The organism is Novosphingobium decolorationis, from assembly GCF_018417475.1.
Classification (GTDB): Bacteria; Pseudomonadota; Alphaproteobacteria; order Sphingomonadales; family Sphingomonadaceae; genus Novosphingobium; species Novosphingobium decolorationis.
The window spans coordinates 3,038,251-3,951,824 of sequence record NZ_CP054856.1 but is presented as its reverse complement, the minus strand read 5'-3'; the positions used below and the strand labels follow the sequence as shown (position 1 = coordinate 3,951,824).

Here is a 913,574-nt window from a genome sequence, read left to right as displayed (position 1 = left end):
GGACATGGCCCCCTGGGGAGACCATGTCCTTTTCCGTATGCGGCCTCAGGAAAGGCTAGTGTGAGGGAGGGGGATTACTCGCCCTTCTCGAAGGCCGCACTGATGCGAAGGGTCACTTCGTCGCCCACGGCGGGGACGTAGTTCTTCACGCCGAAGTCCGAACGGGTGATCGTACCCGTTGCATTGAAGCCCAGGGTGTAAGCCTGGCTCATCGGGTTCACGCCGCCCGCATTGAAGCTGGCGTGGAGCGTCACCGGCTTGGTCACGCCGTGGAAGGTCAGGTTGCCGGTCACGTCGGCGGTGCGCTCGCCAGTGCGCTTCACCTTGGTCGAGACGAAGGTGATCGTGGGGTGACCCTCGGCGTCGAACCAGTCGGCCGAGACGAGCTCCTCGTCGAGCGTCGCGTTGGTGGTGCTCACGGTCGCAACGGGGATCGAGACGGCAAGCTTGGTGTTCTCGATCTTGGCGGGGTCGATCGAGAGCGAGCCGGTCACATCGGCGAATTCACCGTACCACTCGGAGAAACCGAAGTGCATGAGCGAGAAGCCGACGCGGGTGTGCGAGGTCTCGACCTTGTAGGTGCCGGCCTGCGCCGCGGCGGGCGCGGGATCGGCCGCCTGGGCGTGAAGAATGGCGGGAACCGAGGCCAGCAGGGCAACCGGGATCAGGGCGGACTTCAGGAACGAACGGGTCATGTGAAAAAACTCCTAGAGGGGGGCTGGGCCGACGGGCTCAGGCGAGCTTGGCAATCGCGGCCTTGGCGTCGGCAATGGCGCTGGCGGCGGCTTCGGGACCGAAGGCCATGCCCTCGGCGGTAACGACCTCGACGTCGGTCACGCCCATGAAGCCGAGCAGGCCCTTGAGGTGCGGCATGCCGAAGATGACGCCCGCGTCATCGTCGTACTTGCCCGCACGCGACTGGGCGACGATCGCCTTGGTGTTCTTGACCAGACCCTCGGGGCCCTGTTCGGTGTACTGGAAGGTGGTGCCGGCGCGCAGCACGTAATCGAACCAGGCCTTGAGCGTGGAGGGCAGGCCGAAGTTGTAGATCGGAAGGCCGATCACCAGCACGTCGGCGTCCATCACTTCGGCGATCAGCGCGTCCTGCAGTTCGCGCGCTTCGAGCGAGGCGTCGGTCATCTTGTCGCCAACCGGCGCGGCGCGGCCGATGCCGACCAGGCTGCCCGAGTTGATGTGCGGAACGGGATCGGTGTCGAGGTTGCGTTCAACGACGACAGCGTCCTCGCCCAGCTCGGCAAGGTAGGTGTCGATCAGCTGGTTGCTGACGGAAGCGGCGCCGGTGGCGGCCGAACGGACGACGAGGTACTTGGTCATGGTGCTTCTCCGAAATTGACAAGTGGCGGCAAACAGTTGGGAGGCGGTTGCGGGGGATCCGTTTGCCGCCGGGGCTTCGCTGGAAGCTTGTCCATGGAGATAGTCCTGCTGGTTTTGCATGACCATTGGCGATATGAGCATAGCCTCCATGCAAAAACGGATAGAAGGCGCCGCCGGGGTGGGACGATGAACTGGGACGACATCCGCACTTTCCTCGCCATTGCGCGGGCCCGCAGTCTTTCAGGTGCCGCGCGCGAACTGGGCCTGAGCCAGAGCACGATGAGCCGCCGTCTGGTCGCGCTGGAGGAACGCAGCGGCGCCCGGCTGCTGCTCAAGACCCCGCACGGCTACGAACTCACCCCGCTGGGCGAAAGCGTCCTCGCCAACGCGCAGCGCATGGACGAGGATGCGATGGCGCTCGAACGCGTGGTGCAGGGCCGCGATGTCGCGCTTTCCGGGCTGGTGCGCCTGACCACGGTCGAGACGCTGGCCAACCGGCTCATCCCCATTGCCGCCGCCAAGCTGCGCGAAGATTATCCGGGCATTTCCATTGACCTGCTCTCCGACACCCGCTCGCTCAGCCTGATCGAGCGCGAGGCCGACATCGCGATCCGCATGGTCCGCTTCGAGCACAACGAACTGATCTCGCGGCGCATGGGTACGATGGTCTGCGCGCTCTACGCCAGCCCCGACTATCTCGCCGCCCACCCCGAGCCGCTCACCGATCCCGGACACCGCCTGATCACCGTCATGCCCGACATGGCCCACCAGGCCGAAGCGCGCTGGCTGCTGGAAAAGGCCCCCGAGGCGCAGGTCGTCTACCGCAGCAACAGCCGCGACGCGCAGGCCGGGGCGGTGCACGAAGGGCTCGGCATTGCCTGCCTGCCGCAGTATCTCGCAGAAACGATGCCCGGTGTCGTACGGCTGAAGGACGCAGGCCTTGGCCCCGCGCGCGAAATCTGGCTCGGCGTCCACCGGGACCTGCGCGACATGCCGCGCATCCGCGCCGTCATCGACGCGCTCGACGCCGCCTTCAAGGCCGAGCGGCTGCGCTTCCTCGTCGCCTGAGCGCCCTTCCCAACCGCGCCGCGCCGCCCCATATCCAAGTCAAGGAGATCGCCCCATGACCAGCCCCGAAAGCAAGATCGTCGTCTGCCCCTCCTGCGGCGCCTCGAACCGGGTCCCCACCGCGAAACTGGGCGCAGGCGGCACCTGTGGGCGCTGTCACACGGCTCTGTTCACCGGCAAACCGCTGGTGCTGACCTCGGCCAACTTCGAGGCCCATGCGGGCAAGGGAGATCTGCCGCTGCTCGTCGATTTCTGGGCCAGCTGGTGCGGCCCCTGCCGCCAGATGGCCCCCGCCTTCGAGGCCGCCGCCGCCCGGCTCGAACCCATGATGCGTCTGGGCAAGCTCGACACCGAAGCCGAACAGGCCATTGCCGGGCGCTACGCGATCCGCTCGATCCCGACCATGGTGCTCATCCACAAGGGCCGCGAAATCGCACGCCAGTCGGGCGCGATGCCTCCCCAGGCCATCGTCCAGTGGGCGCAAAGCGCGATGATGGGAATGGCGGGCTGAGAGGCCGGCTGCCTTTCGGCATCGGCGGATTGCCGGGCCTATAGAATGTCCGCCACCCCGGCGAGGCTCTCCCGCAACTTGGTGAGCGCCTGCGCCTTCAACTGGTGGACGCGCGGGACGCTCACCTGCAGGACCTCGGCGATCTCGGAGAGGTTCAGTTCCTCCACGAAATAGAGCGAGATGACGAGACGCAGGCGTTCAGGCAGATCGCCCAGCGCCGCGATCACCGCCTCGCGCATCTCCGCATCGGCCAGGATGGCGAGGCTGTCGCGCTCCTCGGTGGCAAAGGCCAGGTTCTGGTCGGAATAGACCTCGTCGATGGATTCAAAGCGCATGGGCTGACTGGAATCCTGCATCGCGGCAAGGTCCATCTCCGCCATGCCCAGCGCCTCGGCCAGTTCGGCAAGCGAAGGCGCGCGGCCCAGCGTGGCGCGCAGTTCGTGCTCCTTGGCCTCGATCTGGCGGCGGCGCTCGCTCGCTCCGCGCGACATCGGCACGGCCTTGCGCACGAGATCGACCATGGCGCCGCGCACGCGCATCTTGGCGTAGGCGGCAAAGCCGTCTTCGGTCGGCCCCGAATGTTTCTGCGCGCACTCGGTCAGCGCGACGAGGCCCGCCTGCATCAGGTCCTCCAGCTCGATCCCCGGACGCCCCGTGCCGTTGACGTGCCAGGCCAGGCGGCGCACCATCGGGAGAAAGCGACGAACGCGGTCGGCCACTTCCTCCCGATGCCCTCCCAGGCGCGGACTGCGCGCACCGACCGAGTAGGTCGGCGGCGTGAATACGGTCTGATCCTGTTTCATGCCGCGAGACTCTCAGGCGAAGATGCGCCTGCGCCGTCCGGCCCGGGCAGACCCGGCGCGGGCGCACGCGGCGCACCCACTACGTCGATCACCTCGATGGGCTGGGTGGGCGGCAGCTCGGCAATCGAGAGGACAAGGCAGCTGGGCGCGCGCAGGCGCAGCAGCTGGGCGAGCGCGCGGCGTGCACGCGGCTGCACGACGAGCGCGAGCGGGATCGCCTGCGCCCCGCGGCTGTCGGAAAGCTCGGCAATGCGCTGGCCGATGGTGGCGGCAAGGTCGGGCTCGATCACCGGCTGCCCGGTGACCGGGTCCATCATTCCCGAGACGATGGCGCTTTCGAGCCCGGCGTCGAGCGTGACCACGGGCAGGCGCATGTTGGGCGGGCACACCCGGCCCACGATCAGCGCGCCCAGGTCCGCGCGCACCAGCTCGACCAGTCGGTCGTGCTCCACCGTCTGCTGCACCGCGCGGCTGAGCGAGGCAAGGATCGGCAGCGGGTGGGCGATGGGAATACCGTCTTCCAAGAGGTTGCGCAGAAGGCGCGTCAGCGCGGCCAGCGAAAGCGGCTGCGGCGTGATCGTCTCGATCAGGCTGCCCGCGTGGTCTTTCAGCGCATCGATCAGCATCCGCACCTCGTCGGGGCCGAGCAGGTCCTGCGGGCGCTCGGCCAGCAGCTGGTTGAGGTGGGTAGCGATCACGGTCCCGGCATCCACCGTCAGGAAGCCTTCGGCGATGGCGTGGTCACGCGCGGCCGGATCGATCCAGAGCGCAGGGCAGCCGAAGCTGGGGTCCTGCGTCTCTTCGCCCTTCAAGGTGTGGTTCTTGCGCGCCTCGCCCGCATCGATGGCGAGCACCCTGTCGGCGCGAACGCTCGATCCGCCCAGCGTCACGCCGCCCAGCACGATGCGATAATCGTGCGGCGCCATGTCGAGCGCGTCGCGCACGCGAAACTGCGGCACGATGAAGCCGAAGGCCTGGCTCAGCTGCTTGCGCACGCCGGTGACGCGGCTGACCAGCGGCGAGCCGTGGCGCGCATCGACCAGTTGCACGAGGCCGTAGCCCAGCTCGATGGTGACAAGGGTATGGTCGGAAACGTCCTCCAGTTCGATGCGCGCCGGATCGACCGGCTCGGGCACGACCTCGGCGGGCAGGGCCGCGCGCGCGGCCCGTTTTCGCAAGGCGTGCCAGAGCCACAGGGCCAGTCCCGCAGCGGGCAGGAAAATCGTCTGCGGCATGGCCGGAATGAGGCCGATGGCGCCGAGCACCACGCCCACCGGCAGCCAGGTCTCGGGGCTGGCGAACTGGCCGCCGATCTGCCCGGCCAGATCGCGCGTGTCGGCGACGCGGGTAACGATGACGGCGGCCGCGATGGAAAGCAGCAACGAGGGCACCTGCGCCACGAGCGCGTCGCCGATGGCGAGCGTGATATAGGTCTGTGCGGCATCCCCCGCCGACATCTCGTGGCTGATCATACCCAGGCAGAAGCCCGCGATGATGTTGACACCCAGGATCAGCAGCGCGGCGATCGCATCGCCCTTCACGAACTTGGAAGAGCCGTCCATCGAGCCGTAGAAATCGGCCTCGGTCGCCACTTCACGGCGGCGCGCCTTGGCCTCGTCGGCCGTCAGGAGCCCGGCGGCAAGGTCTGCGTCGATGGCCATCTGCTTGCCGGGCAGCGCATCCAGCGTGAAGCGCGCGGAGACTTCCGAAACGCGCCCTGCCCCCTTCGTCACCACCACCAGGTTGATGATGACAAGGATCAGGAAGACGAAGATGCCGACCGCGAAATTGCCACCGATGAGGAAGGCGCCGAAGGCCTCGATAACCTTGCCTGCGGCCTCCCCGCCCTCGTGCCCATGAACCAGCACGACACGTGTCGAGGCGACGTTGAGCGCGAGGCGCAGCAGCGTCGCGAAAAGCAGGACCGAGGGGAAGGAGGAGAAGTCGAGCGGCTTGTCCGCGTTCATCGCCGCCATCAGGACGGCAACCGAAAGCGCGATGTTGAGCGTGAAGGACAAATCGAGGACAATCGCCGGAACCGGCACGATCATCAGGACGATGAGCGTGAGGATGCCGACGGGAAGCGCCAGGGCGCCCGGGTCCTGGATGCGCTTGAACAGGTTCACAGGCCGAACCTCGCGAGTTTGCCGTAGGCGTTCTTCACGTTACCCGGCAGGGCCGCCTCGGAGGCCCCGAAGGCACCTTTGAGCGTTTCGGCCATGGAGCGGGCGGGGACGTGCGGCGCGGCGGCGGCCGGGCTGGTTCCGCCATGAAACTCCCGTGCGAGCGGCCCGAGGTTGGCGGGCATCGAACCGGCACTGCGCGCGGCAAGAAAGGCACTCGCCGACGGCATGTCCTTGCCGGGAGCGGCAAAGACCGCCGGATCGTACGCCAGCCGCACCGCACCGCCGCTTTCCCCCATGGCGCTCGCCATGCGCGCGCGCAGGAGGTTCATCACGCCGCCGACCGAACGGGCTGCGCCTGTGCCTTCGTAGAAGATCGCGCGGTTCGCCGCGGCGGCCTTGGGAAGCAGCGCCGCTGCGCTCTGTCCGGGATTGTGGGCGAGCGCGCCAAGAAATTCGCCTGCCCCGGCGGCTCCCAGGAAGTGGGCCAGATAGAGTTCGGTCGCATCGGGTGCGCGGCCCAGAACGGCGGTCAGCTCCGCGCCGTTGTCGCGCGCGAGTTCAGCGGCCATGCGCGCGGAAGCATCGGCATCGTAGCGCAGCCCCAGGACCTGGCTGCGCAGGCCGGGATCGCGGATACGCCCGCCCTCGATGGCTTCGCTGACCCACGAGAGGCCATGGCGCGCGCCATGCCGGTCCAGCGTGCCGAGCCAGGTGCCATTGGTGAACTGGAACAGCCCGGCCGCACTCGATGTGCCGGCCCGGGCCGTGGGATCGAGGCCAGATTCAAGCCGGGCCTGCGCCATGAGATACTGGAAATCGACGCCGGTCGCATCGGCGGCGCGGGCAATGGCCTCGCGCGCCTGTGCGTGCGTGGGCGACTGCGCGCGCAGGGTTGCCCCTGCAAAGTTCGCTCCGACTGTACCTGGATCGCTCAAGGATGGACTCCCGAATGTCTACTCCGGGACGAGATCAGCAAGGGCCGTGCCAGATGCACCGCCAGCACGCCCCTCAGACGCGGGCGCCGGCCACGGCGTAAGTGCCCGACGCGCGGTAGAGCTGCGGACTGCCGGTCAGCGCATCGAGACGGCGCGTGACATTGGCGGCCAGGATGTTGCGCACCTGCCGGTTCACCTCGTTGAGGCGCCGTGCAGTGTCGAGCAGACCGCGGCATTCCTCGTCGAGGTCGGCGCGCTGCAGGTGGTCGAGTTCGCTGCACAGGCGGTCCTTCGCCCCCGTCGCCCCGACGATGCCGTCGAGGTCGAGCGCGGCAAGCGCCTGCCGCTCGGTCTCGAGCACGGCAAGCATCTGCCGCAAGGTGCCGGAAAGCTCGCCCCCGGTCATGTTACTTGGGTGTCCGCAGCATGACGCCCGCCGCGATCATGGCGTCGGCGATCTGGGCCGGAACGAGGGGGTAGGTGCCGGCTTCCACGGCCTTGCGAATCTGCGAGACGCGGTCGGTGTCGACCGGCGCAGCACCGGGATCGAGCGCCGCCGAAGTTTCCACGGCAGGCTGGCTCGGGGCCGGGTTCGCCTCGGGCCGGGCCGAGGCCGGGGCCGACGAGGCGACCGCTGCAAGTTCTTCACCGCCCGACGGGCGGGCCGGACGCGACGGGATCGATCCGATCGACTGCGCAGGTCCCACTTCGATAGGTGGCATTGTACCGCTCCTTCAAATAGTCTGCTGCTCAGAACGGCGGTTTCGATCCGGCTTTAAGGGCCACCTCAGAGCAACGATCAAAACCTTGCGTTATCGTTTGCTTTCAAAGCCAAATCCCGATGCGATCACGGCAGAGGCACACTGACGAGACCCGGCCGCACGATCCGCGCGCGCATTTCCTCGCCCCGCCCCCGTTGCCCGGTGGCCAGGCGGACCCGGATCCACGCGCCGACAGGACCCGATTCCAAGGCCTCTCCCGGCTGTGAGACAGTAAAGCCCTGCCCCGTCACGGCGATGCTGAGGGCATCCCCGCGATTGATCGCGTCGGGCTCACGCACGGGCGGCTGGAAGGCGGGCGGCGGCGCACTGCGTACGGGGACGAAGAGACGCCAGCCCCCGACATCGGCGCACTGGACGACGACACTGTCCTTGGAAGGGCCGCGCCAGGACAGCGCAAGGCTGCTCTGGCAACGCTGGAGGCGCAGGCGCCGGTCGAGCGGCGTGATCGCCCCCCCGACCGCGCCCACGGGCGCGCCGGTGAAGGCCGCGACCTGCCGGTCGATCGCGTCGAGATCGGCGTAGGTAGCGCCTCCGGCGGCCAGCGCCATCAGGATCGTACTCAAGCTCATGCGCGGGACGTGTTTCCTTGCGAACGGACATTTCGTCCCGCCCAGTCAGCAATCTTCATGCCAGATGCCGCCACCAACGCCGCCTTCAGCGCGGCAACCCGGCGGCATCGAAAGCGAGCTCCGCCCGGATCACCCCCTGCCCCGGCTCCAGCACGATACGGGCGGCCAGCCCTGCCTCGCGCGCCTCGCCCGCCAGCGCCAGCGCGGCTTCGAGCGCCGCGGCCCGGCTCTGCACCCGCGCGGCCTCGTAAGGCGCGGTGATGGTCAGCTGCTGGCGCGGGTCGGGTGCCTGCTGGGTCAGCCACTGCGCCAAGGGCGGCGCATCGGGAAGCGCGATGTAGACCGAAAGCGGCTCGGCCCGCTGCGAACGACCGGCAATCTCTTGCCGCATAGCCGCCGGTGCCTTGCCGCCCTGCTTGGGCGAAGGCGCCGTACTGACCGCGGCGGCGGTGACCATGAAGAGGATCAGCGAGAGATCGGCCAGCGAGGTCTGCCAACTGACCGTGGCGCGCCCGCTCACTTGCGCCGCCCCTGTCCGTTCGCAGGCACATGCGCCTCATCGGCATGGCGCGGCAGGGCGACGCCAACCTGGCTCTCCAACCAGTCGAGCACCTCCTGGCGGGCCTGCTCCTCCTCCGAGGCGCGCCGCGCAACCGCGCGCGCGAGCGGGGCAAAGACCATGTTCCCCAGAAGCAGGCCATAGAGCGTCGTCAGCACGGCCATGGCGATCGCGCTGGTGAAGTTGCCGTCCTGCCCGCTGCCCGCCGGAAGCTGGCTGAGCGAGATCAGCGTGCCGGCCAGCCCCAGCACGGGCGAAAGGTCGGCGGCCTGGTTGAGCGTGCGCACCGCGCGCATCGACCGCGCCGCGCGGCGGCGCTTGTGCGCGATGTGCGCGGCGTGGAGCGAGGCCACCGACCGCGAGCCGATCAGAGCGCCGGTCGCCTCGTCGAACTCGGCATCACCGGACAAGTGCGGTTCGGTGCGGATCACGCCGTCCTGGCGCATATCCTGAACGTGAACGGCCAGCTCGGCCTTGAAGCTCGCCGCGTCGAAGCGCTTTCGCACGAGGCGGCGCAGCGCGGCACAGGCCGCCCCGCTGTCGGTGAACCCGCAGCGCAGCAAAGTCGCAAGCAGCGTGCCCCCGCCCACAATCAGCGCGGACGTCGCATCGACGAGATTTTCGGGATTGATCACGGGCCGGGCTGTCCTTTGACGACGGGTCTCTTCAGCCAAGAACGGCGCGCGCCGGTCTTTTTCAGGCTTGCCCCTGCATTTGCCGCCCTTCCGGCAAAGCCTTGCCGCGCATGGGCCTCACGCGGTCCGCAACGCCCGTAAAGGCCCGAAATCGCGCGCCTCGCGCATTTGGCACATGCCTTGCGAATACCGGACCGAACCGCCGCGTTTCCCTGCGGCAAGGACCACCCCGGCCCCTACCTGGCCGGCACACGAAGGAGCGATCATGCCGCAGGACCTCTTCGGCATTCACGGCAAGGCCCTGGAACTGCGCTCGCAGCGCATGGGCCTCATTGCCTCGAACATCGCGAACGCCGCGACGCCGGGCTACAAGGCCAAGGACATCGACTTTACAGCGGCCCTCGGCGCCGCGCAGAACGGCACCGCGCTCGAAACCGCGGCCGAGCACGCCACGCGCTACCGCGTCCCGGTGATGCCCGCGCTCGACGGCAACACGGTGGAGCTGCCCAACGAACAGCTCGCCTTTTCCGAGAACGCGGTCGGCTATTCGACCACGCTCGAATTCATCCGCGGCCGGGTGGACACCCTCAAGCGCGCGCTGCGGGGCGACTGACCATGGCCAATTCGCCCATGACGCTCTTCACCCTCGCCCAGCGCGGCATGTCCGCGCAGATGGTGCGGATGAACGCGGCGGCCTCGAACCTTGCCAACGCGGGCACCGTCTCGGCCAGCGAGGGGGAAGCCTACAAGCCGATCCGTCCCGTCTTCGCCGCCGACCTGGATGCCGCAAGCGGCCTCGCCTCGGTCGATGTGCGCGGCGTGGTGCGCGAGAACGCCGCCGCGCTGCGCCAGCACACCCCCGAGCACCCGCTGGCCGATGCCAACGGCGATGTCTGGGCCGCCCCCGTCGATGAGAACGCGGAGATGGTCGAGATGCTCGAAGCCTCGCGCCAGTACCAGAACCTGCTCGAGGCCCTCTCCACCGCCAAGCAGCTCATGCTCGAAACGATGAGGCTCAAATGACCGTCACCTCGATCACCACCGGCCTGCCGACAACGCCGACCACAACGACCAGCGATACACCGCGCAATTCGCTCGGCGATCTGGGCCAGGCCGATTTCCTCAAGCTGATGATGACCCAGCTCCAGCAGCAGGATCCCTTCGAGCCGATGGACCAGACCGCCATGCTCGCCCAGATGGCGCAGTTCTCCTCGCTCGCGGGGACGACCGAGATGGGCGACACGCTGTCCCGCATTTCCACGCAGATGGAGACGCTCAACCAGACCGGCCTTGCCACCCAGCGCGCCGTCGCCGCGCTTGCCACCCAGGTCGAGGCCCTGAACGCGGCCAACGCCAACACCGCTTCTCCCACCACCCCCGCTGCCTGAGCGCGCGCAACGAAAGTCACGCCCGATGTCCTATTACACCTCGCTGACCGGCCTCAAGAACGCGCAGACCGACCTCAACGTCATCGCGCACAACATCGCCAACGCCGAGACCACCGGCTTCAAGAAGAGCGATACGGCCTTTGCCGACATCGTCTCCTCCTCGATCCTGACCGATCCCTCGCTCACCACCGGTATCGGCGCGCGGGTCAGCGCGATCATGCAGGAGTTCTCGCTCGGCCCCATCGAGCAGACCGGCTCGGCGCTCGACGTCGCGGTCAACGGTGAAGGCTTCTACACCGTCGTCTCCCCGCTCTCGGGCGAGACCGCGTATACCCGTGCCGGCTCGTTCTCGGTCGATGGCAACGGCTACATCCGCAACGCCCAGAACATGCGCCTTCAGGTCTTTCCGGTCGATGCCTCGGGCGCGATCACTTCGCTGACCACGCTTCAGGACGCGCAGATCCCGGCGCAGAACACCGCGGGCGAGGACTTCGCCGGGGTGACCATCATGTCCGACGGCTCGGTCGTCGCCACGTACGCCGATGGCTCGAACGAAACCGTGGGCGTGCTCGCGCTCGCCAACTTCATCTCGCCCCAGGGCCTGCGCCAGGAAGGCAACGCCAGCTGGACGGCGACCGGCATTTCGGGCGCCGCGAGCTACGGTCAGCCGGGCTCGGGCCTCTACGGTTCGCTCATGGCCGGATCGCTCGAACGCTCCAACGTCGAGATTGCCGAAGAACTGGTCTCGCTGATCACCGCGCAGCGCAACTTCCAGGCCAACGCCAAGGCCGTGGATACCGCCACGCAGCTCTCGCAGACCATCATCAACCTGCGCACCTGATCGGCGCACGGAGCGGACCTGACTCATGGATCGCCTGATCTACACCGCGCTTTCGGGCATGGCCAATTCGATGACACGCGAACGCGTGATCGCCTCGAACATGGCCAACGCCCAGACCATCGGCTTCAAGGCCGAGGTTCTCAACGCCACGCCCATGACGCTCGAAGGCCCGCAGCTCCAGGTGCGCGCCATGTCGAGCGCCGACGTCAAGGGCGCGATGATGAAGGACGGCGCGGTGGTGAACACCGGCAACCCGCTCGACGTGGCGCTTTCGGGCGACACCATGCTGGCCGTCCAGGCCGACGACGGGGGCGAGGCCTATACCCGCCGCGGCGATCTCTCGGTCACCGTGACGGGCGTCCTCCAGAATGGCGACGGGCTGCCGGTGATCGGCCAGAACGGCCCGATCACCCTGCCCCCCGGTGCGCGCATCACGATCGGCCCGGACGGCGCGCTGCTGATGGCCGATCCGGCCGTGCCCGAAGCGCCGCCGGCCCGGCTCGACGTGATGAAGCTGGTCTCCACCACCGGCTCGACCATCACCAAGACGCTCGCTGGCCAGTTCCGCGTTCCGGGTGACGGCATCCCCGGCAGCCCGACCGAGTTCGGCGTGCTGCCGGTGGACGCGAACGCGCGCCTGATCCCGCAGTCGCTGGAGCAGTCCAACGTCAACGCCTCCGAAGTGCTGGTCGAGATGATCTCGGCGCAGCGCCTCTTCGACCTTCGCACCAAGCTCATCGAAACCGCCCGCCAGCTCGACGAAGGCGGCACGCGGCTGATGCGCCTCGACTGATAGCCCCCTCACCGTCTCCACAGGAAACGTCCCATGCCCTCATCCGCCCTCCAGGTCGCCCGCACCGGTCTCGAAGCCCAGGACACGCGCATGCGCGTGATCGCGAACAACCTCGCCAACGTCTCGACCACCGCATTCAAGCGCGACCGCGCCAACTTCGCGACGCTGGCCTACCAGGACGCGCGCGTGGCCGGTGCCGCCTCCTCGAACGAGACGACCTACGCCATCGGCCTGAACCTGGGCACGGGCGTGGGCGTCCAGTCGACCACGCGCATGGAGACACAAGGTTCGCTCCAGATGACCGGCAACAGCCTCGACCTCGCGCTCGATGGCGATGGCTATTTCCAGATCACCCTGCCCGGCGGCCAGCTGGCCTATACCCGCGCGGGCAATTTCAGCCGTTCGTCCGAGGGCCTGCTCGTCACCTCGCAGGGCTATGCGGTGCAGCCTCCGGTGACGATCCCCGAGAACGCGACGACGATCTCGGTCTCGGAGGACGGCACCGTGTCGGCGCAGCTGGCCGGGCAGGCCGATCCCTCGCAGATCGGCCAGATCACCATCGCCAGCTTCACCAACCCGCAGGGGCTGCAGGCGATGTCGGACAACTTCATGCTGGAAACCGCCGCCAGCGGCCCCGCGCAGATCGGCGTCGCAGGAACCGAAGGGCGCGGCGCGATGCGCCAGGGCATGCTCGAGGCCTCCAACGTCAAAATCGTCGAGGAGCTGGTCGACATGATCGAAACCCAGCGCGCCTACGAGATCAATTCCAAGATGATCTCGGCGGTCGACGAAATGCTGCGCAACGCCAACCAGACGCTGTGATCATGTCCCGCACTATCTCCCTCGCCCTCGCGCTTCTCGCCCTTGTCCTTCCGCTTCAGGCCGAAGCGAAGAAGAAGCCCAAGCCCTCCGGTTTCGAGGCCACGCTGCCGATCGTCGAAGCCGCGAGCGCCGGGGCTGTGCCCACGGGCGGCATCTTCTCCGCCTCGGTCGGCTATGCGCCCCTCTACCAGGGCAACCGCGCCACGCGCGTGGGCGATCCGCTGACCATCATCCTTCTCGAGACCACCACCGCCTCCAAGGCCGTTTCGTCCAGCAACGGCAAGAGCGGGGGCGCCTCGATCATCCCGCCCACCGCCGGTCTCCTCTCCTTCCTCAACCCCAACGCCCTTAACGCGAGCTCCTCCTCGTCGTTCAATGGTCAGGGAAGTGCAGCGCAGACCAGCAGTCTCGTCTCCACGATTTCCGTCACCATCGCCGAAGTGCGCGCCAATGGCACCGCACTGGTCAAGGGAGAAAAGAAGATGCTGCTCAGCCAGGGAGACGAATGGGTCCGGTTTTCCGGCATCGTGCGCCTGGCCGACATCGACCAGGACAACGCCATCGCCTCGACCCGCGTGGCCGATGCCCATGTCGAGTATTCCGGCAAGGGCGCCCTCCAGCGCGCCAGCAAGCAGGGCTGGCTGGGGCGCTTCTTCAACCTGATTTCGCCGTTCTGATGGGGGGCTGGATGCAGCGTAATCTTCCCTGGATGCTGGCCGCGCTCTTCGCCGCGCTCACCGTCTACCTGGCGCCCGTCCACGCCCACGCCGAACGCGTGCGCGATCTTGGGCAATTCCAGGGCGTACGCTCCAACCAGCTCACCGGCTATGGCATCGTCGTGGGTCTTCCGGGCACCGGCGATGACAACCTCGAATACCTGACGCAGGCCATGAAGGGCGTCTCGGGCCGCATGGGCCTGACCCTGCCCGCAGGCGTCGCGCCCGGCCTCAAGAACGCGGCGGCCGTCATGGTCACCGCCGACCTTCCCGCCTTTGCCAAGCCCGGCCAGCGCATCGACGTCACGGTCTCCACCATCGGCAAGGCCAAGTCGCTGCGCGGCGGCGCGCTCATCATCACCCCGCTCTACGGCGCGGATGGCCAGATCTACGCGATGGCGCAGGGCAACCTCGCGGTCGGCGGGCTTGGCATCTCGGCCAACGACGGCTCCAAGCTGACGGTCAACATCCCGACCGTGGGCCGCATCGCCGAGGGGGCCTCGGTCGAGCGCGCGGTCGCAACCGGTTTCGACAGCCAGCAGACACTGCGCTGGAACCTCTTTGCCGCCGATTTCCTCACCGCCTCGCGCGTGCGCGATGCGATCAACCAGCGCATGCCCGGCACCGCCTCGGTCGAGGATGGGGTGACGCTGGCCCTCACGCTTCCCATCGAATCGAACACCCGCGCCAGCGTCATGGCCGCGATCGAGATGATCGAGATCCAGCCTGCCGAAACGCCCGCGCGCGTCATCGTCAATTCGCGCACCGGCACCGTCGTCATCAATTCCGCCGTGCGCCTCGCGCCCGCCGCGATCAGCCATGGCAAGCTCACCGTCCGCGTCGACGAAGACCCGATGGTGGTCCAGCCCGCGCCCTTCAGCCGCGGCCAGACCGCGATCGAGCCCAATTCCGACATTTCCGCCGAGGAAGAAAGCCGCGCCGTCGCGCTGTTCCAGCCGGGTGCCTCGCTCTCGCAGGTGGTCGACGCGCTCAACCTCCTGGGCGTCACCCCGTCCGACCTTGTCGCAATCCTCGAAGCGCTCAAGCAGGCCGGTGCCCTGAAAGCCGAGATGGTGGTGATATGATCAACGCTTCCGCCCCCTCGACCAGCCTCATCCTCTCGCCCGAAAAGGGCATGGACCGCACGCCGGGCGCCACCGCGCGCGAGGAACTGGCGCAGGCCGCCAAGCAGTTCGAGGCGATCTTCGTGCGCCAGATGCTCGCCGAAGCGCGCAAGACCCACTTCGACAAGGACGGCATCTTCTCCAGCGCCGCGCTCGACACGTTTCGCCAGATGCAGGACGAGCGCTTTGCCGAGATCGCCGCGCAGACCGGCACGCTCGGCCTTGCCAGCGTGATCGAGGCTCAGCTTGCACGCCACCTGCCGCCCGAGGCTCCCGCCGAGCCTGCTGCCGCCCCCCCTGCCACCTCCGGAGACCGCTAAGACATGCCGTCCGACCTCATCTCGATGGCCCGCAGCGGCACCCGCGCGGCCCGCACTGCGTTGGAGATCACCTCCAACAACATCGCCAACGCCTCCTCGGAAGGCTACGTGCGGCGCTCGGTCTCGCTCGCCGAAGTGGCCGTCGGCACGGTCAGCTCGACACCCACCTCGATCAACCTCGCCGGGGTTGCGGTGGCGGGTATCGTGCGCAACGCCGACCAGTTCCGCCAGGGCGAAGTGCGCCGGACCGGAGCCGATGCGGCGCGCGCAGCGGCCGAAGTCCAGGGCCTTGAAAACATCGAATCCGCGGTCGAGCAGACCGGGGTCTACACCTCGATCGTCGATTTCGAGGCAGGGCTGCAGGCTCTGCTGTCCGATCCCACCGACGGACCGTTGCGCGCGGGCGTCCTCGAACAAGGGCGCACGCTTTCCGAAACGCTCAACGTCGCGGCCTCCAGTCTCGATGCGGTGGGCGATGGGCTGCGCTTCGAAGCGGGCGAAGGTGTCGAGAACGTCAACCGCATCGCCTCCGAACTGGCGCGCGTGAACCTGCGCCTCTCGCGCGCCTCGGACGCCTCGAGCGACCAGACCGCGCAGCTCGACCAGCGCGACATGCTGCTCCAGGAATTGTCGCAGTACGTCGACACGCGCATCAGCTTCGCGCCCGATACCGGCGTGGTGACGGTTACGCTGGGCGGGCCTTCGGGCACCGATCTCGTCAACGGCGGGACCACCCGCAGCCTTGCCATGGCGACCGCCGCCGACGGCACGATCTCCTTCAGCCTCGATGGCACGCCGACAGCGATTTCCTCGGGCCAGCTCGCGGGCAAGAGCCTGTCGCTGACGCAGGCCGCCTCCACCCGCGCCGAACTCGACGCGATTGCCGCCGAGATCGTCACCACCATCAACGCCGCGCAAGCCGCGGGTGTCGACCTTGATGGCAATCCCGGACAGCCGCTCTTTTCGGGCACGGGCGCGGCGGACATCCGCATGATCGCGGCCAACGGCGCGGCCGTCGCCACCGCCCCTGCCGGGGCCGGCGCGAACAGCCGCGATGTCTCCAACCTCGAAGCCATGCGCAGCGCGCTGTCCGCCGCCGATCCGGCGGGCGACATGGACACCCTGCTCTTCGGCATTTCCAGCGCGGTGGCCGGGCGCCGGGTGACGCGCGATGCGCTCGATTCCATCGCCAGCACCGCGCGCGTTGCGCTTCAGGCGCAGGCGGGCGTCGACCTCGACCAGGAGGCGGTCAACCTCGTGCGCTTCCAGCAGGCCTTCGAAGCCAACGCGCGCGTCATGCAGGTCGCCTCCGACATCTTTGATTCCATCCTGGCCATCCGCTGAAGGGTCTAGCCATGCCGATCGTCTCCACCAGTACCAGCGCCTTCTACGAACGGGCCCGCGCCGACATGAAGGACCTGCGTTCGCAGGCCGAAACGCTGCAGGCGCAGCTGGGCAGCGGCGAGAAGCTGACCCGCTCGTCCGACGATCCGGTCGCCGCCTCACGCCTGCGTGCGCTGGGACGCCTGGAAAAGCTCTCCGAGATCGATGCCGCCAACGCCAGCCGCGCCAACGCCGACCTGACGCTGGCCGATGCCGCGATGTCCGACATGGCCGATGCCATCATCCGCGCGCAGGTACTGGCCGCGCAGGCCGCCAACGGCACCATCACCGACAGCCAGCGCACCGCCATCGGGCAGGAACTGGAGCAGATCTTCGGCAATCTCGTGGGCCTCTCGAACGCGCGCGATTCCAACGGCCATGCCCTCTTCGGAGGCGAAAGCGCGGGCGATGCCTATGGCCTCGATGCCGGGGGCAACGCGGTCTATGTCGGTACGCCCAACACCAGCAACCTGCCGCTCGGCGAAGGGCAGAGCGTGACCCGCTCGATGCCTGGCCCCCAGTTCCTGTCCTTCACCGACACCGCGGGCAATCCCAGCGATACGATGGCGACCATCAAGGCGCTCGCCGTGGCGCTGCAGAGCGGCACGCCCGATCCGACCGGCGCCGCGCGCGAGGCGTTGGGCAACCTCCAGACCGGGCTCGACACGCTCACCACGGGCCAGACCGTGATCGGCACGCGCCTCGCCTGGATCGAGCTCACCGACAACCGCCGTATCGACCTCCAGGAACTGCGCCAGAGCGAGGAATCGAACATCGGCGCGACCGACATCGCCACCACCATCGCCACCTTGCAGGAAACGCTCACCGTTCTGGAAGCCAGCCAGGCCAGCTTCACCAAGCTCGCCGGACTGTCCCTGTTCGACAAGCTCTGATCCCGCCCGCCGGCCCGGCCGCTTTTCCAAAAAGCGCGCCGGGCTTCGCCTTGACGAGGAAGATTAACCATGTTTGCAATCATCGGGATCGTGATCCTGCTGGTGATGGTCTTTGGCGGTTTCGCCATGACGGGCGGTGCGCTCGGCCCCGTGATGCACGCCATCCCCCATGAGATGCTCATCATTGGCGGCGCGGCGGTGGGCGCCATCGTCACCGGCAACTCGATGCACGAACTCAAAGTCCTGGGCGGCGGCTTCGCGCGCGTGCTCAAGGGCCCCAAGCACAACAAGCAGGACCACATCGACGTCATCGTCCTGACTGTGCGGCTGATGAAGATCCTGCGCTCGGAAGGGCCGGTGGCGCTGGAAAGCCACGTCAACGAGCCCAAGTCCTCCTCGCTCTTTGCCGAATTCCCCCGCATCCTCGCCAACCACGCGCTGACCGATCTCATCTGCGACACGCTGACGCTGATCGTGGTGTCCTCGGGCACGCTGGAAGTTCACGCGGTCGAGGACGTGATGGACAACGCGATGAAGACCCACTTCCACGAGTTCCACGAACCCCAGCACGCGATCCAGAACCTGGCCGACTCGCTGCCTGCACTTGGCATCGTCGCGGCCGTGCTGGGCGTGGTGAAGACGATGGGCTCGATCGACAAGCCGCCTTCGGTTCTGGGCGAGATGATCGGCTCCGCGCTCGTCGGCACCTTCATGGGCGTGCTGCTGGCCTATGGCATCGTCGCGCCGATGGCCGGGCGCCTCAAGCAGATCAACGACCAGGACGAGATGATCTTCCACTGCGTGAAGCAGGTCATCATCGCCAGCCTGCACGGCTGGCCCCAGCCCCTCGTCGTGGAAAGCGCGCGCTCGGGCCTTGGCCATGCCTTCCGCCCAGGCCTTTCCGAACTGCTTGACGCGATGCGGGGACGCTGAGCGTGGCCAAGAAGAAGGAGGAGCCGCTCGCCCCGATCATCGTCAAGAAGGTCACGGTGGTCGAAGGCGGCCACCACGGCGGCGCCTGGAAGGTGGCCTATGCCGACTTCGTGACCGCGATGATGGCCTTCTTCCTCCTTCTGTGGATCCTGGGCGCGACCACCGAGAAGCAGCGCAAGGGCATTGCCGACTACTTCACGCCGACCCTGGTGCAGACGCGCAAGCAGTCCGCCGGTTCGGCCGGCGGCCTCCTGGGGGGCTCCTCGCACACCGACGCCGACAACTACCCCCACGCCATGGGCCAGACCGGCACCAAGGCGCTGACCATCCCGCGCGGCCCCGAGGGAGGCCCCAAGGAGGGCGGCTCGAAGGTCAAGCGCACGACCCGCGCCAAGGAATCGCTCGAAGCCAAGCTGCGCTCGTCCGAACGGCTGCGCCGCCTCGCCAAGCAGGTGCGCCTCGTCGACACCACGCAAGGGGTGCGGATCGACCTTGTCGACGACGCCGATTTCGCCATGTTCCGCCTGGGCACCACGGTCCTGACGCCCGATGCCAGCGAACTCCTGGGCGCAATCGCGCAAGCCGTGGGGCCCAATGCGGCGCAGCTCACCATTCGCGGGCATACCGATGCCTTGCCCTTCCTGCCCGGCACCAAGGGCAACAACTGGTCGCTCTCGGCCGGACGCGCCGAAGCCACGCGCCAGGCCCTCCTGCGCGACGGATTGCCCGAGGATCGCTTCCGCCGGATCGAGGGCGTCGCCGACAAGGAACTGCTGATCCCCGGCGATCCGAACGATCCGCGCAACCGGCGTATTTCGATCACCTTGCAGGACTGACGTACACGCCCATTCGGCAACACGAATGCAGGCAAAATGGCACTGCACAGCATTGCAATGGATACAATTGCACGCATCCCCTTGCGTAGGCCCTCTTCCCACTCTTAAGTCCCGGTCTCCCCGCCCTGAAATCGGCGCGGGGCTGGCGTGCGGCCGCAAGGCGCTCGCCCGGTGACTGCGACCTACCCCTCAGGAGGATCTACCAATGCGCCGCCTTTTTCTTGCCCTTCCTGCCAGCGCTGCCCTGCTTGCCGCAGCCTGTTCCTCTGCCCCTGACGAAAGCGCGCCCGAACCGCTCGCCGGGAACTGGGAGCTGGACACGAAAGCCTCGCGTCTTGCCTTCGTCACGATCAAGGCTGGCCAGGTCGTCGAAGCGCACAGTTTTGGCGATCTCTCCGGCTCGGTCGCCGAGGACGGCACGGCCAGTTTCGCCGTTGATCTCGCCTCGGTGAACACCAACGTCGATGTGCGCGACCAGCGCATGCGTGACATCCTCTTCCAGGTCGCCGACTTCCCGCAGGCCAAGGTCAGTGCGAAGATCGATCCGGCCACGCTGTCCGGCCTGGGCCTTGGTGAGCAGTCCATCGTTCCGATCACCGCCACGCTCGACCTGCACGGCACGAAGGCTCCGATCGAGACCAGCCTCGCCGTGACCCGGATCGCGCCCGACAAGGTGGAAGTGGAAACGACCAGTCCGATCATCCTGGACGCGGCGAACTACGCCCTCGGCGAAGGCCTTTCCCAGTTGCAGGAACTGGCCGGGCTCCCGGCCATCACCGCGCAGGTCCCTGTCACCTTCTCACTTGTCTACGACAAGTCGGACGACTGAACTGAGCCACTGCCTTCTTTATCTTCAGGCAGGCCCACCAATGGGCCTGCCTGGCAATTCATCACACTGAAAAGAAACACTAAAAACCACAGAACCCGACATAATAAAAATATTCTACATGCAAAAGAAAACGTTGCGCGCGATCATCCCTACCCTGTGATTAACCCTCGCCAGCCACGATTCATCGCATTTTTCAGCCCCCTTCAGTGCTAGGAATTCCATGCTCAAGCTGCCTCAAGTCATCCGCTGCCGTTTGGGACGCCATACCCCGGTCCGCTCCGAGGCGACCTGGGACGGACTGCACTTCGTGGGCACATGCACAAAATGTGGGCAGTCCATCCGCCGGGTGAGCCGCGGCAAGTGGAAGGCCGATTGGCAGCCGGACTGACACGCCTCGAACGCGCCGAACGCAAAAGGGCCCGGCGGTCTGGGGAAACACCGCCGGGCCCAACTTGAGGCCTGCCTGGTCAGGGCAGGCCATGCACATTCATCAAGATTAACGCAGCAGCGAGAGCACGTTCTGCTGGCTCTGGTTGGCCTGCGCGATCATCGCGGTCGAGGCCTGGCTCAGGATCTGCGCCTTGGCCATCTGCGTGGTTTCGCTGGAGTAGTCGGCGTCCTCGATACGCGAACGGGCGTCCGAGAGGTTCGTCACGTTGTTGGTGAGGTTGTTGATCGCCGATTCGAGGCGGTTCTGGCCAGCGCCCAGCGAGGCGCGGGTCGAGTTGACGTCGGCCAGTGCGGCATCGACGTTGTCGAGCGTGGTCGAAGCTGCCGTTGCGGTCGACACGTCAAGCGCCGTACCCAGGTTCGTGCCATCGATCGCGGTCGAGGTCAGCGTGATGGTCTCACCCGAATTCGCACCGGTCTGGATGTTGAAGGTAACGTCAGTGCCCGAGGTGGTCGAGAACAGCGTGTTGCCGTTGAACTTGGTCTGGCTGAGAACATCGTCGATCTGCTCGGTCAGTGCGGTGACTTCCGACTGCATCGCGGTGCGGTCCGAGTCCTGGTAGGTGCCCGAGGCCGACTGGATCGCCAGTTCGCGCACGCGCTGGAGCATGTTCGAGACTTCCGACAGACCGCCTTCGGCCGTCTGGGCAAGGCTGATGCCGTCGTTGGCGTTGCGGATGCCCTGGCTCATGCCCTTGATCTGCGAGGTCATGGAGGTGGCGATGGCAAGACCGGCCGCGTCGTCCTTGGCCGAGTTGATGCGCTTGCCGGTCGACAGGCGCTCCATCGCAGTGCCCAGCATCTTGTTCGCCGAGTTCGACGCGTTCGAAGCCTTGATCGCACTGATATTGGTATTGATGACTGACATTGTAGTTAGCTCCCGTTGGCTTGTCCCGAAGCCGGACGAGCCACCCGGCCCATCCGGACTGGCTGTCAGGACCTAGACCGGCAGGACGGCGCGAAGTTTAAGCGAAAAAATTCGCCGCGTTTGCGCGCTTCGTGCTGCACTGCAGCCATCCTTCGCGATGGTTTCGCGGGGCTACGGGAATCCACACGCCCTTAAATTCTCAAAACGTTGGCCGTTCACGCGCGATACCCGTGTCTTGGAAATTGGTTGCTTCCACGGGGATAATAGAATCATGCCAGGTCTGACCTTCAGCCCGGAATTCGGCCGCCTTCACGGCCCGCTCGTCCAGCGCGCCAGCGCGGTCGCCGGAGGCCTGATCGACCACACCGACATCGATCTGCGCGATCACGCCGACACCGCGCCCGCGCGCTCCAGCACGCGCACGGTCACGCTCAAACGCAGCTCTGCGGCCAGCCTGTCCCATGACGCGCAGCGCGTGGACATCGGCTACGGCGATCCGCTGGGCGAAACCGCGCTGGCCATGCTGCTCGCCGCCATGGCCGCCCCGGGCGACCCGATTGCAGCAGATCCCCTCAGCCTCTCGGTCCTGGCGCTGGCCGAACGCATCGCGGCCAGCAACATTCCCGTGCTCATCAACGGCCCCACCGGCACCGGCAAGGAAGTGCTGAGCCGCTTCATCCATGCCCGCAGCGCGCGCCGCAAGGGGCCCTTCGTCGCCGTCAACTGCGCCGCGATGCCCGAGACCATGCTCGAGGCCATGCTGTTCGGCCACCGCAAGGGCGCCTTTACCGGCGCGACCGAGGCCAGCGAGGGCTTCATGCGCGCGGCCAACGGGGGCACGCTGCTGCTCGACGAAATCGCCGAACTGCCGCTTTCGCTCCAGGCCAAGCTGCTGCGCGCGCTGCAGGAACAGGAAGTCGTGCCGATCGGCTCGACCCAGGCGATCCCGCTCGACGTGCGCGTCATCGCCTGCGCCAACCGCGACCTTCCCACCGAAGTCGCCGAAGGCCGTTTCCGCGCCGACCTGTTCTACCGCCTGAATGTCTTCCCGCTCGAGCTGCCGGCACTCAAGGCGCGGCCCGAGGACATCGCCCCGCTCGCCTACGCGATGGCGCTGCGCCACGCCGAAACGCCGGGCCGGGTCCCCTGCTTCAGCGAAGCCGCGCTCGTCATGCTCAAGCTCCACGCCTGGCCGGGCAACGTGCGCGAACTGGAGAACGTGGTGCGCCGCGCGCTCCTCCTCGCCTTCGACAGCGATGTCATTGCCCCGCAGCACATCGTCTTCGACAGCCCGGCACGCCTGCTCTCCCCCTTCGAGGACGAACGGCGCAGCGCCGAGGCCGCAGGCGATGCCGTGACGCCCGACAGCAAGGGACGCCTTTCCAACATCGTCCAGCAGTCCGAGGCCCGCGCCATCGTCGAGACGCTCGAGACCTGTGGTGGCAACCGCCAGCAGGCCGCGCGCGAACTCGGCATTTCGGAGCGTACCTTGCGGTATCGTCTTGCCTCGCTCCGTGAAGCGGGCATCGAGATCGGCCGCAATTGTGGCGCCCGCGCCGCCGGAGGCCGTCGATGAGCACGGTCTCCCCTGTCAGTGCCCGCGAAGGCGGCATCCAGCAGATCATGGACATGCGCGCGCAGATCATCGAGCGCAACCAGACCCTGCGCGCGATCCATTCGCCCGAAGGCCCCTCGGTAGCAGGCACGGGCCTCCTTCCCGCGCCCACCGGCAACGGTGCGCCCGCGCCCGGCTTTGCCGACACGCTGCGCTCCGCGCTTGAGGGCGTCAATTCGGTGCAGTCGCGCGCCGAAACGCTCTCCAGCGCGTACCAGACCGGCGAGGTTACCGACGTCGCACAAGTCATGCTCGCGCGCCAGGAAGCGGGGATCGCCTTCGAGGCGACCATGCAGGTGCGCAACAAGCTCCTGAGCGCGTATCAGGACATCATGCGGATGGGGGTCTGACGCTAAGCCATGGCCGACCTCGTCCCCGCCCCCGCAGGCGGCGCGCAACTGCCCGCCGCGCCTTCGCTCTTCGCGCCCTTCACCGACCCCGCCGGCGGACCTGTCCTTACGCGCCTCTCGGCCTTCACCACGCAGCCCGCGGTGCGCAAGGTCCTGCCGGTCTTCGTCGGGTTGGCCGCGATCGGCGCCGCGCTCCTGACCTGGAGCGCCATGGCCCCTGATCCCCAGCGCGTGCTCTACGCCCAGCTCGGCGACAGCGAACGCGCCAGTGTCGCCGCCGCGCTCGACCAGGCCGCGATCGACTACCGCATCGACAATTCCACCGGCGCGCTGACCGTGGCCGAGGGCGACTTCTACCGCGCGCGCATGCTGGTCGCCTCGGACGGCGCGCTCGCCGTGCCCGAAAGCGGCGCCCAGATGCTCGACAGCCTGCCGATGGGCGCCAGTCGCACGCTCGAGGGCGAGCGTTTGCGCGCCGCGCGCGAAGCGGACCTGCAGATGACCATCCGCGAGATCGATGGCGTCGAAGGCGTGCGCGTGCACTTGGCCGCAGGCGAGAAATCGGTCTTCGTGCGCGACAACGTTCCCCCGTCCGCCTCGGTCATGGTGCGTCTGGCCCGTGGCCGCAGCCTGACCGACGGGCAGGTGAGCGCCGTGGTCAACCTCGTCGCCGGATCGGTACCAGGTCTTTCACCCGATGCCGTGCGCGTGATCGACCAGCACGGACGCCTCCTTTCCCAGCTGGGCCAAGGCGTCGATTCCGACCGGCTCGACCTCCAGGCCCGGATGGAAGCCAAGCTGCGCGAACAGGTCGCCCAGTTGCTCTCGCCCATGCTGGGTGAAGGCAACTTCACGTCCGAGATCCAGGTCGACCTCAACATGGACGAGGTCACCTCCGCGCGCGAGAGCTACGACAAGGACGGCGTCGTGCGCAGCGAAACGCAGCAGCAGTCGCAATCCAGCACCGGAGGCGCCGCCGTGGGCGTGCCCGGCGTTCTGGCCAACACCCCTCCGCCACAGACCCAGGCCCAGCCGGGCGCGCCGCAGGGCACGCCGGGACAGGCCCAGGGCGCGCAGACGCCGCCCCCGACAAATGGCGAGAGCTCGTCGAGCCGCACCTACGAACTGGGCCGCGAGGTTTCGGTCTCGAATTCCGGTCCCGGCCGCGTCCAGCGCCTTTCGGTCGCCGTGGCGATCAGCGCCGAAGCCATGAAGGGCGCCAACCAGCAGCAGATCGCCGACCTGGAGGCCCTCGTCAGCGCGGCGGTCGGCGCGAACCCGCAGCGCGGCGATGTCGTCAAGGTCATCACCCGCGCCTTCGAGGTCGCGCCCGAGACCGCCTTGCCCTTCTACGAGACGAGCTGGTTCGCCATGCTCGTGCGCAACGGGGCGGCGGTTATCGCGGTCCTTCTCGTCCTGCTCCTGGGCGTGCGCCCGATGGTCAAGGCCGTGCGAAGCGACAAGGTGAAGGGTGCCAAGGGCAAGAAAGGCAAGAAGGCCAAGGGCGCCGCCGAAGACGAGGACGAACCCGCCGCGCTCGAGGCCCCGGCCATACCCGCCGAACGCCCGGTCATCCCCGGCACCGAAGAGGAAGAGGAATACGTGCCGCGCGCCGAGCTCCTCAACCGCCAGATCACGCTCGCCCGCGGGCTCGTTGCGGAGAACCCGGGCGGCGCGGTGCAGGCGCTGCGCCAGATGCTCAACCACATGCCCACCGAAGATGAGGCAAAGGCCGCCTGATGAGCGAGGCAGCCCCCTTCGAGGCGGCCGACAACGCCGCCGTGATGATGATGTTGCTGGACGAGGAACAGACCAGCCGCATTCTCGCCGAACTGGAGCCCGACGAGTTGCGGCTCCTGGGCGAAAAGATGTGTGCGCTGGGCGACATCGGCCCGGACGTCATCGCCGAGGCCCTGACCGGGTTCCTGGAAAAGACCGAGGCGCTCGGCTTGCCCTCGCACGACCGCGTGGGCCAGGTCCGCATGATGATGCACCGCGCGCTGGGCGAGGTGAAGACCGACAATCTGATGCAGCGCATCATGCCGCCCGATGCGCCCAAGGGCTCGATGGTGGAGCTGGCGCGCTGGCTCAATCCCTCCGCGCTGATCCCGCTCATCAAGGACGAGCATCCCCAGGCCATCGCCGTGCTGCTGGTCCAGCTCGATCCGCTGGTCGCCGCCGAGGTCCTCCATGGTCTCCCGCCCGAGCAGCACTCGGAAATCATCCACCGCGTGGCGACGATCGGCCCGGTCTCGCCCCAGGCCATCGCCATGCTGGAGGAACTGCTCAGCCAACGCATCACCCAGTGCCACGGCAGCCGCCCCCTGCAGATGGGCGGCATGAAGGAGGCTGCGGAGATCATCAACGGCGTGGGCAAGGTCGTCGAGAAGCGCGTGATGAGCGAGATCGCCAAGAAGGACAAGGCGCTGGCCAAGAAGCTGGAGGAAGAGATGTTCAAGTTCGAGCACCTCTTCGTGCTCGATCCCCAGCAGATGGGCGTGCTCCTGCGCGATGTCGGCAACGACACGCTGATCGATTCGCTCAAGGGCATTTCGGAGGAGGAGCGCGAGTTCTTCTTCCGCGCCATGTCCAGCCGCGTCGCCGACGGCGTCAAGGACGAGATTGCCGCGCGCGGGCGCACCAAGCTGGCCGACGTCGTCGCCGCGCAAAAGGAAGTCGTCGCCATTGCCCGCAAGCTGGTGGCCGACGGCTCGCTGATCCTGGGTTCGGGAGACGGTGAATATGTCTGATCTGGGCTTTGCCTTCCCCCGCCCTGGCTTCAAGCTGATCGAGCCCTACGCCGACCGGCGCGGCTTCACGCCCGACCTGCGCTACGGCGGGAATCTGCGCAGCGCCGAAGGTGAGGAAGCGCCGACCTCTCCGCGCGAGGATACCGCGCACGAGGAGGATATCCCGGACCCGCTCGCGGAGGCCTTTACCCAGGGCTTCACCGCCGGTTTCGAACAGGCCCAGCAGGCCGCTGCGCAAAAGCACGGCGCCGACGAGGCCGCGCGCGAGGCGCTGTGCCTCTCGCTCGCCCGGCTCGATGCCGAACTGGAAGAGCAGCTGCGCCTGCGCCTGCGTGAAACGGTCGCGGCGCTGTGCGAAAGCGCGCTAGCCCCGCTCGCGCTCGATACCGAGGCGCTTGAGCGGCGGGTCGCCAACGCGGTTGCGATGCTTGCGCGCGCCGACGACGAGCGCGTGATCCGTCTCAACCCCGAGGACATGGCGCTGGTCTCCCCCCGCCTTGCCGAGCAATGGACGCTCCAGGCCGACCCCAAGCTCGAACGCGGGGCGCTGCGCATCGAGACCGCGAGTGGCGGGATCGAGGACGGCCCGGCCGCCTGGCGCGAGGCCATCGCCGAAGCGCTGCACGACTGCTGAGCGGCCTCATGCTGGATATGTGCGAAGCCATCCTGCGCGATCTGGCCACAGAGCCGGTCGACCTGGCCCCACGCCGCTTTGGCTATGTCACCGCCTGCGACGGAGGGCTGCTTGAAGTGAGTGGCCTGGCTGTTCCCGTGGGCGCGATGTGCCGGGTCGCAGACGGGCGCAAGGCGCCGCTCCTCGCCGAAGTCATCGGCTTTCGCAACGGGCGCACGATGATGATGATGCTGGGCGACACGATCCTGCTGCGCCCCGGCGCGCGCGTCATCCCCGAGGGGCGCCCGGGCATGCTGCCCGTGGGCGAGGCGTTCCTGGGCCGCGCGGTCGATGGCGAAGGACTTCCCATTGATGGCGGCCTGCCCATCCACAAGCGCGGCGAGTGGCCTGCTGGCGGCGTGCGCACCTCCGCGCTCGACCGCAGCCCGGTGCGCGTTCCCTTCGACACCGGCGTGCGTGCGCTCAACGCGCTCACCACCTTTGGCGTGGGCCAGCGCATCGGCGTCATGGCGGGCTCGGGCGTGGGCAAGTCGGTGCTGATCGACATGATTGCACGCGGTGCCTCGCTCGCCCGCAATGGCGCGGACGTTGTCGTGGTCGGCCTTATCGGGGAGCGCGCCCGCGAGGTTTCGGACTTTGTCGAGCGGCACATGAACGCGGCCATGAAGGAGAAGACCGTGGTTGTCGCGGTCCCGGCCGACCATGCCCCCAACCTGCGGCTGCGCGGAGCCATGCTGGCGACCTCGATGGCCGAGCATTTCCGCGCGCGCGGGCGCAAGGTCCTGCTCATCATGGACAGCCTGACCCGCGTCGCCCACGCCGCGCGCGAAATCGGCCTGCTGCTGGGCGAGCCGGGCGCGGCGCGCGGCTATCCCCCTTCCGCGCTCGCCACGATCACCAAGCTGGTCGAGCGTGCGGGCAACTCGGCCGCCTCCAATGGCTCGGTCACCGGGCTCTACACCGTGCTTGCCGATGGCGACAATCAGGACGATCCGGTCGTCGACACCGCGCGCTCGATCCTCGACGGGCACATCGTGCTCAGCCGTGAACTGGCCCAGCGCGGGCAATATCCGGCCATCGACATTGCCGCCTCGCTCAGCCGTGTGATGAACGACATCGTGCCCGAGGAGCACCAGAAGCTCGCCCGCACCTTCCGCGCGCTGACGGCCAGCTACGAGGCCAACCGCGATCTCGTGCTGATGGGCGCCTACCGCCCCGGCGCCGACGCCCAGCTTGATCGCGCGATTGCCATGACCGGCAAGTTGACGGCCTTCCTCGCGCAAGGGGCCGGCGAGGTCGTGCCGCTCAAGGACAGCGCCAGCCAGCTCGAAGCCCTGCTTGGAAGCTGATCGATGACCGATGCCCACAAGCGCCTCGCTCGCCTGCGCCGCCTGGAAAAGGTGCGCGACATCGCCCGCCAGACCGCTGCGGCCGAAGCCGCCCAGGCCGAGGGGACCCTGGCCCAGCTCCAGGCCCTGACCGAGCGCACGCGCCGCCTTGCCGAAGACTACGCCACACGCCGCACCGCGACCGACGGCGCGGCGCTGCACCAGATCGGGCGTTTCGTCTCCGGGCTCCAGACTCTTTCGCGCACGACCCAGGGCGATGCCGAGCGCGCGCACGCCATTGCCGATGCCAAGCAGAGGCACCTCGCGGAAGCCGAGCGCCGCCGCGCCGCCATCGAGGAGCGCGCGGCCCTGCAGGAACGGATGATTGCCAAGCAGGCGGCAACACCCGTTCTCTCCGCCCGCCGCGCAGCTGGCACGGAGCTTGAATAGTCCTTTCCATGGCAAGCCCAAGGACCCGTATTCGATGATCCCTCCGCACGCACCTTCCCAAGGCCTCGGCCTTCTCCGGACGATCCTGAACGGCCCCGCCACGTCGGACGAGGGTTCTGGCGGCGTGCCCGGAGAGCGCGGCACCGGCGCGAACTTCTCGGCTACACTTCAGGGACTTGCCTCGCTTGAAGGGGATACGGCGCCGGCTCCTGCCACCCTTCCCGCTCCCCACCTGCCCATGCCGACCCCTCTCGCGGCCCAGGCACCGAGCGGCGACGCTTTGCCCCCGATCGCACACCTGCCGGGCGGCAAGCCCTTGCCGTCCATCGGTGATCCGCTGCCGCCAGCCGCGCCGCAGGCCGCCGGGGCAGGCCCGGACAGCGCCTCCTGGGACGTGGCCGCAGAGGCATCCCCGGGCGAACCGAACCTGCCCGCACCGCTCACGCCGCCATGGCTGGCCTTGCTCGTCGACTTGCCCGTTCCGCCTGTCGCCGCTTCGCCTGCGCCGCCCACTCCGACAGCCTCTGTTTCGCACGTCGCCGTATCGGCTGCCTCGCCCTCTCCGGCGAGCTCCGTCTCGCACGTTGCCGCATCGCCTGCCGCGCCCTCTCCGGCGAACTCCGTCCCGCACATCGCCGCATCGCCTGCCGCGCTCTCTCCGGCAGGCCCTCTCCCGCACGTCGCCGCATCGCCTGCCTCGCTCCCTGCGGTGGGTTCTGTCCTGCCGCTCCGCGCATCGTTGGTTCCAAGCGCCCCTTCCGTGCCGACAGGCCGACAAACGTCCGGGGAAGGCTCTTCCAAAGGCGCCCTTGCCGGAACGGTTACCTGGCTGCAAATGGCTGCCGAGCCGACGCAGCCCCCCGTGACACCCGCCTTCGACGCGGCCACGCGACCCGTTCAGATGTCGTCCGCGAAGGAGGCCACTCCGGTCCGCGCTGCCGCCCTCCCTCCGCGAGGCGCAGAGCCCTCGGCGGCGAACGTCCCAGGCATGGAAGACCTGACCCGTGAGGTACCCGTCACCGGACGGTTGGCCCTTTCTCCGGCGGCTCTCCTGCACAGGCCCACTCTGCATAGGCCTACCCCCGCACAGCCGGGTCTTCCCGTTCCGACCTCGGCACACGCCCAATCGGATGCGCAGCTTGCACCGGCGCCCACGCCACCGGCCCCGCCTCCAGCCAAGGGGATTGTAGCCACTCTCGCCATGGTGCGGTCGGATCGCCCGGTCCAGGACGGCGAGTTCGTGCCCCAGCCCCCCATGGCGGTCGCCTCCGCCAGTGTCGTCAAGGAGGAAGGCCGCTCCCTCTCCGCCCGCGCGCCCGAGAAGGCCGCGGACACCGCCATGCCGTCAGGCGCTTCTCCAGTGCCCGTACAGGCCAGCTCCCAGCCGCAGCCAAGCGCGCCGTTCGCGCCGATCATGGTGCAGGGATCAGATGCGCCTGCCCTTCAGGGCTCGGAAATACAGACGCCCCTGCGCGCCGAAACCCCGCACGATTTCGACACGCTGCTCGGGCGCCTTCACGAAGCGCGCGAGGCGCAAGGGCCGCAGGTCGTGCGCACCTCTCTGGTCCATGCCCAGTTCGGGCATGTCGCCTTGCAACTTCGCCCGGATGAAACCGGCATGAGCGTGTCCCTGCGCAGCGCCGATCCCGAATTTGCGGCCTCCGTTCAAGGTGCCGCAGCACAGGTGCTGGCCGCCTCCAGTGCGCAGGGCAGCGACACTCCGCGCGAGAATCCCTTCCAGCAGTCCTCCGGGCAGCAGGGGCAGAACTCCGCCACCTCCCCGAACGGACAGGACCCCAAGGGCGGGCAAGGCTTCGCGCAAGGCGCGGGGCAGGCGCGTGAGGATGGCCAGCCGTCCGGCTCCTCCGGGACGCCGCGTTCCGGTGGGCGCGAAGGCTCCGACACGCCTGCCAGGGGCACCCCGACCCGTTCGTCCGACCGCCCGGCCCGCGATACGCGCGGCGGCGTCTACGCCTGATGACAGGTACGCCTGGTGACAGGCCCCAGCGAGGAAATCTCTGAATGAGCGACAAGGCAGACAAGGACGACAAGCCCAAGGGCAAAGGCAAGATGGGCCTCATCCTCGTGGCCGTGGCCATGCTCGTCGTGGGCGGGGGCGGCGCGGCCGGCGCCATGATGTTCATGGGCGGCGACCATTCGGAAAGCCATGAGCCCAAGGGCCCGCAACTTGTCCGCAAGGGCGAAGTCGACCCCTACGCTCCGCCTGCCGGCGAGGGCGAGGAGGAAGGCGGCGGCGGCCATGAGGAGCACGGCGACGGCGGCGATGAATACCGTACCGCCTATTACACCTTCAAGGACGAATTCACCTCGAACCTCAAGGATTCCGACGCGCTGGTCCAATTGGCCCTGGCCTGTTCGACCCGGCGCGACGGGCGCGTCCTGCAATGGCTGGCCAAGCACGAACTGGCGATCCGCTCGAACATGCTTTCCGTCATCGCCGACACGCACGAGGACGACATGTACACCATCAAGGGCAAGGACAAGCTGCAGAAGCGGCTGACCAAGACCATCAACGACGTGCTCACGAAGAAGGAAGGCTACGGCGGCGTCGATGCCGTCTACTTCCGCACGCTAATCATCCAGTGAGGTGGGCATGAACGCGACCTCGGATACGGCCCCGGTAAAGGCGAAGCACGCAACCGAACTTCTCGGCAAGGCGCCGTCGATCGACGAGCTGGTGCCCGCGCTATCGTTCCTGAGCGAACGGCTGGTACGTATCCTGCCCGGAGAGCTGGCCCGCATTTCCGGCGGCGATCCCCCCGTGGTGCGCGCCGGCATGCCGATGGACACGACGCTGGGGGGTATCCAGTCCGAACTCGAAACCCTCGCCGCCCACGCCCTGCTCGGCGCGGGGCCCAAGAACCTGCCGCTGCTCGCCACCTTCGAGGCCGCGCCGGTGTTTCGCCTCGTCGATCGCGCGTTCGGCGGCAATGGCGTGGTGCCCGATCCCCTACCCGACCGTTTCCCGGTCTCGGCCGAACTGCTGCTCGCCCGGATCGAGGGCGCGATCGCGGCGACGCTCAGCCAGCTGTTCTCGCACGAGACGGCCACGCTGGTGCGCCCCTTGCGCCGCGACACCAGCCTGCGCCAGCTCGATCCCTTCGACATGCGCGCCGACCTTCTCCAGCTCTCGCTCGACATCGAGGAAGCGGGCGCGGAACCCTGGACGCTGAGCCTGGCCTTTCCGGTCACCACGCTGGGGCCGCTGCTCCTGCCCCAGCGCAAGGCGCCGCGCTTGCGCACGGCCCCGCGCAAGGCCGGTCCCACCGAGGAACCCTTCGCCTCGCTCATGCTCGAACTTACCGCCGTCCTCGTCGACATGCCCATGCCCATGCGCCGTCTCTCGGCGCTGCGTCCGGGCGACGTCATCCCGGTTCCGGTCAGCCGGGCCGTGCCGCTCATGGCGGGAGGACAGATCATTGCCACCGGCACTGTCGGAGAACTGGACGACATGGTCGCCGTCCAGGTCGGACAGGCCTTCTGAACGCCCACCCCGCCCACGCCGTATGCACAGCGGCACGGACGGGACGGGCACTGCCACCACGCCGGTGCGGTCACACCTGCGTCTTCAACTGGGGAACCTTTCAACCATGACGAAAACGCCATGACAGCGCCGCCACGCAAGCACCCGCGCGGCTTCGAATTCCTGCGCGATGTCGACGTGCGGGTCTCGGTCGAGCTCGGCCGGTCGCAAATGAAGCTCAAGGACGTCCTTGCGCTCGGCCCGGAAAGCCTGGTCGTGCTCGACCGGATGACCGACGAACTGCTCGACATCCTCGTCAACGGCAAGCCCATCGCGCGCGGCGAGGTCATCTCGCACAACGGGCGCTTCGGCCTGCGCATCGTCGAGATGGTCGGCGACGAGGACGAACGCGAGGACGGCGATCCGGTGGCCGATCCCGCCCTGCCGCTTCCCGGCGCGGCGGGTGGCAAGGCCACCCAGGCCAGCGGGGAGTAGAACCATGCTCTGGTATCTTCTCAAGCTCGCGATCCTGCTGCCGCTGATCGCGCTCCTCGCCTGGGGTGCGCTGACGCTCGCCCGCAAGGTCCAGCAGCGCGCCGGCAACAACAGTGGCTCGCGCTCCATCCGCATCGTCGAGACGACCATGCTCTCGCCCACGCTCAAGCTGGCGGTGATCGAGTTCCATGGCCGCGAGATCCTCGTCTCGGCCTCGCGCCATGGTCTGACGCGGCTGGCCGAGGCGCCCGCGCGCGCCACCTTCGAGGTGATCGAATGAGACGCCCGCTTGCGCTCGCGCTTACAGGCGCGATGCTGGCCGTCACGCTCCTTCCCACGCTCGCCCACGCGCAGGAGGCCATTCCCGGCGCACTCGACCGCGCGTTCGAGCAGATCGGCGGCACCGGCGAGGGCCCCGGCGGGCCCGGCATGAGCATGTCGCTCCAGTTGCTCCTCATCATGGGGCTGCTGACGATCCTGCCCAGCCTCGTCCTGATGATGACGAGCTTCACGCGCATCCTCGTGGTTTTAGCGATCCTGCGCCAGGCCATCGGTCTCCAGCAATCCCCGCCCAACCAGGTGCTGATCGGGCTTGCCATGTTCCTCTCGCTCTTCGTCATGGCCCCGACGCTCGACCGCGTGAACGAAACCGCGATCGCCCCTTATGCGGCGGACCAGATCAACGCGCAGGAGGCCATCGCCAACGCGGGGACGGAGTTTCACGCCTTCATGGTGCGCCAGACGCGCGAGCGCGACCTCACCATGTTTGCCGAGATGGCCAAGGCCCCCCAATTCGCCTCCAGCCGCGAGGTCCCCTTCTCGATCCTCCTGCCCGCCTTTGTCACCAGCGAGCTCAAGACCGCCTTCCAGATCGGCTTCATGCTGTTCCTGCCCTTCCTCGTCATCGACCTCGTGATCTCCTCGGTGCTGATGTCGCTGGGCATGATGATGATGAGCCCGATGGTGGTCTCGATGCCCTTCAAGCTCCTCCTCTTCGTCCTCGTCGACGGGTGGGCGCTGATGATGGGCTCGCTCGCGGCCAGCTTCGCCTGAGGCGCGTGCCATGGAAGACATCACCAGCCTTCTCGCGCTCGCGGACAAGATGCTGTGGGTCACTGCCCTCGTCGCCGCGCCGGTGCTGCTTTCGGCCCTTGCGGTTGGCCTCGCGGTGGGGCTGGTGCAGGCGGCGACCTCGGTCAACGAGCAGACCCTCACCTTCGTCCCCAAGCTCGCCGTCGTCGCACTTGTCCTTGTCCTGATGGGCTCCTCGATGATGACCCTGGTGGGCGACTTCGCGCAGGAAATCTTCGCCCAGATCGCGCGCATGGGTCAGGCCGAGCAGGTCATCCCGTGATCCAGCTCGACTTCGGCTTCGGCGCGCTGGAACAGGAGTTCTGGCGCCTGCTCTTCGTGATGACCCGCATCGGCGCCGCGCTTGTCGCAGCCCCGCTGTTCGGCATCCCCAGCGTGCCCCCGCAGCTGCGGGTGATCGGCGCGGGCGCGATCGCCGTGCTGGTCTGCGCCTGGACCGAGGTTGCCGTGCCCGCCGCGCTCTTTTCGCTTTCGGGCCTGCTGGCCGTTCTGGGCGAAGTCGTGGTCGGCCTCGCGCTCGGCTTCGTGCTCCAGCTCGCCTTTGCCGCCCCCGTCATTGCCGCCGAAGTCATCGGCGGCTCGATGGGGATGAACATGGCGGTTGCGGTCGATCCCAATTCGGGCACCCAGTCCCCCGCGCTTGGCCAATACTTCGCGGTTGTCCTGACGATGATCTTCCTGGGGCTGGGCGCGCACCTGCAATGGTTCGCCCTCATCGTGGAGAGCTACCGCACCTTTCCCCCGGGTGAGACCTGGCTGGGCACCGGACGTTTCGCCCTCATCGCCGGGTTCGGAGTGCAGATGTTCGCGACCGCTGCGACCATCGCGCTGCCGGTCTGCCTTGTCCTCCTCACCGTGCAGTTGGTGACGGGCGTCCTCAGCCGCTCGGCACCCGCGCTCAATCTCTTCTCGCTGGGCCTCCCCGCTGGGATCCTCGGCGGCCTGGCCGCGCTGCTCGTCTCCGCGCCGGTTCTCACCGATCTCGTCACCCGCCTCTCGCGCGAGGCGATCCTCAACGCGGCCCAGGTGATCGCGCCATGAGCGAGAGCGACGGCGAGAAGAGCTTTGCCCCCACGCAAAAGCGCAAGCGCGATGCGGCGAAGAAGGGCGACGTCATCCGCTCGCGCGAGTTGGGGACGGCGGGCGCGGTCGCCATCGGCGCGATCTGGCTGCTGCTCGCAGGGCCCTGGCTGCTGGAGCGTCTCGTCGGCGTCTTGCGCGCCGGTTTTCTCTTCACGCCCGGCGCCATCGATGACTTCACCCCCGGCACCCTCCTCATCCAGGCGCTGATTGCCGCCCTGCCCCCGGTGTTCCTGCTGGGGGTGAGCGTGATGCTTGTGAGCCTTGCCTCGCAGCTGGGCTTTGGCGAAGGGCGCTGGCTGGCTTCGAACCTGGCGTTCAAGGGCTCGCGCATCGATCCGATGAAGGGCCTCAAGCGCATGTTCGGGCCCAATGGCCTGATCGAAATGGTGAAGGGCCTCGCCAAGGTGACGCTGCTGGGCACCATCGCCTGGACCTGGGCCAGCGACCGGCTGGAAACGCTCGCCCGGCTGGGCCGGGGCAACCTGCTCCAGGAACTCTCCTATGCCTGGGAGGAACTGGTCCTCCTGCTCTTCTGGCTCGCCGCAGGGCTCACGCTGATCGCCCTTCTCGACCTGCCCGTCCAGCTGTTTCGCCGCCTCATGCGTCTCAAGATGACGCTGCAGGAGGTGCGCGATGAACAGAAGGACAGCGAGGGCGCGCCCGAAAAGAAGGCCGCGATCAAGGACCGCCAGCGCAAGATCGCGATGGGCGCCCTCATCCCCGCGATGCAGGAAGCCAGCTTCGTCCTCACCAACCCCACGCACTTTTCCGTGGCCCTGTCTTGGAACCCCGATAAGGCGCCTGCGCCTATCCTCGTGGCCAAGGGGCGCGGCGAGAAGGCCATGGCGATCCGCGAACTGGCCGCCGAATACGCCGTACCCACGCTGGAATACCCCGCGCTTGCACGCTCGGTCTATTACAGCACCCGGGAGAAGCGCATGATCCGCGAGGAACATTACGTCGCCGTGGCCGCGATCCTGGCCTTCGTCATGGCCCTGAAGCGCGGCGAGAACCGTACCCGCCCAGCCATCTCGGTGCCCGTCACCCTGCGCTTCGACAGCGAGGGCGGCCTGGAATCGGCAGGCCCGTGATGCCTGCTCCGCATACCGCCGCCCTTAACCTGCCCTTCCTGGAGCCGTTCTTTCTGCCATGAGCACGATCAACAACTCCCCCACCGCCACCAGCTCGCTGGTCACCGCCCTCGGCGGGGGCAGCGGCATCGACATGCTCGACCTTGCCAACAAGCTGGCGCAGGCGCAGTTCGCCAACAAGGTCAACCGGCTCGACACCCGCAGCGAGACGCTGGAAGCCAGGATCTCCGCGGCGTCCGACATTCGCTCGATGATGCTCGCGCTCGACACCTCGCTGGGCACGCTGATCCGAACCGGCGACCTCTCGCGCACGCCCAGCGTTGCCAACAGTTCGGTCGCCTCGGCGTCGCTGACCGGCACTTCACTGCCCAAGGGCAGCTACGATCTGGAAGTCACGCGCCTTGCAAGCGGCCAGAACATCGCCAGCAACGCCTATGCCTCGGCCTCTGACACGGTGGGCGCCGGCACCCTGACCCTGCGCTTCGGAACGGTCTCGGGCAGCACCTTCACCGAGGACACCGGCCACGCCGCCGTCGACATCACGATTGCCAGCGGCGCGACTCTCGCCGACGTTGCCAGCGCCATCAACGGCGCCAATGCGGGCGTGCAAGCCTATGTCGCCCAGACCGTTGACGGCGCCCAGCTCGTCCTCAAGGGGCAGAACGGCGCGGCCAACGGCTTCATCCTGGAGGCGGCCGAGGACGCGCTTGAACCCGGCCTTGCCAACCTCGCCTGGAACCCCTCCTCCACGAATGGCGAGCTTCTCGCCAGCGCCGTGGACGCGGCCTTCTCGGTCGACGGGCTCGACTACACCTCCACCACGAACACGGTCAGCGACGTCATTCCCGGCGTGCGTCTCCAGCTTTCGGGCACCAATGTCGGCGCGCCCACGCGCGTCACTTTCGCCGATCCGGGGCCCAGCATCTCCAGTTCGATGCAGGATCTCACCGACGCGCTGAACGAGGTCATGTCCGCGCTCAACGCGGCCACCGCCATCGGCGGCGAACTCGCCAACGACGGCGGCGCCCGCGCGCTCAAGCGCGCCTTCTCGGGACTTGCCAGCAGCACCATCATGCCCAACGCCACGGGCACCGCGCGCACGCTTGGCGACCTGGGGCTCAAGACCGAGCGCAACGGCACCTTCACGCTCGACACCGAGCGGCTCGCCGCCACCATGGAAGCCGATCCGGAAGGCGTCGCCGCCATGTTCACGACCGGCGTCCACGGCGTCTACGCGAGCATCAACCGCATCTACCGCGACGCGTCCTCCACCACGAGCCTCAACTCGCTGGGGGCCTCGATCCGCAAGTACACCACGCAGCTGAGCGACATCTCCGAGAGCCGTACCGAAATCGCCGAGCAGCAGGAAAAGCTGCGCGCGCGCCTCGCCGGACAGTTCACCACTTCGGAAAGCCGCATCGGCATGCTGAACTCCACGATGGCCATGCTGGAGAACCAGATCGCCCAGTGGAACCGTTCGGACAGCTGACATGCTCGGACGCGTCACCCCGCACGAAGCCTATCGCCGCGTCGACTTCGACGCCCGCGTCAACGGCGCCGACCGTACCGAGCTGGTGCACCTGTGCTACGAGCATCTCATCAGCGCGCTGGGCACCGCGCTCCACGCGGACGCGATCGGCGATGGCGAACTGAAGAGCCGCTCGATAACCCGCGCCCTGACCGCCGTCACCGCCCTGCAGATGGGCGTCTCGGGCGACAGCGGAATAGCCTCGGCGCTGAACCAGCTCTATGCCGCCGCCCGTCGCACGATCCTGGATAGCGCGACGGCTTTCGCGCGCGACCGGATCGATGCCCTGCGCACCGATTTCCTGGAAATCGGCCAGGCCATGCAGACCGGCTGAGTCGGCCGCGTTTACCACCGTGCGCCCCAGATTTTCGGCGCATTCTTCATCTACCACCATTTCGGCGGCACGGATTTCGTGACCTCCCGTTGATTTCTCGGTAATTTCCCTCGGACCGCCCCCCAAAGCCTCGACATTGGACGGGAAACCGCAGGAAAAAGCCCCGATTTGCGATATCTCCCTAAGCAGAAATAAGAAGGGAGAACTATCTTGGAACAGGGTATCTCGAACCTCATCCTGATCGACAGGGACATGCGTCGCCGCGCCACCATCAGCCATGCGCTGTCTTCGGCCAACATTCACGTCGAACCCTTTGAAAACCTCTCCGAACTGACGTCCAGCTGGCCGCGCTCGGGCATCATCCTGATCCACGACGATGCCGGCGCCATCGACGAACTGATCGAGAACATGTCCCAGCATGGCGAATGGTTTCCGATCATCGCCTTCAGCGAAAACCCGGCCGCCCAGCGCATTGTCGGCGCCATCCTCGACGGCGCGATCGACTACATCGCCTGGCCCATCACCGCGCCCGAACTCAACGAAACGCTCGACCGCGCGATGCGCCGGGCCGAAAGCGTTGGCAACGCCAAGCTGCGCGAGATCATGGCCCGCGCCCGCGTGGACCGCCTCACCAGGCGCGAACGCGAAGTCCTCGGCGGTGTCGCCAGCGGCCTGTCCAACCGCCTCATCGGGGAAAAACTCTCGATCAGCCCCCGCACGGTGGAAATCCACCGCGCCAACATGCTCAACAAACTAGGCGCGAACCACACCTCCGACGCCATCCGCATCGCCATCGAAGCCGCCATGGTCCACTAACCGGGGCGGTGGCAGTAAGGCCGAAAAGTCGGAAATAAGAGTATCATTCTCGGAGAGGCATCTAGCTCGTCGACCTCCCCTTTCGCAATCGGGGGAGCGCACGCGAAAGGCGAGGCCGACAGCTTGGGCCCGCAAAAGCGCTGCCCCTCTGAAGCATCGTCCGACTTGTCGGCATGTCCTCAAGAACCTTCTTCCGGCTCCATTGGACGGCCCCCAATGCCCAGCCTCTCCCGATTACCTTCCTCTAGCGAGGGATCATCGTCCCATCATGGCAAGGCCCCTTCACGAAAGGACCGAGACCACCCCTTTGCCTCAACCACACGTCCGTTGTGAAAATGGAACGTGACGGGATAGACCTGCCGATCCGCAGAGGCGATGAACTCGATGGACGCCTCGTGCTCGCCGCAGGCATCGACGGGCCCATCCATATAGTCCCAGCCGAGATAGCGATATCGATCGGCCTTCATCAACGCGACGACGGCACGTGCGCCCTCTGCCCCGCTCCCCATTGGTCGCCCGACATCGCCTGCTCCCAGACCAAAGGCAGCGTCGGGATCGATCAGTTGCTCCAACCGGTCCCTGCTTTCCGCATCGGAGCGCGCGGCCGTGCGGACCAATTCGACAGCGCGCTGTGCAAGAACCTCATGAAGTTCGCGCGCGCCCATGTCCGAACGCAGGTCGCAGGGGGCAGCCGAAGCGGTGGCAGCAGAGGCCACGAGAAAGAATGTCGAGATCGCCATAGAGAGCACTCTAGAGGCTCCCCGCCTCCCCGCAAAGCACACGCTTATGTAGACCTGCGCATGCTCTTGAAAACCGACACGCAACACCTTCCGTGAGATAGCGTTAAGGACCGGCTCGGGCGCGTCCCGAACCGGCTCCTGGTCCCGCTAGTCGTGTACTATGGGCAGGCCCGGACCGACGTTCGCGTTTGGCCGGACCTGCCTCCGGGCCCTCCCCGTCATCGCCACGCCCCGCTTGTCTTGCCTGAGCCGTTTGACACATCGCTCCCCGCTCATGGCTATATCCGCGGATGCGCGGTAGGATGGGGCTGACACTTGGCCGTGGACCGATACGCTTTTCCCTGTGACTTCCTCAACTTCCTTTCCCTCGACATACGCCGGCATACGATGGTTTGGCGACATCCACGGCGCGCATGCCGTGCAAGCCGCGGCCGAACAGGCTCTTGCGCGGGGGTATGCCATCGGTTTCATCGGCGACCTCACCGACGCCGATCCGGCAGACGAGGAACCGGATAACGACAGCGCCGCCGTCCTGCGGTTGCTCGCCCGGCTCGACGCTCAGGGCCGGGCCGTGCTCGTTCCGGGAAACCACTGTTTCAAGCTGCTGCGCTACCTCGTGAAGTGGCGGGCCGGTGATGGCGCCGAACGACGCATGGAACTCACCCATGGCCTTGATCGCACCCTCGCCGAAATTCGGCGCGCGCCGGATCGCGATGCCCTTGTCGCGAGCACGATCCGCATTCTTTCCGCCGCGCCCCTGTGGCGCAACATCGGCCCCTGGCTGTTCGTCCACGCCGGAGCGAGCAGCGCCATGTTCGACCACCCCGCTCCCACCGCTGGAGAGGCCCTGTCCCTCAAGGGCGATGGACGCGTACACCGCGCCCTGTTCGGCCAGACCGACGGGACCCGCGACAGCTCGGGCTATCCGGTGCGGCTATACGACTGGCTCGAAAGCATCCCGAACGGACGCAGGGTCGTCATCGGCCATGACCGCTGCGAGGCCATCTTCACACAGACCAATGCCCTGGGTGGAAAGCTGGTCCGAATCGACACGGGCGCGGGCAAAGGGGGAACGCTGTCCTGGCTCGACATTCCCGCAGGCGAGCTGCAGGGCTGCACCTGACCGGAATAACGGCCCGCAATGTCAATGAAGTCGGGCAGACGCCGCCTCGCGCGGCTCCTCGGTCACATCGCCCAGATGCACCAGCCAGGCCGAGGCCCACGCGCCCAGCAGCGCGAGCGCGGGAGTGGCGCCCTGCACGCAGACCTCTTCATCCGCGCCGTCCACGGCAAGCATCGCAAGGCACACACCGCCTCGCCCTCGCGAGCAGAGGAACCCCACGTCCTCTCCCAGGAGGCGCAGCACGCAGTCCATGCCCCCGACCTCTTTCGCCGTCACACGCCCCCCTAGCAACGCGAGAGCCTCGCAGACGCGCGCATCCTCTTCGGCTGGGGCGCTCTGCGCACACTCCTGCGCCAACGCGCGCAAACGGACGGTGAGGCTGGCCGTGTCGATATCGAGGGTAAGTTCGGAGGGAAACATGAGGGTGTCGACCTTGAAGGGGGGAAGCGGCTCAAAGCCGCAGATCCCGCCCCCGGTCAATGTGGAAAATCCCGCAGGTCCGCGTCCTATCCCGGATTGCGACAGCTCACGCTCCAAACCTCAACGCGGCGCGCCTCACCCCTGTCTTCGCGCCGCAAACCAGGGCTTGAGACGCCCGATGGCCTCCGCAATTTCGGGCGGTGACACCGCAAAACTGAAGCGCATGAAGGTCTTGCCATGGACCGGATCGAAATCGATACCCGGCGCGGTCGCCACGCCGGTCTCGCGCAGCATGTCCCGGCAGAAAGACAGGCTGTCCTGCGTATAGGCGCTGATATCCGCCCAGATGTAAAAAGCGCCATCGGGCGGTGCGATCTTCTCAAGTCCGAGATCGGGCAGCGCATCGAGCAACATCTGCCGGTTCTGCGTGTAATTGTGCACATGCCCCTGCAATTCCTCGTCGCAATCGAAGGCGACGAGCCCGGCATGCTGCGCAAGCACTGGCGGCGCCAGGAACAGGTTGCCCATCCGCGCGCGCGCCACCTCGATCAGATCGCGCGGGACCAGCAACCAGCCCAGGCGCCACCCGGTCATCGAGTAGTATTTCGAGAAGCTGTTGATGACGAGCGCATCGGGCGCGTACTCGAGCAGCGAATGGGCCACGGGCCCATAAGTCAGCCCATGGTAGATCTCGTCCGAGATCATGCGAATGCCGCGCCGTGTGCACACTTCGGCAATGGCGCGCAGTTCCTCAGCCGCGATGATCGTGCCGGTCGGATTGGCCGGACTGGCGATGATCACGCCATCGGGCGCCGGTTCCATTGCCTCGAGCGCGGCCGCGCTCAGCTGATAGCGCGCCTCCGGCCCGCATTCGATCTCGACCGCCTCCAGGTACATCGCCTTGAGCGTATTGCGGTAGGCCACATAGCCCGGCCGGGCCAGCGCAACCCGCGCGCCGGGCCGGAACAGGCTGGACAGCGCCAGCACCAGCGCCGGAGATGCCCCGCAGGTGAGGATGATCTGCTCGGCCTCGACGTCCTGCCCGTAACGCTCCTGGTAGTGCCGCGCGATCCGCGCCTTGAGCGCTCCGTTTTCCCAGTACCCGCCCGGTTCGCTGTCGAGCTTTTCATGCGCCAGCGCCAGCGCCGCGGCGGGCGCCCCGGTCGAGGGCTGGCCGTATTCCATGTGGATGATGCTGCGGCCCTGCTCGGCCAGTTCGTAGGCAAGCTTGCCGATCGAAATGGCGTGAAAGGGTTCGACTTCGGCAACACCGGAGGCAGGGCGAGCGGGAGACGAGGACGTGTTCATCCCACCGCTGCTAGGCCCCGCCCCTCGACACTGCAAGTCCCCCGGGAGGCGCGGGAAAGGCCATGGCCTTCAACATCCCTGTACATGGGATACGAATCCCTCTTGCGCTCCTCGCCTCCCCCCGGTAAAGGCGCCCCCTGCCTTGGTAGCGGTTCTCCCGAGAATCGCCACAAGGACGCCGCTTTAGCTCAGTTGGTAGAGCATCGCATTCGTAATGCGGGGGCCACAGGTTCGAGTCCTGTAAGCGGCACCACTTCTCCTCAAAAATCGTTGCAGTCGGCTCGGTGTCGCGCCTTGGTGTCCTGAGGGGCCCCTCGTGGCAGGCGCAGGGTGGCTTCGAGGCCGCCTTCCGGTCGGTTGTGCAAGGTCAGTTCGCCCCCGTGGGCAAGGGCGATGTCGCGGGCGATGCTGAGGCCGAGGCCGACACCGCCAAGCGCGGTGTTGCGCGACTTTTCCTCGCGGTAGAAGGGCTCGAACACAAGACCGAGGCTGGCCTCGGGAATGCCCGGGCCGTCATCGCGGACACGAATGATGATCTCTTCATCGCACTCCTGCGCGACGATGTCGGCCCGCCCGCCGTAGCGAACCGCGTTGTCGGTCAGGTTCACCAGACAGCGGCGCAGCCCTTGCGGGAAACCGGCGATGGGCGCGCCGCATCGGCCCGCAAGCGTGGCCTGTGCGCCCTGTGTGTGCAGGTCTTCCAGAATACCGGCCAGCACGGCGTCAAGATCGACCGCCTCCTGCAGGTCTTCGCCCGCGTTGCCCTGCATGAAGGCAAGCGTTGCATCCACCATGCCTTCCATCTCGTCGAGATCCTTGCGCCAGCCGCCCTTCTCTTCGGTCGCGGGCAGCAATTCGGCGCGCAGGCGCAGCCGCGTGATGGGGGAGCGCAGATCGTGCGAGACCGCCGCAAGAAAGCGCGTGCGCTCGTCGAGATAGCCGACCAGTTGCCGCTGCATGCCATTGAAGGCCTCCACCGCGCGGCGAACCTCGATCGGCCCCTTGCGCGGCAGGGCGGGACTGCGAATGTCGCGCCCCAGGCGCTGCGCAGCCTCGGCCAGCCGCTCCAGCGGCTTGACCGCCAGCCGCACTCCCAGCCAGGTGAGCGCCGCGACCATCAGGATGCGCAGCAGGTAGATGCGCAGGACATAGTCCGCAATCGTGCCGCCCGGATCAAAGAGAACCCCGTCCTCGTCCTCGCGCCCCCTGGCCACAAGCCAGAGATCCCCCGGCCTGCGGCGCACGGCGAGCGTGAAGGCCGCACGCGGCTCCCGGTCGCGCAGCATGGACCAGCGTCCGGCCGGTTCGCCTTCCTCATCGAGCAGCTGGGCGGCCAGCACACGCACCTCGACGCGCCCGTCCAGCTGGTGCCGGATCGAACCTGCAAGAATGGGCGCACTACGCGCGAGATCCTCCGGCTCCTCGCCCGCCCTTTCCTCGTCGGGAAGCACGGCGAGGCGCTTCAGGTGAAACTCGGGCGACTGCAGCTTTGCCAGCAGATCCTCGCGCCGGTCCGGGGCGGCGCTGTCCAGCACACGCAGACTGTCCGCGACCCGCGTCGCGAAGACGTGGGCCGGGATCTCCAGCAGCTGGCGACGGCGGCTTTCGAACCAGATCGTCCCGGTCAGAAGCTGCGAGAGGACAAGGCCACCCACCAGAAGCCATGCGATCCGGGCCGAGAGCGTCGCCGGAATGAGGCGGTGGAGGAGTGCGCGCATCTCAGCTGTACGCCGAGACGTCCACCGACAGCACATAGCCGCCGTTGCGCACGGTACGGATCATGCGGGGATTGCGCGCATCCTCTCCCAGCATCTGGCGCAGGCGCGAAATGCACATGTCGATGGCCCGGTCCGAGGGATCGCGCTCACGCCCGTAGACCTCGCGAGCGAGCACGTCGCGGCTGAGCGTCTGGAACGGCGCGCGCAACAAGGCGCGCAAGGCCAGGTAGTCAGAGTTTGCAACCGGCTGCGTCTTCTCCCGTCCCAGCGCCTCACCCGGCGGTGACAGCAGATGGCGACGGGTGTCGAGCGTCCAGCCTTCGAACTGCAGATAGTCGGGCTCGCGCACCGTTGGCCCGTCCTGCGCGCGGCGTTGCCGGCGCAGGACGACGCGGATGCGGGCGAGAAGCTCGCGCGGATCGAAGGGCTTGGGAAGATAGTCATCCGCCCCCATCTCGAGCCCGACAATGCGGTCGACCAGACTGCCACGTGCCGTCAGCATGATGATGGGTATGTCACAGCGTTCGGTCAGCGCGCGGCACAAGGACAAGCCATCGGTCCCGGGGAGCATGAGGTCGAGGATGATGAGGTCGGGCGTGATTTCCGCGATGGATCGCCACATCGCATCGCCATCGGCCGCTCCGTGCGACTCGATGTCCGCCTCGGCAAGATAGCGGCACAGGAGGTCGCGGATATCGGCATCGTCGTCCACCACGAGCACGCGGCTCATGCTGCACCCCCAGCCTGGGTACAGGCCGTTACACTGGGTGACAAAACTCCTGAAAAGCTGACAAAATATCCCGGAAACATCGGTTTACCCATCTCAAGGCCTATTCTATCCCGCCCTCAATTGCGAATGAGTTGCATTATAAGGGGTAATGGGACATGAAACCAATGTTTTCTGGCAATAAAGCGACATCCGCGTCGCTGACCGCACTCGCCATCGCCTTGGGCGGCGCACAAGTTGCCCATGCCGACGCGGCGCCGGGCGCAAGCGCGCCGCCGACAATCGTCGTGACCGGACAGCGCACCGAGGACACACCGTCCTACACCGCCGAGGAAACCAGCATCTCCATCGGCCTGCCCATCTCCCCGCGCGAGACACCGCAGACGGTGACGGTCATCACCCGCCAGCTGCTCGACGACCAGCAGATCGAGACCATCGACGATGTACTGGCCACCGCGCCGGGCATCACCTCGTACCAGAATGACAACGCGGGCCGCACGACATACCGCGCACGCGGTTTTGACGTCAGCAACTACCGCATCGATGGCATGCAGGTGGACGGCCAGTCGAACTTCAGCGGCGGCGGGGCCTCGACCAACATGGACCTTTACGACAGCGTCCAGATCGTGCGCGGTGCGAATGGCCTCCTGGGCGGCACGGGCGACCCTTCCGCCACGATCTACCTCCAGCGCAAGCAGCCGGGCACCGAACTGGGGGCAAACGGCAGCCTGGTCCTGGGCAACTGGGACAAGCGGCGCGTGATGGGCGATCTCAATGCGCCGATCACCGCCGATGGCAACGTGCGCGGCCGCCTTGTCTTCAGCGACGAGAGCACCGACACCTTCCGTGAGCGCGAGCATGTCGACCGCCGCGCCATCCTCGCCAACTTCGCGGCAAATCTTACGCCAACCACCGTGCTGAACGCCGGGGTCCAGTACGAGCGTACGGTCAACAAGGGCTCCTCGTGGGGGAGCAACGTCTCGATCTGGTTCGCCGACGGCACGCTGGCCAACCTGCCGCGCAGCACGAACCCGGTCGCCGACTGGAGCGAATCGCGCCGCAAGGCGACCACGGCCTTCGTCAATCTCGACCACCGCTTCGCCAACGACTGGCACGTCAAGCTGGGCTACGCGCGCACCGACAGCAGCGCCTACAACAACCTGGGCGTTGCCAAGATCAACAACGCCGCGCGCGAGGTCGGGGGCTACGCGGGCTTCTGGAACCAGGATGGCAGCGGTGCCTACCTCAACGCCATGCACTCGGAATTTTCGGAAGATCGCGACAACGTCGCCGTGACGCTGAACGGCCCGCTGCACCTGTTCGGACGCGAGCACCAGTTGATGTTCGGCTTCAACGGCTTCTGGAGCGAGAGCACCAGCTGGACCTTCGACAACGCCCTTGGCAACTGCAACATCGCCGGTGTCAGCCCGTTCCGGGGATGCCAGTACCGCTCGGCCGGCCTGCCGATCGACGACTGGCGCAGCTGGGACGGCTCCTACGCCAACTTCCAGACCTTCCGCACCGACGCGCGCGGGATTGACCGCACCCGCAGCATCGGCGGTTATGCCGCGGGTCGCTTCGAGCTCGCCGATGGGCTGACCGCGATCGTGGGCGCACGCATCAGCGACTACAAGACCAGCGGCGGCGACTACGATATCGCCAACGTCTACACCGCCGATGCCGAGACGACGCACGAAAAGGGTGTGTTCACGCCCTACGCGGGGCTTGTCTACGACGTCACCGACACGCTCTCGGTCTACGCCAGCTACACCGATGTCTTCACCCCGCAGGGGAACCTGCGCGACGAGGACGACCGGCTGCTACCGCCCGTCACCGGCTCGAGCTACGAAGCGGGCATCAAGGGCGCCTTCTACGGCGGCAAGCTCAACACTTCGCTCGCCTTCTACCGCAACGAGCAGAGCAATGTCGCGGAGAATACCGGCGAGCTCAACGACGTCACCGGGCTCGACATCTACCGCACGGTCGATGGTGTCGTCTCCAAGGGTGTCGACTTCGACGCCTCGGGCGAGCTGCTGCCGGGCTGGAACGTCTTTTTCGGTTACAGCTACCTGGACGTGAAGGGCCTCAGCTACCAGCGCGATCCGCACAGCCAGCTGCGCCTCTCAACCAGCTACACGCTGCCAGGTGCGCTCAACCGCCTCACCATCGGCGGGGGTATCACCGCGCAGAGCAAGACCGAATGGTCGACCAACCCGGGCCGTCCGCTCGGCGATGGGACCTACGATGACAGCAACCTCGATGTCTCGGGCTACACGCTGGTCAACCTCATGGCGCGCTTCCAGGCGACACAGAACATCCAGATCTCGGCCAACGTCACCAACCTGACCGACAAGACCTACTACCGCCAGTTCGGCTTCTACGACGGCCTGATCTACGGCGAACCGCGCAGCTACAGCGTGACCCTCCGGGCCAAGCTCTGATCCGGATCGGGAACCTGGCGTATCCCGGGGCAAGCCCCCCTGACTCCCTGCCCCGGGATACCTACCGCTTCAGTCCGCCATGACCTCGCGCCGACAGGGCCAGGGCCGCTGCGCGGGGCGCGCCTTCTCGTACCACGCCGAGGCGCGCAGGACCGCCATGTCCTCGAAGCGGCGCCCGACGATCTGCAAGCCGACGGGCAGGCCTTCACGGGTGTAGCCACAGTTGATCGAGCTCGCGGGCTGTTCGGTCATGTTGTAGGGAACCGTGAAACCGATGTGCTCGAAGGGGCGCATCGGGTCGTTCACCGGCGAGGCGAGTTCGGCCGGGAACGCGGGCATTGGCGCCACCGGGCTGAGCAGCAGGTCGTAATCGTTGTAGGCCCGCCCGCGCTCGCGCATCTGGATGATCTGGTCGAAGCCGGTGTAGACCTCCATGCCATCATAGTGTGCGGCAGGCTCCACCCACTTGCGGATGTACTCCAGGATCAGGCCGTATTTCTCGGCCGGAAGGTCGCGCATCTCGGCGTGGAAGCGCGCGCGCCAGAAGCGGTCGAGGCCATCGAGCATTTCCGGCGTCATGAACGGTTCGACCGGCTCCACTATTGCCCCGCCATGTTCGAACAGCCGTGCGGCCTCGGTGACGGCCTCGGCCACTTCGGGCTCGGTCGGCGAGCCGCAGCCTGCCTCCAGCATGAGGCCGATGCGAAGGCCCGCCACGTCGCCCTCAAGCTGGCGCCAGGGCAGTTCCTGGTAGGGCAGATCCATGAAGTCGCGACGGTCGGGCAGCGAAAGGTGCGTCATCATCAACGCGGCATCGGCGACGGTGCGCGTCATCGGCCCCGCAACGCGCCCGATGTAGGGCGGATCGATGGGAATGCGCCCGTTGCTGGGCTTGTGCGCAAAGATGCCGCACCAGCCCGCCGGAAGCCGGACCGAGCCGCCAATGTCGGTGCCCACGTGGAACGGCCCGTAACCTGCGGCAGCGGCGGCGCCTGCCCCCGCGCTCGACCCGCCCGGATTGCGCGAAAGGTCCCAGGGGTTGCGCGCCAGCTTGTGAAAGCTGGAGAGGCCCGAGGACAGCATCCCGTAATCGGGCACCGTGGTCTTGGCGAGAAGGACTGCGCCTGCCTCACGCATGCGCTGCGCGGGGGGCGCATCGTGGGTCTGCGGGGTCATGTCGCCTGCCGCCGTACCCACGGGCTTGGGCGTTCCCTTGGTGGCGATCAGTTCCTTGAGGGTCACGGGGATACCGTCGATCACCGAAAGCGGCGCGCCCTTGTGCCAGCGCGCTTCCGAGGCCCTCGCCTGTGCGCGCACGGCCTCGGGCTCCAGCGCGTAGGTCGCGCATAGGTGCGGCTCCAGCCGCTCGGCGCGGGCCAGCACGTCCTCGGCGACATCCACCGGGGAGAGTGTGCCCGCGGCAAAGCTCTCGGCCAGCTCCACGCCTGTCAGATCGGCCAGTTCCTCTTTCATTGCATCGCTCCGCTGCGGGGCGGCGCTCCTGGCGTCCGCCCCCTGGTTTGGTCCCTCTCCCGTGGTTTCTCCCGGTCCGGTGTCAGGCGGTGGTCGGGATCAGGAAGGCGTTGCCCTTGTCCGCGTCCGGCCCCGGCCAGCGCTGGGTCACCGTCTTGACGCGGGTGAAGAAGCGGAAGCCTTCCTCACCGTACTGGTTGTGGTCGCCAAAGGCCGAACGCTTCCAGCCGCCGAAGCTGTGGTAAGAGACCGGAACCGGGATCGGCACGTTGATGCCGACCATGCCCACTTCGACCTGCATCGCGTAGTCGCGCGCCGCGCCGCCATCGCGGGTAAAGAGCGCCACCCCGTTGCCATAGGCGTGGCGGCTGGCGAGATTGATTGCCTCCTCCAGCGTTGTCGCGCGCACCATCTGCAGCACAGGGCCGAAGATCTCGTCGCGGTAGGACTGCATCTCCGGCGTGACGTGGTCGAACAGCGTCGGGCCTAGGAAGTAGCCCTCCTCGTAACCCTGGAGCGAGAAACCGCGTCCGTCGACGACAAGCTCGGCCCCTTCGTCCACGCCCATCGCGATGTAGTGCTCGATCTTCGCCTTGTGCTGGGCGGTGACGACGGGGCCATAGTGCGCCTCGCGGTCGCTCGAGATACCCACGCGCAGGTCCGCGATGGCCGCGACCAGCTTTTCACGCAAGGTGTTCGCGGTCGCCTCACCGACCGGCACCACGACCGGCATCGCCATGCAGCGTTCCCCGGCAGACCCATAGGCCGCACCCATGATGTCCGAGACGGTGCGGTCCATGTCCGCGTCGGGCAGGACGATGCCGTGGTTCTTGGCGCCGCCCATCGCCTGGACGCGCTTGCCCTGCGCGGTTCCGCGCGCGTAGACCGCCTGCGCCACGTCGGAGGACCCCACGAAGCTGACCGCCTTGATCGCGGGGTGATCGGTGATCGCCTCGACCATCACGCGGTCGCCATGGACGACATTGAGAATGCCATCGGGCAGGCCCGCTTCCTTGGCCAGTTCGGCGAGGCGCAGCGGGACGGACGGTGCGCGTTCGGAGGGCTTCAGGATCATCGCGTTGCCCGCTGCAATGGCCGGGGCGCTCATCCACAAGGGGATCATCGCGGGAAAATTGAAGGGTGTGATGCCCGCCACGATGCCGAGCGGCTGGCGCATCGAGTAGACATCGATGCCCGGCCCCACGCCGCTGCTGTATTCGCCCTTCATCAGGTGCGGCGTCGCACAGGCAAACTCGACCACGTCGAGCCCGCGCTGGATATCGCCCTTGCTGTCGTCGAAGACCTTACCGTGCTCGCTGGAGAGAAGCGCGGCCAGTTCGTCCATATGCGCCTCGATCAGCGCCTTGAAGGCGAACATCACGCGCGCGCGGCGCTGCGGGTTGAGCGCGGCCCAGGCGGGCTGCGCGGCGCGCGCGGCGGCAACCGCCGCTTCCAGCTCAGCGTCGCCGCCCAGCGGCACCTGCGCCTGCACCGTGCCGGTGTTGGGATCGAAGACGTCGGCCATGGCGGTGCCGTCCCCGGCGCTGTGGGCGCCGGCGATGAAGTGGGGAATTGTGCGCATGGGGAAATCCGTTCTCGCTGAAGATCAGGGGGTGGATGAGGACGCGCGCCCGGTGTGGGCCTCGCGCAGGAGCGGAATGACCGCGCGCGCACCGATGCGCGGCGCGGCCAGAGTGACGAGGGCGAGGACCGCGACATTGATCGCAAGGCCGATCACGCCGACGTTGAGCCCGCCAAAGGTCCAGCCCGCCGCCTTGACCGCCAGCATCGCGCCATCGGCGACAAGGATGCCCGCGATCAGCGCGCGCGCCGGGACACGCGGGAAGAGCATGGCCGCAACGAGGCCGGGCAAGGTCTGGACAATGCCGAAGTAGAAGACGTTGTTGAGCGTTGCGATCAGCTGCACCGAAGTCTCCGCGCCCACGAGCGAGAAGATCAGGAAGGCCGCGATCACCACCTTGGACCAGCGCTGCTGCGCCGTGCCATCAAGGCTGGGCACCAGGTTGCGCGTGATGAGCGGACCGATGGCCAGGCACACGCTGCTCAGGATCACGAGCCCAGAAAGCGCAACGGCGGCCATGACCAGCCCCACCACCCAGTCGGGCAGGAGCGCAATCGCGGTCGAGAGGAACACGAAGTCGGGTTCGGGCGGCACGATCCCCTGCCCCTTGGCGTAGTAGGCCACCATCATCAGGAGCGGGAACATCAGCATGTAGATCGGCGCGACGATCTGCGCGCGCTGGATCGCACGGGGCGAATTGGCCGAGAAGATGAAGGCCCAATTCTGCGGGATCATGCAGAAGCCCACGGCCTGCAGCACGATGGTGGAGATCGCAAAGACGAGGTCGGGCCGGGTCGGCTCCGACATCGTCTCGGCAAGACTGACCGGCATGCTCGGCTCGGCATTCCAGGCGGCGAGCGCCACGAAGCCGACCAGCAGGATCGAGGCCATCATCAGGATGTCCTTGAGCACCGCCACGAAGGCCGAGGCGCGAAGCCCTGCGATCACGACATAGGCAAATGTCAGGAGCCCCGCGAGGCTGGTGAGGAAGATCGACCGGGCTTCCGGCGCCAGCCCCGTGAACACCAGCTTCAGCCCCAGAAACTGCATCGTACCGATGGGAACGAGTAGGATGATGGAGCTGAGCGTGATCAGGATCTCTAGCCCCCGGCTCTCGAAATGGTCACGGAAGAAGTCCGGGATCGTAGCCGACCCGTAGAGCGCGCCCGCGCGCCAGATCCAGGGCCCCACGAAGTAGATGCAGGGCGCCGCGATCAGGATGTAGCCGAAGAACCACAGGACAAAGCCCTCGCCGCCAGCATAGACCCCGCCCGGAAAGCCTAGCATGCTTGCGATGGAATAGGTCTCGCCCACCGAGAGGAAGAAGAAAAGGATCGGCCCGAACTGCCCGGAGGCGACGAAGAACTCGCGCGCGTCGGGGTTGGAATGCCCGCGCCGCGACCACAGGGCGATGCCCAGCGACAGGGCCATGACGGCAATGAAGACAGCCAGCATCACAGGCTATCTCCCTCGCGAGGCGCACCATGGCCGGGCACATCGTCCCGGTCGCTCGCCCCGCCGCCGAAGCGGTAGCAGACCAGCAGGCACACGCTGGTCAGCGGCGCGCAGGCGAAGAGACACCAGCTGCTCCACGAGATGCCCAGGAACCGTCCGGCCGAGGCCGGCACCAGCAGCGCCGAGGCCAGGACCAGCGCAAGCGGCAGGGCAATGCCCAGGAGCGGAGGCCACCAGGGCATCGCGCCATCGGGCATCTCGGCCGCGCGGCGCGGCGGGATGCCACTCATGCGCCGGACCTTTCCGGATTGGGGAGTGAAACGAAACCCCAGATCACAGCGTCAGGTCTTTCCAGGCCTTGCTGTCGGCGCCCGGCGGCGTGCTCGCCTCAAAGACGCCGCGCGCGATGGCGCGGGCCAGTGTGTCGGCGGCGACGGCACCGGCGCGCAGGACCGCGACGGGACGCGGCCCCTTCACCTCGACCCGTCCGGTCGAGATCGCGAAGACGACATCGCCATCAAACGGCGTGTGGATCGGGCGGATGGCGCGCGCCATGCCGTCCTGCGCCATCATGGCAAAGCGCTTCATCTCATCGGGCGTCAGATCAAGGTCGGTCGCGACACAGGCGATGGTGGTGTTTTCCTTGGCCGCAGGCGCCTTGGTATAGCCCCACTCCTCGGGCGAGGCGTACATGGCGCTGGGAGGAAGTCCGCCGAACTCGTCGCCGATCTCGAAGGGGCTCGCCCAGAAGTTGCGGGTGCCCGGCGCCACGGTCGAGCCCATCGAGTTGACCGCGACGATGGCCCCCACGGTGGAGCCGTCGCTGACGAGCGTCGAGGCCGAGCCAAGCCCGCCCTTGAGGCCGCCCGCCTGCGCGCCATAGCCCGCACCCGCCGTGCCCAGCGCAAAGTCCGCACCCACCGCCTCAAGCGCGGAAATGCCCAGCGCCCGGTACGGCGGCTCGGTGCCCCAGCCCTTGTCCCCGCCATTGGCGAGGTCGTAGAGGATGGCCGAGGGTACGATGGGCGAGACCGGCACGCCCGGACGCGCCATGCCGCCATAACCGATGCCCTTCGATCCCAGCACGGCAGCAACGCCATCGGCCGCGGCGAGGCCATAGGAGGACCCACCCGAAAGCACGATGGCGTTCGCGGCATGGACGAGGTTGTGGCCTTCGAGCGCGTGGCTCTCGCGCGTGCCGGGGCCTCCGCCGCGCACGTCGATGGCGGCGGTCGAAAGCTTGTCCGCCAGGATCACCGTGGTGCCGGTGCGTACCTTCACGTCCTGCGCGTTGCCGACAGTGAGCCCGGCGACATCGGTAATGAGATTGCGCGCGCCGGTGCGTCCGGTGCTGCGCAGCGCGGCGTCCTTTGCGAGAAGCGGCGCGGCGAAGGCAAGGCCTCCAAGGCCAGCGGCACCCATGAGTACGTTGCGACGGTTCATTTCATCTCCTCGACCCGGCCGGGAATGCGGCCGCGCGGTCGGTTGTAGTCCAGCATCGCCTGCGGTGCCTGGCAACGCGCCACCATCTCGCCCACCACCTCGCGGCGCTTGGCGTGCAGGTCGGTCACCGAAAGCGGGTTTGCACGATAGGCCGCAACTTCCTGCGACGTATAGGGTTTTGCAAGCTTCGAAGTGGGTGTCTCTCCCAGATCGAACATGACGTAGTTGAGAACATCGGCGAGATCCTCGTCCGACAGGCGCGCGAACATCACGTTGGGAAGACGTCCTGCGAACGATCGGCTTTCCGGCGTACACAGGAAGAACCCGGCGCGCGCCGCGAGGTCAGGGACATTGCGCGCGACCGAGCGCCCCTCCAGCCCGTGACATCCCCCACAGCGCTCCACGAAATTCGAGCGCGCGCTGCGCGGAAAGGCCGGGGGCGCGGCATGTAAGGTGTCCTCCTGCGGACTTCGTGCCATGGCCGCGTAGGCCCCGCTCGCCAGCAGCGCCGTGCCGATCAGCGCGCGCACCGCCATTCGTGCGGCCATAGCCGTCACGAGCGTGCCCTTTCTTCCCCCGCAAGCCCCTCCGTCATACCGGCCCGACGAGCGCGGCCGTGGAGCAGTGGTAGCTCATCGACTTGGTGCCAAAGCACCAGATGATCTCGTTGTCGGCCATCGGGCGGTAAGCGGGCATCTCGCGCTCGGTCCCGTCGCAGTGGCAATCGGTCTGGCACATGCTCGCCCCGCAGCAATCGCGGTAGGCGATGAGGTACGAGCGTCCGTCTTCGGGGTTGCGGCAGGTGCCGACCCAGGATGTGGGCGAGGCTTCGGTCCCCGGCGGACAGGTGTGGATGCCGCCCCCGCAGCAGGTGCACAGCGCCCCGTCGATGGCGCAGTAGCGCCAGTAGTTGCACTGCGTATCGTCCTTGGTCTGCGCGGTGCGCGCAAAGTTGCTGAGCGGCACATCGGCGTCCTGCGCGCGGGCCACGGGCAGCACCGGGAAGAAGGGGGCAAAGCTTGCCGCGCCGCCGATCTTGGCCAGAAGCGAGCGGCGTGAGGTGCCCTTGGCCAGCCCACGCGAGAGCTTCTCGCTGGCGCTGTCGATGAGTTTCCAGTTCATGGGTGCAATTCTCCTTGCAGGGCGCGCCTTATTCGGCGGCCTCCAGCGCCGGGGCGCGGCTCGCGCGCAGGTAGCTCTGCACGTTGGAATGGCCGGTCTCGTGCGCGACCAGCAGGCTCTCCAGATGCTCGCGGCTGTTGACGAGGCCGCGCGCGACGACCTTGCCCGCGTCATCGAGCAGGATCGCGTGGGGCAGCTTGGCAACGGCAAAGGCCATCCCCACTTCGGGCCCGTTGACGAAAGTCTGGCCCGCAAGGCCATGGCGCTCGATCATGCGGCGCTGCTCGTCCGGGTCCTCATCCCCGACGAAGACGAGATCGACACGCTCGTCACGCGCCACGTCGAGCGCGATGGGGATGAGCTTCTTGCAGATCGGGCAGGACGGCGCGACGAAGAGCAGCAGGCGCAGCGAACCTGCGGCAAGCGCCCCCCCGATCTCGATCGTGCCGCCGCCCAGCAGATGGCCGGGCATGACGGGGGCCTGCTCGCCCGCCTGAGCCCCTTGCGCGGTGGCGAGCGCGCCGACAGGCGCAAGGCGTTCGTGAAGGACGCCGATCTGGCGGGCCAGCGCCAGGATCACGAAGGCCATGGCGATGACCAGCATCCAGAGCAGGACAAGGGCAGTGGTGACAAGAAGCATCGGTCAGCCTCCGGCTTGGGGGCGGGCGCGCCGAGCCGGCAGCGCCCAGAAGATTTCGAGAATGTGGAGCAGCACCGCGCCCAGCATACCGGCCGTAAGAGCCACGAGGAGCGCAAGCCCCTGCGCCATGGAGGCAGGCGCGAGCCCGCCAATCCCGGCCGAGCCGATCAGAAGCACCGCCCAGACAAAGTTGCGCACGACCATGCCGGCGCGTAGCGGCTGGCGCAGTTCATCGCCCCGGCAGCCGCAGTCGATATGCGCACGCCCGCGGCTGATGTTGATGGCGATGGCCGCGGCAAAGAGCGTGAGCAGCAGCGCCGCACTGAAGGCCGCCAGCGAGGCCGTCAGCGGCACCAGAAGCGCCGCGGCGAGCGCCAGTTCAAGCCAGGGAAGCAGCCCTGCCACCACGCCCACCAGAGGGCGCGGGAGCAGCTTGTAGTTGGCGACCACGCCTGCGAAGGCCGAGCGGTTGCGCAGCTTGGGAAGCACAGCGCCTACGAGAAGCAGCGCGGTCCCGAAGCGCAGGGCCCCTGCCCCGGTGGCAAGGAGAAGGCCGGTGTCGAGCACGCTCATGGCATCGGGGTGACCGGCACGACCGATCCCACGTTGCTGACCGAGGTCTTCTCGCTGCGATCGAGCGCATTGAGGACTTCCAGGCCGCCATCCTCGGTGACGAGGTAGAGCAAGGGCTCAGCATCCTGGCTGACCTCAACCGAGGTCACCGGGGTCTTGAGCGGCACGCGCTCCACGACCTCGCGTTTGGTCAGATCGACGACCCAGAGCTGTGTCCCCTTTTCCTTCTGCGTCCAGTGCTCACCCGGGTGCATCAGCACGAAGAGGAGATTGCTCGCGTGATGCCAGGCGGAAACCACGCTGCCCCCGGGACGCCAGGCCAACTGCAGGTCGTCGGGGCGCGCCAGTTCGAGCCCCGCGGCCTCCTGGATCGGCCAGGCCGCCACTTCCTTCGCGTCCTCAAGCGACACCTCGTGGATGACACCTGTGTAGGACAGGAACACCCCCTTGCCCGCCTTGGGATCGATCGCGGCTTCCTCGAAGAGCGGATCGTTCTCCGCATCGAAGAACGCGGCCGAGCGCTTGAGTTCGAGCGCCTTGGCCGTATCGACCGAGCCGATCGAACCGTCGCCACAGATGACTGCGAAGCCGGTCCTTCCCCAGGCCATCGCATGGGCGCAGCCGGGCGTATCGACCACCTGCACATCTCCGCTTGCAAGGTCCACCACGTTGACCGAGGCGGAAGGATCGAAGTTGTACATGTAGGCGCGCGCGCCGTCGGTGCTGATCGAGAAGTTGGTGCGGCGCGGAACCATGAAGACCCGGCCCGGCAGGGTGATCTCTTCCTGAAGGTTGAGCGTCCGGCCGTCATAGACACTGATCATGTCCTGGCGCGTACCGCGGTTGCCCTTGGTCCAGATCGTCTCGGCCACGTAGATGCGGGACTGGTCGGGCGCATAGGCGATGTTGGCGAGGCCGCCGAGCGATACGGTGCCCAGGAGCTTGCCGTCCTCGCCGTCGCGGATCTGCGCGCCGCCCGAACCGAAGCCGCCCGCCAGCACCAGCCGGTGCGGCCCGGGCGCGCCCATGACCGCCACGTCGCTGACTTCCTCTTCGAGCGGCGGCGGCAACGGACCTTGCGCAGCCATGGCCGCGCCCGGCAGTGCAAGCACCAGAAGGGCCGATGCAAGGCGAAGTGATGTCTTGATGTGCATGAAACCCCCGTTCCTGCGAATGCCATGAGTACACATCGAAGGCGGTCTGGTCACAAGACTGTTTTTTGCACTGCAACCAATATGAAATATTGATCATCCTCAAACCGTCACATAGGCTTGTCCCATTCCAGACAAAACGACTGGGGCCGCACCAGAACAGATAAGGCCAGTGCCCCTGGAACAGGGAGTTACCTTACATGAAGGACGAAGTAGGCGTGCGCCTGCGCGCCGTGCGCGAGCGCAAGGACATCAGCCAGAGAGCCCTGGCCAAACTGGCCGGCGTACCCAGCAGCACGATCTCGCTGATCGAGGGCGGCCGCACCAACCCCTCGGTCGGATCGCTCAAGCGCATCCTCGATGCAATCGGCATGACGCTCGGCGAATTCTTCAACCTCGACGTCACCGAGGATCGCAGCATATTCTTCAAAAGAAATGACCTTTCAGAGATCGGACGCGGCGGCGTGAGCTATCGCCAGGTGGGCCAGAGCGGCAGTTCCTCGATCCAGATGCTCTACGAAACCTACCAGCCGGGCTCGGAAAGCGGGCGGGTGATGCTCACCCATGAAGGCGAGGAAGCGGGCGTCATCATCTCGGGTAAACTGGAAGTGACGGTCGATGACGAAACCCGCGTTCTGCAGGTGGGCGATGCCTATCTCTTCTCCAGCCAGTTGCCCCATCGCTTCCGCAATACCGGCAAGGAACCGTGCATCGTGGTGAGCGCCTGCACCCCGCCCAGCTTCTAGAAGAAAAGAGGCAGGCGTGATGCAACTCGCTCAATATGCTGATCGCCAAATTGCAGAAAAGTCTATTTTGCGGTGCATTGCCGCATGTTTTTTGCAACGCAAGAAATAGACTTGTCGCACGGCCGCAATTGCCATCACTCTGTCATCAATTGCTCAAGCATAGGATGCCAGTTCTGTGGACGACCTCGCGAATTTCTGGATGCCCTTCACCGACAACCGCGGCTTCAAGGCGATGCCGCGGCTACTCGCCTCGGCCAGCGGCTGCCACTATCGCGATACGAAGGGCAACGAGATTCTCGATGGCACCTCGGGCCTGTGGTGCGTCAATGCCGGGCACGCCCGTGGCCCGATTATCGCGGCCATCCGCGAACAGGCCGAGGAGCTCGACTTTGCGCCGACCTTCCAGCTCGGCCACCCCAAGGTGTTCCAGCTCGCACAGCGGCTGGAGACGATCTTTCCCAAGGGGATCAATCGCTTTTTCTTCGGAAACTCGGGCTCGGAGGCTGGCGATACGGCACTGAAGATCGCCTACGCCTACCATGAGGCCCGCGGCGAACCGGCGCGCAAGCGCATCATCGGGCGCCAGCGCGGCTACCACGGCGTAGGCTTTGGCGGCATTTCGGTGGGCGGCCTGCCCAACAACGCGCGCGGCTTTCCGCTGCTGCCGGGCTTCAGTCACCTCTCGGCCACGCTCGACATCGCGAACAACGCCTTCACACGTGGCCAGCCAGACACCGGCGCGGACCTTGCCGACGAGCTGCTCGACTTCATCAAGGAGTACGGCGCCGAGACCATCGCGGCGGTCATGGTCGAGCCGATGTCGGGCTCGGCCGGGGTCCTCGTCCCGCCCAAAGGCTATCTCGAACGCCTGCGCGCGATCACGCAGGAGCACGGCATCCTCCTTATCTTCGACGAGGTGATCACCGGCTTCGGGCGGCTGGGCGCAGCTACGGCCTCGCAGCGCTTCGGTGTCACGCCCGACATCATCACCACCGCCAAGGGCCTTACCAACGGGGCGGTCCCGATGGGCTGCACCGCCGTGCGCCAGGACATCTACGAGGCGGTCACCCAGTCCGCGGCTCCGGGGATCGAGTTCTTCCACGGCTACACCTATTCGGGCCACCCGCTGGCCGCCGCCGCCGCGCTTGCCTCGCTCGATGTCTACGAGGGTGAAGGGCTGTTCGAGCGCGCCGCCTCGCTCGAAGGCATCTTCGAGGACATCTTCCACGCCCTCGCCAATGCGCGCCACGTCATCGACGTGCGCAACCTGGGGATGGTGGCCGGGATCGAGCTGGCCCCGCGCGAGGGCGCACCCGGCGCGCGCGCGATGGAACTGTTCCACGCCTGCTTCGATGCCGGTGTCCTGATCCGGGTCACAGGCGACATCGTCGCGCTGTCGCCGCCGCTCATCGCCACGCCCGATCACTTCGAACAGATCGCGGTCACCATCGCCGACACGCTGGCGAAAATTCACTGATACGAGAACGAAAACAGCACTATGGCGTCCGACCGCGAGACAGAGGGTTGCGGTCGAAGGCCCTTGGGAGAGGCCTGAAACGGGGGGGAAACGCAATCATGCGTTCACCAAATACAAGGGAGCTGACATGAAGACGTATTTGGGTCGGACGGCAATCGGCGCGATCGTGGCTGCCACGCTCTGCGCGCCCGCCTATGCACAGGTATCCGAGAACGGGGATGGAAGCATCGTCGTGACCGCGCAGCGGCGCGAACAGAATGCGCAGGACGTGGGCATCGCGCTCAGCGTCATCGGCAGCGATGAACTGGAGCAGCGCGGCGTCACCAACGTCAACCAGCTGCAGGACGCGACGCCCAGCCTCGAGATCGAGCCCGCCTTCGGCGGCGGCGCGGCGCAGTTTCGCCTGCGCGGCGTGGGCTTCCAGGACTACGCCTCGAACAACTCGCCCACCGTCGGCGTCTACGTCAACGAAGTGGCCTACCCGGTGCCGGTGATGACGCAGGGGCTCATCTTCGACGTCGCGCGGGTCGAGGTTCTGCGCGGGCCGCAGGGCACGCTCTACGGACGCAACACGACGGGCGGCGCGGTCAACTTCACCACCAACAAGCCGACCGACCACTTCACCGCGGGCGGCATGGTCGAATATGGCCGCTTCGATGCGGTGCGCGGCGAGGCCTACGTCTCGGGTCCGATCACGGAGGGCATCAACCTGCGCGTCTCGGGCGCGACGCAGCAGGGCGGCGCCTACCAGTACAACCGCGACACGGGCGAAGAGATCGGCGATGCCAACCGCTGGGCAGGCCGCGCCCTGCTCGCCATCGAACCTGTGGGCAGTGGCTTTTCGGGCCTGCTCGATTTCCACTACGGGCGCGACACATCCGAGGCCACCGGTCTCTACCTCCTCAACGACCTGCCCACGCAGGCCGGCGCAGGGCCGGTCATTCCGGCCGACACCGACCGCTTCGCGACCGGCTGGGGCCTCTCCCCGCAGCTGCTGGCCGACACCGAACTCTCGGTCGGCGACGTGCCCGGCGTCAACAACGAGACCTGGGGCGCTTCGGCAAATCTGTCCTATGACTTCGGCTCTGTCACACTGACCAGTGTCACCGCCTACGACTGGCTCCACCGCGAACAGTTCGCCGACTGGGATAGCTCGGCGTCGGTCGAGGCGGACACCTTCTTCGGCAGCGATGTCGATGTCTTTGCCCAGGAAGTCCGCCTCAGCAATTCGCAGCCCGGTCCGCTGACCTGGGTGGTGGGCGCCTACTATTCGCAGCAGAACCTCGACGAGCGCTACTACTCCGATTTCGTCGATGTCTATGGCACCTACGCCCGCGTGAACTATGCGCAGAAGGTGGAATCGATCAGCGGCTTCGGCCAGCTCGAATACGCCTTTTCGCCGCGTTTCAAGGCCATTGCCGGGCTTCGTTACGAGTATGAAAAGCGCCAGCTCCAGGGCTTTGGCTCCGCCTTTGGTGGCGCGCAGGCCCTGCCGCCGACCGACGTGTCCACCTCGATGAAGCCGCTGACCGGCAAGCTCGCGTTCGAATTCACGCCGAGTGACGACCTCCTGCTCTACGCCTCGGCTAGCAAGGGCACCAAGTCGGGCGGCTTCACCACCTACAACACCGGCAACGAGAGCGGCATCGAGCCCTTTGCGCCTGAAACGCTCTACGCCTACGAAGTCGGCTTCAAGGCCAACCCCTCGCGCACCTTCCAGATCAACGGCTCGTTCTTCTACTACGACTACCGCGACCAGCAGGTGCTCTCGGCGGTCTGGGGCGACAACGGCGCGGTCGGGCGCTTTGCCAACGCGCCCAAGTCGAGCATCTGGGGTACCGAACTCGAAGTGGTCGTGACCCCCGCCGAAGGCGTCACCGTCACGCAGTACGTGGGCTACAAGAAGGGACGCTACCTCGAGTTCTTCGATCTCGACGTGCCCGCTTCGAACCTAGTGGGCGAAGCCGTCTACACCGACCGCGCACACACCGACATCCCCTTCCCCAACCTCTCGCTGGGCGGGTCGATGCGCTACGCGATCCCGATGGGCGACTACACGTTGACGCCATCCGCGACGTACTCCTTCCGCGACGAATACCCCTCGTGGCTGGGTGAGACCTTCGACATCGCGGCCTACTTCGTGGTCAACGCCGAACTGCAGCTGGCGCCCACCAACGGGCCCTGGACGCTCAGCCTGTGGGGCCGCAACATCTTCAACGAGAAGTACGACCTCACCCGCAACTACTTCACCAGCGCGGACATCGCCCAGCCCGCGCGTCCGGTCAGTTACGGCCTGCGCTTCAGCATCGACTACTGATCCGCACCCTTCCGCCGTCCCGACCCCAGGCCCCGCATGTCCGATCCGACATGCGGGGCCTGTTGCGTCCAGGTATCTTCGCTCCACGCGCAGAAAGGCGTTGATAGACATGGGTTATGGGCTGCCCAAGTCTTGGCAGCGCAGGCTTGGCCGCCTTCTGGTATCCCCCTCGCTCCCCCCCCTTCTGCAGACCGACAAGGACGCCCCGCCCGATGCTGAAAGCCTGGTTCACGACCCCGCTCTGGAAACGCGTCCTTGCCGCCCTTGTCCTGGGCATTCTGGCCGGCCTTGCGCTGGGCGAGCAGGCGAACGCGATCCGCTGGATCGGCGATCTTTTCATCCGTGCGATCAAGATGCTGGTGGTGCCGCTCATCTTCTTCTCGCTGGTCTCGGGGATCACCGCGGTGGGTGACATCGGGCGCCTGGGCAAGGTCGGCGGGCGGGCGCTCCTCCTCTTCATGGGCACCGCGCTGATCTCGGTGTCACTGGGCATGGGGCTCGCCACGCTGGCCCAGCCGGGCGAGGGGCTCTCCATTGCCCTTCCCGCCGGCAGTGCCGTACCCGAAGCGCCCGACCAGTCGCTCATCGCGATGATCGTGGGGCTCGTGCCGGAGAATCCGATCATGGCCATGGCGCAGGGCTCGATCCTGCCCGTCATCGTCTTCTCCGTGCTGTTCGGTATGGCCATTCTCGTCTCGGGCGAAGAGGGCAAGCCGCTCGCCAAGGCGATGAACGCGGGCTCGGTCGTCATGCAGAACATGACCATCTTCGTGATGGAACTGACGCCTCTGGGCGTCTTCGCGCTGATCGCCTGGGTCGCGGGGACGTTCGGGTTCGAAGCGCTGGTGCCGCTCTCCAAGCTGGTCGGGCTCAACTACCTGGGCTGTGCAATCATCCTGGGCATCGTCTACCCGCTGATCCTCAAGGGCATCGCGCGCCTGCCAGTGCGCGATTTCTACCGCGGCATCATCGATGCGCAGGCCGTCGCCTTCTCGACCGCCTCCTCCAACGCCGCGCTTCCCGTCACGCTGCGCTGCGTCGAGCGGAACCTGGGCGTTTCCAACTCCATCGCCAGCTTCACCGTGGCACTGGGCGCAACGATCAACATGAACGGCACCGCGATGTACCTGGGCGTCATCGCGCTGTTCGGCGCGCAGGCCTACGGCATCGAGCTGAGCTGGTTCTCCTACGTAATGATCGCCCTCACCTCGACGCTCGGCGCGATCGGCGCGGCGGGTGTGCCGGGCTCTGGCCTCGTGATGATGAGCCTTGTCCTTGCCTCCATCGGCGTGCCGCTGGAGACCATCGCCTTTGTCGCTGGGATCAACCACCTGCTCGACATGGCGCGCACGATGACGAACGTCACCGGCGATGCCACCGTCGCAGTGGCAGTCGGCCGCATGGCGGGCGAGATCGACGTCGAGGAGTATATCTCGGCCGACGACGTCTGAAGCAGAAAAGCAGGCGAACAAGGGGTCATCCCCCCTTGCCCCAAAACCGGGTGCCATCACCTTCTTCGACCAAGGTTGCGCACGCAGGGTGAGGTCGACAGTTCGGGGAGCCCGAGGGCAATGACCCTCGGATTCTCTCTCCTTCCCCCCTTCAAAAAACGTATGGCCCGCCCCGTTTGCAAGCATGATTTTGAGGTGATCTGATCAGTCTGCGTCAACGTATACGGTCTCACGAGCAAGCCCGTGGCCAAGATGGAGATCCGCGCATCTGGAGCCGCAATAAAGACGTCGGCAGCAAGTGCCATTTTTTTGACCGGGCTTTCCAGATGCTGGTCGACTGTCAGGCCATCTTTCCAATCCTTCCTGCAAACAACGTTGGCCTATGCCCAGATGAGCATCAGGCCGATCGGTTCAAACGGCGACGGGGTAGCTGCGTTCGAAGGTTGCGCCCTTGCGCAAAGCGGCCCAGGCGATCCGCGCCAGCTTATTGGCCAGGGCGACCACGGCAGCATTGCGGTGAACACCTCGTTCCAGCATCGCTTTGAGCCATCGCCCGAGCGGTGTGTCACTTCGAGAGATCGAGGGCAGGCTGGCCCTGGCACCATGGATCAGCAGGGTTCGCAAGTAGGTGTTGCCGCGTTTCGAGATGCCCAGCAGTCGTGGTTTGCCTCCGGTGGTATGCTGGCGTGGGACAAGACCAAGCCATGCCCCCAGATCTCGGGCCTTGGCGAAGCTACCGGCATTGCCGACCGCTGCGATCAGCGCGGTGGCGTTGAGCACCCCGATTCCGGGGATGGATGTCAGACGCCGGGCGGCGGCATCATTGCGGGCAAGTTCAACAAACTCGGCGTTCAGGCTCTCGATTTTCTCGTCGAGGTGTCGCCATTCTGTACGAAGATCGCCGATGAGCCGGCGAATTCGAGGGGACAACCCTGCCTCCCCCTGAAGGAGCAAAGCATCAACACCGAGTTCCAGCTTGCGGCGACCAACCGGAAAAATCGTGCCGCGCTCCAGCATGATGGCGCGCAACTGGTTGATCAGGCTCCTGCGCTCAGCCACCAAACGGGACCGGACGCGGTGAAGGGTCTGGATATCTAACTGATCCTGGCTTTTGAGTTCTACGAAGCGCATCGTCGGGCGTGATGCTGCCTCAGCGATGCCTTCGGCATCCCGGTCGTCATTTTTCTGCGCTTTCACGTAAGGGCGAACGTATTCCGGTGACATCAGCCGGATCTCGTGCCCATGACCGGCGAAGAGACGGCCCATATGATGAGCGCCGCAACACGCCTCCATCGCTACAATGCATGCTGGTAGCTTCGAGACGTAATCGATCAATGTTTGTCGGCGCATCGACCGGCGCAGGACAACCGCCCCGGTCGCATCCACACCGACGATGCTGCAAGCGTTCTTGCCCAGATCAACGCCAAGGATCACAATAGACATCGGTCCGTTCCTTTCCCTTCTCAAGCACCGGCATCATACCCGCTGCCGGGGAAAAGGGGCGGGCCATCCTATAAAGAGGCGCTGCATCCCCGTGGACGCAGCGCCTCTTCTTCTATGACCTGCCCGGTCTGGGGGTGGGTGGGGTCACGCCAGGCAGGCCACCGCCTCGATCTCGACATCCCCGGCAACAAGGCCGCTGATGACGGTGGATCGGGCGGGAAAGGGTTCGCCGAAGACCTCACGGTAAACCGCGTTGAAGCCGGCCATGTGCGCCGCATCGGTCAGCCAGGCGGTCACCTTGACGACCTGGCCGAGCCGCGCGCCTGCCTCCGCGAGCACGGCCTCCAGGTTCGCCAGCGCCTGGCGCGTCTGGACGGTGATGTCACCGGGCACGATTGCGCCATCGTCGCCGCGCGGCAGTTGGCCCGAGGTGAAGACGAGATCACCCGCGCGGCGAAAGCGGCTGAGCGGGGGACGGGTCGGCGTGGTCATGGGATAAGTCCTTCTTTCACTGTGTCTCGCGGGTTGCGGCCAGAACCTGCCCGGCAACGCGTTCGCCGCAGCCCGCCGCGAAGGTCCAGCCGAGCATGCCGTGCCCGATATTGAGGAAGATCCGCTCGCCCGCGCGCCGCACCTCGGGCACGCTGTCCGGGCGCATTGGGCGCAGGCCTGCCCAGCCCTGTCCCGCCTCGTCGTAGCGCGCGGCCTGGGGGAGACCCGCGCGCGCGCCCTCGACCAGCGCCCGCAACCGCGCCGGATCGACCGCCGCATCGTGCACGCCGAGTTCGGCCAACCCGGCAATCCGCATGGTCTCACCAAGGCGGCAGAACACGATCTTGCGCGCCGTATCTGTCAGGCTGACGTGCGGAGCATGGGCACCGAGCGGGGCTGTAAAACTGTACCCTTTCATCGGCTGGATCGCCGCGCGAATGCCGAGCGAGGAAAGATAGTCGGGCGCATCGATGCCCAGACACACCACCATGCGCCGCGCCCGGATGGTTCGTGGCGAGCCCCTGGCGGGGATCGCCACGCCGTCTGCCGAAACCAGCGGCGCGCCGGCGGCAAAATTGAACTGCGCAGCGACGCCGTATTCGCGCGTCAGCACCTCCAGCAGTCCACGGCAGAAGAGATAGGGATCCCCCACTTCCTCCTCCGGCGTCCAGAGCGCGCCAACGAAGTCCCCCGCCTCGGCGAGCGCAGGTTCGATCTCGCGCGCCTGCGCAGCCCCCACGACATGCTGTTCAAAACCCGCCTCGCGCTTCATGTGCGACACCTCTTCGGCCCGCGCCAGCGCCGCGCCGTCCCGGAACAGGTGCATCTTGCCCGGACGCGCGTGATTGAAGGCAAAGGGATGGCGCGCGCGCAGATCCGCCAGGGCGACCTGCGATTCCACGCCCAGTTCCAGCGCTGCCCAGGTCTGCCGGGAAAATCGCGCCGCGGTGCAGTTGCGCAGGAATGCAAGGCCCCAGCGCAGGAATTCGGGATCCAGCGAGGGCCGCACGCGAAACGCGGGGTCAAGCCCGGCCAGCATACCCGGCAGCTTGCGCCAGAGCGAAGGCTGCGCCAGCGCGTCGGTATAGGCAAAGCTGAGCTGCGCGCCGTTGGCAAAGGAGGTTCCCCGCCCCGGCTCGCCTGCACGCTCGACCAAGGCCACGCGAAGTCCGCGCCGCGCCAGCGCGTAGGCCGTGCACAGCCCCACGACGCCCGCGCCGAGCACGGCCACATCGACCGGAGCGTCCTCTTGCGGCGCCTTCGCAGAGCGCGCGCGCGGCTCTCCCTTCGCGGATCGCGAATGGTCCATCTCGTCCTCGTCCTATCGTGTCGACCCCAGCGAGGGGCGTGGCTCAGGCCGGGCAGCTACCCGGTGGCGGCGTGTGGCGAAGGGCCCTGCCCGCCGCGCGTCCTGTAGGCTTTCCCTCGCGGATCGCCTGCTGGCCGTTCACGAAAAGCGCATCCACACCTACCGTCAGTTCGCGCGGCGATACGTACGTCGCGACCGGCCGGTAACCGTCCGGATCGAAGACCACGACATCGGCCTTGTACCCGGCCTTGAGGTGCCCCCGGTCGGCGAGGCCGGACATGTCGGCGGTCCGGCCCGTGCTTGAATTGATGAACGTGGCGAGGTCGATCACGTGCTCGGCCTTGACGTACTTGGCGTATTTCTGCGGGAAGTTCGCGTACATGCGCGGGTGGCCTTCCGAGCCGTCCGAACTGGTGACGACCCAGGGCTGGCGCATGAAGGCGGCAATGTCGCGTTCGGCCATGTTGAAGGAGACAAGCTTGCCCGAGCGGTCCCCGTCACGGATGATGCGGATCGCGGCGTCGAGCGGGTCGATCTCCCAGCGTGCAGCGATCTCATCCAGACGCATCGCGGTCCACTCGTGGCCGGGATGGGTGAGCAGCAGCGCGTGCGGGCCGCCGCGGCGGCGCATGTTCTCGGTCATCTCTGCCTTGATCCGCTCGCGCGTTGCCGGGTCGTCAAGGCGCTTCAGGAGCGCTACGCGCCCGCCGTCCTGCGCCCAGCCCGGCAGGAGCGAAGCCTGAAGGCTCGTGCCCGAAGCCTCCCACGGGTACTGGTCAGCGGTCACGTCCTGCCCCTGCGCGCGCGCCTTCTCGATCTGCGCGATGATCGCGCCGGAAGTCCCGTGAACGTCGACGCCCAGCACCTTGATGTGAGCGAAGTGGACCGGCAGGCCCGCCTCGCGCCCGATGGTGATCGCCTCTTCCACCGACTTTTCGATGCCGATGGTGTAGGTGGCCTCGTCGCGCTGGTGGGTGTCGTAGACCCCCCCGCGCTTTGCCGCCTCGCGGGCCAGCGCGGTCACTTCCCCGGTCTTCGAGAAGCTTTGCGGCGCATAGAACAGCCCCGTCGAAAGGCCGAGCGCACCCTCGCACATGCCCTTGGCGACGAGCGCCTGCATGCGTTCCAGTTCCTCGCCTGTGGGCGCGCGCGCATCGTTGTCCAGCACCGCGCGGCGCACCGGCCCGAAGCCGACGTAAGCCGCGACATTGGTGCCGAACGTGCGCGCCTCGACATCGTCGAGAAAGGCCTTCACCTCGCTCGTCCCGCCCCCGTCGACGCCTGTGAAGATCGTCGTCACGCCCTGCATCAGCCAGGGCAGGTTGAGACGCCCCTCGCCCCCCGCACTCTCCAGGAAGCGCTGGGCGTGGGTGTGCGGATCAATGAAGCCGGGCGCCACGATCTTGCCCGTGGCATCGACCACACGGGCGCCTTCGGGCACCGCACGCGCCGGACCGACATAGACGATGGCATCGCCGCGCAGCACGACGTCTCCGGTCACAGGCGACATCGAGGCGCCATCGTAGATCGTCCCGCCCCGGATCACGGTCAGGGTGCCATCCGGCTCGTGCCCTTCCCCATGAACGGCAAGCGGCGCGAGAATGGCGGCACCTGCCAGCAGGCCGAGCGTGGCTTTACGCAGCGAGAGTGTCTTCATCGCGTCTTCCTTTCATCGCCGCGCAGCAGCACAAGTTCGCCCGAATGTCCCCGGCTGAGGGTCAGGCGCGCCGGATCCCGGGTCGGTGCAAGCCGCATCGAACCTGCATGGAACGCGCCGTCATCCTGGGATGCAAAATGCAGCACGCGCGGGCTCTCCACCAGCGGCGAGGCGATGGTGACGGCAAGGCCCTTCCCCTCGCGCGCCAGCGTGTAGTCGGCGTTCAGTTCCTCTGAATGATAAGTTCCCGATGCGGGCATCTCGGGCATGCCGGGGCGGCGCACAGCTACCGCGTCCAGCGCCTTTTCCAGCGTCGCGCTCGCCTTCCAGTCGCCCCGGTTGCACAGGAGCGCAAAGGACTGCCCGCGGTCGGGGAGGCGCAGATAGGCGTGCTTGAAAGCCTGCGCCGAGCCGCCATGCGTAACGATCCGCTCGCCGCCCTTGCGCCCGATATGCAGGCCCCCGCCATAGGCCAGCCCCTTGCCATCATCGAGGACCTGGCCATCGGCCAGCCGACCCGGCGCCAGGAGAATCTCGGCGACTGCGGGTGTCCAGACAGAACCGCCTTGCGCGACTTCGCGCTCCCACGCGGCCAAGTCGGCCATCGAAAGCATCAGCCCGCCCGACCCCGAAAAGCGCGGGAAGGTATCGCGCGCGACGAAGTGCTCGCCCTCAGGCAGATACCCGTGCGCAAAGGTGCCCTCCACAGGGTTCGCGTTGTCGAGAAAGTAGGCATTGGGCATGCCGGCCGGGCGGAAAATGGCCGCGTTCGCATAGTCGGCAAAGGACTGTCCCGAGACGCGCGCGACGATCTCGGCAAGGAGCAGGTAGCCCCCGTTCGAATAGCTGTAGGCGCTTCCGGGCGTGAAGGCCGTATCCTGCTGGCGGAAGAGCAGGTCGAGCGCCTGCGCGCGGCTTGCCTTGCCGACGTCCTCCATGCCCGCGAGGCGCAGCAGCGCGAGGAAGTCCCGGATGCCCGAGGTGTGGTGCATCAGCATGCCCACGCTTACCGGACGCGCATAGGCCGGCAGTTCGGGCAGATACCGGCGCACGTCATCCTCCAGCGCCAGCTTGCCCTGCACCACCAGCGTAGCGGCGGCGAGCGCGGTGAACTGCTTGCTGAGCGAAGCGCCATAAAAGAGCGTGTCGGCATCGAGCGGGCGGTGCGCGGAAAGATCGGCCTCCCCCTGCGCGACAAGGCGCACCATGCGCCCCTTCTCGAAGGCCCCGAACACGCACCCCGGCTGCGCGCGCCCTTCCGCCTCGGCTCCCCCCGAAAGGACAGCCCGGATCGCGGCCTCCCCCTGCGGCTCGACCGCCGCGCCATCTGCTCCCAGCAGCGCCAGCGCCCCGCAGGTCACGTAGGCCAGCGCGGCAAAGCGGGAACGGGGCGAACGAAAGGCAGTCACATCAACACCTTAATTACAGGCAGGGCAAAGCGGATCTGGCGAGGGCACGCCGATGGTGTGCCGCCTCTATGCGGCCAAGGCAATGTCGGCTTCTTGGTCGGGGCATAACCGATGTCTATAAGGCAACACCCACGGGGACGGCCTCCATCGCCTCGGCCATGACCGCGCGCATTTCTTCCACGAAGAGCTCGATCAGGGCCAGAGCCGGGGGATCCTCCAGCGTGATCGCGTTGATCGGCGCGCGCACATCGGGGGCCAGCGCATGGAAGGTGAGGTCCGGCGCGCTGAGGGCCGCGGCGGTATAGGCGTCGGTCACCGTCACCCCTTGCCCTTCACGAACGAGGGCAAGCGCGGTGTAGTAGGTGTGCGAGGTCACGATCTCGTTGGGCACGATCTCGAGCCGGGTCAGCTCGTTGACGAAGAGATCGGCGAGCGGGCCACTGTCGCGAAGGCCAATGAAGTCGCGCCCGTCGAGCACTTCCATTGCCACCGGCGCCGCGTCTCCCGCCAGCTCCCCCTTGGGCGCAACCACGACAAGTGCCGCATTTCCAACGGGAACCTGACGCAAGGGGACCTGCCGCACCACCCGATAGCCGATGGCAACGTCGCACTCGCGCTCGAACAGGCTGCGCTCCACTTCGCGGCTGTGGAGTGTGGTGATCTCGAAGGTCACGTCCGGATTCGTGCGGCGCAGGCGCGCCACCGCGCGCGGTGCGACGACAAGGCCGAGCGAGGGCAGTACCGCGACCCGCAGGTGCCCACCCTTGCGCGCGCCGATGTTGCGCGCCGCGCGCGACAAGCGCCCCAGTCGGCTGTAGACCTCGGCCACTTCGGCAAAGAGTTCGTGCGCCGCCTCGGTCGCCACAAGACGCCCCCGGGTCCTCTGGAAGAGCTCATAGCCAAGCTGGTCCTCGGCATGGCGCAGGACCTTGCTGACAGACGGCTGGGAGACATTGAGTGCGCGCGCTGCCTCGCTGATCGAGCCCTGCTCGTAGACCGCGTGGAAGATCTCGATGTGGCGCAAGCGCATGGCCGCCCTCCTTTTCCTGCCAACCGCGCCCCTTATAGACAACGGTTATACCCCAAGGAAAAGCCATCATTGGACCATCCCCGGCGAATCCCGGATCACCGTTGCAGATTTGTGTCAGCGCCCACGGACGGCCTGACCCGAACCAACATCCAGGGGGATAGACCATGCTCTTGTCTGCACGTTCACACCGGCTGCGCGCCAGCCTGCTCATCACCAGTTGCCTGGCCGCACTTCCGCTGGCCGCCCACGCGCAGGACACCGCACCTGCACCGGCCTCGGACGATGCCATCGCCAACGAGATCGTCGTCGTCGGCTCGCAGATCAAGAACCTCAAGACCGCCGGCGAACTGCCGGTCTCGGTGGTCAGCGACGATGACATCAGCGCGATCGCGCCGACCTCGGCGGCCGACCTGCTGCAGGCCCTGCCCGCCAACGGCACGATGAACTTCAACGGCACCGACACGGTCTCGGGCGGCGTCCACTCGGCGCGCGGGGACGTCGCCTCGGTGAACCTGCGCTCGATCGGTTCGGGCAACACGCTGGTCCTCCTGAACGGCCGCCGCCTGGTCCAGCATCCGGGCACGCAGACCGAGGATTCAGTGCCGGTCTCGACCGTCAACATGAACACCCTGCCCGTGCGCGGGATCAAGCGCATGGAAGTGCTCCACGACGGCGCCTCGGCGATCTACGGTTCGGACGCGGTGGCGGGCGTCATCAACACGGTCCTCGACGACAGCTTCGAGGGCCTGCGCGTCGGCGGCGAACTGGGCTTTGCCGAAAACACCGACAAGATGAAGTACTCCGCCGACCTCCAGGGTGGCTGGACCTTCAACGAGGGGCGCACCCACCTCTCGCTCGCGCTCAGCTACTACGAGGCCACCAAGGTCTGGGCGAGCGAACTTGACTATGCGGGCGCCAGCGACCGGCGCGGTTTCGTCGCCGACACGCCCTTTGCCGGCGACCTCAGCTTCGACAACCGTTCCAGCAGCACGCCCTGGGGCCAGTTCACCGCCGCCAACGCAGTGCCCGGCCTTACCAGTTCGGGCGGCGTGTTCCACATCCAGCCCGGCTCCATGGCCGGGTGCAGCGGCGCCCTGTCGGACGGCCTGTGCATCGCCGATGGCAGCCTCCAGCGCGACCTGCGCTACGACATCAACTCCTCGCGCACGATGTCGCCGGGGATCAAGCGCGGCAACGCCTTTGCCTTCATCACCCACGACTTCGGCGACTTCGAGTTCTATTCCGAACTCAGTTACTACCGTGCGCGCACCGATGAGTACCGCGGCGAAAGCTCGATCCTGAGTTCGGCCCGCTTCAACATCTCACGCGATGCCTACTGGAACCCGCTGGGTGCCGCAGGCAACCCCAACCGCGTGTCGGGCTTCGACATTCCCGAAGAGGGCGTCGACCTCACGCTGACCAACTACCGCGTAGTCGATGCAGGCCTTCGCCACATCCGCGTCGACAACGACAGCTTCCGCCTGCTGGGCGGTTTTCGGGGTGCCTGGGGCAACTGGGACTGGGACACCGCCGGGCTCTATTCCGAGGCCACGACCAAGGACGTGACCTTCGACCGCATCTCCAACACGCTGTTCAGCCAGGCGCTCAACCGCACCGATGCAAGCGGCTACAACCCGTTCAACGGCGGCGACCTCGCCAACCCCAACTGGGGCGATGCCAGCATCAATTCGCCCGAAACCATCGACAGCTTCCTCGTCGACGTTTCGCGCTACGCCAAGACCACGCTGGCCCTTGCCGATTTCAAGGTCTCCAACGGCAGCCTGCTCTCGCTTCCGGGCGGCGATGTCGGCATCGCGCTTGGCGTGGAATGGCGCCGCACCAGCTTCAGCGAGGACTACGACGACCGGCTCGATGGCACCACCAACTTCATCGACGCGGTCACCGGCGAGATGATCAACCAGTCCGACATCATGGGCTCGAGCGTGGCGGGCGATGCCAGCGGGTCGCGCAATGTCTACTCCGCCTTTACCGAACTGGCTGTCCCGCTCGTCAGCCGCGACATGGACGTGCCGCTGGTGCGCGCGCTCAACCTCCAGCTCGCGGGCCGCTTCGAGCACTATTCGGACGTGGGCAGCGTGTTCCGTCCCAAGTTCGCCGCGTCCTGGTATCCCTTCGACCAGTTGCAGATCCGCGGCTCCTATGCCGAAGGTTTCCGCGCGCCGAACCTCGAACAGCTCAACACCGACGTCACCACCCGTGTCAGCACGGTGATCGACTACTACGCCTGCCAGGCGAGCGTGAACAAGGGCGACATCGCGAGCCTGGGCGCGTGCGCGGGCAACGACCGCGTGGAAGAGCGCCGTTTCGGCAACACGCAGCTCAAGCCGGAGAAGAACGCCAGCTACTCGATCGGCGCGGTCTTCACGCCGACCCCGCGCTGGACCCTGACGGTCGACTACTGGCACATCAAGCAGCGCAACCTCGTCGGCATCTTCGGCGCGGAGAACATCGCCGCGCTCGACTATGTCTCGCGCCTTCAGGGCAATGGCGGCCTTTCCGGCGTGCACCGCGCCGATCCCACCGCCGATGACATCGCCTTCTACCAGGGCAGCGGGCTCGATCCGCTGGGCGAGATGGTCCAGATCGACGACCTCTTCACCAACTTGGACTCACGTACCAGTGCGGGCATCGACTTCGGGCTCTACTACCAGCCGCCCGAGACCCCGCTCGGCAGCTTCGACATCAAGTTCAACGCCTCGTACCTCGACAAGGCCTACCAGGGGCTCTCCCCCCAGGCGCAGCAGATCCAGTCGGTGCTGGGGGCCGAAGTCCCGCTCGAGGCCGTGGGCGATCTCATCGAGCGCGACGGGCGCCCCAAGTGGCAGGCTTCGGGCACGCTGACCTGGAAGAAGGACGGCTGGGCCGCAGGTCTGTTCGGGCGCTATGTCGGCTCCTACTACGACACCGGCGTCGTGCAGGACGAGACCAACGCGTACTGGAAGGTCAACGACTGGTTCACCATGAACGCCTACCTCCAGCACACTTTCCAGGAGGGGGCCCTTTCGGGCAGCCGCGTGCGTTTTGGCGTGCGCAACCTGCTCGATTCCAAGCCGCCCTTCCTCGATGCGACCTATGGCTACGATGCGAGCCTGGCGAGCGCGGAAGGCCGTTTCTTCTACACCTCGATCCAGGCGAGCTTCTGAACGCGCACTCCAACCTGAGCCCTTGCGGGCGCAACGTGCGCCCATCCAGGTAACGACAGCCTTCCGGAAAGTGTACCTTTCCGGAAGGCTGCCTGCATCCCCAGCGGCCCTGCGCCCACTGCCGGATCCTTGCCAAACGTAATGTTCTTTTGCTGCCCCTCTTTCCCGGTTGGATTCATCACGGGCCGCGGATAGACTCCGCGCCAAATGCGGACCCTCGAAGAGGATTGAATTTTGGTAGCTGAGCGTTTGGGGTTCCGGCAGGCCGCGGTGTGGCTTTCGGAGATTGTCGGCCCGGATTCGGGCTATGTGAATGTCGGGATTGTATACACCGTTGCGATCAGCCTGCTCTCGCTGGCGACGCCGATCTCGGTCCAGCTTCTCATCAACAGCGTGGCGCGCACGGCGCTTGTCGCGCCCTTGTGGATCCTCTCGGGCGTACTTTTCGCGCTCCTGCTGATCGTGGCGGGCCTCAGCGCCTTGCGCATCTACCTGCTCGCCATCTTCGAGCGGCGCATCTTTGCCCGCATCGTCGCCGAGATCACGGTGCGCGCGGTCCATGCGCAGAACCCGTTCTTTGCCGATGAAAACCGCGGCCACCTGTTCAACCGCTATTTCGACCTTGCCATCGTGCAGAAGTCGGTGCCCAGTCTGGTGATCGGCGCCTTCACCATCGTCCTGCAGGGCGCGGTGGGCCTGATGGTGACGAGCTTCTACCACCCCTTCTTCCTGGCCTTCAACCTGGTCCTGGTGCTGGCCTGCGGGGGCATCTGGCTGCTCTGGCGGCGCGGCGCGATCACGGGCGCGGTTGGCGTCAGCCATGCCAAGCACAACGCTGCGCACTGGCTGGAGACGGTCGGCGCCTCGAACGGCTTCTACAAGTCCGCGCGCCACCTCAACTTCGCCATGGACCGCTCCGAGGCGGTCACCGCGGACTACATCCGCGCGCACAAGAAGTACTTCCGCTACAGCTTTGCACAGACCCTCGGCTTCTTCCTCGTCTACGCCTTTGCAGGCGCGGCGCTGCTGGCGATGGGCGGCAACCTGATCCTCGCCGGACAGCTTTCGATCGGCCAGCTGGTCGCGGCCGAGCTGATCCTCTCGGGCGTCTTCTACGGCATCTACCAGCTGGGCTGGTACCTCGACACCTTCTACGATCTGGTGGCGAGTTCGGAGGAACTCTCGCTGATCTTCGCCATCCCCCAGGAGCGCATCGACCGCACCGGAACCGCGCCGAGCGATGGCGCGGTTCAGATGCGCAACGTGGAGATCCAGGGAACCAGGCTCGACTTCGCGCTGGAGGCCGGCGCGCAGGTCGTCGCCGTCGCCGCGCCCGATGTCGAGAACCACATCGCCATGCTGCTGAAGCGCCACGCCCACCCTTCACGCGGCCTCATTTCCATCGGCGGTAGCGAGATGGGCGCTTTCGACATGTACCTGCTGCGCTCGGCGGTCACCGTGCTCAACCGCTCCAGCATCGTCGAGGTCACCATCCGCGAGTACCTTGCCCTGGCACAGCCCCAGGGGATCGACGGTGCGGCCATGATGCGCGTCCTTGAAACCGTAGGGCTCAGCACCCGCATCTCGAGCCTGCCCAAGGGCCTCGACACCCAGCTTGCCGGTTCGGGCTCGCCGCTCACCACGGTCGAGGTCATGCAGCTCAAGCTTGCCAACGCGCTGCTCAGCGCGCCGCGCGTGCTGCTGCTCTCGCAGCTCTACGACATGATGCCGACCGAACGGCTCAAGGCCTCGCTGGAAGCCCTGCGCAAGGAAGAGACCACCGTACTCTTCTTCACCGGCCGCCCCGAGGCAATCACGCCGGATGCCTACTTCTGGATGGGCGCGAATGAGCAGAGGCGCTTCAGCACGCGCGAAGGGCTCACCCATCACGTCGCCGTGCAGGAGGTCCGCTCGTGACTCTCGACAAGGCGCAGATCGCGCACTTTCCCTCGCTGACGAGCCTCAAGCCCCCGCGCGTGGTCAAGGTGGTCGCCTGGCTCATCGCCATGGGCCTTGTCCTGTCCATCGCCATCCTCTTCGTGCCCTGGCAGCAGACCGCGCAAGGCCCCGGACAAGTCACCGCGCTCGACCCTGACGACCGTCCGCGCCAGGTCTCCTCGCTCGTCAGCGGCCGTGTCGACAAGTTCTTCGTCCATGACGGCGATTATGTCGAAGCGGGCGACCCGGTCGTGCGCGTGGTCGATGTCGACCCCGACTACCTGACCCGTCTCTCGGCGGAGAAGGCGCAGGTCGAGGCGCAGATCCAGGCCATCGAACAGTCGCGCGCGGTCGCCTCGATCGACGTGCGCCGCACCCGCCAGCTTTACGAGGAAGGGCTGGCTGCACGGCGTGATTTCGAGCAGACCCAGATCAAGGTCGCCGATGCCGAAGCCAAGCTCGCCGAGGCGCGGGCCAAGCTCAAGCAGATCGAAGTCCAGCTCAACCGCCAGTCCGCGCAAGTCGTGCCCGCGCCGCGCAGCGGCCGCATCCAGCAGTTGAACGGCGAGGCGCTGGGCGCACTCATCTCCTCGGGCACGACCCTTGCCTCCATCGCGCCCGAACAGATCGAGCGCGCGGTCGAACTCTATGTTGACGGGCGCGACATCCCGATGGTCGAGCCGGGCCGCCGTGTCCGCCTCGAATTCGAGGGCTTCCCGGTGATCCAGTTCAGCGGCTGGCCGTGGTTTGCGCTGGGCATCTACGACGGTCAGGTCCGCTCGGTCGATCCCACCCCGCGCGGTGACGGGCTGTTCCGCGTGCTGGTCGAGCCTCTGCCCGACGCCCCCGCCTGGCCCGACCGGCGCTTCGTGCGCCAGGGCAGCAAGGTGCTGGGCTGGGTCCAGGGCGACCGTGTGACGGTGGGCTACGAACTGTGGCGCCAGGTCAACGACTTCCCGCTCAACTTCGGGCAGGAGAAGGAGGCCATGCCCTATGCCGCGGCGCCCAAGTCCTCCGCCGAGAGCAGCGACAAGAAGTGATCATGCGCCCCGGACTTGCGCTGGCCGCGCTCCTGACCACGGCCCTTGCCATCCCCGCACCTGCCTCGGCCCAGAACGGAAGCCCGGGAACAGACGCGCAGGCCACCGCGCCTGTGGCCACGCCCGTGCTCACTCTCAACGAGGTGCTGCGCGCCTCGGCCCGCTCGGCGCCGCAGATCATCGCCGCGCTCAACCGCACCCGGCAGGCCGAGGCCCGCGCGCTCTCGGCCGAGGGCGCCTTCGATCTTGTCTTCTCGGTCGATGGGCGCAGCCGCGTGGAAGGCTATTACGATGGCACCTCGATCACGGGTGAGGCCAAGCAGCCGCTGCTGGACAACGGCGGCTACGTCTACGGCTCCTACCGCAATTCGCGCGGCGAGTTTCCGATCTACGAGGACAAGTCCTACACCAACCGCGCGGGCGAACTGAAGGTCGGGGCCCTCTACTCGCTGCTGCGCGACCGCCTGATCGATTCGCGCCGCTCCAAGACGCGGCTGGCCGACAACGACATCGACATCGCCCGCTTCGAGGCCGAGGCCACCGCCATCGGCGTGCAGAGCCGTGCCGTCTCGGCCTACCAGAAGTGGGTCGCCGCCGGGCTCAAGCTGCGCGCCTATGAGGCCCTCCTCGACCTAGCCCAGACCCGTAGCCGCGCGATCACGCGCCAGGTCGAACTGGGTGCGCGGCCTGAAATCCTGCTGACCGAGAACGAACAGAACCTCGTCAAGCGCCGCGCACTGGTGGTGCAGGCCGAGCGGGACTTCCGGGGCGCGGCCAACCAGCTCTCGCTCTACTACCGCGACCTCAACGGCAATCCTGTCGTGGTGCCCGAGGAACGCCTGCCGGGGCAAGACCATGCCTTCGATTCGATGACGGTGAGCACCGACTTCGCATTGGAAGAGCGGCCCGACGTGCAGATCCTGATGGAGGAGATCGACAAGGCCAGCACCCAGCTCGCGCTGGCCGAGAACAACCTGCGCCCGCGCCTCGATCTCAAGGGCGAAGTCGCCAAGGACATCGGCTCGGAAGGTCTGGGCGGCTACAGCCGCACGCCCACCGAGGTGATCGTGGGCGTGCACTTCTCGGTCCCGCTCCAGAACCGCGCGGCCAAGGGCAAGCTCGCTGAAACCAACGCCAAGATCGACGAGCTCAGCATCAAGCAGCGGTACCTGCGCGAGCAGATTCAGGCTGAAGTCGCCGGCATTTCCATTGCCGTCGACACCGCGCTGCAGCTGATCGACACCTCCTCGGTCGAGCGCGATCTGGCCCGCAAGCTGGCCTCGGCCGAGCGGCGCCGCTTCGAACTGGGATCGAGCGACTTCTTCCTCGTCAACCAGCGCGAGGAGACCGCGACCGACGCCGAGGTCAAGCTGATCGAGGCGCGCGCGCGCATCGCCGCGGCCTACGCCGAGCTCGCGGCCGCGACCGCCGACCGCGAGGCACTGGGGCTGGCGGGCATGGGCCCTTCCCCGATCCCCTGAGCCTTGCGTGTCAGGTTCCGCTCCATGAACTCTTTGCGCGCAAGGCTGGCGCGAGCCCGGACGTGCGTCCACACCGCCCGTCACCGCAGCGCGAAGGGAGACAGCACGTGGGCACGTTCATCAAGGGCCGGATCGATTACCTAAGGGGCGAGGAGCAGACTGGCCGCGAATGGTTCGAGATGATCGACCATGGTGAAAACGCGGGCCGGACCTTGCGCGCCTTTTGCGAGATGGACGATGTCGGCCTCTCGCGCGATGTCTCGATGCTGCTCGATGCCAACGGGCGTCCGCGCGATGCCTTCTGCCGCGTCGTCAAGCACGGCGCGCGCGCGGGCACGGCGCTCTTCCTGTGCGAGGACGGCCAGCTTGAATGCGAGGGCGAGATCGCCGCGACGGGCCGCGTGTCACAGCGCGTTCCGGTCGATGGGCAACTTGGTTATCTCGGCCTGCATCCGCTCGTGGGCGATGCCCTCGTGGCGCTGTCGCGCGGGACTGACGAGAAAGGCACCTTCCGCACCGTCCACGGCCTTGCCAACTCGGTCGCGCCCGCAGGCGATGAAGGGCTCTACGCGATGCCCACCGCGATCGACGTCGCCTACCTTGGGGAAGAGAGCGTCACCGTTCCGGCCGGCACCTTCGCCGCGCGCCGCTACGCCCTGCGCTGGCATCCCGAGTGGGAGCCCGCCCAGCTCTGGGTCCATGGCCCCGACGCCCTCTTCCTGCGCCTGACCTGGGACCAGATCGGCGCGGCCTACGAACTCGTCGAGCTCCACGAGGGCCGCTGAGACCTGACTGCCTAATCGATGACCCGCAGCGCCTGCTGCGCAAAGCCCCGGAAGCGCGCCAGCCGCTCGTCCAGACCGTCGCGGCCATAAGCGCCCTGGTTCTCGCGCGCCTCCACCCGCGAGGCGCGCGGCGGCACGTCGAGCGCGGCCGCCGTCACGAACCGGACCCGCCAGGCAAGGGCCGCCTCGTCCACGCCGCCGAGTGCGGCTTGCAAGGCCGCGCTGACCCGCTGCACGCCTTCAGCGAAAAGCGCCCAGACCTCGCTTCCCAGATCACCACCTGCGCGCGAGAAGATCTCGTCCAGAACCACGATCGCCCGCTGCCCCGGCACATGCGCCGCCGGCGCCCAGAGCGGGACCACCAGCGCGTCCACCGCGCCCTCGAAGTCCGCGCCCTGCAATGCCTCCAGAAGCTCCCCGCGGCGGCCTGCGATCCGGGCCGCGTTGAGGTGTGCAAGGCGCGCCAGCAGGCCATCGACATTGCCGAAATGGTAGCGGATGAGCGCCGAGTTCACCCCCGCCCTCGCCGCGATATGGCGCACGCTCAAGGCATGGACGCCTTCCTCGATCACGATCTGCTCGGCCGCATGGAGAAGCTTGGCAGGGGTCGCGCCGGAAGCGGGCGTGGAGGGTTCGCTGGCTTGGGACATGGCCTCTCCTAGCAAGGGTGTGCCGCCGAAAGAAGCGGCGGCTTGACGCCTGCCTACAGCCCATTTACACATATGTGTAATTTGTGACCCACGCAAGAAGGCAGGGGCGCCATGGGAGAGAGGCGATGATGGACCGCCGCGATGTGATCAAGCTGGGCGCGGGGGCCTCGCTCACGCTGGGCCTGCCCGTCCGGGCACTGGCCGCCGATACCCGCCCGGTCGACCTCTGGGTTGCCGACAGCCGCTACCCGCTCGCGGGAGCGCCGATGGCGCCTGCCTTGCGCGCCTTCTCCATTGATGGCGACGTGACGGACCTGTGGCGCGACCTCGTCGATCCGCTCTGGCGCCAGCCGGGCACCGGCCTTGCCGGACTGACCGGACGCGATGCCCTTTTCGTCCTGGAGCAATTGGCCTGGAGCCGGGGCCGCCGCGTGGTCGAGCGCGCCAGCTACGCCCCACAAATCGACCGCCTGCCCCAACTCGTGCGCTGGCGCATCGCCCCCCACCATCCCAGTTCAAAGGCCCACCCATGAGCGTTCTGCCCCCCGATCTCGACGCTACCCGCTTTGCCGAGGCCCTCGCCGAGATGCGCCAGGCCGTGGGCGCGGACTGGGTGTTCGCCTCGGACGAGGACCTGGGGCCCTACCGCGACAGCTTCTCGCCGGTCTGGGACACGCAGCACGAGCGCCTCGCCTCGGCCGCCGTCGCGCCCGCCGACGTCGCGCAGGTCTCGTCCATCGTGCGCATCGCGGGGCGCTTGGGCATCCCCCTCTTCCCCATCTCGACGGGCAAGAACTTCGGCTACGGCGGCCCCTCCCCCAATGTCCACGGCAGCGTGATCGTAGACCTCAAGCGCATGGACAAGGTGCTCGAAGTCGACGAGGCGCGCGCCTTTGCGCTGGTCGAGCCGGGCGTTTCCTACTTCGACCTCTACCGCGCCATTGAGGAGCGCGGCCTCAGGCTCATGATCGACTGCCCCGATCCGGGCTGGGGCTCGCCCATCGGCAACAGCCTGGAACGCGGCATCGGCTATACCATGGGCGCCTTTCGCGACCACTTCGGGGCCAGCTGCGGCATGGAAGTCGTGCTGCCCGATGGCGAAGTCATGCGCACCGGCATGGGCGCGCTGCCCGGCGCGAAGACCTGGCAGGAGTACCGCTACGGCTTCGGACCGGACCCGGCGGGCCTCTTCGCGCAAGGCAACTTCGGCATCGTCACCAAGATGGGCTTTCGCCTCTATCCCCGGCCCGATCACTACCGCACCGCGCTCGTCACCGTGCCGCGCCGCCGCGACTTCGTGAAACTGGTCGAACAGTGCAACATCCTCAGCGATGCGATGCTGTGCGGCGAGCCGGTTTACGCCAGCCCGCTGATGGCGCTGATGGGTAATCCCGCCTTCGCCGCCCTTGCCACGAAGAAGGGCGGCGCCTCGGACGCCGCGCTCGATGCCGCCGCCAGCGAGGCCGGGCTCCCTTCCTGGCAGGTCGATCTCCAGTTCTTCGGCCCCGAGGCCACGACGCGCGCCAACTTCGAGCACGCGCGCGAGCGCATCCTGTCCGCCATTCCCACCGCGACCGTGATCGCGGGCGAAGACTTCCCGCTTCCTGCGACCAGGGAGCAACTGGCCAACGTCGCCCAGCCCTACCGCAGTTCGATCCGCCGCCACGGCGCGCTCGGCGTGCCCTCGCTCGGCATCTGGAAAATCGTGCGCGAGGATGGGCACCTGGGATTCTTCCCGGTGCTCGCGCGCGCGGGCGAAGAGGTCTTTCGCATGCAGCGGGTGATGGGCGATGCCCTGCACGAATTCGACCAGCTGCCCAGCTACTTCAACGCGGCGAGCGCCCCGCTCCACTGGCATCCTCACGCCTTCCAGATGGTCTTTGCTCCGCCCGTCAGGCGCGCCGACCCCGCCTTCAACGCGATGGTCGACACGGCCATGCGCCGGGCTGTCGAGGTCGCCGCCGAGCATGGCTGGGGCGATTACCGCGCCGCGCCAATCTACCAGGACGCCGTGTCCGACACCTATTCCTTCAACAACCACGCGCTGCGTCGCTTCCACGAGACTCTCAAGGACGCGATCGATCCGGCCGGCATCATCGCGCCGGGTCGCGGGGGCATCTGGCCTCAGCGCTATCGCAAAAGGTGAACGCGATGCCCACGATCCCCCACCTGCTCCTCGCCGCCACGGGGTTGGCGCTCGCCACGCTGGCAAGCGCCCTGCCCGCGCAAGGCTCGCCGCCTGCCCCGGACGAAGCCGCGCGCGGCAAGGCTGTCTTCAGGCGCCACTGCGCGGCCTGCCATGGCCGCGGACCCGGCGATGATGGCTCTCCCCACCTCCCTGGTACCGCGGCCCTTGCCGCGCGCTATCAGGGCAGCCTGCCCGGTGCCCTGGAAGAGCGCGCAGACCTCGATACCGAGACGATCCTCTACTTCGTGCGCCATGGCTCGGGCCCGATGCCCATGTTCCGCAAGACCGAGGTAAGCGACGCCGATGTCGGCGCCATCGCCGCCTACCTGGCAACGAGCGCCGCATCGCGACAGAAGTAGCGGCCCCTTCCACGCCCCCTTTTTCGCTCGGATCCCGAAAGAGCGACAGAACCTTTCCCCCTCACCCTCAAGAATGCGTCCGGCCACGAAATTCAGGCTTATTGTATACAGTCCATCCAGACGGGGAAGAGCCACATTTTGCCACGAGGCGCAAACTACTACGAAAAAGCCCCTTGTACATTTCACATATACTTGCGCCAGTTCACCCCATAACGGCTCTTTCTACATGCCCGCGCCACAACCGCACGAATTGACGGCATGTCATTTCTATAACTAAGCTTACCCAGACTCGACACGCCGGATCCATATTCGGCGCAACGCCCAGATAGTTCGCAACGCCAGTCAGGCACCCTCCCCGGCATACAGGTTTTCGGGCCTCGCCTTGCCGGAGGATGCTTATGCGCGTCGTATCCGTACCGGGCGGGGTGACGCGGGTCGGATCCAAGAGGAGGGTGGAAATGGATACAGCAAGCAGGGGTAAGCAAATCGGTGCAGCCAATCGAGCGGGCCATGGCCAGGAGGTGCGCGCATGAGCCTCACACGCATCTTCGAGAACTTCGAAAGCGGCACCGGCCCCTTCCTGCCCTTTGGCGGCGACATTGACCTCGTCAGCGAAGCCTCCCTCTCCAACGGCATCGCCTCGGCCTCGGGCTCGGCGCACCTGCGCATCGGCCCCTCGACCGACGGAACCGCCTTCACCCGTTTCGACGGATACCGTACCGGGGACGACGCGGGTCTTGCGACGCGCATCACGATCTACCTCGACATCGGCATGGCCAGCGGGGAAGGCTTCGAATATTCGGTCGCCGCCAACGGAGCGAATGGCCTGCATCTGCGCGACTTCGTCTTCCACGTGACGCAGGACACCAGTTCGCAGGCGCTGCTGGTAGGCGTGAGCAACAATTCCAGTGCCGCCCCGCGCCAGGACCTCGAGAACGGCGCACACCCGGAGGTCTCTGCCCCGGGTTGGTACACCTTCGAGCACGTTTTCCAGGAGAGCACCAGCGGCACCTTGGAAGTCGTGATGAACGTCTATGGCCCGGGTGAAAACCTTCTCTTCAGCGAAACGCTGCCCCCCCCCAGGATGACTTCGCGGCGAGCTACGGGGGCAATCGCTACGGCTGGTTCACGCGCATCGATGTGGCCGACGGTATCGCCGTCGACGACCTCTCGCTGTCAACGGTGGACACCGCCCCTGTCCAGGTCTTCGCCGGAACCACGATCCTGGGCGCCTACGCCAGCATCGCCGAGGCCAAGGCCGCCATTGCCGCGAGCGAGATCGCCGGCGACACACTCTTCATCGAAACCACCGGCAGCACTGACGGCTTCTTCCATGTCGTCCCCGGCATGTCGATCCAGGCCGCGCTCGATGCCAGTGGGGATGGCGACACAATTGACATCGCGGCAGGCAGCTATGCGGAAAATCTCGTAGTCGGCACGGCCGTCAACCTCGTCGGCGCGCAGACGAGCGAAGGCGAACCGGCCGTCACCATCGGCACCGGCGCGGGCACCACCCTCCTCGTCACGGCCGACGCCGCATCCGGAACGCTCGACATTGCAAACATCGCGGCCAATGGGGGCGCCGTCGGCGTCTCTGTCGCCACCAGCGCGCAACTGGCAGGGCTCACCCAGGCGAGCTACGATGTCACAGGCCCCATCGGCAACGTCGTCCTGGATGGCGTCCACGTCACCGGCGACTACGACAAGCCCCAGTTGATGGTGTAGGGCTACACCGACCTGTCCGGCCTCGAGATCACTGGCTCCAGCCTTACCGGCGCCAGCGGATGGGGCTATCTGGTCTTCATCGACCCCATCTCCAGTGCCGAAACCGGGGCTGTGCCCGGAACGCCGGGACGGCCCGGCGCCTACGACGGCAGCGGCGTCGACACCAGCACGCTCAACCTGTCCGGGCTGAGCGTCGCCAACACGTCCGCTGCCCCGGCTGAATTCGACGTCTTCGTGCGCGGTCTGGCCGCCGATGATGTCCAGACCGGCACCCAGGCCAACGATACCCTGGGCTTCCCCTCCGAGACCGACGAGGACCTGGGCGGTGATGACGTGCTGTCGGGCCTTGGCGGCAACGATCTCCTGTTCGGAGGGCTCGGCGCGGACACGCTCGACGGCGGCGAAGACACGGACACCGCCTTCTACCGGGCGCCCGCCAGTGCGGCGAGCCTTGCCGTCACCACCGATGCCATCGGCTTCGTCACCGGCTTTACCGGCGTAACCACGCCCGAGGACGGCGGCGACGTGCTGAGCGGGATCGAGATCCTCTCCTTCGGCTTCGGCACCCCCACGCCAACCGTCTTCGACCTCACCGATCCGGTGCAACTGGTCGATGGGTCCGGGACCCTTCTGGGCACCTTCGCCACGATCCAGGATGCCGTCGATGCCGCGGGCCATGGCCACGAAGTCCTCGTCAGCGCGGGCACCTACCGCGAGCAGGTTCTGGTGGAGGGCAAGAGCCTGCGCATCACCGGTGCGGACGGCGCCATTCTGGAGGCCCCCGATCACGCCGCGATTGCCAGCAACGGCGGCAGCTTTGCCCTCATCACCGCAGGCAGCGGGGCCGATCTTGTCGTAACCGGCCTCGACATCGACGGGCGCGGACAGGGCAATGGCTTCGTCAGCGGGACGTTCGCCGCCATCGCCTTCCTCGATGCCGATGGCGCCTATGTCGACGGCACGATCTCGGGCATGCGCGACAGCGCGCTGAGCGGCGCGCAGCATGGCTACGGCGTTCTGGCGCGCAGCACCGCAGGTGCCTCCCACAGCGTCGCAGTCGTCGATGCGACGCTGCTCGACATCCAGAGGAACGCCATCGACGCGCGCGGCGAAGGCCTCCACCTCTCGGGGCGCGGGCGCGACCGACCTGATCGCCCAGAACGGCATTGTTCTGGTCAGCGATGCCGACGCCACGCTGTCCGGCAACACCATCTCCGGCTTTGCCTATAGCCCCGGCACCTGGAGCGCGGCGGGGATCCTAGCCTACGATGCCGGCGTGGTCGACATCACCGGCAATACGCTCACCGCGCCCTCCACCTCGGGTTCGCTCGGCATCTACCTCTACGACACCGAAGCCTCCGCGATCACCGGGAACAGCCTGACCGGGACCGGCCAGGCGCTGACTCAGGCCGGGGCCTTCGAGACCGCGCATTCCGAAGACACCGCCGCGCCCAACAGCTTTGCCGGCAACCTGCGGAACCTCGACATCGCACCCGACGTGTCGCCCACGTCCTATCGCGTCCATGGTTCACCGGGCGATGACGTCCTTGTGGGCAGCGACGGCGAGGATGTCCTTTCCGGCAACGGCGGCGATGACCGCCTCGTCGGTGGCAACGGCGGCGATGACCTCTCCGGCGGCGCGGGCAACGATACCCTGGAAGGTGGCGGCGGCAGCGACCTGCTCGATGGCGGCGATGGCGATGACACCATCCAGGCCGGCGGCGGACGCGACATCATCCGCTTCAGCGCAGGCCTGGACACCGTCAACGGCGGCGCCGGACAGGACACCCTGCTGCTTACAGGAACGGCTGCGGACTACGCCATCCTTGTCCTCGGCCTCGACCATTTCCGCATCACCCGCCACGCCGATGGCGCCGTGACCGAGGCGACGAGCATCGAGACACTTGGCTTCGTTCCTGCCGAGCCGCTGGTAGCCAACGACGATATCTTCGCCGTCACCGCGGGCGACCTGCACGTACTCGACGTGCTCGGCAACGACATGGGCACCGGCATGATCATCGGGGCGGGCCTTACCGCAGGAGACGTCACGCTATCGGTCACCGGCGCGGGCGATGCGCTCGAACTCGACCTGACCGCGGCCTATGCCTACCTCGATGCGGGCGAGACCGGCGCGGTTAACATCGCCTACCTGCTCTCCGATGGCGCCAGTTCCAGCGATGTCGGCTTCGTCACCGTCACCATCCTGGGCGTGGCCGACCCTGTGGGCGCCGTCGGGGACATCGATGGCGCGATCAACGCCGTCGCCGAAGGGCTTGCCGCCGGTGCGGCCACGGGCATCACCGCAAGAGCCATCGATCCCGACACCACCAACTGGGTGAATTACAGCCTGCTCGACGATGCCGACGGGGCCTTCGTGATCGACGCGGCGAGCGGGGTCGTCACCACCGCGCTGACACTCGACCGCGAGGGTGCGGGCGGTGCCTCCCGCGCGATCACGGTGGCCGCGACCTCGAGCGACGGGACGTCTTCGCAAGCGAACTTCACCATTGCCGTGACCGACACCAGCGACGCCGCGATCTCGGCGGTAAGTGACACCGATATGGCGCCCGACCGCGTCCTTGAAGGTGCCGCCGCCGGAACACGCGCCGGCCTCACCGCCTTCGCCAGCGACCCGGACCTGGCCGAAACGGTCACCTACAGCCTTGATGACGATGCGGGCGGCGCGTTCACGATCGCATCGGACAGCGGCGTGATCTCGGTGGCTGACGGCACCCTCATCGATCGCGAGAGCGCGGCCAGCCTCGATGTCACCGTGCGCGCCACCTCCAGCGATGGTAGCCATGAGGTCCGGACGTTCGCCATCGCCATCGCGGATGACGACGAGTTCGACGTCTCCGCCCCCCTCGACACCCTCGGCGCTCCAGGCGGCCTCGTAACCGAGAACGCCGGACTGGGCACCGCGCCAGGGATCCACGTCAGCGCGCAGGATGCCGACGCCACGACCAATGGGGTCTCCTACTCGCTCCTCGACGATGACGGCGGGCGCTTCCTCGTCTCGGCGACCTCCGGCGAAGTCCTCGTCGCGGGCAGCGTCGATCGCGAGGACGGTGCCCGCCGCTTCATCACCGTCCGCGCGACGTCCGATGACGGATCACACGCGGACACCACGTTCGAAATCCAGGTCGCGGACGTGAACGAATTCGCGGTCACTACGCCCATGGACAGCGATGCGGGCGAGAACCTTGTTGGCGCCGCGCCTGCCGAAGGGGACTATACCGGGATCACGGTGAGCGCCTCGGATGGCGACGCAACTCTCAATTCGATCACCTACGCGCTCCTCGCAGGCGGTGACGACTTCGCCATCGACGCCCTGACCGGGGTCGTGACCGTGGGCGCCGGTTTCGACACCAGCGGTCCTGTAACCCGTGCGATTACCGTTGAGGCCCTTTGGGCCGACGGGTCGAGAGCGCAGGCCAGCTTCGACATCTCGGTGGGCTCGGCTTTCACCATCCTTGATGGAACCAGCGTACGCGACACCCTTGATGGCACGTCCGGGCGCGATGTCCTCAATGGGCTTGGCGACAACGACACCTACTATGTCGATTCCCTGGGCGATACCGTCATCGAGGACGCCTTGGGCGGCACGACCGACACGGTGATCAGCGAGATCTCGATCACCGAGCTCTTCGCCCATGTCGAGAACCTGGAGCTTGCAGGAACAGGCGATCTCGACGCCACCGGCAACGCTCTGGACAACAAGATCACCGGCAACGGCGGCGCCAACGTGCTTGCCGGTGGCGACGGGCGCGACAAGCTCTATGACGAAGGGGGGAACGACACCCTGATCGGAGGGGATGAGGTCGACATTCTCGATGGCGGCGCGGGCGACGACGTGCTCATCGGGAATGCGGGCCGCAACATCCTGACCGGGGGGGCGGGAGCGGACATGTTCGTCCTTGCCAACATGCCGGCCGATGCGACGACCTACGACAAGATCAAGGACTTTGAAGCACTGGACGGCGATCTTGTCGCGTTGGAAGGCGCGGTCTTCACAGCGCTCGGCCTCACGGTCGAGGCGGGCGAAATCGTGATGGGAACCGAGGCGCTCGAGGCCGACGATTTCCTCATCTTCGATGCCGGGTCGGGCAAGCTCTACTACGATGCCGATGGCAGCGGCGCAGGCGAAGCGCAGCAGATCGCGCTTCTCGACGGTGTCACAACGCTGTCCGAGGCGGATTTCCTCATCCTCTGACTTCTTCACAAAGGAAACGGGCGCAAGGACCAAGCCCTTGCGCCCGTTCGCGATGGTATCGGCAATGCTCCTGCGGCAGACTCAATCCATCTTGGGGGTGCCCCGGATCACGGCGACTTCGTGGTAGAGCGGGACGTTGGGATCCTTGTCCAGCAGCGCCTGTGCCGCGCGGGCCGAGAGAGGTTCGTGCCCCAGCGGATCGGCAAAGAAGCGGCAGACGAACTCGCCCTCCAGATCGGTGCCGGTCAAGGCACCTTCCAGCGTCACGAAGAAGGAGATGTCGGTTCCCGCGTGCTGCAGGACGAGCTGCGAGGCCAGCTTTTCCGGCTCATACCCGTTGGCACGGAACATCTCGAAGATGAGATCGCTGCCGATGCGGCAACCAAAGTTCATCACCACCTCGGCCTTGGGCGCCTGCTCCTTGATGCGGCGCAACAGGGCCTCGTTCAGCCCCAGACCCACCGAATTATAGGGATACTCGTCAAACATCGCCCAGGGGTAGTAGTGGGCGATGTGGTCCTGGGCCTCATCGTCGGCGCCCTGCGGCAGATCGACCGCGTGCTCGGCCCGAAAGGCCGCGAAACGCTCGTCATTGGGGTCTCCCACCTGCGGCAGACAGCCGATCACGACGTCGGTCCTGGCAATCTTGGCGCGGGCCTCATCGGTATCGATCAGGCTGACCGCGCCCTCGACGGGCTGGAAACTGTCGGCGCGTTCGGGCGCCAGGTTGGCGACGTTGCGCCTGGCCAGTTCCACGAGGCGCGGATCGAGGTCGCTGCCGTAGAAGACCTTGGCGCCGCAATGGCGAAGCACGAAGGCCACGTTGGTGCCGGTTCCGACGCCAACTTCGTAGACGGCCTTGCCTTCAAGGCCGGCGGCCTTGAGGCCTTGCTGGAACGTGATCGTCCAGGGATCGGTGGGATCGAACGCGTACCCGGGACGTTCGGTCGTCGCGGAGGGATCGTCGTGGCGTGAAATGACCTTGGAGCCATCTGCGTCAGACATTTTCATTCCTTTGTATCAGCATTGCGTGCCCCTGTGCGGGCGCTTTGCCGTTTCAGGGCCTGCACTCAGCGCCCGGGCCGCTCGCTCGTGGCGTGCTCTGGGCGGGTCGCATGCCGCTGTGCTGCGGGCCTTGCCTCCCGCAGCGTACTGCCGGGCATCGCGAATCGATGCCCGGGAAATCTCGAAGTCGAAGCGACGAAGCGTCAGTCGAGCGTCTTGGGGGCCGGACCGGAGAGGAGTTCGATGCGGCTGGCCAGCTTGCCCAGCGATCCGGCAATCCGTGCGTGGTCGCAATCCGTGCCGACAAGGACACCGACACGGCTGCTCCCCGCCTTCTTGCCGACCAGCGCCTGTTTGATGCGCAGCACCGTCGGCGCGTGAGGAAGACCGTTGCAGTCAAGAGTAAGCGAACGTTGCATTTCTTTGCTCCTTACCGGCCGTAGGAACGGCGGCACGTCGGCGCCCAGTGGGTGGCGAACCATGAAAAAGACACGGATTGCCGGACGGATACGCCCCGACGGCCAGCACGGGCCGGACTTGCGTTAGCCTGACGCACACAGGCCTTCGGGCCTGGCGTCAGAACATAGCGCCCGCCGTGCCAAAGCACATGCAGCGAGCCTGATTATAGTTCTTGTTGGTACGACAGAACCACCACTGTACCCAAACAGCAGAACAGCCGAGCCATGCTCAACGAGACATGCGCTCCATCAAATGCTGCCGCCCTCTCCCGACGCCACAAGTCGCCACGCGACCTGAGCTGAAGGCGCCTAATTCTTATTAAAGAATTTGTTTCTTTTTGCGAAACTCAACTTGAGGCTATGTAGGCTCCCCGGCCTTGTCAAGCGCATTCCCCCCTTTCCTGTCCGCCTGACCAAACCGCGAATTTTCGCAGGTTTCGCCTGCGCGCTCAGCTGCGATAGCCCGGATCGAGCCGCTCCAGCAGCCGCAGGTGCGCCTTCCATTCAAGGCCGATCTCGCTGTCGCCCTGGTCGAGTTCGTCATACTGGCGAACAACCCTCTCCGCGATCGCTGCGTCGACGTTGTGCAGCGGCCGCCCCATCGCCAGCGCCGACTCCTGGATCTCGCACGCCTTGTCGAGATAGAACATCCTGGAAAACATGTGCGCCGCGCTCGCACCTACGGTCAGAAGGCCGTGGTTGCGCAGGATCAGCGCGACGTTGGAGCCCAGGCTCGCCACCACCCTCTCGCGCTCGTCCAGATCGAGCGCGATGCCTTCGAAATCGTGGTAGCCGACACGGCCATAGAACTGCAGGGCAATCTGGTTGGTCGGGAGCAGCCCCTCGGCAAGACACGAGACCGCAACGCCCGAGCGCGTGTGCGTGTGCATCACCCAGGCCGCATCGTGACGCCCGCGATGGACCGCGCTGTGAATGGTGAACCCGGCCGGATTCACGCGGTAGGGGCTTTCCGAAACCTTGTTGCCCTCGACATCGACCTTCACCAGCGAGGAGGCCGTGATCTCCTCCCACATCAGGCCGTAGGGGTTGATGAGGAAATGTCCGTCCTCCCCCGGCACGCGCGCGGTGATGTGCGTGTAGATGATGTCGGTCATGCGGTAGTGCGCGGCCAGGCGATAACAGGCCGCGAGCTCGACCCGGGTCTGCCACTCGGCCTCGCTCATGCCGGCGCCTTGCGAGCCCGGCGCCTTTTCCAACTGCTGCGTCTCTCGTCCCATCGAATATCCGTCCCTTGCCTGTGATGCCATTCGTGCGCGTGGCGCCGGGGAGCCGAAGATCCCGCACCGGGACACATCCGGTTCGGGTTTACTCATTGATATACGCTTGTATAACTCGACTAGCAACGAACGCACGCGAATTCCAGTCGAAGGTGCCTACGCAGTTACATGCCCCGGTACCGCACCACCCTTTACAGGGACCCAACCGGCCCGCCCCACCGCAGCGCGCGCAAGTCAGGAGAGACGAGAGAACATGGCCCCCACCGGAACGATCCACGGTGTTCTGCTGAGCGATACCTTCGACCTCAAGACCTTCTACAAGCTCGACTTCGAGGGGGTTCACGAGGACGTGCGCCTGCTCAATCCGGACGAGGTCGAGGATCCCGCCGCGATCCGCTTTGCCGTGTGCTGGCTACCGGGCCCGGACGCCTTCGCACCCTACCCCAACCTGGAAATGGCGATGTCGGTGGGCGCGGGCGTCGACGACCTGCTCGCCCACGACGGGCTGGGCGAGGACATCGCGATCTGCCGCGTGCGCGACCCCTACCAGGCCGAGCTCATGGCCGGATTCGCCGCCCACGAGGTGCTGCACCTTGAACGCGATTTTCCAGCCTACGCCGCCGACCAGGCCAAGGCGACCTGGAACCCGCTGCCCCTGCGCCCGCCCCACGCCCTGAAGATCGCGGTTCTGGGTCACGGCTCGATGGGAGCCGCCGTCACCCGGGCGCTCGCCGTCCTCGGCTTCTCGGTCTCGGTCGCCTGCCGTCGGCCTCCCGCCACCCCGATCGAGGGGGTCACCTATTGCACCGGCGAAAGCGCGATCAGCGAGGCTGCAAGCGGCGCCGACGTCCTCATCAACGTCCTGCCGCTGACGCCCGAGACCCACGGCATACTTGCCCGCCCGCTGTTCGACAAGGTCGCCCCCGGCTGCTGGCTGATCCAGATCGGCCGGGGCGAGCATCTGAACGAAGCGGACTTCACCGCCGCCCTCGAAGGGGGGCAACTCAAGGGTGCGAGCCTCGATGTCTTCGCGACCGAACCCCTGCCCGCCGCGCACGCGTTCTGGTCGGACCCGCGCATCCGCATCACCCCGCATATCGCCAGCGACACCACGCCCCACATCGTGTGCGAGCAGGCCCTCCAGTCCGCGCGCGACGTGCTCGCGGGCAAACGCCCCAGCCTCGCGGTCGACCGCGTGCAGGGGTACTGACAGGTCCGCCTGCGCCTTGCCCATAAACTATTCGTGCGTATAACAATGAGCATGACAGCTTCGCTTCGCCCCGCCAGGACGGCCGCGGCATGAGCCGCAAGACCTTCCAGCGCCTCGCTCTCGACGCGCGGCGCCAGAGCCTCATGGAGGCAACGCTGACCTGCGTCGCGCGCCATGGCCTCGATGGGACGACGGTGCGGCGCATCACCGAGGAGGCCGGGGTTACCCCTGGCCTCGTGCGCCACTACTTCGGCTCCAAGGACGAGCTGATCAAGAACGCCTATGCCTACCTGATCGGCCAGCTGACCGCGCGCGCCAGCGAGAGTGCGGACACGGGCGAGGACGGTCCGCCCGCCGCGCAGCAACTGCGCCAGTTCCTGCTCGGCAATCTCACCAGCCCCAACCTTTCCGAGGACAAGGTCTCGCTCTGGGCCACGTTCATCGGCCAGATCCGGCACGATCCGTTCTTCGCCGAGATCCACCGCGAGGGTTACCGCGAGTTCCTCGAGTTTCTCGAGCGCCTCGTCGAAGGTGTCCTCATCGACCACGGCCTGCCCCGCCGCGGCCCACAGTGCCGCCGCCACGCCATTGCCATCAACGGCCTGATCGACGGGCTGTGGATGGAGGGCTCGCTCAATTCCGGGCTCTACAACCGGGCGATCCTGCCCGACCTTGCCATCGAGGCGACCGAGCGGCTGCTTGGCCTGCCCACAGGGGCGCTCGGCGCGGCCGGACCCGCCCCCCATGCCCCCGCTCCCCAGCTTCAGGAGGAAAACGCACCATGCGCTATGCCGGAATAACCGACCGCCTCGCCGATCTCGGCGGCGAGAAATGGGCCGTCCACAACGCGGGGCGCGCACGCATGGCCGCGGGCGAGGAAATCATCGAGCTCACCATCGGCGAGCCCGACATCCCGGTCGATCCCGCCCTGATCGAGGTCACCTACGAATCGATGAAGCGCGGCCGCACCCACTATTCGAACGGGCGCGGCGAGGACGGCCTGCTCGGTGCCCTCGTCGACAAGTACAAGCCGCTCTGGCCCGAGATCACCTCCGACAACATTCTGGCCTTCCCCGGCACGCAGACGGCACTCTACGCCGTCATCACCGCGCTTGTCGACGAAGGCGACGGGGTCCTGGTGGGGGATCCCTACTATGCGACCTACGCGGGTGTGATTCGCGCGCCCGGCGCGCTGGTTCAGCCCGTCCCCCTCGATATCGCGAACGGCTTTGTCATGCAGCCCGCCGACCTCGAAGCGGCCGTGACGCCCGAGAGCCGCGTGCTCGTGCTCAACACCCCGCACAATCCCACGGGCGCACTCCTTGACCGGGAGACGATTGCGCAGCTGGGCCGGATCGCCATCGCGCACGACCTGTGGATCGTCTCGGACGAGGTCTACGAGGACCTCATCTTCACCGACGACGAATTCGCCTCGCCGCTAGAGATCGCCGAACTGCGCGAGCGCACCATCGTTGTCTCCTCGATTTCCAAGACCTTTGCCGCGACCGGCTTTCGCAGTGGCTGGGCGGTCGGCCCGGCCGAGTTCTGCACCAAGCTCCTGCCGATCTCCGAGACGATCCTGTTCGGCAACCAGCCCTTCATCGCGGACATGACCGAAGCGGCGCTGCGCGGCACGTTCGATACCGCCGAGCGCATGTCGAAAAGCTACGCCCAGCGCGTGAAGGTCATCACCCAGGAGCTCAAGGAATGCCCCACGATCACCGCGGGCAAGGTTTCGGGGGGCATGTTCATCATGCTCGATGTTGCCGACACCGGACTTGATGCCGAGGCCTTTGTCTGGGGGCTGCTCGAACAGCAGGGCGTGGCGATCATGCCCGGCACCTCGTTCGGCGAGAACGCCAGGACGCTGATCCGCGTTGCGCTGACCGTGCCCGACGAAACCTTGCGCGAAGCGATGCGCCGCATCTGCGCGTTCGCGGCCTCGCTTCAGGAACGGGCGAACACGGTGCCCGCGCAGTAAGGCCCGCCCAGTGCGCGCCGGGACGTTCAGGCGTCCGGCGCGTGGTCCTCCGGCGCTTCCGCGCGCAGGGGACTGGCCTTCATCTCCTTCATGAAGGCCGCGACATGCGGCAGGAGCGGCGCGAACAGCGGATCGCGCCGGTGGCGCAGCAGAACGTCGGAAAAGAGCTTCACCCCCACCAGGAACTCCGCGGCCTCTTCGCGCGGCAGGAAGGCCTTGGCCTCGATGCGCGGGATCAGGCCGAGGATCTCGTCGTGGTTGGTCACCTCGAAAGTGACCGGCTCGCACGGCGCGGCCTTGCTTTCGGGCGCGGGGATCGGTTCGACGGTAATGCGGTAGGAATGGGGCATGGCGCGGACTTTCGAACTTATCAGTTGACTTCAATCAACTCACACACTCGATTGCCCGAGTCAACCAACATGCTATGCCTGCGCCATGACCGAGAAACTCGCCAACCGCATGCGCAACATCGCCGAGGCCTTCCAGGACCACCTGGCGCACATGCCCGCGCTGCGCGAGCTTGCGCTCACGCCGTTCCAGGCCCGGCTCCTGCGCGTCATCGGGCAGCGTCCGGGGGTCTCGCAGCTTGAACTGGCCCGCCGGACCCAGCGCGACAAGGCCCAGATCGCCCGCGCCATCAAGGAACTCGACACACGCGGTCTTGTCGAACGCCGGGCCCATCCCGACGACTGGCGCAGCCAATGCCTGTTCCTCACGCAAAGCGCCTCTACCGCGCGCGAAAAGGTCGAAGACCAGCGCCGGGAAGTCGCGGCCATCGCCTTCTCCAGCCTCGATCCGGCCGAGCAGGAGCAGCTCATGGCCCTCCTTGGCCGGATCGAGACCACCCTCACCACACATCCCGGCCTGTTTGCCAACGCACAGGCGCACGCGCCCCGCCCCGCGCCTGACGAAAGCGCCGACGAAAGCTGAAAAGCGGATATTCATCAGCGGCATGCTGCCCTGCGCCAAAGTGTAATCCGCACGTCATACAGCTGTCGCAAAGGTCCGCCCGGAAAGCGCCGCCCCCGCGTGCGCCCCGTCTCCAGGAGGCAGACCATCCCTATCTTTCGCCGCTTCGCACCCGTTCTGCTGGGAACCGCCGTCCTTGGCCTGACGCCGCTGGCCGCCCAGGAACAGCCGGTCCCCCGCTCGGCCGGCACGCCCTATGCCGCGCGCAACCTGCCTGACCGCGTCGTCCTCACCCCTGCCGCCGACCCGACCACAGGCATGGCCGTCGCCTGGCGTACCGACACCGCGCAGAAAGCCAGCGAAGCGCAGCTTGCCGTGGCCGTCGATGGCCCGACGCTGGAAGAGAAGGCCGTCACCGTGACCGGCGCTCCCGGCACGCCCAAGGACAGCGCCAACGGCCCCGCGCTCTACCACCAGGTCCGCTTCGAGGGCCTCACTCCCGACACCGTCTACGCCTACCGTCTCAAGGGCAGCGCAGGCTGGGGGGAATGGCGCCAGTTCCACACGGCGGCGACGGAGGCCGAGCCTTTCCGCTTCCTCTACCTCGGCGATATCCAGAACGGCATCCTGACTTATGCCAGCCGCGTCATCCGCCAGGCCTTCCACGGACATGGCGGGATCGAGCTGGTCCTGCTCGCAGGTGACATCGCCGCCCAGCGCGACGACCTCGATCACGACGACGAATGGGGCGAGTTCGGCGAGGCGGGCGGCTACAACTGGGGCATCGTCCCGCAACTTCCCGCCACCGGCAATCACGAATACGTCGACGTCATCCGCCCCGATGGATCGGAGAGCCGCAAGCTGGGCCCCTACTGGCCGTTGCAGTTCGCGCTTCCTGACAACGGTGCGCCGGGCGCGAAGGCGACGACCTACTACGTCGACTACCAGGGCGTGCGCTTCATCGTCCTCGACGGCACGTCGGCCATCGACCTTGGCACCATGAAGCAACAGACCGCCTGGCTCGACGAGACCCTGGCCTCCAGCTCGGCCAAGTGGAACGTCGTCCTCTTCCACCAGCCCGTCTTCACCTGCGCGCGTCCCGAGGACATCAGCGAGGTCAAGACTGCGTGGAAGCCCGTGTTCGAGAGCCGCAAGGTCGATCTGGTGCTGCAGGGGCATGACCACTGCTACAGCCGCCTGACGTCCGAAGCCGGCCGCGAGGTCTCCGCACAGAAGCGCGCCGACGGCGCGGTCCAGGGGCCTGTCTACCTCGTCTCTGTGACCGGCTCGAAGATGTACGGCCTCAACGACCGCGCGCCCAACCAGCCCGACCGGGTCGCCGAAGCGACCGAGCTCTACCAGGTGATCGACGTCGACGGTGACCAGATCAGCTTCCGGACCTACACCGCCTCGGGCAAGCTCTACGACGGCTTCGAGCTTGAGCGCCGCGCCGATGGCAACCACCTGACCGAGATCGACGAGCCCGTCATCGCCGAGCGAACCTGCCATGGCAGCGTCGGGCCCGACGGCGGCACGTGCGTCGCCAGGGCGAAATAAGGGCACAGCAAGTCACGCAAGGTGGCGGTGTTCTTGCCGCCACCTTGCATGGCCCCGTCGCCACGGGCCAGCCCTTCGCGGGAGCCGTGGCGATCTCGCCTTCTTCGCGGTGCGCGTGTGCCCATGGGTACAGCGCGCCGTTCCGGCATCACGAATGGCTCGGAACAACTGCGCGCCTCGTCCGATGTGTTGTGCACACAGTGGTCGAACGGGAAGGCACAAGGTAGCAATGCGGCAGATCCTGCTTCCGGCGCTGACTCTGGCCGCGGCGTTCCCCACCACGGCCGAGGCGCAGGAAAACAGTCCGGAAAAGATGGAGCAGGGTGAGAGCCCTGCAGCTGGCGGTGTACCTGAAAAACCAGAAGCCTCCGAAGACGCGGACGCGGACACCACGGTCGACCGGCTGACCCTCACCCTCGGCGCGACGCTCGTCACCAGCTATATTTCGCGCGGACTGGTCTTCGCGGCCGAAGCCAGCGTGCAGCCCTCGGCCCGGCTCAGTGTCGCGGCCCCCGAACTTGACACCGGCCCTGTATCGGACGTCAGCTTTCACGTGGGCACCTGGAACAACATCAAGATCGAACCCACGCCTGAAGGCGTCGATCCCGACGATTTCAACCGCTTCTACGAAGACGATGTCTATGCCGGGATCGCCTTTCAACTGGGCGAGGACTGGAGCGTGTCGGCGACCTACTACCGCTATGGGTCGATCAGCGGCGCCTTTGCCTCGTACAATGACTTCGAGCTGATCGTCACCTACGATGATACGAAGCTGTGGGGGAACAACCCGCCGCTCAAGAACTTCAAGCTGAGCCCTTCACTCCGCTCGGTCCAGGAGGGCAGCCGCCCCAACCGCCGGGATGCGCTCTACCTCCAGCCCTCGATCACGCCGTCCTTCGATGTCGATCTGGGCGCGACCAGCGTCCATGTCGCTGTCCCGCTGATGCTCGGGCTCTCCGATCACTATTACGACGGGCGCGAGGGCGGCACCTATACATTCGGCTATTTCCGGACCGGTGTGCAGTTTTCCGGAAAGCCCGCGCCCGACACCCTGCCCGGCCTGACCCTGAGCGCCGGCGCGGACCTGTGGATCCCCAACACGAAGGTCGCCAGCGGCATCGATGGGCACCACTTTGTCGGCTCCATCGGTATCAGCTGGACGCATTGAAGCCTGCCCCCATGGGGCCTTGCGCAAACGCCGGAAACAAGAACGGGCCGCCGTAGTCGACGACCCGTTCCCCATGTTCTCGGGGAGTCGAACCCCACCCAGCGGGTACCTCGAAAGAAACATGCAACGCCTGATGGTACCCCTTGGCGAGGCAATCACCAACCCGAAAACGAATTAACCACACAACTTATGAAAATACCTAATCAACATCACCATTCAATTTCCTCAATTCATTAACCTAACCATCCTTGTAACTTGATCCAATAATGAAGAACACGGACGAATGTATCCAATGATTCGCCAATACAACAACAAGTAGATTCGGCGCCATTTGATCCATTCGGCCACATGTATCTGTGTGTTTACCGGTTGAAGGCGGCGTCCCAAGCAACGGGAGTGAGAACGGCGGAGCAATATTCGACCACGCTAGCGGCGGGATAGTCCTGCTGCGGGCGGCGTAAAAGTCGTCCACCTTGAAGCCTTTCTGCCAAGTCAGGGAGGTGTGGGGATCTACAGCGTGGAACTTTATCTTCAGGTCCGTTTGGCTTGCGCGGATGGCATGAGCCAGCGGGCGGCGGCGAAGCGTTTCAATGTGTCGCGCGACACGGTGCGCAAGATGCTGTCGTTTTCATCGCCACCGGGTTACCGGCGTCAATCTGTCCCGCAGCGTCCGAAGCTGGACGGGTTTGTGGCGATCATTGATGGATGGCTTGAAGGGGACCGCTGCGTCCCGCGCAAACAGCGCCATACGGCGAAGCGGGTATTCGACCGCTTGCGCGCCGAGCATGGTTTCACCGGCGGCTATACGATCATCAAGGATTACATCCGCGAGCGTGAGCAACGCAGCCGGGAGATGTTCGTGCCGCTGGCCCACCCGGCGGGGGATGCGCAGGCCGATTTCGGGGAAGCGCTGGTGGAGATCGGCGGGGTGCAGCAGAAGGCCTACTTCTTCGCACTCGATCTGCCGCACAGTGATGCCTGCTATGTGCGGGCCTATCCGGCGGCGGTGGCGGAGGCCTGGGTGGACGGACACGTTCATGCCTTCGCGTTCTTCGGCGCGGTGCCGCGCTCGATCGTCTATGACAACGATCGCTGCCTTGTGGCGAAGATCCTGCCAGACGGCACGCGTAAGCGTGCCACGCTGTTCAGCGCTTTCCTGTCGCATTACGTGATCCGCGACCGCTATGCCCGCCCGGGCAAGGGGAACGAGAAAGGCAATGTGGAAGGGCTGGTTGGTTACTGCCGCCGCAATTTCATGGTGCCGATCCCGAAGTTCCCGACACGGGAGGCCTTCAACCTATGGCTGGAGGAGCAATGCCGCAAGCGCCAGCAGGACAAGGTGCGCGGACAGAGCGAGACGATCGGTGAGCGCTTGCAACGCGATCTGGCAGCCATGCAGCCTCTGCCCGCTACACCCTTCGAGGCCTGCGATCAGACGAGCGGGCGGGTCTCCTCGCAATCCCCGTGCGCTACAGGACCAACGATTATTCGGTTCCGGTGGCACGGGGCCATCAGGAGGTCTGGATCAGGGCCTATGTCGATGAGGTGGTGGTCGGCTGCCGCAGCGAAGTCATCGCCCGTCATCCTCGTTGTTATGCCCGCGAGGAGGTTATCTTCGACCCGCTCCACTATCTCCCGCTGATCGAGCAGAAGATCAACGCATTCGACCGTGCCGCGCCTTTGCAGGGCTGGGATTTGCCCGAAGCGTTCACGACACTGCAGCGGTTGATGGAAGGCCGCATGCACAAGCATGGCAGGCGTGAATATGTACAGGTGCTGCGCCTGTTGGAAACGTTCACCCTCGCCGATCTCCAGGCGGCGGTGGAACAGGCCATTGATCTTGGCGCCATCGGCTTCGATGCCGTCAAGCACCTCGCCCTGTGCCGGGTCGAACGCGTACCGCCCGTGCTGGACACGGACGTCTATCCCTTCCTGCCACGCACAACGGTCGAGAAGACCTTTGCCAGAGCCTATCTGAGCCTGCTCTCCGACCAGCAGGAGGCCGCATGAGCGATCAGACCCCGGAGCTTCTTCTCGCTCACAATCTCAAGGCACTCAAGCTGCCTACGTGCCTGCGAGAGCACCACAAGCTCGCCCGGCAATGTGCCGCTGAAGGCGTCGATCATATCCGCTTCCTCGCCCGCCTTGTCGAGATGGAGATGATCGACAGGGAGCGTCGTATGGTCGAGCGGCGCATCAAGGCCGCGCGCTTCCCCGCCGTCAAAAGCCTCGACAGCTTCGACTTCACCGTCATCCCGAGGCTCAACAAGATGCAGGTGCTCGAGATGGCGCGCTGCGAGTGGATCGAGCGGCGTGAGAACGCCATCGCTCTGGGGCCATCGGGCACCGGAAAGACGCACGTAGCGTTGGGGCTCGGACTGGCAGCATGCCAGAAAGGGCTGTCGGTGGGCTTCACCACTGCGGCGGCGCTGGTCAGCGAAATGATGGAGGCGCGCGACGAGCGGCGTCTCCTGCGCTTCCAGAAGCAGATGGTCGGATACAAACTGCTCATCATCGACGAACTGGGCTTCGTACCGCTCTCCAAGACCGGCGCCGAACTGCTGTTCGAGCTGATCTCCCAGCGTTACGAACGCGGCTCCACCTTGATCACCAGCAACCTGCCCTTCGACGAATGGACCGAAACCTTCGGATCCGAGCGTCTCACAGGCGCGCTCCTCGATCGCCTGACCCATCACGTCAGCATCCTCGAGATGAACGGCGAAAGCTATCGCCTCGCTCACAGCCGGGCCCGCAAGGCCAAAATCAGACCCTGAAAAGCAAGCCAATGCCGGGGGGAGTGGCCCTCGGGCTACGCCCTCACGCCACTCCCCCCGGCGTGTAACACGATGGCCTGGTTTTACGCCGCCCCATGGCCGACTTTTGCTCCGCCGTTGACAGCCATCTCGATACGCCCGCCTTCGTTTTCCCAAGCGGCCAGGCCGGGGATCAATCCAGACGGCTCGTTCGCTTCCGACGCCATCTGGGCATCAGAACTGTTGGCATGGATATAGGGACGGTGAGCATATGGATGTTCTTTGAGCAGTTTTTGAAACATGTTCAGCTTCCGCCGCAAGGGTTTGATCTTTGCCGCATTGTTAGCTGCAGCGTGCTGCATGAGCGTAACTTGTTCATTTTCTAGGATTTGATTGAGGCACATGGTGCGCACTCCCACATCAAGCGGGGGCGCGGTCGGTCCCTCGGTCACACATGGCTCGGAAGATTTTTATGTGATGGATGCTTGTAGCATACTTCGCGCGGACCGCTTCACGAATTCGTGAGCGGGCATCAGTTCTCATTTGGAACGAAAGCTTGAGGGTGGCCAAAAAACATTTTCCGCTTTCCGGCGAATCAGCCGCCCGCGCAATGACCGTCTCTAAGGCGCGAAGCTGACATACCTGTTCGCCGTCCGGAACGTCCGCTATCCCAGTGAGCGCTCCCGTAAGGAGACATTCCGGAGCGTCCAACAAAGCGGTCGTCACAGCGTGTCGTCGAGAATGTCCGCATTCCTCGGGCGGCTTCCCCGAACCTGACTGTCGCGGATGTCCCAACTCCGTCCATCCCAGTACTGCAGCGGAATCTCTGCCAACTGCTCCGATGGACGTCACAGAGTAGCCATCGCGCATATCTTCGCTATCAAGAGCAACATGCGCAAAATTTTTCTTATCGCCCTGATGCTTGCCAGCACATCGCCTGCCTATGCCTGGGGCCCGGTCGGCCATCGCATCACAGGCGCAATCGCCGATGATAACCTGAGCGGTGTCGCGAGGGCCAATGTGCGGCTCCTCCTGGGAAATGAGGATCTGGCAGAAGCTGCCACCTGGCCTGATGACATGAAATCAAGTCCAGATCCCTTCTGGCAGAAGACGGCCAGCCCCTGGCACTACGTTACGGTCAGGGGTGATGACTACAAGGCTTCCGATGCGCCGCCTGAAGGCGATGCGATGACGGCGCTGACGCATTTCACCAGGATGCTGCGCAATCCGGAGACTTCAGTCGAGGACAAGCGCCTCGCGCTGCGCTTCATCGTCCACATCATCGGCGATCTCCACCAGCCGCTTCATGACGGTGCGGGCACCGACCGGGGCGGAAACACGGTCGAGGTTACCTGGTTTGGAAAGCCGACCAATCTGCACTCGGTCTGGGACTCAAAGCTGATCGAGCAGCGCTCGCTTTCGTATTCCGAATATGCCCACTGGCTGTCCCGGTCGATCACACCCCAGGAGGTTATCGCCTGGGACCAGCGGGATCCGACCGTGTGGATCCATGAAAGCATCTCCCTGCGAAAGACGATCTATCCCTCCGATCCTGCGCTTTCGTGGGATTACGCCTACCAGCACCGCGCTCAGGTGGATGACCGCCTCAAACGCGCCGGTATCCGCATCGCCAGCTATCTCAACTGGGTGTTTGAAAACCCGGCCCCGGCCGGCCCTTCGCGACAGTAGCCAGCCGCCTGCAGCACCGGCTCAGATGATATCAAGCGCACGGCGGCATACGGTAGTGGAAAGAGCCGGTCCAGGCCTGCTGCCACTGCGTGCGACAGGACAAGACAGGCTGCGGCCCTGTTCGTGCGCACATGATCACGCGTTGCAGCCTTGAGAATGACGATGATGCCGGGTTGCATCCGCAGGCATGTGACGGGGATCCGGGCGGGCGCCACACTTCAGCCTCTGCAATCCAGATCAGGCCGGCATCCCCAAGCAGGCGTCTCTGCTCGACAACGCTGCAGACCATAACCGCAGTCTCAAACTGACGTAGACTGGGCTGCAGGGGAAGGGTCAGCCCGGTCCGTTTCAGCCACCGTAAACGGGCCTCGAATGCCCTGTGCAATCGGGCCGCAGACGTATTTTGCGGCGAGCCGTTGCTAACCAGAAAAATCTGCTCACACCGGCTGGCACTGACTTCTCCCGTCAGGCGCCCCACTTCCCCTCACAGAGCATCTCGGCGGCATCGACAAGGGTCAGCCCAGGGGCGATCCATTCCTGCAATGCTGCGATCCCGGCCGCGCAACGATCGCCATGCTCTGCCATCATCCATGCTGCCTGACCAGGCGCAGATCCCTGCAAATCATCGGGCAATCTGATCATCTTCATGGTCATAATTACGCCTGCCCCTTCGTCCGGTTCAGAGCCCGCACAATAGCACGCCACCACAAGGGCAATGGATCCGAACGATACTGAAAAGCCCCCTTACGATACCGGAGAGGCCCTCTCCCGGCCGGATACCTTCTGCGATCCTCAGTCCATGCCCGCCACTCTGAGATCCGGCGCGGGCGGAGGACTGTATGACCCCGACCAGACTCCTTATCGGACAGATTCTTGTGGTCATCGCGATTGCTTTCGCGAGCATCTGGACGGCAACGCAATGGGCGGCCGCGAGCCTTGCCTATCAGACCCAGCTGGGCCCCGCCTGGTTCAGCCTTCTGGGCAAGCCCGTCTACCATCCCTGGTCGATCTTCCCATGGTGGTTTTCCTATGATGCTTATGCGCCTGCCATTTTCGATGAAGCTGGCGCGATCGCCGCATCGGGAGGATTTCTCGGGTGCGGTGCAGCTGTTGCCGGATCGATCTGGCGCGCACGCCAGAAGGGCTCGGTCACCACGTATGGCTCGGCGCGCTGGGCAACCCGCAAGGATATTGCCGCTGCCGGACTTCTCGACGAGCGCGGTGTTGCCCTCGGCCGGATCGGAGGGAAGTACCTGCGCCATGACGGGCCTGAACACGTCATGGCGTTTGCCCCCACGCGCTCGGGCAAGGGCGTCGGCCTCGTCGTCCCCACGCTGCTGTCCTGGACAGGCTCCGCGGTCGTTCACGATATCAAAGGTGAGAACTGGGAACTGACGGCCGGGTGGAGATCCCGCTTTTCCCATTGCCTTCTGTTCAATCCGACAGACAGCCGCTCGGCTCGCTACAATCCGCTGCTGGAAGTCCGGCGTGGCACGGACGAAGTGCGCGACGCCCAGAACATTGCCGATATCCTGGTCGACCCCGAAGGCGCTCTCGAGCGGAGAAATCACTGGGAAAAGACGAGCCACTCGCTGCTCGTGGGCGCCATCCTTCACGTGCTCCACGCCGAAGAAGAGAAAACGCTCGCTCGGGTCGCGACCTTTCTGTCCGACCCGCAGCGCCCCTTCACAACGACGCTGCGCCGAATGATGACCACAAACCATCTGGGCACGCCGGAGGCACCTCTCGTCCATCCCGTCGTGGCCTCGGCCGCGCGTGAACTGCTCAACAAAAGCGAAAACGAGCGCTCGGGCGTTCTGTCGACCGCCATGTCGTTCCTCGGGCTCTACCGGGACCCCACAGTCGCAGCCGTCACGTCAGCCAGCGACTGGCGGATCGCGGACCTCGTCGAAGCGCCACACCCGGTCTCGCTCTACCTCGTGGTCCCGCCATCCGACATCAGCCGCACCAAGCCGCTGATCCGTCTGGTCCTCAACCAGATCGGACGACGCCTTACCGAAAAGCTGCAATCGCCGGTTCCCGGCAAGGCCCCGGACACCAGCCGCCATCGCCTTCTGATGATGCTCGACGAGTTTCCTGCGCTCGGAAGGCTCGACTTCTTCGAAACCAGCCTTGCTTTCCTGGCGGGCTACGGAGTGCGCGCCTTCCTGATTGCCCAGAGCCTGAACCAAATCGAGAAGGCGTATGGCGAGCACAATTCGATCCTCGACAACTGCCATGTCCGTATCGCGTTTGCGAGCAACGACGAGCGCACCGCTAAGCGCATTTCAGACACTCTGGGGACCGCAACCGAGCAGCGGGCAATGCGCAACTACGCGGGTCACCGGCTCGCACCCTGGCTCGCCCATGTCATGGTCAGCCGCCAGGAAACCGCACGCGCTCTGCTGACCCCGGGCGAGGTAATGCAGCTGGCTCCGACCGACGAGCTCGTGCTCGTTTCCGGGCAGCCGCCCATCCGGGCAAAGAAGCTGCGTTACTATGAGGACCACGCGTTCACCACCCGTGTCCTGCCGGCGCCCGTGACGGGCGACGAGGGCTTCAGCGACCTCCCGCCTGCCCGCACAGATGACTGGACCGGACAGATCCGTTCCACCGACGCGCGGCTTGCAGCTGTAAATGACGACAGTGCTACGGTGGACGACGCCGGGCCTGAACAGGCCCGCCATCCTTCGCACGAAGTTACCCCGGCATTGACGCCTCCGGCCGAACCGGTCGACGCGCTGGGCCTCACGCATGACGAGACTGATGAGGTCACCGAACGGGCTGCAATGGAGAGGGCTCAGACTGCGCGAACAGTCCGGTCCGTCTACGGCCTTGACGCCGGCTCGGCCCATCCCGGTGATCTGCAGCTGGATTTCCTGTCATGAGCGGGAAGGTTCGCCACCAGTTGTTTCTGTCCGGCCCGCTCAGCGAAAAGCTCGAAGCGCTCGCCGCACGGCCAGGTGCCTCGAAATCCGCTATCCTTGAAGATGCTGTCACGGCCTGGCTCAACCGCCGCGGCGCATCGGAACTGGAGGACAGGTTTTCCTGTCGCCTCGACCGGATGACGTTGGCCCTGGGGCGTATCGATCGCGACACGCAGGTCATCCTCGAGACCCTGGCGCTTTTCATCCGCTTCGAACTCTCGATCCAGTCGCCGCTTAGCGAAGGCGATCATGCTGGCCGGGCGCTGGGCGCAAAGCGCTTTGAGGCCTTCGTCCAGCAGGTCGGCCGTCAGGTCGCCGGTGGCCGGCGCACGCTGATCCCCGCAAAGGAGGGACAGCCATGACGGCAGACATCTCTGACCTGCGCCGCAGGCGTATGCTCATTACCGCTCTGGGCGATGATATCGGCCGCGCGCTGCGCGACACCAAGGTCGCCGAAATCATGCTGAACCCTGATGGCGCTCTGCGCCTTGACCGGCTCGGCGAAGGACGTGTCGACACAGGTATCCGGCTGCCCCCCGATCAGGCCGAACGGATCATCCGCCTTGTTGCGGCTTATGCCCGCGCCGAAGTCCACGAAGAGCTTCCGATCATTTCCGCTGAGCTGCCTGCGAGGGCGGACGGTCAGGCTGGCGAACGCTTTGAAGGCATCCTGCCGCCCGTAGCCACCGGCCCCTGCTTTTCGATCCGTAAGCCTGCCTGGCGCTTGCACACACTTGACGATTATGTCGACGACGGACTGATGGCAGCGCAGACCGGCGAAGCCCTGCGAAGCGCCATCCGGGAGCGGCGGAACATTCTGGTCGCGGGCGGAACCAGTTCCGGCAAGACGACGCTTGCCAACGCGCTGCTTGCCGAAATGGCCGGACAGGACGCGCGGATCATCCAGATCGAGGATACCCGCGAACTGCAGTCCCCGCTTCCCGATACGGTGGCGCTTCGCACCCGCGCACCTGGTGTAACGATGAGCACTCTTGTGCGTTCGACGCTGCGCCTGCGTCCCGACCGGATCATCGTTGGAGAAGTGCGCGGCCCCGAAGCGCTCGACATGCTCAAAGCGTGGAATACCGGGCACCCGGGCGGTCTGGCCACGATCCACGCCAACGGTGCGCTGGCCGCGCTCTATCGTCTTGAACAGCTTTGCCAGGAAGCGGTCGTGACCGTGCCGCGCCAGCTCATCGCTGAAGCCATCGACATTGTGGTGTTCATCTCCGGTCGCGGAACAGCGCGCCGGGTTTCGAACCTTGCCCGCGTGACCGGGCTCGACCTGGCAACCGGCGCCTACGCGCTCACCGAAATCACCCGTCCTGAAACCGAGGAGACCTGACCCATGACGCGCTTTTCTGTCCGCAGCTGCACTGCAATTCCCCTTGCCTTTGCGCTCACCCTGGCACTTTCCGCGCCGGCTTACGCAGCCGGGTCCGGCATGCCCTGGGAGGAGCCGCTCGAGCAGGTCCTGGAATCGGTCCAGGGCCCCGTCGCCAAGATCGTCGCTGTCATCATCATCATCGTGACGGGGCTGACCCTTGCGTTCGGGGAGACATCGGGCGGTTTCCGGCGCCTGATCCAGATCGTCTTTGGCCTCTCCATTGCCTTTGCCGCCTCCAGCTTCTTCCTTTCATTCTTCAGCTTCGGCGGCGGGGCACTGGTTTCGTGACGTCAGCGGGCTCCCGGGGCGACCGGCACGTCGAAGGATTCGAAGTGCCGGTCCACGCTGCGCTGCAAAGCCCATTGCTTCTTGGCGGTGCTCCGCGGGGTATTGCCATCGTCAACGGGACGCTCGCCGCTGCTGTCGGCCTTGGACTTCAGCAATGGCTCGCCGGCCTTGGCCTGTGGGCGCTGGGGCACAGCCTTGCCGTTATGGCCGCGCGCCGCGACCCGGCCTTTGCGCCGGTCGCGCTGCGCCATCTCGCTCAGAAGAGCTACTTCGCCACCTGAGGATATGCTCATGATGTTCCTTCGTGAATACCGCAGCCATTCCGAAAAACTGGCAGACCATCTGCCCTGGGCCGCACTCGTGGCGCCGGGCATCGTCCTCAACAAGGATGCAAGCTTCCTTCGTGTCCTGCGCTTCCGCGGCCCGGACCTGGAATCGGCAACCGAAGCTACTCTTGTCTCGGCCTGTGCACGAGCGAACAATGCCCTGAAGCGGCTGGGCAGTGGCTGGGCCCTGTTTTTCGACGCTGAGCGGCGTGAATGCCTCGACTATCCCGAAAGCACCTTTCCCGATGCCGCCAGCTGGCTCGTTGACGAAGAGCGCCGCGCGGCTTTCAAAGCTGCCGGTCGTCATTTTGAGAGCCACTACCACCTCACGCTGACATGGCTTCCTCCCGCTGACACAGCAGAAGGGGCCGCGCGCTCACTTGTTGAGCGGCCGGAGGAGAGGAAAGGCCGCGACTGGCGCGAAGCGCTGGCCCGCTTTGTCGCCGCGACAGATCGCGTAACGGATCTGCTTGCAGGTTTCATGTCCGAAGTCTCGGTTCTCGACGACGAAGACCTGCTGACCTTCCTGCACGCAACCGTATCCGAGCGGCCCCGGCGGGTCGTCACTCCCGCGATCCCGATGTACCTTGATGCGATACTGGCAGACACCCCGCTCACGGGCGGACTGGAGCCAAAGCTTGGCCGCCTGCACGTGCGCACGGTCACAATCCTGGGCTTCCCCGGCTTCAGTCGTCCCGGGATCCTTGACGCGCTGAACCATCAGGATTTTTCCTACCGCTGGGTCACACGCTTCATTGCTCTCGACAAGACGCTGGCGACAAGGACGCTGACAAGCCTGCGGCGCCAGTGGTTCAACAAGCGCAAGTCGGTCAGCGCGCTGCTGCGTGAAGTGATGTATAACCAGCCCGCACAGCTGCTGGATTCCGACGCGGACAACAAAGTGGCCGATGCCGACCTTGCGTTGCAGGCGCTGGGCGGAGACCATGTGGGTTTCGGCTACCTCACAGCGACGATCACAGTCACGGACGAAGTCCGGGAAGCGGTTGAGGAAAAAGTCCGCAGCGTCGAGCGGATCGTGAATGGTCTTGGCTTCACCTGTGTACGGGAAGGCATGAATGCGGTTGAGGCCTGGCTCTCATCGCTGCCAGGCCAGGTTTACGCGAACGTTCGCCAGCCTCTCGTGCACACGCTCAACCTAGCCCACCTGATGCCACTTTCGTCCGTCTGGGCCGGACCGGCGCGCAATGAGCATCTGGGCGGACCGCCACTGCTCATGGCGCAGACATCCGGCTCGACGCCGTTTCGTCTCTCCACGCATGTGGGAGACGTAGGACACATGCTGATTGTCGGGCCGACCGGGGCTGGCAAGTCGGTGCTGCTCAGTCTGCTTGGCCTTCAGTTTCGCCGTTATCCCGGCGCGCAGATCTACGTTTTCGACAAGGGGAATTCGGCCCGCGCTGCGATCCTGGCAATGGGCGGAATGCACCACGCCCCGGGCAGCGGCCAGGATGACAGGGGTTCTCTCGTATTTCAGCCGCTGGCGGATATCGACCAGCCTTCTCAGCGCAGCTGGGCTGCGGACTGGATTGCCGCGCTCCTCAGCCACGAAGGCGCCGAGGTCGGTCCGGAAACACGGGAAGCTGTCTGGAGCGCTCTTAACAGTCTTGCTTCGGCGCCACGCGAGGAGCGCACCATCACCGGGCTGGCGCTGCTTCTGCAGTCCCGGGCTCTGCGGACGGCTCTGCGCCCCTACACCCTTGAAGGCCCCCACGGCGCGCTGCTTGACGGAGGAGAACAGAACCTGCGGCTGCGCGATGTCCAGTGCTTCGAAATGGAGGCGCTGATGGGCCAGAGCAGCACGGTTGCACCGGTGCTGAGCTACCTCTTCCACCGTCTGGAAGAACGCTTCGACGGCCGGCCGACGCTGCTTATTCTCGACGAGGCCTGGATCTTTCTCGATCATCCTCTTTTCGCGGCCCGTCTGCGCGAATGGCTCAAGGTTCTTCGCAAAAAGAACGTATCGGTTGTCTTCGCAACGCAAAGCCTCGCAGACATCGCCGGCTCAGCCATCGCGCCGGCCATCATCGAAAGCTGCCCGCAGCGCATCCTGCTCCCCAATGATCGCGCCACAGAGCCTCAGGGGCGCGACCTGTATGACCGCTTCGGGCTGAACGCCCGGCAGATCGAGATCATCGCGCAGGCCACCCCCAAGCGGCACTATTATCTCCAGTCAGCGCGGGGAAATCGCCTTTTCGAACTGGGCCTTGGCCCCGTCGCACTGGCGTTTTGCGCGGCCTCCGATCCCGACAGTCAGCACCAGATAGATGCGACCCTGGCCAGCCAGGGTCCGGACGGTTTCGCGCAGGGTTTTCTCGCGGATCGGGGCCTTGGCTGGGCCGCTGAGCTCGCTGCCGGATTTCGTGACCCCATTCATCAGATAAGAGGAGACTGAAGATGGCTATGAAAAGCCCACCGCGCCTGATCACTCTGGCTGCAGCCTTAGCGGGCAACAGCCTTCTGGCGACCGGCCTTACGGCGCTGCCCGCACCGGCGCATGCTCAGTTCACCGTCTTCGATCCAAGTAACTATGCACAGAACATTCTGACAGCGACCCGGACACTGCAGCAGGTCAATCAGCAGGTCCGGCAGCTCCAGAACGAGGCGCAGATGCTCGTCAATCAGAGCAGGAACCTTGCAAAGATTGACTTCCCGCAGCTCGACGCCATTCGTGAGAGGCTGGCCGAAATCGATACGCTGATGGATAAGGCGTCTGGCATCGACTTTAACCTCGCGCAGACCGACGCCGAGTTTGAGAATCTCTTCCCGCGCGATTTCAGCTCGGCTCTGCAAAGCGATGCCCGGGTTCGCTCAGCGCGCAGCCGGCTCGGCGCAAGCCTCGACGCTTACCGCCAGACGATGCGCGTTCAGTCGGGCATAGTTGCCAGCGTCGGACAGGACGCGCAGACGCTCGCGGATATCGCCGCGCGCAGCCAGAGCGCCGAAGGCGCTCTTCAGGCCCAGCAGGCGACCAATCAGCTCCTTGCTCTCGTGACCAAGCAGCAGTTCCAGCTGCAGCAGCTGATGGCTGCCCAGTTTCGCAGCGAAGCGACCGAACAGGCACGCCGTGAAACACAGGCAGCTGAAGCCCGCGCTGCGACGAAGAAGTTTCTCGGCACCGGATCGGCCTACACGCCCGAACAACCCTGAGGGTTTCGTAACCGGTCCGGAGCCCCTGGCAGCGATGTTTCGTCCTCGTCGCTGCCGTCACGGGGCGCAAGGCCCGCTCCCCGGCTGCGCCCCGTGACACCCTTTCAGACAGAGAAAGGCTAAGCATGTGAACGACCTCAATGTCATTGACCGCTTTCTCCAGGCGTTCACCACTTACATCGACAGCGGGTTCGGGCTGCTCGGTCCGGACGTGGGCTTCCTGACTACGACGCTGATCGGCATAGACATAACGCTCGCCGGACTGTTCTGGGCAATGGGAGGCGAGGACAATGTCATTGGCCGCTTCCTGCGCAAGATCCTGTACATCGGCGCTTTCGCCTTCATTCTGAACCGCTTCTCAACACTGGCCGACATCATCTTCCGGTCCTTTGCACAGGCAGGACTGACGGCCGGTGGCGGAACCATGTCTGCGGATGATCTGCTGCGGCCCGGCCGTCTTGCCGCGACCGGTTTCGAAGCCGCCTGGCCCCTGCTGGATCAGGCCAGCGATATGGTCGGGTTCACGAGCTTCTTTGACAATTTCCTCACGATCATAGTGCTGCTCTTCGCCTGGGCCATCGTCATCATCGCGTTCTTCGTTCTTGCGATCCAGATGTTCGTCTGCATTCTCGAGTTCAGGCTCACCTGCCTTGCAGGTTTCATTCTCGTCCCCTTTGCTCTGTGGAACAGGACCAGCTTTCTTGCCGAACGGGTGCTTGGTCACGTCGTTGGCTCGGGCATCAAAGTTATGGTGCTTGCCGTTATCGTCGGCATAGGATCGGGCTTTTTCTCGGAGTTCACCAGCGCACTGCAGGGCCAGGATCCGGACATCGGTGCCGCCATGAGCCTGGTGCTTGCCAGCCTCTCGCTGTTCGGTCTCGGGATCTTCGGCCCTTCAGTCGCTTCCGGCCTCGTCTCGGGCGCGCCGCAGCTGGGTGCCGGGGCCGCAATCGGTACAGCAGCGGGCGCAGGTGGCATGGCGATGGTGGCTGGCGGAGCCGTGGCCGGCGCTGCGGGCGTTGCCAGCAGCGCCGCCCTTGGCGCGGTACGCTCAGGCGCCTCAATGGGCCGCGCGACGGCATCGGCTTACCGGACGGGACAGCAGGCATCCTCAAAACCGACTGTCAGCGCCGGTCTGCGAGGTGTGGCGCACAGCGCCGCCAGTGCTGCCAGAGGCCGGATCTCCGGTGCTGCCGGTGCAGGGAAATCCTCTCAGGGGCAGACCGGCTCCGCTGGTGACGCGCAAAGTTCAGGGGGCCGGGCCGATGTACCTCCTTCCGCGCATCAGGACACGGCGCCGGCCTGGGCGCGGTCGCTGCGCGCCGAACAGACCAGCCGCCATCGCCGTCAGCTTGCGATCCATGCGCTTCAGCAGGGCGATCGGGGCAGCGGTTCCGCCACGCCCGATATTTCGGAAAGGAGCGAGTGAGATATGTTCTTCAGGCGAAACATACAAAGGTATGGCCGGACGCCCGTACCTGAGACACCGTATCAGCGGGCCGGACAGGCGTGGGACGAGCGGATCGGCTCCGCCCGCGTTCAGGCCCGCAACTGGCGCCTCATGGCATTCGGATGCCTTTCACTGACAGGCGTGACGAGTGCAGCACTGGCCTGGCAGTCGACGCAAAGCCGCATCACTCCCTACGTCGTGGAAGTCGACAGACTTGGCGAAGCGCTGGCGGTACGCCCGGCCGAAGCGGCCTACAGGCCCGGTGACCATGAGATTGCCTGGTACCTGGCCCGCTTCATTTCCAATGTCCGTTCCGTTTCGCTTGATCCTGTCCTGATGCGGCAGGACTGGCTCGATGCCTATGACTTCACGAGCCGGCGTGGCGCCCGTTTTCTGAGCGACTACGCCCGCGAGGCCGCGCCCTTTGCCAACCTGGGGCAGCGAACGGTATCCGTACAGATTTCAAGCGTCGTGCGGGCGTCTGACACGTCCTTCCAGGTCAAATGGACCGAAACCCGCTTCGAGCGCGGTGCGAAAACCGATGTGACCCGCTGGACCGCGATACTCCGCGTTGTCCTTCATCCGCCAGAAACAGCCGAGATCCTGCGCAAAAATCCCCTCGGGATATACGTCGACGCCGTCGACTGGAGCCGCGAATTCGATGGTTCAGGCACCCGCTCACGCGAAAGCGCGCCCGGCGGGACGACCCGGCCTGCCGACGAAGGCCCGGCAACCGACCCGATCACTCCAGCGACCCGGATCAGGGAGACGACATCATGAAACTTGTCATTCCATTTCTGGTGGGGGCGCTCACCTTTGCAGGCCCCGCGCTCGCCGACAGCCCGGCGGCCGAAGTCTCCAGGGCAACCGAGGCCGCGACATTGCGACCCGGAGCCGGAGGCTTCATCGCCGGAGCTCAGGTCTATCCCTTCAGCGATTCCAGCATTTTCGAAGGCTATGTCGCTCCGGGACAGGTCACCGACCTCGCTCTCCAGCCCGGCGAAGCGCTCGTTGCCGTCGCAAGCGGCGACACCGCACGATGGGCGATCGGAGATACGACGAGCGGGACCGGCGTGACCCGGCAGGTCCATGTCCTGATAAAGCCCTTCACAGCCGGCCTCAGAACCAATCTCGTCGTCACGACAGACAGGCGGACCTACCACCTGCAACTCCTCAGTACGCAAGGCACAGCGATGTCCTCGATCCGCTGGACCTATCCCCACGACGAACTCGTCCTGCAAAAGCAGGCCGCGCGTGCAGAAGCAGCCGCGGCTCCGGTCGCCAGCGGAATTCGCCTGGAAAAGCTGCATTTCAGCTATGACATCACCGGTGACAATCCGGACTGGAAGCCACTGCGGGCCTTCGACGACGGGCAGCATACCTATATCCAGTTCCCGCTCACTCTGGCTCAGGGGGAAGCGCCACCGCTCTTCGTGATCAGCAACGAAGGGCAGGCCGAACTTGTCAACTATCGGCTGCAGGGCCGCTACTATGTCGTGGACCGGCTCTTCGATCTCGCCGAACTCAGGCTGGGCCTGAAGAAGCAGCAGATCGTGCGCATCGTGCGCCACGCCTCCGGCAAGGGACGGACGGGGTGATGACAGAGACAGCTTCGAAAGAACCCGCCGCCAAAGGAGATCCTGAGAGCTTCCAGCTACGGGCCACGCCTGCCCGCGCGATCCGCTTTCGCCGCGATATCGTTATCGGCGCTGCATTGCTCGGCTCAGCAGCGCTCGCAGCGATTGCATTTATGGCGCTCAGACCGCAGGTGTTTCCCGGCAAAGTGGATGACAAGGAACTCACGCGACCTGCGACGAACGCTGAACCGGAGACACTGACCGATCTTCCGGCAAGTTATGGAGATGCACCAAGGCTTGGCCCGCCTCTGCCGGGTGACCTTGGGCGTCCGATATTGCGTGCTCAGGAACGCAGCCAGGTCGTATCTACCTCAGGACAGGCCGGTGCGCTGGCGACACAACGCCAGCAGCGGCTTGCCGGGCTCAAAGCTGCCCGGGAATCCAGCCTTTTGGCTCAGGTCTCGACGCCCGGGAAAACTGAGGCGGACGGGCTGTCTCCCGGTTCTGGCGCGGTTTCGGCCGCCACCCCATCTGCCCCTTCCGAACAGACACGAAAGGAGCGCTTTGCGAGTACCCCTGACACCAGTGTGCGCATAAATCCGCAACGCCTTGTTGCGCCTGCATCTCCCCGCAGCCTGCTTGCAGGCAGCGTGATCCCTGCCAGCCTTATAACAGAGCTGAATTCCGACCTGCCTGGCATGGTCATCGCGCAGGTTACGCAGAATGTTTATGATACCGTCACAGGTAGCCTGCTCCTTATACCACAGGGCAGCCGTCTCATTGGCAAGTACGACAGTGTTGTCGCCTTTGGCCAGAAGCGGGCCCTTGTAGTCTGGCAGCGGCTCATTCTGCCCGATGGGCGCTCCGTACAGCTCGGCAATATGCCGGCAACCGATCCCTCCGGCTACGCCGGCCTTGCCGATAAAGTCGACTTCCACACCTGGACGCTGCTGAAGGGCGTCGGAATCGCGACACTGCTCGGCGTTGGATCAGAACTTTCGATCAGCGGCGAAAGCGATCTGGTCGAAGCCATCCGCCAGTCTGCCCAGACGAGTGCTGCCCGCGCAGGGGACCAGGTGACCCAGCAAAATCTGACCGTCCAGCCCACCATCACTATCCGTCCCGGCGCACCTGTACGCGTCGTTGTGACGCGCGACCTGATCCTTGATTCCTGAACAAGCGAAGGAACTAACAGATGACTCAGCTGAAGCTCGCGAGACTGCCGGATCGCACGCCAGTCAAGCTCACCATAACGATTACACCCGATCTGCAGGACGCTCTCCAGGCATATGCCGGCTTCTATCAGGCCCAGTATGGCGTGGAAGAGCCGGTAACCGAGCTCGTCCCTGCTATTCTGTCGGCCTTCCTTGATGGTGACCGGCACTTCGTTCGCGCCCGGGCAGCAGCACAGCGGGGGCGGTCATGACTGAGCAGGATCCGGAAACAGAGATCGAGCCTCTCACGGTTCGGGTTTCCACAGCGGTACGGATTACAGGGCTAAGCCGGTCCCGGATCTATGAGCTGCTTCAGACAGGAGACATCAGCGCAGTCAAAGTCGGCCGGCTCACGCTGATCGATTATGGCAGTTTGAAATCCCTGACCATACGAGAAGGCTGAATTTCAGCCGCATGCCGGCTCACGGGGTTAGCATAAGCGAGCAACAGATTGCGGCAGGCCAACGATCCGCAAGATTTCGCGGAAAGACAATAAAGAGATATCCAAGCCAGCGCGCCGGAATGGCCTGGATTGGGACAATCCCGACAGTCGGCTTCAATGCCATAGTACGTCGCAACCGGACGCCATCATGAGGCGAACGTCCCGTAAGTAGTCTCCCGAAACTGGTCGTTCGTTCATCCCCCAAACGCGCTAGTCGTCAAATTCTGTAAGTCAAATAGTCGATCCCCTCCCAGCTTCTAAAAGTCGAATAGCGCTTGGCCGTGACAGTAACCTTTTCCCGGAAAAACTTCCTGTGTGAATCAGAAGAATCTGGCAAAATCGAAGCCTACAGGAGTTGGGCGATTTTCATAAGGAAGTTGAAATTCGCGCGTGAACCGATCGGGTGCTCGCCTTGAGCCAACAGCATGTTCATGGTCATGCTGCCACAGCGGGGCATGGCCAGCGCGGCGCATCTTCACAATCCAATTCGAACAATTGTCATTATTTTACGGAAATATTTTTTACGCCGGACTGAAAGCCCACCTACAAGAAGGTGGCGTTACCTGTTGAAGTGGCGTATACCGATGACATTGCCGAAGGTGTTTCGCAATTCGGTGACTGAGAGACCAAGCGCGCTCCCGCAGGATGGAGCATGCGCATGGATCTTGAGCAACTTCTTTTCCACCGTCGGTTGGCCTTGTCCGAGAATTTGGCTCGAGGCGCGAGCCTTGGGTCTCGTTTCGATCTGGTTCGGCATTATGAGCGACGTATCGCGAGATTGCGCCCGGATCGAGGTGCATTGCCCTATCCGAGCTGGACGCGATAATGATCCAGCTTGCGCCTTGCAGGGTGCCATCGATCCGGCATCCCACGCCTGGCGCGAACGGGCGCCTGTGGTCGGGGCCACCGCGCAACTCTGCGGTCTACCGTAGGCGCGAAGACATCTGGAGGCTGGCCCATAATCTGCTGGGCGGGCCCAAGGCGGCCGATGCCTTCCTGAGCCAGCCTTCAACAGATGGCCACGGCACGCTGATGGACCAGGTCCAGGCCTCTGCCTTGGGGCAACTCCAGGTGAGCCATTGCCTGCACAGGCGGGCGTCTCAAGGCGGCTACAATTTCTGACAAGGGTAGCAAATGACCGAAGAAGCCACGGAAAAACCTGTAGTCCGAGGTGCGTGGTCGCGCCGGGACATCCGATTCAAGATTCCGCCAGAGGCGGCCAAGCGGCAAGGGCTCATTATCCGGATGGCGCTTGAAAGTTTCGCGACGAAGGATGAAGCCATCGCCTATCTCAATGGCGAATGCATCGCTCTGGCCGGCCGCCCGCTCGATCTGGCGACCCATTCGCACAAGGGATTGGAGCAGGTGATCGCGGACCTGAGCAACAGATGCTGATGTCAGTGGCCGGCTTGGCAGAATCCGGCGTGCTCCTTGCCTGGAAACGGGATCGGAGAAGTCATGCCGCAGCGGCCTTGTGATTCATGTGAGCATGCAAGGAAGTTGGCACGCGCGCGCTTGGCCGAACGCTGTGGCTAGGATGGCTTTGGTGGCCGCCTTTGCCATCACGACCTTTGCGACAGGGCCCCTTCCTTTTGTGCTTGGGGTATACCAAGCGAGTTTTGGCAGTTTCGTTTCGTACGTCTTCCTGGCCAGTGGCCTACTCATCCTGGGCGACTATACTACGGGTGTAACCCGCTGGAATTCGGATACGTCGATGGTACTGTTCCTGGCCGCCGCGCGCGTGTTGACTATGGCGATACCGGCTGCGGCTTCGTTTCTAGTCGCCTCTTTGCTGTTCTGATCGGCCCGGGCGATGCCCGGGCCAGCTCGTCAGGGCAGGGTCGCCGACGAAACCTCTTCCGCCCGGACGAAGAACGACTTTAGAACCGCGTCGCCAAAGCTCGTGGTAAGCGCCACGTCGGTTGCATCGCGGCCCCTTGCCATCAGAATCCGGCCAACGCGAGGGACAGCATGGCGGGCGTCATAGGTGTACCAGGCGCCCTGGATGAACACGTCGAACCATGCACTGAAGTCCATCGGTGCGTCGTCCGCCGGCACGCGGATGTCGCCGAGATAGCCTGTGCAATAGCGGGCCGGGATGTTGAGGCAGCGACACAAGGCTATGGCCAGGTGGGCAAAGTCCCGACACACTCCCTCGCGCTCCTGGTAACCGTGCCATGCCGTCTTGTTCGATCTGGCATGCTCGTAGCCGAAGCACAGGTGGCCGTGCACGAAAGCGACGATGGCCTCAACCCGGTCTCGGGCTGACACCAGGTGACCGAAATTGCTCCAGGCCACATCCATCAGCAGGTCGGTTTCGCAGTACCGGCTGCCCAGAAGATAGATCAGCGCTTCGTCCGGATAGGTTTCGACGCCGGCCTGCGGGCCGTCGGGCGCGCGAACGTCGGGCTGGCCATCGTCCTCGATGACGAAATCGCAGGACATCGCCACGCCTCCTGCAGGCGCCGTGAAGCGCGAACAGATGTTCCCATAGCCATCCCCATAGTCGTAGATCGGCACCTCGGGCCAGGTGCGGATGCGCTGCGGGGTAGTGAGGTGCTTGTTGCGAGAGGGGTGCACGCTCAGCAGGGCCAGCATGGCGGTCGGTATCTGCGCTTCGAAGTGAATTTCGTAGCCGGCTCGAATGAACATCGTGGATTCCTTGCTTTCACCCGAAGCGGGTATTGGTGGCGCCGTGCGGGGGCGGGGCTGCGCCGCTCAACCGGATGTCGACCTCTACCGACATGCCAAGGTTGCTGCCGGGATAGCCGGTCCACAGGCCTGACAGCGGGACGGCCTGGTAGGGATCGCGCGCGATCGCCACGCGGATCAGACCGCTGTTCCCGACGATGCCGTTGGTCGGGTCGAATTCGACCCAGCCGGAACCCGGCAGGAAGATGCGAACCCAAGCGTGCGTGTTGCCCCCGCCCACGCGGCCCGTGCCGCAGTCGGGATCATAGACGTATCCGGATACGAACCGGGCCGCGAAGCCGACCGAACGCACCGCCTCGATCATCAACACCGCAAAGTCCCGGCAGGTTCCCTGCCGCCTTTGCAGCGTTTCGATCGGGCTTTGCGTACCCTTCTCGTGGCGAGGAATATAGGTGAAATCGCGCCGGATTGTCTGCGTCATGTTCACCAGCATGCCCAGCGTATCGGCGGACCGGTCCAAACCGACGAAAGTGCGCGCCCAGTCGTCGATGATCCGCCCGGGATCGAGGTAGGCGCGTTCGATCGAGCGCAGGAGATCGGGCATGTCCTCGGAGGAATAGGTAAAGGGAAAGCGCCGGGCGTACGGTTCGATGTCAACGCTGGCCCCGGCAATGGGCTCATGATCGAGATGCACGGTACTCTCGACCCGCAAGTTTCTAGCCAGCGCACCGAAGGATGCGATCGCCACCGAATTGCCGAACACGTCATGCAGCCAGCGCAGCTCCGCCGGCTGGGGCGTTATCTCCAGCTTTGCACTGACAAGGCGCTGGTCAAAGCTCTCGCGCGGGCGCATCATGATTCGATGTTCACCGAGAGCAACAGGCTGTCGGTAGGAGTATTCCGTAAGATGACGAATGATCAAGTGCGGCATGTCTGCGCCATGTCCTGATGGCTGCACCACGCCTTGAGACCTTGCTTGGTCCCGGCGATCCCGAACCCGTTCAATGCTTCAATCCTCTCGGCACTGCGCCTTTCATCCTGACCGGGGATCATGCCGGAGCCGCGATACCTGACCGGCTCGGGTGGCTGGGCCTTGGAAAGGACGAGTTGTCCCGTCATATCGCGCTCGACATCGGCGTTGCCGAACTGGGCCGTGCCATTTCCAGGCGCCTCGACGCCGTATTCCTGTCGCAGGCCTATTCCCGCCTCGTGGTGGACTGCAATCGCGATCCCTGGTCGCATGAGGCCATTCCGCAAACCAGCGACGGGACGCCAGTGCCGGGCAACCAAAGCCTTTCCTCGCGCGAGCGAACGCTGCGTATCGGCGAAATTCACGAGCCCTACCACGCCAGACTGGCCGAGGAGGTCGCAAGGCGCTGGCGCCCCGGAAAGCGGGTCGTGCTGGTCGCGCTCCACAGCTTTACGCCTGTTCTCGGCGGGATCGAACGGCCTTGGGATGTCGGTATCCTTCACGCGGGCGGAAACGAGAGCTTTTCGCGCCGGTTATTGGGCGCATTCGCGCGCGAGCCAGGCCTGCGCGTCGGTGACAACCAGCCCTATCTCATGGACCGGACGGACTACAGCGTTCCCCGCCATGCTTTCGGTCGTACGCTGGATTATGCCGAAATCGAGATCCGTCAGGATCACGTTGCGGACAAGGCCGGACAACGGCACTGGGCGGAATTGCTGTGCATGGCACTTGAGGAGGCCTGGCGGCAGTAAGCGCTTGTCACGATCGGGAGAACGGCTCATACCCCCAGCATCAGGCCGAGGGTATCCGAGCAAGTCCTGACTGAGAGACAGGTCGTGCTCCCGCTTTTGACGTGGAGCCTCTTGATGCCTTTACACCCTGCTCTTTTCGTGACCATTGACCAATCCTTGCCGTTGGCGCTTGACGAAGGCGATTTGCTGTCATGAGCCGCGCCATGAACCTGGCCCTGCCCGAAGAAGACGTGATCGCGGCCTGCGCAAAGTACGAGGTGTCGATCAGTTGCACCGAGCCGCTACCGCAAGGCGGTACGCATCTGGTCTGCACCCGTGGAGAGGGCGCGATGGTCATCCGCTCGAAGCTTGCCGCGCACCTTATCGAAGGGAAAGTCGTGCGTTTCCCGTTTTTCCGTTCCGACAAGGCCCGATGGCCATGGGGGAGTCAAGCACGGGGTTGAGCGCAAGCGGTGCGCGCCCACGTGACGGCTTTTGTGCTGCACAATCGCCGCGCCCCGTGACGGGTGGGCGGCGCGCAGGCTGACTGCGGTTCTGGCACAGGTGGTCCGGGACGGAGCCGCCCCAGCTACGCAGTTTCAATGCGTGCTGCCAAATCCCGCAGGAATGCGCCGGGCATCGGCCTCGTCTTCGACTTGCTGCAGGCCAGTCAGGAGATCGACCATGCAATTGAAAAATTCCAGGGCATCGCTGGTCGATCCGAGCGGAAGCCGGACTTTCGATCCTGACAGTGCCGTCATGGCTTCAGCTTCGGTTGCATCCCGAAAATGCATGAGCAATTCCGCAGGCCCGCCGGGCTTGTCCGCGATACGATCGGAAACGATGGCGCCGATCCGTTCGAGCAGCGCCGAGTGTTCCGGCGAGCCCGGGTTTGTTGCCAGAAATTCGACCAGCCCGAGCCAGTTTTTCGCACCGCCCGATGATGCATTGGCGCAATGAAGCACCTGCAGTGCACCGCAGCCGTCACGCTTGCCAAGAGACCAGGTATCTCCATTTGAACTTTCGCAAAAAGTAAGCATCGCTTCAGCCATGGGTTCCTCTTTCGATCTGGGCAGACGTATTCTGGTCGGCGGCCTTGCGACGGGCGATCGGCAAGGATCCGGTCGGGAGCTGGCTAGCCAGTCAGCTTTCGGAAAGTGACTGATGGGTCTTCTTGCGGTTTCGCTCCAGCTTGAGCGCGCTGGCGGCCATTTCTCGCCATGCCGCCTCCGCTCGTAAGGCGCGTTCACGCACGTTCTCGAGTTTGGCAAGCTGGGCGTCCCGCGAGGCTTCGTCGGCACGGGCAATGAGAAACGCATAGTTCAGAGCCATGGCATGTCCTTGCAGGTCAGTGAACAGACGCCCCCGACGCCGCGCAAACGCGGGCCGAGGGCGCGGATAAATCAGTCGGCGCTGCTGAGGTTCACAGCACTTTGCTTGCCGTTGCGGCCCTCTTCCACCACGTAGTTCACGCGTTGGTCCGTGTTGAGCGTCGAAAACCCGGCGGCCTGAACAGCCGAGATGTGCACGAAGCTGTCGGCTGAGCCGTCGTCAGGCTGGATGAAGCCATAGCCCTTGTCTTCGTTGAAGAATTTTACGGTTCCGATAGTCATGGTCGTTTCCTTTCAAGAAACGGGTTTGCCCGTCGGCGACATGCCGGCCGGGTGTTGCGTCTGGTCGTCAATTGAAAGGAATGCGTCGTCTTGCGGGAACGGTGATTTTGACATCCCATGTTCCGTAACCAATTCGTCGATACCCGTTTGAAAATCCAACGAGAGCAAAAGGGGTTCGATCACGTGGCGCGTGAGGCGTCTCGCGACCTGGAGGAGGAGGACGGGGTAACGCAAGCCTGGCTCCAGGCACAGGCTGCGGCTGCTCCAAGATTGTGCTGGAATGCGCTGATGCCGCACGCGATGGTCGATGCTTTCAGCATGAGCGTACGGCGATCGCCGTCATTCCGGGCCCTGCTTGCTTGCAGCAGTGCGCGCTGGTGCGCGGCGTATTCGTGGTTGAGATCGATGGGCTTGATCCTGTTGGCGGACGTGGCCGAGGGCCATCCCGCTGGTGTTCGTAAAGTAGTCAATCGACTATCGCGGCAACGAGCCGCTGAAGGTCGGGTGCGCTCAGCAGCGAGCGCATTTCCGGAATACGGGCCAGCCGGCTGCGCGGATTTGCGCGAGGGCGCTTGGGGTGGCGCTCGGTGGTGCCGGCCGTCTTGAGTGTCATCGTGTCGTTCTCGAACCGGCTTAAAGCCGCTCATTTCTTGTTTCAGCGTCGGAAGGTCCGTCCACGAGGGCCACCGGGGCCTTGCCCTGGCGTCTTCTCGCGATAGACAATGCGCCCCTTCGACAGGTCGTAGGGCGTCATTTCCACGCGGACGTGATCTCCGACGACGGACTTGATGCGAAACCGCCGCATTTTTCCGGCAGTATAGGCAATGATCCTGTGGTCGTTCTCGAGCATCACGCCAAAGCGCCCGTCGGGATAGATCTCGTCGATCTGACCTTCCAGTGTAATCAGTTCTTCCTTTGCCATGGCCGCCTCTTCAGATGCGGGTAAAAGCCCGCAGGCGGGCACATCCCAATCTGCGGAGCCATGAAGCGTGTAAGGAAGGCGGTGCCGCAATCTGTGCGGCAATCAAATTCCGTCGCAAGCGACGTGAGGCAATCTTTAATATAGAGCCATATTCAAAAATTACAAGATAAATCGCCAGTGCCGGTCTTGAGGGCTTTGTTGCATAAATAGATCCAAGGCAGCAGTTAGCCTTTGAAGGCATCGATCACCCGACACGCTGAGTTTGGGGCCTTCCGAGTGCGGTGAAGCGGTTGAGGATGGCGGCGCGGATTTGCATTTCGGCGACCTGGCGATCGAAGTCGCGTGCCATGATGCGTTCGCCCAGGAGTTTGAAGCAATGCATTTTGGTTTCGACCAAGCTGCGCTGGTGATAGCCGCTCCATCGTTTCCAGATTGTCCTGCCAAACCGCTGACTTGAGCGAACGATTTCGTTGCGGGCCGCGACGCCCGGCGTACTCTCCGGCCAGGCTTGCGCATTACTGCGGGCAGGGATGATCGCACAGGCATCGCGTGCGGCAATGGCTTCGTGACAGGCCCTGGTGTCAAAAGCGCCATCGGCGCTGACGCTCGCGATAGCTTGATCGTATGGGATCTGGTCCAGCAGTTCGGGCAGCACGGGGGCATCGCCAACCCGGCTTCCCGTCACTTCGATAGCGCGGATATCCAACGATCCGAGGTCCACACCCAGGTGAACCTTTCGCCACTGGCGACGTTTGGACGGGCCATGTTTGCGCCTGCACCATTCCCCGTCTCCAACGGCCTTGATGCCCGTGCTGTCAATCAGCAGGTGCAACGGTCCGGAACTGGGCTGGCAGGGGATCTCGACAAGCAGGGTCTTCTGCCTTCGGCTCAGCGTGCTGAAATCCGGCACCGGCCAATCGAGCCCGGCCATCTCGAGAAGGCTGGCGACCATGCCGGTGGTCTGGCGCAAGGGCAGCTTGAACACGCCCTTCAGCGTCAGGCAGGCCTGGATCGCGACATCCGAGAACACCGGCTGACGCCCGCGCTTGCCGGTCGGAGTGGATAGCCACTCCATCTCGGGGTCAAACCAGACCTGAAGCGAACCTCTCTGCGCCAGCGCTGCGTTGTAGGACTTCCAATTCGTCGTGCGGTAACGGGCGCGGGGCGGTCTGCTCATCGCCGCCTCCTAACCAACTGGATTCACCAACGGAATCCCTTGGGCATTTGCGCAACAAAGCCTTTTCAATGCATCGACGAGAGCCCCATCCATATAGGGTTTTTCTAGAAATACGGAGCCATGCGGAATGTCGTGACGGGCCAGAGGCCAGCGGCCTGACGTGATGATGATGCCGATGTGCGGCCATCGCGCCTGCGTTTCAAAAGCCAACTCCATCCCATCGATTGGCCCGGGCATGTCGATGTCAGTGAACAGGATTGCTATTGAAGAGCTCTCTTCAAGGATGCTGAGAGCACGAGTCGCATCCGCCGCCTCTCTCGGAAGGTATCCGACGCTCGCGACAAGGTCGCAGGCCGCCAGCAATATAAGGGGTTCGTCCTCGACAACGAGGACAGTGAACTTGTGGGACATGTCCAGACGTCCTTCGGCGGGGCGCAGCGGTCAGCCCGGCATGTTGTCCCGAAATCATCGGCCGAGGCTCGCAGGTTCCGTTCGAACCTGCGCACAACAATAACCGCAGGACCTTTAATTTCCACAATATTTTTCGTGCGCCAGCTTCAGAAGCCGCATGCGGTCAACCTGGATGAACGATGCTCCGGAGCTTTGATCGAAAAAACGAGTGTAATGGGCGAGCGCGCTAGCTGTTCAGCAGCTACCCATTGCTGAGGGAAGTTGGCCGTTTCGCGCTTCGGGTGCGGGCCTCGTCTCGAATCATGGTTATGATCTTGCGCAGTGTTTCGGGTTGCTGGCGGCGGCTTGGATAGTAGATGTGAATCGCTTCGCCCGGGGACGCCCCCTGGTGTAGAACTTCACGCAATTGGCCGGCATCGATCAGGTCGGTTACACGTTCGCGCAAGCAATACGCGATCCCGCAGTGATCGCGGGCGATGCCGATGGCCAACGCGCTTTCATGGACGACTGCGGACCAAGAGAGGTTGAGCGTGCGGGCTGCTTTTCCCGTGACGAGTTCCCAATGGCACATCGCACCAGTGCCCGTTCGCATGCCGATGCAGCGATGCCTTGCGAGGTCCTCCGGGCTTTCTGGCTCCCTGGCTGCTTCGAGATAGGCCGGTGAGGCGGCCATAACCCAGAGCAAAGGGTCCCCTAGCGGAATGGCGATCATGTCTTCGGGCATGCGATCGCCGAACCGGATGCCCGCATCGAAGTCTTCGCCGACGATGTCGACCATCGCGTCCTGCACCACGACCTCAAGGCCGACTTCTGGATGTTCTGCGCTGTAGCGGGCGATGACCGGGCCAAGCAGCAGCCGCGCCGCATGGCTAAGCGCATTGATCCGAAGGCGTCCAGCCGGGCTCGCCCGGTAACGGTTGAGCTAATACCAAGGCGCGCTGAGGCTGACTCACGCCGGGGATTCCCAAGCGGATGAAAATCTGATTCGACGTTGCGAGCACATGGAGGCTTGCGATGGCGGCAGCGATTGGGGTTCGATCTGACTACACATCGGCGGATTTGCGCCAGTTTGCGCGACGAAGTGGCGATGCCAATCAGGTCCGGCGTCTGTTGGCTGTTGCACTGATCCTGGACGGCAGGAGCCGCAGCGAAGCGGCGAGGTTTGCCGGGGTGACGCTGCAGATCGTGCGCGACTGGGTTCTGCGCTTCAACGAGGGAGGTCCCGACGGTCTGGCAACGCGCAAGGCTCCGGGGAGAGCGTCGATCCTGAACGACGAGCAGCGCGCGCGGCTTGCCGAGATCGTCGAGACTGGGCCGATTCCTGCAGCGCATGGCGTGGTGCGCTGGCGGCTGTGCGATCTGGCGCAGTGGATCTGGGACGAGTTCGAGTTGTCGGTCACACGTCACACTCTTGGGCGCGAGCTTCGCGCCATGGGCTACCGCAAACTCACGGCGCGGCCACGCCACCGTGGCCAGAAGAGCGATGACATTGCCGATTTTAAAAAAGGTTCGCCGCCCGTCTGGCGCAAATCAAGCGGCGGCTCCCGAGAGGAACGCCGATAGAGCTGTGGTGGCAGGACGAAGCCCGCGTCGGCCAGCAGACCAAGCTCACCCGGCGCTGGGCGAAGCGCGGCACCCGGCCATCAGCGCCGAAGGACCAGCGTCGCTCCTCGGCATGGCTGTTCGGCGCGATCTGTCCCGCCGAAGGCAAGGCCGCCGGTATCGTCATGCCCCGTTGCAACAGCGAGGCGATGAGCATGCACCTCGAGGAAATCGCCTTCCACGTCGCGCCGGGCGCGCATGCGGTCCTCCTGCTCGATCAGGCCGGATGGCACGGTTCGGCCGAACTGGTCGTGCCTCCCAATATTACCCTGATGCCGCTGCCGCCACGATGCCCGGAGCTCAACCCTGTCGAGAACGTATGGCAGTTCATGCGCGACAACTGGCTGTCGAACCGCATCTTCAAATCCTACGACGACATCGTCGACCACTGCTGCTTCGCATGGAACAAGCTCGTCGATCAGCCCTGGCACATCATGTCCATCGGAATGCGCCAATGGGCGCATGGGTACTGATCTATGCACCTTGGTATAAGGCCTGCGCGCGCGCACTTTCGCATGTGAGGAGGCTAAGCGGCTGTTCCGCTCCTGGGAAGCGATTTTCTGGCGCTGAGCGTCTGAGAAGGGTCGGAGCCTGCAAACGACGGCTAAGGCGGTAGAGGCCCTGCCCCAGGAATAAGGCCGCCGCTACGCACCGGACAACAAAGGACCTCCGGCTGAACAGCGATTTAGAGTCAACGGCAACCGAAGGCATTGCCTGCTTATGATAGGCAATGCCTCCGATCAGCAGCTATGATGTCCGGCGTCTTGCCGAAAAATCCGGCCGCAGGATATCTGCTCCATCGCGCAGAAGATCGAGATAGTCTGACCACTCCTGCATCATCTGCACGCGCTCGTCCCAGTACTCTCCTCGAGCATAGGCGCGCCGGACCTGGTTAGTGTCCACATGCGCCAACTGGCGTTCGATCGCATCCGGGTTCCACTGGCCCGATTCATTGAGCAGGGTCGCCCCCATGGCGCGAAAGCCATGTGCAGTCATCTGGTCCGGTTTGTACCCAAGACGCCTCAGCCCCTGAGTGACGTTATTCTCCGACATCGGTTTGCGCGGGGCGCCTGAGCAAGGGAACAGGAAGCGCCACCAGTGCGTGACCTCGTGAAGTTCCTGCAGCATCGCAAGAACCTGCCGCGAAAGCGGGACCCGGTGGGGACGGCGCATCTTCATCCTTTCAGCCGGGATGGACCAGATCCGGTTATCAAAGTCGATATCCGTCCATTCCGCCTGACGCAGTTCTCCCGGACGAAGCAGGACATGCGGCGAAAGACGCATGGCGAAACGGGTGACCTTACGTCCACTGTAGCCGTCCATTGCGCGAAGAAGCTTACCCACCTCCGGCGGGTGCGTGATTGCGGCGAAATGCCTGACTTTGGGTGTGGTGATAGCGCCTCGCAGATCCCTGGCAACGTCCTTGTCGCACCGAAGGGTCGCCACGCCATAACGAAAGACCCGGCTCAGAACACTGCGCATCCGGCGGGCTGTCTCATACCGGCCGGCCGCCTCGACCTTTCGAAGGACAGCAAGGGCCTCATGCGGCGTAATCTGTCCGATCGGGATGGTTCCGATTATCGGGTAATACCAAGGCGCGCTGAGGCTGACTCACGTCCTCGCTTTCCAAGCTGGTGATTTTCTGATTCATCATGGCAGGCACATGGAGGCTTGCGATGGCGGCAGCGATTGGGGTTCGATCTGACTACACATCGGCGGATTTGCGAGGGTTTGCACGACGAAGTGGCGATGCCGATCAGGTCCGACGCCTGTTGGCTGTTGCGCTGATCCTGGACGGCGGCAGTCGCAGCGAAGCGGCGAAGATTGCCGGCGTGACGCTGCAGATCGTGCGCGACTGGGTTCTGCGGTTCAACGACGGAGGTCCCGACGGTCTGGCAACGCGCAAAGCTCCGGGGCGGGCTTCGATCCTGAACGACGAGCAGCGCGCCCGGCTCGCCGAGATCGTCGAGGCGGGGCCGATCCCCGCGGCGCATGGCGTCGTGCGTTGGCGGCTTGCTGACCTGGCGCTGTGGGTCTGGGACGAGTTCGAGCTGTCGGTCACACGCCACACTCTCGGGCGCGAGCTTCGTGCGATGGGTTATCGCAAGCTCTCGGCCCGGCCGCGCCATCGTGGCCAGAAGCGCGATGACATCGTCGATTTTAAAACTTCGGCGCCCGTCTGGCGCAAATCAAGCGGCGGCTCCGGGAGGAACGCCGATAGAGCTATGGTGGCAGGACGAGGCCCGCATCGGCCAGCAGACCAAGCTTACCCGGCGCTGGGCGAAGCGCGGAACCCGGCCATCGGCGCCGAAGGACCAGCGTCGCTCCTCGGCATGGCTGTTCGGCGCGATCTGTCCCGCCGAAGGCAAGGCCGCCGGCATCGTCATGCCCCGTTGCAACAGCGAGGCAATGAGCATGCATCTCGAGGAAATTGCCTTCCACGTCGCGCCAGGCGCGCATGCAGTCCTCCTGCTCGATCAGGCCGGATGGCACGGATCGGCCGAACTGGTCGTGCCTCCCAACATCACCCTGATGCCGCTGCCGCCGAGATGCCCCGAACTCAACCCAGTCGAAAACGTCTGGCAGTTCATGCGCGACAACTGGCTGTCGAACCGCATCTTCAAATCCTACGACGACATCGTCGACCACTGCTGCTTCGCATGGAACAAGCTCGTCGATCAGCCCTGGCGCATCATGTCCATCGGAATGCGCCAATGGGCACATGGGTACTGATCAATGCACCTTGGTATAAGCCTTGGCGAGGAGCCACTCGATTTTTTCAATCGTGACCTGAGCGAGGCCTTCACGCTCGCACTTTCCCAGCCATTCTTTTGCAACGTCCTCAAATGAGTTGGCCGCAGCGTATCTCGCAGCGATTTTTGCGCGCCTCTTCTCGAGGGCAGGATCAATGCCTTCAGAAACTTTCCGCCGGGCCTCGTCGCGCTTCGCCCGGGCGTCCGCGAGGCCAAGCCCCGGCCATGCGCCAAGGTGAAGTGTCTTGTGCTTTCCAAGGTAGCGGTAGTTGACGCGCCAGAGTTTGGATCCCGACGGTCGCACCGCGAGATGAAGGCCCAGAGTATCATAGAGATTGTAGGATTTGGCGGCTGGCTTGGCGGCCGCAATCTTGATGTGCGTCAGCATAGACTTTTCCCAGCAAAGCCGGGTCAATCCAGAGCCTTCAGGAGCACCTCATAACCGGAGGTGCTGTGGGAGGCCACGACTGGATGACGCCGGACGGTTAGCCGACGATCATCAGTTGAAAAATGCTGTAAAACCAGCCCGTTGCTGGACGTCTCTGGACGCTTCCAGAGAGAAAAAGTGGTGCCAGAAGAGGCATCAAGTCTTGCGGATCAGCCGCAGAAATCGGCGCTTGCACCATAGGCGCCCATAAGGAGGCCCCCAAAAAGGCCCCCCTCCACTGACATTCAGCTCCTCGATGTCAGATCATCGAGGAACTCACTCCCAGGCTCCAATCCAGTCACGAGCAGGCGATCTCTGGCTCTCGTACAAGCAACGTAAAGCAGATGCCGTTCGGTCTCAAAAGCGGCTTCAAGATCGGCCACATCACCGATCATCGCTAGCCGCTTCGAGTCTGGGACTACATGTTCATCGCAGGCCATCACCACCACGGCTCTGAACTCCAGACCTTTCGCTTCGTGCATGGTGGCTATGGCCACACCGGCATCATCGCGAACATCAAGCCCTGCAGCCCTGACAGCATCGCGAGCGCGTCCAAGCTGAGCGTCTCCCCGAACCAGAACGCCGATTTCTGCCTGCGTCATTTCAGCATCGAGGCATTCCAAGATAAATTTGGCGACCGCCTCCTGCTCCTGCTCTACGCTTTCCACGAGCAACAAGCGGGGATCGGGTCCATCAAAGATTGATACCGTGCCACGCCGACCTTCTTCGATGCCGTCCATATCGGCGATCGTCGCCGGAAGCAGCTTGTCGGCCATGGACCTGATCTGGTGCGAAGTGCGGTAGTTGACCTTCAACGCATGACTTCGCCCCCGAATGTCGAGCCCCAGGCGCGTCCAACTAAACGGCAAGTGGAAGATCCTCTGACCAATGTCGCCTGCGAGGAACAAAGCGTCGTCTTGCCCTTTGGAGATCGCCCCAAGGAACTTGACCTGAGCCACCGACAGATCTTGAGCCTCATCGACTACTACGTGTGTGTAGCCAAGCGGCTGCCCTGCCTCCTCCCCGCTCTGCACGCGAGCGAAGACTTGCGACCAGGTCATCACTGCACGCTGCTCCAAGCGCTCACGCACAAACTCGAACACGCTCCATGCGGCATCGCGCTGTTGGGGGCCAAGTCTGGTTCGCCTCCCGATGCGGGGAACGACTGCGTAGGCACCGGCCTCCGTAACATTCCACGCATCGACAACTTCATCCCATTCCTCGAACAGGAACTCAGGCGTTAGACCTGCGCCCAGCCCCGCCTTGATAGCATCCGCGATAGCCGCACGTATGTGAGAGGATTTCGCGATGCTCGGCTGGCCGAAGTACTTCGTGTGCAAATCATAGACGGCCTGATCGAGGGTGCGAACCTGCACTTTCTCTCGCAAGGACGGCTCAGCTTCAGTCAAGATCTCAAACTTACGTCCAAGCGAGACGGCCAGAGGCTTGGAAAAAGTCGTCAGCAAGACACGCGCATCGGCCTGCTCACGGGCAATGTGCACCGCGCGATGCAAGGCAACGATCGTCTTGCCAGTCCCCGCTGAGCCGGTAACACGTGCCGGACCGGACCAGTCACGCTCTGCCAGACTGCGCTGGGCGGGGTGTAGAAACACCGCCCACTTTTCGAACGGCTGGTCGAGAGCCGCCTGTAGCTCTTCCACGTTCTCCAGAACGCGAAAACGCCGTTGGGCATCGGGGTGTGTATAGGGGTCGGATCCAGGCGCAGCCTGCACTGCGACATGATCTTCGAGCCGTCCACCGGTAAGGAAATCCAGAAGGGCTTCCGCAGCCTCGTCGGGAAGACTGTCGAAAAGCCCATCGACACTGGCTTCCGGAGCCTGCTGCACGGGCTCAAGCCAATCACGCGGCACGCCGACGTCCAATAACTGGTCGTCACTGAGGCCAGCAAAGGGCTTTGGCGCCGGGAGCGGCTGGCCATGATCACCTTCAACGATACGGTCAGTGTAGATCAGGCGTTCTTCGACGCGCTCGACCAGTTCAACGATCTGCATCGCGCCCGTGCGCTCATGTTGAACCAGCTTGCGCCGTTCCGCCCAGCGATAAGCCTCATCGTGATGACCGACGTAGACCAGCAAGGTGTGGTCCCCATCCTTATGCAGTACGATGCGCAGATCCTGACTGACACGCGCTGTCCAAAGCCCCTGAGTTTTCTCGACACGATGGAGCTGGATACCGTTGCCCTTGGGATCGAAGAGTAAGTCAGTGGCGGTAAGCTTGACCTGCTTTTGCTCCTGCGGCGCCAGTTTCCCCAGCGCATCGGTGAACGTGGAAGACCAGAGCAGGTTCACAATTTAGAACTCCCCACTCACATAAAGTGTAACACTAGACCTGCTTTCGACTTTGGCCTGCATATCAAGACGCAGAACCTTTAAATCTGCCATGACCTTAGCAGACATACGCAAGTCACGATCCAATGTAACGCTCAGGTCAAATGTCTTCCTGCCGTAATGCAGTCGGCTTTCGACGAGCGCTTCCCATGAAGGCTCGCGCTCAAGCCAAACGAGATCTTGAGGAAGGGTGGGCTCGCCACCGGCTGAAGTTCCGCTGCGCTCGAAGCGCCGAGCTCTGGCTCGGCGACTTTCTGCTTCAAAAGCAGCCTTAGCACCTCGATTAAAGAATTTCCTTTCCTGCCCGTCAATACTCACATCGAATGACGACGAATATTCGGATTGGAAAGATATACTATACCTAGTGGCACCAAGAGCGTTCAAAACCCTCTCAAGCTCACTCAACTTATGGTCGACCATATCATCATTGTATGTATCTACAGAATAATACATATTATCACACAAAGGGTTTACTGCATAAGCCCTTCCAACTTCAGCAGACCCGCTCAAGAATTTAAATAAATTCGCCTCTCTTAGTGGAAGAAGGTGAACAGTCCCTCCCGCATTGCTCACACCTTTAGAATAAGAATAATTAGCCTTCTGCACAATTCTATCCAAAGCAAACTTACCGGCAACTCTAACTAATGGACCTCCGGGCAATATCAAAGGAATTGCCTCTACAATAATTTCTCCATATTTAAGCTTATTTGTAAAACCGACTCTCCGGTCATACTCCTGATCTGAGAGCACTGCGATGTACCTTCTCTCAGAGAAGGGTATACTTGTAACTGATCGAACCAGATCAACCATATTTGCGGCCCCGTTATAAATTGCAGCTTGTGGAGATCAAACCTCCACCACCTTCATCACTTCATCCCCAAGGTGGTTCACCACCTTCACCGCTACGCGCCCGTCGATCGGCCTTGGGAACGGACGGGAGCGGGTGCGCTTGAGGCTTTCCCAGGCTTCGGCGTCGATCTCGGCCTTGAGGGTGGTTTTCAGGGCCTTGTAGGGATCGTTGGCGCCGGGGAAGTAGGCGTGGCGCACGAAGAAGCTTTCGTAGTTGTAGTCGGTGTCGATGAACCACACCGCAATTTCGTCGGCATTGCTGCTCTTGATCTCACCGCCCTTGTACATGTCGATGCCGGCCACTTCGATGGAAACCATGCCATCGGCCTCGTCATGAACCTGGATGTCGGGCTCGCCGAAGACGGTGAAGAGGTTGCCTGCGCCGGTGTTGGCAAGGTCGGGCATATGCAAGTCGGGGTTGATGCGGGCCTGCAGCACGGTGAGCGCGCCCATGCGGTCGAACTCGCTGGCGTGGGCATCGAAGTTGAAGGCAGCCGCCACCAGAAGGTCGAAGCCCGCCTCCATCGCCTCGCGCGCAGCAGCGGTGAGATCGGCGCGCGAGACGGTACCGTACTCGGGGCCGACGAGGATAGCGGCGCGGCGTTCGGGGGTATCCTCGGCATCAGAAGACTGGCGCACGCGGCCTTCCGCGCTGATGTAACGGCCCGGCCAACCCTTGGTGGCGGTGAAGACGAGTCGATCCGCCTTGTGCGCTTGCTGGACGCCGGACTTCTTCAGGTTGTCGAGCACCATGGAGACGAAGTCCGCCGCCTCGCCCCCACCCACTTCGCCCGCTTGGCGACGCCCTTCGGCAGCCTCCAGTTCATCGAACAGGCTGTCGTCCACATCGACGGCGGGGACGCGGTGAGGCGAGAGGCTTTCGACCGTGAACGGCCCGGCCACGCGCACGCGGCCCTTGTCCTCATAGGGCTGGTCGTAGAGGTATTCAGTATCGGCCTTGGCCGCGATCGATGCGTCGATTTCCTGCTGGCGGGCGATGCGCTGCGCCCACCAGGCCTTGTGCGCCGACAGGGCGCTGTCGGGCCAATCCCTGCCTGCCTCGCGCGGGATTTCCCATTCCTGCCATTCCATGCCGAGCGCAGAATTGAGCTGAACGCGGAGGTCTTCGAGCGTCGGCTGGAATTGCTCCCAGATCGTGTCGATCTCGGCGTTGTTGGCGATGGACTTCAAGGTGATATGCGGCACACGCTTGTAGACGAAGCCCTGACGGATGCGGCCATGCGTTGCCGCCATCGAAGGCGGCGTGCGGGTGACTTCGGCTTCCTTGAGTTGCCCGTCCTTGCTGTCGGCCAGCAGATACCAGGGATAGCGCGCACCCATCAGCCGCGCCCGTGCGAGCGTCAGCGCAACGCGTGAGGTGTCCATGGTGATCCAACGCCGCCCCCACTGCTCGGCAACATAGGCGGTGGTGCCCGATCCGCAGGTGGGATCGAGCACGAGGTCGCCTGGGTCGGTGGTCATCAAGATGCAGCGTTGAATGACTTTTGGTAACGTCTGCACGACGTATATTTTGTCGCCCGGTCGCCCAGCGATTTGAGTGTCCGTCCATGTACTTGACATCGCAACCTGTAAGCTATCTTCAAAGTACCTAAGGTACCCAAGCGACCCAGAACGCCCCACGATGCGGCCAGCACGAATAAGGCGTGCCATCCGATCTTTATCGGTTTTCCAATAACCACTAGGATAAAACGACCTTCCCGCCAGTTTTACTTCATATTTTGTACCTGGAGACTGGCTGGTTACAGTATCAAGGCGGAAAACCCGCCCATGATCCGGCAACTCATTCGATAAAACTTCGTCGTCGCTCAAACGACGAACCTCACCATTCTCGAAAATAATCGAACGGTACTCACCCCCACCAGGGCCGGTCAGAGTTTTTGTGATACCGGGTGCGCGGTACTTCAATGCAGCCAAATTTTTAGAGTACCAGAGTATATAATCACTTGTATTTGCAAGCGCATTCGTCGTCGCACTTGACGTCTTGGCGAATGAAATCATGCTAACGCAGTTCTCATCTCCAAATACTTCATCTAATAATGCTCGCACACGATGAACGTTCTCGTCCCCAATCTGTACGAATACCGAGCCGCTTTCGGTCAACAGGTCGCGGGCCACGGTCAGGCGGTCGCGCAAGTAGGTGAGGTAGGAGTGGATGCCATCGCGCCAGGTGTCGCGGAAGGCCTTCACCTGCTCTGGCTCGCGGCTGAAATGGTCAGCCTTGCCGTCCTTCACGTCGCGGCTCGTGGTGGACCACTGGAAGTTGGAGTTGAACTTGATGCCATAGGGCGGGTCGAAATAGATGCACTGCACCTGCCCCTTCAGACCTTCGCGCTCGGCCAGGCTTGCCATCACCTTCAGGCCATCGCCCAGGATCATTCGGTTCGACCAGTGCTGGTCATGTGCGTAGAACTCAGTCTTCGCCTCCGGGGCCACGCCATTGAAATCGGAGAACAGGTCCGCCATTGGCTCCGGCTCGGCCCGCCGCTTCGCCGCGCGCTTCAGATCCTCGACCAGCGCCTTGGGGTGGATCTTCTCCTGAATGTAAAGCGGAGGCGCCTCGACCACGAGGTCCGACCAGTCCGCCATGTCCTTGCCCCGCCACACCAACTGCGGATCAAGATCAGGATTGCGCCGCTCGTAAGCCGCCCGAATTGGCGTCTTCACATCAGGCGGCACAAACGCCTCCAGCTCCGCCGTAGGCGCATTCTTCCGACTCGCCTCATCATGCGTGAGCGTTTCAACGGTAAGGGGTTTCTTGGGGGCACGAGCCATCAGGCAGGATCCTTGACTTTTTCACGACCGATCCACGCGAGAGGTGAAAGATCGAACTCTGCTTTAAACTTTGAAAGGTCGAAGATCTCGACTGTCGGCTTTTCGAGTGCGGTCGTGACAATCGCAAATCGCCACTGCGAGTTCTCAAGAAATCGCTTCTCGTTCTCCGAAAGGAAGAAACGCCTGGAGCGCCCCGCCGTACCCTTGACCTCGACGCGAAGTACCTGACCCGTTTCCCTGTGGGTGGCCTTGAGATCGTACCCGCGGTTCAAATGTTCATGGCTTTTGACCTTGAAGCCTTCAGCTTTGAGCGTCTTTATAACAGCCTTGATCGCGGCCTTCTCAACCTCGGCTCGGAACGCGGCAGTTCCAAGATCAAGAAGCGGGTCCACCTTACGCAGGTCGACGCCAGGCTCCGGGTTCTGAATAGCGACGGATCTGAGAGCTCGGACCCGCTTCAAAAGTTCATTGCGAACTTCGGCCTTATCGGCAGTTCGCTCAATACCGGGGCCAGACAGATATGAAAATCTGGCAGAGCCAATCGTCTTGTGGGAATATCCTTCAAGGCGATACTCGGGCGGCACGAGGTAAGCCGACTTGGCGGTGATCGAGTAAACAGGAGCCTCATCCGCCTTATCATCGCCGAACATCGGCTCTGGCAAGGCGACATCGTCGCGAGCACGGCTCTCACCCAAAGTGGCGCCCTCATACCAGCCGACGACATACATGCCGCCGAGTTCAGGATGGCGCGCTATGAAGATCACCAACCAGTCGTCTGGCTTTTCACTCGATGGTGTGCTGCCAGACATGCTGCCAGTATAGCCGCAGTACGTACCATCCCCGTTCGGCAGGAAGTTGAACATCTCCGCACGTCGCTGCTGCGGATAGTCAAAGTTGCCACGCACTAGATCGCCTTGATAGCAGTCTGCCCAGCCAATTTTGATCCATAATACGCGTTTCATGCTGCGGCTTCTCCAACCAGTTCATCCAGCCAAGCTTCGACCTTAGCTGCAAATTCCGTCTTGATGGTCCAGACATCGGTGAACTCGGCAAAGGCCCAGCGCCCCTGCGTGCCGAGGTTGTTCACACCCGGGATCCACAGGGTGCGCATGGTCTCGGCCTTGTCCTTGTCATCCTCGTCGCGCTCCCCCTTGATCTCGACAATGAGGTTGAGGGGATCGTCCTCGCCTCGGCCATCGTCGAGCCGGATGATAAAATCAGGTCGGTAGCGACGCGCTTCTCCGCCAGCGGTGTAGGGCACCTCGAAGCCGAGGTTGTGGTTCTTCACCCAAGCCAGAACGCGCGGGTGCTGATCGGCAACACGGCAGAACTCGGCCTCCCAATCGCTGTCGATCACCGCGTAATTGATGTGGCACCGTTCGCCCGTCTCGTAACGATCCTGGCTAGTCATGAAGCTCACGCTGCGGGTGGAGCCTTCCCGGTTGTAGGGATCGAGTATCGCCAGCACGCGACCGCCGCCTTCGGCGCCGCGCGTAATTGCGTTCATGATACGATCTGCAACCCGGTCAGCGATCGCATAATAGAGGATCTGCGCCGGGCGGGTGTTGCCCTTGCAGACAAGGTGCTCGTTCATCCACTTACGCACGATGGTACGCATCTGCATGACGAGGCCCGCGTTAATCGGCTGCAACGCTTCGGTAAGGCGCCGTTTGACGATCATTTCGGCCATACGGAAAACGATGGAAGACTGACGAATTTCACCTAGGTGGTCGAGCGTCAGCTCGGCCTGCTCCCCGACGATGCCCGAGTTCACGGTTTCCGTCGCCCCAACAAGTTCTGGTGTCAGTTCCAGTGCGGAGTCAGCCGTAAACTCGGCACGAATGACATCTTGCGGCATTTCCGTGCGGTAGCCATCGACCCGTGGAAAGCGAATTTCCGACGTGTCGCGATCCGGGATAAGGGCATGGACCCGCTCCATGTCAGGCGGGGTTCGGATCGGGGCGACGACCGGCTGGGCCGTGAAGTCGAATGGGATGCCAAGAACATCGGCGTATTCAACGCCGAAACGTCCATCCTCCTGCAACTGATAGGACTGCCTGCGCAGAGCACGCCCCATCACCTGCTCGCACAGGAGCTGCGTGCCGAAGGCGCGCACACCAAGGACATGAGTGACGGTGTTCGCGTCCCAGCCCTCGGTCAGCATCGAGACGGAAACGACGCATCGGATACCCTCGCCCAGTTGCCCCTTGCGGCCCACGGTGTTGAGCACCTCGCGCAGGATGGTGCTGTCGTCGATCTTCTCGGCAGCAACGCGATCGCCCGTGCGCTGGACCAGTTCCTGCTTGAAGCGGTCGATCTCATCAGCAGCGGCAGCTCGAAAATCCGACGAGATCGCCTCGCCCGACTCCAGTTGCATCGAGTCGATTAGCAAGGTCCGCATACGTGGAAGAGCGACGCCATCCGGATCGAAGTTGCGAAACAACTTGCACTTGCCCGCCATCAGCGTCCTGGCGCCGTTCTCATCCTCCAGTTCGTAACCGCTGATGTAATCGTGAACGAGCTTGGATGTCGCGGTGTTGTTGCACACCACGATGAAGACGGGGTCGACGCCAATGCCTGCCTCACGCCAGGCGGTATGCGTTTTCTCATAGTGGCCGTAGAGCGCGTCAATGGCCGTCAGTAGCTCGTTGGGCAGCTTCTGCGGATCATCGAAGCCGGACTTGCCGCGCCCCTTTTTCGGGAGCTTCTTGCCGATGTGTTCCCACAAGTTGCGGAACATCGGCGTCTCGCCTCCGGGCACGTTGTCCATGATGGGAACGCGTGGGAGCTTGACGATGCCGCATTCGATCGCGTCCATCAGCGAGAAGTCGCTCATGACCCAACCGAACAGCGAACCCTCGCGATAGCCCGACCCCTTGAGGAAGAAGGGTGTCGCCGAAAGATCGTAGACCATATTGAGGCCCAACTCTCGCTTAACCGCCTCCAGACCTGAAATCCAAAGCCGTGCAGCTTCGTTGTTTTCCTTCGCTTCGGCACGATCTTCGCCCTTGAGTGCCTTCTCCTCGTCAGGCGTGAGCGGTCGTTCGCGATAACAGTGGTGGGCCTCATCGTTCAGAACGACGATGTTCTTCATGCCCATCAACTCGCCAGCGACCCGGCGGATCATGGCACCGTCGCTCTCCGGCTTCGGCTCGGTGCGAAGTGCCGAACGCTGCACCTTGTTTAGCGAAACCTCATCCTTCTTCTTGAAGGCGTGGTAGTTGGTGATGACGATCTTGGCCTTGCCGAGATCTGGCAGCATGTCCTCGGGCACGATCTCACGGCTCTTGTAGTAGCTCTCCGGATCGTTCGGCTGCAGGACCCGCAAGCGGTCCTTGATCGTGATGCCTGGTGCGACCACCAGGAAACCGCGCGTAAATCGCTTCGCATTAGGATGACGGACGGCATTCACGGTGTGCCAAGCAATCAACATCGCCATGACGGTCGTCTTGCCGGCGCCCGTCGCAAGCTTGAGCGCAAGGCGCATCAGATCCGGGTTCGAAGCTGCGTTCGCTGCCTCAAGGTGAGACCAGAAACGACGCCCTTGTTGCGATGACTTCGGCGCGACTTCCGTCAACCAGATCACAGTCTCCACTGCTTCGACTTGGCAGAAGAAGGGTTTCTGGTTGACGAAATCATGAGTACGCCAATGGCGGAGTAACCGGGCTGTAGAAGGCGTCACCTGCCACTGGCTCTCTGGAAGGTTACGCCAGCTTTCCACGGCCGAGCGTATGCCATTTATGACTTCAGTCGGATTGTACTCCTGCCCCATCTCATCTGCCAGCAGTTCCCCCTGCTGCGCAGCCTTTCCTCGGACCTTCTTGGCCTTTGGAATTGGCGAGACCAAAGCGCTCTTGCGCCTGTGGCTGACGATCTCGGTAGTCGGCTGTCCGTTCTCATCAAGATCCCAGTGGCGCGACGGCTCCTCATAGGGCGAGTTCAGGATAGGTGATTGAAAAAACGTGTCAGCCATCAAAATGCTCATCCCGCCTCGTGCCGTGTCGCATCAGGCAAGCTACACGGCCACCTCCATATTCGTCCCTCGGGACGTCTGCACCAAGCATATCCTGATCAGTGGGGAAGCCCCCTTCGCACTCCTACAAGTACTTAGAAAAATCGGAAAAGTCGAACACATTCAAGGCAGAAGTAGCCTTACTCAAGGCAATCGCGGCCTCTAACTATGCGAACCCAAATCGCCCTCGAACGCAGCCTCTGATGACCGTGATGAGCTGGCATCGAAGTAGCCCGCCTGGCAAACTCGGATCATCCTCCACCCAAAAATGGCAAAAATTTTTTCGCGACAAATGAGGGGCCATCGCGTGCGCCCCGAGCCCTGGCGTTCATAAAGGGTGCCACCCTTCTAACAGACCAAGCTGGCGGTAAACTCGCGTCTGCGCTGAGATCCAATTCGATCTCGATGATGAAAGCGTACAAGGCCAACCGAAGCCTACTGCCTTCGCCTTCATGAGTGGACTGCTAGATGCAGAGGGCTTCGGTTTAGGCAATGGGAAGGGGGTGACCACTACCAGACCCAGCGATCTCTCCTAGGCCATGCAACTCCCTAATCGAGGCCTTTCTCCGCAATGGGAAATCATTGATCGCCGGGGCCACACCGCCTCCACGGTGGATGCCCCTGGATGCGAAATCGTAGCGCCAAGACCGGCGTTACGACTGTTCAACCGTAGCATTAACAACGCATCCGAAGCGCGGCGACATGATACCATCGATGCCGCGACCCAGATCCCAGATCACCCGGCTTCCATCCGCGAACGTGGCGGTGACTCTGCGATCGTGCAGATCGCCAGTCCCTCTGCGAGATCTCGGGGCATGATGGAAGTTGGTGTTTGGCAGCTTGGCGGCCACTTTCCTCTCGATGTCGCCACACTGTTCCTCATTGCTTTCATAGCTGTCTCGCAAGGAGTCAGCATCGAAGCTGACGACATGCACTTTCCCAATCGAGTCCGCAGCTTTGTCAAAGCGCGCAATGAAATCAACCAGCCTGCGGCGAGCATCTTCCTGAGCGCAACAATAGGGATCTATGATCTGCAGCACCTGTATGCCTCCTGGCGCGGGAAGGCATGAAGCCCAACCACAAGAAGCTGCTGCGCATCTACCGCGAGGAAGGGTTGCGGGTGCGCCGCCGTGGCGGGCGCAAACGGGCGCTGGGAACGCGCAGACCAATGGTGCTGCCGGATGGGCTGAACCAGCGGTGGTCGCTCGACTTCGTCTCCGACAGCCTGATCTGCGGTCGGCGCTTCCGCATCCTGTGCGTGGTCGATGACTTCTCGCGGGAATGCCTGGCGCTGGTGGCTGATACATCGCTGTCAGGCGCACGGGTGGCCCGGGAACTGACCAGCCTGATCGGGATGCGCGGCAAGCCGCACACGGTAGTCAGCGACAATGGCACCGAACTGACCTCGTCGGCCATCCTTCGCTGGTCGCAGGAGCGGCATGTCGAGTGGCATTACATCGCGCCGGGCAAGCCGATGCAGAACGGCTTCGTGGAGAGCTTCAATGGCCGTCTGCGCGACGAATGCCTCAACGAGACCCTGTTCACCTCACTGGCCCATGCCCGGTTCGTGCTGGCTGCCTGGCAGCACAACTACAACACGGTCAGACCACACTCGAAACTGGGCGGGAAGACCCCCGCCGAGATCGCCAGCGAACGTGTCTGGGGGCATGCCCCCAGACACGTTGCCATCCCATCAAACATCAATCATGAAGGAGCGAGACTCTACCTCTGAATGGTAACAATCTGGGGAGCACGTCACTCGTTATCGAACCGAAGGCGAGCCAACCGCAGGCACCATAGCCTCGGTCAGGTCTGCCCTCACACGTCTCGCCCTTAAATCGAACGGGACCTCTGCGCACCAGCCACGTTTGCGGTGGCAGTCGGTGCCATCTGGCGGCAAGATGGAAATTTATCGGCGACTTGGCAGGCGCTGGCTTGAGCCAGGCGAACAGGAAACATCACGCATAGGCAAAGCTGAAGGAAAGGCCCCCGCGTGCTCTACCATGCAGGACTATTGGATCCGGACGGAAGTCAGAGCCGCTGCCGCGAGTGGATCGCGCGTCGCGGTTGGAATACACCAGAGTTTCCCGACGACGTGCGTGAAGACTTGGCGATCTGGCTTGCCATGCCTGGCTTCCATATACAGTATCATGTCCGCAACCTCCGCAGCAGCTGGAGCACGATTGTCGCGGCGCGACGATACCTGGCAGACTTCGAGAACCTGGCCGACATGGTCACCGCGAACTGGATGAGCGCGACGCGTGATGACGCGATCAGGCTATCGAAGCTTCGCCCCGGTGGGCAGTCGAGTCCAATCCCGCTCCTATGCCAGCTCAAAATCCTTGATGATCTGAAGGTTGGCCATACGAAAGCCAGTCTGGCGCGGACATACGCCTGCTCGAGCCGATCAATCTGGACGATCCAGAACCAAGGCCTGCAATGGACAGGAGAATTGCCCCTCGGCTTTCGACTGCTCGTTACGCAGCGCTAATCCACCGGATTTTTCTCCGCATCGAGTATCAGGTTACCTGGTCTGGAAATTCAAGCTCGCCATAAAGATACTTACGAACACGAGCGGAATGGCGCCGATTTCAGCGCAGTAGAGGGCTTGTCCATGGCCAGGCGACAATGACACATCGTGCTCTCTTAGACGCCCTCTGCGGCCTCGTGAGTCCAAATTAGAGCAGAACCAGCGGGCGATTTGCCAGTGGGGTTCCGGCTGCTGGCGGCGATGAATTAATATTAGATCTAACGGGGACCCATTCCCTCTAAAGGAAAACTTTTTTTCCTCTATAACCTACTTTTAGACCAAAAAAAGTTTTGCCTATGGGGGATTGGGGTTTCAGAAAATCTAATATTAATTCCCCCTACCTTTTTTGGGGTTTAGCCTAGCTAGACGCCTCCGACTCGCTTGCAGCCCCCGAGCGACACTGGCACCTAAGGGGCATGAACACCGAACATTCAACGTCAACCAACAAGGCATCCTGGCGGTAGTTACCACCTGCCCCTGCACATCTATGGCTTCGAGGCGCTGCTACGCTCCGGCGACGCAATAGAGCCCCCCCCCCGACGAAGGGCCGAGCACTTTCGACATCGTCCACGGGAGCGCTGCGCAGTGGGCCGACACCTGCACCTTCAGCTAAGTTATGCCCCCGGTGGCAACGCCGATCATTCAGATTAATCCTGTTAGAAAAAATTCCCGAGGAGCAGCTCACGCGCCTTGCGCCAAGACTCGCAGGCTCCCATAATCACCGACGGCCCGACCAGAGGCGGCAACCTCCAGCCGGGCCTGACCATCAACCGTCTTAATCGGAGACGACTCAATGGCTGACACGCCGACTAGCAGCGTGGCCCTGGCTTGGGCCAGTGCCGCTTCCACTATCGACACGCTTCTTCAACAGCTTGATAGCGCGCCGGATAACGACCGAGAGCTTCAAGACCGCCTGGCTGCGGCCGAAGACGCTCTGGTCGATCTTCCTGCGCCGAACATTGCGGGCGTCCTTCGCAAGCTCGAATTACTCTGGGAACAGCAGTTGCATGGACAGGATCGAACCTCGGTCCAGAAGTTGACGATCCTCGACGATCTGCAGCGTCTCGCAACAGCCTGACCACACCCACACGAAAATCGCCGACCTCTCGGCCGTGGCGCACCATGCGCCGCTTGCCATGCCACGCGCGCTGGAAGGACACGAACATGAAGCTTCCCCACTACCTCACCTACGAACTCGTTCGCCGTCTGAACCGAGATGCCCCGGCACGGGAAACTCGAGCCCTCTTGAAGGCTCTGGACCTGTCACTCGACGAACCCAGCCCCAAACCTGACTTCGATGACATGCTAGAAGGATACGACGGGGCCTGCCAGACCGGTTCGTTCATCCTTGAAGGCACACTGGACTTCATCGGCCACAAGGTACCGATGCATTTCCGCATCCGCTACGCCAGACCGAACGACGACAAGCACCCCTGGGATATGATCAAGGGTCCAACGATGGATGTAGACGCCCTCACTTGGCAGCAGGACGCCCCGGCATGGACGCATGTCGGCGCAGACGTGCTGAGCGACGCCATGATCGAGGACATCTGGCCAGCGATCTCGCTACATGCAAGCCAGCAAGAAGTTCGCTGAACTTTCTTCGGGTTAGTCTAGGCTGAACCCCGACACAGTGTTTGCCCACGCTCATTCGCGTGCATATAGGAACAGCTTCCACCAACAAATGGAGGCAAATCTTGGAAAAAATTCAGTACTACACGGTCAATCAGACCTGCTCGATACTGCGAGTAGGCCGCACGAAGCTATACGAACTGATGAATACAGGCGAACTTCGTTTTATCATCATTGGCAGCGTACGCCGCATTTCCCACTCTGCACTTCTGCGCTTTCAGGAAGAGAACCTCGCTGCAGCCTGAAGGCGCAACACTTCGATCTCGCTCTAATTCTCATTCTCCAAATCGTTGATCTCGCTGCCACGGCGAGGTGGAAATGGCGCCCCTGCGGCGCCAGCCACTTCGACCGTCCCCTCGCAGCACCGCCCTTTCCCTGATGTTTCATGCCAGGCAGGACAACGATGCCCCTTACCAACACGACAATCAAAAACGCGCGCCCACGTACGAAAGACTGGAAACTATTCGATGAGAAAGGCCTATACCTTCTCGTCAAAACCACAGGAGCCAAGCTTTGGCGTATGAAGTTTCGCCACCATGGCGTCGAACGCAAACTGAGTTTCGGCCCGTGGCCAGACGTCTCGCTCAAAAAAGCGCGCGAGTTACGCGATGAGGCCCGTGCCACGCTGCAGGATGGCCTCGACCCCTCCCGCGAGCGAAAGAAGGCGAAGTCCGCAGCACGACGCGAAGCCAGACATACGTTTGCTGTTCTCGCTGACGAATTTCTGGACAAACGCCAGGCTGATGGCTTGGCAGACACCACCATCAGCAAGAAGAACTGGCTGCTCAATCACCTGAAATCGGCGATCGGCAGCGCCCCAGTTAATGACATCTCTGTTCCCGAACTCCTCACAGCAATCCAGCAGGTAGAGGCGAAGGACAAGCGAGAGACTGCCAGACGACTAAGATCGATAGCAGGTGAGGTCTTCAGCTATGCCATTGCCACCGGCCGCGCCCAAACCAATCCGGCCACGCAGCTCCGAGGCGCACTTCGAACACCTCAGGTCACGCACATCCCGGCAATTATCGACGTGGGCCAAGTCGCGGATCTAATGCGCGCCATCGACCGTTGCACAGGCTACCCTTCAACGCTTGCAGCCTTGCGCATCTCCCCGCACCTGTTTCAGCGCCCAGGGGAAATCAGACAGATGAGATGGGCTGACCTGAAATTGGATGACGCCCAGTGGGTTCCACGAATTGATGATCTGAAAATGCGCAAGCCCCATCAGGTCCCACTCTCAACCCAGGCCCTTGCCATCATCGAGGAGATGGCCGCCCTGCGAAACGGTCCATATGTCTTTCCGGCGTTTAACTCGGGGGAACGCCCGATTTCCGAGAACACGCTGAACGGCGCCCTCAAGCGCCTCGGGTACGGAGGCAAGATGACGGCCCATGGCTTCCGCACGATGGCAAGTTCATTGCTCAACGAAAGCGGAAAGTGGAACCCGGACGCAATCGAGCGTGCCTTGTCACATAAGGTCGGCAACACCGTCAGCGCGACCTACAACCGAACGCTCTACTGGAAGGAGCGCGTTGAGATGATGCAGTGGTGGAGCGACTGGCTCGACGATCTGAAGGCTGGGAAGGTCTGATCAGAGGCCCCCGAGCGAGGCCCCCAAAAGGCCCCCATGTGGCCGCGACTGGGGGCCTTTACTGGCGAACAGACACGGACACCATATAAGCAAAAAGCCCCGGTTTCCCGGGACTTTTTAGCTACTTACGATCACCTGCGGAAAGGTGAATGGTGCCCAGAAGAGGACTCGAACCTCCACGCCGTTACCAGCGCCGCCACCTGAAGACGGTGCGTCTACCAATTCCGCCATCTGGGCACGGAGGCGAGGGGACCAAGTTGCCGTCCTCGCCGGGTAGGAGGGCGCCTCTAAGGGGCGGTGCGATTCGTGTCAACAGGGGTTTGAAAGGAAAATGCATTTTTTGTATCCTCCCGCTTCGAACCTGCCGGATTTGTGCGGCTTTGCAGGACCTTTGCGAGGTGCACTTTCCTGCAAGCCGCGGAAACAACTGGCCGGTTGCCGAGTTCCCGTGCTTGTGGCAGGGGCTTTGGCGATGTGCTGCAAAGCGGGACTCGTCGCTCCGCCCGGCACCAAGGCCTTGAGGATAGAACGCAGATGAGCATGAGCCCCACCGATACGCTTTACGGCAAGATCGTCACCATCCTTGGCGGCAGCGGCTTTGTCGGCAAGCATCTCGCGCAGGAACTGCTGGAGCGCGGCGCACGCGTGCGCATCGCCAGCCGCCACCCCGAAAAGGCCTTCTCGATCAAGGCGCTGGGTGATCTGGGCACGGTCCAGTTCGCGCGCTGCGACGTCACCAAGCCGGACTCGCTTGCCGCCGTCCTCACCGGCTCGGATGCCGTGGTGAACCTGGTCGGCGCCTTCAAGGGCAAGCTCGACGACATCCAGGGTGAAGGCGTGGGGGCCATCGCCGCGGCCGCCAAGGCTGCAGGCGCGGCGTCCTTCGTCCACGTCTCGGCGATTGGCGCCGACGCGGGCTCGGATGTTGCCTATGCGCGCACCAAGGCCGAAGGCGAAGCCGCGGCCCTCGCCGCCTTCCCCGAGGCAACCATCGTGCGCCCGGCGGTGATCTTCGCCCCCGACGACCAGTTCGTGATGATGTTCGGGCGCATGATGAGCTCGATGCCGGTGCTCCCGATCTTCGCCCCCGAAGCCAAGCTGCAGCCGGTCTTCGTCGACGACGTCGCGGCCGCCATTGCCAATGCCGCGGGCGACCCGTTCGCGTTTGGCGGCAAGACCTTCGAGCTGGCCGGCCCCGAAGTCGTCACCATGCGCGGCCTCAACGCCCGCATCGCCCGCGCCGAGAACCGCGAGCCCAGCTTCATCGAGCTTTCGGATGGCCTGGGCGGTCTCATCGCGGCCCTGCCCTTCACGCCGATCAGCACCGACCAGTACAAGCTGCTCAAGGCGGGCAGCGTGGCCAGCGGCGCGGCGCCGGGGCTTGAGGACCTGGGCGTCACGCCCCGCCCGATGGGCCTCTTCCTCGAGCGCTGGATGACACAGTTCCGCAAGCACGGCCGCTTCGGCGCCAAGCACCCCAGCGCGGCCTGAACAGCCTAATTTAAAAAAGATAGTTCCGAGGGCCATCGCCCTCGGGCTCCCCGAACGGGCGACCTCACGTTTCTCAGCCATGCTGGCGCGCGGAACGTGAGGTCGCCCGTTTTGGGGTCAAGGGGTGATGACCCCTTGGTAAATTCACCTTCTTCTGCCGTTTCCTTTCGGAACGCGCGCCACCTCTCAGATGTCGACTTCGCCATAGTGGCTGGGCGGCTGGATCACTTCCATGCGCTCGCTCAGCAGCGGCCGGAAGCTCGGGCGCGACTTCATCACCAGATACCAGCCGCGCGCCTGTTCGTGGCTCGACCAGTCGAGGCCACCGAGGTAATCGGCGACCGAGATCTGCGCGGCCGCGGCAAGGTCGGCCAGCGTCATGGTGGAGCCCGCCAGCCACGGGCGGTTGTCGATCAGGTAATCGATGTAGTCGAGATAGTCATGCGCGAGACGCATGGCATCGCGCAGCAGGCGGGCATCCGGCGACTGGCGCAGCACGAGGCGCTTCTTCATCTTCTCGTGCAGCAGGGGCGCTGTCACATCGAGGAAGAAATTCTCGTCGAACATCGCGATCAGGCGGCGGATCTCGGCGCGCTGCTGGCTGGTGCCGCTGATGAGCGCGCCGCGCTCCACCGTTTCCTCGAAGTATTCACAGATCGCACGGCTGTCGGCGAGGACGATGTTCTTGGCCGTCTCGTGCACCACCGGCGTGCGCCCGGCCGGGTTCATCTGGAACAGGCGATCCTCGCCCTCCCAGGGGCGCGTGGTCTGAAGTTCGTAGGCGATCCCCTTCTCGGCCATGAGCAGGCGAACCTTGCGGCTGAAGGGGCAGAGGGGAAACTGGAAGATGTGCCACATGATGGTGCAATCCTTGCCCGTCGCGCCGCGGGGCGTCCAGCCGGAAGGGGACGCGGCGCGCCGGGAATGGAGTGGATAACTCAGGCCGCGCGCGAAAGAAGGAAGATCGCGTGCTCGGCCAGGAAGTTGGCTGCGGCCGTGCGGCACGAGGTATCGCCCGAGAGGAACCAGTTGCCCTCGATGGTGATGCCCCGGTCCTTGAGCAGGGTACGAAAGTCCTGGATGGTGACGTGGTGGATGTTCGGCGTCTGGTACCACACCACCGGCAGCATGCGGGTAATCGGCATGCGTCCACGCAGCAGAAGCGAAAGGCGTACGCGCCAGAAGGCGAAATTGGGGAAGCTGACGAAAGCCTTTTCGCCGATGCGCAGCAGTTCGTCGAGCACGAGGTCGGGGCGCATGGTCGTCTGCAGGGTCTGCGAGAGGATCGCGTAGTCGACCGACTTGTCCGGGTAGAACACGGTGTCCTGGTCCGCATCGCCCTGGATCACCGAGAGGCCGCGGGCGACGCAGGCCCCCACATTCGCCGGCGCAAGCTCCATGCCGCGCGTATCGCAGTGCTTTTCATCGCGCAGCGCGGCAAGCAGCGTGCCATCCCCGCACCCCACATCGAGCACGCTCGCACCGGTCGCGACATTTTCGGCGATGACGGCAAGGTCGGGGCGAAGCGCGGTCATGGCGTGTCTTCCAGCATCTGCTTCAGGGTGGGGGAAAGCCGCTCCATCAGGCGATCGGGACGGCTCGGTGCGGCAAAGCCGAGCGGGGCGTAGACCCCGTGCGCATCCCAGGTGGCGAGCGCGAAGCGGCGCACATCGGCGTACTCGGGATGGTCGAGGAACCAGGACACGAGCCTGCGTCCAAGCCCCTGCCCGCGCGCCTCCGCATCCACCCAGACATCGGCCAGCCAGGCGAAGCTGGCGCGGTCGCTGATGGCGCGGGCAAAGCCGACCTGCTGCCCATCCTCGGTGCGGTAGGCCCCGAGGCAATGCGATCCGGCGATCTGGCGCTCGACCTTTTCGCGCGCGATGCCCGGCGTCCAGTAGCTGGAGGCCAGCCAGCCGTGAATGCGCGCCACGTCGAGGCGCGATGGATCATCGCTCAGTTCGATCATCCCAGGAACCCGGCCACCACGCGGTCCAGTGCGGGGACATCGAGCAGAAAGGAGTCGTGCCCGTAGGGGGCCGAAAGTTCGACGAAGCTGACCGGCTTTCCGGCCGCGTTCAGGGCCTGCACCACGTTGCGCGAGGCGGACGTGGGATAGAGCCAGTCGGTATCGAAGCTGACAAGGCAGAAGCGCGCCCTGGAACGCCGGAATGCGTTGGCAAGGCGCCCGCCATGCTCCTCGGCGAGATCGAAGTAGTCCATCGCGCGGGTGATGTAGAGGTAGGAGTTCGCATCGAAGCGGTTGGAGAACGAGATGCCCTGGTAGCGCAGGTACGATTCGATCTGAAAATCCGCATCGAAGCCGAAGGTCTTTTCCGAGCGATCCTGGAGGCGGCGGCCGAACTTCTTGGTCAGCCCTTCCTCGGACAGATAGGTGATGTGCGCGGCCATGCGGGCGACGGCAAGGCCCTTCTCCGGGCTGTCCTCGAAGCCGTAGTAGTCGCCCTCGCGCCAGGAATTGTCGGCCATGATGGCCTGGCGCCCCAGCTCATGGAAGCCGATGTTCTGGGCCGAGTGGCGCGCCGTTGAGGCGAGGACAAGGACCGCGCGGGCGCGCTCGGGAAAGTTGGCGGCGAGCGAGAGCGTCTGCATGCCCCCCATCGATCCGCCGACGACCGCGTGGAGTGTGTCGATCCCCAGCGAATCGAGCAGCGCCACGTGGCCGCGCACCATGTCGCGGATGGTGATGACCGGAAAGCGCATGGCCCAGGGCTCGCCATCGGGCGCCAGGCTGGCCGGGCCGGTCGAGCCCATGCACGAGCCGATCACGTTGGCGCAGATGATGAAGTAGCGGTCGGTATCGATGGGCTTGCCCGGGCCCACCATGCGCACCCACCAGCCCGGCTTGCCGGTCAGGGGATGGTCCGAGACAACATGGTGATCGCCGGTCAGCGCGTGGCAGATCAGGATCGCGTTGTCCTTGGCCGCGTTCAGACAGCCGTGAGTCTCGTAGGCGATTTCCACGAGGGGCAGCGTCTGGCCGCTGTCGAGCGTGAGTGGCTCATCGAGTGTGAGCACCTGGGTGGGATCAATGGTGTGTGCTGTAGCCATGGAAACTTTGTTTGACAGGGCACCAGCTTCCCGGATTAGACACCCGCTGTCAAACTTTGCGTGCTGCGCCTGCGAAACCCCTGCAGGAAGCTGATTTTCTGCGGAAAATTATGGGTATTTGACAGGAAAACAGGTTCAGGCTGCGAACAAAGTTGAAACTTATCTCATCTTTCTCGCACCTGCACCGCGCACAGCACAGGGCTTGTCGAAATGACAGGTGCAATCGCGCCATGGCTGGGGTAAAGGCGCCCGCACTATGAGCGAAACCACGACGTCCAAGCCCGCCCCTGCCCCCAAGCCGTGGATCGAGGCGATCCATGCCTATGTCCCGGGCAAGTCGGCCGGAGCCGATGGCAGGCCGCTGATCAAGCTCTCGGCAAACGAGAACCCGCTGGGCACGAGCGAGGCCGCCCTCGCCGCCCGCCTACAGACGGTGCCGCCCTCGCTCTATCCCGATCCCGACAGCCGAGCGCTGCGCGAGGCGATTGCCGCGCGCCATGGCCTCGAGGCTGCGCGCGTCGTCATGGGTACCGGCTCGGACGAGATCCTGAACCTTGCCGCGCAAGGCTATGCCGGACCGGGCGATGAGGTCATCTACGTACGCTACGGCTTTGCGGTCTACGACATCGCGGCCCGGCGCTGCGGCGCGACGCCGGTTGTCGCGCCCGATGCGGACTACGGCACGGACGTCGATGCGCTCCTCGGCCTCGTCACCGAGAAGACCCGCGTGGTCTTCCTCGCCAATCCGAACAACCCGACCGGCTCGTACCTGCCCAAGGGCGAGATCGCACGCCTGCACGCCGCGCTTCCCTCCGACGTGCTGCTGGTGATCGACCAGGCCTATGGTGAATACGTCCCCGCCGAGGACGAGGATGGCGCCTTTGCGCTTGCCGCCACGCATGAGAACGTCCTTGTCACGCGCACCTTCTCCAAGATCTTCGGCCTTGCCGGCGAGCGCGTAGGCTGGGGCACCGGAGCACCTGCGATCATCGACACGTTGAACCGCATCCGCGGCCCCTTCAACGTCTCGGTCACCGCGCAGGCGAGCGCCCTCGCCGCGCTTGGCGACACCGCCTTCATCGAACGCAGCTACACGCACAACCTGGAGGAGCGCGCGCGCTTCGTGGGCAAGCTGGAGGCTCTGGGCAACCACGGCCTGCGCCCGCTGCCGAGCCAGGCCAACTTCGTCCTCGTCCTGTTCGAGGGCGCGCTCAGCGCCGAGGCGGCCTACAACGGCCTTGCCGAGCGCGGCTACATCGTGCGCTGGCTGCCGGGACAGGGCCTGCCCCAGGCGCTGCGCTTCACCATCGGCAAGCGCGTGGACATGGACGCCATGGCCGACGCGCTGGCCGAGATGGCGGAGGCTGCCGGATGACCTTTTCGCAGATCGCGATCATCGGGCTCGGCCTCCAGGGCGGCTCGATCGGCCTTGCCATCCAGGAATACCTGCCCGAAGCGCGCGTCACCGGCTATGACCTCGATCCCGCCACCCGCGCCCGCGCGGCCGAGCGCGGGCTGTGCCACACGGTATGCGAGAGCGCCGAGGAAGCGGTGGCCGAAGCCGAACTCGTCATCTTCTGCGTGCCTCCGGGCGCCATCGGCAAGGCCGCCAAGCCCTTGCGCGAAGCGATCCCGCCCGAATGCCTCGTCAGCGACGTGGGCTCGTCCAAGAAGCGCATTGCCGCCGATCTGGCGCAGGCTCTGCCCGATCACATCGTGATCCCCGCGCACCCCGTTGCGGGCACCGAGAATTCCGGGCCCGACGCCGGTTTCGCCTCGCTGTTCCAGGGCCGCTGGTGCATCGTCACCCCGCCCGAGCACACCGATCTCCTGAAGCTCAGCACGCTGGTGGAATTCTGGGAGACGCTGGGCGCCAACGTGGAACTGATGTCGCCCGAGCACCACGATCTCGTGCTCGCCGTCACCAGCCACCTGCCCCACCTCATTGCCTACACCATCGTGGGCACGGCCTCGGACCTGGAGGACGTGACGCAGAGCGAAGTCATCAAGTACTCGGCGGGTGGCTTCCGTGACTTCACGCGCATCGCTGCCTCGGACCCGACGATGTGGCGCGACGTCTTCCTGTCCAACAAGGAGGCGGTGCTGACCATGCTCCAGCGCTTCACCGAGGACCTGACCGCGCTCCAGCGCGCGATCCGGGTCGGCGATGGCGAGGCCCTGTTCGACCAGTTCACCCGCACCCGCGCCATCCGCCGCTCGATCATCGAGGAAGGCCAGGACGATTCGCGCCCCGACTTCGGACGCAGCGACCACGTGAAGAAGACGAAGAAAAGCTGACCGGCCGCGGAGCCATCGCGTCCCTCGCGCATTGAGCGGTCAGAGACCCGCTGCGGCGCGAGGGGCCCCATGGCAATTGCGATCGAGACCGAGCTTCACTACGCGCTCTCCGGCACGGCCGACATCCTCCTCCAGATCGAGGCGGCGATGATCCCCGAACAGCTGGTGCGCGCGCCCTACATCGAGCTTCCTCCCAGCGACCATTTCGCCCGCGTGCCGGGCCAGGCCAGCATCGGCGAGCGGATCTGGCTGCGCACCGACCAACCGCTCCACGTGCGCTACACCGCCGAGGTCGAGGTTCACCGCCTCGTCACCGAGATCGCGCCCCTGCCCGCAACGCCGCCGCATATGCTTCCCGGTGAGACGGTCGACTACCTCATGGCCTCGCGCTTCTGCCCGGCCGACACCTTCCAGGATTTCGTCGAGGAGACCTTTCCGGGCACGCAAGGCGGCGCGCGCGTCGCCGCCATCCGCGACTGGATCGCCGCGACGCTGTCCTACGAACCGGGCGCGAGCGATGCCCAGACGACGGCTGCCGACACATTCCACGCCGGCAAGGGCGTGTGCCGCGACTATGCGCACCTGATGATCGCGCTTACCCGCGCCAGCGCGATCCCGGCGCGCTTTGCGAGCGTCTACGGACCCGACGTCGATCCGCCCGACTTCCACGCGGTCGCCGAAGTCTTCCTCGACGGGTGCTGGCACCTGATTGATTGCACGGGGATGGCCAGGGCCAGTGAAATGGCCAAGATCGGCGTCGGGCGCGATGCGGCCGACGCCTCGTTCCTCACCAGTTACGGCCAGCTCGAGCTTGTCCGCCAGAGCGTGGCCGTACGCCGGATCACAGACGCGGCAGCGTAACCCCGCGCTGGCCCATGTACTTGCCCGCACGGTCCGCGTAGCTGACCTCGCACGGTTCGTTGCCCTGCAGGAACAGGAACTGGCACGCGCCCTCGTTCGCGTAGATGCGCGCGGGCAGCGGCGTCGTGTTCGAGAATTCGAGCGTGACGTGCCCTTCCCAGCCCGGCTCGAGCGGAGTGACGTTCACGATGATCCCGCAGCGCGCGTAGGTGCTCTTGCCAAGGCAGATGACCAGCACGTCCTTGGGCACGCGGAAATACTCGACCGTGCGCGCGAGCGCGAAGGAGTTGGGCGGGATCACGCAGACGTCGGTCTCGCGGTCCACGAAGGAGTTGCTGGCGAAATCCTTGGGGTCGACGATCGCGGAATCGACGTTAGTGAAGATCTTGAACTCGGGCGCCACGCGCGCGTCGTAGCCATAGGACGAAAGCCCGTAGGAGATGCAGCCATCACGGCGCTGGGCCTCCACGAACGGCTCGATCATGCCGTTTTCGCGGGCCTGCTGCCGAATCCACTTGTCGCTCAGAATTGCCATGGGCGCGTGCATGCCCAAGGCCGCGGCAAGGAGCAAGCAGAACCGGCGTCCGCACGCCCCATCCACAGCCGATTTGTCCTTTGGGCCACCACGTATTGCCATCCTCCCGCCCCTCCCCCATGCCGGAGGGGATCGGGGCCATCATCGTGTAGGCATGTCCCGGCTGAGAGACGCGCCGCGCTCTTGCTTACACGGCAGGACCTCAATTGCGCATGGCCCTTTCCCAATCCACCGCCACGACTCCCCTCGACACCGGCCCCATCGACACCAGCAACGACGTGCTGCTGGGTACTGCCTTCGTGCCCGAGGGCGTGGAGATGCGCCTCGTCCAGCACGGCGATGCCTTCACCATCCTGCTCGAAGACACCGAGCTGATGAGCACCGAGGCCAATGCCTCGGAAGAGGCGCTGGCGGTCATGACCTGCGACATGCTTTCGGGCCGTCCGGGCGTGCAGATGCTGATAGGTGGCTATGGCATGGGCTTTACCCTGCGCGCCGCGCTCTCGGCCCTGCCTGCAGATGCAGGCGTATGCGTGGCCGAGATCGTGCCCGAGATACTTGCCTGGGCGCGTGGGCCCATGCACGAACTCACCGACGGCTGCCTCGACGATCCGCGCGTGATGGTCGTGGAAGATGACGTTGCCATGCTCATCGGCGCCGCGCGCGAGGGCTACGATGCGATCCTGCTCGATGTCGACAATGGCCCGGAAGGCCTCACCCGCTGGCAGAACGACGGGCTCTATTCGCCCGAGGGCCTCGCAGGCTCGCTGCGCGCCCTGCGCCCGGGCGGTATCCTCGCGGTCTGGTCGGCCTGGTTCGACCCTGCGTTCACCACGCGCCTGGAGGAAGCCGGTTTCACCGTGACCGCGCGCACCGTCGGCTCGCGCCCTAGCGGCACGTCCTACCCCCATACCCTGTGGTTCGCACGCAAGCCTGCGGCGTAAGTCTCCGGAAAAGAGAAGTAAGAGATCCATTCAAGGGGCCATCGCTCCTTGACCCCGGAATGGGCGACCTCAGCTTTTCCAGCCAAGGTTGCGCACGGAAGGAAAGCCAGACAGTTCGGGGAGCCCGAGGGCACTGGCCCTCGGACCTGACCTTCTCATTACCACGGCTCCTTGAATACTCTTTTTGCGTCCTATTCGTCTCGGCAACTTGAGAACACTTATCCATTCGCCCCCAATCGGCGAATGCTTATTCCCTGCTTAACACTCCGCTGATACAGCCACTCTCATGACGCAGCCCGCCCGCATTCTCGTCGTCTTCGGCACACGCCCCGAGGCGATCAAGCTGTTCCCCGTCATCCACGCGCTGAAGGCCGACCGGCGCTTCGAATGCGTGGTCTGTGTCTCGGCCCAGCATCGCCAGATGCTCGACCAGGTCCTGGAGATCGCCGGGATCGTGCCCGACCATGATCTCGACGTCATGAAGCCTGACCAGAGCCTCGATGCGCTGACCGCCCGGCTCCTGACCGGGCTCGGCGCGGTCATGGACACGGCGAAGCCTGCCCGGGTGATCGTGCAGGGCGATACGGCCACCGCGATGGCGGGCGGCCTTGCGGCCTACTACCGCCAGATCCCGGTCGACCATGTCGAGGCGGGCCTGCGCTCCTACAACATCTATCACCCCTGGCCCGAAGAGGTGAACCGCAAGATCATCGGTTCGCTGGCCAGCCTGCACTTTGCGCCCACCACCACCGCGCAAGGCGCGCTGGTGAAGGAGAACGTCGATCCCGCGCGCGTCCACGTGACCGGCAACACCGTGATCGACGCGCTGCACTGGGTAACGGACGCCATCGCCGCGCGCCCCGAACTGGCGCAGGGCCTCGCCGAGCTGGAACAGCGCTTCATTGGCAAGCGGATCATCGGCGTCACCAGCCACCGGCGCGAGAATTTCGGCGAGGGCATGGAGGGCATCGCCACCGCCATCCGCGAGATCGCCGCGAGGCCCGACACCGCCGTCATCTTCCCCGTCCACCTCAACCCCAACGTGCGCGCCGTGATGAACGCCCGGCTCGCCGGCCTTACCAACGTCGCGCTGATCGAGCCGCTCGACTACCCGCATTTTGCGCGCCTGCTCAGCCTTGCCGAGATCATGCTGACGGATTCGGGCGGCGTGCAGGAGGAGGCCCCCGCGCTTGGAAAGCCCGTCCTTGTCATGCGCGAGACGACCGAGCGCCCCGAAGGCGTCGCCGCGGGAACGGCGAAACTGGTCGGAACGGTGCCGACGCGCATCGTTTCCGAAATCTCAACCCTGCTCGACGATAGGGGATCGTACGAGGCCATGGCGCGCGCGCACAATCCGTTCGGGGACGGGACCGCCGCACGCCAAATCGTGGAGCACATTGCACATGAAGTCGGAAACTAAGCCCAGCGTCTGCGTCGTCGGCCTTGGCTACATCGGCCTTCCCACCGCCGCGGTGATCGCGCGTGCGGGGTGCAAGGTGCTGGGCCTCGATGTCTCGCAGAACGTGGTCGACACGATCAACCGAGGCGAGATCCACATCGAGGAAGTCGATCTCGATGGCCTGGTCCAGGGCGTGGTGGCGCGCGGGCTCCTCTCCGCCTCGGTCGAAGTCGCGGCCGCGGACGTATTCGTGATCGCGGTGCCGACACCCTTCCACAAGGACGGTGCAGACGGAGCCAAGCACGCGCCCGACGTTTCTTATGTCCTGGAGGCCGGACGCACCATCGCGCCTGTTCTCAAGCACGGCGACACGGTGATCCTGGAATCGACCTCTCCGGTAGGGACGACCGAGGAACTGCGCGACCTTATCGCCAGGGCCCGTCCCGATCTCAGGATCCCGGGCCTCACGCACGAGACACCCGACATCTCCATCGCCTACTGCCCGGAGCGCGTGCTGCCCGGACGCATCCTGGAGGAGCTCACCAACAACGATCGCTCGATCGGCGGCATCACCCCGCGCTGCGCGCGCAAGGCGCTCGCCTTCTACAAGCGCTTCGTGCGCGGCGAATGCGTTACCACCGACGCGCGCTCGGCCGAGATGACCAAGCTTGTCGAGAACGCCTACCGCGACGTCAACATCGCCTTTGCCAACGAGCTCTCGATCGTCTCGGACGCAATGGGGCTGGATGTCTGGGAGGTGATCCGCCTTGCCAACCGCCACCCGCGCGTCAACATCCTGACGCCGGGGCCGGGCGTGGGCGGGCACTGCATCGCAGTCGACCCCTGGTTCATCGTCCACGGCGCGCCCGAGGACACCCCGCTCATCCGCACCGCGCGCGGGGTCAACGACCACAAGATGCACCATGTCATCGCCAAGGCCGAAGGGCTTATCGAGGCCCACCCCGCCGCAAAGGTCGCGTGCCTGGGCCTCGCTTTCAAGGCGAACATCGACGACTTTCGCGAGAGCCCGGCGCGCTTCATCACCAGCCGCCTTGTCCGCAAGTTCGGCCCGCGCATCCACGTGGTCGAGCCTTATGCGGAGGAACTCCCGATCGAGTTTACCGATACAGGCGTCGCCCAGATCGACATCGACGAGGCCCTGGAGACCTGCGACATCTTCATTGTCCTGGTCGACCACGACGTGTTCAAGGTCGTTCCACTGGCCGAACGGGCCGAAAAGCTCGTCTACGACACGCGCGGGATCTGGCCGGACCAGCCCCGCGCGGTGCGCGAGGACGCTGCGAGGCTCAAGCTTGCGCCCTAGTTTTTTTTCGATCAAATTTCACGCCCGTTAACTTGCCTCTGCCCAAATTCTCCAAAATGGGTTAGATTTATATTTGCAGGACTAAGGTAAAAGCCCTAGTCACCGGCAACCTTGCAAAAAATTAATCGGGGCGTTGCATGGACCAGGCAAATGATAGAATTGCTCGAGCGCATGGCTTGCTTCGCGAGGCCCTCGTCTTGCTTGACGAACGGGAGTTCCTCGTGGAGGCCGCGTTCGTCCAGTCCGCGCTCGACCGCATGAGCGAGACGATTGCCGTCCTGCACCCCGATCTTGCGATCTCCCCCGAAGGCACGGTCGAGCGCCTGTCCGGGCGCTGACACGCCGCACCGACCTTAAGGAAATGGCGCGCTGCGGAGCTGTCCGCGGCGCGCCTTTTTGTATGCAGGCGGGAAAAGGTGCGGCGCGGGAAAGGCCCACGCCGCACGCCTTCGATCAGGACGGATCGATGCCCGAAGGCTTTTCCTTGCCTTTGGCGATGCGGAACACCGTGCCCGAAAGCAGAGCCAGGGCCAGCAGGTTGGGCAGCGCCATCGAGGCGTTCGAAATGTCGCCCATGCGCCAGACCAGCTCAAGCGGCTGCGCCGCGCCGACCACCACGCCCACGCAGTAGATCACGCGCCAGAGCATGTGCAGGATCTTCTCGCCGCGCGCGCTCGAGCCTGGAACCAGATCGTAGAGGAAGGTGATCGTGCGCTCGCCGTAATAGCTGAAGGTCAGCATGGTCGAGAACACGAACATGATCAGCGCGATCGAAGCCACGACCGAACCCAGCGGGACACCGGCGATGAGGGTCGGGAACGCGGCCGCGAAGGCGCCCGAGGTCATTGCAAAGCCGGTGAGATCCGACTGCCAGGCGTGCGCCACGGCCTGTCCGCCAGCGGTGAAATCGCCCTCCACGGTCAGGATCACCAGCGCAGTCATGGTGCAGATCACGATGGTGTCGAGGAAGGTGCCCATCATCGCCATGCGGCCCTGGACTTCCGGGTCGCGGGTCTGCGCGACGGCGTGCGCCATCGGGGTGGTGCCCTGCCCGGCCTCGTTCGAGAAGAGGCCGCGCGCGACGCCTGCGCGCAGCGCGATCAGGACGCCAGCGCCCGCAAAGCCGCCCATGGCCGACTGCGGAGAAAAGGCCCCCTGGAAAATGCGGGCGAAGGATTCGGGAATGTCCTGCGCATCGAGAATGAGCGCGATCAGCGCCATCACGAAGTAGGCAAGGCCCATGAACGGCACGACCTTTTCGGCCACCGCACCAATCGACTTGATGCCGCCGACGATGACCACGAAGACCAGCACCGCCGCGATCAGGCCGCCCAGCCACTCCTCGATGCCGAACAGCTCGTTCATCGAATCGGCCAGCGCGTTCGACTGGATCACGTTGCCGGTGATGATGGTCGAGCACAGCGCCCCGATACAGAAGATCACCGCCAGCCAGGTCCAGCCCGGCCCGAGGCCGCGCACGATGTAGGTCATCGGACCGCCGCGCCAGCTGCCATCGGGGCCCCGTTCACGGTAGCGGATGGCAAGCGAGCCTTCGGCAAAGGCCAGCGCCATGCCGATGAGCGCGGTCACCCACATCCAGAAGATCGCGCCGGGGCCACCCAGTGCGAGCGCGGTGGCGACACCGGCCATGTTGCCCGTGCCGACCTGGCCCGAAAGCGCAGTGGACAGCGCGGCAAACGGGCTGATCTCGCCGGTTTCGCCCTTCTGGCTCTTGGCAAAGAGCCCGGCAAAGGCGCTGCCCAGCTTGCGCAGCGGATAGAAGCGCAGGCCGATCATCATGTAGAGGCCGATGCCCAGCAGCACGATCACCATGGGCGGGAACGGGAGCACTTCCTCCCCGTTCCAGGTCCCCCCCCAGATGAAATCCGAGATGTTGGTGATGCGGTCGATCAGGCTCGGCTCACCGGGCGCCTGCCCTGCCGCGGCCAGAACGGTCAACGAATTCATTCGTGCTAGTCTCCAGTCTGCAACCCCCTGTGCGCAGCGCCCACGCGCCTGCGCACCCCCGCCGGATATCGCGCGAGAACCCTCTGAATGTGCAAGGACATCCCCGCTTGCGCAACCGTTCAGGAGCGAAAGGCCGCTATTTGCGCGCCATTCGAAAGTTTACGAAGGTTTCAAGACGATCCCGCGCACGATTCCCCAAGTACAGGGCCGGCAAACCGAATTTTCCGTCGCGCCGATCCGCCGTCCGGCAGCGCGTTCGCCTCAAATTCCCGCGTACCAGGCGTAGTCGCCCACATCCTCCCAGTACCCGCCCTTGCCCCCGTAGATGTCCTGGAGGCTGTCCACCGCGACGATCCGGGTGACGAACTTGGCGTGCTTGTAACCCAGCTGGCGCTCGACCCGCAGGCGCAAGGGCGCCCCGTGCACCTCTTCAAGCGGGGCGCCGTTCATCTGCCAGGCCAGGATCGTCTGGGGATGGAAGGCATCGGCCAGATCGATCGATTCGTAATAGGGCCGCCCGTGATAGAGGTCCGCGCAGTGGAAGACGATGTAGCGCGCCGTCTCGGACACCCCGGCAAGCCGAAGCAGCCCGCCAAGCTGGGGCCCCTGCCACTGGCCGATTGCGCTCCACCCCTCGACACAGTCGTGCCGGGTGATCTGGCTGCGCTGGGGCAGGTCCTTGAGCGCGGCGAGCGAGAGATCGAGCGGGCGGGCCACGAGCCCCTCGACGCGCAACGTCCAGCCCGCGAAACCCTCGCCCAGCTGGCGGCGGTAGGCGGGATCGGCCACGCCCTGGCTGCCGTTGGCGCGAAAGCGCGGGGAAAGGTCGGCCCGGGTGTACTCGCGCGCCAGCGCCTCGCCGCCCAGCGCACGCTGGCTCCAGCGATGCAGGTCCTCGGCGCGGGTGAGGACATCCTTGGCCGCGTCCGCGCGCCACAGGTCATCGCACCCGGACAGGGCAAGGCCGCCTGCCGCCACGGCGCCGCCACGAAGGAGCCCTCGGCGCGAGAGGGCTAGACCGCCACGGGGGCGCAGGATCCGGCTCACGACGCGTCCTCCTCGATTTGCATCCGTCCAGTCACGATGGCCCGCAAATGCTTGAGGGGGCCTGCCAGCACCACCATCGCCATATGAACACCAAAGAAGAGGACCAGACCAAAGGCGAAGAGGAAGTGCAGCGAGCGCGCCGTCTGTCGCCCGCCTACAGCCTGGGTCAGCAGCGGCGCCCAGGCGTCCGTGCCCGGCGACATGGCAAGCCCCGTTGCGATCATGCCCGGCAGCAGGATGAAAAGCACACCGGCATAGGCGAGCTTCTGGAGGACCGAATAATGCCGCGCCGCCTCTCCCTTGGGAAAGCGTAGCCGCGCATGGGCCTTCACGTCCTGCCAGAGCGAGCGCGGATGCCATTCGCGGCGCGTGATATGAAGATCGCGCCTCAGATGGCCGTTCACCAGCGACCAGAGAAGATAACCCAGCAGCCCCAGCGCGAGCACCCAGGCGAAGGCCAGGTGCCAGATCCGCGCGAGCGCCAGGCTGTAACGCGAGGGCAACGTCATCCAGTAGGGGAAGGCGCGGCGTTGCAGGCGTCCGTCCTGATCCTCCCACAATCCCAGCACGCCGGTTGTCTCGACGCGGGAATTGGCGATCTGCACGAAACCGAACTCGCGCGCGCCAATCCGCGCCGAGGAGACCTTGAACCAGGGCGCGTCGTAGTTCGCGCCATATTCGCCCCAGTAGAGGCGCGGGTGCGCATTGAAGATCATCAGGCCGCTCATCAGGAGCACGAGCAGGGTCAGCGCATTCACCCCGTGCCACAGCCGCGTGGAGAGGCGGTGGCGCAGGATCACCCTGCCCCCATCCTGCGCGCTGTCCTGTGCCTCGGTGCCTGCCACGCTTGCTCCTTCGTACCCTGTTATGCCCCGATCAGATGAACCGCGACTTGCCGGTGGTGTGGGCGGCGGCGGTGCTCGGCGAGATAGATGCCCTGCCAGGTGCCCAGCGCAAGGCGCCCGTCTATGATCGGGATCTGCAGGTTCACACCGGTCAGAATGGCGCGCAAGTGCGCGGGCATATCGTCGGGCCCCTCGTCGTCATGGCGGTAGTGGGGACCTTCGGGCGCGAGGCGATCCAGCCAGTCGACAATGTCCGGGCGCACTTCGGGCGCCGCGTTTTCCTGAATCAGCAGCGAGGCCGAAGTGTGGCGGCACAGCAGCGTGAGCAACCCCTGCTCCACCTGCGCGCCGCGCGCCCAGTCCGCCACCTCGCGCGTGATCTCGACAAGACCGCACCCGGCGGTTGCAAAAGTCAGAATGTCGCTTGCCTGTTTCATGATCGTCCCTGTGTGCCTGCCCCCGAGCGCGCCTGCAAGCACCTCGCTTCGTGCATTTTTGACCAGTCGACGGAACCATTTGCGGTCTCCATGTGTCTAACTCCAAGAGCCGGAACCGCTGGGTTCCGAGGTTTTCGCGCAAGCTCTCGGGGGACATTCACCTTGATACACGGCAATCGGGCCGCACGCCCGGCACGGTCGGTCGAACAGGCCTCGCGCATCGCGGGGTTTTTCCGCAAGGGCGATTGCCTTGGAAAGCAATTTCGCTATCGCAGCATCGTGTCCTACGCCTGCAAGTCCCCCTCCCCGCGCCCGTCCTTTGCTCCTGCTGCTCTTGCGCTGACCTGCGCACTGGCCCTGTCCGCCTGCGCGGGCACGACCGAGCGCACCACGCCCGCCTCCACGCTGGCCCCGATTCCCGCGGCCGCGCGCGCACCGACGGAGCCCTACTGGTGGCGCAGCGCGGGCGATCCGCTGCTTGCCGAACTGGTCGAGACGGGCCTTGCGCAGAACCGCGACCTCACCTGCCAGGCGCTCTCGCTGCGCCGCGCCAACGAACGCGCCCGCTCGCACGCACGGCGCATCGACACGCGCATCGGCCGCCTGTTCGACACGCGCGGCACCGATGTCGACGCCGCTCAGGAAGCCGCACGCGCCTTCACCTACGCCGACAGGCGCGCCGACCTCGCCGCACGGATCGCGCGCAGCTACATCGCAACGCGTGAGCTGCAGGAGATGCTGGAGGCGCGCCATAGCGCCCTTGCCACCACCCGCGACAACGCCGAGATCGCCGCCTTCCGCGAGGAAGCGGGCCTCGTCTCGGGCGTCGACACGGGCCTTGCCGGGACCGCGCTGGCGGCCAGCAACGATGATATCGGCACGCTCCAGAGCCGCTACGAGGACAGCCGCCATGCGCTCGCGCAGCTGGTCGGCCTCAGCGACGCGGCACTGGAAGCCAAACTCGGCGAAACCGGACAGGTGCCCGACATCGGCGCGCTCCCGCCCGAAGAGAGCACAGCTGAGGACATTGCCCGGCGCGCAGACCTCCTCGCGCTCGAACGCCGCCTCATCGCGCACCTGATCGAAAGCAAGGTGAGCGACGAGGACCTTGCCGCCGCGCTGGCCGATCTCAAGGCCCCTGCCGCGCCGTCTGAAACCGACACCGCGACACCTGCACGCGCCGTGGTCCGCCAGTGGCGCGAGGCGCGCGACGCCGCGCTCGACGAACTGGCCACCAGCCGCGACCGCATGGCGCTCTCGGCCGAGCGGCAGAGCAAGCTGGACGCGGCCATGAGCCGGGCCCGCGACACGGTCGAGGACGCGCGCCTGGCCTATCGCTCCGGCACGGGCACGATGGCCACGCTCTATGTCGCCGAGAACGCCATGCGCAAACTGGGCGACGCGCGCATCTCCGCGCGCTCGGCCCGCGCACAGGCGACCATCGGCAGCTGGGATGCTCAAGGCTTAGGGTGGTCCGAGGCCGATCTCGATCCCCCGTCCCCGCCCGCCGACGGCCCGGAGGTGCTGGTCTGTGAGTAATCCCGAAACGCCCGGCACCCAGAGCACGGACAGCTCGCTCGACACGTTCCTGGGCGCAGCGCCCCGCCGGGGCCGCCGCCAGCTCATCAGCTTTGTCGTCCTTGTCCTTGCCATCATCGCGATTGCGACGCTCTTCGTGCGCTTCGTCGCGGGCAACGATGATCCCTACTACGTCGCCAGCATCACGAGCGGCGACTTCGTGCCGCGCCTCTCCGAAGCCGGCATGGTCCACGGCGCCGAGGAACTGGCGATCCGCGCGCGCCTCGACGGACGCCTTGCCGATCTGCCGGTGAAATCCGGCGATACGGTAAAGTACGGACAGGTCCTTGCCCGCATCGAGGCCCCCGGCGGGGACGAGACGCTCGCCGCCCACGAGGCGCGCCTCGCCTCGGCACAGGCCGATGTCGAAGCCGCCGAGGTCTCCGTCTCGGAGACCTCGACACGCCTCGCCCGCTTCGAACGGGTCTGGCGCGAGTCCGACCATCGCGTGCCCTCCACCAACGAGATGGAAAGCGCACGTGCCGATGCCCGCCGCGCCCGCGAGGGCCTGGCCGCCGCGCAAGGACGCCGCGATGCCGCCCAGAACGACGTCGAGGCCGAGAAGGAGCGCGCCCGTGGCCGCGTGATCCGCGCGCCGTTCGACGGCGTGGTCGTGGTCCACAATCTCAGCCAGGGCCAGGGCGTGCTGCAGGACATGCTTCTTTTCACGCTGGTCCATCCTGGCAGCCAGCTGACCTTGCGCGTGCCGCTCGCCAGCGAGGCGGCGATGGCGTTGGAGCCGGGCGCCGAGGCCAGCGTGCGGCTCGAAGCCCAGCCCGATGTCGCCCACACCGCCGTCCTCGACCGGATCGAGGACGCGAGCGGCCAGCGCGTGGCCCACTTCCGCCTGACCGGCGCGACCGAGGGCATCGAGCCTGGGATGGCCGCGCGCGTCGAGGTGGCGCTGGCACCGCGCAGCAACGTCCTGCTCGTTCCCGACGCCGCACTGGAGTTCCGCCCGGACAGCGCGGGCGAGGCGATGGACGGGCGCGATTCGATCTACCTCGTGGGAGAGGATGGCAACCCGCGCCGCGTCTTCGTGACCGCGGGGGGCAGCGACGGCGGGCGCACCGAGGTGTTCTCGTCCCAGCTTGAGGCCGGTGAGGATGTCATCATCGGCTGGCGCGAGGCCCCACAGGCCCCGGCCACAACAGGGAATTGACGCAAGCGATGAAACCGGGGGCACCAGACCGGAGTTCACGAGCCTTATGCTGACGACACCCTCTTCCAACACCCCTGCCCGCCTCCCGCTCAACCGCCGCGAGGCGAGCGGCCTGCTGCTGGGTCTGGCCACGGTCCTTGCCGGCGGTGCGTTTCCGCGCGCCGCGCTGGCCGCAGCCGAGCCCGCCACCATGCTGGGCGATCCCGAGCCGTTCTCGTGGGACATTCTGGTCAAGCGCGCCCGCGACCTTGCCAGGGCTGCGTACCAGGCTCCCGAGATTTCGTCGCGCGCCGCGCAGGACTTCGACACGCTTGCGCGGCTTACCTACGGTGACGCCCATGCCGTGGCGAACGTCGTGCGCTTTTTCCCGACCGCGACCGCCGTCTCCCCCTATGCCGTCGGCATTGATGTCGTGACCGATGGCATGGCCCGGCCCGTGGTCGACAATTCCAGCCTCTTCGTGGGCGAGGAAGAGGCGGACATCGCAGGCTTTCGCGTGATGGCCGCCGATGGCCACGCGGACTGGCTCTCGTTCATGGGCGCCAGTTATTTCCGCACGTCCGGTTCACGCGACCAGTTCGGCATCTCCGCTCGCGGCCTCGCCATCGACACCGGCCTGGCCTCGGGCGAGGAATTTCCCCGCTTCACCCATTTCTGGATCGAACAGGCGGGCGCCGACCACTTCGTGATCCACGCCCTTCTCGACAGCCCCTCGGTTGCCGGCGCCTACCGCATCGACACGCGCGGGGGCGGCGATGCGGGCGTGGTGCAGGACGTGAAGGCACAGCTGTTCATCCGCAAGGACATCCAGCAGCTGGGCATCGCGCCCATGTCGAGCATGTTCTGGTTCGACCAGGCCAGCCGTTCCTATCCGCGCCCTCCCCGCGGGCCCGACTGGCGCCCGGAAGTCCACGACAGCGACGGCCTCCTGATCCGCGCGGGCAACGGCGAGCAGGTCTGGCGTCCGCTGGAGAACGCACTCCACCCGATCACCTTCAGCTTCACCGCCGATGATCCGTCCGCCTTTGGCCTGCTCCAGCGCGACCAGACCTTCGACCATTACCAGGACGACGGCTCCTGGTACGACAGGCGCCCCTCGCTCTGGATCGAGCCGACTTCGGATTGGGGCAAGGGCGCGGTGCGGCTTTATGAAATGCCCACCGACAACGAGAACCAGGACAATGTCGCGGCCTTCTGGACCCCGGCGAAGCCCGTACGCAAGGGCGACGAGATGGCCTTCGGCTACCGCCTGACCTGGACCTCGGACGACCCCAGCCAGAGCGCCATCGCCCGGTGCATCAACGACTGGCAAGGCAAGGCCGGTCTTGCCGACGGCCCCGCGATTGCGGGCGCGCGCAAGTTCGTCTTCGACTTTGCAGGGCCTGCCCTTGCCGGGCTCGACCGAACGAGCGGGGTCGAAGTCGTCGCCGAAGCGCCGCCCGAGGCGATCCTTGCCCGCGAGGTCCACCCCTTGGTCGGCCAGACGAACACCTGGCGCGTCAAGCTCGACGTGCGCATGAGCGACGCGCAAGGCCAGGGGAACCCGATGGACCTGCGCCTGTTCCTGAAGCAGGGCGAGAACGCCTTGTCCGAAACCGTGATAAAGACCTTGAACGTATGACCATGGCCCCGCCGCCCGCGCAGCCCCCGCGTCCGCTTCCCGATGAAGCGCCGCTGGAGATGCCGATCCAACGCCTCGATGGACCGCCTCCGGGCTCCATCGAGGTGAAGACGCAGCCGCCGGGCATGGCGATGAAGCGCCTCCTCCTGATCACGCTCACCGCGGTGATCGGCCTTGCCGCCTCGAGCGAGCTGCGCTTTGCATTTTCGCGCGATGGCCTCGATGCCTTCGAGATCGCGCTTCTTGTCTTCTTCATTCCGCTGTTCACCTGGATCGCCTTCGGCTTCGTGAGCTCGACGGTGGGGTTCCTGAAACTCATCTCGGGCGAACATCCCGGTTTCACCGCGATCCCCAGCCCCGCGCAGTCGCTCTCCAAGCGCACCGCCGTGCTGATGCCGGTCTACAACGAGAGCGTGGAGGAGGTCTTCGCCCGCGTGCGCGCCATGGCCAGCTCCATCGAAAAGGCGGGCGGTGCGCCGTGGATCGACTTCTTCGTGCTGTCCGATTCCAACGAGCTGTCCGGTAAGCGCGAATACGCCGAGTGGCTGGAGGTCGCCGCCGAAGCGCCGATCAACGTCTACTATCGCCGCCGCGAGAAGAACATCGCGCGCAAGCCCGGCAACATCGCCGAATGGGTGCGCCGCTTCGGCGGGGCCTACGAATGTATGCTGGTGCTCGACGCGGATTCGATGATGAGCGGGGATTCGATCGTGGGCATGGCCTCGATCATGGAGGAGCGCCCCTCCATTGGCCTCCTTCAGACCGTCCCCATGATCATCAACGCGCGCACCCTGTTCCAGCGCTGGATGCAGTTCGCGAGCGAAGCCTATGGGCCCATCGCTTCGGCGGGCCTGCTGTGGTGGTCGGGCTCGGAATCGAACTTCTGGGGCCACAACGCCATCGTGCGCACGCGTGCCTTTGCCGAAAGCTGCGGCCTTCCCGAACTGGCGGGCAAGGGCCCCTTCGGCGGGCACATCCTCAGCCACGACATGCTCGAATCCGCACTGCTGCGCCGGCGTGGCTGGGCGGTCCACATGGTCATGATCGGCGGCTCCTACGAAGAGTTCCCGCCCACCGTCGTCGACATGGCGATCCGCGACCGGCGCTGGATGCAGGGCAACCTGCAGCACCTTCAGCTGCTGGCCAGCTCGGGCCTCACCTGGACGCATCGCCTGCACCTGCTGGTAGGCGCCTCGGCCTACCTGACCTCGCCCGGCTGGCTGCTGCTGCTGCTTGTCACTATTGCCCAGGCGGCGGGCCAGATGGGCGCCGGTTTCGTCGGCACCGCCCCGCCGAGCGTGCTGTGGCTGACCGTCGTGCTGCTCTTCGGGCCCAAGGCGATGGGCCTTGTCTGGATGCTTTCGGATGCCAAGCGCCGCGCGGCCTTTGGCGGAACGGCCACGATCCTGCGTTCGGTGGCGGCCGAAGTCCCGCTCGCCGTCCTTTTCGCGCCGATCACCATGGTCACCCAGACCAAGGCGCTGATGGGCCTGCTTTTCGGCATCTCGGCAGGCTGGTCGACGCAGGCGCGCGAGGCGCGGCGCATCTCGGTGCGCGAGATCATTCCCGACCTGCGCGAGCACATTGCGCTGGGCCTCCTCTTCGCCGCGACCGCCTTCCTCGATCCGGTCACCGCGATCTGGCTCTCGCCGCTGACGCTGGGCCTGCTTGCCTCGCCCTGGTTCATCAGCCTGACCTCGCATTCTTCAGAAAGCGCGCTGGAAAAGCCCACCCGGCTCTTCAAGGTCCCCGATCCCACCATCGACGACCAGGCCGAAAAGCGCGCACATCCCGTGCCCGCCGCCGCGCAAACCAGCGCGGAAACCAGTCACGCCCCATGACGAACACCCGGGACCGCCATTGCAGGCCATCCCGGGTGTTCTCCTTTCGGTTGGCGCGACCCGACCGGTTAGCCCATCCTGTCCCACCGCGCAGGACTGCGGCGGGAACCGGCTGGAGTGTCAGAAGGCGTCTGCCTCCAATTCCATCATCGAGGCCTTGCCCGACTTGATCGCGAGGAACGCGGCGGTCGCCTGGGGCAGCAGGCGGTCGAAGAAGAAGCGCGCGGTCGTGATCTTGGCCTTGTAGAAGGCCGCGTCCTCGGCGCCTTCGGCAAGCTTGCCGCGCGCGATCAGCGCGGCCTTGGCGAAGGTATAGCCCATCGCAACAAGGCCAATCAGGCGCAGGTAGTCGGTCGCAGCCGCAGCGGCTTCCTCGGGGTCCTTCATGCCCTTCTGGGCAATCGTGCCGGTCGAGAGCTGGAGCGCGCCGAAGGCTTTTTCCAGCCCCTCGATCATCTTGCCGAAGTCCGCATCCTCCTTGTTCGCCTCAACGAAAGCTGCGACCGGATGGAAGAACGAACGCAAGTAGCGGCCCATGTGCGCGGGCATCTTGCGCCCGACCAGATCCAGCGCCTGGATGCCGTTGGTGCCCTCGTAGATCATCGCGATACGCGCATCGCGGGCGAACTGTTCAACACCACTTTCGGCGATATAGCCGTGCCCGCCGTAAACCTGGACAGCCAGATGCGCGGCTTCGTGGCCAAGGTCGGTGAAGAGCGCCTTCACGACCGGGGTCATCAGCGCGATGAAGTCCTGCGCGCGGGCCTTGACCTCGGGGTCGGTCGAGTGGCGCTCGGCATCAAGCGCGCGGGCGACCCAGGCGCCGATGGCGCGGCTGCCTTCGTTATAGGCGCGCATCGTCATCAGCATGCGGCGCACGTCGGGATGGACGATGATCGGATCGGCGGGGCCATCGGGGTTCTTGACGCCCGAGAGCGAGCGCCCCTGCACGCGGTCCTTCGCATACCACACCGCCGACTGGTAGGCCGCCTCGCCCACGCCCAGCCCCTGGATGCCCACCGAGACGCGCTCGGTGTTCATCATCGTGAACATCGCTTCCATGCCCTTGTGCGGCTTGCCCACGAGCCAGCCCACGCTGTCCTCGAAGTTGAGCTGGCAGGTGGCAGACGCCTTGAGGCCCATCTTGTGTTCAATCGCCTGGACCGAGACGCCGTTGGCCGCTCCCGGCGTGCCATCGTCCTTGGGCAGGTACTTGGGCACCAGGAACAGGCTGATCCCCTTCACGCCCGGAGGGGCATCGGGCATGCGCGCCAGGACCAGGTGGACGATGTTCTGGGTCAAGTCATGCTCGCCCGCCGAGATGAAGATCTTGGCGCCGGTGAGCTTGTACGACCCGTCATCCTGCGGCACGGCCTTGGTGCGCAACATCCCAAGGTCCGTGCCGCAGTGGGGTTCGGTCAGGCACATGGTGCCCGACCATTCCCCGGAGACCATCTTCGGCAGGTAGGCCTGCTTCAATTCGTCGCTGGCGTACCCCTCGATCGCGGTCGTCGCGCCGTGGGTCAGGCCAGGGTAAAGGCTGAAGGAGAGGTTGGCCGAGCAGATCATCTCCTCGGTCAGCTTGTTGACCGCTTCGGGCAGGCCCTGCCCGCCCCATTCCGGATCCGAGGCAAGCGCGCACCAGCCGCCTTCGCGGAACATGTCATAGGCTTCCTTGAAGCCCTTGGGCGTGCGCACGACGCCGTTTTCCAGCGTGCAGCCTTCCATGTCGCCGCTGCGGTTCAGGGGCAGGAGCACTTCCTGAGCGACCTTCGCCGCCTCTTCCAGGATCGCGCCGGTCAGGTCCGGCGTGAATTCGGACAGCGCCTCCAGATCGCCGAACCCGTCGTCGGCGTGAAGCTCGTTCAGCACAAACGCCATGTCGCGCAAGGGGGCCTCGTATACCTGCATCTCAACTCTCCTCGCGGGGGACACGCAGCGCGCGTCCCCCTGTTATTTTCACTTAGTTGCGCAGCGGCTTGCCGGTCTCGAGCATATGCTCGACGCGGGCAATCGAACGCGGCTCACGCACCAGTTTCATGAAGGCGTCGCGCTCCAGCTTCAGCAGTTCCTGCTCGCTCACGGTATCAACCAGATCGCCATCGCCGCCGGTCAGCACTTCGGCGAGGGCATCCGAGACGACAAGGTCGTACTCGGTCGCAAGCCCGCGCTTGTGGAAGCCTTGTGCCGCCATCGCGAGGCCGACGCGCCCGCTGTCGCCGGGGAGCCGGAACTCGGGCGCTTCGGGCGGGGCGTAGCCTTCGACCAGCGAAAGAGCCTTCTGCTTTGCATCGTAGAGCAGACGGTCGCGGTTCATGGTGATCCCGTCATCGGGGCGCAGGAAGAGCATTTGCTTGGCCTGCGCGGCCGACTTGGAGACAGTGGCGGTCGAGACGGTCTCGAACACCTTGGCGACGGGCGGCATCGGGCCCTTGGGCATCTTGGCCGCGTTGCGTGCGCGCAGCAGCATCTCGCCGTTGCCACCCCAGCCGGGCACCAGCCCGACGCCGCATTCGACGAGGCCGGTGTAGAGCTCGGCATAGGCCTGGACGGCATCGCAGTGGAGCAGGATCTCGCAGCCCCCGCCCAGCGCCATGCCCGCTGGCGCGCCGACGACCGGGAACGGGGCGTACTTCAGGCCCTTGTAGGCCATCTGCCCGCCCGCCACGAGCTTCTCGATCTCCGAATAGGCTGCGATGTTCACCGCGAATAGGGCAAGGCCCAGGTTCGCCCCTGCCGAGAAGTTGTCGGCATCGGTGTAGACGACCAGCGCCTTGTACTTCTCCTGGACGAGCGGGAGCGCCTGGACGATGAGCTTCATCACCTCGCCATCCAAAGCGTTCATCTTGCCCGTGAATTCGAGCGCGACAACGCCATCGCCGATATCCCAGAGCGCGGCCGAGGCGTTCTTGAGGATCGGCTGGGAGGCCAGCTTCACATCGGCGAGGCGCAGCACGCCCTCGGGACGCACGATGTCGTGGTATTCACCGTCAAGGCCAAGGTGCTGGCGCACGCCGTTCTCGACGCGGTAGAAGCTGCGCTCGCCCGCCACCTTGAGGATGTCGGGCACCGGCTGGCCGTCCTCCTCCAGGCGCCTGGCAAGATAGGCCGCGCCCAGAACGTCGATCATCTCGAAGGGGCCCTGCTTCCAGTTGTAGCCCAGCTTCATCGCATCATCGATGGCGACCACGTCGTCCGCCGCCTCGGGCACCAGGCTTGCCGCGTAGGCCAGCGTTCCGCCCAGAATCGCCCAGGCATATTCGCCGATCTCGCCCTTGGTCTCGACCAGCTTGCGCAGGTTGCCCTTGGCCGCAGCGCCGCGCGGGCCTGCCGGACGTGTGACCGCGTGGTACTCGCCCGTGGCCAGGTCGATAACCTCCTTCTGGCGGCCCTTTTCCTTGTTGAGACGGTAGAACCCGCCCTTGCCCTTGCGGCCTGTGTAGCCGTCCGCGATCATCTTCTGGATGAGCGGAATGTCGCGCGCGATGGCCTGGTAGGGATCGTCCTTGGCCAGCGTCGAGGTGAGGCTGGCCTGCAGGTGCGGCATGAGGTCGATGCCGACCAGATCGACAAGGCCGAAGATGCCGGTCCTGGGAACGCCCATGGGCTTGCCCGCCACCGCGTCGGCCAGCTCCACCGAGATCCCCATGTCGAACGCGGCGTTGAGACCAAGCTGTATCCACAAGGTGCCGATGCGGTTGGCGATGAAACCGGGGGTGTCCTTGGCCGCAACGACCGTCTTGCCCAGCTTCACGTCGGCGAATTCCTCGACCTTCGCGGCGACATCGGGTGCCGTGGCCGGGCCGGTCACGATCTCCATCAGCCGCATGTAGCGCGGCGGGTTGAAGAAGTGGGTGATGAGGAAGTCGGCCTTGAAGGCGTCCGAGCGCCCCTCGACGAGGTTCGCAAGGGGGATCGTCGAGGTGTTCGACGAGACCGCCGTGCCGGGCTTCTTCAGCGCTTCGAGCTTCTCGTAAAGGCCCTGCTTGATGTCGAGCCGCTCGATCACCGCCTCGATGATCCAGTCGCAGGTCGCGACCTTCTCAAGGTCGTCCTCGATATTGCCGGTCTCGACCAGCTTTGCCGCCGATTTGCTCATGAACGGCGCAGGCTCGGTCTTGAGCATCTTCGCAACTGCGCCTTGCGCGATGGCGTTGCGGTTGGCTCCGTCCTTGGGGACGATATCGAGCAAAAGCACGGGGACACCGGCGTTGGCGACCTGCGCCGCGATACCCGCGCCCATGGTGCCAGCCCCGATCACGCAGACTTTCTGGACAGGCTGGGTCATTCCACCGCCTCCAGAACCGTCGCGATGCCCTGCCCGCCGCCGATGCACTGGCTGGCGAGCGCGTACTTGCCGCCCTCGCGCTTCAGCAGCGAGGCCGCCTTGCCGACAATGCGCGCGCCGGTTGCGCCCAGCGGATGGCCGATGGCAATGGCGCCCCCGTCGATATTGGTTTTCGCGGTATCGAGGCCCAGGTCCTTGATGCAGGCGATGGCCTGCGAGGCAAAGGCCTCGTTCAGTTCGACCACGTCGAGGTCGGCCGCGGTGATCCCGGCGCGCTCCATCGCCTTCTGGCTGGAGAGGATGGGGCCCAGCCCCATCGTCTCGGGCGCGCAGCCCGAAATCGCGACCGACTTGATGCGCGCCAGGATCGGGAGGCCATGGGCCCTCGCATAGCTTTCCGTCGTGACCAGCACCGCGCTTGCGCCATCGGTCAGCGGCGAGGACGTGCCCGCCGTCACCGAGCCCTTGGCATCGAACGCGGGCTTGAGCCCGGCGAGATCCTCCGCTGTCGTACCGCCGCGAATGGTGCCGTCCTGCTCGACCAGGCCCGCCTTGGTCTCGATGGGCACGATCTCATCGACGAACTTGCCCGCATCGCGCGCAGCACTGGCGCGCTTCTGGCTTTCGACCGCAAGCGCCTCCTGCTCGGCGCGCGGGATCTGGTACTTGGTCGCGACGTTCTCAGCCGTCTCGCCCATGCCCATGTAGGCGGCCGACTTTTCGGCGAGCGCACGGTTGGGCATCGGGTTGAAGCCCATCATCGGCACCCGGCTCATCGATTCGACCCCTGCGCAGATGAAAGCCTCGCCCGCGCCCACGGCGATCTGGCCCATGGCGATATGGATCGCGCTCATCGACGAGCCGCAGAAGCGGTTGACGGTCATCCCGCCGACCGAGAGCGGCAGGTCCGAAAGCAGGCCGATCAGACGCGCGACGTTAAGGCCCTGCTCGCCTTCGGGAAAGGCGCAGCCCACGATGAGGTCCTCGATGTCGGCAGCTTCCACGCCGGTCTTCGCGATCAGGCCGCGCACGACCTGCGCCGCCAGGTCATCGGGACGAACGCGCGCCAGCGCGCCCTTGTTGGCCAGGTGAAAGGGGGAGCGGGCGTAACCCGCAATGACGACGCTATCCATGCATTCTCTCCACAGGCGAACCCGGTTCGTTCGAATCCCTCTTGCGGCGATTCCGTCAACGTCCGGATCTGAATCTTGTCGATGTCTTCCCTAAGGGTGCAATTCTTTCCCTATACGTCAAGCAAAATTTGCGCTATTGAATCTTCAACACGGCAGGCCGTGGCCCGGTTCCCAACCCGGGTCACGGTCGAGACCGTGGGAAGAGAGAGGATGAAAGATTGCGCATGCACACCAGCAAATCCGCGCTTCTTGCGCTTGCTGCCGGGCTTGGCCTGGCCGCACCTGCGCAGGCAGCCAGCGCCGATTCGGCGCTCGGCACCTGGCGCACCCCATCGAAGAACGGCACCATCGAGATCTCGCGCTGCGGCGCCTCGATCTGCGGCCGCCTGGTCAGCTCGGACAACCTGAAGAAGAACCCGGACCTGCGCGACGTCAACAACAAGGACGAAGCCAAGCGCACCCGCAAACTGAAGGGTCTTCAGATCATCGGCGGCTTCGAGAAGGACGGCGACAAGTGGGAGAAGGGCTCGATCTACAACCCCGAAGACGGGGGCACCTACAAGGCCACGATCTCGCTGGACGGACCCAATACGCTCAAGCTGAAAGGCTGCATCGTGTGGCCCTTGTGCAAGACCCAGACCTGGACGCGGATCGACTAGCCTCCTTCGCGCGTTAACGCCTTACAACACCAAAATATCCTTCTTGGGAGAGAAGACACATGACACGAATGACGGGGCGGGTCGCCCTTTGCACGGCGGTATCGCTGGGCGCTCTGGGCGCAGCGGGCACGGCCCACGCGCAAGGTTTCTATCTTCAGGAGCAGTCGGTGCGCGCGCAGGGCCGCGCGTTTTCGGGCGAAGCCGCCGATACGGGCGTCGAATCCATCTGGTGGAACCCGGCTTCCATTGCCGGGATGGAAGGCGGCGAAGCCTCCCTCCACGCCAGCGCCATCCTGCCGCGCGGCAAGGTGCGTGATGAGAACACCCTGATCGTGCGCCCGGGCACCGCGCCGGCCTCCGTCGGCGGCGATCCGGTCGCCAAGGACCCGATCAACACCGGCGTTCTGCCGTCCGGCGCGATTGCCTATGGCTTTGGCAAGTTCGCCTTCGGCCTTGCGGTCAGCGCCCCCTACAACTTCACCACCGACTATTCGGAAGACAGCTGGGCGCGCTACACCGCCGACAAGACCGAGCTGCGCACCATCGACATCCAGCCGACCGTCGCGGTCGAGCTGGCGCCGGGCATTCACCTGGGCGCCGGCCTCAACGTCCAGCACGCCAAGGCCGAACTCTCGAACTACCTGCCCAACCTGTCCGCCGCGCTTCCCGATGGGCACCAGCGCCTCAAGGGCGATGGCTGGAACACGGGCTGGTCGGTCGGCGCCCAGATGCACCGCGGCCCCGTCTCGCTCGGCCTCGCCTACAAGTCGGCGATCAAGCACAAGCTCGACGGTACGCTCACCAATTCGGGACTGCTGGGGCCGCTGGCCGGGCAGAACATGGAAGTGGCGACCAGCGCGACTTTCTCCACGCCCTGGCAGGCAATCGGATCGGTCCGCTACCGCGCAACACCCGAGCTCACCCTCAACTTCCAGGCGGTGCGCGTGGGCTGGAGCGAGTTCGATTCGATTGATCTGGGCGCGCCCATCAACACCTCGATCCCCGAAGGCTACCGCGACATCTGGAGCCTGGCGGGCGGCTTTGATTACGCCCTCGATCCCAAGCTCACCGTGCGCGGCGGCATCCAGTACGGGCAGACGCCCACGCGCGATGGCCACCGTGACGCGCGCGTGCCCGACAGCGACCGCCTGAACTTCTCGGCCGGTGCCAGCTACGCGGCCACGCGCAACCTGACGGTGGACTTCGCAGCCTCGTACATCAGCTTCGAGGACGCGCCGATCGACCGCACCACGGCCTCCTACGCGGGAACACCCGTGCAGACGCCGATCCTGGTGGACGGCACCTTGACCGATGCCTCCGCCCTCGTCTTCTCTCTTGGCGCAAGGATGACCTTCTGATGACACGCGCGGCGCAGATGGGCGGCATGGACCGCCTGGCACAGACTTCCTCCCTCGCTACGGCGGACGAGATGCCCCCCATCGCGCCGCGCCTGCTGACCGACCTGCTCGACCATGCTGTCGAGGTCCACGGGGACTGGAACGCCGTGGACTTCATGGGCCGCAAGTGGACCTACGAGGAGATCGGCGAGCGCGCGCAACGTGCGGCGCGCGGCTTTCAGGACCTGGGCGTCGTCAAGGGCACGCGGGTCGGCCTGTGCCTGCCCAACACGCCCTATTACGTGATCCTCTATTTCGCGATCCTGCGCGTGGGCGGCGTCGTGGTGAACTTCAATCCGCTCTACACCGAGCGTGAGATGGCGCACCTTGTCGAGGATTCGGGCTGCGAGATCCTTGTCACCGCCGACCTGCAGGTCTCCATGCCCAAGGTCGCAGACCTCCTGGGCAAGCACCAGCTGAAGCGCGTCGTCGTGTGCTCGTTTGCCGATGCCCTCCCTTCGCTCAAGCGCGGCGCGTTCCTGCTCTTCAAGCGCGGCGACATCGTGCCCTTCCCCGAACATGACCTGCGCTTCATCGCCTACGACGATCTTGTCGCGCGCCGGGTCGCGCCCGATCCGGTCGCCCGCGATCCCGACGACCTCGCCGTGCTGCAATACACCGGCGGCACCACCGGCGTGCCCAAGGGCGCGATGCTCACCCACGCGAACCTTACCGCCAATTCGGCGCAGATGCTTGCCCACGTGGGCCACATGCCCGAGACGCAGGAGCGCACGCTGGGCGTCCTCCCGCTCTTCCACGTCTTTGCCCTGACAACGGTGCTCAACTACTCCATCGACACCGCGGCCGAGATGATCCTCCTGCCCCGCTTCGAGATGAAGTCCTTCCTCAAGACCGCCCTGCGCACCAGGCCGACCCAGTTCTTCGGGGTGCCCACGCTCTACACCGCATTGAACGGCGAGGAGACGCACGGTGCCTTCTCCAGCGTGCGGGTGTGCATTTCGGGCGGCGCGCCGCTCCCGCTGGAGGTGCGCCACACCTTCGAGGAACGCACCGGCGTGCGCGTGGTGGAAGGCTACGGCCTGTCCGAAGCCAGCCCGATCATCACCTGCAACCCGCTCGAGGGTGAGGTCAAGGACAACTCGTGCGGGCCCGCCTTTCCCGGCACGACCATCGAAATTCGCGATCCCGACAACCTCGAACGCCTGTGCGCGGTCGGCGAGAAGGGCGAGGTCTGCGCGCGCGGCCCCCAGGTCATGTCGGGTTACTGGAACCGCCCGGAGGAAAGCGAAAAGACCTTCACCCACGGCGCGCTGCGCACGGGCGACATCGGCTATGTCGATGAGGACGGCTACCTGTTCCTCGTCGACCGCATCAAGGACGTGATCCTGTGCGGAGGCTACAATGTCTACCCGCGCATCATCGAGGAGGCGATCTACGAGCACCCGATGGTGAACGAGGCCGCCGTGATCGGCATCCCCCACCCCTATCGCGGACAGGCCCCCAAGGCCTTCGTCGCACTCCACCCCGGTGACACCCTTTCGGATGAGGAACTGTTGGAATTCCTGCGCGAACGGCTTAACAAGATCGAGATGCCCTCCGCGATCGAATTTCGAGACTCCCTGCCCAAGACCCTTGTCGGCAAGCTTTCCAAGAAGGAGCTCGTCGCCGAGGAAAAGGCGCGCCGCGGCGAAACCGGGGACGCGGCGTGAACGCGCTGGAGCCGGAACCTGACGGCGATCCGGCCCCCGACATGCTCGGCATCCAGGAGGCGGCGAGCCAGCTGGGCGTCACCATGCGCACCTTGCGCTTCTACGAGGACAAGGGCCTGATTGCGCCCCAGCGCGCGGGCACCATGCGCATCTATTCGCGGCGCGAGATCGGCCGCATGCAGCTGATCCTGCGCGGCAAGCGGCTGGGCTTCACGATCCGCGAGATCAAGGAATTCCTCGACCTCTACGAAGTCGATCCCGAACATGTCGAACAGATGCGCAACCTGCGCCAGAAGGTGCAGGAGCGCATAAAAGACCTGCGCAAGCAGAAAAAGGCGATCGAACAGACGCTGGGCGAACTCGTCGCGATCGAAACCGAAGCCAGCGAGTGGATCGCCAAGGCCCGGCCGGACCAGGAGACGCACGATGCTGGATAACCCCTCCTCCCTTGCCGTGGCGGCGCTGGGTGACCTGCTCACCATCGAGCGGCTCGACACCGATCTCTACAGGGCCCCCGCCAGCGATACCGAGCCAGGCCGGGTCTTCGGCGGCCAGGTGGTGGCCCAGGCCCTGCGCGCGGCCGCGCACAGCGTGGAGGACGCCCGCCAGTGCCATTCGCTCCACGCCTACTTCCTGCGCGCAGGCGACGTGCGCAAGCCGATCATCTACCGCACCTTGCGCGACTACGACGGCGGCAGCTTCACCCACCGCCGTGTCGTCGCGATCCAGGACGGGCGCCCGATCCTGAACCTGGCCAGTTCCTTCCACCGCGCCGAGCCCGGCTTCGCGCACGCGCAGACCATGCCGCAGTTGCCCGCGCCTGACGATTGCCCGGATCTGGCAACCGCCCTTGCCGCGATGGGACAGGCGATTTCGTCGGGCTCACTGGTCAAGCTCGCCGCCTTCGATGTGCGCGTTGCGCCCGAGGTCAGCGGCTCGGGCGAAGACCATGGCGGGGGCGATGCCCTTCCCGCGCAGCATTACTGGATTCGCCTCGCCAGTCCGATGCAGGCCGACCCTGCGCTGCAGCGCGTGCTGCTCGCCTACATCAGCGACTTCGCGCTGCTGCGCACGACCTCGCTGCCGCACCCCACCCAGTTCTTCTCGCCCCGCCTCCAGGCCGCGAGCCTCGACCACGCCATGTGGTTCCACACCGATCCCGATGTCGATGACTGGCTGCTCTACACCATGGACAGCCCCTGGGCCGGGCACGCCCGCGGCTATGCGCGCGGCGCCCTGTTCGACCGCAAGGGCACGCTTGTCGCCAGCGCCACGCAGGAAGGTCTCATCCGCCCGGTCGAGGGCTGAAGTCCCTGCAACGGCGCGACGAATCTGCGCCAGGCTAATGCCTTCCCCACATATCGCTCCAGATTGGTCCTAGGTCCAATTGCGAGGATCCCGGCCCCCTTCCTAGGCTCTCCCCACGAATTCGATCCAGGGAGAGATCAAGGATCATGCGCAGATGCTCCGCGATCGCGGCGGGCCTGTGGTGCGCGAGCCTCGCCGCCCCGGCCACCGCCCAGACGTCCGCGACCCAGACGACGGGCATCCGGACAGAGGACGACGAGGTCCCGACCATCGTCGTCACTGCGCCAGGCGGGCGCTTCGATCTCGACGATGCGATCCAACTCGATGCGTCCGACATCACCCGCAACGGCACGCCGGACCTTCTGGGCGTGCTCACCCGCACATTGCCCGGCGCCAGCCTGCAGGACGCGCAGGGCAACCCCTGGCAGCCCAATCTCGTCTACCGCGGCTTCGTCGCCTCCCCGCTCCAGGGCCAGGCGCAAGGGATCGCGGTCTACCTCGATGGTGCACGCTTCAACCAGCCCTTCGGCGACACCGTGGGCTTCGACCTCATCCCGGACGCCGCGATCCGCAGCGTCACGCTCGCCGACCCCAGCCCCGCCTACGGCCTCAACGCGCTGGGCGGCTCGATGGTGCTGCAGACGGCGACCGGACGCAGCGATCCCGGCATGGACGCCTCCCTTGCCGCGGGCCGTTTTGGTGAGCGCACGGTGAGCCTCTCGGCCGGGGGCAGAACCGGCGCCTTCAGCTACTTCGGCGCCTTCCAGTCCCGGCGTGAGCGGGGCTGGCGTGATTTCAGCCCGTCCGATCTGGTCAACGGCTACGCGGACCTTGGCCTTGATGGCGTCGATGCGGGCGTCCATGTGAAATTCATCGCGGCCGACACCGACCTGACCGGCAACGGCGTGGCCCCTGTCGAACTGCTCGCCGCGCGCCGCCGCTCGGTCTTCAGCTGGCCGGACAATTCGCAAAGCCGCTATGGCCGGATCAGTGTCCACCCCTGGGTCGCGCTCGGCTCCGATACCCGGATCGAGGCCACCGCCTATCGCCAGCGCCTCAAGGTCTCGACCCTCAACGGCGATGTCGCCGACATCGAGCCGTGCGAGGACGATGAGGCCCTGCTCTGTCTTGAAGCGGCAGGCGATGACGACGACGACGATGATGGCGATGGCGGTGAGGCAAGCTGGGTCCTGACCGACCCTGCCGGCCTATCAATCCCTGCCGTACCGGGCGTCGATGGCTACGGCGTCCTCAACAGGGGCAATGTCCATACCCGCTCCATGGGTGTCCTCGCCCAGATCATCGACGAGCGCGCCTTGTGGACCGGAGAGAACCATCTGGCGCTCGGCTTCAGCTACGATACCAGCACCAGCACATTTGGCGCAGGCACCACCCTCGGCGCCCTGACCGAAGATCGCAGCGTCGAGGGTCTCGGCGTCCAGATCGTGCAGGAGGACGGTGCCATTGCGCCCGTGCGCCTCACCGCCACGACCCGCTATTGGGGCCTGTTCCTTGCCGACAGCCTCCCCTTGACCGACAGTCTGCGCGCCGAAATCGGCCTTCGCTACAACCGCGCCCGGATCGAGCTGATCGACGGCATCGGCACCGCGCTCAATGGGACGCACCACTTCTCCCGCCTCAACCCGGGGATCGAGTTCGACTGGCGTGTCGCCCCGGCCCTCACCTTGCGCGCGGGCTACACCGAGACCAACCGCACGCCCACCCCGGCCGAACTCTCCTGCGCGGACGAGGACGCGCCGTGCAGCCTCACCAACTTCTTCGTGGCCGATCCGCCCTTGAAGCAGGTCGTTGCCAAGACCTTCGAGGTGGGCGCGGCGGGCCAGATCGCGCAGGGCGGATGGACGCTCGACTGGTTGGCGAGCGGCTGGCGCACCACCAACACCGACGATATCCAGTACGTCGCCTCCGAGGTGCGCGGGCGGGCCTACTTCCGCAACATGGGCTCGACCCGCCGTCAGGGCCTGGAATTGACGGTGAAAGCGCAAAACGGCGGCTGGCGCATCGCGGCCGGGTATGCCTTCACCGACGCGACCTTCCGCCAGGCGCTTGCCGTATCAAGCCCCTCGCATCCCCTCGCCGACGAAGACGGCCAGATTGAGGTCCGCCCCGGAGATCGCCTCCCGGGCATCGCGCGCCACGGCGCCACGCTCAGCGCCGACTACGAAGGCGAACTGGGCAGCCGGACCTTCTCGATAGGCGGCGATGTCCTCGCCCGTTCGGGTCAGGGCCTGGTCGGCGACGAGGCCAACCTCACCCCGCGTGTCCCCGGCTATGTCCTGGTCCACCTGCGCGCCAGCCTGGAACTGGTCCCGGGCCTCTCGCTCTTTGCCAACGTGCGCAACCTGCTTGACCGCGACTACGCCACTTTCGGCACGTTCAGCGAAGTTGACGAGGTCGACCTTGCCGAAGCCCCGGATGCCTCCAACCCGCGCGCCTATGGCCCCGGCGCCCCCCGCCGCTGGACCCTGGGCCTGCGCGCCCGCTTCTGACGCCCGAGCCCTGCCGTGCGGCCCGGACATGCCACGTATTGAATCGCCCGCATCAGGTCCCCACGTCCTAAACCACGATACGAATGGGAATGGATATGGCCGGTGGATGGTCGCGCGATGGCGCGGTGCAGGATCAGATTGATGACACGGTAAGCGACGCGGTGCGCGGCGCACGCGCCCGGATGCCCGCTGGCGAGGGGCTCGAATACTGCGAAGAGTGCGGCGAGACCATTCCCCCCCGTCGGCGCGAAGCCCTGCCGGGCGTGCGAACCTGCGTCGCCTGCCAGGGGCAACGCGACAAGACGATCGCCCATTCCCACATCAACCGGCGCGGCAGCAAGGACAGCCAGTTGCGCTGACGCCGCCGCCCAAGCGCCTGCGCGCGCCGTGTTGGAATAGCCGCCGCGAACAGCTATGCGGCGGGCATGACGGCATCCGATCTCGAACACCTGCTGATAACACGCCTCGTCCGGCAAAATGGCGGCACCACCCAGACCTGGCGCCGAGCCGTCGGGAAGGTCATCGTGCGCGACAGAAAGACACACCCGCATTGCAACTGGGATGTCAGGCCTAGCGGCACCGAGGCCCAACGCGCCGCCATCGAAAGCCTGCTCGACGACGTGCGGCTTGAATGCGCCTTCGTGGAAGCGGGCTAAGCGCCGCACAGGACTGCGCCGCCAGCCAGAAAGAGGCTGCTTCGCGCCCAAGTAGGTCGTTCAAGTGCCGATCCGGCGTGTCAGTAAGAGGCCGTTTCGAAAGGGGTTGAGCGGCTGAGGTTCGTGTGATTCCGGGGGTTTTGCAGACAACCCGGAGATCTTGATGTGGACCCCAGCCACCCGCGTGCAGCATACGCGTGTTTCGAAGCGTTACCAGACGGATTTGAGCGATGCCGAGTGGGCGCTGATCGCGACATTTGTTCCCGAGGCGCGCACGACGGGGCGGCGACGGCAATGGCCAATGCGCGAAATCGTGAACGCCATCTTCTACGTTCTGCGCGGCGGGATTGCATGGCGGTTGCTGCCCAAGGACTTCCCGCCGTGGCAGACGGTCTACCGCTGGTTTGCCCGGTTTCGTGACGAATGCCTGTTCGAGCGGATCAACCATGCGCTGGTCGCGCTCGATCGCGAGCGAGCCGGAAGGGACGCCTCGCCAAGCGGAGCCATCATCGACAGTCAGAGCGTCAAGACCACCGAGAGCGGCGGACCGCGCGGCTACGATGCTGGCAAGAAGATCAAAGGTCGCAAGCGCCATGCTCTGGTCGATACTGACGGCAGGCCGCTGCTTGTCGAGCCGCACACCGCCGATGTCCAGGATCGTGATGGCGGCGGCGCGTTGCTGCAAATCTCGCGCGGCCTCTTCCCGTTCATCGAGAAGGTCTGGGCCGATGGCGGCTATAACCATCACCGTGTCACCGAGGCGACCCGCATCACCGTCGAGATAGTCAGCAAGATCGCCGGGCAGTCCGGCTTCGTCGTCCTCCCTCGGCGCTGGGTGGTCGAGCGGTTCTTCGCTTGGGTCAATCGAAACCGCCGTCTGGCCAAGGACGTGGAAGCCACCCTCAAATCCGCCGCAGCCTTCCTCTACGCCGCCGCCGCCATGCTCATGCTACGCCGTTTGGCTCGGTCAGCGTGAGTTTCGAAACCGACTCTAAGCCGTCTGTCCGGTTAGGCTTGTCGATCCGATCGGCCAGCAGCAGGGGGCGGAGGGAAGCAACCTTTGTCATTTTCATCGCCCAATGTCAGCTTGCGATGACTTTGCGGACATTGCCGATTGTCGCTGCTGGTATACGTTACGAGGGTGCCAGAAAGGGGCCGAAGAATGCAGTTGCCGCCAGAACGATCGAATGAACCGGAGTGGTTGTATGACCAACGCCAGGAAAAGAAGGCAGAGCGTAGCTGGAATCACGGCGCATGGACTGCGACCGCTGTATTCCCGCTCCCGTATGCTCCAGTCGAAATCCTCTCAAACCAGCCACAAACTGGGGTGGCTTTTGTTGCGGTGAGTATCGCCGCCGTTAGTTTGGGCTGGTTCTTGTTGCGCCGAACTAAGAAAGGCTCATTTGGACGAGGTTTCGCCATCTGGAGCGTTCCGCTGCATAGCCTCGCAGTTTTCGTCTTTGGGGTCTCGCTATTGCGCTGATCTAACGTCCGCTCCTCATCTCATTGTAGGCACTGAGCCGGTCGAATCTGAATGTCCGCAAGGGGCGCGTGTGGAATTCTGCCGTGGTGCGCCCGTCTCGGTCGTTCTAGGGCCGATCGGGCGCGCTTGGCAGCGGCTCGTCCGCTATCCCCTGCCGACCAGATCGACCCGCAGCCGTGATGGTTGGAGCGCAGACGTTGCTGCCGGAGGGCGTTCGTGTAGCTTGAGCATATGACCCAATCCCTCTTCATATTCTCCGCCAAAGGTGTCGCGACCGAGGCCACACGCTACCGTCCAGGTGCGCAACATGCCCTCTTGCTTTATGGCAGAGGGTCAGGGGTCGAAGCTGCCCGCTCGGCTGCCGTAGCCGGAGCCGAGGACAGAGGATGGAATTTTGTCGAGGTTCAGCGACAGAAGGAACTCGACGCTGATCTCTCTGCGATCGAGGACGAAACGCTGAGATCGGCGGCACAGGATGCATCGCGCCTGGGCTATTCCATGATCGTTTACCGGGACGAGTTGCCCCTAGACGGATAAGCTCGTCGTTGGCTGCAATAGGGCGGGTGCGACTGGTCGGCTGCGCGCCCTTGTCGGTCGTTCTAGGGCCGGTCTGGCGCGCTTGGCAGCGGCCCGTCCGCTATCCCTTGCCGACCAGATCGGCCAGCAGCCGGGATGGGGGGCCAGACCTATGGCTTTTTCTCAGCGGAGCGGCGTTCTGACATCCGTTGCCGCTTCTGCTCCTGTTCCGCAAGCGTCGGCACATGAAGCGCCTTTCGCATGGCGTCGGGGATGAGAGTTCGGTCATACGGCTCCTGCGTGACCGGCGCGTCTTTAGGTAGACTATACTGAGTGCCTAGGACTTGCGGCCGGCCGATGTTGCGGAGGTAACGGTCTAACGTAGCAGACGCGATCCAGATAGCGCCCGGCTTGCCCCGTGCCACGGCGATCATTGCCAAGAGGTGGGCTTGCAGGAAGTCGTCAGGTTTGTTGCCGTGCTGAAATACGAAGGCTGCGTGCTCGAAGTCATCTCCGCTTTGCAGCGCGCCTTCAGCAAGCAATTCCTTTGTCCGAGCCAATCGTTGGTCATCTGCCGGGCCCACTTTGGACCAGTCGATATTCTTCGCCCGGCGGTCTGCCTGATCGGCGTTGAAGATCGCCGTCATCTCGGCATTAGTCGGGCGCACGATCGAACGAGTATAGTTGCGATCGGCGTTCCATGACCCAAGCTGCGGAGCCTTCGTGTCTGATCGAATGAGCTCGAAGGGTTCCATGCCCTCGTAGTTGATCCGAGCATGATTTGCATCCATTTGGTGGAAACGGAAAACGTCGGGGCGTGAGTTGGGTGCAGGGTACCCATCCGGTGAGCCCCGCCTTGTCCGGTGAGTGAACGACCGGTCTTAAGAGCGCTCGTATGAGCGAGCTTAGGAGCGCAGCATGGGGCAGATTACGGTGATGACGGGGCCGGAGCGGCGGCGTCGGTGGCGGGACGAGGAGCGCTTCAAGATCCTGGCCGAGGCCTTCGCGCCGGGCGCATGTGTCGCGGACGTAGCCCGGCGGCGGGACGTATCGACCAGCCTGATCTACACCTGGCGGCGCAATCTGCGACGCGAACAAGCCAAAGGGGCATCCCTTCCGATGGTGGAGGCAGCCTTTGCCCAGGCGGTCCTCACTAAGGACGAGAAGGTGGACGGCTGTGATCGCTGCGGCGTGATCACCGTCGAACTGGGCGAAGGTCGGCGCGTTCGCATTTCGGCCGAAGCTCCCGCTGCACTGGTCACCGCGACCTTGAAGGCGCTGCGGTGATCCCAGCGGGCGCGCGGGTGTGGATCGCCATGGGGCACACGGACATGCGCAAAGGGATGCAAGGGCTGGCCTTGCAGGTCCAGCAGGGCCTGAAGCGCGATCCGCATGGGGGCGACCTGTTCGTGTTTCGCGGACGGACGGGATCGCTGATCAAGATCATCTGGCACGACGGGATAGGCATGTCGCTCTATTCCAAGCGGCTCGAGAAGGACGCTTCGTGTGGCCCTCGGCGAAGGACGGGATCGTCTCGCTGACCAACGCGCAATTGTCCTGCCTGCTGGAAGGGATCGACTGGCGTAACCCGCAGTATTCCTGGCGCCCGCAGAGCGCCGGATAGACCAGCCACTTTCTTCGCCTTCCGGCGCATTTTCGCTTCAATGCTGCGCCGATCTGTGATTCCATGCTCGTCATGGACACGGCCGCATCGCCCCTTCCGGACGACGTCGAAGCGCTCAAGGCGCTGCTGTCCGCCGCGCTTGAACGCGCCGACGAGGCCGAGGCGCGCCTCGCCAATGCCAGGGCCCGCGAGAGCGCGACCGAGGCGATGATCGCCCACCTCAAGCTGCAGATCGCCAAGCTGCGCCGCGAGCAATATGGCGCCAGTGCCGAGCGCAGCCGTCGACTTCTCGACCAGCTTGAGCTTCAGTTGGAAGACCTCGAGGCCGATGCCTGCGAGGATGACCTAGCCGCCAGAAGTTGCCGCCGCCAGGACAGCCGACGTTGCCGCCTTCGCGCGCAAGCGGCCGAGCCGTAAGCCGCTCCCCGCACACCTCCCGCGCGAGCGCGTTGTCATTCCCGCACCGTGTTCATGCCGGTCCTGCGGCGGCGTGCGCCTGTCGAAGCTGGGCGAAGACGTGACCGAGACGCTCGAAGTGATCCCGCGCCAGTGGAAGGTGATCCAAACGGTACGCGAGAAGTTCTCGTGCCGGGATTGCGAGGCGATCACGCAGCCTCCAGCGCCGTTCCATGTCGTGCCGCGCGGATGGGCCGGCCCCAGTTTCCTCGCCATGCTGCTGTTCGAGTATGGCCAGCATCAGCCCCTCAACCGCCAGGCCGAGCGCTTCGCGCGCGAAGGCGTGGCGCTCAGCACCTCGACGCTGGCCGACCAGGTGGGCGCGGCGGCCTTCGCCCTGATGCCGCTCTATCGACGGATCGAGGCGCACGTGCTTGCGGCCCGGCGGCTGCATGGCGACGATACAACCGTGCCGGTCCCGCCAAGGGCAAGACCGATACCGCGCGCCTGTGGGTTTACGTCCGCGATGACCGGTCCTTTGCCGGCAGCGATCCGCCCGCAGCCCTGTTCCACTATTCCCGCGACCGGCGCGGCGAGCATCCTCGGGCGCATCTGGCGTCCTGGGCCGGGATTCTGCAGGCTGATGCCTATGGCGGCTACAACGAGCTCTACGCGCCCGGCCGTCAGCCCGCACCCGTGACCGAGGCGGGTTGCTTTGCGCATGCACGGCGCAAGTTCTTCGAACTCGCCGACGTCGAGGCCGCCGCACGCAGGAAGAGCCGCGGCGAGCGTACCGGCATGATCTATCCGATCGCGTTGGAAGCTGTGCAGCGCCTCGATGCCCTGTTCGAGATCGAGCGTGGCATCAGCGGCAAGGCCACCGAAGAGCGCCTCGCCGTCCGGCAGGACCTCAGCGCACCGCAGATGGCGGATCTGCACGCCCGCTCACCGCCCAGCTCGCGAAGCTCTCGCGCAGCCACGATCTGGCCAAGGCCATCAACTACATGCTCCGACGCTGGGGGGCCTTCACCCGCTTCCTCGAAGATGGCCGGATCTGCCTCACGAACAACGCAGCCGAGCGGGCGCTGCGCTGCGTGCCCCTCGGGCGCAAGGCATGGCTGTTCTGCGGCTCCGATCGCGGCGGACAGCGCGCCGCCGTGCTCTATACGCTGATCCAGACCGCCCGGCTCAACGATGTCGATCCGCAGGCACGGCTGGCCGATGTCCTCGCGCGCATTGCCGAGCATCCCGTCAACCGGATCGACGAACTGCTCCCCTGGAACTGGCAAGTCCGGCCCGGAGTGCTATCGCAGGTGGCATGACCGCCCGATCGACAGACAGGCCCACAGCCACCGACAGTTTCCTGCAGATCGCAAGGCTGCGCATCGAGCTTGAGGACAGCGATCCGCCAATCTGGCGCCTGGTCGAAGTGCCGACCTCGGTCACTCTCAAGGTCCTGCACGACATCGTGCAGGCCGCGATGGGATGGTTCGATTACCATCTCTGGGAGATGCGCATTGACGACCAGACTTATGGCCTGCCGATGGAAGACGACTGGGGAACCGCTCCGCGCAAGATTGCCGCGCGCATCCGCCTGCGCGACGTACTCGCTCCCGGCGCGACCACGATCGCGTATTCCTACGACTTTGGTGACGACTGGCAGCACACGCTCACCTTGAGCGACGTTCGGCAGGGAGATCCGGCTCTCGCCTATCCCCGCTTCATCGGCGGCGAGCGCGAGTGTCCACCCGAGGATTGCGGCGGGATCTCCGGCTTCTACGAGATGCTGGAGATCAGGTCTGATCCCACGCACGAGCAGCATATCGAAATCAACGACTGGCTCGACGGCTACGACCCGGACGAACTCGACATCTTGCCGATCGAAGCGGGGCTCGCTCGTATCGCTGTCAGACGCAACGCCGCAGCAAAGCGCATCATCAAACCAAAGGCGACCTAGCCACGGCCACTGCGGCCTTCACCGGATGGGTACGGTGCAGGGTCGTCGAAGCTCATCTCCACGTCGTCGTCGACAACTTTCACGCTTTTGGCATTGCGGCGCAGGGATGGCCCTGAGTGTCAACGGCGGAGCAAAAGTCGGCCATGGGGCGGCGTAAAACCAGGCCATCGTGTTACACGCCGGGGGGAGTGGCGTGAGGGCGTAGCCCGAGGGCCACTCCCCCCGGCATTGGCTTGCTTTTCAGGGTCTGATTTTGGCCTTGCGGGCCCGGCTGTGAGCGAGGCGATAGCTTTCGCCGTTCATCTCGAGGATGCTGACGTGATGGGTCAGGCGATCGAGGAGCGCGCCTGTGAGACGCTCGGATCCGAAGGTTTCGGTCCATTCGTCGAAGGGCAGGTTGCTGGTGATCAAGGTGGAGCCGCGTTCGTAACGCTGGGAGATCAGCTCGAACAGCAGTTCGGCGCCGGTCTTGGAGAGCGGTACGAAGCCCAGTTCGTCGATGATGAGCAGTTTGTATCCGACCATCTGCTTCTGGAAGCGCAGGAGACGCCGCTCGTCGCGCGCCTCCATCATTTCGCTGACCAGCGCCGCCGCAGTGGTGAAGCCCACCGACAGCCCTTTCTGGCATGCTGCCAGTCCGAGCTAACGCTACGTGCGTCTTTCCGGTGCCCGATGGCCCCAGAGCGATGGCGTTCTCACGCCGCTCGATCCACTCGCAGCGCGCCATCTCGAGCACCTGCATCTTGTTGAGCCTGGGGATGACGGTGAAGTCGAAGCTGTCGAGGCTTTTGACGGCGGGGAAGCGCGCGGCCTTGATGCGCCGCTCGACCATACGACGCTCCCTGTCGATCATCTCCATCTCGACAAGGCGGGCGAGGAAGCGGATATGATCGACGCCTTCAGCGGCACATTGCCGGGCGAGCTTGTGGTGCTCGCAGGCACGTAGGCAGCTTGAGTGCCTTGAGATTGTGAGCGAGAAGAAGCTCCGGGGTCTGATCGCTCATGCGGCCTCCTGCTGGTCGGAGAGCAGGCTCAGATAGGCTCTGGCAAAGGTCTTCTCGACCGTTGTGCGTGGCAGGAAGGGATAGACGTCGAGTCCAGCACGGGCGGTACGCGTTCGACCCGGCACAGGGCGAGGTGCTTGACGGCATCGAAGCCGATGGCGCCAAGATCAATGGCCTGTTCCACCGCCGCACGGAGATCGGCGAGGGTGAACGTTTCCAACAGGCGCAGCACCTGTACATATTCACGCCTGCCATGCTTGTGCATGCGGCCTTCCATCAACCGCTGCAGTGTCGTGAACGCTTCGGGCAAATCCCAGCCCTGCAAAGGCGCGGCACGGTCGAATGCGTTGATCTTCTGCTCGATCAGCGGGAGATAGTGGAGCGGGTCGAAGATAACCTCCTCGCGGGCATAACAACGAGGATGACGGGCGATGACTTCGCTGCGGCAGCCGACCACCACCTCATCGACATAGGCCCTGATCCAGACCTCCTGATGGCCCCGGCCACCGGAACCGAATAATCGTTGGTCCTGTAGCGCACGGGGATTGCGAGGAGACCCGCCCGCTCGTCTGATCGCAGGCCTCGAAGGGTGTAGCGGGCAGAGGCTGCATGGCTGCCAGATCGCGTTGCAAGCGCTCACCGATCGTCTCGCTCTGTCCGCGCACCTTGTCCTGCTGGCGCTTGCGGCATTGCTCCTCCAGCCATAGGTTGAAGGCCTCCCAGGTCGGGAACTTCGGGATCGGCACCATGAAATTGCGGCGGCAGTAACCAACCAGCCCTTCCACATTGCCTTTCTCGTTCCCCTTGCCCGGGCGGGCATAGCGGTCGCGGATCACGTAATGCGACAGGAAAGCGCTGAACAGCGTGGCACGCTTACGCGTGCCGTCTGGCAGGATCTTCGCCACAAGGCGGCGATCGTTGTCATAGACGATCGAGCGCGGCACCGCGCCAGAAGAACGCGAAGGCATGAACGTGTCCGTCCACCGGGCCTCCGCCACCGCCGCCGGATAGGCCCGCACATAGCAGGCATCACTGTGCGGCAGATCGAGTGCGAAGAAGTAGGCCTTCTGCTGCACCCCGCCGATCTCCACCAGCGCTTCCCCGAAATCGGCCTGCGCATCCCCCGCCGGGTGGGCCAGCGGCACGAACATCTCCCGGCTGCGTTGCTCACGCTCGCGGATGTAATCCTTGATGATCGTATAGCCGCCGGTGAAACCATGCTCGGCGCGCAAGCGGTCGAATACCCGCTTCGCCGTATGGCGCTGTTTGCGCGGGACGCAGCGGTCCCCTTCAAGCCATCCATCAATGATCGCCACAAACCCGTCCAGCTTCGGACGCTGCGGGACAGATTGACGCCGGTAACCCGGTGGCGATGAAAACGACAGCATCTTGCGCACCGTGTCGCGCGACACATTGAAACGCTTCGCCGCCGCCCGCTGGCTCATGCCATCCGCGCAAGCCAAACGGACCTGAAGATAAAGTTCCACGCTGTAGATCCCCACACCTCCCTGACTTGGCAGAAAGGCTTCAAGGTGGACGACTTTTACGCCGCCCGCAGCAGGACTATCCCGCCGCTAGCGTGGTCGAATATTGCTCCGCCGTTCTCACCTGAGACTTGGGAGAATGTGTCTCCATCAAATTGGAAGTGCTCTGGGCGTTCCCAAGTTGCCTCTATTCCATGCGGCGTATCGCGCAGCTCGAAACGGAAAATTGTGGTTTGATCGACCTCAAGATCCCAGATGCCCGCAGGATTGGGGAGGACGGCAGCAGCTGCCAAACCGAGCAACAGAAAAGCGTTCATAGCAGCGATGGTGCCACAATGTACTGACGGCTGCTATGGGGCGTGTGCTGAAATTCTGCGCTGCGCCCTCGTCGGCCGTTCGAGGTGCGATTTAATGCGCCAGGGAGTAGACCTTCGGTTTTGTTGGGTGTGACAGTTGGCGAAGGGACGCATTTAGGAGGGGTCAGCTCAGCCCTTCCTGCCGCTCATAGGAAGCGGTGATGAACAGGGCAATCACTGTCATGCCGAGCCACGTCAGGCCCGCAAGCAGTTTTTCGCCGTGCCAGGAAACGTAAACCAAGAAGATTAGTAGAAGGGCTGATCCCAGAGCCAATCGACAATAGGATCGGCGCGGCCGCTGCAACCGGGTTTCGACCAGCCAAAACAGCGCGGAGGTAAAGATTAAAATTGCTCCGGCAATTGCAGACCGGATCGAAAACCCCGCGATCATAAAAAACATTACGGCTAGCCAGAGCTCAGGCGCCCATCTCTTCCACTCGGCTTTCGTGCGGTTCATCGGGTTATGATTGCACTGTTCCCTTATATTCGCAATCATTCCGATATTCGAGAAGCCGCAGGGCAGTCAGGCGCCCAATTCTGTCATTCGCACGGCCCTCGCGTCATTCTGTAAGCAGTCGCTCTTTTCGGTGGTGCCTCGCGCCTCCAATCGCTGGACATCCGATCAGTCGGCGCGGAAGGCGTCACCTTTGGTCGCTCGGGCCATGGATAGTTCGACGATACGCTCCAGGATACGTCCGTCGTCCTTCCACTTCATAACTAGCTTCCCAGGGTCCATGCCATACTCTGCGACCACGTCGAGCAGGCGATCATGATCGAGTTCGGCCAGACCTGCCCTAAGTGCAGCCTCGCTTTCCCGTGCGAGCGCCACGGGATCTAGGACTGCCGGTGGACGCCTCCCTCGATGGCCCGTCGGTCCACCGCCAGTGGGCGCCTCCTTGTTCATCGACTTGCGCACGGGCTTTTTTGCCGGAGCCTTTCTGATGTCACCCAGAAGACTCTCAAGCTGGGCCGCGAACTCGGGATTGCGGTCAGCCTCGCTGGCGATGAGTGTCGCTATTTGCGTCAATCGTGCCTTAAGCTTCATAGATCCTCCAGCGTCTCAATGAGTTCCGCAGCGAGATCAATGTATCTCTCAGCCAGATCTCCATAGCCGTACTTCTGTTTGAGCGTCCTTTCGCTTGGCTGGTTTTCGGCGGCTGCCGCGATCTGGTTCGCTTGGCGGATGACGGTGTCGAACACGGGAGGATCGCCACGACCTCGGAGGTCGCGCGAGACGTTGTAATGGATCGTACTGTTCTCTTGATACTTAGTGATCACGATTCCAAGGGGTTCGATGTCCTCGCCGACGTCTTTGGAGAAGTTTCCAACGCGCTTCACGATCTGTGGGATGCCGTAAGTCGACAGAACGTCTGGCACGGTGGGGATGATATAGCCCTCCGAAATGCGAAGGCCGTTGAGCGTAATTATACCGAGGTTCGGCGGGCAGTCGATCAGGACAACATCATAGTTATCTAGGATCGGCTTTACCGCCAGGCGGAGCAGGTCGATCGGAGTCTGGGCATAGAACTGCCCAGAAGGTGCGCTAGCAAGCCGATCCTGGACGTCGATTAAATCCAAGCTCGATGGAAGGAGGTCGATCGAGTTCGCACCCTTTACGTCGGAGACACCCTTCTGGAGGGTCTTATCAAGATCGAAGGTTCGGTTCGTCGGATCCAGCGCATCTTTGAACAGCGTGGCAAGCGTGTGGCCCTTCTTGTTTAGAGACTTCCACTTTTTCTCCCCGATTAGCATGGTGGTGGCATTCGTCTGTGGATCGAGATCGATTACCAAAACCTTCTTTCCGTGCTGAGAAGACAGCGTCTCGGCCAAGGCGACTGTCGTGGTGGTTTTTGCTACCCCGCCCTTCAAATTTATCAACGAGACGATACGCGCCATAGGAATTTTCCTTCTTCGTAGCCAAGCTCTAACTGGACCGACCCTGAAGACGGGGCCAGCCTTGAGTTCGACCAGCGGTTGGGGAAAGTCTCGATAGCGAGTTCGCCAATTGGCAACGGCCTGTCGTGAGACGCCAGCCATGGTGGCGATCTCATTAAGTCCAACAAGCTCCGGCTCATTCTGTCGAATCAATCTAGCAAACCCTGTGAACGCTGATCACAAGACATGTTTACAGCGATCACAAAGGAAGTCAAATATCCTTGTGCGAGGAAGAGTTAAAGCGGCAGCGGCCAACTTGGATCGAGCGCTGGTAGACCTCTGTCAGAGCTGAACCTTAGGGTTATTGGCCGGATCGGACGGCAAAGGGCTGAAACCCGCTGGTTCCCATCTGGTCCGGACAAGGTGCCAGCGTCAGGGGATCGAACCCGTACCCACTTCCAGGATCGCTGTTGAGATGCGTCGACCAATTCCGTCACGCTGGCAGGTCCTTTTACCCCGGCCAGGTCAAAGCGGCGATGTCGCGTTTAGCTGACTGGCTCCTCCAAACCGGCCTGTCCGCTCCCGGCCCAGGCCCGACGGTGCCAGCTCTACTTCATCTGCTTGGCGAGCCATTCCGAAGCCTCGGTTATCGCGCGGTCGGCGAGGGAGGAGGCCGCGACCGCTTCGAGAAAGCTGTGCGTCGCGCCTTGGTAGACATGGCTTTCCACGAGGTTTCCGGCTTCGGCAAGCCTCCGGGCCATGTCCAGGTTTTCGTCCAGCAGGACATCGCATTGCGCGATGCACAGCCAGGCTGGAGCGAGCCTGCCAAGATCGGCCCGGAAAGGAAGGGCGCGTGGGTCCTGAACGGCTTCCACGCCAAGATAGGTGGTCCAGAAATCGGCCATTTCCGGGCCGGTAAGCATGTAGCGTTCGCCATCGCCGTAGCGTTCGTAACTGGGCCGCTCGGCGCGATCGTAGGCCCCGTAGTTGAGGAGCATCGCGCGCGGAAGCGGCTTGCCCGCGGCGCGGCGTTCGAGCGTTCCACACAAGGCCAGGTTGGCACCGGCGCTGTCTCCGCCAAGCGCGTAGCGGACCGGGTCGAGACCGTGGGCAGGCCCTTCCTCATCGAGCCAGGCGAGAACTTCGGCGACGTCCTCGATCGCGGCGGGGAAAGGGTTTTCCGGGGCCAGCCTGTAATCGAGGCCAAGCACGGCGATCCCGGCGCGCGCGGCGTACTCGCGCATCAGCCGGTCATGGGTGTCGATGCTGAAGAGCGACCAGCCCCCCCCATGAAGATAGACAAGAACGGGGAGGACATCCTCCGCCACCGGCCGGTGGATGCGCACGCGCAGCGCATGGGGACCGACGTGCAGTTCCTCGCTGGCGTACATCCCAGGGCCTCCGCGACGCCAGGGTTCACGCTGCTGCTCGGCAATGGCGCGCGTCTGCGCGACCTCCATGCCCGGCCGCGATCCCAAGGCGGCCGAGGCCGCAAACATCTGCGTGAGCCAGTCCCGGATCTCGGGATCGACATCGTCGTCCTGGAAGAAGGTGGCGGGCATCGGGAGCGTCCTTGGCAGTGGAGACCGAGAAAATGGCAAGTCCCGCGCGAAGGGGCGAGGCCCGTGAGGAAACCGGCCTCGCCCCTTGGGGGACTCCTCGATCAGAAGTCGGCGGAGATCGACGCCTTGAAGGTACGGGGCTGGCCCTGGAGAACAGCGGACGAGAAGCTGTCGTAGGCCGAGGCCCAGTACTTCTTGTCGGCAATGTTATCGACGTTGAAGCGCAGGGTGACAGGGACCTCGCCCGCCGCGAAGACGTAGCGTGCGCCGGCGTTGAAGATGGTCCAGCTCGGGAGCTTGAATGTGTTCGCCACGTCGACCCACTGCTTGCCAGTGTAGGTCACGCGGCCGGTCAGGGTGAAGCCCGGCAGCGGCGTGTCCCATTCGACATTGGCGTTCGCGGTCCAGTCGGGCACGCCCTTGGGCGTGGTTCCGGCGCTGGGATCGGTGGATTCCAGCAGCTTGGCGTCCACGTGGCTAACGCCCGAGATCAGACGCAAGCCGGGCAGGATTTCGCCGTTGAGAGTGAACTCCACGCCCTGGTTGCGCTGCGTTCCGGCGATCGCATAGACCAGCGTATCGACGTCGGTGTAGCCGTAGGGCTTGTCGATCTGGTACCAGGCTAGGCTGGCGAACATCGCTCCGATCTGCAGCTTGCCGCCCACTTCGTACTGGGTCGAGACATAGGGCGGGAAGACCTCGCCGAAGTTGCTGGCGCCGAACCCGGCGGTCGGCCCCTGCTGCAGCGATTCGATCCGGTTGGCATAGAACGAAAGACCCGCGACCGGCTTCACCACGACACCGGCGACCGGGGTGATCTTGTTGAGCTCCTGGGTCCCGGTGAGCTCGCCGCCGAAGGCCGAGTAGCTCTTCGTTTCCAGCTTCTGGAGGCGCAGCCCTCCGGTCACGAGAATGCGGTCGTCCCAGAAACCCACCGTGTCCGAGGCGAAGGTCGAGAAGGTGTTGATCTTCGAAATGGGATAGGGATCGTCGAGGTCGCCGCCGACATAGACCGAATCCGGAAGGTCGATCTGCACGGCATCATAGTAGTTGCTGGCGACGCCCGTGAAGTCGGTGCCGTAGCGGAAATCGTAGGCGTTGCGGTTGACCTGCCAGCTGGCATTGGCGCCGATCACGATCTCCTGGGTAATCGCACTGCCCAGCGTGACGCGCGCGCCGGTTTCGACCGCTTCGTTGTTGTCGGTGCGCGGGACGTAAAGCGCGGTCAGGTAGCCGTCGCCGGTCTGGGCGTCGTAGAGGTTGAAGCCGCCGTAGATGCCCTCTTCCGAACCGTCACGAGCACCGGCCTTGACCCACATCGTGGCGTTGGGCGCAAAGTCGTACTCGAAATTGAAGACGCCAAAGACGTCGCGCAGGTCGGTATAGGTGTAGTCCTGAGCGAAGTTGTAACTGGCCGAGGGAATCTCGGGCAGTTCGCTGGTCGACAGCGTGAGTTTCGGGCGCAGGTGATCGACGCGCACCTTCTGGTAGGCGACATCGAGGCTCATGCGCACAGGGCCTGAATCCCAGTCGAGGCCGACGCCCAGGACCTGGGTCTTGCGGTCCTCGCGGTCGATGCCGGTCTCGCCGTCCTGGTAGTTGCCGTTGATGCGGATGCCGAAGTTGCCGAAGCGGCGCGAGACGTCGAAGCTGCCGCCGAAATGCGCGTCCGAGGTGTAGCCCAGGGTCACCCGGTTGAGGTTCTGGTCACCTGCATGCTTGAGCAGCAGGTTGACGCTGCCGCCCAGCCCCGAACCGCCCGGCGCGGCGCCATTGAGGAAGGCCGAGGAGCCGTTGAGGACCTGCACCTGTTCGAAGAGTTCGGGCGCGATCAGCTGGCGCGGGGTGATGCCGTACAGGCCGTTGAGGCCCACATCGTCGCCGTAGAGTTCGAAGCCGCGAATGATGAAGCTCTCGGCCGCGTTGCCGTAGCCGTACGTGGTACGCACGGTGGGATCATTCTCGAGCACTTCGCCCAGCGAGCGCGGCTGCTGGTTGAGGATCAAGGTCTCGTCGAAGCTGCGCACGTTGAAAGGCAGGTCCTCGGCCGCCTTGTCGCCCAGGACACCGGCAGAGCCGCCGTTGCCAACGTGCGTGGCGTTCTCACGCTGCGCGGTGACGACGATTTCCTGCGTCGTCCGGCTGTCCTGCGCGAAGGCGGGCGTGGTGAGCGCGGCAAGCCCGGCCGCAAGGACGAGCGAGCTGGCGCTGGCACGGCTCGTGCGGCTCAGGCGAAGGCGCGTGGATTTGGTCGGCATTGTTTGATCCCTCACTAAGAGCACCCCCCTAAGGTGCAAACTGGTTATGCCCGGGACATGCCCCTGAAGTCCCGTTGTATTGCGAAGAGTGCGGCTCCTCTAGTCCCTGCAAAACATCCAATTCTACGTACTTCAAGGGGCCAATCCCCTCAGCCGTAGACCTGACGGCCCTCCAGCCAGGTGCCAAGGACCCTTGCCGTGTCGAGCTTTTCCAGGGGCATCGTGGTCAGATCGCTATCCCAGACCACGAAATCGGCGAGCCGCCCGGGGGCGAGAGACCCGGTGTCCTGTTCACTGCCACCGGCCCAGGCTGCTCCCTTGCCATAGCACAGGAGGGCATCGTGGATGCCCATCCGCTGGCGTGGGAACCAGCCATCGGGATTCTTGCCGTCGAGCGTTTCGCGAAGGGTTGCCGCTTTCAGGCCGGTCAAGGGGTCCAGCGGAGCCACGGGCCAGTCCGAGCCGAAACACACCTGCGCCCCGCTCGCGAGCAGCGATTGAAAGGCATAGGTCGTCTCGAGGCGCTTCGTACCGATCCGGCGCCCCGCCCAGCGGCCATCGTCGATGGCGTGGTAGGGCTGAACCGACGCGATGACACCCTGTTCGGCAAAACGTCCAATGGCGCCGGGCGAAAGGTGCTGGGCGTGTTCGATGCGGCTGCGCCGGTCGCGCGGACCATTCGCCGCGGCGGTATCGGCCAGCATCGCGAGGACGATGTCGTTCGCTTCATCGCCGATGGCATGGGCGGACAACTGGAAGCCGGCCTTGTCCGCCTCGCGCGCCCAGCGGCGCATATCCGCCTCGTCGGTGACGGTGATGCCCCGGGTCGAGGGATCATCGAAATAGGGGGCGTAGAACAGCGCGGTGCGCGATCCGAGCGAGCCGTCGAAGACAACCTTGCAGCCGCCCCAGCGTACCAGCCTATCGCCGCGCCCTTCCTCGGCGACGATTGCGGCGAGCTTTTCCCAATCGGAGAGCGGGGTCATGGCATAGAAGCGCATGTCGAGCCCACCTGCGGCCTTCATGCGCCGGGCCGAATGGAACGTGTCCCAGCTGATGCCAGGCTCGTGAACCTGGGTGATGCCTTTCGAGAGACCGAGCGCGATACCCTTGCGGTTGGCCGCGTCGATGGCGGCCTCGGTGGGAACAGGGATGCGCGCGAGCACGAAGTCCTTGGCCGCGTCCTTGAACACGCCGGTGAGACGACCTGTCGCATCCCGTACGACGACGCCGCCCGGAATGTCAGCCATGCCATCGGCAATACCGATCGCCTGGAGCGCGGCGCTGTTCATCAGGACCATGTGCAAGTCATAGCGAACGACCGCGACGGGTGTATGCGGCGTGACGGCATCGATCCAGTCCCGCGTCGGCAGTTCGCCGCCCCAGCCATCGTTGTCCCAGTTGCCCCCCTGGAGCCATTGTCCAGGCGCCGCGTCCTCTGCAGCCCGGGCCAGGACCGCGGTGAAGGCGTCGCGGCTGCGCGCGGTGCGCAGCGATGGCTGGTCGAGGGTGCCGGAGGCGAGCGTGAAGTGGACATGGCCGTCGGTCAGCCCGGGGGTGACCAACGCGCCTTCGAGGTTGATCCACCGGGTCCGGGGACTGGCAAGGCTCTGTGCCGCCTCGCGGCCGAGAGCGGCCACGCGTCCGTTCACGACGCCCAGGGCATCGGTGAAGACCCGGCGCCCTTCCCCGGTCCAGATGCGTGCGTTGGTGAAAATCGTGTCGACAGGTTCGCTTGCGGCAAAAGCGGCCTGCGTCGTCCAATCCAGACCAACCGCCAAAGCCCCCGCCGTGGCCGTTCGGGCGAGGAAGGTCCGACGGTCAAATCTGGTCATCGTGGGTGCGCCCCGAATAGCTGGCCTGAATGCATTCCTGTGCAATGTGCCAGATTTCCTGGAGCCTCAAAGTTCCAATTCTTCACAAATTACAGGGTCCAGTAGGCCCCCTCAGGCCTTCGTGGCGCGGGCAAGGGCCGCAATGGCAAGCCCCGCTTCCGTGGGATCAAGACTGGCAAAGCCAAGTCGGAGCCCCTTCTCGGCGCTGCTGCGGCTCATGAAGGAGCGGTGGCTGGCAAAGCGCAGGCCCGCAGCCAGGGCCCTCTCCTCGATGGCCTCGAGATCGCCCTCGAAGCGAACCCAGAAAGCCAGTCCCCCGTCGGGCATGGTGAACTGCGCGTGGCCGGCAAGTTCGCTCTCCAGCAGTTCGGCAAAGGCGCTTCGGCGCTCGGCATAGATACGCCAGGCCTTGCGGGCATGGCGGCGCACCTCGCCGCTCTCGATCAGGTCCGCGCAGGTCTCCTCGGTGATCGTGTTGCCCATGCCATCGGTCAGCGAAACGCGGTGCGCGATGGCCTCGATGACCGGCCTGGGGGCCGCAAGATAGCCGATGCGCAGGGCCGGCAGCAGCAGTTTGGACATCGAGCCGAGATAGAGTACTTGGCTTGGTGCGTAGCCCGCCATCGGCAGAAGCGGCTGCGACTGGAAGTGGAATTCGTGGTCGTAGTCGTCCTCGATGATGGCCACCCCGAACTGGCGGGCGATGTCGAGCACCTGCAGCCGCCGCTCGGGGCGCATGGCGATTGTCGTCGGGAACTGGTGATGGGGCGTGAGGAAGACGGCGCGCACCGAATGGCGGCGGCAGGCGGCTTCCATTTCGGCGATGTCGATCCCGTCCGCGTCGATGCCGACGGGAATGACTTTGCCGCCAAGTGCGCGGATCGCCGCGACCGCGGGCTCGTAGGTCAGCTCCTCGACGATCACGGCATCGCCGGGATGGATCAGGACCTGGAGGGCGAGGAAGAGGCCATTCTGGCTGCCGCGGGTGATGCAGATGTTGTCGGCAGTGAAGTTCAGCCCGCGCTGCGAGCGTAGCATGTCAGCAATCTGTTCGCGCAGGCGCTCGGTCCCGCGCGGGTCGCGGTACTGCAGACGGTTCGCCCGCGAGGCCCGCTGGACGGCGGAGCGATAGGCCCGGGCAAGCTGATCGGCGGGAAAGAGCCGGCCATCGGGGGCACCTTCGTCAAGCTTGATCCCCACCCCGCCGGGCAGTGCAAGCGGGCGTTCGGGCGGCGCGCTGAAGCGGTACTGAGGTTCATCGTCGAGTGGGACGCCCCTGGTAGCGGGATCGCTCCTGGCCAGACCGGCGGCATCGAACGGGCCAAGCGACTTGGGCAGCGAGCGCGAGACGACCGTTCCGCGCGTTCCCTCGGTGGAAAGCCAGCCTTGCGCAATGAGGTCCTCATAGGCGAGGACGACGGTCTTGCGGTTGACGCCAAGAGCGCTGGCGAGTTCCCGGCTGCTGGGCAGGAACGTGCCCGAGGTGAGCCGGCCCGTCTCGATGTCGCGGATCAGCGCATGGATGATCTGCATGTACATGGGCGTGTTGCGTCCGGCGTCGATCTGCGCGCCGAGCGATATCTGCCAGTGTCGTAACATGGCTTGGTACCTTCGCAGCGTGGAAAGGGCGTGGGAGGCCGTTTCGGATTGGACCATGTTATTAACGCCAATTGGTACTTGTCCAGGGACCATGCGCTCGCGATCATCCTGCCAACTCGAAGCCACCCCAAGGAGATCCGGCGCGCGTTCGCCAGGGTCGGATCGCCACCAGCCGGAGCGCGTCATGCTGAACCCCAAGTTTGCCCGTTATGGGAGCGAGGACGTGCGCCGCCTCATTGCCGACTATCCGCTGGCCTGGGTGGTTTCACCCGGAGCGCCCGTCGCGACCGCGACCGTGCTGCCCCTTCTCGGGCGCTACGACGCGGATGGACGCCTTGTCGGGCTTGTCGGGCACATGTCGCGCCGCCGTGAACTCCACGCCCTGCTGCAAGCCGATCCGCAGGCCCATTTCCTGTTCACAGGGCCCCAGGGCTATGTCTCGCCCGAACACAGTGGGCGGCGCAGCTGGGGGCCGACCTGGAACTACGCGACGCTCCAGATCGAGGGCGAGGTGCATTTCGACGAGGCGCTCTCGGGACCGGCGATCACGCAGCTTGTCGACCACTGCGAAGGCGGTCGCAGCGCACCGTGGGCCCAGGACGAACTGGGCGCGCGCTACGAGGCGATGCTGGGCGCCATCATCGGTTTCGAAGTGACGGTGACCGGGCTCGACGCAACATTCAAATTGGCGCAGGACGAGGATGACGAGGTGTTAGAAAATCTTGCCAGCGGCCATCCGGATCCGGCGCTGCGCGATTGGATCCGCAGCCTCAATGCCGCGCGTCTGGGGCCAGACGGCGTCTTGGGCAAGGGCCGGGAATAAGGAGGTTTCGTGGGGGCGAAGCGCATGACAGCACGAGACTTCTGGATGGCGGTGCACCGCTATTCCGGCCTTGCGATACTGGCCTTTCTCGGCTTTGCGGCGCTCAGCGGTTGCCTGCTTGTCTACATGCGCCCGCTCGATGCCTGGCTCAACGCCGACCTGTTTCGTGATGCGCCTGCGGCCTCGGCTCCCGACGTCGCCCCGCTCGTCGATCGCTTTGCCCGGGAGCATCCCGAGTTCACGGTGCGCTCGTTCCCTCTTGCCGTCGCGCGGGATACCCGGATCCCGGTCATGGTCTACCCGACGAAGGGCGCGCATCCGGTCGACCAGGTCTTCCTTGATCGAGTGAGCGGCGAAGTCGAAGGCCGACGCCTGACCCATCCTGCCTTCAACCGCCATGGCGCGGCCGAACTCCTGCACGATGCGCATTACACCTTGATGCTGGGCACTTATGGGCGCTGGTTCATGGGGGTGATGGCGCTGGCATGGCTGATCAGCAATATCGTCGGCGCCTACCTGACATTCCCGGCGCGCGGCACCTTCTGGAAGCAGTGGAAGCGGACCTGGCGCTTCAGTTTCAAGAGTGTCTTCTCGCGCCAGATGCTCGACCTGCACCGGGCTTCCGGGCTCTGGTTGCTGCTCCCGCTCACGGTGCTGGCTTTCACCTCGGTGTGCCTCAATTTCTTCAACGAACTCTATGCGCCCGTGGTCGAGCGCTTCGTGCCCGAACACGAGATCGCCTTGCCACAGGACGAGGGCCGCGGACCTCTGGATTTCACAGCAGCGCTCGACCAGGCGCGCCGCGTCGCAAAGGGCATGGAAGAGAGCTGGTTGCCCGCGACCGCGATCCGCGACCGCGAAGAGGATCGCATCGGTGTCACCCTCACCGACAGCGGCGTGCTCCGCTACAACGACCTCGGGCCGATCTATCTCTATTTCGACCGGGCGAGCGGAAAGCTGGCCGAAGTCATCGATCCCTATCACGGCAACACCAACCTTGCGATGTACCGCTGGCTCTATCCGCTGCACAGCGGCCACATCGCCGGGATACCGAGCGAACTGGCGATCGTGGTGCTGGGGCTCGTGGTCTTCGCGATGTGCGTGACGGGGATCTACCTGTGGTGGAAGAAGCGGCCGGGGCGCGTCGTCCAGCGCCGCGCGCGCAAGGGAGCAAGGACGTGACGCGTAGAATTGCAAGGGCGCTGCTGCTGGCCGGGGTTGGACTGGCCGCAAACCCGGTTCGGGCCGACCTGCCGATCACACCGGAGCGGGTGCTCGAGGTGCGCCCCGATCGCACGACCTGGTCCTCGCTCGATGTCTCCCCCGATGGCCATACCCTCGTCTTCGATGTCATGGGTGATCTGTACACCATGCCCGCGACAGGCGGCGCGGCGCGCCAGGTGAGCGAAGGGCTTGCCTTCGACAGCCAGCCGCGCTTCTCCCCCGACGGGCACTGGATCACCTTCACCAGCGATCGCAACGGTTCGGAGAACATCTGGATCGCGCACCCCGATGGTTCGGAGGCGCGCGTGATCTCGGATTTCGACGATGAGACGGTTATGGTCTCGCCCACCTGGAGCGCCAGCGGCGACGCCGTCTTCGCCAGCCGCTTCCGGCCGGATCTCAACAATTACGAACTCTGGCGCTTTCCCCTGAACGGCACGGCGGAACGGCTCGCGCCGGTCAAGCCCTCTCCTGATGCCCCGCGCAGCACCTGGCACTCCACGCTCGATGCCTCGGCCTCGCCGGATGGACGCTGGCTCTACTACGCGCGCCGGGTGGGCGGGCTCGAATTTGACGTTCCCACGCGCTGGACGATCCTGCGCCGCGATTTGCAGACCGGCGAAGAGGACACGATCATCGCGGGCCCTTCCGGGCGGGGAACCGGGGAAGATGCCTATTTTGCGCCACGCGTGGCGCCGGACGGCAGGCACCTGGCCTACGTGACCCGCCGGGAGGGCACGTCGATGCTGCGCCTGCGCGATCTTTCGACGGGCGAGGATCGGGCGCTTGGCACGACACAGCTCGATGCCATGCAGGCCTCCTCGTGGCAGGGCATGGTGCCGGGTATGGCATTCACCCCCGATGCCTCGGCCGTGCTTCTCAGCCGGGATGGGCGGTTCGTCCGCCAGCCCACAGATGGCAGCGCCGCACACGTCCTGACGCGCTCAATCGATGCACGCATCGCGCTGGCCCCATCCAACCGCTTTGCCATTCACGAGCCGACAGGCCCGGTCGAATCCAGGCTGGCGATGGAGCCGATGACCTCGCCCGATGGCACGCACATCGCCTTCGCCGCCCTTGGCGGGCTCTGGGTGCAGGAGATTGGTGGCGGTGCGGCACAGCGCCTGCCCATCGACCTCGACCTGCCGAGCGAGCCCGCCTGGAGCCCGGATGGCACGCGCCTTGTCTTCGTGACCTGGTCCGAAGCCGAAGGTGGAGCGGTCTGGACGTCGTCCGCCGACGGTTCGGGCGCGCGCAAGTTGGATGTGGTCCCGGCCTATTACCGGGCCCCGGTCTTCACGCCCGATGGCCGCCGGATCCTGGTCTTGCGCTCCCCGACCGACCAGCGCCGACAGAACTATTTCGAGATCGGCATGGAACGCGAAGGCGACCTTGTCGCCCTCGATCCCACGAGCGGTGCAGACAAGATCATCGCGCACGGCAACTTCGGCGGGCATGCGCAGTTCACGCAGGAGGCCGGGGCCGCCTTTTACTATACGGGGAGCGCGCTCGAGCGCGTGGATCTTGCCACGGGAGCAACTGCGCCGGTCGCCAGGGTGACCGGACCCTCATACTACTTCATGGAGGGAAATTCCCCAGTCGACGACATGCGCATCAGCCCTGACGGGACGACGCTGGCCGCGACCATCGGTGACAGGCTCTACGTCCTGCCGCGCCCGGCCGACCCCACGCACGCGGTCGACCTCACGGCAAAGGACAGTCCGGCCCGGGCGCTTGCCGGGTCGGGGGCGGACTGGTTCGAGTGGACGGGACCGCATCGGCTGGATGCAGTGCTGGGAACCAGGTGGACCCGTCATGACACCAGCGCAGGCACGCCATCTGCCGAAATGCGCCTCGTCGCCCGGCTGCCGCGGGCCAAGCCGGAAGGCTCGCTCCTCCTGCGCGGGGCAAGGGTCCTGACAATGGCGGACGGTGACCGGGTGATCGAGAATGCCGATGTCCTGGTGACGGGTGATCGCATTGCGGCCGTGGGGCCGGGCGGCACGCTCGATGTGCCCGCCGGGACCAGCGTGCGCGACGTGACCGGAAAAACGATCCTGCCCGGCTTCATCGATGTTCACGATCATATCGGCGAGATCCGCCGCACCAACTGGGCCAGCGAATCCTGGGGCCTGCGCGCACGGCTGGCCTACGGGGTGACGACCAGTTTCGATCCCTCCACACTCACGATCGACCACATGGGATACCAGGGGATGGTCGATGCCGGGCTGCTGCTGGCGCCGCGCCTGCGTTCAACGGGTACGGCGGTCTTTTCCAAGGTCCGCATAGGCTCGCTCGACGATGCCCGGCACGTGCTGGAGCGCTATTCGGACGGCTATCGCATCTCCAATCTCAAGGAGTACCGCACAGGTGATCGCGAAGTGCGCCAGTGGGTGGCGATGGCCGCGCGCGAGCAGCATCTCCTCGCCACGACCGAGGGGGCGCTCGCACTCAAGCTGGATCTGACGCAGATCCTCGATGGCTATGCGGGCAACGAGCACGCGCTGGCTGCCCCGCCCTTGGGGGACGACCTCATCGCGGTGATGAAGGCCATGGGCACAAGCTACGACACCACGCTTTCGATCACCAATTCGGGAGGCCCGGCGCTGGACTGGTTCATCGCGCACGAGGACCCCGTGGTCGATGCCAGGATCCGCCAGTACTGGCCGGGCAACGCGATCCGCCAGAGGCTTACGCTGAGCCGGACGTTCCAGCCCCTTTCGCGCGAGCGCTTCCCGGTGATCGCGCAGGACCTGGTCCGCCTTGCCAAGGCCGGCGTGCTGGTCGGCATCGGCTCGCACGGAGAAATGCCGGGGATCGGCTATCACTGGGAAATGGAAGCCCATGCGCTGGGCGGAATGAGCCCGCAGGACATACTGCACGCAGCGACGGCGGGCTCGGCGCAGACCATCGGGCGCCTGTCCGATCTGGGCACGATCGAGCCGGGCAAGCTGGCCGATCTTCTCGTGCTCGACGCCGATCCGCGCTCGGACATTGCCAAGGCGCGCGCCATCGCTTCGGTCATGCGGGGCGGCTTCCTCTATGATGCGGCGAACCTGCAGGAGATCTGGCCCCGCTCCGGCCCGGTTCCGCGGCCCTGGTTCGAGGGCATGGATACCGAGAACTGGCTGGCGACCCCGATGCCTTCGGCCCACACGCACCACTGACCCGGTTCGCGAGCCGCTCTCTTCCCTTCGGCGGGGGCGCCCCGCTCCTGTTCACTGCATGAAAGCACACCGCGCCAGGTCTTCGTAGGGGTGGATTTGCGCCTATGCTAGGCCTGCCCCCCGCGCCTTTTGCGGGGTGGATTTCGCGAGGGTCGAACCAGCATGCCAACTGCGCGCCGCACATCCCAACGCCTGATCGCCCAACGGCCCATCGCGTTCGCTCTTGCAGCGGCCCTGACACTAGCCCCCATGTCCCCGGCCGCGAGCGCGCCGGAGGAGGCCCCGCCATCTGCCAACCCGGCCCGCCAGATCACAGGCTACCCTGCCCTTTACGGGATTGCCGGCACCAAGGACCGGACAGGCCTCCCCCTGGCGGATGCCGCCACCCGCGCGCTCGCCGCCACGCGCTATTGCGCGGCCATCGACTACGCCGCGCACACCGATTCCGATGCCCTGCTGGTCTGGCGGGACGGGCAACTCGAACTCGCCCACGATTTTGCCCCGCACAACGCGAACGCACGCAGCTGGTCCGCCTCGATGGCCAAGACGCTCACCGCCGTGGCTCTTGGCATCGCCATCGAAGAAGGGGCGATCGCCTCTGTCGACACCCCGGTGTCCGAGGTCCTGACCGAGTGGGACGATACGGCCCACCGTGCAATTACCTACCGACACCTGCTCGAGATGACGAGCGGACTGGACCATCCCGCACCGGGAAGCGCGGGAGCAAGCGCGCTCGTCGGCGGCGAGGACGCGGTGGCCGCCGCCCTCGCGCTGCCGGTGGTCAACCCGCCGGGGGCCACCTTCGACTACCATACCGTCAACGTCACCTTGCTGATCGAAGCGATCCACCGGGCGAGCGCAGAGCCCTTTGCCCGCTTCGTCTCCACCCGTCTGTGGCGACCACTTGGCGCGGCCGACGCGCTGATCGCGGGCGATGCCAGCGGGCACGCCACGCCCTCCATCTACGCCCGCGCCCGTGACTGGATGCGCCTTGGCCTCCTCATCAAGGAGCGGGGAATGTGGCAAGGCAAGCGCCTCGTTCCCACCGGCTGGATCAATGCTATGACCAGGCCGAGCCCCCGCAACGCCAACTATGGCTGGCTGACCTGGCTTGGCTCTCCCGAAGGCGAGGGGCGCTCCTATGGCCCCTATGTCGCATTCCAGGCCCGCCATTCGGCCCCCTTTATCGCCAGGGACATGGTCTATCTCGACGGATTTGGCGGCCAGCGCGTCTACATCTCGCGCGAGGCGGATACGGTCATCGTGCGCACCGGCGGGATGTATGTGAACTGGGACGATGCGGCCCTGCCCAATGCCATTCTGGGCTCTGGCACGCCCTGCCCCGTCGATGCAGCATCTCAAAATAAAGATACATCCAATCTAAAATAATCATAATCAAAATAGACCAGAATACTCATTATTATCCACAATACTTCTTGCCGACAAAGACTCCTTGTGCAAAATCTAGGCAAGATAATGATCGCAATGCAGAAAGACGTTGGTCGTGTCCTCATCTGCCGTAAATAGCCGACTCCACGTCCTTAACTGCATTCGCCGTCACAAGGCCATCTCGCGTGTCGAGCTTGTCACGGAGAGCGGACTTTCGGCAGGGTCCATTTCGAACATCACCCGCGAACTCGTCGACCATGGCATCGTACGCGAGATCCGCGAACCCGCCGAAGGCCGGGGGCGTCCGCGTCTCGCGCTCTCGATCAATTCCGAAGCCGCAACGATGGCCGGCATGCTGCTCTATCCCTCCGGTTGCCTGCACGTGCAGATCACCAATCTCATGGGGGACGTCCTCGCGGAGGCAGACTATCCCCTGCCCCCCGCGCTGGCCGGAGGCGCGCTGGCCGATACCCTCGCCGAGTGCCTGCGCAGCACGGTGGCAAACCTGCGCTGGGACTTGCCGCGCCCGCATGCCGCAGGCGTCGGCTTCTTCGGAACGGTTCAGGCGGCCGCCGGCATTCTGCACTGGCTACCCCCTGCAATCCCGCAGGCGGTGCCCATACAGGACATGCTGGAGCGCCGCCTCGGCATTCCCGTCTTCATCGACAATCAGGCCAACGTGATCGCCCGCGCGGAATGCTGGCGCACCCCGGAAGAGGGCATCGGCCTTCGCCATTTCCTGCAGGTCGGCCTCGACCTCAGCCTCGCGACCACGCGTGACGGGGCCGTGCTCATGGGCGGGCGCGGAGTGAACCCGGAGTTCGGCCACATGAAGACCAGCCTGGCCGAGGGGCTCCCGTGCTGGTGCGGTGGCAGCGGCTGTCTGGGCACGGTGGCCTCGGTTGGCGGCATCGCCCTTCGCGATGCGGCAATGGCCGCCCCCTCCCACGACGAAGTCCATGCGCTCGCGGCCCATTTCCCCGAGATCGCGGATCGCGCTCGCGCCGGGGAGAACAAGGCGCGCGCCCTGTTCGAGGATGCCGGTACGGCGCTCGGCCTCTCGCTTGCCAACCTCGTCAACCTGTCCAATCCCGACGCGGTCCGGGTCATCGTCGAGGAACCGGCCTGGATCGAGCTGGCCGGTCCGGCCCTGACCCACGCCTTTTCCCAGAACCTGCTCAGCTTCCTGGGTGAAGACTTCCCCCTCTCCTTGAGCCAGGACGACCGTTCGACCCATGGCCTGGGCGCCATCGCGCTGGTGGCCGAACGCCTGTTCCAGGACGAGCCCCTGCCCGACTGGAACTGAACGCCCTTCCTCGACAACTCAGCAGTAGTCGAGCGTCAGGCTGGTCGTGCGCTTGAGCTGCTGCATGATGACGAACGTGCGCATGTTGTCGATGAGATCGCCGTCGAAGAGCTTGGCGTTCACGAACTCGCTGTACGACGCCAGATCGTGGGTGTGGACCTTGAGCATGAAGTCGATCTCGCCGGTCGTGTAGTCACACGAAACCACTTCGGGCAGCGCCTCCACCCGCTCGCGAAAGGCGCTGACGATCTCGGTCGACTGCGACCGCAGCCGCACCGAGACATAGGCCGAGATACCCAGGTTCAGCTTCTCGGGATCGAGGATCGCCGCGGTGCGCTGGATGTACCCTTCCTCGCGCAGGCGCTGGAGGCGGCGCGAGCACTGCGAGGCCGAGAGGTGGATGCGGGCACTCAGTTCGCTGGGGCCCAGTTCCCCATTCAGCTGCAGGATTTCCAGGATACGCCGATCAAAGGAATCGAGCCGCTCCTTGGCCATGGTTTCTCTCCCTTCCAGATCACGGCGCACGGGCCACAGGACGTGTGGCGCGAACGCGGCGGTTGCGCAGAACATGCATGGATACCCAACATTACGGCGATCTTGTGCATATTTCCAGAAAAACGCGCGCAATAGGCAACCCCAGCGCGCGCGCCTCCCGCTAGAAGCACGTTCTCCACCCCGCTTCACCAACAACCGGAATGTGACGTGCTCTTCGACCGCTTCGACCTGCAACCCGACGATCCCCTGCTTGCCCTCATCGGTGAAGTGCGCGCCGATCCGCGCCGCCACCGCCTCGATCTTTCGGTCGGTGTCTACCGCGATGAAGAGGGGCAGACGCCCGTCATGCAGGCGGTGAAGGCCGCCGAGGCACAGCTTGTCGCAGGGCAGGCGAGCAAGGCCTACCTCGGGCCCGCAGGTGACGCAGACTTCTGCGCGCACATCGCCGATCTCGTGCTGGGCGCGCACGCCGGCTGCCAGGTCGCGGGGCTGCAGAGCGTGGGGCTGCAGAGCGTGGGGCTGCAGAGCGTGGGCGGGACCGGCGCGCTGCGCCTTGCCGCGCGTCTGCTGGCGGTCAATCCGCGCGCCCACGGCGCCGGGCCCGCGACGATCTGGCTGGCGACGCCGACCTGGGGCAACCATGCGCCCGTCTTCGCAGGAGCCGGGCTTCACATCCGCACGTTCGCCCACACCGATGCCATGGGCCGTGCGCTCGATTTCGCGGCCTGGATGGAGATGGCAGAGCGCGCAGAGCCGGGCGATGCCGTCCTGCTCCAGGGCTGCGGCCACAACCCCACGGGGATCGACTTTACGGCCCAGCAGTGGGCCACGCTCGCCACGTGCATCGCCGACAAGGGCCTCTTCCCCCTCGTCGATCTGGCCTACCAGGGTTTCGGCCTCGGGCTGGAAGAGGACGCCGCCGGGGTGCGCACGCTCGTCGAACGCGTGCCCGAGGCGCTGATCGCGGTCTCGTGCAACAAGACCTTCGGGCTCTACCGCGACCGGGTCGGTGCGCTTCTGATGACCGGCAGGCAGGCCGCCCCGCTTGCCAAGGGCATGGCCATGGCCAAGGCGCTGGCGCGCGGCGAATACTCGATGCCGCCCGACCACGGCGCAGCGGTCGTGCGCACGGTCCTGGAAAGCGCGGAACTGACCGCCCTGTGGTCGGACGAACTGGACGCCATGCGCACGCGCCTGATCCAGACCCGCGCGGCCATTGCCGAACATCCCCTTGCGAGCGAACTCGGCCTCACCGGCCTTGTCGACCAGAAGGGCATGTTCTGCCTGCTCGGCGCCGGTCACCGGGTCGTGCAGCGCCTCAAGGATGAGAGCGCGATCTACGTCGCGCCCGATGGCCGCGTGAACCTTGCCGGACTGCCGCTTGCGCGCGTCGACGATTTCGTCACAGGCCTTGCCGCCGCGTGCCGCGCTGCGCAAGCCGAGCTGGAGATGGCGCTGTGAGCCGCCCGCTGCGCACCTGCATCTTCGGTGGCGGCGCGGTCGGCTCGCTTGTCGCGGCTCGTCTCCAGAGCGCGGGCAAGGCCCCGACCGTGATCGCGCGCGGGCGCCGCCTGGAGCAGTTGGAACGTCAGGGCATCACTTTTGCCGATCCGGCCTGCGCGCCCATCCCGGTCACCGCGCTCGACGCGCAGACGGCCGCAATGGAAGGGGGCTGGGACGTCGTCTTCCTCGCGCTCAAGGCGCAGGCCATTGCCGCCTCGCTGGAGGAAATCCGCCCGCTGATCGGCCCCGCCACGCGCATCGTCCCGCTCGTGAACGGCGTACCCTGGTGGTATTTCCAGCCCGAGACAGCACGCGCCGTGCGCAGTGTCGATCCGACAGGCGCGCTGGTGGAAGCCTTCGATCCGGCGCGCATCATCGGCGCCGTCGTCTACGTGGGCTGCGCGCTCGACAGCGTGCGCGGCGATCTTACCTCGAACGGCCGTGAGCGCCTGGTCCTGGGCAGCATCGCGGATGCGCACGCACAGACCGAGACGCTTCTTGCCACCCTGTTCGAGGGCTGTGCGATCGCCATCCAGCCGACCCGCGACATCCGCCGCGAGGTCTGGTCCAAGGTCGCGCTCAACCTCGCCAGCAACCCGCTCTCGGTGGTCGCCAATGCAACCGTGGGCGAGCAGTTCACCTCGCCCCATCTCGCCCGCATCACGATCCCGATGCTGGAGGAGTGCATTGCGCTTGCCCGCGCGCTCGGCGTCGAGCCCAGCCTGACGCTCGAGGAAATGGTCGCCATCGGGCGGCGCATGGGCGCCTATTACACCTCGATGGCGCAGGACTATGCGCGCGGGGCGGAACTGGAGATGGGCGCGATTGCCCACTCGGCCCTCGAACTCGCGGCCGAGGAAGGCGTGGCAATGGACACCACCCGGACCGTTGCCGACATCTGCGGCTTCCTCTCCGAGCGCGAACTGGCCCGCGCCTGAACCGCTCCGGCACCGACATGAGAAAGGCCCGCAGGAAGAGCGCTTCCTGCGGGCCTTTTTCGTATCAGATCACTTTGAAGCTCACTGCTGCGCAGCGGGGACCTCGGGCGGCGGGGGAGGCGTTTCGTCGGTCGCGCCCAGCTGCTTCCAGTTGAGCACCGCGTTGTAGAGCATGCGGAATTCGCCCCAGTTCTGCCAGCGCCAGACCGGGTTGGTCGCGAACATCAGGATGCGTCCCTCGCCCGAGGGCACGTTGATGATCGCCGCGTTGTCCTTGAGCTTGTCCCCGTCGCGGATGAAGCCACTGAGGATGCTGTCCTTGCCGCCCGGATAGGTCATCAGGACGTCCGCCTTGAGGCGCTCGGGCACGTAGTAGGTCGTGCTCTGGGCCCAGCGCAGCGGCAGTTCACCTTGCGCCAGTTCGCCGCCCTGCACCTTGCCGCCCTTCAGTTCCCCGGCATAGCCGTAGAAGATCGGGCTTTGGGGCTTCACCACCTTGCCCTTCACGATCGGGCCGGGCGCGTAGAAGTTCGCCGGCGGAGCCTTGGTCGCGATCTCGCTGACAAAGCCGTACTCGATCGGCACCTCGCTGGCGCGGCCCGTGGTGATGAGCGTGCCGCCTGCGTCCACGAACTTCTTGAGTTCGGCAAGGCCCTCCAGCCCCATGCCGCCGCGGATGTCGGGCGAGGAGCCGTAGTCGCCCGAAAAGCGGTACTGGTCGGTCTTGGTGTAGGGCAGCGGCTTGCCGGTCATCGGAATGTCGAAGACGATGTCCTTGGTCGAGCGGCCCTGCTGAGGCAGGATGATGACGTCGTAGTCGGCGCGCAGGTTGCCCTGGCGCACGCGCTCCTTGAACAGGAGGTCGTAGTCGATCTCCTGCTGGTCGAGCCCGTAGCGCAGCCAGCCCACATCCTGCGTCGAGCCCCAGGTGCTGAAGACGCCGAGACGGGGCAATTCGCTGGCGTGGGTCTGCGCCTTGTCCGCCGCGCTGCCGATCCCCACCGCGTCAAGCGCGAGGGTCTCGACCAGCGGCTTCAAGGTGTCATAGGCGCGGCCCGGAACGAGGAAGGAGCCTGCCGGAATGGTCGTACCGCCTGACTTGAAGGCCTCCTCGACGATCTCGACACCGCCCACGTCCGCCAGCTTGTAGCGCAGCGTCGCCATGCCCACAGCGCCCGTATCGAGCACCGCATAGGTCTTCGCGCCCGATCCGGTGATCGAGCCGCGCGGGGTGTAGCTGTCCAGCGCGCGCGTGGGTACCGAGAGGATCTCCTTGTCCGCGCTCTCCACGATCCTGGCGTGCGCCATCAGGCCCATGGTCCAGGCCGCGTCGTCGTAGGTGCCCACGTTCTCATCGGGGTAGTTGTCCTGGACGCGCAGCAGGATCTTGGCGAGACGGCCGTAGGGCTGGTCCAGCTTCACGATCAGCGAGCCCGCCGGGTAGGTACCCTCCTTCAGCTTCACCTCGCGCTCGGCCTGGCCGATCTCGATGCCCTGAAGCTGCAGGATGTCGGTCACGAACTTGACACGCGTGGGATCGGCCTGGCCTGCGGGAATGATGAAGCCGTAGGGCGCTTCACCCGCGCCGACCTTGATGGCATCGCGGCTCTTCTTGTAGAAGTTCTCGAGGATTTCTCTGGGGAAGCGCGAGGTCATGTCGAGCGCGGTGAGGACGCCCGTCTCCATGAAGTTGGTGTTGTTGCGCAGCGACCACATGACCTCCTTGTAGGGAGGATTAGGGCGGTACCACTTGCGCGTGGTCTGGTCGCGGCCAAGGCCCGAAGCCGGATCGGGCGCGACATGGCGGTACATCGTCGTCGCCCCGCCATTGCCGAAGGTCTCGTACATGCGCAGCATGCCGTTGTGGTTGGACGACATGAAGGCGAGGTAGCCCGGCGTCCAGGCATCGACGTAGCCGTGCGTCCACACGCCCGGCATGCCGTACTTGGTGAGCTGCGCCATCTCGTAGTTGGAGAACCAGGGCAGCTCGGCGAAAAGCAGCGGATCGAGGTCCGGGTTCTGCGGCGCCATGCCCGAATAGATGTAGAGGAAGGGCACCGATTCATGCAGCTCGTGCATGATCGGGGGGTGCCATTCCAGATACCACTTCATCAGCTCCTTGGCGCTCGTGTCCGACAGATTGATGTCGCGATTGTTGTCATGGTAGATGTACTTGCCCCAGTACGGCGGGCCGCCCGGCTTGTTGCGGTCGTCGCGCTCGTCGATGAGGTTGCGGTAGTACCAGTCGACATAGCGGTCGCGCCCGTCCGCCTCGAGCACGGGGCTGAGCGAGACGATGACGTTGTCGCGGATGCGCTGGAAGGTCTCGCTGTCATCGGCGAGCAGACGGTACGCCAGCTCCATGAGCATTTCGGGCGGGCCGGTCTCGGCGCTGTGGAGGCCTGCGGAGATGTGGTAGATCGGCGGCGTCTCGGCGATGACCGCCTTTGCTTCTTCTTCGGACACGCCGCGCGGGTCGGCCAGCTTGGCAAGTCCCAACCGCGTGTTCTCGATGTCGGCCATGTTCTGCGCCGAAGAGATCATCACGATGATATTCTCGCGGCCCTCTTCGGTCTTGCCGATCTCGACGATCTTGACCCGGTCGGGCGCGGCCTGTGCCAAAGCGCGGTAGTAGCCCACGATTTGCTGGTAGTAGTGCAGCTTGTTCGGCGCACCAATGTGATCGCCCAGCACCTCCTTGGGCGAGGGAATCGTCGAGGAGACCGGCAGGTGATCGACCAGAGGGCTCATGAACTCGGGCTTTGTGGTCCAGGACTTCACCGCCGCAGCGTAATCGCTGTCCATGGCCGGTGTGCTACCAGCCTGTGCATGGATTTGCGCTGCACTGCACAGCAGCAGGGCGCCGAGCGCGCCCACGTGACTCTTGCGGAACATGAAGCCTCCTGTTGTCCCTGTCGTGCAGACGGTGGGCAGGCCGCCGGGAAGCGGCCGGGTCATGGCCCCGCGATCTGTCTGCACCCCCGGCGCGTATCCTTGGGCCGGATCGTCCTCAATGCAACCGGTTTTCACCCCGTTTCCCGAAACTTGTCCGCCTTCCGGACGCCGGACCACCTCAGATCGGGTGATTTCTCGCCTGATGAGGAAAAGCCATGTGCCCATGTGCGGCTCCATGCACGTTTATTGCGCAAAACACCGTGATCGCAACACCCTGCAACAAGTCGACACGCGATCATGCCAATATTTTATTGCGCCGCCCCCTCTTCCATTCCGGCTTCAACCGTGCAATCGGAACCAGCGATGTACGTCCTGCCATCATGGTTGCGGGGGCAAAGCCGCTTCAAGGGACAACATACATGGGCGGGGAGAGCGAAAACGCCGAATGAGGGCGGCCGCACAGCGCTGTGCGGTCAACAGGTTTCGCGCGTGCAACAAAAGAAAGCGCGCGCCGAGGATTCAGGGGGAATACCGTGTTCACGAATACTACCACGACATTGTCGGCCCGCGCCATGGGCCGGAGCCTCTTCACCGCGGCCAGCCTGATCGCACTGGCCTGGGCACCGCAAGCCAGCGCCCAGGAGCAGGCCGCGACGAACGGCGACACCGTCGTTGGCGCCGACATCGTGGTGACCGCGCTCAAGCGTTCGACCTCGATCCAGGAAACGCCGATCTCGATCTCGGCCGTCACCGGCGAGACCATGGCCAATTCCGGCGTTCAGGACATCGCCGACCTGGCCGCAAGCGCGCCGGGCCTCAGCTTCGTGGACGGCGGCCCCTCGCAGCGCCGCGTCGTCATCCGCGGCATCCAGGGCTCGGGCGAGCCGATGATCGGCACCTACTACGATGAGACGCCGGTGACCGGCATGATCGGCGCGGGCAACGACGCGGGTGGCTCGACGCCCGAACTCAAGCTCTTCGACGTCGAGCGCGTCGAGGTCCTGCGCGGCCCCCAGGGCACGCTCTACGGCGCAGGCTCGATGGGCGGCACCCTTCGCATCATCTACAACAAGCCCGACCTTACAGGGCTTGGCAGCGCGGTCGATGCCAGCCTTTCGAACACCCGCTACGGCGGCTGGAACTATGATGCCAGCGCCATGCTCAACGTGCCGCTCGCCACCGACAAGGTCGGCGTGCGCGTGGTCGGCTTCTACAAGCGCCAGGACGGTTACATCGACAACACCGCGCTCGGCATCGACGACATCAACGTCCTCAAGAGCTATGGCGGACGCCTGATGCTGCGCATGCAGCCCTCCGAGCGCTGGACCTTCGATGTCACGACCTTCCTCAACCGCACGCGCACCGACACGCCGCTGTGGACCCAGGAAGCGGGCAAGTTCAATTCCGACGCCTACACCCGCCAGCCGATCGTCGATGACACCGAGCTCTACTCGATCGCGTCGACCTACGAGTTCGACTTCGCGACGTTCGTGGCCTCGGGTTCGTACATGCACCGCGAACTGTCCTCGGCAAGCGACGTCTCGCGCTTCATGCAGGCCCAGCGCAGCGAAGGCCGCTGCGCCGCGCTCGTGGGCGGAGGCAGCCCGTGCAGCGACACCCAGCTTTCCGATTACTACGACTACGTCGACTGGCAGTCCTACTCGGTGCTCTATCCCCAGCAGGAAATGGACGCCTGGACCGGGGAGCTGCGCCTGAGCTCCAACACCACCGGCATCCTCGACTGGACCATCGGTGGCTTCTGGTCGGACCGCAGCATCGCGGTCTGGAACCCCCAGGTGAACACCGACCCCGCCTCGGGTGAGATCGTGCGTCCGCTGCAGGTCGTGACCGGGCGCCACATCGACGATTCACTGACCCAGCTTGCAGGCTACGGCGAAGTGACGCTGCATCCCTTCGAAGGGGCGCAGCTGACCGGCGGTGCGCGCTACTTCCACTACGACAAGGACATCGTGGGCTACACCGATGTGCCCTCGATCCTCGTGGGTGCGCGCATCACCCCGCCCACCGCGGTGAATTCGACCGAGAACGGCTGGGTGTTCCGCTTCAACGGCTCGTACGAGTTCACGCCCGACGTGATGCTCTACGCCGAAGCCTCGCAGGGCTACCGCCCGGGCGGTGCGAACCAGGTGCTCGGCCTCGACGCCGCGCTCACCGGCTACAATTCGGACAGCCTCTGGAACTACGAGGTCGGTCTCAAGACCAGCTGGTTCAACCGCGCGGTGCTCTTCAACATCGATGCCTACTGGATCGACTGGAGCGACATGCAGGTCACCCAGCGCACGCCCAACGGCGCGTTCTCCTACCTCGGCAATGCGGGCAAGGCGACGGTCAAGGGCGTCGAGGCCGAAGTGAACGCGATGCTGCTCGATGGCCTCTCGCTTCAGGGCAACGTGACCTACACCGACGCAACCCTGTCCGAGGATCAGAACACCGGCGCGACGGCGACCTCGGGCCTCAAGGGCGACCGTATCCCCTACGTGCCCAAGTGGATGGGCGGCGCCTCGGCGCAGTACGACTGGTCGCTGACCGATAGCCTTGGCGGCATGGCCCGCGTCGATTTCAACTACGTGGGCGGTTCGTGGTCGGACTTCCGCCGCAACTACACCTTCGCGCGCGAGGTCGAGGACTATGCCCTAGTCAACGCGCGCCTGGGCGTGGAAGGCCCCGGCCAGTCGTGGGGCGCCTACCTCTACGTGACCAACCTGCTCGACGCGACCGCGATCACCCGCGCCACCTCGAGCGCGATCGCGCAAGGGCGCACGCTGGTGAGCAGCGCCACCCCGCGCACCATCGGCGTCAATGTGCGCCAGAAGTTCTGATCCCAGACCTTTGGATTGGCGCGGCGGGGAGAGCTCCTTCTCCCCGCCGCCTTCCTCCTGCGACCAACCGGAGTTTTCCCACCCCCATGCGACCCACGCGTACCTCTCTTCTTTGTGCCCTTCCCTTCGTTGCCCTGGCCCTAGCCCCGCTTGGCCAGAGCGCATTGGCCCGCGACACCGTTGTCCACGCCGGCACCCTGTTCGATGGCGAGGCGACCCGTTCCAACGTCTCCATCGTCATTGCCGATGACCGCATCGTTGCGGTCGAGGACGGTTTCGTCACCCGCGAGGGCGCCGACGTCATCGACCTTTCGGGGGAGACCGTGCTCCCCGGCTTCATCGACACCCACGACCACGTAACGATGGGCTACAGCGGCAAGAACCCGGTTGCCGAACGTGCGCAGAAGACCGACATCGACACCGCGCTGGAAGCGGTCGCCTACGCGCGCGCCACGCTGCTCGGCGGCTTCACCAGCATCCGCGACGTGGGCGGCGAGACATCCATCGTCGTCGGCCTCAAGAAGGCCATCGCGGCGGGCGAGATCGAAGGCCCGCGCATGTGGGTCTCGGGCTATCCGCTCGGCCCCACCGGCGGCCACGGCGACCCGCAGAACGGGATGAGCCCCGAGCTCGACTTCCATTCCGAAGGCCGTGTCATCGACGGGCCCATCGAAGCGCGCAAGATCGTGCGCGGCATGCACCGCGACGGGGTCAACCTCATCAAGATCATGCCCAGCGGCGGCGTCCTCTCGATCGGCGATGATCCCAACCACCAGACCATGACCGATGACGAGATCAAGGCCGTGGTCGACACCGCCCATAGCCTGGGCATCAAGGTCGCCGCGCACGCCCACGGCAAGACCGCGATCCTCCACGCCTCGCAGCTGGGCGTCGATTCCATCGAGCACGGCTCCTTCGGCGATGCCGAGACCGACAAGGCGATGAAGGCCAACGGCACCTATCTCGTACCCACGCTGCTCGTCGCCGAGACGGTGGTGCAGATCGCCAAGACCCACCCCGAAACGCTCAACCCCTCGGCCGCGGCCAAGGCGCTGGAAGTCGGCCCGATCGTGATGAGCAACCTGGGCCGTGCCTACAAGGCGGGCGTCAAGATCGCCTTCGGCACCGACCAGAGCCTGGCGCCCCACGGCACCAACGCCAAGGAGTTCGCCCTCCTCGTGCGCGCCGGGATGACCCCGCGCGACGCGATCCGCGCGGCGACCGTCAACGCCGCGGACCTCCTGGGTGCGAGCGACGTGGTCGGCTCTCTCACTCCCGGCCACTACGCCGATCTCGTCGCGGTCAAAGGCGATCCCTTCGCCGACATCACCCTGCTCGAGAACGTCGACTTCGTGATGAAGGGCGGCGATGTCGTGAAGGCAGACGGCAAGGCTAAAGAATCATAACCAATTGATTCAAGGGAGCATCACCCCTTGACCCCATAACCGGCAACCTCACCTTTCTCGGCCAACCTGGCGCGCGGAAGGTGAGGTCGACGGTATGGGGAGCCCGAGGGCGATGGCCCTCGGAAATCTTCTTTTCCTTCTTCCTTTACATTGCGCAGGCAGCACGTTCGCGGATATGATGGACGCATCATGCACCGCGCCCTTACCCTTCTCCTGTCCGGCTCCCGTGGAGGCCTTGCCTCTGCGCACCGGATCGCGGTGTTCGCGCTGGTTGCGCTTGGCCTTGCGCTGTCGCCCGTCCTTTCGGGCACGGGAGAGGCCCACCACGCACCTTCGCACGCGATGGACATGGCCCATACCGGCTGCGAGACCTCGGGTCACGGCGCGGGACATGACACCGGCCATGGGAAGGCCCCGCTCGCGAACCTGCACTGCATGGCCTCCTGCCTGGCCGCAACCGGGCTTGCCCTGCCCGACCTTCCCGCGCCCCCGGCGCTGCGCCCGCTCCACCGTGAGCGCCCGCAGCCGCGCGCGATGGCCGCGCTCGCCTCGCACGCCTCGCCGCTCGATCCCCCGCCTCCGCGGGCTGTCTGATCTTCGAAGTCCGCCCGCACCTGCGCGCCCGGACCTTGCCTTGCATTTCGAATTTCAGACCCGGCTCTGCCGGAAGGATACCCCATGTTTCAGACACCCCATGACCGGCGTGCGCTGCTCGCCGGCGCGCTGACCGCAGGCGGCGGCGCGGCGGCTTCGCTGCTCTTTCCCCACTGGGCGCGCGCCCAGACGCACCACCACCACGGCGCCTCTACTGCGACCGGCACCGCAACCGGCGCCACGACCGAGGGTGCGCTGAGCGGCGAGCACATCGCCCTCACCATCGCGCGCACGCCCTTCACGCTGGGCGGGCGCACCGCCAGCGCGACCACCGTCAACGGCACGGTGCCCGGCCCGCTCATCCGCCTGCGCGAGGGGCAGGACGTGGAGCTTGCCGTCACCAACCACCTCGATGTCGACAGCTCGATCCACTGGCACGGCATCCTGCTGCCCTTCCAGATGGACGGCGTGCCCGGTGTCACCTTCCCCGGCATCGCCCCGCACGAGACCTTCACCTACCGCTTTCCCGTGCGCCAGTCGGGCACCTACTGGTACCACAGCCATTCGGGCGGCCAGGAAGGAACCGGCCTGTTCGGCCCGCTGGTGATCGACCCCGCCCACGGCGAGCGCGTGGAAACCGAGCGCGAGATGATCCTCATGCTCTCGGACTGGAGCTTCACGCCGCCCATGGAAATCTGGCGCAAGCTCAAGGCCCGCCCGGACTACTACAACTTCCAGCAGCAGGCCCTGTTCGAAAACCCCTCGGGCAAACCCTGGACACAGGAACAGAAGCTCGCCTGGGGCCGCATGCGCATGTCGCCCATGGACATCGCCGACGTGACCGGCGCGACCTATACCTATCTCATCAACGGTCAGGGCCCCGATGCGAACTGGACCGGCTTGTTCCGCCCCGGTGAGCGGGTGCGCCTGCGCGTCATCAACGCCTCGGCCATGACCATCTTCAACCTGCGCATTCCCGGCCTCCCCTTCACCGTGATCGCGGCGGATGGCAGCGACGTCGCGCCCGTCGAGACCGACGAGATCCAGATCGGCGTCGCCGAGACCTACGACCTGGTGGTGACGCCGGACGAGCGTGCCTACTCGATCATCGCGGAATCGAGCGACCGTTCGGGCTTTGCGCGCGCCACCTTGGCACCGCGTGCCGGGATGGTCGCGCCCGTCCCCCCCTTACGCCAACCGCCACGTCTCACCATGAAGGACATGGGGATGGGAGACATGGATGGAACGGACCATTCCGGCCACGACATGGCGGCCATGGACGGCATGGACCACGGTGATGGCGGGATGGAGATGAACCATTCGATGCGCGATCCCGCGACCGCGCCCGGCGTGGAACTGACACCCGGCGTCGACATGCTGGCCCCCATGCCCACCGACCGCACCGGCGAGCGGGGCCTGGGCCTTGATGACGTGGAGCACCGCGTGCTCGTCTACACCGACCTGCAAACGCCCGAAGACCGCGACGATCTCACCCCGCCCACGCGCGAGATCGTGGTCCACCTCACCGGCAACATGGAACGCTACATGTGGTCCTTCGACGGGCGGCGTTTCTCCGAGATGGTCGAGCCGATCCGACTTGCCCACAACGAGCGCGTGCGCTTCACCCTCGTCAACGAGACGATGATGACGCACCCGATCCACCTGCACGGTTTCTTCTTCGATCTCGTCAACGGCGCGGGCAAGCGGCGGCCCCGCAAGCACACGGTGAGCGTGCTGCCCGCGGGCAAGGTCTCCTTCGACGTGACCGCCGATGCGCCGGGCGACTGGGCGTTTCACTGCCACCTCCTGCTGCACATGATGTCCGGCATGTTCAACGTCGTCACCGTGCGCCCGCTGGAAGGAGGTGCGGCATGAGGAAAACCCGTTTCCTGATCGGCGCCCTCACCGGCGCGCTGCTGATCCCGGCTCCCTTGCTGGCCCAGGACCATTCCGTTCATGATATGTCCGGTCATGACATGTCCAGCCACGCCATGGACCATTCGCAGCACGACGAGGGTATGGCGATGCCTTCCCACGAGGCGCATGACTCGCACGACGCGCATCAGGGCCATGCCATGCCCATGGCCCCGGGCGCGCCATCGATGGCGCAGGACATTCCGCAAGGCCCGCCCCCGCCCGAGGCGTTCTCCGGGCCGGAGCATGCCGCCGATGCGTACTTCCCCGGCGAAGACATGGCCCACGCCCGGCACATGGTCCGGCACGAGATGGGCGGCATGGGCACCACCATCGTGATGCTCGACCGGTTGGAAGCGAAACTGGGCAAGGGCAGCGACGGCCTCTCGTGGGAAGGCGCGTTGCGCACCGGCGGCGACATCGATCGGCTGTGGATCAAGAGCGAGGGCGAAGCGGCCTTTGGTGAGGGCATCGAGGACGCCGAAGTCGAAGTCCTGTGGGGCCACGCCATCGGCGCCTGGTTCGATCTTCAGGCCGGCGTGCGGCAGGAACTGGGCCCGGATCCCGACCGCACGCAGGTGAGCCTGGGTGTCGAGGGGCTCGCGCCCTACATGTTCGACATCTCCGCGCAGGCCTTTCTGTCGACCAAGGGCGAGCTGACCGCGCGCCTTGAGGCCGAAACCGACCAGCGTCTGACCCAGCGGCTGATCCTGCAACCGCGCGCCGAAGCGCTGTTCTCGGCTCAGCGGATCGCCGAGCGCGGCACCGGACGCGGGCTCACCTCGCTCGAGGCGGGCGTGCGCCTGCGCTACGAATTCGCGCGCCAGTTCGCGCCTTACGTGGGCGTGGAATGGCAGAAGAAGTTCGGCTCCACCGCCGACTATGCCCGCGCGGTGGGAGACGATCCCGACCGGGTGGTTGCGGTCGCGGGCCTCAGGGCCTGGTTCTGAGAGGATAGAACGGGCCGGTGCACGCGCATCGGCCCCTTCCTGGCACCACTCCCGGAATCACTCCCAGAATCACTCTGGGTGGGGCCGCGCGTGCGCGGCGAGGAAGGTCTGCGCCGCCAGTGTGGCCAGTTCCTCCAGCTGCGCCTCGCCCGGCTGCTCGGGCGCGCCCATCAAGAGGGCGTTCCAGGGCCCAGCCCGGCACAGCGCCACGAACTGCTGGGCAAGGAGCCGCGGGGGCCGCGCTGCGAGTTCGCCGCGCGCGATGCGCTCCTCCAGCCAAGCGGTCACCATGTCCTCACCCTCTTTCTGCCCCTGCTCGAAGAAGATCTGGCCAAGCTTCGGGAACCGTCCCGATTCCCCCACCGCCAAACGGTAGTGGGCAATGGCCTCGGGCATCACGAAGAAGCGGGTGAGCGCGCGCGCAAGCGCGAAGATGGTCTCGGCAAGGTCGGCCCGCGGATCGTCGAGCAGCGCCAGCACGGGCAGCCCATGCTCTTCGCTGACATCGCGCACGACCGCGCCGAACAGCTCTTCCTTGCTGGAGAAATAGCCGTAGAGGGTGCCCTTCGATCCTCCGACGAGCGCCGCGATGGTCGCCATCGAGGTTGCGCTGTAGCCCCCGTCCAGGAAGGCTGCGCGGGCAATCGCGACGATCTCCTCGCGCTTGCTCTGCGTCTTCTTTCGCACCGCGTCCTCCCCCTTTTCAGATACCATACGGTACGTTCGCAATAGGAGCGAACATCCTCCCTTCGCAAGACGCCCTGTCCCGCAAACGGCAGGGCCCGGCCCACACACGGCGGCGTGGACCGGGCCTCTCGTGTCCTAGAGAGACGTCGCGTCGTCCTGCGGCGACCAGCCACCGCCCAGCGCCTGGTAGAGCTGGATCTCGCCGGTCAGCTGCGCGAGGTGATCGACAAGGTATTGCTGCTGCGCAGAGAAGACCGTGCGCTGCGCATCGAGCACGACGAGGTAGTCGCGCACCCCGCCCCGGTAGGCCTTGTCGGCGAGGTCGAGATAGCCTTGCGAGGAAGCCACCTCGCGCTGCTGCGCGGCCAGCTGCCGACCAAAGGTCGCGCGCGCGGCGAGGCCATCGGAGACTTCACGAAAGGCCGTCTGGATCGACTTCTCATAAGCCGCCACGCGCATGTCGCGGGTCAGTTCAGCGTAGCGCAAGTTGCCCTTCAGCCGCCCGCCGGTGAAGATCGGCAGGCTGATGTGCGGGAGGAACGACCAGGTCCCCTGCCCATTTCCGAACAGGCCCGAGACGCCGTCGCTGACCGTCCCGCCCGAGCCTGTCAGGGTCACCTGCGGGAAGAAGGCCGCGCGCGCCGCGCCGATGTCGGCGTTGGCCGCCATCAGTTGATGCTCGGCCTCCATGATGTCGGGGCGGCGCTGGAGGAGCGCGGCGGGAAGCCCGGCGGGCACGCGGGCGAGGATCGTGTCATCGGCAATGAAGCCTCTATCGAAGCCTTCGGGCAGCGTGGTGCCGACCAGCAGGCGCAGCGCGTTGGTGTCGGTCGCCACAAGGCGCGTGCCGCGCTGCACTTCGGCCTGGGTCTGCGCCACCAGCGTCGCCGCCTGCCGCCGGTCCAGTTCGGTCGCCGTGCCGACTTCCAATCCCCGTTCGACAAGGCCGAGTGCCTCCTCGTAGTTGGAGAGCGTGCGCTGGCTGAGGTCGAGGCGCTGCCGGTCGATCTCCAGCGTCAGGAAGGCGATGGCGATGTTGGCGACGAGCGTGATCTGGCTTGCGCGGCGCGCCTGCTCGCTGGCGAGGTAGGTCTGCATGGCCTCGGAATTGAGGCTGCGGATGCGTCCGAACAGATCGAGTTCGTAAGACGTCGTGCCCACGTCCAGGCCATACTGTTCAAAGACATGGCCCTGCCCGGTCTGCGACAGGTCGGCGGGCAGGCGCTGGAGCGATCCGTCCGCGCCCGCCTCCAGCGTCGGGAACAGGTCCGCGTGCTGGATCCGGTAACGCGCGCGGTACGCCTGAACGTTGAGCACGGCCTGGCGCAGGTCGCGGTTGTTCTCAAGGCCAAGCCGGATGACCTCGCGCAAGGGGGCGGAGCGATAGAACTCCTCCCAGCGCAGGGTCTTTTCCGCATCCTCTCCCAAGCCCGGTTCTCCGGCGGCGGCTTGCAGGTCCTCGGGCCACGCCTGGGCCACCGGAAGGTCCGGGCGTTCGTATTTGGGGGTGAACGAACAGCCCGCGAGGGCGCCTGCAAAGGTCAGGGCCAGAAGGCTGCTCAGGGGGGGCTTGCGCATGATCATGCCTCCTGTCCGGTGTGCTCGGGGATATAGGGCGTGGGGCCTGAATGCGGCTTGGAGTAGTCCTGACGCGGCACCTTGAAGAGCCTCATCACGCCCACGAAGAAGGCGGGCACAAGGAAGATCACGAGGATCGTCGCCCCGATCATGCCGCCCACGACCGCCGTACCGATGGCGACGTGCGAACCCGCGCCTGCGCCCGAGGCCACCGCCAGCGGCAGCGTGCCCAGAATGAAGGCAAAGGAGGTCATCAGGATCGGGCGCAGACGTTCCTTGGCGGCGTGGATGGCCGCCTCGACCAGCTCCATGCCCTGGTCATAGCCCTCGCGCGCGAACTCGACGATGAGGATCGAGTTCTTGGTGGCAAGGCCCACGGTGGTGAGCAGACCGACCTGGAAGTAGATGTCGTTCTGCAGGCCACGCATCAGCGAGGCCGCCACCGCCCCCAGCACGCCCAACGGCACCGCCAGGATCACCGCGACGGGGATCGCCGAGCTTTCATAGAGCGCGGCCAGGCACAGCAGCACCGCGACGATCGAGACCACATAGAGCTTGCCCGCCTGCCCGGACGACTGCTCCTGTTCGAAGGAGACCGAGGTCCATTCATGGCTGATGCCCTCGGGCAGTTCGTCGATGTAGCCTTCCATGATCGCCATCGCTTCGCCCGAGCTGACGCCGCGCGCCGGTTCGCCCAGGATCTCGATCGATTCTACGCCATTGAAGCGTTCCAGCTTCTGCGCGCCGACCTTCCAGTCGATCCGCACCACGCCCGAGAGCGGAACCATCTGGCCCTGGTCGTTACGCAGGTACCAGTAATCGAGGTCTTCGGGCTGCATGCGCTTGTCGATCTCACCCTGGATGAAGACGCGCTTGGTGCGCCCCGACCGGGTGAACTGGTTGACGTAGAGCTGCCCGAACGAGCCTTGCAGCGTCGTGTTGATCTCGGCCATCGAGACGCCCTGTGCCTCGGCCTTCTCGCGGTCGATCACGAAGTGGGCCTGCGGAATGTCGTCGAGACCGTTGGGGCGCACGGCGACCAGACGCGGATCGCTGCGGGCCTTTTGCAGAAGCTGGTTGCGTGCCGCAATCAGCGCCTCATGGCCCAAGTGCCCACGGTCCTCCAGTTCTAGGTCGAAGCCGCTGGCGTTGCCCAGTTCCATGACCGCAGGCGGCAGGAACGGGGTTACCGTCGCGCCCTTGTAGTCGTGGAAGTGCGCCATGGCCCGCTCGACCACCGCCATCGCGGTGTTCTCGGCGCCCTCGCGTGTCTCGAAGTCCTTGAGGCCCACGATAACGATGCCGGCATCCTGCGCGCGCCCGCCAAAGTTGAAGCCCATGACCGAAAGCACGCTGTTCACGGCCTCCTTCTCGTGGTCCTGGAAGTAGGCGCGAATGTCGTTGTTGACCTTCTCGGTCATCTCCGCGGTCGATCCGGGCTTGAGCTGCACCTGCACGAAGACGGTGCTCTGGTCCTCCTCGGGCATGAAGCCCGAGGGCAGGACCTGCAGCAGGTAGAGCGTGCCCGCGGTCAGCGCGACATAGACGATGGCCGCCGGACGCATGTGGCGCAGGACCCCTGCGACCCCGCCGCCATAGCGCGTCACCATGGCATCGTAGCGCGTATTGAAGCCGTGGAAGAAGCCCCCCTTCTTTGCCTTGGAAGGGTCATGGGGTTTCAGGATCGTGGCGCACAGCGCCGGGGTGAAGGTGATCGCCACGAAGGCCGAAAGCAGCATCGAGGAGATGATGGTGATCGAGAACTGGCGATAGACCACGCCCGCCGAGCCGCCGAAGAAGGCCATCGGCAGGAACACCGTGGAGATGACAAGGGCGATGCCCACCAGCGCGCCGGTGATCTGGTCCATCGACTTGCGCGTGGCCTCGAGCGGGCTGAGATGCTCCTCGACCATCAGGCGCTCGACGTTCTCGACCACGACGATGGCGTCATCGACGAGGAGGCCGATGGCGAGCACCATCCCCAGCATGCTCAGGGTGTTGATCGTGAACCCGAAGAAGCCGAGCACGGCGAAGGTGCCCAGGAGCACGACCGGCACCGCGATGGTGGGGATCAGCGTCGCGCGCACGTTCTGGAGGAAGAGGTACATCACGCCCACCACCAGAAGGATCGCGACGATCAGGGTCTCGACCACTTCCTCCAGCGAGAGCTTGACGACGGGCGTCGTATCATAGGGGAAATTGACCGTGAGGCCTTCCGGGAAATACTGCTCCAGCCGGGTCAGTTCGCTCTTGATCGCGGCGGCGACTTCCATCTGGTTGGCGCCGGGGGCAAGGTTGATGCCGATCGCGGCGGTGTCGCTGCCGTTCATCAGGCCGCGCGGCTGCATGTTCTGGCTGTTGAGCTCGACATCGGCCACGTCCTTGAGGCGCACCTGCGAGCCGTCGGTGTTGACCTTGAGGAGGACGTTGCGGAACTGCTCGGGGTCGGTGAAGCGCGTCGGGCCAACCACGGTGGCGTCCAGCAACTGGCCCTTGCGCGCCGGCAAGCCGCCGATTTCGCCTGACGAGACCTGCACGTTCTGGCTGGCAATCGCGTTCTGAACGTCGCTGATGGTGAGGCCATAGCTCTGCAGGCGTTCCGGCTTGACCCAGATGCGCATCGCGTATTCGGAGCCAAACAGGATGTAGTCGCCCACGCCCGAGATACGCGCCAGCGGGTTGGTCACGTTCGAGGCGAGGTAGTCGCCGATGGCCGCGCGGTCCATCGAGTGGTCCTTCGAAGTGAAGGAGGCGACCAGCATGAAGTTGCGCGTGGCCTTGGTCACCGAGAGCCCCTGCGCGACCACTTCGGCGGGCAGCATGGGCTGGGCAAGCGAGAGCTTGTTCTGGACCTGCACCTGCGCGATGTTCGGATCGGTGCCCTGGATGAAGGTCAGCACGATCTGCGCCGACCCGTCGGCCTGCGCATTGGCCGACATGTATTCCAGGCCATCGAGGCCGTACATCTGCTGCTCGATGGGCTGGATCACCGTATCGCGCACCGTTTCGGCCGAAGCGCCGGGATAGGTGACCGAGACCGTGATCGGGGGCGGCGCGATATTGGGGTACTGCGCGATCGGCAGCGAGACCACGAAGATCGCGCCCACCAACATGATGATGAGCGCGATGACCCATGCGAAGACGGGCCGGTCGATGAAATAGCGGGCCATGTCAGTGGGCCTCCGCGCTCGCCACGCGATTGGCGGCGGCGCCGCCGGAGACCTCCTCGACCGCAACCTTGGCGCCTGGGCGCACGGCTTCGAGGCCGTTGGTGATCACCCGGTCCCCGGCATGGAGGCCCTGCGTGACGATCCAGGAATTGCCGCTCGATCCATCGAGGGTGACGTGGACCTCCTTGGCGCTGCCGTCCCGGCTCACGACATAGACGAACGGATCGGCGTGAAGGTCGCGCAAGATCGCGTTCTGGGGCACCAGGAAGGCACTGTGTGCGACCGAGGCGCGCACCTTGGCGCGCACGTACATGCCCGGCAGCAGCAGGTGTTCGGGGTTGGGGAAGATCGCGCGCAGCGTGGTCATGCCCGTGCCCGGATCGACATTCACTTCGGAGAACGAAAGCTTGCCCTTGATCTCATAGGGCTTGCCGTCCTCCAGCGTGAGTTCGACCGGGATTTTCGCACCGCTCCCCGCCGTCAGGTTCTTGTCGGTGAGGTGGCGGCGCAGGCGCAGGAGTTCATCGCTCGACTGCTGGATGTCGACGAAGATGGGATCGAGCTGCGTCACCGTGGTCAGCGCCACCGCCTGATCGGCCGAGACAAGTGCGCCCTCGGTCGTCAGCGAACGGCCGATGCGCCCGGTGATCGGAGAGGACAGGTGCGTGCGCTGCAGGTCGATGTGGGCGGCTTGCACTTCGGCCTCGGCCTGGTGCCAGGCGGCCACGGCATCGTCGCGCTGCTGGCGCGAGACGACCTTGTCGGCGACGAGATCCTCGTAGCGGCGGGCCAGATTGCGGGCCGAGGCCAGGTTCGCCACCGCGCGGTTGTAGGTCGCCTGATAGACCGAGGGGTCGATCTGGTAGAGCGTCTGCCCCTTGGCGACATCCACGCCCTCGGTGAAGAAGCGGCGCTGCAGGATGCCGTTCACCTGCGGGCGGATCTCGGCGACGCGATAGGCGCTGGTGCGCCCGGAGAAGTCCATGTCGCGCGGCAGGTCGCGCGGCTGCATGACCATGACATCGACCCGCGCGGGCTCGGGAGCCTTGGCTTCGGGTTCACCGGCGCAGGCGCCCAGCGTGAGGATCAGGGCCAGCGCAGCGCCACAGGCGGCGCCCCTGGTGCGCGAGCGCCGTGCGGATCGGGGGGCATTTCCCGCAAGCGGCGAAAACATGGACAACAACGGACACTCCATAACCGTACAGAACGGTCGGCCAGTGACCCTTCAGACACAATTCGTCAATATACCGCGCTGTACGGTTATTGCGTTCGATTGTGCAGGAATTGCAACGAGGGGCGGCCCTGAAAGGCCCTAGCGATCCCCTCCGGCGCGTCCCGCCCTCACCGCGCTTGCCTCGCGCAGAACGCGCGCATAGCACCAGCAGACGATGACACGCCCCGCTCTCCTCCTTGCCGCCCTCTTCGCCTCCAGCCTTGCGCCCGTTCAGGCCAGCGCCGCCCCGGCCTCCGAAACCGCGCGCTGGTCCGCCCACGCCCGGGACGTGACGATCACGCGCGACGACTGGGGCATCGCCCACGTCCACGGCACGACCGACGCCGATGCCGTCTTCGGCGCGATCTACGCACAGGCCGAGGACGACTTCGCGCGCATCGAGATGAACTACCTGACCGCGCTGGGCCGCGTTGCCGAGGCGGAAGGGGAAAGCGCGATCTGGCAGGACCTGCGCCAGCGCCTCTTCGTCGATCCCTCCAGGCTCAAGGCCCAGTACAGCGAAAGTCCGGCCTGGCTACGCGCGCTGATGGACGCCTGGGCGGACGGGCTCAACTACTACCTCGCCACCCACCCCGAGGTACGCCCCCGCGTCGTGACCCGGTTCGAGCCGTGGATGGCGCTCTCCTTTACCGAAGGCAGCATCGGCGGCGACATCGAGCGGTCGATCCCGCTCAGCCAGCTCCAGGCCTTTTATGAAAAGCGCGAGATTGCGCTGACCGCGCTGGAAGCCGGCGCGGCCCCGCGCGAACCGAGCGGCTCCAACGGTATCGCCATTGCGCCAGGCCACACGAAGAACGGCCACGCGCTCCTCCTCATCAATCCGCACACCAGCTTCTACTTCCGCTCCGAACTGCAGATGACGAGCGAGGAAGGCCTCAACGCCTATGGCGCCAGCACCTGGGGCCAGTTCTTCATCTACCAGGGCTTCAACACCAGGACCGGCTGGATGCACACCTCCTCGGGCGTCGATAACATCGACAGCTTCGCCGAGACCGTGGTCGAGAAGGACGGCGCGCGCTTCACCCGCTATGGGGACGAACTGCGCCCGGTGAGAGAGGAAAGCCTCACCCTCGCCTATCGCCGCGAGGATGGGACGAAGGGCACGCGTACTTTCCCGGTCTATCGCACCCACCACGGGCCTGTTGTTGCCGAATACGGCGGCAAGTGGATCGCGCAGGCGCTCATGTGGAAGCCAATCCCCGCCCTCGAGCAGTCCTGGCTGCGCACCAAGACCGAGGATCTGGCCAGCTACCTGGACGTAGCCGAACGGCGCGCCAATTCCTCGAACGACACGATCTTTGCCGATAGCAAGGGTGAGATCGCCTATCTCCACCCCCAGTTCGTGCCCGTGCGCGACGACACATTCGACTATACCGAGGTCGTCGACGGAGCCGATCCCGCGACCGATTGGCAGGGCCTCCACACGCTGGAGAGCCTGCCCAGCGCCATCGACCCCGGTGTAGGCTGGGTCCACAACACCAACGACTGGCCCTGGGACGCGGCAGGCCCGGACAGCCCCAGGCCGGAAGACTTCCCGAAGTACATGGACCAGTTCGGCCCCAACTACCGCGGCGTCCACGCCGATGCGGTGCTGGAAGGACGCACCGACTTCACGCTGGAAGCGCTGGTCGGGGCGGCCTTTGACAGCCACCTGCCCGCCTTCGCGATGCTGATCCCGCAACTGCTGGCCGATTACGACGCCCTTCCCGAAGAGGAACCCCGCCGCGCCGCGCTGGCCGAGCCGATCACGCTTCTTCGCCGTTGGGACCACCGCTGGGGCTATGCCTCACAGGCGACCTCGCTGGCGGTCGTCTGGGGGGACACCCTGGGGGCGAGCTACCGCGCGAAGGCCAAGGCCGCGCACCTGCAACTGCCCGACTACATCGCCCGCGACCTCGATGCCGACACGCGGCTGGCCGCGCTTGAGGACACCGTAGTGCGCCTCACCCGCGACTTTGGCACCTGGCGCGTGGCATGGGGCGACATCAACCGCTTCCAGCGCCTCGACAACACACTCACGCCCCACTTCGACGATGATGCGCCCAGCCTTCCGGTGCCCTTCACCTCGGCCGTGTGGGGTTCGCTCGCGTCCTTCGGCGCGAAGCCTTACCCCAACACGACCAAGTACTATGGCACGAGCGGCAACAGCTTCGTCGCCGTGGTCGAATTCGGCCCGAAGGTCCGCGCGCTCGCCGTCACGGCGGGCGGGGAAAACGGCGATCCGGCCTCGCCGCACTTCGCCGACCAGGCCGAACTCTATGCCCAAGGCGCCCTGCGCCCCGTCTATTTCTACCCCGAGGATCTCACCGGCCATGTCGAGAAACGCTACCACCCGGGCGGCTGAGCGTGGGGCGCTGCACCACGGCTTCGCCCGCCTCCTTGCCGCCATGCTCGGTCTTGTCGGCATGACGCTCGCGCTTGGCGCCCATGCCCAGGAGCCGGTGCGCCTGAACGTCTACGCCATTCCCTCCGCCGCGATCGAAGAGGCCGTCACGAAGGCAAGCGCGGATCTTGCCGCGCGCGGCATGACCAGCTTCCAGGCGCGGGGGCACGCGGTGCACGCAACGCTCTACCTGACGCAGTACCCACAAGGCTCGGAAGAGCGGCTGATCGCCGCCATCGGCGCGCTCGCCCGCGAGCAGGCGCGCATCCCGCTTGTCATCACGGGAGCCGAGCGCACACCCTCGGACTGGCTGTTCCTGACCCTGGAGCGCAGCGCCGCACTCCAGCGCCTCGCCGACCTCGTCACGCGCGCGGCCGAACCCTTGCGCGACCACGCAGTGGAGCCGCCCGAATGGATGGAGGCCTATCCCGACAAACTGCCCGTCTTCGAGCGCTACGGATCACCCAACGTCTTTGCCCAGTTCGATCCGCACCTGACCCTGCTTGCCCGCGAGACGAGCCCAGAACTCGATGCCTTCATGGCGCAGGCGAAGGCCGATCCCCCGCACGCAGAGGGAATGGTCGAAGGGATCGGCATCGGCCGTGTCGATGCAGACGGGCAGATCGTGGAGACCCTCGCCGAATTCCGCTTTCCCCGCTGAATAGGCCGGGTCAGTCGGCCTCGGCAGGCGGCTCGCAGGTAAAGCTTTCCGCACGTTTCGGATCGCCGCCCTGGTAGGCCGTGTGCGCGGGATAGGGGCATAGGGGCCTGCTCTCGCGCACCTCGCCCTCACGCTTGCGATAGGCGGTCACGGCCTCGGGCGCCTTGTCCTCTTCCACGAAGGCGACGATGGCGGAGAGGAGATCGAACTCCTCGAAGCTGTTGCCGCCCGAGCAGTGTAGCATTCCGGGCACCATGTAGAACCGGCTTGCCTGCGTGAAGGCGGCACCGTTCGCCTCGGCCGCGCGCTGGTAGTAGTCCCAGGTCGCAAAGGGCGAGAACCAGAAGTCCGAGACGCCGTGGTAGAACAGGATCTTGCCCCCACGGCCCAGATAGGTGCTGAGGTTGGTCCAGTAATTTGTGTCGGTCAGGCGCTGCCAGGCGGTGTTGCGGATCGCGTGGATGCGCGCGTCGAGGTCGATCTTCGTCGCGCGGTTGGGCGGGCCGAAGGGGCCGGGAAGTCCGGTCGGCAGATAGCCCATCGGGCTTGCCACGATGCCGGTATCGGCCGCCATGCGCGCGTAGAGCGGATAGCCCGCGCTGTCTTTCGGCCCCGCCAGACCCAGCTCCAGCGCGCGCACCTGCCCAGTCGAAAGACACCCTTCGCCCGGCGCCTCCTCGCAGCCGATGCGGCTCGGTTGGAAGCGGCACTGCGCGACGTTCTCCACCATGCCGTCCTTGAGGCCATCCAGGCCATCGCACTGGTTGAGGATACCCGCCAGGATCGCCTTGCGATTGGCGTCGGTCAGGACCTGGCTGAGGATGGGCAGGCCATCCTCGTCCTGGGGCGCGGCCTGGTTGAACAGGACCTGGGTATATTCGACCCCGAGGTTCGAATCCGCCGAACGCATCGCCGGAGCTCCGACCACGATGCCGTCGAACAGTTCGGGATAGCGCTGAAAGGCGAGCATGCCCTCGCGCCCGCCCGTCGAGCAGCCGGTCATGTAGCTGTGCGCGATGGGCGTGCCGTAATAGCGTGTCGCGATCGCCTTGCCGAGCAGCGCGACCCGTTCCACCGAAGCCTCGGCAAAGTCGAGCGCAGCCCGCTGGTCGGCCAGGAAGCTGTCGTCGAAGACAGCGCCCTTGTGCCCGCTATCGTGGCTGATGACGGCAAAGCCGCGCGCCAGTGCCGGCGTGCCATCGCTCGCGACAGGCCCCACCGGAGGCTTCACACTGCCGTTGAGCCCGCCGCCGCCCTGGAGCAGGAAGCGCCCCGTCCAGTCATCGGGCAGCGCCATGGCAAAGCCGATGCCGTAGTCCTTGCCATCGGCGCCCTTGCGCGCGTTGACGATGCCTTCGATCCGGCAGTGGGCGGGCAGCGCAGACATGCGCGGCGTGCCTTGCGCGTCACCGGCGGTCGCGGGGGTCACGTCCAGATGCACGACCCGGGTCAGGGTGACATCCTCTCCGAAACGCTCGTGCGCGATGCGTGTGCAGCGCGCTTCATCCGCCTTGGACGCGGCCCCTTCCGCCCTGGCCAGGGCCGGTGTTGCGATCCCCACGCACAGCAGCGCGGTCAGCCCGAATATGGCACGTGACATGTTGTCAACGGCGGAGCAAAAGTCGGCCATGGGGCGGCGTAAAACCAGGCCATCGTGTTACACGCCGGGGGGAGTGGCGTGAGGGCGTAGCCCGAGGGCCACTCCCCCCGGCATTGGCTTGCTTTTCAGGGTCTGATTTTGGCCTTGCGGGCCCGGCTGTGAGCGAGGCGATAGCTTTCGCCGTTCATCTCGAGGATGCTGACGTGATGGGTCAGGCGATCGAGGAGCGCGCCTGTGAGACGCTCGGATCCGAAGGTTTCGGTCCATTCGTCGAAGGGCAGGTTGCTGGTGATCAAGGTGGAGCCGCGTTCGTAACGCTGGGAGATCAGCTCGAACAGCAGTTCGGCGCCGGTCTTGGAGAGCGGTACGAAGCCCAGTTCGTCGATGATGAGCAGTTTGTATCCGACCATCTGCTTCTGGAAGCGCAGGAGACGCCGCTCGTCGCGCGCCTCCATCATTTCGCTGACCAGCGCCGCCGCAGTGGTGAAGCCCACCGACAGCCCTTTCTGGCATGCTGCCAGTCCGAGCCCCAACGCTACGTGCGTCTTTCCGGTGCCCGATGGCCCCAGAGCGATGGCGTTCTCACGCCGCTCGATCCACTCGCAGCGCGCCATCTCGAGCACCTGCATCTTGTTGAGCCTGGGGATGACGGTGAAGTCGAAGCTGTCGAGGCTTTTGACGGCGGGGAAGCGCGCGGCCTTGATGCGCCGCTCGACCATACGACGCTCCTGTCGATCATCTCCATCTCGACAAGGCGGGCGAGGAAGCGGATATGATCGACGCCTTCAGCGGCACATTGCCGGGCGAGCTTGTGGTGCTCTCGCAGGCACGTAGGCAGCAGGTGCCTTGAGATTGTGAGCGAGAAGAAGCTCCGGGGTCTGATCGCTCATGCGGCCTCCTGCTGGTCGGAGAGCAGGCTCAGATAGGCTCTGGCAAAGGTCTTCTCGACCGTTGTGCGTGGCAGGAAGGGATAGACGTCCAGGTCCAGCCTGGGCGGTACGCGTTCGACCCGGCACAGGGCGAGGTGCTTGACGGCATCGAAGCCGATGGCGCCAAGATCAATGGCCTGTTCCACCGCCGCACGGAGATCGGCGAGGGTGAACGTTTCCAACAGGCGCAGCACCTGTACATATTCACGCCTGCCATGCTTGTGCATGCGGCCTTCCATCAACCGCTGCAGTGTCGTGAACGCTTCGGGCAAATCCCAGCCCTGCAAAGGCGCGGCCTGGTCGAATGCGTTGATCTTCTGCTCGATCAGCGGGAGATAGTGGAGCGGGTCGAAGATAACCTCCTCGCGGGCATAACAACGAGGATGACGGGCGATGACTTCGCTGCGGCAGCCGACCACCACCTCATCGACATAGGCCCTGATCCAGACCTCCTGATGGCCCCGGCCACCGGAACCGAATAATCGTTGGTCCTGTAGCGCACCAGGGATTGCGAGGAGACCCGCCCGCTCGTCTGATCGCAGGCCTCGAAGGGTGTAGCGGGCAGAGGCTGCATGGCTGCCAGATCGCGTTGCAAGCGCTCACCGATCGTCTCGCTCTGTCCGCGCACCTTGTCCTGCTGGCGCTTGCGGCATTGCTCCTCCAGCCATAGGTTGAAGGCCTCCCAGGTCGGGAACTTCGGGATCGGCACCATGAAATTGCGGCGGCAGTAACCAACCAGCCCTTCCACATTGCCTTTCTCGTTCCCTTGCCCGGGCGGGCATAGCGGTCGCGGATCACGTAATGCGACAGGAAAGCGCTGAACAGCGTGGCACGCTTACGCGTGCCGTCTGGCAGGATCTTCGCCACAAGGCAGCGATCGTTGTCATAGACGATCGAGCGCGGCACCGCGCCGAAGAACGCGAAGGCATGAACGTGTCCGTCCACCCAGGCCTCCGCCACCGCCGCCGGATAGGCCCGCACATAGCAGGCATCACTGTGCGGCAGATCGAGTGCGAAGAAGTAGGCCTTCTGCTGCACCCCGCCGATCTCCACCAGCGCTTCCCCGAAATCGGCCTGCGCATCCCCCGCCGGGTGGGCCAGCGGCACGAACATCTCCCGGCTGCGTTGCTCACGCTCGCGGATGTAATCCTTGATGATCGTATAGCCGCCGGTGAAACCATGCTCGGCGCGCAAGCGGTCGAATACCCGCTTCGCCGTATGGCGCTGTTTGCGCGGGACGCAGCGGTCCCCTTCAAGCCATCCATCAATGATCGCCACAAACCCGTCCAGCTTCGGACGCTGCGGGACAGATTGACGCCGGTAACCCGGTGGCGATGAAAACGACAGCATCTTGCGCACCGTGTCGCGCGACACATTGAAACGCTTCGCCGCCGCCCGCTGGCTCATGCCATCCGCGCAAGCCAAACGGACCTGAAGATAAAGTTCCACGCTGTAGATCCCCACACCTCCCTGACTTGGCAGAAAGGCTTCAAGGTGGACGACTTTTACGCCGCCCGCAGCAGGACTATCCCGCCGCTAGCGTGGTCGAATATTGCTCCGCCGTTCTCACCTCGACGAGCACCGCCCCCATCTCGAAATCCTTGGCGCTGCCTGCGGGGCCCGTCCAAGCCTGGATCGCAGCAGTTGCTCCCAGCTGATCGATCAGCCCATGCAGGAACTGCAGTTCGCCGATCAGGCCGCGCTGCTCCTCAACAGATAGCTTGCTGTTCTTTCCACTGCGCAGCAGGTGATGCCAGCGCATCGTGCGACGGATCATGCGCCCCACAGCATCGGGAAGATCGTCGGCCAGCTCCGCCGCCTGTACGATGTCCCGGCACAGTGTCTCGAAAAGCTCACGCTGATCCTTGTCCCGAAGTACGATAATCAGGGCCGGCCGACCGGCGACATCCTGAAAAACGATGTCAAGATTACGCATTTCGGGAAGCGATGCACCGGTCTCGAAGCCGGTCGGCAGCTGCAGCAGCAGCCCGGTTCCCTGCGACCGGTGACGATCCAGAAGAAGTCGAAGCGGCCATCCCCCAGGACGCGTCGGGCATCGGCTCCACCGCTCTGCAGCGCCGCCCACGGATCGATTACATCCGTCATCCTATTCATCCTCTTCGAAATCATCGGCATCTTCGCCGCCAAGGAGAGCCAGCTGAGCGACCCGGCTAATCACGTATTCCGTTGTCTTCTCGGGCCTGCTCGATTGCGGGAAGCTGATGGCCCAGCCCACGATCGGCTCCGAAGGAATGCGTTCTCGCAGTTCCGCATCAACATTCTCAGTCTTGATCTGGATCGTGTAAAGGATCAGTAGCGGCTTGGTGCGGCGGCGGCGATAGATCCAGTCCGGGTAGTTCCAATTTCCGGATGCACTCGGGTTGGTTGCGTCCGAGGCCTCGTAGGCTTCTTCTGCACCGGCGGCCTGATCCATTGTGAGGCCGACCTTTTCGATCCCGCGCGAAGACAGGCGGACCTTGTCGCCACCGAGCGAGAACAGGTTGGACTGCAGCCGCTCCCGCAGCTTGGCGTTCTCCCTATCCATCCTGTCCTGTTCGGTGCTCGTGCCGGCGATCGATCGCTGCACGGGATTTATCTCATCGGCCGTCCGGGGAGCATCCTGATCGCGCGAACTTCCAGTTCCGGCGATCAGGACATCCCAGGTCTTGAGTTCGTCATCCTTGCGCTCGCGAATGTAGCGCCTCACCGGTGCCGTCTCGGTCAGCAACGCCCCAGGCTCGTTACGGAACCCCGAGAGGAAGTCATCGATGATCGAGACATGGACATCGCGAAGCAGATGGCCACCGGATACATGGATATCATCGTCCGGCTTCTCTCCCGCAGCATTCAGCGCAGCAAGAAGAGCATCGCGAGCGGTCCGGTTCGCCTCGATATCCTCCTCCTTCGCAGACAATCGGGCGGTCTCGATGAAGCTGTTGGAGAGCCCGATCCGAACTGTCTTCTGGCCCGATCCCATCTTGTTGCGCGCCGTGACCATCAGTGTGCTGGGATGGCTCCGCACGGCCAGACCGAACTGCTCGGGCGTGGCATTGTCCCGCTGCATCTGCTTCAAGGATTCGTGGAGTTCCTCAGTCGCCTCGGCGATGTGCGCATACCAGGATGCAGTTCCCTTCGGCATCCAGATGCGGCAGAGATCCTCATAGTTCGGACGATAGCCGAACCAGCGGCCCATCTGCATGAGAGTGTCGTACATCATCGAATTGCGCAGGAAATACGAGACGGTGAGGCCTTCGAGCGTGAGTCCTCGCGAGAGCGAAAGCCCCCCTACCGCGATCACGGTCTGCCCCTCTCCACCGTTCTCATAATCCAGACCATCGGGTGAATCCTTGTTGACCGTCACGATCCGTGCGGAGGCCGCCACGGGGAGAAGGGCGCCCAGAACATCATCCCAGGACATTCCTGCGTCCATGTATTCGCTTTCCCAGCAGGCCTTCAGTGCAGCAATGTCCTTGTTGCGGTTCGCTGCATCAGGATCGGCTCCGCCGTCGCGAAGAGCGTCCTCGATGATCTCGAGCTGCTGATGAAGGCGGTTGCGCAAGGTCATCTGGATGCCGGTGAAGCGGGATGCGTTGACCAGCATGGAGCAATGCTCTTTCTGTTGCCCCCTCAGGTTGCGGATCGCCCGGGCAACCAGGAAGCACCGCAGAGCTTCAACCATGCTTTCCGGGATGGATTGAAGCCCATAGTCGATCTTGTGCTTGACAGGCAGCGTATCTTCGTTGTCGGTGATGTATCGGACGTAAGTAGGTCGCTTGTTGCCATCATCGAGGTCCGGAATTCCGTCAAGGAAGACCTTCCTTGCTCCGAAATAGTTTGATGGAGCATCCAGACCGAAGATGAAATGTCTGGGAAAGAGATCCTCAGTCTCGTTCTCTCCCTCGAAGTCGGGATCAATGAAAATGTTGGCGAATGGCGTCGCCGTATAACCCACGTAGGTGCTGCGCCGAAACAGTGCGAGCAGATCGCGGATGTGGCCATTGATGGTCGAGCGCTCGCACTTGCCGTTGCGGGCACAGGGCGCCTCCACGCTGCACTTGACCTTGGCCTTGCACTTGCGCGTCTGGCGGTAGTTGATGTCGATCGAAGCATTGTCCGCTTCATCATCGATCAGCAGCATCGGCTGATCGACCAGCCCATCGCCACCATGCTGCCTGGCTTTGGTATTGTAGGCGGTCAGCCAGTCGATCAGGTTCGTGAGAGTATTGTTTTCCTTCTTGATCACCAAGACAAGTGGCACATTGAAAGCATCGAGATTGCCATGCGCCACAGCCACGGCATCCCGATTGAAGTCCTGCGACTGGGTGGTGATGCTGACCGGCTCCCGATTGTGACCGAAAAGACCGACCCCGACCGTCCGCTTTGGCGCCCCATTTCCGCGTTCTATATGCTCCGAAGCCCGCCCGACGAAACCTTCGTCGATACGTATCTGGGTCTGGTTGCGTAGGTTATTGTGGATGCCCGCGATGACGACAATCAGCTTGTAACCAGCATCGGCCGCCTTGCAGATCAATCCGGTGTAGTTCTGGGTCTTTCCGCTCTGGACGTGACCGACGACCATTCCCTTGCGGCTCCAGGCCTCCACCGCCTTTGGGTTACCGAGGTTGGCAAGGATTGTGTCGGTAACCTTGTCGGTCCCGGTGATGACATCGGCCGGAAGACGCTTCGTCACCAGCAGTTTGCTGTACCTCTTCCAGTAATAGGGATCGTATTCTGGATCCGCCTTCCACGAATGCAACCACGGCGTGAAGATCTTCTCGTGCACGACCGCTCCCAGCCCCATTGATATGCCATGGTTCGTCTCGATCCGGCGTGCCAGCTTCTCTGCCTCATCGCTGGAGACCTCACTGAATGGCTGCACCTGCCGCAATCGATCAATGATCTCGCGGATGCCGTTGGAAGTCCTTTCCTGCAATGCGAGGACCTGCAGGGTCACGGAATTTTCAAGCAGTTCGACAATATCGGTCATACGTTGCGCACCTCATTCACGACGTCGCGGATCAGGCCGTGCGACAGGTCCCATCTGCTTCGGAAAAGTTCGATTGGATGGAGATGATCGAGGATTTCCTCGTCGGACATGCCAGCCTGGACGAAACCCGGGACCAGAGCCCTCGCATACTGGATAAGCATGGCCTCATCGCTGTCGTCGGCGCGGACATCTTCCGGGTTGCCGGCGAAGTCCGCATGGAGAGAAGCTACCGGCATCGCGGAGCCGATCGCGGCCACGATCGTGGCGAATTCATCCTGCAGCGCCATCGGTAGCTTGTCGGAGAAAGCTGCGATCAGCGGGTGTGCCGGATCCGGGCGATAGATGATCCCGCCGTCCTTCTGGATGCGGCTCCAGATCGGCAGATACTCTTGATCGACGAGTCTTCGTCCCTTGCGCTGATATGTCCGCTTCGATGTCTGCGGGAGGTTCTCCACCAGCCTGCGCATGCGCTCGCGGACCTTCGGAGGAAGCTGTGCCGACGCCTTCTTCACGTCGATCTTCCATTCGGGATCCATCGTGTTGGGAATGTCGACACGGACCCTGCACAACTTCGTCAGTTCCAGCTGTCGCGCCAGCCCGAGCCAGCTCCCGGCGATGATCAGGCGCCGCCCGCGATAGACATAGAAGCCCTGCGATCGGAGATGCCCTTCGGGCCCACCCAGATCGTCCCACTGCGCCTTGGTCAGGCCGCTGTGGTGCGGCAGGGTATGCGCCTGAAACTCGACGGTCCCGAGCGACATCTCCAGTCGATCCATCCGATCGTACTGATGGCCCGGAAGTTTCGTACCGAACGGGTCGATTGGATCGAGACGACGACCGTTGCGCAGAAGGGTCAGCGGTGCCCTGCCTTCGGACATGAAGCGATGGAAAACCAGGCGCAGATGGTGCTCCGATTGCGACAGAATGCGGTTGACGTGCCGGATCTGCTCGCTGTCCCCGTTCTCGATCCCTCCCCAAAGCCTGTCAAGAGACCGCCAGATCACCAGTGTGCCGTCGCCGGTCAGACGATCATGCCAAGGGATCGAACCGAAATCGTCATGGAGCTCGATCTCCCAGCGATTGGTTCGCGCGACGGCATCGAGATCCCACGTGGCACCGGAAAGGACGCCATGCCTGCGGGTCAGCACCGTCAGTCGCTTGCACTGTGAGAAGCTCGCACTCTTCAGGCCAAGCCCGAACCGGCCGAGATCGTCCGCGTGACGGTCCTCGAGCGGATTACGTGAGCCGGGTCGCATCGCTTCCACCAGCTCATCGGCCGTCATGCCTCTGCCATCATCAAGCACGGCAACCGATGGCTCAGACGCAGAGAGGTCGGAGAGGATCTCCACGCTCCCAGCGCCCGCTGTGATCGAATTGTCGACGATATCGGCAAGCGCCGTTTCGCACGAATACCCGATGTCCCGAAGGCTCTGGATGAGCGACGCCGCGTAAGGCGTCGCATCGGCTGTTCTGATGGTTGCGCTCTGCGCTCTGTCTTCAAGATTCATGTATTCACAACCAGTAATCTGATGCATCCTGCTCCGAGGCGAACGATTGGCATGTCAGACAATGACGCCACGTCAGAATCGGTCATACCCGACTGCATCACAAGCTCCCCCGGGTTGGCGTCATCTGTTCGACCATTACTGCGCGCAGTTCGGGCGGCGCTTCGATGCGGATGTCGCGCCCCAGGAAAACCGGTACTCAGCCAATTCACCAAGGCCTCCAGCTCGGAGTTTCACCAGCAGCTCGTCGCCGTCCTCTTCGAGCACTTGCGCGGGATGGAACCGCCAACAGCGGGACTTTCTGAAAGCACTGTGCAGGACGCGCAAGATGATCTCGAGCTTGTCCTCGCGCCAGATCCCGAAGCCGCGTGCATGAAGGCACGAGATCGCGCGCACGAAGCAGCTTTCCCATCGGTTTCCCGGCCAACATACCCATGCGCGCCCCGCTGCTGCGAACTGATCAACGAACGTTTTAGACGCAGGGATAATACAGAGGCGAACCCTAAATAAAAGTTATAAAATTCAATGAACTGCAGGCAGCAAAGAAATCCTGTGAGATGGGTGACGCATTTCCCCTGTTTGAGGTTGATCACGCGAGGTAGTTCACCCCGCGCCCAGACGAGGACCGCTCTCCGCTGATCCACGCTCCAATCTGTGCCAAATGTTTCGACGACGGACATAAAGCCTGTCCAAGCGATTCCTGGAACAGAAGCACGCCGAACTGACTCGTCCAGACGGCAGCCGCGTATCGGCCGTAGAGACCGAGGATACGCATGCCGGGAAACTGACGGAAGCCCTGTTTCCGTCAGGAGACGACCAAGCAGGCTTTTGATGCCCCCCGCGTGGCCCGCGAATTGCCCGCAAGGCGTAGCAGGAGGGCGCCAAGCGCCCCCTAGCGCAGCGCCGCGCAACGCGCATCACCGACGACGCCCCTGCTGACACGAGGCTCGACTTCGCCACCGCCCCCCAGGCCCTCGGGCACATTGACGAAGTACTTCAGCCATAGCCTGTCGGCCGCGAGGTCGAGATGAGACGTTACACGACAAGCCCTCCACCACCATAGGCTTCACCAGTCAAATACCGCACGATTGACCCTGCGGAGCGCTGCCATGGGCCCGTTTTTCGGACGTGTCTGGCGATGGCTTGGGACATCGTTCTCGGCCGCGAAAGCCGTCGCCTCCTCGCGCAAATCAGTCGGCACATCACGATTTCTGGCCGCGTAGACACCTTCCAGGTACCATTCGCCATTCCGCTTCTCGGCCAGCACCAAGACTTGCCGTCCATCCGCAGCAGTGTACTCGCCGAACGCGCTCTGCCCCGAGAGGCAATTGATGACGTAGCGGCGGCTGCAATTCCGGTATCTGAGGGCCACTTGGCGGAGTTCACGGCCATCGCGAACTGGTCGAAAACACGAGCTTTCGATGACCGGTCCTGGCGAGAATGAAAGGCGAAGCGTCCACTTCTGCACCACTTGGACAGGCTCGACCGTCGAGGTCAAAAGTGCATTCATGAAGGCCGCGCGGTCTACCCCGCCCGCGACAATCGCATCGATGGCGCCGAGCAGATCATCAACAAAAATGCACTCGTCCAAACGGACCAGAAGACGGACATCGCAAAGCTCTTCTGGCAGCCGTTGGATCAATGCGAGTTTTGCCGGGCCAAGTGCCTGCGATTGCATGATCGCCTGGCGAACGTGCTTGGAACCTTCCACCAGTGCGACATTCAAATCTCGATAATAGCGCCGAGGATGCGTCCGATTTCCGCTCCGACTGAGTGCGCGCCGCATGCCCTGCCCAAGTGTCGTGAACGTGGCTCGAAGGATCGAGCGATGATCAGCCGAACTCAAAAAGTCGGCGACTTCTGCCCGGCCAAGGCAGTCTTCGGCGCAAGCAAGATACGCAGTGATGACTTGACGACGTTCATGGCTGGCGCGCAAAAACCCACCCGCAAAACCCGGGCGAACAATGTCGAGATCGAGCGCTGCAAGAAGTGCCCAATCGTCGCTTCGCGAAGTTTTCAAAGCAGTGATACTCCATGTAGTTTATATCACTGATTGATCTCCTCGGGTGGATTGAATGGTCTCCGATAGCGACAAATCACGAAAAAGTCTATATTTTTCGGGCGGCTACGGCAGATGCTTACCCTCGTCCGTCAACAGCACGTCGAGCCAAGCCCTCTTGCTCTGATCACCACGCGAAGGGGAGACGAAATTTGGTCTCGCGTCGTAATCATGTGTGTCCTTGAGGACTGAATCGCCTCCCGTGAGCTGCCAGGTGCAGCCAAGGGGAAGCGCAATGAGGCGGAGGTGGGCCGGTCGGTATGTGGCAGGAAATGAGGTAAAGCCGACCTGGATCATTGCACAAGCAGCGATGATCCACCTCACAATCCTCGTCATCGCGACCGCACTGGCGGCTCGACTCGCCATCTGACTGAAAAAGCGCTGGACGACAGGCCATTGCCTAGACTCAGGACGCATTGATCAGAGCCAGCAGAGAACAGTGGCTGCGAGAGCGAGGACTGCGAAGAATACGGTTGGGAAGCTTATATCGATGCTTGTCGCATTTGACGGGCATCGAGCGGGAGTTGCGGCCCGGAGTGCAAGTTCTGGCGCCCTTTTACTCTGGCACGCCCCAGAGCCATTCGGCATCGTAGCCCCGATCGGCCAGCATACACCGTGCCTTTGGCAAGTCATCGAGCAAAACCGCGGCCCCAGTGTAATCGCTGATCTGGCCCGCCGTAATGAAGAAGCTCAAAGGCCGTTCGTTGGCATCGGTAACGGCGCGGTGCCTGGTATTCATGCCCCCCCTTTTTTTTACCTCAAGGCCGGAAGCCGTGCGATGAGCCTTGAGCCAGGTCGCATCGATCCAGAGGGTTTCGGGCTCAGCGCTCTGGGCAGACAAACCTTCCATCATCCGGCTGAACACGCCCATCTCGCCCCATCGCTTCCAGCGATTGTACAAGGCCTTGTGAAGCCCGTAATCCCTGGGTGCATCACGCCAACGCAAGCCATTCTGCTTGGTGAAGATGATCCCGCTCAGAACGCGCGGATCATCGACACACGGCCTTCCGTGACTGTTGGGAAATACGGCGAAAGACATGCCATCTGCTCGTCCGTCAGGGGCGAGAGGAAGCCGCCGACACGCTGTCCCACGGCACGCAGGAACGGCTTGCGATTCTCTCACTGATCCTCGACGATCCGCCGGTCCACGCCGACGACATGCGCCTCGATGCCATGCTCGATATGTTGGGGGAGGCGGCCAGGACGATGCAGGTCATTGTGCTGACCTGCCGTGAACGCGCCTTCCGCCATCTGGACGCCAACCGCATTCGCCTGTGACCGGCGTTCACAGGCTGTGAAATGACCTTGGCACCTTCACGGCAAGGTAATATTTCATGTTTTATTTCAATAATAAGGGCTTACCGTACAAACAGCCATGACCGGATTTGTCGTTTGCTCGGAGCAGACCTCGAATCCAACAAGGCCGCCATCGGCCGTCACCTTCAGAGGGTTCATTCCAAGCCTTGCGTACGTATTCCGACCAGCTCTTGCATTCGCCCTCGGACCTTGTCCGCTTCCTGGCCTGTCGCCACGCGACCGCGCTCGATCTTTTGCGCCTGCACGATCCCGACGCCCTTCCGGAACAGGCCGACGACGATGAACTGGCCAAGCGCGTGCAGCAGCAGGGCCTTGATCACGAGGACGCCTACCGGGCCGGCCTGGAGGCCAAAGGCGGTCTGGTCGAAATCGCTACCGACCGCACACTCAAAGAGCGTGCAAGGGCCACTGCAGAGGCCATGCGCGAGGGTGCGCCAGCGATTTTCCAGGCCACATTCTACGATCCGCCCTGGCATGGCTTTGCCGACTTCCTGATCCGGGTGGAGACACCTTCCGATCTTGGCCCGTGGTCATACGAGCCGGTCGACACCAAACTCGCCCGCTCGGTAAAGCCATCCTACATCGTGCAGCTGGGTCTCTATGCGCAGATGATGGCCAAAGTGCAGGGTGTGATGTCGCGCCGCGTCCATGTCGCGCTCGGCTCAGGGGAGACCGAAAGCTTTCGCTTGGCCGAATTTGCCTACACGCTGGAGGCGGCACAGGCGCGCTATCTCGGCTTTATCGATGCCGAAGCGGCCGGCTCTACGCCCGAACCCTGCTCGGCCTGCGGCCTGTGCGGATGGCGCGAGCATTGCGATGCGGTGTGGCAGGAGGCCGATCACCTTTCTTTCGTTGCCGGCCTTGGCATGCCCCAGCGCCTGAAACTGGAAGCGGACGGCATCACCACGCTGGCCCAACTGGCCACCGCCGATCCTGATCATCGCGTACCCCGCATGGCGCGCGAGACCTTTGCCAAGCTGCGCGAACAGGCAATCCTGCAGCTTGAACGCCGCGCTGGCGGTGAGGCCAAAGTGGTGACCTTGCCGGTAGAAGACGGGCGCGGCTTCACCCAGCTGCCCCCGCCCGATCCGGCCGATCTCTTCTTCGATCTGGAAGGCGATCCTCTCACGCAAGGCGGCCTCGAATACCTCTGGGGCATTCACTATCGCGATGGCACCCGGCCGGAATTCCGCTTCCGCTGGGGGCATGACCACGTGGCAGAGCGTGTCGCCTTCGAAAGTACGGTCGACTGGATGGTTGCGCATCTCGCCTCCAATCCAGGCGCGCATATCTATCACTACGCCCCTTACGAAGTGACCGCGCTGCGCCGCCTGTCCACGCTCCACGCCAGTCGCGAGGATGCGGTGGACAAGCTGCTGCGCGAACGCCGCCTGGTCGATCTGTATGGCGTGCTGCGCCAGTCGATCCGCACTAGCGAGCCCAACCTTTCGCTTAAGACCATGGAGATCTTCTTTGCGCCAAAGCGCGCGGAGAATGTGGCCAATGCGGCGGATTCGATCATCGAATACAAGAACTGGCAGGACACCGGCGGCGAAAACGGCGGAGATCAGGCCATCCTCGACGACATCCTCGCCTACAACAAGGTCGACTGCGAGAACACCGAGGCGCTGCGCGACTGGCTGATCTCCCTGCGCCCGGACGATCTTCCCTGGCGCAGCGTGGGGCCTGCCAAGGCGATGGAGGCCGAACAGAGCGAAGCCGCTCTGGAAGCCCAGGCCGCCGCCGAGGCGCTGATCGAGGCCATCCACGCCGGTCCCTTGCCGCCGAGCAAGGAAGGCCGCGAACTCGTCGCCCACCTCACCCAGTTCCACCGCCGCGCCGACAAACCCGCGTATTGGTCGATGTTCGATCGGGCCGAAGCCGATCCCGACGATCTAGTCGAGGAAGGCGAATGCATCGGCGCAATCCGGCCCCTCCCCTCTCCCGAACACGAAGGCCAGTGGCAGTGGCCGGAGAAGCAGAGCACCGTGGCGCGCTACAGCTTCCCGCCGCAGGACACCAAGATGCGCAAGGGCACGCAAGTGCTCCACGCCCCCACCCTCGCCCCCCTCGGCGCAATTCAGGAGATCGATACCCGACGCGGTGTTCTCACTCTCAAGCGCAAGCTCAAGCCGGGTGAAGCCTTCCCCGAGGCCGGCTCGCTGATCTCGGGCGCACCGATCAACACCAGCGCCCTGCGCGACGCAGTAAAGCGCGTAGCCGGGGCCTGGGCCGCAGGTAAACAGCGCTACACCGCTCTCCTTGACCTGATCGCGCGCACGCCCCCGCGCCTGCACGACTGGTCGGGCGGCCCCATGGTGCGTGAAGGCGAAACGCTGGTGGATGCCACCGCGCTGCGCTGCCTCGCTCTCGATGACAGCACGCTCTTCGTGCAGGGGCCTCCCGGCACCGGCAAGACCTACACCAGCGCGCACGCCATCCTTGCTCTCATCGCGGCCGGCAAGCGCGTGGGCGTCTCCTCCAACAGCCACAAGGCGATCAACAACCTGCTCGCCAAGGTGGAGGAAGTGGCCCTCGAAACTGGGCAGACCTTCTCCGGCGTGAAGAAGGCGACCAAAAACAATGCCGAAACCGAGCTCGACGGCGCGATCATCACCGACGTCTACTCGAACTCCGATGTGATCGACTGTCACCCCGATCTGGTCGGCGGCACGGCCTGGCTCTTCGCGAGCGAAGACATGGATCAGACCCTCGATTACCTGTTCGTGGACGAAGCGGGGCAGGTCTCGCTCGGCCACCTCCTCGCCATGGGCGCCTCGGCCCGCAACATCGTGCTGGTGGGAGACCAGATGCAACTGGGCCAGCCCGTCCAGGGCGCGCATCCCGGAGAGAGCGGGCTTTCTGCGCTCGATTACCTGCTGGAGGGCGAGGCCACCGTCGCGCCCGATCGCGGTATCCTGCTCGACACCTCCTGGCGCATGCACCCCGAGATCTGCGACTTCATCTCAAGCGCGGTCTATGACGGACGCCTCAAGCCCCTGCCCGCCTGCGCCAACCAGACTCTGCAACTGGAGGACGGCCACGACCCCGCGCTTGCCCCCCACGGCATCCGGTTCCTCGAACAGCACCACAAGGACTGTGGTCAGCGCTCCGACGAAGAAGCGCTGCGCGTCCGGGACTTGTGCGAGGGTCTGATCGGCACCCCCTTCATCAACCGTGCGGGCGAACCCGGCCGCATCGACTGGAAAAACATCCTGATCGTCGCGCCCTACAACATGCAGGTGAACGCGCTGCAGGACGCGCTGCCCGCTGCCGCGCGCGTGGGCACGGTCGACAAGTTCCAGGGCCAGGAAGCTGAAGTGGTGATTGTCAGCCTCACCACCTCCTCACCCGACGACCTGCCCCGCCATGTCGACTTCTTCTATTCGAAAAACCGCCTCAACGTCGCCATCAGCCGCGCGCGAACGCTGGCGCTGGTTCTTGCCAACCCGCGCCTTCTCGAACTCGACGCGAAATCAGTGGAGCACCTGAGGCTCGTCAACACGCTCGCCCATGTGGCGAAGGAAGGGATGTAAGTGACCAGCGACTATCGCAGGCAAATCGAAGCCGAACTAAAACGGCGGTATGGCAGCCCTATCGTAGACAACACGAATATGGCGGGGTTTGCGTTGAACGATGGGCGCCAAATTGCACTGCAACGGAAGGGGGCCATTCTACTTTGGGTGGAGAACGCGGAGAATGCGACCGACCTTCCTGTTGAAGGCATCTCGTATCCTGCCGAAAAAGGCAGGGAAGCGAACCTACCAAAAAGATTGAAACACAAGTCCACATATGGGTGGACGCCAATACCGGCTCTCGCCTTTCAGATTAGCGAAATGGACGAGCTGAACAGCGTCCTGGAATGGTATGAGCGAAAGTACGGCGCTCTCAACCATGCCGCTCTTGAACGTCTGAAAGCGATTTTCCTCGCCAAACACCCTGATTTCATCGAGTTCGCAAACTGCCCCAGCTTTGAAGAGATGGAAGGCGGCTACAAGACCGCGCTGCTCGAACGTGCGCGCGAGATCATGGATGAATTTCCCGCGTCGAACGATCCTGCAGAGCTCGGCGGCGCTCTGCTCGACCTTCTGCTGAACAAGACCGAACTTTTCAGCAATCTGATCGATTGGCGCGCCGCCAAGATACCTGAAGGTATTCGCGATCGTCACCCGGGCCTCATCGAGCAGGAAGCCGGTCTGTTGGCCCTGGCTGACAACGCCGAGGACAGCGTCATGCGCTTTGTCGAAAACCTCTGGGAGGCTTTCCGCGAAGACCTCACTTCCGCGCCTTACGCTGAAAGCCGAATGATTCCCACGATGCTGCGAGGCCTCGTGGATCCCGACGGAACGCTTGGCATCCGCTCCAGCCCGACGAATCAGGCAATGAAAGCGCTCACAGGCCAGCCCGCGTTCTCCTAGGCCCCGCTTCAGCGCGAAGAACTTGAGGCCGTCAATGCGCTGGCCCGTGAACTCTTTCGCATCATGAAGGACGAATGGAACTGGGCTCCGCGCGACTTGTGGGACGTGCAGAGCTTTATCTGGGAAACCTGCCGCGCCCCCCTCGATACTATTGCGGAGACGGCGGCCACAGATCTGGAAATCGAACCCATGCCAGCAATTGAAATTCCCGCCCCGACCAACCTCATCCTCTACGGCCCGCCCGGCACCGGCAAGACTTACGCGACTGCGCGGGAAGCCGTACGCCTATGCGCAGAGAACGTACCAGAAGATCGCGACGAGCTCATGGCGCTCTACCGTAGACTCCAGAAGGAGAACCGGATCGCCTTCCTCACCTTTCACCAGTCCATGGCGTACGAGGACTTCGTTGAAGGTCTCCGTCCCGACACGAAATCGAGCGACGGTGAGGACGCGTCGTCGTCCGGAGGGTTTCAGCTCGTTCCTGCCCCCGGAATTTTCCGCAAGATCGCACGTCTGGCCGAAGAAGCCGCAGGTCTCCCGGACAAGGCCTCAAGCGCGTCGAAGCCGGTCCGTCTCGACGTAGGGCAACGCCAGGTCTTCAAGATGTCGCTCGGCAGAGCCGGGATCGAGGACCATATTTACGAGGACGCACTGGAAACGGGCATCATATCACTGGGCTGGGGCGGCGGCATCGACTGGACGGACCACGATACCTACGAGGCCATTCACGCTCGCTGGAACCAGGACCATCCCGGCACCAACGGAAATGATGGCAATATCAGCCAGTCATACCGATTCCGGGTCAGCATGAAAGTGGGGGATCTGGTTCTGATCTCCGCCGGGAATACGCAAATCCGAGCCATTGCCGAAGTGACCGGGGACTATGCCTTCGCACCCGATGCGGAATATACCAATCAGAGGCCGGTACGCTGGCTGAAGGTTTTCGACGACCCGATAGCGGTGGACACGGTCTATTCCCGTCCCTTCACGCAGCGCTCGTGCTATCGTCTTCGCGAAGAGTTCCTCAAACGCGGTGCACTGCAGACACTTCTTTCGAATGTTTCTGACCCTCAGGAATTCGACATTGGGGCAGCGCCCGAGAGCGCGCAGGCCGCAGGCCCTGCAAACATTCCCCAATTCGTCCTCGTCATCGACGAGATCAACCGGGCGAATGTCTCCAAGGTTTTCGGCGAACTGATCACGTTGCTGGAGCCGGACAAGCGACTTGGCATGACCAATGCGCTTACCGTTACGCTGCCCTATTCCCGGCGCGAATTCGGCGTTCCTGCGAACCTTCACATCATCGGCACGATGAACACCGCCGACCGTTCGATCGCGCGGCTCGATACCGCGCTGCGGCGGCGTTTCACGTTCCGCGAGTTGGCACCCGATGTGCATGTGGCGGCATTCCAGGAGGCAGTCCGCAAGACCGGGATGGCGCTCGACAAGGTGCTTACCGGGATCAATGAACGGATCGAGTATCTCCACGACCGCGAACATCGCATCGGCCATGCCTTCTTCATCGGCTGCACGACGCCCGAGGATGTCGATCGCGTCATGCGCCAGAAGATCATCCCGCTGCTGCAGGAATACTTCTTCGAGGACTGGGGCATGATCGCCGCAGTTCTGGGCACCGGCTTCGTCGAAGGACAGCCGCTCGGCGCACCGCGCGGGCTCGAGAAGCTCCAGACCTTCGCCCCGAGCGAAGCGAAGATCCGCTGGCGCGTGCGCGATCGCTTTGCGGCCGATGCCTATGACACCCTGCTGAACGGCCTTGTCGAACTGCCAGGCGACGAACCTGCAGACCAGGTCGCGCAAGAGGCATGAGGCACCTCGCTTGCCCGGAATGGGGCCGGATCGCGGTAGCGCAGAAGGGCGCGCAAGGCGCGCTCTCGCCGCGCGAGGCGCTCGCGCTCGAACAGGCCGCCAGGTCCCATCCGCTCGGCGGCAGGGACGGGTGCGCGATCCTCACCCACTATCGCGACCACGTGAAGGTGGGTCAGCTGGTGGGGGTGCTCTCCGCACCGGGGATCAGTCTGGAAATCCTGCCCAAGATCGATCCCGCAAGCCACCTCGACAACAGGTCGAGCTTGCGCGCGCGGCTCGTCTCGCTGATAGATCTCGCGCACGATCTCAGGCTTGCCGAAGGCGAGGCGGCCGCCATGGCGCGCGGCGCCGAGACCCTGCTCGACCTGTTCATCCGAATCTTCGCCACGCGCCTTGCGACCCAGGCCCGGCAGGGACTGCCGCGCCACTATCTCGCACGCGAGGACGACCTGCGCGCGCTGCGCGGGCAGCTCCACGCGACGCGCCAGTTCACTGTCAATGCGGTGCGCCCCGATCGCCTCGCGTGCCGCTATGACGAGCTCGACGCCGACATTCCGCTGATGCAGGTCATGGCCTGCGCCATCGTCAGCTTGCGCCGGCGAACACGCACGCTCTCGACAGCCCGCCTGCTCGATGAACTGCGCTATGCCTTCGATGATGTGACGCTGCTGCCGCCGAACCGGCTCCCCTGGCAGGCCATCACCATCGAGCGTTCGAACAAGCGCTGGGAAAGCCTTCTGAAAGTGGCGCGCATGCTGCTCGGCCAGGACTGGCAGGGCACCGGCCACAAGGGCTCCGCCCCCCGGGGCCATTCGCTCTTGTTCCCGATGAACGACCTGTTCGAGAAGGCCGTCGCAACGCTGCTGAGACGCGGCCTCGCAGATGCCGGATACGATGTCCGCACACAGGACCAGAGCCGCTACTGCCTGCGTGAAAACAGCCGCGATCTCTTCCAGATGCGCCCGGATATCGTGATCCGCAAGAATGGCCGGACAGTGGCGATCATCGACACCAAGTGGAAGCCGCTCGACGCCGATCACCTTGATCGCGGCCACCTCGACCAGAACGAGCATGATGCCGGCGGCGAGCCGGCCTCGCTCTCGGGCAAGGGCGGCGTCAGTCAGGGCGATGTCTACCAGATGATGGCCTATGGTCAGGTCCATGACTGCGCGCAGCTGATGCTGCTCTATCCGGCACGGCCGGGAAGCGGCAGCAGGATGCTGCGCAGCTTCACCGTGCACCCCGATGGCGAAAGGACACTCTCGATTGCCGCCGTGGACATGGCCGCATCCCCTCGAGCAAGCGCCCGCGCCTTGCGCGATCTCATCGTCCAGAGCCTGGATCGCACCAGACCTTCGCCGCGGCAGCGTGCGGCTTGAAAAATGGACGTTTTCCCCATCCGCAACGATGAGGACCACGCCGCCGCGCTCGCCGTGACAGAGGGCCTGTGGGGCGCCGCGCCGGGCACCGAACCCCATGACCGCCTCGACGTGCTGGCAATGCAGGTCGAAGCCTACGAAGCGCAGCGCTGGCCGATCGCACCACCCGACCCGACCAACGCGCTCCGCGCGGCCATGGGTGGCGCCACGCAAACCGTTCCAGGGAGTGCGGCATTGTTTCTTGATCCTGCCGAAATGGGCGCCAGCCCCCGCACAGAGCGCCACCGCGAACGCTTCAAGCTCGATGCAGAGCGCGTTGTCGGCGCGCGGGTCGCGAAGATGGCGTTGCGGCCGCGCAGATTTGGTCTGCACTGGTCGATGTCATCTGGATCGACCCGGATGGCGCGCGCATCACCTGGTCAGACCGACGCGCGGGCAAGCTGGTGGCATCGCTGCGCGAAGACGGGACCTGCCTGGACTGGTATGGCGGCGACAATCCCGGGGTGATTGCGCCTTGGATTGACGAGGCCTTCGCGCTATTGGCGCTCGCACTACGTCCCAAAGGAACAAGGCCTTGCCCTTCCTCTGCCTGAAGTGCAAGGCATAGCTCGGGCGAGTTCTCTACATGGCCTTACGCCGCCACACTCCATTACCGTAAACCCTCTGGAACCATTCCACATGATCGGGATAGTGATCAGGCCAGAAGGCTTCGGTATAATCAACTAACCGCCCACCGCAGACGAGATACTCGGGCGTTGCCCCGGCGGGATTGTGCAGAACGGTCCATGCGAAAAAGCCTGTCGGATCTCGAAAGTCGGTATAGTTGCCGCCAAAGCCAGTCCCCGGCTGGATAATGGCCAGCACTTCAGGTGCACAACCTGCAGTGTGATACAGTGCCTGATATGTAGTCACTCCATCTCCGCAGATATGGAGAAGACTGAAGCGCATCGGACCATGCTCATCCGAGAGCCCTGACGCCCTCTCGAAGACGTACCAGGTGGCAAATGCTTCCGGCATGGTCCAGCGCCGCTGGATGGACTGAAATTTCTGCAAGTCCTGCCGAAACTGCAACGGTACCCGAGGCGCCCAGCCTTGGGGTGCAAGATCGGATACCTTCAACTCCTTGCTTCCGATCAGGCGATACCCGGAAAAGCCGCTTTCGGACGACGACGCCCGGTCAACAACGCTCTGATTTTCAACGAGATAGTCGACATAGATAAAACCATGTACGAAGCCTCCTAGGAATTGGACAGGACGCCCATCGAACCCGCAGGCCGGATAGTACAGCGAATTCTCAAGAATCTTTTCCAAGGGAAAATCGGTATACGGTATGGCAGCAGGGTCAAGCTCGCTCAACCACTGCGGCACGGGCCGCGCCATTTCGTGCTTCAACATATACTTAGCCCTTACGCTCTGGACGACCAGCCCCACACAATAAATATCCAATAATTCAATTCATTACGAAACATCTACTCTATGTGTCCGGGTTGGCTGGCGCTACGCCCCGAACGGGCAAAGTCGCGCCCCCTCTTCCGCCTGACCGACCGGAGCGGCCCGCTTGGCAAGGACGAACGAAGGGCAGATGGCGAGCTCACAGGTCGCTCCTACCCCGCGTTCCTTGCCGAGATCCTTCGCGGTCTCTTTTGGAAGGTTGGCTTCTGCTATTCTCCCTGCAGCCCCAGAGACAAGGTGCATCGGGCCAGATTGTGGGACGAGTCTTACGAACAGACGGGTCACAGCACGCGGGCGGACAGCGCACTGATCGGCTGCGATGACCCGGAGCGAGACGAGGAGGCAGCGATGTTCCGGGCGCTGTGCAAGGTCAGCGGAGAAGGCGGCTTCGGCGCACCGATCCCGATCGAGTGGCGAACTGCACGCGCAAGGGCCTATTCGCCATCCACTCCCGGCCATGCGATGCCGATCCCCTCGCACAATGCGCGCATCAACCGCGAGGCGTCGGGACCTGCGCGGTGGGGGGCGGTTTGGACGACGAGAAACTGTTTCATGCGCAGCCGTCCAGCATCGTCCAGCCGGTTCTGCAGCATGGTGACATCGCCAAAGCGCAAGTGCAGCGGTAGGTCCGCAGCGCGGCGCAGCATCGCCAACCATTTCTGATCATAGCGGCCGCCATCGCAAAACGCGGTTCTGCTACCGGCAAAGCTGTTGATCTGATCGATGATCGCGGCAGACGGGAGGGCGCCTTCAAGCTGTTCGCGGGAGATCCCGTGAACGCCTTGCGCCTCCTGCGTCCAGATGCCCTGCGCGGCCCATTGCGGTTCCGGCCGGATCAGCGCTGACCATTCGCGCGCCCGGCTTTCCGGCCCATCCCAGCGACACAGGCCAACCTCGATGGGATAGCTGCCGACATCGAGGCACGATGCCTCGAAATCGAGCGTGACCAGTGGCCAGCCCGGATCGTGCGAAATCCAGGCAAGAGTCTGGCTGGCGGTCTCCATCTCCTCAGGCATCCTCCGAGCAGGGCCCGTCATGCTGCGCGACCGTTCTGAACTGCCCGTCTTCCAGCACCAGGTCAGTAAAACGGCAGCGCGTCCACGCCCCTTCCAGTGCATCCCTCACCCGCAGGAGCCGACTGGCGGCAGTGTGCATCAGATCGGGCGAATAGCGAGCCAGTCCAGCAGGCAGATCGAGAATACGCCCGGACCGTCGATCGAGGAACTTGGCAGACCCGCACATCGTGCCGCAGCCATAGTGCACGACCCGGTAATGCCCTGCAAAATCGGGCATTTCGCGCCCCGCCGCGCGCAGTGCGGTGATATAGCGGCGGTGCGGTGGATCCCCCCCCTCCAGGATCGGCTCTACCGGGGCATCTTCGAAGAAGACATCCTGCGCCGGATACTGCGCGAACGGATCCGGCGCGGTACCATTCCTCGCGGGATCGTTGCCCGGCACCATGTCCACAAACACCTCCGCCGAAGGACCAACGATGTTCGCAGCAAGGATGAGACACATCGCTAGACACAGGGCCCCCGCCCCTACGAACAGCAGCCCCCCGCAGGCGAGAGGCCATGCCCCCCCTGTCTTGCAACAGCTTCAAATTCCATGATCCTCAACAAGCGTGACATGCGCCGCAGGGCGCAAGGTACGCCCTGCGGCCAACCTGCGACAGAAACGGTCATGCTGCGCATCAGCAAGCCATGCCACTCCGCCAGCCTCACAGAAACGATCAATCCACGACTGGGTAATGTGGCATCGACCAGTCATGGCCGGGATTGTCCATCATCAGGTCGATGAAAATCGGCAGGAGGCAACCCAGCAGGGCGGAACATCCTTCGACCTGTTCACGGTTGACCGAACTGTTCCAGGTGCCTCCGCCATGGACGAGCTGGTTGCGCAGAACGTAAAGCCTGTCGAACAGCTTGGAGAGCAGCGTGGCGGTGTCATGCGCAGCCAGCGCCTTGCTGATCTGGCGCCACTCATCCGCGAGACGAAGGTCCCAGTTGGAATACCCGGCATAGCCGTTCTGGTGCAACCAGAACGCGGCATAGACATACCGGTTGTTGAGCAGCAGGCGGATCTCGCTCGTGAACCGGTCCCAGCAGGCATCGTAGAGCCGGTGTGTGGAATCGAAGCGCACCATCGTATGGAAGAATTCCAGGAAGCGTTCGCGCTCGGTGCGCCCGTCCTCGCCCGATGCCTGACTGATATCGCCTGCATAAGCAGCATTGAAACCGATCCACAGCAGGATGAACCGCACGTCCTCATCGTCCGTTTCCTGCTCGGCGCGCAGCAGCCAGGACAAAGCGCGATGGACACGCAAAGTAAGCGGCGGCGCGAAGCCATCGCGCAGCCTGCGCTGCTTGTCCTTGAGGCTTTGCGCATGGAGCGGATGATCGGCGGAGTAGAGGTGCGGCATGTCCGCGATGCTAACGCTGCGGAGGCAAAAGAACAGTATCTATACCCCTGAATTTTGGAAACTTCTCTGACTGCGAAATGACGCGACCGATTTTGTCATGCACCGGTTCCAGACCGGTCGCCATGAGAAAGCCCAACCGCCATTACATCCCCGCACGTCAGCGCCGCCGCCGCCATCCCGTCGAAGCTCCCGGCATGGACGAAGCCGAGCAGCAGATGCTGCGCATGGCGCTTGTCAACGTCGCCTTTGGGTTGAACGAACGCCAGCTCAAGATGGCCTCGGACAACCTGCATCACTTCATCCAGAACCGCGCGATCATTCTCGACGTGCTGCCCGAGGATGTGCCTGGGGCCGACGCGGCAACTTTCCCCGAGGAAATGCGCTGCCTTGCCGTTGCCTTCGAGGACCGGGCACAGGCTGCCAACGAAAATGAGGGCGATTTCACGACCGACACGAGCCGCTCCGCCTTGAGCCGTAGATTGAGCCTTCTGGCAGACCTCATCGGTCTGGACGCCGTGGAAGAAACCATCCTGCAGCTGGTGGCCCGCATCGACACCTTCGCGACCTGGAGCGCACTGCTGACGGCCCTGCCCTTCAATTCGAACACGGCCAACGCAGAAGTGATCGCGCTCTTTTCCGGCCTTTGCGCGAGCGAGATCGATAGCCGATTGGGCCGGGACTGCCTGCTGATCAACAGCGGCATGATCCTTCCTGATGGCGACGGCGAATACCAAGCATCTCCTTTGCTGCAGCGGGTCACACGCAGCCTGTGGGACGATACACAGACGCTGCGCGCCAACCTGCTGCCCCCTGCCCCACCATCGACGCTCTCCGCGCCCGATTTCGAACACCTGGGCGAAGCCGCGAAGCTGGCAGCACACCTGATCGCTTCAGGCGAGCCGGTCTCGATCCTGCTTCACGGACTTCCCGGAACGGGCAAGAGCGAGTTCGCCCGGCACCTTGCCGACCTGTCCGCACGCCACGCGGTCTTCGCCGGTCTGGTAGACAGACGTGGCGGCGAGCCCGATCGCTCCGACCGCATGAGCCATCTGGCGCTTCTTCGTATCCTGGGTGCAGGCGAAAGCCGCACGCTCATCGTCGTCGATGAGGCCGACGATGTCCTGCATGTTCCCATGCGAGACAGCGAATCCGGCTCCAAGCTGTGGCGCAACAGGATGGTCGAAGACCCCAGGGTTCCGACCGTGTGGATTCTCAACGATCCAGCCCTGCTCGACCCTGCCCTGATCCGCCGCATGAACCTTGCCATCGGATTTGATACCCCTCCTGTCCGCGTGCGCGAGCGCGTCGTACAACGCAGTGCCGCCGCCCTGCGCATGGAGGTGAGCGAGGCAGAGGCGCAACGTCTTGCCCGGATCGAGACGGAGCCCGCGTTGCTCGCTCAGGGACTGCGCACTGCGAAACTGACCACGGGTAAGGCGCAAACCGCCGAGGACGCAATTACCGGCATCCTGAAGGCGATGGGACGCCATAAGCCGCCTACGCCACCTGCCAGCGCTGTGTACCACCCCGCCTACGCGCGCGCCGACACGGATCTTGCCGCGCTGGCACAGCGATTGTGCGACGCGCCCCACAAAGGCTGGAGCCTGCTCCTGTCAGGGCCCTCGGGCACGGGCAAGTCGGCCTATGCGCGCCATCTGGCCCAGCGCATGGACATGCCTCTCGAAGACGTGCGCGGATCCGACTTGCTTGGTCCCTTTGTCGGCCAAACCGAAGCAAACATCGCACGCGTGTTCATGCGTGCCCACGACCGCGGCGCCCTGCTGCTGATCGACGAGGCGGACAGCTTCCTGTTTGCCCGGGATGGCGGTCAGCGCAGCTGGGAGCGCGGGATGGTGAACGAGATGCTGCGCTGGATGGAATGCCTCGAAACCCCGATGGTGGCGACCACCAACCTTGCCACAGCGCTCGATCCCGCCACGCAGCGCCGCTTCACTCTGCGCGCCAGCTTCCAGGCGATGTCGCAAGATCAGGCCAACGCCCTGTTCGCTGCCCATTTTGGCATGGCGCCGCCCACAGGAACGCCTCCGCTCGAAGGCCAGACCCCGGGCGATTTTGCCGTGGTTGCCCGGCGCGCTCAACTCCTGGGGGAAACCAGGGGTAAGACCCTCGTGACATGGCTCTGCGAAGAAGCAACACTTCGCGGCGAACGCAGCGGTAAGGTGGGTTTTTGAAGCAGCGATGGCTAAGCTCGAGCAACCCCCTCGCCCTTTTCTCAAGGCATTCGCCACCTGGCATCACTCAACCGGAATCGATGAACTCATCACCTTCACGCCTGATCCGGCTCGTGATGCGGCAAACCTTGCCTTCCCACCCCTTCCCGGTCTCCTCGATGGCTGGATTAGCCCGCACGGCGTCAGTGTCGCCGCGATGCAGGCCGGGACCATCTGGGACTTCGTCTATGACGACGACCTTGCCCCGCAGCAGGAAGATCAAGGATGGCGCTGCACACTCTGCCTGGACACTCCGCCTCGCTTCTACCCCAGCCTTGCCACGCTCTGGCGCGCGCACTTGTTCGAACCGCTTGCACGCTGGGCACGCACCACCCTCACGGGCAGCCCTCAGTTGGAATTCGAAGGGGACCTGCACAGCGTCACATCGGCAAAGATCCTCCCTTCTTCACCCTGCCCGCTATTCAGGGAGTGCGACCAGGTCTGCTTGTTAGTGGACAGACTGCCCTTTCCGGCAGGCGCAGTTGGCACGATAGTGATGGACTATGACGGCGGCGCACATTTCCAGTTGGAAATGCACACCGGAGATCTCATCTGCGTGCGAACTACAGAGATCAGGAAAATCTAGAGCGGTTTTCGACCGTTCTGAATCGGTCTGGGATTCCCTTCGGGCGCGATTTCTGATTCAGAATCCGTGCTGGTGAAGGAGGCCGGCATGGATGGCTCTTTCGATGGATTTGCGCACTCGGCTGTTGGCAGCGGTGGACAGTGGATCGAGTTGCCGTGCTGCGGCGGCCCGGTTCGGTGTTGCACCATCAACGGCGGTCCGTTGGCGGGCACAGCAGCGCGAGACGGGTGACATAGCCCCAAAGCCGCGCGGCGGGGATATGCGCTCGCGGCGGGTGGAAGAGCGGGCAGCGGACATTCTGGCCATTTGGGAGGAGCGCAGGGACATCACCCTCGAAGAACTACGTCTGGCGCTTGCGGACAAGGGAATGGCCGTTTCCGTAGCCGGGCTACATCGCTTTTTTGTTCGCCGTGGCCTGACGCGCAAAAAAAGACAGGCCATGCGATAGAGCAAGATCGACCAGACGTCCTGAAACAGCGTCAGGACTGGTTCGAGGGTCAACTCGATCTCGAACCGGAGCGCCTGGTCTTCATCGACGAAACCTGGACCGCGACCAATATGACCCGCAGCCACGGACGTTGCCCGAAAGGCGAGCGACTGCGGATGGGCTTCCCGCACGGGCACCGCAAAACCACCACTCTCGTCGCTGGCCTGCGCATGACTGGCATGGTCGCGCCCATGGTGCTCGATGGACCGATTAACGGTGACTGGTTCGAAGCCTACGTCGCTCAGGTCCTCGTCCCGGAACTGCGGCCCGGCGACGTCGTCATCATGGACAACCTGTCGAGCCACAAGCGCGCATCGGTGCAGGTGCTCATCGAGGCTGCAGGCGCAACCCTGCGCTTTCTCCCGCCCTACAGCCCAGACTTCAACCCGATCGAGAAAGCGTTCTCCCGCTTGAAGGCCATGCTCCGTAAAGCGGGCGAGCGAACGGTCAGCGGCCTGTGGAGCTTGATCGGCAAACTCGTCGATATCTTCCAGCCTCAGGAATGCGCCAACTACTTCAGATCGTGCGGCTATGAACCAGAATGATCGAAAACTGCTCTAGAACGTCGTCTCTTGGCAAGCACCAAGGCGGTCGGCTCGGCCCGGAAACCTGCTTTGCAGCCAAACTCCGTGAAACATTCCGAAATGGGGCTTTCTCTTTATGAATGATCTGCCAAATCGCTTGATTTGCGACAAATTCGGCCATGCGCCAAGGATGCCCTAAGCTATGCGGAGCATATAGTGCTGGATCAAAGGCGAATGACACGTAAAGCAGAAAGTTGAAATCAATTGGATACAGGCGGGACCGAGCGTGATTGACATCAACTTCCTGTCGCGACGGCAAGCCATCGCCGAATGGAGAGACAGGCAATACTTCGCAGCTGTACAGATCATCAATGGTGCTGGAATGGTCGCTCGATCCGCATTCGACGGCCAGATCGTCGATGCGGATCTGGGGCAATCACTTTGGGATCCGGCCGCCTTCGTCGACAACCGCATTGATGCATTGATGCGAGAGGCCATCGCAGCCCGACTGCACGGCTTCCTCGGACAGGCTGCGGACGAACTGCGCGCCCTCGATGAAAGCTTGGCCTCGCTGGCACAGGCACTGGCCGGGAGTGGCGATGCGTTGATCATGCCACAAGCCCCAATGCCAAGCGATACGCCGGTCAGTGGTGAGCCTGCACCTCAAGCCTCTGGCCCCAAGCCCAGCAATGGCGACCAATCCGCCCCGTCCAAAGGCATCACGAGAAGGTTTGGGAAGGTCCGCGGCTTCGTATCCGACAACACGTTGATCCACAAAGCTCTACGCCTACGGGATCGGGCCGCCGAAGGGGTGTCCCACGCTGCAGACAGCGTGAGCCGATCCTTGCAGGATAGCACGGGGCTCTATTCCCGGCTGCGCCGGCTTGCCCAGGAACGCGTGGCGGGCGTGTGGATGGGCGACACGCGCAGCGCGAGCCAACAGATGCCATTCAAGCTGCAACTGATCGCTCTGATCGAAGACACGGCCCACGAAGCCCGGAGCATGACCCTGTGAGTCTCTTTCACGTTGCCACGACCTTGCTGCGGCAGGTCCCCCCCGAACATCGCCTGGCTCTGGCCCAGGGTGCATTAAAGCTGACCGGATCCGTACTACGTGAAACCAAGACCGGTCGCATCGTCGGTTTCCTGCAGGAAGCAGGCCCTATCGCCAAACCGTTGAGCGGCGCGCTTGGCAAGGGGGTCTCTGCATTTGCAAGCACGGGCAATGCGGGGTTGGCAGCAGGAACGGTTGCAGCCGATCTGGCGATGCAGGCCGGACGGCTCATGCAGAATGCGGCGATCCAAAAGGACGTCAATCGGGTGGAAGCAAGCACCGGCCGGATCGAAGAAGGCGTTGGCCGTATCGAGGATAAGCTAGATACGATGGATGGTAAGCTCGACGGCCTTTCCAACCAGTTTGGCCAGGGCGTTGATCTGCTCTCGAACCTCGGCATTGCGAATCTGGCGCTGAGCGCTTCAGGTCTGGGCATATCGGTTGTCGGTTTCGGCGTAATGACGGCCAAGCTCAACCGTGTGCAGGAAACCCTTCGCGGAATGGGTGATCGGATCGGCATGATCGGATCACAGATCGAACGGGTGCGCCAAGACCTGATTGATGCAGATTTCGTGCAGATCCACTCGCTAACCAGCCTCTACGAGGAATCTTGGCAGTTTGGCGACAAGGGCCGGGCCGAACAGCAGTGGCTGCGGATCAACCAGGACGCGCGCACCCTGCAAGATCGCTTCGTTCGCCGCGCTCATGATCTTCTGACCGAAGATATCGGGAATATGGCGCTAGCCGATGCCATGCTCGACAGCGCGACACTCGCCTCCGGGCTTCGAGTTGCTGCACTGGCCGCGTGCAACGAGGCCCCCATGGCGATTTCCGTGGCACAGGAGGCAGCTTCACAGGTTGAGATGTTGACCGGATCAATAGGCCTCGTCGAACTTTCAGCGCTTAACCTGAACAGTCAGGCCGAAGCGGGCAGCAGCGATTACGAACTCGCGATGATCGAAGCCCGCGATGCCGCCCGCCCCTTGCTGGAAAAGATCCGTGGCCGGGAGGCCGCGACCGCTACACGCGCTGCGCCTCTACCGCTGTTGCAACACCGGGGGATCGCTCCACGCGAATGGCTGGAAGAAGCCCGTAGCGAACGGGAAGCACCGATCCTGATGCTCTCTGCGGACGAAAGCGAAACGACAAGCTGATCTCAAAGCGGCTGAAGCGGGACGAAAAAGTTAACTGTCCCGCTTTGCCGCATTGGCGATATGCTGGCGCACGATGGCCAGGTCGGTTTCCTGCATGATCGCCAGGCGGGCGAGATGTTCGGCGGCCGTCTCTCCCATGGCCTTGCAGTCTGCAACGATCGCAACGGATATTTCGCGCCTGCGGCCCCTGTCGGCAACGGCCCAGATCGTCTCGTTGTGGTGGGCAAGGAGCGGAATGGCGCGGCGCAGGTGGACCGCATAGCCTTGCGCATCGTAATCGGGCGCCTTGCAGGCAAGCAGCCGGTTACAGCGCCCGCGGGCAGCATGCAGTTGGGCATGATCGTCACGTCGGGTCATCGCGAACAGGCGTTCCCACGGTTGCACGAGGACGGCTTCCGTTTGCGGGCCGCCTTCCTCTTCGCCATCGAGCGTTATGTCCGCGACAGCTGGTGCGCGCATTCTGCAATCAAACGGAGCTTTGTGAGATCCGCCCGCTCCTTTCTTGACCCGTGATCGCTGGCCGAGGTAAGCCGCTCCAAGTGCAATGACGAGCAGCAACGCCAACAGATTGGCCCGTACTTCATTCCACCCGAGCGTGATAACGACCCAATCGACCACAAGCCAAAGCCCAACAGAAACTGCGATGAAAGCGATGGCTTTGAGAAGCCTTGTAACCAGCGCCATGAAAATGCCGATGGCAACAATGGCAAGCGCGGCCAGCACAATTAGCACTATGACAACACGGACCATCTCAATTATCTCTTCTTATCAGTGACATAATAAGACGCCAATCGGCCTTACCCAAGGAGCCAAACTCTTCATACGATCAGGCTTCCCTCGAGTGCGCCCTCCCGATCCGAGGCGCTTGAGGAAGATCCTGGGGGTGATTACGTCCTCAAAAGCCCGCAAGGGGATGGTTTGGATACAGAAGCGATCCGCTTCAGGATCGACGTCGTGAAATTCGCGGCGAGGAATATCCATGCGGTAAAAGTATAGAACTTGGAACATCGCGCATGGCCCTTCCGATCGTAATCGGACCGGCGGTACGGCTGCCGCATGACAGAAGCGGTCATCAGATGGCTAGAGCAAGCGCATCTAGCTGAATTGTCTGCTTTCCTTTAGGAGGAAACGGGCTAAGGCATAGTTCAATTCCGGTCATGCGGGGATGGCAGTGGCAACGAAGGTACACGCAGAGGCAAGGGGCGCAACCAAGCGCGTGCGCTCGGATGAAGGTCCGGTGGAAGAGCCCCGAATGAAGCCGCTCTTGCGTGCCTTGCGCACCGTTCACCTTCTCACCGAGACGACCGATGGCCTGACACTGGAAGAGCTCGCCCAAGATCTGGGCGGCCACAAGCGCACTGTGCAACGTCTGCTCAAGACGTTGATTGCAGCCGGCTTCAACATCGAAGAAATTGCGGGCGAAAGCCCCAAGCGGTTGCGTATCCCCGATCGCCTCAATCGGGCCTACACGATCCCCTCTGCCGAAGAAGTGGCTGCCCTCGAAGCGGAAGTCACCGCACGCGGCCGCGAAGGGGCTGGGCACGCCGGGCAACTTGCGGCCCTTCTCGCCAAGATCAAGTCCACGTTCGACACCCGCGAACGCAACCGCATCGCCCCCGATCTCGATGCGCTGGTGCGGCTTCAGCGCACCCGGATCGAGGCAGGCCCGCTGCACGAGGCAGGCTCGCAAGCACTGGTGGTAATCCAACACGCGATCCTGGCGGGCAACTGCGTCGAGTTCGACTATGCTGGAAAAGACGGTGAAGACCCGCAGTGGCGGCGTGTCATTCCCTATGGACTCGTGCACGGGCCCACCACGTACCTCGTCGGCAAACTCCCCCCGCGCGAAGGCAAGGCCGAGCGCCCACCTGTATATTACCGGCTTGACCGGATGCGCGCAGTCCACTTGTCCAATCACCCCGGCTGCGCTCCCGACGACTGGGATCTTGATGCCTGGATCTCCACTAGCTTCGGCATCTGGCAGGGCGAAGCCTACGACATTGTCCTGCGTGCCCTCCCCAGCGCAGTCGAGCGTGCCCGCCACTGGCGTTTTCACCCTGCACAGACCTTGGAGCCAGACGGCGAGGATCTCCTGATCAAATTCCGCGCAGCAGGCCTGCGCGAAATCGCAGAGCACGTCTTCACCTGGGGCGGCGATATCCGCATCGAGGCGCCTGAAGAACTGTGCAGCGAAATGCATACCCGTGTAATGCTGGCGATGGGCAGCTTTTGAGTTCTTCTCTCATGATCGGATTTGACGGCTTATAGTTTCGCAGAGCACAGATGGCCGAGCTCAAAACACGACGACAAGCGATATTCGACACATCCCGAACCTCGCGTCAGGCAGTGTTTCGCCCCCTTGGATTTCAGAAGTGGCTCGCTTTAATCTCAACAGCCTTTGAGGTTTGTAAGTGGATTTGACCCTGTCCCGGATTTGCCCCCGGCCAGAACAAGAGATCCTGCGCTTCATCGGCCGGGGTTAACCCCGGCCGATGAAGCAAATTCGGCAGGCGTCATGAACCCCAGGGATGTGTGAGGTCGGCTTTCGTTAAAGTCCGTCCGCCACGCCTCGATCTTGGTCCTGGCATCGTCCAATGACAAGAACCAATGCGTGTTCAGGCACTCGTCCCTGAGCCGGCCGTTGAAGGACTCCACAAAGGCATTGTCGGTCGGCTTGCCCGGCCTGCTGAAGTCCAGCGTTACCCGATTGATGTAAGCCCAATGATCGAGCGCCCGGGAGATGAATTCAGGGCCATTGTCCACCCTGATCTTCGAAGTTGCTCTCGCTGCAACGGCGAGGTGGACCAGGCGATCTTGATGCCTGCGCCACTTCGACCGTCCCCTCGCAGCACCACCCCTGATGTTCCATGCCAGGCAGGACAACGATGCCATTTCATAAACATACCTGCATCATATCGATGCCGACTGCGGGAGACTGATCGTGCCCCGCAAAACCCACAAACTCACAGCGCGTTCCGGTCGTGTCCCGTGGGGTGGTGTAGGAACCGTCGATCCTCGGCAGGACCGGGTTCGGGTCAGGCAGCCAGGGCTGGCAGGCTGACGATTGGATTATGGCTCACCGAGCCGAGGGTTTCCAGCGTCATGTAGCGTCGGGATACCGCCCACTCATCGTTCTGCTCCAGCATCAGCGCGCCGACGAGACGTACGACGGAGGCATCGTTCGGGAAGATGCCGATGACGTCGGAGCGGCGTTTGATCTCTTTATTCACCCTTTCCAGCGGGTTGGTGGAGGCGATCTGCGCCCAGTGGTCCTTCGGGAACGTCATGTAGGCGAGCACGTCCTCGCGCGAAGCGTCCATCATGTCGGCGAGCTTCGGGAACTTCTCGCGCAGGGCATCGGCAACCTGTTCCCACTGCTGGAGAGCCGCCTCGGCCGTTTCCTGCGCGAAGATGGTCTTGATCATGGCGATGACGGCGGGCCGCTGCTTGGGCGCAGCATGGGCCAGCGCATTGCGCATCCAGTGCACCCGGCATCGCTGTTGGCTGGCGCTGAACACCTTGCTCGCGGCGGCGCGCAGCCCCTTGTGATCATCGGCGATGACAAGCTTCACTCCGCGCAGGCCTCGGTCGGCCAGAGAGCGCAGGAAGGCTTTCCAGAAGGGCTCCGCCTCCGAAGGGCCGGTGGCGACGCCCAGCACTTCGCGGCGGCCATCGGTGTTGACACCAACGGCGATTATCGCCGCCATCGAGACGATCCGTCCGCCCTCACGCACCTTGAGGTAGGTGGCGTCGATCCACAGGTAGGGCCACTCGCCCTCGATCGGCCGCGTGAGGAAGGCGTTCACCCGCTCGTCGATCTCGGCGACCAGGCGGCTGACCTGGCTCTTCGACACACCGCTGGCCCCCATAGCCTTTACCAGATCATCGACCGAGCGCGTCGAGACACCGTGGACGTAAGCCTCCTGGATCACCGCCGCCAGAGCCTTCTCTGCGGTGCGGCGCGGTTCCAGGAAGCTGGGAAAGTAGCTGCCTTTACGCAGCTTCGGAATCGCCAGTTCGATCCGCCCGGCGCGCGTATCCCACCCACGCTCGCGGTAGCCATTGCGGTGGTTGAGCCGCTCCGGGCTGCGCGTGCCGGCGCGAGCACCGGTCTTCGCCTCGATCTCCAAATCCATCATGCGCTCGGCGGCGAAAGCCAGCATCTCACGCACCAAATCACTATCAGCCCCTTGCTCAATCAGCTCAACAAGGGCCATTCTGTCGTCGGTCATCGTCTTCTTCTCCAGGTTCGAGTTCGCATCCGAACCCTACCAGAAGATCGACGGTGGCCACCCTCTCAGGGAAACCTTCCTACACCACCCCGTGGGACACGACCCGCGTTCCGTAAAACGCCTTTCCGAACCCGGCCTCCATTCTGACGGTGATCGCCTGTATCTCGACATCAGCAAAACCGGGGCCAAGCGGTGGACCTACGTTCGCTATACAAAGGGGCGTCGCAGACAGAAGGGCCTGGGAGCCTATCCGGAGGTCAGCCTCCAACAAGCGCGACGAAAACGCGATAAAACCAACGCCAAGATCAGGGATGGGCACGACCCATTCGCGGGTTCGGATACCTCTCCAGGCATTGAACGCAATGCAACCTTCGGTGCCATCGCTCTAGAGTATGTCACCTCGCAAGAGGCAGGATGGAGAAACCCGAAGCACCGCCAGCAATGGCGCAATACGTTGACAACCTATGCAAAACCCATCTGGGATGTCCCGGCGGGAGAGGTCGAAGTTGACGATGTCTACGCGATATTGAAGCCAATCTGGCACAAGAAAGCTGAGACTGCGAAACGCCTGCGCGGACGAATTGAGCGGGTGCTCGGAGCCGCGACAGTTCATGGACTACGCTCAGGGCCAAACCCAGCCGCCTGGCGAGGCAATCTGGAGCACCTTCTGGGCAAGCAGCGAAAGGGACCGAGACGCCATCATCCAGCAATGGCTTTCGGCGACGTTTCTTCACTGCTGGCGCGCCTGCAATTGCAGCCAGGTACTGCGGCTCGCGCTCTCGAATTGCTCATTCACACCGCAACCCGCACATGCGAGATATTGGACGCACGCTGGACCGAGTTTGACCTCGAAAACGCCATCTGGAAAATCCCACCAGAGCGCATGAAAGCTGGCAAAGAGCACCGCATCCCGCTAACGCCTGAGGTCACGAAGCTCATCGAAAACTTAAAGGGGCACAATAGCCTCCTCTTCTCAGGCCAGTCGAATACCAAGCCGCTTTCCAACATGGCGATGCGGATGTTGCTACGCCGAATGGACATCGAAAACGTCAGCGTTCATGGCTTTCGCTCATCCTTCCGCGACTGGTGCGGTGAGTGCACGGATGTCCCCCGGGACATCGCCGAGATGGCCCTGGCCCATGAGGTTGGCAGCGAGGTGGAGCGCGCCTACCGCCGTGGTGACGCGCTGGAGAAGCGCCGAAAGCTAATGCAGCGATGGTCGAATTACCTGACCGGCGCGGCGCCGGACTGAGCCCCAGTATTCTTCCCCACCTGGCCGGGGCGACCCTAAGCCTGGACACTGGCAAGTCCCGGTCAGATGCGAACGCCCTCGGGCACCAAAAAAGGAAAAATCCCACAAATCTGCCCTTTGGCGGGCAATCGCGAACATCGACGATCAGGGAAATGGCGGAGCGGGAGGGATTCGAACCCTCGATACGGGGTTACCGTATACACACTTTCCAGGCGTGCGCCTTCGACCACTCGGCCACCGCTCCGCATCGCTGGAGCGGAGGCCACTAGCGGGACTTTTCAGCTTTCGCAAGCGGGTTACGCGTGGCATCGTCGTTCCATGCACTTTTTCTTCAAGGGCGGCCTGCCCCTGCTCGTTGCCGCAATGGCTTTTGCCCCCGCCCTCTCGGCGCAGGAAGCCGAGGCACAGGTGACGCCCAGTGGCGTGGTCGCCAATGCGCCAGCGACCGACTGGCACCGGATCGACCCTGCCGACCTCATGGTCATGGACCTGTCTCCCGATGCAAGGGGCAAGCGGCGCCGGGTGGTGATCCAGCTAATCCCTGCCCCCTTCTCGCAAGGCTGGGTCGACAATATTCGCAAGCTGATCGCAAGCCACTGGTATGATGGCATCGCCGTTGTTCGCGTTCAGGATAACTACGTGGTGCAATGGGGCGATCCCGATGGGGAAACCGACCACCCCAAGCCCTTGCCGGAGGGACTGGAACAGGTACCGCAAAGTCAGTATGTGGCAGCCAGCGCCCCGCCTTTCGGGCCTCCGCTATTTGCACCAGATCCGCAGCACAACCCGTTGCGTCCACTGGAGCCTCTGCTTTTGCCCGATGCTTATGCGCCCGGAACCTATTTCGCTCAAGGCTGGCCTCTGGCCACCGATGCCAAGGGGGTGAGCTGGCCGGTGCATTGCTATGGGTATGTTGGCGTGGGCCGCAACTATTCGCCCGACACCGGTACAGGTGCAGAGCTATACACCGTGATTGGACAAGCGCCGCGACAGCTCGATCGCAACATTGCCGTCGTTGGGCGGATCATCGCGGGCATGGAGTACCTCTCCTCGCTACCACGCGGCACGGGCGAAATGGGTTTTTACGAAACACCGCAGGAGCGGACGAAGATCGCCTCTGTCCGTTTCGGCAGCCAGGTCCCCGATCTTCCCGCATACGAGGCCATGGCCACGGACAGCGACAGCTTTGCAAACTACGCTTACCTGCGTGCGAATCGCCACGACACGTTCTACAATGTGCCCGCAGGCGGCGTTGATGTGTGCAACGTGCCCGTCCCTGTCCGGCAAGTCGGGCTAGCCGTAAAGCGCGCAGGGATGTGAGCCTTGAGCGAGGTCCTCACCCACACTGCCCCGCTCTGGCGCTGGACGGGTGGCGCGAACGGGGGCACCTGGTACTTCCTCAGCATCACGGGCGCCGATGCCGAAACGCTGAGCGCGACCGCGCTGATGCGCAAGCTGGAGGGCCTGGGGCGCGGCTTCGGCTCGATCAAGGTCCAGGCGCGCATCGGCGACACGCACTTTGCCACTTCGGTCTTTCCCAGCAAGGGCGACGGCGCCTGGCTGCTGCCCGTCAAGGCCGCCGTGCGCAAGGCCGAAGACCTTGCCGAAGACGAACCCGTCGAGGTCGAGCTGACCTTCTAGATGCGCTCCGCGTCGGTCACCGCCGCACTTGCCCGTAGCGCCGCGATGATGCGCGTGAGGTGGGCCAGATCGGCGACTTCGAGATCCGCTTCATAGGTGCCGAAGGGATCGTCGCGCTGGACCATGTTGAGGCTGGCGACGTTGGCATGCGCGTTGGCGAAGATCTGCGTGACTTCGGCGAGCGTGCCGGGCCGGTTGTAGAGCACGAGGCGCAGGCGCCCGGTCGCGCCCGTCGTGCGCGAGCCCCAGGACAGGTCGAGCCAGTCGGCATCCACGCCGTTGGCCAGCGTCAGGCAATCGATCGTGTGGACCTCGACCTTGTGGTCGGGGCGGCGCAGGCCGACGATGCGGTCACCCGGCACCGGGTGGCAGCACTTGGCGAGCTCGAAGCCCATCCCTGCGGTCAGCCCCTTGATCGAGATGGCCTTCTCGCTGCGCGTCCATTCCGGATCGTCAGGCATGGTCTCGGTGCTGCCCGGCACCAAAGCCTCCATCACCTCGCGGTCGGTCACATGGGCCGAGCCGATCGCGAACATGAGGTCTTCCTCGCCGCGCATTCCCAGCCGCTCCATCGCCGCGTGAAGCGCCTTCTTGCCGATGCGCTGGGGCAGACGGGTGACGATCTCGTCGTAGAGCTTGGAGCCGATCTCGGCGATCTCGGCGCGCTCCTTGGCACGCACCGCGCGGCGGATCGTGGCGCGGGCCTTGCCGGTGACGACGAAGCCCAGCCAGGAGAGCTGCGGCTCGGAGCCCTCGCTCTTGATGATTTCGACCACGTCGCCGTTGTTGAGGCGCGTGCGCAGCGGCATGTGGCGGTTGTTGATCTTCGCGCCCACGGCCGCACTGCCCAGGTCGGTATGGACCGCAAAGGCGAAGTCGACCGCGGTCGAGCCCTTGGGCAGCTGGTGCAGCGCGCCCTTGGGGGTGAAGGCGAAGATGCGGTCCTGGTAGATCGCGAGCTTGGTGTTCTCGAGCAGTTCCTCGGCGTCGTGCGTGCTGTCGACGATCTCGATGAGGTCGCGCAGCCAGCCGACCTGCCCGTCGGGGCGCGAGCCGCCCTGCTTGTAGGCCCAGTGCGCGGCGAGGCCGAACTCGTTGAGGCGGTGCATCTCGCGGGTGCGGATCTGCACTTCCATGCGCATCGAGTTCTCGTAGATGAGCGCGGTGTGCAGCGACTGGTAGCCGTTCGACTTAGGCGTCGAGATGTAGTCCTTGAAGCGGCCCGGGATCATCTGCCAGTGCTGGTGCAGGACGCCCAGCGCGCGGTAGCAATCGTCCGGGTTCTCGGTGAGGACGCGGAAGGCCATGATGTCGGTGATCTGCTCGAAGGAGACGTGGCGCTCCTTCATCTTGCGCCAGATCGAATAGGGGTGCTTCTCGCGCCCCGTCACCTCGACCGCGATGCCCGCTTCGGCCAGCGCCTGCTTGATGGCGAGCGCAATCGCATCGACCTGCCCGCCTTCCTGGCTGCGGATCTGGGCAAGGCGCCCGGTGATCGTGGCATAGCCCTCGGGTTCGAGCTGCTCGAAGGCGAGGAGCTGCATCTCGCGCATGTATTCGTACATGCCCACGCGCTCGGCCAGCGGCGCGTAGATTTCCATGGTCTCGCGCGCAATGCGCTGGCGCTTCTCCGGCTTCTTGATGAAGTGGAGCGTGCGCATGTTGTGGAGACGGTCGGCCAGCTTGACGAGGAGGACGCGCAGGTCCTCGCTCATGGCAAGGAGGAACTTGCGCAGGTTCTCCGCCGCGCGCTCGTTCTCGGTCATCACCTCGATCTTGGAGAGCTTGGTGACACCATCGACCAGCCGCGCAACGTCGGCGCCAAAGAGCTTCTCGATCTCGTCGGTCGTCGCCAGCGTATCCTCGACCGTGTCGTGCAGGAGCGCGGTGATGATCGTCTGCTGGTCGAGCTTGAGCTCGGTCATCAGGCCGGCGACTTCGACGGGGTGCGAGAAATAGGGGTCCCCGCTCGCCCGCTTCTGGGTTCCATGCTTCTGGACCGTGTAGACATAGGCACGGTTGAGCAGGGCCTCGTCGGCCTCGGGCGCGTATTCCTTGACGCGTTCAACTAGTTCGTACTGGCGCAGCATCGTTCCATGTCATGTGAAGATTTTTTGGCGCGCGGCAAGCCTTGCCGTGCTCAGATGCAGTCTTTGCAACCAGATACGTGCGAGGCCGGGGCAGGCCGGAAAAGATTAACCCGGCGCATGGCGCAAATTCAATCGTTTTCATCGCAAATGCCCCGGGGCGAGGGTTAACGCTTCGCCAGCAATGTCCCGCGCATCATCTTGTTTGAGAGTGAGGAGAGTCTGCCGCCCGGTGCGGGAGACCAGCGAGGAGACCGGATGATATGGGAATGCTGGATAGAGATGCCGGAATAGCGGAAACGCAGCTGACGCCGGAAGCGGGTGCGATGAAGGCGCGCGGTGGCCGCATGGCCCGCGTGACGCGCGCACCGCGCCACCGCACCTTGATGCGCGCGGTAATGACGCTGCCCGGTCTGGACGGCACCCCGGTGATGATCCGCAACGTATCCGAGCAGGGCATGTGTCTTGCCAGCAAGGACCTGCTTCCCTGCTGCGGCGAAGTGATCGAGCTTGACCTCGCCGGAACCTTCGGCCTCAAGGGTGAGGTCCGCTGGGTGGAAGGCCGTGAATTCGGCGTGCATCTGTCCGCCCCGCTTGACCTGCACGGGATCGGCCTTGCCAACCAGCGTCGCAACGGCAACATGGCCGGAACTCTGGGCGGGCAGGTGGAGAACCGCCTCCTGCGCACTGCACACCAGGTCGAGAGCGCCCCGCTCTACGCCTGCTAGGGCACCGCGCCCCGGCGCCGTCCTTTCTGAACCTCCCGTACATCCCTCGCAGTCGGCCCTTCCGTGTCCGGCTGCGTCTGCGTGCCTGTCGAAGGCACATCCTGGTGCCTGCACGAACAGGCTGTTCCCAATTGTAAATTTGCGACAAAGGGCCTGCCCGGCACCGCACACCCTGCCCCATTTCACGCGGCAGGGTTCGCGCGGCTGTCACAAACACCGGCTAGGGGGCGTCCCGCAAGCCACTCCAATGTGTCGCTTCTTTCGTGAGGGAACCTTTTTTCCGTGAAACTTTCCGCTGTCTTCTCCGCACTTGTCGCCGGTTCGTCCCTTGTCGCGCTGGCCTCTGCCGCACAGGCCGCCGAGGCCGATGGCATTGGCGAAAGCGAGAACGCGATCATCGTCACCACGCAGCGCTATGAACAGCGCGTGCAGGACGTACCCGTGACCCTGAGCGCGCTTTCGGGCGAGCGCATGGAGGAGATCGGCGTCTCCGAGCTCGACGAGCTTTCGGCCTACGTTCCCGGCCTCAACATCCAGGAGCAGAGCGCCAACAACCCGGGCATCGTGATCCGCGGCATCACCTCGGACAGCGGCTCGGCGCAGGACGCCGCGCGCGTCACGCTCTACTACAACGGCGTCGACATCTCGCGCTCGCGCGGGGCCTACCAGGGCATCTACGACATGGAGCGCATCGAGGTCGTCAAGGGCCCGCAGGCGACCCTGTTCGGCACCGCCTCGACCGTAGGCGCGATCTCGATGGTCTCGGCCAAGCCCAAGCCCGGCCTCTCGGCCGAAGTTTCCGGCGGCTACGGCAACTATGACTATTATGAAGCGGGCGGCTTCCTGAACGCGGGCAACGACGTGATCGCGGGCCGCGTCGCGTTCAAGTACAAGAACCGCGACGGCTACGTGAAGAACCTCGCACCCGACCAGGACGACCTCTACGGCATCAACACGCTGGGCGTGCGCGGCTCGCTGCGCTTCACCCCGACCCCGGACATCACCGCCGACCTCGTCTTCACCTACGACCGCCAGCGCAACTCGGGCACGCCGTTCCTTTCGCGCACGCTCGGCTCGACCGCGGTAGACGACGTCTACGGCGATGCGTACCTAGGCGGCTCGCCCAATTCGCAGGAAGTCCTGGGCAAGGACAAGCTGGGCCTCGACCGTGACGTCTACGACGTCAACTTCACCTTCAACTGGGACTTCGCGGACGGCTGGAGCTTCACCACCGTCAACGGCTACCGCAACTTCGATTCGCTGGAGGTCTTCGACGCCGATGGTTCGGCTGCCTCCTATCTGGAATTCGCCGAGCAGGCCGACGGCTGGCAGTTCAGCCACGAGGGCCGCTTCGCCTATGCCGATGACCAGTGGCGCGCCCACTTCGGCTGGAACTACATGATCGAGGACACGCGCCAGTACGTGCCCTTCTCCAGCGAAGTCGGCACCTACCTGCAGTGCACCGCGAACATCATCCCTGGCCTTGGTTGCGTCGCGCCGGACAATTCCGTGCCCGCCGCGCTCGCCACGGGTCTTGCCACCGGCGGCCTGATCGAGAGCGCGCCCTATGCCAGCTGGTTCCAGAACGAGGGCCGCAACCAGTCCTGGTCGATGTTCGGCGAGGCGACCTGGATCCCGACCCCCGCACTCGAACTCAACGCGGGCGCGCGCGTCCTCATCGAGAAGCGCCGCTCGGGCTATTCGACCTATCAGCCGGTCGCCCCGATCTACGGCGAGCCGCTGCTGCCTTATGCCAACACCGACGGCGAGGTGGTCTACGCGGACCGCAGCTACGCTGCATTCCTGCCCCGCTTCAACGCGCTGCTGCGCGTGACCGACGCGGTCAATCTCTACGCCACCATCTCCAAGGGCCGCCGTTCGCCCTCGGTCCAGGTGACGACGCTCACCGATGCCGACACCGGCGCGCGCTATGCCGGCCCCAACGAGGTCGGCAACGAGACCGTGTGGAACTACGAGGGCGGCGTGAAGGTGGCGAGCGGGATCTTCTCGGGCTCGCTCGGCGTCTACTACCAGCAGTATTCGGACTTCCAGGTGACCGTGATCGAAGCGGGCGGCAACGCGCGCACGATCAGCGCGGGCTCGGCCAGCAACCTGGGCGTCGAGGCCGAAGTCGAGGTGAGCCCCACCTCCTGGCTGCGCGCCTACGCCAACGGCGGCTGGATCGACGGCGGTATCGACAACGATCCCGAGAACGGCAACCTGTCCGGTTCGCGCTTCCGCCTCCAGCCCGAGTGGCAGGCCTCGGCCGGGCTCATCATCGATGCGCCGGTGACCGAGACCGTCAGCCTGTTCCTCTCGCCCAGCGTGACCTACCGCTCGAAGATCTACTTCGAGACGCCCAACACCGAGGCGATCAGCCAGCCCGGCGTGACGCTCGCCAACGTGCGCGGCGGCGTGACCTTTGCCAACGGCCAGTATGAAATTGCAGGCTGGGCGCGTAACCTCTTCGACGAGAAGTACCTCCTCGATGCGGGCAACACCGGCGGCGCCTTCGGGCACCCCACCTTCATCCCGGCCGAGCCGCGCACTTACGGCGTGACCGTGAAGGCCCGCTTCTGACGATCCGGCGCAGCCGGGCCCGGAACGCGCCCCGCGCCCGGCTGCGCCGCCCATCCGCACTTCCCGATAGCCTGCGACACAGGACCCTGCCTGCCATGCCTCTCACTCTCGACCGCCGCCTTCTCATCCAGGGCAGCCTCCTTGGCCTCGGCGCCCTGACGCTGCCAGGCATGGCCCGCGCCATGACCGCCCAGGGCTTCACCCACGGCGTGGCGAGCGGCGAGCCTTCGGGCAATTCGGTCCTCCTGTGGACGCGCTACGTCGGCAGCGGCGAGACCAGACTGCGCTGCGAGGTTGCCGCCGACGAGGCCTTCACGAAGGTCATCTCGGGCGGCGAAGTCATTGCCTCGCCCGAACATGACAACTGCGTCAAGCTGGTGGTGAAGGGCCTCGCCCCCGACCGCTGGTACCACTACCGCTTCATCGCCCCCAACGGCGCGATGAGCGAAATCGGCCGTACCCGCACACTGCCCACCGGCGATATCGCGCGCTTCGGCATCGGCCTGTTCTCGTGCTCGAACATGCCCTTCGGCTTCTTCAACGCCTATGCCCACGCCGCCAGGCGCGACGACCTCGACCTCGTCATCCACGTCGGCGACTACCTCTACGAATACGCGCCCAACGGCTCCTACCCGGCCAAGGCCATGGCCGGCCGCGAGGTTCAGCCCGACCACGAGATCCTGACGCTCGCGGACTACCGCCTGCGCTACGCCTCCTATCGCCTCGATCCGGACCTTCAGGCCCTGCACCGCCGCTTCCCGATGCTGGCGCAGTGGGACGACCACGAACTGGCGAACGATGCCTGGCAGGGCGGCGCGGAAAACCACCAGAGCGAAACCGAAGGCTCCTGGAGCGCGCGGCGTGCCATTGCCGAGCGCGTCTACCGCGAATGGATGCCGGTCTCCGATACCCCCTACAACAGCTTCCAGATCGGCTCGCTCGCCACGATCTTCCGCCCCGAGACCCGCGTCACCGGGCGCGTCGAACAGCTCGACTTCGCCAAGGCCCTCGCGGGCAAGGACGACATCGCCCGGGCCATGATCGAATTTCGCGACGGCGCCTGGCAGGACCCGGCCCGCACCGTCATGGGCGCGACGCAGGAGAAGTGGCTCAACCGCGAGATCGCGCAGTCGGTCAGGTCCGGCACGCGCTGGCAGGTCCTGGCCCAGCAGATCGTCATGGGCCCGCTCAAGGCGCCCGCCGAAATGGCCGACATCGCCCCCAACGGCGCCGATCCCAAGGTGCGCCAGGCGCTCATGGGTATCGCGGCCGCCTCCAAGGTCGGCCTGCCCTTCAACATGGATTCCTGGGACGGCTACCCGGCCGCCCGCGAACGCCTGCTGCGCGCCGCGCGCGAGGCCGAGGCGAACCTCGTCGTCCTCTCGGGCGACAGCCACAACGCCTGGGGCCAGAACCTCAGCGTCGACGGCGCCCCGGTCGGCGTCGAATACGCGGGCCACTCGGTCACCTCGCCGGGCTTCGAGAGCTACCTGCCCTCGGTTGCCCCGCAAAACCTCGCCCGCGCGCTGCAAGGCGCCAACCCCGGCCTCGCGCTGTGCGACGCCAGCCGCCGTGGCTACGTCTCGCTCGACCTCACGCAAGACAGCGTGCGCGGTGCCTGGCACTTCATGAGCACCATCGCCGCGCGCACGACCTCGGGTACGACCCAGGACGAACGCGTGGTGAACTGGGGGGCACGCGCCTTCGCTGGCGTTTGATCTCAGAGTAGAAGAAGGGACATCCGAGGGCCATCGCCCTCGGGCTCCCTATACCTGTCGAGCGCAGCGCGTTCCGGGACGCATGCGCCCGGGGCGAAGCCCCATTTCATGACAACCTCGCCCTTGTGGCGCGATGGTGCCGGAGACGAACTGCCGCTGCCGATTCCGGGAGCCCGAGGGCGATGGCCCTCGGAACATCCTTTTATTTCTTCAATCTAGAACGCCCCGGCCTGCTCCAGCTTCGCGGCCATCGCGCGCTCTTCCGGGCGCAGCGTCAGCACGCGCACCCCGCTCGCCGTCACCGCGACAGTGTGCTCGAACTGTGCGGAGAGGCCGCCGTCCAGCGTGCGCACGGTCCAGCCGTCCTTTTCCTGGCGCACGCCGCGTCGGCCCTGGTTGAGCATGGGCTCGATGGTGAAGGTCATGCCCTCCTCGATCAGGACGCCCGTGCCCGGGCGGCCGAAATGGAGGACCTGGGGTTCCTCGTGCATCTGCTGGCCGATGCCGTGCCCGCAGAACTCGCGCACGACCGAATAGCCTGCGCGGTGCGCGTGGCGTTCGATGACGTGCCCGATATCGCCCAGCCGCGCACCGGGGCGCACTTGGGCGATCCCCTTCCAGAGCGCCGCATACGTCGTCTCGACCAGCTTGCGCGCGGCCGGGTGCACGTCTCCGACCAGATAGGTCTTGCTGGAGTCTGCGATGTAGCCGCCCTTCTCCAGCGTGATGTCGAAGTTGACGATGTCGCCGTCCTTCAGGACATCGCTGTCCTTGGGCATGCCGTGGCACACGACCGAATTGATCGAGGAATTGAGCACGTAGGGAAAGCCGTACTGCCCCTTGCTCGCCGGGCGCGCACCCAGTTCATCGACGATGAAGCGCTCGACCATGGTGTCGATTTCCAGCGTGGACTTGCCCGCCAGCGGCGTACGGTCGATCAGCCCGAAGACCGAGGCCAGCAACCGTCCGGCCTCGGCCATGAGATCGACCTCCCAAGGCGCCTTGCAGAAGTCCTGGCGGCTCAACTCCAGGTCGCCTCGGGCGGCAGGCTCATCAGGATGGCATCGATGTTGCCGCCGGTCTTGAGGCCAAAGAGCGTGCCCCGGTCATGGACGAGGTTGAACTCGGCGTAGCGCCCGCGCCATTCCAGTTGTTGCGCCTTGTCGGCGGGCGTGAAGTCCATCCCCATGCGTCGGCGCACCAGCTTGGGGAAGATCGCCAGGAACGCCTCGCCCACAGCCTTCGTGAAGGCAAAGTTGGCTTCCCACATCGCCTCGTCGGCGCATTCCAGGTGATCGTAGAAGATCCCGCCAACGCCGCGGTGCACCTTGCGGTGGGGAATGTAGAAGTACTCATCCGCCCAGGCCTTGAAGCGCTCGTAGTAGTCCTCACCATGCGCGTCGCAGGCCGCCTTGAAGGCCGCGTGGAATTCCTCGGTGTCCTCATCGTAGGGCAGCGGCGGATTGAGGTCCGCACCGCCCCCGAACCACGCCTTGGTCGTGGTGAGGAAGCGGGTGTTCATGTGGACGGCGGGCACATGCGGATTGGCCATGTGCGCAACGAGGCTGATGCCTGTGGCCGAAAATTCCGGGCGCTCCACCGAGGCCCCGTTGATCGAGCTCGCAAACTCCTTGCCGAACGCGCCGTGGACGGTGGAGATGTTCACCCCCACCTTCTCGAACACCTGCCCCTTCATCAGTCCGCGCGTACCGCCGCCGGTCTCGCCCTTCTCATCGTCGACCGCATCGCGCCGCCAGGGCGTGTACTGGAACGAGGCCTCGCTGCCGGCTTCGCGCTCGATCGCCTCGAACTCCGCGCAGATGCTGTTGCGCAGAGTTTCGAACCATTCGCTGGCGCGGCGGGTGTAGGGGGCCCAATCGGTCATAGCTGTCCTGTTTCTCGTTGTCGTCCCGCGCTTGCCAAATCGGACTGGACACGGCAAGGAAAAGCCATGGTTCCCTTTTCGTTCTGCGCGCAGGAAATGGTCCTGCTGGAAGGCTCCGGTTCGCGCCCCGGCGCGCTGTACTGGCCGCGCGAGGATGCGCTGCTGGTCGCCGACCTGCATCTGGAGAAGGCCAGCTTCTACGCGCGCACCGGGCAGATGCTGCCGCCCTACGACAGCCGCGAGACGCTCGAGCGTCTGGCGCAGGCGGTACGGCAAACCGGCGCGCGCCGGGTCTTCGCACTGGGCGACAATTTCCACGACAGCGCGGGGCCCGAGCGTCTGGAGCCGCACGCGGCGGGCATGCTCGATGCCCTCACCCGCGCGCTCGACTGGGTCTGGATCACCGGCAACCACGACCCCGAACTGGGAACGGCGGCGGGCGGCACCTGCCTTGCCGAGTTGACCGTGGCGGGCATCGCGCTGCGCCACGAGGCCCATCCCAACGTCACCGAGCCGGAGCTTTCGGGTCACTTTCACCCCCGGCTCGAGGTCACCGCGCGCGGGCGCCGCATCCGCCGCGCCTGCACCGTGGCGAGCGAGACGCGCCTCATCCTCCCGGCCTTCGGCGCGCTCACCGGCGGCATGGCGGCCGACGATCCTGCAATCCTGGGCGCGCTGCAGCCTGCACAGGCCATCGATGCCCTGATCCCGGCGCAAAAGCGGCTCGTTCGCTACCCCCTCTGGCGAAAAGCGGCCTGATTGCCTATATAGGTGGACAAGGCCGGGTCTCCGGCCGGGGCATTCATTGTGGAACGTTCGGAAAATCGCACTTTGCGCGAGGCGACGATTCGCATTAAGGACGCCCGCATTCGCACGATTTCAGAGTAACGACTCAGGAGAACGCATATAGCACCCCCACCCCGGCGCATGATGGCGCCACCGGTCAAGAGCGGACCGCGCTACAACAAGTTCATCCAAGCCGACAAGGTCCGCGTGATCGACGAGAACGGCGAGAATGTTGGCGTCCTTTCGACGCGTGACGCAATCGAGCGTGCGGCCGATGTCGGCCTCGACCTCGTGGAAGTGTCGCCCAACGCCGATCCGCCGGTGTGCAAGTTTCTCGATGTAGGCAAGTACCGCTACGAGGCCCAGAAGAAGGCCAACGCAGCGCGCAAGACCCAGAAGACGCAGGAGATCAAGGAGATCAAGATGCGTCCGAACATCGATGACCACGACTACGACGTGAAGATGCGCAACGTACAGCGCTTCATCGAGGCGGGCGACAAGGTGAAGGTCACCCTGCGCTTCCGCGGCCGCGAACTTTCGCACCAGCAGCTGGGCATGAACCTGCTGCGCCGCGTGCAGGAAGGCGTCGCCGAGATCGCCAAGGTCGAAGCCTATCCGCGCATGGAAGGCCGCCAGATGCTCATGGTGCTCTCGCCCAAGTAAGCATCTCGGGCCCTCGCGCCACGAACTTCCGGAAGGCGCCCCGACAGGGGCGCCTTCTGTCGTTTCAGGGGCCGCGAATTCCTGCGATACGAAAATTCCTTCGGACAACGCAGCGCCTGCGGGTCGCCCCCTATTCCCCCTCGCGCCCGGGCGCGTGTAAGGCTGGGGGATGCCTGTTGCCACCCAACTCGTCCCCGCCGAACTCGTTCTCGTCGGACCGATCCTCGACATCGTGAACTACACCGGGATCGCCGTGTTCGCGGTTTCGGGCGCGCTCGTCGCGGCGCGCAAGAACCTCGACATCATTGCCTCGATCTTCTTCGCCACCGTCGCCGGGATCGGAGGAGGCTCGCTGCGCGACGTCTTCACCGGCGTTCAGGTCAACTGGGTCCTCTCCCCGGCCCCGCTGGTGCTGTGCATCGCGGTCGGCATTCTGGTCTGGCTCTTGCCCACGCGCATCTGGCCCGAACGTGCGCTGGAATGGTTCGACGCGGGCGGTCTGGCCGCCTTTGCGGTCTTCGGCACCGGCAAGGCGCTGAGTCTGGGCGCAGCCCCCCTTCCCGCCGTGGTCATGGGGGTGATGAGCGCGTGCATGGGCGGCGTCATCCGCGACGTGGTCGCAGGCGTGCCCTCGATCCTCCTGCGCAACGAACTCTACGTGACCGCCGCGCTGCTGGCCGCGGGCGTGTTCCTGGGCCTGACCATGGCCGGGCTGTCCTCTGGTCTCGCAACGATCCTCGCCACGCTGTGCGGCTTCTGTCTGCGCGGTGCGGCCATACATTGGGGGCTAAGGCTGCCGCGGCACAAGGGGTAGAAGGAGTATCTCAAGGGGCCATCGCCCCTTGACCCCATAATGTCGACCTTGCCTCTCTCAGCCACCGTGGCGGGCGGAAGGTGAGGCCGACAGTATGGGGAGCCCGAGGGCAATGGCCCTCGGAAATCTCTTTTTCTTACCGGATGGGGTAACTCGCCAGCTTCACATGCAGGATCTGGTTGGCAGCGGTGAAGTTGAGCCCCCAGTCGACCTGGTCCCCGTTCCACACCCGCTCGAAGATCCAGTTGCCTGCCGCGTCATAGTGGCCCTGCTCGACGCGATCGAGGATGAGGTTCGCGCGGCTCGGATCCGCCATCTCGAACGTCACGCGCGCAAAACGGCCCGTGACGAGGTATTCATCGGGGGCGATTTCGGCGAGGACCGCACCGCCCTTGGGCCAGTCGTTGCCCTTGGCCTCGCCCATGCCCCAGTCACCGCGCCCGAAGCTGACCTCGGCCTTGTAGCGCCCGAGGTCCAGTACCTCGCGGTGCTCGTCTGCCGGGTCTTCCGGCTCCGCCGCGCCCCAGGTCTTGCCCGCAAAGGCCCACTTGGCCCAGAGCCGGTCGAGCCCCTTGAAGAGGGCGTAGTTCGCCGAAAACGGGGTCAACGCCTCATCGTTCAGCTTCGAGGTGACCGGAAAGCTCGGCAAATAGCGCAGGCGGTCGATTCCGAAGGGCGACCAGCCGATCGCGCCGCGCCCCATCGCCTCGAAGAAGAAGCGCGCGTACTCCTTCGCATGGCCCGTCTCGGGCACGAAGAGCGCGTTCTCGGGGCGGTCGTACTTATCGAGGAAGCCGAGGTAGTCCTTGTGCTTCGTGGTGTAGATATCGGGACCGACAAGGTCGAGATGCGGCGCGGCCGCCTTGTAGACATCGACCACGGTGTTGGCCGGGCCGCCGCTCGCGTAAGTATTGGGATCCTGCCAATCGAAGGGGTTACCGGTCAGCGCCGCGTTCGCATACATCGGCAGCGGCTTCACCGCCTTGCCTGCGGCGGCAACCGCATCGATGTAGCGCGCGACATGCCAGGAGTGGAAATAGAGCTCGGCATCGCGCCCGTAGAGCTCCTGCCAGGTCCCCTTCCCCTTGCCCGTCTTCCGGCGCAGCGCCTCGGGAACGGGGGCGGCAAAGGCCTTTTCGGCCTCGGGCGAATGGTCGCGCGCAAGACCATAGGTGCCCGGCTCGTTCTGGACTTGGACCATGATGACCGTGTTCTGCGGGTCGGCCTTTCTCAGGTGCTCCATGAGCGCAGCGAAGGCGCGGCTGTCGGCCTCCAATGTCGATTTCGCGAAAGGCGAAAGTGCATAGTGGAAGCTTCCATCGGCCCGGCGCATGCGCGGGAAGCGGGCATTGTCCAGCTTCACCCAGGCCGGCGCGTACTGCGGGTTGGTGTTCTTCCAGGTCGCGAACCACAGGAGAACCAGACGCACGTCATGCGCGCGGGCTTCTTCCAGCAGGGTATCGACGGCCGAGAAGTCGAACTTCCCCTCCTCGGGCTCGATCTGCTCCCAGCCGATGGGCGCTTCCACGGTGTTGACGTGCATGGCCTCCATCGCGGGCCAGACGCCAGGCATCGCGGCGGGCCAGGAGCTGGAGTTGTTGATCTGCGCGCCCAGCATGAGGAACGGCGCACCATCGACCATCAGCGCGTGGCGCCCATCCTTCGTGGCAATCCGAGGCAACTCATCGGCACCTGCCATCGCGGGCAGGGCCGACAGCGCCAAGGCACCTGCCACCCCCAAACCACACCGAACCATCCGCCGAAACATCGCTCTCTCCTGTTTATGTATTGCGTGCGTGCCGGGGCGCTCAGACCAGCCCCGGCCCTTCGATCTTGAGCACCGGCACGAAAAGGTCCCTCGGCGCCAGGTCGAGGTGCAGCGCGTCTGCGTCCTGGCGGAAGCGCACCGGGCCACCGCCCAGCTGTGTAATCCGCGCGATCCGGCCCTTGGCCGCCTGCACCAGCGCCCGGCAGCCAAGCGCGCGGACCTGGATCGGCGCATCGCCCGTCGCCAGTACGAAGAGATAGAGCGCTCCGTCCTTCGTCGTGAAGCGCACGTCGCCCGGCACGAAGCCGTCAAAGCCGCCCTCGTTCTGCATGCCGACCTGAAGCTGGGTCGGTCCCTCGCCGTAGACGTGCCAGGGGCGCGAGCCATAGACCGCCTCGCCGTTCACCGCGAACCAACGCGCCAGATCATCGAGGATCTTCTCTTCCTCGGCATCGATCGTGCCATCGCCGCGCTGGGGCACCGAAAGCAGCAGATTGCCATTCTTGGAAATGACATCGGCCAGGCGCTGCACCACGGCGGCGGCGGGGACGTAGCTCCTGTCGGTAAAGCGCGCCCGGTTGTAGAACCAGTCACCCAGGCACGTGTCGGTCTGCCAGGGTTCGTCCCAGAGATGATCGGTGAAGCCACGCTCGACATCCTGGACAAGGCCAAAGCGCGCGCGCGGGGTCAGCTGCTTGGCGGTCAGCACCACGTCGATCTTGCCGTGCCATTCGAGCGAGCGGTTGTAGTAGTCCGCCGCCGCGGCGAGGCCATAGGGCCCGAAGGGCAGCTCGTAATTGTCCATGTAGCAGAAGTCAGGACGGTACTTTGCCACCAGGTCCATCTGGCGCAGCAACCACTGGCGCGCGAAGGCGGTGTCACCGGGCGGCACGGTCTCGATCCATTCGCCGTCGTGCGCATCATGCCAGGCGTTCATGGCCGCAATGGTCTCGATGCCATCGGGCGCGACCATGTGGCGGCCGGTGTAGAGATCCTGTGGGTCGAGGCCCTCCCACCAGGTGCCTGCGCCATCCTCCTTCGTCAGCCGGTACGCGTCATAGCGCTCCCCGGCGCGCGGTCCTTCCGGATCGTAGGCATAGGCTGGCTGGTACCAGTGCCAGGCGTGCGAGGTGTGGTTGGAGACACCAAACCTGAGCCCTGCACGGCGCGCCGCCTTCTCCCAGGTCCCGACCACATCGCGCCCCGGCCCGACGCGCAGCGAGTTCCAGCCGTGGTGCGCGGAATCGTAGCAATCCAGGTTGTCGTGATGGCAGGCGAGGCTGACAAAGTACTTCGCGCCCGCCTTCACGAAGCGGTCCATCAGACCTTCGGGGTCCCACTTGTCGGCGGTCCAGCGCTTCTGGACTTCCATCATGCCCGAATCGGCGGGATGGCCATAAGTGCGCAGATGGTGCTCGTACATGGGGTGGCCCTGCATGTACATGAAGCGGCCATACCAGTCGCCCTGCTCGGGCACCGACTGCGGCCCCCAGTGCGACCAGATGCCGAACTTGGCGTCCCGAAACCAGTCGGGGTAGCGGTAGTTCGCCACCAGCGAATTCCAGGTCGGTTCGACCGGCCCCGGCTTTGTCGCGATCTGCCCCTGTGCCGATCCGGCCAATCCGACGAGACCGCCGGCCCCAAGCGCACTGGCGAGGAACCCACGGCGCGAAGGATGAAGTCCTCTCAGCATGGCGCGCACCGCCTCGTGGCTCGGTTGTTCCTGCGTAGCGCTGACATGCGGATGGCTCTCCCAGAAAAGGTAACGCTACCACCAATCATCAAGGCATCGGCGTTTGTTTCAAATTAATTCAAGAGGCCGAAAAAACGGCACGATTGGGCGATACTACTATGATTTATAGTCAATATCGCCCCCTCAGGACTTGCCCGAGGAGACACACTTCTGCATGGGAGGGTCTGGCCTGCCTCACTTTTGGAGGAGGAGAGGCGAGGCAGGCCAGACCCCGCAAGACAGTTACGGACGCTCGATCCGCACCGCCTTGCCATTCCATGTCACTTGCGCATCGTAGCTCGTCGCCTCGGCCACACTGTCGCCGGGTGCGATCCACTTCACGCGTACGGTGCGGCTCTTGGGCATGCCCTTGTAGCCCTTGCCCTCGCGCGCGCCCAGCGTGACGGTGCCGGTGGCATCGTCATAGCGGATCGGCATGCGCTCGAACGCACCGGTCTTGTAGCCAAGCGAGCGGCCATCGTCGTTGTAGAGCGAGAACGCACCGTCCGCGCCGGTGTAGACGACCAGCGTCACGGGCGCCTCGGGCTGTTCATCGACGTACTGGATGACCGGGCCCATCGGCACGATCGAGCCCGCCTTCACGAACAGCGGCATGCGCTCGGCAGGTGCGGGTACGGTCGCCGAGGTGCCACCTTCATAGGCCTTGCCGGTCTCGAAGTCGTACCAGGTCAGGCCCTGGCCCGGGAACCAGACCTCGCGCTCGCGCACCTGGTAGTCCGCCACCGGCGCAACCAGGAAGGCCTTGCCGAAGAGGAACTGGTCGTTGACCGCGCGGGCCTTCGCGTCCTCGGGGAAGTCCATGACCATGCCGCGCATGATCGAGCCGTCCTTGAGGTAGGTGTCCGCGCCCAGGGTGTAGATGTAGGGCATCAGACGGTAGCGCAGCTTGTCGTACCACACCATCGAGGCGCGCATGTCCGAACCTTCCGGCGCGATCTCGAAGATCTCGCGGTAGGGGAACTCGCCGTGGCTGCGGAAGATCGGGCTGAAGGCGCCGAACTGGAACCAGCGCAGGTTCAGCTCCTGCCATTCGGCAAGGTCTTCCGGCGTCGGGTTCGCCACGGTCCAGCGCGGCTCGACCGAGAAGCCGCCAATGTCGTGCGTCCAGTTGGCAAAGCCCGACATCGCGGTGTTCACGCCCGCAGAAATCTGCGCCTTGAGGTCATACCAGCGCGTCGCAACGTCGCCCGACCACACGGCCGAGCTGTAGCGCTGCAGGCCCGCAAAGCCCGAACGGGTGAGCAGGAAGGGACGCACGTCGCTCTTGTAGGACGACCACCCGTCGTAGAACGCTTCGGCGTTCATCAGCGGGAACGAGTTGAAGAACTCGGCCGCCGGGCCTGCGGCGGTCGGGCCCATCGTGTCGATGCGCTTCTCGATCGAGAGGTTGGAGTGCAGGTCCGGCTCGGAGGCGTCCGCCCACCAGGCGTCGAAGCCCTTGACCGCGATCTTCTTCTCGATCTGGTCCCAGAAGATCTCGCGCCCCTTTTCCGAATAGGGGTCGTAGAAGGAGTTGAGGTAGCCCACGCCAACCCAGTCCTTGTTCCCCTGCTCGATGTTGCCGTGGTACATCGCGCCCGCGGCATCGAGTTCCTTGTAGTTGTCGGTCGTGGGATAGAACTTGGGCCAGACCGAGATCATGATCTCGGCGTTGTTCGCATGGACGTCCTCGACCATCGCGGCCGGATCGGGGAAGCGCGTCTCGTCGAAGTCGTGGCTGCCCCAGGCATCGTCCTTCCAGTAGCGCCAGTCGAGCACGATGTTGTCGATGGGATAGTTCAGCTGGCGGTAGGTGTGGAGCACGTCGAGCAGCTGGCTCTCATCCTCGTAGCGCTGGCGCGACTGCCAGAAGCCATAGACCCACTTGGGCATCATTTCCGACTTGCCGGTCAGCTCGCGGTAGCCCGCAACGACACCGTCCATGTCCTTGCCCGGAATGAACCAGTAGTCCTTGTCGCGCGCGACCTCGCTGGTGAACCAGACCGAATGACGGTCGGCCTCGGGCATCGGGTCCTTGTGCAGCAGCGCCATGTAGCCCGCGTTGGGTTCCCACTCGATGCGCACCTCGGCGTCCTTGCTCGCCGTCAGCGGCACCTCGAAATCGGCGTACCAGGGGTTCCAGTTCTGACGCCAGCGGTCGAGCAGCAGCTTACCGTCGACATAGACCTTGTAGTAGCTCGAGCCGTAAAGCTGGAACTGGTGGGTGCCGGTCTTTTCCGGGTGGAGCGTGCCGGTCCACACCACGGTCTGTGTCTGCACCGCGTTGCCGGCGGTGTTCTGGCCTTCGGTCGCGGCTTCGGTCTTCGCCTTGGCGGCTTCGGGCCACTTGGCCTGATCCTCGATGTACTGGTAGTCGATCGAGGCTTCCTGCTGCTCGACGGCGAGCTTGCCGTCGAGGAAGTACTGCGCCTTGAAGCCCGGCTTGCCGTCCGAAGTGACCTTCAGGCCGCCCTCTTCGCCCACCAGCGCGTAAGGCATCGGGTTGCCGAAGCGGGTGATGCTTTCGTTGTCCCAGAGCAGGCCATAGTTCTTCGTCGAGACGAGGAAGGGCGTGCCGATGTCCATGTTGTGCTGGGCAAGTTCCACGTCCTTGCCGTTGTAGTCCATCACCGCCTGCTGGTGCTGGCCGAGGCCATAGATACCCTCGTCGGTGCCGCGGTTGAACTGCTGCGAGACGGTGACATAGGGCGTGCCGTCAGCCGAAGTCTGCGTGAATACGGAGGGCGCGCTTTCGCTCAGGAGCTCCGCGCCCTTGGCGTCATAAAAGCGTACCTGCCCGGTCGCGGTATTGATCGCAGCGCTGGCCTTGGCCGCGCTCACGAAGACATAGCCCTGCTTCTCGCTCACCTTGTAGGTGCCCGCCTTGGGCGGATTGGGCGCCATCAGACTGGCGTTGGCGGCGGGCGCCTCGAAGCCCTTGGCATCGGCCACCACATGGAAGATGCCATCGCCGTGGAGGGTCACCGTCACGGTGTCGGACGGACCGCTGTCGGGGGTGACGATGACGCCGCCCTCGATCTTTTCCACGCTGGCGGCCAGCGCCGGCATCGAACAGAGCGCAGAGCCGGCAAGCAGCGCTGACAATTTCACAAACTTCATTTTCGTATCCCCTGCCCTGTCAGGCTCTCACTTGGATGAATAGAAACCGGTGGTGACCTTGAGCACCTGCGGCCTGTCGATGAGATTGATCCCGTAGTCGGTCTGGTCACCATTCCAGCGGCGCTTCAGGACCCACTTTCCGTTCTCGAAGGTGCCCTCCTCGACCGAAACGACCACGCCGTTTGCCGCGCCATCGGCCGGACTGAAGCGCACGCGCACGTGATCGCCCATGACGAGGTACTCGGTCTGGGACAGCTGCGCGACCGCGACACCGCCCACCGGCGCCTCGGCCCATTCGGGCGGCTCGGACGGGAGCCAGGTCCAGTCCTTCTCACCGAACTGCCACTGCCCCCAGTCCGCGCTGATCTTCCACTTGCCCAGCACCGTCTCGCGCGGCGAGCCGTCGTCGGGCTTGGCCGCGCCCCAGGTCGGGCGGGTGTAGGCGATCCTTGCCCATTCGCGCGCGATGGGGGCAAGCGTCGCATAAGGAAGAGCAAAGGCCCCCAGTGTTTCGTCATCCAGCGTGCGCGCGCCCAGCGGGTAGTTGAAGAACCCCGTGTCATCCATGCCGAACGGCGCAAAACCGATCCCGCCGCGCCCGATGGTGGGCCAGAAGAAGCGTGCAAACTCGATCGAATTGCCGATCTCGGGCACCATCAGCGCGTTGTCAGGCCGGGCGTACTTGTCGAGATAGGCGACGATGTTGGCGCTCTCGCGGTCGTAGATGTCGGGCCCGGCAAAGTCGATGTCGGGCGCGGCCGCCTTCCAGATATCGAGCACGTCCCACTGCGGCCCGCCGCTGGCGACACCGGTGGGATCGGGCACGTTGGAGGGGCCTGCAAGCGAGGCGTTGACGTACATCGGCAGGTTCTTCACCGCCTTGCCCGCCTTCGCCACCTCGTTCACGAAATGCGCGACATGCCAGGTCTGGAACGCGCGCGGAGCCTGCTTTCCATAGACCTCTTCCCAGGTCCCCGACTTGCCCTCGGCCTTGGCGAGAGGCGCCGGAATGGCCTTGGCGAACTGCGCGTTGGCAGCAGCCGAATAGTCGCGCGGAACCCGGTAGGAGCCGGTCTCGTTCTCGGGCTGGACCATGATGACGGTGTTTTGCGCGTCATGGTCGCGCAGGTATTCCATGACCTTCACGAAGGCCCGGCGATCTGCCTCCAGCGTATTTTGCGAGAGTGGCGAGAGCACGTAGTGGTCCGAGCCATCGGGCGCCTTCATGCGGGGAAAGCGCGCGTTGTCGAGCTTCACCCAGGCCGGGGTATAGCTGGGGCTGGTATTCTTCCAGGTCCCGAACCAGAGCAGGACGACGCGTTTGTCATGCGCGCGGGCACCTGCGAGCAGCGCCTCCAGGTAGCTGAAATCGAAACGCCCCTCGACCGGCTCGACCTGTTCCCAGGCAATCGGGATTTCCAGCGTGTTGGCGTGCATCGCCTCCAGCACGGGCCAGACCTCATCCAGCATCGCGGGGTAGTTGCTCGAATTGTTGGCCTGCGCGCCCAGCATCAGGAACGGCGCACCATCGACGATCAGAGCATGGCGCCCGCCCTTGCTTTCCAGGCGCGGCAATTCGCTGGGCGCTGCACGCGCCGGAACGGCCATTGCGGCCCCCGCCAGAAGCGCCAGGGACGCTGCGATAGGTGGAAACTTCATCACTTCCTCTCCCCCGCGCCGCTTTTTGGATCGCCGTAGACGATACCGCGGCCGTCGGTTGCTATATAGACGCGCCCGAACAGACGCGGGTCACCGGTCACCATGCGGATGCGCAGGCCCCACTGGTGCTTGTCATCGTTGATGCGCTGCCAGTTCGCACCGCCATCGAGCGAGCGCCAGATCGCACGCACGCCCTGCTTCGTCCCCAGAGCATAGAGCGCAGGGACATCGGCATCGGACGCGCCCTTGCCCAGGCCATAGCGCTCGACGTCGAGGTCGCCGCCTGTCCGATCCCAGTTCTCCCCGAAATCGGGCGAGTGCCACAAGTCACCGCCCAGCTGTAGCCAGAGGTTTCCGGCACGGTTGGGATCCGCGAGGATCGGCGCGGGCGCCTCGCGGTTGGCCGAGTAGGCCGGCGAGAGATCGCCCGGCAGTCCATGTCCGCCCGCCTCCATGAAGTGCGCGCCGCCATCGTAGCTGCGCACGATCCGGTTGTTCGCAAAGTCGATGGCATAGAACCGGCGGGCATCGCGCTTGTCCGAGGTCACCCGCACGCGGGAAGGCAGGCCTTCAACAGCGTCCCAGCTTGCCCCGTGATCGCGCGAGTATTGCGGCTCGTCCGTCTCGACAAGGAAGGTGCTCCCGTCCGCCGAGACCGTGATCGCCGCATTGCCCGTCTCCTCAGGCAGAGGCGATCCATCGGCGTGACGCTCGCCCTCGGGCACGTAGAGCGGCATCCAGTTCGTCCCGCCATCCTGCGACCAGGCAAGCGAGGTGTCCGGCACCGTGCGGGCGTGGGTATTGCCGCTGCGCACCAGGATCTGCGGCGCATCGCCCGCATAGTCGAGCGTGTTGGTATTGGAAAGAAACGGGTTTACGTGCTGCGTGGCCGGCGAGACCGCGAAGTCGTCATGCCGGAAGCCGCCGATATCGCCAAAGCCGGAAATCAGGTGCGCGCCGCCAGTCGGGCTGACCATCGTGATGATCGCGGTCTGCTCCACGCCCTTGGTCCAGGGCTGCCAGTGCATCGTGCCGTCCGCGTCCAGCTCGTCGGTTGCATAGACCGTCGCGCCCGTCACATAGGCGGCGTGCCCGGCGTCGTAGGGATCGATGGCAAGCCCCGCGATCCAGTGCCCGAAGTTGGCCTTGGCGCCGAAATCGAGGAAGGGCGTTGCCGACACGTCGCGCACCGAGCGCGTCCACAGCGCCTCCCAGTGCGCGCCAGCATCGTGGCTCAGCCACACGGTGTCGACGGGATTTCCCCGGTCCACGGTGCTGACGGCCAGCGTGGCGGGGTCCTGCGCCGAGACAGCCACGCCCATGTAGCCACCCACGGGCGCATTGAGCCCCTTCTGGGGCGTCACGTCCTGCCAGCTTTCCCGCGCTGGATCGAAGCGCCAGACCGCGCCGCGCGTAATGCCGTTGGGACCGATGGCGTCGCACAGCGTAACCGTCAGCACGTGATCGCTGCCGACCACGGCCTTTACTGCCAGGAGGCCCCTGCCCGGACCGCCCGCAACCGCCTGCCAGGTCTGACCACCGTCCTCGGAGCGGTAGAGGTGTGCGCCTTCCGGATCTGCGTTGCCCACAAAGACACGCCCCTTCACCGCCGGATCGAATACCACGAAGGAAAGCCCGCCATGCGTTGCCCGGCGCCCCTCGGGGATGCCCAGCCCCTCCAGCGGAAAGGCATCGACCTTGCGCCAGTTCGCGCCCGCATCCTCGCTCTGCCACAGGCCCTGGTGCCGTGAGCCGAAGAACAGGCGCTGATTATCGGACGGATCGATAGCGAGCCGTTCGCCCAGACCGCGCCCGTCCTCATTCCCGCCCATCGCGAAGGGAACATCGCTGCGCGCCCAGTTCGCACCATAGTCGCGCGAGCGGAAGATGGCGGCCGCGCCACCCTTGTGCATGCCCGCCGCCAGATAGACCGTGCCCGCATCGACGGGATCGGCGGCCACGCTCTCGATGCCCATGAAGCTGCCTTCGGAGACGCCGTCGAGAAGCTGCACCCAGCGCTCCGCCTTCGCATCCCAGCGGTAGGCCCCGCCCATGTCGCTGCGCAGGTACGCCAGCCCTTTCTCGATGGGACTGAAGATGATGCCGGGCGTGAAACCACCTCCGCCGACGCGCACGTGCTGCCAATCGTAGGAAGCCGATTCGGCTCGCTCGGAACGTGCAAGGACCGGGCCCACGGACGCAGCCAAGGCCGCCCCCGCAAGAGGTAATGTGAGCGCATAAAACGCCGCCCTACGTGCCTTGCCCCAGGCCATAACTGCCCCGCTCTCCTCACGATCGAACCTTATGGCCGACCAATCCCAAAGTCGCGTCTTGACGCTGTCGTGGTTGTCATAGATAACGCTAACACCTGCGGAGGGGAATAGCACTGATGAAAAATATACCGGCCCTTAACAGGGGCCTGCCCGAAGACTGGCGCTCCGGCACGTTTCTTGGCCGTATCGAGACCAGCGAAGGCCCCACACCCATTCTGATTCGCGACGGACGTGTCTTCGACATGGCCAAGGTCGCGCCGACCGTCGCCGACCTCATCGCGCAGAACGTGCGCGAAGGCGGCCTGGAACTGGGCGGAATCGAGGTTCTGGACGAGGCCACGCTGCTCAGCCCGATCGACCTGCAGTGCGTGAAGGCCTGCGGCGTGACCTTCGCCGTTTCCGCGCTCGAGCGCGTGATCGAGGAGCGCGCCCGCGGCGACTACCGCAAGGCGCAGGAGCTGCGCGGCAAGATCGAGGATGCGCTGGGCGGCTCGGTCCGCACCACCGTCCCCGGCTCGCCCGAGGCCGACGCGCTCAAGCAGACGCTGATCGGCGAGGACCTGTGGTCGCAGTACCTCGAAGTCGCCATCGGGCCGGACGCGGAAGTCTTCACCAAGTGCCCGGTGCTGGCGACTGTGGGCCAGGACGCGGACATCGGCGTGCGCTCGGATTCCAGCTGGAACAACCCCGAACCCGAAGTGGTGATGGTGGCCGGCCCCGACGGCAAGGCCGTGGGCGCGACGCTTGGCAACGACGTCAACCTGCGTGACTTCGAGGGCCGCTCGGCGCTGCTCCTGGGCAAGGCCAAGGACAACAACGCCAGCTGTTCGCTGGGTCCCTTCATCCGCCTCTTCGACGATGGCTACACCATCGAGGACGTGCGCAGCGCGGATGTCGCCATGACCATCGAGGGCACCGACGGCTACCGCCTCGAAGGCCACTCGACGATGCGCGAGATCAGCCGCGACCCAGAGGATCTGCTGGGCCAGGCGATGAGCGAGCACCAGTACCCGGACGGCCTCGTGCTGTTCTGCGGCACGCTGTTTGCCCCCACGCAGGACCGCGACGAGCCGGGCAAGGGCTTCACGCACAAGGTGGGCGACACGGTCACCATCTCGAGCGCGCGCCTGGGCACGCTGACCAACACCGTCCGGACTTCGGCCGAGGTCGCACCCTGGACCTTCGGCCTTTCCGACCTCTTCCAGAATCTCGCCAAGCGCGGGCTTCTTTGAAAACCAACCAACCAAAAGAACGAGAATAGACGTGGGCGAGCAGGACACGATGCTGAGCAAGGCTTCCACCGATGGCGTGAGCGCTATCTATCCCGAACTCCAGGACGCGAAGGTCATCGTCTCGGGCGGCGCGAGCGGCATCGGCGAGGGCCTCGTCAAGGCGTTCGTGGCGCAAGGGGCGCAGGTCGCCTTCGTCGATATCCAGGACGAGGCCGGGGAGGAACTGGCCCGCGAACTGGCACGCGATGCCCGCCATGCGCCGATCTACCACCACCTCGACCTCACCGACATCGGCGCGGTCCAGGCAACGATGGCGGATCTCGTTGCGCAGCTGGGCGGCGTCGATGTGCTCGTCAACAACGCCGCGAACGATGACCGCCATGCTGTCGCCGACGTGACCCCGGAGTTCTGGGAAGAGCGCATGAACGTGAACCTGCGCCACCAGTTCTTCGCGGCCCAGGCCGTCATCCCCGCGATGAAGGCCGCCGGTGGCGGCGCGATCATCAACTTCGGTTCGATCTCCTGGCACCTGGGCCTGCCTGACCTCGTTCTCTACCAGACCGCCAAGGCCGCGATCTCGGGCATGACCCGCAGCCTCGCACGCGACCTTGGCCGCGACAACATCCGCGTCAACACGGTGGTCCCGGGCAACGTGAAGACGCCGCGCCAGGAAAAGTGGTACAGCCCCGAAGGCGAAGCGGAAATCGTGGCTGCGCAATGCCTTTCGGGCCGCATCATGCCCGATGACGTCGCCGCACTTGTCCTCTTCCTCAGCTCGCACGGGGCCCGTATGTGTACCGGCCACGATTACTGGATCGACGCCGGCTGGCGCTGATCCGGTCCCTTCGAGCCTATAAAGAACACAAGGACGAGAGAGTGAGAGCGATGCAGGCAGACCATTTCCTGAAAGTCGGTGCGCACCTGGGCGAAGGCCCCTGCTGGATCGACGGTGCGCTGTGGTTCGTCGACATCAAGGGCAACACCGTCTTCAAGGTTGATCCCGAGACCCACGCGCTCACCCGCTGGGCGACGCCCGAGCATGTGGGCTGGGTCCTGCCGAGCGCACACGACGGCCTCATCGTCGGCCTCCAGTCGGGCCCGCACCGCCTCGATCCCGAGAGCGGTACCCTCACCCAGATTGCACAGGTCCACACCGACCTGCCCGACAACCGCCTGAACGATGCGGCCATCGATGCCGAGGGGCGCGTATGGTTCGGCTCGATGGACAATCTGGAAGAGAGCGAAACCGGTGTCGTCTTCGTCCTCGACAAGGGGGACGTGCGCGAGGCCGGAATTCCGGCGACCACCATCACCAACGGCCCCGCGATCTCGCCGTGCGGCAGCTGGCTCTACCACGTCGACACCATCGGGCGCCGGGTCTACCGCCACGCCATCCAGGCCGACGGCACGGCGGGTGACGGCGAACTTTTCCTCGACTTCACCACGCCCGATCGCGACGACTGGGGCCATCCCGACGGCGCGATCTGCGATGCAGAAGGCGGCATCTGGCAGGGCTTCTTCGGCGGCGCGGCGGCGCGCCGCTTCGCGCCCGACGGCACGCTGACCCACGAGGTCCGCTTCCCGGTCAGCAACGTCACCAAGATCACGCTGGGCGGCCCGGACGGGCGGACCGCCTACGCCACGACCGCGCGCCAGGGCCTGGGCGAAGCCGAACTGGCCGCACAGCCGCAGGCGGGCGACCTCTTTACCTTCCGGGTCGATGTACCCGCGGCGCCTCCACGCAGCGCCAACACCTGATTTGCGCGCGGGCCGCACGCCGCCCCCAAGACGTGCGGCGGTCCGCTGGGAAAGGATTACTGGAATGGACAGGGTTGAGATCAACACCCGCCTGGTGGCGCTCGTCGTCGCCGTGGCGACCATCGGCGGGTTCATGTTCGGCTACGATTCGGGCGTCATCAACGGCACGCAGAACGGGCTCGAGGCGGCCTTTGACCTGGGCAGCCTGGGCATCGGCATCAATGTCGGCGCGATCCTTGTCGGCTCCTCGTTCGGCGCCTTCATCGCAGGGCGCCTGTCCGACCGTATCGGGCGGCGCGGCACGATGATGCTGGCCGCCGGGCTGTTCCTCGTTTCCGCGCTTCTGGCCGGCGCGGCAGGGTCCTCGGCCATCTTCATCATCGCGCGCATCATCGGCGGGCTCGGGGTCGGCGCGGCGAGCGTCACCTCGCCGGTCTACATCTCCGAGATGACGCCCGCCGAAGTGCGCGGACGCCTCTCCAGTGTGCAGCAGGTAATGATCATCACCGGCCTTACCGGCGCCTTCCTCGCCAACTTCGTGCTGGCGCGCTGGGCCGGTGGTTCGACCGCCACGCTCTGGCTCGACTTCCCGGCATGGCGCTGGATGTTCTGGCTCCAGGCAATCCCCGCGCTGATCTATTTCCTCGCGCTCCTGGGCATTCCCGAGAGCCCGCGCTACCTTGTCGCGCAGGGCCGCATCGAGGAAGCCCGCGAGGTGCTGACCCGCCTCTTCGGTGCCGCCACCGCGCAGCGCAAGGTCGCCGAGATCGAAGCCTCGCTCGCCGCCGACCATCACCAGCCCAAGCTCTCCGACCTCGTCGACAAGGCGACGGGCAAGATCCGCCCGATCCTGTGGGTGGGCATCGGCATCGCCGTGTTCCAGCAGCTCGTGGGCATCAACGTCGTCTTCTACTACGGCGCAACGCTGTGGCAGGCAGTCGGCTTCACCGAGGATTCCGCGCTCCAGATCAACATAATCTCGGGCGCGCTCTCGATCGGCGCCTGCCTCATCGCCATCGCCTTCATTGATCGCCTGGGCCGCAAGCCCCTGCTGCTGATCGGCTCGGCGGGCATGACCGTGACGCTGGGCGTGGTCGCCTGGGCCTTCTCGACCGCCGTCACCGCCGCTGACGGGACCGTGAGCCTGCCGGGCCATGCAGGGCTGATCGCGCTCATTTCGGCCAACGCCTACGTTGTCTTCTTCAACGTCAGCTGGGGCCCTGTCATGTGGGTGATGCTGGGTGAGATGTTCCCCAACCAGATCCGCGGTTCGGCACTCGCCGTGGCCGGCTTTGCGCAGTGGATCGCGAACGCGGTGATCTCGGTCAGCTTCCCGACGCTGGCCAAGACGCCCGGCCTCTCGGTCACGTACGTGCTCTATGCGCTGGCCGCCCTCGTCTCGTTCTTCTTCGTGCGCGCCACCGTGATCGAAACGCGCGGCCGCGAACTCGAGGACATGTAAGGATGCGCATTGCCTCGGGCGACTGGGCCCTGACGCTGGATCCGGCAGCGGGCGGCCTGATCCGCGCGCTGACCCGGCGGGGCGCGGACATCCTGCGCCCCATGCCCGAGGGCAGCGCAGAGCCGCTGGAAAGCGCCTGCTTTCCGCTCGCACCCTACGCCAACCGGATCGCGCACGGCCGTTTTGACTGGGAGGGCGAGACCTTCTCGCTCACCCCCAACCATCCAGCTATTGCGCATCCGATCCACGGCACGACCTGGCTGGGCGAATGGATGGTGCGTGATAGCCGGGGGGACTCGGTCACGCTGGTTCACGCGCATACGGCCGATGCCGACTGGCCCTGGTCCTTTGCGCTTACCCAAACGCTGTGCCTGAGCGCACAAGGGCTCACCGCGCGCCTCGCGATCACCAACACCGATGCACGCGCGATGCCTGCGGGCCTGGGCTTCCATCCCTGGTTCGCGCGCGAGGACGTCACCGCGATCTCCTTTGGGGCCAAGGGCCTGTGGCTGGGCGATGCCGAGATGCTCCCGACCGAGCACACCGCGCCCGACGCCCTTGGCGACTGGAGCACGCCCTCCCCGCTCGAGCTACCGCATCTGGTCGACAACTGCTACACCGGATGGGACGGCACCGTGCGCATCGCCCGGCGCGACGGCGACCTCGTGCTCGAAAGCGCGGGCACGCCCTATCTCCACCTCTTCGTTCCGCAAGGCGCCGACTTCTTCTGCGCCGAACCGCAAACGACCATGCCCGACGCCGTCAACCGCGACGCCCCCGCCCCGCTCGAGCCGGGCGCGACGCGCGCTCTTGAAATGACGATCCGCTCGGCCTGAGAGGGCTCAGACCGTCGCGGGTACCCGCGTTGCCGGACGGCGGCGCGGGGCCGCGTCGGACTGGCGACGGACGAGCTCGTAATCGACCATGATGCGCTGCTCGCCCACTTCGGCGCTGCGCTTGTTGCGCAGGAACGTCGCGAGGAGCTCGACGGCCTGGCGGCTCATCGCCGCGATGGGCTGGTGGATCGTGGTGAGTTCGGGCCAGATCGTCGTCGCCATCGCCACATCGTCGAACCCGCAGACAGTGAGATCGCCGGGCACGTCGAGCCCGCGCCGGTGCGCGACCGCGACGGCCGCGGCCGCCATGTCGTCGTTGCTGGCAAAGATCGCAGTGGGCGGGTTGTCCTGCGCCAGCAGCTGCTCAGCCGCATCGAGCCCGGAGCGGTAGGTAAAGAAGCCCTGCGCGACGAGCGCCTCGTCATAGGCATAGCCCGCATCGGCCAGCCCCTGCCGGTAGCCTTCATGGCGGTCCTTGCTGGCCGCCAGGTCGGGATGGCCGAGGATGAAGCCGATCCGCTCATGCCCCAGCGACGCGAGGTGCGCGGTCATCTCGCGCGCCGCGCTCGCATCGTCGATCAGGATCGTGGCGATACCGTCCTGCTCCTTGGGCGTGGCGACGGCCACGGTCGGGATGTCGGACTGGCGCAGAACGCCCAGCACTTCCTCGGATTCGCAGATCGGCGGGGGCAGGATCACGCCGTCCACGCCGCCTGCCACCATGCGCTCGACCGCCGCGGCCAGTTCCTCGCCCTCTTCCACCTTCTGGATGACGATCTGCACGTCGAGCCGGCCAGCCTCTTCCAGGCTACCGACGATGAAGGCCGAAAGGAACGCCTCGGACGGGTTGGAATAGAGCAGGCCGATGCGGATCTGCGAGGCGCCCGCAAGGCTGCGCGCAGCCCGGTTGGGGGCGTAATTGAGCTTGGCGATGGCCTCGTTCACGGTGTCGCGCGTGGACTGGCGCACTTTGGGCTCGGCATTGATCACGCGCGAAACGGTCATCATCGAGACGCCCGCCATCGCGGCCACATCTGCAATCGTTGGGGCTCCCGTCTGCCGCGATCGCGGGGACCGGCGTTTGCGCTCACTATCTGCCATAGGCCGACTTTAGCAGGACTTCGCCAAAGGCAAAGGCGTAGCCTGGAGGATGCCAAAAATTTCACGTCAGCGAAAAATGGTAGCGCAATCATTCTGCATGCCCTACGGTTCCCGCGAAGAATTTCTGGATGAGGATGACATGAGGCGTTTCAACCGCATCGCGCAGGCGTTTGCGCTCAGTTCCTGCGCGGCGCTCGCGCTGGCCCAGCCTGCCCTGGGCGACGAGGCCCCCGCGCCCACTCCGGTGCACCCGGACAAGTGGCCCGCCGCCAAGAGCCCCGATTTCATCGATCCCGCGATCGAGGCGAAGATCACCAAGCTCATGGCTCAGATGTCTCTGCGCGAGAAGGTCGGCCAGATGATCCAGGCCGACACCGCCGCGATCACGCCTGAGGACCTGCGCGAATATCCGCTCGGCTCGATCCTCGCGGGCGGCAACTCGCCCCCGATCGGCGCGCCCGACCGCTCGCCCGCCGAGCCCTGGATCGCCACCAGCCACGCCTTCGATGCGGTCGCGCTGGAGAAGCGCAAGGGCCACGTCGCCATTCCCATCATCTTCGGCATCGATGCCGTTCACGGCAATTCCAATGTCGTGGGCGCCACGCTCTTCCCGCACAACAGCGGCCTTGGCGCGATGCACGACCCCGAATTGATGCGCGAGATCGGCCGGGCCACCGCCGCCGAAACCGCCGCGAGCGGCATCCACTGGGCCTTTGGCCCGACGCTCGCCGTGCCGCAGGACGACCGCTGGGGCCGCGCCTACGAAGGTTACTCGGAGAACCCCGCGCTCGTCGCCGCCTACGCCGCGCCGATGATCGAGGGCCTGCAGGGCGCGCCCGGCACACCCAACACCGTCCAGGCGGGCCGCGTCTCGGCCAGCGTCAAGCACTTCCTGGGCGATGGCGGCACCACCGAGGGCATCGACCAGGGCGACACCCAGGTCGACGAGGACACCCTCATCCGCATCCACGATGCGGGCTACCCCCCCGCCGTCGATGCCGGCACGATGACCGTCATGGCCTCGTTCCAGAGCTGGAACGGGATCAAGATGCACGGCAACAAGGCCCTGCTCACCGATGTCCTCAAGGGCCGCATGGGCTTCGACGGCTTCGTCGTGGGGGACTGGAACGGCCATGGCCAGATCCCCGGCTGCACCAACACCGATTGCCCCGACACCTTCAACGCCGGGCTCGACATGGCAATGGCGCCCGACAGCTGGAAGGGCCTGTTCAACTCGACCCTCAAGCACGCCGAGGACGGCACCATCCCGATGGCGCGCATCGACGATGCCGTGCGCCGCATCCTGCGCATCAAGTTCAAGCTCGGCCTGTTCGACGCGGCCCGCCCCTACGAGGCCAAGTGGCAGGACGTGATGGGTGCGCCCGAGCACCGTGCAATTGCCCGGCGCGCCGTGCGTGAGAGCCTCGTCCTCCTCAAGAACGAGGGCGTGCTGCCGATCAAGTCGAGCGCCAACGTCCTCGTCGCGGGCGATGCGGCCGACGACATCGGCCGCCAGTCGGGCGGGTGGACGCTTTCCTGGCAGGGCGATGGCAACACCAACGCCGATTTCCCGGGTGCAACCTCGATCTACGCCGGTATCGAGCAGGCGCTCGAAGCGGGCGGCGGCACGGCCACCCTTTCTGTCGACGGCAGCTTCTCGCAGAAGCCCGACGTCGCCATTGTCGTCTTCGGCGAAGAACCTTACGCGGAGCTTCGCGGCGACATCCGCAGCCTCGAATTCCAGCCCGGCGACAAGAAGGCTCTCGCGCTCCTTACCAAGCTGAAAGCGGCCGGGATCCCGACCGTCTCGGTCTTCCTTTCGGGCCGCCCGCTATGGGTAAACCCCGAGATCAACCAGTCCGACGCCTTTGTCGCGGCCTGGTATCCCGGTTCGGAAGGCGCAGGCGTGGCCGATGTTCTGGTGGGCGGTGCGACCGACTTCACCGGCGCCCTCTCCTTCAGCTGGCCCAAGCGCGCCGACCAGTTCCGCCTCAACCAGGGCAATGCGGACTACGACCCGCTGTTCGCGCTCGGCTATGGCCTGAGCTATGCGAAGAGCGCCCACGTGCCCGCCCTTGGCGAAGAGCCCGGGATCGACGCCAGCGCGACCAACACCAGCACCTACATCGCCGACGGCATTCTTGCGAAGCCCTTCACGATGGGCCTCGACGGCGCGGTTTCGCAGCGCCTGGTCGACAGCGCCGACCGGCAGGAAGGCGCGATCCGGCTTGACTGGACGGGCGAGGGCCAGATGCGCATCGACGGCCCCAACCTCAAGCTCGACCGCGAGGCGAATGCGGACATGAACGTCGAGGTGATCTACCGCCTCGACACCGCGCCGACGGCCCCCGTCACACTCTCGCTGGGTTCGGGCACGGTGCGCATCGACGAAGCGTTGGCGCAACCGGGCACATGGTCCTCGCTCAAGATCTCGCTGAAGTGCTTTGGCCAGCACGGCACGTATCTGGGCGGCATCACCAAGCCCTTCGCGCTCAAGGCCAAGGCGCCCTTCGCGGTCTCGATCTCGGACATGCGCATCGCCACCGACCCGGCCGGAACCGTCTGCCCCGAATAAGGAGGTTACGCGCGATGACCGCTTCCCACGCCACCTCGCGCCGGGCCCTGCTCGGCGGCCTCGCCGCGCTGGGCGTTGCGGCCACCGCGCGCAGCCGCCCCGCGCATGCGGGCCCCACGGCAATCACCACCTCTGGCCCGACGATCCCGCTCTGGCCGGGCAAGGCGCCCGGGGCCCCTGCCCGCCTGCCCGAACGCAAGGTCGCGCAAGGGAGCACGGACCCCAGCTTCGATGAGCGCATCGTCACCGGCGTCGGCACGCCCTGGCTCGAGGTGCGCCAGCCCGCCTACCGCAATGGTTCGGCGGTGCTGCTGATCCCGGGTGGCGGCTACGGCTTCCTTGCCTGGGACAACGAGGGCGAGGAGCAGGCCCGCTGGCTGACCCAGCGCGGCGTCACCTGCTTCATCCTCTCCTACCGCCTTCCCGCAGAGGGCTGGGCCAAGCGCGCCCTCGTGCCCTTGCAGGACGCGCAGCGCGCAATGCGGATCATCCGCGCACGCGCCAGCGAGTTCGCGCTTGATCCCAAGCGGCTGGCCGTGCTCGGCTTTTCGGCAGGCGGCCATCTGGGCGGCAGCCTTGCCACGCGCTTTGCCGAAGAGACCTATGCGCCGCTCGACGCGATCGACGAGGTCTCGGCCCGCCCCGACCTTGCCGGACTCATCTACCCGGTCATTTCGCTGGCCGAGCCTTTCACCCACGCCGGGTCGCGCGACAATCTGCTGGGGCAAGGCGCGCCCGCCAGCGATGCCGAATACGCCTCGGTCGAGAACCGCGTCGACGCACAGACCCCGCCGGTCTTCCTGACCGCGGCGAGCGACGATGGCCTCGTGCCGATCCAGAATTCGCTCGCGATGTACTCGGCGATGCTGGCGCAGCAGCGCCCGTGCGAGTTCCACGGCTTCGACAAGGGCGGCCACGGCTTCGGGGTCCGCCTCGATCCCGCCACGCCCGCCCACGCCTGGCCCGACCTGTTCTACGCCTACGGCCAGCGCCACGGAGTCTTCGCGGCATGAAACGCCTTGGCCTCCTACTCGCCGGAGCGGCCCTCCTGATCGCAGCGAACGCGCCCGCGCCCTACCAGTCGAGCCCGGAACGCCGCACCATCGAAGAGACCCGCGACTGGGGGCCCTGGGCCGGCCCGTTCCGCAACAAGCTCGTACCGTCCATGATGCGCGACTTCGGTGAGCGCTATCTCTACGCGCCCGCCAACGCGAAGCTCGCACCGCCTGCGCCAGGTGAACAGCGTGTCGTCTTCATGGGCGATTCGATCACCGACCTGTGGAACCTCGAACGCTTCTTCCCGGGCAAGCCCTATGTGAATCGGGGCATCAGCGCGCAGGTCACCGCACAGATGCTGGTCCGCTTCGAGCAGGACGTCGTCGCCCTGAAGCCCCGCGCCGTGGTCATCCTGGGCGGCGTCAACGATGTCTCGGGCATGCTCCAGATGGAGACCACCGAGGGCATCGTCAGCAACATCACCGCGATGGCCGACATTGCCGAGCGCCACGGCATCCAGGTCGTGCTCTGCTCGATCCTGCCGGTGACCAACACGCCCGAGGCGCAGTGGGTGGAGGCCGAACGCAAGCCCGCCCAGTTGCGCGCGATCAACGCCCACCTGCGCCAGCTTGCCGCCGCTCGCGGCTACGCCTTTGCCGATTACGCCCCGGCGATGAAGACCGACAAGGGCCTGCTGAAACGGGAATTCACGAAGGACGGCATCCATCCCAGCGCGGCGGGCTATGACGTCATGGCCCCCATCGCAGCAGCGGCGATCGCACGGGCCCTGAACGAGGGTACTCGCTAAGCGATCAGTTCACCCAAATCGGAGATTTCCAAGCGTTTTTCCAATAGGAAGCGCGCACCGTGACGCGTTCGCGCAACACTGCACCGACAAATGTTAGCGGTCATCATTTTGTGTTGCGCGGGTATTTCACCGGTGATAGTAGCCAGCGCCACGGCGCGGCAATCGTCAGCATTCGTACCTATAGTTTTGCCGCATCGCAAAATGATAGCGCTATCTAATAGATGCAGCGCAGCAGAGTTGGGACAGGAGGGCACCGAAATGGCAGCGTTCACTCGCATTCGTAACAGTTTCACCGGAATCCGTGGGGACATGCTCCTGCGCGCAGGCACGTCCGCGACCGCACTCGCGATCTGCGCCATGCCCGCGCTCGCCGCGGCCCAGGAGGCGGACACGCCTGCCGAAGCCACGCTGAACGAAGAGCAGGCGATCATCGTCACCGGCATCCGCGCCTCGCTCGAGAGCGCGATCGACCGCAAGCGCGACGCCGAAGTCGTCGTCGATTCGATCACCGCGCAGGACATCGGCGCCCTTCCCGACCGTTCGGTTTCCGAAGCGCTGCAGCGCATCCCGGGCGTCACCCTCCAGCGCACCAGCGAAGCGCGCGACCCCGCGCGTCTCTCGGGTGAAGGCGGCGGCGTCTTCATCCGCGGCCTGTCCTTCGTGCGCTCCGAGCTCAACGGCCGCGACGTGTTCTCGGCCAACAGCGGCAACTCGCTTTCCTTCGAGGACATCTCGGCCGATCTCATGTCGGGCGTGGACGTCTACAAGAACCCCTCGGCGGACATGGTCGAGGGCGGCATCGGCGGCACCATCGACCTGCGCACGCGCAAGCCCTTCGATGCACCGGGCTTCGTGGCTGCGGTTTCGGGCGACGTGAACTACGCGGACCTGCGTTCCAAGAGCTTCCTGTCGGGCAGCGCGCTCGTCAGCGACCGCTTCGACACGGGCCTGGGCGAAATCGGCGTCCTCGTCTCCTACTCGATCAGCAACATCGGCAACCGCACCGACTCGATCTCGGCCGACCGCTTCCTCCAGCGCGAGATGACCGAGGATGCCAATGGCTATGCCGAAGGCGACACGGTCTACGTCCCCAACAGCGTCGGCTTCCGCCGCATCGACTGGCAGCAGGAACGCCGCGCCTTCGACGCCTCGCTGCAGTGGCGTCCCTCGAGCACGCTTGAGTTCACGGCCGAGGCGCTGATCTCGACCGCCAAGCCGCGCGACACCGAATACTACATTGGCAACTCGACCCAGATGGACCCGACGACCCCGGGCTTCGTCTTTGGTGAGCAGAACCAGCTCGTCTCGGGCGTGGCCGACAACCAGCAGCCGCTGCTCGACACGCGCGCGGGCAGCCAGGACAAGAAGAACCAGGACTACTCGTTCAAGGCCCTGTGGGAGCCTGACAGCCACTGGACCGTCACGGCCGATGTCCAGTACTCGAAGTCGACCGCCAGCGTCTATTCGATGACCGCCTTCACCGGCACGGACGTGGGCACGACCTTCGACTTCGACCTCGACGGCAACACGCCCTACATGAACATGCGTCCCACCGACCCCTCGCAGTCGCTGGCGGAAAAGAGCGCGAACTGGTGGGCGGCCGCGATGGACCACCTCGAGGACAACGAGGCGGACCAATGGGCGATCCGCGGCGATGTGGAATACAAGTTCGACGAAGGCTTCCTGAAGTCGCTCAAGGTCGGCGGCCGCTGGTCGGACCGCACCGCGATCACGCGTCAGACCACCTACAACTGGGGTCTTCTTTCGGGCCAGTACTGGCTTCCGGGCAACGAAGTGCGCCTTGATGAAACCGGCTACCCGGGTGGCCCGCAGATCGCGGACCTGCCCAACCAGTCGACGTTCGTGGACTTCAACAACTTCTTCCGCGGCGAAGCCAGCAACCCGACTTCGGGCCTGTGGCTCCCCGCCCCCAGCCTCGTCAATCAGGGCACGGGCCATGCCTTCGATTACCTGGGCGCTACGCTCTCGAACGGTTGGGGCTGGGCTCCGCTCAGCGACGACTTCTCGCAGACCACCGGCCAGGGCGGCATCAACAACCAGGGCCAGGAAGTCCTCGCGGGTTACGCCATGGCGCGCTTCGGCATGGACTACAGCCCGGTCGGCCGCTTCGACGGCAACGTGGGTGTGCGTGTGGTCCACACCAAGCTCAACTCGCTGGGTTCGGCGATCAACGTCGGAACGCTGAGCGTCGACTGCGATTCGGCCACGACCGACTGCTCCGACTACGAACGTGCACTCGCGTTCGCCTCGGGTGACCTTGGCACCTCGATCACCTCGGGCAGCAACAGCTACACCGACGTCCTTCCCAGCTTCAACCTGCGCTACTTCGTGACCGACGACTTCCAGGTCCGCTTCGCGGCCTCGAAGGGGATCTCGCGTCCGACCTTCGCGCAGCTCAACCCATACACCTCGCTGAACTTCTCGTTCGACAACGACGGCAACCCCAACGGCACGGGCGTAGGCGGCGTAACCACCGCGTTCACCGGCACCGCGGGCAACCCGGACCTGAAGCCGACCCGCTCGAACAACTTCGACCTCAGCTTCGAGTACTACTACGGCCGCTCGAACAGCCTGACGCTGGCGCTCTTCTACAAGGAAATCAGCGACTACATCTTCGTCGGCCTGGAACAGCAGGAATACACCAGCGGCGGCGAAACGATCACCTTCGACGTCAACCGCCAGACCAACGGCGCCAAGGGCAAGATCAAGGGCTTCGAGCTGGCCTACACCCAGTTCCTCGACTTCCTTCCCGGACCGCTCTCGGGCCTGGGCTTCACCGGCAACCTGACCTACGTCGATTCGACCGGTGGCGCGAACTCCTCGGTCAACGTGTTCGATACCGCCAACGGCGAGAATGCGGGCCTCAACCTGCCGCTCGAAGGCCTCTCGAAGTGGTCCTACAACGTGGCCGCGATCTACGAGACGCCCGGCGTCTCGGCCCGCGTCGCCTACAACTGGCGCAAGAAGTACCTGCTGACCACCTCGGCGGCGAACATCAACTACCCGGTCTGGAACGACGACTACGGCCAGCTTGATGCCTCGATCCTGGTCAACGTGAACGAGCACCTGAAGGTCGGCGTGCAGGGCACCAACCTACTCACCTCGCGCACGTACCTGCGCGTGGGCGATCCCAGCTTCCAGCCGCGCTACAGCTGGACCGAGACCGACCGCCGCGTCGCCATGGTCGTGCGCACGCGCTTCTGATACCAGCTCCTCCCAAGGCCCCGGCTTTTTCCGCAAGGAAGACGTCGGGGCCGACTTCTGACGGGAGCAACATGCCAATGGCCGGACCCGATACCCCGCCTGTCCACTTCGTGATTGCCGGAGGCGGCAGTGCGGGCTGGATCTCGGCCGCGGTGCTGGCCCGTTTTCTGCCTCCCCCCGCCGCGCGGATCACCCTCGTCGAATCCGAGGACATCGGCATCATCGGCGTGGGCGAGGCCACTGTCCCCCTGATCGGCGAGCTCAACCGGTTTCTGGGCATCCACGAACCCGAGTTCGTGGCCGCCACCAACGGCACCTTCAAGCTGGGCATCGAGTTCGCCGACTGGGGCGAGATCGGCAACCGCCACTTCCACGGCTTTGGCGACTACGGCGCCGACATTGCCGGACTTCCCGTCCACCAGCACTGGCTGCGCCTTGCCCGCGAGGGTCAGATTCCGGCGCTGGGCGACTTTTCCATGGCCGAGGTGCTGGCCTCGCAGGACCGGTTCGTGCCGCACGAAGCGCTTTCGGGCGAGGCCGCGCAGTTCCGCCACGCCTTCCACTTCGATGCTGCACTCTACGCCGCCTACTTGCGCCGTCTGGCCGAGGGCATGGGCGTGACCCGCGTCGAAGGACGCATCGAGAATGTCGCGCGCGATGCGCAGAGCGGCCACGTCCGCGCGCTCCAGCTTTACGGGGATCGACGCGTCGAGGGCGACGTGTTCCTCGACTGCACCGGCTTTGCCAGCCTGCTCCTGGGCCAGGCGCAGGGCGTGGGCTTCGAGGACTGGAGCCAGTGGCTCCCCTGCGACCGCGCGGCGGCTGTTCCCTGCGCACGCGCCGGGCGCTTCACGCCCTTCACCCGCTCGAGCGCAAAAGAGGCGGGCTGGCAGTGGCGCATCCCGCTCCAGAACCGCACCGGCAACGGCCATGTCTATTCCAGCGCCCACATTTCGGACGACGAGGCTGTCGTGCAGCTCCTCGCCAGTCTCGACGGCGAGGCCCTGGCCGAACCGCGCCTGCTGCGCTTCACGCCCGGACGCCGCAACCGTTTCTGGGAGGGCAACGTAATTGCCATCGGCCTTGCCGCAGGCTTCCTCGAACCGCTGGAATCGACCGCGATCCAGCTGATCCAGACCGGCGTGACCCGGCTCGTCGAGTTCCTGCCCGGCAAGGTCCCCGATCCTGCGCTCGCGGCGGAATACAACCGCCAGACCGCGCTCGAGTACGAGCGCATCCGCGATTTCATCATCGCCCATTATTGCCGCACCCGCCGGACCGAGCCGCTCTGGCGCCAGGTCGCGGCCATGGACTTGCCGGGCACCCTTCGCGCCAAGCTCGACGCCTGGGATGCCTGCGGCCGCGTGCCGATGTACGATCTGGAATCGCACCAGGAACCCAGCTGGGTTGCCATCCTGCTGGGTCAGGGCGTGCTGCCGCGCGCGGTCAATCCGCGCACGCACCTGCTCCCCGAGAGGGACCTGCGCGCCCTTCTTGACCAGCGCCGCACCACGCTTGCCCGCGCCGCCGAGCGGCTGCCCGACCACGCGACCTTCATCGCCAAGACCTGCGCCGCAAAGCCTTCCCCGGCGGCATAGTACCCGCGCTCAGTCGAGGATGCGCTTCTTGAGGTGGTGCAGTCCCAGGTACATGCCGATCACCATGACCGGGGTCAGCGCGGCGACGACAAGGTGCGCATGGAAGTGCGGGGCCAGCAGTTCAACGCCCTCCAGCATGTGCGCGATAAGGCTAATCCCGTAGTAACTGAGCGCCACGACCGAGAGCCCCTCGACCAGTTGCTGCAGGCGCAGCTGCCGCGTGCTTGATCGCTCCATCGAGGCAAGCAGGCGTCCGTTCTGGTTCTCGATGCGGGTCTCGACGCGGGTGCGCAGCAGCGAGACCAGCCGCTCGGTGCGCTGGGCCAGCTGCTCCTCGCGGCGGCGATGGGCCGCGCAGGTGCGCACGGCGGGCAGGAAGCGGCGCTGGGTGAAGTCCGCAAGCGAGGGATGCCCCGGACAGGCGCGAATGTGGAGGCCCTCCAGCCGATCCTCGACGATGGTGGCGTAGGCCTCGGTCGCGCTCAGGCGGTAATCGGTCTCGGTCGAATGGGCGATCAGCTCCATCGAAAGGCGCGTGACCTCGCTCAGGAGATCATCGTCGCGCACTTCGGGGTCGGCGACCTGCGAGGTAAGATCGCTGAGTTCATCCTCGATCCGGTCAAGCAGCTTCCAGCCATCCTGCGCCACCGGCAGGCCGAGCAGCGCCAGGTTGCGGTAGTTGCCCAGTTCCTGCAGGCGCTGGACCGAGCGCGAGAGATCGCCGCCCGCCATACCGTTGGCCGCCACCAGAATCTGGCCGTAGCCCTCATCACGAAAGCGGAAATCGGACCACACCCGCGCGGCCTGTTCGCCGTCCTGGCAGGAGATATGGCAACTGACGAGGTCGAGCGGATCGTACCCCATCGCCGGGATCAGCGTGCGGGCGGCGTCCTCGTCGGGCACGATCAGCACGCGGATCGCGCGCAGGACCTTGCCCGGCATCCCCTTGGCCCAGCTCAGCGCTTCCAGCGCGGCCGGATCGGGCGCGAAGGTGCCCTGCGCGTCCACCAGCAGGCGGTCGATGAAGAGCGTCGTCGTGCTGGCCTCGCTCTGGCGCTCCCAGCCAAAGGCAATACCGGGCCCGAGCGATCCGGCGCGGTGGCGCGGGTTCTCGCTGCGCCCGGCGACACCGCCCGAGGGCAGTGTCTCGACACAGCGCAGTTCAGCCTCGCGCTGGTCCGGTTCGAGCACGCGCACGAACTGTATGATCGTGGAGGGCGCGCAGACGTGGGGCCAGCGCCGCAGGTGCATTTCCCCGACGATACGCCGCCTGAGGTCGTGTTCGTTCAGCATGTCCCTGTGTCCTCCTGTCAGTCCCCATCAAGCCGAGCTGCAGCAACCGCAACCTGCCCCAGCGAAAGCCCGCCATCGCCTGCCGGCACGCGGCGATGGACAAGCGGCACAGCGCCCGCATCCTCGACCCGCTGCGCCACCGCCTCGCGCAGGATGCGGTTGTTGAACACCCCGCCGCTCAGCGCCACCCGACCATGGGATAAGGACGCCTCCCCTGCGCCCGCCAGTGCGACAAGCGCATCAGCCAGTCCCAGGTGGAAGCGTGCAGCTATCATCCCACCCGGCACGCCCGCGCCCAGATCGCGCGCCAGCGCCCGCCACAGGTGCGCGAAGTCCAGCCGCGCAAGCCCCGCCGCATCATGGGTGAGCGCGAAGGCATAGCCGGTCTCCCCCGTCACGAAAGGCCGGGCCGCCGCCTCCAGCGCCATGGCCGCCTCGCCTTCGTAAGAAATGCTCGGCCCGCACAGGTCCAATGCCGCGGCCACCGCATCGAACAATCGCCCGCCCGAGGAACAGACCGGACTGTTGAGCCCCTGCGCAATGATGCGTTGCAGGACCTGGCGCGATGGTCCTGCAGGCACGCGCTCGGCCAGCACGGGCACCGCTTCGGCCCATGCGTCCCCGAAAGCATGAAGGAGGTGCGCGAGCAGGTTGCGCCAGGGCTGCTTCATCGCCGCCGCTCCGCCCGGGAGCGCCACGGCAGGCAGCGCGCCGGTCCGTTCGGCCCAGCCATAGCCGCCGCGCAGCACCTCACCGCCCCACAGCGTACCATCGCCGCCAAGGCCAAGGCCATCGCACACCAGGGCCGTGAGCGTCTCGCCCGCCTCGATGCCATTCTCGGCCAGACACGCCGCAAGGTGCGCGTGGTGGTGATCGACGGTGACAAGCGGAAGGCCCCGTTCTTGCGCCAGCGCCCTCCCGATCCGGGTGGAGGCATAGTCCGGGTGCCCGTCTACCGCGATCGCGCCCGGCGTGAAGGCATAGAGATCGCAGAAAAGGTCAAGCATACGCCGATAGTCGGCGCGCGCGACGGCGTCCTCCAGATCTCCGATATGGGGCGACAGGACGGCCTCGCGCCCGCGCAGCAGGCAGAAGGTCGCCTTGAGCTCGCCCCCCATGGCCAGGATCGGCATGGGCGCGGCGAGGGTTTCGGGCAGCAGGATCGGATCGGGCGCCAGTCCGCGTGCCCGGCGCAGCACCACGGGCCCACGCGCATCGAACGCCATCACGCTGTCGTCGATACGGTTGACGATGGCGCGGTCATGGCTAAGCCAGGAATCGGCGATCCCGGCAAGCTTGGCGTGCGCCTCGCCATCATCCGTCACCTGCGGCTCGTCGCTGCGGTTGCCCGAGGTCATCACCAGCGGCGCCTGCAGCGCATCCATCAGGAGGTGGTGGAGCGGCGTGTAGGGCAGCAGGAGCCCCAGGTGATCCTGCCCCGGTGCCACGGCCTCAGGCAAGGCAGGCCCGTCGCGGCGAAGCGGCAGGAGGACGACGGGCGCGGCCGGGCTCTCCAGCGCCTGCGCGGCTTCGTCCGACACTTCGCACAGCTCCCGCGCGGCTGTGAGCGAAGGAACCATGACCGCGAAGGGCTTGGCATCACGCGCCTTGCGCGTGCGCAGCTTCGCCACGGCCTCGGCATCGGTGGCAAGGCAGGCGAGATGGTAGCCCCCCAGCCCCTTGATCGCGACGATGCGCCCCTTTCGCAGCAGGTCGACGCTTCTCGCCAGCGGATCGGGCGCGCCCTTCCCTTCGCCGGTCAGCTCGAGCCGGGGGCCGCAGGCGGGGCAGGCGATGGGCTGGGCGTGAAAGCGCCGGTCCGCAGGGTCTGCGTATTCGCGCGCGCAAGGCTCGCACAGCGCAAAATCGGCCATGCTGGTGCGGGCTCGGTCATAGGGGAGCGCGGACATGATCGAGAGACGCGGCCCGCAATGCGTACAGTTGCCAAAGGCATAGCCGTGGCGCCGGTCAGCAGGATCGCGCAGTTCCGCGCGGCACGCCGGACAGGTCGCCGCATCGGGCACGATGCCCGTTGCCACCGCCCCGCCGCCACTGCGCGCAATCGCGAAGTCCTCACCGCAGGCGAACGGCGCAGTGTCCACGACCTCCACCGAGAACACGCGGGCGAGCGGCGGAGCCTCATGGCGCAACCGCGCCTCGAAACGGTCGAGCGCCTCGAATGGGCCTGCGACGCGCACAAGAACGCCCTCGCCATCGTTGGCAACGTCGCCCGCCAGCCCGAGCGCGTGGGCACATTGCCACACGAACGGACGATAGCCGACCGCCTGCACCTGTCCACGCACGCGCAGGACCTTGTAGCTGCGATCCACGGTGAGGGCATCGGTGACGCGCGCCATCAGTGCACCGTGCAGACCATGCAGGGGTCGAACGAGCGAACCACATGCTGTACCGCCACCGGCTCCTCTTCGCCGGGCCGGATCGGGGTTCCCTCCAGCGCCTGCTCCAAGGGGCCCGGAACACCCCGCTTGTCGCGCGGGCTGAAGTTCCAGGTGGTGGGCGCGATGATCTGGTAATGGTCGATCCGCCCTGCGTCCGCGCGCAGCCAGTGCCCAAGTGATCCGCGCGCGGCCTCGGTCAGGCCAGCGCCTTCCCCGGCCGGGGCCAGCGCGCTGTGGTCGATGAAGGGTGCCTCGGGATCGATCGCGGAAATCCACGTTTCCATCGCCGGTACGACGAGGGCGAGTTCGAGCATGCGCGCCACGATACGCGCGGTGACATTGCCGCCCTTGCGGGCCATATCGAGTGCGAGGGGATGGCCCTCCACGAGGAGGCGGGAGAGCGCGCCGACTTCCACCACCTGTCCACCCAGACGCGGCGCCTTGCACCACGAGTAGGCATCCTCGTTCTGCACGTCGGGCACCGGCGCATCGCGCAGCGGGCCCTTCGCTCCGGGGCCTTGCGCGTACCAGGCGTGGCTCACGTCCTCGGCGATGGAGGCGGTCTCGAGCGGCTGCACCGCGCCGGCCACCCACACCCCTTGCGCGAAGAGATGCCCTGTCCCCAGTTCATAGGCGCCAAAGCTCATGTGCGCGTTGCGCGTGCGCCCGAGCCGGTCCAGCTCCAGCGCGCGCGCCACCTGGAGGAACTGCGCAAAGTCGCTGCTGCGCCCCTCGCTCCAGGCGTGAAGAGCCTCGGCGCTTGCCAGCTCGCCCACGGCTTCCAGGCTGTCCCCGAAGAGCGTGGCTTCCAGGTACTGGCGAAAGCGGCGGATGAGGGTGAGGACCTGGACCTTCTCAGGCCGCGAGATCGCCCGGGTCGAGCCGCCAGGCTGGATCGAGAGCGTGTGCGGCCACTTGCCCGCCAGCAGCCCCATGATCTCCATCCAGCTGGCGCGCGCCTGCAAGGCCTCGCGCACAGCACTGCCCGTGATCGCACGAAAGCGCGCGGCGATGCCCTCGTACCAGGGCTCTGCTGCGTACACCTCGCGCGCGAAGTCGGGCATGAAGAAGAGGTGGAAGTGGGTGAAGTGATCGGCTAGGTTCTCGACCGCGTGGACGAGGTTCACCGCATGCGCTCCAGCCTCGGGCAGGGCAGCCGGACTGAGCTTCGCCAGCGCGCGCGCCGCGGCGACCGACTGCGAGACCGAGCAGATCCCGCAGATGCGCGGCGCATAGACCAGCGCGTCGTGGACCGGCTTTCCCACCAGCATGCGCTCGAACCCACGGTAGAGCGGCGAGGAAACCTCGGCGCTGACCACCGTGTCGAGGCTGGTGTCGAGGCGTACTTCCAGATCGCCCTCGACCCGATTGAAGGGCCCCATGATGAGGCGCGTGCCCTCCCCGCTCATCGCTTGCCCTTGCCCGGCTTGGCCGCAGCTGCGTCACGCGCCTTATCCCTGGGCAACGTCACCATGCGGTCGCGCGCGGCGTTGTCCTTCAGGCGTGCGGGCGTGGCCGCCTTCGACAGCGAGGCGAGCGCGACGAACCAGGCCTTGGGCATGTCGGTTGGCAAGCCCACCGGGATGCCGGAGATCTTGGGCGTCTGGGTGAATTCATGGCCCGGCTCCTCGAAACCCGGCGCGGTGCAGTTGATGCAGGGATAGTTGCCATCCAGGCAGGAGCCCGAGCCGTTCCAGGCGCGGATGTTGCAGTCCGCGCGCGCCTGCGTGCCCTTGCAGCCCAGGTGCTCCATCATGCAGCCCATGTCGCACAGGTTCTCCGCGCTCGCCTTGAACTCGTAGAACTCGTTGCGCGCGCATCCATGGTGGACAAGATGCCCGGTGTAGGCGAGCGGCCTTTGCCACTCGTCGATATCGCGTTCATCGAAGACCCCTGCCGCAATCTGCTGAACGGTCTGGGTAAACCAGTCGGGGTGGATCGGACAGCCCGCAATGTTGATGACCGGCAGGCCCTTGCCCGAACGAAATTCGGGGCCCAGCAAACCGCCCGCCTGGCGTCCGTCGTAGGCAAGCCCCACCGCACCGACCTCGTTGCCGCCCGCCGCCGTGATCCCGCCGAAGGCCGCGCAGCTGCCAACCGCCAGGACATAATCGGCCCGAACCGCCACGCGCTCGATCACGCGCATCATCGCCTCGTCGGTTCCGGCCATGCGGTGAAACAGGCCGGTGCCATCGGGGCCGGTCATCACCGAACCTTCGAGGCAGAAGATGTCGAGAGGTTCCTCTCCAGAGGCCACCGCCTCGATCCGCGCGCGCGCCTCGCGTCCGCTGGCCGCGCTCAGCGACGGGTGCCAGACGATCTCCACCCCGGCCAGTTCCAGGGCCGAGACGAGATCGGGCCCCTGCGCGCCGAGCAGCGAAAGCGTACAGCCCCCGCAGCCCCCCGATTGCAGCCAGAGCAGGCGCACGGGCCGCGTCATGGCGTGCCCTCGCCAGCCGGAAGCGCGAGGATGAACGAGGCGCCCCCCGACGCGTTCTCGGCGTAGGCAAGGCTGCCGCCCAGCTTAGCGGCCATGTTGTAGCTGACGTAGAGCCCCAGCCCCGTACCCGAACCGATCGGCTTGGTGGTAAAGAAGGGTTCGAAGATCTTGTCCCGATTGGCGGGCGCGATGCCCGGTCCGTTGTCCGCCACCTCCAGGTAGACCAGCGCGCCCTCCCGCCAGGCCGTCACCTGCACCTCGCCGGCCTCGCGCCCCTCCAGCGCGTCGCAGGCGTTCTGGATCAGGTTTACCGCGATCTGGTGCAGCTGGCCCTTGCGGCTTGTCACGTCGAGCGGATCGGGTAGCTCGAAGTGGAAGTCGGGCCGCGCGCGCTGGGCCTTGGCCACCCATTCCGCCGCCGTGCGCACAAGCCGGGTGAGATTGAAGGTCTCGGGCGTCTCCTCCTGATTGGAGGAAAAGCGCCGCAGGTCCTGGACGATGTCGCGCACGCGCTCGGCACCTTCCAGCGTCCCGTCGACGAGTGGGCCGATGTCTTCGAGGATACGGTCGATGCGCAACTGCGTGCGCAGCGCCTCCAGTTCGGGGTCGGAGGGCGCGCGGCCCGTCGCCTCCAGATAGCGCGCGATTGCCTCGCCGTAGCGCTTGAGCGCGTACATGTTGCCGAAGACAAAGCTGATCGGGTTGTTGAGCTCGTGCGCGACGCCCGCGACAAGGCGGCCGAGTGCGGCCATCTTCTCGCTCATCAGGAGCTGTTCCTGCGTGCGCTTCAGCGTGCTGTGCGCCTCGTCGAGTTCGCGGTAGGCGCGCTGCAGTTCGCCCAGCGGCCGCCCCACGAAGACGAAGCCGCAAGAGCGCACACTTCCCTCGCGGCGCGGGGCGATGTTGGTGGAGATGAGGCCAAGCGCTCCGCCGGGCATCTGGAGGTGCCATTCGCGCTGGTCGACCAGCGTGCCCGCGCGCACCTCGTTCATGGCCGCATGCACGTCCTTGCGCTCGCCGGGCGCAAAGAGCGCCTCGACCTCGCGCCCGAGCAGCGCCTCCTCGCTCTCCCCCAGGATGCGGACGAGCGCGCGGTTGGTGCGCAGGATATGCCCCTCGGCATCGCAGGCGATGACGACATCGGTCATGGCATCTAGTACCGAACCGATGAAGTCGTGCGCCTCGCCCAGTTCGCGGTGCTGTTCCTCCAGCGCGGTCTGCGATTCCACGAGCTCGGAATAGACCGCATCCATCTGCTGGATGACCTCGATCCAAAGCTCCTCGCCGCCGCCCTCGCCAAGGGCCCCGGCGATCCCGTCGATCCCGCCCGCCAGCAGCGGCGGGGGTGTCGGGGTCCCTCGGTGTCCCTGGTCCGCCACGGATCAGTGCGCCACGCGGCGGGCGATGGGATGGACGTTCTCAAGCCCGTAGCGGTCGAGCTTGGAGCGCAGCCCCACGCGCGAGAGGCCCAGTTCACGCGCAACCTGGCTCTTGTTCCAGCGATGGCGGATCAGCGCGTCGCGGATCATCTCGGCCTCCAAAGCCTCGACCCGCTCCTTGAGCGTACCGCTCTCCTGGGCGCCCGAACGGGGTGCGTGAGCCGGGCTCTCGGCAGGCGCCTCGTTCGCGGTCTCGACGCGCAGGGCGGCCCCTTCGCCGCCGCGGCGCACGCGCGAGGAGAGGACATCGACATCGAGCCAGTCGCCCTCACGCCCGCGCACCACCATGCGCTGCACCTCGTTCTGGAGTTCGCGCACGTTGCCCGGCCAGGGATAGGCAACGAGCCGCGCCATGGCCGCCTCGCTCACGCCCCGGACCGGCTTGTCCATGGACTTCGTCGCCTGCCCGAGAATGGCCTCGACAAGAACCGGCAGGTCGCAGGTACGGTCCTTGAGGTCAGGCAGGCGCACGATCATCCCGGCAAGGCGGTAGAACAGGTCCGCACGGAAGCGCTTGGCCCGCACTTCCTCGTCGAGGTTGCGGTTGGTCGCCGCGATCACGCGCACATTGACCTTGCGCGTGACGGTTCCGCCAAGCGGGCGCACCTCGCCCTCCTGCAGCACGCGCAGCAACTTGACCTGGAAAGCGGCCGAAACCTCGCCAATCTCGTCGAGGAAGACGGTGCCACCATCGGCGCGCTCGAACAGGCCGATGTGGTCGGCAACCGCGCCGGTAAAGGCGCCCTTGCGGTGGCCGAAGAGCTCGCTTTCCAGCAGCTCGTCGGGCAGCGCGCCGCAGTTCTCGACCACGAAAGGCTTGTCCCAGCGGTGCGAGCCATAGTGCAAAGCCCGCGCGGCGAGTTCCTTGCCGGTGCCCGATGCGCCGAACAGAAGGACGGGAAGGTCATACGGAGCGACATCGGCCAGCTGGCGACAGACATCCTCCATCGGGCTGCCCGGCGCGCGCACGATGCCGTCCTCGAAGCTGTAGGCACGGCGCAGCTTGTCGCGCCTCTCACCCACCAGCTTGTCGGCCGCTTCGGGCAGCATCTTAAGTTCGATGGCGAGCAGGTCATTCTGGCGCTGGAGGTCGAACAGGCGGCAGGCGGCCTTCAGCGTCAGCAGCAGGTTGTCGGGATGCCAGGGCTTGGTGATGTACTGGAAGATCCCCGCGTCATTGATGCCATCGATGATGTCGTGGGCGTCGGTGTAGCCCGAGATGATCATGCGGATCACGTCGGGCCAACGGGTCTTCACCTCGGTCAGGAAGTCGACGCCGGTGCGTTCGGGCATGCGCTGGTCGCACAGGATGACGTGGACGTTCTGCGCCTCCAGGTGCCGCTCGGCCGCCGCCGTACTGGCGGCGGTCAGGACCTCGAAATCGTGGTCGAGAATGCGGCGCAGCGATTCGAGCGAGCGGATCTCGTCGTCGACGACAAGCACCACCGGCAAGCTGGAGACGGAATCGGGCATCAGCAGATCCTCGGCAATTGTTCGCCCGAAAGCCAGTCGACAATGCGCGTGCCCCCGATCGCGGTGGTCATGCGCACGAAGCCGGGCTCTTCGGCCGTGACCGTACCGATCCGCGCGGCATCGGTGCCCTCGCCATGGGTGCGCATGATGGCGAGCAGCGTTTGCGCATCGGCTTCCTCGCAGATGCAGACCAGCTTGCCCTCGTTGGCGATGTGGAGTGGATCGAGGCCAAGCAGCTCGCAGGCCGAGGCGACCTCGCCCTTCACCGGGATCGCCGCTTCTTCGATCAGCACGCCCAGCCGCGTGCCCTCGACCAGTTCGTTGAGCGTGGAGGAGAGCCCGCCGCGCGTGGGATCGCGCAGCAGCGCGATGCCCGGCACCGCGGCCACCATGTCGGCGACCATGTGGTGGAGCGCGGCGCTGTCAGAGGTGATCGTGGTCTCGAACTCCAGCCCCTGGCGCTGCGACATGATCGCGACGCCATGATCGCCCAGCGTGCCCGAAAGGAGGATCGCCTGGCCGGCGGCAAGCCGGTCCGGGCCGATCTCGACACCGTCCGGCACGACGCCGATGCCAGTGGTGGTGATGAAGACGCCGTCGCCCTTGCCCCGCTCGACAACCTTGGTGTCCCCGGTGGCGATGGGCACCCCGGCGCGGCGGGCGGCTTCGCCCATCGAGGCGGCAATACGTTCGAGGTCGGCAAGCGGGAAGCCCTCCTCGATCACGAAGGCGGCCGTCAGCGCGATCGGCTGCGCGCCCCCCATCGCCACATCGTTGAGCGTACCATGGACGGCGAGCGAACCAATGTCGCCGCCGGGGAAGAACAGCGGCGAGATCACGTGCCCATCGGTCGAGACGACGATGCGCCCGGCCGGACGGTCCAGCCGCGCCGCGTCATGGCCCTGCTCCAGTAGCGGGTTCGCGAAATGGGGCGCGAAAACAGAGGCAATGAGTTCGCTTGTCGCCCGACCACCCCCGCCGTGGCTCATCGTCACGCGCGCGTCCGCGTGAAAGCGCTTGGCGCGGATCGGCTGCATCGCGGTCATGCGGCCTGCTCCGCCATGGCCTTGTCCTTTGCCATCTCGGCCAGTGTCTCGGCGCGGCGGTACGTCCAGTAGGCCGCGCACGAGCCTTCGGAGCTGACCATGCAGCTGCCCATCGGGTTGTCGGGCGTGCACACGTTGCCGAAGAGCTTGCAGTCCTTAGGCTTCTTCACCCCGCGCAGGATCGCGGGACATTCGCACGACTTGACCTCGCGCGAGGTCTTTTCGCTCAAGTCAAAGCGCGCCTCGGCATCGAAGGGGGCATAGGCGGGCCGGATCGCAAGTGCGCTCCTGGCCACCATGCCAAGCCCGCGCCATTCGAAGGCCGGGCGCAGCTCGAAGATTTCGTCGACGAGGTCCTGTGCCTTGGTGTTGCCCTCGCGCGTGACGACACGCGCGTACTGGTTCTCCACCTCGACGCGGCCTTCATTGACCTGGCGGATCAGCATGAGCACCGACTGCAGGACGTCGAGCGGCTCGAACCCTGCAATGACCACCGGCTTGCGGTAGGTCTCGGAGAGAAACTCGTAGGGCCTGGAGCCGATCACGGTCGAGACGTGGCTGGGGCCCAGGAACCCATCGAGATGCACGGCCTCCTCGGGATCGATGTCGGGCGCATCGAGGATATGGCGGATCGCCGCGGGCGTCAGCACATGGTTGCAAAAGACCGAGAAATTGGTGAGCCCTTCGTCCGCAGCCTGCCGGATGGCGAGCGCGGTGGGCGGGGTCGTGGTCTCGAAACCGATGCCGAGGAACACGACCTGCCGGTCCGGGTTCTTGCGCGCGATATCCAGCGCATCGAGCGTGGAATAGACCATCCGCACGTCCGCGCCTTGTGCCTTCACGCTCAGGAGCGAGCGCCGCTTCGAGCCGGGCACGCGCAGCATGTCTCCGTAGGAGCACAGGATCACGCCGTGCCGCTCGGCCAGTTCGATCGCATCATCAAGGCGGCGGATCGGCAGGATACAGACGGGGCAGCCCGGACCGTGGACGAAGTGGACGTTGCCGGGCACGAGGTCCTGCACGCCGTACCGGAAGATCGCGTGGGTGTGCCCGCCGCAAAACTCCATGAAGTTGTAGCTGCGTGCCGGATCGGCCTCGGCCCGGATTGCGGCGGACAGCTTTTCGGCCAACGCGCGGTCGCGGAACTCCTCGACGTACTTCATGCAGCGTCTCCCGCGATCTCGTCCAGTTCGGCCTCGAGCAGTCCGCCCTCGGCCATCATTGCCAGGGTCCGCTCGGCCTCCTCCTCGCTGATCTTGTGGAGCGCATAGCCGACGTGAAGGAGGACGTAATCGCCCACCGCAACCTCATCGAGCAGCGCGACGGACACGGTCTTGACCACCCCGCCCAGCGACACGGTGGCCATGTCGTCGGCAAGGACGGCGGTGACAAGAGCGGGAATGGCAAGGCACATGGCGTGAAGGTCCTATTGAGCCGCGAGCGGCGCGTTGGCAGGCAGCGTGGCCGAAGCCATCATCGCCCCGCCCTTGAGCCACTGCATCCAGGCTTCCATCCCCTCACCCGAGCGTGCCGAGACGCGCAGCACGCGGGCGCGTGGATTGACCCGGCGTACGTTGGCCTCGGCCTCCTCGATATCGAAATCGAGGTAGGGCAGAAGGTCCACCTTGTTGAGGAGGACAAGGTCGGAGGCGGCGAACATGTCGGGATACTTGAGCGGCTTGTCCTCACCCTCGGTGACCGAGAGGATCGCCACCTTGTGCGCTTCGCCAAGGTCAAAGCCGGCCGGGCAGACCAGATTGCCGACATTCTCGATCAGGAGGACCGAGCCTTTGGCTGGCTTCAGGCTTTCCACCGCGTGGCCCACCATGTGCGCATCGAGGTGGCAGCCCTTGCCGGTGTTGACCTGGATCGCGGGAACGCCCGTTGCGCGGATGCGGTCGGCATCGGCGCTGGTCTGCTGGTCGCCCTCGATGACGGCGAGATCGAGCGTGTCCTTCAGGGCCTCCAGCGTCTTGCACAGAAGCGTGGTCTTGCCCGAGCCGGGTGAGGAAACGAGGTTGAGCACGAACATGCCATCGTGCGCGAACTGCGCGCGATTGGCCTGCGCATAGCCATTGTTCTTGCCCAGGATATCGGCTTCGAGCTGGATCAGGCGGGTCTGGCTCATCCCCGGGACCGAGGTCCCCGCCGCGCCCGTGCCATAGTGCAGATCGCCGTGCTCACCATGGTGGTGATGGCCCCCGTGATCGTGATCGTGATCGTGGTGGTGATGCCCATGGTCGTGATGGTGGTGGTGATCGTGGCTGTGCGCATGGGCCTGCGCCTTGCCCTCGATCCGGGTTTCCCCGTCGCTACAGCCGCACACAGTACACATCAGAAGACCTCCAGTTCACGAATGCTCAGGTTCTCGCCGCCCGTCACCTGCAGCTGGTAGCTGCCGCAATGCGGACAGGCGTCGTAGCGCTGCGCGATCTCGACTTCGCGCGCGCAGGGCAGGCACCAGCCCTGCCCCTTGGATTGGTGGATCTCGAGCCGCGCCTCCTCAGCGAGGGACCCGCGCATCACGACATCGAACCCGAAACGCAGCGCCTCGACCTCGACGCCGGAGAAGGCCCCGACATCCAGCGCGACCCGCTCGACCCGGGTAAAGCCCTGGGCGCCAGCCTGCTCCTCGATGATCTGGCGGATGGATTCGCACAGCGCCATCTCATGCATCAGAGCGCTCCCTGCTTGGCCAGCGCGGCGAAGGTGAGGCGATACTCCATGCAGGGATCGATTGCGGCGACGACCTCGCGCATGACCGCCTCGCGCTGTTCGCATGGCCAGGAGAGCGTACCGTCGGCCACGGTCTGCAACCACATGCGGCCCGGCCCATAGGGCGCGAAGGCGACATCGGTAGGCGAGCGCATCTCGCACCGCGCGATACGCCCATCGGCCACCTCGACCTCGTGAACAAGGGTTCCGCGCGCGCAGGCGATCTCCGCCCGGCCATGGCCGGGCGCGTGGGACCGCGCGGCAAGAAATGCGGCGTGGGGCATGCCAGCAATGTAGGGGGCTGCCAGCCGGGCGAGCTCGAACAGGCGCGCCGCGTGGTGGGCGGCAAGGCTTCCGGGATCGAGCTGGGCGACGAACACCTGCGCCGCGCAGCGCTCGACCGGACTTCCCGGCGCGGGCGCGGGATGGGGCGGCACCTCGCTCGCATCGATGGCGCGTGCCAGCAGCCGCGCGGCGGGCGTTGCGCCTGCGAAGGCCCAACGCAACGTGGCACCGCCGCCTGTCTGCTCTGCGAGCCACTGCCCCGGCGAGCATCCGAAAACCGCCCGCGCCAGCACCTCTTCAAGCGCCCCGGCGTCCCCGGCACCTCGCGTGGCCGCCAGCAACGCCGCCGCCGCCGCATGGGCCGGGCCTTCGCCCAGAAGCGCGGGCCAGCCCAGGAGGATGTGGAGCCCGGTCTCGCGTACCGCCTCCAGGCTGACGCCTTGGCGGGCCGTCTCCAGCTCGGCCCCGTCGATTTGGAGGTTCTGCGCCGCCGCAAGCGCCAGACGGCAGGCCAGTTGCTGGGCCTCTACGCAGATTGCGAAGAGCCGCCCGATCATCGCGGGCATCGCGTCCGCACGCGCGCCCGTCACCAGCCGCGCGACCGGGCCGGTGCCCGCATAGTCGATGAAGATCGGCTCGCCCTCACCCGGGCCGGGCAAAGGCACGTCGATGCGAAGGAAAGGCCCCTGCGCCATCAGCCCTGCTGCTCCTCGCTGCGCCGCAGACCGAACAGCGCGCGCCGGTCGAGACTGCGAGGCGCGTCGGTTTCCAGCTCGGGGCTCTCGGCAATGCGCGCCTCCGCCTCGGCCGCAGCATCGGCTTCGGCCTCGCGTGCCTCGATAGCCGCAAGCCGCGCATCCAGAGTGCCATGGCTTTCGGGACGCACCATCGCGGCGCGGAATTCCTCCGAGGGTCCCGATTGCCCCGCCTCGTTCCCACGCGCGCCTTCGGGGGCGTCGAACAGCAGGTCGAGCGAAACGTCGGCGGTCTCCACCGCGCCCTCCATGTCGGCGAACTCGAACATCGGCGAAAACAGCGAACAGCTCCAGTGCCAGCCCAGGCCAAGCTCGTGCCCCGCGATGCCCTCGTAGGTCCCCGAGGGCAACGCGAAGGTGCGCGAACTGCCAATGCGCGGCGGGATCCCGCCACCCGGCGAACCCGGCGCATTCACGGGAAGGAACAGGAGATTCATGAACCAGGGCGTGACCAGAATACCGACATGGTTCTCCCCATAGCGCCGCAAGCCGCGCATCGAAACACCGAGACGGGGATTGAGTATGCCGATGTCCGCCATGCGCGTGCGGGCGATGGTCTCGTAAAGACCTTCGATCCGAGCAGAGAGATCGGACATGGAGAGATCAGACATGCGAAGTTCGCTCAGGCCATCCATGGCGTCAGTCCGGAATGACCATGAAGTCGCCCTTCGCGCCGTCGCATTCCGGGCAGGTCCAGTGGTCGGGCAGCGCCGCGAACGGCGTACCCGCCGGTATCTGCCAGTACGTGCAGCCCTCCGCGGGCTCGTACACGTGCCAGCAGATCTTGCATTCCAGCCGCGTGTGGTCGGACAGCTTGGACGCATCGCCGCCATAGCTTCCCGCAAAGAAATGGTCGGTGGAGGGAGCACCGGACATGCTCAGGCGTCCGCCGGGGCGTAGATGTCGAGGATCTCGGACAGACGCTCGACCGAATCCGCAATATCCTCGGGCGCGGCCAGCGCCACTTCGGGGATCGGGCTGATCTCGATCGAGTTGAGGATCAGGGTGTCCTGCGAATTGTAGTAGCGCACCCACCAGGTGTCGCGCGTACCGCTCGCCCGGATGCGGCAGTTGCCGTAGCCGCGCGACAGGACGATCAGTTCGCCCGGACCCAGCACGTTCTCGAGAAAAGCCAGGTCCTCCTCGGTGTGCGGCAGGAGCGAGAGGTTGATGATGTGCGGGCCCCGACCCGCCTCGCGCGCATGGGGCACATGTTCGTTGATCTCGCTGACAAGGGCGGGCGCGTTGAAGATGTTGGGGCCAGCGCTTTCGGGCAGGTCCACATGGGCCTGCGCGCCCGCGAAGGCCTGTGCCAGGAGGTCCTGCGGGAAGGCGCCGACTTCGGCGTAGTCCGCGAGGCGGCAGCCATCCGCGCCCGCCACGCGCACGCGCCAGAGCCCGGCCAGGACCGATTCCTGCGCCTGCGCATCGCCGCCTGCGACAACCGAGACTTCGCCCTCGCCCAGCAACTGGTCGACGAAGGTGAGGTCGCTTGGCGCAAGGCCCATGAGGTCGATCCGGGCGCCCTCACCTGTCGCCTCGGCGTGGCGCAGCGCGTCCAGCATCGCGCCGAGCGCGGCCAGCGCGGGGCCGTGCCCCGCCGCATCGTCCGCCTCGGGCACGTGTGGGCGGCGGAGAAGGTGTTCATGCCGCTGGGCATGATCATGTAGTCAAGCTTGGAGCCGTCGAAGCTCTCGGGCTGGCTGCCCGGGCCGACGAGTGCACCGAGACCGGGCGCGCCCATACCAGGCACAGAAGGGAAGGACGTCATGGGATGGGGGCTCCTCAGCGGCTCTCGCCGCAACCGGCGGGCAGTTTGTAGGCAGGCGGATCGCTCGGCTCGCGCCCCAGGATCTCGGGGATCTCGACCAGGTAGTCGGACCAGTCGCGGATCCCCTCGATGGCGCCGAGGTAGCGTCCCTCGCGCAGGAAGACGAGCGCGGGAAATGCGGTGAAGCGAAAGCGGCGCTGAAGCGCGCGCTCATCCTCGCGCGCGCAGACCAGCACGCGCGCATGGCCCGCCAGCGCCTTGTCGAGTTCGGGCAGGACCACGGCCACATCGTTGCTCTCGGCCAGACGGCGGTGGTCCCCGCAGAAGAACAGCAGGGCCAGCGGCGTGTCGGCCAGGACGGCGTCGAGATCGGCCTCGCCCACGATAGGGTAACCATGGCGCTGGCAGATACCCTCCAGCAGCGGCGAGAAATCGAGTACGGGGGTCATCAATTGGGGGCTCCGCTGCGCAGGTGTTCAGGCAATTGGGGTTCGCGGTCGATGAGGTCGGCAAAGGCCGCTTCGATGTCGACCTCACCGCCGTTCATGATGGCTTCGAGCGCGCTCAGGGCATCGCGGCTGCGCAGTGCGCTCACCTCGTCCATCTTTTCGCGCGCGGCACCAAGGAAGGTCATCAGCCATTCGCCGGGGGCAACATCGCCCACCAGCAACGTGTCGATCTCGACCCAGACATCGCCGTTGGCACACAGCGCCCGGCCGGGCCCGGCGACCTCGACCACCTTCATGGGAATACCCAGGCACATCAGCGCACGCCCTCCCCGCCTGCCGCATCGGCCGCATCCAGCGGCATGCGGCTGACCAGTTCGGCCATCTCGGCATCGAAGTCGGCGGGCGGCACGAAGCCTGCGCCCAGCACGCGGTCATCGCCATGGCGCGGCGCGATCTCGGCGTCGGGACGCTCCCCCTCGTAGCGTTCGAGCACCATCTCCAAGCTGCCGATGCTTTCGGCATCGCCGAGCGGAACGGTGCGGCGCTCGCCCACGATGCCAAAGCCCGCGAGGTAGTCGAGCGCCATCGCGATGGCAGGCTCGATCTTGTCCTTGACCTGCGGACGCAGCGAGCCGCCGTAGTCCTCCAGCTCGACCGGCTGCACGCCGATGAGGAGCTGGTGCGCGGGCGGATCGCCCAGCATCTCGGCCATCATCAGCACTTCCTGGAAGCCGGTCTGGTGCAAAGAGACTTTCTTGGCGCCGAGGAAGCGGGGGACTTCCTCGCCTTCCACGCGCTTCATCGTGCCCGGTTCGAGGCCGTAGTCGACCGCGTCGAAGACGACGAGGATGTCGGCCTCGCGGATGTTCTGAACGAGGTAGACCCCCTGGGTGCCGCCGTCGATCAGGCGCACGTTATCCGGGAAGGCCCAGTGGCGGTGCATGTGCTCGACCGCGCGCACGCCGAAGCCTTCGTCGGCCCACAGGAGATTGCCGATGCCCAGCACCAGAACGGAAGGTGTGCTGTCAGGGGGGGATGCCATGTCTTGCCGTTTCTCCGTGGGGCTGGCCGTGTGTTCCGGCTTCACCCCGACCCGATTGGAAAGTGTCTTGCCAATATGCACAGCAAAGCCCGTGCCAAGTGCCCTACAACCGTGGCAAGGCGCACTCCTTGGTGACGGCGCACGGCTTGCGCGCACGCCCTATGGATAGAAACCTTCCATATCGGAAGGTTTCCTTAGAAAAGTATCCTTCCACACAGAAAGGGAAGCGCCGGCAACCTGGGAGAGAGATGGGCGGAAGTTCGGCCGCCGGCGCTTCGAGGGGGAGGACGGGGCGGACCTCAGTCCGGGGACCCGTCATCCTTGAACGTCCGCCAGCCCGAGAACATCGAGGAGATGATCGACTGGCGGCTCATGATATCTTCCCGCACGGCGGCGTAGATATGGACGATGACGAAGATCACGATCACCCACATGCCCATGTGGTGCCAGGTGTGGACGTCCTGGCTCTGGCCAAGGAGCGGGATCACCCAGCTGGTGAAGAGGGTATGGATCACGCCCGGCCCCTCGCCCTCGCCGTAGAGCGCGAAACCGGTCAGGATCATGAAGACGATGCCCCACACGAACAGGATATGCATGGAGATGCGCGCCAGCGGGTTGTGCCCGGTGTACTTCTTGGGCGACTTCTCCATCATCGCGTACCATTTGATTTCGTGCCAGATTTCCTTCCAGTACGAGCCGCGGGTCAGCGGCACGTGGAAGATCTCACGCGCGTGCGCGTTGCCAACGAAGGCCCAGTAGAAGCGAAAGACGAAGCCCACGACGAGGATCTGTCCGGCGACGAAATGCGCAAAGCGGATCTTGCCGAACATGAAGTGGTCGTAAGCCTCCCCGCCGATCGCGGGCAGCGGCTTGCCGATGAGATAGCCACTCAGGCACAGGACGAGGATCGCCAGCGCGTTGATCCAGTGCCACAGGCGCACGGGCGCCTCGTAGACGTAGACCGTTTCCTCGGTGTGGGGTTTGGAGGTCGTGCTCGCCATGACGCGTCCCTTCTCCTGGCCGAAGCCGCTCAACTAAAGGCGAGGGCCAGCCCCGCACCGCCAATGCCAAGACCCGCCGCCCAGCGCCCGACCGGCGAGGCGAAGAGGTGGCAACCAACCTTCCAGCCGATGAGGTGCAGCGCGGCCGATGCGGCCAGGAACCCAGCGAAGTAGGCGGGGACAAGACCACTCGCTTCCCCGCCATGGGCATGACCATGGGCCAGTGCAAAGAGACCGATCAGGGCAAGCCCCGTGCGGTTGCCGACGAAGGGCGCGGCAACCAGCAACCCGGCGAGCACGATCAGCGATCCTGCCACCACGCCCTCGAGCGCGCCGATGGCACCGGTTGCCAGGCCAAGAACGCCGCCCAGCGCAAGACAGGCAAGGAACACGGCCGGGGCCTGCCAGGCCTGTGCGGCCTTGCGGGTCGCCGCCCAGAGGCCCACCGCCAGCATGGCGAGCAGGTGATCGAGCCCCAGGAAGGGGTGCGCCAGACCCGCGACCAGCCCATCGCCCAGGTGGCCGGGATGGGCCAGAGCGGGGGTAGCGGCCAGGCCCGCGGCCAGAGCGACGGCAAGTGCTGCGGTGCGCGCAGGCGAGGTGCGTTCGAACATCGTCATCTTCCTTTTCCTCAGCGCACTTTGACTTCGGCCAGTTCCTGCCCGTCGGGCCCCATCACGTGGGTCGAGCAGGCGAGGCAGGGATCGAAGCTGTGCAGCGTGCGCAGGATCTCCACCGGCTCTTCGGCGCGCTCCACCTTGGTGTCCAGCAGCGAGGCCTCGAAGGCGCCGATATTGCCCTCGTTGTCGCGCGGGGTGCCGTTCCAGGTGGTGGGAACCACGCACTGGTAGTTCTCGATCTTGCCACCCTTGATGCGGATCCAGTGCGCCAGCGCTCCGCGCGGGGCTTCGGTAAAGCCCACGCCCTTGACCTCGTCGGGCCAGGTCTTGGGATCGAACTTGGCGGTATTGGCGGTCGCGGTGTCGCCGTTCTTCACATTGGTGATGAGCTTGTCGAGGAAGTAGGCCTGCTTCTCGGCGGCCCACTGCGCCTCCAGCGCACGCGCGGCGGTGCGGCCCAGCGTCGAGAACATCGCCTCCATCGGCAGCCCGAGCGCGGAGAGGCAGCCATCGACCTGCTCCTGGATGTCCTTGCGGCCTTGCTGGTAGCCGATGATGTAGCGGGCGAGCGGGCCCACTTCCATCGCGTGGCCACGCCAGCGCGGCGCCTTGATCCACGAGTACTTGGCGCCCTCGTCGAGCTCCTCGATCCGCGTCGAAGTGCCCTTGGCCTTGGGGCCCAGCTCGTAGTGCGGCTCGGTGATGCCGTCCCAGGGGTGCAGACCCTTGCTCTCGTCCGGGTACTTGTACCAAGAGTGCGGCACGAATTCCTGGATCTGTTCAGGGTCGGTGAGGTCGACCGGGTGGATGTCGGTCAGCTTGCCGTCGACGATGGCGCCGTGCGGCATCATCAGGTTTTCCGGGCTGTAGTCGTTCGCGCGGTCGGGAATGTCCCCGTAGGCCATCAGCGACTTGTTCGCGATGCCCCCACCATAGAGCCAGGTCTTGTAGAACTTGCCGATGGCAATGACGTCGGGAACGTAGACGTTCTTGACGAAGTTGATGCACTTGTCGGTGATCTTGCGCACGTAGTTGAGCGAGGTCATGTTGACCGGCGCGCCCGCGGCCATGTCGCCGTCGATGTTGATCGCGCACGGGACGCCGCCCACCAGCCAGTTGGGGTGGATGTCCTTGCCCCCGAAGATCGTGCGCACGGTCATGATCTCCTTCTGGAAGTCGAGCGCTTCCAGATAGTGCGTCACGGCCATGAGATCCGCCTCGGGCGGCAGCAGGTAGGCAGGGTTGGTCCAGTAGCCGTTCTTGAAAGGGCCAAGCTGGCCGCTCTCGACGAACTTCTTGAGGCGCGTCTGGATGTCGCGGAAGTAGCCGGGCGAGGAGTTGGGGTGCGCGGGCGAGACCATCTGCTGGAGCTCGCTCGTCGCCTTGGGGTCGGCCTTCAGCGCATTGACCGGGTTCACCCAGTCGAGCGCGTGGAGGTGGTAGAAGTGCACCAGGTGATCGTGCACCTGCAGCGAGAGCTGCATGATGTTGCGGATCGAGTTCGCGTTTTCCGGGATCTCGATGCCGAGCGCATTCTCCACCGCGCGCACCGAGGTCAGCGCGTGGGTGCCGGTGCACACGCCGCAGATGCGCTGAGTAAAGGCCCACGCGTCGCGCGGATCGCGGCCCTTGAGGATCACTTCCAGACCGCGCCACATGGTACCGGTGGAGACCGCGTTGCGGATCACGTTGTTGCTGTCGAGATTGACCTCGCAGCGCATGTGCCCCTCGATGCGGGTGACGGGATCGACGACGACGCGCTTGCCGGTGTTGTCGAGGGTGTAGCCGTTAGGGGTTGCCAGCGTGGCCATGCTCAGGCGTCCTCATGGGTGGTCGTGGTGTCGGCGGGGGCCGGGGAACTGCCCGAACGGGCGCGCTTGACCGCACTCGCGGCGGCATGGGCGATCACGCCCGCGCCAACAGCAGCCGCGGCGGCACCACCGATCTGGTCGGCGTCGGCCTCGATGCCGAAGCCCTGGATGTCGGAGAGGCGCTCGTAGAAGCTGCCCTTGTCCCAGAAGCCGTCTTCGGAACAGCCGATGCAGCCGTGCCCGGCCTGGATCGGGAAGGAGAGGCCGCCGTTCCAGCGCACGGTCGAACAGGCGTTGTAGGTGGTCGGGCCCTTGCAGCCGACCTTGTAGAGGCAATAGCCCTTGCGCGCGCCCTCATCGTCGAATTCCTCGACGAACTGGCCCGCATCGAAGTGCGGACGGCGGTAGCACTTGTCGTGAATGCGCTGGGAATAGAACATCTTGGGCCGCCCCTGGTTGTCCAGTTCGGGGAAGCGGTCGAAGGTCAGGATGTAGCTGATGACGCCGGTCATGACTTCGGCGATGGGCGGGCAGCCGGGGACCTTGATGATCGGCTTGTCGGCAAGGCCCGGGACCTTGTGAACGGGCGTCGCCTGGGTCGGGTTGGGGCGCGCGGCCTGGACGCAGCCCCACGAGGCACAACTGCCCCACGAGATGATCGCCTTGCAGTGGTCGGCTGCGTGCTTGAGCTGCTCGAGGAAAGGACGACCGCCGATGATGCAGCTCATGCCTTCCTGGTTGAGCGGGGGATTGCCCTCAACCGCGAGGATGAAGTTGCCATCGTACTTCTCGATGGTCTCGGCGATGATCGCCTCGGCCTGCTCGCCCGCCGCGGCCATGATCGTGTCGTCATAGTCGAGGCTGATCATGGACAGGATCACGTCCTTGGCCAGCGGATGCGCGGAACGAATGAAGCTTTCGGAACAGCAGGTGCATTCAAGGCCGTGCAGCCAGAGCACGGGAATGCGCGGCTTGGTCTCCATGGCATGGCGGATGTCCTGGGCATGGGCCGGGCTGAGCCCGAGCGCCGCCGCCGTCAGGCTGCAGAACTTGTTGAAGCTGCGGCGGGTGATGCCCTGCCGACGCATCACGTCGTAGAATGTTTCGATTGCCATCCGGCTGACCTTTCCCGCGTCCGTGTCGAAATGTGCGGTTCCAATGCCGGCAAGTTCAGCAAGAGGTGTGCCAAACCTGAAAAACATACGGGAAAACGAGCATCTTGCCGGGGGATCACCGCCCTTTGCGGCCACTCCCCTTGCACAGTGGAAAGTAACCTTCCCCGCCGCAATGAAAGCGTCCTCCCAGCGGGTATGCGAACGTTTGCAAGCCCCGCAACCCGAGGCGGGCTCCTACGCAACTCTACCGGGGATCCAGATCACCGAACGTCCACCACGTCCGGTTATGTCCAGGTCAGATCCCGGGAAGAGCACGAGGAACCATGAGCGGACTGGAAACCCTCCTGATCAAGGCCAAGGGCGCGGCCAAGCGCGGCGACGCCGATGCCGCGCGCGCGATCTACCACGATGTCCTCGAACGCCACCCCAACAACACCCGTGTACGCGCCGCGCTCAAGGCCCTCGATGAACCCAGCGGCACCTCGGCCCAGCGCCGCTTCGACACCCTGGTCGCGGCCTATCGCGATGGCAACATGGGCCTTGCCGTGCGCGAGGGCGAAGCGCTGGCGCGCGCCTTCCCGCATTCCCACGGCGTGCAGAACCTCTACGGCGCCGCGCTTCTCGCGCTGGGCGACAACCTGCGCACCGAGACCGCCTTTCGCGCCGCCATCGCCGCGGACCCGAGCGCCCATGCCAGCTGCAACAATCTGGCCATCGCGCTGCGCCGCCAGGGCCGCGACGCCGAGGCGGAAGAGCTCTACCGCGAGGTCATCGCCCGCGCCCCGACCTACGCCGATGCGCGCTACAACCTGGCCAACCTGCTGGAACAGTCCGGCCGCGACGAGGAGGCCGGCTACTTCTTCGCCCAGGCCCTCGCCATCGATCCCAGCTATGTCGACGCCTACTACAACCTGGGCAATCTCAACGCGAAGATGGGCCGGCGCGACGACGCCGTCGCCTGCTACGAATGGGCCATCCACCTGCGCCCCGAACACGCCGATGCCATCAACAACATGGGCGGCGAACTGCTCGCGCTCGACCGGGTGGACGCAGCCCTCGAGTGTTTCGAGAAGGCCCTCGCGATCACCCCGGACAACGGCAAGGCTCTGGTCAATCGCGGCAAGGCGCTGATCCTCATGAACCGCCTGCCCGAAGCCGTCGCCTCGTTTCGCGCCGCACTGGCCCTGGCCCCTTCGGACGCATCCGCACGGCTCCAGGCGCTCTTCGAGGAAGCCCACATGTGCGACTGGCGTGCGCGCGGCGAATACGCCCTGACCCTGGGCGCAGACGTGGGGGCGGTGCAGCCCTTCGCCTCCCTGCCCTTCCGTGACGACCCCGCCCACCAGCACCAGCGCTCGCGCGCCTGTGCGGCGCACGTCTATCCCGCCAAACCCGCCAGCCTGCCCGCGCCTGATCCCAGCCGCGACGGGCGCATCCGCATCGGCTACTTCTCGGCCGACTTTCACAACCACGCCACGCTCTACCTGATGAGCGGGCTCTTTCGTGAACACGACCGCAGCCGCTTCGAGGTCCACCTCTACAGCTACGGTCCCGAGCGCGAGGAAGACCACCACCGCGCCGTGCTGAAAGGCCAGGTCGATGCCTTCACCGAGATCGGCAGCCTGACCGACGAGGAGGTCATGCGCCGCGCCCGCGCGGACAACCTCGATATCGCGATCGACCTCAAGGGCTACACGCGCGGCACCCGCTCGCGCATGTTCGGGCACCGTCTGGCGCCTGTGCAGGTGGCCCACATGGGCTATCCCGGAACGCTGGGGCACGCCTGCATGGACTATTTCGTGGCCGACGAGGTGGCCCTGCCCGAAGGCGCCGAAGCGCATTTCTCCGAAGCCATCGTTCGCCTGGCCGGAAGCTACCAGGCCAACGACAACCAGCGCATGATCGTCCCCGACACGAAGGGGCGCGCGGGCCATGGCCTGCCCGAACAGGGCTTCGTCTTCGCCAGCTTCAACCACACCTACAAGATCTCGCCCGCCGAATGGGACATCTGGATGCGCCTCCTGAGCCAGGTGGACGGCTCGGCGCTCTGGCTGCTGCGCTCGAACGAATGGGCCGAAGCGAACCTGCGGCGCGAGGCCGAGGCGCGCGGCGTCGATCCGGCGCGCCTTGTCTTCGCTCCCTCCCTTCCTCACGCCGAGCACCTCGGGCGGCTCGCGCTGGCCGATCTTTTCCTCGACACTTTCGCGGTGAACGCGCACACGACCGCGAGCGATGCGCTCTGGGCTGGGCTCCCGGTCCTGACGCTGGCCGGCCGCCAGTTCGCCGCGCGCGTCGCGGCCAGTCTGGTGACAGCCGCCGGCCTCCCCGAACTGGCCACGACCAGTCCCGGCGAATACGAGGCCTGCGCCCTGGCTCTGGCCCGCCATCCCGAGCGCCTGGCCGCGCTGCGCCAGCGCCTAACCGAGGCGCGGATGAGCTGCGCCCTCTTCGACACACCCGCCTACACCCGCCGCTTCGAACGCGCGCTGGAGACGATGCACCAGCGCCACCTCGATGGAGAGGCTCCCGCACCGTTCTTCGTGGAATAGAAGAAGACAGGAAGAAAAGATCCGAGGGCCATCGCCCTCGGGCTCCCCGAACCCGTCACCCTCACCTCCCGCGCGCAGCCTTGGCTGAAAGAGGTGAGGTTGCCCGTTTTGGGGTCAAGGGGCGATGGCCCCTTGTATCATCTCCCTATTTCCACCTGTTCCTCGATCCCTATGGCTTCGAGAAAGGCCCGGTCGTGGCTGACCACAAGCAGCGCCCCATCATAGTCGCGCAAGGCATCTTCGAGCAGTTCGACCGATTCGATGTCGAGGTGGTTGGTCGGCTCGTCCATGACCACAAGCCAGGGTGCCCTCGCTCCGCCCAGCGTACAGGCGAGCCCGGCGCGCAGGCGCTCGCCTCCGGAAAGCGTGCCGACCAACTGGCGCGAGGCCTCGCCCCGGAAGCCGAAGCGGGCGAGCGCCGCGCGCGCGTCTTCCTCTTGCACGCCCGGATTGAGGCGACGGTAGTTGGCAAGGATGTCCGCATCGCCCGCCAGCTGTCCCAGGTGCTGGTCGAACCAGGCCACGCGCCCCTCCGCCCTCACAACCGCACCGGTTTCCGGAGCCAACTCGCCTACCGCGAGGCGCAGCAGGGTTGTCTTACCCGCCCCGTTGGGACCTGTGACGGCGATGCGGCGCGCCCCCTTGATGTCGAGCGACCACGGCCCAAACGACCGTCCCGCCCGCAAGAGGGTGACCGCCTGCAGCGAGAGGACCTGCGCATTCGCAGGCAGACCGGAGGACGGCACATCCATGCGCACGGGAACGCGCACCTCCACCTGCCCGCGTGCCTGAGCAAGGCGGTCCTCGGCCTCGCCCCTCTGGCGCGTGGCCTGACGGCTCAGGGCCCCACCGCTGTTCTGCGCACGCTCGGCCTGCCGCCCGAGCAGGATCTTAGCCTGCGAGCCGCCTGCGGCAAAGGCGCGGCCAGCCTTGTCGCGAGTCGCCTTGGCCTCCTTCTGCGCCTGCGCCGCCCGGCGCACCTGCCCCAGGTCCGCCTCGGCGCGCTCCAGTTCGGCCTCGGCCCGCACGCGCTCGGCATCGCGGATCGCGGCGAACTGCGACCAGCCGCCCGTGACCGTGCGCACGCCGGTGGGCGCAAGCTCGACGATCCGGTCCATACCCTCCAGCAGAGCACGGTCGTGGCTGGCGACGAGCACGCCGCCCGGCCAGTCGGCAAGGACCTGGGCCACAAGGTCGCGTCCTGCGGCATCCAGATTGTTGGTCGGCTCGTCCAGCAGGAGCAGATCGGGCGCTTCGAGCAGCAGCCGGGCCAGACCGACCCGTGTCCGCTCGCCGCCTGACAGGCTGGCGACCCGCCGTTCCAGCGCAAGGCCCGGCAGACCCAACCGATCGAGAATCGCCGCGAGGCGCTCCTCCAGCGTCCAGTCGGCCGCCGCAAAGTCCTCTTCGCGTCCCTCTCCTGCGAGGATACGCGCAAGGCAGGCGAGTGGTTCGGCCACGCCGAGCACGTGGCCCAAGGCCCAATCTCCTGGCCAGTCCTGCGCCAGAAGGCCCGCAGTTCCAGAAAGCACGATGTGTCCCGCCGAGGCGCTGCGCCCCTCGGCAATCGCGCCCAGCAGGGTGGACTTGCCGCACCCGTTGCGCCCGACGAGGCCAATGCGCTCGCGGCCGATGGAGAGCGAAAGTTCGGAGAAGAGAGCGCGGCCTTCCAGGGTTCGGAACGCCACGCCGTCCAGCGTGAGAAAAGACATGGGATGCACTCGCACGGTACAATGACAGACAGGGTGTATTGCTGTGTGTCAGATGTTCACGGCGGTGCGGCTCCTCACGCGTTATTGGTCCGCTCATGGTACGCGGCAGACCCTATCGAGGCAAGCGCCCGGTCAGGCAGCCTGCGCCAGCTCGCGTCGGCTGAGCAGAGCCAGCAGCGATATACCATTGAAAAACCACATGCGCTGAAGGTCGAGGTGGCTGTATTTTCGCAGCGTGTTGGCAAAGGTGTAGGGCGTGTACCAGACGTTGTGGTCGGGATGGACGCCCTCCAGGAATATCTCGGTTTCGGCCTGGTAATCGAAATGGCGCGCGCGGCACTGGAAGGCGTCGGGCACCGAAATCAGGTACATCTTGGCATCGACGCTCTCGAGCTGGGCCAGGAACAGTTCGACGTCGGGCACATGCTCCATCACTTCCGGGGCAAGGACCACATCGTAACTGGCGTGAACCTGCGCAAAGTCGGTGAAGAGCTCCCCGGTCACGTGCGGGCGCGGCTGCTCGAGCGCCTCGCCATGCGGATCGAGCCCGTCAAGATGCGCGCAGTGCGCCTGCAAGCGGACGTGTAGCGAAGTCGCCGGATCGGTGATCGGCCAGTCCGCGCAGCCCACGTGGAGCACCCGCTGCCCCTGGAGGAGGCTGGCAAAGACATCCATGCGAGGCAGACGCGCCAGCTCCGATCCCACCGGCACGCGCTGGAGGAAGTAGGGCGCGTGGATCTTTTCCAGCGGGGAGGTCGGCGCGCCCAGCGGCACGGCGGACGCATCGGCATGCGCCTGCGCAGCGGGAGCAGGCTCGGGCGCAGGAGACGCAGGTGCCGGCTCGGCTGCGGGTGCCTCCGCCACCTCGGGGGCCGCCTCCTGCCCGCCCTCGCGCCCGATCGTGCTCACATCCACCGTGTGCAGCGTGTCGTACTGCCGCGCGGTGGTTCCCCAGAGCTGGTGCGCGTAGACCGGGTCGTTGCCCTGGTAGGTCACGCCGGTGAAATGGCGCGGAATGAAGTAATGGCTGGGGTAGATGCGCAAGGGCGTGTAGCCAAAGCTGCGATAGCACTCGGTCAGGCGCAGCGGGCCGACCGTCTTCCAAGCCATGTCCTCGACGACCGAACTTTGCGCGGCGATGGTATCGATGATGCCCTTCACGAACGGATTGCCCTGCTGGCAGCCGAAGTAGCCCGCCGCGATCAGGCCGGGCCGGGCGATCTCGCTTTCCCAGCAGGCAAAGGCCGGGCAATCGAGCAGGTCCTCGTCAAGCGGCCGCGTGCAGACCGAATCGGCATCGAAGACGATCCCTCCGTGTTCGTAGAGGATCTCCCAGCGCAGCATGTCGGCAACCCCGTTCCACTCGCGCTCGCGCATGGCGTCCATGTGGCGCTTGTTGATCCACGCGCGCCCGTCGAGATCGGCGTTGCCCCAGAGACGAAAGCCCCAGTCCGGATGCGCCTTGCGCCAGGTCTCGATGCAGTTGTCCGGACGGCGGCTTTCATCGCCTACCCAGATGAAATGGAATGTCTTGGGTATCATGCGCGCGCCTCCCCATGGCCTCGGCGCCGGGACTGCGGCGCGCGGCGAAGGCTAGGCAAGGACGGTCAAGGAGGTGGAAAGAGGCGCCTAGGTAAGAGCGCGAAAGAGCCCCCCTTCCCGAACAGGCGCCGCATTCCAGCACGGCGCCATCCGGGTGAAGGGGGCAGGTGTCAGCCGCCCGGGTGGGGGCGTTTCGTTGCGCCGTTTAGACAGGATCATGCACAAATGGCAATCCTTACCCGCAGCGCGCTGGGGAAAGGCGTTTTGCGAAGGACGCGTCAGCGCAGGATTCGCGTCAGCCCGCGCCTGCGATCTTCTTCTGACGGCGGCGCTGCACCGAACTGCCAAGGCCGATTGCCTCGCGGTATTTCGCGACCGTGCGCCGGGCGAGTTCGAACCCCTTTTCCTTGAGCAGTTCGACAAGGGTGTCGTCGGAGAGCACCGCCTTGGGGTCTTCCGCGTCGATCAACTGGCGGATCGCGGCCTTGACCGCTTCGGCAGATGCCCCGCCCTCCCCGCTCGCGGAGGCGACACCCGAGGAGAAGAAGTACTTGAGCTCGAAGGTCCCGCGCGCGCAGTTGAGGAACTTGGCCGAAGTGACCCGGCTCACCGTCGATTCGTGCATGCCGATCGCCTCGGCCACGGCCCGCAAGGTGAGCGGGCGCAGTTGCGAGACGCCCTTGCGGAAGAAGCCGTCCTGCTGCTTCACCAGTTCGCTCGCGACCTTGAGGATCGTCTTCTGGCGCTGGTCGAGCGCCTTGATCAGCCAGTTCGCATCGCCCAGCTTCTCCGAAAGCCAGGCGCGCGAGGTCTTGTCCTCGCAGCTTCCCTTGAGCGCGACGTAGTACCCCCGGTTGACCACCAGACGCGGCAGGGTCGCCTCGTTGAGCCGGATATCCCAGCCCCCATCGTCCCGCGCGCTGACCAGGATGTCCGGGGTCACCGCCCCGCCCGGTTCGCCGCCAAAACGCAGGCCCGGCTTGGGATCGTAGGAACGCAGTTCGGCCAGCATGTCGGCCATGTCCTCATCGTCCACCCCGCACATGCGCTTGAGCCGGGTGAGGTCACCGCGCGCGACAAGGTCGAGATTGGCGATCAGGCGCGCCATGCACGGATCGTGGCGGTCGGCCTCAATGGCCTGCAGCGCGATACATTCCGACAGGCTGCGCGCGCCCACCCCGGTCGGATCGAGCGACTGCACCAGGGCCAGTCCCTGCTCGACCTCGGCCATCTCCGCCCCCAGATCGTGGGCCACGTCCTCCAGGCGGACCGGCAGGTAGCCCGCCTCATCCAGAAGCCCGATGATATAGCGCGCGATGCCCGCCCGCACCGGATCGCCGGTGACGGCGCCGACCTGCGCATCGAGGTGGTCGAAGAGGCTCTCCTCGCCGCCCGCACGTTCGTCGATGCCCGGGCCGTCCTCGCCCGCGCTGCCGACGAGCGCCGCGCCCCAGTCGCCCTCGCCCGATGGCGCGGCACCGGACACGGCACCGTCGGACAGGGACAGACGCTCGCCATCGCCGGTGTCGACATCACGGTCGATGGCGCCTGTATCGATGTCGAGAGGATTGTCCTCGCCGCCGCGCCCCTCACCAATCAGCCGGTCGGCCGGCGATTGCTCAAGCGAAGTGCGCCGCACGTCCGCTTCGGGAGAGGTCGCCCCATCCTCGCCCGAAGGCGCGGGATCACGGCCGACGTCGAGCAGCGGGTTGGCGTCGAGCGCATCGCCGATGAAAGCTTCGATTTCGAGATTGGACAGCGCCAGCAGCTTGATCGCCTGCTGGAGCTGCGGCGTCATGACGAGCGACTGGGTCTGGCGTAAGTCCAGCCTTGGCCCCAACGCCATGGATCAGGTTCCTGTTGGCAGGGGCCTCACAGCGTGAAACCCTCACCCAGGTAGAGCCGGCGCACGTTCTCATCGGCGACAAGCGCCTCGGGGCTACCAGCAAAGAGGACCTGCCCGCCATAGATGATGCAGGCGCGGTCCACGATGTCGAGCGTCTCGCGCACGTTATGGTCGGTGATCAGCACACCGATGCCGCGCGTCTTGAGATCAGCGACGAGGTGGCGAATGTCCGAGATCGAGAGCGGATCGATGCCGGCGAACGGCTCGTCCAGCAGCATGATCGAGGGCTTCGCGGCAAGAGCGCGGGCGATCTCGGCGCGGCGGCGTTCGCCGCCCGAAAGCGCCATCGCCGGGCTTCCCCGCAGGCGAGTGAGGCCGAACTCGTCGAGCAGGCGCTCCAGTTCGCTGGCGCGCACGTCGCGGTCCGGCTCGTTCAGCTCAAGCACCGCGCCGATGTTCTGTTCCACGGTCAGGCCGCGGAAGATCGAGGTCTCCTGTGGCAGGTAGCCCAGACCCAGGATCGCGCGGCGGTACATGGGCAGGCGCGTCACATCGACGCCGTCCATCAGGATTCGCCCGGAGTCCGGCTTCACCAGTCCCATGATCGAATAGAAGCAGGTGGTCTTGCCCGCACCGTTCGGGCCCAGCAGGCCCAGAACCTCGCCCTTGGCGACCGAGAGGGAAATGTCGCTGAGAACCGTGCGCTTGTCATAGCTCTTGGCGATCGAGATCACTTCGAGGCCATCGCCCGCGGCCTCGGCGCGCATCGCCTGCGCGGGGGCGGCGTCCAGATCGGTAGGTGCAGTCATTACCTGCCGGATGTAAGCGGAGCGCGGGGGCTCGGCAAGGGCGGTTTTGGACCCTCGCCGTGCAAATGGCAGGATTCGTGCATGTTTGTGGCCGACGATACGCGCAGCGTGCCTTCCAACGCACGAATATGTCGAGGCAGCACGTTTACGGCTTGGAAAAGTTCCCGCAATCTTGATTCGCCGCGCCAAGAGTGGTCTAATTGGCCTCTCACGAGGACATATGGGGCTTTCAGCCAATGGACAGCAACTCCCCCAAGGCCAGCGCCGCCTTTCCCGACCGCAAGGCCCACGAGCCTGCCCCTGCCAGTGGCCGCCCTGCCGCCACGCTCGACTGGCGCCGCCGCATGAGCGACCACATCGCCTATGCCCTCCTCGTCTACACCGCGCTCCAGATCTTCGTGACCATTGGCGCGCTCAAGGCCGGTGAAGGTTCGCTGCTCCCCTATTTCGCGTTGATTGTGCTGGTTCTGGCCATCATCCCGGCCTGCCGCCGTTTCGAAGCGCGCTGGAACAGCCTCACAGACCGTGAGGCCCGCGATCCGGCGCTCGCGCCCGCCTGCCGCCGTGACTGCCTGCTCCTGTGGGGGATCGCGATCGGTCTGCCCTTTGCCCTCACCGGCCTGTTCAAGGTGCTCGGCCTGCTCTTCGCCTGAGCTCTTCGCCAAACCACGTAGCCTCCCGCTTTCGGGTACAATCACTCAGCTTCATTTGCGCTTGGCGCAGGGGCGCACTAACTCCCGATGACAAAGGCGCGACCGCGCCCGAGCCATTGGAGTACGAACCGACATGCTTAGCCCGCAGCAGGCCCAGGACCGCGCGCAGGATCTGGTGGAGCGCGCCCGCCGCGCCGGAGCGGACGCCGCCGATGCGATCTACGCCGCGAACGCCTCCGAAGGGATCCAGATCCGCCTCGGCAACCTGGAGGACGTGGAGCGTTCCGAAAGCGAGCATATCTCGCTGCGGGTCTTCGCGGGCAAGCGCTCGGCCTCGATCGGCTCCTCCGACATGTCGCCCGCCGCGCTCGACGAACTGGCCGAACGCGCGATCAGCATGGCGCGCCTCGCGCCGGAAGATGCCTACGCCGGGCTCGCTCCCGAGGAACTGCTGAGCCAGGCGCCCTGGCCCGATCTCGACATGATCGACAGCGGCGAACTCAGCCCGCAGACCCTGCGCACGATGGCCGAGGAAGGCGAGGAAGCCGCGCGCGCCGTTGCCGGGGTCACCAATTCGGACGGCGCCTCGGCCCATTCGGGCAGCGGCGTCTTCGCGCTCACTACCAGCCACGGCTTTGCCGGAAGCTATGCCTCGACCAACCATTCGCTCAGTGTCTCGGTCGTTGCAGGCGAAGGCAACGCCAAGCAGCGCGACAACGCCTGGCGCCAGTCGCACCACCGCGAAGACCTGCCTTCCGCCGCCGAGATAGGCACGCTGGCCGGCACCCGCGCCGTCGGCCGTCTCAACCCGGGCCGCGTCCGAAGCGGACCGCTCCCGGTCGTCTTCGACCCGCGCGTGGGCGGCACGCTCATCGGGCACCTGCTGGGCGCAATGTCGGGCAGCGCGATCACCCGCCGCTCCAGCTTCCTCCTCGACCGGATCGAGGAGCGTATCTTCAAGGCGGGCATCGAGATCGGCGACAATCCGCACCTCAAGCGCGGCCTGCGCTCGCGCCCCTTCGATGGCGAGGGGCTCGCCACCCGTCCCACCACGCTGGTCGAGGACGGGCGCGTCACTGGCTGGCTGCTCGACACCGCCTCGGCCCGCCAGCTTGGCCTCGCCCCGACCGGCCATGCCGCGCGCGCAGGCGGCGGCTCGCCGTCCGTTTCGGTCGGCAACGTCCACCTCTCGGCCGGCACGCTTTCGCCCGAGGAGCTGATGGCCGACATCAAGGACGGCATCTACGTCACCGAACTGATCGGCCAGGGCGTGAACGGGGTGACAGGCGACTACAGCCGCGGGGCCTCGGGCTTCCGGATCATCGACGGACAGATTGCGGGCGCCGTCTCGGAGCTGACGGTCGCGGGCAATCTCATGGCCATGTACGCCCAGCTCACTCCGGCCAATGACCTGGAATGGTACCGCGCGATCAACGTACCCACGATCCGCGTGGACGGCATGACGGTGGCGGGCGAATAGCCCGCCGCCGCAAGGCGCTGCAAACGCCGCACATACGAAAAACGCCGCAGCAAAATGCCCGGCGTCATGCGATATACCGACAATGTCATCTAGAAACTGGAGCGGGCGAAGGGATTCGAACCCTCGACCCCAACCTTGGCAAGGTTGTGCTCTACCCCTGAGCTACGCCCGCTCTGGCGTTTTTCCGAAACACTCTGGTGAAGCACCATCGTGTCTGCGGTGGCGGGCCATTAGCAGCGCTTCGAAAGCACCGCAAGACCCTAAAATGTATTTCGGCCCAACCCCTTGCAAGACGAAACCAAGACTTCCGCGCTCTTGCCATGCCTGCATGGAAGAGTGCCCTTGCACTACCGATGGAAACTGGAGCGGGCGAAGGGATTCGAACCCTCGACCCCAACCTTGGCAAGGTTGTGCTCTACCCCTGAGCTACGCCCGCTCTGGCGTCCGTTCGGAAGGTTGGAAGCGGATGTCCGCGCCGCCCTTCCGGGGTGGAGGCGGCCCATTAGCAGTGGGTTCCGGACCCTGCAAGCGCAAAATGAAAGAAAAAATACAAATTGCAGATTCCCGCCGCTTTCCCGCATTCCCCCCCTTCACAAACGCCCCCAGAATGTCGATCTAGGCCGCTCTTGAAATCGCGACCGACGGGAGCAGTGCAGTGGCCAGCATGGGTCTGAACATCGAAGAGCAGAAGGCAGCAGAGCGGTTCCGCAAGGAGGTTGCCGAACCCTCGATGACCCAGCTCGTCATTCTCGACTTCTGGGCGGAGTGGTGCGGCCCCTGCAAGGCGCTGACCCCGGTGCTCGAGAAGGTCGCGGCCGAGTACGCCGACAAGGGCGTGGTGCTCGCCAAGATCAACGTCGATGAAGAGCAGTTCATCGCCTCGCAGTTCCAGGTCCGCTCGATCCCGACCGTCTACGCGATGTTCCAGGGACAGCCGGTCGCAGACCTGACGCAGGCGCGCAGCGAATCGCAGCTGAAGGCCACGCTCGACAAGCTGCTCGAACAGCTTCCCGTCCAGCCTGGCGGACAGCCGCCCAAGCCCGATATTGCCCCTCACCTTGCCATGGCCGAAGAGGCTCTAGCGGCGGGCGACGCCGAACAGGCCGCCGGCGTCTTCATGCAGATCCTCCAGGTCGTGCCCGACAGCGCCGAGGCCGCGTCCGGTCTCATCCGCGCGCTGGTGGCCGCAGACCGCCTGGAAGAGGCGGCCCAGATGCTCGAGACCCTGCCGGTCGAGCTTTCCAGCGACCCGCAGATCGAGCGCGCCCGCAAGGCCCTCGAGCTTGCCAAGGACAAGCCCGATGACGGCGAACTGGCCGCCCTGCGCAGTGCAGCGGAAACCAACCCCTCCGACCTGGAGGCGCAGTTCTCGTTCGCCAACGCCGCCTTTGCCGCGGGCGAGCGCGATATTGCCGCCGAAACGCTCCTGAAAATGGTTGCAATCGACCGCGAGTGGAACGACAGCGCTGCACGTACCAAGCTGCTCGAGATCTTCGAGGCGGTCGGCCTGGAAGATCCGTGGGTTTCGGCAACGCGCCGCAAGCTCTCGACGATCCTGTTCGGCTGAGCCCAAGAGAGGATACCGACACCGTGCCGCGCATCACCATATTCCCCCTCTCCGGCGCGGTGCTCTATCCCAACCTGCAACTGCCGCTGCACATCTTCGAGCCGCGCTATCGCGCGATGGTAAGCGATGCGCTCGCCCGTGACCGGATGATCGGCATGATCCAGCCCCAGCGTCCGACCGAAGGCGCCCCGCTGTTTCAGGTGGGATGTCTCGGGCGTATCGGCGAGGTCGAGGCGTTGCAGGACGGGCGCTACAACATCATCCTGGAGGGCGAGCGGCTGTTCCGCATGACGCGCGAACTCAATGTCACGACCCCCTTCCGCCAGATCGAGGCCGAGCTCCTTCCCGAACCGCTCGATGAAGTGCTTGCCCCCGTCGAGCGCGCCTCGTTCGAACGCGAAGCACGCCGCTTTGCCGAACGGCAGGGCTATGCGGTGGACTGGGAACAGGTTTCCCGGCTCGATGACCAGGCGCTGATCAACGGTGTCTCGCAGATCGCCCCCTTCGACCCGGCCTCCAAGCAGGGCCTGCTCGAGTCCCCGTCCCTCGCCGAGCGCTGCGAGATGCTGGTGCAGCTCATGCAGTTCTATGGCAAGCACGGCGACAGCGACGAAGACGGCGCGACTCTCCAGTAGATCGCGGACCTTGGCCGTGAGCGCGGCGCATCAGCGCCGCTCGGGACGGTCCTGCGCCATCGGGGCATTGACGAGGCTGTCGAGCATCGCCGCCTGCATACCCATGTCACGCGCCTCCGAAGCGCTCATGCCGCCAGCCCGCCTCTGTGCCCGATTGCTTGCCGCGGACACAACGCTGGCCTGCTTGCGAAAGGCCCTCGCCTGCCCACGGCTCATGCTGCCATCCCGGCGCATCGCGCGAATATCGCGCCGCGTCTCGCGGACCTGCAGCGAGACCCGCACGTCGTAGCCTGTTCCCCTGGTCGCGGGATCGCGATGATTGGGGTCGACCCGCTCCGCCGTCGTGGGGGCTTCGGCATCAGACTGCGCAGCCGGATCGGCGGACACTGCGTCGGCCGCGTGGGCCTGCGCTCCCGACACAAGCGCCAGGGCAGCAAAGCAGGAAAGCCAGTTCAGACGGGGCATCGCGCACCTCCCATCGCTCGTGTGGAGAGGACAGGAAACGGCCCCCGACATGAATGCCGTGTGAACTGCTGGACAGATGCCTCCTAGCTCAGCAGCGCGGAGTTGATCCCGTCGATCACGTACTGTGTCGCGAGCGCGGCCAGAAGGACGCCCAGGAGACGGGTGATGACCGCTTCCACGTTCTCACCCAGGATGCGCATCAGGGGGCCTGCCGCCGCCAGCGCCGCGAAAGTCAGCGCCAGCACCAGCAGCATCGCGCCGAGCACCGCGAAGGTCTGCTCCGAGCCCTGCGCGCGCGACATGAGCAGCATGATCGTCGCGATCGAGCCGGGCCCTGCGATCATCGGCATCGCCATCGGGAACACCGAGACGTCCTCGACCTCGGGCGTTTCCGCGTTCTGGGCCATGATCTTCTCGGCGCGCTCCTCACGGCGCTGGGTGCGCTTCTCGAAGACCATCTCGATGGCGATCATGAAGAGCATGATGCCGCCTGCAATGCGGAAGGCGTCGAGTTCGATGTGAAGCGCGCCCAGGAGCTGTTTGCCGAAGAGCGCGAAGACAAGGAGAATCGCCACCGAAATGGCGCAGGCCCGCGCGGCCATGCTGACCGCCTGCTGGCGACTGGCCCCTGCCGTGAGCCCTGCGTAGATCGGCGCGCAGCCCAGCGGGTCGATCACCACGAAGAAAGCGGTGAACGCGCTGATGAACAATTCGATCATGGCCGTGTATCCCCTGTCCGGGCCCCGGCCTCGAACGCAAATTGCTTGAGCCCGCCGCCCGTCAGAAGCGAAACGGTGAGCACGGTCTTTCCGGAAGGCGCCGTCGCATAGCGCCAGCGCAGCGTGCCGTCGTCCGAACGACCCTGCGTGGGTGGCCCGTCCGCCGTCACCTTGATCTCGTCCTCGGCCTTCTTCCGCGGCCCGTTCCAGGGCTGCGGCGCGGGACAGTCGGTCACCTTGCCGGTGAGGAAGTCGGGAACCGTGACCGGCTCGTCGCTGGGCAGGCGGAGGTTGAGAACCCAGCGGTATTCCGACTTCTTCTCGCGCTTCTTCCAGATCGTGGCGTAGGCCCCGAAGCTGCCGTCCGCGCGTGTCCAGCCACCTTGCGTGAGGCCGAGCGTGCCATCACAGCTCATCCAGATTTCGGCCGGGTCCCACTTCAGGCCATCGGCAGGCTCCTCTTGGCCTCGCAGCCAATCCTCGGCGAGGACCGGGGTCGGCGCGAAGAGAACGGCCTCGTCGGCGGCGAACTTGCGCATGGCATCGTAGCGGCCTTTCTCCCGAGCGCGCCGGTTGAGCGCGATCTCGGCGGCGACAAGCGCGCTGGGATTGGCCGTGCCCGCACCGGGGCGCCCGCCCGGCATGCGCCGGTCGCGCGCGCCCAGCGGCGGCGTGGCGAGCAGCGCTGCCGAAAGGACGCTCAGCGCCAGGAGGCGCCGCGCGGCGCTCAAATCGTGCTCTCGTCCAGTGCGATACCGGCGTTGCGGTGCGCGGCCACGATGGTGTTGCGCAGGAGGACCGCAATGGTCATGGGACCAACCCCGCCCGGCACTGGCGTGATCGCGCCCGCGACCTCGCTGGCCGAGCCGAAGTCGACGTCGCCGACCAGCCTGGTCTTGCCTTCCTCGGCACCGGCCACACGGTTGATGCCCACGTCGATCACGGTTGCGCCCGGCTTGATCCACTCGCCCTTGATCATTTCGGGACGGCCCACCGCAGCCACCACGATGTCGGCGCGGCGCACGACCTCAGGCAGGTCCTGGGTGCGGCTGTGCGCGACGGTGACCGTGCAGCTCTCCGCGATCAGAAGCTGGGCCATGGGCTTGCCCACGATGTTCGAGCGTCCCACCACGACTGCATCGAGGCCCGAAAGCGAGCCGAGCTGGTCCTTGAGGAGCATCACGCAGCCCAGCGGCGTGCAGGGCACGAAACCGGGCAGGCCCGTCGACAGGCGACCGACGTTAACGACGTGGAAGCCATCGACGTCCTTGTCCGGGTTGATCGCCGCGATCACCTTCTGCTCGTTCATGTGGCTGGGCAGCGGAAGCTGGACGAGAATGCCGTCCACGGCCGGATCGGCGTTAAGCTTTTCGACCACGGCAAGGAGATCCGCCTCGCTGGTGTCGGCGGCAAGCTTGTGCTCGAAGCTTTCCATGCCGCAAGCGATTGTCTGCTTGCCCTTGTTGCGCACGTAGACCTGGCTTGCCGGGTCCTCCCCCACCAGCACCACGGCGAGACCCGCCTTGCGGCCAGCCTTCGCCTCGAAATCGGCAGCTACCTTGCCGACACGTTCGCGCAGGCCCGCAGCGAAGGCCTTTCCGTCAATGATCTGAGCGGTCATGTTATGCGTAAGCCCTTGCCAGGTTTGCGAGAATGATCTGGAGGATGGTGAGCCCGATAATCAGCACCATGGGCGAAAAATCGATCGCGCCGGTGTTGGGCATGAACTTGCGGATCGGCCGCAGGAGGGGCTCGAGGATGGCGTTCAGCGCCTGGTAGATCGTCGCCACGAACTGGTTGTGCATGTTCACGACGTTGAAGGCGATGAGCAGTCCCAGCACGAACTGCACGATCACGACGAAGACGATGATGTTAACGAGGTAATCGATGATCTGGTAGAGCGTTAAGAAGAGCAAGCCCTGCTCCTTTCCTGCTGGAACTGGCCAGTGCCCGCACGGACAGAAACGCCCGCGCGGTCACGCGTTGCCGCGCTGATAGCCGAGGCAGACCGATTCCGGCAAGGGTGGCTCTGCAATGAACCATCCTGCATCGACAAAGGGATAGCCAGAGGAGGCCCCGAAGGCCCTTACTGGGTCAGCGTCGAGGTGCGCTCGATGCGCCAGTTGAGCTGCTCCTCGCTGGCACCGGGCACGTCGTTCACGCGGCGCAGCACGATCGTGCCCCGGCGCGAGGGGCGCCCGTCGGCGAAATCGACGACGATCGGGGCCTCGTAATAGAGCGAACCTGCAGCGCCTGCGATGTCCCCCTTGCCGACCGCGATCTTGGGGCCGGCCTTGCCGCCAAATTCGTCGCGCAGCTTTTCCGGGCTCATCTGCGCATCGAGGCTCCAGGCCTTGGCCGCATCGATCCAGTCGCCCAGGCGGATGGCGCTGGTGTAATAACGCAGCAGGCGTTCCGGATCACGGCGCTCGGTCAGCGCTTCCATGTCGAGGTCATTGGCGATGCCGCCGCTCACCGCGCCGGTCGCGGCATCGGTGGGGAGCATCTCGGGGACAAGAAGTTCCGAACCCACGCCAGTCGCACCGTCGCTCGGAATGGCTTCGGGTGCATTCGATTCGCATCCCGCAAGCAGCAGGGCGGCACTGCACACAGCGGCGGCGATGACGAACTGGGTACGCATGACGGTGGATTTTTGCCTTTTCTTGCCCGTTGTTATCTTCAGATGGCCGCAGGATCCGTGCGGATCAAGGTGCCTGCACCTTCCTGTGTGAATATTTCCAGAAGCATGGCATGCGAGACACGCCCGTCAAGGACGACCGCCGCCTCGCAGCCCGCTTCGACCGCGTGCACGCAGGTTTCCAGCTTGGGGATCATTCCCCCCGAAATCGTGCCATCGTCCTGCAGGCGGGCAATGTCCGAGGGGCGAAGGTCGGTCAGCAGTTCGCCTTCCTTGTCGAGCACGCCGTGCACGTCGGTGAGGAGGAACAGGCGCGCCGCGCCCAGCGCCGCCGCAATCGATCCGGCCATGGTGTCGGCGTTGACGTTGTAGGTCTCTCCGTCCGCGCCCGCCGCGATCGGCGCGATCACCGGGATCATGCCCGAGGCCGAGATCGATTCGATCACCGTCGTGTCGATCGTTTCCGGCTCGCCCACGAAGCCCAGGTCCAGGACCCTCTCGATCAGGCTGTCCGGGTCCTTCTTGGTGCGCTGCACCTTGCGCGCGGTGACCATCTTGCCGTCCTTGCCGGAAATGCCCATCGCGCGGCCACCGGCCCGCGCGATCCAGCCCACGATCTCCTTGTTGATCGCGCCCGACAGGACCATCTCGGCGACCTGCGCGGTTTCGCGGTCTGTCACGCGAAGGCCATCGACGAACTGGCTCTCCACGCCGACCTTCTTCAGCATGGCCCCGATCTGCGGGCCACCGCCATGCACGACGACGGGATTGATACCCACGGCCTTGAGCAGAACGATGTCCTCGGCAAAGTCCTGCGCAAGCTCGGGATCGCCCATCGCATGGCCGCCGTATTTGACCACGAAGGTACGGCCAGCGTAGCGCTGCAGGTAGGGCAGCGCATCGACGAGGGTTTCGGCTTTCGCAAGCATGGCGGGATCATGAGGATTCGGCATGAGCCCGCTTTAGCTTCCCTGACGCGGAATTGAAGGTATTTTGTGCCCTTTTTCGTCAAGCACACGCAACACTTGGTGTGCAGGTGGCTTTGCTCAGGCCGTTTTCGGTCGGTCGAGCCACTGCCCGAAGCGCACGAAGAAGAGGATCAGCGGGGGCACCATGATCGTGGAAAGCACCAGCTTGGAGATGATCTGCCCCTCCATGATCGCGAGCAGCGGGAGGTCCTGGCCGAAGAACGAGATCGAGATGAACAGCACGGTGTCGACCGCCTGCGAGAGCATGCTCGCCAGCCAGGCCCGGAACAGCAGCACCGCGCCGCGCTCATGCCCCAGCGAATTGCCCGCCAGCTTCGAGAAAAGGTAGACGTTGAGCGTCTGCGACACGCCGTACGAGACCAGTCCTGCAAACTGCATGCGCGCGCCCTGCCCCAGGAGCCGCGCGAAGGCCTCCTGGTCCCCCCACATCGCGGCGGGCGGCACCACGTTGATGACCAGCGTGATCAGCACCATCGAGACGATGAGCGGAATGAAGCCATAGCGAATCAGGCGATTGGCGACGGCGCGCCCGTGCAGTTCGGCCACCGCGCTCGACAGGACGACGAGGAACAGGAAGGCGAAGATGCCCGATTCGACCGCCAGTTCGCCCACCACCGGCCAGGTTCCGAGGGAGGCGAGCTTGGTGCCCAGTACCCCGGCCAGCACCACCAGTCCGCCGTAGAGCAGCGAAAAGATGAACAGTGAGCGGGGGAGCGAGATGGATGTGCTGTCGTTGGCCTGCATCGGGATGCTCTAACCGGCCTTGGACAATTGCACTAGCCGTATTGGACATCGCCCTCTAGGTTCCGGCGTTTACTCGATCTTCCCTCGTTTCGGAGCAGCGCCGCTCAATGCAAGTCGCCTACAGCCTTCTCGGCATTGTTCTCATCATGACCGTGGCATTTCTACTTTCCACCAACCGCAGGGCAATCCGGCTGCGCGTGGTGGGAGCGGCCTTCGCGCTTCAGGCCGGTTTTGCCGCGCTGGTGCTCTACATTCCCTTCGGCAACCGCCTGCTGCGCGGCGCGGCACTGGGCGTGGAGAGCCTGCTGGGCTACGCGGCTGCGGGCACCAACTTCCTGTTTGGCCCCCTCGCAGCCCCCGAGATCGGCGGTGCGAGCTTTGCGATCTCGGCCCTTCCCGTCATCATCTTCTTCGCCTCGCTGATCTCGGTCCTCTATTACCTGGGCATCATGCCGCTGGTGATCCGCTGGATCGGCGGCGCGCTGGAGAAGGTGACCGGGATCAGCAAGGTGGAAAGCCTGTGCGCGGCCTCGAACATCTTCGTCGGGCAGAGCGAAAGCCCGCTGGTGATCCGCCCCTACCTTGCCAACCTCAATCCCTCGCAGCTGTTCTGCGTGATGAGCGTGGGGCTTGCCGGTGTCGCCGGCACGATCCTGGCCGCCTACGCCTCGATGGGTATCCGCATCGACTATCTGGTCGCCGCCGCGTTCATGTCGGCGCCGGGCGGCATCTTCATGGCCAAGATGATCATGCCCGACCCGCGCCACGACGAGGCCACGCAGCTCGACATCCACGAGGGCGCGACGCCGCCAGCGGGAATGACCGCCGCCGCCCTCAACCGCGACGACGTAACCCACCAGCCCGGCGTCCACATCGATGAGGTCGAGCCCGTCGAGCACGAGGAAGAGCGCCCGGCCAACATCATCATGGCTGCCTCGCAAGGCGCACAGACCGGCGTGAAGCTCGCCGTCGCGGTGGGCGCGATGGTGCTCGCCTTCGTCGCCCTTATCGCGCTGGCAAACGGCATCATCGGATGGGCGGCCGGGCTCTTCGGCTTTGCGGACATCACCTTCCAGGGCCTCATCGGCTATGTCTTTGCCCCGGTCTTCTACCTGCTCGCCACCCCCGACTGGGCCGAGGCCATGCAGGCGGGCAGCCTGTTCGGCACCAAGATCGTCCTCAACGAGTTCGTCGCCTTCATCGAACTGGGCAACGACGCCGGTCTCTCGCCGCGCACGGTGGCGGTCGTCACGTTCGCGCTGTGTGGTTTTGCCAACTTCTCCTCGATCGCGATCCAGATGGCGGTGACCGGCAGCCTTGCTCCCAACCAGCGCCCCCACATCGCGCGTCTGGGCGTGCGCGCGCTGGCGGCAGGCAGCCTTTCCAACCTGATGAGTGCGGCGCTCGCGGGGCTTTTCCTCGGCCTCGTCTGAGGCCCACGCCGATCTGCAAGTGTGCCATGCCGCTCGGCAAGCGCACTTGCAGCATGTAGCTCGATGGGTCACCTTGCCATGAACATGGTAAGGAGAGAGCCCGTGAACAGCAGTGAAAACAGGCCCACGACGCCAGGCTCGAACTTCGAGCTCAACAACCCGACGGTAATCTGCCTGCTCTACTTCGCGTCGTTCCTGACCGGGGTGACCGCCATCATTGGCGTCGTCCTCGCCTTCGTCTGGCGCAGCGAAGCCAAGTCCGACTGGGAACTGTCGCATTACCAGTATCTCATCAACACGTTCTGGATCGGCCTTGTCGGCGGCTTCCTGGGCGTCGTGCTGATGATCGTGCTGATCGGCTTCCCGATCCTGCTCGCGGTCTCGATCTGGGTGATCGTGCGCACGGTGATGAGCCTGCTCAAGGCCCAGAAGCGCGAAGCCATGCCCAATCCCGGATCCTGGACGATCTGAGCGAGGACCGGCGCGGCCCGTACCTAGCCGCCCCGGCGTTCTCCCGCCTCCAGCTTCGCGCGGGCCATGTCCTTGCGCGCCACACGGCTCGCGAAGTGGTCCCCATCGCCGCTCGTGTAGGCGTAGATTTCGGTGACGGGCACGCGGTAGCGATAGCGGTCATCGACCAGCACCACGGTTGCCCCGTCGCGCCCCTCGACCGTCCCGATGACGCCGCCGTCGCCTTCCACGACAGGCGTGCCGGGGACGAGTTCGCTGGGCGAAATGTTCCGTACCATCTTGAGATAGGGGCTTTGCATCGCCTTCGCGATCTCGGCGTCGGTCCGCGCGATGACGCCGCTTTGCGCGGCCACCGGACGCGCGCCGGACGCGGCCCCGGCAAGAAGGACGGGCGCGGCGAGGAAAGCCATGCGCGCGGAGCGGGAAACAGAAATATGGAGCATGCGGTCACTCCTTCGATGGAAAGACTGTGTTACCCATCTAACACAAAAGGCCCGGCAGGTTTCCCGCCGGGCCGTGTTCATTTCGCATCGGCCGTGCCGAAGAGCGCCTTTGCGGCGCCCTTTTCCCGATACCGCTTACTCGGCGGCCTGGGTATCCTCGAAGAGGCCGGGCTCGCTGCCGTCGTCGGCCAGCGCCACGTCTTCCGGCTTCACCTTGCGGCGCGAATCGAAGTTCGCCCACACCGTGTTCCAGTCGCCACGGGTCGCGCCCTTCGAGTATTCGGTCGCGCGGGTCTCGAAGAAGTTGGCGTGCTCCACACCGTTCAGCAGCGGGGTGAGCCAGGGCAGCGGGTGTTCGTCGATCATGTAGATCGGCTTGAGGCCCAGCTGGTCGAGGCGCCAGTCCGCGATGTAGCGGATGTACTTCTTGATGTCCTTGGCGGTCATGCCCGGAACCGGGCCCATCTCGAAGGCGAGGTCGATGAAGTTGTCTTCGAGGCGCACCGTGGTCTGGCAGACATCGGCAATGTCGTCGCGCACGGCCTTGGTCAGGCAGCCGCGCTCCTTGGTGAAGGCGTGGAACATCTTGATGATGCCCTCGCAGTGCAGCGATTCGTCGCGGATCGACCAGGTGACGATCTGGCCCATGCCCTTCATCTTGTTGAAGCGCGGGAAGTTCATCAGCATGGCGAAGCTGGCGAAGAGCTGCACGCCCTCGGTGAAGCCGCCGAACATGGCGAGCGTGCGCGCGATGTCCTCATCGTTGTCGACGCCGAAGTTCTGCATGTAGTCATGCTTGTCCTTCAGCTCGGCATATTCGAGGAAGGCGCCGTATTCGCTCTCGGGCATGCCGATGGTGTCGAGCAGGTGCGAATAGGCCGCGATGTGCACCGTCTCCATGTTGGAGAAGGCGGTGAGCATCATCTTGATCTCGGTCGGCTTGAAGACGCGCGCGTACTTCTCGTGATAGCAATCCTGCACTTCCACGTCGGCCTGCGTGAAGAAACGGAAGATCTGCGTGAGCAGGTTGCGCTCATGCTCGGAAAGCTTCTGCGCCCAGTCGCGGCAATCCTCGCCCAGCGGCACTTCCTCGGGCAGCCAGTGCAGCTGCTGCTGGCGCTTCCAGTAGTCGTAGGCCCAAGGGTACTCGAAAGGCTTGTAGGTCTTGCGCGCGTCGAGAAGAGGCATGGGCGACTGACTCCGTTGGATGTCTAACGTGGTGCGTTGTTGGCGAAGGGCGAAAGAGGTGGTCCGTCTTTCGCAATCCGCATGATCTGGCCCGGTGCAACGAGAGTCGCGCCCGGGACCCAAGCGGATAGACGAAATGGCCCCTCCTTGTGCAGCCCTCCAGCATTATTTTGGCCAAATTTTTTTCAGGTTTGCACAGTTTTGAATCATAGATTTAGGGGGAGAGCAAGGAGACAAGCGCTAGACCTTGTGCCTCACATTGGACATAGGCGAGAGCCGAGCAGCCCTCCCCCCCGCATCAAAACCCCGCCTCATCCGGGGCTTTGCGGGGAACTGCGCAGCCTCCTTGCGCGTTCTTTCAGCAGGAACATTCCGGCCCTTACCGGGCCCAACAGGAGAGACGCCATGACCACCACCGCCAGCCGCCCTCGCGCTGCCGAAGGGACATTCTGGACGACGAGCCTGGGAACCATTCACAAGGACATGAAGGTGATCGACGCCGAGGGGACCTGCCTTGGCCGGGTTTCCGAAGTCAAAGGCGACGAAGTCATGCTCGCGGGCGATGGCGGGCACTCCTTCATCGCGCTCAGCCAGATCGACGGCGTGGGCGAGGAAGGCGTGCTCCTTTCCGATCGCGGCGACATCACCTTCGGCATGCCCAGCTCGACCTGAGCCCCGGCACACTTGCCAGATACGAGAAGGGCCCGGATCATGATGACCCGGGCCCTTCTTGCGTCGCGCGCTATTGCCGCCGCGGGTTCACTTCCAGAACCAGCGCGGGGTTAGCTTGCGCTTGGTCCGGAAGCGCCACATCTGGACGTAGAGCCAGATTCCCGAGATCGAGAAGAACACCAGAGCCAGGCCCGACAGAACCGAGATCACGGTACCGATGGCACCGAAGGTCTCGCCCGAATGCAGGTGATGGAACAGGCCGACCATCGAGCGGATACCGCCCGAAGCGCGCGGCGGCATGCAGCGCCAGCCCTCGGGGCATTCGAAACCTTCCGGCGGCGTTGCGAGCGCCTCCACGGCCGGATCGGGCGCCCCTGCCGGCCACAGCACCGCGACCTGGCTGAGCACGCCGGTCACCGCGATCCACAGCATGAAGATTCCGAAGAAGAGCGAGAGCCAGCGGTGCCACTTGCGCATGTGAGAAGAGTGTCCCTTTGAACAATTACGAATCGCTCAACTGCAAAGCGCAGGACGCGCACGCGCTCAAGCCGCAAATTGTCACACGCGGTAACGGGATGGGCAAACACAACCCGGAAGAAAGACTTTTCAAGGGGGCATCCCCCCTTGCCCCCAAAACGGTCGACCTCACCTTTCGCGCGCCGCGATGGCCGGGAGAGGTGAGGTCGACCGTTTTGGGAGCCCGAGGGCGATGGCCTTCGGACCTATTCTCCTACCGTCTTACCACGGCCCACGCCGGTCGTCGTGACGGCGGTCATGGCGACGGTCGTGACGGCGCTTGCCGTGATGCCCCCGGTCGTGGCGCTTCTCGTAGCGGTCGTGCGGGCGGTGGTGGCCGGGGCGCGGATGGCCGTACTGGTTGCAGGCCGAAAGGCCGACCGATGCGGCGACGGCGAGCGAGACGGCCATGATGGCATTCCTGCGAAACACGTTCGTATTCTCCTGATTAGGCTTTTCAATCAACAGAATACGCAAGGCACCCGAGCCGTTCCCGTGCGATCCGCGCACGCCCGAAGCCTCTCCACGCACGCCCCGCGGCAAAGCGCGCCGCTCGCACGCTCCCGCCTCCATCAACCGTGCCCATGATGCGATGGATGCCGGAACGCCCCCCGGGGGGATGCGCGTTATTAGGGGTAACAACGCAGCAAAACAGAGCGAAAGGAGAGAGATATGCTCGAGAAGCTCCGTATCCGCGAACACATGGAAGTTGCCGATGCCAATGGTCAGCACGTGGGCACCGTCGATGGAATCGAGGATGATCGCATCAAGCTGACCCGCACCGACAGTTCGGATGGCCAGCACCACTTCCTCGACCTCGGCAATGTCGACAAGATCGACGACAACCGCGTCTACCTGAAGCAGGGAACCGCCATTCCGGTGGGCGCTGGCGCCAACTGACACGCCCCCCGCGTCCCTCATGCAATGAGGGAACGGCACCCTTAAAAAAAGCCCCGGACTTCGTGGAAGTCCGGGGCTTTATTATATGAACTGGCCGAGCCTTACTGGCAGGCGAGACATTCGTCGTAGTCGGTCGTCTCGCCGATCTCGAACTTGGGCGCTTCGGCGGTGTTGTCCGCCTCGACCCCGCCCGAGCCTGCGAAACCGGCGCGCTGCACCGACTTGGAGCGCAGGTAGTAGAGCGACTTGATGCCCTTTTCCCACGCCTGGTAGTGGAGCATCAGGAGGTCCCACTTGTCGACGTCGGCCGGGATGAACAGGTTCAGCGACTGGGCCTGGTCGATGTAGGGGGTACGGTCCCCTGCGAATTCGAGCAGCCAGCGCTGGTCGATCTCGAAGCTGGTCTTGAACACCGCCTTTTCCTCCGGCGAGAGGAAATCGAGGTGCTGGACCGAGCCGCCGTGCTCGAGGATCGAGTTCCACACGTTGGTGGAGTCCTTCGACTTCTCGGCGAGCAGCTTCTTGAGGTACGGGTTCTCCACCACGAACGAGCCCGAGAGCGTCTTGTGGGTGTAGATGTTGGCCGGGATCGGCTCGATGCAGGCCGAGGTGCCACCGCAGATGATCGAGATCGAGGCGGTCGGCGCGATCGCCATCTTGCAGCTGAAACGCTCCATCACGCCCTGGTCGGCCGCGTCGGGGCACGGGCCACGCTCGTGCGCCAGCATCATCGAGGCCTCGTTGGCCTTCTGGTTGACGTACTGGAACATCTGGAGGTTGAGGGCCTTGGCCATCGCGCTTTCAAAGGCGATGTTCTTCTTCTGCAGGTAGGAGTGGAAGCCCATGACGCCCATGCCCACCGAACGCTCACGCGCGGCCGAATACTTGGCGCGGGCCATCTCGTCGGGCGCGCGGTCGATGAAGTCCTGCAGCACGTTGTCGAGGAAGCGCAGCACGTCTTCGACGAAGCGCTTCTCGCCCTTCCACTCTTCCCAGGTTTCCAGGTTGAGCGAGGAGAGGCAGCACACCGCGGTGCGGTCTTCGCCGAGGTGATCGCGGCCCGTGGGCAGCGTGATTTCCGAACACAGGTTCGAGGTCGAGACCTTGAGGCCGAGATCGCGGTGATGCTTGGGCATCATGCGGTTCACGGTGTCGGAGAAGACGAGGTAGGGCTCGCCGGTGCGCAGGCGCACTTCGACCAGCTTCTGGAACAGCGCGCGGGCGTTGACGGTGCTGCGCACCGCGCCGTCCTTCGGGCTCTTCAGGTCGAAGTCGGCACCATCGCGCACGGCTTCCATGAACTCGTCCGAGAGCAGCACGCCGTGGTGCAGGTTCAGCGCCTTGCGGTTGAAGTCACCCGTGGTGGTGCGGATCTCGAGGAATTCCTCGATCTCGGGGTGCGAGACGTCGATGTAGCAGGCCGCCGAACCACGGCGCAGAGAGCCTTGCGAGATCGCCAGGGTCAACGAATCCATCACGCGCACGAAGGGGATGATGCCGCTGGTCTTGCCGTTGAGGCCGACCGGCTCACCGATGCCGCGCACGTTGCCCCAGTAAGTGCCGATGCCGCCGCCGCGCGAGGCGAGCCAGACGTTCTCGTTCCAGGTGTTGACGATGCCTTCGAGGCTGTCTTCGACCGAGTTGAGGTAGCACGAGATAGGCAGGCCGCGACCGGTGCCGCCGTTCGAGAGAACGGGGGTGGCGGGCATGAACCAGAGCTTGGAGATGTAGTCGTAGAGACGCTGGGCGTGCTCGGCATCGTCGGCGTAGGCATCGGCCACGCGCGCGAAGAGGTCCTGGTACTTCTCGCCGGGGAGGAGGTAGCGATCCTCCAGCGTTTCCTTGCCGAACGCGGTCAGCTTGTCGTTACGGCTGTCGTCCGTGACGATGGTGAAGCGACGCGGGTTGATCGACTTGGAGTCGTATTCCTTCGCCGAGTTTGCCTGGGCCGCTGCGGCCACCGAGGCCGCGGCTGCAGCAACGAGGTCCGCGCTGGCCGTATCCGCCTTGTCCATTCCGATTGCCGGGCCTGCGCCCGTCTCCTTGTTCGAGTTTACCGACGGGCTGGCAACGGTTTCTTCCGTAGCGTCCGCGCTGTCGATGCGACTGTCACTTCCGTTCCTGAAATCCACTCGTTCGCCCCATTGGTTGCCGCGCCACCTGCCAAGGCAGGCAAGCGCGTAGTGTTCCGCGCAGGGTCAAGGCGCACCGCAGCGCGGCCGCCGGGGAAATCCCAGACTACCACGTTCAGCACGAAAAGGAGACCTTTGCCCCTGCTCTCGACCCTGTGGTGCCTCGCGGAGTCGCCCAAACCTGCCCCGAAATCGCTTCCGGGGGCGACGCGGGACATTCCCGCGCTGCATCAAGGTTTAGAGGTTCGACCGCCGAAGCGCCACAACCCATAGTGCCGTTTCTTTGCATCGGCGCAAGAGGGGGGAGACACGCAAGCCGCGAGGCCCGAAGCCGCGCTGGACAATTGCCCAGCCACCGCGACGCGTGGGAAGTCCTGAACCCTCCTCGAACGCAAGCGAAATCTGGAGCCGTCCGGGCCATTATTTTTCCACAAAATTTGCCGACGAAACGAATCGGGAATACGACGAACCGAGGCCCGCATCTCAAACGTCAAGACACAAAAGCACAAACTGTGCCCCACGCGCCCCCAGCGGAACACCATATGTTGATCTTCCTGCAGCCGCCATGCGTCTTTTCGCAGCGCCCCTCGTCGAGCGCCATCGGCGCTGCGCCGAGCCGCGCGTGCGCGTGGCCCGCTCCTGTGCAACCCCTGCGCCGATCAGGAATTTAGATCCTGCGCGCAAGGGGTACCTGCGCGCCACCGGGTTCTCGCAAGGAAGCATGCATGTTCAATATCATCGGCGCCATCATCGGCGGTCTCATCATCGGCGCTCTGGCGCGCTGGATCTACCCGGGCGAGGTGCCCATGTCCTGGGTCGCGACAATCCTGCTGGGTATCGGCGGCTCGCTGGCCGCCGGTCTCATCACCTCGCGCGGGAGCCGCGACTTCAACCGCGCAGGCTGCCTCGCCTCTATCCTGGGCGCGATGGCGCTGATCTTCATCGGGCGCGCGCTGGGCATCGGGATGTAGGCAAGCCCGAACCGGGCGGCCCCAGGCCGCCCTGCCCTACCCTGACCTGCCCGTCAGGGCACGAGCACGGTGTCGTGCGGCTCGCGTTCGGTCTCGGGATAATCGAGCGTGAAGTGCAGCCCGCGGCTTTCATTGCGCTTGAGAGCCGAACGCACGATCAGCTCGGCTGACTGCAACAGGTTGCGCAGCTCGATCAGGTCGGTCGAGACGCGGAAGTGGCGGTAGTATTCCTCGATCTCGGTGTTGAGCAGCTGGATGCGGTGCATGGCGCGCTCCAGCCGCTTTGTCGTGCGCACGATCCCCACGTAGTTCCACATGAAGCGGCGGATCTCGGTCCAGTTCTGCTTGATGACCACTTCCTCGTCCGAATCCGTTACCCGGCTCGCGTCCCACGCGCGCACCGGGGGCGGCGCATCGAAGGCATCCCAGTGGTCGAGGATGTGGCTCGCCGCCGCATCCCCGAAGACGAAGCATTCGAGCAGCGAGTTCGAGGCGAGGCGGTTTGCGCCATGCAGGCCGCTCTCGGTGCACTCGCCCGCCGCGTAGAGGCCCGGCAGGTCGGTCCTGCCATCAAGATCGGTGAGCACGCCCCCGCAGGTGTAGTGCTGGGCGGGCACGACCGGGATCGGCTCCTTCGTCATGTCGATGCCGAGCGTGAGCAACTTCTCATGAATGGTCGGGAAGTGCTCGCGCACGAATTCGGCGGGCTGGTGGCTGATATCGAGGTGGACGTAATCAAGGCCGTAGCGCTTGATCTGATCGTCGATCGCACGCGCCACGATGTCGCGCGGGGCCAGTTCGGCGCGTTCGTCGTAGTCCGGCATGAAGCGATGGCCGGTCACCGGGTGGCGCAGTTGCCCCCCCTCGCCGCGCACGGCCTCGGTGATGAGGAAGTTCTTGACGTCGAGGTTGTAGAGGCAGGTGGGGTGGAACTGCATCATCTCCATGTTGGAAACCCGCGCGCCTGCGCGCCAGGCCATGGCGATGCCATCGCCCGTCGCCCCGCGCGGCGCGGTGCTGAAACGGTAGACGCGCCCTGCCCCGCCGGTGGCCAGGATGGTCGCGCGCGCGGTGTGCGCCTCGACCCGGCCCGTCGCCTCATCAAGGGCATAGACACCCCAGACCCGGCCCGAGCCCGAATACCGCAGTTCATGGCGCCCGGTAATGAAGTCGATGCAGGACTGTCCGGGCAGAAGCGTGATGTTGGGGTTCGCCTGCGCGGCGCGCAGAAGCGCGTCCTGCACCGCCCAGCCCGTGGCATCGTTCACGTGGACGATGCGGCGGTGCGAGTGCCCGCCCTCACGGGTCAGGTGCAGCTCCCCGTCCTCGGTGTTGAAGGGGACCCCCAGGTCCAGCAGCCGCGCGATGGCATGGGGCGCACGCTCGATCACGAATTCGACCGTCTCGCGCCGGTTGAGCCCCGCCCCGGCCACCATCGTGTCGCGGATATGCTCGTCAAAGGTATCGCCCTGGTCGAGAACCGCGGCGATGCCGCCCTGGGCCCAGGCCGTCGACCCGCCGGTCAGGCTGCCCTTGGCCAGTACGAGGACCTTGAGCCTCTCGGCGAGGGCAAGAGCCGCGGTCAGACCAGCGGCGCCGGATCCGATGACAATGACGTCATACGAAGTTGAACTAGGGGCGTTATCCTGCATCGCGCCTCATTGCCGAGTGCGCGCAACAATCGCAAGATATCTCACGAAAGCAGGAGACTATTGTTGCAATGCAGTAGCTAGGTATTTATACTTAGATTCGCGCAGTCAGAGGAGCCCTCAACTGCGGTTGAGAAGAGCTTCAGCTTTCGGGTTAACGATAAAAAGCACACTCGTGCAGGTCAAGCCGAATAACTAACGAAATAATTTCGTCTGGAATTTGGCACTGCACATTCCGGCATGCAGCCTCTCGCGACTTCAGGACACTGGCCAAGGCCGATCCACTTCGCCCCACAGCACGAGAACATGCTTCGTCCAACCCGCTTACTGAGAGCACTCAGGCCATGACAAGAACCACGAAATCCAGGAAAGGCTTATTAACTATGCTCTTTCGCTTTTGCTGGTTGAATCGCCACCAACCCGACCGCCAGCACGCCAGCTGGGACGGGCACAGCTTCGTCTCCACCTGCACGCAATGCGGCGCCGCGATTCGCCGCCACAAGAAGAATGTCTGGCACAAGGAATGGATGGAGCAGTCCGATGACGCCCTCCCGAGCCTTAAATAAGCCCGGGCCGGGCGAACCGAGGACCTGCCCCTTTCCCTTTTCCTTGCGTGTTACGCCGTAAGGCTGACGAACACGTCTTCCAGATCCGCCTCGCGGGTCGTGACGTCGACAACAGAAAGCCCCTGCGCCTGAAGGGCCGAGAGGACCTCTCCTGCATTTGCACGGTCCTTGTCGTACGTGATCTCGAGCCCCGTATCGCCGACCGTACGGCACTTGATGAAGCCAGGATGCTCGGGAAGCTGGGCCACGGGCTGGTCGAGCGTCAGCATCAGCACTTTCTCGCGCGCCATGCCGATCAGCTCGCTCGTCGGCTTATTGGCGATGAGTTCACCGTGGTTGATGATCGCGATGCGGTCACACAGTTCCTCGGCCTCTTCCAGATAGTGCGTGGTAAGGACGATGGTGACGCCCTCACGGTTCATCTCGGTGACGAGTTCCCACAACTGGCGGCGCAGTTCCACGTCGACACCTGCCGTCGGCTCGTCGAGGACGAGAACAGGGGGCTGGTGAACCAGCGCCTTGGCAATCAGCAGACGCCGCTTCATGCCGCCCGACAGGCTGCGGGCATAGGCGTCACGCTTGTCAGCCAGGTGCACCGCGCGCAGCAGGTCCTCGGAACGGCGCAGATGCTTGGCGATCCCGTAGAAGCCGGCCTGGTTTTCCAGCACCTCGATCGGCGTGAAGAAGGGATCGAAGACGATCTCCTGCGGCACGATGCCGATCGCGCGCTTGGCGTTGCGCTGATCGTGGTCGATGTCGTGCCCCCAGATATCGACCGAGCCCGAGGTCTTGCGCACGAGCCCGGCCATGATGTTGATCAGGGTCGACTTGCCCGCACCGTTGGGGCCGAGCAGGCCGAAGATCTCGCCCTGCGGCACGTCGAAGCTGACCCCCTTGAGGGCCAGCTTGGCCTCGGCCTTGCCGACAGGCGCGTAGCGCTTGACGAGGTCGCGGATCGAAATGGCGGGCGAGAGGGCAGAAGAGGCAGTCATGGCGCCCCATGTGGGCCAGCTTTGGCCCAAGGTAAAGAGCGCAAAGCGCAAAGAGGCCCGCCAGCCAGACCTTGCCGCCCACAGATTGCCCCGCGTGCAAGCGCGCTGCGTCCTGCGCATGCACCTGCGCGCGTTTGCCGCTGGAAATCGTCCACGCCCGCTGGTAAAGGCATCGCCCATGAGCAACGTGCCTGAAACCGTCTTCACCGATTCCCACCGCGTCAAGTGCGATGGAGCCACCGACATCCGTGCCGGAGCCGCTCTTGGCCATCCGCGTGTCTGGCTCGAGATCGACGAGAAGGGCTATGTCGAATGCGGCTATTGCGACCGCCGCTTCGTCCTCAAGGGCGGCCCCGCCGACCAGCAGGCGGCCTGAGCCACAGGCCCCGCCCCTGAACGGCCCTTGCCGGTCCGGGCGAAACTCCTCCCCTTGAAGAGCGCCGTACGCAAAGCCTTGCGCGTGCCGGGACGCGGGCGCTCAGCCTGATGGCCTCGCGGGGCTTGCTCCGCCAGTTGCCTCGTCCGTGCGAACAGCCAGGTCGCACGCAATGGCTTTCGCCCATCGGACTTGGCGCCTATATGATGGACATGTCTTCCATCGTTGATCCCCGCTCGCTCCTCTACCGCCACCTCACGCCCGAGGACGCGCAAGCCCTGGCCGCCGAAACGCTGCGCACGTGCGACGATGGCGAACTCTACATGCAGTTCATGGCGAGCGAGGCTTTCGGCTTCGACGACGGACGCCTCAAGACCGCCGACTATTCGCGCGATGCCGGGTTCGGCCTGCGCGGCGTCTCGGGCGAGATGACCGGCTTTGCCCACGCCAACGAGATTTCGGCCAAGGCCATCCGGCGCGCGGGCGAAACGCTGCAACTTCTGGACCCAGCGACCGGGCCCAAGGCTGGCCCACCTGCGAAAAGCAATCGCCACCTCTACACCGACGCCTCCCCGCTCGACCTCGTCGGCTTTGGCGAGAAGGTGAAGCTGCTGGAGACCATCGATGCCGCCGCGCGCGCGCGTGACCCGCGCGTCGCGCAGGTCAGTGCCAGCCTCTCGGGCTCGTGGTCCGTGGTCGAGATCGTGCGCCCCGATGGCTTCATCGCCACCGACGTGCGCCCGCTGGTACGCCTTTCGGTCTCGATCGTCGCGGAAAGCAACGGGCGGCGCGAGACCGGCTCGTTCGGGATGGGCGGGCGCTGGCTCTACGACGATCTCTTCCGCCCCGAGAACTGGAACCGCGCCATCGATGGTGCACTGGCCCAGGCTCTCACAAACCTCGAAAGCATCGATGCCCCCGCTGGCGAGATGACCGTCATCATGGCGCCGGGCTGGCCGGGCGTGATCCTGCACGAAGCGGTCGGCCACGGCCTCGAGGGGGATTTCAACCGCAAGGGCACTTCCGCCTTTGCCGGGCGCATCGGGGAGCGCGTGGCGGCCCCTGGCGTGACCATCGTCGATGACGGCTCGATCGCGGACCGGCGCGGCTCGCTTTCGGTCGACGATGAAGGCACCCCCACCCAGGAGACCGTCCTGATCGAGGACGGCATTCTCAAGGGCTACATGCACGACCGCCTCAACGCGCGCCTGATGGGCGTCGAGCCGACCGGCAACGGCCGGCGCGAGAACTATGCCCACGCCCCCATGCCGCGCATGACCAACACGTTCATGCGCGCGGGCGAGCAGGACCCCGCCGAACTGCTGAGCGGCGTGAAGAAGGGCATCTACACCAAGAACTTCGGCGGCGGCCAGGTCGACATCGTCTCGGGCAAGTTCGTGTTCTCGTGCACCGAGGCCTACATGGTCGAGAACGGCAAGCTGGGCGCGCCCATCAAGGGCGCAACGATCATCGGCGATGGCCCCTCGGTGCTGACCCGCGTGACCGGCATCGGCAACGATCTCGAACTCGACCGCGGTATCGGCGTATGCGGCAAGGGCGGGCAGAGCGTGCCTGCCGGGGTGGGCCAGCCCACGCTGGTGGTCGAGGGCCTGACGGTGGGCGGCACCGCCTGAGACAACGGGATAAAAGTGCCGGCGGATAAAAAGTGCCGGGGCCGCGACGAACGGTCAGCCCCGGTTCAGGACCAGGTGCTAAGCTTGGACAGCAACACACGATGCGTGATGGAGACCAGAGCCATGAAAGCCCGTTTCGCCGTACTCGCCGCTGGCCTCGCCGCAGCCGCCAGCCTTGTGTCCGCGCCTGCCGCGATGGCCAAGGAGAAGCTCACCGGCGAGGAGGAACTCGCCAAGATGCTCGAAGGGCGCACGGCGGGCGAACCGGTCAAGTGCATCTCCTACTCGCGCCTCAACAACGCCACGATCATCGAGAAGACCGCGATCGTCTACAAGGTCGGCAGCACGCTTTACGTCAACCGCCCGACCAACGCGGACCTGCTCGATGACAACGATATTCTGGTGACGCGCATCTTCGGCTCGCAGCTGTGCAACGTGGATACGATCCAGCTGCGTGATCGGATGACCCCCAACATGTGGAGCGGCTTTGTGGGCCTGCGCGAATTCGTGCCCTACAAGAAGGCCAAGTAAGCCTCTCCCCTCACCTGTTCGACGGTCCCTTGCCGAAACGGTCACGAGCCTCTCGTGGCCGTTTTGCCGTGTCGACTTCAAGGCGCCTTGCGCGATGTGCGTGTGCAACAGGCCCGCAGCCCCTCCATGGCGACGGCCCGCTGCCTGCCAGGATCCGAACACCGACCCCCCAAACGACAAAGGGCGGCCCCGAAGGACCGCCCCATGCCTGGTAATGGTATGTGCGTGACTCTGACGTCAGATCCGAGATCAGACCAGGGTCAGTGCGAAGACCAGGGCGCTGGTGCCCAGAGCCGCCGCTGCACCGACAGTGCGGTGAAGAATGGCCATAATCGATACTCCTGCGAACACGTTTCGTGCTTTTCGTTTTATCGCTCGCTCGCGGCATTTCGTCGCGATCGGCAGGAGTGCGAAATAGGCTTCTGCCGAATTATCGCAAATCCAAAAGCAACAATATTGCTTGCATATTTTGCATCAGAGTGGGTTCGAAAATTTCACGATCCATCGGCAAATCCGATGCCAGACCGAGGCGAAATCGCTCCCTGAGCGGGATTTTCGGGCAAATCGTGTTCGCCTGTCGGAAATCAAGCCCCCACCACGCAATCGCAAGGCACGCAACAAAATCTATCCGATTGCGGATTCCTGTACCGCTTGCGCCACGTCAGCCGCGGCGCAAGCGCGGCCAGGCCAGCGCGAAGATCGCGAGCGCCACCCCGGTCAGCCCCAGCCCGGCGAGGATGGGGGAACGCAGCCCCCACCCCGCCTCGACCGTGAGCGCCCCGCCGATGGCGCCCACCGCGTTTGCAATGTTGAAGGCGGCCATGTTGAGCGCCCCCATCATCGTGGGCGATTCCGGCGCCATGCGCATCATCTGCACGGTGATGGAGGGAACAGCCGCGTTGAGCAGGAACGAGGCCACAAAGAACATCGCCATCAGGCCGACCGGCATCGCGGCAACAAAGTACATGACCAGCATGGCCGCCATCGCGCCCGCCAGCGAAAGGATCAGCGCCCGGAAACGATAGCGGTCGGCCATCCCGCCGCCCCACAGCGCGCCCAGCGCGATGCCAAAGCCGATCAGCATCTGCGCCAGCGGCGTCATCCCCGTCGACATGCCCGCCACGTCGGTCACGAGAGGGCCGATGAAGGTGTAGATGGCAAAGAGGCTGGAGACCGCAAACGAGCCGAACAGGACCATGATCCACACGTTGAGGCGGCGCAGCGAAGCCAGTTCCTGCCGGATCGGGCCTCCGGCCAGGTCCTCGCGCTGGGGAACCGCAAACGCCAGCACCAGTCCCGCGACCAGCGCCAGCAGGCCAATGGCGGTATAGGCTGCGCGCCAGTCGAGCTGCTGCCCGATCCAGGTGCCTACCGGCGCGCCGATGATGGTCGCCACGGAAATGCCCGAAAAGACGAGCGAGACCGCGCGCCCTGCCCGCTCGGGACCGACGATCCGCGTCGCCACCACCGAGGCCGCCCCGAAATAGACGCCCTGGGGCAGGCCGCTGAAGAAGCGCCCCACCACCAGCGAGACGAGATCACCCGCCATCGCAGTGACGAGATTGGCCAGGAAGGCAAGTGCGATCAGGGCGATCAGAAGGCGCTTCTTGTTGAGCCGGGCCGCCGCAATGGTCAGCACCGGGGCCCCCAGCGTCACGCCAACCGCGTAGGCCGTAATGCCGTTGGTTGCGACCGGAATCGAAAGATCCAGATCCTTCGCGAACAGAGGCATCAGCCCCATGCTGGCAAATTCGGACGTCGAAATGGCAAAGGCACCCAGGCCCAGTGCGAGAAGAGCCAGCGCGCTTTGCCGCGCGTCCGGCGTGGTCGTGTTGCTCATGATCTGGAGGGTTACCTTGTCGTGAAGAATGGCGAATGGTGCGCATGCGCTCCGTGCAAACGCGAAGATGCCATCTAGAGGCTGGCTGGGCGTGGCATAAGCCGGCAATTGCTTGGCGCCATGGTGAGAAGCATTCATGCATGACCAATCGCCGGTGCCGATCCGACATCAACAAGGGCGTACTGGCAAAGTTCCTCACCAGGGGCGGTGAATTCTACTCAGCACATCGTCCAATCGCAGGGACCTAGTCCAAACGCCCCCTGCTTCCTACCTTGGCTCCAGTTGCAAATGCCTTGCTCCCCGGCCGCGCCCCGAAGGCGCGCCAATGTCTGGGGCTGGCCGGAAAGAAAGATCAGGAGAGACCATGATCACCACCGAAACCTATACCCTCGCCAACGAGATCACTGTTCCCAAGCTGGGCCTTGGCACCTGGATGATCGAGGACGACAAGGTCGCACAGGTCGTGCGCGATGCGGTCGAGATCGGCTACCGCCACTTCGACACCGCGCAGGCCTACGCGAACGAAAAGGGCGTGGGCGAAGGCATCCGCACCTGCGGCGTTGATCGCAAGGAACTGTTCGTCACCACCAAGCTGGAAGCGGGCATCAAGGACTACGAAGGCGCCAAGGCGGCCATCGAGGGCTCGCTCGAAGCGCTCGGCCTCGACTACATCGACATGCTGCTGATCCACGCACCGCAGCCCTGGGGCGAATTCCGCAAGGGCGAGCACTTCTTCGAAGGCAATCTCGCCGCCTGGAGCGCGATGGAAGAGGCCTACAAGGCGGGCAAGCTGCGCGCCATCGGCGTTTCGAACTTCGAGAAGGTCGACCTGGAGAACCTGATCGAGAACGGCACCGTCAAGCCTATGGTCAACCAGGTCCTCGCCCATGTCAGCAACACGCCCTTCGATCTGATCGAATATACCCAGTCGCAGGATATCCTCGTCGAGGCGTACTCCCCCGTCGCCCACGGCAAGATCCTCGACAACGCGAAGATCGGCGAGCTTGCGGGCAAGTACAACGTCTCGATCCCGCAGCTGTGCATTCGCTACGCGCTGCAGCTGGGCCTGCTGCCGCTGCCCAAGTCGGCCACCAAGGCGCACATCGAATCGAACGCCCAGGTCGATTTCGCGATCTCGGCCGAGGACATGGAGACGCTCAAGACCATGGAACGCATCAAGGACTACGGCGATGCGAGCATGTTCCCGGTCTTCGCCGGCTGACCTGACGCCCAGCCCCCCATGCATAAAGAAAAGCCCCGCATCTCAGGTCGAGATGCGGGGCTTTTTCGTGTCCAGGGACAGGAGAGGTCAGAGGAAGGCACCGTTGTCGACGGTGAGGACCTGGCCGGTCACCGCCTTGCCCATCTCGCTGGCGAGATAGAGCGCGGCATAGGCCTGGTCGCGCGCCTCGGTCATCGGCACGGTCGTATTGGTATACTTGTCCGAGAACTCGAGCATGGTGTCGCCACCTTCCTGCTCCCCCGCCGCCCAGGCCGCCGCCGCCTCGGTGTCGGTCACGCCCGGCGCAATCGCGTTGCAGCGGATCTTCGTGCCCGAGAGACGGATCGCGATGTTCTTGGTCATGATGTTCACTCCGCCCTTGGTCGAGGTATAGGCCACGCCGCAGATCGGCAGCGCACCATTGACCGAGGAGACGTTGATGATGCGCCCTTCGTTGCGCTCCATCATGTGCTTGACCGCCTCGCGGCAGTAGCGAAAGACGCCGGTCAGGTTCAGTTCCATGACCTTGGCCCAGTGCTCATCAGAGCACTCCTCGACGGCGACCATATCGCCGGTCCCGGCGTTGTTCACCATAATGTCGACCTGGCCGTAGGCGGCAATGGCCTCCGCAAAAACACGCGTGGGGGCCTCGGGATCGGACGAATCCGCGATCGTCCCCATGGCCGTGCCGCCCGCCGTGCGGATCGCCTCGACCGCCTCTTCGAGCGCGTCCTGGTGGCGCGCAGTGAGCACGACGTTCGCGCCCTCCTCGGCGAAGAGTTCGGCGATGGCGCGGCCGATGCCCTTGCTGGCACCGGTGACGATGGCGGTCTTGCCTTTGAGCATGTCCTGCATTTCAGGGTCTCCTTGGTTGGGATTGTCTTCGGAAGTCTCCCCACCCCCAGTCGGATTGCTGTAGCTGGCCTCAGTCGGCCGTGGGCGTGACGCGCATCGTGGCGGCGCGGGCGCGCTCGGAAATCATGGAGCCCAGGTAGCTGCTGGCGCCGTACTTGGCGCGGTAGGCCGCATCGATGCGGTCCTGCTCGGCGGGCTCGTCCACCGGGGTGAAGGCAACCCTGCGGTCCATGCCCGCCGCGGTGATGCGCCCGGCCTTCTCGCGCAGCGCGGCCTGGTACCAGCGCGAACGGGTACCGCTATAGGCGCGCACATAGAGCGCGCCGTCCACCGCCACCGACCAGATGAAGGTCAGCGTGCCGGGCGTTGCGCCGTCTTCGCGGTAGGGGGCGATGCGAAAGTCGTCCGAGGCGGCAAGAGCCTCGAGTTCGTCGGTTGTCCAGTTCATCGGGCTGTCTCCTGTCGGCAGCCCCGCCCGCCGGGCAGGCGGGACCGCAATGCGGTGTGATGAAGGAGGATCCCGATGCCGCCTGCGAACGATGGGAGGAGGAGGCCGCAGACGGCATCGGAAAAACGCAGGCGGGGCCCTCAGGTACCGGGAGCGGGCGCCGCCTGCGCGAAGTGGGAGCGTGAAAGGCTCAGTTGATCGAGAAGCCGCCGTCGACAGTCAGCGCGGTCCCGATCACGAAGCTGGCGCCGTCGCTGCACAGCCACAGCACGGCCTGGGCGATCTCCTCGGCTTCGCCAAGGCGGCCGATGACCTGCAGCTTCATGAATTCGTCCATCGCCTCGGGCTGCTCGTTGAGCATCTTGGCGACCATCGGCGTGTTGATCGTGCCCGGGCACACCGCGTTCACGCGGATGCCCTGCGCGGCATAGTCCATCGCCGCGCTCTTGGTGAGGCCCAGGACCGCGTGCTTCGAGCCGTAGTAGATGCCCAGCGCCTTGCCGCCGATGAGACCGCCGACCGAGGAGCAGTTGACGATCGCGCCGTGGCCCTGCTTGCGCATCTGGGCCAGTTCGTGGCGCATGCACGACCACACGCCGCGCTGGTTGATGTCGGTCACGCGGTCGAATTCGGCGACCGTCTGGTCGGCCATCTCAGCCGGGGTCGGCTGCACACCGGCGTTGTTGTAGGCAAAGTCGAGCTGCCCCCAGGTTTCCACGGTCTTGGCGACGAGGGCTGCGACGGCATCGTCGTTGGCGACATCGCACGTCACGGCGATGGCTTCGGTCCCGCCCTCGACGAGTTCCGCAGCGACCTTCTCGGCCAGCTCGGCGCTTACGTCGGAGACGACGACACGCGCGCCCGCAGCGGCGAAGGCCTTGGCGGTGGCGTAGCCCATGCCCATACCCGCGCCCGTCACGAGGGCGACCTTGCCGGCGAAGTCATAGTTCACGTTCATGGATCTGTGTCTTTCCAATTGCTGAGAGAGTTTCGGGACACGGCGGCGTCCGTGCACACAGGTTTTCCAAGACGTGGGCGGCGCCTGCGGTTCCCCTGACGTCGCCCCAGCCCGGTACACGGCGCGATGAGAAGAATTCACCTCACAATCGAAGGCGGCTTTACCCTCGCCGCACACCAACAAGGTCACCTGCGAATTTCCACCCGCCTACCCCCCGCGCGCGAGCGCGCAAAATGAAGTGATCTCAACGTTGCGGTGAAAGAGCGGCGGACTTAACAAACAGGGGGCTCAAGCCCTATCTGCCCATCATGCGCCCCGATTCCCCCAAGTCCACCGCTGCGGCTACCGCGCCTCACCGCCCCTCCGGCGCCGCGATCACGGCCACGCTGGCCGGGCTCATGGCCTTTGCCTCGCTGTCCACCGACATCTACCTGCCCGCCCTTCCCGACATGAAGGGCGAGTTCGGACGCGGGGTGGAGCTGACCCTCTCCACTTTCCTCATCGGCTTCAGCCTGGGGCAGATCCTGTGGGGGCCGATCGGCGACCGGCTTGGACGGCGCGGCCCAGTCTTGGCCGGGCTTGCCCTGTTCATGGTGGGATCGGCGGGTTGCGCGCTTGCGGATACGCTCCCCCAGCTCCTGGGCTGGCGCGTGGTCCAGGCCCTTGGTGCCTGCGCGGGGCCCGTGCTCGCCCGCGCCATGGTGCGCGACCTGCACAGCCGCGACAAGGCCGCACAGATGCTCTCGATCCTGATGCTCATCATGGGCGTGGCGCCGCTGCTGGGGCCGCTGATCGGCGGGCAACTGCTGCGCTTTGGATCGTGGCACCTCTCCTTCTGGCTGCTCGTGGCGGTGAGCGCGGCCATGTTCCTGGCCGTACTGCGCCTGCCCGAAACGCTCCCGACCGAGCGCCGCAACCACACACCGCTCGCCCGTTCCTTCGGGGTTTACTGGACGCTGCTCAAGGATCCCGTGGTGCTGGGTTACGGGATTGCGGGCGGGTTCTATTACGCCGGGATATACACCTATGTCGGCGGATCACCCTTCGCCTATATCGAATACTACAACGTCGATGCGCGGGCCTATGGACTGCTGTTCTCGCTTGGCATCTTCGGGCAGATGGCGCTCGGCTTTGCCAACTCGCGCCTCGTGATGCGCCTGGGCAGCGAGCGCATGGCACGCATGGGCGCGCTCCTCATCGGCGCGGCGAGCCTGGCAACGCTGGCGACGACCTATACGGACCTTGGCGGCCTTCCCGGCCTTGTCATCGCGCTTCTCCTGTTCATGTCGGGCAACGGCATCTTCATCGCCAACATCGTGGCCGGTGCCATGGACGCCCATCCCGAGCGCGCCGGCGCCACCTCGGCGCTGGTGGGCGCGATGCAATTCGGCAGCGGCGTCTTTGCCACCGCCCTCCTGGGCTGGATGGCCGACGGCACCCCGCGCCCGATGGGCACGCTCATCGCCACGGTCGGCCTGGGCACGCTCGTCGCGACCTTTGCGGTGACCGCCTGGAAGCGCCGCCGCGAAGCGACGATGGCCTGAGCTCCCTCCTTCCCTGCCTCCCAACGAAAAAGGCCGCCGCTGCGAACCTGCAGCGGCGGCCTTTTTCGTAATTGTCGTCGGTGGCAAGCCCAAGCGCTTCAACGCGCAGGCCCGGCCTTGCCGATCATTCCCACTCCATTGTTCAATCCACACATAGACCATTGATTTAACAACATTTTTTCCCATTCGACGCCAAAAAATCCGACGCGCGGGCCGTCAAAAAGTTACGGTGTTGATTTTAAAGAGAAAATCGCTCGGAAATTTTTTTGCATGGTTTCGACATCTATCGAGGTCGATCAGGCAACACATCCCTCAGCGGTCGGGTAGATGGCGTTAGGCGTGCATTCGCAAGGTACCGTCGGACCGGTATAGCATATGACCAGTTAGCAGGCTACGCTAGCGAAAGAGCGCCCCTATTCAGCCACCGGGAAGATTGAGATCGCGAACGGCGATGAACGGACGATTGGTCTCGGCCGCGCGACGGGTTTTCTCATCCAGAACATCGATTAGCGACACTTTTCGGGATAGGACCTCATAGAGATCAAGCCCGTCAGCGCAGATTAGGTTCGTTTGCCGCCCACGCGAAAACGCTTCCAGACCATCGGCGGTGGATCCCGAATTGCTAACGAACAGCCCCCGTGACCAGGATGCCTTGCCCGCAACCTTGCCAGAGAACGTCATCAAATCCGCGAAGCCAATCTGCGGACCATGCCATTTGGCCTCGACCAAGTAGGTCTGCCCATGCAGCTTAAAGCTGCCATCAATCTGTTCACCTACCAGCCGGAAGGAACCGCGCGGCGCCAGCCCAAATCCGGCGAAGAGCTCATTCAGGAAGCCCTCGAAGCGAAGTCCCCTCGTTTGCGGATCCAGCTGCGTGATCTCGATGAGATGCGTCGCCAGTTCCTGCGCTTTGACAGCGCTCAGCGTCCCGGCCGACTGCGCTGGCGGATCCTCCGTCTTCGGCTGAGCGAAGCTGTTGAGGAATCCTGGGTCAAGCAGTTCGGGTATTTTGAACTCAACGCCGGGAAGAAGGCTGTTCAGGCGATCGATTTCCGCGCGGGTTAGAGGGTTTCCCTTGCCGCGCCGGTAGGTCATCGCTTGCCGGACGATCGCGATTATCAACTTCGTGAAATTCGAGCGCCGCCGCTCGAGCGTGGACGTCAGGAGCTGGACGATCGCCGGCCTCTTGCTCCCCGGAATCCAAAGGTCCGCGATACCGGCTTGGGCCGCCGCAATAGGAAAGGCCGTCTTGTTGTTTCCACTTCCCGGGAGGAAGTCATAGAAAAGATCGGCCAGGTCTTCGACCGTCTGTGCTTCGCGAAATGACAGCATAATTAGTCGCCCTCGGCCTCCTCCATGCGCGCTTCAAGCTCGTTCAGGAAGGGTGAGCGTCCCCAATGCATTCTCCCGCGGCCCGTATCGACATAACCGGAATACAGCATGTGAATTTCATCGCGGGCGCGCGTCAGACCCACGTAGAACAGGCGGCGGCTTTCCCGCCGCGCCGCAGGAAGTTCGTTGCGCCAAGGAAGGCTGCCGAGGTCGAGCCCCACCATGATGACCACGTCGTACTCGCAGCCTTTGGCGGAATGCAGCGTCAGAAGGTTGAGGTGAAGCGGCGACCCATCGCGACCGCCGAGGCTTGCGAGGTCGAGATCGGCGAGCGCCCCGCCGACCGCGAGCGCCGTCGACATGCGTTCGACCTGTTCGGCCTGATCTGCCAGACTTGGTTCTCCCGCGATCAGCGCATCGAGCATTCCGGCGCGCAAGGACGCGACAAAATCGCGGGCGAGCCCATCCTCCACTCTGAGGGACCATAGAAGCCGGGTGAGGCTTTGCAGCTCCACGCTGGCGTCCGCCTCCGATATCCGAGCACGATGAAAGCCGATCCAGCGATCCAGCAGACCACGCAGCTGGGGCCGCGCCTCCCGCCAGCCGCCCGCGCACCACGCGGCGCAATCCTCAATCCAGCTTGTGAGCGCGACCTTGCGATAAGGCGCCGCGGTGTCGACCCGCACAAAGTCGAGGCCCGCAGCCGCGACAGCGTCGGCGACGACGTCGCCGGCGCGATAGTCTCGATAGAGGATCGCGATGTCGCCGAGCGCCCTGCCGGGCTTGGCCGCTAGCGCCGCTGGAATGATCTCGGCGATCGCATGCGCTGCCTGCCCCTCCAGGCCATCGTCGCATTCGACCATCGCGATAATAGCTTGCCGGTCCGGGTCGTTCGACTGGTAGCCGCGAACCTCGCCCAAGGCCATTTCCGACGCGCTGACGATGCTTGAGGCTGAACGGTAGTTCAGCTGAAGCTGCACGCGCTCGACATCGTCGCGCTCGGCCAATTCCTGCAACAAAGCCCCATCTGCGCCGGTGAAACCGTAGATGGATTGATCGGGGTCGCCGACGGCGAACAGTCGGACGCCTCCGTCGCACGCCATGCGCTTGACGATGCGGTGCAGCGCCACGCCCAGGTCCTGATATTCATCGACCGCTAGCACAGGAAACTTCGCCTGCAGAAGCGGCAACACCCAATCGTGCTCCGACACCAGCCGCTGGCCGAAGATCACAAGATCATCGAAATCGACGAGACCGGTTCGCCGCAGCTCGGCTTCATAGCTGTCCGCCCACGCCGCAAGCTCCTCCTCAGCCGTCCACTCTTCCGACGCTCGATCGAGGATCGATCGCCGATGGCGGCCGAGGTCCATCGACTTATAGGGATGGCCTGCGCCAAAGAGCCTGTCGCCGATCCGCCGCATCGCCTGATCGCTCTGCCGCTGTGTGGCAACGGCAAGCGGGAACGGCACCGGAAGATCGGCAAGACGACCATAAGGCATCAGCAGATGCCTCAGGCAAAAGCCATGAACGGTGCCGATGAAGAGGTTCGGCGCCTCCCGCAGGCCAAGCCGCTCCAGCCGACGCGTCAGCTCGCGCGCGCATTCCTGGCTATACGTGATGCAGGCGGCACCGCGCGGCGCGCGCACGTCCTCAGCCATGATCCGGGCGAGCTTGAGCACCAGCGTCTTGGTTTTGCCGCTGCCCGGGCCCGCGAGCACGACGCAGTGTCCCGTCGAGTCATAGGCTGCTTGCTGCCCAGGGTTGCTGGCCAGATCAGCCGCTTGGGCGAGATATGCGGCGCTGACATTACGCAAGGGCATCGCGAATATGCTCCAGCGCCTGCCGGATGTAGTCCGGGCACGTATCTTCATCGACGTGTGGCGCCAGCGCCTGAGCGAAGCGCCCTTTGCCGATCCGCTCGATGAGCTTGATTAACCGCTCCTCATCAAGCGTATCGGTATCGTCAACCCAGCCCTGGATCAGATCCTGAGTGTTCTGATTGATCGATAGCTCCTCCCCGATGACTTCCTGCATCGCTTCGGCAAGGCCGCCGGTGAAGAGCTCCGGCTCAAGCGTATTGCTGTTGACGAAGTAGCCGAACGGTTCGGCGCGCGCGATTACAGCGTCGGCGTCTAATGGCGTGTAGCTCACGCCATTCTCGACCAGCCGCAGCACATTGATCAGCCGTCGGCGCACCAGCGGCGGGTTTGCACCATTTGGATCCCGGTCGGTCAGAATGACATGCGGGATATTGAGTCCCTGCGGCCCCAACAACTTCACGTAGGGTGTGAAGTTTGTGCCACTCACGGAGCATACGGTGATGCCGAGCATATCGAGGGGGATGTCCAAGGCCTCGGCAAATGCAGGGATAAGGAACCGCTCGGCATCCCCCTCGACGAGGATCACGCCTCGCGCGAAGAAAATCTCCCCGCGGCTGACATCAATGTAGCGCTGTAGGTCCGCCTCATCGCGTGCCGTCAGGGGTGCCGTGGCCGTGGATACGGCGGTCGTCGCCTCCTCACCGGCGTCATGTCGGAGCAGGACGATCGAGCGGATCGGGGTCACGCTCGCAATATGCGGCGAGTGCGTCGTAAGGATGGTTGTGAGCGGCGGAGTCTCTTCCTCTCCGTCCCCAGCTCCGCCGAGGAAGTACCGGTAGACGAGCCGCTGTATATGCGGGTGGAGGTGTGCTTCGGGCTCTTCGACCACAAAGAACGTATGGTCGCGCTCGCCATCCGTGACCAGACGATCGAGCTCAAGGCTCTTCAACGCCAAGAAGATCAGATTCGCGGTGCCAAGACTGGCGTCGCCAATGCCGCGCGCGCCATTATCGATCAGCAGCCGCAGGCTGCGCAGCAAAGCATCGACGCGGGTTGGTGCAAGACCAAGCGTGAGCGGAACGGCATGCTGTTCGCCCGCAATAGCGATCAGCCGCTCACTGATGCGCTGCGCGGTGGCGACCACCTCGGCATGGCCAGCAAGCTCGGCTTGCGCCTCGTTGACCTGCTCCTGGATCTCGTCGCGCGCGTCTTCATCCAGCGAGGTCGCCAGTTGCTCGATGAGAGGCCTCAACGGCGAGTTCCGCCAGCTCGACAGGTCCTTCTCGGCATCGCGCAGCGCGACCTGGACATCGAGCGGCAGCATCCGGCGGAAGGTTGAGCCGATCGACATATCGGGATCGTCGCCGCCGAAAATGATATATTCGTAGTCGGCCAGGCTCTCAGGCTCGCGGCCGAGATTTGCCTTGGGCTGAAAACGGTACGTCAGACGCGCGACCATCGGTGGCCCCGGATCGACCACACAGTCATTGAGATGCGCCATCAATCGCGGATCGTCGGTAAAATCCGTCAGATCGACTGAGATTGCGATGGTCTCGCCGAGCTTGTCTTCGCCCAGCCCATCCCAGAAATGTTCGAACCCGAGCTGGCGGTCGCGTTCCGACAGGCCCGGATCCAGGATCAATTGTAGGGCGCGAATGAAGTTGCTCTTGCCGACCTTGTTTTCGCCGACAATGACGATGCTCTCGCCAGTCTCGACCTCGATATCCGAGAAATTGGCGAAATTGCTGATCTTTATGCGTGATATGCGCACACGTCCGTCCCCCCTCGTTATTCTCTATCGCGGTTGGCCCGCTCGGCCATGTCGGCGCAACGCGCCATCAACGCCTCGAAAGTTTCGGCGTCGTCGAGCAGCAGACCGTCCTCCACCATCCGGGCGTAGTCGTCGCCAAGCGCCTGGAGCGCTTCCCCCGCCGGCACCAGGCGCAGGCCGCCATGGACCGCGGCCCCATAGTCGATCAACTCACGATCGGCCCCTTTTTCGGCGAAGAACATCGTCTTGTGGCGCGCGACAGCGTCCGCCAGATCGCGATCGGCGAAGGCACTCGCGGCAAGACCAGCCTCGTCCAGTCGCACCACATCATGCCAATGACGGGCGAAGCGCTCGCCACGCAAACGCTCTTGCAGGCAGAAGACATGAATCGCGGTGGCCTTTTCCCAGAAGGTTCGCTCAGCGTGCATCACCCGAGGGCGGGCCGTGGGAAAGACCACATCATCAACCAAGCCGGACGCATCGCAGGCGACATCGCGCTCGCTTGCCGGGTCGCCGGTCGAGCGTGCGCCGAATTCGAGCATGACGCTTGGCGCGACATAACCCGTCCCTGTAGTGGTCGCCTCATAATCGATGAAGAGCTTCTCACCCTCCGCGCGAACGGTTGCCGCCAGCTTCTCTTTCGCCAAAGCGCCGGCGATCGCAGGCTGGACCGATCCCAATACCCATTCAGGAAGCCGTTTTCGCACCTCGCTCGACCAACGCTTCTCCTCACTGCGCGATTTCGGCAACGCTTCGCCGTTCTCGCCGACGAGATCGGGGGCGATCGCGCGGATATCGTAGGTGAGATCGACGTCCTCCGAAAAACGCCGGATGACGCCGTAGGCCTTCGACAGCGACGTGCCGCCTTTAAAGACGAGGTGCTCACCCAGCGAGGTGGCATAGAGCGCTGCCAGCGCCCAAACGACCCAGGCATCCTTTTCGAGGAGATGGGCGGGCCGTCCCGATTTGTCAGCGGCAATACCAAGCACGTCACGGCGATCCGACGCCGAAAGGTTGAGGAACACATCAGCCATGCGCGGCCTTTCCGACGCTGCGCGCAAGCCATGTCGGAAGCTGGGGTGCTACCGCCACCAACTCCTGGAATGTCGTCGATGGCAGCTTGCGCTTCAAAGCCTGAAGCGCTGCCTCCGCCTTGTCTGGACCGAGCCACGCCAGAGCCCGCACAGCCTCGCCAGCCGGTCGATTGGCTAGGGCAAGCTGCCAGCGCGGCGCGTGGCGAAGCTCAACGATTTGCTTTCCCAAGCTCATCGTGCGGCTGCGACCCGACGTCAGATAAACCGATCTCACCGGCACCTGTGTCGTGAGCCCCAGCGTGTTTGCAGCCGCCGCCCCGCTGGGCACGATGACTTCGCCGCGCTGACTGGCCAGCGCTTCGACGGCTTGCTCGACCGAGGGGGACCTCGTGCCGAACCGGCTGGAAATCGGGCGCAGATAAACGCCGCGACCAGCGCGCATCAAGCGGCCCCGCTCCACTAGGCGCGACAGCGCCTGGTCGACGGCTGCCCTATTGCCAAGGTGCAGCAAGCCCTTGGCGGATATCGGCGCACCCTCAGGCAGGCCTTCCGCGTGCGACAGAATCTGCTCGGGCAATCGTTGCATCATCAAACTCCTGTCAGAAATATACGCGGTTTTCTGACAGTTTTCAAGTTCCGGAGATTGCCACGTCGAGCAATCTTGACCGGATGTTTATGACCGGGCATATTTGCCTAAATTGGAGTGTCGGCCATGTATGTCTATAACCCCGAAAAGTTCGCATCGCTCTCGGAGTCCGAACTCGGCCAACAACTTTGGTCCTTCCTGACCCGGCCCGAAAATGTCGCCCGCCTCGAGACCGCATCGGAGCTGAGCAAGCCCGCCGTCGAGGGGATCGAAGAGCAACTTCTCGAAGCTTTCCGGGAGGAAGTGCTGGCGGATCGAATCAAGCAGATGATCGGCCATATGGTGCGGCAGATCCTGGAGCAACGCGGTTGGTTGCTCGACCAGGGCGACGTCAAGGTTCAGTCGGTGCCCTTCATGAAGGCCGCGCGCTATCGGCGACCGGATTGGTTCACCTTCCACGCCTTCCGCAACACCAGCGATCCGCGCGACGTCGTCATCACCGACCGCCGCCAGAACGCCGCCCTGCCTGAGAATGCGCGCTGGACCTATTACGCCACCTTCGCGAGCCCGATCAAAGCCGCCGTGGCTTTCGGCGTCCACGACCTCAGCCAGTTGCGTCAGCAGGTGCATGCGAATGGCTACCATCGCGTCCGCGTCGAGCGGATGCTGCGGCGCGCGTGAGGTCAGACATGGCGACCACATCGATCGACGAATTCATCCGCGTATCACAGCTGCTCTCCGGCCTGACGCTTTCGGTCCCCATCATGATGATGACGCGGGATCAGGTCGAAAGGATCGTTGCCGACGCGGCAGCCGACGCGACGCTCGCATCCCTGGATCGGGAGCTGCGCGCCAAGCTCAAGGCGGTGACAGGCCCCGAAGACCATGTCCAGATGGCGCAGGCCTATGAGGCCTACTCCGAAGCATCCTTCTATCTGGCGATGAAGGATCGCGGCGTTGTTTTGGAGCGCACGCCCGGCACCGGGGGCCACAACGCGAAGCGCCCGGATTTCCGCTACTCGCACAGCGCCGGCAAACTCTATTTCGAGGTCAAGGCCCTGGAAATCGCCGAACCGCTGCGGCGTCACAAGGAGATCGGTCACGAGGCGTTGGAGGTTGCGGCCGAGCTGGACGGACGCGCGCGCCAACCAGGAATCCACTTCGGCAAGCCACTAGAGATATCGGGCCACCTGCCCAATGCAGGTTCCGTCGGGCGGATCGACGACACGATCCAGAAGATCAGCAACAACATCAAGCCCGGTCAGATCGAGTACGGCCCGACCGTGCTTGTCGTCGATCTCGGTCGCCTTAGCAGCATCGCGCAAGGCCCGTCCGGCCTTCTGCCCGTTTTCTTCCACGCCGGGCCACCGGCGGAAAGCTGTGTAAGCGGCGAGCTGTGGCAGATCGCACTCGGCCAACCCGGGGAGCAAATTCTGTCGCTTCCGGAGTTCGACGGCAAAAGCAATCTGGCGGGCCACCAGACACGGGTCGGCATTCTCCGTCAATTCCCTACCCTGATGGCGATCACGTTCTTCCTGCCGCGCTGGAGCGAGAAACCCGAACTGCTGACGATCTGGAACGTCGGTTGGGATCAGACGGCCCTGGAGAATCCATGCGCTCTCGACGAGCACCAAATCGGAGATGTCCTTCACAATTACTCCGATGGCCTGAATGATCAGCGAAACGAACTGGGTTGGGATTTTCGCGTAAGTCGATAGACCTTTTACATTACTGCACCGGGCCGAGGCATGCGCGGTCTCGGCACATCATCATTGGGCTCGAACACATCAACCGGGAGCACGGCCGTCAAGGCGGACAACGACCGGGACAAAGGAGGAAGAATGATCGGTCGCGGATCCGAATGGCGGCGCTGGGAGCCACATATTCACGCCCCGGGAACCGTCCTGAACAATCAGTTCGGCGGGGGCACCCCGTGGGAGACCTATCTCACGTCCCTCGAAACCGTCACGCCGAAGATCGAGGCAATTGCAGTCACGGACTACTATCTGACGGACACATATGAGGAAGTGCTGAAGCACAAGACGGCGGGCCGCCTGCCCAAGGTCCAACTCATTTTCCCGAACGTCGAGCTCCGCCTCGACGTCGCGGCCAAGACCGGCTTCGTCAACCTGCACCTTCTGGTCAGCCCCGACGACCCCAAACACATTGAGGAGCTGCACCGCATTCTGCAGCGTCTTCAGTTTCAGGCGCATGGCGATACCTTCAACTGCACGCGCCAGGACCTGATTTCGCTGGGCAAGAAGGCCGACACGACCATCATCGATGACCGTGCCGCGCTCGCTCACGGCGCGACGCAATTCAAGGTGAATTTCGATCAGCTTCGTCGCGTCATGCGAGAGAGCGACTGGGCGAAAGCGAATATCCTGATCGCGGTTGCCGGCGCGGCTGGTGACGGGACGTCTGGCTTGCGGCAGGCTGCCGACGCCACAATGCGTCAGGAAATCGAGAAGTTCGCCCATATCATTTTCTCGAGTAGTCCCGCCCAGCGTGAATTTTGGTGTGGACGCCGGGGTGTGACGCTCGATCAGCTCCGCGAGCGCTACGGCGGCTGCAAGCCCTGCCTTCACGGTAGCGATGCGCATGATCAGCAGACCGTGGGACAGCCCGTCGAAGATCGATATTCGTGGATCAAGGGCGGGCTCGAATTCGACGCCCTGCGCCAAGCCTGCATCGATCCCGAGGGGCGCGCTCATGTCGCGGCCGAGCCGCCGCGCACGGCGATGCCCTCACAAGTCATCTCGCACGTTTCGCTGGCCGATGCCGCTTGGGCTCCAACGCCGTCGATTCCACTCAATCCCGGTCTGGTGGCGATCATCGGCGCGCGCGGCTCTGGCAAGACCGCGCTCGCCGACGTGATCGCCGCCGGTTGCGACGCGATCACGCCGGCGGCATGGAAAGCCAACGAGAATATCAGTCCGTCCTTCCTCGTGCGGGCCCGCAAGCTTCTCGGCAATGCGTCCGCTACCTTGGCATGGGCGGGCGGCGCCACCGTCACGCGGTTCCTGGACGGCCGCGATGCTAACGGCCATTTGGCCTTTCCCCGTGCGCGTTATCTGTCGCAACAATTCGTCGAAGAGCTTTGCTCTTCCGCTGGCGTCTCTGACGGCCTGATTGCGGAAATCGAACGCGTGATTTTCGAGGCCCACCCTCAAGACGCTCGTGATGGCGCGATCGATTTTGCAGAACTGCGTGAGTTTCGGACCGCCCGCTTCCAGCAGGCCCGGGAACGGGAGGCGGACGCGATCGCGGACATATCTGATCGCGTCGCCACGGAAATCGAGAAGGAGGCTTCGATCGCGAGCCTGTCGCTGCAGGTCACCCAGAAGGACGGCCAGATCAAGAGTTACACTCAGGATCTGGCCAAGCTCGTCGTCAAGGGCACCGAAGCGCAGGCGGCTCGGCACGCCCAGCTTGGTCAGGCCGTTCAAGCGCTGCGTGGTACGATACAGGCCTATGCCAATCAGCGGCGCACCTTCGTCGCACTGCAGGATGAAGTGGCCAGCACGCGGGCCACAAAGGCGCCTGAACTCCTGCGCCAGGCCAAGGAACGGCATCAACAAAGCGGCCTGAGCGCGCAGCAGTGGGATGAATTCCTGCTGATCTACAAGGGCAACGTCGACACCAGCCTCGCCAACTACGTGACATGGGCCGATCAGCAGATCGCCACGCTCACGGGCCTTCCCCTTCCGCCGGCGCTCCCCACAACGCCCGTCTTCCCGGACACGGCGGACCTGACGAAGCTGCCGCTCAACACGCTGCTGGCGGAGATGACGCGCCTTGAAGCGCTGGTCAGCGCCGACAACATCGTCCGCAATCAGTATGCCACCCTGTCGCAGCGGATCGCGCTAGAGAACGCGGCGCTCCAAAACCTGCAGACACGGTTGACCGATGCCCAGGGCGCGGCCGCGCGGCGAAAAGACCTCCAAACCGAGCGCGATGCCGCTTATGGCCGGGTTTTCCAGGCGATCGTCAGCGAGCAGACCGCGCTCGCTGATCTGTACGCGCCTCTGATGGCGCGCCTTTCGTCTTCGACCGGCACTCTACGCAAACTCGGCTTCTCGGTCCGACGCATCGTCGACGTCGCCAGCTGGGGCACGGTGGCTGAGGAAAATCTCCTCGATCGGCGCAAGGCTGGACCGTTCCAGGGACGCGGCTCGCTGATCGCGCTTGCGGACGCGACCTTGCGGCCCGCCTGGGAGACGGGATCGGCCGCGGACGTACAAACGGCGATGGCTGGTTTCATCGCCCAGTATATGAGAGACCTGATTGGCCACGCGCCGTACGCGCAGAACCAGCAGGCTGAATTCCGCGCCTGGCTGAAGCGGTTCGCACATTGGCTCTTCGCCACGGACCACATCTCGGTGCGCTACGAGATTGTCTATGACGGCATCGACATCCGCAAACTCTCTCCCGGCACGAGAGGCATTGTGCTGCTTCTCCTCTATCTGGCGCTCGACGATGCGGACGATCGCCCGCTCATCATCGATCAGCCGGAAGAAAACCTGGACCCGAAATCGGTGTTCGAGGAGCTGGTCGCTCTATTCATTTCGGCCAAGGCCAAGCGGCAGGTGATCATGGTCACCCACAACGCCAACCTTGTCATCAATACCGATGCCGATCAGATCATCGTCGCGGACGCCGGGCCACATGCGGCAGGCGGTCTTCCGCCGATCACCTACAAGGCCGGGGGGCTGGAGAACGCCGAGATCCGCAAGGCGGTGTGCGACATCCTGGAGGGAGGCGAGGAAGCCTTCAGGGAAAGGGCGCGGAGGCTGAGAGTCAGATTGGATCGCTAGAGGGAGACTGTTATGCTTCATTCATTCTCCGCGCGGCAAGCCACTAATTAAATGGAGGGGCTCCCCCCACAATATCCATTAGCTTCTCGTAACCGGTGACCACGTCATACTTGACTCGATCCTCAGACACGCGCCGCCCGATCTCATCGAAGAATTTCCGGGCACAAGCGATCTTCGTCTTTTCGATCTCCCGGAGCTTCATCGAAGACATGGTGCCCTTGGTCTCGGCGACAAAGTAGATGTGCTTGACGCTTCCCTCCTTGAAGGAAATCGCCCAATCGGGGTTATAGTCGCCAACGGGTGTCGGGATCAGGAAGCCGCGCGGCAGCTTGGCGTAGACCACGACCTCGCTGGCGATATCGAGCCCGTCGACGAACTTGCGCTCGATGTCGGAGTCGGTCACCACATAATCGTAGACGTGCCGCTTGAGCTTAGTCGAAGCCTTGGAAAAGTCCTGGCCGGTCTGGTTCGCGGTGAAGATGTCAACGTCGTAATGCTCGGCGAGCCCGTCATAGGTCAGCCGCTCGATCACCATCGTGGCCTTCTGTTCGGCGATGATCCGCGACGCCTCGGCGATGAAGTGCTCCGGGTTCTCTTTGAGCTGCCCGAACACGCTGCCCTGGATGCCAGTCAGGATATCGGCTGCAGTCTTGCGTGTGAGTTCCGTATTTTCAGCGATCTTTCCGAGGAGGTCATACTTCACGAGCGAATGGACCGATTCGCCGCGCTCGGTCGTAGACCCTGTCAGGGCAAAACCATCACCTGCCCTGAGCTGCTCGTCAGTCAGCCCATCGCCCTGAATCCCTGCCTGAACGGTGTACTGGAGCGGCGTCACGCGAAGCTGGCTATCGAGGGCGCTTACGCATTTGCGGACCAATTCCTCGGAGTCGAACTCTACGCGATAGACGGCTTTCTGGTTGATGCGCCGCCAGAGCTCCTGGAATTCCTTCTTCTCGAAATTCTCGTTGAGCGGATTGGTCTTCGACTTGCGGCCATCCTCGACCTTGGGCATCTGCGCATCGCTGAAGACGCTGTCGATGATCTGGAAGATCTGATCGGCGTGCGCCTTCAACTCATCTGGCAAAGCCGCCAAGGTTCCAGCTTCCTTCGCCTGATGGTAGGCGCCGGTGATCTGGTCCGCGTCATCGGAATAGTCGTTCTTCACGAGGTACCGGTAGATCTGCTTCGCCATGGCCGGCGTGATCTCGACCGGGCCGGCATCCGTCTTGATGGTCTTGCCCGTGAAGTATGCTTCCGTCGCCTTGCGCGGGCGCGACGTCAGCGTGTCGGCGATCTCCTTCTGGAGGCCGGCCACAAAGTTCTTGTAGCTCTCGCTGGCGACGACGGTGAGGACGTTTATGTCATGGACGACTGCGGGGTTATCCATCCGGTCGCCGTGTTGGTCCACCGACAGGCGTAGTCCGCGGCCCACTTCCTGGCGCCGCGAAACGGTGTTGTCGCTGTGCTTGAGCATGCACATGACGAAGACGTTGGGATTGTCCCATCCTTCGCGCAGCGCGGAATGCGAGAAGATGAACCGCGTGGGTTCCGAAAAAGACAGCAGGCGTTCCTTGTCCTTCAGGATCAGGTCGTAGGCGTCCACGTCGTCTGAATCGACCGACCGCGCTCCGACAGCGGGGTCCTTCAGCCGGTTGGTCTTTTTGTCGATCGAGAAATAGCCGTTGTGCGTCTTGGCTGCATCAATGCCCGCCAGGTGCTTCCGGTAGGCGTCGTTATCAATCGCCAGCTCACCCAGATATTCCGCCTTGAGAAGCTCATACTCCTCTTCGAACACGCGGGCATATTCGCCTTTCTCATCGGCCTGCGTGTAGTCACGGTACTTCACGACCTCGTCGATGAAAAACAGCGACAGCACCTTAACCCCTTGCGCGAAGAGCTGCTTTTCCTTGTCCAGATGCGCCTTGATCGTCTCGCGGATCTGGATGCGCCGTATGTCGCGCTCCGACACGTCGCCGGTCGCCTCCCCTGCTCGGAGCGCCACGCCGTTGGTGAACTCGACCGTGTCGTTGCGGGCGTCGATCTGGGAGATCGTGAAGCCGTCGCGGTATTGATCCAGCTCGCCTGACTCGGCGAACAGGTCGTCACGGAACTCCAGCCGCTTGAGCTGGCGCTTAATCTCGCCGCTCGCGAGCTTCACTTCGATCTCGAGCCGCGCCACGGGCGCCTTCTTCGAGATCTCGATCCCCTCGAGGTAAAGATAAGCGTTCGTGCCGGCAAGTCCGCGAGTCTGAATGCCCCGAACGGCGATCTTCTTCACCAGCTTCTGGTTGTAGGCATCGAGCGCATCGAGCCGGTGAACGCGGTTGTGCTGCGTCTTGTGGGTCGCCGAGTAGCGCAGGATCATCAGCGGCTTGAACTTCGGCAGCGCCTCCATCGTGGCCGCGCCTTCCATCTTCTGCGGCTCGTCAAGGATCAGGATCGGCCGGTTGCTGGCGATCACGTCGATGGGCTTGCGGGACTGGAAGTCATCCAGCTCCTCATAGATGCGGCGGTTGTCGGCGCCGCGCGCCGCGAACGCCTGGATGTTGATGACCATCACGTTGATGCCGGCATCCGACGAGAAGCTCTCCAGCTCGTGCAGGCGCTTGGAATTGTAGATGAAGAAGCGCGCCTTCTTGCCGTAGCTCTCGGTGAAATGGTCAGCAGTGATCTGCAACGACTTGTGGACGCCTTCCCGGATGGCGATCGACGGCACCATAATGATGAACTTCGACCAGCCATAGCGCTTGTTCATCTCAAAGATCGTCTTGATGTAGCAATAGGTCTTGCCGGTCCCCGTCTCCATCTCGATGTCCAGGTTGGTCCGGCATCCGGCGCTGGTGACCAGCTTGTCGGAAACAGGCAGGTTCTGGTGGCTCTGGACGTCCTTGATGTTGGCCAGCACCTGAAGCTCGGTCAGCGCCAGATCGGCGTTCTTGAACCCCTCCTCGAAGGCGCTCGTCTGCGCCTTCTGGCCCGGATCGATCCGGTAGGTGATCCCGTTCGACATCGGCTGCCCGGCGAAGCAGTCCACGACCGCAGTCACGGCCTGTGTCTGATAGGGCTGGACCTTGAATTTCAGCTTCATGCCCGCCCCCTCAGATCGACTTGACGTCGGTGCCGGGCGAAACCTGGCGGAAGACCTGCTCGACGTTGATCTTCACCGCATCGGACACAAAGCCGTTATCGCGGAACACGACGCGCAGCGGCTCGCAGGCAGCAAGCTCCTTCACCAGTTCTTCCGTCACGCCAGTGTCGAAGCAGGCGACCAACGCATTTCCGTCGACAAAGAACACGGTTTTGCCCTGCACCGTCTCGCGCTTGATTGGCAGCGTCAGGTCCACGCCCCAGTCGACGAGCACCTGGAACAGCAGGTCCTCAGGGGTGCGATCGGGCTTGATGTTGTCGACGGCGGTGAGCAGATCCTTCTGATCGATCTCGTCCGGGCGATAATAGACGTCCTGCATGTTGGACGTATCGACCTTCAGGACCCGGAAGCCGACATCGCGATTCCAACCCGGATCGCAAGTCTCCGACAACACCGCTGCCCCGGCCTGTCTCACGCGTTCCTTAGAGCCCGATCCAAAAGTTGTTGAGCAATACCAGCATGTTATGATTCACGCCGTCCTTGCGAGAGATGGAGTGATCAATGGCATGGACTGGCATTGCTCGAGATGAGCATAGCCGCAAAGGACTGCGGTATCCAAGCGACATGACGGACAGGGAGTGGGCGTTGGTGGCACCGTTCATTCCTCCGGCAAAGCACGGCGGTCGGCGTCGCAGCACGAATATGCGCGAAGTGGCCAACGCGTTGCTCTACTTGGTCTCGGCCGGATGTGCCTGGCGCCTGCTGCCCAAATGCTTTCCACCGGTTTCGACGGTTCGGCGCTATTTCTACGCTTGGCGTAACGCGGGATTGTTCGAGGTGATGAACACGCTGCTGGTCATGAACCTGCGAGAGATCGAGGGGCGCGAAGCCTCTCCCAGTGCGGGCATCATCGATAGCCAGAGCGTGAAAACGACCGAGAGCGGCGGTCCGAGTGGATATGACGCGGGCAAGAAAGTCAAAGGTCGAAAGCGTCATATCCTGACCGACACCTCCGGCTTTCTGATCTCCATCCTCGTGCACACCGCCGATATTCAGGACCGGGATGGCGCCGTCGACGTGCTCAAAAGGATTTGCCAGCGCTTCCCTTGGCTGCGCCATATCTTCGCCGATGGTGGCTACGCCGGTGACAAGCTCAGAACGGCACTCGCCAAAGCCGGGAACTGGGTGATCGAGATCATCAAACGATCTGATCAAGCCAAGGGCTTTGAAGTCCTCCCGCGCCGCTGGGTCGTCGAGCGCACCTTCGCCTGGCTGGGGCGGTGTCGTCGCCTCGCAAAGGACTGGGAAGCGACCATCGCCTCTTCAACCGCCTGGGCTATGATCGCTTCTATCCGCATGCTTATCCGCAGAACCGCAAGGTATTGCTACGCCTGAGGAACTTTTGAATCGGGCTCTTAGACACTTCGGACAAGACGAGCGGTCGACCCTTCTTCTTCAAGAGCTTTATTGCGGCCTGTACCGTCTTCTTCGTAGTCCCCGTGGTCGAGGCTTCTGCCTCCTGCAAATCCTCGGGGAGCTGCACCATAACGAAACGGTGGTTGGTTCCATAGGTGGCATTAGCCCGGAAGACAGCTTCGGCGGTACTGGCCGATCCAGCAAAGAAGTCCATCACGAGGGCAGCACGGTCATTCGGCGTCATATATTCGATCAATTTTGCCAACTCATCGTGATCCTTGGGGTTCGTGAAGACCTTCGCCCCCATGAGCTTGCGCAGGTATTTTACCGAGACTTGGGATTGCTTGTAGAAATACGACCCACGAACCTGCGTGGCGAAATCCGTTTCCTCGTCGCTGTCGTCATCGATATCGTTCGAGTCGACTTGGCTTCCATTCGCCTCTTCAGGGATTGGCCGAATGTGCGCCTTTCTAAACGGCGGTTGCTTATGGTCTTCACGGAATTCGACGAGCCCGGCCTTGATTTGCCTCTGCATCTCCTGGGACGTTGAATATCTCCAACCCGCTTCTGGGACTTCGCACGGAAGCCCTGTCACTGGGTGGATCACATCATATCGCGGCCCATCTCCACCGGGCCAAGAGATATCACGGTCCCGCCACGGACCATTTTCATCGACGCGCTTGTACCGCGCCCACTTCTTTGCGGGATGGCCCTTCGGCAGGTCGGAGTACCATTGAGAAAGGTCAGCCTCGATGGCCTTGAAGTCATCACCATGAACTCCGCGCAGCCTGACAAATTCGGCCCAGATATCGCGTGCACCTGGCTTCTCTTCCCGCCAAACTTCTTGATGTTCGCGTATCCGCGTCACGTTCTTCGCGAAAACCAGCATGTATTCATGGCCAACGGAAAAGAATTTTGCATCATTCTTTCGGCCTTTTTCCCAGACCAGTTGAGCCACGAAATTCGTCTCGCCAAAGACCTGGTCCATCACCTTTCGGAGCGCGGCCTGTTCGTAGTCATCGATGCTGACGAGGATGATCCCATCATCCTTCAGCAGCCTCTTCGCGACCGTCAGACGCGAATAGATCATCGACATCCAGTCCGAATGATATCGACCGCGCGTATCTGAGTTCGCCACCAGACGCCCGCCTTCGGCCGTTTTCTCCCCCGCGTCGATTTCAAACTGCTCTTTCTCTGCGGTGAAGTTGTCCCGGTAGATGAAGTCTTTCCCGGTATTATAGGGAGGATCGATGTAAATCAGCTTCACCTGACCGAGATAGGTTTCCTGCAGCAATTTAAGGGTCTCGAGGTTGTCGCCTTCGATGAAGAGGTTCTTCGTCGTGTCGAAGTTGAGGCTTTCGTCCTGTGCAGGTCGCAAAGTTTTTGAGATGGGGGAGTTCGCAGTGATCAAGGCCTCGCGTTTTCCAGGCCAGTCCAGCCGGTACCGCTCTTGTGGCCCTTCGACTATGTGGTCGCTCAGCTCCTGGCGCAGCTGATCGAAGTCTACCGCTAGACGTACTTCCCCCGTCACCTCGTCGCGCGCCTCGGACACGCAGCCGGGGAACAGGTCGCGGATCTTCGCGATGTTTTCCTGGCTCAGGTCAGGGCTTTGCATCTTCAGCTTATCCATCGTCATATCCTTACTCATTCGTCGCGGCAGGATCGGGAGCTGCGCTGGATAGGCGCTCGAGTTCCCGCCGTGCGGCGCGCAGCTCGGCATTGACCGCCACGCGCTTGTTGAATTGCTTCTCACGGACAAGGCGGGCCTTGATCCGGTCCACCTCCCGCGTCTTGGACCGGATGGCCTCCATCCGCGCCACGCGCGTCTGGATGTCCTCGCCAGCGTGCTCCGCTTCGACGCCGGCCTTTGGCATCAAAGCCGTGATGAGGGCGTCGTAGAGGCCGCCTAGGTTGAGCGCGACCGGCAACGGCCGGCGAGGCGCCTCGTCAGGCAACCAATCGGTCGCGAAATAGCTGCTTACAACCCACTTGGTGGAATCGGCATCGCTCGGCCGCTTGAAGGCAGCCACCGCCTTTCGCTTGCCAGACCAGCTGAGCTCGAAAATCAGCGGGAACGGGATCGCCCGGTCGATCGCGCGCAGCACCTCTTCGTCGAGCTTGCCGTTGCGCAGGCTGATGCCGAAAACCTGAATCTCACCGACGGCCTTCGTCGCCGCAAGGTTCATAGTTTCCGGCGCGAGCTTGTACTTCCAAGTGATCTGATCGACCTGGGTCACAAACAGATCCCTTAGCGCCGTGCCGACGCCCGCATGCTCATAAATCCGGCTTTTCGGGACAACACGGCCGAAGGCGGCGGCTATGGGATAGTCGAAGAAGGCCGCCGTCATGCCGCCGCCTCTTCGATCACAAGGAAGGCGATCAGTTCGAAATCGTCGAGGCCGGCGATGGTATGAACTAGCGCCGTGGTCCGCCCGCCGCTGAACAGGCTGTCGATGTCCTTTTCTGCCTTCACCTCGATCATTGAGCGGATCGCGGCGCTCAGAAGCGCGGAGCATTGCTCCATCTTGCGACCGTCCTGCGTCCGCTCATTGAACAGCTGGCAGACCGCCCGGATCGGCTCCGCTTGGCCCTTGCAGCTCGTGCGGATCAGATCGAGCAAGCGCTTCACCTCGGTATGGTCGATGACGACCCCACCGTCGTGACCGACATAGACGAGGTAATAGGGGTGCAGCCGGTTCTGCTGGTTGATGTTCACGCTGTCGTGGATATTTTTCAGCGCGAAGATCACACCCGGCTTCAGACCTAGCGCCGGCTGCGCCGGCACCACAGCATGCATGCCGTTGGGCAGATGATCGAGGTCGCCGTGTTCCTTGATATGGTTCAAGAGATCCATGCGAAAATCGTTGAGGCCGAGGTCCGTGATTGAGATCCCGGTTCGCACGTCCTCCAGCTCGATCACCTCTTCCTGGAGCCGCTTGAGCTGCTCCTTCCGGTAAGCGATGTCACTGCTCTTGGCGGTCAGCACGTTGTCATCGCCGGTCGCCGTAACGTCGGCGATCATCATACGGTTTTCGACACGCTCCTTGAGATTGATGTACTCGTCGAGCGAGATTTCCGGCCAGTAGTTGACGAGCTGGATTTGCGCATTGGGCGAGCCAATGCGGTCGATGCGCCCGAACCGCTGGATGATCCGCACCGGGTTCCAGTGGATGTCGTAGTTTATCAGATAGTCGCAATCCTGAAGGTTCTGGCCCTCGGAGATGCAGTCCGTCCCGATGAGGATGTCGATCTCGCCCGTTTCGTGCGGCAGGACCAGATGCTTCTCCTTCGCGCGCGGGGAGAACAGCGTGAGCAGGGACTGGAAGTCATAGCTCTTCTTCAGCGTGCTCTTCGGCGCATCGGAGCCAGTGACCATGCCACAGTGTAGGCCGTCCGACTCGAGAAATGCCGATGCTAGATTCGCATAAAGGTACTTCGCCGTGTCCGCGAAGGCGGTGAAGATGAGAACCTTGCGATTGCTCGCATTGAGCGGGTCGGCAACCTTGCGGGTGACGACATCCTTCAGATGCTGCAGTTTGGCATCATCCTCCGGTCCCACCTTATCCATCGAGGCGATCAGATCACCAATGAGCGTGAGATCCGCGGCGAGGTCGTGCTTCCAAGACGGAATGTCCATATCCGACAGGCTGATCTGAATTTTCTTGCCGACCGTGAACTCATCGAGTCCGCTCAGGTCGTCATCGTCCGGGTCGAAACCGGGATCGCCGAGATGGTCGCTCACGATCTGGGCCGCGCCCGTGCTCTCATAGGTGTCGATAGCCTGGAGCGTCTGCGCGATGTTGCCGTGCAGCGCCCGTAGGGTGAGGCGGAATGCTTCGACAGAGCTCTCCAACCGCTTGAGCAAATTGGTGGTCATCAGAGCCTGAAGGCTCCGCTCGCGGTCGGCCTGCCGCAGCTTGCCGCGACCGCCTTCCACCTGGGTGTCGTAGATTTCTTCGTACTTACGAAGCCGGCTCGGCAGGATGTAGCTGATCGGGGCGTAGACCGCGAGCTTGAGCACCGACAGGCTGCTGAAGATATCGTTGAGGCCTAGCACGTCCGATCGATGGGTGATCGGGCACTGATACGAAAGCGGCTTTCGGCGCTGGGGAAATTTGCCGATATCCTTGGTGTCGTAGAAGGTCTCGATATGCTTGCGGGACCTTGCAATCGTCACGGCGTCGAGCATCTCGAAGAAATCGAAGTCGAGGGCTTTCAAGATCGCGGCCGCGGTTCGCTCCTCTGGAGGCAGATCGGACCACGCGTTGAATGCCTTCTGCGCGCGCCGGAAAATCTCCTCGATTCCAGTGTTGGTTTTCAGCTTGCGACTGAGGTTTTCAGAGTCACCCTCGTAAGCCAGCGCGAGCTGATTGCGCAGATCGTTGAACCGATTGTTCACTGGCGTCGCCGATAGCATCAGAACTTTGGTCTTCACGCCAGCACGAATGACCTTGTTCATCAGCTTCTGGTAGCGAGTCTCTCGATCCTTGAAGACATCGTTGTTCCGGAAATTGTGCGACTCATCAATGACGACGAGATCGTAATTGCCCCAGTTCACCCGGTTCAGCGGAATGCCGAACGCCTCTCCTGACGTGCGGGAGAGATCGGTATGGCTTAGGACATCGTAATTGAAGCGATCCTTGGCGAAAATGTTCGTTGTCAGATTGGTATTGTAGTTGCGCCAATTGTCCGCAAGCTTCTTCGGGCACAGAACCAGCACCGACCGATTGCGCAGTTCGTAGTATTTGATCACCGCCAGGGCGGTGAAAGTTTTACCAAGGCCGACGCTATCCGCCAAAATGCATCCATTGTGCATTTCAAGCTTATTGATAATGCCGGTCGCGGCGTCTCTCTGGTAATTGAAGAGCTTGTTCCAGACGAGGCTGTCTTTGTAACCGGTCAGATCGTTCGGCAGCGCGTCCTGATCAACTTCTTCGAGGAAGTCCTGAAAGAGATTATAGAGAATATGAAAATAGATCCGTTCCGGGGAGTTCTCCTGGTAGACGGACTCGATGTGATCGCAAATGGCGGCCGTGACGTCGCTGAGCTTTTCCTCATCGTTCCAGATCTGGTTGAATAACTGCAGGTACACCTGCGTATGCGCGCCATCGTCGATACGCGTGACGAGGTTCGATACCGCGTCGCCCTTCTGATAGCCGAGATCGACAGCTGTGAAGCCGCTGATCGGCATGTAGGCGACGTCACTCGTTTCCGCTGCCGCATGGATGAATTGCTGCATCGGTGCCTTGGTCGTGTTCGACCGAAAGCGAGCTTTCTTGCGTATCCAGTCAGCGCATTCCCGCGCGACTGCACGCTGGGTCAGCTTATTACGAAGCTGTATCTCGAACTCGGTTCCGTACAGGCCTCGCTCGCGCGTCGCTTTGGGAATGAAGAACTCTCGCCGTTCCTTGCGGAGGCGGTCCGTCATTTCCATTGGGACAAAGGTCGGTGCCGTAAAAATGAACTGAAGGCTTTCGACCTTTGACAATTCGCTCTTGAGCGCCTCGAAAGCATAGATCGAGAAGCATGATGCCGCGATTTTGAGTCGGGCGCCACGTCCCAGCGTCGCCTTCAGGTCATCTCCGAGAAGAAGTGAGGTGTTGTCGATGATCTTCATCGGTTATCCCTCACACCAGTTTCCGCATTGCATACCGCAATGGAGACAGTGCCGACGTATCGCTGATCTTGATTTCCTTAGCCATTGGCGGTCAGCGCCTCGAGATAAGGTCGAACGACTGTGGCGATTGCTCCTCGCTCCGCCTGCCTGGCCATTTCACTGGGGGTTGTCTTGCGTTGACGAAGCGCTTCCTGGAGGCCCTCAATCGCCACCGAAAGACCGATCTTGTTGCGATACCGAAAGCAGTCGGCGACCGTCTTGGCGACCCCGAAAACCTTTACGGGCACCCCCTCGATGGTGTGGAACTCCACGGCTTCCGTAAGGAGGCGGTCCGTAAATCTTACGAGCCGAACAGGCACGCCATGCCCCTTGGGAGCCCAATCCTTTTGGCCGATGGCGAGCCACACCTGCCTTGGGAGTTGATCGGTAAGCTGATGGAACGCGAGGGCCGAGACCAGGCAGACCACCCCTTTGGGGACCCGTTTCGCTGCCTCGGCGAGACTATGGTGAGCGTCGAGCGGCGCATCAGGGAGCTGATAAAGCCCCCGCGCAAGCCGAAGGACCTCACCATCTCGCTCCATACGGCTCATGGTGGCCGCAGTCACTCCCTCCGCGCGCAGTTCGGCCAGACGCGCGATACCACGCGCTTTCAGCACGGTGTGGGCAGTTCGGCGCTGGGATGCGGGCTCGGGCAAGATACGTCGGCTCGGAGTATGAGGTGTATTCTCCGAGGATTTGTATCAGCATTGATGTGCCGAGGAAAGATGCAAAGCCATAAGACTTTCATGCCGGAGCTGACCGTTAGGTTGGGAAAGCCTTCCCCTGCATCCGAGCCCGCGGTCTCGGCCGACCCCTTCTGCAGGGCCTGCCGCCCTGCAACGCCCCGCAAGAGAGTGAGAGTGCGGACCGAGTTTCCGTGACGGGTTGAGGGCTGGGAGAGAGGCTTCCAGCGCCCGTCATGGAGACGACCCATGACCCAGGTGGAAATTCTGGACACCGCTCGCGAACACGTCGGCGGCTACAAGGTGGACGTGAGTCGCGGCCAGCGTGTCGGCCGCGTTTCCTCGGAGTGGTTCAAGCGGCCGGCGGACGAGCGTTACCTATCCCTGTCCGACCTCTACGCTGCGGTGCGCGGCCGAACCGAGCGCAGCCGGACCCGGACGGTGGAGAGCGCGGCGATCCGCGTGGAGGCCAGCCGCGACGACGCCGAGCGCTTGGCGCTGATGCTGCCGGGCTCCGACACGCCGATCGCTCCGACCCACTGGAGCTTCGGCCAGCTCGCCGGCCTGGTCGGCGCGCCGGCGGCCTATCTGCGTCAGCTTCCTGCGCCGCTGGCTGGCATCAACCTGCAGTATGGGCTGACCTCCCATCGCGCCGAGCAGGTGAAGACGCTGGAGATCGAAGATGGGCGCATTGAGCTGCGTGCCGTCACCGGCCCCGACTACGGCCGCATCTTCGACCACGAACTAGTCGCCGCGGTTCAGCGCATCGCCGGCAACGGCACGGGTGACACCCGTTGGAAAGTGCCGGGGGTGCTCGACTGGTCGACAGGGATCTACAATCCGCGCGTCGATATCACCCAGGACACCACGACGCTCTACGCCTCCGATCGCGACGTCTTCCTCTTCCTGGTCGACGATCTCAATCCGATCGAGGCCGGGCGTCTTCCCGACGGCTCGCCGGACCTCTACTTCCGCGGCTTCTACTGCTGGAATTCCGAGGTGGGCGCGAAGACGCTCGGCATGGCGAGCTTCTATCTCCGCGCCGTTTGCCAGAACCGCAATCTCTGGGGCGTCGAGGACTTCGAGGAGATCACGATCCGCCATTCCAAATACGCTGCCTCGCGGTTCGCGCATGAGGCAGCTCCAGCGCTGACCCGCTTCGCCAATTCCTCACCGTTGCCCTTTGTCAACGGCATCAAGGCGGCGCGGGAGAAGATTGTCGCGCGCAGCGACGAGGACCGCAGCGATTTCTTGCGCAAGCGCGGCTTTTCCAAGAGCGAGACGGCAAAGATCATTGAGACCGTCCTGGCCGAGGAAGGGCGCAAGCCCGAAAGCGTCTTCGATTTCGTCCAGGGCATCACCGCTGTCGCGCGAGACAAGACTCAGCAGGACGCGCGGCTCGACCTGGAGGCGCGGGCCAAGAAGCTGCTCGATCGGGCGGCCTGAGTCCCGGAAAGCCGGAGATGCGGAAAGGCGTGTCTCCGACTTTCAGCCGATGCCGGCAAATTGGTAGTCGAAGGTGCGCTAATTGGAAGTCGTCGGTTCTGCGGCGCTGCCCTCCAGAGTGAGAGGGCGGCGCTGCGCTTCGTGACGAGTTGGTGCTGAGAGAGAGGCTTTCGGCGCTCGTCGCGGAGTACATCCCGATGGCTACCCCTGTTCAGAAGATCACCCTCTCGCCCTCGCGCGACATCCCTTTCAACAAGCTCTTGCTCTCCCAGTCGAACGTCCGGCGCGTCAAGGCCGGCGTCTCGGTGGAGGAGTTAGCCGACGATATCGCCCGCCGAGGCCTCTTGCAGGGCCTCAGCGTGCGCGCTGTCGTCGACCAGGCCGGCGTCGAGACCGGCATGTTCGAGATCCCGGCCGGTGGCCGGCGCTACCGGGCGCTGGAGCTGCTCGTGAAGCAGAAGCGCCTCGCCAAGACCGCGCCGGTGCCGTGCATCGTTCGCGAAAGCGGCATCGCGGAGGAGGACTCGCTCGCCGAGAACGTCCAGCGCGCACCGCTGCATCCGCTTGACCAGTTCCGTGCCTTCCTGGCGCTGCGCGAGAAAGGACAGCCCGAAGAAGAGATCGCCGCCGCGTTCTTCGTTTCCGTCAACGTGGTGAAGCAGCGCCTGAAGCTTGCGTCGGTCTCGCCAGCCTTGCTCGGCGTCTATGCCGAGGACGGCATGACGCTCGACCAGCTCATGGCCTTCACCGTCTCCGGTGACCATGAGCGTCAGGAGCAGGTGTTCGAGCGGTTGAAAGCCTCTTACGACAAGCAGCCCTACGTCATCCGCCGCATGCTGACCGAGGGCGCGGTTCGCGCCTCGGACAAGCGCGTGCAGTTTATTGGCATTGACGCCTACGTCGCGGCCGGTGGCACGGTCCTGCGCGACCTATTCCAAGGCGATGACGGCGGCTGGCTGCAGGATGTTCTGCTCGTCGACCAGATGGTGGCCGACAAGCTGAAGGCGGACGCCGAGGTGGTCGCCGCCGAAGGCTGGAAGTGGATCGAAGTCGCGCCGGACTTCGCCTATGGACACGCCTTCGGACTGCGCCAGCTTCGCGGCGAGACCGTGCCGTTGACCCCCGAAGAGGAGGCAAGCCGCGATGCGCTCCAGGCCGAGTTCGACCGGCTGTCCGAGGAATACCAGGACGCCGACGAACTGCCGGACGAGGTGGACGAACGTCTCTCGGAGCTGGAGACGCTGATCGAGGGCTTCGACAACCGTCCCGTTGTGTTCGACACCGCCGAGATCGCGCGCGCCGGCGCCTTCGTCAACATCGGCGCCGACGGCCAACTTCGCGTCGAGCGCGGTTATGTTCGGTCGGAAGACGAGCTACCGGCCGAACCCGAGACCGAGCTGTCCGCGGACGGCGATGACGAGCACGCCATGGCCGCCGGTTACGAAGGTCCTGAAGCCGTCGTCACGGCGGAGCCCGACGCCGACGCGGAGGAGGACGATGGCGTTTCGCCGATCTCCGATCGGCTAGTGACCGAACTGACCTCGCACCGGACGCTGGGCTTGCGCCACGCGCTCGGCGAGCGGCCGGATGTCGCCTTCCTCGCGGCTCTCCATGTCCTCACGCTGAAGACCTTCTACCACTATGGTTCGGATAGCTGCCTCGAACTCGATGTGAAGAGCATCAGCTTCGGCACCCAGGCGCCGGGGCTCAACGACAGCGCCTCGGCCGAGGCGATCCGCGTCCGACACGAGAGCTGGGCGAAGGCGCTGCCGAAGGAATCGGCCGACCTCTGGGAGGCGCTCCAGGCGTGGGACGGCGACAGTCAGGCAGGCCTCTTCGCGCACATCGTCAGCCTCTCGGTCAACGCGGTCTACGAGCCCTGGAACCGGCGGCCGCGGGCGTTCGCCCATGCCGATCGGCTCGCACAGGCCGTCGATCTCGACATGGCGGCCGCCGGGTGGAAACCGACCGTGGACAATTTCCTCGGCTTGGTGACGAAGGCCCGCATCCTACAGGCGGTCGCGCAGGCGAAGGGTCAGCGCGCCGCCGACCGGATCGAGCATCTGAAGAAGGGCGACATGGCGGCCGAGGCGGAAACGCTGTTGGCCGACACCGCTTGGTTGCCGGAGCCGCTCCGCACCGTTGGTCAGCCGGAAACCCACGCTGCCTCCGCGGCCACCGAGCAACCTGTCGAAGTGGGCGATGAATCGACGGCGATCGGCGGCGAAACGGCTATGGCCGAAGATGAGCCGACTGCGGAGAATGAGACGGCCCACGACGCCCCCACCGCGATCGCGGCCGAATAACGTCAACGACTTGCGAGACTGGCCCGCCGGAGACGGCGGGCCTTTTCGCATGGGAAACGACCATGACCCAAAATCCGCATGATCTTGCACGTCGCCTCGCCGATCGTGCCGAAACGGTGTGCCGCCATTATCTCTCCAGTGGCCGCCGCGAAGGCGGCTACTGGCTGGTCGGCGACGCACGCAACACGCCCGGGCGCTCGATGTATGTCCGGCTCAAGGACACCCCCAAGGGTCTAGCCGGCAAATGGACCGACGCAGCGACCGGCGAACATGGCGATCTTCTCGACGTCATCCGCGAAAGCTGTGGCCTGGTCGACTTCAAGGACGTCGCCAACGAGGCCCGGACCTTCCTCTCGATGCCGCCCCCCGAGCCCGAACCTCATGAGCACCAGCGGCAGAGCCCAGCCCCGCATGGGTCGCCCGAAGCCGCCCGACGCCTAGTTCGCATGTCGCAGCCGATCTACGGCACGCTCGTAAAGGCGTATTTACGGGAACGCGGCATTACGGATTTACGCGGAACCGGAAGCCTACATTTCCACCCGCGTTGTTATTATCGACCCGACGAGCATTCGCCGACCGAGACCTGGCCGGCGATGATCGCTGAAGTCACCGACCTCGACGGCAAGATCACTGGGGCCCATCGCACCTGGCTCGATCCCGGCCGCCGCGACAAGGCGCCGATCGATACGCCCAGGCGGGCAATGGGCGATCTCCTCGGCAACGCTGTGCGCTTCGGCATCGGTGGAGAGGTGATGGCGGCTGGCGAAGGCATCGAGACCGTCCTGTCACTCCGGCAGGTCCTTCCCGACATGCCGATGCTGGCGGCGCTCTCCGCGGCGCATCTCGCCGCCGTCCTGTTCCCCGACATACTGCGGCGACTCTACATCGTCCGCGACAGCGATCCGGCCGGCGACGGGGCGCGCGATAAGCTGATCGAACGGGCGAACGCGGCCGGGATCGAGGCGATCGTCATCTCACCGGAGCTGGACGACTTCAACGAGGATCTGCGCACCCTCGGCCTGGACGCGCTGCGCATGGAAGCCCGGCTGCAGGTCGCGCCGCAGGACGTCGCGCGCTTCATGGCGTTGGCGGCATAGCCGGTAGGAGAACGGGCGTGCGGTTCGCAGTCATGCTCGGCGGCTGCTTCAATCCGTCGAAGTGGGACCGCGCCTCGGCCTTCGAGAGGGCGATCGGCCCACAAGCCGGCCAGCCGGGCAATGGCGGCGGCCGACTATTTTCCGGCGGCCCTGCGGGCCTTTCCATCGCGAGACAAAATAGCCGGCCTTAGCCATCGAGCCCTGCGCTCGCGCTCCGGGTGCCCGGCCGTCCGGCCCGTGGGCTTCGTCGCCATGAAGGCCGCGACGGTCGCGGTCCAACCGACGGAGCATCCCATGCGCGATCACGACGACTATGAACCGCACCACGAATCCTCACCCACCGACCATGTCCTCAACGAACTCCAGCTCCACGGCTACCGGCCCTTCGCCGACGAGCCCGACCAGCGGCTTCTGCCCGACGGCAACCAGGTCGCGGGCGCTGTCGCCGACATCTTCGACGCCCTGATCGGCACCCTGGAGGACACGCGCCTCGAACCCGACCTCGACGATCTCCTCTGGTCGACCGTCAACGTCTTCCACCGCGCCACCGACCGGATCGGCCGGGATCTGGACGACAATGAGCAGGCCCAGAAGCGGGCGCAGCGCGAACAGGACGGCAGCGAGGTGAAATCCGTAGAACTGGAGCGCCTGATCGCCGAGGGCATGACGCTGATCGAGCGACAGAACGCCTTCGAGCTGATGCGCGACCAAGCCGCGGAACACTATGAGCGCCACGTCGGCAAGACTTGGCTTCCGCGCAGCGGATCGAAGGTCAACCATCGCAATCTCACCTCGGCGATGATCGACAGCCGCGACTTCCTGATGGCGAAGAAGCGCGCAGACCAGGAGGTACTCCTGCCGCCGGGCCCGACGATCGTCGTCACCGGCGGGCTCGACTTCGATGACCACCGGCTGATCTGGGCCAAGCTCGATCAGGTCCACGAGAAGCATCCCGACATGGTGCTGGTCCACGGCAAATCGCCGAAGGGCGCTGAGAAGATCGCCTCGCTCTGGGCAAACAACCGCAACGTCCCGCAGATCGGCTTCGCGCCCGACTGGACGAAGCACGGCCGGGCAGCACCCTTCAAGCGCAACGACGACATCCTGGAGATCGTGCCGAAGGGCGTGATGCACTTCCCGGGCACCGGCATCCACGACAACCTCGCCGACAAGGCCAAGAAGCTCGGCATCCCGGTCTGGAAGTTCGGCGGCGCGTGAGCGCCGCCCCAACGAATGCCTGGCGAGGCACCACGTTAAATATTTGCTATACCACCATCAAAGATGAATGAGGCCCTCAGTCAACATGGTCAAACTCCAGGAATACTTTAGACACAAGGTCTCTCAGGCCGGATACGATCTTTTGGCCGTTTTCTCTCGCTTTGAGTACGCTATGAAGAAGGGCGGGTATCGCCGGCAAAATAGTGCGGACGCCGCTTGGCGGGCCTTTGCCGCCGATCTGCCGGCTGACTTCTTCGAGCGCATGAAAGCGGCGCCCGAGGCCGCGATCTATTTCACTTCCCCGCCGGACCATCTTGTTCCCGACACCGGAGGTGGCGTCCGTTGGTCGGGCAAGCCAGACACGCCAGCAGACGCGGGCGGATTGTTCGACAGCATCAAGACAGCGCGGAACAACCTGTTCCATGGTGACAAAAGCCACAGCAATCAGCGCGACACTGACCTTATGGTTGCTGCGCTCTTTGTCCTGAATGCTGCCTTCGATGCGGCCGAAAGCGACAGACGCTTTGACGCCTTCATTGCCGAGATGGAATACGGACTCTGACGGGAGCGGACGACCGGATTTTTCGGTTCCCGCCGCGACTGAATTTTAGCTATGCTCTCGGCCGCGCTGTGGTGGTGGTGGTGGAAGGCGCGACCGTCAGACCTTGTGCTACGGAGACCACCACCATGATCATCCTCGCAACACTTGCATTCCTCGCAGCGATAGGCCTGCTTTGCTGGCTGCTGTTCACGCTGGCAGTCTTCGCGCTGCCGGCGTTCTTCGGCGTGACCGCAGGGGCTTGGGCGCACGGCACAGGCGCCGGCGTCCCTGGCGCCATCCTAGTCGGCGCCGTTGCGGCGGCGATCACGCTCGCCGCCGGCCATCTGCTCATCACCATCGTCCGACCTATGTGGTTGAAGCTGATCGTGGCCGCGGCCTTCGTCGCGCCTGCGGCGATCGCCGGCTTCCATGCCACCCATGGCATCGTGCAGCACCTTATGCCGTCCCACGCGTGGCAGATCACCTTCTCCGTCATCGGCGCGGTCGCGGTCGGCGTCACCGCCTTCGTGCGGGTCGCTGGAATGGCGACGGCTCCGGCCCCGTCCGGCCGGGACCTTGCACGGGCCTGATCTTCGTCATCGCCGCCAGGAGGATCAGGGCAGCCGTGGCCGTGGTCGCTCCCGTCGTCTGATGCTGGATCGATGGGCGTGTCCGACGCGGATCGACGCTGGTCCGGAAAGGCGGTCCTCGTTGGAGCGCTGCGGGAGCAGAGCCGTGTCTTGGCGGGCACCGGACATCGGCACGGCGATCTCGGTGGCGGCGATGGAAAGTCAGGATGCAGCAGCGTCGGCCTGGCGGGAGGAGACGAAGTCGGTGAGCATGCCGCGGCGCCGGTTGCCGTTGCGGCACGGCCGCCATCTTCTCCGTTATCTGACCGTGCCTCGACCGCTCCAAACGTCCTCTGCAATGGCCTGATCTGGCCGAAGACCGGCTGCGCCTCGATCGCCTACGACGCAACAGCCGCGTCAAACTTTCTTCCCCTGCCGGCTGCGCCGTCATTCCTCGCGAAACAAGAAAGCCCTCCTTAGCTGTCAGGCCCCTTCGGGGTGCGCCGTCGATCGCCTCCGGCCTGCCGATCGCCATCGAGGCCGCAATGGTGCGGGCTCGGGAACGGAAAACGGAGACTTACAATGGCGACCATTGGCACCTTCAAGAAGACCGGCTCGAACGAGTTCACCGGCGAGATCGTCACCCTCAGCGTCCAGGCCAAGAACGTGCGCATCGTCCCCGACCAGCGCGCCACCGGCGAGAACGCCCCCAGCCACCGGGTCCTAGTCGGCCGCGCCGATTATGCTGAGAACGGTATTATGCGGAGTGCCAGGTCTTGAGGTCCGGTTTTCCGGCTGTTTCGGCGGATTCTGCTCCGCATAATCGCGGGCTTTGTGGGCGGGCGCCCCGCTGTGAGCGGAGCGCCCTTGGCGGTCATCGCGACCAGATGAGCTTGTGCTCGCCCTTGTCGCCCTGCACGAGGGAGGCGTAGACCGGGGCCGTGAAGGAGGGGTCGTCGAGCTTGAGGGAGAGGTACTCGGCGCCTGTTTCCTTGGCGGTCTTGCTCCAGCCGGCTCCGAACTCGACGCCGTTGGCGGTGACCCGGTGGTCGGGCGCCTTGTCGCTGTCGTGGTCGCAGGGCTTGATGGTGGCCTTGACGTTGAGGGTGAGGGTTCTGATCGTTCCGGCGTAGATGCCGTTTTCGTCGCGGGTGAAGGTGCCGATCTGAGCCATTGTCGTATCTCCTGAGAGTTGTCCGAAGCCGCCCCATGCGGTCTCGATGGCGGTCGAGGGGCGACGGGCCGGACGGCTGCACCCAGAGGGCCGCAGCGTGAGCGGAGGACGGCGGCAGCCGAGCTTGTTGCTTCGCGAGGAATGCGGCGGAGCCGCAGGGGAAGAAGGTCGGCGGAGCCGTTGCAGATCAAGGCCGGACCGGCGCCAGACCAGCCCAGATGAGAGGCCGCATGGGGGCTTTGCTGCATTGTCGGAAGAGAACGACACGGGCAGTCGGCACCCCATCGGCATGACCGGCGTCACGGGCGGCGGGGCAATCCTCCCCGCCACCATGATCACCATGATCATCATCCTGCGACACGGCAACTCAGACCGCTCCCGATGCTGCGAGTTCAATCCGGGCCGGCAAATTGCATATCGCGTGGAATAATACCGCAGCCTTCGATTTGTTCGATGCGCCGGTCCCTCCGGCACCAACAAGCAACTCGAAGGAAAACAGGATGGCAAAACGGAAACGCAGGCATCGCCGGAGCGTCGATGTCCGGATCAATTGGCTACAACCGCATGCCGAGGGCTTCAAAGACTGGCTCGACGATCGGAATTACTCGCCGGCAACGATTATCGAGGTGGTGCGCCTGCTCGCATTGTGGGCCGATTGGGTCCGCGCGAAGGGCTTTGAACTCGAAACGCTCGACGCGGGCCTTGCCGCCTCGGCGTCGGTGTTCCGGGGCAGCAAGAAGGCTCGCGCACCGCAGGGCGCCGCCAAGCTGTTCATCACCTATCTGCGTAATGAAGGCGTTCTTCCGCCGGCGCACGAACCGTCGCTCGAGGAAAACTGGCCGGAACTCGCCGCCTTCCGGCATTGGATGCGGGAGCAACGCGGCATCATGGATTCCACGCTCGACACCTATCAGCAAACCCTGACCGATCTGCTTGCGGCACTTGGAACCGATCCGGCTGCCTACACGGCCACAGCGATACGCGACTTCGTGCTGGAGCGGGCCAAACCACACGGGATCGGGCGCGCACGGGGCATCACCGTTGCGACACGCGCCTACCTCAAATACCTCGTGGCGATCGGACACTGCCCGATCGGACGGGAGCATGCGGTTCCGACCTTCGCAAGCTGGCAATTGGCGACGGTGCCCCGCTTCCTCGGGCAAGCCGATATCGATCGCCTGCTCGCCTCGTGTGAGGACAAGGTCCGATTACGTGACCGCGCGATCATCCTCCTGCTTGCCCGCCTGGGGTTGAGAGCGAGCGAAGTCGCCAATCTCACCTTCGGCGACTTCGACTGGAAGAACGGTCTGCTGAAGCTGTCCGGCAAGAGCCGCCGGGAGGAACACCTGCCGCTCACACAGGAGGTTGGCGACGCCATTCTGGCCTATATCAAGCAGGGACGGCCCCGAATTGCGACGACGCGCATGTTCCTGACCGAAACAGCGCCGATCAGACCCGTCGGCCGTATCGCGGTGAAATGCCTGGTACGGCGCGCCCTCGACCGGGCGAAGATCGACAGTGCGCATCGCGGTGCTCACATGCTTCGGCATTCCGCTGCGACCGCGATGCTGCGCAACGGTGCGAGCCTTGCCGGCGTCGGCACGGTGTTGCGGCACCGTTCGCCATCTGTCACCGCGCTCTATGCCAAGGTAGATATCGGCCTGCTGTCGGAGATCGCCCAGCCCTGGGGCGGGAGGCTGCCATGTTGAGGGACGCCACCGACCGCTATATCGCTTTGCGTCGCACGCTCGGCTACAAGCTGGTCAAGACCGAGCGGCATCTTCGTGCCTACTCGGACTTTGCCACCAACCGCGGCGAAACTCATATCCAGGCAACAACGGTTCTTCGATGGCTCGAAACAGTCGCCGGCACCCCGAACACGCGGGCCCGGCGGATGTCGGAGATCGTTCTGTTCGCGCGCTTCCTCCACGCCGAGGATCCCCGCCATGACATCCCGCGCGCTGACTTGCCACGAAGCCAGGCCCGTCCCGTTCCCTACATCTACACGCCGGACGAGATCGCCCGGATTCTCGATGCGGCCGGCAGTCTGAGGTATCAGAAGCCCAATCCCCTGAGGCGTCAGCTCTACGTCATGCTGTTCGGGCTGATCGCAGCAACCGGGCTACGCGTCTGTGAGGCGCTCGGGCTCAAGCTGGACGATATCCAGCCGGGCGGCGTGTTGCATATCCGCGAGACCAAGTTCCGGAAAAGCCGGCTCGTGCCGCTGCATGCGACGGTCATCGAGGCACTCGATCGCTATCTTGCGCTTCGTCGTCAATATGCATCCGAAAGTCCCTGGCTGTTCACGTCCGTCCAGCATCGCGAGATGTGCCACACCACCGTGAACTATACGTTCCGCTGCGTCCTGCGCCGCGCGGGGATTGCGCCGGAGCGAAGGCGGCAACCCCGCATCCATGATCTTCGCCATACCTTCGCGACACGGGTGCTGGAGCAATGCGGCGCCGAGCGTCGTGCGGTCGCCCGGCACTTCGTCGCCTTGTCGACCTATCTGGGTCATGCCGATGTCCGGAACACCTACTGGTATCTGGAAACGACGCCGGAGTTGATGGCGGATATCGCCACGGCTGCGGAAATGCTGGTCGGGGAGAGCGCCACATGACGCAACTCGCTCCGCTCATCACCGGCTTCCTGCGCGATTACATGCCCAATCAGCGAGGCTACAGCCCTCAGACCTGCGAGACCTATGCCTTCAGCTTCAAGCTGCTGTTCGACTTCGCCGCTAAACGGTTGCGAACCCGGCCGTCGCGGCTTGCGATCGAGGATCTCGATGCGCCGATGATCGTCGCGTTCCTGACGCATATCGAGCGGGATCGTGGCAACAGCGTCTCCTCCCGCAACCTGAGGCTCGCCGCCGTCAAGGCGTTCATGCGCTATGTCGAGTACCGGGTGCCGTCGGCCCTGGAGCAGATTGGCAGGATCCATGCGATCCCGGTCAAACGCCACGATCAGAAGCTCATCCGTCATCTGACGATGGAGGAGGTTCGCGCGATCCTCAATGCTCCCGATGTTACGACCCGATCCGGCGTGCGAGATCGGGCGATGTTGCATCTGTGCTTTGCTGGCGGCTTGCGGGTCTCCGAACTGGTCGGGACCCTGACCGCAAACCTCTCGCTCCAGCAAGGCGCGAGCGTGACGATCCGGGGAAAGGGCCGCAAGGAACGCTGCCTGCCGCTCTGGAAGGAAACCGCGCGCGATCTTCGGGCGTGGCTCAGTGTCAGGGGCAATGTTCCCGTACCGGAACTGTTCGTCAACGCCCGAGGCGAGCCGATGACCCGAGCAGGCTTCGAATATGTCCTCGACAAGCACGTCCGCAAAGCGGCCGAGACCTGCGCATCGCTGCGTGGTCGTCGCGTCTCTCCACATCAGCTCCGGCATAGCTGTGCCGTGATCATGCTGCAGGCCACCCACGACATCCGGAAGGTCGCACTCTGGCTCGGCCATGCCGATATCCGCACCACCGAGGTCTATCTGCGCATGGATCCCTCCGAGAAGCTGGAAGCGGTCGAGGCGGTCGTTCCTCCGGAGCTGAGGCGCGGCCGGTTCAAGGCGGGGGACGCGTTGATCGCATCCTTGCTCTCCGACGTGGAAGGGCCAACCTGAGTTGCCGTGTCGCAGGATGATGATCATGGTGATCATGGTGGCGGGGAGGATTGCCCCGCCGCCCGTGACGCCGGTCATGCCGATGGGGTGCCGACTGCCCGTGTCGTTCTCTTCCGACAATGCAGCAAAGCCCCCATGCGGCCTCTCATCTGGGCTGGTCTGGCGCCGGTCCGGCCTTGATCTGCAACGGCTCCGCCGACCTTCTTCCCCTGCGGCTCCGCCGCATTCCTCGCGAAGCAACAAGCTCGGCTGCCGCCGCCCTCCGCTCACGCTGCGGCCCTTTTGGTGCAGCCGTCCGGCCCGTCGCCCCTCGACCGCCATCGAGACCGCATGGGGCGGCTTCGGACAACTCTCAGGAGATACGACAATGGCTCAGATCGGCACCTTCACCCGCGACGAAAACGGCACCTACGCCGGAACGATCAGAACCCTCACCCTCAACGTAAAGGCCACCATCAAGCCCTGCGACCACGACAGCGACAAGGCACCCGACCACCGGGTCACCGCAAACGGCGTCGAGTTCGGAGCCGGCTGGAGCAAGACCGCCAAGGAAACAGGCGCCGAGTACCTCTCGCTCAAGCTCGACGATCCCTCCTTCACCGCGCCGGTCTACGCCTCCCTGGTGCAGGGCGACAAGGGCGAGCACAAGCTCATCTGGTCGCGATGATCCAACAAGGGCGCTCCGCTCACGGCGGGGCGCCCGCCCACAAAGCCCGCGATTATGTGGAGCAGAATCCGCCGAAACAGCCGGAAAACCAGCCCTCAAGACCTGGCACTCCGCATAATACCGTTCTCAGCATAATCGACGTTATGTGGAGCACCACATAAGGTCGAGATCGGCGCCGCCTGGTCCAAGCGCTCCAACGAGGGCCGCGACTATCTGGGCCTCAAGCTCGACGATCCGAGCTTCAACGCCCCGATCTACGCCAACCTCTTCGACGACGAGGAAGGCGACACCTTCTCGCTGATTTGGTCCCGCCCCAACGGGCGGCGAGGCGACTGAGCCCCCACGCAAGGCCCCGGCCGGAAGGCCGGGGCCTTCGACGTCTAGGGCGACCGAATCAGTTCACGCCGCATGGATGCAAGTGGAGACCGCCAGAAGGCCTTAAAGCTGGCCCTGGCGCCTCAGAGCGACTATTATAGTCGTAGTTCTGGCGTGGGCGTAGGTCCGAATGGGAGGTGATCATGCATGATCACCGCCCGACAATCGCGGGCCGCACGCGCGTTGCTGGGTTGGACACAGGAGACGCTCGCTGACCGGGCCCGGGTATCTTTGACCGCGCTGAAGCGCCTCGAATCCGAAAGCGGCCTCGAGGTGTATGAGAGCACGCGCGATGAAGTCCGGCGTGCCTTCGAGGGTGGCGGGATCGTCTTCCTGAACTCCGACCAGGGTGTGGGAGTGATGCTTGTCAGTAGGAAGAGAGACGACTGACGCGTCGGCGGGCGATCGCGCCGCTCTGTCGTTACTTGTGTCGCCAGCCGGTGGCCTCTGCGCTCAAAACAGCGTTAACAATCCCCTTCAAAATGGATACATCTATCAAGGGGGAATTCAGTGACCAAAGAAGACTTTCTGGATCAGCCGCCTGATGGCGCGGCGCTCACCGCCTACGACCGGGCGCATCTGAAGCTTTACCTGCGGCTCCTGGACGCTGACGCCGACGGAGCAGACTGGAAAGAAGTCGTAGAAGTGCTCTTCGGCATATGTGCCAAAACCGATCCAGAGCGGGCCGCCCGCGTCCACGCCGCTCATCTCTCCCGCGCAAAATGGATGACTCAAAGCGGCTACAGCGAGCTACTTGGCCCCCGCCTCCACTGAGGTGATGCAGGACTTGCATCACGTTGATCCGACTTCGTTCTTCCCAGCATCAACACAACTTGGAATCGTCATCGCTTCACTACTCGCGTTGCTTAACATTTGCGCGGAGGCGGCGGAGGATGTCCGAGGAAGAAAGTTGGCGGTCTGAGGCTGCGTATGACTATGTTGATAAGCTTACGACTAGCGAACTCGCGTGGGAATTTCTCAGGCGAAACCCGGATTATAGGGCGAGCTTTCAAAGATTACTGTCCTCTGGGCGATTAACCGACGAGACAGCGACAGCCTTTGCGCATCAATGGGGGTTGTCTTTTCGCAGCAGACCCAAGCATCACGGGGCTCGCTCAGCCGATCTTCTGGACCCCCCAAGCCGATCCGGCGGCGATCATTCTCCAAGGCGGTCCCGCAGTATCCGGCCAACCTCATTTCACCGTTGATGGTCTCCGCGCTCACGCCGTCCGACATCACGGCGCAGCGCTCCTCCGACTAAGCCTCAACGGCGAACCCTTCGATGTCAGTCTTTCCGATCTGACGGAAGACGCCCCGCTTGCTGCGGTAATCCCGCTCGATGAGATGACACCCGATCGCCTCACGGCATTGGGCCGGTTCTGGTCGGCCGCCACAGCCCGAGCGGTGCCTCCTGATCCCCGCATCACTCCTCAGCGGCTGCAGCGGGCGCGGCAGATGCTGCGTGCTGTCGACGCACGGCACGCAGGTGCAATCTATCGCATCATCGCCGAACACCTCTTCCCGCAGCACCAAATCGACACCGCCTCCTGGGTCGGACATCCCATCCGGGAAACCACCATCCGGCTTGCCCGCGACGGCATGAAGCTGGTGCGCGGTGGATACCGGGCGCTGCTGCGCCGTCCCCGACGCGACCGCTAAACGCCCACCAGGTATCGAATTTAACCTCCTTACTTCGACATCGTTCAAGGCGCCGTCTTCGCGCCACCGTGCTCGCAACCCGCCGCTCATCCGAAGCGGCCTCCCGCGAGACCACGGAGATTCGATCATGGCCGAAAAAGTCGCCAATCTACCGCCACGATACCTGAGAACGCAGGAAGCTGCTCGCTTCCTTGGCCTCTCGGAACGCACTCTCGAAAAGCATCGCACCTACGGCACGGGTCCGACCTATCGGAAGCTTGGCGGCCGCGTCGTCTATTCGGTCGACGACCTCCAGACATGGGCGGATCGCGGTCTCGTCACTTCGACGTCCGATCCGCGCGGCGGGACCGTCCTTCCGGCAAAGCGCCAGGCGGTTTCCCCTGCCGCCGCCGGCCGCTTCCCGCGTTGAGCCCCGGCATGTCGGCGCGCCGCCACAGCAGCGAACGCGAGCAGCTCGATCTCTTCCGGGCACTGCCCGGTGATCTCGCGCCCCGCGACGCTCAAGACCTGATGGCGTACCCGTTCTTCTCGCTCGCCAAATCGAAGCGTCTGGCGCCGATCGACTTCAAGGCCGGCTCCGTCGTCATCCGCGTAGAAGCCGTCCCCGAGCACGGGATGGCCACCATCTGGGATGCCGACGTGCTGATCTGGGCGGCCTCCCAGATCGTCGAGGCGCGTGATCACGGGCTGCGCCCGTCGCGCTTGATGGCGACGACGCCCTACGAGATCCTGCAGTTCATCGGCCGCGGCGTCAGCTTGCGCGATTACGACCGACTCAAGGCCGCGCTCGACCGTCTCCAGTCGACCACGGTGGCGACCTCGATCCGTCAGCCGACCGAACGACGGATGCATCGCTTTTCATGGATCAATGAGTGGAAGGAGCGCGCCGACGGCCGAGGCCGGCCGCTCGGCCTCGAACTGATTGTGCCCGACTGGTTTTACGCCGCCGTTCTCGACGATGCGCTCGTCCTGACCATCGACCGCGGCTATTTCGGCCTGACGGGCGGTCTTGAGCGCTGGCTCTATCGCCTCGTGCGCAAGCACGGCGGCAAGCAGGAGTTCGGCTGGAGCTTCGACTTCCCGCATCTCCACGCCAAGTCCGGCTCGCTCTCGCCGCTCAAGCATTTCGCCTACGACTTGCGCGACATCGTCCGCCGCCAGCCACTGCCGGGCTACCGCCTGACTGTCGAGCAGTGCCTCGGCGGTCCCGAAATCCTCTCCTTCAAACCCATCGATCTGAACGCGCTCGGCATCCCCCGCCAGCGCCGCCGCTCGACCAAGCGCCCCTGGGGATAAGCTGTGAATCGTCTCGTGCTATCAGGGACCGGACCCATCGTGCTATCGAGGACCCGATCCTCGTGCTATCGGGGACCGGAATCGCCGAATCCGCCTGCGGAATCAGCCACTTGCGAGCCCGGTAACTTCTCTAACCTAGATTCCTTCGGAATCTTTCTAACGCGAACCGCATTTTTGCCGCGTGTGGACGAGTCCCCGATCGCCGGGAGACCGTCATGATAGTCGCCCTGCTCAACCAGAAGGGCGGCGTCGGCAAGACGACGATCGCGCTCCACCTTGCCGGCGAATGGGCAAAGCGCGGTCAGCGCGTCACCGTCATCGATGCGGACCCGCAGGGCTCGGCGCTCGACTGGTCCGAGCAGAGGGCGCGGGAAAGCCTGCCTCGGCTTTTCGGTGTCGTCGGCCTGGCGCGGGACACCCTGCACCGCGAGGCGCCGGAGATCGCCCGCGACGTCGACCACGTCATCATCGACGGGCCGCCACGCGTCGCGGGGCTGATGCGCTCGGCGCTGCTCGCCGCTGACCTCGTGCTGATACCGGTGCAGCCGTCCCCCTTCGACGGCTGGGCGTCGGCCGAGATGCTGTCGCTGCTCGGGGAAGCCCGCATCTACCGGCCGCAGCTCGTCGCGCGCTTCATCCTCAATCGCTGCGCCGCGCGCACCGTCATCGCCCGCGAGACCGCCGAGACGCTCGCCGAACATGACCCGCCGCTGCTCTCCGCCAGGATCGGCCAGCGCGTCGCCTTCGCCGATACCGCGCAGACCGGCAGGCTTGTCGGCGAACTCGATCAGGACAGTGCCGCCGCTCGCGAGATCGCCGCGCTGGTGAACGAAATCGGGAGGATCGCGCAATGACCGCGACGCCTCCGAAGCGCGGCTTCGCCACCCGGCCGGGCGACGCGGAGACCTGGATCAGGGCCGCCAACGCGCCTGCCCCGCGTGCACCCGACGCCGCAATCTACACCGCTCGGCTGACGATCGACGTCACGCCGGACCAGCGAGCCCGGATCAAGATCGCTGCCTTCCAGCGCGGCGTCACCGTTGCCGACATGCTGCGCGAGCTGCTCGCGCGCGAATTCCCCGACAGCACTGGAGACGCGACATGACCGGCGCCGCCGCCATCCATGCGCGTGGCGAGCCGAGACCGGCCGCGCCGCCGCCCCACGACCTGACCGAGGTCGAGCTCACCTGGATCGAAAAGCGCGTCGAGAACTGGATCAGGTTCGGCCGCGAGGTCGGCGAACAGATCCTCGACCGCCGTCGGCGCGTGCTGCGGTTTGCGCCCGACAGCGTCTTCGGCTTCGTGCGCTGGGCCGCGAACGACTACGGGACCATCGCCTCGCATTTCGACGTGCTGCGCACCGTCCGCGCCGGCGAGCCGCAGCAGACCGTGCCGTTCGTGCGCCCCGGCGGCGACATCCTGCTCAAGGTCGAGGGCTGGCCGAAGGTCGAGCGCGTGCTGCAGATGATCGACGCGATCGAAGCGATCGGCATCGATCCCGGCGACGTCTCGCCCGATCATTGGCGGCACGTCCACAACAGGATGACCGCCGGCGAGCAGCCGCGGTCTTACACGGCCCAGCACCACAAGGCCTTCCTCCTGCGTCGGAGGGCCGGATCATGAGCCGCTTCGGCTACGTCATCGTCACCTACGTCCTGACCATGGGCATGGCGACCGCCGCCTTCGTCGATTTTCCCACAAAGGTAATCTGGAACGCGTCGGCCAGCACACCGATCGGGCTCTACAGCATCGCGCCGGCCGACCGTTTCAAGGTCACCGATCTCGTCGCCGTGCGTGCGCCCGAACCACTCGCCGCCTTCATGGTCGAGCGCGGCTACATCGGCCGTGGCGTTCCCTTGATGAAGCGGGTCGCGGGCGTTGCCGGCCAAGAGGTCTGCCGCCGCGATCACGCCATCACCGTCGACGGCGTGCCGATGGGCGATGCGCTCGACCGCGATCATCTCGGCCGCTCGTTGCCGATCTGGCAGGGCTGCCGCCGCATCGCCGACGGCGAACTTTTCCTTATGAACTGGTCGGTCCGCGACAGCCTGGACGGTCGCTATTTCGGGCCCTTGCCGACCAGCGACGTGATCGGCCGGGCGACGCCGCTCTGGACCGATGAGCAAAGCGACGGCCGCTACGTCTGGCGCGCGCCGACCCGCTGAACTGCCGCTTCCACCCCCAAAGCCAAGGAGACGACCATGACCCAGATCGGCCAATTCATCCGCACCCAGTCCGGCTATTCCGGGCGGCTCACCGCGCTCGGCATCGACGCTGAACTCACCTTCATTCCGGCCGAGGCGTCGGAGGCCGAGAACGCTCCAGACTACCGCGTCCTGCTCGGCGGGGACGACGGCATCGAGATCGGCGCCGGCTGGAACCATGTCGGCGAACGTGCCGGCGACTATGTCTCCGTGCAGCTCGACAGCCCGCTGTTCCCGCGTCCGCTGCGCGCCAATCTCTTCCGCGCCGGCGACGACAACGGCACCTGGGGTCTGCACTGGTCGCGGCCCGCCAAGCCGCGCACCAACACGCGCGACAGCGAGGGTTGAGCGGTGCGCGGCCCGCATCGATCGCATCATCATCGGAGTGGCACGGATAGGTCCCGTGCCGCCTCCCGGCTGCTCCTCCTTCTCCTTTCCGGCCTGCCGCTCGCCGCGTCGCCGATATCGCCGGCGCGGGCTCAAACCGTGGCGCCGGCCCCGACCGAGGCGAGCCCTCAGGTCGCCGCCTTCGTGAGCGAGGCCTCGCAGCGGTTCGGCATTCCGGTCGCTTGGATTCGCGCGCTCACGCGTGTCGAAAGCGCCAACGACGTGCGCGCCGTCTCGCCCAAGGGTGCGATAGGCCTGATGCAGATCATGCCAGACACCTGGGCCTATCTGCGCGCCCGCTATCGGCTCGGTAGCGATCCGTTCGATCCCCGTGACAATATCATCGCTGGCACGGCCTATATGCGCGAACTCTACGATCGCTACGGCGCGCCGGGCTTTCTCGCGGCCTACAATGCGGGGCCCGGGCGGTACGACGACTACCTCTCGAACGGCCGCGCGTTGCCGGCAGAAACACGCGCCTATGTCGCCCAGCTCGCGCCCCTTGTCGGCGGCGAAGCGTCTCCGGCCATCGTCACCATTGCCGCTGCGGACCCGCTGGCCTGGACGCGCTCGCCGCTCTTCATCGGCGCATCGGATCGCGAGCCGGGCGCAAGTCCGGTGCACGCGGACGAACAGACCCGTGACAGCGACACTGCGGCTTCACCGCGCGATACTTCTGCCGATGCGAGCCCGACCGGCGGCCTGTTCGTCTCCCGTCGGGAGCCTGCAGGCCCGCGATGACAGTCTTTCCCGTCCATCGCAGCGTGGCGAACCCCAGCGCGGAATGGAGGGCGTTGGAAGGGAGGACCGCAAACACAACCGCACGATGGCAGGATAAAGGGGCGCGATGTGCGCTTTGGTTCGGTTGTGCGTTTTCAATGGGTTATGGCGCGAATTCGCGAGGTGCGCCTAATCGGCGCAGCCTGCGCATCGGCGCAATTCCAAGGAAAATCATCGCGTTGGCGCGATGTGCGGAGCGTCGGGCATGACCGACGAGCGCGATTTCCGCATCCGGCCAGGCCGCATACGCTCGACAAGCGCGCAGCGGGCGCGGCCCTTCATCGCGCAGGCGCTGGCCGCCGCCCAGCGCGCCGGCGGAAGCGTCTCCCGGGAAGGCAAGATCGGGTCGGGCGCGCGGTCCCGGTTCGGGCGCGGTCAGCGCGCCTCTATCCAAGCGAACCGCCTCATCACCGCGCGCTCGCGCGGTGCGATGATCAAGGCGCGGGTCGTTCGCCATGGCGGGCGGACCGCGCCGCTCTCGACTCATCTCGATTATCTCCGCCGAGACGGCGTCACCCGCGACGGGGAGAAGGCCCGACTGTTCGGTCCGGGCAGCGACGACGTCGGTGCCAAAGGTTTCGCGGAGCGGTCCGCCGACGACCGCCACCATTTCCGTTTCATCGTCTCGCCCGACGACGCGCTGGAAATGTCGGACCTCAAAGGCTTCACCCGCGAGCTGGTCGGCCAGATGGAGAAGGATCTCGGCACGCGGCTCGAATGGGTGGCGGTCGATCACTGGAACACCGAGCATCCCCATGTCCATCTGATCGTGCGCGGCGTGCGCGATGACGGCGAGAACCTGGTCATCTCGCGCGACTACATAAAGGAGGGCATGCGGGATCGGGCGCGCGACCTGATCACCCAGGAGCTTGGGCCGCGCACCGACCAGGAGATCCGGAAGACGCTGGAGCGCCAGATCGACGCCGACCGCTGGACCAACCTCGATCGCCAGCTCGCCCGCGACGCCTATCGCACCGGCGTCATCGATCTCGCGCCGCATCCCGATCGGCAGCCCGACGAATTCCACGCGCTGAAGGTCGGGCGGCTGCGCAAGCTCGAAGGCCTCGGGCTCGCCGACGAGATCAGCCCGGGACAATGGGCGATCTCGGACAAGGCCGAGGCGACGCTGCGCGAGCTCGGCGAACGCGGCGACATCATCAAGCGCATCCACCGCGGCCTGACCGAGCGTGGCATCGAGCGCGGCGCGGCGAGCTATGTGCTGGCCTCCGAAAGCCTCAACGATCCAGTGATCGGTCGCCTGGTCGCCCGCGGCCTCGACGACGAACTGAAGGGCACGGCCTTCGCCGTCGTCGATGGTGTCGACGGCCGCACCCACCACATCAAGCTGCCCGACTTGGATGCGGCCGGCGACAGCGCGCCGGGTTCGATCGTCGAGCTTCGGAAATTCGATGACGCACGCGGCCAGCGCCGCGTGGCGATCGCGGTGCGCTCCGACCTCGACATCGAGCGGCAGGTTACCGCGACCGGCGCCACCTGGCTCGACCGTCAGAATATCGCCCGCGAGCCGGCGGCGCTCGGAGGCGGCTTCGGCGCCGAGGTGCGCGATGCCATGGACCGGCGGGCGGAGCATCTTGTTGGCCAGGGCCTCGGCGAACGCCAGAAGCGTGGCGTCAGCTTTCAGCCCGGCCTGGTCGACACGCTGCGGCGTCGCGAGCTGGAGGCGGTCGCCGAAGGCATCGTCGCCGAGACCGGCCGGCCGCAGGTCAAACCGGAATCCGGCGAGTATGTCACCGGCACCTACCAGCGCCGGCTGAATCTCGCGAGCGGCCGCTTCGCCATGATCGACGATGGGCTCGGCTTCAGCCTCGTGCCCTGGACGCCATCAATCGAGAAGCAGCTCGGCCGTCATGTCTCCGGCGTCGCCCGGGGCGATGGCGGCGTCGACTGGACCTTCGGCCGCCAGCGGGGGCTCGGCGTTTGACTACCATCCCAAGCGAAAGGACCCCGCCATGTCCGCCACCAAGATCCTCTGGGGCCAGATCCTCACGGTCTTCGCGATTGTCCTGCTGACCACCTGGGCCGCCACGGAGTGGACAGCCTACCGGCTCGGCTTCCAGCCCCAGCTCGGACCGCCGTGGTTCACGCTCGGCGACTGGGCCATCTACTATCCGTGGTCCTTCTTTCCGTGGTGGTACTTCTACGACGCTTACGCCCCGCCGATCTTCGTCGAGGGCGCCTACATCGCCGCGTCCGGCGGCTTCATCTCGATCGCGGTCGCGATCGGCATGTCGGTGTGGCGGGCCCGGGAGGCGAAGAACGCCGAGACCTTCGGCTCGGCGCGTTGGGCACATGAAGGCGAGGTGCGCGGCGCCGGTCTGCTTGGCGAGGACGGCGTGGTGCTCGGCAAGTACGACCGCGCCTATCTCCGGCATGATGGGCCGGAGCATGTCCTGTGCTTCGCGCCGACCCGGTCCGGCAAGGGCGTCGGTTTGGTCGTGCCGTCGCTGCTGACCTGGCCGGGTTCGGCGATCGTCCACGATATCAAGGGCGAGAACTGGACACTGACCGCCGGGTTCCGCGCCCGCCATGGCCGGGTGCTGCTGTTCGACCCGACCAACGCGAAGTCGGCCGCCTACAACCCGTTGCTCGAGGTGCGCCGCGGCGAATGGGAGGTCCGCGACGTGCAGAACATCGCCGACATCCTGGTCGATCCGGAGGGCAGCCTCGAAAAACGGAACCATTGGGAGAAGACCAGCCACGCGCTCCTCGTGGGCGCGATCCTGCATGTCCTCTACGCCGAGGAGGACAAGACGCTCGCCGGTGTCGCCGCCTTCCTCTCCGATCCGAAGCGGCCGATCGAGTCCACCTTGGCGGCGATGATGAAGACCGCTCACCTTGGCGAAAGCGGTCCGCACCCGGTGATCGCGTCCGCCGCGCGCGAGCTGCTGAACAAGTCCGACAACGAACGATCCGGCGTGCTCTCCACCGCTATGTCATTCCTCGGCCTTTATCGCGACCCCGTCGTCGCCGAGGTGACGTGCCGCTGCGACTGGCGCATCGCCGACATCGTTGGCGCCAAGCAGCCGACCAGCCTTTACCTGGTCGTGCCGCCGTCGGACATTGCCCGGACCAAGCCGCTCATTCGCCTCATCCTCAACCAGATCGGCCGGCGTCTGACCGAGGATCTCAAGGCCAAGGGCAACCGGCATCGGCTGCTGCTGATGCTCGACGAGTTTCCGGCTCTCGGCCGACTCGACTTCTTCGAATCCGCGCTCGCCTTCATGGCTGGCTACGGGTTGAAGGCGTTCCTGATCGCGCAGTCCCTGAACCAGATCGAGAAGGCCTACGGGCCCAACAACTCAATCCTCGACAACTGCCACGTCCGCGTCAGCTTCGCGACCAACGACGAACGGACCGCTAAGCGCGTCTCCGACGCACTCGGGACCGCGACCGAGATGCGCGCCATGCGCAACTATGCCGGCCATCGTCTCTCGCCATGGCTCGGTCACCTGATGGTGTCGCGCTCGGAAACGGCGAGGCCGCTGCTCACGCCCGGCGAGATCATGCAGCTCCCGTCCGCCGACGAGATCGTCATGGTCGCGGGCACGCCGCCGATCCGCGCGAAGAAGGCGCGCTACTACGAGGATCGCCGCTTCAACGATCGGATCATGGCGCCGCCGGCGTTCACCAGGCCGACGCAGCCGGGAATGGACGATTGGAGCCGTCTACCACTTCCACCCCGGCCGGCGAGCGCGGTGTCGCCAGGAGTGGCTGTCATCGAGGATGGTGACGAAGATCCGACCGGATCGGAACGTCGCCGCCAGCCGGAGCTGGAACGCGCCACGCCGGTCGAGAAGAAGGCGCCGATCGAGAACGAGTTCGACGGCGGATTCAACGACGAGGCCGATGACGATGCTGCCCGGATCAGCCGCGCCAACCAGATCATGCAGGGCGTGGCGCGTCAGGTCTCGCTCGACCCGAACGACGGCATGGAGCTGTGACGCGCCCATGGCCAATCCATCGAAGAAGCAGCGCCTGTCGGTCTATCTCGAACCCGAGGTGATGAAGGCGCTTGCGGCTTATGCGGCCCGGCGCGATCAGTCGCGCTCGCTGATCGCGGAGGCGGCGATCGCATCCTTCCTGTCGCCGGACGCCGCCGAACGGCACGAGGCGGCAACGACCAAACGCCTCGACCAGCTCGACCGTCGCATGACGCGCATGGAGCGTGACGTCGGCATCTCGATCGAGATGCTCGCCGTCTTCGTGCGGTTTTGGCTGACCACCAATCCGCCGCTGCCCGAACCGGCGCAGGCTGCCGCCCGGGCCCAGGCCGGGGAACGTTACGATGCCTTCGTTGCAGCGCTCGGCCGCAGACTCGCCAAGGGTCCGAAGCTCCGGCAGGAGATTTCCGAGGACATCGATCCCGCGCGCGACGCGCAATAAGCAGCGATTGCGGCAACTCAAGTATTCGGTAGTTCCGCCGAACGCCTGTCTTTATACGCCACGGTACGACAGGCAAAACAACCTGTTGCCGAGGACCGATTTCCGGTTCTCTTAATCATCCCCGATCCAGGGACGGCCCGACGCGGTCCCGCAAAGAACGGGGACGACGTGGCCAGTTCTTCCGAGAAATCTGAGGCGATACTTCGCGGGGCCCGCATGCTGCGGACCGCACTCGGCCCCGCCATCGCCGATTTCCTTGGAGACGCCAGCGTTGTCGAGGTGATGCTCAACCCCGACGGCCGTCTCTGGATCGACCGGCTCTCGGAAGGTTTGTCGGACACGGGCGAGCGACTCTCGGCGGCCGACGGCGAGCGCATCGTGCGCCTGGTCGCCCACCATGTCGGGGCCGAGGTCCATGCCGGCAATCCCCGCGTCTCGGCCGAGCTGCCGGAAACGGGGGAGCGGTTCGAGGGGCTTCTGCCCCCGGTCGTGGCGGCGCCGGCCTTCGCGATCCGCAAGCCCGCCGTCGCCGTCTTCACGCTGCAGGACTATGTCGCCGCCGGCACCATGACCGCCGAGCAGGCCGAGATCCTGCGCCAGGCCGTCGCCGATCGCCGCAACATCCTCGTGGCCGGCGGCACCTCGACCGGCAAGACGACTCTCACCAACGCGCTGCTTGCCGAGGTGTCGAAGACCTCCGACCGCGTGGTGCTAATCGAAGACACCCGCGAGTTGCAATGTTCCGCGCCGAACCTCGTCGCCATGCGCACGAAGGACGGCGTCGCCACGCTTTCCGATCTGGTCCGCTCCTCGCTGCGCCTGCGGCCCGACCGCATCCCGATCGGCGAGGTGCGCGGCGCCGAGGCGCTCGACCTGATCAAGGCCTGGGGCACCGGCCACCCCGGAGGGATCGGCACCATCCATGCCGGCACTGCGCTCGGCGCGCTCCGCCGCCTCGAGCAGCTCATCCAGGAAGCCGTCATCACTGTCCCGCGCGCGCTGATCGCGGAGACGATTGATCTTGTCGCGGTCCTCTCAGGCCGCGGCTCGACCCGGCGCCTGGCCGAACTCGGTCGCCTCGAAGGGCTCAGCCCCGACGGCGACTACCACGTCCGCCCCGCAACCCAGCCCCCCGAAGGAGAACCCGCATGAACCGCCGTGCCCTGCATTTCCGTCGCCATGTGGCGACAGCCGCATACGTCCTCCTGGCCAGTGTCCTGCTGGCCCCGGCCGCCCACGCTTCCGGCTCCTCGATGCCGTGGGAAGCGCCGCTGCAATCGATCCTCGAATCCATCGAGGGGCCGGTCGCCAAGATCATCGCGGTGATCATCATCATCGTCACTGGCCTGACGCTCGCGTTCGGCGACACCTCGGGCGGCTTCCGCCGCCTGATCCAGATCGTCTTCGGCCTGTCGATCGCCTTCGCCGCGTCGAGCTTCTTCCTGTCCTTCTTCTCGTTCGGCGGCGGGGCGCTCGTCTGATGGCGGGCCTGATCGAGAGCGGCGGCGACGTGCCGGGCTACACCGTCCCGGTCCATCGGGCACTGACCGAGCACATCCTGCTCGGCGGCGCACCTCGCGCCATCGCCATCCTCAACGGCACGCTCGCCGCCGCTCTCGGTCTCGGTCTTCGCCTCTGGCTGGTCGGCCTCGGTCTCTGGGCGATCGGCCATTTCGCCGCCGTCTGGGCGGCCAAGCGCGACCCGCAATTCGTCGACGTCGGCCGCCGGCACCTCCGCATCCCCGGTCACCTGAACGTCTGAGGCGCGCGCCATGATGAACCTCGCCGAATATCGCCGCACGTCGACCCGCCTTGCGGATTTCCTCCCATGGGTGGCGCTCGTCGCACCCGGCGTCGTCCTCAACAAAGACGGCAGCTTCCAGCGCACCGCGCGCTTCCGCGGACCCGATCTCGATTCCGCCGTGCAGGCCGAGCTGGTCGCCGTCGCGGGGCGCCTCAACAGCGCCTTCCGCCGCCTCGGCAGCGGCTGGGCGATCTTCGTCGAAGCGCAACGCCATGCCGTCGACGCCTATCCGGCGAGCCGGTTCCCCGATCTGGCCTCAGCGATGGTCGATGCCGAGCGAAAGGCCGACTTCGAAGAGGACGCCGTCCATTACGAGTCGAGCTATTTCCTGACCTTCACCTTCCTTCCGCCAGCCGAGGATGCCGCGCGCGCCGAGAGCTGGCTTTACGAGGGCAAGGCCGAGCGCGGCGTCGATGCCTGGGAGGCGCTGCGCGGCTTCGTCGATCGCACCGATCGCATCCTGCAGCTCGTCGAGGCCTTCATGCCGGAATGCGGGTGGCTCGATGATGTTGAGACGCTCACCTATCTGCACTCGACGGTCTCGACGAGGCGCTATCGCGTGCGCGTTCCCGAGACGCCGATGTATCTCGACGCGTTGGTGGCCGATCAGCCGCTCACCGGCGGACTGGAGCCGCGCCTTGCCGACGCGCATCTGCGCATCCTGACCATCGTCGGTTTTCCGACCGCGACGACGCCCGGCATCCTCGACGATCTGAACCGCCTAGCCTTTCCGTATCGCTGGTCGACGCGGGCGATCCTGCTCGACAAGACCGACGCGACGAAACTGCTGACGAAGATCCGACGGCAGTGGTTCTCCAAGCGCAAGTCGATCGCCGCGATCCTCAAGGAGGTGATGACCAGCGAGGCGAGCGCCCTGGTCGACACCGACGCCGCCAACAAGGCCGCCGACGCCGACCTCGCGCTGCAGGAACTCGGCGCCGACTATGCCGGACAGGCCTATGTCACCGCCACGATCGCGGTTTGGGATAATGATCCCCGCGTCGCGGCCGAGAAGCTCCGTCTCGTCGAGAAGGTGATCCAGGGCCGCGACTTCACCGCGATGCCCGAAACGATCAACGCCGCCGACGCGTGGCTCGGGTCGCTGCCCGGCCACGTCTACGCCAATGTCCGTCAGCCGCCGATCTCGACGCTCAATCTCGCCCACATGATACCCCTAAGCGCCGTGTGGGCGGGGCCGGAACGGGATGAGCACTTTGGAGCGCCCCCCTTGCTGTACGGCAAGACCGAAGGGTCCACCCCGTTCCGGTTCTCCATTCACGTCGGCGACGTCGGTCACACGCTGGTGGTCGGTCCGACCGGCGCGGGCAAGTCGGTGCTGCTCGCGTTGATGGCGCTGCAGTTCCGCCGCTACGCGGGAGCGCAGGTCTTCGCCTTCGACTTTGGCGGCTCGATCCGCGCCGCCGCGATCGCTATGGGCGGCGACTGGCACGATCTCGGCGGGGGCCTGACCGAAGGCTCGGCCGACAGCGTCGCGCTACAGCCACTCGCCCGAATCGACGAAGCCGCCGAGCGCGCCTGGGCCGCCGACTGGATCGTCGCCATCCTGATGCGCGAAAGCATTCAGGTCACGCCCGAGGTCAAGGAGCTGATCTGGACGGCGCTGTCGTCGCTGGCGAGCGCCCCGATCGGCGAGCGCACCCTGACGGGCCTCGCGGTGCTGCTGCAATCGAACGACCTGAAGCAGGCGCTGCGGCCGTACTGCGTCGGCGGGCCCTATGGCCGGTTGCTCGATGCCGAGAGCGAGCATCTCGGCGTCGCAACCGTCCAGGCTTTCGAAACAGAGGGCTTGATCGGGACGGCCGCGGCTCCGGCGGTGCTCTCCTATCTCTTCCATCGCATCGAGGACCGGCTGAATGGCGAACCGACCCTGATCATCGTCGACGAAGGCTGGCTTGCCCTCGACGACGAAGGCTTCGCCGGCCAGCTCCGCGAGTGGCTGAAGACGCTGCGCAAGAAGAACGCCAGCGTCGTCTTCGCTACCCAGTCGCTGTCCGACATCGACGGATCGGCGATCGCGCCCGCCATCATCGAGAGCTGCCAGACCCGGCTGCTGCTGCCGAACGAACGGGCGATCGAGCCGCAGATCACCGCGATCTACCGCCGCTTCGGCCTGAACGATCGGCAGATCGAGATCTTGGCCAGGGCCATGCCCAAGCGGGACTATTACTGCCAAAGCCGCCGCGGCAACCGGCTGTTCGAGCTGGGCCTTGCCGACGTCGCGCTCGCGCTCTGCGCGGCGTCGTCCAAAACCGACCAGGCCGCGATCGACCGGATCTTCACCGAGCACGGACGCGAGGGCTTCCTCGCGGCGTGGCTGCGCCATCGCGGCGTCGGGTGGGCGGCCGACCTCATTCCCAACCTCACCAACCTGGAGAGACCATCATGAAATTGCGCCGTTACCGCGCAGCGCGATTCGCTGCTGCACTGCTCGCGGCTCCTGCCGCGCTCGCGCCTGTTTTCGCGACGCCTGCCCAAGCCATCATCGTATACGACCCAACCAACTACGCGCAAAACGTGCTGCAGGCGGCTCGCGCGTTGCAGCAGATCAACAACCAGATCACTTCTCTGCAGAACGAGGCGCAGTCCCTGATCAATCAGGCGCGCAACCTTACGAGCCTGCCGTTCTCCTCCCTTCAGCAGCTTCAGCAGTCTGTCCAGCGCACCCAGCAGCTCCTCAGCCAGGCGCAGGGCATCGCGTACAACGTCCAGAATATCGACCGGGCGTTCCAGACAAATTACGCCGCCGGCAGCGCTTCGATGAGCGCCTCCGATCAGCAGCTCGTCGCCCAGGCGAAGGAACGCTGGAACAACACGGTCTCAGGCCTGCAGGACGCGATGCGGGTCCAGGCGGGCGTCGTCGGCAATATCGACACCAACCGCACGCAGATGTCGGCGCTCGTCGGTCAGAGCCAGGGCGCGACGGGCGCCCTGCAGGCGACGCAGGCCGGCAACCAGCTTCTCGCGCTTCAGGCCCAGCAGCTCGCCGATCTCACCGCCGTCGTCTCCGCCAATGGCCGCGCCCAGGCGCTCGCCGAGGCCGAGCGGTCGGCCGCCGCTGAACAGGGCCGCGAGCAGCGCCGCCGGTTTCTCACGCCGAGGACCGGCTACCAGCCCGGCAACGCGCAGATGTTCCCAGGCAGCAACTGAGGGCGCGGCGATGGACGGAAAGATTCTCGCGCGTGTCGGCGCCGTCGGCTTCGTAGCCTTTGCGATCACCGCGACGGCCATGGAACTCTCCCGCAAGGACGAACCGCCGCTCTATCGCAGCGTCGCCGCGGCGACCGAAACTGCCACCGACCCGCTGAAGATCGAGCTGCGGCGCTGCCAGCAGCTCGGCGAAGCCGGCACCCGTGATCCCGCCTGCGTTCAGGCCTGGGCGGACAATCGCGACCGCTTCCTGAAGCCATCGCAGGCCCTGCAGCCGCAACCCGCGCCGCAGGCGCCGGGCCCGAATGGTCAGCCGCAGAACCCTCCGGCCGCCCGCGATCCCGCCGTCAACGAGGCCGCGCCGGCGATCGACTCCCACACGAACGAGGCGCGTTGAGATCATGAGCGGCACCGGCGTCATCGACCATTTCCTGGAGGTCTTCACCCGATATATCGATAGCGGCTTCGGCCTCCTCAGCGGCGAAGTGGCCTTCATCGCCACCACGCTGATCGTGATCGACGTGACGCTCGCCGCGCTGTTCTGGAGCTGGGGCGCCGACGACGACATCATGGCGCGCCTGGTCAAGAAGACGCTCTTCGTCGGCGTCTTCGCCTATCTGATCGGCAACTGGAACAACCTTGCCCGCATCATCTTCGAGAGCTTCGCCGGGCTCGGCCTCAAGGCGTCCGGCACCGGCTTCACGGTCGCGGACATGATGCGGCCCGGCCGCGTCGCGCAGACAGGCCTCGACGCCGGACGGCCGCTGCTCGATTCCATCTCCGATCTCATGGGCTACTGGAGTTTCTTCGAGAACTTCATCCAGATCGCTGTGATGCTGCTCGCCTGGGCGCTGGTGCTGCTCGCCTTCTTCATCCTCGCCATCCAGCTCTTCGTCACCCTGATCGAGTTCAAGCTGACGACGCTGGCCGGCTTCGTGCTCATCCCGTTCGGCCTCTTCGGCAAGAGCGCCTTCATGGCCGAAAGGGTTTTGGGGAACGTCATCAGCTCCGGCATCAAGGTGCTCGTCCTCGGCGTCATCATCGGGATCGGATCGAGCCTCTTCTCCGAGTTCACCGCCGGCTTCGGCGGCCGCACGCCGACGATCGACGAGGCGATGGCGATCGTGCTCGCGGCGCTGACGCTTCTCGGCCTTGGCATCTTCGGTCCCGGCATCGCCAACGGCCTCGTGTCCGGAGGCCCGCAGCTCGGCGCCGGCGCTGCGGTCGGAACGGGCCTTGCCGCAGGCGGCATGGTCGCCGCCGGCGCTGCCACAGTCGGCGCGGTCGCTTCTGGAGGCGCGGCGCTCGCAGGAGGCGCCGCCGCCGCCGCCCGCGGGGGCGCAGCGCTGGCGGGCGGAGCTTCCACCGCATTCAGCCTGGGCGCCGCAGGGCAGACGGGCGCCTCGGGCGTGGCCAGCGGCCTGGGTGGCGTCGCCCGGGCCGCCGGTTCCGCAGCCACCTCGCCGCTCCGGCGCGCCGCCGAGCGCGCATCGTCAAGCATGCGCTCCAGCTTCGCCGACGGAGCCCGATCCGCCTTCGAGGCGACCGGGGGCTCCTCCACCATGGGCACCGTTGGCGAAGCGGCGAACGACGCCGCACCGACCCCTTCCGGTGGCGGCGATCAACCGCCTGCCTGGGCCCGCCGCATGAAGCGCTCTCAACAAATGAGCCACGCCGTCTCGACCACGGTTCATGCGGTGCGAAGCGGCGACAGCCACGGCGGCGGCTCCTCCATCAATCTCTCCGAAGGTGACCGCTGATGTTTCGACGACCCTCGACGCACTATGGAAAAGCTCCCGAACCCGAAACGCCGTACCAGCGCGCCGCCCAGGTTTGGGACGACCGTATCGGCTCAGCCCGCGTCCAGGCACGCAACTGGCGCTACATGGCGTTCGGCTCGCTCCTCCTGTCGGCAGGGTTCGCGGCGGCGCTAGTCTGGCAGTCGGCGCGCGGCACCGTGGTTCCGTGGGTCGTCCAGACGGACCGGCTCGGCCAGGCGCAGGCGATCGCGCCGGCGACGGTAGACTATCAGCCGACCGACCCGCAGATCGCGTTCCACCTCGCGCGCTTCATCGAGCAGGTCCGCTCGATACCGGCCGACGCGATCATCGTCCGCCAGAACTGGCTGCGCGCCTACGACTTCACGACGGACCGGGGAGCCGCCGCGCTCAACGACTATGCGCGCTCCAACGATCCCTTCACGAAGGTTGGCCGCCAGCAGATCGCCGTCGACGTCTCGAGCGTGATCCGCGCCTCTCCCGACAGCTTCCGGGTCGCCTGGACCGAGCGCCGCTACGAGAACGGCCAGCTCGCCGACACGACCCGATGGACGGCGATCCTCACCATCGTCGTCCAGATTCCGCGCAACGCCGACCGGCTGCGCGCCAATCCGCTGGGGATCTACGTCAACGCAATTTCATGGTCACGGGAGCTGGGGCAATGACGATGCCGATTTTCCGGAAAGCCGGAGAACCGTCTTTCCGTACTCACACACTGGCGGCTCTGCTGCTTTCCGCAACGGCGCTCGCCGGCTGCGCGACGACGCAGAAGCCGCCGGAGATCAGCTACGACGACGCACCCGCTGCCGTGCAGACCGTCGATCCGCCCGCGCCGGTCCGGGTGATCGAGCTGCCGAGGCCGCTCCCACTGCCCGGCCAGATGAAGCCGGTCGAGGAATCGCGGCGGGCGCCTGAGCCAGCCGATCCCACGGCGCGCGTCAACCAAGCCAATGCGGCCGCCCGCATCCAGCCGGTGCGCGACGGCTTCATCAACTCCATGCAGGTCTATCCCTTCACCCAGGGCGCGCTCTACCAAGTCTACACCGCCGTCGGGCAGATCACCGACATCGCGCTTCAGCCGGGTGAGCAGCTCGTCGGCTCCGGGCCGGTGGCGGCCGGCGATACCGTGCGCTGGATCATCGGCGACACGCAGAGCGGTTCCGGGGCGACTCTGCAGGTCCACATCCTGGTGAAGCCCACCCGCGCCGACCTGATGACCAATCTCGTCATCAACACCAATCTGCGCACCTATCACATGGAGCTGCGCTCGACCGAGCGCACCTATATGGCCTCGGTCTCCTGGCAATATCCGCAGGACCAGCTCATCGCGCTGCGCCGCCAGAACGCCGAGGCGCAGGCGACCCAGCCGGTGGCGACCGGCGTCGATCTCTCGCGCATCAATTTCCGCTACGAGGTGACGGGCGATCGCGCCGCGTGGCGTCCGCTGCGCGCCTATGACGACGGTCGGCAGGTCTTCATCGAATTCCCGAGAGGCATCGGCCAGGGTGAAATGCCGCCGCTGTTCGTTGTTGGCGCCGAAGGCAACACCTCCGAACTCGTCAACTACCGGGTGCGCAACAACTACATGATCGTCGACCGGCTCTTCGCCGCCGCTGAGCTGCGGTTCGGCTCCGGCAACAATCAGAAGCGCGTCCGGATCACCCGCACCGACGGGAGGCCCGCGTCGTGAGCGATGACCGGAACGAGGAAGAGGAAGCCAGCGCGCCGCTAACGGGATCGGCGCCGGAGGCGGCCGCTCCGATGCGGCTGCGCGCGGAGGCTCCACGCGTTACCCGGCTGTCGCGCAAGGTGCTGGCCGGGCTCGGCCTGGTGGCGAGCCTCGGCCTCGGCGGCGCGCTGGTCTACGCGCTCCAGACCCGGAACGGCGGGCGGCCGCCCGAGGAACTCTATTCGACCGACAATCGCTCGACGGCGGACGGCCTTCAGGGGCTGCCGCGCGACTATACCGGCGTGCCCCAGCTCGGACCGCCGCTGCCCGGCGATCTCGGTCGGCCGATTGTCAGCGCACAGAACCGAGGGCAGCCCGTACCGACGCCCGGCGTTGCGCCCGCGCAGCCGGGAATGAGCGCGGAGGAGCAGCGCCGCCTCCAGGAGATCGAGACGGCGCGCACCAGCCGGCTGTTCGCCGCGTCGGAGTCGCGTACCACGACGCCGGCGACGACCAGCACGCCGAGCCTGGCGCAGCCCGACCTTACGAGCCTTGGTCTCGCACCGCCCCCGGCGACGCCCACGGCGCAGGAGCGGCAACAGGCGTTCCTTAACGCGCCGGTCGACCGGCGCACCGTTGCCGCCGATCGGGTCGCTGCGCCGGCATCGCCGAACATTCTTCAGGCGGGTGCGGTCATCTCTGCGGCGCTGATCACCGGCATCCATTCGGACCTCCCGGGTCAGATCACGGCCCAGGTCACCGAGAACATCTACGACAGCCCGACCGGCCGCATCCTTCTCGTCCCGCAGGGCACGCGCGTCATCGGCCAGTACGACAACAACGTTCAGTTCGGCCAAAGCCGCGTCCTACTGGTGTGGAACCGCCTGATCTTTCCGAACGGTCGGTCGATCGTTCTCGAGCGCCAGCCGGGCGCCGACGCCGAGGGCTATGCCGGCCTGCAGGACGGTATCGATTATCACTGGTGGGATCTCGCTAAGGCAGCCGGCCTTTCGACGCTGCTGAGCGTCGGGGCGGAACTCGCAACCAATGACGACGACCGGCTGATCCAGGCGATCCGCAACGGCGGTCAGGACACCATCAACGACGCTGGCCAGCAGATCATCCGCCGCCAGCTCAACATCGCCCCGACGTTGACGATTCGACCTGGTTTTCCGGTGCGGGTCATCGTCACCCGCGATCTGGTGCTCGAACCTTACGGAGGCTGAGATGACCAAGCTCAAGCTCGGCGCGATCGCCGACGACAAGCCGATCAAGGTGACGATCGAGCTACCGGCACCGCTGCACCGGGATCTCGGTACCCATCCGGTGAAGGCCGCAGTGGCCGTGGCTAGGTCGCCTTTGGTTTGATGATGCGCTTTGCTGCGGCGTTGCGTCTGACAGCGATACGAGCGAGCCCCGCTTCGATCGGCAAGATGTCGAGTTCGTCCGGGTCGTAGCCGTCGAGCCAGTCGTTGATTTCGATATGCTGCTCGTGCGTGGGATCAGACCTGATCTCCAGCATCTCGTAGAAGCCGGAGATCCCGCCGCAATCCTCGGGTGGACACTCGCGCTCGCCGCCGATGAAGCGGGGATAGGCGAGAGCCGGATCTCCCTGCCGAACGTCGCTCAAGGTGAGCGTGTGCTGCCAGTCGTCACCAAAGTCGTAGGAATACGCGATCGTGGTCGCGCCGGGAGCGAGTACGTCGCGCAGGCGGATGCGCGCGGCAATCTTGCGCGGAGCGGTTCCCCAGTCGTCTTCCATCGGCAGGCCATAAGTCTGGTCGTCAATGCGCATCTCCCAGAGATGGTAATCGAACCATCCCATCGCGGCCTGCACGATGTCGTGCAGGACCTTGAGAGTGACCGAGGTCGGCACTTCGACCAGGCGCCAGATTGGCGGATCGCTGTCCTCAAGCTCGATGCGCAGCCTTGCGATCTGCAGGAAACTGTCGGTGGCTGTGGGCCTGTCTGTCGATCGGGCGGTCATGCCACCTGCGATAGCACTCCGGGCCGGACTTGCCAGTTCCAGGGGAGCAGTTCGTCGATCCGGTTGACGGGATGCTCGGCAATGCGCGCGAGGACATCGGCCAGCCAGGCCTGCGGATCGACATCGTTGAGCCGGGCGGTCTGGATCAGCGTATAGAGCACGGCGGCGCGCTGTCCGCCGCGATCGGAGCCGCAGAACAGCCATGCCTTGCGCCCGAGGGCACGCAGCGCAGCGCCCGCTCGGCTGCGTTGTTCGTGAGGCAGATCCGGCCATCTTCGAGGAAGCGGGTGAAGGCCCCCCAGCGTCGGAGCATGTAGTTGATGGCCTTGGCCAGATCGTGGCTGCGCGAGAGCTTCGCGAGCTGGGCGGTGAGCCAGGCGTGCAGATCCGCCATCTGCGGTGCGCTGAGGTCCTGCCGGACGGCGAGGCGCTCTTCGGTGGCCTTGCCGCTGATGCCACGCTCGATCTCGAACAGGGCATCGAGGCGCTGCACAGCTTCCAACGCGATCGGATAGATCATGCCGGTACGCTCGCCGCGGCTCTTCCTGCGTGCGGCGGCCTCGACGTCGGCGAGTTCGAAGAACTTGCGCCGTGCATGCGCAAAGCAACCCGCCTCGGTCACGGGTGCGGGCTGACGGCCGGGCGCGTAGAGCTCGTTGTAGCCGCCATAGGCATCAGCCTGCAGAATCCCGGCCCGGACGCCAGATGCGCCCGAGGATGCTCGCCGCGCCGGTCGCGGGAATAGTGGAACAGGGCTGCGGGCGGATCGCTGCCGGCAAAGGACCGGTCATCGCGGACGTAAACCCACAGGCGCGCGGTATCGGTCTTGCCCTTGGCCAGGACCGGCACGGTTGTATCGTCGCCATGCAGCCGCCGGGCCGCAAGCACGTGCGCCTCGATCCGTCGATAGAGCGGCATCAGGGCGAAGGCCGCCGCGCCCACCTGGTCGGCCAGCGTCGAGGTGCTGAGCGCCACGCCTTCGCGCGCGAAGCGCTCGGCCTGGCGGTTGAGGGGCTGATGCTGGCCATACTTCTCGAACAGCAGCATGGCGAGGAAACTGGGGCCGGCCCATCCGCGCGGCACGACATGGAACGGCGCTGGAGGCTGCGTGATCGCCTCGCAATCCCGGCACGAGAACTTCTCGCGTACCGTTTGGATCACCTTCCACTGGCGCGGGATCACTTCGAGCGTCTCGGTCACGTCTTCGCCCAGCTTCGACAGGCGCACGCCGCCGCAGGACCGGCATGAACACGGTGCGGGAATGACAACGCGCTCGCGCGGGAGGTGTGCGGGGAGCGGCTTACGGCTCGGCCGCTTGCGCGCGAAGGCGGCAACGTCGGCTGTCCTGGCGGCGGCAACTTCGGCGGCTAGGTCATCCTCGCAGGCATCGGCCTCGAGGTCTTCCAACTGAAGCTCAAGCTGGTCGAGAAGTCGACGGCTGCGCTCGGCACTGGCGCCATATTGCTCGCGGCGCAGCTTGGCGATCTGCAGCTTGAGGTGGGCGATCATCGCCTCGGTCGCGCTCTCGCGGGCCCTGGCATTGGCGAGGCGCGCCTCGGCCTCGTCGGCGCGTTCAAGCGCGGCGGACAGCAGCGCCTTGAGCGCTTCGACGTCGTCCGGAAGGGGCGATGCGGCCGTGTCCATGACGAGCATGGAATCACAGATCGGCGCAGCATTGAAGCCGAAAATGCGCCGGAAGGCGAAGAAAGTGGCTGGTCTATCCGGCGCTCTGCGGGCGCCAGGAATACTGCGGGTTACGCCAGTCGATCCCTTCCAGCAGGCAGGACAATTGCGCGTTGGTCAGCGAGACGATCCCGTCCTTCGCCGAGGGCCACACGAAGCGTCCCTTCTCGAGCCGCTTGGAATAGAGCGACATGCCTATCCCGTCGTGCCAGATGATCTTGATCAGCGATCCCGTCCGTCCGCGAAACACGAACAGGTCGCCCCCATGCGGATCGCGCTTCAGGCCCTGCTGGACCTGCAAGGCCAGCCCTTGCATCCCTTTGCGCATGTCCGTGTGCCCCATGGCGATCCACACCCGCGCGCCCGCTGGGATCACCGCAGCGCCTTCAAGGTCGCGGTGACCAGTGCAGCGGGAGCTTCGGCCGAAATGCGAACGCGCCGACCTTCGCCCAGTTCGACGGTGATCACGCCGCAGCGATCACAGCCGTCCACCTTCTCGTCCTTAGTGAGGACCGCCTGGGCAAAGGCTGCCTCCACCATCGGAAGGGATGCCCCTTTGGCTTGTTCGCGTCGCAGATTGCGCCGCCAGGTGTAGATCAGGCTGGTCGATACGTCCCGCCGCCGGGCTACGTCCGCGACACATGCGCCCGGCGCGAAGGCCTCGGCCAGGATCTTGAAGCGCTCCTCGTCCCGCCACCGACGCCGCCGCTCCGGCCCCGTCATCACCGTAATCTGCCCCATGCTGCGCTCCTAAGCTCGCTCATACGAGCGCTCTTAAGACCGGTCGTTCACTCACCGGACAAGGCGGGGCTCACCGGATGGGTACGGATCTCGTCGCCTACGCGGAGGTCCTGGCCCGCGAGACGGGACAACAGCTCTCGGATCCAGCCAAGCTCATTGCCCCCATGGTCCAGCGCTTCATCGCCACTGATCGCGGCTTCGTTCGAGCGCGTCGAAGCCTGTCAGACAAGGGTTAGCTTGCCGATCGCTCAAGTGTAGCGCGACAAACAGGATGAGGATTGCGCGTCAATCAGGATGAGAATGTGATTGTCGCGGCGCGTCATTCAGTGCCGATTTTAATTGTCGCTGGCAAGGACCTCGTTCTCATCCTGATTGTCGCGGATGGTCTCGAGGACTTTCGGAGTGGTGTAGGCGGCAGGACGTCCAGCCCCGGTGCGGCGGGCCTGAGCCGTGCGCCGGCGATAACTTTCGACGTTCATCTCGAAGATCGTGGCGTGATGCACGAGCCTGTCGACCGCAGCGAGCGTCATTGCCGGGTCCGGGAAGACGCGATTCCATTCACCGAAGGGCTGGTTGGCGGTGATGAGCAAGGATCTGCGCTCGTATCGGGCACTGATCAGTTCGAAGAGGACGGAGGTTTCCGCCTGATCGCGTGAGACGTAGGCAAAGTCGTCGAGAATGAGCAGATGATATTTGTCGAGCTTGGCGATTGCGGATTCCAGCGTCAGTTCGCGGCGAGCGACCTGCAGACGCTGGACGAGGTCAGAGGTGCGGGAGAACAGCACTCGCCAGCCATTTTCCACCAACGCCAGGCCGATCGCCGCCGCCAGATGGCTTTTGCCGCCGCCTGGCGGGCCGAACAGGATGAGATTGGAACCCTGGTCGAGCCAGCCATCGCCGGCGCACAGGGCCATGACCTGGGCCTTGGAGATCATCGGCACGGCCTCGAACGCAAAGCAGTCCAACGTCTTGCCTGCCGGCAGGTGGGCTTCAGCCAGATGACGCCCGATCCGGCGGCGATCGCGTTCGGCGAGTTCATGTTCGGCAAGGGCTGCAAGGAACCGGCTCGCGGGCCATCCTTCCTTGTCCGCACGGGCCGCAAAATCTCCCAGATATGCTTGATGGTTGGCAAGCGCAGTTCATTGAGCATCAGGCCCGTGCGCTGTGCGTCGATCATAGGAGCCGTGCTCATGCCGCTTCTCCCTGTTCGATCAGCCCGTCGTAGATCGAGAGCGAGACCATCTCGACCACGACTTCGGGCAAAGTGGCGGGATCGGGGCTGAAGCGGGCCCGTAGTGCCGACAGGCATGGGGTCCTGCGGATTGCCATGTCCTCCTCCGGGATATGGGCGAGCTCCGCCTCGCAGGCGCTCGTGGGCCATGGCCAGAAGCTCGACCATGATCCGGCAGGCTTCTTTCGCCCACAGCTTCCAGCAAGTGCTCGAACATGAGGCGGTAGGGCGCGCGGGGAACAGGCTGTCACGATAGACCAATCCCCGTAGCGCCATCGGCTTGCGCCGCAGGGAATGAATGACATGGCGATAATCGACGACGTGGCCGTGCTTACCGTTCACACCGGCGCGGCCGCGCTGCAGGGTCATGAGCCTTGTGCCGCCGATGAAGACATCGAGACGGTCGTCGTAAAGGCGCACGCGCAGGCGATGTCCGATCAGGCGCGAGGGGACCGTGTAGAACACCTTGCGCAGAGTGAAGCCGCCCGAGGACGTCACCGTCACGAGGACTTCCTCGTAATCGGTAGTCCGTGCGTTCGGGAGGGATTGCAGCGCCTTGCGCTCAGCATCGATGCCGGGACCGTGGCGCCGGTTCCTTGCGGTCACGACTTCGTCGATGAAGCGGCGATAAGCGGCAAGGTCGGTGAAGTCGGTGGTCCCGCGCAATAACAGCGCGTCCTTGACTGCAGCCTTGATATGGCCGTGGGCGCTCTCGATCGCACCGTTCTCGTGGGCAATGCCTGTGTTGTTGCGCGTCGGCTCCATTCCATAATGGGCGCATAGGGCGTCATAGCGCTTGGTCAGGTCGGCCTTCGCATCTGCGTCCAGGTTGCGGAAGGCGGCCGACAAGCTGTCGGTACGGTGGAGCCTGGGCGCTCCGCCAGCAGACCAGAGCGCATTCTGCAGCCCTTCGGCCAGGGCGACGAAACTCTCGCCGCCCAGAATGACGTGCCCATGTTCAAAGCCACCGCAAGGCAGGCGGAAGTGATAGAGCAAGTGATCCAAGGGGGCCCCGGCGATGGCGACGTCCAGATCGTTCATGCACGTAAAATCGGACATGCCGAGCCGTCCCGGTTCATGAACCTGCCTGAAGATGACTTCCCGATCCTGGCCGTTCAGAGCGCGCCAGTCGCGAATACGCCTCTCCAGGGTTCGTCGTGAGCCGAACTCGGTATCCGGGTACCGGCGGCGCAGTTCCTCGAAGATCGCGACAGGACGAAGACCGGGGGCGGCCTCCAGCATCGGCACGACGACTTCTTCGAAAATGCCTGATAGCGGATCAGGCCGCCGTCGGCCGCGCGGCGCCTGTCGCTGAGAAGGCAGGCGCGCATCCTGCAGCACCCGGTAGCCTGTCGCCGGGCTGAAACCGGCCTTGGCCGCCGCCAGGGCGACGGGATCGTTACGTCTGTGGGTCATGAAAAGTCTCACCTGATGATCGTTGATGTGTCGGCCCGCCACACGTCAGGTCCTCCTCCCTAGGAAAACCCAATGCATAGCGACCACCACGACCATCACAGGCACCCTTCAAAAGGCGCCCCCTGCGTTCCGGCATCGGCTACGGGCTACGCCCTTCGCCAATCCCGGAACGCAAGATTCTCATCTTGTTTGTCGCGCTTTCTCAACCTGAATGTCGCGCGACACTCAAGAAGCCTTGAGAGGATGACACCTTGAGAAGCTCTCGATGACGGACCGCTTCATTCAAGCGGGGCAAGGAAGCTCCGCTTAATACAAGCTCGCTTCACGAGGGGCAGCAAACCCCTGCGCCAAACCCATTATGCCCTATGCCGAAGCGATTGCGCCATCATCACAACGCATCACTTTCTCCTGGCCATTTGGCCGCTCAACTGCCCTTGGAGTTGCTCCAGATATGTCCTTAAAAGGGCCACGCGTCGCGGACGGAAACTTCGATCGGTTGATCTCAGCGCTGTTATCCGGTCGGTCCTGAACATCCGGAAATCTTCACGTAGGCAGGACCAAGAAAGAACGGTAACGCAGTCCTCATTATATACGAGGGAAAGCGGCAGAATCTCGCGCTCACTCTCGTGGTTCTTCTGATCAAGATAGCTGATTTTCACTGCAACCTCCTGCCAGCATGCATTGCGGAGAGGCGAAAGATCCATGTCGCTGGCATATCGCGGTGTAGGCTGGAAAACGCGCGCGATTACGTGGATAAGTTGTCGCCCGCGCTCATCTGAAAGGGTGGCCGCAACCTTGCTGAGGACAGAGGCCGCCGCCTTCGCCAGCATCGGATCGCCCCAGGAACCGACCTCGGCTAACCCCAGCGCGAGCGCTTCGATCTCGTCACGATCCAACGATTGCGGCGGCAGTGACGGGTCTTCAATCAGCTTGAAGCCATAGCCACGCTGCCCTTCGATCCGTGCGCCGGCGGCGCGGAGCGCATCAATGTCGCGGTATAAGGCTCGAACGGACACACCGGTTTCATCGGCAAGACGCGCTGCAGTGATCGGCGGCGCCATCACGCGGATTAGTTGGAGGAGGCGTAGGAGTCGATCGGCCCGCGGCATCGCTTACTGACGGAAATTGGCAGCTGCCCCAAGCTATACCGCCATTGGGCGACTAAGCCAACGCCGCCCATATCGTTTCGGAGAGAATAATGACCCTTACTGTTACTACCCATCTCAACTTCAGTGGCCATGCCCGCGCGGCGCTCGACTTCTATGCCCGCGTATTCGACGGCGAGCGGATTTTGATGACCTATGAAAAAATGGGTCAGGCGCAAGCCGCCGCCGCGCCGGACCACATCATGTGGGGACAAGTCGTCTCTAAGGACGGTTTCAGAATCATGGCCTTCGATGTGCGGAAGGATCAAGAATTCGATGCAGGAAAGAACGCATTCTATGTGGCACTCAGCGGATCGAGCATCGATGACAATAAAGCCCGATGGTCCCTGCTGGCAGAAGGCGGCACAATCCTACAGGATCTTGCACCCACGCAATGGTCGCCGCTGTTTGGAATGTTGATCGACCGTTTCGGCATCACGTGGGTCGTCGACGCCACGACAGATGACCTACAGTAAATTGCCGCACCCACTTCAGCGTTGAAACACAAGGGAGTCGCAGACATTAAGCAGCTTTCTAAGTGCAGGGTTCGAGCTGTGCTCCAACCATACGGCACTCAAGGCGACGGTTTCTCCGCCGTCGCCTGCGCGCACAAATTTAACGCCCTTATCAAGTAGCCCTTGTGCAGAACTTGTTGTGATGGCGATGCCGTAACCCAGAGCAACCAGACTGAAAATATACTCTCGACTAGCTTTTTGGCGGATAATCTTTGGCCGAAATCCTAGTGCAGAAACTCGCCTGATCAGATGATCCTCGCTTTCCTCGCCCGCTCCGCCGGCGTGTACAAGAAATGTTTCCTGCCTAAGAGGCCGTTTCGAAAGGGGTTGAGCGGCTGAGGTTCGTGTGATTCCGGGGGTTTTGCAGACAACCCGGAGATCTTGATGTGGACCCCAGCCACCCGCGTGCAGCATACGCGTGTTTCGAAGCGTTACCAGACGGATTTGAGCGATGCCGAGTGGGCGCTGATCGCGACATTTGTTCCCGAGGCGCGCACGACGGGGCGGCGACGGCAATGGCCAATGCGCGAAATCGTGAACGCCATCTTCTACGTTCTGCGCGGCGGGATTGCATGGCGGTTGCTGCCCAAGGACTTCCCGCCGTGGCAGACGGTCTACCGCTGGTTTGCCCGGTTTCGTGACGAATGCCTGTTCGAGCGGATCAACCATGCGCTGGTCGCGCTCGATCGCGAGCGAGCCGGAAGGGACGCCTCGCCAAGCGGAGCCATCATCGACAGTCAGAGCGTCAAGACCACCGAGAGCGGCGGACCGCGCGGCTACGATGCTGGCAAGAAGATCAAAGGTCGCAAGCGCCATGCTCTGGTCGATACTGACGGCAGGCCGCTGCTTGTCGAGCCGCACACCGCCGATGTCCAGGATCGTGATGGCGGCGGCGCGTTGCTGCAAATCTCGCGCGGCCTCTTCCCGTTCATCGAGAAGGTCTGGGCCGATGGCGGCTATAACCATCACCGTGTCACCGAGGCGACCCGCATCACCGTCGAGATAGTCAGCAAGATCGCCGGGCAGTCCGGCTTCGTCGTCCTCCCTCGGCGCTGGGTGGTCGAGCGGTTCTTCGCTTGGGTCAATCGAAACCGCCGTCTGGCCAAGGACGTGGAAGCCACCCTCAAATCCGCCGCAGCCTTCCTCTACGCCGCCGCCGCCATGCTCATGCTACGCCGTTTGGCTCGGTCAGCGTGAGTTTCGAAACCGACTCTAACATCGCGCCAAGTGATTTGTGATCGTCCAGCAAATTTGTGAGTGGCTGGGATAACAAAGTACACTTCTTCGTCCCATAAACGTCGGGTTTGATGGTTTGGCAACTGAGGCGTTCCCAAGACAAAGGCTACGTCCAAACGACTATCGAGGACGCTTGCTGCGTTCGCCTGTGAAGATGCCTCTTCAAACGTCAGAACAATGCTCGGGAAACGTGCCGTGAACAAACCTAGCACATTGGCTAGAAATCCGGTCGCCATTGAACTGGTAACGCCGATCCGCAATTCGCCCGTATCGCCACGCTGGATCGCTCCAAGCGTAAGCGTCCGGGCTCGGTCGCGTTGCGAGGTAAGAGCGTGAAGGTGATGGACCTCCAGTAAGGAGTCTCTTTCTGGACTCCAGAAGGAGGCCAAGTGACAGACCGGGTGGAGATCATCGCGCGCACGGAGCGGCGCAGGAAGTATTCGGATGCGGAGAAGGCCGCGATCCTGGCCGAGGCGGATCAGGAGGGCGTTTCTGTTCGCGATGTTGCCAGGCGCCATGAGATTGCGGAGAGCCTGATCTACAACTGGCGTTCGGCCCGCCGGCAGGCAACGGCGATCGCCAGCGAGCCACTGGAGTTCATTCCCTACGGTTCGATCGTGACGACCGAACCCGCGCCCACGGCGCCGGTGCCAGCCCCTCAGGTGAAGGCCGCGCCGTCTAGTACGCCGATGCCGGAAGACCTGGTGCGTCCGCATCCCGGCGCGAGGCCTGGCGCGATAGACATCGATCTGCCCAGCGGGGTCCGCCTGTCCACGGACAGCTACGTCAACGAGAAGGCGCTGGCCCGCGTTCTTCGTGCGCTTCGGGATGTATCGTGATTTCGCTGGCGCCCGGAACGAAGGTCTATCTGGCAAGCAAGCCGGTCAGCATGCGTCTGGGGTTCGATGGGCTGGCCGCGCTCGTTCGGCCGCTGTTCGCGGTCGAGCCATTCGGCGGGCATGTCTTTTTGTTTCGCAGCAAGAACGGCAACTACCTGAAGGCGCTGCACTGGGATGGCAGCGGCCTTTGCCTTTTTGCCAAGCGCCTGGAGCGTGGCCGTTTTGTCTGGCCTCCGCTCATCGAGGGCGGCGTTGTGCTCACCCCGGCGCAGTTTGCACTGCTGATCGAAGCGATGGACTGGAGGCGTACGGTAGCGCCCGACCCGCCGCGCCTGCCGGTCCAGATTTGATGTATAAAATGGCGTATTTCCGGGCTTTTTTCTTGGGTGCTGAACCCGATTCTGCTAATGGGGCGTGTCCCCCGACGATCTCGAACTCCCTACCGATCCCGCAGAACTGCGCGCGTTTGCCGAGGCGATGCGCGCACGTCTGGCCGCTTCGGAACAGGCGCTGGAAGCCGAACGCGAAGCGCATGAGGCGACCCGCAACGCGGTCAAGCTGATCACGCTCCAGATCGAGAAGCTCAAGGTCCAGTTGGCCCGGCTTCGGCGCATGAAGTTCGGCCAATCCTCCGAACGACTTACCCTTCAGGCTGATCAGCTCGAACTCACGCTCGAGGATCTCGAGGCCGAGCATGCCCATGCCGAGTGCGTAATTGCAGGTCATGTGCCCGACGATGCTCCCGCCAAAGCGGCGCAGCGCAAACCCCGCCGTGCACCGCTTCCCGAACATCTGCCCCGCGACGAGGTCATGCACGCAGCGCCCGATGCCGAGGGTTGCTCGGCCTGTGGCGGCACGATGGGCAAGCTCGGCGAGGACGTTACCGAAGTGCTGGAATATATCCCAGGTCGCTTCCGCGTCGTGCGTCATGTCCGCCCTAAGCTTTCCTGCAATCGCTGCGATGCGATCAGCCAGGCCCCTGGACCGGCGCTGCCCGTTCCGCGCGGCCGCGCCGGTCCGGGGCTGCTGGCCCATGTCATCGTATCGAAGTTTGCCGACCATCTGCCGCTCTATCGCCAGTCGCAGATCTACGCCCGCGAAGGTGTCGAGATCAGCCGCTCAACGATGGCGGACTGGCTCGGCCAGGCAAGCTGGCTGCTGCAACCGCTGGTTGATCGGATCTCCGATCACGTCATGGCCAGCGTGAAGGTCCATGCCGACGACACGCCCGTTCCCGTGCTGGCGCCGGGGACCGGGAAGACGGCGACCGGGCGATTATGGGTCTACCTTCGCGACAACCGACAATGGAGTCCCTTGGACAAGCCAGCGGCGCTGTTCCGCTACAGCCCAGACCGCAAGGGCGAGAGACCGCGCGAGCATCTCAAGACCTTCACGGGCTTCCTGCAGGCCGATGCCTATGCCGGTTTTGACCGCCTTTATGCGAGTGACCGCAAGCCGGTGCCGATCACACCGGTCGCCTGCTGGGCGCACGCCCGGCGCAAAATCAACGATGTCTACAAGGCGGACCCGCACTCGGCCGCAGGCAAGGGCCTGCTCATGATCCGTGACCTTTACGAGATTGAGCGGCAAATTTCCGGTGAGCCGGCCGATACTCGCTGCAGGGCACGCAAGGCGTCACTGCTCAAGGCGATGGATTTCTTCGCCCGCCAATGACGTGCTGTCCAAGGCGTCCGCCCGATCGCCGCTGGCCGAAGCGCTGCGCTATGCCGTGAAGCTCAAGCCGCAATTGCTCGCTTACACCCAAGACGGCAGGCTCGAGATCGACAACAACCCGGCGGAGAATGCCCTCAGGGCATAGCCGTTGGCCGCAAGAACTGGATGTTTGCTGGCGCGGACTGCGGCGGCGAGCGCCGCCGCCATGTATTCGCTACTGGAAACCGCCAAGCTCAACGGCGTCAATCCGCAGGAATGGCTGGCCGATGTCCTCGATCGGATCGGCAAGGGGCATCCCATCAACCGGATCGATGAACTGCTGCCTTGGAACTGGGCCACCTGGCAGGCGTGAACGCGCATTTTGGGTGGATTGTGGTCATTGCCGCAATCGGGAACGAAGGTCTGCTATCCGAGATTTCGGTTCAAAAGCTGCCTTCCGGACACGCCGACAAAGCTGCCGTTGTTCATTTCCACAGAGCCGCTATGATTACCTCATGTCCGGGTTTCGCCATACCATGGCCTTTGCGGCTCTAGTCATGACAGGGACTGTCTCTTTCGCATCGTCGGTCCATTCAGGACCCTTCTATTTGCAGTTCCAGCCGCACAGCGAGAAGCTGACGGAGCCAAGCACAGGTGTGGATGTCATTGCTGATGCAATGCGAGTCTTGCCATATGCAGCATATCTTTGCTCAACTAGCGGCGATCAGCCCTATAGGCGACAGTGGCAGCGGCTAAGAATAGTTCAGAGCGAGCTTGCTGCCGCTGGAGTGTCACGGCGGAAAATCTACATTGGAACGCTCTGCGACCAGTCAGTCAAGGGCAGAGATGCGAGTCATACTCCCAGAGATTCCGTGTTCGTAGCATTAGGCCCGCCTGAAGCCATCAAACGCCTTGCACGATCAATGTGAAACGTCCGCTCCCCCCGACATTGATGCCATAGCGTCCGAAGCGGGGGCTGCTTGAAAGCGGCCGCTCATTTCTCGCGATTTGACTGGCCGACTTGGGGCGTTTCCTGCCGCCAACGGTCCCGGGCGGACGCTTACCTCCAAGCTCCATTGCAGCTTGATGAAGACGCTCTGCGCCAAACTCGGCCTCCCGGATAAATCTTTCCCCCGCGGAGGTTAGGTGCGTCCCTGTCCGGTTCCGCTCGAAGATTGGCACTCCCAGCCGTCGCTCGAGCAGCTGTACCCGTCGGCTGACTGTAGATTGTGATAGGCCAAGTGCATCTGCTGCGCGCCGAAAACTGCCATGTCGCGCAACTGCCATAGCGTATTTGAGATAGCGAAGATCAAATACTAAATCTGGCACCGCATTTCGTCCACGATCAAGTTTCAGGCATTACGCGCGCCCGGCATCGTTACCTTCATTTGATTTCAGCAATCATCTCGAAGATGACCATCTCTTCTTCTGCCAATCGTGCATTCTTCTTGATGTCTTCATTGGCTATTACTGCGCTGGCGATCGAATGAATGGATGCTCACAGCAAATGCTCTATTCGGATTGGCAATTCCCTGATCCGCTTGCCGGTGGCATGGAAGATGGCGTTTGCGACAGCCGGCGATGCGCCCGCCATCGCTACTTCGCCGAGGCCTTTCAGACCCGTGGAATTCGCAAGCGGATCTGGCTGGTCGATAAAGCCGACATCGATTGAACCTATGTCTGCGTTAACGGCGACGACATAATCGGCCAGATCGTTGTTGAGATATCCACCGTAGCGCGGGTCGATCTCGGTGGCCTCACGTAGGGCCGCGCTAATCGCCCAGACGACTCCGCCTCGGACCTGGCTCGCCGCCGTTCGGGGGCTTATGACACGACCACAATCAGCGATGCTAACAACGCGCGGTACTCGGACACGCCGGATTCTGGTCTCGACCTGGACCTCCACGAAATGGGCAATGTAGCTCATGGTGGTGAACGTCGGATATTCTGGGCCAGCGACGGCAAAGCCCCCTCGGCGTAAAGACGCGAGTGCCTCTGGCCCCTGTCCGGGACCGAGCTCGGTAACTTCAATTTGCAGAGACGGGCGGCGCACGGCCGCTAATTGCCGGTGCAGATTCCCTTGGATACGTCGTCCTGCAAGCAGTTCTGTCATCGCCTCGCGCATGCGCGCCGCCGCCTTGGTCGCGGCCGGGACCGCGCCAGCCGTGCCCCAAGAACCTGCGGTCATGTGCTGGGGAGCTGCGCTGGTGTCGCCAATGACAATCTCCAGCCTATCCGGATCGATAGATAGCGCTTCGAGGAGCACCGTCGCAATTGCGGTACGAATGCCTTGGCCCATTTCGTGGCCGGAAGCCTTGTAGAGCGTGGAGCCATCAGCACCGATCCGCAAAGTCGCAACCGCGGGCACCATTCTTGAAGGATACGCCCCACACGCGACACCCCAACCGATCAGGCTCCCATCGCTGGCCGTCATTGATCCAGGTCGAGCATTGCGCTGCGACCAGCCAAAACGCCTCGCGCCCTCTTCGAGGCACTCGTTCAGAAAGCGAGAAGAAAAAGGGTGGCCCGTAAGCGGATCGACCCGTCTGTCATTGGCTAATCGCAACGCGACGGGATCGTGCCCCAGCTCGTACGCCAGTTCGTCGACCGCACTCTCGAAGGCGAAACATGCCGCCTGCGGGTGCGGCGCACGCATCCATCCAGGAGGCTGGCGGTCCAGCCTGATGTCTGCTGCGGTGCCGTGATAATTTTCAATCCCGTACATCCGAGCAGGTGCTTCGTGATAATCGGCGGCAGGAAATGAGCCGAGGCGTGACTGTTCCTGCTCTGCATCATATGCGGCCGCGATCATCTTGCCCCCGGCGTCCGCGCCTAAACGGATGTGGTGCCGGCTGCGAGGCCGATAGGTGGCTTGGTGGAAGATCTGACCGCGGGGTACTACGATCTTTACCGGACGACCAAGGAGCATTGCAGCTCTTGCGACCAGGACGGTCTGCCGTTGGCTACTTCCGCCTTTCTGCCCGAAGCCGCCGCCGATATAGGCGCTCTTTACGTCAACCATTGCGGGATCGAGACCTAGCGCGCGAGCGGTAGCCACCTTCGTTGCCGCACTGCTTTGGGTTGACTCGTAGAGTGTGAGGCGCCCGTCTTCCCAAATCGCAGCCGTTACCAACAACTCGATCGGATTGTGGTGCTGAGTTGGCGAAGTATATTTTGCTTCTATCGTGATCGCCGCCCTCGCAAACGCGGCTTGGGCATCGCCGAAGATCACGTTTTCCGCTGCATCCCGTTCGCTGTCCTTGCTGTCAATTTCGACCGCAAACGGCTCGACTTCAAAGCTTGGGCGGACCAACTCCGCGCCCTCTATGGCTGCCTCAAGGCTTTCAGCTACAACGAGCGCCACGGGCTGACCGCGAAAGGCAATCCGCTGCTCAAGTGATGGCGGCGGTGGCGGCGGTCCAGCTTCACTGACCGGCGGCGGAGAGGGAAAGTCCTCTGGCGTCAGCACCCGCACAACCCCTGCGACGCGAAGTGCGGCCGCAGTGTCAAGCCCTGTCAATCTCCCCTTCGCGATGCGCGACGGCACGATCATCGCATGGAGCATCCGCGACGCCGGCATGTCGCCTGGGTAGCGCGTCAAGCCTTGCACCTTCTCAAGCGCATCAATGCGGGCCCGATCTGGAAACTTACCAGCGCTCATGAGCGGCTCCTTTCGGCAGCAATCATCAAGGCGTCGGCAACCGTCCGTGCGCCAAGTTCGAGCTTGAATCCGTTGTGCCTTCCGGGCTGGGCGGCCTGAAACGCCGCCCGGCCGATCTCGAGTGCGCTGTCAGCTGTTAACCGCCGCCCGGCGAGCATTTGCTCGGCTTCAGTCGCTCGCCAGGGGCGGGTTGCCACACCGCCCACAGCAATGCGAGCTCGAGTGACGCGCCCTCCCTGCAGCTCGAGAGCTACGGCTGCTGAGGCAAGCGCAAAAGCGTATGATTCACGGTCGCGGATCTTATGATAGGTCGAGCTGCGGCCCGCAGGCGTCCTCGGCACCTCGATCGCAGTCACTAAATCGCCTGGAGCGAGAGTGAATTCGAGATGCGGCGTTTCACCGGGCAGGCGATAAAGTTCCGCAATCGGCATATAGCGAGAGCCTGCCGGGCCAACTACTTCGATCCGGGCATCCATTGCCGTCAGCGCGACTGGCCAGTCACCAGGCGAGACTGCATTGCATAATGCGCCCACACCCAGCAGAGCTTGCCCACGGTCGAGCCCGCCAATCGCGGCGCAGCCGCTGCCTGGCTCGCGCTTATTGCACGGATAAGTCCCATCTGCGCCGTTGCGGAAATACATGCAGCGAGTGCGCTGAAGGAGATTTCCGCCGACGGTCGCCGTACCCATCCGGTGAGCCCCGCCTTGTCCGGTGAGTGAACGACCGGTCTTAAGAGCGCTCGTATGAGCGAGCTTAGGAGCGCAGCATGGGGCAGATTACGGTGATGACGGGGCCGGAGCGGCGGCGTCGGTGGCGGGACGAGGAGCGCTTCAAGATCCTGGCCGAGGCCTTCGCGCCGGGCGCATGTGTCGCGGACGTAGCCCGGCGGCGGGACGTATCGACCAGCCTGATCTACACCTGGCGGCGCAATCTGCGACGCGAACAAGCCAAAGGGGCATCCCTTCCGATGGTGGAGGCAGCCTTTGCCCAGGCGGTCCTCACTAAGGACGAGAAGGTGGACGGCTGTGATCGCTGCGGCGTGATCACCGTCGAACTGGGCGAAGGTCGGCGCGTTCGCATTTCGGCCGAAGCTCCCGCTGCACTGGTCACCGCGACCTTGAAGGCGCTGCGGTGATCCCAGCGGGCGCGCGGGTGTGGATCGCCATGGGGCACACGGACATGCGCAAAGGGATGCAAGGGCTGGCCTTGCAGGTCCAGCAGGGCCTGAAGCGCGATCCGCATGGGGGCGACCTGTTCGTGTTTCGCGGACGGACGGGATCGCTGATCAAGATCATCTGGCACGACGGGATAGGCATGTCGCTCTATTCCAAGCGGCTCGAGAAGGGACGCTTCGTGTGGCCCTCGGCGAAGGACGGGATCGTCTCGCTGACCAACGCGCAATTGTCCTGCCTGCTGGAAGGGATCGACTGGCGTAACCCGCAGTATTCCTGGCGCCCGCAGAGCGCCGGATAGACCAGCCACTTTCTTCGCCTTCCGGCGCATTTTCGGCTTCAATGCTGCGCCGATCTGTGATTCCATGCTCGTCATGGACACGGCCGCATCGCCCCTTCCGGACGACGTCGAAGCGCTCAAGGCGCTGCTGTCCGCCGCGCTTGAACGCGCCGACGAGGCCGAGGCGCGCCTCGCCAATGCCAGGGCCCGCGAGAGCGCGACCGAGGCGATGATCGCCCACCTCAAGCTGCAGATCGCCAAGCTGCGCCGCGAGCAATATGGCGCCAGTGCCGAGCGCAGCCGTCGACTTCTCGACCAGCTTGAGCTTCAGTTGGAAGACCTCGAGGCCGATGCCTGCGAGGATGACCTAGCCGCCGAAGTTGCCGCCGCCAGGACAGCCGACGTTGCCGCCTTCGCGCGCAAGCGGCCGAGCCGTAAGCCGCTCCGCACACCTCCCGCGCGAGCGCGTTGTCATTCCCGCACCGTGTTCATGCCGGTCCTGCGGCGGCGTGCGCCTGTCGAAGCTGGGCGAAGACGTGACCGAGACGCTCGAAGTGATCCCGCGCCAGTGGAAGGTGATCCAAACGGTACGCGAGAAGTTCTCGTGCCGGGATTGCGAGGCGATCACGCAGCCTCCAGCGCCGTTCCATGTCGTGCCGCGCGGATGGGCCGGCCCCAGTTTCCTCGCCATGCTGCTGTTCGAGAAGTATGGCCAGCATCAGCCCCTCAACCGCCAGGCCGAGCGCTTCGCGCGCGAAGGCGTGGCGCTCAGCACCTCGACGCTGGCCGACCAGGTGGGCGCGGCGGCCTTCGCCCTGATGCCGCTCTATCGACGGATCGAGGCGCACGTGCTTGCGGCCCGGCGGCTGCATGGCGACGATACAACCGTGCCGGTCCTGGCCAAGGGCAAGACCGATACCGCGCGCCTGTGGGTTTACGTCCGCGATGACCGGTCCTTTGCCGGCAGCGATCCGCCCGCAGCCCTGTTCCACTATTCCCGCGACCGGCGCGGCGAGCATCCTCGGGCGCATCTGGCGTCCTGGGCCGGGATTCTGCAGGCTGATGCCTATGGCGGCTACAACGAGCTCTACGCGCCCGGCCGTCAGCCCGCACCCGTGACCGAGGCGGGTTGCTTTGCGCATGCACGGCGCAAGTTCTTCGAACTCGCCGACGTCGAGGCCGCCGCACGCAGGAAGAGCCGCGGCGAGCGTACCGGCATGATCTATCCGATCGCGTTGGAAGCTGTGCAGCGCCTCGATGCCCTGTTCGAGATCGAGCGTGGCATCAGCGGCAAGGCCACCGAAGAGCGCCTCGCCGTCCGGCAGGACCTCAGCGCACCGCAGATGGCGGATCTGCACGCCTGGCTCACCGCCCAGCTCGCGAAGCTCTCGCGCAGCCACGATCTGGCCAAGGCCATCAACTACATGCTCCGACGCTGGGGGGCCTTCACCCGCTTCCTCGAAGATGGCCGGATCTGCCTCACGAACAACGCAGCCGAGCGGGCGCTGCGCTGCGTGCCCCTCGGGCGCAAGGCATGGCTGTTCTGCGGCTCCGATCGCGGCGGACAGCGCGCCGCCGTGCTCTATACGCTGATCCAGACCGCCCGGCTCAACGATGTCGATCCGCAGGCCTGGCTGGCCGATGTCCTCGCGCGCATTGCCGAGCATCCCGTCAACCGGATCGACGAACTGCTCCCCTGGAACTGGCAAGTCCGGCCCGGAGTGCTATCGCAGGTGGCATGACCGCCCGATCGACAGACAGGCCCACAGCCACCGACAGTTTCCTGCAGATCGCAAGGCTGCGCATCGAGCTTGAGGACAGCGATCCGCCAATCTGGCGCCTGGTCGAAGTGCCGACCTCGGTCACTCTCAAGGTCCTGCACGACATCGTGCAGGCCGCGATGGGATGGTTCGATTACCATCTCTGGGAGATGCGCATTGACGACCAGACTTATGGCCTGCCGATGGAAGACGACTGGGGAACCGCTCCGCGCAAGATTGCCGCGCGCATCCGCCTGCGCGACGTACTCGCTCCCGGCGCGACCACGATCGCGTATTCCTACGACTTTGGTGACGACTGGCAGCACACGCTCACCTTGAGCGACGTTCGGCAGGGAGATCCGGCTCTCGCCTATCCCCGCTTCATCGGCGGCGAGCGCGAGTGTCCACCCGAGGATTGCGGCGGGATCTCCGGCTTCTACGAGATGCTGGAGATCAGGTCTGATCCCACGCACGAGCAGCATATCGAAATCAACGACTGGCTCGACGGCTACGACCCGGACGAACTCGACATCTTGCCGATCGAAGCGGGGCTCGCTCGTATCGCTGTCAGACGCAACGCCGCAGCAAAGCGCATCATCAAACCAAAGGCGACCTAGCCACGGCCACTGCGGCCTTCACCGGATGGGTACCGGTCGCCATATTGCGGAGTTGCTGAGACGCAGCCTTCCAAAGGGATTCGGCGAGTACGGGATAGCTGGTCCTGATCGTCTCATGTGACGCGACGGCACTCATCGGAACTGACGCTCCGAACCGCAGCCGGTCCTCGTTGATATCAATTTCATTCAGCCCAGCGATCGCCGTCACATCGATAAGGAACGGCGGCCGCTCGATATTGAGCTTCATCAGATCGTACAGAGTGGTGCCGCCAGCGATGTAGCGCGCGCCTTCTGCCGCGCTGGCAAACGCGCTTATAGCTTCCTTGGCTGTTGTCGGGCGGATATAGGTGAAAGCCTTCATCAGCCCCTCCTCATCTTGGAGGCCGCGTCCTCGATCGCGGCGACGATGCCGACATAGGCACCGCACCGACAGATGTTGCCGCTCATGTATTCGCGAATGCGTTCCGGTGTGCCTGCGTTGCCTTCGTCGACACAGGCCACGGCAGCCATGATTTGCCCTGGCGTGCAGTAGCCACACTGCAGGGCGTCGTGGTCGATGAAGGCTTGCTGCATCGGATGTAGATTATTACCGTCCGACAAACCTTCGATTGTCAGGATTTGCCGCCCTTCGACCTTTGCCGCGAGGGTGAGGCAAGAAGCAACGCGCCGGCCGTCTACATGGACGGTGCAGGCACCACATTGACCATGATCGCAGCCCTTCTTCGCGCCTGTAAGAGCAAGGCGTTCGCGCAACAGGTCAAGCAGCGATGTTCGGACATCGATTTCGACCTCGACCGCCTCTCGATTAACAGTGGTGTGAACGACGAGAGCTTGAGCCGGTCTTACCTGCAGCGGAGTTACCCGCGGCGTTACATTTTGAGCCATGCCCGATTGGGCATGGGTCAGAGCGGCGGCAACAAGCGCGCCGCTCTTGAGTGCATCACGGCGTGACAGCTTAAGCGCGCCATCCCGTTTCTTGCCTTCATCGTCCGTGAAATCGGCTGCCATGCTGTCTCCTTCGTGAAATTGGATCATGCAACGGCTCGGCTCGAGACGTTCAGGCTTGCAGATCGGCGACGTAACGGGCTCACCGGTATGAGCATGCGTTTGGAAGCGCTGCTTCGAACTACATCTCTTGTTCCCACCACCCGCGGGTATCCAGGTTCGCGGCGAGAGCCAGTGCCTCCAATTCAACAATGTCGTCGTTGGAAAGCACGATCGCGGCGGCACGGTCTAAGCCGTCGATATGATTGGGTTTGGTGACGCCGATGATCGGTGTCGCGCCCTTGGCTATGGCCCACGCAACCGCGACGTCGGGAGCTTCAGCGCCATAGCTTCGGCCGATCGAGCCAAGCCTGTCGGTTAGCGACTTCATCTGCGGTAGTTTGGCATTGTACGCCTGTGCCCGATTGCTGCCTTCCGGTAGCGGGTTCTGCGGATTGTATTTGCCGGTTAGGGCGCCTTGTTCGAGCACCATGTAGGCGAAGAAGGGGATGCCTTCTTTGGTGCAGAAATCCAGGATGCCATTTTGGTCCGAATTGCGATGCAGCAGGCTGTAATGGTTCTGGATGGCCTCAACAGAATACCCGGCATCGCCGAGAATCTGGTTGGCTTGCACGATCTGGCTGAGATTGTGGTTTGAGAGACCGACGTGTTTGATCTTGCCGCTCTCAAGCAAGGGAATTAGGTGGGGAGTCCACCGCGCCACGTCGCCGGGATTGTGAATCCAGTAGAGGTCGATGTAGTCGGTACCGAGACGGGCCAAGCTTTGCTCAAGCATGTCCGCCATCGGATCATCTCCGGCTCCCGCGGCCTGCGGCGTAAACTTTGTGGAGAGCTGAAAGTCGGAACGGGCGAAGCGCTTCAAGACCTCCCCAAGAACGGTCTCCGAGCGCCCCATGCCGTATACGACGGCGGTATCCCAAAGGGTAAATCCGGCCGCATGAGCTCTATCAGCCAACTCTTCGAGGTCGGTCTGGGTCAGCGTACTACCAAAGTAGCCGTCCCCGCTCGAGCCACTGTCACCCCACGCCCAAGTGCCAAGTGCGACGGCGGGAATCTTCATATTGTCGGTTGTCATGTTTGCTCCGTACTTGATCTGCGACCGGATTTTGCTTGGGCGCGTGCTTTCCACACTGTGATACGAAGCGCATTCGAACCGTGAGCCTGATGCGCCGAGATTTCTGCCTGATCCTCCAGGGATTATCGCATTCGCGTTGATCCCATCGCGCGCACATGCAATGAATCTATTCATGGAAGAACTGAACGAAATATCTGCGATAATCACAAAACACGTCTCGAATGACGGTTTCCAAGCCACCCCTATCGAACGCGTGACGCTTGTTCGATCCTCCACCGTGACGATGCCGATGCCGAACATCTACAGGCCTCAACTCTGCCTCGTCGTTCAGGGGCAAAAGGAGGTTTCACTAGGCGATCACATTTTCAGATACGCTCCAGGCCGCTATGGCGTTGTGACTTACGATTTGCCAGCGATAGGCCATGTGATCGAAGCGACGCCTGACAAACCGTACCTCTGCCTATACCTCGACTTCGATCCCGTAATGCTCGGCGAATTGGCGTCACGTGTTCCGCCGCCGCCGGAAGTGCCATCGCCGCCTATAGGAAAGACGGTGTCCGATGCTAGCGCCGGCCTCCTCGACGCGACGCTTCGCTTGCTGCGCCTACTCGACAATCCTTCCGCGCTGCCCGTCCTCGCACCGCTTGCCGAGCAGGAAATCCTTTACTACCTGCTCGCCGGACCGGATGGCGCAAGGATGCGGCACATCACCTCCGGCCAGGGCCGGGTCGCGCAAGTCGGCCGCGCCATCGCGTGGATCGGTAAGAACTTTCGAGAACGATTCAGCATCGAACGCCTTGCTGCAGAAGTGGGCATGAGCCCCTCAAGCCTCCACGAGCATTTTCGCGCCGTGACAGCCATGACCCCGCTGCAGTTTCAAAAACAGCTCAGGCTCCAGGACGCGCGCAGCCAGATGCTCATTGAGGACATCGATGTTGCGACTGCCGCTTTGCGCGTGGGTTACGAAAGCGCGTCTCAGTTCAGTCGCGAATATCGCCGCCATTTCGGAGAACCGCCATCGCGGGACATAGCGCGCTTGCGCGCTTCACCGGGCTTGGCAGTGGTTGCGTAAGTTCCGACGCAAAGATACCGCCCTCGACTGGAACCTTGCCTATCAGAGCGATTGATCTACGCTCTGGTTCTGACCGCAAAGCCTATCGGGGCCAGGAGAGCCCGAGCTTAACTGATCGTCCGATTTGCACTCTATGATACGATATTCCCGCACTCAGCGCTGGCGGGCCTTCCTATTACAGGACCTATTGCTTTCTATTCCGAAACCGCAAGCAATAGGAGGCAAACCATGGCCAAGGCGAATGCCATCGACGATTCGCTACGTCGCACTATCCGGCGCCATCAGTTGCGCGCGATGATCCCCCTTGCAGACAGCACCATATACGAAATGGAGCAGCGTGGTGAATTTCCCCGCCGCTTTGCACTATCGCCCAGATGCATCGTCTGGGACTTAGCTGAAGTTGAGGCTTGGCTACTCGCGCGCCGCGCGGCGCCAATTCGACGTGCTCAGCACCCAGATGTTGCAAAGCGGAAGACGCGGCCGGTCAAAGGGCGGGATCAAGCTCCATCAAGGGCATAGCCGGCGGCAAGAGCACGGGTGCGTGCTTCCGTCCATCGACCCACGCATCGATGATGTCCGACCATTCCTGCATCATATGGCGGCGCTGCACCTCGTACTCAGCTTTGTTATAGACGCCACGCGACGAACGTCCGTCTTCGTGCGCCAAGCACTTCTCAATCCAATCGCTATTGAAGCCCAGTTCGTTGAGTAGCGTCGACCCTGTGCGTCGGAGATCATGGACGGTAAAGGGCTCCAGCGGCAGCCCCTCCTTCTTCGCTTGCTCGACAACCGCATAGGTCACGCGATTGAACGTCGCGCGCGACATCGGTGCGTCAGCATCGTACCTGGACGGCAGCAAGTATCGTGAGTTACCGGCGCAGGTCTTGAGCGCGATCATGATGTCGAGGGTTTGGCGCGAGAGATATACGTTGTGCGCTTTCGATCGCTTCATGCGCTCCTTTGGGATGGTCCAGACTGCGTTCTCGAAATCCACCTCGTCCCACACTGCGTCCTGTAGTTCGCTCTTCCGCACCATGGTCAGCAAATAGAGCTTCATGCCCAACCGGATCGTCGGCAGGGTCGCAACGTTCTCGAGTTGCCTGAGCATGATCCGGATTTCGGTGGGGGACAACGAGCGGTCTTTCGGCACAAACGTCGCAATGGACGCTGGCCCCACGTCGTCGGCGGGATTGGCAACCTTCTCACCGTGCAAGATGGCAAAGCCATAGATTTGCTTGAGGATGTCGCGCACGTGGATCGCGGTCGCAGGCGCACCGCGATCGACGATTTTCCGGCAATGCGCTCGCAAGTCGTCCGGCGTGACTTCCGAGAGGAGCCGATTGCGCCAGACTGGAAGCAACTCCCTCTCGAAGATCGAGCGCCTCATCGCTCGCGTAGTATCGGCCATTGGCGCATTTACGAGCCATTTTTCGCCAAACTCGCCGAAGCTCTTGGCTTCCTTGATCCGCCGCTTTTCGCGCTGCTTCTCGATCGCAGGCGACCGCCCTTCACTGACGGCCCTTCTTGCGTCAATGCAGAGTTCGCGGGCCCTGGCCAGTGAGATCCCATCGCGGCCGTACTTCCCAAGGTAGACAGTTTCGCGCCGCCCGTTCAGGCGATAATCGAGGCGAAACGAGATCGCTCCCGATGGCATGACTCGAACGTACATGCCGTCCCGGTCCGCCATTTTGTACATCTTGCTCTGCGGCTTCAGCGCCTTGATCGCAGCATCCGTAAGCATTTCCGCGCCACCTCCGAAAAGTACCGTCACGTGATTTTCGGCGTTCCTTGGCGGAAGTTTATGTTTCTTTTCATCGGCTTATACCGAAAAAAGTACCGTCAAGGACGTCATATGTCCTGACGGTACTCGTGATTGTGGAGCTGATCAATATGGGGAAGGCCCGTCAGGTGGGCCGCCATCACCGATCTCTGCCTACCAATAGCTCTCGATAGACGTAGATCGATTACTTATTATTTTTCAGAGCGTTACAGCGTGCTATGGCGTAGATTTGGATATCGCCGGATGGGCAAAAATCATTCCCACTCGATCGTGCCCGGGGGCTTCGAGGTGTAGTCGTAGACCACGCGGTTGATGCCCTTCACCTCGTTGATGATACGGGTGGCGACCCGGCTCAGGAACGCGGCGTCGAAGGGGTAGATGTCGGCGGTCATGCCGTCGGTGGAGGTCACCGCGCGCAGGGCACAGACATTGTCGTAGGTGCGCCCGTCGCCCATAACGCCCACGGTCTTGACCGGAAGCAGCACGGCGAAGGCCTGCCAGATCGCGTCGTAGAGACCCGCGCTGCGGATTTCCTCGAGGTAAATCGCATCCGCCTTGCGCAGGATGTCGGCCTTCTCGCGGCTGACTTCGCCCGGGATGCGGATCGCAAGGCCCGGCCCCGGGAAGGGGTGACGGCCCACGAAAATCTCGGGCAGGCCCAGCTCACGGCCCAGCTCGCGCACTTCGTCCTTGAAGAGCTCGCGCAGCGGCTCGACCAGCTTCATGTCCATGCGCTCGGGCAGGCCGCCCACGTTGTGGTGGCTCTTGATCGTGACCGAAGGGCCGCCGGTGAAGGAGACCGATTCGATGACGTCGGGGTAGAGCGTCCCCTGGGCCAGGAACTCGGCGCCGCCGATCTTCTTCGCCTCGTCCTCGAAGACGTCGATGAAGGTCTTGCCGATGAACTTGCGCTTCTTCTCGGGGTCGGTGACTCCCTCGAGGCCCTTGAGGAACAGCGTCGAGGCGTCGACGTGCACCAGCGGGATCTGGTAGGCGCCGCGGAACAGCGAGACGACCTGCTCGGCCTCGCCCATGCGCATGAGGCCGTGGTCGACGAAGACACAGGTGAGCTGGTCGCCGATCGCCTCGTGGATGAGGACGGCGGCCACGGCCGAATCGACGCCGCCCGAAAGCCCGCAGATCACGCGCTTGTCGCCGACCTGCTCGCGGATCTCGTCGATCTTGGCCTTGCGGAATTCCGCCATGGTCCAGTCGCCCGAGAGGCCGCACACGTGGCGCACGAAGTTCTTGAGCAGCTTGCCGCCGTCGGGCGTGTGCACGACTTCGGGGTGGAACTGCATCGCGTAGATGCGCTTCTCGTCGTTGGCGATCACCGCAAAGGGCGCGCCGGCCGAAGAGGCCACCGGGCGGAAGCCGTCGGCCAGCTTGGTCACCTTGTCGCCGTGGCTCATCCAGACCTGGTGCTTCTCGCCGACCTTCCAGAGACCGTCGAAGAGCGCGCACTCGTCCTGGATTTCGATGAAGGCCCGGCCGAACTCACCCGAATCGCCCAGCGTCACTTCGCCGCCAAGCTGGTGGGTGAGCGACTGCTGGCCATAGCAGATGCCCAGGATCGGGAGGCCGCTCTCGAGGATCACATCGGGAATGCGCGGGCCGTCCTCATCGAGGACCGAAGCGGGCGAGCCCGAGAGGATGATCCCCACCGGCTTCATGCGTTCGAAGGCTTCCGCCGCGCTGGTGAACGGGGCGATCTCGGAATAGACGCCCGCTTCGCGGACGCGGCGTGCGATCAGCTGGGTCACCTGGCTGCCGAAATCGACAATCAGGACCGATTCAGTGGTCTGGATGCTCATGGCTGGCCGATAGTCGGGCGCGCCCGCGCTGTCCAGACACTCCGAACGCGCAAAAGGAACTTTCTGCAGGCCGCAAACCGCCGGTTGCCGCCGGAGAGCGAGGCCACGCTACCCGGGCTGCCACCTCGTGATTGTCCCGTGATTACCCAGTGATTGTATGCCGCGCATCTTAGACCAAAGAACGTCGTGGCGATGCGCCCCTCGCCTTGTTCGTTGCTGTCAAGTGGCGTAGTGTTGCTGGCGAGCCGGGAAAACCGGCCACTTTTGGGAAATCTTGAGGAGGATGTCATGACACTTGTCGAAAAGTCGATCGGCTTTGCCGCAGCGCTCGGGATCTGTGCGCTGGGATTTGCGCTCACCCTGGCCTGAGCACACGCCCGGCCACCACGGGGCCGCCGCGCCGAGAAAGCCGGACACAACCACCAACGGGCGGCCTCGCAAGGGCCGCCCTTTTTCCATGGAATGGCGCCATGGCTCGGCACCTGACCCACACCCCGCCGCTGCCTTGTGGATAAGGACAGCCCCCGGATTGCGGTTTTGCTTGGGTTTGACCGCCGCGATGCTATAGCCGGAAACATGGCTACCGATCCCGAAAACCAGAAGAACAGCAACGCCTACGGCGCAGATTCGATCAAGGTCCTCAAGGGGCTGGACGCAGTCCGCAAGCGTCCGGGCATGTACATCGGCGACACCGACGATGGCTCGGGCCTGCACCACATGGTCTTCGAGGTCTCGGACAACGCGATCGACGAAGCGCTCGCAGGTCACTGCGACCTCGTCCTGATCGAGCTCAACGCCGACGGTTCGGTTTCGGTGGAAGACAACGGCCGCGGCATCCCGGTCGACATGCACAAGGAAGAAGGCGTCTCGGCGGCCGAGGTCATCATGACCCAGCTCCACGCGGGCGGCAAGTTCGAGAACACCTCGGACGACAACGCCTACAAGGTCTCGGGCGGCCTGCACGGCGTAGGCGTCTCGGTGGTCAACGCGCTCTCGGAATGGCTTGAACTCACCATCTGGCGCGACGGCAAGGAGCACTGGATGCGCTTCGAACATGGCGACGCGGTGGCCCCTCTCATCGTCAAGGGCGATGCGCCCAAGGTCGAGCGCAACCCCGACGAAAATGGTTTCAAGAAGGGCACGCGCGTCACCTTCCAGGCCAGCCACGAGACGTTCAAGAACGTCACCGAATTCGATTTCGACAAGCTCGAACGCCGCTACCGCGAGCTCGCCTTCCTCAACTCGGGCGTGCGCATCCTGCTGCGCGACCTGCGCGGCGAAGACGTGGGCGAACATGACCTCTACTATGAAGGCGGCATCGGCGCCTTCGTGCAGTACCTCGACCGCACCAAGAGCGCGCTGATGGAAGCGCCCATCGCGATCACCGCGGACAAGGACGGCATCGGCATCGAGGTCGCGCTGCAGTGGAACGATTCGTACTACGAGAACGTCCTCACCTTCACCAACAACATCCCCCAGCGCGACGGCGGCACCCACCTCGCCGCCTTCCGCGCCGCGCTGACGCGCACCTTGAACGGCTATGCCGAGCGCGCGGGGCTGCTGAAGAAGGAGAAGGTCACGCTGTCGGGCGACGACATGCGCGAGGGCCTCACCGCGATCGTCTCGGTCAAGCTGCCCGACCCCAAGTTCTCCAGCCAGACCAAGGACAAGCTGGTTTCCTCCGAAGTGCGCCAGCCGCTCGAAAGCCTGATGAGCGAAAAGATGGTCGAATGGCTCGAGGAAAACCCGGCCACCGCCAAGGCCATCATCCAGAAGGTCATCGACGCGGCCGCCGCGCGCGAGGCCGCCAAGCGCGCACGTGAACTGACCCGCCGCAAGGGCGTGATGGACATTGCCAGCCTGCCCGGCAAGCTTGCCGACTGTCAGGAACGCGATCCCTCGCTGTGCGAACTGTTCCTGGTCGAGGGCGATTCCGCAGGTGGTTCGGCCAAGCAGGGCCGCGACCGCAAGACGCAGGCCATCCTTCCCCTGAAGGGCAAGATCCTCAACGTCGAGCGCGCGCGCTTCGACCGCATCATCTCCTCCAAGGAAGTGGGCACGCTGATCCAGGCCATGGGCACGGGCATCCGCGACGACTTCAACCTGGAAAAGCTGCGCTACCACAAGATCGTCATCATGACCGACGCCGACGTCGACGGCGCGCACATCCGCACTCTTCTGCTCACCTTCTTCCACCGCCAGATGCCCGAGATCATCCGCTCCGGGCACCTCTTCATCGCGCAGCCCCCGCTCTACAAGGTCGCCAAGGGCCGCAGCGAGGTCTATCTCAAGGACAACGCCGCGCTCGACCGCTACCTCGTCGAGGCCGGCCTCAATGGCCGCGTGCTGGAGACCGCCGGCGGTGCGCGCACGGGCCAGGACCTGGAAAGCCTGGTCGAACACGCGATCCGCATGCGCAACCTCATGGCCTTCGTGCCGCGCCGCTACAACGCCTCGATCATCGAGGCGCTCGCGCTGGCCGGAGCCTTCGCGCCCGATCTCTCGACCGAGGAACGCGCCGCAGCCTACAAGAAGACCGCCGAATGGCTTGAGTTCGCCGACAGCGAAGCCAGGTGGAGCGTCACCCCGACCGAGGGCGGCGCGCTCGACATCAACCGCGTGTGGCGCGGCGTGACCGACAACCACAAGATCGAAGCCGCCTTCCTCACCAGCGCCGAGGCGCGCAAGCTGGCCAAGCTCGCGGCCGAGCACGCCGACGTCTATTCTGCGGTGAGCCGTCTGGTGCGCGCTACCGCCGTCTCGGCCGACGATGGCGAGACCGAGGGCGAGGAGGAAGCCCAGCGCCCCACCGCCGATGCCGATGCCATCGCGCGCCCCAGCCAGCTCCTCGAAAAGGTGCTCGCGGCCGGGCGCAAGGGCCTTTCGATCCAGCGCTACAAGGGCCTTGGCGAAATGAACGCCGAGCAGCTCTGGGAAACCACGCTCGACCCCGAGAACCGCGCCCTGCTCCAGGTCAAGGTCGAGGATGCCGACGTGACCGACGAGATCTTTACGCGCCTGATGGGCGACGTGGTCGAACCGCGCCGCGACTTCATCCAGGAAAACGCGCTCAACGTCGCCAATCTTGATATCTGATCCGCCGCCGATCCGGCGGACGATCACCGGCATGGTGCTGGCCCTCCGGGCGGTGCCATGCTGAAGTTCCTGACAGGCGGCGGCCGTATGGCCGAAGCGATACGCACCCACGACTGGACAGACCATCCCCTCGGCCCGCCCGAGGGATGGTCCGCCACGCTCAAGAGCACCGTGGCCACCGTGCTCGCCTCGCGCTTTCCCCAATGCGTGGTCTGGGGCGAGCACCTCACCACCATTCCCAACGATGCGTTCCTGCCGATCCTGGGTAACAAGCCCCCCGCGCTGGGGCTCCCTTTCAGCACGGTCTGGGCCGAAGCCTGGCCGACGATCGGCCCCATCGCCGACCAGGCCTTTGCAGGCGAGCCGACCTTCATCGAGGACTTCCCCCTCGTGGTGGAGCGCCAGGGTGCGCCCGAGAACGCGTGGTTCACCTTCTGCTACGGCCCGGTGCGCGACGAGCGCGGCACCGTGGTCGGCATGCTCGACACCGTGATCGAGACCACCGGTGCCGTACTCGCGCGCCAGCAGGCCGAGGTGGTCGCACAGGAACTCGTCCACCGCGTCAAGAACGCGCTCTCGGTCGCGCAGGCTATCGCCGCCCAGACGCTGCGCGGTGACATCTCGCTGGCCGAGGCCCGCATCCGCCTGGAAAGCCGCCTTCAGGCCATGGCCCGCACCCACGACGTACTCATCCGCACCGACTGGCGCGAGGCCGATGTGGAGACGATCCTGGAGCATATCCTGGCGCCCCACATCGACCGTCCAGGCCGCATCACGCTGTCCGGCCCGCGCCGTGTCGTGACCGGGCGCCAGACACTCTCGCTTGCGCTGGCCATCCATGAGCTCGCGACCAACGCCGCCAAGTACGGAGCCTTGAGCCGAGACGAAGGCCATGTGGCGCTCAGCTGGACCGGAGGCCGGGACCTGCCTTTCGTGCTCAGCTGGCACGAGCGGGGTGGCCCCGAGGTTACCCCACCCACCCGGCGCGGGTTCGGCACGCAAATTCTGGAGCGCATGCTTCCGGGCGATTTTGGCGGGACGAGCGCGCTTCTCTACCCCCCGGAAGGCCTGCGCTTTACGCTGACGGTCCCGCAAAGGTCCCGCAGCTGAGCCGGTCATCTCAGGTCACGCCCTAACGGGAACCCCGTATCCGTGCCGCTTGCGCAATCCGACACGCGACAATAAGTTGCCGCGATGCGTAAACTTCTTGCCCCCTCCCTGCTCGGTGCCCTCCTCGCCGGAACCGCCCCTCTTCTCAGCACCCCGGCCCTGGCGGCGAATGCGCGCGAGGCCAATGTCCCCGCCCCGATCCTGACCACGCCCGAGGCGCACGATGTCTGGACCCATGCCGAGCCGGAAGCCGCGCGCGTGACCCACGTCTCGCTCGATCTCGACGTCGATTTCGCCAGCAAGACGCTCGCGGGAACGGCCACGCTCGACGTGCTGGCCGACGCCGATGCCAAGGAGATCGTGCTCGACGTCAAGGACATGACGATCGCCTCTGTCACCGACGGCAAGGGCACGCCGCTTGCCTATACGCTGGGTGAGCCTGACAACGACGAGCTGGGCGCGGCTCTCACCGTCCAGCTGGACGGCGCGAAGCAGGTGCGCGTAACCTACCGCACCTCGCCCAAGGCCTCCGCGCTCCAGTGGCTGCCGCCCGAGATGACCTTCGGAAAGACGCAGCCCTACCTCTACAGCCAGGGCCAGGCGATCCACAACCGCTCCTGGGTGCCTACCCAGGACAGCCCCGGCATCCGCCAGACCTGGGACGCCACCTTGCGCGTGCCGGGCGACCTTGTCGCGGTGATGAGCGCCGAAAAGCTCTCCGGCGACAAGGGCGAAACGCTGCCCGACGGGCGCCGCGCCTTCCGCTTCCGCATGGATAAGCCGGTCCCGCCCTACCTCATCGCCTTTGCCGTGGGCGACCTCAAGTTCAAGTCGCTTGGGCCCCGTTCAGGCGTGTGGACGGAGGCGCCGATGCTGGAGAAGGCCGCCTACGAATTCGCCGATGTCGAGAAGATGATCGATGCGGCCAGCGCACTCTACGGCCCCTACCGCTGGGGCCGCTACGACATGCTGCTGCTCCCGCCCGCCTTCCCGTACGGCGGCATGGAAAACCCCATGCTCACCTTCCTGACGCCCACCATCGTCACCGGCGACCGCTCGAACACCGACGTCGTCGCGCACGAACTGGCGCACTCCTGGTCGGGCAACCTCGTCACCAACGCGACCTGGTCGGATTCGTGGCTCAACGAAGGCTTCACCACCTACTTCGAGAACCGCATCATGGAAGCGCTCTACGGCAAGGAGCGCGCCGCGATGTACGCCGATCTCGACTGGGATTCGATGATGCGCGACATCGCGGCCATGGGCGATGACATGAAGCCGGGCATGACGGCGGCGCCTTCGCGCCTCCACGGTAATCCCGGCGAGGGCGAACTGGACTACACCAAGGGATCGAACTTCCTGCGCATGCTGGAAACCCGCCTCGGCCGGAAGGCCTGGGACACCTACCTCACCTCCTACTTCGACCGCCACGCCTTCCAGCCGCAGACGACCGCCGGCTTCCTCGCCGACCTGCGCGAACGGATGCTGAAGGACAAGCCCGACACCGAACTGGCACTTCAGCTTGACCGCTGGGCCTATGGAGCGGGCGTTCCCGACAACGCGGTCCACGTGAAGAGCGAGACCCTCGCGCAGGTCGACGAACGGCTGGAGGCCTTTGAAGCGGGCGGTCCGGTCAGCGCCATCGACACACAGGGGTGGAGCACACAGCAGTGGCTGCGCTTCCTCAACGGCCTGCCGCGCGAGCTCAGCCAGGAGCGCCTGCGCGAACTGGACGAAGGGCTCACGCTCTCCAATTCGGAGAACGCCTACGTTCAATCGGCCTGGTTCGAGCTGGCCATCGTCAACCGCTACGAGCCTGCGTTCCCGGCCATGGCCGAATTCGTCGGGCGGATCGGGCGCGGGCTGCTGGTCTACCCGATCTACCAGCGCCTGATGCAGCAGGAGGGCTGGGGCCCGGACAAGGCGCGTGCGATCTTCGCGACGGCGCGTCCCACCTACCACCCCGAGACCGCCGCGGGCATCGCGCGCATCCTCGGCGAGTAAGCCCGAACAGGAGAGGACACCGGCCATGCCCCATCGCATCGGACCCGCCCCGAGCCCCGCGCAGTTCGAGGCGATGGCGCTGGCTGCCTTCACCCGCATCCCCGCCCCCTTCGCCGAGCACCTCGAGGGCATCACTGTCCACATCGAGGAGTTTGCCGATGCCGAGACGCTGCAGGCCGTCGGCCTTACCGAGCCGTTCGACCTGACCGGCCTCTACCACGGCCATCCGCTGGGCGATGAGAGCATCTGGACCGGCGGGGAGCTGCGCCCACGCATCACCCTCTACCGCCAGCCGCTCCTCGCCGAATGGTGCGAGACGGGGGTGAACCTCGAAGACCTTGTCACCCATGTCGTCATCCACGAGGTCGGCCACCATTTCGGTCTTTCCGACGACGACATGCACGCGCTCGAAGCCGGCGCGCGTTGAATTTTCGTCACTTTCCCGTCATCGTCCCGCTGGATAGAAGCCCCATGACCCGCCTTTCGACGCGCACGCGTGCGCTGTGCGCCGCCGCCCTCCTCGCCCCGCTGCTGGCCGCCTGCGCCACCCCGCAGGGGACTTCTGTCTCCTCCCCGAAGACGCAGTCCCCGGTCGAGGTCGGCATCCTCGCCTTCAACGATTTCCACGGCAACATCGCCGCTCCCAAGGCCACGGTCAGTTGGCCCGACGGTCAGGGCGGCACGGTCAAGGTCCCAGCAGGCGGGGCAGCGCATCTGGCGAGCGCGCTCGATGCGCTGCGCCACGAGTTCCGCTATTCGGCCACCGTCTCTGCAGGCGATCTCATCTCGGCCTCGCCGCTTGCCTCCTCGCTCTTCCTCGACGAGCCGAGCATCGGGGTGATGAACCGCATCGGGCTCGACTTCAACGCGGTGGGCAACCACGAATTCGACCGGGGCCGGGCTGAACTCCTGCGCGTCCAGAACGGGGGCTGCGAGAAGAACACCCAGCGCGAGCCCTGCCAACTCGAACAGTTCGCAGGCGCCAACTTCCGCTACCTTTCGGCCAGCACCTACACCGAGGACGGCACCACGCTGTTCCCCGCGACCGGCCTCAAGAGCTTTGGCGAAGGTGCCGCGAAAGTGACGCTGGGCTTTGTCGGACTGACGCTCAAGGGCACGCCCTCGCTGGTCTCGCCCGGCGGCATCGCGGGGCTGACCTTCGGCGACGAGGCCGAGGCGATCAACCGTGCAGTCCCGCTTCTGCGCCGTGAAGGAGCCGATGCCGTCATCGTCCTCATCCACCAGGGCGGCGCGCAGGCCGACACCTCCGATCCCAACGCCTGCGACGGCTTTACAGGCGACATCCAGCCCATCCTCGACAAGCTTGATCCCAAGGTCGATGTCGTAATTTCCGGGCACACCCACCAGGCCTACATCTGCGAGATGCCGCGCGAGGGCGCCGCCCCGCTCCTCCTGACAAGTGCGGGGTCCTACGGGCGCTTGGTGACGCGCCTGACGCTCGACATCGACCCGGCCTCCGACCATGTCGTCTCCGCCCACGCGCGCAATCTTCCCGTGCAGTCGGAGGGCTACACGACCTCGCGCGGGGACGTTGCCCAGACCGATCTCGTCCCTGTCTATCCCGCACGCGCCGACATCGCGCAGTACGTCGGGCGCTATCTCGATGCCGCCAGCGCCTATTCCGAGCGCACGGTCGGCCATCTCTCGGGCGGTGCCCCGCGCGACTGGCCCGATGCGACAGAAGACCGCAAGGGTGGCCCGGTGGACCAGCTCATCGCCGATTCGCAGCTGGCCGCCACCCGCGCGGCGGGTGCCCAGATCGCCTTCATGAACAGTGCTGGCGTGCGCGCCCCCATCGAGCCCGGCGCCGATGGCGCAGTGACCTTCGGCCAGATCTTCACCGTCCAGCCCTTTGGCAACACGCTGATGACGCGCAGCTTCACCGGGGCGCAGATCAAGGCGATCCTCGAAAGCGGCGTGGGCGCAACGCCGTCTGCCAGCGTTCTGGTGCCCTCCTCCACCCTTACCTACACCATCGACACCACGCGGCCTGCCGGAGATCGGATTACCCGGCTCGCCTTCAACGGCCAGCCGCTCGACCTCGCCGCGCGCTACCGGGTTACCGTCAACTCGTTCCTCGACCAGGGCGGGGACGGCTATGTCGGACTTGCCGAAGGCAGCGATCCCACGGTCGGCGGGCTCGATCTTGATGCGCTCGAGGCCTGGCTTTCCGCCGTACCGGTGCGCGCGGTCCCCGAGACACCGCGCGTGCGGGTCATCGAGTAGCCCCGACCTGTCGGCTTAGCCGAACAGCCAGTGACCCAGCAGGCGGTGGAAGGGGAAGGTAAAGAAGCCCGCGATCAAGAGCGCCCCGATGATAAGCCCGCGCACCGTGCGGCGGTGGCGGTAGACATCGTGACGCCGGGCCGCGAGGACCAGCACCGGCACCAGTACGAACGTCAGCAGCGAGAGCGCGTGGATCGGGCTGAGCTGGCCCGGCTGCTGCAGGCGAATGAAGAAGCTGTCAATCGCGGTCGCGAGCATCGCCGCACACCAGGTGTAGCCCAGCACGCGGTGCCCTTTCGTGCCGCGCGTGCGCCACAGGAGGACTGGCGTCAGGACCAGCGCGACGACGATGGTCGCAAGGTGCAGCCAGACGACGCCGGGAACCCGGCCCCATTCGTCCATGCCGCGCAGGACTGCCGCAGCAACGAAGGCGAGCATGACCAACGCCAGCGCGCCCAGCAGCTTCTCAAGCTTGTCGGGGGCAGTGGAGACCAGTTCGCCCCGCGCGCGCAGCGCCTCAGAAGCTCGCGCCATCGGGCCACTCCGGCGAGGCTAGCCCCATGACCTTGAACAATGCCCCCATCTGGCCCTCCTCGATCAATCGATCCTTGGACGCATGTAAAGCGGCTTCGTGCTGGGGCGCAACCTTGGCGAGCGCGGCCGCGCGTGCCTCAATGCCCAGATCGCGCAGGAAGCGGCCCTGCGGCACCGTGCCCAGGTGCTTGCAGCCGTGCGAGAGCGCGACATTGGCAAGGGTCACGAAATCGACATGGCAGGTCAGGTCCGCCTCACCGGGCATCGTGAAGGGATCGACCTTGGTGTGGGCCCGCAGCGCCTGGAGGGTCGAGCCCGTGCGCGGCTGATCGTAGCCATAGTCGATCAGCAGCGCCGCGCCGCCCTGCTGGGCAAGCCGCCCGGCCAGTTCGTAGACTGCCGCCGCGGCGCCCGGGCAAGTCTCGATCAGCGTACCTTCGGGGCTGTCCTTGAGCTCCGCCGGGATCGCCGCGTCCATCGGCTTGGTCCCCGCCACCGGCAGGAAGCGCCCGTCCTGAAAGTCGACGCAGCGCTCGCGCCAGCCATCGGCCATGCGCACCAACTGGCGTACAGGCAGCGCGTCGAGGAACTCGTTGCCCACGACCAGCAGCGGCCCGTCGTTCGGCAGGCTCGAAAGGTCATGGTGAAAACGCGCCTGCGGGACGCCTGCCAGCTGGATGTCCTTGAGCGTGGTCGAGGTCTCCACGAAGTGGACGCGCGGCTCCAGGCCATAGCGCTTCATCGCCCGCAGCGCGTCCTTGGCCAGTGTCCCGCGCCCAGGGCCCAGCTCGACATAATGGACGTCGGGATCGCGCCCGGCGCGGATCCAGATGTCAGCCAGCCACAGCCCGATCAATTCGCCGAACATCTGGCTGATCTCGGGCGCGGTGATGAAGTCGCCAGCGCTGCCCAGCGGGTCCTTGCCCGCATAGTAGCGCGCGTTCGCCTCGCCCATGTAGTGCTGCAGCGTGATCGGCCCGTAGTTGGCGATCAGGCGCTGGAACATGCTGGCGAGGCTGTCGCCGTCCGGGGTCATTCCCCCGGTCATTGGCTCGCCTTGGTGCTCGGCGCCGTGCCCAGAGCCGGACGTGCCAGCGCCCGCCCGACCAGGCCAAGACCCAGCAGGATGAGCGGGATCGTCAGCCACTGGCCCATCGAAAGGCCTGTCTGGTGGGCAAATTCGGCCAGCTGCGCGTCGGGTTCGCGGTAGAACTCGACGATGAAGCGCGCACAGGCAATGCCGGTCACGAAGACCCCGACAAGGAGGCCCGGACGGAAGCGCGCGCGGCTCTTCCAGAACAGCGGCAGCATGATGAGGATAAGCATCAGGCCCTCCAGCCCGGCTTCGTAAAGCTGGCTGGGATGGCGCGCGAGCTGGTCGGGCGCATCGGGAAAGACCATCGCCCAGGGCACGTCGGGTCCCGCCACACGGCCCCAGAGCTCGCCGTTCACGAAATTCGCGAGGCGCCCGAAGAACATGCCGAAGGGCACGCAGACAGAGACATAGTCGGCCACGCGCACGAGGCTGAGCGCATTGCGCCAGGCCACGAAGGCCATGGCCAGCGTGACGCCGATAAGCCCGCCGTGGAAGCTCATGCCCCCGTGCCAGAGCTTCACCATCTCGCCCGGGTGCAGCCAGAGGCTGGGAATGCCGGTATCGCCGCCGGTGTAGAACGTCGCGTAGCCCAGCCGCCCGCCCAGGATCACGCCCAGCGTGCAGTAGAAGAACAGGTCATCGACATGGCGCTGCGCCATCGGCGCGCCGGGCTCGCGGATCATGCGGCTGATGTGCCAATAGGCCAGCAGCAGACCGGCGAGATAGGCCAGCGAATAATAGCGCAGGGTAAAGAAGCCCAGGTCGATGCCATTCTTGAGGCCCAGATTGACCCAGTAGATCGGTTCGTGCGCCTGCGTGGCGACAGCGGCGGCCAGAGTTGTCAGAGACAAGTGCCTTGGACCCTTTTTCGATTCGTCAGGTAGCGCGGGGCCCTTTCTTCCGCGCAAAAGCGCACGGGATCGGGCCATTTGGCTGCCTTCTGGCATAGCCGCCCCTTTGATGGTAGTCGCGATTTGAAACCAGACCTGCAAAAATCGCAGCACCACGGGAGAAGTTCGGCGCACATGATGCCTTGTGCCGACTTCCTCTTGTCGTTTGCGACGTTTAGAAGCTTCCCGTCATGAGTGTCATTCGTATTCCTTCCCCGCGTTCCGTGATCGACCGGCGCGAACTCGTCCAGACCATCGACAAGCTGGTGGCGGCCTATGGTCCGGCCAAGTCCCGGCAGTTCGTGGTCGAGACCATGCGCACCGCGCTTGCCGAGGGGCGTGCGGAGATCGAGAGGCGTCTCACCGAGAAGCCGTCTGCCGGGCACGAGATCGCCGAGGCGCAAGCTTTCCTCACCGACCAGCTGCTGCGCGTCATGCACGACCACGTGGTCAAGCACGTCTACCCCGCGGTCAACCGTTCCAAGGGGGAGCGGCTGTGCTTCATGGCGGTGGGCGGCTACGGACGCGGCGAGATGGCGCCGCACTCGGACGTCGACATCGCCTTCCTCACCCCCATGAAGCACACGCCCTGGTGCGAGCAGGTCATCGAGGCGATGCTCTACTTCATGTGGGATCTGGGGCTGAAGGTCGGCCACTCCAGCCGCTCGCTCGACGACATGGTACGCATGTCGAAATCCGACCTCACCATCCGCACCGCGATGCTGGAGGGGCGCTACGTCTGGGGCGATCAGGACGTCTACGAGGAGGCGCAGGCCCGCTTCTGGCGCGATGTCGCGCAAGGAACCGAGCGCCAGTTCGTGGTCGAGAAGCTGGCCGAGCGCGACGAACGCCACAAGCGCATGGGCGACAGCCGCTACGTGGTCGAACCCAATATCAAGGAAGGCAAGGGAGGCCTGCGCGACCTTCACACGCTCTACTGGATCGGCAAGTACCTGCACCACGTGCGCGATCCCGGTGAACTGGTTGATGCCGGGCTATTCTCCCGCAAGGAATACCTCGCCTTCCGCCGCGCCGAGAACTTCTTCTGGGCGGTGCGCTGCCACCTCCACACCATCGCCAATCGCGCCGAGGACCGCCTGACCTTCGACCTCCAGCGCGAAGTCGCGGCGCGGATGAACTACACCGACCGCCCGGGCAAAAGCGCGGTCGAGCGCTTCATGCACATGTTCTTCCTCCAGGCGAAGACGGTGGGCAGCCTGACCGGCGTGTTCCTCGCCCAGCTCGACGAGCAGTTCGCCAAGAAGCAGCCGCGCGGCCTGCTCGCCGGGTTCAAGGCGAAGGAGCGTATCGTCAAGGGCTACAAGGTCTTTGGCGGGCGCATCAAGGCGCCGTCGGACGACTGGTTCACCAAGGACCCGGTGCGCATGATCGAGATCTTCGTGATCGCCGACAAGGAGCGCCTTGAGGTCCATCCCGAAACGATGCGCCAGATCCAGCACGACGCCGCCCTCATCAAGGAGGAGGTGCGCGAGGACACGCGTGCCAACGCGCTGTTCCTGGAACTGCTGACCAGCCGAAACGATCCCGAGACCGTGCTGCGCTGGTTCAACGAGGCGGGCGTATTCGGGCGCTTCATCACCGAATTCGGCCGCGTCAACGCGCAGATGCAGTTCGACATGTACCACCACTACACGGTCGACGAGCACACCATCCGCGCCATCGGTCTGCTGGCGAAAATCGAGCGTGGCGAACTCAAGGACGACCACCCGCTCGCCCACGACATCGTCCACAAGGTGCGCTCGCGCCGGGCGCTCTACGCCTCGGTGCTGCTCCACGACATCGCCAAGGGCCGCGGCGGCGACCACTCGATCCTGGGTTCCGAGATCGCGCTCAAGCTGTGCCCGCGCTTCGGCTTCGACGAAGAGGAGACCGAGCTCGTTTCCTGGCTGGTGCGCTGGCACCTGCTGCTTTCGGCCACCGCCTTCAAGCGCGACCTTTCCGATGCGAAGACGATCTTCGATTTCGTCGAGAAGATGGAATCGCTCGACCGCCTGCGCCAGCTGACGCTGCTCACCATCGTCGACATCCGCGCGGTGGGTCCGGGCACCTGGAACTCGTGGAAGCGCCAGCTCATCGCCGAGCTCTACAACGCCTCGGAAGAGCGCCTGCGCCTGGGCCATGCGCAGTTCGGCCGCGAACAGCGCGTGGAAGCCAAGAAGGAGGCCGTGCGCGCCCTCGCCCCGGAAAACGCGGCACTGGTGGAGAAGGTCGGCGGCAAGCTGATCGATGCCTACTGGATCGCCGAGCCCGAGGACGTCATCGCCAAGAACCTCGCGCAGCTGCTGGCCGCCGACGACGATCCGCTCTCGATCCACACCGAATACGATCCCGCGCGCACCGCCACGCTGGTGACCGTGATCGCCTCGGACCACCCGGGCCTGTTCTACCGCATCGCAGGTGGCATCCACCTGGCTGGCGGCAACATCATCGACGCGCGCATCCACACCACGCGCACGGGCCGCGCGGTCGACAACTTCCTCGTGCAGGACCCGCTCGGGCGCCCCTTCAGCGAGGAGGCCCAGCTCGACCGGCTGCGCGAATCGATCGAGAACGCGCTTGCCAACCGCATCAAGATCCTGCCCCAGCTGGTCGCCAAGCCCGAGGTGCGCCCGCGCGCCGACGCGTTCGACGTGCGCCCCCGGGTCATCTTCGACAACGGCGCGTCCAACCGCTTCACCGTGGTCGAAGCCACCGCGCGCGACCGTCCCGCGCTCCTCAACCGGCTTGCCCACGCGCTCTTCGAGGCCAAGCTCATGGTCTATTCGGCGCATATCGCGACCTATGGCGAGCGCGCGGTCGACACGTTCTACGTGACCGACCTCCTGGGCGAGAAGATCACCTCGGCCAACCGCCTCAAAGCGCTGGAACGGCGCCTTCTCGAAGCGGCGAGCGAGGCGGTGGCCGATGCCGAGGCGGAAGCGCAAGGCTCCTGAGGCGAGGTCGGCTCTCCCCGCCGATCCCGGGTCTGTGCGTGGGGCCTGCCGCCTCTCGCGCCGTTGCAACCGGACCGATCAAGGCCCATATGTTGCAACGCACCATGCCCTGATCGCGAGGGGAAGCCGCCATGAACTACCAGGATACGCCGATCCGCGCCCCATGGGGCCCGGTTGCCAGCCGTTCCGGACGCGAGGCGGGCACCTATACCGCGCTCGTCCTGCAGGGCGGCGGCGCGCTCGGTGCCTACCAGGCCGGAGTCTACGAGGCGCTTGCCGCCGAGGACATGCGGCCCGACTGGATCTCGGGCATCTCCATCGGCGCGATCAACGCCGCGCTGATCGCCGGCAATCCCGTGGGCGAACGCGTCAAGGCGCTGCGCACCTTCTGGGAGCGGGCCTCCTCGGAACTGCTCTACAAGCTGGATGAACCCATCGGCTTTGCCCGGCGCACTTTCAACGAGGCCTCGGCGCTCTTCGCCTCGACGCTCGGCATCCCGGGCTTCTTCAACCCGCGCTTTCCGGTGCCGCTGCCCGAATGGCCCGCCGAGTTCGGCGAGCTCTCCTACTACGACACCACCCCGCTGCGCGCGAGCCTCCTCGAACTTGTCGACTTCGAGCGCATCAATAGGGGCGAGACCCGGCTCAGCGTAGGCGCGGTCAACGTGCTCAACGGCAACTTCGTCTACTTCGACAACCTGGAACGTCCGATTGGCCCTGAGCACATCATGGCAAGCGGCGCGCTACCGCCGGGCTTTCCGCCGGTCCAGATCGAGGGCGAGTGGTACTGGGACGGCGGCCTCGTCTCGAACACGCCGCTGCAGTACGTGCTCGACAACCGCCCCGCTTGCGCGATGGAAGTCTTCCAGATCGACCTCTTCGCCGCACGCGGCGAAGTCCCGCGCACGATGGCCGACATCGCCCAGCGCGAGAAGGACATCCGCTTCTCCAGCCGCACCCGCCAGGGCACCGACATGTCGCGCAAGCTCCAAGCGCTGCGCGCCGCCGCGCACCGCCTCGCCGACAAGCTGCCCGAGGAGCTGAAGGACGATCCCGACCTCGCCAAGCTGCTCTCCTGCCGCCCGGAAGGTCCGGTCGCGATCATGCACCTCATCAACCGCCCGCGCGGCTATGAAACCAATTCCAAGGATTACGAGTTTTCGCGGATGACGGTCGACGAGCACTGGCAGGCGGGCAAGGCCGACGCGATCTTTTCGCTCGAACACCCCGAATGGCTGGAGCGCGCCATCGAACCGGACGAGATCGCCACATTCGATCTTGCCTGCGAACGCGAACGCGGCTGAATACGCGCACGGCAAGCGCCCAGCAGGCACCGCACAGACGGGCAGGCCCGGACGCCGACGAGATAACTGGAGAGAGCACGCACATGAAACTGAAGGACAAGGTTTGCATCGTCACCGGCGCGGCCAGCGGCATCGGCCTCGCCATTGCCCGCAAGTACGCCGAGGAAGGCGGCAAGGTGGCCATCGCCGACCTCAACCAGGAGGCCGCGCAGAAGGCTGCCGATGAAATCACCCAGACCTACGGAGCCGATGCCATGGCGGTCGCCATGGACGTGACCAGCGAAGAGCAGGTGGAAGCCGGGGTCCAGGCCGTGGTCGAGGCCTGGGGCACGGTCGACGTGCTGGTCTCCAACGCCGGCATCCAGATCGTCAACCCGATCGAGCAGTTCAAGTTCGACGACTGGAAGAAGATGCTCGCGATCCACCTCGACGGTGCGTTCCTCACCTCCAAGGCGGTGATCCCGCATATGTACAAGCAGGGCTCGGGCTCGATCATCTTCATGGGGTCGGTCCACTCCAAGGAGGCAAGCAAGCTCAAGAGCGCCTATGTCACCGCCAAGCACGGCCTGATGGGCCTCAACCGCGTGATCGCCAAGGAAGCGGGCCCCAAGGGCGTGCGCACCAACGTGATCTGCCCGGGCTTCGTGCGCACCCCGCTGGTCGAGAAGCAGATCCCTGAACAGTCCAAGGAACTGGGCATTTCCGAAGAGGAGGTGGTCAGCAAGGTCATGCTCGGCCAGACCGTCGACACCGAGTTCACCACGGTCGAGGACATCGCCGAAGTCGCGCTGTTCTTCGCCGCCTTCCAGACCAACGCGCTGACCGGCCAGTCGCTGCTCGCCAGCCATGGCTGGGTAATGGAATAAGAGGAAGTATGGAGTACTGCGGACGCGGCCGCGCGAAAGGCGCTGGCTGCGTCCGCAGCCCCCTCAGGGCCGACGCAAAGGCGCCGCGCCCTCATCCTGGATCGCCACCGCGCCGCCCAACATGCGCAGCACTATCCAGGTAACCGGCAGGGCCGCCACGAAGGCCAGCGCGATCACGGCGAGGAACACGTAGCCGTCGACCAGCCCCGCGCCCAGCACGGCGACAAGACCGATCCCCATGAGGACCGTCGTCGCCAGCGAATGTACCGCCATCATCATCACGAAGCCCATCGCGTAAGTCCCTTGCGACCTGCTGACGGGCGGGAAGTAGGACGGGCCTGAAACGCCGTCCTTGACGCATGTCAAACGGCGCGCAGGCGCTCCAGCGCAGCTGCGCGGCCGATCAGGGGCAGCATCGCGCCCATGTCGGGCCCGTGCTCCATACCCGTCAGCGCCAGACGCAAGGGGAGAAACAGCGCCTTGCCCTTGCGGCCCGTCGCCTCCTTGAGCGCGCTGGTCAGCGCCTTCCAGACGCCCGGCTCCCAGTCGAGCCCCTCCAGCACCTCGCCAGCCGAGGCGAGATAGGTGCGGTCTTCCTCGGCCAGGTCCGGGGCGGCGATGGGGCCGGTGACGACCTGCCACCAGTCCGCCGCCTCATGGACGTGAGCCAGGTTGGGGCGCACCGCCTCCCAGGCCGCCGCATCCATTCCGTCCGGAAGACGCTCCGCCACGGCCTCGTAGGGCAGCGTGTGGACAATTGCGGCGTTGACGCGCGCCAGTTCGGTTTCGTCAAAGCGCGCCGGGGCCCGGCCAAAGCGCGAAAGATCGAAGCTCGCCGCCAAGTCCGCAAGACGCAGCGCCGGATCGACCGGATCCGAGGTCCCCAGGCGCCCCAGCAGGGCAATCAGCGCCTCGGGCTCGATCCCGTCCTCGCGCAACTGCGCCATGCCAAGCGAGCCCAGCCGCTTGGAGAGCTTGCCCTCGGTGCCGACCAGCAGGGCTTCGTGGGCAAAGCGCGGGACCGTGCCGCCCAGTGCCGTGAACATCTGCACCTGCGCGGCGGTGTTCGAAACGTGGTCCTCACCCCGCAGTACGTCGGTCACACCCATCGCGATGTCGTCGATCACCGAGGGCAGCATGTAGAGCCAGGAACCATCGGCGCGGCGGATCACCGGGTCCGACATCATCGCCGCCTCGAAGGACTGGGGGCCGCGAATGCCGTCCTCCCAGGCAATCGGCTCGTCGCGGTCGAGCAGGAAGCGCCAGTGCGGAGCGTCTCCCGCCGCCACTTTCTGCGCCTTTTCCTCCTCGGAAAGGGCAAGCGCGCCGCGGTCGTAGATCGGGGGCAGCCCGCGGCCCAGCAGGACCTTGCGCTTGAGTTCAAGTTCCTGCGGGCTTTCCCAGCACGGATAGACGCGGCCCTCACCCTTGAGGCGCTCGAACTCGGCTTCGTAGAGCGCAAAGCGCTGCGACTGGCGCTCCTCGCCCTCGGCCGCGATGCCCAGCCAGGCAAGGTCCGCCCGGATCGCCTCCACATAGTCCTCGCGCGAGCGCGCCGCGTCGGTGTCGTCGATGCGCAGCAGAAAGCGTCCGCCCGACCGCTTGGCCAGCAGCCAGTTGTGCAAGGCCGTGCGGATGTTGCCGACGTGAAGAAGGCCCGTGGGCGAAGGGGCAAAGCGCGTGGTGGTCATAGCCCTGCGCGATTACGCGCAGGCGGGCGCGAGGTCAAAGCCCTCATTGCCCGCCCGCGCGCGGCGGCGCGTCCACCTAGTCGGCAAGTCCCCCCATTCCCTCACGGCCATGCGGTGCGGCCAGGTCCATGAGCGGCCCGGCCGGCACGATTCCGGTCGGGTTGATGGTGCCGTGGCTCTGGTAATAGTGCCCCTTGATGTGCCGGAAATCGACCGTCTCGGCGACGCCGGGTACCTGGTAGATGTCACGCAGATACGCAGAAAGGTTCGGATAGTCGGCAAGCGAGTGCAGGTTGCACTTGAAATGCCCCCGGTACACCGGATCGAAACGCACCAGCGTGGTAAAGAGGCGAATATCGGCCTCGGTCAGAGTGTTGCCGATGAGGTAGCGGCTCGCCGAGAGGCGCGTTTCGAGCCAGTCGAGCGTGCCGAACAGGGGATAGACCGCCTCCTCGTAGGCCTCCTGGGTGGTCGCGAAGCCGGCCTTGTAGACGCCGTTGTTGACCGTGTCGTAGATCCGCGCGTTGAAGGCATCGATCGCCTCGCGGTGCGCCTCAGGATAGTAATCGCCCGGACGCGCGCCCAGATCGTCGAACGCGGTGTTGAACATGCGAATGATCTCGGCCGATTCGTTGCTGACGATCGTGCCCTTCGTGCGATCCCAGAGCACCGGCACAGTCACCCGGCCCGAATAGTCGCTCTTCGCCGCCGTGTAGACCTGGTGCATGTACTGCGCATGGTGGATCGGATCGGGCACCACGCCCGGCCCTTCGGCAAAGGTCCAGCCGTTCTCGGCCATGTGCCAGTGCACGATGGAGACAGAGATCATTCCCTCCAGCCCCTTCAATGCGCGCATGATGAGCGTGCGGTGCGCCCAGGGGCAGGCCAGGCTGACGTAGAGGTGATAGCGCCCGGCTTCCGCCGCGAAGCCGCCCTCGCCCGAAGGGCCTGGGCTCCCGTCGGCCGTCAGCCAGTTGCGGAACGCCGACTTCTCACGCTCGAACTTCCCCTTGTTGGCCTCGGTATCATACCAGACATCGTGCCACTGGCCGTCCACCAGCATTCCCATAACTCATCTCCATTCGCCGGTTTCACGTTGCCGCGGTCCGGCTCGTCATTCATCCCTCAACTGCGAAACGCATGAGTGATCGGATAGCGCCGATCCCGACCGAAATTTCTTGGGGACAGTTTCACGCCCGGCGGCGACTGGCGGCGCAGGGCTTCGCTCGCATGCAGACGCTCCTCGATCTGGCGCAGGACCGCGCGGGGAAATCCGTCCGCGACCATCTGGTCGATGCTCTTGTCGTGCTCGACAAGGCCGAACAGCATGGCATCCAGGCGCCCCGCGTCGTCCACGCCGTCGGGAAGCGGCGGCGTACGGGCCAGAATCGAGGCGGTAAAGATCGTCCCCTCCGGCCCCAGCCCGATGTGCGGGATCGCGCCATTGCGCCATGTGGCAAGCGTGGCGACCGTCGTCGCGTAGGCATCCTTGAGCGGACTGTAACCGCCCGTGGCGCTTGCGCAGGAGGGCGCGCGGCCAAGGCTGAAATCGCTCTTTGTCGCCGAAGAGAGCAGCATCGCGCCCTGGCTCTCGGCAAACGCCCCAAGCACCAGCGCGCGCATGCGTGCGGCAAGCCGCTCGCCCGCCTCCCGCTCAGGGCCAACGAAACAGACATCCAGGGCCTCCAGGGCCTCTGCGATGCGCGAATCGAGCGTGATCTCCCGGCACCTGGCGCCAAGGCTGTCCGCACAGGCCCGCGCATCGTCCAGCGCCTGCGCGCCGCCTGCCAACGGTGGGACCAGCGCCAGGGTCACGCACTCAGGCCCAAGCGCATCAACCGCCAGTGCCGCCACCAACGCCGAATCGCGCGCGCCATCGAGGCCCACCACCACGCCCTCGCACGCACTGCGTTCCACAAAGTCGCGCAGCGCCAGCACCATGGCGCAGTAGATCGTCTCGGGCTGGGGCGTCTCCTGCGCCAGATCGCCCCGGTCGCAGCGCCAGCCGCGCGCGGTGCGGGTCCACGAGGTCTGCAGGACCTGCTCCTCCCAGTCCCGCGCACGCGCAGCGAGCTGGCCATCGCCATTGACGACGAAGCTTCCGCCATCGAAGACGAGCTCGTCCTGCCCGCCCACGCGGTTGAGATAGGCGAGAGGAATGCCGGTATCGCCCGCCCGGCGCCGGGCTATCCCCTCGATTCGCAGGGCTTCCTTGTTGATCTCGTAAGGGCTGCCGTTGATGCAGATGAACATCTCGGCGCCGAAGTCGGCGAGGTGACGGCACACGTCCGGGCGCCAGATATCCTCGCAGATCGGCACCCCGATCATGGTGCCGCGCAGGATCACCGGCTCGGGCAAGGGGCCGGGCTGGAACAGGCGCATTTCATCGAACGTGCCGTAGTTGGGGAGCTCGTGCTTGAAGCGCACCGCCGCGATCCGCCCCTGGTCGAGCAACGCCACACCATTGTGCAGCGCACCATCCCGCACGAAGGCCGATCCCACCAGCATGGCCGGCCCATCATCGCCGCTCGCCTCGGCCAGCCGTTCAAGCTGGGCAGCCGCCTTTTCGACCAGCGCGGGCTTGAGCACCAGGTCCTCGGGCGGGTAGCCGATCAGGTGGAGTTCGGGAAAAACGACAAGGTCCGCATCGCGCGCCTCGCGTCGGGCCGCCAGAATCGAATCCGCATTGGCGCCGATATCGCCGACCGACTGGTTGAGCTGACCAAGCGCGATCCGGAAAGCATCGAGCATGGGATCAGGTGATGCCGCATTGCAGCGCATCGCGCAAATGTCTTCGAAGTTCGGCGCGCATCGTTTGCAAAAACATGGGCCGAAAACGAAAAACCCTCCCCGAAAGGGGAGGGTCTTTGTCCACTTGGCTTAAGTGGGTCTTTCCGATGTCCCGGCCGAAACCGGGTGGAAAGCCGCGGAGGGCCGCCGGAACACGAGGCGCCGGCCAGCCCTCCAAACGGATTACATCGCCTCGGTCGGAACCTCGGTCGGAGCGTCCGTCGCCATCATGTCACCGGGCACGGTCTCAACCGACTCGGTGGCTTCCGGAGCCGGAGTCTCGCCACAAGCTGCGAGAGCCAGAGCGGCAGCCGACGCGAACGCGGCGAAAGCAATCTTCTTCATGCGAATCCCCTTGCATTGTTTGGCCCACGGGCCAACGCTTGCAGGCAAGCCTGCGGAGGCCTCTTTAAACGAGACGATGGTGCAACGCAAATAGGAAGTATGGGGGGCGGAAGTGGCCTCAAACCTTGGGGTTGCACGCATATAAAGATATCTTTATATCCACCCGCATGCAAATCGACCCACTTCTGAGGGCCCTTTCGGAGCCGACGCGCCTGCGCATCATGCGTTTGCTGGCGCACATGGAGCTTTCCGTGGGCGAACTTGCGCAAGTGCTGGGCCAGAGCCAGCCGCGTGTTTCGCGCCATGTGCGAATCCTGTGCGACGCGGGACTGTCCGAACGCCGCAAGGAAGGCAGCTGGGTCTTCCTGCGCACGGCCGTGAGCGAAACTTCCGAGCCCGAGATGGGGGCGGCCGCCGCGCGCCTGCTCACCATTGCCGAGCGCGACGACCCCGAATTTGCGCATCGCTGCCGCGATGACCGCCGCCAGCTCGCTTCGATCCGCGAGGCGCGCGAGGCCAATGCACAGGCCTATTTCGCGCGCCACGCGCCGGAATGGGATACCCTGCGCCAGCTCCACGGCGCCGACGAGCCGGTCGAGGCTGCGCTCATCGCCGCACTCGGCTGCGCGCCGGGCAATCAGACCGGAAAGCTGGGCGCCCTGCTCGACATCGGCACCGGCACCGGCCGCATGGCCGAACTTCTGGCCGACAGCGCGAGCCACGTCACCGCGCTCGACCGCAACCCGGAGATGCTCCAGATCGCACGGGCCCGGCTCCAGGCGCTGCCCGCCGACAAGGTCGACCTGGTGCGCGGCGATTTCGTCGACCTGCCTTTCGATTCGGGCAGCTTCGACACCGTGCTGTTCCACCAAGTGCTCCACTTCGCGCCCTCGCCCGGCCCCGTCCTCGACGAAGCCGCGCGCGTCACGCGTGCAGGCGGGCGCATCGCCATCGTCGATCTGGCCGCGCACGAGCGCGAGGAACTTCGCGAGCGTCATGCCCATGCCCGACTCGGATTTTCCGATGCACAGATGGCCTCGCTCATGGCCGACGCGGGTTTCGCGCCCGCCCCGCCCATTGCTCTTCCGGGTGACACCCTGACGGTGAAGATCTGGACTGCCGAGCGCCTGCCCTGCCCTGCCCCTACGCCTGCCCCGGCATCTGCCTGAGACGCCGGTTTACTTGCCCTTTGCCACGACTGTGCCCTTGAAGAGGCGCCCTTGCCCCAAGCGGCCCAAGCGAAAGATTGCGAAGCGATGACTGTTACGACCCGACCCGCCGAAGCTGCCACGTCCGCCCCCTGCGGCGATACGCCGCTATTCGGCGAAATGGCCGGAGACATTGCGGTCTCCTACGAGTTCTTTCCGCCCAAGACCGAGAAGATGGAGGCCCAGCTGTGGGACGCCATCACCGAACTGGCGCCTCTGGCCCCCAAATTTGTCTCGGTCACCTATGGCGCGGGCGGCTCGACGCGCGAGCGCACCCACGCGACGGTCGCGCGCATCCGCCGCGAAACGGATCTGGTCCCCGCCGCACACCTTACCTGCGTTGCGGCCAGCAAGGGCGAGATCGACGAGATCGCCGATGAATACTGGGATGCAGGCGTGCGCCATATTGTCGCCCTGCGTGGCGATCCCCAGCCCCAGGATAACGGCGTCTTCCGCGCCCACCCCGAAGGTTACGCCAGCGCCGCAGCGCTTGTCGAAGGGCTGAGGAAGCGCCACGATTTCGAGATCTCGGTCGCCGCCTATCCCGAAATGCACCCCGAGGCATCGAGCGCGCAGAGCGACCTCGACAACCTCAAGCGCAAGATCGATGCGGGCTCCACGCGTGCGATCACGCAGTTCTTCTTTTCGGCCGACGCCTATTTCCGCTTCCTCGACAAGGCGTTGGCCGCGGGCATCACCGCGCCGATCGTGCCCGGCATCATGCCCGTCACCAACTTCGCCGCGATCCGCCGCATGTCCGCGAACACCGAGATTCCCGCCTCGCTCGAATCGCTGTTCGCCGATCTCGACGAACGCCCCGGCCCGCGCGCGCTGGTCGCCGCCGTTGCCGCGGCCGACCTGTGCAAGCGCCTCTACGACGGGGGCGTGCGCAACTTCCATTTCTACACGCTCAACAAGGCCGACCAGACCTACGCGATCTGCCAGCTGCTCGGCCTGCGCCCCAAGGAGACCGTCTGATGACGCCCCGTGAAGCCTTCCAGGAACAGGCCCGCCGCCGCATCCTCATTACCGACGGGGCCTTTGGCACCGAGATCCAGAACTGGAAGCTCTCCGAGGCCGACTACGCGGGCGATCTGGATCTGGGCCACGACCAGAAGGGCAACAACGACATCCTCGCCCTGACCAAGCCCGAAGTGCCCGAGGCGATCCACCGCGCCTACTTCGAAGCCGGCGCGGACATTGCCGAGACCAACACCTTCTCGGCCAACCGCATCAGCCAGGCCGATTACGGCGCACAGGGGCTCGTGCGCGAGATCAACGTCGCCTCCGCCCAGCTTGCGCGCAAGGTCGCCGACGAGTTCACCGCGAAGGACGGGCGCCCCCGATTCGTTGCGGGCGCCATCGGCCCCACCAACAAGACCCTCTCGCTCAGCCCCGACGTCAACGACCCGGGCTATCGCGAGATCGACTGGGACACGCTTGTCGATGTCTACAAGGAACAGGCCGCAGCGCTCGTCGAAGGCGGCGCCGACTTCATCCTGATCGAAACCGTGTTCGACACGCTCAACGCCAAGGCCGGGATCATGGCCGTGCGCCAGCTCGAGGCCGAGCTGGGCCGCGAGGTTCCGATCATGCTCTCGATGACGCTGACCGACCTGTCGGGCCGCAACCTCTCGGGCCACACGGTCGAGGCGTTCTGGCACGCAGTGCGTCATGCCAGGCCGCTCACCATCGGGCTCAACTGCTCGTTCGGTGCGACCCAGCTGCGCCCGCACGTCAAGGTCCTCTCCGAGATCGCCGACAGTCTCATCATGATCTACCCCAACGCCGGGCTTCCCAACGAACTGGGTGCCTATGACGAAATGCCCGAAACCACGGCGGGCTTCGTCAGGGAATGGGCCGACGCGGGCCAGGTCAACGTGCTGGGCGGTTGCTGCGGATCGACGCCCGCGCACATCGCCGAGATCGCCAAGGCGGTGGAGAGCCTGCCGCCCCGCCGCGTGCCCGAGCTTGCCCCCGTGACCCGCCTCGCCGGGCTCGAACCCTTCACCATGGCCGCCTGACGCAAAGACACCTTACATGACGAACATGCCTATCTGGCGCATCCGGGTTGCCACGCCCGAGGATGCCGAAACTCTCTCGCTCATTGGCTCGGCCACGTTCCTGGAGGCCTTCGCAGGCGTCGTCCACGGCCAGGGTCTTCTGGGCCACTGCCGCACCTCGCATTCGGCCGAGACCTACCGCCGCTATCTGGAGAGCGGCGCGCGGATCTGGCTCGCCGAAGTCGAACCGGGCCATGCGCCGGTAGGCTATGCCCTCACCTGCACGCCCGAGCTTGACCAGGCGAAGGACGGCGACGTGGAACTGAAGCGCATCTACGTTCTCGCCAAGTTCCAAGGCACCGTGATCGCGAGCGCGCTCATGCGCAATGTCCTGGAAGCCGCGCAGGCCGACGGACACAAGCGCCTGCTGCTCGGCGTCAAGAACGACAACCAGCGTGCCTTGAGCTTCTACGCCAAGAACAATTTCGAGACGATCGGCTCGCGCAGCTTCGATGTCGGCGGCGTGATCTACGACGACTTCGTGCTCGCGCGCCCGCTCGCCGCACTCGCCACCACCTGACCGGATCCCGGGGGGACACCATGACCGAGACTTCCGCCTCTGCCGCCACGCCCGCTTCGGCCTCGGGCTCGCGCTTCGTCAATATCGGCGAGCGCACCAACGTCACCGGCTCTGCCAGGTTCAAGAAGCTGATCATGGCTGGCGACTATGCGACCGCGGTCGAAGTCGCGCGCCAGCAGGTCGAGAACGGCGCGCAGGTCATCGACATCAACATGGACGAGGGCCTGCTCGACGCGCTCGAGGCGATGACCACCTTCCTCAACCTGATCGCGGCCGAGCCGGACATCGCGCGCGTGCCGATCATGATCGATTCGTCGAAATGGGACGTGATCGAGGCGGGCCTCAAGTGCGTCTCGGGCAAGCCCATCGTCAATTCGATCTCGATGAAGGAAGGCGAGGAACTCTTCCTCAAACAGGCGCGCACCTGCATGGCCTATGGCGCGGCCGTGGTCGTCATGGCCTTCGACGAGACCGGGCAGGCCGACACCAAGGCGCGCAAGGTGGAAATCTGCACCCGCGCCTACAAGCTGCTGACCGGCATCGGTTTTCCGCCCGAAGACATCATCTTCGACCCCAACGTCTTTGCCGTGGCCACCGGCATCGAGGAGCACGACCGCTACGCGCTCGACTTCATCGAGGCCGTCGCCGAGATCAAGGCCGCCTGCCCCCACGTCCACTTCTCGGGCGGGCTTTCCAACCTCTCGTTCTCCTTCCGCGGCAACGAGACGGTGCGCCGCGCGATGCACTCGGTCTTCCTCTACTACGCGATCCCCGCCGGGCTCGACATGTCGATCGTGAACGCAGGCCAGCTTGACGTCTACGACCAGATCGACCCCGCCTTGCGCGAAGCCTGCGAGGACGTGATCCTGATGCGCACGCCCAAGGCGGGTGGCGACCAGACCGCGACCGAGCGCCTGATCGAACTGGCCGAAAGCTTCAAGGGCAAGGACAAGGCGCAGGAAAAGGCCACGCAGGAGTGGCGCACCTGGGAGCCGGTCAAGCGCATCGAGCACGCGCTCGTGCGCGGCATCGACGCGCACATCGTCGACGACACCGAAGAAGCGCGCCAGGCGATCTTCGCAGCGGGCGGACGCCCGATCGAAGTGATCGAAGGGCCGCTCATGGACGGCATGAATGTCGTGGGCGACCTGTTCGGCTCGGGCAAGATGTTCCTGCCCCAGGTGGTGAAGTCCGCGCGCGTGATGAAGAAGGCGGTCGCCCACCTCATCCCCTTCATCGAGGCGGAAAAAGACGCCAATTCCAAGGCCAAGGGCCGGATCATCATGGCCACCGTCAAGGGCGACGTCCATGACATCGGCAAGAACATCGTGGGCGTCGTGCTCCAGTGCAACGGCTACGAGGTCATTGACCTTGGCGTCATGGTCCCCTGGTCCACGATCCTGGAGACCGCGCAGAAGGAAGACGTCGACATCATCGGCCTCTCCGGCCTCATCACGCCCTCCTTGGACGAGATGGTGACGGTGGCCGAAGAGATGCAGCGCGCGGACATGAAGATCCCGCTCCTCATCGGCGGGGCGACCACCTCCAAGGTCCACACGGCGCTGCGCATCGACCCGGCCTATACGGGCGCGGTCATCCACGTGCTCGACGCCAGCCGTGCGGTCGGCGTCGCCTCGCAGCTTCTCTCCGACACCCAAGCCGAGGGCTACATCGAATCCGTCGCCATCGACTACGAGAAGGTGCGCGAGGCCCGCGCGGGCAAGGGCAAGCGCGACGTCCTGCCCATCGCGGACGCGCGCGCCAACGCCTTCAAGCCGGACTTCGCCGACAAGGCGCCCGCGCCGATGCAGCCCGGCCTCCACGTCTTCGAGGACTGGGACCTTGCAGACCTTCGCGAAACCTTCGACTGGACGCCCTTCTTCCGCGCCTGGGAACTGGCGGGCACCTACCCGGCCATCCTCAACGATGAAGTGGTGGGCGAAAGCGCGCGCAATCTCTTTGAGGACGCGCACAAGATGCTCGACACCATCGTCGAGGAGAAGTGGCTGACGGCCCGGGGCGTCTGTTCGTTCTGGGAATGTCACCAGGACGGCGACGACATCCTTCTGACCGACGGCACGCGGCTTCCCATGCTGCGCCAGCAGGTCGAGAAGTCGCGCGACCGCGCCAACTTCTGCCTCTCCGACTTCGTCGATCCGGCGGGCGACTGGCTGGGCGGCTTTGCCGTGGGCATCCATGGCATCGACGAACACATCGCCCGCTTCAAGGCCGCGCACGATGATTATTCCGACATCCTCCTGAAAGCGCTGGCCGACCGCTTCGCCGAAGCCTTTGCCGAGCGTCTGCACCAGCACGTGCGCACCACGCTCTGGGGCTATTCGCCCGACGAGCAGCTCACCAACGAGGCGCTCATCCGTGAGCAGTACCGCGGCATCCGCCCGGCCCCGGGCTACCCGGCCTGTCCGGACCATTCGCTGAAGCCGATCCTGTTCGATCTCCTGCGCGCGCAGGACACTGCCGGGATCACGCTCACCGAAAGCCAGGCCATGCTGCCGACTTCGGCCGTCTCGGGCTTCTACTTCGCGCACCCCGAGAGCCAGTACTTCGGCGTCGCGCGCATCGGGCGCGACCAGTTGGAGGATTACGCAGGGCGGCGCGGCATCGACATCGCCACGGCCGAACGCTGGCTCCGCCCCAACCTCGACTGATCGAAACACGAAAAGAGGCGCCGTCCACACCCAGGGGAAGAGGTGGACGGCGCCGGGAAGACCTGTCGGCGTGGTCTTGGGCCGTTGTGCGGGGCAAAGCCGTGTTCGGCGGCCGCCCCACCGGCACACTCAGTGGACCAGCGGCGGACCGGCAGGCTTCATCTGGGCAATAGGGGTGGGCTTCGCCGCTCGGGCATCGCCCACGATACGCGTTTCGACCGTGAGCAGCGCAAACGCAGCTTCAGCCCCGAAGTGGACGAGTTCGTTGATGATCGGATCGGTCGCGACGCCCTGTTCCTGCGCAAGCGCCTTGAGCGTGCGCGCCAGTTCGGCGAATTCACATTCGTTCAACCAGGCCGTGTGGCATTCCTCGAAACGCACACGCGCATCCTGCAGCATCGCTCCCATGACTTGTACCTCTTCCCGTATTGTCCTTGCGGTTCCTGTGACGACCTCGATTCAATCGATTGCAGCTCCGTCGATCGAGTGATGCCAAGTATCCAGGAAGCGCTCCAAGAAACGCTGAAAAAAGCCATGCGGGCTTACCCGCGTGTCATCTGAAAGAGAAAGTTACCACGCCTCGGCGCGGGTCTTCGCGGGGTCGCCGCGGAAGGAAAACAAATCTTGTCCGAAGGGATAAGACCGAAAGGGCCAAATGCCCCTCACCGATGGCGTGCCCTCGGCAGGCCATCTCCCGCCCCCACGCACCATGGTCTGCGTGGGAGGGGCAAGGTGGGGTTCAGAACAGGCGGTCGAGCAGACGGCCGAACAGGCCGCGGTCACCGTCCATGGGCTGGATCGGACCATAGGTGTGGAGGCGCTGATGCGCGTCACGATGCGCCCGCGGCAGGATCGATTCGTGCGGGCGACTGGAATGGTAAACGTAAGACGACATGATGTGATCTCCATGAACCAGTTGTCGTGAAATAAACTCGCCGCAGCCGAAAAAGTGCCCGTCAATCGTCGCAAACGCACGTTCCATCTTCGCAAGCCCCCATCTCCCCGCGAGTCGCCCCAAGAGGCGAAAAGCGGAGGAAAGCGCCTCTGGCACGGGTTCCGCGATGCGCCCGGCTCTGCCATAAGCTGCCCCCGTGAACGACGACGACTGGCCCTTCGAGACGACCTTCTACGGCGATGATGATGACTGGCAGAGCGACCTTGCCCCGCCCGTCGACAACACGCCCGCCGCGCCCCCGTCTGCCGAGCGCGTGCGCGAGGCGCTGCAGGCGACCTTCGGCTTTTCGGGCTTTCGCGGGGTCCAGGACCAGGTGGTGGACCGCGTCCTCCAGGGGCAGTCCACGCTGGCGGTGATGCCCACCGGCGCGGGCAAGTCCCTCACCTACCAGCTGCCCGCCGTGCTTCTCGAAGGCACCTGTGTGGTCGTCTCGCCGCTTATCGCGCTCATGCACGACCAGCTGCGCTCCGCGCGCGCCAACGGCATCCACGCGGCGACCCTTACCAGCGTCGATGCCGACTGGCGCGAGACGCTCGACGCGTTCCGCGCAGGCCAGCTCGACCTTCTCTACATCGCGCCCGAGCGGGCGAGCCAGCCCGCCTTCCGTGACTTGCTGGCGAGCACCCGCATCTCGCTCTTTGCCATCGACGAGGCGCACTGCGTCTCGGAATGGGGGCACGACTTCCGGCCCGACTACCGCCTCCTGAAGCCGCTTCTCGACGCCTTCCCGCAGGTCCCCCGCCTCGCGCTGACCGCGACGGCCGACCGCCATACCCGCGCCGACATCCTGACCCAGCTCGGGATCGGCGAGGACGGCCTCATCGTCGCCGGGTTCGACCGCCCCAACATCCGCTACGCAATCCGCCCGCGCGACAGCGTGGCGCGCCAGTTGAAGGGCGTGATCGACGAGAACCCGGGTCCCGGCATCATCTACGCCCCCACCCGCGCGCGCGTGGAACAGCTTGCCGAGACACTCGCGAAGTCAACCGGCCGCCCGGTCCTGCCCTACCATGCCGGGTTGCCCTCGGAAGTCCGCCAGAAGAACCAGGCCGCCTTCGTGGCGAGCGAGGACATGGTGATGGTCGCGACCGTCGCCTTCGGCATGGGCATCGACAAGCCCGACGTGCGCTTCGTTGCCCACGCCGGGATCCCCAAGTCGATCGAAGGCTACTACCAGGAAACGGGCCGCGCCGGGCGCGACGGCGATCCTTCGGTCGCCGTCATGTTCTGGGGCGCCGACGACTTTGCCCGCGCGCGCATGCGCCTGGCCGAAGTCGACGAGGCGCGCCAGCAAAGCGAACGCCAGCGCCTTGAATCGCTCGCCGGGCTGATCGAGACCGCGGACTGCCGCCGCGCCGTCCTCTTGCGCCACTTCGGCGAGGAACCGCCGGCCAAGTGCGGCAACTGCGACACCTGCCTGGAACCCGTCGACGTGATCGACGCGACGACGCTGGCGCAAAAGCTGCTTTCGGCGGTCTACCGTACCGGGCAGACCTATGGCCTCGGCCACCTCGAGAAGGTGCTGACGGGCGTCACGGACGACCGCGTGCTCCAGCGCGGGCACGACCAGCTGTCGGTCTTCGGCATCCTGCGCGAGGAGGAAAAGCCGATCCTCAAGGCCCTCGCCCGCGCCCTTCAGGCCCGCGGCAGCCTGGTCCCCACCGAACACGGCGGGCTGGCGCTCGGCGGCGATGCCCGCGAGATCCTCAAGAACGAGGCCGCCGTGATGATCGTGCGCCCGCCCAAAAAGGAACGCGGACGCCGGGGCCGCGGGGCGGACCAGACGCCCAACCCGGTCGGCGATCCGCTCTTCGATGCCCTGCGCGAACTGCGCCGCGACCTCGCCAAGGACCAGGGCGTGCCGCCCTATGTCATCTTCCACGACGCCACGTTGCGCGAGATGGCCTCGATGCGCCCCTCCAGCCTTTCCGAACTGGGCTCGATCACGGGCGTGGGCAGCCGCAAGCTCGACGCTTACGGCGAGGAATTCCTCCACGTTCTTCAGCAGTTCTGAGACGCGACCACGCGATCCTCAGGCCTGGTCGCCCCGTCCGGATTGCCGAAGCAGCTTGGCGACAGCCAATCGCACATCCGAAGGACTGTCCCCGCTCGCGACCTCCACGTAGCCGATTCCCGCTTTGCGTAGCGCCTCCCGCTTCACCGCATCGCGCGCGGCAGCATCGCGCCCGAGATGATGCCCCGTTCCCTGGAACTCTATGGCGTGAAGCGGTTCGTAAGCATCATTGACAACCAACAGGTCCACGCGCTTCGAGTTGACGGCAAAGTACGCGTCCTCGTCGTCACTGCGCACGATCTCACCCATGCTCACTTGCGCCATGACCCTCCAATCCGGAGCGCCCTCGCGAACACATGCATCGAGCACGGACATCAAGCGCCTCTCCGGACGGTTAAGAAGAGGCTGCGCCGAAAATTCGGCATCCATGACGATATCGAGTTGCTCCGTCGCAGAGACGCGCGACGTCGCCGTGACCGACTCCTTCGATGCAGATTTTCGGCGGCCCGAGAAACGAGCGCCTTTGGCCTTGCGCTTCTGCCAGTAGGCACGGCGTTCAGCACGCTTCGAGGATTCAACGAAGCGTTCGACCGCCATTCCCAGCACGCCACCAATGGCTAGAACCGCAATAAGCAAATGGGGTTTGTCGATCAGCGCTAGAATTTCGTCAGGCATTCGCCAGAGACTAGACGAAATTGCTTAGCAAAATGGAAACCGGAGAAGAGGGCACGAGACGCGCACTCTTCTCCGATTCCCGTACTTTCTATTACAGCGGGTTATCCAGCTTGATAATTTCTTCCTCGCTCTTGCGCTGGGAGGTCTTGAGCTGGCGGGGCTGCTGGAAGCTTTCCAGAACGGGCTTGTCGCGACCGTAGATGTCGCCGAAGGTTTCGAGGTTGCCTTCGATATCGCGCGCGATGGTGAAGTAGGTGAGATAGACCGGAAAGGTACGGGTCATCTCGACCTTGGTGTACTTGCCCGAGCGCGAGATGTCGGCCGCCTCGCTGCCCGACATGCCAGCCCCCAGGATCGCCATCGTCATGCCCAGTTCGACCGCGCGTTCGGTGCGGATGCAGCCGTGGCTGTAAGCGCGCACTTCGTGGTTGAAATACTGCTTGGAGGGCGTGTCGTGCAGGAAGATCGCGTGCTCGTTGGGCATGTCGATCTTCATCATGCCCAACGAATTGTTCGGGCCCGGCTGCTGGACGACCCAGACGTTGCCGTTGGCGTCCTTGGTGGCCTTGTAGCCCGCATTGCGCGCCCAGGTCGGGTTGTTGAGCACCTTCTGGCCCAGACCCTCGCCCTTCACGATCGACTGCGGCACGGTCCAGGTCGGGTTGAACACGACCGCCGAGACCGTTTCGGCCAGCTGCGGCGTCGCAGTACGCCCCGGCTTGCCGACGACCGTCTTGTAGGTGCGGATGATCTTGTTCTTGACCGTGAGGCGCAGCTGGAACTCGGGCACGTTGGTCAGGAGATAGACTTCGCCCAGATCGCGCTTGAGCCAGCGCCAGCGATCCATGTTGGCCATGATGAGGAGACGCCGGTCCTTCTGCGCCTTGGGCGTCGCGGCCAGTTCTTCCTTGAGCGCGGCGTAGTCCGGCACAGTCGGCGCCAGCGCGGCGACGAGGCCGGGAATGTCGTGCGCGGCCAGTGCCTGGGCCATCACCTTGCCAGTGGGCATCTCATCGCGGTCGGGATCGACCGCGAACCACTGCACGCGCGCGGGCATGGGCGTGCGTCCGTCACGCAGGTCCTCAACCAGCCAGCCCAGGAGTTTGCTCGCGAGTTCGTCGAGCGCATCGCCCTCACCCGCCGCGATCGCGGCCTGGAGCGCTTCGGGCTGATAATCGGCCGGCAACAGGCCCTCGCTCCCGATCCCGCGGATCGTGGCGAGAAGATCCTGCGCGTCCGAGATATTCCAGGGCAGCACGGGCGCGGAAAGGAAGAGCTCCTGCACCACCGGCTCGGACGTGGTGCGCGTGGCCGTCCCCTCGCTCACCACGGTCGCAGTGGTCGGCGCGGGGGCGTTCTTCGGAGCGCGCGTAGGCGCGGAGCTCGGCGTCGATGTGGGAGAGGCCTGCGCGGCGGGCGAATGCGGGCGGGGCAGGATATCTTCGGGGCCGCTCTGCGCACGACTCTGCGCCAGCACCGGCTGGGCCAGGAGGGAGAGCGCCGAAAGACTCGAAAGAAGGCCACAGGCCTTGCGCTGGATGCTGCTCATTTTGCTTCGAAATCCGCCCGAATAGTACGTGTAGGCCGCATAGCGACCGTGCGCATCACGGCCACCGATCCGGCGATATGAACGCCAGTATAGCACGTCCGTTCCGCATCGCGCCTGTCGCTACGATGAATTGCTTGCGAATAACCGACGCTTAACCCACAGAACCCGGGCCATGACGCAGCCTGCCCCCGCCTCCGATACCACCCCACCGGCCCCATCGGCCCTGCAGGCCGCGCTGCCGGTCCTTGCCGTGGTCGCAGGCATCGGAACCTTCAGCGCGATGGATGCGGCCATGAAAGGCGCCTCGATCGCGCTGGGCGTCTACACCGCGCTGCTCCTACGCAACGCGCTGGGTACGCTCTTTGCCCTGCCGATCTGGCTCGCGACCCTGCGAGGCCCTCGCCCCGAGAGCACCGCCTTCTCACGTCGCCCAACGCTCGCGCGCCTGCGCCTCCACGCCTTTCGCGCCGGGGTGACCACCTGCATGGCGGCGCTCTTCTTCTATGGACTCGTGCGCATTCCCATGGCCGAGGCAATCGCGATCTCGTTCATCTCGCCGATCATCGCGCTGTTTCTGGCGGCCCTGCTGCTGGGAGAAGTCATCCGCCCCCAGGCGATCCTCGCCTCGCTGCTCGGCATCGCCGGGGTGATCGTGATCGGCGGCGGGCGATTGGGGGCGCTCGACACTTCTCCCGAGACGTTGAAGGGGATCGCGGCCGTCCTGTGTTCGGCCGTGTTCTATGCTTTCAACCTCGTGCTGCAGCGCAAGCAGGCCCTCCTGGCAGGTCCCGGCGAGATCACGCTGTTCCAGAACCTGTTCTCGACGCTCCTCGTGGCCTTGCCCGCCCCCTGGCTCTTCCTCCTGCCCACAGGCCCGGTCTGGGGCCTGATCGCGGCGGGAGCCATGCTCGCCACGCTCGCGCACCTGTTGCTTTCTTGGGGCTACGCGCGCGCCGAAACGCAAGTGCTGGTGCCGGTCGAGTACACCGGCTTTGCCTGGGCCGCCTTGCTGGGCTGGCTGTTCTTCGGCGAAAACGTGGCGCTTGCGACTGTTGCCGGAACGTTTCTGATCCTCGTCGGGTGCTGGGTCGGTACGAGAAACAAAGTTTCACAACCTACCCCCTAGACCTATGCAGGAGGCCCTGCCTCTTGACCTTGCGCCTTTCAGCGCGCATCGGCGAGCCGACGAACCCGTCTGTCGCGTTGCAACACGCCCGAGGACCATGCGTTCAAGGGCGTGAACCCAAGCGTCGGACATCACAGGAAGGGAACAACGCCCACATGACCCAGGTCGGACAGGATACGCTCGGTACCCGGAGCACCATGACCGCCGGCGGCAAGACCGTCGCCTACTACTCGTTCAAGAAAGCCGCCGAAAAGATCGGCGACGTATCGCGCCTCCCCTTCTCGATGAAGGTGCTGCTCGAGAACATGCTGCGCTTCGAGGACGGTGGCTTCACGGTCTCGACCGACGACATCCAGGCTGTGGCCGACTGGCAGAAGAACCCGGTCACCGGCTCGGAAATCCAGTACCGTCCGGCCCGCGTCCTTCTCCAGGACTTCACCGGCGTTCCCTGCGTCGTCGACCTTGCCGCGATGCGTGATGGCATTGCCGCGCTCGGTGGCGACACCAGCAAGATCAACCCCCAGGTTCCCGTCAACCTCGTGATCGACCACTCGGTCATGGTCGACGAGTTCGGCACGCCCAAGGCGTTCGAACAGAACATGGAGATCGAGTACCAGCGCAACATGGAGCGCTACGACTTCCTCAAGTGGGGTTCCAAGTCGCTCGACAACTTCTACGCCGTCCCCCCGGGCACCGGCATCTGCCACCAGGTCAACCTCGAGAACATCGCGCAGAGCGTGTGGACCGAGAACGACCAGAACGGCGAAATCGTCGCTTACCCCGACACCTGCGTCGGCACCGACAGCCATACCACCATGGTCAATGGCCTGGGCGTCCTTGGCTGGGGCGTGGGCGGCATCGAAGCCGAAGCGGCCATGCTTGGCCAGCCCGTCTCGATGCTCATCCCCGAAGTCGTCGGCTTCAAGTTCACGGGTGAACTGAAGGAAGGCGTGACCGCCACCGACCTCGTGCTGACCTGCACCAACATGCTGCGCAAGCACGGCGTGGTCGGCAAGTTCGTCGAATACTACGGCGAAGGCCTTGCCACGCTCAGCCTCGCCGACCGCGCGACGCTGGCCAACATGGCTCCGGAATACGGCGCGACCTGCGGCTTCTTCGGCATCGACGAGAAGACCCTCGAATACCTGCGCCTCACCGGCCGCGAAGAAGGCCAGATCGAACTGGTCGAAGCCTACGCCAAGGAGCAGGGCTTCTGGATGGATCCCTCGAACCCCGAGCCGGTCTTCTCCTCCAGCCTCGAACTCGACCTCTCGACCGTCGTGCCCTCGCTCGCCGGCCCGAAGCGTCCGCAGGACAAGGTCGTCCTCACCGAGGTCGACGATGTCTTCAACAAGGACATGGCCGAGCTCTACAAGCGTGACCGCAAGTCGGTCGATGTCGATGGCGCGGACTACAAGCTGACCGACGGCGACGTGATGATCGCCGCGATCACCTCGTGCACCAACACCTCGAACCCCTCGGTTCTGGTCGCCGCCGGCCTCGTCGCCAAGAAGGCCGACGAGCTGGGCCTGAAGCCCAAGCCCTGGGTCAAGACCTCGCTGGCTCCCGGCTCGCAGGTCGTCACCGACTACCTCGAGAAGGCTGGCCTCCAGTCGCACCTCGACAACGTCGGCTTCAACCTTGTCGGCTACGGCTGCACCACCTGCATCGGCAACTCGGGCCCGCTCGCCGAGCCCCTGTCGAAGGCGATCAACGAGAACGACCTGGTCGCCTCGGCGGTCATCTCGGGTAACCGCAACTTCGAAGGCCGCGTGTCGCCGGACGTTCGCGCCAACTTCCTGGCCTCGCCGCCGCTCGTCGTCGCCTACGCTCTGAAGGGCACCGTGGTGGAAGACTTCACCACCACCCCGATCGGCACCGGCAAGGACGGCCAGGACGTGTTCCTCAAGGACATCTGGCCGACCAACGAGGAAGTGACCACCACGATGAACGCGTGCGTGGATCGCGAGATGTTCCAGGCCCGCTACGCCGACGTCTACAAGGGCGACGAGCACTGGCAGGCAATCAACGTCACCGGTTCGGAAACCTACGCGTGGAAGCCGGCATCGACCTACGTCGCCAACCCGCCGTACTTCGAGGGCATGGAAATGACCCCGGCACCGGTTTCGGACATCATCGAAGCCAAGCCGCTCCTCATCCTGGGCGACTCGGTCACCACCGACCACATCTCGCCCGCCGGTTCGATCAAGGCGGACAGCCCGGCTGGCCAGTGGCTCATGGAGCACCAGGTCGCCAAGGCCGACTTCAACTCCTACGGTTCGCGCCGTGGCCACCACGAAGTCATGATGCGCGGCACCTTCGCCAACATCCGCATCAAGAACGAGATGGTCCCGGGCACCGAAGGCGGCTACTCGTCGTACAAGGGCGAAACCATGGCCGTCTACGACGCCGCGGTGAAGCACGCGGCCGACGGCACGCAGCTCGTGGTCGTGGCCGGCAAGGAATACGGCACCGGCTCGTCGCGTGACTGGGCGGCCAAGGGCACCAACCTGCTGGGCGTGCGCACCGTCATCGTCGAGAGCTTCGAGCGCATCCACCGCTCGAACCTGGTCGGCATGGGCGTGCTTCCGCTCCAGTTCAAGGACGGTGACACCCGCGAGACGCTCGGCCTGACCGGCGACGATGCCTTCACCATCAAGGGCGTTGCCAACCTCAAGCCGCGCCAGGACGTCGAAGTCGAAGTGACCCGTGCGGACGGTTCGACCTTCACGTTCACCGCTCTGTGCCGCATCGACACGGCCAACGAGCTGGAATACTACATGAACGGCGGCATCCTTCAGTACGTCCTGCGCAAGCTCGCAGCCGACTGATCCGGCGCTCAGCCGAGGCCCTCACCGGCCTTTCGAAAACCCCGTCCGGCACACGCCGGGCGGGGTTTTCCGCGTTTGGGGACGGGTAAGGAAAGGAACGGGAGAAGAAAGAAGCGATACCGAGGGCCATTGCCCTCGGGCTCCCACGACTGTCGAGCGCAAGGCACGCACGCGATTTCGCCGCGACACACGAGAGATCGACAAGCCGATTGCCCGCCGCCCCGGCTCAGGACGCGATCAGCCCCCTCGCCTTTCGCTGCAGAGGCGGCGCGCGAGAGCTGAGGTCGACATTATGGGGAGCCCGAGGGCAATGGCCCTCGGATCACTCCTTCGCCGTACCTTGCTTTTTTGGAATGCGCGGAAGTCCCGCAGACCGCGCCTCAGGCGCGAACGGTGTCCTTGCCCCGGCGCGCCAGGCGGCTGCGGGCGAAGAGAGCGGCAGCCGCGGCTCCGAAGAGGATCAGCATCGGTGGCTCGGGGACATCTGTGGGCGGCGGCGGTGCTGGCGGCGCGCCCCCACCGGTCGTCGATCCGCCGGTGGTCGTGGTGGTATCGCCGCCGGTGGAGGTCGAGGTGCTGGTCGAGCTGCTCGTCGAACTCGACGTGCTGGAGCTCGTACTCGTGCTCGTGTCGCCGCCCGAGCTTGTCGACGTGCTCGTGGTGGTCGAGCCATCGTCGCCCCCCGAACTGGTCGAGGTGCTGGTGCTGGTCGTCGTCGAACCCTCGCCGCCCGAAGAGGATGATGAGGAGGAGGACGAGGACGACGAGGAACTGGAGCTGGACGAAGACGAGCTGCTCGACGTCGAGCCACCGGTCGTGGTCGAGGTGATGACAACGTTGCCGCCGCTCGACCCGCCACCTCCGAAGAAGCCTCCGAAGAAACCGCCACCAAAGCCCCCGACAGGACCGCCGCCAATTACCACCGGGGTACCCCCGCTGCCGCCTGCGGGCATCGGGGTCGGGGCGGGCGGAATGTAGGGCGGGGGCACCGGGACCATCGCCAGCGGCGGGTCCTCGGGCGGCTTGACGATTTCGCGCACGCGGCGGGTGGTGCGCGGCCTTTCCTTGGGAATGAGGCGCTTTGCCGGGCGTGCGACCTTCGCCTGCTTGAGCTTGCGGTACTCGGTCGTCTCCGACTGGGTCTCGGCAACGTGGACCGCGCCTCCGCCGATCACGGCGCAGCCCGCAGCGCAGGCGGACAGTTTGGCAATGGCGGTACGGATCGACATAAACGTTGCTCTCTGCGCAGGTCGTGCAGCCCTTGCGGACTGCGCCTCTACGGCTCTCCCGGATGCTTTGCTCGAATGCGGTTGCTAGCACACTCAAGGCAGAGAGGCGTTAACAGGGCAACGGCGTTAACCCTGTTTTCGTCCAGCTACAGCCAATTATCGCGCAATTGCGTGGCTGTTTCTAACCATGTGTTTCGAAACGGGACTTGTTTCGGGGGCAAGGGTAAACGCCTGTCCCCGGGTGTCCTGCGTGATTTCAGTCGGCCTGCGGACCTGCGGACGAATCGAAAAGCCCGCCCTGCGGCCCTGCCGGAGGCGTCAGGCCCAAGTGCTGCCAGCCCCGGTCGTTGAGGCAGCGGCCGCGCGCGGTGCGCGCCACGAGGCCAAGCTGGATGAGGTAGGGCTCGATCACTTCCTCGATCGTGTCGCGCGGCTCGGACAGGCCAGCCGCCAATGTCTCCACGCCCACCGGGCCACCCTTGTAGATGTCCGCGATCATCATGAGGTAGCGCCTGTCCTGCATGTCGAGACCAATCGAATCGACATCGAGCCGGGTCAGCGCATCGTCCGCGATCGCCTGCGTGATGACGTCCGAGCCCGCGACATGGGCAAAGTCACGCACACGGCGCATGAGCCGTCCGGCCACGCGCGGGGTCCCGCGTGAACGGCGCGCGATCTCGGTCGCGCCGCCCTTGTCCATGCCGATGCCCAGCAGATTGGCGCCGCGCGTCACCACGTGCTCCAATTCGGGCACGGTGTAGAACTGCAGGCGCACCGGAATGCCGAAACGGTCGCGCAAGGGGGTCTGGAGCAGACCCTGCCGGGTCGTCGCACCGATCAGGGTGAAGGGCGGCAGGTCGATGCGCACCGAACGCGCCGAGGGCCCTTCGCCGATGATGAGATCGAGCGCGCGGTCCTCCATCGCCGGGTAGAGCACTTCCTCCACCACCGGATTGAGGCGGTGGATCTCGTCGATGAAGAGGACATCGCCGTGTTCCAGGTTGGTGAGCAGCGCGGCAAGGTCCCCTGCCTTGGCGATCACCGGCCCCGAAGTGGCGCGGAAACCCACGCCCAGCTCGCGCGCGACGATCTGGGCCAGCGTCGTCTTGCCCAGCCCCGGCGGGCCGAAAAAGAGCGTGTGGTCCATCGCCTCGCGGCGCGACTTGGCGCTTTCGATGAAGACGTGGAGGTTGTCCTTGGCCGCCTCCTGCCCGACGAAATCGGACAGCGTCTTGGGGCGCAGTGCCGCATCGGCGTCTTCGGGCTGCGTCGCGGGCGAGAGGATGGGATTATCGGTCATCAGAAGGGGTTCAGCGTGTAGCCGTCCTGTTGCAAGAGGGCGTGAGCGGTCATGGCCGAAAGCGCCAGCTCCACACCCGGAATGAGATCGGCCCTGGCAAGACCCATGGCCGCCGCGCTCTGCCCGCACAGGATCACCCGAACGCCGTGATCGAGGAGCGCGCGGACCAACGGCGCGTTGGCGCTCTGCGCCCCGCCGCTGCGCGCAGCGTACGCCTCTGGCACAAGCAGGTCCGCGCCTGCCGGACCATGCACGACGAGCGCGACATGAATGCGTTCGCGCGGCACACCGGCCGCCACCTGCATGTTGATGAAGCGCGCCGCGCTGTCGATATGGCGGTTCACCTCGCCCGGTGTCGCCACCGCCGAGATATCGAAGGCGACCTTGAACTCGGCATCAGCCGGGATCGGCATGTCGGGTTCAACTGCGAAGGTACGTCCGTATTCGGTGAAGACGGGGCCTGTACGGGCAGCGGGCGCCGCCTGCGTACCTGCCGACAGTGCGAGCGCGAGAACCCCAGCAACTGCCCAGCCACCACGCGGGCTTATTGAAAATGGCATACACCCTCCTCGTAGTCCCAGGTGCCTCCGGCATCGAGACATATATCGACATCCCAGAACCCGGAAAACCAGAAGCCGGTGCCGATCAGTACGATCAGGATCGCCAATAGCCAAAGCCCCCGGCGCCTCACCCCGCCGCCTTTTTCAGCGCAACGCGCACAAGGTCGTTGAGCCCGGCATCCTCGCCCAGCTCGCCCACGGCCTGCGCAACGGCGGTGCTGGCGATGGCGGGCTTGAAGCCCAGATTCTGGAGCGCGGAGACGGCATCGGCGCTGGACGAGCCCGCCGGGCCCGCCACGCCCGAGGCCGCAATGCCCGGCGATCCGGGGGCAACCGGCATGCCGCCCGCCTTCTCCTTCAATTCGTTGACGATGCGCGTGGCGAGCTTGGGGCCGACCCCGTTGGCGCGCGCGACCATGGCGCTGTCCCCGCCCGCGCAGGCGCGCTGGAGTTCCTCGGTGGTAAGGACCGAGAGGATCGCGAGCGCGACCTTCGAGCCCACCCCCTGCACGGCGGTGAGGAGGCGGAACCAGTTGCGCTCGGCCGCCGAGGTAAAGCCGATCAGGCGCTGGTCGGTCTCGGACACCTGCATCTCGGTGTGCACCACGACCTTGTCGCCCCGGATGCCGAGGTGGTCGAGCGTGCGCGCCGAGCAGTGGACGAGATAGCCCACGCCGTTCACATCGATCACGGCCCAGTCGGGGCCCGTGTCATCCAGCAATCCAGTCAGCTTCGCGATCATGGTTTGTTCCTATGGCAGGAACGCCCCGGCATGACCAGACCAAACCGGCTTGCGCCTAGCGATGGCTTCCCAGCATGTTGGCGTGGGTGATTGCGACGGCAAGCGCGTCGGAGGCGTCCTCGCCCGCAAGCTGGACGCCGGGCAGCAGAACCTTGAGCATATGCTGGATCTGCTTCTTGTCGGCCCCGCCGGTGCCGACGAGCGCCTTCTTGACGATCTTGGTCGAATATTCGGCCACCGGCAGCCCCGCGCGCGCGATGGCGAGCATGGCAACGCCGCGCGCCTGGCCCAGCTTCAGCGTCGATTGCGGGTTCACGTTGACAAAGACCTCCTCCACCGCGCCGGTATCGGGCCGGTGGTGGAGGATGACGTCGAGCAGCGCGCTGTCGAGCTCGACCAGCCGTTCGGCCATCGAGGCCTTGGCGTTGGTGCGGATCTGCCCGTTGGCCACGTGGCTAAGACGGCTGCCGCTCTTGGCGACAATTCCCCAGCCCGTGCAGGTAAGCCCGGGATCGAGCCCGATGATGATCATTTCAGACCACGTCCAATTCGGCTCAGGCCGGAGCGAGAGCGGCCCTGTTCGAGAACCGGCGCGCAGCGTACCTCAAGGTAGGTGAGCACCGAAAGCGCAGAACAGGGCTGCTCGCAGCCCGGCATCAGCCGAATTAACCCAGCTTTTCCATGACTTCGTCGGAGATCTCGTAGTTCCCCCAGACGGTCTGGACATCGTCGTCGTCGTCGAGCGTGTCGATCAGCTTGAGCAGCGTGCCCGCGGTGTTCTCGTCGGCATCGACCTTGAGGTTGGGACGCCAGGCCAGCTTCACGCCTTCAGCTTCGCCCAGCACCTTCTCGAGTTCACCTGCAACTTCGTGGAGCGCTTCGGGCGCGCACCAGATCGCGTGGCTGCCCGGGTTCTCGTCGCCATCGCCCATCTCGCTCTCGACATCGTCGGCGCCCGCCTCGATGGCGGCTTCGAGGACCTTTTCCTCATCGCCGACGCTCGCCGGGTACTCGATCAGGCCGAGGCGTTCGAAGCCGTGCGAGACCGCGCCGCTCGCCCCCAGGTTGCCGCCGTTCTTGGCAAAGGCGGTGCGCACGTTGGTCGCGGTGCGGTTGCGGTTGTCGGTCAGCGCCTCGACGATGATCGCGACGCCGCCCGGGCCATAGCCCTCGTAGCGCACTTCCTCGTAGTTCTCGGCATCGCCCTTGGAGGCCTTGTCGATCGCGCGCTGGATGTTGTCCTTGGGCATCGACTGCGCCTTGGCGGCGTTGACCGCGGCGCGCAGGCGCGGGTTCATGTCCGGATCGGGCATGCCCATCTTGGCGGCCACGGTGATTTCGCGGCTCAGCTTGCTGAACTGCGCCGAGCGCTTCTTATCCTGCGCACCCTTGCGGTGCATGATGTTCTTGAATTTGGAATGGCCTGCCATCGGGTCCGCTCTTGTCTTGTGCCCGCCGCATGTAACCGAGGCTCTTGCCAGGCCAAGAAGGCCAGCGCGCGGCGGTACGGGGCGAGTCCGTTGGAAATTCGAGTTGGGCGCCCTTACAACAAGCCTGCCACCTAGAGCAACACTTGCCACCATCCCACGTCGCGCCAGGTGCCCATCTTCCAGCCGACCTGACGGTAAATGCCCACCGGCGCGAGCCCCATCGCCTCGCGCGGGACGACACGGCCCGCGTGGGGAAACGCGATCCCGGCGAAGCTCGCGCAAACGCCGGGACCGGCAGGCCAGGTCAGGAAGATGCTTCCGGGGGCGATGGCCCCTTGAAAGAAGTCCTCGTCTTCACTGCTCAGACCAGTTCGGCAAGAGCGGCCGGATCGAAGCCCTTGAGCCCGTCCGCCTCGCCGCCGCGCACCTTGGCGACCCAGTCGGGGTTGGAAATGAGCGCGCGGCCAATGGCGATAAGGTCGAACTCGTCGCGCTCCATGCGCGCGGTCAGCTGCTCAAGGCCCGTTGCCTTGGACGTCTCGCCCCCGAACGCAGCCAGGAACTCACCCGAGAGGCCGACCGAGCCGACGCTGATCGTGGTCGCGCCGGTGAGTTTCTTGGCCCAGCCGGCGAAGTTCAGGCCCTGCTCGCCATCGATCTCGGGGAACTCGGGCTCCCAGAAGCGGCGCTGCGAGCAGTGCAGGACATTCGCGCCCGCATCGACGAGCGGGGCCAGCCAGGACGTCATTTCCGCAGGCGTGGTGGCAAGCTTCACCGAGTAATCCTGCTGCTTCCACTGGCTGAGACGCAGGATGAGCGGGAAGTCCGGGCCGATCGCTTCGCGCACGGCCGCGACCACTTCGGCGGCCATGCGGGAACGCTCCGCAATCGTCGCCCCGCCGTAGCGGTCCTCACGCTGGTTGGTGCCGTCCCAGAAGAACTGGTCGATCAGGTAGCCGTGCGCGCCGTGCAGTTCGACCGTGTCGAAGCCCAGGCGCTTTGCGTCGGCCGCGGCCCGTGCAAAGGCGGCAACGGTGTCGGCGATGTCCTCCTCGCTCATGGCCTTGCCGCGCGGATCGCCGGGGCCGACGAGGCCCGAGGGGCTCTCGACCGGGGCCTCGGGTTCCCAGCCGCTCATGCCGCGCGTGGAGCCGGTGTGCCAGATCTGCGGGCCCATCCGGCCACCTGCGGCGTGAACCGCATCGACCACGCCCTTCCAGCCCGTGAGCGCCTCCTCACCATGGAAGAAGGGAATGCCCGGCTCGTTGCGCGAGTTGGGTCGGTCGATCACCGTGCCTTCCGATAGGATCAGGCCCACCCCGCCCTCGGCCCGGCGGGCGTAGTAGGCGGCCTGCTCGGGGCCGACGAGGCCGTTTTCGGCAAACGAGCGGGTCATCGGCGCCATGACAATGCGGTTGGCAAGGTCGAGGCCGCCGCGCTGGAAGGGCTGGAACAGGATGTCGGTGGCAGATGTGCTCATGGGAAGGGCTCCATCGGAACGAGGAATGGGGGAGAGATTGATTGGATGCCCGCTTAGGTATATCTTTGATACCTGGGTTCAAGAACGCACCTTCAATTCGCCAGGTATCCTCAAGGATACCGCCCCTCGACCAACCGCCCTCCTGCGAGTTTCACGATGCCCCTGTGCCAGCATTTCTCGGTCGATTGCCCCAGCCGCAAGCTGTTCGAACAGATCGCGGACAAGTGGTCGATGATGGTCCTCACCGTCCTCGAACATGGGCCCGTGCGCTTCAACGCCATCAAGCGGCATCTGGAAGGCGTGACCCAGAAATCCCTGACGCAATGCCTGCGCAAGCTGGAGCGCAATGGCCTTGTCGAGCGCCAGGTTATCCCGGCTTCGCCGGTCGCGGTGGAGTACGGCCTGACCCCGCTCGGCCAATCGCTCCTACCGCCCTTCAAGGCGCTCTATCTCTGGACGATCGACAACATGGCGCAGGTCGATGCTGCGCGTACGGACTTCGACCTGCGCCAGGAGGAGGCCCGGGTCAGCGCCTGACGCCCGGGCGAGGGCCGGGACGCGCGCGGATCAGATCCGTACGGCCGTCCCCGAACAGCTGACCATCAGCATCGAGCCGGTCTTGCCGATCGTTTCGTAATCGATGTCGACCCCGATGACGGCATTGCCGCCAAGCCGCGCGGCCTCGGCTTCCATTTCGGCGAGCGCCTCCTTGCGGGCGCGCTGGAGCACCTGCTCGTACTTGCCCGAGCGGCCGCCCACGATATCGGTGATCGAGGCGAAGAGATCGCGGAAGATGTTGGCCCCCACGATGACCTCCCCGGTCACGACCCCGAAGTACTTCTGGACAGGCTGCCCCTCGATCAGCGGCGTGGTGGTGACAATCATCGGCAAGGCTCCCATGTAAGTGCGTGATCCAGGCCATTCCCGAAATGCAGCGGGAACACAACGCTTTGGCAAGAATCTATCGGTCAGGAGATAGCCCATGACACGCCCAACGGTTCCCCTGGCATCCGCCGCCTCGCCCGGCATCGTCGCCATTCTGGCCGACCTTGCCCGCTTCGTACGCCGCCCGCGCGTGCTCTCCCCGGAGGGTTTGCGCCGACTTTCCAGCTGGAAGGTGCTGGGCGTCCTCTATGTACTCCACGTCGCGGTTCTGCTGCTGATCACCCTGCCGCTGACCGCGCTCCTGCAGAGCCAGCTTGGTCTGACGCCGCCCGACGCCTTCGACCAAATGCCGGCCGGATGGCTGCTGCCCGTCACGGTGATTGCCGCGCCGATCATCGAGGAAATGCTGTTTCGCGGGTGGCAGAGCGGGCGCCCACGCGCGCTGTGGCTGCTGGGCTGCGGACTTCTGGGTGCCGTCGTCATCGCAGGCCAGGCCCATGGGCTTGCCCCCTTGTGGATTGCAGGGCTACTGCTGGCGCTGGGTGTCGTGGCGGGACTGGGCTGGTTCGCGCTGCGTCGCCGACCTGCGCCCACCTGGTTCCAGCGTGCATACCCGGCGATCTACTGGTTGGCCGCGCTGGTCTTTGCAGGGATCCACATCTTCAACTACGGCAACGCCACGGCGCTGACCGCACTGCTGGTGCTGCCCCAGCTGTGGGCCGGGATCATGCTGGGCTATACCCGCCAGAGACTGGGCGTGGGCGCAGGGATGCTCCAGCACGCGGGCGCCAACGCGGCGACCATGGCGCTGGCTCTTCTCGCCGGGATGTGAGGAACGGCCGGGACCTGTGGCCCCGGCGTTCCCGAATGGATCAGTCGAGGCCGAGCGCGCTGCGGTAGGTCTCGAGCACCATGTCCATCTCGCGACGGTCGTCGGGCTTCATCTTACGCAGGCGCACGATCTGGCGCATGATCTTGACGTCGTAGCCCACGGCCTTGGCCTCGTTGTAGACGTCGCGGATGTCGTCCGAGATGCCCTTCTTTTCCTCTTCGAGACGCTCGATGCGCTCGATCAGCAGGCGAAGGCGGTCGTCGGCGGTTTCGGCCATGGAATTTCAGCTCCGAAAGAAGTTTTGAGAATCGGGTGTCGCCAAGGCGATCGGGCGCAGGCTGATAGCCGCTGCGGGGCCTTTGCGCAAAAGGTGATCCTGTGGAAAGCCTGTTCGAGACCCACCGTGCGCGAAAACGGATGCAGTTCGCATACCGCGCACCGCCCTTTCCGACATACCCTGCCCCATCACATGCGCGTTTCAGGGGATGGCGATGACGGACAGAAGGGCTCGCACGCATCCTTGCGGCTTCGCGCTGGAGCCAGCGCAGGGCCAGGGCTTCGCCGGAGCGCACCAGCCCCTCATCTCCCGCGCCGACGCGAACGCGATCAAGGGGATCGCCATCCTCCTGATGTTCACGCATCACCTGTTCGCCCTGCCCTCGCTGATCCGCCCGCCCAGTTCGTTCGAGCCTCTCCTCGCCGCCCTGCCGCTGGAGGTGTACCTGGGCCGGCTTGGCAAGATCTGCGTCGCGATCTTCCTCTTCCTCTCCGGCTATGGCTTCGCGCAAGGGACGGCCCGGCCCGATATCTGGCGAAGGCACCTGGACAAGGCGGGCCGTTTTCTCGGCACCTATGCCTTCTATTTCACCGTTGCGGGCCTCGTGGTCCTGACCGTGTCGTTTCTTTCACCTAGCGATGAAATCCCTGCCCGCATCGCCCGAAACCTTGGCGTGCAGGGTCTCCTCACGCTGGGAAAGCCACTCGTCTACGAATGGTGGTTTGCCCAGACCTATCTGGCGCTTATCCTGCTCTTCCCCGTTCTGGCGCGGTCGGCCAGTCGGGTACCATGGCTGATCGGCCTGGCGCTGATGGCTTTCCTCACCGGCGCACTGCTTGATGGACGCCAGCTCAACCCGGCGCTGTTCTCGGTCACGAATCTGCTGATCTGGCAATTGCCGTTCACCTACGGCCTCGCCTTCGCCCACCTGGAAAGACGCCCCCGATGGCAGGAAGAATTTGGCTCGGCGCGCCTTGCGGGGGGCGCTTCGCTCGCTCTTGGCGCAGGCTTCGTTCTGATCGAGACCACGGCCCCCAAGGTGCTTGCCCCCTTCCTGATCGTCGCCTGCCCCTTGGCGCTCCCGTCCCTCATCGCGTGCGGGCGTACGCCTGCGGCCCGCGCGTCCCTTGCATGGCTGGGCCAGCGTTCGCTTCCCCTCTGGCTGATCCACCCTTTCCTGTGCACCTACCTTGCGCAGGAATGGATCTACGCAGGACGCCACTCGCTCCTCATCCTCGCCTCGTTGCTGGTCCAGACGGTTCTGCTCGCTGTCGCTCTCGAAGCGGCGCGCTCCGTCCTCGTCGCCCATCTTGCCAGGGCCCGTCCGCGGCTTGCCTGACGCGCACTGGCCGGAACATCTCGAAGGCCCCGTGGTTTGCCCCTCGAACCTCCACGGAAATACGAAAGGGAAGCGGCCATGGAAGGCCCCACCGCGCACGACAGCGCTCCACACTGGACACCGGCGCGGGTTGCCATGGCCATCGTCACCGCGCTGGCCATCATCGGCGTTGCGCTGCTGCTGGTGCGCATGGTCAGCTTCCTCCTGCTGGTCTTCGCCGCGATCGTCCTGGGCGTCGTCTTCGATGCGATTACCCGGGTGATCTGCCGCCACACCCCGCTGAACCGGGGCATATGCCTGACCCTGGCCGTGCTGCTGCTGCTGGGTGTCTTTGCCGGAGCCTTCTACCTCTTCGGCGCGCAACTGGCCGCCCAGTTCGACATGATCCGCGACAGTATTCCGGGCGCCATCGCCCGCGTCGAGGACCTGCTCGACAGCCTGGGCGTGGGCGAGACGGTGCGCAACGCGCTTGAACAGGGGCGCGAACAGATTTCCGGCGTGTTCTCGCAGGCGGGCGGCTACGTGCTCACCGTGGGCAGTACGCTTACAAATCTCGTCCTCGTGGTGGCGGGCGCGGTGTTCCTGGCGGCCAACCCCGACCTCTACCGGCGCGGGTTCCTGAAGCTCATTCCCAAGGTCGCGGATCCAACGGCCGCAGAGGCGCTGGACGATGTCGGCATGGGCCTCAATGGCTGGATGAAGGGGCAGGTCGTCTCTTCGATCGTCGTCGCCCTCCTCAGCTGGATCGGGCTGGAACTTCTGGGCGTCCCGTCTGCGGCGGGCCTGGGCGTCATGGCGGGCCTGCTCGACGTCATTCCCATGCTGGGCCCCGTCATCGCAGGCTTCCCGGCCGTCCTGCTCGCCTTCACCGTCTCCCCGATGACGGCGCTGTGGACGCTCCTGCTCTATCTTCTGGTGCAGCAGTTGCAGGGCAACGTGCTCCAGCCGATGATCCAGAAGCAGGCGGTCAACATCCCGCCCGCGATCCTGCTCTTCGCGGTGCTGGCGGCGGGCATGCTGTTCGGCTTCCTCGGCGTTCTGCTCGCCTCCCCGCTCACGATCACCGCCTTCGTCCTTGTCCAGCGCATCTACGTAAAGACGCTGCTGGGCAAGGACGTGCAGATCGGGCCCGAAGACGCCTGAAGGCCACCCCCCGCGCGGCGGGCTCAGTGCCCCGGTGCGTTCTTCTTGAGGCTCTCTTCCATGCGCGCAAGCTGCTCGGGCGTGGCCTCGGACTGGTACTTATCCTTCCATTCGGCAAACGGCATCCCGTGGATCACCGCGCGCGCCTCGGCCTTGTCACCCTCGAAACCGGCATCGCGGATCCAGTCGGCAAGGCAGTTGCGGCAAAAGCCCGCGAGGCCCATCAGGTCGATGTTCTGGGCATCGTGGCGCTGTTGCAGATGATGCACCAGTCGGCGGAACGCCGCTGCCGCAATTGCATCATCAAGCGTGTCTATCGTTGCTTTCTCGTCCATATTCCTGCCGTTCGATCTTGGTTTAGGAGCCACCCTTTGCCATATGGGCGGCGGGTTTCGAAAGAGGCAGATAAAACTTGGCAAGCATTCCCTACCGCCGTTCTCCGCATCACCGTGGCATCAAGCGCCAGCGCAAGGTCAAGATTCTGGCCACGCTGGGCCCGGCCAGCCGCGACAAGGAGACCATCGCCAAGCTGATCCAGCGGGGGGCCGACGCCTTCCGCGTCAACATGAGCCATGGCGACCATGACACCCACCGCGAGACCATCGCCAACGTGCGCGCGGTCGAAAAGGACCTGATGCGCCCGATCGCGATCCTGTGCGATCTGCAAGGGCCCAAGCTGCGCGTCGGCACCTTCGAGGCCGGCAAGGCCTTCATCAAGCACGGCGCCCACTTCACGCTCGACCGTGATCCGGCGCCTGGCAACGATGAACGCGTGTGCCTGCCCCACCCCGAACTCTTCGGCATCCTGACCAAGGGGCAGCGCCTTCTCATCGACGATGGCAAGCTGCAGCTGCGCGTGATCCGCGCCGAAACGGACGAGATCCTGTGCAGCGCCGAAGTCGGAGGGCCGATCTCGGACCGCAAGGGCGTGAACGTGCCCGATGCGCTCGTCCCGATCCCCGCGCTTACCGAAAAGGACCGCCGCGACCTCGACTTCGCGATGGATCAGGGCGCCGACTGGATCGGCCTCTCCTTCGTGCAGCGTCCCGAGGACGTGGCCGAGGCGCGCCGCCTGATGGGCCCCAAGGGCTCGCTCATGGCCAAGATCGAGAAGCCCGCTGCGGTGGAGAGCCTCGACGAAATCATCGAGATCTCCGATGGCATCATGGTCGCGCGCGGGGACCTGGGCGTCGAACTCCTCCCCGAGGAAGTGCCCCCGATCCAGAAGCACATCGTGGAAAAGACCCGCGCCTGGGGCAAGCCGGTGGTGGTCGCCACACAAATGCTCGAATCGATGATCAAGAGCCCCTCGCCCACCCGCGCCGAGGTCTCCGACGTGGCCAACGCGGTCTACGATGGCGCCGATGCGGTCATGCTCTCGGCCGAGACGGCGGCGGGCGACTGGCCGGTCGAAGCGGTCACGATCATGGACCGCATCGCGGTGAAGGTAGAAAGCGACATTACCTACCGCGAGCGTATCCACCTCGCCAAGGCGCCGCTCGATGCGACCACGGCGGACGCGCTCGCAGGTTCGTGCACCCAGATCGCCGACACGCTGCCGATCGAGGGCATCATCGTCTTCACCAGTTCGGGCATTTCGGCCCGCCGCGTGGCGCGCGAACGTCCGGCAGCCCCCATGCTGGTGCTCACCCCCAGCCAGGAAACCGCCCGGCGCGGCGCGCTTCTGTGGGGCGCACACACGGTCATGACGCGCGACATCGGCAGCTTTGAAGAGATGATCGCCAAGGGCAAGCGCATGGCACTGCGCCACGGCTTCGGCGCCGCCGGAACCAAGCTGGTGGTGCTGGCGGGTGTGCCTTTCGGCACCAAGGGTTCGACCAACCTGCTGCACATCGTGACGCTGACGGGCAGCGAGCTCGACACGCCCAACTGATCGCCCATCACACGCAGCTACGCCGCGCCGGAGCTTTGCTCTCCCACGCGGCGTAGTCGCTTTCACGGACACCCCCCATGCCCCTCCAGACCTGGTGGCTCTTTGCCCTGACCGTCTTTGCGATCAGCGCCACGCCCGGCCCGAACATGCTGCACATCCTGACGCGCAGTGTCGATTTCGGCCTGGCGCGCACGTTCGCGGCGATGGCGGGCTGCCTTTCGGGGCTGATGATCCTGCTGACTGCATCGGTCGCGGGTCTCTCGACCCTGCTGGTGGCGGTGCCCGGACTGTTCACGGCGCTGCGCTATGCAGGCGCGGCTTACCTCGTGTATCTCGGAATCAAGGCCTGGCGCACCCGGGCAGGCCTGCTGGATGTGGCCGAAACGGCCTTGCCCCCGGCACGGCTCGGTGCAGCGGCGCTCTACCGTGGTGGTCTCGCGATTTCGCTGAGCAACCCCAAGGCGATCCTCTTTGCCGCCGCCCTGCTGCCCCAGTTCATCGACCCTGCCCAGCCCACCGGCCCGCAGTTCGCGGTGCTGCTCGCCACGTTCGCCGTGATCGAGAGCTTCTGGTACATGACCTATGCGCTGGGCGGACGTTCGATGGGGCGCGCACTGGAACGCCCCAGCGTGAAAAACCTCTTCAACAAGCTGACCGGCGGCCTGTTCGTGGCCTTCGGGATCGCGCTCCTGACCGCGCGCGGATAAACCGGCGCGCAGCCAGGGAGCCCGCTCCGGCTCAGTCGCGCGCGCCGAACAGCGCCGAGCCGACGCGCACGTGGGTCGCGCCCAGCAGGATCGCTGTCTCGAAGTCGCCGCTCATCCCCATCGAGAGCTGGTCGAGGCCGTTCTCCTGCGCGATCTTGGCGAGAAGCGCGAAGAAGGGCGCCGCCTCAATGCCGAGCGGCGGCACGCACATCAGGCCGATCACCGGAATGTCCGCCTCGCGCGCGGCCTCCAGCAATGCCGGCACGTCGGCAATCGCACATCCGCCCTTCTGGTCCTCGTCGCCGATGTTGACCTGCACGAAGCAGGGCACCTGCCGCCCGGCCTTGGCCATCGCCTTGCCCAGCGCGCTCACCAGCGAGGGGCGGTCGAGCGAGTGGATGCAATCGAACAGCGCGACCGCGTCCTCGGCCTTGTTCGACTGAAGCTGGCCGACGAGGTGCAGCACCAGATCGGGGTATTCCTCGCGCAGCGCCGGCCACTTTTCCTGGGCTTCCTGCACGCGGTTCTCGCCAAACACGCGCTGACCTTCCGCGATCAACGGCCGGATCGCGTCCACCCCGTGGGTCTTGGAAATGGCGATGAGTTCGATGCCCGAAGTCTCGCGCTGGGCGATACGGGCCGCGTGATCGATGCTTTCGCGCACCTCGCGAAGGGGAGTGACTGGCTCATTCATGGCGCGCTGCTATAGCGTCCCCGTGCCGAACTGCCACCCATCGAATCCGCGCAAGCCACAAGCAAGGCCCCTTCCCCGGCTCTGGCTCATCAGCGATGCGCGCAACGATGCGGGACTGGAGCGCGCCCTCGCCCGCCTGCCACGGGGATCGGGCTTCATCTATCGCCACTACCACTTGGGCGAGGCGGACCGGCGCGCCCGCTTCACCCGGCTTGCCCGGACGGCGCGGGCCCACGGCCACACCGTGATCCTTGCCGGAAATGTTGCAAAGGCCCGCCAGTGGGGCGCGGATGGTGCCTATGGCCGCGCGCGCCTGCTGGCACCGGGGGCGCAGAGCCTGCGGCTCGTCACCGTCCACTCGCTCACCGAATTGCGCGCCGCCCACGCCGCGCGCGCCGATGCAGTGCTGCTCTCGCCCGTCTTCGCCACGCGCTCGCACCCGGGCGGGCAGGTGCTGGGCCCCGTGCGCTTTCGCGCCATCGCGGCGCGCGCGCAGGTCCCTGTCATCGCCCTTGGGGGAATGAACGCCCACCGCGCCCGGGCCCGGGGCATCGCACGCTGGGCCGCAATCGACGGTCTTTCCGGCGATTCGCGCCATCCGCCCACAGCCTCATTCCCCCTCTGTTCTTGACGAAAACCGCCCCGCCTGCGCATGATCGCGCGGATTAGGGCCCAATTTTCAATACGCGGGAATTCGATCATGGCATCTCGGGCAATCGGCTCCGGACAGCGCGCGGGCAAGCCGGACTGGCGCGCCGTGCTTCGCCGCTCGGTGCGCCGCGCGGGCGAACTGGGCGGGGCGGTGGTGCTCTTTGCCGCCATGCTGTTCCTGATCACGGCGCTTGCCACCTACAGCCAGACCGACCCGTCCGCTTCGACCGCCGCAGGCGGTGAGGTGCAGAACTGGATGGGCCCGGTCGGGGCCTGGGTGGCCGACCAGTTCCTGTTCTACTTCGGTCCCGTCGCCTGGCTCTTCGTCCCGCTCCTCTATGTCTTTGCCCGCAAGCTCTGGCTGCTGGTGGAGGAAGAGGACGCCGAGGCCGAGCCATCCGACCAGCGCTGGTGGAAGCCGGTTGCCATGCTGGTACTCGCGATGATGCTGATCACGACGGTGCTCTCCTTGTGGTTCTCGGAGCCCGGCGGCACGTTGCCCGCTTCGATGGGGGGCATGTCCGGGCTCCTGGGGGCCTTCCTCATTGACGCCCTCGCCAGCCTGGCCCCGGCCGCCGCCGTGGTCTGGATCAAGATCGGCGTCGCGCTCGTGTTCTTCGTCGTGGGGCTCACGCTTGTGGGCCGTGTCTTCGCGCTCGACTGGGCGCGCCTGCTCTCGCTTCCCGGGCGCATCGGTCGTCTGCCCCAGGCGCTCCCCTCCCCCTCGCGCTTCTCCCGCGAAGGCAAGGAACCCCGTGCCCCCAAGGCCCGGCGCAAGGGCCGTACGACCAGCGAGGACGAGGAGGACGCCCTTTCCTTCGAGCCCGACGCTCCGGCCAAGGCCGCGCGCGAGGACGCCCGCAGCGGCGCGGCCGTGGGCCTATCCGACACCGCGCCGCGCCGTTCGCCCGCCATCGTCGACAGCCAGCGCGCGGCCAAGCCTGCACAGATCGGCGTGGGATCGAGCCAGACCGACCTGTTCGACGAATACAAGCTGCCCTCGCTCGACATCCTTGCCGATCCGCCCGAAGGCTCGGACAAGGTGATCGACAAGCTCAGCCTCGAGCGCAACGCGCGCCTCCTCGAAACCGTGCTCGACGACTTCAACGTCAAGGGCGAGATCACCGCGGTACGCACCGGCCCGGTCGTCACCATGTACGAACTGGAACCCGCGCCCGGCATCAAGTCGAGCCGCGTCATCGGTCTCGCTGACGACATCGCGCGCAACATGTCCGCGATCTCGGCGCGCGTTTCCTCGATCCCGGGCCGTACCGTCATGGGCATCGAACTGCCCAACGCGGACCGCCAGATGGTCTCCTTCAAGGAAATGGTCGCCTCGGAGGCCTTCGCCCACCACAAGGGCATGCTGCCGATCATCCTGGGCAAGGACATCGCGGGTGAACCCGTCGTGGCAGACCTCGCCACCATGCCCCACCTGCTGGTCGCAGGTACGACCGGCTCGGGTAAGTCGGTCGGCCTCAACGCCATCCTGCTCTCGCTGCTCTACCGCCTGACGCCCGCGCAGTGCCGCCTGATCCTGGTCGACCCCAAGGTCCTCGAACTCAAGAGCTACGACGATATTCCCCACCTGCTCTCGCCGGTGGTGACCGAGCCGCCCAAGGCGGTGCGCGCGCTCAAGTGGGCGGTCGAGGAGATGGAACGGCGCTACCGCATGATGAGCGAGGTCTCGGTGCGCAACCTTGCCGGCTTCAACGAAAAGGTGCGCAAGGCCGCCGCCAAGGGTGAGCCTCTCGGCCGCCGGGTCCAGACCGGCTTCGATGCCGAGACGGGCGAAGCACTCTACGAGGAAAACCAGCTCGACTACGAAGTCCTGCCCCAGATCGTCCTCATCGTCGACGAGCTCGCCGACCTCATGGTGACCGTGGGCAAGGAAATCGAAGTGCTTATCCAGCGCCTCTCTCAAAAGAGCCGCGCGGCGGGCATCCACCTCATCATGGCGACGCAGCGCCCGTCTGTCGACGTCATCACCGGCGTCATCAAGGCCAACCTGCCGACCCGTATCTCGTTCGCCGTCACCAGCCGCATCGACAGCCGCACGATCCTGGGCGAACAGGGCGCCGAGCAGCTGCTCGGCAAGGGCGACATGCTCTACAAGCCCAGCACCGACCCCATCAAGCGCGTCCACGGCCCGTTTGTCTCGGACGAGGAAGTCGAGCACGTTGCCGACCACTGGCGCGGCCAGGGCAAGCCCGAATACATCGAGGCCGTGACCGAAGAGCCCGAGGAAGGCAGCTTCGGCTTCGACGACCTGGACGCGACCGCCTCCGACCAGCCCGAGGAGCGCAAGTACCGCCAGGTCTGCCAGCTCGTCTTCGAGAACCAGAAGGTCTCGGTCTCCTGGCTCCAGCGCCAAATGGGCGTGGGCTACAACACCGCGGCCAAGTGGGTGGAGCGCATGGAGAACGATGGCTACGTCGGCCCGGCCAACCACGTCGGCCGCCGCGACATCTACCGCGACGAGAACGGCAACCCGCTGTGAAGACTGTGTCTCTCGCGCTGGCGCTTGCCGCCCTCACCCTGCCCGCGAACCTGGCCGCAGCCCCGCTGCCCCCGGGCCAATGGCAGCGCCTCTTCGCCCGCGATGTCGAGCGCACGCTAGGCCGCGCGGTTCTCGTCGACACGGCCTCGATCCGGATCGCCGGAAACACGCGCACCTACATCGAGGCGAACGTGCTCCAGTCGCGGCGCGGGGCCTACTCCAAGGGCACCACGCTCTACTACAGGCGCGCCGTCAATTGCGCGGGCGGTCGCCACCGTATCGTGAGCTGGTCGATCGTCGCACCCGATGGCCGCACGATCAGCAGCGGCACGAATTCTTCGCCGCAAAGCGGTGCGCTGCAATGGGACACCGCGCAGGGCAAGGTGCTGGGCTACGTGTGTCGGGGCATTCTTCCGCGCTGAACCCTTGGTAACGCCAAGGACAATCCCTAGGTTACGCGCCCCCGGCCTCGGCCAAGCTGCAACCTGACCGGCTCTGGCCGACACGACGAGGAAAGATCCAATGGAAGAGCATGGCCAGGCGTTCCTGCTCCAGGAAGGGTTCTTCCTCCTGGGAACCGCCCTTGTCTTCGTGCTGCTGTTCCGCCGCCTGGGGCTGGGCGCGACACTGGGCTATCTGCTCGCAGGCGCAATCCTGGGGCCCTATGCCCTCGGCCTGATCGGGGACGCGCAAGGCAAGATCGACTTTGCCGAACTGGGCATCACGCTTCTTCTCTTCATCGTCGGCCTCGAACTGGCGCCACGCCGCCTGTGGCGCATGCGCAGCGAGATCTTCGGGCTGGGCTTCCTGCAAGTCGCGCTGTGCGGGCTTGCCATCTCGGCGATCATCTACAGCTTCACGCCGTTCACCGTTCAGGCCTCGCTCGCACTGGGCCTGCCGCTCGGCCTGTCCTCGACCGCGCAGGTCCTGCCCATGCTGCAAAGCGCAGGCCGCCTCAACAGCCCCTTCGGCGAGCGTGCCTTCGCGATCCTGCTCTTCCAGGACCTCTCGATCATCCCCCTCATCACGATCATTGCGGCGATGAACCGCAACCCGGACCTGCCCGAAGGCCCTCCTGGCTGGCAGCTTGCGGTCATGACCGTGCTGGCCATCGTCGGCCTCGTTGCCGCCGGGCGCTTCGTGATCCGTCCCCTGTTCCGCCTCATCGGCAACCTGGGCGAGCGCGAGATGTTCGTCTTTGCCGCGCTCTTCACGGTCATCGCCTCGGCCGCGCTGATGCAGGCGCTTGGCCTCTCGACCGCGCTCGGCGCCTTCATCGCGGGTGTCATGCTCGCCGATTCGCCCTACCGCCACGAACTCGAAGCCGACGTCGAACCGTTCCGCTCGCTCCTCCTGGGCCTGTTCTTCATGGCGGTCGGCATGATGCTCGACCTTTCGGCCATTGCCGAGCGTCCGCTCTTCGTGGTCTCGATGGCGCTGGCCCTCATTGCCGCGAAGGCCGCCATCATCTTTGCCCTTGGCCTGGCCTTCAAGATGAAGTGGCGCAGCGCGCTCGCGCTGGGATTCCTGCTCAGCCAGGGCGGCGAATTCGGCTTTGTCCTCTTCGCACAGGCCAGCGAGGCCATGCTGATCGAAGGCCAAGCCGCCAGCCTGTTCGGCGCCATTGTCACCCTCTCGATGGTCGCCACCCCGTTCCTGATGATGGCCACCCGCCGCTTCCGCGAGGCCCCGCAAGGGCGCGCTGGAGAAGAGCGCGAAGGCCCGCGCGCGGACGGGGCAAGCGCAATCATCGTGGGCTACGGGCGCTTTGGTCAGACCGTCGCGCAGATCCTCAATGCCGCCGACATCGCCGTCACCCTCATCGACACCGACATCGACATGATCGACGTCGCCCAGCGCTTCGGCGCCAAGGTCTACTTCGGCGATGGGCGCCGGCTTGACCTCCTGCGCCAGGCGGGTTGTTCGGACGCCCAGATCATCGCCTTCTGCATCGACGGCGAGCAGCTCGACGATGGGTTCCTGCGCGCGGTCCAGACCGCCTTCCCGCAGGCCGCGATCTACGCGCGCGTCTACGACCGCCGCTCGCTTCTCAAGCTCAAGGACAGCCCCGCGCGCTTCATCGTGCGCGAGGTCCTGGGATCGGCTGTCACGCTTTCGCGCGCGATCCTCGATGGCCTGGGCCTTTCGGTCGACGACATCGACCGCGCCGAGGGCACCTACCGCAGGATGGACAAGGAGCGCCTCTCGCTCCAGCACGAGGCGCGCGACCTGCGTGTGGCGCACGACCGCATCATCACCGAGCCGCTCCACCTCGGGCGCGGCGGCGAGGCACCTCAGGGCACCGAGTAGCCGGCAAAGCGCTTCACCCGGCGCAGCGAGAAACTGGTCTTCATCGAGGACACCCCCGGCAGGCGCGACAGGCAATCGCGGTGGATCGTCTCGTAATGGTCGAGATCGGCCGCCGCGACGCGCAGCTGGTAGTCCGCGCCCCCGCTCATCAGGTGGCATTCGAGGATGTCGTCAAAATCGCGCACCGAACGCTCGAAGCGGTCCATCGCCTCGCTGCTCTGGCTGGTGAGCGCGATCTCGACGAAGACCTCGACCGGCAGCCCGATCCGGCGCGCATCGAGCCGCGCCACGTAGCCCGCGATCAATCCCTGTTCCTCCAGCGCGCGAATGCGGCGGTGGCAGGCCGAGGCGGAAAGGTGAACTTCCTCGGCCAGCTGGGCAATCGAACGCGAGGAATCGGCCTGGAGCGCCTTCAACAAGGCTCGGTCGGTACGATCCATGAACATTTTTCCCACACATTGATATTTGAAAGCAAAATTATTCGAACTTCAGCCCATCGCAAGGGCAAATGAGGTAAAACTTTGCGGCGGCCCACCTGTAGGCTGCTTCCATCAGGCGCCTGGACCTTCTCCAGGCACGGATCAGGGAGTTTGCGCATGCGCGTCGGTACCGTCACGGAAATCAAGAACCACGAATACCGGGTCGGCCTGACCCCCGAGAGCGCCAGCGAACTCGTCGCCAACGGCCACGAGGTCTGGGTCCAGAGCGGTGCGGGCCTCGGCATCGGCGCGAGCGACGAGCAGTACAGCGCGCTCGGCGCCAAGGTCATCGCGACCGCCGAAGAGGTGTTCGCGGGCTGCGACATGATCGTGAAGGTGAAGGAGCCGCTCGCCCCGGAACGCGCCATGCTGCGTGAGGGCCAGATCCTCTACACCTACCTCCACCTTGCGCCCGATCCCGCCCAGACCGAAGACCTGCTGAAGTCGGGCGTCACCGCCATTGCCTACGAGACCGTCACGGGCCCGAACGGCGCGCTGCCGCTCCTGAAGCCGATGAGCCAGGTTGCCGGCCGCATGTCGATCCAGGCGGGTGCCACCGCGCTCCAGAAGGCGCAGGGTGGCCGCGGCGTGCTGCTGGGCGGCGTTCCGGGCGTGATGCCAGGCAAGGTTGCCGTCATCGGCGGCGGCGTGGTCGGCTTCAACGCCGCGCAGATGGCCGCAGGGCTTGGCGCGGACGTGACGATCCTCGACCGCAACCCCGAAGTGCTCGAACGCCTCGGCAACTACTTCGAGGCGCGCGCCAAGACGCGCTTCTCGAGCCTTGCCAACCTGGCCGAGAGCGTGGCCGATGCCGACCTCGTCATTGGCGCGGTACTGATCCCGGGCGCGGCCGCACCCAAGCTCGTCACCCGCGAAATGCTGGGCACGATGAAGAAGGGCGCGGTCCTCGTCGATGTCGCCATCGACCAGGGCGGCTGCTTCGAGACCAGCCACGCGACCACGCATGACGATCCGACCTACATGGTCGACGGCATCGTCCACTACTGCGTGGCCAACATGCCCGGCGCTGTTTCGCGCACCAGCACCTACGCGCTCAACAACGTGACCCTGCCCCATGCGCTGGCTATCGCGAACCTGGGCTGGAAGGGCGCGCTGGCCCGCGATCCGCACCTTGCCGAGGGCCTCAACGTCCATGCAGGCAAGGTCACCTACAAGGCCGTAGCCACCGAACTGGGCTACGATTACACGCCCGTCTCGGAGCTTCTCGCCTAGCGTTCAATTCCAACCATATTAACCTTATCTTGAAGAGGCCGGGTCCAGGAAACATCGCATGTTTCCGTGGGCCCGGCCTTTCCTGTTCTGTCTTCTGATCGCGCTGGCGGGACTGATTCCGGGATTCGCCAAGGCTGCCAATGACTTCCCTGTCGGATCACGGTGCCATACGCTGGCGCCGTCCGAAACGTCCTCCGCGAATCTTGCCCGCACCCGCGAGGCCTGGACCTGCGGCCCTTCGGACTGGAAGGTCAGCGGAACCAAGGCAAGCTACGTACGCATCGACGTACGGGGGCGCGACCTGCCAGCAGATGCCGTCCTGACCACCCGCCTCACGCGCTACCGCAGCATGACGATCACCGCGATCGGCTCCGACGGTCGATCCGTCACGCGCGACATCCGGTCGGATGACCTGCGCTTCTCCACCACGCGCTGGCGGATGTACACCGCACTGCCGCGCCTTGATGGTCCGGTGGATGCCTACGTTCTCAAGGTGACGGGGCCGCGCCACATCGGGCTTCTCTCGGACGCCGAAGTCGGCGCGCGTGCTTCGCCCATGGCGGTTGGCAACCGGCAACTGATCCTGGCCGCGCTCTGTGGGCTGATGCTGATGCCGCTGATCCTTAACTTCGTGTTCTTCCGGATCCTGCGCCAGCGCTTCATCCTCTGGCACGCGGCGGCCGTCCTGGCGATGCTCACCCAGACGCTTGTCAGCAGCGGCCTCATCAACCGCTTCGTGCGTCTCTCGGTCACGGAACTGTGCCTGCTCTCGACCTTGAGCTGGGCGTTCATGGTCATCGCCACGCTGCGCTTCTTCATCGACCTGATCGAGCCCGAGACGCTGACCGCGCGCCAGCGCCTTGCCGTCGAACTGCTGTGCCCGTGGTTCCTGTTCTGGAGCGCGTACTACTTCCTCGCCGATGGGGTGCTGCTGCCCTCGGTCGCGCCGCTCTACTACATGTCGTTCCTGCCGATCATCGCCACCCTGCTGGCCACGATCGTTCTCTCGGCGCTGCGCGGCAGCCGCCTCGTCTGGTTCCAGATCGTGGGCTGGAGCCCGCTCATGCTGCTGGGCATCGCGCGCAACCTCTCGATCCTGGGGCTGACCGACGCACCGCTGGGCATGATGGTCGAGCAGCACTTCGCGATTGCCTTCGAGGTCGCGGTCACCACGCTGGGCGTCGCCGAACGGATCATGACCATCCGCCTGCAGCGCGACCATGCCCTGGCCGAAGCGCGCTTCCAGGCCAACCTTGCGCTGCACGATCCGCTCACCGGCCTCTTCAACCGCCGCGCGATCGAGGAAAAGTTCGACACGCTCTTGCGCACCGGTTTCCACACCATGGCCGCGCTCGACATCGACCACTTCAAGGCGATCAACGACACCCACGGCCACGCCGCCGGGGACGAGGTACTGAGAGCCGTGGGGCAGGCACTGGCAGGCGACAAGGACATCCTGACGGTGCGCCTGGGCGGCGAGGAGTTCCTGCTCCTCCTGCGCGGCGAGGGCGCGCTGGAACGCGCCGAACGCCTGCGCCAGGCCATTCCCAGCCGGGTCGCCAAGGAGCACGCAGGGCTGCGCAAGCTGGTCACCGCCAGCATGGGGGTCTATCGCCTGGACACGACCTGCGGGCACGTCCCTTCGTTCACCGAAGCCTACACGGCCTGTGACGAGCTGCTCTACGCGGCCAAGGCGGATGGGCGCGACTGCGTGCGCAGCAACGTCTGCATCGAGCCCCTCCCGACCACGCGCCTGGAACTCGTCGGCTGATCAGCTAGTTGGCGAGCCGTTCCAGAAAGGCGCGGCCACATCCTTGGGGATGCGCACCAGTCGCCCCGAAGCGACCTCGATCACGGCCCAGGTCGTGCGGGCGCGCACGAGAACCTTTCCCGTCTCCTCGTCCCCCTCACGGCGAAACGCGACGCAGCGGTCGAAGGTCGCGCGCTTGGGCGGATCGGGGATCCAGGTCGTGGCGGTCACGCGCTCGCCCTCGCGGATGTTGCCGCGGTAGTCGATCTCGTGCCGGGTCACGACCCAGACATAGGCCGCCTGGTGTTCGGGCGGAGCGACCGCCTCCCAGTGAGCGACGGAGACCTCCTCCATCCACTGCACCCAGACCGCATTGTTGACGTGGCCGAGCTGGTCGATGTGCTCCGAAGTGGCCTCGAAGCTGCGTGTGAACGGCTCGGCCATCGTGCTCAGCCCTCGATGCCCAGTTGCCACAGGATGAAGGCGAACTCCTCGGCGGTTTCCTTCAGGCTTTCGAAGCGGCCCGACTTGCCGCCGTGGCCAGCCCCCATGTTGGTCTTGAGGATCAATTCGTTGGTGTCGGTCTTGAGTTCGCGCAGGCGCGCCACCCACTTGGCCGGTTCCCAATAGGTCACGCGCGGGTCGTTGAGCCCGGCCGTCACCATCAGCGGCGGATAGGCCTGCGCCGCGACACGGTCGTAGGGGCTGTAGCTTGCGATATGCTCGAAGGCCGCCTTGTCGGTGATCGGATTGCCCCATTCGGGCCACTCGCCCGGAGTGAGCGGCAGCGTCTCGTCCAGCATCGTCGCCAGCACGTCGACGAAGGGAACGTGCGCGACGACTGCGCCCCACAGATCGGGATCGGAGTTGATGACCGCGCCCATCAGTTCGCCGCCCGCCGAGCCGCCCGAGATGCTGATCCTGCCCGCCTGCGTGTAGCCGCGTACGATCAGGCCCTTCGCGCAGTCGACAAAGTCGGTGAAGGTGTTGGTGCGCCGCTCCAGCTTGCCCGCCTTGTACCAGGCGCGGCCCATGTCATCGCCGCCCCGGATGTGCGCGATGGCAAAGGCAAAGCCGCGATCGACAAGGCTGAGGCGCGAGGTCGAGAAGCCCGGATCGATCGAGATGCCGTAGGCGCCGTAGCCATAGAGATGGAGCGGGCCTGCCCCTTCGCGGTCCTTGCGGTAGACGATGGAGACGGGGATCAGGGTGCCGTCGCGCGCCGCGATCTCGAGGCGCTCGGTGGCGTAGAGATCCTCGTCGTAGCCCGAGGGGATCTCCTGAACCTTGAGCGTTTCCAGCGTCTTCGCCTTCACGTCATAGTCCATCACAGAGGCGGGCTTCACCATCGATTCGTAGGAGAGGCGCAGCGTCTCGACGTGCCATTCGGGATTGGTGCCAAGCCCGGCCGAGTAGCTCGCCTCAGGGAAATCGATGGCCTCGATCCGGTTCGGATCGTCGTAATAGTGGACCGCGATACGGTCGAGCCCGCGCTCGCGCCCCTCGACGACGAAGAAATCACGGAACAGGTCAACGCCGGTCAGGTAGAAGTCGTCCGAGCCTTCGATGAGCGTGTTCCAGGCCGAGGGCGCATCGATCGAGGCGGTGGCGAGGCGGAAGTTCTCGTGCGTGTCGTTGGTGTGGATGAAGAGGACGTCGTTGCGCTCGTCGACGTCGTACTCCACGCCCTTCTCGCGCGCCTTCACGAGGATCTGCGGGCCCAGCGGATCATCGGCGCGCACCAGCCGCGCCTCGCTCGTCTCGTGGTCGCTGGTGCCGATGATGAGCCACTTCTCGTTGGCCGAGAGCGAGGAGCCGACGCGGAAGCCCTCGTCGTCCTCGTGGTAGATCTCGACATCGTCCGAGAGCGGCGTGCCCAGCCAGTGCAGGCGCGCGTTGTCGGTGCGCCACTGCTCGTTCGCCAGCGAGTAGACAAGGCCGGTGTCCTTCGCCACCCAGACCAACGCGGAGAGCGTACCCGGGATCTCGTCGGCCAGCAGTTCGCCGGTCGCAAGGTCCTTGATGCGCACGGTGAAGCGCTCCGAACCGTTGTCATCGACCGAGTAGGCAAGAAGCTTGCCGTTGGCGCTCACCGAAAGCGCGCCGAGGCGGAAGTATTCCTTGCCCTCGGCCAGTGCCACTTCGTCGAGGATCAGTTCGTCCGCGCCGCCCGAGACGGGCTTGCGCCACCACTTCTTGTACTCCGCGCCGTCCTCGAACTCGATCCAGTACAGGTAGTCGCCGTCCTTCTGCGGCACCGACGTGTCGGCTTCCTTGATGCGCGCGCGCATCTCCTTGAACAGCGCGTCGATGCGCGCCTGATGCGGGGCCATGCGCGCCTCGAACCAGCGGTTCTCCGCCTCGAGGTGGGCGAGCACTTCGGCGTCGGTCACCTCGGGATAACCGGGATCGCGCAGCCAGGCATACTCGTCCTGGACCGTGATGCCGTGGTGGGTGAAGGAATGGGGCTTCTTGGCCGCGACGGGGGCCGAAACGGGTGCCTGGGTGGAATCTGCCATCCCCTGCATCTATGTGTGCCCCATGACTCCCGCAAGCCGGACTTGAAAACAATGCTGATGAACACCCATGAATCGCGCCTCGACGCGCTGCGCCAGGAACTCAAGCGCCGCGGCCTCGACGGCTTCGTCGTGCCCATCTGCGATGAGCACATGAGCGAGTACGTGGGCGCCTATGCCCAGCGCCTGCCCTGGCTGACCGGCTTTGCCGGATCGGCGGGCTCGGCCATCGTGCTGACCGATCCCACCCGCACGCCCGCGGCCGCCATGTTCACCGATGGGCGCTACACCATCCAGGTGCGCGAACAGGTCGATGCCCGCTTCTACGCCTACGAGAGCGTGCCCCAGACCAGCCACGCGCAGTGGCTCGCCGAGCACATGCCCGAGGGCGCCGTGATCGGCTACGACGCCTGGCTGCACACCGCGCACTGGACGCGCAGCGTCGATGCGGCCATCGCCGCGAAAGGCGGCAAGCTCGTCGCCGTCGAGGGCAATCCCATCGACGCAGTGTGGGAAGACCAGCCCCTCCCCTCCCCCGCGCTCGCACTCGTCCACGCCGAGGAATTTGCCGGACAGTCGAGCGAGGCCAAGCGCGCTACGCTCGCCGAGGGGCTCACCAGCCGCGGGCTCGATGCGACCGTCGTCACCGCGCTCGATTCGATTGCCTGGCTGCTCAACATCCGCGGCTCGGACGTCGCGCACACCCCCGTCGCACTGTCCTACGTCATCGCCCACGCCGATGGCACGGCCGACCTCTTCATCGCCGAGGAGAAGGTGACGCCCGAGCTGCGCCAGCACCTGGGTAATGCCGTCTCGATCCTCCCGCGCGACGGCTTTATCGCAGGTCTGGAGTGCCTCGCGGGCAAGCGCGTCGCGCTCGATCCCGACAACGCGGTGGTCGCGATTGCCCATGCCCTGAACCACGCAGGCGCCACGGTGATCGAGGCGCGCGACCCGGTGGTCCTGCCCAAGGCGATCAAGAACCCGGTCGAGCAGCAGGGCCACCGCGACGCGCAGGAGCGTGACGGTGCGGCGGTCTCGCGCTTCCTCCACTGGCTCTCGCTCGAAGGTCCCAAGGGCGAGGTCACCGAACTGTCGGCCGCGGCCAGACTGCTGGAATTCCGCCAGGAATGCGGTGATCTGCGCGACACCTCGTTCAACACGATCTCGGGTGCAGGCCCCCACGCCGCGCTGCCCCACTATGCGGTCACGGAAGAGAGCAACCTGACGCTGGAGCCGAACTCGGTGTTCCTGTGCGATTCGGGGGGGCAGTACCCGGCAGGCACCACCGACATCACCCGCACCGTGTGGATCGGGCCGGGCGAACCGGGCGCGGAGGTGAAGGCGCGCTTCACCCGCGTTCTCAAGGGCCATATCGCGCTTGACCGCGTGCTCTTTCCCAAGGGCACGGCCGGGAGCCAGCTCGATATCCTCGCGCGCCACGCGCTGTGGCAGGCCGGGCTCGACTATGCCCATGGCACCGGGCACGGGGTGGGCAGCTTCCTGGGCGTCCACGAAGGCCCCCAGCGCATCGCCAAGTCGGGCGGCGGCCAACCGGGCACCGAGCAGGCGCTGCTGCCGGGAATGATCCTCTCCAACGAGCCGGGCTACTACAAGGCAGGCGAATACGGCATCCGCATCGAGAACCTGGTGCTCGTCGTCCCGCGCGCGATCCCGGGCGCGGAAGGCGAGTTCTACGGCTTCGAAACCCTGACCTTCGCCCCGATCGAGAAACGCCTGGTCGATACGGCCTTGCTGACCGAGGAGGAAACGGCCTGGTGGAATGCCTACCACGCCCGCGTCAATGAGCTGATCGGCCCGCAACTGGATGGCGCGGCGAAGACCTGGCTGGAGGAGCAATGCGCGCCGCTCTGAGCGGCCTGCCCCTCCCTCCCGGCAGGTGAGCATTGGGAAAGGGACCTCGTCATGACCCGGCTTGTCCGTGAACTTGGCCGCACGCCCGTTCACCTGGGGCCAGGAGGCCATGCCGAGGCCCTGCCTGCCTACACAGGCACCATGGACTGGTACGCGGCCTATGCACGGCGCACCGAGGCCGACGGGCCGGACGGCCGGCTCGTCGCCCTCCACTGTCTCGATGCCGACTGGGACAGCTGGGAGATGCACCCGTGCGGCGATGAGGTCGTCGTCTGCCTTGCCGGAGAACTGACGTTGATCCGGGAGAGCGCCGAAGGCTCCCATATCTGCGAGGACCTGCACGCCGGGGACTATGTCATTATCCCCTCCGGGGTCTGGCACACCGCCGATATCGCACGCCTCGCCACCGCCCTTTTCATCACCACCGGGCATGGCACGCAGCACCGCCCCCGTCCCTGAACCTTCCCTCTCTTGCGCCTGCGTGAACGGGCCTGTCAGACCGAGACAATTGGCGACAAAAGACAAGCTGACTGGCAAACTTGCGCGACAAGCGGCCTCTAGAACGGTTATCAGAAAGTCGCGGCAGGGCGGTTGCCCCCTCCCTTCCAGACCCGCCGCGACTTTCGATCCATTCGCATTTGGGAAACCAAAGGAAAGAGAGACCGGACATGACCCCCACGTTCAAGACCACCCGTTTCAAGACTATCGCCCTTGGCCTGACCGCCGCGAGCCTCGCCCTTGGCGGCGCAGCCTACGCGCAGGATGATGCGCCGCGCGGCCCCCGTCACGCGATGATGGACGCCGACAAGGACGGCATCGTTACCCGCGCCGAGGCGCAGGCCGCGGCCGAGGCGATGTTCACCCGCATGGACGTCAACAAGGACGGCAAGATCGACGCCGCCGACCGCGAGGCGCGCCAGACTGCACGCCGCACCGCCATGTTCGAGAAGCTCGACACCAACGGCGACGGCTCGATCTCGAAGGATGAATTCATGAGCGCCGAGCGCGGCCACCGGGGTGATCGTGGAGATCGCGGCCCGCGCGCCGACGGCGAAGGTCGTCACGGCAAGCACCACATGCGCCGCGGTCACCATGGCCCGCGCCACGGCGGCGGCATGATGATGATGCGCATGGCCGACACCAACAAGGACGGCGCGATCACCCGCGAGGAAGCGGTGGCCGCAGCCCTCACGCACTTCGACATGGTCGATGCCGACAAGGATGGACAGATCACCCCCGAAGAGCGCAAGGCGGCGCACGAAAAGATGCGCGCCCAGTTCAAGGCCCGTAAGGCCGAAGGCTCGGCCAAGTAGCGAGCGGGCGCGGAACGAAGGATGGATATGAACGACACCGCGCCTGTCCGCCTGCTTCTCGTCGACGACGAAGCGGCCCTTCGTGAACCCCTGGGTGAGTACCTCTCGCGCCAGGGGTTTACCGTCACCCAGGCCAGCAGCGCCGCCGAGGCGCGCACTTTCCTGCGCGACCACAAGGCGGATCTCGTCCTCCTCGACATCATGATGCCGGGCGAGGACGGGCTTTCGTTCTGCCGCCACCTCGTCGAGGCGCAGGACCTGCCCGTGATCTTCCTGACCGCGCGCGGCGAGGCGACCGACCGCATCGTCGGGCTCGAGATCGGCGCGGACGACTATGTCGTCAAACCCTTCGAACCGCGCGAACTGGTCGCGCGCATCCGCTCGGTCCTGCGCCGCGCGGCCCGCGGCGTGCCTGCCGCCCCCGAGAACGAGGCTTTCCTCTTCGAAGGCTGGACGCTCGATCCCCTCAAGCGCCGCCTGACCGACGCGGACGGGGCGGTCGTCGCGATTTCCTCGGTCGAGTTCCGCCTGCTCATGGCCTTCCTGGAGCATCCCCGCCAGGTCCTCGACCGTGATCGCCTGCTCGACATGGTGCAGGGCCGCGAGGCCCACCTCTTCGACCGTGCGGTCGACAACCAGGTCAGCCGCCTGCGCCGCAAGATCGAGGTCGACAGCCGCAATCCGCAGCTGATCCAGACCGTCTGGGGCGGCGGCTACATGCTCGCCGCCGACGTCAAGCGGGTGGCGCTGGAAGACGAATGAAAGCCCTCCTTCCCCGCAGTCTGATGGGGCAGATGCTGCTCGCCGTGGCGGTTGCCCTGCTCTTCGTCCAGTCCTTGAGCGCTTTCCTCGTCTACAGCGCCCAGCGCGACAGCTACGAAACCGGCATGCTCAACGTGGCCGCCTTCCGCATCGTCATGGAGACGCGCGGACGCGAAGCGCTGCGCGGTGCCGAGCGCCCCGAAAGCGCCCCCTTCGGTGGCCCGCGCCCACGTGGGTTCCCGCTCGAAACCACGACCACGGCACCGAACCTGAGCAAGGAAGTGCGCGACGGCCATGCCGAGGCCAAGCTGGGACAGATTCTGGGCGAGCAATCGCTCAAGGTGGCCCGGATCGTCATTGTCCACCGCCGTCTCGGCGACGACAAGCGCGCCAGCGAACGCTTCCTGCGCCATGCCCGACACCACGAGATGCCCCGCGAACAGATGAATGAGATCCTGGGCAACCACCTGATTGTCGTCGGCGTCCAGCTCGAGGGGCAGGACCAATGGCTCGTCACCCGCGTGCTCTCGCCGCGCGCGATGAACCTGCTGCTTTACCCCCTGATCTTCCAGACGCTGGGCATCTACGCCGTACTGATGGCGGCGGTGACCTTCATCCTGCGGCGCATGACCCGACCACTCGCAGCCCTCACCCGGCGGGTCGAGGACTTCGCCGTGGCCCGTGATCTGGATGGACAGATCCCCGTGTCGGGCCCCGAGGACATGCAGCGCCTGATCCTCGCCCACAACGCGATGGAAAACCGCATCGTCGACCTGCTCGATGAAAAGGACGTGATGCTGGGCGCCATCGGCCACGACCTCAAGACCCCGCTAGCCGCCCTGCGTGTGCGCATCGAGAGCGTCGAGGACGACATCGAACGTGCGCGCATGGCGACCACCATCGAGGACATCGTGCGCACCCTCGACGACATCCTGTCGCTCGCCCGCGTCGGACGTCCGAGCGACCCGCTCGAACGCACCGAACTCTCCGCCCTCGTCGTCTCGGTGGTCGAGGAGTACGAGGACATGGGCGAGCCGGTGGAGCTGGGGGAAACCTGCCGGATGGCGCTCGAACTGCGCCCTACCTGGCTGCGGCGCGCGCTGCGCAACCTCATCGGCAACGCCCTGCGCTATGGCCACACGGCGCGTGTCTCGCTCGGCAAGGACGGCGGGCAGGCCGTGATCGTGATCGAGGACGACGGGCCGGGCATCCCGGACGATTCCATCGAAAGCATGATGAACCCGTTCACCCGCGGCGACCCCTCGCGCAATTCGGCCACCGGCGGCGCGGGACTGGGCCTCGCGCTTGCCCGCGCGATCGCGGACCAGCACGGCGGATCGCTGACCCTCGCCAACCGGTACGGTGCTGAAGGCCGCGTCGAAGGCCTGACCGCGCGTCTGACCATCCCGATGGGGTAAAGAAGTAAGGATATCTTCAAGGGGTCATCACCCCTTGGACCCCAGACTCGGCAACCTCACCTTTCTCCGCCACCACGGCGCGCGAGAGGTGAGGTCGACAGTTCGGGGAGCCCGAGGGCGATGGCCCTCGGACCTATCTTTCGGCTCATCTCTTCAAGGCCTCCCCGGTCCCGGCTTCCGAGACCGACCATTCCCCCGTCGTGCAGTCTTCCGGATCGAACGAAGCCACGGCGCGCATCGCCTGCGCAGGTTCGTCGGGCAAGGCGACCTGGAATCCGACCGTGGCCGTCCACGTCCCCTTGTCGTCCGCCTCATCGACCCGGAACTGCCGGAAATCGAGGCCGCGACTGCCGGGAGGCAAGACCGCGCTGATCTGCAAGAGCACGTCGCGCAGGAAGGCGGCGTTGCGGGTCCGGCAGATATCGGCAGGCTCAGGCGCGGAGAGGTCCGCCTTGTCGATTGCGTAGGTGGTCGGCGTTGGCGCAGGCTCCGGCGCATCGGGACTGCACGCACAAAGCGCGAGCGCCAGGAGTGCGCCCCCTGCCAAGGTGCCTGCACGACTGATCCACATCCGCATCGTCTTCTCCCGAAATTACGAAACCTAGCGCATCAGCCCGCCAATGAGGTTGCGAGCGAAACGGCCGATGCCCGGGATGCCGATGGCTTTTTCCACCGCCGATCCGAAGGTCCCAGCCGCCGCGCTCGCCGCCGAGGCGCCGGGGTTGGCACGGCTGGTCTTGCCCTGCAGCTTCTGGGCCAAGATCGCGCCCGCGCTCGCCGCCGCGGCTCCCGCCGCCGCCTTCGCGGCCTTGCCGCCAAGGCCGTCCCACAGACTCGGGCTACGGCGTTCGCGGCGGCGCACTTCTTCTTCGCCCTTCTCGGCAACTTCCTGCGCCGTCACCGCCGCATCGGCGGCCTTGGCCGCGAGCACTTCCTCGGCGCTGTCGCGGTCCACCGCCTCGTCGTACTTGCCGGCAAAGGGGCTGACCGACCGGATGATCGCGCGCTCGCGGGCCTCAAGAGGCCCCAACCTTGAGCGGGGCGGCGCGATGAGCGTGCGCTGCACGACACCGGGCGCGCCATCCTCGTCCAATGTCGAGACAAGCGCCTCGCCCACCTTGAGTTCGGTGATGGCCGCTTCGACATCGAGGTCGGGGTTGATGCGGAAAGTTTCCGCTGCTGCCCGGATCGCACGCTTGTCGCGCACCGTGAAGGCCCGCAGCGCGTGCTGGACGCGGTTGCCCAGCTGGCCTGCGATGTCCTCGGGGATGTCGACCGGGTTCTGCGTCACGAAGAACACGCCCACGCCCTTGGAGCGGATCAGGCGCACCACCGTCTCGACCGTATCGAGCAGCGCCTTGGGGGCATCGTCGAAAAGGAGATGCGCCTCGTCGAAGAAGAAGACGAGACGCGGCTTCTCAGGGTCCCCCACCTCGGGCAGCGCCTCGAACAGTTCGGACAGCAGCCAAAGGAGGAACGTCACGTAGAGCTTGGGACTGCGCATCAGCTGATCGGCGGCGAGCACGTTGACGAAGCCGCGCCCCTTCTCGTCGCACCGCAGGAAATCCTCGATCTCCAGCGCAGGTTCGCCAAAGAACTGGCCCGCCCCCTGCGCCTCCAGCGCGAGGAGCTGGCGCTGGATCGCCCCGACGCTGGCCTTCGTGACGTTGCCATAGCGCGCGGACAACTCCGATGCGTTCTGCGCCGTATAGGCCAGCATCGCCTGCAGGTCGGGGAGATCGAGCAGCAGTAGCCCCTCCTCATCAGCAAAGCGGAAAACGATCTGGAGGACGCCCTCCTGCGTGTCGTTGAGGTCCATCAGCCGGGAGAGCAGCAGCGGTCCCATCTCCGAGATGGTGGTGCGGATCGGGTGCCCCTGCTTGCCATAGATGTCCCAGAACACCGCCGGATTGTCGGCATAGGTATAGTCGGTGATCCCGATCTCGCGCGCGCGGCCTTCCAGCTTGTCGGCGTTCTTGAAGAGCGGGCTCCCTGCCATCGAAATGCCCGACAGGTCGCCCTTCACGTCGGCCAGGAACACCGGGACGCCCTGTGCGGAGAATTGCTCGGCCAGCGTCTGGAGCGTGACCGTCTTGCCCGTGCCGGTCGCCCCCGCAATGAGGCCGTGGCGGTTGGCCCGGTCCAGCCGCAGTTCCTGGCGCTGCCCGTCCCCGCCCAATCCCAGATAGAGTGCGCTCATCGTCCTCGTCTTGCCTTCTTTTTTCCGCTCGCCAGGAATGGCCGGCTACGCAATAGGTGATAGAGGCGAGCCATGCGCGGGGTCGAGAGTGTTTTTGCCGTGGGCAAGTGCCATCAGGCCCGCCGCATCCGGCCTTCCGTGCCATTCCGGGTGTTTCCACCGGACGCATAATTGCTCTAAGGGGCCTGACGAAGACGATGACCGAGCCCTTCATTCTCCTCGACGATGCCCGCACCCATGGTGCCGTGGACGCCCGCCTCTACCGCAGCCCGGTGGAGATCGTGTCCGCGCGCGCGCCCGGGGAGGTTCTGCCCGCCCTTGCCCGGATGGAAGAACTGTCGCGCGAAGGGCTGCATCTTGCCGGATACATGACCTACGAGGCCGGGCTGGTACTCGAAGCCAAGCTTGAACGCTTCGCAGGCCAGGAGGTCGACGGGCCGCTTCTCTGGTTCGGTGCCTTCACCGCCTACGAAGCGATTGCGCCCGATGCCATGGAGCTGTGGCTCTCGCGCCATGGCGGCAGCGAAGAAGCCTGGATCGGGCCGATGAAGCCGGTGCGTACGCTCGGCGAATACACCCGTGCCTTCGACCGCCTGCAGGAAGCGATCCACGCGGGCGACATCTACCAGGCGAACCTGACGATGCCGCTGGAAGGCCCCTGGCAGGGCGATCCGCTGGGCCTTTACGCCAAACTGCGCCCGGCCTCCGAAGCGGGCTATGGCGGGGTGATCTTCGACGGACGCGACTGGCATCTCAGCCTCTCGCCCGAACTCTTCTTCCAGATCACCAACGGCACGGTCCACGCCCGCCCCATGAAGGGCACCCGCCCGCGCGGCCGGGATCTCACCGAAGACGCGGCCCTGCGCGCCGAGCTGTCCGCCTCGGCCAAGGACCGCGCCGAGAACCTGATGATCCTCGATCTCATGCGCAACGACCTCAGCCGCGTGGCCGAGCCGGGCAGCGTGCGCGTGCCTGCGCCCTTCGCGATCGAGAGCTATCCGACCGTGCACCAGATGGTCTCCTCGGTCGAAGCCCGGCTCAAGGCGGACAAGGGTCCGCTCGATCTCCTGCGCGCGCTGTTTCCCTGCGGCTCGATCACCGGCGCGCCCAAGATCCGCGCGATGGAACTGATCGAAGAGGTCGAACAGGGCCCGCGCGGCGTTTATTGCGGGTCTATCGGCCACATCGAACCCACTGGCGATGCCGCCTTCAATGTGGCAATCCGCACGCTGCGCCTGGCACCGAAGAACGCCGGGTCCGGCGCGTTCGGTGGCCGCGCGAGGCTGGGGGTCGGCTCGGCCATCGTTGCGGATTCGCAAAGCCTGCCGGAGTGGCGGGAATGTCTTGTCAAAGGGGGTTTCGTGCGAGGTTCGGGAACGCAAGGATCGGGGAAGGCGCCATCGCCCGCGCGCTTCGACCTGATCGAGACCATGCGCTTCACGCCCGACGAGGGCATCCCGCTCCTCGAGATGCACCTTGAGCGCATGAAGGCGAGTGCGGCGGCGCTGGGCTTCGTATTCGACCGTCACGCGGTGCGCAACGCAATCCAGGCGCTGTGCTTCGATGCCGCGCAGGCCGCCAAGCTGCGCCTCGTGACCGCCCGCAGCGGCGCCTACGCGCTTGAACTCGCGCCCCTTCCCGAAACGCCGAGCGAGCCGCTGGTCGCCGCCGCCGTGCGCATTCCGGTCGACAGTTCGGACTGGCGCCTGGCCCACAAGACCAGCGACCGCGCCTTCTACGAGGCCAGCCTGGCCCTCGCGCGCGCGGCAGGAGCCGCCGAGGCCCTGCTCCTGCGCGACGATGGCCGCGTGACCGAGGGCAGCTTCACCAACATCTTCGTGGAGCGCGGCGACGTGCTCCTGACCCCGCCCGCCACGCTTGGCCTGCTGCCCGGTGTCCTGCGCCGCTCGCTCATTGAAAGCGGCCGCGCGCAGGAGGCCGACCTCACGCTGGACGATCTGGCGGAGGGCTTCTTCCTCGGCAACGCGGTGCGTGGCCTCTTTCCGGCAAGGCTGCTCGCGTGACCCATCTTTCGACCGCCCTCTCGCGCATCGCGCCCTCGCAGACGACCGCGATGACCGACCGTGCCATCGAACTGCGCGAGGAAGGGCGCGACATCATCTCGCTCTCGGTAGGCGAGCCCGATTTCGACACCCCGCCCCACGTCCTTGCCGCCGCGCACGCCGCGCTCGAGGCCGGGCTTACCAAGTACACGCCGGTCGGCGGCACCTCGCAGTTGAAGCGCGCCGCGGCCCTCCACTTTCGGCGCGATCTGGGCATCGACGTTCCGACCTCGCAGATCACGGTCAGCGCGGGCGGCAAGCAGGCGATTTTCCACGCCCTCCTCGCCACCGTCAGCGAGGGTGAAGAAGTGATCGTGCCCTCTCCCTGGTGGGTCAGCTATCCCGAGATGATCCGCTTCGCCGGGGGCAAGGTCGTGCCGCTGATGACCTCGCCCAAGGACAACTTCCGCTTCTCGCCCGCCGATTTCGAAGCACAGATCGGGCCGCGCACGCAGTGGCTGATGCTCAATTCTCCGGGCAATCCGACCGGTGCATGCTACCCCGCCGAGATGCTGCTGGGCATTGCCGAGGTCCTGCGCCGCAACCCGCGGGTGATGGTCCTCTCCGACGATATCTACGCCCCGCTCAACTACACAGGTGGCGGCCATGCGACGCTCGCCGCACTGTGCCCGGACCTCGCCGATCGCGTGCTGACCATCTCGGGCGTCTCCAAGAGCCATGCAATGACCGGCTTTCGCATTGGTCTGGCCGCAGGTCCCGAATGGCTGATCCGCGCGATGGAGCGGCTCCAGTCGCACTCCTCGGGCAACCCCTGCTCGATCAGCCAGGCTGCGGCCGTCGCCGCGCTGGAAGGCCCGCAGGAGTTCCTGGCTAAGTGGCGCGAGCGCTTCCGCGCCCGGCGCGACCAGGTCGTTGCCGCGATCAACGCGATCCCCGGCCTCTCCACGCCGACGCCCGACGGCGCGTTCTACTGCATGATCGATGCCTCCCCGCTGATGGAGCGTTTCGGTGATGACACCGCGCTCGCACTCCACATTCTCGAACATGGCGTCGCCATCGTTCCGGCCTCGGCCTTTGGTGGAAGGAATGGTTTCCGGATCAGCTTCGCCGCCGACGAGGCCCGGCTCGACGAGGCGCTGCGCCGCATTGCAAAGGCCCTAGCCGCATGAACATCCCCATTCTCTACGAAGACGCCGAAGCGCTCGTCATCGACAAGCCCGCCGGGCTTCCCATCGACCGACCGCGCGCGGGCGGCGCCTGCCTCGAGGACTATCTCGAAGACCTCAAGCTCGGCTTCCAGCGCGCCCCGCTTCCCGTCCACCGGCTTGACCAGGACACTTCGGGCTGCCTGCTGCTGGCGCGCAACCCCAAGGCGCTCAAGCGCTTTTCCGCCGCCTTCGAGGAGCGCCTCGTGGAAAAGCGCTACCTCGGCATCGTCGATGGCGTGCTGGAACAGGAGGAAGGCACGATCGCGCTTTCGCTTTCCAAGGTCAGCACCGCCAAGAGCGGCTGGCGCATGATCCCGGCGCGCAAGGGCAAGCCCTCCACCACCCACTGGCGCAAGCTGGCCGAGGTCGATGGCCGCACCCTTGTCGAATTCCGCCCGGAAACCGGCCGCACCCACCAGATCCGCGTGCACGCGGCCTCGGGCCTGGGCGCGGCGCTGATCGGCGATCCGGTCTATGGCAGCCGCAAGGGCGCGCCGCGCACCATGCTGCACGCCGCCGGCCTGCTCGTCCCCCGCCCCACCAAGGACCCGATCGGCGCGATGGCCCCGCTTCCTGCGGACTTTGCCGCCCTCGGTTTCGGAGACGCATGAGCGAGGCCGAAACCGTCATCAACCGCGCACAGGCGCTCTGCTCGGAAAGCTTCATCGCGGCCTCGGGCCCGGGTGGGCAGAACGTCAACAAGGTGGCGACCGCGGTCCAGCTGAGGCTCAACGTCTACGCGCTGCGGCTCAGCCCACCGGTCTTTGCGCGTTTCAAGGAACTGGCGGGCAGCCGCCTCACCGCCAGCGGCGAACTCGTCCTCACCGCGCGCCAGTTCCGTACCCAGGAGGCCAACCGCGCCGACGCGCGCGAACGGCTCGCCGATCTCATTGAACGCGCGCACGAGTTGCCCCAGAAGCGGGCCAAGAGCCGCCTCAACCGCGTCGGCAAGACGCAGCGCCTCAAGGGCAAGAAAATTCGCAGCGCGGTAAAGGCCGGGCGCGGCAAGGTGCGCCCCGACTGAAGGGTCCGGACCTTGGCTAGCGCGGTGCAACCTCGCTCGGCACCGGCGCGGCCATCCCGGATGGCACGAGAGCTTCGCTCGGCACCCGGCGTTCGTCGAGCATTTTCGCAGCCGCATCCAGCGCGCGCGCTTCGCCCACGGTGACGCCCCCCGGCCCCGGCTCGCTGTCGGCCTGTCCGCAACCGGCCAGAACAAGGGCAAGCGGCACGGCCAGCGCGCCCTGTCGCAGGATCATCCGCCTAGCCCTCGATGATCCGCGTGTGCGGATGGTGCTTGTCGAGGTGCTTGAGGATGATCTTCAGGTTTCGGCTGTTCGAGCGGTAAAGGAAATCGAAAAGATCGCCGGCAAGCGGGATTGCGCCGAGCGCGGTGTCGACACCCACATTGGCCATCATCCGCGCGATCTGCCACTTGGGCATGCCCAGCTTGCGCGCTTCCCAGACGATGTAGAGGCCCAGTGCGGCCGCGATCATGTCGCCCGCGACCGGAACCAGCCCGACAATGGCATCGAGCCCGACCTTGCGGTTGATGCCCGGCACCGTCACCGCGCGTTCGAGCACGTACTCCAACGCCTCGACCCGGCGGCGGATCGCCATCGGATCATTGCCGAGCGGAAGCTCCATCTCCATGCGCCGGGGCGAGCCCTGTCCTGTAACCACCTGTCTGCCTTTCCTGCGGCCGCCACGTCGCTGCCGTCCCTCTTACTTGGGCAGCCAGGACAAGGGCATCAAGGGGTGCCAGCCCCAGCTGTTGGTCGAGAACCCGTTGACCGTACCGCGCACGAGCGACCAGCGGATCGGGGTCCCGAAGGGAATAAAGACGTTTGCGGCCGTCAGTTCCGCCTCGGCCTCGGAGATCAGCGCCGCGCGTTCCTCGGCCGAGGACGTCTGCGCCGCCTCATCGACGCGCGCGTCAGCTTCGGGCGAGCACAGGCCCTGGCGCGCGGCGCAGGAGAGACGGTTGAGGAACCAGGTGGCGCGCGGGTAGCGCGCGACGTCGTCGATGAGCACCAGATCGGCCTCCTTGGCGACCTGCGCGCGGGTCAGACGCACGCTGATGGCGGCCAGGTCCGCAGCCAGCCGGGCAAAGAGGATCTGCGTTCCATCGCCCTCGGGAAGCCAGAGGGACAGCTCCGGAGCGTTGTCGAGCGGGGCCGGCGGGGCACCGGCGGCATCACGGCCGCTCGCGCGGGACGGCGCCTCCTCGCCTTCGGCATCCTCCAGCGCGGTGCGCGCCATCCAGGCACGGACCCGCGAGGACGCCACGGCGCGTCGATCTTCGGGCGACTGCTCGCTCCAGCGCTCGCCGATGGTGCCCAGGTCCCCTTCCAGGCTGGGCGAAACAACCCGGGTCGTGGGGCGCCAGCCGCCCACGCCGAAAGGATCGATCAGCGCGGACCGGTCGATGGCCATGGCAATCGCTTCGCGGTTGGCCGGATCAGCGAGGAAGCCCTCCTCGCGCATGACCTGGAGCCCGAACAGGCCCACCACCGGGTCAAGCTGGATCGTACCGCGCAGGATCCCGACGCTGCGGGTCAGCAGGAAGTCCTGGATCCGCCCGCCCAGGACCAGATCGACCTCGCCCGCATTGAAGCGCGCGACGGCCTCCGTGCCAGGCAGCACATGCATGCCCACCATCCGGGTCCGTTCCTCCCAGGCCTCGACGGCGGGGAGGCCCAGCCGGGACGGCTCGATCGGAGCCAGCCGCACAACCGCCTCCTGCTCCGTCCCGTCCTCCGCCGCGTCGCCATCTTCGGCGGCTGCGTTTGCCTCGCGCGCCGCGCGCGGCGCGGCGACGTCGCCTTGGACTTCGTCCTCCAGATCCGTGACAAGCGCCATCGGCCCGGCGCCCTCGTCCTTGTGGACCAGCCCCAGTTCGGGCAGCGCCAGAAGCTGGAGCAGGTAGGGCATCGGCCGCAGGAGCCGGATCTCGACCACGCGCCCGGCCATCACCCGGATCTCTTCAATTCCGGCAAGGTCGCGCTCCAGCGGCGTTCCGCGCAGGTTGCGCAGCGCGGCGAGCAGGGCCGCGCGCGCCGAGGCCCCCGTCAGTTCCTCGCCATCGAGCCATTCGCCATCGCGCAGACGGAAGATGTAGCTTTGTCCGTCATCGGTGACGATCCAGCGGTCGGCGAGTGCAGGGACGACGCGCCCTTCCGCGTCAAAAGCCACCAGCCCCTCGATCGTTGCCGCGCGGACCAGCCGCGCCGAGGTCGTATCCTCCTCGGCCAGCGGTCCATCCTCGGACGGCAGGTCGACAACGGCGATCTCGAGAGCGGACTTGTCCTGGTCCCCGCAGCCCGCAAGCAGCAGGGCGCAGGACGGCAGGAGAGTGCGAACGAAAAGGCGCAGAGCGGACATGCCCATCGAGTAGTCGATTTTGGACCTTGCGCAAATGCTTGTGCGCGCAATTCCTGCGCCTTGCGGACTGGGCAGGATCAGATCTTGCGCAGGGTCATCCCGCTGGGGCCAGCTTCCTTGTGGTTGCTGAGGTAGCGCGGCGCGACGTCTTCGCCGGGCGTGACCGGCGCACGGGCGCGCTTGGGATCGATCTCGCTATGGAAGGCAATGCCGAAACGGCTGTCCTGGACCCAGGCCACCGAACCCTCGACCCAGCCAAGATTGCGGATGTTCACCTGGACAATCGAACCGCGCACGACTCGCACCGGGCCCTCGCCCATCATGCCGCCTGCCGAGAGGTTGCGCACCTTGATGCGATGCTCTCCCTCGAGCCCGTCGACGTGCAGATCAGCCATGAGAAACAGGCTGTCGCGCGGTATCTGGCGGTTTTCGCGTTCATCCATAGGTATCAAGTCCAGCCTCTGACTCAGCCGTTCGCCCGGAACCCGGGTCGGCCTTGCCCGTGCGGCCCGACATGACAGGACAGAGGCGCGCGGGCAAGCAGATTGCTTTCCCTGCACTGGTAACCGAGAGTGGCAAACAAAGGCTTAAGGGGCCGATAGCGGTGGCCCCCATAACCCTTTCAAAGCCGCTTTCGCGCCATGTTCAGGCCGGATCCGGCCGGACTCAGTCGTCGCGGGAAATCTTTTCCCGGCGCTCATGCGCTTCCTGCGCCTCGACGGTCATCGTCGCGATCGGGCGTGCCTGGAGTCGGCCGATGCCGATAGGCTCGCCCGTCACCTCGCAGTAACCGTATTCGCCTTCCTCGATACGGCGCAGCGCCGCGTCGATCTTGGCGATCAGCTTGCGCTGACGGTCGCGGGTGCGCAGTTCGATGCCCCAATCGGTCTCGCTCGAGGCGCGATCGTTGAGATCGGGTTCACGCAAAGGTCCGTCCTGAAGCTGGGCCAGCGTGCCGGCCGAGGCGTCGAGGATCGATTTCTTCCAGGCCATCAACAGGTTACGAAAGTACTCCTGCTGCGGTTCGGACATGTAGGATTCGTCGTCGCTCGGTACGTAAGCGCCGCCAATGACCCGCCGTGCCTTGGCGAGTACGTCAATTTCATTTTCTAGGGCCGTTGCCATCCAGAGAAACTCCGCAGGTATCCGCCCCGAATCGCTTCAGCCCTGCTGCTCCGGATTTTTCCGGTAGCGCGTTCGCAATCCGCGGTCGTAGCGGCCTATAGTTCCGCACTATTGTCGGCACAAGCGGTTATCACACGATGCCCACACATTTCCTGAACGGATTTCGTCAGCTGAACATGAACAACGCCACCGCGACTTTGCGCAAACACGGTTAACGCAAACTTCACCAGCACAATCCAGTTTGCAGGCTATCGAAGGGGCCCAAGAATCGGAGCCCGCCACAAAGGGATTTTTCGAGATGGGTACTGCCTGGATCAACGCAAACGATTTCAATGAAGCTCATCCGGTCGCCGCCGAGACCGGCGATCTTCTCATTGCCAATTGCCTCGCCGCCGCTTCGGTCGGCGATACCGAAGCCTATTTCGATCTCGGCGTCGCCTTTTCGACCGGCAGCCATGGCGCTCCCTGCGATCTGGTCGAGGCGCACAAGTGGTTCAACCTCGCCGCCGTCGGCGAACACGAGGATGCCGCACAGTGCCGCGCCGAGGTCGCCGAAGAGATGACCGCACGCGAGATCGCCGAAGCCCAGCGCCGCGCCCGCCAGTGGCTGCGCGCCACCCCGCACGCCGCGCTGCGCAAGGCGGCCTGAGGCCGCCGCCCGCCCCCTTGGGCCTACTCGGGCCTATTCAGGCGCCTTGCGGAAGGGGGTACGTTCGCCAAGGAACAGCTGGTCGCGCGCGATACCGGCGCGTTCCTGCTCCAGATAATCGGCAATGGCCACGCGCAAGCCCTCGTGCACGATGTAGTGCGCTGAGACCGTGCGCACAGGTTCATAGCCACGCGCGAGCTTGTGCCCCCCTTGAGCGCCAGCCTCGACCCGGTCGAGCCCCAGCTCCAGCGCCGCGTCGATGGCCTGGTAGTAACACAGCTCGAAATGCAGGAAGGGCTTGTCGATCGAGGCCCCCCAGTAGCGGCCGTAGAGCGTGTCTCCGCCGATGAAGTTGAGCGCGCCTGCCACGGGCTCCTCGTCGATGAAGGCCAGGACCAGCAGGATATCCTCGCCCATCCGCTCACCCAGAAGGTCGAAGGCTTCGCGCGTCAGGTAGGGGCGTCCCCATTTGCGCGCGCCGGTGTCCTGATAGAAGAACCAGAAGGCATCCCAGTGCGCAGGTGTGATCTGCGCGCCGCGCAGACGCCGGATCGTGACGCCCTCCTGCGCCTTCGCACGCTCCTTGCGCAGGTTCTTGCGCTTGGCCGAAGACAGGGCGCCCAGAAAATCATCAAAGGTCGCATAGCCCCGGTTTTCCCAGTGGAACTGGATATCCTCGCGCAGAAGCCAGCCTGCACGCTCGAAGAAGGAGACCTGCTCGGGCGCGATGAAGGTGGCGTGGGCGGAAGAAAAGCCGTTGTCGCGGCACAGCGTCTCGGCGGCGCGCAAGAGCCCCAGGCCCAGTTGCGGATCGCGCGTGAGAACACGTGGCCCCGTCGCGGGCGTGAAGGGCACCGATATCTGCAACTTGGGATAGTAGGCTCCGCCCGCCCGGTGCCAAGCATCGGCCCAGGCATGGTCGAAGACGTATTCGCCCTGGCTGTGTTCCTTCAGGTAGGCGGGCAGCGCGGCGGCCAGCCGTCCGTCATCGCCTTCAACGGTGATCGGGACCGGAATCCAGCCCGAATCCTCGCCGACTGACTGCGAATCTTCCATCGCGGAGAGGAAGGCGTGGCGCACGAAAGGGTTGCCCCCCGGCACCAGAGCGTCCCATTCCCCGGCCGGAAGCGATCCGACGCCATCGTGCACCCTTGCGGTAAATTCGCCTTCGCTCACGCCTGCCCTTCGACTCCTGCCTCAGTCCTGCGCCGCGCCGACCTCGAAGATCGGCGCATCGGCATATCGTGCGACCCGTGCGGCCTCGTCCGCGCTGCGCACGGTCCAGCTTGCCACCGGAACGCCCCGCGCACGCTGCGCGGCCACGAAGCGGCTCGGCAGATCGCGCACGTCACAGGCCAGAAAGTCGGGTCTCGCGCTCCACATTGCAAGTCGCCGCTTCGCGCGCGCGGCCAGCGTACGGTTCCCGTCCTCACTCATCACGAGGCCGCGCACGGTGTGCGGGGAGTGGCGATGGAACCAGCGCGCGACGCGCGGATCGAAGCTCATGACCGCGTGCGGCCCGGTATACCCCTCAAGCACGCGGCGCACGGCCAGACAGCGCCCGGAGACCTGCCCTTCGCGCCGCGACTTGATTTCGATGAGGATCGGCACGCGGCCCGCCACCTGTGCGAGCACCTGGCGCAGGGTCGGGATTGCCTCGTCGGTTCCCATCAGGCGCAGTTCGGCCAGTTGCGCGGCGCTGCGCCTATTGACCGCCCCGTGCGCGCCGGTCAGCCGTTCGAGCGCGGCATCGTGGAAGACCACCGACTGCCCATCGCTCGACCTCTGTACGTCGAGCTCGATGCCATGGCCGCCCGCCATGGCCGCCGCGAAGGCCGCCATGGAGTTTTCCGGCACGGTGCCGGAATGCAGGCCCCGGTGGGCAAAGTCATGCTGGAAGATCCAGCCGACCCTGTCCCCACGCGGAGCCGGGCTCAGCCAGCGATCAAGCCGGCCGGACAGCAACGATGGCGTCCACTTCCACCGCTGCACCAAGCGGCAGCACGGGCACGCCCACGGCGCTGCGCGCGTGCTTGCCCGCTTCGCCGAGCGCAGCGACCATCAGTTCCGAGGCGCCGTTGGCGACCTTGGGCTGGTCGGTGAAATCGCCGGTCGAATTGACGAAGGCGCCAAGCTTGACGATCCGCTCGATCCTCTCGAGCGAGCCCAGCGCGGCCTTGAGCTGGGCCAGGATCATCACCGCGCAGGCCTGCGCCGCGACGATGCCTTCCTCAAGCGACACATCCTCGCCCAGGCGCCCGGTGACGAGCTGGCCGCCCACGAAGGGAAGCTGGCCCGAAACGTGCGCCAGGCCGCCCGCTTCCACCACCGGCACGTAGGCCGCAACAGGGGCAGCCGGTTCGGGCAGGATCAGGCCGAGTTCGGAAAGGCGGGTTTCGATATCACTCATTATGGGACGTATCCTCTTCATCTTCGCCATGAAGGCGAGCCAGTACCCAAGGCAACGCCTCACTCCAGCGATCGATCCGGGCATGGGCATGCCCGGCCTCGTGGGCGCAGGGAATGAAGCGCGCCAGGCGCGGTTCGGCGCACAGGTGCAGGCGGTGAACGGCAGGGGCGCTGTCCCCCACCGAATCGTGGTGCTGTGCAAGATCATCGACGAAGACCGCCCGGCTCGGCCGGTACTCCTCGAGGATGGCTTTCAGCGCGGGGCCCTTGGGGCCCTGGTTGGTGAAGATCGGCAGGTCGAGCCCGAATTCGCGCAGCTGCGCCGCGCGCGCGTCCTGGCGGTGATCCATCAGGTTGGTAAGGACCACCACGTCGGCGTGCTCGCGGATGGCTCCGATCGCCTCCATCGCTCCGTCGACCGGGGTCTGGCGGTGCATCTCGTCATCGAAGAAGGCGTTGAGAAGCCCCCACATCTCCGCCTCGTCGAGCTTCTCGCCCGAGCCGATGCGCGTCATGGAATTGGTGAAGCCGGGCTTCTCGAAGTCGAACAGGACGCCCTTGTCCTGCTCCAGCCACTCGCAGAAGTGGCCGATCATGTAGAGCAGCACTTCGTCGCAGTCGGTAATCAGCAGCGGGCGGGTCATGGCCGTTTCCTCGAATGTGCCCCGAATCGTGACGTCGTCATCGCGCCATCCTTTCGCGGGCCTCGGCGATCACCTGCGGCTCGACCCCGAGCGCCTCGGCTGCTGCCACAAGGTCGGGCTCATAGGCGCACAGGAATTCAAGCACACCGGCCAGCGTTGCCGGATCCCCCAACGAGGCACGCAGGTCGTCAGGCGTGAGGCCGGTCAGCGCCAGGAAGCGCTGCGCGCGCTCGCCATCCGCCAGAACCCAGCCCAGCGCGTTGAGGGAAAGGGCCTGCGGATCGGGCACGTCGGCCTTTGCGGGGGATGGCGATCTGGGAAGAATTGTCAGTCTCGCTTGGCTGTCCTAGAGCGGTCGATGAACCTTAGATGGGGCTCGGGCACCGCATGGCAAAGCGCATCCTCGTTGTCGAGGACAACGATCTCAACCGGAAACTCTTTTGCGACGTCCTGGTCAGCCAGGGCTTTGCCGTGGAGCCGGTCGCCGATGGCCGCGATGCCTTGGAAAAGGCCCGTAATTTCGTGCCCAACCTGGTGATCATGGATATCCAGCTGCCCAATGTCTCGGGGCTCGATCTTATCGAGGCGGCGAAGCAGGACCCGGTCCTGCGCACCATTCCGGTGCTGGCCGTGACCGCCTATGCGGGCAAGGGCGACGAGGAGCGGATTCGCGAAGCAGGCGCGGAAGGCTACCTCGCCAAGCCGGTCTCGATCGGCCCGTTCATGCAGGCCGTGCGGGCGCTGATCTGAGTGCGGCCCATGGGCCACACCGCCCGCGCTCCTGCCCTTGCGCGACGCGCGTTATGCCCCGACGCGCTTGACATGTTACACCCGTGCCGCTTTTGCGCCGCATTTCCGGACCACAGAGCGCCCCGGACCTTACGGAGTTATCAATGACCATGGACCGCCAAGACGTTTCGGCCCGCATCATCGCCCTGATCGAACCCTTCAACAAGAAGGAAGTCGCGATCACCGACGCCACGCGCTTCACCGACGACCTGGAATTCGACAGCCTGACCGTCATGGACTTCGTGGCCGCCATCGAGGACGAATTCGACATCATCATCTCGATGAACCAGCAGGCCGAGATCGAGAACTTCGGCCAGCTCGTCGACGCGGTGATGAAGCTGCAGGGCTGAAAGAAACCAGTATGACCGACATGATCAGCGAAAACCAGACGGCCGAGCACGCCGACCTGTTCAGCAAGTTCGACCCGCTCATCAAGATGCGCAGCGACCTGCTCTCCACCGGCGTCACCGATCCCTTCGGCCTCGTCATGGAGCGCGTGATCTCGCCCACGGTCGCGATGTGCAACGGGCGCGAGACCATCCTGCTCGGCACCTACAACTACATGGGCATGACCTTCGACCCTGACGTCATCGCGGCGGGCAAGCAGGCGCTCGACGATTTCGGCTCGGGCACGACCGGCAGCCGCGTGCTCAACGGCACCTACTCGCCGCACAAGGCGGTCGAGCAGGCGCTCTGCGACTTCTACGACATGAAGCACGCCATGGTCTTCTCGACCGGCTACCAGGCGAACCTGGGCATCATCTCGACGATCGCCGGCAAGGGCGACTACATCGTCCTCGACATCGACAGCCACGCCTCGATCTGGGACGGGTGCAAGATGGGCGACGCCGAAGTCGTGCCCTTCAAGCACAACGACATCGAGGCCATGGAAAAGCGCCTGCGCCGCATTCCCGAAGGCGCGGGCAAGCTGGTCGTGCTGGAAGGCGTCTACTCGATGCTGGGCGACATCGCTCCGCTCAAGGAGATGATCGCGGTCGCCAAGAAGTACGGCGCGATGGTCCTTGTCGATGAAGCGCACTCGATGGGCTTCATCGGCCCCAACGGCCGCGGCGTTGCCGAAGAGCAGGGTGTGCTCGACGATGTCGACTTCGTGATCGGCACCTTCTCCAAGTCGGTCGGCACGGTCGGTGGTTTCTGCGTCTCGAACCACCCCAAGTTCGAGGTCATGCGCCTCGTCTGCCGCCCCTACGTCTTCACCGCCAGCCTTCCGCCGAGCGTCGTCGCCACGGCCTGCACCTCGATCCGCAAGCTGATGGATGCGGGCGAAAAGCGCGCGCATCTCTGGGAAAACTCCAAGACGCTGCACAAGGGCCTGACCGACGCGGGCTTCCAGCTCGGCACCACCGAGCCGCAGAGCGCGATTATCTCGGTCATCATGCCTGACCTGGAACGCGGCGCGGCGATGTGGGAAGCGCTCCTGCACGAAGGTCTCTACGTCAACCTTGCGCGTCCCCCGGCGACCCCGGCCAACATGACGCTGCTGCGCTGCTCGCTCTGCGCCGAACACTCGGCCGAGCAGGTCCAGCAGATCATCGGCATGTTCACCCGCGCGGGCGAGGCCGTGAACATTCTGGGCTGATTCTTCTAGGGACAGTTCCGCACGAAAAAGGGCGGCCGGGTTTCGATCCCGGGCCGCCCTTTTTTCATGCCCTTGAGGGGAAAAAGGCGATCAGGCCCTGGCGTGCAGCGCCACCAGGTCGAGAAACTTCTCCAGGAAGCCGCCAAGGAAGTCGGCCGAGCCCTCGCCCACGGTGCCCTCCTCGGTCAGGAGATCGTCCTTCCACTGCAGGAAGACTTCGGGCTGGGTCAGCGTGGGCATGCCCAGGCACGCGATCACGTTGCGCAGGTGCTGCTGGGCCATGGCGGTGCCGATCGCGCTGGGCGACACGCCGAAGACGGCGGCCGGCTTCCCCAGCCAGCTGTTCTGCCCATAGGGGCGCGAGGCTTGGTCGATCGCGTTCTTGAGCACACCGGGCATAGAGCGGTTGTATTCAGGCGTCGCGAAGATCACGCCATCGGCCTCCGCGATCAGCGCCTTGAGCGCCTTGACCTCGGGGGCCTGCGTCTCGTCGTCCTCTTCGGTGTAGAGCGGCAGGCCGGAGATGTCGGCGAAGGTGAAAGTGTGCCCCCTCGCCGCGTCCAGCCGGGTCAGCGCCTCGGCAACCTTGCGGTTGGTGGACCCGGCGCGGATGCTTCCCACGACGACGGCAATCTTGAACGGCATCGGTCAATTCCTCCTGCTGCGCGCAGGGCCTCGCTGCGGCGCGCGGCCCGTCTGCGAAATTCACAGGAGAAGCGCGGGAAGACCCGCAAGGTTCCTTGGACCGGGCGCCCGGATCAGGCCGGAGCGGCGAGCTCGCTTGGCGCGCAGGTTTCCTGCGTTTCCTTCGCACTGCCGCCCACCAGCGAGAGCACCGCGAAGCCACCCACCAGGAGAACGCCGAAGAGCGCCGTCACCTTGCCCAGGTGCTTGTCGATGATCGCCTTGATCGGGGCCCCGAACAGGCGGAAGAGCACGCCCACCGTCATGAAGATCACGCCGCGCCCGACCAGCGCGGAAATCACGAAGGTCAGGAAGTTCATCTCCATGAACCCGGCCATGATCGTCAGCAGCTTGAACGGCAGCGGCGTCATCGCCCCCAGCAGCACGGCCAGCTCGCCGTGCGCCTGGAAGTAGCAGCGCACCTTGGGAAAACTCTCCGCAAGGCCCAGCGCGGCCAGCATCGGCTCCCCGACCAGGTCATAGAGGAAATAGCCGATCAGGTAACCGAACACGCCCCCCAGCACCGAGGCCAGCGTGGTGATCGCGGCAAAGCGCACCGCCTTCTTCGGCTCGGCCAGGCACATGAGGCCCAGCAGCGGGTGCGGCGGGATCGGAAAGAAGCTCGATTCGACGAAGGATACCCCCGCCAGCCAGCGTTCGGCGTGGCGGTGCGACGCCTTGGCCATGGTCCAATCGTAAAGGCGACGCAGCATCAGGAACCCCGGTTAATCACTCAGGTCCGTGTGCTTAATCGCGTCGCTGCAGCGCGGCAAGCGATAACCTATCTGGTTATTGAGCTTGACATTGCATGCCCATATTGGTACATAAGGGGAACAGCGCCGGATGGGACCTGCGAATCGCTCCGCCCGGCCTTCCCCTTCCATCGATGCCCACACGGAGAGCCCATGGCGGACACGACCTCGTCCGCAGGTGGCGCGCGCCCGGAACGGACGCGTGCCCCTGCCAAGAAGCCTGCGGCCCCGCGCAACTGGCGCAGGCGCTTCCTGGCCGAACTGGCCGCCACCTCGAACGTCAGCGCCTCGGCCAAGGCCGCAGGGGTTGCCAGCTCCACCGCCTACGAGGCGCGGCGCGACGATCCCGAATTCTACCGCCAGTGGCAGGAAGCCCTGTGCGAGGGCTACGACCACCTGGAAATGACCCTCCTCCAGCGCCTGCGCGAAGGGGAGATCAAGCCGCCGACGGGCGCGAAGCGCGGCACCCGCGTCTTCGACAACGCCACCGCCTTTCGCCTGCTGACCGCGCACCGCGAATCCGCGGCCCGCCAGCGCGCCATCGTGGAGAACCGCAACAGCGAGGCCATTCTCGATTCGATCAACGCCAAGATCGAGAAAATGCGCGCCCGCAGCTTCGATACCGCGCCCTCCCCTGCCGGAAACGATGGGGCCTGCGATGCACAGTGAACACCTGGGCATCCTCCTGGCCATGGCGCCCGAACACCGCCATCAGGTCCTGCGCGCCCTGACCGAGGCCGAGCGCGAGGAACTGGAAACCCACTGGAAGCTCTGGGCGCGCCCCGAACAGCTGGCCCCCGAAGGCGACTGGCGCACCTGGCTGATCATGGCCGGACGCGGCTTTGGCAAGACCCGTGCCGGGGCCGAATGGGTGCGCAGCGTCGCCGAACGCGACCCGAACGCCCGCATCGCCCTTGTCGGGGCCAGCCTGCCCGAAGTGCGCGCGGTCATGGTCGAAGGCGAGAGCGGCCTCCTTGCCATCTGCCCCGCGCGCCGCCGCCCTGTCTTTGAACCCTCGCTGCGCCGCCTCGTCTGGCCCAATGGCGCACAGGCTCTCCTGTTCTCCGCCGCCGAGCCCGAATCGCTGCGCGGTCCCCAGCACAGCCACGCCTGGTGCGACGAAATCGCCAAGTGGGACAACGCCTCCGAGCGCGCGGTGCGCGCCTACGACAACCTCGTTCTGGGTCTGCGCCTGGGCGAACGCCCCCAGCTTGCCGCCACCACCACGCCGCGCGCGGTCCCCCTCGTCACCCGGCTCCTGGCCGAGCCGGACGAAACGCTCGCCATCACCCGGGGCCGCACCGAAGACAACGCGGCCAACCTGCCGCCCGCTTTCCTCTCCCACGTGCGCCGCGCCTATGGGCAGAGCCAGCTGGGGCGCCAGGAGCTCGATGGCGAACTTCTCGCCGACATAGAGGGCGCACTGTGGAGCCGCGCGCTTCTCGAAGCCTGCCGCGAAGCCGCGCCGACCGACCTCGTACGCGTTGTCGTCGGGATCGACCCCCCGGCCTCGGCGGGCGGGGATGCCTGCGGGATCGTAGTCGCGGGCCTCGATTCGACGGGCCGTGCCCATGTCCTCGCCGACGCCTCGGTGCGCAAGGCCAGCCCCGAGCGCTGGGCCCGTGCGGCCGCCAGTGCCGCCTCGGTCTGGCAGGCCGAACGTGTCATTGCCGAAGCCAACCAGGGCGGCGCGATGGTTGCCAGCGTCCTGCGCGCCGCGAACCTCGCCCTCCCCTTGCGGCTTGTCCACGCCAGCCGGGGCAAGGTCGCCCGCGCCGAACCTGTCGCCGCGCTCTACGAGGCGGGACGGGTGCGCCACGCAGGCACCTTCCCCGATCTCGAGGACGAGATGTGCGGCCTCCTCGCCGGAGGCACCTACCAGGGTCCCGGCCGCTCACCCGACCGCGCCGACGCGCTCGTCTGGGCGCTCACCGAACTGCTTCTGGGCAAGAGCGCGCAGCCGCGCGTGCGCCTCGCCTGATAGGGCGAAAAGCCTCTGCATCAGGGCTTCTGCCCCTCCTCCTCCCATCCCTTTGCTTGTCCCGCTTGCGGGAGAAAGGCCGGTCATGTCCTTCCTCGATACGCTTGCCGCCGCCTTCAAGGGCGAAACCGCGCGCGTGCCGCTGGCGCGCGGCGCCACCTCGCCCTGGTACTTCGCCGAGGGAGCCTCCGGCCGCGCGCCCTATGAATACACCGGCGCCGTCCAGCGCGCCTATCTCGAGAACCCGGTCGCCCAGCGCGCGGTGCGCCTCGTGGCCGAGGGCATCGCAGGCGCGCCCCTCAAGCCCGCCGATCCCGCGCTCGCCCGGCTGGTGAACGCGACCAGCGCGGGCCAGTCGCTCCTCGAAACACTCGCCGCGCAGTTGCTCCTTCACGGCAATGCCTACGTGCAGATCCTCAAGGACGCGCGCGGCCACCCGGTCGAGCTCTTCGCCCTGCGCCCCGAGCGCATCACCGTCCTTGCCGGCGGCGACGGCTGGCCCACTGCTTATACCTACGAGGTCGCGGGCAAGCGCATCACGATCCCCGCGCTGGATGAGGACGCCTCGCCCAACCTCGTCCATATCCGCCACTTCCACCCGGGCGACGACCATTACGGCGCGGGCTGCCTATGCGCGGCCGATCAGGCCGTCGCCACCCACAACGCGGCTTCGGAATGGAACCGCCAGCTGCTTGAGAACGCCGCCCGTCCCTCTGGCGCGCTGGTCTACGACACCGGCGAGGGCACGCCGCTCAGCCCCGACCAGTTCGAACGCCTCAAGAGCGAGCTGTCGAGCGCCTTTTCAGGCGCGGGCAACGCCGGGCGCCCAATGCTGCTTGAAGGCGGGCTCACCTGGCAGGCCATGGCGATGAGCCCGGCGGACATGGACTTCGCCACGCTGAAAGCCGCCGCCGCGCGCGACGTGGCGCTGGCCTTCGGGGTTCCCCCGATGCTGCTGGGCCTGCCGGGCGATGCGACCTACGCCAATTACCGCGAGGCCAACCGCGCGCTCTGGCGCCTGACCCTCCTGCCGCTGGCCGCCAAGCTGCTGTCCGGCCTGACCGAAGCGCTCAGCCCCTGGTTTCCCGAGGCCGATCTCGCCATCGACCTCGACCGGGTGCCCGCCCTGGCCGAGGACCGCGAGCGGCTCTGGGCGCAGGTCTCGGACGCGGATTTCCTCGATGCGGACGAGAAGCGCGCCCTGCTGGGGCTCCCTCCCCGCTCGTCCCCGCCTGCCGCTTCGCCCACCCCCAAGACCGGCCAACCGGAGAACAAATCGTGAATCAGAAGGACATGCTGGTCGGCCTCCTCGCGCAGGCCGCGGCCGAAGGCTCGGACCTGGTGACACTGCGCGCCATTGTCGAAGAAGCAAGCGAAGTGGGCGCTCAGCGCATGCTGATGCTCATCGGCCTCGATGACGACACTGCGCCCGAGGACCTCTCCGAGCTGCGCGAACTGCTGCGCGCCTGGCGCGACGCCAAGACCAGCGCGCGCAACGCCGCGGTCGGCTGGGCGGTGCGCGGGGTGCTGGCCCTGCTCTTGCTGGGCCTCGCGGTCCGGCTCGGCGCCACGGAGATGCTGCGATGATCGCGCCCGCCCCGCTTGCCCACGCGCCCGAGCCCGCGCCCGGGAACACCCTGCGCTTTGCCGGCTACGCGGCTCTCTTCGACACGCCCGATGCAGGCCGCGACACGATCCGGCGCGGCGCCTTTGCCCACACCCTGGCCGCGCGTGAGGACCCGCTGCCGCTCCTGTGGCAGCACCGCGCGGACCTGCGCATCGGCTGGATCGAGGCCATTTCCGAGGATGCCCGGGGCCTGCGCGTGATTGCCGCGCTCGACCGGCCCGAAGCCGCACCCGGCCTTGCCCTCAAGCGCGGGAGCGTGACCGGCCTCTCCTTCGGCTACCGCGCCCGCACCAGCCGCACCGGCCCTGCGGGGCGCGAGCTACTCGCCGTCGATCTCTTCGAGGTGAGCCTGGTCACCCACCCCATGCAGCACGGCGCGCGCGTCCACCTCGTCTCCTGAGGTCCACGGCCACCGCTCCTCTTCCTTCCCCCATTTCCCTGCCGCCCGTCGCGGGCGGCTCCACTCCCCGCGAAAGGTGATACCCCATGGAAAATTCCGTCCCGGCCGAATCGCTCGATTCGTCCTTTGACCTCGTCACCCGCATGGATGCGACCGAACAGAGCGTCGAAGCCCTGCGCGGCGATGTCGACGAGGTGAAAGCCCGCCTCGAACGCGTCAGCCGTGCCGCCGCCCGCCCGGTCATCGCCGGCTCTGCCGAAGGCGCGCCGAGCCTGGAGCTCAAGGGCTTCGTCGATGGCTACCTGCGCGCCGGGCGCGAGACCGAGTGGAAGTCGATCTCGGGCGCCGTGCCCTCTGACGGCGGCTATGCCGTCCCGCGCGAGATCGACGCCCTCATTGCCGCGCGCCTCAAGTCGGTCAGCCCGATCCGTTCGATCGCCCAGGTCGTCCAGACCGGCTCGGCGGGCTACCGCAAGCTCATCTCGACCGGCGGCACCGCCTCGGGCTGGGTCAGCGAGACCGCAGCCCGCCCGGCGACCGCAACGCCCAGCTTCGCCGAGATCGCCCCGCCCACGGGTGAACTCTACGCCAACCCGGCGGCCAGCCAGGCCATGCTCGACGATGCCGGCTTCGACTTGCCCACCTGGCTTGCCGACGAAATCGCGACCGAGTTCGCCCGCGCCGAAGGGGCCGCCTTCGTCTCGGGGTCGGGCACCAACCAGCCGATGGGCTTCATCACCGGCACGACCAGCACGGCGGGCGATGCCACGCGCCAGTTCGGCACGCTCCAGCATGTCGTCTCGGGCAACGCCAGCACGCTCGGCACGAACCCGGAGCTCAAGCTGATCGACCTCGTCCACGCGCTCAAGGCCGGGCATCGCCAGGGCGCGAGCTGGGTGATGAACGCGCAGACCCTGGCCCTGGTGCGCAAGCTCAAGACCAGCGACGGCGCCTTCCTGTGGCAGCCCGGCCTGGTCGATGGCCAGCCCGACCGCCTGCTCGGCTACCCGGTGGTCGAGGCCTCGGACATGCCCGACGTCGCGGCGAACACGACCCCGATTGCCTTCGGCAACTTCCGCGCGGGCTATCTCATCGCGGAACGCAGCGCGACCGCGATCCTGCGCGATCCCTTCACCAACAAGCCCTTCGTCCACTTCTACGCGACCAAGCGCGTGGGCGGCCAGGTGCTCGATTCCGACGCGATCAAGCTGCTCAAGATCTCGGCCTGATCCACCTCGGCGCGAGATGCGCAGGGAAGGACGGCTTCTCCTCTCGTCCGGAAGCTTTCCTTCTGCGCCTGGCGGGTCTTCCCCTCCCCGCTCGCCCTCGCGCCCGGCCCGCGCCGCCTGCCTTCCCCTCGGACGGCGCGGGCCCTTCTTTTCCTTGCTCTCTCCTGCCCACGACAACGATCGGAGATGCCGATGAACCGGGTCATCCTTACGCCGGCCACGCTGCCGTCATCGGCGCTTGCCGAGCTCAAGCAGTGGCTCGGCATCACGACCGGGTACGATGACGATGCGCTGGCCAGCTTGCTCGCCGCAGCGCTCGAAACTTGCGAAGCCTTTACCGGCCTCCTTCCCCTCGAATGCCCCTGCGAGGAGATCCTCCCCGCCGCGCGCGACTGGAGCGCCCTCACTACCCGCCCCGTCCAGGCCATCACCGCGCTCGAGCTCCTGGGCGCAGACGGCACCCGCACCTCTGTCCCTGCCAGCGACTATGCGCTTGACCTGGAAGCGGACGGGACCGGCCGCGTGCACCTTCTGTCTCTTGCCACCGGCCGCCTTGCCGTGCGCTTCACCGCCGGGCTTGCTCCCGACTGGGACACCCTGCCCGAGACCTTGCGCCACGGCATCGTGCGCCTCGCCGCCCACCAGTACCGCGAGCGCGAGGGCAGCGGCGCCTCGCCCCTGCCCCCGGCCTCGGTCGCGGCGCTGTGGCGGCCCTGGCGCCGGATGCGCCTCGCATGAGCGAACGGCGCCTTGAAGGTGGCAGCGCGGACAGCTTCGAACCACTCGCCCGCAGCCTCACGCAAAAGGCCCGGCGCCTTGCCGAAGCGACCTTGGCCGCCCGCCGCCTCGCCGCCCGCGACACCGATGCCCCCTGGCGCCGCGCGGATCTTGTCTGGCCGCTTTTCCGGAAAGGATGACCGATGGAAGAAGTGCTCCTGCGCGCTGCGCTCCTCGCCTGGCTTCAGGGTGACCCGGCCCTTTCCGGCACCCTCAACGCCATCTGCGAGGAAGCCCCCTCGCGCACCAGCCTGCCCTGGCTGGCGATAGCTACCAGCGCCAGCACCGACTGGAGCAGCAAGTCCCACCGGGGCCGCGAGGTGCGCGTGGCGCTCGAACTCCAGGCCCGGGGCGACCTCCCCGCCAGCATGGCCGCGCTGGTCACAGCGATCGAAGACCGCATCGCGAGCCTGCCCGCCGCACACGAAGGCATCGAGATCATCACCTCCCGCTTTCTGCGCGCGCGCTCCGAGCAGCGTCCCGGCAACCGCCGCGCGATCCTTCTCGAGTACGCCTTCCGGCTCCTCGCCAGCTGATCCCTTCCTCACAGGAGACCCGACATGACCGCCCAGAAAGGCAGTGCGTTCCTGCTCAAGATTTCCGACGGCGCCAACCCGCCGACCTACCAGACCGTCGCGGGCCTACGCACCACGCAGATGTCGGTGACGGGCGAGACCGTCGTCACCACCAGCAAGGACAGCGGGGGCTGGCGCGAGCTGCTCTCGGGCGCGGGGACTCGCACGGTCTCGGTCAGCGCGGCGGGCATCTTCCTGGGCAGCGCGGCCGAAACGCGTATCCGCGTCAACGCCATGGAAGGCACACTCGACGACTATGAACTGAGCTTCGAGGACGGAGAGAAGCTGCGTGGCCGTTTCCTCGTCCAGCGCCTCGACTATGCGGGCGATTTCAACGGGGAGCGCAACTACACGCTCCAGCTGGAAAGCTCGGGCGCGATCGCGGCCGCATGAGCGCGCCAGCCAACCCCTTGCGCGGCGAAGCCACGCTGGAAATCGCAGGCCACGCGCATGTCTTGCGCCCCTCGTTCGCCGCACTGGTCGCCGCCGAAGAGGAACTGGGCCCGCTCTATGCCCTGGTCGAACGGGCAGGCGAGGGCCAGCTGCGCCTCGGCGAAGTGGCGACGCTGTTCTGGCATTGCCTCCAGCCGCCCACGGCCGTCCCGCGCGAAGCCGTGGGCGAGGCCGTCGCCCGGCTGGGTCTGGCTCGCTGCGCCGTACCCTTGCGCACCCTGCTCGGCCAGATCCTCAAGGGCACGGTGTGAACGAGCCCCCGGCGCGGTTCGGGGCCGGCGCCACCCGCCTGTGCGCCCTTGCCGCCCACCTCTTGGGTTGGCGACCGCACGAGTTCTGGAACGCCACCCCCGAGGAACTGGCCACGATCCTCCAACCCGCGAGCGATGCCCCTTCACAAGGGCTCGACCGCGCCACCCTCAACGCCATGATGGAGCGAGACAATGAGCGATGACATCGACGAACTCCTGATCGAGGTCCGCGCAAGCACCCAGGGCTTTGCCCGCGATATCGCGGTCCTGCGCGGCGAGATCGACACCGGTCTTGGCGAAGGTTTTGCCCGGGCGGGTGATCGCTTCGAGCGCAGCCTGACCGGCGCCATCCGGCGTGGCAGCCTGGGCTTCGAGGACCTCAAGAATGCCGCCTTCTCCGCCTTCGACGCCATCGCCGCGCAAGGCATGGCCACGCTGGTCGGCGCGGTCAGTGGCGGCAACGGTGCGGGCGGCGGCCTTGCCGGTCTGGTCCCGGGATTGCTCGGGCTGCCTGGCCGGGCGACCGGCGGCAATGTGGCCCCTGGCCAGGGGTACCTGGTTGGCGAACGGGGGCCGGAAGTCTTCGTGCCCACCTCGGCGGGCCGCATCGAGACCGCGGAAAACCGCCAGCCGCCGCGCGATGTGCGTGTGGCCATCTCGCTGGGCGGGGAGCGCGGCGCGAGTGCCCCGCGCGCTCTGCAGCGCTCCTCGCGCCAGATTGCAAGCTCTGTGCGCCGCGCCCTCACCGCCTCCTGACCTTTCGCCCGCCCTCCCCATCACCGACGAGGAACCCGCCCATGGCCTTCTGGCTTGCCGACAGCCGCAAGGGACAGGACAGCGACTGGATCCAGCGCTTCGATCCGCGCTTCTGGACCGTCAACTACCCCCGCCCCATGGTCGCGACCATCGTCTCAACCGGCCCCGATGCCCTGCGAGTCGAAGCCAGCTTCCTGCGCGAGACCGACCTTGGCGGCCTGATCTGGGCCAGCGAGGACACGATCGACCATCCGCTCCTCGCCTACCGTACCGACCGCGACTACTCCCACACGCATCTCAGCTTCCGCTGGCGTTCGGGCGGCGTGCTGGCGCTCGACGCGGTCAATGGCCCGACGCTCACCATCGAGGGGCGCGACGCGCAAGGAGCCGCGCGCACCTGGTACGTGCGCCTCTGGAACTATGCGCAGGGCAGCCCGGAGGACGCCGTGGTCACGCTGCCCTTCTCCCAGCTTGAAGGCGGCTTCTCGCTCCCGACGGACGCCGATCCGGTGTGGCCCGGTCACATCGACCGGATGTTCATCTCCTTCGCCCCGCAGGGCTACGTGGCGGGCAGCGAAACTCCGCTCTCCGCCGAAGCGGAAGGCTGGATCGAGATGAGCGCCATCACCTGCGATGGCGAGCGTGCCATGCTCGAGATCGGCGACGTCTTCCTGCCCCCGCACGGCCTGGCCATCGCGACCGGCTATGATGACGACGGCGTCCAGACCCCGGCCCGGCTTGTGCGCACCATCCGCCAGCTCGGCTATCGCGGCACGGTCCTGCACTACGTGGGCATGAGCCATTTCTTCCGCCTCTCTCAGAGCTCGGGCGACTTCCTGGTCTCGACGTCCGGCGATCCGCTCAACACCCCCACGCGCACCTGGCACGCGGCCTTCTTCGCCGCGTGCGCCGCGCAGGGGTTTCGGCCCATTTCGTCCCTGTCCTACGAGCTCTTCGCCCAGCACTGCCCGGATGGCTGGATGCAGCGCGATCATCTGGGCAATCCGGCGCTCACCGGCTGGGAGCCGCCGTCCTCGCTGCTCTCCCCGGCTCACGGCCAGGCGATGGCCTGGCTGCAGTCGGTCGGCGGTGCCTTTGCCCAGCTGATGGCGGACGCAGGGTGCGAGGTGCGCTTCCAGGTTGGCGAGCCTTGGTGGTGGACGACGGTGGAGGGCCGCATCTGCCTCTACGATGCCGCCTCAGCTGCGGCTCTGGGCGGTGATCCCGTGGCCATCCCGGACATGCGCGCGCCCCTCACCCCCGCGCAGACCGACCTGCTCGATGCCGCCGGAGCCCTGCTCGCGCAATCCACCGCGGCGCTGGTGAGCGCGGTCCGCGCGGCCGTCGCGCCCGATCCCGTCGAAGCGCTGGCGCTCGTCTTTACCCCGACGATCCTCGCGCCTGCCATGCCCGAACTCTACCGGGCCAACCTGCCGCTTGGCTGGGCCGCCCCCGCCTTCGACCGACTCCAGGTCGAGGACTACGACTGGCTCACCGAGGGGCGCGATGCCGCGCGCCGCCGCGCCTACGAGACGGTGAATACGCGCCTCGGCTACCCTCCGGCAGAGCAGGACTACCTCGCGGGCTTCGTCCTTGATGCCGCCGACGCCGACCTGTGGCGGCGCATCGATGACGGCATCGACGAAGCCCAGGCCCGTAGCCCCCACGAGATCATCGTCTGGGCGCTGCCTCAGATCATGCGCGATGGCTACGTGCGCCTTCCCGCGCCCCCTTCCCCCCCGACCGGAGACGAGGCGATGCAGGCCTTCGACGATATTCTCTATCCCCTGGCGCTCGGCCGCGATGCCACCGTGATCCCCGAATTCTCGACCAGCGTCTCGGTGACCGCCTCGGGTTTCGAGCGCCGCAACAGCCTGTGGGCCAATGCGCGCCTGCGCTTCGACGTGGGGCCGGGTGTACGCTCGGAAGCCGAACTGGGCACGCTTATCGCCTTCTTCCGTGCTCGCCGGGGCCCCGCCCGGGGATTTCGCCTGCGTGATCCCAGTGACTTCAGCTCGGCTGGCATGGTCGACACCCCGACCGAACTCGACCAGGAGCTTGGAGAAGGCGATGGCCTGCGCGCGGACTTCGCTCTCCTTAAGTGCTATGGCGAAGGCGAGGCCCTGCAGGTGCGCCGGATCACCCGGCCCGATGCGGCAAGCGTGCTCGTCTCGCTCGATGGCGTGGTCCAGCAGGGCAACTGGACCCTTTCGCCCGGCGGCGTGATTACCTTTGACGAAGCGCCCCCGGAAGGAAGCGTGGTGCGCGCCGGCTTCCTCTTCGATGTGCCCGTACGCTTTGCCGAAGACCAGCTCGAGATTTCGGGTGCCTCCTTCGCGGCGGGCGAAGCCCCCAGCGTGCCCATCGTCGAGATCCGGGAGGCCCCATGATGCGAACCTGGTTTTCCGAAGAGCTTGAAACCGTCGCCCTGTTCTGGCGCATCCTGCGCCGTGACGGCGTGACGCTGGGGTTCACCACCCACGATGCGGACCTGTGGTTCGATGGGGTCCTCCACCGCGCCTCACCCGGAATGCTGCCCTCCTCGATCCGCCGTTCGGCCGGGTTCGAGCCCGACAGCGCCGACGTGCGCGGCGCCATCACGCATGGCTCGATCACCCACGAAGACCTTGAGCAAGGCCGCTTCGATGGCGCGGGGGTGCGCATCGGGCTCGTCGATTGGGAGACCTGCGAGCGCCACCTGCTCTACACCGGAAGCCTTGGCACCATCCTCGAAAGCGACGGCGGCTTCGAGGCGCAGCTTTCCTCGCGCAAGAGCGAACTCGCGCGCGACACCCTGCCCCGCACCAGCCCTTCGTGCCGCGCGGTCTTTGCTGGACCTGGCTGCAACCTCAATGCGCGCCGCTTCGAAACCGAAACACATATCCTCGAGGCCAACGAGGAGGAAAACAGCGTCACGCCCGCGGGCCTGGCCGATCCCGCCCTGTTCACAGGCGGCACCCTGCGCTGGCTCGACGGCGCGCGCGCAGGCCAGGTCACCGCCATTCTCGGCGTAACCGCCGAGGGCGCGCTGGTGCTCGACCAGCCGATGGAACCGGTTCCCCTACCAGGTACACCCGTGCGCCTGCGTGAGGGCTGCGACCACACGCTGGACACCTGCTCCACCCGCTTTGCCAACGCCATCAATTTCAGGGGCGAGCCGCACCTGCCCGGCAACGACCTGCTCCAGCGTTACCCCTCCGCCCTATGACCCGCGCGACGGACCTTACTCCCACGCCTGACGCCCTGGTCGAAGCGGCACGCGCGTTCGTAGGCACGCCCTTCCGGCTGTGCGGGCGTGATCCAGCGACCGGGCTGGACTGCGCAGGACTTGTCGGCAGCGCCCTGGCGAAGCTGGGCCGCCCCCTTGCGCTACCGGTGCGCTATACGCTGCGCTTCCGCCAGCCCCCCGACGCGGGAAGCGTTCTCGCTGCCGCCGGACTGCACGCGGCTCACGGCGAGCCGGCGCCTGGCGACATCGCGATGGTCCGCACCGGCGCCTGCCAATACCATTTCCTTATCCACAGCGTGCCCGAGCGCAACATCGCGATCCACGCCCATGCAGGCCTGCGCCGCATCGTCGAGGGCCCCTTGCCCACATCGTGGCGACAGCTTGGCGCCTGGCACCTTCCCTCCCCCTCCCCCTCCTCCTGATCCACTTCTGCGGGATGCTTTCCTCATGGCCACACTTGTCTTCAGCGCGGCGGGCACGGCCCTGGCCGGTCCCGTTGGCGGAGCCATCGGTTCCCTTGTCGGTCGCCAGATCGACGGCGCACTCTTTGCCTCCTCCCGCCAGGGACCGCGCCTGCGCGAACTCGATGCGACGCGTTCGACCTATGGCGAGGTCCTCCCCCGCCACTATGGCGCGATGCGCGTGGCGGGCAGCCTGATCTGGGCCACCGAACTCACCGAGCACAGCGAGACGATGGGCACCGGCAAGGGGTCCCCTTCCCTTTCCAGCTACACGTACAGTGCCAACTTCGCCGTCGCGCTCGCCAGCCGTCCGATAGAGGGCATTGGGCGTATCTGGGCCGACGGCAAACTGCTGCGCGGCGCGCAGGGGGACCTCAAGGCTGGCGGTACCTTGCGCATTCACACAGGACGCGGCGACCAGCCCCTCGACCCCCTGCTTGCCAGCGCCGAGGGCGCCCAAAGCTGCCCTGCCTATCGTGGCCTTGCCTACGTCGTCTTCGAGGACCTGCAGCTCGCCGACTTCTATAACCGCATTCCCGGCCTGACCTTTGAAGTCTTCGCGGGCGATACGGTCCTCCTGCAGGATATCCTCGACGACGCGCTCGAGGCCTGCGAAACCAGCGCCCAGCTGCCCGAACTCACAGGCTTCAGCTGTTCAGGTCCGGTGGTGGAAAGCCTTCAGGCGCTCGACGCCGTCTTCCCCCTCGACACCGACGCCTCGGGCGAAAACCTGCTCGTGCGGCACGAGAGCCTTGGGGGCGCCGCGAGGACACTCGGCGCCGCCTCCGTTCCCGAGGACCCGGAGGGGTTCGGCGCGCGGAGCGGCTTTGCCCGGAGCCGCGGCGAACCTGCGCCAAGCCCGCTCGCCCTGCTGCGCTATTATGACCAGGACCGCGACTACCTGCCCGGAGTGCAGCGCGTTGCGGGCCGCCCCGCCCCCGGCGCACCGGTCGGCATCGACCTGCCCGCGAGCCTCGATGCAGCCAATGCCGCCCGCCTCATCCACCGTGCCCACCGCAGGGCCGAGCGCGCACGCGATACGATCGCCTGGCGCACGACCGAACTCGATCCCGCCATTGCGCCGGGCGTCGAGGTGCGCCTTCCGGGACATTCGGGCACCTGGCGCGTGCGGGCCTGGGAATGGTGCGAGGCCGGCGTCGAACTGGAATTGGAGCGCCGCCTGCCCACAGCCACGCTGGAGACCGCGCCTCATACCGGGAGCTCGGGTCGCTATGCACCGCCCGTGGACTTGCCCCCGGGCGAAACGCGACTGGTGGCGTTCGAACTTCCCCTGGACACCGCCAGCGCGCACAGCGACGCACCGCGCCCCCATGCCGCGGCCTCCTCCTCGAGCGCGGGCTGGCCGGGAGCCGCGCTCTATGCCGATCCCGGCACCGGAACGCTGGAACCGCTCGGAGTGACGGGACGGACACGGGCGCTGCTGGGGGTCACCACCAATGCGCTACCCCCTGCCAATTCGCTCCTGCTCGACCGGTCGTCCGCGCTCGACGTCACCCTTCCTGATCCCGCGATGGTTCTGAGTGGCGCGAACACGGCCGAACTTGCCCAGGGTGTCAATCTCGCGCTCGTCGGCGAAGAACTTGTCCAGTTCGCCAAGGCCGACCCGATCGGCCCGGGTGCATGGCGGCTCTCCGGCTTCCTGCGCGGCCTGGCTGGCAGCGAGGCTGGCCTGGTCGCCCATGCCCCGGGCGAGGCCTTTGTCCTCCTCGACACCGCGATCCGGCCCCTCGACGCAGCTCTCCTGGGCAGCGCTGCGGAGCGCGAGGTCGTCGCGTTGGGCCGTGGCGATGCCGCGCCGGTTCGCACCAGCCTCCACCTCGATGGCATCACCCGGCGTCCGCTTGCCCCGGTCCATCCCCGCCGCACGCACCTGCCTGATGGAACCGTGCGCTTTACCTGGACACGCCGCGCACGCGGCGCATGGCGCTGGGCCGACACGCTCGACGTTCCACTGGTGGAGGAGACCGAGATCTACCTGCTGACGCTGGGTGACCCGGAACAGCCCCTGGCCTCCTGGCAGGTCCTGGAGCCCCGGATCGAGATTTCACCGGCGACAGCAGCCGCACTCGGCGAAGCGGCCATCACGGCGCCGGTGCGCGTGCGCCAGGCAGGCACCCACGCCCTCTCCCCGGCCCTCCTTCTGGGCCCGCTCGAAGCGGCCTGACGCATACCCTCGCCCACGACCGGAACCGATCCAAGGAGCGCAAACATGACAGACTCGGTTACCTTTGATGCCACCAGCCCTCGCTACGCCCTGCCCCTCCTTTTTCAGGGGCAGGCGCAGAAGGAATTTTTCATCAACGAGGCTCTTTTTCGTCTCGATGCCCTCTTGCACATCGCAATCGAGGGTGAGGCGGCCGTGCCCCCTGCCTCTGCCGACGATGGGCAGGCCTGGCTGGTCGGCGCAGGCGCCACGGGCGAATGGGCCGGTCACGACGAGGCGCTCGCCTGCCGGCAGGGGGGACAGTGGCTCTTCGTGCCCCCCCAGGAAGGCCTTCGTGTCTACGACATAGCCGCTGCACAGGAACGATTTTTCCAGACCGGCTGGAAAAAAACACAGAGTGTTCAGGAACCAAACGGAGGGGCCGTGGTTGACATCGAAGCAAGGGCGGCGGTCACGCAATTGGTCACGGCCTTGCAGGTTCTGGGTATGTTGCCCGGAGCGTGATGGGCGACCAAGGACGAGGGCAAAGGGGCAATGCAAAATTACCGCTGCGGTGGCGATGCACGGCCTACGGCCCTCTCCAGCGCGACATTCTTGCAACAGTGGTCCGCAATGTGCGCTTGCGCGCAGATTGTTGAAGGGTTAGAGACTCTTCGCACTCGGTGGCTCCAAATCTCTATTAGTAGGGGAAACGTATGAGGAAACTCGTCATTGGACTGGCGCTGGCTTCGACAGCTATCGCCACTCCCGCGCTCGCGCGCGATGGCGCATGGTATGTCGAGCTCGACTTCGGCGCCATGATCGTCGAAGATGCTGACGTTGACATCAATGGTGTCAATAACGCCGGCCAGTTCGACTTCGACACCGGCTTCGATGGCGGTGGCGTTGTTGGTTACGACTTCGGGGCGTTCCGTCTCGAAACCGAAGCCAGCTACCGCGAAGCCAACGTCGACAACTATGTCGACTTCGCCGGTCCGGCTTACAACCTTGGCGACGCAAATGCGCTGTCGTTCATGGTCAACGGCCTTCTTGACTTCGGTCCCGACGACGGCCTCCAGGGCTTTGTCGGCGGTGGTGCCGGTGTCGCACGCGTCAGCTACGATCTCGTCGATGACAGCGACACGGGCTTCGCTTGGCAGGTTCTCGCGGGCGTTCGCGCTCCGCTTTCGAACCACGTCGACGTCGGCCTGAAGTATCGCTTCTTCAACGCAGACGGCATTAACCTGGTGAGCGCGGCTGGCGACACCGCGGAAACCCGCTGGCGTTCGCACTCGCTGATGGGCACCATCAGCTACAACTTCGGTGAGGAAGCGGCTCCGCCGCCGCCGCCGCCGCCGCCGCCGCCGCCTCCCCCGCCGCCGCCGCCGCCGCCGCCGCCGCCGCCGCAGGTTGTCTGCAACAAGGGCCCGTACATCGTGTTCTTCGATTGGGACAGCTCGGACATCACGCCCGAGGCCGCTACGGTCCTCGACAGCGCGATCACGGCATACGGCAACTGCGACAGCGTTCCGATCATGCTCGCCGGCTACACCGACTCGTCGGGTGCCAAGACCTACAACATGGGTCTTTCCGAGCGTCGTAACGACTCGGTTCAGGCATACCTGACCTCGCACGGCATCCCGGGTTCGGCGATCTCGAGCGAAGGCTTCGGCGAAGAGAACCAGCGCGTTCCCACCGCCGACGGCGTTCGCGAACTGCAGAACCGCCGCGTCGAGATCACTTACGGTCCGGGTTCGGGCATGTAAGCTGACCGGCAACGGTACAAAGATCAGGGGGCTGGAGAAATCCGGCCCCCTTTTCTTATGGGCAAGTCCCATTTCCTCCCGCCTTCACGGATGCTGCCGAGAGCCTTCAGGCATGAAAAGGCCGCCGATCACACCTGGTGACCAGCGGCTCTGTGAGAAATAGAGAAGTCGGCAGAGCCCCCTTGCCAGCTAGCAGGGCTAACGCAGGTGGAAGTCGACAGGGCCAGGGCCCTCGCCTCCATCCATCTCCTTGTGGCCAATTCCAGAGTTGCCGTCGGCGCTTACAGGCTCATACGCAAGCGCCAGTCCACCTTCCGATCAGGCCGCGTAGTCGGTCCCGTCGGTCAGACCAGCCTGCTCGAAGCCGCCCTTGCGCAAACGGCAGCTGTCACACTCCCCACAAGCACGACCATCGGGCTGCGGATCGTAGCACGACCAGCTCATCGCCGGGTCCAGCCCGAGCCGAATGCATTCGCGCGCAATGTCCGCCTTACCCAGAAACTGGAGCGGTGCGCGAATACGGAACGGCTGCCCTTCCGCCCCGGCCTTTGTCGCCAGGTCCGCGATATTCTCGAATGCAGAGATGAACTCCGGTCGGCAATCCGGGTAGCCCGAATAGTCGAGCGCATTCACACCGATGAAGATGTCACTCGCCCCGCTCGCCTCCGCCCAGGCCAGTGTCAGCGAAAGGAACACCAGGTTGCGTGCAGGCACATAAGTTACCGGGATATCCTCGCCCACCCCATCCTTGGGCACGGCGATGTCGTCGGTCAGCGCAGAGCCTCCGAAACGGCGCAAGTCGAGCGGCAGCACCACGTGGCGCACCGCCCCGAGGTGACTTGCGATAGCGCCCGCCGCATCGATCTCGCACTGGTGCCGCTGGTTGTAGTCGATCGTGAGCGCGTTGAGGCGATAGCCCTGCTCCCGCGCGAGCGCCGCCGAAACCATCGAATCGAGCCCGCCCGAAAGGAGCACAACGGCATCCTTGACCGAATCCTGTCCTGTAGTCGTCATGCCTCTTGCGCTAGGCCCGAACGTCCCAGCGCGCAAGAACATCGCCCAGAACGCTCAGCTCAGCGCGGACACGTCCCCAGACGTCGACCTTCAGCGGCAAAGGCAAAGGGCAAGCCATTTCGGATCCCCTGGCTGTCGATCTGGATAAGGCCATCGGTCTCGCGCCGGATCGTGGTTCGCCCATAGCCATTGCCGGGACATGTATACTGGACCGTTACCTCACTGGGCCGATCGAGCACGACGACCTGCTCACAATCCAGACCGCTGTGGCGCAGCTGCACCAGATCGCGACCGGAAGCGATGCACATGCGCTCCTCGCCCCCGCCAGAGCCGCGCATGCGCAACATCCAGTTGCCAGGATCGAGGCGGTCCAGCATCGCCAGAGCCCCACTCTCGCCAAGCGCTGGCCCGGCCATCAGGCCAAGCCCGCACAGCCCTGCGAACACGAACGTCCCGGCAAACTTCTTCATCATCCTCGCTCTCTTGCCGTTGGCGACCCGGCGCCCCCCTAAACCGGGATATTCAAGACTTTGGAACAGAACGCACAGTCGACCGGAATGGTGCCATCCTCTTCGCGCATGTCGGCCAGCTGATCTTCCGGAAACCGCGAAAGGATCGTCTTGTAGTGCTCGACCGTGCAGCGGCAACCGCGCTGGAGCAGCACCAATGGTTCGACCCGGACTTCATCCTCCTCATGGAAGAGGCGCCAGAGAAGCTCTTCCAGCGTCAGGACGGGATCAAGCAGCTCATCGCGCTGCACACTGCCGGCCATGACCGAAACGTGCTCCCAGTCGGGGTGATCTTCCTGGGCGTGCAGACGTGCCTGCCCTTCCTCCCCATCGGGCAGGAACTGCATGAGAAGCCCGCCGGCCATGCAGCGCTCCCCGTTCGAGCGCACCGAGATGCGCAGGAGCGTGGGTACCTGCTCGGACTGGGCGAAATACGCCTCGCACGCATCGGCCAACGAAGCCCCTTCCAGCGGCACCACGCCCTGGTAGCGCTTCTTGGTGGCCGCCAGATCGAAGGTGATCGCAAGATAGCCGGTACCGAACAGGGCCGGGAGGTCGAGCTGGAGTTCCTCGTCCTGCATGTCGGCGAACTTCTCGGCATCGAAATGCACATAGCCGCGCACTTCACCGTCGCGGTAGTCGCAGACCATCATGTCGACCAGGCCGCCCTCGGCCTGCGCCTGGATCGTGAGCTGCGCGCCCTCTTCCTTGAGCAGCGAACCCATGAGCGAGGTCATCACCAGCGCTTCAGCCAGAAGATGCTTGACCACGGGGGGATAGGCGTGCGCCGAAAGCACGGTTTCGAGCACCGGCCCGAGGCGCACGACACGTCCACGTGCGTGCCGATTGGGTAGCGAGAAAGCCAGGACCCGGTCGAAACCGGTGTCCTCACGCGGCAAGGTCGGATCTTCGCTCACAGCTTGCCAAGGCTCCACAGCAAGACCGACTTCTGCCCGTAGAGGCGGTTTTCCGCCTCGTCCCAGACCGCCGAGGCGGGACCGTCGATAACGGCATCCGTGACTTCCTCGTTGCGGTGCGCCGGAAGGCAATGCAGGAACATCGCCCCCTCATCTGCGTGCGCCATGAGGCCCTCGTTGACCTGATAGGGTTCAAGCGCCTTGATGTGCGCTTCGCCGCCCTCCTGGCCCATCGAGACCCAGGTGTCGGTCACGACGACTTGCGCCCCGCGCGCCGCTTCGAGCGGATCGTGCGTGATGACGATCTCGCCGCCCGCCGCACGGGCCCGCTCGACGAAGCCGGCGTCGGGTTCGTAGCCCTCGGGCACGGCCAGGCGCAGCGTGAACTTCATCAGGCCAGCGGCCTCGATCATCGAGTGCGAGACATTATTGCCATCGCCCAGCCAGGCCATCTGCAGGCCAGGCAGCGCAAAGCCATGCTCAACGATGGTCAGAAGATCGGCCACGATCTGGCAGGGGTGCGAAAGGTCGGTCAGGCCGTTGATCACGGGAACGTCCGCGTAGTGCGCCAGTTCTTCGATCTTGGCATGATCGTCGGTGCGGATCATGATGGCATCGACCATGCGGCTGAGGACACGTGCCGTGTCCGCAATCGTCTCGCCGCGCCCGATCTGGGTGCTGCCCGCTTCCATGATGATCGTGCTGCCGCCCAGCTGGCGCATGGCCATGTCGAAGGACACGCGCGTGCGCGTGGAATTCTTCTCGAAGATCATGGCCAGCGTGTGCCCTGTCAGCGGTGCATCGCTGTCCGCCTTGCCCTTGGGCCAACCGGCACGTGCGGCCTTGCGCTCGATGGCATCGTTTATCATCGCGGCGATGGTCTCGCCGCCCGCATCGCTGAGACTCAGGAAATCGCGCGACATCAGATCGCGTCCTCGGGGGTATAGCTGGCCGCAGCGGCCGAAAGCTTCTCGAGGAACTCGTCGATGTGGCTGTCGTCGATCACCAGCGGAGGAATGACGCGCATCACCTGGTCGCCCGCCGATACGGCCAGAACCTGATGGTTGTCGCGCATGTGCGCGACGAAAGGCCGCGGCTCGACCTTCATCTTGAGGCCAAGGAACAGGCCCTTGCCGCGCACGCCTTCGAAAAGCTCGGGGTAGTTGCCGATGAACTGCTCGAGGCGCGCCTTGAGGCCTTCCCCCTTCGCGCGCACGTCTGCAAGGAAGCTTTCCTCGCCTACCACGTCGAGCACGGCGCCAATGGCCGCCATCGCGAACGGGTTTCCGCCATAAGTCGATCCGTGCGTGCCGAAGGTCATGCCCCGCGCCGCCTTCTCGGTTGCAAGGCATGCGCCGACAGGGAAGCCGCCGCCAATGCCCTTGGCCGTGGCGAGAATGTCCGGCTCAATGCCATATTGCTCGTAGGCGTAGAAAGTGCCGGCCCGGCCGACACCGCTCTGCACCTCGTCGAGGATCAGCATGAGGTCATGCTTCTCGCACAGTTCACGCAGGCCCTTGAGGAAGGCTTCGTCCGCAACGCGGATGCCGCCCTCGCCCTGAATCGGCTCGACCAGGAAGCCTGCAGTGTTGGGCCCGATCGCGGCTGCGGCCGCCTCGAGGTCGTTGAAGTCGACGTACTTGAAGCCGGGCAGCAGGGGCAGGAAGCCCTTGTGCATCTTCTCCTGGCTCGAGGCACTGATCGTCGCCATCGTGCGCCCATGGAAGGCGTTGTTGAAGGTGATCAGCTCGAACTTCGCGTCGTTGCCTGCCGACTGGTGGTAGACGCGCGCGGTCTTGATCGCGCACTCGACCGCCTCGGCGCCGGAATTCGTGAAGAACACGGTGTCGGCAAAGGTCAGGTCGACCAGGCGCTGCGCGATGGCCTCCCCCTGCGGACTGCCATAGAGATTGGAGACGTGCATCAGCGTCTCGGCCTGCTTCTGGATGGCCGAGATCAGACCTTCATGCGAATGGCCCAGCGCGTTGACCGCAATCCCGCTCGCGAAATCGAGGAATCGGCGACCATCCTCGCTGATGAGATGGCAATGTTCGCCGCGAACGGGCCGAACACCGCACCGGGGATACACAGGCATCAACGGAGTGATCGACATTTCGAAAAATTCCTCGAGTGAAGTTTGAAGAAAGGGGGGGGAAATCAAACGCAAACGACAAATGGCGGCCCTTGCCGGACCGCCATTTGCGCGCTTCTAGGCTTTTGCAGACCCCCGGTCAAATAACCAGGGACCTGCCGGCCGGGATCAACCCTGGAGCGGCGTCAGGTTGACCGCCGAGTACTTGCCTCGTCGATCGACCTCGATGTCGAATTCCAGACGGTCGCCCTCATTGAGGCCGGTCATGCCGGAACGTTCCACCGCGCTGATGTGCACGAAGGCATCCTGCTGACCATCGTCGCGAGTAATGAAGCCGAAGCCCTTCATCGAGTTGAAGAACTTGACCGTGCCCGTGGCCTTTTCGCCCGTCAGCTGACGCTGGGGCGCGGCATCGCGCTTCTGGACCGGGATCACATCGCCCACGACCGAGAGATCGCTGGCCGAGACCTTGCCGCCACGATCGACAAGCTGGAACTCGAGCTGCTGACCTTCGGCGAGACCTTCAAGGCCCGCACGCTCGACCGCGCTGATGTGCACGAAGACATCGTCCCCGCCTTCATCGCGCTGGATGAAGCCGAAACCCTTCGAGGCGTTGAAGAACTTGACGACGCCACGGCCCTGGCCGACGACCTGTGCGGGCATGCCGCCACCACGGCCACCGCCGACTCCGCCACCGCCACGCGGGCCGCCGCCGAAGCCGCCGCCACCGCCGCCGCGCGAGCCGCCACGGTCGTCGAAACCGCCGCCGCCACCGCCGCCGAAGCGGTCACCACCGCCTCCAAAGCGGTCGCCCCCGCCGAAACGGTCACCACCGCCGAAACGGTCCTGTCCGGCAAAGAAGGGATCAAATTCGTCCTCTCCGAACCGATCCCGCTTGTCGCGTCCCCTTCCGCGACGACCTCTATCAAAACCCATGTTTACGAACGTACCTTCGATGCGCCCTAGTAAGCAGTCACCCGTACACGTGGACGAACCGTGCCGAGAGTCAGCCAGAGTTACCCGCGATTTCCGCAATCGCTCTGCTGCGATTAGGATTCATACACGAGTCTTGGCCCGATAGCGAACGGAATTACGCGCCAATTCGGTCCGGCACCGACAGTCCGGGCCGTTTGAGCGCGAAATTGGGGGTTGCCAGCAGCCCTGACTCACGTTTGATGGGCGAATCATTTCCGCGTCTTACGAGGCGCAAAACGCCGGCCGGAGGCTCGTATCCATGTTCGCCAAAATTACCGATTCCATGTACGCCAGCCCGCAGATCGACACCTCCGCGATTGCCGAGGCAAAGGCACTGGGCATCACGCTGATCGTCAACAACCGCCCAGAAGGCGAAAGCGACGACCAGACGCCCGGCAGCGAGATCGAAGCGGCAGCCAGGGACGCGGGCATCGCCTACACCGCCATCCCGATCACCCACGGTGGTTTCAGCGAAGGCCAGGTCGACGCGATGATCGCCGCACTTGAAAGCAGCGAAGGCCCGGTCCTGGGTTACTGCCGCTCGGGCACCCGCTCGACCCTGCTGTGGTCGCTCGCACGGGCCAAATCGGGCGACAATCCCGGCGTCATCGCCGCACAGGCCGCAGCGGCAGGCTACGACATCTCGCCCATTCGCCAGATCGTCGACGTGCTGGCGGCCAGCGCGCAGGGCTGACGGAGCTAGTCCTGGAATTCTCAGAAAATGGATTCAAGGGGCCATCGCCCCTTGAATCCAAAATCGACGACCTCACCCCCTAGCACCGAGGGAGCGCGCGGAAGGTGAGCCAGACAGTTCGGGGAGCCCGAGGGCGATGGCCCTCGTACGTCATCCTTGAGATCGTCCGCTTTCCTGAAGGATCACGCCGCTTCAGAGAGCTAGATCGCCCTGCTCGCCCGTGCGCACACGCAGCACCTCGGCGAGGTCAAAAACAAAAACCTTGCCATCGCCGATCTCGCCCGTGCTGGCCGCTTCGCGCAAGATAGCGATCACCGTGTCCGCGAAGGCATCCGAGACCGCAATCTCCAGCTTGATCTTGGGCAGCATGTTCGAGGAGTACTCGGCCCCGCGGTAGACTTGCGTCTGCCCCTTCTGGCGCCCGACGCCGCTCACCTCGGATACCGTCAGGCCCGACACGCCCGCCTTGTCGAGCGCGGCCTTCACTTCGGTGAACTTCATCGGCTTGATCACGGCGGTCACGAATTTCATGGCAGCTCCCCATCCAGCTTGGCCTCGGCCCGGTCGCGGCAGCTTAGGGACTGCACGAGAGGCGTCAATCCACCCAAATGCGCCGAAGAGCGGCACGAAAAAAGGGCCGGCGCATACGCGTCCGGCCCGAAAAGGTTGTGTTCGCAGGAGGAACATCGTGAGGCTGCGGCGACGACCTGCGACGCCGCAGCCAATTCGGTAAGATCAGTTGTAGGCGCGCTCGCCGTGCTCGCCGATGTCGAGGCCTTCGTGCTCGACCTCTTCGCTGACGCGCAGGCCAGTCACCAGCTTGGCAACGTAGATGGCAATGACAGTGCCAACGCCCGCCAGCAGGATCGAGACGATTACCGACTTGAGCTGGATCCAGACCTGGGTCGCCATCACGAAATCGTCGCCGCCCGGGCCGCCGAGAGCCGGCGAATAGACGATACCCGTACCGATCGCGCCGATCATGCCGCCGACACCATGGATGCCGAACGCGTCGAGCGAGTCGTCATAGCCAAGAGCGGGCTTCACCTTCGAGACCATGAAGAAGCAGACGATCGAGGCGACCGCGCCGAGCACGATGGCACCGAAGGGGCCCGAGTTGCCCGCTGCCGGGGTCACCGCGACGAGGCCGGCAATGATACCCGAGCAGAAGCCCAGGGCCGAGCCCTTGTGACCCGCCAGACGCTCGGCGAGCATCCAGAACAGGCCTGCCGCGGCGGTCGCAACGAAGGTGTTGATCATGGCAAGACCCGCGGTGCCGTCGGCTTCGAGCTCGGAGCCGGCGTTGAAGCCGAACCAGCCCACCCACAGGAGGCCGGTGCCGACCATGGTCAGCGTCAGCGAGTGCGGAGGCATGGGCTCCGTCGGGAAGCCCTTGCGCTTGCCGAGAATGAGGCAGGCCACGAGAGCGGAGACGCCAGCGTTGATGTGGACAACGGTGCCGCCTGCGAAATCCAGGGCGCCCCAGCCAAACATCAGACCGCTAGTCCCCTCGCCGCCGTCGTACCAGACCATGTGCGCGATCGGGAAATAGACAATGGTGAGCCAGACGATGACGAACACCATGGCCGCCGAGAACTTCATGCGCTCCACGGTCGCACCGAACACCAGCGCAGCCGTGATGGCGGCAAACGTCATCTGGAAGCTGATGAAGACATATTCTGCGATGACTTCGTCACTGAACGTCGCCGCGGTCGAATCCGGGGTCACGCCAGCAAGGAAAACCTTGGAGAAGTTCGAAATGAACGCATTGCCCTCGCCACCAAAGGCCATCGAGTAGCCGTAAATCACCCAGAGAAGCATCGCGACAGCCGCCGCGGCACCAACCTGGGTCATGGTCGAGAGCATGTTCTTGGAGCGGGTGAGGCCGCCGTAGAACAGAGCCAGGCCCGGCAGGATCATGAGCAGGACGAGGACCGTCGAGGTCATCATCCAGGCGTTGTTGCCGGGGTTGGGTACAGGCGCTGCCGCGGCAGCTTCCTGCGCAAAGACAGGCATGGCGGCGAACAGCGACGCGGTGAGAGCGCCTGCGCCGCCGAGAATCGTGCGGTTCATGTTGGTTAGCCTCCTCAAAGCGCCGTATCGCCGGCCTCGCCGGTGCGGATGCGCACGGCAGACGCGAGGTCGAGAACGAAGATCTTGCCGTCGCCGATGGCTTCGGTGCTGGCGACCTGCTGGATGGTTTCGACGATCTTGGGCGCCAGTTCGTCCGGCGCGGCCACTTCGATCTTCACCTTCGGCAGCATGTTGGTGGAGTATTCCGCCCCACGGTAGATTTCGGTCTGCCCCTTCTGGCGCCCGAACCCCTTCACTTCGGAAACGGTCATGCCCGCGACCCCGATCGCGCCAAGCGCTTCTCGAACTTCGTCGAGTTTGAAGGGCTTGATGATGGCTATGATGAACTTCATGCCTGTCCCCTGTTTGCTACCGGCCCCACGCCGGCTGAAAACAGATCAGCAAGTTCTATGCCAAATCACCTATTCGGAGATTTACGCCGCTTAACGGACCGGCAACGCTATTTTCAGCTGGCGCGAAGCCCGATTCCTGTGCAGCTGCCTATTTTTTAGGCAGGTCGAGCGCAGCAAATACAGGCAGGTGATCAGATCCTATCGCGGAAAGCGCACTGCGATGGACATTTGTTCCACGAACTTCCCACCCATCGGATATAATGATGCGATCCAGCTGAGCCATCGGCCTACGCGAGGGAAAACTCCGGCCCGGTGCCAGCACCCGCCAATCATGTCCGAACTCGCGAAAACAGCCCTGTTGCGACCACTCGTTGAAATCCCCAAGCAATACAGTGGGACATTGCTCGCGGCACTGCGCGATGTGGTGCAACACGCGGCGCACCTGCTGGCGCCGACGCAGCCCTGAGAGGTCAAGGTGCATACCGACCACGCGAACACGGCGCCCTTCCACCGCAAGATCGGCGCGCACCGCGCCGCGTGGCTCCAGTACAGGCAAGTCGACCGGCGCGGCCTCAAGCAGCTCGATCCCCTTGCGTACAAGAAGTGCATTGCCGTGCCAGCCCAGGCTGTCGGGCTTCATCGAAAGCGGAACCGGCGTGTAGTCGGTCGCGGCGTGAATGGCATCGAGCGGAAGCGCGGCCATACGCCGCCCGAACCGGCGGTCCACCTCCTGCAGCGCCACGATGTCGGCATCGACTTCGAGCAGGATGCGCAGGATCCGCTCGTGATCGCGCCGCCGGTCGAGACCGACGGCCTTGTGGATGTTGTAGCTGGCAAACGTGAGCGGCACGAAAGCTCCCTTCCCGACCTCGGACAGGCCTTGCCAAGCTAGGAACAGAGCGCCCGCTTGCAAGACCTTCCCCTAAGCAAGCTCCGGGAAGGCCACGAGTTCCGCCCTCAGCGCTCCTTGGTTGCGCTGAAGGTCAGCTCCGGATTGCGCTCCTGCTGGTAGTTCACGTCCCAGACCGAGCGCGCCATGAAGACGAGGTCGCCGTCGCGGTCGCGCGCAAGGTTCATCTTGTTGAAGCTCTCGAAATCGTCGAGCGCCTTGTCGGTCCCCTTGAGCCAGCGCGCGGTATCGAAGGGTGAGGCTTCGAGCATGGCCTCGACCTTGTACTCGGCCTCAAGCCGCGAGATCAGCACTTCGAGCTGGAGCTGGCCGACCACACCCACGATCCACTGCGCGCCGATCTCGGGATAGAACACCTGGATCACGCCCTCCTCGGAGAGGTCGTCGAGCGCCTTCCGCAGCTGCTTGGTCTTGGTCGGGTCCTTGAGCGCCACGCGGCGCAGGATTTCCGGCGCAAAATTGGGCAGGCCGATGTAGCGGATCTTATTCTTCTCGCTCAGCGTGTCGCCCACGCGCAAGGTGCCGTGATTGGGAATGCCGATGATGTCGCCGGGCTCGGCGGTGTCCGCGATTTCGCGGTCCTGCGCGAAGAACATGATCGGCGAGTGGACGGCGATGGCCTTGCCCAGCCCGGACGGGGTCAGCTTCATGCCCCGCTTGAAGGTACCCGAGGCGAGGCGCATGAAGGCGATACGGTCGCGGTGCATCGGGTCCATGTTGGCCTGGACCTTGAAGATGAAGCCGGTGACTTCGGGCATCTCGGGATCGACCGGACCGTCCTCGCTGGGTTGCGGACGCGGCGGAGGGGCGTACTGCGAAATCGCATCGATCAGCTCGGCCACGCCGAAGTTCTTGAGCGCCGAGCCGAAGTAGACCGGCGTCAGATCGCCTGCGCGGTAGGCCTCGAGGTCGAAATCGGGGTAGCCGGCCTGCGCCAGCTCCATTTCCTCGGCCACCTCTTCGGGCAGCTCGACGTTCTCGTCGACCTTGCCGAGGAACTCCTTGCTGGGCCCCTCGGGGCGGCTGACCTTACCGCTGGCGATGTCGTAGATGCCCTGGAACAGGCCGCCCATGCCCACTGGCCAGGACATCGGACACACGTCGAGTGCAAGCATGTCGGCCACTTCGTCGAGCAGGTCGAAGCAGGCCCGGCCTTCGCGGTCGACCTTGTTGATGAAGGTGATGATCGGCACCGAGCGCAGGCGGCAGACCTCGAACAGCTTGCGGGTCTGCGGCTCGATGCCCTTGGCCGCGTCGATCACCATGATAGCCGAATCGACGGCGGTCAGCGTGCGGTAGGTGTCTTCCGAGAAGTCCTCGTGGCCCGGGGTGTCGAGCAGGTTGAAGGTCACCGTCTCGCCATTCGCGTCGGTACGCTCGAAGGTCATCACCGAGCTGGTCACCGAGATGCCGCGCTGCTGCTCGATCTTCATCCAGTCCGAGCGCGCCCGGCGCGCCGCGCCGCGTGCCTTGACCTGTCCGGCAAGGTGGATCGCGCCGCCTTGCAGCAGCAGCTTTTCGGTCAGCGTGGTCTTACCGGCGTCGGGGTGCGAGATGATCGCGAAGGTGCGGCGTGAATTGCTCATGCGCGGGCCTTTACGCGCCCTGTCCCGGTATCGCAACGCCGGGACAGCCAAGAAAGCGGGCGGGAGGCCCCCGCCCGTTCAAAAACCTTGGCGGATCAACCCTCTTCGCGCGCGACCCTGAAGCCCGCGAAGGACTGGCTGACCGGCATCAGTTCGAGCGTGTTGATGTTGAGGTGGGCAGGCAGGCTTGCGACCCACAGGATCGTCTCGGCAATGTCCGCGCCCGTCATCGGGTTCGCGCCCTGGTAGAGATCGTCCGAGGCCTGCTGGTTGCCGCCGGTGCGCACGACGGTGAACTCGGTCTCGACCATGCCCGGCTCGATCGAGGTGACGCGAACCCCCGTGCCTGCAAGGTCCGAGCGCAGGCCGAGCGAGAACTGGCGCACGAAGGCCTTCGTCCCGCCGTAGACGTTGCCCCCGGTATAGGGATAGGTCGCCGCGACCGAGGCGAGATTGACGATCAGCCCCTTGCGCGCGATCAGCATCGGCAGGAGCTTGTGGGTGAGCGAGACCAGCGCGGTGACGTTGGTGTCGATCATGGTCTTCCACTGCGCCAGATCGCTCTCCTGCGCCGGGCTGGTGCCCAGCGCGAGGCCAGCGTTGTTCACGAGGCAGTCGATCCCGGCGAAATCGGCGGGCAGCAGCGCCAGCGCCTCGTCGCGCGCCGCTTCATCGCAGACATCGAACGCGCAGGCATGGACGTTGTCCGCGCCCAGTTCCTTGACCAGATCGGCCAGACGGTCGGCGCGGCGGCCCGTCGCCACCACGCGCCAGCCCGCCTTCACCAGCGCGCGCGCAGTGTCCGCGCCGATCCCCGAGGTTGCTCCGGTAACGAGGGCTGTCTTCATGGGGATCTCCTTGGGACTTTGGGGGCGGTACGGGTTGTCGATTGATGTCCCGATCCCTCGCGCGGCGTCAGCCCGCGTCGAGGATCGCGATGTGCAGTTCGAAGAACCGGGTCTGGCCTGCCGGTACCGAGATCACGCCCGGCTTCTCGCGAAAATCGCCTTCGAAACCGACCGGATCGGCAATGCCCTGCCAGGGTTCGATGCACAGGAAGTCCGCGCCAGGCTTCTGCCAGATGCCGAGCATGGGGAGCGCCGGGCTCTTGATCGCGATGCGCGGACCGTTGGTCGGACCGAACTTCACCACGCGGCTGTTGAGCTTGTCCCAGATCAGCGCGTCAGCCTCGAACAGTTCAGGGCGGGGCACGAAGGAATTGCCCTTGATCGGCGAATGCTTGCGGTCCGCCAGCAACAGCCCGGTGTCGGGATCGAGACGGCGGATGCGGTGCGGCTCGTCCTCGGAGAAGACGATCTTGTGGTCCTCCTTGGCGCCCGCACCCGGCAGCGGCCAGGCGAAGGCAGGATGGAACCCGATGCTGAAAGGCATCGGCACCTCGCCGCAGTTCTGCACGCCCGCACCGATTACCAGCTTCTTCTCGATCAGCCGGAAGTTGACGTTGAGCTTGAACTCGAAGGGGTAGACCGCGCGGGTCGCATCGCTCGCGCCAAGGCTGAACATCACGCGTTCCTCCTCGGCAATCAGCACCTCGAACTCGCTGTGCCGGGCAAAGCCGTGGCGCGGCAGTTCGTATTCGGTGCCGTTCAGGCGGTAGCGCCCGTTGTTGAGCCCCCCGACAATCGGGAACAGGATCGGCGCGTGGCCGCCCCAGAATTCCGGATTGCCATCGGTCATGAACTCGCGGCCCTCGCCATCGACGAGGGACCACAGTTCGGCTCCCAGAGGATTGATCCGGGCCGTCAGGTCCCCGGATCGGATGGTGACCAGTTCGCTGTCCGACACGCGCGCGTCTCCTGTCCGTTCGTTGCCTTGCTGCGCGTCAACCGCGCAGCGTGGCTCCGAGCTTGGCGGCGGCCTGCGTCACCTTCTCGCTGATTACCTTGAGGTCGGCCTCCTTGTAGCTCTTTTCAAGCGGCTGGAGCGTGACTTCAAGAGCCAGCGACTTCTGGCCTTCGGGCACGCCCTGGCCGCGGAAATCGTCGAACAGGCGTGCGGCCACGATGTTCACCTTGTCCGCGCCCTGCACCACGCGCACCAGGTCGGCGGCGGGAAGCTCGGCGGGAACGAGGAAGGCGAAGTCGCGCGTCACCGACTGGAGCGCAGGCGGCGTGTAGGAAGTACGGGTAAAGCTCGCCGCCCCCTTCTTGCCCGGGATCGCATCGAGGAAGATCTCGACCAGAGCTACGCTGCCCGCGATGTCGAACTGCTTGGCAATGGCCGGGTGCAGCATGCCAAAGCGCGCGAGCACGTTCTTGGGACCAAGGCGCAGCGTTGCCGACTGGCCGGGGTGGAACTGGGGGCCAGCCTCGCCCATGACCTGCAGCTTCTCGACAGGCGCGCCCGCCTCGGCGAGCAGCGCCATGGCTTCGGCCTTGGCATCGTACGCATCGAAGGCGACGGCCTTGCCGGTGGCCCAGCCACGCGGAGTCTTGTCGCCCGCAAGGATCACGCCCAGCGTCAGGCGCTCATCGCTCGCCCCGCCCTTGCCGCGCAGGTAGCGACGGCCCAGTTCGAACAGGCGCAGCGAGGAGGAACCTCGGTCAAGGTTGCGCTTGGCCGCCGAAATGAGGCCCGGCAGGAGCGAGGGACGCATTGCCTTCAGGTCTTCGCTGATCGGGTTGGCCAGAACCCAGAGCTTTTCCTCGCCTGCAAAGGCCTCGGCCTCGGCTTCGGGAAGGAAGGACCAGGTCACCGCTTCGTTGAGACCGCGCGCAGCCGCAGCGCGGCGCACGCGGCGCTCCAGCTTCTGCGCCGGGGTTGCGGTGGGCAGAGCGACACCATCGGCGCGCGGAAGGGCCACGCTCGCGATGTTGTCGAGGCCATAAATGCGCACGACTTCCTCGAGGATGTCGGGGGCGCCGTCGACGTCCGGGCGCCAGCCCGGCACGGTGACCGCCCAGGCCTTGTCGTGGCCCGTCTCTGCAGCAACAACCGAGAAGCCAAGGCTCTCCAGGATCGCCTGCTGCTGCTCGGGCGCGATGACCACACCGCCGAGGTCACCGGTGAGCGCCGGATCGAAGTGGACAATCCTGGGGGTTGCGGGCGCAGCGCCCACGCGCACGACCTCGGACGCCTCACCGCCGCACAGCGACTGGATCAGCGCGGTGAGGAGGTTCAGGCCGGTATCGAGAAAGGCCGGATCGATGCCACGCTCGAAGCGCGCGCGCGCGTCCGAGGTGAGGTTGAGCGCGCGGCCCGTCAGCGCGATGCGCTGCGGGTCGAAGTAGGCGATCTCAAGGAGAACGTCGGTGGTCGCCTCCTCGCAGCCCGAGTGCTGGCCGCCCATGATGCCTGCGATGTCGTGGACGCCCGCCTCGTCGGCGATCACGGTCATGCTGGGATCGAGAGTGTACTCCTTCTCGTTCAGCGCGGTGACCTTCTCGCCCTCGGCGGCGCGGCGCGCGGTGACCGCACCGCTCAGCTTCGCAAGGTCATAGGCGTGCGCGGGACGGCCATAGGCCAGCATCACGAAGTTGGTGGCATCGACAAGCGCGGAGATCGGGCGCTGGCCTGCAGCCTTGAGGCAATCCTGCAGCCACTGCGGCGAAGGACCGTTCGTCACGCCCTTGATGACGCGGCCGTGGAAGGCCGGACACCCCTCGGCGTCCTCGATGCGGATCTCGACCGGGCACGGGAAGCTGCCCGCAACGTCGGCAGCTTCAATCGGCTTGAGCGTGCCCAGACCGGCTGCGGCGAGGTCGCGCGCGATGCCGTAGACGCCCATGCAGTCGGGACGGTTGGGGGTGATCGAGACGTCGATCACCGGATCCGCGCCGTGGTATTCGGCGAAGGCCATGCCCACCGGCGCATCCTCGGGAAGCTCGATGATGCCTTCGTGCGCATCGCCCAGTTCCAGCTCGCGCACCGAGCACATCATGCCGTTCGATTCGACGCCGCGGATGGCCGACTTCTTCAGGACCATGCCGTTGGCCGGAACGCTGGCGCCCGGAAGGCCGAGCACGCCCAGCATCCCCGCACGCGCGTTGGGCGCGCCGCACACGACCTGCAGCGGATCGCCCTCGCCGGTGTCGACCGAGAGGACCTGCAGCTTGTCCGCGTCAGGGTGGCGCACCGCGGTCAGCACCTTGGCGACGCGGAAACCGGCGAGCTTCTCGGCCGGGTCCTCGATGCCCTCGACCTCGATGCCGATGCGGTTGAGGGTGGCGGCGACATCCTCGATGCCGGCGTCGGTCTCAAGGTACTGCTTGAGCCAGGAAAGCGAGAATTTCATCGTATCTAGTCCTCTTTTTCCGCTCAGGCCGGGGTGCCGACGCCACCCGAGAGGGTCGGGACGTCCATGGCGGAAAAACCGTAATGCGAAAGCCAGCGCACATCGCCGTCGAAGAAGGCGCGCAGGTCATCCATGCCGTATTTCAGCATGGCGAGGCGGTCGACGCCGGTGCCAAAGGCAAAGCCCTGCCATTCGTCGGGATCGAGCCCGGCCGCTTCGATGACGCGGCGATTGACCATGCCCGAGCCGAGCACTTCCATCCAGGCGTGGCCCGGCGCATCGCCCGAGCCGCCGACCACGCGGCGCCCGTTCTCCTGGCTGTAGCCCACGTCCACTTCCACCGAGGGCTCGGTGAAGGGGAAGTAGCTGGGGCGCAGGCGCAGGACGATGTCGTCGCGCTCGAAGTAGGCCTTGAGGAAGGTCTCCAGGGTCCACTTGAGATGGCCCAGGTGAATGCCCTTGTCGATGACCAGGCCTTCAACCTGGTGGAACATCGGCGTGTGCGTTGCGTCGCTGTCCGAGCGGTACACGCGGCCCGGCGCGATGATGCGGATCGGCGCGCCCTTTTCGATCATCGCGCGGATCTGCACGGGCGAGGTGTGCGTGCGCAGCAGCATCTCACGGCCCTTCTCGTCCCGGTCGGGGAAGTAGAAGGTGTCGTGCATGGCGCGCGCCGGGTGCGTCTCGGGCATGTTGAGCGCGGTGAAGTTGTGCCAGTCGTCCTCGATCTCGGGACCGGTCGCGACGGCAAAGCCCAGGTCCGCGAAGACTTCGGCCAGCTCATCCATGACCTGCGAGATCGGGTGAACGGACCCACGCGGCGTTTCGGGCGCGGGAAGCGAGAGGTCGATGGTTTCGGCGGCGAGGCGCGCTTCGAGCGCGGCGCTCTCGAGCGCGTCCTTGCGTGCGGTGATGGCGCCCGTGACGCTTTCACGCAGGGCATGGATCTTCGGCCCCTCTTCCTTGCGTTCGTCCGGGCTCATCTTGCCCAGGGTCTTGAGCAGGCCCGAGATCGAGCCCTGCTTGCCCAGGAACTCGACGCGCAGGGCTTCCAGCGTATCGAGATCCCCGGCCCCTTCGATGCGCGAAAGAGCGTCCTGGCCTGTTGCTGCGTAGTCCACGTCGAGTTCTGCCTGTTCTTTGGTCAATGTCCTGAGCGGGGTCCTTTAGGAGCCTCTCCGGCGAAGCGCAACGATGGAGCGCCCGCCGATCAGGCGACCAGCGAACGCGTGCCGCCGCGCGGGCCGACTTCCTCGACCATGTAGCGCGCCCGCTCCTTGAGCACGGCATCGACGAAAGGCTTGGAACGATGGCTGTATTCGGAGGGCGTCATGCCCATGAACTCGCGAAAGTCGCGGACGAACTGGGCCTGGTCGCAGTACCCCGGATCGAGCGCATCGATCCACTTTAGCGAGGGGTCCGCTGCAAAATGCGCAAGACTGCGCAGGAAGCGCTGGCGGCGCAGCAGGAGCTTGGGCGGGAAGCCGAAAGCGCGCTGGCACAGGCGCTCCAGCGTGCGGCGCGTGACACCGGCCCTTCCGGCGAGGTCCTCCACGCTGCTGACCTCAGGATCCCGGATCGCCTCGTAGGCCGCCGCAATCGTACCTGCGGCCGGATCGTCGATCGGCTCCAGCCCCATGAAGAATTGGGTAATCCGGCACAGTTCCCCCCTCGCATCGGGCACACCCGACGAAAGCGTGTCGGCCAGGGGGCGGAAACGTTCGAAGGCCGGATCGGCCATGCCGTCGACAAGGCGGTTGGCGTAATCGCGCGCAGGCTTGCCCACGAGCAGCGCCCATCCCAGCGGGTGGATCAGCACGCCCCACTGCCGCACGCTGCCGGTCCGCACATAGGCTTCCTGCGAACGCGCGCCCGACACCACGAAGCGCGAACCGGGCAGAGCCTCACCCGAACGGGTGGTGCCTCCCACGACCCCTTGCGCATTGAAACGCATGGTCGCCCAGTCCGGGAACATGAAGTCCTCGACCATCCCGCCATCGGGTACGTCGATCTCGATCAGAAAGACGCTCGCAAAGTAGCGATGCAGTTCCGGAGCCACATCCAAGTAATTAGCCGTAACTTTACAGCGAGCCGTCATGCACGACCCATAGCCGAGAAAGTTCCGGCGGTTAAGTAAAAGTTACAAGGGTTAAAAGGAGGGTAAGTATACCCCAAATCGAGTAGGGGGGCGCCTCACGGCGCCCCCCTCTCACACCACCGGACGTACGTACTGCGTATCACGGCGGTTTCCGGTACGGTTTAAGGCGGCATGTTGGAGAGCGAGGCTTGAGAGACCTGCCTGATCGAACCATGCGTTGGGCATGCCGTGGGCGGCCTGAGGGCTGCCCGACAGGCGCCACCAGCCCTTTCCCGAGAGCGCGAAGATCCAAGCCTGCCATTCTGGGACGCCGTTTTCCCTTAAGAAAGTGGCGATCGTCATGGTGCGCTTGCACTGTTTGAGCCGGACGCAGCGAAGCTTGCGCCGGAGCCAGCTGTCGATCTCGCGCAAAACCGTCTGAGCCCGGGCGTGTCGGTAGTAGGTGACCCACCCTGTAGTGAAGGCATTGGTCTGTGCGATCATCGCCGCGAGGCTGATGCCTCGGTTGCGGCGCGTAATCGCCCTGAGCCGCTCCTTCAGCCGCGTGAGACTTTTGTTCGCTATGCTCAAAAAGCCTCCCGCTGTCAGACGGTGGCCGAGGAAGGTACGTTCCCGGACGTGTGCAACCGCGCTCTTGGCCTGATTGACGCGGAGTCGGAGCTTGCCTTCCAGCAAGGCGGTAACCGAAGCCATGACGCGCTCCCCCGCTGCCTGTGACCGTACATAGATGTTACAGTCGTCGGCGTAGCGGCAGAACCGGTGGCCCCGGCGTTCGAGCTCCTTGTCGAGGTCATCCAGAATGAGGTTAGCGATCAGCGGCGAGAGGGCCGCCTTGCGGGGTCCTCCTGCCGTTCGACGTGCACACCACCCGACAGCATCCCGGCCTGTAGAAACCGGCGGATGATGACGAGCAGGCGGGTCGGCGATGTGCCGGGCCAGACGGGCCATGACGATGTCGTGGTTCACCCGATCAAAGAATTTCTCCGTGTCGAGGTCTACGACGATCGCATAGCCGTCCCGCACATAGTCCGGGCCTGACGCAGCGCATCGTGTGCGCCGCGTCCGGGGCGGAACCCAAAACTCGATGCCGAGAATGTCGGATCAAGGACGGGATCCAGGACTTGCAGTATCGCCTGTTGTACCAGCCGGTCGACAGCCGTCGGAATGCCCAGCTGGCGCACTCCTTTCCCGCCGGGTTTGGGAATTTCAACTCCGCGCACCAGGCTTGGACGGTAAGTACCGTCGAGTAACGAGGCGATCAGCCTCTCACGGTTTCCTGCAATCCAGTCACGCAGGTCGGGGACGGTCATCCCGTCCACGCCCGGCGCCCCCTTGTTCGCTTTCACCCGCTTGTAGGCTTGGTTCAGGTTGGCCGAGCTGGCCACCTCCTCCATCACGTAACGCGTCAAGGCGAGGCTCGGCCCATGCCGTGGGTGATTGCCGCTCCTCGATCGTCCCAGCGCCAGTTCCGCCTTTGCCGGTGACGTCGTGGCCAAGCGATGCCTTCAGGGCTTCATCGAAGAAGTCCTGCTGCTTCCCGCTACCTTGCTGCCGCTCCACACCCATCGAATGTGCCCAGTCTTGCTCCTTGGGTACCGAATTTGGTCCTTCGCCGGCTTGCGCCCGCTACTATGACCGCTGCTGACTTCTCCGGGCCCATCCAGCAACATCACTGCCGCTGTTCTCCGGATCGTCCGGAGAGGCCAGGAGATCTCCCGGGGTAAGACGTTGATCCTTCACTCGGTCGCTGCCGGATTTACCAATGCGCGCGTCTGTCTGGCTATCGGACATCCCCATCCATTGCTGGGTTATCCCGCCGCACCGGCCTTCTATCCGATTCCTGTTCGTCAGCTCCGAGCTTTGCCTCCGGCTTCCTCCCCACCCCGCCTCGCGGCGACGCAGTTGCCTTCAGCTAGCAGTTCCCACCAGCAGGCCTGCAAAGGACTTACACCTCCTGCATCAACGCCGTGCCCGGCACACAAGGAAAGGGCGCGGACATTGCTGCCCGCGCCCTTGCGCTTCGTCCACGGGAGGCTCCGAAGAGCCGCCCCGTATCCGATCCGATGCTTACGCCGGAAGCGCGGCCTTGGCCTGCGCGATCACGGTCGAGAACACCGCACCCTCGTTCATGGCGAGGTCGGCCATGGTCTTGCGGTCGAGCTCGATGCCAGCGAGCTTGGCGCCGTGCATGAACTGCGAGTAGGTCAGACCTTCGTTGCGGACGGCAGCGTTGATGCGCTGGATCCACAAGGCGCGGAAGTTGCGCTTCTTGACCTTGCGGTCACGGTACGCGTACTGGCCAGCCTTTTCGACGGCCTGACGGGCAACGCGGATCGTGTTCTTGCGACGGCCGCGGTAACCCTTGGCCTGATCCAGAATACGCTTGTGCTTGGCACGGGTGGTAACACCACGCTTGATACGGCTCATTGGTCAGTACTCCTCAGTTGAGCCCGTAGGGCGCCCACTTCTTGATCGTCTTGGCATCGGCGTCGGAAATGACCTCGGTGCCGCGATTCTGGCGGATGTACTTGCCGTTGTGGCTGATCAGGCGGTGGCGCTTGCCGGCGACGCCGTGCTTCACCTTGCCGGTGGCGGTGAGCTTGAAGCGCTTCTTGACGCCGCTCTTCGTCTTCAACTTGGGCATTTTCGTCTCCTTTACAGGGACACGTTCGGTCGACCCTGGCAGCCCTTGTCGCCAGGCCGACCCGCGAATCTCTTTGTGAAAGACTCAACCGTGTCGATTGAAGGGCGGCCCATTACCGGCCAACGGCGCGGAAGGCAAGCCCCTCAATGGCCGACCAGGACCATCGCCGCCCAGTTCCCGGGCTGCGCCGCGCCTTCGGGGCCACGCCCGGCGATGAGTTCAAGCTGCGCGCTCTGGAGCGCGCGTGCCGCAGCGCGCCCCCTGGCGTGCTCCTCGACCGCGCGGACCACCAATTGCGCGGCCACGTCATCGCGCACCGGCCAGTGCGAGACGAGCAGCGAGCGCGCCCCTGCGTGCAGGAAGGCCGCGGCAAGCCCTGCAAAGATCGGCGCGCCCGGGGCCCCGCCGCTCGCCGTATCGCAGGCCGAGAGGATGACCCAGTCGGCATCGAGACGCAGCCGCATGACCTCCGAGGCCATCAGCAGGCCGTCCGCAGCCGCCCCCTCGCCCCGGCCGGGCGCGAGGACGAGCGCAGGCTCTTCAAGCCCGGCCCGCGTTCCACCCGCCAGACCGTGAACGGCGAAAGCCAGGATATCGTAGTCCTCCAGCGGCAGGGCCGCGAGAGCCTCTTCCCGGGCCTCCTCGCCCACCAGCAGCGTGGCACGGTCCTGTCCGAACACGCTGGCCAGCGCCTCCAGTTCGCGCGCCGCGCCAGGCAGCGGCGCCAGATCGGAGAGGTCCACGCCTGCCGAGCCCGAGGGGCCACGCACGGACGCCCCCACGCCCAGAAAACGCCGCCGCCCCGCCTCGGACCGCGAAGCCTGCTCCCCCATGAGGAGTGAAGGCGCAACGCGAACACTGTGCTCGCGCACCAGCCAGGCGACCTGCCCCGGATCGACCTGCCCCCCATCCCTGCCCACGCTTTCACGCACGAGCAACGCCGGGGGCAGCCCCGCCAGATCGCCGCCCGCGAAATAGACAAGGTCGCGATGGCTCGCGAGGATCTCGGCCAGCTCGTCCGGGAAAAGTGCCTGGTAAAGGCCATGCGCGGCCTCGTAGGCAAAGACGGGGGGCTCCCCCGCGATGGCCCGCGGCGAGGCCGGATCGAGCGATGCGCGCAAGGTGCGCAGCTGCCCGCGAACGGTGCTGCGGGGCTGGGCCGACTGGCCCCAGGCAAGGCCCTCGCGCGTGACAAGGATCGTCACGACGTGGTCTTCCAGCAGCAGCGGCGCAACAAGCGCCTCGTCCGGTGCAAGCCCCGCCCGGTAGTCGGCAAGAGCGACCGGTTCGGGGCTTCCAAGCGTGCGCAAGCTCGGCACCTCACGCGCGAGGCGCGTGCCCAGCGCGGCGATCTCGGTGTCGTTCGCGGCGATCTCGGCGGCAAGGCGCGCGGCACGTGGCCCTTCCCCGGCCGAAAGCGCAAAGCTGTTCTCCCGCTCAAGCGCCCGGCGACGATACAGGCGATCCTGGAAGTTGCGCACCAGGTCGGCGGTCTGCGCGTTTGCGGCCGCGGCGCGCGCAGCCACTTCGCGCGTCACCACCACGATGTCGGACATGTTGGCAAGCTGGAGGTAGCGGAAGGCGGCCTCCTCACGCCCCGTGCGCAAGGCCAGATCCGCCGCGACCGCAAAGCCCGGCGCGAAGGTCGGCGCGAAACGGACCAGATCACCGCGGCTGGCGGCGGCGTCGAGAAGGCGGGTCTCGAGCCGCTGCGCGACACTCTGCACACGGGCCCAGGCCTCTTCCTGCCGTCCCAGCGCGGCCAGAATGCGCGCCTCGCCGATCTCGAGCGGCATGCGGCGTACATCGTCCGCCTCGAAACGGCTGCGCAGAACGGTCATGGCCGGTACAGCTTCGGCCAGGGCCCCTTGCGCATTACCCTGCGCCAGGCGCGTCAGCGCGCGCTCCATATGGGTGCGGGCGCGCTCGGGATCATCCTCGGGCAGGGCCTTGTCGACGATGGCCACGGCCGCATCGCGGCGCTCGCGGGCAACCGCGAGGTCCCCGCGCTCCTGCGCGGCATCGGCGGCATTGCGCAAGGGGAAGGAGGCACTTGCCGGGTCGCGCCCGATACTGGCCCTTTCGTGGAACTGTGCAGCCTCCAGCCAGAGCGTCTCGGCCTCTTCCAGGCGTCCCAGACGCCGCAGCACGCCTGCGTAATTCGACAGCGAGATCGCCCGGTAATGCCAGCTCTCAGCCTGGTAGGTCCCTTCCAGTTCGACAACACGCGCGAGCGCCTTCTGCGCCTCGGCATAGCGCCCCGTGGTCAGGAGGATTGCGCCCAGGTTGCCCAGCGCCAAGGTCTGAAGCGGACTGTCCTCGGGCAAGTGCGCGGCGGCATGGTTGGCCGCCCGCTTCGCCTCTGCAAGCGCGGCTTCGAGCTGGCCGACCATGAACAGGGTGCCCGCATGCGAGGCCATCTGGTTGACCACCGCCGGATCGGCCGGGTCCTGGCAGCGCGCGGCAAGGTCGGCCGCGATCCCGTATTCGCGCTCCGCCTCGCTGTAGCGCCCCTGCGCATAGGCGACAGTGCCAAGGCCGTTATGCGCAAAGCTCGCTGCGGCCGACTGCGCCCCTGACGTCGCCTCGGCCAGAACCAGCGCACGGCGGGCGCTGTCCTCGGCGCGCGCGATCTGTTTCGTATCGGTCAGGATCGTTGCCATCACGGTCAGCGCCTCGGCTTCGAGCGCGCTGCCCGTCAGGCCCGCCTGCGCGATCTGCACGAGCGTCCGCTCCCCCACCTCCAGCGCGGCCTCCGCCTGGTCGGAATAGTCGAGCGACCAGGCAAGGCGGGTCTGGCCGCGCACGTCCCAGCGCGCGCCCACGCCACCTGCCCGCTCCGCCCTTGCGAGGAGCGCGCGCCAGTCGTTCGCCTGCCCGGCGCTATCGGCGTACCTGTCGCGCGCCAGAGCGCGTGCGAAAGCCTCTTCCAGAGGAGTTTGCGGCGCAGGCTCGGCCACAGGTCCGCTGCAGGCCGCAGATGCCGGCAGCGCCATGAAGGCGGCCCAGGCCGCAGCTGCGATTCGAACCCCGATCCTCATCCTGCGCGTCGGTATGAAGGCTAAGCCTGTGAATACAAGTGCGCAGAGGCATTACGCCTGCCGAAAGGATGAAGCTCCGGTGTCCACAAGCCAGCGCGCGAAGTCGCCACCGGGCAGCTCGAGGCTCCCGCGCGGCAGCGGACGTGCATAGCGATACGCCTGCGCGGCCCGGCAGCGACCATCATCCAACCGGGCGCCGATCGCCGCGCGCCGGTACTCGCCCGCCCCGTGCGTCCGGGGACTACAACCCTCGTAGGCGTCGAGTTCGCTTAGCATCGCGCGTGAGAAGGAGGGCCGTGCCGCGTAGAGCATCCCTGCGACCCGCCCCTCTCCAGGGAGAAGCACGGGATACCACCCGTCAGGATCGGGGATCGCGACAAGGCGCCCGCGCACCTGCGCAGGCCCCAGGACCCGAAGGTGGGCATGGATCCGGCGCGTAAGTGCGGTTTCCATGCCTGCAAGCAACGTACCGTAGAAGAAGAAGCGGCGCGGCGCGTTCACCCCTGCGCGCCCTTGCGCGCCGCCGGGCGGCGCACACTCAATGGTTGCAGACCATCGCCTCGACCACGTCCTCCATGCGCGCCGGATCGCCGAGCGCCAGCACGTGCCCTTCCGAAGCCGCGTGCAGGGGATCGCCGTTCCAGTCGCACATCATGCCGCCTGCCCCCTCGACGATCGGGACAAGCGCGGCCCAATCGTAAAGCTTGAGGCCCGCCTCGCAGACAAGGTCGATATGGCCCGAGGCAAGCAGGCCGTAGTTGTAGCAATCCCCGCCCATGACCATGCGCTTGTGGTCGGTCTTGGCCGCAAGCGCCATGAAGTGCTCGCCCTGGTGATTGTCGAAGTAGTGCGGGCCCGTCGTGGCCAGCACCGCATCCGACAGTTCGCGGCAGCGGCGCGTTTCGATGGGCTTTCCGTTGAAGGTGGTGGCGCGACCACTCGCCCCCACCCAGCGCTCGCCCAGGATCGGCTGGTCGATCACGCCCAGCACCGGCCAGCCATCGACGAGCAGCGCGATCAGGGTACCGAAAATCGGGCGGCCCACCACGAAGGAGACCGTGCCATCGATGGGATCGAGCACCCATTCACGCCGCGAGGTGCCCTTCTCGGTACCGAATTCCTCACCGGTGATGCCGTCCTCGGGCGCTTCGGCCCGCAGGATCTCGCGCATGGCCTCTTCGGCCGCGCGGTCCGCCACGGTCACGGGCGAGGCATCGCCCTTCTTCTCGGTGTCGAGATTGGCGGCGCGAAAATAGGGGCGAATAGCCTCGCCGGCCGCATCGGCTAGGCGCAGGGCAAGGGCGAGGTCCTGTTCGATCGTCATGGCGGCCCTGTTCTCCCAGCGTGGAGGCAAGGTCAAGACACAGGTGCAACCAATCGCGCGTGATTGGCGCTTGTCGCTCACCGAATCCGCGAGTAGGCCCAAGCCGAGGGAGCATAAGACAGGGGCAGGAATTGGTTCAGAAAAAGGCGCCCGCCTTCAATCCCCTTATCGTTCCCGAATTCGGCGTCACACCTGCGGGACAACCGATGTCCTACAATCGCGGGCCTTCGCGTGATCTGGCGCCGTGGATCGGACGGATCTACATCAGCAAGGTCGTGCTGCCCCCGGATTACACCCTGGAATGCAGCCAGTTCAACGACATCGCATGCCTGCGTCTGCAGCTTGCGGGGCGCTGGGCCGCGAAGACCGCGAATGGCTGGGAAGAGGCAGAACGCTCCGCCTGCCTGTTCGGCCCGCAGACCCATCCCATGCCTGTCCGCGTCTCGGGGAGCTTCACCAACATCGGCGTTGCCATCCGGCCCGGTGCCAGCACGGCACTCAAAGGCGTACCACTGGGCGAGATCGTCAACCGGCTGGTGCGCACGGGCGACCTTGGCCTTCCCGAAGACGAACTTCTCGCCCGCTTCGCACCTGAAGGGACTCCCGAGGACTGGGCGCGAGCCCTGGAAGACCTGTTTCGCGAACGGGTGGAGGAAACAGGGGGCGCCGTACCCGACCCGATCTCGGTCCAGTTCGAGCAACTGGCCTACCGCACGCCCTCGATGACAGTGGCGCAGGCCGCGCGCGACTGCGGGGTGGATCGGCGGCGACTGGAACGGGTGATCCTGCGCGACTACGGGCTACCGCCCAAGCAGGTCCTGCGGCGCGCGCGCGCGCTCGACATGGCCAGCCACCTGCGCGGGGTGGGCGACCGCTCCGAAGCCGAAGCGATCATGCTGCGCTATTACGATGAAAGTCACCTGATCCACGAATTCGCGGATCTCTTCGGGGTCTCGCCGGGCCAGTTTGCCGCAACGGCGCAGCCGCTGCTGACGCTGTCGCTCGAGGCCCGCCAGGCGCGGCGCCTCGAAGACCTCAAGCGGATCGCTCCGGGCGATGCACGCCCCTGGCAGAAGGCCCCCGCCTGAGGGCCTTCTGCGCAGATAGATCAGTCGAACAGGCTCGAGACCGAGCTTTCGTCCGCGATGCGGCGGATCGCCTCGCCCAGCAGCGGGGCGATGGTGAGGATGCGGATACGGTCGGATGCCTGCGCGGCCTCGGTCGCCTGGATCGAATCGGTGATCACCAGTTCCTTGAGCGCCGAGTTGTTCACGCGCGAAACCGCCGCGCCCGAAAGCACGCCGTGGGTGATGTAGGCCGTGACGCTCGCCGCGCCCTGGTCCATCAGCGCCTGCGCCGCGTTGCACAGGGTGCCGCCCGAATCGATGATGTCGTCGATGAGAATGCAGGCGCGGCCCTGGACGTCGCCGATGATGTTCATGACTTCCGACTGGCCCGGACGGTCACGGCGCTTGTCGACGATCGCGAGCGGCGCGTTGTCGAGACGCTTGGCGAGCGCACGGGCGCGCACCACGCCGCCCACGTCCGGCGAAACCACCATCAGCGACTGGTCGCCATAGCGGGCCTGGATGTCGGCGGCCATCACGGGGGCTGCGAACAGGTTGTCGGTGGGGATGTCGAAGAAGCCCTGGATCTGGCCAGCGTGCAGATCGACCGAGAGGACGCGGTCGGCGCCGGCTTCGGTCATCAGGTTGGCGACCAGCTTGGCCGAGATCGGCGTGCGCGGGCCGGGCTTGCGGTCCTGGCGGGCGTAGCCGAAGTAGGGAACGACTGCGGTGATGCGGCGCGCCGAGGCACGGCGCAGCGCGTCGATGCAGATCAGCAGTTCCATCAGGTTGTCGTTGGCCGGGTAGCTGGTCGGCTGGACGACGAAGACGTCTTCACCGCGCACGTTCTCGTGGATCTCGACGAAGATTTCCTCGTCCGCGAAACGACGCACGCTGGCATCGGTCAGCGGCAGCTCCAGATAGGCGGCAACCGCGCGCGCCAGCGGAAGGTTGCTGTTACCCGACATGATCTTCATTGCGAATCCCCGAAAAATGCCACTCGTGAGGCCAGAACGCGCCCGCCCTTAGTGACCCGTCACCCAAATGCAATAGAGACGCCCCGCTTTTTTGCGCGTCGTAAACGGCTGCGCGCGGCGTGCCCCTTTCAGCAAAAAGGCCGGATCCACCTGCGTGGAACCGGCCTTTTTCGTTAGCTGTCAGAACGCTGCGCTCAGATCGTGTGCTCGCCCTTGATCCAGCGCACCGTGCCCGAGCTGGCGCGCATGACCACGCTCTCGGTGGTCAGCTTGCCGTTCTTGAAGTGCTTGACGCCATCGAGCAGCGAGCCATCGGTCACACCCGTCGCCGCGAAGATGCAATCGCCCTTGGCGAGGTCTTCCAGCTTGTAGATGCGGTTGAGGTCCTCGATGCCCCACTTGCGGGCGCGCGAACGCTCGTCATCGTTGCGGAACAGGAGGCGTCCGTTGAACTGGCCGCCCACGCAGCGAAGAGCCGCCGCCGCCAGGACGCCCTCGGGCGCGCCGCCCGAACCCATGTAGATGTCGATGTTGGTGTTCTCGTCGGTGGTCGCGATGACACCGGCCACGTCGCCATCCCCGATCAGCACCACGCCGCAGCCCAGGCCACGCAGCTCCTCGATGAGGTCGGCATGGCGCGGACGGTCGAGCACGCACACGATGATGTCGCCCGGCTCCACGCCCTTGGCCGCCGCGACCGCCTTGACGTTCTCGGTCGCGCTCTTCTCGAGGCTGATCACGTCCTTGGGATAGCCCGGGCCCACCGCGATCTTGTCCATGTAGACATCGGGCGCGTTGAGCAGGCCACCTTCTTCGGCCGCCGCCAGAACGGCCAGCGCGTTGGGGCCGGCCTTGGCGGTGATGGTGGTGCCTTCGAGCGGATCGAGCGCGATGTCGATCCTGGGGCCCTTGCCCGGAGCGCCGCCCACCTTCTCGCCGATGAAGAGCATCGGCGCCTCATCGCGCTCGCCCTCACCGATAACGACCGTGCCGTCCATGTAGAGTTCGTCGAAAGCCTTGCGCATGGCTTCGACAGCCGCCGCATCGGCCGCCTTTTCATCGCCGCGCCCAACAAGCTTGGACGCGGATATTGCCGCGGCTTCGGTCACACGTACCATTTCGAGGACGAGGACGCGATCGAGGACTTTACTGGCAGGGGTATGTTCAGACATGTTCACTCCGGATTAATCCGTGGAGGAAAGGTTTGCCTGCCTTAAACAGAGGAACCTGAGTTGTCGAGAAGACGAACTGTGCTTTTGGCGCTTGCCGCGCTCGTCCCGACCTCGGCGCTTGGCCAGGAAGGGGATAATCCCACCGTTTCCGACGTTTCCGACGCGGACCGCGCGATTGCGGAAAAGATGCTGGGCAACAGCGGACGGATCACCCGCGACCGCTCGCGCCGGGCCTGCCTGCGCACGATCCGCCAGGGCGAGATCGTCGTGTGCGCGCCTGATGAGGAGGAGTTCCGCATCCCCTCCACTGCTGAGGACGATCCTACCGGCGCTGCCGGAACCGACGATGGTCGCCTGCGTGCGCCCGACGTCGCAGGCGATGGCATTTTCAAGGGCAAGGCGACGGCAGGCGGCATGTGCGTGGTCGGCCCCTGCCCACCCGAGCAGCCCCTCATCATCGACCTCTCCACCATCCCCGAAGCGCCCGAAGGCTCGGACGCGGACAAGATCGCCAAGGGGCGCCTGCGGGTAGATTAGGACCCGCGGCCCCGCCACGAATGGCACGAGGCGAAAAAGGGGCGCGCCACGGACATGGCGCGCCCCTTTTCGTGTCCTGGCATGGGACCGGGCCGCGAAGACCCGGCGCCGATCAGCTGCCCAGAATCTGCATCACCAGCGGCGGCGCGATCAGGCTGGCCGACCCATCGAGGATGCGCACCGCCTCCACGACGCCCGATTCGGGGCCCGGGTGCGTGACGATGGCGAGGATGACCTCGCCGTCCTGGTCGGGATCGCCCTTCTGGATCATGCTCTCGATCGAGACGCCCGCATCGCGCATGGCCGCGGTGATCTCGGCCAGGACGCCCGGACGGTCGGGCACGGTGAAGCGGATGTAGAAGCTCGAGACGCGGTGCCCGGAGGCCGCTGGCTCCATCACTTCCAACTCCGCCACGGGCATCGCGAAGGCCGGGCCCTTCTCGCCGCGCGCAATATCGATGATGTCGGCCACAACCGCGCTCGCGGTCGGCCCATCGCCTGCGCCCGCACCCTGGAACAGGAGGCGGCCCACGAAATTGCCCTCGGCGACGATCGCGTTGGTCGGCCCATCGACATTGGCCAGCGGGTGGCCGGTCGGGACAAGGAAGGGCCGCACGCGCTGGAACAGGCGCGGGGAGCCTTCTGCGGTGTCGACCTCGCTCATGCCGATCAGGCGGATGACATAACCCAGGTCCTGGGCCTGCGCGATGTCGGCCGCCTTGACCTGGCTGATGCCCACGCACTCGACCGCGTCGAAATCAAGCCGCGCGCCGAACGCGATCGACGCGAGCAGCGAGAGCTTGTGCGCAGCATCGATGCCCTCGACATCGAAGGTCGGATCGGCCTCGGCATAGCCCAGGCGCTGCGCATCGGCGAGCACGTCGCCAAAGTCGGCCCCGGTGTCCTCCATGGTGGAGAGGATGTAATTGCAGGTGCCGTTGAGAATGCCGTAGACGCGCTCGACCGCATTGGCCGCCGCGCCATCGATCAATCCGTTGACGACCGGAATACCGCCCGCAACCGCCGCCTCGAACTTGAGCGCCGCGCCCGCCTTCTCGGCGGTTTCGGCAAGCTCCAGGCCATGATGCGCCAGCATTGCCTTGTTCGCGGTGACAAGGCTCTTGCCATGGGCCAGCGCGGTGCGCGCAATGGCGAGCGCCGGGCCGTCCGAGCCGCCGACCATTTCCACCACGACATCAACGTCCTCGCGCGTCGCGAGCTCGGCCGGATCGTCGACCCAGGCGTAGGCGGAGAGGTCCACGCCGCGATCCTTGGTGCGGTCGCGCGCGCTGACGGCGGTAATCTGCACCGGGCGCCGGGCGCGGCGGGCAATCAGCTGCGCATTCGTCTCGATGAGACGGACAACGCCCGTCCCCACGGTTCCAAGGCCTGCAAGTGCGATCTTCAGCGGTTCAGTCATCGGGTCCCCTTTCGGTCCCGGGCCCTAGGACAGCTGCACGCGATTTTCCAGCGCCTTGCGCATGCGCCCTGCCCTTTGCCCGCAGACCGGCCTTCGCGCGCCGTGACGCGCACAACCTCAGGAGCGGTTGCGCGTGCACGGCCCCAGCTGGCGACGCACCGCGCGATAATCGTCCTGCGCCTGCCGCTTGGCGTCATACCCCTGCGAGATATTGGCCCCCTGCGAGGGATACTCCGGCAACGCGCAGGCCAGACGGTACCATTCCAGCGTTTCGGGCGCGGGGGGCTGCGTGACATCGGCCACCAGTTCGGAGAACGAGGCGCCCCAGGCGACCGGCTTGCCCGGTTCATGGCGCACCGTGATCGAGGCGGCCGAACCGTCCTTGGTATTCAAGAAGATCTGAGTCTCACCCTGCCCGGCCAGCGCCCCCGGCACATAGAGCAGTTCGCGCACACCGGTGATCTCGCCTGGCGCATCGGGTGCGACCGTCTCGCGCAGCAATCCACGCAGCTTGCCATCGAGCGCCGGCGTGAACAGGAGCTGCGAATCCGGCTCGATCAGCTGGACCTCGCCCGGACGCCCGGGCACCGCGCGTGCAAAGAGAATGACCATCTGGTCCTTCAGGTCCTCGCCCTTGCCACGGGAATCGAGGGGCATGTCGACAAGATAGCGCAATGATTCGCCAATCGGCGAATTGCCGACAAGCAAGGCGCGGGTATCCGCCTCGACATAGAATCGCCCGATTCCCGGAGCCAGACCCGGTGCGCGTTCGGCCCCGAGACGGGTCATCCGGGTCACCTGCGCCTCGACCACCATGGGGGCCGAATCGGCCAGATCGGCGAGGTCCGCAAAGGTCACGTCCGCGCCCGGAGACTGCGGGTTCGCCGCAAGTGCGGCCCCTGCCTGAAAAACGAAACTCAAAGCGGCCAGACCCATCGTAAAAGGGCGTCGCACAGCAGGCATGAAATCAGACTCCGTAACAAAATCGCAATCTTATGAGACGTGAAAAGCCTTGCGGCAATCCATCTCACGATGCACCATGCGGGTAATGCAGCTTAATTGGAGGTTAACCCCACGCTCTGCGATTGGGCGTTGCGCAGGGGCACCTTCAACGCTAAGAAAACTGCAAAACGGGGCGATAAAACAAACATGCTCCGCGGTAAGCCTTGCTGTTGCGTGACAATCGCGAGGTGGACTGTCAGCCGTCAGGGTGGGTAATTTCGAATTTCGTCATGGGCTTCGCGTGCAGCGAGGGCCATCGGCGCCCTTGGACATGTGCTTTTTCGTACATGCCCGGGGCTTGGTAATGGAGTGATGCGTCTGAATGGCTTACGCTGACCAGCAAATGAGTGGTAGTAAACTTACCACTATTGTCATCGTCGCCTTGATCCATGTGTTCATCGGCTATGCGCTGATCTCGGGCCTTGCCTATGAGGCAACTAAGAAGGTCATCAGCAAAGTGACCACCGTGGATATCAAGGAAGAACCCCCGAAGGAGGAAGAGCCCCCGCCGCCGCCTCCCGAACCGCAGCCGGATACGCCGCCGCCGCCCATCGTGGCGCCGCCGCCGCCGATCAACATCGCGCCGGCTCCGCCGCCGGTTCAGACCGTGATCACCGCGCCGCCTGCACCGCCCGCCGTGATCACCACGGCTGCGCCGCCGGCACCGCCGGCACCGCCTGCTCCCCCGGCTCCTTCGAAGGCACGTGGTGCCTCCACGAAAAGCCAGGGTCGCTGGGCCGCGCAGATCCAGCGCAACTACCCGAGCCGCGCCGCGCGTGAGGGTCGTGAAGGTCGTGTGGGTGTTCGCGTGACGGTGACGACCGAAGGCCGCGCCAGCGGCTGCCAGGTCACCAGCTCGAGCGGTAGCCCGGATCTGGACGAAGCAGCTTGCGACGGCATGGAGCGCTATGCGCGCTTCGAACCGGCGCTCAACGCAGCCGGCAACCCGATTTCGAGCAGCTACTCGACCACGATCGTCTACCAGCTCAACTAAGCCCATTGATACAGGGCCCCGCCCCTGGCGTGAGACGGCCCTATAATCCTGCATTCTTCTTGAGAGGTAATTCGCATGCTTATCGTTGATATCCTTGCCGCCGCCGGCGAAGCCGCGCCGCAGAACAAGTTCGGCTTCGCCGAAGCCCTCGAACAGGGCGGTTTCATCGCCTATGCCACCGTCGTGATCCTCGGCATCATGTCGTTCGGTTCGTTCTACATCCTGTTCACCAAGTGGTTCGAACAGTCGAAGATCTTCCGCCAGTACAAGGCAGTTGGCGGCTCGTTCTGGAAGGCCCCGACCATCAAGGACGGCGCCACCAAGCTCGAGAAGAACAGCGCATGGCGCCAGCTCGTCGACGACGGCATCGTTGCTGAAGAGCAGCACGCCAAGATGACCGACGAACTCGAAGCCCACGACTGGCTGCATGCCTCGCTCGCGCGCTCGGAAGCGTCGATCAACGCCCGCCTCGCCGGTGGTCTTCCGTTCCTCGCCACCGTCGGTGCAACCGCTCCGTTCATCGGTCTGTTCGGTACCGTTGTCGGCATCTACCGCGCCCTGATCGCCATCGGTCTTGCCGGTTCGGCTTCGATCGACAAGGTCGCCGGCCCGGTTGGTGAAGCTCTTATCATGACCGCACTCGGCCTGCTCGTCGCCGTTCCGGCCGTGCTTGCCTACAACTACCTCCAGGCTCGCAACAAGCGCATCGCCGAACTGCTGACCGGCTTCTCGAGCGACGTTCTTGCCTACATCACCTCGAAGGGTGCCGTTAAGCCGATCACCTCGACCGCTTCGGCCGCCAAGAAGCCGGCCGCTGCTCCGGCCAAGCCGGCTCCGGCCAAGTCGTAATCAGTCCGGGCTTCCGGGACCGGCCTCGCTGGTCCCGCAACCTCCGGGGACCCAAAGGCGGCGACAGTACTATGCATGCGCTGCACGTCGCCTTCCCCAAGGCAACGCAAGGATTAGGATAAGACTATGGCGATATCTTCGGGCGGAGGCGGTGCTGAGACACCGATGTCCGACATCAATACGACGCCGCTCGTCGACGTCATGTTGGTGCTTCTGATCATCTTCCTGATCGCGGTTCCGGTCGCGATCCAGACGATCGAAAAGCTGCGTATCCCGGTGATCGAGGCCGTCGAATCGAAGGACAAGGTCGAAAACCTTCTCCTCACGGTGTCGACGACCGATGACGGCGGCCGCAGTGCAGGTGAACCGGGCTACGAAGGCGCATCGCGCAACGGTGAGTGCCGCGTTTACTTCAACAACATCACCCCGGTCTCGGCCGAGGAACTTCGTGACCGCGCCTTCAAGCGCCTTGACGGCATCGTCAAGCGTGCGGGCGGCCCCGAGGCCCTCATGTCGAACCCGGACCTGGTGCCCCAGGTGCACATCCGCGGCGACGTGGAAGCCCCGTGGCGCTGCGTGGCCGGCACGATCTACAACGTGCAGATTTCGGGCTACCCGACGGTTGGCTTCATCACCAACCCGATCGACCCGAACTAAGCCCCCGGCAAGAACAGGAGAACACCCTCATGGCTATGTCAGGCGGCAAGGAAGACGGCGCGCCGATGATGGAGATGAACACGACGCCGCTCATCGACGTCATGCTCTGCCTCCTCATCATGTTCATCATGTCCATCCCGGTCGCGACCCACGCGATCAACATCGACCTGCCGGTCAATTCGCAGACGCCGAATGATCCGCCGCCGGTCGATCCGATCCGCAACAAGGTCGTTCTTACCGTGAACGACGAGATCCTGTGGAACGGCACTCCGGTGGACGGCCCCGGCCTCTTGAACCTGCTTCAGCAGTCGCTTCAGTACGAAGTCGAGCCGGAACTTCAGTTCCAGCCTGAGCCGAACGCCAGCTACGAGCTGTCGGCCCAGGTGCTGCAGATCATCAAGGGATCGAACGTCTCGAAGTTCGGTTTCGTCGGCAACGAGCAGTTCGCCGAATTCAGCAAGTAAGCTGAACCGATACCGAGCTCTTGCGAGCACAGATCAAGGGGCGGAGCAATCCGCCCCTTTTTCATGTTCGCTCACGAGAGCGCGCGATCACAAGGCCTCAGGATCCTCGCTCGTGGGCTCCACCTGCATGGCAAGCCCCGCCAGCGTCTCGGCCTCGAACAGGAGATCATCGTCGGCAGCGCCTGCAGGCAGGCTCTCGCGTCCGATCATGGAGAGCGCCGGGACCGCCAGCGGACTGATCCGCTCCAGGTGGACATGGTCGATTTCCCGCGCCGCGCGTTCGAGCAGGTCCCCCACCCGCGCCACGTCGGTCAACCGCGCGCGCGCATCGGCCCAGGCCGCCTCGATCAACACGTGATCAGGCTCGTACTTCGAGAGCACATCATAGATGAGGTCGGTCGAGAACGTGACCTGCCGCCCCGATTTGCGCTTACCCGGCTGCTGGCGCTCGACCAGGCCGGAGATGACCGCCACCTCCCGGAAGGCCCGCCGCAGGAGATAACTCTGCTGCACCCAGTCGACGAATTCATGGGTCAGGATATCGGGTGAAAGCAGCGCGGCGGGCTCTGCCACCGCCTTCAAGCTCCACACGATGAGCGTATAGTCCGTCGCCACGAAGCCCAGCGGCCCAAGCCCCCTGTCCTCCATGCGCCGGGTAATCAGCATCCCCAGCGACTGGTTCGCGTTCCAGCCCTCGAAAGTATAGAACGCGGTATAGGCCAGATCACGGTGCGGGAAGCTCTCGACCAACAGCCGCCCGGGCGCAGGCAGGTGCGAACGCCAGTCCTGCACTTCCAGCCATTCGCGTACATCGTCGGGGAACCGCGCCCAGCCTGCACGGTCCGCCAGCATCGCCTGGACACGTCCCGCCAGATGCGTCGAGATCGGCATGCGCTGGCCCATGTAACTGGGGATCGTGGCCGAGCGTTTCGCCGCGCGCACAACGAGATCGAGGTCCTTGAGCGATTCGACCTCAAGGTCGAGCCCGGCAAAGCGAAACGTATCGCCCGGCTCCAGGCTCGCCCCGAAGCCTTCCTCGACCTTGCCCAGAGAGCGGCCATTTCGAAAGCGCACCTCGAGCATTTCGGAATCGACGATAATACCCGCATTCAGGCGATGGCGCGCCGCGTGCTCGGGGTGGGTGAGGCGCCAGAGCCCATCGCGGTCCTTCACGATGCGCCGAAACCGATCATAGGCCCGCAGCGCGTACCCCCCGGTCGCCGCGAATTCGAGTACGCGCTGCAGGATGGCCGCGTCCACCCAGGCATAGGCCGCGCTGGAGCGCACTTCATCGAGCACTTCGGCCTCGGTGAACGGCCCCGCGCAGGCCCGGCCCATGACATGCTGGGCCAGCACGTCGAGCCCGCCCGGCCGAAAGCCCTCACCATCGCGCTGGCCCTCCCGGACCGCTTCCTGGGCTGCGAAGGCCTCGAGAAACTCGAAACGGTTGCCCGGCACCAGCAGCGCCTCGCTCGGGCTGTCGAGCCGGTGGTTGGCGCGCCCGATCCGCTGCAAAAGGCGCGAGGAGCCCTTGGGCGCGCCCATCTGCACGACAAGGTCAATATCGCCCCAGTCGATGCCGAGATCGAGACTGGCGGTACAGACAAGAGCGCGCAATTCGCCCCGCGCCATGGCCCCTTCCACCTTGCGCCGCGCCTCCTTGGACAGCGAGCCATGGTGGATGCCGATAGGCAGCGTGTCCTCGTTCGCGCTCCACAGTTCCTGGAAGATGTACTCGGCAAGGAAGCGGGTATTGGTGAAGATCAGCGTCGTACGATGCGCGGCAATCCGCTCCATGAGCTGCGGGATCGCCCAGGTGGCCGCGTGTCCGCTCCAGGGGATGCGGGCGTCCTCGGGCACCAGGATCTCGACGAGTGGAGCCGCCCCCGCCTCGCCTTCGACAAGCGCGACCGAATCGAGGTCCCCCCAGGGCGCGAGCCAGCCCCGGTAGGCATCGGGATCGGCCAGCGTAGCGGAAAGCGCCGCACGTTGCAGCCCCGGCGCCAGCGCCTGGAGCCGTGCCAGCGAAAGCGCAAGCAGATCGCCACGCTTGCCCGCCGCGAAGGCATGGACCTCGTCGATCACCACCCGGCGCAGGCTGGCAAACATCTCCGCCGCTTCGGGATAGCTCAGCAGCAGCGAGAGCGATTCGGGCGTCGTCAGCAGCACATGCGGGGGCCGGGCGCGCTGGCGGGCCTTGCGATCCGACGGCGTGTCCCCGCTGCGCGTCTCGACGCGGATCGGCAGCTCCATCTCCTCGATCGGGGCAATCAGGTTGCGCTGAACGTCATGCGCAAGCGCCTTGAGCGGCGAGATGTACAGCGTGTGCAGCCCTTCGGGCGGCGCCTTGTCCTTCAGCCGTGACGGCGTGAAGTCGCAAAGCGTGGGCAGGAAACCTGCGAGCGTCTTGCCCGCGCCGGTATCGGCAACGAGCAGGGCATGGTGTCCGGCATCGGCGGCCTCCAGCATCTGGGCCTGGTGGCGCCGCACGCGCCAGTCGCGGCCTGCGAACCACGCCGTGATCTCCGGGGGTACTGCCTGCTCGGCCATCCTCTTTCCTACTCTGCCGCCTGACCTCTCGTGCAATCCCTGCGCCGGGGGGCCGGTTCCCCGTGCCGCACCTCAGGCCTCGCGCGGCCGGACGATACCCGATAGCGCCAGTTGCGCATCGATCTGCGCGACAAGGCGTGCCAATCCCTCTTCGGAGGTACTTTCCGCGCGGGCGGTCAACATGTCCTGCGTGTTGGATGCGCGCAGCAGCCACCAGCCATCGGGCCCATCAAGACGCAGACCATCAAGCGTCACCGGCTCGTGCCCCTCCTGCGCCAGACGTGCCCCCACTTCGGCCACCACGGCTGTGCGACGCGCCGGCGGCACGGCAAAGCGCAGCTCCGGCGTTGCGAACGTGCGCGGCAGGCTGTCGAGCAGATCGGCGACAGAGCGTCCGCCCTGCGCCACCAGCGCCATCATCCGTACCGCTGCGTAGATGCCATCGTCGAACCCGAAGTAACGGTCGGCAAAGAACAGGTGGCCACTCATCTCACCGCCCAGAATCGCCCCCGTCTCCTTCATTGTGGACTTGATGTGCGAATGGCCGGATGGCGCCATGACCGGAACTCCGCCCGCGGCCTCGATCTGTGCGAACGTGGTCGCGGACATCTTCACATCCCCCACGACCGAAGGCCGCACACCGCCGCCTTTTCCAGCATTTTGCGCCAGAACGTCGCGCGCCAGAAGCGCCAGCAGCTGGTCCCCCCAGACAATCCGCCCCTCCCCGTCGACGACGCCGATCCGGTCCGCGTCGCCATCGAAAGCAACTCCGAAATCGAGGCTCTTGGCCGCGACGAGCGCCTGAAGGTCTGTCAGGTTTTCCGGGAGAGTGGGATCGGGATGGTGATTGGGAAACCGTCCATCGACACAGGAGTGCAGGACATGGTGGGATCCGGGCAACTGCAGACACAGGCGTTCAACGAGGGGACCGGCAGCGCCATTGCCTACATCCCACGCGACCCGCAGGCGCGAGAGCGCATCCGGGTCCGCCTGGCCGAGCCCGCCGCGCAGCGCGGCGATGTAATCCGGCGCGACATCGCACCCTTCCACGGCGCCCTCCCCCTCCATCCAGTCCGCGCGCGCAGCCATGCCGCCCAGCTGCGCAAGGTCCGGCCCGAAGAAGGGACGCCCGCCAAGTACTATCTTGAAGCCATTGTGATCGGCGGGATTGTGGCTGCCGGTTACCTCAATGCCGCCTTCCACATCTTCCAATGACCTCTCCGCGAAGTAGAGCATCGGACTGGGCGCAAGACCGATCCGGATGACGGCAACGCCGCTCTCGCAAAGGCCCTCCACAAGAGCCTGCTCGAGCTGCGGCGAACTGAGACGGCCATCCCGGCCGACGACCACCTTCGGGGTCTCGACAGGAGATCCACGTCGCACGACAGAGCCGAAACTGCGCCCCAGAGCGTAGGCATCGGCCTCGAACAGGGTCGCCCCATAGATGCCGCGCACGTCGTAGGCGCGCAGGAGCGAGGCGTCGAAGACATGCCCCCCGCGCGGGTGGAGCGGCCCCGGGGCAAGCGCCATGGTCAGCGCTCCGTGTCCTCCGCCCCCGTGTCGCCGAGCGCGGACAGCAACGTGTCGCGTGCGGCATTGGCGGCGTGAACCTCTTCGCTCGAGCCACCGCGATCAGGGTGGACCAGCGCCACCTGACGACGGTGCGCCTCCAGGATCTGCTTGCGGCTGGCCCCGTCCTTCAGGCCCAGCAGCTCCTGCGCCTGCCGCTGCGCAAATGTGCGGCGCTTGGGCGGACTGTCGGGCCAGTGACTGATCCCCAGCGTCTGCCAGGGCCAGCGCCCCAGAATCATGCGCCAGGCAATCGCGGCCAGGACGATGATCCAGAGGAACTTCATCGGCCGGGCGCCAGGACAGCGGGCGCCTCGGTGCGGCCCGGACGGGGCAGATTGAGGCCCTTCACCAGACCGCGCAGTTCCTGACGGGCGACCAGGTGGCTGGTGCCCAGTTCACCCAGATGCCCCTTGTCGAGCAGGGTCAGGCCCGAGGGAAACAGCTCGCGGAAGATCACGCGCTCGGACAGGCCGCCCGAGATGCGGAAACCGACGCGGCGCGCCAGTTCCTGCAGAGCTCCGTCCATGCGGCGCATGTTGCGCGCCTCGACGTGCTGCATGCGGTTGCGCACGACCACCCAGTCAAGCTCACGCGCGCCCTGCTCGATCGACTTGACCCCGCGCTTCTTGCGCGCCTCCCAGATCACTTCGGCGTAGAACGAGAGCTTCTTGACCTTGAAGGTCTCGGTCTCGACCTGGCCAATGAGGTCGAAGTCGATGAAGCTGTCGTTGAGCGGGGTGACCAGCGTGTCCGCGGTCGAGGCGACGTGACGCGCGAAGGCGTCGTCGCGGCCCGGCGTGTCGAAGATCAGGAAGTCATAGCCTTCCGCGATCTGCTCGGCGAGGTCGTCAAGCTCGTTGAAGTCCTCCCCGTCATAGACCGAGAAACGCGCGCCCGGCAGCGCGATACCGCGCTTCTGCTCGGTCTCGACCCGGTTTTCGAGGTAGCGGTACAAGGTACGCTGGCGCGGATCGAGATCGATCGCGGCGACCTTGGCCCCCTGGTAGGCAAGCGCGATGGCCACATGAACGGCGGTGGTGGACTTGCCTGTCCCACCCTTTTCGTTTGCGAAGACGATACGATGCGCTGTCACGGATCCTGATTTCGCTCTTTCTGCTGGCGCCGGGCGGCCAAGACCGCCTTTGCACCTTCCCCTGTTTTCAACCCATTGCCGCCCCATGACCTGTACCGCTATGGGCGTGGTCACGTGGCCGCCTCGGGTTGGCGGTATCCTATCGGAGCAGTCCTTGCCAATGCAAACCGTGCATGCCCTTGATCCACTGCGCAGTGCCACCGCCCGATTACGCGCGAACGGCACGCTGGCGCTGGTCCCGACCATGGGCGCGCTCCATGAAGGCCATCTGACACTGGTGCGCGAAGCCCGGCGCCGCGCCGATGCGGTGGCCGTCTCGATCTTCGTCAACCCGCTGCAATTCGGCGCAAACGAGGATCTGGACGCCTATCCGCGCGTTCTTGAACGCGATGCACGGCTGCTGGAGGAGGAGGGTGTGGACCTCCTCTGGGCGCCGCAGGTCTCGGCGATGTACCCGGACGGCTTTGCCACCTCGATCGGTGTTTCAGGCGTGAGCGAAGGGCTGTGCGGCGCGGCACGGCCGGGCCATTTCGACGGCGTTGCGACCGTCGTCGCCAAGCTCTTCAACCAGGTCAGACCGGACATGGCCTTCTTCGGTGAGAAGGACTGGCAGCAACTGGCCGTCATCCGCCGCATGGCCCGTGACCTGGACTTCACCCGCCCCCACGTCACCGCGATCCACGGCGTTCCCATCGTGCGCGAGGCGGACGGGCTCGCGATGTCCTCGCGCAACGCCTACCTCTCTGCCAACGAGCGCGCCTGGGCGGCCACCCTTCCCGCCGCGATGAAGGCCGCCATTGCACGGATCGAGGGAGGAGAAGCTCCGTCTAGCGCGCTCGCCGCACTTGCCGATGAACTCGCAGCTGCAGGTTTCGGACCCATCGACTATGCGCAGCTGTGTGACGCGGCCAGCCTCGCGCCGCTCGATGCGCCTATTGCCGCCCCCATGCGCCTGCTCGTGGCCGCCCGGCTGGGCACCACGCGCCTCATCGACAACATGGCGGTGAGCGCCTGACCCCTTGCGCGCAATCGCGGCAAGGCTAATTCTCATAGCCTTCGTCATTTGCGCGCGAAGGCGACCGGGCTAGGGTATCCTTTTGAAATTTGGGACTCCCGGCAAGCGGGAAACGGGAACATGGCCGGACTGAACATTCTCTACGTCGAGGACGACGCCCGCGCCGCCCGGCAGGTCCGCGATCTGGCCGCGAAAGGCGGCGACGTCGTGCAATGGGCCGACAACGGCACCGACGGGCTCAAGCGTGCGGGTGCCGAGCCCTTCGACGTCATCATCCTGGACCGCATGCTGCCCGATCTCGACGGCCTCACCATCCTGGCGCGCCTGCGCGAGAGCGGCATCGACACCCCTGTCCTCATGCTCTCCGCCCTCGGGCGCACCAGCGACCGGGCCGAAGGGCTCGACGGCGGCGCGGACGACTACCTTGCCAAACCCTTCGAGAGCGAGGAACTGCTGGCCCGCCTGCGCGCGCTGCACCGCCGCGCTTCGGGCCGCGCGCACAGCGCCGTGATCCTCTACGGCGCGTTCGAGTGCCACGTGAAGGCGCGCACCGCCTTCCGGGCCAACCGCCACCTCTCGCTCAGCCCGCGCGAGTTCGAACTGTTCCGATACTTCATGGAGAACGCGGGCGAAGTCCTCACCCGCGAAATGCTGCTGCGCGACGTGTGGAAGATGAACTTCGATCCACAGACCAACGTCGTCGACGTCAACATCGGGCGCCTGCGCCGCAAACTGGAGGAGGGCTTCGACAGCCCCGCGCTCGAAACCATCTGGGGCGCAGGCTACCGCCTGCTCGAAGGCCGGTGATCAAGCTCCTTGGCTTGCGCCACTCGATCTATTCGCGGATCGTGGTGCTGGCCTGTCTCAGCGCGCTCAGCATCACCTTCGTGCTCTGGATCCTGACCGACACGACCATTTCACGCGCCAACCAGATCGCGCTCGAACGCGCGGTCGACGTCGATATGGCCGGGCTCGTCGACATCTACACCAGCAACGGCCTGCCTGAACTGCAGGACCGCATCGCCGACCGTATCGCTCTCGAACCGCGCAAGGGCACCTTGACGCACTACATGCTGATTGGGGGTCAGGGACAACGGCTGGCCGGGGACCTCACGCGCTGGCCAGACCTTCACGCCAGCCTTTCCCAGACCGGCAAGATCGCGGTTGATCGCAACCGCCACGCCTATGGCCGGGTTACCCAGCTGGGCCCGAACCTGCGCCTTCTGGTCGCGCACGAGGCCCGCGATCTCAATACCTTGCGCCGTCAGGTCGGCTTCGTCTTCTTCGCTGGCGGGCTCATCATCGTGGCCGCCGTCGCATTGACCGGCCTGATCGCCGTGCGCCGCCTCGCCACGCGTATCGAACGCCTCAACACCGCCTTTCGCACGCCCGACGACGCCGCGCTCGAAGCCCTGTCGCGCCATCTGGAGAACGAGGACGAGATTGGCGAACTCACCCGCCACTCGGCCAACGCGCTTACCCGCCTGCGCCGCCTAGCGAGCGCCAACCGCGAGACGACCGACCACGTCGCCCACGAGATCCGCACGCCGCTGATGCATCTCGACAACCGGCTGGTGAAGACCCTCGCGGCAACCCCCGACCCGGAAACCGCCCGGCGCATTGCCAGCGCGCGCAGCGAGATCCGGCGCATCATCCGCATGCTCGAATCGCTCCTCGACATTGCCGCCAGCCAGGCCCGGCGCGGCGACCGGCATGGGCTGGTTCCCGTCGACCTGTCCGAAATCGCCCAGCGCCTTGGCGAACTCTACGCCGACAGCGCCGAGGAAACGGGCCACGCGCTCATCCTCGACATCGAGCCGGACGTCGTGATCCCCGGCGAGGAAATGGCCCTTACCCGCCTCATCACCAACCTGCTCGACAACGCCTTCAAGTTCGTGCCGAAAGGGGGTACGATCACGCTGGCGCTCGAGGCCGGCCCCCGGCTCACCGTGCGCGATGACGGTCCGGGCATCCCCGAAGGGCAACGCGAGCAGGTCTTCGAGAAGTTTTCCCGCGCCGGACAGCACCCGGAAGGCAACGGCGCAGGGCTTGGCCTCACGCTGTGCCGGGCGATTGCCCAGCGCCACCATCTCGAGATCGCCCTCGTCGACACCCCACAGGGCGCCTGCTTCACCGTGACACCGGAGACCACGACATGAGCTTGTCCAGGCGCACTCCTTTGCTGTTCGAAGCCCTTGGCAGACAGGCCCGTACGGCCATCCTGGGTGGTCTGGCGCTGGGCCTCGCGCCCATTGCCCTGGCACAAGGTGCCGCAGCCCAGACAGCCCCCGACAGTGTCAGCGGCGTCGTCGCCCTGGCCCTGTCCGAGGCCGCGCAGGCCCACGCCGGGAACGATCCCGACAGGCTAGAGAGCGCGCTGGCCGTGATCGAACGTGCCCGCGCCCATCCGATTGCCGAGTGGCCCGGCGAAGACCCGGTGCCCCTGTGGCGAACCGTTGCCCCGACCACATCCGCGCCCGCCCCGATCTACCGCGGCAGCCCGCTCGGCCCGGGCTACCGCAGCGGGCAGGTCACGGGCGGCAAGGCCGAGCAGTTCGAACAGGTTTTTCTCTCCGGGGAGAAGGCGCGCATTGCCCTCTCCTCTCCCGGCAAGGCGCCCTTGTCCCTGCGGGTCCTGGATCGCAATGCCCGCGCCGTGTGCGAGGGAAACAACGGCGCCTGCCAGTGGGTGCCCCTCTTCACCCAGCGCTACGTCATCGAGATCCGCAATCAGGGCAAGGACCTCGCCCGCTACTTCCTCGTCGTGGAATAACAGACCCTGGGGCGGGCCCTTTCGCCATTTTGCGCTTGCACTGTCCTCCTGCGCTCGCCACCCAGCAGGGCATGGCGAACCCGGCTCCCCCTTCCTCGCGCGATCCCTCGCGCGAAGAGACAATCCTGACCGCCGCGGCCGCGCTCTTTGCCGAGCGGGGCTATGCGGCGACCAGCATTCGCGACATCGGGGAAAAGGTCGGCCTGCTGGGCGGTTCGCTCTACCACTACATCAAGAGCAAGGACGCGCTCTTCATCCGCGTCCACGACGATGCCCTGCGCGGGGCGGAAGAGGCGATCCGCAGCGCCATCGCACCGATCACCGATCCTGCCCGGAGACTGGAAACCGCCTGCCGGGTGCTGATCGCGATCCAGCTTGATCCGGCGTCGCTGACACTGCCGCTGATGAACGATTTTCGCGCGGTGCCCGCCACCGTGCGGGCCAAGCTGATCGAGCGGCGCGATGCTTTCGAGACGCTCTTTGCGCAACTCGTCGAGGCCGCACCGCTGCCCGCGCACATCGACCGTGCGCTCTACCGGATCCTGCTGCTCACCACGATCAACTCGGCCGGGAACTGGTACCGCCCAGGACGCCTCAGCCTGGATGAGGTGACGCGGCAGATCCTGGCGATCTATCAGGTTCCAGAAGCCTGAAGAATAGTTCCGAGGGCCATCGCCCTCGGGCTCCCCATACCAGCAACCTCAAGGCTCTCGAACAGCTCTAGTTGAGACAGATGAGGTCGCCGGTTCTGGGGTCAAGGGGTGATACCCCCTTGGAAAATCTACTTTCTTCCGAATCTCCTGCGAACTAGTCCGTCACTTCAAGGTCGCAAGATAGGCCAGAAGCGCCTTGCGCTGCTCGGCATTGCGCAGGCCCGCATAGGCCATGCGCGTGCCGGGAATTTCCTTGCGCGGGTTGGCAAGGAAGGCGTCCAGGCTCTTCGGGTTCCACTTCCGTCCGTCCTTGGTGAGTGCGGGCGAGAAGCGGAAGCCCTCGGCCGAGCCCGCCTTGCGGCCCACCACGCCAAAGAGGCTGGGCCCCATCTTCTTCTCGCCGGGCTTCGTGCCGTGGCACACCGCGCACGAGCCGGTGAAGACCTTGCGGCCTGCGGCGGCATCCTGCGCCTCAGCTGGCAGGGACAGGCCTGCGAGGAGCCCTGCGGCGATCATGCAAAACGTGCGCATCACGATCAGTCCATCAGGTCCCAGCGGCGGTACACGATGTTGGTGTCGCCATAGCTGTAGTTGAGCGTCTCGCCGTCCTCGGAGAGCTGGTAGATGCAGGTGTAGGACCCACCGTTGCGCGCGACCACGAGTTCGAGGCGTCCCGGGCCGACGAGCTTCCACGAGACGACGTTGTAGGGGTAGGAATTGGCATCGACGTGGTACTCGATCGCAGGCGTGCCATCGGGCGTCGCGGCCCAGTGGCCGAAGGTCAGCTTGCCGTCTGCGCCCTTGGTCGCGAAGGACACCAGGATCTTGCCGTCCTCGGAATAGGCAAAGCTGCGGATCGCGGCGAGCGGCGCCGCCTTGGGATAGGTCGAAGCCTCAAGGTCCACCTTCCAGTAGCCGATCAGGCCCTGTGTCCCGGAAATGCGCGGGTCGAGTTCGGGCGCGGCGGCCTGCGCCTCGCCTGCGGCAAGGCCGCCGACAAGCGCGCCGGTGGTGGCAAGGCCAAGGGCTGCGGCCGAGAAAGTCCGGGCAATCCAGTTCATCGAATATCTCCTGGTCAGGGCGCAAGGGCACTGTCGGTGCATCGCGGGAGCCGGGCACCGCGCACGCCGTGCGCATGAAGGTTGGGGGAAGGAAGGTCGGCAGGGGCGGGGCAAGGCTCCAGGCCCTGCCCCGCCCCGCAGGTCAGATCACTTCGTAGAAGCCGAACTGGCGCTGTTCGAGTTCGCGCACTGCGCGGAACGCCTCATCCATGGCCGTACCCGCGGTCGAGACACCGCCCGCATCGGAATTGGCGATGGTGATGCGCCCGAAGGGCTGCTTGGCGAGCGCGGTAGGCGAGACCTTGGCCTCGCGGTCGGCCTCGAACAGGGTGTTGCGCCCGGTGGCAAAGCCATGGCCCCAGCGGTTGACCGTGATCGCAAGGATATCGCGTGCCGGATCGAAGCTGGTGCCTGCAAAGACCGCGGCCGCCTGGCTGCGCACGGCCTTCTCGAAGTACTCGAAAGGCGTGGCGAGAAGTCCGGCTCGGGCCATGCGGAACTGGTCGTCGGCATGGGTGCCCGGCTCGGGCGCGGCGCCACCGCACAGTTCGCTCAGCATCGTCGTGTTCGAACACACGCCCGAGTTCGAGCCCGTGTTGAAACCCACGACCATCGGCTGGTCGGGCGAGGTCGGCGGGGTCATCTCGCCCAGATAGCGCTGCGCGGCGAGCCCCATCGATCCATAGAAGGTGCTGGGGAAGGACACCCGCCCGATCTTGGCCTCGACGAAAGGCTGCCAGTTGCGGAAGAGCACGTTGGTGACCTGGTTCACCGCGCGTACCGCCTGGTGCATCGCGCCCTTCTGCTCCTCGGGCAGTTCGGGAATGAGGTAGGGCACGACGTTGTTCATGCAGGCCATGACCACGTTCTTGCCGCGCACCGCCATCATCTTGCCGTCGTTGATGTAATTGAGCGTGCACTCGGACGTGTCGGGGTCGAACAGGCGCCCGTCCGGCCCTTCGTGCTTCACGCCGGTGACAATGCTCTTGAGGCGGATGCGCACCTTCTGGCCGGGCCGGTCAAGCGTGGAATAGTCGACCCGCTTGGTTTCGACCTCGGCGAAGTTGCCGGGCGGCAGCGCGTCGGGAATGAGATCGCGCACGATGAGGCGCGCGATGTCGCTGTTGCCGGCGGGCAGGTGGTAATCATCGTGGTGAATGGTCTCGCCCTCGGGCGAGTTTGCCGGGCGCTCCAGCCCCAGCCCCTCGAAGCCGGGACGGTGGCGGAAGAAGGCAAACCAGGCCGAACCCATGTCCGAGCCCAGGCACCAGATGCCCTGCATCAGGGGCACCACGTCAGGGTGCACCTTGGCGACGTTGAGCATGTAGTCCCGGTAGCTCATCGAACGCAGCGTCTCGACCTTCTGCGCCGCGCTCATTCCAGCAAGGTAGTCGATCCGGCCATTGACGAAGCGGTCGAGGCTTTCCTTGACGGCGGGGGGGAATGGCGTCTGGTCAAGCCAGGCGCGATCGAAGCCCAGCGTCGAGCCGCCCTTCACCATCTGGTCGCGGCCGTAGACCTCCTTGCGGAAGAACGTGCCCGATTCCAGCCCCAGCGACTTGTAGAGATTGCCGTCCGAGCGGTCCGTCGGATTGCCCGGACCGATGCCCAGGTGATTGACGAGCGCGATCGAATCCTTCGTCCAGAACGAGGGCCCCACGATGTAGGACGAGCCCCCGTTGGCGATCAGCTGCTTGCCGCTCGCCTGGAATTCGTTGCGCTTCGCATGGCCGCCGAAGTCGTCCATGTTGTCGATGATGAGGATCTTCGCGTCGTTTCCGAAACGTTCGCGGAAGTACCAGGCCGCAGCAAGGCCGCTGATGCCGCCCCCCACCACGACAAGGTCGTACATCTCGCCAGTGGGATCGCCCGCCGGGAAGACCTTGCCGTCGCGCATCTCGTGGGCGGCCTCGTAGGCGCCGGGGTGATGACCCCGCATGCCGGTGCGGAAGGGCGGATAGTTCGCCGCGGTCACCGCGCCGTCGACGTTGACGCCCGAAAGCGCGGCGCCCTTGGGGCCCATTCCCGCCTTGGCGAAGGCCGAAGGCGCGGCCATGGCAATCGCGCTGCCGGCGGTCGCCGCGGCGACGCCCTGGATGAAATCGCGCCGGTCGATCGACCGGCCCATTCCCAGATCCCTGTCTTCACCCCTCATAGTCGTTCCCCTGGTCTGGGCCAGCGCACGGCTGACCTTCGTGTCCATGCAGAGCATCCCGGGCGGCACGATCTGTCGTGCCGGGGGCTGGCGGGACGGCGCCCATGTCGGCGGTCCCACACGCACGCCGGGACGCGGATCTTGCGCTCCCGGCATCCTGTGCTCTTGCAGCGAGGCTATCAGCGACCCTGTTCGATACGTGCCGAATTCCGGGCAAGCCGAAACAGATTCTGCTGAATACGCCCTCACGGCCGAACACCTGCACCGCCGCACCACGCCCGCGCGGAGTCCCTGATCCTCCGCAGTGAAACCCCCGAAATACCCTTCTGAAAAGGGTTACAGCGGCATTTTCGAGCCTTTTTATCCGACAAGCGAATTCGGACCGACACAATATCGTCGGAATTTTCAGGATGCGATGGACTCGAAGCTGCTCGTGCAATGTGCGTGTTGCAGTGCACAATAAGGCGTCACGGCAGCACATTTCGCAAAATCGGCGTCCGAATTGGCAGGTTCTGCCGAAGCCGCAAAAGAAAACGGCAACACAATCCCGTCGCCCCATACGACGATCCGAAGCGACACAAAGGTCCGGACAAATAACGCCGGAACCCAGAGATCCGACCACCACGAACAGAAAGGTACGGGTCCACAATCGGAGAGGGAGGAATGACACAACAAGGGGGATTACGTGATGACTAGGATCACCAAGTATCGGGGGCTTGTTGCCACCTCCACGCTCGCCGTGGCGCTCGCCTCGTCGCCTGCACTTGCACAGGACAGCGTCGTTTCCGCCGACGAAAGCGCGGCCAACGCCATCATTGTCAGCGGCCTGCGCGGCCAGCCGCGCTCGGTCACCGATTCCGCCGTGCCGGTCGATGTCTTCAGCGAAGAGACCATCGAGCGCGCCTCGCAGACCGACACGCTCGATATCCTGCAGACGCTCATTCCGTCCTACACCGTCAACCGCGCGGCCAACACCACCTCCGACACCTTCATCCGCGCGCCCAGCCTGCGCGGCCTGCCCGCCGACAAGACGCTGCTGCTGGTCAATGGCCGCCGTCGCCACAAGTCGGCCAGCGTCGGCGTAAGCGGCTACGGCAGCCACGCCGCGGACTCGGCCGTGATCCCGGCCATCGCGCTCAAATCCATCGAGGTCCTGCGCGACGGCGCCGCCGCGCAGTACGGCTCGGACGCCATCGCGGGCGTCATCAACTACGAACTCAAGGACGACAACCACGGCGGTTCGCTGGTGGCCCAGGTCGGCCAGTACTACGAAGGTGACGGCGAAAGCGTCCAGATCGCGGGCAACATCGGCCTGCCGCTGACCGACAACGGCTTCATCAACATCTCGGGCCAGTACACCGACAACGACTACACCAACCGCGCACGCACCTTCGATTCCACCTCGTGGAATCCCTTCGACGCCTACGAGAACGATCCCGCCTACCGCGACGCGGTGGACGCGGCCGGCATCGACCTCTCCGAGCCGATGGAAGTGCGCGGCCAGCCCAAGGAACGCGCAGGCCGCATCGTCGTCAACTCCGGGATCGACCTCAGCGACGACACCGAGCTCTACGCCTTCGGCAACTTCTCGCGCTCGAAGGGCACCGCCATGGCAACCTTCCGCGTGCCCGGCGGCGGCCACGTGGTCATGGACAACCCCGTGCGCCTCGAGGACGGCTCGACCTGGCGCTTCGCCGACCGCTTCCCGCTTGGCTACCAGCCCAACTTCTCGGGCAAGGTGACCGACTGGAGCATCGCGGGCGGCTGGCGCACCGAGCGGGACCTGGGCGGTGACCAGACCTTCTCCGCCGACGTCGCCGCACGTTATGGCTGGGACAAGATCGAATACTCGATCGCGGACACCGTGAACCCCTCGATGGGCCCGGATTCGCCGACCGACTTCGACGCCAGCACCTACACTTCGGACGAATTCGCGCTCAACGCCGACTTCGTCTACACCGTGGGCGTGGGCCTCGCCGGTCCCCTCGTCTTCAACTTCGGCGGTGAGTTCCGCCGCGAAGGCTTCAAGATCGGCGCGGGCAGCCCCGGCTCCTACACCAGTGGCCCCTGGGGCATGGCCGACCCGTTCAACTTCTGCTCGAACGAAGCCAACTTCGCCGACCGCTCGCTCAACGCGGGCGCGCCGATGGGCATGGGCATTTCCTGCACCGATCCCTCGGACCCGGTCTACACCATCATGCAGCCCGGCTCGAACGGCATCACCGGCCTTTCGCCCGATGTCGCTAGCGACTTCACGACCGAGAGCAAATCGGCCTACGCCGAACTCAGCGCGGACGTGACCGACGAATGGTTCATCGACTTCGCGGGCCGCTACGAGGACTACCAGAGCTTCGGCGACAAGTTCGTCTGGAAGGTCGCCACCCGCTACAACGTCACCGACTGGGCCGCCGTGCGCGGGTCGCTCGGCACGGGCTTCCGCGCGCCGACGGCGGGCCAGCTCAACATGACCCAGTCCGCGATCAACACCGTGGGCGGCGTGCCGATGAACATCGGCCTCTACCCCGCCTCGCACCCGGTTGCGCAGTACCTGGGTGGTGAGGAACTGGGCCCTGAAACCTCGAAGAACTACTCGCTGGGCCTGACCCTCAATCCCTTCGACGGCTTCACGCTGACGATCGATGCCTACCGCATCAAGATCGAGGACCAGCTCTACGCCACCTCGCGCATCACCGTGACGGACGACATCCGTGCGGCCATGATCGACGCAGGTATCGAGGGTGCGGGCGCCATCGACCAGATCCAGTTCTTCCAGAACGCGATCGACACCACCGTCGAGGGTCTCGACGTCGTGGCCTCCTACCGCGGCTACTTCCTGGGCGACCAGCCGACCACGATCACCGCGGCGTTCAACACGAACTCGTACAAGATCGACAGCGTCAACATCGCGCAGGTCTCGTTCAACGACGTGACCGTCTACAACTTCGAGAACAACAACCCCGACTGGCGCGCCAACGCCACGGTGTTCCATGACTTCGGCCCCGTCCAGGCCATGGTGCGCGCCAATGTCTTCGGGCCCTGGTCGCGCCAGACGACCCGCGCGGGCAACGCCATCCAGGACTACGGCACCGAGGTTCTCTTCGATGCCGAGCTGACCGCTCCCCTGGGCGATGGCTACAGCCTGACGCTTGGCGCCCGCAACCTCTTCGACGGCTACCCGCCGGTGAACCGCATCGACGACACCAACGGGCGCACCTACGTCGACGGGCCCATGAGCTGGCAGGGCGGCTTCTATTACGCACGTCTGAACTTCAACTTCTGAGGTGCGTATCGGGGCCGCAAGGCCCCACCCCATCGGCTCCGAGGCCGCCTCCTGCCCTTCGCTGGGGCGGCCTCGGGAACGATCTTCATTTCGAAAACACCCTACCTTGACCGGGCCCGAAGCCACGCGCTCCGGGCCCGCTTTTTTGAGGCGTAGCACCCCTCTTTCCCATGCCCCCCTGAACAAGGAGCGATCCGCATGAGCGATACCCCTTCCCCCGCACTGACCCGCCGCGGCCTTCTCGCCACGGGTGCCGGTCTGGGTGCAGCCGCGGCCCTTTCCGCCACCTCGTCCGCCAGGGCACAGGTGTCCGCCCGGCCCGGCGCGCCCGCGATCAACCGCAACCTGCCCGACGTCGCCGTTGTCGGCGCGGGGGCCTTTGGCGGCTGGGCCGCGCTGTCGCTGCGCGAGGCCGGAGCCAAGGTCACACTGGTCGACGCCTATGGCCCGGGCAATCCGCGCGCCTCTTCGGGCGATGAAAGCCGCCTCCTGCGCCTCTCCTATGGCCCGCGCGAGATCTACACCCGCTGGGCCCGCCGCGCGCAGGCCCTCTGGGAGCAGCGCCAGGAGGAATTCGGCACACGCCTGTTCTATCCCAACGGCAGCCTGCGCACGATGTCCGCCGATGCTCTGGCCGAGCAGCGCGCGCTCTTCGACCGGCTCTCGGTGCCCTACGAAGTTCTCTCCCCGGACGAAGTCCACGCGCGCTGGCCGCAGGTCGACTTCTCCGAATACGAGACCGTGTTCTACGAACCCACCGGCGGCGTCGTGAAAGCGCGCGAGGCGATGGTCGCCGCGTCCGAAGCGTTCATGCACAAAGGCGGTACGATGAAGATCGGCCACGCCAAGCCCGCCGCGGCAGGTGGCTCCGCACCGCTGACCGTCGATGGCGAGCCGCTGGCCTGCGGCGCTGCCCTCTTCGCGTGCGGCCCCTGGCTGCCGCGCGTGTTCCCCGAGCTGCTGGGCGACCGCATTGTCACCCCGCGCCGCGAAATCTTCTACGTGGGCTCACCCATCGACGACCACCGCTACCGCTGGGAGCACCTTCCCAATATCGCCGACAGCCACACCTACACCGCCGCCGATGTCGACTACGGCACCAAGATCGCCGCGAACCTGCGCGATGTGCCGATGGACCCGGACGACGGCGACCGCATGGCCTCGGGCTTCCTGCGCGCGCAGGTGGAGGACTACGTCGCCCGGCGCTTCCCCGGCCTCGTCGGCCAGCCGATCGTGGCCACCCGCGTGTGCCAGGTGGAACTGAGCGACAACGGCCATTTCATCATCGACCGCCACCCCGACCTGCCGGGCGTATGGATCGCAGGCGGCGGCTCGGGCCATGCCTTCAAGATGGGGCCGACCATCGGCGAATACCTCGCGGCACGTGTGCTCGACGAGCCGGGCGATAGTGCCACGGATGCCCTGTTCGCGCTTGCCAGCCATAAGGCGCGGACGCACGAGTAGAGTTTAAGGAAAGAATAGGTCCGAGGGCCATCGCCCTCGGGCTCCCCTAACTGTCTGCGGCAGTTCGCGCGGCTACCTTGCACAGCAATGGCCATGTCAGGGACCATTGGATGGGGGCAAAGCCCCCTTTATTCCGAGTTGCCTCACCCCACAGCGCGGAACGCGAGGCGAGGCGCTACGCTCTCCGATTCCGGGAGCCCGAGGGCGATGGCCCTCGGAAAATTCCCTCATTCTAACTCAGAACAACGCCGAACCGTCCTCCACGCGCGAGCGGGGCGAAACCACGATGACGCCGGTATGGCCGCTCTCCATCGCCTCGCCCGGCGCGCCCAGGATCAGGACCTCGGAGGTGAACCCGGCGATGTTGCGCGCGCCGAAGTTGACGATGCAGCAGACCTGGCTGCCGAGCAGTTCCTCAGGCGAATAGTTGGTGACCTGCGCGCTCGACCAGCGAAGCCCGAGCGGGCCCAGGTCGACTTCGATCTTGTACGAGGGATTGCGCGCACGGGGGAAGGGAAGGACCTGTGCGATGGTCCCCACGCGGATGTCGAGCGCATCGAAATGGGCGTATTCGGCGGCAGGTTTTGCTTCGGGCGTCATAATGGCTCCAGATGGCTGTTTCCTGCGCAGTCTAGCGCCCAGGCAGCGGTGGCGGCGCCCCTTGTTAGTGGGCCCCGTGCGACATTCTGCCGCGCCTTTCGCGCAATTCGGTGGCATGTGCCGCCCGACATTCGCATCGAGGTACCACCCGCTCGCCTGCCCCGACTAGAACGAGGGGACGACGCCAACTCCAATTGCAGGGCCACAGATGACCGACACCCTCGATACGCGCACCGCCCCTCTGGGCGAGAGCCTCACCAACCCCGCGCTCTTTCGCCAGCAGGCCTTTGTTGCGGGCGCGTGGGTCGATGCCGATGGCCGCGCCACGCTCGACGTAACCGACCCGGCGAGCGGCGCGCGCGTGGGCACCGTTCCGGCCTGTGGCACGGCGGAGACCCGCCGCGCGATTGCGGCGGCAGAAGAGGCCCAGGCGCAGTGGCGCCGCCAGACGCCCCAGCAGCGCAGCGCCGTCATCGAGGAATGGCACCGCCTCATCATGGCCAACCAGGCCGACCTTGCCCGCATCATGACCGCCGAGCAGGGTAAGCCCCTTCCCGAAGCGGCGGGCGAGATCGCCTATGCCGCGAGCTTCGTGAAGTGGTTCGCCGCCGAGGGCCTGCGCATCCACGGCCACGAGGTCGGCTCGCCCTTTGCGGACCGCCGTATCCTCGTGCGCAAGGAGCCCATCGGCGTCACCGCCGCGATCACGCCCTGGAACTTTCCGGCCGCAATGATCACCCGCAAGGCGGCGCCGGCGCTGGTGGCGGGCTGCGCGATGATCGTGAAGCCCTCCGAACTTACCCCCTTTACCGCGCTGGCCCTTGCTGCGCTCGCCGAAGAGGCAGGGCTCCCCAAGGGCGTTCTCAGCGTCGTCACCGGCCTTCCCGCCGAGATCGGCGCGGAGCTGACCTCCAGCCCCGTCGTGCGGATGCTGACCTTCACCGGCTCGACGCGCGTGGGCGCGCTGCTGATGGAGCAGTGCGGGGGCACGGTGAAGAAGATGGGGCTGGAACTGGGCGGCAACGCCCCCTTCCTGGTCTTCGACGACGCCGATGTCGATCTGGCCGTCGAGGGCGCGATGGCCAGCAAGTTCCGCAACGCCGGGCAGACCTGCGTGTGCACCAACCGCTTCTACGTGCAGGCGGGTATCCACAACCGCTTTGTCGAAAAGCTGGGCGCGGCCGTACGCGCGCTCAAGGTGGGCGCAGGCACCGAGGAGGGCGTCAACATCGGCCCCCTCATCAACCAGGCCGCCTGCGACAAGGTGGAGGCCCACGTCAATGACGCGCTGGCCAAGGGGGCGCAGATCGCCGCGCAGTGCGCCGCGCCGGACGGCTACGCCGCCCCCATCGTGCTCGCGGGCGTGACCGAAGACATGCGCGTGTGCCACGAAGAGACCTTCGGGCCGCTCGCCCCTGTCATCCGCTTTACCGATGAAGCCGAGGCGATCCGCGCGGCGAACGACACGCCCTATGGCCTTGCGGCCTATTTCTACACCCGCGACATGGACCGCGCCTGGCGTGTCAGCGAGGCGCTCGAATTCGGCATGGTCGGCCTCAACACCGGGGCCATGGCGATGGAAGTCGCGCCCTTTGGGGGCATGAAGCAATCGGGTCTTGGCCGCGAAGGCGCGAGCGAGGGCCTGGAGGAATTCCTGGAAGCCAAGACCTTCCATTGGGCCGGGATCAAGGGAGCCTGAGACGAATGAGTGAACGTACCTATCGCATTGCCGTGATCCCCGGGGACGGGATCGGCAAGGAAGTCATGCCCGAGGGCGTGCGCGCACTGGAAGCCGCGGCCAGGGGGTTCGGCTTCACGCTCGAGCTGGAATGGCACGACTTTGCCTGCTGCGAATATTACGCCCGGCACGGGAAGATGATGCCCGACGACTGGAAGGCGCAGATCGGCGATGTCGATGCGATCTACTTCGGCGCGGTCGGCTGGCCCGACACCGTGCCCGACCACATCTCCTTGTGGGGCTCGCTCATCCAGTTCCGCCGCGAATACGACCAGTTCGTGAACCTGCGCCCGGTGCGCCTCATGCCCGGCGTCCCCTGCCCCCTCGCGGGCCGCGAGCCCGGTGACATCGACATGATGATCGTGCGCGAGAACACCGAAGGCGAATACTCGGCCATCGGCGGGATCTCCTTCCCTGACACCGCGCGCGAGATCGTGGTGCAGGACACGATCATGACCCGCTTTGGCACCGAGCGGATCCTGAAGTACGCCTTTGACCTTGCCATGACGCGCCCTGAAAAGCACGTCACCTCGGCGACCAAGTCAAACGGCATTGCCATCACCATGCCCTGGTGGGACGCGCGCGTGGAGGAGATGGCGGAGAAATATCCCGAGATCCGCACCGACAAGTACCACATCGACATCCTCGCCGCGCAGTTCGTGATGAACCCGGACCGCTTCGACGTGGTCGTCGCCTCCAACCTCTTCGGCGACATCCTCTCCGATCTGGGCCCAGCCTGCACCGGCACCATCGGCATCGCGCCGTGCGGCAACATCAACCCGGACCGCTCCAAGCCCTCGCTGTTTGAACCGGTCCATGGCTCGGCCCCCGACATCGCGGGCCAAGGCATCGCCAACCCGGTCGGCCAGGTGTGGTGCGGCGCGATGATGCTGGAACATCTGGGCGAGACCGAGGCCGCCGCCGCCATCGTCACGGCCATCGAAAGCGCGCTGTCGAAGCCCGAAACGCGCACGAAGGACCTGGGCGGCGCGGCCGACACCGTAGGCTGCGGGACCGCCATCGCGGACGCCATCGCCTGAAACAAAGACGCCTCTCCCGTCACAGGTGGGAGGGGCGTCACACACGAAAAAGCCCGGCCAGGAAGCTATCCTGGCCGGGCTTTTTCGTGTCGAGCGGCGCGGCTGTACTCAGCGCGCGAGCGCCGGAGCGTGAAGCTTGACCGGGGCCTGCCCGCGCGCCACCGCGGTCTTGATCACGATATAGGAGAAGTACTTGGAAACGCCGATGCCGCTTTCCAGCAGCTCCTCCATCATCTCCTGGTACTCGGCGATACCGCGCACCACGAATTTCAGGAGATAGTCGAAGCCGCCACTGACGAGGTGGCATTCGACCAGTTCCTCATACTGCGCGATGCGCGTCTCGAACTTCTGAAAGTCGGCACGGCGGTGATCGCCCAGCGTTACCGAGGTGAAGACGATCTGGCTCGTGCCGATCTTGGCGAGGTTGATGATCGCGCTGTAGCCCGAAATCAGCCCCGCCGATTCCAGCCGCTTGACGCGGGTAAGACAGGGGCTGGCGGAAAGGCCTACCTTGTCCGCCAGTTCCGCATTGGTGATGCGGCCGCTTCGTTGCAGTTCGGCCAGGATGTTGATGTCGATCCGGTCGAGTTTCGGTGCATTGATCATGGTGCGGCCCCTGTCTTTTTCGGTACTTAATCCCCGTTGCGTAGCTCTTCCTGGTGCGCCTTCACAAGGTCGGCCATCGAATTGAACCGGAAGTCGTAAGTCGGCTCGTGCGAGGGGGTCATGGTCGCCCCGAAACCCTCCTGCGCGTGGCGACGGTAGATCCAGCAATTGGCCATACCGAACTTGCGCGCGGGAACGTGGTCATGGAACAGGCTTTCGGCGGTGTGCAGGATATCGCCCGGCTCCAGGCCCAGGTCGCCGATGTGGCCGTTCATGTACTCGAAATTGCGGTCCGAGGGCTTGTAGGCGCCCACGTCCTCGGCCGAATAGATCGCGTCGAATTCGACCTGCAGCTTCTCGTTCGAGTACTGGAAGGTCTTGTTGTCGACGTTCGAGAGAATGATCAGCTTGTAGTACTTCTTGAGGTACTGGAGCGCCCCCGGGCTGTCGACGAAGGCCGGCCAGTTGCGCACCGAGCGCCCGTATTCCTCGCACTCGGCCTGCGAGAAGGGAACGCCCCACTGCTCGGCCAGGCGCTTGTAGACGATGGGCAGGAGATCCCGATAGGGCTTACTCGGCGTCTGGGCCTGCTGGCGCGATTCGTGGCGCGCGTGGGCCTGCAGGATCTCGTCGCGGCTCATGTCGGTGCCCACCCGCGCGGTCAGTTCGCGCAGGCCCTCGATCATGCCCGATTCCCAGTCGATGAGCGTGCCGTAGCAGTCAAACGACAAGGCCTTGTAATCACCCAACCGCATCGCGGATCTCCTTGATAGTAAGCAGTTCGTCGAGGCTCTTGCGGAAGCGCTCCAGCATGAGGTCGACTTCATCGGTGGTGATGCACAGCGGCGGCGCGAAGCCGACGATGCCATCCCCGAAGGCCCGGAACACCACGCCGTTGCGATAGCCGATATCGGCAAGGTGCTGGGGCAGTTTCATCTGTGCAGTGGGCCGCGTCTTGGCCACCTTGTCAGTGACGAGCTCGACGCCGGCCAGCAGCCCCTGCGAGCGCACGTCCCCGACCAGCGGATGATCGCGCAGCGCCTCCAGCCCCTTGGCCAGGTGCGCGCCCGAGGCGACGCCGTTGGCGAGCAGGCCGCCCTCTTCATAGAGGCGCAGGACCTCCAGGCCGATCGCCGCGCTCACCGGATGGCCCGAATAAGTCATGCCGTGGCCGATCGAGACGCCCGGCGGGGTCGCATCGGCAATGGCGCGGTAGATCCGGTCCGACATGAACAGCGCGCCCATCGGCGCATAGCCCGAAGTCAGCCCCTTGGCGGTGGTCATGAAGTCGGGCGTCAGCCCCTCGTGCTCGCAGGCGAAGAGCGGTCCGGTGCGCCCGAAGCCGGTAATGACCTCATCGATGCAGAACAGGATGTCGAGCTCGCGGCAGGCCGCCTGCATCGCGGAGAGCCAGCCCTTGGGCGGGACGATCACGCCGCCCGAGCCCACCACCGGCTCGCAGAAGAAGGCCGCGACGTTCTCCGCGCCCAGTTCCTCCACCTTCGCCTTCAATTCGGCGACAGAGGACGCGATCAGCGCGGCATCGTCGCCCTCGAAGCGGTAGGGATAGGGGCACGAGATATGGTGCTGGACGGGCGTGGGCACATCGAACCCGGCGTGGAAGGCGGGCAGGCCGGTCAGGCCCGAGCCGGTGCTGCTCGAGCCATGATAGCCGCGCTCCAGCGCGATCATGTGCTTCTTCTGCGGGCGGCCCGTGATGTTGTAATAGTAGCGGATGAAGCGCACGACGCTGTCGACCGCGTCCGACCCGCCGAGCGAGAAGAACACGTGGTCGAGGTCCCCCGGCGCGCGCTGGGCAAGCTTGGTCGCGAGCTCGATCGCGGGTTCGGAACCGAAGTGGAAGTAGCCCGTGGCATAGGGCAGGCGCGACATCTGCTCGGTCGCGGCTGCAACGATGCTGTCCTGGCCATAGCCCACGTTGACGCACCACAGGCCGGCGAACCCGTCGAGCAGTTCATGCCCGTCGATGTCGGTGAGGTAGGTCCCCTTGCCCGAACGCAGGATCGTGGCCCCGCGCGCCTCGTGGTCGCGCCACGAGGCCACCGGGTGGATCCAGTGCGCCTTGTCGTTTTCCAGCAGTGAATTGGCGATCATGTTGTGTCCCTTGCGGCTCGGCCTTCCGTTGTAGTGGGACGGGGGTGTCTTTGCTCCCGATTGCGGCGGGGGCTGCCGCGTCTTCTGTCGTTTTTGGCCGGGCAGGCGGGCGAATCTGCTTCACACGCGCGCACGTACGACGATGCCGAGAATCCCGCAGAAACCCTTGCCTTTTTGCCCCTCATCATGCGCAATTCACGCAAGGACGTGGAGGGCACGAGGTGATCCCAAGCCCGCAGCCCCGCCCAAATCGGTACTATCTGCTGCGCCGCGAAGTCCCGCTCAGACGAGATCCTCTTCGCGTAAGGGGAGCTTTCGGATGCGCGTGCCCGTCGCCGCGTGCACCGCATTGACGAGCGCGCCCACCACCGGCGGCAGTGCCGGTTCGCCAAGCCCGGTCGGACCGTTGTCGCTGGGCACGAAGGCCACCTCGATCGCGGGCACCGCGTCGATGCGCATGAAGGGGTGGGTGTCGAAATTTGCCTGCTCGACCGCGCCGTCGACTTGGGTGATCTCCTGGCCCGCCATTGCCTGTCCCAGCCCTTCGATCACGGCCCCGCGCACCTGCTGCTCGGCGTTCAGGGGATTGACGATCTGGCTTCCGACATCGCCGGCCGCCCAGACGCGCGGCACACGCACCTGACCATCGCGCACCTGCGCCTCGACCACCACCGCGAAATACCCTGCATGGCTGAAGTAGAAGCCGAAGCCCTTGCCGCGCCCACTTTCGAGCCCGCCGCGTCCGGCCCAGTCGGCCATCTCCAGCACCTTTTCGATCACGCTACGCGCGCGACCAGTCTGGAAATCGGCCTCGCGCGGACCACTCCCCGGGATCGTACGGGCCTCCTCGCCAAGCAATTCCAGAAGAAGCGCCGGGAGATCGCGTCCACCCGCCTGCGCCACCTCGTCCAGGAAGGAGAGCAGCACGAAGCCCAGGCTATTCGAGCGCGGTGCGCGCAGCCAGCCGGTGGGCAGGTTGGTCGCGATCAGGCTCTGCTCGATCCGTGCATCGGCAAGGAGGTTCGCAGGGACGATCCCCGCCGCGACCTCGGCCCCGCGCGAGGGCTCTCCGCCCGCTCCGAAGGTCACGTAGTGGTCGCGAAAGGCAGTCAAGCGCCCTGCCGCGTCGATCCCGGCTTCCAGTTCATGCCACGCGCCCGCCCGGAAGAAGTCGCGGCGAAACTCGTCCTGGCGGCTGTAGAGGAGCTTGACCGGAACGCCCGGTACCTTGGCCGCGATAGCCGCAGCCTGGACCATGTAATCGCCCATGAGGCGCCGCCCGAAGCCTCCGCCTATGCGGGTGAAGTGGATGCGGATCGCCTCTTTCTCCAGCCCGAGCGCAGCAGCGACAAGCGCACGTCCGCTTTCCGGGTTCTGCGTGGGCGACCAGATCTCGATGGCATCGCCGGTGAAGAGCGCGGTCGTGTTCTGCGGCTCCAGCGTGCCATGCGCCAGGATCGGCACCGCATAGCGCGCCGAGATCCGCTGGCTGGCACCGTCCAGCGCGGAGGCCACATCGCCCTTGTCCAGAACGGTCTTCTCGGGCGCGCGGTCCAGGGCTTCACCCGCGCACTTCGCATAGCCTTGCGTGGAGTAGCCCTCCACCGCGCGGGTATCCCATTCAACCTGGAGTGCAAGGCGCGCCTGGTCGGCGCTCCACCAGCTTTTCGAGAGGATCGCGACGCCGTCGAGCAGCGATTCCGCCTGCCCGTCCCCCTCGATCACGAAGACATGTTCAATGCCGGGCAGCGCACGGATCTCGTCGAGGTTGGCCGAAACGAAACGTCCGCCCACCGCCGGGCAGGTTTCCAGCACGGCGTGGAGCATGCCCGGCCGGTCCACGTCGATCCCGAACAGCGGCTTGCCCTGCGTGATCGCGGGCGTATCGACGCCCATGACCCGTGTGCCCACGATCCGGAACGCGGACGGGTCCTTCAAGGTCACTGTCGCGGGATCAGGCGCTGTCTGACGCGCGGCGCCTGCGGCGAAGGTCGCATAGGGCGCCGCGCGCCCGCTCGCTTCGTGGAGCACCCGGCCCTCAGAACTCGACAGTGACGCGACCGGCACACCCCATTCCTGCGCGGCGGCGGCCAGCACCATCGCGCGCGCGGCCCCGCCTGCCTGGCGCATGGGCAGCCACTCGCGCCCCGTGGTGCGGCTGCCGCCCGCCGATTGCGCGCCATAGATCCCGGCATCGGCGTCGGTCTGCTCCACCGTCACGCTGTCCCAGGCGACGTCAAGCTCCTCGGCGATGAGCATGGGCAGCATGGTCTTGGCGCCCTGCCCGATCTCGGCGTTCTTGCCCCCGATCACGACTCGGTTGTCGGGCAGGATGCGCACGAACGCGGTGATCGGCGCGGCATCCAGCCCTTGCGCAGAGGCGCGCCCCAGCGGCAGCGCAAACTCGAACGCGACGCCGCCACCGGCAAGAAGGCTGGCGGCGATGAAACCCCGGCGGCTGAGAGAGGTCCGAGCCATGGTCATGCCTCCTTCGCCTTGTGCGCCGCGTCCTTGATGGCGGCGCGGATGCGGGTGTAGCTTGCACAGCGGCACAGGTTGCCCGCCATGGCCGCGTCGATGTCCGCATCGGTAGGTTCCGGCACTTCGTGGAGGAAGGCGGTCGCGTTCATGATCTGCCCGGCCTGGCAATAGCCACACTGGGGCACGTCGAGCGCGCACCAAGCCGCGACCACATGGCGCCCCACAGGGTCGGCCCCGGCCGCCTCGATGGTGGTTACGCTCTGGCCTTCGATGAGCCCAATTGGCGTGATGCACGAACGCGTCGCCACCCCGTCGACGTGGACCGTGCAGGCCCCGCACAGGCCCGCCCCGCAGCCGAACTTGGTGCCGGGCAGGCCGATATCCTCACGCAGTGTCCACAGGAGCGGCTTGGCCGGATCGACGTCGAGCGTCGTCTCGTCGCCATTGAGGGTAAAGCGGATTGCCATCGTGTCCTCCGTGGGGCCTCAAGGCCCGTGCGTCCCATACTGCCCGTTTACAGCACAGGCCCTAGCGCGAACCAACCGGGATTTTGTGCCGGATTGCCCGGATCGACCCACCACTCCTGCCATCTGCGCGCACTTGCGCGGGAGAGCCCACCTTCGCGCCTGATTTTCCCGGTCTTTCTTTCCAGGACTGCCTTTGCGCCTGCCCCGGAAGCGTTAGGATGGGAGTGAACCACAGGACCACACACGCCATGACCGATCTCGTCATCCTGACCGGCGCAGGGATCTCTGCCGAAAGCGGCCTTGCCACCTTCCGCGGCGAAGGGGGCCTTTGGGAGGATGTGGACCTCCGCGCGCTGTGCTCGGCCGAGGGGCTCGCCGCCCAGCCCCGCAAGGTCCACGCCTTCTACGACGCGCGCCGGGCGCAGCTGCGCGAAGTGGCTCCCAATCCGGCCCATGCCGCCCTTGCCCAGTTGCAGGAGCGCTGGACCAGCGAAGCACGCGGAGCCTTCACGCTCGCCACCATGAACGGCGATGACCTGCACGAACGCGCAGGAAGCCGCGATGTGCGGCACCTTCACGGCACGCTCTTTGCCGCGCTGTGCGCCGAATGCGGCAATCGCGTGGGCTGGGAGGGCGAGCTCCCCGTGCGCGAGGACTGCCCGGCCTGCGACGCGCCCGCGCTGCGCCCCGATGTCGTCCTCTTCGGCGAGACCCCGCGCCATCGCCACGCGCTCGAAGCTCTGGCCACAAAGGCCGACATCTTCATCGCCATCGGCACATCCGCCAGCGTCCATCCCGCCGCCCGACTGCTCGGCCTTGCCCGCGCGAACGGCGCCGTCACCATCGAGGTCAACCCGGCTCCAACCGGCGCTGCAGACATCCTCCATGTCCTGGAGGGCCCGGCCAGCGAAGAGGTGCCAAGGCTCGTACGCGACCTCCTTGCCGGAGCCCACGCCGTGCCGTTCTGAGCCGCGCAAAGGCAAGACGGCTCCATCGTCTTCAAGCTGTCACGCGAAGGCCATAGGCGGCGTCCCCAAGGGGATACGGGGCTGTCACGATGCACTTCGACGAAACGGCGTACCGCAAACTGCGCACCGACATCTACGGCTTTGCCTATAGGCGGCTGGGCGACCACACCGCGAGCGAGGACGTGGTGCAGGACAGCTTCGTGCGCCTGGCTCACTACGCCCCCGATACCGTGCGCAACGTGGGCGCCATGCTGCGCCGGATCGCACGCAACCTCATCGTCGACCACGCGCGCCTGGGCCTGCGCCGCGCCGAGGACGTGCCCGCCAGCGAAATCGAGATTCCCAGCGAGCAACCCTCCCAGGAGCACGCCATGCTGCAACGTGAACGGATGAACACGGTGTCGGGCATCATTGCCGCCATGCCCCGCCAGCGCCGCGAGGTCTTCATCCTGCGCCGCCTTCACGGGCTTTCCGCCAAGGACGTCGCCGCCCAGCTCGACATCAGCCCGAGCGCGGTCGACGCCCATGTCGCGCGCGCAGTGCTTTCGCTCCACCGCGCCATGGCCAGCCAGGACGAGTCGGCATGACGCCGCCCGACGACGCCCTGCCGGACGACGAGGACGAGGCCGCCGCGCTCTGGGTGGCCCGCCATCTCAGCCATGCGGTCGATACCACCGCCTTCGCAGCCTGGCTTTCCGGCGCGCCAGACCGGCGTGCGCGCTTCGAAGCGCTCTGGGCGACCTGCATGGACGAGGCCGTCACCGACGGCCTGCGCCTTCATGCCGAAACCGCGCCGCGGCCCGCCGGCAACGACAACGCGGGAACGGCTCCGCGTGCCTCGCGTCGCCGTGCGCTTGGGCTGGCCGCAGGCGGAGCCCTGCTCGTGGGCGCACTCGCCCTTGGCCTCCCGCAACTGCGCTTTCAGCTCACGCCCGAGAACAGCTGGAGCACCGGCCCCGGAGAAGTGCGCGCGATCACGCTGGCCGACGGATCGCAGGTCCATCTCAATGGCAACAGCCGCCTTTTCGCCCGCATCGGGGAGACCCGGCGCGAGGTCCGGCTGGAGACGGGCGAGGCGCTGTTCGACGTGACGCACGACCCGGCCCGCCCCTTTACCGTGAGCGCACAGGACAGCACCGTGACCGTGCTGGGCACGCGCTTCGACGTTGCCCTCAACGGCGAGGCCGTGGACCTGCAGGTCGAGCGCGGTCTGGTGCGCTTTGCCGCCAATGCACCGGGCATCGCCCCTGTCAGGGTTCCTGCCGGTCACACAACGCGCCTCGCCGATGGTGTGATCGCCCCGCTTGCGCGCATCCGGGGCGAGGACGCCGAAAGCTGGCGCAGCGGCTGGCTGCAGGTGCGCGACATGCCGCTGGACGAACTCGTCCCCCAGCTGGAGCGCTGGACCGACCGGCAGATCCTGGTCGAGGATCCGGCCCTCCTGCGCACGCGCGTCGCGGGCCGCCTGCACCTTGCCGAGCCGGTCACGGTGCTGGAGAACTTGGGCCTGCTCCACGGTTTCTCGGTGAAGGACACCGGTCATGCTCTGGTGCTCGACCGCATCTAGTACGACCCCATTCGACCGCGGGGAAACCGCCCGGTGATGCGCCTTGCGGTTGCGGCCAGCCTTGCCGCGATGGCGGCGCTTGTGGCCTCCCCGGCGGATGCCCGCACGCGCGACTTCGCCATTCCGGCAGGCGCGCTGGGCGACGCGCTCAATGCCTGGTCCGCGCAGAGCGGCGTCCAGGTCCTGAGCGCACCCGAAACGCTGGAAGGTCGCCGCAGCCAAGGTGCGCACGGACGGATGTCCCAGACAGACGCGCTCGAACGCATCCTTGTGGGCACCGGCCTCATCGCCCAGCGCCGGGCCGGAGCCGTCCTCATCCGCCCCCGCGCGACGGCCTCCGCCCGCACTGGCGCTGCAGCGCGTACCCCGTCCAGCGCAGCACCCGCCTACGCACCGCCCCCGCTGACCGGAGATCCCATCCACGTCATCGGCCTGCGCATGTCCGAGCGCCGCGCGCGGGCGGCCAAGCGCGAGGCCCGCGTCATTGCCGATGCCATCTCCAGCGACGAGGTGCGCCGCCTTCCCGACACCAGCGTGGTCGATGCCATGCGCCGTATCCCCGGGATCTCGGTGATCCCCATTGCCGACAACGAACACCCGCGCGACGTGCCCGTCGCCCCGGTCGTGCGCGGGCTCATGCAGACCTACAACAACGTCACCGTGAACGGCCTCGCCATCGCCTCGACGGGCATTCCCGAGGCGGGCGTGAACAGCGCCAGCCGGGGTGTACGGCTCGACATCCTGCCCACCGCGCTGGTCAGCGAGCTCGTCGTTCTCAAGACCTTCACGCCCGAGCGCGATCCCAACGCCATCGGCGGCGCCATCGACATCCGCACGCGCAGCGCTCTTGCACGCGGCGGCGCCCCCTTTGCCTCACTCGAAGCCGGACTGACCCGGCCCAGCCGCCATGGCGAAGTGCAGCCCCAGTCTACCCCCGGCCTCCACGCCAGCGGCACCTTTGCCACGACCTTCGGGCCGGAGCGCCGTTTCGGTCTCGTGCTCTCGGCCGACACCCGCCGCCTCCAGAACAACAGCGACATGCACGGCACCAGCGACAGCGGGTTCCTTGCATTCTACGCTGCAGACGGCACGCGCGTGGACGAAGATGACCCGCGCGCGCAGGGGCGTCCGGTGCCGGTTCAGGACAAGTACTGGATCAACAGCTCGGATCGCCGCCGCCATGGCCTCTCGGCTCGTTTCGAAGCCGATCTGCCCGATCTGGCGATCTCCACGTTCCTGGGCAGCTTCACCTTCCGCGATGGCTTCATCCGCAACGAGGTCGTGATCGAACCACGCGGCGCGATCACCCGGACAAGCGACACCTCGGGCTACTTCGCGCGCGGCGCGGTGCAGGTGGGCTACCGCGACGGCGTGACCCGCACCACCACCCGGCTTGCGCTGTTCGACGCCACCTGGTCGCCTACGGACAAGGACCGCATCTCGGTTCGCGGTGCGCGCACGCGGGCGACCATGGACGAAGACTACACCATGGTGAAATTCACCTCGGGCCGCGATGCCGAGGGTGAAGTCACCGGATCGGCGGCCTTCCCGGTCACCTACGACACGAGCGCGCTCCACCACAGTTTCACCGTGCCGCGCGCAAGCTACACGAACCTGGCGCTCTACCCTGCCGCCTATTGGCGCGAGCGGGCGCGCCGCGCGGTCTCCGACCTCGATACCGCACGCCTCGACTGGCGACGCAACATGGCGCCCGGCGACAGCGGGCTCGGCCTTGCCGCAGGGGCGGGCGTGCAACGCGCGCGCTATCACTACCGCTATGCCAACGCCGCGTGGAGCACCGACAACCGCGATCTGACCCTGGCGCAGGCGGGAGAGGTGCGCACCAATTCCCTCCCCTACAACCGCGCGGGGCTGGAACTGATCGTGATCGATCCCGACAGGGCCTGGGCGCAGTTCGCGGCCAACCAGGAGGACATCGCGCTGACCTCGGACATCGGCGATGCCCTGCGCGACCGTTTCGACCATGCCGAGACGAGCCTTTCGGCCTACGCCATGACGCGCCTGGCGCGCGGCCCCTGGGAACTGGTGGGAGGGCTCCACCTCGACCGGACCTCGCTCCTGACGCAAGGCTACATCGAGGCCGGAGATACCTGGACCGCGACGACGGCCTCTTCGCGCTACACCCGGCTGCTCCCCGCCTTTCTGGCCAATTTCGATCCCACGCCGTCGCTGCGCCTGCGCGCCGGGTACAGCCGCACGCTCGGGCGTCCCAGCTACGAAAGCTACGCCCCGCGCGCCGCCATTGACTTCGGCAGCTCCAGCCTGGCCGGGAACCCGCAAAGCCCGGACGTTACTGTACGGCTCGGAAACCCGGGGCTAGCGCCGCGCACCTCGGACAATTTCGATGTGAGTGCGGAGTGGATCCTGCCCGCCCGGCTCGACGGTCTCGTCTCGGCCGCGCTCTTCCACAAGCGCATTCGCGACGAGATCTTCGATGCCCTGACCCAAGGCTACACCTGGGAGGGCGTGTACTATTCCTCAGCCCAGGTGATCCGCCCCGTGAACGCCAGCGCGGCGCACATATCGGGACTGGAGCTGAGCGCGAGCGTGGGCTCGCTCGGCGCGCTCTCGCACCACCTTGCTCCCTTCGGCTTCACCGCCAACTGGACCCGGCTCGACGGCGCGATGTCGGTCCTGCAGACGAGCGGCTCGCAGCGCGTGGTCGACCGGCTGGTCGGCCAACCCTCGCAGATCGGCAATGTCAGCCTGTTCTACGCCCAGGACGGCCTGGAACTGCGCGCCGCGATCAATGCGACGGGGCGCGCGCTTCGCGCCGTGGCGCCCGACGCGCCCTCGCAGGACGTCTACTGGGCGCCGCGCCGCCAGGTCGATCTCCAGGCCCGCTACCACTTTGCGCCGCGCTGGAGCGTGGTGCTCGACGTCTCCAACCTCACCCAGGCCCGGCTGACCAGCCTGACCGGCCCCGGGCATGGCTGGCTCAAGGACAGCTACGCGGTTCCGCGCAGCGTGCGCCTCAGCCTGCACTGGGGGCTGGGAGGGTAGGCTGCGCCCTCAGTCACCGGGAATCCGGCACTGGTGCAGCCCCTTGCGAAGCGCGGCGGGATAGTCGGTCTGGATCACCGACACGCCCATGATGCGAAGATCCGCAAGCCTGCGGCACGTCTCCGCATCATCGCCCTGTGCCATCGCCGTATCGGTGTCGCCCAGCGCGTTGGCCCAGATCCGGGCGGGGAGCGCCGCAATCACCGCGCTTGCGGCGCGGGTCAAAGAGGTGGAGTCGCCGTGCACGATGGCAACCGGTGCCAGACCCCGGTTGATCTCCTCCAGCGCCGGGCCGTCTGCACGCAGGCGCGTCATCACCGGTAAGCCCGGCACGAGACGGCGTCCGGCCCGCAAGGTCTCGCTCTCGGAGTCGAACAGGATCACCTGCTCGGCCATCCCCAGCCCCTCGACCACGGCCAGCACCGGGGCGACCTTGTCGGTCTTCATGTCGAGGTCGACGAGCGCCTTGCCGCAGGACTTCACGAGCAGTTCCTGCAGGGTGGGCGGGCTCTCGGCGCTACCTTTCAGGTGCAGCGCCCTCAGCTGCGCGTAGGTAATCTGCGCGTTGGGGCCGGTGCCGTCGGTCGTACGATCCAGCGTACGGTCGTGCATCACGTAGGGAACGCCATCCGTCGTCACGCGCACGTCGATCTCGATGATGTCGGCCTTCTCGGCAATGGCTTCATCCATGGCCGCGCGCGAATTTTCGGGGGCGACCAGATGCCCGCCCCGGTGCGCGGCGATGAGAATGCGCCCGCTCGGATCCGCGCGCTCGGCCTGAAGGCGCGCGATATGCGGGTTTGTCCCGCAGAAGGGCTCGGCCGCCCACGCCGTGGGCGCGGCCAGCGCCAGTGCGGCCACCAGACCTGCACCAAGGAGTGTTTTCATGATCGAAGTTCCCCTGCCCCGCCCGGGGCAATCTGGAGGGATGAAAGGCCAAAGCCGAGGGCTCCAGGGGAACGCATGTCCCGCTGGAGCCCCGCTGTCAGGCCCCTGAGGCCAGGGCCGTGCGCAATCAGAAGCGCGCGTTGACGCCGAGCCAGAGGGTGCGGCCCTTCTGCGCGCGCTCGGCAAGCAGCTGGCCATCGGGCATCTTGCGGAAGTACTCGATGTCGGTCTTGGTCAGGTTCTGCCCCTCGGCGATCACGGTCACACCCTCGAGGACCTTGAGGCGGATCTGGGCGGAGAGCTCGCTGCGGTGCCTCGAGTGGATGTCGAAGAGCTGCGAGTCCTCGTTGATCGACTTCAGGTAGTCCCCCACGTAGCTGTAGGCGATCGACGCGCCGAACACACTGTCCTCATAGGAGAGCGAGGCGTTGGCGAGGAACTCGGGCTGGCCTTCCAGGCCATCGACATGCCGCGTGGATTCGTCCGCCTGGATCACCGTCTGCTTGCCCTTGATGTAGGTGGCATTCGCGTTGAGCACGAAGTTGCCCAGGAAGCCCGGCGCGATGTCGCGGAAGTCCTGGCGGGCCGAGACCTCGACACCCTTCAGCGAAGCACTCTGTGCGTTCATCGGGGTGGTGATGCGCGCGGTATAGAGGTCACCCTGGTACTCGAAGCCGTCGACCGAGATGTTCTGGGTGAAGATGAGGTTCTTGATGTCCTTGTAGAAGGCCGCGACCGACAGCATCGAACCCTGGGTCGGGTACCATTCGAGCGAGAGATCGAAGTTGTTCGAGGTGCGCGGTTTGAGGTCGGCGTTGCCGCGCGTCACCGAGATGATGTTGTCGCCCTCGACCTCGTCGGGAAGGCCGATCGCTTCCGAGATCGCATAGTAATTGAAGTTCGGGCGCCCGATGGTCTTGGAGTAGCCCGCACGCAGCACCACGTCGTTGTCGAAACGATAGCTCGCGATGACCGAGGGCAGGAGGTACTGGTAGGTCGCCCGGCGATGCCCCTCGCTGTAGCTGTCGGCATCCTGCACGCCGCCCACCAGGTTGGCGTCGCGCACCCACAGGTCGATGTCGTTCTCGGTCGCATCGAAGCGCAGACCGGCAAGGACATTGAAGTTCTCGGTGCGGTAGCGCGCCTGCGCGTAGGCCGCGTAGACCTTCTCATTCAGTTCGTAGTCGGAGGAGATGTTGGTGTCGCTGTCGTCCTGGACGTCGGTGTACCCCGCCGCTTCCCAGGCCGCGCGCACCGCCTCGTCGTTGATGAGGAGGAAATCGACGCGCGGGTCGGTGGTGGCCAGGCGGTCGGGACGGTCATAGCCGACCAGCGTGATGCGATCGCCGTTTACATCGTAGAGGTTGCCCGCGAAGCGATTCTCGTCGTAACTCTGGTCGGTGTTCTGGAAGCTGGCACCGACATTGAAGCCCAGACCATAGTCGTCCGCGGCAAAGTTCTTGCCCACATCGAGGCCAACGAACGTCAAGTCCTGCGCGGCGCGCTGGGTGATGTGCTGGATGTAGCTTTCGTTGTAGGTCGCCGGATCGTTGACGTAGCCCGGATCGAGCAGGGTCAGCTGCGGGTTCGCGCTGGACAGGTCGTAGGCGAAGGCCCCCTCTTCGTTGTAGTCGCCCTGGAACTTGGAGCGGTCGCGGATCGTGTTGAGACGTGCACGCGAATGCGTGGCCTTGAGGCTGGCGTCGAAACCGCCGCCCAGGTCCTGCTCGACAAGGCCCGAGACCACGAAGGTCTCGCGCTTCTGGGGCTGGTGCGAGTAGCCCAGCGCAGTACGGCCCATCGCCCAGGTGCCCGAGGTCGCATCCTGTGCAACCAGCCCGGCGCTGTCGCGCGACTGGGCCAGGTACTCGTTCCGGACCTCGTCTTCCTTCTGGTAGAAGTAGCCCGTGTAGAGCGAGGCATAGGTAGCCGAACCGGGATCGTATTCGAGCTTCATCACGCCCGAGGCGCGCTCGACGCTGTCGGTATAGGCGAAGATCTGGTTGCGCGCCGCGGCCGACCAGCCGTTTGTCGTCGACAGGTCGTTGTAGTCGCTGATTTCCTCGCCATTGTCGTCATAGAGCAGGTAGCTGGAATCGACCGCGCCCGGCTTGTAGTCGTAGTTGCTCGAATTGTAGCGCGCGTAGGAGCCCGACAGGACGACACCGAAATCGCGGTTGGCGCCGAACACGCTCGAATAGGTGAGGTCGCCGCGAAAATTCTGGCCCTGGTCCTTGTGCGCGAACTGCCCTGCCGTGCTGTTGTCACCGACCGAGGCGCGCGCAACGAGGGTGGTCTTGCCGGTATCGAAGGCGCTCGCCGTGATGAGGTCGAGCTGGCCGCTCAGCGCATGGGGATCAAGGTTGGCGGTGATCGTCTTGGCCGCATCGATCCGGCTGACGAAGGACGGCGGCAGCAGTTCGATGCGCGCGCCGCGGCTGCTCGGGGACGTCGTCGCAAGCGGCATGCCGTCGATGGTGACGAGGTTGTAGCTGGACCCGATGCCGCGGATCATGACGCTCTCGGCAAGGTCGGGCGAACGGTCATCCGAGGTCGCGAAATCGGGCACAAGAGCCACGCCGACAATGCGCTGGGCGACCTGCGCAATGGTGAGGTCGGGCAGGAGGCCCGCCTGATCCTGCGCGATGGAATCGCGGATGCCTACCGCATCGCGCTTGGCCTCGATGGCCGCGACGTTGGACGAGCGGTAGCCGGTCACGAGGATCGCCTCTTCGGCGGTATCCTCGTTGGCGCGGTGACGGCGCGCGGTCTCGGGGTCCTCCTCACCGGCCTGCGCCGTGGTGCTGGCATTGGCCGTCTGGGCATGGAGCGGGGCCGCGGCCAGCATGGCGGCAAGCGCGGGAAGAGCGGCGGTCAGGCCAAGAACATGGATGCGTTTCATGGATACAACTGTCCTGTGAAGCAAAAAGCAGGTTCGAAAATTCAGCGGTGAAGAGAGGGTGCGCGCCTTAGCTCGGCGTGCAGGCGAAGCTGCGCAGGCCGCTTCGCGAAAGGTAGTCCTTGAGGATGCCGGGATGATCGGTCTGGATCGCGTCGACACCGTAGGCGACAAGCCGCCCCCACACGGCGTTCGGGTCCTCCAGCGCGACGCGGTCATCGTAGATGCGCCCCGCCAGGCTGTTGACCCAGTAGCGTGCACAGCGCGCGCGCAGAGCCCCTGTCAGGCGCGGCAGGAACCCCTGCGTCTTGACGTCGATCTCGAAACTGACAGGCGCAAGCGCGTCGTAGGACGCGACTGCCGCAACGGGATCATCCGCCATGCCCGGCTCGCGCAGGATCGGCTGGAAGTGTACGTCCCGGACGAAAGGCACGCGCGCCGTGATCGCAGAGGCCGAAGCTTCGGCCTTGAACAGGACGTGGCCGCGCATACCCGCCTCATCCACGATACGCAGGAGAACGGCCGGGTCGACCGCCTTGGCATCGAGGTTGACGAGGACCTCGCCGCCGGTCGCCGCAAGCGCCTCGGCCAGCGTGGGAATGCGCCGCTCGGTCACGGCACTCGTCCCGCCCCTCGCCCTGCCCCTCGTCCTGCCCATGCCTTCCCGCAGGTGCAGCGCGCGCAGGTCCTCCAGCGTCATATCGGCAACACGGCCCGTGCCGTCCGTGGTGCGCGCGACATCTGCATCGTGCATCAGCACCGGCACCCCGTCCCGGCTGGTGCGCACGTCGAGCTCGACCATGTCGATGCCCATCGCGCGGCACTGCGCGATCGCATCGAGGCTGTTTTCCGAGGTCGCCTTCCAGCAGCCCCTGTGCGCAACGACCATGACGTGCCCATCGGGCCCGGCCAGCCGCCGGGCAAGTTCGGCGCTCCGCACGGAAGGCGCGGCCGCCTGGATCGGCTGCGCTAGGTGCGGCAGTGTGGCAAGACTACAGGCTGCAAGAACGCCGAGCGCTCCTGCACGCACTTTCGTGGCAGAAATCACGTCTGACCCCCCGGTCACTCGCGCGGCGTGTGCCGCGTTCGAAAGGGAGACGTGGCGGCTCTCAGAATCTGACAGGACGGGGCCAGTTTTTTTTGCACGCGCGGGTGTGCCCTTGCTCGCGACAGGACTGCGGACGCCGGGTTCCCGGTCATTGCCTATCGGGCAGGCACCCGGCATGGTCCCGCGCAATTCTACAGAGAAAAAGGGGCCCCCAACCCATGAAGACCATGCGCTTTCTCGCCTGCAGCCTGCTTGCTCTTGGTGCCGCGACCGCCGCAACGCGCACGCACGCGGAGGACGGTTTCTCCCAGTACCCCAGCGCGCGCGGCGACGTGCTGGTCTTTGCCAGCGAAGGCGATCTGTGGCGCACCGGGCGCGAGGGCGGCAGCGCGATCCGTCTCACCAACCACCCCGCAGAAGAGACCGACGCCCACGTCTCGCCCGACGGCACGATGGTCGCCTTCACCGCCAGCTACGACAGCGAGCAGGACGTCTATGTCATGCCCGTCGCGGGAGGGACGCCGCGCCGCCTGACTTTCGAGGGCGGCCTGCTGCGCACGGTCGGCTGGACGCCCGATGGCCGCGTCATCTATTCCTCGCGGCTGACCGGAGGCGGCCATGGCGAAATCCTCTACACGATTGCCCCCACCGGCGGCGAAGCGAGGCCCATCCCGCTGTGGCGCGCCAACGATGCGACCTATGGCGCGGATGGCACGACGCTGTTCTTCAGCCGCCGGGGCCTCACCGCCCGCGCGCGTGACCACGCGGTGCTCTACCGCGGCGGCGGCATGGCCCAGCTGTGGCGCTGGGACGGCGGCGCCGCGGACGAGGCGGTCCAGCTCCTGCCCGATTTCGGCGCACCGATCCGCTTTCCCATGGCCGCGGACGGCAAGGTCTACTTCATCTCCGACAAGAGCGGCGGCGATGCTCTCTGGTCGGTGAACGAGGATGGTTCGGGCGTGGCCCAGCTCTCGCAGGAAATGCCCTTCCCCGTTCTCCAGGCAAGCCTCGATGGCGACGCGATCTACCTTCAGAACGGCGCGGACATCCACGTCTTCTCGCGTACCGACAGCAGCCTCCACACCCTTGCCATCGACATCGTCACCGACCGCGCACAGACCCGCCTGCGCGCGATTGCCGATCCGATGTCGCAGCTGGAAGGTGCGCATATCTCCCCTTCGGGCGAGAGCGTTGCGGTCACCGCGCGCGGCCGGGTCGCCCTCGCCGCGCCAGGTGCCCTGCGCCGTGTCGAGTTCGCCGTACCGCTCACCGCCCGCGCCCGCCAGGCCGTCGCCGGCCCTGAGGGCAAGCGCGTGTTCATGATCCTCGATGAGGGCGAACAGGGCGATATCTACGCCATGTCCGCCGATGGGTCGGGCAAGCCGGTCGCCATCACCCACGGCTACGACGCGCACATCTGGTCCTTCGCCGTGGCACCGGACGGCAGGACGCTGGTGCTGTGGGACAAGCAGGCGCGCCTCCAGAAGGTCGACATCGCCAGCGGCAAGGTCACCCTGCTCGCCCGCAACGACACCGGCGACGACCAGCCCTTCCACGATCTTGCCTTCGCGCCCGGCTCCACCCACATCGCCTATGCCGAGATCGCACGCGCCAACAACGCCAACACCGCCGACATCTTCGTCCAGGACCTCGCCACGGGCGCCCGCGTCCAGGCGACCTCGAGCAAGTACAACGACTATGCCCCCGCCTTCGCGCACGACGGGGCCTGGCTCTATTTCCTCTCCGACCGCAATTTCGCGCCGACCCCGGGGAGCCCCTGGGGCGACCGCAACATGGGCGTCGCCTTCCCCGACCGGGGCGAGATCCACGCGCTCCAGCTCGACCCGTCCGCGCCCTTCCGCTTTAGCGAGGACAACGAACTGACCCGCAGCGCCGAAGAAGCGAAGCCCTCGTCCTCAAAACGGTCCGACGAGGCCGCAAAGGACAAGGACGAAGACGACACGGCCACCAAGCCTGCCCGCATCGTGATGGACGGCCTCGCCGCGCGCCTCTACAAGCTGCCCACCGCGCCCGGCATGTCCGGCCTGCTGCTCGCCTCCAAGGATTTCCTCTATACCCGCAAGGGCGAGGATCTCGTCTCGATCGCCATCGACAAGCGCGATCCCAAGCTGGAGACCTTCGCCGAGGGGGCGTTCGGCGCCGATCTCTCCGCCGATGGCAAGACACTCCTTGTCGCGCACGGATCGCGCGAGAAGCCCGAACTCGCCCTCGTCCCCGCCAAGGCCAAGCTGCCCGACGATATCGCGGCCGACACCGTGCGCCTCGACGACTGGCGCCTCGCCATCGATCCGGTGTCCGAGTGGCGCCAGATGTTCGTCGATGCCTGGCGCATGCACCGCGATTTCGCCTACGATCCGGCCCTGCGCGGGGTCGACTGGAACGAGGTCCGCACCCGCATCGAGCCATTCCTTGACCGCATCGGCCACCGCGCGGAGCTCAACACTTTGCTGGGCCTCATGGCCTCTCAACTAGGTATCCTCCATAGTCAGGTGCGCCCGGGTGACCTGCCCAGCGACGCGGAAAACAGCGCCATGGCTTTCCTCGGCGCCCGCTACGCGCCGGTCTCGGGCGGCCTTCGCATCGACGAAATCTGGCGCACCGAGGCCGACCTCGTCGCGCTGCGCCCGCCGCTGCGTCGGCCGGGCGTCGACGTGCGCGCGGGCGACGTGATCCGCCGCGTGGACGGACGCCCCATCGCCTCGCTCGCCGACCTGCGCCGTGAACTCGCGGGCAAGGCCGGGCAGGAGGTCCGTCTCGACCTCACCCGCGCAGGCACCTCGATGAGCGCCATTGTCGAGCCGATGACGCAGGACGGCGAAGTCATGGCGAGCTACCGCGATTTCGTGGAGGGACGCCGCCTGGCCACACAGGAGTTGTCGGACGGCAAGGTCGGCTATCTGCACCTGCGCGCCATGGGCCCGGACGACATTGCCAGCTTCGCGCGCGACTACTTCGCCCAGCTCGACAAGGACGGGCTCATCATCGACGTGCGCGGCAACAGCGGCGGCAATATCGACAGCCTCATCATCGGCATGCTGATGCGCCGCCCCTGGGCCTTCTGGGCCAGGCCCGACGGCACGGGCGTACCCACCACCAACATGCAGAACGCCTACCGCGGCCATGTCGCGGTCCTGATCGACGAGCGCACCTACTCCGATGGCGAGACCTTTGCCGCCGCGATCAAGTCGCTGGGCATCGCGCCGCTGGTGGGTACGCGCACGGCGGGCGCAGGCATCTGGCTCTCCGACCGCAACCGCCTCTCCGACAAGGGCGCGGTGCGCATCGCCGAAAACGCCCAGTACGCCGCCGACGGAAGCTGGATCGTCGAGGGGCACGGCATCGCGCCCGACATCGAGGTGGAGAACGGCCCCCACGCCGCATTCGAGGGGCGCGACGCGCAGCTTGAAAGCGCCGTTGCCCTCCTCCAGCGCGGAATCGCTCAGGAGCCGGTGCGCCCGCTCACCCCGCAGCCCCTGCCCCCGCTCGGCACCCCGGCCGGCGACGTCACCCCGCTTCCCTCACGCTAGGCGCCAAGGCACAGACCGCACCGGGGCGCGCCCCGGTGCGGTGCCACAGGCACGAGCAAAAGCGGCCTGAAATGGCGTGGCTGCGAACGAATTCTGGGGAAATGGGCGTGGAGCGGGTAAGGGGAATCGAACCCCTCTAGCTAGCTTGGAAGGCTAGAGCATTACCACTATGCTATACCCGCAACGCCGGCCTGACAGCGCGTCGGGCGCTGCCAAGGCGAGCCGCTTGCCACGACAGCGCGCGTCTAGTCAACATATCTTTTCACATGCCTGGCGCTTGCCCCCAGCACCATCATGGATCTCGCCTCACCGCGCACCGGTTCCCGCCCCACCCCGCGACTGGTAGACTGCCGGTGTCCCAGACGAGGAGGAGCGAATCGCCATGGCCACGACGCATCCCGACCGCACGTCCCCATCCCCGCAAGCGCCAGCGGCTCCGGCCGCCAACGCAGCCTCGGCGCGGCTGCGCAAGCCGCTCGACCTGCTGCTCGGAGCCGGGCTCGGCAAACTGCTGCGCAGCGTCGGGATCGGTCAGCCCAGCGCGCCCGGCGAGAATCTTCTCGACCTTGCCGATGCCCTTCTCTCGGTGCGCGGACGCGCTTCGGGGCCCTCGCTCGCCGCCGCCTTCTTCCGCCTGTACGAAAGCCGCAACGAGGCGGAGCGGCGCCGCTTTCTGGAAACGATCCACGAGCGCTATCCCCTCGATGCCCACGCCATCGACAAGGCCATTGCGCAGTGGCAGGCCAAGCGCGACGAGGCCTCCGGCCTTGCCCTTCACGCGGCCAGCAAGTCGCCCTGCCGGCGCCTCATCAACCTTCTCAACACCGCCCCCGACGGTACGCAGAAGCTGCTTTGGCTGCGCGAGGACCTGCTTTCGGTCGCCCGGGAAGACCGCTCGGCCGGCCTCCTCGCCTTCGACCGCGAACTCGAAGGCGCCTTCACCGCCTGGTTCAACGCAGGCTTCCTCGAACTGCGCCGGATCGGCTGGGATTCGCCCGCGGTCCTGCTCGAACGCATCATCCGCTACGAGGCGGTCCACGCCATTCGCGGCTGGGACGACCTGCAACGCCGGGTCGAGCCGGTCGACCGGCGCTGTTACGCCTTCTTCCACTCGCAGATGCCGCTCGACCCGCTGATCTTCGTGGAGGTCGCCCTGACCCGCGAAGTTCCGGGCGCCATCCACGATGTCATTGCCGAGGAGCGCGAGAGCGTGCCGGTCGGCGAGGCGAAGTGCGCGATCTTCTATTCGATCAGCAATTGCCAGAAGGGCCTCAAGGGCATTCCCTTCGGCAACCACCTCATCAAGCGCGTGGTCGGGCAGCTGCGCGAGGAACTTCCCCACATCGAAACTTTCGCGACGCTCTCCCCCGTACCCGGGCTTGCCCGGTGGCTGGACGGGGAGGAAACCGGCAAGTCCCCTGCCCCTGCGGACGACATCTTGCGCGCCGAGGCCGCGCGCTATCTTGTCTCGGCCAAGGGACGGGGCAACCAGCCGCGTGATCCGGTCGCGCGTTTTCACCTGGGCAATGGTGCCCGCCTCGAGGCGATCCATGCGAACGCGGACCTCTCCCCCAACGGGGTCAAGCAATCGCGCGGCATCATGGTCAACTATCTCTATGACCTCGACTACATCGAGGCCAACTGCTTTGCTCTGGCCGAGATGGGCACCGTCGCGACCTCGAAGAAGGTCCGCGCGCTCCTGGATGACGGCAGCGACGAAGAGAGTGGAGGCAAGCGCAGGAAGTCGGCCGAAGCGGCCTGACGGCTCACCGCCGCCTTAGTGTCCAGGATAATCGAGCAGCGCCTCGACCGCGACCCCGGCGCGGCGCAGACGCTCGGCTCCGCCAAGGTCGGGCAGATCGACGAGGAACAGCGCCTCGGCAACAACGCCGCCTGCCCGGCGCAGAAGCTCGCATGCGGCCAGAGCCGTACCGCCCGTTGCCAGGAGATCGTCGATGAGGACGATGCGGCTGCCATCTACGACCGCTCCTGGATCGACCTCCAGCGTGTCCGTGCCGTATTCCAGCGCGTAGTCGATGGCGAGCACGGGCACGGGCAGCTTGCCGGGTTTGCGCACGGGAATGAAGGGCATGGCCAGCTTTGCCGCGATGGCCGCGCCGAAGATGAAGCCGCGCGCCTCGATCCCGGCGATCGCCTGCCCCTCGCAGGCCTGCACCTTGTCCGCCATCATCCCGACCGCTGCGGCAAAGCCCTCGCCATGGCCCATCAGCGTGGTGACATCGCGAAACAGGATGCCGGGCTTGGGAAAATCCGGGATCGTGCGGACGAGCGGCTTCAGGTCTTCAGGCGTCACGTGGGGCTACTCCGGGAACTCGTTGAGGAACACAGCGGTGCCCCCATAGCGAAAGAACCCCTCCACCGCGAGGATGGAGGGGTTCTGTGTGACTACCAGGACGGCAAAGCTCAGTGCTTCTTGTTCGCCCAGATGTTGCGATAGGACATGTAGCCCAGGATCGTGGCGAAGAGCAGGAAGCCCAGGATCGGCCAACCGGTCTGCTTGCGCTTGTCCATGGTCGGCTCGGCGGTCCAGATCAGGAAGGCCGAGACGTCCTTCGCCATCTGGTCGACCGTGGCCGGGGTGCCGTCCGAATAGGTGACCATGTCTTCCATCAGCGGTGCGGGCATCGCCAGGTTGAGGTTGGCGAAGTACGGGTTGTAGTAGAGCCCGTCCGGGGTCTTGGAGTCCGGGAAGTGCTTGAGCAGTTCGGCGGGCTGGTCCTGATACCCGGTCAGCAGCGAGTAGACGTAGGGTCCACCGTTGTGACGCGCCTTGGTAATCAGCGAGAGATCCGGGGGCGAGCCCTGGCCGCCGTAGGCAACCGGCGGGAAGTAGTCGGTGGGCGTACCCGGATTGGAGGTAACCTCGCCGGTCTTCGCGTCGTACTTGGGGATCGTGAACTGCGCCGCGATCGCCTTCACTTCCGGCTCGTTGTAGCCCAGCTCTTCAAGGTCGCGGAAGGCCACGTGCTTCAGGGCGTGGCAGGCCGCGCAGACCTGCTGGTAGACCTGAAAGCCGCGCTGCAGCTGCTGCTTGTCGAACGTGCCGAAGGGCCCGTCGCTGGAGAAGCTCACGTGCTTGGGATGCTCGTGGAACTCGTGCTCGGCGGTCGGCTGGGCCGGTTCGGTGGCCCAGGTATAGAACCCGAGCCCAAGGGACCAGGCCAGGGCTACCGTGAAGAACAGCCCGACGAGGATCGAGAGAATGCGTGCCATGTCTTTCGTCTCTTTCTGTCTTGCTGTTGATCAGGTCGAAGGCTCAAGCTTCGCGTCTTCGTCCTTGCCGAGGACAGCCTCGGTGATGGAGAAGGGCAGCGGCTTGGGCTTCTCGATAGCCGAGACGATCGGCAGGATGATCAGGAAGTGCGCGAAGTAGTACAGCGCGGCAATCTGGCTGATCATGACGTAGGGCTCTTCGGCCGCGGCGCCGCCGCAGTAGAACAGCACCGCCATGGTCGGGATCAGACCGAACCAGAAGAACTTCTTGTACAGCGGACGGTAGGACGACGAACGGATCGGCGACTTGTCCAGCCAGGGCAGGAAGAACCACACCAGGATGGCTCCGAACATCGCGAGCACGCCCATCAGCTTGGCCGGGATGAAGAAGAAGTCCTGGGTGAAGGCGCGCAGGATCGCGTAGAACGGCCAGAAGTACCATTCGGGCACGATGTGCGCGGGCGTCGACATCGGGTTGGCCGGAATGTAGTTGTCCGGGTGGCCCAGGTAGTTCGGCGCGAAGAACACCATGGCGCAGTAGAGGATCGCGAAGACGCCGATCGCCCAGCCGTCCTTGGCGACGTAGTAGGGATAGAACGGAACCGTGTCGCTCTCGCTCTTCACTTCCACGCCAGTCGGGTTCGACGAGCCCGGAATGTGCAGTGCCCAGATGTGCAGGATGACCACGCCCACGATCACGAAGGGCAGGAGATAGTGCAGCGAGAAGAAGCGGTTGAGCGCCGCGTTATCCGGCGCAAATCCGCCGAGCAGCCACTGTTGGAGCGGTTCGCCAACAAGCGGGATCGCGCTGAACAGGCCGGTGATCACCTTGGCGCCCCAGAAGCTCATCTGGCCCCAGGGAAGCACGTAGCCCATGAAGGCGGTCGCCATCATGAGGAGGAAGATCACGACGCCCAGCAACCACACCATCTCGCGCGGCGCCTTGTAGGAGCCGAAGTAGAACCCGCGGAAGATGTGGACGTAGATGACGACGAAGAACGCCGAGGCACCGTTGGCGTGCGCATAGCGCATCAGCCAGCCCCAGTTCACGTCGCGCACGGTGTGCTCGATGGTGTCGAAGGCAACCTCGGTGTTCGCCGCGTAGTGCATCGCCATGACGATGCCCGTGACGATCTGCAGCACGAGGCACAGCCCCGCGAGGAAACCGAAGTTCCAGAAATAGTTGAGATTACGCGGAACCTCGTAGCCGCCGCCGACGGCGTTGTAGACGAGGCGCGGCACCGGCAGGCGCTCGTCCATCCACTTCATGAAGGGATGGCTGGGAGTGTATTCCTTGGCCCAGGGAAAGCTCATGTTCTTGATCCTCTCTCTTGGGCTTAACCGATGGTCACGACAGTGTCGGACGTGAATTCGTAGTCCGGAACCTGCAGGTTCAGGGGCGCAGGGCCCTTACGGATACGGGCGGCGGTGTCGTAGTGCGAACCGTGGCAGGGGCAGAAATACCCACCGAACTCACCGCGCGGCTCCCCCTCGCCGGCGCCCAGCGGGACGCAGCCCAGGTGCGTGCACACGCCCATGGTGATCAGCCAGTTGGTCTTGCCTTCCTTGGTCCGCTCTTCCAGCGTCTGCGGATCGCGCAGGCTCGCGGCATCGACCGCGTTCGCCGCGTCGATTTCGCGCTGGGTGAGATTACGGATGAAGACCGGCTGCTTGCGGAAGATCGCCTTGATCGCCTGCCCGGTCTGCACAGAAGAGATATCGACCTCGGTGGTGGAAGCCGCGAGGACATCGGCCGAGGCCGACATCTGGCTTACCAGCGGAATGACTACCCCTATTCCGGCGACTCCTGCCGCGCTTACCGCCGCGACATTGATGAAATCGCGCCTCCGCACGCCATCTTCTTCTGCCATGTTTGCCCTTGCCTTGCTTTAGACAACCCCCCGCCAAAACCGACGCGCGCCGGAACCGACAAGGGGCCAGGTTGCTTACCTACGGTTCGCTTGGATCCCCCCAACGTACGGTACCGGAACAAGATATATCTCGTCCTCACTACCGACTTGGCACGGCTGATATACACGAAAACCAGCCCTGCCAACCGTGTTTTTGGTCAAGCAAGCCGCAAGAAAGCGCCCCGGGCGGGGTTGTAGTGGCTCTGTTCGGGGGCTGTCTTGACCTAGGTCAAGCCGATTACGGATATCTGGCGTCCGTAATTTGCCGCATGCTGATGGGTGGCACGGCGGAACGAGAAATACCGCTCGGGCGCCGCGTAGGTATCGAGCCCCAGGGTCTCGATTCGGCCCACACCCGAGGCGGCCAGACGTGCCGCGACATAGGCTTCGAGGTCGAACTGGTGGTGGCCCTCGCGCCCGGCGGCAAAGAAGCTCTCGTTCACCGTGTCCGCTTCCACGAAACGGCGGAAAAAGGCGTCATCGACCTCGTAGCTGCGCCGCGCGATGCACGGGCCGACGGCCGCGACGATGCGGCTGCGGTCGGCCCCCAGCGTCTCCATCGCCGCAACGGTGCTGTCGGTCACCCCGCCAAAAGCGCCCTTCCAGCCCGCGTGCGCGGCGCCCACGACACCCGCCTCGCGATCGGCCAGAAGCACCGGCGCGCAGTCGGCCGTGAGAATGCCCAGGAGCACACCCGGACGGTCGGTCACCAGCGCGTCGGCGCGCGGGCGATCCACATCGGTCCAGATGGGATCGGAAAGCCGCACGCAGTCGGGCGAATGGATCTGATAGACGGTCGCGAGTTGCGCTCCGGGCAGCACGGCGTCCACCACAAGCGCCCGATTCGCATCGATCTTGTCGCGGTCATCCCCCGATCCGTAGCCGACGTTGAGCCCGGCCACTTCGCCTTCGCTGACACCGCCGCGGCGGCCGAGAAAACCGTGTGCGATCCCCTCGAGCGCCTGAGCGCGGGCGACATCGATGCCCGCCGTATCCAGGTCAGCCAAGGCTCTTGCTCACCTGCTCGCGCACATCGCGCGACAGATCGGACTCCTGCGCAATGCGCTCAAGCTCGGCGCGCATCAGGCTGGCGCGGGCAGGTTCCACCCGGCGCCAGCGGCCAAGCGAGGGCACGAAGCGCGCCGCGGTCTGCGGATTGATCGGGTCGAGACGGCGGATGATGTCGCCAATCATGCGGTAGCCCTCTCCGCTGGGGTCATGGAAGGCGACGGGGTTCATCGCGGCGGCCATGAAGACCGAGCGCACCCGGTTGGGGTTCGACATGCGGAACTCCGGGTGCTTGGCCAGCGCGCGGACGTGGTCCAGCACACGCGGGTGGAGCGAGCCCGCCTGGAGCGAGAACCACTTGTCGATGACAAGCGCGTTGCCCTCGTAGCGCGCCAAGAAGTCGGCGAGCGCCTCCTCGCGTTCGGGGCAGTCGAGGCTGGCCAGCACCATGAGCGCGCCCTGGCGGTCGGTCATGCACGAGGCCGCGCGGTACTGGGCGATGCCGCGCGATGCGCCTTCGGCGCCGTCGCCTGCCGCAATGTAGACAAGCGCCTGCGTCTTCACCTTGCGCGCACCGCGTGCCTCGGCCTCGCGGCTGTAGGGCACGGCCGAGACGCGGTCGTGCAGGGCCTTGAGTTCGTCCGCAAGGGTCGCACCGAGCCAGGCCTTGAGCCCTTCGCGCTCGGCGTGGATCGCGCCCGGATCGGAAACAAGAAGCTGCTCGGCCAAATAACTCTCTGCCGGGAGCAGCATCAGTTCGCCGCGCATCAGGTCGTCGAGTTCGGCGTCGGTCACGATGGCGCGGAACGCCTCGCCAATGGCCGTGCGCCCGGCGCTGCGCTGGCCTTCGTCGAGACCGCCGCCGACCGCCGCAACGAGGTGCTGGACGACGAGGCTCTGCATCGCCTCGTAGCGCGCGAAGGGATCATCGTCGCGGGCCGCGAGGAAGACGAGATCGGCATCGGGGCGCGCCATTTCGATGGCGACCGGGGCCGAGAAGCTGCGGTTGATCGAGAGCACCGGATCGGCGGGCGCGTCGGCGAAGACGAAGCGGTCCTCGGCCTTGTCGAGCACGACCAGGCTCTCGCCCGAATGGGTGCCGGTGGCGCGGTCGAACAGGGCGACGCGCAGCGGGATCGGCATGGCCTGCTTCTCGGGCTGGCCCGGCGTGGTCGGCACGGTCTGGTGCAGGGTGAGGACCGCCTTGCCGTCCTCCTGCGTCAGGCTTGCCGCGACCTGCGGCGTGCCGGCCTGCGAATACCACAGGCGGAACTGCGCAAGATCGAGCCCCGCGCCATCCTCGATGGCCTTGACGAAATCCTCGCAAGTGGCCGCGGTGCCATCGTGCCGGTCGAAGTAGAGATCGGTGCCCTTCCGGAAGCGCTCTTCTCCGGCCATAGTCCGCATCATGCGGATCACCTCGGCGCCCTTGTTGTAGACGGTCGCTGTGTAGAAATTGCTGATTTCCTGATAGGAATCGGGACGGATCGGGTGCGCGAGCGGGCCGGAATCCTCCGGGAACTGGGCAATGCGCAGGATCCGCACGTCCTCGATGCGCTTGACGGGTTCGGAACCCATGTCGGCGCTGAAGAGCTGATCGCGCAGCACCGTGAAGCCTTCCTTCAGCGAAAGCTGGAACCAGTCACGGCAGGTCACGCGGTTGCCCGACCAGTTGTGGAAGTATTCGTGCCCGATCACGCCCTCGATGGCGTCGTAGTCGGCGTCGGTCGCGGTGTCGGGGTCGGCCAGCACGTAGCGCGTGTTGAAGACGTTGAGCCCCTTGTTCTCCATCGCGCCCATGTTGAAGTCGGACACGGCGACGATGTTGAACAGGTCAAGATCGTACTCGCGCCCGAAGGTCTCCTCGTCCCACTTCATCGAGGCGATCAGCGAATCGAGCGCGTGCTGCGTGCGGCCTTCATCGCCCGGGCGCACCCAGACGTTGAGATCGACCGTGCGGCCGCTCTTCGTGGTGAAGGTCCCGTGGTTGGCAATGAGTTCGCCCGCGACGAGCGCGAAGAGGTAGCTGGGCTTGGGCCAGGGATCGTACCACTCGGCCCAGTGCGTCCCGTTCTCGCCTTCGCCCTCGGCCGTGCAGTTGCCGTTGGCGAGCAGGATCGGGAAGGTCGCCTTGTCGCCCGACATGCGCACCGAATAGGTCGAGAGGACATCGGGCCGGTCGGGGAAGAACGTGATGCGGCGAAAGCCCTCGGCCTCGCACTGCGTGCAGAGCATCCCGTTGGACGCGTAGAGACCCATGAGCTGGCTGTTGCCCGAGGGCACGAGCGCGGTCTCGATGGTGACCTCGTGCGCATCGCCCGAAAGCTCGACCAGAAGATCGGGCCCGTCCATGCGCCAGCCGCTTGCCGCCTCGCCATCGACGCGCACCGAAACCGGCGAGATCTGGTCGCCGTTGAGGCGCAGGGTCGCAGCCCCATTGCCTTCGGGGTTGCGCTTCACCGAGAGCGTGGAGGTGACCTTCGTCGCATCGAGGCCCAGGTCGAAATCGAGTGCGATCTCGGGCACCAGCCAGGCCGGGGGCAGGTAGTCCTCACGCCGGATCACCGGCGGGGCCTGCGGCGCGGGCGCGGCGTCGGCGGTCTGGGGGTTCTGTTCGGGCTCGGCGGGTCTGCTGGCGATGTCCATGCGCCTTATCTAGCCCTTCCCGGCGCGATTGCCAGACAGGGGAGATACGTTTTGCGCGCAAGGCGCACACTTTGTCGAATGGGCACAAGGCTGCTAGGCCCTTCCCCCATGCCACGTTTCTTCATCTTCGGCCTTGGCTACACCGCCTCTGTCCTCGCCCGCGCCCTGGAAGCCAGAGGCTGGGAAGTCATTTCCACCGGCCGTTCGGGCACGCTCTCCTTCGACGATGAAGGCTCGGTGCGCACCGCGCTGGCCGATGCCGACCATGTTCTGTCCTCGGTCCCTCCGGGCAAGGAAGCGCGCGGCGAGCCGCTCGATCCGGTGCTGGAGACCTATGGCGATGCGCTGAAGGGCAAGGCGCTGTCCTACCTGTCCTCGACCGGGGTCTACGGCGATGCGGGCGGGGCCTGGGTGGACGAGGCCAGCCCCATCGGCACGGGACGGCGCACCGCGCGCGCCGAAGCGGACCGGGAGTGGCAGAAACGGGGCGCGCGGGTCTATCGCCTGCCCGGCATCTATGGACCGGGCCGCTCGATCCTCGAACGCGTGCAAGAAGGCCGCGCGCACCGCATCGACCTCCCTGGCCAGGTGTTCAGCCGGGTCCACGTGGAGGATATCGCGGCGGGCGTGCTCGCGGGGATCGAAAAGCCTGCGGGCGCCTACAACCTTGCCGATGACCTGCCCTGCCCGCAGAACTGGCTGGTCGAGCACGCCTGCGCGCTCCTGAACCTGCCACTGCCCCCGCTCCAGACCCTGGACGAGGCCGGGCTCTCACCCATGGCGCGCGGTTTCTATGCCGAGAACCGGCGCGTGGCGAACGGCAAGGCCAAGCGCGTGCTGGGCTGGCGCCCGCGCTACCCGACTTACGTGGCGGGCTTGCGCGCGCTCAGCGCCACGATGAGCCCCAGCGTCGCGAGCCCCGCGCCCGTCCCCGCCAGCAGCGACCAGCGGTAACCCTCGAACACGGTCGAGAGCAGCATCGCGATGACGACGACCGCGACGCCGTTGTAGGCCGCACGCCCTGCCCCAAGCTTGCGGATCAGCGTGTAATAGAGCGGGAAGGTCACGACCGAGCCGAACACGGCCAAGTAGGCCGTCCCCAGCCAGTAGCGCGGCGCGGTGGGGATCACCGGCGGCCCGTCGCGCAGCCAGGCGACCGCGATATCGGCCAGCGTGCCGTAGAGCATGGCCCAGGCGAGCAGGCTCACCATCGCGAGCTTGCGGCCCGTTTCATTGGCCTGGATCACATTGGAAACCGAAGCGCAGAGCATGGCCGCGAGCGCGAGCACCACGCCCAGCCAGACCGAGCCCGCCAGCGGCGCCTCGCGCGCTTCGTGGAGAAGCAGGAGGCCGATCCCGGCAATCGCGATACCGCTGCCGACCAGGAACCGACGCGTAATCGGCTGCCCCAGCAGGACCCGCGCCAGAAGCGCGTTGGGCACCAGCATCAGCGCGATCATCACCGCGACGATGCCCGAGGTCAGGTACATCTCGGCGCTGTAGACGAAGTTGTAGTTCCCGCAGAACTGCGTGATGCCGACCAGCATCGCCAGGACATGGCCTGCGCGTCCGATCCGCAAGGGCCGCTTCATCGCGGCGGCCACCACGAACATCGCCGGCGTCGCCAGCAGGAAGCGCCAGGCGACCGACCAGCCAGCCGGGGCCGCGTCGATCTGCCCGGTGATCACCCACCAGGTCGATCCCCAGATCAGGCTGACCAGCAGGAAGGGCAGCGCCACGGCCGGGCGCAGCAGCGAATCCTCGTTCATGATAGGTGCGTGTCCATCAGGCTTGGCGCCTAGAGGGCGGCGATGGCCCGCGCAAGCGCGGCGACGTCTTCGGCCTTCGCGTCCCAGGCGGTGACAAGGCGCGCGGCCTCGGTGCCCCAGTCGTAGAAGCCGAAGCCCTGCTGGCGAAGCGCGGCGCGCTCGGCCGCCGTGCAGGTCAGGAACACCTCGTTCGCCTCGACCGGATGGAGCAGGCGCTGCCCCGCAGCCGCCGCCAGCTCAGCCGCGGCCGCGTTGGCGCTGCGCGCGTTTGCGAGCCACAGGTCACCCTCCAGCATGGCGAGGATCTGCGCAGCCAGGAACCGCCCCTTGGACTGCAACTGCCCGGCGCGCTTGCGGCGAAAGCGCAGGACCTCGGCCTCCTCGGGATCGAACTGGACCACCGCTTCGGCGCCCATCGCGCCGTTCTTGATGAACCCGAAGCTCAAGGCATCGACGCCCGCGACGATATCTCCGGGCGCGACATCCAGGAACGCCGCCGCGTTGGCAAAGCGCGCGCCGTCCATGTGGAGGCCAAGGCCCTGACCACGGGCAAAGAAGGCCAGCGCCGCGACCTCGTCCGGGCGATAGACGCAGCCGTATTCGCTGGCCTGCGTGATCGAGACCGCATGCGGATGGACCTGGTGAACCCCGTCGCGGATGCCCGCGACCGCAGCCTTCAGCGCCTCGGGCGTGATCTTGGCGTGATCCCCCTCCACCGTCATCAGCTTGGCGCCGTGAAGGAAGAAGCCGGGCGCGCCGCCCTCGTCCATCTCGATGTGCGCCTCACGGTGGCACAGCACCGCGCCGTGGGGCTGGACCATGGTGGACAGCGCCAGGCAGTTGGCCGCCGTGCCCGTCGCCACCCAGAGCGCGGCACACTCGCGCCCGAAAAGCTGGGAGAACGCCGCGTCAAGCGCGCGGCTGAGGCCATCGTTGTCGTAGGGCGCATCGGCGGCATCGGCGGCCTGCATCGCCTTCCAGACGGAGGGATGGACGGCGGCGGCATTGTCGGAGAGGAACTGCATGACCATATGCCTCACCAGCGCGCCTGCGCCGCGTCAAGTCCATCCGCACGCCACCTTGCCAGAAGGAGAGCCCATGGTCGGCCTCACCATCACCCGCCACGAAACCGCGACCGGGGGCGAATACCGCGCCCATCCCGCCGACAGCGAAGCCCTCGGCCAGCTGACCTGGACCACGCAGGCGGGCAATCCTGCGGTGCACCGTGCGGACCTCGTCCTGGTCCCGTCCGAAATCGGCGGGCGCGGGATTGCAGGACGGCTCGTCGAGGCGATGGTTGCCGACGCGCGCGAAAACCATTTCCGCATCGAGCCCTTGTGCAGCTACGTGGTGGCGGCCTTCGCGCGCCATCCCGAGTGGGCCGACGTGAAGGCCTGACACGCGCGACCAAGGCACGCATTCATTACCGCGCAGCGAATATCTGCAAGGTAGCGCAAGGCAGGACCCGCCCGCCCCCGCATGGCGTGACCTTATGAAACAAACACCCGGCATACGCGCTTGTCCTTGGTGACACCCGCGCAAGGCCGGGACCGGCCGCAAGGCCCCGACACGACGAATACGATCAAGAGGACCCGCACGACATGGCTTATTCCGATTTCCTGAAACAGCAGTGCTATATCGATGGAAAGTGGTGCGATGCGGATTCGGGCGCGACGCTCGAGGTGACCAACCCGGGCACCGGCGAGGTCATGGGCACCGTCCCCAAGATGGGTTCGGACGAGACCAGCCGCGCCATCGACGCCGCCGAAGCCGCGCTTCCGGCCTGGCGCGCCAAGACTGCGGGTGAACGCTCGAAGATCCTGCGCAAGCTCTACGAACTGATGATGGACGCGCAGGATGACCTGGGCGAACTGCTCAGCCGCGAACAGGGCAAGCCGCTCGCCGAAGGCAAGGGCGAGATCGCCTATGGCGCGAGCTTCATCGAATGGTTCGGCGAAGAGGCCAAGCGCGCCTATGGCGACACCATCCCCGGCCACGCCAGCGACCGCCGCATCGTCGTCATCAAGCAGCCGGTCGGCGTTGTCGGCGCGATCACGCCCTGGAACTTTCCCAATGCGATGATCACCCGCAAGCTGGGCCCCGCGCTCGCAGCGGGCTGTACCATGGTCATCAAGCCGGCCTCGGCGACCCCCTACTCCGCGCTCGCCATCGCCGCGCTGTGCGAGAAGGCCGGCATTCCCGCAGGCGTCGTCAACGTGGTGACGGGCAGCGCCGGGCAGATCGGCTCGACCCTGACGGGCAGCCCCAAGGTCGCCAAGATCACCTTCACCGGATCGACCGAGATCGGCCGCCAGCTCCTCAAGGAATCGGCCGACACCGTCAAGAAGTGCTCGATGGAGCTGGGCGGCAACGCGCCCTTCCTCGTCTTCGACGATGCCGACGTCGATGCGGCGATCGAAGGCGCGATGATCTCCAAGTTCCGCAACGGCGGCCAGACCTGCGTGTGCACCAACCGCTTCTACGTCCAGGACGGCGTCTACGACGAATTCGTCGAGAAGCTGGCCGCGCGCGTGAAGGCGATGAAGGTGGGCTATGGCCTCGACGAAGGCACCGAAGTCGGCCCGCTGGTCGATGAAAAGGCCGTCGCCAAGGTCGAGGAGCACCTCAAGGACGCCGTCGACGGCGGCGCGACCGTGCTCGCGGGCGGCTCGCGCAACGAGCGTGGCGGCAGCTACTTCAACCCGACCGTCGTCGCCAACGTGAAGCCCGACATGCTGCTGGCGCGCGAGGAGACCTTCGGCCCGCTCGCCGGGGTCATCCGCTTCACCGAGGAAGCCGAGGCCATCGCCATGGCCAACGACACCGAATTCGGTCTTGCCAGCTACTTCTATGCCTCGGACATGAGCCGCGTGTGGCGCGTCGCCGAAGCGCTCGAAGCGGGCATGGTGGGCATCAACACCGGCCTCATCTCGACCGAAGTTGCCCCCTTCGGCGGCGTCAAGCAGTCGGGCCTGGGCCGCGAAGGCTCGCACTACGGGCTCGATGACTACATGGAGCTGAAGTACCTGTGCATGGGCGTGAAGCCCGCCTGACGACTTCGCCCACGGCGAAGCACGAACGGCCCCGGCAGGACCTATGCGGTTCTTCCGGGGCTTTTTCTATCGGACGCCCGCACTATCCAGATCGCGGGCAAGCCGGGCCATGGCGATGCGCGCATTCGCCAGGTTCACCGCTCCCCGGTCGAGCGCAACGAGGACCATGAGGCCGGGCACCTCGCCCAAAGGACGGGCGAACCCGACATGGCGGGCCGTGGTCACGGCCACCTGCTCGACACGCTCGGCCTCCGGCCCTGCGGCCAATGCCTGCGTTTCGGCCCGCGCCAGCCCGGCCATGAACTGCGCGGTGCGCGGCAGGTCGAAGCCGGGCCCGCGGCGCAGCTGCGAGACGACTTCGCCCCCGGCCATCGCAACCAGCGCCAGGCCGACCAGTCCCTCCTGGCTGGCCGCTGCGACCAGCCGCTTGCCCAGTTCGACGACCAGTACGCGGAAGGCCGGGTCATCCTGCATCGCGGCGAGCGCCTCGCCCTCGAGGGCAACCTGCCCTTGCGCGAGCGCCGGTGGAATCGGCAAGGGCGTGACAGGCTCCTTGCGCGCCTCGAAGCTGCAGCTTGCCGCGCACCAGACCATGTCCACGGTTCCCCCGTCGCTCGACACCGGCAGCAGGATACCTCGCGCCTTCACCGCTTCGCCAAGGCGGTTGTCGAACTCGGCCTCGAACCAGATCGGCGAGCGATTGGAGACGCATTGCTCGCAGTTTTCGGTGAGATGCGCCAGCAGGGTCGCAGCCGGGACATCGTCGCGGCGCTCCAGCCGGGCCCCCTCCCCGCAATCCCGGCGCAGGTTTGCGCCCACGAAGGTCAGGTGGGGGGCCTCGCCATCTTCGTGAACCTGCACGATCGCACTGTCCGCGCGGAACGGCTCGAGAGCGCCATCCTCCATGTCCTGAAAATCGGGATAGGGACGCGACCGGGCGAGCCTGGCCCATTCATGGTAGACCTGCATCTGGAGCCGGCGCTCCACAAGGTCCTGGTCTTCACTCGTCATCCGGACTTGCGCCCCATACCACCGCACAGCCCCGAAGGACCGCCACATTCCCCATGATCATGATGCAGCGTGCCCACGCACGGCGCTCACTTCTCGGGACGCTATCTCAGGAATGTCTAAATGCAACTTAAAGCGCTGTAAAATGGAACACTTTCTCATCATCCGGAGATCAGGGAGCGGATCTCCAGGGCCCAGACATGCAAAATCCCGGCCCACCTTGGCGTGGACCGGGATTTTCAGAGCAGGCCCACGGGACCCGCAGCCGTGTGCGCGGGCTCAGACCTTGAGGTCGGCCTCGATGCGCGACACCTTGAAGCGGGCCATGCCCAGGTTCGCCTTGGCCTTGTCGAGCACGAGGTAGAGGAACAGGCCCTTGCCCGAGTCGTCGGTCAGCGGGCGGATCATGTGGTACTGGCTCGAGAGCGAGATGAGGACGTCCTCGACTTCGTCGTCGAGACCCAGATCCTTCATGGTGGCCAGCTTGGCCTTCATCACGTTGGTGTTGCCTGCCGCCGCGACGTTGAGGTCGAGACCATTCGAATCGCCCGCGGTCGCGACCGCCATGCCGGTGGCGAGATCGACTAGCGCAACGGCCTTTGCACCGTCGATTTCAAGGCATTCGTTGAGCTTGGCTTCAAGTGACATAGGATATCCCTTTCTGGATTGAGATGTGGGCGGGGAAACAGGTGGGAAGGAAAGTGGGATGCAGAGCCCCTGACGGAGCCCGGCGCCGCCGAGGACCTTCCTGAAAAGTCGGGAAAAGACATGATGAAAGTGCCGCGAACAGCAGGTTCAGGCGGGGCCTGGGATCAGCCTGTCATGAGCGCCTGACCCAGTTGCCGCCGCGCGTTGGCAAGATTGCCGCGGTCCCTGTCGAGCACGGCGAGAACCAGCAGGTCCTCCCCCCCTTCCAGGGGTTGCAGCAGCCAGAACTGGCGCCGGGTCGTGACGATCGCTTCCTCGAAGCGCTCGGCCAGGCCGCACTGGGCAATGACTTCGCGCTTGAGACGGATGAGTTCGGCACCGCTCGCGGCAACGCCGGCCAGGTCGAGATCCCCGGCGCAGGCCAGCTGCGCGCCAACAGCTCCATCGGCGATATCGACCAGGGCGAGGCCGACAAGACCGTCGATGTCGCGGCACGCGGTCAGCCCTTGTGCCAGGCGCTGCGCCTCCGCACTTGGCACGTCGCCCCCCGTGGCCACAGGCGCGGCGGCATTGTCATTCGAAGGCGCCGCGGCGGGCACTTCGTCGATGAGTTCAAGTTCCTCGGCCATGGCCGCGAAGTCGGCCAGGGGCTCGCTCTTGCTGCTGGTCACACCCCAGACGGTGTCCACGTTCTGCCCATCGCTCGAGATCGGCAGCAGAATACCGCGGTAGTGCACGTTCTCCTCCAGGCAATTGATGAACGAGGCCTCGAAGCCGACGGGCGCCCGGTTCGCGATGCACTGCAGGTAGGTATCGGTGAAGCGCGAAAGCAGCGTCAGTCCGGGCACGTCGGGCAGGCGCTCGATACGCGTGCCCTTCCCGCAGTCCCGGCGCAGGTTGCTCCCGACGAAGGCGATGATGGGGTCCATCGCGTCCTCGGTCATCTGCAGGATGACGCTGTCCTCGTGGAATCCTTCGAGTACGACCTCCTCCATGTCCTCCATGGAGGGAAACGACTTGGCCTTGGCCACGCGCGCCCACTCCTGGTAGACCTGAATCTGCAAGCGACGCTCGGTATGGTCTTGGATCTCGGTCATGACTGGCCGGCACTTCATCTCCCGCTTCCGGCACCGTCCAGCACGGGCAGGCGAGAGCCGGGGACGGCTCGCGATTTCCTGCCTTGTGGTGTCCCGTCCAAAAGCGATATCGGGTTCAAACATGACGCGAAGAAGAACCGCGAGATCACCAGGCAGCGCACCGCAACGCGGCCCCGCCTGCCGGATCAGATCCGGCCACCCTCGGGGTAAAACACCCCCGGGCATGTGCATCCCGCACCGACTCCTCGCTGCGTTGCCGCAGGATATCGGGAATAATCTCTAAGGAGTCGTTAAGCAGATGCTTTAGAAGGCATTTACTTCTGTAATCAGAGTTATTTTTGCGGTAAATAGTTCACACAGATTGTATTCGTATACATTTACTGAGCGCCTGCACAAATCCCGGTGGCCACGTGCACACAGCGCACGCCGGGTACCGCAAACGGCATCACGCTTGCAGCCTTCGCAGCAGCTTTCCCGCTTGTATCACGCGCCATACCCGCCCATTATGGCGTCCCATGCCAACCGCACCCCAGACCGACGCCACGAACGAGCGCAAGCTGATCGAGGCCATTGCCCTCAAGCGCCACATCCGCGCCGAGTACAACGGCACCGAAATGCTGCTTGCCCCGCACCGCCTGTTCAGCCGCCACGACGAGCTGTTCCTCAGCGCGTTCAACCCGAACAAGAACTGGCGCAGCGAGGAAGAACGGCGCCTCGGGCACTTCAAACTTGACGGACTTTCCAACCTCCTGGTGACCGAAGAGGTGTTCGAGCCCCTGCCCGATTTCGACCCGGCCCCGCCGCGCGAAACCGACGAGGAAGTCTTCACCGTCACCGCCTGAGGCGCTTGCGGCGGCCTCGCGCTTTCTTCCCGCGCCCCGCCTCTCTCCCAAATGCAAAGGCCCAAATGCAAAGGGTCGACGACTTGCGCCGCCGACCCTCGTTCCACATGGGGGAGTGGACCTCGTAAAAGAGCGAATCAGGCCTTGGCCTTCGTCTCTTCATAGCGTTCGATCGCTTCGAGCACGATCTGGCGCGCATCGGCTGCGCCGCCCCAGGTGCCCACACGCACCCACTTTTCCTTTTCGAGGTCCTTGTAGTGCGTAAAGAAGTGCTCGATCTGGGCCAGCAGGATCTCGGGAAGATCTGCCTTTTCCTTTACGTCGATATAGTAAGGGAAAGTTGAATCGACCGGTACGCACAGCAGCTTTTCGTCGCCGCCGTGCTCGTCCTCGAGGTTCAGCACCGCGATCGGACGCGCGCGCACGACGCAGCCCGGGATGAAGGGCGAACGGGCGATGACCAGCGCGTCGAGCGGGTCGCCGTCGGGCGAGAGCGTGTGCGGCACAAAACCGTAGTTGGCCGGGTAGCGCATCGGCGTGTGCAGGATGCGGTCGACGTAAAGAGCACCCGACTCCTTGTCGAACTCGTACTTCACGGGTTCACCGCCGACGGGAACCTCAATGACGACGTTGAGACTTTCCGGCGGATTGTCCCCAACGGGAATCATGTCGATGCGCATGGTCGTCCTTCTTCTTAGACACTTAACAAAGTATCGATAGTAATCTCAGTGGAACGCGGCTTAGCGGGGCACCGGGTGGGCCGCAACAACCTTGTATCCACACGAACGGATAGAGCGGGAGCCTAGAAGGCCCCCGCTCTTAACAATTGGCTTATATCTCTTGGAACCCGACCTTGGTCTAGGCCCCGTCCTCACGCTTCAGCGCGTGCGGGCGTCAAGCAGACGGTCGAAGCCGTTTTCCTTGCCCGGCGTGGTGCTTTCCAACCAGGGGAAGCGCAGCCCCTCGTGGTAGTCGATCGCCACCGTCTCGTAGTGATCGCCGCGCTTGACCAGAAGTTCGATCGGCTTGTCGGCCGCCGCGTTCCCGGTCTTGGCCGCGGTGATGGCCTTCTTGATCGTGTCGGCGCTGTAGCTCTCGCCGTTGACCGCGACGATCTGGCTGCCGTTGACAAGCCCGGCATCGAAGGCGGGCGAATCCCACAAGGCGGCCCCCACCGTGCCATCGGCGCCCAGGCCCACACCCAGCGAATAGGTGAGGTTGAGCGAGTTGGAGTAGCCGCCGCGGCCCTTCTCGTAGGAGTTGGGCTCTTCCTTCCAGACCAGCTTGTAACCGGCCATCTCGATGCCGCGCATCGGTGCAGGCTGGTTGGTCTTGTAGAGTCGCGTCTTCAGGAAGTCGGCCCAGTCGTAGGCGTAGACCCCGTTCAGCGTCTCGACCACTTCGTCAAAATCGTACGTCAGTTCGCCCCAGTCACCGTCGCGCATGCCGAAGAAGGCCTTGGCGAAATCGTCGAGGCCCTTCTTGCCCTTGGTGCCGCGGCGGATGATCTGGTCGGCTTCCAGCCAGGTCAGCGCACCTTCCACGTAGTAGTCCTCGCTGCGGGTGAGCGAGACGAACGGCAGCGGGCGACGGCGCGCCAGCTGCGGCGCATGGGTGGTGTCCTCGACCGAGCGCCAGCTGCGCCCGGGCGTACCTTCAAGGTACTTGGCGGCCGCCACCGCGAACTGGTCCAGGACGGTCTGCTTGGACTGCACGCCCGATCGCGCGGCCAGGATATAGCCCCAGAACTGGGTCTGGCCTTCGTAGACCCACATCAGCGTGTTCTGCATGGGCTGCTGGTAATCGGGCGTCCACAGGTCGGCGGGACGGCGGTACTTGCCGTTCCAGCTGTGCACGAATTCGTGCGCGATCACGTTGTGATCCCAGTCCATCGCGTCCCAGTCGATGAAGGCCTTGGGCTCGTACTGGTTCTCGCTCGAACGGTGGTGCTCAAGCCCGATACCGCCCATGCGGTCGGTCAGCGCGAGGAGGAAATCGTACGTGTCGAAGTGGCGGGCACCGAAGGTCGCCAGCGCCTCGTCGACGAGATGGCGATAGTACTCCATGTGCTCGGGCGCGATGCCCAGCAGTTCGGGCTTGTCGGCGACCGCGTTCATGGTGACGTCGTGGCCCAGATCCCAGCTCTGCGCGTACTTGCCCGCAAAGATCGGCGAATCGACGAGGCGCTGGTAGTCGGTGACGTCCCAGGTCAGCGTGTCGCCGCTGCGCACCTTGCCGTCGAGCGCGGTGAAGACGTCCCAGCCTGCCGGCACCTTGACGGTCGTCTTGTAGGGAATGCGGCGGGTGTAATAGCCTGCCGGGTAGAGGCTCATCTTCTCCCACTGCAGGTTGAGCATCTCGCGCGTCATGGTGATGCGCCCCTCGTTCGTGCGCACGGGCGAGGTGTGGACGAAGCTGGCGGTCACCGCCTTGGTGCCTTCGGGCAGCGCGAGGTGGAAGGCGTTCACCGCCACCGTGTCGCGCACCCAGGGGATTTCCTTGCCATCGGCGTAGAAGTGGAAGTTCGCCAGCAGCGAATAAGGTCCGGTCTCGGAGTGGTTGCCCGGCAGCCAGCCCGGCTGCATAAGGATCAGGTCCTTCGTTCCGGCCGCGACCGGGAAGACCTGCGTGACCGAGTAGACGCCGCGCGCCACATCGGTCGCGTCGATGTCGAGCGAGACGGTGCCGGCATAGTCGACATCCTGCGCCGCGGGCATCGCGGGAGGAAGGTCCGGTGCCATCGGCGTGGAGCGGGACGCGTCCTGGGCGTTGAGGGCCGAGGAGGCGAAAAGGAGAGCGGAGAGCGAGACGAGCGCGGTATGATACTTCATTACGCGTACACCTACCCGCGCCGCGCGCCGATTGGCAACCTTGGATTGGCGCATTTCAATCGTGCACTTTATCCTTTTCCGCATTCGGGCTAAGCGCGCGCGATGAGCAAGACACCACAGGCCATTCGCGGAACCCAGGACATCTTCGGCGCCGACGCCGAAGCGTTCGCCCACGTCGTCGCAACCTTCGAGCGCATGCGCCGCCTGTACCGCTTCCACCGCGTGGAAATGCCGGTCTTCGAGAAGACCCCGGTGTTCGCCCGCTCACTGGGCGAGACGACCGACGTCGTCTCCAAGGAAATGTACTCGTTCGACGATCGTGGCGGCGAATCGCTGACCCTGCGCCCTGAGTTCACCGCCGGCCTGGCGCGCGCCTACCTCACGAACGGATGGAAGCAGTACGCCCCGCTCAAGATCGCGACGCACGGCCCCATCTTCCGCTACGAGCGCCCGCAGAAGGGCCGCTACCGCCAGTTCCACCAGATCGACGCCGAAGTGATCGGCGCGGCCGAGCCCACGTTCGACGTCGAACTCCTCGTCATGGCCGATCAGCTCCTCAAGGAACTGGGCATCGCGGGCGAGATCACGCTTCAGCTCAATACCCTGGGCGATGGCGAAAGCCGCGAAGCCTGGCGCGCCGCGCTGATCGAATACTTCCGCGACCACGTTGCCGAACTGTCCGAAGATTCCCAGGAGCGCCTCGAACGCAACCCGCTGCGCATCCTCGATTCCAAGGACCCGCGCGACAAGCCCTTCACCGCCGATGCGCCCCGGATCGACGACTTCCTGTCGAGCGCCGCACAGGACTTCTTCGGCGCGGTCACGCAGGGGCTCGACGCGGCCTCGGTACGCTATGTGCGCACGCCTTCGCTGGTGCGCGGGCTCGACTACTACCGCCACACCGCCTTTGAATTCGTCACCGACCGCCTCGGCGCGCAGGGGACCGTGCTGGGCGGTGGACGCTACGACGGCCTGCTCGAAGCGCTGGGTGGTCCCGCGACGCCGGCAGTGGGCTGGGCCGCGGGTATCGAGCGCCTTGCCATGCTGGTCGCGGATGCAGGTCTGGTGCCCCAGAGCCAGCTCACCTGCGTGCTCGCGGTCGAGGATGACGCCGCCCTGCCCTTCGCGCAGAAGGCCATCACCGCGCTGCGCTTCCAGGGCATCGATGCCGAGATGATCGCCAGCGGCTCGCCCCGCAAGCGCTACGACAAGGCCGTGAAGGCGGGCGCCCGAGTGATCGTCTCCTTCATCGTGAAGGACGGCGTGCCCACGGCCAACGTCAAGACCTCCGAACCGAGCGCGGAATCGCTCGCGGTCGAGCAGGTTCTCCAGCAGATCCACCCGTGAGCCGCGGCGCATGAGCCTGTCCGACGACCGCCTGCGCCAGATCGCGCACCGCTTCGGCGAGCTTGAGGCGCGCCTGGCCTCGGGCACGCTGGAAGGGGACGCCTTTGTCGCGGCCAGCCGCGACTACGCCGAGCTCGAGCCCGTGGCGCGCGTCGCGGCCGAAGTCGCGGCCATGCGCGGCGAACTTTCCGATCTGCAGTCCATGGAGGACAGCGATCCCGAGATGCGCGCTCTGGCCGCCGAGGAAGTGGCGCGCCTAAAGGGGGAACTGCCCGAACGCGAGCGCCAGCTCGCCATTGCCATGCTGCCGCGCGATTCCGCTGACCAACGCCCCGCGATGCTGGAAATCCGCGCGGGCACGGGCGGCGACGAGGCCGCGCTCTTCGCCGCCGACCTCTACCGCATGTACGAGAAGTACGCCGCCGAACAGGGCTGGCGGGTCGAGATGGTGAGCGCGAACGCCAGCGATGTCGGCGGCTTCAAGGAAGTCGTCGCCAACGTCACGGGCACGGGCGTCTTTGCCAAGCTCAAGTTCGAGAGCGGGGTGCACCGCGTGCAGCGCGTTCCCGTCACCGAATCGGGCGGGCGCATCCACACTTCGGCGGCCACCGTCGCGGTCCTGCCCGAACCCACCGAGGTTGATGTCCAGATCGAGGACAAGGACCTCAAGATCGACATCTACCGCGCCAGCGGGGCGGGCGGCCAGCACGTCAACACGACCGATTCGGCCGTGCGCATCACCCACCTTCCGACCGACATTGTCGTCACCTGCCAGGACGAGCGCTCGCAGCACAAGAACAAGGCCAAGGCCATGCAGGTCCTGCGCGCGCGCCTCTACGAGAAGATGCGCGATGAAGCGCAAGGCGCCGAGGCCGAGGCGCGCAAGGCCATGGTCGGCTCGGGCGACCGTTCGGAGCGCATCCGCACCTACAACTTCCCGCAAGGGCGCGTGACCGACCACCGCATCAACCTGACGCTCCACCGCCTGCCCGAAGTGCTGGAAGGCACAGGGCTTGGCGAGCTGATCGACGCGCTCATCGCCGAGGACGAAGCCAAGCGCCTCGCCGCGATGGATGGCTGATGTCGCGGCCGCGCTGCGCGCGGCAACCGAGCGCCTGTCCGCCACCAGCGACACCGCCCGGCTCGACGCCGAAGTGCTCATGGCGCACGCCCTCGACGCCACGCGCTCGCAGCTGCTCCTGCACCATATGCGTGATCCCGAGCCTGCAGACTTTGCCCGGCTCGTCGCGCGCCGGGAGGCCCATGAGCCAGTCGCCTACATTGTGGGATCGACCGATTTCTATGGCCTGGAACTGGCTGTCTCGCCCGCGGTCCTGATCCCGCGCGGCGACAGCGAGACGGTGATCGAGGCCGCGCGCACGGCGCTCGAAGGTCGTCCCCCAAAGCGCATTCTCGACCTTGGCACCGGCTCGGGCGCACTGTTGATCGCGGCGCTCTCACTGTTTCCCGAGGCCAGGGGGCTGGGCATCGATCGCTCCGGCGAAGCGCTGGCCGTGGCCGCTGCAAACGCCGCGCGCCACCCGCAAGCGGCCGGGACGCGCGCGGCTTTTCGCCCAGTCGACTGGACGCAGGACAACTGGCGCGCGGACCTGGGGCGTTTCGACCTTGTCCTTGCCAACCCGCCCTATGTCGAGGACGACGCCGAGCTTGACACCAGCGTTCATGCCTTCGAGCCTGCGGGCGCGCTGTTCTCCGGCCCCGACGGGCTCGATGATTACCGTATACTCGTGCCCCAGCTGCCCGACCTGCTCACCCCGGGCGGCCTTGCTCTCGTCGAGATCGGCTACACCCAGGCAGAGGCCGTAATGGCCCTGGGGGAAGCGGTAAATCTTTCGACACGACTCTATCGAGATCTGGCAAATCGGCCGCGCGTCGTCGCATTTTCGCACGTTGTCCACTGATACGGGCAAGATTTAACTTGGAATCGCTCTTCGGAGTGCCTATGGATTGCTGCGAACCGGTTGATGGATGATTTTTCCCCATAACCCGGCTCACTCCCAGCATTTGCGGGTAGTGTCCCTCTCATCGGACAGCATTGAAGCAAATGTATAAGTCTCGGCAGCCGGGGGGCCCGCCGTGTCATGCGACATTCGGCAATCCAGCTCGTGATCGAGTGGATGCCAGGGGTTTTGAGGAAAGTTATCCTTGAATAACAATCGTGGTAACAACCGCAGGCGTGGCCGCGGTAACAATCGCCAACAGAACGGCCAGCAGATGAACCGCATCGACAGCCGGGCGCGCGGCAACGCGCCCCAGCTGCTCGAGAAGTACAAGAAGCTGGCCCACGACGCGATGCTCAACGGCGATCGCGTCCAGGAAGAGTACTACCACCAGTTCGCGGACCACTACTTCCGGGTGATCGCGGACCAGAAGCAGCGCCAGGAAGAGGCCCGCCAGCCGCGTCGCGACGATCGCGGCCAGGACGATGGCGACTTCTCGGACAGCTACGGCGACAATGGTCGTGACAGTGGCCGTGAACGCTCGCGCGACAACCCGCGCCGTGGCGACGCCTCCTCGAACGACACCCGCGCCGGCACGGACGGATCGGACGCGTCGGACGAGGGCGAGGAGCGGGGCCGCTCGGTCTACGAACCGGCCGACAACCCCTTCGTGCGCGACAACCGCTCGGGCACCAAGACCCGCAAGCCGCGCCGCGGCAAGGACGATGCCCGCGACGACAGCGACGAGGCGAGTGCCGATACGGGTTTCGATTCCAGCGTCCTTCCGCCCTCGATCGCCATCAGTGGCGAGGAGAGCGACGCGGAAGACGAGGCCCCGGCCGAGGACAAGCCCGCCAAGCGCACCCGCGCCAAGAAGGCCGCTCCGACAGGCGACAAGCCCAAGACCACCCGCACCCGCAAGACGGCCGCCAAGAGCGCGCCCGACGCGGAAAGCGCTGATGAAGCGACCGGTGAAGACGCAGGCGAGGCCAAGCCCCGCCCCCGCCGCCGCACTACCCGCAAGACCGCCTCGAACGACGACACGGCCTCCAGCGCCGCCGAAGCCGAGGCCTGATCCTCTCCCGGCCGGGCCCCGTGCCCGGCCGACCCCCTTTTCGGCAACAGCCCTGCCTGCACGCACGCCTTGCGGCCTGTTCCCGTGCGAGTTTGCTTGCGTCCCGGGCGCGCCCCACTAAAACCCCTCGCCGATGGCTTCCCCTCGGCACGACGCGTCCCTTCCACGACGCCTTCATGCGCTCTGGCGCTCCCCCCGCATTCCGGCCCTTGCCGCTGGCGCCGTGGCAGCCTGCGGCTTTCAGCCGCTTGCGCTCTGGCCCCTGACGCTCTTGGGCATCGCGGTTCTGCTGGAACTGGTGGCCCGTAGCCGAAGGCCCCGCGAAGCCTTTGCGCTGGGATGGTTTTTCGGCCTCGGACACTTCGCGCTCGGCAACAACTGGATCGCCACGGCCTTCACCTACCAGGCCAACATGCCGGCCTGGCTCGGCGGCATCGCGGTGGTCCTGCTCGCGACCTACCTGACCCTCTTCCCTGCCCTGGCCTGCCTGACCGCACGCCTGCTCGTCCAGCGCCGCATTCCTGCGCCGCCACCCGAAACGGACACGCGCCCCTCGCTGCCCTTCCTCCCGCTCGCGCTCGCTTTCGCGGCGACCTGGATCGTGACCGAATGGCTGCGCGGATGGCTCTTCACCGGCTTTGCGTGGAACCCGCTCGGCATCGCGCTCCTGGGATCGTTCGAGAGCCGCGGGCTGGCGTTGCTCTCACCGTGGATCGGCAGCTACGGCCTCTCCGGACTGCTGTGTCTCCTGGCCGCCCTGCCCGGCATCTTCGTGCGCCTCGCCGCCCCGCGGGGAACAGCGGGACGCCTTGCCTGCGCCCTTCCCCCCCTCGCGATCCTGGGCGGTCTCGCCACCCTGCTCAGCCTCCCCGATCCTTGGGCGCACCGGGCGGAGGGCACGGTGCGCTACACCCTTGTCCAGCCCGATATCCGGCAGGAGTTCATCGACGATCCGCGCCAGTTCGAGGCCAGCTTCATCAAGCTCGCCCAGCTCTCGCTGCCGCAGGTTCCGGGCCGTCGCCGCATGGTATTCTGGCCCGAGTCGGGCCTGGGCGACTACATCCGCGACGGCTATCCTCCCTACGTCTACCGCATGTTCACCTATGCGGGAGACCCGAAGCTCGCGCGCGAGCGGATCGGGCGCGTCATCGGCCCCTACAGCCGCCTGATGACCGGCGCGGTCGACCTGGTGATGAAGGGCGAGGACAACCTTGCCGCACGCAATTCGGTCACCGTGCTCGACGGGGGCGGCGATATCCTCGCCAGCTATTCCAAGGCGCACCTGGTGCCCTTTGGCGAATACCTCCCCTTGCGCGGCCTGCTCGAACCCGTCGGCCTCTCGCGCCTTGTCCCCGGCACGCTCGATTTCTGGCCCGGTCCCGGCGCCCGCACGCTCGACCTTGGCCGCTATGGCCGGGCCGGCGTGCAGATCTGCTACGAGATTGTCTTCTCGGGCGCCGTGGTCGACCCTGCGCACCGGCCCGACTACATCTTCAACCCGTCCAACGACGGCTGGTTCGGGGCCTGGGGCCCGCCCCAGCATCTCGCACAGGCGCGCCTGCGTGCGCTCGAGGAAGGCCTGCCGGTCCTGCGCGCGACCACCACCGGCATCAGTGCGGTGATCGATGCAGACGGCATCGTGCGCAATTTCGTGCCGCGCCACACCGCCGGACGGCTCGACGGCTTCATCCCGCCCGCCCACGAACCCACACTTTTTGCACGCCTGGGCAACGCCATCCCGCTTGCGCTGGCTGGCATTCTTTCGCTTCTTTCCCTTTCCATGGTTGCACTTCGCAGCCGTCGCAGGTAGAGCAGGAACCGCACTTAAAGATTTCTTTATATCCCAGGTGACTCTATGCGTAGCGACTATGTCTTCACATCCGAGAGCGTCTCGGAAGGCCATCCCGACAAGGTTTCGGACCAGATTTCGGACGCGATCGTCGACCTTTTCCTGTCCAAGGACCCCGAGGCGCGCGTTGCCTGCGAGACCATGACCACTACCCAGAAAGTGGTCCTCGCCGGTGAAATCCGCTGCAAGGGTATCTACGAGAACGGCGCCTGGGCCGACGGCGCTCTCGAGGAAATCGAGAAGGTCGTGCGCGAGACCGTCAGGAAGATCGGGTACGAGCAGGACGGTTTCCACTGGGAGACCTTCGACTTCGAGAACTACCTCCACGCCCAGTCCGCGCACATCGCGCAGGGTGTCGATTCGAGCGGCAACAAGGACGAAGGCGCGGGCGACCAGGGCATCATGTTCGGCTTCGCCTGCGACGAGACCGACGACCTCATGCCCGCCACGCTCGATTACAGCCACAAGATCCTGCAGCAGCTCTCGGCCGACCGCCACTCGGGCGCCGCGCCCTTCCTGGAGCCGGACGCCAAGAGCCAGGTCACGCTGCGCTACAAGGATGGCAAGCCGGTCGCCGCGACCGCGGTCGTCCTCTCGACCCAGCACAAGCCGGGTTATGACCAGGGCGACAAGGAAGCCGAGCTCAAGGCCTACGTGAAGAAGGTCATCTCGGATGTCCTCCCCGACGGCCTGATCTCGGACGAGACCGTCTACCACATCAACCCGACCGGCACCTTCGAGATCGGCGGCCCGGACGGCGATGCGGGCCTCACCGGCCGCAAGATCATCGTCGACACCTACGGCGGTGCGGCCCCGCACGGCGGCGGCGCCTTCTCGGGCAAGGACCCAACCAAGGTCGACCGCTCGGCCGCCTACGTGACGCGCTACCTCGCCAAGAACGTCGTGGCCGCGGGCCTTGCCAAGCGCTGCACGATCCAGGTTTCCTACGCGATCGGCGTCTCCAAGCCGCTCTCGCTCTATGTCGACCTGCATGGCACCGGCACCGTCTCCGAAGAGGCGCTGGAAGCCGCGCTCACCAAGGTCTCGGCCGACAAGCTGGGCGGCCTCACCCCGCGCGGCATCCGCGTTGGCCTCGGCCTCAACAAGCCGATCTACGCGACCTCGGCGGCCTATGGCCACTTCGGCCGCAAGCCCGAGGGCGAGCTGTTCCCCTGGGAGCGCACCGACCTGATCGACGACCTGAAGGCCGCGCTGGCATAACGCCAGCCGCCTTCGCGCACCACAACACAGGGCCCGGCGACCGCGTGCGGTTTGCCGGGCCTCGTGCATCTGGCCCCTCTTCGCGCAGGGCCCGCTTTGCGCTATGGGGCCGCGCATGACGAGCACTTCCGATCTTGCCCGGGGCGAGCATCCCACCCCTGCGCACAACGCACCCGTCTGCGTTGCCGCGCTCTACCAATTCGCGCCCTTCGCCGACCATGCCGCCCTACGCGCGCCGCTTGCCGCGCTGTGCGAGGAGGAGGGCATCCGCGGCACGTTGCTCCTCGCGCACGAAGGCATCAACGGCACCATCGCGGGCACGCGCTCGGGGATCGAGCGGGTCATCGCCCATATCCGCGCGCTGCCGGGCTGCGCGGATCTCGACGTCAAGTTCTCGGGCGCCCGCGAGATGCCGTTCCTGCGCATGAAGGTACGCCTCAAGAACGAGATCGTGACCATGGGCGAGCCGGGCACCGATCCCCTCGCCACCGTCGGCACCTACGTGGCGCCCGAGGACTGGAACGATCTCATTTCCGATCCGGACACAATCCTGATCGATACGCGCAACGACTACGAAGTGGCGATCGGCACCTTCAAGGGCGCGATCGATCCCGAGACCGCCTCCTTCCGGGAATTTCCGGGCTGGTTCCGCGAACAGCGCGCGAAGCTGCTGGGCGAAGGCAAGGACGCACCGAAGGTCGCCATGTTCTGCACCGGCGGCATCCGCTGCGAGAAATCGACCGCGTTCCTCAAGCAGGAGGGCGTGGAAGACGTCTACCACCTCAAGGGCGGCATCCTGAAATACCTGGAGACCGTCGCGCCCGAGAACAGCCTGTGGGAAGGCGAATGCTTCGTCTTCGACAACCGCGTCTCGGTCGGCCACGGACTGCTGCAGGGCGACTACACGCTGTGCCACGCCTGCCGCCTTCCACTGAACGCTGAAGACCGCGCCTCCCCGCTGTTCGAGGAAGGCGTCGCCTGCCCGCACTGCCACGACGAGCGCACCGACGAGCAGCGCGAACGCTACCGCGAACGCCAGCGCCAGCAGCTCCTCGCCCGTGCGCGTGGGGAGGAACATGTCGGCGCCGCGCCGCCGGTCCGGAGCGAGGACACCGATACACCGGACGGTGCATGACCAGTCCGGTGCCGCCTGTCCTCTACAGCTTTCGCCGCTGCCCCTATGCCATGCGCGCCAGGCTGGCCCTGCGCGTTGCGGGCATCGCCTGCGAACTGCGCGAGGTGAAGCTGGCGAACAAGCCGGACGCGATGCTGGAGGCCTCCCCCAAGGGCACCGTGCCCGTGCTGGTCCTGCCCGATGGCAAGGTCATCGAGGAAAGCCTTGAGGTGATGCACTGGGCGCTTGAACGCAGCGACCCGGAAGACTGGCGGGAGCGCGGCGATGCGCAGCTGATCGCGCGCAACGATGGCCCCTTCAAACACGACCTCGACCGCTACAAATACCCCGAGCGCCACGGCAGCGATCCCCAGGCCCATCGGCAGAGCGCGCTGGAAACCCTGCGCGATCTGGACGCGCGCATAGCGTTAAGCGGCCAGCTGTGCGGGAAGACACGCGGCCTGGCCGACATGGCGATCATGCCCTTCATCCGCCAGTTCGCCGCGACCGACCGCACCTGGTTCGACGCCCAGGACCTTCCCGCCCTGCGGGCCTGGCTCGACGGGCATCTGGCGTCCGAGCTCTTCACCTCGGTGATGACCAGGTACACGCCCTGGCAGCCGGGCGATGCGCCGGTGTGGTTCGGGAGATAAGTTATAAGAATTGATCCGAGGGCCATCGCCCTCGGGCTCCCCGAACTGGCCAGCTCATCGTTCGCACGCCACGTTGGCGGAGCGAGGTGAGGACGACAGTTCCGGGGTCAAGGGGCGATGGCCCCTTGAAATACGTCGACTTCTCTTACGCCCCCGTTTCGATGGGACGCGCCGGGTCGCTGGTCCACTCGCTCCACGAGCCGATGTAGACGAAGGCCCCCGGAATTCCGGCGATCTCCATGGCCAGCGCGTTCTGGCAGGCGGTCACGCCCGAGCCGCACTGGAGGATCGCCGGGGCATCGCCCAGCAGCGCTTCGAAGTCGGCCTTGAGTTCCGCCGCGGAGCGGAAGGTCCCGTCGTCGTTGAGGTTGTTCTGGAAAAAGCGGTTCTTCGCGCCCGGAATATGGCCCGAGACCACATCGTTGGGGCTGGGCTCGCCGCGAAAGCGCGCCGGGTCGCGTGCATCGAGGACCTGGGCATCGTGCGTGTCGATGTTGGCAAGGACATCGTCGGCATCGACGGTCCCTGCCACCAGCGGCAGTCCGGGCGTAAAGTCGCCCTCGGCCAGCACTTCGGCGGCCTTGCCCGTTTCCAGCTCGTGGCCCGCCGCGATCCAGGCGTCGCGCCCGCCGTCAAGAACCGCGACTTGCGCGTGGCCCATCCAGCGCAGCATCCACCAGGCCCGCGCCGCACCGGCATTGCCCATGCCGCCATAGGCCACGACCTGCTTGCCATTGGTGAGCCCCTGCCCGCGCAGCCATGCGGTGAAGGCCTCGCGGGTGGGCAAGGGATGACGCCCGTTCGTGCCGGACGGCGTTCCCGACAGGTCATGCTCCAGATGCGCGTGGCGCGCGCCGGGTACATGGCCGGTCTCGAACACCGCCGGACCGTTCTGTGGATGGGCGAGGTCGAACGCGCAGTCGAGGATCAGGATATCGGCCTCGGCATCGAGCAAGGCCTTGAGTTCTTCGGCGGAAATAAGCGTGCGGTGGGTCATCCCCACAGGCTACCCGAGCCGGGAGCCTGCGGCCAGCGCGATTGCACGCGCCCGCCACCAGCCGCCCGGCCCATACGCTCAGGCGTCCAGAAGCGCCTCGATTTCATTGAGAGTACGCCCGAACCCGGCCACCAGGTCGCGGTAAGGCTGGGGCGAGGCCATGTCGAGCCCGGCCCGCTTCAGGATATCGGTCGGGTAGTCCGAGCCCCCGGCGCGCAGGACGCCGAGGAAATTCTCCCGCTCGGCCTTGCCACCATCGAGCACCGAGCGCGCGAACCAGGTCCCGGCCGTGATCGAGGTCGCGTACTGGTAGACGTAGAAGAAGCGGTAGAAGTGGCCGATCATCGCCCATTCCATCTCGTAGGGCGCATCGATGGTGAAGTCGGGCCCGTGGTAGCGCCGCAGGATGCCCGCATAGATGCGGCTGATGCTGGCGCCCGAAAGCCCCTCGCCGGCTTCGGCCATCTCGTGGATCTTCAGCTCGAACTCGGCGAACATGGTCTGGCGGAAGAAGGTACCGCGCAGGCCTTCCAGGCGCATGCCCAGGTAATAGAGCTTCTCCTCCTTCGTCTTCGCGCGTTCGAGCATGTACTCGGTGAGGAACACCTCGTTCGCGGTCGAGGCGATTTCAGCCAGGAAGGTGGGGTAGCGGGCGGTTTCGTAGGGCTGCGCCTTGGCCGCGATCAGCGTGTGCATCGCGTGGCCCCACTCGTGCACGAAGGTCGAGACCCCGTCGAAGTTCTCCGAGAGGTTGAGCAGGAGATAGGGGTGCACGTCGTAGACCGCCCCGTTCATGTAGGCGCCCGCGCGCTTGCCCGGCCGGGGGAAGGGATCCATCCACGTCTTCGCCGTCGCCTCGCCCATCTGCCGCACGTAGTCGCTGCCGAGCGGCTTCAGGGCTTCCAGCACGACATTGCGCATGTCGCCCAGTGTGAAGGTGCGGTCCATCTGCACGAGCGGGGGATAGATGTCGTAGTAGTGGATGTCGGGGAGGTTGAGCATCCGGCGGCGCAGCTGGAAGTAGCGGTGGAGCTGCGGCAGCCCTGCGTTCACTTCGGCCACAAGGCTGCGGTAGACCCCCTCGGGAATGCGGTTGGCGGCAAGCGCCATCGCAAGGCAGCTTTCGTAGCCCCGGTTCTCGGCCTCGAACACATCGCCCTTGAGCTTGGCCGCAAGCGCCGCGCCGAGCGAGCCTTCGTAGCCCTTGAACGCGCTCCAGTAACTGTCGAAGACGCGCTTGCGGTCGGCCCGGTTGGCCACATCGCGGCTATGCGAATAGCCCTGCGCATCGAGGCGCACCTCGCGCTCGTCCGAAAGCGTGATCGTGGGCCAGGGAATGTCCGAGGCGACAAGCTGGTCACGCACGCTGCCCGGCCCGGCAAGCGCCGCCGAGGCCGAGGCCAGGATCGCCTCGCCCTGATCGTCGAGGATATGCTCGGCGCGGCGCAGCGTGTCGCGCAAGGGGAAGGCAAAGCGGCGCTGGAGCGTGTCGTTTTCGGCAATGAAGCGCTCGATGGTCGCTTCGCCCAGATCCAGGACCTCCGGGTCCACCCAGGCCGTCGCCTGCCCCATCTGGCTGAACATGTCGCGCGCCTGCGCCTCGCGTTCCTGCGGGGCGGGCGCGCGCACGTCCTCGTCGGCCTGGAGCGAGGAATAGACGTAGACGCGCATCGCCTTGAGCTTGGTCACCGAGATATCGTCCAACGCGCGCGCCAGCGCCTGCGCGTTCCTTCCCAGTGTGCCCTTGTAGGCGGCAAGACGCGGCAGGGCGGCGAGGACAGCCTTGCGCGCCACGTCCCAGGCCTGGGCATCGGGGAAGAGGTCGGTCAGGTCCCAGGCAGCGCCCGATCCTGAGGGCACCTCGGCCCCATGCGCACCGTACGCGCGAAGGCCGGTCAGCGAGGCGGCAACGGGAAGGCTGGCGGCAAGCCCCAGGGCCTTGCGGCGGTCGAGTGCGAACATCGCGGAGAATCCTTTTGCTGCCGTGGGTTGGAATTGGGGGGACCACGGCCTGGCGCGGGAGGCTACCGCCTCACAGCACGGATACAAGCCATGGTGTGTCGTTGATCGATCCGGGTAGGCCTTTCGTCGAAGGGCAGGTGATACTGTATCCTTATCCCCGCCCCTCATGCGCTTTGCGCTGGACTTGGCCCCGTTCCTTGGGGAAATCCGGAACATTCCCAGGAGGAGGACCCCTGACATGATCGCTCGCACCCCATCGCTTCACGCCGCTGGCGCCGCCACGCTCGCACTGCTTTTCGCCACCGCCGCGACCACCGCCCACGCCGACGAGGGCATGTGGACCTTCGACGGCTTCCCCGCCGCGAAGATGCAGGCCGACTATGGCTGGGCCCCCGACCAGGCCTGGCTCGACACCGTGCGCGCCTCGGCGGTGCGTCTGACCGGCGGCTGCTCGGCGAGCTTTGTCTCGGATGCCGCGCTCATCCTCACCAACCACCACTGCGTCGCCTCGTGCCTCTACGACAACTCCACCGGCGACAACGACCTGCTTGAACACGGCTACATCGCCGCGTCGCTGCGCGATGAGAAGAAGTGCCCAGGCCAGCAGGCCGAGGTCGTGACCAAGATCGAGGACGTGACGGGCGAGGTGAAGGCGGCCATCGGCGCCCTTACCGGCGAGGCACTGACCAAGGCGCGCGATGCCAGGATCGCCGAGATCGAGGCCGCCAACTGCACCGACACCGCGAAATTCCGCTGCCAGGTCGTCACCCTTTTCGGCGGCGGGCAGTACAAGCTCTATACCTACCGCAAGTATTCCGACGTCCGCCTCGTCTGGTCGCCCGAGGACCGCGCGGCCACCTTCGGCGGCGATCCGGACAACTTCAATTTCCCGCGCTACTCGCTCGACGGCTCGTTCCTGCGCGCCTACGAGGACGGCAAGCCGGTGAAGACCCCGGTCCACCTCACCTGGAACCCGCGCACGCCCAAGGCCGACGAAGCCACCTTCGTGGTCGGCAACCCGGGTTCGACCTCGCGCCTCTATACGCTGAGCCAGCTCGCCTTCGAGCGCGAGGTACGCCTGCCGATCACCGTCGCCACGCTCTCGGAACTGCGCGGACGCCTGATCCGCGCGATGGAGGAAAGCCCCGAGCACGCGCGCGAGGGCCTCGACCTCCTGAGCGGCGTCGAGAACAGCCTCAAGGTCTACATCGGCCGCACCAAGGCCCTGAACGACCCCGCCTTCACCGCCAAGCTGGCCGCGGCCGAAGCGGACCTGAAGGCGAAGAGCGCAGGCAAGGCGGAGATCGGCGATCCCTGGGCGCAGGTGGATGCGGCGGTCGAGGCTTACCGCACACTCTACATCCCCTACCGCTACGATGCGCCCTCGGGCACGCTCTACAGCTACGCGCAGGCCCTCGTCATGGGCGCGACCGAACGCGCCAAGCCCAACGCCGAGCGTCTGCCCGGTTATACCGACAGCGCCCTGCCGCTGACCGAGAAGCGCCTGCTCGACGAGGCACCGGTCTACCCCTGGCTCGACGAGTTGCAGATGGCCTGGAGCCTCTCCAAGGCGCGTGAGTACCTGGGGGTCGACGATCCGCAGACCCGCCTGCTCCTTGGCAAGGAAAGCCCCGAGGGCCTCTCCGAGCGTCTTGTCGCGGGCACGAAGCTCGCCGATCCGGCGTACCGCAAGCAGTTGTGGGACGGGGGCCTCGCCGCGATCGAGGCCTCGGACGATCCGATGATCCAGTACGCCCTGAAACTGGACGCCAACCAGCGCGCGCTCAAGCAGAAGGTCGACGAGGCCTATGCCGGGCCGGTCACGCAGGCTGGCGCCAAGCTCGCCGACGCGCGCTTTGCGGCCTATGGCGACAGTCTCTACCCTGACGCCACCTTCACCCTGCGCATCAGCTATGGCCGCGTGAAGGGGTGGACCGAGCGCGGCAACGAGGTGCCCTTCCAGACCACCATGGGTGGCACCTTCGAACGTGCAACGGGCGCGGAACCCTTCGACCTTCCCAGCCAGTTTGCGGCGAAGGAAAGCGCCATCGACAAGGCTGTAACCTATGATTTCGTGACCACCAACGACATCATCGGCGGCAATTCGGGCTCGCCTGTGATCGACAAGGCGGGCACCGTGATTGGCGCGGCCTTTGACGGCAACATCCACTCGCTCGGCGGCAACTACGGCTATGATCCGGTGCTCAACCGCACCGTCGTCGTCTCCACCGCCGCGCTCCAGGAGGCGCTGGAGACGATCTACCCGGCCCCGCGCATCGTGAAAGAACTCGCTGCGAAGTAGGACGATAATGCAGGCGCGCAGGGGCGGATTTCATCCAAGAGCCCCTTCGCGCTTGCAACCGCTGCGCTGCAGCATAGTTTGGTCTTCATGACCGACTTGCTCCAGGACCTGATCGGTGAGCTGCCGGATTGGCTGCAACAAACGATCGTCGCTGTCATCGTGGCCGTTTTCGCGGTTGCGGTCGCGCTCTTCATCCATGCCCTGCTGTTCCGGCTGCTGCGGCGCTTTGCCAAGGCGAGCGAGAGCGATTCGGACAACCTGGTGGTCAAACGCCTCGCACGGCCCAGCCGCTGGGCGCTGGTCTCCCTCGCTCTCGTCCTCGCCGCCCGCGAGACACCCGCGCTCGAAGCCATGTGGGAGCGGATCGGCGGGCTGGTCATGCCGCTCATGGTGGGCTGGATGGCACTCGCGATCCTCAATGCCTTGGTCGAGGCCATGGTGCTGCGCGCGGACATCTCGATGGCGGACAATCGCCGCAACCGCCGCCGCCGCACGCGCCTCACCATCTTCGGGCGCATCGCAACGTTTGTGATCGTGTTCCTGACCATCGCGCTGATGCTGCTCTCCATTCCCGGCGTGCGCGACATCGGCGTGACCCTGATGGCCTCGGCGGGTCTGGCCGCCCTTGCTGTCGGCGCCGCCGCACAGCCGGCCCTGAAAGCGCTGATTTCCGGCTTCCAGATGGCGCTGACCGAGCCCGTCGTGATCGGCGACGCCGTGATCGTGGGCGGCGAATGGGGCTGGATCGAGGAAATCAAGACGACCTACGTCGTCGTCAAGGTCTGGGATGAGCGGCGCCTGGTCGTGCCGACCAACAAGTTCCTGGAGGAGATCTTCCAGAACTGGACCAAGACCACCTCGCAGCTGATGGGCACGATCCTGCTCTACGTCGATCCGGCGACCCAACTCGACCCGATCCGGGAGAAATTCATGGAGATCGTCGCGGCGAACGAGCGCTGGGACGGCCGGGTGCGTCATATGCAGATCACCGAGCTGACGCGCGATGCCATCGAGGTGCGCTTCCTGGTCACGGCCAAGGACAGCCCCACCCTCTTCGACCTGCGCTGCGACGTGCGTGAGGCCCTGATCCAGTGGCTCGCCGCCGAGATGCCCGAAGCGATCGTGCGCAGCCGTCTGCTGCCCGTCGGGCCAGTGGAGACGGCCCCGCTCGGCGCGCCCTCGGGCGAGGCCATGGCGCAGATGGCCGCACAGTAAGCCCTTTCCCATATTTGCCAGATGGCAAGGTTCCCGGCATGCTGCCCCATGCGCGAAAGGGGAGCGGCAATGTGGCAAATGGCACGAAAGGCCTTGCGGGCCGCAGCAGGTCTCGCCCTTCTGGTGAGCGCCCCGCTCAATGTGACCAGCGCCGCGGACGATGTCCCGGTTTCGCAGGAACTGCGCCAGCGCAGTGCCGAGATCCTCACCATTCTGAACGGCGGCGGTGATCCCGCCACGACCTTTGCGGCGTCCTTTCGCAAGGCCGTGCCCGACGCGCAGATGCAGGCCCTCATCGCCTCGCTCCAGCGCCAGCTTGGAACGGCGATGGGCATCGAAAGCCTGACACCGCTCGGCGAGCATGAGGCCACCGTGCGCCTCATCTTTGAAAAAGGAACGGCGCGGGCCTGGATCGCGCTTTCCCCCCAGCCCCCGGGGCAGGTCACCGGATTGCGGGTGACCGGCATCATGCCCACCGACATTGCCGACCTGGCCAGCCTCGACGAGGTCGCCGCAGCCTTTGCCGCTGCGCCCGGCAATGCAGGCTTCCTCGTGCAGGATCTGGACGAGGACAGCCCCGCCGCGGCGCTGCGCGGCGAGCGCACGTTCGCCATTGGCTCGGCCTTCAAGCTGGTGATCCTTGCCGAACTGGTGCGCGAGATCGACGATGGCCTACGCGAGTGGACCGACACGGTCACCCTCGACGGCACCGAACTTCCCGCAGGAGCCTTTCGCGCCCTGCCGCCGGGCACGCCGGTCTCGCTGCGCAGGCTCGCCGAGGAGATGATCCGGGTGAGCGATAATTCCGCGACCGACCTGCTCCTCGCCGAGCTTGGCCGCTCCCGCATCGAGGCCATGCAGGCCCGCATCGGGTTTGCCCATGGCGCGCGCAACATCCCCTTCCTGTCGACGATGGAGGCCTTCAAGCTGAAAGGCGTCGAAGGGGGCGCCCTGGGCCGCCGTTACCTAGCGCAGGACACCGAAGGACGGCGCGCAATGCTGGCAGGCGAGGTAGCCGATATGCCCGGCCGTGCGGTGGGCGATCTCTTCGCCGACGGGCGCCCCGTCATGATCGAGCGCCTGGAATGGTTCGCCTCGCCCGCGGACCTCGCGCGCGCGATGCACTGGTTTCAGGGCCGCAAGGACACCGTGAACGGCCGGGAGGCGCTGCGCATCCTCGCGCTCAATCCGGGGCCTGCGGCGAACCTGACCGGAGAAGTGTCCTACGCAGGCTTCAAGGGCGGATCGGAACCGGGTGTCCTCAACATGACCGTCCTGCTCGAAGATCGGGCCGGGCGCTGGATCGTGGTGACGGCCAGCCTCAACGATCCGCGCGCGGGCGTGGACGAAGCGCGCTTCCAGGCCTTGTTCACGCGCGCGCTCGAACTGGCGATCAAAGGCTGATCGCAATTCAGCCTTGCGCAAGGTCAAGGGGTTAGGCAGCACAGCATCATGTCCCGTTCCCCGCGTGCCCCCAGGGCCCTTCTCCTCGCCCTCGCTCTTCTTCCGCTCGCCAGCGGCTGCGGTGCCGAGGCGGCTCCCGCCCCCGTCTGCGGCTTCACGATCGAGGAGAGCTATCCCCACGATCCCGAAGCCTTCACGCAAGGGCTCTTCTTCGCCGACGGCGTTCTCTACGAAAGCACCGGCCGCAAAGGTCAGTCGCGCGTCTTCAAGCGCACCTTGCAAAGCACGGCCCCGCTCGTCGAAGGCGCGCTCGACCCGACCTTCTTTGGCGAAGGAAGCGTGGCCTGGGGCGACCAGGTCATCAGCCTGACCTGGCGTGACGGGATGGCCTACCGCTGGGATCGCACGACGCTCAAGCCCATCAAGCTCTTCCCCGTCGCGGGCGAAGGCTGGGGCCTCACCATTCACGAAGACACGATCTACCAGAGCGACGGTTCAAGCCGCCTCACCTTGCGCGATCCGGAAACCTTCGCATCAACCGGCACGCTCGAGGTCACCGACGAAGGCCGCCCGGTCGCGCGACTGAACGAGCTGGAATGGATCGACGGGGAGATATGGGCGAACGTGTGGATGTCCGAGCGCATCGCCCGGATCGATCCCGAAACGGGCGTGGTGAAGAGCTGGGTGGATCTTTCCGGCCTCACCGCAAAGAGCGGCGCGCGCACCGCAGACGATGTCCTCAACGGCATCGCCTGGGACGCGAAGAAGGACCGCATCTTCGTGACGGGCAAGAACTGGGACACGCTCTACCAGATCACGCCGGACTGTCCGTGACATTATAAGAATCAAGGGGCCATCGCCCCTTGACCCCAAAATGGGCAACCTCACCTTTCTCAGCCAATTCGGCGCGAGATAGGTGAGGCTGACAGTTTCGGGAGCCCGAGGGCGAGGACCCTCGGAACTCCTCTTCTACCCGTGCTTCAATTCCCGCGTGGATTCGACCATGCCCGGCGCAATGAAGCCCAGAGGCGCCACCTCCATCGCGCGCTTCTTCAGCTCGCTCTGCATCTTGGCGTACTCCTCCTCCATCTCGGCCGAGACCGAGGCGCGGCTGTCTTCAAGGGCGTTCTCGAAGTCGGCCATGGTGACCTTGTCGACCTGCGCCCCTTCACGGCGGATGGCGAGGAGACCTGCGCGGCGCACCACATCCTCCAGGTCCGCGCCGGTGTAGCGCTCGGTCCGCTCGGCGATGGCGTCGAGCGAGACGTCCTCGGCCAGTGGCATCGCCTCGGTGTGGATACCCAGGATATGCGCGCGCCCTGCCGTATCGGGCGTGCCGACGTAGACCAGTTCGTCGAAGCGGCCGGGGCGCAGCAGCGCCGGGTCGACAAGGCCCGGACGGTTGGTTGCGCCCACCAGGACCACCGACTGCAGCTCCTCCATGCCGTCCATTTCGGCGAGGATCGTATTGACCACCCGCGCCGTCACCTGCGGCTCGCCAAGCCCGCCGCCCATGCCACGCGCCGGCACGAGGCTGTCGATCTCGTCGATGAAGATGACGCACGGGGCCACCTGACGCGCGCGGGCAAAGAGGCGGGCGATCTGCTGCTCGCTTTCCCCGTACCACTTGGAGAGCAGGTCGGAGGACTTGATCGAGATGAAGTTGGCCTCGGCCTCCTTGGCCACCGCCTTGGCCAGCAGCGTCTTGCCCGTGCCCGGAGGGCCATAGAGCAGGAAACCCTTTGCCGAGCGGATACCCAGCTTGTGGAACGCGGCCGGGTTCTTGAGCGGCAGCTCGATCCCTTCCTTGAGGCGTGTCTGTGCGGCATCGAGCCCGCCGATGTCGTCCCAGCCAATGTTGGGCACCTGCACCATGACCTCGCGCATGGCCGAAGGCTGCACGCGCTTGAGCGCAGCAATGAAGTCGTCGCGCTCGACCGACAGGTTTTCGAGCACTTCGGGCGGAATTGCGCGCGCTTCGAGATCCAGCTTTGGCATGATCCGGCGCACCGCCTCGATCGCGGCTTCGCGGGTGAGCGCCGCGAGATCCGCGCCAACGAAGCCGTGCGTGGTGCGCGCCAGTTCCTTGAGGCTCACTTCCTTGCCCAGCGGCATGCCACGGGTGTGAATGGTGAGGATCTCGCGCCTCCCCCGCTCGTCGGGCACGCCGATCACGATCTCGCGGTCGAAGCGGCCGGGGCGACGCAGCGCCTCGTCGATGGCGTCAGGGCGGTTGGTGGCGGCGATCACGACGACATGGGCGCGGCTGTTAAGGCCATCCATCAGCGTGAGCAGCTGCGCGACAAGGCGCTTCTCCGCCTCGCCGTGGACCTGGTCGCGCTTGGGGGCGATCGAATCGATCTCATCGATGAAGACGATCGCGGGCGCGGCCTTGGTGGCCTCCTCGAAGACCTCGCGCAGCGCCTTTTCGCTGTCGCCATAGCCCGACCCCATGATTTCAGGGCCGTTGATCGAGAAGAAGCTGGCCTCACTCTCGTTGGCGACCGCCTGGGCAAGGCGGGTCTTGCCCGTGCCCGGAGGGCCGTGGAGCAGCACGCCCTTGGGCGGGGCGACCCCGAGGCGGGTGAAGAGCTCGGGGTAACGCAGCGGCAGTTCGACCATCTCGCGCAGCTGGCGGATGGTGTCCTCCATCCCGCCGACATCGTCGTAGTTGACGTCGCCGCGCGGCTCGTGCGCCTCCTCAAATGTCTCGCGCAGCTCGACCTCGGTATTCTCGTCGATGTGGACGATCCCGCGCGGAGTGGTCGAGACGACGTTGAGACGGATCTGGGTCAGCGAATAGGCGGGCGCGTTGAACATGCGCCGCAACTGCGGGGGAATGTCCGCCACCTGCTGCTGCCCCGCGGTCGCGACAAGATCGCCCTGCACCATCGGGCGTTGGAAGAAGTTGCGCTTGAGCGCGATGGACGGCCCCTGCAGGCGCATGTCCTTCTGCGCGGGCGCGAAGACGACACGCTGGGCGGGGCGCGATTCAGCCTTGCGCACGGTGACATGATCGCCCGAACCGACTTCGGCATTGCCGCGCTGGAGCCCATCGAGACGAATGACGGAGAGCCCCTCGTCCTCCGGGAAGGCCAGTACGGCGCGCGCGACGGTGACCGACTTTCCGGTCACTTCGAGAACGTCGCCCTCCATGGCTCCGATGGCGGAGAGCGCTTCGCGGCTGAGCCGGGCAATCCCCTGGCCGCTTTCTTCCTGACGTCCGGCCGCAACCTGCAGCCGTACCGTGCGATCCTCGACCCTTGATTCGGCGTCGACCATGTCTGTCCTTTCCAAGAACGGTCCGCGCGCCTCGCCTGTACTTCGGCCAAGGCATGCGACCTCATGTGTTTCACGAAAAGGAATTAGGAACGGGCCCGCACGATTTCAAACCGTTGCCCCGTAACGCCTCAATTGATCCGGTCGGAGACCTGCGTGTTAAGCAGACAAAAAAAGACCCGGACGTTGCCGACCGGGTCGTGGAAGTTTTGGGAGAGGATGCCTGAAAGGCAGGTCCCTTATGATCCGAATCGGGGTGTTGTGCAAGTGCGAAATAGCGCGCTCGCGATGCATAGGAAGCAAGGTGAATTGCGCAAGATGCAATAGAGAGGTGCAAATTGCGGCACCTCGAGACGTAATTCCGCCATTCCAACTCCTGAATCAGCCTTCATGATATTGCTTCGCTCACAACTCGCCAGGAGTCTCGCAGCGTCGGGACAGGACAGCTCATGCTGCACTGCGGAAATTATTGAGCTTCCATGACAAATGGCCAATCTGCCTGTGCTAACGCTACCATTCCTAGGCGCGGAAATCGCACGCCAGCCATGGGCAGACCCGCACCAAAAACGGCGCCGATCCCTCAAGGGATGGCGCCGCTTTGTCCGTGTTTATGGTCCGCAGTGAAACGGACGTATGCTCAGTGGGCCAGGAGCAGGGCCGGCGCGGTTTCCTCGTCGAGGAAATAGGCGGTCACCCCGCCAAAGAGGAACTCGCGGAAGCGGCTCTTGCCGTAGGCCCCCATGACAAGGAGCTCGGCGTGGGCCTGGTTGACCGCGACGGCCAGCGTCTCCTCGGTCGAACCGCGTCGCTCGTGCTCTTCGAGTTCGGCGTGGATACCGTGACGCGAGAGGTAGCGCAGCGCGTCGGTGGCGGGAAAACCACCCGACTTTTCAGCTACCGTCACGACCTTCACCATCTGGCAGTCCCCCAGCAGCGGAACCGAAGCGCGCAGCGCGGCGGCCGCCTGTTCACCGCCGTCCCAGGCGATGCAGGCCCGGCGGATCGGGAATTCGAGCGGCTTGTCGTCGGCAAGGACTAGCACCGGGGTCCCCGACACCAGCGCCAGTTCACCCGCCAGACCGCCCGAACGCGATAGGATGGTCACGTCCGACAGGCGCGCAATGCTGCCCAGCGCGCTGACCGGATCATCCTCGCTGCGCAGGACATCGAAGGAGACATCGTTGCGCGAGAGCTTGGTCTCGATGTCGCTCGCCGAGGCATCGTCCTCGGCCCGCGCCTTGTCGAGCGCTTCGGAGATCACGTAGCTGCCCCCCATGGGGTCCATCGCGATATAGCGCGCGACCGGGGTGTCGACGAGTGCGGTAACATGTCCGCCCGTCTTGCGGGCGAGGTTGAGGGCGGTTTCGATGCGGGCATCATTGCCCGGCTTGCGATCCGCATTGACGAGTATCGAGCGCATAGTCTGGTCTCCCGTTGGCCCGCCCAGTCTAGGGCAAGGTTTCCTCTTCGCCATGACGAAGATCAAACATCGTCTTGATAATCAAGGTTCGAATTGAAAACTGTTCAAGTCCGCGCGCTTTCCGGACATTGCCCTTCCGTGCCCGGCTCGATCCGCAGCGAGGCCGCGCGCGCGAACAGGTCGAGGATGATGGGATCGCGCTCCTGCGCACGAATGGCTGCCTCGAAGTGGACGACGTGCTCCGGGCGCGGGAGGAACTCGGCCAGTTCTCCGCGCGCAAGCTGGCTGCGGATCATCGTCTCGGGCAGGACCGCCGCCCCCCTCCCCTGCGCGACGATCTCGATCAGCATGCGCACATTGTTGCAGGTGTGGAGCGTGGGACGGCTGCGTCCCGCCGCCTCGAGCGTGGCCAGGGTCACCCGGTGAAGGGGCGAATGGTCGGGCAGCGACCAGATCGGCAGGTCGGGCGTCTCGGGCCCGGCGCGCGCCACTTCAGGGCTCGCCGCCCAGACCAGCGCCACCGAACCGATCGGCGCGGTGCGGATAGCCGGGCTGGCAATGGGCCCGGCCAGAAACACGATGTCGCGCGTGCCGCCCAGAAGCTGCTGCATGAGCCGCGCGGTCAGGTCGAGCTCGATCTCCATGGTGACGCCCGGGCGCTCGCGCTCGATCGCCTGGACCCAGGCGGGCAGGCAGCTCGCCGCCGCGATCTCGCCCGATCCGATCCGCACCGCGCCTGCTGCCCCGGCAAAATCGCTGGCTTCGAGGAGTGCCTTTTCCAGATCGTGGCACAAGGGCTCGCACTGCTGAATCAGGCGCCGGCCACGCGTGGTGAGAACCATCCGGCGTCCCTCGCGTTGGAACAGCGAGAGGCCCAGTTGCTCCTCGATCTCGCGCACGCGCGCCGAGATCGCGGGCTGGGTGGTGTTGAGACGCTGGGCGGCCGCGGCGAACGTACCCAGCCGATCAATCCACATCAGCGTTTCGAGGTGAAAGAGCGCGATCCGTTTCATAACCAATGCATATCATAATCCATAAAAATTAATCGCTATTTGTGATGCGAAGGGCGCGGTAGGCTCCCGCCCGGAAGTTGGAGAAGGAATTCCATGAAAAAGCTCTACCCCAGCGCGGAGGCCGCGCTTGATGGCCTGCTGTCGGACGGCATGCTGATCGCCAGCGGCGGCTTCGGTCTTTGCGGCATCCCCGAGCGCCTGCTCGACGCCATTCGCGATTCGGGTGTGAAGGACCTCACCTTCGCGTCGAACAACGCGGGCATCGACAACGAAGGCATCGGCAAGCTGCTGCGCACCAAGCAGGTCAAGAAGATGATCTCGTCCTATGTGGGCGAGAACAAGGAGTTCGAACGCCAGTTTCTCTCCGGCGAGCTGGAAGTGGAGTTCTGCCCCCAGGGCACCTTGGCCGAGCGCATGCGCGCCGGCGGCGCCGGGATCCCCGGCTTCTACACCAAGACCGGCGTCGGCACACAGGTTGCCGAGGGCAAGGAAGTCAAGGAATTCGGCGGGCAGGAATACATCCTGGAGGAAGGCATCTTTGCCGATCTCGCCGTGGTCAAGGCGTGGAAGGCGGATGAAAGCGGCAACGTGGTCTTCCGCAAGACCGCACGCAACTTCAACGTGCCCGCGGCCACCTGCGGCAAGGTCTGCGTGGTCGAAGTGGAAGAGATCGTGCCGACCGGCTCGCTCGATCCGGACCACATCCACCTGCCCGGCGTCTACGTGCAGCGCCTCGTGCTCGGCGCGCCCTACGACAAGAAGATCGAATTTGTGACGACCCGCGAAAGGGAGGCCGCCTGATGCCCTGGAACCGTAACGAGATGGCCGCGCGCGCGGCCAAGGAACTGGAAGACGGCTTCTACGTGAACCTCGGGATCGGCATTCCCACGCTCGTCGCCAATTACGTGCCCGAGGGCATGACGGTGACGCTGCAGTCGGAGAACGGGATGCTGGGCATCGGCCCCTTCCCCTATGCCGGTGAAGAAGATCCCGACCTCATCAACGCGGGCAAGCAGACCGTCAGCGAACTTGCGCAAACGGCCTACTTCGACAGCTCGACGAGCTTTGGCATGATCCGCGGCGGGCACATCAACCTTGCCGTTCTGGGCGCGATGGAAGTGGCCGAGAACGGCGACATCGCCAACTGGATGATCCCGGGCAAGATGATCAAGGGCATGGGCGGCGCGATGGATCTCGTCGCGGGCGTGCAGAAGATCATCGTCGTCATGGAGCACTGCGCGAAATCCGGCGATTCCAAGTTCATCCCCGAATGCACCCTTCCGCTGACCGGCAAGAACGTGGTCGACATGATCGTCACCGACCTGGCCGTGTTCCAGCGCCCGGACCACGACAGCCCGTTCCAGCTGGTGGAACTCGCGCCGGGCGTCACGGCCGAGGAAGTGGCCGAAAAGACCTCGGCGAAGTACGAAGTCGCACTCTGATCGAGCGCGCGAATGGACGCGCGGCCTCCAGAGCCGCGCCGTCCAGGCACGTGTCAGGGCGTCAGCAACGAAGGGCCAGTCCCTCGTTGCGGCGCCCCAGCGCAATCCTGCGGTTTATTCCGCATGGCGAATCGGCCAGCCCGGCGACCTTGCCGCCTGCTCTGGCGTCCCTACATCGGGAGAATGCCTGAACAGGCGTGACGCACAAACCGGAGTTGCCCGAACATGACCGATATCGCCACCATTCCCCTGACCCGGATCGACGGCACGCCGGACACCCTGGGCGCCCATCAAGGCAAGGTGCTGCTTATCGTCAACGTCGCCTCCAAGTGCGGCCTGACCCCGCAGTACGAGGGCCTTGAAGAACTGTTCCAGCAGTACAAGGACAAGGGCCTGGAGATCCTGGGCTTTCCGGCCAACGACTTTGGCGCGCAGGAGCCCGGCAGCCACGAGGAAATCGCCGAGTTCTGCAAGCTGAACTACGGCGTCTCCTTCCCGCTCTTTGCCAAGGCCGACGTGACCGGCGCCGACATGCAGCCGCTCTACAAGGAACTGACGCAGGCGCATCCGACCAAACAGGGTCCGGCCGAGGAATTCCGCGAACGCCTGCGCGGCTTTGGCCGTACCCCCACCGAAGACCCGGACGTGCTGTGGAACTTCGAGAAATTCCTTGTTTCCAAGGACGGCAAGGTCGTGGACCGCTTTGCGCCGGGTGTCGCGCCCAAGGACCCCGCGCTGGTTGCGGCGATCGAGGCGGAATTGGCGAAGTAGGAAGATTCAAGGGGCCATCGCCCCTTGACCCCAAAATGGGCGACCTCACCGTTCTCGTCCAAGTTGGCGCATGAAAGGTGAGGTGGACAGTTCGGGGAGCCCGAGGGCGATGGCCCTCGGATTCTCCCTTTTCTTCGCTTAGTGCGCCGCGCCCCAGCTCGGACCCGAGCCGATCTCCACGCCCAGCGGCACGGTCAGTTCCACGGCCGGACCTGCGGCTTCGGCCATGACCTTCTCGATGACCTTCGAGGCAGCTTCGACGTCGCCTTCGGGCAGTTCGAAGACGAGTTCGTCGTGCACCTGCAGCAGCATGCGCACATGGCCAAGGCCCGCGTCTTCCAGTGCCGGGGTCATGCGCGCCATGGCGCGCTTGATGATGTCGGCGCAGGTGCCCTGGATCGGCGCGTTGATCGCGGCGCGCTCGGAGCCCTGGCGCTCGTTCCCGTTCTTGGAGATGATGCGCGGGAACCAGGTCTTGCGAGCAAAGAGCGTCTCGGAATAACCCCGCCCGCGCACGCCTTCCAGCGTCGAGACGATGTACTTCTGGATGCCCGGGAATCGCTCGAAATAGCGGTCGATCATCGCCTGAGCCTCATCGGCATCGGTGCCCAGACGCCCAGCGAGGCCCCAGCGCGAGATGCCGTAGAGGATGGCGAAGTTGATCGTCTTGGCCCGCCCACGCGTCTCGCGGGTGACTTCCCCGAACAGCTCGGTCGCGGTGCGCGCGTGGATGTCCTCGCCCTTCTCGAAGGCTTCCTTCAGGCTGGGAACGTCGGCCATGTGCGCGGCAAGACGCAGCTCGATCTGCGAATAGTCGGCCGCGAGGAGGACATTGCCCTCCTCGGCGACGAAGCAATCGCGGATCTGACGGCCAATCTCGGTGCGGATCGGGATGTTCTGCAGGTTCGGATCGGTCGAGGACAGGCGTCCCGTCTGCGCGCCGACAAGGCTGTAGCTGGTGTGGACGCGGCCCGTCTTCGGGTTGATTGCGGCCTGCAGCGCCTCGGTGTAGGTCGAGCGCAGCTTGGAAAGCTGGCGCCATTCCAGCACCTTGGTCGCGACTTCCGCGCCTTCTTCGGCGAGGCGTTCGAGCACCGACTGGTCGGTCGAGTACTGGCCCGACTTGCCCTTCTTGCCGCCCTTGTAGCCCAGCTTGTCGAACAGGATCTCGCCCAGCTGCTTGGGGCTGCCGATGGTGAATTCCTGGCCCGCTGCCTCGTGGATTTCCTTTTCCAGCGCACCGATGGTCTCGGCGAACTGGGCCGAGAGCCCGGCCAGCTTCTCACGGTCAACCTTGATCCCGTGGCGCTCCATCTGGGCGACCACCGGGATCAGCGGGCGATCCACCTTTTCGTAGATGCGCGTGCCGCCTTCCTCGGAAAGGCGCGGCTTCAGCAGGCTGTGGAGGCGCCAGGTCACGTCCGCGTCCTCGGCGGCGTAATGAGTCGCCTTGTCGAGCGGGACCTCGCCGAAGGGGATCGCCTTCTTGCCCGTGCCGCACACGTCCTTGAAGGCCATCGGCGTGTGGCCGAGGTGGCGCTGCGAAAGCTCGTCCATCCCGTGGCCACCGCCCACGCCGTCGGTGCCCCGCCCGGCATCGAGGCAGAAGCTCTCGATCATGGTGTCATCGATGGGCGCGACCATGATCCCATAGCGGGCGAGCACGTTGATGTCGTACTTGATGTTCTGGCCGATCTTGAGGACCGCATCGTCCTCCAGCAGCGGCTTGAGGAGCGCGATGGCGGTGTCCATGTCCACCTGCGGCGGCTTCTCGGCGAACATGTCGCTGCCGCCGTGGCCAAGCGGGATGTAGCAGGCCTCGTTGGGCCCGATGGCCAGGCTCACGCCGACAAGGTCAGCCTGCATCGCCTCCAGCGCCGAGGTCTCGGTGTCCACCGCCAGGATATGCGCGGCCTGCGCCTTCTGCACCCAGGCTTCGAGCGCCTCTTGCGTCTGAACGCATTCGTAGGCCGCGTAGTCCACCGCAGGCATCTCGGGCAGCGACTGGCGCGCAGCGCCCTCGGCCGGCCCGGCCCCGGCATTCTGCGCCTTGGCCGGATTGAGATCGGTCGCCTTGGAGGGGCTGCCGTTGCCGGTCTCGAGACGCTTCAGGAGGCTGGTGAAGCCATGCTTGCCGAGGAACTCGGCGAGCGGCTCGGGCGGGATGCTATTGAGCTTCACCTCGTCGAGCGCCATCGGCAGCGCGCAGTCTTCCTTGAGCGCGACAAGAACACGGCTGAGGCGGGCCTGCTCGGCCTGCTCGATCAACCGCTCCTTGAGCTTGGACTTCTTCATGTCCGGCGCAGCAGCCAGCACGCTTTCCAGGTCGCCATGCTCCTGGATGAGCTTGGTCGCGGTCTTGGGGCCGACTCCGAAGACACCCGGCACGTTGTCGACCGCATCGCCCATGAGCGCGAGCACGTCGCCCACCTTGTCGGGGGTGACGCCGAACTTCTCCTCGACCTCGGGTATGTCGATGCGCAGGCTCTTCATCGTGTCGAGCATGTCGACCTTGCCGCCGCCTTCGGGGCAGGTGCCGACCAGCTGCATGAGGTCCTTGTCCGAAGACACGATGGTGACGTCCCAGCCCTCCCGCGCCGCGGCGCGCGCGTAGGAGGCGATGAGGTCGTCCGCCTCGTAGCCCTGCTCTTCGATGCACGGCAGCGAGAAGGCGCGCGTTGCATCGCGGATCAACGGGAACTGGGGCACCAGATCCTCGGGCGGCGGGGGACGGTTGGCCTTGTAGTCCTCGTAGATGTCGTTGCGGAACGACTTGCTTCCCGCATCGAGGATCACCGCCATGTGCGTGGGCCCCTCGGCCTTGTCGAGGTCCTCGGCCAGCTTCCACAGCATCGTGGTGTAGCCGTAGACCGCGCCCACGGGCGTGCCTTCCGGGTTCGTGAGCGGGGGAAGACGGTGGTAGGCACGGAAGATGTAGGCCGAACCGTCGACGAGGTAGAGATGCTGCTTTGGCTCCATGTACAGGGCTCTAGCAGCGCTTTGCCCGAAGGTCAGCAGGCAGCCGCGCTGGGCCGTGCAAAAGCCTCCGCTCCGCGCCCCACACGCGGCTCCCCGACAAAATCCTTCGCCCTGTCGCGGGAACCTTTGCTCTATGCACATGTTGCTTGTCGAGTGCTTGAACGGGGCGCCCGTGACTTCTAGCGAACGGACGAAGTCGTCTCATGAAGGCTTAGGAACACGCTGTAACGGCGTGCCGGATACCGGAAGTAACAAAGAGGGAATACTGAGAGATGCGCAAGATTCTGATTGCCACCACCACTGCCATTGCCGCGCTTTCGCTGGCCGCCTGCTCGGAGCAGACCGAGGACGCCACCGAAGCGGCCGCCTCGTCGGCGGCCGACGACATGGGCTCCTACGCCGATCAGGCCGGTGAAGAGATGGACGCGATGGGCGATTCGATGGAAGGCGCCGCCAACGACGCGGGCGCAGCCATGGACGAGGCCGGTGACGATGTCGAAGACGCAGCCGCCAATGCCGCCTCGGACGCCGAAGCCGCGGCCAATGACGCCGCCAACGAGATGGCCGACCACACCGACGGCGATCCCAGCACCAACTGATCGCGACAGGGCCCAGCGGCCCTGCGGCCACTCGGCACGTTACGAAACGGGCGTTCGGAGAGATCCGGGCGCCCGTTTTCGTTTAACGGCAAAGGTCAGAGCGGAGGGTGCTGGAAGGAACTGGATTTCAAGGGGTCATCACCCCTTGACCCCAAAATCGGCAACCGCACCACTCTCAGCCCCCGGCAGCGCATGAAGGGTGAGCGAGACATTGTGGGGAGCCCGAGGGCGAGGGCCCTCGGACTTGCTTGTTTTGACTGCTTGGTTTTTTGACTGGGGCTGCAAGCCCACAAATCAGCGCGAGGCGACGGCGCGTGCGCCGCGGGCCTCGGTCAGGTAGCCGTTGTAGACGGTGCGCGCGATGCTCGCGATGCGGGCCTCGCGGTTAGGTCGGCTGCCCTGCCCGGTGACGTAGATGGCAACGGCGAAGACATCGCCGTTGGGCGTCTCGACAATGCCCACGTCGCTCGACGTGTTGTGGAGCGAGCCGGTCTTGTGGTGGATCATCGCGCCATCGGGAATGCCGGCGGGAATGCGGCGACGGCCGGTCACGCAGCGGCCCATGATCGCGATCAGGGTGTCGCGGCTGCGCTTGCTCAGCCACTGCCCTTCGTAGAGCCCGCGCAGAAGCGTCACCATCGCCATCGGAGTTGCGCTGTCGCGCTTGTCGATCACGTTGGCCGGATCGAGCGCGCCATCGTCGCGTACGAGCGTCGCGATATCGCGATCGAGGTGCCAGTCCTCGATGCCCGCCCGACGCACCCAGGCGTTGACCGCATCGGGCCCGCCTACCACGCGCAGAAGACCGTCGGTCGCGTAGTTGTTCGAGCGCGTCAGCATGAGTTCGAGCAGCTTGGCGGCGGTCAGGTACTGGCCTTCGCGAACCGGCGCGACAGCCGAGGAGAAGGGCTTGGAAGAGACCGGGATCAGCATCGGAAACTCGCTGGTGAGCGTCCACTTGCCCTTGTCCACGCCTTCCAGGAACGTCGCCGCAATGGCGATCTTGCTGGTGCTGGCCATCGGAAAGCGCTGGTCGCCCAGCACATCAAGCGTGCGGCCCGTGCGCAGATCCACGGCGGCCACGCCAATGCGCCCGTTCGAGGCTTCGGCGGCGGCGGCCAGCTGGCGCTCGAACATCGTCGAGTAGACCGGCGGCCCGCGCATCTCGGTGCCGAACAGCGAATCGAACGAAGTCTGGACGGTCCCGACATTGTCGGCGTGCGCGGGCGCCAGAGGCACCACGCTGGCCACGGCCAACGCCGCGAACGAAAGAAGTCGCCCCGTGCCCAAGCGGCACTGCGAAAGGAGTTTGCCTGCCCTGATCATGCGAAACCCATCCTAGTCGTAACCACCTGATGACAGGTTAACACAGGTTCGACCAAACGCCACGAGCGCTCGACGAAGCGCATGGGGCGTGCGAGCAATTGCGCGTTTGTGAAGTTTCGTGTCGCCTTGTGGTCGCAAACGACCCCTTCCACGCCGCAAATGCGCAGTCGCGCGATTCGCATGCATCGACTGCACGCCACATGGGCGTCGGACGAAGCAAGAAGGAGATAGCCGAAGGCCATCGCCCTCGGGCTCCCCATAGTGTCGACGTAACCTTACACACGCTGCGGGGGCCGAGAGAGGTGAGGTCGCCGATTCCGGGGTCAAGGGGCGATGGCCCCTTGAAAGGATCTTTCTTCCCGATTGCCGGCTCTTCGCTCACTCCAACATGACGCGAACCCGGCACAACGAAAAGGGCCGGGAAGATCGCTCTTCCCGGCCCCTTCGTGTTCAGCGCGTAGCTGGGACAGGTCGGCTTAGAAGCCGCCCATGCCGCCCATGCCACCCATGCCGCCCATGCCGCCCATGTCGGGCATGCCACCGGCAGCCTTGTCCTCCGGAGCGTCGCAGATCGCGGCTTCGGTGGTGATCAGCAGGCCAGCGACCGAAGCGGCGTCCTGCAGCGCGGTGCGAACGACCTTGGTCGGGTCGATGACGCCGGCAGCCACGAGGTTCTCGTAGACGTCGGTGGCGGCGTTGAAGCCCTGGGTCTCGTCGTCTTCACGCAGCAGGTTGCCAGTGACAACCGCGCCGTCGAAGCCAGCGTTGGTTGCGATCTGGCGAGCCGGAGCCATGATCGACTGACGCACGATGTCGACACCGCGGGTCTGGTCGTCGTTCTCGCCCTTGAGGCCTTCGAGAGCCTTGGTGGCGTAGAGAAGAGCGGTACCGCCGCCGGGGACGATGCCTTCTTCCACGGCTGCGCGGGTCGCGTGCAGCGCGTCGTCGACGCGGTCCTTGCGCTCCTTCACTTCGACTTCCGAAGCACCGCCGACCTTGATGACAGCGACGCCGCCAGCCAGCTTTGCAAGGCGCTCCTGGAGCTTCTCACGGTCGTAGTCCGAGGTGGTGATCTCGATCTGCGAGCGGATCTGCTCGACGCGTGCCTTGATCTCTTCGGCCGAACCCGCACCATCGACGATGGTGGTGTTGTCCTTGTCGATCGTGACGGTCTTGGCTTCGCCAAGCATCGCGAGGGTGACGTTCTCGAGCTTGATGCCGAGGTCTTCCGAGACCATTTCGCCGGCGGTCAGCGTCGCGATGTCGCCGAGCATGGCCTTGCGGCGATCGCCGAAGCCCGGAGCCTTGACGGCTGCGACCTTGAGGCCGCCGCGCAGCTTGTTGACGACGAGCGTGGCAAGCGCCTCACCCTCGATGTCCTCGGCGATGATCAGGAGCGGACGGCCCGACTGAACAACGGCTTCGAGGATCGGCAGGATCGACTGCAGGTTCGACAGCTTCTTCTCGTGGATGAGAATGTAGGGGTTGTCGAGCTCGACCGTCATCTTCTCGGGGTTGGTGACGAAGTACGGCGAGAGGTAGCCGCGGTCGAACTGCATGCCTTCAACGACATCGAGTTCGAAGTCGAGGCCCTTGGCCTCTTCCACGGTGATCACGCCTTCCTTGCCGACCTTTTCCATGGCTTCAGCGATCTTCTCGCCGACTTCCTTGTCGCCATTGGCCGAGATCACGCCGACCTGCGCCACTTCGGAGTGACCGGTGACGTCGCGCGAACGGCTCTTGAGGTTCTCGACGACCTTGCCGACCGCGAGGTCGATGCCGCGCTTGAGGTCCATCGGGTTCATGCCCGCGGCGACCGACTTCATGCCTTCGCGCACGATGGCCTGTGCCAGAACGGTGGCGGTGGTGGTGCCGTCGCCAGCCGCGTCGTTGGCCTTCGAGGCCACTTCGCGGATCATCTGGGCGCCCATGTTCTCGAACTTGTCCTTGAGTTCGATTTCCTTGGCGACCGAAACACCGTCCTTGGTGATGCGGGGCGCGCCGAAGCTCTTCTCGATGACGACGTTGCGGCCCTTGGGGCCCAGCGTCACCTTGACGGCGTTGGCGAGGGTGTCGACACCGGCGAGGATGCGCTCACGGGCGTCGCGCGAGAACTTTACGTCCTTGGCTGCCATTTTGGTATTCCTTTCAGGATATCAGGTAGAAGAAGAAAGCGGTGCTCAGCCGATGACGCCGAGGATGTCGCTTTCCTTCATGATGAGCAGGTCTTCACCGTCGACCTTGACCTCGGTGCCCGACCACTTGCCGAAGAGCACGCGGTCACCGACGGCGACGTCGAGCGCGACGAGCTGGCCGTCGACGACGGCGCCCTTGCCGACCGAGACGATTTCGCCTTCAGCGGGCTTTTCCTTGGCGCTGTCGGGGATGATGATGCCACCGGCCGTCTTTTCTTCGGCCTCGACGCGGCGCACGAGAACACGGTCGTGCAGCGGACGGAAAGTCATGGGAGTCTCCCTTAAGTCCTATGAACAGGCAAAAACTGGTTTTGGCACTCTCAGACAGAGAGTGCCAACGCGGCCGGATATGGTCACAGGCCCAGTTGGCGTCAAGCAGGTGGGAGGCAATTTTTTTGAAGACCGGCACGCGTCGCACGCGCGGTACCCGGGCATCGCCCGGGACTCCATCATGGAAACACGCGTGTGTTACCGTGCGATGGCACCTAGCAGTCCGAAGCGCCCGCGCCAATGCCAGCGCGCCATGAGCAGAGCCGCCGCCACGCTCAATCCCACGGCAAGACCGATCCAGATGCCCACGCCCTCGAACGGAGTGAACAGGCCCAGCGCCGCCGAGACGGCGAAACCGGCCGCCCAATAACTTACCACCGCGATGCCCATGGGCACGCGCGTGTCCTGGATGCCGCGCAAGGCGCCCGCGGCCACCGCCTGGAGCGCGTCGGTGAACTGGAAGGCCGCCGCGACCACCAGATAGCGCAGGGCAAAGCCGACCATGATCGCGTTGGCCGGATCGTTCACATCGACATAGGCGCTCAGGACAAGGCGCGGGAAGATAAGGATGATGCCCGAGGTTACCGCCGCGAAGACAAGGCACACGAGCAGCGCCGCGCGACCTGCCGCCGCGACGCCTGCGACATTCGCCGCGCCGTAGTGGTAGCCCACACGGATCGTTGCGGCCTGCCCGATGCCGAAGGGGACCTGGAAGGCAATCGCCGCGATCTGCAAGGCAACCGTGTGCCCGGCCAGCTGCGCCTCGCCAACAAGCCCCATGAGGAAGGCCGCCCCGCTGAACAGCCCGCCCTCGGCAATGAGCGTGCCCGAGATCGGCAGCCCCAGCGTCAGCATCTGGCCCAGGCGCGGCCATTCCGAACGCCACCAGCGCCCGAAGATGTGAAAGCGCCGCAAGCGGCGGTTGCGCCGGATTGCGACGGCATAGGCGAGGACGGTGAAGCTTGCCGTGATGATGCTGGCCAGCGCAGCGCCAGTCAGCCCCAGCGCGGGCATGCCGAAATGGCCGAATACCAGCGCATAGTCGCCCACGATGTTGACGAGGATCGAGGCCGCGGTGATCGCGGTCGCAAAGTACGGGCGCCCGAGCGCGGAAACGAAGGTGCGCAGGACATTGGCCACGCCCATCGGCAGAATGCCCACCGAGAGCAGGGCGAGGAAATCGCCGCCAAGCCGGGCGAGCGCCGGGTCCTGCCCCGTTGCCAGCATGAATTCCTCGGCGAACTGGCAGATCACGATGCACACGAGGCCCAGGATCACCGCCAGCCACAAGGCCATGCGGGTGGTCCGGCGCACCTCGCGCACTGCGTTCTCCCGGCGCCCGAGTTCGGCCGCGATAAGCGGCGCGCAGGCCGAAGTCAGCCCGTTCACGCCCATCATCAGGACCGCGATCATCGCAACGGCCAGACTGGACGCGGCCAGCGCCTGCTGCCCAAGTCGCGCCACGAACATGACGTCGGTGGCAAAGATCGCCATCTGCAACAGGTTGGCGAGCGCCAGCGGCCCGGCCAGAGCCAGGGTCCTGCCGAGTTCGGCGCGAAAGTCGGGGGAGCCAATGCTGCGAGCCATGATGGATCGGGGCCCTACGCGGGGCGCGCGGCAAGCGAAAGCAAAAACGCATCCGTGCGCGATGGCGTGACAGGTCTGGGGGCAGGACGGCCACACGAAGAAGGAAGAAGAATATACAAGGGGCCATCGCCCCTTGACCCCAGACTCGGCCACCTCACCGTGCTCAGCCCAGGCCGCGTACTGAAGGTGAGGTGGGCAGTTTGGGGAGCCCGAGGGCGATGGCACTGGGAAATCGTCCTTCCCCCCTTCTGTTGCCACGACATACAATATCCTTGCCCCACAGTGCCTCCCCGTCCTAGGTCGGCCCCGGTTTGAGGAGAAAAGGACCCCCGATGAAGCTCACGTCCCTGATTTGCGCCAGCCCGCTCGTCCTGCTTGCCGCCTGCGGTGACTCGGGCTCGCAGGAAGACAGCGCGGCACCGGCTGCCGACGCGGCCGGTGAGAGTGCGCCTGCGGCCGAAGCGGCACCCGCTGCGCCTGCCGCGGCCTCCGCAGCCCCTGCCGCGTTCCAGATCTGCAAGACCTGCCATGCCGTCGAGCCTGGCCAGAACCGCGTGGGCCCCACCCTGCACGGCATCGTCGGCAGTACGGCGGGCGAGGTCGAGGGCTACAACTTCAGCCCCGCGCTCAAGGATTCGGGGATCGTGTGGACCCCCGAAGCACTCGACGAATGGCTGCAGGGCCCGATGAAGATGGTCCCGGGCACCAAGATGGTGCAGATGGTTCCCGACGCGGGTAAGCGCCAGGAAATTATCCAGTACCTCGAAACGCTGAAGTAAGCCGCGCGGCGCAGCACGCACGCAAGAAGGGCCGCCTCCCATCGGAGCGCGGCCCTTCTTGCTCTCGCCTTACCGGTGCCACGCACACGAAAAAGGGCGCCCCCGCAAGGGAGCGCCCTTTCGAATTTTCGCCTCCGGTCCGAAGACCTGGAGAAACGAAGATTACTTGAGCTCGACGGTGCCGCCGGCTGCTTCGATCTTCGCCTTGAGCTCTTCGGCTTCAGCCTTCGAAGCGCCTTCCTTGACGGGCTTCGGAGCGCCTTCGACGAGAGCCTTTGCTTCAGCAAGGCCGAGACCGGTGATGGCGCGGACTTCCTTGATGACCTGGATCTTCTTGCCACCGTCGCCGGTGAGGATCACGTCGAATTCGGTCTGCTCTTCAGCAGCGGCAGCTTCGCCACCAGCAGCAGCCGGGCCAGCAACGGCAACGGCAGCAGCGGCGGAAACGCCCCATGCTTCTTCGAGAGCCTTGGCGAGGTCAGCGGCCTCGAGGACGGTCAGCTGCGACAGTTCTTCAACAAGCTTGGCGATATCGGCCATAGTATTCACTCCTGATCTGTGGTCCCGCCGGGGACTTAGGCCGCCGGACGGGATAAATCGTTATTTCGAAACGTGTTACCGAGACTAAGCTCAGGCAGCGTCCTTCTCGGCGTAGGCGTTGAAGACGCGAGCCAGCTTGGCCGCCGGAGCGGTCGAGAGCTGGGCAATCTTCGTGGCCGGAGCCTGGACGAGGCCGATGAGCTTGGCGCGCAGTTCGTCGAGCGAGGGCATCGTGGCGAGCGCCTTGATACCTTCTGCATCCAGAACATTTGCGCCCATCGCGCCGCCGACGATCTCGATCTTGTCGGTCGTCTTGGCGAAGTCGACGACGGCCTTGGCAGCTGCGACGGGGTCCACCGAAGTGGCGATGGCCGTCGGGCCGACAAGGAAGTCACCGATACCGACATAGTCGGTGTCCGCGATGGCGATCTTGGCAAGACGGTTCTTGGCAACCTTGTAGGTCGCACCCGCTTCGCGAATCTTCGCGCGCAGCTCGGAGGACTGTGCCACCGAGAGGCCGAGGTTGCGGGTGACAACCACCACGCCGACCTCGTTGAAGACCGCATTGAGCTGGGCGACCGAATCGGCTTTCTGCGAACGATCCATGCCTTACTCCTTCACATATGACCGCTTGGCATTCCCGAAGGAGCGCCGCACGGCCGGCTACATTTGCGTGCCCGTGCACGACGCACGAGCCCATGGACACTGTCGCGCCATGGCAAAGACCGTACGATGGGGAAGGAGTTTTTCGCGCCGAAGCGCGAGATGGACACCATGCTCGAAAGAGCGAAGGGCCGTGGAAATTTCCTGTTCCCCGCCTAGGCTGCAGATTAAGGGGGAAGCCCCCCGGCAGCTGTCTCGGACGGTGAGCAACGCAGAATCATCTGCGCCGTTCGAGGGCGCCTTTGCCCCGCGTGCCGGAAAAAGTCAACATGGAAGCACGCCCGGGGCGCCCCACGCACCTCTACGTAGGAGGGCGGCAAGAAAGCGCTAGAACTCGCCATGGCAGAACGGGCCGGATACCATTTCCGCCCTTCTCACCGCTGCGAGCCTGACCCAACGATGGAAATACTGCCGATCTCCACCGCGCTGGTTCCCGCCCCCGTGCGGGCCCGCGCCCGCGCCGGGTTTGCCGATGCGACGCCGCGCCTCGAGAGGATCGACCAGGCAGGAGCCCCATCGTCTGCCCCCCGCATCGGCGCGGCCAAGGCCGCCGAGCGCGCGCCGCGCTTCCAGTTCTCTGAAAGCGCCCGCGACGTGCTGCAGATGGAGCGCTGGCACCGCGAATGGGCCGAGGCCCGCCATTCGCTGGTGAGCGAGGCCTATACCGCGCTGCACCGGAAACGAGCCGGGGCCCTCTTCGATATGGCCGCCTGAAAAGACACGCCGGACCGAAGGGGCCCCGTAAACCGCACGGCCCAAGGGCCGTGCGCATCAGGCAAGCGGAGAACCGCCCCGTCTAGTCGTCCGCTTCCTCACCGGCATAGGCGAGGAGGTCGCCGGGCTGGCATTCAAGTACCCGGCAGATCGCTTCCAGTGTCGAGAACCGGATCGCCTTGGCCTTGCCGGTCTTGAGGATCGAAAGGTTGGCAAGGGTAATGCCGATGGCTTCGGCAAGCTGGGTCAGCGTCATGCGCCGGGCATGCAGAATATCGTCAAGCTTCACCACGATGCGGCCTCCTTCGGTTTGCGCGTCCTCGCCCATCACACGGTCCCTTCGAGTTCTTCGCGCATCTCGGCGCCCTTGCGGAACACGCGGGCCAGGATGAACAGCACCAGCATCAAGAGGATGCCGTTGCCATCAAAGCCGCTATCGACGTTGAGCCCGGTCTCCGTCTCGTTCACTTCGGTGACATTGTGAATCCAGGTCGCCAGGCCTGCGAGCGGCAGGGCAACCACCTGGATCGCCAGCGACAGCCAGGCCATGATCGTCATGCGCGTCGCGTTCACCGGCACAAAGGGATCGCCTTCGCCCACCGTGTCGATGATCCGCTTGAGCAGCCAGAGCATCGCCGCGATCATCGCCAGCAGGACAATCACGAGCACCAGCACGCCGATCAGCGCGAGCCGCACCTCGGTAAAGTCGAAGTTCGCCTGCGAGGATGCGAACTCCGCCGCAATTTCCTGCGTGAAGAAGACCATGCCAACGCAACCTGCCGAGGCGGCCAGCACGCCGAGCGCGAGACCCGCCAGCAGGACATAGAGAATGATCTTCGCGGCCAGCAGCAGCGGGTCGCGAACGGCGCGGGTTGCAAGGTTCATTGTCGCCTCTCCTCTGCCTGATCGGCGCTTACATCAGCACCGGGGTCGGCGCGTAGGCGACAAGGACCTGCGTGGGCGCGGGCTGGGTCACGGCAGTGACTCCGGCGCTCACCTCCGCAGCATGGGCCGCCTGGGGCGCGGTCAGCGTAGGCAGCCAGATCAGGGCGGTGAGGACCGCAGCCATGGCCGCGGCGACAGGCCGGGCAACGATTTGGGGGGCGGGTTCGTCAGCGTGGAAGGTCATTGCTCGTTCTCCGATATGCTTGATATCGATATTCAATAACCCCGATTCGCCTTATCGTCAAACAATAATATCGAAAAACGATACGCGGCTGATTGAATTGCGGAAAATCGAGCGCCCTCCACCTTGCGAACTCCACACACATCCGCCCCGCACACGAAAATGGGGGCGACTCCATGCGGGAGTCGCCCCCAAGGCTCGATCCGGCGATGAGGGATGCCGGGGGACTGCCGGGCTCTGATCGGCTCAGGGAGGGTATACGGGGTGGACGACCCGATCACCGGTCCGGCTATATTATATCTGGTCAGGTGCCCTTGCGGACATGCTCCTTTCGCACCCGGGAAGCGCCGTCGCGGCGCCGGGCCCGGACAATGGCCAGGCCCGAGACGGAAAAGGCGGCAAGCAAGCCCACGAGGCCGGCAAGGGACAACTTGCCAAGCCGCGCGTCCTGCGCGCCCTCGCCAGGTTGCGGATCGGCCATGGCGAGCGCGCGGCCGCGAGCGGAGGGGAGATCGCCCGCGGCCAGGGCGCCGTCCGCCGCCGTTCCTGGCGATATTGCACTGGGCACATGCACCGGCTCGCCGCGGGTAGGGGCCGCGGCAAGCGGCGTTGCAAGACCGGCCACCCCCAGCGCGATGAGCGCAAGAAGCGGTCCGGCCTTGCGGCTGCGATGGGTCGCGTATGAGGGGCTCGTCATCTGCATGCCCCTCACAACGCCCCGCCCCCTGCCCGGTTTTCCGCACGAGCCGATTTTCCGCCCAAACGTGAGCGGGGACGGGACGAATGGAGCCACCACCCCGCCTGCAAACGAATGCCACCCTCTCCTCCGCCCGCCCGTCACCCGTTTGACACCGATGGGGCCGGGTTCTATAGGAACGCCAACGCCCCATCGCTTCGAGCAAGGCGTGCCCATGCGCGGGGGCACACCAAGGAAGGAAGCGGTAGAGGGTTCATCCGACGTATCAGGCTGCTGGCCGCAACGGGCTCCCGCAAGGGTTTCCGCGCGTGCAAGGCGGCCTTTTGGCGTTTGATGGCCTGTCCGCAAGACAGGTATTTCGTCCACGCGTGACGATGTTTTCCCGGGCCCTTCGCCTCGTTGCGAATCGGCCCTGACCAGAAGCGAAGAGGCAAGACCAGCTCATGGCCACCCAGCCCATCGATACGGCGAAGCGCTCCGTCAAGAAGCGCATCCGCAAGATCTTCGGCGACGCCCACGAAGTCATCCAGATGCCGAACCTCATCGAGGTCCAGCGCGAGAGCTACGAACAGTTCCTGCGCTCGAACCCGGAGACCGGCTATGTCTCGGGCCTGGAAAAGACGCTGCGCTCGGTCTTCCCGATCCGCGACTTCGCCGGCACCAGCGAGCTCGACTTCGTCCACTACGAGCTGGAAGAGCCCAAGTACGACGTGACCGAATGCCGCCAGCGCGGCATCACCTACGCAGCCCCGATGAAGGTGACGCTGCGCCTGATCGTCTTTGAAGTCGACGCCGAGACGGAAACCCGCTCGGTCCTCGATATCAAGGAGCAGGACGTCTACATGGGCGACATGCCGCTCATGACCGAGAACGGCACCTTCTTCATCAACGGCACCGAGCGCGTGATCGTGTCGCAGATGCACCGTTCGCCGGGTGTCCTGTTCGACCACGACCGCGGCAAGACGCACTCCTCGGGCAAGTACCTCTTCGCCGCCCGCGTGATCCCGTACCGCGGTTCCTGGCTCGACTTCGAGTTCGACGCCAAGGACATCGTCAACGTGCGTATCGACCGCAAGCGCAAGCTGCCGGTCACCGCGCTGCTCTACGCGCTGGGCCTCGATTCCGAAGCGATCCTCGATCACTTCTACGAAACCGTCACCTGGAAGCGCGGTGATGGCGGCTGGCGCCTGCCCTACAACGCCGAGACCTGGCGCGGCGTGAAGCCCGCCTTCGACATCGTCGATGCGAACTCGGGCGAAGTCGTCTTCCCGGCCGGCACCAAGATCTCCCCGCGCGCTGCCAACAAGGCGGGCAAGGATGGCCTGGAAGCCCTCCTCATCCCGACCGAGGAAATCTTCGGGCGCTACATCGCCGAGGACATGATCGACGAGTCCACCGGCCGCATCTACATCGAGGCCGGTGACGAAGTCAGCCCTGAGAACCTCGAAGTTCTCGACGCGGCAGGCATCGACCAGCTCAACCTGCTTGACATCGACGATTCGAACGCCGGTCCCTGGATGCGCAACACGCTCAAGGCCGACAAGGCCGAGAACCGCGACATGGGTCTGGAAGCGATCTACAAGGTCATGCGTCCGGGCGAACCGCCGACGAAGGAAACCGCCGAAGCGCTGTTCGAAGGCCTGTTCTTCGACGCCGACCGCTACGACCTCTCGGCCGTGGGCCGAGTCAAGCTCAACATGCGTCTGGGCCTCGATGCCGAGGACACCGTCACCACGCTGCGCACCGAGGACATCCTCGCCGTGGTCAAGGAACTGGTGAACCTCAAGGACGGCAAGGGCGACATCGACGACATCGACAACCTCGGCAACCGCCGTGTGCGTTCGGTCGGCGAGCTGCTCGAGAACCAGTACCGCGTCGGCCTGCTGCGCATGGAGCGTGCGGTCAAGGAACGCATGAGCTCGGTCGACGTCTCGACCGTGATGCCCAACGACCTCATCAACGCCAAGCCCGCCGTGGCCGCGGTGCGTGAGTTCTTCGGCTCCTCGCAGCTCTCGCAGTTCATGGACCAGACCAACCCGCTCTCGGAAGTCACCCACAAGCGCCGCGTGTCGGCGCTCGGGCCGGGCGGTCTTACCCGTGAGCGCGCGGGCTTCGAAGTGCGCGACGTTCACCCGACCCACTACGGTCGTATCTGCCCGATTGAGACGCCGGAAGGCCCGAACATCGGCCTGATCAACTCGCTCTCGACTTTCGCGCGCGTCAACAAGTACGGTTTCATCGAAACCCCGTACCGCCGCGTCATCGACGGCAAGGTCACCGGCGACGTGATCTACCTCTCCGCAATGGAGGAGCAGAAGCACACCGTCGCACAGGCCTCGGCCGCCCTCAACGAGGACGGTTCCTTCGTCGAGGACCTCATCTCGGCCCGCCAGGAAGGCGAGTTCGTGATGAGCCCGTCGGACCAGGTCACGCTGATGGACGTCAGCCCCAAGCAGCTCGTCTCGGTCGCAGCCTCGCTCATTCCGTTCCTGGAAAAGGACGACGCCAACCGCGCGCTCATGGGCTCGAACATGCAGCGTCAGGCCGTGCCGCTCGTCAAGGCCGATGCGCCTTACGTGGGCACCGGCATGGAAGCGACCGTCGCGCGCGACTCGGGTGCCGCCATTTCGGCGCTGCGTCCGGGCGTGGTCGACCAGGTCGACGCCACCCGTATCGTCATCCGCGCCGTGGGTGAGGTCGAGGCCGGCAAGTCGGGCGTCGACATCTACCGCCTCCAGAAGTTCGAGCGCTCGAACCAGTCGACCTGCATCAACCAGCGTCCGCTGGTGAAGGTGGGCGAATACGTGCAGGCTGGCGACATCATCGCCGACGGCCCGTCGACCGAGCTGGGCGAACTGGCCCTGGGCCGCAACGTGCTCGTCGCGTTCATGCCCTGGAACGGCTACAACTACGAGGACTCCATCCTCATCTCCGAGCGGATCGTGAAGGACGACGTCTTCACCTCGATCCACATCGACGAGTTCGAGGTCATGGCCCGCGACACCAAGCTGGGTCCGGAAGACATCACCCGCGACATTCCCAACGTCGGCGAGGAAGCCCTGCGCAACCTCGACGAGGCGGGCATCGTCTACATCGGTGCCGAAGTGCACCCGGGTGACATCCTCGTCGGCAAGATCACCCCGAAGGGCGAAAGCCCGATGACGCCGGAAGAAAAGCTCCTGCGCGCCATCTTCGGTGAAAAGGCCTCCGACGTTCGCGACACCTCGCTGCGCCTGCCGCCGGGCGTGTCGGGCACGATTGTCGACGTGCGCGTCTTCAACCGTCACGGCATCGAGATCGACGACCGTACCCGCGCCATCCAGAACGAGGAAATCGAACGCCTCGCCAAGGACCGTGAGGACGAACGCGCCATTCTCAACCGCGCCACCTACAACCGCCTGCAGGACATGCTGCTCGGCCAGGTCGCGGCGTCGGCACCCAAGGGTGTCAAGAAGGGCGTGGAGATCACCGAGGAGGTCCTCGCCGAGGCCGAGAAGCACGAGTGGTGGAAGTTCGCCGTCGCGGACGACCACATGCAGACGCAGCTCGAGGCGGTGAAGGCCCAGTACGACGAGACCGTCAAGGCGATCCAGGAGAAGTTCGAGGACCGCAAGGAGAAGCTCGAGCGCGGTGACGAACTCGCTCCGGGCGTACTCAAGATGGTCAAGGTCTTCGTGGCCGTGAAGCGCAAGCTTCAGCCGGGCGACAAGATGGCCGGCCGTCACGGTAACAAGGGTATCATCAGCCGCATTCTTCCCCAGGAAGACATGCCCTTCCTCGAAGACGGCACCCCTGTCGACTTCGTGATGAACCCGCTCGGCGTGCCTTCGCGCATGAACGTCGGCCAGATCTTCGAGACCCACCTTGGCTGGGCGGCCCGTAACCTGGGCCGTCAGATCGGCGAGGCGCTCGATGCCTGGAAGGCGGCCAATCCGAACCCCGAGGCGGGTGAAGCGCCCGAAGCGGTCAAGGAGAAGCTGCGCTCGATCTACGGCGACAACTACGCCGAGGACCTGAACACCCGCACCCCCGAACAGCTCGTCGAGCTGGCCGAGAACGTGCGCGGCGGCGTCCCCATGGGCACTCCGGTGTTCGACGGCGCGGTCCAGCAGGACGTGGTCGACATGCTGACCCTCGCCGGGCTCGACACCTCGGGCCAGAGCGTCCTGATGGACGGTCGTACCGGTGAAGCCTTCAGCCGCAAGGTCACGGTGGGCATGAAGTACATCCTCAAGCTGCACCACCTTGTCGACGACAAGATCCACGCCCGTTCGATCGGCCCCTACAGCCTCGTCACCCAGCAGCCGCTGGGCGGTAAGGCCCAGTTCGGTGGCCAGCGCTTCGGTGAGATGGAGGTCTGGGCTCTCCAGGCCTACGGTGCAGCCTACACGCTGCAGGAAATGCTCACCGTCAAGTCGGACGACGTGGTTGGCCGTACCAAGGTCTACGAAGCGATCGTCAAGGGCGACGACACCTTCGAGGCGGGCATCCCCGAGAGCTTCAACGTTCTCGTCAAGGAAATGCGCAGCCTCGGCCTCAACGTCGAGCTCTCCTCGCTCGACGACGAGGACGACACCGACGCGCTGCCCGAGGCGGCGGAATAACGGGACCAAGGGGGCGGGCCTTCACCGGCCTGCCCCTCCTCCCCCGCCCGCCTTACGAATTTACCCCCAGAGGGACTGAACTATGAACGACCTGACCAAGTTCACGAACCAGATGGCGAAGCCCGAGACCTTCGATCAGATCCAGATCGGCCTGGCTTCCCCCGAGCGCATCCGCTCCTGGTCCTTCGGCGAGATCAAGAAGCCGGAAACCATCAACTACCGCACGTTCAAGCCCGAGCGTGACGGCCTGTTCTGCGCGCGCATCTTCGGCCCCGTGAAGGACTACGAGTGCCTGTGCGGCAAGTACAAGCGCATGAAGTACAAGGGCGTCGTCTGCGAAAAGTGCGGCGTCGAGGTTACCGTCACCAAGGTGCGCCGCGAGCGCATGGGCCACATCGAGCTCGCCGCTCCCGTCGCCCACATCTGGTTCCTCAAGTCGCTGCCCTCGCGCATCGGCCTGCTCCTCGACATGCAGCTCAAGCAGCTTGAGCGCGTCCTCTACTTCGAGAGCTACATCGTCATCGAGCCGGGCCTGACCCCGCTCGAGAAGTTCCAGCTGCTCACCGAAGACGAGATGCTCGACGCGCAGGACGAGTATGGCGAAGACGCCTTCTCGGCCGGCATCGGCGCCGAAGCGGTCAAGATCATGCTCATGGAGCTCGATCTCGAACAGGAGCGCGCGGACCTTCTCCAGGAGCTTGAGACGACCAAGTCGGAACTCAAGCCCAAGAAGATCATCAAGCGCCTCAAGGTCGTCGAATCGTTCATCGATTCGGGTAACCGTCCCGAGTGGATGATCCTTGAAGTCGTCCCGGTCATTCCGCCTGAACTGCGCCCGCTGGTGCCGCTCGACGGTGGCCGCTTCGCGACCTCGGACCTCAACGACCTGTACCGCCGCGTCATCAACCGCAACAACCGCCTCAAGCGCCTGATCGAGCTGCGCGCGCCCGACATCATCGTGCGCAACGAAAAGCGCATGCTGCAGGAATCGGTCGACGCCCTGTTCGACAACGGCCGCCGCGGCCGCGTCATCACGGGCGCCAACAAGCGTCCGCTGAAGTCGCTCTCCGACATGCTCAAGGGCAAGCAGGGCCGCTTCCGTCAGAACCTTCTGGGTAAGCGCGTCGACTATTCGGGCCGTTCGGTCATCGTGACCGGCCCCGAACTCAAGCTGCACCAGTGCGGCCTGCCCAAGAAGATGGCGCTCGAGCTGTTCAAGCCGTTCATCTACGCCCGCCTCGACGCCAAGGGTCTCTCGATGACCCTCAAGCAGGCCAAGAAGTGGGTCGAGAAGGAGCGCAAGGAAGTCTGGGACATCCTCGACGAAGTCATTCGCGAGCACCCGGTCATGCTCAACCGTGCGCCCACGCTTCACCGTCTGGGCATCCAGGCGTTCGAACCCGTCCTCATCGAGGGCAAGGCGATCCAGCTGCACCCGCTCGTCTGCTCGGCCTTCAACGCCGACTTCGACGGTGACCAGATGGCCGTCCACGTGCCGCTTTCGCTGGAGGCCCAGCTCGAAGCGCGCGTGCTGATGATGTCGACCAACAACATCCTCTCGCCCGCCAACGGCAAGCCGATCATCGTGCCTTCGCAGGACATGGTGCTGGGCCTGTACTACCTCTCGATGGACCGTGAGGGTGAACCCGGCGAAGGCATGAAGTTTGCCGACATGGCCGAAGTCCACCAGGCGCTCCAGATCGGTGCGGTGACGCTCCACTCGAAGATCGAGGCCCGCGTGCCGCAGACCGACGAGAACGGCGCGCAGTACATGAAGCGCTTCGAGACGACGCCGGGCCGCATGCTCATCGGCGAGTGCCTCCCCAAGAGCCACACCGTGCCCTTCGACGTGGTCAACAAGCTGCTGACCAAGAAGGACATCGGCGAGGTCATCGACCAGGTCTACCGTCACACCGGCCAGAAGGACACGGTCCTCTTCGCCGACGCGATCATGTCGCTGGGCTTCAAGAACGCCTGCCAGGCCGGTATCTCCTTCGGCATGGATGACATGATCATCCCCGCCCAGAAGGATCCGCTGGTCGCCGAGACCAAGGAACTGGTTGCCGACTACGAGCAGCAGTACCAGGACGGCCTCATCACCCAGCAGGAGAAGTACAACAAGGTGATCGACGCCTGGAGCCGTTGCGGTGACCAGGTCGCGAACGCCATGATGGACGAGCTCAAGGCCATGCCGATCGACCCGGAAACGGGCCGCCAGGCGCAGATCAACTCGATCTACATGATGAGCCACTCGGGTGCACGTGGTAGCCCGGCCCAGATGAAGCAGCTGGGCGGTATGCGCGGCCTCATGGCCAAGCCGTCGGGCGAGATCATCGAAACGCCGATCATCTCGAACTTCAAGGAAGGTCTGACCGTTCTTGAATACTTCAACTCGACTCACGGCGCCCGTAAGGGCCTGGCCGACACGGCTCTGAAGACCGCGAACTCGGGCTACCTGACCCGTCGTCTCGTGGACGTCTCGCAGGACTGCGTCGTCATCATCGACGACTGCGGCACCGAGCGTGCGCTCGAAATGCGCGCGATCGTCCAGGGCGGTTCGGTCATTGCCTCGCTTGCCGAGCGTATCCTGGGCCGTACCCTGGCCGAGGACATCCACGCCAAGGACGGCACGCTGGTTGCCGCCAAGGGCCAGCTCCTCGACGAAGCCGCGGTGGCTGCGATCGAGGGCACCGGCACCCAGTCGGCGCGCATCCGCTCGCCGCTGATCTGCGAAGCCGAACAGGGCGTGTGCGCGACCTGCTACGGGCGTGACCTTGCCCGCGGTACTCCGGTCAACATCGGCGAGGCCGTCGGCGTCATCGCCGCACAGTCGATCGGTGAACCGGGCACGCAGCTCACCATGCGTACCTTCCACATTGGTGGTGCGGCCCAGCTGAACGAAACCAGCCACCTGGAATCGATCTGCGAGGGTACCGTCCACTATCGTGACATCCCGACCATCACCGACAAGCGCGGCCGCAAGCTCTCGCTGGCCCGCAACGGTGAAGTCGTGGTCATGGACACCGAGGGCCGCGAGCGCGCCATGCACCGCGTCCCCTACGGTACCGTTCTTCTCCACGAAGACGGCGCCACGGTGGCCGAAGGCGAACGTCTGGCCGAGTGGGACCCGTTCACGCTCCCGATCATCACGGAAACCGGCGGTATCATCAAGTACCAGGACCTGATCGACAGCCGTACGCTGACCGAGCAGGTCGACGATGCCACCGGCATGACCAGCCGTGTCGTCACCGAGGACCGTTCGACGAGCCGTTCGAAGAAGAAGGAAGACCTGCGTCCGCGCATCACCCTTCTCGACGACAACTCGGGCGAATCCGCGCGCTACATGCTGGCGCCGGGTGCCACCCTCTCGGTCGAGGACGGCCAGATGGTCGAAGCGGGCGACATCATCGCCCGTGCCAGCCGCGAAGCCGCCAAGACCCGTGACATCACCGGTGGTCTGCCGCGCGTTGCCGAGCTGTTCGAGGCCCGCAAGCCGAAGGACAACTCGATCATCGCCAAGGTCTCGGGCCGCATCGAGTTCGTGCGTGACTACAAGGCCAAGCGCAAGATCGCGATCATCCCGGAAGAGGGTGAACCGGTCGAGTACCTGATCCCGAAGAGCCGCGTGATCGACGTGCAGGAAGGCGACTTCGTCAAGAAGGGCGACAACCTGATTTCCGGTTCGCCCGACCCGCACGACATCCTGGAAGTTCTGGGCGTGGAAGCTCTCGCCGAGTACCTCGTCGCGGAAATCCAGGAAGTCTATCGCTTGCAGGGCGTGAAGATCAACGACAAGCACATCGAGGTGATCGTTCGCCAGATGCTGCAGAAGGTCGAGATCACCGCGAGCGGCGACACCACGCTGCTTCCGGGCGAGCAGGTCGACTACGAGGAAATGAACGAGATCAACGGCAAGCTGAAGCCGGGCCAGCAGCCCGCCGAAGGCAAGCCGGTGCTGCTGGGCATCACCAAGGCCTCGCTGCAGACCCGTTCGTTCATCTCGGCCGCGTCCTTCCAGGAGACCACCCGCGTGCTCACGCAGGCGGCCGTGGAAGGCAAGAAGGACTCGCTGATCGGCCTCAAGGAAAACGTCATCGTCGGCCGTCTCATCCCCGCCGGTACCGGTGCAGGCATGAACCGCGTCCGCGTGGCCGCTTCCAGCCGCGATGCGGCCCTGCGCGCCTCCTACCGTCGCATGCAGGAAGCGCTTGTCGCGGCCGACAGCGCGGCGCAGGAACACGCCGCCGAGCTGCAGCGCGATCCTGCCGATGACCTCGGCAACGATCCGCTGGCCGCCGTCGAAGGCGAAACCCACGGCACCGATGCCGATGCGGGCGATTACCTGATCAAGGGCGACGAGGGCGACACCGAGGCCTGAGCCTCCCCCTCTCCCGCCTGACAGGCACGAAAAAGGCCCCGCCGGAGCGATCCGGCGGGGCCTTTTGCTTTGGGCGCCCCCGTTCGACCAAGTGCCGATTCTTCAGGTCCGGCGTCATGGCCTGCACGTCCCCTGCACGGTAGAAGAGATCCCAGTCACGCAACCATGGACCGCCTCATGCCGCTTTCCGATTCCAAGGTCTTCGCCGCCGCCACCGCCTCGGTCCTGGCCATGGCGATCCTGACTTTGTTCGCGGGTCTGGCCGACTTCGTCGAGCTCTTCGCGCGCTGAACGGGAAGACGGGAATTTCCGAGGGCCATCGCCCTCGGGCTCCCCAAACCGTTGAACTCACCTTTCACACGCCACCCTGGCCGAAAAAGGTGAGGTCGCCCATTTGGGGGTCAAGGGGCGATGGCCCCTTGAATCTATCTTCCTAGTCCGCAACGCCCAGCAACATCCGATCCCCCTCGATGGCAACACCGGGCAGCTTGGCGAGGAACGACTGGCCAAGCAGCGATACGTCGAGCCCTTCGGGCAGGATCGCCGCCTCCACACCTTCCGCGCTCAGGCCATCAACCTCGATACGCGCGAGCTTCACAGGTACGCCGTAGACCGTGCCACTGGCGCCCCGCCCGATCGGGCGCACGTCGTCCTCGTTCCAGTCGAGCCCGGCCGCATGGGCGTCCTCAGCCGTTAGAGCCACGATGCTGGCGCCCGTATCGACGAGGAAGTGAACGCTCTGCCCGTCCACCCGTGCGTCGAGATAGAAGTGCCCGTCGCCCGCGCGTTCCAGCACGCTGCCACCTGCAAGCCAGGCCTCCCGCCGGGCCTCGCCAGCGGCCGCCTCTGCGGCGGCTTGGGATGCTGTGACATCGCTCGTGGAAGTCGAGGTCGAGAGGCCCGGGGCCATCCAGCCGACCACGGCGGCGGTCAGGAGGAGAAGAACGATCGGTGCAGCGCGCATGGCGGCAATCTAGCTGGCGGACACTTCTTCCGGGTTAATGCCGCGCGGGCCGATGAAGCCGTGATGCGCGCCCGTTCCGGCAACGGCCGCCATGAGCCCTACGACAAGCGTGTCGAAGGCCATGAGAGCCCAGACTAGGGCGTCAGGCTGACCGAGTGCGGCGGTGTGGTTGGCCTCGTGCAGGAGTTGCAGGAAAAGCCAGGGCGGCGCGATGTAGAGCGCAATGCGCAGCGCCTTGCTCCAGCCCCGGACATAGGCGTCGCGCAGCCCGAAGGCGCGGTCTCCCAGAATACCCGCGATCATCAGCACCACGCCCGGCAGGCTGAGCAAGGTCAGTCCGAACCCAAGGACGAGACGTGCCGCGGGAGCGAAACCAAGCCCCAGACTCCCCGGGAGCGAGCACACAACCAATACGATCAGCCCCAGAGCCAGCGGTCGCCAGGCGACACCGGCGAGGCTCCAACCCGGACGCCCCAGGGCCCGGTTGGCCCAGACGCGCGCGGTAAAGAGCACGGCCAGCGGCAGGCCGACCAGCTTGGCCGTCCCATAGGCCCAGCGGGTGGGGTCCTGCGCCAGCGTGCGGAAGGCCTCGTCGCTGGCGAACATGCCCAGCCCGATCTCGGCCACGTGCTGGACGAACTCGGGCACCATCACCAGAAGGAGGGCAAGCGGTGCGAGCCGAAAGACCCGCAGCGCATCACGAAGGCTCAGGCCGAAACCGCGCAGTTCCGACCCGAGGCCGCTCACTCGGCGGGTTCCGCCGGAACCTTGCCCGCATCCTTGGCCGCTTCGTCCGCCGCCTCGATCTCGGCCGCCTTGGCTTCGACCAGCTTCACGATATGGTCGAGCATGTCCGCGTCCTCGACCGTGTGGTCGGTGAGGCCGGACAGGTAGACCATGTGCTTGCCGTTGCCCCCGCCAGTGAGGCCGATGTCGGTCTCACGCGCTTCGCCGGGGCCATTGACCACGCAGCCCAGCACGGAGAGCGAGAGCGGCGTCTTGATGTGCTGCAGACGCTCTTCCAGCGCCTCGACCGTGCGGATGACGTCGAAGCCCTGGCGTGCGCACGAAGGGCACGAGACGACGCGCACGCCGCGCGTACGAAGCCCGAGGGCCTTGAGCATCTCGAAGCCGACGCGCACTTCCTCTTCCGGCTCGGCCGACAGCGAGACGCGCAAGGTGTCGCCAATCCCGGCCCAGAGCAGGTTGCCCATGCCGATCGAGGACTTGACCGTCCCGCCGATGAGACCGCCTGCCTCGGTGATGCCCAGATGCAGCGGGCAGTCGGTGGCTTCGGCCAGACCCTGGTAGGCCGCGACCGCGAGGAACACGTCCGACGCCTTTACCGCCACCTTGTAATCGTGGAAGTCGTGGTCCTGCAGAAGCTTGATATGATCGAGCGCGGATTCCACCAGCGCTTCGGGGCACGGCTCGCCGTACTTTTCCAGGAGATCCTTTTCCAGGCTACCTGCGTTGACGCCAATGCGGATCGCACAGCCATTGGCCTTGGCCGCACGCACGACTTCGGCCACACGCTCGTCCGAGCCGATGTTGCCCGGGTTGATGCGCAGGCACGCCGCGCCCGCATCGGCCGCTTCGAGCGCGCGCTTGTAATGGAAGTGGATGTCCGCGATCAGCGGCACCGTCGCCGCACGGGCGATCTCCTTGAAGGCCGCGGTGCTCTCCACGTCGGGGCAGGACACCCGGATAAGATCCGCCCCTGCCTCCTCGCAACGGCGGATCTGGTCGATCGTCGCCTTGGCATCGGACGTGAGGGTGTTGGTCATGGTCTGCACCGTGATCGGGGCATCACCACCAACGGGAACACTGCCCACCATGATCTGGCGGCTCTTGCGGCGCTCGATAGTGCGCCAGGGACGGATCGAAGACATGGCGCCCTTATAGGGACATGCAGCCCTAGTTTGAAGCCCGTTTGCCAGAAACCTCGCTTGAACCTTCGCCCGTTTCGGGCATTCAGGTCTCCATGATCGAAACCAGCCTCTACGACCCGACCGACGACACCGAGACCGGCACGCCCCTCCTGTTCGGACGCGTGCTCGACGGACACGGCGGAGCACGCGCGGTTTCGTGGGAGGACGCGCAGGAATGGCGACCCGGCAAGCCCGGGGAAATGCTCTGGGTGCACTTGTGCCGCAATGCCGATGGCGTGGCGGAATGGCTGGGGGAAGGACTGGGCCTGCCCGAACCCACGGTCGAACTTCTCACCAGCGAGGACACCCGTCCGCGCGCCTTTCGCGAAGGCAACGCGCTGGTCGCCACGCTGCGCGGCATCAACTTCAACCCCGGCGCCGAGCCCGAGGACATGGTCTCGCTGCAGGTGTGGTGCGACGGGCGCCGCCTTGTCACCTTGCGCCGCCGCCCCCTGCAGACCCCGCGCGCGGTGATGGCCGAGCTCGACAAGGGCACCGGTGCGCTCGATGCGGGCGCGGTCATCACACTGCTGGTCGAGCACATGATCGCGCGCATGAACCGCTCGATCATCGACATGAACGAGGTGATCGACCAGCTGGAAGAGACCGATCCCGACGAGGATCCCGAAGCCATGCTCGACAAGATCGCGACGATCCGGCGCAATTGCCTCGGCCTCAAGCGCCACATGGCCCCGCAGCACGAAGCGCTCGAACGGATCAGCCGCGAGGCGCCGGAATGGTTCGAGAAGCACGACCGGCGCGAGATCGCCGAGACCATCGACCGTCTGCGGCGCTATCTCGACGATCTGGACATCAGCAAGGAAAGCGCCGTGGTCCTGCAGGACGACCTGCGCGCCCGCGCGGCGGCGAGCGCGGATCGCACCAGCTATCTGCTCACCATTGTCGCGGCCATTTTCCTGCCGCTCAGCTTCGTGACCGGGCTCCTGGGCATCAACGTGGGCGGCATGCCCGGCATGCAGGACCCCGATGCGTTCTGGGTGGTCGTGGCGCTGTGCGCGGCGATCCTGCTCGTCCAGCTGGTGATGTTCTGGAAGTGGAAGTTGTTCTGAGCCCTGTGCGACGTTCCCAAGCCGATCAGAGCGAGAGCGCGTAGAGGAACTCGTCGTCGCGCTTCTCGCCGACCATGAAGAAGATGTCGCCCACCTTCTCGAAGCCGTAGCGCTGGTAGAACTTCTGCGCGCCCGGGTTCTCCGAGTAGACCGAGAGCTGGATCTCGTCCGCGCCCTCGACCCGCGCCTTGGCCAGCGCCCAGTTCATCAGCTTGGCACCGATGCCACGCCCGGTCGCCTGCGGGTCGGTGTAGAGCTGCTTCAGTTCGATCGCCTTCGTCCCGCGCGCGTGCTCTGGCCAGCCGCAGGCAAGCTTGAGCTTGCAATAGCCCAGCAGACGCCCGTCCTCGAGCGCGAGCATGATCGGCATGGCCGGATTGGCGATCTCGGCCGCGACATTCTCTTCCGAATGCGCTTCGGCGAGGAAATTCGCCAGGTCCTCGGGGCGATAGAGGTGCCCGAACTTCGCCGTGAAGGAGCGCGCGCCCAGCTCGGCAAGGGCTACCGCATCGGTGGGGCCGGCTTCGCGAAGGTCCATTACAATTCCCGCGTCATGCACATCGAAAAATCGTCCGCCACATAGTCGGCAAAGGGCGGGCATTCAACGAAGCCGTGCGAGAGGTAGAGATTATGCGCGGGCACGAAGGCCTCCGGGCGCCCGGTTTCCAGGCTCACGCGGGTATAGCCGCGCGCCTTCGCCTCTTCCATGAGGTGCAGGAGCAGCGCACGGCCCGCCCCCTGGCGCCGGTAGGCGGGCGCAACGCGCATCGACTTCAGTTCACCATGGCCCGCGTCCAGGTGCTTGATCGCCCCGCAGCCTGCCAGACTCGCCCCGTCCCAGGCCGAGAAGAACGTGACGTCGGGCTGGCGCAGCCGCTCGGTGGGCATGGCATGGACGCTTTCGGGCGGGGACCACTGGTGCATTTCATCCAGGTGGAACTGGAGCAGCGCCAGGATGGCCTCACCCGACAGGTCGTCGCGGCGGATCGTGTAACGGGTGGGGGTCACCGGGTTTCCTCTGTGTTCTTGTCGGCCTTGCGCACGCCCATGCGCAGGCCCGCTTCGAGCCGCGCGCGCAGCTGGGTGTAATAGGCCTCTAGGAAGGCGCGTTCATCGCCCCAGCCATCGCTGCGGCCGATCTTGTCGGAGATGGTGTGGTAGACAGGCTCGATCGCCTTGGCGCGTTTGTCGCGCAGCACGCGTTCAAGTGCCTGGAGCTCGTATTCGCCGTAGACCGCCAGTTCATCCTCGCCAAAGCGGTACTTCGGGCCCTCCGACGTCGCGGCGGTGCTCGCCGCCTCAGCCGGAGCCTCCACCGACAGCGCCCTGGCCAGCTTGGGGCGGGGCGCCTGGACGACCCAGCTCCCCGCGATGACATCGCCTGCGCGCAACCCATCCCGGTTGAACAGCGGGAAAAGCATGAAGATGAGGAACCAGGCCGTCGCCGCAAGCCAGGCAAGTCCGCTCTCGGCTCCCGCCGAAGCGACGAAGACGATGGGCAGGAACAGCTCGATGTCACGCAGGAGGTTGCGCGCGATCACCATTTCGGGCGTCAACCGGCCGCCGTCGCGCGCGGCGATGCGAAGGCCATTGATGCGCTTGCCCGGCGTCGCTCCACGCGGGCCCAGTTCGAAGAACAGGAAGTAGGCGTTGCGGAACAGGAACAGGACGATGAGCCACACGACCAGCAGGAATTGGAGAGCATAGCCACTCGTCGTCCCGCTGGAGAGCGTGCGCTCGATCGACGCCGCGCCGCCCGCCATGAACAGGAGGCTGACCGAGACCACCGTGATCAGAAGGCCAATGAAAAAGAGGTCGAGCAGCAGCGCGCCGAAGCGCGCGCCGCGACTGGCAATGGCGATGGAGAGCGAAATGCCCTCAGGCGTCAGCAGCGTGCGGCCCAGGCCGGGGGCTTCCTTGCGGACCTTGCGCCCCTTGCGTTCCTTGCGGGCCATCAGCGCAGCCCCCCTTCCCCGGCGCGTTCCTCACGCCAGCGGCGGGTGCCGGGAAACGCGAAGAAGTAGGCGCACCACACGACCAGCATGAAGCCCCCGATGGAAAAACGCCCCAGGGTCGTGTCGACGAGCTGGCGTGCGAAGCCTTCCAGAAGCGCGGCGATCACAAGCATGAGGACCACGCCCACCATGACCACGGCCGCGCGCTGCCCGGCCGCCGCCGCCGCACTCAGCAGCGGCCTTGGCCCCGGAAAGGCAAGCGTGCGCCCGATATGAAGGCCTGCGGCGGCCGAGAGCAGGATCGCGAAGATCTCGGTCGTCCCGTGCACTGCGATCCAGCCTGCAAAATCGAGGGTCAGCCCGGCCCCGCTGTAGAGCCAGAGCATGGCGCCCAGAAGCGCCAGGTTCTGCACCAGCAGGAGCACCGACGGGATGCCGAAGGCGAAGCCCAGCGCGAAAGCCAGGATCGAGACCTGCGCGTTGTTGCTGAAAAGCTGGGCAGCAAAGACGCTGAGCCCGTTCTGGTCGGCGTTGTCGAACAGGGTCGCGCGCAGCATTTCGGGTGTCGCACCTGGAACGCGCGGCCCCGCCATCTCGCGCCCCACCAGCGCGAAGTACCATTCAGGATCGTTGGCGACGAGAAGCCAGCCTGCCGCAACCGCGGCAACCAGGATCGCAAAGCAGGCCGCGACATCGGCGCCAATCGCGCGCACCGCCGCACTCCAGCCCCCGGCAAAGAAGCTGCGCAGCCAGCCCGCCAGCGAGGTCCGCGGCCCGTAGACCACGAACCAGGCGCGCTGGACGAGGGTTTCCAGATAGGCCACCGTCGCGGCATCGAGCGAGGTCTCCCGCGCGACCGAAAGCCCCGAGGCCGCCGCACGGTACAGCCCGGGCAAGGCCAGCAGGTCCTCGTCCGAGACCTTGCGCAGGCGTCCCTTCTCCATCTTGCGCACGATGGCCTCCAGGCGCTGCCAGTCGGCCTCGCGCTCCAGGCGGAAGCGGTCCGAACGCAGCGCCGCGCTCTCGATGGCGCCAAGGGCCGAAGCCGCCTGACCGTTGTCCTGAACGCTGCCGCTCATCCGATCGCTCCTGCGCGCTTGATCTCGAGATAGGCGTCGATGAGGCGCGGCCCGATGGCATCGTAAGGTGCCTCGATGACGTCGACGCCCATCTGCTGGAGGCGCTTCAGGACCAGCGCTCGCTCACGCAGCAGGAGGTCTGCGGCGACCGCCTCGGAGAGGTCCTGGAGCGAATCGGGTTCCTTCGCCGAGAGCGTCTCCAGCTCATCGTCGACCAGCGTCACGAACAGCACGACATGGCGCGAAAGCAGGCGCCCCACGCTTTCGATCATCAGCTGCGCACTGGTAAGATCGGTGAAGTCGGAGAAGACCACGATCAGCGAACGGCGCTGGAGCTGGCCCGACAAGGTGGCGAGCGCGAGCGTGAAGTTGGGCTCCTGCGCGCGGTACTCAAGCTGCGCCGCGGCGCGCTGGAGGCGCAGGAACGCGCCCTGCCCGGTCACGAACGGCGTTCGCACCTCGGGCCTTGCGGCAAAGCCGAAGAGCGCGATCTTGTCCCCGCCCTTGAGCGCGACATAGGAGGTCGCAAGCGCGGCAGACACCGCGCGGTCAAGCCGGGGCATGCCGCGCACCGGGCCGCTCATCGCCTGGCCGCAATCGAAGGCGAAGACGATCTGGTTGTTGCGCTCGGTCTCGAACTCCTTGGCGTAGAGATGCGAATGGCGGGCCGAAGCCTTCCAGTCGATCCGGCGCCGGTCCATGCCGGGCTGGTATTCGGCCAGCGCCTCGAACTGGGTGCCCTCGCCCCGCATCCGGCGTGCGATGAGGCCAAACTGCGCGTCCTTGAGAAAGGTCTGCAAGGCGGGCGAGCGCACCGCCGCGACATTGGGCCAGATGCGCACCTCGCGCTCCAATGCGCCGGTGAACTGCCGGGCGCCCAGTCCGAGCGGCCCCGTCCAGCGCAGCCAGACCCCGCCCAGACGTGCGGTACCCCGGCGCGTGGGCGCAAGAACACGCCCTCCCCGCCAGTCTGCCCCGTCCGGCGTCAGCGCGATCTCGCAGCGGCCTTCCGGCACGAGGCGCGGATCGCCCTCAACCACCAGCAGCATCGCACGCGCACGGCCTCCCAGCATCGCGGCATCGGCGTGCAGGACGAACTCTCCGCCCACTTCGCAGTCCTCGGCAAAGCGCAGCGCGAGTAGCCCCAGCCGCCCGGCCAGCTGCGCGTCGATCAGGACCAGCGCGAGCACAACCAACGCGGCCACAGGCGCGATCAACCAGGCCTGCGGAGCCGCCGCCCCGATCACCAGGGCAATCGGTGCGACCAGCGCCAGGGCCAGAACCGCACGCCCGGTCGGCAGCACCGGCAGGGTGCGCCCCTCGGGGCGATGCACCTGCCCGGCCGCGGCCACGGAGCCGTGCTTGATGGGAAGATCGGCCGGAGCGCTCATTGCCTCAGCGCGGCGCCTCGGTCTGCGCGACGAGGTCTTCGACCAGCGCCTCGACCTGCTTGCCCTCGATCTCGGCGGCAGGGCTGAGCAGCAGACGGTGGCGCAGGACGGACGCGGCCAGCGCCTTCACGTCATCGGGCAGGACGTACGCGCGGCCATCCAGCGCGGCGCGCGCCCGTGCCGCGCCTGCCAGCAGGACCGCGGCACGCGGGCTGGCCCCACTGGCGAGGTCCGCGCTCTCGCGCGTCGCGCGCACCAGACGCACGATGTAGTCGGCCACTTCGTCGGCCAGCGTCACGCCGCGAACGGCCTCGGCCGCCGCGTCGAGCTGTGCAGGCGTGGTGACCGCCGCAATGCCGAGGTCCGCCGGGGAGGCCGCGCCCTTGTTCGCACCGAAGCGCGCCACGATCCCCAGTTCCTCTTCCAGCGAGGGGTAATCGACCAACTGCTTGAACAGGAAGCGGTCCAATTGGGCTTCGGGCAGCGGGTAGACGCCCTGGCTCTCGATCGGGTTCTGCGTCGCCACCACCATGAAGTGTGCCGGCAGGGCATGGCGTTCGCCATCCAGGGTCACGCGGCGCTCCTGCATGGCTTCGAGGAGCGCGGCCTGCGTCTTGGGCGGCGTGCGGTTGATTTCGTCGGCGAGCAGCAGATCGCAGAAGATCGGACCGCGCGTCAGCGTGAACTGGCTGGTCTGGAAGTTGAAGAGGTTGGAGCCCAGGATATCGCCCGGCATGAGGTCGGGGGTGAACTGGATGCGCCCGAAATCAAGGCCAAGCGTCGCGGCAAAGCACTGCGCCAAGAAGGTCTTGGCCGTGCCCGGGGGGCCTTCGAGAAGGACATGGCCCCGGGCCATGAGCGCGATCAGCAGGTGGTCGATGGTCTCGGCCTGGCCGACCACGGCCTTGCCGATCTCATGACGGATCGCGTCGGCCAGCCGGGCCACCTCGGCCAGCGGCAGGCCGTCTGTGGCCGGCGCCGCAGCGGGCGGGGTCTCGGAAAGCGGGGCCTGGTCGTTCATTGCGTCAGTGTCCTTTCGAGCGCGTGGAGATCACGCGCGGCCTTGAGGATGTCGTGGGGACGGTGCGCGGCGCGCAGGCGCGCGGCGACCGCCGAAAAGGGTTCACGCTCCGGAGCCCGGGTGGCCAGGGCACGGTCGATGGCGGCCTCTGCCGCCTCGTTATCGAGGGCGCGCGGCAGAGCCAGAGCCGCCATCAGGCGCGCACGGGCGCGCGCCGCGTACGGTTCGCGCAGCAGGTGATAGCGGCGCGAACGGCGCACCAGCCCGGCCGCGTTGGCAACGAGCGCCTTCTTGCCGAACGCGAGGGCCCTCTCCGGCGTGGCGGGCGGACCGAAGCGCACGAAACCGCGCCAGCCGACCAGCAGTGCGGCCAGCAGCAGGCACAGGCTCACGCCTGCAAAGGGCGGTGTCACGGCCAGCGTCAGCAGGTTCTTGGTCTGCCCGAAGCCGTTGAGCGTCAGGTCGAAGACGATGGGCCCGTCCTCGTAGATCTCGAGCCGCTCGAACAGGTCCTCGATCAGCGCGGCGCTCTGCGGGCGGGCCATGCCGAAATTGTCGAGAAGATCGGGCTCGAAGACGAGCACGAGCGGGTAGCGGTCCTCATCGTCGACCTCGCTGCGGCGCGGGCGCTGCGCGACTTCTTCCAGGTCGGGATAGCTGCCGCCATCATCGAGAAGCGCGGCCAGGATCTGCCCCTTGCCATTGGTCACCAGGGGAATGAGCCGCTCGCCCTCACCCCAGGCCAGGAGATGGTCCTGCGGCAGGCGCCCGGCCACGCCCAGCCCCTTCCAGCGCGCGGGATCATCCGTGCCTGCGGCGGCCTTCTCCTCGGCACCGCGCCCCAGTCCCACCGCAACATCGTCGAGGAACCCGCGCCATTCGGGCGGGCGGGCGGAAGCCAGGTTCACCCAGCCGCGCTCGGCCTTTTCCTCGCTACGCTGCTTGTCCGTCACCGGCGTCGCCACCCACTTGGGCGCGACCACCAGCGTTGCGCCCTTGTAGCGGTGCGCCGAGACGATGCGGTCGATCTCGCGTCCGTCGGCATCTGCAGGCGGGGTCAGGATGAGCAATCCATCGGGATTGAGATCGTCCGGGCCATGGCCCATGTCGACATCGTAGCCGCGCGCCTCCAGGTACTGCGCCATGGCGGCATAGCCGTTGAGCCCGCGTCCCTGGGCATGGCCGCCCCCGTCATTGCCCGAACCAAAGCCCGTCCCCGTGCCGATCATCCACAAGAGGAGGACAAACAGCGCGCCGCCCGCCAGCACGATGCCCAGCACCGCACGGCGCGAGAAAGGATTGGGCTGTGCGCTCGCAGGCCCCGCGACAGGGATCGCATGGGTGCTCATGCCGCTGGCGTCCCTTCGCGGAAGTGCAGCCGGGCAAAGTCGGCATAGGCCTCGCGCGCGGCCTGCCAGTCGCCCGCGTCCAGGTCGCGCAGCGCGAAGAGGCTGCGCTCGACCCGTTCGGCAATGACCGTGAAGGCGCGGCGTCCGGCCTCGGGCAGGACCTTTAGCCCTGCGATCTCGCGCGCGGTGGAAGCCGGCCCCAGCCAGTCAGGCCGCTGGTCGGAAATCTGACGTACACTGCGGCGCAGGAGCAGATGCGTGGCCTCGCCATAACGCCCCTGTGCCGCCAGCCGGTCGGCATCGGACAGGAGCGCCTCGGCCTCGGCCCGCACAGGCACCCAGGCTTCCGGCTCCTCCCCAACGCTGCGCACGCGGCGGTTCTCCCACCAGACCGATCCGATCCGCCACAGCACGTAGAGCAGCAGGAGCGCCGCGAGCGCCAGCAGGACCCACTGGAAGATCCCCCAGGACATGCCCAGCAGCCGTCCGATAGGCGCAAAGATCGCCTCGAGGATCCGCCCCAGGACCTGCAGCCAGGCGGGCGTTTCGGGAATGGGCACTTCGGGATGGGGCACGGGCGCGAACTGGATCTCGCCCGAGGCGCGCACGGCCTCCCAGTCGGCGCGGGCCTGTGCCGCTGCGGACCCTGCCGCGATATGATCCGCTCCGACGCTCACCGGTGTCTAGTTGGCATGGGGGTTCCGGCGGCGCAAGAAGCCCTCGCGCCATTCCCGGCAAAAGCACTTCAAAAGCCGACGAAAATCACCGCCCGGCCAGGCCAACCGAGGGTCTTACCCGCGCGGACGTGCCAGCCGGTAGGTGCCCAGCGGGCGCACGTACTTGCAGTGGAACGCCAGTTCCTGCATCGCCCGGTCCACCCGCTCCTCGCCCGGCGCGCCTTCGATATCGACGTAGAACTTCGAGGCCGCGAAGCTCGCGCCGGTCTGGTAGCTCTCCAGCTTGGTCATGTTGACCCCGTTGGTCGCAAAGCCCCCGAGCGCCTTGTAGAGCGCGGCCGGCACGTTGTTCACCTCGAAGATGAAGGTCGTCATCGTCTTCTGGCCCTGCAACGTGAAGGGGTCGAGCGGCTCGCGCGCCAGCACCACGAAGCGCGTGGTGTTGTCGTCCGCGTCTTCGACATTGTCCTCCACGATCTGCAGGTCGTAGAGCTCGGCCGCCAGCTTGGGCGCGATCGCGGCCAGCGTGGGATCGCCCATTTCGCGCACATAGGCCGCCGCGCCTGCGGTATCGGCATAGGCCATCGGCACGATGCCCTTCTCGCGCAGGTAGCGGCGCGACTGGCCGAGCGCCTGCGGGTGGCTGTAGGCTGCCGTGAACGGCCCCTGCCCCAGCGCCATCAGCGCGTGGTTGATCGGGGTGAAGTGCTCGCCCACGATCGAAAGTCCGCTTTCGGGCAGCAGGAAGTGGATGTCGGCCACGCGCCCGTGCTGCGAGTTCTCGATGGGAATGATCGCCCGCTCGGCCCGCCCGTCGCGCACCGCATCGAGCGCATCCTCGAACGAGAAGCAGGGCAGCGGCAGACACTGCGCGTCGTACTCGAGCGCGGCGCGGTGCGAATTGCACCCCGGCGCCCCCTGAAACGCGACGGCGCGGTCCGGTGCGGCAGAAGCCGCATCCGACATGGAGGAAACCTGTGCGAGGGCGGGTTTGGGATAGGAACTCATGGTGCGCGCGCGTTTACGGCGCTTTCCCGCCATGCGCAACGCAAACCGGCATGCCCGCGAGGCCTGTCATGCAACCGGACCGAACAATCTGTAACTTCGTCAAATGCGCAATCGGTCTTGCGCTCAAAGCCCCGGAACACTAGAGCCCAATGCCATAAAGAGCGAAAATACGTTTAAAGGTGGGGGCATTGCGAGGGGCTTTGTGAATGGATAATCGTTTCAATACCATCGCGGGCTGGGTGCTTGGGGCAGGCGCACTTGGCCTGGGCCTGACTATCGTCAGTTCGATGTATTTCGGTGCCGACAAGCACCACCGTCCGGAAACCATGGGCTACGCCATCGAAGGCCTCGAGGCCGAGTCGGAAGATTCGGGCGAAGTGCCGTTCGCGACGCTGCTGGCCAGCGCCGATCTTGCCAAGGGCGAAGCGTCCTTCGCCAAGTGCAAGTCCTGCCACACCATCGAATCGGGCGGCGCCAACGGCATCGGCCCCAACCTGCACGGCGTTGTGGGTGAAGGCGTCGGCACGGGCGCAGGCGGCTTTGCTTTCTCCGACGCGCTCAAGAGCGTGGGCGGCGAATGGACGTTCGACAAGTTGAACGAGTGGCTGACCAGCCCCAAGGCCTTCGCCCCGGGCACCAAGATGACCTTCGCCGGTCTCGCCAAGCCCGAGGAACGCGCCAACCTCATCGCCTGGCTCAACACCCAGGGCTCGAACCTGCCGCTTCCCGAAGCGCCCGCGGCCGAAGAACCGGCCGAGGATGAAGCCGCCGAGGCGGACGCTGCTGCCGAGGGCGAAGCTGCCGCCGAAGAGGCTGCCGAGGAACCCGCCGCAGCCGAAGACGCCGTCGCCGGGTAAGCTCAGGGCATGATGATATCCGGTGCGCTTCGGCGCATTGGTGGAAAACGGTCCGCGAACGCCGCCGAGTCGTTCGCGGACCGTTTTCGTCTGCATAGAAGAACGGGCCGAAGAACTGGGGAAGTAAGGATCAAGACAAGGGGTCATCACCCCTTGACCTCATAGCCGCCTACCGCAGCTGGCAGAGGTGAGATAGACGGTTATGGGAGCCCGAGGGCGATGGCCCTCGGAAATCATCCTGGTCTTGAACTTTTGGATCCCCAGCGAGGGGCTCTACCCCTTGAACCCCTTGGCAATCACGTACCACTCCGAGGAGTCCTTACGGCTCGCCGGCGGCTTGGCGTGCTTGACGCTGGTAAAATGCTTCTTGAGCAGCCCAAGGAGCTGCGCATCGGTGCCGCCCGCCAGGACCTTAGCGACGAACGCGCCGCCCGGTGCCAGCGTCTGGATCGCGAAGTCCGCCGCGGTTTCCACCAGGCCCATCGTGCGCAGATGGTCGGTCTGCTTGTGCCCCACGGTGTTCGCCGCCATGTCCGAGAGGACCAGATCGGGTGCGCCGTCGAGCGCCTCCTCCAGCGCAGCGGGCGCTTCGTCGGCCATGAAGTCCATCTGGAAGATCGTCACGCCCTCGATCGGATCGGTCGGCAGCAGATCGATGCCCACCACCGCGGCCTTGGGGCACTTGAGGCGGAGCACCTGGCTCCAGCCACCCGGCGCGATGCCCAGGTCAACCGCGCGGGTCGTGCCCTTGAGCAGGTCGAACTTCTCGTCGAGCTCGATCAGCTTGTAGGCCGCGCGGCTGCGATAGCCGTCGGCCTTGGCTTTCTTGACATAAGGATCGTTGAGCTGGCGGGTGAGCCAGCGCGCGGACGAAGTGGTCCGCTTCTTGGCGGTCTTGAGACGTTCGCCCGGATCGCGTCCCGAACGGCTCATCGCCCTGCCCCTGCACGCGTCATCGCGTCCCTTTCCGTATGTGTTGGCGCCCCTGTGGACGGCCGAGTTGTCTGCGACGAGATAAGGCTGCGCAGGATTCCCTCGCGGATGCCACGATCCGCAACACCCAGGCGCTCGGCCGGCCATAGGTCGAGAATCGATTCGAGGATAGCACATCCCGCCACGACCAGATCCGCGCGCTCCTTGCCGATGCAGTTGAGCTCACGCCGGTCCTCGATCGCCATGGTCGAGAGGCGCGTGCTGATATCGCGCATCGACCGCGCCGGCACGATCAGGCCGTCAACCATGCGCCTATCGTATTGCGGCAGCTCCAGGTGCAGGCTGGCCAGTGTCGTGACCGTACCGCTCGTGCCCAGTAGCCGCAGCGGGCCGTTGCGCCCGGCGCTGCCCCGCGCGCCCGAGATACGCTGCGCGAAATCGGCGAAACTCTCGCTCACAAGGCTGTGCATGTGGCGATAACGCGCCAGTCGCTCGGCCTCGCAGGTCCCTTCGGGCCCCACGCTTTCGGTGAGCGAGACCACGCCCCAGGGCACGCTTTGCCAGTCGAGGATGCGCGGCACCGTCCCGGTACTCTCGATCAGCACCAGCTCGGTCGATCCACCGCCGATATCGAAGATCATCGCTGGCCCCATGCCTTCCTCGAGCAGCACATGGCAGCCCAGCACGGCCAGACGTGCCTCCTCGCGCGCGCTGATGATGTCGAGCGCGATCCCCGTTTCCTGGCGCACGCGCTCGATGAACTCGGGCCCGTTCTCGGCCCGACGGCAGGCTTCGGTCGCCACCGAGCGCGCCAGATGGACATTGCGCCGCATGAGCTTCTCGGCACAGATCTTGAGCGCGGCAAGAGTGCGGTCCATGGCCGCATCCGAAAGCCGCCCCGACTGGGCCAGCCCCTCACCCAGCCGGACAACGCGGCTGAACGCGTCGATCACGGTGAAGTGCTGTCCGGACGGCCGCGCGATCAACAGACGGCAGTTGTTCGTGCCAAGGTCGATCGCGGCAAAGGACTGACGTGACGCGCCCTCGCGTCCATTCCCGCTCGCCAAGGCCTTGGCGTCCGGCACCTTGCGATCGGACACCCCGCCGCCACCTGGCCGCTCGGAAGATGCCTTGCGCACGGCTGCGCGCCCTCGCGCCAGCTCGCGCGGGGACGCATCGCCAGATCCATCGCGTGCCTGGGACGCCCGGCCTTCGCCGGAGCGCCGACGGGACGCACCGCGCCCGCCACTGTCGGGACCGGAGCCCCTCTTCTCGTTTCGTTCGCGCGGCACTGCGCCTGCCACGGGCACGGACGTCGCCTGCGACGCTCCCTTGCCCACGGCTGCCCCGTTCGCGGACCTGGAAGACTTCCCCTTCCGGCCCTTGCGCCGCTTGGAAGCGCGGCGCGGGACATCGACTTTCGCGGCCGGCGGATCATGCTCCGCCATTTTCACCAAATCTCGTTCAAATCTTCCCACCCTGGCGGTGGGCACCTGCCGCGATGCTAACCGCCCGCGGACAAAGGAGCAAGCCCGATGCAAATTTCCCCTTGACCCGAATCACACCACCCCCTAGAGGCGCCTCTCCAACGATGATGCCCCGTCGTCTAATGGTAAGACTACGGATTCTGATTCCGTCTATCGAGGTTCGAATCCTCGCGGGGCATCCAAAATTTTATCCCTTGACACCAAACCTTGCCCGGAGCGACACGAAGTCTGCCCGCAAGCGGTCTTGGGTTAAACATTCGCCAGCCATCAGTTAGACGCGAAGCACCCCTCGGCAACATTCAAGTGAACGCGACCGCAGCCAGGCAAAGCCTGCCCGCGCAGTTGTGTGCAGCTTACTCTTGCGCCTCCGTCGCCAGGTGACCTGGATGGCCTGATCGGGCCGAAAGGAGAAGGACGGGTTTTGGCCTCAGAAAATGGCGAAGCAGACATTCACGCTCAAAGCGCATAGTCCCCTTCGGCCCAAGAGCCGACCTTCGCACCAGGCGCGGCAGATGGCAGGGCCCAGTCCCTTTCTGACAGGCAGAATTACTGGTGTTTTTCGAAGAATATGAATGTGCAGAACTCAGGTTATCTCGTTTTTTAATATAATTCTCTGAGTGTCGACATCATAAAGATACCGATGCAAGGTCCCCTCTTCGATCAGCTTAGCTGCCTGACCGACGTGTTCTGGCAAGACATAGAACCATTCCTTAGGACGCACCTTCTTTCCGAACCTATCTGTGACGAATAGCTTGGCAGGACGAGCCCCTGCGAAGAAGCGGTGAAGCAGGTTCTCGACTTTGTTGCGCGACAGATTTTGCAGACTGTAGGTCGCGACGATCTCCACCGGCGCGAGAAGAAACGTCGGATCGTTTCTGGCGTCTGCAACTCGGCGGGATACATCTTGGCTGGTGACGCCGATCTTATGTAAGATCATACGCTGTCCTTTGATCTCAGGATTTTCGGATCGGGAGCGGGCAACATAGATCGTTCCCGACAGTTCGAGCTGATCGTTTTCCCATTCAGGATCAAGTGGCCCGAGGCCAATCTTCTGGACCATGCGAGCAGTCTTGTCGTCATTCAGGGATTTTCGGAACGACGACATGAGCGGGTCGCTCTCTGTGCCGTTTGAAAAGATGACGCGAAGTCGATGGTCGCGCGCGCCGCCACGAGCGGTCATTTCCGACTTCTCGGCAATCATGGCGAGCAAACCGTTCCTTATGAAGAAGTCTCCTTCGATCGGCTCGATCACTGACCATTTCCGTATAGGGCTTGCTTGGCGCTCACCTGCCTCCAAGCCGTGCTGGACCGTCTCAAAGCGCTCGCGGAACCGCTCGAAATCCTGGCAGGGTACGAAGTCCGCGCGATGATCAGGAACGTGCCTTTCTGCAGCCGGTGTGGTGTGCTTGAGGCTGACCAGTGACGGATCAACATCAAGATCGTCATCAGCAAAGATGTCATCCAGGCTGTTGGGAATACTAGCGTCGACAGGCTCATCTTGCCATGAACGCGACGTTGGGGTGGCGGAGTCGCTTAGCAGTAGCAACCGATCCGCAGCCCGCATCTGATCGGTGGGAGCCAACTTTACGGTGCCCCAGATTGCTCCAAGGCGCATCTCGTCATGATCCATTGCGCCTGGATCGGGGAGGCGCGAATGACGCTCATAGAAGGCGGTTACTTCGAGCAAGGCTGCGACGCCACGATCCTGCGCAGGACCACCGCGCCCCGCGCGAGGTTTGACATCCAACAGGCCGAACTCGTCGTTTTCCGCGAAAATGTCTTCCAAGCTCGGGCGCGACATCAAATAGCCCCCTCACGCAGGCGTTTGGCCTTTTCGGCCTTCAGCCAAGCGAGTGCCTCTGCCATGCGCTTTTCAAGCGGATTGGCGGAGTGAACATTAGGCTCACGCCCTTCGGCAGCGCGGAATGCCTTGATGCGAGGCCAAAGCGTCCGGGCCTCATCGCCGGTCATGTTTACGCGCAAGGCAACCATCGCTGACTGGACATGCGACAGCAGCTCGGAGTTCAGCGATTTCGATGCGACCTCGAAGCGCTCCTGGAAGGTGTTCACGCTGTCAATTAGCTCAATGTCGATGTCCCGGACGTTGATGAATTTCCGGACCATCTCCAAAAGCGTATTCGGTGCGCTGGCGGGTTCGCCATCATCGTCGTCACCGCTCGGCTTCGGGGGCGAACCGCTCAAGGGCGCCTGCCCCTCAGCAAAACCGCGTTCTGCTTCCCTCCGCGCCAGCGTCAGGACGTTCATATGTGCCGCCAGATGCTGACGGACGGATTCTGCTTCCTCGGGATCAAGCGCCTCATACCGCTTCTCGATGATATCGGTCAGCACCATCTGGGTTGCAACCTCGGGGGCCGTGTCAGGCGACAGTACCCGCCGGTCCATCTCCTGATAGGCAGTCGCCATCAGATCATTCATGTCCTTTTCGCAGATCTCGCGCGAACGGTCCGTGGGCGGCTCGACCAGTCCCTTGACGCCGATGGTGACATTGCCTTCATCGTCTGTGCCCATGGGCGCGCGCACGTCGCCATCTTCGCGGCGGTAGAATTTGAAGTTGGGGGCCAGTACCTGCTCCATCAGAAGCGACCCGGAGATCGCCTTGAGCATGTCGTTTACCGCATCCGTTACGACGCCTGTTTCGACGCCGGGTTCGGCAACGAGATTGGTGAACAGCGCGCGGGGCTTACCCGGCGCGTCGCGGGTTGCGCGCCCGATAATCTGCACGATCTCGGTCAGGGATGACCGATAGCCGATTGTCAGAGCATGTTCACACCAGACCCAGTCGAAGCCCTCCTTGGCCATGCCGAGGGCAATGATGAAGTCAACCTTGGCCCGGTCCGCTACGTCATCGCGTTTGCCATCCGGCCCTTTGATCTCGCGCGACAGCGCGGCTTTCACGATATCGCGGCCCGGCCCGTCATCTACCAAGTCCGCCACTTTCAGCAGCCCGCCATCGGGCTTGCGCACCAGATCAAACCCCGTCTCAGGATCACGCCCCTCATGAGAGCCCAGCAGGTCGAGGATCTTGCCCACCTCGTTGAACTTGTCATCGAACGCCTCGGACGAGCCACGATGCGGGATGTGGATGATCGTTTTTTGATCAGGCTTCAGCACGCCTGGCAGCCCGTTGACGTAATTGCCCTTGTAGAACTCGTAGTTGATCCCGAGCGCCTTGAGCCAGGCGTAGCCCTCCAGCTGCTCGTAATAGCTGTAGGTGATCTTGGTGAAGCGATCTTCGTCCTCGGGACGAAGCACCGGATCGGCATCGCCACGGAAATAGCTGCCGGTCATCGCCATCACATGGCACTCGGCGCGATTGATCAGGCTGCGCAGGATCACTCCCAGCCTGTTATTGTCCGAAGCCGACACATGGTGGAATTCGTCGATGGCAATGAAGCAGTTGTCGAAGGCCTCGATCCCCGTGGTTTTGATCACCTCGTCAAAGCCGAAGCGGAAGGTGGCATGGGTGCAGACCAGCACCCTGGCATTGCTCTCCATGAAGGTCTGGAAGGCTTTCACCTTCTGTTTGCCGGCATCCTCGCCGGTCAGGCAAAGGTTCCAGCAGTCATCGACCTCCCAATCTGCCTCGAAGCCATAGCTGGTCAGATCGGTCGAGCGGAACGAGCCGCCGATCGAGGTTTCGGGCACGCAGACGATGGTTTTGTCCAGCCCCTGATGGCGCAGCTTGTCGAGCGCGACGAACATCAGCGCGCGGCTCTTGCCCGCCGCTGGCGGCGCTTTCAGCAGCAGGAACTGCGCTGCACGGGCAGCATAGGTGCGGGCCTGCATCGGGCGTTGACCAAGGGAGTTCGTTGTCGACTTGGAGGTGCCATAGGTGACATTGACCATCTGAACCATTTATCAGGCCCTCTTTTTCTTTGGCGCGGCCTCCAGCGATTTCACTTTGGCGGCATAGAGCTTGAAGAGCTTCTCCAGACGTTCGGTGTCATTGCGGAAGGGACGGCCAATATACATGCATTCCAGAAGCTCGTCGTTTTCTCGATGCACGGCGCGCAGGTCGTCTGGCATCTTGTCGGGGTCATAGAGCTCGGCAATCGTGGCGGGGTAGTGGGAATAGCGGCAGCGCAGGATATTGCGGGCCGAGGCCGAGAGCGCCTCCAGCTGATCCGCAGTGAACTTCGGCACCGGGAAAGTGTTCCAACCGAGGGTATTAGAGTAGCGGAAGTCGGATTTCAGTTTGCCGCAGACGGTGGCAATCCAGACAAGATGCAGGCGCGAGGCGATGAGCGGAATACACCATGGTTCTGCACCATAGATTATCATGTTGGCATCAGAACAGACTACGCCTTCGGAGACCCATTCGCATGGCAGGTAAGGTCGATGTTCACTTGTATGCCGAGGAATCAGGATCGACGATTTATCCGCTTGCACACGAATCTGGTCAAACTCGAACGGCCATTCCGCCATGCGACGCGTCGGCTCCTTGGTGCTGGCCAACCGGAACTCCCTGACCTGATCAAAGCGCTTGGCAAGAACAGGAATTTGCTTGGCAGCTTCGTATTCGCTGCGAGACACCCACAGGCAGTAGCGTTCAATGCCTTTCGTGACTTCTTGCGATCCCATGTAGCGCTTGATGAAACGCTCAGCTTCCGGGTCTTCGTTGAGAATTGCGTCCCTTTCGTCAACATTCAGGCTCAGGTGGCCGCCATCAGCAGGCTTATTTCCGTAGTCCATGAATGGAAGTCCGAATTTGCCTTGGCGCACGGCTTCTACATAGAGCGATGGTCCTACAACCAAATATGCATTGATGTTGTCGACAACACTTTCGACGCCATCGTCAAATAGTCGCTTCGGCTCCCTGCCGTTGTTTCGAATGCCAATGATAGAGCAGATTACTGCCGCATTGGCGGAGGCATTGTTCCGCCATTTGAAATCCTTGTGAGCGAACCCGATCTCAAGATCGTTTTCGAGTATATGCGGCCACAGTGCGGCGACCGAATATCCCTGGCAGATTGAGTTAGTAGACACGAGGGCGGCCTTAGCAGCGCGTCCACGGATGTAGCGGGACGCCTTGAAGAACCATGCCGCCACGAAATCGAAGGCGGCGAAGCTCTGGATGTGCTCGGCGAACACATGTGCGAGGTCAGCCTTCTGTTCTTTGCTCTGGTAGGTTGACCCCAAGAACGGCGGGTTGCCGGCAATGAACACCTCCTCGCCTTCACCGGGGGGCGGGCAGACCCCTTCCCAGTCGATGCGCAGCGAGTTCTCGGTGCGGATATGCGCAGCATCCTTCAGGGGCAGCGCGGCAGGACTCCGCCCAAAGACCTCGGCAAAGCTGGCATTCGCCTGATATTCGGCGATGAATAGCGCCAGCTTGGCGGTCTCGGCGGCGAAATCCGCTATCTCGATCCCGTAGAAATGGCTGATGGGGATGGCCGAGAACATCGCCAGCGACCCGGGGCCATTCAGGTCTTCGAGCCGCCGCAGGATGCGCGTCTCGCGCGCCCGTAGCTCGCGATATGACACGACAAGGAAGTTGCCCGATCCGCAGGCGGGATCGAAAACGCGAATGCGCGACATGCGATCCAGCACTTGTTGCAGTCCCTTAGCGCGGTCCCATGCCTTATGAATCTCGGCATCGAGGTCATCGAGGAAGAGCGGTCCGATCACCTTCATGATGTTCGGCACCGAGGTGTAGTGCATCCCCAGTTCCGAGCGCTGCTTGGGGTCCGCGACCGACTGGATCATTGAGCCGAAAATGTCGGGGTTGATCTCGCGCCAGTTCAGACCGCAGGCTTCGCGCAGATAACGGAAGGCCACGGCATCAAAGCGCGGCGCGTCTACGGTGCCCGCAAAGAGCCCGCCGTTGACGTATTCCAGCTCAACGGTCCAGTGAGGCAGCCCTTCGCGCTTGGCCTTGGGCAAATTCATCGCCTGGAAAGCCGCGATGATGGTTTCGCGCGCTTCCTCGCCCTTGTTGCCTGCATGGGTGAACAGCAGGCGCGAGAACTGTGTATCGGGAAAGATGCCTACATCCTCGGCAAACATGCAGAAGATCAGCCGCATCATCAGCTGGTTCATCTCGTGCCGACGCTCGTCGCTGCCCCAGTCCGGATTGGCCTTGGTCAGGGCGTCATAGAGCCGGGCGAGCTTGCCGGTCGCCTTGACGTCGACGGGGTTTTCTTCGACCGCACGGTAGCGTTCCTTACCCGCTGCAGGCAGGAAGAAACCGAAGTTGTCGCCAAGCTCGGCAAAGCGGCAATGAAGCGTATCGCCCGAGGCCGGATGCTCTGCCGCGACCATCTCGCCATCGGTGGCGATCAAGATCGCGGGCTTTGAGGTCTTGGTCTTCTTCGAGCTACGCAGCTGGTCCAGCGTGCCATCGGTCATGCCCGCCAGCGCGGGGGCATAGTGGAACTTCTTGCCGAACAGCACACCGCCTTGAACGTCGGACTTGTTGGTCGACCCGCTCCTCAGCTTGGAGATCGCTGCCTTGGCACCATCTGTGGCGGCGGCAAAGGCGAAGGGGAATTCGGTGGCGCCAAACGGTTTGGCGGCAATCTCCGCCAATGCGTCATAAATTTCAGTAGGGTTCATCAAGAGCCTCGAGATACTTACCCGTAGCTAAGTGACGTCCAACCTTGAATCCACTGAAAATGCTTTAGCAAAAGAATGCAAATCGGTTTGCGCGCATGTTAGTCAGATGCTTCGGGTCGTGTCCCGTGGGGTGGTGTAGGAACCGTCGATCCTCGGCAGGACCGGGTTCGGGTCAGGCAGCCAGGGCTGGCAGGCTGACGATTGGATTATGGCTCACCGAGCCGAGGGTTTCCAGCGTCATGTAGCGTCGGGATACCGCCCACTCATCGTTCTGCTCCAGCATCAGCGCGCCGACGAGACGTACGACGGAGGCATCGTTCGGGAAGATGCCGATGACGTCGGAGCGGCGTTTGATCTCTTTATTCACCCTTTCCAGCGGGTTGGTGGAGGCGATCTGCGCCCAGTGGTCCTTCGGGAACGTCATGTAGGCGAGCACGTCCTCGCGCGAAGCGTCCATCATGTCGGCGAGCTTCGGGAACTTCTCGCGCAGGGCATCGGCAACCTGTTCCCACTGCTGGAGAGCCGCCTCGGCCGTTTCCTGCGCGAAGATGGTCTTGATCATGGCGATGACGGCGGGCCGCTGCTTGGGCGCAGCATGGGCCAGCGCATTGCGCATCCAGTGCACCCGGCATCGCTGTTGGCTGGCGCTGAACACCTTGCTCGCGGCGGCGCGCAGCCCCTTGTGATCATCGGCGATGACAAGCTTCACTCCGCGCAGGCCTCGGTCGGCCAGAGAGCGCAGGAAGGCTTTCCAGAAGGGCTCCGCCTCCGAAGGGCCGGTGGCGACGCCCAGCACTTCGCGGCGGCCATCGGTGTTGACACCAACGGCGATTATCGCCGCCATCGAGACGATCCGTCCGCCCTCACGCACCTTGAGGTAGGTGGCGTCGATCCACAGGTAGGGCCACTCGCCCTCGATCGGCCGCGTGAGGAAGGCGTTCACCCGCTCGTCGATCTCGGCGACCAGGCGGCTGACCTGGCTCTTCGACACACCGCTGGCCCCCATAGCCTTTACCAGATCATCGACCGAGCGCGTCGAGACACCGTGGACGTAAGCCTCCTGGATCACCGCCGCCAGAGCCTTCTCTGCGGTGCGGCGCGGTTCCAGGAAGCTGGGAAAGTAGCTGCCTTTACGCAGCTTCGGAATCGCCAGTTCGATCCGCCCGGCGCGCGTATCCCACCCACGCTCGCGGTAGCCATTGCGGTGGTTGAGCCGCTCCGGGCTGCGCGTGCCGGCGCGAGCACCGGTCTTCGCCTCGATCTCCAAATCCATCATGCGCTCGGCGGCGAAAGCCAGCATCTCACGCACCAAATCACTATCAGCCCCTTGCTCAATCAGCTCAACAAGGGCCATTCTGTCGTCGGTCATCGTCTTCTTCTCCAGGTTCGAGTTCGCATCCGAACCCTACCAGAAGATCGACGGTGGCCACCCTCTCAGGGAAACCTTCCTACACCACCCCGTGGGACACGACCTTGGACAAGCATCGTTTTAACTAGATTTAGGAGACGATGCGGCATATCGCCTTTCTCATGAAAATAGAGCGAAAAACACAGAATTTTCTACTATTTCTAGGCATTCCCCTGTTGATCGCACTCGGCTTTGCGGTTGAAGGCGGAAGTACGCCTGCAATCCTATTTGCGATGCTAGTGGCATCACATGGAGCACTTGCGATTTGTATATGGGCTATCCGGCACGCCCTATTGCGAGGAACTATCTACACTAGAGGTGGTGGGCGCGTTGAACGCCCCCAAAGCCCCGTTGCATTCTGGGCCTCGTTCCTCGTGCTGCTAGTGGCAGCCGCGATGACACTCGCATTTTCTGCCGGAATAGATTGGCTCCTTTGGTCCATTTGGAATGGCAATTGACCACCCATCCAGGCTGCTGGCCGATCGGATCGATAAGCGTAACCGGACAGACGGCTTCCTGGCGCGCTAGATCGGCCCTCGAACGACCAACTTGGGCGCGAAGCCGCCCCCAGCACGATGTCCGCAATGAGCGCGCAGCAGAATTTCGGTACACGCCCCATTGCGGACATCTGGGTGAGCGGCGATGATCTGCCATGCGCTGCTTTTACGTTCTCATTCATGGAAGCCTCAATTGGCACGAGGCGCGAGTTCCGGATGACCCTGTCGGGAATGACCGACCGACGGGTTTTTGGTGCCACCGATATGTCCTTGGAACGGACAAAGCTGGCGCTGAAATCAAAGCAAAGCGCCGAGTCCGCGATAATCTCGAGCGTGAGTTCAGGTGGATTTCAGAGGGACTAGCGACGGTTGATCTTAGGGTAGAAGAGGTTTCGTTCGCTCCGATCATCAAAATGATGAAGCCGGACAACAAGGGACACACATTCTACGTTGATCCGTGACGGCAGATACCCACCCATCTTCACCGCTGACCGCCCAGGTCGGCGCAGGAGACCGGACCGGCAGGTTTCTGGAGCGTCAAATCGGCCCTTGAGCGACCGGCAAGGGCGCAAAGCGGGTCTGTCGCACACACGGCATTGCGGGGCACGGGTAATGGAACAATGCCCAATTCGTCCTTTCCCATCTCACCGGAGCACGAAAATCGCATCAAGTTGCACGAGTTCTGTCGCGCCACTAGCCTGCGATATGCGCTCATCCAATCGGAGAAAAATGTGCTCGTTGCCTCTCGGATTCTTACGTATCTGGCATTAGCTTGTCTGGCTCTGGCATCGCCCGCCTTTGCGAGGCATGATCAACCGGCATCCGCGACATTTTCCGAATGCAAGGACGCGGGTGCAGACTTAACACTGCAGAGAACCGAATGCGCGCGTATCGATGTGCCGCTGGACTATACCAAGCCGGGCCTCGAAACGATTCAGTTGTTCGTCCGCAAGTTTCCCGCCCAGGGAGCCAGCAAGGGCCAGTTGTGGCTAGTCGCCGGCGGCCCGGGAGAATCCGGTGCTTCATTCTACCCGTTTATTGAGACTTTCCGAGCGGCTGCCCCTGGCTTCGATCTGATGATTCCCGATCATCGCGGGACGGGCTTCTCGACAAGACTCTGCCCGGAAGAAGAAAGCCCATCTAGTGATGCGGGCACTGCTCTGGCCGGTGAGGAGTGGGCCAGGTGCTTCGATGCCCTGAATGCGAATGCGAGCCGGACCAGATCGTTCACTATCTCGAATGCCGCTCATGACCTTAAGCTCTTGATGTCTCGATTCGATTCCGGCGATAGCTCGTATCTCTACGGCGTCTCCTACGGCACCCAGCTGGTGCTGCGCATGTTGACCCTTGCGCCTCGAGGCGATCTCGACGGCGTCATTCTCGACTCTTTGGTTCCGCTTGAGAGCAACGATCAACTTGATTTAAGCCACCGGTCGGCCGTTACTGACCGCGTGGGCCGAAAAGTACTGCGTCAGTGCGACCAAGCAGCTGATTGCAAGAGGTATTTCCCCGAGGGGGCCGAGCAAGCGGTCACCGAGCTTTTCCAGCGTGATGATATTAAAGATCTGGCTGGCCCAGATCTGAAATACCGGCTGTCTGCCTTGCTTGATTTTCCAGAAACTCGGGCCATGCTTCCCAATGTGATAGCGGGACTGCAGGCGGATAATCCCGCATGGCTGGACTATGCTATGGGCCGGTTGGCAGGCATCGGTTCCGTTCTCAAATCCTATCCGCAAAGCGGATCATCTATCCCGCTGGTAAACCTGATCAGCCGCTCCGAGAACAATGCCCGGCCGCAACTAACGGCTGAAATGATTAGAAACGAAACAGAGGGATATCTCTTCGCCAGTCCATTGCCATCACTTCTGCTCGCCGGAGGTATTCCGACCTACCAGCCAGATGGAAACTTCGGGGGTATCCCTGAACGTATACCTCCGACGATTGTGCTTCACGGAACGCTCGACCCTAAGACCCCGCTTGACGGAGCGCGAGAGCATGTCACCGCACTGAAAGCGGCAGGGGACATCTCCCTGCTCCAGATCGAACAGGCACCTCATTTCGTCCTCATGACCGCGCCGGAAGAGTTCAAGGAGCTGACGAAGAGTTTTCTTGGCATAGCCGACAGGCGGCGATCTAGCCCTCGAAAGCCATAGCTGAACGGCCGACAAGGGCGCGTGCGCGACCTCGCGCCCCTCGAAAACAATGGCTTGGAAATCGGCGGCATTCGCTTCACAGTAGGCCATGGCTGTGACGCTACTTTCCCTTTCCGATGGCCACTCGTCGTCGCTGGAGTTTGCATCGGAAGACGTCGAGCTTGTGCGGCAAGCCATCTTCGACCTGTTCGGTGAAACCGCCAGCCAGCGGGGTCTCACATACTCCACGATGGAGTTCGGCGGCGAGAAGTTCTTATTCCAAAAGGAGTGGGATGACCCCTGCTTGATCGCTTCGACGGAAACAGGCCGCACCCTGCTTCTACAGATTGAGCGGCGGCTTTCGGCGGCGGCCTCGTAGCCCGTCTACGTCCCGAATGGGCGCGTGACAGAATTTCAGAACATGCCCCGTTGCGAACATAAGTTGGTGTTGCGATAGGAGGGGCATGACCGCCTTCGCTTTTATCGGTGCTGCCTTGGCTGAAATTGCTGGCTGCTTCGCGTTTTGGGCGTGGCTACGCCTGGGAAAGTCACCTCTTTGGATTATCCCGGGCGTCGCGTCTCTTTGCCTATTTGCCTATTTGTTGACTTTGCCATCTGCTGATCAGGCTGGCCGCTCGTATGCGGCATATGGTGGCGTCTATGTTGCTATCGCCGTGCTTTGGCTGTGGCTCGCGGAAGGGGCGAAGCCAGATCGCTGGGACTTACTCGGGGCTGTCGTTTGTTTGGTGGGTACGGCCATCATCTTCTTCGGCCCGCGCGGGGTGAACGGCAACTAGCCACCCATTCGGGCTACTGACCGAGCCGGTCGGCAAGGGAAAGCGGACGGCTCGCCGCCAAGTGCGCCAAATCGCCCCTTGAACGACCTGCTAGAGTGCCTAGCAATCACTCCTCCGCCCGCATTTTGCTCGCCTAGCGTGCGTAACCTGTCGCTGTGAATTCACTTACCGTATAGAACCCAATGGCTCGGCAAGCTCGTGCCATTGAACCATCTCAAGGAGCTTTCCCCTTGCGCGCGATCCATGACCTGTCCGGCCTGATCAAATATGCTGGGCGCGAACCCTGGAAGACACGGCTTGAGGAGTGTCTGGAAGAACATTTCGGGCCGGCGGCCGACGAGCTCGACGTCGATTTCGACGAACTGCTCGACATTGTTGGCCCGCACTGGGAAGGTCCCTTGTGGGGCTGCGCGTTCGAAGACCTGATCGGGCGCGAGTTCGATGGCGAAAATCTCGCCGACGATTACCTGAAGCGGCGTGGCTGGAACGAAAAGGCCTCCGTCAAAGCCTATATCAAGGCCCTGCGTCAGACACCGATGTCACTCTACGAAGTGAGCGACATTGTGCCAGGCAAGTCGATGCGTTTGCGCGACCTGCTTCAGGACGGCGAGCCTGTCACCGTTGAGGAGCGCAGCGCGAGCAGCAGCTTGCACAACTGGGACCGGATTGCCACGCGCCTGATCGTCGGCCGAGGCGGCGCCGTCATTTCTGGAGCCTTGCTGGCATTTAGTCCGGATGGCAGCGAGCAGTTGATCGATGGCTTTACGAAGATCGGCGCCCAGCCCGACCCAGACTTTGATTTCGACGTAACCGACCGCGCGGTACTGCTGCGCCACAGCGCGCCCGTGATCACCTCGACCTGGCTGCTGGACGCTGCCGGCGTGCTGGGCCCCCCGATGCCCGATCTGGTCAACAGCGACGGCGATGACATTCTTTTCCATCGCCTGGTTTTCCCGTTGCCCAAAGGCGTGACACAAAAGCAGATCGCAGCCCGATTCCAGACCCTGCCCACCTTGTCGCCCGCTTCCGCCAAATTCTGGAATTGGCTGGAAGACAAGCGCGTCAAATCCCGGCGACCCAAGCAGCCCGGCGCGCAAATGCTGGCATCGACCATGGACGATGGCTCGACGATCCTTGGAAATGCCGAGCTGGCGGGACGTTTCCTGACGATCGAGGTCAACAGCGCCGAACGCGCGCAGCGTGCCCGGGACCTCTTCATCCCCTTGCTGGGCGATCTGGTGCAGGCACCTTTGACCGAGATCCGAACCGTTGCCCAGATGATGGCTGAACAACGGCAGGTGCGCGACGAAACCGCCGAGCCGGAGATCCCTGCCGCGGAGATGCAGCGCATCGTTCGCGACATGATGGACCGACAATACCGACAGGTCCTCGACGAGCCGGTCCCCGCTCTGGGGGACAAGACGCCGCGGCAGGCTGTCAGGACCAAGGCCGGGCGCGCACAGGTGGTGGAATGGCTGAAGTACCTGGAGAACGGGACCGCCAAATCCGGCAACGAGCAGATGGCCGGCTACAGCTTTGCCTGGATGTGGGAAGAATTGGGCGTAGCCGACCTGCGGAAGTAGATCGGTATGGCCATGTCGCACGAGTTCCAAAGACTCGGCAAAGGCCGGGTCAATCCTGCCCAATGACCTTGCGCGATACGCCTCACTCTTTGCCTCTGGCAGGACATCCCCGTCGGACAAGCTGAAGCCGCGCCCCCAAGCGCGGACATACCGGTTGTCAAAAAACGGGCGCATCGGGCAAGAACCCTGTCAAAGTCTTTTGACAAAACCCCAGATGTTCCCGATTTGTCAGGCCAACTTGGCTGTCAACGGACAAATTTTATCCCTTGACACCAAACCTTGCCCGGAGTGACATAAAGTCTGCCCGCAAGCGGTCTTGGGTTAAATCTTCGCCAGCCATCAGCTAGACGCGAAGCACCCCTCAGCAACATTCAAGTGAACGCGGCCGCAGCAAGCCAAAGCCTGCCCGCGCAGTTTTGTGCAGGTGACTTTTACGCCTCCGCCGCCAAGCGACACGGATCGTCGGGCTCGGGCCGAATGCGGAATGTCGGGTGCGAAACCGCTGGGGCGCATGAGCCGACATTATGCCTACTCTTTTGTTAACGCGCGCCCTTCAGCTATGCGGGATCTGCGAATAAACAGACGACGACGCCTCAACCCCTAATCTGCCCCTAATCTGTGCCATCGGAATTAACGCCAGGCAGTTAGAAGCCAATGCGTTGTCGCCGTATCACTGAATTACTAAGCAATGATTTTTTCGGTCAGAGCTTTTTGCTGTAACGTCAGCTGCGCGAGCGCATCGTCGATTTGCTTGAGTGAAACATCTCGCTGTGCGATTAGGTCATCGCGCTGCTTGAGCATATCGACAGGACCAGCGTCTGACTGAATAGATGACGGGTTTGCACCACCAGCCTTCAGTGCTTCAATCGCACCGTCGAGCTGACCGATCCCAACGTCGAATTGTGCAGCGACTTCGACCCGCTTAGCAGTCAAATTGTCGCGATAGCATTGGTAGATGCCCGCACTTGCGTCGCTGGTTTCCTTTTTCATCGCCTCAGCGAGACTTGATGCCCTAGCTGACAGTGCATCCCCTCGGCCTTCAAGCTTCTCTGCCTCCACCTTGACGTTACGAACTGTAAATTCAGGGATGTCAACGGCGGAGCAAAAGTCGGCCATGGGGCGGCGTAAAACCAGGCCATCGTGTTACACGCCGGGGGGAGTGGCGTGAGGGCGTAGCCCGAGGGCCACTCCCCCCGGCATTGGCTTGCTTTTCAGGGTCTGATTTTGGCCTTGCGGGCCCGGCTGTGAGCGAGGCGATAGCTTTCGCCGTTCATCTCGAGGATGCTGACGTGATGGGTCAGGCGATCGAGGAGCGCGCCTGTGAGACGCTCGGATCCGAAGGTTTCGGTCCATTCGTCGAAGGGCAGGTTGCTGGTGATCAAGGTGGAGCCGCGTTCGTAACGCTGGGAGATCAGCTCGAACAGCAGTTCGGCGCCGGTCTTGGAGAGCGGTACGAAGCCCAGTTCGTCGATGATGAGCAGTTTGTATCCGACCATCTGCTTCTGGAAGCGCAGGAGACGCCGCTCGTCGCGCGCCTCCATCATTTCGCTGACCAGCGCCGCCGCAGTGGTGAAGCCCACCGACAGCCCTTTCTGGCATGCTGCCAGTCCGAGCCCCAACGCTACGTGCGTCTTTCCGGTGCCCGATGGCCCCAGAGCGATGGCGTTCTCACGCCGCTCGATCCACTCGCAGCGCGCCATCTCGAGCACCTGCATCTTGTTGAGCCTGGGGATGACGGTGAAGTCGAAGCTGTCGAGGCTTTTGACGGCGGGGAAGCGCGCGGCCTTGATGCGCCGCTCGACCATACGACGCTCCCTGTCGATCATCTCCATCTCGACAAGGCGGGCGAGGAAGCGGATATGATCGACGCCTTCAGCGGCACATTGCCGGGCGAGCTTGTGGTGCTCTCGCAGGCACGTAGGCAGCTTGAGTGCCTTGAGATTGTGAGCGAGAAGAAGCTCCGGGGTCTGATCGCTCATGCGGCCTCCTGCTGGTCGGAGAGCAGGCTCAGATAGGCTCTGGCAAAGGTCTTCTCGACCGTTGTGCGTGGCAGGAAGGGATAGACGTCCAGGTCCAGCCTGGGCGGTACGCGTTCGACCCGGCACAGGGCGAGGTGCTTGACGGCATCGAAGCCGATGGCGCCAAGATCAATGGCCTGTTCCACCGCCGCCTGGAGATCGGCGAGGGTGAACGTTTCCAACAGGCGCAGCACCTGTACATATTCACGCCTGCCATGCTTGTGCATGCGGCCTTCCATCAACCGCTGCAGTGTCGTGAACGCTTCGGGCAAATCCCAGCCCTGCAAAGGCGCGGCCTGGTCGAATGCGTTGATCTTCTGCTCGATCAGCGGGAGATAGTGGAGCGGGTCGAAGATAACCTCCTCGCGGGCATAACAACGAGGATGACGGGCGATGACTTCGCTGCGGCAGCCGACCACCACCTCATCGACATAGGCCCTGATCCAGACCTCCTGATGGCCCCAGGCCACCGGAACCGAATAATCGTTGGTCCTGTAGCGCACCGAGGATTGCGAGGAGACCCGCCCGCTCGTCTGATCGCAGGCCTCGAAGGGTGTAGCGGGCAGAGGCTGCATGGCTGCCAGATCGCGTTGCAAGCGCTCACCGATCGTCTCGCTCTGTCCGCGCACCTTGTCCTGCTGGCGCTTGCGGCATTGCTCCTCCAGCCATAGGTTGAAGGCCTCCCAGGTCGGGAACTTCGGGATCGGCACCATGAAATTGCGGCGGCAGTAACCAACCAGCCCTTCCACATTGCCTTTCTCGTTCCCCTGCCCGGGCGGGCATAGCGGTCGCGGATCACGTAATGCGACAGGAAAGCGCTGAACAGCGTGGCACGCTTACGCGTGCCGTCTGGCAGGATCTTCGCCACAAGGCAGCGATCGTTGTCATAGACGATCGAGCGCGGCACCGCGCCGAAGAACGCGAAGGCATGAACGTGTCCGTCCACCCAGGCCTCCGCCACCGCCGCCGGATAGGCCCGCACATAGCAGGCATCACTGTGCGGCAGATCGAGTGCGAAGAAGTAGGCCTTCTGCTGCACCCCGCCGATCTCCACCAGCGCTTCCCCGAAATCGGCCTGCGCATCCCCCGCCGGGTGGGCCAGCGGCACGAACATCTCCCGGCTGCGTTGCTCACGCTCGCGGATGTAATCCTTGATGATCGTATAGCCGCCGGTGAAACCATGCTCGGCGCGCAAGCGGTCGAATACCCGCTTCGCCGTATGGCGCTGTTTGCGCGGGACGCAGCGGTCCCCTTCAAGCCATCCATCAATGATCGCCACAAACCCGTCCAGCTTCGGACGCTGCGGGACAGATTGACGCCGGTAACCCGGTGGCGATGAAAACGACAGCATCTTGCGCACCGTGTCGCGCGACACATTGAAACGCTTCGCCGCCGCCCGCTGGCTCATGCCATCCGCGCAAGCCAAACGGACCTGAAGATAAAGTTCCACGCTGTAGATCCCCACACCTCCCTGACTTGGCAGAAAGGCTTCAAGGTGGACGACTTTTACGCCGCCCGCAGCAGGACTATCCCGCCGCTAGCGTGGTCGAATATTGCTCCGCCGTTCTCATACGACGCCTCATGATTAGATCATGCAATACAGCACCAATTTGGTAAAATGTAATTGCGCGATGGCCAACGGCATCTTCCTCTTCAACTCGCCAGACAAATTCTGGAGGACTGTATCGAACTGTTCCTATGAAATTGCACCCAGTGCCAGCATCTTGATGGTCCTCAACTAAAGGGCGAAGTATTCCAAGATCTAGAAGTATTATTTGTTCGAAATCTGGTGTAATGACGATATTTTCCGGCTTAATGTCACGATGGCAAATGTCTATCTCTTCTAAGTATCGGGCCGCTTGTGCCAATTGGTCTGCAATTTGTGGGATTTTATTAAAGGGAATTTTGCCTTGAAGGTCGTCGAGATTGTCGTATGGAAGGTATTCCATAACTAGAAACAGAAAGTCCGTTTTTGGACAACGCCCTCCGTCAAAAATTTGGATCAGGTGTGGATGCTTCCGCCCTACGAGCTTTAACTCAAAGCCGACCCGAATTTCTTGTTGATCCCGTCCATATTTCTCTTCGAGTTCTGGATCGATGATCTTAGAGTATCCGTGATGATCAAGTCTGAGATTGCGCCCAGCATCTATCGGCTTTGAGCAGAGCGTTTGCGGTCACGACGAGCTTTCGCATGACGGCGGTGATGGCGATTTTGGCGGGCTTTCCTGCGGTGACGAGTTGTTGGTACTTTGCCTTGAGGTCAGGGTTGTATCGGGCGGCGACGAGGGCCGGCATATAGAGGGCCTGCCTCACGTTAGCACGTCCGCCGCGGATGAAGCTTTTGCCTTTCCATTGTCCGGATTGCCGCGCAATCGGTGCAAGGCCGGCAAGGGACGCGGCCTGCTTGAGAACGGCGGAGCAATATTCGACCACGCTAGCGGCGGGATAGTCCTGCTGCGGGCGGCGTAAAAGTCGTCCACCTTGAAGCCTTTCTGCCAAGTCAGGGAGGTGTGGGGATCTACAGCGTGGAACTTTATCTTCAGGTCCGTTTGGCTTGCGCGGATGGCATGAGCCAGCGGGCGGCGGCGAAGCGTTTCAATGTGTCGCGCGACACGGTGCGCAAGATGCTGTCGTTTTCATCGCCACCGGGTTACCGGCGTCAATCTGTCCCGCAGCGTCCGAAGCTGGACGGGTTTGTGGCGATCATTGATGGATGGCTTGAAGGGGACCGCTGCGTCCCGCGCAAACAGCGCCATACGGCGAAGCGGGTATTCGACCGCTTGCGCGCCGAGCATGGTTTCACCGGCGGCTATACGATCATCAAGGATTACATCCGCGAGCGTGAGCAACGCAGCCGGGAGATGTTCGTGCCGCTGGCCCACCCGGCGGGGGATGCGCAGGCCGATTTCGGGGAAGCGCTGGTGGAGATCGGCGGGTGCAGCAGAAGGCCTACTTCTTCGCACTCGATCTGCCGCACAGTGATGCCTGCTATGTGCGGCCTATCCGGCGGCGGTGGCGGAGGCCGGTGGACGGACACGTTCATGCCTTCGCGTTCTTCGGCGCGGTGCCGCGCTCGATCGTCTATGACAACGATCGCTGCCTTGTGGCGAAGATCCTGCCAGACGGCACGCGTAAGCGTGCCACGCTGTTCAGCGCTTTCTGTCGCATTACGTGATCCGCGACCGCTATGCCCGCCCGGGCAAGGAACGAGAAAGGCAATGTGGAAGGGCTGGTTGGTTACTGCCGCCGCAATTTCATGGTGCCGATCCCGAAGTTCCCGACCTGGGAGGCCTTCAACCTATGGCTGGAGGAGCAATGCCGCAAGCGCCAGCAGGACAAGGTGCGCGGACAGAGCGAGACGATCGGTGAGCGCTTGCAACGCGATCTGGCAGCCATGCAGCCTCTGCCCGCTACACCCTTCGAGGCCTGCGATCAGACGAGCGGGCGGGTCTCCTCGCAATCCCTGGTGCGCTACAGGACCAACGATTATTCGGTTCCGGTGGCCGGGCCATCAGGAGGTCTGGATCAGGGCCTATGTCGATGAGGTGGTGGTCGGCTGCCGCAGCGAAGTCATCGCCCGTCATCCTCGTTGTTATGCCCGCGAGGAGGTTATCTTCGACCCGCTCCACTATCTCCCGCTGATCGAGCAGAAGATCAACGCATTCGACCGAGCCGCGCCTTTGCAGGGCTGGGATTTGCCCGAAGCGTTCACGACACTGCAGCGGTTGATGGAAGGCCGCATGCACAAGCATGGCAGGCGTGAATATGTACAGGTGCTGCGCCTGTTGGAAACGTTCACCCTCGCCGATCTCCGTGCGGCGGTGGAACAGGCCATTGATCTTGGCGCCATCGGCTTCGATGCCGTCAAGCACCTCGCCCTGTGCCGGGTCGAACGCGTACCGCCCGTGCTGACACGGACGTCTATCCCTTCCTGCCACGCACAACGGTCGAGAAGACCTTTGCCAGAGCCTATCTGAGCCTGCTCTCCGACCAGCAGGAGGCCGCATGAGCGATCAGACCCCGGAGCTTCTTCTCGCTCACAATCTCAAGGCACCTGCTGCCTACGTGCCTGCGAGAGCACCACAAGCTCGCCCGGCAATGTGCCGCTGAAGGCGTCGATCATATCCGCTTCCTCGCCCGCCTTGTCGAGATGGAGATGATCGACAGGGAGCGTCGTATGGTCGAGCGGCGCATCAAGGCCGCGCGCTTCCCGCCGTCAAAAGCCTCGACAGCTTCGACTTCACCGTCATCCCGTGCTCAACAAGATGCAGGTGCTCGAGATGCGCGCTGCGAGTGGATCGAGCGGCGTGAGAACGCCATCGCTCTGGGGCCATCGGGCACCGGAAAGACGCACGTAGCGTTGGGGCTCGGACTGGCAGCATGCCAGAAAGGGCTGTCGGTGGGCTTCACCACTGCGGCGGCGCTGGTCAGCGAAATGATGGAGGCGCGCGACGAGCGGCGTCTCCTGCGCTTCCAGAAGCAGATGGTCGGATACAAACTGCTCATCATCGACGAACTGGGCTTCGTACCGCTCTCCAAGACCGGCGCCGAACTGCTGTTCGAGCTGATCTCCCAGCGTTACGAACGCGGCTCCACCTTGATCACCAGCAACCTGCCCTTCGACGAATGGACCGAAACCTTCGGATCCGAGCGTCTCACAGGCGCGCTCCTCGATCGCCTGACCCATCACGTCAGCATCCTCGAGATGAACGGCGAAAGCTATCGCCTCGCTCACAGCCGGGCCCGCAAGGCCAAAATCAGACCCTGAAAAGCAAGCCAATGCCGGGGGGAGTGGCCCTCGGGCTACGCCCTCACGCCACTCCCCCCGGCGTGTAACACGATGGCCTGGTTTTACGCCGCCCCATGGCCGACTTTTGCTCCGCCGTTGACATGCCGAGCCGCACTGAATATGTCGCGAACCTGAAACCCCTGCTCGACAAGTACGGCAACGAGGCCGATCTCTCCATCATCCTGTTCACCCTGGACGAGAGCACCTATGCGCGCGAACTCGCGCCGCTTGCGGGCCATTACCCGTGCCTCAAGCTGGGCCCGGCCTGGTGGTTCCACGACAGCCCCGAGGGCATGCGCCGGTTCCGCCACATGACCACCGAAACCGCTGGCTTCTACAACACCGTCGGCTTCAACGATGACACCCGCGCCTTCCTCTCGATCCCCGCGCGCCACGACGTTGCCCGCCGTGTAGACTGCGGGTTTCTCGCCGAACTGGTGATGAAGCATCGCCTCGAGGACTGGGAGGCCGCCGAAGTTGCGCAGGACCTTGCCTACAACCTCGTCAAGAAGGCCTACCGACTATGAGCGAGCGGCTTTGCGCATCCGCGCTCAAGACACTGCCCGCCTCCATCGCGGCTCCCGCCTATGATCGCAACGAACAACAGGTCGGCATCGTCCATTTCGGCATCGGTGCCTTCCACCGCGCGCATCAGGCCTGGTACACCGATGCCGCCATGAACGCGGGCGAGCGCGATTGGTCGATCCTCGGTGTCTCGCTGCGCTCGCCGGGCGTTGCCGCGCAGCTCAATCCGCAGGACGGGCTTTACACGCTGGTCGAGTGTTCGGCCCAAGGACGCAGCGCGCGGGTGATCGGTTCGGTGCATGAAGTGCTGGTCGCGGGTGTCGCCAGAGCGCGCCTTGCCATCGCCCTTACCGCCCCGCAGACGCGCATCGTCTCGTTCACCGTCACCGAGAAGGGCTATTGCCGCAAGGCCGACGGCTCGCTCGATTTCGACGCGGCGGCGCGCGGCTTCTACCCGTTCCTGAGCAATGCCCTGCGCGAACGGCAGGCGTCCGGATGCGGCGGGCTCACCCTGCTCTCGTGCGACAACCTTGCCGACAACGGTCGCCAGCTGGCGCGGCTCATGCACGAATGGCTCGCGCGCGAAGCGCCCGATCTCGTCGAATGGTTCGAGGCCGAGTGCACCTGCCCCTCGACTATGGTCGATCGCATCGTGCCCGCCACGACGAGCGCCGACCGCTCCGAGGTGGCACAGCTGCTCGGCTGCCTGGACGAAGGCGCGGTGATGACCGAACCTTTCAGCCAGTGGGTCATCGAGGACCGCTTCGCGCGCGGGCGCCCGGCATGGGAAAAGTTCGGCGCGCAGCTCGTCGCAGACGTCGCGCCGTACGAGACCGCCAAGCTGCGCATGCTCAACGGCGCCCATTCGGCGTTGGCCTACCTCGGGCTCCAGCGCGGGCACACGTACGTGCACGAGGCGATGGGCGATGGCGCAATCCGCCCCCTCATCGAGTGCATCATGCGCGACGAGGCCGCGCCCACCGTCGTGGCGGCGCCAGGGCAGGACCTTGATACCTATGCCGATGCACTGCTCGCACGCTTCGAAAATCCGGCACTCAACCACAAGCTGGCCCAGATCGCGATGGACGGCAGCCAGAAGATCCCGCAGCGCTGGCTTGAAACATTAGAAGCTCAACGCCTTGCAGGTCGTAAATGCCCCGGTCTCCTGACCGCCCTCGCGGCTTGGTTTCTCCATCTGCGCGGAGCCAACGGGCCCGTAGACGATCCCATGGCAGACACTTTGTCGAACCTGGCCCTGAGCAATTCAAACTTGCAACTCGCGACCTTGCTTTTCACAGGCGATGGGTTGCTATCCGGTTTCTGGAATCCTCTGGGAATTGATATCCCGGAGACACCGCTTGACTGTGGTCGGCGAGCAATCAAACATCGACTTCGCACGCGATAGGGCCGGTGCCAATCGCCCCCCCACGCCGCCCGCCATTTGCAGACCCGCGATTATCTTGCCGGCAAGATCGATCCGTTTTTCGACCACAGGGCGTACGCGGGATCTCTCCAGGCGAAACATCCGAGGAAGGCCCCTTCGGGTACAGTGGAGCGAGCAGGGATTGCGTAAACCATGCTAAGCCATTGGTTTCGCAGGATCGGGCCGGCAGGTTGTCAAAAAAGGGGCGCATCGGGCAAGAACCCTGTCAAAGCCTTGTGACAAAACCCCGGATGTTCCCGATTTGTCAGGCCAACTTGGCTGTCAACGGACACACTTTATCCCTTGACACCAAACCTTGCCCGGAGTGACATAAAGTCTACCCGCAAGAGGTCTTGGGTTAGATCTTCGCCAGCCATCAGCTAGACGCGAAGTACCCCTCAGCAACTTTCAAGTGAACGCGTCCGCAGCAAGGCAAAGCCTGTCTGCGCAATTTTGTGCAGCTTACTTTTGCGCCTCCGTCACCAGGTGATACGGAACGTCGGGTTCGGCGCATCGCAGCCGCTGCGTCAGGCGGGAAACGCGCCCAGTCAGCTTTGGTCAGAAGCACCTTCGCCGGAAACGCACCAGGGCCGCTCTGTCGAGCGGCCCATTTTCGTTGCCCCCGGCGCTCCCGGGGAGAGGGGAGCGGAGCGCCGGGGGCGGGCGTGGGGCGCAAGATCAGAGGGAGGGGGGGCAGCAGGAACCGGCGTTAGGATGGCCTCGAAGGTGCGACCCGAAGGGCGGCCTTGCGCTGCGCTGCCGTGCGCCCCCTCTTTACTACGCCGCGGAATCCTCCGATCCCGTCGGCCCGGTCTGGCTCAGCTTGTCGAGGATGTCCTGGCTGGAGGTTACGCCCGCCAGTTCACCGTCTTCGGTGAGCAGCACCGGGTTGTCGGTCTGCGCGGCGATCTGCATGAGCGTGCGCACGTTGGTTTCGGCGGGAACCTGCGCGATGCCTTCGGGGAAGGTGTCCTGCGCCTCGGGATCGGCGATGGTGTTGACCGGCTGCCAGCCCGCATCCGAATGGACCCGTTCGCCTTCCAGGCGGTAGTTGCCACCTTCGTCGAGCAGCAGGCCGCCGTCCACTTCCTCCAGCTCCGCGACCGGGTGCATGACCGTGGCGCCGGTCATCACGTGGAGCGGGTTCATGTGCTCGAGGAAGCTCGCGACATAGGGGGTCGCCGGATTGTTGAGGATCTCCTCGCGGCTGCCGCTCTGGACGATGCGCCCGCCCTCCAGAAGCGTGATCTGGTCGCCCAGCTTGAAGGCTTCATCGAGGTCGTGGCTGACGAACAGGATCGTCTTCTGGACCTCGCGCTGGAGTTCCAAGAGGTCGTCCTGCAGCTTGGCGCGGATCAGCGGGTCGAGCGCGGAGAACGGCTCGTCCATCAGAAGGATATCCGCATCCGTGGCAAAGGCGCGCGCCAGCCCGACGCGCTGCTGCATGCCGCCCGAAAGCTCGCTCGCATAGCTGTCCGCCCAGTCGGAGAGGCCGACAAGTTCCAGCTGTTCCTCGACGCGGGCGGCCATGGCCGCCTTGTCCTCGCCGCGCAGTTCCAGGCCAAAGGCCACGTTTTCGCGCACCGTGCGCCAGGGCAGGAGCGCGAATTGCTGGAAGACCATGGCGACGCGCTTGCGGCGCACTTCGCGCAAGGTGGCGGGATCGCGCGGCGCGATGTCGACCACCTCCTCGCCCTCTCCGCCATGGACGAGGACCTGTCCGCGCGTCACCTCGTTGAGGCCGTTGGCCGCGCGCAGCAGCGTCGACTTGCCCGAGCCCGACAGGCCCATCAGCACCGAGATGTGCCCGCGCTCAACCGTGAGCGAGGCGTCGTGGACGCCCAGGACCACGCCTGTCTCCTCGCTGATCGCGGCGCGTTCCTTGCCCGCCTCGGCCAGTTCCAGCGCGCGGGCGAGCGCAGCCTCGCGCTTGCGCCCCCGGCCGCTTGCAAAGAAGATGTCGACATTGCGAAATTCGATCGCCGTGGCCATCAGCTGTCTCCCTTGGTTTCGCGCCGGGTCACGCGGTCGAGAATGATGGCGAGCAGGACGATGGCGAAGCCCGCCTCGAAGCCCATGCCCACCTGCACGGTGTTGAGCGCGCGTACCACCGGCACGCCCAGGCCGCCTGCGCCCACCAGCGCGGCGATGACGACCATCGAGAGGCTGAGCATGATGCACTGCGTGACGCCTGCCAGGATCGATCCGGCCGCGGCCGGAAGCTCGATCTTGAAGAGGAGCTGGCGCTTGGTTGCACCAAAGCTCTCACCCGCCTCGATCAGCGGGCGCGGGACGGACGCGATGCCCAGCTGAGTGAGGCGGATCGGCGCGGGAAGCGAGAAGATGATCGTCGAGATCAGGCCCGGCACCACGCCCAGCCCGAAGATCACCAGCGTCGGGATCAGGTAGACGAAGGTCGGCAGCGTCTGCATCAGGTCCAGCACCGAACGCAGGTATTCGTAGGCGCGGGGGCGGTGTCCCGCCCAGATGCCGATGGGAACGCCGATCACGGTCGACGTCGCGGCGGCAAAGACCACGAGCGCGAGCGTGTCGACCGTCTCGTCCCAGTAGCCCTGGTTGATGATGAAAAGGAGCGCGAGCGGCACGAAGGCGGTGAAGCCGTAGGACTTGCGCAGGAACCAGGTGAGCACCGTTGCGAGCGCCACGAAAAGGAGCGGCGGCACCGCGTGGAGCACGCCGGTCAGGCCATCGACGCCCGCGCTCACCGCGCCCGAGACGATGTCGAGAAGCCCGCTGTGCGCCTTGATCCAGTCCACCGCGACGGCAATCGAGGCGCCAACCGGGATCTTGTTGGCGGTGAGCCACGAGCCTGTGGGGCCAGCCTGCTTGCTGGCCTTGATGGCGGCTTCGGCAGGCTCGCCCGAGAAAGTGGTGACGCCGTCGAGCCACTGCGCCACGCGGTCCGGGTTCTGTGCGATCCACGCGCGCGCGGCGTCCTGCGGATTGGCGCCGCCTTCGATGCGGCCCATCAGCGCGTTCTCTTCCTCGACCTCGAAGGAGAGGTTTTCAAGGAAGCGGCCAAGGTTGGGGCACTCCTCACGGTAGCCCCGGCGCACGATGGTGCTCACCGTCGCGCCGCCGAAGTTGGGGCCGAAGACATCGTCGCCGCCCGCCAGGTACTTCATGTCGAAGCGCTCGTTCATCGGGTGGGGCTGCCAGCCGAGGAAGACGATGGCGCGCTTTTCCTTCACCGCACGTTCGACCTCGGAGAGCATCCCCTGCTCGCTGCTCTCGACCACCTGGAAGTCGCCGGTGTCGAACGCGTCGCGCCCGATCATGTCGATGACCAGCTGGTTGCCGTCATTGCCCGGCTCGATGCCGTAGATCTTGTGGTCCAGTTCATCGGCGAAGCGCGCGATGTCGGCAAAGCTCTGCAGGCCCTCCTCGTAGAGGTAGTCCGGGACCGCCAGCGTGTAGCGCGCATCGACGAGGTTGGCGCGCACGCGTTCAAGCGTACCAGCCTCGATGTGCCCCTGGATCAGGCTCTTTTGCGCGGGCATCCAGTTGCCAAGGAAAATGTCGACATCGCCGCGCGCCATGCCGTTGAAGGTCACCGGCACCGAAAGCACGCGCGTGGTCGGCCTGTAGCCGATTTCGCGCAGGACCTCGGAGGCCACGCTTGTCGTCGCGGTGACATCTGTCCAGCCGACGTCGGCCAGCCGCACCGCCCGGCACGCCGGGGGATCTGCGGCCGCCGTGGCGGCGCTCGATCCCAGAACGAGGCTGCAGAGGAGGCCCAGGGCCAGGAGAAGTCGCGTTGCCAGACGGCGCATAGGCTTCCTTGAATTCGCGTGATGCCCCGTGCCTATAACGCCATTGAAGGCTTATTCAATGGCAACCTTCCACCTTTTTCAGCCAAGACTTGCAAAGCTACGGCGAGAGGTATAGCTGACGCCAAAATCAATTGAACGGTCATTCAGGACAAGATCATGGCAACAGGTTCGGCGACAACGAAAGCTCCGTCAAGGCACGATGCCCGCGCGCGCCAGCTTATCGAGATGACAATCGATTCGCTCGCCGAAGTGGGCTTCACCGGCACCACGCTCGCCGAGATCGGCAAGCGCGCCGACGTCTCGCCCGGCCTTGTCGCGCATTACTTCAAGGACAAGAACGGCCTGCTCGAAGCCGCGTTCCGTGCCCTTGCCTTCCGCCACGGCGATGCGGTGCGCCTGCGCATGATCGCCGCCGACAGCCCGCGCGCACGCGTCCAGGCGGTGATCGACGCTTCGCTCTCGCGCACCGAGATCGACCTGCGCACCAGCATGGCCTGGCTCGCCTTCTGGGGGCAGGCGCTCCAGCACCCGCGCCTCCACCGCGTGCAGCGCGCCTACCAGAAGCGCATGCTCTCCAACCTGACCCACGCGCTGCGCGCCATGGAAACCCCCGAGGAAGCGCGCAAGACCGCCGCCCTCATCGCCGCCATGATCGACGGCGTGTGGCTGCGCGGCGCGCTCTCGAGCTGGAACGAGGTCGACCCCGAAGCCGCGCGCGAGATGCTCAACTTCGTGGTCGAGGATTCGCTCGCGCGCCACCCGATCGCCGCCGCTTCGGTTCCCGCCACTGTGCGCCCGGTCAACCCCGCGACCGGCGAGACCATCGCCGACCTTCCCGTCGCCACCGCCGAGGACATTGACCGCATGGTCGCCAAGGCGCAGGAAGGCCAGCGCGAATGGGCCGCGCTCAGCGGTACCGAGCGTGGCCGCGTGCTGCGCCGCACCAGCGACATCCTGCGCGAGCGCAACGATGCCCTTGCCGAGATCGAGACCCGCAACACCGGCAAGCCGGTGCAGGAGACCAAGGCGGTCGACATCATCTCGGGCGCGGATTGCCTGGAATACTACGGCGGCATCGCCTCGACCGTGGCGGGCCAGTTCCTGGATCTGGGCGCCGCCGCCTTTGGCTACACCCGCCGCGAGCCGCTGGGCGTATGCGCCGGGATCGGCGCGTGGAACTACCCCATGCAGATCGCCTGCTGGAAGGCCGCGCCCGCACTCGCCTGCGGCAATGCGCTCATCTTCAAGCCCGCCGAGCAGACCCCGATGACGGCGATGGAGCTGGAAGGCATCTTCCGCGAAGCCGGCCTTCCCGAAGGCGTGTTCCAGGTTGCGCAAGGCTATGGCGAAACCGGCCGTTCGCTGATCGCGCACCCGGGCATCGCCAAGGTCTCGCTGACAGGCTCTGTCCCCACCGGCCGTCTCGTCATGGGCGAGGCCGCCAAGGGCCTCAAGCCCACGACGCTGGAACTGGGCGGCAAGAGCCCGCTGATCGTCTTCGAGGACGCCGATCTCGACAACGCGGTGAGCGGCGCGATGATGGCGAACTTCTATTCCACCGGGCAGATCTGCTCGAACGGGACACGCGTCTTCGTCCACCGCTCGGTCCTCAAGGACTTCCTCGCCCGACTGGAAAAGCGCACCAAGGCGCTCAGGATCGGCGATCCGTTCAACCCCGAAACGCACCTGGGCCCGCTTGTCAGCGCGACCCAGCTGGACCTGGTCCTGGGCCACATTGCGGGCGCCAGGCGCGAGGGCGTCAAGCTGCTCATGGGCGGCGAGCGCCTCACCGGCGGCGAGTACGATCGCGGCTTCTACGTCGAGCCGACCGTGTTCCAAGCCGAGGACGACAGCGCCTCGATCGTGCGCGACGAGGTCTTCGGGCCGGTCATGCTGGTCCTGCCCTTCGACACCGAAGAGGAAGTGATCGCGCGCGCCAACGACACCGAATTCGGCCTTGCCGCGGGCGTCTTCACCCGCGACCTGATGCGCGCGCACACCGTGATCGCCGCGCTTCAGGCCGGAAGCTGCTGGATCAACGACTACAACGTCACCCCCATCGAACTGCCGTTCGGAGGCTACAAGAATTCGGGCGTAGGCCGCGAGAACGGCCTCGCCGCGATCGAGCACTACACCCAGCTCAAGAGCGTCTACGTCGCCAAGGGCGATGTCGACGCCCCCTACTGAGCCCCGAACGACCAACGGACAGAGACACCTTCATGAACGCGCAATTCGACTACGTCATCGTGGGCGCCGGCTCGGCCGGCTGCGTGCTGGCCGACCGGCTGAGCGCGGACGGCAAGACCACCGTCCTGGTGCTCGAATTCGGCGGGTCGGACCGCTCGGTGCTGATCCAGATGCCCAGCGCCCTGTCCTACCCGATGAACATGAAGAAGTACGACTGGCGCTATTATTCGGAGCCCGAGGAGCACCTGGGCGGGCGGCGCATGCACACCCCGCGCGGCAAGGTGCTGGGCGGCTCGTCCTCGATCAACGGCATGGTCTACGTGCGCGGCAACCCGATGGACTTCGAGTGCTGGCACAACCTGGGCGCACAAGGGTGGGACTACGCCCACGTCCTTCCCTACTTCCAGCGCGCCGAAACGCGCCAGGAAGGCGGCGATGCCTACCGGGGCGGCAACGGCCCGCTCAACACGAAGTACGGGACGCTCAGGAACCCGCTCTACTCCAAGTTTGCGGAAGCCGCGCAGCAGGCCGGCTACCCCTTCACGGCGGACTACAACGGCGCGCAGCAGGAAGGCTTTGGCCGGATGGACATGACCGTCCACAAGGGCCGCCGCTGGAGCGCGGCCAACGCCTACCTCAAGCCCGCCATGAAGCGCCGCAATCTGACGGTCGAGACCCACGCGCTCGCCGACAAGCTCATCTTCGAGGGCACGCGCGCGGTCGGCGTGCGCTATGTGCAGGGCGGCGAGGTGCGCGAAGTGCGCGCCGCACGCGAGGTCATCGTGGCGAGCGGCCCGATCAATTCGCCCACGCTGCTCCAGCGCTCGGGCATTGGCGCGGCCGAGCAATTGAAGAACCTTGGCATCAAGGTCGTCCAGGACCTGCCCGGCGTGGGTGAGAACCTGCAGGATCACCTGGAATTCTACTTTCAGATGGAATGCACCCAGCCGATCACGCTGTTCTCGGCCATGGGCCCGATTGCCAAAGCGCGCATCGGCGCGCAGTGGCTTGCGCTCAAGGAAGGGCTTGGCGCGACCAACCACTTCGAGAGCTGCGGCTTCATCCGCTCGCGCGCCGGGATCGAGTACCCGGACATCCAGTACCACTTCCTGCCGCTCGCGGTGTCCTACGACGGTTCCTCGATGGCCGACCGCCACGGCTACCAGGCCCACGTTGGCCCGATGCGCTCGAAGAGCCGGGGCACGGTGCGCCTGCGCTCGGCAGGGCCGCTCGACACGCCCGAAATCCGCTTCAACTACATGAGCCAGGCCGAGGACTGGGAAGAGATGCGCGCCTGCGTGCGCCTCACCCGCGAGATCTTCGCGCAGGAAGCCCTTGCCCCCTACACCGGGCGCGAGATGCAGCCGGGCGCCGATGTCGTGACCGACGAACAGATCGACGCCTTCGTGCGTGACAACGTGGAAAGCGCCTACCACCCCTCGTGCACCTGCAAGATGGGCGCGGACGGCGATCCGATGGCGGTGCTGGACCCCGAACTGCGCGTGCGCGGCGTTCAGGGCCTGCGCGTGATCGACAGCTCGGCCATGCCCGCGATCACCACGGGCAACCTCAACGCACCCACGATCATGCTCGCCGAACGCGGCGCGGACCTCGTGATGGGCCGCGAGACGCTGGCCGCCAGCGAGATGCCCTTCGTGCGCAGCGCGAACTGGCAGACCACGCAGCGCTGAAGATCAGGGATATTCTCAAGGGGTCATCGCCCCTTGATCCCAAAATGGACGACCTCGGCTTTGTTGCGCAAATCAACCAAAGGGTAGCAGCTGGCCTTTGAACGCATTGATCACGCGACACGCTGAGTTTGGGGGCTTCCGAGCGCGGTGAAACGGTCGAGGATGGCGGCGCGGAATTGCAGTTCGGCGACCTGGCAATCAAAGTCTCGAGCCATGATGCGTTCGCCCAGCAGCTTGAAGCCCGTGCTGTCGATCAGCAGGTGCAACGGCCCGGAACGGGGCTGGCAGGGATCTCGACAAGCACGATCTTCTGCCTGGATCTACGCACGGAATCCCTCAAACATTTGCGCAACAAAGCCGTTCAACGCACGTATCTAACCGGCATGAGTTCTACTGCACCTGAGCGGCACAGGCGTCGCAGACCAAAGCTATCTGACGAGGTAGAGCTTGCCGGTCGCAGGGTCGCGGAAGACTTGCCCTGCAGCTTCCAATCCCTGGCCGTCGCCAACCTGGCCCTGGGTGTTGGCGGAGGTGTCCTGCGTCATTTCGACGGGCCTAGGCGCCGTCTCGTGCTGGCTGGCCGCAGCCAGGGCGGCAATAAGGCCGGTGGCGAACACCAGCATCAGATCCGCGAGGTTGGGCAGGTCCGGTCCGGCATCGGGTTCCTCGGGAAAGCGCGACGACGTGAAATCACGCATGGGTGACCCCCTCCTGTTCCAACCGGCTCAGCAGAAGGTCAAAGCCGTGGCGGCGCAGGCGCCCGGTCAGATAGCCGACAAGGCCCACGGCCAAGCCCACGATAGTCGTGTCGAACGCGGTCGTCACCGCTTGCGAGAGCGCCATGAAGTCGCCCCGGCCTAGCGCCGCAATGCCCGGGCCGAGCGGAATCAGGGTTCCCATCAAGCCCAGCGTCGGGCCGATCTTGGCCAGGAGATCGGATCGCGCGATACGTCGCCGGGCGAGGTTTTCCAAGGTGCCGTGTTTAAGCCTGGCAAGGCGCGCCGCGCCCCCCACGCGCTCTCCCAGTGCCAGCCCGGCGTCGAGCACCGCGAGGAAAGCAAGAGACAGCAAGGCGGCGATCACCGGCCACAGCAGGAGGCCGACAAGTGCGTGCAGGGCCTGGTCGAGCGACGTGGTCATCGAGGTAGTCTCCGGCTCCAGGCAAGGCCTGTGAGGAACAAGGCAAGCAGAACGGCAAGCAGGAGCGCGAGGCCCGGGCCGCTGGTGGCGGCTTCGGCAAGCCGGTCGAGCGGGCGGACCTCGTGCATCTCTTGGGGTGGGGGGGATGTCTGTGAGGTCGACGCGGTTTCGCCCCGGGCCCTTGCGAGCACGCCGTCGAGCGCCTTGGCATCAACCGGCGACACCTTGGTGCGCACCCACCCGAACATGGGATGATCGGGACTGGTGTGCCCGCTGCCGGGAAGTCCGGCTTTCGCAATCGTGGTAACGAAGCGGTGTGCGAGATCGGCCACCGTCGCGTCGTCGGCCTTCCAGTAGCCCTTGTGCGCGGCGACCAGCATGACCGCGAGCATGTTGGCCTTGACCGGGCGATTGTCGGGTTCGTCGAGGAAGCTCTCGACGCCGACGCCGTGGCGATCCTTCACGTAGGTCTGGTAGACATCGTCCCAGATGGCATCCGGCACGAGATTGGGATCGGTCACTTCCCAGCCCCACAGATTCTCGAAGAAGGCGAAGTTCATCGTGCGCGCACCGGCATAGCCGTGCGGGATGAGCGACTTGATCCAGGCCGGATTGAGCTGGCGTGCGCGCAGCTCGGTAAGGATCGCGACCTTGAGCGGGGCCATGTCGGGCGCCTTCGGATCGCTGGCGTCGATGATATAGCCATCCGGGGTCTTGCCGCTGGCCTGCTCCACCGCAAGGTTGAGACCGCCCAGATAGTCGAAGGCGTCGTTGTTATCGACCAGTCCGTAGAGGTTGCTCGATCGGCCAAGGAAGGTCTGCGTGATCCCTGCAAGTCGCTGGCGAAAGGCGAGCGCGTGGCTTTGTCCATCGAGGCCGACACCGTAGGCGTGGCCGATCCGTCCCTGGTAGACCCGGGCCACCGCCTTGCGATCCGACCATGAACCCGAGCGCTCGGCCAGCCGGTTGACGCCCGCGCCGTATTCCCCGGACGCCGGACCGAACACGCGCAGCGTGGCAGCGCGGGCGCGCTCGGGTGTGGGCGCGCTCTCGTCCTCGGTCATGGTCTTGACCCAGGCGGCGGCGATGCGGTTTGCAGCCAGGCTCTCGCGTCCCGGCGCGCGCAGTTCACCGAGCGGGGCCAGCGCGCTTTCAAGCGCGTCCGCGAGTTCGGGGTGCGAGTGCGCAATCGTACGCGAGGACGCGTCGAGTGCGAGCAGGCTAGCCTTGTCGAGCCACTTGAGCTGCTCTCCATAAAGGTCACGGAAGAGCCCCGAGGTCACGAATGTCACGTCCTCGCGCGGGGCGTTCCGGCTTGCGGGACGCCGCTTCAGTCCGGTCAGGATGCCCCGGCTGTTCCAGACCGGCTCGACGCGCAGCAGCGACAGGCCAAAGGCCATGGTTACACCGCCGTCGCGCACCGTGTCCGAGGCCCACAGCACGACCGCGCGGCCGCCTTTTGCGGGAGCGGGCCTGCGCGCCATGGCGGCGCCGACATCCCAGGCGATGCGGTCGGGGACCAGGCTGGAATCGATGCCGTAGAAGTTGCGTCCCGTTGGCAGGCTCTGCGGCGAGCGCAGCGGATCGTTGCCCGGCCCGGGAACCACGAAACGCCCGTCGAGCCCGGCGAGAAGAGCGTCCATCTCAGCCTTTGGAGAGGCGCGCAGGGCCGCTTCGGCCTCGCGGTCCCCCATGGATTGGAGCATCGTGTCTACGGCCGTGTCGTTCCAGGGTCGTCCGAAGACGTGGAGCCCCATCGGCATGAAGTCCTCCTGCATCCGGGTCAGCATGTGCCCGGTTTCGTGGACAAGAAGCTCGGCGTCGATGTGCTCGAAAGCAACGCTGTCATCCCCGCGTTCCTCGCGGATCTCGGCGACGATGGCGCTGTCCATGCCCAGCTTGCGCACGCTCGCCCGGATACGTTCGAGCGCGCGGTGCCGTGCCATCTCGCCGTCGGAGGAACTGTCGCTGCTTTCGTAGCTCTCGACCAGCTGGCGCAGTCCGAGCAGGTCATCATAGAGCGGCGTCGCGGCCAGCGGCGGAGTAAGGTGATCGATGACGACGGCCAGCCCCCGGCGCTTGGCCTGGAGCCCTTCGCCCACACCATCGACAATATAGGGATAGAGCCCCGGGACATCGCCTGCGACAAGCCGCGAATAGCTCTCGCGCGCGAGACCTGTCTGGGCACCGGGCAGAAACTCGTAGGTCGAGTGCCGTCCCAGATGAATGATCGCGTCCGGCCCGAAGTTGCGGCGCAGCGCTTCGTAATAGGCGAGGTACTGGTGGGGCGGGGGCACGCTGCGGTTGGCGTGCAGCAGCGCTTCCTCGGTTTCCCAACCGCGCGGGGGCTGGGGGCCGATCAGCACGTTGCCGAACCGGAGCGCGGGCAGCACGAAGCCGCCGTCGACGCTCATCACTTTGCCGGGCGCCGGGCCCCAGCCTGCCACTCCTTCTATCGCGAGCGCCTGCAAGGCGCGGGTGAGCGTCTGTGTTTCACGCGCATCGTGCTCGCCCGCGATGTAGCGGCCATAGGCGGCACGCAAGTCCGTGGAGAGACGTTTGGCCTTGCGCCCACGCTCCCCGGGGGTGCCCTCGATCACGAAGTCGAGATCCTTGAGGACCTGGTCGACGGCCTCGCTCGCCGCCTCGGGTCGCTGATCCCGGATCGCTTCGCGCACGTCCACGGCCAGCGCGGACAGAGGACCGCCCACCATTTCGTCACGGATATGATCGGGCAGAGCCTGGAAGAAGTGGCGGTAGTCCGCGAGCGAGAGGTGCAGCGCGGAGGTCTTGCCCATCCGGCGCAGCGCCTCTGGGTCGCCGGGCAGGTTGATGCCATGATCTTGCAGCTGGCGAAGGAGCAGGTCGGGGCTCTTCGGCAAGGGGCCGGTGGTATAGCCCTCGGCCTTCATGCGGCGCAGAATCTCGAGCAGCGAGGCGGGCACGTCGAGATTGTCGGCCCCGATATTATGGCGTCCGGGAGGGTGGTTGTAATAGATGATCGCCACGTGCTTGGCGGCATTGGACTTGCTCTGCAGGCGCACCCAGCCCTCCAGCCGCCGGGCCACCGCGTCGATTTCAGGGGCGACGGGGCGGCTCAGGCGGATCTCGATCCCGGTGAGAGGATCGATCCGGGGTGCCGCCGCGAGCGCCAGTACCGCGGGCTGGCTCGCGCCCGACAGTTCGGGCATGGCGATGCGGTAGTAGACACTTTTCGAGGGGAGACCCTCGGCGCTGGAGCGCCATTCGCTCTCACCCATCTTGTCGCTGCGGATCGCCTTGAGGACCGGAACGCCCAGACTCGCGAGCGCGGCGGTGGCGCGCTCGCGCTCCGAGCCGCCCAGCGCGAAATCGGCCAGTGTCACGAGCGCGGCAGGATGGCGCGCCTTGAGCTGCTCAAGCGCGTCGGCGGTCGGCGCTCCCCAGTCCGCAAACAGCGACTGGCAGGCAAGGTGCCTGGCAACCACGGCCTTGCACAGTTCCTTGTGGGTGTCGCGGTCCCCCGCCTGGTCGCCGGTCTCGTAGTCGAGGACGACGACCAGCGGAGCGTCCTTCGCGCCCTGGCGCGCGCCAAAGCGGATCGGGGGGATTGGCCGTGGTGCAGGCACGGCCCTGCGTTCGGCGGCGTCGCCCAACAGCCATGCGAACAGGTTCACAAGGTTTTCGGTGCCGCGGGCCTGCCAGTAGCTTTCCTCCTTGGCATGGAGCGCACGGGCCGCTTTGGGCGATCCTGTCCGGTGCGCCATCCGCTCAAGGAGAGCCGACGAAAGGTCGCTCGACACGCTCACGCCGTGCACCGGGACGTCGAGCCCGCGCGCCTTGACGATCCGCGCCACCCGCGCGGCGTCGTCCCCGAAGACGCCGGCCAGGAGAATCCCGTCGGCGTCCTGCATGAGCCCGGCCATCTCGTCGTCGGACAGGGCGCGCGCCTGTTCGGGCGTGCGCAGGACGATACGCGTGCCCGGATCGGCCTCGATCAGCGCCTTGGCCGCGTCCGCCGCGACCTGCGAGTTGCGGGCGGAGATGAGCCCGAACAGCACACGCCTCGGGCCCAGACCCGGCCCGGCGATCATCCAGACGGCGAACAATCCGACTGCCAACAGCAGCACGGCGACAAGACCCTTGCGCAACGACACACACCTTTTCCCCCGCGCAATCCCGAACAGGATCGCACGGCAAGCCAACTACGGTGTCGTCACGGCGGAACCTTCCGATGCCTGCGACTGGTCCCGGTCGAGTGCATGGACGACGGCGACGGCAGGTCTCCTGGCTTGCGGGTCTTAGCCCTGTCCGCGTCACCTTCCCGGATCCGAAGTGATCCAGTGGATTGACGCGAGGCTCACCGCGCACAGTTGCGGGCACAGCGCCGGATTGGAACCGGCTTCCCTTTTCACCCCGGTTTCCCGAGGCACCGTCGCCGCGTGGGATATCGGCAGCCCCGCGTCTTGTCCAGAGTGTGCCTGGGGCAGGCCGCTGCACAAACTTGGTGAAGCTTGAAAAGGAACTTAAGCCGGTAGCGGAAGACGGGCACATACCCGCTCGTACACGATGAAGACGGGAAAGCGGCCACTGCTGGCGCTAAAGTGATGCGCCTGGAGCAGCCTTTGCTGTGTAATCCCGATCATGGCCCGGCGTGACCCAATGAGATCGCACCGTTCGTCCTTCCCGGGTTGCCCTCACCGGTTCCGCATTGCTTAGATAATGGGTGATCATGTGGGCGATGCGCTGGCACGGCTCCGCCCCTGCAAAGCCTGCATTGCCAGCCTCATCTCGTACGATTCCGTCAAAAGCGGCCTCTGTACGTTTTACCTGCAAAGCACGATAGGCGGGCCAGCTTTCAAACGCATTTCGGATCGCCCTCTCCAGATCATCGTCGGGCTCGATCACCGGGCCAAAGTCCCACATCGCATAATCAGGATTGCCCTGCCATGCGGCATCGTGGCCGTTCATGAACAAGCACGGCCGCGGGCGAACCAGATACTCGTAGATCTGGCTGCTGACATCGCCGACGTAGAGGTCGGCCGCCATTGTGTAGGTCATGTCCACCGACCGCTCCGACCCCAGATCGACAAGCACGCGGTCCTTCACGGCGAGTGCCTGCCAAGCCTGCTTTCGGGCATCGCTCCAGTGCCGTGCCATGCGAATATGCGGTGCAATCACAAGGTTGTAGCGATCCGATGCGCAGACTGCATTCACTAGTCGGCGCGCCATGATAGGGCCCGAACCCATGCGGCGATGAAAATGCGGGTTGTAGAGAATGACAGGCCTGTCATCGGGAAACAGCGGCTGAGGCCTCAAGCCGGCCCGCATCGATGCCGCCAGTTTTACAGGCCCCCCGATCACACACCTTTCCGGCGTGCAGCGTCCTCCGGCAATCAGTCGCTCACGGTCCTTAGCCCCTGCCACAAAGACCTTGTCGAAATGACGGAACCGGTCTTCAAAACCCACGGCACGATCGCCGGCCCCATGTGGAATATGGAACAGGGGAGGACAGTGGCCGGGTAGTCGCTTGAGGATCGTGCTCGTCCGCTCTGCGCACAGGATGGCATCGCAATCGCGGATGCGGTTTGCCGCCAGCATCAGTTTCGCGGTTTTCTGCGCCGCAGGCGGCAGCACAGCCTGCAGAGTACCTGGCATCTTCATGATCACGATCTCAGGCAGCGGCATGGCCAGCTTGTCGGCCAATGCCGCGATGCCGTGCGCATCGTCGGACGTCGGTGCAAAGATCCGTACCTTGCACTGCCTTGATTGCTCCAGCTCGAACGCGACTGGCAGAAAATGGAGGAACTGATGCGAACCGCCGATCGCCGGCACATGCACCGTCGCAGTCACAGTCGCAATCACTGGGCTATGCGCCGATTAGGATAGGCTGCAGTCATGCCTTGGCATCTTGCACCACCTCATGAGTGGGGCATGGACGCTACATTTGATTTTGCCCATGTCCGACGCACAGCCGCGTCTCGACCATCGGGAGCGCAAGTTCTATCGTCACGATTTGTGATAAACGCAGTACGGCGGGCAAGGCGATGGATCGGAGTGCAGGGCCGGATGCAGATATTGTTGATCGAGGATGACGATGCGCTGGCCGCGCATGTCGCAAACGGGCTTCGCCAAAGCGGGCATGTCGTTACTCGCTGCCGCGACGGCCGGCATGGGCTCATGCAGGTCAGCTCCGAAAGCTATGACGTCATCGTTCTTGATCGGATGCTACCACACGTGGATGGGATGAAGATTCTTGCCGCGTTGCGTGCCACCGACGACGAAACCCCCGTCTTGCTGATCAGCGCGCTAGGGGATGTAGATGAACGGGTCAAAGGGCTGCGTGCGGGTGGCGACGATTACCTGCCCAAGCCCTTTGCGATGTCGGAATTGCTGGCAAGGGTGGATGTGCTGGCGCGCCGAAAGGCACCTGTTGTCGAGAGTGGGTTTCTGCACCATGCCGATATCGAAATCGACACATTGGCCCGCATCGTGCGGCGCGCTGGCCAGCGTATCGAACTGACCTCCCGAGAATTTGGCTTATTGGTCGAGTTGGTCCGCAATGTAGGGCGTGTAGTCACCCGTTCCATGTTGCTGGAGCGCGTCTGGGATTACAATTTCGATCCCCAGACCAACATCATCGACCAGCATATCAGCAATTTGCGCAAGAAGCTGGAGATTGAAGGACGAGCCTCGCCGATACAGACGGTGCGTGGCGCCGGATACATGATCACCCCTTGATGAAGAACTTGTTCCGATCTCTCTCCTTCCGGTTGGCTGTGACCTATGCGGCGCTGTTTTGCGGTTCGCTGGCGCTGTTGTTCGCCGCCTTTTTCTGGCTGGCCGTGTCCCGACCGCTTGGTGCGGTACGTAAGCAGGTCAGCGCCGAGCTGGCCGAAATGGAAACGGTCTATGCCGAAGAGGGCATGCGCGAACTGGCCAAGCGGCTCGAAGCACGCGCCAGGCCAACGTCAGGTGTGGACCGCGCCTTTCATGCCCTGATCGCGGCGGATGGGACTGTGATTACTAGCAATCTGCCCAGCTGGCCCAGCCAGGTGCAGACCGGCTTCTACTCGATCGAGGCCGATGTCTATCATGAGGGAGGTGAGATCGATTTCAGCGCTTTGTCGCGCGAACGCCAGTTTCCCGATGGGACTCGCCTGATCGTGGGCCGCGATGCTGAGGTTGTGGAGGATCGCCAGGAGGTGCTGCTGGCCACATTCCCTGTCTTGATCGCTTTGGTCCTGTTGCTGGCCGTGTCGGGTGGATATCTGATGAGCCGAGCGATTGGCCACCGGATTGAGGTCATTTCGGCCGCTGCCCGTCGCGTGATGGGGGGACGATTGGCCGCGCGGGTTCCAGTCCATGGCAGCGGCGACGACTTTGACCGGCTCAGCCATACCCTGAACCTGATGCTCGAGCAGAACGAGGCACTGTTTGAATCGGTGAGGCGCGTATCTGACAATATCGCCCACGAACTCAGAACTCCGCTGTCGCGCGTCCTTGCTGTTTTGGACGATGCGACCGCAGATGAAGCCGCAGATGAAACCAGCGTAATGGGAGAGGCGCGCGAGGAGCTGGCTCGCCTGCAAGCGATTATCAATGCCACCTTGCGTATCGCACGGATCGAAGGCGGGCGTCATGATTCCGGTTTTGCAACGGTCGATCTTGCCGCAATTGTATGCGACGCAGTTGAGTTATACGAACCGGCAGCTGCGTTGCGGGATCTGAAAATCTCCGTCGAAGGGCCAGCAACCCTGTCGCTTTCGGCAGACCGCGATCTGCTGTTTCAGGCAATTAGCAACCTGCTCGACAATGCCGTCAAATATAGCCTTAGCGGTAGCATGATCGGCATCCTACTGCGTGAAGAGGAACATCGCGCACGTCTGGAAATCGCCAATGAGGGTCTGCCACTGCTGGCAGACGAGGCGGAACAGGTGACCGAGCGGTTTTTTCGGGGAGCGGCTGCGAGCGACCTGCCCGGCCATGGACTAGGCCTGACCCTCGTCGCGGCCATCGTCCAAAGGCATGAAGGTGCATTCAAAGTCCATGCCAACGGTCGGCATACCAAAATCGCTATCGTACTGCGCCGACGACACCCTGCTGATGCGTCGACAAAAGCTCAGGGATGACCGCTATCCGCAGGCCACCCTCGAGCATGCCGAAAATCCCGCTCGTTGCCCGTCAAATGCGACAAGCGCCGATACAGGCGCCGCGACCGCACTTGGGAACGGAAATTCTACAGCTGAGCGTCCGAGAAGGGGCGGGAGCTGCCTGGTAGGAACCTACCAATTCCAAGCATTGATTAGACTAATCAATAATTTGTTGATTGCGAAGGTGTGGACGGGAAGGCACCCTGCCGCCTGCTGTCGAGGAAAGCTGGATGCAACAAGCCACGGATCACCCCCCTACTGCCCAAGTTGCTCCTGCGGACACATCTTCCGACATTATCGAAGTGATCGGCAAGCGCATGGACAATGCGCTCGATATGGACAGGCGAACATATGAAGTGCGCGAGACGGCCCAGTCCGTGCAAAAGAATGCCCTCCAGCTCCTGCGGGGGCTGCCTGCCGTAACCGTGACGCCGGACGAGAGTCTTCTCGTGCTCGGCGCCGGGGTGACCACGATCTATGTCGATGGACGTCCGTTTCTCGGTGACATCCGTCAGTTCCTGCGCTCGCTGCACGGGAGTGACATTGCGCGGATCGAGGTGATCACCAACCCGTCCGCGCAGTTCTCGGCCGAAGGCGCAGGCGGCGTGATCAATCTGGTCTTGCGCAAGACGCAGGAGGAAGGTCTCTCGGGCAACGCGAGTTACGAGGCGAGCAGCTGGGGCTTGGGTCTTCTCGACACCACGCTGAATTACAGGCACGCGGATTGGACTTACCAGCTCAAGGCCTCTGGCAATATCGGGCGCCGGTTGCGCCGTACCCATCACGACACGCGAAGTGTCCGTCCCGAGGAAGGCGCTCAGGCCACGGCCAACCGCGAGGATGGCCTTGCCACCTACGATGGAACAGACGGACGCGTCACGGCCAAGGTGACTTACGATCTCGATGCGAAGACGAGCCTTTCCGGGCAACTTCGCGGCGGCGGCGGCCACGACGTCACAGTCAACAGGCTGGACTTCTCGGCGATAACGCCCGATTTCGCGCCGTTTTCGCAGCACACCCGCCTCGACAGCTACGGCGCATTTCTCGATGGCCAGCTCAGTCTCGCCCATGCCGGGACCACCAAAGGCGAGGCGGTGAATGCGAGCGTGCAGTTCTTCAAGAGCACCCAGCTCCATGACATGACGCAGGCGCGGTTCAGCGACGGACGAAGGTACGCGATTGATTTGAAGCATCCCGCCTACTCCATCGATGCCAAGCTCGACTGGAAGCATCCCATGGCCACAGGGCAGATCCTCTCGACCGGCACGTCCTGGCACGTCGACGGCATTTCCCAGGACTATGCCTTCACCAGCAACGATGCCGTTTCGCTGGGAGCGGACACCCGGGCTACCTACGAAGCGCGCAGCAGCACTGTGGCGGCTTACGCGACGTTCCAACAGGCCCTGGGGCGCCTGACACTGGCACCTGGTCTGCGCGGGGAGACCAACCTGCGCCGGATCACGAGCCCCGGCGACGAGCCGCTTCGGCTCGACAGGACCAAGCTCTTTCCGAGTTTTCATGCCAATTACAAGGCGAGCAAGACCCTCCAGCTGCAGGCCAGCTACAGCAAGCGCATCGAGCGCGTTCCTCTCGACTACCTGGCCCCCTACAGTACGGTGCAGGACGTCAACACAGTTTTTGAAGGCAATTCGGAACTCAAGGACCAGAGCATTGATTCTTTTGAGCTGGGCGTTCAGTTCCGCCCAGGCAAGATCGAAGCGAGCGCCACTCTCTATTTGCGCGAGACAAGTCAGTTGTGGAACGAGAGCTATTCGGTCAACAACGCCGGAAACAGCAACTACACTTATGTGAACGCGGGAAGCCGTACGAGTGCCGGTGGCCAGTTCGATCTGGCACTACCCCTTCCTGAAGGCCTCAAGGTTCAGGCCAGCGCCAACCTTTTTGACGAACGCTCACCTGTGGATGGGGGGGAGGCTACTCGCGTACTCCACACGCTGCGCTATTCGACCAACGGAACACTTGAGTGGTCAGCCAGGGATCGCGGCACCATACCGGGCGACGTGGCTCAGAGTCGGTTTCGAAACTCACGCTGACCGAGCCAAACGGCGTAGCATGAGCATGGCGGCGGCGGCGTAGAGGAAGGCTGCGGCGGATTTGAGGGTGGCTTCCACGTCCTTGGCCAGACGGCGGTTTCGATTGACCCAAGCGAAGAACCGCTCGACCACCCAGCGCCGAGGGAGGACGACGAAGCCGGACTGCCCGGCGATCTTGCTGACTATCTCGACGGTGATGCGGGTCGCCTCGGTGACACGGTGATGGTTATAGCCGCCATCGGCCCAGACCTTCTCGATGAACGGGAAGAGGCCGCGCGAGATTTGCAGCAACGCGCCGCCGCCATCACGATCCTGGACATCGGCGGTGTGCGGCTCGACAAGCAGCGGCCTGCCGTCAGTATCGACCAGAGCATGGCGCTTGCGACCTTTGATCTTCTTGCCAGCATCGTAGCCGCGCGGTCCGCCGCTCTCGGTGGTCTTGACGCTCTGACTGTCGATGATGGCTCCGCTTGGCGAGGCGTCCCTTCCGGCTCGCTCGCGATCGAGCGCGACCAGCGCATGGTTGATCCGCTCGAACAGGCATTCGTCACGAAACCGGGCAAACCAGCGGTAGACCGTCTGCCACGGCGGGAAGTCCTTGGGCAGCAACCGCCATGCAATCCCGCCGCGCAGAACGTAGAAGATGGCGTTCACGATTTCGCGCATTGGCCATTGCCGTCGCCGCCCCGTCGTGCGCGCCTCGGGAACAAATGTCGCGATCAGCGCCCACTCGGCATCGCTCAAATCCGTCTGGTAACGCTTCGAAACACGCGTATGCTGCACGCGGGTGGCTGGGGTCCACATCAAGATCTCCGGGTTGTCTGCAAAACCCCCGGAATCACACGAACCTCAGCCGCTCAACCCCTTTCGAAACGGCCTCTCAGCTGCAATGGTCGTGGAACAGCGCTTCGCGTGAATACCAGATCCGCAAAGGCTCCTGGTACGATGCCAGCGTTGCCTATACGCACAATTTCTCGAAGACGATGTCGATCACCGGAACCTTTCGCTTTTCCGGAGTGAGCCAATATCGCCTTGTAGCACCGCTCGCGGAAGAGACCACACGGCGCCAGCGTACCCCGGAATTTCAGCTGAAGCTCTACAAGAACTTGTAATCCTGGAGCCGGCGATCATCGCCCAAGTAAACCTGACTGTCTGCAGTTGGGCGATGTGATTCGGCTTCCGAATGTCCACAGCGGGTCGAAAATGGGCTGTGATTGCCGCCGAAGCCGCCACATGTGGCCCAATCAATGGGCTTTGTTGCGCAAATCGGCCACAGGGTAGCATTCGGCCTTTGAAGGCATTCGGTTACGCGACACGCTGCGTTTGAGGCCTTCCGAGGGCGGTGAAGCGGTTGAGGATGGCGGCGCGGATTTGCATTTCGGCGACCTGGCGATCGAAGTCTCATGCCATGATGCGTTCGCCCAGCAGTTTGAAGCAATGCATTCTCGTTTCGACCAGACTGCGCTGGTGATAGCCTCTCCATCGTTTCCAGATTGCCCTGCCGAGCCGCTGGCTTGAGCGAACAATTTCATTTGGGGCCGCAACACCCGGCGTATTTTCGGGCCAGGCTTGCGCATTGCTGCGGGCAGGGATGATGGCACAGGCATCGCGCGCGGCAATGGACTCGTGACAGGTTCTTGTGTCGAAAGCGCCATCGGCGCTGACGCTCGCGATGGCTTGATTGTGTGGTATCTGCTCCAGCAGTTCAGGCAGTATGGGCGCATCGCCAACCCGGCTTCCGGTCACTTCGATAGCGCGGATATCCGACGATCCGAGGTCCACCCCCAAGTGGACTTTCCGCCACTGGCGGCGTTTGGACGGACCATGCTTGCGCCTGCACCATTCCCCGTCTCCAACGGCCTTCATACCCGTGCTGTCAATCAGCAGGTGCAACGGCCCGGAACTGGGCTGACAGGTGATCTCGACAAGCAGGGTCTTCTGCCTTCGGCTCAGCGTGCTGAAATCCGGCACCGGCCAATCGAGCCCGGCCATCTCGAAAAGGCTGGCGACCATCCCCGTGGTCTGGCGCAAGGCAAGCTTGAACACGCCCTTCAGTGTCAGGCAGGCCTGGATCGCCGCGTCCGAGAAGACGGGCTGGCGCACGCGCTTGCCGGCAGGCGCAGACAGCCACTGCATCCCGGGATCAAACCAGACCTGAAGCGAACCTCTTAGCGCCAGCGCTGCGTTGTAGGACTTCCAGTTCGTCGTGCGGTAACCGGCGCGAGGCGGTTTGCTCATCGGCGCCCATTAACCGACTGGATTCATGAACGGAATCCTTTGGGCATTTGCGCAACAAAGCCCTTCTGAGCGACCAACCTCGGCACCCCGGCACTTCAAAGCGCGCTGTGCGTCGGCGCCGCCAGGCTCGTAACTCGTTGATCAGACACAGAATGGCACGGTCACTACGAGAGCCTGGGCTGAGATGAATATGGTCGGGCAGAGGTCGTAGCGGGTGGCCAGCAGCCACTGCGCCTTTGGCAAGTCATCAATCAACGCCGGGGCCCCAGTGGCATCGCTGATCTGGCCCGCCGTAATGAAGAAGCTCAAAGGCCGTCCGATGGCATCTGTAGCGGCAGGGAGCTTGGTGTGCCTACAGCCCCTGGTCCGTCCATCAGGACAGCCAGTCTGCGTACGACACGGGAGCGTCTCAAGCGATTGCATGAGTTTGCACCCTAGGGCAGGCGCTCATGCGCAACCTGCGAGGAACGCGCGCGCCTGCGCGAGAATACCCTCCCGGCTGTCCTCGTCCTGCCGGTCCCAGTTGCGGTAGGTCAGCGCCATGCGGTGATTGTCGCCCAGCTTGTCGCGGTGACGCTCGAGGAAATGCCAGTACAGGGCGTTGAAGGGGCATGCCACGGGGCCCACCCGTTCCTTCACGTTGTAGGCGCAGGTCCCGCAGTAGTCCGACATGCGGTTTATGTAGGCCCCCGAGGCGACATAGGGCTTGGAACCCAGAAGGCCGCCATCGCCGAACTGGCTCATGCCCAGCGTGTTGGGCAGTTCGACCCATTCGTAGGCATCGACATAGACCTGCAGGTACCATTCGTGGACCTGTCTGGGATCGCAGCCGGCCAGAAGCGCGAAGTTCCCGATCACCATGAGCCGCTGGATGTGATGCGCGTGCCCCGTCGCAAGGGTCTGGCCGATCGCCTCGCGCAGGCACTGCATGTCCGTCTCGCCCGTCCAGAACCAGGCGGGCAGGTCCCGGCGGTGGTCGAGGAAATTGCGCTCCACGTACTTAGGCCCCTCGCGCCAGTAGATGCCGCGTACGTATTCGCGCCAGCCCAGGATCTGCCGGATATAGCCCTCGACCGAATTGATCGGCGCCCGCCCCGCCCGGTACTCGGCCTCCGCGCGGCGGCACAGGTCGAGCGGGTCGAGCAGCCCGGAATTGAGGTAGGGCGAGAGGATGGAGTGCCACAGGAACGGCTGGCCCCGCAGCATGGCGTCCTCGTAGCGGCCAAAATCGGGCAAGGCGTTGGCAAAGAAGCTCGCCGCCTGCCGCTCGGCATCGGCGGCGGTGACCGCGTAGTCGAAATCCTCCAGCGATCCGGGATGGTCCGCGAACCTCTCGGCGACGAGGGCCAGCACCTCGCGGGTGATGGCATCGGGCTCGAAACGCCGCGGCCGGGGCATGAAGAGGTCGGCGTCGGCCGGCTGGCGGTTGTCCTTGTCGAAATTCCACTGCCCGCCCGCAGGCTTGCCGTCGTCCAGCAGGAGCCCTGTCTTGCGGCGCATCTCGCGGTAGAAGAATTCCATCGTCAAGGCGCGGCGGCCCTCCGCCCAGTCCTCGAACTCAGCGTGCGAGCACAGGAAGCGCGTGTCCGCACGGATATCGACGGGCAGGCCGAACAGGGTCTGCCAGCTTTCCATCATGGCCGCCACGCGCCATTCCCCCGGCTCGGTCACGACGATGCGCTCCGGGTCATGGCGCGCAATGGCGCGGGCGATCTCGCCTGTGAAGCTGTCACTGGCCTCCGGATCGTCGAGGCGTACGTAATCGACCGTATAGCCTGCCTCGACCAGCGCCTGCGCGTGATGGCGCATGGCTGAAAGGATATAGGCGATCTTCTTCTTGTGATGGCGCACGTAGGTCGTCTCCTCCGCGACCTCCATCATCAGGACGACGATGTCCCTGGCCTCCATCCCCGCAAGCGAGGACAGGTCGAACGAGAGCTGATCGCCCAGCACGGGCACGAGTGTTTTCATCGGAATTTCCTGAAGGCCGCGGCGTTACTGGTGTGCACGCTGCTAGGGCGCCTTGCGGTTCTGGCGGCAGCGGTCCGAACAGTACTTCACCTCGTCCCAGACGCGCGCCCACTTGCGCCGCCAGGTGAAGGGACGCCCGCACGCAAGGCAGGTCTTGCTTGGCAGGTCAGCTTTCTTGCGCATCGTGGCCATGACTAACCCGCCCCGTGCAGGGCCGCCGCCTGGGTGATGAGCTCCGGCAGGCTCGCGCGCATCTGATCGGCGAGCCGCACGCCCGAAAGCCAGGCCCCTTCGACCGTGGGCGCGCGGCACCAGTCACCGCAGGCGCCAAGGCGCTGCTCCAGGTTCCACAGGACCCGGCCCGACTGCCCGTAAGGTTGGGCAAAGCGCCAGCGGTGCGCCTTCAGGAAGGTCGGCGCGGGCAGTTCCGTGCCGAGCGCCTGCGCGAACTCTGCGAGCATCCGCTCCGCAACGTCCTCAGCCTCGCATTCCAGGTTCGCGCGCGACCACGCCGCGTTGGCTTGGAGCACCCAGCCGTGCGAGGGCCCGCGTTCGGGCTTGGAGGCGTTGCACGCGAGCACGGAGAAAATACCCAGGTCCGCCATGAAGGGACCGGGCGCAGGAATGTCCCAGGGGAACGCGACCATGACCGACCAGCAGGGCGTGGAACGCACCGAGGCCGCCTCCAGCCCGGCATCGAGATCGTGGAGCGACAGAAGCGGCGCGGCCTGCTCGGCCGGGACGGCGACGACGACGCTGTCGAACGGCTCTGCGTCCAGGCCCTCCCCTTCGATCCTCCAGCCGTCCTCGTCCCGAACCAATGCCTGGACTCGCGCGCCGAAGCGCACGTCGAAACGCTTGCTCTGCTCGGCAACGAGGGTGGCCATGGTGGGAACGCCGACCATGGCCCCGCGCGGGCCGCCGGGCCAGCGCGCGGCACAGCCTGCGTCCTGCCAGCGCGCCACCTCCGTCTGGAAATCAGGCTCGCGCGCGGTGAAGAACGGTGCCCCGAGATCCCACGAGGAAATGTCCGTCACGACCGAGGTCAGACGCCCTCCGGGACGGCGCCCCTTGTCGAACAGGACGATGTCCGCAAGCCCCGACAACCGCCCGGCGCAGGCGAGCCCGGCCATGCCCGCTCCCACGATGGCAATGCGCATGGTCAGCCCTTGCCCCCGCCGATCAGGGCCAGGACCTCGCGGCGACGGCCCGCATCCTCGCGGAAACAGCCGAGCATCTTGCTCGTCACCATGTCGACGCCGTGCGTACGCACGCCGCGGCCCGTCATGCAGCCATGGCGGGCCTTGATGACGACCGCCACGCCCAGCGGGTCCAGATTGTCCCGGATGCATTCGGCGATCTGCGCGGTCAGGCGCTCCTGGATCTGGAGACGATGGGCAAAGCCGTGCAGGACGCGGGCCAGCTTGGAAATGCCGACCACGCGGTTACGCGGCAGATAGGCAATCGAGGCCGTCCCCGTGATCGGCGCAAGGTGATGCTCGCAGTGCGAATGGAAGGGAATGTCGCGCAGGAGCACGACTTCGTCATAGCCGCCCACCTCGTCGAAGGTACGGCCCAGATGGACGGCCGGGTCTTCCGCATAGCCCCTGCCATATTCCTTCCAGGCCCGCCCGACGCGCGCGGGCGTATCGAGAAGACCCTCGCGATAAGGGTCCTCCCCCGCCCAGCGCAGCAGCGTGCGCACCGCGTCCTGGACGTCATCGGGCACCGTCTCGCGGGTGTCTTCCACCTCCTCGTCACAGACATGATCCGCGAGGAAGGCTGCATCCATGATGTTCATGATATCTCTCGTCCGGTTTCCCGCCGACCCGGCGCAGGTGGCTTTCTTCCGGAAAGGTTCTAGGCGTGTGCTCCAAGCTCTGCGATATGGCCAAACGTGAAGAAAGCAGCCGCGCCAAGCCCGATGGATCCCGATTCCCTGATTGCGAGCAGCCGCGTCGCCGCCGTCGTCAGCGACCCGCGACGGGCCGACAATCCGATTGTCGCCTGCAACGAGGCCTTCCTCGAGCTGACGGGTTACGCACGTGACGAGGTGATCGGGCGCAACTGCCGTTTCCTGCGCGGGCGCGGCACCGAACCCGAACAGGCCGCGATGCTGCGCGAGGCTGTCGCCGAAACCCGGCCCGCGATGGTCGAGCTCATCAACTACCGCAAGGACGGCAGCGCCTTTCGCAACGCGGTGATGGTCGCCCCCCTGTTCGACGAGGAAGGGGACCTGCAGTTCTTCCTGGGCTCGCAGATGGCCATCGACGATACCGAGGCCAGCCGCCACCAGCAGGCCCGCACCCGGATCGAGGGCCTGTCCCGGCGTCAGCGCCAGATCCTGCGCGCATTGGCGCAGGGGCAGCTCAACAAGCAGATCGCCTACGAGCTTGGCGTGACCGAACGCACGGTCAAGATGCACCGCGCTGCCGTGCTGCGCGCGCTCGATGTCCGCACGGTGGCCGAAGCCATACGCATCGCCATCGAGGCCGGTTTCTGAACCTCGAGAACGCGGCCCTCTGCCCGAAGATCAGACCGGGGCCTTCCCCCCGCCAAGCGCCTCGACGACGCCTGCGAGTGTGCGGCGCAGCGCGTCGAGTTCTTCCAGGTCCTGCCCCCGGGTCATGATTTCCGGGACGTGGAGCGCCTCTTCGCGCAGCGCCTTTCCGCTTGCGGTCAGCGAGACGCGCATGCGGCGCTCGTCCTCCCGGTCGCGCTGACGCACGAGGTGCCCCAGGGCCTCCATGCGCTTGAGAAGAGGCGTCAGCGTTCCGGTATCGAGATGCAGCCGCTTGCCGATGGCCCCTACGGTCTGCCCGTCTTCTTCCCACAGCACCAGCATGACGAGGTATTGCGGATAGGTCAGGTTCAGCCGCGCGAGCACCGGGGCGTAGAGCCTGCCGATCAGGTTGCTCGCCGCGTAGAACTGGAAGCACAGCTGGCGATCGAGGCGCAAAGCGTCCTCACGCGGGTCAGGGGCATTCTGGGACGTTCGCATCGCGCGCAACGATAGCGCATGCCCCCGCGCACTCAAAGGTTTGCGCAATTTATATTGCACACAACTTGATTGAGCAAAATGGAACTCGAAGGCCGCCTCTCCCGTTCCCCCTCCAAGAGCGAGGGTCGGCACCGGGCCGATCCTGCCGGCAAGGAGGCAAGCCATGCGTCAACTGTCCGACGGGTTCTGGAACTTCCGCGGGTCTTTCAAGATCGCAGGGGTTCTCGATGTCGGCACGCAGATGTCGCTGGTCCGCAGGGCCAATGGCCGTTTCCTTGTCCTCGACTCCTATGACCTGACGCCCGAGGACCGTGCCGAGTTGCAGGCGCTCACCAACAATGGTGCAGCGATCGACGCAATTCTCAACGTTCATCCCTTCCACACCCTGCACTGCGAGACAGTCCACAAGCTGTTTCCCGAGGCGCGGCTGGTGGGGACGCGGCGGCACCGCGAACAGGCCCCGCACCTGCGCTGGCAGGACGGGGTGATCGAGGACGCCGCCACGCAAGCCGAGTTCGCCGATGACCTGGCCTTCTCGGTGCCCGAGGGGGTCGACCTGGTGACACAGGACCCGTCGGTCCATGCGGGCTCGGTGCTGGTGCGCCACCTCCGCAGCGGCATCGTCCATGTCGACGACACGCTCAGCGTCCTCGAGGCGCCGGGCGTTCTGGGCAAGGTCCTGCCCCAGGGGCGGCTGCGCTTCCACCCAATGCTGGGGAAAGCCCTGCAGCAACGGGCGGGCGCGGCGGATGCCTTCGCGCGCTGGGCGCGGCAGATCGCCGGGGAATGGTCGGGCACACCTTATGTGTGCGCGGCCCATTCGGCGGTGCGCGAACTCCCGGAGACAGGCTGGCACGAAGAGGTGCTTCACGCCCTCGAGGCCGCCGAAAAGACCCTCGCCAAGCATCGCGCCCGCCACGGCTGAACCCCGCGGGCGCCCATCCCTCCAGATACGAGAGAAACGCCATGAGCGAACAACGCATCAAGACCGTCAATCCCCTCACCGAAGAGGTGCTGGATACCTACGCCTACATGAGCGACGCGCAGGCGACCAAGGTCGTCGAAGACTGCCACCAGGCCTTCCTCGACTGGCGCCTGCAGAGCCTTGAAGCCCGCGCCGAGGTGATCCGCGCCATCGGCACGGCCCTGCGCGAGCGCAAGGACGAGCTGGCCACGCTGATGACGCGCGAGACCGGCAAGCTGATCGGCGATAGCCGCGACGAGGTCGATCTGTGCGCGGCGATCTGCGACTACAGCGCGGACGAAGGCCCCAAGGCGCTGGCCGATGAAGAGCGCGAGGTCGACGGCGCCACGGCCATCGTCACCCACGCGCCCATCGGTGTCGTCTACGGCATCCAGCCCTGGAACTTCCCGGCCTACCAGGCGGTGCGCTACTCGATCGCCAGCCTGATGGCGGGCAATGGCGTTCTCCTCAAGCACGCCGAGAACTGCACCGGCAGCGGGCTCCTGCTGCGCGAGATCTACGAGCAGGCGGGCCTTCCCGAAGGGCTCTTCGGGGTCCTGTGCATCACGCACGAACAGTCCGACGCGATCATCGAGAATGACCTGGTGCGCGGCGTGACGATGACCGGCAGCGACAAGGCCGGGCGCCACATCGCGGCCAAGGCGGGCGCACAGGTCAAGAAGACCGTGCTCGAACTGGGCTCGAACGATGCCTATCTCGTGCTCGACGATGCCGACCTCGATCTCGCGGTCGACACCTGCGTGCAGGGCCGCCTTTATAACAACGGCCAGACCTGCGTGAACGCCAAGCGCTTCATCGTGACCGAGGCGAACTACGACGCCTTCGTGCAGCGCTACGCCAGGAAGTTCGGCGCGATCGTGCTGGGCGATCCGACCGACGAGAACACGCAGCTTGGTCCGCTTGTCAGCCGCAGCCAGCGCGACCAGCTGCACGAGCAGGTCACCAAGAGCGTGGAGAAGGGCGCGCGCCTTGTCGTCGGTGGCGAAGTGCCCGAGCGCAAGGGCTGGTTCTACCCCGCCACCGTCCTTGCCGATGTCGCCCCGGGCCAGCCCGCCTACGAGGACGAGCTGTTTGGCCCGGCCGCCGCGATCATCAAGGCGAAGGACGATGGCGAGGCCATGCGCATCGCCAATTCCAGCCGCTACGGCCTTGGCGGGGGTATCTTCAGCCGCGATGTCGAGCGCGCCCGCGAACTGGCAAAGACCCACTTCGACACCGGCATGGTGTTCATCAACACCTTCGACATTGCCACGCCCAACCTGCCCTTCGGCGGGGTGAAGAGCTCGGGCTATGGCCGCGAGCACGGGCCCGAGGGCCTCAAGGAGTTCGTCAACATCAAGTCGATCAAGATCGCCCGCTGATATGGGCGAGACGCTCCATTGCGACGTCGCGGTGATCGGGGCCGGTACCGCCGGCCTCGCAGCCGAACGCGCCGCGCGCGCCAATGGCGCCTCGACCCTCCTGATCGATCCGGCCTTCAACGGGACGACCTGCGCCACTGTCGGCTGCATGCCCTCCAAGCTCCTCATCGCCGCGGCGCACCGGGCCCGCGCGGTGAGGACGGCAGGCCCCTTCGGTATCGGGGTTGGCGATGTCGCGATCGACGGCCCCGCCGTCCTGCAGCGGGTGCGTGATGAGCGCGACCGCTTTGCTCGCCTGACGCGCCAGTCCTTCAAGGACCTGCCCGCCGGTATCGCGATCAAGGCCCGCACCCGCTTCACCGCGCCGGGGCGTCTGGCGCTTGACGACGGGCGCTGTGTCGCGGCGGACCGGGTCATCATCGCCACCGGCTCTTCTCCGGTCCTGCCCCCCGCTTTCGCGGCGCTGGGGGACAGGGTTCGGACCAGCGACACCATCTTCGAGATGGACGATCTGCCGCGCCGCCTCGCGGTCGTGGGATCGGGCGCCATTGGTCTGGAACTGGCCCAGGCCTTCGCGCACTTGGGCGTGGAAACCACGCTGTTCGACCGCGCCGAACGTATGGGCGGCCTTCGCTGCGCGCGGGTGCACGAACGCTTGCAGGCCATCATCGCAGCGGATCTCGACCTCAAGCTCGGGGTCGAGGTGACACCCCACGCCGAAGAGAACAGCGCGCGGATCGAGTGGTCCGATGGTGAAGACGAGGCGGGCGAAGCGCAGTACGATCTCGTGCTCGCCGCGCTGGGTCGGGCCCCTCAGCTAACCGACCTTGATCTCGATGCAGCGGGGATCGCCTGCGATGACAAGGGCGTCCCCTTCCACGATCGGCGCACCATGCGCTGCGGCGACAGCGCGGTGTTCCTCGCTGGCGACGTCGCGTCCGACCTCCCCCTGTTGCACGAAGCCTCGCACGACGGGGCCATCGCCGGGCGCAACGCAGCGGCCTTCCCCGCTCCCGTGACGGCCGAGCGCCATGTCCCCTTCAGCATGATCTTCACTGAGCCCACGGTCGCGACCATTGGCGCAGCTGAGGACGAGGGCGCGGTCACCGGCACCGCCGACTTCGATGACCAGGGCCGCGCCCGTGTCGAAGGCCGCAACGCCGGCCTGCTCACCCTCCACGCCGCGGCGCCCGACGGGCGGCTGATCGGCGCCGACATGGTCGCACCCGCAGGCGAGCACTTGGCGCACATGCTGGCCTGGGCGATCCAGGAAGGGCGCACGGCGAGCGAACTCCTCTCCCTCCCCTTCTACCACCCCACCATCGAGGAAGGCCTCAAGAACGCGCTGCGCACGATCTGCCAGGCTACGCCCATCGACCTTCCCCAGGACCAGGACGCCGGCACCCCGCCCGGCGCCTGATGAAAAAGGACATCCCGAAAGCGCCTTGAACGCGGCGCAATGTTCGCTTCATGGACAGAGGCGAGCCGCCATTTGCCTTGCTGCGTCCGGCCGGGGGAGGCTGGCGCTCGATAGCGCGCGACGCCGCGTCGCCCCCCAATCGAGCAAGGATGCACCTGCCCCATGACACCCCGGTCCGGCCTCAACGCCGCACTTCTTCTCCTGTCCGCAAGCCTCTCCTCGACCGCGCTGGCACAAGCCCAGCGCGCGCAGGAGGTTTCCGGCCCGGCTTCGGCGGGCACGGAGGATCCCGATGCACGGGCGCGGGCAACCGAGAAGGCCATGACCTAGGAGGAGCGCTACCGCTACCTCGACAGCCCCATGGCGCTGGACCTGCCCGGCCTCGCGCAGGTCCCTGAAGGCGCGCATCCGGCGGTCGGCTACGTCCCGCCGATCCCGCGCCTTGGCCTGCCCGCGCTCTACGAGACCGACGCCAGCCTTGGCGTCACCAACCCTTCCGAGGTCCGCAAGGGCGACTGGTCGACGGCTCTGCCCGCCAGCATCTCGCTGGCCGCGACCTTCTCGCCCGAGCTGGCCGAGCGGGGCGGCGCCGTGGTCGGCCAGGAAGCCCGCGCCAAGGGGTTCAACGTCGTGCTCGGCGGGGGCAGCAACCTCATCCGCGAACCGCGCAACGGCCGCAATTTCGAGTACCTGAGCGAAGACCCACTGCTTACAGGGCTCATGGCCGCCGGATCGATCCGCGGCATCCAGAGCCAGAAGGTCGTCTCCACGATCAAGCACATGGCTCTCAACGCGCAGGAGACGCTGCGCATGACGCTCGATGCCCACATTGCCGAACCGGCCCTTCGCGAAAGCGACCTGCTCGCCTTCCAGATCGCCATCGAGCAAAGCGCGCCGGGCGCGGTGATGTGCGGCTACAACCTCGTCAACGGCCAGTACGACTGCGAGAACGAGTTCCTGCTCAACACGGTGCTCAAGGAGGACTGGGGCTACAAGGGCTGGGTCATGTCCGATTGGGGCGCGGTGCATAGCCTCCAGTCGGTGGTCAACGGGATGGACCAGCAGTCGGGCTCCCAGCTCGACCCCGATGTCTACGTCGGCGCCCCCTTGCGCGAGGCCGTCGCCGAGGGGCGCATCCCCGAGGCGCGCGTATCCGAGGCAGTGCGCCGCATCCTGCGCTCGGTCTACGCGGTGGGCGCGGACGCGCCGTTTCCCAGCGAGCCCGCTCCCATCGACTACGCTGCCCATGCCAGGGTCGCGCGCGAGGCCGGGACTGCGGGTATCGTCCTTCTCAAGAACGCCGAGGATATCCTGCCTCTTGCCGCCAGCGCAAAGTCGATCGCGGTGATCGGCGGTCATGCCGACATGGGTGTCATGACCGGCGGCGGATCGAGCCAGGTCACGCCTGAAGGCGAGGTTGCGACCCTGCCCATCGGCGGGCGCGAGAGCTGGGGCGGCTGGGCCAAGGCCGTCTACTTCCCCTCCTCCCCGCTGAAGGCCCTGAAAGAAGCCCTGCCCGACACGCAGGTGGAGTTCGACAGCGGTTACTACCACCAATCCGCCGCCAGCTTCGCCGCGCGCAAGGAGATCGCGATCGTCTTCGTCACGGCCTGGTCGGGCGAGGCGCTCGACGGCAGCCTGACCCTACCCGAGGGCCAGGACGCGCTGATCGAGGCGGTTGCCGCGGCCAATCCCAACACCGTGGTCGTCATCCAGTCGGGCAACCCGATCAAGATGCCCTGGCTGGACAAGGTCAAGGGCGTAATCGAGGCCTGGTATCCGGGGCAGGAAGGCGGGGCCGCCATTGCCGACATCCTCACCGGCAAGGCCAATCCCTCGGGCCATCTGCCCGTCACCTTCCCGCGTGACGAGAGCCAGCTGGTCCGCCCGGAAATCCCGGGCCTTGGCGAACCTGAAGGCACGCGCCTTGTCGTCGAGTACACCGAAGGCGCGGATGTCGGGTACCGCTGGTACGCCGCGAAAGGCCTGAGCCCGCTGTTCCCCTTCGGACATGGCCTGAGCTACACCCGCTTCGCCCATGAGGACCTGCGCGTGGAGCCGGCTCCCGGCGGCGCGCCCATGGCCTCCGTCTCGGTGCGCAACATAGGGGCAAAGGCCGGAGCCGATGTGGTGCAGCTCTATCTCACCTCGGGTCCGAACGGGGCAACGCGCCGCCTTGTCGGCTTCCAGCGCGTGGACCTGGCGCCGGGCGAAGCCCGCAAGGTGGAGATCGCCCTTGACCCACGTCTGCTCGCCAACTGGACGGACGGGGCCTTCGTCCAGGCGGCCGGGCGCTACACGTTCGCCGCGGGCCATTCCGCGCAGGACCTGGGCACCCCGGTCGAAGTTACACTGAAGGAACGCACGCTCGGCCGCTAAGCCTTAGCGCGCCCCATTCTCATACCATCCGCGCCCGCCCTCCCGGACCTGGGAAGGCGGGCGCTTTCGTACATGCGCGTTCCACAAGGATCGCCGCCCCGGAGCGCGCCCCTTCCCCCACGCGAAATGCCCGGCGTGCACGACGCACACCGGGCATTTGCAGGAACCGAGGGCAGGGACCGGCAGAAGGTCCCTGCAGATCGGATCGGGATCAGAAGTCGTAGCGGATACGCGCGCCCCAGGTCCGCAGCTGCGGAAGGCCCACGTACATCACGTCCTTCTCCTGGAAGGTCGCGTTCGGGTTCGACAGGTCCCAGTTGGGCTGCACGCTGGTGTAGGTCTTGTCGTTGAAGGCGTTGGTGACAAAGCCCTCGATCCACACGTTGTCCGAACGCAGGCCCACGCGGAAGTTGACCTTGGTCGAGGCGTCGGTCTTGGCGAAGTTGCCTTCGCTCTCGTAGACGCCCGACTTGTAGGACAGCTCCGAGCGCAGGTACCATTCGTAGTCCGGCATCGGCGCGAAGGCCTGCGCGAATTCCGCGTTCACCTGTGCCGAGTACTTCGAGACGAACGGCAGGCTCTGGCCCGAGACGTCGTCCGAACCGGTCAGCTGCGCGCAGGTCGAGCACAGGCCTTCATCGATGTTGGTGTCGTTGATCGCCCCGCGCGCGGTCAGCGTGAGGGCATCGATCGGACGCGCCGTCAGGTCAAGCTCGATACCCTTCAGCGTCACCTTGCCCATGTTCGTGAAGAACCACGAGATCTCGGGCATGCCGCCGCTGTTGTTGGGAATGATCAGGGTCTGCTCGGTGATCTTGTCGGTCCAGATGTCGTAGTAGACATCGCCCGAGACGATCAGCCGGTCGTTGAAGAAACGCCCCTTGAAGCCGACCTCGAAGTTGTCGAGGTATTCCGGGCTGACGCCGCGGGTCACGCCCATTGCGATGAGGTCGTCGACAAAGGCGGGATCGGCCGATTCCAGCGGGTCGAGCCCCAGCCCCGGGTTCACGCCGCGCGAGTAGGTGGCGTAGACCATGGTGTCGAGGTCGGGCTTGTAGCGCAGGCTGACGCGCGGCAGGAAGCTGTTGTAGGTGCGCTGGTAGACGATGTCATCGGTATCGCCGGTGCGGCTGATGACCTTGTCCGACTGGTAGCGCGCGTCGAAGTCGACGGTCAGCTGGTCGGTGAGGTCATAGGACAGCCCCAGGAACCCGCCCCAGGTCTTGTTCTCGCTGGTGGACGAGAAGGCGCTGTTGATCCCGGTGAAGTAGTAGATCTCCGAGTAGCCTTCGTAGCCCTTGGCCCACAGGTAACTGCCCCCGAACATCCAGCGGAAGCGACCGTCCTGGTTCGAGGCGATGCGCACTTCCTGCGAGAAGTCCTTCTGCTCGTGCTGGATCATCAGCGGCCAGTCGGTGTACTCCTGCGCGAATTCGCCCGAGGTAAAGGTGTTCTCGTAGGGCGAGGCATAGGCGTTGAGCGGATAGAGCACCGTCCAGGAATTGCGGTTCACGCCGGTCAGACTGGTGATCGAGGTGCCCCCTTCGGTGACGTATTCGGCAACGCCGCTGAAGTGGTTGCTGTCCCGCGTCATGCCGAAGTGGTCGATCTGCTCGTCCTGGTTCATGATCGGTGAGTAGTTCTCGAGCATGTTGGCGACGCCCGCATTGACCTCGGTGCGCGCGCTGGGCTGGCCGGGCAGCAGGCCCGGCAGCGTGCCGCAGAAGTAGGGCAGGTCCTGCGCGCCCAGGTTGCAGTTCGACTGCGAGCCCAGGATCACGCCGGTGGCGCCCGGCCCGTCATCGTCGTTGGCAACCATGCCGAACAGGTTGACGGTAAAGTTGTGGCTCGGCGTGAACTTGAGCTGCAGCGTGCCGCTGCGGGTGCTCTGATCGCCCAGCGTCTTGCCCGGCTCGGCGTTGTTCTTCCACGAGCCGTCCCGCGTGAAGTAGCGGCCCGTCGCGCGGAAGCTCAGGACGTCCTGGATGATCGGCCCGCCGACCGCGCCGCGCAGGTCGTAATAGTCGTCCGTGCCGGCAAGGCCGCTGACATAGCCGGTGAAGTAGTCGGTCGGCTCGGCGGTCACCATGTTGATCGCGCCGGCAAAGGTCTGGCGGCCGAAGTAGGCGCTCTGCGGGCCCTTCAGCACCTCCACGCGTTCGAAGTCGAACACGCCCGTCACGGTGCCGTCCGAGACCTGGATGCCGTTGATGAAGGTCGAGCTGGTGCGGTTGCCGCGCGAAGGCGCCATGCCGCGGATGATGAGAGCAGTCTGGCTGCGGTCCGAGCGGCCCGAACCGGTGATCGAGTTGTTGAGGTTCATGCCCGGCGTCACCGCGGTCAGATCCTCGACCGTCTGGACGTTGAGCGACTGGATGTCCTCGCCCGAAAGCGCGCTGATCGCGATGGGAACATCGAGCGCGCTTTCCTTGCGCTTGCGCGCGGTCACGACGATGTCGCCAAGCCCGGACTGCGCGGGGCCCTGCTGGGCCGCAGGCGCCGTGGCCTGGGCATGGGCCGCCTGGGTTCCCCCGAGAACCAGCGGCGCGAATGCGACTGTCGACAAGAGCAGCCGGCTCGTGTGCTTAAACATCATGCTTTACCCCCTAAGAGCTTCTTTTCTTCATACCCGCAGCCCCCCGGCCCCTGCCCTCATGCAGGAACCCGACGCACATGCGGCGCCCTTCGGAGCCCTCGTGAAGCTCCGAAATCCTCAGCCCGTTGATCCGTGAATTGGTGTACCCGGGCCCCGTCCGTTCTCGTTCTTGCGGCACGCCATGTGCTCGCCCGGGGCATTGCGGAGACTGCTCAGGGTTTCGGATCCGGTCGACGGGACTGCGGCAAAAAATTCGTGACACGAACTATTCGCCGCGTGAGCATCCGCATGGAGAGAGCCTGAAGTTGTGAGACGGTAGGGATCGAAGTGTTCGCCAGCCGGGCGCTAGGGCGTCCTGACCCGCAGATCTCCGGGACATTGCCACGCATGGCACATGCTAACTGACGGTAGTCGTGGAAAAAACGCACTCCATATTTGACGTTATAACATAACATAGCTTGAAGGCGCTTCCTTTCGAAACAGGTGGGACGCCATGCGACACGTTACCCTGCTGGCCGGTTCGGCAGCTCTCTTTCTTCCCTATTCCGGAGCGCTGGCCGCTCCGCCCCGCGACACCGACATCCTCGTTACCGGAGAGCGCGAAGAGGTCGCCCGCGCGAGCGACCTTGCCAGCGCCCCGGCCCGCGTGCTTGCCGGCGAGGCGCTGGAGGAGGAGCGCTCGCAATCGCTGGGCGAGACGCTTGCCCGGTTGCCCGGGGTCCAGAACAGCTACCAGGGCCCCCTTGCCGGGCGGCCCCAGATTCGCGGGCAGGCCGGCAACCGCGTCGCGCTGCGCCTCAATGGCCTCGCGCTCGACGACATGTCGGGCATCACCGGGGACCATGCCGCGCCCATCGAGCCCTTCCTCGCCGACGTGATCGAGGTCCTCAATGGCAGTGCCGGCGTGCTCTACGGTGGCCACGCCATCGGCGGCGCGGTCAACCTGCGCGATGGACGCATTCCCCGCAGCGCCGCAAAGGCCCCTCTGTCCGGGCGGGCGCAAGTGAGCGGAGGGTTCAACACGCCGGTCACCGCCATGGCCCGGCTCGACGGCGGGAAGGACGACTTCGCCTGGCACGCCGACATGCTCTATCGCCATGCCGGTGACTTCGACATTCCCGGCCTCGCCAAGGCCGACGAATGCCGCAGCTGGGCGGACCTGGTGACGAACGTCACCTTGCAGGGCATCTGCCAGGTGCGCACCGCAAGCCCGCAGTGGGCCTATGACCCGGACCAGGGCCGCTACGTCGATGCAACGCCTGCCGAGCAGCAGATCATCGAGGACCCGGCGCCGGGCCGCAAGGGCAAGCTCGTCAACAGCGGGCTCGAGACAGTCGCGGTCAACCTGGGCGCCAGCCATGTCGGCAGCCAGGGCTATTTCGGGCTCGCGGCGGGCTACTATCGCAGTGACTATGGCGTTCCCGGCTTCCAGTCGGTCACGCCCGCGAGCCCTTCCCCCTCGCCCATCGCCATCGCGGCCGAGCAGCTGCGCCTTGATATCGACGGGGTCCTCTATGCGCCGCTGCCGGGCCTTGCCGCCGTGCGCCTGCGTGCAGGTTCGGTGCGCAGCCACGATCGCGAGCGGATCGACGGCAACGACGCCAGCGCCTTCGAAATCCACTCCGACACCGTCCGGCTGGAACTGACCCAGGCCGCGCTCGGCCCGCTCACGGGCGTCCTCGGCGGCGAGGTCAACCACCGCAAGCTGGAGACCCGCAGCGACACGGCCTACCTGCCCAGTGTCGAGACGACGAAGCTTGCGCTCTTCGCGCTGGAACGTCTGACCATCGGCCCTGTGCGCCTGAGCGCAGGCGGCCGCCATGACTGGATTGAGCAGGACCTCGACGAGACCAGCCTGCGCGATGGCCGCGGGCTCGGCGTCAGCTACGCCCAGGACCGCGACTTCCGACTGTGGAACGCCTTTGGCGCTCTGCGCGTGACGCCGCTCTCCTGGCTGCACCTCGATGCCCGCTACGCGCTGGGCGAGCGCGCGCCCGAGGTCAACGAGCTCTACGCCAACGGCAACCACTTCGCCTCGCTGTCCGATGAGCAGGGCGATGGACGCCTGCGCAAGGAGCGCTCACAGACCTGGGAACTGGGCGGAACGCTGGACCTCACGCCGTTCACGCTCTCGGTGACCGGCTACCGGGTGAATTATGAGGACTACATCTACCTCGGCAACACCGGCATCAGCCGCACCCTGCCGGTGCGTGAGTGGCGCCAGGGCGACACGCGCTTCAAGGGCATCGAAGGCGAGGCGACCTTGCGCGTGCCGCAGGTCGGCCCGGGCGATCTGGAACTCCATGTCTTTGCCGACCACGTGCTGGGTAAGCCCCGCTTCCACGCCCCCGACGACTACAGCCCGTTCAACTTCGACTATCCCTCGAACGCGCAGTGGACCGCCGAATACTACCGCCGCCAGCTCGATGGCGAATACCTGCCGCGCATGCCGGTTTCGCGCTACGGCGCCGATGCTGCGCTCTCCGGCGCGCGCTGGCGCGTCTCGGCGGGCACGGTCCATTTTGCCCGGCAGACCCGCTTCTCGCAGGATGAAACCGCAAGCCCCGGCTACTGGCTGGTTGATGCCCATGCCCGCTACAAGCTGCCGCTGAGCGCGCACGACATCGAGATCTTCGTGGACGCCACGAACCTCACCAACACCGAGGCCCGCGCGCACAACAGCCCCCTGCGCTACCGCGCCCCGCTGGTCGGACGTGCGGTCACGCTGGGCGCCCGCGCCGCCTTCTAGCCGCGCGCCTGGCTCTGTTACGAAAAAGGGGGCGGTCCGACCCCGAACCGCCCCCTTCCAACGTGCTCCACGGCCATCGGGAAATGGCCCTGTTTACTGCCCCCCGGCCGCAGGGCTCAGCCGCGCCGCCGCGCCCTCACCGGTCGGGAGGCGGACCAGATAGGGCGTGCCATAGACATTGCCCGGCCGCTCGAAATCGGTCGAGACGATCTGGGCACCACTGCCCAGCGCGGCGTTGGCACGAGTCATATCATTGGCCCTGGCCTCGTAGGTCTCGATGTCGGAACGCGTGCGCACGAGATAGCCCTCGGCCACGGCCTTGCGGATCTCGTCCTCGCGCACGATCGCGTTGTCGTACATCAGGAAGGCGGCGTGGTCCTCGCCCGGATTGGCCCGCAGGAAGGCAACGCGCCCGGCGAGCGAGGGATGGCCTTCCAGATAGGCCGCCGCGCCCTGCGGCCCGTTGGCGGTAATCATCAGGAACATCACCTTGCCGCGCGCGCGCTCCAGGCGCGGCCAGTTTCCTGCCCGTGCCGCGGCGTTGAGCGTGGCGTGCTCCCCGCGCAGATCGTCGGGCGTGATGATCCGGGACCTGTCGAAGACCGAGAGGATCTCGGCATCGAGCGCGTCGAAGGCAGCCTTGTCGAAGGGCAGCGGCTCGGCGGAATCGGCAAAGAGCTTGCGCCCCTGGCTTTTCGCCTCGACCAGGATGAAGAGCGGGACATGGCCCTGATGGGCGTCCGACCAGTCCCGGATCTGCGCAAGGCAGGTCACGAACAGGGTGCAATGGCTGCGAAAGTCATAGTCGACGATGTGCTGCACCTTGTACCCCGGTCTGGCGAGCGCCGCTTCGTCGATGGCGAAACCCGGCGCAATGCCCTCGCGGCGCAGCGCCCGATACCCGGCGGGATCGGCATAGCGCCCACCGTCGGGGTCCGGGTTCACGTCGAGCTCCAGGCTGCGCATGCCCAGGTCCAGCTGCGTGGTGAGGTCGGGGTGCAGGTAGTTCAGGGCATCGTCGAAGGAGATCCCGTTGGGATGCTCCTCGGCCATCAGCGCGCGGCGTTCCTCGGGCAGGGCATCGAAGGCGGCCAGCATGGCCTCGAAGCGCGGGCGCATCAGTTCAACCAGGCGCCGGTCGACCGGCAGCGCATAGCTGTTGTGCGTTCCCAGGACCTGGAGATGGTTGATCGGCGTCGCGCCGGGCAGGTCCGGCGCATCGATCCGCTCGGGCGTGTCGGCCCGCGGCGCTGGCGGGGCGCCTTGCGCGCTCACCGCGAAGAGGGGGAGCGCCAGCAAGGCACTCCCCAGCACGCGGGTCCGTGTGATCCGGCCCCGCATCAGAAGTCCGCCGAGATGAAGCCGCCCAGCGTGCGCCGCGCCGATGGGGAGGTGTAGTGCAGCATCCCGACCGCACCGTAGTTCTGGAAACCCGTCGAGTAGTAGGTGTCGAACAGGTTGCGGGCATAGGCGCCGAACCGGATGTTGCTGTCGGGCAGCGTGAAGGTCACGCGCGCGTTGACCAGGCCATAGCCATCGACATGCGAGTAGTCGGGCTGGCCGGTGACGGTCCAGTACTCGCTGCGCCAGGCGTAGTCCACGTGAGCACGAGCGCCCAGGCCCGAGGCGAAGGTGTGCTCGTAATCGGCCGAAACCATGCTGGAGAACTTGGGCGAATTGGTGAGCGCGGTGTCGGTGTAGTCGGTCGTCTCGTTGTAGACGTAGTCGGTGAACTCGCCATCGGTGTAGGTGAACGAGCCATTGAGGGTCAGCCCAGGCACCGGCACCAGCGCGATCACGCCTTCCACGCCCTTGGTGCGCAAGGCCCCCGCATTGCCAATCGTGGTCGCCTGCAGTTCACCGCCCTGCCCGTCGGGAATGGTGGTCAGGATGGTCGTCTGGAAATCCTTGAAGTTCGAAAGGAAGACATCGAGGTTTACGCGCAGGCGGCGATCCCACCATTCGGACTTGATGCCCGCTTCCCAGGCCTTCACGGTTTCCTTGCGGTAGGGGCTGTAGTCGTTGCCGACAAAGGCGATGCCCGCCGGCTTGTACCCGGTCGAGTACGTGGCGTAGAGCATGACGTCGTCGCTCAGGTGGAAGGTCGGCGCGATGCGGTAGGAGAAGTTCCCTCCCGTGACCTTGCCATCGGGATAGACAGGCGCCGGGCTCGTGCCCGCGAACGTCGGATTGTAGCCGGTGATCGGCTCGGGATCGAGCCAGATGAAGTCCAGGCTCTGCGAATTCCAGTCGTGGGTATAACGCCCGCCCAGCGCCAGGTTGAAACGATCGGTGAAGTTGAAGGTGACCTGCCCGAAGGCCGCCGCGGTCTCGTTCGTGGAATCGAACAGCGAGGTATTGGCGTCGGCCACCCCTGCCGCGCCCGTGATCGCGTAGAGCAGCGGAGCAATGGGAGCGCCGCTCGCATCGTAGACAGGCGCGCCCAGCGTCGCCCACTGCAGCTGGGTCTGCTGCGCGTTCAGCTTGTTGTAGAAGGCCCCCACGACATATTCCACGAACCCGCCGGTGGGCGAGGCCAGCTGGAATTCCTGGCTGAACTTGTTGGTATCCAGTTCGCCCAGGTTGAAGGGAACGTACGCGTACTGGTCAAGCGGGAGCAGGTTTACAGGCGTCGAATTGTCGTAGGCGGTTTCGCGATAGGCCGTGATCGACTTCAGTTGATGCTCGCCAAGGCCCAGGTTTACCTCCAGCGAGCCGCCGTATTCGCGCGTGGTGATCTCGCCAAAGCTGCCATCGGCGGTGTCAGCGCTACGGCCATCGGGAAACACGCCCAGTTCGGCGAGCATCTGCGCGACGTTCTCGGGCTGGTTGCCCGCGGGCGTGCGCACGCTGGAATCCCAGTGGCGGGCAAAGTCGGCGCGCGCGATGAACTCCAGGTCCGGCCCGGCATCGACCAGCAGGCGCGCACGGCCACCGTATTCGTGGGTCGAACCGATGGTCCGGTCGAGCGTGACGTTGCGCCCGAACCCGTCCTGAGCCTGATCGAAGCCCGACACACGCAGGGCGACGTCGCGCCCCAGCGGCACGTTGAGGGTTGCGTTGAGAATGCGCTCGTCATGTTCGCCATAGCTGCCGCTGGCCGACAGCGAGGTGACGCCCAGTTCGGGCTTGCGAGTCGTCACCGAGATCACGCCCGAGGTCGCGTTCTTGCCGAACAGGGTGCCCTGCGGCCCCATCAGCACGTCGATGCGCTCCATGTCGGTGATGCCGATGAGGCCATTGGCCCGCTGGCCGTCCATCACGACACCATCGACCACGACACTGACCGACTTGGCGTTCGAGAAGTCGAAGGAGCGGCTGCCCACGCCGCGGATCTGGAAGGCCGCGCCCTGGGTGGGATCGTACTGTACCCCGGGGACCATGTACTGGATATCGGTGAAGTCGGTGTAGCCGGTCTGCGCCAGAGCATCGGCATCGACCGACTTGATGGCGAGCGGCACATCCTGGCTGTTTTCCACGCGGCGCTGCGCGGTCACGGTGATTTCATGGAGCTGGCCGGGCGCGGCCACGGTGTCCTCGGCCAGTTCACCGGCGGCAGCCATGGCGGGCAGCGAAGAGACAAGGGCGCTCCCAGTCAAGAGCACCGTAGCAAGACGGAGAGGCAATCTGGTGGAATCAAAGGCGTGCATATCGGGCGTCCCTGTTGTGCGTCAGGAGCGCCCGATAGGAGTGGGCCATTGCCGTTTTAAGACATTCGTTCTGTCAAATATTCGGCATATAATTCGCAATTAGCACACTCGTTCGGCCTAATCGCGGGCCAGTTCGCGCAGCCGTTCCGGAAATGCGGTGCTGTCCAGTGGCTGCCCCTCATCGCCCAGAGCAATAGCCTCTCCGATCAGCGCCATGGTGAACGCCTGGCTGCGTGCGCGATCCCCCTCGCCATCAATCAGAGGGGCAACCTGCGCGTGGACATTTTCCGCGCGCCTTCGCCGCATGTCGATCGCAAAGGGCGTGAGGCGCGGATCGCGCAGGGCGCCGAGCGCCATCTCATGGGTCAGCAGCAGCACCTGGCGTCCTGCGCGCGCATCGCCGGGCTGCCCCAGCGACGCGCGCATGCGCCGGTACAGTTCCTCCACACCGCCCAGCACCAGGTCACGATGCGAGAGAAAATGGTGCGTCAGCGTGGAGAGAGGCACCCCGGCCGATGTCGCGATCTGGCGAAACGAGATCGCTTCCACTCCTTCGCGGGCCATGGCGTCGGCGATCTGCCCTGCCAGCACCGCCTTGGTGCCCTTGATCTCGCTCGCCCCCTCCAGCGCCGCCTGCGCCGGACCGGCCAGTTGCGCGACGAGGTGGAGATGCCAGGCGCTCACCGCGCTGCGAGCGTGCGCCCCGGCAGGACGCAGCAGCGCCCGCAAGGTGGACTGGCGCAGAAGCCGGTAGTCGCGGCTCTGCCCCAGAAGGACACTGAAGACACGCTCATCCACGCCATAGCACGCGATGCGGTGCACCAGCCCCCGGGCCTCGGGACAGTCCTCGAACAGGCCTTGCCAGAACCCCTGGTCGTGCGCCCACAACCGCGCGCGCAGCGGCCCAAGAGCCGGATCGCGATGGGCCTGGATATAGATCTCGGCCATGACGATTGCCGAAACGCGCCCGTCCTGTGACACCTCGTCAAGGACCTGCGTGACGATATCGGTCACGCTGGCAGGGTCCAGTTCCGGGCAGGAGGCCAGCTGCGTGCGCCACTGGTCACGCCGCGCGTCGATGATCTCGCATTCCCGCGCGACGACAGCCTCCAGCAAAGCCGCCTTGTCCCCGATCTGGTAGCGGATCTTGCCGACAGACATCGCCGCCTCTCGCGCAACGAGACGCAGACTGAAATGGTACAGTCCTTCGCGCGCCAGAACATTTCGTGCCGCATCAAGGATTTCGTCGCGATCCCGGGCCTTGGTCGAGGAGCTTGTCATCGCGGTTACGGATAGTGCGATCCTGCAATTTTCCAAGCCGGGACTTTGCCTGTCGTGGTCCGCTGGTGTCGGCCCTGACGGTGGCGGCGAGCGCAACGCAGCGGGCAACGATTGACGCTGGCGCACGCTTTTCCTAAGCGCGGAACATCATCAACCCACGGGGTGTCCTGGCGCTGTCAGGGCTGAGAGGCGGATCACGGCGCATTCCCGCGCAAAGTCTGCAAACCCGCGAACCTGATCCGGTTCATGCCGGCGGAGGAATAGGGACCATGCGACAACGCGCCGCACGTCACGCCACACGTACGTCTACCATCTTCACATTCCTGGGCGCTGGCCTTTGCCTTGGCACACCCACCCTTGCCCATGCCGAGGAGGCCGCGGGCGAGGCCCCCATCGTCGTTACCGCGCGCGGCCGCCCCGAGGCGCAGATCGCGGTGCCCGACACCATCACGGTCTACACGCAGGACGACATCGCCCGGCGCAAGCTGACCACGATAGACGACTTCATCGCCGCAACGCCGGGCGTATTCCTGATCAACGACCAGGACCCGGGCACAAACATGATCTCAGTGCGCGGGGTATCGACCAACCGCAACCAGTCGCCCTCCATCGCCTACGTCGTGGACGGGCTCGCGCTCGCCGATTCCGAGCTCTTCACCCTGCGCACTTACGACGTCGCGCGCGTCGAGATCCTGAAAGGGCCGCAGGGAGCACTGTTCGGGCGTTCGGCCTCGGGCGGCGCGGTGGACATTGCCACCAACGACCCCACCGACGAGGCAGGCGGCATGGCCTCGCTCGGCATGGGCAACGGCTTCACCTGGACTGCGGACGGCGTCGTCAACGCGCCGGTGTCGGAGCGCGTGCAGCTGCGTCTGGCGGGCTCCTACCGCAATTCCGACGGCTTCATCCGCAACAGCTACCTCGACAGGAAGGTCGACGGCTTCACCAGCCGCAACCTGCGCCTGAAGGCAAAGATCCAGACCTCCGAGACCAGCACCCTCAACCTGCGCCTCGCCTGGGCCGACGAGGATGGCGGCGCGGCCTATATCTCGTCCGAGAATGTCACGGGGCGCAACGGCGGGCGCCTCTCCGGCGCGATCCTGACCGATCCGCAGGGCGACTTCGAGGGCCGCTTCGCGCGCAAATGGTGGGGCGCGCAGGCAACCTTCGCGCAGGACCTGGGCGATACGCTCCAGCTCACCTGGTCGGGCGGCTACGACAACTACCACAAGGACTTCAGCGAAGAGCTGGACTTCCGCCACGATACGCCCGTCACACTGGACGGCGTTGCGCTGTTCCCGGACGGCATCCAGCCCATATCGCAGCCGGTCGACATCGAGGCCTGGACCAGCGAACTGCGCCTGACCTCGCAAGGGAGCGGCCCGCTGCGCTGGCACGCAGGCGTGTTCTTCCAGCGTCTCGAACGTGACCGCACCGACGATCTGGGCCCGCTGCTGTTCGGCGCCGAGCCGCAGCGCGCCGAAACCCGGAGCAACCAGATCGGCCTCTTCGCGCAGGCGAGCTACGACGTGCTGCCCACGCTGGAGGCAACGCTGGGCCTGCGCTACGACCGCGACCGGCGCAAGGAAGACACGATCGGCACGGACACCGCCACCACCTACGCCCGCCGCGCGCAGACTTTCGACAAGTGGCAACCCAAGCTCTCGCTCGCCTGGCGCCCGAGCAAGGATTTCACCGCCTATGTCACGGGTAGCGTCGGCTTCAAGGCGGGCGGCTTCAACCCCCTTCCCGGCCCCTCGGACATCTGGACCGCGAACTTTGCCGCCGAAACCGTCAAGTCGCTGGAAGCGGGTATCAAGGGCCAGCTTGCCGAAGGGCGCGTGCGCCTTTCCCTCGCAGGCTTCGTGACCGACTACAGCAACTTCCAGAATACCGTGTTCCTGGGCAATTCGGTCGTGCTCTCGGTACCCAAGGTCAATGTCCACGGGTTGGAAGCCTCCGCGCAGGCGGACCTGGGACAAGGCTTCCGCCTCGATGGTGGCGCGGCCTGGACGCACAGCCGCACCGGCACCTACATCACCCCCAACCCCACGCCGGAACCGGGCGAGCCTGACCTGGTGGATCTCACCGGCAAGCGCACCCCCAACGCGCCCGACTGGACGCTGAACGGCGGCATCGGCTGGGAAGGAGAGGCAGGGCCTGCCAAGCTCGACGCGCGCCTCAGCGTTGCCTACGTCTCGCGCGTGGACTTCGAGATCGACAACATCCTGCACACCCCCGGCTACGCCTCGGTGGACGGGCGGCTCGGCATTGAGCTCGGCGCGTGGAACCTGGAAGTCTGGGCCAAGAACCTCTTCGACACGCGCTGGGCGATTTCCGCCTTCGGCCAGCAGCAGTTGCCGCTGCTCCTCGGCCTTGGCCCCAACGGTCCGTTCGACAGCTTCACCATCAACACCGGCCGCCAGTTCGGCGTCGGCGCCACCCACCGTTTCTGAAGGAAGGCACCCCCATGAGCTTTTGCGACACGATCTGGCAGGACGTTGCCCCGCTGCGCCGCGCGATCCTGGACCAGCCTTTCCTCGCCGAGCTTGCCGACGGCTCGCTCGCGCCGGAAAGCTTCCGGCACTACATGCTGCAGGACAGCCTCTACCTTGCCGAATATGCGCGCGCCTTGGCCATTGCGTCGGCCCGCGCGCCCACGGCGAGCGCCCGGCTGGAATTTTCCGACGGCGCCAAGGTCGCGGTGCAGGTGGAGCAGGCGCTGCACCAGGCCTTCTTTGCCAAGTTCGGCGTCACGCCCGAAATGGCGCGCAAGGCCGAGCCCACCCCCGTATGCCTTGGCTACACCAGCTATCTCACCGGCCTTGCTGCAACGCGCAGCTATGAGGAACTGATCGCGGGCATCCTGCCCTGCTTCTGGGTCTACTGGGAGGTCGGCTGCGACATCAAGCCGCGCGCCGCCTCGCCCAACCCTTATGCCGCCTGGATCGACACTTATGCCGATCCCGGCTTCGGCGAAGCCACGGCGCGGGTGCGCGCGCTGGTGGACGAGGCCGCTGCCAATGCCACCCCCGCGATCCGCGCCGCGATGGAAACGGCCTTCCGTAACGCTACGCGCTATGAGTGGATGTTCTGGGATTCGGCCTACCGGCGCGAGACTTGGCCGATCTGAGCCTCGCGCCCGATCGGCCAGACATCAGGACGGGACGACACGCAAGTGCCTACCAGCTGACGCCGATCTTCCCGAAATGGGCACCGCTTTCCTCGTAGCGGAAGGCTTCGGCGAGGTCCGCGAGCGCAAAGCGACGGTCGACATGGGGCTTGATCCCCATGACCTCGATGGCGCGCACGAAATCGACCTGCTCACGCCGGCTGCCGACGATGACGCCGTGCAGCCGCACCTGCTTGGCCATCAGAAGGGCGGTCGGCACCTCGCCGCCCGTACCGGTGAGCACGCCGATGAGGGTGATGTGGCCACCAATGCGCACCGCCTGGAGCGACTGCGCCAGCGTGGCAGGGCCGCCGACCTCGACCACGTGGTCGACCCCGCGCCCGCCTGTCCAGGCAAGGACCGCCTCGCCCCATTCGGGCTCGCTGCGGTAGTTGATCGTGTGATCCGCGCCCATCGCGCGCAGCTTTTCCAGCTTCGCATCCGAGGACGAGGTCGCCACGACGCGCGCGCCCATCGCCTTGGCGATCTGCAAGGCCCAGATCGAGACGCCGCCCGTGCCCATGACCAGCACCGTGTCGCCCGCCTTGAGGCCCCCTTCGACAATCAGCGCGCGCCATGCGGTGAGACCCGCCGTGGTGATCGTGGCGGCTTCCACGAAATCAAGACCCTCGGGCATGTGCGTGAAGGCCGTCGCGGGGCGCACGACCAGCTCCTGCGCGAACCCGTCGATGCCGTCTCCGGGGACGCGGGCAAAGTCGCCCACGGCGGGCGGGCCGTCCTGCCAGTCCGGGAAGAAGCACGAGACCACGCGGTCACCTTGCACGAACGCGTCCACGCCCTCGCCCACCGCCTCGACGATGCCCGCACCATCGGCGAGAGGGATGCGCCCATCCTCGGCCGGCGTCGCGCCCGAACAGACGAGGTAGTCATGGTAGTTCAGTGATCCGCCATGCAGGCGCACGCGGATCTCTCCTGGGCCGGGCTGGCCGGGATCGGGAAGGTCGACGCATTCCAGCGTGTCGAGGCCGCCGGGTGCCTTGATTTGAATGGCTTGCATGGATCGTTCTCCTGTTTGGCTCGCCCGATCAGGTAGGTATCGCAGCCTCGGCTTCAATGCGGGCACGGTGGAGTGCCCCCACGCTTCGATGCGGCGCCAGCGCTCAGGCGCGCGCCCGGCTCCCCGGCGTAAAGCCCGAACCGGGCAGCTGCGCCGCAGCGGCCAGGGCATCGATCACGATGCGCAAGCGCGGCTGTTCATAGCGAGAGCTGGGCCAGACGAGGTGGATTGGCATCTCGGCCCCGGCACATTCCTCCAGCACCGGCACGAGCGCGCCCGAGGCAAGCTCCTTCTCGATCAGCCAGTCGGGCAGCTGGGCCAGGCCTTCCCCTGCCAGCGCGGCGGCGAGAATGGCCTCGCCGTCGCTGAATTCGTGGCGGACCTTCACTTCCTGGGCCACCTCACCCCCGGCCTTGTCCTTCAGGAGCCAGACAGGGCGGGGCACCCTGCGCCACCCGATGATGCAATCGCGCTGCGTCAGTTCCTCAGGGCTCCTCGGCGCGCCATGGCGGGCCAGATAGTCCGGCGAGGCGCAGATCAGCAGGCGCTGCGTGCCCAGCCGCCGTGCGGTCAGGTCCGCATCGTTGCCGAGCGTGCCAATGCGCACGGCCAGATCGATCCCCTCCTCGATGACGTTGGCCGTGCGCTCGGTGAACATGACCGAGAGGTCCAGATGGCGGTACTGCGCCGTGAGCTCCAGCAGGATCGGCATCACGTGCCTGCGCCCGAAGGCTGCGGGCAGGTTGAGGTGAAGCGTACCCACCGGCGTGTCGCGGCCCGAGGCCATCGCCAGCTCGGTCCCGTCCAGATCGTCGAGAATCCGCTGGCACGCATCGAGATAGACCTGCCCTTCCCCCGTCAGGGTCAGCCGCCGCGTCGTGCGGTGCAGGAGCTTGGTTCCCAGCCGCGCCTCCAGCCGGGTCACGCTCTTGCCCACGGCCGAGCCGGTGACGCCCAGCTCGCGCGCGGCCGCCGCAAAGCTTCCCAGGCGCACGGTCGCAACGAATTCGGTCAATCCGGCAAAGCGATCCTGCACATCCATTCCGGAACTGTGGGATCGAGTGAATGGAATGGCAAGGGGATTATTCTCCCGGAATTCCACTCTAGATAGAGCCCAACGCTTCGCTCCCTTTCCTCCCCCCCGCATTTTTCAGGATTCCCATGACCAAGCTTTTCGAGCCCTTCGACCTCTCCGGCCTCACGCTGCGCAACCGTGTCGTCATGGCGCCGATGACCCGGGCCCGGGCGTTCGACACCGTGCCCGATGACCTCACCGTGGAATACTACAGCCAGCGCGCGGGCGCGGGCCTCATCATCAGCGAAGGCGCGCCTGTTTCACTGGAAGGCTGCGGATACCTCTTCAACCCCGGCCTCTACACGGCCGAGCAGGCCGCAGGCTGGCGCCGCGTGACCGACGCCGTCCACGCCAAGGGCGGGCGCATGTTCGCCCAGCTCTGGCACGTGGGCCGGGTCTCGCACACCTCGATCCTGGGCGAAGGGCAATCGCCTGTCTCGTCCTCGGCCACGGTGGGCGAAAACGTCTGGGCCTTCGGGCGTGACGAGGATGGCGTCGCCAAGAGCCTGGCCGCAAGCCCGCCGCGCGCGCTGGAAACCGAAGAGGTCGTGCGCATCACGCAGGACTTCGTGCGCGCCGCACGCACGGCCATCGACGCCGGTTTCGACGGGGTCGAGCTGCACGGCGCCAACGGCTATCTCTTCGAACAGTTCGTCAACGGCGCGCTCAACCAGCGTGAGGACCGCTACGGCGGCTCGATCGAGAACCGCCTGCGCTTCCTGCTCGAGACGCTCGATGCGATCAGCGCCGAGATCGGCAGCAACCGTGTCGGCGTGCGCGTCTCCCCGTTCGGCCGCCTCTTCGGCATGGAGCCCTACGCCGACGAGGCCGAGACCTGGGTCACACTCGCCGCCGAGTTCGAGACGCGCAGCCTCGCCTATGTGCACCTCAGCGACCAGCTGACGATCGGCGCGGAAAAGATGCCCGAGACCTTCGCCCGCGATTTCCGCACCACCTACACCGGCACACTGATTGCTGCGGGCGGCTTCGAGAAGGACAGCGCCGAGGCGGCGCTGCAGTCGGGCGAGCTTGACCTTGTCGCCTTCGGCCGCCCGTTCATCGCCAACCCCGACCTGGTCGAGCGCATGCGCGCCGGCCACCCGATCCACCCCGCCGACCGCGCCACCTGGTACGGGGACCTCGGCGCACGTGGCTACACCGATTACCCCACCTGGGACGAAGAGGAGGCCGCTGATAATGGCTGAACCGCGCACCGATCACGAAGAGGCCAGCGACACCGCGTCGCTGCGCCTCAGCCTGCTGGACTACGCGCCGGTCGATGAAGGCGAGACGCCGACGGATGCCTTTGGCGCCTCGCTGCGGCTGGCCCAGCTGGCCGAGCAGGAAGGCTTCCACCGCTACTGGGTGTCCGAGCACCACGGGATCTCGGCAACCGCCAGCAACTCGCCCGAGATCCTGATGGCGCATGTCGCCTCGGGCACCTCGCGCATCCGCGTCGGCTCGGGCGGGGTGCTGCTTCCCAATTACAGCAGCCTCAAGATCGCGGAGAACTACCAGCTTCTTGAAGCGCTGTTCCCCGGCCGCATCGATCTGGGCTTTGGCCGCGCGCCGGGCGGGGACCAGCGCATCAGCGGCGCGCTCAACGACGAGAAGGCGCGCCCGCTTCCCTACCCGCAGAAGGTGTCTGACCTGCTCGGCTTCGTGACGGGTTCGCATCCGGCCGGATCGCACTATGCGGGCCTGCAGGCGCGGCCCGAAACACCTACCCCGCCCCAGCCGTTCGTGCTGGGGGCCTCGGGTTCGACCGCGCAGATCGCGGCCGAGGCGGGCCTTGGCTTCACCTTCGCGCACTTCATCAATCCCACGCGCCGCGGAGCGGATGCCAGCAAGGTCTACCGCGAGGCCTTCCGCCCCTCCCACTTCGCCGCGCGACCGCAGGTCATCGTGGCGGTCTTCGTGGCCGTGGGCGATACCGAGGAGGAGGCCGCCGCGTATGCCGACGCGTTCCACCTGTGGCTTACCCACGCCGAGAGCCACACGCAGTTCGACCGCGTGCCCTCGCTGGAGACGAGCGCGGCCCACGTCTGGACGCCCGAACAGCTCGCGACGCGCGCGCGCAACGAAGGCCGCCTGATCTCGGGCACGGCCGCGCAGGTCCTCACCCAGCTGCGTACCCTTGGCGAAGCCTATGGCACGAACGAAGTCATGATCAACCTGATGATGCCGGGCGAGGCCGCGCGCACCAATGCCGTCAAAGCGCTGAGTGCCGCGCTGCGGGCGTAAGGGCCGCGCCACGCATTCCCCCGATGAAGGAGGCCGACATGAACGCCACCCCCACCTCCCAGCGCCATCATATCGCGCTCTATCTCGCCCACCGGTGGTTCGCCTTCTTCGAGGCCCCCGGTGGCGACCTCGAAGCGCACCTTGGTATCTTCCATCCGCAGGTCCGTCTGTCGGGCCACCGCGGGCAGCGCCTCTTTGCGCAGGATCACGAAACCCTGCGCGCATGGTTCGCTGCGGTTCCGGACGAAGTCAGCTCGCACCATATCCTCCACTCGGTCTACGAGGACCTTGCCCCGGATAGTGGACGCCTCGCGTTCCTTGTCGCCTACCAGGCACCGGGCGCGGATGACGCGGTGCACGGCTCGATCATCAGCTACGAAACGCAGGTCGCGTTCGGCGGCGAGCCCCGGTTCCTGGCCCTCGACAAGACGCCGACGCTGCCGAACACCCGGCCCACCTTCGAACCGTCCTGGGCGACCAACCGCGTGCTCGCGCGCCTGCATCACGAACTGGGCGGCCTTGGCGAGGCCGGTGATGCGAACGGTCAGGTCGTGCGCTCGGCCATGGGGGGCAACGTCCATGCCCTGTCCGTCCTGACGAACGCCCCGGACGGAAGCCCGTCTTACGAAGCGCTGGCCTCCTGGGTCGGCGGCACTCCCTGCGCGCCATCATCGCTCCGCCTCGCCGTGCGTGACGATGTGCGCGCGCCTCTCCCCACGATCCAGCCCCTCGGGCCAGCCTGAGCCCCACCAGAAGGTCCACAAAACCATGCACGACAAGATCCAAGCGCTGCTCGACAAGGACGAAATCCGCGACCTGCGCATCCGCTATTCCCACCTGCTCGACGGCAACCGGATCGACGAACTCGACACGGTGTTCGCCAAGGATGCCGTGGTCGAGGTGACGGTCGGCCGGATGGAAGGGCTGGATGCGATCAAGGCCGGACTGAAGGATGCCTACGCCCTGTTCGATCGCGACGGGCGGGGCCACTACCCCTTCCTGCACCCCATTGCCAACCACCTGATCGAACTGACCGGACCCGACACGGCGCAAGGGACCTGCTATCTCGTCGACTTCGAGACCGCCTCCAAGGACGACCCCAACCCCCTTCTGCTGCTGGGCCTCTACGCGGACGAATACCGTCGCATCGAGGGTGCCTGGCGCATTACCCGCAGCCGCCTCGATGTCGTCTGGCCAACCTCCCAAGCTCCGGAAGAGAGCAACGGCCCGGCGTAAACTCCGCCCCCGATACCGGTTTTCGACCTCGCGCCTCCTCCCCCCCTCCCGACGCGGCGGAGACCGGTATCGGCTTTCTCTTGTGAACACGGCGCAAGCCCTGTCCCCACGAAAGCGGCGCGCACGAGCGCCCAGAATGTGCTACACTTCAAAGAAAACGGCCGGGCCGCAAAAATATCCATCGAGTAGTTATAGTTAAAACTGCCTTGGGAGATATTTCGCGATGCCAGATGCAGCCAGGCAAAGCGGCGGATGCCCATTCATGGCCCGCCACGACCAGACCCCCGAGATGGTGTCGGACGATCCGCTCGCACACATCAACGCCGGAAACTTCGCGCGCGCCATCGCGATCTACCGCGCCCGGGACACAGACGGCACGTTATCAGCCGAGGACTGCGCGCTGGCCGCCCACGCCCTGCGCAACACCGGGGAATTTGGCCAGGCGGCGGACTGGTTCCAGAAGGCCCTAGGCATGGCCCCTGAGCATCGTTTCGCCGCATCCTGGCGCGCGCAGGTCGAGGCCAACCGGATCGATGAACGCAGCGGCGCCGGGATCCTGCGGCCCAGCACGCTTACCGAAAGCTACCTGCGCACCAATCCCGAAGACACCTACCGTGACAGCCCCTTCAGCTGGGTCCTGTGCACCGACTTCCAGCGCCCCGGCGACTACATTCCACCGCAATCGGTGCGCGACAAGCTGCGCAACTTCAAGGATTCGCTGGTTTCCCTCGCGCTGGGTCCGATTGGCGAACTGGCCAACAGCGGGGCTACCCCCGGCAATGCAGGGCGCTGGACGCAGCGCCGGCTTGGCATCATGCGCCTTGCCGCGCTGGGCGCTGCGCGCACCTGGATGGCCAGGCGCGAACGCGATCCCGATGGCGAGCATCACGATATCGTCGGGCAGCTTGCCAAGCGCAAGGACCTGCCCAAATGGGCGGATTCCGGGTTCACGCCAGATGGTGCCCATGTCTCGGACCAGTTCGGTCCTGGCGAAGGCCGCGTCGGCCAGTCCTTCGTCGACCATGGCATGCCCGAGAACTACCGACCCCGAGACCGTTCGCACGACGCCAACCTGCCCAGCGAGGCCGCCGTGGCCAGAGCCTTCGGCTACCGCAATGGCACGACACGGGAAGCCATGACCGCGAGCTTCCATGCCGCGGCCCACCTCCAGCAGCTTGTCCACGATGTCGCCCAGACCGCACCGGACAACCGGCGCAAGGACGCCATTCCCGTCGATCCCGACAGCGAACTCGCCGCGCTGGGCGTGACCCACCACTGGAGCCGGGCCGATGCGCCCAATGTCCTGCGCCCCGATGGCGAGGGCATGCACAGCACCACCGTGTGGTGGGACATGAGCCACATCTACGGCAGCGACATCGAGACGCTGGCCGCGATCCGCTCGTTTCCCGACGGCGGCAAGGTGCCCGGTGGCAAGCTCTACCTCGAAGGCATGGACGCAGCCGGGAACGGGGGGCTCTTCCTTCCCACCCACGAGGTCGAAGCGGGCGAGGAAGGGCGCGCGCGCCGCCAGATCCTGACCGGGTTCGGGCGCAACATGACCGCCCCGCTCGAAGCCGAGCACACGCTCTATGCGCGCCACCACAACTGGGTCGCCGACGTATTGAAGGAGCGCTACCCGGACTGGTCGGACAACCAGATCTTCCAGATCGCGCGGCGCGTGGTGACGATGACCTATGCCAAGATCCACACCGGCACCTGGACGCACACGCTGTTTGCCAACGAGGCGGTGGTGAACGGCCTCAACGCCAACCTGTTCGGCCGCGCCGAGCGCAAGCTTCCGCATTTCGACAAGAAGATCTACCGCCCCGAACAGGGCACCGACCCCATCGCGCACGGCATCGCGGCGGGCAAGGTCGACAAGGACAAGCCCGAGATCAAGGGCAACTTCTTCAGCAAGGCCTATCGCTTCGGCCACCAGATCTGGGTCGACCAACTCCACTGCCCGCCCATCGGCGCGAAACCCGATGCGGGCACTCGCACGGTCAATATGAAAGAACTGCGCGAGCTTGACGGGCACGAGTTCCTGCGCCGCGAAGGCCTGGGCGCGGTCTACTACTACATGATGCACACAAGGCTGGGCGCGCCCGTTGCGGGCAACACCGCGGACTTCTTCCGCGACATGGCCAGCGAAGAGGGCGTGATGAACATGCTCGAGCAGGAAATCCGCAAGGACCGGCGGCGCGGCACCCCCTCCTGGACCGACTACCAGAGGGCCCACAACATCCCGCCAAGCGAGACCTGGGAGCACCTTTTCCTCGATCCCGAAAGCCCGCAATCGCGGGCCACCATCGCCACCTTGAAGGAACTCTACCCCAATGGGATCTCCACGCTCGATGCGGTGATCGGGCTCACGCTCAACGAGCACCGGCCCGAGGGCCTTGCCATTACCAACGAGGGGTTCCAGACCTTCGTGCAGGAAGCGACCAGCCGCATCCGCAAGAACCCCTACCTCACCGAAAAGTGGCGCCCCGACGAGGTCAGTTGGACCGCGATCAACCTTGTCGAGGCGATCGACAAGGAGAAGCTGCTCTACCTCCACTGCCCCGAACTGCGCGACTGGCTGCTAAACCGCGAGACCGTGAACAGCTACGAATATGCGGGCACGAACCCGCGCGACAATCCCGAGGAACACCCCCTCGAAAGCACCGGCATCATCGTGTGGGGCGCGCAGAACATACGCGACTTTGGCCTCGGCGATGCCTGGAAGGACGCCCATTTCCACGCAGGCGTCCCCAACGACATGCTGCGGATCGAGCATGGCGAAGAGACCTATGTCGTCGATCTCACCGACCGCCAGCTGCTCGCCGATTTCGAGGGGCAAGGCCGCGTCCATGGCCGCGACGTGCTGTTCGAGGACCCGCCCGGCGTGACCCGGCGCGACCTGCTCGCAGCCGCACAGGCCATCCGGGAGGCAGCACGGTATCCCTGGCCGGGCTTCGAAGCGCCCGGACATCCCGGCTTCGTGAGCGGCTGGCAGCTCACCCAGGAGGAAGTCGACACGCTCAAGCGCTACAAGGGCGATCCTGAAGGGAACGGCGTGCAGGCGCGCCTGACCGATCTGGAAAAGCACCTTGTCCCCTTCAACCTTGCCGGGACAAGCCCGACCATCGGCTTCTCGCAGAACCTGCGCGGCTGGCGCACGCTCGAGAAGAGCGGCGCGCGGGCGCTGTTCCTCACCCTCGGCTCGATCTTCACATTCGGCGGCCTCAGGAACTTCGTGACCGGGCGCGGCATCCCGATGGACGCCATGGCCCGGCGGCGGCCCGCACAGCGCACCGGGATCTTCGATGCCCGGGGCATGATCGACGAGCCCCGGCTCGCCGAATACCTGGGCCAACTGCGCGCGATGGCCGGGGAGAGCGAGACGGGCGCAATCCCCGAAGAGGACTTCCTCGCGATGCTCGAGGCGAAAGGCGCCCTCGACAGCCTGACCCGCAAGCAGTGGGGCTCCTACTTCCGTCTGCTCGAACGCGCCGGGCGCGCGCAGGCGATCACGCCCGAAGACTTCGAGGGGCTCTACCGCAACACGCTGATCCCACGGATGTTCGAAAAACTGGAGCGCGCCTAGAGGCGCTTGCGATCCGATGGCATCGGATCAATCGAAGCGCTCGGCCCCCGTGGGTTCGATGTGCGCAACCGCGTTGCTGGCCTGCCGGAAACGGGCCAGTTCGGCATAGATCCGGCGCCGCGCGCGGTTGAGATTGCCCAGCGGACGGTGCGCGGCGATGCTGTGCCAAGGGTTGTAGGAAAGATTGCGCGCGAAGGCCATCTGCGCCGGTGTATCGAAGGTCTGGCGCGGGATGCGCAAGGTGGCCACCGGAACCCGGGGGGAGAGTTTCTCCGGCCACAGGATCCCTGCGTGCTCGATCGGCATGCGCCGCGCGTCGGTCTGCACCTGCACGGTCATCGTGAAGGCGACATCCTGGCGCGCCAGGGTGCGGGCCATGTTCTCGCGCAGATAATGGTCGGAGGGGCGGCGCGGCAGGCCCTCGACTTTCATGTCGACCTTGCCCTCGGGCAGGAAGGCGTACTGCATCGCGGTCCCCTCTCCCAGGAGATAGGGCACGCAGCTGTAGTAGGCGGTCCCCAGCGGATTGCCCTGCGTCCGGCTCCAGAGCCCCTGCATCAAAAGGTCGAGCACGTGTGGACGCGGCCCCAGAAAGTACCATAGGGGCAGCTCGCGCAGGCTCCAGGACTGCAGGCAGACGTTCTCGCGCAGCGTGGGCGTCGTGAAGGTCGGGCAACTGATCCCGGTGAGGTCCTGCGTGAAGCGCTCGTCCTCCACCAGCTTGGGGCCGGGCACGTCCATCAGCTTCACGCCGATGCTCAGCACGCCAACATCGTCGATATCGGGCGGGGTGTGCGGGCCCGGTCCCCCCAGCCGCACCCAGGCCGGGTAGCTGCGCCGGGCGGCGAAGATCCCCTTGCGCAAGGGTTCGGGCAGGTCGGCATGCACCTCCAGTTCGCCGCGCACCACGCCATGGGTCTTGGTGTTGCCGCCGCGCTCCATCTCCTGGGGCGCGAAATCCTGCGCCATGTGCTGGCGCATGTGCGCGATGACCTCCTCCAGCAGGCGCTCTTCGTCGGGGCCGACACGCTCCTGCGCCAACCCCAGATCATCACCCCTGTACCACAGCAACGCCAGCCTCTGGACCAGGACCGTACCCGGTCGCTGCAGCAATCCATCGAGCGCAGGGCGCAGCCACGGATCGACCCGACGCTCGGCACGAAGCGAATATTCCAGGAAATTGTGCAGCCAGCGCAAAGTCACGACAGCCCTCCCCGAACCATGCACGGGCATGATCAATTGTACACATTAGAGAAACGTGGCACTTTTGTCATCACACATCCATGTCGAGTCGGCCCGTAGAGACCCCCAGTGCTCTTTGCCGGGGACTACATATCCGGGAACGACTTGCGCTTCGGGGAGGCAAGATCATGACCGTGACTGTCGCGGACCTGCTCACCAAGACCGCCGAGGAACTCGACGCGCTGTTCGCAGCGGCCCCGCGCGGCGACATTCCCGATGGCGAGACCAAGGGCACGGCCATCATCGCGGCCGGCACATCCTACAGCGACGAAGTTGCCAAACTGGTCGAACTCTTCGCCTGGCAGGGCAAGGTCTTCGATGCCGAGCACGGCTTTCTGCGCAACTACATCCTGCCCTTCGGCATCAAGGCCATCGTCGCCAAGGTCTATTACGGGCAAAGCTGGATGGACCAGAAGGACAGCATCGTCATCGACTATTCGGAAACCTCGCTGGTGGCCGCACGCGTGCGCGACGAAATCCGTCTGGTCGCGCCCGGCCTCTTCCTCGGCAAGGTCTATTGGGGCGACAAGGCGCTGATGCACTTCGCACTCGAGGTCTAGGCCCGTGGCGCGCCAGTCGCTGCTTGCCGTGGCCGCCACCGTACATGATCACGCGATCCCGGAGCTGGAGGCCCTGCTGCGCACGATGACCCGCGCGCCCGAGGCACCGGGACAGGCCGATCCGGACAATCCGATCATCCCTTTCGGCCAGATCGAGGGGCTCCATTTCCTGCGCTTCGTCCTCCTGGAGGATCCCTCACTGCCCGACCGCGCGGCCTACCCCCGGCTTCCAGCCTACGAGCCGACCCGGCTCATGCTGATGGTCGATGGCGACGGATCGCCCCAGGACCTGCTGCAACGTCTGCTGGCCACGGCCCATGAGGGCCTCGTGCGGGTCTTCATCCATTGCGATGCCACGGTCACCGGCACGAACATCGCCGCATGGATGGATCGCCACCGGGTGAGGTCGGCCGCGAACTACGTCAACTGGCCCGGGCGCAGCGCGCGGCAGGTGCGCGAGGAAGCGCAGCTGCACGAGGCCTGGCTCACGGTCCGCCTGGAGCATCCGGACACGTCTCCCGAAGAGCTCTGGCCGCTTCTGCGCGCGGCGGCGCAGGATCTGCCCCTCTCTCCTCCGGTGCGCCCTTCGCTGAGCGAGCGGCTGGGCAACCTCCTCCACCTCCTCTCTTTTCCCGTACTGGCGCTGCTGAGCCTGCCCGTGCTGCTGCCCGCGCTCCCGGTCCTGATCGTGATGCTGCGACGGCGCGAGACGCGCGACCGGGTGATCGCACCGCGCCCCTCGCGCGCGCGAAACACGATGCTCTCCGCCCTCGAAGACCACGACGTCACCAATCCCTACAGCGCCATCGGCAGCCTCAAGCTCGGACGCTTCCGCCGCTGGCTGACCATCGTCATCCTGTGGGTCATCAACTGGGGCGCGCGCCACATCTATCGCAGCGGACGCCTTGCGCGCGTGAACACCATCCATTTTGCCAGCTGGACCTTCCTCGACGATAGGCGCCGCGTGTTCTTTGCAAGCAATTACGACGGCAGCCGCGAGGCCTACAACGACGACTTCATCGACAAGGTCGCCTTCGGCCTCAACCTCTCGTTCTCGAATGGCCTCGGCTATCCCCGCACCGACTGGCTCGTACGCGGCGGCGCCCGGCACGAACGCGACTTCAAGTGGTACCTCTTCCACCACCAGATCCCGACGCAGGTCTGGTACAACCCCTTCCGCGGCCTCACCACCTACGACATGGCGCGCAACGCCCGCCTTCGCGCGACGTACGAGCGGCGTCCGACAGGCGCGGAGCTGGCCCGCTTCGTGGCCGAGATCTGACGCGATGGCAGTCGACAGGGACGATGTGCAGGCGCTGGTGCGGTCCGGGTTCGGATCGCTCGGCAGCGCGCGCTACATCCTCGCGCGGATCGTGGATAGCGCGCGCGCGAAGGCCTGGCTGCGCGGGCTCGTGCCGACACGGGCCAGCGAGGTCGGAGAGGGCCGCGCGCTCGACACCGTCCTGCAGTTCGCCTTCACCCGTGCAGGCCTGCGCGCGCTGGGCTTCACCGCCGCCGAACTGGAGAGCATGGCCCCGGAATTCCTCGACGGGATGGCCAGCGATGCACGCCGCTCGCACCGGCTTGGCGATGTCGGTGAAAGTGCGCCTACGCATTGGCAATGGGGGACAGGCATACGCGAACCCCATGTCCTGCTCCTCCTCCTGGCCCGGCCAAACCGGATCGCGGACTGGGCAAGCCACGTCGAGCGCGACGCGCGCGCCAACGGCTTTCGCCTCGTGACCACCCTGGCCAGCAATCCCGCGCCCGAGGACAGCGGCCCAGCGCGCGAGCCTTTCGGCTTTGCCGATGGCCTCTCGCAACCGGAGATCGACTGGGACGCCAAGCACCGGCCGAGCGCCCGCGCCGATCGCGCGTACCGCCCCCACATCGCAGCGGGCGAAGTGCTGCTGGGGCATCGCAACGAATATGGCGCGATCGCGGGCGATGCGACAGGGCCGCTGGTCCAGCGCAATGGCAGCTACCTTGTCTATCGCCAGCTCGAACAGGACGTCACCGGCTTCTGGGGCTGGCTACACGCGGCCGCAGGGCCCGACGGGGCGCTGGAATTGGCAGAGCGGATGGTCGGGCGCTGTATCAACGGCGCGCCCCTCCCCGGACTGGCGCACGGGCCCGGGCCGGAAGACTTCGATTTCCAGGGCGATCCGCTGGGGCACCTGTGTCCGCTCGGCGCCCACATCCGCCGCGCCAATCCCCGCGTGGGAGACGATCCGCTGGGCCCGCGCGGTATCCTAGGCAACCTGCTCTCGACCGCAGGCTTGCTGGGAAACGCGGCGGGCGATGCGGTCGCCAGCGCACGCTTCCACCGCCTGCTGCGCCGGGGCCGCCCCTATGGCGTGACAATGGCGCCCGAGCAGGCCATGCGCACCGGTGCGCCCAAGACAGAGGCCGGGCTGCACTTCCTGTGCCTCAACGCCAGCCTCGCGCGCCAATTCGAATTCGTGCAGGGGGCCTGGCTCATCAGCCCGACCTTTGGCGGCCTCTCGCAGGAAGGCGACCCGCTGATCGGCGCTCGCTGCCCGTTTCCAGATGACCGGCGCACCGACCTGTTCCGCTATCACGATGCCCAGGGCCACCCCCGCATCGCGCAGGGGATGGACCGCTTCGTCACGGTGCGCGGCGGGGCCTACTTCTTCCTGCCGGGCCTCGAAGGACTGGCCTCGATCACCGCGCGGTAAGCCGCTCTAGACATGGCCGACACCTGTCAGGCCGGGACCGACTGATCGTCGACGACCTTGCGGATCCAGCGGCGGAACCGCAGGATGTTGGGCGAGGTCCAGCGGTCATCGCGCGAAAGCAGCGCGTAGCTGCCGAAGCTGACCGGCTGGAACGCGGTCTGCGCAGGCATGACCCGCACCAGCCGACCGGTCGCCAGTTCGTCGTGCAGCAGCATGGTGTTGACGAGCGCGATGCCCTTGCCCCGGCAGGCTGCGTCGATGGTGAGGTGCGCGTGCCACAGGCGCGGACCGCTCAGACGCTCGGGCGGCGTGATCCCCTGGGCCAGAAGCCAGTGGTGCCACTCGGCCCCGTCCTCCTCGTGAAGGAGCGGCAGATCGAGGAAATCCCCGGCCTCCCGGATCGGGGCGATGCCGGCCAGAAACGCGGGGCTGGCCACGGGAAAGACCTCGGGCCGGGCAATGTCGAGGCGGCGCACCTCGCGCGGGATCCGGTCCTCCTCCCAGGACCGCACGTAGCGCACATCGCAGTCCACGTCCTTGCTGCGGAAATCCGGCCCCTCGTCTGCGGGACGGAAATCGACGTCGATGTCGGGGTTCTCTTCCAGAAAATCGCCCAGGCGCTCGGCCAGCCAGAGCGAGGCGAAGCCCGGGACGCACCAGACGCGCAGCGTGTTGTCGGTACCTTCGCCCAGCAGCGATCCGGTCGAGCGGGCGATGATCGAGAGCGCCTTGGCCACCTCGCCATGGTAGACTTCGCCCTGGTCGGTCAGGCGCCGGTCGTTGCCGTAGCGCAGCACCAGCGGCGCGCCGACCCAGCCCTCGAGCGAGCGGATATGGCGGCTCACCACGGCATGGTCGATCATCAGCTCGCGGGCGGCCCGGCGAATACCGCCCAGGCGTCCGACGGCTTCGAAGGCGCGCAAGGCGGCCAGTGGCGGGTACAGGCTCGTATCGGTCACGACTACCCCTCTCAAATTCTTGTGCGTCCCGCGTGTCGGTCGAAGACCGCAGGCAGGTACCAAGCCCTTCAAGAAGGCATCCTCTCCCGGGACAAGGCGCCGCATTTCGAAAATTCGCACGCTGAACTGGTGGCCCCTGCGCACCACATCATGCATTCAAGGCAACTTGCTGACAAGAATTCTATGCGCCTCAATATATTCGATCTTATCTATTCTCGAAACCTGTGCACTATTGCGCAATCGCGGTGCAGGATGGGCGGGGGAAACGGGGAATGGCGATGGACGAAAGCGAACACGAACGGCTGGGCATGAACCGGCCGATTGCCCGGCGCAGCTTCATCGGCGGGGTGGCCGCGACCGGTGCAGGGCTTGGCGCGCTGTCGCCGCTGGCGCGGGCGAGCGAGCCCCTCGCCGCGGCAGGTGCAGGTCCTGCACTCGCCCCCGATACCTCCACCTATCCGCCCGTGCGCAGCGGCCTTCGCGGCCAGTATCCCGGCTCCTTCGAGAGCGCCCATGCCGTTCGCGACGGGGACCTGGGCGCGGACATCGCGGCACACGATACCGGTGAGCACTACGATCTCGTCGTCGTGGGCGGGGGCATCTCGGGCCTGTCCTCGGCCTGGTTCTACCGCAAGGCGCTGGGCCGGGACATGCGCATCCTCGTCCTCGACAACCACGACGATTTCGGCGGCCACGCCAAGCGCAACGAGTTCCACCACGAGGGCCGCACCATCCTGGCCTTTGGCGGGACGATGAGCATCGAGAGCCCGTTCCCCTACAGCTACACCGCCAAGGCGCTGCTGGCCGAACTGGGGATCGAGCCCAGGACATGGGAGCACTACCGCCGCGAGGATACCTACAAGGGCCTGTCGGGCGGCGTCTTCTTCGACAAGGAAAGCTTCGGGCGCGACGCGGTTGCGCCGGGCTACGGCGCGCTTGCCTGGGCAGACTTCTTCGCGCGCGCGCCGATCCGCGCGGACATTCGCGCCGAGCTGACCCGGCTCTACACCGCAAAGACGGATTACCTCCCCCACCTCGATCCCATCGCCAAGGCCGAGGCGCTCAAGCGCATCAGCCTCCAGGACTTCCTGCTCGGGCCCGCGGCCATGAAGCGCGAAGCGCTGCCCTTCTTCGCCGGGATGGGCTTTCGCAACAACAAGCGCGTGGACACCTGCCCCGCCTACGAGGTCGCGCACCTTCCGATCTTCGATGGCATGGAGATCGCCGGCCAGATCCGCATGCACTGCGACGAGTTCCACTTTCCCGACGGCAACGCCTCGATCGCGCGCCTGCTCGTCAACCGTCTGGTGCCCGGCGCCCTCCCCGGGGTCCACGACCAGGAGAGCATCGTCACCGCGCGCGTGGATTACACCCGGCTCGACCTCCCCGGAGCCCCCACGCGCCTGCGCCTCGGCAGCACGGCGGTCCATGTCGCGCACATCGGCACGGTCACCGCCGCGACCGAAAAAGCGGTGCGCGTGGTCTACATGAGGGACGGCAAGGCCGCCTCGGTCACGGCCGCAAACGTGGTCCTGGCCTGCTTCAACAACATCATCCCCTATCTCGTGCCTGAGCTTCCGGACGCGCAGAAGGCGGCGCTGGGCGAAGCCTCGAAGGTGCCGATGCAGTACACCAACGTGCTGGTGCGCAACTGGGAGCCCTGGCGCAAGCTGGGCGTGCGCAGCCTGATGGTGCCGAACGGCTATCACACGCGGGTCGGGCTCGACTATCCGATGGCGATCGGCGGCTATGCCAGCGCCACCCGGCCCGACCAGCCCGCCATCGTGACGATGATCCGCAACCCCAACCAGCCCGGCCTGCCGCGCAAGGAGCAGCACCGCGCCGGGCGCCACGACATGCTTGCCACGCCCTTCGAAACAAGCGAGCTGGAAGTGCGCCGCCAGTTGCAGCGCATGCTGGGTTCCGCCGGCTTCGACGCCGCGCAGGACATCCTGGCGATCACGGTCAACCGCTGGCCCCACGGCTATGCCTATACCTACGACACCCTCGCCGATCCCGACGTGCCCGAGGCCGAACGCCCGCACATCGTGGGACGCCGTCCCTTCGGACGCATCGCGATTGCCAACGCCGATGCGGGCGCGGCGGCCTACACCAATGTCGCGATCGACCAGGCCGAACGCGCCATCGGTGAGGTTCTGGTGAGCCGCGGGCTGACCTGACCCCTTCGCGTGGAGCCTCAGCGGCGGTAGAACACCTTGCCATCGACCAGCGTCAGATCGACCCTGGTGGCAAGGATTTCCTCCTCCGGCACAGTGAGCAGATTGCGGTCAAGCACGACGAGCTCGGCAAACTTGCCCGGCGTGATCGTGCCGCGGTTGTCTTCCACGAAGCTGAGGTAGGCGGCCTCGCGGGTGTACATCGCCAGCGCGGCCATGCGCGAGACGTCTTCTTCCTCACGGGCATAGGCCGTGCCGCTTTCGGCCTTGCGCGTGACCGCGACGTAGACGCCGTAAAGCGGCCCGATGGGCAGGTTGCCCGAGCCCAGCACCATCTTCACACCGCGGCGCAAGGGCGTGCCCAGCGGGTTGATGTGGGTCAGCGCACGGCCCTCCAGCGTCTGCTGGTAGCGCCCTTCAAGGTTGTAGAGGAAGTTGGTCTGGGCCGCGCTCCAGATGCCGTGTGCGGCCATCGTCTCAAGAGTCGCCTCGGGCGGCAACATGGTGAGGTGCGAGGAGAACCAGCATCCAGGTCTCGGCCATCGTCGCCTGCCATTGTCGTGCGCCGCAGCGGGCGCCGCGTTTCCTCTGGGCCGCCGCGCGGCTCCCTAAGTGACTTTCGCAGGCCCCTGCCGCAGTGGAAGGAGCCAAGTCTGACACCGCCGGTGCATGCCGGACACCACTCCTGCACCATGTAAAAAAGGCCACTAATCCCCAAGGATGGCGGCCGTTTGGAGGTTGCCGGTGGGTACGACGTAATCGGGTGGGCTAGAGCGCTCAGGTGCGCCGGGCGAAGGGATAGGTCTCGCGCTCGACGACCTCGCTGACGGCCCGGTGCGCCTCCAGGATCGCCGCGTCGGTATGCGGACTTGCCGCGGCATCGGAGTTGGCGATGGAGACAAGACCGTAGGGCTGCCGCCCGACCACGCAGGGCCGCTCGGGCGACTGCGTGTAGACCCATTCGACCGGATCGTAGAGGCTGTTGTAGGTATAGGCATAGCCGTGCGGCCAGCGGTTGACGGTGATCGCGGCAATGTCGCGCGCAGGGTCGAAGCCGCCCGGCCCCAGGATGCGCGCAAGCTGGCTGCGGGTTTCGCGCTCGAACGTCTCGAAGCTCATTTCCAGAAGTTCGGCGCGGCCGATGCGGTGCTGGTCGCGGCGGGGCTGACCGGGCGCATTCATGAACTTGGTGAGGTGCAGCGCGATCGGCTCCTCGCTCGAGCGGGCATGGCGCAGAGCGCCCAGGTCCACCGCCTCGGTGAGCGCGACGACATCGTGGAACATCGTCGGGCACGAGATGCTGGAGACGCCCAGCTTCTCGAACGCGCGCCAGTTGCGAAGTACCACGTTGGTGTAGATGAGCGGCCCCTTCACGCCGTAGGCCAAGGCCTCCTTCTGGGGCGCGGGCAGTTCGGGCATCATGTAGGGGATCGCCATGTTCCAGCAGGCCATGATGACCGACCTGGCGCGCACCGATTTGAGCGCATCGCCGTTGGCATAGGTGATGACGGCCTCGCGCGCGGTCTTCGCATCGCCGTCGTGGGCCACGTTGACAACGATGCTGGAGAGACGGATACGCACCGGGTTCTCGGCCCGGTCAAGCGCGTCATAGGCGATGCGCGCGGTGCCCATGTCCTCCTGCGTGCGCGCCGAGGTCGCGCCGGGCACGAGGTGTGCAACCAGCAGCCGGGCCAGCGTGGCGTTGCCATCGGGAAAGTGCACTGCGTTCCAGTCGATCTTCTGGCGCCCGTGCTGGCCGCCGGGAAGGTCGGCAAAGAGGCCCTCGGGGATTTCGCCAAGGCCCAGCCCGGAAAAGCCGGGATACCCCTCGACCCAGCCGAACAGCGCCGGGGTGGCATCGGCCCCGACGCAGAAGCTGCTGGTGCCCATCTGCTGGAAGAACCACATGACCTGGGGATCGAGCTTCAGGGTCTTGAGGTAATAGTCCCGGAACGAGGTGGTCGCGAGGAAGTGCTTCTTTTCCGCCACGCTCATGCCCGCCAGATAATCAGGCTGGTCGGGCGCGACGAGGCGGACCATGTCGGCGCGGGCCTTGGCCGAAAGCGGCGTGCGGGCGAGGAACTCTGCCGAGCCCATCGCGCCAGGACCGCCGCCGTGGCCGGCGCCGCTTTCCGGCACGACAAGCCGGTCCGCCTCCCAGGTCTCGGCATCGAAGAAGTGGCCGCGCGTCAGGCCCTTGTCCGCATAGAGATCGCGCACCTCGGCGTTGGAAACCCGGTAACGTTCAAGGTCGATCCCCATGTCGTCCAGCAGCTGCGCGGCCCAGCGGTTGTAGCGCGCGGGCGATTCGATGTTGAGCGTGCCCCCGTTGATCACCACCAGCTTGCCATCGACCATGAACTCGTTGCGCTTGGCGTGACCGCCGAAGTCGTCGTGGTTGTCGAGGATGAGGATGCGCGCGTCCTTGCCCACCGCCTTGCGGTAGAAGTGCGCCGCGGACAGGCCCGAGATGCCGCCCCCCACGATCACCAGGTCATAGGTTTCGCCCTGGTCGGCCACGTCCTCGATCAGCAGTTGCCCGTCGCGCAGGAGGTGCGCGAATTCAAAGGAGCCGGCGTGGCTGCCACGCATCCCGGTCTTGGCCGGTGGATAGCTGGTAGCCCCCGCCCCGCCTGCCGCCGCCGCATCTGTCGCCGTCTGCGCGAGGCCCGGCGCCGACAGGCTGGCCGCGCCGATGGTGCCCAGGGCCAGCGCGGTGCCGTTCAGGAAGTCGCGCCGGTCGATGCGGCAGTCCATTCCGAGACGCAGGTCATTCTCGGTCATTCGGCTGGCTCCTGGATAGGCGTATCGATATGGGCAAGCGGGTCGAGCGGGGCCGCCCTGGCCCGGCGCAGGACGAGGAAGAGCGCGGCGAAGAAGGCGGTGATGGCCACGCTCGACCAGAACTCGGCGGCCGATGCCGGATTGAGCGCCATGGCGCCCAGGATCACGCAGATCGCCAGCACCGAGGCCCCACTCAGCCAAGGGAAGAACCAGGTGCGGATGGTCAGCTGCTGCGGGCATTCGCGCTCGAAAATGCGGCGAAGGCGCATGTGCGAGAGTGCGATCATCAGGTAGACAATCAGCATCAGCGCGCCCGAGGCGTTGACGAGGAAGCTGAACACGACCTCGGGCGATAGCACCGAGGCGGCCAGCGCGGCGTAGCTGAAGAGGCTCGCGATCAGGATCGCGCGGGCAGGCACCTTGCGCGCGTTGACCCGCACCAGCGCCTGCGGCGCATCCCCGCGCGCGGCCAGCGTGAAGAGCACGCGCGAGGTGACGTAGAGCCCGGAATTGAGGCACGAGAGCACCGCGACCAGCACGATCACGTTCATGATCAGCGCCGCGCCCGGAATGCCGATGGCGGCCAGCGCGGCGGTGAAGGGCGACTGGCCGGGCACCACGCTGTCCCACGGCACGACCGAGACGATCAGGAACACCGAGAGGATGTAGAAGACCAGGATGCGCAGCGCGACGGTGCTGGTCATGCGCGCGACGGTGCGGGTGGGCTCGGCGGATTCGGCCGCCGCGATGGTGGCGATCTCGGCCCCCACGAGCGCGAAGATCACGCTTGTCGTCGCGGCGAGCACCTGCATCCCCCCGGCCGGCGCGAAGCCGCCGTGCGCGGTGAGATGGCCGAAGGTCGGCCCGTCCGGCGCGCCCAGCCCCAGCGCATAGGCGCCGGTGACGAGGATGAAGACGATGATCCCAGCCACCTTGATCGAGGAGAACCAGAACTCGAACTCGCCATAGGAGCGCGTCGACATGAGGTTCACTGCGGTCAGCACGGCCATCAGCACGATGCCGATGAGCCAGACGGGAAGAGCGATCCACCCCGCGATGATGACCGCGCCCGCAATCGCCTCGATGGCCACGACGACCACCCAGAAATACCAGTAGAGCCAACTGCTGAGAAACCCCGCCCAATGGCCCAGGCCCATGCGGGCGAACTCGGGAAAGGACTGGATGCCGGGGATCGCGACCGCCATCTCGCTCAGCATGCGCATGATGACAAGGACGATTGCGCCCGCCAGCGCGTAGCTCAGGATCACTGCGGGCCCTGCCGCGGCGATGGACGTGCTGCTTCCCACGAAGAGGCCTGCCCCGATGATCCCGCCAATCGCTATCATCGAGACGTGGCGCGCCTTGAGCGAGCGGCCAAGTTCATCCTGGCTCTCGCCCGGATAGACTTCCGCGGGCGATACGATGTCGTTGTGCGGGATCGCCTGCGTCCCCTCGTCTGCCCTGCCCGTCATCGCGCTCCCTGCCGTGTCATGTGTGAGGGACCCAGTGCAGGTCGTATTCGACCTCCCAGGTCGCACCGTCGTCCTCGCTGCCCATCGAAAGCTCGCGGATGCCCCCGTCCCCGGTGCGCGCCAGCGTCGAGTGGCGCAGGCGCGGCACGCGGGCAAACACGGGCACCTCAGTCGACCTGCGCGATGATGCGGCGCAAGGTGTCCACGATGTGCGCGACCTGCCCCTCCTCGATGATGAGCGGGGGCGAAAGCGCGATGATATCCCCTGTCACACGGATCAGCACGCCTTCCTCCCAGCAGCGCCGGTAGATCTCAAAGGCGCGGGTGCCCGGACCGTTCGGGCCTGCCTCAAGCTCAATCCCGGCAATGAGACCAAGATTACGTATATCGACGATGGGCGCCAGCCCCCGCAGTGAATGGACCGCCTCCTGCCAGAGAGGTTCCAGGCCCGCGGCCCTCTCAAAGAGGCCCTCCTCGCGGTAGACATCAAGGCTGGCGAGCGCGGCGGCACAGGCGAGCGGGTGGCCGGAGTAGGTATAGCCGTGGGGCAGCTCCACCGCGCCCTCGGCCGCGGCCGCACAGATCGTCTCGTAGATCCCCTCGCGCACCAGGATCCCACCCATCGGCACCGTGCCATTGGTCAGCCCCTTGGCCATGGTGATGATGTCGGGCGTGACGCCGAAGCGCTGCGCGGCAAAGGGCGTGCCCAGACGCCCGAAGCCGGTGATCACTTCGTCGAAGATGAGGAGAATACCGTGGCGATCGCAGATCGAGCGCAGCCGCTCGAGATAGCCGCGCGGAGGCACCAGCACGCCGGTCGAGCAGGCGATCGGCTCGACGATGCAGGCCGCGATGGTCTGCGCCCCGTGCAGCTGAACCAGACGCTCCAGGTCGTCGGCAAGGTCCGCGCCATGCTCGGGCACGCCCTGGGTAAAAAGGTTGCGCTGCGGGTCATGGGTGTGGCGCAGGTGGTCGACACCGGCCAGCAGCGCGCCGAACATCGCCCGGTTGCCGACGATGCCGCCCACCGAAATGCCGCCGAAATTGATACCGTGATAGCCGCGCTCGCGCCCGACAAGGCGGGTGCGTGTCCCCTCGCCCCGCGCGCGCTGCCAGGCGAGCGCGGTCTTGAGCGCAGTTTCGACCGCTTCGGAGCCGGAATTGCAATAGAACACCTGGCCAAAGCCCTCCGGCGCCAGATCGACAAGCCGGTTGGCCAGCTCGAACTGGGCGGGGCTGCCCATCTGGAAGGGCGGTGCGTAGTCGAGCTTTGCTGCCTGCTGCTGGATCGCCTCGACGATCCGGGGCTGCCCATGCCCGGCGTTGGAGCACCACAGCCCGGCCGTCCCGTCGAGTATCTCCCGCCCGTCGTCGGTCTGGAAATACATGCCCTGTGCGCCCACGATCATGCGCGGGGCAGCCTTGAACTGGCGGTTCACGGTGAACGGCATCCAGTAGCTCGACAGGTCATTGAGCTTCATTTGCAAGGGCTTCGCGCTCCCGATTGTCTCTTCCGCAAAGAGACCTATCGCCGCAGGAGGGCCCCCGGGAGATGCCTATCCGGCGTGGACTGGTGCCCCGCGCGCACCACCGGCCATCACCGGCACCACAACGCGCTTCCCAAACACGTATCGCGACGTTCGCCTTGTCTGGTTGCCCGCGCCCCTCCCATCGAATAAAGTCGATGGATGGATTCCGATGCTGCCCTCGCCATACTCTCGGCGCTGAGCCACCCCACGCGCCTCGAGGCCTTTCGCCTGCTGCTGCGCCACGAGCCCGAGGGCCTGGCCACCGGCGCCCTGGTCGAGGCCTCGGGGCTGAGCCAGAGCACCTTCTCCTCGCATCTTGCGGTCATGGCGAAAGCCGGGCTCGTGCGCAGCGCCAAGCAGGGCCGCCAGAACATCCAGCGCGCCGATATCGCCGCGCTCAAGAGCCTGATGCTGTTCCTTGCGACCGACTGCTGCCAGGGCCACCCCGAGCTTTGCCAGCCGCTCGTTGCCGAGCTCACGTCCTGTTGCTGAACCCGCTGCACCAGGGCCCCCACGCCTCGGCCCTGTTCCCCTCCCGCTGATCCCATAAGGTTTCTTTCAACCATGTCCGCAACCGCCCCACGCGCGCGCCTCGCGTTTCTCGACCGCTACCTGACCTTGTGGATCTTCCTTGCGATGGCGACAGGCGTCACGCTCGGCTCGGCCATCCCGGGCCTGCCCGCGGCGATCAACGGCCTCTCCTGGGGGACCACCAATATCCCCATCGCGATCGGGCTTATCCTGATGATGTACCCGCCGCTGGCGCGGGTGCGCTATGAGGAACTCCCCCATATCCTCGACGACACGCGCATACTCGCGATCTCGCTGGTCCAGAACTGGATCATCGGGCCGGTGCTGATGTTCGCGCTCGCCGTCCTGTTCCTGTCCGACACGCCCGAATACATGACCGGGCTGATCCTGATCGGCCTTGCCCGCTGCATCGCCATGGTCATCGTGTGGAACCAGCTGGCGAAGGGCGACAACCAGTATGTGGCCGCGCTCGTCGCCTTCAATTCGATCTTCCAGATCCTCTTCTTCAGCGTCTACGCCTGGTTCTTCCTGTCGGTCCTGCCGCCGCTGTTCGGGCTGGAGGGAAGCGTGATCGACGTCAGCTTCTGGACCATTGCCGAGGCCGTGCTAATCTATCTGGGCATTCCCTTCGCGGCCGGGTTCCTGACCCGCAAGGTCCTCGTGCGCGCGCGCGGCAACGCCTGGTACGAAGGGACCTTCCTGCCCAGGATCGGCCCTGTCACGCTGGTCGCGCTGCTCTTCACCATCGTTGCCATGTTCAGCCTCAAGGGCAACGAGATCCTGGCCCTGCCCGGCGATGCGCTGCGCATCGCGATCCCGCTCACGATCTACTTCGTGATCCAGTTCACCATCAGCTTCTTCATGGGCCGCCTCGTCGAAAGCGACTATCCGCGCACCACCGCGGTCGCCTTCACCGCAGCGGGCAACAACTTCGAACTGGCCATCGCGGTCGCCATTGCCGCCTTCGGGCTGGCCTCGCCGGTCGCCTTTGCCGCCGTCATCGGCCCGCTGGTGGAAGTGCCGGTGCTGATCCTGCTCGTGGGGGTCGCCTTCCGCTTCGGGCGGCGCTGGTTCCCCGACACGGTCCCCGTCGAGGAACGCGGCTGAGCCTTGCACGAAAAGGAGCCCCGGAACGCGATGTCCCGGGGCTCCTTTTTCTTCATGGGCTCGCCTGCGGCCGCTGCGATCAGAACAGGCCGAGCGCCCAGCCGATGCCGAAGACCGCGATGGAGAAACCCCACATCGTCAGCAGCGAATAGCGGATGTGCCGCCCGATATCGGCCTGGGCCAGACCCAGCGCCAGCCACATGGCGGGCGAGAAGGGGCTGATGAAGGTGCCGATGATGTTGCCGATGATCATGGCGTAGACGGTGGCCTGCGGGGTGACGCCCACCGGCTCGACGACCTGAAGCACCACCGGCAGCAGACCGAAGTAGTACGCATCGGTGTTGAGGACGAGTTCGAGCGGAAGCCCGAAGAAGCCGATCACGATATGCAGCATGGGCACGGCCGAACTGGGCAGGAAGTCGACCAGCGCCTCGGCCATGGCCTTGAGCATGCCGCTGCCATCGAGCACGCCGAGGAAACTGCCCGCCGAGAGGATGATCGCGCCCATCAGCAGCGCGGGACCCGAGTGGGAGCGCACGCGCTTCATCTGCTCATCGATCGAGCGGTAGTTGCAGGTAAGAAGGACCGAAAGGCCGATCATGAAGGTGTAGGCTGCAGGCAGGATCCCCGCGACGAGCACGGTCAGGACGGCCAGGAAGATCGCCGCATTCAGCCAGATGAGACGCGGGCGCAGCAGTTCCTGCTCTTCCTCGCTCAGCTCCGGCGCGGCCTGGGGGCGGGAGGCCTTCCCGGCCCCATCGACATGCGCGATGTGGGTGCCGTCGGCCTCCAGCACGGCCTGCTCGGGCGAACCTGCCGCCGCGATCCGGCGCCGCTCACGAAGGCCCAGGAATACGGCGAGAACCGCGAGCAGCGCAATGCCAGCGAGCTGGACCGGAATGAGCGGGCGCCACAGTTCGGTCACCTCGATGCCGGTCACCGCCGCAGCACGGCCGAGCGGCCCGGCCCAGGGCAGCATGTTGGCAATGCCCGCCCCCGTTGCAAGCAGCATGAGCAGGAGATAGCGGCTCATGCCCAGGCGCAGGTAAAGTGGCAGCAGCGCGGGAACGGTGAGAAGGAACGTCGTCGCCCCTGCCCCATCAAGGTGCGCGCAGGCCCCCACCAGCGTCGTGCCGACCGCCACGTAGACCACGTTGCCGCGTGTCACCCGGATCAGGCCGTTGATGAAGGGGCGGAAGAAGCCGGTGTCCTGCAGCACGCCGAAGAAGATGATGGCGAAGATGAACATCGTCGCCACCTGCATGACCCGCGCCAGGCCATCGCCGAAGAAGGTCGACATCGCCTCGGGGCTGAAGCCGTAGACCAGCCCGGCCACAAGCGGGACCAGCACGAGCGCGACGATCGGCGAAGCCAGCCGCGCCAGGAGCAGGCCGACGACGCACACGACCGTGAGAAGTCCGAAGAAGGCTAACATGAAACTCTCCTGATGGCCTTTTGGCCTGTTTTAATGCGGTATCTCGACAAGGAACGGAGGCGCGCGCGAGGGAGACCGGGCGCCCCTGGTCCCTGTCAGAAGGTGACGCCGAGACGCGCGGCGAGGGTCTGGCCGCTGTCGCTTCCAGCATAAGGGCCGGCGGCGTCGGTGATGCTCCAGTAGATCCCGTTGAGCTGGATGCGCGTGAAGCTGTTGAGGTACCAGTTGGCCCCCAGCGTCGCGGTCCAGCCGTCGGCGGGATTGGGAATATTGCGGAACGAAACTTCCTCGTAGCGGCTGGTCAGCTCCAGCGCGCCCGAACCGCCACCGAAGACGGGGTTGCGCACGTGCGGCTGCCCGAAACTGCCGGTGCGCGGGTTGTAGGGCGGCAGTTCGCCCGTGACGAACCAGCCTGCCGACGCGCTGTAGGCGCGGGTCCGGAAATCGGGCTGTCCCCCTGCACGCCGCGCGCGGCGCTCGCCCGCCTCGGCCATGAACCAGACCGGCCCCTGGTAGCCCCCGAATTCAAGACCGTAGCCGGTCGTGCCGGTGCCATCGGGCAGTGGCCCGGTGGAGACCCGCAGCGCCCCGTTGAAACGGGTGCCCATGAAGGTGTTGCGCGTCAGGTCGGTGGCCGAGGAGGCCAGCGCCTCATCGAAACCCCAGGCGCCCAGATGCAGCGCGCCGCGCTTGGAACGCAGCGGGTTCACGTGCGCGCGCGCCATGACCGTGCGGCTGTCGCTGTCGGTCTGGTCACCGTCGACCCGGTCGCCGGTGAGCGCGAGCGAGACGTGCCCGCCCGGAAAGAACACGCGGCCCATCGCCCCCACACCATAGTAGCCGCGCTCGGGCACGATGGTGTTGGGGACCACGCTGCGTTCAAGGAAGGCGGTCGAATCCGAACCCGTCGAACCGTCGAAGGAGCGGTCGTTGAACAGGTGGCCCATGCGCAGATCGAAGCTGACGTCCTCGCTCAGACTGTCGCGCCAGCCCATGTAGGCGGTCATGATCTCGGCCCGGTTCTCCGAGAAATCGGCCTCGATCTGGTAGAAGAAGTGGGTGCCCACACCGCCCTCGAAACCCAGGCGCAGCGCGCGCATGCCCGTGGTGGTCAGGTTGCGCCCATCGTGGTCCGATCCGAAGGTCGATCCGACATCGGCCAGGATGCGCCCGCGCGGCTTGAAGGTGTACTCGCCATCGGCCGAATGGAAGACGGGCAGCCCCGCGCCCCATTCGGTGGTGACGTCGGCCTCGTTCGCCGAGCGCGCCCGCGCAATGTCGCGCTCGGCCGGGCCCGGCGGGACCAGCTGCGGCGCGTAGGGCGGGGTCACGACCACGTGCACGGTCTTGGCGGCCGCATCCTTTGTCTCGGTCCTGGTAACGGCCTCAGACTGGGGTGCGGAGCCAGCCGCCAGCTGCGCGGCATCATCCGAACCCTGGCCTTCAAGCTGCTCGATACGCGCGCGCAGGGTCGCGATCTCATCGACGCGGCTGCGCAGCTCGGCGATCTCGGCGGCCTGGCGGCGGACAAGATCGGCCAGGTCCTCGCGGCTCGGGGTCTGGGCAAGGGCCGGGCTCGCCGCGACAAGGGCAACGAGCGCGCAGCTGGTGGGAAGAAGACGCATTCAGGGGGACTTTCCTTGGGCAAGCGCGGCGTTCCACGTGTCGAGAACACGCTGACGCTTGATCGGATCGAGATTGACGAAAAGACGGGGGCCGCCGGGGATGGCGCGGGCCTGCCCGGGCGCGAGGCGCGGCGCGGCCACATCGCCGCGCACCGGCGGCAGTCCAGCCCGCGCGAGAATGTCCTGCCCCTCACGCGAAAGCAGGAAATCGAGGAACAGACGCGCGGCAGCCGGGTGCGGGGCGCCGCGCGCGACAAAGGCGACGCGCGAGGCGACGATGGAGTAATCTTCAGGGTAGAGGACGCCGATGTGCGGATCGGCCTTGGCACGCTCCTCGGCGTAAGGTCCGACAACGTTGTAGGCGTACATCACGTCGCCGCGCGCCACGGCATCGAGCATGGCGCCGGTCGTCTCCATCAGGACCGGCCGGGTTGCCCCCAGCGCCTCAAGCAGGGCCTGCGTGTCCCGCGTCGCGGCAAGGTCCTGGGTGAGGAAGAGGTACCCGATGCCCGAGCGCGCGGGATCGTAGGTCGCGACCCTACCCGTGAGATCCGCCCGGCGCGCGCGCAGCATCTGCGCAAAGGCGGCATGGGTGCGCGCAAGCTCTTGCTGGGCCACCTGCTCGCGGTTGTAGGCAATGGCGACCGGCTCGGCGGTGATGCGGTAGGACTGGTCATTCCACACCGCCTCTGCGGGAAGCGCGTCCTTCTCCGGACTGGCATAGGTCTGCGCATAGCCGTCGTTGACGAGCTTGGCCTGCATGGCCATGGCCGAGGACCAGACAATGTCCGCGCCCACCTTGCCCGCGTCGGCCTCCCGGCGGAAACGGGCATCGAGCGCATCGGCGCTGAGGTCGTGGTAGCGCACCGTCACGCCCGCACCGCGGCGCTCGAAGGCGGCGATGAGCGGCGCGACGGCGCCCGCATCGACGTTGGCGTAGACCTCGACCACGCCCCCTTCGCGCTGGGCCCGGGCCACGCGCGCCGCCTCGCCATCCCGGCCCAGATACGACCAGGCCAGGAGAGCCACAGCCGCAAGCCCCCCTAGGAAGACACCGAAAATCAGGTATGAACGCACGACACTCAAGCTCCTCTCGCTCCCCGGACCTTGCGTCGGGTAAGCCGCCAGTGGCGTCGATCTAATCAAACTTGCTGTCAGCAACCTTTCAGGGGTCCTACCCGCCTTGCGCATCCTCCTTGTCGAAGACGACGACCAACTCGCCCGCAGCCTTGTGAACCTGCTGCGCAGCTCGGGCCACGCCGTCGATCACGTCGCGAGCGGACAGGACGCCCTGCTCTTCACGCAGCAGGAACCCTACGCCGCGCTCATCCTCGACGTGGGCCTGCCCGACATCGACGGCTTCGAGGTGCTGAGCACGCTGCGGCGGCGCGGCGAACGCATGGCCGTGCTCATGCTCACCGCGCGCGATGCGCTCGATGACCGGGTGCGCGGGCTGGACCTGGGCGCCGATGACTACCTGCGCAAACCCTTCGCGCCGGAAGAACTGGAAGCCCGGGTGCGCGCGCTCGGCCGCCGCAGGGGCGGCGATCCCACGCCCGAACTCACCATCGGCACCTTGCAGATCAACCGCTCGACGGGGGCGGCCAGCGTGGCCGGGCGCACGCTCGACCTGCGCCGCCGCGAGGCCGCCGTGCTCGACGCTCTGGCCACCCGCGCGGGCCAGCTGGTCACCCGCCAGGTTCTTCAGGGCGAGGTGTTCGGGCTCGACGAGCCGGTCGGCCAGAACGCCCTGGAGGTCCACATCACGCGCCTTCGCGCCAAGCTGGCCCCGGACGGGCCCGCCATCCGGACGGTGCGCGGGGTCGGCTATATGCTCGATGTCGGCTGAGGCCGCCTTGCCCAGCCCGGCCCCCACCCCGGCCCCCACCCCGGCCTTGCGCACGCGCCTCCTCGTCGCGATGCTGGGCCCGATGGTGGGCGTTGCCATCGTCCTGGGCGTGATCGGCGCGCTCATCGTCACCGACGCGGTCCGCCGGGCCAACGACCGCGTGCTGGGCGGCGCACTTGGAGCCATCGCCGAAACGGTCGAGGCCGAACGGGGCGAGGTCACGCTCGACCTTCCCGCCGCCGCGCTTGGCATGCTCGAAAACCCGCAGCGCGATGCCGTGTTCTACCGGGTCGCGGTCGGCACGAAGACGCTGACGGGCGACCCGGGACTCCCCCCGGCGCGCCCGCCGGCCCTGGACACGGGCGATGCGACAGGCGCGCCCAGCTACCGCTTCGCCACCTTTCGCGGACGCGCCATCCGCATCGCCGAACTGCACCGGCACCTCCCCGGCATCGCCGCGCCGATCTCGGTCCAGATCGCGGAAACGCTGGACCACCGCCGCGCGCTCGGCCGCCGCCTGATCCTTGCCCTGGTGCTGGGCGAGGCGCTCCTGATCGGCCTTGCCGTCCTGCTCCTGCGCCCGGCGCTCGGCTGGAGCCTGCGCCCGCTCGCGCGGTTGCGTGAGGCCGTCGCGCGGCGCTCGCGCCGGGCCGCGCCCGACCTCTCCCCGCTCGATGCCGGGCCCCTGCCGCGCGAACTGATGCCCCTCTCGCGCGCCTTCGACAGCCTGCTCGAACGCCTCGATACGGCCACGGCGGGCATGCGCCGCTTCACTGCCGACGCCTCGCACCAGATGCGCACGCCCCTCTCCACGCTCAAGGTGCAGCTGGCACTGGCCCGGCGCGGCGATCCCGACGCCCTGCGCGAGATCGCCGATGCCGCCGATCGCCTCGAACACCTGATGACCCAGCTTCTTGCCCTCGCCCGCGCCGAGGAAGCCGGCGTCGAGCCCGAGCGCGAACAGGTGGACCTTCATGAAGTGGCCGTCGCCGTCATCAACCGGCGCATCGGACAGGCCATCGCGGGCCGTGTCGAACTCCAGCTCGACGCCCCCGACGAACCAGTCCGCGTCTGGGCGCACCGAACGCTGGTCTTCGAGATGCTCTCCAATCTTGTCGACAACGCGATCCGCTATGGCGGCAGCGGGGGCGAAGTGGAGATCGCGATCACGCAGGAAGGCGCACTTTCTGTCACCGACCGCGGGCCCGGCCTTGCCGAGGCGGACATGGCGCAGCTTGGCCAGCGCTTCGTGCGCTTTCAGCCCGGCTCAGGTCCCGGTGGCAGCGGGCTGGGCTTTGCCATCGTGCGCTCGGCCGCACAGCGCGTGGGCGCCACGATCCATGTCGAGGCCATGGCGCCCGGCCTTCGTGTCACCATCGCCTTTGCGGCCCCGATCGAGGTGATGCCGCAGGCCCGGAGCGCCTGAAGCCGCGTCCCCCATCGCGCCGTCTCAGGCGCGCAGCTGCAGGCCCATGGTCTCGCGCATCGCGATCCCGAGCAACTTCGGGAAGGCCGGATCCGCGAACGTGTAGGGCCCCGGCTGGTTGCTGACGGTATTGTTGAGAACGCCATACATGACCTGGAAGGCAAAGCGGATGCGGCCTTCATCGATGCTCTCGGCAACGACGCCCGGTTCTGCGCGGACCCGTTCGAGATAGACCGAGGCGAGGCTGCGGGCGTTGCGACGAAACGGCTCCCAGGCTTCCGGGTCGACCAGGCTGACCCGGAACGCGGAACGGAAGAAAGCGTCCTGACCGTCGAAGCGGCGCACCTGTTCGGCCAGCAACCGATCAAGGATCTGCGCGAAGGGCGTCTCGCGCACGATTGTCTCGAGCAAGGGCCGCGATTCGGCCGCCGCCTTGACCATCACCGCCTTGAACAGGGTCAGCTTGTCGGGGAATCGGGCGTAGAAGGCCCCCGTGGAACATCCGGCCTGCCCGCAGATCTCGACGATGCCGACATCATCGAACGAGCGGCGCCGCGCGATATCCAGCGAAATCCGGATCAGGGTGTCGCGCAGGAGGCGGCTGCGCGACTGCAGCGCGCGCGGAACGCCGGCGCGTTCGAAGTCCTCGTCGAGATCGTCTGACGGCGTGTTCATCGTGCGAGCCATCGCCGATCTCGGCGGCCGTGTCCACGCCGCACAAAACAGAACCAGATTCTTATTCGTATTGATGCACACCGCCGTGACCTGTAAATCGGCCCTCAAGCAACCCGCAAAGGGTCAGATAAAAACGCGTGGAGAGGTCCTGATGAAGCCCCAATTCCATCCCCCCGTCCTTGGCCGTCGCGCTTTGCTGCGCGCCTCGCTGATGGGCGCCACCGGCGCGATGCTCGCTCTTCCCGGCGCGCGACTGCTCGCCCAGACAGGGTCGGCAGGTGCCTCCGATGCCGCCAGCGAGAAGGGCGCACGGCTCGTGCTGCTGGGCACCAAGGGCGGTCCGCGCGTCGGCGGCACGCGCTCGAACCCGGCCAACGCCATCGTCGTCGATGGCAACGTCTACATCGTGGACTGCGGCATGGGCGTGAGCGCACAGGCCTTCAAGGCCGGGCTCGACATGGCAAGGATGCGCGCGATCTTCATCTCGCACATGCATTCCGATCACGAACTGGAATTCGGCAACCTCGTCTACAACACCTGGGTCGCAGGGGACCTGCGCCAGAAGATCGACGCCTATGGCCCCAAGGGTCTTGCCGACATGGCGCGCAACTACTGGGCCACGCACAGTTCCGACATCCACACCCGCATCGCGGACGAGGGCCGTACCGATCCTGCTACACTCCTGGAAGTCCACGAATTCGACGCCAGGGAAGGCCTCGACATGGACGACGGCGTGGTCCGCGTGACCGCACTCACCACCCCGCACCCGCCGATCAAGGACCTCGCCTACCGCTTCGAGACCCCCTACGGCAGCATCGTTATCTCGGGCGACACCGCCTACAACCCCGCGCTCGCCGAATTCGCGCGCGACTGCGACGTCCTCGTCCACGAGACGCTCTATATCCCCGGCGTCGATGCCCTCGTGAAGCGCGCCCAGCAAGGCGAGGCGTTCCGCAACCACATCCTCAATTCGCACACCTCGGCGGAGGATGTCGGCAAGATCGCCACGCAGGCCCGCGCCAAGAAGCTGGTGCTGACCCACTTCGTGCCCGGCGACATGGAATGGATCACCGACGAGATGTGGCAGAAGGCCGCCGCCACCAACTACGCGGGCGAAATCCTCGTCGGCCACGACCTCCAGAACATTGCGCTGGGATAACCCGGACACCCAAATCCATGAATCGAACGGGAGAAACCTGATGCGCAGCCACCGCAAGGGATGGCGCGTTGGCAGGTGGGCCGGATGCCTGACGCTGGGACTTGTCGCGCCCGGCCTTGTCCCCACTGTCGCCTTCGCGGCCGACAGCGCCGGGTCAACGGCAGACCTGCCTGCCAACCGCCACGAGACCGAGCCGAAAGCCGTACCGGCGTCCACCCCCGCTCCGGCGGGCAAGGACCCGCTTGCCTCGCCCTTCCCGGCCGAGGCGGACGGCCTTGGCCCACGCCTGGGCCCCCACTACCGCCTGCTGCGCGGCGCCGAGGACTGGCGCTTCATGGGCAGGGAGGGCGCCCCCGATGACCGCTTCGCGCCGCTCAAGGCGATCCCGCTCGACGGGGGCGGCGATGTCACCCTGTCGCTGAGCGGGGGGCAACGCACCAGCGTCAGCCATTCGACGCGGCCTCTCCTCAACGATACGCGCAGCCGTACCGAGTGGCTCTCGCGCACGAACCTAGCCGCAGACCTGCGCATCGGGCCTGCCGTGCGCGTTTACGGCCAGCTCGTCTCGGGCCATATCTTCGGCACGAACGAGACCCGCCACGTACCGGTCTGGGAAAACGACCTCATCGTCCAGCAGCTCTTCACCGAGATCCGCGCGCCTGTGGCCTCGGGCGTGGCGCGCATCACGATCGGCCGCCAGGAGTTCTTCGACGGGCCCCGCTTCCTGATCAGCCCCCGCGAAAACCCCAACATCCGCGTCTCGATGAACTGCGCGCGGCTCTCGATGGACTGGTCGCGTGTGCGCTTTACCGTCTTCGACTTCACCCCCACCGCGCAGGGCAACGGGATCTTTGACGACGGCATCGGCAACGGCGAGACCTTTTCGGGTGGCCTTGCGAGCCTGCTCCTCGCCCGGAACCGCGCGCAGGGCACCAACGACGCGATCTACCTCGATCCCTTCTACTACCACTACACACGTGAACAGCGCACCAGCGGCCTCCTTTCCGGATCGGACCGGCGCGAGACCTGGGGGGCGCGACTGTGGGGCCACTGGGGCCGCGTGGCCTTCGACTGGAGCGCCATGAAGCAGGACGGGCGCTTCGCCGGGCGGCCGGTCGATGCCTGGGCGCTCTCCACCCGGCAGTCCGTGGCGCTCGGCTCGGGCAAGCAGGCCCCGCGCCTCGGCTTCCACGCCGACTACGCCTCGGGCGGCGGCAGCTACGCCGCCGACGGCAAGGTCGGTGCCTTCAACATCCTCTACAACGCCACGATCATCTTCAGCGACGACAACTACATCGGCGCGAGCAACGTGATGGGCGTGGCCCCCACCCTCAGTGTTCCCCTCTCGCGCCAACTCAAGGTCGCGACCGAGGCCGGATTCTACTGGCGCCCCAATGAAGACGATGCCGCCTATCGCGGCAACGCGGTCGTCTATGCGGGCACGCAGAACGTGCAAGGACGCCACCTTGTCAACATCGCCCGCGCCCGGATCGACTGGACCCCCGACCCGCATGTCGTGCTCTCGGGCATCGCCAACTACGTCGATGCCGGCAAGGTCCTGACACGGGCCGGCTATGGCGATAACCTCTTTCTCCAGACACGTCTGACGCTGCGCTTCTGATGGCGGTGCGCGGTCTCCTGACGCAGGTGCCTGCGTCCCTTGGCCGCGCCGTGTCGGGGAGGGGAAAACAGGCTGCCATGCGTCCGCATCACCGCGAACACCTCATCACGCTGAGCTGCGCCAGCGTACTCTTCACCGCCGGGTACGCGCTACAGGCTTTCGCGTTCTCCATGCCCGGCCTCGTGCGCGACTGGAACCTCGACGCGCAGGCGGTCGGCCCCCTGCTCGCCAGCGCCATGCTCGGCCTCATGCTTGGCTATCTCGCCCTGTCCCCCCTGGCCGAGCGGATCGGCGTGCGCGTCATCGTCGCAGGCGCAATGGTCTGCCTTTCCCTCGCGACGCTGGCCAGCCTGGCCGCGCCCGGCGTCCTCACCCTCGCGGCCTGCCGGGGTGTGATCGGGGCGGCGAGCGGCGCCGCCATTCCCGCCGCCATCGCCATCGTCAGCCAGCAGGGGGCGCCCCGCTGGCAGGGTGCCCGCGTGGTCGCCACCTACACGGCCTACTCCTTCGGCTTCCTTGCCGCCGCCGGGCTGTCCGGCTGGCTGATCCCCGAAGCGGGCTGGCGCGCGGCCTGGGTGCCAGGTGCGCTCTTCGCACTCGCAGCCGCGCTGGGGGCCCTGGCCCTTCCGCGCCGGGCCGCGCGGAGCGGCACGCGCCAGCCCCGGATCCACGGCCCGCGCGCCTTGCTCGATCGCAACCGCCGCCTCGGAACCCTCCTGTTCTGGATCCTGTTTCCCGCCGGGCTCTGCCTGTTCTACGCGCTCCAGTCGTGGCTTCCGCTCCTTGCGACAGAAGGTGGCATCACCTTTTCCGGTGCGGTCGCACTGACCGGGATTTTCACACTGGGAAACATGCTGGGCGCGGTGCCGATGATCTGGTGGGCCGACCGCATGGGGCCCTTTCGCGCGCTCGCGGCGATGGGGCTGTTCAGCCTTGCCGGCCTCGCCTTGCTCGTCGTCAGCCTCGACCTCACGCACCCCTTGCTGCTGGCCGCCGCGCTCCTGGCCGGGATCGGCATTGGCGGCAGCCAGAAGGGCATGACCAGCGCCGCAAGCCTGTTCTATCCACCTGCCATGCGGACGACCGGCCTTGGCTATGCGCTTGGCATCGGCCGGATCGGCGCGGTCGGCGGCCCTCTTCTCCTCGGCCTGGGCCATGGCTCGACCCGGCTTGGCCTCGCGCTGGCGCTTCCCGTCCTGATTCTCGTGCTGGCCCCGCTCTGGCTCGACCGCCGCTACGGGCGGATCGACTGTGACGGACCGCCTCCCCCCAGACAAAATCCTGAAAGAGACCGGTTGCCATGACCTCTCCCACGCCCTCCAGAACCGCCACCGCGCACGATCCCCAGGCGCTTCTGGCGCACAGCCCGATGAGGCCGCTCCAGATCCTCGTCGTGGCGCTCTCCATCGCGCTCAACGCACTCGACGGCTTCGACGTGCTCGCGATCAGCTTCGCCTCGCCCGGCATCGCCAGCGAGTGGGGCATCGACCGCGCGGCGCTGGGTATCGTCCTCTCGATGGAGCTGATTGGCATGGCCATCGGCTCGATCCTGCTGGGCAACCTTGCCGACCGGATCGGGCGCCGCCCGACGGTGCTCGGCTGCCTGGTGGTGATGGCAGGGGGCATGGCGCTCGCGACACTGGCAAGTTCAGTCACGATGCTCGGCGTCATCCGCTTCCTGACGGGGCTGGGCATCGGGGGCATGCTGGCCTGCACCAACGCCATCGTCGCGGAATTTTCGAACGCACGCCACCGCAACCTGGCCGTCGCGATCATGGCCTCGGGCTATCCGATGGGCGCAATCCTGGGTGGCTCGATCGCGAGTTCGCTGCTGGCAGACGGCAACTGGCGCGACGTCTTCATCTTCGGCGCGCTCGTCAGTGCGGCCTTTCTGCCGCTGGCCTGGTTCCTGCTGCCGGAATCCGTCGGATTTCATGTGCACCGCCGCCACCCCGACGCCCTTGCCCGCATCAACGCGGTGCTTGGACGCCTGGGCCACCACGGCGCCGAGGGGCTGCCCGCCGCAAGCGACAGCGCCCCCAAGCCCTCGCTCGCCGCGCTCTTCGCACCCCGGCTCGCGCGCAGCACGATCCTGCTCACGCTTGCCTATTTCTGCCACATCATGACCTTCTACTTCATCCTGAAGTGGATCCCCAAGATCGTGGTCGACATGGGCTATCCCGCCGCGCAGGCTGGCAGCGTGCTGGTCTGGGCCAATGTCGGGGGGCTCCTGGGCGCAAGCCTGCTCAGCTTCCTCACCTACCGCGTCCAGGTGCGCTGGCTGGTCATCGGCGCGATGCTCATCTCGACGGTCATGGTCACGGTCTTCGGCCAAGGACAGACGAGCCTCGGCGGCCTTGCGACGGTCGCAGGCGCGGCTGGCTTCTTCACCAATGCGGGCGTGGTCGGCCTCTATGCGATCTTTGCCAAGGCCTTCCCGACCGAAGTGCGCGCAGGCGGAACCGGCTTCGTGATCGGCGTCGGGCGCGGCGGCGCGGCGCTGGGGCCGATCGTGGCAGGCTTCCTGTTCACCGCGGGCTTCGGCCTCGCCGCGGTCGCCCTGCTGATGGCCTGCGGATCGCTGCTGGGTGCCGCCGCGCTCGCCTTCCTCAAACAGGACTGAGCACGGCGGCGGCGCCCCTGTCAGAACAGGTAGCCGATCCCCCAGAGCGGATCGTCGGAATTGAGGAGAAGGATCTCCTTGCGCGCCATGCGCAGGCCCTCGCCCGTGCGCACCAGGTGGTAGGTGACGTCCGCGCCGATGACGCGGGTGCGCTCGAACTTGTACTCCACCAGCATCTGCGCGCAGCGCACTAGGACGCCGCCGTCGGGCGCCTCCTCGAGCACGAAGCGCGAGGTCGTGCGCACCGTGCGCGCCGAGGGCGCGGATGAAATCGAGAACCCGCTCTTGAGGCGCTTCACGCGCATCGCGCGCATCTCGGCATCGTCATAGGCGATGTTGAGTTCGCCCGCGCGGTCCTCGGTCTCGCGCTCGATCGGGATCACGTAGAGCCCGTCCGGCGTGAACAATGGGAGCCAGGCCTTGTAGTCCTGGCGATCAAGCAGTTCGGCCTCGCGCCAGATGAAGGCGCTTGCCTCTTCCAGGGTGATGGGGGCCAGGTCGCTGCGGGTCATTTCGGTCGTGCTCATGCCGACATCATCCTCTTCCATTCCTGATAGGCCGCGCGCATGCCGGTCTCGGCGCTGACATCGGTCACGTGATCGCCCGCCGCATGGCCGATGATCGGGGCCTGGCCCCGGTTGACGAGGATCCACAGGTCATTGCCCGCTGCCGAGCCGCGCTGGACGCGCTCCCAGCCCTCGGCATCGTCGGGCGATCCAAAGCCCATCGGCCCCTGAAAGTGCTCGTGCAGGCGCAGGCGCATGCGGTTGCCCGCCTCGGGCCCGCCATCCATGCCGATGGCGATGTGGCGGATCTCGGTCTCATCGACGCTGACCGGGCGCAGCACGCGGAAGAACGCCATCGAACAGGCCACATTGGGAAAGAGGTTGAGGTTGAAGCCCCCGCCGCCCACGGCGCGCACGATGCGGCGTACCTCGTGGTCGGAATAACCCTCGCCGCGCAGTTCCTCGGCCAGATCGGCGAAGCGTTCGGGAATCGGTGCCTCGAGGTTCTCCTCCAGGTCGACCAGCTCGGGCATCATCACCATGACCGAATGGCCATGGCCCAGGTCCTCGACCCAGCCACCGCGCCCCAGGACATCGAAGACGTTGCCTGTCTCGGCATCGAGGCTGTCGAGGAAGGTCTTGTGAACGATCGGGAAGTGGTAGGCGTCGGTGGTGTTCTCGAGCTGGATCTTCCAGTTGCCCGGGAAGCGGAACTGGTGCTCGCCCAGCGTCTTCACGGGGTAGCCCGCGCCCTGCTTCATGAACAGGTCGATCCACTTCTTCGCGCTGCCGAGGAAGTCCGCGAGCGGCTCGATGTCGTCGCGGAAGGTTGCGAAGATCATGCCGTTGTACTGTTCGGTGCGCAGCGAAACGAGCGGGAACTCGTCCTTGTCGAAATCCTCGCCATAGACCGAGGCGTGCGGCACCGAGCGCAGCTTGCCATCGAGATTGTAGCTCCAGCCGTGATAGGGGCACACGAAGACCGAGGTCTTGCCCGCCTTCTTCTCGCACACCGTCGCCGCGCGGTGGCGGCAGCGGTTGAGGAGGACGTGGATCTTCTCCTCCTTGTCGCGCGTCACGATCACCGGCTGCTTGCCCACGAAGGACTTCTTGAAGGTGTTCTTGCCGGGCACCTCGCTCGCGTGTGCGACCCAGACCCAGGTGTTCTTGAAGATGCGCTCCATCTCCTCGTCAAAGATCGCCGGATCCTTGTAGAGCGAGGTGTGGACGCGATCATCCTGCACGAGGCTGGCGTAGTCCCCATCCGGTCGCGTCATGTCCGTCGGCATGTCCATGGCGTTCATTCTCCTGTCCTGTGTCCAGGCACCGGGACCGGTGCCGGATCGTCCCACCGACTCACCGGTCGGCTGAAAAGGTTCTCGGTTTCGAAACGGGCGATGCGCCAGGCCCCGTCCTCCAGGGCGAAGCCGACATTGAGACGCGCAGACCGCACGTCGCTGCGCCCATCGGCATACGTCGAGGTCTGGAGCATCATCCATTGCCCCTGCGCCTGCCCTGCCCCGTCCGCGACGCGGATCGTCTCGGAGGAAAGGAAGTGCGCGTTCATCGCGAAGTGCGGCGGCGTACCGCCCTCCTCGCCCTGGTACTGCGCCAGCATGGCGACGATCGCCGCGCGGCCGCGATGGCCGCCAAACGCACCTGCATAGCGCGGACCGACCCCGGTCCAGACCGCCTCGCGGGTGAAGAGCGCGCCCAGTTCCTCCATCGGCGAGGTCGGCGAAAGCGTGTCGCAGATCTCCATGTAGCGGGCCATGACGCCGCGGATCGCTCCTTCCGCCTCAAGCTTTTCCAGCCGGGCGAGTACAGCAGCGTAGTCCTCCTGCGCCATCACAGGGCTCCTTCCAGAGCCAGGCCGAGGGCGCACAGACGCGCCTCCGCGCCCTTGGCCGCAACAAGCTGCACGCCAACCGGAAGGCCCTCGCGCGTAAGGGTCGGCAGGGTCAGTGCGGGATGACCCGAAAGGTTGAAAGGCCGCACCAGTTCGGTCAGGCGCAGCGCCCCTTGCGCATCGCCCGCCTCGCGCACGAGAAGCGGCACGCTGGGCAAGGTCGGCAGGACCAGCGCGTCACAGGTCTCCAGCGCGGTGTCGATTTCACAGGTGATGCGTTCGCGTACCGCTTCGGCCTCAGCCCGCGCCGCCGCATCGACCTTGAGGCCCACAGCCAGGCGCGCGTCGATGTCGGAGCCCAGCTTTCCCGAACCCACGAGATGCCCGAAGAGTGCGGCCATTTCAGCCGCCATGATGGTGATCCCGGCGCGGTGTGCCTCGGCGAGCGAGGGCAGTGCAGCCGCATGAACCTGCGCGCCGCTGCGCGCCAGCACGGTATCGAGCGTGGCCTCCACATCGCCATCGGCCGTGGTCGGCACTCGCCCGAGCGTGAAATCGCGCGCAGCCTCGGGCCTCTCGAAACCCGGACAGATCGCCTCCATTGCCATGATGAGCCTACGCATGTCACGTGCGAAGGGGCCGATGCAGTCAAGCGAGCTCGACGACGGGACAGCGCCCGTGCGCGGCACCGCGCCGAAGGTTGGCTTCAGACCGAAAACCGCGCAGCAGGCCGCGGGCATGCGGATCGAGCCCCCCGTGTCGGTGCCGATCGCGATATCCACCAGGCACGCGGCGACGGCCGCCGCGCTGCCGCTGGAAGAGCCGCCCACGATGCGTTCGGGAAAGCGCGGGTTGCGCGGCGTGCCGGTGTGCGCGTTGGCCCCGGTCACCCCATAGGCAAGCTCGTGCATGTTGGCCTTGCCCACGATCCGGCACCCCGCCGCCAGAAGCGCCTCGACGACGGCGGCATGGTGGGCTTCGGGCGCAGCCTCATCGAACGCCGCGCTGCCACAGCCGGTGCGGGTACCCGCAATGGCAAGGCAATCCTTCACCGCGACGCGCGGGGCCGCGCGGCCGGGATCACGTGCCAGATCGAGGTGCTGAACAAGGATTGCGGTGTCGGGGGGATATGTCATAAAGCGAAAGCAACACGAATCACGTGATTAGTCAACTATTTTAGGGCTTGTACAAATGCCGCAGATCCACGAGCTGATCGCGATGGATCACGATCACCGCCTGACCTACGATGCCTGGCCGTTCTACGGGCTGACCCGGGCGCACACGCGCTACCAGACCGCGCTCAGCTCCGCGCTCGAGGACACCGGTCTCGATCCGACGAGCTGGCGCATCGTCATGGTGCTCAAGGAAGAGCGCTGGATGACCGTGAGCGACATCGCCGCGCAGGCCAATTCCAAGCTCTCGGCCATGACCCGCGCGATCCAGCGCATGGAAAGCCAGGGGCTGGTCGAGCTGCGCAGCGGCCAGCGCGACCGCCGCGCGACCGAAGTGGCGTTAAGCCCGGCGGGCGAGGCGCTCGTCGCACCTGCGGTGGACGCCGCACGCCATGTCTTCAACCGCGCCTTTGCCGGGTTCGACGAGGAAAAACTCACTCTCCTGCGCACACTGCTTGGGGAAATGGCCCAGAACCTGCGCTAACCGGCTGGCAGCACATTTCCGGTATGTTCCCCAGAGGGCCGGTCCAGGCCCTTCCAGATCAAGGACACGTCATGACCGTCGCCCCCACCGAAGCCGCCCGCGTCTTCGTCCTCAACCGCTACAACAAGGTCGGCTTCGACGAATTCCCGGGCATCATGCCCTCCAATCCGGACGAGGCCTACGCGATCCAGGACGCCGCCATCGCGGAATGGAACAGCCCGGTCGTAGGCTGGAAGGTCGGCCGGATCACGGGCGAAATGGAAAGCCGGTTCGGGGAGAACCGTTTCCTCGGCCCGATCTTCGAGGAGGACGTGTGGCCGCTCGAACTCGGCGCCCCCACCCCCTTCCCGATGATCCGCGGCGGCTTTGCCGCGCTCGAGGCCGAACTGGTGGCCCGTATCTCCGCGCCCGGGGAACGCGATGACTGGACGGCCAAGGACTGCGCCTCGCTCGTCCAGGCCTGGCATGCCGGGATCGAGGTGGCCGGAAGCCCGCTGGCGACCATCAACGATCTGGGCCCTCTTGCCAGCATTGCCGGCTTTGGCAACAACATGGGCCTCATTCTGGGGCCCGAAATTGCGGTCAGCGATCCCGATACGGTGGAGGCCACCACCACCATCGCCGGCACGACTTTCGGGCCGCGCGCGGCCGGAATGCTGCCCGGTGGCCCCCTCACCGCGATCGCCTTTGCGCTCAACCGCCTGGCCCGCATGAGCGAAACCGTGCCCGAGGGCTGCCTGATCTCGACCGGCGCGGTCACCGGCGTCCATGTGGTGGAAGAGGGTCAGGAATGCCGGGTGCAGTTCGCGCCCGACATCACGCTCGAGTGCGTCGTCACCCCGCTCTGAGCGGCGCCTGGTGGAAGGCCCTGTCGAAGTAGACGAGGCCTTCCTTCGCACCCTCGTCGCCTGCTGGCGGCTAGCCTCTTCTCCGGTGCACAGGGTCGCCCAGGCATCCCCGGTCGCCTCGTAGACGAACGTGCGCGGCGGTGGAGGTATCGTGACCCGCGTAGTTCAGAAGGACCGACATCATCCCGGTATTGCTGGACTACGACGAGAACATTACTTGAACAGTCATCTGTTGTTCGCGTTGTCTCACGGCCCGCTCCGGGATAGGCAAAACCTGGGCGAAGAGGGAACAGCCACGGCGCGAAAGCGTCCGGCCGCCCCGATCCGCCAGGCACGAGCAGCCCGCTGGCCGCGCCAGGGAGAATACCGAGCGATGGATGCAGGCGGCGAGACGGACTTCAACATGGAGGAGTGGCCGTTCTACTGGCTCACCCGCTTCTCCGGGCGCTACCTCCAGCAGATGGAGCTTGCCCTGAAACCGATCGGCCTCGACGTTGCGCAGTGGCGCGTGCTCATGGCGCTGCGCGACCGCGAACGCCTGAGCGTCAGCGAGATCGCCGACCACGCGATTGCCAAGCTTCCGACCATGACGAAGATCATCAAGCGCATGGAAAGCGACGGCCTGGTGGCCTGCGCGCCGCGTCCCAGCGACCAGCGCGTGACCGAGGTGCGCCTGACGCCCGAGGGCGAAACGGCGAGCCGCGAGGCCTGGGCCGCCGCGAACCGGATCTATGCGCGCACGTTCGAAGGTGTCTCGGCCAGGGACGTCGCCAGTCTCAACCGTTTGCTGCGCACAATAACCCGCAACATCGTGCTCTAGGCCGCGCTGGAGCCCGCCTCCGAGCCCCCCCCGAAAAAGCCCGCCGCGCAAGGGTGCGCGGCGGGCAGGCTCGAGCTTGCGGATCAAAGACGCCCGGCGCGAAGTTCGCCATCAATATGTTCGGCCTGGCGCATGGCCAGCGCCACGATGGTAAGCGTCGGGTTGCAGCCGCCCGCGGTCGGGAACAGGCTGCCGTCCGAGACGAAGAGATTGGCAACATCGTGGGTGCGTCCATACGGGGTGCACACGCTGGCCCTGGGATCGTCGCCCATGCGCGCGGTGCCCATGTTGTGGGTGGCGGGAATGTAATCGCCCATTTCCACGATCTCCTCGGCGCCCATCGCCTCGTAGATGCGGCGGCCTGCCTTCCAGGCGTATTCCTTCATCGCGATGGTATTGGGATGGTCCTCGTAGTGGATCACCGGGACAGGCAGGCCGTTGGCATCGCGCGCCTCGGGGTGCAGCGTGATCGCGTTGGAATACTGCGGCGGATCCTCGCCCGTGAGCAGCATCCCAGCGAGGTACTCGTACTTGTCGAGCACGCGGGTGAGATCGCGCCCCCAGCCGCCGACCAGCATGTTCTTGGCCAGCACCTCGGGCGTGAAAGGCACCGTGGAGATAAGGAAGCCCCCGGCAAAGCCGCGTTCAGGCCGGTGCGCGCGTTCGTCGCGCACGACGCCCGCCAGGTGGGTCTGGCGGTAGAAATGGACCTTGCCCGGCATCACCCCCATGACCTGGATCGTGAAGTGGCGCATGTAGTTGCGCCCGACGAGGCCGCTCGAATTGGCAAGCCCGTTCGGATGGCGTTCGGAGCGGTTGTTGAGAAGCAGCCGGGTGGTCTCCACCACGTTGCCCGCGATCGAGACCGCGCGCGCCTTCTGAGTGACGCTCTGGCCCTCATGCAGGTACGTGACCGAAGCAATACGTCCGTCCTCACCGACCTTAAGCGCTGTCACCATGCACCCGGGACGCAGCTCGAAATTGCCGGTTTCCTCGGCGGCCGGGATCTCAGTGTAGAGCGTCGACCACTTGGCGCCCAGCGCGCATCCCGAAGTGCAGAAGCCCAGCTGCCGGCAATGAGGACGGCCATCGCGCGCGACCGAATTGATCGCCATGTTGTGGGTGTCCATGTCGGTGTAGCCGCACTTGCGCGCACCCGCTTCCAGGACCTTGTAATTGTTGCCGGGCGGCAGATGCGGGTTGCCATGGGTGCCGGTCACCCCCATGCGCATCTCGGCCTTGTCGTACCAGGGCGCCATGTCCTCGGGGCTGACCGGCCAGTCGACCAGCGTGGTGTCGGGCATGTCCCCATAGGTGCTGCGCGCGCGCATTTCGTGCGGTTCAAAGCGCGGGCAGGCGCCGGTCCAGTGCATGGTCGTGCCGCCCACCGTCTTGCAGCCCCAGACCGGGAACTTGGGATCGGGCTTGCCGGTCGCCATGCGCGGGTCGAGCCAGGTGAGCTTGTTGAACATCTCGGTCTCGTCGTTGACGATATCGCCAAGCGTCAGGCGGGGCCCGGCCTCCAGGCACACCACCTTGTGTCCCCGGCTCGCCAACTCGCGCGAGAGCACGCCGCCGCCCGCGCCCGACCCGATCACCACGAATACCGAGCTGTCATCCAGCGAATAGGCCGTCACTGCATCTCTCCTGCACCCGGCAGCCAGTCGATGTCGTCGAAGCCCCGGTCGAGATAGCCGCCGTATTCGACCGAGGAACCCTCATAGCCGAGCCTGTCCCAGACCCGCGCGTCGCGGTAGACGAGTTCGGCCCCGCGCATGAGGTAGGCGGTAAAGAACGGCTCCTGGTCGACCCGCCCCACCAGCGCGCGCTGGATGACGGCGGGCAGCTGCGCGAAAGGCGCAATGTAGGAAGCATCGAGCAGAGCAAGGCCCCGGCGATGCTCGGCAAGCGCGTCGGGACGCGCCGCCAGCTCCTCCAGATAGCGCCCCGCCATCTCGTCGTAGAAGGCAGGCGTGAGGGCGCCATGCGGGAACATCTGGCGCAGCAGCGCCGCGCTGGTTTCCCGCTCGCCCGGGCCTTGAGCGTCCAGCTCGGCCGCGTGCAGCGGCGCGGACAGTCCCCCCAAGGCGGGAAGAAGCGCGCCCAGCGCGATCCCCCCCAGAACCTGGCGCCGCCCAAGGCCGGCGAGCGTGTCAGCCCCCGCCATCAGAACGCGTACCCGAGCTTGGCGTAGTACTGCCGGCCGCGGTCGAAGCCCTGCATGAAGAAGCCGAAGGAAGGCTGGTAATCGCCGAAGATGCGGAACTTCTTGTCGCCGATATTGTCGATGCCCAGCGTCAGCGAGAGGTGCTCGTCCGCATCGCGCCAGCGCAGGTTCGCGTTGAACAGGCTATAGCCTGGCTGGTAGAGTTCGGGCGTGTTGATGCCGTTCGCATTGGTGAAGAAGCCCGAGCGGTAGGACCAGTCGACATGCGGCGTAATCGTGCCCGAATTGCCGAGGTCGAAGTCCTTCTCGCCCGAAGCGCTGGCGGTCCACTTGGAGACGAACACGAATTTGCTGTCGAGGGTGAGCCCCTGCACGCCTTCGTCCAGTTCCTTGTAGTCGGCATCGGTCAGGCCCAGTGCGGCGTTGAAACGAAATCCGTCGCCCGGCGCGAAGTTGGTCTCCAGCTCGAAGCCCTGGATGCGTGCCTTGCCCGCGTTGGTAAAGAAGGGACCGACACGGGTCGCATCGGCGACCAGCAGCTGCATGTCGTTGTAGTCGGCGTAGTAGGCCGAACCGTTCAGGCGCAGCATGTTGTTGAGCGCCATGAGCTTGAAGCCGGCTTCGTAGGAATCGACCGTTTCGGGACGGAAGCTGGGCAGCGATTCCTCGGGCGGGAAGACGCGCTGGGTGTAGCCGCCACCCTTGAAGCCCTGCGAATAGGTTGCGTAGAGCATGAGGTCGGGCGTCGCTTCCCAGGACGCGTTGACCATCGGCGTCCACTTCTGGACGTTGTTGTCGGCCCACTCGTACGGCGCAAGACGCGTGCCGGGGGGCAAGGTCATGAAAGGGGCAAGCCCGTCGATCACGTACTGATCGGGCAGGAACGACTTCTTGTCGTCGGTGTAGCGAAGCCCGCCGGTCAGCGTCAGGCCATCGACCACCTCATAGCCGAGCTGCGCGAAGCCCGCCCAGTTCTCGTAGTCATAATAGCCGCCCGACTGCGCATAGACGACGAGGAAGTCGATCGGGTTGATGTCGCGCCCGGACTCGGTGAAGTAGTAGAGCCCCGTGACCCAGTTGAGCCGACCGTCAAGCGCGCTCCCCACCAGCTGCAGCTCCTGGCTGAACTGCTTCTGCTTGAAGTCGTCGTAGACGTAGTTGATGTCGAGGTTCGAGCCGTCGCGGTCCTGCGCGAAGGAACCGTTGATGCGGCGCCAGGCGCTGATCGACTTGACCTCGATCTCGTCGGTGAGGTCATAGGACACGGTCAGCGAGGCCGACCACAGTTCCAGGTCCGAGAAGGTCTCTCCGGTCGAGTAGTTGGTATCGCGGCTGAACAGGCGCGAGTTGTAGCAGGCGGTGTTGTTCGCCTGCGCCGGGGTCAGGCAGTAGCCCGGATCGGTCATGCCGCTGGCGATGAGGTTGTTGAGCACGGCAAAGCCGTCCATCGCGTTCGGGTCCATGCCGGTCACGACAACCGGAGCGCCATTGCTCTTGTCGCGGGTGTAATCGGCGGCCAGGGTCACGTCGAGGCGGCTTCCGACAGGCGCGAAGCGCAGCGCGCCGCGCACCATCTTGCTGTCCTTGTTGCCAAACTTGGTGCCCAGTTCGGGCGCGTCGACATAGCCATCCTGGCTGAACAGCCCGCCCGAGATCTTGGCGTAGAGCCCCTCGGTCAGGGGGCCCGAGATCATCGCGCGCAGGTTGACGAGGTTGTCGGTACCGTACTTGGCATCCGCCTTCACCCGCAGCGTCTCATCCGGCTGGATCGTCGTCAGGTTGATCGCGCCGCCCACCGTGTTGCGCCCGAACAGCGTGCCCTGCGGTCCGCGCAGAACCTCGACCGAGGCGACGTCGATGAGATCGAACACGCCGCCCGCCGTGCGCCCGAGGTAGACCCCGTCGATGTAGATGCCCACGCCCGGCTCGGTGGTCGGCGCAAAGTCGCTCTGGCCAATGCCCCGGATGTAGACCGCCGCGTTCGAGGCAATGCCGCTGTTCGAGGGGACGTTGGCAAAGGTCAGGTTCGGCGTGAAATCCTGGATGCGGTTGATCTGGGTGATCCCCTGCGCCTCAAGCCGCTCGGCGCTGAAGGCGGTGATCGAGATCGGCGTGGACTGGAGATCCTCGGTCTGCTTGCGCGCGGTGACGGTAATCACCTCCAGCCCTGCGGCAGCCTGGGTCTGCGGGGCTTCCTGCGCGAAGGCCGGAAGCGCCAGCGAGGCGGCTGCAATGGACAGGAAAGCACTGGTGCCTGCCCGGAATGCGGACAGGCGGCGCGCGCGACGATGTGATCGAGCCATGAATATTTCCCCCTTGAATGCCTTGGAAAAAGAGTCCTGCGAACATCGCCGGTCTTCACGCCGGTCCTTGCAGGGGAAGCTGTCACCAAGCGGGAGGGGCGGCTATTCGGATTGCGCAGCCAATGTGCGCGTTGGGAACAAAAGCCGCGCCTCAGCCCCTGCGCGGTACAGCCCGGGTGGCCTTGTCCCGAAATGGACCCGCAAGCCGCGCGGCAAGCTGCAGCAAGGCGCGGTCGCGCCCTCTCGCACCGGTCAGCATCATGCCGATGGGAAGTCCGGCATCATCGCATCCGACAGGGAGTGAGATCGCGGGCAACCCGGCCATGCTGTCGGGGCGGGTAAAGCGGCTGAGCGTCGGGAATGCGGGCACCGCCTCCCCGCACACCGTGACCGTCTCGCCGCCGGCCCGCGCCGGGGCCACCATCGGCACAGTAGGTTGCAGCACGGCATCGATACCGTGTGCGAAAAGTTCGGCAAAGGCGCCGCGCAAGGCGGGCCAGGTTGTCCCGATCGCCTCGTCATAGACCGCCTGGGGCACCGCCTCGCCAGAAAGCGCGCTGGACACCAGCTCGCGCACGTCCGCACCGGCAATGCGCCCCAGGCTGGAGGCCAGATCGCGCCCGGTCAGGGCCGGAACACTGGCGGCCAGCGAGCGCGCCGTCTCGAAAAGCGCGATGGGAAAGCCGCAGGCCTCGTCGAGCGCGGTGATGCGCGACAGATCGCAAGGAACGGTGCGCACGCCCAGCGCTTCCAGCACCGTAACCGTGCGCGCGAACGCCGCGCCCACGGCAGGCTCGAGCGAGCCCAGCGCTTCGGGAGCCGGAATGGCAATGGTGGGCGAACCGGGAAAGCCGGGCTCCTCCTTCGCCTCCCCCGCGATCACGGCGTCCGCCCAGAGGATCGGCGCGAGCGAGCGCGCCATCAGGCCCAGCGTGTCGCGGCTGGGCGAGAGGCCGATGAGGCCATCACCCGGGTAGCGCCCGGTCGAGGGGCGAAAGCCGATCACCCCGCACAGCGCGGCCGGAATGCGCGCCGATCCACCGGTGTCGGTGACAAGTGCCAGATCGCCCAGGCCCAGCGCCAGCGCTGCGCCTGCGCCTCCGCTCGATCCACCTGCGATCCGGCCCGGATCGTGGGGATTGGCAATGTCCCCGCTCCAGGCGTTGGCCCCGGTCACGCCGAAGGCCAGTTCGTGCAGCGTGGTGCGAACGGGAAAGCACGCGCCAGCCTCGCGCAAACGCTGCACCGCGCCCGCATCGCGGTCCGCACGGCACCCGGCAAAGAGCGGGCTCCCCGCCGTCCAGGACTGGCCGCGCACCGCAATGTTGTCCTTCACCAGGACGACGGGCGCGCTCTCTTGCGAAAGCGCGCCCTCCCGCGCATCGTGCGCGGCTATGGCGTTGAGCCCGCGCGCGGCCGCAAGCCGCCACGCGGTGTCTTCGCCCGCCCTGCTCACAGCGGCATCGTGACCGACTTTGATTCGGTGTAGAGGTTCTGCACCGCATGGCCCAATTCGCGGCCATAGCCCGACATCTTGTAGCCCCCGAAGGGCACGGCCGGATCGAGCAGGTTGTGCGCGTTGACCCAGACATTGCCCGCCTTGAGCGTGCGCACGAAGCGGTTGGCCAACTGCAGGTTGCCGGTCCACACGCTCGCCCCCAGGCCATAGGCACTGTCGTTGGCCATGCGCGTCACCTCGTCGAGGTCATCGAAGGGCGTTGCTGCCAGCACCGGACCGAAGATCTCCTCGCGGTAGATCGTCATGTCCGGGCGCACATCGGCAAAGACGGCCGGGCGCAGGAAGTGGCCGGGTCCGTCGATCGCCTCGCCGCCGGTGACGAGGCGTCCGCCCTCGGCGCTGCCCTTGTCGAGATAGGACTGTACACGGGCGCGCTGCGTGGCCGAGATCAACGGGCCCATCTGCGAGTTGGGGTCGAAACCCGAACCGACGGTGAAGCTGTCGGCGGCCTGGGCCAGCCCCTCGATCACGGCCTCGTAGAGCGGGCGTTCGACAAAGAGACGCGAGCCGGCGGTGCAGACCTGCCCGTGATTGAAGAAGACCGCCTGCGCCGCGCCCTGTACGGCCATCTCGACGTCCGCGTCCTTGAGGATCACGACCGGCGACTTGCCACCCAGTTCAAGCGACAGCCGCTTCATCGTGCCCGCCGCGCGCTGCTGGATGATCTTGCCCACTTCGGTCGAGCCGGTGAAGGCGATCTTGTCGACATCGGGATGGTCGACCAGCGCCTGGCCGGGCTCGGCATCGCCGGTGACGATGTTGACGACGCCCGCAGGAAAGCCCGCCTCGCAGATCAGCTCGCCTAGCCGCAGCGCACTGAGCGGCGTGTCCTCGGCGGGCTTGAGCACGACCGTACATCCCGCCGCGAGCGCCGGAGCAATCTTCCAGATCGCCATGACCAGCGGGAAGTTCCAGGGAATGATCTGGCCGACCACGCCCACTGGCTCACGCAAGGTGTAGGAGGTGAACTGGACATCGGGCACGTAGGCGAAGGAGGGCGAGATCGTGGTGCCCTCGATCTTGGTGGCCCAGCCCGCCATGTAGCGCAGCGAATCGATGGCGAGGTTGAGGTCGGCGTGGCGCGACATCATCAGGATCTTGCCGTTGTCGAGCGTCTCCAGTTCAGCAAACTCGTCGGCCCGCGCTTCCAGCATGTCGGCGAGCTTGAGCAGCAGGCGCTCGCGCTGCACCGGGCGCACCTTGGCCCAGTCCCCTTCGAAGGCGCGCCGCGCGGCGGCCACGGCCTTGTCGACGTCCGCCGCGCCGCCGGCGGGCACGCTGGTGATCTCCAGCCCCGTCGCCGGATCGCTCACTGAGATGGTGCGGCCCGACTGCGCCGCGCACCATTCCCCGTCGATCAGCATGCCCTTGGGGGCCGAGACGAAGGCACGGGTGGCCTCGGACAGAAGGGTCTTCTGGTCGATCATCTTGCTCATATGGACTCCGCAACAAACTCGAAGAAACGTGATGTCCCGAGCTAGGCCGCGAAGTCCCCCGGCCGCTATTCAGATCGCGCAGGTAGGAACCGGAATTGGCAGCGAAGTCGCGCGAAAGGTGCCAAGGCAGAACACTTGACTTTTCAATTTATTCCAACATCCTGAAGCCATAAGTGGGGAATCAGAAATAGTACTGTCTCAATGATTTGACTGCCCGGAAGGGCGGCAGGGAGGAGTCATGCTAAGTTCGACTGGCATTTCGGAGCGCGCCGCGATGCGCGACTTCAGATCCAAAGACAAAGACGAGATTATTGACTTCGTAGGAAAAAGACTGGCGCCGCACGACCTGGACATCAGCAATCCGGGCGCCATGAACGTGCGGCTTCGCTGCATGAACGTGGCCGAGACGCAGCTGGTCGACATCCAGTACGGGTCCGAAGTCGTGATCGACCCGATCGATCTCGATTCCCATTTCCTGATTCACGCCGCGATTCAGGGCCACACCTCGGTCTGGTCCGAAGGCGTCCATGGCATCATCCAGCCCGACAACCTCTACATCACCTGCCCCGGGCACACGACGCGCATCCACATGACCGAGGAATCGCGCAACCTGACCGTGCGCATCGCGGCCAGCGCCTTCGAGGACTACCTCACCAAGTGCCTGCACATTCCGGTCAACCGTCCGGTGCTGTTCCATCCCGGAAACCAGAAAGGCCGCGAACTGCCCCAGGTCTGGCGCAACCTGCTGCAGCATCTGATCCTGCAGATGGAGCTCGCCCCCGGGCTGATGTCGGTGCGGCACACCCAGCGCCAGTACGCGATGCTGATGGTGGAGATGCTGCTCAACCACTACTGCAACACCTATTCCGACCAGATTGCGCTGCACGGCAACGACGTCGCGCCCTGGCACGTGCGCCGCGCGCGCGAAATCATCCACGATTCGATCGAGGAGACGATCTCGGTCGCCGACCTCGCCATCCAGGTCGGGGTCAGCGTGCGCAGCCTCCAGACCGGATTTCGCCAGTTTCTGGGCCAGACCCCGGTCGAATATGTGCGCCGCCACCGGCTGGAAAAGCTGCACGCGACACTCGCCACCGGCCATCCGAAAGGCAGCGTGACCGAGATGATGCTCGACTGCGGCATCGTCAATTTCGGGCGCTATGCCCAGTACTACCGCCAGCAGTACGGATGCAGCCCCTCCGAAACGCTGCGCAACCACCGCGTCTGAGGATTGTGCGCAAGGTCAGGTCGGTCCGTGTTCGTGCCGGACCGACCTGACCTTGCGCTCAGCGCCCTGTGGCCGCCGCGAGGTAAGCGATGATCTTCGCGCGTTCCTGGGGCGAAGGGACCTTCACCGCCATGCGGGTGCCCGGCACCATCGCGCGCGGATCGGCAAGCCAGGCATCCAGGCGCGCCTTGTCCCAGGCACCCTTGGCCTCGGCCAGGCCCGGTGAATAGCGGTAGCCCTCCACCGAGCCGACCGGACGCCCGACAACACCAGCAAGCGAAGGCCCATTGAGATTGCGCCCCGCTTCAAGCGAGTGGCAGGCCGAACAGGCGCGCGCGCCGAACAGCGCCTTGCCCGCCGCCAGGGTATCCTCATCCGCCTGGGCCGGAGCGGCGGACAGCCACAACGCCGCGAACGCAAGGCCGAAAGCAGGCGCACGGCGGGGTAGAGACGAAAGGGAGGGCTTCATCATCGCGGGGTCTCCATGTCGAAAATACGTCCGGGATTGAGAATGGCGTGCGGGTCGAGCGCGCCGCGCAGGCGCCGCATCAGCGCGATCTCGTCGGCGCTGCGCGTGTGCCCCAGCCAGCCGCGCTTGAGGAGGCCAATGCCGTGCTCGGCCGAGACGGTTCCTCCGGCCGCGCGCACAGCGGCATAGATCACGGCCTCGGCGGCGTGGCGCTGGTCCTCGCACGCCAGTTCGAGCGCAATGTGCAGATTGCCATCGGCGACATGGCCGAAGCAGACCATGCGCGTAAGGCCCAGTTCCTGCGCCAACCGCGCCCGGATCGCCTCCACCAGCGCGCCGATCTGCGCGGTCGGCGCGCCGACATCGAACGGCTCAAACAGCGCCATGCCGCGGGTGATCTCGCCGATGGCGTCGCGATAGGCCCAGAACCGGGCGCGCTCGGGACCGGACTGCGCCAGCAGGGCATCGCCCAGGAGGCCCTGTGCCCATGCCTCTTCGAGCGCGGCGCCCAGCGCGCCGTCCTCGGGCCCCTCGGTCTCGACCAGGACGCAGCAGGGCCAAGCCTGTTCAAAAGGCGCGCGCAGGTCCGAGACGGCAACGGCCTGCGACAGAAAGTCATCCCACATCGCCTCGAACGAGGCGAGACGCGGGCCCAGACGCGCCTGCAGCAGCGCCAGAAGGCGTACCAGCGCTGTGTAATCGGGAAGCGCGCAAAGCGCGGTCTCATGGCCCGCAACGCCCGGTTGCAGACGCAGGAGCGCGCGCGTCACCACGCCCAGCGTACCCTCCGCCCCGATCAGGAGATGCTTCCAGTCGTAGCCGGTGTTGTTCTTGAGCATGGGCTGCATGGCGCTGACCACGCTGCCGTCGGCCAGGACCGCCTCCAGGCCGAGCACGTGGGCGCGCATCATGCCGTGGCGAAATACCTGGTGCCCGCCCGCATTGGTCGCGATCATCCCGCCGATGGTGCAGCTGCCGCGCGCGCCGATATCGACCGCAAGGCGCCAGCCAGCCTCTGCCGCCGCATCCTGCGCCACCTGCAGCACGGTGCCTGCGCCCAGCGTCATCGTGCCGCTTGTCGCATCCACGTCCTCGATCCGGTTCAACCGTTCGAGCGAGAGCACCAGTTCGCCCGTTCGCGGCAGCGCCGCACGGGTCAGCCCGGTGCGCCCCCCCTGCACCACCACAGCCTGCCCCGCCGCGAGGCACAGCCGCAGGACCTCGGACACCTCCTGGGTGGAGCCGGGACGGACCAGCCCCACCGGCGCGCCATGTGTGCCGCCCGTCTCATCATCGAAATAGCGCGGGGCAATGGCGTCCGGGCCCAGCACCTGAGCTTCGCCCAGCGCCGCGCGGAGGGCTGCCAGGATCATGCGGGCAAGGTTCCGTGCACGAAGGGCGGCACCAGCCCGCGCAGGCGCAGGAGCGCAGCAAAATCGCCCAGCCGCCCGGCGCGGTAGGCCTGCGCGTTCACGCCCGCGTAGTCGTAGAAGCCTGCCCCATCGCGCAAGCCTCGGCGTTCCTCGGCCATGTTGCGCGAAACGATCTCGGGGGCGGCAAAGCGCTGCGCGTCGACCTTTTCGGAGAGGTAGTTGCTGGCGTGGAACAGGATGTCGCCCCCGCCGCAGTCAATGAATTCGAGGAGGCCCAGCACCGCAAAGCGCAGGCCAAAGCCCGTGCGCACGGCCAGGTCCACGTCCTCGGCACTGGCGATGCCTTCCTCGACGATGCGCGCCGCCTCGTTCATCGCCAAGGCCTGGATGCGCGGGACGATGTAGCCCGGCGCGTTGCGGCAGACGATGGGCACCTTGCCCGCCGCGCTGAGCACGGCTTTCAGGCGCGCAACCACATCCGGATCGGTGACCGAGGACGGCGCAAGTTCAACCAGCGGCATGAGATAGGCCGGGTTGAGCCAGTGCGCGTTGAGGAAGCGCCCCGGCCCCTCGACCATGCCGACCAGATCCTCGGGATCGATGGTCGATGTGGTCGAGGCGATGATGCAGTCGGGCGCTGCATGCGCGCAGATGAAGGCGAAGCCCTCGCGCTTGGCCTCCAGCGTCTCGGGCACGCCCTCAAAGACGATGGACGCGCCCGACAGGGCCTCGGCCGCCGCGTCGCGCCCGGCAAAGGCGATGCGCTCCAGCGCGCCTTCCGCGCCCGCCCGGTCGATGAGGCCCAGCACGACCAGGAACGCAAGGTCCGCCTCGATCTCGGCCATCGCCGCTGTACGCAGGGTGTCGAGGGCTTCGGCGGCGCGGGGCTTGGCATCGACCAGCGTCACCGGCACGCCGATGGCGGCAAAGGCGATGGCGATGCCCCGCCCCATGCGCCCGGCTCCGACTGCGGCAACGGGCCCGATGGTGACCGGAGAAAGCGGGGCGCTGTGCTCGCCTGCCATGTCAGATCCCCTCGCGCAGGTAGGCGGTCATCGCCGCGCGGTCGAGCTGGGCGATGCCCAGGCGCTCCAGGGTACGCCCTTCGGCGTAGAGATCGCGGCCCGTGATCGCGCTCGCCATCGCCAGAAGGCCGGAAGCAAGCGGCGCCTCGTGTCCGGCCCAGCGCGCGATCGAGGTGATCATGCTGAGGCCAAGACGCGTGTCCTCGACCATGTAGCGGTGGCTCTGCAGGTCGATCTTCTCGCGCCAGTCACCGCTGTCGGTCAGTTTCTCATGCGCGGCATAGCCGTACATCCACTCCTCGCCGTCCTGCGGCCCGGCGTGGTAATGGTCGGCGAGCGGAAAGTGCGGCGCGCCGTAGCCCAGCGCCTCGCGCAGGGCCATGCGCTCGGCATCGAGCGCGCTCGTCACCGCGCGGATCGAGGGCTGGGTTCCCTCGTTGTGGATGTCCCAGGCCGGGAAATGCTCCAGCGGCCCCGCGTTCATCAGGATCAGCGGGGGGTGGATGATCGGCCCTGCATTCATCAACCCGCCCGAAAGCGCATCCTCGATCGGCTCGACCGCCGGGTAGACCTGTTGCAGCAGGGCAATGGCGCGCGCGGCGTTGCGGGCGGGGAACACGCCTGTCGGCAGACGCGTGGCGTAAACGCTGATGACGATTTCGGCGGGCCCGTGCTTGCGCACGAGATAGGGCAGCGTGCCGGTCTCGGCAAAGCTGACATCGGCCCGATTGCCCGCCGCGCGCGCGGCCTGGGCAAAGACGAGAGAGCCCAGCGTGCCGGGCGGCAGGAACACGACCTGGCCGTCCTTCCAGTAGGGCGCGCAAGCCTCGGCGAGGTTCTCGTGGGTCGTTGCGGGCAGCGGGATGATCACCACTTCGGCCTGGCTGATCGCCTCCTCGAGCGAGGTGGTGGGATGGGCGATGACCACCTCGCGCGTGCCCTTGTGGTCCTTCACCCTGATCGCGCCGGTTTCCAGCACCGGCCCGAAGGCCTCGGCATCGCGCCTCCAGAACCAGACCTCGTGGCCCATTTCGCTCATTTCGACGGCGGCGGCATAGCACCCGTGCCCCCCGCCCAGAACGGCAACGCGCATTCGTATTTCCTTCCTGATCGCTTACAGGAGCGATCTTGGGCGAAGGTCCTTGCGGGCTCTATTCGCTATCGGCAGGCGGGGTGCGAAATCCGCAGCAAAGGGCGTCGCGCAAGGGCTCTCTCAACGGCGCACAAGACGGGCAAAAGGCGCGCAGCCACGGCTCAGCACAAGCGCGCAGACCAGCGCCGCACCGCCGGTCACGCAGCCAAGCGAGGCGGCCACGCCAGCCCCCTGCCCCGCGAACACCCGGTCATTGAGCAGGCCGACGAAGAGCGCCCCCAGCGTCGATCCTATCAGCGAATTGCTGCACAGGAAGATCGCCGAGACGCGCGAGCGCATCGCAGGGGGCGCGGCCATCTGCATGACCGTGGTGGAGGGCGGCATGGGAAAGGAGGCGAAGAACATCAGCCCGCACAGCGCCGCGATCAGCGCCGCAAAGCCATCGACAAACGGCAGGAGCGCGGCGAAGAGAAGCGTGCCCACCGCGCCCACGATCCCGGTCGTGAAGGGCGAAGCGAGATGCCCCTTGCGGGTCAGCGCGTCCATGATCCAGCCGCTGGCGAGCACACCGCCCACCCCGAAGACAAGCGCGATCATGCCGAGCCAGCCGCCCGCCTCGCCCGGGCTCAGATGCTGCGTGCGCATGAGCAGCGCGGGCGCCCAGCCGAGCAGCGCAAACAGGGCCATCGCCGCAAAGGTGTAGCCCACGACATGGGGCATATAGATCGCACGGTGCGCGGCCATGTGGCCAAGCACCCGCAGCAGGCCGGGCACCTGTGCCGCCCCGCCCGAACGGCCAGGATCGCGCACGCTCAGCGCCATGATCGCGGCGAGGAGGAACCCGGGCGCACCGACAATCAGGAAGACCAGCTGCCAGGCGCGCAGGGGATGGCCCAGCAGAGATACCTCGCCGATCCCGCCGACCGCCGCGATGACCGCGCCGCCCGCCAGGAAGGCCAGCCCGGCCCCCAGGAACGAGCCCATCGAATAGACCGCATAGGCCCGCCCCAGCCGCTCCCTGGGAAACAGGTCACTGATGAGCGAGTAGGTTGCAGGTGAAAGGCCCGCCTCGCCCGCGCCCACGAAGATGCGCGCGATGAACAGCTGGGTGAAGCCGCGCGCCAGCCCGCACATGAGCGTCGCCGCGCTCCACACCGCGATCCCGACCGATATGACGAGAGGGCGCGACACGCGGTCGGCAAGGCTGGCCAGCGGAATACCCATGGTCGCGTAGAAGATCGCGAAGGCCAGGCCATGGAGCAGGCCGAACTGGGTGTCCGAGATGCCCAGGTCCGCCTGGATCGGCCCGATCATCAGCGCCAGGATCTGCCGGTCCACAAAAGAGAGGACATAGGCCACCATGCAGATCCCCACGACGTACCAGCCGTTCTGAGACGGTTGTCCCCTCGCCGCCGAATGCGCGCCGTCCTCGCCGATGCTTGCCATGCCCCTGTCCCCCTCGTGTGTTTCGCCCCTGTCGGGGGCGCGTTATGGTTCGGCTTCAGCGCGCGCCCGCACGGTCGTTGGCACGCTTGATGACATAGGTGCGGATCGCCTCGGTCTCCTGCGCGTCCAGTTCCTTCCCGAAGTCGGGCATGCCGCGCGGCTCGGCCACGCCCTCGCGCAGGAAGGCCGCAAAGACGCCTGCGTCCGTGATTGCGGGCGAGGCGCGCAGGTCCGGGATACCGCCGCGATTGACCACGGTGTCGCCGTGGCACATCCAGCAGCGCACGTGGTAGAGCTGGCGTCCCTGCGCGACCATCGCCTCGCTGGCGTCCGATGCAATGCGCGCGATGGGGGCTTCGGGCGCGGGTGCCGGGATCGGCAGGTCCCCGTCACCGCCCAGCCGGAAGGTCACCACCCGGTTGACCCGCGGGCGCATCGCGTCCTTCAGCGCCACGCCCAGGTTGAGCGGCAGGATACCGCCCCAGCCCACCGCGACCGACACGTACTGCACGCCGTCCACCGCGTAAGTCACCGGCGGCGCGACGATGCCCGAGCCCATCTGGCGCGCCCACAGCCTGCGCCCGTCTTGCGCAGCGTAGGCGACGAATTCGCCGCTCGCATTGCCCTGGAAGACAAGGCCGCCGGCCGTGGAGAGGACGCCCCCGTTCCAGGGCGTATCCATCGGCACCGACCAGGCCCGCTCGCCCTTGACCGGATCCCAGGCGACAAGCGCGCCCTTCATCATGGCGGCGATCTGCTTTCGTACCTCGGGGTCCTCGGGCATGGAGCTCTTTGCCTCGTCCTGCCCGGTGTTCCAGCCGTGCGGATCGAACCTGAAAGCCCCCGCGTCCCCGGCCACATAGCCATAGGGGATCTCGGCGGTCGGGAAATAGACGAGTCCGGTCGCGGCATTGTAGCTCATCGGCTGCCAGCTGTGCCCGCCCGCGGGCGAGGGCATGCCCAGGAACGGCGCGCCTTCCTCGCTGTAGCGCGCGGCGGGCACGATGTCCGGGCGTCCCGTTTCAGGATCGAGCCCCCTGGTCCAGGTAACGGGAACGTAAGGCGTCCCCGAAAGAAACTCCCCGGTCTCGCGGTCGAGCACGTAGAAGAAGCCGTTCTTGGGCGCCTGCATCAAGACCTTGCGGGGGCGTCCCTCCCATTCCATGTCCGCAAGGATCATGTGCTGGGTCGCGGTGTAGTCCCACTCATCGCCGGGCACTTCCTGGAAATGCCAGACATATTCGCCGGTCTCGGGCCGCACCGCCAGGATCGAGGAGACGAAGAGGTTGTCCCCCTCACCTTGCGAGCGCACCTTGCGGCTCCACGGCCCGCCGTTGCCCACGCCGATGTAAAGCAGGTCGAGCTCGGGATCGTAGACCATCGAATCCCAGGCCGTGCCGCCCCCGCCATATTTCCACCATTCCCCGCTCCAGGTCTTTGCGGCCATTTCCATGGCAGGGCTTTCAAAGCCCTTCGCCGGATCTCCGGGCACGGTGTAGATGCGCCAGGCCCGCTCCCCCGTCGCGGCATCGTAGGCGCTGACATAGCCGCGCACGCCATATTCCGCGCCGCCATTGCCGATCACGATGCGCCCTTTCACCACGCGCGGCGCGCCGGTAATCGTATAGGGCCTGTCCTCCTCGGTGGTGTCGACCTGCCAGACCACGGCGCCGGTTGCTGCGTCCAGTGCAATGAGCCGTCCGTCGAAGCTGCCCAGATAGATCCGCCCCTCGTGGTAGGCGACGCCCCGGTTGACGACACCGCAGCAGCCCTCGCGCGCGGCGCTGCCGGGCACCTCGGGATCGTATTCCCAGAGCCTGCGCCCGGTCACCGCATCAAGCGCGAGCACCTTGCTCCACGCCCCCGTCGCGTACATCACGCCATCGACGACAAGCGGCGTGCCCTCGACCCCGCGCAAAGTGCGCGTGTCGAAATCGGCGAACCAGGCAACGCCCAGGTCTGCAATGTTGTCCGGGGTGATGGCATCGAGCGGACTGAAGCGGGTCTCCCCCCCATTGAGCCCATGGCTGGCCCAGTTCACGTAGTCGGGCGTGCGCCCCTGCAAGCTGCATCCGGCCAGCGCGGCAAGGAGCGATGCTGCCGCTCCTGCTGCCAGACCGCTGCCCCATACCTTCGCCCTGCTTCGCACCCTGTCCTGCCCCACGCGCACTCCCGCTCGCTGCCCTGTCGCGGCCCCATGCCGCAAGGGAGCGAGGCTAGGCCGCAAGGCCCGGGGCGAACTATGCGCAAGGCGAAGCGCAAAGCCGGTATTGGCACGAAACCGACAGGCTGATCCGGCAGGCCGGGGTCAGCTGGAGGGCGTATAGCGCTCGTTCGCGGTGACCGGGAAGAAGGCCGGGCTCCCGCGCCCGGTGGTGTAGACCTCGGCGCGCAGCCAGGCTTCCTCCTCGGCCCGCTCCGCCTCGGGAATTTCCCGCGACCAGAAGCGCAGCACCGCATTCCAGCGGTAGCCGCGCGCCTTGAGCCTGTCCTTGGACTCGAAGGGCGCGTCCACCGCGTTGACCCGGTAGCTGGGCGCCTCGGAGCGCGCGACCAGATCGGCAAGGACAGTGCGTCCCTCGGGCAGATCGTGCGCGAGGAGGTAGATCAGCGCGAGGATGTCGTTCTCCGCGCGGTGGCCTTCGTAGAACCAGCCGCACTGGAAGACGAGATGCGCCAGCGCGCGGCCATCGAAGCCCAGCTCCAGCCAGTCCGGCTCGGCCATCGAACAGGCCCAGGCCTTGCCCGCCAGCGCGGGCAGGCGCTTGTCGACGAAGGGGCGGTCGAAGGCGGCGTTGTGCGCGACGATGAGGTCCGCCGAGCCCAGGATCTCGACCGCCGTTTCCTCGTCGATCGCCTCGTCCTTGAGAACCGCGTTGGTCAGCCCGGTAAGCTGGGTGATGCGCGGGTCGAGCGCGCGGCCCGGATCCTCGCGCCAGACACGCGGCTGCCCGACCTGGACGATGCGCCCCTCGGCATCGAAGCGGAAGCGCTGCACGGCCAGTTCGATGATGACCTCGCTCTCATGGTCAAGGCCGGTCGTCTCGACATCGACCGCCACGCCCACGCGCGTCTCCACGCCGGGCCGGGGCGCGTGAAAGCCCCGCACGGTCTGCAGCTTGCGCAAGACGCGGTAGTCGGGGCTCGTCTCGAGAAAGCGGGCGGCCCGCTCGAATTCGGTCTGGGACGACAGGAGCGCAGAACTGGACATCGCCGGGGCGATAGCGCCCCCCATGCCGCGAGGAAAGGCTCTCTTGCGCCGAAGCGGATCAGGCCGGACGTGAGCCGTACCCTGTGGTCCCGGACAGGCGGACAGGCCAGTGGTCGCGTCCAGCGGACGGTCGGACGCAAGGGGCGTTGACGCCGTCGTTGCGCCCACCCACCAGCGGCGCTTCGCTCCGGAACCGCCGACCGGAACCTGCCTGCAGCCGCTGTGCCCGTACGTGTGGCACCCCTTGTGGAAGATTGATCACCCGAATGCGCCTATCAGATCTGTTTGCCTTTCCCTCGCACGACATGGCCATCGACCTGGGAACCGTGAACACGCTTGTCTATGTCCGCGGCAAGGGCATCGTCCTCAACGAACCCTCGGTGGTGGCGCTGGAGACGCGCGGCGGCATCCGCCGCGTGCGCGCGATCGGCTCCGACGCCAAGCTGATGATGGGCAAGACCCCGGAAAACGTCGAGACGATCCGGCCCCTGCGTGACGGCGTGATCGCCGACATCGAAGTGGCCGAACAGATGATCAAGCACTTCATGAGCAAGGCCCACGGCCGACCGGGGCGCCTGCCGCGCCGCCCGGCCGTGGCGATCTGCGTGCCCGCCGGCTCCACCCCGGTCGAGCGCCGCGCGATCCGCCATGCAGCCCAGTCGGCGGGCGCCTCGCGGGTCTGGATCATCGAGGAATCGATGGCCGCCGCCATCGGCGCGGGGATGCCCGTGACCGAGCCCATCGGCGGCATGGTCGTCGACATCGGCGGGGGCACGACCGAAGTCGCCATCCTCTCGCTCAGCGGTCTGGCCTACAGCACCTCGGTGCGCGTGGGCGGCGACACGCTCGACGATTCGATCGCGCTGGCCATCCGCCGCAAGCACAACCTGATGGTTGGCGAAGTGACCGCTGAGCGCATCAAGATCCAGATCGGCACCGCCCGCACGCCCGCCGAAGGACGGGGGCGTACCATGCAGTGCAAGGGCCGCGACCTGGTGCGCGGCGTGCCCGCCGAGATCGAGATCAGCCAGGCCGAAGTCGCCGAGGCGATCTCCGAGCCGGTCAACCAGATCGTCGAGGCCGTGCTCAACGCGCTGGAAAACACCGCGCCTGAACTTGCCGCCGACATCATCGAACAGGGCATCGTGATGACGGGCGGCGGCGCGCTCCTCACCGATCTTGCCGAGACCCTTTCGCAGGCAACGGGCCTTCCCGTGGTGGTGGCCGAGAACGCCCTCTTCTGCGTGGCCGAGGGCGCAGGCCGCGCGCTGGAGGAAACGGTCTACCAGGGCGTTCTCAACGAAGCCTGAGCGCGCTGGCACGCACGCGAAGTCAGAAGGATACGTCCGGGGCCATCGCCCTCGTGCTTGCGCGACCTGTCTGGAAATTTCGGACAGGTCGCTTGAGGAATTGCGCCTGTGCGCTACCAAGTGCGGCCCCGCCGATGGGGGCTCGGCGCAAGGACAGCAGGAGGAATTGGCCCGTGACGACGCTTGGCAAGAGCCACAGGATCATGTCCATTCGTCAGATGCGCACGGCCACGCTGCGCACGATGGCGTCCGCCTGCGGCGTGATCACGGCAGGTCTCCTTTGCGCGGCCCTTACGCCCGCCTTTGCAGCAGACACGAAGGACCAGGCGCAGGTATCGGGCGAACAGACCGTCGCCCTCGCTGAATTTCTCGGCAGGTACGCCGCATGGGCGAAAGGCATCGAAGCCGAGGGGCAGGCGCGCGGGACACCGCTGACAGCCGAGCAGATCGAACTTGCACGGCAGGTCGGCATTGCCCACCCCGAAAAGGTCCGTCTGGTTCCTGTCGAGGCCGTGCCTTTCCCGACGCAGGACGAGGCCATGCGCAAGATGGGCGAAAGCCTCGGCTTCATCGGACCCGGCATTACCAACAACGCGCAGGCCTTCGGGTATACCATCTGGGTGCGCGACGGGTTCACGCTGGATCGGCCCAGTCTGGCGCACGAACTGGTGCACGTGGCCCAGATTGAACGCAGTGCGAGTTTCGATGCCTACGTGCAGCGCTACATGCAGGAACTGCGCGAGTACGGCCATGCCAGGATGCCGCTTGAAGTCGAAGCCTACGAGGCCAATCGCACTTATCGGTAATACCGCATAGGCCGGCGCGGCCAAGGCTGCCGGCTCCGCGATCCATTCCAACCTCGCCCCTTGCCTGGGCTGATTTGTCCCGGCTGCCGTACAAGCCGCTGGGCTCCGTGCGGGCCGATGCTTCACGCGCCCTCGCCGCAGACCGGGCACCCCTCGTGCAAAAATGGATTTGCTCTATTCATCCTGGATTGTTGCACATGCGAATGACTCGCGATAGCTGGTGCGAATAATTCGCAATATCACAGAGTGGGCGTCGAGGGGCGTCCACCCGCTTACGCAAAGACCATCCGCCAAGAGGCTGCACCTGCGGCCTGCCGGGTGACGCGCCCTTGCGGCGCATTCGTATCCAGGGGGGCCCCATGCCGAAGACCAACCGCCACATCCTTTCCACCGCCTCGCTGCTCGCGCTGGCGCTGATGCCTGCGCAGGGCCATGCGGCCGATGCCGCTGCGGACGCAGCAACCGAAGCCAATGCGCAGTCGGTCGGCATGAACCGGGACGAGGCCGCCCCGGCGGACATCGTGGTCTCAGCCACGGGCTATGAACTCAATGTCCAGGATGCGCCTGCGACCATTTCGGTCATCACCGCCGACGAGATCAAGCAGCGCTCCTACACCGACATCACCGACGTGCTGATGAACGTGCCAGGCGTCCACATCCAGGGCGGCGGTGTCGAGCAGTCGGTGATGATCCGCGGCATGAGCGCGGACTACACGCTGTTCCTGATCGATGGACGCCGCGTGCAGGACAACCAGGCCTTCGGCCTCAACGGCCAGCAGGCAGGCACGCCGATCAACTTCCTGCCCCCGCTCGATTCGATCGAGCGCATCGAGGTCATCCGTGGACCTGCCTCCTCGCTCTACGGCTCGGACGCCATCGGCGGCGTCATCAACGTCATCACCAAGAAGGTCATCAACGAATTCGGCGGCAGCTTCTCCACCGAGTACATCAAGGCAGGTCCCGGCAATGACGTCACCAACGACGGGATCAACGCCAGCCTCGCGCTCAACGTCCCCCTGATCCGCGACCGCCTCTCGGTCCAGTTCACCGGCGGCGTGCGCTACCAGGACGAATCCGACTTCGTGGGCGGAGGCGACAGCGCCGCGGCCGATCCCGAATTCAAGCGCCGCAATGTCGGCGCCAAGCTCAGCCTGCGCCTCGACGATGACAACACTTTCACGGCAGGGGGCACCCACACCATCCAGGAGCGCACCTCGACGCCGGGCAAGAGCCTGGCCGAGGACGACGACCTGACGTTCACCAAGACCCTGCGCGACAACTTCTTCGCCACGCACGAGGGCACCTACGGCGACCTCATCTGGAACTCCTACGTCACCTACGACAAGTCCTCCAACCCCACCCGCACCAACGCGGAGACGGGCAACGGCGTCGATTTCGACACGCTGGTGGCCAATTCACAGGTGGCAATCAGCCTGGAGCGCCACAAGATCGTGGCCGGCGTCAACTACTTCCACGAAAGCCTGGAAGATGGCGCCACCAACGGCCTCAACCTGCCCGGAATGGTCGTGCCGACCGACATCGTCTCGATGACCCGCAACCAGTACGCCGCGTTCCTGGAGGACAACTGGGAGATCATCGATGACCTCTCGATCCTCCTGAGCGGGCGCGTCGACCACAGCGGCGCCTTCGGCACGCGCTTCAGCCCCAAGGCCTACGCCGTGTTCCGGGCCACCGGCAACCTCACCGTCAAGGGGGGCGTGACCACCGGCTACAAGGTGCCGAGCCTGCGCCGCGCGGCGACCGATTTCGGCTCGATCTCGCGCGGAGGCGTCATCATCGGCAACCCCGACCTGATGCCCGAGAAGACGGTGAACTACGAGGCGGGCGTCAGCTACGTGAACCACGACCTCGGCGTTTCCTCCAGCGTCACGGCCTACCAGAGCAACTTCAAGGACAAGCTGATGCGCACGGGCCGCATCTGCGAGGCCGACCAGGTCTGCGAATACAACGGCACGACCTACCCCGCGCACCAGTTCGGCTACACCAGCTACATCAACGTCGACACCGCCGAACTGAAGGGCGTCGAATGGACGCTGGACTGGCGCGTGATCGACGGCCTGCGCTACCGCCACAGCTACACCTACTCCCACACCGAGCAGACCTCGGGCGACAACGAGGGGCGTCCGCTCAACGACATTCCCAAGCACATGTTCAACGCCTCGCTGGACTGGGATCTCAACGACATGATCCGCGCCTGGGGCCAGCTCAACTACCGTGGGCGCACCTCGGGCCGCTCGACCAACTCGAGCGGGTCGCAGACCAACGGCTTCACCTACGCGCCCTACACCTTCTACAATCTGGGCTTCAACATCGAGCCCAAGGACGGCCTGCGCGTGAACCTGGGCGTCTACAACGTCACCAACAAGCAGGTCACGCCCGAGGACGGCTTTGCCTATGTCCTCGACGGCCGCCGCTTCAGCGCTTCGCTGATGGTGGATTTCTAAGAGCACGCAGGGGCGTATCCCGGGACACGCGGATCGGGATGCGCCCCCTGAATACGGGGTATTCATTCTTGAGGGTTGCACCCGATGCCCATCGGCTGCACTCGCTATTGCGAAATATTCGCAATAAATGATAGTCCTTCCCCCGACAGGACCATCACACCGCACCGGAAGGACCCCCATGCACGCAAGGACCAGCGAGGCGAAAGGCACGCGCCACACAGCTCCGGCCTCAACCCCGGGTACGGCACGTCGCCCTCGCAAGGCCCGCGCCTTCTGGATGAAGCAGCTCCACACCTGGCACTGGATCAGCGCCGCGCTCTCGCTCGTGGGCATGCTGCTCTTCACCGTCACCGGCTTTACCCTCAACCACGCCGCCGACATCCCGGCCGAGCCCGTGCGCGCCGAAATGGAGGGCGCCCTCTCGAGCCAGACGCTGCGCCTGCTGGACACCGAAGACACCCAGGCCCGCCCGCTGCCCCCGCCCGTCGCAGCCGCCGTGCGCGACATCACCGGCCTCGCCACCGCCGGGATCGAAGCCGACTGGAGCGCGCCGGGCGAGATCTACCTTGCCATGCCCGGCCCCGGCAGCGACGCCTGGGTCAGCATCGACACCGAAACCGGCGAGGTCCTGGCCGAACGCACCGACAGGGGCTGGCTCTCCTACCTCAACGATCTCCACAAGGGCCGCAACACCGGCTCGGCCTGGGGCTGGTTCATCGACCTCTTCGCCCTCGCGTGCCTGGTCTTCACCCTGACCGGCCTCGTCCTCCTGCAACTCCACGCGCGCAACCGCCCGCTGACCTGGCCGCTGACCGGCCTGGGCCTCGTGATCCCGCTCGCGGTTGCGCTTCTCTTCATCCACTGATCCGAGCGAAAGGTCTTCTGCACGATGCCACGGCTTGCAACCACCACCGGCGCCACCGCCCTTGTCGCAGGCACGGCCAGCGCCCTTGCCGTCCCGGCGAACGCCGAGACGATCCGCGTCACCATTCCCCGCATCAAGGTCGCCGAGTACCACGCGCCCTATGTCGCGGGCTGGCTCGAACCCGAGGCGGGCGGCGCGGCGCGCACGATCTTCGTGTGGTACGACATCAAGAAGAAGGGCGCGGAACCGGGCACCAAGTGGCTGACCGACCTGCGCACCTGGTGGCGCAAGGGCGGTCGGCGCCTGAAGCTCCCGGCGGACGGCGTCAGCGGTGCGACCCGTACGCCCGGCTCCTACGACATTCCCCTGCCCGCCAATCTTCCCAAGGGCGCCTACGTCCTCAAGGTCGAGGCGGCGCGTGAGACCGGGGGGCGCGAGATCGTCTCGCTGCCGATCACCGTACCCGGCGCCAAGGGCACGGCCTCAGGCAAGACCGAGCTTGGCGCTGTCACCATCCGCTGAAGTCGTCCGCTTCCCATTTCCTGTCATGTACCGGCCCGGAAAAAGGGCCCAGAAAGGTTCTGCCATGAACTCCCGCACTCTCTTCTCGCGCCTCGCGCTCGCCTCGGGGCTGTCGCTGGCCTCGCTCGCGCTGACGACCAGCCCGGCTTCGGCGCACCGCTTCTGGCTGGTGCCCTCGGCCACGACGCTTTCGGGCACCGACCAGACGATCTCCTTCGACGGGGCGATCTCGAACGACCTGTTCAACCCTGATCACGTGGCCATGCCGCTCGAGATCCTCACCATCGTCAAGCCCGACGGCAGCCAGGGCGAGATGCTCAACGCCGCCAAGGCGCGCCACCGCAGCACCTTCGATGTCGCCATTGACCAGGAGGGCACCTGGTGGGTGGGCGTCACGCGCCAGGGCTACTTCGGCTCGTTCAAGCTGAACGGTGAGGAATGGCGCGTAGGTGGACGCGGGCGTCCGCGGCCCGGCGACAAGCGCGTGGACGGCGTCGACGCGATTCCCGAAGGCGCCAGCGATATCGACCTGACCGAGAACCTCAGCACCAACGGCACCTTCGTGACCTCGGGCATTCCCGACACCGACGCCTTCACGCCGACGGGCAAGGGCCTTGAGCTCCAGCCGCTGACGCACCCCGATGACCTTGTTGCGAACGAGCCGGGCCGCTTCCGCTTCCTCATCGACGGCAAGCCCGCCGCCGGGGTCAAGGTCACTGCAGTTCCGGGCTCCAAGCAGTACCGTTCAAGCGAGATGGTGACCACGGTCGAGACCGGCGCGGACGGCATCGCCACGATCGCCTGGCCGACGCCGGGCATGTACTGGATCGACGCCCAGGCCGAGGACGCCAACCCGGCCGAGCCGCGCGCGACCAAGCGCCGCATGGGCTACACCTTCACCGCCGAAGTGGTCGCCCCCTGAGCGCCATGACCGACACCGCCGGGGAGGACGGCGCGCGTACCGCCGTCCCCCTCGACATCTCGCCCGACATCCTCACCGGATGGCGCGAGGGCGCGCCGGTCCATGCCCTGGACGGCGAGACCATGGGCACGCGCTGGAGCCTGAAGGCCCTGCTGCCCGAAGGCGTAGCGCCTGCGACGATCGCCGCGCTTCTGCACGCCCGGCTCGACACGCTCATCGACCAGCTCAGCCACTGGGAACGCGACAGCGCGATCACCCGCTTCAACCGCGCCGAGGCGGGAAGCTGGCACACCCTCGAACCCGATTTCGCGCAGGTCATGGCCACCGCGCTGGACCTTGCCGCGCGCAGCGAAGGCACCTTCGACCCCGCAATCGGGGTGCTTGTGAACCTGCACGGGTTCGGGCCGCGTCCTGCCCCGCACCAGCCGCCATCGCGGGACGCCATAGCCGACGCGCTCGCCATCTCGGGCTGGGCACGGCTGGACTGGGACACGCAGACGTCCCGGCTGCGCCAGCCCGGCGGGCTGCACCTCGACTTCTCAGGCATTGCCAAAGGGTATGGCGTCGATGCGCTTGCACGGACGCTGGAAGAGGCGGGCCTGCGCCACTTCCTCGTCGAGATCGGCGGCGAGTTTGCCGGGCGCGGCCTGCGCCCCGATGGCGACCCCTGGTGGGTCGAACTCGAGACCCCGCCGCCAGCCCTCTTGCACGGCATCGCCCCCTTGCGGCTGGCGCTGTGCGGACAGGCCGTCGCCACCTCGGGCGACTACGTGCGCGGGTGCCACACGATCGACCCGCGCGATGGCCAGCCCGTCCACCATGTCCTTGCGCTTAGCGTGATCGACGCGACGACGATGCGCGCGGATGGCTGGGCTACCGCGCTCGGCGTCCTGCCCCTGCCCGAAATCGAGGCGCTCGCCACGCACGAAGCCCTCGCGGTCCGCGCGCTCGTTCGGCGTCGCGAGGAAATCATCGAGTGGATCAGCCCGGCCCTTGCCCGCATGATGGAATGACACCGGGGCGCACATGTGCAAATTTTGACGCACCTGCGGAAGTTTGCGCACAAAATATGCACACCAACGTCCCAAGCATCGAATAAAATAACCTATTTTCATATACTTGATTGAATCTCGAATCGGCTTGATCCCATTCAACGCGATGGGGATAGGGCAGCCATCACACGCGGCGAACGTCCCGGGACGCTCACACCGCGCACCAGGCATTCCCCATCCCAGGGTCAGCAGAGAAGAGACACGATGTTCACCACGCCCCCCATCGCCTCCTCGAAGCGGGCACAGCCCGCAGCGAGGCGCGCATGAAAAAAGCTCTCAAGATCGTCGGCGGCGTCGTGGCCGTCTGCCTTGTGGCCGCAGCCGTGTTCCTGCTGCGCCCGGTCAGCTGGGGCGGCACCCCCGAGGCCGAGAACGAAGAGCCGGTCGACGTCGTCCTGATCGGCGGGGGCATCATGAGCGTGACGCTCGCCACCTACCTGCAGGAGCTCGAACCGACCTGGGACGTGCACCTCTACGAACGCCTCGACCAGGTCGCCGAGGAAAGCTCGAACGGGTGGAACAACGCAGGCACCGGCCACTCGGGCTACGCCGAGATGAACTACACCCCCGAGATGCCCGACGGCTCGATCAACATCGACAAGGCCGTCAAGACGGTCAGCGACTTCGAGAACTCGCGCCAGTTCTGGGCGCATGAAGTGGAGCTGGGCAACCTTCCCGAGCCCTCCACCTTCATCAACCCCACGCCGCACATGGCCGTCGTCTTCGGCGAGAAGCGCATCGAATTCCTGCGCAAGCGCTGGGAAGCGCTGACCGCGAACCCGATGTTCTATGGCATGGAGTTCAGCACCGACCCCAAGCAGATCGCCGAGTGGGCCCCGATCCTGATGGACGGGCGCGACCCGGCCGAGAAGGTCGGCGCGACGTTCATGCCGCTGGGCACCGACGTCAACTACGGCGCGATCACGCGCGGCCTCGCCGATGGTCTGCGCCGCAACCCGCGCTTCCACATGCACCTCTCCAACGAGGTCCGCGGCCTGCACCAGAACGCGGACAAGACGTGGAACGTGACCGTGCACGACCTCGCCGCCAACGAGGACCACACGATCAAGTCGCGCTTCGTCTTCATCGGGGCCGGCGGCGCGGCGCTCAAGCTGCTGCAGCTTTCGGGCATCCCCGAGGGCAAGATCTACGGCGGCTTCCCGGTTGGCGGCCAGTTCCTGGTGATGGACGATCCCAGGATCGCCGACCGCCACAACGTCAAGGCCTACGGTATGGCCGACGAAGGCTCGCCGCCGATGTCGGTCCCGCACATCGATGCGCGCCGGATCGATGGCAAGAACTACGTCCTGTTCGGCCCTTTCGCGCTGCAGAGCACCAAGTTCCTCAAGAACGGCTCGTGGTGGGACCTGTTCTCCTCGGTCTACGACAACAACGTGGGCACCATGCTCAAGGTGGGCGCGGACAACTTCAACCTGGTCTCCTACCTTGCCGACCAGGCCGCCCTCACCGACGAGGACCGCCAGAAGCAGCTCGCGCAGTACTTCCCCAAGGCCCAGCGTTCGGACTGGAAGCTGATTACTGCGGGCCAGCGCGTGCAGATCATCAAGAACGATCCCGAGAAGGGCGCGATCCTGCAGTTCGGCACCGAGATCGTCTCGGCCAAGGACGCCTCGATCGCCGCACTGCTGGGGGCCTCGCCCGGAGCCTCGACCTCGCCCTCGATTGCCTACAACGTCCTCAAGAAGGTCTTCCCGGACCAGGTTGCAGGCCGCTGGAAGGGCAAGCTCGACGCGATCTATCCCGCGCAGGACAAGGTCCTCAATGATGATCCCGCGCTGGTGAACCGCATCCGCAAGACCACCAGCGACGCGCTCAAGCTGCCCTACATCACGGTCCCGGAAGACCTGAAGGGCGCCCGGGACGCCAAGGCCCCGGCCAACGACAACGCCCCCGCCTCGGGCAATCTCAACTCCGAGATGCAGGCGCTCTAAGGCACCAACACCAGTCACCCACGGGAAAGCCCGGAAGGAGAGATCCTTCCGGGCTTTTTCGCGCGCGCAAGGGGATGGGGGATCAGCGTGCCGCGACCGGAGCCTCGGGCGTACGGGCCGGCGCCGGGCCGCCCCCGATCCGCTCGGACAGACGTATCTGGGGGATGCGCGTGGCGACCAGCGCGGCCAGCACCGTCAGCGCGCCGCCCATCGCGAAGTTCACAAGGAAGGCGTTCTCGTAGACCTGCGCGAGGCGGGAGAGACCTTCCGGGCCCAGCGTGCGCGCCAGCACCGCGCCCTGGCTGACGACCTCCTCGACCCGCTCGGCGGGAAACCAGGCAAGCGCGTTCGCACGGATCTGCTGCGAGAGGATCAGCCCGGCAATGCCCACCCCAGCGACGGCCGCCAACTGGTTGCAGAACTGCATCGAGGAGGTGCCCAGCCCCAGGTCCTCGCGCGGGACGGTGTTCTGGAGCGCGACCATCAGGTTGGGCATGCACAGCCCGCCGCCCGCGCCCATCATCATGCAGCTCACGATCCAGGCAGGCAGCCCCAGTTCCAGCCGTGTCACGGCGGCAAGGCAGAAGAAGCCGCAAGCCAGAAGCGCCATGCCGCCCACGATGGGAGCCTTGTAGCGTCCCGTGCGCGCGATGATCTGCCCCCCGATCAGCGAGACGGCCGTGCCCGCGATCACGTGAGGCAACAGCATCAGCCCGGACTGCGCGGTGGAGAGCCCCCCCACCATCTGGAAGAACAGCGGCAGGTAGACCGAGGAGCCGAAGAAGGCGAGGCCGATCATCGCGCTCGACAGGACCGTGCGCGCGAACACCGGATTGGCCAGCATACCCACCGCCAGGATGGGCTCCGCCGAACGCCGCTCCTGCCAGACCAGCAGCGCAAAGGCGCCGATGCAGGCCAGCGTCATCACCACCATTTCCCAGACAGAGGCCGCCCGTGTCCCCTCCAGCGCGCCCAGCAGCAACAGGAAGCTGACTGTCCCCACCACCAGCAGGGCAATGCCGGGAAAGTCGATCACATGCTCGCGGCGATGGGCAAGACGGCGCGGGAGGACGAACCACAGGACCGCCAGCGCCAGCGCGCCAATCGGCAGGTTGATGTAGAACACCCAGCGCCAGCCCCAGACTTGCGTCACCGCGCCCCCCACGACCGGCCCGGCAATCCCGGCCAGCAGGTTGGTGAGGTTGAAGAGGCCCTGGTAACGCGGCCGCTCGCGCGGGCTGACGATGTCGCCCATCGTCGTCATCGCCAGCACCTGCACGCCCCCGGCGCCCAGCCCCTGGACCGCGCGAAAGAGGATCAGCTGGAGCATCGAGCCGGCAAGGCCGCACAGGAGCGAGCCCAAAAGGAAGAACGTGATCGAGACCGTGAACAGCGCGCGCCGCCCGTGGATGTCGCTGAACTTGCCATAGAGCGGCATCGTCACCGTCGAGGCGAGCATGAAGGCGGTCATCACCCAGGACAGGCGCTCCAACCCGCCGAACTCGCTGACGATGAGCGGCAGCGCGGGGTTGATGATGAAATTGTCGAGCGAGGCCAGCGCGGTGGTCATCAGGAGCCCCCCCAGCGTTACCCAGAAGCGCAGCCGGCCCTGCGCGGGCGGCTCGACGCTATCCGCCGCGCTCATCCGCTTACTCCGACAGACGCCGCGCCATCTTCAAGCGGGGAATCCGCGCCGCCACGCCGGCGGCACACGCCAAGGTAGGCCAGCGCCACCACTGAGAAGATCATGTGCAGGACGCCGATCATCACGAAGGGCGCGGTCAGCCCGATGATGTCGAAGAGGTAGCCCGCCACGAACGAGACCACGACCACGCTCACCGTCCCGAAGAACGCCAGAAGGCCATAGGCTGTGCCGCGCAAATCGGCGGGGGCCTCTTCGCCAAAGAGAGCCTGCTGGGCGATGGTCTGGGTGCTCTCGGCATGGCCGATGAACAGGGCGAGGAGGAAGATCCCCCAGCCCGTCACGCTGTCAACCAGCGGTGCAGCCAAGAACGCCGCGCCCACCAGCACGAGGCTCAGGATATAGATGAAGAGGCGGTCCACCTTGTCGAGGATCGGGCCCAGGATCGGGGGCACGACGAAGGAGGAGACACGCATCAGCGCCATAACCGTGCCCGCAATCGCCAGCGCCTCGGTGGTCGAGACGCCCTCCTGGGCGCCGCGCAGCGTGATCCACAGCGCGAAGAAGGAGCCCACCACCGCCTCGTCGGTGCGCACCACGAAGGAGGTCAGGAGCAGCACGCCGAAACGGCGGTTGGTGCGGGTGTAGCCCAGGATCCGCCCGAAGTTGCGGGTGAGGTCACGAAAGCCGCTTGTCGCGCGCGCCATCAGCGGCGCGCGCACGGTGCCCGGCGGTGGGCCCGCGGGCCGGTCGGGCAGCAGGAACAGCGCGGTCACGATGGCCGCACCAAAGCCCACGGCGCCGCACAGCCAGAGCGCAAAGGTGCCTGCCTGCGCCACGTCATATCCGGCCGCGTTGAGCCAGCCGGGCAGCGCCCCCCCGATCACGCCCACCATGAGGATGTTGATGAGCCCGTAGAAGATCATCACCAGCGCCATGAATTTCCCGCGCGAACCGTTGTCGACATAGTCGTAGAACTTGGGCGGTCCGCTTGCGGTGTGGGTGCTCGAGGCAATGCCGAAGAAGAAGCGGATGACGAAGAGCGTGACCACGCCGCCCGCAAGAGGATAGGCAACGGCGGCCAGGCTGTAGCCGGCCAGTGCGAAGACCAGCAGCGCCTTGCGCCCGATCTTGTCGGCGAGCGCGCCGGCAAAACTGACGCAGACCAGCACGACCGCCTGCTGCACGGTCATCAGCTGGCCCGCGAGCCGCCCCTGCCGCTCGGGCGCGATGCCGATCATTTCGGAGAAGACGTAAGGCTGCATCAGGTTGATGAAGGCCGAGACCATCACCGCGATCCCGGTGATGAACAGGAACACGAAGACCTCGCGCACCGGGACCCCCTGGGCCAGGACAATCGGGCCGATCCGTGCCGGGGCGGCCTGCTCACAGGAGATGGACGAATCGCGCCTGTTCATGGACGGTGCCTTTCGCGCTGAAGGTAGGAAGAAAGGGGCACGCCTGGTGGCCACCCAGCCCTCCAATCAGGGCTCAAGCATATGAAGAGGCGGGACGCTTTCCACTAAATTGGGCATGTCCAGAGGGCCTTTTAGATATGCCTATTTCGACTATTGTTCGAACCTTGCCTTGCGACTTACGCTCCATGCCATGGGGATTTGACCCGGACTGGCCCGTTGATTTCCGGCCCGGTCCGAACGGCGCGGCACGACGTGCAGCCTTGCAGGGGGGCGACCATGGCAGAGCATTGGGACATCGCGATCATCGGCGGCGGTACGGCGGGACTTCCCGCGGCGATCACGGCCGCGCGCGGCGGGGCTCGGGTGGTCCTGGTCGAGGCCGCCAAGGAGCTCGGCGGCACATTGCACCTGACAGGTGGCAGCATTGCCGGCGGCGGAACGAAGGCGCAGGCGGCCAAGGGCATCGAGGACAGCGCCGAGCGCCACTACCGCGATTGCCTCACCATCGGCGGCGGCAGCGCCCAGGACGACGTGCTGCGCCTGTGGACCGACAATGCAGGCACCACCATCGACTGGCTCTATACCGAAGGTGTCCCGTTCGGCGAACAGATGCCCACCTTCAGCGCCGCGCACGAAGCTTATGATGCGCCGCGCACCTTCACCCCGCCGCGCGGGGGCAAGGACCTTGCCGACACGCTCGTGCCCAAGGTCCTCGAACTGGTCGCGCAAGGGCGCATCGACCTCAGGCTGGCAACGCGCATGACCGCGCTGGCCTGCGATGCCACGGGCGCCGTCGTCGGTGTGGACGTGTGCGGAGCCGATGGATCGCAGACCACGCTTCGCGCCGACAACGTGGTGCTCGCCTGCGGGGGCTACGGTGCCAATGCCGCGCTGTGGGAGCGGCTCCACCCCGGCACCCCCTATCGCACCTACGCCTGGCCCACCTGCCGGGGCGATGGGCACCTGGCCGCCGAAGCGGCGGGCGCGGTCCTTGCCCATGCGCAGAACTTCCTGCCCACCTATGGCGCTTCGGAAGATATCGATGCCCCCGGCACCTTCTGGATCCATTCGATGGTCGCGCCCTCAATGCGCGCGCCCTGGGAGATCAACGTCAACATGCAGGCCCAGCGCTTCCTGCGCGAGGACCTGCCCAGCCCCGACGGGCGCGAGCGCGCACTGCGGGCGCAGCCGGGCCAGGCCTTCTGGACGATCTACGATGCGCACATCCGGGCCGAGGCCCCGCCATTGTTCCGCTGGGAGCCGGAAAAGGTCGCGCGCGCCTTCGCGCAGAGCCCCGATTTCGTCGTGGCCGCCAGCATTGCCGAACTGGCCGAGAAATGCGGGCTCGACACGGCCACGCTGGAAGCCACCATCACCGCCTACAACGAAGGTCAGAAGAGCGGCGAAGACGCCTTCGGGCGCGAACACATGCCCTGTCCCATCGCCCAGGCGCCGTTCTACGCAGTCCGCCATGTCTCGACCTCGGTCGTGACCTGGGGCGGAGTCAGCGTCGACGGCGAGCTTCGCGTGATCGATGCAGACGGCGCGCCGATCCCGGGCCTCTACGCCGCGGGCGAAGTGCTGGGCATGGGCGTCTTTGGCCAGGTGTTCCTCGGCGGATCGACGATGTCCTCGGCCCTCACCTTCGGCAGGCTGCTGGGCGAGCGCCTTTCCGCAGCGGCCGCCACCCCATCGCACACCCACATCGCCGCACAGAGCCCGGCGTGACCGGACGCGCCTTTCAAGGAGACCCTCCATGCTGACCGACCGCGGATTTTCCAAGCGCAACCGCCGCGTGCGCAGCCTCGATGTCGAAAGCTACTCGGACTTCGTCCTGGGTTTTCGCAACTGGACCTACAACGATCTCGACAAGCCCGCGCGCGAACGCGCCGACGAGATCATGGCGGACCTGCGTATCAACGCCGAAGACGCCCCGCTCGATGCCTTCCGCGACCAGTTCCACGACGATCCGATCATCGCCACGCGCATCCGCGCCTGGCTCTCCAGCCAGCAGCTGATGTGGCAGAACGTGCTCGACCACTACGAGCAGCACAAGGACTTCTACCACGCCGACATGCAGGACGTGGACGCCAAGGGCCCCGGCACGCTGGAGCTCAACACCGGCATGGAGATGCCCGACTACGTCAAGCACGAGATCCACATCCAGCCGGGCGGCTACACCGGCAACGACTTTGCTGGGCCCCTCTACCACTACGGCACCAACACCTTCTACAAGGGCCAGAACAACGAGGACGAGTTCCAGTTCGGCATCGCCCAGACGCTGGCCAAGCCCAGGGACGGCAAGATCGAACGCATCGTCGACATCGGCTGCGGCATTGGCCGGCTCAGTGTCGCGCTGGCCGAGACCTTCCCCGAGGCCGAGGTCTGGGGCCTCGACGTCGGCGGGCCGCTGGTACGCTATGCCCACCGCCGCGCGGTGGAGCTGGGCACGCCGGTCCACTTCGCCCAGCGCCTCGCCGAAGACACCAAGTTCGCGGACAACAGCGTCGACATCGTCGCGGCCTACATCCTCTTCCACGAGGTGTCCGAACAGGGCGCGAAGGACATCGTCAAGGAGGTCTTCCGCATCCTGCGTCCGGGCGGCGTCTTCGACGTGACCGATTTCCACACCGGACGCGCCCGCTCGAACGATCCCTACCGCCGCTTCATGGGCTGGATCGACCATGTCTACAACGCCGAGCGCTGGTCGCACCAGTTCGGCCAGAAGGACTTCCTCGACACCCTGCGCGAAGCCGGATTCGAGGTCGAGAAGGGCGAGAACCGGCACTGGGGGATCGCCTGCTACATCGCGCGCAAGCCCGAATAGACCACGACATCCCACCCGCCGGGGCGGTTCAGGCCCCGGCGGGTTTCCCGCATTCCCGCAGAGCCCAGGGCCGCCAGCTGCGCAGCCCCGTCAGGACCGGTGCGTCCACGCGCCACTGCGACACGACCGAGGCACGACCAGAGACACGATCAAGAGGGGGGTAAGCGTAACCATGAAGTCCACCACGACCCGAACCGAAAAACGCCGCGCCGACCGCCGCCGCACGTTGCGCGCCGCCGCCGCCGTTCCCGCACTCGCCACCGCGCTCGCCGCAGGCGCCGCGCTGCTGCCCGGTACGGCGTTCGCGCAGTCCGGCCCCAGTGCCGAACCCGTCGCCCAACCCGCCGCCCAACCAGCCCAGGCCACGCGCGGCGAGGCCATCCTGGTCACCGCGCGCCATACCGAGGAACGCCTCGAATCGGTCCCCCTCGCAATCACCGCCTTCTCCTCGGAATCGCTCGAGGCGCAGGACATCCAGTCGCTCAACGACATCTCCGACAATTCGCCCGGCTTCCAGTTCCAGAACCAGGCGGGCGGCGGCTCGGGGCGCAACGACCGCTCGATCAACAACCTGACCTTCCGCGGCCTGTTCCTCGCCAACGTCACGCCGATCTCGCAGGGCGGCCTCGTCTTCATCGACGGCGCGCCGGTCATCAATTCCACGGTCCCCGCAATCGACGACGTCGCCCGGGTCGAGGTCCTCAAAGGCCCGCAGGCGGCCTACTTCGGGCGCTCGACCTTCTCGGGCGCGGTCAACTTCGTGACCAAGGCCCCCTCCTATGAATTCGGCGGCCGGATCAAGGCGATGTTCGGCAACTACGGCTCGAACCAGGTCTCGGGCAGTGTCGAGTTTCCCCTCATCGACCAGGTCCTGGCCCTGCGCGTAGGCGGCAGCCATGTCTTCGAGGGCGGGCAGTACACGAACTCGGGCGATCCCAACGAGACCTTCGGCGACCGCAAGAACGATGCAGTCAGCGCCCAGATGCTGTTCGAGCCTGCCTCGAACCTCAAGATCACCGGCTTCTTCTCCTATGGCGAGATGCACGACGGCCCGCCGGCGCAGGCCGCGCTCAAGAATACCGAATTCAACTGCGACCTGGGTGGCACCTCGGGCAGCTACTGGTGCGGGGCCCTGCCCAACCGCATGCCCGAGGCGCTGATCGGGGGCAATTACGACCTCGACGCGGCCGCCTACGACATCCTCATCGACAACGTGGATGGCTACCCTACGATCTTCGATCCCTCGTTCAATCCGCGCTCCGGGCTCAAGCGCCGGACGGTGCAGGCGGACCTGCGCATGGACTGGGAGATGGGCAATGGCATGCTCCTGAGCTCGATCACGGCCTACCACACCGACCGCACGCAGACCGCGCTCGACCTCACCTTCCGTGACACCAGCGGCTATCCCAACCCCAACTTCGGGATCATCCCGGGCGCGCCCTCGTTCAACCACTGGCTGCTCAACTACCAGACCGACATCAGCGACTTCAGCCAGGAAATCCGCCTGACCTCGGCGCAGACGAACCGCCTGCGCTGGACCCTGGGCGCGAGCTACTTCACCGCCAACTACGACAACGGCGCGATCTACGGCCTCAACGTCTTTGGCAGCGGAAATTCGAGCACCTTGCGCAACCAGAAGCCCGAGACTCCGGCGATCTTCGGCGCGCTCTACTTCGACATCACGCAAGATCTGACCATCGGCGCGGAAGGCCGCTACCAGTGGGACAAGATCGAAAGCTCGATCCTCGCCAGCAGCTCGGGCGTCTACTACCCCGAAGCGCTGGTCTCCAGGGCCACCTTCAAGAGCTTCTCGCCGCGCGTCACACTGGACTATGCCTTCGCGCCCGACAGCACCGCCTACGTCCTGTTCTCGCGCGGGTACCGTCCGGGCGGCTTCAACGATGGCTACAGCGCACTCACACCCACCGAGCAGGCCCAGATCGCCACCTCGGCGGGCGCGACCTACGATGAAGAGCGGCTCGACAACTACGAGGCGGGCATCAAGACCGCTTTCTGGAACGGGCGCGCCTCGCTGCGCGCGGCAATCTACATCGACAAGTACCGGGCGGCCAGGTGGCGAACAGCTACACCTACTATCCGGACGGCTCGCCCACCATCAACCTGCTGAACGTCACCGAGAACATCGGCGCGGTGGACCTGTGGGGCATCGAGCTGGAAGGCGATGTCTCGCCCACAGAGGGCCTCAGCCTCAGCGGCTCGTTCGGCCTCGCCGAATCCGAGATCAAGAGCTTCGTGTGCGCCGAGTGCCTCAACATCGCCGGGACCGACGATGCCACCGGCAACCGCCTCTCGGGCGTGCCGCGCCTGACCTGGACGGCGTCCGCCAGCTACGAGCACCCGGTTGCCGAGGACTGGTGGGGCTATGCCCGCATCGACTACCGCCACCGCGGACGCCAGTACGTCGACTATTACAACGCGGCCTGGAGCCGCAACGACGACAAGGTCGACCTGCGCATCGGCGCACGCCAGGACAACGGCCTCTCCTTCGAGGCCTTCGCCACCAACCTGTTCAACGAACAGACCCTCACCGGCTTTCGCGGCACCGACCTCGTCACGCTGGCGACCAACGACATCCGCATCGCGCTTCCCGAAAAGCGCCGGCTGGGCATCCGCTTCAGCTACGAATTCTGATCCCCTTCAAGAAGAGAGAACTGCCATGAGTGTAACCGAGGCATCCCGCGATACAGGCGCCGAGACCGGCTTCGTTTCCGCCGAGGACGACTTCATCTTCGCGGATTCGGACAACATCTCGCTGTTTCCCGAGCAGGTCGTGGACAACCTGATGCACGTCGTCGTCGCGCTGGGCGCCGAGATGTGGACCATGCGCCGCCGCCTGATGGTGACCGAGAAGGTGCTCGAGAAAGTCGGCGTCTCGAGCGCCGACATCGAGCAGTACCAGCCCAGCGACGAGGACCTTGCCGCCTGGGCGCAGGAGCGCGACATCTTCATCAAGCGCACCTTCGGCGCGCTGGAACGGCGCGGCGGCGCCAACGTGAAGCAGATGGACTTCTCCAGGAACATGTGAGCGCAGAGGCCCGGTCCTCCCGACAGGAAGCGCCGGGCCTGTCCCTCATCCGCGCAGCACCAGCCCGCACGGCGAACACCCGGGAGAGCCCCCCAAGATGCCATACGAATTCGACGTCCTCGTGGTGGGAGCCGGAACCGCCGGCGTGCCCGCCGCCCTTGGTGCAGCCGCGCGGGGCCTGCGCGTCGCGCTGGTCGAAGCCGCCGAGGAGATCGGCGGCACACTTCACCTCTCCAGCGCCTCGATCAGCGCGGCGGGCACCTCGCTCCAGAAGGCCGCAGGCGTGGAAGACAGCCCCGATGCGCACTTCGCCGATTGCCTGCGCATCAACCACGGCACCGGCGACCCCGAACTTCTGCGCCTGTGGGTCGACGAGGCCGGCGACATGCTCGAATGGCTGCTCTCGATCGGCTGGACCTGCGATCCGGGCGAAGCCGTGCTCGCCCCTGAACACGACCTCTACGACCGCCCGCGCACCTACCGCAGCACGAACCAGGGCTTTTCCCTGATCGAAGCCTACCAGGCGCAGATCGACACGGCCGTGGCGCAGGGCAACCTCACCGTGATGACCGGCACGCGCTTTTGCGAGCTCCTGCTCGACCATGGGCAGGTCTGCGGGATCGTGGCCAAGAGCGGCGAGGAGGTGCGCGAAATCGCCGCAAAGGCCGTCGTCCTCACCACCGGCGGCTTCAGTGGCAGCGCACGGCATTGGCAGGAACTCCACGGCCTCGTCCCCTTGCGCTACCACGTCGAGACCGTGCGCGGCGATGCCATCGACCCGGTGCGCACGGCCGGGGGACGCCTGTGGTTCACCGACTACTGCCTGCCCGCCTTTGGCGGCACGCGGCGTCTCGACAGCCCGGCCTCGGCCTGGATCCACAGCGACATCCTGCCCTCGCGCCGCCCGCCCTGGGAGATCTACGTCAACGCGCACGGCGAGCGCTTCATGCCCGAGGACGAGCCCAGCATCGACGCGCGCGAACGCGCGGTCATGGCCCAGCCGGGCTGGGCCTTCTGGATGATCTGGGACGAGCGCATCCGCGAGGACGCCCCGCCCGTCTTCCGCTGGAGCGACGAACAGCTCGACGAGCTCCTGCGCGGCGACAACGAGGACTTTGTCGTCGCTGAGAACATCGGTGAACTCGCCCGGCTCTGCGGCCTCCCGGAAAAGACGCTGACGCAGACGGTCACGCTCTACAACGCAGGCCAGGCCGTCGGCAGCGACATGTGGCGCCGTCAGCACCTGCCCGCCCCCATCGCGCGCGGGCCCTTCTACGCAGTGCGCCACTACGGCTGTTCGATCAGCTGCTACCCCGGCGTCCAGGTCAACAAGGACCTGCAGGTCGTCTCGACCACCGGCGATCCCATCGAGGGGCTCTACGCCGCGGGCGAGGTGATCGGCATCGGGTTCCTCGGCCATGGTTTCCTCAGCGGCTCGATCGTTTCCTCCGCGATCACGTTCGGGCGAAAGCTCGGCCGTGAGGTCCTGGCATGACGCGCTGGGCAGCGCGCGGCTATGCAGACGGGCCCTACGGCCAGATCCACTACCGCCACGAAGGTCAGGGCCTGCCCATCGTGCTCCTCCACCAGGCGCCGATGACCTCGGCCCAGTACGACCGGGTGCTGGAGCCACTGGCGCGACGCGGCTTTCACGCCGTAGCCATCGACATGCCCGGCTTTGGCATGTCCGATCCCGTCGAGGGCACTCCGCGCGTGGAAGACTGGGCGGCCTGCGTGCCCCCTGTCCTTGATGCGCTCGGCCACGGCTCCGCCACGATCCTGGGGCACCACACCGGCGCTCTTGTCGCCACCGAAGTCGCACTTCAGTTCCCGGACCGGGTGCGCGCGCTTGTCCTCAACGGACCCATGCCGCTGACCGAAGAGGAGCGCGCCGAGTTCCTCGCCAACGGCTATCCGCGCGAGCGCACGATCACCGCCCAGGCCGACGGCGGCCAGTTCGCCGCCGTACACGCCGCGCGCACGCGTCTGGCTGCTGGCACGGTGGAACCCGAGCGGGTGAGCGAATACGTGGTCATGGCCTTTCAGGGTCAGGGCGCCTACTGGCATGGCCACCACGCCGCCTTCCAGTACCGTCAGGAAGAGACGTTGGCGGCCATCGCCTGCCCGGCGCTGATCCTCACCAACACCGGCGACATCATCCACGACCATGCCTTGAAGGCCCGTGAACTGCGTCCCGATTTCGCCTGGGTGGCGCTCGACGGCGGCGGGGTCGATATCGTCGACCAGCAGCCCGAAGCCTGGGCCCAGACCGTCGCCGACTTCGTGCAGAGCCTCTAGGTTGCGCCTCCCGCCGCGCGTGTCTCAGGCGAAGGCGGCAATCTCGGTCGTGGCCGGATCGTAGGTCATCAGTGTTTCGTGGCGGGGGTCGGGCGCGGCCCGCCGCGAGGTGTCGCCCGACTGGTTGATCTCGCCCTGCTTGCGCGAGGCGAGCAGCACCCAGTTCGCGCGTTCACGCCGCGTCGCCTCGTAGCGCTGGAGCGCGGCGACCGGATCCGCCGTTTCGCCCAGGCTGCGCGCGAAAACCACGGCATCCTCGATCCCCATCGCCGCGCCCAACCCCAGGAAGGGCAGCATCGGGTGCGCCGCATCGCCCATCAGGGTCACCCGGCCCACCGTCCATTGCGGCAGCGGATCGCGGTCGAACAGGGCCCACTTGCGCGTGCCCTCGCGCGGGGCGCTGGCGATGAGGCCGCGCACGTCCGCGTTCCAGCCCTCGAACTTCTCCAGCAGTTCCTCGACATCGGCCGGGGTCGACCAGCCCTCGCCGGTCCAGCTGTCGGTCTTTACAAAGGCCACCCCGTTGACCACCGAACCGTGCCGGATGCGGTAGACCAGCACCTGCCGGTTGGGCCCGAGGTAATTGACCGAAGGGCCCAGGTGCATGTGGTGGTGGACGTCCTCGAACGGAATGAGGAAACGGTAGGCCACCTGCCCGGTAAAGCGCGGGTTCTCCTCACCGAAAAGCTCGGCGCGCACCCGCGAATTGATGCCGTCCGCCCCCGCCAGGATCGGAGCGCGCACGCACGAACCATCGGCAAAGTGCGCGGTAACTCCGTTCGCGTCCTGCTCCAGACGGGTCATCTGCGCGCCGAGCGTGATCGCCTCGGGATCGGCCGCCGCAACCGCGTCCGCCAGGATCGCGTGCATGTCGGCGCGGTGGAGCTGGTAGAAATAGGGGATGTCGCCGCGCTCACGCGCAATTGCCATCTGGTCAGGGCCGCCCAGCCGTTCGCCGGTGCGCCAATCCGCACCGCCTGCGCGCACTGGAATGTCGGCGGCCGCCTCGATGGCCTCGCGCAGGCCGAGCGAGAACAGGCCCCGGCTGGCGGGCTGGCTGAGCGTGATCCCCGCGCCGACATCGCCGAACGCCTCGGCCTGCTCGAAGAGGCGCACCTTGCGGCCCTGCCGGATAAGGCCGAGCGCCGCCGTCAGCCCCGCAATGCCGCCCCCGATGATGAGGATGTCGGCATCCTGCGCGCCTGCACTCCCGGACCCGTTCGCTGCCATGTTGTCCCCCTGAAAGACCTGGTTACGCCGCCAAGGTGTAAGCCTGCTCCCGGCAAGGCAAATCATTCCAGTTATGCCTTTTCTGGCGCCATTCCCGGTTTGACCGGCCAGCCCTGCCCCCCGCATGCTGCTCCCAGCATGGCCATCACACTCACCATCAACGGAACGCCCACCACACTCGAGGCCGAGGGCGACATGCCTCTGCTCTGGGCGCTGCGCGATCTGGCCGGACTTACCGGCACCAAGTTCGGCTGCGGCGCGGGGCACTGCGGCGCCTGCACGGTCCATCTGGACGGCGAAGCCGCGCGCGCGTGCAGCGTGACGCTGGAGGAAGCGGCGGGCCGCTCCATCGTCACCATCGAGGGCGTCACCGGCGCAACTGCAAGCAAGGTGCAGGACGCCTGGCTGCGCCACCAGGTCGCCCAGTGCGGGTACTGCCAGCCCGGCCAGATCATGACCGCCATCGCGCTGCTGGAGGCCGGCTACGGCGATGCCGAGACAGTCGAGGCGGTAATGAGCGGCAATCTGTGCCGCTGCGCCACATACCTGCGCATCCGTGCCGCCGTGCTGGACGCGGCCATATGACCGGCGTGGCCACCTCCCGGCGCGCTTTCGTGGTCATGGCGGGCAGTGGCCTGCTTCTGGGACTGGTCCCAAAATCGCTACGCGCCCGCGAAATCCACCGCCAGGGCCATCCCTTCGGCGACAGCCTGTTCCGCGCCGACCAGGTGCCGGGCGACGAACTGGTGCGCCGCTTCCTCGAAATCGCGCCAGATGGCGCGGTCACGGTCTTTTCCAAGCATCTCGACATGGGCCAGGGCACCTGGAGCGGGCTCGCCTCGCTGGTGGCCGAAGAACTCGACGCCGACTGGACGAAAGTCCGTGTCCTCGGCGCGCCAGTGAGTGACACGGCCTACGCCAACCACATGTTCCAGCGTCAGGCGACCGGGGGCTCGACCTCGCTCGCCAACAGCTGGGATGAGCTGCGGCGCGCAGGTGCGGTTGCCCGCGCCATGGTCCTTGCCGCCGCCGCGCGCAGCTGGGACGTCCCTGTCGAGGCCATTTCCCTGCGCGATGGCGTACTGACCCACGGCGCGCGCCGCGCCTCGCTGGGGGACTTCGCAAGGGACGCGGCGGACGAAGACGTCCCCGAAAACGTGGCGCTCAAGCCGCGTTCGGCCTGGCGCCTGCTCGGCCAGGACACGCCCCGCACCGACATGCCGGGCAAGGTCACGGGCCAGACGAAATACGGGATCGACGGGGCCTGGGAGGACATGCGCCACGCGGTCGTCGCGCGCAGCCCCCGCTTCGGGGCTCGCCTGCTCCATGCCGACACCCGCGCCGCCCGCGCCATGTCCGGCGTCGAAGCGGTAGTCGAAATCCCGTCGGGCATCGCGGTCATCGCGCGCACGACCTGGCATGCCCTGCGTGCGCGCGACGCGCTCACCCTGACCTGGTCCGACGACGGGGGCGAGACGCGCAGCGATGCTCAGATCGCGCGCGACCATCGCGCCGCCATGGACCGGCAGGCGCCCAGCTGGGACGACGTGCGCGGCGATCCCGCCGCCATGCTGGCGCGCGCAGCCACGCGCGTGGAGGCCGAGTTCACCTTCCCCTACCTCGCCCATGCCGCGATGGAACCGCTGGCGCTGCTGGGCCGCTTCGACGGAACCCGCTGCAAACTGCGCGGCGGCTTCCAAACCCAGACCGACAACCGCGCGCAGGTCGCCGCGATCCTGGGGATCGAGGCCGAGGCGGTCGAACTGGAGACCGTCCCCGCCGGCGGCAGCTTCGGGCGCCGCGCCGGGTTCACGGGCGACTGGGTAGTCGAATTCGCCCAGCTCCTGAAGGCCGCGCGTGCATCCTACCCGATCAAGCTCACCTGGACGCGCGAGGACGACATGCGCGGGGGACATTACCGCCCGCTGATGGTCTACGCGATGGAAGGGGGCCTTGATGCGCAAGGACGCCTGCTCGCGCTCGACATGCGCCTTGCGGGCCAGTCGGTCACCGGCAACAGCCCCTACCCCAAAGCCCCCTACCGCGACATCACCGTGCTGGAAGGCAACTTTCACGACCTCTACGACCATCCCCACTCGCGCCTGCGCTTCTTCCATGCAGGCGCGAAGGTTCCTGTCGTCACCTACCGCTCGATCTCGAACAACCACACCGGCGTTGCCAAGGAGATCTTCGTCGACCGGCTGGCGCGCGCCGCCGGGGCCGACCCCGTGGCCTTCCGCCTCGCCCTGCTGGGTGCTGAACCGCGCCAGGCGCAGGTGCTGCGCGTGGCGGCCAAGGCCGCAGGCTGGGATACCCCGCCGCCGCATGGGATCACCCGCGGCGTGGCGGTCCACCGCTCGGAAGGCAGCTGCGTCGCGCAGGTCGCGGAGCTCAGCGGCAGCCCGGAGGACTTTCGCATCGAGCGGATCGTCAGCGCGGTCGACTGCGGCCTTGCCGTCAATCTCGACACCGTGCGCGCGCAAGTCGAAGGCGGCACCGGATTTGGCCTTTCGAGCGCGCTCTACGGCGAGATCAACCTTGATCACGGCGCCGCGCGGCAGGGCAATTTCGATGGCTACCGCCTCTTGCGCATGAACGAGATGCCCCGCCGCATCGAAGTCCACATGGTCGAGAGCGCCGATCGGCCGTCCGGTATCGGCGAGCCCGGCTCGGTGCCCGGGGCGCCCGCCGTCATCAATGCCCTGGAACGCATGGGCACGGCGCCAGTCACCCACTTCCCGGTCTTTGCCTCTGCCTGAAAGCGCCGCGTTACACGCTGCGGCTCTCGACGATCTGCCAGGTGTTGCGGCCGGTGAGGCCCAGCAGCTTCTCCTTCACCAGGCTCGCCAGCTTGTGACTGGGCACCGCGTCGGAACGCTGCGGCCCCGTCGCCACGTAAAGCGTGCGGCGGACAAGATCGCTGTCGATGCGCACGACATCGAAGCGCTCCATACCCTCGTCACGCAGAAGTGCAGCCGGCGGCAGGATCGCATGGCCCAGCCCCTCCTCGACCAGTTCGAGAATCGATCCCAGCGCGTCGATCTCGACCGCGATCTGGAGCTCGGCTTCGCGCGCCCGAGCGGCCTTCTCCAGATCGCGGCGCAGCTGCTGATGGGGCCCTGTCATGATGAGGGGAAGCTGGGTCAGATCCTCGAAGGAGACAGGCCCCGCCGGGCCGCTGCCCCGCTTGCTGACCAGCACCAGCTGCTCTTCCACCACCGGATCGCACAGCATGTTCTGGCTGCGGATCGGCGAATAGAGGATCGCGACGTCCAGCCGCCCCTGCTGGACGCGCTCGGCAATGTCGCTGGACAGCCCCTCGACGAGGTGCAGCTTCACGTGGGGCAGCTCGGAATTGAAATGCTGGGCGAGCGGAACGCTGAGCGCCCGGCCCACGCTGGTGGGCATGCCGATCGCGGCGGTCCCGGCCAGAAGATTGCGCAGCTGGCTGAGCTCGCTGTAGGTCGCATCGATCGCCTCGCGCACGTTGCGTGCGTTCTTGAGCAGGCAGCGCCCCGCCTCGGTCAGGGTCGCGCCGCGCCCGTTGCGGTAGAACAGCGGCAGGCCCAGTTCCTCTTCAAGGTTGCGCACCTGGCGGCTGAGGAGGGGTTGTGACAGGCGCAGACTGACAGCGGCTTGCGAAAAGCTGCCCGTTTCCGCGACGGAAATGAAGTAATCGAACTTGCGCGTGTCCATTCTTCCCCCTTCATGCCGAGCCGGCATATCTGCTAGTAACTGTCGTCGATTTCGTGCCTTGCGAAGTTGAACCACCCATTCAAATCATTGTTTTTAAAACTTAATTATCAAATCCGCAGCGCACCTGGGAGAGCCTGCTGCGCATCCGGGCGCAGTGGCATTCCCCGGCCTCCTGTGGCTTCCTTTTCCCCGAGAGCGCGCAGGGCCGCAGCGCCCCTGCAGGGGCCTGTCGCGCGCGCCCGCACAGCAAGGGGGAACGCGATGAAACAGGCAGGAGGCCAGCTGGCCGGAACGCAGCGCTCGGTCGTATTGGGCTTTGCCATCGGCGGGGCCGCGATGATGGCGGCCAATCAGGTCATCGCGGTGCTGGTGCTGCGCTTCCTGACCGACAACCTGGCGATTTCGGCGGGGATCGCGGCCACGCTCTTCGCGCTGGTGAAGATCTACGACGGCTTCGTCGATCCGCTTGCCGGGTACGCCAGCGACCGCGCGCGCACCCGCTGGGGACGGCGCGTGCCCTTCCTGTTTGCTGCAGGGCTGCTGATGCCGCTCTCCATCGTCGGCATCTTCGCCGCCCCAGCCTGGGACAGCCAGCCCCTGTTGCTGCTCTGGATCGGCGTCATGCTGGCGCTCCACGGCACCGCCTTCTCGCTCTACACCGTGCCCAGCACGGCGATGATCGTGGAGGTGAGCGATGATTACCACGCCCGCTCCAGCATCCTTGCCTGGAAGACCTACGGCAGCTTTGCGGGCCAGATCCTGGGCTCCTCGGTGCCCTCCTGGCTGCTTGAAAGCTGGGGTGCGGGCCGCGCCGGGCACGCCGCGATGGGCTGGGTGCTGGCCGGTCTCATCGGCGCGCTCGCGCTCGGCTCGATCCCGCTCCTCCTGCGCGCACGGGCCACCAATGCCGAAGCCAACCATCCTGGCCGCTTCACCGACCAGCTGCGCATTGCCTGGGCCAATCAGCCCTTTCGCATCATGGTCTTCGTCCACATCGTCTTCATGGTGGGCGTGGCGACGGCCAGCGTCTCGAACGCCTATTTCACCCGGTATGTGCTGGCGCGGAGCGATGCCTGGTTGGGGCTTTTCTATGTCTTCCTGACGGCGGGCAACATCCTCGCCCTGCCCGCCTGGCTGCGCATCTCGCGCCGCTTCGACAAGAAGAACGCCTATATCGCCGCGCTCGCCGTCTACGGCCTCGCGGTGCTGAGCTGGGCGCTGGCCGGTCCCCATGAGAGCCTGATCGTGCTTGGCCTGCGCACCACCGTGATCGGCGCGGCGATGAGCGGGGTGGTCCTGCTCGCCGCCTCGATGCTGACCGACGCCGTGCGCTACGACTTCATCTGTTCGGGCCAGCGGCGCGAGGGGGCCTTCTCGGGCTTCATGAGCTTCGTCGACAAGATCTCGAACGCGGGCGGCCTGATGATCATGGGCGCGACCCTTTCGGCCATGGGCTACGCCGCCTCGAGCACGGGCGCCGCGCAGGCCCAGAGCACGAGCGCGGTCTTTGCGATCCGCATCTGCTTTGCCATCATTCCCGCCCTTGCCCCGCTCCTCAGCATCTTCCTGCTGCGCGGCTACACCCTGACCGAGCCCGACCTTGTCGAAACCGTCGCCGAAGCGCCGCTTGCCGCGCAGGACGTCGGCCTCGACAGCGAGGGGACGGCCACCGCGGCAGCCGGTTGAAGCGGAAAGTCGGACGTGAGCAGGTGGGCGTCGAAACACGGGTGGGGCTCCCTGACCTGAACGCGATTAGGTCAAGAGGGCCCCTCGCCTGTCAATTTCTTGAAAGACGCGTGTTCAACAGGCGATAGCCATGTTTCAGAATGTAACGCCAAAGCGCGCGGCAAGTGTCTCGCCCTTGTCGGTGCCGGCATAGGCCGGCAGCGCGTCGGTCACGCTCCAGTAGACGGCGTTGAGCTGGATGCGCGTAAAGCTGTTGAGGTACCAGTTGGCGCCCAGCGTCTCGGACCAGCCGTCGGCCGGGTCGGGCAGGTTGCGGAAGGAGACCTGCTCGTAGCGGGTGGTGAGCTCGATGGCGCCCGGTCCGCCATCGAAGACCGGCGAAAGGACATGCGGGCGCCCGAAACTGCCCACGCGCGGGTTGTAGGGCGGCAGTTCTCCCGTCACGAACCACCCGGCCGAGAGACTGTAGGCCCGTGTGCGGAAATCGGGCCGCCCATCGTCGAGCCGCGCGCGCCGCTCGCCCCCTTCGGCCATGAACCAGACCGGCCCCTGATATCCGCCCAGTTCAAAGCCGTAGCCGGTGGTGCCCGTCGCCCCTGTCAGCGCGCCGCTCTGGACGCGTAGCGCCCCGTTGAAGCGGGTGTCGACGAAGGTACTCGGGGTGAGCGTGCGCGAGGCACCGTTGAGCGCTTCGTCGAAGCCCCAGGCCGCAACGTGCAGCAATCCCCGATCCGAATGCAGCGGATTGAGATGCAGGCGCGCCATCGCGGTGCGGCTGTCGCTCTGCGTATGATCGGCATCGACGGTGTCGCCCGTCACCGTCACCGCAAGGTGGCCTGCCGGGAAGTACAGCCGCCCCATCGCGCCCATGCCGAAGTAGCCCCGCTCCGGCGCGATCGCATCGGCAACCACGCTGCGCTCCATGAAGGGCGTGGAATCCGAGCCGGTCGAGCCATCGAAGGACCGGTCGTTGAAGAGGTTGCCCGCCTGCACGTCGAAGCTGGTCTTCGCGCTGATGTTGTCGCGCCAGCCCAGCGAGGCGGCCATGATCTGCACCTTGCTCTGCCCCAGCTCCGCTTCGAGCTGGTAGAACAGGTGCGTGCCCACCCCGCCCTCGAAGCCCAGCCGCAGCGAGCGCATGCCCGTGGTGGTGATGTTGCGCGCATCGTGGTCCGAGCCGAAGGTCGTGCCGACATCGCTGAGGATGCGCCCGCGCGGCTTGAAGCTGAACTGCCCGTCGGCCGAGTGGAACACGGGAAGCCCCGCCCCCCATTCGGTGGTGACACCGGCATCCTTTGCCGCCTGCGCGCGCACGATGTCACGCTCGACCGGGGTCGGCGTGATGAGCTGGGGAGCATAGGGCAGCGTCACGACGCGCGCGTTCGCGCCCAGGCCGCTGTCCTTCTCCTCGGCCGACACGACAATGACCGAATCCGGGGCTTCATCGGAAGTACTGGCAGCCCCATGACCTTCCAGCTGCTCGACCCGGGCGCGCAGATCGGCGATCTCGGCGGCCTGGCGCCGCACGAGGTCTGCCAGGGTCTCGTTGGTGGGGGCCGTGGGCCCAGTCTGGGCGAGAACCGGGCTCGCCGCCACAATCGCAACGAGCGCACAACCGCATTTCAGCATTCGCATGGGGAGAGGGTTCCTTGGACTGAAACGGCGCCGCGCAGGTGACACAGCGGGCGCCTGGAAGAGGGAGACAAGGCGCATCCGCGCGCTTGCAGGAAAGGCACGCAAGGCCGCGCAATCAGGGAGATATTCCGCTTCGTGCACGGCCAGGCGCACGCTAAGAGCGCGCCTGTCGAGGACTTGCGCGCAAGGGCGCGCGCCCTCCCGCGAAGGACGCAAGGACCGGAACAGACGCAGGTATGGACGCAAGGCTGACACTCCTCCCGCCCGCACACGCCAAAAGGGCCGGGCTCCAGAGCCGCTTGCGCTAAGTCCCCAGCCTGTCGCGAACCTTTCACGGAAAGAACCCACCGCGTGCGTATCATGCTGGTCGAAGACGATGATCTGCTCGCCCGCAGCCTGTGCGACCTGCTGCGCGGGGCTGGCCATGCCGTCGATCATGTCACCTGCGGCGAGGACGCGCTCCTCTTCGTCACCCACGAGCCCTACGCCGCGCTGATCCTTGATGTAGGCCTGCCCGACATCGACGGCTTCGAGGTGCTGCGCACGCTCCGCCGCCGCGGCGCGCGCGTGCCGGTGCTGATGTTGACCGCGCGCGATGGGCTGGATGACCGCGTGCGCGGCCTCGACCTGGGCGCCGACGACTACCTGCGCAAGCCCTTCGCGCCCGAGGAACTGGAGGCGCGCGTGCGCGCTCTTGGTCGTCGGCGCGGCGGCGATCCGACCCCCGAAGTCACCATCGGCACGCTGCGTGTCAACCGCTCCACCGGCGAGGCGAGCCTCGCTGGGCGCCCGCTCGACCTGCGCCGCCGCGAGGCCGCCGTGCTCGATGCCCTGGCCACGCGGGCCGGGCAGATCGTGGTGCGCGAAATCCTGCAGGGCGAAGTCTTCGGCTTCGACGAACCGGTCGGGCAGAACGCGCTGGAGGTCTACGTCACGCGCCTGCGCGCCAAGCTGGGGCCCGAAGGCCCGCGCATCCGCACCGTGCGCGGGATCGGCTACATGCTCGATGCCCGCTGAACTGCACCGCGAAGCCGGCACCCCTGCCGACGCGCGAACACCTGCCTTGCGCAGCCGCCTGCTGCTCGCAATGATCGCCCCGATGGCGGGCGTCGCCATCGTTCTTGCCCTGATCGGCGCGGTCATCGTCACGCGCGTGGTGCGCACCGGCAACGACCGCGTGCTGGGCGGCGCGCTCGCCGCAATTGCCGAAAGCGTGCAGGTCGAACATGGCAAGCTGCTCCTGTTTCCCCTCCACCCGGCCGCCCTGGCCATGCTGGAGACGCCCCAGGGCGATACCGTCTACTACCGCCTTGCCCTGGGCGCGCGCACGCTGTCCGGGCGCCGCGACCTGCCCGCTCCCGAGGACATCGCCGCCCTGCCGCGCAGCGAACCGGCCTTCCGCTACGTCACCTATCAGGGCCTGCGCCTGCGCCTTGCCGAGATGCGCCGTCCGCTCCCTGGCCTCTCCACCCCGGTCCTTGTCCAGGTGGGTGAGACGCTGGGACACCGCCAGGCCCTGCGCCACCGTCTCATTGCCGCGCTGGTCCTGGGCGAAGCCGTGCTGGTGGGCCTTGCCGTCCTCCTCCTGCGTCCTGCCCTCAGCTGGAGCCTGCGCCCGCTCGCGCGCCTTCGCGATGCCGTCGCCCGGCGCAAGGCACATGGCGCGCCCGACCTCTCCCCTCTCGATGCCGGGCCTCTCCCGCGCGAGCTGCGCCCTCTTGCCGAAGCCTTCGACAGCCTTCTTGCACGTCTCGACACGGCCACGGCCGGTATCCGGCGCTTCACCGCCGATGCCTCGCACCAGATGCGCACGCCCCTCTCGGCACTGAAAGTCCAGGTCGCACTCGCCCGGCGCGGCGATGCCAGGGCCCTTGCCGCCATCGCCGATGCGACCGAGCGGCTCGAACACCTGATGACCCAGCTGCTGGTGCTGGCCCGGGCCGAGGAAGCGGGCGTCCCCACGGCGCGCGAACGGGTGAACCTGCGCGAAGTGGCCATTGCGGTCGTCAATCGCCACATCGGCCAGGCCATCGATGCGGGCATCGACCTCGTGCTGGAAGCCCCGCAGGCGGGCGCGGTGTGCGTATCCGGCTACCGTACGCTCGTCTTCGAGATCCTCGCCAACCTGATCGACAACGCGATCCGCTACGGCGCACGGAATGGGAGCGGGACGATCACCGTCGCGATCACCGCGCCGGGCACGATCTCGGTGCGCGACACCGGCCCGGGCCTCTCGGAAACCGACCTTGCCCGGCTTGGCGCGCGCTTCGTGCGGCTGGAGAGCAGCGTGGGCACGCGCGGCAGTGGCCTGGGCTTTGCGATCGTGCGCTCGGCCGCGCGGCGCATGGAGGCGCAGGTCGCGGTCGCCAACGCGCACCCTGGCCTGTGCGTCACTCTCATCTTTCCCGAAGGGAGCTAAAGGGTTTCAGGAAGACATATCCGAGGGCCATCGCCCTCGGGCTCCCCAAACGGGCCGCCTTACCTTTCGCGCGCCACCTTGGCTTGAAGTGGTGAGGTCGCCCATTTGGGGAGCCCGAGGGCGATGGCCCCCTGGATGGTCTTCTTCAATTGTCTTTTCCCTGCCCCATCGAAAGCGCGATCCCCTCTCCGGTCACGCAAGATGCCGCAGGCGAAAGCAGCCAGGCGATGACCTGCGCTGCGGCGGCAGGAGCAATCCATTCGCCAGGATCGGCATCGGGCATGTCGGCGCGGTTGGTCGGGGTATCAAGCACGGTGGGCAGGACCGCGTTCACGCGGATTCCCCGGGGCCGCAGCTGCGCGGCAAGCGCCTGCGTCAGCGCCAGGACCCCGGCCTTGGACGCCGCGTAGGCGCCCATGCCCTCGCCCGCAGCGCGGGCCGCCGCCGCGCCGATGTTGACGATGGCCCCACCCGGCGCGAGCGTATCCAGCACCGCCTCGCACGCCGTGGTCGCGGTGTGCAGGTTGGTGCGGTACATCCGCTCGAACGTGGCCGGAGAACCCGGCCCCAACGGCTCCCACACGAAACCGCCCGCAACATTGACGAGACCATCAAGCCCGCCCAGATCCGCGACCAGCCGCGCCACGGCAGGCCCGACCTGCGTGGGATCGGAGAGGTCGATGCCCCCCTCGGCGGGACCTTCGTAGCCATCCGGACTGGGTGCCATGTCGATCACGCCGACGCGGTGGCCTTCACGGCGGAGCTGGGCACAGACGGCGCGGCCCAGCACCCCGAAGCCGCCGGTGACGATATATCTGCCTGCCATCTGCGTTTCTCCCAGCCTGTCCGGCGCCGGACGGCGCACCACGTCTGCCCCCGTGGTAGCCACGGCGGGGGGCCGGGAACAAGCGTAAGGCGTATCGCAGCGCCGATATCGCCCGTCGATCAGGGTGTGCAGCGCACCTGTGCGTCGCGCAGTTCGTAACTCATCAGGGGCGCGTTCCAGAGCATTTCGGGCGGCTTCACCATCGCGACACCGGGTACGCGCAGCAGGCGGTCAATGAAGATGCGCGTCTCGTGGAGCGCCACCTGCCATCCCGGACAGTGGTGCGCGCCGTCGCCAAAGCTCATGAAGGTGCCCTGCTGCCCCCTGGCACGGTCGGGATCGAGCGCATGGGGGCAGGCCCCGACCGCCGCTTCGTCCGCATTGACCGCGCGCATGTCGACCACGAAGCGCGCCCCTTCGCGCAAGGCGCCCAGGCAGGTCTCGGGAAGGTCCTGCGCCGAACGGCGATAGAGCAGCGCGGCAATCGGTTCGAGGCGCAGGATCTCCAGCAGGATGGCGAACTGCCTCTCCTCGTCGGCAGCAAGGAAGTCCGCGCGCAATTCGTCGCGCTCGAACATGTACCAGGCGACCATCACGATGAACTCGCGCGTGGTGACCATCCCGGCCGTGGCGTAAGTCATGCACTCGATCATGATCGCCTTGTCGGAATAGCCCTTGGCGAGGCACTGCGAGATGATGTCCTCGCCCGGTTCCTCACGCCGTACCCGCACGGCCGGACGCACGTCCTTCACGTAGAAGCGGTACCCGTACCACGAACGCAGCAGCAGGTTCTTCCAGCGCGCCAGCCCCTTGGCGTTGGTGAACGAGGCGCGCAGCAGCACCGCGATACGCGGCGCCATGTCGTGCGGATCGCTTTGCGAGAGCCCGACGATCTTGGAGGCGACCGCGACCGCCAGCTCGAAGCTGATCTCGTCGAGCCGCGCCTCGCCCCGCGCCCGGAAATCCGCGAGAAGACGGTCGGTGGTGGCTTCCATCACCGCCTGATAGCGCTCGAAAATCGCGCGCGGGGTAAAGAAGCGCGCAATGGCCGCGCGCCGGGTCTTGTGCGGCTTGCCGTCGAGATAGAAGACCGGGACCTGTTCGGGATCGCCCACGTCCACCTCGTCCGCGCCGGCCCCGTCCTGCAGGACCTGCGTGTGGCGCAGCATCTCGCGCGCGGCGGCAAAGGTCGTCACTTTCTGCGCGCCGTCCTCGACACGCAGGTTCGCCTCGGCCAGCGCCGCCGACTTGCGCTCGTCCACTTGGGCTTCCATCACCACCTTCTCCCTTCGCGTAACCCGCTCATGCGCCCAGAACCCGGCTGCGGGCCTCCAGAATGTCTGCGAGATGATTGACCGGATCGCCGGTGGTGACCCCGCCTTCGACCGGAAGCGCGATGCCGGTAATCTGTGCGGCGCGGTCACTGGCGAGGAACAGCGCGGCCTGCGCGACGTCCTCGGGGCAGCCGCGGCGCTTGAGCGGCTGGTTCGAGAGGTAGATCGCGTCGATTTCCTGGCTCAGCTGCGCCAGATTGTCCGCCCCGGAGCCTTCCTCGAACGCACTGAGCGGTGTGCGGATATGGCCCGGGACCAGGCAGTTCACCCGGATGCCGTGGCGCGCGAGGTCGATCGCGGCCGACTTGCTGAAATGGATGAGCCCCGCCTTCGAGGCGCGGTAGGTCATCATCGCCTGCCCTGCCAGTACGCCCGCGATCGAGGCGTTGTTGAGGATCGCGCCGCCCCCTCCCTGCCGCTTCATCGCGCGTGCGGCGGCCTGCGTGCCGACCATCGGCCCGAACAGGTTGACGCCCACGACCTTGGCGAAGTCCTCCAGCGTGTCGTCGAGAAAATCGGGAAAGGCACCGCAGGCGATCCCCGCGTTGTTGAACATGACATCGAGCCGCCCGAAACGCTCCACCGCGAAGTCGACGAGTGCCTCCACCTCGCCCTTTTGCGCCATGTCCACCCGGCGGAAAACCGCCGCCGAACCCAGCTTCGCGCACAGGCTCTCGCCCGCATCGGTGTCGACATCGGCGACAACCACCCGCGCGCCCTCGGCCACGAACAGGTCGACGGTAGCCTTGCCGATCCCGCCCGCCCCGCCGGTGACGATGGCGACCTTGCCGTCCAGTTCCCCAGCCATGGTCAGTCGCGCAAGGTGAAGGTGACGGGCAGGCTCTCCATCGAGCGTGTCGCCACGGTGGGCAGGTAGGCGATGTCCTCCTCGGCAATCGCCAGGCGTACGTCGGCGAACTTGCGCACGAGCAGGCGCGCGGCGACCTTGATTTCCATGCGCGCGAGCGCCAGCCCGACGCACTTGTGTACCCCGCCCCCGAAGCTCACGTGCTTCATGATGTTCTTGCGCTCCATGTCGAAGCGGCGCGGTTCGGGAAAGATCTCGGGCTCGTCGTTGGCCGAGGCGTAGAGCAGAAGGAGGTGCGCCCCTTCGGGCAGCACGCGCCCGCCCAGTTCGACCTCCTTTGTCGTCATCCGGCTGAGCCCGCGCACGGGCGGCTCGATGCGCAGGAGTTCCTCGACGAAGCGGTTCATCAGCCGGTCGTCATCGGCCGAAGCACGCAGCATCTCGGCCACATCGGGCTCGGTCGCAAGGATCAGGACGAGGTTGGAAAGCGCGGTCGCGGTGGTCTCGTTGCCCGCGATCAGAAGCGCACGGATGAGCGAAACCGCCTCCTCGAAAGTCAGCACCGAGCCTTCCCCCTCACCATCACGGGCATGGACGATGTCCGAGATCATGTCTTCGCGCGGATCGGCCTCGCGCTCGCGCATCTTGGCGATAAGGTACTGCTGCAGATCACAGATCTGCGCGGCGTGCCCCAGCATTTCCTCACGGTCCTGCATGCGCCCGATCTGGGCAGTAACCGCCGTCGACCAGCGCGCGATCCTGTCCTTGATCGACCCGTCGAGCCCCAATTGCTCGCAGATGATGCGGATCGTCAGCGGCTGCGCGAAATCGGTGACGGCGTCCATCGACCCCTTGTCCGCCAGCTCCGCGAGAAGCCCGTCGACGACCGCCTCGATGCGCGGCTCAAGGTCCTTCACGCGGTGCGCGGTGAAGGCACTTTCCATGAGCTTGCGCACGCGCGTATGGTAGGGCGGATCGGACATGATCGCGTCAGGAAAGTAGCCCCCGCCCTTCTCGCGCAGGATCTGCTGGAATTCCTCGGCAAAGCCCTTGGCCTGCTGGGTATGGTAGCCCTTGTTGACCGAGAAGGTGAGCGGATCGCGCTGCACCGTCTGGATATCCTCCCAGCGCGAGACAAGATACATGTCGAGCGCGGCGTCGTAATGCACCGGATCGAGCTTGCGCATGGCCGCGTAGAAACGGCGAGGCTGCTTGTGCACAACCGGGTCGAGCAGGGTCGCCTCTGCAACCAGGCGCGCATCCTCCCCTTCCATGCCCGGTCTGGCCTGCGTGTCGTCGTTCGCCGCGTCTCGCACGATAGTCATGTCCTCTCCCCAATCCTCGTGTTCACTCTCGGATTGCTGGCCCTTGCACAGTGCGCCCAGGAGTACCCTTGCACCATGCCTGCAGCCCGCCCCGCACTTGTCCCTGCGGGCAATGCCGCCACGCTCAAAGTTCGGGCGCGACCTCGACGGCCAGACCGTCGAGCCCTGGATGCAGTGTGATCTGGCAGGACAGGCGGCTCGTCGGGCGGCGGATGTCCTCGACCATGTCGAGCATGTCCTCCTCGACCGGATCGGGTGCCCCCACCGCCGCGCTCCACGCCGCATCGATGTAGACATGGCAGGTCGCGCACGAACATGCGCCGCCGCATTCGGCGATGATGCCCTTCACGTCGTGGCGGCGGGCCAGTTCCATCAGAGTCTCCCCTTCGGCCCCGTCCCTGATCTCTACAACCGATCCCTCGATGTCGGTCAGCGTGACGCAAATCTCGCCCATGCGGTTCGCCCTCCCAAATGGCTTTCCGCGAGATAAGCCCATGGCGGGTCTTGGCGAAAGGCGCGAGAGCACACCCGCTGCGAACATCGCCGGGCCGAATTGTACGCTTCGCATTTGCCGCCAGGCCCGCCTTTCCGCGAGATTTCGCAAAGGGGCAGCCTCTGCGGCCAAGTGGGCTTGCCGCTGCAGTCATTCGGCCCAGCCCTGCGCAGGTCTAGGCTCTGCCCTCAGGACGCGCGCGGCGATGCGCGGCACGAACATGCGGGAAAGGAACCGAAACGGCATGACGGCAACGCTGATCTGCAACGCGCGCATCTTCGATGGCAGCGGCGCGAACCCCTTTCCTGGCGCGCTGCGCGTGGAGGGCAACCGCATCGCCGAGATCGGCGCCCTCGAGCCACACGCAGGCGACACGGTGATCGATGCGGGCGGGCGCTTCCTGATGCCCGGCATGGTCGAGGGCCACGCCCACCTCTCGTTCGAGAACGTCTGCGCGACCGAAGACCTCATCAAGCCCACGCCCGAGGCCCAGTGCTTTGCCACCGCGCGCAGCGCTGCAGCCCTTCTGGAGGCCGGCTTTACCAGCGCCTACGGCGCGTCCGAAGCGCGCCTGCGTCTCGCCGTTGCGGTGCGCGAGGAAGTCAACGCCGGACGCCTGCCCGGCCCCCGCATCCGCGCCGGGGGTCTGGAGATCAGCGTCACCGGCGCGATGGGGGACGAAGCGCGCCTGCACGATCCGCGCATCGGCCCCTCCAGCATCGTCGATGGCGCCGAGGAAATGCGCAAGATGGTGCGCCTGCACTGCCGTGAGGGCGTCGACAACATCAAGATCGACGTCTCCGGCGACCCGTTCTACCCCGGCACGCCCGGGCACACGACGCCCATGACCTTCGAGGAAGTGCGCGTCGCGGCCGAGACCGCCCACGCCTACGGACGCCGGATCAACGCCCACACCCGCTCGATCGAAGGCTCCAAGCGCTGCGTGCGGGCGGGCGTCGATGCGCTGTTCCACTGCGAATACGCCGACGAGGAACTGCTCGACCTGATGGAAGAGGCGAAGGACCGCATCTTCGTCGTCCCCACGGTCGGCCTGTTCCACCAGATCATGGCGGGCGAGGCGGCCGGCCACGGCCTTTCGGCCGAGGTCGGGGGCTACATGAACATCCCCGAGTTGCTCGAAAACAGCTGCCGCACCCACACCGAACTGCGCAAGCGCGGCGTGCGCCACCTGATCGGGGGCGACTACGGCTTCGGCTGGAGCCCGCAGGGCACGCAAGGCCGCGATATCGAGTTCTTCATCGACTACTACGGCTACTCCCCGCAAGGCGCGCTGGTCTGCGCCACGGCGAACGGGGGCCTGGCGATGATGGGCGATGGCACTCTGGGCACCCTGCAACCGGACAAGCTTGCCGATCTCATTCTTGTCGACGGCGATCCGCTTGCCGATCCGCGCCTGCTGCAGGGCCCCGGCCACATCGCCCTCGTCATGAAGGACGGGGCGCTGTGCAAGACCGCCCTTCCCCTCGTCCCGGCCGGGCAGCGCACCGCGCCCGAAGCGGTGACGCCCTGACATTCCCCTTGAGGAGACCCCCACGATGAACGTCGAAACCGGCCCCTTGCGCCCCGGCGAAGCCCGCCACCCTGCCGAGAGCACGCAGGACATCATCGCGCGTGACCGCAACACGGCGCCCGGATGGGCCCGCGATGTCAGCTACACGTACCTGGGCAGCGAGGATGTCTCGAAGGAGCGCTATACCCGGGCCGAATTCGCAGACGGCGAGTTCGCGCGCCTCTGGCCGCGCACCTGGCAGATGGCCTGCCGCGAGGACCACATTCCCGAAGTGGGCGACTACTATGTCTATGACCTCGGCTCCTACAGCTTCATCGTCGTGCGCAGCGCCGAGGACGAGATCAAGGCGCACTACAACGCGTGCCTCCACCGCGGCACCAAGCTCAAGCCCTCGGCAACCGAGGGCTTTGCCATGAACCTCAGGTGCCCGTTCCACGGCTGGACCTGGAATCTCGACGGCACGCTGGCCGACATCCCGGAGAAGTGGGATTTCGCCCATACCAGGACGCGCCGGATGTGCCTGCCCCAGGCCCGCGTCGCCCGGCTCGGCGGCTTCGTGTGGGTCAACATGGACCCGGCCGCCCCCTCGCTCGAGGACTACCTCGGCCCCGAGGCCCTTGCCCATCTCACGGCCTGGAAGCTGGAGGACCGCTACATCTACCTCCACGTCCAGAAGAGCTATCCGGCCAACTGGAAGCTCACCATGGAGGCCTTCATGGAGGCCTACCACGTGGGCGACACGCACCCCCAGGTCGCGCCCGCCAATGGCGACGTCAATTCGCAGTACGATGTCTATGGCGAGCACGTCGACCGCTTCATCTCGACCCTGGGCGTGGTCAGCCCCAAGCTGCGCGAGCGCTACAGCGAGGCCGACATCATCGCCAACTTCACGCTGGGCGACAGTTCGGCGCTGGGCGGCGCGCGGCCGGAACTGAAGGAGGGCGAGCGTGCCCGCCAGGTCATGGCCGACATGTTCCGCGAAATGTTCGAAAGCGCGAGCGACACCGATCTCTCGCACGTCTCGGACACCGAACTGCTCGACACCTACAGCTACACCTTCTTCCCCAACCTGTTCCTTTTCCCCGGCATCTCGCTGCCGATGATCTACCGCTTCCGGCCCGACGCGCGCGACCATCGCCGCACCATCTACGAGGTCATGTTCATGCGCCCCAAGCCGCGCAGCGGCGACTTCGAGACCGCCGAGGTCCAGGTCCTGCAAGACCACCAGTCCTTTGCCGAGGCACAGGGCATGGACCCGGGTTTCGGCCGTATTCTCGATCAGGACACCGACAATCTCCACGCCCAGCAGGAGGGGCTGGAAGCCAGCGCCAAGGCGGGCCTGACCCTTGCCGACTACCAGGAAATCCGCGTGCGCCACTTCGAGCAGACGGTCGATCGCTACATGGCGATGCCCCCCTTCTCGGCAAAACTCGAGGACCTCCAGCCCTGACATGAAAACAGACGGACACAGGCCATGACCGCGCTTTCCGGCACCACCATCATCGAGACTGCCGAGCGCGTGTGCGGCGAATGGACGGCCCGGCTGCTTGCCGATTTCGGCGCCGAGGTCATCAAGGTCGAGCGGCCGGGAGGCTCGCCCACGCGCCGCTTCGGCCCGCCCGTGGCCAACGGGGCCTGCGCGGTCTTTGCCTATGCCAACACCGGCAAGAAGTCGGTGGTGCTCGACCTGGAAACGCCCGAAGGCCGCGCCGCACTCGAACGCCTGCTCGCGCGCGCCGATGCCCTGATCGATGACCATACCCCAGCCTGGTGCGCACGCCGGGCCCTCGCGCCCGAGGACCTCTCGGCCCGCTTCCCCCGGCTCGTCCATTGCCACATCACCCCCTTCGGGCAGGATGCGCCCAAGGACATGGCCCGTGCCTTTCCGATCAACATCGCCGCTGCAGGCGGCTGGGCCTGGCACACGCCAAGCGAAAGCGGCGACAGTGATCCCCCGCTGATGGGCGCAAGCCCCTTCATGCCCGATTTCGACACCGGCTACGACGCCGCGCTGGCCACTGCCGCAAGCCTTTTCCACCAGCGCCGCACCGGAGAAGGACAGGCCATCGACCTCAGCGAAGTCGCCGTGCAGCTGAGCCGCGCCGACGTGGTGCTGGGCCGGGTGCTCGCAGGAGACGACGAGCCCAGCCAATCGCGGCGCCGCTACGACATGGGCGGGCCGGGCCGCGTCTTTGCCTGCGCGGACGGGTACGTCCATCTCATCATGACCACCGCGCGCCACTGGCGCGGATTGCTTGGCCTGATGGACGATCCCGCCTGGGGCCAGGAGTTCCCCGAAGACTGGCTCGAATTCGACTGCACGCCGGATCGGGTCGCAACCTTTCGCACGCATTTCCGAAGCTGGATCGCGGACAAGCCGCGCGATGCGATCACGCACGAGGCACACCGGCGCGGCGTCATGCTCGCTCCCGTCAACCTGGCGCCCGATCTCTTCGCCAATCCGCAGTACCGCCATCGCGGCTTCTTCCAGGCACTGGAGGGGACCGACACTCCCGCCGCGCCCTACCGCATGACCGCCTCGCCGCCCCGCCTCACCCGTCCCGCGCCCGAACCCGGCGCCGATGACCGGGAGGTCGCGGCATGAGCGGACATGCGCGCGGCGGGCCGCTCGCCGGTATCCGGGTGCTCGCCATCGCCAAGGTCTGGGCCGGACCCTACACCGCCAAGCTCCTCGCCCAGCTCGGCGCCGAAGTGCTCAAGGTGGAAAGCACCTCCTCGCTCGACGAGATGCGCGCCTATGGCGGGCTCGACATCGAGCACGCGCCCTATTTCCTCAGCCAGAACACCGAAGCGCTGAGCGTGCGCGTCAACATGAAGAGCGCCGAAGGGCTCGCCCGGCTAAAGGACATGATCGCGATCAGTGATATCGTGCTCGACAACCTGCGCCCGGGCGCGATGGCCAAGCTTGGTCTCTCGTTTGCCGAGATGCAGGCGATCCGGCCCGACATCATCCACGTTTCCATCAAGATGTACGGAAGCGAAGGCCCGCTTGGGCCGCAGACCGGCTATGCCCCCAGTTTCGGCGCAATCGGCGGTGTCACCGGGCTCGTCGGACACGAGGACCGCGTGCCCGAAGGCATGAACATCCGCTTCGGCGATACCAGCGCGGGCGCGGCGGCCGCCTTTGCCACCGTCGCCGCGCTGCACCACCGCGAACGCACCGGCGAGGGCCAGCAGGTCGACCTCTCCGCCGTCGAGACGATGTCGAGCCTCGTCGGCGACCGTCTCCTGGAATACGCCCTGACCGGAGACGTCCCGCGCCACAGGGGCAACGCCCACGATGCCCTCGCCCCGCACGGCTTCTTTCCCTGCGCCCGGAACGCCTGGATCTCGATTGCCTGCGAGGAGGAGCCCGAATGGCAGGCCCTTTGCGAACTGCTCGAGAATATCGACCTTGCCAGGGACCCGCGCTTTGCAAGCCTCTCCCAGCGTCGGACCCATCGCCGCGAATTGGAGGCCGAACTCGCCGCATTGACGGCTGCGCACGAGGCCTGCAATCTTGGCGCGCGGCTTCGCGCGGCAGGGGTCGCGGCCTATCCGGCCGCCTCCTCTCTCGACCTCATGGCCAGCGACACCTTCTGGAGCAACGGCACCTACCGCACCGTCCTCAACGGCAACGGCGATGCGCGCCCCGTGGTCGGACCAAGCTGGCGCATGGCACCGGACGAAGCCGATATTGCCAACGGCGCCCCGACGCTCGGCCAGCACGACAACTATGTCTACCGCGAGCTTCTCGGCCTTGAGGAGGCCGAGTACGACCGCCTCAAGGCCAATGGCGCGATCAGCTAAGCCGCCTCACAGCCGCGTCGCCCCCAGCGCCTCGGGCGCGAGGTAGCGGGTGGAAGAAATTCCGCCATCGACCGCGATGGTCTGGCCGTTGACGAACCCGGCCCGGTCCGAGCACAGGAAGACCACCATTTCGGCAATATCCTGCGCGGTACAGTCGCGGGTCAGCGGAGTGAACTCGTGGTTGATCCGCCGGAAGGCGTCGGCCTCCCAGAAACCTTGCGTCATCCCCGTCTTCACGACGGTCGGGGCGACATAGTTGCTGCGGATGCCGCGCGGGCCATATTCCGCCGCCATTGTCTGCATGAGCCCGATCTGCCCGGCCTTGACCGCGCTGTAGGCCCCGCCCCCACACGTGCCATAGAGCCCCCAGGTCGAGCCGATGAAGATCACCGCCCCGCCCGTGCCATCGGCTCCCATGTGTGCGAGCGCCTCGCGGCACAGGCGGAACGGGGCGCGCAGCGAAATGCCGAGCACTTCGTCAAGCATGGCATCGGTGGTCGCATCGACCGGACCGATGTTGAAGGAGCCCGCGTTGTTGACGACAAAATCGATCCGGCCGAAGCGCTCCATGGCGCGGGCCACCACCGCGGCAGGTCCCGCATCGGCGGCAAGATCGGCCACCGCGTAGTCGAACTCCATCTCGCCCTCAAGCCGCGCCTTGAGATCGGCGAGTGCGGCCTCGGTGCGCCCTGTTCCCAGGACCGCGACGCCCTCTTCGCCGAAACGCCGCGCGATTGCCTCGCCAATCCCACCGGCCGCGCCCGTCACGATGGCCACCTTGCGCGCGTTCATGCCACGATCTCCCCTTCATGTGCCGATTGCTCTTCGTCCCCGCGAGCGGTCGCCCTGTTCCCCGCCCGCTCGGCAATGTCGTTGGCCGCGACGAACCCGAAGGTGAGCGCAGGTCCGATGGTGGCCCCGGCGCCCGGATAGCAGTCCCCGAAGGGCGATCCCGCGCAGTTGCCCGCCGCGTAAAGGTTGCCGATCGGAACGCCTGCACCATCGAGCACGCGCGCACGTTCGTCGCAGCGCAGCCCTCCCTTGGTGCCCAGGTCCCCATTGTTGATCGGCACCGCGTAGAAGGGCGCCTTCGCAATGGCCCCAAGGCACGGGTTGGGCGCGACGGTAGGATCGCCGAACATCCGGTCATAGGCATTGCCCCCGCGCCCGAACTCGGGATCGGTCCCGCTCGCCGCGTGGGCGTTCATCCTGGCAACGCTCTTCTCCAGTGCGTCGACAGGCACATGGATCTGGCGGGCAAGGTCGGCCAGGCTCTCGGCGCGGAAAAGGTAGTGTCCCCACCAGTCGCCGGGCACCTTGGCGTCGGGCATCAGCACGTTGGGCATGAGGCCGCCTGCGCTGAATTTCTCGCGGAAGGTCGCATCGAAGACGAGCCAGCACGGGCAGTTCGCGCCCGTCGCCAGGTGGTCGGCGACCATGGCCTGCCCGAAGCGGTCGTAGCCCGTCGCCTCGTTGACGAAGCGCACGCCCTTGCGGTTGACGCACAGGCTATGCGGGCGCCCGACATCGAAGGCGGCCTGGTGGATCTCGTGGAAGTTGGAGGCCCGGGGCATCGGCAGCTGCATGGTCGGAATCCACCAGCCCTGTTCGGTGTGCTCGGTGCTCGCCCCGATCTTCTCGCCCGCGATCAGCGCCTCGCCGCGGTTGGCGTCCTCCGGGGTGGAGCTGTGGCGAGTGCGGCCGGGGACGGGGTAGAAACGCTCGCGCAGTTCCTGGTTCCACTCGAACCCGCCCGCGGCCAGAACCACGCCATGGCGCGCGGCGATGGTGTAACGGCGGCCATAATTGTCGACTTCCAGCGCGCAGACCCGCCCTTGCGCATCGGTCTGCAATTCGACGAGCGCGGTCTCGGTGCGCAGCTCCACCCCGCGCGCCAGCACCTTTTCGTAGATTTCGCCCATCAGCGCAGCGCCTTGCGTGAAGCGCCGGTCGCGCCGCCCCACCTTGCGCGTTTCCCGGTCGAGCCAGTAGCGGCGCAGGATATGGGTAACGGTGCGCCGCCAGCCCTTGGCCTGCATCATCAGCGTGAACGTCTCGGTGAGGTCCATGGCGTAGCGCCCGAACAGCTTGAAGCGGTTGTACTGCTCGCGCATCGCCGGGTAGACGCTGTCGCCCAGCCGCCGTCCGTCAAAGGTAGGCACCACAAGCGAGCGATCGCTGCGCGCGCCGGGCCGGTCGGGAAAATAGTCCGGCCAGACGCCGGAGACGACGGGCACCCCGACGGTGGTCAGGAACGAGAGCATCGCGGGCGCCATGTCCACGTAAGCCTCGAGGCGCGCCGCGTTCACCGGCACCGTGATGATCGCGCGCAGATATTCGAGCGCCGCCTCGCGGGAGTCGCCGACCTCGCCATCAAGGCCGTGATTGGGGACCCACATGACCCCGCCCGAGACCGCCGAAGTCCCGCCGAACTTGCGCTCCTTCTCGACGATGAGGACCGAAAGGCCGCGCTCCGCCGCGCGCAGCGCCGCCATCGCGCCCGCCGCGCCAGAGCCCACGACGACGACATCGAAGCTCTCCTCAGCACTCACGAGCGGGGCACTCCCTCAAGGTGCGAGCCGGGCGGGAAGATGAAGTATTCGAGGAAATGGCCGGTTTCCGCGCGCGCATCGAAGTAGGCGTATTCGCCGCCCATCGTCTCGGCGGCGACGGGCCTGGCGTAACGCGCCTTTGCGGCCTCCAGCTGGCGGTCGAAGTCCGCGCGCTGCGCGAAGTGGCGGCCCAGGTGGTGGAAGCGCTTGGCATAGCCCGTTTCAGGAAGGCCGGCGCGGTAGACCGCGCAATCGCCTGCGACCGGCTCGATCACCTCGAACTGCAGGTCCCCCTTGAAGGCCAGCGCGAAGTGGCAGACCGCCTTCGTGCCGGGCCCTGTATCGAACTCGGCCTCGGGCATTTCCATCCACGTGGCGATATCGTGCTGCGCGCCCAGTTCCTCCAGCGCGCGCCGCCAGTCGGTCGTGACATAGGCGAATTGATAATAGTCCTGCTGCGCCATCGCTCTCTCCCGATGTTCGTGCCTGGCGGTTCCGCCGCCCTGTTTGAATACCTGTGCGCGGCCGGTTTCACGGCCGTGTTGCCATTGATCGCGCGGGCGAATTGCGCGCGGGCGAATTGCGCGCCGGGCCCCTCGCGCGGCATGCCCAAAGGCATGACCGACACCAGCTACACGGCCGCCGCCCCGCTCGATTCGCTGCCCGAAGGCGGCGTTGCCAAGATTGAGATCGACGGGATCTCGATCCTCCTGTGCCGCAGCAAGGGACAGGTCTTCGCGGTGCGCAACAAGTGCAGCCACGCCGACGAGGAACTGGCCTGCGGGCGCATGCGCAGCGGCTGGATTGCCTGCCCCGCACACGGCGCGCGCTTCCGCCTCGAAACCGGCGAGGCGATGAACCCGCCCGCGACCGAGCCGATCCAGACTTTCCCGGTGCGGGTCGTCGAAGGCATGATCGAGGTGAAGATCTGAGCCCACCGAACGCAGCCGCTTCCTAGGCCGCGCCCTGCGCCAGAAGGCGCTCGGCAAGGGTGCGGATCGCGGCGGGCTTCACCTTCTCGTTGCCCGTGATCGCAAAGTCCTCCTCGCGGCAGACCAGGACCTGGCGGGGCACCTTGAAGCTGGCAAGCCTTGCCTTGAGATGCGTAATCAGTGCGTCCTCGTCGATCACGGCCCCCGCGATGGGCACGAGGCAGGTCACCACCCGCTCGCCCAGCAACGGATCGGCCACCCCCACGGTCTGCGCACGCTTCACGCCGGGCCAGTTGGCGACCAACTCGTCGATCTCCTCGGGCGCGACGTTGGCCCCGCCGGTCTTGATCATCGCGGTCAGGCGCCCCTCCCAGAAGAAGCGCCCCTGCGCATCGACGCGTCCGCCATCGCCGGTGCAGTAGAAGCCCTGGGCATCGAAGCAGTCCTCGGGTCGCTTGCCCAGGTACCCGCTCATCAGCGTCGGGCCCTTGATGCACATCTCGCCATGCGCACCTACCGGCACGACCTCTCGCGTCTCGGGATCGACGATCTTGAGTTCGTTGCCGGGCAGGGGCACGCCGTAGCTGCCTGCGTAGTCCTCTTCGCTGGCATGATGGCCGATCGAGGTGCACAGCGACATGGTCTCGGTCGTCCCGAAGGTCTGTGGCACCTCCCAGTCCGCCGTACAGGTGGGATGGGCGTAGACCAGTTCGCCGCGCGGCACATGGCGCAGCGAGGACAGGTCCGCCCCGCCCCAGTTCGGCGAAGCCTGAAGGCGCGCCCACTGGTGCGGGCGGCCATTGGCAAACGTGACCTTCTCCGCCGCAATCACACGCAGCGCCTCGTCCGCGTCGAAATAGCGCTGGAGGACCACGCAGCCGCCGGTCGAAAGGCCGGTGCCGACCACCATCGAGATATTGCCCGACCAGAAGAAGCCGTTACCCGTCCAGGCGCGCACGGGCTCTGTCATTCCGAACAGGCGCGGCCAGCGCCACCATTGGATCGCGAAAGCCTGCTGGCTATGCGCGATACCCTTGGGCAGGCTGGTCGTACCCGAAGAGAAGAAGATCCCGCCCGGATCCTCCGGCGTGACCTGGGCAAGACGCGCATCGACGTCCCCTGCGCACACACCCTTCCCGCCCGCACGCCACGCCGCCCAGTCGCGAATGGCCCCGCGCGGCGCCCCGCCAAGAGCCACAAGCGTGCGCAAGGCCGGGAAACGGGCCGAGGCAAAGGTTTCGGGCGAGGTCGCCGCCAGCGCGGGCTCCAGGTCCTCCAGCATGGCCACGAAGTCGGTCTTGAGGACGCGCGCCTCGAGAAGCAGCGTGCGGATTTCGGACGCCGAGATCAGGTGCGCCAGTTCCTCCGGCGTGGAAAAGGTGGAGAGCGCCACCGCGACACCGCCCGCGAGCGCGATGCCGAAGAAGGCCGAGAGGAATTCGGGCCGGTTGGTCATCAGGATGCCGATCCGCGCGCCCGGCTCCATCCCCTGCGCCAGGAGCGCGCGGGCCGTTGTCCTGGCCTCGTCCCAGAGCGCGTCATAGGTCCAGGAAAGCCGCTCGCCCCCCTCGTTGAAGACGAGCGCTTCGGCCGGGCCAAAGCGCTCCGTCACCTCGCGCAGATAGCCCCCGATGGTGCGCGCGCCAATGCCGGGCTCCTCGGCCAGCGGGATCGCGACAACGCGCGAGAGGCCGCTGTCACCGGGCGCCTCGCGCACCAGATCGGAGAGCACGCTCATCGCACGTGGGGCAGCGCGACATCGGCGCTGCCGGTCAGGATCGTGTCCCCGTCCTGCGTGGTCAGGCGGGTCTTGATGCGCACGGTCGGCATGCCGAATTCGCTGGTCTCGAACTTGTCGACAACCTCGCCCTCGAAGAAGGTGACGTCGCCTTCGAAGGCGGGTTTGCGAAACTGCGTCTTGGAATGCCAGACATAGCCCCCGTGCCCGGCCCAGTAGGCCACGTAGTCAAGATGCCACGCGTTCATCGAGGCGCCGTAACCATAGGTCCCGCCCATGCCGATCTTCTCGGCCTTGGCCGGGTTCAGGTGGCCGCTGGAGGGGCCATAGTAGAGCCCGTCCTTCTGGCGCGGATCGATCTTCTGCGCCTCGAAATCGTAGGTCATGTCCTTGTCGAACCCGGCGTTCTCCTTGGCCGGATCCTGATACCCTTCGGGCGGGTTCCAACGCCAGGTGCCCCAGATGTTCTGGCGGTGCGCGCGGTACTCGAAGCCGAAGGTGAGCGGCGTGTGCGGGCCGATCACCCGGCGCGGAAGCGTGTCGCCGACCTTCACCGCATGCCAGTTGGGCGTTGCGCCTTCACGGTTGGAGAGGATCCAGTCGAGCCGGATGCGGTCGATCTCCTCCATCTCGGCGGCGGTCCAGCTTTTCACGCCACGGCTTTCCTTGCCATAGACCCCGCGCCGGTTGGCCTCCTCGCGCAAGTAACGGATCGAGGTCGCGCGTTCCTTCGCAAAGAGCGTGCCGTCCTCGCGGTAGTGGTAGGTGTCCCCGTCCGAGAACATGGTCGGCCCGGCAAAGCTGGTGTCGGTGACCTTGTAACCGGCAAAGAAGCGCTCCTGGCGCAGGAAGTCGCCGGGCCGGATGCGCCCGCCGTAAAACCACCATTCCTCGCCCCCGAAGATGAGGTGGGTGCCCGGCACGTTGCCGATGCACGAGGGATGGCAACCGTGGCCATAGTCCATCGCGACGGTGAAGCTCTGCGGGGCGATGATCTCGCCAAAGCGCGAGGCGCGCGCGGCTTCCTCGTCGTAATGGAGCGGGTTCGCGTAGTCGAGCGCCTGGACCCAGCGGCGGATCTCGGTCGCGCTGGCAGGGTCCCACATCTCGGCGAAGACGACCTGCTTGCCGACGTAGCGGTCGACATCGCGGGTATCGAGGATGAGGTCGGTCTCGGGGCTGGTCTGCGCCATGGTCGGTGCCTTCAATCGATGGGTTCAGGAGCGCCGCGCCCGACATAGTCGGCGAGCACGCGGTGGAAGTTGACGATGGCCTTTTCCTCGACGGGGCTGGGGTAGATCCCTGCAAAGGCGCGCGAACGCAGGCCCTGCTGGACCGCCTCCATGTTCGAGAAATCCTGGCACAGGACCTTGCGCCAGTTCGCCTCGGTCATCTCGGGGCGGTAGAGATTCTCGGGCCGCGGCTCTGCGCCTTCGGGGAACTTCTCGAGCGTGTAGACCTCGAAGATGCAGCGGTTGGGGTCCTCGCCGCAGGGCCGCGCGCGGTAGCACAGCGCGAAGACCGGTCCGTGCACGATCACCGTGTTGGGAAAGATGTGCAGGACATTGCCGACCTTGGCGAAATGGGCCGGGTCGATCTGGGGCCAGAGCACGCCGCGCTTGGCGTCCTCCTCGATCGTGCGCTTCATGAGGTGCATCTGCACCTCGGCTGGCGGTGTACCCTCGGGCAGTTCGCTGGGCAGGAGATTGGCGACATCGACCATGGTCTGCGTGGTCGTCGCGTTCACTTCCTCCCACAGCTGGTTAAGCGAATGCTTGAGCCCCTCGCGCATGTCCGCCGCGCCGGCCGCGCCGCTGCTCGCCCCGCCCGAGCCTTCCCGCGCAGCCGAGCCGAACACGCCGTGCAGGCCCCAGGCATCGCTCCAGGTCGGCTTGACCGAGAACTTGGTCAGTTGCGGGTGGGTGCCCGCGACATGGTACCCCTCGTTGAAGGCCTCGATGGCGACTTTCCAGTTGCAGGGAAAGGTGAGGTACTGGCGCCAGCGATAGCGCATCTTGCCAAACTCGAAGGGAGCCAGATTGGTCGCCACCTCGCCCAGATAATCGGCAAGCGGCGGCGCATCCTCGTCCATCGTCACGAAGACCCACCCGCCCCAGGTCGCCGCACGCACGTTCAGCAGCGGCACGTCCTCCTTGCCGAGCGCCCCGTCCCACGCCTCGCCCCGCGTCATGCCAAGGCACGCGCCGGACAGGTCCCAGCTCCAGGCGTGGGAGGGACAGGTAAAGCCCTTCCTGTTCCCGCAACCTTCGGTCAGGCGTCGCCCACGGTGGCGGCACAGGTTATGAAAGGCGCGGACCTCCCCGTCCTGCCCGCGCACGACGATCACCGAATCCTCGGCGATATCATAGGTGACATAGTCCCCGGGCGCCGCGATCTCCTCCTCGCGGCAGGCGATCTGCCAGACCCGCGGCCAGAGCCGCTCGGCCTCGGCCCGCGCGTAGTCGGGGGATACATAGGCCTCGTTCCCGATGCGGACCGCGCGGTCGATCAACCGCTTCTCGACGCTTGCCTGCACGCTCATCGCAATTCCTCTCCGGTTTTCGTCTCCGGGCCATGCCGAACCTAGGCGATGACCTCGCCAATGGCCTCGCCCGGAGCGCAAGCATCGCTCGCCCGATCCCTGAACTCAGGCAGCTCACGCGCGACGAGCGCGCGCCACGCGGCCATGCTCTCCTCCTTCACCGGGCCGTAGCCACGCACCTGGCTCACGCTCTGCGCGATCTCGATGGCACGCGCGGCATTCTGCGCGCTCAGCCCTTGCGCCAGTTCGTGCAGGAGTGCCCCGTACTCCTGCACCAGAGCGCGTTCGGCTCGCCGCTCAGCGCTGTAGCCGAAGGGATCGAAAGGCCCACCACGCAGGCGTTTGCCTCGCGCCAGCAGACGCAGGGGCGGGAATATCCAGGCCCCGAAGCGGATCTTGCGCGGACGTCCGGTCTTGCGGTCACGGCCCAGCGGCAGGAAGGGCGGCGCCAGGTTGAGCGCAATGCGCACGTCCCCGTCAAACGCCGTGTTCACAGAGCGTGCAAATTCGGGCCGGGTGTAAAGCCGCGCCACCTCATACTCGTCCTTGTAGGCCATGAGCCGGGCAAGCTGGCGTGCGGCCGTGCGCAGGAACCTGTCCCCGACGTCCCCGGCCTCCGGCGAAATCGCGGCGCGCAGGTTCGCCATCTGCTCCCGATAGGCGCGCGCGTAGGCCGCATCCTGATAGTCCTCAAGATGCGCCGCGCTCCTGTCGAGCACGCCTTCCAGCGTCTCCGGCTCGACACCGCCCGTGTCCGCCAGCCCGGCCAGACGCTCCAGACAGCCCGGATCATGCGCGGCCAACCGGCCCAGCGCCAGCGCCTTGTGATTGGCCGCAACCGCCGTACCATTCAGGGCCAGCGCCTCCTCGATCGCGGCCAAGGAGACAGGCAGGAGGCCCTTCTGCGCCGCATAGCCGACCATGAGGAAATTGGTGAAGATCGCATCGCCCAGGAGCGCGCTCGCCAGTTCGCCCGCGTGCACCGCAAAGGCGCGCGCGGGGTCGCCCCTCTGCCCCAGCGCGGAGAGGAAGCGCGCCGCCGACAGATCGAGGCCGGAATTGGTCTGGAATTCGGCCGTGGGCGCGACGTCCTCGTTGGCGACCAGCGTGGTCCCGGGCCCTTGCGCGCGCCGCACGTCCGGCGCACTCGCCACGACGAGATCACAGGCGAGGATGACGTCGGCCTGCTCGGTGCCGACCCGGGCGCAGGGGATCTGCGCAGGCTCGGGCGCGATGCGCAGGTGGCTGACGACCGCCCCGCCCTTTTGCGCCATGCCGGTCATGTCGAGCAGGCTCGCCGCCTTGCCCTCGATCTGCGCGGCCATCGCCAGCACCGCGCCGACAGTAAGCACCCCCGTCCCGCCAATTCCGGTCACGAGCATGTCGAAGCCCTGCGCGCACGACACGCGCGCCGGTTCGGGCAGGGCGGCAAGGTCGCCCTCAAGCGCGGCGAGGTCCGCCATGCGCCGCGCCGGGCGTCCGCCCTCCACGGTCACGAAGGAGGGGCAAAAGCCCTTGATGCAGCTGAAGTCCTTGTTGCAGGTCGACTGGTTGATGCGGCGCTTGCGGCCCCATTGGGTGTCGACCGGCTCGATGCTGAGGCAGTTGGACTGAACCGAGCAATCGCCGCAGCCCTCGCACACCGCCGCGTTGATGAAGAGGCGTCTATCGGGATCGGCGAGCTGGCCGCGCTTGCGGCGGCGGCGCTTCTCGTTGGCGCAGGTCTGCTCATAAAGGATCGCCGAGGTGCCCTTCACCTCGCGCAGGTCACGCTGCACCCGTTCCAGCTCGTCGCGGTGAAGGACGCGCACCTTGCCGGGCAGACCCTCGCGCGCGAAAATCTCGGGTGCTTCGCTCACGACCACAACGGGATCGACGCCCTCGGTCACCAGTTCTCGGACGATCTGCTGGGGGGTAAGCCCCCCTTCCATCGGCTGCCCCCCGGTCATCGCGACGGCATCGTTGTAGAGGATCTTGTAGGTGACCGCGCTCTTCGCCGCGACCGAGGCGCGGATCGCCAGAAGCCCGGAATGGGTATAAGTGCCATCGCCCAGGTTCTGGAAATAGTGCGGCGTGTCGACGAAATGCTGCGCAGCAATCCAGGGCGTGCCCTCGCTCCCCATACCCACCGTCTGCATCGTGTGGCGACCGGGCATGTAGTGGGCAAGGCCATGGCATCCGGTCGCCCCCATCGCCGAACTGCCCTCGGGAACTTGGGTGCTGCGGTTGTGCGGACAGCCCGAGCAGAAGTAGGCCGGGCGCGCCGCGACCATCGACAGGCCTTGCGCGCGCCCGTCGGCCGCCTCCAGGGCCTCGGCCCGCGCATCGAGCGGCGGATCGCTGCAGCCCAGATCCCGCAATCGCCTGACCAGCCCCGCGCGCACCTCGCTCGGGTCCAGAACGCCCTCGGCGCGCAGCAGCGGCCTGCCCTGCGGATCGGTCTTGCCCGAAAGCGCCGGAGCTGGCGCCACGCCGTAGAGGATCCGGGCGATCTGGTCCTCGATCCAGCCGCGCTTTTCCTCGATCACCAGGACTTCGCGCGCAGGTGTGCAGACCTGCTTCACGATCTCGGGATCGACCGGCCAGGTCAGCGCCAGTTTCAGGACGGTGATGCCCAGTTCCCGGCAGCGCCCCGCATCGAGGCCAAGAGCGAGCAGCGCCTGCGCGGTGTCGAGCCAGGCCTTGCCCGCCGTCACGATGACGAGCCCTCCGCGCGTGTCGGCGCGTCCATGCGTCACCCGGTCGAGCAGGTTCGCGCGCACGAAGGCCTGCGCTGCGGGCAGGCGATGGCGCACCGTCAGCGCCTCCTGTTCCAGCGCGGACATGCCTTCGCGCAAATTGCGGGCCGGGCCGGGCGCGTTGGGGGTGTGAATGGGGAAGGTCCAGCCCGGCAGGTCGACACTTGCCGTCAGGTCCAGCGTATCGGTCACCGCCTTCATGCCGCAGTAGAGCCCGGAGTAACGCGACAGCGCCCAACCGTACTGCCCATAGGACAAGATCTCGGCGTTGGTGGCGGGATAGAGCGTGGGCACGAAGGCCGCCGCCAGATTCTGGTCGGACTGGTGCGCGCTGGCCGAGCTTTTTGCCGCATGGTCATCGCCCGCCAGCAGGAGCACGCCGCCCCGGTGTGCGGCGCCTTCCAGGTTGCCCAGCTTGAGTGCCTCGTGCGCGCGGTCGACGCCAATGCCCTTGGCGTACCACAGCGCGAAGACCCCCTCGACACGTGGCGTACCGAACCAGCCCAATTGCTGCGTGCCGCGCAGTGAAGTCGCGGCCAGTTCCTCGTTGAGGCCCGGCTCGAAGCGGATGTCGTGTTCGGCCAGCAGTTCGCCCGCACCCCAGAGCTGCGCGTCCAGCGTCGTCACCGGCGAGCCGCGATAGCCGGTCACATAGCCCGCACTCGCCACCCCCTCGGCCCGGTCGCGCCGCGCCTGGTCGAGCAGGAGGCGCACATAGGCCTGCAAGGCGCCGATCTGGATGCGCCCGCTCTCCTCGACATACTTGTCGGTGAGCGTGGTGACACTCTTGGTCAAGCCTGCCTCACTGCAGCATTGCCCCGACAGCAAGGCGATGCGGCTTGTGGGAAGCCCCTGCACGCGCCGAGCGCCCCGCACCTTCGCGCTCCCGGTAGTCACGCGGGTTAAGGCCGAAGACCTGCTTGAACTTGCGGCTGAAATGGGCAGTGCTCTTGAAGCCGACCCCGTAGGCAACCTCGCTGATCGCAACCGCGCGCGGATCGCTGCGGCCCAGCCATTCCTTCGCCATCTCCAGCCGCTTCGACCAAACCAGTTCGGAAAATGTCTGCCCGGTGCCCTGGAGCAGGAGCGAGAGATAGCGCGGGCTGAGCGCGCAGCCCTCGCCGACCATGGCCATGCACAGGTTCGGGTCGGAGAGGTGGATCTCGATGAAGCGCAGGACATCGTCCAGCCGCTGCTCGCTGAGCGTGCGGCGCGGCGGACGCGCCTTGGCCTCTTCGTCGAGGGCCAGTCCGATCAGGCGGCAGGCGGTTTCGGTCAGGAGCTGCATGGCGTCTGCGCCAAGGGCATCGCCCTCCTCGAAGACCTGCGCAAGGATCGAACCCGCACTTGCGACCGCGCGGCATTCGGCATCCAGGGCCGCGCAATCCTCCACTTCGCCGCGCAGAAACCCGCGCAGGACATGGGTCGGCACGGTCATGTGCAGGACGTCGAGCCCTTCGCCCACCTGCGGTTCGAGCTCGATGAAGAACGGCGACATCGACCGGGTGAGCAGGAACCCACCCGGCGCGACGGTCAGGCGCCCCTGCCGGTTGGAATACTTGAGCCCCCCCTTGCGTACGAACCACAGGACACTGAGATCACTGGCGTTCGTGCGGATATGGCGCTGGGTGCGGCGAAAGAACTGGCGCGTTGCCGCGCGCGTTTCGATGATCGTGCAACTGCCGCTCGTGCGCTTGCGGGCGCACACCTCGACCGGCATGGTCTCATCGATCCAGAAGTCGCCTTCGTAGTATTCGCTGCGGCCTGGACCGCGAAACATGTTCTGGCAGTCGCGGTAGTTGTCCGCATCGAGCGCAAAGAGCGTCTCGGGCATACCCGTTCTCCCATCGGGACCGGGTCTTGGCGCCCTGGTCCACTGCCCTGCACCCTAGGCCACGCCTGCACGGCAGCGCCTGACCGCAGGCGCAAGGGCTTCGACAATCTGCGCAAGATCGCGTACCAAACCAGCGGAGCGAAGCGCCCGGAACTGCGCCGATCATTCCTTGGCCGCGCGCCCCTTGCGGCTGAGCCGCCATTCAGGAGGATAGTTGAGGTCGTTGTTCTTGACCGTCCTGGCTATGCCGCCCGCAAAGGCATCACCGCCCAGGTCCACGCTCGTCTCGCGGTCCGGCTTCATGGCGGGCAACATCCCCTCCAGCCAGCCGGTAAGCAGGCTCCCGAGGTACTCGCCCCGGTACTGCTTGTAGGCCTCGAAGAAGGTCTTTTGCGCCACCACCACGTCGAGCGGGCGCGAGCGCGAGCAGGCATCGGCGTACTTGGCGACCTCGGCCTCGAGGTCTTCGCGCGGCACGACCGAGTTGACGAAGTTGCAGTCCGCCATCTCGTCGGCCGTGAAGGGACGCCCCGTGAAGACCATCTCGACGAACTTGCGGTAGCCCATCGTCTCCAGCCAGCTCCACATGCGCGGCCCCCAGCCCGCATAGCGGAACGAGGGGTGCCCGAAGAGCGCGTCGTCCGAGGCAATCACCATGTCGGCATCGCCGCACTGGTAGAAATGCCAGCCGTAGCAATAGCCCTTGGCCTCGACGATGCTGATTTTCTTGAATTCCTGGAGCGGGCGCTGCCCTGCGGCCGCGCGCGTGTAATAGTCGGTCAGCGAGTGGAGGTGGCGGTAGGACCCCGGCGGCGGCCAGGCGACGTCCTCGTCCGGGTCAATCTCCAGGTCGGGCAGGAAGCTCTCCCCGTCCTTGGGGTTGAGGTACATGTCACCGTGCTCATCCAGGTCGCCCCCGGTGCCCAGGTCCTCCCCCTCGCCGCGAATGACGAGCACCTTCACCTCATCGTCGACATTGGCGCGGTGGACATAGTCGGCATAGAGCATGCGCATGCCGATCGTGGTCGCGTTGCCGCGCGCCGGACGCACCAGCGTCAGCGTCGCGATGCGGCGCTCGGTGTCCTTTTCGTAGCGCACGTAGGCGCGTGCGGCTTCGCGGTGTTCCTGGGGTGTCTTCATTTCGGCCATTGGGCTCTCTCCCGTTCGCGTAGCACCACGCTGCCAGCGCCGTATCCGGCTGCCCAGCAGCACACCAACTCATCGCCCGTGCAGTGTCATCGGTGTTGGACCTTGCGCACCAGGCGGCGTAGAATTGCACGCTCGATGAGCGAGGATGCGATCTTCTACGGCCTCGAAGGCCCGCTCGATGCGGTGCCCGGCAAGGGCCAGATGCGCGCGGCGAACCTGCGCGGCTTTTCCGATTTCGCGCGCGGGCGCGGGCGCGATGCGCGCGCCATTCTGGAACGCACCGGGATCGACATGCGCGCGCTGGGCGATCCCGACAGCCACGTCGGCGCGCAAGCGCTGGTCGACACCTTCGAATACTGCAGCACCCTGTTCGAGGATCCGCTGTTCGGGCTGCACTTCGCGCAAGGCCAGGACGCCGAAGTGTTCGGCTGCATCACCGCACTTGCCCGCGCCGCAGCAGACCTGCGCACCGCCATCGACGCGCTTGTCAGCTACCTCCCCATCATCCACTCGCCCGAGGCCGCCCCCGAACTGGTCGAGGGCGAGCGCAGCGCGGAACTGCGCTGGGGCGTCGTCCATGACCTTGGCGTCAACGACCAGGCCAACCTGCAGGCCGTGGTGCTGCAGATGAAGCTGCTGCGCCAACTGGGCGGAGCGGACTTCTCGCCGCGCTATGTCCAGCTTGCCATCGATCCGCGTCCTTGCGACGTGGCGGAGATCGAGCGCGTGGTCGGCTGCCGCCTTCACGTGCGCGCGCCGGTCAACGCCATCGGCTTTCAGCGCGCCCATCTCGACCTGCCGCTCGCCAGCAGCAACCGGCTTCTCTACCGCCTGCTCGGGGGGTATCTCGACCGCGTGCGCTCTGCGAACCGGATCACCTTCACCCAGCGGGTGCGCGACTACATCCGCGGCGACCTGCCCAAGGGGCACTGCACGATAGAGCGCGCCGCCGAGCGCTTCGCGGTCTCGGTCCGCACGCTCCAGGGCCGCCTTGCCGAGGAACAGACCTCGTTCAGCGCAATGGTCGAGGACGTGCGCCGCACGCTTGCGCAAAGCTACCTGCGCCGCCCCGACGCCAGCCTCGACGAGATTGCCGAGTGGCTGGGTTATGGCGAGCAGACCAGCTTCGGCCGGGCCTTCAAGCGCTGGACCGGAACCACGCCGCAAAAATACCGGCAGGACCTCAAGGTCTGAATGCAACATGGCGCCACACCGGCCGATCAGCACCGCACCAGCATGTAGTCGCCCGCCGCATCGACCTCGGCCCGCCAGCCGGTGGGAACGACAATGGTGGTGAACGTCTCGGCGATGACCGCGGGCCCTGCCACGTAGTCGCCCGGCTTGAGCGCAGCCCCCGCCACGATCGGCGTCTCGTCATAGCCCTCGCCCAGCTGGACCGGGCGCGTGCTCGCGATCATCGCCGCGCGCGGGGACGGTGCAGCCCCCTCCCGGACGGGCGGACTTGGCGTGGCCGCCCGGCTGACGAGGCGCACGCCGGTCACCTCGGGCAGTTCATGCTCGCGGATATGGCCGTATTCCTCGGTGTGGCGGGCGTTGAACAGCGCCAGCGCACTCTGCCCCAGGTTCCCGTCGAGCCACACAAGATCGCTGAGCGTCCCGTGCGCAACATCGAAGGTAAGCGCGAAGTTCTGGCCCGGATACCGCATGTTGAGCTGCCAGGAGGCGGTAACCTCATCCTCGACGAACCCGGCGGCCTGAAGGCTTTCGCGCGCACGGGCCGCCAGTTCCTCCCAGAGCGCGCGCAGGCGTTCCAGCGGCAGGTCCTCGACCGGCGCGATGAGCGAGCGCTCCTCATCGACCGTGGGATCGGCAACCAGCGTGCCGAGCGCGGAGAAGGTCGGGCTCGCGCGCGGGATCAGAACGCGGGCAATGCCCAGTTCTCCCGCCTGAATCGCGGCGAAGGCCGGGCCGTTACCGCCATAGGCCAGCATGGTGAGCCCGGCCGGATCGACGCCCTTGCTCGCCGTCGTGCGGCGGATACCGTTGACCATGTTCGCGTTGACGAGGCGGAAGGCGTCGTAGGCGGTCTCCTGCGCACTCTTGCCCAGTTCACGGCCCAGCGCGGCGAAAGCCTCCTCGACACCGGCCCGCCGCAGCGCGAAGTCACCGCCCGCAAATCCCTCCTCGTCCGAGAGGATGCCGAGCAGGAGAAGTGCATCGGTAACGGTCGGGCGCGTGCCGCCCCGGCCATAGCAGATCGGCCCCGGCACCGAGCCCGCGCTCTCGGGCCCTACGCGCAGGACACCGCCTGTGACGGCAACGATCGAGCCGCCCCCCGCCCCCAGCGTCTCCACTTTCACCATCGGCACGCCGACGAGATAACGGTGGTGCATGTTCCAGCCCGCCTCGGCGGGCGCGGCGCCGTCCTGCACGAGGCTCATGTCGTAGGAGGTCCCGCCCATGTCCACGCACAAGAGGTCGCGGTAGCCTTTGGCCGCGCCGACATGGGCCGAGCCGATGACCCCGCCCGCGGGCCCCGAGGCGAGCACGCGCACCGGCGCGCCCTCGATATAGTCGACGCTCATCACCCCACCGGACGCCTGCATCACCATCAGGCGGTTGGCGTAGCCCGCCTCTTCCAGACGCGTGACCAGCCGTTCCAGATAGTCCGCGACACGCGGCGCGACGAAAGCGTTGACCACGGTGGTGCTGGTCCGGTCGTATTCGGGCGCACGGGGCAGGACGCGGTGGCTCATCGAGATGCGTGCGCCGGGCATTTCCTCGGCCACGATCTCGGCCGTGCGGCGCTCATGCTCGGGATTGAGGAAGCTGAACAGCATGGCGATGGCGACCGAATCGACGCCCTGCTTGCGCAGCCGCGCGCATTCCTCGCGCACGCCGTCTTCGTCGAGCGCGAGGTGCACCGATCCGTCCGCCATGATCCGCTCACGCACCGCACGGCGGCGGCGACGCGGCACGATCTGCGGCGGTGGCCGCAGCGTCGGATCCCAGATATCCTCCTTGAAACCGCGCCGGTATTCCATCTCGTCGCGAAAACCCTCGGTGCACAGGAGCCCCGTGGTCGCCCCGTCCATCTCGATCAGCGCGTTGTCAGCGACGGTCGTGCCGTGGACGATCATGTCGCAGGCGCCAAGAAAGGCGCCAAGGCCCAGCCCCTCCATCTGCGCCAGACGCTCGAGCCCCTGCATCACGCCCAGCGAGCGGTCCTCGGGCGTCGTCAGGTTCTTGTAGAGGCGCACGTCCTCATGCGCGCTGCCCAGGAGCGCGAAGTCCGTGAAAGTCCCGCCGATATCGATGCCGACCCTGTAGGCCATCCCGTCCCCCGTCTTTCGTGCTGTGTCTGTTCTCTGCCCGCCGCCAGCTATTCGGCCACGACAAGTCCCGTGTCGGCCTCGGCCATCTGGGCGCGCAGGTGCCGCGTGGCCTCGGCATCAACGGCAAGGTCATAGTCTTCGAGGCGCCCTGTCAGCACGACGCCATAACGTGTGCGCGCGGCCTCCTCGCTGACGAGTTCGTCGAGCACGTCCTCCTTCACCGCCTCGGGATCGCGCGCGGTGGGCGGGCCAAAGCCGCCGCCGCCGCCATGCTGGTAGGCCATGACCGCGCCTGCCGGGAGCATCGCCTGCTCGGCCAGCGCGATGCGCCGCTCGTTGGGCGAGCCGACCTCGAAGCGATTGACATAGGGCGATCCCGGATCGCCGCCGCCCATGCCGCTGATCGGGTGGTCGTAGCTCACCATCCAGGCGGTTGCTATCATCGGTTGCAGGACCTGCTTGACGTTGCAGCTGCCCGGCATCCCGCGCCATTGCCCTGCCCCGCCCGTGTCGGTGGTCAGCTCGCGCGCGATGTTGAGCACAGGAAAGCGGCTTTCCGCATCCTCGGCCTGGCCAAGCAGGAGATTGCCTAGACTGGACGGACACGCTCCCCACCCATCGAGCCCGGCAACCGCGGAAACATCCATCGAGCGGCAATCGACGCCCTGATCCATGTACATCTGCCCCGAGGCATCGAAGCCGATCACGGCATTGGGCATGCCGATCTTGTAGACCTGTGGCTGCGCGCGCGTGGGCACGATGCCCGAAAGCGCCACGCAGACCGCCTCGGTAATCTCGCAGGCGGGGTGGAAACTGCCGAGCGCCGCGGGCTTGTTGGGCGGCGGGTTGGCGATGCAGCCTTCGGGAATGACGATCTCGACCGCCTGGAAGAGCCCCTCGTTCTTGACGATGGCCGGGTCGATCATGGCCGCGAGCTGGACCATCACGTAGCCGCGCGAATTGGCAAAGGTGTTCCACACGCCCGTCAGGTTCGCGCGATCATCGGTGCCAGTGAGATCGACCGTCAGGTCCTCTCCCGAAACGGTGACCTCCACATGAACCTTCACGTCCTTCGTCCCGGCGGTGTCGTGGTCGATAAAGACGGTGGCGGGATAGGTACCATCGGGCCAGGCGGCAATTTCGCGGCGGAACTGGCGCTCGGTCTCGTCGATGGCGTGGTTGATCGCCGCGCGCACATGGTCCGCGCCATGGCGCGCGATCAGGGCCTCGATCCGCCGTGCGCCCTTCTCGACCGCGCTGATCATGGCGGCCAGGTCTCCTGCAAAGGTTGCAAAGCGGTTGTTGCGCACAATCATGTCGATGACATCGACGCGCTTCGCCCCGCGATGGACGAGCTTGACGCAAGGGATCGCCAGGCCCTCGGTAAAGATGTCGGTGGCCTCCAGCGTGAAGCCGCCAGGGTCCTTGCCTCCGGTATCCCCTTGGTGCGCCTGGAGCGCGATGCAGGTAACGAGTTCGCCCGCATCATCGTAGACCGGGGCATAGACGTTGTAGTCGGGAAGGTGCCCGCCCCCGGCATCGGGATCGTTGCCCAGGAACACGTCGCCCGCGCCCCAGTCGTACTTCGCCTGCTGCAAGAGCCCGTAGCGCACCGTCAGCTGCGAGACGAAGGTGAGGTGCGGCGTGCCGATCGAGCCCATGGCAAGGCGCCCGTGGGCATCGACAATGGCCGCGTTGCGCTCGTTCGACTGGTTGATGATCGGCGAGGAGGCCGCCCGGCCCAGGTGCGTCGCCACCTCGAAGCAGATCGTCTCGAAGGCCCCCCGGATGATATCGGCGCTGACCGGGTCGATGGTGACGCTCGTGGGCAGGGCCGCGGGTTTCTTCGCCAACTCGCGGCGCAGCGCGAAGGCAGGGGCTATGGCAGACGCGGTCATGGCTGGGAGCTCCTCTCCGGCGCCGGTTCGCGCCCTGTCTTTCCCCCCCACGCTAGGGCGCACACGCGCTGCGCTTCTCGACAGGAGGCGCAAGGCGCTGTGCCGATGGCGCAGGAGCGCCCCAGTTCAGTGGTGGTCGTCCTCGCTGATCAGGCCGATGTCGGCGTGCCCTGTGCGCACCGCGCAGGTAGGCGGTCCCGGTACGGCAAGATCATGCGCGTAGAGCGCTGCGCCCTGCGCGGTACGGGCGCAGATGTAGAGGATGTCCGCCCCGCGCCCGCCAAAGCCGAGCCCCGTGATCTCCTCTCCGGGGACGTCCACCTGCGCGCGCAGCGTTCCATCTGCAGCGTAGTGACTCAGGTCTGCGCGGCCTGCAAAGCTCAACCACACGCCGCCTTCGCTGTCGCGTGCAAGCGCGGCGGGACGCCTATTGTTTCCTGCCAGATCGAGGAACGGCGCCTCTTCCCAGAGGCTCCCGGCCCGGCTGACCCGGTAGCGCCGCACGCGACGGGCCCCACCATCGGCGAGCAGCAGTTCGCGCGCCTCGGGATCGAGCGCCATTCCGCCCGCATCCGGCATGTCGAAGACCATGCGCACCAGCCGCTCGTCGTGGTAACGCACGAGCCCAGCCTGCCCGGCCGCCTCCCCAAAGGCCTCCCCCGCAGCCTCCCCCGCTGCCTCCATGGTGAACCACACCCGCCCGCGCGCATCGACATGGACGTGGCCCGTCTGCTGCGCGCCGGGTTCGAGAAGAAACTCGCGCGAGGCCCTTCCCTCACGGTCCAGCAGCAGCAGTTCGCGCGCGGTCCCGACAAGGAGACTTCCCTCTTGCGTCGGCACCGCGAAACCGGGATGCCCCGGTACCGCGATCTCCCCGCTCTCACCGGTGTCCGGCGCGAAATAGCGAAGTGTCCCGTGCGCCCTGTCGGCGAGCACGAGCATGTCCGCCCCCTCCAGCCAGACCGGCGCCTGAAGATGGGCCCCGGGCACCTCCCAGCAGCAACGCATGGTGTTCACAAGGCCCTCCCTTGATTGTGGCAACGGCCCATCCCTCTCCCTGCCTCCGCTCGGGGTCAAGCGCAGGTCCCGGGCATCGCCTTCGCGGTGAAACTGGGCCTGAAGAGAGGTCGTAAGCAGGAAATAATGGTTTCAAGGGGCCATCGCCCTTGGCCCCCGGAATCGACGATCTCACCTTATCTCGGCCACGGCGGCGCACGAGCGGGTGACTCGACGTTGCGGATCGCACGCGTTTGCGGGACAAGCGCCGGCACCGATGCGCAAGGAGAGGGAATTGGACGGTACACCGCTCAGGGATTTCGAGGACCCGCGCCGCACGGCGTCGGTACGGATCACCGTGCTCGCCCGCCTGCTGCGCGCCCGCTTCGACGAGATGGTGGCGGACCTGGGCGTCACCCGTTCGCAATGGGGCGCGCTCGTCGTGGTCGCGCAGGAGGAAGGCATTGCCCAGAGAGGGATCGCGCAGAAACTGGAGATTTCCGATGCCTCGGCCGGGCGGATCGTCGACCGGCTGGTGGCCGAAAACCTCGTCGAGCGCCGCCGCCAGGAACAGGAGGGCCGGGTCCAGGCGATCCACATGACCGAGGCAGGACGCGGCATCACCCGCGAACTGGACCGGATCGCCGCGCACGCCGAGGAGGCCGCCTGGCAAGGCTTCAACGCGGACGAAATGGCCACGATGAACGCACTGCTCGGCCGCCTCCACGCCAATCTAGGGTCGCCTGTGGAGACGGACGGCTAACGCCGCTCCCTCAGTCGAAGGACGTCCAGACGGGCGCGCGTTTTTCGGCAAAGGCGCGCGGACCTTCCTGCGCGTCCTCGCAGCGGTAGGTCCATTCCGAGGCGTGGCGCGCGGCTTCCAGCGCGGCGCTGCGGCCCATCTGCGTGGCCAGCATCACCGTCTCGCGCCCCGCCCGCACCGATTGCGGCGCGCCCTGGAGGACCTCGCGCGCGAGTTCGAGCGCGACCTCCAGCGTTTCTCCAGGCTCGGCGAGGCGGTTGACGAGGCCGATCTCATAGGCCCGCTCAGCGTCAATCGGTTTTCCGGTCAGGATGATCTCCATCATGATGCGCTGGGGGATCATGTGGATGAGCGGCGCGGCCCAGGGCGAGCTGCGCCCGACCTTGACCTCGGTAATGGCAAAGCGCGCGGCCCGGCTCGCCACGCACAAGTCGCAGCCCTGCGCGATCATCCAGCCGCCCGCGAAGGCGACGCCATTGACCGCCGCGATGGTCGGCTTGCTCAGCTGCACCGTGTCGTAGGGCACCGGAAACATGTCGCGCGGGGGCACCTGGAGCCCGGTCTCGACCATCTCCTTGAGGTCTCCGCCTGCGCAAAAGGCCTTCTCGCCCGCGCCGGTGAGGATCGCGATGCGGTAGTCCGGGGTCGTCTCGAAGGCGTCCCAGGCCGCGTAGAGCCCGGCCCGCACCTCGGCCGAAAGCGCGTTGCGCTGCTCGGGACGATTGATGGTGATGAGGGCAATCCCCGGCTCGGGGCTGGTCAGGGTGACCGCATCGGACATCGTCAGAAACCTCTCTGGCTTATGGCGTGGGCCTCGCGCTCGAGGTCCTCGCGGAAATCGGGGTGGGCGATAGCGCACAGGCGCCGCGCCCGTTCAGCGAGCGGCTGGCCCTTCAGCTCCGCGGCACCGAACTCGGTAACGATCACGTCCACCTCGCTGCGCGCGGTCGTAACCGGGCCGGAGAGGTTCGCCGTGATCCGGCTGATCGTGCCGCCGCGCGCCGTGGCCGGCAAGACCATCAGCGCATGGCCGCCCGGCGAACGGGCACCCGCGCGCACGAAATCGACCTGGCCGCCCGTTCCGCCGAGATAGCTCTGCCCGCTCTGCTCGGCGTTGACCTGTCCGGTGAGGTCCACTTCGAGCGCGGAGTTGATCGAGACGAGCCCCTCGATCTGCGCGAGCACAGAATCGGCATGGGTATAGGTGCCCGCACACATGCGCAGGGCCGGGTTGCGGTGCGCCCAGCGGTAGAGCCGCTCGGTCCCGATCAGCGCGCCATTGACCGAGACGCCCCGGTCGATCGCCTTGCGCGCGTTGGTGACGACGCCCGCCTCGATCAGGTCGACCAGACCATCGCCCAGCATGCCCGAATGGACGCCCAGGTCGCGGCGGTCGGTCAGCTGGCGCAGGATCGCATCGGGGATCGCGCCCACGCCGGTCTGGATCACGGCGCCGTCACGGATGTACTGCGCGGCATGCCCGGCAATGGCGCGGTCGGTCTCGGTGATCGCGGCGGGGGCGACCTCCACCGGCGTGCGCGCGACCGGCACGGCGACGTCGATCTCGGCGGCGGGGATCGCCTCGCCCGCCGTGTAGGGCACCTGCGCGTTGACTTCGGCCAGGACGACCCGTGCCCTGTCGGCCGCGGCGCGCACATGGTCGGCAATGAGCCCGCAGCTGTGGAGGCCATGTTCATCCGGCGTGCTCAGCTGCAGCATGGCGACATCGCAGCCGATCACCCCCGAGGCGATCAGCGCGCCGACCTGCCCGACGTGGACCGGGATGACCGAAAGGCGGTTCGCCTTGCTCATCGCGCGCAACGCCCCGATGGCGCCCATGCTGGAAAGCGCGATGGCCTGGCTGCGTTCCGGCCGGAACAGCCCGGAAAAGCTCGTCGCGATGAAGACCTTGAGATCGCCGATGGCGCTGGCCTGCTCCAGCAGCGCCTCGACCAGCGTGGTCGGCTCGCCGCAAGCCTGGCCGATGACGATGCTGTCGCCGCGCCGCAGGTAGCGCGCAAGGTCAAGATCGTCGGGCGAGACGGTCACGCTCATGCGCGGCCTGCCAGGCGCAGGACGGTTTCCGCTCGGGCGAGATAGGGCCGGTCAAGCATGCCGCCCTTGTAGCCGATGGCCCCGACGCCGGGATTGGCGGCAAAGATCGCCACGATCTCCTGTGCCTCGGCAATTTCATGCTCGCTCGGCGTGAAGGCGGCGTTGATGATTTCGACCTGTGCGGGATGGATCGCGAGCATCCCGCGATAGCCCTCGGCGCGCACCTTCTCGGCGCGCGCGCGCAGGCCGTCGAGATCGCGAAAATCGCCGTGGATGGTCTCGATGGGAAGAACCCCCGCGCTCGCCGCGCCGATCAGGCACAGGCTGCGCGCCAGCTTGTAGGTAAAGGCATAGTCGCCATCGGCCTCGCGGTTGGTGCTGGCGCCGAGCGCATCGGCGAGGTCCTCTGCCCCCCAGGTCATGCCCACGAGGCGCGGCGCGCCGCGATAGTCGCCGGTCGTGAACATCGCCTCGGCGGCCTCGGTGACGAGCGCGATGACCTTCGTGGTGCCCTGTTCGATCCCGTTCGCGGCCTCGAGCGCGGTGAGGTAGTGGTCGAGCAGCTCGACATCGCCGCGCCCGCGCGCCTTGGGCAGCATGATGCCGCCGGGGCGCCCCGGCATGACGGCGGCCAGGTCCTCGACCGCGAAGGGCCCGTCGACCGGATTGATGCGCACCCAGAGGCGGGCGTGGTCATCCCCGCGCCCCTGCAGGAACTCACGCACCAGGGTGCGGGCCGTGGGCTTCTGCTCCACCGTGACGGCATCTTCCAGATCGAACAGCGCAATGTCGGCGGCGCTGTCCGCACACTTCTCCATCTTGCGCGCCGCATCGCCCGGCGCGAACAGCCAGGAGCGCATGGGCAGGGTCTCAGGCATGGTCTCTCTCCGCCTCTTTTGCGATACAGCTTAGTAGGAACGCGGTTGTTCCAGAACCTTTTCGGCAAGAAAGTTGAGGATCATGTGCGGGCTGACCGGCGCGGTGCGCGGGATCAGCACTTCGCGCAGGTAGCGCTCGACATGGTATTCCTGCGCATAGCCCATGCCGCCCAGCGTCAGCATCGCGGTATGGCAGGCCTCGAAGGCGAACTCCCCGGCAAGGTACTTGGCCGTGTTGGCCTCCACCCCGCACTCCGCGCCGGCATCGAACAGGCTCGCCGCCTTCATCGTCATCAGGTTCGCCGCTTCGAGCTGGGCCCAGCACTTGGCCAGCGGATGCTGGATCGCCTGATTCTGGCCGATCGGGCGGTCGAACACGACCCGTTCGCGCGCATAGTCGCTGGCGTGGCGGATCGCGGCGCGGCCCAGTCCGATGGCCTCGGCCGCGAGCAGCGCGCGTTCGGGATTGAGGCCGTGCAGGATGATGCGAAAGCCCTCGCCCTCGGCACCGATGAGGTCCTCGTCGGGAATGAACAGGTCCTCGATGAAGAGCATGTTCGAATCGACCGCGTGGCGCCCCATCTTGTGAATCAGGCGCACGTCGATCCTGGAGCGGTCGAGGTCGGTGTAGAACAGCGAGAGGCCGCCGGTCTTGCTGGTCACCTCCTCCAGCGGAGTGGTGCGCGCGAGCAGCAGGATCTTGTTCGCGACCTGCGCGGTGGAAATCCAGATCTTCTCGCCCGAGACGCGGTAGCCGCCGTCGACCTTCTGCGCACGGGTAGTGATGCGCGTGGTGTTGAGCCCGGCGTTGGGCTCGGTCACGCCGAAGCACGCCTTGTCCTCGCCCGAGATGATGCGCGGGATGTGGCGCGCACACTGCTCCTTCGTGCCGAACAGGATCATCGGCTGAAGCCCGAAGATGTTGATATGGATCGAGGAGGCACCGGTCATGCCTGCCCCCGATTCCGCGATGGCCTGCATCATGATCGCGGCCTCGGTAATGCCCAGCCCCGCGCCGCCGTATTCCTCGGGCATGGCGATGCCGAGCCCCCCCTCGTCGGCCATGGTGCGATAGAACTCCTCGGGAAAGGTGCCCGCGCGGTCGCGCTCCAGCCAGTAGTCGTCATCATAGGCGGCGCAGCGTTTCAGGATCGTGTCCCGGATTTCCTGCTGGTCCGCCGAGAACGTGAAATCCATTGCCCGTGCCTCGTCCCGTTCCATCGCGCGCCTTCGCGCCGAAATGCGCAGTCGGGCTAGCAAACAAGCCGGACAGCGCAAATTGGCGCCCGCGCATATTCGCTCGGGCGATCCAAATCGGCGCGAGAGGACAGCGCCCGGCGAGACGGTTAGCTTCCCTTGCAGAACGGGAGGAAGCACAGGTGTCCGAACACGGCAGGCAAGGCCCCCTGGCCGGCATCAAGGTCATCGACCTTACCGCCATGGTCATGGGGCCCTACGCGACGCAGATCATGGCCGACATGGGCGCGCAAGTGATCAAGATCGAGCCCCCTGAGGGCGATGGCACGCGCTTCATCTCGGTCGGCCCGGAACCGGGCATGGGCGGCGTCTTCGCGCATGTGAACCGGGGCAAGCGCAGCCACGTGATGGACCTGTCGCAGGATGCCGCCCGCGCCCAGCTGCTCGAGATGATCGCCGAAGCCGACGTCTTCATCCACTCGATGCGGGGGCGGGCGATTGCCCGCCTCGGGCTCGACTACGCGGCGGTGTCCAGGGTCAATCCGGGCATCGTCTATACCAACTGCTATGGCTACGGGCGCAAGGGCCGCTACCGCGACCAGGCCGCCTACGACGACACCATCCAGGCCGAGTGCGGTCTGACTTCGGTGCAGGAACTGCTGAATGGCGAACCAGGCTTCGTCGGCTCGATCATGGCCGACAAGATCGCCGGGATGACCGCGCTCTACGCCACCGTCATGGCGCTCTTCCACCGCGAACGCACCGGCGAGGGGCAGGAGGTCGAGGTCCCTATGTTCGAGACGATGAGCGCCTTCATGCTGGTCGAGCACGCCAACGGCGCGCTGTTCGATCCCCCGCTCGGCCCCGCGCACTACCCGCGCGCGGTCGCCCGCGACCGCCGTCCCTACCGCACGCGCGACGGCCACGTCGCCGCGCTCATCTACAACGACAAGCACTGGCGCCTGTTCACGCAGGCCGTGAAGCCCGAATGGGTGACAGACGACATGGCGACGCTGGCCCAGCGCGCCACGCAGATCGACCATATCTATGGGCTTCTGGCCGAGACGTTCCTCACCCGCACCACGCAGGAGTGGCTCGACCTGTTGCTCGAACTGGGCATTCCCGCCGCGCCGCTGCGCACGACAGATGACCTCCTCCAAGACCCCCACCTTGTCGAGAGCGGCTTCTTCCAGACCGTCCCCTCGCGCTGGGGAGACATGCGCTATCCGGGCATCCCGGTCGACTTCTCGCGCACGCCCGGACGCATCGCCGGGCCGCCTCCGGCGCTGGGCGAAGCGGACGAGGAGCCATGCGACGCGATGACCCGTGAGGCGCAGGTCCGGTCATGACCCCGCTACCCTCCTTCACAACGCTGATCCTGGAGCGGCGCGAACGGCTGCTCGTGCTTACGCTCAACCGGCCCGAGGCGCTCAATGCGGTGAACCTCGTGCTCCACGACGAGCTGCCCGAGGCGCTTGCCTTCATCGCGTCCGATCCGGGCAGCGACGTCGTGCTGTTGACAGGGGCTGGCCGCGCCTTCTCGGCGGGCGGCGACATCGACCACATGGAGCGCAACGCGCGCGAACCCCACCTTTTCGACCATGAAGCCCGGCAGGCCAAACGGATCGTCGAGGCCCTGCTCACCCTCGAAAAGCCGCTGGTGGTGCGCATGAACGGCCACGCCGTGGGCCTTGGCGCGACGATTGCGCTCATGGGCGACATCATCGTCGCGGCAGACGGCGCCAGGATCGGCGACCCCCATGTCGGCATTGGCCTTGTCGCGGGCGATGGCGGCGCGCTGATCTGGGCCGCGCGCATCGGCCTCACCCGCGCCAAGGAATTCCTGCTGACAGGCGAGCTGCTCCCCGCCGCCGAAGCACAGCGCATCGGCCTCATCAACCGCTGCGTGCCCGCAGACGAACTCGATGCCGTGGTCGATGACTACTGCCGCAAGCTCACCGGCGGCGCGCCGCAGGCGCTGCGCTGGACCAAGGTGCTGACCAACCTCGAACTGCGCCGCGCAGGCGCCGCCCTGCTCGATGCCGGGATCGCCTACGAAGCACTCAGCGTGCGCACCGTCGACCACCGCGAGGGGCTCGCCGCGCTGAGGGAACGGCGGGCGCCCCGGTTCAAAGGGGAGTGAAGGTCACGCAGAAAAAGTGATGATTCCGAGGGCCATTGCCCTCGGGCTCCCGAAACCGTCTAGCTCACGATTGGCAAGCAACCTTGCGCGCAATGGGCGAGGTCGACCGTTTTGGGGTCAAGGGGTAATAACCCCTTGAATCCGTCTTCCCTTCTTCGTGTTTTCAACCTCCGCAAAGCCCCGCCACCGCGATATCGGTTGCCTTGCCCCCCGGCTTCCTTGCCGCGCGCCTTCGCGCTGATACGCTCACGTCCGAAAACCACAGATCACGATCGGGATGGGGCATGATCTTCACCGAAACCCAAGAGGCCATCCGCGAGGCCGTGCGCGCCTTCGCGCAGGAGCAGATACGGCCCAGGAGCGCCGCATTCGAGGCCGCGGGCGGCTATCCGCCCGCCCTGTTCGAGGAACTGGCGGGCCTTGGCCTGATGGGCATGACCGCGCCCGAAAGCTTCGGCGGCGCAGAGGCCGATTTCGTCTCCTACGCGCTGGCCCTGATCGAGATTGCCGCCGCCGACGGGGCACTCTCGACCATCGTCTCGATCCAGAACAGCCTCATCGTCTCCAGCCTCATCAAGGACGGCAGCGCCGAACAGCAGGCCCGCTTCCTGCCCGATCTCATCGCAGGCCGCATGATCGGTGCCTTTGCCCTGACCGAGACCGACGCAGGCTCGGACGCCTCGGCGATCCGCACCCGCGCGCGCAAGGTGGAAGGCGGATACGTTCTTGACGGCGCCAAGCAGTTCATCACCTCAGGCAAGATCGCCGGGCTGACGATCGTCTATGCCGTCACCGATCCCGATGCAGGAAAGCGCGGCATCACGGGCTTTCTCGTCCCCACCGACAGCGAAGGCTACAGCGTCGACAAGGTCGAGCACAAGCTGGGCCAGGGCGCGTCGGACACCTGCGCGATCCGCTTCGACAACCTCTTCGTGCCCGAGGACCTGCGCCTTGGCGCAGAGGGTGCGGGCTATGGCCTGGCTCTCTCGAACCTGGAGGTCGGCCGCATCGGCATCGCCGCGCAGTGCATCGGCATGGCACAGGCCGCATTGGAGATCGCGGTCGATTACGCGCGCGAACGCACCAGCTTCGGCAAGCCCATCCTCGAACACCAGGCCGTGGGCTTCCGTCTTGCCGATCTTGCTGCGAAGCTGGAGGCCGCACGCCATCTGGTGCTCCACGCGGCCAGCCTCAAGGACGCAGGGCTCCCGTGTCTCAAGGAGGCCTCGATGGCCAAGCTCGTCGCCTCCGAAACCGCCGAGCAGGTGGTCTCGGGCGCGATCCAGACGCTGGGTGGCTACGGCTACCTGGAGGAGTTCGGCGTCGCCAAGATCTACCGCGATGTGCGGGTCTGCCAGATCTACGAAGGCACGTCCGACATCCAGCGCATGGTCATCGCACGCGCGCTTCAGGCCGCGTGACGGCACACAATATCAGGGAAGGGATACAAGGGATGAAGGTGGAAGGGCTGGCGGCCGTCGTGACAGGCGGCGCATCGGGTCTGGGCGGTGCCACGGCGGCGCGCCTTGCCGGGCTGGGCGCGAAAGTGACCCTGTTCGACCTCAACGAGGAGATGGGCACGGCCCATGCCGAACGGATTGGTGGGCGCTTCGCCAAGGTGGACGTGACCGACGAGGCCGGTGTCGCACAGGCCCTCGAAGAGGCCGAGGCCGTCAACGGAAAGGCCCGCATCCTCGTCAACTGCGCCGGGATCGGCCCGCCGCGCAAGGTGCTTGACCGCGATGGGAGCCCGATCCCGCTCGGCGACTTCGCAAAGATCGTCAACATCAACCTCATCGGCAGCTTCAACGTGCTGTCCAAGTTCGCCAGCCGCCTCCACGACGCGGAAGAAATAGAGGGCGAGCGCGGCGTTGCCATCAGCACGGCAAGCGTCGCGGCCTTCGAAGGCCAGATCGGACAGGCCGCCTACTCCGCCTCGAAGGGCGGGGTCGTGGGCATGACGCTGCCCATCGCGCGCGAACTGGCGCGCTACGGCATTCGCGTGATGACCATCGCGCCGGGTCTCTTCCTTACCCCATTGATGGAGAGCTTTCCCAAGGAAGTGCAGGACTCGCTGGGCGCACAGGTGCCCTTCCCCAGCCGCCTGGGGCATCCTGACGAATACGCACAGCTGGTCGAATCCATCGTCACCAACCCGATGCTGAACGGCGAGACGATCCGCCTCGACGGCGCGATCCGGATGTCGCCTAAGTGAGCGCGGCCTATATCGTCGAGGCGGTTCGCACCGCCGGGGGCCGCCGCAAGGGCGCCCTCGCCGGCGTCCATCCCGCCGACCTTGGTGCGACCGTGCTCGACGCGCTTGTCACGCGCGCGGGGATCGATCCCGCAACAATCGAGGACGTGCTCATGGGATGTGTCACGCAAGGGGGCGAACAGGCCTTTGCCTTCGGACGCAACTGCGTGTTGGCCTCGGGCCTTCCCGACAGCGTGCCCTCCGTCACGATAGACCGACAGTGCGGTTCCTCGCAGCAGGCGCTGCAGTTCGCCGCGCAGGCGGTCATGTCCGGCACGCAGGACCTCGTCATTGCGGCCGGGACCGAGAGCATGACCCGCGTGCCGATGTTCTCGAACATGTCGGTCTACGAGAAGATGGGCATCGGCACAGGTCCCTTCGCGCCCTCGATCCAGGAGCGCTACGGCGTCCCCGCCTTCAGCCAGTTCACCGGCGCGCAGATGGTCGCCGACCGCCACGGCCTCACCCGCGAGGCCATGGACCGCTTCGCACTCGACAGCCACCGCAAGGCCGCCGCTGCGATCCAGAGCGGTGCGTTCGATGCCGAGATCGTCCCTGTCGCCACCGCCAATGGCGCGTTCGCGCAGGACGAAGGCGTGCGCTTCGACGCCTCGCTGGAAGGCATCGGTGCGCTCGATCCGCTCACCGAGGGCGGCACGATCACGGCGGGCAATGCCAGCCAGATGACCGACGGCGCCTCGGGCGTGCTGGTCGCCAGCGAGGCCGCGCTCAAGACCCATGGCCTGACCCCGCTCGCGCGCATCCACGCCTTCGGCGTCAGCGCGGGCGATCCCGTGGTCATGCTCGAGGAACCGCTGCCAGGCACGCGCAAGCTCCTGGCCAGGACCGGCCTCTCGCTCGCGGACATGGACCTTTACGAAGTCAACGAGGCCTTTGCCTCGATCCCGATGGCCTGGGCAAAAGCGCTGGAGGCGGATCCGGCCAAACTCAACGTCAACGGCGGCGCCATCGCGCTCGGTCATCCGCTGGGGGCGAGCGGCACCAAGCTGATGACAACCCTTATCCACGCCCTGAAGGCACGCGGGGGCCGCTATGGCCTCCAGACCATGTGCGAGGGCGGCGGCATGGCCAACGTGATGATCGTGGAGGCGATGTAATGGCTCTCAAGACACGGATTACCCAGCTTCTGGGGATCGAACACCCCATCGTCCAGGGCGGCATGATGTGGGTGGGCCGCGCCGAACTGGCGAGCGCGGTCTCGAACGCGGGTGGCCTCGGCATCCTGACCGCCCTCACCCAGCCCACGCCCGATGACCTGCGGCGCGAGATCGACCGCTGCCGCTCGATGACCGACAAGCCCTTCGGCGTGAACCTCACCATCCTGCCCTCGGTAAACCCGCCCCCTTACGCCGAATACAGGAAGGCGATCATCGAGAGCGGGGTGCGCATCGTCGAGACGGCGGGCAGCGGCCCGCGCGAGCACGTCGAGGATTTCAAGAGCCACGGCATCACCGTGCTGCACAAATGCACCGCGGTGCGCCACGCGCTCTCGGCCGAACGTATGGGCGTCGACGTCATTTCGATCGACGGCTTCGAATGCGCCGGGCATCCCGGCGAGGACGACATTCCCGGCCTTGTCCTGATCCCCGCCGCCGCCGACCAGGTGAAGATCCCCATGTTGGCGAGCGGCGGCATCGGCGATGGCCGTGGGCTTGCCGCCGCGCTCGCGCTGGGCGCCGAAGGCGTCAATATGGGCACCCGCTTCTGCGCCACGAAGGAGGCGCCGATCCACGACAACATCAAGCGCTTCCTCGTCGAAAACGACGAGCGCGCGACCAACCTCATCTTCCGCCAGTTCCGCAACACCGGACGCGTCGCAAAAAACAGCATCTCCGACGAGGTGGTGACAATCGCGCAAGTCCCCGGCGCGCAGTTTCAGGACGTCCAGCCGCTCGTCTCGGGCGCACGGGGGCGCACCGCACTCGAAACCGGCGATACCGAAGCCGGACTGGTCTGGGCCGGACAGGTACAGGGCCTGATCCGCGACGTTCCCAGCTGCGCGCAGCTTCTCGCCCGGATGGTGTCCGAGGCTGAAAGCATCATCGCCTCGCGTCTGGGGGCAATGCTGGCCGAGCCGGTCGCGTGAACGCGCCAGCCCCGCGGGGCGCGCAAGGCCCGCTCAAGGGCCTGCGCGTCGTCGAATTCCTGGGCATCGGCCCCGGACCACAGGCGGCGATGATGCTCGCCGACCTCGGGGCCGAGGTCCTCCGGATCACCCGCAAGGGTGGCAACGGCTGGCCCAACCCGGTCAATGACCGAGGCCGCGCCGAGATCGAGATCGACATTCGCAGCAAGGCCGGACGCCTGCAGTGCCTCGAGGCGCTTGATAGCGCCGATGTCCTGATCGAGGGCTTCCGCCCCGGCGTCATGGAGCGCCTGGGCCTGGGACCCGACGATATCGCGCCGCGCAACCCCCGCCTCGTCTATGCGCGCATGACGGGCTGGGGGCAGGAGGGCCCGCTCGCCCGCACCGCCGGGCACGACATCAACTACATCGCGCTCTCGGGCGCGCTTGCGGCCATGGGGCGTCCCGGAGAGCCCGCCGCGATCCCGCTCAATCTCGTCGGCGATTTCGGGGGCGGTTCGATGCTGTTGGTCACAGGGATCCTGGCTGCGCTCTTCGAACGCACGACGTCCGGGAAGGGGCAGGTCGTCGATGCTGCGATCCTCGACGGGGTAACGACGATGATGTCCTTCTTCGACGGGCTGACTGCGACAGGCCAGCTCTCGCTCGACCGCACGGACAACCTCCTGGGAGGCGCCGCCCCCTACTACCGCACCTACCTGTGCCGCGACGGGCGTGAGATGAGCGTGGGCGCACTGGAGCCTGCCTTCTTCGCCGAACTCATCGCCCGGCTCGACCTGCCCCAATTTGCCGACGGACAGGCACCGGAACGCTGGCCCGCGATCGAAGCCGCCCTCACCGCGCGCTTCGCCGAGCATGACCAGGCTCATTGGATCCGCCTGTTCGAAGGCAGCGATGCCTGCGTGGCTCCGGTCCTGACCCTCGCGGAAGCCAAAGCGCACCCGCACCTTTGCGCCCGGGAAACCTATGTCGAATGCAATGGCCTGCCACAGGCCGCGCCCTCGCCGCGCTTCTCGCGCACGCCCGGGGCCGCGCGAAGCGATGCCGGTGAAGATGGCGCGGCGATGATTGCGCGCTGGCGGGAAGCGTGAAGAAAGAAAATACCATTCAAGGGGTTATTACCCCTTGACCCCATAACCGTCTTGCTCACCTCTCTCGGCTAACGATGCGTGAGCACCGTGAGGTAGCCAGTTTGGGGAGCCCGAGGGCGATGGCCCTCGGACCTATTCCTTTTTTCTTCAGTTCTTCCCAATCACAGCGTCGGGATCAGGAAGGCATTGGAACCATCGCCTCCGCCATCGGGCCAGCGCTGGGTGACGGTCTTCACCTTGGTCCAGAAGCGCATGCCTTCCATGCCGTACTGGTTGGTGTCGCCAAAGGCGCTGCGTTTCCAGCCACCGAAGCTGTGGTAGCTGACCGGCACCGGGATCGGCACGTTCACGCCCACCATGCCGACGTTGACGCGCGCGGCGAACTCACGCGCGGCGTGGCCGTTGCGCGTGAAGATGGCGACGCCATTGCCGTATTGGTGCTTGCTGGGCAGGGCGACGGCTTCCTCGAAATCGGCCGCGCGCACGATCTGAAGGACCGGGCCGAAGATTTCCTCGTGGTAGCTTTTCATGCCCGTCGTCACCCGGTCGAGCAGCGTGGGGCCCAGGAAGAAGCCCTTTTCGTGCCCCTGCAGCGTGAAGTCGCGCCCGTCGATGACCAGTTCGGAGCCTTCATCCACGGCCGTCCCGATCCACTGGACGATGCGCGCCTTGTGCTCGGGCGTGACGACCGGGCCATAGTGCGCGTCGGGATCGTGCGAGACGCCCACGCGCAGCGCGTTGATCGCGGGGATAAGCTTTTCGCGCAGGCGCTCGGCCGTATCCTCGCCCACTGGCACCACCACGGGAAGCGCCATGCAACGCTCACCTGCAGAACCGAAGGCCGCACCGCACAAGTCGTTCACCACCTGGTCGAGATCGGCATCGGGCATGACGATGCCATGGTTCTTGGCCCCGCCCATCGCCTGGACGCGCTTGCCCGCCGCGACACCGCGCGAATAGACGTACTGGGCGATGTCGGACGAGCCTACGAAGCTGACCGCCGCGATGCCGGGATGATCGAGAATGGCGTCGACCATCTCCTTGTCCCCATGGACGACCTAGAGCAGACCCTCGGGCGCGCCCGCCTCGACGAAGAGCTCGGCCAGGCGCACCGGCACGCTGGGATCGCGTTCGCTGGGCTTCAGGATGAAGGCGTTGCCACACGCGATCGCCATGCCGAACATCCACATCGGGATCATCGCGGGGAAGTTGAACGGGGTGATGCCTGCGCCCACGCCAAGCGGCTGGCGCATCGAGTAGACATCGATCCCGCTGCCCGCGCCAACCGTGTATTCGCCTTTCTGGGCATGGGGAATGCCACAGGCGAACTCGATCACCTCGAGCCCGCGCTGGATGTCGCCCTTGGCATCGTCGACGACCTTGCCGTGCTCGCTCGCCAGGAGTTCGGCAAGTGCCTGCATGTTCTCTTCCAGGAGCTGCTTGAAGCGGAACATGACGCGTGCGCGGCGCTGCGGGTTGGTGGCCGCCCATTCGATCTGGACCCGGCTTGCGGTTTCCACTGCACGGTCGAGCAGGGCCGCATCGCCCAGCGGAACTTCCGCCTGCACTTCCCCGGTGGAGGGATTCCAGACCTGGTGGACACGGGCGCCAGAGCCGGTGCCCGAACTTTCGCCGCAGATGAAATGATCGATGGTGCGCATATCCGTTCCCGTTTCTCGCGTTTCGTGTTCTAGCTCTCGACCCAGTCGCTGGTCAGCGCGCGGGGTGAGAGGTACTTGGTCCGCGTCCACCCGCCATCGACCACGATCGACTGGCCATTGATCATCTCGCCCCCCGGTGAGCACAGGAACGCGATGACGTTCGCCAGATCCTCGGCTTCGGCGAGGCGGGGATAGGGCGTGGTCTCCACGTTCACCCGCTTGAACGTCTCATCCTCGAAACGGTGCCGGACCATGTCGGTCATGGTAACGCCGGGCGCGACGCAATTGCTGCGAATGCCGCGCGGCCCGTACTCCGCCGCCATGTGCTCGGTCAGCGAGCGAAGCCCGCCCTTGGCCGCCGAATAGGGCCCGCCGCGCTTGCCGCCGATCATCGCGAAGGTGCTGGTGACGTTCACCACGCAGCCGCCCTCGCCCATGTGCGCGATGGCCTCGCGGCAAAGGCGAAAGGGCGCGCGCAGCATGACGTCGAGGAAGAGATCGAGCGTGGCATCGTCGGTCTCATGCAGCGGGGTCGGGCTGCCGAGCCCCGCGTTGTTGACCAGCGTATCGATGCACCCGAAGCGCTCCAGCGCGAAGTCGACGATGGCGTGCGGAGCATCCGCATCGGTGATGTCGAGCGCCAGTGTGGCCAGACGCTCCTCGGTGCCCAGAGCCTCGGCGAGCCCCGCCAGCTTGTCGGCGCTGCGCCCGATGCCGACGATGGCATCGCCCGCCGCGTGCAGGGCCTTGGCCGTAGCAAGACCTATGCCGCTGCCTGCCCCCGTGATGATGCTGGTACGCGCCATCTCAGAAACCCAGATCTTCGATCTGGCCATCGAAATTGTGCTGCAGCTTGCGCGTCGCCGCGCTCAGCCGCTCGCCATCGATGCCCTTCAAGTGCCCGTCGATCACGCGGTTGTAGTTGCTGATAAGCCCCTCCACACCGCGTCCGAGCCGCATGTAGTCAAAGCCTTGCGCGTGAAGGCCCTGCTGCTGGATCGGGATATTGCCATAGTCCTGGCGTGGGATCGGCGGGAACTCCTCGCTGTCGTAGGGCAGCAGGGTCGGCTCGGTGACGCTCTGGTGGTTGTCCTCGGGCGCGAAATGGGTGAGCGACCACAGCTCGAACAGGCACTCCTCGGGGCCGAGCGGACGGATGCGGTAGGCCGACGCGCTGCTCATCGTGGGCAGCAGGAAATAGTGCGGAAAGAGGAACTCCACCGCCTGAACCGGATGGGTCTGGGCCAGCGTGTTAAGGTCGGGAATGTCCTCGCCGCGCGCGCGCAGCTGCTCGACCACCTGGTGCTGGACGATGCCGTACCACATCGGGATGGCCTGGGCCGGGTCCTCGGGCAGCTCGACATCGAGAAGGTGGCTGGCGATCTCCACTTCCTTGGCGTGGACCATGCCCGCCATGCCCTCGTTCAGGAGCTTCATGTGCTCGAACTGGGCCTGGACGTTCTCGCGCACGGTGAGGCCGGGGTTGATCGGCAGGCCGATGCCCCCTGTGTCCATGCCGTACATCGTGTTGTAGAGCTGGGGCAGCTTGTGCTGGAGCTGCGGGTGCGTCTTCATCACGTGGTAGCCTTCCATGAAGGCCTCCATCGCGATCTTCCAGTTCGCCGGCAGCTTCGTGGCATACCACCACTCGGCCTTGAGATCGTCGAACCCGCGCATTTCCAGCGCTTCGAGCACGGGACCCAGGCTCTCGCGCAGCGACGGAGCCGCCTCGTCGAAGTTGATGAAGGCGCAGCCGATCGCGGTTTCCACGCGGCAGGGACGCAGCGCCAGGTCGGCCGCGTCGAGCTGCTCCTCGGAGAAGAAGTGCTTGCCGTAGACGAAGGTGTTGTCGCCCTCCATGTTCCAGCGCCAGCCGTGGAAGGGGCAGATGAAGCCCGCACTCTTGCAGTTGCCCTGCCCGCCCGGCTCGGCGATGGGCACGCCGCGGTGGCGACAGGCGTTGTGGTAGGCCTTCACGCCCTCGCTGCCCTCGCCGGTGCGCACCACGATCACCGATTGGCCCAGATTGCTGTACTCGATCCAGTCGCCCACGTTGGGGATCAGTTCGAGACGCGTCGCCATCTGCCAGACATGGGGCCAGAGCCGCTCGGTTTCCGCGCGGTAGAAGGTCTCGTCGTAGTAGCGTGCCGCCGGGATACGTTCCGGATTGGTGACGAGATGGGGCACATCGAAGCGGGCGGCAGGGTCGGCCTCGGCCATGGCGAAGGATCCTCTCTCGAACATGTTTGCAGCGATGCTTAACGCCCGCCCCTCCGATCACGAAGGCGCCCGCCCCAGCCACCGCTCGGGCGATGTCAGACGGCCATTTCGGCCAGTTCGGCGCGCAGGACGTGCTTCAGGACCTTGCCCGCCTCGTTGCGCGGCAGGGCCTCGCGCAGGACCACCTGCTCGGGATACTTGAAGCGGGTGACGCCAGCGGCCGACAGGTAGTCCGCCAGCATCGGCACGTCGGGAATGGCGCCGTCGCTTGGCACGATGACCGCGCAGGCGCGCTCGCCAGTGCGCGGGTCGGGCAAGCCGACGATGGCGATGTCGGCAATCGCGGGGTGGCCGGAGAGCAGGTCCTCGATCTCCTTGGGCGCGATGTTCTCCCCGTTGCGGATGATGAGGTCCTTGATCCGTCCGGTGACGGTGAGAAAGCCACCTGCATCAAGCGCGCCCTGATCGCCGCTGCGGTAGAAGCCTGCGGCATCGAACGCGCCCTCCTCGTCTTCCTGCCGGATATAGCCCGCCAGCATCTGGGGGCCGCGCGCGCGGATCTCGCCGTCGGGAGCCAGGATGACCTGCGCTATTCCCGCCTTGCCGTCGGTCTGCGCGGCCTCGGGCATGCCCTTTTCATCCAGAGATCCGACCGTCGTGACCGGCACCTCGGTGCTGCCGTAGACCCGGCTGACGCGGGCGCTCGTGAACCAGGCGCTCGCCTCCTCGATCAGCGCGGGCGGCACCGAGGCTCCTCCGCAGATGAAGACCTTGAGCGCGTCCAGATGGTCTCCCTGCGCCTGCGCCGCGCGCAGGATCTGTTCGAGGAACGGGGTCGCGCCCGCCATATGGGTGATCCTTTCCGCCTGCATGAGGTGCAGCCCCTCCTGCGCGTTCCACTGGTCGAGCAGCACGGCCACGCTGCCCAGCAGCACCGGCCCCTCGAAGGCGTAGATCGAGCCGCCGATATGGCTGATCGGCGAGGCAACGAGGAAACGGTCCCCCGGCGCAACGTGCCAGTAGGCGCCGATCTGGTGCAGCAGTGCGCCGAGCGAGTTGTGGGTATGCAGCACACCCTTGGGCCGCCCGGTCGTGCCCGAGGTGTACATCACCATGCGCACCGCGTCGGGATCGGGGTGACGGATGGTACGGGGCGCGCTCGCCTCCAGGATCGCCGCATAGTCCTGCGTGCCCGCGACCGGCCCTGTGCCGCGCACGACGACGATCTCGGGGCCGTGCTCCATCTCGGCGGCAATGCTGGTCAGCATCGCGGCGTAGTCGAAACGGCGGAATGTCTCGGGCACGAAGACCACGCGGCTCTTGCAGTCGCGCAGGATGAAGGCGGTGTCGCGCGTGCGCAGCGAGGGCAGGATCGGGTTCGCGACAAGCCCGGCGTAAGTCGCGGCAAGGTAGATCGTCGCGGCCTCGTGCCAGTTGGGCAGCATGAAGGAGACGACACCGCCCGGCGCGACGCGCTCGCCCAGCCAGGTGCCCAGGCGCAGCGCGCGTTCGTGCAGTTCGCCCGCGCTCAGCCGCACCTCACCCTCCACCAGCATCAGCCGGTCCGGCTCGGCGGCAGCGAGGCGCGGCACGAGATCGGCAAGCGTCTCGTCGCGCCACCATCCCTCGCGGCGCGCAGCCTGCGCGCGCTCCTCGTCCCAGCGCAGGCTCCAGCCTTCGATCTCGCGGCGCGTCATTTCACTCCACCTCCTTGTTGCGCGCAGTCAAGGCAGGCGCGCACGCGAAGGCAACCGGCAAGGCGCAGGGCGATGCCACTCATCGCGCGGGTGATACCGCAAGGCGATGCGCAGGCCTCGCGCGCGCTTCGCGCTATGTCCCGGCCAAAAGCAGACCCGGAGGAAGAGAATGCAGCTTGAAGGCAAGGTCGCCGTCGTCACCGGCGCGGGCTCGGGAATTGGCCGCGCGATCGCCCAGCGCTTTGCCCGCGAGGGCGCACAGGTGGGTGCCTGGGACCTCAACGGCGAGGGCGTGGCCCAGACGGTCGAGGCGATCACGCAGGCGGGCGGCACGGCGATCGCCTGCACCGCCAACTGCGCCGATGCGACCGAGATCGCCGCGGCCGCCAAGGCCACGCGCGACGCCTTCGGGGAGATCCAGATCCTGGTGAACAACGCCGGGATCGCGCCCTTCGTGCCCTACGCCCAGATCACCGACGCGCAGTGGGACCAGATCATGGACATCAACCTCAAGGGCCCGCACCTGTGCATCCGCGAGATGCTGCCCGCGATGCTGGAAGCAGGCTGGGGGCGTGTGGTCAACATCACCTCCTCCTCGGTGCAGAGCGGCTCCTTCGCACAGGTCCACTACGTCACCTCCAAGGGCGGTGTGCTGGGCATGACCAAGGCCCTCGCGCTGGAATTTGCCGCGAGCGGCGTCACCTTCAACATGGTGCCGCCCGGCTTCGTCGACACCCCGGCGCTGCGCGCCGCCCCGGTCGACATCGACACCTTTTCGCAGACCCTGCCGATGAAGCGCGTGGGCCAGCCTGACGAGATCGCGGCGGCCTGCGTGTTCCTGGCCAGCGAGGGCGCGAGCTACGTGACCGGCCAGACGATCAGCGTGAACGGTGGTCGCTACATGGGCTCGGCCTGACACGCACCCCGGCCCTGCCACCCGATATCGCCGGGGCGTGCTTCATCCACGCGCCCGGGCGAACTATATTCAGCCCCAGAACAAGGGAGGATTTGCCATGGCCGTCGAGACCCAGACGACGCTCACGCACGAGACCATCAAGGACAAGATCGGCGCCTACGTCCTGAATTCCAAGGAAGAACTTCTTTCCGGGTCGCTCGGCGATGCACTGCGCGACCTGCTGGAAGACCGCGGCGTACTCGTCTTCCCGAAGATCGGTTTCACCAACGAGGAGCAGATCGCCTTCACCAAGACGCTCGGCACCTACGCGCCCGAGCGCAAGGGCGATGAGGAAGAGGTCACCAAGATCAGCATCGACCCCGCCATCGCCGGGCCGACCGCGGAGTACCTCAAGGGCTCGCTCTACTGGCACATCGACGGGACCATGCAGGAGGTGCCAATCCTCGCCTCGATCCTCTCGTGCAAGAAACCCTCGCCCAAGGGCACGGGCAACACCGGGTTTTCCAACACTTACGCCGCCTACGACGCGTTGCCGCAGGAGGAGAAGGACCGGATCGAAGACCTCAAGGTGCGCCACGGTGCCTGGGCGACGCTGTTCTTCTACAACCCCGAACCGCCCGTCGCGATGCTCAAGGGCATGCAGGCAATCGGCGACAACACCCTGCCGCTGGTCTGGACGCACAAGTCCGGCCGCAAGTCGCTGGTGATCGGCAACACCGCGCACACCGTGGTCGACATGGACGTGATGGAAGGGCGCCTGCTCCTCAACGAACTGCGCGAATGGGCCACCCGCGAGGAATTCACCTACAGCCACGAATGGTCCGAGGGCGACCTCGTCATCTGGGACAATACCGGCACCATGCACCGCGCCGAGTGGTACGATGTGACCAGCGGCCGCCTGATGGTGCGCACCAAGCTGGAGGGCGAAGAGCCCTTCGCCTGAGGCAAGGTAAAGAGGAAGATAGTTCCGAGGGCCATCGCCCTCGGGCTGCCCGAACTGGAGACCTCACTTCTCACCCGCAACTTGGGTAGAGAATGGTGAGGTTGCCCATTCTGGGGTCAAGGGGCGATGGCCCCTTGAAGTGACTGCTTCTCTTACCTGTCTTCCCCGCGCAGCCAACGGCTTCGGTCAGTCCTGCGCCTCGGGCATCCCCGCCTGCATGTAGCGGGCGAGGTTCGTGTGCAGGCTGGCCACCGCGCGCTCCATGTAGGGATTGGGTTGGGCACCGCGAAACCCCGCGCTCTTCATGCCCTGCTGGACGGCCGCCATGTTGCCGAAATCCTGTTGCAACACCGGCGGCCATTCGTGCGGCTCGGTGTAGGTCCACGCTGTCTCGGGCGCCTCCCCTTCCGGGTAGAGCTCGTAGACCGCCGCCTCGAAGATGCATCTGTCCGGGTCGCTTCCATAGGGGCGCGCGGCGTAGCACAGCATGTTGTTCACCGCCTGCCCGATCTGGAAGTTGGGAAAAACCTGCCAGGCCGTCCCCGCCTTCGCCGTGTGTGCGGGGGCGACCACCGGCCAGTCGACCCCGCGCGCGGCATCGTCCCGGCGCGAGGCCGCGATCCAGTGGGCGGAAACCTGTGCTGGCGGAGTTCCTTCGGGCAGTTCCTGCGCCAGCCGTTCGGCCGCGCGCACCATCGTCATGGTCGTGTTGGTATTCGCATTCTCCCAGGTGAAGCGCTGCATCTCGGCGGTCGAGAGCCGGGCATCGCCGGTCCCCACGCGCAACTTGCCCGCGTCCTCCTCCCTATCCTTCGCCGTCTCATAGCCAATGTGCGAATGGAGCCCCTCCTGGCGCGCCCAGCCCCGGAACTGGCCGAAGGCGTTGAACTCGGGGTGGGTCGTGGCGACATGGTAGGTCTCGCAGAAGGCCTCCATCGCCACCTTCCAGTTGCACTCGAACACGATCCACTTGCGCCAGCGCGCGCGCATGTCCTGCAGGCGATAGGGATCGAGCATCTCCGGGAGCACGCCAAGATAGGCTTCCAGACTCTCCCCCTCGGGATCGAGGCTGATCCAGATCCACCCACCCCAGGTATCCACGCGCACCGGCGTCAGATCGGCGCGCCCGTTGCACAAGGCCCCTTGCCAGTCGTCCTCCTGCGGCACGTGGGTGTTCGCACCATCAAGGCCGAAGCTCCAGCCGTGGTAGCCGCAGATGAACCCGCGCGCCTGCCCTTGCGCATTGCGCGCGCCCGGCGGCGTGTCGACCAGCCGCCGCCCGCGATGGGGGCAGACGTTGTGGTGCGCCCTCAGGCTGTCAGGACCCGTGC

790 protein-coding genes, 7 tRNA genes, 25 pseudogenes and 2 riboswitches (1 of these 824 running past the window's edge) are annotated in these 913,574 nt (G+C 65.6%); of the genes and pseudogenes, 417 read left to right on the top strand and 405 right to left on the bottom strand.

Annotated elements, in window-relative coordinates; all coding sequences use genetic code 11:
• Positions 1-74: 74 nt before the first annotated feature.
• Positions 75-695, bottom strand: a complete 621-nt coding sequence (locus HT578_RS18330; RefSeq protein ID WP_039388312.1) for a YceI family protein — start codon at positions 693-695, stop codon at positions 75-77.
• Positions 696-732: 37 nt separating this feature from the next.
• Positions 733-1,335: an FMN-dependent NADH-azoreductase gene (locus HT578_RS18325; RefSeq protein WP_039388313.1), complete on the bottom strand. Its 603-nt coding sequence runs from the start codon at positions 1,333-1,335 to the stop codon at positions 733-735.
• Between the two features lie 186 nt (positions 1,336-1,521).
• On the opposite strand from HT578_RS18325, the gene HT578_RS18320 reads away from it, so the two are divergent.
• A complete protein-coding gene (locus HT578_RS18320) occupies positions 1,522-2,403 on the top strand; it encodes a LysR family transcriptional regulator (protein ID WP_213500990.1) in 882 nt (293 codons plus the stop codon).
• A gap of 55 nt (positions 2,404-2,458) precedes the next feature.
• Entirely contained in the window at positions 2,459-2,914 is a 456-nt protein-coding gene (gene trxC, locus HT578_RS18315; RefSeq protein ID WP_213500989.1) for a thioredoxin TrxC, read from the top strand.
• 38 nt (positions 2,915-2,952) lie between these two features.
• Here trxC and HT578_RS18310 read toward each other — a convergent pair whose 3' ends face one another.
• The 8 genes from HT578_RS18310 to HT578_RS18275 all read right to left on the bottom strand — a co-directional run bounded on the left by HT578_RS18310 (position 2,953) and on the right by HT578_RS18275 (position 9,323).
• Complete coding sequence (locus HT578_RS18310) at positions 2,953-3,717, bottom strand: sigma-70 family RNA polymerase sigma factor (RefSeq protein ID WP_213500988.1); 765 nt, start codon at positions 3,715-3,717, stop codon at positions 2,953-2,955.
• On the bottom strand, positions 3,714-5,843 hold the full coding sequence (locus tag HT578_RS18305; RefSeq protein WP_213500987.1) for a flagellar biosynthesis protein FlhA: 2,130 nt from the start codon (positions 5,841-5,843) through the stop codon (positions 3,714-3,716). The genes HT578_RS18310 and HT578_RS18305 overlap by 4 nt, the downstream gene beginning before the upstream one ends.
• On the bottom strand, positions 5,840-6,778 hold the full coding sequence (locus HT578_RS18300) for a lytic transglycosylase domain-containing protein (RefSeq protein WP_239026350.1): 939 nt from the start codon (positions 6,776-6,778) through the stop codon (positions 5,840-5,842). Before HT578_RS18300 ends, HT578_RS18305 begins: the two co-directional genes overlap by 4 nt.
• 73 nt (positions 6,779-6,851) lie before the next feature.
• Positions 6,852-7,184, bottom strand: coding sequence for a flagellar protein FlgN (locus HT578_RS18295; RefSeq protein WP_239026349.1), 333 nt, complete (start codon positions 7,182-7,184; stop codon positions 6,852-6,854).
• Between the two features lies 1 nt (position 7,185).
• Positions 7,186-7,500, bottom strand: coding sequence for a flagellar biosynthesis anti-sigma factor FlgM (locus HT578_RS18290; RefSeq protein WP_213500986.1), 315 nt, complete (start codon positions 7,498-7,500; stop codon positions 7,186-7,188).
• A gap of 125 nt (positions 7,501-7,625) precedes the next feature.
• A complete protein-coding gene (locus HT578_RS18285) occupies positions 7,626-8,129 on the bottom strand; it encodes a flagella basal body P-ring formation protein FlgA (RefSeq protein ID WP_039388331.1) in 504 nt (167 codons plus the stop codon).
• Between the two features lie 85 nt (positions 8,130-8,214).
• Positions 8,215-8,649 carry a hypothetical protein gene (locus HT578_RS18280; RefSeq protein WP_039388333.1) on the bottom strand — a complete coding sequence of 145 codons (435 nt, stop codon included), beginning with the start codon at positions 8,647-8,649 and terminating at the stop codon, positions 8,215-8,217.
• A complete protein-coding gene (locus HT578_RS18275) occupies positions 8,646-9,323 on the bottom strand; it encodes a MotA/TolQ/ExbB proton channel family protein (RefSeq protein WP_239026348.1) in 678 nt (225 codons plus the stop codon). Before HT578_RS18275 ends, HT578_RS18280 begins: the two co-directional genes overlap by 4 nt.
• Before the next feature lie 265 nt (positions 9,324-9,588).
• Between HT578_RS18275 and flgB the strand changes: the two genes are divergently transcribed.
• The 14 genes from flgB to HT578_RS18205 all read left to right on the top strand — a co-directional run bounded on the left by flgB (position 9,589) and on the right by HT578_RS18205 (position 20,201).
• Positions 9,589-9,936 carry a flagellar basal body rod protein FlgB gene (flgB, locus tag HT578_RS18270; RefSeq protein ID WP_039388339.1) on the top strand — a complete coding sequence of 116 codons (348 nt, stop codon included), beginning with the start codon at positions 9,589-9,591 and terminating at the stop codon, positions 9,934-9,936.
• A gap of 2 nt (positions 9,937-9,938) precedes the next feature.
• A complete protein-coding gene (gene flgC, locus HT578_RS18265) occupies positions 9,939-10,346 on the top strand; it encodes a flagellar basal body rod protein FlgC (protein WP_039388341.1) in 408 nt (135 codons plus the stop codon).
• A complete protein-coding gene (locus HT578_RS18260; protein WP_213500985.1) occupies positions 10,343-10,711 on the top strand; it encodes a flagellar hook assembly protein FlgD in 369 nt (122 codons plus the stop codon). The genes flgC and HT578_RS18260 overlap by 4 nt, the downstream gene beginning before the upstream one ends.
• 25 nt (positions 10,712-10,736) lie before the next feature.
• Positions 10,737-11,552 carry a flagellar hook-basal body complex protein gene (locus HT578_RS18255; RefSeq protein WP_039388345.1) on the top strand — a complete coding sequence of 272 codons (816 nt, stop codon included), beginning with the start codon at positions 10,737-10,739 and terminating at the stop codon, positions 11,550-11,552.
• Positions 11,553-11,577: 25 nt separating this feature from the next.
• Entirely contained in the window at positions 11,578-12,345 is a 768-nt protein-coding gene (locus HT578_RS18250; protein ID WP_039388346.1) for a flagellar basal body rod protein FlgF, read from the top strand.
• Between the two features lie 33 nt (positions 12,346-12,378).
• Complete coding sequence (flgG, locus tag HT578_RS18245) at positions 12,379-13,167, top strand: flagellar basal-body rod protein FlgG (RefSeq protein WP_213500984.1); 789 nt, start codon at positions 12,379-12,381, stop codon at positions 13,165-13,167.
• A gap of 2 nt (positions 13,168-13,169) precedes the next feature.
• Entirely contained in the window at positions 13,170-13,844 is a 675-nt protein-coding gene (locus HT578_RS18240; protein ID WP_213500983.1) for a flagellar basal body L-ring protein FlgH, read from the top strand.
• 11 nt (positions 13,845-13,855) lie between these two features.
• Positions 13,856-14,968 carry a flagellar basal body P-ring protein FlgI gene (locus HT578_RS18235; RefSeq protein ID WP_052322306.1) on the top strand — a complete coding sequence of 371 codons (1,113 nt, stop codon included), beginning with the start codon at positions 13,856-13,858 and terminating at the stop codon, positions 14,966-14,968.
• Complete coding sequence (locus HT578_RS18230) at positions 14,965-15,327, top strand: rod-binding protein (protein ID WP_239026347.1); 363 nt, start codon at positions 14,965-14,967, stop codon at positions 15,325-15,327. The genes HT578_RS18235 and HT578_RS18230 overlap by 4 nt, the downstream gene beginning before the upstream one ends.
• Positions 15,328-15,330: 3 nt before the next feature.
• Positions 15,331-16,671 carry a flagellar hook-associated protein FlgK gene (gene flgK / locus HT578_RS18225; protein WP_213500982.1) on the top strand — a complete coding sequence of 447 codons (1,341 nt, stop codon included), beginning with the start codon at positions 15,331-15,333 and terminating at the stop codon, positions 16,669-16,671.
• Positions 16,672-16,682: 11 nt separating this feature from the next.
• Positions 16,683-17,603 (top strand): flagellin N-terminal helical domain-containing protein, encoded by a 921-nt coding sequence (locus HT578_RS18220; protein ID WP_039388358.1) that lies wholly within the window; start codon positions 16,683-16,685, stop codon positions 17,601-17,603.
• Between the two features lie 69 nt (positions 17,604-17,672).
• Positions 17,673-18,536 carry a flagellar motor stator protein MotA gene (gene motA, locus HT578_RS18215; RefSeq protein ID WP_039388360.1) on the top strand — a complete coding sequence of 288 codons (864 nt, stop codon included), beginning with the start codon at positions 17,673-17,675 and terminating at the stop codon, positions 18,534-18,536.
• Between the two features lie 2 nt (positions 18,537-18,538).
• Positions 18,539-19,372, top strand: a complete 834-nt coding sequence (locus HT578_RS18210) for a flagellar motor protein MotB (RefSeq protein ID WP_213500981.1) — start codon at positions 18,539-18,541, stop codon at positions 19,370-19,372.
• Between the two features lie 205 nt (positions 19,373-19,577).
• Positions 19,578-20,201, top strand: coding sequence for a YceI family protein (locus HT578_RS18205; protein ID WP_213500980.1), 624 nt, complete (start codon positions 19,578-19,580; stop codon positions 20,199-20,201).
• A 496-nt stretch (positions 20,202-20,697) separates the two neighbouring features.
• Here HT578_RS18205 and HT578_RS18200 read toward each other — a convergent pair whose 3' ends face one another.
• A complete protein-coding gene (locus tag HT578_RS18200) occupies positions 20,698-21,519 on the bottom strand; it encodes a flagellin N-terminal helical domain-containing protein (RefSeq protein ID WP_039388364.1) in 822 nt (273 codons plus the stop codon).
• Between the two features lie 271 nt (positions 21,520-21,790).
• Between HT578_RS18200 and HT578_RS18195 the strand changes: the two genes are divergently transcribed.
• The 19 genes from HT578_RS18195 to HT578_RS18105 all read left to right on the top strand — a co-directional run bounded on the left by HT578_RS18195 (position 21,791) and on the right by HT578_RS18105 (position 38,569).
• Entirely contained in the window at positions 21,791-23,095 is a 1,305-nt protein-coding gene (locus tag HT578_RS18195) for a sigma-54 interaction domain-containing protein (protein WP_213500979.1), read from the top strand.
• Positions 23,092-23,484, top strand: a complete 393-nt coding sequence (fliE, locus tag HT578_RS18190) for a flagellar hook-basal body complex protein FliE (protein WP_039388367.1) — start codon at positions 23,092-23,094, stop codon at positions 23,482-23,484. The genes HT578_RS18195 and fliE overlap by 4 nt, the downstream gene beginning before the upstream one ends.
• A gap of 9 nt (positions 23,485-23,493) precedes the next feature.
• Entirely contained in the window at positions 23,494-25,224 is a 1,731-nt protein-coding gene (gene fliF, locus HT578_RS18185; protein WP_213500978.1) for a flagellar basal-body MS-ring/collar protein FliF, read from the top strand.
• On the top strand, positions 25,224-26,234 hold the full coding sequence (gene fliG, locus HT578_RS18180) for a flagellar motor switch protein FliG (protein WP_213500977.1): 1,011 nt from the start codon (positions 25,224-25,226) through the stop codon (positions 26,232-26,234). The genes fliF and fliG overlap by 1 nt, the downstream gene beginning before the upstream one ends.
• Positions 26,227-26,868 carry a FliH/SctL family protein gene (locus HT578_RS18175; protein ID WP_213500976.1) on the top strand — a complete coding sequence of 214 codons (642 nt, stop codon included), beginning with the start codon at positions 26,227-26,229 and terminating at the stop codon, positions 26,866-26,868. The genes fliG and HT578_RS18175 overlap by 8 nt, the downstream gene beginning before the upstream one ends.
• Before the next feature lie 8 nt (positions 26,869-26,876).
• Entirely contained in the window at positions 26,877-28,217 is a 1,341-nt protein-coding gene (locus HT578_RS18170; RefSeq protein WP_213500975.1) for a FliI/YscN family ATPase, read from the top strand.
• Positions 28,218-28,220: 3 nt separating this feature from the next.
• Entirely contained in the window at positions 28,221-28,646 is a 426-nt protein-coding gene (locus tag HT578_RS18165; RefSeq protein ID WP_213500974.1) for a hypothetical protein, read from the top strand.
• 1,201 nt (positions 28,647-29,847) lie between these two features.
• Positions 29,848-30,624, top strand: a complete 777-nt coding sequence (locus HT578_RS18160; protein ID WP_213500973.1) for a hypothetical protein — start codon at positions 29,848-29,850, stop codon at positions 30,622-30,624.
• A 44-nt stretch (positions 30,625-30,668) separates the two neighbouring features.
• Positions 30,669-31,253 carry a flagellar basal body-associated FliL family protein gene (locus tag HT578_RS18155; RefSeq protein WP_039388379.1) on the top strand — a complete coding sequence of 195 codons (585 nt, stop codon included), beginning with the start codon at positions 30,669-30,671 and terminating at the stop codon, positions 31,251-31,253.
• 7 nt (positions 31,254-31,260) lie between these two features.
• A complete protein-coding gene (locus tag HT578_RS18150; protein ID WP_213500972.1) occupies positions 31,261-32,151 on the top strand; it encodes a flagellar motor switch protein FliM in 891 nt (296 codons plus the stop codon).
• 120 nt (positions 32,152-32,271) lie between these two features.
• Positions 32,272-32,625 (top strand): flagellar motor switch protein FliN, encoded by a 354-nt coding sequence (gene fliN / locus HT578_RS18145; protein WP_039388380.1) that lies wholly within the window; start codon positions 32,272-32,274, stop codon positions 32,623-32,625.
• A 4-nt stretch (positions 32,626-32,629) separates the two neighbouring features.
• On the top strand, positions 32,630-32,905 hold the full coding sequence (locus HT578_RS18140; RefSeq protein ID WP_213500971.1) for a flagellar biosynthetic protein FliO: 276 nt from the start codon (positions 32,630-32,632) through the stop codon (positions 32,903-32,905).
• 32 nt (positions 32,906-32,937) lie between these two features.
• Positions 32,938-33,678, top strand: coding sequence for a flagellar type III secretion system pore protein FliP (gene fliP, locus HT578_RS18135; protein WP_277884205.1), 741 nt, complete (start codon positions 32,938-32,940; stop codon positions 33,676-33,678).
• 10 nt (positions 33,679-33,688) lie between these two features.
• A complete protein-coding gene (locus HT578_RS18130; protein ID WP_039388385.1) occupies positions 33,689-33,979 on the top strand; it encodes a flagellar biosynthetic protein FliQ in 291 nt (96 codons plus the stop codon).
• Positions 33,976-34,758, top strand: a complete 783-nt coding sequence (gene fliR, locus HT578_RS18125) for a flagellar biosynthetic protein FliR (RefSeq protein WP_213500970.1) — start codon at positions 33,976-33,978, stop codon at positions 34,756-34,758. The genes HT578_RS18130 and fliR overlap by 4 nt, the downstream gene beginning before the upstream one ends.
• Positions 34,755-35,891, top strand: coding sequence for an EscU/YscU/HrcU family type III secretion system export apparatus switch protein (locus tag HT578_RS18120; protein ID WP_213500969.1), 1,137 nt, complete (start codon positions 34,755-34,757; stop codon positions 35,889-35,891). The genes fliR and HT578_RS18120 overlap by 4 nt, the downstream gene beginning before the upstream one ends.
• A 58-nt stretch (positions 35,892-35,949) precedes the next feature.
• Positions 35,950-37,380: a flagellar filament capping protein FliD gene (fliD, locus tag HT578_RS18115; protein ID WP_213500968.1), complete on the top strand. Its 1,431-nt coding sequence runs from the start codon at positions 35,950-35,952 to the stop codon at positions 37,378-37,380.
• Between the two features lies 1 nt (position 37,381).
• Positions 37,382-37,753: a flagellar protein FliS gene (locus HT578_RS18110; protein ID WP_039388392.1), complete on the top strand. Its 372-nt coding sequence runs from the start codon at positions 37,382-37,384 to the stop codon at positions 37,751-37,753.
• Between the two features lie 210 nt (positions 37,754-37,963).
• Positions 37,964-38,569, top strand: a complete 606-nt coding sequence (locus HT578_RS18105) for a response regulator transcription factor (protein WP_239026346.1) — start codon at positions 37,964-37,966, stop codon at positions 38,567-38,569.
• 266 nt (positions 38,570-38,835) lie between these two features.
• On the opposite strand, the gene HT578_RS18100 is transcribed toward HT578_RS18105, so the two are convergent.
• Positions 38,836-39,309 carry a hypothetical protein gene (locus HT578_RS18100; RefSeq protein WP_213500967.1) on the bottom strand — a complete coding sequence of 158 codons (474 nt, stop codon included), beginning with the start codon at positions 39,307-39,309 and terminating at the stop codon, positions 38,836-38,838.
• A 343-nt stretch (positions 39,310-39,652) separates the two neighbouring features.
• Here HT578_RS18100 and HT578_RS18095 point away from each other — a divergent pair, with 343 nt between their 5' ends.
• The gene (locus HT578_RS18095) at positions 39,653-40,432 is read left to right on the top strand and encodes a metallophosphoesterase (RefSeq protein WP_338422152.1); all 780 of its coding nucleotides are present in this window, start codon (positions 39,653-39,655) and stop codon (positions 40,430-40,432) included.
• Positions 40,433-40,453: 21 nt separating this feature from the next.
• On the opposite strand, the gene HT578_RS18090 is transcribed toward HT578_RS18095, so the two are convergent.
• Together HT578_RS18090 and HT578_RS18085 are read right to left on the bottom strand one after the other, a co-directional pair.
• Positions 40,454-40,912, bottom strand: coding sequence for a hypothetical protein (locus HT578_RS18090; RefSeq protein WP_213500965.1), 459 nt, complete (start codon positions 40,910-40,912; stop codon positions 40,454-40,456).
• A 75-nt stretch (positions 40,913-40,987) separates the two neighbouring features.
• Entirely contained in the window at positions 40,988-42,160 is a 1,173-nt protein-coding gene (locus HT578_RS18085) for a pyridoxal phosphate-dependent aminotransferase (RefSeq protein WP_213500964.1), read from the bottom strand.
• A 177-nt stretch (positions 42,161-42,337) separates the two neighbouring features.
• Between HT578_RS18085 and HT578_RS18080 the strand changes: the two genes are divergently transcribed.
• Positions 42,338-42,413: transfer RNA gene (locus HT578_RS18080), tRNA-Thr, on the top strand.
• Between the two features lie 7 nt (positions 42,414-42,420).
• On the opposite strand, the gene HT578_RS18075 is transcribed toward HT578_RS18080, so the two are convergent.
• On the bottom strand, positions 42,421-43,878 hold the full coding sequence (locus HT578_RS18075; protein WP_213500963.1) for an ATP-binding protein: 1,458 nt from the start codon (positions 43,876-43,878) through the stop codon (positions 42,421-42,423).
• A 1-nt stretch (position 43,879) separates the two neighbouring features.
• Positions 43,880-44,608 carry a response regulator gene (locus HT578_RS18070; protein WP_213500962.1) on the bottom strand — a complete coding sequence of 243 codons (729 nt, stop codon included), beginning with the start codon at positions 44,606-44,608 and terminating at the stop codon, positions 43,880-43,882.
• Positions 44,609-44,763: 155 nt separating this feature from the next.
• On the opposite strand from HT578_RS18070, the gene HT578_RS18065 reads away from it, so the two are divergent.
• On the top strand, positions 44,764-47,046 hold the full coding sequence (locus HT578_RS18065) for a TonB-dependent siderophore receptor (protein ID WP_213500961.1): 2,283 nt from the start codon (positions 44,764-44,766) through the stop codon (positions 47,044-47,046).
• A gap of 69 nt (positions 47,047-47,115) precedes the next feature.
• On the opposite strand, the gene HT578_RS18060 is transcribed toward HT578_RS18065, so the two are convergent.
• The 10 genes from HT578_RS18060 to HT578_RS18015 form a co-directional block, all read right to left on the bottom strand.
• Positions 47,116-48,519 carry an amidase gene (locus HT578_RS18060; protein WP_213500960.1) on the bottom strand — a complete coding sequence of 468 codons (1,404 nt, stop codon included), beginning with the start codon at positions 48,517-48,519 and terminating at the stop codon, positions 47,116-47,118.
• Between the two features lie 82 nt (positions 48,520-48,601).
• On the bottom strand, positions 48,602-50,101 hold the full coding sequence (locus HT578_RS18055) for a CoA-acylating methylmalonate-semialdehyde dehydrogenase (protein ID WP_213500959.1): 1,500 nt from the start codon (positions 50,099-50,101) through the stop codon (positions 48,602-48,604).
• A gap of 24 nt (positions 50,102-50,125) precedes the next feature.
• Positions 50,126-51,556 (bottom strand): sodium:solute symporter family protein, encoded by a 1,431-nt coding sequence (locus tag HT578_RS18050; RefSeq protein WP_213500958.1) that lies wholly within the window; start codon positions 51,554-51,556, stop codon positions 50,126-50,128.
• Positions 51,556-51,846, bottom strand: coding sequence for a hypothetical protein (locus HT578_RS18045; protein WP_213500957.1), 291 nt, complete (start codon positions 51,844-51,846; stop codon positions 51,556-51,558). The genes HT578_RS18050 and HT578_RS18045 overlap by 1 nt, the downstream gene beginning before the upstream one ends.
• 43 nt (positions 51,847-51,889) lie before the next feature.
• Complete coding sequence (locus HT578_RS18040; RefSeq protein ID WP_239026345.1) at positions 51,890-52,999, bottom strand: P1 family peptidase; 1,110 nt, start codon at positions 52,997-52,999, stop codon at positions 51,890-51,892.
• The gene (locus tag HT578_RS18035) at positions 52,996-53,556 is read right to left on the bottom strand and encodes a c-type cytochrome (RefSeq protein WP_213500956.1); all 561 of its coding nucleotides are present in this window, start codon (positions 53,554-53,556) and stop codon (positions 52,996-52,998) included. Before HT578_RS18035 ends, HT578_RS18040 begins: the two co-directional genes overlap by 4 nt.
• 34 nt (positions 53,557-53,590) lie before the next feature.
• Positions 53,591-54,121 (bottom strand): methylamine dehydrogenase light chain, encoded by a 531-nt coding sequence (locus HT578_RS18030; protein ID WP_039388406.1) that lies wholly within the window; start codon positions 54,119-54,121, stop codon positions 53,591-53,593.
• A gap of 28 nt (positions 54,122-54,149) precedes the next feature.
• Positions 54,150-54,761 (bottom strand): methylamine dehydrogenase accessory protein MauD, encoded by a 612-nt coding sequence (gene mauD / locus HT578_RS18025; RefSeq protein WP_039388407.1) that lies wholly within the window; start codon positions 54,759-54,761, stop codon positions 54,150-54,152.
• Between the two features lie 3 nt (positions 54,762-54,764).
• Positions 54,765-55,334, bottom strand: coding sequence for a MauE/DoxX family redox-associated membrane protein (locus tag HT578_RS18020; RefSeq protein ID WP_213500955.1), 570 nt, complete (start codon positions 55,332-55,334; stop codon positions 54,765-54,767).
• A complete protein-coding gene (locus HT578_RS18015) occupies positions 55,331-56,488 on the bottom strand; it encodes an amine dehydrogenase large subunit (protein ID WP_213500954.1) in 1,158 nt (385 codons plus the stop codon). The genes HT578_RS18020 and HT578_RS18015 overlap by 4 nt, the downstream gene beginning before the upstream one ends.
• Positions 56,489-56,685: 197 nt before the next feature.
• Between HT578_RS18015 and HT578_RS18010 the strand changes: the two genes are divergently transcribed.
• The 4 genes from HT578_RS18010 (at position 56,686) to HT578_RS17995 (ending at position 62,476) form a co-directional block, all read left to right on the top strand.
• Entirely contained in the window at positions 56,686-57,231 is a 546-nt protein-coding gene (locus HT578_RS18010) for a cupin domain-containing protein (RefSeq protein WP_039388413.1), read from the top strand.
• A gap of 175 nt (positions 57,232-57,406) precedes the next feature.
• Positions 57,407-58,708: an omega-aminotransferase AptA gene (aptA, locus tag HT578_RS18005; RefSeq protein WP_239026344.1), complete on the top strand. Its 1,302-nt coding sequence runs from the start codon at positions 57,407-57,409 to the stop codon at positions 58,706-58,708.
• A gap of 127 nt (positions 58,709-58,835) precedes the next feature.
• Positions 58,836-61,025, top strand: coding sequence for a TonB-dependent receptor (locus tag HT578_RS18000; protein WP_213500953.1), 2,190 nt, complete (start codon positions 58,836-58,838; stop codon positions 61,023-61,025).
• A 212-nt stretch (positions 61,026-61,237) separates the two neighbouring features.
• Positions 61,238-62,476: a dicarboxylate/amino acid:cation symporter gene (locus HT578_RS17995; protein WP_213500952.1), complete on the top strand. Its 1,239-nt coding sequence runs from the start codon at positions 61,238-61,240 to the stop codon at positions 62,474-62,476.
• Between the two features lie 411 nt (positions 62,477-62,887).
• On the opposite strand, the gene HT578_RS17990 is transcribed toward HT578_RS17995, so the two are convergent.
• From HT578_RS17990 to HT578_RS17965, 6 genes are all read right to left on the bottom strand, one after another.
• On the bottom strand, positions 62,888-63,919 hold the full coding sequence (locus HT578_RS17990; protein WP_009823918.1) for an IS110 family RNA-guided transposase: 1,032 nt from the start codon (positions 63,917-63,919) through the stop codon (positions 62,888-62,890).
• A 144-nt stretch (positions 63,920-64,063) separates the two neighbouring features.
• Positions 64,064-64,411 (bottom strand): RidA family protein, encoded by a 348-nt coding sequence (locus HT578_RS17985; RefSeq protein ID WP_213500951.1) that lies wholly within the window; start codon positions 64,409-64,411, stop codon positions 64,064-64,066.
• A 16-nt stretch (positions 64,412-64,427) separates the two neighbouring features.
• Positions 64,428-65,720, bottom strand: coding sequence for an FAD-dependent oxidoreductase (locus tag HT578_RS17980; RefSeq protein WP_213500950.1), 1,293 nt, complete (start codon positions 65,718-65,720; stop codon positions 64,428-64,430).
• Between the two features lie 43 nt (positions 65,721-65,763).
• Positions 65,764-67,377 carry an N-acyl-D-amino-acid deacylase family protein gene (locus HT578_RS17975; protein ID WP_213500949.1) on the bottom strand — a complete coding sequence of 538 codons (1,614 nt, stop codon included), beginning with the start codon at positions 67,375-67,377 and terminating at the stop codon, positions 65,764-65,766.
• Positions 67,374-68,786 carry a serine hydrolase domain-containing protein gene (locus HT578_RS17970; RefSeq protein ID WP_239026343.1) on the bottom strand — a complete coding sequence of 471 codons (1,413 nt, stop codon included), beginning with the start codon at positions 68,784-68,786 and terminating at the stop codon, positions 67,374-67,376. Before HT578_RS17970 ends, HT578_RS17975 begins: the two co-directional genes overlap by 4 nt.
• A gap of 115 nt (positions 68,787-68,901) precedes the next feature.
• The gene (locus tag HT578_RS17965; RefSeq protein ID WP_213500948.1) at positions 68,902-69,816 is read right to left on the bottom strand and encodes a LysR family transcriptional regulator; all 915 of its coding nucleotides are present in this window, start codon (positions 69,814-69,816) and stop codon (positions 68,902-68,904) included.
• Positions 69,817-69,980: 164 nt separating this feature from the next.
• On the opposite strand from HT578_RS17965, the gene HT578_RS17960 reads away from it, so the two are divergent.
• From HT578_RS17960 to HT578_RS17940, 5 genes are all read left to right on the top strand, one after another.
• Entirely contained in the window at positions 69,981-72,980 is a 3,000-nt protein-coding gene (locus HT578_RS17960) for a TonB-dependent receptor domain-containing protein (RefSeq protein WP_213500947.1), read from the top strand.
• A 234-nt stretch (positions 72,981-73,214) separates the two neighbouring features.
• On the top strand, positions 73,215-74,897 hold the full coding sequence (locus HT578_RS17955) for an ATP-binding cassette domain-containing protein (RefSeq protein ID WP_213500946.1): 1,683 nt from the start codon (positions 73,215-73,217) through the stop codon (positions 74,895-74,897).
• Positions 74,894-75,958 (top strand): efflux RND transporter periplasmic adaptor subunit, encoded by a 1,065-nt coding sequence (locus HT578_RS17950; protein ID WP_213500945.1) that lies wholly within the window; start codon positions 74,894-74,896, stop codon positions 75,956-75,958. The genes HT578_RS17955 and HT578_RS17950 overlap by 4 nt, the downstream gene beginning before the upstream one ends.
• Before the next feature lie 2 nt (positions 75,959-75,960).
• A complete protein-coding gene (locus HT578_RS17945) occupies positions 75,961-77,439 on the top strand; it encodes a TolC family protein (protein WP_213500944.1) in 1,479 nt (492 codons plus the stop codon).
• Between the two features lie 107 nt (positions 77,440-77,546).
• Positions 77,547-78,224 carry a hypothetical protein gene (locus tag HT578_RS17940; protein WP_213500943.1) on the top strand — a complete coding sequence of 226 codons (678 nt, stop codon included), beginning with the start codon at positions 77,547-77,549 and terminating at the stop codon, positions 78,222-78,224.
• Between the two features lie 11 nt (positions 78,225-78,235).
• Here the strand turns inward: HT578_RS17940 and HT578_RS17935 are convergent, their stop codons facing one another.
• Positions 78,236-78,874, bottom strand: coding sequence for a TetR/AcrR family transcriptional regulator (locus tag HT578_RS17935; RefSeq protein ID WP_213500942.1), 639 nt, complete (start codon positions 78,872-78,874; stop codon positions 78,236-78,238).
• A 125-nt stretch (positions 78,875-78,999) separates the two neighbouring features.
• On the opposite strand from HT578_RS17935, the gene HT578_RS17930 reads away from it, so the two are divergent.
• From HT578_RS17930 to HT578_RS17910, 6 genes are all read left to right on the top strand, one after another.
• A complete protein-coding gene (locus HT578_RS17930) occupies positions 79,000-79,407 on the top strand; it encodes a hypothetical protein (RefSeq protein ID WP_213500941.1) in 408 nt (135 codons plus the stop codon).
• Positions 79,404-81,020: an FAD-binding oxidoreductase gene (locus tag HT578_RS17925; RefSeq protein WP_213500940.1), complete on the top strand. Its 1,617-nt coding sequence runs from the start codon at positions 79,404-79,406 to the stop codon at positions 81,018-81,020. Before HT578_RS17930 ends, HT578_RS17925 begins: the two co-directional genes overlap by 4 nt.
• A 5-nt stretch (positions 81,021-81,025) precedes the next feature.
• Positions 81,026-81,421, top strand: a complete 396-nt coding sequence (locus HT578_RS17920) for a c-type cytochrome (protein WP_213500939.1) — start codon at positions 81,026-81,028, stop codon at positions 81,419-81,421.
• A 1,140-nt stretch (positions 81,422-82,561) separates the two neighbouring features.
• The gene (locus HT578_RS17915; protein ID WP_213500938.1) at positions 82,562-83,146 is read left to right on the top strand and encodes a hypothetical protein; all 585 of its coding nucleotides are present in this window, start codon (positions 82,562-82,564) and stop codon (positions 83,144-83,146) included.
• Between the two features lie 111 nt (positions 83,147-83,257).
• Positions 83,258-84,376, top strand: coding sequence for a hypothetical protein (locus HT578_RS22330; RefSeq protein ID WP_239026342.1), 1,119 nt, complete (start codon positions 83,258-83,260; stop codon positions 84,374-84,376).
• The gene (locus HT578_RS17910; RefSeq protein ID WP_239026640.1) at positions 84,294-87,359 is read left to right on the top strand and encodes a beta strand repeat-containing protein; all 3,066 of its coding nucleotides are present in this window, start codon (positions 84,294-84,296) and stop codon (positions 87,357-87,359) included. The genes HT578_RS22330 and HT578_RS17910 overlap by 83 nt, the downstream gene beginning before the upstream one ends.
• 81 nt (positions 87,360-87,440) lie before the next feature.
• Here HT578_RS17910 and HT578_RS17905 read toward each other — a convergent pair whose 3' ends face one another.
• From HT578_RS17905 to HT578_RS17895, 3 genes are all read right to left on the bottom strand, one after another.
• A complete protein-coding gene (locus tag HT578_RS17905) occupies positions 87,441-88,364 on the bottom strand; it encodes a hypothetical protein (protein ID WP_213500936.1) in 924 nt (307 codons plus the stop codon).
• A gap of 203 nt (positions 88,365-88,567) precedes the next feature.
• Complete coding sequence (locus HT578_RS17900) at positions 88,568-88,783, bottom strand: hypothetical protein (RefSeq protein ID WP_213500935.1); 216 nt, start codon at positions 88,781-88,783, stop codon at positions 88,568-88,570.
• Between the two features lie 488 nt (positions 88,784-89,271).
• On the bottom strand, positions 89,272-90,060 hold the full coding sequence (locus HT578_RS17895) for a class II aldolase/adducin family protein (RefSeq protein ID WP_213500934.1): 789 nt from the start codon (positions 90,058-90,060) through the stop codon (positions 89,272-89,274).
• A gap of 253 nt (positions 90,061-90,313) precedes the next feature.
• Here HT578_RS17895 and HT578_RS17890 point away from each other — a divergent pair, with 253 nt between their 5' ends.
• The 3 genes from HT578_RS17890 to HT578_RS17880 all read left to right on the top strand — a co-directional run bounded on the left by HT578_RS17890 (position 90,314) and on the right by HT578_RS17880 (position 93,251).
• Positions 90,314-91,270: an NAD(P)-dependent oxidoreductase gene (locus HT578_RS17890; protein WP_213500933.1), complete on the top strand. Its 957-nt coding sequence runs from the start codon at positions 90,314-90,316 to the stop codon at positions 91,268-91,270.
• Between the two features lie 89 nt (positions 91,271-91,359).
• Positions 91,360-92,070 (top strand): TetR/AcrR family transcriptional regulator, encoded by a 711-nt coding sequence (locus HT578_RS17885; RefSeq protein WP_213500932.1) that lies wholly within the window; start codon positions 91,360-91,362, stop codon positions 92,068-92,070.
• Positions 92,052-93,251, top strand: a complete 1,200-nt coding sequence (locus HT578_RS17880; protein WP_039388458.1) for a pyridoxal phosphate-dependent aminotransferase — start codon at positions 92,052-92,054, stop codon at positions 93,249-93,251. The genes HT578_RS17885 and HT578_RS17880 overlap by 19 nt, the downstream gene beginning before the upstream one ends.
• Before the next feature lie 26 nt (positions 93,252-93,277).
• On the opposite strand, the gene HT578_RS17875 is transcribed toward HT578_RS17880, so the two are convergent.
• Positions 93,278-93,601 carry a DUF3861 domain-containing protein gene (locus tag HT578_RS17875; protein WP_213500931.1) on the bottom strand — a complete coding sequence of 108 codons (324 nt, stop codon included), beginning with the start codon at positions 93,599-93,601 and terminating at the stop codon, positions 93,278-93,280.
• Positions 93,602-93,686: 85 nt separating this feature from the next.
• Between HT578_RS17875 and HT578_RS17870 the strand changes: the two genes are divergently transcribed.
• The 5 genes and pseudogenes from HT578_RS17870 to istB (HT578_RS17850) all read left to right on the top strand — a co-directional run bounded on the left by HT578_RS17870 (position 93,687) and on the right by istB (HT578_RS17850) (position 99,659).
• The gene (locus HT578_RS17870) at positions 93,687-94,181 is read left to right on the top strand and encodes a MarR family winged helix-turn-helix transcriptional regulator (RefSeq protein WP_213500930.1); all 495 of its coding nucleotides are present in this window, start codon (positions 93,687-93,689) and stop codon (positions 94,179-94,181) included.
• Between the two features lie 156 nt (positions 94,182-94,337).
• The gene (locus HT578_RS17865) at positions 94,338-95,717 is read left to right on the top strand and encodes a purple acid phosphatase family protein (RefSeq protein WP_338422186.1); all 1,380 of its coding nucleotides are present in this window, start codon (positions 94,338-94,340) and stop codon (positions 95,715-95,717) included.
• A 229-nt stretch (positions 95,718-95,946) separates the two neighbouring features.
• Entirely contained in the window at positions 95,947-96,885 is a 939-nt protein-coding gene (locus HT578_RS17860) for a hypothetical protein (RefSeq protein ID WP_213500929.1), read from the top strand.
• Between the two features lie 517 nt (positions 96,886-97,402).
• Positions 97,403-98,895: pseudogene (gene istA, locus HT578_RS17855) on the top strand (IS21 family transposase).
• Positions 98,892-99,659, top strand: a complete 768-nt coding sequence (gene istB, locus HT578_RS17850; protein ID WP_213500153.1) for an IS21-like element helper ATPase IstB — start codon at positions 98,892-98,894, stop codon at positions 99,657-99,659. Before istA (HT578_RS17855) ends, istB (HT578_RS17850) begins: the two are co-directional and overlap by 4 nt.
• 83 nt (positions 99,660-99,742) lie before the next feature.
• Here the strand turns inward: istB (HT578_RS17850) and HT578_RS17845 are convergent, their stop codons facing one another.
• Complete coding sequence (locus HT578_RS17845) at positions 99,743-100,042, bottom strand: hypothetical protein (protein ID WP_213500928.1); 300 nt, start codon at positions 100,040-100,042, stop codon at positions 99,743-99,745.
• 487 nt (positions 100,043-100,529) lie between these two features.
• Here HT578_RS17845 and HT578_RS17840 point away from each other — a divergent pair, with 487 nt between their 5' ends.
• Positions 100,530-101,327, top strand: coding sequence for a S1/P1 nuclease (locus HT578_RS17840; protein WP_213500927.1), 798 nt, complete (start codon positions 100,530-100,532; stop codon positions 101,325-101,327).
• A gap of 465 nt (positions 101,328-101,792) precedes the next feature.
• Here the strand turns inward: HT578_RS17840 and HT578_RS17835 are convergent, their stop codons facing one another.
• The gene (locus HT578_RS17835; RefSeq protein WP_213500926.1) at positions 101,793-101,981 is read right to left on the bottom strand and encodes an aldo-keto reductase family protein; all 189 of its coding nucleotides are present in this window, start codon (positions 101,979-101,981) and stop codon (positions 101,793-101,795) included.
• Positions 101,982-102,166: 185 nt separating this feature from the next.
• Here HT578_RS17835 and HT578_RS17830 point away from each other — a divergent pair, with 185 nt between their 5' ends.
• The 15 genes from HT578_RS17830 to HT578_RS17760 all read left to right on the top strand — a co-directional run bounded on the left by HT578_RS17830 (position 102,167) and on the right by HT578_RS17760 (position 115,907).
• The gene (locus HT578_RS17830; RefSeq protein WP_213500925.1) at positions 102,167-104,215 is read left to right on the top strand and encodes a conjugal transfer protein TraG; all 2,049 of its coding nucleotides are present in this window, start codon (positions 102,167-102,169) and stop codon (positions 104,213-104,215) included.
• Complete coding sequence (locus tag HT578_RS17825) at positions 104,212-104,616, top strand: ribbon-helix-helix protein, CopG family (protein ID WP_213500924.1); 405 nt, start codon at positions 104,212-104,214, stop codon at positions 104,614-104,616. Before HT578_RS17830 ends, HT578_RS17825 begins: the two co-directional genes overlap by 4 nt.
• Positions 104,613-105,599: a P-type conjugative transfer ATPase TrbB gene (gene trbB, locus HT578_RS17820; protein ID WP_213500923.1), complete on the top strand. Its 987-nt coding sequence runs from the start codon at positions 104,613-104,615 to the stop codon at positions 105,597-105,599. The genes HT578_RS17825 and trbB (HT578_RS17820) overlap by 4 nt, the downstream gene beginning before the upstream one ends.
• A 3-nt stretch (positions 105,600-105,602) precedes the next feature.
• On the top strand, positions 105,603-105,929 hold the full coding sequence (locus HT578_RS17815; RefSeq protein ID WP_213500922.1) for a TrbC/VirB2 family type IV secretion system protein: 327 nt from the start codon (positions 105,603-105,605) through the stop codon (positions 105,927-105,929).
• A 44-nt stretch (positions 105,930-105,973) separates the two neighbouring features.
• On the top strand, positions 105,974-106,210 hold the full coding sequence (locus HT578_RS17810; RefSeq protein ID WP_239026340.1) for a VirB3 family type IV secretion system protein: 237 nt from the start codon (positions 105,974-105,976) through the stop codon (positions 106,208-106,210).
• A gap of 10 nt (positions 106,211-106,220) precedes the next feature.
• A complete protein-coding gene (trbE, locus tag HT578_RS17805; protein ID WP_213500920.1) occupies positions 106,221-108,668 on the top strand; it encodes a conjugal transfer protein TrbE in 2,448 nt (815 codons plus the stop codon).
• Between the two features lie 2 nt (positions 108,669-108,670).
• Positions 108,671-109,423, top strand: a complete 753-nt coding sequence (gene trbJ / locus HT578_RS17800) for a P-type conjugative transfer protein TrbJ (RefSeq protein WP_338422144.1) — start codon at positions 108,671-108,673, stop codon at positions 109,421-109,423.
• 127 nt (positions 109,424-109,550) lie between these two features.
• The gene (gene trbL / locus HT578_RS17795; RefSeq protein ID WP_213500919.1) at positions 109,551-110,852 is read left to right on the top strand and encodes a P-type conjugative transfer protein TrbL; all 1,302 of its coding nucleotides are present in this window, start codon (positions 109,551-109,553) and stop codon (positions 110,850-110,852) included.
• 3 nt (positions 110,853-110,855) lie between these two features.
• Positions 110,856-111,653 carry a conjugal transfer protein TrbF gene (gene trbF / locus HT578_RS17790; protein WP_213500918.1) on the top strand — a complete coding sequence of 266 codons (798 nt, stop codon included), beginning with the start codon at positions 110,856-110,858 and terminating at the stop codon, positions 111,651-111,653.
• Positions 111,650-112,471 carry a P-type conjugative transfer protein TrbG gene (trbG, locus tag HT578_RS17785; protein WP_213500917.1) on the top strand — a complete coding sequence of 274 codons (822 nt, stop codon included), beginning with the start codon at positions 111,650-111,652 and terminating at the stop codon, positions 112,469-112,471. Before trbF (HT578_RS17790) ends, trbG (HT578_RS17785) begins: the two co-directional genes overlap by 4 nt.
• Positions 112,471-113,625, top strand: a complete 1,155-nt coding sequence (locus tag HT578_RS17780; protein WP_213500916.1) for a TraB/TrbI/VirB10 family type IV secretion system protein — start codon at positions 112,471-112,473, stop codon at positions 113,623-113,625. Before trbG (HT578_RS17785) ends, HT578_RS17780 begins: the two co-directional genes overlap by 1 nt.
• A gap of 20 nt (positions 113,626-113,645) precedes the next feature.
• Entirely contained in the window at positions 113,646-113,876 is a 231-nt protein-coding gene (locus tag HT578_RS17775; RefSeq protein WP_213500915.1) for a DUF2274 domain-containing protein, read from the top strand.
• A complete protein-coding gene (locus HT578_RS17770) occupies positions 113,873-114,067 on the top strand; it encodes a MerR family transcriptional regulator (protein ID WP_213500914.1) in 195 nt (64 codons plus the stop codon). Before HT578_RS17775 ends, HT578_RS17770 begins: the two co-directional genes overlap by 4 nt.
• 1,173 nt (positions 114,068-115,240) lie before the next feature.
• On the top strand, positions 115,241-115,501 hold the full coding sequence (locus tag HT578_RS17765; RefSeq protein WP_213500913.1) for a hypothetical protein: 261 nt from the start codon (positions 115,241-115,243) through the stop codon (positions 115,499-115,501).
• Positions 115,502-115,652: 151 nt separating this feature from the next.
• Positions 115,653-115,907 carry a hypothetical protein gene (locus HT578_RS17760; protein WP_144400890.1) on the top strand — a complete coding sequence of 85 codons (255 nt, stop codon included), beginning with the start codon at positions 115,653-115,655 and terminating at the stop codon, positions 115,905-115,907.
• Between the two features lie 29 nt (positions 115,908-115,936).
• Here HT578_RS17760 and HT578_RS17755 read toward each other — a convergent pair whose 3' ends face one another.
• Positions 115,937-116,758 carry a transglutaminase-like domain-containing protein gene (locus tag HT578_RS17755; RefSeq protein WP_039390576.1) on the bottom strand — a complete coding sequence of 274 codons (822 nt, stop codon included), beginning with the start codon at positions 116,756-116,758 and terminating at the stop codon, positions 115,937-115,939.
• Positions 116,759-116,774: 16 nt separating this feature from the next.
• Complete coding sequence (locus HT578_RS17750; protein WP_039390578.1) at positions 116,775-117,689, bottom strand: transglutaminase family protein; 915 nt, start codon at positions 117,687-117,689, stop codon at positions 116,775-116,777.
• A 17-nt stretch (positions 117,690-117,706) separates the two neighbouring features.
• Here HT578_RS17750 and HT578_RS17745 point away from each other — a divergent pair, with 17 nt between their 5' ends.
• Entirely contained in the window at positions 117,707-118,480 is a 774-nt protein-coding gene (locus HT578_RS17745; protein WP_213500912.1) for an N-formylglutamate amidohydrolase, read from the top strand.
• Between the two features lie 191 nt (positions 118,481-118,671).
• Positions 118,672-118,923 carry a hypothetical protein gene (locus HT578_RS17740; protein ID WP_039390582.1) on the top strand — a complete coding sequence of 84 codons (252 nt, stop codon included), beginning with the start codon at positions 118,672-118,674 and terminating at the stop codon, positions 118,921-118,923.
• 135 nt (positions 118,924-119,058) lie between these two features.
• Here the strand turns inward: HT578_RS17740 and HT578_RS17735 are convergent, their stop codons facing one another.
• The 8 genes and pseudogenes from HT578_RS17735 to HT578_RS17700 form a co-directional block, all read right to left on the bottom strand.
• A complete protein-coding gene (locus HT578_RS17735) occupies positions 119,059-119,511 on the bottom strand; it encodes a hypothetical protein (RefSeq protein ID WP_039390584.1) in 453 nt (150 codons plus the stop codon).
• Positions 119,512-119,602: 91 nt separating this feature from the next.
• Positions 119,603-119,791, bottom strand: a complete 189-nt coding sequence (locus HT578_RS17730) for a hypothetical protein (protein WP_039390585.1) — start codon at positions 119,789-119,791, stop codon at positions 119,603-119,605.
• A 71-nt stretch (positions 119,792-119,862) separates the two neighbouring features.
• The gene (locus tag HT578_RS17725) at positions 119,863-120,072 is read right to left on the bottom strand and encodes a cold-shock protein (RefSeq protein ID WP_039390587.1); all 210 of its coding nucleotides are present in this window, start codon (positions 120,070-120,072) and stop codon (positions 119,863-119,865) included.
• A 466-nt stretch (positions 120,073-120,538) separates the two neighbouring features.
• Entirely contained in the window at positions 120,539-120,685 is a 147-nt protein-coding gene (locus tag HT578_RS17720) for a hypothetical protein (RefSeq protein ID WP_159108045.1), read from the bottom strand.
• A 42-nt stretch (positions 120,686-120,727) separates the two neighbouring features.
• The gene (gene infA, locus HT578_RS17715; protein ID WP_039390590.1) at positions 120,728-120,994 is read right to left on the bottom strand and encodes a translation initiation factor IF-1; all 267 of its coding nucleotides are present in this window, start codon (positions 120,992-120,994) and stop codon (positions 120,728-120,730) included.
• A 244-nt stretch (positions 120,995-121,238) separates the two neighbouring features.
• On the bottom strand, positions 121,239-122,171 hold the full coding sequence (locus tag HT578_RS17710) for an IS5-like element ISNov2 family transposase (protein WP_213500911.1): 933 nt from the start codon (positions 122,169-122,171) through the stop codon (positions 121,239-121,241).
• A gap of 9 nt (positions 122,172-122,180) precedes the next feature.
• A complete protein-coding gene (locus HT578_RS17705; protein WP_213500910.1) occupies positions 122,181-122,582 on the bottom strand; it encodes a response regulator in 402 nt (133 codons plus the stop codon).
• Positions 122,583-122,823: 241 nt separating this feature from the next.
• Positions 122,824-123,477, bottom strand: a pseudogene (locus HT578_RS17700) (LysR substrate-binding domain-containing protein); the annotation flags it as partial.
• A gap of 119 nt (positions 123,478-123,596) precedes the next feature.
• Here HT578_RS17700 and HT578_RS17695 point away from each other — a divergent pair.
• Positions 123,597-124,657 (top strand): IS630 family transposase gene (locus tag HT578_RS17695; RefSeq protein ID WP_152536499.1). Its coding sequence is split into 2 segments (ribosomal slippage): positions 123,597-124,104 and positions 124,104-124,657, totalling 1,062 coding nucleotides; the frame shifts between segments, so codons are not numbered across the junction.
• A gap of 274 nt (positions 124,658-124,931) precedes the next feature.
• Here the strand turns inward: HT578_RS17695 and HT578_RS17690 are convergent.
• A pseudogene (locus HT578_RS17690) lies at positions 124,932-125,771 on the bottom strand (tyrosine-type recombinase/integrase); the annotation flags it as partial.
• A gap of 89 nt (positions 125,772-125,860) precedes the next feature.
• On the opposite strand from HT578_RS17690, the gene HT578_RS17685 reads away from it, so the two are divergent.
• A protein-coding gene (locus HT578_RS17685) for an IS630 family transposase (protein ID WP_213500909.1) occupies positions 125,861-126,917 on the top strand; the annotation gives its coding sequence in 2 pieces (ribosomal slippage) (positions 125,861-126,363 and positions 126,362-126,917; 1,059 coding nt in all).
• Here HT578_RS17685 and HT578_RS17680 read toward each other — a convergent pair.
• From HT578_RS17680 to HT578_RS17650, 7 genes are all read right to left on the bottom strand, one after another.
• Entirely contained in the window at positions 126,918-127,325 is a 408-nt protein-coding gene (locus tag HT578_RS17680; protein ID WP_213500908.1) for an Arm DNA-binding domain-containing protein, read from the bottom strand.
• Positions 127,326-127,609: 284 nt separating this feature from the next.
• Positions 127,610-129,673 carry a 3'-5' exonuclease gene (locus tag HT578_RS17675; protein WP_213500907.1) on the bottom strand — a complete coding sequence of 688 codons (2,064 nt, stop codon included), beginning with the start codon at positions 129,671-129,673 and terminating at the stop codon, positions 127,610-127,612.
• Between the two features lie 3 nt (positions 129,674-129,676).
• Positions 129,677-130,522 carry a hypothetical protein gene (locus tag HT578_RS17670; protein ID WP_213500906.1) on the bottom strand — a complete coding sequence of 282 codons (846 nt, stop codon included), beginning with the start codon at positions 130,520-130,522 and terminating at the stop codon, positions 129,677-129,679.
• 36 nt (positions 130,523-130,558) lie between these two features.
• Positions 130,559-133,354: a site-specific DNA-methyltransferase gene (locus tag HT578_RS17665; RefSeq protein ID WP_213500905.1), complete on the bottom strand. Its 2,796-nt coding sequence runs from the start codon at positions 133,352-133,354 to the stop codon at positions 130,559-130,561.
• Positions 133,354-134,316 (bottom strand): protein NO VEIN domain-containing protein, encoded by a 963-nt coding sequence (locus tag HT578_RS17660; RefSeq protein ID WP_213500904.1) that lies wholly within the window; start codon positions 134,314-134,316, stop codon positions 133,354-133,356. The genes HT578_RS17665 and HT578_RS17660 overlap by 1 nt, the downstream gene beginning before the upstream one ends.
• Positions 134,313-137,327 (bottom strand): BPTD_3080 family restriction endonuclease, encoded by a 3,015-nt coding sequence (locus HT578_RS17655; protein ID WP_213500903.1) that lies wholly within the window; start codon positions 137,325-137,327, stop codon positions 134,313-134,315. The genes HT578_RS17660 and HT578_RS17655 overlap by 4 nt, the downstream gene beginning before the upstream one ends.
• Before the next feature lie 692 nt (positions 137,328-138,019).
• Entirely contained in the window at positions 138,020-138,406 is a 387-nt protein-coding gene (locus HT578_RS17650; protein ID WP_213500902.1) for a hypothetical protein, read from the bottom strand.
• A gap of 8 nt (positions 138,407-138,414) precedes the next feature.
• Here HT578_RS17650 and HT578_RS17645 point away from each other — a divergent pair.
• From HT578_RS17645 to HT578_RS17620, 6 genes and pseudogenes are all read left to right on the top strand, one after another.
• Positions 138,415-139,098: pseudogene (locus HT578_RS17645) on the top strand (IS3 family transposase); the annotation flags it as partial.
• A 261-nt stretch (positions 139,099-139,359) separates the two neighbouring features.
• Complete coding sequence (locus HT578_RS17640; RefSeq protein ID WP_213500901.1) at positions 139,360-139,857, top strand: hypothetical protein; 498 nt, start codon at positions 139,360-139,362, stop codon at positions 139,855-139,857.
• An 832-nt stretch (positions 139,858-140,689) separates the two neighbouring features.
• Positions 140,690-140,974 (top strand): hypothetical protein, encoded by a 285-nt coding sequence (locus HT578_RS17635; protein ID WP_213500900.1) that lies wholly within the window; start codon positions 140,690-140,692, stop codon positions 140,972-140,974.
• 86 nt (positions 140,975-141,060) lie between these two features.
• A complete protein-coding gene (locus tag HT578_RS17630; protein ID WP_213500899.1) occupies positions 141,061-141,492 on the top strand; it encodes a hypothetical protein in 432 nt (143 codons plus the stop codon).
• A gap of 101 nt (positions 141,493-141,593) precedes the next feature.
• Positions 141,594-141,773, top strand: a complete 180-nt coding sequence (locus tag HT578_RS17625) for a helix-turn-helix domain-containing protein (RefSeq protein WP_213500898.1) — start codon at positions 141,594-141,596, stop codon at positions 141,771-141,773.
• A gap of 158 nt (positions 141,774-141,931) precedes the next feature.
• Positions 141,932-143,119 (top strand): tyrosine-type recombinase/integrase, encoded by a 1,188-nt coding sequence (locus HT578_RS17620; protein ID WP_213500897.1) that lies wholly within the window; start codon positions 141,932-141,934, stop codon positions 143,117-143,119.
• A gap of 150 nt (positions 143,120-143,269) precedes the next feature.
• Here the strand turns inward: HT578_RS17620 and HT578_RS17615 are convergent.
• Positions 143,270-143,356: transfer RNA gene (locus tag HT578_RS17615), tRNA-Leu, on the bottom strand.
• A gap of 297 nt (positions 143,357-143,653) precedes the next feature.
• Between HT578_RS17615 and HT578_RS17610 the strand changes: the two genes are divergently transcribed.
• Positions 143,654-144,610 carry an SDR family NAD(P)-dependent oxidoreductase gene (locus tag HT578_RS17610; protein WP_039388671.1) on the top strand — a complete coding sequence of 319 codons (957 nt, stop codon included), beginning with the start codon at positions 143,654-143,656 and terminating at the stop codon, positions 144,608-144,610.
• A 186-nt stretch (positions 144,611-144,796) separates the two neighbouring features.
• On the opposite strand, the gene HT578_RS17605 is transcribed toward HT578_RS17610, so the two are convergent.
• The 4 genes from HT578_RS17605 to metX all read right to left on the bottom strand — a co-directional run bounded on the left by HT578_RS17605 (position 144,797) and on the right by metX (position 147,682).
• Positions 144,797-145,468 (bottom strand): glutathione S-transferase family protein, encoded by a 672-nt coding sequence (locus tag HT578_RS17605; protein ID WP_213500896.1) that lies wholly within the window; start codon positions 145,466-145,468, stop codon positions 144,797-144,799.
• An 80-nt stretch (positions 145,469-145,548) separates the two neighbouring features.
• The gene (metW, locus tag HT578_RS17600) at positions 145,549-146,145 is read right to left on the bottom strand and encodes a methionine biosynthesis protein MetW (RefSeq protein WP_213500895.1); all 597 of its coding nucleotides are present in this window, start codon (positions 146,143-146,145) and stop codon (positions 145,549-145,551) included.
• Positions 146,142-146,579 carry a GNAT family N-acetyltransferase gene (locus HT578_RS17595; protein WP_213500894.1) on the bottom strand — a complete coding sequence of 146 codons (438 nt, stop codon included), beginning with the start codon at positions 146,577-146,579 and terminating at the stop codon, positions 146,142-146,144. The genes metW and HT578_RS17595 overlap by 4 nt, the downstream gene beginning before the upstream one ends.
• Positions 146,576-147,682 (bottom strand): homoserine O-acetyltransferase MetX, encoded by a 1,107-nt coding sequence (gene metX, locus HT578_RS17590; RefSeq protein WP_213500893.1) that lies wholly within the window; start codon positions 147,680-147,682, stop codon positions 146,576-146,578. Before metX ends, HT578_RS17595 begins: the two co-directional genes overlap by 4 nt.
• Before the next feature lie 256 nt (positions 147,683-147,938).
• Here metX and hisC point away from each other — a divergent pair, with 256 nt between their 5' ends.
• From hisC to HT578_RS17575, 3 genes are all read left to right on the top strand, one after another.
• A complete protein-coding gene (hisC, locus tag HT578_RS17585) occupies positions 147,939-149,057 on the top strand; it encodes a histidinol-phosphate transaminase (RefSeq protein WP_213500892.1) in 1,119 nt (372 codons plus the stop codon).
• Entirely contained in the window at positions 149,054-149,980 is a 927-nt protein-coding gene (locus HT578_RS17580) for a prephenate/arogenate dehydrogenase family protein (RefSeq protein ID WP_213500891.1), read from the top strand. Before hisC ends, HT578_RS17580 begins: the two co-directional genes overlap by 4 nt.
• A 69-nt stretch (positions 149,981-150,049) precedes the next feature.
• On the top strand, positions 150,050-150,841 hold the full coding sequence (locus tag HT578_RS17575; RefSeq protein ID WP_213500890.1) for a transglutaminase-like domain-containing protein: 792 nt from the start codon (positions 150,050-150,052) through the stop codon (positions 150,839-150,841).
• Here the strand turns inward: HT578_RS17575 and dcd are convergent.
• Positions 150,822-151,376, bottom strand: a complete 555-nt coding sequence (gene dcd / locus HT578_RS17570; RefSeq protein ID WP_039391652.1) for a dCTP deaminase — start codon at positions 151,374-151,376, stop codon at positions 150,822-150,824. The genes HT578_RS17575 and dcd overlap by 20 nt on opposite strands.
• Before the next feature lie 317 nt (positions 151,377-151,693).
• On the opposite strand from dcd, the gene HT578_RS17565 reads away from it, so the two are divergent.
• The 4 genes from HT578_RS17565 to HT578_RS17550 all read left to right on the top strand — a co-directional run bounded on the left by HT578_RS17565 (position 151,694) and on the right by HT578_RS17550 (position 155,381).
• Positions 151,694-152,320 (top strand): spermidine synthase, encoded by a 627-nt coding sequence (locus tag HT578_RS17565; protein WP_052322313.1) that lies wholly within the window; start codon positions 151,694-151,696, stop codon positions 152,318-152,320.
• A 286-nt stretch (positions 152,321-152,606) separates the two neighbouring features.
• Complete coding sequence (gene wecB, locus HT578_RS17560) at positions 152,607-153,740, top strand: non-hydrolyzing UDP-N-acetylglucosamine 2-epimerase (protein ID WP_213500889.1); 1,134 nt, start codon at positions 152,607-152,609, stop codon at positions 153,738-153,740.
• Positions 153,724-155,043, top strand: a complete 1,320-nt coding sequence (wecC, locus tag HT578_RS17555; protein ID WP_213500888.1) for a UDP-N-acetyl-D-mannosamine dehydrogenase — start codon at positions 153,724-153,726, stop codon at positions 155,041-155,043. Before wecB ends, wecC begins: the two co-directional genes overlap by 17 nt.
• A 197-nt stretch (positions 155,044-155,240) precedes the next feature.
• Entirely contained in the window at positions 155,241-155,381 is a 141-nt protein-coding gene (locus HT578_RS17550) for a hypothetical protein (RefSeq protein ID WP_159108009.1), read from the top strand.
• A 115-nt stretch (positions 155,382-155,496) separates the two neighbouring features.
• Here the strand turns inward: HT578_RS17550 and HT578_RS17545 are convergent, their stop codons facing one another.
• The 4 genes from HT578_RS17545 to HT578_RS17530 all read right to left on the bottom strand — a co-directional run bounded on the left by HT578_RS17545 (position 155,497) and on the right by HT578_RS17530 (position 159,340).
• Entirely contained in the window at positions 155,497-157,011 is a 1,515-nt protein-coding gene (locus tag HT578_RS17545; RefSeq protein WP_213500887.1) for an alanine/glycine:cation symporter family protein, read from the bottom strand.
• Positions 157,012-157,272: 261 nt separating this feature from the next.
• On the bottom strand, positions 157,273-158,058 hold the full coding sequence (locus HT578_RS17540) for a molybdopterin-dependent oxidoreductase (protein WP_239026339.1): 786 nt from the start codon (positions 158,056-158,058) through the stop codon (positions 157,273-157,275).
• Positions 158,055-158,903 carry a cytochrome b/b6 domain-containing protein gene (locus tag HT578_RS17535; protein WP_239026338.1) on the bottom strand — a complete coding sequence of 283 codons (849 nt, stop codon included), beginning with the start codon at positions 158,901-158,903 and terminating at the stop codon, positions 158,055-158,057. Before HT578_RS17535 ends, HT578_RS17540 begins: the two co-directional genes overlap by 4 nt.
• 20 nt (positions 158,904-158,923) lie before the next feature.
• A complete protein-coding gene (locus HT578_RS17530) occupies positions 158,924-159,340 on the bottom strand; it encodes a secondary thiamine-phosphate synthase enzyme YjbQ (RefSeq protein ID WP_213500886.1) in 417 nt (138 codons plus the stop codon).
• Between the two features lie 162 nt (positions 159,341-159,502).
• Between HT578_RS17530 and HT578_RS17525 the strand changes: the two genes are divergently transcribed.
• The 4 genes from HT578_RS17525 to mdoH are packed head-to-tail and all read left to right on the top strand — an operon-like array spanning position 159,503 to position 165,542.
• A complete protein-coding gene (locus tag HT578_RS17525; protein ID WP_213500885.1) occupies positions 159,503-160,879 on the top strand; it encodes a TolC family protein in 1,377 nt (458 codons plus the stop codon).
• Positions 160,872-162,080, top strand: a complete 1,209-nt coding sequence (locus HT578_RS17520; RefSeq protein WP_213500884.1) for an efflux RND transporter periplasmic adaptor subunit — start codon at positions 160,872-160,874, stop codon at positions 162,078-162,080. Before HT578_RS17525 ends, HT578_RS17520 begins: the two co-directional genes overlap by 8 nt.
• Before the next feature lie 46 nt (positions 162,081-162,126).
• Positions 162,127-163,701 (top strand): OpgD/OpgG family glucan biosynthesis protein, encoded by a 1,575-nt coding sequence (locus tag HT578_RS17515; protein ID WP_213500883.1) that lies wholly within the window; start codon positions 162,127-162,129, stop codon positions 163,699-163,701.
• Positions 163,698-165,542, top strand: a complete 1,845-nt coding sequence (gene mdoH / locus HT578_RS17510; RefSeq protein ID WP_213500882.1) for a glucans biosynthesis glucosyltransferase MdoH — start codon at positions 163,698-163,700, stop codon at positions 165,540-165,542. Before HT578_RS17515 ends, mdoH begins: the two co-directional genes overlap by 4 nt.
• A 120-nt stretch (positions 165,543-165,662) precedes the next feature.
• Here mdoH and HT578_RS17505 read toward each other — a convergent pair whose 3' ends face one another.
• From HT578_RS17505 to HT578_RS17495, 3 genes are read right to left on the bottom strand one after another with little or no spacing between them, the layout of a single operon-like run.
• Positions 165,663-167,453 carry an acyl-CoA dehydrogenase C-terminal domain-containing protein gene (locus HT578_RS17505; protein ID WP_213500881.1) on the bottom strand — a complete coding sequence of 597 codons (1,791 nt, stop codon included), beginning with the start codon at positions 167,451-167,453 and terminating at the stop codon, positions 165,663-165,665.
• Between the two features lie 52 nt (positions 167,454-167,505).
• The gene (locus tag HT578_RS17500) at positions 167,506-169,830 is read right to left on the bottom strand and encodes a 3-hydroxyacyl-CoA dehydrogenase/enoyl-CoA hydratase family protein (protein ID WP_213500880.1); all 2,325 of its coding nucleotides are present in this window, start codon (positions 169,828-169,830) and stop codon (positions 167,506-167,508) included.
• Positions 169,827-170,963, bottom strand: coding sequence for a thiolase family protein (locus HT578_RS17495; RefSeq protein WP_213500879.1), 1,137 nt, complete (start codon positions 170,961-170,963; stop codon positions 169,827-169,829). The genes HT578_RS17500 and HT578_RS17495 overlap by 4 nt, the downstream gene beginning before the upstream one ends.
• 224 nt (positions 170,964-171,187) lie before the next feature.
• On the opposite strand from HT578_RS17495, the gene HT578_RS17490 reads away from it, so the two are divergent.
• The 10 genes from HT578_RS17490 (at position 171,188) to HT578_RS17445 (ending at position 181,183) form a co-directional block, all read left to right on the top strand.
• Entirely contained in the window at positions 171,188-171,622 is a 435-nt protein-coding gene (locus HT578_RS17490; protein WP_039388714.1) for a DUF2147 domain-containing protein, read from the top strand.
• 59 nt (positions 171,623-171,681) lie between these two features.
• A complete protein-coding gene (locus HT578_RS17485; RefSeq protein ID WP_213500878.1) occupies positions 171,682-172,980 on the top strand; it encodes an OmpP1/FadL family transporter in 1,299 nt (432 codons plus the stop codon).
• A complete protein-coding gene (locus tag HT578_RS17480) occupies positions 172,980-174,689 on the top strand; it encodes a long-chain-fatty-acid--CoA ligase (protein ID WP_213500877.1) in 1,710 nt (569 codons plus the stop codon). The genes HT578_RS17485 and HT578_RS17480 overlap by 1 nt, the downstream gene beginning before the upstream one ends.
• Positions 174,690-174,730: 41 nt before the next feature.
• A complete protein-coding gene (locus HT578_RS17475; RefSeq protein WP_213504430.1) occupies positions 174,731-175,126 on the top strand; it encodes a MerR family transcriptional regulator in 396 nt (131 codons plus the stop codon).
• A complete protein-coding gene (locus HT578_RS17470) occupies positions 175,116-175,997 on the top strand; it encodes an acyl-CoA thioesterase (RefSeq protein WP_338422143.1) in 882 nt (293 codons plus the stop codon). The genes HT578_RS17475 and HT578_RS17470 overlap by 11 nt, the downstream gene beginning before the upstream one ends.
• Positions 175,998-176,143: 146 nt before the next feature.
• Positions 176,144-178,507 carry a TonB-dependent receptor gene (locus HT578_RS17465; protein WP_213500876.1) on the top strand — a complete coding sequence of 788 codons (2,364 nt, stop codon included), beginning with the start codon at positions 176,144-176,146 and terminating at the stop codon, positions 178,505-178,507.
• A gap of 95 nt (positions 178,508-178,602) precedes the next feature.
• Positions 178,603-178,866 (top strand): DksA/TraR family C4-type zinc finger protein, encoded by a 264-nt coding sequence (locus HT578_RS17460; RefSeq protein ID WP_039388723.1) that lies wholly within the window; start codon positions 178,603-178,605, stop codon positions 178,864-178,866.
• A gap of 66 nt (positions 178,867-178,932) precedes the next feature.
• Positions 178,933-179,163, top strand: a complete 231-nt coding sequence (locus HT578_RS17455; RefSeq protein ID WP_213500875.1) for a hypothetical protein — start codon at positions 178,933-178,935, stop codon at positions 179,161-179,163.
• A 163-nt stretch (positions 179,164-179,326) separates the two neighbouring features.
• Positions 179,327-180,139 carry an IS5 family transposase gene (locus HT578_RS17450; RefSeq protein ID WP_213500422.1) on the top strand — a complete coding sequence of 271 codons (813 nt, stop codon included), beginning with the start codon at positions 179,327-179,329 and terminating at the stop codon, positions 180,137-180,139.
• 738 nt (positions 180,140-180,877) lie between these two features.
• On the top strand, positions 180,878-181,183 hold the full coding sequence (locus HT578_RS17445) for a hypothetical protein (protein ID WP_213500874.1): 306 nt from the start codon (positions 180,878-180,880) through the stop codon (positions 181,181-181,183).
• Positions 181,184-181,332: 149 nt separating this feature from the next.
• Here HT578_RS17445 and HT578_RS17440 read toward each other — a convergent pair whose 3' ends face one another.
• Positions 181,333-181,917: a hypothetical protein gene (locus HT578_RS17440; protein WP_239026337.1), complete on the bottom strand. Its 585-nt coding sequence runs from the start codon at positions 181,915-181,917 to the stop codon at positions 181,333-181,335.
• 163 nt (positions 181,918-182,080) lie between these two features.
• Between HT578_RS17440 and tnpA (HT578_RS17435) the strand changes: the two genes are divergently transcribed.
• From tnpA (HT578_RS17435) to HT578_RS17420, 4 genes and pseudogenes are all read left to right on the top strand, one after another.
• On the top strand, positions 182,081-182,449 hold the full coding sequence (tnpA, locus tag HT578_RS17435; RefSeq protein WP_039396105.1) for an IS66-like element accessory protein TnpA: 369 nt from the start codon (positions 182,081-182,083) through the stop codon (positions 182,447-182,449).
• Between the two features lie 29 nt (positions 182,450-182,478).
• Positions 182,479-182,786: pseudogene (gene tnpB / locus HT578_RS17430) on the top strand (IS66 family insertion sequence element accessory protein TnpB).
• 72 nt (positions 182,787-182,858) lie between these two features.
• A pseudogene (tnpC, locus tag HT578_RS22610) lies at positions 182,859-184,504 on the top strand (IS66 family transposase).
• Positions 184,501-185,139, top strand: a complete 639-nt coding sequence (locus tag HT578_RS17420; RefSeq protein ID WP_039396108.1) for a plasmid pRiA4b ORF-3 family protein — start codon at positions 184,501-184,503, stop codon at positions 185,137-185,139. The pseudogene tnpC (HT578_RS22610) and the gene HT578_RS17420 overlap by 4 nt, the downstream one beginning before the upstream one ends.
• Before the next feature lie 240 nt (positions 185,140-185,379).
• Here the strand turns inward: HT578_RS17420 and istB (HT578_RS17415) are convergent.
• The 11 genes and pseudogenes from istB (HT578_RS17415) to pdxR form a co-directional block, all read right to left on the bottom strand.
• A pseudogene (gene istB, locus HT578_RS17415) lies at positions 185,380-186,143 on the bottom strand (IS21-like element ISSsp5 family helper ATPase IstB).
• 28 nt (positions 186,144-186,171) lie between these two features.
• On the bottom strand, positions 186,172-186,603 hold the full coding sequence (locus tag HT578_RS17410; RefSeq protein ID WP_213500873.1) for a hypothetical protein: 432 nt from the start codon (positions 186,601-186,603) through the stop codon (positions 186,172-186,174).
• A gap of 1 nt (position 186,604) precedes the next feature.
• On the bottom strand, positions 186,605-187,645 hold the full coding sequence (gene istA, locus HT578_RS17405; protein WP_213500872.1) for an IS21 family transposase: 1,041 nt from the start codon (positions 187,643-187,645) through the stop codon (positions 186,605-186,607).
• Positions 187,646-187,686: 41 nt separating this feature from the next.
• Positions 187,687-187,944 (bottom strand): hypothetical protein, encoded by a 258-nt coding sequence (locus HT578_RS17400; RefSeq protein ID WP_213500871.1) that lies wholly within the window; start codon positions 187,942-187,944, stop codon positions 187,687-187,689.
• 163 nt (positions 187,945-188,107) lie between these two features.
• A complete protein-coding gene (locus HT578_RS17395) occupies positions 188,108-188,383 on the bottom strand; it encodes a hypothetical protein (protein WP_213500870.1) in 276 nt (91 codons plus the stop codon).
• 222 nt (positions 188,384-188,605) lie between these two features.
• On the bottom strand, positions 188,606-189,028 hold the full coding sequence (locus HT578_RS17390; RefSeq protein WP_213500869.1) for a hypothetical protein: 423 nt from the start codon (positions 189,026-189,028) through the stop codon (positions 188,606-188,608).
• Positions 189,025-189,879, bottom strand: coding sequence for a ParA family protein (locus tag HT578_RS17385; protein ID WP_213500868.1), 855 nt, complete (start codon positions 189,877-189,879; stop codon positions 189,025-189,027). Before HT578_RS17385 ends, HT578_RS17390 begins: the two co-directional genes overlap by 4 nt.
• A gap of 587 nt (positions 189,880-190,466) precedes the next feature.
• On the bottom strand, positions 190,467-191,420 hold the full coding sequence (locus tag HT578_RS17380; RefSeq protein WP_213500867.1) for an alpha/beta hydrolase: 954 nt from the start codon (positions 191,418-191,420) through the stop codon (positions 190,467-190,469).
• Positions 191,421-191,521: 101 nt separating this feature from the next.
• Positions 191,522-193,678 (bottom strand): TonB-dependent receptor, encoded by a 2,157-nt coding sequence (locus tag HT578_RS17375; protein ID WP_213500866.1) that lies wholly within the window; start codon positions 193,676-193,678, stop codon positions 191,522-191,524.
• Positions 193,679-193,827: 149 nt separating this feature from the next.
• Positions 193,828-195,513, bottom strand: a complete 1,686-nt coding sequence (locus tag HT578_RS17370) for an amidohydrolase (protein WP_213500865.1) — start codon at positions 195,511-195,513, stop codon at positions 193,828-193,830.
• Between the two features lie 111 nt (positions 195,514-195,624).
• The gene (gene pdxR, locus HT578_RS17365; RefSeq protein WP_213500864.1) at positions 195,625-197,112 is read right to left on the bottom strand and encodes a MocR-like pyridoxine biosynthesis transcription factor PdxR; all 1,488 of its coding nucleotides are present in this window, start codon (positions 197,110-197,112) and stop codon (positions 195,625-195,627) included.
• 184 nt (positions 197,113-197,296) lie between these two features.
• Here pdxR and HT578_RS17360 point away from each other — a divergent pair, with 184 nt between their 5' ends.
• From HT578_RS17360 to HT578_RS17340, 5 genes are all read left to right on the top strand, one after another.
• A complete protein-coding gene (locus HT578_RS17360) occupies positions 197,297-197,935 on the top strand; it encodes an FMN-binding negative transcriptional regulator (RefSeq protein ID WP_213500863.1) in 639 nt (212 codons plus the stop codon).
• A gap of 24 nt (positions 197,936-197,959) precedes the next feature.
• Positions 197,960-199,117, top strand: a complete 1,158-nt coding sequence (locus HT578_RS17355; RefSeq protein WP_213500862.1) for a PepSY-associated TM helix domain-containing protein — start codon at positions 197,960-197,962, stop codon at positions 199,115-199,117.
• Positions 199,114-202,326 carry an amidohydrolase family protein gene (locus HT578_RS17350; RefSeq protein WP_213500861.1) on the top strand — a complete coding sequence of 1,071 codons (3,213 nt, stop codon included), beginning with the start codon at positions 199,114-199,116 and terminating at the stop codon, positions 202,324-202,326. The genes HT578_RS17355 and HT578_RS17350 overlap by 4 nt, the downstream gene beginning before the upstream one ends.
• A 249-nt stretch (positions 202,327-202,575) precedes the next feature.
• Complete coding sequence (locus HT578_RS17345) at positions 202,576-203,715, top strand: serine hydrolase domain-containing protein (RefSeq protein ID WP_213500860.1); 1,140 nt, start codon at positions 202,576-202,578, stop codon at positions 203,713-203,715.
• A gap of 115 nt (positions 203,716-203,830) precedes the next feature.
• On the top strand, positions 203,831-205,021 hold the full coding sequence (locus HT578_RS17340) for an ROK family transcriptional regulator (RefSeq protein ID WP_213500859.1): 1,191 nt from the start codon (positions 203,831-203,833) through the stop codon (positions 205,019-205,021).
• An 18-nt stretch (positions 205,022-205,039) separates the two neighbouring features.
• Here HT578_RS17340 and HT578_RS17335 read toward each other — a convergent pair whose 3' ends face one another.
• Positions 205,040-205,516 carry an Lrp/AsnC family transcriptional regulator gene (locus HT578_RS17335; RefSeq protein WP_039388737.1) on the bottom strand — a complete coding sequence of 159 codons (477 nt, stop codon included), beginning with the start codon at positions 205,514-205,516 and terminating at the stop codon, positions 205,040-205,042.
• Positions 205,517-205,723: 207 nt separating this feature from the next.
• Here HT578_RS17335 and HT578_RS17330 point away from each other — a divergent pair, with 207 nt between their 5' ends.
• Both HT578_RS17330 and HT578_RS17325 read left to right on the top strand, forming a co-directional pair.
• Positions 205,724-206,977: an aromatic amino acid transaminase gene (locus tag HT578_RS17330; protein ID WP_213500858.1), complete on the top strand. Its 1,254-nt coding sequence runs from the start codon at positions 205,724-205,726 to the stop codon at positions 206,975-206,977.
• The gene (locus tag HT578_RS17325) at positions 206,974-207,957 is read left to right on the top strand and encodes a ketopantoate reductase family protein (protein ID WP_213500857.1); all 984 of its coding nucleotides are present in this window, start codon (positions 206,974-206,976) and stop codon (positions 207,955-207,957) included. The genes HT578_RS17330 and HT578_RS17325 overlap by 4 nt, the downstream gene beginning before the upstream one ends.
• An 81-nt stretch (positions 207,958-208,038) precedes the next feature.
• On the opposite strand, the gene HT578_RS17320 is transcribed toward HT578_RS17325, so the two are convergent.
• Positions 208,039-210,852 (bottom strand): M14 family zinc carboxypeptidase, encoded by a 2,814-nt coding sequence (locus HT578_RS17320; RefSeq protein ID WP_213500856.1) that lies wholly within the window; start codon positions 210,850-210,852, stop codon positions 208,039-208,041.
• Between the two features lie 533 nt (positions 210,853-211,385).
• Here HT578_RS17320 and HT578_RS17315 point away from each other — a divergent pair.
• The 5 genes from HT578_RS17315 to HT578_RS17295 all read left to right on the top strand — a co-directional run bounded on the left by HT578_RS17315 (position 211,386) and on the right by HT578_RS17295 (position 218,556).
• Positions 211,386-213,692: a TonB-dependent receptor gene (locus HT578_RS17315; RefSeq protein ID WP_239026335.1), complete on the top strand. Its 2,307-nt coding sequence runs from the start codon at positions 211,386-211,388 to the stop codon at positions 213,690-213,692.
• An 86-nt stretch (positions 213,693-213,778) separates the two neighbouring features.
• Positions 213,779-215,098, top strand: coding sequence for a metal-dependent hydrolase family protein (locus HT578_RS17310; protein WP_213500855.1), 1,320 nt, complete (start codon positions 213,779-213,781; stop codon positions 215,096-215,098).
• 189 nt (positions 215,099-215,287) lie between these two features.
• Positions 215,288-215,692: a DUF2946 family protein gene (locus HT578_RS17305; protein ID WP_213500854.1), complete on the top strand. Its 405-nt coding sequence runs from the start codon at positions 215,288-215,290 to the stop codon at positions 215,690-215,692.
• 84 nt (positions 215,693-215,776) lie between these two features.
• On the top strand, positions 215,777-217,567 hold the full coding sequence (locus HT578_RS17300) for a copper resistance system multicopper oxidase (RefSeq protein ID WP_213500853.1): 1,791 nt from the start codon (positions 215,777-215,779) through the stop codon (positions 217,565-217,567).
• Entirely contained in the window at positions 217,564-218,556 is a 993-nt protein-coding gene (locus tag HT578_RS17295; RefSeq protein WP_213500852.1) for a copper resistance protein B, read from the top strand. The genes HT578_RS17300 and HT578_RS17295 overlap by 4 nt, the downstream gene beginning before the upstream one ends.
• Before the next feature lie 69 nt (positions 218,557-218,625).
• Here HT578_RS17295 and HT578_RS17290 read toward each other — a convergent pair whose 3' ends face one another.
• The 4 genes from HT578_RS17290 to HT578_RS17275 form a co-directional block, all read right to left on the bottom strand.
• Complete coding sequence (locus HT578_RS17290) at positions 218,626-219,243, bottom strand: TetR/AcrR family transcriptional regulator (protein ID WP_159108011.1); 618 nt, start codon at positions 219,241-219,243, stop codon at positions 218,626-218,628.
• Positions 219,244-219,378: 135 nt separating this feature from the next.
• Positions 219,379-220,821: an efflux transporter outer membrane subunit gene (locus HT578_RS17285; RefSeq protein ID WP_213500851.1), complete on the bottom strand. Its 1,443-nt coding sequence runs from the start codon at positions 220,819-220,821 to the stop codon at positions 219,379-219,381.
• Positions 220,822-220,823: 2 nt separating this feature from the next.
• Positions 220,824-223,991, bottom strand: a complete 3,168-nt coding sequence (locus HT578_RS17280) for an efflux RND transporter permease subunit (protein WP_213500850.1) — start codon at positions 223,989-223,991, stop codon at positions 220,824-220,826.
• Between the two features lies 1 nt (position 223,992).
• Positions 223,993-225,165, bottom strand: a complete 1,173-nt coding sequence (locus HT578_RS17275) for an efflux RND transporter periplasmic adaptor subunit (protein WP_239026636.1) — start codon at positions 225,163-225,165, stop codon at positions 223,993-223,995.
• 214 nt (positions 225,166-225,379) lie between these two features.
• Between HT578_RS17275 and HT578_RS17270 the strand changes: the two genes are divergently transcribed.
• Complete coding sequence (locus HT578_RS17270) at positions 225,380-227,569, top strand: penicillin acylase family protein (protein ID WP_213500848.1); 2,190 nt, start codon at positions 225,380-225,382, stop codon at positions 227,567-227,569.
• Positions 227,538-228,269 (top strand): 2'-5' RNA ligase family protein, encoded by a 732-nt coding sequence (locus HT578_RS17265; protein ID WP_239026334.1) that lies wholly within the window; start codon positions 227,538-227,540, stop codon positions 228,267-228,269. The genes HT578_RS17270 and HT578_RS17265 overlap by 32 nt, the downstream gene beginning before the upstream one ends.
• A gap of 10 nt (positions 228,270-228,279) precedes the next feature.
• Here the strand turns inward: HT578_RS17265 and HT578_RS17260 are convergent, their stop codons facing one another.
• The 9 genes and pseudogenes from HT578_RS17260 to HT578_RS17220 all read right to left on the bottom strand — a co-directional run.
• Positions 228,280-229,869: a tannase/feruloyl esterase family alpha/beta hydrolase gene (locus HT578_RS17260; protein WP_213500847.1), complete on the bottom strand. Its 1,590-nt coding sequence runs from the start codon at positions 229,867-229,869 to the stop codon at positions 228,280-228,282.
• Positions 229,870-229,994: 125 nt separating this feature from the next.
• Positions 229,995-230,759, bottom strand: a pseudogene (istB, locus tag HT578_RS17255) (IS21-like element ISSsp5 family helper ATPase IstB).
• Positions 230,756-232,247: pseudogene (istA, locus tag HT578_RS17250) on the bottom strand (IS21 family transposase). Before istA (HT578_RS17250) ends, istB (HT578_RS17255) begins: the two co-directional pseudogenes overlap by 4 nt.
• Before the next feature lie 76 nt (positions 232,248-232,323).
• Positions 232,324-232,884, bottom strand: coding sequence for a PD-(D/E)XK motif protein (locus HT578_RS17245; RefSeq protein ID WP_213500846.1), 561 nt, complete (start codon positions 232,882-232,884; stop codon positions 232,324-232,326).
• A gap of 21 nt (positions 232,885-232,905) precedes the next feature.
• On the bottom strand, positions 232,906-235,785 hold the full coding sequence (locus tag HT578_RS17240) for a Z1 domain-containing protein (protein WP_213500845.1): 2,880 nt from the start codon (positions 235,783-235,785) through the stop codon (positions 232,906-232,908).
• Entirely contained in the window at positions 235,782-237,293 is a 1,512-nt protein-coding gene (locus HT578_RS17235; RefSeq protein WP_213500844.1) for an ATP-binding protein, read from the bottom strand. Before HT578_RS17235 ends, HT578_RS17240 begins: the two co-directional genes overlap by 4 nt.
• A gap of 135 nt (positions 237,294-237,428) precedes the next feature.
• Positions 237,429-237,686 carry a hypothetical protein gene (locus HT578_RS17230; protein ID WP_213500843.1) on the bottom strand — a complete coding sequence of 86 codons (258 nt, stop codon included), beginning with the start codon at positions 237,684-237,686 and terminating at the stop codon, positions 237,429-237,431.
• Positions 237,687-238,356: 670 nt separating this feature from the next.
• Positions 238,357-239,310, bottom strand: coding sequence for a hypothetical protein (locus HT578_RS17225; protein ID WP_213500842.1), 954 nt, complete (start codon positions 239,308-239,310; stop codon positions 238,357-238,359).
• A gap of 505 nt (positions 239,311-239,815) precedes the next feature.
• Positions 239,816-240,393, bottom strand: a pseudogene (locus tag HT578_RS17220) (IS5 family transposase); the annotation flags it as partial.
• 419 nt (positions 240,394-240,812) lie between these two features.
• Between HT578_RS17220 and HT578_RS17215 the strand changes: the two are divergent.
• From HT578_RS17215 to HT578_RS17195, 5 genes are all read left to right on the top strand, one after another.
• Positions 240,813-244,202, top strand: a complete 3,390-nt coding sequence (locus HT578_RS17215) for a TM0106 family RecB-like putative nuclease (RefSeq protein WP_213500841.1) — start codon at positions 240,813-240,815, stop codon at positions 244,200-244,202.
• Positions 244,203-245,084, top strand: a complete 882-nt coding sequence (locus HT578_RS17210; RefSeq protein ID WP_213500840.1) for a hypothetical protein — start codon at positions 244,203-244,205, stop codon at positions 245,082-245,084.
• Positions 245,085-245,189: 105 nt separating this feature from the next.
• Complete coding sequence (locus HT578_RS17205) at positions 245,190-246,911, top strand: AAA family ATPase (protein WP_239026635.1); 1,722 nt, start codon at positions 245,190-245,192, stop codon at positions 246,909-246,911.
• On the top strand, positions 246,908-248,290 hold the full coding sequence (locus HT578_RS17200) for an McrC family protein (protein WP_213500838.1): 1,383 nt from the start codon (positions 246,908-246,910) through the stop codon (positions 248,288-248,290). Before HT578_RS17205 ends, HT578_RS17200 begins: the two co-directional genes overlap by 4 nt.
• Positions 248,291-248,293: 3 nt before the next feature.
• Complete coding sequence (locus tag HT578_RS17195) at positions 248,294-248,797, top strand: helix-turn-helix domain-containing protein (protein WP_213500837.1); 504 nt, start codon at positions 248,294-248,296, stop codon at positions 248,795-248,797.
• Positions 248,798-248,911: 114 nt separating this feature from the next.
• On the opposite strand, the gene HT578_RS17190 is transcribed toward HT578_RS17195, so the two are convergent.
• The 4 genes from HT578_RS17190 to HT578_RS17175 all read right to left on the bottom strand — a co-directional run bounded on the left by HT578_RS17190 (position 248,912) and on the right by HT578_RS17175 (position 252,164).
• On the bottom strand, positions 248,912-249,685 hold the full coding sequence (locus HT578_RS17190) for a hypothetical protein (RefSeq protein ID WP_213500836.1): 774 nt from the start codon (positions 249,683-249,685) through the stop codon (positions 248,912-248,914).
• A 491-nt stretch (positions 249,686-250,176) separates the two neighbouring features.
• A complete protein-coding gene (locus tag HT578_RS17185) occupies positions 250,177-250,758 on the bottom strand; it encodes a 3'-5' exonuclease (RefSeq protein WP_213500835.1) in 582 nt (193 codons plus the stop codon).
• The gene (locus HT578_RS17180; protein WP_213500834.1) at positions 250,751-251,209 is read right to left on the bottom strand and encodes a hypothetical protein; all 459 of its coding nucleotides are present in this window, start codon (positions 251,207-251,209) and stop codon (positions 250,751-250,753) included. The genes HT578_RS17185 and HT578_RS17180 overlap by 8 nt, the downstream gene beginning before the upstream one ends.
• A 265-nt stretch (positions 251,210-251,474) precedes the next feature.
• A complete protein-coding gene (locus tag HT578_RS17175) occupies positions 251,475-252,164 on the bottom strand; it encodes a HEPN domain-containing protein (protein WP_213500833.1) in 690 nt (229 codons plus the stop codon).
• Between the two features lie 122 nt (positions 252,165-252,286).
• On the opposite strand from HT578_RS17175, the gene HT578_RS17170 reads away from it, so the two are divergent.
• From HT578_RS17170 to HT578_RS17150, 5 genes are all read left to right on the top strand, one after another.
• The gene (locus tag HT578_RS17170) at positions 252,287-254,356 is read left to right on the top strand and encodes an AAA family ATPase (protein ID WP_213500832.1); all 2,070 of its coding nucleotides are present in this window, start codon (positions 252,287-252,289) and stop codon (positions 254,354-254,356) included.
• Between the two features lie 7 nt (positions 254,357-254,363).
• Positions 254,364-254,981: a hypothetical protein gene (locus HT578_RS17165; RefSeq protein WP_213500831.1), complete on the top strand. Its 618-nt coding sequence runs from the start codon at positions 254,364-254,366 to the stop codon at positions 254,979-254,981.
• A 91-nt stretch (positions 254,982-255,072) separates the two neighbouring features.
• Positions 255,073-256,013, top strand: a protein-coding gene (locus tag HT578_RS17160; RefSeq protein WP_235054464.1) for an IS630 family transposase whose coding sequence is annotated in 2 segments (ribosomal slippage) — positions 255,073-255,418 and positions 255,418-256,013 — 942 coding nt in all. Because the reading frame shifts where the segments join, the coding sequence is not laid out codon by codon here.
• 265 nt (positions 256,014-256,278) lie between these two features.
• Positions 256,279-257,007 (top strand): hypothetical protein, encoded by a 729-nt coding sequence (locus HT578_RS17155; RefSeq protein WP_213500830.1) that lies wholly within the window; start codon positions 256,279-256,281, stop codon positions 257,005-257,007.
• Entirely contained in the window at positions 257,004-258,200 is a 1,197-nt protein-coding gene (locus HT578_RS17150) for a hypothetical protein (RefSeq protein ID WP_213500829.1), read from the top strand. The genes HT578_RS17155 and HT578_RS17150 overlap by 4 nt, the downstream gene beginning before the upstream one ends.
• 30 nt (positions 258,201-258,230) lie before the next feature.
• Here the strand turns inward: HT578_RS17150 and HT578_RS17145 are convergent, their stop codons facing one another.
• Complete coding sequence (locus tag HT578_RS17145; protein WP_213500828.1) at positions 258,231-258,950, bottom strand: hypothetical protein; 720 nt, start codon at positions 258,948-258,950, stop codon at positions 258,231-258,233.
• 502 nt (positions 258,951-259,452) lie between these two features.
• Between HT578_RS17145 and HT578_RS17140 the strand changes: the two genes are divergently transcribed.
• Positions 259,453-260,433 carry a helix-turn-helix transcriptional regulator gene (locus HT578_RS17140; protein WP_213500827.1) on the top strand — a complete coding sequence of 327 codons (981 nt, stop codon included), beginning with the start codon at positions 259,453-259,455 and terminating at the stop codon, positions 260,431-260,433.
• 233 nt (positions 260,434-260,666) lie between these two features.
• On the opposite strand, the pseudogene HT578_RS17135 reads toward HT578_RS17140, so the two are convergent.
• Positions 260,667-260,975, bottom strand: a pseudogene (locus tag HT578_RS17135) (integrase core domain-containing protein); the annotation flags it as partial.
• Between the two features lie 260 nt (positions 260,976-261,235).
• The gene (locus HT578_RS17130; RefSeq protein WP_213500458.1) at positions 261,236-262,432 is read right to left on the bottom strand and encodes an IS256 family transposase; all 1,197 of its coding nucleotides are present in this window, start codon (positions 262,430-262,432) and stop codon (positions 261,236-261,238) included.
• Positions 262,433-262,523: 91 nt separating this feature from the next.
• On the opposite strand from HT578_RS17130, the gene HT578_RS17125 reads away from it, so the two are divergent.
• Positions 262,524-263,684, top strand: a complete 1,161-nt coding sequence (locus HT578_RS17125; RefSeq protein ID WP_213500826.1) for a tyrosine-type recombinase/integrase — start codon at positions 262,524-262,526, stop codon at positions 263,682-263,684.
• A 153-nt stretch (positions 263,685-263,837) separates the two neighbouring features.
• On the opposite strand, the gene HT578_RS17120 is transcribed toward HT578_RS17125, so the two are convergent.
• Positions 263,838-263,928 (bottom strand) — tRNA-Ser (locus HT578_RS17120).
• A 74-nt stretch (positions 263,929-264,002) separates the two neighbouring features.
• On the opposite strand from HT578_RS17120, the gene HT578_RS17115 reads away from it, so the two are divergent.
• Positions 264,003-265,004: a peptidylprolyl isomerase gene (locus HT578_RS17115; protein ID WP_213500825.1), complete on the top strand. Its 1,002-nt coding sequence runs from the start codon at positions 264,003-264,005 to the stop codon at positions 265,002-265,004.
• Positions 265,005-265,007: 3 nt separating this feature from the next.
• Positions 265,008-265,325, top strand: coding sequence for a DUF1905 domain-containing protein (locus HT578_RS17110; protein WP_213500824.1), 318 nt, complete (start codon positions 265,008-265,010; stop codon positions 265,323-265,325).
• On the opposite strand, the gene HT578_RS17105 is transcribed toward HT578_RS17110, so the two are convergent.
• Entirely contained in the window at positions 265,322-267,415 is a 2,094-nt protein-coding gene (locus tag HT578_RS17105; protein ID WP_039388796.1) for a RelA/SpoT family protein, read from the bottom strand. The two genes, HT578_RS17110 and HT578_RS17105, sit on opposite strands and share 4 nt — an antisense overlap.
• Positions 267,416-267,681: 266 nt before the next feature.
• Between HT578_RS17105 and HT578_RS17100 the strand changes: the two genes are divergently transcribed.
• From HT578_RS17100 to HT578_RS17090, 3 genes are all read left to right on the top strand, one after another.
• Positions 267,682-268,140 (top strand): PilZ domain-containing protein, encoded by a 459-nt coding sequence (locus HT578_RS17100; RefSeq protein WP_213500823.1) that lies wholly within the window; start codon positions 267,682-267,684, stop codon positions 268,138-268,140.
• Between the two features lie 282 nt (positions 268,141-268,422).
• Positions 268,423-270,720, top strand: coding sequence for a TonB-dependent receptor (locus HT578_RS17095; RefSeq protein WP_213500822.1), 2,298 nt, complete (start codon positions 268,423-268,425; stop codon positions 270,718-270,720).
• A 95-nt stretch (positions 270,721-270,815) separates the two neighbouring features.
• The gene (locus tag HT578_RS17090) at positions 270,816-272,438 is read left to right on the top strand and encodes an alkaline phosphatase D family protein (protein ID WP_213500821.1); all 1,623 of its coding nucleotides are present in this window, start codon (positions 270,816-270,818) and stop codon (positions 272,436-272,438) included.
• A gap of 215 nt (positions 272,439-272,653) precedes the next feature.
• Here the strand turns inward: HT578_RS17090 and map are convergent, their stop codons facing one another.
• Entirely contained in the window at positions 272,654-273,463 is an 810-nt protein-coding gene (gene map, locus HT578_RS17085; RefSeq protein WP_277884175.1) for a type I methionyl aminopeptidase, read from the bottom strand.
• Positions 273,460-274,323, bottom strand: a complete 864-nt coding sequence (gene hemF / locus HT578_RS17080) for an oxygen-dependent coproporphyrinogen oxidase (RefSeq protein WP_213500820.1) — start codon at positions 274,321-274,323, stop codon at positions 273,460-273,462. Before hemF ends, map begins: the two co-directional genes overlap by 4 nt.
• Positions 274,324-274,389: 66 nt before the next feature.
• On the opposite strand from hemF, the gene pdeM reads away from it, so the two are divergent.
• From pdeM to HT578_RS17065, 3 genes are all read left to right on the top strand, one after another.
• On the top strand, positions 274,390-275,082 hold the full coding sequence (gene pdeM / locus HT578_RS17075) for a ligase-associated DNA damage response endonuclease PdeM (RefSeq protein WP_213500819.1): 693 nt from the start codon (positions 274,390-274,392) through the stop codon (positions 275,080-275,082).
• 168 nt (positions 275,083-275,250) lie between these two features.
• Positions 275,251-275,772, top strand: a complete 522-nt coding sequence (gene infC / locus HT578_RS17070; protein ID WP_039388811.1) for a translation initiation factor IF-3 — start codon at positions 275,251-275,253, stop codon at positions 275,770-275,772.
• A gap of 169 nt (positions 275,773-275,941) precedes the next feature.
• Positions 275,942-276,586: a trimeric intracellular cation channel family protein gene (locus HT578_RS17065; RefSeq protein WP_213500818.1), complete on the top strand. Its 645-nt coding sequence runs from the start codon at positions 275,942-275,944 to the stop codon at positions 276,584-276,586.
• A gap of 136 nt (positions 276,587-276,722) precedes the next feature.
• Here HT578_RS17065 and HT578_RS17060 read toward each other — a convergent pair whose 3' ends face one another.
• The 5 genes from HT578_RS17060 to HT578_RS17040 all read right to left on the bottom strand — a co-directional run bounded on the left by HT578_RS17060 (position 276,723) and on the right by HT578_RS17040 (position 287,072).
• The gene (locus HT578_RS17060) at positions 276,723-278,309 is read right to left on the bottom strand and encodes a DUF5597 domain-containing protein (RefSeq protein WP_239026333.1); all 1,587 of its coding nucleotides are present in this window, start codon (positions 278,307-278,309) and stop codon (positions 276,723-276,725) included.
• A gap of 85 nt (positions 278,310-278,394) precedes the next feature.
• Complete coding sequence (locus tag HT578_RS17055; RefSeq protein WP_213500817.1) at positions 278,395-280,047, bottom strand: alpha-L-fucosidase; 1,653 nt, start codon at positions 280,045-280,047, stop codon at positions 278,395-278,397.
• 282 nt (positions 280,048-280,329) lie between these two features.
• Complete coding sequence (locus HT578_RS17050) at positions 280,330-283,206, bottom strand: glycoside hydrolase family 31 protein (protein ID WP_213500816.1); 2,877 nt, start codon at positions 283,204-283,206, stop codon at positions 280,330-280,332.
• 27 nt (positions 283,207-283,233) lie between these two features.
• Positions 283,234-284,865 (bottom strand): DUF5597 domain-containing protein, encoded by a 1,632-nt coding sequence (locus tag HT578_RS17045; protein WP_213500815.1) that lies wholly within the window; start codon positions 284,863-284,865, stop codon positions 283,234-283,236.
• Positions 284,865-287,072 carry a beta propeller repeat protein gene (locus HT578_RS17040; RefSeq protein ID WP_239026332.1) on the bottom strand — a complete coding sequence of 736 codons (2,208 nt, stop codon included), beginning with the start codon at positions 287,070-287,072 and terminating at the stop codon, positions 284,865-284,867. The genes HT578_RS17045 and HT578_RS17040 overlap by 1 nt, the downstream gene beginning before the upstream one ends.
• Positions 287,073-287,254: 182 nt before the next feature.
• Here HT578_RS17040 and HT578_RS17035 point away from each other — a divergent pair, with 182 nt between their 5' ends.
• The 5 genes from HT578_RS17035 (at position 287,255) to HT578_RS17015 (ending at position 292,426) form a co-directional block, all read left to right on the top strand.
• A complete protein-coding gene (locus tag HT578_RS17035) occupies positions 287,255-288,370 on the top strand; it encodes a fumarylacetoacetate hydrolase family protein (RefSeq protein WP_213500813.1) in 1,116 nt (371 codons plus the stop codon).
• Between the two features lie 49 nt (positions 288,371-288,419).
• Positions 288,420-289,205, top strand: coding sequence for a D-xylose 1-dehydrogenase (gene xylB, locus HT578_RS17030; protein WP_039391693.1), 786 nt, complete (start codon positions 288,420-288,422; stop codon positions 289,203-289,205).
• Positions 289,206-289,255: 50 nt separating this feature from the next.
• Positions 289,256-290,128: an SMP-30/gluconolactonase/LRE family protein gene (locus tag HT578_RS17025; RefSeq protein ID WP_213500812.1), complete on the top strand. Its 873-nt coding sequence runs from the start codon at positions 289,256-289,258 to the stop codon at positions 290,126-290,128.
• A gap of 64 nt (positions 290,129-290,192) precedes the next feature.
• Positions 290,193-291,590, top strand: coding sequence for a sugar porter family MFS transporter (locus HT578_RS17020; RefSeq protein WP_039388826.1), 1,398 nt, complete (start codon positions 290,193-290,195; stop codon positions 291,588-291,590).
• Between the two features lie 2 nt (positions 291,591-291,592).
• Positions 291,593-292,426 (top strand): aldose 1-epimerase, encoded by an 834-nt coding sequence (locus HT578_RS17015; protein ID WP_213500811.1) that lies wholly within the window; start codon positions 291,593-291,595, stop codon positions 292,424-292,426.
• Positions 292,427-292,432: 6 nt separating this feature from the next.
• Here the strand turns inward: HT578_RS17015 and HT578_RS17010 are convergent, their stop codons facing one another.
• The gene (locus tag HT578_RS17010; RefSeq protein WP_084591938.1) at positions 292,433-293,527 is read right to left on the bottom strand and encodes a LacI family DNA-binding transcriptional regulator; all 1,095 of its coding nucleotides are present in this window, start codon (positions 293,525-293,527) and stop codon (positions 292,433-292,435) included.
• Between the two features lie 139 nt (positions 293,528-293,666).
• Between HT578_RS17010 and HT578_RS17005 the strand changes: the two genes are divergently transcribed.
• The 6 genes from HT578_RS17005 (at position 293,667) to HT578_RS16980 (ending at position 302,729) form a co-directional block, all read left to right on the top strand.
• Complete coding sequence (locus tag HT578_RS17005) at positions 293,667-296,102, top strand: glycoside hydrolase family 3 protein (protein WP_213500810.1); 2,436 nt, start codon at positions 293,667-293,669, stop codon at positions 296,100-296,102.
• Between the two features lie 14 nt (positions 296,103-296,116).
• Complete coding sequence (locus HT578_RS17000; RefSeq protein ID WP_213500809.1) at positions 296,117-297,115, top strand: alpha/beta hydrolase; 999 nt, start codon at positions 296,117-296,119, stop codon at positions 297,113-297,115.
• A complete protein-coding gene (locus HT578_RS16995) occupies positions 297,112-297,906 on the top strand; it encodes a GDSL-type esterase/lipase family protein (protein WP_213500808.1) in 795 nt (264 codons plus the stop codon). The genes HT578_RS17000 and HT578_RS16995 overlap by 4 nt, the downstream gene beginning before the upstream one ends.
• 59 nt (positions 297,907-297,965) lie before the next feature.
• Positions 297,966-298,124, top strand: coding sequence for a hypothetical protein (locus HT578_RS16990; RefSeq protein WP_213500807.1), 159 nt, complete (start codon positions 297,966-297,968; stop codon positions 298,122-298,124).
• Between the two features lie 40 nt (positions 298,125-298,164).
• On the top strand, positions 298,165-301,131 hold the full coding sequence (locus HT578_RS16985; RefSeq protein ID WP_239026331.1) for a TonB-dependent receptor: 2,967 nt from the start codon (positions 298,165-298,167) through the stop codon (positions 301,129-301,131).
• Positions 301,132-301,208: 77 nt separating this feature from the next.
• Positions 301,209-302,729: a tryptophan halogenase family protein gene (locus HT578_RS16980; RefSeq protein WP_213500806.1), complete on the top strand. Its 1,521-nt coding sequence runs from the start codon at positions 301,209-301,211 to the stop codon at positions 302,727-302,729.
• A gap of 9 nt (positions 302,730-302,738) precedes the next feature.
• Here the strand turns inward: HT578_RS16980 and HT578_RS16975 are convergent, their stop codons facing one another.
• From HT578_RS16975 to HT578_RS16870, 22 genes are all read right to left on the bottom strand, one after another.
• The gene (locus tag HT578_RS16975; protein ID WP_213500805.1) at positions 302,739-304,022 is read right to left on the bottom strand and encodes a DUF3422 domain-containing protein; all 1,284 of its coding nucleotides are present in this window, start codon (positions 304,020-304,022) and stop codon (positions 302,739-302,741) included.
• A gap of 17 nt (positions 304,023-304,039) precedes the next feature.
• Entirely contained in the window at positions 304,040-306,379 is a 2,340-nt protein-coding gene (hypF, locus tag HT578_RS16970) for a carbamoyltransferase HypF (protein WP_213500804.1), read from the bottom strand.
• Entirely contained in the window at positions 306,379-307,830 is a 1,452-nt protein-coding gene (locus HT578_RS16965; protein ID WP_213500803.1) for a nickel-dependent hydrogenase large subunit, read from the bottom strand. Before HT578_RS16965 ends, hypF begins: the two co-directional genes overlap by 1 nt.
• On the bottom strand, positions 307,827-308,861 hold the full coding sequence (locus HT578_RS16960) for an NADH-quinone oxidoreductase subunit B family protein (protein ID WP_213500802.1): 1,035 nt from the start codon (positions 308,859-308,861) through the stop codon (positions 307,827-307,829). Before HT578_RS16960 ends, HT578_RS16965 begins: the two co-directional genes overlap by 4 nt.
• Positions 308,858-310,240 carry a sensor histidine kinase gene (locus HT578_RS16955; protein WP_213500801.1) on the bottom strand — a complete coding sequence of 461 codons (1,383 nt, stop codon included), beginning with the start codon at positions 310,238-310,240 and terminating at the stop codon, positions 308,858-308,860. Before HT578_RS16955 ends, HT578_RS16960 begins: the two co-directional genes overlap by 4 nt.
• Positions 310,241-310,243: 3 nt before the next feature.
• Positions 310,244-311,773, bottom strand: coding sequence for a sigma-54-dependent transcriptional regulator (locus HT578_RS16950; RefSeq protein ID WP_213500800.1), 1,530 nt, complete (start codon positions 311,771-311,773; stop codon positions 310,244-310,246).
• A complete protein-coding gene (gene hypE / locus HT578_RS16945) occupies positions 311,773-312,819 on the bottom strand; it encodes a hydrogenase expression/formation protein HypE (RefSeq protein ID WP_213500799.1) in 1,047 nt (348 codons plus the stop codon). The genes HT578_RS16950 and hypE overlap by 1 nt, the downstream gene beginning before the upstream one ends.
• The gene (gene hypD / locus HT578_RS16940) at positions 312,816-313,982 is read right to left on the bottom strand and encodes a hydrogenase formation protein HypD (protein WP_213500798.1); all 1,167 of its coding nucleotides are present in this window, start codon (positions 313,980-313,982) and stop codon (positions 312,816-312,818) included. Before hypD ends, hypE begins: the two co-directional genes overlap by 4 nt.
• Complete coding sequence (locus tag HT578_RS16935) at positions 313,979-314,233, bottom strand: HypC/HybG/HupF family hydrogenase formation chaperone (protein WP_213500797.1); 255 nt, start codon at positions 314,231-314,233, stop codon at positions 313,979-313,981. Before HT578_RS16935 ends, hypD begins: the two co-directional genes overlap by 4 nt.
• 12 nt (positions 314,234-314,245) lie before the next feature.
• Positions 314,246-315,154, bottom strand: coding sequence for a hydrogenase nickel incorporation protein HypB (hypB, locus tag HT578_RS16930; protein WP_213500796.1), 909 nt, complete (start codon positions 315,152-315,154; stop codon positions 314,246-314,248).
• Entirely contained in the window at positions 315,154-315,495 is a 342-nt protein-coding gene (gene hypA, locus HT578_RS16925; protein WP_039388858.1) for a hydrogenase maturation nickel metallochaperone HypA, read from the bottom strand. Before hypA ends, hypB begins: the two co-directional genes overlap by 1 nt.
• Positions 315,495-316,514, bottom strand: a complete 1,020-nt coding sequence (locus HT578_RS16920) for a hypothetical protein (protein WP_213500795.1) — start codon at positions 316,512-316,514, stop codon at positions 315,495-315,497. Before HT578_RS16920 ends, hypA begins: the two co-directional genes overlap by 1 nt.
• On the bottom strand, positions 316,514-317,185 hold the full coding sequence (gene hybE, locus HT578_RS16915) for a [NiFe]-hydrogenase assembly chaperone HybE (protein ID WP_213500794.1): 672 nt from the start codon (positions 317,183-317,185) through the stop codon (positions 316,514-316,516). Before hybE ends, HT578_RS16920 begins: the two co-directional genes overlap by 1 nt.
• Positions 317,186-317,213: 28 nt before the next feature.
• Positions 317,214-317,450 carry a rubredoxin gene (locus tag HT578_RS16910; protein WP_039388862.1) on the bottom strand — a complete coding sequence of 79 codons (237 nt, stop codon included), beginning with the start codon at positions 317,448-317,450 and terminating at the stop codon, positions 317,214-317,216.
• Between the two features lie 2 nt (positions 317,451-317,452).
• The gene (locus HT578_RS16905; protein WP_239026330.1) at positions 317,453-318,196 is read right to left on the bottom strand and encodes a hydrogenase expression/formation protein; all 744 of its coding nucleotides are present in this window, start codon (positions 318,194-318,196) and stop codon (positions 317,453-317,455) included.
• 163 nt (positions 318,197-318,359) lie between these two features.
• Positions 318,360-318,794, bottom strand: a complete 435-nt coding sequence (locus HT578_RS16900; protein ID WP_039388866.1) for a thioredoxin domain-containing protein — start codon at positions 318,792-318,794, stop codon at positions 318,360-318,362.
• The gene (locus HT578_RS16895; protein ID WP_213500793.1) at positions 318,794-319,108 is read right to left on the bottom strand and encodes a HypC/HybG/HupF family hydrogenase formation chaperone; all 315 of its coding nucleotides are present in this window, start codon (positions 319,106-319,108) and stop codon (positions 318,794-318,796) included. Before HT578_RS16895 ends, HT578_RS16900 begins: the two co-directional genes overlap by 1 nt.
• Positions 319,108-319,836 carry a HyaD/HybD family hydrogenase maturation endopeptidase gene (locus tag HT578_RS16890; protein ID WP_213500792.1) on the bottom strand — a complete coding sequence of 243 codons (729 nt, stop codon included), beginning with the start codon at positions 319,834-319,836 and terminating at the stop codon, positions 319,108-319,110. The genes HT578_RS16895 and HT578_RS16890 overlap by 1 nt, the downstream gene beginning before the upstream one ends.
• Before the next feature lie 299 nt (positions 319,837-320,135).
• Entirely contained in the window at positions 320,136-320,837 is a 702-nt protein-coding gene (gene cybH / locus HT578_RS16885; RefSeq protein ID WP_213500791.1) for a Ni/Fe-hydrogenase, b-type cytochrome subunit, read from the bottom strand.
• Positions 320,838-320,866: 29 nt separating this feature from the next.
• Positions 320,867-321,457 (bottom strand): HupE/UreJ family protein, encoded by a 591-nt coding sequence (locus HT578_RS16880; protein ID WP_239026329.1) that lies wholly within the window; start codon positions 321,455-321,457, stop codon positions 320,867-320,869.
• A gap of 11 nt (positions 321,458-321,468) precedes the next feature.
• On the bottom strand, positions 321,469-323,268 hold the full coding sequence (locus HT578_RS16875) for a nickel-dependent hydrogenase large subunit (protein WP_213500790.1): 1,800 nt from the start codon (positions 323,266-323,268) through the stop codon (positions 321,469-321,471).
• A 2-nt stretch (positions 323,269-323,270) separates the two neighbouring features.
• Entirely contained in the window at positions 323,271-324,383 is a 1,113-nt protein-coding gene (locus HT578_RS16870) for a hydrogenase small subunit (RefSeq protein ID WP_213500789.1), read from the bottom strand.
• Positions 324,384-324,706: 323 nt separating this feature from the next.
• On the opposite strand from HT578_RS16870, the gene HT578_RS16865 reads away from it, so the two are divergent.
• Positions 324,707-326,932 carry a tetratricopeptide repeat protein gene (locus HT578_RS16865; protein ID WP_213500788.1) on the top strand — a complete coding sequence of 742 codons (2,226 nt, stop codon included), beginning with the start codon at positions 324,707-324,709 and terminating at the stop codon, positions 326,930-326,932.
• 137 nt (positions 326,933-327,069) lie between these two features.
• Here the strand turns inward: HT578_RS16865 and HT578_RS16860 are convergent, their stop codons facing one another.
• From HT578_RS16860 to lptB, 4 genes are all read right to left on the bottom strand, one after another.
• Positions 327,070-328,644 carry an ABC-F family ATP-binding cassette domain-containing protein gene (locus tag HT578_RS16860; RefSeq protein WP_213500787.1) on the bottom strand — a complete coding sequence of 525 codons (1,575 nt, stop codon included), beginning with the start codon at positions 328,642-328,644 and terminating at the stop codon, positions 327,070-327,072.
• 132 nt (positions 328,645-328,776) lie between these two features.
• Positions 328,777-330,186, bottom strand: a complete 1,410-nt coding sequence (locus HT578_RS16855) for a glycosyltransferase (RefSeq protein WP_213500786.1) — start codon at positions 330,184-330,186, stop codon at positions 328,777-328,779.
• Positions 330,187-330,481: 295 nt separating this feature from the next.
• Complete coding sequence (gene rpoN, locus HT578_RS16850) at positions 330,482-332,032, bottom strand: RNA polymerase factor sigma-54 (RefSeq protein ID WP_213500785.1); 1,551 nt, start codon at positions 332,030-332,032, stop codon at positions 330,482-330,484.
• Between the two features lie 26 nt (positions 332,033-332,058).
• Complete coding sequence (lptB, locus tag HT578_RS16845) at positions 332,059-332,841, bottom strand: LPS export ABC transporter ATP-binding protein (protein ID WP_039388878.1); 783 nt, start codon at positions 332,839-332,841, stop codon at positions 332,059-332,061.
• Between the two features lie 236 nt (positions 332,842-333,077).
• Here lptB and HT578_RS16840 point away from each other — a divergent pair, with 236 nt between their 5' ends.
• Together HT578_RS16840 and HT578_RS16835 are read left to right on the top strand one after the other, a co-directional pair.
• Positions 333,078-333,494, top strand: coding sequence for a hypothetical protein (locus tag HT578_RS16840; protein WP_239026328.1), 417 nt, complete (start codon positions 333,078-333,080; stop codon positions 333,492-333,494).
• Between the two features lie 133 nt (positions 333,495-333,627).
• Entirely contained in the window at positions 333,628-334,974 is a 1,347-nt protein-coding gene (locus tag HT578_RS16835; RefSeq protein WP_213500784.1) for a TldD/PmbA family protein, read from the top strand.
• Between the two features lie 97 nt (positions 334,975-335,071).
• Here HT578_RS16835 and HT578_RS16830 read toward each other — a convergent pair.
• Together HT578_RS16830 and HT578_RS16825 are read right to left on the bottom strand one after the other, a co-directional pair.
• Positions 335,072-335,146, bottom strand: a tRNA-Gly gene (locus tag HT578_RS16830).
• A gap of 189 nt (positions 335,147-335,335) precedes the next feature.
• Positions 335,336-335,410, bottom strand: a tRNA-Gly gene (locus HT578_RS16825).
• A gap of 228 nt (positions 335,411-335,638) precedes the next feature.
• Here HT578_RS16825 and HT578_RS16820 point away from each other — a divergent pair.
• Together HT578_RS16820 and HT578_RS16815 are read left to right on the top strand one after the other, a co-directional pair.
• A complete protein-coding gene (locus tag HT578_RS16820; protein ID WP_213504420.1) occupies positions 335,639-336,541 on the top strand; it encodes a tetratricopeptide repeat protein in 903 nt (300 codons plus the stop codon).
• 23 nt (positions 336,542-336,564) lie between these two features.
• Positions 336,565-337,176, top strand: a complete 612-nt coding sequence (locus HT578_RS16815) for an LON peptidase substrate-binding domain-containing protein (protein WP_039388883.1) — start codon at positions 336,565-336,567, stop codon at positions 337,174-337,176.
• Positions 337,177-337,206: 30 nt separating this feature from the next.
• On the opposite strand, the gene HT578_RS16810 is transcribed toward HT578_RS16815, so the two are convergent.
• The 8 genes from HT578_RS16810 to HT578_RS16775 all read right to left on the bottom strand — a co-directional run bounded on the left by HT578_RS16810 (position 337,207) and on the right by HT578_RS16775 (position 342,731).
• Positions 337,207-337,641, bottom strand: a complete 435-nt coding sequence (locus tag HT578_RS16810; RefSeq protein ID WP_213500783.1) for a hypothetical protein — start codon at positions 337,639-337,641, stop codon at positions 337,207-337,209.
• Between the two features lie 83 nt (positions 337,642-337,724).
• On the bottom strand, positions 337,725-338,360 hold the full coding sequence (locus HT578_RS16805) for a MarC family protein (RefSeq protein WP_039388885.1): 636 nt from the start codon (positions 338,358-338,360) through the stop codon (positions 337,725-337,727).
• Complete coding sequence (locus tag HT578_RS16800) at positions 338,357-339,091, bottom strand: hypothetical protein (RefSeq protein ID WP_213500782.1); 735 nt, start codon at positions 339,089-339,091, stop codon at positions 338,357-338,359. Before HT578_RS16800 ends, HT578_RS16805 begins: the two co-directional genes overlap by 4 nt.
• Complete coding sequence (folD, locus tag HT578_RS16795; protein WP_213500781.1) at positions 339,088-339,981, bottom strand: bifunctional methylenetetrahydrofolate dehydrogenase/methenyltetrahydrofolate cyclohydrolase FolD; 894 nt, start codon at positions 339,979-339,981, stop codon at positions 339,088-339,090. The genes HT578_RS16800 and folD overlap by 4 nt, the downstream gene beginning before the upstream one ends.
• Before the next feature lies 1 nt (position 339,982).
• Positions 339,983-340,276 carry a YggT family protein gene (locus HT578_RS16790; RefSeq protein WP_039388887.1) on the bottom strand — a complete coding sequence of 98 codons (294 nt, stop codon included), beginning with the start codon at positions 340,274-340,276 and terminating at the stop codon, positions 339,983-339,985.
• A gap of 170 nt (positions 340,277-340,446) precedes the next feature.
• Positions 340,447-341,001, bottom strand: coding sequence for a hypothetical protein (locus HT578_RS16785; protein WP_213500780.1), 555 nt, complete (start codon positions 340,999-341,001; stop codon positions 340,447-340,449).
• A 38-nt stretch (positions 341,002-341,039) separates the two neighbouring features.
• Positions 341,040-341,951 (bottom strand): acetylglutamate kinase, encoded by a 912-nt coding sequence (gene argB, locus HT578_RS16780; RefSeq protein ID WP_039388888.1) that lies wholly within the window; start codon positions 341,949-341,951, stop codon positions 341,040-341,042.
• Between the two features lie 93 nt (positions 341,952-342,044).
• The gene (locus HT578_RS16775; RefSeq protein WP_213500779.1) at positions 342,045-342,731 is read right to left on the bottom strand and encodes a queuosine precursor transporter; all 687 of its coding nucleotides are present in this window, start codon (positions 342,729-342,731) and stop codon (positions 342,045-342,047) included.
• 107 nt (positions 342,732-342,838) lie between these two features.
• On the opposite strand from HT578_RS16775, the gene HT578_RS16770 reads away from it, so the two are divergent.
• Together HT578_RS16770 and HT578_RS16765 are read left to right on the top strand one after the other, a co-directional pair.
• The gene (locus HT578_RS16770; RefSeq protein ID WP_213500778.1) at positions 342,839-344,164 is read left to right on the top strand and encodes a NupC/NupG family nucleoside CNT transporter; all 1,326 of its coding nucleotides are present in this window, start codon (positions 342,839-342,841) and stop codon (positions 344,162-344,164) included.
• Positions 344,165-344,266: 102 nt separating this feature from the next.
• Entirely contained in the window at positions 344,267-344,635 is a 369-nt protein-coding gene (locus HT578_RS16765) for a DUF4870 family protein (RefSeq protein ID WP_239026327.1), read from the top strand.
• 23 nt (positions 344,636-344,658) lie between these two features.
• Here the strand turns inward: HT578_RS16765 and HT578_RS16760 are convergent, their stop codons facing one another.
• Both HT578_RS16760 and HT578_RS16755 read right to left on the bottom strand, forming a co-directional pair.
• Complete coding sequence (locus HT578_RS16760) at positions 344,659-345,078, bottom strand: hypothetical protein (RefSeq protein ID WP_213500777.1); 420 nt, start codon at positions 345,076-345,078, stop codon at positions 344,659-344,661.
• Between the two features lie 135 nt (positions 345,079-345,213).
• The gene (locus HT578_RS16755; protein WP_213500776.1) at positions 345,214-346,266 is read right to left on the bottom strand and encodes a ribonucleotide-diphosphate reductase subunit beta; all 1,053 of its coding nucleotides are present in this window, start codon (positions 346,264-346,266) and stop codon (positions 345,214-345,216) included.
• 405 nt (positions 346,267-346,671) lie between these two features.
• Here HT578_RS16755 and HT578_RS16750 point away from each other — a divergent pair, with 405 nt between their 5' ends.
• A complete protein-coding gene (locus tag HT578_RS16750; RefSeq protein WP_039388902.1) occupies positions 346,672-346,938 on the top strand; it encodes a DUF2171 domain-containing protein in 267 nt (88 codons plus the stop codon).
• An 87-nt stretch (positions 346,939-347,025) separates the two neighbouring features.
• Here the strand turns inward: HT578_RS16750 and HT578_RS16745 are convergent, their stop codons facing one another.
• Together HT578_RS16745 and HT578_RS16740 are read right to left on the bottom strand one after the other, a co-directional pair.
• Positions 347,026-347,415: a PepSY-associated TM helix domain-containing protein gene (locus HT578_RS16745; RefSeq protein ID WP_213500775.1), complete on the bottom strand. Its 390-nt coding sequence runs from the start codon at positions 347,413-347,415 to the stop codon at positions 347,026-347,028.
• A 261-nt stretch (positions 347,416-347,676) separates the two neighbouring features.
• Positions 347,677-347,886, bottom strand: a complete 210-nt coding sequence (locus tag HT578_RS16740) for a hypothetical protein (RefSeq protein WP_144400842.1) — start codon at positions 347,884-347,886, stop codon at positions 347,677-347,679.
• Between the two features lie 240 nt (positions 347,887-348,126).
• Between HT578_RS16740 and HT578_RS16735 the strand changes: the two genes are divergently transcribed.
• Positions 348,127-348,354, top strand: coding sequence for a DUF2171 domain-containing protein (locus HT578_RS16735; protein ID WP_213500774.1), 228 nt, complete (start codon positions 348,127-348,129; stop codon positions 348,352-348,354).
• Between the two features lie 101 nt (positions 348,355-348,455).
• Here HT578_RS16735 and HT578_RS16730 read toward each other — a convergent pair whose 3' ends face one another.
• The gene (locus tag HT578_RS16730) at positions 348,456-350,369 is read right to left on the bottom strand and encodes a ribonucleoside-diphosphate reductase subunit alpha (protein WP_144400928.1); all 1,914 of its coding nucleotides are present in this window, start codon (positions 350,367-350,369) and stop codon (positions 348,456-348,458) included.
• Positions 350,370-351,211: 842 nt separating this feature from the next.
• Here HT578_RS16730 and HT578_RS16725 point away from each other — a divergent pair.
• Positions 351,212-351,457, top strand: coding sequence for a GlsB/YeaQ/YmgE family stress response membrane protein (locus HT578_RS16725; protein ID WP_039388947.1), 246 nt, complete (start codon positions 351,212-351,214; stop codon positions 351,455-351,457).
• A gap of 53 nt (positions 351,458-351,510) precedes the next feature.
• On the opposite strand, the gene nadB is transcribed toward HT578_RS16725, so the two are convergent.
• Together nadB and HT578_RS16715 are read right to left on the bottom strand one after the other, a co-directional pair.
• A complete protein-coding gene (gene nadB, locus HT578_RS16720; RefSeq protein WP_213500773.1) occupies positions 351,511-353,109 on the bottom strand; it encodes an L-aspartate oxidase in 1,599 nt (532 codons plus the stop codon).
• A gap of 613 nt (positions 353,110-353,722) precedes the next feature.
• Positions 353,723-354,664 (bottom strand): ABC transporter ATP-binding protein, encoded by a 942-nt coding sequence (locus HT578_RS16715; RefSeq protein WP_039388951.1) that lies wholly within the window; start codon positions 354,662-354,664, stop codon positions 353,723-353,725.
• A gap of 178 nt (positions 354,665-354,842) precedes the next feature.
• Here HT578_RS16715 and HT578_RS16710 point away from each other — a divergent pair, with 178 nt between their 5' ends.
• The 3 genes from HT578_RS16710 (at position 354,843) to HT578_RS16700 (ending at position 357,205) form a co-directional block, all read left to right on the top strand.
• A complete protein-coding gene (locus HT578_RS16710; protein WP_039388953.1) occupies positions 354,843-355,040 on the top strand; it encodes a zinc-finger domain-containing protein in 198 nt (65 codons plus the stop codon).
• A gap of 212 nt (positions 355,041-355,252) precedes the next feature.
• Complete coding sequence (tldD, locus tag HT578_RS16705; RefSeq protein WP_213500772.1) at positions 355,253-356,674, top strand: metalloprotease TldD; 1,422 nt, start codon at positions 355,253-355,255, stop codon at positions 356,672-356,674.
• Between the two features lie 123 nt (positions 356,675-356,797).
• On the top strand, positions 356,798-357,205 hold the full coding sequence (locus tag HT578_RS16700) for a hypothetical protein (protein ID WP_039388955.1): 408 nt from the start codon (positions 356,798-356,800) through the stop codon (positions 357,203-357,205).
• Between the two features lie 661 nt (positions 357,206-357,866).
• On the opposite strand, the gene HT578_RS16695 is transcribed toward HT578_RS16700, so the two are convergent.
• A complete protein-coding gene (locus HT578_RS16695) occupies positions 357,867-359,045 on the bottom strand; it encodes an MFS transporter (protein ID WP_213500771.1) in 1,179 nt (392 codons plus the stop codon).
• 364 nt (positions 359,046-359,409) lie between these two features.
• Between HT578_RS16695 and HT578_RS16690 the strand changes: the two genes are divergently transcribed.
• A complete protein-coding gene (locus tag HT578_RS16690) occupies positions 359,410-360,267 on the top strand; it encodes an aldo/keto reductase (RefSeq protein WP_213500770.1) in 858 nt (285 codons plus the stop codon).
• A gap of 87 nt (positions 360,268-360,354) precedes the next feature.
• Here HT578_RS16690 and HT578_RS16685 read toward each other — a convergent pair whose 3' ends face one another.
• The 3 genes from HT578_RS16685 to HT578_RS16675 all read right to left on the bottom strand — a co-directional run bounded on the left by HT578_RS16685 (position 360,355) and on the right by HT578_RS16675 (position 362,528).
• Entirely contained in the window at positions 360,355-361,122 is a 768-nt protein-coding gene (locus HT578_RS16685; RefSeq protein WP_213500769.1) for an SDR family NAD(P)-dependent oxidoreductase, read from the bottom strand.
• Positions 361,123-361,192: 70 nt separating this feature from the next.
• The gene (locus tag HT578_RS16680; protein WP_213500768.1) at positions 361,193-361,570 is read right to left on the bottom strand and encodes a DUF2255 family protein; all 378 of its coding nucleotides are present in this window, start codon (positions 361,568-361,570) and stop codon (positions 361,193-361,195) included.
• A 190-nt stretch (positions 361,571-361,760) separates the two neighbouring features.
• Positions 361,761-362,528, bottom strand: coding sequence for a glucose 1-dehydrogenase (locus HT578_RS16675; RefSeq protein WP_213500767.1), 768 nt, complete (start codon positions 362,526-362,528; stop codon positions 361,761-361,763).
• 308 nt (positions 362,529-362,836) lie between these two features.
• Here HT578_RS16675 and HT578_RS16670 point away from each other — a divergent pair, with 308 nt between their 5' ends.
• Positions 362,837-364,072: a multidrug effflux MFS transporter gene (locus HT578_RS16670; protein WP_213500766.1), complete on the top strand. Its 1,236-nt coding sequence runs from the start codon at positions 362,837-362,839 to the stop codon at positions 364,070-364,072.
• Between the two features lie 417 nt (positions 364,073-364,489).
• On the opposite strand, the gene HT578_RS16665 is transcribed toward HT578_RS16670, so the two are convergent.
• From HT578_RS16665 to HT578_RS16645, 5 genes are read right to left on the bottom strand one after another with little or no spacing between them, the layout of a single operon-like run.
• Positions 364,490-365,404 carry a restriction endonuclease gene (locus tag HT578_RS16665; RefSeq protein WP_239026326.1) on the bottom strand — a complete coding sequence of 305 codons (915 nt, stop codon included), beginning with the start codon at positions 365,402-365,404 and terminating at the stop codon, positions 364,490-364,492.
• Between the two features lie 2 nt (positions 365,405-365,406).
• Complete coding sequence (locus tag HT578_RS16660; RefSeq protein WP_213500765.1) at positions 365,407-367,224, bottom strand: ATP-dependent helicase; 1,818 nt, start codon at positions 367,222-367,224, stop codon at positions 365,407-365,409.
• Positions 367,211-368,995 (bottom strand): ATP-dependent nuclease, encoded by a 1,785-nt coding sequence (locus tag HT578_RS16655; RefSeq protein WP_213500764.1) that lies wholly within the window; start codon positions 368,993-368,995, stop codon positions 367,211-367,213. Before HT578_RS16655 ends, HT578_RS16660 begins: the two co-directional genes overlap by 14 nt.
• Positions 368,996-369,012: 17 nt before the next feature.
• Positions 369,013-370,029, bottom strand: a complete 1,017-nt coding sequence (locus tag HT578_RS16650; RefSeq protein ID WP_213500763.1) for a nucleotidyl transferase AbiEii/AbiGii toxin family protein — start codon at positions 370,027-370,029, stop codon at positions 369,013-369,015.
• On the bottom strand, positions 370,022-370,615 hold the full coding sequence (locus HT578_RS16645) for a DUF6088 family protein (protein ID WP_213504417.1): 594 nt from the start codon (positions 370,613-370,615) through the stop codon (positions 370,022-370,024). The genes HT578_RS16650 and HT578_RS16645 overlap by 8 nt, the downstream gene beginning before the upstream one ends.
• Positions 370,616-370,741: 126 nt before the next feature.
• Between HT578_RS16645 and HT578_RS16640 the strand changes: the two genes are divergently transcribed.
• The 3 genes from HT578_RS16640 (at position 370,742) to HT578_RS16630 (ending at position 375,432) form a co-directional block, all read left to right on the top strand.
• Positions 370,742-371,296: a hypothetical protein gene (locus HT578_RS16640; protein ID WP_151689069.1), complete on the top strand. Its 555-nt coding sequence runs from the start codon at positions 370,742-370,744 to the stop codon at positions 371,294-371,296.
• Between the two features lie 8 nt (positions 371,297-371,304).
• Entirely contained in the window at positions 371,305-372,333 is a 1,029-nt protein-coding gene (locus HT578_RS16635; protein ID WP_213500762.1) for a hypothetical protein, read from the top strand.
• A gap of 123 nt (positions 372,334-372,456) precedes the next feature.
• On the top strand, positions 372,457-375,432 hold the full coding sequence (locus tag HT578_RS16630) for a TrlF family AAA-like ATPase (RefSeq protein WP_213500761.1): 2,976 nt from the start codon (positions 372,457-372,459) through the stop codon (positions 375,430-375,432).
• Between the two features lie 43 nt (positions 375,433-375,475).
• Here the strand turns inward: HT578_RS16630 and HT578_RS16625 are convergent, their stop codons facing one another.
• Positions 375,476-378,520: a type III restriction-modification system endonuclease gene (locus tag HT578_RS16625; RefSeq protein WP_213500760.1), complete on the bottom strand. Its 3,045-nt coding sequence runs from the start codon at positions 378,518-378,520 to the stop codon at positions 375,476-375,478.
• A 10-nt stretch (positions 378,521-378,530) separates the two neighbouring features.
• Positions 378,531-378,995: a hypothetical protein gene (locus tag HT578_RS16620; protein WP_213500759.1), complete on the bottom strand. Its 465-nt coding sequence runs from the start codon at positions 378,993-378,995 to the stop codon at positions 378,531-378,533.
• 86 nt (positions 378,996-379,081) lie between these two features.
• Between HT578_RS16620 and HT578_RS16615 the strand changes: the two genes are divergently transcribed.
• Positions 379,082-379,915, top strand: a complete 834-nt coding sequence (locus tag HT578_RS16615; protein WP_213500758.1) for an IS5 family transposase — start codon at positions 379,082-379,084, stop codon at positions 379,913-379,915.
• On the opposite strand, the gene HT578_RS16610 is transcribed toward HT578_RS16615, so the two are convergent.
• The 4 genes from HT578_RS16610 to HT578_RS16595 form a co-directional block, all read right to left on the bottom strand.
• Positions 379,881-381,566, bottom strand: coding sequence for a site-specific DNA-methyltransferase (locus HT578_RS16610; protein WP_213500757.1), 1,686 nt, complete (start codon positions 381,564-381,566; stop codon positions 379,881-379,883). The genes HT578_RS16615 and HT578_RS16610 overlap by 35 nt on opposite strands.
• 10 nt (positions 381,567-381,576) lie before the next feature.
• On the bottom strand, positions 381,577-382,284 hold the full coding sequence (locus tag HT578_RS16605) for a DUF4391 domain-containing protein (protein ID WP_213500756.1): 708 nt from the start codon (positions 382,282-382,284) through the stop codon (positions 381,577-381,579).
• Complete coding sequence (locus HT578_RS16600) at positions 382,281-385,553, bottom strand: helicase-related protein (RefSeq protein ID WP_239026325.1); 3,273 nt, start codon at positions 385,551-385,553, stop codon at positions 382,281-382,283. Before HT578_RS16600 ends, HT578_RS16605 begins: the two co-directional genes overlap by 4 nt.
• Positions 385,554-385,630: 77 nt before the next feature.
• A complete protein-coding gene (locus tag HT578_RS16595) occupies positions 385,631-386,209 on the bottom strand; it encodes a type IV toxin-antitoxin system AbiEi family antitoxin domain-containing protein (protein ID WP_277884204.1) in 579 nt (192 codons plus the stop codon).
• 315 nt (positions 386,210-386,524) lie between these two features.
• Between HT578_RS16595 and HT578_RS16590 the strand changes: the two genes are divergently transcribed.
• The 7 genes and pseudogenes from HT578_RS16590 to HT578_RS16560 form a co-directional block, all read left to right on the top strand.
• A complete protein-coding gene (locus HT578_RS16590; protein ID WP_213500754.1) occupies positions 386,525-387,721 on the top strand; it encodes a DUF932 domain-containing protein in 1,197 nt (398 codons plus the stop codon).
• Between the two features lie 197 nt (positions 387,722-387,918).
• Complete coding sequence (locus HT578_RS16585; protein WP_213500753.1) at positions 387,919-390,027, top strand: ParB/RepB/Spo0J family partition protein; 2,109 nt, start codon at positions 387,919-387,921, stop codon at positions 390,025-390,027.
• 62 nt (positions 390,028-390,089) lie between these two features.
• Positions 390,090-391,124, top strand: coding sequence for a DUF7146 domain-containing protein (locus tag HT578_RS16580; protein ID WP_213500752.1), 1,035 nt, complete (start codon positions 390,090-390,092; stop codon positions 391,122-391,124).
• A gap of 294 nt (positions 391,125-391,418) precedes the next feature.
• Positions 391,419-392,342 (top strand): DUF2493 domain-containing protein, encoded by a 924-nt coding sequence (locus HT578_RS16575; RefSeq protein WP_213500751.1) that lies wholly within the window; start codon positions 391,419-391,421, stop codon positions 392,340-392,342.
• 85 nt (positions 392,343-392,427) lie between these two features.
• A complete protein-coding gene (locus HT578_RS16570) occupies positions 392,428-392,904 on the top strand; it encodes a hypothetical protein (RefSeq protein ID WP_213500750.1) in 477 nt (158 codons plus the stop codon).
• A 125-nt stretch (positions 392,905-393,029) separates the two neighbouring features.
• Complete coding sequence (locus HT578_RS16565) at positions 393,030-393,473, top strand: hypothetical protein (protein WP_213500749.1); 444 nt, start codon at positions 393,030-393,032, stop codon at positions 393,471-393,473.
• 561 nt (positions 393,474-394,034) lie between these two features.
• A pseudogene (locus tag HT578_RS16560) lies at positions 394,035-394,193 on the top strand (DUF736 family protein); the annotation flags it as partial.
• Between the two features lie 133 nt (positions 394,194-394,326).
• On the opposite strand, the gene HT578_RS16555 reads toward HT578_RS16560, so the two are convergent.
• Positions 394,327-394,626: a DUF736 domain-containing protein gene (locus tag HT578_RS16555; RefSeq protein WP_213500748.1), complete on the bottom strand. Its 300-nt coding sequence runs from the start codon at positions 394,624-394,626 to the stop codon at positions 394,327-394,329.
• Between the two features lie 500 nt (positions 394,627-395,126).
• Here HT578_RS16555 and HT578_RS16550 point away from each other — a divergent pair, with 500 nt between their 5' ends.
• The 31 genes and pseudogenes from HT578_RS16550 (at position 395,127) to HT578_RS22665 (ending at position 419,806) form a co-directional block, all read left to right on the top strand.
• Positions 395,127-396,335 carry a tyrosine-type recombinase/integrase gene (locus tag HT578_RS16550; protein ID WP_094543824.1) on the top strand — a complete coding sequence of 403 codons (1,209 nt, stop codon included), beginning with the start codon at positions 395,127-395,129 and terminating at the stop codon, positions 396,333-396,335.
• On the top strand, positions 396,329-397,246 hold the full coding sequence (locus HT578_RS16545; RefSeq protein ID WP_213500747.1) for a tyrosine-type recombinase/integrase: 918 nt from the start codon (positions 396,329-396,331) through the stop codon (positions 397,244-397,246). Before HT578_RS16550 ends, HT578_RS16545 begins: the two co-directional genes overlap by 7 nt.
• On the top strand, positions 397,243-398,247 hold the full coding sequence (locus HT578_RS16540) for a tyrosine-type recombinase/integrase (protein ID WP_094543822.1): 1,005 nt from the start codon (positions 397,243-397,245) through the stop codon (positions 398,245-398,247). The genes HT578_RS16545 and HT578_RS16540 overlap by 4 nt, the downstream gene beginning before the upstream one ends.
• 367 nt (positions 398,248-398,614) lie before the next feature.
• The gene (locus HT578_RS16535; protein ID WP_094543825.1) at positions 398,615-398,914 is read left to right on the top strand and encodes a DUF736 domain-containing protein; all 300 of its coding nucleotides are present in this window, start codon (positions 398,615-398,617) and stop codon (positions 398,912-398,914) included.
• A 159-nt stretch (positions 398,915-399,073) separates the two neighbouring features.
• A pseudogene (locus HT578_RS16530) lies at positions 399,074-399,250 on the top strand (DUF736 domain-containing protein); the annotation flags it as partial.
• Between the two features lie 186 nt (positions 399,251-399,436).
• A complete protein-coding gene (locus tag HT578_RS16525) occupies positions 399,437-399,679 on the top strand; it encodes a helix-turn-helix domain-containing protein (RefSeq protein WP_213500746.1) in 243 nt (80 codons plus the stop codon).
• A 120-nt stretch (positions 399,680-399,799) separates the two neighbouring features.
• Entirely contained in the window at positions 399,800-400,063 is a 264-nt protein-coding gene (locus HT578_RS16520; protein WP_112755263.1) for a DNA -binding domain-containing protein, read from the top strand.
• Positions 400,064-400,182: 119 nt separating this feature from the next.
• Positions 400,183-400,497 (top strand): transcriptional regulator domain-containing protein, encoded by a 315-nt coding sequence (locus tag HT578_RS22310; protein ID WP_239026324.1) that lies wholly within the window; start codon positions 400,183-400,185, stop codon positions 400,495-400,497.
• Positions 400,391-400,948 carry a DUF2285 domain-containing protein gene (locus tag HT578_RS16515; RefSeq protein WP_239026633.1) on the top strand — a complete coding sequence of 186 codons (558 nt, stop codon included), beginning with the start codon at positions 400,391-400,393 and terminating at the stop codon, positions 400,946-400,948. The genes HT578_RS22310 and HT578_RS16515 overlap by 107 nt, the downstream gene beginning before the upstream one ends.
• A gap of 127 nt (positions 400,949-401,075) precedes the next feature.
• Positions 401,076-401,357: a helix-turn-helix transcriptional regulator gene (locus HT578_RS16510; RefSeq protein WP_213500745.1), complete on the top strand. Its 282-nt coding sequence runs from the start codon at positions 401,076-401,078 to the stop codon at positions 401,355-401,357.
• Positions 401,358-401,365: 8 nt separating this feature from the next.
• Entirely contained in the window at positions 401,366-402,244 is an 879-nt protein-coding gene (locus tag HT578_RS16505; protein ID WP_213500744.1) for a replication initiator protein A, read from the top strand.
• 215 nt (positions 402,245-402,459) lie between these two features.
• A complete protein-coding gene (parA, locus tag HT578_RS16500; protein WP_213500743.1) occupies positions 402,460-403,098 on the top strand; it encodes a ParA family partition ATPase in 639 nt (212 codons plus the stop codon).
• On the top strand, positions 403,095-403,349 hold the full coding sequence (locus tag HT578_RS16495) for a ribbon-helix-helix protein (protein WP_104493681.1): 255 nt from the start codon (positions 403,095-403,097) through the stop codon (positions 403,347-403,349). The genes parA and HT578_RS16495 overlap by 4 nt, the downstream gene beginning before the upstream one ends.
• Positions 403,346-403,867 (top strand): DUF2840 domain-containing protein, encoded by a 522-nt coding sequence (locus HT578_RS16490; protein ID WP_213500742.1) that lies wholly within the window; start codon positions 403,346-403,348, stop codon positions 403,865-403,867. The genes HT578_RS16495 and HT578_RS16490 overlap by 4 nt, the downstream gene beginning before the upstream one ends.
• Positions 403,864-404,409, top strand: a complete 546-nt coding sequence (locus tag HT578_RS16485) for a S26 family signal peptidase (RefSeq protein ID WP_213500741.1) — start codon at positions 403,864-403,866, stop codon at positions 404,407-404,409. The genes HT578_RS16490 and HT578_RS16485 overlap by 4 nt, the downstream gene beginning before the upstream one ends.
• Before the next feature lie 36 nt (positions 404,410-404,445).
• Positions 404,446-404,796, top strand: a complete 351-nt coding sequence (locus tag HT578_RS16480; RefSeq protein ID WP_213500740.1) for a DUF736 domain-containing protein — start codon at positions 404,446-404,448, stop codon at positions 404,794-404,796.
• A 138-nt stretch (positions 404,797-404,934) separates the two neighbouring features.
• Positions 404,935-405,576: a lytic transglycosylase domain-containing protein gene (locus HT578_RS16475; protein ID WP_479684955.1), complete on the top strand. Its 642-nt coding sequence runs from the start codon at positions 404,935-404,937 to the stop codon at positions 405,574-405,576.
• A gap of 244 nt (positions 405,577-405,820) precedes the next feature.
• Positions 405,821-407,557: a relaxase/mobilization nuclease domain-containing protein gene (locus tag HT578_RS16470; RefSeq protein WP_213500738.1), complete on the top strand. Its 1,737-nt coding sequence runs from the start codon at positions 405,821-405,823 to the stop codon at positions 407,555-407,557.
• Between the two features lie 28 nt (positions 407,558-407,585).
• Positions 407,586-409,577 (top strand): conjugal transfer protein TraG, encoded by a 1,992-nt coding sequence (locus HT578_RS16465; protein WP_213500737.1) that lies wholly within the window; start codon positions 407,586-407,588, stop codon positions 409,575-409,577.
• Between the two features lie 7 nt (positions 409,578-409,584).
• Positions 409,585-410,019, top strand: a complete 435-nt coding sequence (locus HT578_RS16460) for a ribbon-helix-helix protein, CopG family (RefSeq protein ID WP_213500736.1) — start codon at positions 409,585-409,587, stop codon at positions 410,017-410,019.
• A 216-nt stretch (positions 410,020-410,235) separates the two neighbouring features.
• Positions 410,236-411,171, top strand: a complete 936-nt coding sequence (gene trbB / locus HT578_RS16455; RefSeq protein WP_422394397.1) for a P-type conjugative transfer ATPase TrbB — start codon at positions 410,236-410,238, stop codon at positions 411,169-411,171.
• Positions 411,168-411,500 carry a TrbC/VirB2 family type IV secretion system protein gene (locus HT578_RS16450; protein WP_213500734.1) on the top strand — a complete coding sequence of 111 codons (333 nt, stop codon included), beginning with the start codon at positions 411,168-411,170 and terminating at the stop codon, positions 411,498-411,500. The genes trbB (HT578_RS16455) and HT578_RS16450 overlap by 4 nt, the downstream gene beginning before the upstream one ends.
• Positions 411,500-411,781 (top strand): VirB3 family type IV secretion system protein, encoded by a 282-nt coding sequence (locus HT578_RS16445; protein ID WP_008125099.1) that lies wholly within the window; start codon positions 411,500-411,502, stop codon positions 411,779-411,781. Before HT578_RS16450 ends, HT578_RS16445 begins: the two co-directional genes overlap by 1 nt.
• Before the next feature lie 10 nt (positions 411,782-411,791).
• A complete protein-coding gene (gene trbE / locus HT578_RS16440; RefSeq protein WP_213500733.1) occupies positions 411,792-414,230 on the top strand; it encodes a conjugal transfer protein TrbE in 2,439 nt (812 codons plus the stop codon).
• Positions 414,227-414,991 (top strand): P-type conjugative transfer protein TrbJ, encoded by a 765-nt coding sequence (gene trbJ, locus HT578_RS16435; RefSeq protein WP_213500732.1) that lies wholly within the window; start codon positions 414,227-414,229, stop codon positions 414,989-414,991. Before trbE (HT578_RS16440) ends, trbJ (HT578_RS16435) begins: the two co-directional genes overlap by 4 nt.
• A gap of 10 nt (positions 414,992-415,001) precedes the next feature.
• Positions 415,002-415,388, top strand: a complete 387-nt coding sequence (trbK-alt, locus tag HT578_RS16430; RefSeq protein ID WP_213500731.1) for a putative entry exclusion protein TrbK-alt — start codon at positions 415,002-415,004, stop codon at positions 415,386-415,388.
• Positions 415,389-415,392: 4 nt separating this feature from the next.
• Positions 415,393-416,751: a P-type conjugative transfer protein TrbL gene (gene trbL / locus HT578_RS16425; RefSeq protein WP_213500730.1), complete on the top strand. Its 1,359-nt coding sequence runs from the start codon at positions 415,393-415,395 to the stop codon at positions 416,749-416,751.
• Complete coding sequence (gene trbF, locus HT578_RS16420) at positions 416,751-417,434, top strand: conjugal transfer protein TrbF (protein ID WP_213500729.1); 684 nt, start codon at positions 416,751-416,753, stop codon at positions 417,432-417,434. Before trbL (HT578_RS16425) ends, trbF (HT578_RS16420) begins: the two co-directional genes overlap by 1 nt.
• A 2-nt stretch (positions 417,435-417,436) precedes the next feature.
• Entirely contained in the window at positions 417,437-418,459 is a 1,023-nt protein-coding gene (trbG, locus tag HT578_RS16415; RefSeq protein WP_239026631.1) for a P-type conjugative transfer protein TrbG, read from the top strand.
• A gap of 71 nt (positions 418,460-418,530) precedes the next feature.
• A complete protein-coding gene (locus HT578_RS16410) occupies positions 418,531-419,664 on the top strand; it encodes a TraB/TrbI/VirB10 family type IV secretion system protein (protein ID WP_213504406.1) in 1,134 nt (377 codons plus the stop codon).
• 1 nt (position 419,665) lies between these two features.
• On the top strand, positions 419,666-419,806 hold the full coding sequence (locus tag HT578_RS22665) for a DUF2274 domain-containing protein (protein ID WP_213500727.1): 141 nt from the start codon (positions 419,666-419,668) through the stop codon (positions 419,804-419,806).
• On the opposite strand, the gene HT578_RS16400 is transcribed toward HT578_RS22665, so the two are convergent.
• The 4 genes and pseudogenes from HT578_RS16400 to tnpA (HT578_RS16385) all read right to left on the bottom strand — a co-directional run bounded on the left by HT578_RS16400 (position 419,787) and on the right by tnpA (HT578_RS16385) (position 422,849).
• A complete protein-coding gene (locus HT578_RS16400; protein WP_039396108.1) occupies positions 419,787-420,425 on the bottom strand; it encodes a plasmid pRiA4b ORF-3 family protein in 639 nt (212 codons plus the stop codon). The two genes, HT578_RS22665 and HT578_RS16400, sit on opposite strands and share 20 nt — an antisense overlap.
• A pseudogene (gene tnpC, locus HT578_RS22660) lies at positions 420,422-422,069 on the bottom strand (IS66 family transposase). The gene HT578_RS16400 and the pseudogene tnpC (HT578_RS22660) overlap by 4 nt, the downstream one beginning before the upstream one ends.
• A gap of 73 nt (positions 422,070-422,142) precedes the next feature.
• Entirely contained in the window at positions 422,143-422,463 is a 321-nt protein-coding gene (gene tnpB, locus HT578_RS16390) for an IS66 family insertion sequence element accessory protein TnpB (RefSeq protein WP_007013329.1), read from the bottom strand.
• A gap of 17 nt (positions 422,464-422,480) precedes the next feature.
• Positions 422,481-422,849 (bottom strand): IS66-like element accessory protein TnpA, encoded by a 369-nt coding sequence (gene tnpA / locus HT578_RS16385; protein ID WP_039396105.1) that lies wholly within the window; start codon positions 422,847-422,849, stop codon positions 422,481-422,483.
• A 77-nt stretch (positions 422,850-422,926) separates the two neighbouring features.
• Between tnpA (HT578_RS16385) and HT578_RS16380 the strand changes: the two genes are divergently transcribed.
• Positions 422,927-423,085 (top strand): DUF2274 domain-containing protein, encoded by a 159-nt coding sequence (locus tag HT578_RS16380; RefSeq protein ID WP_213500726.1) that lies wholly within the window; start codon positions 422,927-422,929, stop codon positions 423,083-423,085.
• Between the two features lie 99 nt (positions 423,086-423,184).
• On the opposite strand, the pseudogene istB (HT578_RS16375) reads toward HT578_RS16380, so the two are convergent.
• The 3 genes and pseudogenes from istB (HT578_RS16375) to HT578_RS16365 all read right to left on the bottom strand — a co-directional run bounded on the left by istB (HT578_RS16375) (position 423,185) and on the right by HT578_RS16365 (position 426,605).
• Positions 423,185-424,041: pseudogene (gene istB, locus HT578_RS16375) on the bottom strand (IS21-like element helper ATPase IstB).
• Positions 424,038-425,538: pseudogene (gene istA / locus HT578_RS16370) on the bottom strand (IS21 family transposase). Before istA (HT578_RS16370) ends, istB (HT578_RS16375) begins: the two co-directional pseudogenes overlap by 4 nt.
• A gap of 356 nt (positions 425,539-425,894) precedes the next feature.
• Positions 425,895-426,605, bottom strand: coding sequence for a helix-turn-helix transcriptional regulator (locus HT578_RS16365; protein WP_277884174.1), 711 nt, complete (start codon positions 426,603-426,605; stop codon positions 425,895-425,897).
• 89 nt (positions 426,606-426,694) lie between these two features.
• Here HT578_RS16365 and HT578_RS16360 point away from each other — a divergent pair, with 89 nt between their 5' ends.
• Complete coding sequence (locus HT578_RS16360) at positions 426,695-427,117, top strand: VOC family protein (protein WP_213500724.1); 423 nt, start codon at positions 426,695-426,697, stop codon at positions 427,115-427,117.
• Positions 427,118-427,132: 15 nt separating this feature from the next.
• On the opposite strand, the gene HT578_RS22605 is transcribed toward HT578_RS16360, so the two are convergent.
• Positions 427,133-427,570 carry a LysR substrate-binding domain-containing protein gene (locus HT578_RS22605; RefSeq protein ID WP_422394358.1) on the bottom strand — a complete coding sequence of 146 codons (438 nt, stop codon included), beginning with the start codon at positions 427,568-427,570 and terminating at the stop codon, positions 427,133-427,135.
• On the opposite strand from HT578_RS22605, the gene HT578_RS16355 reads away from it, so the two are divergent.
• Positions 427,541-428,353 carry an IS5 family transposase gene (locus HT578_RS16355; protein WP_213500422.1) on the top strand — a complete coding sequence of 271 codons (813 nt, stop codon included), beginning with the start codon at positions 427,541-427,543 and terminating at the stop codon, positions 428,351-428,353. The genes HT578_RS22605 and HT578_RS16355 overlap by 30 nt on opposite strands.
• Here HT578_RS16355 and HT578_RS22600 read toward each other — a convergent pair.
• Positions 428,302-428,781, bottom strand: coding sequence for a LysR family transcriptional regulator substrate-binding protein (locus HT578_RS22600; RefSeq protein ID WP_422394357.1), 480 nt, complete (start codon positions 428,779-428,781; stop codon positions 428,302-428,304). The genes HT578_RS16355 and HT578_RS22600 overlap by 52 nt on opposite strands.
• On the opposite strand from HT578_RS22600, the gene tnpA (HT578_RS16345) reads away from it, so the two are divergent.
• The 3 genes and pseudogenes from tnpA (HT578_RS16345) to tnpC (HT578_RS16335) all read left to right on the top strand — a co-directional run bounded on the left by tnpA (HT578_RS16345) (position 428,782) and on the right by tnpC (HT578_RS16335) (position 431,257).
• Positions 428,782-429,231 carry an IS66-like element accessory protein TnpA gene (tnpA, locus tag HT578_RS16345; protein ID WP_213500083.1) on the top strand — a complete coding sequence of 150 codons (450 nt, stop codon included), beginning with the start codon at positions 428,782-428,784 and terminating at the stop codon, positions 429,229-429,231.
• Complete coding sequence (gene tnpB / locus HT578_RS16340; RefSeq protein WP_021243391.1) at positions 429,228-429,581, top strand: IS66 family insertion sequence element accessory protein TnpB; 354 nt, start codon at positions 429,228-429,230, stop codon at positions 429,579-429,581. The genes tnpA (HT578_RS16345) and tnpB (HT578_RS16340) overlap by 4 nt, the downstream gene beginning before the upstream one ends.
• A gap of 64 nt (positions 429,582-429,645) precedes the next feature.
• Positions 429,646-431,257: pseudogene (tnpC, locus tag HT578_RS16335) on the top strand (IS66 family transposase).
• 530 nt (positions 431,258-431,787) lie between these two features.
• On the opposite strand, the gene HT578_RS16330 reads toward tnpC (HT578_RS16335), so the two are convergent.
• From HT578_RS16330 to HT578_RS16320, 3 genes are all read right to left on the bottom strand, one after another.
• Positions 431,788-432,213, bottom strand: coding sequence for a LysR family transcriptional regulator (locus HT578_RS16330; RefSeq protein WP_213500722.1), 426 nt, complete (start codon positions 432,211-432,213; stop codon positions 431,788-431,790).
• Between the two features lie 169 nt (positions 432,214-432,382).
• A complete protein-coding gene (locus tag HT578_RS16325; protein ID WP_213500721.1) occupies positions 432,383-434,545 on the bottom strand; it encodes a xanthine dehydrogenase family protein molybdopterin-binding subunit in 2,163 nt (720 codons plus the stop codon).
• Positions 434,542-435,234 (bottom strand): FAD binding domain-containing protein, encoded by a 693-nt coding sequence (locus HT578_RS16320; protein WP_213500720.1) that lies wholly within the window; start codon positions 435,232-435,234, stop codon positions 434,542-434,544. Before HT578_RS16320 ends, HT578_RS16325 begins: the two co-directional genes overlap by 4 nt.
• Before the next feature lie 77 nt (positions 435,235-435,311).
• Between HT578_RS16320 and tnpA (HT578_RS16315) the strand changes: the two genes are divergently transcribed.
• From tnpA (HT578_RS16315) to HT578_RS16300, 4 genes are all read left to right on the top strand, one after another.
• Complete coding sequence (gene tnpA / locus HT578_RS16315) at positions 435,312-435,680, top strand: IS66-like element accessory protein TnpA (protein ID WP_039396105.1); 369 nt, start codon at positions 435,312-435,314, stop codon at positions 435,678-435,680.
• Complete coding sequence (gene tnpB / locus HT578_RS16310; protein WP_079731921.1) at positions 435,677-436,018, top strand: IS66 family insertion sequence element accessory protein TnpB; 342 nt, start codon at positions 435,677-435,679, stop codon at positions 436,016-436,018. Before tnpA (HT578_RS16315) ends, tnpB (HT578_RS16310) begins: the two co-directional genes overlap by 4 nt.
• A 73-nt stretch (positions 436,019-436,091) precedes the next feature.
• Positions 436,092-437,739 (top strand): IS66 family transposase gene (gene tnpC / locus HT578_RS16305; RefSeq protein ID WP_213504404.1). Its coding sequence is split into 2 segments (ribosomal slippage): positions 436,092-436,444 and positions 436,443-437,739, totalling 1,650 coding nucleotides; the frame shifts between segments, so codons are not numbered across the junction.
• A complete protein-coding gene (locus tag HT578_RS16300) occupies positions 437,736-438,374 on the top strand; it encodes a plasmid pRiA4b ORF-3 family protein (RefSeq protein ID WP_039396108.1) in 639 nt (212 codons plus the stop codon). Before tnpC (HT578_RS16305) ends, HT578_RS16300 begins: the two co-directional genes overlap by 4 nt.
• Here HT578_RS16300 and HT578_RS16295 read toward each other — a convergent pair.
• The 3 genes from HT578_RS16295 to HT578_RS16285 all read right to left on the bottom strand — a co-directional run bounded on the left by HT578_RS16295 (position 438,355) and on the right by HT578_RS16285 (position 440,454).
• Positions 438,355-438,735 (bottom strand): FAD binding domain-containing protein, encoded by a 381-nt coding sequence (locus HT578_RS16295; RefSeq protein WP_213500719.1) that lies wholly within the window; start codon positions 438,733-438,735, stop codon positions 438,355-438,357. The two genes, HT578_RS16300 and HT578_RS16295, sit on opposite strands and share 20 nt — an antisense overlap.
• The gene (locus HT578_RS16290; RefSeq protein ID WP_213500718.1) at positions 438,735-439,382 is read right to left on the bottom strand and encodes a (2Fe-2S)-binding protein; all 648 of its coding nucleotides are present in this window, start codon (positions 439,380-439,382) and stop codon (positions 438,735-438,737) included. Before HT578_RS16290 ends, HT578_RS16295 begins: the two co-directional genes overlap by 1 nt.
• Positions 439,383-439,500: 118 nt before the next feature.
• Entirely contained in the window at positions 439,501-440,454 is a 954-nt protein-coding gene (locus HT578_RS16285) for an aldo/keto reductase (RefSeq protein WP_213500717.1), read from the bottom strand.
• A gap of 172 nt (positions 440,455-440,626) precedes the next feature.
• On the opposite strand from HT578_RS16285, the gene HT578_RS16280 reads away from it, so the two are divergent.
• Positions 440,627-441,526 carry an AraC family transcriptional regulator gene (locus HT578_RS16280; protein ID WP_213500716.1) on the top strand — a complete coding sequence of 300 codons (900 nt, stop codon included), beginning with the start codon at positions 440,627-440,629 and terminating at the stop codon, positions 441,524-441,526.
• 228 nt (positions 441,527-441,754) lie between these two features.
• The gene (locus HT578_RS16275) at positions 441,755-442,045 is read left to right on the top strand and encodes a helix-turn-helix transcriptional regulator (RefSeq protein ID WP_213500715.1); all 291 of its coding nucleotides are present in this window, start codon (positions 441,755-441,757) and stop codon (positions 442,043-442,045) included.
• On the opposite strand, the gene HT578_RS16270 is transcribed toward HT578_RS16275, so the two are convergent.
• The gene (locus HT578_RS16270; protein WP_479684954.1) at positions 442,011-443,297 is read right to left on the bottom strand and encodes a tyrosine-type recombinase/integrase; all 1,287 of its coding nucleotides are present in this window, start codon (positions 443,295-443,297) and stop codon (positions 442,011-442,013) included. The two genes, HT578_RS16275 and HT578_RS16270, sit on opposite strands and share 35 nt — an antisense overlap.
• A gap of 263 nt (positions 443,298-443,560) precedes the next feature.
• Complete coding sequence (gene guaA / locus HT578_RS16265) at positions 443,561-445,120, bottom strand: glutamine-hydrolyzing GMP synthase (RefSeq protein WP_213500714.1); 1,560 nt, start codon at positions 445,118-445,120, stop codon at positions 443,561-443,563.
• A 192-nt stretch (positions 445,121-445,312) separates the two neighbouring features.
• Between guaA and HT578_RS16260 the strand changes: the two genes are divergently transcribed.
• The 6 genes from HT578_RS16260 to HT578_RS16235 all read left to right on the top strand — a co-directional run bounded on the left by HT578_RS16260 (position 445,313) and on the right by HT578_RS16235 (position 453,577).
• Positions 445,313-445,489, top strand: coding sequence for a hypothetical protein (locus tag HT578_RS16260; RefSeq protein WP_213500713.1), 177 nt, complete (start codon positions 445,313-445,315; stop codon positions 445,487-445,489).
• 207 nt (positions 445,490-445,696) lie between these two features.
• Positions 445,697-448,216 carry a DNA topoisomerase (ATP-hydrolyzing) subunit B gene (gyrB, locus tag HT578_RS16255; RefSeq protein ID WP_213500712.1) on the top strand — a complete coding sequence of 840 codons (2,520 nt, stop codon included), beginning with the start codon at positions 445,697-445,699 and terminating at the stop codon, positions 448,214-448,216.
• A gap of 57 nt (positions 448,217-448,273) precedes the next feature.
• Positions 448,274-449,326, top strand: a complete 1,053-nt coding sequence (locus HT578_RS16250) for a sensor histidine kinase (RefSeq protein WP_213500711.1) — start codon at positions 448,274-448,276, stop codon at positions 449,324-449,326.
• Between the two features lie 84 nt (positions 449,327-449,410).
• On the top strand, positions 449,411-451,330 hold the full coding sequence (locus tag HT578_RS16245) for a M1 family metallopeptidase (protein WP_213500710.1): 1,920 nt from the start codon (positions 449,411-449,413) through the stop codon (positions 451,328-451,330).
• Positions 451,331-451,355: 25 nt separating this feature from the next.
• Positions 451,356-451,757 (top strand): metallopeptidase family protein, encoded by a 402-nt coding sequence (locus HT578_RS16240; RefSeq protein ID WP_213500709.1) that lies wholly within the window; start codon positions 451,356-451,358, stop codon positions 451,755-451,757.
• Positions 451,758-451,801: 44 nt separating this feature from the next.
• Positions 451,802-453,577, top strand: coding sequence for a bifunctional metallophosphatase/5'-nucleotidase (locus tag HT578_RS16235; RefSeq protein WP_213500708.1), 1,776 nt, complete (start codon positions 451,802-451,804; stop codon positions 453,575-453,577).
• A 15-nt stretch (positions 453,578-453,592) separates the two neighbouring features.
• On the opposite strand, the gene HT578_RS16230 is transcribed toward HT578_RS16235, so the two are convergent.
• From HT578_RS16230 to lgt, 3 genes are read right to left on the bottom strand one after another with little or no spacing between them, the layout of a single operon-like run.
• Entirely contained in the window at positions 453,593-454,111 is a 519-nt protein-coding gene (locus HT578_RS16230; RefSeq protein ID WP_039388970.1) for a DUF2306 domain-containing protein, read from the bottom strand.
• Positions 454,095-455,159, bottom strand: coding sequence for a class I SAM-dependent methyltransferase (locus HT578_RS16225; protein ID WP_239026322.1), 1,065 nt, complete (start codon positions 455,157-455,159; stop codon positions 454,095-454,097). Before HT578_RS16225 ends, HT578_RS16230 begins: the two co-directional genes overlap by 17 nt.
• Positions 455,156-456,058, bottom strand: coding sequence for a prolipoprotein diacylglyceryl transferase (gene lgt / locus HT578_RS16220; RefSeq protein ID WP_239026321.1), 903 nt, complete (start codon positions 456,056-456,058; stop codon positions 455,156-455,158). Before lgt ends, HT578_RS16225 begins: the two co-directional genes overlap by 4 nt.
• A 230-nt stretch (positions 456,059-456,288) precedes the next feature.
• On the opposite strand from lgt, the gene HT578_RS16215 reads away from it, so the two are divergent.
• The 3 genes from HT578_RS16215 (at position 456,289) to HT578_RS16205 (ending at position 461,221) form a co-directional block, all read left to right on the top strand.
• A complete protein-coding gene (locus HT578_RS16215) occupies positions 456,289-459,051 on the top strand; it encodes a [protein-PII] uridylyltransferase (RefSeq protein ID WP_213500706.1) in 2,763 nt (920 codons plus the stop codon).
• A 131-nt stretch (positions 459,052-459,182) separates the two neighbouring features.
• On the top strand, positions 459,183-460,355 hold the full coding sequence (locus HT578_RS16210) for a patatin-like phospholipase family protein (RefSeq protein WP_213500705.1): 1,173 nt from the start codon (positions 459,183-459,185) through the stop codon (positions 460,353-460,355).
• 83 nt (positions 460,356-460,438) lie between these two features.
• Entirely contained in the window at positions 460,439-461,221 is a 783-nt protein-coding gene (locus HT578_RS16205) for a 3-hydroxybutyrate dehydrogenase (RefSeq protein ID WP_213500704.1), read from the top strand.
• 63 nt (positions 461,222-461,284) lie between these two features.
• Here HT578_RS16205 and HT578_RS16200 read toward each other — a convergent pair whose 3' ends face one another.
• The 5 genes from HT578_RS16200 to HT578_RS16180 form a co-directional block, all read right to left on the bottom strand.
• On the bottom strand, positions 461,285-461,587 hold the full coding sequence (locus HT578_RS16200; RefSeq protein WP_144400843.1) for a hypothetical protein: 303 nt from the start codon (positions 461,585-461,587) through the stop codon (positions 461,285-461,287).
• The gene (gltX, locus tag HT578_RS16195) at positions 461,584-462,912 is read right to left on the bottom strand and encodes a glutamate--tRNA ligase (RefSeq protein ID WP_213500703.1); all 1,329 of its coding nucleotides are present in this window, start codon (positions 462,910-462,912) and stop codon (positions 461,584-461,586) included. The genes HT578_RS16200 and gltX overlap by 4 nt, the downstream gene beginning before the upstream one ends.
• A 76-nt stretch (positions 462,913-462,988) precedes the next feature.
• Positions 462,989-463,981 (bottom strand): glutathione S-transferase family protein, encoded by a 993-nt coding sequence (locus HT578_RS16190; protein ID WP_213500702.1) that lies wholly within the window; start codon positions 463,979-463,981, stop codon positions 462,989-462,991.
• A gap of 56 nt (positions 463,982-464,037) precedes the next feature.
• Entirely contained in the window at positions 464,038-465,663 is a 1,626-nt protein-coding gene (locus HT578_RS16185) for an NAD+ synthase (protein ID WP_213500701.1), read from the bottom strand.
• A 222-nt stretch (positions 465,664-465,885) separates the two neighbouring features.
• Positions 465,886-466,047, bottom strand: coding sequence for a hypothetical protein (locus tag HT578_RS16180; RefSeq protein WP_162853555.1), 162 nt, complete (start codon positions 466,045-466,047; stop codon positions 465,886-465,888).
• A gap of 167 nt (positions 466,048-466,214) precedes the next feature.
• Between HT578_RS16180 and HT578_RS16175 the strand changes: the two genes are divergently transcribed.
• The 5 genes from HT578_RS16175 to metH all read left to right on the top strand — a co-directional run bounded on the left by HT578_RS16175 (position 466,215) and on the right by metH (position 472,507).
• Positions 466,215-467,216, top strand: coding sequence for an ArsR/SmtB family transcription factor (locus HT578_RS16175; protein ID WP_213500700.1), 1,002 nt, complete (start codon positions 466,215-466,217; stop codon positions 467,214-467,216).
• An 87-nt stretch (positions 467,217-467,303) separates the two neighbouring features.
• Entirely contained in the window at positions 467,304-468,233 is a 930-nt protein-coding gene (metF, locus tag HT578_RS16170) for a methylenetetrahydrofolate reductase [NAD(P)H] (RefSeq protein ID WP_213500699.1), read from the top strand.
• Entirely contained in the window at positions 468,233-469,279 is a 1,047-nt protein-coding gene (locus tag HT578_RS16165) for a homocysteine S-methyltransferase family protein (protein ID WP_213500698.1), read from the top strand. The genes metF and HT578_RS16165 overlap by 1 nt, the downstream gene beginning before the upstream one ends.
• A gap of 16 nt (positions 469,280-469,295) precedes the next feature.
• A complete protein-coding gene (locus HT578_RS16160; protein ID WP_039388990.1) occupies positions 469,296-469,838 on the top strand; it encodes a GNAT family N-acetyltransferase in 543 nt (180 codons plus the stop codon).
• A 20-nt stretch (positions 469,839-469,858) separates the two neighbouring features.
• Positions 469,859-472,507, top strand: coding sequence for a methionine synthase (metH, locus tag HT578_RS16155; protein ID WP_213500697.1), 2,649 nt, complete (start codon positions 469,859-469,861; stop codon positions 472,505-472,507).
• 129 nt (positions 472,508-472,636) lie between these two features.
• On the opposite strand, the gene HT578_RS16150 is transcribed toward metH, so the two are convergent.
• The gene (locus tag HT578_RS16150; RefSeq protein WP_213500696.1) at positions 472,637-472,915 is read right to left on the bottom strand and encodes a hypothetical protein; all 279 of its coding nucleotides are present in this window, start codon (positions 472,913-472,915) and stop codon (positions 472,637-472,639) included.
• A 331-nt stretch (positions 472,916-473,246) separates the two neighbouring features.
• A complete protein-coding gene (locus tag HT578_RS16145) occupies positions 473,247-473,402 on the bottom strand; it encodes a hypothetical protein (RefSeq protein WP_199904340.1) in 156 nt (51 codons plus the stop codon).
• Positions 473,403-473,598: 196 nt separating this feature from the next.
• Here HT578_RS16145 and recQ point away from each other — a divergent pair, with 196 nt between their 5' ends.
• Positions 473,599-475,476 (top strand): DNA helicase RecQ, encoded by a 1,878-nt coding sequence (gene recQ, locus HT578_RS16140; RefSeq protein ID WP_213500695.1) that lies wholly within the window; start codon positions 473,599-473,601, stop codon positions 475,474-475,476.
• 18 nt (positions 475,477-475,494) lie between these two features.
• Here recQ and HT578_RS16135 read toward each other — a convergent pair whose 3' ends face one another.
• Together HT578_RS16135 and HT578_RS16130 are read right to left on the bottom strand one after the other, a co-directional pair.
• Positions 475,495-476,151: a DUF2726 domain-containing protein gene (locus HT578_RS16135; protein ID WP_213500694.1), complete on the bottom strand. Its 657-nt coding sequence runs from the start codon at positions 476,149-476,151 to the stop codon at positions 475,495-475,497.
• A gap of 91 nt (positions 476,152-476,242) precedes the next feature.
• Positions 476,243-477,700 (bottom strand): L,D-transpeptidase family protein, encoded by a 1,458-nt coding sequence (locus tag HT578_RS16130; protein ID WP_213500693.1) that lies wholly within the window; start codon positions 477,698-477,700, stop codon positions 476,243-476,245.
• Positions 477,701-477,872: 172 nt separating this feature from the next.
• Here HT578_RS16130 and HT578_RS16125 point away from each other — a divergent pair, with 172 nt between their 5' ends.
• Both HT578_RS16125 and acnA read left to right on the top strand, forming a co-directional pair.
• Positions 477,873-478,826 (top strand): DMT family transporter, encoded by a 954-nt coding sequence (locus HT578_RS16125; RefSeq protein ID WP_213500692.1) that lies wholly within the window; start codon positions 477,873-477,875, stop codon positions 478,824-478,826.
• Between the two features lie 155 nt (positions 478,827-478,981).
• On the top strand, positions 478,982-481,657 hold the full coding sequence (gene acnA, locus HT578_RS16120) for an aconitate hydratase AcnA (RefSeq protein WP_213500691.1): 2,676 nt from the start codon (positions 478,982-478,984) through the stop codon (positions 481,655-481,657).
• A gap of 380 nt (positions 481,658-482,037) precedes the next feature.
• On the opposite strand, the gene HT578_RS16115 is transcribed toward acnA, so the two are convergent.
• The 7 genes from HT578_RS16115 to HT578_RS16085 form a co-directional block, all read right to left on the bottom strand.
• Positions 482,038-482,886, bottom strand: coding sequence for a hypothetical protein (locus HT578_RS16115; protein WP_084591941.1), 849 nt, complete (start codon positions 482,884-482,886; stop codon positions 482,038-482,040).
• 256 nt (positions 482,887-483,142) lie between these two features.
• Positions 483,143-484,186, bottom strand: a complete 1,044-nt coding sequence (gene ruvB, locus HT578_RS16110; RefSeq protein ID WP_039389000.1) for a Holliday junction branch migration DNA helicase RuvB — start codon at positions 484,184-484,186, stop codon at positions 483,143-483,145.
• Complete coding sequence (locus HT578_RS16105) at positions 484,186-484,746, bottom strand: DsrE family protein (RefSeq protein WP_213500690.1); 561 nt, start codon at positions 484,744-484,746, stop codon at positions 484,186-484,188. The genes ruvB and HT578_RS16105 overlap by 1 nt, the downstream gene beginning before the upstream one ends.
• A gap of 127 nt (positions 484,747-484,873) precedes the next feature.
• Entirely contained in the window at positions 484,874-485,488 is a 615-nt protein-coding gene (gene ruvA, locus HT578_RS16100; RefSeq protein ID WP_039389004.1) for a Holliday junction branch migration protein RuvA, read from the bottom strand.
• A gap of 55 nt (positions 485,489-485,543) precedes the next feature.
• On the bottom strand, positions 485,544-486,020 hold the full coding sequence (ruvC, locus tag HT578_RS16095) for a crossover junction endodeoxyribonuclease RuvC (protein ID WP_039389006.1): 477 nt from the start codon (positions 486,018-486,020) through the stop codon (positions 485,544-485,546).
• A 133-nt stretch (positions 486,021-486,153) separates the two neighbouring features.
• Positions 486,154-486,918, bottom strand: coding sequence for a YebC/PmpR family DNA-binding transcriptional regulator (locus HT578_RS16090; protein ID WP_039389008.1), 765 nt, complete (start codon positions 486,916-486,918; stop codon positions 486,154-486,156).
• Positions 486,919-487,279: 361 nt separating this feature from the next.
• Positions 487,280-488,398, bottom strand: a complete 1,119-nt coding sequence (locus tag HT578_RS16085) for an NADH:flavin oxidoreductase (RefSeq protein ID WP_213500689.1) — start codon at positions 488,396-488,398, stop codon at positions 487,280-487,282.
• 156 nt (positions 488,399-488,554) lie between these two features.
• Between HT578_RS16085 and HT578_RS16080 the strand changes: the two genes are divergently transcribed.
• Positions 488,555-488,935 (top strand): winged helix-turn-helix transcriptional regulator, encoded by a 381-nt coding sequence (locus tag HT578_RS16080; RefSeq protein WP_039389014.1) that lies wholly within the window; start codon positions 488,555-488,557, stop codon positions 488,933-488,935.
• A gap of 30 nt (positions 488,936-488,965) precedes the next feature.
• Here the strand turns inward: HT578_RS16080 and HT578_RS16075 are convergent, their stop codons facing one another.
• The gene (locus tag HT578_RS16075; protein WP_213500688.1) at positions 488,966-489,283 is read right to left on the bottom strand and encodes a heavy metal-binding domain-containing protein; all 318 of its coding nucleotides are present in this window, start codon (positions 489,281-489,283) and stop codon (positions 488,966-488,968) included.
• Between the two features lie 97 nt (positions 489,284-489,380).
• Between HT578_RS16075 and HT578_RS16070 the strand changes: the two genes are divergently transcribed.
• Complete coding sequence (locus tag HT578_RS16070; RefSeq protein WP_213500687.1) at positions 489,381-490,115, top strand: CPBP family glutamic-type intramembrane protease; 735 nt, start codon at positions 489,381-489,383, stop codon at positions 490,113-490,115.
• A gap of 40 nt (positions 490,116-490,155) precedes the next feature.
• Here the strand turns inward: HT578_RS16070 and HT578_RS16065 are convergent, their stop codons facing one another.
• Positions 490,156-490,392, bottom strand: coding sequence for a DUF2312 domain-containing protein (locus HT578_RS16065; protein WP_039389019.1), 237 nt, complete (start codon positions 490,390-490,392; stop codon positions 490,156-490,158).
• 214 nt (positions 490,393-490,606) lie between these two features.
• Between HT578_RS16065 and HT578_RS16060 the strand changes: the two genes are divergently transcribed.
• Together HT578_RS16060 and HT578_RS16055 are read left to right on the top strand one after the other, a co-directional pair.
• The gene (locus HT578_RS16060; protein WP_213500686.1) at positions 490,607-491,731 is read left to right on the top strand and encodes an acyltransferase family protein; all 1,125 of its coding nucleotides are present in this window, start codon (positions 490,607-490,609) and stop codon (positions 491,729-491,731) included.
• A gap of 78 nt (positions 491,732-491,809) precedes the next feature.
• On the top strand, positions 491,810-492,874 hold the full coding sequence (locus tag HT578_RS16055) for an AI-2E family transporter (RefSeq protein WP_213500685.1): 1,065 nt from the start codon (positions 491,810-491,812) through the stop codon (positions 492,872-492,874).
• Positions 492,875-492,897: 23 nt separating this feature from the next.
• Here the strand turns inward: HT578_RS16055 and HT578_RS16050 are convergent, their stop codons facing one another.
• Positions 492,898-493,209 carry a DUF1244 domain-containing protein gene (locus HT578_RS16050; RefSeq protein ID WP_213500684.1) on the bottom strand — a complete coding sequence of 104 codons (312 nt, stop codon included), beginning with the start codon at positions 493,207-493,209 and terminating at the stop codon, positions 492,898-492,900.
• 77 nt (positions 493,210-493,286) lie between these two features.
• Here HT578_RS16050 and pyk point away from each other — a divergent pair, with 77 nt between their 5' ends.
• Positions 493,287-494,768, top strand: coding sequence for a pyruvate kinase (gene pyk, locus HT578_RS16045; RefSeq protein ID WP_213500683.1), 1,482 nt, complete (start codon positions 493,287-493,289; stop codon positions 494,766-494,768).
• A gap of 77 nt (positions 494,769-494,845) precedes the next feature.
• Positions 494,846-495,475 (top strand): LysE family translocator, encoded by a 630-nt coding sequence (locus HT578_RS16040; RefSeq protein WP_213500682.1) that lies wholly within the window; start codon positions 494,846-494,848, stop codon positions 495,473-495,475.
• A gap of 31 nt (positions 495,476-495,506) precedes the next feature.
• Here HT578_RS16040 and HT578_RS16035 read toward each other — a convergent pair whose 3' ends face one another.
• Positions 495,507-496,169: a YggS family pyridoxal phosphate-dependent enzyme gene (locus HT578_RS16035; RefSeq protein WP_213500681.1), complete on the bottom strand. Its 663-nt coding sequence runs from the start codon at positions 496,167-496,169 to the stop codon at positions 495,507-495,509.
• Here HT578_RS16035 and HT578_RS16030 point away from each other — a divergent pair.
• The 4 genes from HT578_RS16030 to HT578_RS16015 all read left to right on the top strand — a co-directional run bounded on the left by HT578_RS16030 (position 496,168) and on the right by HT578_RS16015 (position 501,630).
• Positions 496,168-496,800 carry a thiamine phosphate synthase gene (locus tag HT578_RS16030; protein ID WP_213500680.1) on the top strand — a complete coding sequence of 211 codons (633 nt, stop codon included), beginning with the start codon at positions 496,168-496,170 and terminating at the stop codon, positions 496,798-496,800. The two genes, HT578_RS16035 and HT578_RS16030, sit on opposite strands and share 2 nt — an antisense overlap.
• A 69-nt stretch (positions 496,801-496,869) precedes the next feature.
• Positions 496,870-499,320: a DNA translocase FtsK gene (locus HT578_RS16025; RefSeq protein ID WP_213500679.1), complete on the top strand. Its 2,451-nt coding sequence runs from the start codon at positions 496,870-496,872 to the stop codon at positions 499,318-499,320.
• Positions 499,317-499,742 (top strand): hypothetical protein, encoded by a 426-nt coding sequence (locus HT578_RS16020; RefSeq protein WP_213500678.1) that lies wholly within the window; start codon positions 499,317-499,319, stop codon positions 499,740-499,742. The genes HT578_RS16025 and HT578_RS16020 overlap by 4 nt, the downstream gene beginning before the upstream one ends.
• Before the next feature lie 100 nt (positions 499,743-499,842).
• On the top strand, positions 499,843-501,630 hold the full coding sequence (locus tag HT578_RS16015; RefSeq protein WP_039389032.1) for a cation:proton antiporter domain-containing protein: 1,788 nt from the start codon (positions 499,843-499,845) through the stop codon (positions 501,628-501,630).
• Here HT578_RS16015 and HT578_RS16010 read toward each other — a convergent pair.
• On the bottom strand, positions 501,615-502,070 hold the full coding sequence (locus HT578_RS16010; RefSeq protein ID WP_039389035.1) for an Lrp/AsnC family transcriptional regulator: 456 nt from the start codon (positions 502,068-502,070) through the stop codon (positions 501,615-501,617). The two genes, HT578_RS16015 and HT578_RS16010, sit on opposite strands and share 16 nt — an antisense overlap.
• A gap of 156 nt (positions 502,071-502,226) precedes the next feature.
• Between HT578_RS16010 and ald the strand changes: the two genes are divergently transcribed.
• Both ald and HT578_RS22295 read left to right on the top strand, forming a co-directional pair.
• A complete protein-coding gene (gene ald, locus HT578_RS16005; RefSeq protein WP_039389037.1) occupies positions 502,227-503,342 on the top strand; it encodes an alanine dehydrogenase in 1,116 nt (371 codons plus the stop codon).
• Between the two features lie 58 nt (positions 503,343-503,400).
• Positions 503,401-505,113: a sensor domain-containing diguanylate cyclase gene (locus tag HT578_RS22295; protein ID WP_277884173.1), complete on the top strand. Its 1,713-nt coding sequence runs from the start codon at positions 503,401-503,403 to the stop codon at positions 505,111-505,113.
• Here HT578_RS22295 and HT578_RS15995 read toward each other — a convergent pair whose 3' ends face one another.
• Complete coding sequence (locus tag HT578_RS15995; protein ID WP_213500677.1) at positions 505,114-505,536, bottom strand: acyl-CoA thioesterase; 423 nt, start codon at positions 505,534-505,536, stop codon at positions 505,114-505,116. It lies immediately after the preceding gene.
• Positions 505,537-505,541: 5 nt separating this feature from the next.
• Positions 505,542-507,611, bottom strand: coding sequence for a S9 family peptidase (locus HT578_RS15990; protein WP_213500676.1), 2,070 nt, complete (start codon positions 507,609-507,611; stop codon positions 505,542-505,544).
• A gap of 51 nt (positions 507,612-507,662) precedes the next feature.
• On the opposite strand from HT578_RS15990, the gene HT578_RS15985 reads away from it, so the two are divergent.
• The 5 genes from HT578_RS15985 (at position 507,663) to HT578_RS15965 (ending at position 512,976) form a co-directional block, all read left to right on the top strand.
• Positions 507,663-509,483: an aminopeptidase P family protein gene (locus HT578_RS15985; RefSeq protein ID WP_213500675.1), complete on the top strand. Its 1,821-nt coding sequence runs from the start codon at positions 507,663-507,665 to the stop codon at positions 509,481-509,483.
• 51 nt (positions 509,484-509,534) lie between these two features.
• Positions 509,535-509,942 carry a cupin domain-containing protein gene (locus tag HT578_RS15980; protein ID WP_213500674.1) on the top strand — a complete coding sequence of 136 codons (408 nt, stop codon included), beginning with the start codon at positions 509,535-509,537 and terminating at the stop codon, positions 509,940-509,942.
• Between the two features lie 209 nt (positions 509,943-510,151).
• On the top strand, positions 510,152-510,796 hold the full coding sequence (locus HT578_RS15975; RefSeq protein WP_213500673.1) for an EF-hand domain-containing protein: 645 nt from the start codon (positions 510,152-510,154) through the stop codon (positions 510,794-510,796).
• Positions 510,797-510,823: 27 nt separating this feature from the next.
• Positions 510,824-511,558 (top strand): response regulator, encoded by a 735-nt coding sequence (locus HT578_RS15970; RefSeq protein WP_039389045.1) that lies wholly within the window; start codon positions 510,824-510,826, stop codon positions 511,556-511,558.
• Positions 511,555-512,976 (top strand): ATP-binding protein, encoded by a 1,422-nt coding sequence (locus tag HT578_RS15965; protein WP_213500672.1) that lies wholly within the window; start codon positions 511,555-511,557, stop codon positions 512,974-512,976. The genes HT578_RS15970 and HT578_RS15965 overlap by 4 nt, the downstream gene beginning before the upstream one ends.
• A 145-nt stretch (positions 512,977-513,121) precedes the next feature.
• Here the strand turns inward: HT578_RS15965 and HT578_RS15960 are convergent, their stop codons facing one another.
• A complete protein-coding gene (locus HT578_RS15960) occupies positions 513,122-513,547 on the bottom strand; it encodes a hypothetical protein (RefSeq protein WP_213500671.1) in 426 nt (141 codons plus the stop codon).
• A gap of 30 nt (positions 513,548-513,577) precedes the next feature.
• Positions 513,578-515,176, bottom strand: coding sequence for a helicase HerA-like domain-containing protein (locus tag HT578_RS15955; protein ID WP_213500670.1), 1,599 nt, complete (start codon positions 515,174-515,176; stop codon positions 513,578-513,580).
• A 197-nt stretch (positions 515,177-515,373) separates the two neighbouring features.
• Here HT578_RS15955 and pabB point away from each other — a divergent pair, with 197 nt between their 5' ends.
• Genes pabB through arfB form a run of 4 tightly spaced genes read left to right on the top strand, consistent with a single transcriptional unit; the run spans position 515,374 to position 519,432 of the window.
• Entirely contained in the window at positions 515,374-517,200 is a 1,827-nt protein-coding gene (pabB, locus tag HT578_RS15950) for an aminodeoxychorismate synthase component I (protein WP_213500669.1), read from the top strand.
• Positions 517,201-517,250: 50 nt separating this feature from the next.
• Positions 517,251-518,369, top strand: a complete 1,119-nt coding sequence (locus HT578_RS15945; protein ID WP_213504397.1) for a pyridoxal phosphate-dependent aminotransferase — start codon at positions 517,251-517,253, stop codon at positions 518,367-518,369.
• Positions 518,366-519,019 carry an RluA family pseudouridine synthase gene (locus HT578_RS15940; protein ID WP_213500668.1) on the top strand — a complete coding sequence of 218 codons (654 nt, stop codon included), beginning with the start codon at positions 518,366-518,368 and terminating at the stop codon, positions 519,017-519,019. Before HT578_RS15945 ends, HT578_RS15940 begins: the two co-directional genes overlap by 4 nt.
• Entirely contained in the window at positions 519,016-519,432 is a 417-nt protein-coding gene (arfB, locus tag HT578_RS15935; RefSeq protein ID WP_039389057.1) for an alternative ribosome rescue aminoacyl-tRNA hydrolase ArfB, read from the top strand. Before HT578_RS15940 ends, arfB begins: the two co-directional genes overlap by 4 nt.
• Before the next feature lie 16 nt (positions 519,433-519,448).
• On the opposite strand, the gene HT578_RS15930 is transcribed toward arfB, so the two are convergent.
• From HT578_RS15930 to dksA, 5 genes are all read right to left on the bottom strand, one after another.
• Positions 519,449-519,667: a hypothetical protein gene (locus tag HT578_RS15930; RefSeq protein ID WP_213500667.1), complete on the bottom strand. Its 219-nt coding sequence runs from the start codon at positions 519,665-519,667 to the stop codon at positions 519,449-519,451.
• A 4-nt stretch (positions 519,668-519,671) separates the two neighbouring features.
• Positions 519,672-520,061 (bottom strand): DUF4112 domain-containing protein, encoded by a 390-nt coding sequence (locus tag HT578_RS15925; protein ID WP_039389060.1) that lies wholly within the window; start codon positions 520,059-520,061, stop codon positions 519,672-519,674.
• 72 nt (positions 520,062-520,133) lie between these two features.
• A complete protein-coding gene (locus HT578_RS15920) occupies positions 520,134-521,792 on the bottom strand; it encodes an ABC transporter substrate-binding protein (protein ID WP_213500666.1) in 1,659 nt (552 codons plus the stop codon).
• A gap of 77 nt (positions 521,793-521,869) precedes the next feature.
• Positions 521,870-522,235, bottom strand: a complete 366-nt coding sequence (locus HT578_RS15915) for a PilZ domain-containing protein (RefSeq protein ID WP_213500665.1) — start codon at positions 522,233-522,235, stop codon at positions 521,870-521,872.
• A gap of 223 nt (positions 522,236-522,458) precedes the next feature.
• Positions 522,459-522,917 (bottom strand): RNA polymerase-binding protein DksA, encoded by a 459-nt coding sequence (gene dksA / locus HT578_RS15910; protein WP_039389064.1) that lies wholly within the window; start codon positions 522,915-522,917, stop codon positions 522,459-522,461.
• 298 nt (positions 522,918-523,215) lie between these two features.
• Here dksA and HT578_RS15905 point away from each other — a divergent pair, with 298 nt between their 5' ends.
• On the top strand, positions 523,216-523,566 hold the full coding sequence (locus HT578_RS15905; protein ID WP_239026320.1) for a hypothetical protein: 351 nt from the start codon (positions 523,216-523,218) through the stop codon (positions 523,564-523,566).
• 33 nt (positions 523,567-523,599) lie between these two features.
• On the opposite strand, the gene HT578_RS15900 is transcribed toward HT578_RS15905, so the two are convergent.
• The 5 genes from HT578_RS15900 to HT578_RS15880 are packed head-to-tail and all read right to left on the bottom strand — an operon-like array spanning position 523,600 to position 526,908.
• Complete coding sequence (locus HT578_RS15900; RefSeq protein WP_213500664.1) at positions 523,600-524,742, bottom strand: GNAT family N-acetyltransferase; 1,143 nt, start codon at positions 524,740-524,742, stop codon at positions 523,600-523,602.
• Positions 524,743-524,763: 21 nt separating this feature from the next.
• Entirely contained in the window at positions 524,764-525,531 is a 768-nt protein-coding gene (locus HT578_RS15895; RefSeq protein WP_213500663.1) for a glycerophosphodiester phosphodiesterase family protein, read from the bottom strand.
• A complete protein-coding gene (locus HT578_RS15890; protein ID WP_039389069.1) occupies positions 525,512-525,976 on the bottom strand; it encodes a RidA family protein in 465 nt (154 codons plus the stop codon). The genes HT578_RS15895 and HT578_RS15890 overlap by 20 nt, the downstream gene beginning before the upstream one ends.
• Positions 525,969-526,619 (bottom strand): HAD family hydrolase, encoded by a 651-nt coding sequence (locus tag HT578_RS15885; RefSeq protein ID WP_213500662.1) that lies wholly within the window; start codon positions 526,617-526,619, stop codon positions 525,969-525,971. The genes HT578_RS15890 and HT578_RS15885 overlap by 8 nt, the downstream gene beginning before the upstream one ends.
• Before the next feature lie 37 nt (positions 526,620-526,656).
• Positions 526,657-526,908, bottom strand: a complete 252-nt coding sequence (locus tag HT578_RS15880) for a DUF3572 domain-containing protein (RefSeq protein ID WP_239026319.1) — start codon at positions 526,906-526,908, stop codon at positions 526,657-526,659.
• 98 nt (positions 526,909-527,006) lie between these two features.
• On the opposite strand from HT578_RS15880, the gene HT578_RS15875 reads away from it, so the two are divergent.
• From HT578_RS15875 to spt, 3 genes are all read left to right on the top strand, one after another.
• Positions 527,007-527,369, top strand: a complete 363-nt coding sequence (locus HT578_RS15875; protein ID WP_039391733.1) for a response regulator — start codon at positions 527,007-527,009, stop codon at positions 527,367-527,369.
• 149 nt (positions 527,370-527,518) lie between these two features.
• Complete coding sequence (locus HT578_RS15870) at positions 527,519-527,758, top strand: acyl carrier protein (protein ID WP_039391734.1); 240 nt, start codon at positions 527,519-527,521, stop codon at positions 527,756-527,758.
• Positions 527,759-527,769: 11 nt separating this feature from the next.
• Positions 527,770-529,008 (top strand): serine palmitoyltransferase, encoded by a 1,239-nt coding sequence (gene spt, locus HT578_RS15865; protein ID WP_052321992.1) that lies wholly within the window; start codon positions 527,770-527,772, stop codon positions 529,006-529,008.
• Positions 529,009-529,098: 90 nt separating this feature from the next.
• On the opposite strand, the gene HT578_RS15860 is transcribed toward spt, so the two are convergent.
• On the bottom strand, positions 529,099-529,653 hold the full coding sequence (locus HT578_RS15860; RefSeq protein WP_213500661.1) for an NADPH-dependent FMN reductase: 555 nt from the start codon (positions 529,651-529,653) through the stop codon (positions 529,099-529,101).
• Positions 529,654-529,766: 113 nt separating this feature from the next.
• Positions 529,767-530,405, bottom strand: coding sequence for a YqaA family protein (locus HT578_RS15855; protein ID WP_213500660.1), 639 nt, complete (start codon positions 530,403-530,405; stop codon positions 529,767-529,769).
• 192 nt (positions 530,406-530,597) lie between these two features.
• Here HT578_RS15855 and HT578_RS15850 point away from each other — a divergent pair, with 192 nt between their 5' ends.
• The 19 genes from HT578_RS15850 to HT578_RS15760 all read left to right on the top strand — a co-directional run bounded on the left by HT578_RS15850 (position 530,598) and on the right by HT578_RS15760 (position 546,113).
• Positions 530,598-531,113, top strand: coding sequence for a hypothetical protein (locus tag HT578_RS15850; protein ID WP_213500659.1), 516 nt, complete (start codon positions 530,598-530,600; stop codon positions 531,111-531,113).
• Positions 531,103-532,425, top strand: a complete 1,323-nt coding sequence (locus HT578_RS15845; RefSeq protein WP_213500658.1) for a DNA-packaging protein — start codon at positions 531,103-531,105, stop codon at positions 532,423-532,425. The genes HT578_RS15850 and HT578_RS15845 overlap by 11 nt, the downstream gene beginning before the upstream one ends.
• Positions 532,426-532,510: 85 nt before the next feature.
• Positions 532,511-533,707 (top strand): phage portal protein, encoded by a 1,197-nt coding sequence (locus tag HT578_RS15840; protein WP_213500657.1) that lies wholly within the window; start codon positions 532,511-532,513, stop codon positions 533,705-533,707.
• Positions 533,704-534,012 carry a DUF6127 family protein gene (locus tag HT578_RS15835; protein WP_039389077.1) on the top strand — a complete coding sequence of 103 codons (309 nt, stop codon included), beginning with the start codon at positions 533,704-533,706 and terminating at the stop codon, positions 534,010-534,012. Before HT578_RS15840 ends, HT578_RS15835 begins: the two co-directional genes overlap by 4 nt.
• Positions 534,009-534,452 (top strand): HK97 family phage prohead protease, encoded by a 444-nt coding sequence (locus HT578_RS15830; protein WP_213500656.1) that lies wholly within the window; start codon positions 534,009-534,011, stop codon positions 534,450-534,452. The genes HT578_RS15835 and HT578_RS15830 overlap by 4 nt, the downstream gene beginning before the upstream one ends.
• Before the next feature lie 86 nt (positions 534,453-534,538).
• The gene (locus HT578_RS15825) at positions 534,539-535,681 is read left to right on the top strand and encodes a phage major capsid protein (RefSeq protein ID WP_213500655.1); all 1,143 of its coding nucleotides are present in this window, start codon (positions 534,539-534,541) and stop codon (positions 535,679-535,681) included.
• Positions 535,682-535,873: 192 nt separating this feature from the next.
• Positions 535,874-536,419, top strand: coding sequence for a head-tail connector protein (locus HT578_RS15820; RefSeq protein WP_213500654.1), 546 nt, complete (start codon positions 535,874-535,876; stop codon positions 536,417-536,419).
• Entirely contained in the window at positions 536,416-536,598 is a 183-nt protein-coding gene (locus tag HT578_RS15815) for a hypothetical protein (RefSeq protein ID WP_213500653.1), read from the top strand. The genes HT578_RS15820 and HT578_RS15815 overlap by 4 nt, the downstream gene beginning before the upstream one ends.
• Positions 536,599-536,601: 3 nt before the next feature.
• Positions 536,602-536,994: a DUF3168 domain-containing protein gene (locus tag HT578_RS15810; protein ID WP_213500652.1), complete on the top strand. Its 393-nt coding sequence runs from the start codon at positions 536,602-536,604 to the stop codon at positions 536,992-536,994.
• A gap of 24 nt (positions 536,995-537,018) precedes the next feature.
• A complete protein-coding gene (locus tag HT578_RS15805; protein WP_213500651.1) occupies positions 537,019-537,426 on the top strand; it encodes a phage major tail protein, TP901-1 family in 408 nt (135 codons plus the stop codon).
• Entirely contained in the window at positions 537,423-537,737 is a 315-nt protein-coding gene (locus HT578_RS15800) for a gene transfer agent family protein (RefSeq protein ID WP_213500650.1), read from the top strand. The genes HT578_RS15805 and HT578_RS15800 overlap by 4 nt, the downstream gene beginning before the upstream one ends.
• Positions 537,734-537,940: a phage tail assembly chaperone gene (locus HT578_RS15795; RefSeq protein ID WP_213500649.1), complete on the top strand. Its 207-nt coding sequence runs from the start codon at positions 537,734-537,736 to the stop codon at positions 537,938-537,940. The genes HT578_RS15800 and HT578_RS15795 overlap by 4 nt, the downstream gene beginning before the upstream one ends.
• Positions 537,930-538,493 carry a tail tape measure protein gene (locus HT578_RS15790; RefSeq protein WP_213500648.1) on the top strand — a complete coding sequence of 188 codons (564 nt, stop codon included), beginning with the start codon at positions 537,930-537,932 and terminating at the stop codon, positions 538,491-538,493. The genes HT578_RS15795 and HT578_RS15790 overlap by 11 nt, the downstream gene beginning before the upstream one ends.
• Positions 538,494-538,534: 41 nt before the next feature.
• Positions 538,535-540,883 carry a DUF2460 domain-containing protein gene (locus tag HT578_RS15785; RefSeq protein WP_213500647.1) on the top strand — a complete coding sequence of 783 codons (2,349 nt, stop codon included), beginning with the start codon at positions 538,535-538,537 and terminating at the stop codon, positions 540,881-540,883.
• A complete protein-coding gene (locus HT578_RS15780) occupies positions 540,880-541,701 on the top strand; it encodes a DUF2163 domain-containing protein (RefSeq protein WP_213500646.1) in 822 nt (273 codons plus the stop codon). Before HT578_RS15785 ends, HT578_RS15780 begins: the two co-directional genes overlap by 4 nt.
• Complete coding sequence (locus tag HT578_RS15775) at positions 541,698-542,144, top strand: hypothetical protein (RefSeq protein ID WP_213500645.1); 447 nt, start codon at positions 541,698-541,700, stop codon at positions 542,142-542,144. Before HT578_RS15780 ends, HT578_RS15775 begins: the two co-directional genes overlap by 4 nt.
• Before the next feature lie 25 nt (positions 542,145-542,169).
• Positions 542,170-544,368, top strand: coding sequence for a GTA baseplate fiber-binding domain-containing protein (locus HT578_RS15770; RefSeq protein ID WP_213500644.1), 2,199 nt, complete (start codon positions 542,170-542,172; stop codon positions 544,366-544,368).
• 45 nt (positions 544,369-544,413) lie between these two features.
• Positions 544,414-544,872: a DUF2793 domain-containing protein gene (locus HT578_RS15765; protein WP_213500643.1), complete on the top strand. Its 459-nt coding sequence runs from the start codon at positions 544,414-544,416 to the stop codon at positions 544,870-544,872.
• Between the two features lie 191 nt (positions 544,873-545,063).
• Entirely contained in the window at positions 545,064-546,113 is a 1,050-nt protein-coding gene (locus HT578_RS15760; protein ID WP_213500642.1) for an OmpA family protein, read from the top strand.
• 318 nt (positions 546,114-546,431) lie between these two features.
• Here HT578_RS15760 and queC read toward each other — a convergent pair whose 3' ends face one another.
• The 6 genes from queC to HT578_RS22430 all read right to left on the bottom strand — a co-directional run bounded on the left by queC (position 546,432) and on the right by HT578_RS22430 (position 551,581).
• Positions 546,432-547,127 carry a 7-cyano-7-deazaguanine synthase QueC gene (queC, locus tag HT578_RS15755; protein WP_213500641.1) on the bottom strand — a complete coding sequence of 232 codons (696 nt, stop codon included), beginning with the start codon at positions 547,125-547,127 and terminating at the stop codon, positions 546,432-546,434.
• 59 nt (positions 547,128-547,186) lie between these two features.
• Positions 547,187-547,600 (bottom strand): hypothetical protein, encoded by a 414-nt coding sequence (locus HT578_RS15750; protein WP_052321996.1) that lies wholly within the window; start codon positions 547,598-547,600, stop codon positions 547,187-547,189.
• 35 nt (positions 547,601-547,635) lie between these two features.
• On the bottom strand, positions 547,636-548,553 hold the full coding sequence (gene hslO / locus HT578_RS15745; protein ID WP_084591944.1) for an Hsp33 family molecular chaperone HslO: 918 nt from the start codon (positions 548,551-548,553) through the stop codon (positions 547,636-547,638).
• Positions 548,550-549,476: an ornithine carbamoyltransferase gene (argF, locus tag HT578_RS15740; RefSeq protein ID WP_213500640.1), complete on the bottom strand. Its 927-nt coding sequence runs from the start codon at positions 549,474-549,476 to the stop codon at positions 548,550-548,552. The genes hslO and argF overlap by 4 nt, the downstream gene beginning before the upstream one ends.
• On the bottom strand, positions 549,476-550,666 hold the full coding sequence (locus HT578_RS15735) for an aspartate aminotransferase family protein (protein WP_213500639.1): 1,191 nt from the start codon (positions 550,664-550,666) through the stop codon (positions 549,476-549,478). Before HT578_RS15735 ends, argF begins: the two co-directional genes overlap by 1 nt.
• Before the next feature lie 147 nt (positions 550,667-550,813).
• Positions 550,814-551,581 (bottom strand): cold-shock protein, encoded by a 768-nt coding sequence (locus tag HT578_RS22430; RefSeq protein WP_213500638.1) that lies wholly within the window; start codon positions 551,579-551,581, stop codon positions 550,814-550,816.
• 298 nt (positions 551,582-551,879) lie between these two features.
• Between HT578_RS22430 and HT578_RS15725 the strand changes: the two genes are divergently transcribed.
• Positions 551,880-552,314, top strand: a complete 435-nt coding sequence (locus HT578_RS15725; protein ID WP_213500637.1) for a protein tyrosine phosphatase family protein — start codon at positions 551,880-551,882, stop codon at positions 552,312-552,314.
• Positions 552,315-552,506: 192 nt separating this feature from the next.
• Here HT578_RS15725 and HT578_RS15720 read toward each other — a convergent pair whose 3' ends face one another.
• The 17 genes from HT578_RS15720 to hisN form a co-directional block, all read right to left on the bottom strand.
• A complete protein-coding gene (locus tag HT578_RS15720; protein ID WP_213500636.1) occupies positions 552,507-552,845 on the bottom strand; it encodes a P-II family nitrogen regulator in 339 nt (112 codons plus the stop codon).
• 204 nt (positions 552,846-553,049) lie between these two features.
• Positions 553,050-554,387 carry an ammonium transporter gene (locus HT578_RS15715; protein ID WP_213500635.1) on the bottom strand — a complete coding sequence of 446 codons (1,338 nt, stop codon included), beginning with the start codon at positions 554,385-554,387 and terminating at the stop codon, positions 553,050-553,052.
• Positions 554,388-554,401: 14 nt separating this feature from the next.
• Positions 554,402-554,740 (bottom strand): P-II family nitrogen regulator, encoded by a 339-nt coding sequence (locus HT578_RS15710; RefSeq protein ID WP_039389106.1) that lies wholly within the window; start codon positions 554,738-554,740, stop codon positions 554,402-554,404.
• Positions 554,741-554,888: 148 nt separating this feature from the next.
• A complete protein-coding gene (locus tag HT578_RS15705) occupies positions 554,889-555,590 on the bottom strand; it encodes an endonuclease/exonuclease/phosphatase family protein (RefSeq protein WP_213500633.1) in 702 nt (233 codons plus the stop codon).
• A gap of 107 nt (positions 555,591-555,697) precedes the next feature.
• A complete protein-coding gene (locus HT578_RS15700) occupies positions 555,698-557,236 on the bottom strand; it encodes a peptide chain release factor 3 (protein WP_213500631.1) in 1,539 nt (512 codons plus the stop codon).
• A 95-nt stretch (positions 557,237-557,331) separates the two neighbouring features.
• On the bottom strand, positions 557,332-558,084 hold the full coding sequence (locus HT578_RS15695; protein ID WP_213500629.1) for an SDR family NAD(P)-dependent oxidoreductase: 753 nt from the start codon (positions 558,082-558,084) through the stop codon (positions 557,332-557,334).
• 67 nt (positions 558,085-558,151) lie between these two features.
• Positions 558,152-559,042, bottom strand: a complete 891-nt coding sequence (locus tag HT578_RS15690; RefSeq protein WP_039389114.1) for an aldose 1-epimerase family protein — start codon at positions 559,040-559,042, stop codon at positions 558,152-558,154.
• 37 nt (positions 559,043-559,079) lie between these two features.
• Positions 559,080-561,491, bottom strand: a complete 2,412-nt coding sequence (pheT, locus tag HT578_RS15685) for a phenylalanine--tRNA ligase subunit beta (protein WP_213500627.1) — start codon at positions 561,489-561,491, stop codon at positions 559,080-559,082.
• 23 nt (positions 561,492-561,514) lie between these two features.
• Positions 561,515-562,612, bottom strand: coding sequence for a phenylalanine--tRNA ligase subunit alpha (gene pheS, locus HT578_RS15680; RefSeq protein ID WP_213504391.1), 1,098 nt, complete (start codon positions 562,610-562,612; stop codon positions 561,515-561,517).
• An 89-nt stretch (positions 562,613-562,701) separates the two neighbouring features.
• A complete protein-coding gene (locus HT578_RS15675) occupies positions 562,702-563,550 on the bottom strand; it encodes a helix-turn-helix domain-containing protein (RefSeq protein ID WP_239026627.1) in 849 nt (282 codons plus the stop codon).
• A gap of 150 nt (positions 563,551-563,700) precedes the next feature.
• On the bottom strand, positions 563,701-564,612 hold the full coding sequence (locus HT578_RS15670; RefSeq protein ID WP_213500623.1) for a reverse transcriptase domain-containing protein: 912 nt from the start codon (positions 564,610-564,612) through the stop codon (positions 563,701-563,703).
• Positions 564,585-564,998: a reverse transcriptase domain-containing protein gene (locus HT578_RS15665; protein WP_213500621.1), complete on the bottom strand. Its 414-nt coding sequence runs from the start codon at positions 564,996-564,998 to the stop codon at positions 564,585-564,587. Before HT578_RS15665 ends, HT578_RS15670 begins: the two co-directional genes overlap by 28 nt.
• Before the next feature lie 658 nt (positions 564,999-565,656).
• Complete coding sequence (gene rplT / locus HT578_RS15660; RefSeq protein WP_039389117.1) at positions 565,657-566,016, bottom strand: 50S ribosomal protein L20; 360 nt, start codon at positions 566,014-566,016, stop codon at positions 565,657-565,659.
• Between the two features lie 13 nt (positions 566,017-566,029).
• Positions 566,030-566,233 carry a 50S ribosomal protein L35 gene (rpmI, locus tag HT578_RS15655; RefSeq protein ID WP_007012839.1) on the bottom strand — a complete coding sequence of 68 codons (204 nt, stop codon included), beginning with the start codon at positions 566,231-566,233 and terminating at the stop codon, positions 566,030-566,032.
• A 143-nt stretch (positions 566,234-566,376) separates the two neighbouring features.
• The gene (locus HT578_RS15650; RefSeq protein ID WP_213500618.1) at positions 566,377-569,274 is read right to left on the bottom strand and encodes a CHAT domain-containing tetratricopeptide repeat protein; all 2,898 of its coding nucleotides are present in this window, start codon (positions 569,272-569,274) and stop codon (positions 566,377-566,379) included.
• A gap of 51 nt (positions 569,275-569,325) precedes the next feature.
• Entirely contained in the window at positions 569,326-569,775 is a 450-nt protein-coding gene (locus HT578_RS15645; protein WP_213500616.1) for a gamma-glutamylcyclotransferase family protein, read from the bottom strand.
• 37 nt (positions 569,776-569,812) lie between these two features.
• Entirely contained in the window at positions 569,813-570,598 is a 786-nt protein-coding gene (hisN, locus tag HT578_RS15640; protein ID WP_039389124.1) for a histidinol-phosphatase, read from the bottom strand.
• Between the two features lie 206 nt (positions 570,599-570,804).
• On the opposite strand from hisN, the gene HT578_RS15635 reads away from it, so the two are divergent.
• Positions 570,805-571,686 carry a helix-turn-helix domain-containing protein gene (locus tag HT578_RS15635; protein ID WP_239026318.1) on the top strand — a complete coding sequence of 294 codons (882 nt, stop codon included), beginning with the start codon at positions 570,805-570,807 and terminating at the stop codon, positions 571,684-571,686.
• Between the two features lie 20 nt (positions 571,687-571,706).
• Here HT578_RS15635 and HT578_RS15630 read toward each other — a convergent pair whose 3' ends face one another.
• Both HT578_RS15630 and glpX read right to left on the bottom strand, forming a co-directional pair.
• Positions 571,707-572,642 carry a ribose-phosphate pyrophosphokinase gene (locus tag HT578_RS15630; RefSeq protein WP_039389128.1) on the bottom strand — a complete coding sequence of 312 codons (936 nt, stop codon included), beginning with the start codon at positions 572,640-572,642 and terminating at the stop codon, positions 571,707-571,709.
• Positions 572,643-572,836: 194 nt separating this feature from the next.
• Positions 572,837-573,814 carry a class II fructose-bisphosphatase gene (glpX, locus tag HT578_RS15625; RefSeq protein WP_039389129.1) on the bottom strand — a complete coding sequence of 326 codons (978 nt, stop codon included), beginning with the start codon at positions 573,812-573,814 and terminating at the stop codon, positions 572,837-572,839.
• Positions 573,815-573,892: 78 nt separating this feature from the next.
• Between glpX and HT578_RS15620 the strand changes: the two genes are divergently transcribed.
• Positions 573,893-574,351, top strand: a complete 459-nt coding sequence (locus HT578_RS15620; RefSeq protein ID WP_239026317.1) for a hypothetical protein — start codon at positions 573,893-573,895, stop codon at positions 574,349-574,351.
• A 112-nt stretch (positions 574,352-574,463) separates the two neighbouring features.
• On the opposite strand, the gene HT578_RS15615 is transcribed toward HT578_RS15620, so the two are convergent.
• Both HT578_RS15615 and HT578_RS15610 read right to left on the bottom strand, forming a co-directional pair.
• Positions 574,464-575,771 carry a homoserine dehydrogenase gene (locus HT578_RS15615; protein ID WP_039389131.1) on the bottom strand — a complete coding sequence of 436 codons (1,308 nt, stop codon included), beginning with the start codon at positions 575,769-575,771 and terminating at the stop codon, positions 574,464-574,466.
• Between the two features lie 117 nt (positions 575,772-575,888).
• A complete protein-coding gene (locus HT578_RS15610; protein WP_213500614.1) occupies positions 575,889-576,692 on the bottom strand; it encodes a hypothetical protein in 804 nt (267 codons plus the stop codon).
• 403 nt (positions 576,693-577,095) lie between these two features.
• Between HT578_RS15610 and HT578_RS15605 the strand changes: the two genes are divergently transcribed.
• The 4 genes from HT578_RS15605 to HT578_RS15590 all read left to right on the top strand — a co-directional run bounded on the left by HT578_RS15605 (position 577,096) and on the right by HT578_RS15590 (position 579,737).
• Complete coding sequence (locus tag HT578_RS15605; RefSeq protein ID WP_213500613.1) at positions 577,096-577,767, top strand: energy transducer TonB; 672 nt, start codon at positions 577,096-577,098, stop codon at positions 577,765-577,767.
• A gap of 75 nt (positions 577,768-577,842) precedes the next feature.
• Positions 577,843-578,616, top strand: a complete 774-nt coding sequence (locus HT578_RS15600; RefSeq protein ID WP_039389137.1) for a MotA/TolQ/ExbB proton channel family protein — start codon at positions 577,843-577,845, stop codon at positions 578,614-578,616.
• Between the two features lie 126 nt (positions 578,617-578,742).
• Positions 578,743-579,273, top strand: a complete 531-nt coding sequence (locus HT578_RS15595) for an ExbD/TolR family protein (protein WP_213500612.1) — start codon at positions 578,743-578,745, stop codon at positions 579,271-579,273.
• A 29-nt stretch (positions 579,274-579,302) separates the two neighbouring features.
• A complete protein-coding gene (locus HT578_RS15590) occupies positions 579,303-579,737 on the top strand; it encodes an ExbD/TolR family protein (RefSeq protein ID WP_213500611.1) in 435 nt (144 codons plus the stop codon).
• Positions 579,738-579,824: 87 nt separating this feature from the next.
• On the opposite strand, the gene HT578_RS15585 is transcribed toward HT578_RS15590, so the two are convergent.
• The 4 genes from HT578_RS15585 to HT578_RS15570 form a co-directional block, all read right to left on the bottom strand.
• Positions 579,825-582,287, bottom strand: coding sequence for a ligase-associated DNA damage response DEXH box helicase (locus HT578_RS15585; protein ID WP_213500610.1), 2,463 nt, complete (start codon positions 582,285-582,287; stop codon positions 579,825-579,827).
• Between the two features lie 72 nt (positions 582,288-582,359).
• Complete coding sequence (pgmG, locus tag HT578_RS15580; protein ID WP_213500609.1) at positions 582,360-583,817, bottom strand: phosphoglucomutase/phosphomannomutase PgmG; 1,458 nt, start codon at positions 583,815-583,817, stop codon at positions 582,360-582,362.
• A gap of 2 nt (positions 583,818-583,819) precedes the next feature.
• Entirely contained in the window at positions 583,820-584,143 is a 324-nt protein-coding gene (locus HT578_RS15575) for a J domain-containing protein (RefSeq protein WP_039389141.1), read from the bottom strand.
• Complete coding sequence (locus HT578_RS15570; protein WP_213500608.1) at positions 584,140-584,952, bottom strand: division plane positioning ATPase MipZ; 813 nt, start codon at positions 584,950-584,952, stop codon at positions 584,140-584,142. Before HT578_RS15570 ends, HT578_RS15575 begins: the two co-directional genes overlap by 4 nt.
• A gap of 160 nt (positions 584,953-585,112) precedes the next feature.
• Here HT578_RS15570 and panC point away from each other — a divergent pair, with 160 nt between their 5' ends.
• From panC to HT578_RS15545, 5 genes are all read left to right on the top strand, one after another.
• Positions 585,113-585,967, top strand: a complete 855-nt coding sequence (gene panC / locus HT578_RS15565; protein ID WP_213500607.1) for a pantoate--beta-alanine ligase — start codon at positions 585,113-585,115, stop codon at positions 585,965-585,967.
• A 120-nt stretch (positions 585,968-586,087) separates the two neighbouring features.
• Positions 586,088-586,774 carry a response regulator transcription factor gene (locus HT578_RS15560; protein ID WP_039389145.1) on the top strand — a complete coding sequence of 229 codons (687 nt, stop codon included), beginning with the start codon at positions 586,088-586,090 and terminating at the stop codon, positions 586,772-586,774.
• Positions 586,771-588,126 carry a sensor histidine kinase gene (locus tag HT578_RS15555; protein ID WP_213500606.1) on the top strand — a complete coding sequence of 452 codons (1,356 nt, stop codon included), beginning with the start codon at positions 586,771-586,773 and terminating at the stop codon, positions 588,124-588,126. Before HT578_RS15560 ends, HT578_RS15555 begins: the two co-directional genes overlap by 4 nt.
• On the top strand, positions 588,123-588,740 hold the full coding sequence (locus HT578_RS15550; protein ID WP_213500605.1) for a hypothetical protein: 618 nt from the start codon (positions 588,123-588,125) through the stop codon (positions 588,738-588,740). Before HT578_RS15555 ends, HT578_RS15550 begins: the two co-directional genes overlap by 4 nt.
• A 35-nt stretch (positions 588,741-588,775) precedes the next feature.
• Positions 588,776-589,393, top strand: a complete 618-nt coding sequence (locus tag HT578_RS15545; RefSeq protein WP_239026316.1) for a TetR/AcrR family transcriptional regulator — start codon at positions 588,776-588,778, stop codon at positions 589,391-589,393.
• Positions 589,394-589,555: 162 nt separating this feature from the next.
• Here the strand turns inward: HT578_RS15545 and HT578_RS15540 are convergent, their stop codons facing one another.
• The 3 genes from HT578_RS15540 to HT578_RS15530 all read right to left on the bottom strand — a co-directional run bounded on the left by HT578_RS15540 (position 589,556) and on the right by HT578_RS15530 (position 592,582).
• Positions 589,556-589,924: a c-type cytochrome gene (locus tag HT578_RS15540; RefSeq protein ID WP_213500604.1), complete on the bottom strand. Its 369-nt coding sequence runs from the start codon at positions 589,922-589,924 to the stop codon at positions 589,556-589,558.
• A 5-nt stretch (positions 589,925-589,929) separates the two neighbouring features.
• Positions 589,930-590,454, bottom strand: coding sequence for a hypothetical protein (locus HT578_RS15535; RefSeq protein ID WP_039389150.1), 525 nt, complete (start codon positions 590,452-590,454; stop codon positions 589,930-589,932).
• 142 nt (positions 590,455-590,596) lie between these two features.
• Positions 590,597-592,582, bottom strand: a complete 1,986-nt coding sequence (locus HT578_RS15530; protein ID WP_213500603.1) for an NAD(P)-binding protein — start codon at positions 592,580-592,582, stop codon at positions 590,597-590,599.
• Between the two features lie 715 nt (positions 592,583-593,297).
• Between HT578_RS15530 and HT578_RS15525 the strand changes: the two genes are divergently transcribed.
• Positions 593,298-595,889: a TonB-dependent receptor plug domain-containing protein gene (locus HT578_RS15525; protein WP_213500602.1), complete on the top strand. Its 2,592-nt coding sequence runs from the start codon at positions 593,298-593,300 to the stop codon at positions 595,887-595,889.
• Between the two features lie 198 nt (positions 595,890-596,087).
• Positions 596,088-597,353: an NAD(P)/FAD-dependent oxidoreductase gene (locus tag HT578_RS15520; protein ID WP_213500601.1), complete on the top strand. Its 1,266-nt coding sequence runs from the start codon at positions 596,088-596,090 to the stop codon at positions 597,351-597,353.
• A gap of 237 nt (positions 597,354-597,590) precedes the next feature.
• Here the strand turns inward: HT578_RS15520 and HT578_RS15515 are convergent, their stop codons facing one another.
• A complete protein-coding gene (locus HT578_RS15515) occupies positions 597,591-597,953 on the bottom strand; it encodes a tRNA-binding protein (RefSeq protein ID WP_213500600.1) in 363 nt (120 codons plus the stop codon).
• 208 nt (positions 597,954-598,161) lie between these two features.
• Between HT578_RS15515 and HT578_RS15510 the strand changes: the two genes are divergently transcribed.
• Positions 598,162-599,652, top strand: a complete 1,491-nt coding sequence (locus HT578_RS15510) for an NAD-dependent succinate-semialdehyde dehydrogenase (protein ID WP_213500599.1) — start codon at positions 598,162-598,164, stop codon at positions 599,650-599,652.
• Positions 599,653-599,657: 5 nt separating this feature from the next.
• Positions 599,658-600,731: a tartrate dehydrogenase gene (locus tag HT578_RS15505; RefSeq protein ID WP_213500597.1), complete on the top strand. Its 1,074-nt coding sequence runs from the start codon at positions 599,658-599,660 to the stop codon at positions 600,729-600,731.
• A 108-nt stretch (positions 600,732-600,839) separates the two neighbouring features.
• On the opposite strand, the gene HT578_RS15500 is transcribed toward HT578_RS15505, so the two are convergent.
• From HT578_RS15500 to HT578_RS15480, 5 genes are all read right to left on the bottom strand, one after another.
• Positions 600,840-601,337: an Lrp/AsnC family transcriptional regulator gene (locus HT578_RS15500; protein ID WP_039389163.1), complete on the bottom strand. Its 498-nt coding sequence runs from the start codon at positions 601,335-601,337 to the stop codon at positions 600,840-600,842.
• Between the two features lie 26 nt (positions 601,338-601,363).
• On the bottom strand, positions 601,364-602,092 hold the full coding sequence (locus HT578_RS15495) for a haloacid dehalogenase type II (RefSeq protein ID WP_213500595.1): 729 nt from the start codon (positions 602,090-602,092) through the stop codon (positions 601,364-601,366).
• Entirely contained in the window at positions 602,079-603,452 is a 1,374-nt protein-coding gene (locus HT578_RS15490) for an aminotransferase class III-fold pyridoxal phosphate-dependent enzyme (RefSeq protein WP_039389165.1), read from the bottom strand. The genes HT578_RS15495 and HT578_RS15490 overlap by 14 nt, the downstream gene beginning before the upstream one ends.
• A 282-nt stretch (positions 603,453-603,734) precedes the next feature.
• Entirely contained in the window at positions 603,735-605,930 is a 2,196-nt protein-coding gene (locus HT578_RS15485; RefSeq protein WP_213500593.1) for a xanthine dehydrogenase family protein molybdopterin-binding subunit, read from the bottom strand.
• A 2-nt stretch (positions 605,931-605,932) separates the two neighbouring features.
• Positions 605,933-606,400, bottom strand: coding sequence for a (2Fe-2S)-binding protein (locus HT578_RS15480; protein WP_213500591.1), 468 nt, complete (start codon positions 606,398-606,400; stop codon positions 605,933-605,935).
• Positions 606,401-606,648: 248 nt separating this feature from the next.
• Between HT578_RS15480 and HT578_RS15475 the strand changes: the two genes are divergently transcribed.
• The 4 genes from HT578_RS15475 (at position 606,649) to HT578_RS15460 (ending at position 611,959) form a co-directional block, all read left to right on the top strand.
• Positions 606,649-607,368, top strand: a complete 720-nt coding sequence (locus HT578_RS15475; RefSeq protein WP_213500589.1) for a Sir2 family NAD-dependent protein deacetylase — start codon at positions 606,649-606,651, stop codon at positions 607,366-607,368.
• Positions 607,369-607,457: 89 nt separating this feature from the next.
• Positions 607,458-607,955: an RNA polymerase sigma factor gene (locus HT578_RS15470; protein ID WP_039389168.1), complete on the top strand. Its 498-nt coding sequence runs from the start codon at positions 607,458-607,460 to the stop codon at positions 607,953-607,955.
• Entirely contained in the window at positions 607,952-608,935 is a 984-nt protein-coding gene (locus tag HT578_RS15465) for a FecR family protein (RefSeq protein WP_213500587.1), read from the top strand. The genes HT578_RS15470 and HT578_RS15465 overlap by 4 nt, the downstream gene beginning before the upstream one ends.
• 36 nt (positions 608,936-608,971) lie before the next feature.
• Entirely contained in the window at positions 608,972-611,959 is a 2,988-nt protein-coding gene (locus HT578_RS15460) for a TonB-dependent receptor (RefSeq protein WP_213500585.1), read from the top strand.
• Between the two features lie 9 nt (positions 611,960-611,968).
• On the opposite strand, the gene HT578_RS15455 is transcribed toward HT578_RS15460, so the two are convergent.
• From HT578_RS15455 to HT578_RS15445, 3 genes are all read right to left on the bottom strand, one after another.
• Positions 611,969-612,847: a glycerophosphodiester phosphodiesterase family protein gene (locus HT578_RS15455; RefSeq protein ID WP_213500583.1), complete on the bottom strand. Its 879-nt coding sequence runs from the start codon at positions 612,845-612,847 to the stop codon at positions 611,969-611,971.
• A 127-nt stretch (positions 612,848-612,974) separates the two neighbouring features.
• On the bottom strand, positions 612,975-615,749 hold the full coding sequence (locus tag HT578_RS15450; RefSeq protein ID WP_213500581.1) for a TonB-dependent receptor: 2,775 nt from the start codon (positions 615,747-615,749) through the stop codon (positions 612,975-612,977).
• A gap of 67 nt (positions 615,750-615,816) precedes the next feature.
• The gene (locus HT578_RS15445) at positions 615,817-616,686 is read right to left on the bottom strand and encodes a glycerophosphodiester phosphodiesterase family protein (protein WP_213500579.1); all 870 of its coding nucleotides are present in this window, start codon (positions 616,684-616,686) and stop codon (positions 615,817-615,819) included.
• A 326-nt stretch (positions 616,687-617,012) separates the two neighbouring features.
• Between HT578_RS15445 and HT578_RS15440 the strand changes: the two genes are divergently transcribed.
• Complete coding sequence (locus tag HT578_RS15440) at positions 617,013-620,342, top strand: S41 family peptidase (RefSeq protein ID WP_213500577.1); 3,330 nt, start codon at positions 617,013-617,015, stop codon at positions 620,340-620,342.
• A 108-nt stretch (positions 620,343-620,450) separates the two neighbouring features.
• Here HT578_RS15440 and HT578_RS15435 read toward each other — a convergent pair.
• Positions 620,451-620,524: transfer RNA gene (locus tag HT578_RS15435), tRNA-Gly, on the bottom strand.
• A 200-nt stretch (positions 620,525-620,724) separates the two neighbouring features.
• Between HT578_RS15435 and HT578_RS15430 the strand changes: the two genes are divergently transcribed.
• The gene (locus HT578_RS15430) at positions 620,725-622,104 is read left to right on the top strand and encodes a malonyl-CoA decarboxylase domain-containing protein (RefSeq protein WP_213500575.1); all 1,380 of its coding nucleotides are present in this window, start codon (positions 620,725-620,727) and stop codon (positions 622,102-622,104) included.
• Positions 622,105-622,119: 15 nt separating this feature from the next.
• Here HT578_RS15430 and HT578_RS15425 read toward each other — a convergent pair whose 3' ends face one another.
• From HT578_RS15425 to pepN, 6 genes are all read right to left on the bottom strand, one after another.
• Positions 622,120-622,656: an adenine phosphoribosyltransferase gene (locus HT578_RS15425; protein ID WP_213500573.1), complete on the bottom strand. Its 537-nt coding sequence runs from the start codon at positions 622,654-622,656 to the stop codon at positions 622,120-622,122.
• A gap of 110 nt (positions 622,657-622,766) precedes the next feature.
• On the bottom strand, positions 622,767-623,576 hold the full coding sequence (locus tag HT578_RS15420) for a cytochrome c1 (protein WP_039389201.1): 810 nt from the start codon (positions 623,574-623,576) through the stop codon (positions 622,767-622,769).
• A 30-nt stretch (positions 623,577-623,606) separates the two neighbouring features.
• Complete coding sequence (locus tag HT578_RS15415; protein WP_213500571.1) at positions 623,607-624,890, bottom strand: cytochrome b; 1,284 nt, start codon at positions 624,888-624,890, stop codon at positions 623,607-623,609.
• Positions 624,891-624,913: 23 nt separating this feature from the next.
• Complete coding sequence (petA, locus tag HT578_RS15410) at positions 624,914-625,447, bottom strand: ubiquinol-cytochrome c reductase iron-sulfur subunit (protein ID WP_148627413.1); 534 nt, start codon at positions 625,445-625,447, stop codon at positions 624,914-624,916.
• 263 nt (positions 625,448-625,710) lie between these two features.
• Positions 625,711-626,493, bottom strand: coding sequence for a peptidoglycan editing factor PgeF (gene pgeF, locus HT578_RS15405; protein WP_239026315.1), 783 nt, complete (start codon positions 626,491-626,493; stop codon positions 625,711-625,713).
• On the bottom strand, positions 626,486-629,140 hold the full coding sequence (gene pepN, locus HT578_RS15400) for an aminopeptidase N (protein WP_213500569.1): 2,655 nt from the start codon (positions 629,138-629,140) through the stop codon (positions 626,486-626,488). Before pepN ends, pgeF begins: the two co-directional genes overlap by 8 nt.
• A 108-nt stretch (positions 629,141-629,248) precedes the next feature.
• Between pepN and HT578_RS15395 the strand changes: the two genes are divergently transcribed.
• A complete protein-coding gene (locus HT578_RS15395; protein ID WP_213500567.1) occupies positions 629,249-630,094 on the top strand; it encodes a Rossmann-fold NAD(P)-binding domain-containing protein in 846 nt (281 codons plus the stop codon).
• Here HT578_RS15395 and HT578_RS15390 read toward each other — a convergent pair.
• A complete protein-coding gene (locus tag HT578_RS15390; protein ID WP_213500565.1) occupies positions 630,004-630,909 on the bottom strand; it encodes a DMT family transporter in 906 nt (301 codons plus the stop codon). The genes HT578_RS15395 and HT578_RS15390 overlap by 91 nt on opposite strands.
• A 29-nt stretch (positions 630,910-630,938) precedes the next feature.
• A complete protein-coding gene (locus HT578_RS15385) occupies positions 630,939-631,934 on the bottom strand; it encodes a threonine aldolase family protein (RefSeq protein ID WP_213504383.1) in 996 nt (331 codons plus the stop codon).
• 73 nt (positions 631,935-632,007) lie between these two features.
• Here HT578_RS15385 and HT578_RS15380 point away from each other — a divergent pair, with 73 nt between their 5' ends.
• Positions 632,008-632,307, top strand: coding sequence for a GNAT family N-acetyltransferase (locus HT578_RS15380; protein ID WP_213500563.1), 300 nt, complete (start codon positions 632,008-632,010; stop codon positions 632,305-632,307).
• A gap of 203 nt (positions 632,308-632,510) precedes the next feature.
• Complete coding sequence (locus HT578_RS15375) at positions 632,511-633,962, top strand: NAD-dependent succinate-semialdehyde dehydrogenase (protein ID WP_213500561.1); 1,452 nt, start codon at positions 632,511-632,513, stop codon at positions 633,960-633,962.
• Positions 633,963-634,028: 66 nt separating this feature from the next.
• Here HT578_RS15375 and HT578_RS15370 read toward each other — a convergent pair whose 3' ends face one another.
• From HT578_RS15370 to HT578_RS15360, 3 genes are all read right to left on the bottom strand, one after another.
• Positions 634,029-634,973 (bottom strand): PAS domain-containing protein, encoded by a 945-nt coding sequence (locus HT578_RS15370; protein WP_213500559.1) that lies wholly within the window; start codon positions 634,971-634,973, stop codon positions 634,029-634,031.
• A gap of 276 nt (positions 634,974-635,249) precedes the next feature.
• Positions 635,250-635,618 carry a hypothetical protein gene (locus HT578_RS15365; protein ID WP_213500557.1) on the bottom strand — a complete coding sequence of 123 codons (369 nt, stop codon included), beginning with the start codon at positions 635,616-635,618 and terminating at the stop codon, positions 635,250-635,252.
• A 164-nt stretch (positions 635,619-635,782) separates the two neighbouring features.
• Positions 635,783-636,715, bottom strand: a complete 933-nt coding sequence (locus HT578_RS15360; protein ID WP_213500555.1) for a PAS domain-containing protein — start codon at positions 636,713-636,715, stop codon at positions 635,783-635,785.
• A 515-nt stretch (positions 636,716-637,230) separates the two neighbouring features.
• Between HT578_RS15360 and HT578_RS15355 the strand changes: the two genes are divergently transcribed.
• Positions 637,231-637,557 carry a WYL domain-containing protein gene (locus HT578_RS15355; RefSeq protein WP_039389215.1) on the top strand — a complete coding sequence of 109 codons (327 nt, stop codon included), beginning with the start codon at positions 637,231-637,233 and terminating at the stop codon, positions 637,555-637,557.
• A gap of 137 nt (positions 637,558-637,694) precedes the next feature.
• On the opposite strand, the gene ppa is transcribed toward HT578_RS15355, so the two are convergent.
• Complete coding sequence (ppa, locus tag HT578_RS15350) at positions 637,695-638,237, bottom strand: inorganic diphosphatase (RefSeq protein ID WP_039389216.1); 543 nt, start codon at positions 638,235-638,237, stop codon at positions 637,695-637,697.
• 198 nt (positions 638,238-638,435) lie between these two features.
• Positions 638,436-640,388 (bottom strand): M61 family metallopeptidase, encoded by a 1,953-nt coding sequence (locus HT578_RS15345; protein ID WP_213500553.1) that lies wholly within the window; start codon positions 640,386-640,388, stop codon positions 638,436-638,438.
• Positions 640,389-640,490: 102 nt separating this feature from the next.
• Here HT578_RS15345 and hisS point away from each other — a divergent pair, with 102 nt between their 5' ends.
• From hisS to HT578_RS15305, 8 genes are all read left to right on the top strand, one after another.
• Positions 640,491-641,735, top strand: coding sequence for a histidine--tRNA ligase (gene hisS / locus HT578_RS15340; protein ID WP_213500551.1), 1,245 nt, complete (start codon positions 640,491-640,493; stop codon positions 641,733-641,735).
• A 10-nt stretch (positions 641,736-641,745) separates the two neighbouring features.
• Positions 641,746-642,816: a peptide chain release factor 1 gene (gene prfA, locus HT578_RS15335; RefSeq protein ID WP_213500549.1), complete on the top strand. Its 1,071-nt coding sequence runs from the start codon at positions 641,746-641,748 to the stop codon at positions 642,814-642,816.
• Positions 642,809-643,657: a peptide chain release factor N(5)-glutamine methyltransferase gene (gene prmC / locus HT578_RS15330; protein ID WP_213500547.1), complete on the top strand. Its 849-nt coding sequence runs from the start codon at positions 642,809-642,811 to the stop codon at positions 643,655-643,657. The genes prfA and prmC overlap by 8 nt, the downstream gene beginning before the upstream one ends.
• A gap of 244 nt (positions 643,658-643,901) precedes the next feature.
• Positions 643,902-644,771 (top strand): DUF4167 domain-containing protein, encoded by an 870-nt coding sequence (locus HT578_RS22485; RefSeq protein WP_213500545.1) that lies wholly within the window; start codon positions 643,902-643,904, stop codon positions 644,769-644,771.
• Between the two features lie 133 nt (positions 644,772-644,904).
• On the top strand, positions 644,905-646,581 hold the full coding sequence (gene lnt / locus HT578_RS15320) for an apolipoprotein N-acyltransferase (RefSeq protein ID WP_213500543.1): 1,677 nt from the start codon (positions 644,905-644,907) through the stop codon (positions 646,579-646,581).
• Between the two features lie 45 nt (positions 646,582-646,626).
• Entirely contained in the window at positions 646,627-647,841 is a 1,215-nt protein-coding gene (gene metK, locus HT578_RS15315; protein WP_213500540.1) for a methionine adenosyltransferase, read from the top strand.
• Between the two features lie 115 nt (positions 647,842-647,956).
• On the top strand, positions 647,957-648,976 hold the full coding sequence (trhO, locus tag HT578_RS15310; RefSeq protein ID WP_213500538.1) for an oxygen-dependent tRNA uridine(34) hydroxylase TrhO: 1,020 nt from the start codon (positions 647,957-647,959) through the stop codon (positions 648,974-648,976).
• Positions 648,973-649,608, top strand: a complete 636-nt coding sequence (locus HT578_RS15305; RefSeq protein ID WP_213500536.1) for a glutathione S-transferase — start codon at positions 648,973-648,975, stop codon at positions 649,606-649,608. The genes trhO and HT578_RS15305 overlap by 4 nt, the downstream gene beginning before the upstream one ends.
• Positions 649,609-649,753: 145 nt before the next feature.
• On the opposite strand, the gene HT578_RS15300 is transcribed toward HT578_RS15305, so the two are convergent.
• Positions 649,754-650,605, bottom strand: a complete 852-nt coding sequence (locus HT578_RS15300; protein WP_213500534.1) for a sulfurtransferase — start codon at positions 650,603-650,605, stop codon at positions 649,754-649,756.
• A 78-nt stretch (positions 650,606-650,683) separates the two neighbouring features.
• Complete coding sequence (locus HT578_RS15295; protein WP_213500532.1) at positions 650,684-652,567, bottom strand: M3 family oligoendopeptidase; 1,884 nt, start codon at positions 652,565-652,567, stop codon at positions 650,684-650,686.
• 238 nt (positions 652,568-652,805) lie between these two features.
• Here HT578_RS15295 and HT578_RS15290 point away from each other — a divergent pair, with 238 nt between their 5' ends.
• From HT578_RS15290 to HT578_RS15275, 4 genes are all read left to right on the top strand, one after another.
• Complete coding sequence (locus tag HT578_RS15290; protein ID WP_213500530.1) at positions 652,806-654,869, top strand: S46 family peptidase; 2,064 nt, start codon at positions 652,806-652,808, stop codon at positions 654,867-654,869.
• Between the two features lie 87 nt (positions 654,870-654,956).
• Positions 654,957-656,084: a mechanosensitive ion channel family protein gene (locus HT578_RS15285; protein WP_213500528.1), complete on the top strand. Its 1,128-nt coding sequence runs from the start codon at positions 654,957-654,959 to the stop codon at positions 656,082-656,084.
• A 78-nt stretch (positions 656,085-656,162) separates the two neighbouring features.
• Complete coding sequence (locus HT578_RS15280) at positions 656,163-657,488, top strand: serine hydrolase (RefSeq protein WP_213500526.1); 1,326 nt, start codon at positions 656,163-656,165, stop codon at positions 657,486-657,488.
• Positions 657,489-657,536: 48 nt separating this feature from the next.
• Entirely contained in the window at positions 657,537-658,322 is a 786-nt protein-coding gene (locus HT578_RS15275; protein ID WP_213500524.1) for a glutaminyl-peptide cyclotransferase, read from the top strand.
• A 135-nt stretch (positions 658,323-658,457) separates the two neighbouring features.
• Here HT578_RS15275 and HT578_RS15270 read toward each other — a convergent pair whose 3' ends face one another.
• The 3 genes from HT578_RS15270 to HT578_RS15260 all read right to left on the bottom strand — a co-directional run bounded on the left by HT578_RS15270 (position 658,458) and on the right by HT578_RS15260 (position 663,200).
• Positions 658,458-660,770 carry a CDC48 family AAA ATPase gene (locus tag HT578_RS15270; protein ID WP_213500522.1) on the bottom strand — a complete coding sequence of 771 codons (2,313 nt, stop codon included), beginning with the start codon at positions 660,768-660,770 and terminating at the stop codon, positions 658,458-658,460.
• A 634-nt stretch (positions 660,771-661,404) separates the two neighbouring features.
• Complete coding sequence (locus HT578_RS15265) at positions 661,405-662,187, bottom strand: universal stress protein (protein ID WP_213500520.1); 783 nt, start codon at positions 662,185-662,187, stop codon at positions 661,405-661,407.
• A 104-nt stretch (positions 662,188-662,291) separates the two neighbouring features.
• Positions 662,292-663,200 carry a LysR family transcriptional regulator gene (locus tag HT578_RS15260; protein WP_213500518.1) on the bottom strand — a complete coding sequence of 303 codons (909 nt, stop codon included), beginning with the start codon at positions 663,198-663,200 and terminating at the stop codon, positions 662,292-662,294.
• Between the two features lie 93 nt (positions 663,201-663,293).
• On the opposite strand from HT578_RS15260, the gene HT578_RS15255 reads away from it, so the two are divergent.
• The 3 genes from HT578_RS15255 (at position 663,294) to HT578_RS15245 (ending at position 665,413) form a co-directional block, all read left to right on the top strand.
• Positions 663,294-664,001: a CoA transferase subunit A gene (locus tag HT578_RS15255; protein ID WP_213500516.1), complete on the top strand. Its 708-nt coding sequence runs from the start codon at positions 663,294-663,296 to the stop codon at positions 663,999-664,001.
• Positions 664,001-664,642: a CoA transferase subunit B gene (locus HT578_RS15250; protein WP_039389238.1), complete on the top strand. Its 642-nt coding sequence runs from the start codon at positions 664,001-664,003 to the stop codon at positions 664,640-664,642. The genes HT578_RS15255 and HT578_RS15250 overlap by 1 nt, the downstream gene beginning before the upstream one ends.
• A 225-nt stretch (positions 664,643-664,867) precedes the next feature.
• Positions 664,868-665,413: a glutathione peroxidase gene (locus tag HT578_RS15245; RefSeq protein WP_213500514.1), complete on the top strand. Its 546-nt coding sequence runs from the start codon at positions 664,868-664,870 to the stop codon at positions 665,411-665,413.
• Between the two features lie 138 nt (positions 665,414-665,551).
• Here HT578_RS15245 and polA read toward each other — a convergent pair whose 3' ends face one another.
• Positions 665,552-668,392, bottom strand: a complete 2,841-nt coding sequence (gene polA / locus HT578_RS15240; RefSeq protein WP_213500512.1) for a DNA polymerase I — start codon at positions 668,390-668,392, stop codon at positions 665,552-665,554.
• 272 nt (positions 668,393-668,664) lie between these two features.
• Between polA and HT578_RS15235 the strand changes: the two genes are divergently transcribed.
• Positions 668,665-668,991, top strand: a complete 327-nt coding sequence (locus HT578_RS15235; RefSeq protein ID WP_039389244.1) for a hypothetical protein — start codon at positions 668,665-668,667, stop codon at positions 668,989-668,991.
• Between the two features lie 294 nt (positions 668,992-669,285).
• On the opposite strand, the gene HT578_RS15230 is transcribed toward HT578_RS15235, so the two are convergent.
• The 4 genes from HT578_RS15230 to HT578_RS15215 form a co-directional block, all read right to left on the bottom strand.
• Positions 669,286-670,317 (bottom strand): serine hydrolase, encoded by a 1,032-nt coding sequence (locus HT578_RS15230; protein ID WP_084591958.1) that lies wholly within the window; start codon positions 670,315-670,317, stop codon positions 669,286-669,288.
• A 476-nt stretch (positions 670,318-670,793) separates the two neighbouring features.
• A complete protein-coding gene (gene groL, locus HT578_RS15225; protein ID WP_039389246.1) occupies positions 670,794-672,452 on the bottom strand; it encodes a chaperonin GroEL in 1,659 nt (552 codons plus the stop codon).
• A gap of 45 nt (positions 672,453-672,497) precedes the next feature.
• Positions 672,498-672,782 carry a co-chaperone GroES gene (locus HT578_RS15220; RefSeq protein ID WP_213500510.1) on the bottom strand — a complete coding sequence of 95 codons (285 nt, stop codon included), beginning with the start codon at positions 672,780-672,782 and terminating at the stop codon, positions 672,498-672,500.
• Between the two features lie 198 nt (positions 672,783-672,980).
• Positions 672,981-674,369: an MATE family efflux transporter gene (locus HT578_RS15215; RefSeq protein ID WP_213500508.1), complete on the bottom strand. Its 1,389-nt coding sequence runs from the start codon at positions 674,367-674,369 to the stop codon at positions 672,981-672,983.
• Positions 674,370-674,701: 332 nt separating this feature from the next.
• Here HT578_RS15215 and HT578_RS15210 point away from each other — a divergent pair, with 332 nt between their 5' ends.
• Positions 674,702-675,148, top strand: coding sequence for a c-type cytochrome (locus tag HT578_RS15210; protein ID WP_213500506.1), 447 nt, complete (start codon positions 674,702-674,704; stop codon positions 675,146-675,148).
• Between the two features lie 162 nt (positions 675,149-675,310).
• Here HT578_RS15210 and rplL read toward each other — a convergent pair whose 3' ends face one another.
• Positions 675,311-675,688, bottom strand: coding sequence for a 50S ribosomal protein L7/L12 (rplL, locus tag HT578_RS15205; protein WP_039389254.1), 378 nt, complete (start codon positions 675,686-675,688; stop codon positions 675,311-675,313).
• Positions 675,689-675,778: 90 nt separating this feature from the next.
• Positions 675,779-676,294 carry a 50S ribosomal protein L10 gene (gene rplJ, locus HT578_RS15200; RefSeq protein ID WP_213500504.1) on the bottom strand — a complete coding sequence of 172 codons (516 nt, stop codon included), beginning with the start codon at positions 676,292-676,294 and terminating at the stop codon, positions 675,779-675,781.
• Between the two features lie 456 nt (positions 676,295-676,750).
• Here rplJ and HT578_RS15195 point away from each other — a divergent pair, with 456 nt between their 5' ends.
• On the top strand, positions 676,751-677,065 hold the full coding sequence (locus tag HT578_RS15195) for a hypothetical protein (RefSeq protein ID WP_213500502.1): 315 nt from the start codon (positions 676,751-676,753) through the stop codon (positions 677,063-677,065).
• A gap of 82 nt (positions 677,066-677,147) precedes the next feature.
• On the opposite strand, the gene HT578_RS15190 is transcribed toward HT578_RS15195, so the two are convergent.
• The 4 genes from HT578_RS15190 to HT578_RS15175 form a co-directional block, all read right to left on the bottom strand.
• Positions 677,148-677,393, bottom strand: coding sequence for a helix-turn-helix domain-containing protein (locus tag HT578_RS15190; protein WP_039389259.1), 246 nt, complete (start codon positions 677,391-677,393; stop codon positions 677,148-677,150).
• Complete coding sequence (locus HT578_RS15185; RefSeq protein ID WP_213500500.1) at positions 677,393-677,950, bottom strand: DUF2975 domain-containing protein; 558 nt, start codon at positions 677,948-677,950, stop codon at positions 677,393-677,395. Before HT578_RS15185 ends, HT578_RS15190 begins: the two co-directional genes overlap by 1 nt.
• Before the next feature lie 28 nt (positions 677,951-677,978).
• A complete protein-coding gene (locus tag HT578_RS15180; protein ID WP_039389262.1) occupies positions 677,979-678,194 on the bottom strand; it encodes a hypothetical protein in 216 nt (71 codons plus the stop codon).
• A gap of 301 nt (positions 678,195-678,495) precedes the next feature.
• Positions 678,496-678,888 (bottom strand): hypothetical protein, encoded by a 393-nt coding sequence (locus HT578_RS15175; RefSeq protein ID WP_213500498.1) that lies wholly within the window; start codon positions 678,886-678,888, stop codon positions 678,496-678,498.
• Positions 678,889-679,331: 443 nt separating this feature from the next.
• Between HT578_RS15175 and rpoB the strand changes: the two genes are divergently transcribed.
• On the top strand, positions 679,332-683,492 hold the full coding sequence (gene rpoB / locus HT578_RS15170; RefSeq protein ID WP_213500496.1) for a DNA-directed RNA polymerase subunit beta: 4,161 nt from the start codon (positions 679,332-679,334) through the stop codon (positions 683,490-683,492).
• An 82-nt stretch (positions 683,493-683,574) separates the two neighbouring features.
• The gene (rpoC, locus tag HT578_RS15165) at positions 683,575-687,870 is read left to right on the top strand and encodes a DNA-directed RNA polymerase subunit beta' (protein WP_039389266.1); all 4,296 of its coding nucleotides are present in this window, start codon (positions 683,575-683,577) and stop codon (positions 687,868-687,870) included.
• Positions 687,871-688,303: 433 nt separating this feature from the next.
• Here the strand turns inward: rpoC and HT578_RS15160 are convergent, their stop codons facing one another.
• The 3 genes from HT578_RS15160 to ispG are packed head-to-tail and all read right to left on the bottom strand — an operon-like array spanning position 688,304 to position 690,726.
• Positions 688,304-688,834 carry a retropepsin-like aspartic protease family protein gene (locus tag HT578_RS15160; protein WP_213500493.1) on the bottom strand — a complete coding sequence of 177 codons (531 nt, stop codon included), beginning with the start codon at positions 688,832-688,834 and terminating at the stop codon, positions 688,304-688,306.
• A 9-nt stretch (positions 688,835-688,843) separates the two neighbouring features.
• Positions 688,844-689,581: a hypothetical protein gene (locus tag HT578_RS15155; protein ID WP_213500491.1), complete on the bottom strand. Its 738-nt coding sequence runs from the start codon at positions 689,579-689,581 to the stop codon at positions 688,844-688,846.
• A complete protein-coding gene (ispG, locus tag HT578_RS15150; RefSeq protein ID WP_213500489.1) occupies positions 689,578-690,726 on the bottom strand; it encodes a flavodoxin-dependent (E)-4-hydroxy-3-methylbut-2-enyl-diphosphate synthase in 1,149 nt (382 codons plus the stop codon). The genes HT578_RS15155 and ispG overlap by 4 nt, the downstream gene beginning before the upstream one ends.
• A gap of 92 nt (positions 690,727-690,818) precedes the next feature.
• Here ispG and HT578_RS15145 point away from each other — a divergent pair, with 92 nt between their 5' ends.
• Positions 690,819-691,835: a zinc transporter ZntB gene (locus HT578_RS15145; RefSeq protein ID WP_213500487.1), complete on the top strand. Its 1,017-nt coding sequence runs from the start codon at positions 690,819-690,821 to the stop codon at positions 691,833-691,835.
• 25 nt (positions 691,836-691,860) lie between these two features.
• On the opposite strand, the gene HT578_RS15140 is transcribed toward HT578_RS15145, so the two are convergent.
• The 9 genes from HT578_RS15140 to HT578_RS15100 all read right to left on the bottom strand — a co-directional run bounded on the left by HT578_RS15140 (position 691,861) and on the right by HT578_RS15100 (position 700,315).
• Positions 691,861-692,373 (bottom strand): GNAT family N-acetyltransferase, encoded by a 513-nt coding sequence (locus tag HT578_RS15140; RefSeq protein ID WP_213500485.1) that lies wholly within the window; start codon positions 692,371-692,373, stop codon positions 691,861-691,863.
• Positions 692,373-692,843 (bottom strand): GNAT family N-acetyltransferase, encoded by a 471-nt coding sequence (locus HT578_RS15135; protein ID WP_239026314.1) that lies wholly within the window; start codon positions 692,841-692,843, stop codon positions 692,373-692,375. The genes HT578_RS15140 and HT578_RS15135 overlap by 1 nt, the downstream gene beginning before the upstream one ends.
• Entirely contained in the window at positions 692,840-693,790 is a 951-nt protein-coding gene (locus HT578_RS15130) for an RDD family protein (RefSeq protein ID WP_213500483.1), read from the bottom strand. The genes HT578_RS15135 and HT578_RS15130 overlap by 4 nt, the downstream gene beginning before the upstream one ends.
• Positions 693,790-694,869 carry a stage II sporulation protein M gene (locus HT578_RS15125; protein ID WP_213500481.1) on the bottom strand — a complete coding sequence of 360 codons (1,080 nt, stop codon included), beginning with the start codon at positions 694,867-694,869 and terminating at the stop codon, positions 693,790-693,792. The genes HT578_RS15130 and HT578_RS15125 overlap by 1 nt, the downstream gene beginning before the upstream one ends.
• Positions 694,866-696,260, bottom strand: coding sequence for a DUF58 domain-containing protein (locus HT578_RS15120; protein ID WP_213500479.1), 1,395 nt, complete (start codon positions 696,258-696,260; stop codon positions 694,866-694,868). The genes HT578_RS15125 and HT578_RS15120 overlap by 4 nt, the downstream gene beginning before the upstream one ends.
• A 4-nt stretch (positions 696,261-696,264) precedes the next feature.
• Positions 696,265-697,281 carry an AAA family ATPase gene (locus HT578_RS15115; protein WP_213500477.1) on the bottom strand — a complete coding sequence of 339 codons (1,017 nt, stop codon included), beginning with the start codon at positions 697,279-697,281 and terminating at the stop codon, positions 696,265-696,267.
• Positions 697,278-698,630 (bottom strand): DUF4350 domain-containing protein, encoded by a 1,353-nt coding sequence (locus HT578_RS15110; RefSeq protein ID WP_213500475.1) that lies wholly within the window; start codon positions 698,628-698,630, stop codon positions 697,278-697,280. The genes HT578_RS15115 and HT578_RS15110 overlap by 4 nt, the downstream gene beginning before the upstream one ends.
• Positions 698,627-699,307: a hypothetical protein gene (locus HT578_RS15105; protein WP_213500472.1), complete on the bottom strand. Its 681-nt coding sequence runs from the start codon at positions 699,305-699,307 to the stop codon at positions 698,627-698,629. Before HT578_RS15105 ends, HT578_RS15110 begins: the two co-directional genes overlap by 4 nt.
• Positions 699,308-699,421: 114 nt before the next feature.
• Positions 699,422-700,315 carry a prephenate dehydratase gene (locus HT578_RS15100; protein WP_213500470.1) on the bottom strand — a complete coding sequence of 298 codons (894 nt, stop codon included), beginning with the start codon at positions 700,313-700,315 and terminating at the stop codon, positions 699,422-699,424.
• A gap of 206 nt (positions 700,316-700,521) precedes the next feature.
• Here HT578_RS15100 and HT578_RS15095 point away from each other — a divergent pair, with 206 nt between their 5' ends.
• Entirely contained in the window at positions 700,522-701,172 is a 651-nt protein-coding gene (locus HT578_RS15095; RefSeq protein WP_213500468.1) for a c-type cytochrome, read from the top strand.
• Between the two features lie 273 nt (positions 701,173-701,445).
• Here the strand turns inward: HT578_RS15095 and HT578_RS15090 are convergent, their stop codons facing one another.
• On the bottom strand, positions 701,446-702,105 hold the full coding sequence (locus tag HT578_RS15090) for an RlmE family RNA methyltransferase (protein WP_039389288.1): 660 nt from the start codon (positions 702,103-702,105) through the stop codon (positions 701,446-701,448).
• A complete protein-coding gene (locus HT578_RS15085; protein WP_213500466.1) occupies positions 702,102-703,553 on the bottom strand; it encodes a Ppx/GppA phosphatase family protein in 1,452 nt (483 codons plus the stop codon). Before HT578_RS15085 ends, HT578_RS15090 begins: the two co-directional genes overlap by 4 nt.
• 147 nt (positions 703,554-703,700) lie before the next feature.
• Here HT578_RS15085 and HT578_RS15080 point away from each other — a divergent pair.
• Positions 703,701-703,774, top strand: a tRNA-Gln gene (locus HT578_RS15080).
• Positions 703,775-704,175: 401 nt separating this feature from the next.
• Here the strand turns inward: HT578_RS15080 and HT578_RS15075 are convergent.
• The 4 genes from HT578_RS15075 to HT578_RS15060 all read right to left on the bottom strand — a co-directional run bounded on the left by HT578_RS15075 (position 704,176) and on the right by HT578_RS15060 (position 711,537).
• Positions 704,176-705,393 carry a GIY-YIG nuclease family protein gene (locus HT578_RS15075; protein ID WP_213500464.1) on the bottom strand — a complete coding sequence of 406 codons (1,218 nt, stop codon included), beginning with the start codon at positions 705,391-705,393 and terminating at the stop codon, positions 704,176-704,178.
• Positions 705,393-707,468 (bottom strand): DEAD/DEAH box helicase, encoded by a 2,076-nt coding sequence (locus tag HT578_RS15070; RefSeq protein WP_213500462.1) that lies wholly within the window; start codon positions 707,466-707,468, stop codon positions 705,393-705,395. The genes HT578_RS15075 and HT578_RS15070 overlap by 1 nt, the downstream gene beginning before the upstream one ends.
• Before the next feature lie 3 nt (positions 707,469-707,471).
• A complete protein-coding gene (locus tag HT578_RS15065) occupies positions 707,472-710,168 on the bottom strand; it encodes a class I SAM-dependent DNA methyltransferase (RefSeq protein ID WP_213500460.1) in 2,697 nt (898 codons plus the stop codon).
• A gap of 172 nt (positions 710,169-710,340) precedes the next feature.
• A complete protein-coding gene (locus tag HT578_RS15060) occupies positions 710,341-711,537 on the bottom strand; it encodes an IS256 family transposase (RefSeq protein ID WP_213500458.1) in 1,197 nt (398 codons plus the stop codon).
• Positions 711,538-712,160: 623 nt separating this feature from the next.
• Between HT578_RS15060 and HT578_RS15055 the strand changes: the two genes are divergently transcribed.
• The 5 genes from HT578_RS15055 (at position 712,161) to HT578_RS15035 (ending at position 716,585) form a co-directional block, all read left to right on the top strand.
• Positions 712,161-712,436: a hypothetical protein gene (locus HT578_RS15055; RefSeq protein WP_213500456.1), complete on the top strand. Its 276-nt coding sequence runs from the start codon at positions 712,161-712,163 to the stop codon at positions 712,434-712,436.
• A gap of 257 nt (positions 712,437-712,693) precedes the next feature.
• Complete coding sequence (locus HT578_RS15050; RefSeq protein WP_213500454.1) at positions 712,694-714,226, top strand: alpha/beta hydrolase; 1,533 nt, start codon at positions 712,694-712,696, stop codon at positions 714,224-714,226.
• Positions 714,227-714,314: 88 nt separating this feature from the next.
• The gene (locus HT578_RS15045) at positions 714,315-714,584 is read left to right on the top strand and encodes a hypothetical protein (RefSeq protein ID WP_213500452.1); all 270 of its coding nucleotides are present in this window, start codon (positions 714,315-714,317) and stop codon (positions 714,582-714,584) included.
• Positions 714,585-714,669: 85 nt separating this feature from the next.
• Positions 714,670-715,002: a YnfA family protein gene (locus tag HT578_RS15040; RefSeq protein ID WP_213500450.1), complete on the top strand. Its 333-nt coding sequence runs from the start codon at positions 714,670-714,672 to the stop codon at positions 715,000-715,002.
• Between the two features lie 230 nt (positions 715,003-715,232).
• On the top strand, positions 715,233-716,585 hold the full coding sequence (locus HT578_RS15035) for a DUF7986 domain-containing protein (RefSeq protein ID WP_239026313.1): 1,353 nt from the start codon (positions 715,233-715,235) through the stop codon (positions 716,583-716,585).
• A gap of 681 nt (positions 716,586-717,266) precedes the next feature.
• On the opposite strand, the gene HT578_RS15030 is transcribed toward HT578_RS15035, so the two are convergent.
• From HT578_RS15030 to HT578_RS15010, 5 genes and pseudogenes are all read right to left on the bottom strand, one after another.
• Positions 717,267-717,701, bottom strand: a complete 435-nt coding sequence (locus HT578_RS15030; protein ID WP_213500446.1) for a hypothetical protein — start codon at positions 717,699-717,701, stop codon at positions 717,267-717,269.
• 95 nt (positions 717,702-717,796) lie between these two features.
• Positions 717,797-718,564 carry an IS21-like element helper ATPase IstB gene (gene istB, locus HT578_RS15025; RefSeq protein WP_213500153.1) on the bottom strand — a complete coding sequence of 256 codons (768 nt, stop codon included), beginning with the start codon at positions 718,562-718,564 and terminating at the stop codon, positions 717,797-717,799.
• A pseudogene (gene istA, locus HT578_RS15020) lies at positions 718,561-720,053 on the bottom strand (IS21 family transposase). Before istA (HT578_RS15020) ends, istB (HT578_RS15025) begins: the two are co-directional and overlap by 4 nt.
• A 76-nt stretch (positions 720,054-720,129) precedes the next feature.
• A complete protein-coding gene (locus HT578_RS15015; protein ID WP_277884203.1) occupies positions 720,130-720,657 on the bottom strand; it encodes a protein kinase domain-containing protein in 528 nt (175 codons plus the stop codon).
• A 67-nt stretch (positions 720,658-720,724) separates the two neighbouring features.
• Positions 720,725-721,036, bottom strand: coding sequence for a transposase (locus HT578_RS15010; RefSeq protein WP_422394356.1), 312 nt, complete (start codon positions 721,034-721,036; stop codon positions 720,725-720,727).
• A gap of 92 nt (positions 721,037-721,128) precedes the next feature.
• Here HT578_RS15010 and istA (HT578_RS15005) point away from each other — a divergent pair.
• From istA (HT578_RS15005) to HT578_RS14990, 4 genes and pseudogenes are all read left to right on the top strand, one after another.
• Positions 721,129-722,612 (top strand): annotated as a pseudogene (gene istA, locus HT578_RS15005) (IS21 family transposase).
• 3 nt (positions 722,613-722,615) lie between these two features.
• Positions 722,616-723,371: an IS21-like element helper ATPase IstB gene (gene istB, locus HT578_RS15000; protein ID WP_338422184.1), complete on the top strand. Its 756-nt coding sequence runs from the start codon at positions 722,616-722,618 to the stop codon at positions 723,369-723,371.
• Between the two features lie 119 nt (positions 723,372-723,490).
• Positions 723,491-723,919: pseudogene (locus HT578_RS14995) on the top strand (glucuronate isomerase); the annotation flags it as partial.
• A complete protein-coding gene (locus HT578_RS14990) occupies positions 723,916-725,322 on the top strand; it encodes a mannitol dehydrogenase family protein (RefSeq protein WP_213500444.1) in 1,407 nt (468 codons plus the stop codon). The pseudogene HT578_RS14995 and the gene HT578_RS14990, both read left to right, overlap by 4 nt.
• A gap of 795 nt (positions 725,323-726,117) precedes the next feature.
• Here the strand turns inward: HT578_RS14990 and choV are convergent.
• Both choV and choW read right to left on the bottom strand, forming a co-directional pair.
• The gene (gene choV, locus HT578_RS14985; RefSeq protein ID WP_213500442.1) at positions 726,118-727,332 is read right to left on the bottom strand and encodes a choline ABC transporter ATP-binding protein; all 1,215 of its coding nucleotides are present in this window, start codon (positions 727,330-727,332) and stop codon (positions 726,118-726,120) included.
• Positions 727,332-729,134 (bottom strand): choline ABC transporter permease subunit, encoded by a 1,803-nt coding sequence (gene choW / locus HT578_RS14980; protein ID WP_213500440.1) that lies wholly within the window; start codon positions 729,132-729,134, stop codon positions 727,332-727,334. Before choW ends, choV begins: the two co-directional genes overlap by 1 nt.
• A 156-nt stretch (positions 729,135-729,290) precedes the next feature.
• On the opposite strand from choW, the gene betB reads away from it, so the two are divergent.
• The gene (betB, locus tag HT578_RS14975) at positions 729,291-731,321 is read left to right on the top strand and encodes a betaine-aldehyde dehydrogenase (RefSeq protein ID WP_213500438.1); all 2,031 of its coding nucleotides are present in this window, start codon (positions 729,291-729,293) and stop codon (positions 731,319-731,321) included.
• Between the two features lie 32 nt (positions 731,322-731,353).
• Positions 731,354-733,012 (top strand): choline dehydrogenase, encoded by a 1,659-nt coding sequence (gene betA / locus HT578_RS14970; RefSeq protein WP_213500436.1) that lies wholly within the window; start codon positions 731,354-731,356, stop codon positions 733,010-733,012.
• Positions 733,013-733,122: 110 nt separating this feature from the next.
• On the opposite strand, the pseudogene HT578_RS14965 reads toward betA, so the two are convergent.
• From HT578_RS14965 to HT578_RS14945, 5 genes and pseudogenes are all read right to left on the bottom strand, one after another.
• A pseudogene (locus tag HT578_RS14965) lies at positions 733,123-733,248 on the bottom strand (IS5/IS1182 family transposase); the annotation flags it as partial.
• Between the two features lie 192 nt (positions 733,249-733,440).
• Positions 733,441-733,710, bottom strand: coding sequence for a hypothetical protein (locus tag HT578_RS14960; protein WP_213500434.1), 270 nt, complete (start codon positions 733,708-733,710; stop codon positions 733,441-733,443).
• Positions 733,703-734,152: a MotA/TolQ/ExbB proton channel family protein gene (locus HT578_RS14955; protein ID WP_213500432.1), complete on the bottom strand. Its 450-nt coding sequence runs from the start codon at positions 734,150-734,152 to the stop codon at positions 733,703-733,705. The genes HT578_RS14960 and HT578_RS14955 overlap by 8 nt, the downstream gene beginning before the upstream one ends.
• Positions 734,149-738,288: a cobaltochelatase subunit CobN gene (locus HT578_RS14950; RefSeq protein WP_213500430.1), complete on the bottom strand. Its 4,140-nt coding sequence runs from the start codon at positions 738,286-738,288 to the stop codon at positions 734,149-734,151. The genes HT578_RS14955 and HT578_RS14950 overlap by 4 nt, the downstream gene beginning before the upstream one ends.
• 103 nt (positions 738,289-738,391) lie before the next feature.
• Positions 738,392-738,583, bottom strand: a riboswitch (cobalamin riboswitch).
• 147 nt (positions 738,584-738,730) lie between these two features.
• The gene (locus HT578_RS14945) at positions 738,731-739,984 is read right to left on the bottom strand and encodes a glycosyl transferase (RefSeq protein WP_213500428.1); all 1,254 of its coding nucleotides are present in this window, start codon (positions 739,982-739,984) and stop codon (positions 738,731-738,733) included.
• Positions 739,985-740,200: 216 nt separating this feature from the next.
• Between HT578_RS14945 and HT578_RS14940 the strand changes: the two genes are divergently transcribed.
• The 3 genes from HT578_RS14940 to HT578_RS14930 all read left to right on the top strand — a co-directional run bounded on the left by HT578_RS14940 (position 740,201) and on the right by HT578_RS14930 (position 744,338).
• Positions 740,201-740,872 (top strand): response regulator transcription factor, encoded by a 672-nt coding sequence (locus HT578_RS14940; RefSeq protein ID WP_213504377.1) that lies wholly within the window; start codon positions 740,201-740,203, stop codon positions 740,870-740,872.
• The gene (locus HT578_RS14935; RefSeq protein WP_213500426.1) at positions 740,872-742,263 is read left to right on the top strand and encodes a sensor histidine kinase; all 1,392 of its coding nucleotides are present in this window, start codon (positions 740,872-740,874) and stop codon (positions 742,261-742,263) included. The genes HT578_RS14940 and HT578_RS14935 overlap by 1 nt, the downstream gene beginning before the upstream one ends.
• 251 nt (positions 742,264-742,514) lie before the next feature.
• A complete protein-coding gene (locus HT578_RS14930; RefSeq protein ID WP_213500424.1) occupies positions 742,515-744,338 on the top strand; it encodes a TonB-dependent receptor in 1,824 nt (607 codons plus the stop codon).
• On the opposite strand, the gene HT578_RS14925 is transcribed toward HT578_RS14930, so the two are convergent.
• The 7 genes and pseudogenes from HT578_RS14925 to folE all read right to left on the bottom strand — a co-directional run bounded on the left by HT578_RS14925 (position 744,330) and on the right by folE (position 750,339).
• A complete protein-coding gene (locus HT578_RS14925) occupies positions 744,330-745,142 on the bottom strand; it encodes an IS5 family transposase (protein WP_213500422.1) in 813 nt (270 codons plus the stop codon). The two genes, HT578_RS14930 and HT578_RS14925, sit on opposite strands and share 9 nt — an antisense overlap.
• Before the next feature lie 501 nt (positions 745,143-745,643).
• Positions 745,644-746,576 (bottom strand): annotated as a pseudogene (locus tag HT578_RS14920) (IS5 family transposase).
• Positions 746,577-746,780: 204 nt separating this feature from the next.
• A pseudogene (locus HT578_RS22270) lies at positions 746,781-746,948 on the bottom strand (IS5/IS1182 family transposase); the annotation flags it as partial.
• A gap of 75 nt (positions 746,949-747,023) precedes the next feature.
• A complete protein-coding gene (locus HT578_RS14915; RefSeq protein ID WP_213500420.1) occupies positions 747,024-748,547 on the bottom strand; it encodes a cryptochrome/photolyase family protein in 1,524 nt (507 codons plus the stop codon).
• 42 nt (positions 748,548-748,589) lie between these two features.
• A complete protein-coding gene (locus HT578_RS14910; protein WP_213500418.1) occupies positions 748,590-748,739 on the bottom strand; it encodes a DUF2256 domain-containing protein in 150 nt (49 codons plus the stop codon).
• A 2-nt stretch (positions 748,740-748,741) separates the two neighbouring features.
• Complete coding sequence (locus HT578_RS14905; RefSeq protein ID WP_213500416.1) at positions 748,742-749,707, bottom strand: NAD(P)/FAD-dependent oxidoreductase; 966 nt, start codon at positions 749,705-749,707, stop codon at positions 748,742-748,744.
• 2 nt (positions 749,708-749,709) lie between these two features.
• A complete protein-coding gene (gene folE, locus HT578_RS14900; RefSeq protein WP_239026624.1) occupies positions 749,710-750,339 on the bottom strand; it encodes a GTP cyclohydrolase I FolE in 630 nt (209 codons plus the stop codon).
• Positions 750,340-750,471: 132 nt separating this feature from the next.
• Here folE and HT578_RS14895 point away from each other — a divergent pair, with 132 nt between their 5' ends.
• On the top strand, positions 750,472-751,050 hold the full coding sequence (locus HT578_RS14895; RefSeq protein ID WP_213500412.1) for a PAS domain-containing protein: 579 nt from the start codon (positions 750,472-750,474) through the stop codon (positions 751,048-751,050).
• Positions 751,051-751,080: 30 nt separating this feature from the next.
• Here the strand turns inward: HT578_RS14895 and HT578_RS14890 are convergent, their stop codons facing one another.
• Positions 751,081-751,548, bottom strand: coding sequence for a MarR family winged helix-turn-helix transcriptional regulator (locus HT578_RS14890; protein ID WP_213500410.1), 468 nt, complete (start codon positions 751,546-751,548; stop codon positions 751,081-751,083).
• A gap of 163 nt (positions 751,549-751,711) precedes the next feature.
• Between HT578_RS14890 and HT578_RS14885 the strand changes: the two genes are divergently transcribed.
• The 5 genes from HT578_RS14885 (at position 751,712) to HT578_RS14865 (ending at position 757,693) form a co-directional block, all read left to right on the top strand.
• A complete protein-coding gene (locus HT578_RS14885; RefSeq protein ID WP_213500408.1) occupies positions 751,712-752,473 on the top strand; it encodes a hypothetical protein in 762 nt (253 codons plus the stop codon).
• Between the two features lie 41 nt (positions 752,474-752,514).
• A complete protein-coding gene (locus HT578_RS14880; RefSeq protein ID WP_213500406.1) occupies positions 752,515-753,894 on the top strand; it encodes an NAD-dependent succinate-semialdehyde dehydrogenase in 1,380 nt (459 codons plus the stop codon).
• A gap of 1 nt (position 753,895) precedes the next feature.
• Complete coding sequence (locus HT578_RS14875) at positions 753,896-755,314, top strand: dihydrolipoyl dehydrogenase (RefSeq protein ID WP_213500404.1); 1,419 nt, start codon at positions 753,896-753,898, stop codon at positions 755,312-755,314.
• Positions 755,315-755,476: 162 nt separating this feature from the next.
• Positions 755,477-755,644, top strand: coding sequence for a hypothetical protein (locus HT578_RS14870; protein WP_213500402.1), 168 nt, complete (start codon positions 755,477-755,479; stop codon positions 755,642-755,644).
• 30 nt (positions 755,645-755,674) lie between these two features.
• Positions 755,675-757,693, top strand: coding sequence for a beta-glucosidase family protein (locus HT578_RS14865; protein ID WP_213500400.1), 2,019 nt, complete (start codon positions 755,675-755,677; stop codon positions 757,691-757,693).
• Positions 757,694-757,904: 211 nt separating this feature from the next.
• Here HT578_RS14865 and HT578_RS14860 read toward each other — a convergent pair whose 3' ends face one another.
• On the bottom strand, positions 757,905-760,259 hold the full coding sequence (locus HT578_RS14860; protein WP_213500398.1) for a TonB-dependent receptor: 2,355 nt from the start codon (positions 760,257-760,259) through the stop codon (positions 757,905-757,907).
• 523 nt (positions 760,260-760,782) lie between these two features.
• On the opposite strand from HT578_RS14860, the gene HT578_RS14855 reads away from it, so the two are divergent.
• Positions 760,783-763,038: a TonB-dependent receptor gene (locus HT578_RS14855; RefSeq protein ID WP_213500396.1), complete on the top strand. Its 2,256-nt coding sequence runs from the start codon at positions 760,783-760,785 to the stop codon at positions 763,036-763,038.
• A gap of 93 nt (positions 763,039-763,131) precedes the next feature.
• Here HT578_RS14855 and HT578_RS14850 read toward each other — a convergent pair whose 3' ends face one another.
• The 3 genes from HT578_RS14850 to HT578_RS14840 form a co-directional block, all read right to left on the bottom strand.
• Positions 763,132-764,379 (bottom strand): Ca2+-dependent phosphoinositide-specific phospholipase C, encoded by a 1,248-nt coding sequence (locus HT578_RS14850; protein ID WP_213500395.1) that lies wholly within the window; start codon positions 764,377-764,379, stop codon positions 763,132-763,134.
• Entirely contained in the window at positions 764,379-766,643 is a 2,265-nt protein-coding gene (locus HT578_RS14845) for a TonB-dependent receptor (protein ID WP_239026623.1), read from the bottom strand. The genes HT578_RS14850 and HT578_RS14845 overlap by 1 nt, the downstream gene beginning before the upstream one ends.
• Positions 766,644-766,805: 162 nt before the next feature.
• A complete protein-coding gene (locus tag HT578_RS14840) occupies positions 766,806-767,969 on the bottom strand; it encodes a TetR family transcriptional regulator (RefSeq protein ID WP_213500392.1) in 1,164 nt (387 codons plus the stop codon).
• A 148-nt stretch (positions 767,970-768,117) separates the two neighbouring features.
• Positions 768,118-768,247: riboswitch (TPP riboswitch) on the top strand.
• Here HT578_RS14840 and HT578_RS14835 point away from each other — a divergent pair.
• Both HT578_RS14835 and HT578_RS14830 read left to right on the top strand, forming a co-directional pair.
• On the top strand, positions 768,239-770,425 hold the full coding sequence (locus HT578_RS14835; RefSeq protein WP_213500391.1) for a TonB-dependent receptor: 2,187 nt from the start codon (positions 768,239-768,241) through the stop codon (positions 770,423-770,425). Its footprint overlaps the riboswitch before it by 9 nt.
• Before the next feature lie 14 nt (positions 770,426-770,439).
• Positions 770,440-771,102 (top strand): TenA family protein, encoded by a 663-nt coding sequence (locus HT578_RS14830; RefSeq protein ID WP_213500390.1) that lies wholly within the window; start codon positions 770,440-770,442, stop codon positions 771,100-771,102.
• 49 nt (positions 771,103-771,151) lie between these two features.
• Here the strand turns inward: HT578_RS14830 and HT578_RS14825 are convergent, their stop codons facing one another.
• The gene (locus HT578_RS14825) at positions 771,152-772,159 is read right to left on the bottom strand and encodes a zinc-dependent alcohol dehydrogenase family protein (RefSeq protein WP_213500389.1); all 1,008 of its coding nucleotides are present in this window, start codon (positions 772,157-772,159) and stop codon (positions 771,152-771,154) included.
• A gap of 103 nt (positions 772,160-772,262) precedes the next feature.
• Positions 772,263-773,174, bottom strand: coding sequence for a LysR family transcriptional regulator (locus tag HT578_RS14820; protein WP_213500387.1), 912 nt, complete (start codon positions 773,172-773,174; stop codon positions 772,263-772,265).
• Positions 773,175-773,320: 146 nt separating this feature from the next.
• Here HT578_RS14820 and HT578_RS14815 point away from each other — a divergent pair, with 146 nt between their 5' ends.
• The 5 genes from HT578_RS14815 to HT578_RS14795 all read left to right on the top strand — a co-directional run bounded on the left by HT578_RS14815 (position 773,321) and on the right by HT578_RS14795 (position 780,303).
• Positions 773,321-774,439, top strand: coding sequence for an alkene reductase (locus HT578_RS14815; RefSeq protein ID WP_213500385.1), 1,119 nt, complete (start codon positions 773,321-773,323; stop codon positions 774,437-774,439).
• Positions 774,432-775,478: an LLM class flavin-dependent oxidoreductase gene (locus HT578_RS14810; RefSeq protein WP_213500383.1), complete on the top strand. Its 1,047-nt coding sequence runs from the start codon at positions 774,432-774,434 to the stop codon at positions 775,476-775,478. Before HT578_RS14815 ends, HT578_RS14810 begins: the two co-directional genes overlap by 8 nt.
• A gap of 38 nt (positions 775,479-775,516) precedes the next feature.
• Positions 775,517-776,221, top strand: coding sequence for a hypothetical protein (locus tag HT578_RS14805; RefSeq protein WP_213500381.1), 705 nt, complete (start codon positions 775,517-775,519; stop codon positions 776,219-776,221).
• Between the two features lie 25 nt (positions 776,222-776,246).
• Entirely contained in the window at positions 776,247-776,714 is a 468-nt protein-coding gene (locus tag HT578_RS14800) for a nuclear transport factor 2 family protein (RefSeq protein WP_213500379.1), read from the top strand.
• A 262-nt stretch (positions 776,715-776,976) separates the two neighbouring features.
• On the top strand, positions 776,977-780,303 hold the full coding sequence (locus HT578_RS14795; RefSeq protein ID WP_213500377.1) for a peroxidase family protein: 3,327 nt from the start codon (positions 776,977-776,979) through the stop codon (positions 780,301-780,303).
• A gap of 27 nt (positions 780,304-780,330) precedes the next feature.
• Here the strand turns inward: HT578_RS14795 and HT578_RS14790 are convergent, their stop codons facing one another.
• A complete protein-coding gene (locus HT578_RS14790) occupies positions 780,331-781,506 on the bottom strand; it encodes a catalase family protein (protein WP_239026311.1) in 1,176 nt (391 codons plus the stop codon).
• Between the two features lie 167 nt (positions 781,507-781,673).
• On the opposite strand from HT578_RS14790, the gene HT578_RS14785 reads away from it, so the two are divergent.
• The 3 genes from HT578_RS14785 to HT578_RS14775 are packed head-to-tail and all read left to right on the top strand — an operon-like array spanning position 781,674 to position 784,804.
• Entirely contained in the window at positions 781,674-782,105 is a 432-nt protein-coding gene (locus HT578_RS14785) for a hypothetical protein (protein WP_213500373.1), read from the top strand.
• Positions 782,106-782,109: 4 nt separating this feature from the next.
• Positions 782,110-783,387: a hypothetical protein gene (locus tag HT578_RS14780; RefSeq protein ID WP_213500372.1), complete on the top strand. Its 1,278-nt coding sequence runs from the start codon at positions 782,110-782,112 to the stop codon at positions 783,385-783,387.
• Positions 783,388-783,391: 4 nt separating this feature from the next.
• Complete coding sequence (locus tag HT578_RS14775) at positions 783,392-784,804, top strand: Dyp-type peroxidase (protein ID WP_213500370.1); 1,413 nt, start codon at positions 783,392-783,394, stop codon at positions 784,802-784,804.
• A gap of 26 nt (positions 784,805-784,830) precedes the next feature.
• Here the strand turns inward: HT578_RS14775 and HT578_RS14770 are convergent, their stop codons facing one another.
• Positions 784,831-785,763, bottom strand: a complete 933-nt coding sequence (locus HT578_RS14770; protein WP_213500368.1) for a LysR substrate-binding domain-containing protein — start codon at positions 785,761-785,763, stop codon at positions 784,831-784,833.
• Positions 785,764-786,035: 272 nt separating this feature from the next.
• Here HT578_RS14770 and HT578_RS14765 point away from each other — a divergent pair, with 272 nt between their 5' ends.
• Positions 786,036-787,943 (top strand): flavin monoamine oxidase family protein, encoded by a 1,908-nt coding sequence (locus HT578_RS14765; protein WP_239026310.1) that lies wholly within the window; start codon positions 786,036-786,038, stop codon positions 787,941-787,943.
• A gap of 17 nt (positions 787,944-787,960) precedes the next feature.
• Here HT578_RS14765 and HT578_RS14760 read toward each other — a convergent pair.
• The 5 genes and pseudogenes from HT578_RS14760 to aptA (HT578_RS14740) form a co-directional block, all read right to left on the bottom strand.
• A pseudogene (locus tag HT578_RS14760) lies at positions 787,961-788,488 on the bottom strand (amidohydrolase family protein); the annotation flags it as partial.
• Positions 788,489-788,717: 229 nt separating this feature from the next.
• A complete protein-coding gene (locus HT578_RS14755) occupies positions 788,718-790,724 on the bottom strand; it encodes an NAD(P)/FAD-dependent oxidoreductase (protein WP_213500365.1) in 2,007 nt (668 codons plus the stop codon).
• Positions 790,721-792,196 carry an amino acid permease gene (locus tag HT578_RS14750; protein ID WP_213500363.1) on the bottom strand — a complete coding sequence of 492 codons (1,476 nt, stop codon included), beginning with the start codon at positions 792,194-792,196 and terminating at the stop codon, positions 790,721-790,723. The genes HT578_RS14755 and HT578_RS14750 overlap by 4 nt, the downstream gene beginning before the upstream one ends.
• A gap of 16 nt (positions 792,197-792,212) precedes the next feature.
• Complete coding sequence (locus HT578_RS14745; protein WP_213500361.1) at positions 792,213-792,362, bottom strand: hypothetical protein; 150 nt, start codon at positions 792,360-792,362, stop codon at positions 792,213-792,215.
• Position 792,363: 1 nt separating this feature from the next.
• Entirely contained in the window at positions 792,364-793,677 is a 1,314-nt protein-coding gene (gene aptA / locus HT578_RS14740) for an omega-aminotransferase AptA (RefSeq protein ID WP_239026308.1), read from the bottom strand.
• Between the two features lie 207 nt (positions 793,678-793,884).
• On the opposite strand from aptA (HT578_RS14740), the gene HT578_RS14735 reads away from it, so the two are divergent.
• Entirely contained in the window at positions 793,885-794,217 is a 333-nt protein-coding gene (locus HT578_RS14735) for an ArsR/SmtB family transcription factor (protein ID WP_213500359.1), read from the top strand.
• A 72-nt stretch (positions 794,218-794,289) separates the two neighbouring features.
• On the top strand, positions 794,290-795,363 hold the full coding sequence (arsB, locus tag HT578_RS14730; protein WP_213500357.1) for an ACR3 family arsenite efflux transporter: 1,074 nt from the start codon (positions 794,290-794,292) through the stop codon (positions 795,361-795,363).
• A 79-nt stretch (positions 795,364-795,442) separates the two neighbouring features.
• Here the strand turns inward: arsB and HT578_RS14725 are convergent, their stop codons facing one another.
• The 3 genes from HT578_RS14725 to HT578_RS14715 all read right to left on the bottom strand — a co-directional run bounded on the left by HT578_RS14725 (position 795,443) and on the right by HT578_RS14715 (position 799,500).
• Positions 795,443-796,798 carry a CitMHS family transporter gene (locus HT578_RS14725; RefSeq protein WP_213500355.1) on the bottom strand — a complete coding sequence of 452 codons (1,356 nt, stop codon included), beginning with the start codon at positions 796,796-796,798 and terminating at the stop codon, positions 795,443-795,445.
• A 95-nt stretch (positions 796,799-796,893) separates the two neighbouring features.
• The gene (locus HT578_RS14720) at positions 796,894-798,423 is read right to left on the bottom strand and encodes an OprO/OprP family phosphate-selective porin (RefSeq protein ID WP_213500353.1); all 1,530 of its coding nucleotides are present in this window, start codon (positions 798,421-798,423) and stop codon (positions 796,894-796,896) included.
• Entirely contained in the window at positions 798,424-799,500 is a 1,077-nt protein-coding gene (locus HT578_RS14715; RefSeq protein WP_213500351.1) for an ABC transporter substrate-binding protein, read from the bottom strand.
• A gap of 106 nt (positions 799,501-799,606) precedes the next feature.
• Here HT578_RS14715 and HT578_RS14710 point away from each other — a divergent pair, with 106 nt between their 5' ends.
• Both HT578_RS14710 and HT578_RS14705 read left to right on the top strand, forming a co-directional pair.
• Positions 799,607-800,272: a response regulator gene (locus tag HT578_RS14710; RefSeq protein WP_039389417.1), complete on the top strand. Its 666-nt coding sequence runs from the start codon at positions 799,607-799,609 to the stop codon at positions 800,270-800,272.
• Complete coding sequence (locus HT578_RS14705; RefSeq protein ID WP_213500349.1) at positions 800,262-801,698, top strand: sensor histidine kinase; 1,437 nt, start codon at positions 800,262-800,264, stop codon at positions 801,696-801,698. Before HT578_RS14710 ends, HT578_RS14705 begins: the two co-directional genes overlap by 11 nt.
• Positions 801,699-801,722: 24 nt before the next feature.
• On the opposite strand, the gene HT578_RS14700 is transcribed toward HT578_RS14705, so the two are convergent.
• On the bottom strand, positions 801,723-802,373 hold the full coding sequence (locus HT578_RS14700; RefSeq protein ID WP_213500347.1) for a TetR/AcrR family transcriptional regulator: 651 nt from the start codon (positions 802,371-802,373) through the stop codon (positions 801,723-801,725).
• A 151-nt stretch (positions 802,374-802,524) separates the two neighbouring features.
• Here HT578_RS14700 and HT578_RS14695 point away from each other — a divergent pair, with 151 nt between their 5' ends.
• From HT578_RS14695 to HT578_RS14680, 4 genes are all read left to right on the top strand, one after another.
• On the top strand, positions 802,525-803,532 hold the full coding sequence (locus tag HT578_RS14695; protein ID WP_239026307.1) for an MBL fold metallo-hydrolase: 1,008 nt from the start codon (positions 802,525-802,527) through the stop codon (positions 803,530-803,532).
• Between the two features lie 40 nt (positions 803,533-803,572).
• The gene (locus tag HT578_RS14690) at positions 803,573-805,153 is read left to right on the top strand and encodes an alginate export family protein (protein WP_213500344.1); all 1,581 of its coding nucleotides are present in this window, start codon (positions 803,573-803,575) and stop codon (positions 805,151-805,153) included.
• 77 nt (positions 805,154-805,230) lie between these two features.
• Positions 805,231-806,457, top strand: coding sequence for an MFS transporter (locus HT578_RS14685; protein WP_213500342.1), 1,227 nt, complete (start codon positions 805,231-805,233; stop codon positions 806,455-806,457).
• The gene (locus HT578_RS14680; RefSeq protein WP_422394355.1) at positions 806,454-807,776 is read left to right on the top strand and encodes an MFS transporter; all 1,323 of its coding nucleotides are present in this window, start codon (positions 806,454-806,456) and stop codon (positions 807,774-807,776) included. Before HT578_RS14685 ends, HT578_RS14680 begins: the two co-directional genes overlap by 4 nt.
• Before the next feature lie 20 nt (positions 807,777-807,796).
• Here HT578_RS14680 and HT578_RS14675 read toward each other — a convergent pair whose 3' ends face one another.
• The 4 genes from HT578_RS14675 to HT578_RS14660 are packed head-to-tail and all read right to left on the bottom strand — an operon-like array spanning position 807,797 to position 811,267.
• Positions 807,797-808,303, bottom strand: a complete 507-nt coding sequence (locus tag HT578_RS14675) for an aromatic-ring-hydroxylating dioxygenase subunit beta (RefSeq protein ID WP_213500340.1) — start codon at positions 808,301-808,303, stop codon at positions 807,797-807,799.
• Positions 808,300-809,586 carry an aromatic ring-hydroxylating oxygenase subunit alpha gene (locus HT578_RS14670; RefSeq protein WP_239026306.1) on the bottom strand — a complete coding sequence of 429 codons (1,287 nt, stop codon included), beginning with the start codon at positions 809,584-809,586 and terminating at the stop codon, positions 808,300-808,302. The genes HT578_RS14675 and HT578_RS14670 overlap by 4 nt, the downstream gene beginning before the upstream one ends.
• Entirely contained in the window at positions 809,583-810,131 is a 549-nt protein-coding gene (locus tag HT578_RS14665; RefSeq protein WP_239026305.1) for a nuclear transport factor 2 family protein, read from the bottom strand. Before HT578_RS14665 ends, HT578_RS14670 begins: the two co-directional genes overlap by 4 nt.
• A complete protein-coding gene (locus HT578_RS14660) occupies positions 810,131-811,267 on the bottom strand; it encodes an amidase (protein ID WP_213500335.1) in 1,137 nt (378 codons plus the stop codon). Before HT578_RS14660 ends, HT578_RS14665 begins: the two co-directional genes overlap by 1 nt.
• Positions 811,268-811,322: 55 nt before the next feature.
• Between HT578_RS14660 and HT578_RS14655 the strand changes: the two genes are divergently transcribed.
• From HT578_RS14655 to HT578_RS14645, 3 genes are all read left to right on the top strand, one after another.
• On the top strand, positions 811,323-811,787 hold the full coding sequence (locus HT578_RS14655; RefSeq protein ID WP_213500332.1) for a MarR family winged helix-turn-helix transcriptional regulator: 465 nt from the start codon (positions 811,323-811,325) through the stop codon (positions 811,785-811,787).
• 71 nt (positions 811,788-811,858) lie between these two features.
• On the top strand, positions 811,859-812,635 hold the full coding sequence (locus HT578_RS14650) for a 2-keto-4-pentenoate hydratase (RefSeq protein WP_213500330.1): 777 nt from the start codon (positions 811,859-811,861) through the stop codon (positions 812,633-812,635).
• 373 nt (positions 812,636-813,008) lie between these two features.
• On the top strand, positions 813,009-813,455 hold the full coding sequence (locus tag HT578_RS14645) for a MarR family winged helix-turn-helix transcriptional regulator (protein WP_213500328.1): 447 nt from the start codon (positions 813,009-813,011) through the stop codon (positions 813,453-813,455).
• Positions 813,456-813,538: 83 nt separating this feature from the next.
• Here the strand turns inward: HT578_RS14645 and HT578_RS14640 are convergent, their stop codons facing one another.
• The 5 genes from HT578_RS14640 to HT578_RS14620 form a co-directional block, all read right to left on the bottom strand.
• Positions 813,539-815,092: a GMC family oxidoreductase gene (locus HT578_RS14640; protein ID WP_213500326.1), complete on the bottom strand. Its 1,554-nt coding sequence runs from the start codon at positions 815,090-815,092 to the stop codon at positions 813,539-813,541.
• The gene (locus tag HT578_RS14635; protein WP_213500324.1) at positions 815,089-815,622 is read right to left on the bottom strand and encodes a hypothetical protein; all 534 of its coding nucleotides are present in this window, start codon (positions 815,620-815,622) and stop codon (positions 815,089-815,091) included. The genes HT578_RS14640 and HT578_RS14635 overlap by 4 nt, the downstream gene beginning before the upstream one ends.
• Positions 815,622-817,925 (bottom strand): TonB-dependent receptor, encoded by a 2,304-nt coding sequence (locus HT578_RS14630; protein WP_213500322.1) that lies wholly within the window; start codon positions 817,923-817,925, stop codon positions 815,622-815,624. The genes HT578_RS14635 and HT578_RS14630 overlap by 1 nt, the downstream gene beginning before the upstream one ends.
• Before the next feature lie 151 nt (positions 817,926-818,076).
• Entirely contained in the window at positions 818,077-819,381 is a 1,305-nt protein-coding gene (locus tag HT578_RS14625; protein WP_239026304.1) for an amidase family protein, read from the bottom strand.
• Positions 819,378-820,880, bottom strand: a complete 1,503-nt coding sequence (locus tag HT578_RS14620) for an aldehyde dehydrogenase family protein (protein ID WP_084591980.1) — start codon at positions 820,878-820,880, stop codon at positions 819,378-819,380. Before HT578_RS14620 ends, HT578_RS14625 begins: the two co-directional genes overlap by 4 nt.
• A gap of 238 nt (positions 820,881-821,118) precedes the next feature.
• Between HT578_RS14620 and HT578_RS14615 the strand changes: the two genes are divergently transcribed.
• A complete protein-coding gene (locus HT578_RS14615) occupies positions 821,119-822,108 on the top strand; it encodes an AraC family transcriptional regulator (RefSeq protein WP_213500320.1) in 990 nt (329 codons plus the stop codon).
• 58 nt (positions 822,109-822,166) lie between these two features.
• Here HT578_RS14615 and HT578_RS14610 read toward each other — a convergent pair whose 3' ends face one another.
• From HT578_RS14610 to HT578_RS14580, 7 genes are all read right to left on the bottom strand, one after another.
• Entirely contained in the window at positions 822,167-822,580 is a 414-nt protein-coding gene (locus HT578_RS14610) for a c-type cytochrome (RefSeq protein WP_213500318.1), read from the bottom strand.
• Entirely contained in the window at positions 822,577-823,950 is a 1,374-nt protein-coding gene (locus tag HT578_RS14605) for an FAD-binding oxidoreductase (RefSeq protein WP_213500316.1), read from the bottom strand. The genes HT578_RS14610 and HT578_RS14605 overlap by 4 nt, the downstream gene beginning before the upstream one ends.
• Positions 823,947-824,975, bottom strand: coding sequence for a 3-hydroxybutyryl-CoA dehydrogenase (locus HT578_RS14600; protein ID WP_213500314.1), 1,029 nt, complete (start codon positions 824,973-824,975; stop codon positions 823,947-823,949). Before HT578_RS14600 ends, HT578_RS14605 begins: the two co-directional genes overlap by 4 nt.
• A 1-nt stretch (position 824,976) precedes the next feature.
• Positions 824,977-826,068, bottom strand: a complete 1,092-nt coding sequence (locus tag HT578_RS14595; RefSeq protein ID WP_213500312.1) for an NAD/NADP octopine/nopaline dehydrogenase family protein — start codon at positions 826,066-826,068, stop codon at positions 824,977-824,979.
• A 120-nt stretch (positions 826,069-826,188) separates the two neighbouring features.
• Positions 826,189-827,514: a spinster family MFS transporter gene (locus HT578_RS14590; RefSeq protein ID WP_213500310.1), complete on the bottom strand. Its 1,326-nt coding sequence runs from the start codon at positions 827,512-827,514 to the stop codon at positions 826,189-826,191.
• 55 nt (positions 827,515-827,569) lie between these two features.
• Positions 827,570-829,663, bottom strand: a complete 2,094-nt coding sequence (locus HT578_RS14585; RefSeq protein ID WP_213500308.1) for a PQQ-dependent dehydrogenase, methanol/ethanol family — start codon at positions 829,661-829,663, stop codon at positions 827,570-827,572.
• 159 nt (positions 829,664-829,822) lie between these two features.
• Positions 829,823-830,725, bottom strand: a complete 903-nt coding sequence (locus HT578_RS14580) for a 3'-5' exonuclease (protein ID WP_052322332.1) — start codon at positions 830,723-830,725, stop codon at positions 829,823-829,825.
• A 266-nt stretch (positions 830,726-830,991) separates the two neighbouring features.
• On the opposite strand from HT578_RS14580, the gene HT578_RS14575 reads away from it, so the two are divergent.
• The 8 genes from HT578_RS14575 (at position 830,992) to mqo (ending at position 840,619) form a co-directional block, all read left to right on the top strand.
• Positions 830,992-832,035, top strand: a complete 1,044-nt coding sequence (locus HT578_RS14575; RefSeq protein ID WP_213500306.1) for a rod shape-determining protein — start codon at positions 830,992-830,994, stop codon at positions 832,033-832,035.
• Positions 832,036-832,238: 203 nt separating this feature from the next.
• Positions 832,239-832,841 carry a hypothetical protein gene (locus HT578_RS14570; protein WP_213500304.1) on the top strand — a complete coding sequence of 201 codons (603 nt, stop codon included), beginning with the start codon at positions 832,239-832,241 and terminating at the stop codon, positions 832,839-832,841.
• Positions 832,842-833,200: 359 nt separating this feature from the next.
• On the top strand, positions 833,201-835,306 hold the full coding sequence (locus tag HT578_RS14565; protein ID WP_213500302.1) for a TonB-dependent receptor domain-containing protein: 2,106 nt from the start codon (positions 833,201-833,203) through the stop codon (positions 835,304-835,306).
• Positions 835,307-835,583: 277 nt separating this feature from the next.
• A complete protein-coding gene (locus HT578_RS14560) occupies positions 835,584-836,171 on the top strand; it encodes a PepSY-associated TM helix domain-containing protein (protein WP_239026302.1) in 588 nt (195 codons plus the stop codon).
• A 24-nt stretch (positions 836,172-836,195) separates the two neighbouring features.
• On the top strand, positions 836,196-836,693 hold the full coding sequence (locus tag HT578_RS14555) for a DUF2271 domain-containing protein (protein WP_213500298.1): 498 nt from the start codon (positions 836,196-836,198) through the stop codon (positions 836,691-836,693).
• Positions 836,694-836,757: 64 nt separating this feature from the next.
• Entirely contained in the window at positions 836,758-837,615 is an 858-nt protein-coding gene (locus tag HT578_RS14550) for a DUF4198 domain-containing protein (RefSeq protein WP_039389449.1), read from the top strand.
• Positions 837,616-837,620: 5 nt separating this feature from the next.
• The gene (locus HT578_RS14545) at positions 837,621-838,628 is read left to right on the top strand and encodes an FAD:protein FMN transferase (protein ID WP_213500296.1); all 1,008 of its coding nucleotides are present in this window, start codon (positions 837,621-837,623) and stop codon (positions 838,626-838,628) included.
• A gap of 302 nt (positions 838,629-838,930) precedes the next feature.
• Entirely contained in the window at positions 838,931-840,619 is a 1,689-nt protein-coding gene (mqo, locus tag HT578_RS14540) for a malate dehydrogenase (quinone) (RefSeq protein WP_039389452.1), read from the top strand.
• An 82-nt stretch (positions 840,620-840,701) separates the two neighbouring features.
• Here mqo and HT578_RS14535 read toward each other — a convergent pair whose 3' ends face one another.
• Entirely contained in the window at positions 840,702-842,264 is a 1,563-nt protein-coding gene (locus tag HT578_RS14535; RefSeq protein ID WP_213500294.1) for an MDR family MFS transporter, read from the bottom strand.
• The gene (locus HT578_RS14530) at positions 842,261-843,679 is read right to left on the bottom strand and encodes an MFS transporter (protein WP_213500292.1); all 1,419 of its coding nucleotides are present in this window, start codon (positions 843,677-843,679) and stop codon (positions 842,261-842,263) included. Before HT578_RS14530 ends, HT578_RS14535 begins: the two co-directional genes overlap by 4 nt.
• Before the next feature lie 276 nt (positions 843,680-843,955).
• Here HT578_RS14530 and HT578_RS14525 point away from each other — a divergent pair, with 276 nt between their 5' ends.
• The 7 genes from HT578_RS14525 (at position 843,956) to HT578_RS14495 (ending at position 851,850) form a co-directional block, all read left to right on the top strand.
• Positions 843,956-845,407, top strand: coding sequence for an FAD-dependent oxidoreductase (locus HT578_RS14525; protein WP_213500290.1), 1,452 nt, complete (start codon positions 843,956-843,958; stop codon positions 845,405-845,407).
• 28 nt (positions 845,408-845,435) lie between these two features.
• Positions 845,436-846,506, top strand: a complete 1,071-nt coding sequence (locus HT578_RS14520; protein ID WP_213500287.1) for a class I SAM-dependent methyltransferase — start codon at positions 845,436-845,438, stop codon at positions 846,504-846,506.
• Between the two features lie 172 nt (positions 846,507-846,678).
• A complete protein-coding gene (locus tag HT578_RS14515) occupies positions 846,679-848,634 on the top strand; it encodes a TonB-dependent receptor (protein WP_213500285.1) in 1,956 nt (651 codons plus the stop codon).
• A complete protein-coding gene (locus tag HT578_RS22425; protein ID WP_213500283.1) occupies positions 848,580-849,158 on the top strand; it encodes a TonB-dependent receptor domain-containing protein in 579 nt (192 codons plus the stop codon). The genes HT578_RS14515 and HT578_RS22425 overlap by 55 nt, the downstream gene beginning before the upstream one ends.
• A 25-nt stretch (positions 849,159-849,183) precedes the next feature.
• A complete protein-coding gene (locus HT578_RS14505) occupies positions 849,184-849,552 on the top strand; it encodes a hypothetical protein (RefSeq protein WP_213500281.1) in 369 nt (122 codons plus the stop codon).
• Positions 849,553-849,649: 97 nt separating this feature from the next.
• Entirely contained in the window at positions 849,650-851,047 is a 1,398-nt protein-coding gene (locus HT578_RS14500; protein WP_213500278.1) for an FAD-dependent oxidoreductase, read from the top strand.
• Entirely contained in the window at positions 851,044-851,850 is an 807-nt protein-coding gene (locus tag HT578_RS14495) for an alpha/beta fold hydrolase (protein ID WP_213500276.1), read from the top strand. Before HT578_RS14500 ends, HT578_RS14495 begins: the two co-directional genes overlap by 4 nt.
• 24 nt (positions 851,851-851,874) lie before the next feature.
• Here the strand turns inward: HT578_RS14495 and HT578_RS14490 are convergent, their stop codons facing one another.
• Positions 851,875-853,080 (bottom strand): FAD-dependent monooxygenase, encoded by a 1,206-nt coding sequence (locus HT578_RS14490; protein ID WP_213500274.1) that lies wholly within the window; start codon positions 853,078-853,080, stop codon positions 851,875-851,877.
• 138 nt (positions 853,081-853,218) lie between these two features.
• Between HT578_RS14490 and HT578_RS14485 the strand changes: the two genes are divergently transcribed.
• Both HT578_RS14485 and HT578_RS14480 read left to right on the top strand, forming a co-directional pair.
• A complete protein-coding gene (locus HT578_RS14485; RefSeq protein ID WP_213500272.1) occupies positions 853,219-853,665 on the top strand; it encodes a (2Fe-2S)-binding protein in 447 nt (148 codons plus the stop codon).
• A complete protein-coding gene (locus HT578_RS14480; protein ID WP_213500270.1) occupies positions 853,662-855,839 on the top strand; it encodes a xanthine dehydrogenase family protein molybdopterin-binding subunit in 2,178 nt (725 codons plus the stop codon). Before HT578_RS14485 ends, HT578_RS14480 begins: the two co-directional genes overlap by 4 nt.
• A gap of 10 nt (positions 855,840-855,849) precedes the next feature.
• On the opposite strand, the gene HT578_RS14475 is transcribed toward HT578_RS14480, so the two are convergent.
• On the bottom strand, positions 855,850-856,776 hold the full coding sequence (locus tag HT578_RS14475) for a LysR family transcriptional regulator (protein ID WP_213500268.1): 927 nt from the start codon (positions 856,774-856,776) through the stop codon (positions 855,850-855,852).
• Between the two features lie 261 nt (positions 856,777-857,037).
• Here HT578_RS14475 and HT578_RS14470 point away from each other — a divergent pair, with 261 nt between their 5' ends.
• Complete coding sequence (locus tag HT578_RS14470) at positions 857,038-858,462, top strand: MFS transporter (RefSeq protein ID WP_213500266.1); 1,425 nt, start codon at positions 857,038-857,040, stop codon at positions 858,460-858,462.
• A 135-nt stretch (positions 858,463-858,597) separates the two neighbouring features.
• Here the strand turns inward: HT578_RS14470 and HT578_RS14465 are convergent, their stop codons facing one another.
• On the bottom strand, positions 858,598-860,097 hold the full coding sequence (locus tag HT578_RS14465) for an OprO/OprP family phosphate-selective porin (protein WP_213500264.1): 1,500 nt from the start codon (positions 860,095-860,097) through the stop codon (positions 858,598-858,600).
• Between the two features lie 351 nt (positions 860,098-860,448).
• Between HT578_RS14465 and HT578_RS14460 the strand changes: the two genes are divergently transcribed.
• Positions 860,449-861,114: a response regulator gene (locus HT578_RS14460; RefSeq protein WP_039389457.1), complete on the top strand. Its 666-nt coding sequence runs from the start codon at positions 860,449-860,451 to the stop codon at positions 861,112-861,114.
• The gene (locus tag HT578_RS14455) at positions 861,104-862,516 is read left to right on the top strand and encodes a sensor histidine kinase (protein ID WP_213500262.1); all 1,413 of its coding nucleotides are present in this window, start codon (positions 861,104-861,106) and stop codon (positions 862,514-862,516) included. The genes HT578_RS14460 and HT578_RS14455 overlap by 11 nt, the downstream gene beginning before the upstream one ends.
• A 145-nt stretch (positions 862,517-862,661) precedes the next feature.
• Here HT578_RS14455 and HT578_RS14450 read toward each other — a convergent pair whose 3' ends face one another.
• From HT578_RS14450 to HT578_RS14430, 5 genes are all read right to left on the bottom strand, one after another.
• A complete protein-coding gene (locus tag HT578_RS14450) occupies positions 862,662-863,342 on the bottom strand; it encodes an SDR family oxidoreductase (RefSeq protein ID WP_213500260.1) in 681 nt (226 codons plus the stop codon).
• Positions 863,343-863,461: 119 nt separating this feature from the next.
• Positions 863,462-864,616 (bottom strand): cytochrome P450, encoded by a 1,155-nt coding sequence (locus HT578_RS14445; RefSeq protein WP_213500257.1) that lies wholly within the window; start codon positions 864,614-864,616, stop codon positions 863,462-863,464.
• Between the two features lie 28 nt (positions 864,617-864,644).
• Positions 864,645-865,484, bottom strand: coding sequence for an SDR family NAD(P)-dependent oxidoreductase (locus tag HT578_RS14440; protein ID WP_213500255.1), 840 nt, complete (start codon positions 865,482-865,484; stop codon positions 864,645-864,647).
• Between the two features lie 2 nt (positions 865,485-865,486).
• Positions 865,487-866,809 carry a cytochrome P450 gene (locus HT578_RS14435; protein WP_239026301.1) on the bottom strand — a complete coding sequence of 441 codons (1,323 nt, stop codon included), beginning with the start codon at positions 866,807-866,809 and terminating at the stop codon, positions 865,487-865,489.
• Between the two features lie 124 nt (positions 866,810-866,933).
• Entirely contained in the window at positions 866,934-867,263 is a 330-nt protein-coding gene (locus HT578_RS14430) for a 2Fe-2S iron-sulfur cluster-binding protein (protein ID WP_213500254.1), read from the bottom strand.
• Positions 867,264-867,546: 283 nt separating this feature from the next.
• Here HT578_RS14430 and HT578_RS14425 point away from each other — a divergent pair, with 283 nt between their 5' ends.
• From HT578_RS14425 to HT578_RS14410, 4 genes are read left to right on the top strand one after another with little or no spacing between them, the layout of a single operon-like run.
• Complete coding sequence (locus HT578_RS14425) at positions 867,547-868,833, top strand: metal-dependent hydrolase family protein (RefSeq protein ID WP_213500252.1); 1,287 nt, start codon at positions 867,547-867,549, stop codon at positions 868,831-868,833.
• A gap of 25 nt (positions 868,834-868,858) precedes the next feature.
• Positions 868,859-870,283 carry an aromatic ring-hydroxylating oxygenase subunit alpha gene (locus HT578_RS14420; protein ID WP_213500250.1) on the top strand — a complete coding sequence of 475 codons (1,425 nt, stop codon included), beginning with the start codon at positions 868,859-868,861 and terminating at the stop codon, positions 870,281-870,283.
• 24 nt (positions 870,284-870,307) lie between these two features.
• Positions 870,308-871,438, top strand: coding sequence for a CaiB/BaiF CoA transferase family protein (locus HT578_RS14415; RefSeq protein WP_213500248.1), 1,131 nt, complete (start codon positions 870,308-870,310; stop codon positions 871,436-871,438).
• Complete coding sequence (locus tag HT578_RS14410) at positions 871,435-872,643, top strand: CaiB/BaiF CoA transferase family protein (protein WP_213500246.1); 1,209 nt, start codon at positions 871,435-871,437, stop codon at positions 872,641-872,643. The genes HT578_RS14415 and HT578_RS14410 overlap by 4 nt, the downstream gene beginning before the upstream one ends.
• Before the next feature lie 6 nt (positions 872,644-872,649).
• Here HT578_RS14410 and HT578_RS14405 read toward each other — a convergent pair whose 3' ends face one another.
• The 3 genes from HT578_RS14405 to HT578_RS14395 are packed head-to-tail and all read right to left on the bottom strand — an operon-like array spanning position 872,650 to position 875,659.
• Positions 872,650-873,435, bottom strand: a complete 786-nt coding sequence (locus HT578_RS14405; protein WP_213500244.1) for an SDR family NAD(P)-dependent oxidoreductase — start codon at positions 873,433-873,435, stop codon at positions 872,650-872,652.
• Positions 873,432-875,195 carry an FAD-dependent oxidoreductase gene (locus HT578_RS14400; protein WP_213500243.1) on the bottom strand — a complete coding sequence of 588 codons (1,764 nt, stop codon included), beginning with the start codon at positions 875,193-875,195 and terminating at the stop codon, positions 873,432-873,434. The genes HT578_RS14405 and HT578_RS14400 overlap by 4 nt, the downstream gene beginning before the upstream one ends.
• Complete coding sequence (locus HT578_RS14395) at positions 875,192-875,659, bottom strand: VOC family protein (RefSeq protein WP_039389478.1); 468 nt, start codon at positions 875,657-875,659, stop codon at positions 875,192-875,194. Before HT578_RS14395 ends, HT578_RS14400 begins: the two co-directional genes overlap by 4 nt.
• A gap of 153 nt (positions 875,660-875,812) precedes the next feature.
• On the opposite strand from HT578_RS14395, the gene HT578_RS14390 reads away from it, so the two are divergent.
• Positions 875,813-876,127, top strand: coding sequence for a Rieske (2Fe-2S) protein (locus tag HT578_RS14390; RefSeq protein WP_039391863.1), 315 nt, complete (start codon positions 875,813-875,815; stop codon positions 876,125-876,127).
• Between the two features lie 22 nt (positions 876,128-876,149).
• On the opposite strand, the gene HT578_RS14385 is transcribed toward HT578_RS14390, so the two are convergent.
• The 6 genes from HT578_RS14385 to HT578_RS14360 form a co-directional block, all read right to left on the bottom strand.
• Positions 876,150-877,865 (bottom strand): class I adenylate-forming enzyme family protein, encoded by a 1,716-nt coding sequence (locus tag HT578_RS14385; protein ID WP_213500241.1) that lies wholly within the window; start codon positions 877,863-877,865, stop codon positions 876,150-876,152.
• Entirely contained in the window at positions 877,862-879,058 is a 1,197-nt protein-coding gene (locus HT578_RS14380; protein ID WP_213500239.1) for a MaoC family dehydratase, read from the bottom strand. Before HT578_RS14380 ends, HT578_RS14385 begins: the two co-directional genes overlap by 4 nt.
• Positions 879,059-879,069: 11 nt before the next feature.
• A complete protein-coding gene (locus tag HT578_RS14375; protein ID WP_213500237.1) occupies positions 879,070-880,407 on the bottom strand; it encodes an aromatic ring-hydroxylating oxygenase subunit alpha in 1,338 nt (445 codons plus the stop codon).
• A gap of 41 nt (positions 880,408-880,448) precedes the next feature.
• Positions 880,449-883,940: an indolepyruvate ferredoxin oxidoreductase family protein gene (locus HT578_RS14370; RefSeq protein ID WP_213500235.1), complete on the bottom strand. Its 3,492-nt coding sequence runs from the start codon at positions 883,938-883,940 to the stop codon at positions 880,449-880,451.
• A gap of 7 nt (positions 883,941-883,947) precedes the next feature.
• On the bottom strand, positions 883,948-884,979 hold the full coding sequence (locus HT578_RS14365; protein WP_213500233.1) for a helix-turn-helix transcriptional regulator: 1,032 nt from the start codon (positions 884,977-884,979) through the stop codon (positions 883,948-883,950).
• 162 nt (positions 884,980-885,141) lie between these two features.
• Positions 885,142-886,128: an enoyl-CoA hydratase/isomerase family protein gene (locus tag HT578_RS14360; RefSeq protein ID WP_039389484.1), complete on the bottom strand. Its 987-nt coding sequence runs from the start codon at positions 886,126-886,128 to the stop codon at positions 885,142-885,144.
• Positions 886,129-886,263: 135 nt separating this feature from the next.
• On the opposite strand from HT578_RS14360, the gene HT578_RS14355 reads away from it, so the two are divergent.
• Positions 886,264-887,322, top strand: coding sequence for a helix-turn-helix transcriptional regulator (locus HT578_RS14355; protein WP_039389485.1), 1,059 nt, complete (start codon positions 886,264-886,266; stop codon positions 887,320-887,322).
• Positions 887,323-887,348: 26 nt separating this feature from the next.
• Here HT578_RS14355 and HT578_RS14350 read toward each other — a convergent pair whose 3' ends face one another.
• From HT578_RS14350 to HT578_RS14340, 3 genes are all read right to left on the bottom strand, one after another.
• Positions 887,349-889,424 carry a hydantoinase/oxoprolinase family protein gene (locus HT578_RS14350; RefSeq protein ID WP_213500231.1) on the bottom strand — a complete coding sequence of 692 codons (2,076 nt, stop codon included), beginning with the start codon at positions 889,422-889,424 and terminating at the stop codon, positions 887,349-887,351.
• A gap of 47 nt (positions 889,425-889,471) precedes the next feature.
• A complete protein-coding gene (locus HT578_RS14345; protein WP_213500229.1) occupies positions 889,472-891,322 on the bottom strand; it encodes a hydantoinase B/oxoprolinase family protein in 1,851 nt (616 codons plus the stop codon).
• 126 nt (positions 891,323-891,448) lie between these two features.
• The gene (locus tag HT578_RS14340) at positions 891,449-892,330 is read right to left on the bottom strand and encodes an SMP-30/gluconolactonase/LRE family protein (RefSeq protein WP_239026620.1); all 882 of its coding nucleotides are present in this window, start codon (positions 892,328-892,330) and stop codon (positions 891,449-891,451) included.
• A gap of 283 nt (positions 892,331-892,613) precedes the next feature.
• Here HT578_RS14340 and HT578_RS14335 point away from each other — a divergent pair, with 283 nt between their 5' ends.
• Positions 892,614-893,081, top strand: coding sequence for a MarR family winged helix-turn-helix transcriptional regulator (locus HT578_RS14335; protein ID WP_213500225.1), 468 nt, complete (start codon positions 892,614-892,616; stop codon positions 893,079-893,081).
• Between the two features lie 10 nt (positions 893,082-893,091).
• Here HT578_RS14335 and HT578_RS14330 read toward each other — a convergent pair whose 3' ends face one another.
• From HT578_RS14330 to HT578_RS14315, 4 genes are read right to left on the bottom strand one after another with little or no spacing between them, the layout of a single operon-like run.
• Complete coding sequence (locus HT578_RS14330) at positions 893,092-893,862, bottom strand: enoyl-CoA hydratase/isomerase family protein (RefSeq protein WP_213500223.1); 771 nt, start codon at positions 893,860-893,862, stop codon at positions 893,092-893,094.
• A 2-nt stretch (positions 893,863-893,864) separates the two neighbouring features.
• Positions 893,865-895,136, bottom strand: a complete 1,272-nt coding sequence (locus HT578_RS14325; RefSeq protein WP_213500221.1) for an acetyl-CoA hydrolase/transferase family protein — start codon at positions 895,134-895,136, stop codon at positions 893,865-893,867.
• Positions 895,133-896,014, bottom strand: a complete 882-nt coding sequence (locus HT578_RS14320; RefSeq protein ID WP_213500218.1) for an HpcH/HpaI aldolase/citrate lyase family protein — start codon at positions 896,012-896,014, stop codon at positions 895,133-895,135. Before HT578_RS14320 ends, HT578_RS14325 begins: the two co-directional genes overlap by 4 nt.
• A gap of 30 nt (positions 896,015-896,044) precedes the next feature.
• Complete coding sequence (locus HT578_RS14315; protein ID WP_213500216.1) at positions 896,045-897,211, bottom strand: acyl-CoA dehydrogenase family protein; 1,167 nt, start codon at positions 897,209-897,211, stop codon at positions 896,045-896,047.
• Positions 897,212-897,393: 182 nt separating this feature from the next.
• Here HT578_RS14315 and HT578_RS14310 point away from each other — a divergent pair, with 182 nt between their 5' ends.
• The 7 genes from HT578_RS14310 to HT578_RS14280 all read left to right on the top strand — a co-directional run bounded on the left by HT578_RS14310 (position 897,394) and on the right by HT578_RS14280 (position 904,806).
• A complete protein-coding gene (locus tag HT578_RS14310) occupies positions 897,394-898,560 on the top strand; it encodes a CaiB/BaiF CoA transferase family protein (protein ID WP_338422140.1) in 1,167 nt (388 codons plus the stop codon).
• Entirely contained in the window at positions 898,557-899,354 is a 798-nt protein-coding gene (locus HT578_RS14305) for an enoyl-CoA hydratase/isomerase family protein (protein ID WP_213500214.1), read from the top strand. The genes HT578_RS14310 and HT578_RS14305 overlap by 4 nt, the downstream gene beginning before the upstream one ends.
• A gap of 284 nt (positions 899,355-899,638) precedes the next feature.
• A complete protein-coding gene (locus tag HT578_RS14300; RefSeq protein ID WP_213500212.1) occupies positions 899,639-900,775 on the top strand; it encodes an acyl-CoA dehydrogenase family protein in 1,137 nt (378 codons plus the stop codon).
• 32 nt (positions 900,776-900,807) lie between these two features.
• Positions 900,808-901,569 carry an SDR family NAD(P)-dependent oxidoreductase gene (locus HT578_RS14295; RefSeq protein WP_213500210.1) on the top strand — a complete coding sequence of 254 codons (762 nt, stop codon included), beginning with the start codon at positions 900,808-900,810 and terminating at the stop codon, positions 901,567-901,569.
• Positions 901,566-902,726: an acetyl-CoA C-acetyltransferase gene (locus tag HT578_RS14290; RefSeq protein WP_213500208.1), complete on the top strand. Its 1,161-nt coding sequence runs from the start codon at positions 901,566-901,568 to the stop codon at positions 902,724-902,726. The genes HT578_RS14295 and HT578_RS14290 overlap by 4 nt, the downstream gene beginning before the upstream one ends.
• Positions 902,726-903,715 (top strand): NAD(P)H-dependent flavin oxidoreductase, encoded by a 990-nt coding sequence (locus HT578_RS14285; RefSeq protein WP_039389499.1) that lies wholly within the window; start codon positions 902,726-902,728, stop codon positions 903,713-903,715. Before HT578_RS14290 ends, HT578_RS14285 begins: the two co-directional genes overlap by 1 nt.
• Positions 903,712-904,806 carry a CaiB/BaiF CoA transferase family protein gene (locus tag HT578_RS14280; protein ID WP_213500206.1) on the top strand — a complete coding sequence of 365 codons (1,095 nt, stop codon included), beginning with the start codon at positions 903,712-903,714 and terminating at the stop codon, positions 904,804-904,806. Before HT578_RS14285 ends, HT578_RS14280 begins: the two co-directional genes overlap by 4 nt.
• A 161-nt stretch (positions 904,807-904,967) precedes the next feature.
• Here HT578_RS14280 and HT578_RS14275 read toward each other — a convergent pair.
• The 4 genes and pseudogenes from HT578_RS14275 to HT578_RS14260 all read right to left on the bottom strand — a co-directional run bounded on the left by HT578_RS14275 (position 904,968) and on the right by HT578_RS14260 (position 910,384).
• Positions 904,968-906,467, bottom strand: a pseudogene (locus HT578_RS14275) (CoA-acylating methylmalonate-semialdehyde dehydrogenase).
• A 29-nt stretch (positions 906,468-906,496) separates the two neighbouring features.
• Positions 906,497-907,273 carry an SDR family NAD(P)-dependent oxidoreductase gene (locus HT578_RS14270; RefSeq protein WP_213500204.1) on the bottom strand — a complete coding sequence of 259 codons (777 nt, stop codon included), beginning with the start codon at positions 907,271-907,273 and terminating at the stop codon, positions 906,497-906,499.
• Position 907,274: 1 nt separating this feature from the next.
• Complete coding sequence (locus HT578_RS14265; protein WP_213500202.1) at positions 907,275-908,687, bottom strand: aromatic ring-hydroxylating oxygenase subunit alpha; 1,413 nt, start codon at positions 908,685-908,687, stop codon at positions 907,275-907,277.
• Between the two features lie 95 nt (positions 908,688-908,782).
• Positions 908,783-910,384, bottom strand: coding sequence for an AMP-binding protein (locus HT578_RS14260; protein WP_213500200.1), 1,602 nt, complete (start codon positions 910,382-910,384; stop codon positions 908,783-908,785).
• A 169-nt stretch (positions 910,385-910,553) separates the two neighbouring features.
• Here HT578_RS14260 and HT578_RS14255 point away from each other — a divergent pair, with 169 nt between their 5' ends.
• Positions 910,554-911,300: an SDR family NAD(P)-dependent oxidoreductase gene (locus HT578_RS14255; protein ID WP_213500198.1), complete on the top strand. Its 747-nt coding sequence runs from the start codon at positions 910,554-910,556 to the stop codon at positions 911,298-911,300.
• Positions 911,301-911,397: 97 nt separating this feature from the next.
• A complete protein-coding gene (locus HT578_RS14250; protein WP_213500196.1) occupies positions 911,398-912,243 on the top strand; it encodes a TauD/TfdA dioxygenase family protein in 846 nt (281 codons plus the stop codon).
• A 186-nt stretch (positions 912,244-912,429) separates the two neighbouring features.
• On the opposite strand, the gene HT578_RS14245 is transcribed toward HT578_RS14250, so the two are convergent.
• A protein-coding gene (locus tag HT578_RS14245) for an aromatic ring-hydroxylating oxygenase subunit alpha (RefSeq protein WP_213500194.1) crosses the window boundary here: on the bottom strand, positions 912,430-913,574 show its 3' portion. It continues 211 nt past the right edge of the window; only the last 1,145 of its 1,356 coding nucleotides appear in the window; its start codon lies beyond the right edge, outside the window; it ends in the stop codon at positions 912,430-912,432.

What these genes read in the sequence shown, in the direction of transcription:
- HT578_RS18330 (WP_039388312.1), bottom strand. Translation starts at nt 695, where the DNA reads ATGACCCGTTCGTTCCTGAAGTCCGCCCTGATCCCGGTTGCCCTGCTG.
- HT578_RS18325 (WP_039388313.1), bottom strand. Translation starts at nt 1,335, where the DNA reads ATGACCAAGTACCTCGTCGTCCGTTCGGCCGCCACCGGCGCCGCTTCC.
- HT578_RS18320 (WP_213500990.1), top strand. Translation starts at nt 1,522, where the DNA reads ATGAACTGGGACGACATCCGCACTTTCCTCGCCATTGCGCGGGCCCGC.
- trxC (WP_213500989.1), top strand. Translation starts at nt 2,459, where the DNA reads ATGACCAGCCCCGAAAGCAAGATCGTCGTCTGCCCCTCCTGCGGCGCC.
- HT578_RS18310 (WP_213500988.1), bottom strand. Translation starts at nt 3,717, where the DNA reads ATGAAACAGGATCAGACCGTATTCACGCCGCCGACCTACTCGGTCGGT.
- HT578_RS18295 (WP_239026349.1), bottom strand. Translation starts at nt 7,184, where the DNA reads ATGACCGGGGGCGAGCTTTCCGGCACCTTGCGGCAGATGCTTGCCGTG.
- HT578_RS18290 (WP_213500986.1), bottom strand. Translation starts at nt 7,500, where the DNA reads ATGCCACCTATCGAAGTGGGACCTGCGCAGTCGATCGGATCGATCCCG.
- HT578_RS18285 (WP_039388331.1), bottom strand. Translation starts at nt 8,129, where the DNA reads ATGAGCTTGAGTACGATCCTGATGGCGCTGGCCGCCGGAGGCGCTACC.
- flgB (WP_039388339.1), top strand. Translation starts at nt 9,589, where the DNA reads ATGCCGCAGGACCTCTTCGGCATTCACGGCAAGGCCCTGGAACTGCGC.
- flgC (WP_039388341.1), top strand. Translation starts at nt 9,939, where the DNA reads ATGGCCAATTCGCCCATGACGCTCTTCACCCTCGCCCAGCGCGGCATG.
- HT578_RS18260 (WP_213500985.1), top strand. Translation starts at nt 10,343, where the DNA reads ATGACCGTCACCTCGATCACCACCGGCCTGCCGACAACGCCGACCACA.
- HT578_RS18255 (WP_039388345.1), top strand. Translation starts at nt 10,737, where the DNA reads ATGTCCTATTACACCTCGCTGACCGGCCTCAAGAACGCGCAGACCGAC.
- HT578_RS18250 (WP_039388346.1), top strand. Translation starts at nt 11,578, where the DNA reads ATGGATCGCCTGATCTACACCGCGCTTTCGGGCATGGCCAATTCGATG.
- flgG (WP_213500984.1), top strand. Translation starts at nt 12,379, where the DNA reads ATGCCCTCATCCGCCCTCCAGGTCGCCCGCACCGGTCTCGAAGCCCAG.
- HT578_RS18240 (WP_213500983.1), top strand. Translation starts at nt 13,170, where the DNA reads ATGTCCCGCACTATCTCCCTCGCCCTCGCGCTTCTCGCCCTTGTCCTT.
- HT578_RS18235 (WP_052322306.1), top strand. Translation starts at nt 13,856, where the DNA reads ATGCAGCGTAATCTTCCCTGGATGCTGGCCGCGCTCTTCGCCGCGCTC.
- HT578_RS18230 (WP_239026347.1), top strand. Translation starts at nt 14,965, where the DNA reads ATGATCAACGCTTCCGCCCCCTCGACCAGCCTCATCCTCTCGCCCGAA.
- flgK (WP_213500982.1), top strand. Translation starts at nt 15,331, where the DNA reads ATGCCGTCCGACCTCATCTCGATGGCCCGCAGCGGCACCCGCGCGGCC.
- HT578_RS18220 (WP_039388358.1), top strand. Translation starts at nt 16,683, where the DNA reads ATGCCGATCGTCTCCACCAGTACCAGCGCCTTCTACGAACGGGCCCGC.
- motA (WP_039388360.1), top strand. Translation starts at nt 17,673, where the DNA reads ATGTTTGCAATCATCGGGATCGTGATCCTGCTGGTGATGGTCTTTGGC.
- HT578_RS18205 (WP_213500980.1), top strand. Translation starts at nt 19,578, where the DNA reads ATGCGCCGCCTTTTTCTTGCCCTTCCTGCCAGCGCTGCCCTGCTTGCC.
- HT578_RS18200 (WP_039388364.1), bottom strand. Translation starts at nt 21,519, where the DNA reads ATGTCAGTCATCAATACCAATATCAGTGCGATCAAGGCTTCGAACGCG.
- HT578_RS18195 (WP_213500979.1), top strand. Translation starts at nt 21,791, where the DNA reads ATGCCAGGTCTGACCTTCAGCCCGGAATTCGGCCGCCTTCACGGCCCG.
- fliE (WP_039388367.1), top strand. Translation starts at nt 23,092, where the DNA reads ATGAGCACGGTCTCCCCTGTCAGTGCCCGCGAAGGCGGCATCCAGCAG.
- fliF (WP_213500978.1), top strand. Translation starts at nt 23,494, where the DNA reads ATGGCCGACCTCGTCCCCGCCCCCGCAGGCGGCGCGCAACTGCCCGCC.
- fliG (WP_213500977.1), top strand. Translation starts at nt 25,224, where the DNA reads ATGAGCGAGGCAGCCCCCTTCGAGGCGGCCGACAACGCCGCCGTGATG.
- HT578_RS18175 (WP_213500976.1), top strand. Translation starts at nt 26,227, where the DNA reads ATGTCTGATCTGGGCTTTGCCTTCCCCCGCCCTGGCTTCAAGCTGATC.
- HT578_RS18170 (WP_213500975.1), top strand. Translation starts at nt 26,877, where the DNA reads ATGCTGGATATGTGCGAAGCCATCCTGCGCGATCTGGCCACAGAGCCG.
- HT578_RS18165 (WP_213500974.1), top strand. Translation starts at nt 28,221, where the DNA reads ATGACCGATGCCCACAAGCGCCTCGCTCGCCTGCGCCGCCTGGAAAAG.
- HT578_RS18160 (WP_213500973.1), top strand. Translation starts at nt 29,848, where the DNA reads ATGGTGCGGTCGGATCGCCCGGTCCAGGACGGCGAGTTCGTGCCCCAG.
- HT578_RS18155 (WP_039388379.1), top strand. Translation starts at nt 30,669, where the DNA reads ATGAGCGACAAGGCAGACAAGGACGACAAGCCCAAGGGCAAAGGCAAG.
- HT578_RS18150 (WP_213500972.1), top strand. Translation starts at nt 31,261, where the DNA reads ATGAACGCGACCTCGGATACGGCCCCGGTAAAGGCGAAGCACGCAACC.
- fliN (WP_039388380.1), top strand. Translation starts at nt 32,272, where the DNA reads ATGACAGCGCCGCCACGCAAGCACCCGCGCGGCTTCGAATTCCTGCGC.
- HT578_RS18140 (WP_213500971.1), top strand. Translation starts at nt 32,630, where the DNA reads ATGCTCTGGTATCTTCTCAAGCTCGCGATCCTGCTGCCGCTGATCGCG.
- fliP (WP_277884205.1), top strand. Translation starts at nt 32,938, where the DNA reads ATGCTGGCCGTCACGCTCCTTCCCACGCTCGCCCACGCGCAGGAGGCC.
- HT578_RS18130 (WP_039388385.1), top strand. Translation starts at nt 33,689, where the DNA reads ATGGAAGACATCACCAGCCTTCTCGCGCTCGCGGACAAGATGCTGTGG.
- HT578_RS18120 (WP_213500969.1), top strand. Translation starts at nt 34,755, where the DNA reads ATGAGCGAGAGCGACGGCGAGAAGAGCTTTGCCCCCACGCAAAAGCGC.
- fliD (WP_213500968.1), top strand. Translation starts at nt 35,950, where the DNA reads ATGAGCACGATCAACAACTCCCCCACCGCCACCAGCTCGCTGGTCACC.
- HT578_RS18110 (WP_039388392.1), top strand. Translation starts at nt 37,382, where the DNA reads ATGCTCGGACGCGTCACCCCGCACGAAGCCTATCGCCGCGTCGACTTC.
- HT578_RS18100 (WP_213500967.1), bottom strand. Translation starts at nt 39,309, where the DNA reads ATGGCGATCTCGACATTCTTTCTCGTGGCCTCTGCTGCCACCGCTTCG.
- HT578_RS18085 (WP_213500964.1), bottom strand. Translation starts at nt 42,160, where the DNA reads ATGAACACGTCCTCGTCTCCCGCTCGCCCTGCCTCCGGTGTTGCCGAA.
- HT578_RS18075 (WP_213500963.1), bottom strand. Translation starts at nt 43,878, where the DNA reads ATGCGCGCACTCCTCCACCGCCTCATTCCGGCGACGCTCTCGGCCCGG.
- HT578_RS18070 (WP_213500962.1), bottom strand. Translation starts at nt 44,608, where the DNA reads ATGAGCCGCGTGCTCGTGGTGGACGACGATGCCGATATCCGCGACCTC.
- HT578_RS18065 (WP_213500961.1), top strand. Translation starts at nt 44,764, where the DNA reads ATGAAACCAATGTTTTCTGGCAATAAAGCGACATCCGCGTCGCTGACC.
- HT578_RS18060 (WP_213500960.1), bottom strand. Translation starts at nt 48,519, where the DNA reads ATGAAAGAGGAACTGGCCGATCTGACAGGCGTGGAGCTGGCCGAGAGC.
- HT578_RS18055 (WP_213500959.1), bottom strand. Translation starts at nt 50,101, where the DNA reads ATGCGCACAATTCCCCACTTCATCGCCGGCGCCCACAGCGCCGGGGAC.
- HT578_RS18050 (WP_213500958.1), bottom strand. Translation starts at nt 51,556, where the DNA reads ATGCTGGCTGTCTTCATTGCCGTCATGGCCCTGTCGCTGGGCATCGCC.
- HT578_RS18045 (WP_213500957.1), bottom strand. Translation starts at nt 51,846, where the DNA reads ATGAGTGGCATCCCGCCGCGCCGCGCGGCCGAGATGCCCGATGGCGCG.
- HT578_RS18040 (WP_239026345.1), bottom strand. Translation starts at nt 52,999, where the DNA reads ATGAACCGTCGCAACGTACTCATGGGTGCCGCTGGCCTTGGAGGCCTT.
- HT578_RS18030 (WP_039388406.1), bottom strand. Translation starts at nt 54,121, where the DNA reads ATGAACTGGAAACTCATCGACAGCGCCAGCGAGAAGCTCTCGCGTGGG.
- mauD (WP_039388407.1), bottom strand. Translation starts at nt 54,761, where the DNA reads ATGCTTCTTGTCACCACTGCCCTTGTCCTGCTCTGGATGCTGGTCATC.
- HT578_RS18020 (WP_213500955.1), bottom strand. Translation starts at nt 55,334, where the DNA reads ATGAGCGTGCTCGACACCGGCCTTCTCCTTGCCACCGGGGCAGGGGCC.
- HT578_RS18015 (WP_213500954.1), bottom strand. Translation starts at nt 56,488, where the DNA reads ATGCACATCAAGACATCACTTCGCCTTGCATCGGCCCTTCTGGTGCTT.
- HT578_RS18010 (WP_039388413.1), top strand. Translation starts at nt 56,686, where the DNA reads ATGAAGGACGAAGTAGGCGTGCGCCTGCGCGCCGTGCGCGAGCGCAAG.
- HT578_RS18000 (WP_213500953.1), top strand. Translation starts at nt 58,836, where the DNA reads ATGAAGACGTATTTGGGTCGGACGGCAATCGGCGCGATCGTGGCTGCC.
- HT578_RS17995 (WP_213500952.1), top strand. Translation starts at nt 61,238, where the DNA reads ATGCTGAAAGCCTGGTTCACGACCCCGCTCTGGAAACGCGTCCTTGCC.
- HT578_RS17990 (WP_009823918.1), bottom strand. Translation starts at nt 63,919, where the DNA reads ATGTCTATTGTGATCCTTGGCGTTGATCTGGGCAAGAACGCTTGCAGC.
- HT578_RS17985 (WP_213500951.1), bottom strand. Translation starts at nt 64,411, where the DNA reads ATGACCACGCCGACCCGTCCCCCGCTCAGCCGCTTTCGCCGCGCGGGT.
- HT578_RS17980 (WP_213500950.1), bottom strand. Translation starts at nt 65,720, where the DNA reads ATGGACCATTCGCGATCCGCGAAGGGAGAGCCGCGCGCGCGCTCTGCG.
- HT578_RS17975 (WP_213500949.1), bottom strand. Translation starts at nt 67,377, where the DNA reads ATGAAGACACTCTCGCTGCGTAAAGCCACGCTCGGCCTGCTGGCAGGT.
- HT578_RS17965 (WP_213500948.1), bottom strand. Translation starts at nt 69,816, where the DNA reads ATGCGCTTGCGCCACATCGAGATCTTCCACGCGGTCTACGAGCAGGGC.
- HT578_RS17960 (WP_213500947.1), top strand. Translation starts at nt 69,981, where the DNA reads ATGCTCTTGTCTGCACGTTCACACCGGCTGCGCGCCAGCCTGCTCATC.
- HT578_RS17945 (WP_213500944.1), top strand. Translation starts at nt 75,961, where the DNA reads ATGCGCCCCGGACTTGCGCTGGCCGCGCTCCTGACCACGGCCCTTGCC.
- HT578_RS17935 (WP_213500942.1), bottom strand. Translation starts at nt 78,874, where the DNA reads ATGTCCCAAGCCAGCGAACCCTCCACGCCCGCTTCCGGCGCGACCCCT.
- HT578_RS17930 (WP_213500941.1), top strand. Translation starts at nt 79,000, where the DNA reads ATGATGGACCGCCGCGATGTGATCAAGCTGGGCGCGGGGGCCTCGCTC.
- HT578_RS17925 (WP_213500940.1), top strand. Translation starts at nt 79,404, where the DNA reads ATGAGCGTTCTGCCCCCCGATCTCGACGCTACCCGCTTTGCCGAGGCC.
- HT578_RS17920 (WP_213500939.1), top strand. Translation starts at nt 81,026, where the DNA reads ATGCCCACGATCCCCCACCTGCTCCTCGCCGCCACGGGGTTGGCGCTC.
- HT578_RS17905 (WP_213500936.1), bottom strand. Translation starts at nt 88,364, where the DNA reads ATGTCTGACGCAGATGGCTCCAAGGTCATTTCACGCCACGACGATCCC.
- HT578_RS17900 (WP_213500935.1), bottom strand. Translation starts at nt 88,783, where the DNA reads ATGCAACGTTCGCTTACTCTTGACTGCAACGGTCTTCCTCACGCGCCG.
- HT578_RS17895 (WP_213500934.1), bottom strand. Translation starts at nt 90,060, where the DNA reads ATGGGACGAGAGACGCAGCAGTTGGAAAAGGCGCCGGGCTCGCAAGGC.
- HT578_RS17890 (WP_213500933.1), top strand. Translation starts at nt 90,314, where the DNA reads ATGGCCCCCACCGGAACGATCCACGGTGTTCTGCTGAGCGATACCTTC.
- HT578_RS17885 (WP_213500932.1), top strand. Translation starts at nt 91,360, where the DNA reads ATGAGCCGCAAGACCTTCCAGCGCCTCGCTCTCGACGCGCGGCGCCAG.
- HT578_RS17880 (WP_039388458.1), top strand. Translation starts at nt 92,052, where the DNA reads ATGCGCTATGCCGGAATAACCGACCGCCTCGCCGATCTCGGCGGCGAG.
- HT578_RS17875 (WP_213500931.1), bottom strand. Translation starts at nt 93,601, where the DNA reads ATGCCCCATTCCTACCGCATTACCGTCGAACCGATCCCCGCGCCCGAA.
- HT578_RS17870 (WP_213500930.1), top strand. Translation starts at nt 93,687, where the DNA reads ATGACCGAGAAACTCGCCAACCGCATGCGCAACATCGCCGAGGCCTTC.
- HT578_RS17860 (WP_213500929.1), top strand. Translation starts at nt 95,947, where the DNA reads ATGCGGCAGATCCTGCTTCCGGCGCTGACTCTGGCCGCGGCGTTCCCC.
- istB (WP_213500153.1), top strand. Translation starts at nt 98,892, where the DNA reads ATGAGCGATCAGACCCCGGAGCTTCTTCTCGCTCACAATCTCAAGGCA.
- HT578_RS17845 (WP_213500928.1), bottom strand. Translation starts at nt 100,042, where the DNA reads ATGTGCCTCAATCAAATCCTAGAAAATGAACAAGTTACGCTCATGCAG.
- HT578_RS17840 (WP_213500927.1), top strand. Translation starts at nt 100,530, where the DNA reads ATGCGCAAAATTTTTCTTATCGCCCTGATGCTTGCCAGCACATCGCCT.
- HT578_RS17835 (WP_213500926.1), bottom strand. Translation starts at nt 101,981, where the DNA reads ATGACCATGAAGATGATCAGATTGCCCGATGATTTGCAGGGATCTGCG.
- HT578_RS17830 (WP_213500925.1), top strand. Translation starts at nt 102,167, where the DNA reads ATGACCCCGACCAGACTCCTTATCGGACAGATTCTTGTGGTCATCGCG.
- HT578_RS17825 (WP_213500924.1), top strand. Translation starts at nt 104,212, where the DNA reads ATGAGCGGGAAGGTTCGCCACCAGTTGTTTCTGTCCGGCCCGCTCAGC.
- trbB (WP_213500923.1), top strand. Translation starts at nt 104,613, where the DNA reads ATGACGGCAGACATCTCTGACCTGCGCCGCAGGCGTATGCTCATTACC.
- HT578_RS17815 (WP_213500922.1), top strand. Translation starts at nt 105,603, where the DNA reads ATGACGCGCTTTTCTGTCCGCAGCTGCACTGCAATTCCCCTTGCCTTT.
- trbE (WP_213500920.1), top strand. Translation starts at nt 106,221, where the DNA reads ATGATGTTCCTTCGTGAATACCGCAGCCATTCCGAAAAACTGGCAGAC.
- trbJ (WP_338422144.1), top strand. Translation starts at nt 108,671, where the DNA reads ATGGCTATGAAAAGCCCACCGCGCCTGATCACTCTGGCTGCAGCCTTA.
- trbF (WP_213500918.1), top strand. Translation starts at nt 110,856, where the DNA reads ATGTTCTTCAGGCGAAACATACAAAGGTATGGCCGGACGCCCGTACCT.
- trbG (WP_213500917.1), top strand. Translation starts at nt 111,650, where the DNA reads ATGAAACTTGTCATTCCATTTCTGGTGGGGGCGCTCACCTTTGCAGGC.
- HT578_RS17780 (WP_213500916.1), top strand. Translation starts at nt 112,471, where the DNA reads ATGACAGAGACAGCTTCGAAAGAACCCGCCGCCAAAGGAGATCCTGAG.
- HT578_RS17775 (WP_213500915.1), top strand. Translation starts at nt 113,646, where the DNA reads ATGACTCAGCTGAAGCTCGCGAGACTGCCGGATCGCACGCCAGTCAAG.
- HT578_RS17770 (WP_213500914.1), top strand. Translation starts at nt 113,873, where the DNA reads ATGACTGAGCAGGATCCGGAAACAGAGATCGAGCCTCTCACGGTTCGG.
- HT578_RS17765 (WP_213500913.1), top strand. Translation starts at nt 115,241, where the DNA reads ATGACCGAAGAAGCCACGGAAAAACCTGTAGTCCGAGGTGCGTGGTCG.
- HT578_RS17755 (WP_039390576.1), bottom strand. Translation starts at nt 116,758, where the DNA reads ATGTTCATTCGAGCCGGCTACGAAATTCACTTCGAAGCGCAGATACCG.
- HT578_RS17750 (WP_039390578.1), bottom strand. Translation starts at nt 117,689, where the DNA reads ATGCCGCACTTGATCATTCGTCATCTTACGGAATACTCCTACCGACAG.
- HT578_RS17745 (WP_213500912.1), top strand. Translation starts at nt 117,707, where the DNA reads ATGGCTGCACCACGCCTTGAGACCTTGCTTGGTCCCGGCGATCCCGAA.
- HT578_RS17740 (WP_039390582.1), top strand. Translation starts at nt 118,672, where the DNA reads ATGAGCCGCGCCATGAACCTGGCCCTGCCCGAAGAAGACGTGATCGCG.
- HT578_RS17735 (WP_039390584.1), bottom strand. Translation starts at nt 119,511, where the DNA reads ATGGCTGAAGCGATGCTTACTTTTTGCGAAAGTTCAAATGGAGATACC.
- HT578_RS17730 (WP_039390585.1), bottom strand. Translation starts at nt 119,791, where the DNA reads ATGGCTCTGAACTATGCGTTTCTCATTGCCCGTGCCGACGAAGCCTCG.
- HT578_RS17725 (WP_039390587.1), bottom strand. Translation starts at nt 120,072, where the DNA reads ATGACTATCGGAACCGTAAAATTCTTCAACGAAGACAAGGGCTATGGC.
- HT578_RS17720 (WP_159108045.1), bottom strand. Translation starts at nt 120,685, where the DNA reads ATGACACTCAAGACGGCCGGCACCACCGAGCGCCACCCCAAGCGCCCT.
- infA (WP_039390590.1), bottom strand. Translation starts at nt 120,994, where the DNA reads ATGGCAAAGGAAGAACTGATTACACTGGAAGGTCAGATCGACGAGATC.
- HT578_RS17710 (WP_213500911.1), bottom strand. Translation starts at nt 122,171, where the DNA reads ATGAGCAGACCGCCCCGCGCCCGTTACCGCACGACGAATTGGAAGTCC.
- HT578_RS17705 (WP_213500910.1), bottom strand. Translation starts at nt 122,582, where the DNA reads ATGTCCCACAAGTTCACTGTCCTCGTTGTCGAGGACGAACCCCTTATA.
- HT578_RS17680 (WP_213500908.1), bottom strand. Translation starts at nt 127,325, where the DNA reads ATGCTGACGCACATCAAGATTGCGGCCGCCAAGCCAGCCGCCAAATCC.
- HT578_RS17670 (WP_213500906.1), bottom strand. Translation starts at nt 130,522, where the DNA reads ATGGTTGATCTGGTTCGATCAGTTACAAGTATACCCTTCTCTGAGAGA.
- HT578_RS17665 (WP_213500905.1), bottom strand. Translation starts at nt 133,354, where the DNA reads ATGGCTCGTGCCCCCAAGAAACCCCTTACCGTTGAAACGCTCACGCAT.
- HT578_RS17660 (WP_213500904.1), bottom strand. Translation starts at nt 134,316, where the DNA reads ATGAAACGCGTATTATGGATCAAAATTGGCTGGGCAGACTGCTATCAA.
- HT578_RS17655 (WP_213500903.1), bottom strand. Translation starts at nt 137,327, where the DNA reads ATGGCTGACACGTTTTTTCAATCACCTATCCTGAACTCGCCCTATGAG.
- HT578_RS17635 (WP_213500900.1), top strand. Translation starts at nt 140,690, where the DNA reads ATGGCTGACACGCCGACTAGCAGCGTGGCCCTGGCTTGGGCCAGTGCC.
- HT578_RS17630 (WP_213500899.1), top strand. Translation starts at nt 141,061, where the DNA reads ATGAAGCTTCCCCACTACCTCACCTACGAACTCGTTCGCCGTCTGAAC.
- HT578_RS17620 (WP_213500897.1), top strand. Translation starts at nt 141,932, where the DNA reads ATGCCCCTTACCAACACGACAATCAAAAACGCGCGCCCACGTACGAAA.
- HT578_RS17610 (WP_039388671.1), top strand. Translation starts at nt 143,654, where the DNA reads ATGAGCATGAGCCCCACCGATACGCTTTACGGCAAGATCGTCACCATC.
- HT578_RS17605 (WP_213500896.1), bottom strand. Translation starts at nt 145,468, where the DNA reads ATGTGGCACATCTTCCAGTTTCCCCTCTGCCCCTTCAGCCGCAAGGTT.
- metW (WP_213500895.1), bottom strand. Translation starts at nt 146,145, where the DNA reads ATGACCGCGCTTCGCCCCGACCTTGCCGTCATCGCCGAAAATGTCGCG.
- HT578_RS17595 (WP_213500894.1), bottom strand. Translation starts at nt 146,579, where the DNA reads ATGATCGAACTGAGCGATGATCCATCGCGCCTCGACGTGGCGCGCATT.
- metX (WP_213500893.1), bottom strand. Translation starts at nt 147,682, where the DNA reads ATGGCTACAGCACACACCATTGATCCCACCCAGGTGCTCACACTCGAT.
- hisC (WP_213500892.1), top strand. Translation starts at nt 147,939, where the DNA reads ATGAGCGAAACCACGACGTCCAAGCCCGCCCCTGCCCCCAAGCCGTGG.
- HT578_RS17580 (WP_213500891.1), top strand. Translation starts at nt 149,054, where the DNA reads ATGACCTTTTCGCAGATCGCGATCATCGGGCTCGGCCTCCAGGGCGGC.
- HT578_RS17575 (WP_213500890.1), top strand. Translation starts at nt 150,050, where the DNA reads ATGGCAATTGCGATCGAGACCGAGCTTCACTACGCGCTCTCCGGCACG.
- dcd (WP_039391652.1), bottom strand. Translation starts at nt 151,376, where the DNA reads ATGGCAATTCTGAGCGACAAGTGGATTCGGCAGCAGGCCCGCGAAAAC.
- HT578_RS17565 (WP_052322313.1), top strand. Translation starts at nt 151,694, where the DNA reads ATGCGCCTCGTCCAGCACGGCGATGCCTTCACCATCCTGCTCGAAGAC.
- wecB (WP_213500889.1), top strand. Translation starts at nt 152,607, where the DNA reads ATGACGCAGCCCGCCCGCATTCTCGTCGTCTTCGGCACACGCCCCGAG.
- wecC (WP_213500888.1), top strand. Translation starts at nt 153,724, where the DNA reads ATGAAGTCGGAAACTAAGCCCAGCGTCTGCGTCGTCGGCCTTGGCTAC.
- HT578_RS17545 (WP_213500887.1), bottom strand. Translation starts at nt 157,011, where the DNA reads ATGAATTCGTTGACCGTTCTGGCCGCGGCAGGGCAGGCGCCCGGTGAG.
- HT578_RS17530 (WP_213500886.1), bottom strand. Translation starts at nt 159,340, where the DNA reads ATGAAACAGGCAAGCGACATTCTGACTTTTGCAACCGCCGGGTGCGGT.
- HT578_RS17515 (WP_213500883.1), top strand. Translation starts at nt 162,127, where the DNA reads ATGCTGACGACACCCTCTTCCAACACCCCTGCCCGCCTCCCGCTCAAC.
- mdoH (WP_213500882.1), top strand. Translation starts at nt 163,698, where the DNA reads ATGACCATGGCCCCGCCGCCCGCGCAGCCCCCGCGTCCGCTTCCCGAT.
- HT578_RS17505 (WP_213500881.1), bottom strand. Translation starts at nt 167,453, where the DNA reads ATGCAGGTATACGAGGCCCCCTTGCGCGACATGGCGTTTGTGCTGAAC.
- HT578_RS17500 (WP_213500880.1), bottom strand. Translation starts at nt 169,830, where the DNA reads ATGACCCAGCCTGTCCAGAAAGTCTGCGTGATCGGGGCTGGCACCATG.
- HT578_RS17495 (WP_213500879.1), bottom strand. Translation starts at nt 170,963, where the DNA reads ATGGATAGCGTCGTCATTGCGGGTTACGCCCGCTCCCCCTTTCACCTG.
- HT578_RS17490 (WP_039388714.1), top strand. Translation starts at nt 171,188, where the DNA reads ATGCACACCAGCAAATCCGCGCTTCTTGCGCTTGCTGCCGGGCTTGGC.
- HT578_RS17485 (WP_213500878.1), top strand. Translation starts at nt 171,682, where the DNA reads ATGACACGAATGACGGGGCGGGTCGCCCTTTGCACGGCGGTATCGCTG.
- HT578_RS17480 (WP_213500877.1), top strand. Translation starts at nt 172,980, where the DNA reads ATGACACGCGCGGCGCAGATGGGCGGCATGGACCGCCTGGCACAGACT.
- HT578_RS17475 (WP_213504430.1), top strand. Translation starts at nt 174,731, where the DNA reads ATGCTCGGCATCCAGGAGGCGGCGAGCCAGCTGGGCGTCACCATGCGC.
- HT578_RS17470 (WP_338422143.1), top strand. Translation starts at nt 175,116, where the DNA reads ATGCTGGATAACCCCTCCTCCCTTGCCGTGGCGGCGCTGGGTGACCTG.
- HT578_RS17465 (WP_213500876.1), top strand. Translation starts at nt 176,144, where the DNA reads ATGCGCAGATGCTCCGCGATCGCGGCGGGCCTGTGGTGCGCGAGCCTC.
- HT578_RS17460 (WP_039388723.1), top strand. Translation starts at nt 178,603, where the DNA reads ATGGCCGGTGGATGGTCGCGCGATGGCGCGGTGCAGGATCAGATTGAT.
- HT578_RS17455 (WP_213500875.1), top strand. Translation starts at nt 178,933, where the DNA reads ATGACGGCATCCGATCTCGAACACCTGCTGATAACACGCCTCGTCCGG.
- HT578_RS17450 (WP_213500422.1), top strand. Translation starts at nt 179,327, where the DNA reads ATGTGGACCCCAGCCACCCGCGTGCAGCATACGCGTGTTTCGAAGCGT.
- HT578_RS17445 (WP_213500874.1), top strand. Translation starts at nt 180,878, where the DNA reads ATGACCCAATCCCTCTTCATATTCTCCGCCAAAGGTGTCGCGACCGAG.
- HT578_RS17440 (WP_239026337.1), bottom strand. Translation starts at nt 181,917, where the DNA reads ATGGAACCCTTCGAGCTCATTCGATCAGACACGAAGGCTCCGCAGCTT.
- tnpA (WP_039396105.1), top strand. Translation starts at nt 182,081, where the DNA reads ATGGGGCAGATTACGGTGATGACGGGGCCGGAGCGGCGGCGTCGGTGG.
- HT578_RS17420 (WP_039396108.1), top strand. Translation starts at nt 184,501, where the DNA reads ATGACCGCCCGATCGACAGACAGGCCCACAGCCACCGACAGTTTCCTG.
- HT578_RS17400 (WP_213500871.1), bottom strand. Translation starts at nt 187,944, where the DNA reads ATGAACGCTTTTCTGTTGCTCGGTTTGGCAGCTGCTGCCGTCCTCCCC.
- HT578_RS17395 (WP_213500870.1), bottom strand. Translation starts at nt 188,383, where the DNA reads ATGTTTTTTATGATCGCGGGGTTTTCGATCCGGTCTGCAATTGCCGGA.
- HT578_RS17390 (WP_213500869.1), bottom strand. Translation starts at nt 189,028, where the DNA reads ATGAAGCTTAAGGCACGATTGACGCAAATAGCGACACTCATCGCCAGC.
- HT578_RS17385 (WP_213500868.1), bottom strand. Translation starts at nt 189,879, where the DNA reads ATGGCGCGTATCGTCTCGTTGATAAATTTGAAGGGCGGGGTAGCAAAA.
- HT578_RS17380 (WP_213500867.1), bottom strand. Translation starts at nt 191,420, where the DNA reads ATGCCCGCCACCTTCTTCCAGGACGACGATGTCGATCCCGAGATCCGG.
- HT578_RS17375 (WP_213500866.1), bottom strand. Translation starts at nt 193,678, where the DNA reads ATGCCGACCAAATCCACGCGCCTTCGCCTGAGCCGCACGAGCCGTGCC.
- HT578_RS17370 (WP_213500865.1), bottom strand. Translation starts at nt 195,513, where the DNA reads ATGACCAGATTTGACCGTCGGACCTTCCTCGCCCGAACGGCCACGGCG.
- pdxR (WP_213500864.1), bottom strand. Translation starts at nt 197,112, where the DNA reads ATGTTACGACACTGGCAGATATCGCTCGGCGCGCAGATCGACGCCGGA.
- HT578_RS17360 (WP_213500863.1), top strand. Translation starts at nt 197,297, where the DNA reads ATGCTGAACCCCAAGTTTGCCCGTTATGGGAGCGAGGACGTGCGCCGC.
- HT578_RS17355 (WP_213500862.1), top strand. Translation starts at nt 197,960, where the DNA reads ATGACAGCACGAGACTTCTGGATGGCGGTGCACCGCTATTCCGGCCTT.
- HT578_RS17345 (WP_213500860.1), top strand. Translation starts at nt 202,576, where the DNA reads ATGTCCCCGGCCGCGAGCGCGCCGGAGGAGGCCCCGCCATCTGCCAAC.
- HT578_RS17335 (WP_039388737.1), bottom strand. Translation starts at nt 205,516, where the DNA reads ATGGCCAAGGAGCGGCTCGATTCCTTTGATCGGCGTATCCTGGAAATC.
- HT578_RS17320 (WP_213500856.1), bottom strand. Translation starts at nt 210,852, where the DNA reads ATGTTCCGCAAGAGTCACGTGGGCGCGCTCGGCGCCCTGCTGCTGTGC.
- HT578_RS17310 (WP_213500855.1), top strand. Translation starts at nt 213,779, where the DNA reads ATGCGACCCACGCGTACCTCTCTTCTTTGTGCCCTTCCCTTCGTTGCC.
- HT578_RS17305 (WP_213500854.1), top strand. Translation starts at nt 215,288, where the DNA reads ATGCACCGCGCCCTTACCCTTCTCCTGTCCGGCTCCCGTGGAGGCCTT.
- HT578_RS17300 (WP_213500853.1), top strand. Translation starts at nt 215,777, where the DNA reads ATGTTTCAGACACCCCATGACCGGCGTGCGCTGCTCGCCGGCGCGCTG.
- HT578_RS17295 (WP_213500852.1), top strand. Translation starts at nt 217,564, where the DNA reads ATGAGGAAAACCCGTTTCCTGATCGGCGCCCTCACCGGCGCGCTGCTG.
- HT578_RS17285 (WP_213500851.1), bottom strand. Translation starts at nt 220,821, where the DNA reads ATGCGCAAGCCCCCCCTGAGCAGCCTTCTGGCCCTGACCTTTGCAGGC.
- HT578_RS17280 (WP_213500850.1), bottom strand. Translation starts at nt 223,991, where the DNA reads ATGGCCCGCTATTTCATCGACCGGCCCGTCTTCGCATGGGTCATCGCG.
- HT578_RS17275 (WP_239026636.1), bottom strand. Translation starts at nt 225,165, where the DNA reads ATGTTTTCGCCGCTTGCGGGAAATGCCCCCCGATCCGCACGGCGCTCG.
- HT578_RS17270 (WP_213500848.1), top strand. Translation starts at nt 225,380, where the DNA reads ATGACACGCCCCGCTCTCCTCCTTGCCGCCCTCTTCGCCTCCAGCCTT.
- HT578_RS17265 (WP_239026334.1), top strand. Translation starts at nt 227,538, where the DNA reads ATGTCGAGAAACGCTACCACCCGGGCGGCTGAGCGTGGGGCGCTGCAC.
- HT578_RS17260 (WP_213500847.1), bottom strand. Translation starts at nt 229,869, where the DNA reads ATGTCACGTGCCATATTCGGGCTGACCGCGCTGCTGTGCGTGGGGATC.
- HT578_RS17240 (WP_213500845.1), bottom strand. Translation starts at nt 235,785, where the DNA reads ATGACCGATATTGTCGAACTGCTTGAAAATTCCGTGACCCTGCAGGTC.
- HT578_RS17235 (WP_213500844.1), bottom strand. Translation starts at nt 237,293, where the DNA reads ATGAATCTTGAAGACAGAGCGCAGAGCGCAACCATCAGAACAGCCGAT.
- HT578_RS17200 (WP_213500838.1), top strand. Translation starts at nt 246,908, where the DNA reads ATGAGGCACCTCGCTTGCCCGGAATGGGGCCGGATCGCGGTAGCGCAG.
- HT578_RS17195 (WP_213500837.1), top strand. Translation starts at nt 248,294, where the DNA reads ATGGACGTTTTCCCCATCCGCAACGATGAGGACCACGCCGCCGCGCTC.
- HT578_RS17190 (WP_213500836.1), bottom strand. Translation starts at nt 249,685, where the DNA reads ATGTTGAAGCACGAAATGGCGCGGCCCGTGCCGCAGTGGTTGAGCGAG.
- HT578_RS17185 (WP_213500835.1), bottom strand. Translation starts at nt 250,758, where the DNA reads ATGCCTGAGGAGATGGAGACCGCCAGCCAGACTCTTGCCTGGATTTCG.
- HT578_RS17175 (WP_213500833.1), bottom strand. Translation starts at nt 252,164, where the DNA reads ATGCCGCACCTCTACTCCGCCGATCATCCGCTCCATGCGCAAAGCCTC.
- HT578_RS17170 (WP_213500832.1), top strand. Translation starts at nt 252,287, where the DNA reads ATGAGAAAGCCCAACCGCCATTACATCCCCGCACGTCAGCGCCGCCGC.
- HT578_RS17165 (WP_213500831.1), top strand. Translation starts at nt 254,364, where the DNA reads ATGGCTAAGCTCGAGCAACCCCCTCGCCCTTTTCTCAAGGCATTCGCC.
- HT578_RS17145 (WP_213500828.1), bottom strand. Translation starts at nt 258,950, where the DNA reads ATGGTCCGTGTTGTCATAGTGCTAATTGTGCTGGCCGCGCTTGCCATT.
- HT578_RS17140 (WP_213500827.1), top strand. Translation starts at nt 259,453, where the DNA reads ATGAAGCCGCTCTTGCGTGCCTTGCGCACCGTTCACCTTCTCACCGAG.
- HT578_RS17130 (WP_213500458.1), bottom strand. Translation starts at nt 262,432, where the DNA reads ATGACCGACGACAGAATGGCCCTTGTTGAGCTGATTGAGCAAGGGGCT.
- HT578_RS17115 (WP_213500825.1), top strand. Translation starts at nt 264,003, where the DNA reads ATGCACTTTTTCTTCAAGGGCGGCCTGCCCCTGCTCGTTGCCGCAATG.
- HT578_RS17105 (WP_039388796.1), bottom strand. Translation starts at nt 267,415, where the DNA reads ATGCTGCGCCAGTACGAACTAGTTGAACGCGTCAAGGAATACGCGCCC.
- HT578_RS17100 (WP_213500823.1), top strand. Translation starts at nt 267,682, where the DNA reads ATGCTGGATAGAGATGCCGGAATAGCGGAAACGCAGCTGACGCCGGAA.
- HT578_RS17090 (WP_213500821.1), top strand. Translation starts at nt 270,816, where the DNA reads ATGCCTCTCACTCTCGACCGCCGCCTTCTCATCCAGGGCAGCCTCCTT.
- hemF (WP_213500820.1), bottom strand. Translation starts at nt 274,323, where the DNA reads ATGACCGATTGGGCCCCCTACACCCGCCGCGCCAGCGAATGGTTCGAA.
- pdeM (WP_213500819.1), top strand. Translation starts at nt 274,390, where the DNA reads ATGGTTCCCTTTTCGTTCTGCGCGCAGGAAATGGTCCTGCTGGAAGGC.
- infC (WP_039388811.1), top strand. Translation starts at nt 275,251, where the DNA reads ATGATGGCGCCACCGGTCAAGAGCGGACCGCGCTACAACAAGTTCATC.
- HT578_RS17065 (WP_213500818.1), top strand. Translation starts at nt 275,942, where the DNA reads ATGCCTGTTGCCACCCAACTCGTCCCCGCCGAACTCGTTCTCGTCGGA.
- HT578_RS17055 (WP_213500817.1), bottom strand. Translation starts at nt 280,047, where the DNA reads ATGCTGAGAGGACTTCATCCTTCGCGCCGTGGGTTCCTCGCCAGTGCG.
- HT578_RS17050 (WP_213500816.1), bottom strand. Translation starts at nt 283,206, where the DNA reads ATGAAGTTTGTGAAATTGTCAGCGCTGCTTGCCGGCTCTGCGCTCTGT.
- HT578_RS17045 (WP_213500815.1), bottom strand. Translation starts at nt 284,865, where the DNA reads ATGAAGTTTCCACCTATCGCAGCGTCCCTGGCGCTTCTGGCGGGGGCC.
- HT578_RS17035 (WP_213500813.1), top strand. Translation starts at nt 287,255, where the DNA reads ATGAAAAATATACCGGCCCTTAACAGGGGCCTGCCCGAAGACTGGCGC.
- xylB (WP_039391693.1), top strand. Translation starts at nt 288,420, where the DNA reads ATGCTGAGCAAGGCTTCCACCGATGGCGTGAGCGCTATCTATCCCGAA.
- HT578_RS17025 (WP_213500812.1), top strand. Translation starts at nt 289,256, where the DNA reads ATGCAGGCAGACCATTTCCTGAAAGTCGGTGCGCACCTGGGCGAAGGC.
- HT578_RS17020 (WP_039388826.1), top strand. Translation starts at nt 290,193, where the DNA reads ATGGACAGGGTTGAGATCAACACCCGCCTGGTGGCGCTCGTCGTCGCC.
- HT578_RS17015 (WP_213500811.1), top strand. Translation starts at nt 291,593, where the DNA reads ATGCGCATTGCCTCGGGCGACTGGGCCCTGACGCTGGATCCGGCAGCG.
- HT578_RS17010 (WP_084591938.1), bottom strand. Translation starts at nt 293,527, where the DNA reads ATGGCAGATAGTGAGCGCAAACGCCGGTCCCCGCGATCGCGGCAGACG.
- HT578_RS17005 (WP_213500810.1), top strand. Translation starts at nt 293,667, where the DNA reads ATGAGGCGTTTCAACCGCATCGCGCAGGCGTTTGCGCTCAGTTCCTGC.
- HT578_RS17000 (WP_213500809.1), top strand. Translation starts at nt 296,117, where the DNA reads ATGACCGCTTCCCACGCCACCTCGCGCCGGGCCCTGCTCGGCGGCCTC.
- HT578_RS16995 (WP_213500808.1), top strand. Translation starts at nt 297,112, where the DNA reads ATGAAACGCCTTGGCCTCCTACTCGCCGGAGCGGCCCTCCTGATCGCA.
- HT578_RS16985 (WP_239026331.1), top strand. Translation starts at nt 298,165, where the DNA reads ATGGCAGCGTTCACTCGCATTCGTAACAGTTTCACCGGAATCCGTGGG.
- HT578_RS16980 (WP_213500806.1), top strand. Translation starts at nt 301,209, where the DNA reads ATGGCCGGACCCGATACCCCGCCTGTCCACTTCGTGATTGCCGGAGGC.
- HT578_RS16975 (WP_213500805.1), bottom strand. Translation starts at nt 304,022, where the DNA reads ATGCTGAACGAACACGACCTCAGGCGGCGTATCGTCGGGGAAATGCAC.
- hypF (WP_213500804.1), bottom strand. Translation starts at nt 306,379, where the DNA reads ATGGCGCGCGTCACCGATGCCCTCACCGTGGATCGCAGCTACAAGGTC.
- HT578_RS16965 (WP_213500803.1), bottom strand. Translation starts at nt 307,830, where the DNA reads ATGAGCGGGGAGGGCACGCGCCTCATCATGGGGCCCTTCAATCGGGTC.
- HT578_RS16960 (WP_213500802.1), bottom strand. Translation starts at nt 308,861, where the DNA reads ATGACGCGGCCCGTGCGCCTGCTCTGGCTGCAATCGGGGGGCTGCGGG.
- HT578_RS16950 (WP_213500800.1), bottom strand. Translation starts at nt 311,773, where the DNA reads ATGCCCGATTCCGTCTCCAGCTTGCCGGTGGTGCTTGTCGTCGACGAC.
- hypE (WP_213500799.1), bottom strand. Translation starts at nt 312,819, where the DNA reads ATGACCGCGATGCAGCCGATCCGCGCCAAGCGCTTTCACGCGGACGCG.
- hypD (WP_213500798.1), bottom strand. Translation starts at nt 313,982, where the DNA reads ATGAAGTACGTCGAGGAGTTCCGCGACCGCGCGTTGGCCGAAAAGCTG.
- HT578_RS16935 (WP_213500797.1), bottom strand. Translation starts at nt 314,233, where the DNA reads ATGTGCCTTGCCATTCCCGCTCTTGTCACCGCCGTCCTTGCCGACGAC.
- hypB (WP_213500796.1), bottom strand. Translation starts at nt 315,154, where the DNA reads ATGTGTACTGTGTGCGGCTGTAGCGACGGGGAAACCCGGATCGAGGGC.
- hypA (WP_039388858.1), bottom strand. Translation starts at nt 315,495, where the DNA reads ATGCATGAGATGGCGCTGTGCGAATCCATCCGCCAGATCATCGAGGAG.
- HT578_RS16920 (WP_213500795.1), bottom strand. Translation starts at nt 316,514, where the DNA reads ATGGCGCAGGGGCCTTTCCTTCGCATCGACGTGCCTTTGCCCGGCCCG.
- hybE (WP_213500794.1), bottom strand. Translation starts at nt 317,185, where the DNA reads ATGTCTGATCTCTCCATGTCCGATCTCTCTGCTCGGATCGAAGGTCTT.
- HT578_RS16910 (WP_039388862.1), bottom strand. Translation starts at nt 317,450, where the DNA reads ATGTCCGGTGCTCCCTCCACCGACCATTTCTTTGCGGGAAGCTATGGC.
- HT578_RS16900 (WP_039388866.1), bottom strand. Translation starts at nt 318,794, where the DNA reads ATGACCCCCGTACTCGATTTCTCGCCGCTGCTGGAGGGTATCTGCCAG.
- HT578_RS16895 (WP_213500793.1), bottom strand. Translation starts at nt 319,108, where the DNA reads ATGTGCCTGGGTATTCCCATGAAGGTGGTCGAGGTCGCCGGGCCCGGC.
- HT578_RS16890 (WP_213500792.1), bottom strand. Translation starts at nt 319,836, where the DNA reads ATGGCATCCCCCCCTGACAGCACACCTTCCGTTCTGGTGCTGGGCATC.
- cybH (WP_213500791.1), bottom strand. Translation starts at nt 320,837, where the DNA reads ATGGCGAGCACGACCTCCAAACCCCACACCGAGGAAACGGTCTACGTC.
- HT578_RS16880 (WP_239026329.1), bottom strand. Translation starts at nt 321,457, where the DNA reads ATGACGATGTTCGAACGCACCTCGCCTGCGCGCACCGCAGCACTTGCC.
- HT578_RS16875 (WP_213500790.1), bottom strand. Translation starts at nt 323,268, where the DNA reads ATGGCCACGCTGGCAACCCCTAACGGCTACACCCTCGACAACACCGGC.
- HT578_RS16870 (WP_213500789.1), bottom strand. Translation starts at nt 324,383, where the DNA reads ATGGCAATCGAAACATTCTACGACGTGATGCGTCGGCAGGGCATCACC.
- HT578_RS16865 (WP_213500788.1), top strand. Translation starts at nt 324,707, where the DNA reads ATGAGCGGACTGGAAACCCTCCTGATCAAGGCCAAGGGCGCGGCCAAG.
- HT578_RS16860 (WP_213500787.1), bottom strand. Translation starts at nt 328,644, where the DNA reads ATGTCTTTTCTCACGCTGGACGGCGTGGCGTTCCGAACCCTGGAAGGC.
- HT578_RS16855 (WP_213500786.1), bottom strand. Translation starts at nt 330,186, where the DNA reads ATGATACCCAAGACATTCCATTTCATCTGGGTAGGCGATGAAAGCCGC.
- rpoN (WP_213500785.1), bottom strand. Translation starts at nt 332,032, where the DNA reads ATGGCGTTGGGGCCAAGGCTGGACTTACGCCAGACCCAGTCGCTCGTC.
- lptB (WP_039388878.1), bottom strand. Translation starts at nt 332,841, where the DNA reads ATGACTGCACCTACCGATCTGGACGCCGCCCCCGCGCAGGCGATGCGC.
- HT578_RS16840 (WP_239026328.1), top strand. Translation starts at nt 333,078, where the DNA reads ATGGACAGCAACTCCCCCAAGGCCAGCGCCGCCTTTCCCGACCGCAAG.
- HT578_RS16835 (WP_213500784.1), top strand. Translation starts at nt 333,628, where the DNA reads ATGCTTAGCCCGCAGCAGGCCCAGGACCGCGCGCAGGATCTGGTGGAG.
- HT578_RS16820 (WP_213504420.1), top strand. Translation starts at nt 335,639, where the DNA reads ATGGGTCTGAACATCGAAGAGCAGAAGGCAGCAGAGCGGTTCCGCAAG.
- HT578_RS16810 (WP_213500783.1), bottom strand. Translation starts at nt 337,641, where the DNA reads ATGCCCCGTCTGAACTGGCTTTCCTGCTTTGCTGCCCTGGCGCTTGTG.
- HT578_RS16805 (WP_039388885.1), bottom strand. Translation starts at nt 338,360, where the DNA reads ATGATCGAATTGTTCATCAGCGCGTTCACCGCTTTCTTCGTGGTGATC.
- folD (WP_213500781.1), bottom strand. Translation starts at nt 339,981, where the DNA reads ATGACCGCTCAGATCATTGACGGAAAGGCCTTCGCTGCGGGCCTGCGC.
- HT578_RS16785 (WP_213500780.1), bottom strand. Translation starts at nt 341,001, where the DNA reads ATGCGTACCCAGTTCGTCATCGCCGCCGCTGTGTGCAGTGCCGCCCTG.
- argB (WP_039388888.1), bottom strand. Translation starts at nt 341,951, where the DNA reads ATGCCGAATCCTCATGATCCCGCCATGCTTGCGAAAGCCGAAACCCTC.
- HT578_RS16775 (WP_213500779.1), bottom strand. Translation starts at nt 342,731, where the DNA reads ATGCAGGCCAACGACAGCACATCCATCTCGCTCCCCCGCTCACTGTTC.
- HT578_RS16770 (WP_213500778.1), top strand. Translation starts at nt 342,839, where the DNA reads ATGCAAGTCGCCTACAGCCTTCTCGGCATTGTTCTCATCATGACCGTG.
- HT578_RS16760 (WP_213500777.1), bottom strand. Translation starts at nt 345,078, where the DNA reads ATGCTCCATATTTCTGTTTCCCGCTCCGCGCGCATGGCTTTCCTCGCC.
- HT578_RS16755 (WP_213500776.1), bottom strand. Translation starts at nt 346,266, where the DNA reads ATGCCTCTTCTCGACGCGCGCAAGACCTACAAGCCTTTCGAGTACCCT.
- HT578_RS16750 (WP_039388902.1), top strand. Translation starts at nt 346,672, where the DNA reads ATGACCACCACCGCCAGCCGCCCTCGCGCTGCCGAAGGGACATTCTGG.
- HT578_RS16745 (WP_213500775.1), bottom strand. Translation starts at nt 347,415, where the DNA reads ATGCGCAAGTGGCACCGCTGGCTCTCGCTCTTCTTCGGAATCTTCATG.
- HT578_RS16735 (WP_213500774.1), top strand. Translation starts at nt 348,127, where the DNA reads ATGCTCGAGAAGCTCCGTATCCGCGAACACATGGAAGTTGCCGATGCC.
- HT578_RS16730 (WP_144400928.1), bottom strand. Translation starts at nt 350,369, where the DNA reads ATGGACAAGGCGGATACGGCCAGCGCGGACCTCGTTGCTGCAGCCGCG.
- HT578_RS16725 (WP_039388947.1), top strand. Translation starts at nt 351,212, where the DNA reads ATGTTCAATATCATCGGCGCCATCATCGGCGGTCTCATCATCGGCGCT.
- nadB (WP_213500773.1), bottom strand. Translation starts at nt 353,109, where the DNA reads ATGCAGGATAACGCCCCTAGTTCAACTTCGTATGACGTCATTGTCATC.
- HT578_RS16715 (WP_039388951.1), bottom strand. Translation starts at nt 354,664, where the DNA reads ATGACTGCCTCTTCTGCCCTCTCGCCCGCCATTTCGATCCGCGACCTC.
- HT578_RS16710 (WP_039388953.1), top strand. Translation starts at nt 354,843, where the DNA reads ATGAGCAACGTGCCTGAAACCGTCTTCACCGATTCCCACCGCGTCAAG.
- tldD (WP_213500772.1), top strand. Translation starts at nt 355,253, where the DNA reads ATGTCTTCCATCGTTGATCCCCGCTCGCTCCTCTACCGCCACCTCACG.
- HT578_RS16700 (WP_039388955.1), top strand. Translation starts at nt 356,798, where the DNA reads ATGAAAGCCCGTTTCGCCGTACTCGCCGCTGGCCTCGCCGCAGCCGCC.
- HT578_RS16695 (WP_213500771.1), bottom strand. Translation starts at nt 359,045, where the DNA reads ATGAGCAACACGACCACGCCGGACGCGCGGCAAAGCGCGCTGGCTCTT.
- HT578_RS16690 (WP_213500770.1), top strand. Translation starts at nt 359,410, where the DNA reads ATGATCACCACCGAAACCTATACCCTCGCCAACGAGATCACTGTTCCC.
- HT578_RS16685 (WP_213500769.1), bottom strand. Translation starts at nt 361,122, where the DNA reads ATGCAGGACATGCTCAAAGGCAAGACCGCCATCGTCACCGGTGCCAGC.
- HT578_RS16680 (WP_213500768.1), bottom strand. Translation starts at nt 361,570, where the DNA reads ATGAACTGGACAACCGACGAACTCGAGGCTCTTGCCGCCTCGGACGAC.
- HT578_RS16675 (WP_213500767.1), bottom strand. Translation starts at nt 362,528, where the DNA reads ATGAACGTGAACTATGACTTCGCCGGCAAGGTCGCCCTCGTGACGGGC.
- HT578_RS16670 (WP_213500766.1), top strand. Translation starts at nt 362,837, where the DNA reads ATGCGCCCCGATTCCCCCAAGTCCACCGCTGCGGCTACCGCGCCTCAC.
- HT578_RS16665 (WP_239026326.1), bottom strand. Translation starts at nt 365,404, where the DNA reads ATGCTGTCATTTCGCGAAGCACAGACGGTCGAAGACCTGGCCGATCTT.
- HT578_RS16660 (WP_213500765.1), bottom strand. Translation starts at nt 367,224, where the DNA reads ATGCCCTTGCGTAATGTCAGCGCCGCATATCTCGCCCAAGCGGCTGAT.
- HT578_RS16650 (WP_213500763.1), bottom strand. Translation starts at nt 370,029, where the DNA reads ATGGCTGATGTGTTCCTCAACCTTTCGGCGTCGGATCGCCGTGACGTG.
- HT578_RS16645 (WP_213504417.1), bottom strand. Translation starts at nt 370,615, where the DNA reads ATGCAACGATTGCCCGAGCAGATTCTGTCGCACGCGGAAGGCCTGCCT.
- HT578_RS16640 (WP_151689069.1), top strand. Translation starts at nt 370,742, where the DNA reads ATGTATGTCTATAACCCCGAAAAGTTCGCATCGCTCTCGGAGTCCGAA.
- HT578_RS16635 (WP_213500762.1), top strand. Translation starts at nt 371,305, where the DNA reads ATGGCGACCACATCGATCGACGAATTCATCCGCGTATCACAGCTGCTC.
- HT578_RS16630 (WP_213500761.1), top strand. Translation starts at nt 372,457, where the DNA reads ATGATCGGTCGCGGATCCGAATGGCGGCGCTGGGAGCCACATATTCAC.
- HT578_RS16625 (WP_213500760.1), bottom strand. Translation starts at nt 378,520, where the DNA reads ATGAAGCTGAAATTCAAGGTCCAGCCCTATCAGACACAGGCCGTGACT.
- HT578_RS16615 (WP_213500758.1), top strand. Translation starts at nt 379,082, where the DNA reads ATGGCATGGACTGGCATTGCTCGAGATGAGCATAGCCGCAAAGGACTG.
- HT578_RS16610 (WP_213500757.1), bottom strand. Translation starts at nt 381,566, where the DNA reads ATGGATAAGCTGAAGATGCAAAGCCCTGACCTGAGCCAGGAAAACATC.
- HT578_RS16605 (WP_213500756.1), bottom strand. Translation starts at nt 382,284, where the DNA reads ATGACGGCGGCCTTCTTCGACTATCCCATAGCCGCCGCCTTCGGCCGT.
- HT578_RS16600 (WP_239026325.1), bottom strand. Translation starts at nt 385,553, where the DNA reads ATGAAGATCATCGACAACACCTCACTTCTTCTCGGAGATGACCTGAAG.
- HT578_RS16590 (WP_213500754.1), top strand. Translation starts at nt 386,525, where the DNA reads ATGACCCAGGTGGAAATTCTGGACACCGCTCGCGAACACGTCGGCGGC.
- HT578_RS16585 (WP_213500753.1), top strand. Translation starts at nt 387,919, where the DNA reads ATGGCTACCCCTGTTCAGAAGATCACCCTCTCGCCCTCGCGCGACATC.
- HT578_RS16580 (WP_213500752.1), top strand. Translation starts at nt 390,090, where the DNA reads ATGACCCAAAATCCGCATGATCTTGCACGTCGCCTCGCCGATCGTGCC.
- HT578_RS16575 (WP_213500751.1), top strand. Translation starts at nt 391,419, where the DNA reads ATGCGCGATCACGACGACTATGAACCGCACCACGAATCCTCACCCACC.
- HT578_RS16570 (WP_213500750.1), top strand. Translation starts at nt 392,428, where the DNA reads ATGGTCAAACTCCAGGAATACTTTAGACACAAGGTCTCTCAGGCCGGA.
- HT578_RS16565 (WP_213500749.1), top strand. Translation starts at nt 393,030, where the DNA reads ATGATCATCCTCGCAACACTTGCATTCCTCGCAGCGATAGGCCTGCTT.
- HT578_RS16555 (WP_213500748.1), bottom strand. Translation starts at nt 394,626, where the DNA reads ATGGCTCAGATCGGCACCTTCACCCGCGACGAAAACGGCATCTACGCC.
- HT578_RS16550 (WP_094543824.1), top strand. Translation starts at nt 395,127, where the DNA reads ATGGCAAAACGGAAACGCAGGCATCGCCGGAGCGTCGATGTCCGGATC.
- HT578_RS16545 (WP_213500747.1), top strand. Translation starts at nt 396,329, where the DNA reads ATGTTGAGGGACGCCACCGACCGCTATATCGCTTTGCGTCGCACGCTC.
- HT578_RS16540 (WP_094543822.1), top strand. Translation starts at nt 397,243, where the DNA reads ATGACGCAACTCGCTCCGCTCATCACCGGCTTCCTGCGCGATTACATG.
- HT578_RS16535 (WP_094543825.1), top strand. Translation starts at nt 398,615, where the DNA reads ATGGCTCAGATCGGCACCTTCACCCGCGACGAAAACGGCACCTACGCC.
- HT578_RS16525 (WP_213500746.1), top strand. Translation starts at nt 399,437, where the DNA reads ATGATCACCGCCCGACAATCGCGGGCCGCACGCGCGTTGCTGGGTTGG.
- HT578_RS22310 (WP_239026324.1), top strand. Translation starts at nt 400,183, where the DNA reads ATGTCCGAGGAAGAAAGTTGGCGGTCTGAGGCTGCGTATGACTATGTT.
- HT578_RS16510 (WP_213500745.1), top strand. Translation starts at nt 401,076, where the DNA reads ATGGCCGAAAAAGTCGCCAATCTACCGCCACGATACCTGAGAACGCAG.
- HT578_RS16505 (WP_213500744.1), top strand. Translation starts at nt 401,366, where the DNA reads ATGTCGGCGCGCCGCCACAGCAGCGAACGCGAGCAGCTCGATCTCTTC.
- parA (WP_213500743.1), top strand. Translation starts at nt 402,460, where the DNA reads ATGATAGTCGCCCTGCTCAACCAGAAGGGCGGCGTCGGCAAGACGACG.
- HT578_RS16495 (WP_104493681.1), top strand. Translation starts at nt 403,095, where the DNA reads ATGACCGCGACGCCTCCGAAGCGCGGCTTCGCCACCCGGCCGGGCGAC.
- HT578_RS16490 (WP_213500742.1), top strand. Translation starts at nt 403,346, where the DNA reads ATGACCGGCGCCGCCGCCATCCATGCGCGTGGCGAGCCGAGACCGGCC.
- HT578_RS16485 (WP_213500741.1), top strand. Translation starts at nt 403,864, where the DNA reads ATGAGCCGCTTCGGCTACGTCATCGTCACCTACGTCCTGACCATGGGC.
- HT578_RS16480 (WP_213500740.1), top strand. Translation starts at nt 404,446, where the DNA reads ATGACCCAGATCGGCCAATTCATCCGCACCCAGTCCGGCTATTCCGGG.
- HT578_RS16470 (WP_213500738.1), top strand. Translation starts at nt 405,821, where the DNA reads ATGACCGACGAGCGCGATTTCCGCATCCGGCCAGGCCGCATACGCTCG.
- HT578_RS16465 (WP_213500737.1), top strand. Translation starts at nt 407,586, where the DNA reads ATGTCCGCCACCAAGATCCTCTGGGGCCAGATCCTCACGGTCTTCGCG.
- HT578_RS16460 (WP_213500736.1), top strand. Translation starts at nt 409,585, where the DNA reads ATGGCCAATCCATCGAAGAAGCAGCGCCTGTCGGTCTATCTCGAACCC.
- trbB (WP_422394397.1), top strand. Translation starts at nt 410,236, where the DNA reads ATGCTGCGGACCGCACTCGGCCCCGCCATCGCCGATTTCCTTGGAGAC.
- HT578_RS16450 (WP_213500734.1), top strand. Translation starts at nt 411,168, where the DNA reads ATGAACCGCCGTGCCCTGCATTTCCGTCGCCATGTGGCGACAGCCGCA.
- HT578_RS16445 (WP_008125099.1), top strand. Translation starts at nt 411,500, where the DNA reads ATGGCGGGCCTGATCGAGAGCGGCGGCGACGTGCCGGGCTACACCGTC.
- trbE (WP_213500733.1), top strand. Translation starts at nt 411,792, where the DNA reads ATGATGAACCTCGCCGAATATCGCCGCACGTCGACCCGCCTTGCGGAT.
- trbJ (WP_213500732.1), top strand. Translation starts at nt 414,227, where the DNA reads ATGAAATTGCGCCGTTACCGCGCAGCGCGATTCGCTGCTGCACTGCTC.
- trbK-alt (WP_213500731.1), top strand. Translation starts at nt 415,002, where the DNA reads ATGGACGGAAAGATTCTCGCGCGTGTCGGCGCCGTCGGCTTCGTAGCC.
- trbL (WP_213500730.1), top strand. Translation starts at nt 415,393, where the DNA reads ATGAGCGGCACCGGCGTCATCGACCATTTCCTGGAGGTCTTCACCCGA.
- trbF (WP_213500729.1), top strand. Translation starts at nt 416,751, where the DNA reads ATGTTTCGACGACCCTCGACGCACTATGGAAAAGCTCCCGAACCCGAA.
- trbG (WP_239026631.1), top strand. Translation starts at nt 417,437, where the DNA reads ATGCCGATTTTCCGGAAAGCCGGAGAACCGTCTTTCCGTACTCACACA.
- HT578_RS16410 (WP_213504406.1), top strand. Translation starts at nt 418,531, where the DNA reads ATGCGGCTGCGCGCGGAGGCTCCACGCGTTACCCGGCTGTCGCGCAAG.
- HT578_RS22665 (WP_213500727.1), top strand. Translation starts at nt 419,666, where the DNA reads ATGACCAAGCTCAAGCTCGGCGCGATCGCCGACGACAAGCCGATCAAG.
- HT578_RS16400 (WP_039396108.1), bottom strand. Translation starts at nt 420,425, where the DNA reads ATGACCGCCCGATCGACAGACAGGCCCACAGCCACCGACAGTTTCCTG.
- tnpA (WP_039396105.1), bottom strand. Translation starts at nt 422,849, where the DNA reads ATGGGGCAGATTACGGTGATGACGGGGCCGGAGCGGCGGCGTCGGTGG.
- HT578_RS16380 (WP_213500726.1), top strand. Translation starts at nt 422,927, where the DNA reads ATGGGTACGGATCTCGTCGCCTACGCGGAGGTCCTGGCCCGCGAGACG.
- HT578_RS16365 (WP_277884174.1), bottom strand. Translation starts at nt 426,605, where the DNA reads ATGCCGCGGGCCGATCGACTCCTACGCCTCCTCCAACTAATCCGCGTG.
- HT578_RS16360 (WP_213500724.1), top strand. Translation starts at nt 426,695, where the DNA reads ATGACCCTTACTGTTACTACCCATCTCAACTTCAGTGGCCATGCCCGC.
- HT578_RS16355 (WP_213500422.1), top strand. Translation starts at nt 427,541, where the DNA reads ATGTGGACCCCAGCCACCCGCGTGCAGCATACGCGTGTTTCGAAGCGT.
- HT578_RS22605 (WP_422394358.1), bottom strand. Translation starts at nt 427,570, where the DNA reads ATGCTGCACGCGGGTGGCTGGGGTCCACATCAAGATCTCCGGGTTGTC.
- HT578_RS16325 (WP_213500721.1), bottom strand. Translation starts at nt 434,545, where the DNA reads ATGAGCGCTGGTAAGTTTCCAGATCGGGCCCGCATTGATGCGCTTGAG.
- HT578_RS16320 (WP_213500720.1), bottom strand. Translation starts at nt 435,234, where the DNA reads ATGGGTACGGCGACCGTCGGCGGAAATCTCCTTCAGCGCACTCGCTGC.
- tnpA (WP_039396105.1), top strand. Translation starts at nt 435,312, where the DNA reads ATGGGGCAGATTACGGTGATGACGGGGCCGGAGCGGCGGCGTCGGTGG.
- HT578_RS16300 (WP_039396108.1), top strand. Translation starts at nt 437,736, where the DNA reads ATGACCGCCCGATCGACAGACAGGCCCACAGCCACCGACAGTTTCCTG.
- HT578_RS16295 (WP_213500719.1), bottom strand. Translation starts at nt 438,735, where the DNA reads ATGAAGGCTTTCACCTATATCCGCCCGACAACAGCCAAGGAAGCTATA.
- HT578_RS16290 (WP_213500718.1), bottom strand. Translation starts at nt 439,382, where the DNA reads ATGGCAGCCGATTTCACGGACGATGAAGGCAAGAAACGGGATGGCGCG.
- HT578_RS16285 (WP_213500717.1), bottom strand. Translation starts at nt 440,454, where the DNA reads ATGACAACCGACAATATGAAGATTCCCGCCGTCGCACTTGGCACTTGG.
- HT578_RS16280 (WP_213500716.1), top strand. Translation starts at nt 440,627, where the DNA reads ATGGAAGAACTGAACGAAATATCTGCGATAATCACAAAACACGTCTCG.
- HT578_RS16275 (WP_213500715.1), top strand. Translation starts at nt 441,755, where the DNA reads ATGGCCAAGGCGAATGCCATCGACGATTCGCTACGTCGCACTATCCGG.
- guaA (WP_213500714.1), bottom strand. Translation starts at nt 445,120, where the DNA reads ATGAGCATCCAGACCACTGAATCGGTCCTGATTGTCGATTTCGGCAGC.
- HT578_RS16260 (WP_213500713.1), top strand. Translation starts at nt 445,313, where the DNA reads ATGCGCCCCTCGCCTTGTTCGTTGCTGTCAAGTGGCGTAGTGTTGCTG.
- gyrB (WP_213500712.1), top strand. Translation starts at nt 445,697, where the DNA reads ATGGCTACCGATCCCGAAAACCAGAAGAACAGCAACGCCTACGGCGCA.
- HT578_RS16250 (WP_213500711.1), top strand. Translation starts at nt 448,274, where the DNA reads ATGCTGAAGTTCCTGACAGGCGGCGGCCGTATGGCCGAAGCGATACGC.
- HT578_RS16245 (WP_213500710.1), top strand. Translation starts at nt 449,411, where the DNA reads ATGCGTAAACTTCTTGCCCCCTCCCTGCTCGGTGCCCTCCTCGCCGGA.
- HT578_RS16240 (WP_213500709.1), top strand. Translation starts at nt 451,356, where the DNA reads ATGCCCCATCGCATCGGACCCGCCCCGAGCCCCGCGCAGTTCGAGGCG.
- HT578_RS16235 (WP_213500708.1), top strand. Translation starts at nt 451,802, where the DNA reads ATGACCCGCCTTTCGACGCGCACGCGTGCGCTGTGCGCCGCCGCCCTC.
- HT578_RS16230 (WP_039388970.1), bottom strand. Translation starts at nt 454,111, where the DNA reads ATGGCGCGAGCTTCTGAGGCGCTGCGCGCGCGGGGCGAACTGGTCTCC.
- HT578_RS16225 (WP_239026322.1), bottom strand. Translation starts at nt 455,159, where the DNA reads ATGACCGGGGGAATGACCCCGGACGGCGACAGCCTCGCCAGCATGTTC.
- HT578_RS16215 (WP_213500706.1), top strand. Translation starts at nt 456,289, where the DNA reads ATGAGTGTCATTCGTATTCCTTCCCCGCGTTCCGTGATCGACCGGCGC.
- HT578_RS16210 (WP_213500705.1), top strand. Translation starts at nt 459,183, where the DNA reads ATGAACTACCAGGATACGCCGATCCGCGCCCCATGGGGCCCGGTTGCC.
- HT578_RS16205 (WP_213500704.1), top strand. Translation starts at nt 460,439, where the DNA reads ATGAAACTGAAGGACAAGGTTTGCATCGTCACCGGCGCGGCCAGCGGC.
- gltX (WP_213500703.1), bottom strand. Translation starts at nt 462,912, where the DNA reads ATGACCACCACGCGCTTTGCCCCTTCGCCCACGGGCCTTCTTCACGTC.
- HT578_RS16190 (WP_213500702.1), bottom strand. Translation starts at nt 463,981, where the DNA reads ATGGGAATGCTGGTGGACGGCCAGTGGCACGATGTCTGGTATGATACC.
- HT578_RS16185 (WP_213500701.1), bottom strand. Translation starts at nt 465,663, where the DNA reads ATGCTCGATGCTTTCCGGATCGCGCTTGGTCAGCTCAACCAGTCGGTC.
- HT578_RS16180 (WP_162853555.1), bottom strand. Translation starts at nt 466,047, where the DNA reads ATGAAGAAGATTGCTTTCGCCGCGTTCGCGTCGGCTGCCGCTCTGGCT.
- HT578_RS16175 (WP_213500700.1), top strand. Translation starts at nt 466,215, where the DNA reads ATGCAAATCGACCCACTTCTGAGGGCCCTTTCGGAGCCGACGCGCCTG.
- metF (WP_213500699.1), top strand. Translation starts at nt 467,304, where the DNA reads ATGACTGTTACGACCCGACCCGCCGAAGCTGCCACGTCCGCCCCCTGC.
- HT578_RS16165 (WP_213500698.1), top strand. Translation starts at nt 468,233, where the DNA reads ATGACGCCCCGTGAAGCCTTCCAGGAACAGGCCCGCCGCCGCATCCTC.
- HT578_RS16160 (WP_039388990.1), top strand. Translation starts at nt 469,296, where the DNA reads ATGACGAACATGCCTATCTGGCGCATCCGGGTTGCCACGCCCGAGGAT.
- metH (WP_213500697.1), top strand. Translation starts at nt 469,859, where the DNA reads ATGACCGAGACTTCCGCCTCTGCCGCCACGCCCGCTTCGGCCTCGGGC.
- HT578_RS16150 (WP_213500696.1), bottom strand. Translation starts at nt 472,915, where the DNA reads ATGGGAGCGATGCTGCAGGATGCGCGTGTGCGTTTCGAGGAATGCCAC.
- HT578_RS16145 (WP_199904340.1), bottom strand. Translation starts at nt 473,402, where the DNA reads ATGTCGTCTTACGTTTACCATTCCAGTCGCCCGCACGAATCGATCCTG.
- HT578_RS16135 (WP_213500694.1), bottom strand. Translation starts at nt 476,151, where the DNA reads ATGCCTGACGAAATTCTAGCGCTGATCGACAAACCCCATTTGCTTATT.
- HT578_RS16130 (WP_213500693.1), bottom strand. Translation starts at nt 477,700, where the DNA reads ATGAGCAGCATCCAGCGCAAGGCCTGTGGCCTTCTTTCGAGTCTTTCG.
- HT578_RS16125 (WP_213500692.1), top strand. Translation starts at nt 477,873, where the DNA reads ATGACGCAGCCTGCCCCCGCCTCCGATACCACCCCACCGGCCCCATCG.
- acnA (WP_213500691.1), top strand. Translation starts at nt 478,982, where the DNA reads ATGACCCAGGTCGGACAGGATACGCTCGGTACCCGGAGCACCATGACC.
- HT578_RS16115 (WP_084591941.1), bottom strand. Translation starts at nt 482,886, where the DNA reads ATGTCGATCCGTACCGCCATTGCCAAACTGTCCGCCTGCGCTGCGGGC.
- ruvB (WP_039389000.1), bottom strand. Translation starts at nt 484,186, where the DNA reads ATGACCGATAATCCCATCCTCTCGCCCGCGACGCAGCCCGAAGACGCC.
- HT578_RS16105 (WP_213500690.1), bottom strand. Translation starts at nt 484,746, where the DNA reads ATGCCATTTTCAATAAGCCCGCGTGGTGGCTGGGCAGTTGCTGGGGTT.
- ruvA (WP_039389004.1), bottom strand. Translation starts at nt 485,488, where the DNA reads ATGATCGCGAAGCTGACTGGATTGCTGGATGACACGGGCCCCGACTGG.
- ruvC (WP_039389006.1), bottom strand. Translation starts at nt 486,020, where the DNA reads ATGATCATCATCGGGCTCGATCCCGGGCTTACCTGCACGGGCTGGGGA.
- HT578_RS16090 (WP_039389008.1), bottom strand. Translation starts at nt 486,918, where the DNA reads ATGGCAGGCCATTCCAAATTCAAGAACATCATGCACCGCAAGGGTGCG.
- HT578_RS16085 (WP_213500689.1), bottom strand. Translation starts at nt 488,398, where the DNA reads ATGAGCACATCTGCCACCGACATCCTGTTCCAGCCCTTCCAGCGCGGC.
- HT578_RS16080 (WP_039389014.1), top strand. Translation starts at nt 488,555, where the DNA reads ATGCCCCTGTGCCAGCATTTCTCGGTCGATTGCCCCAGCCGCAAGCTG.
- HT578_RS16075 (WP_213500688.1), bottom strand. Translation starts at nt 489,283, where the DNA reads ATGATTGTCACCACCACGCCGCTGATCGAGGGGCAGCCTGTCCAGAAG.
- HT578_RS16070 (WP_213500687.1), top strand. Translation starts at nt 489,381, where the DNA reads ATGACACGCCCAACGGTTCCCCTGGCATCCGCCGCCTCGCCCGGCATC.
- HT578_RS16065 (WP_039389019.1), bottom strand. Translation starts at nt 490,392, where the DNA reads ATGGCCGAAACCGCCGACGACCGCCTTCGCCTGCTGATCGAGCGCATC.
- HT578_RS16060 (WP_213500686.1), top strand. Translation starts at nt 490,607, where the DNA reads ATGACGGACAGAAGGGCTCGCACGCATCCTTGCGGCTTCGCGCTGGAG.
- HT578_RS16055 (WP_213500685.1), top strand. Translation starts at nt 491,810, where the DNA reads ATGGAAGGCCCCACCGCGCACGACAGCGCTCCACACTGGACACCGGCG.
- HT578_RS16050 (WP_213500684.1), bottom strand. Translation starts at nt 493,209, where the DNA reads ATGGACGAGAAAGCAACGATAGACACGCTTGATGATGCAATTGCGGCA.
- HT578_RS16040 (WP_213500682.1), top strand. Translation starts at nt 494,846, where the DNA reads ATGCCCCTCCAGACCTGGTGGCTCTTTGCCCTGACCGTCTTTGCGATC.
- HT578_RS16030 (WP_213500680.1), top strand. Translation starts at nt 496,168, where the DNA reads ATGGCGCGCTGCTATAGCGTCCCCGTGCCGAACTGCCACCCATCGAAT.
- HT578_RS16035 (WP_213500681.1), bottom strand. Translation starts at nt 496,169, where the DNA reads ATGAATGAGCCAGTCACTCCCCTTCGCGAGGTGCGCGAAAGCATCGAT.
- HT578_RS16025 (WP_213500679.1), top strand. Translation starts at nt 496,870, where the DNA reads ATGGCATCTCGGGCAATCGGCTCCGGACAGCGCGCGGGCAAGCCGGAC.
- HT578_RS16015 (WP_039389032.1), top strand. Translation starts at nt 499,843, where the DNA reads ATGGAAGAGCATGGCCAGGCGTTCCTGCTCCAGGAAGGGTTCTTCCTC.
- HT578_RS16010 (WP_039389035.1), bottom strand. Translation starts at nt 502,070, where the DNA reads ATGGATCGTACCGACCGAGCCTTGTTGAAGGCGCTCCAGGCCGATTCC.
- ald (WP_039389037.1), top strand. Translation starts at nt 502,227, where the DNA reads ATGCGCGTCGGTACCGTCACGGAAATCAAGAACCACGAATACCGGGTC.
- HT578_RS22295 (WP_277884173.1), top strand. Translation starts at nt 503,401, where the DNA reads ATGTTTCCGTGGGCCCGGCCTTTCCTGTTCTGTCTTCTGATCGCGCTG.
- HT578_RS15995 (WP_213500677.1), bottom strand. Translation starts at nt 505,536, where the DNA reads ATGGCCGAGCCGTTCACACGCAGCTTCGAGGCCACTTCGGAGCACATC.
- HT578_RS15990 (WP_213500676.1), bottom strand. Translation starts at nt 507,611, where the DNA reads ATGGCAGATTCCACCCAGGCACCCGTTTCGGCCCCCGTCGCGGCCAAG.
- HT578_RS15985 (WP_213500675.1), top strand. Translation starts at nt 507,663, where the DNA reads ATGCTGATGAACACCCATGAATCGCGCCTCGACGCGCTGCGCCAGGAA.
- HT578_RS15980 (WP_213500674.1), top strand. Translation starts at nt 509,535, where the DNA reads ATGACCCGGCTTGTCCGTGAACTTGGCCGCACGCCCGTTCACCTGGGG.
- HT578_RS15975 (WP_213500673.1), top strand. Translation starts at nt 510,152, where the DNA reads ATGACCCCCACGTTCAAGACCACCCGTTTCAAGACTATCGCCCTTGGC.
- HT578_RS15970 (WP_039389045.1), top strand. Translation starts at nt 510,824, where the DNA reads ATGAACGACACCGCGCCTGTCCGCCTGCTTCTCGTCGACGACGAAGCG.
- HT578_RS15965 (WP_213500672.1), top strand. Translation starts at nt 511,555, where the DNA reads ATGAAAGCCCTCCTTCCCCGCAGTCTGATGGGGCAGATGCTGCTCGCC.
- HT578_RS15960 (WP_213500671.1), bottom strand. Translation starts at nt 513,547, where the DNA reads ATGTGGATCAGTCGTGCAGGCACCTTGGCAGGGGGCGCACTCCTGGCG.
- HT578_RS15955 (WP_213500670.1), bottom strand. Translation starts at nt 515,176, where the DNA reads ATGAGCGCACTCTATCTGGGATTGGGCGGGGACGGGCAGCGCCAGGAA.
- pabB (WP_213500669.1), top strand. Translation starts at nt 515,374, where the DNA reads ATGACCGAGCCCTTCATTCTCCTCGACGATGCCCGCACCCATGGTGCC.
- HT578_RS15945 (WP_213504397.1), top strand. Translation starts at nt 517,251, where the DNA reads ATGACCGACCGTGCCATCGAACTGCGCGAGGAAGGGCGCGACATCATC.
- HT578_RS15940 (WP_213500668.1), top strand. Translation starts at nt 518,366, where the DNA reads ATGAACATCCCCATTCTCTACGAAGACGCCGAAGCGCTCGTCATCGAC.
- arfB (WP_039389057.1), top strand. Translation starts at nt 519,016, where the DNA reads ATGAGCGAGGCCGAAACCGTCATCAACCGCGCACAGGCGCTCTGCTCG.
- HT578_RS15930 (WP_213500667.1), bottom strand. Translation starts at nt 519,667, where the DNA reads ATGATCCTGCGACAGGGCGCGCTGGCCGTGCCGCTTGCCCTTGTTCTG.
- HT578_RS15925 (WP_039389060.1), bottom strand. Translation starts at nt 520,061, where the DNA reads ATGGAGATGGAGCTTCCGCTCGGCAATGATCCGATGGCGATCCGCCGC.
- HT578_RS15920 (WP_213500666.1), bottom strand. Translation starts at nt 521,792, where the DNA reads ATGTCCGCTCTGCGCCTTTTCGTTCGCACTCTCCTGCCGTCCTGCGCC.
- HT578_RS15915 (WP_213500665.1), bottom strand. Translation starts at nt 522,235, where the DNA reads ATGGATGAACGCGAAAACCGCCAGATACCGCGCGACAGCCTGTTTCTC.
- dksA (WP_039389064.1), bottom strand. Translation starts at nt 522,917, where the DNA reads ATGGCAACGGCCCTAGAAAATGAAATTGACGTACTCGCCAAGGCACGG.
- HT578_RS15905 (WP_239026320.1), top strand. Translation starts at nt 523,216, where the DNA reads ATGGGTACTGCCTGGATCAACGCAAACGATTTCAATGAAGCTCATCCG.
- HT578_RS15890 (WP_039389069.1), bottom strand. Translation starts at nt 525,976, where the DNA reads ATGAGTGATATCGAAACCCGCCTTTCCGAACTCGGCCTGATCCTGCCC.
- HT578_RS15885 (WP_213500662.1), bottom strand. Translation starts at nt 526,619, where the DNA reads ATGACCCGCCCGCTGCTGATTACCGACTGCGACGAAGTGCTGCTCTAC.
- HT578_RS15875 (WP_039391733.1), top strand. Translation starts at nt 527,007, where the DNA reads ATGGCAAAGCGCATCCTCGTTGTCGAGGACAACGATCTCAACCGGAAA.
- HT578_RS15870 (WP_039391734.1), top strand. Translation starts at nt 527,519, where the DNA reads ATGGACCGCCAAGACGTTTCGGCCCGCATCATCGCCCTGATCGAACCC.
- spt (WP_052321992.1), top strand. Translation starts at nt 527,770, where the DNA reads ATGACCGACATGATCAGCGAAAACCAGACGGCCGAGCACGCCGACCTG.
- HT578_RS15860 (WP_213500661.1), bottom strand. Translation starts at nt 529,653, where the DNA reads ATGCCGTTCAAGATTGCCGTCGTCGTGGGAAGCATCCGCGCCGGGTCC.
- HT578_RS15855 (WP_213500660.1), bottom strand. Translation starts at nt 530,405, where the DNA reads ATGCTGCGTCGCCTTTACGATTGGACCATGGCCAAGGCGTCGCACCGC.
- HT578_RS15850 (WP_213500659.1), top strand. Translation starts at nt 530,598, where the DNA reads ATGGCGGACACGACCTCGTCCGCAGGTGGCGCGCGCCCGGAACGGACG.
- HT578_RS15845 (WP_213500658.1), top strand. Translation starts at nt 531,103, where the DNA reads ATGCACAGTGAACACCTGGGCATCCTCCTGGCCATGGCGCCCGAACAC.
- HT578_RS15840 (WP_213500657.1), top strand. Translation starts at nt 532,511, where the DNA reads ATGTCCTTCCTCGATACGCTTGCCGCCGCCTTCAAGGGCGAAACCGCG.
- HT578_RS15830 (WP_213500656.1), top strand. Translation starts at nt 534,009, where the DNA reads ATGATCGCGCCCGCCCCGCTTGCCCACGCGCCCGAGCCCGCGCCCGGG.
- HT578_RS15825 (WP_213500655.1), top strand. Translation starts at nt 534,539, where the DNA reads ATGGAAAATTCCGTCCCGGCCGAATCGCTCGATTCGTCCTTTGACCTC.
- HT578_RS15820 (WP_213500654.1), top strand. Translation starts at nt 535,874, where the DNA reads ATGAACCGGGTCATCCTTACGCCGGCCACGCTGCCGTCATCGGCGCTT.
- HT578_RS15815 (WP_213500653.1), top strand. Translation starts at nt 536,416, where the DNA reads ATGAGCGAACGGCGCCTTGAAGGTGGCAGCGCGGACAGCTTCGAACCA.
- HT578_RS15810 (WP_213500652.1), top strand. Translation starts at nt 536,602, where the DNA reads ATGGAAGAAGTGCTCCTGCGCGCTGCGCTCCTCGCCTGGCTTCAGGGT.
- HT578_RS15805 (WP_213500651.1), top strand. Translation starts at nt 537,019, where the DNA reads ATGACCGCCCAGAAAGGCAGTGCGTTCCTGCTCAAGATTTCCGACGGC.
- HT578_RS15800 (WP_213500650.1), top strand. Translation starts at nt 537,423, where the DNA reads ATGAGCGCGCCAGCCAACCCCTTGCGCGGCGAAGCCACGCTGGAAATC.
- HT578_RS15790 (WP_213500648.1), top strand. Translation starts at nt 537,930, where the DNA reads ATGAGCGATGACATCGACGAACTCCTGATCGAGGTCCGCGCAAGCACC.
- HT578_RS15785 (WP_213500647.1), top strand. Translation starts at nt 538,535, where the DNA reads ATGGCCTTCTGGCTTGCCGACAGCCGCAAGGGACAGGACAGCGACTGG.
- HT578_RS15780 (WP_213500646.1), top strand. Translation starts at nt 540,880, where the DNA reads ATGATGCGAACCTGGTTTTCCGAAGAGCTTGAAACCGTCGCCCTGTTC.
- HT578_RS15775 (WP_213500645.1), top strand. Translation starts at nt 541,698, where the DNA reads ATGACCCGCGCGACGGACCTTACTCCCACGCCTGACGCCCTGGTCGAA.
- HT578_RS15770 (WP_213500644.1), top strand. Translation starts at nt 542,170, where the DNA reads ATGGCCACACTTGTCTTCAGCGCGGCGGGCACGGCCCTGGCCGGTCCC.
- HT578_RS15765 (WP_213500643.1), top strand. Translation starts at nt 544,414, where the DNA reads ATGACAGACTCGGTTACCTTTGATGCCACCAGCCCTCGCTACGCCCTG.
- HT578_RS15760 (WP_213500642.1), top strand. Translation starts at nt 545,064, where the DNA reads ATGAGGAAACTCGTCATTGGACTGGCGCTGGCTTCGACAGCTATCGCC.
- queC (WP_213500641.1), bottom strand. Translation starts at nt 547,127, where the DNA reads ATGACGACTACAGGACAGGATTCGGTCAAGGATGCCGTTGTGCTCCTT.
- HT578_RS15750 (WP_052321996.1), bottom strand. Translation starts at nt 547,600, where the DNA reads ATGATGAAGAAGTTTGCCGGGACGTTCGTGTTCGCAGGGCTGTGCGGG.
- argF (WP_213500640.1), bottom strand. Translation starts at nt 549,476, where the DNA reads ATGTCGCGCGATTTCCTGAGTCTCAGCGATGCGGGCGGCGAGACCATC.
- HT578_RS15735 (WP_213500639.1), bottom strand. Translation starts at nt 550,666, where the DNA reads ATGTCGATCACTCCGTTGATGCCTGTGTATCCCCGGTGCGGTGTTCGG.
- HT578_RS22430 (WP_213500638.1), bottom strand. Translation starts at nt 551,581, where the DNA reads ATGGGTTTTGATAGAGGTCGTCGCGGAAGGGGACGCGACAAGCGGGAT.
- HT578_RS15725 (WP_213500637.1), top strand. Translation starts at nt 551,880, where the DNA reads ATGTTCGCCAAAATTACCGATTCCATGTACGCCAGCCCGCAGATCGAC.
- HT578_RS15720 (WP_213500636.1), bottom strand. Translation starts at nt 552,845, where the DNA reads ATGAAATTCGTGACCGCCGTGATCAAGCCGATGAAGTTCACCGAAGTG.
- HT578_RS15715 (WP_213500635.1), bottom strand. Translation starts at nt 554,387, where the DNA reads ATGAACCGCACGATTCTCGGCGGCGCAGGCGCTCTCACCGCGTCGCTG.
- HT578_RS15710 (WP_039389106.1), bottom strand. Translation starts at nt 554,740, where the DNA reads ATGAAGTTCATCATAGCCATCATCAAGCCCTTCAAACTCGACGAAGTT.
- HT578_RS15700 (WP_213500631.1), bottom strand. Translation starts at nt 557,236, where the DNA reads ATGAGCAATTCACGCCGCACCTTCGCGATCATCTCGCACCCCGACGCC.
- HT578_RS15695 (WP_213500629.1), bottom strand. Translation starts at nt 558,084, where the DNA reads ATGAAGACAGCCCTCGTTACCGGAGCAACCTCGGGGATCGGCGCGGAC.
- pheT (WP_213500627.1), bottom strand. Translation starts at nt 561,491, where the DNA reads ATGAAATTCTCGCTTTCCTGGCTCAAGCAGTACCTTGAGACCGACGCC.
- rplT (WP_039389117.1), bottom strand. Translation starts at nt 566,016, where the DNA reads ATGAGCCGTATCAAGCGTGGTGTTACCACCCGTGCCAAGCACAAGCGT.
- rpmI (WP_007012839.1), bottom strand. Translation starts at nt 566,233, where the DNA reads ATGCCCAAGTTGAAGACGAAGAGCGGCGTCAAGAAGCGCTTCAAGCTC.
- HT578_RS15650 (WP_213500618.1), bottom strand. Translation starts at nt 569,274, where the DNA reads ATGAGGATCGGGGTTCGAATCGCAGCTGCGGCCTGGGCCGCCTTCATG.
- hisN (WP_039389124.1), bottom strand. Translation starts at nt 570,598, where the DNA reads ATGACGATCGAACAGGACCTCGCCCTTGCCCTGCGCCTAGCCGATGCG.
- HT578_RS15635 (WP_239026318.1), top strand. Translation starts at nt 570,805, where the DNA reads ATGTCCTACAATCGCGGGCCTTCGCGTGATCTGGCGCCGTGGATCGGA.
- HT578_RS15630 (WP_039389128.1), bottom strand. Translation starts at nt 572,642, where the DNA reads ATGAAGATCATGTCGGGTAACAGCAACCTTCCGCTGGCGCGCGCGGTT.
- glpX (WP_039389129.1), bottom strand. Translation starts at nt 573,814, where the DNA reads ATGTCTGAACATACCCCTGCCAGTAAAGTCCTCGATCGCGTCCTCGTC.
- HT578_RS15615 (WP_039389131.1), bottom strand. Translation starts at nt 575,771, where the DNA reads ATGACTGAACCGCTGAAGATCGCACTTGCAGGCCTTGGAACCGTGGGG.
- HT578_RS15605 (WP_213500613.1), top strand. Translation starts at nt 577,096, where the DNA reads ATGGCTTACGCTGACCAGCAAATGAGTGGTAGTAAACTTACCACTATT.
- HT578_RS15600 (WP_039389137.1), top strand. Translation starts at nt 577,843, where the DNA reads ATGCTTATCGTTGATATCCTTGCCGCCGCCGGCGAAGCCGCGCCGCAG.
- HT578_RS15595 (WP_213500612.1), top strand. Translation starts at nt 578,743, where the DNA reads ATGGCGATATCTTCGGGCGGAGGCGGTGCTGAGACACCGATGTCCGAC.
- HT578_RS15590 (WP_213500611.1), top strand. Translation starts at nt 579,303, where the DNA reads ATGGCTATGTCAGGCGGCAAGGAAGACGGCGCGCCGATGATGGAGATG.
- HT578_RS15585 (WP_213500610.1), bottom strand. Translation starts at nt 582,287, where the DNA reads ATGGCCGAGCAGGCAGTACCCCCGGAGATCACGGCGTGGTTCGCAGGC.
- pgmG (WP_213500609.1), bottom strand. Translation starts at nt 583,817, where the DNA reads ATGGCGCTTGCCCCGGGGCCGCTCCACCCGCGCGGGGGGCATGTCTTC.
- HT578_RS15575 (WP_039389141.1), bottom strand. Translation starts at nt 584,143, where the DNA reads ATGAAGTTCCTCTGGATCATCGTCCTGGCCGCGATTGCCTGGCGCATG.
- panC (WP_213500607.1), top strand. Translation starts at nt 585,113, where the DNA reads ATGCAAACCGTGCATGCCCTTGATCCACTGCGCAGTGCCACCGCCCGA.
- HT578_RS15560 (WP_039389145.1), top strand. Translation starts at nt 586,088, where the DNA reads ATGGCCGGACTGAACATTCTCTACGTCGAGGACGACGCCCGCGCCGCC.
- HT578_RS15550 (WP_213500605.1), top strand. Translation starts at nt 588,123, where the DNA reads ATGAGCTTGTCCAGGCGCACTCCTTTGCTGTTCGAAGCCCTTGGCAGA.
- HT578_RS15540 (WP_213500604.1), bottom strand. Translation starts at nt 589,924, where the DNA reads ATGCGCACGTTTTGCATGATCGCCGCAGGGCTCCTCGCAGGCCTGTCC.
- HT578_RS15535 (WP_039389150.1), bottom strand. Translation starts at nt 590,454, where the DNA reads ATGAACTGGATTGCCCGGACTTTCTCGGCCGCAGCCCTTGGCCTTGCC.
- HT578_RS15530 (WP_213500603.1), bottom strand. Translation starts at nt 592,582, where the DNA reads ATGGGCCGGTCGATCGACCGGCGCGATTTCATCCAGGGCGTCGCCGCG.
- HT578_RS15525 (WP_213500602.1), top strand. Translation starts at nt 593,298, where the DNA reads ATGACTAGGATCACCAAGTATCGGGGGCTTGTTGCCACCTCCACGCTC.
- HT578_RS15520 (WP_213500601.1), top strand. Translation starts at nt 596,088, where the DNA reads ATGAGCGATACCCCTTCCCCCGCACTGACCCGCCGCGGCCTTCTCGCC.
- HT578_RS15515 (WP_213500600.1), bottom strand. Translation starts at nt 597,953, where the DNA reads ATGACGCCCGAAGCAAAACCTGCCGCCGAATACGCCCATTTCGATGCG.
- HT578_RS15510 (WP_213500599.1), top strand. Translation starts at nt 598,162, where the DNA reads ATGACCGACACCCTCGATACGCGCACCGCCCCTCTGGGCGAGAGCCTC.
- HT578_RS15505 (WP_213500597.1), top strand. Translation starts at nt 599,658, where the DNA reads ATGAGTGAACGTACCTATCGCATTGCCGTGATCCCCGGGGACGGGATC.
- HT578_RS15500 (WP_039389163.1), bottom strand. Translation starts at nt 601,337, where the DNA reads ATGATCAATGCACCGAAACTCGACCGGATCGACATCAACATCCTGGCC.
- HT578_RS15495 (WP_213500595.1), bottom strand. Translation starts at nt 602,092, where the DNA reads ATGCGGTTGGGTGATTACAAGGCCTTGTCGTTTGACTGCTACGGCACG.
- HT578_RS15490 (WP_039389165.1), bottom strand. Translation starts at nt 603,452, where the DNA reads ATGATCGCCAATTCACTGCTGGAAAACGACAAGGCGCACTGGATCCAC.
- HT578_RS15485 (WP_213500593.1), bottom strand. Translation starts at nt 605,930, where the DNA reads ATGGCTCGGACCTCTCTCAGCCGCCGGGGTTTCATCGCCGCCAGCCTT.
- HT578_RS15480 (WP_213500591.1), bottom strand. Translation starts at nt 606,400, where the DNA reads ATGGCAATCCGCTTTACCCTCAATGGCGACGAGACGACGCTCGACGTC.
- HT578_RS15475 (WP_213500589.1), top strand. Translation starts at nt 606,649, where the DNA reads ATGACCGATCTCGTCATCCTGACCGGCGCAGGGATCTCTGCCGAAAGC.
- HT578_RS15470 (WP_039389168.1), top strand. Translation starts at nt 607,458, where the DNA reads ATGCACTTCGACGAAACGGCGTACCGCAAACTGCGCACCGACATCTAC.
- HT578_RS15465 (WP_213500587.1), top strand. Translation starts at nt 607,952, where the DNA reads ATGACGCCGCCCGACGACGCCCTGCCGGACGACGAGGACGAGGCCGCC.
- HT578_RS15460 (WP_213500585.1), top strand. Translation starts at nt 608,972, where the DNA reads ATGCGCCTTGCGGTTGCGGCCAGCCTTGCCGCGATGGCGGCGCTTGTG.
- HT578_RS15455 (WP_213500583.1), bottom strand. Translation starts at nt 612,847, where the DNA reads ATGAAAACACTCCTTGGTGCAGGTCTGGTGGCCGCACTGGCGCTGGCC.
- HT578_RS15450 (WP_213500581.1), bottom strand. Translation starts at nt 615,749, where the DNA reads ATGAAACGCATCCATGTTCTTGGCCTGACCGCCGCTCTTCCCGCGCTT.
- HT578_RS15440 (WP_213500577.1), top strand. Translation starts at nt 617,013, where the DNA reads ATGAAGACCATGCGCTTTCTCGCCTGCAGCCTGCTTGCTCTTGGTGCC.
- HT578_RS15430 (WP_213500575.1), top strand. Translation starts at nt 620,725, where the DNA reads ATGGCCACGACGCATCCCGACCGCACGTCCCCATCCCCGCAAGCGCCA.
- HT578_RS15420 (WP_039389201.1), bottom strand. Translation starts at nt 623,576, where the DNA reads ATGGCACGCATTCTCTCGATCCTCGTCGGGCTGTTCTTCACGGTAGCC.
- HT578_RS15415 (WP_213500571.1), bottom strand. Translation starts at nt 624,890, where the DNA reads ATGAGCTTTCCCTGGGCCAAGGAATACACTCCCAGCCATCCCTTCATG.
- petA (WP_148627413.1), bottom strand. Translation starts at nt 625,447, where the DNA reads ATGGCAGAAGAAGATGGCGTGCGGAGGCGCGATTTCATCAATGTCGCG.
- pepN (WP_213500569.1), bottom strand. Translation starts at nt 629,140, where the DNA reads ATGGACATCGCCAGCAGACCCGCCGAGCCCGAACAGAACCCCCAGACC.
- HT578_RS15395 (WP_213500567.1), top strand. Translation starts at nt 629,249, where the DNA reads ATGCCACGTTTCTTCATCTTCGGCCTTGGCTACACCGCCTCTGTCCTC.
- HT578_RS15390 (WP_213500565.1), bottom strand. Translation starts at nt 630,909, where the DNA reads ATGAACGAGGATTCGCTGCTGCGCCCGGCCGTGGCGCTGCCCTTCCTG.
- HT578_RS15385 (WP_213504383.1), bottom strand. Translation starts at nt 631,934, where the DNA reads ATGCAGTTCCTCTCCGACAATGCCGCCGCCGTCCATCCCTCCGTCTGG.
- HT578_RS15380 (WP_213500563.1), top strand. Translation starts at nt 632,008, where the DNA reads ATGGTCGGCCTCACCATCACCCGCCACGAAACCGCGACCGGGGGCGAA.
- HT578_RS15375 (WP_213500561.1), top strand. Translation starts at nt 632,511, where the DNA reads ATGGCTTATTCCGATTTCCTGAAACAGCAGTGCTATATCGATGGAAAG.
- HT578_RS15370 (WP_213500559.1), bottom strand. Translation starts at nt 634,973, where the DNA reads ATGACGAGTGAAGACCAGGACCTTGTGGAGCGCCGGCTCCAGATGCAG.
- HT578_RS15365 (WP_213500557.1), bottom strand. Translation starts at nt 635,618, where the DNA reads ATGTCACTTGAAGCCAAGCTCAACGAATGCCTTGAAATCGACGGTGCA.
- HT578_RS15360 (WP_213500555.1), bottom strand. Translation starts at nt 636,715, where the DNA reads ATGACCGAGATCCAAGACCATACCGAGCGTCGCTTGCAGATTCAGGTC.
- HT578_RS15355 (WP_039389215.1), top strand. Translation starts at nt 637,231, where the DNA reads ATGCCAACCGCACCCCAGACCGACGCCACGAACGAGCGCAAGCTGATC.
- ppa (WP_039389216.1), bottom strand. Translation starts at nt 638,237, where the DNA reads ATGCGCATCGACATGATTCCCGTTGGGGACAATCCGCCGGAAAGTCTC.
- HT578_RS15345 (WP_213500553.1), bottom strand. Translation starts at nt 640,388, where the DNA reads ATGAAGTATCATACCGCGCTCGTCTCGCTCTCCGCTCTCCTTTTCGCC.
- hisS (WP_213500551.1), top strand. Translation starts at nt 640,491, where the DNA reads ATGAGCAAGACACCACAGGCCATTCGCGGAACCCAGGACATCTTCGGC.
- prfA (WP_213500549.1), top strand. Translation starts at nt 641,746, where the DNA reads ATGAGCCTGTCCGACGACCGCCTGCGCCAGATCGCGCACCGCTTCGGC.
- prmC (WP_213500547.1), top strand. Translation starts at nt 642,809, where the DNA reads ATGGCTGATGTCGCGGCCGCGCTGCGCGCGGCAACCGAGCGCCTGTCC.
- lnt (WP_213500543.1), top strand. Translation starts at nt 644,905, where the DNA reads ATGGCTTCCCCTCGGCACGACGCGTCCCTTCCACGACGCCTTCATGCG.
- metK (WP_213500540.1), top strand. Translation starts at nt 646,627, where the DNA reads ATGCGTAGCGACTATGTCTTCACATCCGAGAGCGTCTCGGAAGGCCAT.
- trhO (WP_213500538.1), top strand. Translation starts at nt 647,957, where the DNA reads ATGACGAGCACTTCCGATCTTGCCCGGGGCGAGCATCCCACCCCTGCG.
- HT578_RS15305 (WP_213500536.1), top strand. Translation starts at nt 648,973, where the DNA reads ATGACCAGTCCGGTGCCGCCTGTCCTCTACAGCTTTCGCCGCTGCCCC.
- HT578_RS15300 (WP_213500534.1), bottom strand. Translation starts at nt 650,605, where the DNA reads ATGACCCACCGCACGCTTATTTCCGCCGAAGAACTCAAGGCCTTGCTC.
- HT578_RS15295 (WP_213500532.1), bottom strand. Translation starts at nt 652,567, where the DNA reads ATGTTCGCACTCGACCGCCGCAAGGCCCTGGGGCTTGCCGCCAGCCTT.
- HT578_RS15290 (WP_213500530.1), top strand. Translation starts at nt 652,806, where the DNA reads ATGATCGCTCGCACCCCATCGCTTCACGCCGCTGGCGCCGCCACGCTC.
- HT578_RS15285 (WP_213500528.1), top strand. Translation starts at nt 654,957, where the DNA reads ATGACCGACTTGCTCCAGGACCTGATCGGTGAGCTGCCGGATTGGCTG.
- HT578_RS15280 (WP_213500526.1), top strand. Translation starts at nt 656,163, where the DNA reads ATGGCACGAAAGGCCTTGCGGGCCGCAGCAGGTCTCGCCCTTCTGGTG.
- HT578_RS15275 (WP_213500524.1), top strand. Translation starts at nt 657,537, where the DNA reads ATGTCCCGTTCCCCGCGTGCCCCCAGGGCCCTTCTCCTCGCCCTCGCT.
- HT578_RS15270 (WP_213500522.1), bottom strand. Translation starts at nt 660,770, where the DNA reads ATGGTCGACGCCGAATCAAGGGTCGAGGATCGCACGGTACGGCTGCAG.
- HT578_RS15265 (WP_213500520.1), bottom strand. Translation starts at nt 662,187, where the DNA reads ATGCGCTCGATACTCGTCAATGCGGATCGCAAGCCGGGCAATGATGCC.
- HT578_RS15260 (WP_213500518.1), bottom strand. Translation starts at nt 663,200, where the DNA reads ATGAAACGGATCGCGCTCTTTCACCTCGAAACGCTGATGTGGATTGAT.
- HT578_RS15255 (WP_213500516.1), top strand. Translation starts at nt 663,294, where the DNA reads ATGAAAAAGCTCTACCCCAGCGCGGAGGCCGCGCTTGATGGCCTGCTG.
- HT578_RS15250 (WP_039389238.1), top strand. Translation starts at nt 664,001, where the DNA reads ATGCCCTGGAACCGTAACGAGATGGCCGCGCGCGCGGCCAAGGAACTG.
- HT578_RS15245 (WP_213500514.1), top strand. Translation starts at nt 664,868, where the DNA reads ATGACCGATATCGCCACCATTCCCCTGACCCGGATCGACGGCACGCCG.
- polA (WP_213500512.1), bottom strand. Translation starts at nt 668,392, where the DNA reads ATGGAGCCAAAGCAGCATCTCTACCTCGTCGACGGTTCGGCCTACATC.
- HT578_RS15235 (WP_039389244.1), top strand. Translation starts at nt 668,665, where the DNA reads ATGCGCAAGATTCTGATTGCCACCACCACTGCCATTGCCGCGCTTTCG.
- HT578_RS15230 (WP_084591958.1), bottom strand. Translation starts at nt 670,317, where the DNA reads ATGATCAGGGCAGGCAAACTCCTTTCGCAGTGCCGCTTGGGCACGGGG.
- groL (WP_039389246.1), bottom strand. Translation starts at nt 672,452, where the DNA reads ATGGCAGCCAAGGACGTAAAGTTCTCGCGCGACGCCCGTGAGCGCATC.
- HT578_RS15220 (WP_213500510.1), bottom strand. Translation starts at nt 672,782, where the DNA reads ATGACTTTCCGTCCGCTGCACGACCGTGTTCTCGTGCGCCGCGTCGAG.
- HT578_RS15215 (WP_213500508.1), bottom strand. Translation starts at nt 674,369, where the DNA reads ATGGCTCGCAGCATTGGCTCCCCCGACTTTCGCGCCGAACTCGGCAGG.
- HT578_RS15210 (WP_213500506.1), top strand. Translation starts at nt 674,702, where the DNA reads ATGAAGCTCACGTCCCTGATTTGCGCCAGCCCGCTCGTCCTGCTTGCC.
- rplL (WP_039389254.1), bottom strand. Translation starts at nt 675,688, where the DNA reads ATGGCCGATATCGCCAAGCTTGTTGAAGAACTGTCGCAGCTGACCGTC.
- rplJ (WP_213500504.1), bottom strand. Translation starts at nt 676,294, where the DNA reads ATGGATCGTTCGCAGAAAGCCGATTCGGTCGCCCAGCTCAATGCGGTC.
- HT578_RS15195 (WP_213500502.1), top strand. Translation starts at nt 676,751, where the DNA reads ATGGAAATACTGCCGATCTCCACCGCGCTGGTTCCCGCCCCCGTGCGG.
- HT578_RS15190 (WP_039389259.1), bottom strand. Translation starts at nt 677,393, where the DNA reads ATGGGCGAGGACGCGCAAACCGAAGGAGGCCGCATCGTGGTGAAGCTT.
- HT578_RS15185 (WP_213500500.1), bottom strand. Translation starts at nt 677,950, where the DNA reads ATGAACCTTGCAACCCGCGCCGTTCGCGACCCGCTGCTGCTGGCCGCG.
- HT578_RS15180 (WP_039389262.1), bottom strand. Translation starts at nt 678,194, where the DNA reads ATGACCTTCCACGCTGACGAACCCGCCCCCCAAATCGTTGCCCGGCCT.
- HT578_RS15175 (WP_213500498.1), bottom strand. Translation starts at nt 678,888, where the DNA reads ATGACGAGCCCCTCATACGCGACCCATCGCAGCCGCAAGGCCGGACCG.
- rpoB (WP_213500496.1), top strand. Translation starts at nt 679,332, where the DNA reads ATGGCCACCCAGCCCATCGATACGGCGAAGCGCTCCGTCAAGAAGCGC.
- rpoC (WP_039389266.1), top strand. Translation starts at nt 683,575, where the DNA reads ATGAACGACCTGACCAAGTTCACGAACCAGATGGCGAAGCCCGAGACC.
- HT578_RS15160 (WP_213500493.1), bottom strand. Translation starts at nt 688,834, where the DNA reads ATGCGCGCTGCACCGATCGTTCTTCTCCTCCTGACCGCCGCCGTGGTC.
- ispG (WP_213500489.1), bottom strand. Translation starts at nt 690,726, where the DNA reads ATGTCTTCGATCCGTCCCTGGCGCACTATCGAGCGCCGCAAGAGCCGC.
- HT578_RS15145 (WP_213500487.1), top strand. Translation starts at nt 690,819, where the DNA reads ATGATCGAAACCAGCCTCTACGACCCGACCGACGACACCGAGACCGGC.
- HT578_RS15140 (WP_213500485.1), bottom strand. Translation starts at nt 692,373, where the DNA reads ATGGACCTTCGCGAAGCCGGCCCCACCGATGCGGTAGCCCTTGCCGAG.
- HT578_RS15130 (WP_213500483.1), bottom strand. Translation starts at nt 693,790, where the DNA reads ATGGCCCGCAAGGAACGCAAGGGGCGCAAGGTCCGCAAGGAAGCCCCC.
- HT578_RS15125 (WP_213500481.1), bottom strand. Translation starts at nt 694,869, where the DNA reads ATGAGCGGCAGCGTTCAGGACAACGGTCAGGCGGCTTCGGCCCTTGGC.
- HT578_RS15120 (WP_213500479.1), bottom strand. Translation starts at nt 696,260, where the DNA reads ATGAGCGCTCCGGCCGATCTTCCCATCAAGCACGGCTCCGTGGCCGCG.
- HT578_RS15115 (WP_213500477.1), bottom strand. Translation starts at nt 697,281, where the DNA reads ATGAACGACCAGGCCCCGCTTTCCGAGACCCCGCCCGCTGCGGCGCCG.
- HT578_RS15110 (WP_213500475.1), bottom strand. Translation starts at nt 698,630, where the DNA reads ATGAGCACCCATGCGATCCCTGTCGCGGGGCCTGCGAGCGCACAGCCC.
- HT578_RS15100 (WP_213500470.1), bottom strand. Translation starts at nt 700,315, where the DNA reads ATGAGTTCCTATCCCAAACCCGCCCTCGCACAGGTTTCCTCCATGTCG.
- HT578_RS15095 (WP_213500468.1), top strand. Translation starts at nt 700,522, where the DNA reads ATGGATAATCGTTTCAATACCATCGCGGGCTGGGTGCTTGGGGCAGGC.
- HT578_RS15090 (WP_039389288.1), bottom strand. Translation starts at nt 702,105, where the DNA reads ATGAGCCGTTCGGGACGCGATCCGGGCGAACGTCTCAAGACCGCCAAG.
- HT578_RS15085 (WP_213500466.1), bottom strand. Translation starts at nt 703,553, where the DNA reads ATGGCGGAGCATGATCCGCCGGCCGCGAAAGTCGATGTCCCGCGCCGC.
- HT578_RS15075 (WP_213500464.1), bottom strand. Translation starts at nt 705,393, where the DNA reads ATGTCGCGCCCGAGCTTGGAAGACATTTTCGCGGAAAACGACGAGTTC.
- HT578_RS15070 (WP_213500462.1), bottom strand. Translation starts at nt 707,468, where the DNA reads ATGGTTCAGATGGTCAATGTCACCTATGGCACCTCCAAGTCGACAACG.
- HT578_RS15065 (WP_213500460.1), bottom strand. Translation starts at nt 710,168, where the DNA reads ATGAACCCTACTGAAATTTATGACGCATTGGCGGAGATTGCCGCCAAA.
- HT578_RS15060 (WP_213500458.1), bottom strand. Translation starts at nt 711,537, where the DNA reads ATGACCGACGACAGAATGGCCCTTGTTGAGCTGATTGAGCAAGGGGCT.
- HT578_RS15055 (WP_213500456.1), top strand. Translation starts at nt 712,161, where the DNA reads ATGAGCGCGCAGCAGAATTTCGGTACACGCCCCATTGCGGACATCTGG.
- HT578_RS15050 (WP_213500454.1), top strand. Translation starts at nt 712,694, where the DNA reads ATGCCCAATTCGTCCTTTCCCATCTCACCGGAGCACGAAAATCGCATC.
- HT578_RS15045 (WP_213500452.1), top strand. Translation starts at nt 714,315, where the DNA reads ATGGCTGTGACGCTACTTTCCCTTTCCGATGGCCACTCGTCGTCGCTG.
- HT578_RS15040 (WP_213500450.1), top strand. Translation starts at nt 714,670, where the DNA reads ATGACCGCCTTCGCTTTTATCGGTGCTGCCTTGGCTGAAATTGCTGGC.
- HT578_RS15030 (WP_213500446.1), bottom strand. Translation starts at nt 717,701, where the DNA reads ATGGCCGACTTTTGCTCCGCCGTTGACATCCCTGAATTTACAGTTCGT.
- istB (WP_213500153.1), bottom strand. Translation starts at nt 718,564, where the DNA reads ATGAGCGATCAGACCCCGGAGCTTCTTCTCGCTCACAATCTCAAGGCA.
- HT578_RS14990 (WP_213500444.1), top strand. Translation starts at nt 723,916, where the DNA reads ATGAGCGAGCGGCTTTGCGCATCCGCGCTCAAGACACTGCCCGCCTCC.
- choV (WP_213500442.1), bottom strand. Translation starts at nt 727,332, where the DNA reads ATGGCCACGGCGATCGAATTTCGCAATGTCGACATCTTCTTTGCAAGC.
- choW (WP_213500440.1), bottom strand. Translation starts at nt 729,134, where the DNA reads ATGCGCCGTCTGGCAACGCGACTTCTCCTGGCCCTGGGCCTCCTCTGC.
- betB (WP_213500438.1), top strand. Translation starts at nt 729,291, where the DNA reads ATGGCAACAGGTTCGGCGACAACGAAAGCTCCGTCAAGGCACGATGCC.
- betA (WP_213500436.1), top strand. Translation starts at nt 731,354, where the DNA reads ATGAACGCGCAATTCGACTACGTCATCGTGGGCGCCGGCTCGGCCGGC.
- HT578_RS14960 (WP_213500434.1), bottom strand. Translation starts at nt 733,710, where the DNA reads ATGCGTGATTTCACGTCGTCGCGCTTTCCCGAGGAACCCGATGCCGGA.
- HT578_RS14955 (WP_213500432.1), bottom strand. Translation starts at nt 734,152, where the DNA reads ATGACCACGTCGCTCGACCAGGCCCTGCACGCACTTGTCGGCCTCCTG.
- HT578_RS14940 (WP_213504377.1), top strand. Translation starts at nt 740,201, where the DNA reads ATGCAGATATTGTTGATCGAGGATGACGATGCGCTGGCCGCGCATGTC.
- HT578_RS14935 (WP_213500426.1), top strand. Translation starts at nt 740,872, where the DNA reads ATGAAGAACTTGTTCCGATCTCTCTCCTTCCGGTTGGCTGTGACCTAT.
- HT578_RS14930 (WP_213500424.1), top strand. Translation starts at nt 742,515, where the DNA reads ATGCAACAAGCCACGGATCACCCCCCTACTGCCCAAGTTGCTCCTGCG.
- HT578_RS14925 (WP_213500422.1), bottom strand. Translation starts at nt 745,142, where the DNA reads ATGTGGACCCCAGCCACCCGCGTGCAGCATACGCGTGTTTCGAAGCGT.
- HT578_RS14915 (WP_213500420.1), bottom strand. Translation starts at nt 748,547, where the DNA reads ATGAAAACACTCGTGCCCGTGCTGGGCGATCAGCTCTCGTTCGACCTG.
- HT578_RS14910 (WP_213500418.1), bottom strand. Translation starts at nt 748,739, where the DNA reads ATGGCCACGATGCGCAAGAAAGCTGACCTGCCAAGCAAGACCTGCCTT.
- HT578_RS14905 (WP_213500416.1), bottom strand. Translation starts at nt 749,707, where the DNA reads ATGCGCATTGCCATCGTGGGAGCGGGCATGGCCGGGCTCGCCTGCGCC.
- folE (WP_239026624.1), bottom strand. Translation starts at nt 750,339, where the DNA reads ATGGATGCAGCCTTCCTCGCGGATCATGTCTGTGACGAGGAGGTGGAA.
- HT578_RS14895 (WP_213500412.1), top strand. Translation starts at nt 750,472, where the DNA reads ATGGATCCCGATTCCCTGATTGCGAGCAGCCGCGTCGCCGCCGTCGTC.
- HT578_RS14890 (WP_213500410.1), bottom strand. Translation starts at nt 751,548, where the DNA reads ATGCGAACGTCCCAGAATGCCCCTGACCCGCGTGAGGACGCTTTGCGC.
- HT578_RS14885 (WP_213500408.1), top strand. Translation starts at nt 751,712, where the DNA reads ATGCGTCAACTGTCCGACGGGTTCTGGAACTTCCGCGGGTCTTTCAAG.
- HT578_RS14880 (WP_213500406.1), top strand. Translation starts at nt 752,515, where the DNA reads ATGAGCGAACAACGCATCAAGACCGTCAATCCCCTCACCGAAGAGGTG.
- HT578_RS14875 (WP_213500404.1), top strand. Translation starts at nt 753,896, where the DNA reads ATGGGCGAGACGCTCCATTGCGACGTCGCGGTGATCGGGGCCGGTACC.
- HT578_RS14870 (WP_213500402.1), top strand. Translation starts at nt 755,477, where the DNA reads ATGACACCCCGGTCCGGCCTCAACGCCGCACTTCTTCTCCTGTCCGCA.
- HT578_RS14865 (WP_213500400.1), top strand. Translation starts at nt 755,675, where the DNA reads ATGGCGCTGGACCTGCCCGGCCTCGCGCAGGTCCCTGAAGGCGCGCAT.
- HT578_RS14855 (WP_213500396.1), top strand. Translation starts at nt 760,783, where the DNA reads ATGCGACACGTTACCCTGCTGGCCGGTTCGGCAGCTCTCTTTCTTCCC.
- HT578_RS14850 (WP_213500395.1), bottom strand. Translation starts at nt 764,379, where the DNA reads ATGCGGGGCCGGATCACACGGACCCGCGTGCTGGGGAGTGCCTTGCTG.
- HT578_RS14840 (WP_213500392.1), bottom strand. Translation starts at nt 767,969, where the DNA reads ATGACAAGCTCCTCGACCAAGGCCCGGGATCGCGACGAAATCCTTGAT.
- HT578_RS14835 (WP_213500391.1), top strand. Translation starts at nt 768,239, where the DNA reads ATGCGACAACGCGCCGCACGTCACGCCACACGTACGTCTACCATCTTC.
- HT578_RS14830 (WP_213500390.1), top strand. Translation starts at nt 770,440, where the DNA reads ATGAGCTTTTGCGACACGATCTGGCAGGACGTTGCCCCGCTGCGCCGC.
- HT578_RS14825 (WP_213500389.1), bottom strand. Translation starts at nt 772,159, where the DNA reads ATGCAAGCCATTCAAATCAAGGCACCCGGCGGCCTCGACACGCTGGAA.
- HT578_RS14815 (WP_213500385.1), top strand. Translation starts at nt 773,321, where the DNA reads ATGACCAAGCTTTTCGAGCCCTTCGACCTCTCCGGCCTCACGCTGCGC.
- HT578_RS14810 (WP_213500383.1), top strand. Translation starts at nt 774,432, where the DNA reads ATGGCTGAACCGCGCACCGATCACGAAGAGGCCAGCGACACCGCGTCG.
- HT578_RS14805 (WP_213500381.1), top strand. Translation starts at nt 775,517, where the DNA reads ATGAACGCCACCCCCACCTCCCAGCGCCATCATATCGCGCTCTATCTC.
- HT578_RS14800 (WP_213500379.1), top strand. Translation starts at nt 776,247, where the DNA reads ATGCACGACAAGATCCAAGCGCTGCTCGACAAGGACGAAATCCGCGAC.
- HT578_RS14795 (WP_213500377.1), top strand. Translation starts at nt 776,977, where the DNA reads ATGGCCCGCCACGACCAGACCCCCGAGATGGTGTCGGACGATCCGCTC.
- HT578_RS14785 (WP_213500373.1), top strand. Translation starts at nt 781,674, where the DNA reads ATGACCGTGACTGTCGCGGACCTGCTCACCAAGACCGCCGAGGAACTC.
- HT578_RS14775 (WP_213500370.1), top strand. Translation starts at nt 783,392, where the DNA reads ATGGCAGTCGACAGGGACGATGTGCAGGCGCTGGTGCGGTCCGGGTTC.
- HT578_RS14765 (WP_239026310.1), top strand. Translation starts at nt 786,036, where the DNA reads ATGGCGATGGACGAAAGCGAACACGAACGGCTGGGCATGAACCGGCCG.
- HT578_RS14755 (WP_213500365.1), bottom strand. Translation starts at nt 790,724, where the DNA reads ATGACCGAGAATGACCTGCGTCTCGGAATGGACTGCCGCATCGACCGG.
- HT578_RS14750 (WP_213500363.1), bottom strand. Translation starts at nt 792,196, where the DNA reads ATGACGGGCAGGGCAGACGAGGGGACGCAGGCGATCCCGCACAACGAC.
- aptA (WP_239026308.1), bottom strand. Translation starts at nt 793,677, where the DNA reads ATGAAGCTCAATGACCTGTCGAGCTACTGGATGCCGTTCACCGTGAAC.
- HT578_RS14735 (WP_213500359.1), top strand. Translation starts at nt 793,885, where the DNA reads ATGGATTCCGATGCTGCCCTCGCCATACTCTCGGCGCTGAGCCACCCC.
- arsB (WP_213500357.1), top strand. Translation starts at nt 794,290, where the DNA reads ATGTCCGCAACCGCCCCACGCGCGCGCCTCGCGTTTCTCGACCGCTAC.
- HT578_RS14725 (WP_213500355.1), bottom strand. Translation starts at nt 796,798, where the DNA reads ATGTTAGCCTTCTTCGGACTTCTCACGGTCGTGTGCGTCGTCGGCCTG.
- HT578_RS14720 (WP_213500353.1), bottom strand. Translation starts at nt 798,423, where the DNA reads ATGCGTCTTCTTCCCACCAGCTGCGCGCTCGTTGCCCTTGTCGCGGCG.
- HT578_RS14705 (WP_213500349.1), top strand. Translation starts at nt 800,262, where the DNA reads ATGTCGGCTGAGGCCGCCTTGCCCAGCCCGGCCCCCACCCCGGCCCCC.
- HT578_RS14700 (WP_213500347.1), bottom strand. Translation starts at nt 802,373, where the DNA reads ATGAACACGCCGTCAGACGATCTCGACGAGGACTTCGAACGCGCCGGC.
- HT578_RS14695 (WP_239026307.1), top strand. Translation starts at nt 802,525, where the DNA reads ATGAAGCCCCAATTCCATCCCCCCGTCCTTGGCCGTCGCGCTTTGCTG.
- HT578_RS14690 (WP_213500344.1), top strand. Translation starts at nt 803,573, where the DNA reads ATGCGCAGCCACCGCAAGGGATGGCGCGTTGGCAGGTGGGCCGGATGC.
- HT578_RS14685 (WP_213500342.1), top strand. Translation starts at nt 805,231, where the DNA reads ATGCGTCCGCATCACCGCGAACACCTCATCACGCTGAGCTGCGCCAGC.
- HT578_RS14680 (WP_422394355.1), top strand. Translation starts at nt 806,454, where the DNA reads ATGACCTCTCCCACGCCCTCCAGAACCGCCACCGCGCACGATCCCCAG.
- HT578_RS14675 (WP_213500340.1), bottom strand. Translation starts at nt 808,303, where the DNA reads ATGAGCACGACCGAAATGACCCGCAGCGACCTGGCCCCCATCACCCTG.
- HT578_RS14670 (WP_239026306.1), bottom strand. Translation starts at nt 809,586, where the DNA reads ATGAACGCCATGGACATGCCGACGGACATGACGCGACCGGATGGGGAC.
- HT578_RS14665 (WP_239026305.1), bottom strand. Translation starts at nt 810,131, where the DNA reads ATGGCGCAGGAGGACTACGCTGCTGTACTCGCCCGGCTGGAAAAGCTT.
- HT578_RS14660 (WP_213500335.1), bottom strand. Translation starts at nt 811,267, where the DNA reads ATGACATATCCCCCCGACACCGCAATCCTTGTTCAGCACCTCGATCTG.
- HT578_RS14655 (WP_213500332.1), top strand. Translation starts at nt 811,323, where the DNA reads ATGCCGCAGATCCACGAGCTGATCGCGATGGATCACGATCACCGCCTG.
- HT578_RS14650 (WP_213500330.1), top strand. Translation starts at nt 811,859, where the DNA reads ATGACCGTCGCCCCCACCGAAGCCGCCCGCGTCTTCGTCCTCAACCGC.
- HT578_RS14645 (WP_213500328.1), top strand. Translation starts at nt 813,009, where the DNA reads ATGGATGCAGGCGGCGAGACGGACTTCAACATGGAGGAGTGGCCGTTC.
- HT578_RS14635 (WP_213500324.1), bottom strand. Translation starts at nt 815,622, where the DNA reads ATGGCGGGGGCTGACACGCTCGCCGGCCTTGGGCGGCGCCAGGTTCTG.
- HT578_RS14630 (WP_213500322.1), bottom strand. Translation starts at nt 817,925, where the DNA reads ATGGCTCGATCACATCGTCGCGCGCGCCGCCTGTCCGCATTCCGGGCA.
- HT578_RS14620 (WP_084591980.1), bottom strand. Translation starts at nt 820,880, where the DNA reads ATGAGCAAGATGATCGACCAGAAGACCCTTCTGTCCGAGGCCACCCGT.
- HT578_RS14615 (WP_213500320.1), top strand. Translation starts at nt 821,119, where the DNA reads ATGCTAAGTTCGACTGGCATTTCGGAGCGCGCCGCGATGCGCGACTTC.
- HT578_RS14610 (WP_213500318.1), bottom strand. Translation starts at nt 822,580, where the DNA reads ATGATGAAGCCCTCCCTTTCGTCTCTACCCCGCCGTGCGCCTGCTTTC.
- HT578_RS14605 (WP_213500316.1), bottom strand. Translation starts at nt 823,950, where the DNA reads ATGATCCTGGCAGCCCTCCGCGCGGCGCTGGGCGAAGCTCAGGTGCTG.
- HT578_RS14600 (WP_213500314.1), bottom strand. Translation starts at nt 824,975, where the DNA reads ATGGCAGGCGAGCACAGCGCCCCGCTTTCTCCGGTCACCATCGGGCCC.
- HT578_RS14595 (WP_213500312.1), bottom strand. Translation starts at nt 826,068, where the DNA reads ATGCGCGTTGCCGTTCTGGGCGGGGGGCACGGGTGCTATGCCGCCGCC.
- HT578_RS14590 (WP_213500310.1), bottom strand. Translation starts at nt 827,514, where the DNA reads ATGGCAAGCATCGGCGAGGACGGCGCGCATTCGGCGGCGAGGGGACAA.
- HT578_RS14580 (WP_052322332.1), bottom strand. Translation starts at nt 830,725, where the DNA reads ATGTCCAGTTCTGCGCTCCTGTCGTCCCAGACCGAATTCGAGCGGGCC.
- HT578_RS14575 (WP_213500306.1), top strand. Translation starts at nt 830,992, where the DNA reads ATGCGCCTATCAGATCTGTTTGCCTTTCCCTCGCACGACATGGCCATC.
- HT578_RS14570 (WP_213500304.1), top strand. Translation starts at nt 832,239, where the DNA reads ATGTCCATTCGTCAGATGCGCACGGCCACGCTGCGCACGATGGCGTCC.
- HT578_RS14565 (WP_213500302.1), top strand. Translation starts at nt 833,201, where the DNA reads ATGCCGAAGACCAACCGCCACATCCTTTCCACCGCCTCGCTGCTCGCG.
- HT578_RS14560 (WP_239026302.1), top strand. Translation starts at nt 835,584, where the DNA reads ATGAAGCAGCTCCACACCTGGCACTGGATCAGCGCCGCGCTCTCGCTC.
- HT578_RS14555 (WP_213500298.1), top strand. Translation starts at nt 836,196, where the DNA reads ATGCCACGGCTTGCAACCACCACCGGCGCCACCGCCCTTGTCGCAGGC.
- HT578_RS14550 (WP_039389449.1), top strand. Translation starts at nt 836,758, where the DNA reads ATGAACTCCCGCACTCTCTTCTCGCGCCTCGCGCTCGCCTCGGGGCTG.
- HT578_RS14545 (WP_213500296.1), top strand. Translation starts at nt 837,621, where the DNA reads ATGACCGACACCGCCGGGGAGGACGGCGCGCGTACCGCCGTCCCCCTC.
- mqo (WP_039389452.1), top strand. Translation starts at nt 838,931, where the DNA reads ATGAAAAAAGCTCTCAAGATCGTCGGCGGCGTCGTGGCCGTCTGCCTT.
- HT578_RS14535 (WP_213500294.1), bottom strand. Translation starts at nt 842,264, where the DNA reads ATGAGCGCGGCGGATAGCGTCGAGCCGCCCGCGCAGGGCCGGCTGCGC.
- HT578_RS14530 (WP_213500292.1), bottom strand. Translation starts at nt 843,679, where the DNA reads ATGAACAGGCGCGATTCGTCCATCTCCTGTGAGCAGGCCGCCCCGGCA.
- HT578_RS14525 (WP_213500290.1), top strand. Translation starts at nt 843,956, where the DNA reads ATGGCAGAGCATTGGGACATCGCGATCATCGGCGGCGGTACGGCGGGA.
- HT578_RS14520 (WP_213500287.1), top strand. Translation starts at nt 845,436, where the DNA reads ATGCTGACCGACCGCGGATTTTCCAAGCGCAACCGCCGCGTGCGCAGC.
- HT578_RS14515 (WP_213500285.1), top strand. Translation starts at nt 846,679, where the DNA reads ATGAAGTCCACCACGACCCGAACCGAAAAACGCCGCGCCGACCGCCGC.
- HT578_RS14505 (WP_213500281.1), top strand. Translation starts at nt 849,184, where the DNA reads ATGAGTGTAACCGAGGCATCCCGCGATACAGGCGCCGAGACCGGCTTC.
- HT578_RS14500 (WP_213500278.1), top strand. Translation starts at nt 849,650, where the DNA reads ATGCCATACGAATTCGACGTCCTCGTGGTGGGAGCCGGAACCGCCGGC.
- HT578_RS14495 (WP_213500276.1), top strand. Translation starts at nt 851,044, where the DNA reads ATGACGCGCTGGGCAGCGCGCGGCTATGCAGACGGGCCCTACGGCCAG.
- HT578_RS14490 (WP_213500274.1), bottom strand. Translation starts at nt 853,080, where the DNA reads ATGGCAGCGAACGGGTCCGGGAGTGCAGGCGCGCAGGATGCCGACATC.
- HT578_RS14485 (WP_213500272.1), top strand. Translation starts at nt 853,219, where the DNA reads ATGGCCATCACACTCACCATCAACGGAACGCCCACCACACTCGAGGCC.
- HT578_RS14480 (WP_213500270.1), top strand. Translation starts at nt 853,662, where the DNA reads ATGACCGGCGTGGCCACCTCCCGGCGCGCTTTCGTGGTCATGGCGGGC.
- HT578_RS14475 (WP_213500268.1), bottom strand. Translation starts at nt 856,776, where the DNA reads ATGGACACGCGCAAGTTCGATTACTTCATTTCCGTCGCGGAAACGGGC.
- HT578_RS14470 (WP_213500266.1), top strand. Translation starts at nt 857,038, where the DNA reads ATGAAACAGGCAGGAGGCCAGCTGGCCGGAACGCAGCGCTCGGTCGTA.
- HT578_RS14465 (WP_213500264.1), bottom strand. Translation starts at nt 860,097, where the DNA reads ATGCGAATGCTGAAATGCGGTTGTGCGCTCGTTGCGATTGTGGCGGCG.
- HT578_RS14455 (WP_213500262.1), top strand. Translation starts at nt 861,104, where the DNA reads ATGCCCGCTGAACTGCACCGCGAAGCCGGCACCCCTGCCGACGCGCGA.
- HT578_RS14450 (WP_213500260.1), bottom strand. Translation starts at nt 863,342, where the DNA reads ATGGCAGGCAGATATATCGTCACCGGCGGCTTCGGGGTGCTGGGCCGC.
- HT578_RS14445 (WP_213500257.1), bottom strand. Translation starts at nt 864,616, where the DNA reads ATGGAAGCCCAAGTGGACGAGCGCAAGTCGGCGGCGCTGGCCGAGGCG.
- HT578_RS14440 (WP_213500255.1), bottom strand. Translation starts at nt 865,484, where the DNA reads ATGGCTGGGGAACTGGACGGCAAGGTCGCCATCGTCACCGGCGGGGCG.
- HT578_RS14435 (WP_239026301.1), bottom strand. Translation starts at nt 866,809, where the DNA reads ATGACTATCGTGCGAGACGCGGCGAACGACGACACGCAGGCCAGACCG.
- HT578_RS14430 (WP_213500254.1), bottom strand. Translation starts at nt 867,263, where the DNA reads ATGGGCGAGATTTGCGTCACGCTGACCGACATCGAGGGATCGGTTGTA.
- HT578_RS14425 (WP_213500252.1), top strand. Translation starts at nt 867,547, where the DNA reads ATGACGGCAACGCTGATCTGCAACGCGCGCATCTTCGATGGCAGCGGC.
- HT578_RS14420 (WP_213500250.1), top strand. Translation starts at nt 868,859, where the DNA reads ATGAACGTCGAAACCGGCCCCTTGCGCCCCGGCGAAGCCCGCCACCCT.
- HT578_RS14415 (WP_213500248.1), top strand. Translation starts at nt 870,308, where the DNA reads ATGACCGCGCTTTCCGGCACCACCATCATCGAGACTGCCGAGCGCGTG.
- HT578_RS14410 (WP_213500246.1), top strand. Translation starts at nt 871,435, where the DNA reads ATGAGCGGACATGCGCGCGGCGGGCCGCTCGCCGGTATCCGGGTGCTC.
- HT578_RS14405 (WP_213500244.1), bottom strand. Translation starts at nt 873,435, where the DNA reads ATGAACGCGCGCAAGGTGGCCATCGTGACGGGCGCGGCCGGTGGGATT.
- HT578_RS14395 (WP_039389478.1), bottom strand. Translation starts at nt 875,659, where the DNA reads ATGGCGCAGCAGGACTATTATCAATTCGCCTATGTCACGACCGACTGG.
- HT578_RS14390 (WP_039391863.1), top strand. Translation starts at nt 875,813, where the DNA reads ATGACCGACACCAGCTACACGGCCGCCGCCCCGCTCGATTCGCTGCCC.
- HT578_RS14385 (WP_213500241.1), bottom strand. Translation starts at nt 877,865, where the DNA reads ATGAGCGTGCTCTCCGATCTGGTGCGCGAGGCGCCCGGTGACAGCGGC.
- HT578_RS14380 (WP_213500239.1), bottom strand. Translation starts at nt 879,058, where the DNA reads ATGGCGCAGACCAGCCCCGAGACCGACCTCATCCTCGATACCCGCGAT.
- HT578_RS14375 (WP_213500237.1), bottom strand. Translation starts at nt 880,407, where the DNA reads ATGAGCGTGCAGGCAAGCGTCGAGAAGCGGTTGATCGACCGCGCGGTC.
- HT578_RS14365 (WP_213500233.1), bottom strand. Translation starts at nt 884,979, where the DNA reads ATGCCCGAGACGCTCTTTGCGCTCGATGCGGACAACTACCGCGACTGC.
- HT578_RS14360 (WP_039389484.1), bottom strand. Translation starts at nt 886,128, where the DNA reads ATGGCCGAAATGAAGACACCCCAGGAACACCGCGAAGCCGCACGCGCC.
- HT578_RS14355 (WP_039389485.1), top strand. Translation starts at nt 886,264, where the DNA reads ATGAGCGAGGATGCGATCTTCTACGGCCTCGAAGGCCCGCTCGATGCG.
- HT578_RS14350 (WP_213500231.1), bottom strand. Translation starts at nt 889,424, where the DNA reads ATGGCCTACAGGGTCGGCATCGATATCGGCGGGACTTTCACGGACTTC.
- HT578_RS14345 (WP_213500229.1), bottom strand. Translation starts at nt 891,322, where the DNA reads ATGACCGCGTCTGCCATAGCCCCTGCCTTCGCGCTGCGCCGCGAGTTG.
- HT578_RS14340 (WP_239026620.1), bottom strand. Translation starts at nt 892,330, where the DNA reads ATGCGTTGCTGCTGGGAGGTGCCCGGGGCCCATCTTCAGGCGCCGGTC.
- HT578_RS14330 (WP_213500223.1), bottom strand. Translation starts at nt 893,862, where the DNA reads ATGTCCGATGCGGTCACCCTGACCAGCCCCGAGCCGGGGATTGCCCTC.
- HT578_RS14325 (WP_213500221.1), bottom strand. Translation starts at nt 895,136, where the DNA reads ATGAGCGTGACCGTCTCGCCCGACGATCTTGACCTTGCGCGCTACCTG.
- HT578_RS14320 (WP_213500218.1), bottom strand. Translation starts at nt 896,014, where the DNA reads ATGCCTGAGACCCTGCCCATGCGCTCCTGGCTGTTCGCGCCGGGCGAT.
- HT578_RS14315 (WP_213500216.1), bottom strand. Translation starts at nt 897,211, where the DNA reads ATGGATTTCACGTTCTCGGCGGACCAGCAGGAAATCCGGGACACGATC.
- HT578_RS14305 (WP_213500214.1), top strand. Translation starts at nt 898,557, where the DNA reads ATGACCCCGCTACCCTCCTTCACAACGCTGATCCTGGAGCGGCGCGAA.
- HT578_RS14300 (WP_213500212.1), top strand. Translation starts at nt 899,639, where the DNA reads ATGATCTTCACCGAAACCCAAGAGGCCATCCGCGAGGCCGTGCGCGCC.
- HT578_RS14295 (WP_213500210.1), top strand. Translation starts at nt 900,808, where the DNA reads ATGAAGGTGGAAGGGCTGGCGGCCGTCGTGACAGGCGGCGCATCGGGT.
- HT578_RS14285 (WP_039389499.1), top strand. Translation starts at nt 902,726, where the DNA reads ATGGCTCTCAAGACACGGATTACCCAGCTTCTGGGGATCGAACACCCC.
- HT578_RS14270 (WP_213500204.1), bottom strand. Translation starts at nt 907,273, where the DNA reads ATGGCGCGTACCAGCATCATCACGGGGGCAGGCAGCGGCATAGGTCTT.
- HT578_RS14265 (WP_213500202.1), bottom strand. Translation starts at nt 908,687, where the DNA reads ATGGCCGAGGCCGACCCTGCCGCCCGCTTCGATGTGCCCCATCTCGTC.
- HT578_RS14260 (WP_213500200.1), bottom strand. Translation starts at nt 910,384, where the DNA reads ATGACGCGCCGCGAGATCGAAGGCTGGAGCCTGCGCTGGGACGAGGAG.
- HT578_RS14255 (WP_213500198.1), top strand. Translation starts at nt 910,554, where the DNA reads ATGCAGCTTGAAGGCAAGGTCGCCGTCGTCACCGGCGCGGGCTCGGGA.
- HT578_RS14250 (WP_213500196.1), top strand. Translation starts at nt 911,398, where the DNA reads ATGGCCGTCGAGACCCAGACGACGCTCACGCACGAGACCATCAAGGAC.